Below are 922,746 nucleotides of genomic sequence, written 5' to 3' on the forward strand. Positions count from 1 at the left end.
CGCGCCGACCAGCTCAGCCGTGCCACGCTGTACGCGCAATCGTTGCTGGCCGCGCAAGGCGTGGAACAGCCGCTGCAACCCGGCCGCGCACAGGGCAGCTTCGAGCAGGGCCATTACCGCTGGACCCTGGACGTGGCGCCGTACGTCGATGCGCGACGCCCGCCGGACACGACGCTGACGCCGGGCCTGCCGACGCTGCTGCAACTGAACCTGCAGGTACGCTGGGGCGATGCGTCGGCGCAGGCGTTGCAGTGGAAGACATTGCGTCTGGTCAGCGCGCAGAACAACGGGATGCCGCAGTGAGCCGCGCGCCGGGCCTTGCCGCCGCGCGCGGCTTCACCCTGATCGAAGTGCTGCTGGCCACGGTGTTGCTGGTCGGCGGGCTGACCCTGGCCTTCGCCACGCTGCGATCGGCCACCGCGATCAGCGGGCGCGGCGAGACCATCGCCGGGCGCAGCGAGCGCATGCGCGCGGTCGAGGGTTTCCTGCGCCGGCGCCTGAGCGGCGCGCAAGCGCTGGCGCTGGACATCGACAGCCGCACCCTGCAGCCGGTGCGCTTCGTCGGTGAGCCGCAGCGCATGCAGTTCGTCGCCGATCTTCCCGGTTATCTGGGCCGCGGTGGCCCTTACCTGCACGACCTCAGCGTCAGCGGCGACGGCGACCGGCAGCGCCTGGCGATCGCGCTGGTGCAGGTGCAGGCCGGCAAGCAGATCGCCGACGCCAAGCCGCGCCTGCCCGAGCCGCTGGCCGAGGGCCTGCGCCAGGTGCGTTTCCGCTACCGCGGCATCGATCCGGAGCGCGGTACGATCGGACCCTGGCAGGAACGCTGGGAAAAGACCGATCAGTTGCCGCTGCTGGTGTCGATCGAACTGAGCAGCGACGACGGCATGCTGTGGCCGCCGCTGGTGGTGGCGTTGCGCCAGGCCGGCGGCGCCGAGGCACGGCAATGAGCGCGGCACCCGGGCAGGCGCGCGGCGCGGCGCTGGTGCTGGTGCTGTGGCTGATCGCGCTGCTCACCGCGCTGATCGGCGCGTTCGCGCTGACCGCGCGCACCGAGGGCCTGCAGGGTAAGGTGCTGGGCGACGGCGCGGCGGCGCAGGAGCGCGCCCGCGCCGGGCTGGAGTACGCGCTGACCCGGCTCGCCGGCACGCCGACGCAGCCGGGCTGGCGCGCCGACGGGCGCCGCTACCGCTGGCGGTACGAAGACGCCACGATCGACCTGCGGGTCACCGACGAGAGCGGCAAGGTCGATCTGAACCTGGCCGACGCGCCGTTGCTGGCGGCGCTGGTGCGTGCGGTCGGTGGCGATCCGCAGCGCGCCGACCGCATCGCCGCGGCGATCGTGGACTGGCGCGACCCGGACAACCTCAGCCAGCCCAACGGCGGCGCCGAGGACCCGGACTACGCTGCCGCCGGGCTGCCGTACGGCGCCAAGGACGCACCATTCGAGAGCCTGGCCGAACTGCAGCTGGTACTGGGCATGGATGCGGACTTATACGCCAAGCTGCTGCCGAACCTGACCCTGTATAGCGGCATTTCGCGCCCGGCGCCGGATTTCGCGCCGGCGCCGGTGCTGACCGCGCTCGGCCTGGATGCGCAGCAGGCGCTGGCGCAACGCGAGCGCAACGACCCGGCGCAGGCCGCTGCGATCGGCGGGGGCGGTGGCACCTACAGCATCGAAAGCCGCGCGCGACTGGCGGCCGGGCGCGAGGCGGTGCTGCGCGCCGTGGTGCGCCCAGGCTCGTCGGCGCTACCGGGCAGCGCCTACACTGTGCTGCGATGGGAAGAAGGATCGGCCGTTCGATGACTGCGTGGCGGGACACGATGAACAAGCTCGGCGTACGCATGGCGCCCGGTGCCGGCGGCGTGCTGGCCTGGTGGCAGCGTTCGCTGATGGCGTGGCTACCGCCGCGCTGGCAACTGCAGCTGGGCTGGTCGCAGGCGCGGCTGCTGCTGTGGCGCGAGGGCGAACAGCTAGTGGTCGCGCGCCAGGTCGATGCCGAACTGGGCACGCCGCTGGCGTTGCCGTGGCCGTTGCTGCCGAGCGACCTGGAGGCCGTGCTCGGCCCGCGCCTGGCCGCGTTGCCGCGGGTGTGGCTGCTGCCGGCGCCCGCCGCGCTGCAGCGCACGCTGCGCCTGCCCGCCGCGGCCGCCGAGCATCTGCGCGACGTGGTCAGGTTCGAGATCGACCGGCAGACGCCGTTCCAGGCCGACCAGGTGGTCTACGACGTGCGCCCCGGCGCGCGCCGCGACGATGCGCAACTGGATGCCGAACTGGTGGTGGCGCCGCGCCGCGTGCTGGAGGATCTGCAGGACAGCGCCGGTGCGCTGCGCCCGACCCTGGCCGGGGTCGATGTCGCCGCCGCCGACGGCACGCCGTTGGGGGTCAACCTGCTGCCGCCGGAGCAGCGCCATCGCCGCGCCGATCCGATGCGGCGCTGGAACGCGATCCTTGCCGCGACCGCGCTGCTGGCGCTGTTCGCCGCCGGCTGGCAGCTGCTGGACAACCGCCGCGACGCGCTTGAGCAGTTGCGCGCCCAGGTGGACAACGGCGCGCAGCGCGCGCGGGGCGTGGCCGCGCAGCGCCAGCAGCTGGTCGATCTGGTCGAAGGCGCGGCCTTCTTCGACCAACTGCGCGCCGAGCGCCCGACCGCGCTGGAAATCTGGAACGAACTGAGCAAGCGCCTGCCCGAGGGCACGTACCTGGAAAAATTCTCGGTCGAAGGCGACCAATTGCAGCTGATCGGCCTCAGCAGCGAGGCGTCCTCGCTGGTCGGGCGGCTGGAGGGTTCGCCGCTGTGGCGCACGCCGTCGCTGACCGGCGTGCTGCAGGCCGATCCGGGCAGCCACCGCGACCGTTTCACCCTGACCGCCGAACTGGCCGGGACCAAGCGCAAGGAGGCCGCCAATGCCGGTGCAGGTCGATAAGCGCGACCGCTGGCTGGCGCTGGGCCTGCTGCTGGTGGCGCTGGCGCTGGCCTATCTGCTGCTGGTGCATCCGTGGTGGACCGTGCCGATGCGCGAAGTCGAGACGCAGATCCAGGAATTGCGCCAGCGCGAATTGCGCGTGCGCATGCAGTTGCAGCAGGCGCCGCAGGTGGCGCAACGGCTGCAGCAGGCACAACGCGCCCTGGCCACGCGCCCGGGCTTCCTGCGCGAGACCTCGGCCGAGCTGGCCTCGGCCGGGCTGGTGCAGCGCCTGGAAAGCGCGGTGGCCACCGCCAGCCCCGGCAACCGCAGCTGCGCGATCAGCAACCGCTCGCCGCTGGCCGCCGACAACCGCCGCGACCGCTTCACCCGCGTCGCGGTGCAGGTGCGGCTGCGTTGCGGCACCCCGGAACTGGCGGCGGTGCTGCACGCGCTGGAAAGCGGCAGCCCGGCGCTGTTCGTGGACAACCTCAACGTGATGGCGCAGCGCTACCAGCTGTCGCCGGGCGAGAGCGGCAACGGCCTGGACGTGGCCTTCGAACTGGCCGGCTATCTGCGCCCGAACGCGATGCCGGCGCCGCCTGCGGCCGCGGGCATGCCGTCGTCCGGTGACGCACCGGCGCTGGATGCCGGCACGCCTGCCGGGTCCGGCCCGAGCGACCCCGCCGCCACCCAGGCCCCACCGGCCATGCCCGATGCCGCCGCGCAACCGCCGCAGCAAGTGGAGGGCGCGCATGCGAATTGAAGCGATCGGGCTGCGCACCGTATGGCTGGCGACATTGGCGCTGTGGGGGCTGCTGATCTGGGCGTTGGGGCTGGCCGGGCTCGGCCAGCGCATCGTGCCGCTGCCCGACGATCCGGGCATGACCCAGCGCCTGCCGAGCTTGCCGGCCGCGTCCGCCGAGCGCCTCGGCGATTATTCGCGCTATGCCGAGATCGCCGCGCGTCCGGTGTTCGCCGAAGACCGCCTGCCGCATCCGTTCTTCCTCAGCGCCGACAACGGCCAGGGCGCCGCGCCGAGCGTGCGCCTGACCGGGGTGCTGCTCACCGACAGCTTCAAGATGGCCACGCTGACCACCGAGCAGGGCGAATCGCTGCGCCTGCAGGAAGGCCACGACCCGGTCAAGGGCTGGCGCTTGCTGTCGCTGCAACCGCGCCGCGCGGTGGTCAGCGGCAGCGGCGGTACTCAGACCCTGGAACTGCAGGTGTTCGACGGCAAGGGCGGGCAACCGCCGACCGCGCTCGGCCAGGGCGCCCGCCCGCCGGGCATGCCGCCGTTGCCGGCGGCGCCATCGTCGCCTGCTGCGCCTGCGCTTAACGCCCCGGCCACTCCCGTCGCCGCCACGCCGCAGGCGGGCGCCAACGGCACGCCGCCGACCCCGGCGCCGAGCGCACCGGCGGCCGCGCCGGCGCCGTCGACGCAACAGTTGCAAGCCATTCGTGAACGTATCGAAGCCCGCCGCCGGCAGTTGCAGCAGCAGCGCCAGAACGGCACCACCCCCGGCCAGAACCCTTGAAGAGTGATCGCATGACGCCGCGCTTGTTTTCCCTGTTCCTCGCGATCGGCCTGGTGGCCGGCTGCGCCACCACGCCTTCGCCGGACGTCCGCCGCGGCGCCGCGATCGATCCCAAGGTCGGCGCCGCCGGCAGCACCAGCGGCACCGCCGGCGGGCCGGCCGGCGCAGCCGATCCCAACGACATCCCGGACCGCGTGGCCCCGGTGATCCGCCGCGGCAGCGGCACCATGATCAATTCCAGTGCCGCCGCCGCGCCGGCGCCGTCGCTGGCCAACGCCAGCAGCGGCAGCGCCACCTTCAACTTCGAAGGCGAGTCGGTGCACGCGGTGGTCAAGGCGATCCTCGGCGACATGCTCGGGCAGAACTACGTGATCGCGCCGGGCGTGCAGGGCACGGTGACCCTGGCCACGCCCAAGCCGGTGTCGCCGGCGCAGGCGCTGAACCTGCTGGAGATGGTGCTGGGCTGGAACAACGCGCGCATGGTCTACAGCGGCGGCCGCTACAACATCGTGCCCGCCGACCAGGCCCTGGCCGGCACCGTGGCGCCGAGCACCGCCTCGCCGGCCAGCGCGCGCGGCTTCGAGGTGCGGGTGGTGCCGCTGAAGTTCATTTCTGCCAGCGAAATGAAGAAGGTGCTGGAGCCGTACGCGCGGCCGAACGCGATCGTCGGCATCGACGGCGCGCGCAACGTCATCACCCTCGGTGGCACCCGCGCGGAACTGGAGAATTACCTGCGCACAGTGCAGATCTTCGACGTGGACTGGCTGTCGGGCATGTCGGTCGGCGTGTTCCCGATCCAGTCGGGCAAGGCCGAGCAGGTCTCCGCCGACCTGGAGAAGGTGTTCGGCGACAACAGCAAGACGCCCAGCGCCGGCATGTTCCGCTTCATGCCGCTGGAGAACGCCAACGCGGTGCTGGTGATCACCCCGCAGGCGCGCTACCTGGACCAGATACACGATTGGCTGGACCGCATCGACAGCGCCGGCGGCGGCAGCCGGCTGTTCTCCTACGAACTGAAATACATCAAGGCCAAGGACCTGGCCGACCGCCTGGCCGAAGTGTTCGGCGCCGGCGGCAACCGCGGCGATTCCAACGCCTCGCTGATGCCGGGTGCGCAGCTGAGCCAGATGGGCGGCGGCGGCCTCAATGGCGGCCTCAACGGCAGCAGCGATGGCGGCCTGGGCGGCAGCGGCGGCCTCAACGGCAGCAGCGACAGCCTGTCCTCGGGCAGCGGCGGTTCCTCGTCCGGCAGCAGCAGCGGCGGTCTGGGCAGCGGCAGCCTGCAGCTGTCGCCGCGCACTTCCGGCAACGGCAGCGTGACCCTGGACGTGCAGGGCGACAAGGTCGGCGTGTCGGCGGTGGAGGAGACCAACACCTTGCTGGTGCGCTCCACGCCGCAGTCGTGGCGCTCGATCCGCGACGTGGTCGAGAAGCTCGACGTGATGCCGATGCAGGTGCACATCGAGGCGCAGGTGGCCGAGGTCAGCCTGACCGGGCAATTGCAGTACGGGGTGAACTGGTTCTTCGAGCAGGCGGTGAGCGCCGCTGGCGATGCGACGAACATCGGTATCGGCGGTGGTGGTGCAGGCCTGCCCAGCGCCGCGGGACGCAGCATCTGGGGCGATATCGCTGGCAAGGTCACAAACACCGGTCTCGGCTGGACCTTCCTCGGCAAAAACGCCGCCGCGGTGATCTCCGCGCTGGATCAGATCACCAACGTCAAGCTGCTGCAGACCCCGTCGGTGTTCGTGCGCAACAACGCCGAGGCCACGCTCAACGTCGGCACGCGCATCCCGATCAATTCGACCTCGATCAACACCGGCATTGGTACAGACGCCAGCTATTCGTCGGTGCAGTACCTCGACACCGGTGTGATCCTCAAGGTGCGCCCGCGGGTGACCAAGGACGGCATGGTGTTCCTGGACATCGCGCAAGAGGTCAGTACGCCGAGCGACCGGCCGGCGGCGTGCAATAGCACCACGACGGTCGTCAATAGTTCGGCCTGCAACGTCGATATCAATACGCGGCGGGTCAAGACCGAGGCAGCGGTGCAAAGCGGCGACACCATCATGCTCGCAGGCCTGATCAGCGACAGAACCAGTGACGGCAGCAATGGCGTTCCGTTCCTGAGCAAGTTGCCGGTGGTCGGCGCGCTGTTCGGGTCGAAATCGCAGCAAAGCAACCGCAACGAAGTGATCGTGCTGCTGACCCCGACGATCGTGCGCAACCCGCAGGAAGCGCGCAATCTCACCGACGAGTACGGGCAGAAGTTCAAGGCGATGCAGCCGCTGCCGGCAGCGGGCAAGAAGTAAGCGCAGGTGACCCTGCCCATCGTGCTGCTGCCGGTCGGCGTCGACGACGTCGCGCTGGACGCATGCCTGGGCGCGCTGGAGGCACAGACCCCGGCCGGCACCCGCGTGTGGCTGGCCGACGACGCGCAGGCGGGACCGCGCGGCATCCGGGTGATCGAGGCCTGGCTGGCGCGCACCCGCCTGCAGGCCGACTATACCCGGCGCCCGCGCATGCTCGGCGAGGTCGCGCACCTGGACGAAATGCTGCGCGCCTGCGGCGCGGCCGACGTGGTGGTGCTGGCTGCGGACGCGCAGCCGCTGCCCGGCTGGCTGCAGCACCTGAGCGCATGCCTGGCGCGCGATGCGGCCATCGCCAGCGCCACGCCGTGGAGCAATGCGGGCGAAGCCTGCGCCTGGCCGCGGCTGGGCGAGATCAATCCGCTGCCCGACGATGGCGAGCGCCTGGCACGCGCCTGCGCGGCGCTGCCGCCGGAGCATCCGGAACTGCCGTCGGCGGTGTGCCATGCGGTGGCCCTGCGCGGCGCGCCGCGGCAGCGCGCCGGCGGCCTGGACGCGAGCAGTTACGGTTCCTGGTACGCGGCCCTGATCGACCTGTCGCTGCGCATGGCCGGACTCGGCTGGCGCAACGTGTTGTGCGAGACCGCCTACGTGGGGTGCAGCGGCGAGGGCCGCGCCGCCGACGGCGACATGGACGCGCTGGCCACGCGCTGGCCGGCCTGGCATGCGCGGCTGGCCGGCTTCCTGATGCACGATCCGCTGCACGCGCGCCGCGAGCAGCTGCAACGCCTGTACGCCGACCTGCCGCCGCCGGACCCGCAGCGCGCGCTGTTCGACGCCTAGCAGGCTGCTGAAATACCAATTTGGACCTAACAAACCCACACCGGTGAGCCGTCTCTTGTGAGTTCTGCGTCCTCTGCTGACATCGGACGCCTCAGATTCCACGCAGAAGCCCCAAAACGGGGTATCTCAAGACGACAGTCATAGGTCTTGTGGAGTTTTTCAGCAGCCTGCTAGCGCGCGACACCTGTAGGAGCGGCTTCAGCCGCGACAGATGGCCGGCAACTCGTCGCGGCTGAAGCCGCTCCTACAGGTGCATGTACCGGTGCATGTTCGCCATGCTCCTGCCAATGCGCAGGCCGGCCTCACTGCGGCGGCGCCTGTACCTCCACCGTCACTTCCAGCACGTCGTGGCGCCAGGACTCGCTATCGAATTCCACCGCGCGGCCGTCCGCCGCATAGCTGACCCGCTGCAGCCGGAAGCACGGCGTGCCGGCGGTGGACTGCAGCAGCGCGGCCTGCTCGGCGACCAGCGTGGCCGGATACATCGACAGCCGGCTGCGCGCCAGGTGTAGCCCGAGCCGTTGTCCCAGCACGGTGCTGAGCGAGCCGGCCAGGTCGTGATCGAGCAGGGTCGGCGCCCACGCGGCGAGAATCGCATTGGTCTCCAGCAGCACCGCGCGGCGGCCGATCCAGCGCCGGCGCTGCAGCACGAACACCTCGGCCCCGGCCTCGTCCAGTTCCAGCTGCCGCGCCAGCGTCGCGCCGGCCGGCTGGCGCCGCGCGCTCAGCAGTTCGGTGCGTGGCGTGCCGCCCTGCGCGGCCACGTACTGCATGAAGCCGGCGATGCTGGTGGGATCGTGGCGCACGCGCGGCGCACTGACGAACCAGCCGCGCCGGTTCTCGCGGTAGAGATAGCCTTCCGATTCCAGTTGCTGCAGCGCCTCGCGCAAGGTGATGCGGGTGCAGCCGAACAGCGTGGCCAGTTCGCGCTCCACCGGCAGGCGCTGGTCCGCCGCCCACTCGCCGCCGACGATGCGCGCCAGCAGTGCATCGACGATGCGCTGGCCGAAGCCGGTGGCGGGATTCAACGGCGTGGGCATGGGGTCTCCGTGGCGCTGCGGCAGAGGCTAACGTGCCGGTGCCGCTGGTGCACGCGGCGCGCTGCCGGCAGCCGCTGTGTTGGGGTGTCGCCGCCATGACGCACGCCGCGGCGGTTCATGGCGCCGCGACGGCGACGCCGCGCTGCTCCGCTTGCCACAGCCGCAGGCCGTAGATCGCCAGCAGCACGAAGCCGGCGTACAGCGCTGCGGTGGGATACAGCCCCTTGTAGACGAACACGCCGACGTAGAGGCTGTCGAGCACGATCCACAGGGTCCAGTTGGCGATGCGCTTGCGCGCCGCCCAGACGCTGGCGACCAGGCTGAAGGCGGACAGCGCTGCGTCCAGCCACGGCAGCGCGGCATCGGTGTGACGGTGCATCAGCCAGCCCAGCGACAGCGCGCCGGCGGCGCCGGCCAGCAGCGACAGCACGCCCTCGCGTCGCGGCAGCGGGCCGACCTGGACCTTGCCGTGGTCGAGCCGGCCCTGGCTCCAGCGCCACCAGCCGTAGCCTTGCAGGACCACGTAGACGCCCTGCAGCAGCATGTCCGAGTACAGCTTCCACTGGTAGAACAGCCACGCGTACAGCAGCACTGCGACCACGTTGACCGGCCAGCACCAGCGCACCCGGCGCGCGGTCAGCCAGACGCCGAGTATGTTGACCAGCACGGCGAGGAGTTCGAGGGGGGACATGGGGGTGGGGTTCGGTGGTTGGGGGGACTCGGGACTCGGGACTCGGGACTCGGGACTCGGGACTCGGGACTCGGGATTTTCGCAAGTTCGCAGCTTCTGCGCTTTTCTGTAGGAGGGGCTTCAGCCCCGACGCGTTACCGGTAAGGCGTCGGGGCTGAAGCCCCTCCTACAAAAAAAGCGGCTGCGCCGGAGCTGCAAAAGAAGCCGCTTTTTTTAAAAAAATCGGCCCTTTTTGCATCAAATCGCTTGACATCGATTTACCCCGGGACATCATCCTGCCGTCCCGAGTCCCGACTCAGAAATCGAACTGCAGCGCCAGCCGCGCGGTGCGCGGCGCGCCAAGGAACAGATAGTCGTCGCCCAGGTACTCGCCGACGTCGCGCCAGTAGCGTTTGTCGGTCAGGTTGTCCACGCTCAGCCGCAGCGTGGTCGGCAGCGTACCCAGCCGCGTCGCGTAGCGTGCGCCCACGTTGTAGACGGTGTAGCCACCGACGGCGACGCGGCCGCTGCGGTCGGCGTACTTGGCGCCGCTGTACTGCGCGCCGCCCAGCAGCGCCAGGCCGCTCGCGCCCGGCACGTCCCAGCTGGCCTGGGCGCTGGCGCGCAGCCTGGGCACGTTCAGTGCCTGGTGGCCTTCGTAGGCCGGCGTGCCGGTGTCCTCGGCGCGCGCGCGGAGGCCGGCGACGCTGGCCTGCAAGTGCAGCCGCGCGCCGACCGTGCCGTCGGCCGACAGTTCGATGCCGCGGTTGTGCAGGCGGCCCTGCTGCAGGTACAGGAAGCTGCCGTCGGCCTGCGGCTGCGCGTACTGATAGGCCTGGCGCATGTCGAACACGGCCGCGCCAAGCGCCAGGCCGTCGCGCTCGTATTTCAGGCCGGCTTCCGTCTGGTAGGCGCTGGTCGGGGCGAGGATCGCATCGGCGTTGCTGGCGAACCACGACGCGGTGCCGCCCGGCGCCAGGCCCTTGGCGAAGCTGGCGTACAGCGACAGCGTGTCGTGCGGCTTGAACAGCAGCGCCGCCTGCGGCATCAATTCCGAGCGGCGGGTGTGCCGGGCCAGCGCGCCGTCGCGGTCCCAGGCGCGCTCGTCGTAGCGCACCTGGCGCGCGCCCAGCAGCAGCTGCCAGGCCTCGCCGATGCCGATGCGGTCGCTGACCAGCAGCGATTGCTGGGTGCTGTCCAGGCGCCGGCGCCTGGGGCCGAGTTCGGCATCGGCCTGCGCCAGCAGCGGCGGATCGGCGGCGATGTTGCCGCTGCCGATCAATGCGTTGATCGCGCCGTGCTGGTCGATGGTCCGGTGCAGCTCGTCCAGGCCGGCGTTGAGCTGGTGCTGCAGCGCGCCGGTGGCGAACGTGCCGGAGACGCTCGCCTGCACCTGGTCGTTGCGGCGCGTGTCGTCGGGGCTGCGGTAGTCGTAGAGGTCGTAGTCGCCTTCGCGGCTGAAGTGGTTGGGGATCGCGTCGCTGGCGCAGCTGGCCGCACCGTAGCAGCCCCAGGCGAAGCTGGAATAGTCGTCGATCACCGCGCGGCTGTGCGCGGCCGCCAGCTGTGCGCGCCAGGCGTCGTTGAAGCGGTATTGATAGCGCAGCTGCGCATTGAGCGCGTCGATGCCGACCGGCCTGGACCAGGGCTGGTAGGCCAGCAGCCGGTGCACCGACACATCGCCGGGCACGCGCTCGCCGCCGAGCAATTGATAGCCGGGCACCGAGCGCTGTTGCCGGTCCTGGTCTTCCACGTCGAGCTGCAGCGACGATTGCGCATCGATGTTCCAGTCCGCGGCCAGCGACAGGAAATTGCGCCGGCCGTCGGCATGCGCGACGTAGCTGCGGATGTCCTCGTGCGCGGCGTTGACGCGCAGGCCGAACTGGCGCTCGCGGCCGAACCAGTCGCCCAGATCCAGCGCGGCGTAGCGGCCGCCGTCGTCGTCCGTGCCCAGGACCAGCGTGCGCACCTGCTGCGGGCGCTTGGTGATGTAGTCGATCACGCCGGCCGGCTCGGTGAGCCCGGACTGCAGTCCGGACAGGCCCTTGAGCACCTGCACCTGCTGTTTGTTCTCCAGCGCCACGTTCTGCTCGCCGGTGACGGTCAGGCCGTTGATCCGGTAGCTGTTGGCGGCGTTGAGCGAATAGCCGCGCACCACGAAGTTCTCGTAGTAGCCGATCGGCGCGTAGCTGTCGCCGACCGCGGCGTCGGCGCGCAGCACTTCGCTGAGCACGCGCACCTGTCGGTCGTCCAGCTGCGCGCGGTCGATCACTTCGATCGAGGCGGGCGTGTCCAGCAGCGCGGCGTCGCCGTAGCCGCCCAGCGCGGAGCGGTGGCGCGGCTGCTCGCCCTGCACGTTGACCGCGTCCAGCTCGACCGGCGTCTGCGGGTCCGCAGCGTTCGCGCGTGCCGGTGCGGCGGTGGCGGCCAGCGCCAACGCCAGGGCGAGCGGTGCGAGTGCGGGAAAGGGATGCGGCATGCTGGAACCTCTAAGCGGGAATCGGAACGGAAAAGACGGATGCCGCTGCGCGCGGGCAAGGGCGTGGGCGTGGGCAGACGCGCTGCCGGCAGCGCGGCGCGGCATGCATGCGCAATGGGCGTGCCGGCGCGCGCGGCAGCGAATGCGAAGTGCTCATCGCACCGCGTCCGCGTGCCGCTGCAGCTGCCGCAGCAGGCGCTGGCCCTCGTCGCCGCCGAACCAGTCGGCGTGGCCGAGCAGGTAGCGCCGATAGGCGATGTCGGCATTGGCCTCGGAGCCGGTGATGCCGGCGAAATAATCGATCTCGCTGAGCGCGAAGTCGGTATGCGCGATCGGCAGCAGGGCGGCCAGCAGGCGCAGTTGCGCCGCGTCCAGCGGCAGTACCTGCGCGTAGCCGTGCAGCAGCGTGTCGAGTTGATCGAGCTCGGCGGGGGCACGGCCGCCGGCGTCGAGCTGTAGCCACGGCACCAGGTTGCGTTCGATCGCGGTGGCCAGATCGAACAGCGCGAAGCTGCGGTCGGCCAGGCCGAAATCGAACACCGCGCTGACCGTGCTGGCCGCGCCGTGGCCGCGCCACAGCAGGTTGGATGCATGCCAGTCGCCGTGCGTCCACAGCGGCGGCGCTGGCGAGCGCAGCAGCGGCCAGGCGCGCGCGTGCCATGGCAGCAGGTGCCGGCGCAGATCGCCGCGCCAGTCGCGCCGCTGCAGCCACGCGGCCAGTGCGGGCCGGCCGTGCAGGTCCTGCTGCACGGCCTGCAGCGGATCGGCATGGCCGAACAGACGCAGGTTGGCGACCAGTAGCGCGGTGCTGCGTGGCGGCGCCGAGTAGCCGGCGGCGCCGCGGTGCAGCAGGGCGAGCGCGCGCCCGGCGGCCTGCGCGTGCTCGGTCCCGGCGAACGGTAGCCACGAGGCCGTGTCGCGGTACAGGTCTTCGCCCGTGGCGGCGCGCTGCACTTCGTAGGTCCAGTCGCCGAGTTCCACTGCGCTGGCGCCGTCGGGCGTGCGCAGCAGCTCCGGGACCGGCACGCCGCGTATGCGCAGATGCTCGATGAAGCGATGTTCCTCGCCCAGCGTGCGCGCATCGCGCAGCCTGCGGTGATGGCGCTTGACGAACAGGGTGCCGGCCGCACTGTCGACCTCGGCCGCCGCGGAGAACGGGCGCGGGCTGTGCCAGCGCAAGGCGCGGACCGCGTCGGGCAGGGCCATGCGCCGCAGTAGGGCGTCCACCTCGTCGACTCGCAACGGCGGCCAGTCCGCCGCGGCCGGGGCCAGGCTCATGCCATGCATCTGATGCGCGCTCATCGGGCCGCTCTCGCAGGCGGGGACGCGCGCATGGCGTGGCAACGGCGCGCTGCGTCGTGCTTTTCGCGGATTGGTCTAGACCAGGAATGCGGAGGCTCGCGGCTGCTGCCGATGGCGACATCGGTCGAAACGCGGCGACGCTGCCGGGCCATCGGCAGGCACGGCCGCCAGCGAGCTGGGCGGCCGATGCGTAGCGATCCTGGCGGCAGCACGCCGTAGTGGGCGCTAGCCGTCATCTACACCGCGCAAGGCATGGGAACCGCCGATTCTACCGCGTCGGCGCGGCGCCGACGCCGCAGGCGCGGCGCGCGCGGACGCCCGCCAGGTGCGACGCCTTCTGCGCGCGCGGCTTTGCCCGGATAATTGGCGCATGAGCGAACAGCAGATGGCCGTGGTGGTGGTGACCTACGAGAGCGGCAGCACCATCGACGCCTGCCTGCAGCGGCTGCGCACGGCGGCCGACGTCGCCCAGATCCGCGTGGTCGACAACGCCTCGCGCGACGACACCCTGGCGATCGTGCAGCGCCACGCGCTGGAGGACCGGCGCGTGCGCTTCGTCGCCAACCCCGACAATCCCGGTTTCGCCAGCGCCTGCAACCAGGGCGCGGCGGCCAGCGACGCGCCGTGGCTGGCGTTCGTCAATCCGGACCTGATGGTGGAGGCCGATACGCTGGCGCTGCTGCGCGCTCAGGTCGCCGCGCTCGGCGACGCGCTGCTCGGGGTGGAGCAGGTCGACGAGCACGGCCGCGCGGACGCCGCGGTGCGCCGCCGCGATCCGGATTTCGCGGCGATGCTGCGGCACCCGCTGGCCGGTTCGCGGCTGGCGCTGGCGGTGGATCCGGCGCAGCCGCTGCAGCGGGTGGACGCGATCTCCGGTGCGCTGATGCTGCTGCCGCGGGCGCTGTTCGACCGCATTGGCGGTTGGGACGCCGGCTACCGCCTGCATGCCGAGGACCTGGACCTGTGCCGCCGCGCGCGCCAGGCCGGGGCCACGGTGGCGGTGTGCAACCGCCTGCGCGTGCTGCACGTGCGCGGCGTTTCCAGCCGCAAGCGGCCCTGGTTCGTGGAATGGCACAAGCATCGCGGGCTGTGGCGCTATTTCCGCAAGTTCGAGGCGCCGGCACGCTCTGCGCCGGTGCGTGCGGCGGTGTGGGCGGTGATCTGGCTGCATGCCTGGGTGACCTTCGCCCGCTTGTGCTGGCGCCGCCCCGGCTGAACGGAGTACCAGGCTGGTGCGTGCGCTACGGCACGCTGTATGCGTGATAAGCATTCATTTATCGCGTGATGTGAATCACCCTGAAAAGATGCTACGTTCCTGTCGCGATTCCGCTACGGAATCGTTTCCTGCTCCCTGTTTCAGGGGCCCCCCTCCAGGAAACAACTGCGATGAACCAGTCCTATGGCGCGCGCGCGCGCTCGTGGCCGCGCGTATGCGCGGCACCCGCTTCCATGACCAGCACCGGTGGCGCGCGGCACCGCCCCGGCCGCCGCGCACGCACGCTGTCGCGATTGGCGCTGGGCCTGGCCGCCTTGGCCGCCGGACCCTGTTGCGCCGGTGCCTGGGTGCAGGACGAAGGCGCCGCGCTGGTGATCCTCAAGGCCAGCCATAGCGACGGTGGCGCGGTCTACAACAGCCACGGCCAGGACCAGAATTTCCCCGATGCCGGGCGCAGCCGCCAGGACCAACTGAACCTGTACGCCGAGTACGCGCTGAGCGCGGACCTGACCCTGGTCGGCAACGTTTATTTCAGCAAGGCCGGCTATCGCAACGACAGCGGCTACGGCAATCAGCACACCACCGGCTGGGCCGATCAGGAAGTCGGGCTGCGCTACCGCCTGGGTCCGGACGGCCGCAACGGCCCGTGGCACGGCGCGCTGCAGGTGCTGGCGCTGATTCCCGGCTACAGCCGCCAGGACGCCGACGACCGCAACCGTCCGGCGCTCGGGCAGGGCGACGACGGTGCCGAACTGCGCTACAGCCTCGGCCGCGGCTATCGGGCCGGTGGCCTCGATGGCTATGTGGACCTCGGTGCGGCGGTGCGCCTGCGCGGCGGCGATTCCGCCGACGAGGCGCGCCTGGACATCAGCAGCGGCCTGGCGCTGGCGCCGCGCTGGATGCTGATCGGCGAACTCAACGTGATCCAGAGCCTGGGCAACGGCAACGGTCCCAACCCGGTGTACGCGCCCGGCACCCCGATCCGCGGCAACAACTACGACCTGACCAAGCTGCAGGCCTCGCTGCTGCATACGCTGCCCGGCGGCACCCAGTTGCAGCTCGGCTACCAGCAGCCGGTGGCCGGGCGCAACACTGGCGGTGCCGGCGGCCCGTTCGTCGCCGCCTGGTGGCGGTTCTGACGGTGACCGCAGTGAGCCATTCCACCGCAAGCGACAACGCCGGCGAGGCGATCGGTCCGCTCGGCAGCGTGCCCGAGCCGCGCGGCTGGCAGGCCCCGATCGGCACCGCGCTGGTCGAGGGCGGCGTCATCGACGCGGCGCAGCTGCAGGAGGCACTGGCGCTGCAGGCGCGCTGGCGTTCGCGCCTGGGCGACGTGGTGCTGGCGCAGCGCGGTGTCACCGCGCTGCGCTTCTACACGGTGCTGTCGGCGCATTTCGGGCTGAACTTCGTCAATCTGCTGCAGCAGCCGATCCACCCGGCGCTGTTCGAACCGGAGCGGCTGGCCGACTACGCGCAGCGCCTGGTGCTGCCATGGCGGATGGAAGAGGGCCGGCTGGTGCTGGCGGTGGCCGATCCCGGCCCGGAGACCTTCGCCTGGGCGCGCAGCGTGTACGGCGCCGACGTGCGCTTCGTCGGCACCTCCAAGTTCGACATCGTCTGGGGCCTGCAGCAGCAGGCCGATGCGCAGCTCACCCACGATGCGCTGAACCTGCTTGCCGAACACGCGCCGGAGCATTCGGCCAAGCAGGTGGTCACCCGCAAGCAGGTGGTGTCGTTGTGCACCGTGGCGCTGTTGTTGCTGCTGGCCCTGCTGATCTGGCCGGTGCCCGTCCTGATCGCGATCAACAGCGTGGTCGGCATCGCCTTCGTGGCCACGTTCGCGCTGAAGTTCGCGCTGGCCTGGCTGGGCGCGCGGCGGCGCATCGAGATCAAGGTCACCGATGCGGAAGTGGCCGCGCTCAGCGACGAGGACCTGCCGGTGTATACGGTGCTGGTGCCGATGTACAAGGAACCGGACGTGTTGCCGATCCTGGCCAACGCGCTGCGCCGGCTCGACTACCCGACCTCCAAGCTGGACGTGAAGCTGGTGCTGGAGGCCGACGACACCGAGACCATCGAGGCGGCCAAGGCGCTGGGCCTGGAGGCGTTCTTCGAGATCATCCGGGTGCCGCCGTCGCAGCCCAAGACCAAGCCGAAGGCGTGCAACTACGCGCTGCAGTTCGCGCGCGGGCAGATGCTGACCATCTACGACGCCGAGGACAAGCCGGAGCCGGACCAGCTCAAGCGCGCGGTCGCCGCGTTCCGCAAGTCGCCGGCCGACGTGGCCTGCATCCAGGCGCGGTTGAACTACTACAACGCCGACGAGAACTGGCTCACGCGTATGTTCACGCTGGAATACACGCTGTGGTTCGACTTCTACCTGCCGGCGCTGGAAACCCTGCGCATCCCGATCCCGCTCGGCGGCACTTCCAACCATTTCCGCCTGGACATCCTGCGCAAGGTGCGCGCCTGGGACCCGTACAACGTCACCGAGGACGCCGACCTGGGCGTGCGCCTGACCCAGCAGGGCTACCGGGTCAGCGTGGTCAACTCGACCACGTTCGAGGAAGCCAACGTCAGCATTCCCAACTGGATCCGGCAGCGTTCGCGCTGGCTCAAGGGTTACATGCAGACCTGGCTGGTGCACATGCGCGATCCGGTGCAGCTGTACCGCTCGGTCGGTTTCCGCGGCTTCTGGGGCTTCCAGTTCTTCGTCGGCGGCACCTTCTTCACCGCGCTGATCGCCCCGCCGATGTGGCTGATCTACGGCATCTGGGCGCTGACCGACACCCATGTGTTCAATCCGTTCTTCCCGCCCGCGCTGCTGTACCTGAGCATGCTCAACCTGCTGCTGGGCAACGGCTTCCTGATCTATATGACCTTGCTGGCGGCGTTCAAGCGCGACTACTTCCGGCTGGCGCCGTACGCGCTGACCGTGCCGCTGTACTGGCTGCTGCAATCGGTCGCTGCCTACAAGGGCCTGTGGCAGCTCATCCATAATCCGTTCTACTGGGAAAAGACCACCCATGGCATCAGCAAGCACATGGCCGAAGAGCGCCGCGCCGCACTCGACGACTGAGACGCCGCGGCGTCCGCACGGCGTGGCGGTGTTCGTGGCCACCGCGGCGCTGCTGGCGCTGCTGTGCCAGCGCTTGCTCGCGCATGGCTACATGAGCGACGACGCGATGGCGCAGTACGCCAAGCTGCTGCTGTTGCGCGACGCGGCCGGGTTCCGCACCGAATACCTAGGCTTCCTGTACGCGCAGGCCTCGCTGTACCTGGGCCTGCTGATCGGCGGCGTGCCGGGCTTGTCCACGCCGTTGCTGCCGTACCTGGTGGATGTGCTTGCCGGCGCGGCGCTGCTAACCCTGCTGTGGCGCGACCTCGCCGCGGGCCTGGGCCGTGCCTGGGCCTGGGGCCTGTGCGCGGCGCTGGTGCTGCAGCCGTTCTTCCTGTGGCCGACGCTGTCGGGCAATAACCAGGGTCTGGGCCTGCTGGTGTTCTATCTGACCTGCCGCGCGCTGCGCCATCTCCGCGGCGATCCGGAAGCCTTCGCCTACCTGCGCCTGGCCCTGTGCCTGTGCCTGCTGTTTTTCGTCGACGAACGCGCCTGCTTCCTGGCCGTGGCGATGGCGCCGTGGCTGGGCGTGATCGCGCCGCAGGGCATGCTGCGGCGCGCGCCGCTGTCGTTCTACTTGGTGTGCTACCTGCCGTTCCTGTTCGCGGTCGCGACCTGGATGTATCTGAACTATCTGTTCTTCGGCGATGCGTTGCTGTTCGTGCGCGACCAGCATTCGGCGTTCCGCGGCAGCTACGCGCAGGCCGCGCTGCAGCCGTGGCTGCAGCAGGCGATGGCGCGGCCGTGGTGGCCGCCGCTGTACCTGGCGCTGGCCGGCCTGGTCACCACGCCGCTGCTGTTGCTGGTGCGGCGCACCCGGCTGAGCAGCACCTGGCGTTGCGTGCTGGTGGCGACGGTCACCGTGATCGGCGCCGGCACGCTGGCGGCATGGGCGCGCTTCAGCGCGCAGCCGCTGGATTTCCTGGCGCTGATGGTGGTGCCGGCGGCGCTGCTGCTGGGCGACCTGCGCCGCGAGCTGCGCTGGCCGGCGTTGGCGTTGCTGCTGCTCGGCGCCGTCGCCAGCGGCTGGGTCATCGCCCAGACCGCCGCGTCGACCACCCGCGATTGGGCAGCGGCGCTGTACGCGCCGGTGGCGCCGCGGCATCCGGACGAAGCGCGGCTGGGCGCCTGGCTGGCCGAGGCGCGGTTGCCGACCCTGCTCGACGATCGCGCCGGATACACGGTGATCGTGGCGCGCGGCGATGCGCAGGGCCTGATCCTCCCGTTCGACCCGCGCTTCAAGCGCGCGCTGGACGACCCGCGGCAGATGCCGGCGCAGGTAGTAGTGGCCGATCCGGCCAGCCAGGCCGGGGTGCTGGACAGCGTCAACCGGCGCCTGCCGCAGCTGTGGCGGCAGGGCCTGCCGGGCTACAGTCTGGTCTACCGACAAGGGTCTTACCGGGTATGGCGTCGAGCGCCTTGAGGATGTTGGCCGGCATGCTGTTGGCGCTCAGCGCGGGCGGCTGCGGCGCGTCGCCGCCGCCCGCGGCCGCGCCCACGCCGTGGATGGGCGCCAACGTCAAGGTGTCGGCGCAGGCGCCGTGGGGCAGCGACGCGGCGCAGCGCTCCTTGCAGCAATTGGCCGATGCCGGCGCCGCGCGCGCGTTGCTGGTCGCCTTCGTCTGGCAGGCCACGCCGCAGTCCGATGATCCGGTGCTGGGCAGCGACAGCAGTGTGGAGCAGGTGCGTGCCGGCCTGCGGCAGATGCGCGCGGCCGGCCTGGAGCCGGTGTTGAAGGTGCATCTGTGGATTCCGGGACATTGGGCCGGCGAGGCCGCGCCGGCCGATCGCGCGGCCTGGTTCGGCGCCTACCAGCGCGCGCTGCTGCAACTGGCGCAGGTCGCCGCCGACGAGCGCACCGCGGCCTTGATCGTCGGCACCGAATTGCGCGGCCTGCAGGACGCGCCGCAATGGCCGGCGCTGGTGGCGGCGGTGCGCCAGGTCTACCGCGGTCCGCTCGGCTATGTGGCCGACGGCCTGGAGCAGGCCGAGCGCTTCGGCTACTGGGACCGCTTCGATTTCGTCGGCACCAGCCTGTATCCGGCATTGTCGGCGGCACCTGCGCAGCGCCTGACGCAGATGCGCGCGGCGGCGGCGCGGGTGCAGGCGCTTGGCACGCGCAGCGGGCGTCCGGTGTGGGTGGCGGAACTGGGGCTGCGCTCGGCGCGCGGCAGCCTGGCCGCGCCCTGGGAGAGTCCCGAGCAGCGCCGTGCTGCGGTGGATACCGCCTTGCAGGCGCAGGTGCTGCAGGATTGGCGCCGGGTGCTGGGCGAGCAACGCATCGCCGGCATCGCGCTGTGGTGCTGGTACACCGATCCGAACGCCGGCGGTGCGCACGACAGCGATTTCACCGTGCAGCACAAGCCGGCGCAGGCGGTGCTGGCGCGCTGACGCTCCCTGTAGGAGCGGCTTCAGCCGCGACAGGCGTTGCTGGTAGTGCCTGTCGCTCCTACAAGGGCTAGCGGGATGCTGGCTGTGTGCACTGTAGGAGCGGCTTCAGCCGCGACCTGGGCGTTACCGGTCAGTCTCGGTCGCGGCTGAAGCCGCTCCTACAGGGGTAACGGCGGCAGCCGGCAACGCGGCCGGCGCATAATCGCGCGATGATCATCGATTCGCTGCTCGACACCGACCTCTACAAGTTCACCATGATGCAGGCGGTGCTGCACCAGCATCCCGGTGCGCAGGTGGAATACCGCTTCAAGTGCCGCACGCCCGGCATCGATCTGGCGCAGTTCCTGCAGCAGATCTCGGCCGAGATCGACGCGCTGTGCGCGCTGCGCTTTCGCGCCGAGGAGCTGGACTACCTGCGCGGCCTGCGCTTCATCAAGCCGGACTTCGCCGACTTCCTCGGGCTGTTCCATCTGGACCGCAAGTACCTGCAGTTGCAGGCCTCGGCTACGGTGCCGGGCGAGATCGAGCTCAGCATCCGCGGGCCGTGGCTGCACACCATCCTGTTCGAGGTGCCGCTGCTGGCGATCGTCAACGAGGTCTGGTTCCGCAATACCGGCGGCGGCGATCACGCCGAGGGCCTGCGCCGGCTGCAGGCCAAGATCGCGTTGCTGCGCGACAGCAGCGGCTATGGCGGCTGCGCGATCGCCGACTACGGCACCCGCCGCCGCTATTCGCGGGCCTGGCACGGCGAGCTGTTGCCGGTGCTGCAGCAGACCCTGGGCGCGCAGTTCGTCGGCACCAGCAACGTGTACTTCGCGCGCCGCTACGGGCTGACCCCGCTCGGCACCATGGCCCACGAATACCTGCAGGCGTTCCAGGCGCTGGGTCCGCGGCTGCGCGATTCGCAGGCCGCGGCGCTGGAGTCGTGGGCGCGCGAATACCGCGGCGACCTCGGCATCGCGTTGTCCGACGTGGTCGGCCTGGACGCGTTCCTGCGCGACTTCGACCTGTATTTCTGCAAGCTGTTCGACGGCATGCGCCACGATTCCGGCGATCCCTTCGCATGGGGCGAGCGCGTGCTGGCGCACCTGCAGCGGCAGCGGGTGGACCCGCGCGGCAAGGTGTTGGTGTTCAGCGACGGCCTGGACATCGACAAGGTAATGCGGCTGTACGCGCACTTCCACGGCCGCTGCATGCTCGCCTTCGGCGTCGGCACCAACCTCACCAACGATCTGGGGCCGGCGCCGCTGCAGATCGTGATCAAGATGGTCCGCTGCAACGGCCAGCCGGTGGCCAAGCTCAGCGATTCGCCGGGCAAGAACCTGTGCGACGACCCGGCCTATCTGGCCTATCTGCGGCAGGTCTTCGCGGTGGCGGCCGATCCTGGATAGCGGGACGTGCGCCTGTCGCGCGCTGGCGGCGGCGACGAAGAGGGCGGCATGCCTGCGCCGCCGCGAAAAGGACTTTGCTGTGGCGGAACAGTCGGCTGTCATCCGTGGATAAAGTGAGAGCTGTGTCTCATTGATGACCGTCCTTGTCATGGCGATGCCGTGCTTGCTTGGTCACCATGTCCCGTCCCCGCCGCGCCCATTTCCGATCAGAGACATCACCCGGTGAACTCTCCCGAGCTGTACACGCATTTCCGTACCCAGGCCTGCTCGCGGCAGTGGTGCGGCTTCCTGCGCGCGTTGGCCCAGGAGTTCGCGGAGGTGCTGGCGGCGGACGACCTGGCGTTGCTGATGGCGCGGATCGGCTGCCGATTCGCCGGCACGCATCCGATCGGAACCTGCGCGACGCTGGACGAGGTGCAGGCCGGGGTCAACCGGGTCTGGGAGCGGATGGAGTGGGGGTATGCGCGTTTCGAGGAGCAGGCCGACCGGGTCGACAAGAACCTGAGCGGCCACACCTACGGCCAGGGCGGCTACTTCAGCCCGCAGGACTATGTCGATCTGGGGTTCCCGGTGCACTGGAGCGGGCGTTCGGCCGGGCGCAAGGTCAACTGGAGCGTGGACGCCAGCGTCGGCGTGCAGCATTTCCGCAGCGACGACAGCACCTACTTCCCGACCAGCGCGCAGCTGCAGCAGGACGCCTACGCCGCTGCGTCGCTGGCCGCGCTGCTGGGCCTGGTGGACAGCTACACCGCGCCGGTCTACGCCGGGCAGAGCAAGACCGGCGTGTCCTACAACCTCGCCGGCGCGGCAGGGTGGCAGCTGGCCCCGCAGCTGTTCCTGGGTGGGCGGCTTATCTTCAACAACAACAACGCCCGCGACTACAACCAGTTCAGCACCAACCTCTACGTGCGCTTCGTGCTCGACCGGCTCGGCGCCGGCCTCGGCCGCCGACGGCAGGTGCTGGCCTCGCCGTACGTGGGCGAGTAGGGCAGGGCGCTTCCCGCGTCGCGACGGACCTCGCTGCCGCGGGGACTTGCGGCCAGCGCCCGCAGGCTCTGCAGCAGCGGCTGCGGCCCCGACGCCAGCACCAGTGCCAGGCAGCGGCCTTGTTTCGGCGCCCCGAAGCAAGGCCGCATGCGGCCAGACGGGACATCCGCCGTCTCCAGGCGCAGCGCCGATATCACGCTGCACTGCATCATCCGGTCTGATCTGCAGCAATCTTCAGGACGACGCAACGCGCTGCCTCTGGCGGCGCATGCGGCTGTGCGACGCCCGCGCGTGGCGGGCCGATCTGCCCTGCAAATTCAAGCTTCCAACCGCGCCGGACCTAGGCCAAATGCCGAGGTACGGTTGGCCAAGCGCGGCCTGACGCCGGGCATCGCCTGGTCGCCCGCACGATTTGTATACACCAGTTCGCACATATTATGTGACGATAGTCACGTTTGATTTGTGACCAATGGAGCGGCTGGTGAAGGTTCTTTGCGTTTTTGGTACACGCCCCGAAGCGATCAAGATGGGGCCGCTGGTGCGCGCGCTGCACGCCGCGCCCGGCATCGACTCCCAAGTCTGCATCACCGGACAGCATCGGGCGATGCTGGATCAGGTGATGGCGTTGTTCGCGATCCAGCCGGATCACGACCTCGATGTAATGGTAGCCGACCAGACCCTCAACGGCCTGAGTTCGCGGCTGCTCGCCAAACTCGATGCCCTGTACGCGCAGCTGCAGCCGGACCGCGTGCTGGTGCATGGCGATACCAGTACCGCGATGACCGCCGCGCTGGCCGCGTTCCATCGGCGCATTCCGGTCGGCCACGTCGAAGCGGGCCTGCGCACCGGCAATCTGCAGCAGCCGTGGCCGGAAGAGATGAACCGGCGGGTGATCGACGTGGTCGCCGACCATCTGTTCGCGCCCACCGCCAGCGCGCGCGATAACCTGCAGCGCGAGCACCTGTCCGGCCGCATCAGCGTCACCGGCAACACGGTGATTGATGCGCTGCAACTGACCGTGGGGCGGCTCGAGCGCGATGCCGTGCTGCGCGCGACGGTGGATGCGCAGTTCCCGTTCCTGGACGCGCAGCGCAAGTTGCTGCTGGTCACCGGGCATCGCCGCGAAAGCTTCGGCGACGGCTTCGCCAACATCTGCCGCGCGCTGGCCGAACTGGCGCAGCGCCAGGACCTGCAGATCGTCTACCCGGTGCACCTGAATCCGAACGTGCAGGGCCCGGTCCACGCGCAGTTGGGCGGGCTCGGCAACGTGCGCCTGATCGCGCCGCAGGACTACCTCGCCTTCGTGCGGCTGATGCAGCGCGCGCACGTGGTGCTGACCGATTCCGGCGGCGTGCAGGAAGAAGCGCCGGCGCTGGGCCGGCCGGTGCTGGTGATGCGCGAGGTCACCGAGCGCCCCGAAGCGGTCCGGGCCGGCGTGGTGACCCTGGTCGGTACCGATCCGGCGCGGATCGTGGCCGCGGTCGCCGCGGCCTGCGACCTGCCGGCGCGGCCCGCGCGGTTCCTGCCCCACGCCAGCCCCTACGGCGATGGCCGCGCGGCGGCGCGGATCGTGGCCGCGCTGCGCGGCCAGTCCTTCGACAGTTTCGTGCCCGGCCGTGCCGCGGCGGTGTCCCCCCTCCCTCTTTTTTCAGAAGCGATGCCATGACCCACACCCGCCGTCCTACCGCACGCTTGCCCCAGGTTCTGCCGCTGGCCTTGGTCCTGGCGACCGCGCTGCCGCCCGCTGCCGCCGCCGACTCCGTTGCCGGCCAGTTCGGCGAATGGGCCGGCACCACCACGGTGACCCGCTCGATGACCCTGCGCGAACTCGGCTTCAAGCAGCCGCTGGTGCTCAGCGGCCAGGAAAGCCAGCGCGAAATCTACCTGCCGGTGCCGGCCGGCGTGGCGACCCACGATGCGCAGTTGCAGGTCGATGCGCGTTACGTGCGCGGGCATACCGGGCGCAGCGCCAGCCTGCTGTCGATCGACGGCGACCCGGTGTCGGCGCGTTCGATCACCGATGCCCAGGGCGATCTCAGCCAGCTGATCGGCATCGACGGCTTCGCCCGCCCCAACGGTTTCGTGCGCTTCGGCGTGGGCTGGTGGTCGGTGGTGTCCGAGTACCGCTGCGCCGACCAGAGCGCGCCGGCCAACGTGCTGCGGCTGTCGCCGGAGTCGCGCTTCAGCTACCGCTTCGACCGCCGCGCGATCGACACCGTGGCCAAGGCCTGGGGTGCGTTGCCGGCCACGGTGCGGCTGCTCGTGGAGGGCCGCGCCAGCAGCGTGCAAAGCTACGACACCGCCTGGCGCGTGGGCACCGCGCTGGAGAACGGCGGCAAGCGCGTGGACGTGGTCGCGCTGCCGGCGGTGGGCGCGATCGTGGACCTGCGCGGGCTGGCGATCCCGGCCAGCCTGGCCGGCATTCCCGCCTACGCGGCGTTGTCCGATCGTAGCGCCAGCCACCGCATCGGCAGCCTGGCCGAAGTCGGCGCGCTGCTGTCGCTGCGCGATGGCAGTCCGCTCGCGGTCGACGTAGCGGTGCTGAGCGATCCGTTACGCGCCGGCGTGCGCGCCGCGCTGGATGCGCTGGGGACCCAGGTCGCCAGCGCCGCGCCGGATGCGGCCGGCGCGTTCGCCGCGTGGCGCAAGGCCGACATGGCCGGGTTCGAACAGCCGGTCGGCACCGCGTCGGTGCAGGTGGCGCTGGTCGGCGGGCATCCGACCCTGCTGGTCGCCAGCGGCGCCGGCGCCAAGGTCGCCGGTCTGTTGACCCAGCAATGGCGCGCCTACGCGCAGGGCCGTGCGCTGCGGGTGAGCACTGCGCTGCTGCCGCCGGCCGACAAGAACGTGGTGCTGCTCGGCCGCCTCGGCGACCTGGCCGGCACCCAGGACATCGTCTCGCGCGGCGACCGCACCGCGAACTTCGACCTGGGCGCGCTGTCCAGCGAGGGGCGCCTGCCCAGCGAAGTGGTGGTCGACGTCAGCGCGGCGCCGAACCCGGCCGGGCAGGGCGCGGTCGCCTCGATCTTCTTCAACGACTATCTGCTGGGCGCCAAGGTGCTCGATGCCGACGGCAAGCCGCAACGGCTGGTGGCCACGGTGCCGAGCTACGCGCTGGCCGCACGCAACCAGGTGCGGATCAGCTTCCTGCGCCAGCCGGCGCGCCCGTACTGCCACGATCCGGCCACCGGCTACCCGGTGTCGGTGCTGCCCAGCAGCCATATCCGCCTGGCCGATCGCAGCCTGGCGGCCGATTTCGTCGGCGCCGCCTCGCAGCTGGCCGGCGCGCACGAGGTGTTCGTGCCCAGCAGCTGGCTGCAGGACGCGCCGGCGTCGCTGACCAAGGTGATCCATCTGGCCGGCGCGACCGGCGCCTCGCCGATGCAGGCGGTGCTTAAGGTCGGCGCGGCCAACACCGCGATCGCGCCGACCGGTCCCTACCTCAGCTTCGTGCTGGCCCCGCAGGGGCTGGCGCAGAGCGGGGCGGTGCGCGACGGCAAGCTGGTGGTGTCCGGCCCGGGCAATCAGGTGCTGCTGGACCTGGCCGGGCTCGACCGCGCCGCCCTGGTCGAAGTGGTCGGCAGCGGCGCCAGCACCGGAGTGATCTACCGCGAGCTGGGCACCCAGGGACCGCAGATCGCCGAACCGTTCCGGCTGATCCGCGGCAATCTGGCGCTGCTGGATGCCAACGGCGTGGTGCAGGACTTCGACGGCCAGGACCCGACCGGCGCGCGCATGGCCGAGCAGAGCAACCCGCAGCCGCTGTGGCAGCAGCACATGGTGTGGCTGGTGGTGCTGGTGGGGGTGATCGTGTTCATGCTGCTGGCCGCGCGCGTGGTGCAGATCCGTCGTCGCCGCCGCGCCGCGCAGAACGGGAACTGATCGCACGTGGACAGCCTGTACTGGAACATCCACCTGGCCAATTATTACGCCTTCCTGGAGACGGCGGCCGTGGTGGTCGCGGTGGTGATCCTGATCTCCAGCCTCGACGACCTGTTCATCGATGCCTGGTACTGGGTGCGCGAACTGTGGCGCAGCGCGATCCTCAAGCAGCGCAGCGAATACCGGCCGTTGACCCAGCAGGACCTGCTGCAGCGCCCGGAACAGACCCTGGCGATCATGGTGCCGGCCTGGGCCGAGTTCGACGTGATCGGACAGATGGTCGAGAACATGATCGACGTGCTCGATTACCACGACTACATGGTCTTCGTCGGCACCTATCCCAACGACGCGCAGACCATCGCCGAAGTGGAACGCATGCGCCGCCGCTACAAGCGCATGCGCCGCATCGAGGTGCCGCACGACGGCCCGACCAGCAAGGCCGACTGCCTGAACTGGCTGGTGCTGGCGATCTTCGAGTACGAGAAGCAGAACGACATCACCTTCGCCGGCGTGGTCCTGCACGACAGCGAAGACGTACTGCACCCGATGGAGCTGCGCTTCTTCAACTACCTGCTGCCACGCAAGGACATGATCCAGTTGCCGGTGACCTCGCTGGACCGCGAGTGGTACGAGCTGGTGGCCGGCGTGTACATGGACGAATTCGCCGAATGGCACGCCAAGGACCTGGTGGTGCGCGAAAGCGTGTCCGGCATGGTGCCGTCGGCCGGCGTCGGCACCTGCTTCTCGCGCAAGGCGTTGCTGGCGCTGAGCCAGGCCAACGACAACCAGCCGTTCAACCCCGACAGCCTGACCGAGGACTACGACGTCGGCGCGCGCCTGGCGGCGATGGGCATGCACTCGATCTTCGCGCGCTTCCCGGTGCAGTTCCGCGTGCGCCGCCCGTCGTGGTTCGGCTGGGGCCCGGTGCGCGAGCGCACCTTGCACATGGCGCTGTGCGTGCGCGAGTACTTCCCCGACAACTTCCGCGCCTCGTACCGGCAGAAGGCGCGCTGGGTGCTGGGCATCGGCCTGCAGAGCTGGGAAACGCTGGGCTGGCGCGGTTCGCTGGCGACCAAGTACCTGCTCGCGCGCGACCGCAAGGGCATCGTCACCTCCTTCGTCAGCGTCTTCGCCTATCTGATCTTCCTGCAGCTGCTGCTGTTCTGGCTGCTCAAGGTCGCCGGCACGTGGGCCACCCAGTTCCCGACCATCTTCCAGCGCGGCACCTGGCAGATGAACGTGGCGCTGCTGACCACCGCGGCGCTGGCCATGCGCGTGGCGCAGCGCTTCTACTTCGTCAACCGCCTGTACGGCTGGGAACATGCGCTGATGTCGATCCCGCGCATGGTGGTCGGCAACATGATCAATTTCATGGCCACCGCACGCGCCTGGCGGCTGTACCTGCTGCACCTGTTGTTCGGCAAGCGCATGGTGTGGGACAAGACCATGCACGATTTCCCCAGCGCCGCGCAGCTGGTGCATACCCGCAGGCGCCTGGGCGAACTGCTGACCACCTGGGAAGCGATCGAGCCCGAGCGCCTGGCGCAGGCGCTGCGGCAGCAGGAGGGAGGACGCCAGCAACCGCTGGGCCGGATCCTGGTGGCGCAGGGCTGGCTGGACGACGAAACCCTGGCCGAAGCCATCGCCTTCCAGGGAGACCTGCCGCGCGCGGCAATCGACGTGGCGTATCTGCAGGCCGGACAGTTCCCGTTGTCGGTGCAGGCCTGCGTGCAATGGCGGCTGCTGCCGCTGCCGTCGGACACGCCCGGCGAAGTGGCGGTCGCGGTGTCCAGTGCGCTGTCCGAAGACGAGCAGGCGCGGCTGCTGCACGACCTGGACGCGAGCGTGCTCAGGCAGGCGATCGCGCGCGAAAGCGAAATCAACGCTGGCCTGCGCCTGATCAGCGGCGAAAGCTACCGCGTCGACGCGGTGCCGCTGCTGGGCGATCTGCTGGTGGAACTGCGCCTGATCGCACGCGACCAGTTCGAGCGCGTGCTGCTCGGATACCGGCCGCAACGCGACGGCCGCATCGGCGATCACCTGGTGAAGCAGGGCGTCGCCACCCAGGCGGCGATCGCCGCTGCCGTGCGCGAGCAGCATCGCCGTGCCAGCCAACCGTACGGCGGCATCGGCGGAGCGTTGCCGACATGAGAACCCGCTTGCTCTCCAGCATGATCGCGCTGAGCCTGCTCGGCCTGGGCAGCGCCACCGCGCACGCACAGCAACTGCCGCTGGCCGGCGCCGCCTACCGCATCGCCGAGGACGCCTACGCGTCCTATGCCCGCGGCGATTACCCGCAGGCCAGCCGCCAGGCCGCCGAAGCGGCACGGCTGCGCCCGGACGTGGTGCGGCTGCGCCTGTTGCAGATCTACGCGCTGCAGAAGCTGGGCCGCGGCGACGACGCGCGCGCGCAGGCACGCCGTGCGCTCGCCGATGGCCTGCAGGATGCGGCATTGCCGCGCCTGGCCGCCGACGCGAACGCGGCATTGGCCACGCGCGCCGGCGGCGCACCCACGCCACGCGCCACCGCGCATCCGAGCGCCGCCGAGCAGGCCTATCGGCTCGCCTTCGCGCTCGCCACCGAGGCCTACGACGCCTACAACAACGACCGCATGGCCGAGGCTGCGGACAAGGCCGAACAGGCCTTCCGTCAGCAGCCGCAGCAGGGCGCCTGGGCGGTGCTGTGGGTGGCCGCGCTGGAGGCCCGGCAGCAGTTCGAACAGGCCGAGGCCGCCGCCGCGGCGGCGATCCAGCTGGGTGCACCGAATGTCGCCGACCTGCAGGCCAAGCGCGTGGCGTTGGGCCGCCAGCGTGCGGTCAAGCCGGCGCAGCAGGGCTACCAGGCGTTGATCGAGCAGGACTTCGCCACGGCCGCCGGCTACGCCCGGCAAGCGGTGGCGTATGCCCCGGACGTAGCCTCGCATCGCCTGCTGCTGATGACCGCGCAGTTGCTGGACGAACAACTGCCCGCCGCCGAGGCCACCGCCGACGCGGCGCTGGACAACGACAGCGAAGACACCGTGGCACTGGTGATGCGCGCGTATCTGCGCCAGCGCCAATTGCATAGCGCTCAGGCCAATGCCGATTTCGACGCCGCCCTGCGCCAGGACTGGCTGGATCCGCAGCAGCAGCGCAACGTGCGCCTGCTGGCGGTGGATGCGGCGATCGCCGCGGGCGATCGTGCGCGTGGCGCGCGCCTGCTGCAGCCGTTGCACGCCGATCCACTGGCCGGCGCGGACGAAACCGCGCGCGAGCAGTTCGGCCAGGCCATCGCCCAGCGTGAGAAGGCGCTGCGCAGCGCGCGCCCGGCGCCGTCGCTGACCCTGGCGACGTACCCGGCACCGTTCCAGCAATGCCGCGATACGCCCTACGGCACCCAGTGCGAACTGACCCCGGCCGACCTGCAGGGCAGCGGCAGCGCCGCGCAGCGGGCCTACGCCGCCTACGGACGGCGCGATTACCAGGAGGCGATCCGCGAAGCGCAGCACGCGCTGCAGGACAACCCGGACAACGGCAGCGTGCAGAACCTGCTCACCACCGTGCTGGCCGCCGGCGACCGCGCGCAACGCGCGCAGGCGCGGCAGCGCCTGGACAGCGCCTTGGGCCAGCGCCCAACCGATGCCGGGCTGCTGATGCAGCGCGGCTACCTGCAGCAGCGCGCCGGGCAACCGGCGCAGGCGCTCGACGATTTCCGCGCGGCCGAGGCCACCGGCAAGGCGCCGCCCAGCGTGGTGCTCGACCAGGCCTATGCCAGCGCCGCCAACGGCGACAACGCGCAGGCGGTGGCGTTGCTGCGCAGCGCGATCGACCGCGCCGACCAGGGCGCGTTGCCGCTGGACCAGGCGCAGCGCTACACCACGCGCAGTTCGATCGCCAACCTCGGGCGCGCGTGGGGCATCACCGCCGCGGCCGGCTACCGCGGCGCGCGCCAGGCCGCGAGCAACCTGGGCGGCACCGCGATCAGCACCCCCGGCGATTCGGTGTTCAGCACCCTGGAGGCGTTCTGGCGGCCCGCGGCGCTCAACAACCGCCATGGCACGCTGGAAGCGTATGCGCGCGCGGCCAACACGCTGTACGACGCGGGCGGCACGTTCGAATCCGTGCGCGCCGTGGACCCGTGCACCGGCGCAGCCACAGAGGACGCGCGCGCCCGTGCCGAGCGCTTGAGCCGCTCGCGTTCCAGTGCCGGCTGGCCCTCCACCGTCGGCGCGTTCGGCGTGCGCTACGCGTTCGGCCGCACCGGCCTGAGCGCCGGCATCGAGCGCCGCCAGTTCCTCGGCAGCGGCACCCGCAGCGGCGGCGTCTATCCGGACGCGGCCGCGACCCAATGCCGCATCCAGCGCGACTCCAACCAGCCGCAGCAACTCAACACGCTGGCGCGCTATCGCCTGGACGGCAATGCCGGCGGCTGGCTGTCGTACCTGACCTACGGCTTCTATCACGGCACCGGGGTGCGCACCGACGTGAACCAGTGGTGGACGCTGAGCGGCTATGCGCAGGCCGGCTACAGCTGGGACGACAACCGCGCGCGCTTCAGCGTGGATCGACTCGACGCCAGCGGCGCGGCGGTGGAAACCCTGCGCGACTCCGATGGCCGCCTGCATCGCACGCAAGCGTTCGCCGCCGCGGAACTGCGTGCCGGCCGCAGTTACCGGTTCGGTGCCGAGCAGACCCGCTGGGTGCTCAATCCGTATCTGGTGGTGGCCACGGACTGGCTCGACCAGCGCTCGCGGGTCAGCGGCATCGACTACCCGCTGATCGGCGAGCAGGCGTTCGCCCTGTCCGACACCCAGCGCAGCTGGTCGCTGGGCGCCGGCCCCGGCCTCGGCGTGCGCTACTGGTTCCGCGAGGACCGCTACAACGCGGCGCGCTCCTCGCTGGACCTGAGCATGCAGTACCGCTTCGCGTTCGGCGGCGGCGATCCCCAGCGCGCCAAGGGCCTGTTCGCCACCGCCACCCTCACCTACTGACCCCTGCCGAAAGAACTGCCATGACCGATGCTGTCGCCCCGAGTGTTCCCATGCGTGCGCGCGCCCTGTGGCTGGGCCTGCTGTACGCGTTCGCCGCCGTGCCGGCGCTGGCCCAGGTGCCGGCACCGGCTCCTGCTCCGACCGCCGCCGCCGCCGCCGCCGCCGCCGCCGCGCAGGATTCCTCGATCGTGCTGGTCGGCAAGGACGGCTGGTTGTTCCCGGCCTGGGGCAGCCTGACCGAGGTCGATGGCGCGGCGATCGAGCGCAATACCGCGTTGATCGCCGAAGCCCGCACCGCACTGGCCGCGGCCGGCGTCGAGCTGGAGGTCATGGTGTTGCCGGACAAGGCCCTGTTCTACGAGGACAAGCTGCCCGACGGCAAGCGCATGAGCGATGCGGTGCGCGGGCGCTATGCGCTGATCCACGATGGCCTGGGCAAGGCGCAGGTGCCGGCGGTGGATGCGCTGCAGGTGCTGCGCCAGGTCAGGCAGGGCGGGCAGGCGGTGTTCTACCGCAGCGACCAGCACTGGACCCAGCCGGTGGCCGACGCGGTGGCGGTGGCGGTGGCCGCCCAGTTCCGCCAGCGGGTGCCGCGGCTGCGCGGCCAGGACGGCACCGGCATGGCCCTGGGCAGCAAGATCACCGAGCGCCGCTTCGGCGATCTGGCCGAACTGTTCCTGACCGATGCGCAGCGCAAGACGATCGGCCGCGACACCTTCACCGTGCGCTGCCAGTCCGAGCAGTAAGCGCTGCTGGACGACGCGCCGGCGCCGCTGCATGTCACCGGGCATAGCATGGTGCAGCCGTACTTCGGCTTCCCGCAGAAACTGTCCAACCTGCTCGATCGCCCAGTCTCGGTGAACTGGAAGCCCGGCAACGTCGGTCCCTGGGCGATGCTGCTGGAATATCTGGAATCGCCCGAGTTCCACAAGGCCAGGCCGCAGGTGCTGGTGTGGCAGATGTTCGAGCCGTCCTATGGGCAGGGCCCGGAGGCGCGTGGGCAATGGGACAACGCCTCGATCATGAGCGCGCCGCAGTGGCAGGCGCGCCTGCACAAGGCCGTGGGACAGTAGCCGATGCCTGCACGTCCCGGCGCGCCTGCGCCCCTGCCGCCGGCTGCGCCGGCGCGTGCGCACCTGCCCATGGCCGCGGTGCTGGTGGCGCTGCTGCTGGCCGGCCTGGCATGCGGCGGCTGGCTGCTGGGCCGCGCGCAGCTGCCGGCGGCGGCGCTGGCGCCGGCGCGCTGGCGCGGCCGGCCGCGCCATCGATGCGGCGTTGCGCTATCGGCTGCTCGGCGATACGGGGCCGCAGGTCGCGCTGGGCTGCCCGGGCTGGTTGTTCTACCGCGATGGCCTGCGTCCGCCGGCTGGGGCGGGCGAGGCGGTGTTCGCTCAGCGCGTGCGCTTGATGCGGCATTGGGCGCGGCAACTGCAGGCGCAGGGTGTGCACCTGCTGGTGGTGGTGCCGGACAAATCGCGGATCGAGCAGGCGCATACCTGCGGCCTGCGCCATTCGGCGCCGATGCGCGCGCGGCTGGGGCAATGGCAACAGGCGCTGGCCGCCGAGATCCAGGGCCAGGTGCTGGACGCGCTGCTGCAGTTGCACGGCGGTTACGGCTAAAGCAGCGAATACGGCATCGGCCGCGCCTGGGCCGACGCGCGCGCTGCGCATCTTCGGCGGCACCAGCGAGATCCTGCGTGACATCATCGGCCGGGCCCTGTAGGCGCGCGCCGGGCGGGCTATTGGCGCCCGATGCGCCACTGCCGGCGCAGCGCCTGCGCGCGCGGCGAGTCCTGCGACAGCCAAGGATCCAGCGCGAACGCAAAGATGCCGGCGGCGCCGCTGCGCTGCGCCCACGCCAGCTGCTGCTGGATGCGTGCGGCGTCGGCGGTCTGCGCCTGGAAGTGGCTGCCGTCGGCGGCCGAGCTGGGCAATTCCTCGAACAGTTCGACCACCACGTCGAAGGCGACCTGGCGCGCGCGCAGCGCTGCCAGCAGCGGATCCACCCCGTCCAGGTTGTCCAGCCCGGCCACGCCGACGCCGTCCTGCACCATCGGCCGCAGCGGCACCTGGTCGAGGATGCGGTTCCACAGCTGTGGCAGCGCACCGCTGGTCTGCAGCCGGCTGAAATACGTGGAGATCGCGGTGACCTTGTCGGTGCCGGCGCTGGCCGCAGCGCACAGCCCGGCCAGCCAGCCGCACAGGCGCTGCTGCCGCACGTCCTGCGCCCAGTGGAACTGCTCCAGTTCGTACGGCAGGTACCAGCCGTCGAAGTTGGCCTGCCTGCTCCATGGTGCGGTTTGCAGATAGGCGCGGGCGTTGTCCAGGGTCAGCGCCAGGAACGCATCCAGCGTGGCCGGGTCCGGCGCCTGCAGCGCCTTCCACCAACCGCTGTGATACGGCAGGCCGACCCGCACCTGCAGGCCGGCGGCAGCGGCGGTGGAGAAGATCAGCTGCAGCGTGCTGTCCGGCAGGGTCCAGTCCGCATCGCCGCCGCCGCCGTACAGCCCGGCCCACTGCACCACGATCTGCCGGCAGCCCAGGCGCTGGGCGAGCGCCATGTGCTGTTGCCAGTCCTGCGCACTCAGGTCCAGGTGGCTGCGCCACGGCTGGATGAAGCTGCCGTCGAACCGCGGCGGCTTCGCACAGCCCGGCAACATGCCCACTGCGAGCGCGGCTGGGGCCAGCAGGGCCAGGCGCAGCAGATCTCGCCGGCTGGGCGAGAAGGAAGCGGATCCAGGGCGATCGTTGTGCATTGCGTCCGCGCGGCGGAGTCCAGGTGGTTGTTCTACAGCATCGCCACGAAAAAGCGCGTCGCGTCATATGCTTGATGCGACGACGGTGGTTGCAAAAGTGCCTTTGCAGATGGATTTCGCAGCGGCGCGCGGCGCCGGCCTCCAGTCCCGCTCGATGAGGCACCAAGCACGCCGGCCAGGAAAGGCCGCCACCTTGGTGGCCGACACCACCGGCAACCGCTGCTGCAAAGGACTTGTGCATGGCCGGTTGGGCGCCCTGTAGGAGGGGCTTCAGCCCCGACCCCATCCGCAGCCGGAACCACCGTCGGTGACGCTGAGACGACCAGACTGCAAGCGCGCGCCAATCGGCGGATAATCGGTGCGGCACTCGGGCACAGGAGCAAGGCATGATCCGCGACATCATCCGCATGGGCGACCAGCGCCTGCTGCGCCTCGCGCAGCCGGTCGATACGTTCGGCAGCGCGGAGCTGCACGCCTTGGTCGCCGACATGTTCGAGACCATGGACGCCGCGCGCGGCGTCGGCCTGGCCGCGCCGCAGATCGCGGTGGACCTGCAGCTGATGGTGTTCGGCTTCGACAGCAATGCGCGCTATCCCGACGCGCCACCGGTGCCGCGCACCGCGCTGGCCAACGTGCAGATCGAGCCGCTGTCCGATGAACTGGAGGACGGCTGGGAAGGCTGCCTGTCCATTCCCGGGCTGCGCGCGGTGATTCCGCGCTACCGGCAGATCCGCTATCGCGGCCTGGACCCGGACGGCACCGCGGTGGTGTGCGAGGCCGAAGGCTTCCATGCGCGGGTGGTGCAGCACGAGCACGACCACCTGATCGGCCGGCTATACCCGTCGCGGATCCGCGACTTCGGCAAGTTCGGCTTCGAGGACGTGCTGTCCTACGAGCTGTAGGGCTTTGGTCGGACGCCTCTCCCTGTAGGAGCGGCTTCAGCCGCGACCGGGCGTTACCGGTAACGCCCGGTCGCGGCTGAAGCCGCTCCTACAGGTCCAGGCGGCCGAGAGAATCCGAGCGCCGAAATGCACACGGCCCGCTGTGCGCGGGCCGTGGCAATACGTGCGCTTGCGTCGCGCTCGCTTACTTGAGCGCCTTGAAACGCAGCCGCTTCGGGCCGGCGTCGTCGCCCATGCGCCGCCGCTTGTCGATCTCGTACTCGCGGTAGTTGCCCTGGAAGAACTCCACGTGCGAGTCGCCTTCGAACGCCAGGATATGGGTCGCGATGCGATCCAGGAACCAGCGATCGTGCGAAATCACGAAGGTGTTGCCGGGGAACTCCAGCAGCGCGTCTTCCAGCGCGCGCAGCGTTTCGATGTCCAGGTCGTTGGACGGTTCGTCGAGCAGCAGTACGTTGCCGCCCTGCAGCAGGGTCTTGGCCATGTGCAGGCGGCCGCGTTCGCCGCCGGACAGGCTGCCGACCAGCTTCTGCTGGTCCTGGCCCTTGAAGTTGAAGCGGCCCAGGTAGGCGCGCGACTGGATCTCCACGCCGTTGATGTTGAGGATGTCCAGGCCGCCGGACACTTCCTGGAACACGTTGTGGTTGCCTTCCAGCTTGTCGCGACTCTGGTCCACGTAGGCCAGCTTCACCGTCGGCCCGAGCACGATCTCGCCCGAGTCCGGCGTCTCCTTGCCGATGATCATCTTGAACAGCGTCGACTTGCCGGCGCCGTTGGGGCCGATGATGCCGACGATGGCGCCGGACGGCACCAGGAAGCTGAGGTCGTCGATCAGCAGGCGCTCGCCGAACTTCTTGGTGACGTGCTTGAACTCGAGCACCGCATTGCCCAGGCGCTCGCCCGGCGGAATGAAGATCTCGTTGGTCTCGTTACGGCGCTGGTAATCGACCGACTGCAGTTCTTCCAGGCGTGCCAGACGCGCCTTGCCCTTGGTGCGGCCGCCCTTGGCGTTCTGCCGCGACCACTCCAGTTCCTTCTGGATCGCCTTCTGCCGCGACTTCTCCTGGTTGTCTTCCTGCTTCAGGCGCTCTTCCTTCTGCATCAGCCAGTCGGTGTAGTTGCCCTTCCACGGAATGCCGCGGCCGCGGTCCAGTTCCAGGATCCACTCGGCGGCGTTGTCGAGGAAGTAGCGATCGTGGGTCACCGCCACCACGGTGCCGGCGTAGCGCGCCAGGAACTGCTCCAGCCATTCGACGGACTCAGCGTCCAGGTGGTTGGTCGGTTCGTCGAGCAGCAGCATGTCCGGCTTCTGCAGCAGCAGCCGGCACAGCGCCACGCGGCGCTTTTCGCCGCCCGACAGCGGGCCGATCACCGCGTCCCACGGCGGCAGGCGCAGCGCGTCGGCGGCCACTTCCAGCTGCTGTTCCAGCAGGTGCGCATCGCCGGCGGCCAGGATCGCCTCCAGCCGTTGCTGCTCGGCGGCGAGCTTGTCGAAGTCGGCGCCTTCCTCGGCATAGGCCTCGTAGATCCTGTCCAGCGCGGCCTGCGCCTGCAGCACCTCGCCGACGCCTTCCTCGACCGCTTCGCGCACGGTCTTGGCCGGGTCCAGCTCCGGCTCCTGCGCCAGGTAGCCGACCTTGATGCCCGGCTGCGGGCGCGCTTCGCCGCTGAAATCGGTGTCCACGCCGGCCATGATCTTCAGCACCGTGGACTTGCCGGCGCCGTTGAGGCCGAGCAGGCCGATCTTGGCGCCGGGGAAGAACGACAGCGAGATGTCCTTGATGATCTGGCGCTTCGGCGGCACCGTCTTGCTGACGCCGTTCATGGTGTAGATGTATTGCGACATGGGGTCTCCGGAAGGCGCAGGACGCCCGCCGGCCGGGGCCGGAAGGCGCGAAATGGATGACCATGATTATAGCGGCACCGGCGTTGGCACGTCGGCGGCCGGCCGGCATGCGCCGCGTACCGACGCGGTGCCCGGAGCTCGGGTTCAGGTCGCCGCGGCGCGCACCAGGCGGCGCTGGCGCTGCCGGTACATCAGCGTGCATGCCACCAGCAACAGCATCGCCAGCCACTCGCTGCCCAGCGCCGCCTGCATCGCCGCCAGGCTGCCGCCGCGGCGCGCATGCGCGTAGACCGCGCCCAGCGCCGCCGGGCCCAGGCCCATCGCCGCCTGCAGGACGGTGGAGAGCATGGCGCTGCCCGCACCCGCATGCTCGGTCGCTACCTGCGACAGGCCGATGCGGTAGAAGCAGGCCACGATCCACGCCTGTCCGGCACCGATCAGCGCCGTCGCCGTCGCCAGTGCGCGCCATCCGGGATGCGGCCACACCGCGTGCAGGGTCCACGCCAGTGCGAGCAGGCCCAGCATCTGCACCGTGCAGCCCAGCAGTAGCGTCGGCAGCAGCCCGAACCGGGCCACCCCGCGCGCGCTGAGCAACGCCGAACAGAAGTAGGCCGCGCCGAGCACGATGAAGGCATTGCCCGACTGCAGCGGCGACAGCCCGGCGCCCGACTGCAGGGTCAGCGCGAGCACGAACATGAAGCCGCTCCAGCAGGCGAAGAACACCCCACCCAGCAGCAGCGCGAAGCGCACGCTGGGCAGGCGCAGTAGCGCCGGCGGCAGCAGCGGCACGCGGCCGCGGCGTTCCTGCCAGGCTTCGGTGCGCGCCAGTGCCGCCAGCAAGGGCACGGTGGCGGCCAGCACCGCCAGGCACGGCGCCGACCAATGCAGCGTGGGGCCGAGCGCCAGCGGCAGCAGCAGGCAGGCCAGGAACAGCCCCAGCAAGCCGGCGCCGGCCAGGTCGGGCGGCATCCGCCGCGCCGCGCGCGTCTCCGGCACCGCGCGCAGGCCCGCTAGCGCCAGCACGCACAACGGCAGGTTGATCAGGAAGATGGCGCGCCAGCCGGAGCCGGCGATGTCGGCAGTGACCAGGCTGCCGCCCAGCACCTGGCCGATGACGAAGGCGATCCCGCCCAGCGAGCCGTACAGTGCGAGCGCCCGCGCATGCGCCGCGCCGCGCAGGCTGACGTGGATGGTAGCGAGGATCTGCGGCACCGCCAGCGCCGCGCCCAGGCCCTGCAGCACGCGCCCGGCCAGCAGGGCGGCCACCGATCCGGCCAGCCCGCACAGCAGCGAGGCCACCGCGAACAGCAGCACGCCGGCGGCGAACACCCGGCGCCGGCCCAGGTTGTCGCCCAGCCGCCCGCCCGCGGCCAGGCCCACCGCGAAGGCCACGCCGTACACCGCCACGATCAGTTCCAGCGCCGTCGCCGAGGCGTGCAGCGTGTGGGCGATGGAGCCCAGGGCGACGTTGATGATGGAAAAATCGATCAGCGGCAGCATCTGCCCGAGCAGCAGGATCGCCAGGCCCCAGGCGCCCAGCGTCGGCGGCGAGGCGTCGGGGCAGGCGCACGCCGGCGGCTGCCGGTCGAGGCGGTCGAGCGGATGGGGCGTGGCGGCGGGAGCGGAGGAGGTGGTCATGGAGCGCAGTATGCGAATCGCCTAAACTGGTAAAAGTAGTTATTTATCCTGGTATCGGCGCTTCCTGCCTGTGGCTGGGATCGCTGCGGAGCAGGGAGAAGCGCAAATGACGGGTGATCGGGCAGATCCCATGACCGACGCGGCGGGCAGCGGCGCCGGTGCCACGCACGGTCCTGCGCTGGCAATCGAGCGTGCGCGTGCGCTTGGCGCCTTCCTGCGCGCGCGCCGCGAGAGCCTGGATCCGGCGCGGCTGGGCCTGCCGCGTGCCGGCAGGCGGCGCACGCCGGGCCTGCGCCGCGAGGAGGTGGCCGCGCTCGCCGACGTCGGCGTCACCTGGTACACCTGGCTCGAACAGGGGCGGCCGGTGCGTGCCTCCGCGCGCGTGCTGACCGCCATCGCCGGCGCCCTGCAGTGCTCGGAGGTGGAAATCGGCCACGTGCTGGCGCTGGCGGGATTGGGCGATGCGGCACCGCAGCTGCCGCCGTCGTGCGAGCGTTTGACCGACACCGGGCGCATGCTGCTCGATCAGCTCGGCCCCTGGCCGGCGATGCTGCAGAGTCCGCGCTTCGACATCCTCGGCGCCAATGCGGCCTTCGAGCGGCTGATGGGGGTGACCCTGGCAGAGCTGCCGGACGCCGACCGCAACTGCGTCTACCAGGCGTTCACCAACCCGCACTGGCGCGCGCGCCTGGCCGATCGGGACAACGTGTTGCAGCACATGGTGGCGCTGTTGCGCGCGGCGATGGGCGAGCACCTGGGCGAACCGGCCTGGGAGCGCCTGCTGGCGCGCTACCGCGCCGCCTCGCCCGAATTCGATGGCCTGTGGCAGCAGCGGCGCGAGGTGCGTGGGGTGGAAAACCAGCGCAAGCGCTTCCACCACCCGCAGGCGGGCGAACTGCAGCTGCAGCAGGTCAACTGGTGGTCGGCGCCGCGCAACGGCAATCGGCTGGTGGTGTACCTGCCTGCCGACGAACTGGCGCGGGCCGCGCTGCTGCAACTGCATGCGCAGTCGGCCGAGGTTGCCGCACCGGTTCAGCGCCGCTGAGCGGAGGTCGGGACCCGGGACTCGGGACTCGGGCAAAAGCGCAATCCATCGACCTGCCAGCATGACGGCCATGCAGGCAGGCGCGGGAGCCGGTGCTGTGCCGGGTCCCGAGTCCCGGCCCCTGTGGACAGCGGAAAAAGCGCCGAAACCGAATGCGCGCTTACCCGTTTCGGGAAAGCTGAATAGGTAACCGGTTCCAGCAGGAAGCGGTTCAGATGGCAAGCGCATTAATGCAGTCGTGACACCCAAAGTGACGGAGCCGCCATGAACATCAAACGCATTGCCACCCTTGCCCTTTCGTCCCTGCTGGCGCTGGGTTTCATGGCGCCTCCTGCGTTCGCTTGGGACGGCGACCACCGCGGCGGCTACTACGGCGATCGCGGCCCGGGTCCGGATCGCGACTGGCGCGACCGTGGTCCTGGCCCCGACTGGCGCGAGCGCGACCGCGACCGCTACTGGCGTGAGCGCGAACGCCACGACGATCGCCGCTACTACAGCCAGGGCTATCGCGACGGCTATCGCAGCCGTCCGGACGTCGTCTACTACCGCCCGGGTCCGCCGCCGTGGGCGCGCGGCCAGCGTTACTACGGTCCCGACTACGTGGTCTACGACTACGACCGCTACCAGGTGCGGCGCCCGCCGTACGGCTACCGCTGGGTGCGCGACGATCGCGGCAACCTGCTGATGGTCGCCATCGCCAGCGGCATCATCGCCGACCTGGTGCTCAACGGCCGTTGATCCCGGTCGCGGCACCGCCAGACGGCCTCCTCCGGGAGGCCGTCTGCGTTTTGTTCGCCCTCGGCCCTGCGCCGGGCCGGGCCTGGATGCGGTGTGTCCTTTGAGACGCTGCTGAGACGCTGCGGAACGGCCTGTGGCGCGCCGAGATGTTCAGTCCCACATGTAAAGGGATCGGCTCGCTCCACGCGGCTTCCGGACGGGGGCCGACAGGCATGGAGGCGCCGCTGTCGGCTTGTCACCACCCCACACCATCTTGCGCACGGCTGACGACCCATGCGTCTGTTCTTCACGTTCATCTTGCGCTCCAGTGCTCGGCTGGCACAAAAGCGCCGCGTACGCGAGAGCAATCGCGTCGTTTCATCTGATCCGCGCCGACGGGGGAGTGCGCGCTCCCCCGGCCTGGCGGTTGCGCGAGCTGGCAGCGCGGGTTGCCGCGATCGCGGACTCGGCGCCCGCTGAGCCGAGCCTGCGGCAGGGCGCGATCCGGGCGCGCCGGTGCGCGCCGAGCTGGAAGCGGGCAACCGCTAAGGCATGGCGTTCGTGCTGCTGTCCCAAGGAGGGATCCTGCGCCTGTCATGAGACACGGGACGGGTCCTCGCTGTACTGAAAAGTCGTCCAACTGACAGAAGCGTGACTTGCAACGACTTGCGAGTCTGTAAGTTCCGCGTGAGAAATCTATGCTGCTCTGCAGCGGTGAGTGACAGGCCACTTGGCGCGTCGGGCGCGCGACCGATGGCCTATTTCGTCTTCGTCGCCCGGACATCCTGGGTGCGGCCGGCATGGACAAGGGCGCGCTGTCCGTGGCGACCTGCCTGATCGCGGCGCTGTTCGTGCTGCGCTACGCGCTGTAGCGCGTAGCGGGGCGGGGGATCTCGCACTAGGTTTTAGCAAGGGGAATGATGCAGGTGGTAGGACGTCGAGCAATCTGGGGTGCGATCGCCTGCGTGTCGCTGATCGGCCAGGCCTGGGCGGCCGATCGCGGTAGCGCGGCCGCCGCGCGCGAGGCTGCCGCGCTGATGCACAGTGTGGTGGGCAACGGCCCGCAACGGCGCGCCTTCCTGCTGGCCATGCCCAAGGGCGCGGATTTGCACAAGCACCTGGGCGGCAGCAACTACGCCGAGGATTTCCTGCGCGGTGCCGATGAGGATCGGGGCTGCATCGCCCGCGACACCCAGCAGCTGCTGCCGCCGCCATGCGGCGACGACGCGGTACCTGCGCGCGGCCTGGCCGCGCGCGATGCGGCGTTCTTTCCCGCCACGGTCGATGCGCTGTCGATGCGCAACGTCGTGCGGGGCAATGCGGCCGCCTCGGGGCACGACCCGTTCTTCAGCAGCTTCGCGCGCTTCGGCAGCTCGCAGGCGCGTCTGCAGTGGCCGCTGGCGCGCGATTTCGTCGCGTTCAAGCCGAGGTGCGCAGGGTGCGCCGGCTCACCCCGCCCCGGCCGAGCGCGATCGGCGCGGCCGGCGCCCTGATTCTCGGAGTTGGAAGCGGTCGGGCCAGGGACGTGGCCCGGACGTTGGTCGACGCCTGCGCGCGCCGACGCGGCGATGTATCGGTTCGATAGCTCCCCCACACAGGTAACCTCCCCCATGAACAAAGCCTTGCTTTCCCTTGCCGTGACGACCGCGTTGTACGCGACCGTCGGCGCCGGCTTCGCCCAGGACGCCGCCGGCACCGACGCCGGTCAGCGCACCAGCGTCACCACGACCTCCAATACCACCAACTCCAACGCCACCCAGCGTGCGCGCCAGCTTGACGCGGTCAACGTGACGGGCAACTCGCTGTCGCTGGGCGGCGGCAACATGCAGGTGCAGTACGCGCCCAAGGCGGTGTCCACCATCGGCCGCGAAGCCATCCTCAAGGCTGCGCCCGGCGCCAACTTTACTCAGATGCTGTCCAGCATCCCCGGCGCGCTCTCGGCCAGCAACGACGTGAGCGGCCTGAACGACGGCAACTTCACCGTGCGCGGCTTCCCCGCCGACGAGGTCGGGGTGACCGTCAACGGCGTGCCGATCAACGACTCGGGCGACTACACGATCTACGCCACCGAGTACGGCGACACCGAGAACATGGGCGACATCACCGTCGAGCAGGGCTATCCCGGCGTGACCTCGCCGGTGATCGGCGCAGCCGGCGGCAACATCGCCTGGGTGACCGTCGACCCGACCGCAGAGGCCGGCCTGGACCTGCGCCAGAGCTTCGGCAGCAACCGCTACACGCGCACCTTCCTGCGCTACAACACCGGCGACACCGGCCCGGTGCGTTCGTGGGTCTCCTATTCGAACAACCAGGCCGACCAGTGGCGCGGCGACGGCCAGTCCACAGTGACCAAGATCGACGCCAAGTCGGAGTGGACGCTGGACGAGGGCGATGCGATCACCGGTTCGGTGCAGTACAACCGCAAGGTCACGAACAACTACCGCAACCTGACCAAGGCGCAGATCGCGGCCAACGGCTACGACTTCGGCTATGTCGCGGCCTACAAATCGGACAATCCCAGCGACTGGGTCGGCACGCGGGTCAACCCGTTCCGCAGCTGGACCGCCAGCCTGGACGGCGAGTTCACCCTGAGCGACAGCCTGCACCTGTCGGTCGTGCCGTACTTCGTCTACGGCTACGGCGGTGGTGGCTACGGCTACGCCAAGACCTATGTGTTCTACACCTTCGACACCTTCCGGCCGGGCCTCCATGTCAAGTTCAAGCAGGACTTCGGCATGAACGACAGTCTGGAGTACGGCGCGCTGGCCGAGCGCCCGCGCGAGCAGAGCGCCAACGTCTTCCTGCCGGCCGACCCGCAGGGCAACCCCGCCGACGTCTGGGGCCATGACAGCCGCTACTACTACAAAAACCCCAACGGCAGCCCGCAGGTTGCCTATCGCCTCTACTCGACCACGCCCACCTACCGCGTTTTCGCCACCAATACCTGGACGCCAAACGATCAGTGGATGCTGACCGTTGGCGGCGCCTACACCTGGGTGCGGCGCAAGGGCTGGTATGCGACCTGGCCGGGCGCGGACCGGGGCATCGACCTGACCACGCCGGACAACAGCACGCTGTACGCCTCCGGCGCCGGTACCTACAAGAAGTTCACCCCGACGGCGGGCGTCAAGTTCCAGCTTGACGAGCAGAACCAGTTCTTCCTCGGCGTCGGCAAGGCTTACCGCGCACCGATCAACACCTCGGTGCTGTACGACTTCTGGAACGCTGCCTACGCCGATGCCATCGGTTCGCAGCCGTCGATCCGCGATGCCGCACCCGAGCAGTCGCTGACCGCCGACCTGGGCTGGCGCTACTACGGCGACAAGCTGAGCACGGTGCTGGATCTGTATGCGACCAACTTCGCGCACAAGCAATTCAGCGGCGCCGATCCGGTGACCCGCGCGCCGGTCTACTACCAGTTGGGCAGCGTGCAGATGCGTGGCGTCAACACCGAGTTGAGCTACAAGGTCGACGACCTCTGGTCGCTGTATGCCTCCTACGCGTACAACAAGAGCGAGATGAAGCGCGATGTCGCGCTCGGCGGCACGCTCTACGCGACCGACGGCAAGACCCTGGTCAATGCACCGAAGAACGTGGGCTATGTCGCGCTCAACGTCACCGGCCGTGCGCTGTGGGCCAGCCTGAGCGTCAACGCGCAAAGCAGGATATGGGGCACATTCCTCAACGACGGCGGCTCGGACGCGGGTGGCTTCGCCACCGTTAACCTCAACGGCGGCTACAACTTCCAGGACTTCGGCGGCCTGAAGAAGCCGTACCTGAAGGTCAACGTGTTCAACCTGGGCAACCGCAAGGCGCTGATGTACGCGGCGACCACGGCGCTGGACACCACGGCCGCGGCGGCGGCCTGGCAACCGCTCCAGGACCGCACGCTCATGGTGACCCTGGGCGGATCGTTCTCGCTGTAACGCACGGCGCAGTCGCGGGCGCTGGCCTGCGGCTGCGCCGGCGTTGGCGGCAGGCCTCTCGCGCCTGCCGGCGCGGGCCCTCCTTCCGACTCCGGCCTGCGAGGGGGGCAGGGGTTGTCGGTCTATGGCGGTCTCTTCACCCATCATCTCTGGGCATGGAACAACGGACACACGTTCTGAGACCGGGTGCACAGCGTGATCCCGCTGCGCCATCGCCTGGTTCCTTGCGAGTTGGCCGCCTCCGCCCCGCGGACAGCCAATGGATCTCGCCGCAAAAGGTGCAACAAGCTCTAAACTATGCGCCCGCCTTGTGTTCATGCCCCCGGAGACCCGATGTTCCCGCGTGCCGCCCGCATCGAAACCTACGATCCCGAACTGGCCCAGGCCATCGCTGCCGAAGCCGGCCGCCAGGAAGACCATGTCGAACTGATCGCCAGCGAGAACTACTGCAGCCCGCTGGTGATGGAAGCCCAGGGCAGCCAGCTGACCAATAAGTACGCCGAGGGTTACCCGGGCAAGCGCTACTACGGCGGCTGCGAATTCGTCGACATCGCCGAGCAGCTGGCGATCGACCGGGTCAAGCAGCTGTTCGGCGCCGACTACGCGAACGTGCAGCCGCATTCGGGCTCGCAGGCCAACCAGGCGGTGTACCTGGCGCTGCTGCAGCCCGGCGACACCATCCTGGGCATGTCGCTGGCCCACGGCGGCCACCTGACCCACGGCGCCAAGGTCAACGTTTCCGGCAAGCTGTTCAACGCGGTGCAGTACGGCGTCGATGAGCAGGGCCTGATCGATTACGACGAAGTCGAGCGGTTGGCGCTGGAGCACACGCCGAAGATGATCGTGGCCGGCTTCTCCGCGTATTCGCAGAAGATCGACTGGGCGCGCTTTCGCGCCATCGCCGACCAGGTCGGCGCGGTGCTGTTCGTGGATATGGCGCACGTGGCCGGCCTGGTCGCCGCCGGCGTGTATCCGAGCCCGCTGGAGCATGCGCACGTGGTCACCTCGACCACCCACAAGACCCTGCGCGGCCCGCGCGGCGGCATCATCCTGGCCAAGGGCGCGAGCGAGGAGCTGGTCAAGAAGCTGCAGTCGATCGTGTTCCCGGGCATCCAGGGCGGTCCGCTGATGCACGTGATCGCGGCCAAGGCGGTGGCGTTCAAGGAAGCGCTGGAGCCGGAGTTCAAGACCTACCAGCAGCAGGTGGTGAAGAACGCGCAGGCGATGGCCAACACGCTGATCGCGCGCGGCTACAAGATCGTCTCCGGCGGCACCGAGAACCACCTGATGCTGGTGGACATGATCGGCAAGGACGTGTCCGGCAAGGACGCGGAAGCCGCGCTGGGCAAGGCTCACATCACCGTCAACAAGAACGCGGTGCCCAACGACCCGCGCTCGCCGTTCGTGACCTCGGGCCTGCGCCTTGGCACCCCGGCCATCACTACCCGCGGCTACCTGGAGCAGGACAGCATCGACCTGGCCAACTGGATCGCCGACGTGCTCGACGCCCCGGCCGACGGCGCGGTGATCGCCCGCGTCCGCGACGCGGTGACCGCGCAGTGCAGGAAGTATCCTGTGTATGGCTGAGTTGTCGGGACTCGGGACTCGGGACTCGGGACTCGGCATAGCACCGGCTCCCACGCCTGCCTGCATGGCCGTCATGCCGGCCGGTCGATGGATTGCGCGTTTCCCCGAGTCCCGAGTCCCGGGTCCCGGGTCCCGGCGTCCCTGATGCACTGCCCCTTCTGCCAGCACACCGACACCCGGGTGATCGATTCGCGGGTGTCCGAGGACGGCGCGACGATCCGTCGCCGCCGCGAGTGCGAGGCGTGCGGCGAGCGGTTCAGCACGCTGGAGACGATCGAGCTGAAACTGCCGACGGTGATCAAGAGCGACGGCGGGCGCGAGGCCTTCGATGCGCGCAAGCTGCGCACCAGCTTCGATCGCGCGCTGCAGAAGCGGCCGGTGGCCGAGGAGCAGATCGAGGCCGCGGTGCGTGCGGTGGTGCACCAGCTGCGCATGTCCGGCGAGCGTGAATTGCCGTCGATCCGCGTCGGCGAATACGTGATGGCCGAGCTGCGCAAGCTCGACCATGTCGGCTACGTGCGTTTCGCCTCGGTGTACCGCAGTTTCCAGGACGTAGCCGATTTCCGCGAGGAGATCGAGAAGCTCGAGCGCGAGCTGCCGGTGGGTAGCGAGCAGTTGCCGCTGCTGGACTTGGTCCGCGCCGACAAGCCGGGCGACAAGTCCGGCAAGCGCTGAAGGAAGGCGGCATGCGCATCGTCTGCCTGGCCGAGGCGCCGCAGCACATTACGGCGTTGGCGCACGAACACCTGCAGGCCTTTGGCGCGTTGCTGCCGAAGTGGGACGTGGTCGAGGCCGAGACCGACCTGCGCAGCCACCGCTGCGACAGCCGCATCCCGACCAGCTGGATCGCGCTCGATGGCGACGACTGGCTCGGTTCGGTCAGCCTGCTGCAGAACGACGATGCGCGCATCCGCCAGTTCTCGCCGTGGCTGGCGACGCTGTACGTGCGCCCGCACGCGCGCAGCGGCGGCGTCGGCGCGCAGCTGGTCGCGCATTGCATGCAGGCCGCGGCGCGGCTGCAGGTGGGGTATCTGTATCTGTATTGCGAACCGCGGCTGGTGCCGTACTACGAAGGCCTGGGCTGGGAGCCGCATGTGCAGCTGCCGCTGGGGCCGCTGCAGGTGACGGTGATGCGCATCGACGCCGGCGCGCTGGCGGCACCAGCGCAGAGCGCATGAGCGCGAACGGCATGAGCGCTGACCGCATTGGCGATTTCTCCGCCGACGATCATCGGTACATGGCGCAGGCGCTGCGCCTGGCCGAGCGCGGCGCCTACACCACGCGTCCCAACCCGATGGTCGGCTGCGTGATCGTGCGCGACGGCGAGGTGGTGGGCGAGGGCTTCCACCAGCGCGCCGGCGGCCCGCATGCGGAGGTGTTCGCGCTGCGCGCCGCCGGCGCGCGCGCGCGCGGCGCCAGCGCCTACGTGACCCTGGAACCGTGCGCGCACTACGGGCGCACCCCGCCGTGCGCACTGGCGTTGATCGAAGCCGGGGTGACGCGGGTGGTGGCGGCGATGGCCGATCCGTTTCCGCAGGTCAACGGCGGCGGTTTCGCGCTGCTGCGCGAGGCCGGCATCGAGGTTCGCTCCGGGCTGATGGAAGCGCAGGCGCGCGCGCTGAATCGCGGCTTCCTGGCGCGGGTGGAACGCGGCCGGCCGTGGCTGCGGGTCAAGCTCGGCGCCAGCCTGGACGGGCGCACCGCGCTGGCCAGCGGCGAATCGAAATGGATCACCGGTGCGGCCGCGCGCCAGGACGTGCAGCAGTGGCGCGCGCGCGCCGGGGCGATCCTGACTGGCGCCGGCACCGTGCTGGCCGACGATCCGTCGCTGAGCGTGCGTCTGGACGCCGCCGCCGAGGTCGTGCCGCCGTTGCGCGTGGTGCTGGATGCGCAACTGCGCACGCTGCAGAAAGCCAAGGTGCGCGACGCCGTAGCGCCGACCCTGTACCTGCATGCGCCGGGCGTGGCGCCGCCATCGCTGCCTGGGGTCGAGTTCGCCGCAGTCGCCTTGCAGGCGGGCCGCTTCGACCTGGACGCGGTGCTGCGCCTGCTGGCCGTGCGCGGCATCAACGAGGTGCAGGTCGAGGCCGGCGCGACCCTGAGTGGCGCGCTGCTGCGCGCCGGCCTGGTCGACGAACTGCTGCTGTACCTGGCGCCATTGCTGCTCGGCGACGCCGCGCGCCCGCTGCTGGCCGGGCTGGGCATCGACAGCATGGCGCAGCGCGTGCCGCTGCAATTGCTGGAGACGCGCCAGGTCGGCGACGATCTGCGCCTGCTGCTGCGCCCGCTGCCGGCGGACGCCGCCTAGCCACGGCGCGGCGCTGTGCGCCCAGCGCCTGCCGCGTGCAAGGTTGCCATCTTCGCCGCGACGCTATGTCCCATCGGCGGGGCGCCAGCGGCAACGGGCGTCCTGCCGCGCCCTGTTAGAATGCGCAGGCCGGTTCGCCGGCAACCACAAACGTCTTCAGGGCGGGGTGCGATTCCCCACCGGCGGTAGGTGCGTTCGCGCACGAGCCCGCGAGCGCTTGGGTGGTCGGAACCGGCACGCAGGTGCGGAGTCGGCTGCGCAAGGTCAGCAGATCCGGTCCGACGCCGGAGCCGACGGTATAGTCCGGATGAAAGAAGACGGCTTTCGCGCAGCCTTGCGGCTGTGCGCGCGCCTGTTTGCCTTGTGGCGTTTTTCGCTCACCATCCTTGCGAGAAACGTTTATGTTCACCGGAATCATCGAAGGCGTCGGCCGCCTGGCCGCGCGCCAGCCGCAGGGCGGCGATATCCGCTTCAGCTTTGCCACCGGCAGCCTGCCGTTCGCCGACGTGCAGCGCGGCGAGAGTATCGCGGTCAACGGCGTGTGCCTGACCGTCGTCGCCTTCGACGCGGCGTCGTTCCAGGCCGATGCGTCCACCGAAACCTTGTCCCTGACCACGCTCGGCGCGCTCGCCGAAGGCGCGGTCGTGAACTTGGAGCGGGCGATGCACCCGACCGACCGGCTCGGCGGGCATCTGGTCAGCGGCCATGTCGATGGCCTCGGCAGCGTGCTGTCGATCCATGAGGACGCGCGCGCGCAACGCTGGCGTTTCGCCGCGTCGCCGGCGCTGCTGCGCTACATCGCCAAGAAAGGCTCGATCTGCGTGGACGGGGTCAGCCTGACCGTCAACGAAGTGGACGATGCCGGCTTCGAGGTGGCGCTGATCCCGCACACGGTGGCGCACACCGCGTTCGCGCACACCGCGCTCGGCGCGGCGGTGAACCTGGAGATCGACCTGGTCGCGCGCTACGTCGAACGCCTGCTGCACGGCCGCCAGGACTGAGTCCGTCGCGCCCGTCGTCTGCCGTGCCGTCGCCGCTGTCCGCGGCGGCGCGCGGCGCCTTCCGCCTTCTGCGAGTCCCGCCATGTCGCCATCCACCGCTCCTAGCCTGAATTTCGCCCCCGTCCCCGAGTTGCTGGAGGAAATCCGCGCCGGGCGCATGGTGGTCATCGTCGACGACGAGGACCGCGAGAACGAGGGCGACCTGATCATGGCCGCCGAGCTGGTCAAGCCCTCGGACATCAATTTCATGGTCACCCATGCACGCGGCCTGGTGTGCCTGTCGCTGACCCGCGAGCGCTGCACGCAGCTCGGGCTGGCGCCGATGGTCCAGCACAACACCGCGCAGTTCCACACCAACTTCACCGTCAGCATCGAGGCCGCCGAAGGCGTCACCACCGGCATCTCCGCCTACGACCGCGCGCATACCGTGCGCACCGCGGTCAAGCCGGACGCCAAGGCGCACGACCTGAGCCAGCCCGGCCACATCTTCCCGCTGATCGCCCAGCCGGGCGGCGTGCTGACCCGCGCCGGCCACACCGAGGCGGCTGGCGACCTGCCGTTGCTGGCCGGGCTGGAGCCGGCCGGGGTGCTGGTGGAAGTGCTCAATCCCGACGGCAGCATGGCGCGGCGCCCGCAACTGGAGGAATTCGCGCGCCTGCACGGGCTGAAGATGGGCTCGATCGCCGACCTGATCGCCTACCGCCTGGCCACCGAGCACACCGTCGAGCGCATCGACGAGCGCCCCATCGAGACCGAGTTCGGCGGTTTCACCCTGGTCACCTATCGCGACCGTATCGCCCACGACCTGCATTTCGCGCTTGTCCGCGGCACCCTGGACGCGGACACGCCGACCCTGGTGCGGGTGCAGGTGGAAAATCCGCTGGCCGACCTGCTGCACTGGCGCCGCGAGGATTTCGGCGTGGCCGCCAGCGACGCGCTGCGCGCGATCGCCGCGGCCGACAGCGGGGTCATGGTGGTGCTGTCGGCGCCGCGCGACAGCCAGGCGCTGCTGGCGCGGCTGCGCAAGCAGCCGGACCTGATCGCCAACAGCAAGGACGTGGGGCAGTGGCGGCGCAACGGCGCCGGCAGCCAGATCCTGGCCGACCTGGGCCTGGGCAAGCTGCGCGTGCTGGGCACGCCGCGCCGCCAGGTCGGCCTGGCCGGGTTCGGGCTGGAGGTGGTGGAGCATGTGGAGCCGGGACTCGGGACTCGGGACCTGGAGTCCGGGACTTCGGACTCGGGACTCGGGACTCGAAAAGCCTGAGCCATGCGTGGTACCTCGCTACCGGCCTTTCGGCTTTTACGAGTCCCGGGTCCCGGCGGCACTGTTAAACTCTCCCACCCCCTGAACCCACCACCGCCATGACCCACTACGAAGCCGACCTCCGCGCTCCCGGCGCGGCCCGTTTTGCGATCATCGCCAGTCTTTGGAACGCGCGCATCACCGACGTGCTGGTCGCCGGTGCGCGCGCGAGCCTGTCCGGCAACGGCATCGCTGACGAGGCGGTGGACGTGATCCGCGTGCCCGGCGCCTGGGAGCTGCCGCTGGTCGCCGCGCGCCTGGCCGCCGCCGGCCGGCATGCGGCGATCATCGCGCTGGGCTGCGTGATCCGCGGCGATACGCGCCACTACGAACACGTGGCCGACGGCTGCGCCCAGGGTCTGCTGCGGGTGTCGCTGGATTTCCGCATCCCGGTGCTCAACGGCGTGCTGGCGGTGGAGCGGGTCGAGGACGCCGAGGCGCGCGCCGGCGGCAGCCACGGCAACAAGGGCGAGGAAGCGGCGCTGAGTGCGCTGGAGATGGTCAATCTTTTGGAGTGCCTGCCGTGAACAAGCCCGCCGGCCACAAGCATGTCCGCCGCGACGGCGTCGATCCGGTGCTGCGTTCGCGCGCGCGCCGGCGTGCGCTGCAGGCGATCTACGCCTGGCAGATCGCCGGCGGCACCGCGCAGCACGTGATCGCGCAGTTCGCGCACGAGCAGGCGCACGAGATCGCCGACCTGGTCTACTTCGAGAACCTGGTCGAAGGCGTGCTCAAGCACCGCGCCGAGCTGGACGCGGCGCTGGTCGGCTACCTGGACCGCACCGTCGAGGAAGTGGACGCGATCGAACGCGCGGTGCTGCGCCTGGCCGCCTACGAACTGCTGCACCGGCACGACGTGCCGTACCGCGTGGTGATCAACGAAGCCATCGAGACCGCCAAACGTTTCGGCTCCGAACACGGCCACACCTACGTCAACGGGGTGCTCGACCGCGCCGCGCTGGCGTGGCGCACGGTGGAGTCGGGGGGCTGAAGCTGGGAATGGGGAATGGCAAAAGCTGACAGCTGAAAGCGACCGCCGCGGTGGACATCCCCTGCGGCCGGCGATGCTGCGGCGGTTGCCCTCGCTCTTACCATTCCCGATTCCCAATTCCAGGCCTGCAAATGCCCGAATTCGATCTGATCGATCGCCTGCGTGCCCGCATCGGGACGCACGCGGACGTGCCGTTGGGCATCGGCGACGATGCGGCGCTGCTGCAGCCGCCGCCGGGCGAGCAGCTGGCGATCACCACCGATACGCTCAATGCCGGCGTGCATTTCCCGGCCGAGACCGGCGCCGCCGACATAGGCTGGAAGACCCTGGCGGTGAACCTGTCCGACCTCGCCGCGATGGGCGCGCAGCCGCGCTGGTGCACCCTGTCGCTGTCGTTGCCGCACGAGGATGCGGGCTGGATCGACGCCTTCGCCGACGGCTTCTTCGCGCTGGCCGATGCGCACGGCATCGTGCTGGCCGGTGGCGACACCACACGTGGGCCGCTGTCGCTGTCGGTCACCGCGATCGGCAGCGTCGCGCCCGGCACCGCGCTGCGCCGCGACGGCGCGCAGCCGGGCGACGAGATCTGGGTCAGCGGGCGTCCGGGCGAGGCTGCCGCGGCGCTGGCGCTATGGCAGGCCGGGCGCCTGGACGTGGCCCATGCTGCTGCCGATCCAATCCACGAACACCTGCGCCAGCGCCTGCTGCGGCCGTCGCCACGGGTGCAGGCCGGGTTGTGCCTGCGCGGGCTGGCGCATGCCTGCGTGGACATCTCCGACGGTCTGCTGGCCGACCTGGAGCACATCTGCGCGCGCAGCGGCGTCGGCGCCGAACTGTGGCTCGCCGCGCTGCCGGCGGCGGCCGCGCCGGCAGAGGCGAGCGCCGCGCAAGTGCACGCCTGGCAGTTGGGCGGCGGCGACGACTACGAACTGTGCTTCACCGCCGCCCCGGCGCAACGCGCGGCCATCGTGCAGGCGCTGCAGGCGATCGGCGAGGAAGCCACGCCGATCGGCCGCATCGTCGCCGGCGGCGGCATCGTCGTCCGCGCCGCGAACGGCCAGCCCTGGCAACCGCCACGACGCGGCTACGAGCATTTTTCCCCTGGGTAGGGGACGTCTGCGAGACGCTTTCGCGCCGGACCCTCGCCCCAGCTCCTCTCCCAGCGGGAGAGGGGTCAAAGCGCGCCGCGACCCGACCATACTGTGCCGCACTGCGGCGTGAACTTGTCCGTACCCGCGGGTATGGTTGCGGCGCCCGATTCCCCACGTCGGCGTATCCGTAACCGTTTCTGGCAGCCGGGCCATTCCGGTCCGGCGCCCTCTGGGAGGCAGTACATGCGTACGTCCGTGTCCCGCTGCATCGCCCTGTGCGCGATGCTGTTGTTCTCCACCGCCGCCTTCGCCGGCGGTTTCAGCAACCAGTACCGGACCATCGCCAGTTGGGACGGCACCAAGCTCGGGGCGCTGGTGCTGGTGCCCCAGGGACAAGGCCCCGGGCCGTTCCCGCTGGTGGTGATGCCGGCCAGCTGGTCCTTGCCCAATCTGGAATACGTGGGCCGCGCCAGCGAACTGGCCAGCGACGGCTACGTCGTGGTCAGCTACACCTCGCGCGGGTTCTGGGATTCGGCCGGGCAGATCGACATCGCCGGGGCTGCAACGGTGGAGGACGTCAGTTCGGTGATCGACTGGGCGCTGGCCAACACGCCGGCCAATGCCAAGGCGATCGGCGTATCCGGCATTTCCTACGGCGCCGGCACCAGCCTGCTCGCCGCCGCGCGCGATCCGCGGATCAAGGCGGTCGCCGCGCTCAGCGGCTGGGCCGACCTGCAGGCCTCGCTGTATGCGAACGCCACGGTCAGCCAACAGAGCGTCGGTCTGCTGGTCGCCTCCGGCGCGATCACCGGCCGGCCCGGGCCGGACCTGGCGCAGATCAGCGCGCGGGTCGCGGGCGGCGACTACGACGGCGCGGTGCAGGGCTTCCTGCCCAAGGCCGGCGAGCGCGGCGTGATCAACGAAGTGCAGGCGCTCAACCGCAACGGCACGGCGGTGTTGCTGGCCAATGCGTTCAACGACGGCCTGTTCCCGCCGAACCAGTACATCGATCTGTACAACCGCCTGAGCGTGCCCAAGCACCTGATGTTCAGCCAGGGCGACCACGCCACCGCCGAACTGCCGGGCGCACTCGGTCTGCCGAACGAGATCTACACTGAGACCACGCGCTGGTTCGACCATTACCTCAAGGGCCAGGCCAACGGCGTGGATAGCGAGCAGCCGGTGCAGCTGGCCACGCTCAATGGCACCTGGCTGCGCTACGCCGACTGGAACAGCGTGCAGGCCGGTGCGACCAGGTACGCGCTGACCCGCCCGAGCGGCCTGATCGCGACCGGTGCGCTGACCACTGGCACCAGTACCGGTTGGAGCAAGGGCATCGCCACCGGCGTACCGACCTTGGCCGATTCGGGCGTGCTGCTGGTCAGCGGCCTGCTGCAGGGCCTGGGCCAGCCGGTCAGCACCTCGATCCCGCTGCTGGACCGCAACGGCGCGGCGGTGTGGAGCGGGCCTGTGCTCCGCAGCGCCAAGCGCCTGGCCGGCAGCCCGTCGCTGCGGGTGACGGTGACCCCGAGCCAGGCCAACGTGTCGCTGTTCGCCTACCTCTACAGCATGAACGGGCTCGGCGTGGCGCAACTGCTCAGCCATGCGCCGTACTCGCTGCGCAATGCGCCCCCGGGCGTGGCGACCACGATCGACCTGCCGCTGCAGGCGACCGCTGCCGAGATCCCGGCCGGCAACCGCCTGGTGCTGGTGGTGGGCACCACCGACCCGCGCTACACCTCGGCCAGCCGCTTCGGCGGCAGCGTCAGCTTCAGTTCGCCGGCGTCGGCGCCGTCCACCCTGAGCGTGCCGCTGCACTGACCTCCACCGCGGGCGCTCCCTGCAACGGGGAGTGCCCACGATGGCGCCACACGCAAGATGTCGCGCCATCTTGCTTGAGCTGATGCAGCAATGCCGAGGCTCTATGCATCGCTGCGCTGCAGGTTCACTGCTGACCACACGGCCACCGCGCCACGCCGCGCTCGCCGCGAATTTACGCAGGATTTATTCAAATCCCTTGCGGGTTTGCAACGAAGATATTCGGCGATTCCTATACTTTCCGCGCTGACACCGAGGGCGGTTTGATGGAATCGATGAATGGATGTTTGCTCCTGTTGCCGACCACGCCGAGCACCGCGTTGCGGCGGTTGCGCCTGGCCTCCATCGACATCATCGGCGGCATGCGCAGCGCGTATCGCATGGCCTGCGCACTGCGCTCCACGCACGATGTTTCCACCACGCAGATGCGGCAACCCAGTCACCGCGCCGGCCTCCCGCTCCGGTCGGGTTGATCGCCGCGCCGCGCGTTCGGCGGCGTCATCCCTTCTTGTCCGCCGGCCCTGCGCAGGGTCGCCGGCATCGCGCGACGGCGCGCCGATCAGGCGCGGCGCACGCGCCACTGCGCCCATTTTCCATCCACCGAAGAGGACGGCTCGCTGCGAGCCGGTTTTGCGATGTCCATGAAGTTCACTCCCTTGTTCGTGTCCCTGGCGCTGCTCTGTGCGGGCAAGGCCGTTGCGGTCGAAATCGCAGCGCCGGTCTCCGCGTCCGTGCCGCCACCGCTGCAGGAGCGCGCCGCGCCGGCCAGCGCCGACTGTTCCAACGGCTTCCTCTCGCGGCTGGCGGACGCGTATCGCGAGGATGCCCAGCCAGCCGATCCGGACGCGCCCGCACCGGCGCGGCGCGGCATGCAGTCGCCGTTCTCCTCGCCGCCCTTCCCCTCCGCGGAATGGCAACTCGGCGCGGTGGACTATCCGGTCGGCGTGCCCAACGAGAACGCGCAGTATCCGGTCGAGAAGGCGCTGGCATGCACGCGCGCCGGGCAGTGGATGACGCGCAACCGCATCGAGCTGTACGGCTGGATCAATCCGTCGCTCAATGCCAGCAGTTCGGCGCATACCAATTATCCGCTGTCCTATTCCACGCGCCCCAACCGCGGCGAGTTCGATCAGGCTCTGATCCGTCTGCAGCGCGTGCCGGATACGGTGCAAACCGATCATGTGGATTGGGGCTTCCACGTCGACGACCTGTATGGCTACGACTACCACTACACGACGATGAAGGGGATCACCAGCGACCAACTGCTGCATCACCCCAATCCCAATAGCGCGCTCAACGGCAAGATCTACGGCAACGACCCGATGATCGCGTACGTGGACCTGTACCTCCCGTCGGTGGCGCAAGGCATGCTGATCACCGCCGGTCGCTATCTTTCGCTGCCGGACATCGAGGCGCAGTTCTCGCCCAACAACTACCTGATGACGCATTCGATCCTGTACACGATCGATGCGTATACCAACATGGGTATCCTCACCACCACCAAGCTCAACGACCAGTGGACGCTGCAGCTCGGCGTGCATGGCGGCGACGATTCGGCGCTGTGGGATGCGACCAGCCGGGTGAGCGCACAGGCCTGTGTGCGTTGGGTGTCCAAGAGCAACAACGACATGTTCTATCCCTGCGTGGAGTCGTACAACCATTCCGCGCAGACCTACAACAACCTGCAGGAATTCGTGCTGACCTGGGGACACCGCTTCTCGCCGCAGGTGCACATGCTCACCGAGGCCTATCACCTCTATGTGCGCGACCAGGCGTTGGCCACCGATCCGTCGCAATCGCATGCACCGAGCGGCCGGCCGGGCTATGCCCTGGGCGACGCGCCGGATTTCCCGCTGGGGCGCAGCAGCGCCGACGCCATCGTCAACTATCTCAACATCCAGCTCGATTCCGCCGACATGCTGTCGATACGCAACGAGTTCGTCGACGACCACGACGGCCAGCGCACCGGCTTCGCCACGCGCTATTCCAGCCATACCATCGGCATGACCCATTGGGTGTCGCAGGATCTGGAGATCCGCCCCGAACTGCGTTACGAGCGCGCCTACGATTTCCCGGCCTACGATGGCGGCCGCAGCAACCACCAGGCGGTGGCGCTGATCGACGCGATCCTGCACTACTGAGCGCACCTCGCCGCGCCTCGCCGCGCCGGCGCCGCAGCAGGTGGCGGTGCGGCGCGGCCGAGCACATCCGTTCGTCGGCTTTACGCAGAATTTATGTCGCCCGCGGGCCTTCGACACAGAGAGTTTATGGCGCTTGCTCCGACAATGCCGGCCTGGGACAGCGAGGCCTGTCCGGTGCGATGTCCATGGTTACCGCGTTTTCTGCAGCACCTCTCTGGCGCGTTCGGCGCCAAAGGGTTCTTTGTCGCGATTTTCAGGTCCGCCGTGCGTGCGGACCATTCACCTGTCCGGAGTTGACACCATGAGCGGTTGGCTTTCGTTCGTTTGCGGCATGGCGGTGATCGTCGCCGCCGGCTACCTGTTGTACGTGATTTTGCGTCCCGAAGACTTCTGAGCCGAGTGCCACTGCCATGATCGATACATTGCTTGTCTATGCGCTCGCGCTGCTGCTGGGGTGGCCGTTGGGCCTGTACCTGGCCAAGGTGATGCGCGGGGCGCCGATGCGCGGCGACGCGCTGTTCGGCTGGATCGAACGCCCGCTGTACCGCCTGCTCGGCACCGACCCGGCGCGCGGCATGCACTGGCGCGGCTATGCCGGCGCGTTCCTGGCCAGCAACCTGGTGCTGGGCGTGCTGGTGTTCGGGTTGTTCGTGACCCAGGCGTGGCTGCCGCTGAATCCCGATGCGGTGCCGAACATGCGCTGGGACGTGGCCCTGCACAGCATGGTCTCGTTCCTGACCAACACCGACCAGCAGCATTATTCCGGCCAGGCGCAGCTGTCGTATCTGTCGCAGGCGGTGGGCGTGGTCGGACTGCAGTTCGTCACCCCGATGATGGGCCTGGCGCTGGTGGTGGCGACCTTGCGTGCGCTGTTCGGCGGGCGAACGGCCGCAGCGAGCGGCGGTACCCAGCAGGCCACGCTCAGCGTCGACGAAGCCGACGTCGGCAACTACTGGGCCGACGTGATCCGGCCGACGCTGCGCTTCCTGCTGCCGCTGTGCCTGCTGTGGACCGTGTTGCTGACCCAGCAGGGCGTGCCGTCCACGCTGGCCGCCGGCCCCACCGCGACGCCGCTGGACGCCAGCGCCGGCATGGCCGCGCAGAAGATCCCGCTCGGCCCGGTCGCCGCGATGGTGGCGATCAAGCAGCTCGGCACCAACGGCGGCGGCTGGTACGGCCCCAACAGCGCGATGGCGCTGGAGAACCCGACCCCGTTCTCCAACCTGCTGGAAGCGCTGGCGATCGTGCTGATCCCGGTGGCGATCGCGTTCATGGTCGGCCCGTTCACCGGCCGGCGCAAATTCACCGCGCTGGTGTTCGGCAGCATGCTGGCGATGTCGCTGGCCTCCACCGCGGTGTCGGTGTGGTCCGAAGGCCATTCGGCCAGCACCGCGAGCGCGGCGCTGATGGAAGGCAAGGAGGTGCGCTTCGGCGTGGATGCGTCGGCGGCGTGGTCGTCGCTGACCACGCAGACCTCCAACGGTTCGGTCAATGCGATGCACGATTCGCTGGCGCCGCTGACCGGCGGCGTGGCCATGATCAACATGCTGGTCAACGCGATCTGGGGCGGCATCGGCTGCGGCCTGCAGCAATTCCTGGTGTATCTGCTGCTCAGCGTGTTCCTGGCCGGATTGATGACCGGACGCACGCCGGAGTTGTTCGGGCGCAAGATCGAAGCCGGCGAAGTGCGCCTGCTGGCCTTGCTGATCCTGCTGCAGCCGCTGGTGCTGCTCGGCTTCACCGCGGTGACCCTGGCCATGCCGGCAGCGATCACCGCCACCTCCAATCCCGGCTTCCACGGCATCAGCCAGGTGTTCTACGAGTACACCTCGGCCTTCGCCAACAACGGCTCCGGCTTCGAAGGCCTCGGCGACGGCATCCCCTGGTGGAACCTGACCTGCACGCTGGTGCTGATCCTGGGCCGCTATCCGGCGCTGATCGTGCCGCTGATCGTGGCCGCGCAGATGGCACGCAAGCGCGTGGCGCCGGAAACCGGCGGCAGCCTGCAGGTGGAAACGCCGACCTTCGCGCTGACCCTGATCGCGGTCATCGCGGTCCTGACCGTTCTGCAATTCACGCCGGCACTGGTGTTGGGCCCGATCGCCGATCACCTGACGCTTGCCGCGCACTGAGACCACGACCATGAGCACCCCGCTTCCGCAAGCTTCTTCCTCCGTCCACAGGCCCGGCCTGCTCGACGGCCCCGCGCTGCGCGCCGCGTTGCGCGCCAGCGTGCTGAAACTCTCGCCACGCCACCTGCTCGGCAGTCCGGTGATGGCGGTGGTGTTTGCCGGCACCTTGCTGTCGGCGTTGATCACCGCGGCCGGGCAGGGCGCGCCCGGCTTCGGCTGGGCGGTGACCGCGATCCTGCTGATCACCGTGCTGTTCGGCAATTTCGCTGAAGCGGTGGCCGAGGCGCGCGGTCGCGGCCAGGCCGCGTCGCTGCGGCGCGCACGCAAGGACCTGGTGGCGCGCCGGGTGAGCAGCGCGCAACTGGACGGCGAAACCAGCATTCCCGCCGCCGAACTGAAGCCGGGCGACCTGGTGGTGATCTCCGCCGGCGAACTGATCCCGGCCGACGGCGAGATCGTGCACGGCGTGGCCACCATCAACGAGGCCGCGGTCACCGGCGAATCGGCGCCGGTGCTGCGCGAGGCCGGTACCGACCGCTCCGGCGTGATCGGCGGCACCAAGGTGCTGTCCGACGAGATCGTGGTGAAGGTCACCGCCGAGCCCGGCCACAGCTTCCTGGACCGCATGATCGCGCTGGTCGAGGGCGCCAACCGGCAGAAGACCCCGAACGAGATCGCGCTGACCATGCTGCTGGCGGCGATGACCCTGACCTTCCTGATCGTGGTCGCGAGCTTGCCGGTGATCGCCGGCTTCGTCGGGGTCACGGTCGATCCGTTGCTGCTGATCGCGCTGCTGGTGTGCCTGATCCCGACCACCATCGGCGGGCTGCTGCCGGCGATCGGCATCGCCGGCATGAACCGTGCGTTGTCGGCGAACGTGCTGGCCAAGTCGGGCAAGGCGGTGGAAGTGGCCGGCGACGTCGACGTGCTGCTGCTGGACAAGACCGGCACCATCACCCATGGCGACCGCCAGGCCACCGTCTTCCATGCGCTCAGCGGCGTCGATGCGCTGCAGCTGCGCGAGGCGGCGATGCTGTCCTCGCTGGCCGACCCGACCCCGGAAGGCAAGTCGATCGTGCGCCTGGCGCGCGAACAGGGCATGCCGCTGGCCGATCCGGACGGCGCCAGCTTCGTCGCCTTCACCGCGCAGACGCGCATGTCCGGCGTGGATCTGGCCGCGCAGGGGCAGCAGGCGCCGCGTTCGATCCGCAAGGGCGCGGCCGATGCGGTGATCCGCCACGTCACCGCGCTGGGCGGGCAGGTGCCGGCGGAACTGAAGGGCCGCGTCGAGCAGGTGGCGCGCAGCGGCGCCACGCCGCTGGTGGTGGCCGAAGGCCGGCATGTGCTCGGCGTGGTCGAGCTGTCGGACGTGGTCAAGCATGGCGTACGCGAGAAGTTCGCGCGGCTGCGCGCGATGGGCGTGAAGACGGTGATGATCACCGGCGACAACCCGCTCACCGCCGCCGCGATCGCCGCCGAGGCCGGCGTGGACGACTACATCGCCGAGGCCACGCCGGAAGACAAGCTCGCGCGCATCCGCGCCGAGCAGGCCGGCGGGCGCCTGGTGGCGATGGTCGGCGACGGCACCAACGATGCGCCGGCGCTGGCCCAGGCCGACGTCGGCCTGGCGATGAACTCGGGCACGCAGGCGGCCAAGGAGGCCGGCAACATGGTCGATCTGGATTCGGATCCGGCCAAGCTGCTGGCGGTGGTGGAAGTTGGCAAGCAGCAGCTGATCACCCGTGGCGCGCTGACCACCTTCTCGCTGGCCAACGATGTGTCCAAGTACTTCGCGATCCTGCCGGCGCTGTTCGCCGCCTCGATCCCGCAGATGGCGGCGCTGAACGTGATGCACCTGTCCAGCCCGACGCATGCGGTGCTGGCCGCGCTGATCTTCAACGCGCTGGTGATTCCGGCGCTGATCCCGCTGGCGTTGCGCGGCGTGCGCTTCACCCCGGCCACGGCGACCTCGCTGCTGCGCCGGAACATGCTGATCTACGGCGTCGGCGGCGTGCTGCTGCCGTTCGTCGGGATCAAAGTGATCGACATGATCCTGGTGGCGCTGGGCTGAGCCCGGCGCCGATCTTCCGCTTCCTTTCCGGATCTCCCGCGATGAACGTTTCCCCGGTTTCCTCTTCCTACCGCGAACCGCTGCGCTGGCGCGCGGCGTTGCTGCTGCCGCTGCTGGTGCTGGGCGCCGCCTTGCTGTACTCGCTGCTCGCCACCGTGGTCGCCGGCGCGCTGTTCCCGGCGCAGGCCAACGGCAGCCTGCTGCAACGCGACGGCCACGTGCTCGGCTCGGCGCTGGTGGCGCAGCCGTTCGCCGCGCCCGGCTATTTCCAGCCGCGTCCGTCGGCGGCCAAGTTCGATCCGATGGCCGCGGCCGGCAGCAACCAGGCGCGCAGCAATCCCGAACTGCAGAAGCGCATCGCCGACGCGCGCGCCAGCGTGGCCGCGCGCGACGCCGTCGCCCCGGCGCAGGTGGCGGACGACCTGCTGACCCAGTCCGGCAGCGGCATGGATCCGGACATCAGCGTGGCCGCGGCCCAGCAGCAGGTGGCGCGCGTGGCCAAGGCGCGCGAACTGCCGGTGGCCACCGTCGCCGCGCTGGTCGCCGCGCAGGTGCAGCCGCGCCAGTTCGGCGTGCTCGGGCAGCCGCGGGTGAATGTGCTGGGGCTGAATATTGCGTTGGATGAAGTCGGGACTCGGGACGGAGGAGCCGGGACTCGGGACCCGGGACTCGGGACCCGGGAAAATCAAAAGCAATAACCAACAGCCCGCACTGTACGCTTTGCGAGTCCCGAGTCCCCCGAACCGCACCCATGCCCGATCCCCGCACCCAACAGGCCGATGCCTTGATCGGCGCACTCCAGCGCGAACGCGGCGGACGCCTGACCGTGTTCCTGGGTGCGGCGCCCGGGGTCGGCAAGACTTACGCGATGCTGTCGCGCGCGCGCCAGCTGCAGCAGCAGGGCAGCGAGGTGGTGGTCGGGGTGGTCGAGACCCATGGCCGGGCGGAAACCGCGGCGTTGCTGGACGGGCTGGCCGTGCAGCCGCGGCAGCGCGTGGAGTACCGCGGCCGCATCCTCGACGAAATGGACCTGGACGCGCTGCTGGCACGGCGCCCGCCGCTGGTGCTGGTCGATGAGCTCGCCCACCGCAACGCGCCCGGCAGCCGCCACGAGCGGCGCTGGCAGGATGTGGAGGAACTGCTCGACGCCGGCATCGATGTCTACAGCACGGTCAACATCCAGCACCTGGAAAGCCTCAACGACGTGGTCCACCGCATCACCGGCATCCGCGTCAGCGAGACCGTGCCCGATGCGCTGTTCGACCGGCTGCGCGACATCGTGCTGGTCGATCTGCCGCCGCGCGAACTGATCGAACGCCTGCAGCAAGGCAAGGTGTACCTGCCCGAGCAGGCGGGGCAGGCGCTGCAGGCGTTCTTCTCGCCGTCGAACCTGGCCGCGCTGCGCGAACTGGCGATGCAGACCGCGGCCGACCGCGTCGACAACGACCTGCGCGACTCGCAGGCCGCGCAGGGCCGCACCGGCGTGGCCTTGCGGCGGCGGGTGCTGGTAGCGATCGACGGGTGCGGCCAGTCCGACTACCTGGTGCGGGTGGCGCGGCGCCTGGCCGAACGCCGCGGCGCGCCATGGAGCGTGGTCACCGTGCAGACCCAGGCGCAGCCGGAGGAAGCCTGGCAGCTGGAGATCGATCGCGCCTTCGCACTGGCGCGGCGGCTCGGCGGCGACGCCGCGCTGCTGCACGGCGCCAGCGTGGCCGACGCGCTGCTCGACCATGCCGCGCACAACGGCGTGTCCACGCTGCTGCTCGGCCGCACCCGCGAGCGGCCGCTGGCGCGGATGATCAACCGCACGCTCACCCAGCAGCTGCTGCAGCGCGGCGCGCACTACGAACTGGTCATCATCAGCTCGCCGGAGGCGCGCGCGCGCGCGCGGCGGCGCTGGCGCAGTCCCGGCCACTGGCTGTCGCGCGACGACCTGGTGTTCGCCACCGTCGCTTCGCTGCTGGCGGTGGCGGTGAGCTGGATCGCCGAGCGCTGGGTCGGCATCGACGACCTGTCGATGGTGTTCATCGTTGCGGTGGTCATGGTCGCGGCGAAGACGCGCATGGCCGCCGCGGTGCTGTCGGCGTTGCTGAGCTTCTTCGCCTACAACTTCTTCTTCATCGAACCGCGCTACACGCTGCACATCGGCGCGCGCCAGGGCGTGGTCACGGTGTTGCTGTTCCTGGTCGCGGCGCTGGTCGCCGGGCGGCTGGCGTCGCGGCTGCGCATGCAGGTGCTGGCGCTGCGCGCGGTCAACGCGCAGACCACCGCGCTGCAGCGGCTGGGCCGGGAACTGACCAGCGCCGCCGACCTGGGCCAGGTGCTGGAGGCCGGGCGCCGCGCGCTGGCCGCCACCCTCGAGGCCGAGGCCTGGGTGCGGCTGCAGCCGCTGGAGGCGGCGCATGCCGCCGCACAGGACGGCGCACACGACTACGCGCCGTCGATGGCGGCGGTGGACCGCAGCGCCGCCGACTGGGCGCAGCGCCACGGCCAGGCCACCGGCCGCTTCACCGACACCCTGGCCGGCGCCAGCTGGTGGTTCCTGCCGGTACGCCACGAGCGCGGCGCGATCGGCGTGGTCGGGCTGAAGTTCGCCGCCGGCGTGCAGCGCCCGGGGCTGGAGCAGCAGCGCCTGGCCGAGGCCATGGTCGAGGACATCGGCCAGGCCGCGCTGCGCACGCGGCTGGTGGCCGACCTGGAAAGCGCGCGGGTCAGCGGCGAAACCGAACGCCTGCGCTCGGCGCTGCTGTCGTCGGTGTCGCACGATCTGCGCTCGCCGCTGGCGGCGATGATCGGCGCGGCCAGCAGCCTGGCCAGCTACGGCCAGGCGATGGACACCGCCGACCGCCACAGCCTGCTGGAGACGATCCAGCTGGAAGGCGAGCGCCTGGACCGCTACATCCAGAACCTGCTGGACATGACCAAGCTCGGCCACACCGGGCTGACCTTGAACCGCGACTGGATCGACGTGGACGAACTGATCGGCTCGGCCGCGCGGCGGCTGCAGCGCTACCAGCCGCAGGTGCGCCTGGACATCGCCCTGGCCGCCGGGCTGCCAACGCTGTGGGTGCATCCGGCACTGGTCGAGCAGGCGATTTTCAACGTGCTGGAGAACGCGGCGAAATTCTCGCCGCAGGGCGAGGCGATCCGCGTCGCCGCGGCGATGGTCGACGGGCGCCTGCGCATCGACATCGGCGACCGCGGACCGGGCATTCCCGAGGACGAGCGCGCGCGCATCTTCGACATGTTCTACAGCGTCGAGCGCGGCGACCGCGGCCGCCACGGCACCGGCCTGGGCCTGACCATCTGCCAGGGCATGATCGGCGCGCACGGCGGCAGCGTCGAGGCGTTGCCCGGCAGTGATGGCCGCGGCACCACGATCCGCATTACTCTGCCGTTGATCGAACCCGCCGCCCCGCCGCCCCGCCCCGATGCCGACTGACTCCCACGCCGATCCGATTCCGCCGCCGCGCGTGCTGGTCATCGACGACGAGCCGCAGATCCGGCGGTTCCTGGACATCAGCCTGCGCGCGCAGGGCTACCGCGTACTGCAGGCCGCCACTGGCGGCGACGGCCTGGCGCAACTGGCCGCGCACGGCGCCGAACTGGTGGTGCTGGACGTGGGCCTGCCCGACCAGGACGGGCACAGCGTGCTGCGCGAACTGCGCCAGTGGTCCACCGTGCCGGTGATCATGCTCACCGTGCGCGCTGGCGAGGCGGAGAAGGTGCAGGCGCTGGACGCCGGCGCCAACGACTACGTGACCAAGCCGTTCGGCGTGCAGGAACTGATGGCGCGCATCCGCGTGCTGCTGCGCATGCAACCGGCGGCCGGCGAAGCCGAACCGGTCTTCGACGACGGCCACCTGCACATCCACCTGGGCCTGCGCGAAGTGCGCCTGGACGGCGAACCGCTGCCGCTGAGCCGCAAGGAATACGCACTGCTCGCGCTGCTGCTGCGCCACAGCGGACGCGTGCTCACCCAGCCGCAACTGCTGCGCGAAGTGTGGGGACCGACCCACCAGGAAGACACCCACTACCTGCGCATCCTGGTCGGCAAACTGCGGCAGAAACTCGGCGACAGCGCGGTGGCGCCGCGCTACATCGCCACCGAGCCGGGTGTGGGCTTGCGCTTCGTCGGTACGAGCGAACGCAGCGCCTGAATCGCTCCTGCAAGCTGGCCAGTACACTGTAGGAGGGGCTTCAGACCCGGATTCCCACGTCGTCAGCCGTTTCCACTGCGTTCGTCGCGGCTGAAGCCGCTCTACAACAAGCGGTCGCCGGTTGCGTGCGCGCGGTATCAGGCCGATTCTTGCGAGTCCCGAGTCCCGAGTCCCGTTCACGCCTCCGGCAACACCTTGCCAGGATTGAGAATGCCGTCCGGGTCCAGCGCGCGCTTCACCGCGCGCATCGCGTCCAGCGTGGCCGTGTCGAAGGCCTGCGCCATGTAGTCGCGCTTGGCCACGCCGATGCCGTGTTCGCCCGACAGCGTGCCTTCCAGTGCCAGCACCAGCGCGAACAGGCGCGGCAACGCGGCGTGCGCACGCGCGGTCTCGCTGGCATCGTCAGGCGCGTACATGATGTTGACGTGCAGGTTGCCGTTGCCGGCATGGCCGAAGGCGACGATCGGCAGGTCGAATTCCGCCACCAGCGCTTCCACTCCGGCGACCAGTTCGGGGATGCGCGACACCGGCACCACCACGTCTTCGTTGATCTTGCCCGGCTTGATCGTGCGCAGCGCCGGCGACAGCGCGCGGCGCGCGGCCCACAGCCGGTCGCGTGCGGCGCCGTCGGTGGCCACGTCCAGCGACAGCAGGCCGTCGCCTTCAGCCGCCGCGCCCAGCGCCTGCAGTGCATAGGGCAGGGTGTCGTGGTCGCCGTCGGCCTCGATCAGCAGCATCGCGCCGGCCTCGGGCACCTCGCTGCCGTTGCGGCGCAGCAGGGCGAGCGCGCTGCGGTCCATGAATTCCAGCATCGCCGGCGTGGTCGGCTGCGCCATCAGCCGCGACACCGCCGCTGCGGCGCTGGCGGCATCGCGATAGAACGCGCGCAGCCCGGCTTGCGCCAACGGCCGCGGCGACAGTTTCAGCGTGGCTTCCACGATCAGCGCCAGGGTGCCTTCGCTGCCGACCAGCAGGTGGGTCAGGTCGTAGCCGGTGGCGTCCTTGGTGTAGGCGCCGCCGCAGCGGATCAGTTCGCCGGCGCCGGTCACCGCGACCACGCCGAGCACGTTGTCGCGGGTGGCGCCGTACTTCACCGCGCGCGGGCCGCCGGCATTGGTCGCCAGGTTGCCGCCGACGCTGCAGATCTCGGCGCTGGACGGATCCGGCGGCCAGAACAGGCCGTGCGGCTCCAGCGCCTGTTGCAGGTCGCCGTTGAGCACGCCCGGCTCGACCACCGCGCAGCGGTCCTGCGGGCGCAGCTGCAGGATGCGGTTCATGCGCGCGAACGACAGCACCACGCCGCCGCCGAACGGCACCGCGGCGCCGGCGGTGCCGGTGCCGGCGCCGCGCGCGACGATCGGCACGCGGTGCGCGCGGCAGGCGCGCACGATCGCCTGCACCTGTGCGCGGGTCTGCGGCAGCGCCACCGCGTCGGCCAGCGCCCAGCGCCGCGAGTCGTCTTCGCCGTAGCTGCGGCGGCTGGTGTCGTCGGTGCGCCAGCCCTCAGCACCCAGCAGTGCGGCGAGAGTGTCGGTCAAGGTGGCAGGCAGTGGTGTGGTCATGGCGGCGATCGCGAAGCGGGAGAGGGAGGCGCTTGCACCGGTTTCCAGGTGCCGACCGCCAGCGCCAGCGGCAGCCACACCCAGCGCACTTCGGACCACAGCGTGGCCATGCCGCGCGCGCCGAGCAAGCCGTTGGCGAAAGGCGAGACGCGGATCGGCCGCCACGGCGCGCACCAGCGCTGCTCGCTCCACGGCCACGCCAGCGCAACGCCGAGGCCGCCGCAGGTCCGCGCATCGAGCAGCGGGTGCGAGACGGTGCAGACGAACATCCAGGTCGCCGCGCTTCCTTGCCCCGAGCATGCGCAAGCGCGGCGCGACCTGCTTGGGCATGGATGGCACGCCCTGGGCACGTCAGCAGTCGTCGGCGCGGAACGCATCGCGCAGCCAGGTCAGCCGTGGCGGTTCGCCTTCGGCCTCGACCACGTCGAAACGGCACGGCCAGTTGGCGTAGTGCGGATGCGCGGCCAGAAATAGCTGCGCAGCCACCACCAGCCGGCGACGCTTGCGCCGGTCGACCGAGGCGGCGCCGCCGCCGAACGCGTCGTTGCGTCGGTAGCGCACCTCGACGAACACCAGGCACTGCGCCTGCTGCATCACCAGGTCCAGTTCGCCGCCGCGGTAGGCGACGTTGGCGGCGATCAGCTGCAGGCCGGCGCGCTCCAGTTCGGCGCGCGCCGCCGCTTCCACGTCGTTGCCGCGTTGCCGGCGGTCAACGCCCATCGGGCAGCGGCGTCGCGCGGCCGCCGCTGAAGGTGGACCAGGCCGGGGTGCGCAGGATGTTGCCGAAGCCGTCCAGGTGCAGCACGCCGGTGGCGCCGCGCAGGTTGGCCTCGGCGCCGGTGGCGAGCTTCTCCAGGTAGGCGCTGATCTGCCAGGCGTCGTAGCCGAACGCGAACAGGCGTGCGGCCTGGCCGCGCGCGGTCGGCAGGGTTTCGGCCACGCTGCTCGCCGCCGGCAGGCCGCCGACGCCGCGCACGTTCCACAGTTCGCTCGGGTAGGCGATGCCATCCAGCACCAGGTCGTCCTCCGGCTTGCCGGTGCCCAGCACCAGCTGCGAGGTCGCCACCCGGCTCTTGCCGGCGAAACCGGCCAGCGCCAGTTGCGGCGCCAGCGCGCGCGCGGTGCTGCCCTTCACCGCCAGGAACACCGCATCGGCGGCGCTGGCGTTGCGCAGCTGCGCGCCGACATCGCCCGGCACTTCGGCCACGCTGACGCTGGCGGCGACCTTGCCGCCGCGCTCGCTGAAGCGCTCGCGAAACGCGGCCACCGCGCGGCGGCCGTTGTCGTCGTTGCTGCCGACCACCAGCGCATTGCGGCGCTCGTGTGCCAGCAGGTACTCGGCGGCGGCGATGCCGTCGTCTTCCGGCGCCAGCGAGAAGCCGGCGTTGCCGGCCGGCGGTGTGCTGGTGCCGCGATTCAGTGCCAGCAGCGGCACCGGCAGCGCGTCGCGCGCGAACAGCGCGCTGACCTCGTCGCGGCCGAGCGGGCCAACCACGAAGTCGGCACCGCCGTCGATCGCCTTCTGGTAGGCGGCCAGCGCGCCGGCCGCGGTGCCGGTGGTGTCGATGAAGTCGATCTCCGGACGGCGCCGGGTCTCGCCGTAGTAGCCGGCCAGCAGGCCGTCGCGCACCGGCGCGGCAACGTTTGCCAGGGTGCCGCTCAGCGGCAGCAGCACCGCCAGCTTGGCCGGCGGACGGTAGCCGTCGCGCTCGGCCGGCGGCCGCTTGCTGGTGTCGAAGCCCCACTGCTCGCCGCGGTCGAACGGATGCGGCAGCGCCAGGCCGCGGCTGATCAGCGCGCGCCCGGCGAAGTTGTACAGCGGGTCGCCGGCCGGCAGCGCGGCGGCGCGCGCCTTCAGGGTGGCGTCGTCCAAGGCCGCCAGCTGGCGCACGATGGCGCGCTGGTTGTCGCTGCGCGCCTGGCCGGTCAGGCCGATGTCGGCGCGGGCGCGTTCGTCCAGCGCCGCGGTGGCGTCGCCGGTGCCTTCCAGCGCCTGCGCGCGGGCCAGGTGCCAGCGCGCGCGCAGGTTCTGCGGCACCGCCTGCGGATCGCTGCCCAGCGCCTGCAGCGCCTGCGCCGGCTGGCGGTCGACCAGGGCAAGCTCGGCGTTGACCAGGGCCAGCCGCACCTTGCTCAGGCCCGACAGCTGGCGCGGCTGCACCTGCGCGGCCAGGCTGCGCGCGCGCGCGGCGTCGCCGCTCTCGTACCAGGCGAAGGCGGCATCGGCCAGCAACTGGTTGCGCTCGCTGCCGGCGGCGGCGGCGGCCTGCGCCTCCAGCTGCAGCGCCGCTTCCCGCGGCTGGCCCCGCTCCAGCAGCAGCAGCGCCGCGGACTGGGCCGGCGACGACGCGCTCTGCGTCACGCTGGTGGTGGCGCAACCGGCGAACAGCAGCGCCAGCAGCGCCAGGGCGGAAATCCTTGCGAATCGCTTGTTCATTTCTGGTCCATTCGGCAGGGCACGCCTGGGCGCGCCGGGGAAAACCGCTACGATTCTACCCTTGACCATGGAAAGCCGTAGATGAGCGCCCAGCCCGGAACCCTGCATGTCGTCGCCACGCCGATCGGCAATCTTGCCGACCTGACGCCGCGCGCGCAGGAGGTGCTGCGCGCGGTCGCCGCGATCTGCGCCGAGGACACCCGCCGCAGCGGCCAGCTGCTGGCGCATTTCGGCATCGACAGGCCGCTGCTCGCGCTGCACGAGCACAACGAGGACGCGCTGGCGCAGCGCATCGTCGCGCGCCTGCTCGGCGGCGAGTCGCTGGCCCTGATCAGCGACGCCGGCACCCCGCTGGTCAGCGACCCTGGCTACCGGCTGGTCCGCGCCGCGCGCGAGGCCGGGGTGCGGGTCAGCCCGGTCCCCGGCGCCTGCGCGGCGATCGCCGCGCTCAGCGTGGCCGGCCTGCCCAGCGACCGTTTCAGCTTCGAGGGCTTCCTGCCGGCCAAGGCTTCCGGCCGCCGCGAGCGCCTGGCGCGGCTGGCCGGCGAGCCGCGCACTTTGGTGTTCTATGAATCGGCGCACCGCATCGTCGAGTCCCTGGCCGACTGCCGCGCCGCGTTCGGCGACGCGCGCCCGGCTGTGCTGGCGCGCGAGCTGACCAAGCTGTTCGAGACCGTGCTTGACGGCAGCCTGGCCGCGCTGCAGGCGCGGGTGGAAGCCGACGCCAACCAGCGCAAGGGCGAGTTCGTGCTGATCGTGCAGGGCGCCGGCGACGATGCCGACGCGCAACTGACCGAGGGCCGCCGCGTCTACGCCACGCTCAGCGCGCATCTGCCGCCGTCCACCGCCGCCAAGCTGGCCGCGGAGATCACCGGGGCGCCGCGCAAGGCCTTGTACGGGGGCTGAGACGGCCGCAACACCGAGCGCATGCCGGCCGGCCTGCAGCGGGTAATCGCGCATCTGCCGTTTCCGGGCGCATGCGCTGTCAGGCCACTGCCGGGCAGCGGAACCCTGCTTGTTCGGCTTCCCATCCCAGCATCGCCAACCCGATGCTCCTGGGGATGGGCTTCTCGCCGCTGCGGTAATAGGCCAGCATGCGCCGGCTCACGCCCAATACCGCAGCGGCCGAATCCAGCGTCAGGTCGTGGCGATGCATCCAGGCGAGGACCTGCTGGTGCGAGTAGTCGCCGGCCTGCTCGATGGCGAGGGCCCGTAGGTTGTCGCTGGCGAGTGCCAGGTCATCGTTGCCGCCGAAGATGACGCCGCGTTTCCATTCGTCGAGCGAGACCTTGCAGAACACATGCGGCATCCGCGCCTGCTTCAGGGAAGGGGGTGAGGCCAGGACTTCGCTTACATCGACCATGCAGGCGAAGCCGTCGGCGAAGGTCAACGCAAGTTCGCCGGTTGCGATGGCCTTCACCTGGGTAATGACGAATTGAGGCTGGTTCATGGATTCAACTCCTGCCATCGGGTGACGCAGGCGGCCTTGTTCGCGGCGGCCCATTCCAGTGCCGCACTCAGCTCGCGCCGGCTCAGGTGGCCGGAGAGAACCGCAAGGGTTTCGATGACGGTCAAGGCTTCTCGACCATCCTTGGTGCGGACGTGGAATGGAGTGGAAAGTGGTCGGCTGCGTACAGCGTGACGTCGCTGCTGGCGAAACGGACGATGGTCGGCACGGTCCCAAATAGTGCAACCATTGCATCGGCGCAATCGGGGTGGGGCCGTCCCGGGCGCGTGTGTCGGCTTCGTCACAGCCAGGCCCAACGCCTCCGAACCCGGGAGTCTGCCGGGCGTCTGGAGATTTTTGAGAAAGTGGCGGAGCCGGCCGATAAGCCGGGTTCTGTCGTGGACAGTCATTCTTCTAGGCGCCGCGTCACCGCGGCGCTCCAGCAACCTACCCGGACCCGACGCGGGCAGCGCCATGAGGTCCCTATTTGGTCTTGCTCCAGGTGGGGTTTGCCGTACCGGTCCGTTACCGGACTCGCGGTGCGCTCTTACCGCACCATTTCACCCTTACCGGTCTGCTTGCGCAGACTTAGGCGGTATCTTTCTGTTGCACTTTCCGTCGGCTCGCGCCGCCCAGGCGTTACCTGGCACCTTGCCCTATGGAGCCCGGACTTTCCTCGGCACCCCGCTGCACCGAAATGCACCGGGATGACGCGACTGTCTGGCCGACTCCGCCGTACCTATTGTCGCATGTGCGGCGCCACCGCGCCGCGCACGTTGGTGACCACGCTGCAGCGGCCGGCATCGTCCAGGCCCACCCAACTGCCGCCGGAACGCAGATCGCGCCCGGCCAGCGCCCGCTGTGCCGGCGCCGCCCAGCGCTGCAGCGGCGCAGTCGGGCGGGCATGGAATTCGTCGCGGTTGCCGACCAGCAGCAGGCGCCAGCACGGGTGCGAGTGGAGGGCGAGGGCGGCCAGGCACATGGGCCGGGATTGTGCGGCTTTGCGCAGTGGCATGCGAGGCGGTCCGGAGCGGGCCTGGCAGCTGGCCGCTGTCTTAACGCCTTGTGCACAGGGCTGAATTTCCGCTCAATCTCAAAATATGAGATGAAACAGCAACTTGTGGATAAGCTTTGAACAAGTCTCTAAAGAATGGCGCAAGCCATTGATGTGGCTGGCGATTTATCGCTCGCAAAGTTGTTGACAACCTTTCGGGCGCTGCTAAGGTGGGTACTCGAGGGGAAACCGGGTTTTTTGTGGTTTTTCGTGGTTCAATGACCGTCCAGGCGGATTTGAAAAGGTGTAGGCGTCGTGTTTCAGGGCGAGACCGCAATCACAGTAGACGACAAGGGGCGTATGGCGGTTCCCACCGCGTACCGCGACCTCGTCGTGCGTGCGAGCGGCAATCGGCTGGTGCTGACCTACAACCCGTTCGAAGCCGGGTGCCTGTGGCTGTACGCGGAAAAGGAATGGGAGCGGGTCCGTGACGACGTCATGGCCAAGCCCAACACCCAGCGCGTGGTGCGGGTCCTGCAGCAGAAGCTGGTGGGTTCCTCGGCCGCGCTGGAGCTGGACGCCAACAGCCGCATCACCATCCCGCCGAGCCACCGCGCTGCGGTGGGCATCGAAAAGCGCGCCGTGCTGTTGGGCATGGGCGACAAGTTCGAACTATGGAGCGAGCAGGCTCATCGCGCACTGATCCAGCAGACATTGTCTGATGAGGATCTGGGCGATGGATTGCTCGATTTGAAGTTGTGAGCCGGGGTGTCCGGATGCGCGGACAGGCGCAGGCCGGTCACCTTCCGGTGTCGCAACCGCCGGCGGCGCATGTGCCGGTGCTGTTCGCGCAGGTCATGGACGGGCTGCAGGTGATCGAAGACGGAATCTATCTGGATGGCACGTTCGGGCGTGGCGGACACGCGCGCGGGGTGCTTCACAAACTCGGCCCAGGAGGCCGGCTGCTGTTGATGGACAAGGATCCCGAGGCGATCGCCGTAGCCGAACTTGCGTTCGGTGACGACGCGCGCGTGCGCATCCGCCGCGGCAGCTTCGCCGAATTGGGGCAATGGGACGCCGCCGCCGAGCTGGACGGGGTGCTGTTCGACCTGGGCGTGTCCTCGCCGCAGCTGGACGTGGCCGAGCGCGGTTTCTCGTTCGGCAAGGACGGCCCGCTGGACATGCGCATGGACCCGGACGCCGGCGAGAGCGCCGCGCAGTGGCTGGCGCGCGCCGACGAGCGCGCCATCGCCGACGTGCTGTGGACCTATGGCGACGAACGCCAGAGCCGGCGCATCGCCCGCGCGATCGTGGCGCGCCGCGCCGAGCAGCCGCTGACCCGCACCGCGCAGCTGGCCGAACTGATCGCCAGCGTGATGCCGCGCGGCGACAGCAAGACCCATCCGGCCACGCGCAGCTTCCAGGCGATCCGCATCCACATCAACCGCGAACTGGCCGACCTCGAAGCCGGGCTCGACGCAGCCCTGGCCAGGCTCAAGCCGGGCGGCCGCCTGGCGGTGATCAGCTTCCACTCGCTGGAAGACCGCATCGTCAAGCAGTTCATGAACCGCCACGCCAAGGCCCCGCCGAGCAACCGCCGCCTGCCCGAAGCGCAGCCGTTCGTGCCGACCCTGCACCTGCACGGCGGCGCGATCAAGGCCGATACCGACGAACTGGCCGGTAATCCGCGGGCGCGTAGTGCGGTGTTGCGGGTGGCTGAGAAACTGGCGGGACTCGGGACTCGGGACTCGGGACTCGACAAGAGCTCGGGACTCGGGACCAGAGACTCGGGACCCGATAGAAGCAACAGCAGCAGTGATCGGCCGGTGTGCGGGTCGGGCTTTTTCCGAGTCCCGACTCCCGAGTGCCCAGTCCCGGCGCAGCTCCACAGGAGCGCGCCATGAGCCGCCTCCTTCTAATCGTCCTGCTCGCCTGTACCATCGCCTCGGCGATCGGGGTGGTGTACATGCGCCATCGCCATCGTCAGCTGTTTGTCGAGCTGTCGCGGCTGGAACACAACCGCGACGAGTTGAACATCGAATTCGGCCGGCTGCAGCTGGAGCAGGCGACCTGGGCGGAAAGCAATCGCGTCGATCAGGTCTCGCGCGAGCGGCTGGGCATGAAGTTCCCGGAAACCGGCGACATCGTGGTGGTACGGCCATGAGCAAGGCCGGCCGCAATCGCCCGCGCAGCAACTTCAATCTCCGTGGCCGGCTGGTGCTGGTCGGTGCGGCGCTGAGCCTGTGCTCGGTCACCCTGATCGGCCGCGCCGCCTACGTGCAGATCATCAACAGCGATTTCTACCAGCGCCAGGGCGAGGCGCGCTACCTGCGCGAGCTGCCGATCGCCACCTCGCGCGGCATGATCACCGACCGCAACGGCGAGCCGCTGGCGGTGTCCACGCCGGTGGAGTCGATCTGGGTCAATCCGCAGGAGCTGCTGCGCAATCCCGACCGCATTCCGCAACTGGCGCAGGCGCTGGAACTGCCCAGCGACGAACTGACCGCCAAGCTGTCGCAGAAGTCGGACAAGGAGTTCATGTACCTCAAGCGCCGGATCAATCCGGACAAGGCGCATGCGGTGGTCGCGCTGGGCATCCCGGGCGTGTTCTCGCAGCGCGAGTTCCGCCGCTTCTACCCGCAGGGCGAAGCGATGGCGCACGTGCTCGGCTTCACCAACATCGACGACCGCGGCCAGGAAGGGCTGGAGCTGGCGTACGACGAATGGCTGCGCGGCAAGCCCGGCTCCAAGCGCGTGATCCGCGACCGCAAGGGCGCGATCGTGGAGAGCATCGACCTGGTCAAGCCGGCCGAGCCGGGCAAGGACCTGACCCTCAGCATCGATCGCCGCATCCAGTTCCTGGCCTACAAGGAATTGCGCAACGCGTTGGCGCAGAACAACGCTGCCGGCGGTTCGATCGTGGTGATGGACGTGGCCACCGGCGAGATCATGGCCATGGTCAACCTGCCGACCTACAACCCGAACTCGGTCACCGGGGTCAATTCCGATGCGCGCCGCAACCGCGCGGTCACCGACCTGGTCGAGCCGGGTTCGACGATGAAGCCGCTGACCATCTCCACCGCGCTGAAGGCCGGGGTGGTGACCAAGGACACGCTGATCGACACCAACCCGGGCTACATGGCGGTCGGTCGCTTCACCATCAAGGACGTGCCGCGCAACAACGGCGTGCTGACCGTGACCGGGGTGATCACCCGCAGTTCCAACATCGGCGCGGCCAAGATCGGCGCCAAGCTGCCGGACCAGACCTTCTACGACCAGATCCACAGCTACGGCTACGGCAGCGCCCCGCACAGCGGCTTCCCCGGCGAATCGGCCGGCGTGCTGCCGCCGCCGGGACGCTGGAGCGGCTCGTCCAAGACCACCATGTCCTACGGCTACGGCCTGTCGGTGACGCCGCTGCAGATCGCGCGCGCCTACTGCGCGCTCGGCAACGGCGGCAAGCTGGTGACGCCGACCTTCATCAAGGGGCAGCACGAAGAAACCAAGGGCGTGCTGAGCCCGGCGATCGCCAAGGAAGTGGTGACGATGATGGAAACCGTGGTGACCCAGGGCGGCGCCAAGGGCGCGGCGATCCTCGGCTACCATGTCGCCGGCAAGACAGGTACCGCGCGCCTGAACGGTCCCGGCGGCTATATCCGCGGCCACTACAACGCGCTGTTCGCCGGCCTGGTGCCGGCCAGCAATCCGCGCTTCGCCACGGTCATCGTGATCAACGATCCACAGGGCGCCAAGTACTACGGCGGCCTGGTCTCGGCGCCGGTGTTCCACAACGTGATGGAAGGCGCGCTGCGGCTGATGGACGTGCCGCCGGACGACATCCAGGCGTGGCTGGCGGCGCAGGCCGCCGGCAAGAGCGGGCATGCGCCGCCGCCGGTGCCGGTGGAGCCGGACCCGGCGCTGGTGCCCGATGCCGCCGCCGAAGTGGAAGCGGCGCTGCCGAGCGTGCGCGCCGTCGCGCCGCTGCCGGCCGCGCCGCCGGTGCCGGTGCAGGAGACCCGCCAGTGAGCCGCGCGCTGCCGCTGTCGCAGCTGCTGCCGGATCTGGCGTTGGCGCGCGACGTGCAGGTGTCCGGGCTTGTCATGGACAGCCGCGCCGTGCACGCAGGCGATGCGTTCGTGGCGATCGCCGGGTTCGGCGCGCATGGGTTGGGCTTCGTCGCGCAGGCGCGCGCCAATGGCGCGGCGGCGATCCTGTTCGAACCGCCGGCGCCGGCCGAATTGCCGGCCCCGGCCGACGCGATCGCGGTGCCGGGCCTGCGCGCGCGCATGGGCGCGATGGCCGACCAGTTCCATGGCCATCCGTCGCAGACGATGGCCATGGTCGGGGTCACCGGCACCAACGGCAAGACGTCCACCGTGCAGTTGCTGGCGCAGGCCTGGCAGTGCCTGGGCACGCGCAGCGGCAGCATCGGCACGCTCGGCGTCGGCCTGTACGGCGCCGTGGTGCCGACAGGTTTCACCACCCCGTTAGTGCTGCAGACGCATGCGCTACTGGCCCAGCTGCGCGACGCCGGCGCGCAGGCGGTGGCGATGGAAGTGAGTTCGCACGCGCTGGACCAGGGCCGCGTCGATGCGGTGCACTTCGACGTTGCGGTGTTCACCAATCTCACCCGCGATCATCTGGATTACCACGGCGACATGGCCGGCTACGGCGCGGCCAAGGCGCGCCTGTTCGCCACGCCGGGGCTGAAGGCGGCGGTGGTCAATCTCGACGACGCGTTCGGCGGCGACCTGCTGGCGACGCTGGACCCGGCGCTGCGCCGCATCGGCATCAGCTCGCGCGGCCAGGCCGGCGCCACGCTGCGCGGCGAAGCGCTGCGCCTGGACGCGCGCGGCATCGGTTTCGACCTGCTGATCGACGGCGCATGCCATCCGGTGCAGTCGCCGCTGCTCGGCCGCTTCAACGTGGACAACCTGCTGGCCGTGGCCGGCGTACTGCACGCGCTGGACGTTGCGCCGGCGCGCATCGCCGCGACGCTGTCGCAGCTGCAGCCGATCCGCGGGCGCATGAACCGCCTCGGCGGCCGCGACGCGCAGCCGCTGCTGGTGATCGACTACGCGCATACCCCGGACGCGCTGGAGCAGGCGCTGGACAGCCTGCGCGGCCATGCGCACGGCCGCCTGCTGTGCGTGTTCGGCTGCGGTGGCGAGCGCGACACCGGCAAGCGCCCGCAGATGGCGGCGATCGCGCAGCGCCTGGCCGACGCGGTGATCGTCACCGACGACAATCCGCGCGGCGAGGATGGCGATCGCATCGTCGCCGACATCCTGGCCGGCTTCACCGACCTGCAGGCGGTGCGCGTGCAGCGCGATCGCGCGCAGGCCATCGCCCTGGCCGTGGCCGAAGCCGGCCCCGACGACATCGTACTGATCGCCGGCAAGGGCCACGAGCCGTACCAGGACATCGCCGGCATCCAGCATCCGTTCGACGACACCGAGATCGCTGCGCAGGCGCTGCAGGCGCGCGCTGCTGGTTTCATGGAGCGCGCACGATGAAGCGCCTGCCGCTGTCGATGATCGCGCATTGGGCCGGCGCCGAGCTGCATGGCGACGACGTGGCGATCGATGCGATCGCCCACGACACCCGCACGCTGGCGCCGGGCAGCCTGTACGTGGCGCTGCGCGGCGAGCGTTTCGACGGCCATGATTTCGTCGCCGATGCCGCCGCGCGCGGCGCCAGCGCGCTGCTGGTGGAATTGCTGCAGCCGCACAGCGAACTGCCGCAGATCCTGGTCGCCGACACCCAACTGGCACTGGCGCGGATCGCCGCCGGCATGCAGCGCGGCCGCGCCACGCGCGTGGCCGCGATCACCGGCAGCAACGGCAAGACCAGCGTCAAGGCGCTGCTGCTGGCGATCCTGCAGCACGCCTGCCGGGTGAACGGTGGCAGCGTCTACGCCAATCCCGGCAACCGCAACAACGAGATCGGCCTCCCGCTGGCGGTGATCGAAGCGCCGGACGCGGCCGACTACGCGATCTACGAAATGGGCGCCGGCAAGCCGGGCGACATCGCCTACCTGACCGACATCGTCGCTCCGCACGCGGCGCTGGTGAACAACGTCGCCGCGGCGCACCTGGAGCGCATGGGCAGCCTGCTTGGCGTCGCGCAGACCAAGGGCGCGATCTATGCCGCGCTGCCGGCCGACGGTACCGCGGTGATCAATGCCGACGACGCGTTCGGGCGGTGGTTCGAACAGCGTCTGCTGGCACCGACCCCGCGCGTGCTGCGCTTCGGCCTGCAGGCCAGCGCCGAGGTCACCGCCACGCAGTTGCGGGTGGGTCCGGATCGCTCGCAGTTCGTGCTGGTCACCCCGCACGGCGAGGTCGAAGCGACGCTGCCGCTGCCGGGCCGCCACAACCTGATGAACGCACTGGCCGCCGCGGCGCTGGCGCTGGCGCTGGACATCGCGCCGGCGCTGATCGCCGCCGGCCTGGCGCAGGTGCAGCCGGTGCCGGGCCGGCAGATCGCGCACACGCTGCCCGGCGGCGCGGTGTTGATCGACGACAGCTACAACGCCAACCCCGGTTCGCTGGCCGCGGCGATCGACGCGCTGGCCGCGGCCGGCGGCGAACGCTGGCTGGTGCTGGGCGACATGCGCGAACTCGGCGACGGCGCCGAAGCGCTGCACGCCAGCGGCGGCCGCCGCGCCCGCGACGCCGGCCTGACCCGGCTGTACGCGCTCGGCCCGCTGAGCGCCATCGCCGCGCAGGCCTTCGGCGAGAACGGGCGCGTGTTCGATAGTCATGCGGCGTTGATTGCGGCGCTGCGTGCGGACCTCCGCGCGGTCGGGACTCGGGACTCGGGACTCGGGACTCGCGAAGAGCAGGATCAAGAGCAGGAAACAGAGCAAATGCATGAGAACACCGGCGCGGCGGCAGATGGCGTTGCGCCTTTACGAGTCCCGAGTCCCGAGTCCCGAGTCCCGGCTTCACTGAGTCCCGAGTCCCGAGTCCCGGCAACCCTCCTAGTCAAAGGATCGCGCGGCAGCGCCATGGACAAGATCGTCAGCGCGCTGCTGGCGCAGGGAGAGGGGGCGCCGCATGCTGCTTGAACTGTCCCGTTGGCTGCAGCAGCTGGAGAGCCTGTTCGGGCTGTTCGGTTACCTCACCTTCCGCGGCATCCTCGCGGCGCTGACCTCGCTGTTCCTGTCGCTGTGGCTGGGGCCGGCGGTGATCCGCAAGCTGGCGCAGTTCAAGGGCGGCCAGCCGATCCGCCAGGACGGCCCGCAGAGCCACTTCTCCAAGGCCGGCACGCCGACCATGGGCGGCTCGATGATCCTGATCACCGTGCTGCTGTCGGTGCTGCTGTGGGGCGACCTGCGCAACCGCTACGTGTGGCTGGTGCTGGCGGTGATGCTGGCGTTCGGCGTGATCGGCTGGTACGACGACTGGATCAAGATCGTGCGCCGCGACCCCAACGGGCTGAAGTCGCGCTGGAAGTACTTGCTGCAGTCGATCTTCGGCCTGGCTGCGGGCCTGTGTCTGTACTACACCGCCGACGTGCCGGCCGCGATCACCTTCTATATCCCGATGTTCAAGTCGATCGCGCTGCCGCTGGCCGGGATCAGCTTCGTCGCCATCGCCTACTTCTGGATCGTCGGCTTCTCCAACGCGGTCAACCTGACCGACGGCCTGGACGGGCTGGCGATCATGCCCACGGTGCTGGTGGCGTGTGCGCTGGGCGTGTTCGCCTACGCCTCGGGCAACGCGGTGTTCTCCGCCTATCTGAAAATTCCTTCGATCCCCGGCGCTGGCGAGCTGATCATCATCTGCGCGGCGATCGCCGGCGCGGGCCTGGGCTTTTTGTGGTTCAACACCTATCCGGCGATGGTGTTCATGGGCGATATCGGCGCGCTGGCGCTGGGCGCGGTGCTCGGCACCATCGCGGTGATCGTGCGCCAGGAACTGGTGCTGGTGATCATGGGCGGCGTGTTCGTGATCGAGACGCTGTCGGTGATGATCCAGGTCGCCTCGTTCAAGCTCACCGGCAAGCGCGTGTTCCGCATGGCGCCGATCCACCACCACTTCGAGCTGAAGGGCTGGCCCGAGCCGCGGGTGATCGTGCGTTTCTGGATCATCTCGGTGGTGCTGGTGCTGGTCGGCCTGGCCACGTTGAAGGTGCGCTGATGAACGACGCCGCGCGCCAGGCAACCCGACTCGAGGCCATCGGCGGCCGCTACGACCCGTGGCTGCTCGGCGCCGTGGTGGCACTGGCCTCGCTGGGCGTGGTGATGGTCGGCTCCAGCTCGATCGAGCTGACCGTGAGCCCGTTCTATTATCTTACCCGGCACATGCTGTTCCTGGCCGGCGGCATCGGTCTGGCGATCTGGACCATGCGCACCGAGCTGAAGAACATCGAGCAGTACAATCAGCTGCTGCTGCTGGCCTGCTTCGGCCTGCTGATCGTGGTGTTCGTGCCCGGCCTGGGCAGCAGCGTCAACGGCGCGCGACGCTGGATCAACCTGGGCATCTCCAAGTTCCAGACCGTGGAAGCGGTCAAGGTGCTGTACATCGTGTGGCTGTCCAGCTACCTGGTGCGCTTCCGCGACGAGGTCAACGCGACCTGGCCGGCGATGCTCAAGCCGCTGGGCGTGGCGGTGGCGTTGGTCGGCCTGCTGCTGATGCAGCCGGACTTCGGTTCTTCCACGCTGCTGCTGGCGATCACTGCGGGCATGCTGGTGCTGGGCGGGGTCAACCTGCCGCGCATGTCGATGCCGATCGTGATCGGGCTGCCGGTGTTCGCCTTCATCGCGATCCTGGAACCGTACCGCCTGCGCCGCATCACCTCGTTCCTGGACCCGTGGGCCGACCAGCTCGGCTCCGGCTACCAGCTGTCCAATGCGCTGATGGCGGTGGGCCGCGGCGAACTGTTCGGGGTCGGCCTGGGCGGTTCGGTGCAGAAGCTCAACTACCTGCCCGAAGCGCATACCGATTTCATCTTCTCGGTGATCGCCGAGGAGCTGGGCTTCACCGGCGTGTGCCTGATCATCGCGCTGTACGCGCTGCTGGTCGGGCGCGCGTTCTGGCTGGGCATGCGCTGCGTGGAAATGAAGCGCCACTTCTCCGGCTATATCGCCTTCGGCATCGGCCTGTGGATCAGCTTGCAGAGCTTCGTCTCGGTCGGCGTGAATCTGGGCATCCTGCCGACCAAGGGCCTGACCCTGCCGCTGATCTCCGCCGGCGGTTCCAGTGTGCTGATGACCTGCGTGGCGATGGGCCTGCTGCTGCGCGTGTCCTACGAACTCGATCGCGCCGAACGCCAGGTGGCGAAGGTGCGCAGCGACGCGGTGCCGGTCAAGCAGACCGTGGACAGCGCCGAAGACCTGCAGGCCGCACGCGAGGCCAGCGCCAGCGCGGTGGCTGCGGCGATCCAGGCCGGTACCCCGGCGCGCGGCACCAGCCGCATGCAGCCGCGGGTCGAGCCGACCTTCGGGAGGCTGGGATGAGTGTGTCCGTGCCGATGACCAGCACCGCTATGACCGACGTTGCGTCGCGCCCGGTGATGATCCTCGCTGGCGGTACCGGCGGGCACATCTTCCCGGCGCTGGCGGTGGCCAAGGTGCTGCGCGCGCGCGGCGTACCGGTGGTGTGGCTGGGCGCGGCCGGGCGCATGGAGACGCAGTTGGTGCCGCAGCACGGCATCGAGATCGATACCATCGAGATCGGTGGCCTGCGCGGCAAGGGCCTGCTGGCGCTGTTCTGCGCGCCGCTGCGGGTCATGCGCGCGATCCGCGCCGCCGGCTTCGTGCTGCGCCGGCGCGCGCCGCGCGCGGTGGTCAGCTTCGGCGGTTTCGCGGCCGGCCCTGGTGGCATCGCCGCGCGCCTGCTGAAACTGCCGCTGCTGGTGCACGAACAGAACCGCGCGCCGGGCCTGACCAACAAGGTGCTGTCGCGCGTCGCACGGCGCGTGCTGACCGGCTTCCCCGGCAGCTTCGCCGCGCGTGAGGAAGCGGTGGGAAATCCGGTGCGCGCCGAGATCGCCGCGCTGGCGCCGCCGGCGCAGCGCTTCGCCGCGCGCAACGGCGCGGTGCGCCTGCTGGTGCTCGGCGGCAGCCAGGGCGCGCGCGCGCTGAACCAGGCGCTGCCGCGCGCACTGGCCGCGCTCGGCGCGCAGGTCGACGTGCGCCACCAGTGCGGCGAGAAACTGCGCGACGAAGCGGCCCAGGCCTATGCCGAGGCCGGCGTCGCCGCCAGCGTCGAAGCCTTCATCGGCGACATGGCCGCCGCCTACGCCTGGGCCGACCTGATCGTGTGCCGCGCCGGCGCCTCGACCCTGGCCGAACTGTGCGCGGTCGGCATCGGCAGCGTGCTGGTGCCGTTCGCCGCCGCGGTCGACGACCACCAGACCCGCAACGCCGACTACCTGGTCGAACGCGGCGCCGCGGTGCTGCTGAAGCAGGACGATGCCCTGGCGACCAACCTGCAGGGTGTGCTGCGCGACCTGCTCGGCCACCCCGCACGGCGCCTGTCGATGGCCGAGGCCGCCCGCAGCCTGGCCAAGCCGGATGCAGCCGAGCGGATCGCGGACATCATTCTGGAAGAAGCCGGGACTCGGGACTCGGGACTCGATGGAGCCGGGACTCGGGACTCGGGACTCGGGACTCGTCAACAGCAAGAACAAGAGCAAAAACATATGCAAGCAGACGATTCCAATGGGGTGGCGCGTAGCGCCGCCGCTCCGCTTCCCCCGAGTCCCGAGTCCCGGGTCCCGAGTCCCGCCGCCTCCACAGGAGGCGTCGCATGATTCGGCGTCTCCACGACACCGGCGACCTGGTCCGCGCGTTCCCGCGCGTGCACTTCGTCGGCATCGGCGGCACCGGCATGAGCGGGATCGCCGAGGTCATGCTGACCCTGGGCTACGAGGTCTCGGGGTCGGACAACGCCGACAACACGGCGACGCGGCGCCTGGTCACGCTCGGCGCGCGGGTGATGCGCGGGCATTCGGCGGCCAACGTGCTTGGCACCGACTGCGTGGTGGTGTCCAGCGCGATCCGCGACGACAACCCGGAACTGATGGAGGCGCGCAGCCAGCGCATCCCGATCATGCCGCGCGCGGCGATGCTGGCCGAGCTGATGCGCTTCCGCCGCGGCATCGCGGTGGCCGGCACCCACGGCAAGACCACCACCACCAGCCTGGCCGCGGCGGTGCTCAGCGAAGGCGGGCTGGACCCGACCTTCGTGATCGGCGGGCAGCTGCTCGCCGCTGGCGCCAACGCCAAGCTCGGCGGCGGCCAGTGGCTGGTGGCCGAGGCTGACGAGAGCGACGGCAGCTTCCTGCGCCTGAATCCGCTGATCTCGGTGATCACCAACATCGACGCCGATCACCTGGAGAATTACGGCAACGATTTCGCCCGGGTGCAGGCCGCGTTTGCCGAATTCCTGCAGCGCCTGCCGTTCTACGGGCTGGCGGTGCTGTGCATCGACGATCCGGAAGTGGCCGCGCTGGCCGCCAAGACCCCGCGCCACGTGATGAGCTACGGCCTCAGCGAAAACGCCGACGTGCGCGCAGAAGACGTGATCCAGGACGGCCCGCGCATGCGCTTCACCCTGCGCCTGCCGGAAGGCAGCAGCACGCCGGTGACGTTGGCATTGCCGGGCCGGCACAACGTGCTCAACGCGCTGGCCGCCGCCGCGATCGGCTGGCAGCTGGGCGTGGCGCCCGAGGCGATCGCCAGTGCGTTGCAGAGCTTCGCCGGCATCGGCCGCCGCTTCAACGATCTGGGCGAAGTGACCACCGCCGCCGGCGCACGCGTGCGCCTGGTCGACGACTACGGCCACCATCCGCGCGAACTGGCCGCGGTGTTCGCCGCCGCGCGTGGCGGCTGGCCGGACAGGCGCCTGGTGGTCGCGTTCCAGCCGCACCGCTACAGCCGCACCCGCGACCAGTTCGACGCGTTTGCCGCGGTGCTGTCGGAAGTGGATGCGTTGGTGCTCAGCGAAGTCTACCCGGCCGGCGAAGCGCCGATCCCCGGCGCCGATGCGCGTTCGCTGGCGCGCGCGATCCGTGCGCGCGGGCGCAGCGAGCCGGTGGTGGTCGGGCAGGTCGCCGAGTTGAGCAACGTGCTGCCGGACGTGCTGCAGGACGGCGATCTGCTGTTGATGATGGGTGCGGGCGACATCGGTTACGTCGCCCAGCACATCGCCCAGGATGGCTTCGTCGGCGGAGCCAAGTCATGAGCGCGCAGCCTTTCCCGCCGTCGCGCCACACCGACCCGGCCGTGTTCGGCCGCGTCGCGGTGCTGCTCGGCGGCACCTCCAGCGAGCGCGAGGTGTCGCTGGATTCGGGGCGCAACGTGCTCGAGGCGCTGCACGCGTGCGGCGTCGATGCGGTCGCGGTGGACGGCATTGCGGCGCTGGCGCAGGCGCTGGTGGAGAAGCGTTTCGATCGCGTGTTCAACGTGCTGCACGGCCACAATGGCGGCGGCGAAGACGGCATCGTGCAGGGCCTGATGGAGGCGTTCGGCGTGTCCTACACCGGCTCGCCGGTGCTGGGTTCGGCGCTGAGCATGGACAAGGTGCGGACCAAGCAGGTGTGGCTGTCGCTGGGCCTGCCGACGCCGCGCTATGTGCGCCTGGCGGCGACCGCGCAGGCCGACGCCATCCATGCCGCCGCCGACCAGTTGGGCCTGCCGGTGATCGTCAAGCCGGCCAACGAAGGCTCCAGCGTCGGCGTGACCCGGGTGTTCGAACCCGCCCAGCTGGACGAGGCGGTGGCGCTGGCCGCCCGCTACGACGGCGAACTGCTGATGGAGCAGATGATCGTCGGCGACGAACTGACCGTGGCCATCCTCGGCGACACCGCGTTGCCGTCGATCCGCATCGTGCCCAAGGGCCAGTGGTACGACTACCACGCCAAGTACGTGGCCGAGGACACGCAGTATCTGTGCCCGGGCCTGGACGGCGAAGACGAGCGCACGCTCGGCGAGCTGGCGCTGGCCGCGTTCCGCGCTGCCGGCTGCCGCGGCTGGGGCCGCGTGGACGTGATGCGCGACGGCGCCAGCGGCGATTTCGCGCTGCTGGAAGCCAACACCGCGCCGGGCATGACCAGCCACTCGCTGGTGCCCAAGGCCGCACGCCAGGCTGGCATCGGCTTCGAAGAATTGGTGTGGCGCGTGCTGGAGCAGACGCTGTGAGGTCGGGACTCGGGACTCGGAACTCGGGACTCGGAGCGCCGCGCGCAACGGATGCCCTGCTACGCCCGATCGAGCGCGCGCGCATTGACGCCAGGGGCGCCGCTTTTACGAGTCCCGAGTCCCGAGTCCCGAGTCCCGGCGTTCGCCATGAGGCGAACGCATGACCGCCCTGCTGCGCATCCTCGCCTGGCTGCTGGCGCTGGCGCTGGTCGCGCTGCCGGTGGTGGCGGTGCTGAACGGCTGGGTCGGCGCCGAGCGTTGGCCGCTGAGCCGGTTGCAGGTCAGCGGCGATTTCAAGCGCGTGCCGGCCGAGCAGTTGCGTCAGGTGGTGCTGCCGTACGCGCGCCGCGGTTTCTTCGCGGTGCGCCTGCAGGACGCGCAGAACGCGATCGAGCGCTTGCCGTGGGTGGAGAGCGCGCGGGTGCGCAAGCGCTGGCCGGACGTGTTGGAAGTGCGCGTCACCGAACACCGCCCGTTCGCGCGTTGGGGCAGCGATCGCATGTTGTCCGAGCAGGGCCGCATCTTCGCGCTGCCGAGCGAGCTGCGCGGCATGGCGCTGCCGCAGCTGGCCGGGCCGGACGCCAAGGCGCAGGACGTGATCGCGCTGTACAACGAATCGCGTGCGCTGTTCGCGCCGTCCGGACTGCAGGTCGACGGCGTGGCGATGGACGCGCGCGGCAGCTGGTCGCTGCAGCTGGGCAACGGCGTGCAGGTCGTGGTCGGTCGCGACGACGCCCGCGCCCGCCTGGCGCGCTTCGCCCGCGTGCTGCCGCAACTGGCCACGCCGGAGCAGGCGCCGATCGCGCGCGCCGACCTGCGCTACACCAATGGCTTCACGGTGAGCCGCAAGGCCGTTGAAAGCCGGGACGCGGGACCCGGGACTCGGGACGCGAAGAAGCCGGCGCTCGGGACTCGGGAACCGGGACCCTGGAAAAGCACGAGCGGTCAAGCGGTCGCGTTCGCATTACCGGCTCTTCGCGTCCCGCGTCCCGAGTCCCGGGTCCCGCACCTCCCCCTTCTACGCAGTACCCAGACATGAACCGCAAAGGCGACAAATCCCTCATCGTTGGACTGGACATCGGCACCTCCAAGGTCGTTGCGCTGGTCGGCGAGTATTCGCCCGGCAACCCGATCGAGGTGATCGGCATCGGTTCGCACGAATCGCGCGGGCTCAAGCGCGGCGTGGTGGTGGACATCGAATCCACCGTGCAGTCGATCCAGCGCGCGGTCGAGGAAGCGGAGCTGATGGCCGGCTGCGAGATCCGCTCGGTGTACGCGTCCATCTCCGGCAACCACGTGCAGTGCAAGAACTCTCCCGGGATCGTGCCGATCCGCGACGGCGAGGTCACCTGGAACGACCTGGACCGGGTGCTGGAAGCGGCCAAGGCGGTGGCGATTCCGGCCGACCAGCGCATCCTGCACGCGATCCCGCGCGAATACGTGCTCGACGATTCGCAGGAAGGTATCCGCAACCCGGTCGGCATGACCGGCGTGCGCCTGGAAGTGCACGCGCACCTGGTGGTGTGCGCGCAGTCGGCCGCGGCCAACATCAGCAAGTGCGTGCAGCGCTGCGGCCTGCAGGTGGACGATCTGATCCTGTCCTCGCTGGCGTCCTCGGTGGCGGTGCTGACCGCCGACGAGCGCGAGCTGGGCGTGGTGCTGGTGGACATGGGCGCCGGCACCACCGACCTGGCGGTGTTCGTGCAGGGCGCGATCTGCCACACCGCCTCGCTGCCGATCGCCGGCGACCACGTCACCAACGACATCGCGCACATGCTGCGCACGCCGACCCCGGAAGCCGAGCAGATCAAGGTGCGCTACGCCTGCGCGCTGGCGCAGCTGGCCACCGCCGAGGAAAGCATCCAGGTGCCGAGCGTCGGCGACCGCCCGCCGCGGCGCATGCCGCGCCACTCGCTGGCGCAGGCGGTGCAGGGCCGCTACGAGGAGATCTTCGAGATGGTGCAGGCCGAACTGCGCCGCTCCGGTTTCGAGGAACTGGTGCGCGCTGGCATGGTGCTGACCGGTGGCGCCTCGAAGATGGAAGGCGTGGTCGAACTGGCCGAGGAAATGGTGCAGATGCCGGTACGCGTGGGCATCCCGCAGCACGTCACCGGCCTGGGCGAAGTGGTCGGCAACCCGGTGCACGCCACCGGCGTGGGCCTGCTGCTGATGGGCAGCCAGATCGAACACCCACGGCGTCCGTCGCTGCCCACCGGGCGCGCCGGCAGCCTGTTCAAGAAATTGAAGAATTGGTATCGCGGGGAGTTTTGAGGCCGGGACTCGGGACTCGGGACCCGGAAGAGCAAAAGCGGAGAGCGGAAGGGCGGAGAGCAGAGAAGGTAGGTCGGCAACATCCACTAAGAAAATAGCCGGTGCGCAAGGCCGGGCAGGGAATCGAAGCGTTGCTTTTCGAGTCCCGAGTCCCGAGTCCCGAGTCCCGGCCCCATAACAAGAGGAAAACGGACATGGCGCATTTCGAACTGATTGAAAAGATGGCACCCAACGCGGTAATCAAGGTGGTCGGCGTGGGCGGCGGCGGCGGCAACGCGGTCGCGCACATGGTCAGCAGCAGCGTGGACGGGGTGGAATTCATCACCGCCAACACCGACTCGCAGGCGATCAAGAACTGCGGCGCCAAGCTGCAGCTGCAGCTCGGCACCAACGTCACCAAGGGCCTGGGCGCCGGCGCGAACCCGGAGGTCGGCCGCCAGGCCGCACTGGAAGACCGCGAACGCATCATGGACGCGCTGCAGGGCGCGGACATGGTGTTCATCACCGCCGGCATGGGCGGCGGCACCGGTACCGGCGCTGCTCCTGTGGTCGCGCAGCTGGCCAAGGAGATGGGCATCCTGACCGTTGCCGTGGTCACCAAGCCGTTCCCGTTCGAAGGCCGCCGGCGCATGCAGGTCGCGCTGAAGGGCATCGAGGAACTGAGCCAGCATTGCGACTCGCTGATCACCATCCCCAACGAAAAGCTGATCACCGTGCTCGGCCGCAACGCCACCATGATCCAGGCGTTCCGCGCCGCCAACGACGTGCTGCAGGGCGCCGTGCAGGGCATCGCCGACCTGATCGTGCGTCCTGGCCTGATCAACGTCGACTTCGCCGACGTGCGCACGGTGATGTCGGAAATGGGCCTGGCGATGATGGGCACCGGCTCGGCCCGCGGCGACGACCGCGCGCAGGCCGCGGCCGAAGCGGCGATCCAGAACCCGCTGCTGGACGACGTCAACCTGGCCGGCGCCAACGGCATCCTGGTCAACATCACCGCCGGTCCGGACTTCACCATGGCCGAGTTCGACGAGATCGGCCGCACCATCGAAGGCTTCGCCTCGGAAGACGCGACCGTCGTGGTCGGCACCGTGCTCGACCCGGACATGCAGGACGAGGTCCGCGTGACCGTGGTCGCCACCGGCCTGAATCGTGCGGTGTCGCGGCAGACCCAGCGTCCGGAGCAGCGCGCGCCGATCAAGCTGGTGCGCAACGCCACCACCGGTCAGCCGGAATTCGGCGACTTCGAGCATGGCGGCGACGCCGTGTCCAAGGCGGTCGGCGGTGCGATGGGCCTGGGCCTGCGGCGTCCGAGCAGCGATGCGGCGGGCGCCTCCTCGCCGGCACCGGCGGCGGCCGATCTGCCGAACGACTACCTGGACATTCCGGCGTTCCTGCGCCGCCAGGCCGACTGAGGTTTCGCCAGGCCGGCCTTGCTCCGGCCGCAACACCGTCGATCGGGAGTGTCCGCCTGATCGGCGCGCCGTGTCCCTTTGCTGCCGGGTCGCCTCGACCCGGCAGGTTTTTGCGACCGCGACGCCGGCGTCCGCCAGCGTTGCGCAAATAGGACGCTGTGACCGTCTTGTTAAAATTTGGCTAAACGCGTGATATTCTCAATTTCGTTCAGTTCCCGTCTGAACTGACGTTCCCAGACTGTCTCCCATGACCCAGCAACGCACCCTCAAGAACACGATCCGCGCCACCGGCGTAGGCTTGCATAGTGGCGACAAGGTGTACATGACCCTGCGTCCTGCGCCGGCCGATCACGGCATCGTGTTCCGGCGCGTGGATCTGGAACCGGCGGTGGACGTGCCGGCCGATGCCGAACTGGTCACCGAGACCACGCTGTGCACTGGGCTGAGCCGTGGCGAGGCCAAGATCCAGACGGTGGAACACCTGATGTCGGCGATGGCCGGCCTCGGCGTGGACAACGCCATCGTCGAGCTGTCCTCGGCCGAGCTGCCGATTATGGACGGTTCCTCCGGCCCGTTCGTGTTCCTGCTGCAGTCCGCGGGCATCGTCGAGCAGGGCAAGCCCAAGCGCTTCATCCGCATCAAGCGGCCGGTGGAAGTGCGCGACGGCGACAAGATCGCCCGCTTCGCGCCGTACGACGGCTACAAGCTGGGCTTCACCATCCAGTTCGACCACCCGATGATCCCGGCCAAGCAGTCGCGCCAGGAAATCGAGTTCTCGACCATGGCCTATATCAAGGAAATCTCCCGCGCGCGCACCTTCGGCTTCATGCGCGACCTGGAATACATGCGCGAGCGCAACCTGGGCCTGGGCGGATCGATGGACAACGCCATCGTGCTCGACGAGTTCCGCGTGCTCAACGACGACGGCCTGCGCTACGCAGACGAGTTCGTGCGGCACAAGATCCTCGATGCGATCGGCGACCTGTATCTGGCCGGCGGTGCCATCCTCGGTGCCTACGAAGGCTACAAATCCGGCCATGCGCTGAACAACAAGCTGGTGCGCGCGCTGCTCGCCGAGCAGGCGGCGTGGGAGTGGGTGAGCTTCGATTCCAAGGCCGTGCCGGCACCGGTGGCCTACGGGGCGGTGGCCTACGCCTAAAGTTTCGCCCTCCGCGGCCGGGGGCGTTCCTGGATCACGGAATGGGCGATCCGTTGTGTTTTTGGCCCTTCTTAACTTCTATTTAACGAATCGATAACGACCTCGACGCCGGCGCCCGCTAGGATGCGTCGGGTCGTGACGTGCGTGCCTACGTGCGCAGACTGCGGCGGCCGGAGGCCGTCGTTGCTCCAGGCATCGTGGAATCGACGTCCTGCAAGGACGCCAGCGCGTCGCGCAAGCCCTTGTGCGTGGCCGCAGAAACCGGTGCCGGCTTGCTGCTTGCCTGTTGCATTGGGGAATGCGCCGATGCAGTCGCAATCTTGACAGTCACCCTGGTGGCCTTCAGCCCGAGGGACCGGGCCGCAGCGAGGATATCGGCCTCGGCGAGCCTGACCCGGGCATGCCAGACCGGAGAGTCAACCAGAAAAACGAGCTGTTCGCCGTTCACATTGGCCAACCGACAACGGGAGGCCAGGTTTGGCGGCAGATGGGGGCGCAATTGTCGGTCCAGCGCGTCGAGCCACAAGGCACGCCGCAACGGGTCGCCCACCTTGTCCGCCAATGCGGCGTCCAACGCCGGCATCGGCGCGGTGGTATGGCCTTCGCCGGACTTTCGCTTAGACATGAAAACTCATATGGCGTTTAAGAAGATCGTAATCAATTCGCGTGAAAAGGGGATAAAGGACCTGCCGTGGCGGCTGCGCGAGTTCGCAGACCGGCGTCCCCTGGCCGTGCTGGGCACGGTGCTGGCGGTGGGCATGGTACTCGGCATCGGCGTCAGCGCCGCGACCGGCTTCGTCGGTTCGGCGCAGCTGCGGGCCAGGCTGCACAAGCAGGACGCCGAACTGGCGCAGGTGCGCCGCGACGCGCAGACCCAGGTCAACGCGCTGGCCGCGCGGCTGGGCGAACTGCAGGCGCAGGCCACCCGGCTCAACGCGCTGGGCGAACGCCTGACCCGCATGGGCAAGCTGCAGGACGGCGAATTCGACTTCGACCAGCCGGTCGGCGTCGGTGGCGGCGACGACGAGGTCAGCCAGGACATGCCGGCGCCGCAGCTGGGCAAGGAACTGGACGGGCTGCAGCAGCAGTTCGCCACCTCCGGCCAGCAGCTGTCGGTGCTCGAATCGCTGCTGTTCGACCACCAGCTCGACCAGAACGCGGTGCCGTCGCGGATGCCGATCCGCAACAGCTACATCACCTCCGGTTTCGGCGGCCGCGCCGATCCGTTCGGCCGTGGCGCCGGCAACCACAAGGGCATCGACTTCCACGCCAACGTCGGCGACCCGGTGCTGGCCGTGGCCGACGGCGTGGTCAGCTACTCGGGCGTGCGCGGCGGCTACGGCAACGTGGTCGAGGTCGATCACGGCAACGGGTATGTCACCCGCTACGCGCACAATTCGCGCTTGTCGGTGAAGGTCGGCGACCTGGTGCGGGTCGGCCAGGAAGTGGCCAAGGCCGGCTCCACCGGCCGTTCCACCGGCGCGCACGTGCATTTCGAGGTCTGGAAGGACGGCGTGGTGATGAATCCGGCCAAGTTCCTCGGCGACGGCGCCACCCCGGTGGGCCGCCGCGGCCGCGGCTGAGTCGGGCCTGGGGCGGCGTGCCGGCGCTTGAATCGCCGGAGCCCGCCCCAAGCTACAATACGCTTTGCCACGACAGGGCGCCTCGCGCCCTGTTTCGTTTGCGGCCCGCCGATTCCCTGGGGGATTGGGCCGTACGGGCGTTCCTTTCCAACCGGTTCCTTCAATGATCAACAGTCTGCTTACTCGCGTTTTCGGTAGTCGCAACGAACGCCAGCTGCGTCAGCTCCATCGTATCGTCGCCAAGGTCAATGCGCTGGAACCGGAGATGGAGCAGCTCTCCGACGCGCAGCTGCAGGCCAAGACCCCGGAACTGCGCGGCCGCATCGCCAGCGGCGAGAGCCTGGACAAGGTGCTGCCGGAAGCGTTCGCGGTGTGCCGCGAGGCCAGCCGCCGCGTGCTCGGCATGCGCCACTACGACGTGCAGCTGATCGGCGGCATGGTCCTGCACCTGGGCAAGATCGCGGAAATGCGCACCGGCGAAGGCAAGACCCTGGTGGCGACGTTGCCGGTGTACCTCAACGCGCTGGAAGACAAGGGCGTGCACGTGGTCACCGTCAACGACTATCTGGCGCGCCGCGACGCCGCGCAGATGGGCAAGCTGTACAACTGGCTGGGGCTGAGCGTGGGCGTGGTCTATCCGGGCATGCCGCACAGCGACAAGCACGCCGCCTATGCCGCCGACATCACCTACGGCACCAACAACGAATTCGGCTTCGACTACCTGCGCGACAACATGGCGCTGTCCAAGGCCGACCGTTACCAGCGCGGCCTGAACTACGCCATCGTCGACGAAGTGGACTCGATCCTGATCGACGAGGCGCGCACCCCGCTGATCATCTCCGGCCCGGCCGACGATTCGCCGGAGCTGTACATCCGCGTCAACCGCATCGTGCCGCAGCTCACCAAGCAGGAGTCGGAGGAAGGCGAGGGCGATTTCTGGGTCGACGAGAAGGGCAAGCAGGTGCATCTGTCCGAGGCCGGCATGGAGCACGCCGAAGAGCTGCTGCGCGCGGCCGGCATCCTGACCAACGACGAGGACCGCCTGTACGGCGCGCAGAACCTCAGCGTGGTGCATCACCTCAACGCCGCGCTGCGCGCGCATGCGATCTACCAGCGCGACGTGGACTACATCGTGCGCGACGGCGAAGTGGTCATCGTCGACGAATTTACCGGGCGCACGCTGCCGGGCCGGCGCTGGTCCGACGGCCTGCACCAGGCGGTGGAGGCGAAGGAAGGCGTGCCGGTGCAGCGCGAGAACCAGACGCTGGCCAGCATCACCTTCCAGAACCTGTTCCGCATGTACAAGAAGCTGTCCGGCATGACAGGTACGGCCGATACCGAAGCCTACGAATTCCAGAGCATCTACAACCTGGAAGTGGTGGTGATCCCCACCAACCGCCCGACCATCCGCAAGGACTGGCCGGACCAGGTGTTCCTCAACCGCCAGGGCAAGTTCAACGCGGTGCTCGCCGACATCGAGGACTGCGCCAAGCGCGGCCAGCCGGTACTGGTCGGCACCACCTCGATCGAAACCTCGGAGATGCTCTCCGAGCACCTGCGCAAGGCCGGGGTCACGCACGAGGTGCTCAACGCCAAGCAGCACGAACGCGAGGCGCAGATCGTCGCCAACGCCGGCCAGCCGGGCGCGGTGACCATCGCCACCAACATGGCCGGCCGCGGTACCGACATCGTGCTCGGCGGCTCGCTGGAAGCGGAACTGCAGGCGCTGGGCGAAGACCTCAGCGACGCCGAGCGCGCGCGCCTGAAGGCCGCCTGGCAGGAGCGCCACGACGCGGTCAAGGCCGCCGGCGGCCTGCACATCATCGGTACCGAGCGCCACGAGTCGCGGCGTATCGACAACCAGCTGCGCGGCCGCTCCGGCCGCCAGGGCGATCCGGGTTCCTCGCGCTTCTACCTGTCGCTGGAAGACAACCTGATGCGCATCTTCGCCTCCGACTGGGTGCAGAAGGCGATGCGGATGATGGGCATGAAGGAAGACGACGTCATTGAGGACAAGCTGGTCAGCCGCCAGATCGAGAAGGCGCAGCGCAAGGTCGAGGCGCACAACTTCGACATCCGCAAGAACCTGCTCGACTTCGACGACGTCAACAACGACCAGCGCAAGGTGATCTACGCGCAGCGCGACGAACTGCTCGATGCCGAGTCGGTCAAGGACAATGTCGACGGCATCCGCGACGACGTGATCTACGACATCGTGGCGCGCTTCGTGCCGCCGAACTCGATCGACGAGCAGTGGGACCTGGCCGGGCTGGAAGCGACCCTGTCCAGCGACCTGGGCCTGCCGCTGTCGCTGACCGACCTGGTCAAGCGCCACGAGGAACTCGACGCGGCCGGCATCGCCGAGAAGGTGCGCGAGGAAGTCGATCGCCACTTCCAGGAGAAGGAAGCGGCGGTCGGCGGCGAGACCATGCGCGCGCTGGAGAAGCACGTGATGCTGACCGTGCTCGACCAGAGCTGGAAGGAGCACCTGGCGCGCATGGACTACCTGCGCCAGGGCATCCACCTGCGCGGCTATGCGCAGAAGCAGCCCAAGCAGGAATACAAGAAGGAAGCCTTCGAGTTGTTCTCGGAGATGCTCGAGCACGCCAAGCGCGAGGTGGTGACCTTGCTGGCGCGCGTGCGCATCCGCAGCGAGGAAGAGGTGGCGGCGCTGGAAGCGCAGGAACGGCAGCAGATGGAGGCGCAGCTGCGCCAGGCGCAGTTCCAGCACCAGGACGCCGGCGGCTACAGCGCCGATGAGGAAGCCGAGCAACTGGCGCTGGGCGCCAACCCGCAGCAGGTGGCGCAGGTCACCCGCGAGGCGCCCAAGGTCGGCCGCAACGATCCGTGCCCGTGCGGCAGCGGCAAGAAGTACAAGCATTGTCATGGGCAGTTGAGCTAGGAGCGAGCGCTGTTGCGAGCGCTGTTACGCACTCGCGCACCAGCCCCACGCTTTGCTGCGCAAAGTGCGGGCCCCGGCTCATAAGCCTCCACAACCCCGCGCCTATCGGCGCGCCCCCTTTACTAAAGGGGGTAGCGCTGTTGCGCAATCGCGCACCAGCCCCACACTTTGCTGCGCAAAGTGCGGGCCCCGGCTCATAAGCCTCCACAACCCCGCGCCTATCGGCGCGCCCCCTTTACTAAAGGGGGCTGTGCTCCAGGCAGGATGCGGTGATTGGTCAAATCCTTGTATCTACAGCTCCGCCTTGCGCGGGGCGTTTTGTTTTTGGGAGCGACTTGAGGGCGTGCTTGCGGGTGTGGCGTGTCGCGCGTTCTGCGGGTAGGGTGCCGGGTGTCGCCACTGCCGATGGATGCATGCCATGGAGCCTTCTGCCAGTCTTGAATTGAAGGTGTTCGTGCCGGCGCGCGATTTCGCGCTGTCCGTGGAGTTCTATCGCGAGGTGGGATTCGTGGCGGAGCCGCTTGGCGAGGGACTCGCCTGTTTTCGCCACGGCGAGCGCTGTACGTTCCTGCTGCAGGATTTCTACGAGCAGGCGCTGGCGCACAACCTGATGCTGCATCTTTGGGTGGAGGATGCCGATGCCTGGTGGCGGCTGGATGCTGCCGATCTGGTCGGCCGCTTTGGCGCGCGCGTCGGCGTGCCGGAGGATCGGCCCTGGGGCATGCGCGACTTCAGCCTGCACGATCCGGGCGGGGTGCTGTGGCGGATCGGTCACGCCTTGCCGGGGTGAGCGAGGAGCCGGCGTCCATGCCGCGTGGGTGCCGCCGTTGCTGTGGTGTTCGCCTGCATGGCGGTATGCGGCCGGTTTGGCCGTAAGCGACGCGTCGCCACCCTCCGCCACCTCGCCGTGTGCTGACCGAATGCGTGCGCAGCGCTGCCGCGATGGGCGGATCAGCGGCGATGTGAATCGCGTGCATTGCGCTGGCACCGCCGAAGACGGCAAGCTTGCGCCATGTCCGAACCGCTCAGATCCATCCATGTCGTCGCCGGGGTCATCATCGATGCCCGCGGCCGTATTTTGCTGGCCCGGCGGACCGAGGGCCGCGACCTCGCCGGTCTGTGGGAGTTCCCCGGCGGCAAGCGCGAGCCGGGCGAGACCTCCGAACAGGCCCTGGTGCGCGAGTTGCAGGAGGAACTGGGCATCGAGGCGGCGGTCGGCGCACAGCTGATCGAGGTGCCGCAGCGCTATCCGGACAAGCGGCTGCGCCTGGAGATGCGCCAGGTGCTGTCGTGGAAGGGCACTGCGCGCGGTCGCGAAGGCCAGGCGCTGACCTGGGTGGCGCCGGACAAGCTGGACCGCTACGCGATGCCACCGGCCGACCGGCCGGTGGTGGCGATGCTGCGCCAGCCCGATCGCTATCTGGTGACGCCGGAGCCGGTCGATGCCGAGCGCTGGCTGGCATCGCTGGAGCGCGCGCTGCAAGGCGGCGTGCAGCGCGTGCAACTGCGCGCGCGCAGCCTGCCGGCGGCGCAATGGCAGCCGCTGGCGCGGGCCGCGGCGGCGCTGTGTGCGGCGCGCGGGGCTCAGGTGCTGGTCAATCGCGATCTGGCGCTGGCGCAGGACTTGGGCGTCGGCGTGCATCTGGGGTCGGAGCAGCTGGCGCAGTTCGACGCGCGCCCGCTGCCGCCGGGGCACTGCGTCGCCGCGTCCTGCCATCGTCTGGAGGAACTGCAGGCGGCGCAGCGGCTCGGCTGCGACTTTGCGGTGGTCGGCCCGCTGGCGGCCACCGCCAGCCATCCCGGCGCCGCGCCGCTGGGGTGGGACGCGTTCGAGCGCCTGCGCGAGGAAGTGGCGCTGCCGCTGTACCCGATCGGCGGCCTGCTGCCGGCGCAGATCGCCGAAGCGCGCCGGCATGGCGGCCAGGGCATCGCCGCGATCCGCGGCTTGTGGCCGCTGGACGTGGACGCGGCCTGAGCGTTGGCGGGTGGGGTGCGACTTCAGTGGCGACGCGCATTCCCGGCAATGCGGTTGCGACGGATGGCCCCAGGCACCCGGAGTCGCTGCTGCAACATTCGCCGATGGCGGGGCTGCAAGTCGCAAGCGCGCTAGAAGCTGATCCAGAAGCAGTTGTACTGCCGGCGCAGGCGCAGCACGGTGGCTGTCGGCGTGGCGCTACCGGCGAGGGTCTGCTCCAGGCGCAAGCCGGTGGCGCGCGCGCGCGGCGGCGCGGTGCCGGTCGCGGTCGGCGCTGTCGCAGGCACGGCGTCGGGCGCATCTTGTGCGGTAGTGGCGGAGGTCGCCGATGTCGTCGGCATGACCGGGGCCGGATCCATCTGTGCCGACGCTTGCGCCAGCACCGGCACGATCGCGACCAGCGGCCGCCGGGTGATCGCATCGAGGCGGTCGAGGATCGGCCGCGCCGCGTCGTTCGAGACGCCGTTCCACCAGTACAGCGTGGACAGGCGATTGACGTCGCGCGCGTCCACCGCGGTACGGATCTGCTGCGCCAGCTCGCTGAGCCGGCGCACGCATTGCGGCCGGTACAGGCCGCTGGCACCTTTGCTGGCGGTACTGGGCGCGGTGCGCGGCGGCAACCGGTCGATCGCGCCCAGGTCCTCGCAACGGCGGTCGCTGAACACCGTGGCGCCGTCGGCGCCGGTGCAGCGATTGACCTTCTGCGCGGCGGCGGGCGTGGCGCATAGACAGAGCAGCAGCATGATCGACGAGGGGGCACGCATCGCGCCAGCCTAGCTGCCGGGCTGGCGTGTGGAAAGGTCGAAGGATGGGCGCAGGTGCAGGTGGCAGCCTGGACGAAGCAGGCGAGCGCGATTGCTGTGGGATGGGTGCCTGTGCTGCTGCTTCGCGGGGGCGGTGTGTTTGACGGCTTCGCTCGTCGCGATTGAAGTCGCTCCCACAGGAGGTTCTGCCGGGCGAGGCCCTAAGGCTGCTGTAGGAGGGGCTTCAGCCCCGACCGGTTGGTTCCGAAGCCAGCCAAGCTTGCGACACCGTTTGTCGCGGCTGAAGCCGCTCCTACAAGGGATTCTTCGAGGCGCTGCGAAGGCGTTGGGGGGAGGGGCTGCAGTCCCGACGCTGTCCGCCATCGGGATGCCTGCCGACGTCGCCGGCGCAGGCTCCGCTCACTCCAGGCGCGACAGCACGCTGATGGTGGGCTTGGCCAGGTTGAGCGTGTAGAAGTGCAGCGCCGGCGCGCCGCCGGCGAGCAGGCGTTGGCACAGCGCGGCGACCAGGTCTGCACCGAATTCGCGGATCGCGTCGCCATCGTCGCCGAGGGCCTGCATGCGCTTGCCGATCCAGCGCGGGATCTCAGCGCCGCATTGCTCGGAGAAACGCCGCAGCTGGCTGAAGTTGGAGATCGGCATGATCCCCGGCACGATCGGGACCTGCACGCCGAGCTTGCGCACCGCATCGACGAAATGGAAATACGCGTCGGCGTTGTAGAAGTACTGGGTGATCGCGCCATCGGCACCGGCCTCGACCTTGGCCTTGAAGTGGCGCAGGTCGCTCAGCGCGTCGCTGGCCTGCGGATGCGTCTCCGGATACGCACCGACCTCCAGGTGGAAGGCATCGCCGTGCTCGGCGCGGATGAAGGCGATCAGGTCGGCGGCGTAGCGCAGGTCGCCGGGATGGCCCATGCCCGAGGGCAGGTCGCCGCGCAGCGCGACCAGGCGCCGGCAGCCGATCGCGCGGTACAGCTTGAGCAGCTCGCGGATTTCTTCGCGGCTGCCGCCGACGCACGATAGGTGCGGGGCCGCCTCGAAGCCGTGGTGCTGCTTCAGATGGCGCACCGTCTCGGAGGTGTAGCTCAGCGTCGAGCCGCCAGCACCGAAGGTGCACGACACGTACTCCGGCGCGTAGGTCTTCAGGCGCGCGGCGGTGCGGTCCAGTTGCGCACGCTGTTCGTCTGTCTTGGGTGGGTAGAACTCGAAACTGATGGCGGTCATGGGCGCGGCGCGTCAGGTGTTCGCTGAAGTATATCTCTTCATCCGGATGGATATGCGATTGAAATAGGCGGCCCTTGCGTTGCGTTCGCTTCGGCGCCGATCGCCGCGCGCGCTGCTGCCGTGCGGCGGGTGCGCTTTGCTACAGTCGCCGCCTTCATTTGTCTACGCGGAGCCGCACCCCATGACCAGCCCAGCCTTCTACCCGATCGGTACTCCCGGCGTGTCCTGGGGCGCCGCCGAGAAGGCGGCCTGGCTGACCCGACAGCAGCGCCGGCGCAGCTACCAGGACGAGGTGGTGGCGGTCATCGCGCGTCTGCGCGGGCAATGGGACGTGGTCGAGTACGGGGAACTGGCGTATGCGCAGGCGCGCTATCCGCTACTGGCGTTGCGCAGCTGCGACTGGGACGATGCCTTGCCATGCATGCTGGTCACAGGCGGTGTGCATGGCTACGAAACCAGCGGCGTGCATGGTGCGCTGCAGTTCGCCGAACGCTACGCGGGCGACTACGCCGGTCACGCCAACCTGCTGGTGGCGCCGTGCGTAAGCCCGTGGGCCTACGAGCGCATCCAGCGCTGGAACGCGGACGCCCTCGATCCCAACCGCTCGTTCCGCGAGGACAGCCCGGCGCAGGAATCGGCCGCGCTGCTGCGCCTGGTCGTGCCGCTGCGCGGTCGGGTGCTGATGCACATCGACCTGCACGAGACCACCGACAGCGACGAGTCCGAATTCCGCCCGGCGCTGGCCGCGCGCGACGGCGTCGGCTACGAGCCCGAGGGCGTTCCCGACGGTTTCTACCTGGTCGGCGATAGCGACAACCCGCAGCCGGCGTTCCAGCAGGCGGTGATCGCGGCGGTGGCGCAGGTCACGCATATCGCGCCGGCCGATGTGCAGGGCAAGATCATCGGCTCGCCGGTGGTGGCGCACGGCGTCATCCATTACCCGGTGAAGACGCTGGGGCTGTGTGCGGGCATCAGCGACGCGCGCTACACCACGACGACCGAGGTCTACCCGGATAGCCCCGCCGCCACGCCCGAGCAGTGCAATGCCGCGCAGGCGGCGGCGATTCGTGCGGCGATCGATTACGCGTTGGCGTATCCGCAGTAGGCGCCAGACGTGAAAAGCGGAACGTGCTGGGTGTCTGCGCGATGGCAGGCATCGCGGCGCACCGACGCCTTTTCTGTAGGAGGGGTTTCAACCCCGACGCTCCAGCGGTAGGGAAAAGTCCGGGCGGAACAGCGGGCTGGTCGGAGCAATGCGATGACGGCCGCTACTCGGGTGTCCAGTGCGCACGGTGTCCATCGCCCACGGGGCGCGCTACGCTTGCCCGCTCCTCGTGCCCGTGCTCGCCATGTCCATCGTCCTGACTCCTTTCGCCCGCACTCGTCTGTTCCCGCGCGACGCGCGCCGCAACGCGATCCAGGACTGCACGCCCGAGCAGTTCGAGCGCCACCTCAACGACACCGCACCGCTGCAGGTGCTGGCCGGCTACGCGCCATTCTGTAAGCTGCACGTGCACCGCAACTGGACTTCGACCCGCTGCCTGACCGCACCGATCACCGATGCCAATCGGCACCTGTTACGTTCGGGCTACGAAGCGCGCAGCAGGGAGGAGTTGCCAGTGCTGGTGCGCTGGTTCGAAGGCGTCGCGCCGCCGGTCGCCGCGTACCTGCTGCCGATCCTCTACAGCCGCGAACAACTGGCGCGCGAGGGCGCGCCGATCGAGGCCGAGTGGGGCGTGGTCGGCTGCCTCTACACCGCCGAGCCGCAGGAGATCCCGATGGCACCGATCACCATGCTGCGCAATGCGCTGGGCGTGGAAGAAGGCGGCTCGGGCGTGGCGCTGGACCGCGAGGCGTATCGGCGCAGCGTGGCGTTCTGGGAACGCAATGCGAATTGGCGCGAATAAGCGCCACCGCGTTCCGGTTGCGCACATATCTGCGGCATGCGTCGCGGGCGCGGCCTGATCGCAGGTCCTGGTCGTCGGCGCAAGGACGCAGGCCATCGATGCGTGTTAGGTTCCCGCCTCGTAAGGATCGGAGCGGAGGATTGCGATGTCGCTGCAGGTGATCGGAGCGGGACTGGGCAGGACCGGCACCTTGTCGCTGAAGTTCGCGCTGGAGCATCTTGGATTCGGGCCCTGCTATCACGCGACCGAGGTCGTGGCGAACATGCGCACGGCGTTGCCATTGTGGAACGCAGCCGAGCGCGGCGCTGCTGACTGGCCGGCGATCTTCGCCGGCTATCGCTCCAGTACCGATCATCCAGGGTGTTACTACTGGCGGCAATTGATCGAGGTGTATCCGCAGGCGAAGGTCGTGCTGACCGTGCGTGATCCGGACAGCTGGTTCGAGTCGGTGACCCAGACCATCCTGGTGCCGGGCAGAAAGAGCGCCTTTATCGGTCCGGAAGGAGAAATATTCAGCGCGTTTCTGAAGAGGCAGTTCACCGGCCGCAGCGATGATCGCGCCTTTATGGTCGATTATTTCAAGCGGTGGAATCAGGCGGTCGTCGACACCGTGCCGGCAGACCGGCTGCTGGTGTTCTCGTCGCGGCAGGGCTGGGCGCCGCTGTGCGCCTTCCTGGGCGTACCAGTGCCTGCGCAGGCGTATCCGCATCTGCACGCGCGGCCGCGGTTGCGCTGGTTCGCACGCGGCCTGCGCTTGCCCGACGACATCGCGGCGCGTGAGCGGCATGTTCGCGATTATCTCGACTACCTGCGCCAGGATCTGTTCGGATGAATAGGCATTGTGTACGACGATTTGCGCTCGTTGTACGCGCGCGTGCGCGATAGCGAATGTTCGAAAAGAGAGTGTTGTCGGGAATATTGACCGGTCATGCGAATATTGTTACTTTGAAAGAAGTAGGCGCTCCATCATTTTTGAAAGTTATTGACAGGTGAATGTGATGAAAATCGCAAAAAAAGCTTTGTCACATGCGTTTTCGAAACTATTGATGGTGTTCGGCCCGCGTAAGGTCGCGTATATCTACACACAATGACCGCGGTTTCCGAAGGTTGATCCTGGCAGGCTGATCGGAGTAAGTCGTGCAACGGGCGCACCGACTGCTGCGGCGAGCGATCTCCCGCTGCACGCAACTTCGCAGCCTGCCCATATCTCGAGTGCGCCGACGCTTCCTTCCATTGGCGTGCGGTTTTGCATCGAACTGGCCGACATGGGCTTCGATGTATATTGCCGAGCGCGGATGCATTCCGTGTGCCAAGCGCCACCGATCCGAGCAGGGCCGACAGGACGCCGACGTGGGCATGCCTCCCAAACAACGGGAATATCCCAACCGCTTCTTCGATTCCACCGTGTGGAACGATTTCGTTTTCCGTACCGATGACATCGTCATCGCCAGCTACGCGAAGGCAGGAAACACCTGGGTCCAGCAGATCGTCGCGCAGCTGATCTTCGCCGCCGATGCGCAGGTTCCGGTGTCCAGCGTGTCGCCATGGTTGGATTCGGTGTATCCGGACAAGGCGACCAAGCTGCGGTTGCTGGCCGAACAGCGCCATCGCCGGTTCGTGAAGACCCATCTTCCGGCCGATGCGCTGGTGCTATCCGAGCAGGCGCGCTATCTCTACGTCGGCCGCGATGGCCGCGACATCGTCTGGAGCCTTTACGACCACCAGCGTGCGGTGAGCGTGGACGCGCAGGCGCGCCTGGACGCGGAGCCGCGCAGCGGCGGCAAGCTGAAGGTGATGCGGCCGCCCGCATGCCCGGTCGCCGAGTACTTCGAAACCTGGTTGCGCGAGGACGGCGCCCCGCTGTGGCCGTTCTGGGAAGGCGTGCGCTCCTGGTGGGTGTTGCGCGACTGCGACAACGTGCTGCTGGTCCATTACGCGGCGCTGCTGCAGGACCTGCCTGCGCAGGTGCGACGCATCGCCGCCTTCCTCGATGTTCCGCTGGACCCGGCGCGTTGCGAACGCGTACTGCGGCATTGCAGCCTTGAGTACATGCGCGCGCATGCCGCGCGCTACGTTCCGCAGGGGGCCGGCTTCTGGCGCGACGGCGGGCGGGCGTTCTTCAACCGTGGCTGCAATGGGCGCTGGCGCGAAACCCTTGCACCTGCCGCCAACGCGGCCTATCTGCAGCGCGCCGCCGCCGAACTCGGTGCCGATTGCGCGCATTGGCTCGCCACCGGCGAATCTGCCGGTGCCGCGCATGCGGTGGTCGGTATGGTCACCTAGGCGCGCTCTCCATTCACTGTCCAGGTAGGGCCATGCACGCATCGTCGGCGCACGCGTACGACCGAGTTTCGCAATACTACGATCTGCTGCAGGAACGGCGAGCCGCCGCCAACACGCCGCAGTGCGTAGAGCTGTTGGCTGCGCTGGTGGGCGGCGGCAGGGCGCTGGAGTTGGGTGTCGGCACCGGCCGTATCGCCCTGCCGCTCGCGGCCAGCGGCGCAGTGGTGAGTGGGATCGACAACTCTCCGCTCATGCTGGACAGGCTGCGTGACAAGCCGGGCGCCGAGCGCCTGACGCTGGTATGCGGCGATTTCCTCGATGTGCCCATCGCCGGGCCGTTCGACCTGATCTACTCGGTGTTCTCGTTCGGCTATCTGCTGGCGCAGAGCGCGCAGGTACGCTGCATGGTCGCGGTGCGCGAGCGCCTGTCGGCCTCCGGCGTGTTCGTCCTGCAGACCCTGGTGCCGCAGGCGGAGATGCTGCAGGCCGGCGCCAAGGTGACGCCGGTGCTGGACGCGCCGGCCTTGGACGCGGGCGATGCGCCGGTGCTGTTGTTGTGCTCCAGTACCGATCCGGTGCGGCAGCTGGTGCAGCAACGCATCGTGCTGATCGGCGAGTCCGGCACCCGTATCTTCAACGACCGCTATCGCTACGTGTGGCCGTCGGAACTGGACCTGATGGCGCGCCTGGCTGGCTTGGAGTTGCAGGAACGCTGGTCGGACTGGGCGCAGCAGCCCTTCGACGCACGCGCCCGCTCGCAGATCTCCGTCTACCGTCGCGCCGGGTAATCACGGCAATGCCGCCGCCGGTATGGTACGGGTCGCTGCGGGTTTGCGCGAATGGTTGGGTGTGCCGCCAGACGCCCTGGTGGCCGCGCGCGCTCCGGGTACGCGGGATCTTAAACACATCGGGCGCCTTGCGGCGCCCGATGTGCGACTGATGAGCGATGCAGCAACCACTCAGTACCGGTAATGCTCCGGCTTGTACGGCCCATCGACCGAGACGCCGAGGTAGGCGGCCTGGTCGTCGCTGAGCGTGGTCAGCTTCACGCCGATCTTTTCCAGGTGCAGGCGCGCCACTTCCTCGTCCAGCTTCTTCGGCAGGCGGTAGACCTGCTTTTCGTAGCTGTCCTTGTTCTGCCACAGGTCGATCTGCGCCAGGGTCTGGTTGGCGAAGCTGTTGGACATCACGAAGCTGGGGTGGCCGGTGGCGCAGCCCAGGTTGACCAGGCGGCCTTCGGCCAGCAGGAAGATCGCGTTGCCGTTCGGGAACACGAACTTGTCCACCTGCGGCTTGATGTTGATCTTCTGCACGCCGGGGTAGGCATACAGCGCCTCGACCTGGATCTCGTTGTCGAAGTGGCCGATGTTGCAGACGATGGCCTGGTCCTTCATCTGCGTCAGGTGCTCGATGCGGATGATGTCCTTGTTGCCGGTGGTGGTGACGTAGATGTCGGCCTGGCCCAGGCTGTCTTCGACGGTATTGACCTCGAAGCCTTCCATCGCCGCCTGCAGCGCGCAGATCGGGTCGATCTCGGTAACGATGACGCGGGCGCCGTAGGCGCGCAGGCTGTGCGCCGAACCCTTGCCGACATCGCCGTAGCCGCAGACCACCGCGACCTTGCCGGCCAGCATCACGTCCATCGCGCGCTTGAGGCCGTCGGCCAGCGACTCGCGGCAGCCGTACAGGTTGTCGAACTTGCTCTTGGTCACCGAGTCGTTGACGTTGATCGACGGCACCAGCAGGGTGCCGGCCTCGGCCAGCTGGTACAGGCGGTGCACGCCGGTGGTGGTTTCCTCGGACACGCCCTTCCAGTCCTTGACCACGCGGGTCCAGTAGCCGGGGCGCTCGACAGCCACGCGCTTGAGCAGGTCCTTGATCACCTGCTCTTCGTGCGAGGCCGCGGGTTCGTCCACCCACTTGGAGCCGTTTTCCAGTTCGTAGCCCTTGTGGATCAGCAGGGTGACGTCGCCGCCGTCGTCCACCACCAGCTCCGGGCCGGTCTGGGTGCCGTCGGGCAGGGTGAAGGTCAGCGCGTGCAGGGTGCAGTCCCAATATTCCTCCAGGCTCTCGCCCTTCCAGGCGAACACGGGGGTGCCGGTGACGGCGATCGCCGCGGCGGCGTGGTCCTGGGTGGAGAAGATGTTGCACGAGGCCCAGCGCACGTCGGCGCCGATGTCCTTCAGCGTCTCGATCAGCACCGCGGTCTGGATGGTCATGTGCAGCGAGCCGGTCACGCGCACGCCGGCCAGCGGCTTGGCGGCGGCGTACTGGCGGCGGATCGACATCAGCCCCGGCATCTCGTGCTCGGCGATGTCCAGCTCCTTGCGGCCCCAATCGGCCAGGGAGATGTCGGCGACCTTGTAGTCGCCCTCGGTGGAAAAGCTCTTGCGTACAGCGTTCATCAGTAATGCTCCGGTCAATGGCGAGAAAACTCGCGAAGGTCCGGGCGCCGTTGTCGCTCAAGCCTGCCGCCGAGCCTGGCCGGGTCTGCAGGCGGGGAACCCCGCATCGACACGGTCGCAGCGCCCCTCGGCGGAGGGACAACAAATTATAGCGGCAGTGGCGTGAGGCGCTTGAATGCGGCGCTGCGGCCTGGGACGCGGCGCACACCGGCATCCATCGACAGCCGTTGACGACAGTTCCGTGACGGGGTCTGGCGGCTTCGGCCGGGCGGCCTCTCGGCCTGGGCTGCGGGGCATGTCCTGGGTCCTGGACACCTTGCATGGCCCCCGATGGTTCGCTTTGTAATCGTTACCACGCTGGGCGAGCGACTAATACTTTTGGGTTAGTCTTGCGACGCCCCCCACCGCCGAGCCATGCGTTTCCGATGAACGAGTACCGCAGCAGCATCGTGTTTGCCACGCCCGATATCCCCTTGCGCGACGACGTGCGCCGACTGGGGGCGCTGGTCGGCGACCTGCTCGCCGAGCAGGTGTCTGCGCAGTTTCTGGACGAGATCGAAACCGTCCGCACCACCGCGATCGCGCGCCGCGAGCGCGATGCGCCGCCGTCCTCGCTGAGCGAGCAGCTTTACGGGCGTACGCCGCGCGACGCCGAGGCGCTGGTGCGTGCGTTCAGCACCTACTTCCAGGTGGTCAACATCGCCGAGCGCGTGCACCGCATCCGCCGCCGCCGCGACTACCAGCGCAACAGTGCCGACACGCCGCAGCCGGACGGCCTGCACGATGCGTTGCGCCGGCTCAAGGCGCAGGGGGTGAGCGCGCAGGAACTGGGCGAGTGGCTGCCGCGCATCGACGTGGAGCCGGTGTTCACCGCGCACCCGACCGAAGCGGTGCGCCGCGCGTTGCTGGAGAAAGAGCAGCTGATGGTGGCCAGCCTGGTCGACAACCTCGACGGCATGCGCACGCCCGGCGAGCGCGCCACCGATGCGGCGCGCTTCCGCATGGCGTTGACCGCGTCGTGGCAGACCGCCGATTCCTCGCCGGTGCGGCCGACCGTGGAAGACGAGCGCGAGCATGTCGGTTTCTACCTGACCCAGGTGCTGTACCGGGTGGTCCCGGTGATGTACGAGACCCTGGAGCATGCGATCGAGGAGACCTACGGCGCGCCGCTGCCGCTGCCGCGGCTGCTGCGCTTCGGTACCTGGGTCGGTGGCGACATGGACGGCAATCCGAACGTGGATGCCGGCACCATCACCGCCACCCTCGACGCGCAACGCCGCGCGGTGCTGGACCGTTATCTGAAGGAACTGTGGCAGCTGGCCAGCCTGCTCAGCCAATCGACCACGCTGGTGACGGTCAGCGATGCGTTGCTGGCGCAGCTGCAACGCTATCGGCAACTGCTGCCCGAGGCCGCGGCGCGCTCGCGGCCGCGCCATGGCGACATGCCGTACCGCCTGCTCAACGACCTGATGCGCGCGCGCCTGCAGGCGACGCTGGACGACGCGCCGGGTGCCTATGCCGCGCCGGCCGAACTGGAACAGGACCTGCAGTTGATCCTGGACAGCCTGCAGGCCAACAAGGGCCTGCACGCCGGCTGGTTCGCGGTGCGCCGGCTGCTGTGGCGGGTGCGCAGCTTCGGCTTCCACTTGGCGCGGCTGGACGTGCGCCAGGAGTCCAGCGTGCATGCGCGCGCGGTCGCCGCGGCGCTGGGCGACGACGGCTGGGATGCGCGTTCGCCCAAGGAGCGCGCCGCCGTCCTCGGCGCCTATGCCGGCGGCGAGCAGACCTTGCCGGCGGCCACCGGCGATGCCGGCAACGCGCGCCTGGACGCGGTGTTCGCCGCGCTCGCCGATGCGCGCGCGCGCCATGGCGCCGATGCGCTGGGCAGCTACATCATCAGCATGGCGCACAACCGTGCCGACGTGCTGACCGTGCTTGCCTTGGCCCGGCGCGGCGGCCTGGTCGATGCGCAGGGCGCGGTGCCGCTGGACATCGTGCCGCTGTTCGAGACCGTGGACGATCTGCGCGGCGGCACCGACACGCTGCGCGACCTGCTCGCCGATCCGGTCTACCGGCGCCACCTGGCCGCGCGTAACGACGTGCAGATGGTGATGCTCGGCTATTCGGACAGCGGCAAGGACGGCGGCATCGCCGCTTCGCGCTGGGGCCTGCAGCGCGCGCAGGTGGAACTGCTCGACGCGGCCGCCGACCTCGGCATCCGCCTGACCTTCTTCCACGGCCGCGGCGGTTCGATCGTGCGCGGCGGCGGCAAGACCACGCGTGCGCTGGAAGCGGCGCCGCGCGGCAGCGTCGATGGCCGCCTGCGGGTGACCGAGCAGGGCGAGGTGATCCACCGCAAGTACGGCATCCGCGCGCTGGCGTTGCGCTCGCTGGAGCAGATGACCGGCGCGGTGCTGCTGTCGAGCCTGCGCCCGCGCGCGCCGGACGCGCGCGAGGACGCGTGGCGGCCGGTGATGGACATCGTCGCCGAGCACAGCACCGTCGCCTACCGCAGCTTCGTCGGCGATGCCGAGTTCATGCGCTATTTCCGCCTGGCCACGCCGATCGACGTGATTGAGCGGATGACCCTGGGCTCGCGGCCGTCGCGGCGGCTGGGCCAGGACGCGGCACTGGACAACCTGCGCGCGATTCCGTGGGTGTTCGCGTGGAGCCAGGCGCGTGCGGTGATTCCGGGCTGGTACGGCGTCGGCAGCGGCCTGCGCGCGGCGGTGGAGGCCGGCCACGAGGACACGCTGCGCGAGATGGCCGCCGACTGGCCGTTCTTCCGCACCTTCCTCGACGACATCGCGATGGTGCTGTCCAAGGGCGACCTCAACATCGCCGAGATGTTCTCGCGCCTGGCCGGGCCGCTGCACGCGCGCTTCTTCCCGCGCATCCGCGACGAACTGGCGCTGACCAAGGGCTGGGTGAAATCGCTGACCAGGCAGGCGTCGCTGCTGCAGCACGACCCGCGGCTGGCGCTGTCGATCCGCCTGCGCAATCCCTACATCGACCCGATCAGCGTGCTGCAGGTGGACCTGCTGCAGCGCTGGCGGGCCACCGACGGCGAGGACGAGGACTTGCTGCGCGCGCTGGTGGCCTGCGTCAACGGCGTCTCGCAGGGCGTGCAGAACACCGGCTGACGGGGAAGCGCCGGGCAGTCCCCGCAGCGGCGCCGCCGGGCGCGCTGCGGGACGGCAGCGACGCGCGCGGATCGACGCTGCGCTTGCAAGCGGACAACATTGTCCGATAATCCTCGGCATGGACTTCCGTGCCGATGCCGCTCAACGCCGCCGCCTGCTGCTCGACGCGGCCGACGAGGTGTTCTGCGAGCACGGCGTGCTGGCGCCGCTGGAGCTGGTGGTCGAGCGCTCCGGCGTGGGCCGGGCCACGCTGTACCGCAATTTCGCCGACCGTGCGCAGCTGATGATTGCGCTGCTGCAGCGCGCCCTGGACGGGCTGGACTGCTGCGCGCGCGATATCGGCGAGCGCCCCGACGGCCTGTTCCTGCTGCTGCGCGATGTCGCCGAGCACATCGCGATGTCCGCGCCGCTGGCCGACTATTGGCGCTCGATGCCGCGCGACCATCCGCAGATCGAAGTGGCGCATGCGCGGCTGATGGCGATCCTGCTGCCGTTCCTGCAGCGCGCCACCGACGCCGGCCTGTGCCGCGCGGGCCTGGACGGCGACGACCTGGCCCTGTTGATGGACATGCTCGGCGCCTGCCAGCGCGGCAGCGACGAAGCCGAACGCAAGGCGTTGGCGCTGCGCGCTTGCCGGCTGCTGTGCCATGCGCTGGCCACGCCTGCGGCGGCGACGCTATGAGCCTGCGTCGCGGGCGAGGGCAGGGCCGCGCTGCCGCCGCGATCGCCGCGCAGCGGCGCTGGCCGGCATGCATGGCGCGCGCGGCGGCGGCGTTGGCGATCGTGCTGGCCAGCGTCTGCGGTGGGCTGTTCCTGGCCTACCTGCCGCATACCGGCACCCTGGTGCGCTACGCCTCGGCGCTGCTGTGGCTGGCGATGGGCGGCGCCGCGCTGTGGGGCCTGCGCCACCATCGCGACTACCGCGTGCTGCCGTGGATCTTCGCCGTGGCCTGCGCCGGCCTGGTGTTCGGCTGGTCGCAGTTGCTGCCCGAGCAGAACCGCGACTGGGCCGACGACGTGGCGCAGGCGTTACAGCCGCAGCTCCACGACGGCCATTTCGTCACCTTGCACAACGTGCGCAACTTCACCTGGCGCAGCGACAGCGACTACACGCCGCGCTGGGAAACCCGCCAGTACGACCTGGACCGGCTTGTCTCGGCGGACCTGGCGCTGTCCTACTGGATGGGGCCGGCGATCGCCCACACCCTGGTCTCGTTCGGCTTCGACGACGGGCGCCGGGTGGTGTTCTCGCTGGAGATCCGCAAGGAGCGCGGCGAATCGTTCTCGGCGCTGGCCGGGTTCTTCCGCAATTTCGAGCAGGCGATGATCGCCGCCGACGAGCGCGACATCCTCGCCGTGCGCAGCAACGTGCGCGGCGAGGACATCTATCTGTACCGCCTGAACATTCCGCGCACGCAGCTGCGCCAGCTGTTCCTGGGCTATGTGGCGCGCGCGCAGCAGCTGCAGCGCACGCCGCAGTTCTACAACACCGCCACCAGCAACTGCACCACCATCGTGTTCGAACTGGTGCGCAAGTTCGAACCGCAACTGCCGCTGGATTACCGCTTGCTGCTGTCCGGCTATCTGCCGTCGTATGTGTACGCGCAGCACGGCTTCGTGCCGGGCTACGCGCTGGCCACGCTGCAGGCGCGCGGGCGCATCGGCGAGCGCGCGCGCCAGGCCGGTACCGGCGCCGATTTTTCGCAGCGTATCCGTGCAGGCATCCCCGGCGAAGAACTGCCCGGAGCGCCGCGCTGATGCACGCCGCGCAGGCAATGCGGCAGCTGGCGGCGCGCGCGCTGCTGGCCGTGGGCCTGCTCGCCGGGTCCGGTTGCGCCGATCTCGTCGGCGGTGCGCTACAACTCGATCATTGCCCTGCGCAATCCGGCGCTGCCGCTGGCTGACGCCGACGACGGGCTGGTGCCGTGCCGCAGCGCGCATCTGCAGGGCGCCGAATCGGAGCTGGTGATCACCTCCGGACGCAGCGTGCAGGAGACGCCGCAGGCGATCCTGGAGATCCGCCGCATCCTGCATGCGCAGATCGTGTCGGAGTGATGCGGTGCAGTCGATGGTGCCAGGCCAGCGCGACCTGTGGGAGCGGCTTCAGCCGCGACAAGCTCTACGGATAGCAGCTGTCGCGGCTGCAGCCCCTACAGTGGCGTCATGAAGCGCTGGCTGTCAGCGAGAAAAATGCCGCAGCCACACGTACCTGCAATACGCATGCGTATGTCTCGATGACGTATCGCATTTGCGTTCACCTATGAACTCCGTCACGCATCTGCAAACATCGGCGCACACAATGCGCCGCAGTTGTTAACGGGCCGTCAGTTCGCACGGCCCAGCTCCGACACGGAACCTCCCCAGATGTTCGCCCAGTTGCCGGCTCGATGCCGGCGATACGGGCAGTGCTTTGCCTTCTCCGGCCGCAGCGTCGCTGCGTGCCGGGACACCACCCACGTCCTGATGGAATTCTCATGAACCACGCATCGCGCCGCGCCAGGCCGCACCGGCTTGCCGGATCCATCGCCCTGGCCCTGAGCCTGGCCCTCGCCGCCGCCGCCCACGCCGAAGACCCCGCGCAGGCGCAGAACAACGCCAGCGACGACACCGCACCGGCCGCGGCCAAGGGTAACGCGCAGACCCTGTCGACCGTGACCGTCGCGGCGAACCGCTACACCGCCGCCGACATGCAGATGGCGGCCAGCAACACCGCCAATGTGCTGTCGGCCGACGACCTGAAGTACACCGCCGTGCACAACATCGCCGAAGCGCTGGGCCTGCTGCCGGGCGTCAACGTGGTCAACACCGGGCAGTCGTACTTCGGCGGCGTCGATGGCGCCGCGCGCGGCGAGGGCATGTTCGCCTCGGTGCGCGGTCTCAACGCCGAATACAACGTCAACCTGATCAACGGCGTCAACGTCGCACAGGGCATGCCGTACAGCCGCAGCGTGCAGCTGAGCCTGTTGCCGCCGTCCGGCCTGCAGACCATCGTGTTGAACAAGACCTCCACCGCGGCGATGGACGGCGATGCGATCGGCGGCACCATCGATTACCGCACGCCCAGCGGCTTCGACTACAGCGACCCGCTCGGCGGCAGCATCACCGCCAGCGGGCGCATGGAAAGCCGCGCCCGCGACTACGACGAGAGCGGCCTGGGCAAGGGCGCGGCCGGCGAGTTCCATGCCAAGTTCGGCAGCGAGCACCAGTTCGGCCTCTACGCCAGCGCCTATTACGACGAGCGCCACTACGTGAACAGCGAAGTGGCCAATGCCGCGGCCGCGCGTGGCGACTGGAACAAGAAGTACTTCTCCCGCACCACCGCCAGCGGCGCTCCGGCGCCTGGCGACAACCCGGAAGCGCTGCTGTTGGCGACCGGTGCCAACATCGGCTATTCCGGCGGCGACACCAAGCGCTATGGCGGTAATGTCTCCTTCGACTGGCATGTGGATCCGAGCCTGCAGCTGTACGCGCGGGCGACCTACGCCTATGCCAAGACCGAGCAGAACACCGGTTACACCCAGCTGGTGCCGGCCAGCGCCAGCCTGACCCAGATCGGCACGACCGGCGTGTACCAGCCGCAGATCAACCGTGTGGCGGTGCGCTACTGGTACGAGACCAACCCGGAAGTGGCCGACATCGCCACGTTCCAGTTCGGTGCCGACAAGCAACTCGGCAACTGGACGCTGTCGCCGAACCTGTTCTACGGCTATGGCGACAACGACCGTCCGGACCACGTCGAGGTCTCCGCACGCGTGGATCAATACACGTCCACCCAGTTCCCGTACGGCGCCAACAGCTTCGTCGGCTACGACAGCGCAGGCTTCCCGATGCCGTTGCTGACGCCGGCGATCCAGGCCCAGGCCAGCGACATCGGCAGCCTGTACGCACGCCGCCACGGCCAGCTGTCCAAGTCCTACAGCGGGCAGAAGAAGGGCGGCGCCAAGTTCGACGCGCGCTACGACGTCGACGCCGGCGCGCTGAGCAGCGTGCAGTTCGGTGTGAAGTACGTGGACAGTTCGCGCGAGTTTACCGAGCGCGACTGGACCACCGCCAAGTTCACCGACGGCACCCTGCTGGAGAACACCGGCCTGGTCGGCGGCAGCTACGATGCGGTGTATCCGGGCAAGTACGACTACCCGACAGTCAAGCTGAGCAACTCGGCGCTGAAGGCATCGATCGCGCAGTACCTGACCCCGGGCAGCTTCGACACCTGCGGTAGCCTGGCGATCAACAACCAGAACTGCAATACCATGCGCGGCACCGAGGCAGTGGCCGCGGCCTATGCGATGGCCACGTTCAAGACCGGCGACCTGGAGATCATCCCCGGCCTGCGCTTCGAACAGACCAGCATCCGCAATACCTACTGGACCATGCCCAAGGACAAAGGCGGCAACGAACTGGCCGGTTACTTCCAGAACAACCACACCACCTACGACGTGCCGTTGCCCAGCGTGTTCCTGAACTACCGCCCCGGCAACGCCAACGCGGTGTACCGCGCCTCGGTGTGGACCAGCTACACGCGCCCGGCGTTCGTGCAGCTCGGCGGCGGCGTCAACTACGACGTGGCCGTTGATAAGAGCCCCGTCGTCACCACCATCACCGAAGGCAATCCCGACCTGAAGCCGATCAAGGCGGTCAACGTCGATGTGTCCGGCGAGTGGGATAACGGCGTCGGCGGCCACGTGATGCTGGCCGGCTACTACAAGCGCCTGTCCGACTACATCTACGAGAACGGCTCGGACGCGGCCAATGCCGGCGCCAACACCGACGCCACCGGCGTGCGCTACGTGCGTCCGCAGAACGGCGGCGACGGCAAGGTGCTGGGCGTGGAAGCGGCGGTGCGGCAGACCCTGCAGGGCATGCCGGCGCCGCTGGACGGCTTCGGCATCGGCGCCAACGTCACTCGCCAGTCCACCCGCGTCGATCTGGGCATGACCGGCTTCCACGACGAGCGCATCCAGAATGCGCCGGACCTGATGGCCAATGCCGAGCTGTTCTACGAGAAGGGGCCGCTGTCGGTGAACCTGAGCTACCACTACTCGGGCGAATACGTGTCGGTCTACGACTACCTGGGCCAGGGCGCCAGCTGGGACGACCTGTGGGTGAAGCCGATCACCCGCGTCGACCTGCACGTGGGCTATGCGGTCAACGAGCACCTGCGCGCCGACCTGTCGGTGGCCAACCTGAGCAATCGCCTCAGCTACTGGGCGCACGTCGGCCGCAACAGCACCGCGATCTCGGACATCGTCGATGCCGGGCGCACCAGCCTGCTGACCGTGAAGTACACGTTCTGAGCCAGCGGTCTGCGCATCGCAGACCTTCCTCGCGCGTCGCGGCATAGGGCCGCGGCGCGCGTTGGCGTTCATGCGCGGCGGCATGATGATCGGTGCAGGCTGGTAGCCTTGGACCAGGCCACGCGATGGATCGGTCGCGGCTGTGGCGCAGTCGCGTCCTGCGGCGTCCGCCGTGGGTCGGCGCAGACTGCGCCACGACCGTGGCACTGCGCGTGCAGCGCGAACGATTTCCCTTTTTGACTGGAACAGAAGATGAGCAAGTGCATGCGTTGGATGCTGTGTATGACCCTGGCGGCGACGGCGGGCGCGCAGGCGCGGCCGGCGCAGGATGCGGCGCCGCAGTTGCAGGTCGAGCAGGTGGTGATGCTGTTCCGCCACGGCGTGCGTGCGCCGCTGCAGGGCGAGGCCGCGGCGGCGGCATTGGCCGACCGTCCGTGGCCGCTGTGGGACACGCCGGCGAGCCTGCTGACCGCGCACGGCCGCACCGGCGTGCAACTGAGCGGCGACTATACCCGGCAATGGCTGCTGCGCGAGGGCGTGCTGCCGGCCACGGGTTGTCCTGCGGCCGGTGCGGTCAGCGTCTACGCCAATACCGACCAGCGCACCATCGCTAGCGCGCAGATCCTGGCCGAAGCGCTGGCGCCCGGTTGCGGGCTGCAGGCCGGGCATCAGCCGCAAGGCAGCGACGATCCGCTGTTCCGTCCGGTCGAGGCCGGTGCGGTGGATTTCGATGCGGACGCGGCGGTGGCCTCGATCCAGCGCCAGACCGGCGGTCCCGGCGCGGTGGTCGCGCCCTATGCGAAGGAACTGCGCACGATGCAGCAGATCCTCGGCTGCAGCGCGAAGACCTGCGATTTCGAACACATGCCCTCGTCGCTGAGCGCCAGCGCCAATGGCCGCGGCATCGCCATGCACGGTCCGCTGGACCTGACCTCCGGCACCGCCGAGGTGCTCATCCTGCAATACACCGAAGGCCTGCCGCTGGATCAGGTCGGCTGGGGCCGCGCCACCCGCGAACGCATCGGCGTGGTGTCGCGGCTGCATGCGTTGCTGTTCGAGATCTACGCGCGGCCGCAGTACATGGCCGCGCGTGCCGGCGCGCCGCTGGCGCGGCGGGTGCTGGACACGCTGGGGGTGGCGCACGCGCCGAAGCTGAGCGTGCTGGTTGCCAGCGATACCCATATCGCCGCGCTCAGCGGCTTGCTCGACCTGCACTTCCATCTGCCCGGTTTCGGCCAGGACGACGCGCCGCCGGGCGGCGCGCTGGTGCTCGAGCAGCTGCGCGACGTGCGCAGCGGCCAGCGCTATGTGCGCCTGCGCTACCAGGCGCAATCGCTGGACCAGCTGCGCGCGCTGACCCCGCTGAGCCTGCGCAAGCCGCCGCTGCTGCAGACCTTGCGCGTGCCCGGCTGCAGCGACGCCAAGACCCAGCTGTGCACGTTGCCGCAGTTCCAGAAGGTCTTGCAGGAATCGCTGCAGCGGCGCGGCTGAGAGGGCATTCCCGCGGCTTGCCTTGGCGTCAGGCGTGTCGCCTGCCGGTAAGAAGTGCAGCTGCCGCCGCTTGTTGTAGGAGCGGCTTCAGCCGCGACCGGGCGCTTCCGGTAACGCCCGGTCGCGGCTGAAGCCGCTCCTACAGGGGGCGATGCGCGTTCTGCCACGAACAAAAAAACGGGCCGCAACGCGGCCCGTTTTCGTGCAAGCGCGGGCAAGCCGGCTTACTTCAGCTTCGCGTCCGCGCGCAGCGCGTCGGCGCGGTCGGTCTTTTCCCACGAGAACGCCGTGGCGCTGTGCTGCGCGCCGGTGCCGTCGGTGTAGGTGAACACCTTCGGGGTGCGGCCGAAGTGGCCGTACGAGGCGGTCTGCTGGTACATCGGGTGGATCAGGTCGAGCATCTGCAGGATGCCGAACGGACGCAGGTCGAAGTGCTTGCGGATCAGCTTCTCGATCTTGTCGTCGGCGATCTTGCCGGTGCCGAAGGTGGTGATCGAGATCGAGGTCGGCTCGGCCACGCCGATGGCGTAGGAGACCTGCACTTCGCAGCGGTCGGCCAGGCCGGCGGCGACCACGTTCTTGGCCACGTAGCGCGCCGCGTAGGCCGCGGAACGGTCGACCTTGGACGGATCCTTGCCGGAGAACGCGCCGCCGCCGTGGCGCGCCCAGCCGCCGTAGGTGTCGACGATGATCTTGCGCCCGGTCAGGCCGCAGTCGCCCACCGGCCCGCCGATCACGAACTTGCCGGTCGGGTTGATGTGGAACTTGGTGCCCTTGTGCAGCCACTTGGCCGGCAGCACCGGCTTGAGGATTTCCTCGCGCACGGCTTCGACCAGGTGCTTCTGCTTGATGTCCGGGTCATGCTGGGTGGACAGCACCACCGCGTCGATCGCGGTCGCCACGCCGTCTTCGTAACGCAGGGTGACCTGGCTCTTGGCGTCCGGGCGCAGCCACGCCAGCGGCGAGTTCTTCTTCTTGCGGACCTTGGCCTGCTGCTCGACCAGGCGGTGCGCCAGGTGGATCGCCGCCGGCATGAAGCTGTCGGTCTCGCGGGTGGCATAGCCGAACATCAGGCCCTGATCGCCGGCTCCCTGTTCTTCCGGCTTTTTGCGGTCCACGCCCTGGTTGATGTCCGGCGACTGCTTGCCGATCAGGTTGAGCACGCCGCAGGTCTCGCCGTCGAAGCCGACGTCGGAGCTGTTGTAGCCGATGTCCAGGATCACCTTGCGGGTCAGCGCTTCCAGGTCGATCCAGGCGCTGGTGGTGATTTCGCCGGCGACGATCGCAACGCCAGTCTTGACCAGCGTTTCGCAAGCCACGCGGGCGCGCTTGTCCTGGGTCAGGATCGCGTCGAGCACCGCATCGGAGATCTGATCGGCGATCTTGTCCGGGTGGCCTTCGGAGACCGATTCGGAGGTGAAGAGATAGCTGGACATCGCGGCTATATCCTTGTATTCGGATGAAAAGATGGACACGCATGATACACGGGCGCGCGGTACTGTGCATTGTGCCGCTGGCGGTGTTGGGCAAGGTTAACCGCTCAGCCGACGGGGCTGCCGGCGTCACCTTGCCGTAGCCATATTGCAAAAGCGGTGTCGCCGCGGGGGCCGAAGCTGTGCGCAGTCAGCCAGGGGGGCTTGCCGTGCTCGCACTCGAACGTCGTCTGCAGGATCGCTACCCGCACTGGTTCGCCGGGCGCCGCTCGCGGCTGGTCAGGCCGCTGCTGCGCGGCCTGCAGAAATGGTCGGGCCTGGATGCGCTGGAGGCGTTCCTCGGCGCCAACCATGAGCTGCGCGGCTTCGCCCTGGTCCAGGCCGGGCTGGATTTCCTGCAGGCGCGCTATGCGGTCGCGCCGAGTCCCGCCGCGTGCATTCCGGCACGCGGGCGCCTGCTGATCGTCGCCAACCATCCGTCCGGCGCGCTGGACGCGCTGGCGCTGCTGGATTGCGTGGGCCAGGTGCGGCGCGACGTGAAGATCGTCGCCAACGATTTCCTGTGGGCGCTGGAAGGCCTGCGCGAGCTGCTGCTGCCGGTGCGCATCCTCGGCGGCGCGCCGTCGCCGGCCAGCGTGCACGCGATCGAGCAGGCGCTGGAGCAGGAGCAGTGCGTGATCGTGTTCCCGGCCGGCGAAGTGTCGCGGCTGGGCTGGGGCGGGGTGGCCGACGCGCGCTGGCGCCGCGGTTTCACCCGCTTCGCGCTGCGCACCGCCACCCCGGTGTTGCCGGTGCGCATCCATGCGCGCAACTCGACGCTGTTCTACGGCGCCTCGGCGCTGTTCAAGCCGGCCGGCACCGCGTTGCTGGCGCGCGAGATGTTCGCCCGCCGCGAGCGCCGCATCGCGCTGAGCCTGGGCCACGCCCGCACACTGCCGCAGGGCCAGTCCGACGCCGAACTGATGCGCGGGCTGCGCCGCGAGCTGTATGCGCTGGGCCGCACCGGCGCCAGCGCGCCGGCGCCGAGCGAGGAGCCGCTGGTTGCGGCCGAGGACCCGGCCGCGGTGGCGGTGGAGGTCGCCGCGCTGCGCAGCCTGGGCCAGACCGTGGACGGCAAGCAGATCCGCGTGGGCCGCTTGCGTGCCGGCTCGGTGCTGCTGCGCGAGATCGGCCGCCTGCGCGAACTGACCTTCCGCGCGGTCGACGAGGGTACCGGCCGGCGCCTGGACCTGGACGACTACGACACCTGGTACGAGCACATCGTGCTGTGGGACGGCGCCGCTGCGCGCGTGGTCGGCGCCTACCGCGTGGCCCGCGGCGCGCCGGTGCTTGCCGAGCGCGGCCTGGCCGGCTTCTACACCGCCGGGCTGTTCCGCTACGGCGAAGCGCTGCTGCCGCGCATCGCCGCCGGCATGGAACTGGGCCGCAGCTTCGTGGTCTCGGACTACTGGGGCAGCCGCAGCATCGACTACCTATGGCAGGGCATCGGCGCCTACCTGCGCGACTACCCGCAGGTGCGCTACCTGTACGGCGCGGTCTCGATCAGCGCGGCGCTGCCGCGGCAGGCGCGCGAGCAGATCGTGGCCTACTACGGGCACTACTACGGCGATGCGCTGGGCGAGGCGGCCTCGGCGCGGCCGTTCGATTATGCGCAGGCGCCGCCGGCGTTCCACGCGCTGGACGCGGCGACCGCGTTCAAGGTACTCAAGGGCAGCCTGGATGCGCTCGGCGCGGCGGTGCCGATGCTCTACAAGCAATACACCGAGCTGTGCGAGCCGGGCGGCGCGCGCTTCCTCGCCTTCGGCGTCGACCCCGCGTTCAACGACGCAGTCGATGGCCTGATCGAACTGGATCTGCAGCGCATCCGCAGCAATAAGCGCATGCGCTACCTGGAGCGGCCCCGCAGCGAAGCAGAGGTGACGGCATGAACACGGTGAGCAGCTTGTCACCGCCCCCACGGCGGGCGGTGTTCGTGTCCGACGTGCATCTCGGCGCGCCGCATTGCCATGCGCGCGAGCTGGCCGATTTCCTCGGCGGCCTGCAGTGCAAGCAGCTGTATCTTGTCGGCGACATCGTCGATTTCTGGTGGATGGCGCAGCGCCGCGCGGTGTGGGGCGCGGCGCACCAGCGCGTGATCGATGCGCTGCATGCGCTGGCGCGCGGCGGCACCGAACTGATCTACGTGCCCGGCAACCACGACCGCCCGATCCGCCGCTTCTGCGGCCTGGCGCTGCCGGCGATGCAGGTGCGCCGGCGCGCGGTGCACGAGACCGCCGACGGGCGCCGGCTGCTGGTGGTGCATGGCGACGACTACGACGCGGTCACTCAGTTCGGCGGCCTGCAGGAGAGGTTCGGCGACTGGCTGTACTACCGCATCCTCACCGGCAACCAGCTGACCAATCGCGTGCGCCGCCGCTTCGGCATGCGTTACTGGTCGCTGGCCGATTACCTGAAGCGGCAGAGCAGCGCCGCCGAGCGCTATATCGAGCGCTTCGTCGATGCCGGCCTGGACGACGCGCGCCGCCGCGGCCTGGACGGCGTGGTCTGCGGCCACGTGCACCGCGCCGGCCTGTTCGAGCGCGACGGCCTGGTCTACGCCAACGATGGCGACTGGGTCGAGAGCCTCACCGCGCTGAGCGAGGACCACCAGGGCCGGCTGCAGTTGCTGTCGCATACCGGGCAAGTGCTGCAGACCCTGGCCCCGCGCGTGTTGCGCCTGCCGCAGGCGGCATGATCGCGCGCTGGTTGTGGTAGCCGCATTCCCGTCGGCCCGCGCCAGGCTCCACCTGTAGGAGCGGCTTCAGCCGCGACGAACGCAGCGGCGGGCCTTCCGGCTTGGGATGCTGTCGCGGCTGAAGCTCCTACAGAGGCAGGCTGCGGCCTTGCTGGCCTTAGCCGACAATGGCACGCAGCGCCGGCCCCAACTCCGGATAACGAAACACATAGCCTTGCTGCTGCGCCCGTGTCGGCAATACCCGCTGGCTGCCGAGCAACAGGTCGGCCATCTCGCCGAAGGCCAGGCGCAGCGCCGCGGCCGGCGCCGGCAGCAGCGCCGGTCGGTGCAACGCCTGGCCCAACTGCTGCGCGAAATCGGCATTGGTCACCGGCGTCGGTGCGGTGGCGTTGTAGGCGCCGTCGCCGCCTTGCTGCAGCAGCCATAGCAACAGGCCGACGTGATCGTCGCGATGGATCCAGCTCATCCATTGCCGGCCGTCGCCCATGCGCCCGCCCAGGCCGAGCCGGAACGGCGGCAGCATCCGCGCCAGCGCGCCGCCGTCGCCGCCGAGCACCACCCCGGTCCGCACCAAGCTGGTCCGCAGGCCCAGCGCCTGCGCATGCAGCGCCTCGGTTTCCCAGTCGCGGCACAGCTGCGCGGAAAAATCCGCGCCGGCCGCGCTGCGCTCGTCGAGCAGGTCGTTGCCGCGGTCGCCGTAGTAGCCGATCGCCGAGCCGGAGAGCAGGCAGGCGGGACGTTGCAGCGGGTCCAGTTGCGCGATCCAGTCGAGCAACGTGCGGGTGGTGCCGATGCGCGAGGTCCGGAAGCGGCGCTTGCGGGTTTCGTTCCAGCGGCCTTCGCCGAGCGGTTCGCCGGCGAGATTGATCACCGCCTGCGCCGCTGCCGCGTCCTGCAGGGTTTCCAGCGCCTGCACGCCGGGCAGGGTACGCGCCGCGCGTGCCGCGTCGCGCGTGAGCACGCTGACCTGGTGGCCGGCCTGAAGCAGGGCGGGGCAGAGGGCGCGGCCGATGAAGCCGGTGCCGCCGGTGACGAGCACATGCATGACGCTGGTTCCGCGAGCGGGGAGCGGCAGTGTAGGGTTGGCCGGCATTGCTGTGGAGTGAATACGCATGCCGATGCTCGCCATGCGCATCGCCAAGGCGTACCGCTTCGCGGCGCGTGCACCGCGCTTGCGTCACGCTGCGCATCCGCACTCGTATCTGTGCAGGCGGCCTTGCGTCCTGCCGCTGTTCTTCTTTCGCATCTGCCATGCTCGCGCCATGACCGTCCCGACCCCGAACCCGCCAGCGCCGCGCCGATCCGGTTTCGCTGCGCGCCTGCTGCTGGTGCTGGTGCTGGCACTGGCCAGCGGCGGTGCGCTCGCCGCGGCGCCGGAACCGGCCGATCAGGCCAGCGCCGACTGCCTCGCCGCGCTGCTGCGCCAACTCGGCTGGCGCATCGACAGCACGCCTGCCGCGCAGCCGCGGCTGCTGCCTGGCACGCCCTGCGCACGCAGCTCACTGGCCGACGCACAGGCGCGCGGCGACCTGCAGGCGGTGTTGCCTGCGCACTGGAGCCAGACCCAACGACGCGACGCACTGCGCGCGCTGCTGCAGGCACCGGCCACGCAATGCGGCTATTTCCTGCTGCTCGGCGCGGCCACCCAGCGTGCGGTGACGCATCTGCAAGGCAACCCCGGCTACCGCTTCAGCGCGCTGCAGCTGGGCTGGATCGGATTCGGCGCGGGCGGCGCGCGCCGGCAGGGCTGGCAGCGCTTCCGCAGCTTCGGCCGCGGCTATCGTCCGGCGCAGGGCAATGCGCGCGCGATCGAGGCGTTCTACAGCGGCCAGGTGCGCTCGGAGTGCGGCGTCGGCCGGCAGATCGCGCAGCTGGCCACGCAGCGCGAGCTATACGGCGATGCCGGCTTCGATCGCGCATTCAGCGCCGGGGAGCTGTCGATCGGCACCTTCCTCACCCTGCACGACACCGACAGCATCCTGCTCGGCGCGCATGCCGGCGCGTTCTTCGCCGACGGCAAGGCGGTCAAGACCGCGCAACTGGGCGGCGCCGCCTTCCTCGGCGCGCCCGGCTTCATCGCCCATGTGTTCGAACGCCGCTACCTGGACGACATCAACAACCAGGCGGAGAACTTCGTGGTGGTGGCAGTCGGCGCCGAGGCGGCGGCGGCGTTGCGCCGGCATGGCGGCTTCGCCTACTACGACGCCAGCAACCGACGCATCTGGGAACTGGCGCAGGCGCTGCGCGGACCCGGCCGCAAGCGCTTCGAGAAACTGCTGTTCGAGCGCGATCCGGTGCTGCGCGCGACGTTGTCGCCGGCGCAACGCCGTGTCCTGGCGCAACTCGATGCGCTGCTCGACGATCCCTTCTACCGCGGCTTCGAGGTGTACGTGCACCCCATGGGCCGTACGCCGATCGGCTACCACGTGGCGCGCCTGCTGGACCGCAATCCGCGCACTCCGTTCGCGATCGAGCTGACCCTGCACAACCTGCATACCACGCTGTACCGGCGTTGGCGCGACCAGCAGTTGCGCGATTGCGCGCAGGCGGCGCAGGCGCGATCGCCTTAGCTGCGCGTCAGCCGCGGCGCGACGCTTCGTGCGACCCTAACCGTCCTCACTTCGAGCTAGGACAGACGCATGGAACTGGGACTTGTAGGCTTGGGCCGGATGGGCGCGAACATGGCCGAGCGGCTGGTGCGTGGCGGCCATCGCGTGGTCGGTTTCGACCTGGGCGAGGCGGCGCGCAGCGCGGCGCAGCAGCGCGGGGTGGAGACGGTGGACGCGATGGCGGCGCTGGTCGCGGCGCTGCCGGCGCCGCGTGCGGTGTGGCTGATGGTGCCGGCCGGCAAGATCGTCGACGACACCCTGGCGGTGCTGCGGCCGCTGTTGGGCGAAGGCGACGTGGTCGTGGACGGCGGCAATTCCTACTACAAGGATTCCATGCGCCGCGCCGGCGAACTGGCCGCGCACGGCATCGCCTACGTCGATTGCGGCACCAGCGGCGGCGTGTGGGGCCTGCAGGAAGGGTATAGCCTGATGATCGGCGGCGACGCCGCGGCGGTGAGCCGGCTCGACCCGCTGTTCGCGACCCTGGCGCCGGCCGCCGATGCCGGCTGGGGCCGGGTCGGTCCCAGCGGCGCCGGCCACTTCACCAAGATGGTCCACAACGGCATCGAATATGGAATGATGCAGGCCTATGCCGAAGGCTTCGCGCTGATGGCGCGCAAGCAGGAGTTCGCGCTGGACCTGCACCAGGTCGCCGAGGTCTGGCGCCAGGGCAGCGTGGTGCGCTCGTGGCTGCTGGACCTGTGCTCCGATGCGTTGGGCAGCAATCCCAGCCTGGCCGGCATCGCGCCGTACGTGGAGGATTCCGGCGAAGGCCGCTGGACCGTGGCCGAAGCCATCGACCTCAACGTGCCCGCGCCGGTGATCACCTTGTCGCTGCTGGAGCGGTTGCGCTCGCGCGACGACGATTCGTTCACCGACAAGCTGTTGTCGGCGATGCGCAATCAGTTCGGCGGGCATGCGATCAAGCACGAGACCCCGGCCGTGCCGCCGTCCGGGAGCGCGGCCGGATAAGCCGCGCGGCGGTTCAGTCCAGCGCCAGCGTGCGGCCTTCGGCGGCGCTGCGCTGGCCCAGTTCCAGCAAGCGCATCACCGCCAGCGCCTGCGCCGCATCCACCGGCGCGGGCGCGCGTGCGGCCATCGCCTCGCGAAAGCCGGCATAGCAGTGCCGATAGTCGCCGCGCTGCGTGGGCAACGCCTGCGTGGCGGCACTGCCGTCGGCGCCGACCAGGGTCAATTCGCCGGCAAGCGGATCCTCGCCCCACTGCGGCGCGGCCGGGGTGAGGCCGGCGCGCAACTGCGCCTCCTGCGTGTCCAGCCCCCGCTTGATGTAGCTGCCGCGTTCGCCATGCACGGCGAAGCGCAGCCCGTTCGCCGCGACCAGCGAGCCGGCATGCAGCACCGCACGCAGCCGCCGATAGCGCAGCACCGCATGGAAGTAATCGGTCGCCTGCGCGCCATCGCGCTGCTGCGCCAGATCGACCTGGATCGCCTCTGGCGGGCCGAACAACTGCAAGGCCTGGTCGAGCAGGTGCGGCCCCAGGTCGAACCACAGTCCGGAGCCGGGCAGCGCATGCTCGCGCCAGCGGTCGCCGACCTGCGGGCGGTGGCGATCGAAGTGCGAGTGGAATTCGGCGATCGCGCCCAGCCGGTTCGCGTCGAGCAGCGCGCGCAGGGTCAGGAAGTCGCCGTCCCAGCGCCGGTTCTGGAACACGCTGACGATGCGCCCGGCACGTTGCGCCTGCGCCAGCACCTGCTGCGCCTCGTCCACGTCCAGGGTGAACGGCTTGTCCACCAGCACGTGCTTGCCCTGCGCCAGCGCCGCCAAGGCCAGCGGCGCATGGGTCTGGTTGGGTGTGGCCACCACCACCGCATCGACCTGCGCATCGGCGAAGGCCTGCTGCGGGTCGGCGACGATGCGCGCCTGCGGATAGGCCGCGGCGGCTTCGTCGTGGCGGCTGGACACGATGGTGTGCAGGCGCAGGCCCGGCGTGTGCGCGATCAGCGGCGCATGGAACATGCGGCCGACGAAACCGTAGCCGAGCAGGGCGAGATTGAAGGGCTGGGGCATGGCATCGGAACCGCTGCTAATGGGTGACCAGTATCCCGACAATGCCCGTCACGCGGCGTGCACGCCTTTCACGCTGCCGCGATTTGTCGGTCACGTCGTTTGTACGCCGCCGCGCGGACACTCCGCCACACACCTTCAAGGGAGGATGACATTATGAAAAAGATCACATCACGCACGTTGCTCGGCAGCGCACTCGCATTCGGTCTGACCCTGGCCGCCGGTCAGGCGCTCGCGGTCGATCCGCCGACCACCGCCGACAAGGACCATGCCGGCATGGCCCACAACGACGGCATGAAGCACGAGTCCAAGGAGCCGGTCACCGACACCTGGATCACCACCAAGGTGAAGGCCGATCTGCTTGCGACCAAGGATGTCTCCGGTACCGACATCAAGGTCGAGACGCTCAACGGCACGGTCAAGCTGTCCGGTGCGGTCGAGAACAAGATGCAGCGCGACAAGGCGGTGTCGGTCGCGAAGATGATCGACGGGGTCAAGAAGGTCGATTCGACAGGCCTGAAAGTGGCTGGCGCGGCCAAGCACTGAGCCACCCCATCGGTGCCGGCGGCGGGGCGCGCGACGAGGCGCGCCCCGCCGCCACACCTACGACGCACTCTTCGGAGTGCGTTTTTTTTGGGCGCCACAACCGCGTGCCGGGCGCATCACGCAGCGTAGCGCCGTGCTTCGCATTGCATTGACGCGCGTTCAGCCATCATCAAGCTACGTTGGCTACCAGGCGAATTGCCATGTTGGATGCTTACTCTCCCGCCGCGTCCAGCCACGCGGCCCAGCCAGCCGCGTCGCTCGACACGGTGGATACCACGGCGCTCTCCTCGACAGGCGCGCCGCCGCGACCGTCCTCCTGCTTGCCACTGGCGATGCGCCAGCTCGAATCCCGGCTGGGCATGCTGCTTGCCAGTTTCCACGACGATGCCGGTTTCTGGGCGGCTTTCGCCACGCTGATGCAGCGCCTGGACGAAGGCCTGGACCCCGCCGAGCGTGCGCGCCTGCGCAGCCATGCCGATTTCCTGCTGGTCCGGGCCGGGATGTCGTCGTGGACGCTGATCGCTGCCACGCAGGGCGCGACCGCTCGCGCGCGGCCGCTGCGCCCGCACCGCGCCTGATCGCATCGCATCGACACTGGTCACGGGCGGCGCACAGTCGCCCGTTTCTTTGTTCCCGAGCATTAGGATAGAGTCGTCTTCACGGCGCGCGCTGGGGAGTTGCGTAAAGCCTGAATAATTCATCGTGCGCTTGCGGGGATCGGCGACAATGCCGCCCCGCTGTCGCTGCCGTCTTCAATCTTCCAAGAACAGGTATGCAGATCACCGCCAAACATGACGCCTGGGACCGCTGGCGCTTGCCGCTGCTGGCGCTGGCTGTCGTGTTGATCGTGATCCTGCCTTCGTTGCTGTTGCGGCAGATGAGCGACAGCACCTTGCGTGCGGCCGACTGGGTCAGCCACAGCCAGGAGGTCACCGCCACGCTCAGCAATCTGGAAGCCAACATGCGCGACATGGAATCGGCGGCGATGGCGATGTCGCACGACGTCGACTCGCCGATCCTGCGCGCACGTTTCAACGAGTCGCGCACCGCAATGGCGCCGGCCATCGCGCGCCTGGTCGAGCTGACCCGCGACAATGCCGACCAGCAGGTGCGCATCGGCCGCTTGCAGAGCACCCTGGAGCGCCGAGGCCTGCTGGCCGCACGTATCGCCGAGAACCGCGACCCGGAACGGATCCGTGCCTTGATCCTGGAGATGACCGCGGACAATCCGATCCGCGGCCTGATCGCCGACCTGCAGAAGCGCGAGGACGCGCTGCTGGCCGAGCGCACCGCCGATGCCGACCAGCGGCGGATGCTGGCCTCTGCGATCAGTTGGGTGTCGCTGGCGGTGCAGTTGCTGCTGCTGGGCCTGGTGATCTGGTTGCTGCAACGGCAGATCGGCCGGCGCCTGGACGCGGAGCGGCACATGCTGCGCGCCAATGCCCGTGCCGCCGCGGTGCTGCAGACGGTGCGCGAGCCGATCGTGCTGCTCGACAGCCAGCAGCGCATGCTGATGCACAACGCCGCGTTCGGCGAACTGTACGGGCTGGACCCGAAGCAGGTGCCGAAGATGCTGGCCGAGGTCGGTGACGGCGTCTGGCAGGACGGCATCATCGTCCAGCGCCTGGCCGACGTGCTGTTGCGCGGGCGCGAGCTGTGGGATTTCGAGCACGAACAGCTCGGCGCCGACGGCGTCGCCCGCACCATGCTGCTGAACGCGCGGCGCATGCCGCTGCCGGACAGCGAGGACCAAGTGGTGCTGATGACGGTCAGCGACATCAGCCTGCAGAAGGCCTCGCAGCAGCGTATCCAGATGCTCAACCGGCAGCTCGAGGGCAAGGTGGAGCAGGTCTCGGAGGTCAATCGTGAACTGGAGGCCTTCAGCTATTCGGTCTCGCACGACCTGCGCGCGCCGCTGCGCCATGTCGCCGGTTTCGCCGACAAGCTGGCCCGCCACCTCGGCGATGCCGCCGACGAGAAGAGCCGCCATTATCTGGAAGTGATCGGCACCTCGGCGCGACGCATGGCCTCGCTGATCGACGACCTGCTGGTCTATTCGCGCCTGGGTCGCAGTGCGCTGCGCCTGCAGGCGGTGGACATGCAGTCGCTGGTGGCGGAGACGCGCTCGGTGCTGGACGCCAACTATCAGTCCGACCACGCCGGCAGCGGCCGCCGCATCGAGTGGAGCGTCGCGCCGCTGCCGATCCTGGTCGCCGACGAGAACATGATGCGTCAGCTGTGGTTGAACCTGCTCGGCAATGCGGTCAAGTACAGCGCCAGGCGCGAGGTCGCGGTGATCGAGGTCGGCTATCAGCTGCAAGCGGACGGCAGCCACCGCTTCAGCGTGCGCGACAACGGCGCCGGTTTCGACATGGCCTATGCGGCCAAGCTGTTCGGTGTGTTCCAGCGTCTGCACAAGGCCAGCGAGTACACCGGTACCGGCATCGGCCTGGCCAGCGTGCGCCGCGTGCTGACCCGTCACGGCGGCCATATCTGGGCCGAGGCGGCGCCGGATATGGGCGCGACCTTCCATTTCGTGTTACCCCCCGCGCCCGAAGCGCCTACCGACGAGTTGACCGCATGACCGCCATCCGCACCATCCTGCTGGCCGAAGACAGCCCCGCCGATGCCGAGATGGCGGTCGATGCGCTGCGCGATGCGCGCTTGGCCAATCCCATCGTGCATGTCGAAGACGGCGTGGAGGCGATGGACTATCTGCTGCGCCGCGGCGCCTACGCCGACCGCGAGGAAGGCCTGCCGGCGGTGCTGCTGCTGGACATCAAGATGCCGCGCATGGACGGGCTGGAAGTGCTGAAGCTGGTGCGCACCGACGAATCGCTTAAGCGCCTGCCGGTGGTGATCCTGTCGTCCTCGCGCGAGGAAAGCGACCTGGCGCGCAGCTGGGATCTGGGCGTCAATGCCTACGTGGTCAAGCCGGTGGACGTGGACCAGTTCTTCACTGCGGTGAAGACGCTGGGCACGTTCTGGGCGTTGATCAACCAGGCGCCGGACAAAGAGTAAGCGCGCATGCCCACCACCGGCACCAATCTAGGGCCGCTGCGGATCCTCATGGTCGAGGATTCCCCGGAGGACGCCGAGCTGCTGTCCGACCAGCTGCTGGATGCCGGATTGGAGGCGACCTTTCGCCGTGTGGAAGGCGAGTCCGCGCTGCGCGCGGCGCTGCGCGAGTTCGCCCCGGACATCGTGTTGTCGGACCTGAGCATGCCGGAGTTCTCCGGCCACCAGGCGCTGCGCGTGCTGCGCGAGCACAGCAGCTCGGTGCCCTTTATCTTCGTCTCCGGCACGATCGGCGAGGAGACCGCGGTGGAGGCGCTGCGCGATGGCGCAAACGATTACATCATCAAGCACAACCCGACCCGGTTGCCGTCGGCGGTGGTGCGCGCGATCCGCGAGGCGCGCACCGAGCGCGAGCGGCAGCGGGTCGAGGGCGAACTGATGCGCGCGCAGCGGCTGGAGAGCCTGGCGCTGCTCGCCGCCGGTCTCAGCCACGACCTGCGCAACATCCTGCAGCCGCTGCTGATCGTGCCGGAGCTGATGATCGAGCGCAGCGACGACCCGCAGCTGCGGCACTTGGCCGAGGTCATCGCCGAGTGCGGCCGGCGCGGCCACGAGATGGCCGAATCGATGCTGTCGTTCGTGCGCGGTTCGCGCACGCCCAGCGAGCGGGTGTCCATCGCCGGCCTGTTCCAGGCGGTGCAGATGCTGCTCAAGAGCAGCCTGCCGGAGCGGGTCAGCCTGCAGGTGGAGGTGGTCGATGCCGCGCTGTCGATCGAGGCCAATTACACCGAGCTGCAGCAGTGCCTGCTCAACCTCGGCCTGAACGCGATCCAGGCGATGCCCGGCGGCGGCGCGCTGAGCATTGCGGCGGCGCCGGCGCTCGGCGCCGACGGCAACGAGCAGGTGCGGATTCTGGTCCGCGACACCGGCGTGGGCATGGACGCCGCCACCCAGGCGCAACTGTTCAGCCCGTTCTTCACCACAAAGCCCGACGGCACCGGCCTGGGCCTAATCTCGTGCAAGCGCATCATCGAGAGCTACGGCGGCAGCATCGGCGTGGACAGCACGCCGGGCGTGGGCACCTGCTTCGAACTGCTGATTCCGCTGCGCGGCCAGGCGCCCTCGGCCGAGCCGGAGCCGGCGATCCCGATGGGCAAGGGCCAGCGCGTGTTGCTGGTCGACGGCGAGGCCACGCGCCTGTCGCTGCTGGGCAATGCCCTGTCCAGCCAGGGCTATCAGCCACAGCTGGCCTCCGACGGCGCCGCGGCGCTGCGCGACGTGCGCGAACACGGCATGCCGGATCTGCTGATCGTGGACAGCGACATCATCCTGCTGTCGGCAGTGAGCCTGCTGCTGGCCTTGCAGGACCTGGACTATCGCGGCCCGGCGATCGTGCTCGAGGATGCCGGCACGGCGATGCAGCGCGACCACTTCCCGCGCGACATCGCCGTGCACGTGTTGCGCAAGCCGCTGGAAATGCAGCGCGTGTTCCGCGCGGTGGCGCATGCGTTGGAGAGTGGTTGAGGAGACGGGACTCGGGACTCGGAAGGGCAACGCAACAACGGCGTTGCCTTCCTTAGTTCAGACACGCCTGCAGTCGTCGTAGTCCAGCTTTTACGAGTCCCGAGTCCCGAGTCCTGAGTCCCGGCTTCACTCACTGCTGCGACGACTGGTCTTCCGGGTCGCGCCGGGCCGGCACGCGGCGCGGCGGCAGCGGCGGCAGGTTGCCGCGGTTGTCGGTTTCGCTCTGGCTGGTCATCGCCGGCTCCCACGGGAAGCGCGGCAGCGTGCGCACCGCGTGCTCCAGCTTGCGCGACCAGGTGTCGTGGATTTCCGAGTACAGCGGGGTGTCCGCTTCCAGGCGCAGGCGTTCGGTCACGCGCAGATCGTTGCGGCGGATCAGGGCCACGTCGATCGGCATGCCGACCGACAGGTTGGAGCGGATGGTGGAGTCCAGCGACACCAGCGCGGTGCGCGCGGCGTCCTCCAGCTGCATCTCCGGGCGAATGATGCGGTCCAGGATCGGCTTGCCGTATTTGGACTCGCCGATCTGCAGGTACGGCGTCTCCGGCGAGGTGGCGATGGCGTTGCCCAGAGGGTAGATCATGTACAGCCCGGGCCGCTCGCCGGCGATCTGCCCGCCCAGGATCAGCGTGGACTGCACGCTGATGCCGCTGTGCTGGGACTGGTCTGACAGCTTGACCTGGCTGGAGACCAGGACCTCGCCGACGTACTCGGCGACCTCGAACAGGTGTTTGAACGAGCGCAGGCTGCGTGGCGCGTCCGGATCGTCCGCATCGCGTTGCAGCTTGGAGATCGCCAGCTGGGTGGTGGCCAGGTTGCCCGCCGACATCAATGCGAACACCGCCTGCCCCGGATACTCGAACACGTGCAGCTTGCGATGCACGCGGACGTCGTCCAGCGAGGCGTTGGTGCGTGTGTCTGCGGCGAAGACCAAGCCTTCGTCCACTTCGATGCCTACGCAATAAGTCATGTTGCTGCCGGAGTTCAGTGCGTTTCGATTCTATGCGGGGGGGACGGGCTTGGCTACCCGTTGACGGTCGCGGCCGCGGCATGCGCGAATATCGCATGACCATCGTGCTCCTCAGCCTGGGCAGCAATGTGCGCCCGCAACAGCATCTGTCCGCCGCGATAGCTGCGCTGCGCCAGCGTTTCGGCCCGATCGTGGTGTCCCCGACCTACCGCACCGCGGCGGTCGGATTCGACGGCCCGTCCTTCCTGAACAATGCCGTATCGTTGCACACCGAGTGGGAGCTGGAAGTGCTGTGTGCATGGCTGCATGCGCTGGAAGACGCGCATGGCCGCGACCGCAGCGGTCCGCGTTTCAGCAACCGCGCCCTGGACATCGACATGGTGTTCTACGGCGACCGTATCGTCGAAGGCCCCGGCCACCTGCGCATCCCGCGCCCGGAACTGCGCCACGCCTTCGTGCTCAAGCCGCTGGCCGACATCGCCGCCGATTTCGTCGACCCGCTCAGCGGCCGCAGCCTGGGCGCGCTGTGGCAGGCGCATGCGCAGTTCGGGGAGGTGTTCGAGGTGGTGGAGCTTGGTGAAGCCGGGACTCGGGACTCGATGGAGCCGGGACTCGGGACTCGGGACTCGGGACTCGATGGAGCCGGGACTCGGGACTCGGGACTCGGGACTCGATGAAGCCGGGACTTGGGACGCGGGACTCGATGACGGCGGCATTTTTGGGACGGGGAGGTGTTGGGAGTGGCTTGCTGCCTCGAGCGTCCGCTGGGCGAGGCACTGCCAGCTTTCATGACCACCGAGTCCCCCAGTCCCCAGTCCCCAGTCCCGGCTCTCAAGAAAGTCCCCGCCCCCCATCCACCCGCAACGTCTGCCCGGTGACGAAACCGGCGTCGTCCAGCAGCCAGCGCACCGCTTCGGCGATTTCCTCGACCTGGCCGATCCGCGCCAGCGGGGTGCGTGCCAGCAAGGCCTGCTGCGCGGCGCTGTCCTTGCCGGCTTGCGGCCACAGGATCGCGCCGGGGGCGATGGCGTTGACCCGCACCTGCGGCGCCAGTTCCAGCGCCAGCGACCGGGTCAGCATCGCCAGCGCGGCCTTGGCCGCGCTGTACAGCGAGTGCGCGCGCAGCGGCTGTTCGGCGTGCAGGTCGGTGATGTTGACGATCGCGCCGCGGTGTGCTCGCAGTTGCGCGGCCGCGGCCTGTGCCAGGAACAGCGGCGCGCGCGCGTTGACCGCGAACAGGTCGTCCCATTGCGCCGGCGTGGCCTCGGCCAGCGGGGTGGGGTAGAAGGTGGAGGCATTGTTGACCAGCGCATCGAGCCGGCCGAAATGTTGCACGCACTGCGTCACCAGCGCCGGCAGCTGCGCGGCGTCGCGCAGGTCGGCGTGCAGGGTCAGGGTGCTGCCGGCGCGCGCGGCCTCCAGTTCCTGCGCCAGCGCCTGCAGCTCGGTCTGCGAGGTATGCGCGTGCAGCGCCACGCGATAGCCGGCCGCGTGCAGGCGCCGCGCGATGCCGGCGCCGATGCGGCGCGCGCTGCCGGTGATCAGGGCCACTTTGGTCTCGGTCATGTGTGCATTCCACGCTCGGCTATGCTGTGCATTGTCCACGCAATCCAGCGCCGCATGCCGATCGACTTCCCCGCCCCCGACGCCGACGCGCTCGCCCACAGCGATCGACTGGCCGCACATCTGCGCGCCGAGATCGCCGCCGGCGCCGGCGCGATTCCGTTCTCGCGCTTCATGGAGCTGGCGCTGTACGCGCCGGGCCTGGGCTACTACAGCGCCGGCAGCAGCAAGTTCGGCGCGGACGGCGACTTCGTCACTGCGCCGGAGCTGGGGCCGCTGTTCGCCGCCACCGTCTCCAACGCGCTGGCGCCGGTGTTGCAGCAGCTCGGGCCGCAGGCGCGGATGCTGGAAGTGGGCGGCGGCAGCGGCGCGTTTGCCGAGGTGATGCTCAAGCGCCTGCTGGCGCTGGACGCGCTGCCCGAGCGCTACGCCATCCTCGAACCCAGCGCCGACCTGCGCGAACGCCAGCGCGAACGCCTGCAACGCGCGCTGATCCCGCCGGTGTTCGACCTGGTTGAGTGGCTGGACAGGCCGTTCGAGGATGACTGGAACGGGGTGCTGTTCGCCAACGAGGTGATCGATGCGCTGCCGACGCCGCGCTTCACCCTGCGCGACGGCGAGGTGTTCGAGGAAACCGTGACCCTGGACGGCGAAGGCCGCTTCCGCCGTGGCGAGCAGCCAGCCGATCCGCTGCTGGCGGCGGCGGTGCGGCATGTCGAACGCGATCTGGAAACGCCGTTCGCCGATGGCTATCGCTCCGAACTGCTGCCGCAGTTGCCGTACTGGATCCAGGCGGTGGCCGGTGGCTTGCGCAGCGGCGCGATGCTGTTCGTCGACTACGGCTATCCGCGCGGCGAGTTCTACCTGCCGCAGCGTGACGACGGCACCCTGCGCGCGTTCTACCGGCATCGCACGCATGCCGACCCCTATCTGTGGCCAGGCCTGCAGGACCTGACCGCATCGGTGGACTTCACCGCGCTGGCCGAGGCCGGCACCGGCGCCGGTTTCGAACTGGGCGGCTACTGCACCCAGGCCAGCTTCCTGCTCGGCAACGGCCTGGCTGCGCTGCTGGCCGAGGCCGAGGCGCGCAGCGACGAACGCGGCCGCCTGCGCCTGCGCGAGCAGGTGAAGCGCTTGACCCTGCCCAGCGAGATGGGCGAGCGCTTCCAGGTGATGGGCTTCGAACGCGACGTGTCGCTGGCGCCGGCGTTCCTGGCCGGCGACCTGACCTGGCGGCTGTGATGGCGGCTGTGCGCGCATTCCGCCGGCCCTGGCTGTGGTTGGGGCTGTGGTGGCTGGGTGTGCTGGTGCTGATCTACGTGTGCATGATGCCGCACCCGCCGCAGCTGTCCGACCTGCCGGACACCGACAAGGTCGAGCATGTCACCGCCTACCTGCTGCTGGCGGCCGGCGCGGTGCAGATCTACGCCGGGCCACGCGCCTGGCGTCGGGCGGCGCTGGGCCTGCTGCTGCTGGGCATCGGCATCGAGTTCGCGCAGGGCGCGTGGACCACCACGCGGTCGGCCGATCCGTTCGACGCGCTGGCCGATGCGCTGGGCGTGGCGGCAGGCATGGCCACAGCGCTCACCCCGCTGCGCGATCTGCTGTGGCGGTTGGAGGGCGGCGCGCGGCGGCGCCGCTGACCGTCGGTGCGCGGCGTGCGGGCATGGCGCTGCGGTCCCCCGTTTCCGCCAAGAGGCGGATTCTTCGTGGTGATGCAAGGTGTCGGCTTGATGCCTGGCATAGGCTGGGCAGCACATCCAATAGCGGGTTTGTGTGCACCGCGCTGCCTGCGGTGCACGCCTGTGCGCTGCACCAGTGGCAGCCCCCCTTCGTCTCGGAGAATCCATGTGCACAGACCCAGCATCTCACGCAATCTCCCGCTGTCGCCGGGCTGTGCCTGGTCGTCATCGCCGCACCCGCCGCCGCCGCATGGAACGGCATCTGCAAGGGTACTGCGACCTACACCAGCTCGGGCTATTCCGGCGGCGCCGCGCTGCTGGATCCGATTCCACCCAAGATGATGATCGCTGCGCTGAACCCGAAGCAGATGAACTATGGCGGTGTCGCCGCTGCGCTGGCCGGTGCCTACCTGCAGGTGCGGGGGCCGCTCGGCATCGCTACGCTTTACGTCACCGATCTGTATCCGGAGGGACGCAATTGCGGCCTGGACCTGTCGCCCAACGCCTTCGCCGCCATCGGCGATATCAGGGCGGGCCATATTCCGATCAGATGGAAGGTGGTCGCGGCGCCGATGACCGGCAATGTGGTGTACCGGATCAAGGAAGGCAGTTCGCAGCCTTGGGCGGCCATCCAGGTTGGGCGGCCATCCAGGTGCGCAATCACCTGTATCCGGTGGTCAAGTTCGAGTACAAAAAGAACGGCGAGTGGGTCAGTCTGCCGAAGAGGTCCTACAACCATTTCGTCGGCGAGAAGATGGACGCGCAATTGCTGGAGATCCGCCTCACCGACATTCGCGGCCAGGTCGTGACCGATACGCTCAAGGCGTTGCCCAGCCAGGGCGACAAGGGCGTGTACTTCGTCGAGGGTCACGTGCAGTTCGCCAAGTGAGCTGTGGTGGGATGGCGCGTGATCGCCTTGCGCCGTGCTGTGCGAGGGGCTTTGGCCTGGACAGCCCTGGGCATCGGCAAGTGCCCCATGCTGTCGGTCGCCGCTGAAGTTGCTCCTACAGTGCACCCGGCGAGTCGATAGCAAGCTTCCTGTAGGAGCGGCTTCAGCCGCGACGAACGAAGCCATCCAGCGATCCGATCTGGGAAACAGTTGGGACTGAAGTCCCTCCCACAGTGCACCCGGCCGGCTTGCCGCACGTCTCCTGTGGGAGCGACTTCAGTCGCGACGCGCGGAGCCGTCCAGTTGCCGGGCTTCAGAAACGATCGTGACAGATGGGCCAAGAAAAGGCGGGGAATCGCATCAGCTTTAGCAACCTGTCGCGGCTGAAGCCGCTCCTACAGAAAGCGTGGTTCCGGCAGCAGCCGAGTGCCGGGTCGCGCTCAGAACTTTGAGTGCAGCGTGGCCATGTAGCGGCGGCCGTTCTTGTAGCGCCCGGCAGGGATGGTGCTTGTCGCCGAGGTATTGGAAGCATTACGCGTCGAGCAAGTTCTGCGGGTCCATCTGCAGCGACCACTGCACGCTGATCGCATAGCCGATCCTGGCACCCGGTCGATGCTGAAGCCGGGATCTGCGCGAACGCTGCATGTCCTGCGTTTGCGCCGCGCATGCGCGGCCCCAGCCCCGTGCATACTGATTCTTGCGAGGCTATGACAACGATGTCAAGTCCTGGCCAGGAAATTCGTCTGGTGCTGGTCCAACCCTGGGCAATGCATGTCGACACCGGCAGGTCGCCGCCGAAGCGCCGAGGAATTTCTATAGATCAAAGGGTTATGAGGATCGTCGGGGCGCGGGCGGAGCGTCGCAAATGAGAACACGGCGCAGTCATGTCGCGACGCAGAAAATTGGTCTCATTCGTAGAATTGGTGCGCCATAGGTATCGTGACAACGATGCGTGAAAGCGGCCGTGCAGAAAATATTTTCTATTTTCAAGCAACTGATTATAAAAATTTTTTTCGGATTCCGGGGCGAGTCCAGACGCCATTTTTGCGATTGCGCGCATTGCAGCGTTGACACAATCTTTCTAAGACCATAACAATCGATGCGCCTGGAATTGGTCTTCGCCAATTCGGGGTCGATCAGTCCAGCAGCAGCATGCAATCGCCTGCTCCGGAGTAGGGACGGGGACGCGCCTTCCGCGACACGCGGCGCAGCAACAGACAACACGTTCCATCGGCTCCGTGCTCGCACGGACGGCATCGCCCTGCGCGTCGCGTCGGGCGCCATGGAGGGTGCTGCCTGCCGATCGCTGCCGCTGGGTGTCAGACGTCGTCGTGCCGATCAGCCATCAACCAGGATAGCCCAATGCCACATGCCGCCCGCTCCCGTCCGCACTGTTGTTCCCTGTCCGTCCTCGCCACCGCCATCGCGCTCGGTCTGCTCAGTGCCGGCGCGCAGGCGCAGCAAGCGCCGGCATCCGACGGGATCTCCCAGCTCGATACCGTGACCGTCACCAGTTCCTACCAGAAGAGCCTGATCACCGCGCTGGACAACAAGCGCGAAGACGCGCGCATGACCGACGGCATCTCTTCCGAGGACATCGGCAAGTTCCCGGCCGAGAATATCGCCGAGGCGATCCAGCGCATTCCCGGCGTGCAGATTTCCACCATCAACGGCCGCGGTTCGACCATCAGCATCCGCGGCCTGGGCCCGCAGTATTCGGCCACCACGATCAACGGCCAGACCATCAAGAGCGCCGATTTCACCGACGGTTTCCGCTACGACATCATCCAGCCGGAAGTGGCCGCGGCGATCGAGGTGATCAAGTCGCCGTCGGCGGACATGGACGCCGGCGGGCTGTCGGGTACGGTCAACATCAAGACCCCCAAGCCGCTGGACTACAAGGAACGCAAGCTGATCCTGTCGGCCAAGGAGCAATACTCCGAATTCGCCGGCGGCGCGCCGACGCCCAAGGCGGTGCTCACCTACATCGACCAGTTCCAGCTCGCCGACGGCGGCCAACTGGGCGTGTTCGTCAACGCCGGCTACCAGAAGCTCAAGGACCGCGCCGACTACCTGTGGATCGACCGCTGGTTCACCCAGGACACCGACGACGGCACCGCGTACATCCCGCGCCGCCCGCGCTACCGCTCGATCGAGCGCGAAACCGACCGCAAGATGCTCACCGCCGGCCTGCAGTGGAAGCCCAACGACCGGCTGGAGGTGAACCTGACGGCGCTGTACTCGCAGGACAAGACCGACAACGACATGAACCAGTTGGTCTATTCCTTCGAGCGCAACGCACTGAACGTGCTGGAAACCGACGGCCTGACCGCGACCAAGGTGTCGGCGTCCAACTACTGGCTGGAGAACAACCGCCAGCGCGAGCGCCACGATCTCACTTCGCAGCTGCTGACCTGGGACGCGAAGTGGAAGGGCGATGCGTGGACCTTCAGCGGCGTGGCCAACTACACCGAAGGCAAGACCGAGGAGGACGAGCGCGCGGTGATCCTCGGCCGCAAGCCGACCGCGACGCTGTTCGACATGTCCAATCCCGGCGCGATCTCGCTGACCACCGATGCCGACGCCGACGACGCCAGCGCCTGGAACCAGGCCAATCTGGTGCGCGACGAATATCCCAACGGTGCGATCACCAAGCTCAGCAACAAGGAATGGTCGCTGCAGTTCGATGCCGAGCGCTATGTCGGCGCCGGCTTCCTGGACTCGGTGAAGTTCGGCACCAAGTTCCGCCGCGAGACCTTCGACCGCAACGTCTGGCGCCGTGACTTCCTGTACCTGATCAACTCCGGCGCGGTGTCCGGCTATGCGATGTTCCCGGAACTGTCGGCGGCCAGCTCCGGCGTCAGCAACTTCCTCGACGGCAACCTGGCCTCGCAGAGTGACTGGGTGGCGCCGGACGTGTACGCCTACGCCGACGCGCTGGCCGCCTCCGGCATCACCGTGCCGGTGCTGTTCGCGCCGCAGGCCAGCTACCACATCCGCAACGACATCTTCTCCAGCTATGCGCTGGCCAAGATCGACACCGAACTGGGCAGCATGCGCCTGCGCGGCAATGTCGGGGTGCGCTACGAGAACACCAAGCGCACCACCGACACCTACCTGACCACCGCCTCGCAATACAGCGAGGACGCCAACGACGTGGTCGGCACCGCGCGCGCGCCGTACGAGTACCACAACTGGTTGCCGAGCCTGAACCTGGTGCTGGACATGCGCGAAGACCTGCTGCTGCGCTTCGCCGCGGGCAAGGTGCTGGTGCGGCCGATCCTGGACAGCAACACCGCCATCGCCAGCACCATCTCCTCGGGCACCAACACCGGCGGCACCACCACTTACGACGTGTCGCTGGGCCAGACCGACCTGAAGGCGCTGACCGCCAACCAGGCCGACCTCGGCCTGGAGTGGTACTACGGCCAAGGCGGCGGCCTGACCCTCGCCGGCTTCTGGAAACAGGTCAAGAACGGCACCTTCAACAGCATCGTCTGCCCGACCACGTTCAACGGTGCGGCGCTGTCCGCCAACAGTTCCGGCGACTGCGTGGACGGCAACGGCAACATCTACGAGATCACCGCCACCCAGAACGATCCGAGCAAGGTCAAGATCAAGGGCTACGAGCTGGGCTGGACCCAATCGTTCGATGCGTGGCTACCGATCCAGGGCTTCGGCCTGACCGCCAACTTCACCCGGGTGATCCCGCAGCGCAACACCGACTTCCAGATCCGCAACCTGTCGGAGAAGACCTGGAACGCCACCGGCTACTGGGAGAATGCGGTGTTCTCCGCACGCCTGTCGCTGAACCACCGCAGCGAGTACCAGCAGGACAGCAGCGACAGCTTCTTCGCCCGCGAAGGCCATACCATGAAGGCGCGCACCCATCTCGACGCGGTGCTCGGCTACCAGGCCACCGACACGCTCAGCTTCCAGCTCGGCGGGCTCAACCTGACCGACAAGAAGGAAGAGGCGTACAAGGACTTCAGCAGCCGCTGGCAGATGACCGGCGTCACCGGCCGCAGCTTCTACGTGTCGATGCAGTGGGACATCCTGTGACGCCGCTGCGGTCGCTTGCAGGATAGACCGCCGCCTGCCCGGCGCCGTAGTGGCGCCTGGCAGGCCAAGGTGGCCCTTCCCGATCGCATTCACAGGTTTCAGGGCAAGCGCATGCAACGACGAGAATTCCTGGCAGGCGGCGCGGGTGCCGGCCTGCTGCTGGCGGCGCCGGCTTTGAGCTGGGCAGGTAGCACGGCGCAGGCCGGTATGGCCGCTGGCGCGACCGGCGCCGCCGCAGCGGCAGTGCCGACGTTGACGCTGGCAGTGGATCCCGGCCTGTTGTGCCTGGACGAGGGCTGGCGTTTCCACGAAGGCGACATCCCATTCCCGCCGATCAGCGGCCAGGACGCCAGCTACGACAACGCCAAGGCCGGCAAGGCCTGGGGCGCGGCCGCCGGCGATTACGACGACAGCCAATGGCGGCAGCTGCGGCTGCCGCACGATTTCGCCATCGAGCAGCCGATCGAGGCCAGCGCCAACGTGGCGCAGGGCTATCGCCGCCGCGGTATCGCCTGGTACCGGCGCAGCCTGCGGCTGGACGAGGCGCAGCGCGGCAAGGCGCTGGAGCTGCGGTTCGACGGCATCTCCAGCCGCGCCACGGTGTGGGTCAACGGTTTGCTGATGGCGCGCAGCTGGAGCGGCTACGACGGGTTCGCCATCGACCTGAGCGCGATCGCGCGCTACGGCCAGGACCTCAACAGCATCGCGGTGCGCGTGGATGCCGAGGCCATGGACGGCTGGTGGTACGAAGGCGCGGGCATCTACCGGCACACCTGGCTGGCGCTGCGCGATGCGCTGCATATCGTCGGCGACGGCGTGCATGCGGTGCCGCGGATCGGCAGCGACGCACAGTGGACGCTACCGGTCGCGGTCACGCTCGCCAATACCGGCGAGCGGGTTGACGCGGCGGCGCTGGAGGTGGCGCTGTACGACGCGCACGGCACGTTAGTGGCGCAGGGCAGCACCGCGGTGCAGGTCGGCGCGCCGGCACAGGCGCTGGCGCAGGTCGAACTGCAGGTGCGGCAGCCGCAGCGCTGGGACGTGGCCGCGCCGCATCTGTACCGGGTGGTGGCGGTGCTGCGCAGCGCTGGTCGCGAACGCGACCGCCGCGAGTGCGCGATCGGCTTTCGGACGCTGCGCTTCGATGCGCAGCAGGGCTTCTTCCTCAACGAGCGACCGCTGAAGATCAAGGGCGCCTGCCTGCACCAGGACCATGCCGGGGTCGGTGTGGCGGTACCCGACAGCTTGCTGGAGTTCCGCATCCGCCGGCTCAAGCAGCTGGGCTGCAATGCGATCCGCCTGCACCACGCGGTGGCCAGCGAACTGCTCGATGTGTGCGACCGCCTGGGCATGCTGGTGATGGCCGAGAACCGGGTGTTCAATCCGGCGCCGGATTACGCCGCGCAACTGCGCTGGCTGGTGCGCCGCGACCGCAACCATGCCTGCGTGTTCCTGTGGTCGGTGTTCAACGAGGAGCCGATGCAGGGCACCGTCGCCGGCTATGAAATGGTGCGCCGCGCGGTGGCGCTGGTGCGCGCGCTGGACGACAGCCGGCCGGTGACCGCGGCGATGAACGACGGCATGCTGACCCAGCGCAACGCTGCCGATGCGGTGGACGTGGTCGGCTTCAACTACCGCCAGTTCAACTACGAACGGGTGCGCGCGGCGATGCCGCACAAGCCGCTGCTGTCCAGCGAGGACACCAGCGCGTTCCAGACCCGCGGCGCTTGGTTCACCGACATGGCCGCGCACGTCATCGCCGAGGACGACTCGGTCGCCGCGCCATGGGGCAACACTCATCGCAGGTCCTGGAAGCTGATCGACGAGCGCCCGTATCTGGCCGGCGGGTTCGTCTGGACAGGTTTCGACTACCGCGGCGAGCCGACCCCGTTCGAATGGCCGTCGGTGTCCTCGTTCTTCGGCATCATGGATCTTTGCGGTTTTCCGAAGGGCGCGTATTGGTTGCGCCAGGCGCAGTGGATCGACGCTGCGCCGGTGCTGCAGCTGCTGCCGCACTGGAACTGGCCGGGCCGCGAAGGCACGCCGATCAAGGTGATGGCGTTCTGCAACGCGCAGCAGGTGGAGCTGTGGCTCAACGGCCAGTCGCAGGGACGGCAGGCGGTGGACCGGATCGAGATGAACGCCTGGCAGGTGGCGTATGCGCCGGGCGTGCTGGAGGCGGTGGCCTATCGCGATGGCCGCGAAGTGGCGCGGCAGCGGGTGCAGACGGTCGGCACGCCGGTCGCGCTGCGGCTGACCGCGGACCGCACACGGATGCGCGGCGATGGCCGCGACGCGCAGCCGATCACCCTGGAAGCGGTGGATGCGCAGGGCCGCCATGTGCCGTTCGCCGATGCGCAGATCGCGCTGCAGGTCGACGGCGGGCGCCTGCTCGGCGTCGGCAACGGCGATCCGAACCGGCACGCGGCCGACAACGTGCCGCAGGTGCAGTTGTTCAACGGCCTGGCGCAGGCCATCGTCGAGGCCGGTATCAGCCAGCGCCGGCTGCGCATCGAGGCGCGCGCGCCGGGCCTGCGATCTGCGCAGGTCACGATCGGCCTGGATGCAGTGGTCTTGCCGCCATCGCTGCCGCCGGCCGCTGCGGCGATGGTGGTGCCCGGCTGGCGGCGCACGCTGCCGTTCCCCGCGCCGCCGGATCCGGCGCTGCCGCGCGCGCCCAACGACAACAACAGCTGGGGCTTCTGCCAGCCGGGCAACCTGGAAACGCGCGCCGAGCGCGATGGCTATGTGCTGTACCGCACCGCGTTCACGCCGTGGGCCGGGATCCAGCAGCGCGGCGGCGTGCTGCGGCTGGGCCGTGCCACCGGTGCGGCGCAGGTGTATCTGGACCGGAAACTGGTCGCCCGCGTGGCCGCGGGGCAGCCGGCGCAACTGCGCTTGCCGCCTGCGGCCGGCGAACGCGTGCTGGCGGTGGTGATGCAGGTGACGGCCGCAATGCCTTTCGGCTTCGACGATGTCGCGATAGTGGAGTGTTGACCGAATGAAGCGAACCTTCCGCCATGCCCTTTCATGCGGCCGTGCCTGGCTGCGCTCGCTATGCGGGTTGCCGTTGCGCGGCCATGCCGCACTGCTGCTGGGCGGCGCGCTGCTGGCGCCGGCCGCTTTCGCCGCAGCGGCGCGCGCCGCGCAGGGCGCCGCCGCGCGCGGCGTGCTGCTGCGTACGCTCGGCCCGCGCGCCGCCGCGCTGGCGCTGCAACGGCAGCCGCGCGGCAAGGGCAACGACTGGTACCAAGTCGCCGCCGACGCCGGCAGGCTGCGCGTGTCCGGTTCCTCGGAAGTGGCGCTGGCGCACGGCGCGTACAACTATCTGCAATCGATCGGCGCCGCCTCGGTGAGCTGGGAAGGCAGCCGCGTGGCGTTGCCAGCGGCCTATGCCGACTTCCGCGGGCAGCGCGTGGTCACCCCGTTCGCCTACCGCGCCTATCTCAACGTGTGCACCTACGGCTACACCACGCCGTGGTGGGACTGGGCGCGCTGGGAACGCGAGATCGATTGGATGGCGCTGCACGGCATCGACATGCCGCTGGCGATGGAAGGCCAGGATTACGTGTGGCAGGCGCTGTGGCGCGAGTTCGGGGTGAGCGACGCGGACCTGGCGCAGTATTTCTCCGGCCCGGCGTTCGCGCCGTGGCAGCGCATGGGCAATATCGAAGCCTACGACGCGCCGTTGCCGCAGCAGTGGATCGAGGACAAGTACGCGCTGCAGCAGCGCATCCTGCAACGCATGCGCACGCTGGGCATGAAGCCGGTGCTGCCGGCCTTTTCCGGCTACGTGCCGAAGGCGTTCGCGCAGGCGCATCCGCAGGCACGCATCTACCGCATGCGCGCCTGGGAAGGCTTCCACGAAACCTATTGGCTGGATCCGGCCGACCCGTTATTCACGAAGATCGCGCAGCGTTTCATCCAGCTCTACGACCGCACGTATGGCAAGGGCACCTATTACCTGGCCGATGCGTTCAACGAGATGCTGCCGCCGATCGCCGCCGACGGCAGCGACGCGCGCCTGGCCAGCTACGGCGACAGCACCGCCAATACCGCCAAGACCGCGCCGCCCGAGGTATCGCCGGCGCAGCGCGACAAGCGCCTGGCCGATTACGGCCGCGCGCTGTACGAATCGATCCATCGCGCCAATCCCGACGCGGTGTGGGTGATGCAGGGCTGGCTGTTCGGCGCCGACCGTCACTTCTGGACGCCGCAGGCGATCGCCGCGTTCCTGCGCGAGGTACCCAACGACAAGCTGCTGGTGCTGGACATCGGCAACGATCGCTACCCGGGCACCTGGAAGCTGTCCGACGCGTTCGACGGCAAGCAGTGGATCTACGGCTACGTGCACAACTATGGCGGCAGCAATCCGGTGTACGGCGACCTGGCGTTCTACCGCGACGACCTGCGCGCGCTGCTCGCGGACAAGGACAAGCAGCAACTGGTCGGCTTCGGCGCGTTCCCCGAAGGCCTGCACGACAACTCGGTGGTCTACGAATACATGTATACGCTGGCCTGGGGCGGGCAGCAGCGTTCGCTGCAGGACTGGCTCGGCGACTACACCCGCGCCCGCTACGGACATACTTCGCCGGCCTTGCGTGCGGCCTGGGACGACCTGCAGGCCGCGGTGCTGTCCACCCGCTACTGGACGCCACGCTGGTGGCGCAGCCGTGCCGGCGCCTACCTGCTGTTCAAGCGGCCGACGCTGGACATCGGCGAATTCGAAGGCGCACCCGGCGATCCCCCGCGCCTGCGCCGCGCGCTGGATCAATTGCTAGCGCTGGCGCCGGAGTACGCCGACGCGCCGCTATACCGCTACGACCTGGTCGACTTCGCGCGCCACTACGCCACCGGCCGGGTGGATGCGCAGTTGCAGCAGGCGGTGGCCGCGTACAGGCGCGGCGACGTCGCCGCCGGCGATGCCGCGTTCGCCCGCGTGCAGGCGGCGGTGCAGCAGCTCGACGGCCTGGTCGGCGGCCAGCAGGAAATCCTGTCGAGCTGGCTTGGCGATGCCGAAGGCGATGCGAAGACGCCGCAGGACGCGGCCTACTACCGGCGCGACGCCAAGGCGCAAATCAGCGTGTGGGGCGGCGAGGGCAATCTCGGCGACTACGCGTCCAAGGCCTGGCAGGGCATGTACGCCGACTACTACCTGCCGCGCTGGGCGCTGGCGATGCAGGCGCTGCGGGCGGCGGCGGTCAGCGGCGGCAGCGTGGACGAGGCGGCGCTGCAGCAGCGGTTGCGCGTGTGGGAGCGGGACTGGGTCGCGTGCGAAACACCCTACACGCGGCGAGCGCCGGCCGATCCGGTCGCCGCGGTGCGCCGCCTGCTGCAACAGGTGGATGCCCGATGAGCACCGCCTCCGTGCGCATTCCCGCCGCCGCGCCGGCGCGCGAACGCTTCCTGTCGCTGGACGTGTTCCGCGGCCTGATGATCTTCCTGATGATCCTGGGCAACACGCCGGGCGCCGGCGCCGAGGCGTTCGTGCAGCTGCGGCACGCACCGTGGCTCGGCTTCACCGCCGCCGACGTGGGGTTCCCGTCGTTCCTGTTCGTGGTCGGCAACGCGATGAGCTTCGCGCTGGATCGCAGCCAGCCGCTCGGCGCGTTCCTGTGCCGGGTCGGCAAGCGCAGCGCGCTGATCTTCCTGCTCGGCTTTTTGATGTACTGGTTTCCGTTCGTGCACCAGGGCGCCGACGGCAGCTGGAGCTTCATCGCCATCGACCAGACCCGGGTGCCCGGCGTGCTGCAGCGCATCGCGCTGTGCTACGCGCTCGCCGCGCTGTTGTGCCGCTGGCTGCCGCCGCGCGGGCTGCTCGGCGCCTGCGTGGCGCTGCTGCTCGGCCACTGGGCGGCGCTGTACCTGTGGGGCCAGCCGGGTGCGGAACTGAGCAAGCTCGGCAACGCCGCCACGCGCCTGGACCTGTGGCTGCTAAACCCGGCGCAGCTGTACCGCAAGGACGGTGGCTTCGATCCTGAAGGCCTGCTCGGCACGCTGCCGGCCACGGTCAATGTGATCGCCGGTTATCTGACCGGCCTGTACGTGCGCCGCGCCGGCAAGCAGGCGCGCACGGTGCGCTGGCTGCTACTGGCGGGCGTCGCGCTGGCGCTGCTGGCCCTGGCCTGGCAGCCGTGGTTTCCGCTGGCCAAGAAGCTGTGGACCGGTTCGTTCGTGCTGCTGACGGTGGGCCTGGATCTGCTGCTGCTGGGCGCGCTGCTGTGGGCGATCGAGGTGCGTCGGTGGCAGGCGGGCAGCGGCTTCTTCACCGTGCTCGGGCGCAATCCGCTGGCAATCTACCTGTTCTCCGAACTGTTCGTGATCAGCCTGCGGCTGGTCCCGGCCGGCGCCAGTGGAATGGACCTGTACCAATGGGTGGGCATCGCGGTGTTCCAGCGACTGCTGCCCGGTTCCTGGGGCAGCCTGGCCTGTGCGCTGGCCTACACCCTGCTGTGCTGGGCGATGGACTGGTGGATGGACCGGCGACGGCTGTACCTGCGGCTCTGACCCGTGCATCGGCCACAAATTGGTACTATATTGGACATAATGAATCCATGCGGTCTGGAGCCAGCACGATGACCAAGCCCAAGCCCAAGCCGGAGGCCGACCCCAGGCTGGCAGGCTTGGCCGTGGACCCGAGCGCGCCGACGCCGCTGTACCTTCAGCTGGCGAGCAAGCTGGTCGAGGCGATCAAGTGCGGCCAGTGGAGGCTGGGCGAGGCCCTGCCGGCCGAACGCCAATTGTGCGAACAACTGCAGGTGTCGCGGGTGACGTTGCGCCAGGCGGTGGATGCGCTGGTTGAACAGGGCCTGGTCTCGCGCCGGCAGGGCGCCGGCACCTTCATCACCTCGTACATCCAGCACCAGCTCAGTGGTCTGGCCAGCTTCAGCGAGACCCTGCGCATGAAGGGCCTGGAGCCGGGTACGCGCTGGCTGGAGCGGCGTATGCGCCCGGCGCACGGCGAAGAGATCCTGCGCCTTGGCCTGTCGCCGGACACCATGGTGGCGGCGCTGACCCGCCTGCGCAGCGCCGACGGCCGGGTCATGGCCTATGAGGAAGCCGTGCTGCCGCAGCGCACCGTGCCCGATCCGCTGGCGATCGGCGATTCGCTGTACGCCTACCTGGACGCGCAGGGCACCCCGGTGATGCGCGCGCTGCAGTACTTCCGCGCGATCAACCTGCCGGCGCGGCTGGCCGGGCACCTGGGCATGAAGGAAGGCGAGGCGATCCTGCACGTGGTGCGGGTCGGCTACACCCGCGACGGCAGCGCGATCGAGCTGACCGACACCTATTGCCACAACGACTACTACGACTTCGTCGCCGAACTGCGACGCTGATCGACCGACCCACGCGCCCTTCCGGAGCCCGCCCATGACCACCGCACGGCCTGCCAGTCCCTACGCCCCGATCGCCATCGTCGGCTTGCTGTTCTTCATAATGGGCTTCTTCACCTGGATCAACGGGCCGTTGATCCTGTTTGCCAAAGTCGCCTTCAATGTCAGCGACGCGTTTGCGTTTCTCATCCCGAGCGCTTTCTACATTTCCTACTTTTGTCTGGCGCTGCCTTCTTCGATGATCCTGAAGCTGACTGGGATGAAGAAGGGTTTGGCGCTGAGCCTGCTGATCATGGCGATTGGTGCTGCCATCTTTGGACAATTCACTAATACCCGCTCCTACGTGGGCGCTGTCAGTGGCATCTTCGTCATCGGTGGCGGATTGGCTTTGCTCCAGACCGCCATAAATCCGTACATCAGCATTCTCGGGCCGATCGACGGGGCTGCGCGCCGTATCGCGCTCATGGGAATCTGCAACAAAGTGGCTGGAGCGCTGGCCACTTACGGGCTGGCGAAGGTGGTTCTGCACGGCATGGAGGATTTTTCGACCCAGGTAGAAAGTGTTCTGCCTGCGCAAAAGGAAGTCCTGTTGCAGGAGTTCGCTGGCCGGATCCATGGCCCTTACATGGCCATCGCCGGCGTCCTCGCGCTCCTTTCCGTCGCCATCTTGTATTCGCCCTTGCCCGAAATCAGTGCCGAGATAGCGAACTCTTCGGCAAAATCGGATGAGCGCCATCGCGACAGCATCTTTTCGTTTCCGCATGTGTGGCTGGGCGCGTTGTGCATCTTCGTTTATGTCGGTGCGGAGGTCATGGCTGGCGACGCGATCGGCATCTACGGCAAGAGCCTTGGCCTCTCGCTCGACTACGCGAAATATTTCACGATTGGCACGCTGGCTTGCATGCTCGCCGGCTATCTTGTCGGCTTGATTCTTATCCCGAAGTACATTTCCCAGGAAAAATACCTGTCCGTCTCCGCATGTCTTGGCATCGTCTTTTCGCTCTGTGCGATGGTGACGGGTGGCTATGTCTCAGTGGCTTTCGTGGCAGCGCTCGGATTCGCCAATGCCATCATGTGGCCAGCAATTTTCCCGTTGGCTATCAAGGGGCTCGGGAGGTTCACGGAAAAGGGGGCGGCGCTGTTGATCATGGGTATCGTGGGCGGCGCCGCGGTTCCTCAACTCTTTGCCCATTTGAAGGAGTTCTTCGATTTCCAGGTGGTCTTTGCCGGCTTGATGATCGCCTGCTACCTGTACATCTTGTTCTTCGCGCTGCGCGGTCACCGTGTTGGCCAAGGCGCTGCGAGCTGACGCGCTTTTCTCTCACTCGGCGAACTTATTCCCATGCGTAGACCCACCATCAAAGATGTTGCCGAACGGGCGCGGGTGTCGTTGAAGACCGTGTCGCGGGTCATCAACAACGAACCGTCGGTGATGCAGGCCACGCGCGCGCGCGTGCTGCACGCCATCGCCGAGCTGGACTACGAACCGGATCCGTCGGCGCGCAACCTGCGCAGCGGCATCCCGTTCGTGATCGGGCTGGTGTACGACAACCCCAATCCGTACCACATCATCGGCGTGCAGAACGGCGTGTTGGCGGCGTGCCGCGAGACCGGCTTCGGCCTGCAGATCCATCCTTGCGATTCGACCTCGCCGATGCTGGCCGAGGAACTGGCCGAGTGGACCCAGCGTTCGCGCCTGGCCGGGCTGGTGCTGACCGCGCCGATGTCCGAGCGTACCGAACTGGTCGCGGCGCTGAGCGCGCGCGGGATCAAGACCGTGCGCATCATCGCGGCCACCGAAGATCCGAAGGACGGTCCCTGCGTCTACGTCGACGACCGCGCCGCCGCCTACGAGGTCACCGAGCACCTGATCCAGCTCGGCCACCAGCGCATCGGCTTCCTGTGGGGCGGCACTTCGCACCGTTCCAGCGGCGAGCGCTACGCCGGCTACGAGGCCGCGCTGAAGGATTACGGCATCACCCTGGACAAGCACCTGGTGGTGCCTGGCGACTACACCTTCGACGATGGCTTCCGCGGCGCGCGGCGGCTGCTGGCGTTGCGCGAGCCGCCGACCGCGATCTTCGGCTCCAACGACGAGATCGCCGCCGGCGTGCTCGCCGCAGCCAAGTCGGCCGGCATGAACGTGCCCTACGACCTGTCCATCGCCGGTTTCGAGGACAGCCCGTTCTCGCGCCAGTCGTGGCCGGCGCTGACCACCGCCAAGCAGGCCACCGAGGACATCGCGCGCCACGCCGCACGGCTGCTGATCAGCCAGCTGCGCAGCGATGCCTACGAAGAGCATCCGGCACCGATGCACAACCAGGGCTTCGTGCCGCAGCTGGTGGTGCGCGGCTCCACTGCGCCGATGCAGCCGCATTCCCGCCGCCCTCCTTCCCCCGATCCGACATGACCCTGCCCATGGCATTGCCCACCGAAACCGAAACCCTGATGTTCCGCGAAGCCGCGGAAACCGCTGATGTCGTCGCCGCGCAGTTCGCGCGCAACCATGCTGTGGTCAGCGCGCTGGCCGCGTCGCTGCGCGCCGATCCGCCGCCGTTCGTGGTCACCTGCGCGCGTGGCAGTTCCGACCATGCCGCCACCTACGCCAAGTACCTGTTCGAGACCCAGCTCGGCGTGGTCACCGCCTCTGCCTCGCCGTCGGTGGGATCGGTGTACGCCTCGCCGCTGCAGTTGCGCGGCGCGTTGTACGTGGTGATCTCGCAGTCGGGCAAGAGTCCTGACCTGCTGCGCAACGCCGAGGCGGCCAAGGCCGCCGGCGCGCGCGTGGTGGCGCTGGTCAACGTCGAGGATTCGCCGCTGGCGCAGCTGGCCGACACCGTGATCGCGCTCGGCGCCGGCCCGGAAAAGAGCGTGGCCGCGACCAAGAGCTACCTGGCCTCGCTGGCGGCGATCCTGCAACTCGGCGCGCACTGGAAGAACGATGCGGCGTTGCTCGCCGCGCTTAACGCGCTGCCGCAGGCGTTGCGCGCCGCGTGGCAGGCCGATTGGCGCCCGCTCACCGACGGCCTGGTCGATGCGCACAACCTGTTCGTGCTCGGCCGCGGTTTGGGCCTGGCCGCGGCGCAGGAAGCGGCACTGAAGTTCAAGGAAACCTGCGGCCTGCATGCCGAGGCCTACAGCTCGGCGGAAGTGAAGCACGGGCCGATGGCGCTGGTCGGCCCCGGCTTCCCGGTGCTGGCCTTCGCCCAGCCGGACGAAACCGGCGCCGGCACCCGCAGCCTGGCCGAGGAGTTCCGCGGCCGCGGCGCGCAGGTGTGGCTGGCCAGTGCCGACAGCGATCTGCCGCTGGTCGCCGCGCCGCACCCGGTGTGCGCGCCGCTGCTGACCATCCAGAGCTTCTACCGCGCGATCAACGCGCTGGCGCTGCGCCGCGGCTACAACCCGGACCTGCCGCCGCATCTGAACAAAGTGACGGAGACGGTGTAATGACGACGACGGCGCTGCGCAATGCGCGGGTGCTCGGCCAGGACGGCTTCCTCGATGGCGTGAGCGTGCTGCTGGACGGCGGGCGCATCGCCGCCGTGCTCGACGACGGCGACGCACGCGCGGCTGCGGCAACGACGCAACTGGACCTGGGCGGCGGCACGCTGCTGCCGGGTTTCATCGATGTGCAGGTCAACGGGGGCGGCGGCGTGCTGTTCAACAACAGCACCGACGTCGCCGCGCTGCGCCGCATCGGCCAGGCGCATCGCCGCTACGGCACCACCGGCTACCTGCCGACGCTGATCAGCGACGACCTGGAGGTGATGTGCGCGGCGATCGCCGCGACCCGCCAGGCCATCGCCGAAGGCGTGCCGGGCGTGCTCGGCATCCACCTGGAAGGGCCGTACCTGGCGCCGGCGCGCAAGGGCACCCACAACGTGGACAAGTTCCGCGTGCCCGATGCCGCCGAACTGGCGCTGGCCACCTCGCTGGACAACGGCGTCACCCTGATCACGCTGGCGCCGGAACGGCTGCCGGCCGCGAGTATCCGCACCCTGGCGGGCGCCGGCGCGCGCGTGTTCGCCGGCCACACCGCCGGCAGCTACGACGAGATCCGCGCCGGCCTGGATGCGGGCGTGTGCGGCTTCACCCATCTGTACAACGCGATGTCGCCGCTGCAGGGACGCGATCCCGGCGCGGTCGGCGCGGCGCTGGAAGAGCGCGATGCCTGGTGCGGGATCATCGTTGACGGCGTGCACGTGCACCCGGCCAGCCTGCGCGTGGCGCTGGCGGCCAAGCCGCGCGGCACGCTGTTCCTGGTCACCGACGCGATGCCGATGGTCGGCGCCGACAGCCCCAGCTTCGACCTGTACGGCGAAACCATCACCGCGGTGGACGGCGTGGTGCGCAATGCCGCCGGCGCGCTGGCCGGTTCGGCGCTGGACATGGCCAGCGCGGTCCGCAACAGCGTGCAGTGGCTGGGCGTGAGCCTGGACGAAGCCGCGCGCATGGCCTCGCTGTATCCGGCGCAATGCCTGGGTCTGGACGATCGCTACGGCCGCATCGCACCCGGCTACCAGGCCGACCTGGTGCTGCTCGACGCCGCGCTGCAGGTGCGGCAGACCTGGATCGCTGGGGCGGTGGAAGCAAGTCGCTGATGAAAAGGATGGGGAGCATCTGCGCCCGCAGCCGGAGCGCACGCTGCGCAACGCCGCTCTGGTCCCCGCCGACATGGCGCGCCTGGAACGGCTGTACGCACACTTGCCGCAGCTGATCCCGGTGCAGCCGCCGGTACTGCTGCACGGCGATCTATAGCAAGACAACCTGCACTACGACGGCGAAGGCGACGGCCTGCCGGCGCTGATCGATGCCGGCGAACTACGGCACTGTCTTCAGCCGCGACGAGCGGAGTGCTGAAGTTCCCGAACTGGTATGCAGTCGGGACTGAAGTCCCTCCCACAATAGGCCTCGCCGCGCCGTGCGCCGGTGGAGCCCTTGTGGGAGCGACTTCAGTCGCGACGAACGCAGCGGCGGGCCTTCCTGCGTCGGAAGTTGTCGCGGCTGAAGCGGCTCCTACAGTTCACTCAGCAGGCTATTCGCGAGCCGTGTAGGAGCGGCTTCAGCCGCGACAGGCTTCACCGGTAAAGCCCGTCGCGGCTGAAGCCGCTCCTACAGGGTTTTCCCGTAAACAGATGGAAGAAGAGCGGGCGAGATACGCGTGGGGTGGCGGAACAGGCCGCGTCAGTCCGCATGCGTGCCGCGCGCTGCGCCGATCGCCCTGATCCGCGCCTTCGCCAGCGCCTCGCCGATCTGCGGGCCGCTCAGGCCCTGCGCGGCCAGATCGCGGGCGTTGACCGCCAGCGCCGCGGCGTGCAGGCGCTGCAGTGTGCGGCCTTGCGGGTAGTCGGCGTCTTCGCTGCCGAGGCGGCCGCGCTTGTCGGCTTCGCACACCAGCGCCAGCTGCGCGATGCGTTCGGGTTTGCGGAAGCCGTCGCAGCGTTGCAGCAGTTCGTGCACGGTGCGGTCGCGCAGTTCTGCCAGGCGATGCACGTTCAAGTGCTCGCGGCAGGCGATCTCGGCCAGCTGGCGGTGCTCCTGCGGCAGCTTCAGGCGTTCGCACAGCGCACGCAGCGGGGCGACGCCGCGCTGTTCGTGCATCACGTGCTTCGGCCATTCCGCGGGAGGGGTCAGCGCCTTGCCCAGGTCGTGGGTCAGCGCGGCGAAACCGACCAACGTATCGCCCGGTGCGAGCCGTGCGGCCATGTCGCTGACCAGTTCCTGGTGGCGGCCAGTGTCGATCTCGGGATGGTAGTCGGCGCGCTGCGGCACGCCGTACAGCGCCTCCAGTTCCGGCAGCACGCTGCGCAGCGCATCGGCCTCGTGCAGCGTGCGCAGGAACGCGGAGGGCTGTGCGGATGCCAGGCTACGCCGCAGTTCCTGCCACACACGTTCGGGCACCAGCGTGTCCAGTTCGCCGCTGGCCGCCATCGCGCGCATCAACGCCAGCGTTTCCGGCGCCACGCTGAAACCCAGCGGGGCCAGCCGCGCCATGAAGCGCGCCGCGCGCAGCACGCGCAGCGGGTCTTCGCCGAAGGCCGGGCCGATATGGCGCAGCACGCGCCGCTCGATGTCGCGCACGCCGCCGTACGGATCGACCAGCGCGCCGCTGTCCTCGTCGCGGGCGATGGCGTTGATGGTGAAGTCGCGGCGCTGCAGGTCCTCTTCCAGCGTCACCGACGGATCGGCATCGACGACGAAGCCGTGGTAGCCGCGCCCGGACTTGCGCTCGGTGCGCGCCAGCGCGTATTCCTCGCCGCTGTGCGGATGCAGGAACACCGGGAAATCGCGGCCGACCTGCTTGTAACTCAGCTCAAGCATCTGCTGCGGGGTGGCACCGACCACGACCCAGTCGCGGTCGCCGGGCGGCTGCTTGAGCAGGCTGTCGCGGACGGCGCCGCCGACCAGGTAGGTCTTCATCGTTCGGGACTCGGGACTCGGGACTCGGGACCCGGAAAAGCGGCTGCGTCGGCGCTGTGCTTTCCCTGCGCAACGAAACGGCAGGGATTCATTGCGCGTTTCCGGTGCCTGCGCAGACGAACTTCTTGCGCGGCGCATCCCGCTTGCCGAGCATGCGGTCGCTGACCGGCAGCGCGTCGCCGTTGAGGCGCCAGTCGTAGATCACGCTGAAGGCGAGGATGCGCGCGACGTATTCGCGGGTTTCCTTGTAGCTGATCGTCTCGATCCAGAAGTCGGCGTCGTGGCCGGGGCGCTGGGTCTGCCAGCGCGCCGCCGGGCCGGGGCCGGCGTTGTAGGCGGCGATGGTCAGGTAGGGCAGGCCGTAGGTGTTCAACAGCTGGCGCAGGTAGGCGGTGCCGATGGCGATGTTAGTGTCCGGGTCGTACAGGCTGGCGGCGCCGCCATAACCTGCCAGGCCGAGGTTCCTGGCTACGCTGGCGCCGGTGGCCGGCAACACCTGCATCAGGCCCATCGCATTGGCCGGCGAACGCGCGTTCGGATTGAAGATGCTCTCGGCGCGGATCTCGGCGGCGACCCAGGCCGGGTCGATCGCGTTCTTGCCCGCTTCGCGGCGGATCGTGGCGTCGTGGGACAGCGGGAAGCGCAGCGCATACAGGCGCTGTTCGTCGGGCAGCTTGCCGAGCGAGAATACCGCGCGGTCGAACCAGCCGTTGTCGCGTGCCACTTCCACCGCCATGCGCCGTTGGCTGTCGTCGAAGCGGGTCAGTGCATCGTTCCATTCGGCCACCGCCCAGGCCGCGCGGTCGATCTTGAACAGTTCCAGCGCACGCACCAGCGCCGGATCGCGGGCCACCGCGGCCTGCCCCTGCGCGCTTTCGTTGGGTTCCCACGGGCACAGCGCGTAGGGCTGCTTGAGCCGGTCGGCGGCCATGAAGCCGTGGAAGGTGGCGGACTTGGCGGCTTCGCGGTACAGCCGCTGCGCCTCGCCGGCATTGCCGGTCTTCTCCGCCAGCCGCGCCTCGAAATACTCCCAGCGCGAATCGCTGCGCTGCGCCGGCGCCATCTTGCGGATCGCCGCCAGCGCCGCCGGCCAGTCGCCACGCGCCATCGCCTCGCGCGTGCGCCACTCGTGCAGGCGTTCGTCGTAGGCGCTGTCGGGTACGGCGTTGAGCCGGCGCGCCGAATCCGGTCCGTACGAGGCCACCGTCCACAACGCGATCTGGTACAGCACCTCGCCGCGTTGCGCCTCGCTCAGCTGCAGCGCCTGGGCGAATTGCGGCAATTGCCGCTCGGCCGCGTCCGCATCGGTCTTGGCCAGTTTCTCCAGGCCGTCCACCACCACCTTGCGACTGCGCTCGGTCTTCGGCCAGGTCAGCGCGCGCATGTGCACGGCGTCCAGAAACGCCGCGTAGTCGTTGGCCTGGGCCAGTTCGGTGGCGGGCAGGCCGCGCGCGGCGCCGCGCATCACCGCCGGCTGCTGCGCATCGGCCGCCGCTTCCACCCGCGCCCAGCGCAGCGTGTCGTTCATGCCGCCGCGCGCCTGCAGCACCGCGAACACCGCATCGCAGGCATCGGGCAGCGACTTGCCGCTGCTGCGCCACAGCGCCTGCGCCTCGTCGATCCATTGCGCATCGGCGCGGCCGGTGGCCTGGCGCGCGTTGAGCTGGGCGCAGCGCAGGCCGGCGTTGTCGGTGGGCTTCCAGTTGGCCAGCAGCGCCGGCCAATCCTGGCGCCGCGCCAGCGCCGGCAGCCACAGTGTGCGGAAGCTCTCGGCCACCGGTTGCCCGGCGTAGCGCTTGAGGAACTCCTGCGCCTGCGCATCGGAGACGCGGTCGATATTGCGCCGCAGGTTGGCGTATTCGAGCCAGCCGTACAGCGGGTGCTGCTTGAAGGCGGCCGCCTGCACGGGATCGAACTGGCCGCGCTCGGCGGCGTCGATCGCCGTGCGCAGCGCCGGACGCTGGGCGTCCAGGGTCTGGGCGAGGGCAGGGGCAGAGCCGCACAACGCGGCGGCGAGCAGCAGGACAGACGTGCGCAATTTCATGCGCCGGACTATACCGAACGCCGATGAATCGACGTGGCAAGGGCTTGGCTGCCACGGCGACGCGAGCGCAGCGGGGCAAGGGCGTGCAGGGGGTGCGCTGTGGCCCAGCGCTGCCTGCGCAGTGCTGTCGGGTGCGGCATGGGCGCTGGTTGGATCCAGCATCCGCTGCGCTTGGCGCCAGCGCAGCGGCCGTTGCCATGCGCTGTATGCGCCACGTGCTTGGCGTTGCATCGAGCCGTGTCCGCCGCGCACTGTCGCAGGCCGCGATGCGCTGCCGCGACCGGGCGCACTGCGGCGATGCGTACCGCCATGTCTACGAAATCGTCCAGTCGGTCCAGGACAGTCCGAATCGTAGTCCGATTGCTTGCTTAGGGTTTACGTTTTGTTTACAAAGTGAACCACGCCGTCGCGGTGGAGGGGGTCGCAGCGGCCGACCCACATCCTTTCTGGAGAGAGAGACGGATGAATTGCCTGCACCGCCATCCTTTGGTTTTCGCGGTTTCCTTGTGCTTGCTGGCCGGTTCGCCCGCGCTGGCCATCGCCCAGCAGGCCGCGCCCGCTGCCCCCGAGTCCGCCACCACCCTGGACAGCGTGCAGGTCACCGGCACGCGCATCCGCAAGGCCGAGCTGGAGGGCCAGGTGCCGGTGCAGACGCTGAGCCGCGCCGACATCGAACGCACCGGCCTGACCTCGATCGGCGACGTGCTGCAGGAACTCACCGCTTCAGGCTCGGCGTTGAACACCAAGTTCAACTCCTCCGGCAATTTCGGTTTCCCACCCGACGGCAGTGGCGTCGGCGCCGGCTCGGCGCAGGTGGACCTGCGCCATCTCGGTGCCAAACGCGTGCTGGTGCTGGTCGACGGCATGCGCTGGGTCAACGAGTCCTCGGCGTCCGGCGTGGGCGCGGCTACCGACCTCAACACCATTCCGCTGGCCATCGTCGAGCGCATCGAGGTGCTGGAGGACGGCGCCTCGTCGCTGTACGGCTCCGACGCGATCGCCGGCGTGGTCAACATCATCACCCGGCGCAAGTTCGACGGCGGCCAGGTCACGCTGAACTACGGCCAGTTCGACAAGGGCGACGGCGCCAGCAAGGGCGTGGACCTGGCCTGGGGCCATAGCACCGAACGCACCAGCCTGTTCCTCGGCGCCAGTTACACCAAGCAGGATCCGATCTATGCGCGCGATCGCAAACAATCGCTGTATCCGGTGCCTGGCACCGGGCTCAGCTTCGGCAGCTCGGCCACGCCGGACGGCCGCTTCATCTTCGTCGATCCGGTCACCGGCGCCGAGCAGGACCTGACGCCGAACAGCGGTGCTGGCGCCCCGACCTACGACGGCACCGCCGGCTGCACGCGCCGCGACGGCTACCACTGCTTCGGCAGCAGCGACCGCTACAACTTTGCCGCCTCCAACCTGTTGCTGACACCGTCCGAGCGCAAGGGCGTGTTCGGCCAGTTCCGCTACTTCTTCAACGACGACGTGCAGTGGTACCTGAAGCTGCTCGGCAACCGCCGCGAGTCGACCAACCAGGCCGGGCCAGAGCCGATCTTCCTCGGCCCCGATGCCGGCACCGGCAATCCGCTGGCCGACAACATCGTCATTTCCGCGGCCAATCCGTACAACCCGTTCGGCTTCGACCTGGATTCGTCCAGCAACCTGGTCATGATCGGGCGGCGGCCGGTGGAAGGCGGTGCGCGCGTGTTCGAGCAGCGCGTGGACACCCAGTACGTGGGCACCGGCTTCATCGGCAGTTTCGAGAGCGCCGACCGCACCTGGTTCTGGGACGTCAACGGCGCCTACAGCAAGAACAAGGCCGAGCAGACCAACTACGGCAGCTACAACATCTACAACATCAACCTGGCGCTGGGCGATCCTGCCGCCTGCGCGGCAGTGGCCGGCTGCGTGCCGCTGGACATCTTCGGCGGCGCCGGCAGCATCACCCCGGAGATGCTGCGCTGGATCCAGCCGGTGGTGCGCGACCGCAGCCAGAACGAGCTGACCCAGTTCACCGCCAACCTCAGCAGCGACCTGTTCACCCTGCCGGCCGGCGCGGTGTCCTTCGCCACCGGCGTGGAGTACCGCAAGTACGAGGGCTTCTACCAGCCCGATCCGCTGACCGTGATCGGCCACTACAACGGTGTGCCGTCGTTGCCGACCGAGGGGAGTTACAACGTCAAGGAGGCCTATCTCGAACTGAGCGTGCCGATCTTCGCCGACTCGCCGCTGGGCGACAAACTCGACCTGAGCCTGGCGGGGCGTTATTCGGATTACTCCACCTTCGGCGGCGAGTTCACCCCGAAGTACGGCCTGCGCTGGCAGGTGTCGCCGGACTTCGTGCTGCGCACCAGCTATGCCGAAGGCTTCCGCGCGCCGACCATCGGCGAGCTGTACGGCTCGGCGGCGCGCGCCGACCTGACCCTGTCCGATCCATGCTCGGTCGGCCTGGGCGGCACCGCGCCGCGCGGCAGCGCCGGCAACTGCGCCGCGCTCGGCGTGCCGGCCGGCTACCAGCAGGCCAACTCGCAGATCTCGGTGACCACCGGCGGCAACCGTGCGCTGGAGCCGGAGAAGGCGCGCAGCTTCAGCGCCGGCTTCGTGTGGAGTCCGTGGTTCGCCAGCAACGTGCCGTGGTCGGACCGCTTCGACGTCGAAGTGACCTTCTACCGCCACGACATCGACGGCGCGATCCAGGCGATCAACGCGCAGACCCAGCTCGACCTGTGCGCGGACACGCTGGACGCGACCTATTGCGACGGCATCACCCGCGCTTCCACCGGCGGCATCAACGGCTTCAACAACCGCCTGACCAACCTCGGTTCGATCAAGACCGATGGCTGGGACGTGGACCTGTTCTGGACCTCGCCGCAGACCGCGGCCGGGCGCTTCAAGATCGGCTTGAAGAACACCTTCGTCACCCGCTACGTCGCCACCGGCGCCGCCGGCCAGGTGCAGCCGCAGCAACCGGGCGTGGAAGTGGTGGACAGTTCGATCCCGGAGTGGACCGGCAACCTGACCCTGGACTGGTCGTTGCACCGCTGGAACGCCTCGTGGACGGTGCGGCACATTTCCGAACTGACCGAGCAGTGCGGCGACGCTGTGGCGTTTCCGGTGTGCAGCAATCAGGCCGCCGGCAGCAACACGCTGGATGCGATCACCTACCACGACGTGCAACTTGGCTATCGCTTCGACTGGATGAAAGGCCTGACCGTCAGCGGCGGCGTCAACAACGTGTTCGACAAGGATCCGCCGATCTGCCTGTCGTGCTCGCTCAACGGCTACGACGCGTCCACCTACGACATCCCCGGCGGCCGTTATCTGTACGTGCGTGCGGACCTGAAGTTCTAGCCGCCTTCGATCCGGAAGCGGTCACTTGTGGGAGCGACTCCGGGTGGCCTCGGGCCATCAATCGCGACGGGCGTTACCGAGAGATCCCGTCGCGACCGATTCTGTAGGAGCGGCTTCAGCCGCGACAGATACTCTCCGACAAGGCCATGTCGCGGCTGAAGCCGCTCCTTGTATCTGGACATAGGGCCCCTACGGCGTTATGTCTTCCGACTGATCATCGGAGGAGGTGCCGGAAGTCCAGTCGCTCCTGAAGCTTCGAGCTTGTGCTGTAGATCGGCTCCCGCCCTCCGTTTGCTGGCCCACGATGTCCGTACGGTATCCAGAGTCCGCCGCTGGCGTGAACTCGCATCCATAAGGCAGGACCGGGCGCAGCGATGATCGTGTTCACCCCACGATGGAGGAATCGCTCATGTCCCCAGTCGTCGGCATCGACGTCGCCAAACGCAGTTTCGACCTGGCTATCGACCTGGCCAACAGCAAGTACCGCACCAAGGCCAAGCTCCCCAACGATCCGAAGGGCTTTCAGATCCTGCAGACGTGGCTGCAAACCCATGCGCAGGCGGACAGCTGGATCGTGATGGAAGCCACCGGCACCTACCACGGGGCCCTGGCCGAGTTCGTGTATGGGTTGGGATACCGCGTGTGCGTGCTCAATCCGGCGCAGATGGCGCTGTATGCACGCAGCCAGCTAACCCGGGTCAAGACCGACCGCAGCGATGCCAAGCTGATCGCCAGCTACGGCCAGCGCCATGCGGCCCAGCTGCGGCCCTGGCAGCCCGATCCGCCGGCGCTCAAGCGGCTCAAGGCGCTGGTGCGGCGCCGGGACGACCTGTTGCAGATGCTGCAGATGGAGCGCAACCGCTTAGACGTCGCAGCACTGGTGGTGCGCGACTCGCTCCTGGAGAACATCGGCCAGTTGCAGGCGCGCATCGCGCAGATCGAACGGGCCATCGACGACCAGATCGATCAGGACCCCACCTTGCGTGGGCAGCGCGAACTGCTGGTGAGCATCGACGGGATCGCCGGCACCAGCGCGGCGTTGATGCTGGCGGAACTGGGCAATGTGGAGCGCTTCGCCCATGCCTCGGCAGTGACCGCCTTTGCCGGGCTCAACCCCCGGCTGCAGGAGTCCGGCAAGCGTCAGGGCCAGGTCTGCATCTCCCGCACCGGCTCCCCGCGCCTGCGCGCCGGCCTGTTCCTGCCGGCCTTGGTCGCCATGACCCACAACCCAGTCGTCCGTGCGCTGAAGCAGCGCATGCGCGAGCGTGGCAAGGCCAACAAGCAGATCATCTGCGCCGCCATGCGCAAGCTGCTGCACATCGCCTACGGCGTGCTCAAATCACGCACGCCCTTCGATCCTCAAAAGACCCTTGTCTGTTAGGGGGGAAGACGGTATCTACAGGGAACGCAGCAGCGCAGCGAATGGATGCCGCACAGGAAACGCAGCCGCTGGCTAACGCAGCAGCGCCTGCGGCACTTCGATCTCGGTCGCCACAGCCAGGTGGTCGGAGAACGCGGCGGACACTGCGCGCTGTTCGTTGCAGCGCAGGCCGTCGCTGACCAGGATGTGGTCGATCGCGCGCTGCGGGCGCCAGCTGGGGAAGGTCGGCACCACGCAGCCCGGCGGTTGCAGCCGGGTGCGCTTGTACAGGGCCTGCATTTCGGGCCGGTCGGCGACGCAGTTGAAGTCGCCCATCAGCACCGCGTTGGGATGGTCGGACAACAGTTCGGCGATGAACGCGAGTTGCGAGGTGCGCGAGTTGGCGCCCAGCGACAGATGCGCCACCGCGATCGCCAGTCCTTCCGCACCGTCGCCGAACTTGGCCAGCAGCACGCCGCGCCCGCCGAGCCGGCCGGGCAGGGGATGGTCCTGCACCTCGACCGGCTCCAGCCGGCTGAGCAGGCCATTGGCGCTGGAGGCCACGCCGCCCATGCGCCGGTTCGGCTGGTGGCTCCAGTAGTTGAAGCCGGCGCGCTCGGCCAGGTAGTGGGTCTGGTTGGTGAAGCCCGAGCGCAGGCTGCCCGGATCGCTTTCCTGCAGGCCGACGATGTCGTGCGCGCGGGCCAGCTGCGCGATCGCATCCAGGCTGCTGCGCTTGCTCCCCGCCGGCAGCGCATGCGACCAGCTGCGGGTCACGTAGTCGCTGTAGCGGCGCGTGCTGGAGCCGGCCTGGATATTGGCGGTGAGCACGCGCAGCGTGCGGGTGGCGGGGGCAGTCACGGCGGCGCGGCCTGGTGGGGGCGGGAGCTTACTTGGCCAGCGCCGCGCGTTCGCGTGCGATCAGGTGATCGGCGATGCCCAGGATGTCGTCGTAGTTCTTGCCCTTGACCAGGTACTTGCCGTTGACGATCAGCGACGGCGTGCCGGTGACGCCGCTGCGCACGGCGAACTGCTTGGCGCGGTTGGTCTTGCTGCTGACCGCGAAGCTGCCCATGGTGTCGGCGAACTGCTTGGGATCCACGCCGTACTTGGCGTAGAAGCCGGCGATGTCCTGCACCGAGTCGCGGCCGCGTTCGCCCTTCAGCGTCTCGTCGACGTGGATCGCCTTGTACAGGGCTTCGTGGGTCTTTTCCTGCACGCCCATCGCCTCGGCGGCGTAGAACGCGCGGGCGTAGTCGTCCCAGGTGCCGCCGAACATCGCCGGCACATAGACGAAGTGCACGTCCGAGGGCAGGCCGGCTTTCCACGGGCCGATCTGCGGCTGGAAGCGCGCGCAGGCCGGGCACACGTAGCCGAACACTTCGGCCACTTCGATCTTGCCATTGGTCGGCTGGAACGGCTGGCCGCCGGGGATGTCAATGTAGTCGGTGCCGGCGACCGGTTCGGCGCCGCTCGGGGGCCGCGCCGCGGCCGGTGCGGTCGGGGTGTCGGCGGCAGGCGGTGTCGTGGTGTCGTTCGCCGTGGAGGTGTTCCCGGCAGCCGCAGCCGGGGCGGTGTCGCTGGCGCCGGTGGCGGGCGCCGCCGTGGCGGCGGCAGGCGCGGCGGCCGCCGGGGCGACGGTATCGGTGGTGCCGTCCTGGGCCTTGCATGCGACCAGGATCGGCAACAGGGCCATCAGGGTCAGGGCGAAGCGGATCTTCATCGGCGGCATCTCCAGCAGAATGGGGGGCGAACGCCAAGCGCGCCGGAAGCGCGGCTGGCAACCCCATCATGATGCCATGGCGTGGATGAAGCGCCGTGTGGCGGGTGCGGCCGGGATTACTTGCCAGCGCGCTCGCGCGCGACCAGCGCATCGGCGATGCGCAGCATGTCCGGGAAATTCTTGCCCTTGACCAGGTACTTGCCATTGACCACCAGCGCCGGGGTGCCGGGGATCTCGCTGCGCGCGGCAAAGTCGCGCGCAGCCTTGACCTGCGCAGTCACCTGCGGGCTCTCGTAGGCGGCGACGAAGTCCTGCGGCTTGACGCCGTACGCGGCGTAGAACGCAGCCAGTTCCTCCGGCGCCACATTCTGCACCGGCACGCTGTGCTTGTCGTGGATCGCCTCGAACAGGTCGTGGTGGCTGCGGGTCTGCACGCCCAACTTCTGCGCGGCATAGAAGGCGCTGGCGAAGCTGTCCCAGAAACCGCCGAACGCGGCCGGCACCAGGGTTACCCGCACGTCCTTGCCCTGCTTGCGCGTCCACTCTTCCAGGATCGGCTCGAAGTGCGCGCAGTGCGGGCAGGTGTAGCCGAACAGCTCCACCACCTCGATCTTGCCGGCCAGCGGCGCGAACGGCTGCGGCTTGGCGATCAGCGTGTAGTCCTCGCCTTCGACCAGGGCGGCGGTCTTGGGCTGCGCGTAGGCGCTCAGCGGCAACAGGGTGAGCAGGCACAGCAGCAGGCGGGACAGACGGTTCATGCGATCTCCATGGCGAAAAAAGCACGCCGGTCGTGACGACCGGCGCGAGGGGGAAGTGGTGCGGCGCCGCGGCGGCGGCGCGCGCTCAGGATTGTTGCGCAGGCGCCGCCGGTTGCGGCGCGGCCGGTACCGGCGCGGCCTGCGCCGCGGCCGCATCGTCGGCGCGATCGTGCAGGCCCTGCAGGTAGCTGCCCAGCGCCTTCATCTCCTGCTCGGTCAAGGGCTTGGCCACCTGCGCCATGATCTTGAACGGGGTCGGATCGCGTTCCTGGGTGGTGCCGGACTGGTATTCCTGCAGGCGCCTCGCCACGTAGTCGGCGTGCTGGCCGCCCAGATGCGGATACGCCGGACCGGGGTTGCCGGCGCCGGTGGGGCCGTGGCAGGCCATGCACGCCGGAATCCCGCGCGCCGGATCGCCGCCGCGGTACAGCTGCTGCCCGACCTCGTAGAACTTCATGCCGGCATACGGGCCTTCGCTGACCACCGCGTCGTCGGCGATGCCGGCGCCGGCCTTCTGCGTGGCGAAATAGGCGCCGATATCGCGCATGTCCTGCGCGCTCAGCGGCTGCACGAACGGCAGCATCGCCGCGACCGCGCCGGAGGTACGCTCGCCGTGCGCGATCAAGGCCATCTGCCGCGCGCTGTAGCGCTCGCTCTGGCCGGCGATGCGCGGATACATCGCCAGCGCCGGGTTGCCGTCGGCGCCGTGGCAGGCGGCGCAGGCGGCGGCCTTGGTCTGGCCGGCCTTGGGATCGCCCCAGGCGACCTTGCCGACGTCGCCTTCCAGCGGTGCGGTGCGTACCGGCGCGTTGTCGGGAATGGGAACCACCGAGGTCTGCGCGAACGCGACCGCGGCGGCGATAGAAACGGCTAGGCCGGCAAAGGCAAGAACGCGAGCGTGGCGCATTAGCTGAAGCTCCGTGTGACCCAACCCGCGGCTGCCAGGCCGGCGACCGCACTCGCGCGATTATCCGCGCGTGGCGCCCTGCCGGTCAACGAACCCCGCCCGGGCAGGCGGACGTGCGATCCTAGCGCCATGTCACTGCTCATCGAACGTGCCCAATACCTGCTTTCCGCCCACAACCCCCGGCAGCTGCCGGAGGACGGGGGCTGGGAGGTGGCCTTCGCCGGCCGCTCCAACGCCGGCAAATCCAGCGCGCTGAACGCGCTCACCCGGCAGAACGCGCTGGCCCGCGTGTCCAAGACCCCCGGCCGCACCCAGCAGCTGGTGTTCTTCCAGATCCAGCCCGAGCGCTATCTGGTGGACTTGCCCGGCTACGGCTATGCCAAGGTGCCGCTGGAGCTGCAGGCGCACTGGCAGTCGTTCATCGACAGGTATTTCCGCACCCGCGAGGCCCTGCGCGGCCTGGTGGTGGTGATGGACATCCGCCACCCGCTGAAGGACTACGACCGGCAGATGCTCGGCTACGCCGTGCAGCGCGGCCTGCCGGCGCATGCGCTGTTGACCAAGGCCGACAAGCTCGGCCGCGGCCAGCAGGCGCAGGCGCTGCAGCAGGTGCGCAAGGACCTGTCCAGTTCCTTCGGCGACACGGTCAGCGTGCAGCTGTTTTCCGGCGAGACCCGCCAGGGCGTGGACGAGGCGCGTGCCATCGTCGGCGGCTGGCTGGGCCTGCACACGGAGCCGCCCGCCGCGCAGTGAGTGCGGCGGCGCCGGACTTCCGGTGTCTTCTGCGCAGGCGCTGTTGGCGATCGATCGCAAGCGGCGGGCGCGGCCGCCCCAAACACTTCGAGACGCTTTCGCGCCGGACCCTCACCCCAACCGCTCTCCCCGGTGAGAGCGGGGCTCAGGCGCGCCGCGGCTGTTCTTCAGCGATGGTCGAGCAGGCGCGCGATCGCGTCGCCGTCCGGATTGGACAACTGCGCGCGCGGCAGCGGCACCGTACCGTCGAACAGCGCGGTGACGCGCAGCCTGCCGATCGCCTGGCGGTACACGCCGGGGACGTGCTGGGTGGGCGCGGCCGGCGGCAGCGGCAGGGTGATCGCGGCGGCCAGCGCCAGCAAGGCCAGCGGACGCGAGACGGAAACAGGCATCGAGAGATTCCAGCGGAAGCGGCCTTCGCCGCGGTACCTGCATGCTGCGCGTGCGGCGCTGCGCGATTCGCTCATTCGGCTGCGCGCGGCGCTCAGTCCTGATTGCCGATGCGCGCCGGATCCAGGCTGTAGCGCTGCTGGAAGCGCTGGCTGAAGCTGCGCGTGGAACGGTAGCCGGCGCGCGCGGCCAGCGTCTTCAGCGGCCAGCGCGTGGTGTAGAGCAGTTCCATCGCATGCGCCAGGCGTGCGTCGGTGATCAGTTCGCGCAACGACGTGCGTTCGCCGGCCAGATGCCGGCGCAAGGTCGCACCGCTCAGGCCGAGGCTGTCTTCGAGATCGTGCGATCGCCATGCGCGCTGCGGCTGCGCTGCGATCAACTCACGCACCTGCGCGGCGATGCTGGGTGCCGGCGGCAGCAGGCCGCCATGGCCGCGGCGACAGAACGCGACCACCAGCGCCGCCAGCGCCAGCTTGGCTTCGGTGTAGTGGCCGTCCTGCAGCGCCTGCCGCCACTGCAGCAAGGCGCTGCCGAACTCGACCGCGCGCAGCCGTGCCAGTTGCGCGCTGGCCGCGGGCAGCGGTTCGTTCCACAGCGTGCGCGCGGCGCTCAGCGCTCAGCGCTTCTTCGCACAGCGGATCACCGCGGTTAGGTAGATGCCGCTGTGCGGGTCGGGGGTATTGACCACGTCGATGCGGCAGCGCCGGGTGACCAGGAACAGGTCGCCCGCCACGCATTCTAGCGTCTGCGTCGCCGTGCGCACCTGCTTGCGGCCCTGCAGCAAGAACGCCAGCTGCGGCCGCAGAATGTCCACCGAGTGCGCCCCGTGTTCGCGGCGCGCGGCGATGCAGGCGTAGCCTTCGGCGCGTTCGTACTCCACCAGCGTCGTCAGTCGCGCGAGCAGCAGGAATTCGGGGTCGTGGGTGTCGGCCATCGCTGGCGGTGCTACCGCAGTGCGTAGCGGCGCATGCGCGGCGTCGCTGAAATGATGCGGCCCGCGGTCGGCGTATTTCCGATCCGAAGCGGCCGAAGGTGATTGCAGTCGCGATGGGGGGGGGCGCCGCGGTCCGTGTCGCCACCGCTGGCGAGAGGCCGGATGGCACGCTGCAATGCCGGAAAGGAATCGCCTTGGCGCAGGCTGTGCAGCGTCGGATCAGATCTGCACGCCGAACAGACGGCCGACCGCGCCGGTGGCGAGCATCGCCGCCGCACCCCAGAACACCACGCGCCGCGCGCCGCGCACCCCGGACGCGCCGCCTGCGCGGGCCGCCAAGGCGCCGGTCAGCGACAGCCCGAGCAGCGTCGCCGCGCCGGTCACCCACACTTGTTTGCCGGCCGGCGCCAGCAGCGCGGCCAGGATCGGCAGTGCTGCACCGCAGCAGAACGCGGCCGCCGACGCCAGCGCGGCCTGCAGCGGCCGCGCGCGCAGGGTCTCGGTGATGCCCAGTTCGTCGCGCGCATGCGCGCCCAGCGCATCGTGCGCGGTCAGCTGCTCGGCGACCTGGCGCGCCAGCGCCGCGTCCAGCCCGCGCTGGCGGTAGATGCCGGCCAGTTCGTCCAGCTCGCTTTGCGGATCCTCGCGCAGTTCCAGGCGCTCGATCGCCAGGTCGGCGCGTTCGGTATCCACCTGCGACTGCACAGAGACGTATTCGCCGGCGGCCATCGACATCGCGCCGGCGACCAGGCCGGCGATGCCGGTCGCCAGCACGGCGGGCGCCGGCGCACCGCTGCTGGCCACGCCGACCACCAGCCCGGCCACCGACAGAATGCCGTCGTTGGCGCCGAGCACCGCCGCGCGCAGCCAGCCGGCGCGGTCGCCGCGATGCAGTTCGGAATGGGAGGGGCGCATCGGATGCCTGCACGGTGGGGGAACAGGCCTGCAGCCTAGCCCAGCGCTGCGCGGTCGGCGCTGCTGCGTCTCACTCTCGCCGCTGCCAGGCACGCGGATCGTGGAATGCTGCAGCACCGCCGGTAGCGATGTGGGCTTCGCGCCGGTCACGCTATAGTGCGGCCCTTGCGATGCTGGCGGGCCATCCCCACATCGCCCCCTCTTCCGTGCGAGCCTGCCCTTGTCGAGCCCCAGCCACGTTGCCGAGACGCCGATCACCGATCGCACCGAACTGGTCGAGGTGCTGGCCTCCGGAGAAAAGCCCGAAGCGCAGTGGCGCATCGGCACCGAACACGAGAAGTTCGGCTTCCGCCTGGACGACCTGCGCCCGCCGACCTTCGACGGCGAGCGCGGCATCGAGGCCCTGCTGACCGGCCTGACCCGCTTCGGCTGGGAGCCGGTACGCGAAGGCGGACACACCATCGCGCTGCTGCGCGACGGCGCCTCGGTGACGCTGGAACCGGCCGGGCAGCTGGAACTGTCGGGCGCGCCGCTGGAGACCATCCACGATACCTGCGTGGAAGTGGGCAGCCACCTCAACGAGGTCAAGCAGGTCGCCGACGAACTGCGCCTGGGCTTCCTCGGCATGGGCTTCCATCCGAAGTGGCGCCGCGACGAAATGCCGTGGATGCCCAAGGGCCGCTACCAGATCATGAAACACTACATGCCCAAGGTCGGCTCGCTCGGCCTGGACATGATGACCCGCACCTGCACGGTGCAGGTCAACCTGGATTACGCCAGCGAAGCGGACATGATCAAGAAGTTCCGCGTGTCGCTGGCGCTGCAGCCGATCGCCACCGCGCTGTTCGCCGACTCGCCGTTCACCGAGGGCAAGCCCAACGGTTACCTCAGCTACCGCTCGCACATCTGGACCGACACCGATGCCGACCGCACCGGCATGCTCGACTTCGTGTTCGAGGGCGGCTTCGGCTACGAGCGCTATGTCGACTACCTGCTGGACGTGCCGATGTACTTCTCCTACCGCGACGGCACCTACGTCGATGCCAGCGGGCAGAGCTTCCGCGATTTCATGCAGGGCAAATTGCCGGCGCTGCCGGGTGCGCTGCCGACGCTGCGCGACTGGTCCGATCACATGACCACCGCGTTCCCGGAAGTGCGGCTGAAGAAATACCTGGAAATGCGCGGCGCCGACGCCGGCCCGTGGGGCAGGCTGTGCGCGTTGTCGGCGTACTGGGTCGGCCTGCTGTACGACGATGCCGCGCTCGACGCGGCCTGGGACCTGGTCAAGGATTTCAGCCTGGTCGAACGCCACGCGCTGCGCGACGGCGTGCCGAAGCAGGCGCTGAAGCTGCCGTTCCGCAACGGCACCGTGCAGGACCTCGCCGCCGAATCGGTGAAGATCGCCTTGAACGGCCTACGCCGCCGCGCCCGCCTGAACGGCGACGGCCAGGACGAATCGCGCTTCCTGGAACCGCTGGTGGAGATCCTGCACGCCGGCGAGACCGCGGCCGAGCGCAAGCTGGCGCTGTATCACGGTGCGTGGCAGGGCGATGTGGATCCGGTGTTCTCCGAGTTCGCTTACTGACTTGGGCGGATCTGCGCTGATGCGGTTCGGCGGTACGCGCAGCATCACGCTCCTGTTTCAGCGGTAAGAGTTGAAGCCAAAAAAATGGGTGGGTAGAGTGCCCGTCACAGGGGGTAATTGAATTCGTAAAGGGATACTTATGAGCCAGAAGATAAATGGGATGCTCGTCGCCTTGTTGTTTTGCGCGGGACTTTTCCTGAGTCCTTGCGGCAAAGCCAAAGATCCTCCGCTTGATGCCGCTGCCGAACAGATGGCTGCCGAGTTGACGGATGCGCAGGCCGAGCAAAAGGCATTGCGGTTGAGAACCGCGCCGATCCATTCTGCCGCATTGCTCAAGGAATACCTGGCGAAAGAGGATGCGTCCAGCCCGCTCAACCTGCTTTCCCCTGCTGCAAAGAAACGCTTTGTCGAGTCGTTGAGGTTCAATGAGACGGGCGTGACATCGTTCACTTACGGCGATATCGAAGCGGAACTTTCCGCAAGCCAGGCTTACCGTCTGCTGTCGCTATTCGGCCTGGAGAGCACGATTTCGTCCATGCACAAGATGCGTGTTGATGGGGAGGAGGATATAAACGTGAATCGGGCCTACCCGACTCCTGGCAGGGGGCAAGATGACGATCACATCGGTTACAAATGTCTAACCCCGCACACCTGCGTGGAGAGTTTGGATATGATTTGCATGACTGGTTGCTGATGTCCATGTCGCGCCGCTTGCGGTGTCTTGTCGGCGCCGCCATCCTTGCGATGGTGGCGCCTTTGCTCTGTGGTGCAGAGGCCCGAGAGGCGCTGACCTGCCCCCACTGAGTCATACCATCTGAAGCTGTAAAGTCCGTCAAGCCAAGAGGACGGACATGAAGAAGAGCAGATTCAGCACCGAGCAGATCATCGGGTTCATCAAGCAGGCCGACGCGGGCATGGCCGTGGCGGAGTTGTGCCGCCAACATGGCTTCAGCCCAGCCAGTTTTTATCAGTGGCGGGCCAAGTACGGGGGCATGGAGGCCGACGAGGCCAAGCGGCTGAAAGAACTGGAGGTCGAGAACAATCGGCTGAAGAAGTTGCTGGCCGAAGCGCACCTAGACATCGAAGCGCTGAAGATCGGCTTCGGGGTAAAACGCTAGCCCCGCAACGCAAGCGCGAGGCAATCCGACGAATGCTCGAACACACCGCGTTGAGCGAGCGCCGGGCTTGCCGCCTTGCGGGGCTGTCCCGCGATGCTTTCCGCCACGAACCCGTGCCGACGCCAGCCACGCAGGCGCTGTCCGCGCGGCTGGTCGAGCTGGCCCAGGCCCACCGCCGCTTCGGCTATCGCCGACTGCATGATTTGTTGCGCCCGGAGTTTCCGTCCGTGAACCACAAGAAGATTTATCGCCTGTATGAGGAAGCCGAGCTGAAGGTGCGCAAGCGGCGCAAGGCCAAGCGTCCGCTAGGCGAGCGCCAGAAACTGCTGGCGGCCTCCATGCCGAACGACACCTGGAGCATGGACTTCGTGTTCGATACGTTGGCCAACGCACGCCGCATCAAGTGCCTGACCGTGGTCGACGACTTCACTCGCGAGAGTGTGGACATTGCCGTGGATCACGGCATCAGCGGCGCTTACGTGGTGCGGCTGCTCGATCAGGCGGCGTGCTTCCGTGGCTATCCACGCGCGGTCCGTACCGACAATGGCCCGGAGTTCACCAGTCGCGCCTTCATTGCCTGGACACAGCGACATGGCATCGAGCACATCCTGATCGAGCCGGGTGCCCCCACGCAGAACGCCTACATCGAAAGCTTCAACGGCAAGTTCCGCGACGAGTGCCTCAACGAGCACTGGTTCACCTCGTTGGCACAAGCGCGGGACGTGATCGCAGACTGGCGACGCCACTACAACGAGATCAGGCCGCATAGCAGTTGTGGTCGCATCCCGCCGGCACAGTTCGCCGCCAACTACCGTACACAACAAACCAACGACGCAGTAACCTTCAACCCAGGGCTTTATCAGTAATCACTGGTACGGACGGTGGGGGCAGGTCAGCGCCTGAGCCTTCGCTCTATGATGCGCTGGCGGACTACAACCAGAGTCTGCCCGATCAGTCCGGTGCGCAGCGAGCGGAGGCGGTCGTGGACAGGTACGAACGCATCGCCGGCGCCATCGATCCCTGCGGCAAGGCTGGCGCCCCTATCCACGACGACGATCTGTTCAGGGCGACAGTGCTTGCCGAGGGGTATTCGTTGGACCCCAGGCATGTGCGCAAGATCGGTTGTCTGTACCGGCGGCTGCAAGCGCAAGGGCGGATTACCCGCTGGCATGTCATCTCCTATGCCGAAGCCTTGGCTTCGATTAGCCGCTTCGACGAGGCGAACCGGATACTGGCGTCATTGCCCACTCGGCCGGTCGCGCCTTTGCCCGCGCTTTCGTTTGCGCAGAAGGCCGATTCCCGGCGTGTGATCGACATCGACTCGCCGACGCATGCCGTGGTGCGCTCTCTCGCATCGCGCGAGCGTCGCCTGGCCGTGTTCGCCGTTGTCCATCCGGATTGCCATTTCTCGGTGAACGGGCTCGCTGAGATCGTCGCCAACGAGGACGACCGTTGGTTGCGGGAGGTGCTCGTGTTGCTTGTCGCGCCTGGCCCGACTCCACCCGTCGATGGGATCCTGACGTGGAATCGAGGCCAGCCGACCTTGCCGATGCATCTGATGTATCGGCGCAGCGACTGGAAGTTTCTGAAAAGTATCGATACGCCGACGTTCTATCTGATGCGTGGCGACACCATTCTCGATACGTTCACGGGGTGGCCCAATCCCAACGGTCTTGCCAGGATGAAGGCCGCGCTGCAGCAGGAAAGGCACGCGCAGCGCAGCCGGACTGCGGCCGTGCCAGAGCGCCACGGTCGGGGTTACGCGGCGCTTGCAGGCCATTTGCCCTGAATGCTCACGCCACCGCCTGGCACGGCAACTCCACACACACCCGCAGCCCACCCTCGGGGCGGTTGGTCAGGGTGATCTCGCCGCCGTGGGCGAGCACGATGCTGTGCGCGACCGACAGGCCCAGGCCGATGCCGCCGGTGTCGCGGTTGCGCGAGTTCTCGCCGCGGAAGAACGGCAGGAACAGTTGCTCGTGCTGGGTCGGGTCGATGCCGGGGCCGTCGTCGTCGATCCACAGCACGCAGTCGGTGCCGTCGTGCTGCAGTTGCAGGCGCGCGCGCTTGCCGTACTTCAGTGCGTTCTCGAGCAGGTTCATCACCATCCGCCGCAGCGACAACGGATCGCCATCGAGGGTGATGGCCTGGCCGGCGACGAAGCTCGCTTCGGCGCCGGTGTCGCTGGCGTCGTCGACCACGCTCTCCACCAACAGGCGGAAATCCAGCGGTGCGCGGGTGCTGCGGCGGCTGTCGTTGTGGATGAAGTCCAGCGCTGCGGAGATCATCGCCTTCATTTCGTCGATGTCGGCGATGGTCTTGTCGCGCAGCGGCGGCTGCAGGCCTTCCAGGCGGAACGCCAGGCGCGCCAGCGGGGTGCGCAGGTCGTGGGCGATCGCCGCGACCGTGTGCGTGCGCTCGTTGATCAGGCGGTTCAGGCGCGCCTGCATGGCGTTGAACGAGTCGGCGGCCTGCACGATTTCGCTGGGACCGCTGCGCTGCAGCGGCTGCGCATCGGGATTGCGGCCGAGCCGGTCGGCGGCTTCGGCGAAGCGGCGGATCGGCGCGGCCAGCGCGCGAGAGAACCACCACGCCAGCGGCAACATCGCCAGCAGGCCGGCCACGAACAGCAGCGCGACCTGGGTCTTGAACGCGGCGGAGAAACGCCGCGGCGGCGACACCACGCTGCGCCAGCGGCCGTCGGGTTGCTGCAATGCGGCGGTGAAGCCGCCGAGCAATGGCGATGCAGGGGCCAGGCCGCGCTCGCGCCAGCGCGAACCGGCTGCGCGCGGCGCGGTACCGAGACTGCCGCGGGTGGCGTTGCTTGTTGGCGGCGGAGCCGGCGGCAGCGCGTCTGCATCCGGGTCTGTGCCTGCGTCGAACGGTGCCTGCGGCGGTGCGTCGGCATTGGCGAACGATGGCGCTGCATCGTGCAGGAAGCGCGCGTCGCCGGGCGGGCCGGACCGCGGTCGCAGGCGGATCCGTTCTTCCTGGGTGAAGTTCGGGTTGGGGAGCTTGTCGTCGCTGCTGCGATAGAAACGCACCTGTTCCGGCGCCACGTCCAGCCAGTTGGTCAGCATGAATTCGGCGAAGCGGTCGCGGACCTGCCCCGGCGCCGGCAGCGGCGCCTGCCTGGAGTCGTGCACCTTCAAGGTCTGCGTGCCGGCAGGCATCTTGGTGGTCAGCAGCGCGATCACTTCCGGCGGATGCACCGGCATTTCGTAGACCGGCGTGCGTAGCACCAGCAAGGCGATGCCGATCAGCTGCGCGGTCAGCAGGGCGGCCAGCAGCAGCAGGAAGGTGCGGGCGAAGATCGAGACGCCGCGGCGGCCCCGCTGCTTGGGCGCGCTCACAGCCGGGCGACGCTCGGCAGCAGCATGTAGCCCTCGTTGCGCACGGTGCGGATCAGTTCGGTCTGCACGCGTTCGTTGATCTTGCGGCGCAGGCGGCTGATCTGGCTGTCGATCGCGCGGTCGTAGACCTCGGTGTCGCGGCCGCGCGCGTAGTCGAGCAACTGATCGCGGCTGAGCACCCGCTGCGGATGTTCGACGAAGGTGCGCAGCAGGGCGAACTCGCCGTCGGAGAGGTTGATGAAGATGCCGGTGGGGTCGCGCAGGTCGCGGCGGATCACGTCCAGGCGCCAGCCGGCGAATTCGTAGACGTTGCCGCGCGCCTCCGGCGGCAGCGTCGCCGCCTGGCTACGACGCAGCAGTGCACGCACGCGCGCCAGCAGCTCGCGCGGATTGCACGGCTTGGCGAGGTAGTCGTCGGCGCCCACTTCCAGGCCGATGATGCGGTCGGTGTCGCTGCCCAGCGCGCTGAGCATGATCACCGCCGGCGCGCCGCGCTCGCTGGCCAGCTGCCGCGCGGCGCTGAGGCCGTCTTCGCCGGGCATCATCACGTCCAGGATCACCAGGTCGGGTTGGCGTATCGCCATCAGCCGGCGCATGTCGGCGACGTTTTCCGCCGCCTCCACCTGGTAGCCGTGCTCTTGCAGGAACTCGCTGATGAGCCGGCGCAGATCGGGGTCGTCGTCGACCACCAGAATGAACGATTGCATATCCATGATCTTGAAGGGCGGCCGCTCGGAATACGGCCAGTCTAGACGCGGCCGCTACCGTCTGAAACTGGTGCGGGCAGAGGCCATCGCTGCTGGGTGCAAGGCGGGCGTGTGATCGCCGGATCATGATAGGCAGTGACGGCGGCGGGCTCATGGCGGCTGTGTGTCGTATTCAGACACCCGCGGACACAAAGCGCTGACGCTCCATCGCCGCGACGCCGGGCGAACCGCCCGGATGGCGCCGTGCCGGCCGCGCGTTGCCGCTCCGCTCCACGCCGAACGGTTCCAGCCGCCCGTGCCATTTCCGATCCGGAATGGCGCGGGCGTTTTCTTTTGCGCGCTGAGGAATATACTGTACCCCAGTATAGTTCTCAGGTCGCCACATGCCGCACACGCCCCACGAGAAGAAACGCGTCCTGGGCCGCATCCGCCGCGTGCGCGGACAGGCCGATGCGCTGGAGCGCGCGCTGGAAGGCGGCGCCGATTGCGCGGCGGTGCTGCAGCAGATCGCCGCGATCCGCGGTGCGGTCAACGGCCTGATGTCGGAGGTGATGCAGGCGCATATCCGCGAAGAATTCGGCCACGCCGCCGCCTCGGAGACGCAGCGCGCCGCGCGCGTGCGCGAGATGAGCATGCTGGTGCGCTCCTACCTCAAGTGACCCGAACCCCACGACCCAACCCGTTCTTCCAGGAGAAACCTCATGAAATCCCGTGCCGCCGTCGCTTTCGAAGCCGGCCAGCCGCTGCAGATCGTGGAGATCGACGTCGAACCGCCGCGCCAGGGCGAGGTGCTGGTCCGCATCACCCACACCGGCGTCTGCCATACCGATGCGTTCACGCTATCGGGCGACGATCCGGAAGGCATCTTCCCCGCCGTGCTAGGCCATGAAGGTGGCGGCATCGTCGAGGCGATCGGCGAGGGCGTCACCAGCGTCAAGGTCGGCGACCACGTGATCCCGCTGTACACCGCCGAATGCCGCAAGTGCAAGTTCTGCCTGTCGGGCAAGACCAACCTGTGCCAGGCCGTGCGCGCCACTCAGGGCAAGGGTCTGATGCCCGACGGCACTACCCGTTTCTCCTACAACGGCCAGCCGATCTTCCACTACATGGGCTGCAGCACCTTCAGCGAATACACCGTGGTGCCGGAGATCTCGCTGGCGGTGGTGAACCCGGAAGCGCCGCTGGAGAAGGTGTGCCTGCTCGGCTGCGGCGTCACTACCGGCATCGGCGCGGTGCACAACACCGCCAAGGTCAAGCCGGGCGATTCGGTGGCCGTGTTCGGGTTGGGCGGCATCGGCCTAGCGGTGATCCAGGGCGCAGTGCAGGCCAAGGCCGGGCGCATCCTGGCCATCGACACCAATCCTGGCAAGTTCGATCTGGCGCGCAGCATGGGCGCCAGCGATTGCATCAACCCGAAGGACTACAGCAAGCCGATCCAGGAAGTCATCGTCGAGCTGACCGATGGCGGCGTGGATTTCAGCTTCGAGTGCATCGGCAACGTGCACGTGATGCGCTCGGCGCTGGAGTGCTGCCACAAGGGCTGGGGCGAGAGCGTCATCATCGGCGTGGCCGGCGCCGGCCAGGAGATCAGCACGCGTCCGTTCCAGCTGGTCACCGGCCGCGTGTGGCGCGGCAGCGCGTTCGGCGGCGTCAAGGGCCGCACCCAATTGCCGGGCATAGTGGAGCAGGCGATGCATGGCGAGATCGATCTGGATCCGTTCATCACCCACACCATGCCGCTGGAAGAGATCAATGAAGCCTTCCACCTGATGCACGAAGGCAAGTCGATCCGCACCGTGATCCATTTCTGACCTGACGGTCAGTCCGGCGCGCGGCCTATTCCGCGCATGCAGGTACGCAACGAACCCGGGAGGGGCATGATGAGTACTGTAACCATTCATCCGTCGGTGGAGGGCGGGGTTCATGCGGGTGCGGAGAATTTCCAGGGCGGCACCCTGGAATGCCACTGCGCCAGCGACAAGGTGACCGTGGAGGTTGCAGCGCAGACCGCCCACAACCACGCCTGCGGTTGCACCAAGTGCTGGGAGCCGAAAGGCGCGACGTTCTCGGTGGTGGCGGTGGTGGGCCGTGACAAGGTCAATGTCGCCGCGCACGCGGAGAAACTGAAGGTGGTCGACGAGCGCGCGACCATCCAGCGCCATGCTTGCACCGGCTGCGGCGTGCATATGTACGGGCGCATCGAGAACACCGAGCATCCGTTCCATGGGCTGGACTTCATCCATACCGAACTGTCGCCGCAGCAGGGCTGGTCGGCGCCTGGCTTTGCGGCGTTCGTGTCCTCGATCATCGAAAGCGGCACCCGTCCGGAAGCGATGGATGGTGTGCGCAGCCGGCTGCGCGAACTGAAGCTGGAGCCGTACGACTGCCTGTCGCCGCCGTTGATGGACGCGATCGCCACCCACGTCGCGCGCAAGAGCGGCGTGCTGCACTGAACCTGCCGCTCGCCGCGTGCCGCCGCGGCGGCACGCGGCGGCGTCTTCGGATGCGGCCGGTACCCGTCCGTCCGCATCCCCTATCCGGGATCCCATTCCATGGAACGCATTGAACACCATGCCTGCTGCGGCGGCTGGCAGGACGTCTATCGCCACGACTCGGCCGTGCTCGGCTGCACGATGAACGTGGCCGTGTACCTGCCGCCGCAGGCCGAGCACGCCGCGCTGCCGGTGCTGTACTGGCTCAGCGGACTCACCTGCACCGAGCAGAACTTCATCAGCAAGGCCGGCGCGCAGCGCTATGCCGCCGAGCACGGGGTGATCCTGGTCGCACCGGATACCAGCCCGCGTGGCGACGACGTCGCCGATGCCGACGGCTACGACCTGGGCAAAGGCGCCGGTTTCTACGTCAATGCGACCCGCGAGCCGTGGGCCAAGCATTACCGCATGTACGACTACGTGGTGCAGGAACTGCCCGCGTTGATCGAAGCGCAGTTCCCGCACAACGGACGGCGCGCGATCAGCGGCCACTCGATGGGCGGCCACGGTGCGCTGGTGATCGCGCTGAAGAATCCTGGCCGCTATCGCAGCGTGTCGGCGTTCTCGCCGATCGTGGCGCCGTCGCAGGTGCCGTGGGGCGAGAAGGCGTTTTCGGCGTATCTCGGCGACGACCGCGCCAGTTGGAAGGCCTACGACGCCACCGCGCTGATCGCCGCGGCGAGCGAGCGCCTGCCGTTGTTGATCGACCAGGGCGGTGGCGACGAGTTCCTCGACAAGCAGCTGCAACCGCAGTTGCTGCAGGCCGCGGCCGATGCCGCCGGCTACCCGCTGACGCTGCGCCTGCAGCCCGGCTACGACCACAGCTACTACTTCATCGGCAGCTTCATCGGCGAGCACATCGCCCACCACGCGCGCGCGCTGCAGGAGTGAGTGCCGGCCGCGGCGGCGCGCCGGTCATGCCGGGCGCCGGCGGTTGCATGCGCCGGTGTCGCGTGCTCCGCGTTGGAGGCGATGGGCAGGTGCATGCCAGGGCTTCATTGGGGGAGCGACTTCAGTCGCGACGGGCGCTATCGGTAAGGCCCGTCGCGACTGAAGTCGCTCCTACAAGATGACGTTGCCTGTAAGTAGACAGAGAGAACCGCTCTGGTGCCGTGTTGCGGCAGCGTTTTATGGCGGCCGCGCCCAGCGCTTGCCGCCACTTGGCCATCGCGATTGCTGCTGCACGATGACGCTGCAGTGGCAGTTGCATGGCGATTCTGATCGCCCGCTGGTGCTACGCGTAAACAAGTCCACGGCGCATCGTCCAATGCGCGATTATGCGATTACGGTCGCGTCGGCCGAGACGGCGTGCCGCTAGATTCCTCGGCCTTCGCCATCGTGTCTTCCCGGACTGGAGTCGCGTCATGCTCGCTTGCCGCAAACCCGTATCGTCGTTGTCGCGGCAGCGTTGGCGCAGCCCACTCAGCGCGCGGGTCATGCTCGCCTGTACCGTGTTCGGCGCTTGCGCGGCGCTGGCGATCGGTGCGGCGACGCCGTAAACAGGGCAGGGATTGGCGGCGTACAGCAGCGGGTTTCTCTCGGCGCGCGACAGGTGTGGGTGCGGTGTCTGTGGCGACTGATGGGCCGGAGACCGCCTGGCGCCGTCCCCTGGCAGGGCGTATTGCCTGCAACTGAATGGCCCCCGGCGTTGACGCTTCGTCGCTGGTCTACCGCAGAGGCGCGCAATGGCGTCCATTCGGTGGTGGCCGCATCGACCGCGTCGAGTGAACCGTGTTCGGCGCTCGGCGGGATCTTCGGCGGCAGACCGCGCGTGCAGCAGGCAGCCATGGCCGCATCCTATCGTGACGCCCGACGCCCGACGCCCGACGCCCGACGCCTCAGCGCGGCAGTGCGGCAGCCGTGCGGCCAGCTTGCCCAGCCGGCGCATGGCGTTTTCCAGCGTTTCGCTCCACGGCTGTCCGCAGCTCAGGCGCAGGTGGTCGGCGTAGTCGCCGCGGCTGGAATACAGGTGTCCGGGCGAGGTGCCGATGCCTGCGGCCAGCGCCGCTTCGAACAAGGCCTGGCCGCTGCCGCCGTTAGCCAGCTGCAGCCATAGCGAGAATCCGCCGGCCGGATCGCCGATCCGGGTGCCGGCTGGCCAGTGCCGCACGATCGTCTCGCGCAGGCGCTGGCCGTTGTCGGCGAGGGTGCAGCGCAGCTTGCGCAGGTGCCGTTCGCGCAGGCGCTGGCCGTTGTCGGCGAGGGTGCAGCGCAGCTTGCGCAGGTGCCGTTCCAGGTCGTGCCGTTCCAGGTAGTCGGCTAGCGCCAGCTGCGGCAGGCTGGCGCCGCCGACGGTGGAAAAATACTTGGCGCGGACCAGTGCGTCGCTCCATTCGCTGCCGAGCAGCCAGCCCACGCGCAGGCCCGGCGCCAGCACCTTGGAGAACGAGCCGCAGGTGATCACGTTGTCGTGGGTGTCGAGGTGGCGCAGCGGGCGCGGCCGTTGCCCGGACCAATCCAGCTCGCCGTAGATGTCGTCCTCGATCACCACGGTGCCGTGGCGCGCGCAGCGGTCGAGCAGGGCGCGCTTGGCGCTGTCGGGGGTGAGGCTGCCGAGCGGATTGTTGAAGTTGGGCACCAGCACCGCCGCGCGCGCCGGGGTGCGTTGCAGCAGCGCGTCCAGGCGCGTGGCGTCGATGCCGTGGCCGGCGCGGGTGGGCACTTCCAGCACTTTCAGCCGCAGCGCCGCGACCGCCTGCAGGATGCCGTGGTAGGTCGGCGTTTCCACCAGCACCACGTCGCCTGGCGCGGTGAGCGTGCGCAACGCCAGGCTGATCGCCTCCATCGCGCCGGCGGTCACCACCACTTCGTCCGCCGCCACCGTGGTCGCGCAGTGGGCGTAGCGCTGCGCGATCTGCCGGCGCAGCGCGGCGTGGCCTTGCGGCGGTGTGTAGTCGAGTGCGACGGCGCGATGGCGGCGTAGCTGCCGCGACAGCGCGGCCGCCAGTTGCGCGGCCGGCAGCAGCGCCGGCGCCGGGGTGGCGGTGTGCAGCGGCACCAGGTCCGAGCGCGCAAGCGTGTCGAGCACGCCCTGCAGCGCCGGGTTGTCGACCACGGCCGGCGTGCGCCGCCGCGCCGGCGTGGTGGCGGCCGGCAGTGGCGCCGCGGCCGCGCGCACGAAATAGCCCGAACGCGGCCGTGCCTGCACCCGTCCTTCGCGTTCCAGTTGCAGGCAAGCCTGCACCGCGGTGGCGGTGCTGATGCCGTGGTTCGCTGCCAGTTGCCGGATCGACGGCAGTCGCTCGCCGGCACGCAGCGTGCCGCGCTCGATCTGCTGGCGCAGCTGGGTGGCCAGCGCTTCGTACAGGAGCATGCGGGTGCCTTATCTGTATCGGTCCATTTGCAGCGTATCTGCATCTGTACCGGTCGGCCACTGCGCTGCAGACTGTTGCTGTGCCGGCCGTTGCGCCGGCGTTGCCGCAAGCGCTGCGAGGACGGCCATGCCGCTTTCCGTATTCATCGTCGATGCCTTCACCTCGGTCCCGTTCAAGGGCAATCCGGCCGCCGTGGTGCCATTGCAGGCCTGGCTGCCGGATGCGCTGATGCAGGCCATCGCCGGCGAGAACAATCTGTCGGAGACCGCATTCTTCGTGCGCGACGCCGACGGCGTATTCGATATCCGCTGGTTCTCGCCGCTGAAGGAAATCGGCTTCTGCGGCCATGCGACGCTGGCCAGCGCACATGTGATCGCCAGCCAGCGACTGGCGCCGTTCCCGCTGCGCTTGCGCGCGGCGGCGGTCGGCGAACTGGGGGTGGAGAGGTTGGACGACGGCAGCTTCGAGATGCACTTTCCGAATCAGGCGCCGGCCTTGTTGGCGTCGGTACCGCAGGCCTTGCTTGATGCCTTGTCGATCGCGCCGCGGGCGGTGTATGCCAACCAGCAAGCGTACATTGCGGTGTACACGGACGAGCGCCAGGTGCGCGCGCTGGTGCCGGATCTGGCGCGGATGCTGGCATTGGCGCCGCGCGACGTTGCGGTGACCGCGCCCGGCAGCAGCCATGATTTCGTGTCGCGCTATTTCTGGCCGGCCAACGGCGGCGCCGAGGATCCGGTGACCGGCTCCATCCACGCCGCGCTGGCGCCGTTGTGGGCGCAGGCGCTGGGCAAGATGCAGCTGACCGCGCTGCAGGCGTCGGCGCGTGGCGGCGAGCTTGGGTGCCGTGTCGAGACGCAACACGTCCATGTGCGCGGCAGCGCGGTGCAGTACCTGCATGGGACGATCGCGTTGTGAGCGAGGTGGCCGCCGTTGCCGCCGGCGCCACGCGGCGTGCGCTGTGGCCGTTGCTGCTGGCGGAAGTGCTGATCGGCTCGGTCGGCGTGTTCGTGCACGAGAGCGGGCAGGACCCGGTGACCGCGGTGTTCTACCGCTGCCTGTTCGGCGCGTTGTTCCTCACCGTATGCCGCCTGCTCGGCGGCCAGCTGCGCGGGCTGTGGCGCGAGCGCACGCTGCTGCGCGATGCCGTGGTCAGCGGGGTGCTGCTGGTGTTGAGCTGGGTGGCGCTGTTCGCCGGCATGGCGCGCTCGTCGATCGGCGTGGCGACGATGGTCTACCACGTGTTCCCGTTCGTGATGCTGATCCTGGCGGCGTTGTTGCAGGGCGAGCGCACCCTCCGCAGCGATCTGGGCTGGACGCTGCTGGCCTTCGTCGGTGTGGCCTGTTCGGCGGACCCAGTGCGGCTGTGGCACACGGCCGACCGCGGCTAGCTGCTCGGCATCGCGCTGACCCTGCTGGCGGCGCTGCTGTGCGGCGCGTCGCTGCTGATGTCGCGGCGCATCGGCCGCGAGCGGCCGATGGCGGTGGTGACGGTGCAGTGCTGGGTGGGCACGCTGTTGCTGGCGGGATTTTCCAGTGGCAGCGCACTGCATCCTGGCATGCATTGGCTATGGCTGGCCGGGCTGGGGGTGATCCACAGCGGCATCGTCTACGTGTTGTTCTATTCGTCGTACCGGCATCTGCACATGGCGACGATCGCGATCCTGGCGTTCGTGTACCCGCTGGTCACGCTGTTGCTGGACTACCTGCTGTACGGCCACCGGCTGGTGCCGGTGCAATGGCTGGGCCTGGCGCTGATCGTGCTCGGCACGCTGGCGGTGGACCTGAAATGGCGCTGGTCGCGGCGCGCTGCAGGCGCGGTGGCGCGCTAGATGCCCGCCCAGGCATTGCTGTAGGCGAAGCGCTGTGGGAGCGGCAGTCGTCGGTATAGCCCGTCGCGACTGAAGTCGCCCACAGCTGTCATCGCTTGCATCATGGATGTTCTAGCCGATCCATGCCGTCGCGGGTACGCGGCGGCGATGCGCTCAGCGCACGTTGCGCAGTACCCAGCCGCTGCCGGCGAGCAGGCGCATGCGCTGCTTGAGGATGTCGCCGGGAATGCTGGTGGTGGCGACCAGGTCGATGCGCAGGTCGTCCTGCTTGCCGCTGACCGTGGCGGTCGGATCGACCACGCCCAGCGACGGATCCACCTCGTCCGGCTCCGGCTGCAGTGCGCGCCAGCGCTCGAACCAGGCGGGGCTGCTCAACGCCCGCTGCAACTGCTCGGCAAAGGCGTCGGCACCGTTGGCGCTGAAGCTGAGCGTGGGTTCGCTGCCGCGTGCGCGGGCGGGATCGGGCAAGCTGATCGAATAGGTCACGGCCATGGCGGTCTCTGTGTGGAGCGGTGCGGCGCAGCCTAGCAGGCGGCGTCGTGAGTGGGCTGTCTACGCCGCACACGTTGTAGGAGCGGCGTCAGCCGCGACCGGTGCTGTCGGCAGCTTGTCGCGGCTGAAGCCGCTTGTGTCTGGAGGTTGCTCTACAGTTTGAGTGGAGAGCGATGTGCGGCACGCCGACAGGCCGTAGTGTTCTAGCACGTGTAGGAGCCAGGGCGGCCGCACATCGACCTCGTTGCCTAGCCCGAACAGTTGAACGAGCGGTCGCTCGAATTTCACAAGCGTGGGCAGCGACGAGGTGGCTCTCTCTGTTGTGGTCAAGTTTTGTTGGACACGTGGATAGGGGGTTTCAGGTAGTGGCTTTCTCGTAGTCGGCTGGAGATCGATAGCCGAGGGTGGAGTGCAGGCGGTGGGTGTTGTAGAAGCCGACGATGTAGTGGGTGATATCGGCGATGGCCTCGTTGGGGTTGGTGTAGCGACGCTGCCAGACGCGCTCCATTTTCAGGCTCGGGAAGAACCGCTCCATTACCGCGTTGTCCCAGCAGTTGCCCTTGCGGCCCATGCTGGCCACCAGCTTGTGCTTGGTCAGCAGGTCGCGGTGGGCTTGGCTGGCGTACTGGCTGCCGCGGTCGCTATGCACGATCAGCCCCGGCTTGGGCTGGCGCAGGGCAATGGCCATCTGCAAGGCGGTACAGACCAGTTCGGCCGGCATGGTCGGTGCCATTGCCCAGCCCACCACCTTGCGCAAGTAGAGGTCCAGCACCGCGGCCAGGTACAGCCAGCCGCGCTCGGTGCGGATGTAGGTGATATCGGCCACCCAGGCCTGGTCGAGGGCGTCCGGGTTGAAGCGCCGATCCAGATGGTTGTCCGCCACCGGCATCTCGTGTCGGCTGTCGGTGGTATGGACGAACTTGCGCCTCCAGCGCGCCTTCAGTCCCTGCTGCTTCATCAGGCGGCGGACTCGATGGCGACTGGCGGGCAGACCCTGGGTCTTCAGGCTCGCGCTCAGCCGGCGGCTGCCATAGTTGCCGCCGCTGGCCTGGAACGCCGTCTGCAATGGCGCAGCGAGCGTGCACGCCCTCGGTGCTGAGCGCCGCCGACGGGCCGCATACAGCCCCGAGCGGCTCACGCCCAGCAGCTGGCACCGCCGGGCGGTTGCGGCCTTCTCCTGCCACTGATCGATCATCTGCTGGATCATTTCAGTTCCCGGGCGAAGAAGGCCGATGCTTTTTTTAACAAGCTGTTGTCCTCGCGCAGTCGCTGGTTCTCCCGTTCCAACTCACGGATGCGTTGCTGCTCGGGGTCAGGGGCCGACCTTGCCCAGGCTGGCCGGCATGCTCGGCCTCGTATTGGGCCAGCCAGCGACGCACGGCGCTATCGACCAAGTCCAGGTCGCGGCACACCTGACCCACGCTCAGGCCTTGGTCGCGGATCATTTGCACCACCTGCAGCTTGAAGGCGGTATCGAAATTTCTACGGATACGGGGCGTCATGTCGTTCAAAGTCCTCGCTGGGGATGATCATCCCCTATCGAGGTGTTCACGAGAATTGGAACAGGACAGTGGTACGCGGCAACGGCTGGGCCAAGGTCAGTGCGGCCATCGACGCGCATTGAACGGGCAATGCCGCGCGGACAACACTCGCCATGTCCATGCGGCGCAGCGAAAACCGCTGCGTGTGGCGGCCGATGATCTCTGGTCATGAATCGCCGTGTGGCCTACATCGCCAGCAACTGCACGCTGTCGAAGACCAGCCCCGGGCCGAGGAATCCATTGTCGGGCGAGCCGGAGGCGATGTCGATCTGCAGCGCATTGAGGCCGGCCTGCAGCGCCGTGGCCGGAATGTCGATGTCGTACACGGTGTTGTTGCCGCGGTAGGTGCCGCGGGTGATGCCGCGGGTGTCCGGCAGCACGGGGACCGATGGCAGCGGCCCGTTCCAGCGCCCGTTCACCCGCACCTGCGGGCGGCCGTCGGCCTGCGCTAGCGGGATGTACAGGCGCAGGCGGTAGTCGCGGACGTCGTTGGCGGCCAACACGAATTCGATGCGGGTGGGTGTATTGACACCGCGCCACTGCACGGCCGGGAAATCGCCGATGGCGCTGCTCCCGACCCGGTACACCAGCGGACCCCAGGGCGCCATGCGCGTGTCGGAAGGATGCGCGCTGGCGAGCAGGGCGGCATTGCGGAAACCGCTCGGGGTGCCGTCGGGCACGCCGATCTGCCATTGCACCTGGTCTGGTTGCGGCGCTGCCTGCAAGGCCGCCTGCGCGGTCGCGCCGGCATACACCTTGAGCGTGTTCTGCGCCACTTCCAGCTCGTTCTGGTACAGGGTGATGCGATAGCGTCCCGGGCGCACGCCGTCGATCCGGAACGTGCCGTTGGCGGCGGCCTCGGCCCAGTACTGCGCGTCGCCGTTGCTCAGGCCGACCCGCGCCGGTTGCCCGGCGGCGACGCCGGAGACGCGGCCGGACACCGCGCCGCGCCCGCTTTCGTCCAGGAAGTCCTGCAGCCCAAGCGTCGCGTCGACGAAGCCCAGATCGGTGGCCGCAGCCGAGGGCGCGCCGCCATCGGTGAACAGCAGCGCGTACACGCCATGCAGGCCGCCGCGGTAGGGTTCGGTCTGGGTGTGGTTGGAAAACATGTAGTTGTACAGTTCGTGGGTCGCCGCGGTTTTCTGCGTGGCGATGTCCTTGAAGAACGGGCCGCCGGAACTGCGTTCGCGATCTCCCATGAGCATGTAGACCGCCACGCCGGGACCGCTGACGCCATGCATGGCGTCGTCGATCGCGCGCCGCGCCGAGTAGAACTTGGAACTGGTGCGGCCATCGGGGAGCAGGAACACGTCGTGACTCTCGATCGCCTCGCCGACGTTGCAGTCGGATTCGCGTTCGGCGTTCGGCAGCTTGCCGACATCGAGCCGGGTGACGAAGCGCAGTTCGCCGATCGGCAGCAGCGTGGGCGCATAGGTCGCCATGTACAGCGCGTCGCGTCCCTTGCGCGCCATGTAGTACTGGGTCAGGTCGCCGGCCTTGGCCGAGACCACGATGGTGTCGCCGATGGTGCGTGCCGCGACTGCGGCCGTGCCGAGGCCGGAGGCGATCTGCGAACCTTTGCCGTCGGGACTCTGCAGCTCGTTGCCGTAGTAACGCATCGACACGATATCGCCGTTGCCGGTGTCCACGCTGAACACCAGGTGGGCGCCGCTATCGACGATGATGCGCTTGCCGCTACGGGTGACACCGAAGTTGCCGCTTTGCGCCGCGGCGGGCAGGGCGCTGCAGAAAACGCAGCAGCACAGGAGCAGGGAGAGCAGGCGTTGCATGCAGGCGTTCGCATCGAGGCGGAAGGGCGTGCGCAAGGCTAATGCCTGCCATGGCGTTTGGATGTGGCGCTGCGCACGTGTTCAGCGCTTGGCAGGCGACCCTGCACGCGTCCGCCAAGACGTTCACGTTCGCGCTGTGGCGATGGCCGTTCCACGCGCACGGCAGGGTTCACGCTGGCGGCATTGGCGCGCGGCGTTTGCGCAGCGTGGCGTTTGCGGCGCATGGCGCTGCCCGAATCGGCAGTGCCATGCATCGCGCGCAGGTCCGGCGGCGGTGCCGCGTTACTGCGTGTATGCCCGCGGCAACGCCCCGGCCTGCTGCATGTAGCGGTCGCGCAGTTCGGTCTGGCGCGAACGCATCGGCATTGCGCGGCCGCCCAGCCAGACCTGTTCGGCGTAGTGCGCCACGTCCAGCGGATCGCCTTCCCACAACACCAGGTCGGCGAGCTTGCCGGAGGCGATGCTGCCCAGCCTGTCGCCCACGCCCAGCGCCTCGGCCGGGACCCGGGTCAGGCCGGCCAGGCCGTCGTCCCAGGGCAGGCCGTGGGCCACCGCGTTGCCGGCCAGTTGGCGCTGCTTGCGTGCGTTGGGCGAGCTGTCGCTGCCCTGGGTGAAGCTCACCGCGACGCCGGCCGCGTGCAGGCGTGCGGCGTTCTTCAGGGTGGCGCCGATCTGGTCGAAGCTGGCCGGCAGGTCGTCCAGCGCATTGACGAACACCGGCACCTGTGCTTTGGCCAGCTCCGGCGCCAGCTTCCACGCCTCGTCACCGCCGGCGATGGCGATGCGCAGCTTCTCGCGTTGCGCCCAGCGCAGCAGCTGGCGGATGTCGGCGGCGCGATTCACCGCCACCACGATGCGGCCCTGGCCGGCCAGATACCTGGCCAGCACGGCGCGCCCGGCCGGAGTCAGCAAGGCATGCGGCGAGTCTGCCGGCATGCGTCCGCGCGCTTCGGCCACCAGCTGGTCGAGCAGCATCCACTGCGCGGCGCGCGACTTGCCGCTCAGTTCCAGCGCGTCGCTGCCCAGGCGCAGGTATAGCGCGCGCGGACCGATCGGGTCGGCGCCGCCGTCCAGGCGCATCACCGCGCCCTGGCCGGCGATGAAGGCGCCGCCGGCCAGGGCGCCGAGCGCGGTGAAGCCGATGCCCTCCACGCGCGCGACCGGAATCAGCACCGAGTCGGGGTTGTAGGCCAGGGTCACGTCGAACTCCGGGCGCATCGGCTGGTCGTGCGGCAGGCTCAGGGCGCTGTCCACAGTGGAGAACTCGCCGGACACTTCCTCGATGCCGATCTCGGTGATGCCGCCGAACAGCGCCGGGGTCAGCGGGCGGCCCCTGGCCTCGACCACGGCGACGCCGGCCGGTGCCGACAAGCCGCTGCCGACCGCGCGGATGGTACCGCCCTGGACCAGCACGTCGGCGTTGGGCAGCGTGCCGCGCGCGCTGGCGGTATGCACGGTGGCGCCGCGGATCAGCATGTCCTGGGCCAAGGCGGGCGCGCTGCCCAGGAGCAGGCAGGCGGCGATGAGCAGGCGTTGCGCCAGGCGGCGCGACTGCGGAGCGGAGCGGCTCATCGGGCAGCCTCCTGGCCGAGCATGAAGTCGGATGTGGGTTGCAGGCGCCGATCGGCGCGGTCGTAGACCTGCGCGCCGTCGATGTAGACCTTCTCGGCCAGCGCGTAGGAACTGAACGGGCTGCCGTTCCACACCACCACGTCGGCCATCTTGCCCGGCTCCAACGAGCCGGTCTGCTTCTCGATGCCCAGCGCCTTGGCCGGATTGCTGGTCAGCCAGCGGATCGCGCGCTCGGGCGCGATGGCGATGCCGGCGCGGCGGCCGGCGGCCATCGCCTTGGCCGCTTCCTGGTTGAGCCGCTGGATGCCTTCCTCCAAATCCGAATGCACGATGGCGCAGCCGTTGGCAGGGCGGTCGACCAGCGCGATGTTCTCCTGGATGCCGTCGAAGGCCTCCATCTTGAAGCCCCACCAGTCCGCCCACAGCGCGCCGCAGACGTTTTCCTTGGCCAGCCGGTCGGCGATCTTGTAGGCCTCCACGCCGTGGTGGAAGGCGGCGATCTTGAAGCCGAATTCCTTGGCCAGGTCGAGCATGGTGGTCATCTCGTCGGCGCGGTAGCAGTGGATGTGCACGCGGATGTCGCCGTTGATCGCGCCGGCCAGGGTGTCCAGCTTCAGGTCGCGCTTGCCGCCGCTGTCGCCGGAACTGTCGTTGTCGCCGGCGCCGCGGCTCCACCAATGGCGTTTTTCGGGTGCTTTCTTCTTCGGCGCGTTCTTGCGCAGGTATTCGCTGGCGTCGATGAACGCGGCGCGGTAGCCGGCGACGTTGCCCATGCGTGTGGCCGGGACGCCCTTCTCGCCGTACACGCGCTTGGGATTCTCGCCGCAGGCCATCTTCAGGCCCCACGGCGCGCCGGGGAACTTCATCGCCTGGTAGGTGGTGGCCGGCACGTTCTTCAGGGTCACGCCGCGGCCGCCGACCAGGTTGGCCGACCCCGGTAGCACCTGCAGGGAGGTGACGCCGCCGGCCAGCGCGGTGCCGAAGCCCGGATCCTGCGGCCAGATCGAATGCTCGGCCCAGACGTTGGGCGTCACCGGGGCGGTCATCTCGTTGCCGTCGCTGTGCGCGCTGACGCCGGGGCTGGCGTACACGCCCAGGTGCGAGTGCACGTCGATGATGCCAGGCGTGACCCACTTGCCGTGGCCGTCGATGCGGGTGGCGTTGGCCGGGGCGGCGAGCGCGCGGCCCACCGCCTGCACGCGGCCGTCCTGCAGCAGCACGTCGGCATCGCCCAGGCGCTCGCCGGTGCCGGTGAGCACGGTGGCGTGCTCGATCAGCACCGGCGTGGACGCCAGCGGTCGGTAGGTGCTGGGGTAAGGATCTTCGACGAAGCGCGAGGCGGCCGCGGCAGGGCCGCACAGCGCCACGCCCAGGCAGGCGAGCAACAGATGACGCATCAGATTTTCCCCGGATGTTGGCTGCAGCGTTGGCGCCGCCTGCGCACGCTAGCCCGAGCCGGCACGCTCGCCAAGTGCGGATGTCGTGGGGCGGGATTGGGGATTCGCAGAGGCGCGTCGGCAGGCGGATGCTCAGCCGCCTGCGGCTCAAGGTGACAGCGAACTGCCGCGCTTTCGCTAATCCCCAATCCCGAATCCCCATTGCGTCCGTTGTTAGCGGAGGACAGCGCCGATCCGACCGATGCGATCGTGCGGCGTACGCGCCGCGATGGGCATGCGGTGGATTGACAGAGCGATGGTGCTGGCGCGGCCAGCGTGGCCGATCGCGCGGCGGCGACAGCCTGCGGATCGCTTTCCGCACACCGTATGCCGACGCCGGATCGGGTATAGAAGCCGATTGCCGACCGATGGAAATGCGATGACCGAGATCCTGCCCTGCGATGTCGTGGAGTTCTGGCGCAGCGCCGGCCGCGAGCGCTGGTTCGCCGCCAATGAATCGTTTGATGCGAACGTGCGCCAACATTTTCTGGATGCTCATCATGCCGCGGCGCGCGACGAGTACGCGGCGTGGATGGGCAGCGCCGAGGGCGCGCTGGCGCTGCTGCTGTTGCTCGACCAGGTGCCGCGCAACGCCTTTCGCGGCAGTGCGCACGCCTACGCCACCGATGGCCTGGCGCGGCGCTACGCGCAATGGGCGTTGGCGGCCGGCTTCGATCAGCAGGTGGAGCCGGAGTTGCGCATGTTCTTCTACCTGCCATACGAGCACGCCGAGGATCCGGGCCTGCAGCGCGAGGCGGTGGAGCTGTTCAGCGCGCTCGGCGATGCCGACAGCCTGCAGTGGGCCACGCAGCACGAGGACATCATCCAGCGCTTCGGCCGCTTCCCGCATCGCAATGCGGCGCTGGGGCGGGAGAGCACGCAGGAAGAGCAGCGGTTTCTGGACGAGGGCGGTTTCGCCGGTTGAGCGGTGCGGCAGCGGCCGCGCTCTTGTAGGAGCGGCTTCAGCCGCGACAGACCCTACGGGTAGAACCTATCGCTCCTGCAGGGTGGGGCCGCGCGTTTCAGTGGCCGGCGGCGCTCAGCAGCCGCCGACCAATTCCTCGGTGCGCCATTGGCCATCGACCAGGTGCAGCAGCCAGAACCCGTAGGTCTCGTAGCCGCTGTGCTGGATCAGGAAATCGACCGTGCCGTCGGCATCGATGTCGGCGAACTGCAGCAGCGCATAGCTGTTCTTGCGCTCCTCGCAATCGTCGCAGCCGTAGTCGGCGAAGGTCTTGCGCAGCCGCCAGCCCGCATCGCTGCGTTCCAGCACCGCCAGCAGGGTGGTCAGCTTGGGCGATGCTCCGTCCGCGTTCGCGGCCGGCGTCGGGTCGTAGACGCTGGCGGTCACCAAGGCGACCTCGTGGCCTGGCTGCTTGGCATCGCCGATCACGGTCAGTGCCGGTGCTTCGCCAGCCGGCGCAGCGGCCAGATGCGCCAGCAGTCGCTTCAGTGCCGCGGCAGGCAAACGCTTGCGCACCGACGCATCGTTGCCGATGACCTGCAGCAGCGCTTTCCGCTGCGTGGCATCGAGCTCGTGGCGGGTGAAGCGCTGGCCGGGATTGAGGTCGAACGAGGCCAGCAGGGCATCGTGAGCGAAGGTGGCGCCATGCGCGGTCTTCAGGCGCACGCGCAGGTCGCCACCGCACATGCTGTTGTCGTCGACCGAGAACGCCAGCGGCGTCGCCACGCCTTGCTCGCGGCCTTTGTCGAACACCCGCAGCGGCTTCTTCAGCCCGCGCCAAGTGCCCAGTTCGGCTTCTTCGGACGGCGCGTTGCGCACCGGAATGTAGCTCATCACCTGCGCCTCGTCCGAGACCGGGGTGACGTAGATCACCGTCGGCGGCAATGCGGCGGGCGCTGGCGCGGCGGCGGCAGGCAGGGCGGCGAGGCCGATCAGTGCCGCGGCCCAGCATTTCAGCGTCTGTGGCATGTGTTCGTTTCCCCCAGGAAGCGCAAAAACCGTCTCGCAAAAAAAGCGGGCGACCCCCTGGATCGCCCGCCGTGATGCCGCTGTATCGCGTGCCGCTGGCTCAGTATTTCACTACGCTGCTGTCCACGGCGTCGGCCCAGGCATCGATGCCGCCGACCACGTTGTGCACGCGGCTGAAGCCGAGCGCGCGAAACTGCTCGGCGGCCTGCGCGCTGCGCCCGCCGTGGTGGCACAGGAACGCCAGTGCGGTGTCCTTCGGCAGCGCTTCCAGCTGCGCGCGCTGGTCGCCGTCCAGGGTGCGGAACGGCACGTTCAGCGACGCGATCGCACGCTCTTCCGGCGGGCGCACGTCCACCAGGATCAGGCCGCCGGCGCGCACCTGATCGTCGGCGTCGCGCACGCTCAGCTCTTGCACCGGCTTGGGCGCGTTCGGGTTGTCGATCGCCAGGCCGCGGCCGCGCAGGTCGTCGACCCAGTCGATGGTGATGCCTTCGGCGCGGCGCGCGCTGGCAAGGTCGAACTGCACGCGCAGGCCGTTGGATTCGGCGGCGATGGCATTGGGGTCGGTCGGGGCCAGCTGGAAGTTCGGCTGGAACTGTGCGTCGATCGCCAGCGCCAGGGTCGCGCCCGGGGCGTCGGCCAGCGCGCCGCGCAGCATGTCCGCGGCGGCGTCGGTGATGGTGATCGAGGGCGGGGTGCGATCCGGCGCCTGCACGCCGAGCAGTTCGCTCAGCTCGCCGCTGCCGGCCATCTGCAGGATGATGTCGCTGCCGCCGACCAGTTCGCCGTCCACGTACAGCTGCGGGATCGTCGGCCAGTCGCCGTAGGCCTTGATGCCTTCGCGGATGTCCTGGTCGGCCAGCACGTTGACGTGGGCGAAATCCACGCCCAGTTCGTTCAGCGCCCCCACCGCCTTGGCCGAGAAGCCGCACTGCGGCATGCTCGGCTGGCCTTTCATGAACAGCACGACGCGGTTGGAACTGAGCAAGGTTTCGATGCGGGAACGCAGGGCGGGATCGAGGGACATGGCAATGATTTCGGTCGCTGAGTCGGACCGGACATTCTACGCCGCATGGCATCATGGGGCATGACAGTTCCGGAAACGCTGCAGTGTGTCCCCCGCCACCCGTACCGCTGGCTGCCTCTGGCGCTGGCCTCGCAGGCGCTGGTCGCGGCGATCTGGTGGAACTGGGGCTGGCGGATCGGGCTGCCGGCGCTGCTGGCCTCGCATGCGGCCCTGCTGTTGCCGGTGTTCCTGCCGCGGGCCTGTCTGTACGCGCCGGTGCTCAGCCGCCTGCCCGGCACCGCGCCGCAGGTGTGGCTGACCATCGACGACGGCCCTTCCGACGACACCGCGCCGCTGCTGGAGGTGCTCGACCGCTACCAGGCCAAGGCCACCTTCTTCCTGGTCGGCGCCCGCGCCGCCGCGCGCCCGGCGCTGGTGCGCGAGATCCTGCGTCGCGGCCACGGCATCGGCAACCACAGCCACAGCCACCCGCAGGCCTGGTTCTGGGCGCTGGGGCCGCGTCGCATGGCGCGCGAGATCGGCCAGGCGCAGCAGGCGCTGGCCGCCATCGCCGGCACCGCGCCGCGCTGGTACCGCTCGGTGGTGGGCATGACCAATCCGTTCGTCGCCGCGCCGCTGCGCGCGCATGGCCTGACCCGGGTCGCCTGGAGCGCGCGCGGCTTCGACGGCGTGCACTGCGATCCCGGCGCGACCGTGGCGCGCATCGTGCGCGACCTGAGGCCCGGCGCGATCGTGCTGCTGCACGAAGGCGCGGCGCATGGGCATAACCTGGCGATCGTGGAAGGCGTGTTGCGGGCGATGCGCCAGAAGGGCCTGGTCGGCATCCTGCCGGGCTGATTCCCGCCAACTGCCCTTGCCGGACCCACCGCGCGCGGGATGGCAGCATGGCGGCAGCTGTTCAACCTCGGTGCGAGGCCGTGGCGCATCTTCCCGCCAGGACTCAGCCGACTCGCATGAGTCCAAACACGATCAGCGCGGCGACGCCGAGCAGGGTCGCGATCGCAAAGATCAGGCCGAGCACGCCGTACAGTTTCCTGCGGTCGCGCTGGAACAGGCTGCCGATGCCGAGCGCCGCGGCGGCCAGCTCGGCGACGATGCCGACCAGCATCGCCATGCCGACCAGCATCGCCAGCGGCGAGTCGTCGTCCAGGCTACCGGGCTGGGAATAGACCAGTGCCGCGCAGATGCCGACCAGGACAAGCGTCAGCACCGCGGCGATCAGGCTGACCGCGAACGAGGCGATGCCGAGGCCGGAATAGGGCGGGAGCGTTGGGGCGGTCATGGGGACTCCGAGGGGGCAGGATGGTTTCGTCGCCGCTGGGCGCAGGACCGGGGCGATGTGGCTTGCCTGCGTTGCGCTGGCCGCGTCGGCAGGCAGTGCCGCGGCGGCGGTCGCAGCGGCGGATGCGGTCGGGCAGGTCGGGCAGGTCGGCGCGTTCGCGCTGGATGCGAGGGGCGCAACACCTCGCCGAGTCCTGCATTTCCGTCCGTGGACTCCACGCGGCGCTGTCGCTGCGCCAGCGACGGCGCGGCAGTATAAACGTCGTGCGCATCCGCCACCGGCATTGGTCCTGGAATGCGGCGCGTGGATGCACGGCGTTTTCGCGTCGCCGGGTGGCCGGCGTCTGGCGACGGCATTGCGTGTGCGGTCCAGGTGGCGCTGTCCTGATTGTTGTGGGCGAGAGCGGCGCGGGGCCGGCCGCGTCAACGCGGTTCGGCCACGATCAGCCAGTTGTTGAACGGGGTGTTGCCGTACAGCGGCGCGAAACAGGCGCGCAATCCGGCGTCGCCGAGCTGGCGTTCCAGGCTGTCGCGGGTGGGATAGCACTTGGGCACTTCCTGCATCCAGCCGGCCAGGTGCGCGAGCACGTCGGTGATGCGGCTGGTGCGGCCGCGGCCGCTGCTGTCGCCCAGGCCGCTGCGGATCACAAGCCTTGCGCCAGGGGTGAGCATCTTCGCCGCGCTGCGCAGCAGGCTGGTCTGCATGCTGGCGTCGAGGTATTGCAGCACGTCCAGGATCGCGACGCTGCCGCTGTGCTCGGGCCAGGCCAGGCCCAGATCGACCACCTCGAAGCGGGTGTCGTGCAGTGCGCTGCGCGCGGCGATGCGGATCGCGCGGCGGATCTTCGCCGCGTCGATGTCCACGCCGTGGTAGCGCTGGCGCTGGCCGTCGGCGCGCAGTGCATGCGCGAGCAGGCCCAGGCCGCAGCCCAGGTCCAGCACCGGCGCGTCGGTGCCGCGCAGCGCGGCGAGCACGCCGGGGTAGAGCGGATCGGTGCGCAGCTTGGTGCGGGTGTAGTAGTAGTCGTAGCGATTGCCGAGCGGATGCGTCGGCAGGAAGGCGCGGGCGATGACCAGGGCCTGCGGGCGGGTCATGGGCTGGATGGTGCTGGCGTCGCGCAATGTCGGTCCTTGGCAGCGGGGCGTCGTACCCGGCTAGGCTAACGCATCGCGCGCCGCAGGCAACAGCAGGCCGGTCCAGCGCGCATACATCGCCGCGGAGGGATGCAGGCCGTCGGCGGCGAGCATCGCGGCGCTGCCGCCGCCTTCGCGGCTGGCCGCGGTGATATCGACCAAGCGCACCGCACGCGCCTGGCAGCAGGCCTGCGCGGTGGCATTGAACGCATCGATCTGCGCGCCGATGCGGGCCGGATCGTGCGCGGGCGGCTGCGCGAACGCGGTCACGCCCCAGTCCGGGATCGAGACCGCCAGCACCCGCTGCGGCTGGCCATCGGCAAAATCGAGCGCGCGTTGCAGCAGCGCGGCGAACTGAGCGCGGTACTCGTCCAACGCGCGTCCGCGGTACTGGTTGTTGACCCCGATCAGCAGCGTCACCAGCGCGAACGGACCTTGCGGCGCGGCGGCATCGATGCCGGCAGCGAGTTCGTCGGTGGTCCAGCCGGTGGTGGCGACGATCTGCGGATCGGTGATGGCGATGCCGTCGTGGCGCAGCGCCGCGGCCAGTTGCCGCGGCCAGCGCCCGGCGTCGGCCACGCCTTCGCCGATGGTGTAGGAATCGCCCAGCGCTAGATAGCGCAGCGGGGCATGCTGGAGCGAAGCGACGCTGGACTGGCTCATCTGTGCAATAACGAAGGCAGCCGCGTCACCGAGGCCGGGAGCGGCTGGAACGGCGCACGCTTTGCCCATTCCCGAGTCCCCATTCCCGATTCACCGCCCCCCGGCGGCCGCGTTGCGCGGCTTCAGTGGTACCACCTTGGTCGCCGCCTCGGCGCGACGCGCCAGCACCCGGTCGATGCGCGCGAACACGTCGCGCATCACCGCCGCTTCCGGCAACAGGGTCACCCGGAAATGGTGGCGGTAGGGCACGTTGAAGCTGGAACCGGGCACCACCAGCACGCCTTCGTCGTTCATCAACTCCAGCGCGAAGTCGTGATCGTCGAAATTGCGCGCGGCCGCGCCGACCACCGCCGGGAACGCGTATAGCGCGCCGGCCGGCTGCACCAGCGCCAGGTGCTCGCTGGCCGCGCAGGCGTCGACCACCGCGCGGCGGGTCTCGTACAGGCGCCCGCCCGGCGCACACAGCGGCGAGATCGTGTCCGGGCCGTTGACCGCAGCGTCGATCGCGAACTGGCCCGGCACGTTCGCGCACAGGCGCAGCGCGCCGAGCAGGTCCATCGCGTTGCGGAATTCGGTGACGCGCTCGGCGGCGCCGGACAGCAGCGCCCAGCCCACCCGCCAGCCGCAGGCGCGGTGCACCTTGCTCAGGCCGCCGAAACTGATGCACGGGTGCTCGCCGGCCAGCGGCGCGACCGGCGCGAAGTCGGCGCCGTCGTACAGCACCTGGTCGTAGATCTCGTCGACCATCAGCAGCACGTTGTGCTTGGCCGCGATCGCCACGATCTTCTCCAGCAGTTCGCGCGAATAGCTGGCGCCGCTGGGGTTGTTCGGATTGATCAGCACGATGGCGCGGGTGCGCGAGGACACCAGCGTCTCGATCTCCACCGGATCGGGCTGGAAACCGTTCTCCGGCGCGCAGCGGTAATACACCGGGCGGCCGTCGTTGAGGATGGTGGCGGCCGACCACAGCGGGTAGTCGGGCGAGGGCACCAGCACTTCGTCGCCGGGATTGAGCAGCGCGCGCAGCGACAGGTCGATCAGCTCGCTGACCCCGTTGCCGATGAAGATGCGGTCCGGATGCGCGTCCGGGTGCTGGCGCCGCGCATAGGCCGCGGCGATCGCCTCGCGCGCCTCGGGCAGGCCCTGCTGGTGGGTATAGGGATCGGTGCGGCCCATGTCGTCGGCGATCGCGCGCTGCAGATGCTCCGGCGCGCGGAACCCGAACGCGCCGGGATTGCCGATGTTGAGCTTGATCAGCTTGCGCCCCTGCGCCTCCAGCTCCCGGGCTCGCCGCGCCAGTTCGCCGCGGATTTCGTAGCGGACTTCGGACAGGCGTTCGCGGATCGCGAGCGGCTTGATCGGCAGGGTGGGCATCGCATAGGCCGGTGGGGGCGTGGAACCGGCATGGTAACGGAAATGTGACGCGGCGGCCGGGGCGGGGCCCGCAGCGTCTAGAATCCGCCCATGACTTCCCCCCAGATCGACTTCGACGCGCTGCGCCCCATCGGTTGGCCCTGGCCCGGCATGCCGGAAGAACCAACTTGGCTGGCGGCGATGGCCGCGCACCCGCTGGCGCGGCCGGCGCGGGTCAGCGAGCAGCACCGCACCGGCTATGTGGTGGCCGATGCGGTGGACGCCGGCTTCAAGGTCGAGTCGTTGCCGGAATGGCAGCGGCCGCGCTTCCCCAGCCACGAGCGCGCCGCGGTCGGCGATTGGGTGCTGCTGGAGGACGACAAGCGCATCGTGGCGCTGCTGCCGCGGCGTACCGCGATCAAGCGCGGCGCGGCCGGCGAGCACTATCACCAGCAGGTGATCGCGGCCAACATCGATACGGTCTTCATCGTCTGCGGCCTGGATGCGGACTTCAATCCGCGGCGCATCGAGCGCTACCTGCTGCTGGTCGGCGGGGGCGGCGCCGAGCCGGTGGTGATCCTGACCAAGGCCGATCTCACCGAGTACGCCGACGATGCGCTGGCGGTGCTGGAGGAGTTGGCCGCGCAGTCGATCCCGCTGCTGACCGTCAACGCCAAGGATGCCGACAGCGTGGCGGCGCTGCGGCCGTGGCTGGGGGCCGGGCGCACGGCGGTGCTGGTTGGCTCGTCCGGCGCCGGCAAGTCCACCCTCACCAACACCTTGCTCGGGGTGGAGAAGATGCGCACCGCGGCGGTGCGCGAGAACGATTCGCGCGGCCGCCACACCACTACGCACCGGGCGCTGCTGCCGCTGCCGTCCGGCGCCTGCCTGATCGACACGCCGGGCATGCGCGAGCTCAAGCCCACCGGCGAGGAAGACCTGGCCGAAGGCGGGTTCGCCGACATCGAGGCGCTGGCCGCGCAGTGCCGCTTCAACGATTGCGCGCACCAGGCCGAGCCGGGCTGTGCGGTGCAGGCGGCGATCGAGCGCGGCGACATCGAGGAGGCGCGGCTGGCCAACTACATGAAGCTGCGCGACGAAGTCGCCGGCGCCGCCACCAAACTGGCGCAGCGCCAGGCGCAGAACGCGGACGCGGCCAGGTCGGGCAGGCCCGGCGCGGGCAAGCCGGGCGGCAAGCGGCCGACGCCGCGCAACCAGCGCCGCTGACCGGCCGCGCCCGCCCTCCACGCTCGCGATGACCGCGCTGCCTGCCGAGATCCTGCACCACGCCGCGCTGGATGCGCGCCTGGTCAAGGCGGTGCGCGGCATCCGCCTGCTGGCGCTGGCGAGTTGGCCGGTGGCGGTGCAGGCGCCGTTCCTGGACAGCGTGGCGCGCGGCCAGCCGCAGCTGCCGCAGGTGCAGTACCCGCGGCTGGATTTCGCCGACACGCGCCGCGAGCTGGCGGCGATCGCGCAGGCGTCCGATCCGACGCATCCACTGGGCGCGTATCTGCAGGCATCGGTGCACAGCTGGGATCTGGCCGCGGCCTTGCTGGAATCGCTGGGGACGGCGGCGGTCGGCACGTATTCGGCGCAGTTGTTCGGCGTGCCGGAAGATCCGATGCCCGGGCATGGGCCGACCACCCGCGACGCCGCCGGTCACTTCATCCGGATCGCACAGGAGCTGGATCGCGAACTGCTGTCGGCCGAAGAGCAGGTACCGGTGTCGGCCAGCGCGCTGCGCCTGCTGCTGCAGGGCGACCTGGACGAATTCTTCGGCGCGCGGGTGATCGCGGTCGAGCTGGATCCGGAGCTGCTGGCCAAGGCCGCGGCCGGCGCGCACCGCATCCGCCTGCGCTCGGGCGCCTCGTTCAGCGACTACGACCGCGCGCAGCTGTTCCACCACGAGGCGCTGGTGCATTCGCTGACCGCGCTCAACGGCCGCGAGCAGGCGCAGTTGCCGAGCTTGGCGTTGTCGTCGCCGCGGATCACCGCGACCCAGGAGGGCCTGGCGACCTTCGCCGAGCAGATCACCGGCAGCATCGACATCGCGCGGATGAAGCGGATCAGCTTGCGCATCGAAGCGATCGCGCTGGCGCGCAGTGGTGCCGATTTCGTCGAGGTGTTTCGGTATTTCGATGCGGCCGGGCAGTCGCCGGCGGAGAGCTTCTCCTCGGCGCAGCGCGTGTTCCGCGGCGTGCCGACCGGCGGTGGTGCCGCCTTCACCAAGGACACCGTGTACCTGCGCGGGCTGGTGTCGGTGCACACATTCTTCCGCCAGGCCTTGCAGCGCGATCGCCTGCCGCTGTGCCGCTGGCTGTTCGCCGGCAAGATGGCGCTGGAGGACGTGGCCGCGTTCGCGCCGCTGTTCGAGGCCGGCGTGCTGGCGCCGCCGCGCTGGCTGCCGAACTGGGTCGCGCGCGCCAGCGGCCTGGCCGGCATGCTGGCGTTCTCGCTGTTCGCCAACCGCATCCGCATGGATCAGCTGGATGGCCCCGGCGGCGCCTGAACACCGTCGCGCCGCGCTCACCCGCCGCGAATGCGCGCGTGCCGATACTGCGCGCCTGGCCTGCAGCGCCTGACCGCCGTTTCCACGCAAAAAAGGACATCCGCATGAAGATCCTGATGGTGCTGACCTCGCACGACCGCCTCGGCGACAGCGGCCACAAGACCGGCTTCTGGCTGGAGGAGTTCGCCGCGCCGTACTACGTGTTCAAGGACGCCGGCGCCGAGATCACGCTGGCTTCGCCCAAGGGTGGGCAACCGCCGCTGGACCCGAAGAGCGATGCGGCCGACGCGCAAACCGCCGCCACGCAGCGCTTCAAGGGCGATGCGGATGCGCAGCGGCAGCTGGCGAGCACGCGGTCGCTGGCCGAGGTGCAGATGGCCGACTACGACAGCGTTTTCTACCCCGGCGGCCACGGCCCGCTGTGGGATCTGGCCGAAGACCGCACGTCGATCGCGCTGATCGAGGCGTTCGCGCGCGCCGGCAAGCCGATCGGCTTCGTCTGCCACGCGCCGGGTGCGCTGCGCCGGGTCAGCGCCGCCGATGGCGCGCCGCTGGTCAAGGGCCGCCGCGTCACCGGTTTCACCAATGGCGAAGAGGCGGCGGTCGGGTTGACCGACGTGGTGCCGTTCCTGATCGAGGACGAGTTCCAGCGGCTCGGCGGCCTGTACGAGAAAGGCGCCGATTGGGGCGTGCACGTGGTGGTGGACGGCCGCCTGGTCACCGGCCAGAACCCAGCTTCGTCCGAGGAGGCGGCGAAGGCGTTGCTGGGGTTGTTGGGCAAGTGAAGGGGGTGCGGCGCGCGTTTGTCGGCTGACGCTGGACGCGCGTCGCGATGCGGGCTTGATGGCGCGGCAGGGCGCCTGCCTGCTTTCTGTCGGAGGGACTTCAGTCCTGACTGCTTCCTGGATCGGCCAGATTGCGGCTTCGTTCGTCGCGGCTGAAGCCGCTCCTACAAGGGAGCTTTGCCGCGCATGCATCGCTGCTTTGTGTAGGAGGGACTTCAGTCCCGACCGCTTCCTGGATCGGCCAGGTTGCGGCTTCGTTCGTCGCGGCTGAAGCCGCTCCTACAGGGGCCTTGCCGGGTAGGCATCGCTGCTCTTTGTGGGAGGGACTTCAGTCCCGACTGCATCGGAGCTGGATCCGAGGCTGCGGCGGCGTGCGTCAAGGTCTGATCCTCGAAAGAGCTGCTCCGGTGCAGCTCTTTCGCGAATCCGCCAATCCACGATGCCGGCAGGACGCGCTCCGCACTCAGCCGCGGCGCCACCAACGCAGGCCATAGGCCGGCAATAGGCCATCCCATTCCTGCAGCGTGGCGTCGTCGCGTCCGCCGTCGGCGATGGTCTGCCAGTCGCCATCGCCCACTGCGGCAGGCTCCACAGGCTCCACCGCCACCGCTTGCGCACTGAAGTTGTAGGCCGCGACGAAGTCCGTGCCGCGGGCGATCCCGAGCAGGGCCGGATTGCCCAGCGGCAACGCCCGCAGCGGTTGCCCGGCGCCCAGCGCGGCGGTCGCCGCACGCGCGGCGATCAGCCGCCGCAGGCGGGTGTAGACCTGGCCGGGAACGCTGTCCGGGTCGCCGCGGCGCGCGGCGCGCTCCCAGTCCATGGCCGGACGCTGCAGCCAGCGCCCTTCGTGGCGGCGCAGCGGGTCGCGGCGATAGTCCGCGTCGTTGCCCAGCGCCAGTTCGTCGCCCATGTACAGCAGCGGGACGCCGGGAATCGCCAGCGCCACGCCATACAGCAACAACAGGCGCCGGATCGCCAGTTCCAGCGCTTCGGCATCGCCGTCGGCCAGCGCCGCTTCGATGCCGACCAGCGCGGCGCTCATGCCGTTGCTGCCGTGCACGCCGTCGCCGCTGCTCTGGAACGCTTCGCCGCGCGCGTAGCTGCCCGCCACGTCGCCGGCGAAGAAGTGTGCGGCCTGGGCAAGGTCGAACGGCGCGCTGCCGTTGCCGCCGGCCGCTTCGTGCTGCAGCACGTTCCAGCCGATGTCGTCGTGGCAGCGCACGTAGCTCAGCCACGCGCAGGCCGGCGGCAGCGCCGGCGTCTGCGCGATCACGCCGTGCACGATGTCGCCGCGCTGTGCGGCCAGCGCCACCCAGCCGGCCGCCATCAGCGTGCTGTGGTAGGCCAGGTGGCATTCGTGGCCGCGTGCCTGGCCGCTGCCGAAGTACGGCGGCAGCTGCGCCATCGGCACGATCGCCTCGGCCTTCAGCAGCACCGCCGGCACTGCGATGTCGGTGAGCGCGCGCAGCGCCTCCAGGATGGTGTGCGCCTCGGGCTGGTTCATGCAGTCGCTGCCTTCGCGCTTCCACAGGTAGGCGGTGGAATCCAGCCGGAACACTTCCACGCCCAGGTTGGCCAGGTGCAGCAGGGCCAACGCCATCTCGCCGAACACCGCTGGGTTGCTCCAGTCCAGATCCCACTGATAGGGATAGAACGTGGTCCACAGCCAGGCCTGGGCGTCCTCGACCCAGGTGAAGTTGCCCGGCGCGGTATGCGGGAACACTTCGCGCAGGGTGCGTTCGTAGCGGTCCGGCAGGTCGCGCTCGGCAAAGTGGTGGTAGTAGTCCAGGTAGCGCGCGTCGCCCTGTCTGGCGGCCAGCGCCCAGGGATGGTCGTCGGCGGTGTGGTTGAGCACGAAGTCGGCGCACAGGCTGATGCCGGCGTCGCGCAGGCGTGCGGTCAGGGCGGCCAGGTCGGCGTTGTCGCCGAGCCGCGGTTCGACCTGGCCGTAGTCGCTGACCGCGAAGCCGCCGTCGTTGTCGCCTTCGCGCATGCGCAGGAACGGCAGCAGGTGCAGGTAGCGCACGCCCAGTTCCTGCAGGTAGGGCACACGCTCGCCGACCCCGGCCAGGGTGCCGGCGAAGCGGTCGACGTAGGCGCTGTAGCCGAGCATCGACGGCGTGCCGAACCAGTCCGGCGCGCGCGCCGCATCCAGTTCGGCCAGTGCCGGCGGGCGCGCGCGGATCGTGGCGGCGACCGCGTCGAGCCAGCGCGGCAGCCATTGTGCGTAGTGCGGATGTGCGCCGTACAGGACGTGCAGGGCGGCGAACAGGCGTGCGCCATGGGCGCGGTAACGCGCGTGTGCGCCGGGCTGGGCAGCCAGTGCCGCCTGCATGCCAGCGTGATCGAAGAGCGGAGAAGCAGCGTTCATAATGGACCACGCCCGGCGACCGGGCGCGGCGGGCTCCTTGGAATCAGAAATCGTAGCGCACGCTGACGCTGGCGGTGCGGCCGGGGATGGAGCGGGCGCGGATGATGGCGTTGTCCGGAATGCTTGCGTCCTCGGCTTCGGTCAGGCCGAAGGCGTCGAACAGGTTGTTGATGTTCAGCGACAGGGTCAACGCGTCGGTGACGCGGTAGTTGCCGAATAGGTTCACCTGCGTGTAGCCGGGCATCTTCAACTGGTTACTGTCCTGGGTGTAGGCCGAGCTGGTGCCGATCGCGTTGACCCCGACCTCGTAGCGATCGCCGCGGTAGCTGGGGGTCAGCTGCCAGACGAACCTGGCCTGGCGGCGCGGCGTGTTGCCGTCGTTGGCCGGGGTGATCTGGTCCTTGTCGATGGTCGCATCGGTCCAGGTCGCGCCGCCATTGATGCCGAAGCCGCCGGCGCGGTAGGCCGCTTCCAGTTCCAGCCCGTGGGCCTTGTAGGTGCGGTTGAAGAAGCGCTGGCTGGTGGCCTCGTAGTTCTGTTCCTGGGTGCGCGCGGCGAAGGCGGTGGCGAACACGCTCAGGCCGCCGGCACGCCATTTCAGGCCGCCCTCGAGTTGCTTGACGAAGTTCACCGCTTCGTCGGAGGACACCGAGCCGTCGTCGCGGACCACGCCGAACAGCAGGCGGTCGGCGTTGGCGCGCGCGCCGCGGCTGTAGCGGGCGAACGCGGCCAGATCGTCGTTGAGCATGTAGTTGCCGCCGAGCGAGTACGACAGGTAGTTCCAGTCGTAGTCCACCGGCTTGCGGTTGGCGTAGTCGATCGTCGCCACGCTGCGCTCCGGCGCCTGGATGATCCCGTCGCCATCGACGTCGAGATTGTCGACCAGCAGCCCGCCGGCGGTGTCGCCGCGCGCCCGGCCCATGTCATAGCGAACGCTGGCGTCCACGCTCAGCGGGCCCTGGTCCCAGCCCAGCGCCACGTACGGCGCGTTGATGGTGTAACGCACGTCGTAGTGGCGGGTGTTGTCGGTCCCCCAGTAGGGCACGCCGTAGGCATACAGGCCGTTCTGCGAGAGCAGGCTGCCATCGGCCGCGACCACGTCGAGCAGTCGCGAACGGCTGGACACCGACTGCACGTAGGAATTCCAGGTCCAGTCCATGTCGATGACCTGGCGCGAGCTGTACAGGCCGGCCTTGAGATTGACGTTGCCGCCATCGCCGTTGCCGAAGTCGCGCGCCAGGCTCAGGTCGTTGACCGCGTTGCCGAGGTCGTTGATGCGGGTGTTGAACAGGTGGGTGCGCGCCGCCTGGCCGCTGTAGGTTTGGCCGTCGGCATTGCGCAGGCTCGCGCCGACGCCGCCGATCTCCGCGGCCAGGCTGGCGGCGTCGGCCACTTCGGCCGGGAACGGCGAGACGAAGCGGCCGGAGGTGTCGGCGATGCGGAACTTGTCGGTCAGCGTCCAGCCGCTGCCGATGTCGAACTGCGCCTCGGCGCCGATCGCGCGCGACACCGGGTGCATGCCGTCGCCAAGTTCGACGCGGGTCAGGCGGTTGCTGCCGTCCAGGCTGTTGCTGCTGCGGAAATACGGGCTGTACAGGGTGTCGCGGCCCGGGTCGAAGCTGCCCACGTCGTGGAAGTGCGGCGCGCCGTCGCTGCCGCTGACCAGGGTCGGCACGGGGGTATAGGCGGCGGCGCGGTCGTTGAGGTACTTGGCGTAGACGCGTACGTAGCCGTTGTCGAACAGACGTGTCAGGTTGGCCTTGAGCTGGCCGCCCTTGTCGGTGGCGAATCCGGCGTCGCGTACGCCGTCGCCGCGACGGTAGTAGCCGCCGACGTTGAACTGCCAGTGCTCGGCGAACGGCGCACCGTAGTCGAAGTCCAGGCGCGTGTTGTCGAAGCGGCCGAGGCCGCGGCTGAGGCCGACGCTGCCGCCGGCGGTGTCGCCGGTCTTGCTGATGAAGTTGATGATGCCGCCGGGCGAGTTGCTGGCGAAGGTCGAGGCCGAGCCGCCGCGGATTGCCTCGATGCGCTCCAGGCTGTCGTCGGCGCGCAGGAAGATGTCGGCATTGCCGAAGGCGATGTCGCCGAATTCCAGCACCGGCAGCCCGTCTTCCTGCAGCTGCAGGAACTTGGCCCCGCCGGAGGCCACCGGCAGGCCACGCACCGCAATGTTGGCATTGCCTTCGCCGCCGCTGGATTCGGAGCGGATGCCGGGAATGTTGCGGAAGATCTCGGCGGTCGAGCGCGGCGTGGATTGCTCGATCGCTTCGGCGCCGACGGTGCTGACCGACACGCTGGACTTGAGCTTGCTCTTGGCGCTGGCGGTGCCGGTCACGAACACCGAATCCAGGCTGACCACGTCGCCTTGCGTAGGAGTGGACGGGGCCACGGGCGCGGCGGCGTCCTGGGCGAAGGCGGCGGGGGCGGCCAGTGCCGCGGCGACGGCCCAGGTCAAGGTATGCAGGCGGGTCGAATGGGGGTGCATCGCTATCTCTCCCGAAGCGAGGGGTGAGGCGGATAGGCCCTGCATGTAGCGCGCGACGGCATCGACCGGCGCGGCGCCCATGCCGGACAGGCGGTTGTGTGGCGCAGTGATACGGCCTTTTACAATCGATTGCAATTTGTATTGCAAAAAATTGAGGGCGCTGCCGTAGACAACGCAAAATCTGGCTTTTTATCTGCCAGGTTATGGTGCAGCGCAGCGTTACAATCGATTGCATTGATCCGAACATCCGCTCCGCCGCCGTGGCCCGCCACCTGCGGCGCCGTTGGCTTCCTGTCAGGCTTATGTCCATGCGTTCCGATCGCCCCTTGCTTCCGCTGCCGCGCGTGCTGGCGCTCAACGCCGGCTTTTTCGGCGTGCAGTACAGCTTCGGCCTGCAGCAGAGCAACATGAGCCCGATCTACAACTACCTGGGCGCCGATCACGCCAGCCTGCCGTACCTGTGGCTGGCCGGGCCGATCACCGGGCTGGCGCTGCAGCCGGTGGTCGGGGTGTTGAGCGATCGCACCGTCACCCGCTGGGGCCGGCGCATGCCGTACATGGTGATCGGCGCGCTGGTGTGCAGCCTGTGCCTGTTGCTGATGCCCTTCAGCGTGGCGCTATGGATGGCGGTGAGCCTGCTGTGGATGCTGGATGCGGCCAACAACGTGGCGATGGAGCCGTATCGCGCCCTGGTCAGCGACGTGCTGGCGCCGCGTCAGCGCCCGCTGGGCTACCTCACCCAAAGCGCGTTCACCGGGCTGGGCCAGACCCTGGCCTACGTGACCCCGCCGTTGCTGGTGTGGTTCGGCATGAACCAAGATGCGGCCAATGCGCACCACATTCCCTACGTCACCATCGCCGCGTTCGCGATCGGCGCGGGATTCTCTGCGGCCTCGATCCTGCTCACCGCGCGTAGCGTGCGCGAACCGGTGCTGCCGCCGTTGGAGCTGGAACGCTTGCGTGCCGCACCGGTCGGGCCGTTGGCCACGCTGCGCGAGATCGCCGATGCGGTGCGGCACATGCCGCCAACGATGAAGCAGATGGCGCCGGTGATGCTGTTCCAGTGGTATGCGATGTTCTGCTACTGGCAGTACATCGTGCTGTCGCTGTCGACCACGCTGTTCGGCACTACCGCGCCGGATTCGCACGGCTTCCGCGAAGCCGGCCTGGTCAACGGCCAGATCGGCGGCTTCTACAACTTCGTCGCCTTCGTCGCCGCGTTCGCGATGGTGCCGGTGGCACGCCGCGTCGGCCCCAAGGCCACCCACGCGGCGTGCCTGCTCGCCGCCGGCATCGGCATGTGCCTGCTGCCGGCGATCCACGACCGCTGGTTGCTGCTGTTGCCGATGATCGGCATCGGCCTGGCCTGGGCGAGCATGATGGGCAATCCGTACCTGATGCTGGCCGACAGCATCCCGCCCGAGCGCACCGGCGTGTACATGGGCCTGTTCAACCTGTTCATCGTGCTGCCGATGCTGATCCAGATCGTGACCCTGCCGCTGTATTTCGACTCCTGGCTGCATGGCGACCCGCGCAATGTGATCCGCCTGGCCGGCGCGTTGATGGTGATGGCGGCGGGGGCGATGTTGTTTGTGAAGCTGGGGCGGGACTCGGGACTCGGGACTCGGGACTCCAGCAACGGAAGTCGGTAACGCTTCAGTTCGCGCCGCCGCGCTTTTCCGGGTCCCGATTCCCCGTTCCCGAGTCCCGGCCTCTCACGCCGAATCGCGCACTACCAGGCGCACCGGCAGTTCCACCGATTGCAGTGGTTGCCCGGCGATCAGGCCTAGCACGCCATCCACCAGCAGCGTTGCCGCCTGCGCCAGGTCCTGGCGTACCGTGGTCAGCGGCGGCTGGCTGTAGGCGGCCAGCGCGATGTCGTCGAAGCCCACCAGCGAGATGTCCTGCGGCACGCGGTGACCGGTGTCGGTCAGCGCGCGGATCGCGCCCAGCGCGATCACGTCGGAGGCGGCGAACACCGCGTCGGGCGGATCGGCCTTCTTCAGCATCGCCCGCGTCAACCGGTAGGCGTCCTCGCTGAGGAAGCGGCTGCGCGCGTGCAGCCGCGTATCGAATTCCAGGCCGTGGCGCTCGAGCATGCGCCGGTAGCCGGCGAAGCGCGGCGCCACCTCCGGCAGCTGCTCGTCGCCGAGGAAGGCGATGCGGCGGCGGCCGATCTCGATCAGGTGCGCGGTGGCCAGCTCGCCGCCGCGCAGGTTGTTGCTGCCGACGCTGACGTAGGCCTGGCCGTCGATCCGGCTGCCCCAGACCACCATCGGCAGGCCGTCGCGTGCGGCCGCGTCCAGTGCGGCGTGCTCGGAACTCTGCCCGAGCATGATCACGCCGTCGGCGCGGCTGCCGCGCGCCAGGTCTTCGACCCAATGGTCCTGGTGCCGGTCCAGCTTGGACAGCAACATGCTGTAGCCGCGCGCGGTCAGCGCGTCGGCGAGCAGCGCCAGCATGGTCATCATGAACGGGTCTGACAGCGGCTGCTCGTGCGCGTGCATCAGCGGCACCGCGACGCAGACGATGTTGGAGCGCCGCGAACGCAGGCTGCGCGCGACCGGATCGACGCGGTAGCCGGCCTCTCTGGCCAGCTGCTTGATGTAGGCGCGGGTGCGTTCGGCGACCACCGGATTGTCGGACAGTGCGCGCGAGACGGTGGATTCGGACACGCCGGCCATGCGCGCGATGTCGGTCATCTGCAAGCGCGCGCCGGGCGTGGCGCGGTCGGGTTTGTCGGACATGCGGTGTCGGCGCTGGCGCAGGGAGCGGAATCGGCAGTGTATGCCAGCCGCCGCGCTGCGAGCGCCTGCGCGCCGCGCCGCGCACCTAGCCCATGTGCAGGCCACCGTTGACCGCGTAGTCGGCCCCGGTGACGTAGGCCGCTTCGTCGGAGGTCAGCCAGCCGCACAGCGCGGCCACTTCCTCGGGCTTGCCGAGCCGGCGCAGCGGCACCGAGGTGGCCAGGCGGTCGAGCACGTCGGGCGGGAAGCTGCTGATCGCGGCGCTGGCGATGTAGCCGGGCGACACCGTGTTGACGGTGACCCCGCGCGAGGCCACTTCCTGCGCCAGCGCGCGGCTGAAGCCCTGCATCGCCGCCTTGGCGGTGGCGTAGTTGATCTGCCCGATCTGGCCTTTCTGCGCGCTGACCGCACCGATGTTGACGATGCGGCCCCAGCCGCGCGTCGTCATGCCGTCCACCACCTGTTTGGTGATGTTGAACAGCGAGTTGAGATTGCCGGCGATCACCGACTGCCAGTCCTCGCGGCTCATCTGCCGGAACAAGGTGTCGCGGCTACCGCCGGCATTGTTGACCAGCACGTCGATCTCGCCGACCTCGGCCTTGACCTTGGCGAACGCGGCCACGGTGGAGTCCCAGTCGGTGGCATTGCCTTCGGAGGCGATGAAGTCGAAGCCCAGTTCGCGCTGCTCGCGCAGCCACGCCGACTTGCGCGGCGAATTCGGGCCGCAGCCGGCGACCACGGTATGCCCGTTGCGCGCCAGCTTCTGGCAGATCGCGGTGCCGATGCTGCCCATGCCGCTGGTGACGTAGGCGATTCTTAGAGTCATCTGGAACCTCTGTGGTTTGGAGTGCGGGACTGGGGAGGCGTGACTCGGGACTCGGGGCCGGAAGAACGGAAGTCGGTAAAGCTTCAAATCGCGCTATCGCGCTTTTTCCGAGTCCCGAGTCCCGAAGATTCAAGCGGCCAACGGATACAGCGCAAACACAAGGCTGCCGCCCATCAACAGCAACGACACCAGCACCGCCCACTTCATGGTGAAGCGCTGGTGGTCGGCGAAATCGACCTTGGCCAAACCGATCAGCAGATACGTCGATGGCACCAGCGGGCTGAGCAGGTGCACCGGCTGCCCGGCCAGCGAGGCGCGGGCCATTTCCACCGGGGTGATGCCGTAGTGGCTGGCCGCCTCGGACAGAATCGGCAGCACGCCGAAATAGAACGCGTCGTTGGACATGAAGAAGGTGAACGGCATGCTGGCGAGCGCGGTGATCACCGCCAGGTGCGGGCCCCACGCGTCGGGGATCACTGACAGGAAGCTGCGCGACATCGCCTCGACCATACCGGTGTTGGAGAGGATGCCGGTGAACACGCCGGCGGCGAAGATCAGCGACACCACCGACAGCACGTTGCCGGCGTGGTTGACCAGACGCCGGCGCTGTTCGGCCAGGTTCGGATAGTTGATCAGCAGCGCCAGCGCGAAACCGATCATGAACAGCACCGGCATCGGCAGCACGCCGACCACCAGCGCCGCCATCAGCGCCAGGGTCAGCGCCAGGTTCACCCACAGCAGTTTCGGCCGCTTGGTGTCCTCGGCGTCCTCCACGGTCGGCAGCGCATCGCCATCGTCGGCCATGCTGCTGTCCAGCCAGGCGTTGCCCGGCAGCGCGGCCACGCCGAGCCGGCGCCGCTCCTTGATACCCAGGTGCCAGGCCAGCATCAGGATGCCGGCGATCGCCAGCGCCATCGCCGGCACCAGCGGCACGAACACGTCGGCTGGGTCCACGTGCAGCGCGGTGGCCGCGCGCGCGGTCGGCCCGCCCCATGGGGTCAGGTTCATCACCCCGCCGGCGAGGATGGTCACGCAGGTCAGGTTCAACGCGTTCATGCCGATGCGCCGGTACAGCGGCAGCATCGCCGACACGGTGATCATGTACGTGGTCGAACCGTCGCCGTCGAGCGAGATCAGAAACGCCAACGCTGCGGTACCGACCACGATCTTCATCGGGTCACCCTTGACCAGGCGCAGGATGCGCCGTACCAGCGGGTCGAACAGCCCGGCGTCGATCATCACCCCGAAGTACAGGATCGCGAACATCAGCATCACGCCGGTCGGCGCGATCTTCTTGATCCCTTCCAGCATCATGTCGTTGATGCCGGTGCCGAAGCCGCCGGCCAGTGCGAAGGTGATCGGCACGATGATCAGGGCGACCAGCGGCGACAGCCGCTTGCTCATGATCAGGTACATGAAGGTGATGACCATTCCGAAACCGAGCGCGGTCAGCATGGGGAGTTCCTTGGGTGGTGCGGGAAAAAGGGCCGGGACCGGGGACCGAGGACCGGGGACCCGGAAAAGCGCGACGTCGCGATCTGAAGCGTTACCGACTTCCGTTCTTCGGGTCCCGAGTCCCGAGTCCCGAGTCCCGCAAATCAGAAGTCATACTGAAAACGCCCAGTAATCGCACGTGTGTGATCGAGCGTAATACCGGCCAGATGGTCGCGGTTGCGGCTGTCGATCAGGTTCAGCATCAGCCGCAGGTTCGGCTTGAGATACCAGTTGCCGGCCAGCGTCCACGAGGCGGTGGAGGCGTCGAGGAAATCCGCCTGGCCGTCCAGGTGCTGCGTGCCCCACATGCGGTCGTAACGCAGCGCCAGTTCGAACGCGCCACGCGGGTTGTTGACCTGCTTGATGCGGTTGAAGCGCCCGGTCTTGCTGTCGTAGCGGCGCGATTCGCCGGTCACGAACCAGCTGACGAAGCCATAGGCGGACATCACGTCGGCACGCTGCGCGCCGTCGTCGAACATGCCGCCGCTGAACTCGCTCTGCCACGACAGCGGGCCGCGCACCTGCGCGTATTCCAGCGACCACTTGTCCACGTCGGTATCGCGGCCATCGGCGAAGCGCGCCAGGGTGATGCGGCTGTTGTCGGACAGGTGTCCGGCCGGGCGCGGACGGATGCTCAGCGCCGGTGCGCCGTTGGCACCCGGGTGGTCGTAGTGCTCGTGCGCCAGCGACAGACCCAGGTGCAGCACGTCGCCCTCGCGCGCGCCCGGCGCCCAGGTGCCGCGGCCGCCGAACGCATCGCCCTTGATGTTGGACACGTCGATGCTTTCCAGGCTGTAGACGCTGGCGGCCCAGGTGTAGTCCTTGCCGGCGGCTTGCCACGACACCGCCTTGCGGTACAGCGGCGCCAGCGTGCTGGCCGCGCCGCTGCGCTCCAGGAACTGGCCGAAGTTGGAGCCGGTGCGGTCGTCCAGCGTGAAGTACTGCTTGAACTGGCCGACGCTGAGCGTGCCGGCGTCGAAGGTGCGGGTCAGGTAGACGTCCTTGGCCTCGATGCCCTTGCCGTTGAAATCGTCCTGCAAGCCGGCGAAATCGCCTTCGACCTTGTAGCCGAAGCCGAAGAACTTGCCGGACACGTCGATCCACAGCCGGCGGATTTCGGTGTCGTCGGGATTGGGCGTGCCGCGATTGTCGTTGTCGAATTGGGCGAAATCCCAGTGCAGGCGGCCGCCGATCTTGGCGGTGACCGGGCCTGCGTCGTCGTCGCCATCGGCGGCCTGTGCCAGCGCAGGCAGGGACAGCAGCGCGCAGGCGCCGCACAGGCTCAATTTCTTCAGGTTCACGTACCCTCCCAGGTGCGCGTAGCGCGTCGATGACTCGGTAGCCCGCAGCGGAAGGCGCGGGCCGGCGTGGCTGCAGCCTAGTGCGGCATAGCTGTCATCGACCTGTCGGTGCGGGGCCGGGAATGGGCAATCGGGAATGGGGAAGATGCGCTAGGCTTGCTCGTACAATCGCCGACTCTCCAATTCCCGATTCCCGGCCCCCATGCGTCTCTTGTTAGTCGAGGACAACGCCGATCTGGCCGATGCGATCGTGCGGCGCATGCGCCGCAGCGGGCATGCGGTGGACTGGCAGAGCGATGGGCTGGGCGCGGCCAGCGTGCTGCGCTACCAGAGCTTCGATCTGGTGGTGCTGGACATCGGCCTGCCCGGGCTGGATGGACTGCGCGTGCTGGCCGGGCTGCGCGAGCGCGGCGATACCACGCCGGTGCTGATGCTGACCGCGCGCGACGGCATCGAGGACCGGGTACAGGCGCTGGACGTGGGCGCCGACGATTACCTGGGCAAGCCGTTCGATTTCCGCGAGTTCGAGGCGCGTTGCCGGGTGCTGCTGCGGCGCAACCGCGGCAACGCCAGCGAGGTGGTGCAACTGGGGGGATTCGCCTTCGACAACGCCGCGCACACGGTCAGCCTGGATGGGACGCCGATCGAATTGCCCAATCGCGAATACCGCCTGCTGGAAATCCTGATCGGGCGAATCGGCCAGGTGGTGGGCAAGGACGAGATCGGCAACGGCCTGTTCGGCTTCGACGATGAGGCCGGGCCGAATGCGATCGAGTTGTACGTCGGGCGCCTGCGCAAGAAGCTGGTCGGCGCGCCGCTGCGCATCGTCACCGTGCGCGGGGTCGGCTACAAGCTGGAGGCGGCCGCGATCGATACATCGCCAGCCACGCCGCAGGACGCCGGCGGCGATGGCTGAGGCCATGCTGCCGGCGCCGTCGATCCGGCGCACGCTGCTGCTGTACCTGGGCGGGCTCTCGCTGCTCGGCGCGGTGGCGCTGTTCTTCGCCGCGCGCGACTACGGCCAGCGCGCGGCCAACCGTTCTTACGACCACCTGCTGGTGTCCTCGGCGCTGTCGATCGTCGATTCGGTGGCGCTGGCCGGGGGGCAATGGCAGGTGGACCTGCCGTACGCGGCGCTGGACCTGCTGGCGATGGCGCCGGAAGACCGGGTGTTCTACCGCGTGTTCGATGCGCGCGGGCGCACCATCACCGGCTACGGCGATCTGCCGAAGGCGCCGTCGCTGCCGCGCGCCAGCGCGCCGCCGCGGCTGTTCGATGCGTACTACAGCGGCGAGCAGGTGCGCTTCGCGGTGGTAGCGCGGCGGGTCTCCTCGGCCGCGGCGCAGGACGAGGTGTGGGTGCAGGTCGGGCAGACCCGGCGTGCGCGCGAAGCGCTGGCGCAGGATGTGGTGCTGCATGCGCTGGTCGCGATCGCACTGTTGTCGCTGCTGTCGCTGGCGCTGGTCTGGCTGGGGGTGTATCGCGCGTTGCGCCCGCTGCACCGGATCGAGCACGACCTGTCGCGGCGCGAGCCGTCGGAACTGAAGCCGCTGGCGGTGGCCGCGCCGCAGGAAATGCACCAGATGGTGGCGGCGTTGAACCGCTTCATGGCGCGCCTGGCGAGCAGCAACGAGACCTTGCGCGCGTTCATGGCCGAGGCTGCGCACCAGATGCGCACGCCGCTGGCGGCATTGCGCGCGCAGGCGCAACTGGCGCTGGACGACGACGACCCGCGCGACATGCGCCGCAGCCTGGAGGCGATCGAGCGCAACGCCACGCACATGAGCCGCTTGCTCAACCAGTTGCTCAGCGACGCCAGCGTGATCCACCGCGCCAACCTGCAGCGCTACGCCAGCGTGGATCTGGCCGAAGTCGTGCACCAGGCCTTGCACGAGGCGCTGCCGCAGTCGCAACCGCGGCAGCGCGTGCAGCTGGCTATCGCCAGCGAGTCGGCGCTGGTGCACGGCGATGCGCTGCTGCTGCGCGAGGCGATCAAGAACCTGATCGACAACGCCTGCAAGTACGGCGGCGCCGGCGTGCTGCAGGTGGCGCTGACCTGCACGGCGCGCGACTGCGTGGTGACCGTGGCCGACCACGGCCCCGGCATCGCCGCCGCCGATGCCGAGCGCGTGTTCGAGCGCTTCGCGCGCGGCGAGGGCGCGGCCGCCGGCGGTGCCGGACTCGGCCTGGCGATCGTCAAGCGCGTCGTCGACAGCCACGGCGGGCGCATCGATCTATCCAACCGCGTCGGCGGCGGCCTGATCGCCAGCCTGCGCCTGCCCAGGTTGCATCCATGACTTCGCTCCGATCGCTGCGCGCCGCGCTCCTGCTGCTGGGCTGCATCCTTTTTCACGACGCGCAGGCCGCGCCCGGCGACATCCGCCGCTTCCCGGCGCAGGGCGGCGCCGAGGCGCAGCTGTGCATCCAGGGCTCGACCGACATCGAGGTGTTCGCCGCGGTGATCGGCGACTACCAGCGGCTGCACCCGCGCACCGAGGTGGTGTATCAGGACGTGATCGCCTGGGACATGTACCAGCGCTACCTGCATCCGCAGCCCGGGGCGCGCTGCGCCGACCTGCTGATCAGCGCCAGCATGGACCTGCAGACCAAGCTGGTGAACGACGGCCACGCGCTCGCGCACCGTTCGCCGCAGACCGAGGCGCTGCCCGCCTGGGCGCAATGGCGGCACGAGGCGTTCGGGATCAGTTACGAGCCGGTGGCGATCGTCTACAACAAGGCGCGGCTGCCGGCGGCGCAAGTGCCGCGCACGCGCCACCAGTTGCTGGAATTGCTGCGCGCGCCGGGCCTGCCGCTGCGCGGCAGGATCGGCACCTACGACGTGGAGCGCAGCGGCGTGGGCTATCTGTTCGCGACCCAGGACGGGCAGATCGGCAGCATGTCCGGCGCCTTGCTGGCGGCGATGGGCGACAACCAGGTGGTGCTGGAGGAACGCACCGGCGTGCTGCTGGACCGGGTCAGCCGTGGCGAACTGCTGCTGGCCTACAACGTGCTCGGTTCCTATGCGCAGGCGCGGATCGACACTGGCGCGCCGCTGGCGATCGTGCAGCCGGAGGACTACACCCTGGTCGCGCTGCGCACCGCGGTGATTCCGCGCGATACGCCGCATGCGGCCGAGGCGCGCCGGTTCCTCGACTACCTGCTGTCGCCGCGCGGCCAGCAGGTGCTGTCGCGCGAGGCGCAGCTCAAGCCGATCCTGCCGATGCCCGGCGGCGGCGCAGCACCGGCCGCGCCGCCGTCGTTTCGTCCGATCGCGCTGGGGCCGGGCTTGCTGGTGTACCTGGATGCGCTCAAACGCCGCCAGTTCCTGGATGCCTGGCGCAGCAGCATGCGCCGCCATCCGCCGCGCCAGGGCGTGTCCGCCGTTCCCAAGTAGGTTGCGCCGGGTCCGCCAGGAGCAAGCGGCAGTGGGCTGCTGCGCACGCCTGGTGCCGCGGCGTCGCTGGCATTGGCGGCCGGTAGGCCGCGGCCATGCGCGGCGTCGGCAGCGCCGCCAGCAGGGTGCAACGGCACGGCAGCGGCACGCGGGCGGCGGCGCATGCCAGACTGTGGGGATGGATGCGCCTACGATTCTGGTCGCCGACGACCATCCCCTGTTCCGCGCCGCGGTGCTGCACGCGTTGCGCCAGGCCTTGCCGCGCGCGCGGGTGACCGAAGCGGCCAGCGCCGCCACGCTGGATGCCGCGCTGGCCGCGCAGGCCGACGTCGACCTGGTCCTGCTGGACCTGGCGATGCCCGGCGCACGCGGCTTCTCGGCGCTGCTGCACGTGCGCGGCGAACGCCCGGACGTGCCGGTGGTGGTGATCTCCTCCAACGATCACCCGCGGGTGATCCGCCGCGCGCAGCAGTTCGGCGCGGCCGGTTTCATCCCCAAGTCGTCGCCGGCGGAGACCATCGGCATCGCGGTGGCGGCGGTGCTCGACGGCGGCACCTGGTTCCCGCCGTTGACCGCGGCGCGCTCGGAGGCCGACGCGCAGCTGGCCGCACGCCTGGCGCAGCTGACCCCGCAGCAATTCCGCGTGCTGCTGTGCCTGGCCGACGGCCTGCTCAACAAACAGATCGCCTACGAACTGGGCCTGGCCGAGAACACGGTGAAGGTGCATGTGACGGCGATCCTGAAGAAGCTCGAATGCCACAGCCGCACTCAGGCCGCGGTGCTGGTCAAGGCGCTGGAGCCGGAAGGCGAGGGGTGAACCGCGGCTGCCGGAGCGTTTTCTGCGGCGCCCGGATACGCGATGCTATGCACTGGCGCCCGCGCTTCCTGCGGGCGGAAAGGGATCCACAACCATGCCTATCCGCAACGAGCAGATCGCCTACTACCCGTTCCTGCAGGAAATGCTGGACGACGATTATTTTCCTTCCTTCCTGGTCGGCAAGGGCCAGAAGATCCTGTTGCGGCTGTGCGAGGCGATTGAGGCGCAGGCCCCGCCGGACCTGCCGGCGTTGTACCGGCTCACCCATGCCGCCACCGAGGAATTCAACGCCCTGGCGCTGGAGTTCGAGGCGCACGACAGCGAGATCGAGACCGCCGCGCGCGACAACATCGGCGTGGACTTCCTGTACATCGCCAAGACCTATGGTTTCGATAATGCCGACGCCGAGGAGTTGATCGCGCCGCGCGAGTGGTGAGCGACGCGGCACAGCAGGGCTATTCCTTCTCCCACTGGGACCATGGCCCGCAGGGCCGGATGACAGGGCGCAGCCTCGTGCGCCCAAACCCCGCAAGTCGCTTCGCGCCGGACCCTCACCCCACCCCCTCTCCCGCTGGGAGACGGGCTGATGCTGCGGCAGGGGGGGCTCAGCCACGGCGCAAGAGCATCTGCGTCATCAGCGCGCGCAGCGCCGGCGCGCGTACCGGCTTGGACAGGAAGCCCCAGCCCTGTTCCTGGGCCAACGCGCGCAGCGCCGGATCCGGTTCGGCGGTGACCAGGATCACCCGCGGTTCGGCGTTCCAACGCCCGCACAGCTTAGCGAACAAGGCCGGGCCGGCGCGCTCGCCCATGCGCACGTCCAGCAGCACCAGCTCCGGCGCCTGCGCCGCTTGCGCTGCGGCCAGCGCCTGCTCCGGGCCGGCCGCCAGTTCCACCCGGCACGCCCAGCGTTCCAGCAGCGCGCGGCTGGCCTCGCAGACGCGTGGATCGTCGTCGATGCACCACACCCGGCAGCCGTGCAGGATCGGGTCGTCGCCGTTGTCGCTGGCCACCGCGGTCGGCGCCAGCGCCTGCGCCGCGGCGGCGTCGCCCAGCGCCACGGTGACCGCGAACACGCTGCCGCGGCCGAGCTGCGAGCGCAGGCCGATGCGATGGCCGAGCAGGCGGCCGATGCGCTCCACGATCGCCAGCCCCAGCCCTGCGCCGCGGTCGTGGGCGACGCCGTCGCCGAGGCGGCGGAACTCTTCGAAGATCTCCTGCTGCAGCGCCTCGGGGATGCCCGGACCCTGGTCGTGGACCTCGATGCGCAGGGTGTCGCCGTCGCGGCGGCAGCCCAGCAGCACGCGTCCGCGCGGGGTGTAGCGCACCGCGTTGGACAGGAAGTTCTGCAGGATGCGCCGCAGCAGGGTCTCGTCGCTGCGCACCGTGGCGCCGGTGGGCACGTAGTCCAGGCGCAGGCCGCGGTCCTGCGCGACGATGCCGAATTCGTGCGCCAGGGTCTGCAGCAGCGGCCCCAGCGCGAAGTCGCGCACCTGCGTCTTCAGCGTGCCCGCTTCCAGCCGCGAGATGTCCAGCAGGCTGTTGAGGATCGCGTCCTGCGCGACCAGCGCATTGTCGACGTGGTCGGCGATCTGCCGTGCGTCGTCGTCGTGCAGTTTGCCGCGCAGCGCCGAGACGAACATGCGCGCGGCGTTGAGCGGCTGCAACAGGTCGTGCACCGCCGAGGCGACGAAGCGGGTCTTGTAGCGGTTGGCGTTCTCGGCCTCGCGCTTGGCGTCGGCCAGGTCGCGGGTGCGCTCGGCGACGCGGTGCTCCAGCGCGTCGGCCAGGGAGCGCAACTCGCGCGCGGCGTTCTTGTAGCTGGTGATGTCGGCATAGCTGGTGACGAAGCCGCCGTCGGGCAGCGGGTTGCCGCGGATCTCCAGCACCGTGCCGTCGTCCTTCTCGCTCTCGCGCATGTGCGGACGACCGCTGCGCAAATGGTCCAGGCGGCGCTGGATCGCCGCCTCCACCGGGCCGGGACCGAGCAGGCCGCGGCGCGCGTTGTAGCGGAACACGTCCTCGATCGGGCGGCCGATGCGGATCAGCTCCGGCGGGAAGCGGAAGATCTCCAGGTAGCGAGAATTCCACGCCACCAGGCGCAACTGCGCGTCGATGATGACCACGCCCTGCGGCAGGTGCTCCAGGCTGCGGCTGAGGCCGGTATCGGCCTGTTGCGCGGCCTGCACCACGCCGTCCTGCGCAGTACGCAGTTCCTGCGCATGCTGTTGCAGCAGCGACTCCAGCTCGCGCCGGCTGCGCTGGCGCAGCCGCGCCAGGCGCTGGTGTTGCTGGAACAGCAGGCCCAGGAACACCAGCGCCAGCCAGATGCCGGCCGCGGCCAGTGCGGCGGCGCGGCCGGCGGCGCGGCTGCCGCCGATGTCGTGCAGCAGGTGCAGGCGCCAGCCGCTTTCCGGCAGCGCCATGCTCTGCCACAGCAGCGGCGCACGCTGCGCCGGCGCGGCGATGCGCATCACCTGGCCGCCGTCGTCCAGCGTGGCCAGGCGGCGTCGCTGCGCCGGCAGCAAGGTCTGCCGTGCGTACTGGCGGGTGGCGAGCAGTTCCTCGCGCTCGCGCGCGCTGAGCGGCTGCAGCTGGCGGTAGCGCCAGGCGACGCGGCTGGACAGGAACACCACGCCATGGCGATCGCTGACCAGCACCACGTCGGGCACGCGCAGCCATTCGCGTTCCAGCGCCGCCAGCTCGATCTTGATCACGATCACGCCGAGGGTGCGCCCGGCCTCGTCGCGGATCGCCTGCGACAGAAAATAACCGGGCATGCCGGTGGTCATGCCGATGCCGTAGAAACGGCCGCTGCCCTGCGCCAGCGCCTGCTTCACGTAGGGGCGGAAGCCGTAGTCGGCACCGACGTTGCTGCTGGTCAGGCGCCAGTTGCTGGCCGCCACCGCCACCCCGCCGGCGTCGATCAGGGTCAGCGTCGAGGAGCGGGTGACGTCGTTGGCGCGTTCCAGCTTCAGGTTCAGTCGCTGATGCGCAGCCGGGTCCAGCGGCCGGGTCAGCGCCTGGCGCAGCTCCGGGTCCAGCGCCAGCAGCTGCGGCAGGGCGCGGTAGCGGTCGATGCGCTGCTGCAGGGTCTGCGCGTACAGCTCCAGTTGCTGCCGCAGTTGCCGGCTCTCGGCACGCAGCGCGCGCTGTTCGGCGAAATGCCCGGCCGACAGCATCGCCAGCGCCATGCCGCCGAGGACGGCGAGCAGGAGCAGGACGAGGTGGCGATGGCGCGAAGCGGGATACATGCGGACTGGGCAGGGCCGGGACGGTCTCCGGCCAGCTTAGCGGCAGCGGCGCGTGCGGTGCTGGCGATTGGTTGCGCGGGCGCTCTCGGCGGCGGCATTGCGATCGCACAAGCGGCCGCGATGGACGGATGGCCGGTTGGCTGAACGCAGAACGGCAGCGCCTGCCCATGTGTGCAGGCGCTGCCGCGCCGGGTCTTGCTTTCCAACGCGCCCCGGGCGGTCAGTGCCGAGCGGGGCGCCGATCAGGCCGCGCCGATCAGAACTGCACCTGCGCGCGCAGGTCGATCGAGTTCGGCTTGGTGTGCACGCCGGCGCGCTCGGCATCGGCGCGCACGTAGTTGGCCTGGAACTTGAAGTGGCTGGTCAGGTACCAGTTGGCGCCCAGTGTCCAGTCGTGCTGGCGGCCGCCGAGCACGCTGCCGTCGTCCAGGTCCAGGCGGCTGTAGCGCGCCAGCACCTCGACCGCGCCGTAGGCGTTGGCCGGCTTGACGTTGGCCACGTTGCCGGCGCTGTACGGGCGCGACTCGCCGGTCAGCACATAGCTGGCGAACACGTACTGGCCGTCGGCCGTGTAGTCGGGGCGGCCGTTGTCGCGGGTCACTTCGGCGCGCAGCGCTTCGCCCTGCATTGAGAACGGACCCTTGATCCAGATCCCCTCCAGGCCGGTGCGGCGCACCTGGTCGGCATCGACCAGGGTACCGGAGTCGACCAAGCGCACATCGGTCAGCCCGGCTTCCGGGCGCGCCCGCAGGCGCACGCGCGGGCTGAAGCTCACGTCCAGGCCGTTGTGGTAGCCGCGCGGGTTTTCCTGCGAGTAGGCCAGGCCCAGGTGCAGCACGTCGCCCTCGCCCTTGAACGGGGTCCACACGCCGCGCACCGCCTGGGTGGTGCCGGGGTTGTCGCCCTGCAGGTCCTTGCCGCCGTACGCGCCGGCCTGCAGCAGGTACTGCGGGCGTTCGAAGGTCCATTCCACGCCGGTGCGGCGGCCCTGGTAGATCGCCTGGATCGGCAGCGCGGTTTCCATGAAGCTGTCGGCGCGCGAGCTGGTCACGCCTTCCAGGCCGACCGGCACCTTGATGTAGCCCAGCCGCACCTTGCCGTAGTCGCTGCCGAACAGCGCCTTGGTCTCGAAGCGGAAGAACACGTCGAGCCACAGCTTGGACTGGAAGTCGAAGTACACCATCGCGTCGTACACGCCTTTCTTTTTCAGCGTGGCGCCGAATTCCTTGCGTCGGAACGTGTTGTCGTCCTCCAGGCGCGCATCGTCGTTGGAGAAGTTGTTCCAGTCGTAGCCGTAGTTGCCGGTCAGCGCCAGTTCGGTGCCGTCGTTGAAGGCGACCTTGGTCGGCCAGTCGTCGAATCCGCTGGCGGCGGCGGGAGCGGCGGCGGTCAGGCACAGCGCAGCGAAGAGAAGGGTATGGCGCATGGTCGTGATGTCTTCTTTGATGAGGAAAAAAGCGCGTCGGCACTCGACTGAAGGGACGGCAAGGCTTGCGCGGGCGGTGCAGTGTGGCGTCGCGACCGTCCCCCGGCCACAGTGTGGGCATATCGCCGGAACAACGCGCCGCCCGCATGCAATAGCGGACGCATCCGGCGGTTCTTTACAGCGATGTTGCGGTCCTGCCACGGCGCATGGCCCCTGAATACGCATGCGACCCCGGCAACGCCGGCGGCGGGACAGTATGCGACGCAGCGTCGAAGGGACATGCACATGGCCGGCGTCGCGCGTCGCACCGTCTTTCCCACCAGCGTGCGGGGACACTGTAACTGCGTCGACGGCACTGCGACCAGGGGACTACTACCAATGGGTTATCTGCTTAGAAGCCGGTGCCGCGTACAAAGACGGCATTCCGCGATCTGCGTCTGATTGCTGGTCTACTTATTGCTCCGGAGCGCACTCATGCATATCCCAACTTCCCCGGCCGGCGGCCTCGTGCATCGGCACGTGCCGTTCTACCGGCAGCTGTATTTCCAGGTGGTGGTCGCCATCGTGCTCGGTGCGCTGCTCGGCCACTTCGAGCCGGCCTTCGCCGAGAAGCTCAAGCCGCTGGGCGACGCCTTCATCAAGCTGGTGAAGATGATCATCGCGCCGGTGATCTTCCTGACCATCGTCACCGGCATCGCCGGCATGACTCAGCTGAAGGCGGTGGGCCGGGTGTTCGTCAAGGCGATGGTCTATTTCCTGTTCTTCTCCACGCTGGCGCTGATCGTCGGCATGGTCGTCGCGCACGTGGTGCAGCCCGGCGCCGGCATGAACATCAATGCGGCCGACCTGGACCAGAGCGCGGTGCACAGCTACGTTGAAAAGTCGCATGAGCTGACCCTGGTCGGCTTCCTGATGGACATCATCCCGAAGACGCTGCTCAGCCCGTTCGTCGGCGACAACATCTTGCAGGTGTTGTTCGTGGCGGTGCTGTTCGGCGTGTCGCTGGCGCTGGTCGGCGAGCGTGGCAGGCCGGTGCTGACCCTGCTGGAGGCGCTGGTCGCGCCGGTGTTCAAGCTGGTGCACATCCTGATGCGGGCCGCGCCGATCGGCGCGTTCGGTGCGATCGCCTTCACCATCGGCAAGTACGGGGTGGAATCGCTGATCAACCTGGCCTGGCTGGTGGGTTCGTTTTACGTCACCGCGCTGCTGTTCGTACTGGTGATCCTGGGCGCGGTGGCGCGGCTGTGCGGGTTTTCGATCTTCAAACTGATCCGCTATCTGAAGGCGGAACTGCTGCTGGTGCTGGGCACCTCCTCGTCCGAATCGGCGCTGCCGTCGCTGATGGAGAAGATGGAGAAGGCCGGCTGCGAGAAGTCGGTGGTCGGGCTGGTGGTGCCCACCGGCTATTCGTTCAACCTGGACGGCACCAACATCTACATGACCCTGGCCGCGCTGTTCATCGCACAGGCGACCAACACCGAACTGACCCTGTGGCACCAGATCGCGCTGCTGCTGGTGGCGATGCTCAGCTCCAAGGGCGCCGCGGGCGTGACTGGTGCCGGCTTCATCACCCTGGCGGCGACGCTGGCCGTGGTGCCGGAAGTGCCCGTGGCGGGCATGGCGCTGATCCTGGGCGTGGACCGCTTCATGAGCGAATGCCGCTCGCTGACCAACTTCATCGGCAACGCGGTAGCCACCGTGGTGGTGTCGCGCTGGGAGAACGCGCTGGATCGCGACCGCCTGCGCATCGCCCTGGATGGCGGCGAAGACGCGCTGCCGGCGGTCGTGGCCGAGCCTGCCGCGATCCGCTGAGCTTCCGCATGCTGCGCGCGCGCCGGCCTGGCCGGCGCGTCGCGGTTCCGGCCTCGGGCCTGCGCGGTGACAGCCGCAAGACAGGCTGGGTCCTGGCCCAGGGAGTAGAATCCTGGGCCTCGCGCCCTTCCACCACAGAAGCCTCGATGTCAAACGACGATTTCAAACAGGCCGCCCTCGACTATCACCGCCAGCAGCCGCCGGGCAAGATCAAGGTGGCCGCGACCAAGCCCATGCTGACCCAGCGCGACCTGTCGCTGGCCTATTCGCCGGGCGTGGCGTTCGCCTGCGAAGCGATCGTCGCCGATCCGCAACAGGCCAGCGAGCTGACCGCGCGCGGCAACCTGGTCGCGGTGATCAGCAACGGCACCGCGGTGCTGGGCCTGGGCAACATCGGCCCGCTGGCGTCCAAGCCGGTGATGGAAGGCAAGGGCGTGCTGTTCCAGAAGTTCGCCGGCATCGACGTGTTCGACATCGAGATCAACGAGAACGATCCGGACAAGCTGGTCGACATCATCGCCAGCCTGGAGCCGACCTTTGGCGGCATCAACCTGGAAGACATCAAGGCGCCGGAATGCTTCATCGTCGAGCGCAAGCTGCGCGAGCGGATGAACATCCCGGTGTTCCACGACGACCAGCATGGCACCGCGATCATCGTCGGCGCGGCGGTACTCAACGCGTTGGTGGTCACCGGCAAGAAGATCGAGGACGTCAAGCTCGCCACCACCGGCATGGGCGCGGCGGGCATCTCCTGCGTCAACATGCTGGTGTCGCTGGGCCTGAAGCCGGAGAACATCCTGGCGCTGGACCGCGACGGTGTGATCCACAGCGGCCGCACCGACCTGGACCCGGACAAGCAGCGCTACGCGCGCGACACCGACAAGCGCACCCTGGCCGAGATCGTCGAGGGCGCGGACATTTTCCTCGGCCTGTCGGCCGCCGGCATCCTCAAGCCGGAAATGGTGGCGACGATGGCGGCGCAGCCGGTGATCTTCGCGCTGGCCAATCCGAATCCGGAAATCACCCCGGAGGCGGCCAAGGCGGTGCGTCCGGACGCGATCATCGGCACCGGCCGTTCGGACTACCCGAACCAGATCAACAACGTGCTGTGCTTCCCGTACCTGTTCCGCGGCGCGCTCGACGTCGGCGCCACCGGCATCAACGAGGCGATGAAGATCGCCTGCGTCAAGGCGATCGCGGCGATGGCGCGGCGCGAGGCCTCCGACCTGGGCGCGGCCTACGGCGGCGAGACCCCGAGCTTCGGCCCCGACTACCTGATCCCGCGGCCGCTGGATCCGCGCCTGCTGGTCGAGCTGTCCTCGGCGGTGGCGCAGGCGGCGATGGACTCGGGCGTGGCCACGCGCCCGATCGCCGACATGGAGGCCTACCGCGACAAGCTCGGCCAGTTCGTCTACCGCACCAGCCTGATGATGAAGCCGGTCTACGACCGCGCCCGCGCCGACAAGCAGCGCGTGGTCTACGCCGAGGGCGAAGAGGAAGTGGTGCTGCGCGCGGTGCAGAGCGTGATCGACGAAGGCCTGGCGTTTCCGATCCTGATCGGCCGCCCGGACGTCATCGAGGCGCGCATCCAGCGCCTGGGCCTGCGCATCGTTGCCGGCGTGGACTTCGAGATCACCAACATCTACGACGATCCGCGCTTCAACGACTACTGGCAGTACTACCACTCATTGACCGAGCGCCGCGGCGTCACCGTCACCGCGGCCAAGGAGCTGATGCGCTCGCGGCCGACGCTGATCGCCGCAGTGATGGTCGCGCGCGGCGAAGCCGATGCGCTGCTCACCGGCGTGGTCGGCCGCTTCCACAAGAAGCTCGGCTATGCGCGCAGCGTGATCCCGCTGGAACCGCGGGTCAGCTCGACCTCGGCGATGACCGGGGTGATCAACCAGCTGGGCGCGTTCTTCTTCCTGGACACGCACGTGCAGGAAGACCCGAGCGTGGAGCAGATCGTCGAGGCCACGCTGCAGGCCGCCTACCGGCTCAAGCTGTTCGGCATCGAGCCGAACATCGCGCTGCTGTCGCATTCCAACTTCGGCAGCCACGACTCGCGCGATGCGCTGAAGATGCGCCAGGTGCGCGAAGCGCTGCTCAAGCGCAAGCCCGAGCTCAACATCGACGGCGAAATGCAGGGCGACACCGCCTGGGACGAGGCGCTGCGCAAGCAGATCATGCCCAACAGCACCTTGAAAGGCCGCGCCAACCTGTTCGTGCTGCCGAACCTGGAAGCGGCCAACATCGCCTACAACCTGGTGCGCGTATTCACCGACGGCGTGGCGATCGGCCCGATTCTGATGGGCATCTCCAAGCCGGTGCACATCCTCACCACCAGCGCCACCTCGCGCCGGGTGATGAACATGACCGCCATCGCCGCGGTCGATGCGCAGATTCGCAAGCAGTTGGAGGCGGAGAAGGCGGGCTGAGCCAGCTTGGGAGGCGCGTTCGCCGGTAGAGCGCGCCGCTGCCATTGTGTATGCGGCTCGCGTAAGCGCGCTTGCGTCGGTTGATCGAGGGCACTGGGACAAGTATTGACAGCCCTTCCGATTCGAGAAAAATGCGTGTGACACATTGATTAATTTGGTGTGTACATCACGATGGTGCTCACAAGGACAGGTGTGCGATATGGATCATGGTGCATTGGCGGCGCGTATCCGTTCGGCGCGCAAAGCGCTCGGCCTGTCGCAATACGAACTGGCGAGTAGGCTGGGGGTGCATCGGACCACTATCGCCCATTGGGAGCGCGCCGGCGGTTGCGTACCCAGCGTCGGCAACCTGCGTGTCCTCAGTGAAGAACTTCAGGTCGAGTTCGAGTGGCTGGCTGTTGGGGGTATTGCCGGCAAGGCGTTGCCGTTGAGTGCTGTACCAAGTTCACGCCGTGACCTTGAGTCGCGCCTGCTACAGCTCTCACGGCATGTCCTGGTGTCCTTTCTTGCCGCCGTCATCGCGCTCCTGGAGAACGCCAGCGCCTATCTGGAGTGATGGCTATCGCCAGCGCGGTAGCTTGGTTCGTCAGTCACCCTGTCTGTTTGTGGTCATGCGGTGTCGCGATTGCCAGCGGTGCGGGTGTGCGGGTGTGGCGCGGAGCGATGGCGCATGTCGCGTTGATCCGACATGCAGGCTGGAAAATGTCAGGTCTGGCACACCTGCGCGCTTGCATCGCACACAACCAACCAGCCTAATGGAAGCGAAGGCGGGAACATCCGGTGTGCATGGATGCTTTAAAGCCCCGTCGCCCGTTTCGAAGGATCGCAGCGTGCTTCACCCCATAAACAAGGAGTTTCTCGACGGCCTTGCGCTCGTAATACCGATCGCGCTCGTCGTCCCGCTTGGCGGCGGCAAGCTGAATTGGACGATGCTGGCCGCGATCCTGGCTTGCGTGACAATCGCGCGCAGCGTCCAGGCCGGCGTCACGTTGCCCGAGCAGGTCTTTCCGGTTTTGTGCGGTGCGTTGATCGTGCCATGCGTCTTGCTGGAGATATCGCGCTCCAAGGGCCGGGCGGCGCGCGGAAAATTCCGCGGGGATATGGAATGAGCCAGGGCCTGTTCCGTGAAGAAGTCATGCAGGCTCGCCGCACCAGTTGGTTAGGTGGTATCTCCTTGGTGCAGCCTTTACAGGCATGGGTATTTGCAAGTGCGGCCGCAATTGCGGCGACATCGGTGGTGGTATTCCTGTGCATTGGCACCTACACGCATCGGTCCACTGTGACGGGACAACTGGTTCCGACCAAAGGCCTGGTCACGGTGATGGCGCCCGCCACAGGGGTTGTCACCCGGCTTGACGTGCGCGAAGGCCAGCGCGTCGAGGCCGGGCAGATCCTTGCCGTAGTGACGGTGCCGCGCGCGACGCTGGCAAGTGGCGATACCGAGGCTGCCTTGCAGCGCCATCTACGCCAGCGAGGGGATGGGTTGAAGTCTTCCGAACAGGCACAGCTGCAGCAGTTGGATGCGCAGGAGCAAGGGTTGCGCGCGCAACTGGTCAATCTGCAGCAGGAATTGTTGCAGGTGAATAGTGAAGTCGCCACTCGTCGTAGCCAGATCACCCTCGCCAATGAAGTGCTGCAACGCTGGCGCCAGTTGCAAGATGGCAAGTACGTCAGCGTGCTGCAGATCAAGCAGCAGGAATCCAGCGCGCTGGAGTACACCAGCCAGATGCAGGCTTTGCAGCGGCAGGCAACCGAGATGCGGCGCAGCCTTGCGCAGATCGAACAGCAGTTGCGTGTGTTGCCAGGTCAGCGCATGGGCATTCATGCCGAGTATCGGCGGGACAACGCCGCAGTGGAGTTAGAACAAGTACAAACCCAGGTGGGTGGCGCGCTGTTGGTGACAGCACCTGTCGGCGGGATGATTGCCACGCAGGTAGTCAAGCCGGGGCAGGCAATTCAAGCTGGGCAACCGCTACTAAGCCTGGTACCGGGAGACGGCCGCCTTGAGGCCGAATTGCTGGTTCCTAGTCGTGCAATTGGTTTCATCGAGATAGGCAATATGGTGATGTTGCGTTACCAAGCGTATGCATACCAGAAATTTGGCCACCAACGTGGCGCTGTGATGTCGATCAGTCGCAGCGCGTTGACGTCGAAGGAATTGGGGGCGTTGACCGGCAATGCTCAGCTGGGAGAACCATACTATCGAGTGACGGTGAGGTTGGCACAGCAAGTGATCGTGGCCTATGGCAAGCAGGAGCATCTCAAGCCTGGGATGCTCCTGGAGGCGGACGTGCTTGGTGAAAAGCGAAGCTTGATTGAATGGATTTTTGAGCCGTTCTACTCGCTTCGGTCAGTAATAAGTAATTCTTAGATTTGGGTGGTCCCAAAGCCTGGGATGCAGGGGTGTTGCATCAATATGCAAGGAGAACGGAAATGCGTGAGTTGATTTTAGATGAAATGGAGCAGGTGAACGGTGGTAGCCTGGCGGCTGATCTCGGTAAGGCGCTTGGTACGCTATTTGGTGCTGGCGCTGCAACTCAGAAGAGTATTGACAATAGCGGTAATGAAATGCTTTCTGCGCTCCAGTACGGTGCTTGAATAGTGCTGCTAGATAATTGGAATGGAGGATTTATGAAAGAGCTTAATATAAATGAAATTGAGGGTGTTTCCGGCGGATCTTTGTATGGCGAGCTTAATGAGGCATATGAGGCAGTCAAGGAGTTCGGTTCATCTTTTTGGGCTAGCGCGAAAGCGGCCTACGGGATTGAATAAAATTTTGATTAATTTGGAAAGGTGTCCGAAACCGATACTCTTCGGACGCCTTTAATTAAGAGTAATCGGCTCTCATTCGCAAAAACCACCATAAGAAAATTGATGAGAATTATGTGCGAAGATCGCTGGTTAAATCGAAATATCTGGGATGCTGGCGCATCACAAGTGTTCTTGGCTGCATTGGTCTTGGCAGTTTCTTGTTTTGCTCTTGAAAATCTGTGTGAAGCATCTTTGGATTGGATTTTGACGTTTATAGGGGTGCCAAGCAGACTTGATTTTATAAAAGAAGATCAGGCGATAAGGCCCTGGATTTCTCCTTTGCTAATTTCTCCGATGCTGGAGAATTTTATTTGTTTTGTTTGGTTGCATTTTGTATTTTACGATAAAAAGTGGCATTGGTGGAAAGGGCCATTGTTGGTATCGCTAATTGCGGGAGTCTTTCATTCTTTATTTAATTGGGAGATGCGCTACATGGCGATTTGTGTAGTGTTTTTTGCAATTTGTTGTTTATTGGCTAATGTGCATGATCGGATAGTTGGATTCTTGGCATCGGTTTTGCTTCATAGTGCATTTAATTTGGTTGTGATGGCGTTCTCTAGATTTTCATGACTTCCAATTATTTTATGGATTTTAAGCGTGCTACAGATTAAGCGACAGGAATCCAGTGCGCCGGATTACACCAGCCAGATGCAAGCCTTGCAGCGACAAGCGACCGAGATGCGACGTAATGTGGCGCAAATCGAGTGGCAACTGCGGTTGTTGTCCTTGCAGTGTTTGAGTGTTCAGGTCGATTATAGGCACGATAATTCCACGTTGGAGGAGCAGCAGGTTGAGGTTCAGGCCAACAGTGAACTCGTCGTAACTGCTCCAGCACTGGGGTGGTCGCTACTACGATGGCTAAGTCGGGCAGGCGATCCAGTCTGTAAGATGCCGATATTCTAACTGATAGCACGCTGAAGTTTTTTCCCCAGGCGCAGGGTGTGCGTCAAATTGACTGTTAGAGGTGATATATGCGTGAGTTGACTGTTGAAGAAACAATTGCTGTTGCTGGGGGGCTTGAAGCTGGTTGCTCATACACTAAAACTGTTACCAAAAACGCTGATGGCAGCACGACGACCACAAAAACGGTTGAATGTCACGCAAAAGGCTGATTTTTAATTCGCCATGAGGCATCGGTCTGGTGCCGATGCCTCATTTTATGGAAATTCATAAAGAGCTACGTGAATGATTAATTCTACAATCCGGATGATCGCCCTTCTTGCAACAGTTTTTTTTTGTGGAAATGTGCATGCAGGTTGGAGGAGAATTTCCCCGGATATCATAGAGCTGCGTGGCGATATCGATTCGAATTCAGACGTCGAATATTTCAAGATCGCAAAGGACGGCTATTCAAAAATTGTCGTCCATAGTCTAGGAGGTTACCCCTTGGTTGCACTTAGAATTGCCGAAGATATTGTTCAGCGCCGTCCGATTGAAGTGAAAGTGGATGATGTATGTCTATCGGCGTGTGCTAGTTATATCGCAATGGCTGCTTCATCGCTGACCGTCGATTGCGGCGCTGTTCTCGGTTGGCATGGAACGCTGCCGCCTGGGAAAGAAGGAGCTGTTTCGCTGGCGGCGGAGGGGGGGCCCCAAGCGTTGGTGGAGAAGTATCGTGATTGGCTGGAGAAGTTTCATGCGGACGAACGCAGTTTTTACAGTCGCGCTGGCGTGGACTATAAAATATTGGAATATGCCAATCAACAAGTGAAAATAATTTCCGGAAAGATGGATGAGTACATGTTTGATGAGAGGACAGGGGAATATTCGTATTCTAGTACGCCTTCTGTCTGGGTGCCTCAGCGTGTGACGTTGGAGAGATATGGAGTTGATGGTGAGCGGTATTGCCAGAAATATACGGTTAAGATTGTACAGGATGTAATGGAGCAGGCGGGTGTGAAGTCATCATTTGTGCTAGATCAGTAAGGCGTTGCGTGGGTATGCATTGATGGATTGACCTGCCCCCACTGAGTCATACCATCTGAAGCTGTAAAGTCCGTCAAGCCAAGAGGACGGACATGAAGAAGAGCAGATTCAGCACCGAGCAGATCATCGGGTTCATCAAGCAGGCCGACGCGGGCATGGCCGTGGCGGAGTTGTGCCGCCAACATGGCTTCAGCCCAGCCAGTTTTTATCAGTGGGGGGCCAAGTACGGGGGCATGGAGGCCGACGAGGCCAAGCGGCTGAAAGAACTGGAGGTCGAGAACAATCGGCTGAAGAAGTTGCTGGCCGAAGCGCACCTAGACATCGAAGCGCTGAAGATCGGCTTCGGGGTAAAACGCTAGCCCCGCAACGCAAGCGCGAGGCAATCCGACGAATGCTCGAACACACCGCGTTGAGCGAGCGCCGGGCTTGCCGCCTTGCGGGGCTGTCCCGCGATGCTTTCCGCCACGAACCCGTGCCGACGCCAGCCACGCAGGCGCTGTCCGCGCGGCTGGTCGAGCTGGCCCAGGCCCACCGCCGCTTCGGCTATCGCCGACTGCATGATTTGTTGCGCCCGGAGTTTCCGTCCGTGAACCACAAGAAGATTTATCGCCTGTATGAGGAAGCCGAGCTGAAGGTGCGCAAGCGGCGCAAGGCCAAGCGTCCGCTAGGCGAGCGCCAGAAACTGCTGGCGGCCTCCATGCCGAACGACACCTGGAGCATGGACTTCGTGTTCGATACGTTGGCCAACGCACGCCGCATCAAGTGCCTGACCGTGGTCGACGACTTCACTCGCGAGAGTGTGGACATTGCCGTGGATCACGGCATCAGCGGCGCTTACGTGGTGCGGCTGCTCGATCAGGCGGCGTGCTTCCGTGGCTATCCACGCGCGGTCCGTACCGACAATGGCCCGGAGTTCACCAGTCGCGCCTTCATTGCCTGGACACAGCGACATGGCATCGAGCACATCCTGATCGAGCCGGGTGCCCCCACGCAGAACGCCTACATCGAAAGCTTCAACGGCAAGTTCCGCGACGAGTGCCTCAACGAGCACTGGTTCACCTCGTTGGCACAAGCGCGGGACGTGATCGCAGACTGGCGACGCCACTACAACGAGATCAGGCCGCATAGCAGTTGTGGTCGCATCCCGCCGGCACAGTTCGCCGCCAACTACCGTACACAACAAACCAACGACGCAGTAACCTTCAACCCAGGGCTTTATCAGTAATCACTGGTACGGACGGTGGGGGCAGGTCAGCTGCGCGGCATGCAGAGCCTGAAAATCGCTGGTGAGGAGCCGCTGCGCCGTTCCACCTACGACAATCTGCTCAACGAGACAGTCAACCAGGATGTCAAACTGGCGCGGATGTCGCTGGGGTTCAACACGGCCAGCCAGTTGGTGTTCGGCATTGAGCGCATCGCGGTGATCTGGATCGGGGCCAGGCTGGCGCTGGACAATGTGTTCTCGGTCGGCATGCTGGTCGCCTACCTGGCCTACAAGGACCAGTTCGCCATGCGCGTGAGTGGCCTGATCGACAAGTGGGTCGAGTTCCGCATGCTGCGCCTGCATGGCGAGCGGCTGGCCGATATCGTGCTGACGCCGCCGGAGGACGACCACGCGCTGCCCGAGGCGTTGCCCCCGGCCGAGCCGCGCATCGAGGTTGAGGGACTGTCGTTTCGTTACGCCGCGGGCGAGCCGTGGGTCGTCAAGGAGTGTAGTTTCGCGATCGAGCCAGGCGAATCTGTGGCGATCATCGGTGCATCCGGCTGCGGCAAGACGACGCTGGTCAAACTGCTGCTGGGATTGCTCAAGCCGAGCGAAGGGGTAATCCGCATCGGCGGCCACGATCTACATAAGCTAGGGCCGCGAAACGTGCGCGCGATCGTCGGTGCCGTGATGCAGGACGATCAATTGTTCGCCGGCAGCATCGCCGACAACATCGGGTTCTTCGATCCGGATTTCGACCTGGAACGGGTCGAGGCGGCGGCACGGTTGGCGGCGGTGCATGAGGATATTGCCGCGATGCCGATGGGTTATCACAGCCTGATCGGCGACATGGGCAGTTCGCTGTCCGGCGGGCAGAAGCAGCGGGTGATCCTGGCGCGTGCGCTGTACCGGCAACCGAAGCTGCTGTTCCTGGATGAGGCCACCAGCCATCTGGATGTGTTGCGCGAGCGCCTGGTCAACGACGCGGTGAAGCAGTTGAAGCTGACCAAGGTGATCGTTGCGCATCGGCCGGAAACCATCGCCAGCGCCGACCGCGTGCTGGTGATGGAACAGGGGCGCATCGTGCAAGAACTACGGCCACCCACATCACCTGTTGAAGTGACAACGGCCAGCGCCTGACTGTCGCTATCGGTTGTCTAGGAAGCGTCAGCGAATTCGAGCGAGGCAAAAGATCCTGCCGATTCGGGTGCCGCGAGCCAGGAATGAACACGTAAAAAGCCGCGCCGCGGGATGTACGCCGCAGCGCTGCCGGCACCGCAGACCCTTCAGGCCAGACGCTTACCCATCGGCAGCGGCAGGCTTTCGTGCTCGCTCTGGTTCAGCTTGGAGGGCTTGCCGGTCAGCAGCACGTAGGCATCGACGCCGGTGAGTTCGGCAATCTTCAGCAAATGCCGGGCATTGGGGACGGAACGATTGTTCTCCCAGTGACCCAAGGTGCTATGCGCCACGCCCAGCAGGGCCGCCAGTTCGCGCAGCGTGAAACCGGCATTGCGCCGCGCCTGCATCAATCGCACACCTATATCCACGGGACACCTCAGAGCGGCATGTTGGCGCCGCGTCCCCCGAGCATAGTGGATGTCATTGCCTTGCATCAAGCGGACAGTGAGTGGACAAGCCCAGGACAGCGCCGGCGCGGCGGACGCCGGCCCGGCGCGGTCGCGGGACGGGCTGCTAGAATTGGCCGTCTCCTCCCGCCGTGTCCCATCGCCATGAGCCATACCGCCACCGCGCCCGCCAATACAGAGACGCGCTACAACGTGCACCGCGCCGACCTGCCGCTGAGCTGCCCGACCCCGGAGATGGCGCTGTGGAACTCGCACCCGCGGGTCTATCTGCCGCTGGAGGAAGAACCCAGCCACGAGGCCAAGTGTCCCTACTGCGGCGCGGTCTTCGTGCTGGTCGACTGACCGCCGGGTCGATGCACCGCCTGACCGTGGTGCAGCTGCTGCCGGCGCTGGAGTCCGGCGGCGTCGAACGCTCCACCCTGGAAATCGCCGCGGCGCTGGTCGCCGCCGGACACCGCGCGCTGGTGGTGTCGGCCGGCGGCCGCCTGCTGCCGGCGCTGGCGCAGACCGGTGCCGAGCACATCGCCCTGGACATCGGCCGCAAGTCGCTGCTGAGCCTGCGCCACGTGCCGGCATTGCGCCGGCTGTTCGTGCGCGAGGGGGTGGACATCGTGCACGCGCGCTCGCGGCTGCCGGCCTGGCTGGGCTGGCACGCGCTGCGCGGGCTACCGGCGGCGCAGCGGCCGCGCTTCGTCACCACAGTGCACGGGCTCAATTCGCCGAGCCGCTACAGCGCGATCATGGCCCGCGGCGAACGGGTGATCTGCGTGTCGGCCACGGTGCGGAACTACGTGCTGCGCCACTACCCGCACACTGACCCGGCGCGCTTGCGGGTGATCCCGCGCGGCATCGACCCGGCGCAGTTCCCGCGCCGTGCGCAGCCCGATCCGGACGCGCGCGCCTGGGCCGCGACGCTGGCGCCGTCCACGGCGGGCGGCGGTCCGCTGCTGCTGTTGCCGGGGCGCGGCACCCGCCTGAAGGGTCACGCCGACGCATTGCGTCTGCTCGCCGCGCTGCGTGCCGACGGCCGCGACGCACGGCTGTGGCTGCCGGGCGCGCGCGAGACCGGGCGCGAGGCCTACCTGCAGGAGCTGGAGGCCGAGGCCGCGGCGCTGGGCATCGCCGAGGCGGTCGCGTTCACCACGCCGACCGCGCGCATCGCCGACGCCTATGCCGCCAGCGATCTGGTGCTGCAGTTGTCGCGCAAGCCGGAAGCGTTCGGCCGCACCGTGGTCGAAGCGCTGGCGGTGGGGCGGCCGGTGCTGGGCTGGGCGCACGGCGGCGTCGGTGAACTGCTGGCGCAGCTGCAGCCGTCCGGTGCGGTTGCGGCGTTCGATCCGGTGGCCCTGCACGCGGCGGCGACGCGCCTGCTGGCGCAACCGCCAGCACCACCGGCGCAGATCCCCTACACGCTGCACGCGATGCAGCACGCGACCCTGGCGGTGTATGACGAACTCCGGCGCTGATTCCTCCCTGCTCGCGCCGCTGAAGCCGGCGCGCAGCGAACGCTGGGCCCCGGTGTGGGTGCTGGCGTTCGTGGCGCTGTGGCCGGCGCCCGGTCTGGCCGCCGGCGTGCTCGCTCTGGGCGCGCTGGCGACCCTGGCGCGGCTGCTGCACAGCCGCTTCCGCGGCGGCGCCAGCCTGCTCAGTGGCCCGGCGTGGGCGCTGACCACGCTGCTGTTCCTGAGCTACTGGTTGCCGCAGCCACTGTCGGCGCTGGATGCGGTGGACGTGCCGCTGGCGTTGCGCGAATCGGCGGTGGACCTGCGCTTCCTGCCGTTCCTGTGGCTGGTGGCGATGGCGGTGGCGACGCCGCGCGGCCGCCGCACCACCTTCAACGGGCTGGCGGTCATCGCCGCGATCTGGACCGTGGATGCGCTGGCGCAGGCGCTGTGCGGCACTAGCCCGCTGTTCTGGTCGATGGACCAGCTGAAGTGGGCGATCAACCACCACGGCCTGTGCACGCCGCAGGAAATCGCGTTGGCCGACCGCCTCAGCGGCGTGTTCGGGCCGTGCAACCTCAAGTTCGGCCAGGTCCTGGCCAGCCTGTCGCCATTCCTGCTGTTCGTGGCCGGGCGCCGCAGCGGCGCCTGGGGCTGGCTGCTCGCCGCGGCCGCGGTGGGCGTGGTGCTGGTGCTGGCCGGATCGCGCGCATCGTGGATCACCTACGCGCTGGTGCTGCTGCTGTCCGGCTGGCGGCTGCTGGGCCTGCGCCGGATGCTGGCGCTGGGCGTGGCCGCGGTGCTGGTCGCGGGTGTGCTCGGCGCGCTCTCGCCGCAGGTGCGCGAGCGCTTCGCGCGCACCACGCTGGCGCTGAGCGGGCGCCCGGCCGACGTGAACGCGGCATTGGCCGGGCGTACCCAGATCTGGGACGCCTCCTGGTGCATGATTCGCCAGCATCCGTTCAATGGGGTCGGCGTGCGCGGCTTCCGCGAGGCCTATGTCGCGTGCGACCCGGATCCGGCGCACGAGGGCGCCTGGGGCCGCGAGCCGGCCTTTCATGCCCACCAGATCGTGCTCGAAGTGCTCAGCGAGACCGGCGCGATCGGTTTGCTGCTGTGGCTGGCCGGTGCCGCGCAGGCGTGGCGCGCGTGGCGCTATGCCTCGCCGCAGGCGCGCGAGCGGTCGCGGCCGGCGCTGCTGGCGCTGCTGGCGACGGTGTTCCCGTTCAACACGCATCTGGCGTTCTATTCGTCGTTCTGGGGCTCGCTGGCGCTGATGCTGGTCGGGCTGTATGTCGGCGCGCTGCTGGCCGAGGACGACGACGTGGAGGCCGCTGCACGGACTGTGTAGCCCCTTTCCCGCCGGGAGAGGGGGGGGGGCGGGCGGAGGGTACGGCGCGAAGCGGCTCGTGGCGTTTGGGTGCGCGAGGCGGCACCCGTCCCCTCATCCGGCCGTTCGGGCCAAAAGGTGGTCATGGTCCCGGTAGGAGAAGCAACAGGCTGCGCCCGTCCGTATATCGCGCTCAGTCGCGTTCGTAGAACGTACTGCGGCCCTCGGGCTGGCGCTTGAAGCGGCGGTGGATCCACAGGTACTGCGTCGGCGCCTCGCGCACCATGGCCTCGATCGCGGCATTGACCCGCGCGGTGTCGGCGACCATGTCCTGCGACGGGAAGTCTTGCAGCGGCGGGGCGATGCGCAGCACGTAGTCGGCGCCTTCGCGGCGGTGGAAATACGGCACAACCGCGCAGCCGGTCAGCCGTGCCAGCTGGTGGGTGGCGGTAATGGTGGAGGCGGGCATGCCGAAGAACGGCACGAACACCGTGTCCTTGCCCCGCATGTCCTGGTCCGGCGCGTACCACAGGAAGCCGCCACGCTTGAGGTGGCGCACGCTGCCGCGCAGGTCCTCGTTGGCGAACATGGCGATGGCGTAGCGCAGGCGGCCGCGCTTGACCGCCCATTCGAACACCGGGTTGCGGTGGCGGCGGTACATGCCGGCCAGCGGTACGTACTGGCACAGCAGGCGGCCGCACATCTCCAGGGTCATGAAATGGCCCGACACCAGCAGCACGCCGCGGCCCTGCGCCTGCAGCGCACGCAGGTGCTCCAGGCCCTCGATGCGGGTGCGGCGGCGGATCGGGCCGAGGCTGCCCCACCAGGCGCGCGCGAACTCGAACACGCCCACCCCCAGCGCATCGAAGCTGTCGTGCAGCAGGCGCATGCGCCTGGCCTCGCTCTGTTCGGGGAAGCACAGTTTCAGGTTGGTCTCGGCGGCATGGCGGCGGGTGCCGGCCAGGCGCAGCGCCAGCCAGCCGACGCCGCGGCCGAGCGCGCGTTGCAGCAGCCAGGGCAACCGTGCGGCGGCCACGGTGATGCCGAGCAGCAGCCAGGTCGGCCAGTGCTTCGGCGAGCGCGGCGGTGGCGTGACCGTGGTGGCGGCGGACGGAAGGGGGGCGGCGGGATCGGGCATGCGCCAAGTTTAGCCGGGCGCGGTCGCGGCGGCGTCGCCTTGCAGCGCCGCGCGCGCTCGTCTGCCGCCTGCGCCACGCAACCCGCTATGCTTTCGCGATGCGCAACGATTTCATCGAGCGGCTGCTGCGCGGCCTGTACTCGGCCGTGCTGTACATGCTGCTGCCGGTCACCGTCTATCACCTGGTCTGGCGCGGGTTCCGCGTGCGCCAGTACTTCCAGCGCTGGGACGAGCGCTACGCCTCGTATCCGCAGGCGCGCGGGCGGCCGCGGGTGTGGCTGCACGCGGTGTCGGTGGGCGAGGTCAACGTCGCCGCGCCTGTGGTCAACGCGCTGCGCGCGCAGCGCCCGGACATCCGCTGGGTGATCACCACCATCACCCCGACCGGGTCGGAGCGGGTGCGCGCGCTGTGGGGCGATGCGCTGGACCACGTCTACCTGCCGTATGACGTGCCGGGCAGCGTCGGCCGCTTCCTGCAGCATTTCCGCCCGAGCCTGGCGCTGATCCTGGAAACCGAGCTGTGGCCGAATATGCTGTTCGGTTGCCGCGACCGCAACATCCCGGTCTATGTGCTCAATGCGCGGCTGTCGGCGCGCTCGCTGCGCGGCTACCGCCTGCTGCGGCCGTTGATCGGGCGCGCGCTGCGCACGGTGACCTGCGTGGCGGCGCAGTCGCAGGCCGATGCCGAGCGCTTCATCGAGCTTGGCGCCGATCCGCAGCAGGTGCGCGCGCTGGGCAACCTGAAGTTCGATATCGCCGTGCCTACGCAGTTGCCGCAGTTCGTCGCCGCGTTCAGCGAACGCGTGGCGGCGGCGCGGCCGGTGTGGATCGCCGCCAGCACCCATGAGGGCGAGGAGGCGGCGGTGATCGAGATGCACCGGCAGCTGCGCCGGCACTGGCCGGATCTGCTGCTGCTTTGGGCGCCGCGCCATCCGGAACGCTTCGCCAGGGTCGAGGCGCTGGCGCGCGACCAGGGCTGGCGCGTGGCCACGCGCCGCCAGCAGCAGTGGCCCGGCGCCGAGGACAGCGTGTTCGTGATCGATACGTTGGGCGAATTGATGATGTTCTACGCCTGCGCCCAGGTCGCCTTCGTCGGCGGCAGCCTGCAGCCGATCGGCGGGCACAACCTGCTGGAGCCGGCCGCGGTCGGCACCCCGGCGGTGAGCGGGCCGCACCTGCACAACTTCGCCGAGATCTCGCGGCGCATGCGCGAGGCCGGGGCGGTGGCGATCTGCGAGGACGCCGCGGCGGTGTGCGCGGCGCTGCGCGAGCTGCTGGGCGATGCGGCCGCGCGCGTGCGCATGGCCGAAGCCGGCTGCGCGCTGGTCGCCAATGGCCGCGGCGCGCTGCAGCGGGCGCTGCAACTGATCGCGGAGCATCTGCCGCCGGTGGCGCACGACGCACCGGCGGACGAGTAGGGCGTTTCGACGCAGGTATTGCAGTTGGCGGGGTGTGGTGGGATCGGCTCCGGGTGGCCTTGGGCCATCAGTCGCGCGGGATTTACCGGTAATGCCCGTCGCGACTGAAGTCGCTCCGACAAGTGGCGGCACCATGATCGAAGATGCCCAGCGCCACACGGTGTTTCTTTGCAATTCGGTCGCTCCCATGCAAAAAGGCGGACCCGAAGGCCCGCCTTTTCGCGGTAGTACAGCTGCCGGCGCAGCGTTACTGGGTGCTGGTGCCGGAGTTGAGCTTGGATTCGGCGCTCTGCGTCAGCAGTGCGTTGATCGACTGCACTTCGGCCACGTCCAGCGTGCCCAGCGCCTGGCTCAGCAGCAGCCGGTTCTGCAGGAAGTTGTAGCGCGACTGCGCGTAGTTCAACTGCGCCTGGTACAGGGTGCGCTGGTTCTGCACCACGTCCAGCACGGTGCGCGTGCCCACTTCCAGGCCGACCTGCGAGGCGTCGTACGCGGCCTGCGCCGAGACCACCGCCAGGCGCCGTGCCTCGATTTCGCTGATGCCGGCGACGACGGTCTGGTAGGCGTTGCGGGTATTGCGGTCGAGCGCGCGCTTCTGCTGCTCGAACGTGTCCTGGGCGATGTCGCGCTGCGCCAGCGCCTGGCGTACCGCCGACTGGGTCGCGCCGCCGGCGAAGATCGGCACGTTCAAGGTCAGGCCGATGACGTTGCTGTCGTTGCGCGGCGAGTTGCTGCCGGACACGCCGTCGCCCCAGCTGGCGTCGCGGCCGGCGCTGGCCGACAGGTTCAGCGTCGGCAGGTGCCCGGCGCGGGCGGTGGAGACGTTGTCTTCGGCTTGCTGCACCTGGTACTGGTAGGAACGCAGCGAGGGGTTCTTTTCCAGCGCCGAGGCGATCAGGCCGTCGATGTTGCCGCTGTCGGCCGGCAACTGCGGGCGGAAGTCCTCGGGCAGGCTGCGCAGGTCGTGCACCGGCTGCCCGGTGATCTCGGTCAGCGCCTGGTACAGGTCCTGCAGCGAGTTGCGCGCGGTGATCGTGTCGGCGCGCGCCTGGTCGTATTCGGCGCGCGCTTCGTGCACGTCGGTGATCGGCGCCAGGCCCACTTCCAGGCGCTTGTCGGCGTAGTCGAACTGCTTCTTGGCGGCGGCTTCGTTGGTCTGTGCGGCGACCAGCGACTCGATCGCGACCAGCACGTTGAAGTAGGCCGCCGAGGTGCGCACGATCAGGTCGTGGTTGGCCGATGCCAGCGAGTAGTCGGCGGCCAGGCTGCGCGCCTTCTGCGCGCGCAGGGTGGAGAACTGGGCGAAGTTGATCAGCGTCTGCTGGCCCTGGATCCCGTAGCTGCGGCTCTTGCCGGTGCCGGCCAGTTCGCCTGTACCACGCTCAATCTCGCTGTGGCTGCGTTGCAGCGAGGCGGTGCCGTTGATCTGCGGCAGCAGCGCCGCGCGCGCCTGCACCGCGCCTTCCTTTTCGTACAGCCGGTTCGATTCCGCGCTGGCCAGCTGCGGGTCGCTATTGCGGGCCATTTCGTAGACTTGCAGCAGGTCTGTGGCGTTGGCGGCCAGCGGAAACAGCGCGGCGGCCAGCGCCAGAACGAGGGATCGGCGGATCATTGCGGCTTCCTTGATGGATCAGAATGTGAACTGGGGGACTGGCGCGGCGCCACGCAGGTAGTACGCCAGATCGGTTTCGAACAGCGATTCCACGCGCGGCGCGCCGGCGTCGGCGTGGATCAGCACCGCGTCCATGACCGGGGCACGGCCGCGGATCGCGAACAGGTGCCCGCCGGGCCGCAGCCAGGCCAGGAACTGCGCCGGGATCTCGGTGACGGCGGCGGTGATGCAGACCACGTCGAAGCGGCGCTCGCTGTGCCAGCCGAACGCGTCGGCGGTCTCGATGCGCACGTTGCTGCCCAGCCCGGCAGCGTCCAGATTGGCGCGCGCGGCGGCGGCCAGGGCCGGCTCGATCTCCAGGCTGACGACTTCCCGGCCGAGTTCGCCCAGGCAGGCGCTGATGAAGCCGCTGCCGGTGCCTATCTCCAGCACGTCCTCGCCCGGTTGCAGGTCCAGCGCCTGCAGCATGCGTCCTTCGATCACCGGTTTCATCATGAACTGGCTGTGGCCCAGCGGAATCTCCAGGTCGGCATAGGCCACCGCGCGGTGGCTTTCCGGCACGAAGGTCTCGCGCGGCAGCCGCGCCAGCACGTCGAGCACGCGCAGGTCGAGCACGTCCCAGGGACGCACCTGCTGTTCAACCATGGTTTCGCGGGCTTGGGAGTAGTCGATCGTCATCTGGGGCATCCAACGCGGTGGGTCGCGTATTTTAGCCGGCACAAGCGCCGTGCGTACGCTGCAGCATCGCCGCCGCGTGGCCGCCGCGCGCAGTGCCGGAAGTCATCGGGCAGCCCGGTCGGCATGGGGTCAGCGCACTGCATAGGCACGCAGGAAGAAGTCCACGCTGGCCTGGACATGGGCCTGGATCCGCGCGCGGCTGGGATCGCGACACAGGCCGCACATCATCAGCGAGTGCAGTTCGCCCTTGACCAGGCAGAAGAACTGGGAGGCGGCCAGGCCCAGGTCGGCGATCTCCAGCGCGCCGGCGGCGACATGCACCTGCAGCAGCTGCGCCAGGTCCTGCTGGGTGCGTTTGGGGCCGGCATTCCAAAACATCTCGCGCACGTGCTCGTCGCCGGTGCCGGGGGCGAGCATCATGCGGTGCGTGGCCATCGCCGCCTCGCTGCTGATCATCGCAAAGAACGCCATGCCGATCTCCACCAGTTGCGTGCGCAGCGGCCCCTTCAGCGCATGCCCGAACAGGTCGTCGGGCAGCAGCGCCTGGCATTGCGCGCGCACCGCCTCGGCGAACAGGGACTCCTTGTCGCCGTAATGGCTGTACACGGTGAGCTTGGACACCCCGGCGCGGGCCGCGATGCCGTCCATGCTGACGCCGCCGAAGCCCAGTTCGGTGAACATCTGCTTGGCCGCTTCCAGGATCGCCGCGCGCTTGCCCATGTCCTTGGGACGGCCCGGCCCGGCGGCGCGCGAGGAGGGTTTGGGGGAGGCGACGACAGAGGGTTTGCTGACCATGGAGTAATACTATACTAGTCGGTTCGATATATATACGATACCTTTAGGTTCATTATTTAGTGTGTCAATGTTGCGCCCGCAGTTATCTTGCTGAATGGAGCGGGTGCATCTTTCTGACGCATCGCCTTCATCGGAAAGGCGGTCACAGCGGTCGCCGCGCCAGCCCGTGCACACTGCGCCCACGCACGTTCGGGCTAGCCTTGTTTACGGCTGCGATGCAACGTGCGGTGTAAGGAACATCCTGACATCGGCGGCGAACACGCAGTGATAAATTGGCTTTCTTGGATGGTTTGGATGCCACGCGCTGCCGAGGGCCAGATTCGGAACGCAATGAAGCAGGGGGAGCAGCGTCACATCATTGCCGGCGGCGTGCATGCGCTGCGCAGGCGTCTGCGCAGCGGTTTGCTGCTGATCCTGCTGTGCACCTGTTGCGCGGCCGGCGCCGTGCTGGCGCAGGCGCCGCTGCCCGTGTCCGAGCGCACTGTCACCGAGCGGCCGACGTTGGCGCACTGGACCACGGACGACGGCCTGCCGCACAACCTGGTGCACGCGCTGGCGCAGGACCGCGACGGCCAGCTCTGGGTCGGTACCTGGGAAGGCGTGGCGCGCTTCGATGGCCGTAGCTTCACCGTGTTCGACCGGCAGAACACGCCCGGCATGGAGATATCCGGCGTGTTCGCGATCGTGCCCGACGCCGATGGCGGGGTGCTGATCGGCACCGCCTACGACGGCGTGTTCCGCTATCTCGACGGCCGTTGGGAGCATCTGGGCGATGCGCGTGCGCAGCGCCTGCGGGTGGCGTCGATGCTGCGCGGCCGCGACGGAGCGCTGTGGGTCGGCAGCGAGGAGGGTCTGTTCCGGATCGAGGCCGATGGCCGCCTGACCGCCGCCCCCGCCGGGCTACCCACGGGCCGGATCACGGCGCTGCTGCAACAGCCCGACGGCGGCGTGCTGGTCGGCACCGGGCAGGGATTGTTCCGCCTCGACCCGGCCATGCGCCGCGCGCGGCGCTGGGGTCGCACGCCGGCGATGCGCGCGGCGGCGGTGCGGCGGCTCAGCCACGACCGCGACGGCGGGCTGTTGGTCGCCGGTGACGCCGGCGTGTTCTGGCTGCATGCCGACGGCCAATTGCAGTGGTTACGCCAGGGCCAACGGGTCGATGCCGCGTTGCAGGACCGCCAGGGCCAGCTGTGGACCAGGCTGTCCAGCGGGCAATTGCTGCGGCGCTCGCCAAGCGGCGCCAGCGAGGAGATGTTGTCGATCTCCGGCGTGGTCAGCTCGGCGTTGATCGAGGACCGCGAAGGCCTGGTCTGGGCCGGCAGCACCGACGGCCTGTTCCGCATCGCGGCCGGCGATGCCGGCGGCCTGACCCGGCACGACGGCCTTGGCAGCGACTACGTGCGGGTGGTGCAGCAGAGCGCCGATGGCGCGATCTGGATCGGCCATGCCGCCGGTCTGGATTGCTGGCAGCACGGCCGCATCAAGGCGTTGCGCATCGCCGCCAGCGGCCAAGATCCATCGGTGCTGGCGCTGGCCGCGGCCAACGACGGCGGCATGTGGGCCGGCACCTACGACCAGGGCGTGCTGCTGCTGGCGCCCGACGGCGCGGTCCGGCAACGCCTGGGCAGCGAAGCGGGCCTACCGCCTGCCAAGGTGCGCGCGCTGCTGCAGGATGCGGACGGCGGGCTGTGGGTCGGCAGCAATGCCGGCCTGGCCTACCGCAACCGCGGCCATACCCGCCTGTACACCCTGGCCGACGGCCTGCCGGCGCTGCAGGTGCAGGCGCTGTACCGCGATCGCGCCGGCGTGCTGTGGATCGGCACCAACGACGGCATCGCGGCGCTGGCGGCGAATGGCACACTGCGGCGTTGGCCGGCCGGCAGCGGCTTCCCAGCGCACAACGCGTTCGACTTCCTGGAGGATGCCGACGGCACGCTGTGGATCGCCAGCGACCGCGGCCTGCTGCGCCTGCGTGACGGCCGCTTCCGCGTCTACGACCATCGCCTCGGGCTGCCGCGCGACAAGCTGTTCCGGATCATCGACGATGGCCATGGCCATCTGTGGGCAACCAGCAACCAGGGCGTGTTCCGCATCGCCCGCGACAGCATCGCGCAGCTCGATGCCGGCCGCCGCGCGCAGCTGGCGGTGGAGGTGGTCGATCGCAGCGACGGCATGCCCGGCAACCAGAGCAATGGCAGCAGCGCGCCGGCCGGCTGGCTGAGCCGCGACGGCAACCTGCTGATCCCGACCTCCGCCGGCCTGGCGCTGATCGATCCGGCGCTGCCCAGCCGGCATGCGTTGCGCGCGCCGGCGGTGGTGATCGAGCGGCTGCAGGTCGATGGCCACGCGCAGCCGCTGCGCGGCGACTATCACCTGCCCGGCAGCGTCGGCCGGCTCAGCGTCGACTATGCCGGGCTGAGCTTCCGCTCGCCGGAGAAGGTGCGCTACCGCTATCGCCTGTATGGCTTCGACCGGGAGTGGATCGATGCCGGCAGCAGCGAGGCGGCGGTCTATACCAACCTGCCGCCGGGCGCCTATCGCCTGGAAGTGCAGGCCACCACCAGTTCGGCCGACTGGTCGCGCAGCGACCTGGTCGGGCGCACCTCGCTGCAGCTGGAGGTGGTGCCGCCGTTCTGGCTGCGCGGCCCGTTCGTGGCGCTGGCGGCGATCGCGTTCAGCGGCCTGCTGCTGTGGTGGTACCGCGGGCGCAGCCACCGCCACCTGCGCCGCCAGCGCCGGCTCAACCGCATCATCGCCGAGCGCACCCACGAGCTGCGCGCGAAGAACCTGGCGCTGAAGCTGGCCGATTTCGAACGCGAGGAGCTGGTACGCAAGCTCGCCTACCAGGCCGGCCACGACGCGCTGACCGGCCTGCCGAACCGGCGCACCGCCGATCCGCACCTGACCGCGGCGCTGGAGCATGCGCGGGCCACGCAATCGCCGCTGTGCGTGGCGCTGCTGGACATCGACAACTTCAAGCGGATCAACGATACCTACGGTCACGAGATCGGCGACGAGGTGCTGCGCCGGGTCGGCGAGGTGTTGCGTGCCACGCTTGGCGAACATGCCTTCGCCGCGCGCCACGGCGGCGAGGAATTCCTGCTGGTGTTGCCGGGCCTGGACCGCGAGCAGGCACGCGTGCGGCTGGACCAATTGCGCCGCCGCGTCGCCGCGCTGGTGGTCCACGACGTCGATGGGCAGATGGTGCAGTGCACGGCCAGCGTCGGTTTCGCCTGTCTCGGCCCGGCGCTGCAGAGCCGGCGCGAATTGCTGGTGCTGGCCGACCAGCGCCTCTATCAGGCCAAACACGAGGGCCGCGATCGGGTGATCGGCTAGGCGCAGCGGCGGTGCGTGGCAGCGGCTGCATCGCGCCGCCTGTTCGGTACCGGGAGAAAGCGACGGTTGCATCCTGTCGGGACTGAAGTCCCTTCCCAGTGCACCAAGCCTGCGCGCCGCAAACCCCCTGAGGGATCGTCGCCACGAGCCACACAGTGGATGTGCCGCGATCGGATAGCGTCGGCACTCCCTCCCGCAATGCACTGGGTGGACAGGCCGCAAGTCCCCTGCAGAGCGGTTTCAGCTTCAGCCGCGACGAACGAAGCGGTTGTCCTTACGGACTCCGGCGGCCTGCGGACCCGGCGGCGGCCGTAGCGGCCGCCGGTGCGTTTCCCGAATCCGGCGCTGCGCAGCCCAAGGGCTGGCAGCCCGGCTTGCAACTCACTCGTGCGCTTCCTCGGCCGGCACCGAGTCATGCGCCTGCAACCGTTCCACAACCGCCTGCGTGGCCGCAGTGGTGGAAATGCCCTGACCCGGGGCGGCAAGGTCGGCGGTGAAGGCCTGCGCGTTGAGCGCGGCGTCCACGGCCTGTTCGATCGCCTCGGCTTCCTCGTGCAGGCTCAGCGAGTGGCGAAGCAACAGTGCGGCGCTGAGAATGGTGGCGTAGGGATTGGCGATGCCCTTGCCGGCGATGTCCGGAGCCGAGCCGTGGATCGGCTCGTACAGGCCGATCCGGCCTTCGCCCAGCGACGCCGACGGCAGCAGGCCCAGCGAGCCGGCCAGCATCGAAGCCTCGTCGGTGAGGATGTCTCCGAACATGTTCTCGGTAACGATCACGTCGTACTCGCGGGGCTTGGCCAGCAGGTGCATCGCCATCGAATCGACCAGCTGGTGCTCCAGGCGCACGTCCGGGAATTCGTCGCGGCCGATGCGCGCTGCCACGTCGCGCCACAGCCGCGAGGTCTCCAGCACGTTGGCCTTGTCCACCGAGGTGACGTGGTTGCGGCGCTGCTGAGCGAGGCGGAACGCGCTACGCAGCACCCGCTCGATCTCCTCGACGCTGTAGCGGCACAGGTCGCTGGCGTCGGTGGCGGTGCGGGTCTTGTCGCCGAAATAGATGCCGCCGGTCAGCTCGCGCACCACTACGATGTCAACGCCGGTGAGCAGGTGCGGCTTGATCGGCGAGGCGTCCAGCGCCGCCGGATGCGGCTTGACCGGACGCAGGTTGGCGAACAGGCCCAGGCCGCGGCGGATCGCCAGCAGGCCCTGCTCGGGGCGGATCTTGGCGTTGGGGTCGGACCACTTCGGCCCGCCGACCGCGCCAAGCAGCACCGCATCGGCCTGCTGGCAGGCGGCCAGGGTCGCCGCCGGCAGCGGCTCGCCATGGCGGTCGATGGCAATGCCGCCGATGTCGTGTTCGTGGAAGTCGAACGTGTGCTGGTAGCGGTGGGCGATGGTGCGCAGCACCGAGACCGCGGCGGCGGCGACTTCGGGGCCGATGCCGTCACCGGGCAGGACGACGATGTCAGCGTGCATGGGTGGCCTCGTACTGGTCGATGGCGGGTTGGCGCAGCAGCAGGTAGCCGAGCTCGTCGACGCCTTCGAGCAGGCAGGTCTGCGAGAACTCGTCGAGCGGGAACGGGTAGACGCGGCCGTCGGGCGTGCGCAGTTCGCGCGCGGCCACGTCCACGGTCAGTGCGTCGTCCGGGCGCTGCATCAGGGTCTGCACGTCGGCCTCGTCCAGCACGATCGGCAGCAGCCCGTTCTTGAGGCTGTTGTTGCGGAAGATGTCGGCGATCTCGCTGCTGACGATGGCGCGCAGGCCCAGGTCGGTCAGCGCCCACGGCGCGTGTTCGCGCGAGGAGCCGCAGCCGAAGTTGCGCCCGGCCAGCAGGATCTGGCGGCCGGCGTTGTGCGGCTGGTTGAACGGGAACTCCGGGTTCGGCGTGCCGTCGGCTTGCCAGCGCCAGTCGTTGAACGCGTTGCGGCCGAGGCCGGCGCGCTCGGTGGTGGACAGGAACCGCGCCGGGATGATCTGGTCGGTATCGATGTTGGTCTGGCGCAGCACTACGCTGGCCGAGGTGAGGGCGGCGAATCCGGCCATCAGCAGGTCTCCTGGGACAGGGTGGCGGGGGCGTCGTCGTCGGGCAGCGTCGCCGGCGGCAGCGCCGGAGTGGGCACGTGCGGCGGCAGCAGCGGCTTGCCGCGATGGGCGAAGGCGCGGGTGGTGGCGGCGACGAAGGCCAGCGTGGCCGCGAACGCGGCGATGTGCGGCACCATCACGCGACCTCCTCGAACAGCGTGCGCGGGTCGCTGACCTTGCCGTTCACCGCGGCCCAGGCCGCGGTCATCGGCGACGCCAGCAAGGTGCGCGAGCCGGGACCCTGACGGCCTTCGAAATTGCGGTTGCTGGTGCTCACCGCCAATTGCCCGGGCGCGACCAGGTCGCCGTTCATCGCGATGCACATCGAGCAGCCGGACTCGCGCCATTCGGCGCCGGCGGCGCGCACCACCTCGTGGATGCCCTCGGCCTCGGCCTGGCGCTTGACGACCTCCGAGCCCGGCACCACCAGCATGCGCACGGTCGGCGCGACGCGGCGGCCGCGCAGCACCTGCGCCACTTCGCGCATGTCGCTGAGCCGGCCGTTGGTGCACGAGCCGACGAACACCACGTCCACCGGGGTGCCGATCAGCGCGTGGCCGGATGCGAAATGCATGTAGTCCAGGCCCTTCTGCGCGGCCGCATCCTGCGCCGCCGGAATCGGCACGTCCACCGCGATCGCGGTGCCCGGGTGGGTGCCCCAGGTCAGGGTCGGGCGGATCTCGCGCGCGTCGATGCGTACGTCCACGTCGAAGCGCGCGCCGGGATCGCTGCGCAGCTGCGACCAGCGCTGCACCGAGGCGTCGAACTCTGCTCCCTTCGGACCGCGCGGCGTGTTCGCCATCCAGTCGAAGGTGACCTGGTCCGGCGCCACCATGCCGGCGCGCGCGCCGGCTTCGATCGACATGTTGCACAGGGTCATGCGCTGCTCCATGTCCATCGCCTCGATGGTGGAGCCGCGATACTCGAGCACGTGGCCGGTGCCGCCGTTGACCCCGATCACGCCGATGATGTGCAGGATCACGTCCTTGGCGCCGACGCCCGGCGCCAGCGGCCCGTCGACGGTGATCGACATGGTCTTGGCCTTGCGCTGCAGCAGGCATTGGGTGGCTAGCACGTAGCCGACCTCGCTGGTGCCGATGCCGAACGCCAGCGCGCCGAACGCGCCGTGGGTGGAGGTGTGGCTGTCGCCGCAGACGATGGTCATGCCGGGCTGGGTGAGGCCCAGTTCGGGCGCGATCACGTGCACGATGCCGCGATTCTCCGAGGCCATGTCGAACAGTTCGATGCCGTAGTCGGCGCAGTTGCGCGCGAGCATGTCTACCTGCGCCTCGGAGGCCTTGGTGTAGTACGGGAGCTTGCCGTCGGCGCCGCGCGGCAGGGTCGGCGTGGAATGGTCCATCGTCGCCTTGGTGCGGTCGGGCCGGCGCGGCGCCAGGCCGCGCGCCTTCAGTTCGGTGAACGCCTGCGGCGAGGTCACCTCGTGGATCAGGTGCAGGTCGATGTACAGCACCGCTGGGGCGGTGGCGCTTTCGGGGACGACGACGTGCGCGTCCCACAGTTTGTCGTACAGGGTGCGTGGGGCTGGGTTCATTGCCGATAACCTTGCGTGGGTCTGGGTCTGGAACGAGCGGGCGTCAGCGTCGGCCTGGGCCGACAGCATGGCGTGGAAGCGCAGGCGGACGTCGTCGGCGCTTCAGCGGTCGCGATCGTCGCATAGCGTTGGCGTCAGCAATGCGACGGCGTTAGCGAGAATGTCATGTCGTGTGGTGGCGTTCAGGCCGACCAGGAACGGGTTGGCGAAGCTGCGCCGCCAGCCGGCCATGCCGGTCGGCAGCGGCGTGGGCCGCGCCAGCGATGCGCTCCGCCGCACCTGGACACCCTGCGCCTGCAGGCGCTGTGCGCCCGGCCGTGGCGCCAGCAGGTCCGGCGCCGCTTCGCCCGGCGCCGGCACGACGCCGGCGTCGGCGGCATCGCCGGGCGCGTTGCCGCGCTGGCCGGCGGCGGGCAGCATGGTCGCGCGCATCGCCTCAGGCTGCGGCGCTGGTGGCACCGGTCTGCGCGCCCTGGCGCTGGCGCAGCACGCGGTTGGCCACGTCCAGCCAGGCCAGCGCGCTGGCCTCGATGATGTCGCGGCTGGTGCCGGTGCCGTCGTATTCGGTCTCGCCGTGGCGCACGCTGAGGTTGGCTTCGCCGCGCGCGTCGGTGCCGATGCCGACGCTGTGCACCTGGTAGCTGTCCAGGGTCAGCTGCACGCCGGTGGCCGCGGCCAGTGCGGCGAACAGCGCATCCACCGGGCCGTCGCCTTCGGCGTGTTCGCTGATCCGCTGGCCGTCCGGATCGGACAGCTCGACCTGTGCGCTGGCGCGCTGGCCGCGGTCGCTGACGGTCATCGACGACAGCCGGTAGCCCTGGCTTTCCGGCGCGTCCTGCATCATCGCCTGCAGGTCGCTGTCGCTGACCACGCGCTGCTGCTCGCACAGCGCCTTGAACGTCTCGAATGCCAGGATCAGTTCGGCCTCTTCCAGCACGTAGCCCAGCGCGCGCAGGCGCTGCTCGACCGCGGCGCGGCCGCTGTGGCGGCCCAGCACCATCTGCGAGGACTCCCAGCCCACGTCTTCCGGGCGCATGATCTCGTAGGTGCTGCGGTGGCGCAGCATGCCGTGCTGGTGGATGCCCGACTCGTGGGCGAAGGCGTTGCCGCCGACGATCGCCTTGTTGCGCTGCACCGGCATGCCGACCAGCCGCTGCAGCAGTTGCGAGCTGGCGACGATGCGCTGGGTGTTGATCGCGGTGTCGATCCCGTAAAACGCGCCGCGCACCTTCAGCGCCATCGTGATCTCTTCCAGCGCGCAGTTGCCGGCGCGCTCGCCGATGCCGTTGATGGCGCATTCCACCTGCCGCGCACCGGCTTCCACCGCGGCCAGCGAGTTGGCCACGGCCAGGCCCAGGTCGTTGTGGCAGTGGGTGCTGAAGATCACCCGCTCGGCGCCGGGCACGCTGGCGATCAGCCGCGCGAACATGCCGTGGATCTCTTCGGGCGTGGTGAAGCCGACCGTGTCCGGCAGGTTGATGGTGGTAGCGCCGGCGGCGATCGCTACCGCGGTCACTTCGGCCAGAAAATCCTCTTCGGTGCGGGTGGCGTCCTCGGCCGAGAACTCCACGTCGTCCACGTACTGGCGCGCCAGCGACACGTGCTTGCGTATCGATTCCAGCACCTGCTCGCGGCTCATCCGCAACTTGTGTTCGCGGTGCAGCGGGCTGGTCGACAGGAACACGTGCAGGCGCGGCCTGGCCGCCGCCTCCAGCGCACGCGCCGAGGTTTCGATGTCGCTGGCCAGGCAGCGCGACAGCACCGCCAGGGTCGGCTCGCGCAGTTCGCGGCCGATCATCGCCATTGCCTCGCGGTCGGACTGTGAGCTGGCCGGGAAGCCGGTCTCGATGATGTCCGCGCCCAGCTCGGCCAGGGCGCGGGCCATGACCAGCTTCTGCTGCGGGGTCATGCTGCAGCCGGGGGATTGCTCGCCGTCGCGTAGGGTAGTGTCGAAAATGCGGATGCGGGGGGTCTGGGAAGAAGCAGAAGTGTTCACCAGATGGTTTCCTCTACGGCGGCGGTGGCTGGCGGATGGGGGAGCGAAGACACGGGGCGAGCGGGAGCGGGCGGGGCGGCGGCACGTTGGTTGCGAAGTCGCTCGGCATTGCGGCGGCGCGGCTTGCGGGGCGCGCGTGGGCGCACCTCCGACAGCAGCGTCGCCAGCACGCCGGCGTCGATGTTGCCACCGGACACCACCGCGCATTTGCGCTTGCCGGAGACGCGGCGGCCGGCCGCCAGGGCCAGCGCGCCGGCGCCCTCGGCGATGACGTGCTCCTCCAGCGCGAGGCGGACCAGCGTTTCACGCAGTTCCGCCTCGCGCACGATCACCACGTCGTCGAGCAGGCTGGCGCACAGCCGGCGGGTGATGAACCCGGGTATTTTAACCTTGACGCCGTCGGCCAGGGTGGGTACCGGGTCGATCGCGCGGATATCGCCGCGGATCGCCCGCGCCATCGAGTCCACGCCCTCGACCTGGGCGCCGACGATGCGCACGCCCTGCGAGCGCAGCGCCAGGGCCACACCGGCGGCCAGGCCGCCGCCGCCGATCGGCACGATCACCACGTCCGGGGCGTGCGCGGCCAGCTCGATGCCGACCGTGCCCTGGCCGGCGATCACGTCCGGGTCGTCGAACGCGGACAGGAAGCGGTAGCCGTTCTGCTCGGCCAGTTCGCGGGCGAAGGCGTAGGCCTCGTCGTAGCTGTCGCCGTGCTGGCGCACGGTGGCGCCCCAGTGGGCGACGCCGGCGATCTTGGTCTGCGGCGCGCCGTGCGGCATCACCGTGATCGCCTGCACGCCCAGGCGGTGCGCGGCCCAGGCCACGCCCTGCGCATGGTTGCCGGCCGAGGCGCAGATCACGGTCCGCTCGTCGCCGCGTTCCAGCCCGGCCAGCAGCGCATTCAGCGCGCCGCGCACCTTGTAGGACCCGGTGCGCTGCAGGTTCTCCAGCTTCAGCCACACCCCGAAACGCTCGGCATAGTGCACCGGCGTCGGCGGCAGGTAGCGGCGCAGCCGCGCCTGCGCGGCCAGCACGTCGGCGACGCTGACCGCTACGTCGCCTACGTCGGGTTCCTGCGGGGCGGGGCGGCCGGGTTCAGGCATGGGGTTGGTGCCGGGACTCGGGACTCGGGACTCGGAACGCGAAATGCGAATCGCGGACTGGAAGAAGACGCCCCCGTGGAAGAAGACCCCTCCGTGCCATCGCGCGGCGCTGCCGCACGGCCTGCATGCAGCCCGAGACCAGTGAGCCGCCAACGCAGCCCCCGAGTCCCGAGTCCCGAGTCCCGAGTCCCGACAGCTTCATGACGCCACATCCAGCGCAGTGACCCGCACCGACTCACAGTCGTACACCTTCTCCATCTGCAGGCGCAGGCTCTCGCCGGGGCGAGTGCCGTCCACCACCATCTGCAGGTGCCAGCGGCCGGCGTCGTCGGGCGCCGGCGCGCCGCGGATCGACAGCGGCGCGAAGCCGCGCCGCTCGGCCATGCCGATCGCCCGCAGCAGCGCGCCTTCGACCGGCTTCAGCACCAGGTCAAGCTGGTATCGCATGGACGGTCTCCTGGCGCTGGGTCGCGGGATTGCTCTCCAGCATGGTGCTGTTGGCTGTGTTCGGCGGCACCAGCGGCCACACGTTGGCGCGCGCGTCGATGGCCACGTGCAGCAGCGCCGGACCCGGTTGCGCCAGCAGTTCGGCCAGGCCGTCCTCGACCTGGCCGCGCGCGGTGATGCGCTTGGCCGGGATGCCGAACACCTGCGCCAGCGCGGCGAAGTCCGGGTTGTCGGACAGGTCGATCTCGCTGTAGCGCTCGGCGAAGAACAACTCCTGCCACTGCCGCACCATGCCCAGCGAACTGTTGTCCAGCAGCACGATCTTCACCGGCAGCTTGCAGCGCGCGATGGTGACCAGCTCCTGCACGTTCATCATGAAACTGCCGTCGCCGCTGACCAGCACCACGGTGCGGTCGGGGCAGGCGAACTGCGCGCCCATCGCCGCCGGCAGGCCGAAGCCCATCGTGCCCAGCGCACCGCTGGTCAGGTGGTTGCGCGGATGGTTGAAGCGGCAGTGCTGGGCCACCCACATCTGGTGCTGGCCGACGTCGCAGGCGATCACCGTGTCGGCCGGGGCCAGCTCGCTCAGTCGCTTCAGCAGGCCGGGCGCGTAGATGTCATCGCCCGGCGCGTCGTAGCGGGTGCCGAACTTTTCGCGATGGCCGACGCAGCGCGCGTACCACGCCTCGCAGGTGCTGGTCGCCGCGCTCAGCGCACGCAACGCTTCGGCCACGTCGCCGGGCACGGCGATGTCGGCATGGCGCAGCTTGGAGATCTCGCAGGCGTCGGCATCCAGGTGGATGACCCGCGCGAACGGGGCGAACTCGGCCAGCTTGCCGGTGGCGCGGTCGTCGAAGCGCGCGCCGACCACGATCAGCAGGTCCGACTCCTGCACCGCCATGTTGGCGGCGCGGGTGCCGTGCATGCCGAGCATGCCCAGGTAGTACGGATGCCCGTGCGGCAGCGCGCCCAGCCCGCGCAGAGTCAGCACGGTGGGGATGCGGGTGATGTCGACGAACTGGCGGAATGCGTCCACCGCATTGGCCAGGGCGATGCCGCCACCGCCGTAGATCACCGGCTTGTCGGCGCCGGCAATCGCCGCCAGCGCCTCGGCCAGGGCCGCGGCGTGCGGTGCCGGTGGTGCCGGGACCGCGGCCGGCACGTGGTCGGGCAAGTGCGAGGCGTCGCCCAGCTGCACGTCCTTTGGCAGATCGATCAGCACCGGCCCCGGACGGCCTTCGCGGGCGATGCGGAACGCGTCGCGCAGCACCTGCGGCAGGTCGTCCACGCGGCGCACCAGGAAGCTGTGCTTGACGATCGGCAGGGTCAGCCCGAACACGTCCAGTTCCTGGAACGCGTCGGTACCCAGCAGCGGCGTGGCGACCTGCCCGGTCAGGCAGATCATCGGCACCGAGTCCAGCATCGCATCGGCGATGCCGGTGACCAGGTTGGAGGCGCCCGGACCGGACGTGGCGACGCAGACACCGACCCGCCCGCTGGCGCGGGCGTAGCCGTTGGCGGCCAGCGCCGCGCCCTGCTCGTGGCGGACCAGGATGTGCTTGAGCTGGCTGTCTACCAGCGCGTCGTAGAACGGCATGATGGTGCCGCCCGGATAGCCGAACAGCGTGTCCACGCCTTCGGCTTCCAGGGCCTGCGTCAGCCAGCGCGCGCCGTTGCGGGGCGTGCCGTGAGCGGAGGAGTTCATACGGTGGCGACCTTTCGGTGAAAGCGGGTGGGGGAGCCGCGGGTTACGCGGCTTGCTGGCCGGTGGCCGGCTTGGCGGCAGCCGCCTCGCCGTTCAACCAGACCATCTTGGCGCGCAACTGCTTGCCGACCACTTCGATCGGGTGCTCCAGGTCGGCCTGCTTGAACTTGTTGTAGTTCGGCAGGCCGGCTTCGTATTCGGCGACCCAGTTCTTGGTGAAGGTGCCGTTCTGGATGTCGGTCAGCACGTCGCGCATGCGCTCCTTGGTGGCCGCGTCGATGACCCGCGGGCCGCTGACGTAGTCGCCGTACTGCGCGGTCTCGGAGACGAACTCCAGCATGCGGGTGATGCCGCCTTCGTAGAACAGGTCCACGATCAGCTTCAGTTCGTGCAGCACTTCGTAGTAGGCGATTTCCGGCTGGTAGCCGGCTTCCACCAGCACTTCGAAGCCGGCCTGGACCAGCGACGAGGCGCCGCCGCACAGCACCGCCTGCTCGCCGAACAGGTCGGTCTCGGTCTCTTCCTTGAAGGTGGTCTTGATCAGGTTGGCGCGCGCGCCGCCCAGGCCGGCGGCGTACTCGAGCGCGAACTGCTCGGCCTTGCCGCTCTTGTCCTGGTACACCGCCCAGATGCACGGTACGCCGCGGCCGATTTCGTACTCGCGGCGCACCAGCGCGCCCGGGCCCTTCGGCGCGACCAGCACCACGTCCAGGTCGGCGCGCGGCTTGATCATGTCGAAATGCACGTTCAGGCCGTGCGCGAACAGCAGGCACGCGCCCTGTTTCATGTTCGGTGCCAGCACTTCGTCGTACAGCTTCTTCTGCACCATGTCCGGAGTCAGCACCGCGACCAGGTCGGCGTCCTTGACCGCCTCGGCGGGGCTCTTCACCACGAAGCCGTCGGCCTGCGCCTTGGCTTCGGTCGGGCCGCCCGCGCGCAGGCCGACGGTGACATCGAAGCCGGACTCGCGCAGGTTCAGCGCGTGCGCGCGGCCCTGGCTGCCGTAACCGACGATGGCGATCTTGGTGGTGGGCTGGGCGGAACTGGTCATGGGGCAGATTTCCTTGGGACGGTGTGGGGGAGGAAGGGATGCGTGTGTTTCGCGGTTACTAAAATGAAAAACCCCGCGCCGTTGCCGGTGCGGGGTCTGATCGAATCCAGGCTGCTTGTCGCTTACACGCCTGTTCGTCCCGCACTTGTGGGCGAGGTAATAAGCACGAGTACGAGGAGCGACGCGGCGGGGTCCGCGCGCAGCGCGGCGGGCAGGCGGGTCGGCTTGGGGCTGGTGTGGCGATGCAACATACAACGAGATAAACATGGCCTTTACCGGGCTGTCAACCCTGCCGCCGGTGCGAAACCGCGGATGTGCCGAAAGCCGCGCCAGGACAGCATCGTTACGCCTGAAACGGTGCGCCCGCGCGAAACCCGCGCGGCCGATTGCGCGGAAAATCGGCGCCTCGCGTGGCTGCGGTGTGGCGTCTACAGGCGGCCCGGCCTGCAGCGGCGAACGACCAGGCAGCGGCGGCGCCTGCGCTGCTTGGCCAGCGCACAGGCACGACCACGCCTGCGCCTGCGCCTGAATCCGCAAGGCAGCGCAGATGACGCCGATCCCGGTTGCGCCAGTGCCGCTCAGCGTGCACGGTGGCAGCCGATACCATGGCGAAAGGATTCCTGGAGGGGAAGACGATGTCGTTGTTCACACGCAGTCCCGGCGCCGATGCCGGACACGCCGCGGCCTTGCCGGATGCACCGGTGGCGTTGCTGCGGCTGGACTCGCAGGGACGGGTCGCTGCCGCCAATCGGGCCGCGCTGGACCTGCTCGGGGCGCGTGCGGAGGTCTTGCTCGGCGAACCCAGCGAAGCGGTGTGGGGCCTGCCGTTGGCGGCGCTGGCCGGCGCCGAGGGCAGTTGGCTGGCATCGCACGCCGATCCTGCCCGGCGCGTGCGCTACCAGCGCGATCGCGACGGCGAGGGTTGGCTGCTGTCGCTGCCGCATCCGGAAACCGCCGCGCTGCTGCGCGACGTTCTCCTTCTCAGCGCCGGACAGACGCAGGGCGCGACCAGCCCGGCGCTGCAGGCGCTGGCGCAGCGGCTGCAGGCCGGCGCCGAGGCGCAGGCCTTGCTGGACCGGGTCGGCGAGCGCCTGACCGGGTGCGACCTGGAACTGGGCCTGCGCACGCCGCTGTCCGCGCAGGAGACCGAGGCGATGCCTGGGCGGCGCCTGTCGGCCGGCTTCGGCAACCTGGCCGAGGCGATCCGCCAGGCGGTGGCGCTGTCGCTGCAGATCGCCGCCGACGTGCCGCACGTGGTCGCCGAGAACGACGAGCTGGCGCAGCAGTCGCAGACCCAGATGGACGCGTTGCAGACGGTGGTGGCGACCACCCGGCGCTTGTTGCAGGGCCTGAGCGAAATGGACCAGGAACTGCGCGCGGTGATCGCGGTGGCGGCCAGCGCCGACGACAGCGCGCGCCAGGGCGTGGAGGCGGCGCGCGCGCTGGGCCAGGCGATGCGCGAGGTGGAGCGGCGCTCGGCACGCGCCACCGAGGTCATCGAGGTGATCGACGCGGTCGCGTTCCAGACCAACATCCTGTCGATCAACGCCAGCATCGAGGCGGTGCATGCCGGCGCCGCCGGGCGCGGCTTCGCCGTGGTCGCCAGCGAGATCCGGCGCCTGGCCGAGCGCGCCGCCGCCGCCGCGCGCGACGTGCGCAGCATCCTCGGCGAGACCGGCAGCGCCTTGCAGGACAGCGCCGCCTCGGCGCAGCGCACCGAGCAGGTGCTCGGCGGCATCGGCCAGTTGCTCGGCCGCGCCAGTGCGGCGATGGAGACCGTGGCCACCCGCGTTGCCGCGCAAGGCGAGGAGATCGGTGGCATCGACCGCGCGGTCGCGCACGTGGTCGGACTCAGCCGCAGCAACCTGGAGCATGTCGCGCGCGTGGTCGAGCGCAGCGCGGCGCTGGGCGCCGGCAGCGCCACCCTGCACGACTGCGTGGGCCTGTTCCGCTTGCCGGCCGATCCGATGCAGCAGCCGCGGCACGCGCGCATCCGCGAACTGGCGACGGCGACCGCCGGCAGCATCGGCAAGGCGCTGGGCGAGGCGATCGCCCGTGGCCGTATCGGAGAGGATGCGCTGTTTTCCAACGACTACACGCCGATCGCAGGCATCGATCCGCCCAAGTACCGCACCGCCTTCGATGCGCTGTGCGACGAACTGCTGCCGCCGTTGCAGGAACCGCTGCTGGCCGCGCATCCGTGGATCGTGTTCGCGATCTGCGCCACCCCGGACGGCTACGTGCCGACCCACAACCTGCACTTCAGCCAGCCGCTGAGCGGCGACCGCGCCCGCGACCTGGTCGGCAACCGCACCAAGCGCATGTTCGCCGATCGGGTCGGGCGCAGCGTCGGCCGTCACACCGAGCCGTATCTGTTGCAAGTGTATCGGCGCGATACCGGACAGATCCTGTTCGACCTGTCGGTGCCGGTGTACGTGCGTGGCCGCCACTGGGGCGGATTGCGCGTGGCCTACGTGCTGGAATGAAGCCGGCGGCGAACGCCGCACAAAACAACGCCGCCGGTGTCGAGCCGGCGTCAGGGGGAGAGGGACGTCGTTCTTATGTGACCCAGGCCAGGCGCGGTATTTCGCCAGGGGGTGCCACGATGCCGTGCACGCATGTGCCGGCATTGACACGAAGCCGGCCCGATTGTGCGCCGATTCATCTGCGCGCGGTTGGCGTGCGTTGCAGAAACGGGTCTAATAGCCGCAGAAGTGGGGGTACCGTCGGCGCAGGTCGCGGTTGAGACAGTCCCTTCGAACCTGATCCGGTTGATACCGGCGTAGGGAAGCTTCGCAAGCCTGGTCCGTGCGCTGTCGCGCCGAGGCCGCGCCCGCGCCGCCGCTTCGTCCGTGATGCGAGTCCGCTCGCAACCGCCCGCACCCGTTGCGGGCTTCCAGAACCAGGACGAATGCCGATGAATGCCGTACCCAGCCCGTTGTTGCAGCAGGCCGATACCCTGTCCGAGTCGGTGACCCGGCCGATCCCCGGTTCGCGCAAGATCTTCGTGCAAGGCTCGCGTGCCGACCTGCGCGTCCCGATGCGCGAGATCCAGCTGACCCGCACCCCGACCCTGTTCGGTGGCGAAGACAATCCGCCGGTCACCGTCTACGACACCTCCGGTCCGTACACCGACCCAGACGCGGCGATCGACCTGCGCGCCGGCCTGGCGCCGCTGCGCGCGCGCTGGATCGAAGAACGCGGCGATACCGCGGCGCTGGCCCAGCTCAGCTCCGATTTCGGCCGCGGCCGCGAGCACAACGCGCGGCTGGACCCGGTGCGCTTCCCGGCCCGGCACCTGCCGCGGCGCGCACTGGCCGGCGCCAACGTCACCCAGATGCACTACGCGCGGCGTGGCATCGTCACCCCGGAGATGGAGTTCGTGGCGATTCGCGAGAACCAGCGGCTGGAGGCGGTGCGCGATGCGCTGCTGCGCCAGCAGCACCCCGGCGAGGCGTTCGGCGCCAGCATCCAGCACGTCATCACCCCCGAGTTCGTGCGCGAGGAAATCGCCCGCGGCCGCGCCATCCTGCCCAACAACATCAACCATCCGGAAAGCGAGCCGATGATCATCGGCCGCAACTTCCTGACCAAGATCAACGCCAACATCGGCAACAGCGCGCTCAGCTCGGGCATCGCCGAGGAAGTGGAGAAGCTGGTGTGGTCGATCCGCTGGGGCGGCGACACGGTGATGGACCTGTCCACCGGCAAGCACATCCACGAGACCCGCGAGTGGATCATCCGCAATTCGCCGGTGCCGATCGGCACGGTGCCGATCTACCAGGCGCTGGAGAAGGTCGATGGCCGCGCCGAGGAACTGACCTGGGAGATCTTCCGCGACACGCTGATCGAGCAGGCCGAGCAGGGCGTGGACTACTTCACCATCCACGCCGGGGTGCTGCTGCGCTACGTGCCGCTGACCGCCAAGCGCGTCACCGGCATCGTCTCGCGCGGCGGCTCGATCCTGGCCAAGTGGTGCCTGGCGCATCACAAGGAGAACTTTCTCTATACCCATTTCGAGGACATCTGCGAAATCATGCAGGCCTACGACGTGGCCTTCTCGCTGGGCGACGGGCTGCGCCCGGGCTGCATCGCCGATGCCAACGACGCGGCGCAGTTCGGCGAATTGGAGACGTTGGGCGAGCTGACCAGGATCGCGTGGAAACACGACGTGCAGACCATGATCGAAGGCCCCGGCCACGTGCCGATGCAGTTGATCAAGGAGAACATGGACAAGCAGCTGCGCGAATGCGGCGAGGCGCCGTTCTACACGCTGGGGCCGCTGACCACCGATATCGCGCCCGGCTACGACCACATCACCTCGGCGATCGGCGCGGCGATGATCGGCTGGTTTGGCACCGCGATGCTGTGCTACGTGACGCCCAAGGAACACCTGGGCCTGCCCAACCGGCAGGACGTGCGCGACGGCATCATGGCCTACAAGATCGCCGCGCATGCGGCCGACCTGGCCAAGGGGCATCCCGGCGCGCAGGTGCGCGACAACGCACTGTCCAAGGCGCGCTTCGAATTCCGCTGGGACGACCAGTTCCACCTGGGCCTGGATCCGGAAAAGGCCAAGGAATTCCACGACGAGACGCTGCCCAAGGACGCGCACAAGCTGGCGCACTTCTGTTCGATGTGCGGCCCGCACTTCTGCTCGATGAAAATCACCCAGGACGTGCGCGACTACGCCGCCGAGCACGGCGTCGGCGAGACCGACGCGCTGCAGGCCGGCATGGCCGAGAAATCGGCGCAGTTCCTGGAGGCCGGCGCCGAGGTCTATCGGCAGGAATAGGCCCCGGGATCATCCCGCCGCCGTGGCGTGCGCTTGTCTATGATGCGCGCACGCCCCTTCCGGAATGCCGCATGCTCCGCTACGCGCTCGCCTTGCGTCGCCACCCGTCCGCGTTGCTGCTGAGTGTGCAATTGCTGGGCCTGTTGCTGTACCCGCTGATGGAAGACACCGCCGCCGGGCGCGCGCTGTTCGGCGCGTTCGGCATCGTGGTGCTGGGCCTGGCGCTGTGGGTGGTCAACCGCAGCCCGTCGGTGCTGTGGATCGCCTGGTGTCTGGCGCTGCCGTCGGTGGTGCTGTCGATCGCCGCGGCGTTGCGCGACAGTCCCCAACTGGGCGCGTTCGCGCAACTGCTGGAAAGCCTGCTGTATTTCTATACCGCGGCCAGCCTGATCGCCTACATGCTGCAGGACCACGAGGTCACCCGCGACGAACTGTACGCGGCGGGCGCGACCTTCACCCTGCTGGCCTGGGCATTCGCCTTCGCGTTCTCGGTGTGCCAGCAATGGCTGCCGGGCAGCTTCATCGGCGCGCAGACGACGCAGTCGCCGCGCACCTGGATGGAGCTGCTGTACCTGAGTTTCAGCGTGTTGTCCGGGGTCGGCCTCAGCGATGTGTTGCCGGTGTTGCCGCTGGCGCGTTCTCTGGTGATGCTCGAACAGTTCGCCGGGGTGATGTACATCGCGCTGGTGGTGTCGCGGCTGATCGGGCTCAGTGTTACACGCAAACCCAAAGCCTGAATTGCGGTTAAAAAAACGCGCCAGGCGGCGCGTAGTCTTGCAACCTTTATATGAGTTTCGTCGGCGGAGAGAGAGCCTGTAGTGCTTCGCCGCGGTTGGCGGCGGCAACGACTAGGGTGGAATTTGTCGGCGTCGCCACGCCTGGCTGCATTCGTCGCATTTGATGCTGGTGGCGGCTGTGGGGCATGGCGTGGCGCGCGAGGCCGCGCGCTGCGTCGGCACCGAACTGCTCAGTCTCGATTGGACCCTGGACGGGCGCAGGTTGCTGTTCGGGCATGACCGGACGCTTGCCTGTCCGCGGCATCGGCGTGTTCGACCTGGCCAGCGGCCGCTGGCGCGCGCTGGCGGCCTAGCCGGTTGCTGCGGGCGACTTCGATTACATGCCGCGCTATTCGCCCGACGGCCTGCGACCGTTTCGTGCGGGACGCCGCCAGCGGCCAGGTCATCGACGTGACCCGTACCCTGATCAACGGCGGCTACCAGGAATACAGGCGCGACAACGAATCGGACACGCCGATCGAGCAGCGCAATGGCTGGGGTCGCCACGACTGGGGTTCCAACTTCCGTCTGTGTTCCAACTTGAGCGCGGATTGGAGCTGCGGCGACTTCGGCGTCAACTGGAGCGTATGTTATTACTCCGGTCTGCGTGAGGCATGCGCGTATGGCCTGGGCGGCAGTTCGGAGTGCAACGAGCCGGGCTTGCCAATACGATCGGCGATGCGCCTGCCCGCATGGGCGAGGCGCTTCCCCGCGAACTGCTCGCGTTGCGCGACGAGCGCCGACACGGCACTAGGCCGACGTCAGCCCCATCAGGTTTTCCGCCTGCTCGCGCCAGCTCGGCAGCTTGCCCAGCGTGCCGGTCTTGCCCAGGTAGTCCTCGTCGATCTCCGAGCCGCTGGCCAGCGCCATCGCCACGTGCACCGCGCCGGTGACCCAGAAGCTGCGGGTGCTGGAACGCTGCGGCTGGCGCTGGAACGCCACCGCTTCGATGATCGGCATCGGCAGGCCCCACAGGCCGAGCAGATAGGCGCCCGCCTCGGCATGGCCGGGGCGCTCGTCGTCGCCCTCGGCGGTCGGCTCGCGCTCGTTGCGGATGCCCGGCAGCAGCAGGCCGATGTCGGCCAGCAGCGCGGCGGTCGCGCCCAGTTCGGCGCTGGCAGCGGGCAGCATCTTCGAGGCCAGCTTGGAGGCCAGCAGCGAGCGCTGCTGCAGCGCATTGCGTTCTGCGTTGGACAGTGCCTGCACCGAGAACACTTCGCTGGCCAGGACCAGGTCGCGCAAGGTGGCGATGCCCAGCCGGGTCACCGCGGTGCGCAGGTCGGACATCGTGCGGCCGTTGCAGAAGTACGCCGAGTTGCACAGCTGCAGCACCTTGGCCGCGATCGCCGGGTCGGCCGACACCAGCTTGGCCAGGTCGGCGGCGTTGCTGCCGTCGTCCTGTTCCAGCGCATGCATCAGGCTCAGGTACAGATGCGGCAGCGAGGGCAGCTTCTCGATGCGGCCGATGCTGGCGCGCAAGCGCGGATCGCCGAGCAACTGCTGCAGTTCCTCGATGCTGGTGACCGCCTCGAGCAGCATTTCCGGGGACAGCGGCAGCGGCAGGAAGCGGTGCGCCACGCCGATGATGCGCGCCGGCGGCGCACGGTTGCTCTGCTCGGCGTCGATCAGCGCGATGCGGATGGTTTCCGGGCTCAGCGTGCGGATCTGGCCGAGCAGGGTGGCCGTGGTCAGGTCCGGCAGCACTGGCGCAGCAATCACCGCATCCAGGCGCTCGGTGGCGGCAGCGGCGATGGCCGAATTGCCGTCGAGCACGGTCTGGACCTGCCAGTCCTCGCCCAATTCGCGAATATATTCGGTGACTTCGGCCGGCAGGCTCGCTTCGTCGCCGACGAACAGGATACGCAAGAGACTTCCCCCAGGAAGGGACCGGTTCACGCTCGACCGGCCCAGATATTCGTTCCGCAATGTACTCCAAACCCCGCACTGCGACAGGGTTGGCACTTGTAAAACGTGAAGCGGGTCAGCCGCGGCGGGTCTCCCCCTCCGCCGCGACGCCCTGTGGGTCAGACGCTGGCTTTGTAGCGCTCGACCGCGTCCAGCAGGATCTGCTTGGCTTCGGCGGCGTTGCCCCAGCCGTCCAGCTTGACCCACTTGCCCTTCTCCAGATCCTTGTAGTGCTCAAAGAAGTGGCCGATGCGCTCCATCCAGTGGCCGGAGACCTGGGCGATGTCCTCGATGTGGCCGTAGCCCTCGAACACCTTCGCCACCGGCACCGCCAGGATCTTCTCGTCGCTGCCGGCCTCGTCGCTCATCTTCAGCACGCCGACCGGGCGGCAGCGCACCACGCAACCGGGTACCAGCGGCAGCGGCAGCACCACTAGCACGTCGGCCGGGTCGCCGTCGCCGCACAAGGTATTGGGCACATAGCCGTAGTTGCAGGGATAGCGCATCGGCGTGGACAGGATGCGGTCGACGAAGATCGCGCCGCTGGCCTTGTCCACTTCATACTTGACCGGCTCCGAATCCTTGGGGATTTCGATGACGACGTTGATTTCTTCCGGGAGATTCTTGCCGGAGGTGACCAGTTCCAGACCCATGCGCTAGCTCCAGTGGAGTGGCTTCTAAAGAGATCTGCATTCTAGTCGTTTGGCTGTTGCAATGCAGCGCGGCCGGCTAAGCCTATTCCTACAAGGCTTTCGGACTCCGTAGCGATCCGCATGGGGAGGTTTCCGATAGTGCGCGGTCGCCTGCGAGGCGACGCTATGTCCACAGTCCACCCAAGGAGCAAGGCGATGAAAGGAATCCGGTATTCGATGGGCCCGCTGCTGGCGCTCGTGTTACTGGCCTGTGGTGCATCCCAGGCGCAGGCGCAGCAGCAGGTCTACGTGGATGCGGTCGACTATCCGACCGAGGGCGCGGGCTGGGAGGCATTCGACGACCTGGAGCGGCGGCTGGCCGAGGACTTCGACCAGAGCTGCGGCGACACCTTCTGCGAGGGCGACTACAGCGATTACCGGCCGCTGCGCTACCGCTGTTCGGTGCGCCAGCGCGACGGCGCGATCGGCCAGTGCGTGTGGACCTTCGGCGCCAGCGAGGCCAGCATCGACCCGGCCAGCGGCCAGGTGCAGGTCGATGCCAGGCTGTGGCAATGCCCCACGCCGCTGCTGCCGCAGACCCGGCTGGTGGCGCTGTACCAGGCGCTGGCTGGCGAGCACCCCTTGTTCGCGCCGCTGCCGCACAGCCAGCGCAGCGTCAACGACGGCCTGATCGATTGCCTGTAGTCGCGCTGCGTGCGGCCCGGCGCCGGCGGATCGCCAGCGCCGGTGCCGGGCGCGTGCCGCTACAGCAGCGGCACCATCAGCAATGCGACGATGTTGATGATCTTGATCAGCGGATTGATCGCCGGGCCGGCGGTGTCCTTGTACGGATCGCCGACGGTGTCGCCGGTGACCGCGGCCTTGTGCGCCTCGCTGCCCTTGCCGCCGAAGTGGCCGTCCTCGATGTATTTCTTGGCGTTGTCCCAGGCGCCGCCGCCGGTGGTCATCGAGATCGCCACGAACAGCCCGGTGACGATAGTGCCGATCAGCAGGCCGCCGAGCGCGCGTGGGCCGAGCAGCAGCCCGACCACCACCGGTACCGCCACCGGCAGCAGCGACGGCACGATCATTTCGCGGATCGCCGAACGGGTCAGCATGTCCACCGCGCGGTCGTATTGCGGCTTGCCGGTGCCTTCCATGATGCCGGGGATCTCGCGGAACTGGCGCCTCACCTCCTCGACCACCGCGCCGGCAGCGCGGCCTACCGCCTCCATCGCCATCGCGCCGAACAGATAGGGAATCAGGCCGCCGAGCAGCAGGCCGATGATCACCGTGTGGTCGGACAGGTCGAAGGCGAAGGTTTCGCCCGGATGCGCGGCGCGCAGGTTGTGCGTGTAGTCGGCGAACAGCACCAGCGCGGCCAGCGCGGCCGAGCCGATCGCATAGCCCTTGGTCACCGCCTTGGTGGTGTTGCCGACCGCGTCCAGCGGATCGGTCACCGCGCGCACTTCCGGCGGCAGCTCGGCCATCTCGGCGATGCCGCCGGCGTTGTCGGTGATCGGCCCGTAGGCGTCCAGTGCAACGATCATGCCGGCCATCGACAGCATCGCGGTGGCGGCGATGGCGATACCGTACAGGCCCGACAGCGCGAACGCGCCCCAGATCGCCGCGCACACCGCGAGCACCGGCAGCGCGGTCGATTTCATCGAGATGCCGAGCCCGGCGATGATGTTGGTGCCGTGGCCGGTGGTCGAGGCCTGCGCCACGTGCTGCACCGGCTTGTACTGGGTGCCGGTGTAGTACTCGGTGATCCACACGATCAGTCCGGTCAGCACCAGGCCGATCAGCGCGCAGCCGTACAGCTTGGTCGCACCGGCGGCGGTGTCGCCCATCAGCTGCTGGGTCACCGGCCAGAACGCCAGCGCGGCGAGCACGGCCGACACCAGCACGCCCTTGTACAGCGCACCCATGATCGAGCCGCCAGGCCGCACGCGCACGAAGAAGGTGCCGACGATCGAGGCGACGATCGACACCCCGCCGAGCACCAGCGGATACAGCACCGCATTGCGCCCGGCCTCGGCCGCCATCAGCCCGCCGAGCAGCATGGTGGCGATGACGGTGACGGCGTAGGTCTCGAACAGATCCGCAGCCATGCCGGCGCAGTCGCCGACGTTGTCGCCGACGTTGTCGGCGATCACCGCCGGGTTGCGCGGATCGTCCTCGGGGATGCCGGCCTCGACCTTGCCGACCAGGTCCGCGCCGACGTCGGCGCCCTTGGTGAAGATGCCGCCGCCCAGCCGCGCGAAGATCGAGATCAGCGAACTGCCGAAGGCCAGGCCGACCAGCGCGTGCAGGCTTTCCTCGATGCTGCGCCCCAGCCATTGCAGCACGCCGTAGTAGCCGGCCACGCCGATCAGGCCGAGCCCGACCACCAGCATGCCGGTGATCGCGCCGCCGCGGAACGCCACGTCCATCGCCGGTCCCAGGCCGCGCCGCGCCGCCTCGGCGGTGCGTACGTTGGCGCGCACCGACAGGTTCATGCCGATGTAGCCGGCCGCGCCGGACAGCACCGCGCCGATCGCGAAGCCGCCGGCGGTGTACCAGCTCAGGAAGAACCCGACCAGCAGCAACAGCGCCACGCCGGCGATGGCGATGGTCTGGTATTGGCGGTTGAGGTAGGCGCGTGCGCCTTCCTGGATGGCATCGGCGATCTGCCGCATGCGTTCGTTGCCGGCGGGCTGGGCCAGGACCCAGCGCGTGGATACGACGCCATAGAGGATTGCCAAGACCGCGCACGCCAGTGCCACGGTGACCGCATATCGTTCCAGCATGACCCCTCCCAAGGATGTGGATGCCGCCCAAGCGTGTGGACGTACAGCGGGATCACACCGAAGGAGCCTGAGGCATGCAACGACTCTGCGGCCGCAACGCGCCTGTGGTGCGTATCGCCATGTGCGACCTGGCCTGAACGGCCCGAGTATGCGCCCGGGTCCTGCGCATCGCCAGCGGCAGGCGCCTGCGCTGTCTTGGCGCCGCGTTCAGTCGGCGCGTGGCAGCGTGGCGCATCGCTTTCAAGGAGCAAGCCGATGCAATCGACGATCCCGGCACGGGTACGCACACTCGCTTCGACCTTGGCCCTGGGCCTGTGCGCCTGCGCGCCGCTGGCGGCGCTGGCCGCCGATCCGGTGCCGGAGCTGCAGCGTCAGCCCGGTGCGGCGCAGGCGGTCGGCGTGGTGCACACGATCCGGCAGATCCCGGAGGCCTGTGTGCGCTTCGAAGGCGTCTACACCGGCGATGCGGCGCAGCCCTACACGTTCTCCGCGGTGCGCAGCAGCCCTACCTGCCAGCCGCGCGCCAAGCTGGTGGAGTTCGACCAGGCCAGGCCCAGCGAGGCGACCGGGTGGAAGTTCAACGATGTGATCCGCGTGCCCAGCGCGGCCTGCCCGTCGCAGCAGGCGGTGGTGCGGGTGTGGCGCAAGCCGGTGGCGACCAAGGCGGATCTCGACGGCCAGGGCCAGTCGCGGATCTATCTGGAAGAGGCGAAGAAGCAGGCGGCGGCCGGCGCGATCGCGCAGGTGCCGCAGTTCGCCGCGCAGATGACGCTGGAAGGCGCGGCCTGCCGCTGAGGCGGGAGGCGTAGGGGCATTCCTTGCGGAATTCAGCCGCTGCGCAACAGCTCGCGCAGCGTGGCCGATGCGTGGCATGGGCATCGGGTGGCCGGGCGCGTTTCCTGCCCGACCCGATGTGCCTGCACGCTCGCGCCGTTGGCCGCGCCCAGCGCCGCCAGCGGCTACCTGGAATGTAGTGTTCTCAGCCGCGGCTGCACGTTGTCGTGCACCGTTGCCAGTTCTTAATGGCGTGCACGAACCGCGCGAACCCTTGCATCGTTATCGATAGCTACATTGCTGCCCGCCGCCGGCGCAGCCATTCGTCGGCAACCTCGCCCATGTTCTTGCGCGTGCCGTCCTTGATCCACGCCATGAAGGTTGCCCCCGTACGCGCCAGCGAGGAACCGGCGCACGGCCTGCGTATTGCGGTAGGTCTCGTCCACCGCCGTCGCGCGCCCGATCGGGCCGTTGTGCCAATCACAGCCCATCCTCGATTCCTTGTCGCGCGGTTGCAGCGCAACTGCAGGTCGCCAGGCGGCAGCGTAGTCGAATCTTCGCTGCGAACCCGTTACAGCGGATGCGGGAAGCGATACTCGATCGCTGCCCGCCGCAGCGAATGCACGGCGCCGTCGTCTGCCGCCGCTCGCGCATACGCGCAGTGCCGCGCAGCGTCGCGCATGGCCGGAAGACCAAGCCACGGACCGGCCTGTCACGATAGTTGTTGCGGTCGATCCGAGGTGCCGGCCGCGCACGCACAGCCTGATCCAGTCAACTCCGCCCAGCACTCCGTGCGCTGGGTCGCGGCGAGGAGCAGGCAATAAGCCTTCTCCCATCCCTCCGGAAAAGACACGCTGTAAACCGAGTCCCGAGTCCCGAGTCCCGAGTCCTGCGCCCGTCAGCCCTCCCAGGCCGGCAGCTTCTTCTTCACCGCCACATTCTTCAGCGCCACGTACTTCGTCAGCCCGTCGCTGCGGTCGTACGGCGGATAGGCTTCGCCGCGGATCAGCGGCTGCAGGTAGCGGCGTGCCTTCTCGGTGATGCCGAAGCCGTCCTTGCGCAGGAACGCCGGCGGCATCTTCTTCTCGTGGTTGGCGATCTTGCTCAGCGGCGCGGCCTCGATCTTCCAGCGGTAGGGCGCATCGCTGCTGCGCACGATCACCGGCATCACCGCGTTCATGCCCTTCAGCGCGAACTGCACCGCCGCCTTGCCGGCCGCCTGCGCCTGCTCCCAGTCGGTCTTCGAGGCGATGTGGCGGGCCGAGCGCTGCAGGTAGTCGGGCAGGGTCCAGTGCACCTTGTAACCGAGTTCGGCCTTGACCTTGCCGGCCAGGTACGAGGCCACGCCGCCGAGCTGGCTGTGGCCGAACGCGTCGGTGCCGCTGCCGGCATCGGCGACGAAGCGCCCGTCGGCGGTCTGGATGCCTTCGCTGGCCACCACCACGCACCAGCCGACCTTGTCCACCACCTTGCGCACCTGCGCCAGGAACGCGGCTTCGTCGTAGGCGCGTTCGGGGAACAGGATGATCTGCGGCGCCTCGTCGGGCGACTGTGCGGCCAGCCCGGCCGCGGCCGCCAGCCAGCCGGCGTGCCGGCCCATCGCCTCGTAGACAAAAACCTTTGTCGAGGTCTCGGCCATCGCCGCCACGTCCAGCGCCGCCTCGCGCACCGACACCGCGGTGTACTTGGCGGCCGAACCGAAACCGGGGCAGGTGTCGGTGACCGCCAGGTCGTTGTCGATGGTCTTGGGCACGCCGATGCAGTGCAGCGGATAGCCGAAGGCGTCGGCCAGCTGCGACACCTTCCACGCGGTGTCGGCCGAGTCGTTGCCGCCGTTGTAGAGGAAATAGCGCACGTCGTGCGCCTTGAACACCTCCAGCAGCCGCTCGTACTTGGCGCGGTCGGCCTCCAGCGACTTGAGCTTGTAGCGGCACGAACCGAACGCGCCGCCGGGCGTGTGCGCCAGCGCGCGGATCGCCGCGGCCGATTCCTTGGAAGTGTCGATCAGTTCCTCGCGCAGCGCGCCGAGAATGCCGTTGCGCGCCGCCAGGACCTTGACCTTGCGCGCGCGCGCCTCGCCGATCACGGCGGCGGCGCTGGCGTTGATGACGGCGGTGACGCCGCCGGATTGTGCGTACAGCAGGGTGCCTTGGGCCATGGTCGGGGCTCGCTCCTGGGGTGGGGACATTGCCGGGACATTGCCCGGATGCGGTAAGCTGGGGACCTTGCGGTACAGCGCAGGCGTGGCCCCCGAGTCTAACGCCGCCGGCCGCGCACGGTAATTTCCTCGAGGAGTCAGGTTGATGCGATTGGTTCTGTTGGGACCGCCCGGATCGGGCAAGGGCACGCAGGCGGCCCGCCTGAAGGACAAGCTGCAGATCCCGCACATCTCCACCGGCGATCTGCTGCGCGCCGAAGTCGCCGCCGGCACTCCGCTCGGCATGCAGGCCAAGGAAGTGATGGCGCGCGGCGACCTGGTTTCCGACGACATCCTGCTCGGCATGCTCGAATCGCGCCTCGGCCGCGACGACGTCGCCAACGGTTTCATCCTCGACGGTTATCCGCGCAATCTCGCCCAGGCCTCTGCGCTGGACGAACTGCTGGCCAAGATCGGCCAGCCGCTGGACGCGGTGGTGCAGCTGGACGTGGCCACCGAATTGCTGGTCGAGCGCATCGCCGGCCGCGCCAAGGCCGAAGGCCGCGAAGACGACAATCCCGAGTCGGTGCGCAAGCGCCTGCAGGTGTACAACGATTCGACCGCGCCGGTGATCGGTTTCTACGACAAGCGCGGCACCCTGGCGCGCGTGGACGGCGTCGGCTCGCTGGACGAAGTGCTGGCGCGCATCCTGGCGGCGATCGGCCGCTGAGACGGCCTTGCGCCTAGCGGCCGTCTCGTACGGCGCTCGGCGCGACCGATGGTTGATGGTCTTGCCCCCTCCGCAGCGCTGCGTCGCAGGCTCGCGGGCATCGTGCCGGGCGCACTGTAGGAGCGGATTCAGCCGCGACAACGCCCGAAGCCGGAAGGCTCGCCGCTGCGTTCGTCGCCACTGATAGTCGCTCCCACAAGGGTTCCACCGGCGCCGCGGAGTTGCCAGGCCTCTTGTGGGAGGGACTTCGGCCCCGACCGCACCCGCAGCCGGCATTTTCGTCGTCGTGTTGGTCGCGGTTGAAACCGCTCCTGCAAAAGCGAAGGACGTGAGGCAAGCATGCTGACTGCCTACAGGGCTTGAGCCTGCCGGGTCGGTGGCGGACTCCGCCTTCCGCGCGTTCGCGCCAAGCGGGCAGCGAGCCGCGTTCTGCGCAAGGATGCGACCGCATCCGCCGCCCACGGTGGGCAAGGCCAAACCACGCCTGCCGCCGCGCGCGACGCGGCGGCAAGCCGAGAATCGTCAGGTGCCAGCGAACGGGCTTGTTCAAGGCCCCACAGCATGAGCTCTCTTGGGAATGGCCTCTTGGGGAGTAGGGCCGTAGGGATGCTGCGGCTGGCGCGTTCATTTTCGATGTCGGCCCCGACTTGCCTATCGGGAAGTTTTCTTCAGCGTCTGTGGGGGATTTCCTATTTGGCTTGGTCGCCGTTTCAAGGGCGGAACGAGGGCAGCTCATCCTTCGATGGCACCGCGCCGCGGGCCGGCCGCCGCTGCGCGCCGGTTTGCGCACGCCGGGGGATCGGCGACAATCGGCCCATGAGCAAGATCCACATTCTCGGCATCGCCGGTACGTTCATGGGGGGGGTCGCCGCGCTGGCGCGCGAACTCGGCCATGAGGTCGAAGGCAGCGACCAGGCGATTTACCCGCCGATGTCCACGCAACTGGAACACCTCGGCATCGCGCTGCAGCAGGGCTACCTGCCCGAGCATATTGGCGCCGACTGCGCGCAGGTGATCGTCGGCAATGCGCTGTCGCGCGGCAATGCCGCGGTCGAGGCGGTGCTGGATGCCGGTCGTGCCTACACCTCCGGCGCGCAATGGCTGAGCGAGCGGGTGCTGCCCGGGCGCGACACGCTGGCGGTGGCCGGCACCCATGGTAAGACCACCACCACCAGCATCCTGACCTGGCTGCTGCAGGCGGCCGGCCGTGAGCCGGGCTTCCTGATCGGCGGCGTGGCCGAGGATTTCGGCGTGTCCGCGCGTCTGGGCGGCAAGGCGTCCGCGTCCGGCGGCGCGCGCGGCCCGGCACAGGCGGTCGCTGGCGGCGCTGCTGCGCAGGACACTGCGCGCGCGGCCGAGCGGCCACTGTTCGTGGTCGAAGCCGACGAGTACGACACCGCGTTCTTCGACAAGCGCAGCAAGTTCGTGCACTACCGTCCGCTGGTGGCAATCCTCAACAATCTCGAATACGACCACGCCGACATCTTCCCCGATGTGGCCGCGATCCAGCGCCAGTTCCATCACCTGGTCCGCACCGTGCCGCGGCGCGGGCGGCTGATCGTCAACGGCGAGGACGCGCATCTGCGCGAGGTGCTGGCGATGGGTTGCTGGACGCCGGTGGAGCGTTTCGGCTTCGATCCTGCGTTCGAATGGAGCGCGCGCCCGCTGGCGGCCGACGGTAGCCATTTCGCGGTGCTGCATCACGGCCAGGAACTGGGCGAAGTGCGCTGGCCGCTGCTCGGCCGGCACAACGTGATGAACGCGCTGGCGGCGCTGGCCGCGGCGCATGCGGTCGGTGTGGCGCCGGCGCAGGTGATGCCGGCGCTGGCGCAGTTCCGCAGCGTCAAGCGGCGCCTGGAAGTGCTCGGTCAGGCGCAGGGCATCACCGTCTACGACGACTTCGCGCATCACCCCACTGCGATCCGCACCACCCTGGAGGGCCTGCGCGCCAGGGTCGGTACGGCGCGTATCGTGGTGGCGATGGAGCCGCGCAGCAATTCGATGCGCCTGGGTGCGCATGCCGACGCGCTGGCGCCGGCGCTGGACGCCGCCGATGCGGTGGTGTTCCTGCAGCGGCCGGAGCTGGCCTGGGACGCCGGCAAGGTGATCGCCGCGCTGCGCGGCCAGGCCTGTGCCGCGGCGGACGTGGACGTGCTGCTGGCGGCGCTGCAGGCGCAGGCGCGTGCCGGCGACCATGTGGTGTTCATGTCCAACGGCGGCTTCGATAGCGCGCCGCGGCGCTTCCTGGCGGCGCTGCAATGAACGCGATGACGCACTGTGGAGCGCGCGCATGAGCGAAGACGAGCGCAGCACGCTGCCGCTGTTCCCCCTGCATGCGGTGCTGCTGCCAGGGGCGTCGATCAAGCTGCGCGTGTTCGAACGCCGCTACCTGGACCTGGTGCGCGAGTGTGGCCGCAGCGGCGGCGGCTTCGGCGTGTGCCTGATCCTGGAAGGCAGCGAGACCGGCGCGCCGGCGCTGCCGGCCGCGTACGGTACCGAGGCGCGCATCGTCGATTTCGACGTCGGCGCCGACGGCGTGCTGGTGCTGAGCCTGCGCGGCGAACGCCGCTTCCACGTGCTGCGCAGCCGGGTCCGCGACAATGGCCTGGTGGTCGCCGAGGTGCACTGGCGCGAGCCGGACGAGGACGACGAACTGCAGCCGCAGCACGCGCTGTTGTCGGTCGTGCTGGACAGCATCCTCGACCAGGCCGCCGAGGTGTTTCCGGTGGCCGGCCCGCGCCTGCTCGACCAGGCCGCCTGGGTCGGCTGGCGCCTGGCCGAACTGCTGCCGCTGCACGAGCGCCAGCGCCTGGCGCTGCTGCAGGAAGACGATCCGCACGAGCGGCTGGAGCAGTTGCTGGGGTGGATTCCCTGAGGATCGGGAGTCGCAGGAGCCGTCGCTCACGGCCACGGCTCCGTGGCAACGCTGCCATTGCGGATGCCTCAATGCACGATCCAGCACCAGCAGGAGTAGCTCCCGCCGCGACAGGCTTTACCGATGAAACCTGTCGCGGCTGAAGCCGCTTCTACATTGCTTCGCTACCCAATGATGCTGTGGTAGAGCGCTGAATCGGATGGGTTACCGAGCTTCTGCCGGCGCCGCGCCCTCGCTGCGCACCAGCAGCACCGGCACCTGCGAGGGACGATGCATGTCCCTGCGCGTGGGCAGGGCGTGCAGCGCATCGGTGACCGCGTTGAGCGCCGGATCGGCGCCGCGCAGCGGGCGCCACAGGCCGATCAGGTTGACGTGGCGTTCGTAGCGCAGGCTCTGCGCGCTGCCCAGCCACAGCGGCACGTTGCCCGGTTGCAGCCGCGCCGGCGCCGGCCACAGGCGCAGCGCGTACAACTCGCCGGGGCGTGGGCCGCTGCGCAGCATCAGCAGCGATTCCACGCGGGTGTCCAGCGTCGCCGGCAGCACCGGGACGCGTTCGGCCTGGGTCTTGTAGTCGAGTAGTTGCAGGGCCTGCTGCCAGCCGGCCTGCGGTTGCACGCGCCAGCCGGCGGCTTCGAGCTGGCGCTGCAGCGGCGCCAGCGGCCCGGCCACCTGCAGGTCCAGCGGCCAGCGCTGGTCGTCGTCGAATTCGTTGCGCCGCGACGGCAGTAGCCGCCATTCGTCCTGCCACCACGCGCTGGCGGTCAGATCCATCAGCACCGGCGGCGGCGGTTCGAATTTGGCCAGCTTGCGCTCCAGATCGCGCGGCGCGTACCACAGCGCCGCGGCGACGAAGCCGCCATAGAACAGCCAGGCCAGCGGCTTCATCCAGAACGCGCGGTTGAAGCGGCGGCGGTAGGCGATGCCCAGCACCAGCAGCCAGAAGATGCCGAACAGCATGCCGCCGATCACGTCGCTGAGCCAGTGCGCGCCCAGGTACAGGCGCGCGAAGCCGATCAGGGTCACCACCACGCCCGACAGCAGGTACGGCCACACCCGCGAGCGCCCGGGCAGCTCGCGCGCGATCAGCACCGCGAAGAAGCCGAAGCTGATGGTGGCCATGGTCACCGCCACCGACGGGAAGCCGAAGCCGCTGCTGGCGGCCGGCGGGCGTACCACGTGCACGGTGGTGCCGAGCAGCTTGGTCAGGGCCAGGCCGAAGGCCAGCGCCGCCAGCCAGTGCGCGGCGGCCATCCAGCGCCGGCGCCAGATCAGGTAGCCCAGGCCGAGCGCGGTGGCCGGCACCAGCACCTGCCAGTCGCCCAGCGAGGCCAGCGCAGTCATCGGGTAGTCGGCCAGCGGATTGCGCAGCGCCAGCATCAGGTCGTGCACCGCCAGGTCCAGCCGCAGCGGCTCGCCGTGGCCGACCACCACCATCAGCAGCGCGAACCAGCCCCAGCCCAGCGCCAGCAGCATCACCGCCAGCATCGCCAGCGGCACCGACTCGCGCCGCAGCGGGTCGAAGACGGCGATCGAGTAGCGGCCCAGCACCGGGTGCCGGCGCGACCAGTCCAGGCCGCGCGCCAGCAGCGCGTCCATGTGCCCGGCCGACCAGCGATAGCCGTACAGCACGATCGCCCAGACCAGACCCAGCGCCAGCACCAGCAGGCCCAGCACCAGGAACAGGCGCCCGGCGACCGCGGCCACCGCGTCGTAGGCCTGGCCGAGCAGCCAGCCCGGGCCCAGGAACAGCAGCGCCCAGGTCACCGCGGCGACGCCGCTGGCGACGAAGTAGCGGCGCAGCGGCATCTTCATCATCCCCGCCACGGCCGGCACGAACGGGCGGATCGCACCGACGTAGCGCGCCACCAGGATGCTCTTGAAGGCATTGCGGCGGAACATCGTCTCGCCGCGGTCGAGCAACTGCGGGTAGCGCCGGAACGGCCAGTAGTTGCGCAGCTGGTGGCCCCAGCGATGCCCGACCCAGTAGCTCAGCGCGTCGCCGGCCAGCGCGCCGAGCGCGGCGCTGACCACCGCGTACGGCCCGGAGATCTGGCCGAGTCCGATCAGCACGCCGATCGCGAACAGCAGCGGCAGCGCCGGCACGATGGTGCCGAGCACGATCACCGCGTCGCAGAACGCGATCGCAAAGATGACCGCACCGGCCAGGATGGGATGCGCTGCGATCCACTCCAGCGTGGCGTCGATCCATGATGCATTCATGCCGGCAGTATAAGTGGGCGCGGATGGCGTTCCGCTTAAACTGGACGGATGACACGCGCGCCGGCCACTTCCACCCAGATCCTCAAGGCCGACAGCTTCGGCCGCATCCTGCTGGTGCGCGAGGCCGACGGCCACGGCCAGCGCGTGTTCGTGCGCCGCGACCTGACCGCCGCGCCATGGTGGCTGCGCCTGCCGGCCTGGTGGCTGGCGCGGCGCGAGGCGCTGGCGTTGCGGCAGCTGGCCGGCATGGCGGCGACGCCGCAGCTGCGCGGCTGGGACGGCACCTTCCTTGACCGCAGCTACCTGGCCGGGGATGCGATGTACCAGCGCCCGCCGCGCGGCGACCTGGCCTATTTCCGCGCCGCGCGGCGCCTGCTGCAACAGGTGCACCGGCGCGGCGTGGCGCACAACGATCTGGCCAAGGAAGCCAACTGGCTGGTGCTGGAGGACGGCAGCCCGGCGCTGATCGACTTCCAGCTGGCGGTGCGCGGCGCGCCGCGCTCGCGCTGGATGCGGCTGCTGGCGCGCGAGGACCTGCGCCACCTGCTCAAGCACAAGCGCATGTACTGCCTGCACGCCCTGACCCCGATCGAACGGCGCCTGCTCAAGCGCCACTCCTGGGTGCGCGCACTGTGGTTCGCCACCGGCAAGCCGGTGTACCGCTTCGTGACCCGGCGCCTGCTCAAGTGGGAAGACAATGAGGGGCAGGGGCCGAAGCCCTGAGTGCCGGGACCCAGCACTCGGGACTCGGGACTCGGGACTCGGGACTCGGAAAAGCGGATTTGGGGTGTCTGCGGCTCAGTGGGGCTAAGCTGTTGTCAGTCCCGAGTCCCGAGTCCCGAGTCCCGAGTCCCGTGAACCTAACCGGCAAAACCCTGTTCATCACCGGCGCCTCGCGCGGGATCGGTCTGGCGATCGCGCTGCGGGCGGCGCGCGATGGCGCCAATGTGGCGATCGCGGCCAAGTCGGCGGTACCCAATCCGAAGTTGCCCGGCACCATCCACAGCGCGGCGGCGGCGGTCGAGGCGGCCGGCGGCCGCGCGCTGGCGCTGAAGTGCGACATCCGCGAGGAAGAACAGGTGCGTGCGGCGGTGGCGGCGACGGTCGATGCGTTCGGCGGCATCGATATCCTGGTCAACAATGCCAGCGCGATCTGGCTGCGGGGCGCGCTGGACACGCCGATGAAACGCTTCGACCTGATGCAGCAGGTCAATGCGCGCGGCAGTTTCCTGTGCGCGCAGGCTTGTCTGCCGCATCTGCTGCGCAGCGTCAATCCGCACATCCTGAGCCTGGCGCCGCCGCCGTCGCTGGATCCGAAATGGTGGGCGCCGCATACCGGCTACACGCTGGCCAAGATGGGCATGAGCTTGGTGACCCTGGGCCTGGCCGGCGAATTCGGCCCGCAAGGCGTGGCGGTCAATGCGCTGTGGCCGCGCACGCTGATCGCCACCGAAGCGCTGAACATGATCCCGGGCGTCGATGCACGCAACGGCCGGCGTCCGCAGATCATGGCCGACGCGGCGCATGCGGTGCTCACCCGCAGCGCGGCCGGGTTCCATGGGCAGTTCCTGATCGACGACGAGGTGCTGGCCGCGGCCGGCGTGATCGACCTGTCCGGCTACGCGCTGGATCCGACGCAGCCGTTGTTGCCGGATCTGTTCCTGGATTGAGTGGGTAGCGCAGTGGGCCGGTCGCAGCGGTGACGCTGCGTTTGGTGTTGCGCTCGCCTGGAGGAGGACTCCAGCCCCGAACCCGTCTGCAGTGCGGAAATTCTCCCTGCAGCGGTCGTGGCAAATCACCGTGTTGCTCGGCAGGATGTGCGGCCGGCTACGGGACGTGCCGCGGCGGAAGTGAGGTGGGAGGGCAGCGGTCCACCATGGCCGTCGGCCACTGCACGCGCCCATGATGTCGATGAGGCATGGTCTGGAGCGCACTAACTAAAGGTGAATTAAATATTTTACCATTGCTCCATATGCTTTTCCGATCTTCGTCCGACTCTTGTTCATGCCAGCTCCTGTCGCCGTCTCGCTGCCGCGCGCTTCCCGCCCCGTCCACGCCACGCATGCCGATCTCAGCGACAACGAGCGGTGCATGCTCGACAGCCTGCGCCTGTTCGGCACCGTCACCCGCGCCGATCTCAGCCGCATCACCGGGCTGACCGTGCAGTCGGCGGTGCGCCTGATTGATGGCCTGGCCGAGCGCGGGTTGGTGCTGATCGGCGCCTCGCTGGCGCACGGCGGCCGCGGCAAGCCCGGTGCGGCGATCGCGCTCAATCCCGCCCACGGCCATACCGTCGGCTACTCGATCGCCACCGATGCCTTGTCGCTGGCGCTGCTGGACTTCAGCGGCCAGGTCCGCGCCAGTGCCGAGCATCCGCTGCGCTCGACCGAGCCGGCGGCGTTGCTGGCGCAGCTGCGCGAGGCCGGCGCGGCATTGCTGGCCGCGGCCGGACACGGACTCGGGCCACGGCTGGGTGCGGGTGTGGCGATGACCGGGTTCTTCGTCGAGGGTGCCAAGCGCATCAATCCGCCCGATCCGCTGCGCGCGCTGGGCGAACTGTCTATCGGCGACTGGCTGGCCGAGGCGCTGGGCCTGCCGGTCTGGGTCGACAACGACGGCAGCGTCGCCGCGGTCGGTGAGAGCCTGCTCGGGGTCGGCCGGCAGTACCGCGATTTCGCCTACCTGTATTTCAGCTACGGCCTCGGCGGCGGCATCGTGATCGACGGCACCTGCCTGCGCGGCGCGCACGGCAACGCCGGCGAGTTCGCCGGCATGTTGCCGGGGCAGGGCCTGGAGCGCGCCACGCTGGAACTGTTGCGGCAGATGCTGATCGAGGACGGGGTGATGCTGGCCGACGTCAGCGCGCTGGTGGCCGCCTACGACCCGGCCTGGCCGGCCATCGAGCGCTGGATCGCGCGCGCGGTGCCGGGCCTGTCGTTGATCGTCGCGGCGATCAGCGCCGTGTTCGATCCGCAGGCGGTGGTGTTCGGCGGGCGCCTGCCGCGCGACTTGGCGCTGCGCCTGATCCCGCGACTGCGCATCGTCGACCCGCCGCGCCGCGGCCAGTCGCGGCCGCTGCCGGTGTTGCTGCCGGCGGCGGCGATGGCCGACGCCAGCGCGGTCGGCGCGGCCACGCTGCCGTTGAAGGCCTGCTACTTCCGCTGAGCTGGCGCACCGCCCATGGCCGCGTGCGCGGCTTGCCCGCGCCTGCACGCCGCGGGCGCTACCCTGTGCGCCTGTGCAAGGACGGCGCGGCCGCGTGTCGCGGCGCGTCGCGGTCCTGCCCGTTTCCGCCATCCACTGGAGTTGCCGCGATGAAATACCTGCACGCCATGATCCGCGTTCACGATCTGGAGAAGACCAGCACATTTTTCACCGAGGGTCTGGGCCTGAGCGAGACCCGGCGCATCGACAACGAAGCCGGCAAGTTCACCCTGGTGTACTTCGGCGCGCCGGAGAACCCGCAGGCCGAAGTCGAGCTGACCTACAACTGGGGCTCGGACGAGGACTACGGCAGCGCCCGCAACTTCGGCCACCTGGCGTTCGAGGTCGACGACATCTACGCGCTGTGTGCGCATCTGCAGGCGCAGGGCGTCGTCATCAACCGTCCGCCGCGCGACGGGCGCATGGCCTTCGTGCGCAGCCCGGATCTGATCTCGATCGAGTTGCTGCAGAAGGGCGAGGCGCTGGCCCCGGCGGAGCCGTGGGCGTCGATGCCGAACACCGGCGTGTGGTGATTCGCTGCCGCCGCGCGCCGGATGCACGGCACGCGGCGGCCTGTTTTCGGCTGAACCGACGCGTGTTGCGCAGTCGCGGTACGCGTCGTTTGCGGCGCCCCGCCTGCGGGTGGGCGCACGCCCTCGTAGTGGGTGAGGCCGGCGACATCCAACAGAGGCAACCCCGCAGGTTGCCGCGGCCGTCGCGCAATGCCTGGGACGCGCGCGGCACGCCGCGCAGCGGTCTTATACTCGTGCGCTGTCTACCCAGGAATCCCTTTGATGACCGCTTCCTCCGCCGCGGACCTGCTCGCCCTCGGCCAGCACTACTACCTGCCGATCTACCGCCCGCGCCAGCTGGTGCTGGAGCGCGGCCAGGGCGCCAAGGTGTGGGACAGCGAAGGCCGCGACTACATCGACCTGTCCGCCGGCATCGCCGTGTGCGGGCTCGGCCACAACGATCCGGAGCTGACGGCGGCGCTGATCGAGCAGGCTGGCAAGCTGTGGCACACCAGCAACGTGTTCTACAGCGAGCCGCCGCTGCGCCTGGCCGAGGAATTGGTCGGCGCCTCGCGCTTCGCGCGCAGGGCGTTCCTGTGCAACTCCGGCAGCGAGGCCAACGAGGCGGCGATCAAGCTGGTGCGCAAGTGGGCCGCCAGCCAGGGCCGTGCGCCGGACCGGCGGGTCATCGTCACCTTCCGCGGCAGTTTCCACGGCCGCACCCTGGCCGCGGTCACCGCCACCGCGCAGCCGAAGTACCAGGAAGGCTACGAGCCGTTGCCCGGCGGCTTCCGCTATGTGGATTTCAACGACATCGTGCAGTTGGAAACCGCGATGGCGGCCGGCGACGTGGCCGCGGTGATGCTCGAGCCGGTGCAGGGCGAGGGCGGGGTGATGCCGGCCGCGCCGGGCTTCCTGGCGCAGGTGCGCGCGCTGTGCGACCACCATGGTGCGCTGTTGCTGCTGGACGAGATCCAGTGCGGCATGGGCCGCACCGGCACGCTGTTCGCGCACTGGCAGGACGAGGTGACGCCGGACATCGTGACGCTGGCCAAGGCGCTGGGCGGCGGTTTCCCGATCGGCGCGCTGCTGGCCGGGCCGAAGGTCGCCGAGACGATGCAGTTCGGCGCGCATGGCAGCACCTTCGGCGGCAATCCGCTGGCCGCGGCGGTGGCGCGGGTGGCGCTGCGCAAGCTGGCATCGGCGCCGATCGCGGCGAACGTGTCGCGGCAGGCGGCGGCGCTGCGGCAGGGGCTGGCCGCGCTCAACGATGAGTTCATGCTGTTTTCGCAGGTACGGGGGCGTGGCCTGATGCTGGGCGCGGTGCTGAATCAGGCGCATGCGGGGCAGGTGGGGACGATCCTCGATCACGCCGCTGCGCATGGGGTGTTGACGTTGCAGGCCGGGCCGGATGTGTTGCGCTTCGTGCCTTCGTTGAATATCACCGATCAGGAGATGGGGGAGGGGCTGAGGCGGTTGCGGGCTGCGCTGCAGGATTATGTCGGGAAGCGTTGAGTCGGTTTCTGGATAGTTTCGGTTTGCCTGTACCTCAATCCCGGCCCGTGGCGCATCCCGCATCACCACAAGGCGGTGCTGTCCTACTGCAAGCAGTTCGGGGTGGCGCTGGAACCGTTCGTGCAGGTCAACTTCAACGCGTTGCTGCATCGCCGCGAGGGGGTCGGCGGCACGCCGCAGCGCTTCCGCGACATCGACGCCGACGTGGCCGAACTGTTGGCCAAGAGCACTCGTCAGGGCGCGCTGGATGCGCAGGTGCAGCGCGCTCGAGTCGCCGCGCAACCGGGACGCGCTGGACAGGGACTTCGGTTATGTCAAAGGCCGCGAGAGCAGCGAGCGCCGCGGCTTCGCCAAATATCCCGGCGGCGGCCTGTCGCGCAAGCCGAAGTTCTCAACGCCGTTCAGTACCCAGGACATCCTGCGCTCGCGGTTGTGGACCACGCTGGCGGTGGGCAACAACTATGAAATGCAGACCGCGATGTTCTAGCCGGTCGGCGGCATGGACCAGATCGGCAAGGCGTTCGCGCACGGGGTCAGCGTCGCCTACCAGGACGGCAACGGCCCCTAGCAGCTGGCGAAAGCCGATTGGTGCGTGTGCACGATCCCGCTGTCGATCCTCAGCCGCATTCCGCTCGCGGTAGTCGAGAAGATGGCCGCGGCGATCGGCCAAGTGCCGTATGCGGCGTCGGTGAAGGTGAGGCTGCAGTTCAAGCGCCGCTTCTGGGAAGAGGACGAGGCGATCTACGGCGGCATCAGCTACACCGACCTGCCGATCACCCTGATCAGCTATCCGAGCACGGGCTTCCAGAGCGCCGGCAAGGGCGTGTTGCTTGGGGCCTACGTGTGGGGGCTGGAGGCGTTCGACTTCACTTCGATGACGCCGCCGCAGCGCGTGGCCAAGGCGCTGGAATACGGCACGCAGCTGCATCTCGCCGCGGCGTTCGCCGCCGCGCTGCTGGCGCTGATGCTGCCGCCGGCGATCGGTCCGGCCGCGGCGCAGAGTTCCGATGCCACGCCGCTGTATCCGCAGGCCGCGTTCGCCGCCGCCTCCGGCGCCACGGTGTACGCGGCGATCTGCCAGAGCTGCCACATGCCCGGCGGGCACGGCGCGCGCGGCGGCGGCGAGTATCCGGCGCTAGCCGGCAACCCCAAGCTGGCCGCGGCGCCGTACGTGGCGATGATAGTGCTCGACGGCCGTGGCGGCATGCCCGGTTTCGCCGGCATGCTCAACGACCAGCAGGTCGCCGAGGTCGTGCACTACGTGCGCAGCCAGTTCGGCAACGACTATCCCGGCACGCTCAGCGCCGACGAGGTGCGCACGCTGCGGCACTGAGCAATGACCGGTTTCATTCCCTTTTCAATCGCGAGGAGTGCTGTATGCGCCGTTCGTTCGTTTCCCGCTCGCTCCGTGCCGGCCTGTGCGCCGCGGTGTGGGTGCCCGCCCTGGCCGGCGCCGCCGAAGTCGTGCGCCACAAGATTCCCAACAGCGATTTCCCGATTTCCGCGGCGGTGGAGATCCCGGCGGGCAAGACCACGGTCTATCTCAGCGGCGCGGTGCCGCGGCCGATCGATGCGAACACGCCGAAGGATTCGCCTGCCGCCTACGGCGACACCAAGGCGCAGACGGTGAGCGTGCTATTGCAGATCCAGGCGCAGCTGCAAGGCATGGGCCTGGGCATGCGCGACGTGGTCAAGATGCCGGCGTTCCTGGTCGGCGGTCCGGCGCTGGGCGGGAAGATGGATTTCGCCGGGTTCATGGAGGGTTACCGGCAGTTCTTCGGCACGCCCGCGCAGCCCAATCTGCCGTCGCGCTCGGCGTTCCAGATCGCTGCGCTGGGCAATCCGCCGTACCGCATCGAGATCGAAGTGGTCGCCGTGCGCCCGTGATTTTCGCCATGTCTTCTAAGCAGTCCGCGATGCAGCAGCTATCGTGTTCGCGCCGCATGTTTCTCAGGACTCGCAAGCACAGCGGCAAGCTGACTGCTGCGGTGATGGGCCACAACTGGGTGTTGGCCAAGACTGCGGATTTCCAGGCGGTGGCCAATGCCGGCACCAGTTCCAGCCTGGCTGACAACTCCCTGCCCAAGAACGATGCGCGGATCATCGCGCCCACCAAGGTGATCGGTGCCGGGCAATCGGACATGGTCACGTTCTCCACCGCCAAGCTGAGCAAGGGCGCCGACTACACGTTCTTCTGCTCGTTCCCCGGACACTGGGCGATGATGAAGGGCAAGTTCGTGTTCGGCTGAGTCGTGCCGCATCGTGCTGCGGATGCTTCCGAACATGATCCCGCCGCAGGCTTCGGCTTGCTTCAGTGCCGAACCCAGCTGTAGATACCGTCTTCCTCCCTAACAGACAAGGGTCTTTTGAGGATCGAAGGGCGTGCGTGATTTGAGCACGCCGTAGGCGATGTGCAGCAGCTTGCGCATGGCGGCGCAGATGATCTGCTTGTTGGCCTTGCCACGCTCGCGCATGCGCTGCTTCAGCGCACGGACGACTGGGTTGTGGGTCATGGCGACCAAGGCCGGCAGGAACAGGCCGGCGCGCAGGCGCGGGGAGCCGGTGCGGGAGATGCAGACCTGGCCCTGACGCTTGCCGGACTCCTGCAGCCGGGGGTTGAGCCCGGCAAAGGCGGTCACTGCCGAGGCATGGGCGAAGCGCTCCACATTGCCCAGTTCCGCCAGCATCAACGCCGCGCTGGTGCCGGCGATCCCGTCGATGCTCACCAGCAGTTCGCGCTGCCCACGCAAGGTGGGGTCCTGATCGATCTGGTCGTCGATGGCCCGTTCGATCTGCGCGATGCGCGCCTGCAACTGGCCGATGTTCTCCAGGAGCGAGTCGCGCACCACCAGTGCTGCGACGTCTAAGCGGTTGCGCTCCATCTGCAGCATCTGCAACAGGTCGTCCCGGCGCCGCACCAGCGCCTTGAGCCGCTTGAGCGCCGGCGGATCGGGCTGCCAGGGCCGCAGCTGGGCCGCATGGCGCTGGCCGTAGCTGGCGATCAGCTTGGCATCGCTGCGGTCGGTCTTGACCCGGGTTAGCTGGCTGCGTGCATACAGCGCCATCTGCGCCGGATTGAGCACGCACACGCGGTATCCCAACCCATACACGAACTCGGCCAGGGCCTCGTGGTAGGTGCCGGTGGCTTCCATCACGATCCAGCTGTCCGCCTGCGCATGGGTTTGCAGCCACGTCTGCAGGATCTGAAAGCCCTTCGGATCGTTGGGGAGCTTGGCCTTGGTGCGGTACTTGCTGTTGGCCAGGTCGATAGCCAGGTCGAAACTGCGTTTGGCGACGTCGATGCCGACGACTGGGGACATGAGCGATTCCTCCATCGTGGGGTGAACACGATCATCGCTGCGCCCGGTCCTGCCTTGTGGATGCGAGTTCACGCCAGCGGCGGACTCTGGATACCGTACGGACATCGTGGGCCAGCAAACGGAGGGCGGGAGCCGATCTACAGCACAAGCTCGAAGCTTCAGGAGCGACTGGACTTCCGGCACCTCCTCCGATGATCAGTCGGAAGACATAACGCCGTAGGGGCCCTATGTCCAGATACAAGGAGCGGCTTCAGCCGCGACAGGCACTCTCCGGCAAGGCCATGTCGCGACTGAAGTCGCTCCTACAGGACTGCGACGGCGATTCGCCACGCTCACTCCAGTGCGCAATCCGGCGGCGCCGCGCGCTGCAGCAATCCGCGTTGCAGCGCGCTGGCCAGCGCCGCCTCGCGGGTGCCGGCTTCCAGCTTGCGGTACAGATTCTTCAAGTGGAACTTGACCGTGTTTTCCGACAGCGCCAGGCACCGCGCGATCTGCTTGTTGGCGTCGCCCTGCGCGAGCAGCGCCAGCACTTCGCGTTCGCTGAACAGGTCGGCGCCGCTGTCCTGGTCGTGGCGCAGCTTGTCGAGCAGCGCCTGGATGGTCATCGCCAGCGTGGTGTTCGGCGCCGCCTGCCGATCGCGCTGGCGCGCCATGCGCAGCAGCGCCTTGCCCGGTACGCCCAGTTCCAGCACGCATTGCCAGGCCTGGGTGCTGACCACGTGCTGCAGCGCGTGACGCATATAGGGCCGGGCGGCGGCGGATTCGCCGCGGTCGTGCAGTATCAGCGCGATGCGGTCGATATGGTCGAGCAGGTCCAGCCGTGTCGCCAGCAGCAGGTGCAGCTGGCCGCCGGCATGTTCGACCAACCGTGTCACCACCTCGTCGAGCTTACTGGCAAGGTGGTCTTGCCGAAACCGGGCGGCGCCAGCAGCAGGGTCAGCGGCAGCTCGGCGGCGCGGTCCAGGTGCTGCAGCAAGGCGTCGCGCGGCACCGTGGCCACGCGCGAGCGCGGCGGCGCCAGTGTGTCGGCCAGCACCCAGTCAGGCACGGCCGGGCTGTCGTGCACGGTCGCAAGGGAACGCGGATTCAACAGCATGACAGGCTTGAGCATGTCGCCATGGATGTCTGCAGCGGTCGCCCTCGCGCCCTTTGGCGGCTCGGGTGACGGTACGCAGCCGGACGCGCGCCGGCTTGCCGCGCAGATCGCGGAAAGCGTGTGCACCGTGCCGATTCCAAGACCCCCCGCCCTGCGGCCGTCCGTTGGCCGTGCACGTCGAACTGATGACACGGCCGAGACAAAAGCAAAGCCGCGACCGGTTCCCGGTTTCCGTTTAGCCGGCGGCGACCACCGCGAACGCCTCGCGCGCCGCGGACAGCGTGGCGTCCAGCACGCCCTGGTCGTGGGCGCTGGAGAGGAAGCCGGCCTCGTACGCCGACGGCGCCAGGAACACGCCGCGCTCCAGCATGGCGTGGAAGAAGCGGTTGAACGCAGCGGTGTCGCAGGCGGTGGCCTGGGCGTAGGTTTCGACCTTCTCCGCAGTGAAGAACAGCCCGAACATCGCCCCGACCTGGTTGGTGGTGACCGCCACGCCGGCGGCGGCGGCGGCCTGCTCCAGCCCGATGCACAGCGCGGCGGCGGCCGCGTCCAGGCGCTGGTGGAAGCCCGGCGCCTGCACCAGTTCCAGCATCGCCAGGCCGGCGGCCATCGCCACCGGATTGCCGCTGAGCGTGCCGGCCTGGTAGATCGGCCCGGACGGCGCGATCTGCCGCATCAGGTCGGCGCGGCCGCCGTAGGCGCCGACCGGCATGCCGCCGCCGATGATCTTGCCGAAGGTGGTCAGGTCCGGGACCACGCCGTAATGCGCCTGCGCGCCGCCCAGGGCGACGCGGAAGCCGGTCATCACCTCGTCGAAGATCAGCAGCGCACCATGCCGCGTGCACAGCGCGCGCAGGTGCTGCAGGTAGCCTTCGCGCGGCGCGATGCAATTGGCGTTGCCGACCACCGGCTCGATGATGACCGCGGCGATCTCGCTGCCGATCGCGTCGAACAGCGCGGTAGCGCCGTCGACGTCGTTGTAGCTCAGCGTGGCGGTGAGTTCGCTCAGGCCCGCCGGCACGCCTGGCGAGGTCGGCACGCCCAGGGTCAGCATGCCGCTGCCGGCCTTGACCAGGAACGAGTCGCCGTGGCCGTGGTAGCAGCCCTCGAACTTGACGATGCGGCTGCGCCCGGTGGCGCCGCGCGCCAGGCGCACCGCCGACAGGGTCGCCTCGGTACCGGAGTTGACCATGCGCACCATCGCGCACGAGGGCACCAGGCGGGTGATGGTTTCGGCCATCGTCACTTCGGCCGCGCACGGCGCGCCGAACGACAGGCCATCGCCGATCGCGCGCTGCACCGCCTCGCGCACCGCCGGGTGGTTGTGCCCGGCGATCATCGGCCCCCACGAGCCGACGTAGTCGATGTAGCGGTTGCCGTCCACGTCGTACAGGTAGGGGCCGTCGGCGCGTTGCACGAAGAACGGTTCGCCGCCCACCGATTTGAAGGCGCGGACCGGCGAGTTGACGCCGCCGGGGATCAGCGCCTGCGCCTGGGCGAAGAGGGCATGCGAGCGGGAATGGTTCATGGTGGACATCCTTGGCGAGTTGGCCGGGCCGATGGGCCGGGCGCGGAGCGATGCCGTCTATTGTCGCGGCTGCCGCCTGCACGTGCCATGTTGCGCACCTACCCACCCGCCGCGCACCTACCCGCCGCGACCGGCTGCGTCGTGTGATCCGCTGCCTAGTATCGGAACGTCCAGGGGCGTACGGCCCGATCGCCGACGGCGAGCGGCCGTGCAGTGGACGCAGTTTGCACAGGGTGGGGCGCGGGGCGCGCCATCAGCCATTGGCGCCGCGCCTGAATTTTTTTGTTTGGTTGCCAACGATCTTCATCTTCGGGGAGAGAGCATGCACCGTACGATCCGCAAGAGCGTCTTGGCGCTCGCGTTGGCGCTTGCCGCCGGCAATGGCCATGCGCAGTCCACCACCGGCAGCATCGTCGGCAGCGTGCCGCCCGGCGCCGGCGAGAGTAGCGTGCTGATCACCAATACCAGCGGCTTCAGCCGTGAGGCCAAGGTGGACGAACGCGGGCGCTATGCGCAGGGCAACTTGCCGCTGGGCACCTACACGGTCGCGCTCAAGCGCGACGGCCAGGTGGTGGAGACGCGCGAAAACATCAGCCTGTTGGCCAGCAACGTGGCCAGCGTCGACAGCCGCACCGTGATCACCGCCGAGCAATTGGCGGTGCTGCCGCTGGGCCGCAGCGCCGAGGCCATCGCCTTGTTGGCGCCGGGCGTGGTCGCCAACAGCGGCGGCTACGACAACGGTCGGTTAGGCGGTTCGCTGGCCAGCTTCGGCGGCTCGGCGGCGAGCGAGAACGCCTATTACCTCAACGGCTTCAACACCACCGATCCGGCCAGCAGCCTGGGCGGGCTGACCCTGCCGTACGGCGCGATCGACCAGCAGGAAATCTTCACCGGCGGCTACGGCGCGCAATACGGCCGTTCCAACGGCGTGATCAGCCAGGTCGGCAAGCGCGGCAGCAACGAGTGGCACTTCGGCGCGGCAATGATCTGCCAGCCGGACAGCCTCAGCGCCCGGCAAAGCGATCTGTATTTCCGCAAGGACAGTGTGTACTGGGATCAGCGACAACCACCTGCTCGAATTCACCGGCGCGCAGGACAAGGCGCGCACCAACGGCACCATCTATGGCGACGGCTACGTCAATCGCCAGGTCGGCAGCTATGTGGGCCGCGAAGCCAAGAACGCGTTCGGCCCGACCCTGTTGCTGGGCAAGTACACCGGCTATTTCGGCGACAACCTCACCCTGACCGCGCTGTACGGCAAGGAGCGCCTGCTCAACAAGCTCACCGCGATCGGCTACGACGCCGCCAACGGCCCGTATCTCGATCGCGTCGCCAACCAGAATCCGGCCTATACCGGCGGCACGCGGATCACCAATACGCAGAGAGTGGTTTCGATCACCGACCCGGACCGCCAGTACAAGAAGGACAATCTGCGCCTCAACCTCAACTAGCGGCTCGGCGCGCACAGCATCGATGCCGGCATCGACAACCTCGGCTTCACCACGGTGTTGCCGAACGACTGGGTGTTCGGGGTGCGCGGCACCCACCGCCGGCTCAACGACGGCATCGACGACACCAACCTCCACAACTCCAACGTGGGCCTGGTGGCCGCGGCAGGCGTGGACATCGACTGGACCAAGAACGCCAGCGCGGCGCTGGTCAACCCGGGCAAGACCAATACCTACCGGGTGATCGGGACCGACGGCCAGGTGCATGCGTTGACCGTGACCCGCGAGCAGGGCGGCTACCCCGAATTCAAGCGCCGCTATTCGGCGTTGGAATTCAATCCGGGGCGCCCGTTCGACGGCCGCTGGTACAGCAAGATGAGCTATGTGTGGTCGCACAACTACGGCACCACCGAAGGCCAGCTGCGTTCGGACCTGTGGCGCACCGGCGGCGCGCTGGGCAGCTACCAGGGCCAGGCGGCGACCTCGACCATGCAGAGCTGGGACCACGCGGCGCTGATGGAGAACTTCAACGGCAATCAGTCCAACGACTGCCGCCATCAGTTCAAGGCGTACGGCTTCTACCAGCTGACCGAGGAATGGGGCACGTCCGCGAACCTGAGCCTGAGCCTGATCTCCGGCGCACCACGGCCGTGCCTGGGCTACTACTATGGCAGCAACTACGATGCCAGCGACCGCGACCCGGCTGGCTATGCCAATTCCAGTATCACCGGCGGCCCGTCCCACTTCTTCTACAACCCGGCCACCGGCCGCGGCGAGGCGCCGCCGCCGGGATCGCACGGCAATCTGGGCTGAATGGCGCAGCTCGACCTGGGCCTGACCTACAAGCCGGACGTTCGCCGAAGGCAAACTGGCGCTGAGCCTGGACGAGTTCAACGTCACCAACCGGCAGATGGTGACCAACGTCTATCCGTTTTCCGAATTGAAACAGGGTCAAGTCAATCCGCTATGGAATCAGGCGGTGGCCTACCAGGCGCCACGCTCGGCGCGGGTGACGCTGAGCTACGACTTCTGAGCAAGGCACGGGGCTCTCCCATCGGAAGAGGGGTTGGGGTGAGGGTACGACGCGAAGCGTCTCGCGGAGTTTGGGTGCACGAGGCTGCGCCCGTCCGCTCATCCGGCCCTTCGGGCCACCTTCTCCCGGTGGGAGAAGGGAACCATCCGCCCCGGCACCGTGCCTCAGTCGAAACAGGCGCGGTACGCAGCCAGGGCCGCGCGCGAATCATCCGCATCGAACACGCCGCTGATCACCGCCAGCAGGTCGGCGCCGGCGGAGACCAGGGCGTGGCCGTTGTCGGGCATCACCCCGCCGATCGCCACCCGTGGCAATCCCAACGCCGCGGCGTCGCGCAGCAGACCGGGATCGGCGCGGCGCGTGGTGAGCTTGCTGCGCGTGGCGAAGAACGCGCCGAACGCGACATAGCTGGCGCCGGCGGCGGCGGCGGCGCGGGCCAACGTGAGGTCGTCGTAGCACGAGGCGCCGATCAGCGCATCGGCACCGAGCGCCGCGCGCGCGGCGGCCAGGTCGCCGTCGTCTTCGCCCAGGTGCACGCCGGCGGCGCCGACCGCCTGCGCCAGGGCCACATCGTCGTTGACGATCAGCGGCACTCTGGCCTGCGCGCACAGCGCCTGCAGTGCTGTCGCCTGGGCCAGGCGCTGCGCCGTGTCGGCGCGTTTGTTGCGGTATTGCAGCCAGGTCGGGCCGTGGCCGAGCAGCGGCGCCACGCGCGCCAGCAGGCGTTCGCCGTCTGCCTCGTCTGGGGTGATCAGGTAGATGCCCCGGGGCGGGGATGATGCATTCATGGATGAGCCTTCCGGTGCGCGGGTGAGGGTGGGACAATGCCGTCCCGTTCGGCCCGTAGACCTGCGATTATCCAATGAGCGACGCCACTGCCACCACCTACCGCGCCTGGATGTGTGTCGTCTGCGGCTTCATCTACAGGGAAATCGACGGTCTGCCGGAAGAAGGCATCGCCCCTGGCACCCGCTGGGAAGACGTGCCCGACACCTGGACCTGCCCGGACTGCGGCGTGACCAAGGACGATTTCGAGATGGTGGAGATGGAGTGATTTCGGGGCTTGGGATTCGGGATTCGGGATTCGGGATTCGGGATTCGGGATTCGGGATTTTCGCAAGTTCGGCGCATTTCTGCTTTTCTGTAGGAGGGGCTTCAGCCCCGACGCCTTACCGGTAACGCGTCGGGGCTGAAGCCCCTCCTACAGAAAAAGCAGCTGCGCCGGAGCTGCAAAAAAAGCCGCTTTTTTTGAAAAAATCGACCCTTTTTGCATCAAATCGCTTGACAGCGATTTACCCCGGGACATCATCCTGCCGTCCCGAGTCCCGAGTCCCGAGTCCCGAGTCCCGAGTCCCGAGTCCCGAGTCCCGAGTCCCGAGTCCCGAGTCCCGAGTCCCGAGTCCCGAGTCCTCAATGCATCCGCTGCGCCCGCGCGCTCAGTTCCACGAGGCGTTCGCGGATCGGCAGCACATCGCTGGCTTCCGGGTTCAGTTGCAGGTAGTGGCCCAGGTCGCGGCGCGCGCCGGGCACGTAGTCCATCTGCAGGTAGGCCAGGCCGCGGTCGCGCAGGGCTTCCGGCTGGTCGGGCATCAGCTTGAGCACGCGGTCGGCGCTGCGCGCGGCGCGGTCCCATTCGTCGCGTTCGGCATAGACGCCGTGCAGGTTGCGCAGCACCCGGGTTAGGATCGCGCGGTGCGGTGCCGGATCCAGGATCTGCAGCAGCGCGCGGTCGTCTGGCGTTTCCCCGCCCAGGTGCGGACGCGCACGCTCGCGCAGTTCCTCCACCGCCAGCGGGCGGCCGCCGTTGAACGGGTCCATCACCAGCAGGCCGTCGTCCACCGGCAGGCGCACCAGGAAGTGGCCGGGGAAAGACACGCCGTCGAGCGGGATGTCCAGCCGCCGGGCCACTTCCATCTGCACCAGCGCCAGCGAGATCGGATTGCCCAGGCGGCGCTCGAACACCTCGTTAATGTAGCTGTTGCGCGGGTCGTAGTACTCGTCGTGGTTGCCGCTGTAGCCGAGTTCTTCGAACAGGTGGCGGTTGATCGCGGCCATCTTCAGCGGCCACGGCTCGATCATCGCCACTTCGTGGCGCAGATGGTCGGCGTGGTTCTGCGCCAGCGTGTCGTAGTGCTCGGCATCCAGTTGCGGATACTCGTCGCGGGCGATCAGCAACGCGGTGGCCAGCAGCGGCAGCGCATCGTCGTCGAGCGCGGCCAGCGTATTCCAGCTCGGCAATGTCAGTCGGTCCACCATGGCCCAAGACTGGCCGCAAAGTGCGACGCGATCAAGTCCGGGGGTTCCCGACAGCGGTGTCGGGTTCAGCGCGACAGCGGCGGCGGTTTTCCCGATGCCGGCGCAGCTCAGCGGGGCTTGGGGACGCCCGGGCCGAAGCTCAGTTCGGCGCCGTCCTGCAACTGGATTTGCGCGGCCTGGCCGGCGTTGAGCTCCAGCACGTAGCGCGCCGGCGCGTTGCTGGGATAGGGCGGACAGGCGTTGCCGGCCGAGCAAGGCGGCACGTCGCGCTGCTGCGCCACCAGCTTGCGCTTGCTGTCGAAGTACAGGATGTCCAGCGCGATCTTGGTGTTCTTCATCCAGTACGCCTGCGGTTCCTCGCGGTCGTGGATGAACAGCATGCCGTGGTCGGGCTCCATCTGGTCGCGGAACATCAGGCCGCGCGCGCGGGTCGCGTCGTCCTGGGCCAGCTCGACCTGGTAACGGTGCCCGGCCAGTTCCACCCAGTCGCTGCCGGCGCTGGCGCAGCCGCTGAGGGACAGCAGGACGAGGACGAACAGGGCGCGGAACAGGGACATGGCGTTGCCGGGAAAGATGGGATAGCGCGCACCTTGTTGCATGGTGCGTGGAGTGTCAATAGTGGACTCGGGACTCGGGACTCGGGACTCGGGACTCGGGACTCGGGACTCGGGACTCGGGACTCGGGACTCGGGACTCGGGACTCGGGACTCGGGACTCGGGATTTTCCCATGTCTGCAGCAATGCTGCGTTTTCTTTAGGAGGGGCTTCAGCCCCGACGCGTTACCGGTAAGGCGTCGGGGCTGAAGCCCCTCCTACAAAAAAAGCGGCTGCGCCGGAGCTGCAAAAGAAGCCGCTTTTTTTTTAAAAAATCGGCCCTTTTTGCATCAAATCGCTTGACATCGATTTACCCCGGGACATCGTCCCGCGTCAGCTCACGCGTGGCGGCTCGCCACCGACGATCACCACGTCGGCTGGGCGGCGTGCGAACAGGCCGACGCAGACCACGCCGGGGATCTGGTTGAGGTCGCGCTCCAGCGCCACCGGGTCGGTGATGGCTAGGTGGTGCACGTCCAGGACCACGTTGCCGTTGTCGGTGACCACGCCGTCGCGCCAGACCGGCTGGCCGCCGGTGCGCGCCAGGATCTCGCGTGCGACCAGGCTGCGCGCCATCGGGATCACCTCGATCGGCAACGGGAAGGCGCCCAGCGTCTGTACCTGCTTGCTCGGGTCGATGATGCACACGAAGCGTTCGCTTGCCTCGGCGATGATCTTCTCGCGGGTCAGCGCGGCGCCGCCGCCCTTGATCAGGCAGCGGTTCGGATCGCACTCGTCGGCGCCGTCCACGTACAGCGACAGCTTGCCGGTATGGTTCAGTTCCAGCACTTCGATGCCGTGCTGGCGCAGGCGGGCGCTGCTCTGCTCGGAGCTGGAGACCGCGCCCTTGATGCGGTGGCCGATGCGGCCCAGCGCGTCGATGAAATACGCCACGGTGGAGCCGGTGCCGACGCCGACGATCATGCCGTCTTCGACGTATTCGATGGCTTTTTCGGCGGCTAGGCGTTTGCTTTCGGACATGGATTTGGACTCGAGATTGGGGATGACCAGCCATTCGGCTGTTGAAAAACGGGATTCGTGAAAAGCGGCAGGCGGGTAGGGCAGGAGACGAAGCCCCAACGCCCAACCCGGGCTACTCGAGCGCCAACAGCAGCTTCCACTGCGCGGCGGTGACCGGGAACACCGACAGGCGGTTGCCGCGCGCGGTCAGCGCAAAGCCTTCGCCGAGCGCGTCGCTGTGCTGCTTGATCTCGTCCAGCGCGATGGTGCGCGCGAGCTTGCGCTCGAACGCCACGTCCACCAGGTACCAGCGCGGTTGTTCGCGGGTGGCCTTGGGGTCGTGGTAGTCGGATTCGGGGTCGAACTGGGTGTCGTCCGGATATGCGGCGCTGGCCACCGTGGCCACGCCGACGATTCCCGGCAGTTTGCAATTGGAGTGGTAGAACAGGATGCCGTCGCCGACCCGCATGCCGTCGCGCATGAAGTTGCGCGCCTGGTAGTTGCGCACCCCGTTCCAGGGTTCGCTGCCGACCCGCCGCAGGTCGTCGATCGAGAAGACGTCCGGTTCGGACTTCATCAGCCAGTAGCGCTTGCGTGCCGTCATGCGGGGAAATCGGTCGCGGTCAGGAGGGTGAGGGAATCGGTGCAGACCGCGTCCAGCGCCACGTCCCAGGCAGCGACGGGCAGCGCCGCGACCTGTTGCACCGCGAACGCGGCGCCGACCAGCCAGGGCGCAGGCGCTTGCCGCTGGCGAAACGCGAAGCTGCGATCATACCAGCCGCCGCCCATGCCCAGGCGTCCACCGCTGGCGTCGAAGCCGACCAGCGGCGCCACCACCAGCGCCATCTGCTCCGGCGCCAGCGTCGCCGCGGCGGCGAGTTCGGGTTCGGGAATGCCGTAGCGATTGGCGGTCAGCGGCTGTCCCGGGCGCCACGGCGCGAAGCGCAGGGTCTTGCCGCTGAGCACCGGCAGGCAGTACTGCACACCGGCCGGCAAGCTCAGCTGCCAGCGGTGCAGCGCGATCTCCCCGTCCATCGCCCAGTAGCCGGCGACGTGGCCGTGCTGCGGCGCGAACGGCAAGTTCAGCAGCTGCTGCGCCAGCGCATCGGCCGCCGCCAGGCGCTCGGTCGCGGAGAGCGCGCGGCGGCGCGCGCGCAGTTGCTGGCGCAGTGAGTCGCGTTGGTCGGAAGTCATCGGACAGGCGTGGGAAGAGACCGCACTATTGTCGGTGCCCGGGCGCGGACTGACTACTGCGGCGTTGCCGGGGCGACTGCGTTGGCGGCGATCGGCGCGGCGGCTTCCAGCCCGCATACCGTGGGCGGCGCGAGCATGAGGTCGTGGGCGATGCGCCCAGGCGGCCTGCTGGCGGGCACGTCGCACCCGGCGGCAGCGGGGGCGACGCTCCGGGCGCGCAGGGCATGCGGCGTCTGCCTGGCGGGCGCCAGTATCCAGGGTGGGGGGGCGCTCAGGCGCGCGTCGCGGTGGCCGCACAAAAGGAAACGGCGCCTTGCGGCGCCGTTTCCGGGATATTGCATTCTCCGCCATGACGATGCGTGCGAAACGACCTTGAACCCGGGGTTCAAGTGGGATAGCTGGGGAACCATCGGGCTTCCCGCTACGAGGCGGACCTGCACACCCGATTCCGTCGCCATCCCGTGGTCGTAATTAAGGGACAAGGCGAATGTTTGCACACGCTGTCGTTTACAGCAGAGAACGCAATCGAAGTATAGCGCTGTCGCCGCGCTTGGCTAGTCCGTTCGTCGGTCGCGCAGTACGCGGCAATTCACGTTGATGATGGAAATGCGATGGGTATATCAACGCGCCGTATCGACCACACCGTCGAGCCGGCGATTGAGATCGGCGAGCGTGCGCGCCATCTCATGATCGCGCCGCGCCTGCTCGTCGCGCAGTTGTTGCAGTTCGTGCGCCAGGTTCAAGGCGGCCAGCACCGCGACCCGGTCCACCGCGGCCATGCGGTTGCTGCCGCGCACCTCGCGCATCTTCGCGTCGAGCAGGCGCGCGGCGGCGAGCAGGCTGTCGCGCTCTTCGGCTTCGACGCCGACGGTGTATTCGCGATCGAGGATGCGGACGCTGACCGGTTCGCTCACGTGTGCTGCTCCAACGACTTGAGCCGGGTGATCATCGCTTCGACGCGCGAGCGCGCCTGCTCGTTCTTGGTCAGCAGCTGCGAGCGCTCGCCGATCAACTGCTCCTGCTGCTGGCGCAGGCTGCGGTTTTCGTCGGTGAGGCGCTGGCAGCGCTCGACCAGCGTTTCCACGCGTGCGGCGAGGGTGCGGAGCTGGGCGAGGGCGTCGGGGCTGTCCATGGCGCCCACGATAGGCATGCGTCGGAGTGGCGGTCAAGACGCCGGCAGACGCCGCGACGGCCGCCGCTCAGGCGGGCAGCAGCAACGGCTGCCGCAGCAACTGCAGGCAGGCCTCCGGTTCCAGTGCCGGTGCGACCAGGTGGCCCTGGATCTCGTCGCAGCCGTGCTGGCGCAGGAACGCCAGCTGGCCGGGCTGCTCCACGCCTTCGGCGACCACGTTCAGCGCCAGCGAGTGGCCCATTGCGATGATGGTGCTGGTGATCGCCTCGTCGTCCGGATCGCGGGTCAGGTCGCTGATGAACTCCTGGTCGATCTTCAAGGTGTTGATCGGCAAGCGCTTCAGGTAGGCCAGTGACGAATAGCCGGTGCCGAAGTCGTCGATCGCCAGGGCCAGGCCAAGGGCTCGGCAGGCGTGCAGGGTGGCCGCGTTCTTGCCGACCTGCGACATCACCACGCTTTCGGTGAGTTCCAGTTCGACGTTGGCGGCCGGGACCCCGGTCTCGTCCAGGATCCGCGCCATCAGCGCCGGCAGGTCGCCGCGCTCGAGCTGGATCGCCGACACGTTCACCGACATGCACAACGCGGTCAGGCCCAGTTCGCGCCAGCCGCGTAGCGTGGTGCAGGCCTGGCGCAGCACCCACTCGCCGATCTCCAGGATCAACCCGGTCTCCTCGGCCAGGGGGATGAACTGGCTCGGCGAGACCGTGCCGAAATCGGCGCTGTGCCAGCGCAGCAGCGCTTCCACGCCGACCACGCGCTGCTCGCGCAGCGAATAGCGCGGCTGGTAGACCAGCTTCAGTTCCTGGTCGAGCGGGATCTTGCGCAGGGTACTGGCCAGCGTGGCGCGGTGGCGGGTGGCCTGGTCCATGCGCGCCGAATACACCTGCGCGTTGCGGCGCCCGGCGCCCTTGGCCTGGTACATCGCGGTGTCGGCGTGCTTGAGCAGTTCGCTGGGCAGCAACGCATGCTGCGGGAACAGCGAGATGCCGATCGAGGAGGAGATCGCCACTTCGCGGCCATCCTCCAGTTGCAGCGGCGCATCGAACGCGGCCAGCACGCGCGCGGCGACGGCTTCGGCCTCGGCCTGGTCGGCGATGTCCTCCACCACCACGGTGAATTCGTCGCCGGCCAGGCGTGCGACCGTGTGCTGCGGCCCCACCGCCTGCTGCAGGCGTTCGGCGACCGCGCGCAGCACCCGGTCGCCGACCGCATGGCCGAGCGAATCGTTGATGTCCTTGAACCGGTCCAGGTCCAGGAACAGCACCGCCACCGCAGTGCCCTGGCGCCGCGCACGCACGATCGCGCGCGCCAGCCGTTCGGACAGCAGCGCGCGGTTGGGCAGGCTGGTCAGCGTGTCGTAGTTGGCCAGGTAGCGCAGTTCCTGCTCGGCGCGCTTCTGGTCGGTGATGTCTTCCAGCACCACCACGTGGAAGCTGTGCCGGCGGTCGGCATCGACGACCGTGTTGCGGCGCACGTGGCAGAGGATCTCCAGGCCGTCCTTGCGCCGCTTCCAGGCTTCGCCGCGCCAGGGCCGGCCGCGGTCGTGCGACGGCGGCGCCGGGGTCTCGGGCGCGTGGTCGAGCAGCGTCATCGGCTGGCCGAGCACTTCACGTTCGCTGTAGCCGGTGATGCGGGTGAATGCCGGGTTGACCGAGATGAAGCGGAAGTCTTCGTCCAGCACCGCGACCGCCTCGCTCATGCTGCGCAGCACCTCGCTGGCGATGCGCCGCTCCAGGTCGGCCTGGCGGTGCGAGGTGATGTCGCGCGCGGTGCCGGCGAGCCGGCGCGGCTTGCCGTCGGCGCTGTAGTCGACCACGCGGCCGCGCACCCGCGCCCACAGCCACACGCCGTCACCGGCCAGGTCCACCCGGTACTCGGCCACATACACCGGGGTCAGTCCCCGCAGGTGCTCGCGCAGCGCGCGCTCGGCCTGCGGCACGTCGTCGGGGTGGATCCGCAGCGGGTCGTCCTCGCGGATCACCATGGTGATCTCCTGCGCATGCGGCGCCGCTTCGTCGGCGCGCATGCGGCGTAGCTTGCGCTGCTGCAGGTCGTAGTCCCAGAAGTGCTCGCCGGAGGCCCACAGCGCCAGTTTCAGGTGGCGGTCGCGCTGCTGCAGCTGCTGCTGGCGCTGCAACTGCTGTTGCATGCGCCGCCGCCAGTGCAGCGCCTGCAGCGCGGCCACGGCCGTGGCCACCGCCAGGACCACGGCGGCGGCGGCCCAGCCCCAGCGCCAGTCCGTGCCGGCATGGCTGGCAATTCCCGCAGCGACGTGCTCGATCGACATGGCGGGAACAGGGCTTCGGTCAGGGAAGGGGTGGTGGAGTGTAGGCGCCTGCCGGAAGCCTTCACAAGCAGCGCGGCACATGCGGATTGCTACACTGCACAGTCCCGCTCCGCCGCTGGCCCCGACTCCCGTGGCGAGCGCACACCAGGCCTTGCGTCCATGATCGAACTTCCCAGCGCCGACGACGTCACCCAAGCCAGCCAGCAACTGGGCCTGGCCGCGTCGGCGGCCGAACTCCACGGTGCGTTGTGCGGCTGGCTGGCCGGCGGCGGCGCCAACCTGGCGGCGTGGCCGGCGGCAGTGCTGGCCGATGCCGGCATCGCCATGCCGCGCCGCGGCGACGTGCTGGACCGGCTGCGCGAGGCCAGCGCCGCGCAGCTGGAGGACCGCGACTTCGCCTTCGACCTGGTGCTGGCCGATGCCGGCGCGCCGCTGTCCGAGCGCGCCGACGCCCTGTTCGACTGGTGCCGCGGCTTTCTCGGCGGCTTCGGCCTGGCTGCCGGCGCCAAGCCGCCGTTGTCGGAAGAGGGTGAAGAGTCGCTGCAGGATCTGGCGCGGCTGGCCCAGGCCAGCACCGACGATTTCGACAGCGGCGACGAGGACGAGGACGCGCTGGCCGAGATCGAGGAGTTCGTGCGCGTGGCGGCCTTGCTACTGCACAGCGATTGCGTGCTCGGCCCGCGCCACCGGCAACGCCTGAACTGATGAAGCGGCTCACCGGTATCGGCGCGGGCGAATACGCGCGTCGGCGCAAACAGTTGATGGACATGGCCGGCGACCACGCCATCCTGGTGCTGCCGAGCGCACCGGAGCGGGTGCGCAGCCACGACACGCATTACCCGTACCGGCAGGATTCGGACTTCTGGTACCTGTGCGGTTTCCCCGAGCCGGAAGCGGTGCTGGTGTTGGTGCCGGGCCGCAAGCACGGCGAGACGCTGCTGTTCTGCCGCGAGCGCGATCCCGAGCGCGAGGCCTGGGACGGCCCGCGCGCCGGCCAGGAAGGCGCGGTGCAACGCTACGGCATGGACGATGCGTATCCGATCGAGGACCTCGACGAGATCCTGCCGGGCCTGCTGGAAGGCCGCTCGCGGGTGTACTACCACTTCGGCCGCGATGTCGATTTCGACCTCAAGCTGATCGGCTGGGTCAATCGGGTGCGCGCCCAGGTGCGGCATGGCGCGCAGCCGCCGCACGAGTTCCTGGAACTGGGCCATCTGCTGCATGAGCAGCGCCTGTTCAAGTCGCGCGACGAGATCGCGCTGATGCAGGTCGCCGCCGACCTCAGCGTGGCCGCGCATCGCGCGGCGATGCGGCTGGCGCGGCCGGGCATCCACGAATACCAGTTGCAGGCCGAGACAGAACGCGAGTTTCGCGCCGGCGACGCCTGGCCGGCCTACGGCAGCATCGTCGGTAGCGGCGCCAACGCGTGCGTGCTGCACTACCGCGCCAACGCCGCGCGCCTGCGCGACGGCGAGCTGGTGCTGGTCGACGCCGGCGCCGAGTACCGCGGCTATGCCGCCGACATCACCCGGACCTTCCCGGTGAGCGGCCGCTTCAGCGCCGAGCAGCGCGCGCTGCACGATCTGGTCGGCGCGGCGCATGCGGCGGCGCTGGCGCAGGCGCGGCCGGGCGTTGCCTACGAGGCCGGGCACCTGGCGGCGGTGCAGACCCTCACCGAAGGCTTGCTGCGGCTGGGCCTGCTCAAGGGCACGCTGGAACAGAACCTGGCCGATGGCTACCAGCGCTTCTACCGGCACAAGACCGGGCACTGGCTCGGCCTGGACGTGCACGACGTCGGCGACTACAAGCTGGCCGGCGCGTCGCGTCTGCTGGAGCCGGGCATGGTCTTCACCATCGAGCCGGGCCTGTACATCGCGCCCGACGACAAGGCCGTCCACGCGAAGTGGCGCGGCATCGGTATCCGCACCGAGGACGACGTGCTGATCACCGACGCCGGCCACCGCGTGCTGACCGCGGCGCTGGAGCGCAGCGCGGAGGAGATCGAGGGGCTAATGGCCGGGAATGGGGACTAGGGAATCGGAAAAGTGGTAGGTCGCGTGTGAGATGGGCGGCCGCAAGCGAGAACCTCGGATGATCGCTCTTGCTTTTGCTCCTGCGATTTCCGATTCCCAGCGCTTCCTCCATTCCCCGTTCCCGGCGGCCGTCAGGCCGCCAACGCCGCAAACGCCGGCCGGGTAAGGTTCTCCGGATCGCCCTCGGTGCAGGCCACTTCGTCCTCGATGCGGATGCCGCCGTAGGGCTTGAACTGCGCCACGCGCTCCCAGTCGATGCTGGCGGCGTGGCCGGACGTCTTCACTTCGTCCAGCAGCATGTCGATGAAGTACACGCCCGGTTCGATCGTCACCACCATGCCCGGTTCGAGCACGCGGGTCATGCGCAGGTAGGGATGGCCGGCGGGGCGCTCGATGCGGCCGCCGCGGTCGTTGGCGGCGAAGCCGGCCACGTCGTGCACCTGCAGGCCGATCGGATGGCCGAGGCCGTGCGGGAAGAACGCGGCGCTGACGCCGGTGGCCAGCGCGGCTTCCGGCGACACGGTGATCACGCCGAAGTCCTTGAGCACGCCCATCAGCGCCAGGTGCGCGTCGAGGTGCAGCTGCGTGTAGTCCACGCCGGCGCGCACGCTGTCGCCCATGCGGATCTGCGCGGCGTCGATGGCGTCGATCAGCGACTGGAACTCGCTGCCGGTGTCGGCGGCGTAGCTGCGGGTGATGTCGCTGGCATAGCCGTGCGCGGAAGCGCCGGCATCGATCAGGAAACTGCGCCGCTGCGCCGGTGCCTGGCGCTCCAGTTCGGTGTAGTGCAACACCGCGCCGTGCGCGTTCAGCGCAATGATGTTGCCGTACGGCAGTTCGTTGGCGTCCTGGCCGACCGCACTGCAATACGCCATGTGGATCTCGAACTCGCTGCGGCCGTCGCGGAACGCGGCTTCGGCGGCGCGGTGGCCGCGCACTGCCAGGTGCTGCGCCTGGCGCATGAGCGCCAGTTCGTAGGCGGTCTTGTAGGCGCGGTGATATTCCAGGTACTGCACCACCGCTTCGGGATTGTTCGGCACGTAGTCGCCCAGCGCGCTCTGCGCTTCGCCGAGGATCGCGCAGCGCGCGGCCGGCCCCGGGAGCAGCGCCAGCGCGTGTTCCGGCGTGCGGATGATGTGGATGTCGCAATGCTCGACCCACCAGCCGTTGGGTGCGGCCGGCACCACGTGCCAGTAGTCGCGCGGCTGGTGGAAGATCAGTTGCGGGCGGCGCCCCGGGGTGTACACCAGCCAGCTATTCGGCACCCGGGTCAGCGGTAGCCAGGCCTTGAACTGCGGATTCACCGCATAGGGGTAATCGCGATCGTCGAACAGTTGGTAGTGCAGGCTGCCGCTGGGTACGAGCAGATGCTCGAAGCCGCCGCGCGCCAGCGCGGTGTCGGCGCGTTGCGCCAGCGTGCGCAGATGCGCGGCGTACAGGGCGCTGGGGTCGTGCTGGATCATGGCGGCTCGTTCGGCGATGCGGAAAAGTGGATGCCAAGTTTGCCGGAAACGGCGCTGGCGTGGTGACGCACCGCTTGCCCACGCATGGCATGCGGCCATGCCCGGGCGTAGCCGGGAAGCGACAGCCGTCGCCAAGCCGGTCGGATCTTCTTCCAGCCGATCGAGGAACCTGTAGGAGCGGCTTCAGCCGCGACAGGATCCATCGGTAAGGCCTGTCGCGGCTGAAGTTGCTCCTACAGGGAATCACGGCCAACGCGCTGGGCGCAATATGGGGGCGATTGCGGATGGCCCGAGGCCGCCCGGCGCCGTTTCCGCCGACGTCGCTCCCGCAGTGGGCAGCGTCGACTGGCAGGATCTGGCTCGGGTTGCGCGAATGCGCGACCGGCACGTCGATCTGCGCCACCAGCGCCTGGCTGTCGGCATCGTGCATGCGCGTGGTGCCGTCGAGTTCCAGCAGTGCGTAGAAGGCCTCAAGGACGATGGCATCGGGCGCAATGGCAGGCATGCCGCGGGGGGGCGTTGGTGAAAGGAGAGATTGGCAATGGGGCGCGGCGCGCGCGACGCTCAGCGGCGTTGCAGGTCGTCGGCGATGTCCTGCTCGGTCAGCAACTGCCGCAACTGGTTTTCCGAGGCGCGCCGCATCGGCTTCTCGTCGATCTGCGACAGCGGCGCCTGGCGCAGCGCATCGTAGGGCAGCACGGTCAGGTCGAAGGCCAGCTCTTCGGCGGCGAACAGCCACACCGGGAAGTCCTGGCTGCGTTCGCGGTCCAGGCGCAGCCGGCGCGTGCGCGATTCGGCCGGGACCCGGTGTTCCTCGAGGAAACGCGCGACCGCGTCGGCGTCGTCGCTGTGCAGGTGCAGTTGCACCGGGCTGTTGGCATCGGCGGTGCCGTCGTGCACCGCGCCGACCAGGCGCGGCGCGAAGCAGCGCAGAAAGTCCATCGCGCGCAACGCGGCCTCGCGGCGCAGGCGCAGGCCGCCGGCGTGGTCGGGTCCGGCGAACAGGCGCTGGTATTCACGCAGCGCATCCTCGATCTCGCGGTTGCGCGGCAGCGAGGCGTCGTCATGGATGCCGAGCCGCTCTGCGGCCTTCAGCTTGGCCTGGTGGAAGTCGCGGATGCCGCCTTCGGCCATCAGCCGGGCGGCTTCGTGGGCCAGCCGGCGGCGGCGTTCGTGCGTGCGCGTCTGGGCATGTTGCCGAGCGTGGTGCATGGGGCCGCCTCCGTCAAAGCCTGCCCCGACTGTACAACAGCGCGGTGACGCCGGCATGCAGCGCTGTCACGCGCCGGGCGAGGCTGCATTCCGATCGAATCGTCAGGCGACGCAGCGTCCGCCAGCCATCGCCGCCTCGGCCCCAGGACCCGCCGAGTCCCGAGTCCCCGGTCCCGAGTCCCGAGCGTCGGTCAGAAAATGTCGAACGCCGCGTCGTCGGTCTTCTGGTCCTGCTGGCCGTAGTCGAACTCCTGGATGCGGTCCATGTCCTCGACCTTGACCCATTCGGTGGCGCCGTTGAGCGTGGCCTGGACCATGCCGGCCGGCGGATCGTTGCTGGCGATCGGCTTGTTCTTCAGCGCCACGCGCATGTACTCGATCCAGATCGGCAGCGCCGCCTTGCCGCCGTATTCGCGGTAGCCGAGCGAGCGGAAGTCGTCGCGGCCGACCCACACGGTGGTCACATACGGGCCGCCGAAGCCGGAGAACCAGGCGTCGCGGTGGTCGTTGGTGGAACCGGTCTTGCCGCCGACGTCGGCGCGGCCCAGGACCTTGGCCGCCGTGCCGGTGCCGCGCTGGACCACGTCGCGCATCATCGAGACCAACTGGTAGGCGGTGCGCTCGTCGATCGCGCGCGGCGCCACCTTGGCCTCGGGATCGGTCGCCGGCGCGGTCTCGGCCGGGGGCGGCGTCGCGGCGGCGGTGGCCGCGGGCGGCGGTGGCGGCGCGGCGCTGCCGAAGTTGAAGCCGTCGACGACCTGGCTGGCCGGGGTGGCGCTGCCGCCGACGCTGCCGCAACTGCGGCAGGCGGTGGGCGGGTGCTCCTGGAACAGCACGTTGCCGTCGCGGTCGGTGACCTTGTCGATGATCCAGGTGTCCACCCGCGAGCCGCCATTGGCGAACACCGCATAGCCGCGCGCCACCGACAGCGGGGTCAGCGACGCGGTGCCCAGCGACATCGACAGGTTGGGCGGCAGTTCGGCCTCCTGGAAGCCGAACTGGCTGATGTACTTGCGTGCGAAGTCCACGCCGATGCTGTCGAGCAGGCGCACCGATACCAGGTTGCGCGACTGCACCAGCGCCTCGCGCAGGCGCATCGGCCCCTTGAAGCCGCCGCCGTCGTTCTGCGGCGACCAGGTCTTGCCGCGGCGATCGCGGAACACCACCGGCGCGTCGAGCACGATCGAGGCCGGGTTGAAGCCCTTCTCGAACGCGGCCGCATACAGGAACGGCTTGAAGCTGGAACCCGGCTGGCGGCGCGCCTGGGTGGCGCGGTTGAACTTGTTGCCGGCGTAGCTGAAGCCGCCGACCAGGGCGCGCAGCGCGCCGTTGTTGGCATCCAGCGAGACCAGCGCCGATTGCCCGCGCGGCAGCTGGGTGATTTCCCACTCGCCCGGCTTGTCGCCGGCCTGGATCCGCACCATGTCGCCGCGCTTGAGCAGCGTGGCCGGGCTGCGCCCGGTCCAGCGGCTGGACGCGACCGGCAGCACCAGTTCGGTCTTGTTGACCAGCACCACGGTGGCGCTGCCGTCGCTGCCGGTGGCGGCGACGATGCTCGGCAGCATGCCGCCCTGCGCATTGATCCCGGCCAGGTGGCTGGCCAGCGCGGCCGCGTCGGCATCGGCGGCGACGTCGAAATGCTTCTCCACGCCGTTCCAGCCATGGCGGCGGTCGTAGATCACCAGGCCCTGGCGCACCGCATGGTTGGCCGCGGCCTGCAGTTCGGTATCGATGGTGGTGGTGACGTGGTAGCCCTTGTCGAGCACGTCGCCGCCGAAGCGCGCGATCATTTCCTGGCGCACCAGCTCGGCCACGTAGGGCGACTCGACCTCGACCGGGCGCTCGTGCGGGGTCGCATGCATCGGCACCGCCTTGGCCGCGTCGGCCTCGGCCTGGCTGACGAAGCCCAGCGCGGCCATGCGGCTGAGCACGTAGTTGTCGCGGCGCTGCTTGGCGCGCTCGGGGTTGCTGATCGGGTTGCCGCTGGACGGGAACTTGGGGATGCTGGACAGTGAGGCCATCTCGTCCAGGCTCAGTTCGTTGAGCTTCTTGCCGTAATAGTACTCGGCCGCGGCGGCGACGCCGTAGGCGCGGTTGCCGAAGAAGCTCTTGTTGAGATACAGCTCGAAGATCTCGTCCTTGCTCAGCTCGGCCTCGATCTTGCGCGCCAGCAGGATCTCGGCCAGCTTGCGCGTATAACTGTATTCAGAGCTCAAGAAGAACTGGCGGGCGACCTGCTGGGTGATCGTCGAGCCGCCCGGCACGCGCTTGTCGCTGGTGGTGGCCAGCAGCCAAACCGCGCGGGCGATGCCTTTGTAGTCGACTCCGCCGTGCTGGTAGAAGCGCGCGTCCTCGGTGGCCAGGAACGCCTGCTTGAGCCGCTCCGGCACGTCCTTCATGGTGATCGGATAGCGCCGGGTCTCGCCGAACAGGGCCATCAGCTTGCCGTCGCTGGCATAGACGTACATCGGCTCCTGCAGCTCCACCTGGCGCAGCGTCTGCACATCGGGAAGCTTGGAGGACACCACGTAATAGAGCCCGCCGGCGGCGGCGGCTCCGATCAGGGCGAGGACGAAAAAGGTGACCAGCGCCCAGCGCAGCCAACGACGAAAACGGGGCATCGAGAGAGATTCCGATTGCAGATTTCTTGGGCGCAGAGTATAGAGTACGCCGGGGAACGGCTGGGGCCGGTTCCGGGGATGCGACGGGTTTGCTGCCGCAGGACATGCCGTGACAGAGGTCACGCCATGCCAGGGCGGTTGCCAATTGCAAAAAAATCATTATTAATGCGCGGGCGCAACAGTGGCGTCCAAATGCCCGTCGGCAGGGGAAAATCCGTGGGGCTTATCCCAAAGAGTCAGCAACCGCTGATCGGTGTCGATATCAGTTCGACTGCGGTCAAACTGTTGCAGCTGTCGCGTAGCGGCAATCGGTTCCGCGTAGAGCACTATGCCGTGGAACCCCTGCCGCCCAACGCCGTGGTCGAGAAGAACATCGTCGAGGTCGAAGCCGTGGGCGAGGCGATCCGCCGCGCCGTGACCCGTTCCGGTACCCGCGCCAGGCATGCCGCGGCGGCGGTGGCCGGCTCGGCGGTGATCACCAAGCTGATCCCGATGCCGGCCGAACTGGACGAGAGCGAACTGGAAGCGCAGGTCGAGTTGGAGGCGGTCAACTACATCCCGTATCCGATCGAGGAAGTGAACCTGGACTTCGAGGTGCTGGGGATCATCCCCAACAATCCGGAGATGGTGCAGGTGCTGCTGGCCGCGTCGCGTTCGGAGAACGTCGAGCTGCGCCAGTCGGCGCTGGAGCTCGGCGGCTTGATCGCCAAGGTCATGGACGTGGAGGCCTTCGCGGTCGAGAACGCGTTCGCGATGGTTGCCAGCGAGTTGCCGGTGGCCGCCGACGGCGTGGTCGCCCTGGTCGATATCGGCGCCACCATGACCACGCTCAACGTGCTGCGCGGCGGGCGCAGCCTGTACAGCCGCGAACAGGTGTTCGGCGGCAAGCAGCTGACCGACGAAGTGATGCGCCGCTACGGCCTGACCTACGAGGAAGCCGGCATGGCCAAGCGCCAGGGCGGGCTGCCGGAAAGCTACGCGATCGAGGTGCTGGAGCCGTTCAAGGAGGCGACGGTGCAGCAGATCAGCCGCCTGCTGCAGTTCTTCTACGCCGGCAGCGAATTCAACCGGGTCGACCACATCGTGCTGGCCGGCGGTTGCGCGGCGCTGGCCGGGTTGCCGGAGATGGTCGAGGAACAACTGGGGGTGGCGACCGTGGTCGCCAACCCGCTGGCGCAGATGACCCTGGGGCCGAAGGTCCAGGCGCATGCGCTGGCGCAGGACGCGCCGGCGCTGATGATCGCCACCGGCCTGGCTCTGAGGAGCTTCGACTGATGGCAAAAATCAATCTGCTGCCCTGGCGGGCGGAGCGGCGCAAGCAACGCGAGCGCGAGTTCTACGCGATGCTGGGCTTCGCTGCGCTGGCCGGCGTGCTGCTGGCCTTGCTGGTCTGGTTCTACTACGACCGCCAGATCACCGGGCAGAACGAGCGCAACGCCTATCTGCAGACCGAGATCGACAAGGTCAAGGCGCAGAACCAGGAAATCGACAAGCTCGACGAACAGAAACGGCGCTTGCTGGCGCGCAAGCGGGTCATCGAGGAACTGCAGGCCAAGCGCTCGCAGATGGTGCATCTGTTCGATTCGCTGGTGCGCACCATCCCCGACGGCGTGGTGTTGACCGCGGTCAAGCAGGAAGGCGACATCCTGACCCTGGAAGGGCGCTCGCAATCCAATGCGCGGGTCAGCGCTTACATGCGCAACCTCGAAGGCTCGGGCTGGATGACCAATCCGGAGCTGTCGGTGATCGAGGCCAAGGCGCAGGACAAGGAGGCCAAGGGCCCGATCGTCGACGCCAAGGCCCTGCCGTACGTGTTCACGCTCAAGGTCAAGCTGCCGGTTCCGGGCGACGCCTCCGAATCGGCGCCGGGCGCGGCCGCACCGGGCGCGGCCGCCACGCCGGCGCCGCCCGCCGCTGCCGTGCCTGCTGCAGCGAACGCAGCCACTGCACCCGCGACGCCGCCGGCCGCCACACCGGCCGCCACGCCAGCGCAACAGGGACCGGCGTCATGAGCAAGAAATTCAATGTAAAAGACCTCGACTTCAACAACATCGGCAACTGGCCGCAGCAGGCCAAGATCGGCTTCTGCGTGCTGCTCACGCTGTTCATCCTGGCCATGTCCTGGTTCCTGCTGCTCAGCGACAAGCGCGACGAGCTGGGTTCGCTGGAGCAGAAGGAAACCGAGTTGCGCGCCTCGTTCGAGAAGGAGCAAAGCCGCGCGGTCAACCTGCAGCCGCTGAAGCAGCAGCTGGCGCAGATGGAGCAGGTGCTGCAGCAGATGCTGCGGCAGCTGCCGAGCAAGACCGAGATGCCGGACCTGATCATCGACATCTCGCAGACCGCGTTGTCCAGCGGCCTGGCCAACGAGCTGTTCCAGCCCGGTCCGGAGTCGCCGAAGGAATTCTACGCGGAGAAGCCGATCGCGCTGCGCATGGTCGGCAGCTACCACCAATTCGGCGCCTTCGTCAGCGGCGTGGCGTCGCTGCCGCGGGTGGTGATCCTGACCATGCATGACATCAATCTCAAGCCCAAGGATAAGAAGGCCGGACTCACCGCGCGCGGCGAGCTGGAACTGTCCGGCACGGTCAAGACCTATCGCTATCTGGACGACAAGGAGATGGCGGACCAGGAAAAGGAGGCAGCCGCGGCGAAGAAGGGTTCCAAGCAAGGCGGTGGCGCATGAAGCGGCGGACCATGGCATTCAAGTGCCTGGCCGGGCTGGCGCTGGTGGCGCTGCTCGGCGCTTGCGGCCGTGGCGTGACCAGTTCCCCGGGCGATGCGCCGAACCTGGAAAACTGGGTCAAGGAGGTGCGTGCGCGGCCGGCGCAGCCGCTGGAGCCGCTGCCGGTGATGCAGCAGTTCGAGACCTTCGAATATGCGGCGCAGGGCCTGCGCGATCCGTTCAGCGATGCCTGGACGAGTCCAGACGGCAACAACGGCCTGCGCCCGGACCCGAACCGGCGCAAGGAACCGCTCGAGCAGTTCCCGCTGGACGGCCTGAAGATGGTCGGCACGCTGGGCAACGGCGGTGGCCTGGTGGCGCTGGTGATGGCGCCAGACAAGGTGACCTATCGGGTCCGCCCCGGCATCTACATGGGGCAAAGCGATGGCCGCGTGACCGGGGTGCACGAGGACCGCATCGATTTGATTGAACTGGTGCCGGATGGCGCTGGCGGTTGGCTGGAACGTCCGGCCGCCGTGGCGCTGGACGATCAATGATTGATTATGGGGATAGCACGATGACTTTTTCCAAAGCCCTGAGCCTGCGCCCCATCCGGCGCGGCGCGACGGTGCGGCTACGCGCATTGGGGTTGGCGACGCTGCTGGGGAGTTCGGCGGTGATGGGCGCGGCGCTGGCGGCGACGCCGACGCCGACGGCGGCTGCAGCTGCAGCGCAGGCGCCGGCCAAGCTCACGGTGTCGAAGATCGACTTCAAGCGCGGCGACGGCGATGCGGGGCGGCTGATCCTGCACTTCAGCGGCGCCGGCGCCAGTCCCGATCTGCGCACCCAGGGCAACACCGTGGTGGTCGATATCGGCAATGCCGCGTTGCCGGCGGAGCTGCAGCATCCGCTCAACGTCACCGACTTCGCCACGCCGGTGCAGCGCATCGACGCCAAGCCCTACGCCGGTGGCGCGCAGCTGGTGCTCAGCACCAATGGCCCATTCGAGTCGATGGCCTACCAGTCGGGCAACGACTACGTGGTGGAGATCGCGCCGCGGACCTCGGCGCCGGCGGTGGGTGCGGTCAGCGCGAGTACGGTCGGCCAGGCGGCGGCGCAGGTCGCCGCGCGCGGCTACAGCGGCCGCCCGGTGACGTTCAACTTTCAGGACGTGCCGGTGCGCACCGTGCTGCAGCTGATCGCCGAGGAATCCAACCTCAACATCGTCGCCTCCGACACCGTGCAGGGCAATGTCACCCTGCGCCTGGTCAACGTGCCGTGGGACCAGGCGCTGGACATCGTGCTGCGCGCCAAGGGCTTGGACAAGCGCCGCGACGGCGCCGTGGTCTGGGTCGCGCCGCAGCAGGAACTGGCCAAGTTCGAGCAGGACAAGGAAGACGCGCGGATCGCGATCGAGAACCGCGAGGACCTGACCACCGACTACATCCAGATCAACTACCACAGCGCCTCCACGATCTTCAAAGCGCTGACCGAGGCCAAGGGCATCGGCGGCGGCTCCGGCGGCGGCAGCGGTGGCGGTGGTGGCAGCGGCCAGACCGACAACGGCTTCCTGTCGCCGCGCGGGCGCATCGTCGCCGACGAGCGCACCAACACGCTGATGATCAGCGACATCCCGAAGAAGATCGCGCAGATGCGCGAGCTGATCAACGTGATCGACCGTCCGGTCGACCAGGTGCTGATCGAGGGCCGCATCGTCATTGCCACCGATACCTTCGCCCGCGACCTGGGCGCCAGGTTCGGCATCGGCGGTGCGCACACCTACGGCGACAACACCGCGACCATCGGCAGCGGCGCGACCGGTGGCAACGTCGCGGCCACGCGCGGTCTCAATGTCAATCTGGGTGGCAACACCTTCACCAGTACGCCGACGCTGCCGAGCCTGGCCTACACGCTGCTTGGATCCAACTTCAACCTGGATCTGGAACTGTCGGCGCTGCAGGAGGAAGGCCGTGGCGAAGTCATTTCCAACCCGCGCATCGTCACCTCCAACCAGCGCGAGGCGGTGATCAAGCAGGGCAAGGAAATCGGCTACATCACCATCACCGGCGGCACCGGCGGGACCGCGGCGACGCCGAACGTGCAGTTCAAGGAAGTGCTGCTGGAGCTGAAGGTCACCCCGACCATCACCGACGACAATCGCGTGTTCCTGAACATGAACGTGAAGAAGGACGAAGTCGACCAGTACCGCGTGCTCGAAGGCTACGGCACCATTCCGGAAATCAACCGCCGCGAGATCAATACCGCGGTGCTGGTGGACGACGGCCAGACCGTGGTGATCGGCGGCGTGTACGAGTTCACCGACCGCAACAGCATCTCCAAGGTGCCGTTCCTGGGCGATATCCCGTTCCTGGGCAATCTGTTCAAGAAGCGCGGCCGCAGCAAGAGCAAGGCCGAACTGCTGATCTTCGTGACCCCGAAGGTGATGCGCGTGGCCAAGCGCGCGCCCAGCGCCGGCTGACGCGCGCGGGCCGTGCCGAGCGCCTGCGCACAGGCGAGGCGGTGCTGGCATCAGGACGGGAGAAGCATGCGCTTCTCCCATCTTCGTTTGTGCCGAAGGATGAGGCAAATCTGAATTTGCGGCCGATGCTTGCGCTGCGCGCAGAACCATTTCACCGCCGATGGGTCAAACTCGGCACATGAACACCACGCCCTCCAGCTTCGACCCCACTCCCGCCGCGTCCGAGCAGCAGCGCCTGCACGCCGCCTTCCTGGCCCTGCGCGACGGCCTGTCCGAAACCATTGTCGGCCAGGCCGCGCTGGTGGAGCGGCTGCTGATCGCGCTGCTCGCCGATGGCCACCTGCTGGTCGAAGGCGCGCCCGGCCTGGCCAAGACCACCGCGATCCGCGCGCTGGCCGCGCGGCTGGAAGCGGATTTCGCCCGCGTCCAGTTCACCCCGGACCTGTTGCCGGCCGACCTCACCGGCACCGAGGTGTGGCGGCCGCAGGAAAGCCGCTTCGAGTTCCTGCCCGGGCCGATCTTCCATCCGATCCTGCTCGCCGACGAGATCAACCGCGCGCCGGCCAAGGTGCAGTCGGCGCTGCTCGAAGCGATGGGCGAGCGCCAGGTCACGGTCGGCCGGCATACTTATGCGCTGCCGAAGCTGTTCCTGGTGATGGCCACGCAGAACCCGATCGAGCAGGAAGGCACGTTCCCGCTGCCGGAAGCACAACTGGACCGGTTCCTGATGCACGTGCGGATCGGCTATCCGGAGGCCGCCGCCGAGGCCGAGATCCTGCGCCTGGCGCGCGAGCGCGCGCGCGAAACCCTGGACCATGGCGAGGCGCCGCCGCCGCGGATGCCGCTTGACGACGTGTTCGCCGCGCGGCGTGCGGTGCTGTCGCTGCATCTGGCGCCGCCGCTGGAGCGCTACCTGATCGAACTGGTGCTGGCCTCGCGCGACGCCAGCGGCTACGACCCGGCATTGGCGCGGCGCATCGCCTGGGGCGCTAGCCCGCGCGGCTCGATCGCACTGGAGCGCTGCGCGCGCGCGCGCGCTTGGCTGGCGGGACGCGACTTCGTGACCCCGGACGACGTGCGCGCAGTCGCGCCGGACGTGTTGCGCCATCGCGTGCTGCCCAGCTACGAGGCCACGGCCGAAGGCTGGGACGGCGATCGCCTGGTCGCGGCGCTGTTGGACAAGGTGCCGCCGCCTTGAGCGAGCGGCAGCGCCAATCCGGGCGGCCGCCGTACCGCGCGCCGGCGTATCGCGCCGCTGCGCTGACGGTCTGCGGCAGCGTGGCGCAGGCGAGGTAAGCGACGATGGCAGTACAGGCGATGCCGCCGCAGACGTCACATGCCGATACCGCGAGCGGCGGCGACGGCGTACGCCCGACCCTGGCCGAGCTGGTGGCGCTGCGCGCGAGCGTGGCGCGGGTGCCGCCGCCGCGGCGCGGGCGCCATGGCCTCAGCGGCAGCGCGCCGGCGGCGTTGCGCGGGCGCGGCATGGAGTATGCCGAGTCGCGCGAATACGTGGCCGGCGACGACGTACGCCATATCGACTGGCGACTCACCGCGCGCAGCGGGCGCACCCATACCAAGCTGTTCCAGGCCGAGCGCGAACGGCTCAGTCTGATCGTGGCCGATACCGCGCCGGCACTGTATTTCGGCACCCGCGTGCGCTTCAAGTCGGTGCAGGCCGCGCGTGCCGGCGCAGTGGCGGCGTGGACCGCGCAGCGCCAGGGCGACCGCCTGGCCGCCTTGCGCGGCAGCCGCAGCGAGGCGCCGGTGCCGCCGGCGGCCGGGCCGCGCGGCGCCCTGCGCGTGCTCGACGCGCTGGCGCGCTGGTATGCGCAGCCGCCGCAGGACGATGCCGGCCTCGGCGTGGCGCTGGAACACGCGGCCAAGCTGCTGCGGCCCGGCTCGCGGCTGCTGGTGCTGGCCGATCCGGCCAGCGCACATGCGATTCCGGCGGCGCGCTGGGCCGGGCTGGCGCTGCACAACGACGTGGTGCTGCTGTTGCTGGCCGACGCGCTGGAACTGCAGCCGCCGCGCGCGGCGCTGCCGTTCTGGGCCGGCGGGCGCCGGGTGGAAATCGATTTGCAGGCGGCCAGCGCGCAACAGCGCTGGCACCACCAATTCGTCGCGCCGCTGGAAACGCTGGCCGCCGAACTGCCCGGCCGCGGCGTGCAAGTGCGCGTGCTGCGCAGCGATGCGGCCAGCGAATCCTGGCTGCTGCCGGCGCCGGGCGCGAGCGCGCCGCGATGACGCCGCAACAACTGCCGCTGCGCGATGTGCATCTGCCGCCGGCACCCGCCTGGTGGCCACCGGCGCCGGGCTGGTTGCTGCTGGGCGCCTCGGTGTTGTTGGCGCTGGGCATCGCGTTCGGCCTTTGGGCCTGGCGGCGCGCGCGGCGGCGCCGCTGGCAGCGCCAGTTCGATGCGGAGCTCGGCAGCGGCGCTGCGCCGGCGCAAGTGGCCGCGGTGTCGGAATTGCTGCGCCGCGCAGCGCGTCGGCGCGACCCGGCCGCCGCCGCGCTGCAGGGCGAAGCATGGCTGCGCTTCCTCGACGGCGGCAAGCGCCAGGACTTCTCTGCGGGACCGGGCCGCGTGCTGCTCGATGGCGGCTATCGGCGCGACCTGGAGCATGCGCAGCTGCAGGCGCTGCTGCCGCTGGCGCGGCGCCGCTTCCTCGAGCTGATGGGCGGGCGCCGGCGATGATGGCGATGGGCACGCTCTCGCAGCACTGGCAAAGCCTCAGCGATCTGCTCGCCGGGTTCGCCTGGCCGTGGATGTGGCTGGCGATGCCGTTGCCGCTGCTGGCGCGTGTGCTGCTGCCGGCACAGCGCGGCAGTGCACCGGCGTTGCGTGTGCCGTATGCCGCGCAGTTGCAGGCGGTGGCGGCTGCGCCCGCGCGCGGCGGCCTGTGGCGGGTCGGCCTGTGGCTGACCTGGCTGGCCTGGTTCTGCCTGTGCGCCGCTGCGGCGCGGCCGCTGCAACTGGGCGAGCCGATCTCGCCGCCGCAACAGGCGCGGCAGTTGATGCTGGCGGTGGATCTGTCCGGCAGCATGAGCGAGCCGGACATGACCCTGGGCGGACGCGTGGTGGATCGCCTGACCGCGGCCAAGGCGGTGCTGGCCGACTTCCTCGACCGCCGCGACGGCGACCGCATCGGCCTGCTGGTGTTCGGCCAGAAGGCGTATGCGCTGACCCCGTTGACCGCCGATCTGGCCACGGTGCGCGACCAGCTGCGCGACAGCGTGGTCGGCCTGGCCGGGCGCGAGACCGCGCTCGGCGACGCGATCGCGCTGTCGGTCAAGCGCCTGCGCGAGCAGTCGCAAGGCGACCGGGTACTGATCGTGCTGACCGACGGCGTCAACACCGCCGGCGTGCTGGAACCGAGCAAGGCGGCAGAGCTGGCCAAGGCCGAACACGTGCGCGTCTACACCATCGCCTTCGGCGGCGCCGGCGGCTATTCGCTGTTCGGCCTGCCGATGCCCGGTGGCGGTGGCGGCGACGACCAGGTCGACGAGGACACCTTGCGCAAGATCGCGCAGGACACCGGCGGCCGCTTCTTCCGCGCCCGCGACACCGACCAGCTGGTCTCGATCTACGCCGAGCTGGAGCGCCTGGAACCGGTGCGTTCGGTTGGCCCGGCGGTGCGCCCGCGGACCGAACGTTATGCGTGGCCGCTGGGCGTGGCGTTGCTGCTGGGCTTGATCGCCTTCGTGTGGCCATGGAGGCGGCAATGAACGCGGTGCTCGGCTTCCTGGAGGCGTTGCATCTGCTGCGGCCGCAGTGGCTGTGGGCGCTGTCGTTGCTGCCCTTGCTGGGCTGGAGCTGGCTGCGCCGGCGCCGGCGCAGCAACGTGTGGCGGCACGCGGTGGACGCGCACCTGCTGCCGCAGCTGCTGGCGAAGGAGGATGGCCGGCAATCGCTGTCCGGCCTGTGGCTGGCCGCGCTCGGCTACCTGCTTGCGGTGGTGGCGCTGGCCGGGCCGAGCTGGCGCCAGGAACAGCAGCCGCTGTGGCAGTCGCGCACGCCGCTGGTGATCGCGCTGGATCTGTCGCCGCGGACCGAGGCCGGCGACCTGCCGCCGTCGCGATTGCTGCAGGCCCGCGCCAAGCTGGCGACGCTGCTGCGCGAGCGTGCCGGCGGCGAAGTCGCACTGCTGGCCTACGCCGGCGAACCCTACACGGTCGCGCCGTTGACCGACGATGCGGCCAACGTCGCCCTGTTCCTGGACGCGCTGTCGCCGCAGGTGATGCCGGTGCCCGGGCAGCGCAGCGACCTGGCCATCGACTGGGCGGCACAGTTGCTGCGCCAGGCCGGTTTCGCCCGCGGCGACATTCTGCTGCTCAGCGACCAGGCCGACACGCAAGCGCGGCAGGCCGCGGCGCGCGCGGCCGGGCAGGGCTACCGGGTGTCGGTGCTGGGATTGGGAACCGCGCAGGGCGCGGCCTATCGCGATGGCCAGGGCGGCGTCGGCCACGCGCAACTGGATGCCGCTTCGCTGCAAGCGCTGGCGACTGCCGGCAATGGCCGCTACGCCTTGCTGACGCCCACCGATGCCGATCTGCGTGCGCTGGGCGTGCTGCAAGCGGCGCAGCAACAGGACGCGACGGCCGCCGCCGAGCACAGCGGCCGGGTCTGGCTGGACCAGGGTTACTGGTTGCTGCCGCCGCTGTTGCTGCTGGCCCTGTTCGCGTTCCGCCGCCGCGCTGGCGCTGCCGTGCTGCTGGTATTGCTGCTGCCGCTAGCGATGCCGTTGACGGCGCATGCGGCGGCGGCCGATACGGGCGGCGGCGACTGGTGGCGGCGTGCCGACCAGGTGCGCCAGCAGCGTCTGGACGCGGGCGTGCAGGCCTATCGCAAGGGCGATTTCGCCTCTGCGCAGCAGCAGTTCGAAGGCATCGACAGCGATCAGGGCTGGTACAACCTGGGCAATGCGCTGGCCCGCCAGGGCCGCTACGACGAGGCGATCGACGCTTACGACAAGGCGCTGCGACAGCATCCGCAGATGGCCGATGCGATCGCCAACCGCGCCGCGGTCGATGCCGCGCGCAAACGCCAGTCCGCACAGAACCAATCCGGGCAGAACAAGCAGGGGCAGCAGGGCAAGGACAAGGCGCAGCAGAACCAGCAAGGCCAGTCGCAGCCGGGTGCCGGCGGCGCGCCCAAGGGCCAGGACCCATCGCAGGCCAAGGCGCCGTCGCCGTCGGATGCGCAAGGCCAGCCGGGACAGAAGAATGCGCAGTCGCAGGCGGGGTCCAAGAAAAAGGATGCGCCGCCGCCGGGGCCGCCGAAGACGGGCGATGCGCAGGCGCAGCAGCAGGCCGATGCGGCGCAGCGCCAGCAGATGCAGCAGGCGATGGCGCAGCAGGGCGCGGCAGGCAAGGAAGCGACCGCACGCGCCGCCGCGGCCGCGGCGGAAACCCCGCAGCAGCGCGAACAGCGCCAGGCGGTGGAGGCATGGCTGCGGCGGGTGCCGGACGATCCGGGCAACCTGCTGCGCGCCAAATTCAAGCTCGAACACGAACGTAGGCAGCGGGAAGGACCATGATCGAACGCAAGCAACGCCGCTGGTGCGGGGGCGTGTCCGCCACGCGGATGCGCTCGGTCATGCTGACCCTGTGGGCAGGACTGCTGCTGTCCGCGCTGGCGCTGCCGGCCGCGGCCGCCACCCGCGCGTGGCTGGACCGCGACAGCATCGGTGCCGGCGAGAGCGTCACCCTCAACATCGAGACCGACCAGGGGCTGGCGGCGCCGGAATACGCGCCGCTGCGCGTGCAGTTCGCGCTCAGCGACGAGGTCAACAGCCGGCAGATGCAGATGGTCAACGGCCAGGTCACGGCCAAGTCGCTGTTCGGCGTGGCGCTGACCCCGCGCGGCACCGGCACGATCGAGATCCCATCGTTGCGCGTCGGCAACGAGCGCACCGCGCCGCTGCGACTGCAGGTGACCGCGGCCGCGCCGGCGCCGGCCGGCAGCACCCGCGGCGGCGATCCGGCGCAGCTCGGCAATACCGACGTGTTCGTGCAGACCGTGGCCGACGACGCGCAACCGTACGTGCAGCAGAGCGTGGGCGTGGTGGTGCGGCTATACCTCGGCGTGCCGCTGACCTCGGGTGAGCTGGATCTGGATCCGCCGGCAGGTGCCGCGCTGCAGCGCATCGGTGACGATGTGCAGAGCCGGCGCGAAATCGACGGACGCATGTTCACCATCGTCGAGCGCCGTTACCTGCTGGTGCCCGAGCGCAGCGGGCCGTTGACGCTGCCCGGCGCGCGCTTCCGCGGGCGCGGCCCCAGCGGTTTCTTCGACGATTATTTCGGCCGCGGCGGCGACCTCACCGCGCACAGTGCCACGCATACCCTGCAGGTGCGCGCGCAACCGGCCAATGCGCCGCAGCCGTGGTTGCCGCTGCACGACCTGCGCCTGCGCTACACCGCCACGCCGCAGCGTGCTGCGGTGGGCGAGGCGGCCGACATCGTGGTCGAGGCCAGCGCGCGCGGCGCCACCCAGGCGCAGTTCCCGGAGCTGCCGACACCCAGCGTCGATGGCGCGCAGGTATTCGCCGAGCCGCCGCAGTTCGACGAGAAGTTCGTCGACGGCAGCCCGCAATTGAAGATCACCCGGCGCTACTCGATCGTGCCGCAAACCGCCGGACCGTTGCGGGTCGGCGGGCTGCACGTGCCGTGGTGGGACGTGGCGGCCGGCGCCGCGCGCGAGGCCACGCTGCCCGATCTGCACCTGCAGGTGCTGCCCGGCCGCGCCGCACCCGCCGCGCCTGCAGCGCCGATCAGCGTCGCGGCGCCGAGCGTCGATGCGTCGCCGGCCGGCAACGCGGTGACCCCGGCTCACGCGGTGTCCGGCTTGCTCGGCGCATTACCGCTTTGGATGGCGCTCGCTGCGCTGTTCGCGCTGTTGTGGCTGGCGACGCTGGTTTGGGGTTGGCGGCGCGGCCGCGCGTCGCGTACGCCGGCCGGCGCACACGCTGCGCCGGCCGCGTCGGCTGCGGCGAGCACTGCGCCACGCGCCCGCTACGGCCTGCCGGATCTGCGCAAGGCGTTGGACGGCGGCGGCCTGGACGAAGTCGCCGCGATCCTGTGCGCGCAGGCCGGTGTCGCCGATCTCGACGCGCTGCTCACCCGCCTGGATGATTCTTCGCAACGCGAGGCGGTGCTACGCCTGCAACGCGCCCGCTGGGGCGACGCCGGCGATGTGCCGGGCGCGCGCGCCGCGCTGCGCCAGGCGTTCTGGGCAGGACCGCGCTGGTGCGATACGCCGCGCAAGCAGCGCAAGGACGACCTGCCGCCGCTGTATCCGCGCGACGCGTGAGAGCGTCGTCGCGGTCGTGAGCGAGGCGGCCCGCCGCGTGCTCGCGGGCTGACGCCGGCTTGCAGCCCGCCAGTGCGGGTTTGTTAAGCTCGGGCTTCTCTCCTGCAAGGCAACACCATGACCGACACCTCCGTGAAGGCCAAGACCGGCATGCCCTTGCACTGGAAAATGGCGATTGGCTTCGTGCTCGGGCTGGTGCTGGGCCTGGCCGTGCACCTGAGCGTGGGCGGCGATGCGGCCTGGGTGCAGGCGCTGACCACGTACCTGACCACGCCGTTGTCCAAGCTGTTCCTCAGCCTGATCTTCATGCTGATCGTGCCGCTGCTGTTCTCGGCGCTGGTGATGGGCATTTCCGAGATGGGCGATATCCGCGCGCTGGGCCGGATCGGCTGGAAGACGCTGGGCTATACGGTGGTGCTGTCGGGCATCGCGGTGCTGCTCGGGCTGGTGCTGGTCAACGTGCTCAAGCCGGGCATCGGCGTGGACCACGCACTGGCGCAGCAGCTGCTGCAGCAGAACGCCGAGCGCGCCGCGCAGATCGTCGATCAGAGCAGGCATCAGCCGCGCGGCATGGACATGCTGCTGTCGATCGTGCCCGACAACGTGGTCGCCGCCGCTTCCAGCAACGGCGCGATCCTGTCGCTGATGTTTTTCGCGGTGATGTTCGGTGTGGGCATGGTACTCAGCGAGGACGCCAAGGTGGCGACGCTGCGGCGCGGCATCGAGGGCATCTTCGAGATCTCGATGACCCTGATCGGGCTGGTGATCCGCCTGGCGCCATATGCGGTGGCCTGCTTCATGTTCAACTTGGCGGCGCTGTTCGGCTTCGAACTGTTGATCCGGCTCGGCGCCTACGTCGGTGTGGTGGTGCTGGCGCTGGGGCTGCACATGGTGGTGACCTACGGGCTGGCGGTGAAGTTGGCCGGGCGCTCGCCGCTGGCGTTCTTCCGTGCCACCCGCGAGGCCACGGTGATGGCGTTCTCCACCGCCTCCAGCAACGCCACCTTGCCGACCGCACTGCGCGTGGCCGACGAGATGGGCCTGCCGAGCAAGGTGTCGCGCTTCGTGCTGATCGTTGGCGCCACCGCCAACCAGAACGGCACCGCGCTGTTCGAGGGCATCACCGTGATCTTCCTCGCCCAGTTCTTCGGCGTGGAGCTGAGCATCGCCCAGCAGTTCATGGTGATGCTGGTGTGCATCCTCGGCGGCATCGGCACCGCCGGCGTGCCGTCCGGCTCGCTGCCGGTGGTGGCGCTGATCTGCGCGATGGTCGGGGTGGACCCGGTCGGCATCGGCATGATCCTGGGCGTCAATCATTTCCTGGACATGTGCCGCACGGCGCTGAATGTGACGGGGGATCTGGCGTTGACGACGTTGGTGGCGAGGGGGGAGGGGGATGGGCGGGACTCGGAACTCGGAACTCGGAACTCGGAACTCATGAAGCGCTGTCCGTGACCGTTTGGCTATTTGCAATGCGATAGGCGATAGGGATGCGTGGCCGCTAGCTTCTTGCGAGTCCCGAGTCCCGAGTCCCGCACTCCCCAGCCTGTGGGACAATAGCGAACCCGACGCCCCGCGCCCGCTTCCAATAGAACCCACATGACGACGCCTACCCGCCGCCAGCTCGCCAATGCGATCCGCTTCCTCGCCGCCGATGCGGTCGAGGCCGCCAAGTCCGGCCATCCCGGCATGCCGATGGGCATGGCCGACATCGCCGAAGTGCTTTGGAACGACTTCCTCAGCCACAACCCGAACAATCCGAAGTGGTTCAACCGCGACCGCTTCGTGCTCTCCAACGGCCATGGTTCGATGCTGCAGTACGCGCTGCTGCACCTGTCCGGCTACGACCTGCCGCTGGACGAGCTGAAGCGCTTCCGCCAACTGCACAGCAGGACCGCCGGCCATCCCGAGCGCAGCGAAACCCCCGGGGTGGAGACCACCACCGGTCCGCTTGGCCAGGGCTTCGCCAACGCGGTCGGTTTCGCGCTGGCCGAGAAGCTGCTGGCGCAGCGCTACAACCGCCCCGAGCACCAGATCGTCGATCACCGCACCTGGGTGTTCATGGGCGACGGCTGCATGATGGAAGGCATCTCGCACGAAGCCGCCTCGCTGGCCGGCACCTGGGGCCTGGGCAAGTTGGTCGCGTTCTGGGACAATAACCATATCTCCATCGACGGCAACACCGCTGGCTGGTTCAGCGACAACACCCCGGCGCGGTTCGAAGCCTATGGCTGGCACGTGCTGCGCGATGTCGATGGCCAGGATGCCGATGCGATCAAGGCGGCGATCGAGGCCGCGCTCAGCGAGAGCGACAAGCCGACCCTGATCTGCTGCCGCACCACCATCGGCTTCGGTGCGCCGAGCAAGTCCGGCAAGGAATCCTCGCACGGCGCGCCGCTGGGCAAGGAAGAACTGGAAGGTGCGCGCAAGGCGCTGCAGTGGCCGTACGGCCCGTTCGAGATCCCGCAGGAGATCTACGACGGCTGGCGCGCCGGTGGCGCCGGCACGCTGCGCCAGGCCGAGTGGGAGCAGGCGTTCGACAAGTACGCCAAGCAATTCCCGGCCGAGGCCGCGGAGCTGACCCGCCGCTCGCACGGCGAACTGCCGGAGGACTTCATCGCCCAGGCCGATGCCTACATCGCCAAGCAGGCCAGCGAGGCGCAGACCATCGCCTCGCGCAAGGCCTCGCAGATGGCGATCGAAGCGTTCGCGCCGCTGCTGCCGGAACTGATCGGTGGTTCGGCCGACCTGGCGCATTCCAACCTGACCCTGTGGAAGGCCAGCAAGTCGGTCGCCAGCGACGACCCGAACGCCAATTACGTGTACTACGGTGTGCGCGAGTTCGGCATGACCGCGATCGCCAATGGGCTTGCGCTGCACGGCGGCTTCATCCCGTTCGACGCCACCTTCCTGGTGTTCAGCGACTACGCGCGCAACGGCGTGCGCATGAGCGCGCTGAACCCGGCGCATGCGATCCACGTCTACACCCACGATTCGATCGGCCTGGGCGAGGACGGCCCGACCCATCAGCCGGTGGAACACCTAGCCTCGCTGCGCTACATCCCCAACAACGACGTGTGGCGCCCGTGCGACACGGTGGAGTCGGCGGTGAGCTGGAAGGCCGCGATCACCCGCCAGGACGGCCCCAGCTGCCTGGTGTTCAGCCGCCAGAACCTGCCGTTCCAGGCGCGCAGCGACGCGCAGATCCAGCAGATCGAACGCGGCGGCTACGTGCTGGCCGATGCCGAGGGCGGTGCGCCGGACGTGATCCTGATCGGCACCGGTTCGGAAGTGGGCCTGGCCGTGGAGGCGAAGAAGGTGCTGGACGCCGCGGGCCTGAAGACCCGCGTGGTGTCGATGCCCTCGACCGACGTGTTCGACCGCCAGGATGCGGCCTACCGCGAATCGGTGTTGCCGAACGCGGTGCGCAAGCGGGTGGCGGTGGAGGCCGGCGTCACCGGCTTCTGGCGCAAGTACGTGGGCCTGGACGGCGCGGTGGTCGGCATCGACACGTTCGGCGCCTCGGCACCGGCCGACCAGCTGTACACGTACTTCCAGATCACCGCCGAGCACGTGGTCGCGGCGGCGAAGGCGTTGTAACCCGGCGTCTCCCGCGGGAACGGAAAAGGCCGGCCCAAGCCGGCCTTTTTCTTGTGCGTGTCTGCGCCGTTGCGTAATCCGGATGAGCCACCTGTAGGAGCGGCTTCAGCCGCGACAGGCATTATCGGTCACGCCCGTCGCGGCTGAAGCCGCTCCTACAGGGTGCGTTATCGCCGCCTGATTGGTCAGCGCGTGGCGGCACGTTCAACCGCGCTTGCGCGGCTTGCCGCGCGCCGGCTTCTTGCCGATGGCGGCGTCGGGCTTGTGCGGCGTCGCCAGCGCGCCGGCGTCGTGCAGTTGCTGCAGCCACGACAGTGCATCGACGTAGGCCAGGAACTGCTGCAGGTAGCCCGGCGACAGGGTGCGCATCAGCGCCAGCGCGCGGTGCACCAGCACGCCGGAATTCAGCGGGCCGGCATCGGAAGGGGCCTGCTGCAGCGATTGCCGCAGCTGGCTGCGGCTGCGCAGCTCGGTCCACAGTCTGCGTGCATCATCGAGTGCGGGCAGTTGCTGCGCAGACTGCGGCGGCATGGCGTTTGCGGTGGCGTGCGCGTCATGCGTGGCGCCGCTGGCGAACCGCTGCAGCAGGTCGCCTAGCGGGCTGCGCGCGCTCTCGGTCGCGTTCGGCGCGGCATCGGCATCGGCATCGGCATCGGCGGTGGTCGCGGCCGGCATCCTGGCCAGGTCTGCGGCATAGGCGTCGAGCAACGCGGCCAACTTCCGCTCCAGCAGGCGCCGCGCTTGGCCCTGATGCGCGTCGGCGCGTCGCGCCAGCGCTTCGATGAAGCGCAAACGCAGCGGATCCAGGCGCTCGGCCTGCCGCTGCCGCCATGCGTCGAGCACTTCGCTCACGGGTGTCGCGTCAGCGCGCATGCGGTCTCGCGGCAGACGTGGACAGCTTCGGCAGCGGCGCCATCTCCACGCGGCGGTTGCTGGCGCGTCCGGCTTCGTCGGTGTTCGGGCTGACCGGTTGCTGCGCACCGAACGCGGCCGCGAACACCGCGTCGGCCGGCACGCCTTCCTCGATCAGCGTGCGGGTCACGGTCAGCGCGCGCTGCGCCGACAGTTCCCAGTTGTCGGCGAACTGGCGGTTGCTGTCGCGCATTTGGCGGTCGTCGGTAAAGCCGCTCACCATCAGGATCTCGCCGCGCGCTTTCAGATACCCGGCCAGCGGCGCGGCCAGGCTGTTCAGCAGCTCGCGCCCTGCGGGTTGTAGCTGGTCGGAATTGAGCGCGAACAGCACGCTGCCGCGGATGCCGATGCGGCCATCGACCAGCGTCACCCGGCCTGCCGCCAGCGGCGCAGCCAGCGCCTGTTCCAGGGTCTTGCGTTGCCGCGCCTCGGCCTGCCGCTGCCGCACTTCCTCGTCCAGCTTGTGCGACAGCTGCAGTTGCACGCCGATCACGCCGATCAGGATCAGCACGAAGGCGCCGAGCAGCACCGACATCAGGTCGCCGAACACCGCCCAGATCGGTGCGCCGGCGTCGGCATCGATTTCCAGCTCGTCGCTCATGCCGCTGCGGCCCCGCCGTCGGCGTGCTGGCCGGGCAGCTGGCGCAACTCCTCGATGATCTGCTTCTGCGACAGCAGGCTCAGGTCGATGACTTCCCTGGCCTGGGCGACGTAGTAGGCCAGCTGCTCGTCGCTGCGCGCGAGCGACTTGTCCAGCGCCTGTTCGATGCCTTGCAGGCGCTCCAGCAGGGCGGTGTTCGATTGGCCGAACGCCTCCACCGCGCCGCCGAAGGCATCGCCCAGGCTGGCCACTTCGGTGGCGCCGACCGCGACCTGCGCGGCGACCGTCTCCAGCTTGCCGGTCTCGGCCTGGATGTGGTCGGTGAAGCGGGTGCCGACGCGATCGAGCAGATCCGCCGAGGTGGTGACCAGGGCGTCCACCGCGGTGCGTTGCTCGGTGGAGGCGTGGTTCACCGCCTCGAGCAAGGTGTGCAGCGTGTCCAGCAGGCGGCTGCGCTCTTCCAGCATGGCGGTGTCGCGGACCATGCTTTCGGAGAGTTTCTGGCGCAGCTCGGCGACGACATCGGCGGCCGCCTTCGGCGCTTCCGAGGCGGTCTGCACCAGGCGCGAGATCTCGGCGATGGTGTCGCTGGCATGCGCCTGGGTCTGCGCCGCGATCGCGGTGGCGGTGCGTTCGAGCGTGGCGCAGATCTCCTGCTGGCGCTGCGCGTCGCGCTCGCCGTTTTGCGCCCACTGCGCGTTCAAGGCGGCGACCATCGCGGCGAATGTCTCCGTCCACGTGGCCAGGCGCGCCTGGTCGCGCGCCTGCAGCGCGTCCTGCAACTGCGCATGCGAGTGCTGCATGGCCGCGACCAGCGCTGCGGCGCGTTGTTGCAGTGTTGCCGCGGCCGCGTCCAGCGCCTGCGCGTTGCGCTCGGCCAGGGCGGCGTTGACGTCTTCCTGGCGCGACAGCGCATCGTTCCAGGCCTGTTTGGCGCCGTCTGCGGTGGCGTCCAGGCGCACCGAGATCGCGTCCAGCGCCTGCGCATTGCGCGCCGCCAACTGCGCGTTGATCTCCTCCTGGCGCGACAGCGCATCGTTCCAGGCCTGCCTGGCCCCATTCGCCGTGGCGTCCAGGCGCACCGAGATCGCATCCAGCGCCTGCGCATTGCGCGCCGCCAGTTGCGCGTTGATCTCTTGCTGGCGCGACAGCGCATCGTTCCAGGCCTGCTTCGCACCATCCGCGGTGGCGTCCAGGCGTGCCGATACGGCATCCAGCACGCCGTTGGAGCGCATCGCGAAGCTGTCGCCGAAGCCTTGCAGCGCACTGCGCAGATCCTGGACCAGCGCCTGGTTGGTGTCGCGCTGGCCGGCCAGCGCTGCATCCCATGCCTGTGCGGCGCGCGCGGCGGCGCGCTCGAAGCTGCTGCTCAGGCCATCCAGTTGGCGTTGCACGGCCTGGCCGACGTGCTCGTGCAGCGTGGCGGTTTCGCGCGCCAGGCCGTCCAGCGTGGTCTGCACCACCGGCTGCAACGCGGCGCCGAGCGCGCGCGCGTTCTCGGCGACGCCGGCCTGCAGCGATTGCTCCACCGCGCCGGCCAGGCGCGTGTAGGCGGCCTCGGTCCTGGCGTGGAAGGCGTCCTGGTTGCTCGCCAGGCGTTCGCCACTGGCCGCGCCCTGTTGCTCGATGCCCGCTGCCATCGCCTGCAGCCGATCGATCAGCGCCGGCATCAGGTCGCTCTGCCGCTGCAGCAGCTTGAACGCTTCGTTGCGCTGGAACGCCTGCGAATGGGCGTGCAGCGTGGTCGCGATGGCCAGATCGAGCCCTTGTACCGCCTGCAGCCGCTCGCGCCGGCACAGCGCGGCGAGCAGGCCGAGCATCGCCGAACTGGCCACGCCGGCGATCGAGGTGCCGAACGCGAAGCCGAGGCCCTTGACCGGTGCGGCCAGCGAGTCGCGGATGGCGTGCAGGTCGGTGGCGCTTTCCAGCGCCAGGCCGGTGCCGCGCAGCGTCGCCATCATGCCCAGGAAGGTGCCGAGCATGCCCAGCAACACCAGCAGGCCGACCAGGTACGGGGTCAATCCCGGTGCGGGCAAGGCGACGCGCTCGCCCTCGATGCGCAGCCGCACCGCGTTGCGCAGGCTGGGGTCGAGGCGCTGCAGCCAGCCGCCCAGGTCGGACTGCGCCGCGCTCGCATCCTCCACGCCATGCACCAGCGTGGCGGTGGCCTGCCGGTAGCGGTACAGCTCCAGCGCGCCGGCCACGTAGCAGGCGCCGATCAGCAGCGCGAAGCTGGCGCCCAGCGGATTGCTGCCGAGGTAGCCCACGCCGATCCAGCACACGGCGGCGAGGCCGGCCAGGAACACGACGGAATTGAACAGGTTCTTGAACATGAGGTCTCGGTCAGCGGCTGCGAAGCGCTGCAAGCAGCCCTTCGATGGGGTGAAAACGGATATCCAGTTCGGCGCGCAGCACGTGCTGCATGTCCTGGCGGAACACGTCCAGCCAGGCGCCGGCGCGCGGCACGCTATGCGCCGTTTGCGCCGCGTCCGGTACCGGCTGCGCGGCCTGGCGCAGGCGGTCGAAATGCTGTCCCAGCAACGCCGGCACGGCCGCCAGCAGGGTCTGTTCGCGTGGGCTCAGGGTCAGTTCCATGACCGCGTCCACCTCCGCCAGCCGCGCCATGTCGGCCGAGGAGCGCGCCAGCGTGTCGCGCAGCTGGCCGCGCAGGCGGCCGCTGGTGGTCAGCATCGCCCGCTGCAGCGACAGGTAGCGCTGGCGGAACGGCGCATAGTCGAGCGGGGTGTTGGGGTCGGCGCCGTGGCCAGGCGTGACGGCCTGGCGGCCGGCGTCCGCGCCGGTGTCGCTGGCGATGGACTGCTCCAGCGCGCCGCGCACACGCGCGCATTCGGTCTCGCTGGCGCTCTCGAACGGCGCGTCCTTGTCGACCGTGGGCAGCCTGCCGTCCAGCGCCCTGGACACGGCCACGGCGCGCGTCCAGTCGATCCATTGGCCGAGCCGGTCGGCCAGCGCAGGGCTGGATGGCGGTATGTCGGCGTCGGTGAGACGTGCGAGGAGGCGAATGAACGCCGGGCCCGGGACAGGCGGCCGTGGAAGAGCTTTCGCCATGCTTGTGCGTAAAACGCGCAATTTTACACGCGAATGACAGGCCAGTCCGGCCGGCCGCGCGGCGCCAGTGGAAAACCGCTGCGCCGGTGCGCTGCGGTTCAAGCGCCTGCGGCGGGAAAGGTGGCCGCTGGCCCTCGTGCGCAACGCCTGCGGTGGCAGGGATGCGCGGGGGCCTGGCCTCAGGCGGTCTGCAGCTCCAGGCCTGCCGCCGTCGCCATCGGGCAAGAAGCCAACGCGGCGGCACTTCGGCGGCGCTAGCGCCTACAGCCGCTGCTCGCCGCGCAGCAGCGGATACGGGTTGAGCGATTCGCCTTTCCACCACTGCTTTTCCGGGCCAAGCCGGTGCACTTCGAAATGCAGGTGCGGCGCGCCAGGATCGGCATTGCCGGTGCTGCCGACATAGCCGAGCACCTGGCCGCGGCGGATCGGCTGCTTTTCCGCCAGCCCGTCGGCATAGCGTTGCAAGTGCGCGTAGTAGTACGCATAGCGGCCGCTGGGTTCGAACTGGTACACGGTGAGGCCGCCGCGCTCGCTGTCGAACAGCTTTTCCACGCTGCCGTCGGCCGCCGCCAGCACCGGCGTGCCGGCCGGCGCCAGGATGTCGATCGCATCGTGGCGGCGGCCCTGGCTGCGGGCGTCGGTGAAGGTGTCCTGCAACTGGTCGCCGGTCACGCCCTGCACCGGGATCAGCAGGTCGGCGCCGTTATTCGCCGGTGCGGCTGCCGCTGCGGTCGCGGCGGGTGGCGTTGGCGGTGTGACCTCTGCGGTGGGCGCAGACGCGGGGATAGTCGCCGCCGGTGGCGCCTGCGCCGCTGCCGGCGCAGCAGCAGGCGTCACCGTGGGCGTGGCAGTCGCTGTCTCGCCGCTGGCCGCGGCGGCCGCTACCGCGCTCGGCCTGACCTGCACGCCATCGCGCAGCATCCAATAGCCCAGCGCGACTGCCACCGCCAGCAACGCCAGGCTCGGCAGCGTCTTCATGCGCTCACTCCTGCATGGTCACCGGCACCGACGCGTTCACCGCGGCGGCGACGGTCAGCGCATCCCAGTTGGTCAGGCGCACGCAACCATGCGATTGCGCCTTGCCGACCCGCGATGGCTCCGGCGTGCCGTGCAGGCCGTAGTGGTCCTTGGACAGATCGATCCACACTTCGCCGACCGGATTGTTCGGGCCTGCGGCCAGCGTGGCCTTCTTGGTGGATTGGTCGGCGTCCCAGAACAGCTTGGGGTTGTAGTGGTAGGTCGGGTGCCGCGCCACGCCCTTGATCTTCCAGTCGCCGATCGGCAGCGGATCGTGTTCGCTGCCCGTGGACGCGGGAAACTGGGCCAGGATCGCGCCGTTGGCGTCGAGCAGGCGCACGGTGGAGTCGGACTTGTCGACGACCAGCTTGGCCGCCTTCGGCAGTGCGGGCGTGCCGAGGACGTTCGGTACCTGCACGCTGGCGCCGGCCTGGCCGAGATCGATCGACGGGTTGAGCGCCTGCAGCAACGCAGGCGCGGCATGGAAGCGTTCGCCCAGGCGCTCCTGCACCGATTCGTAGCCCAGCGCCGGCAGCTTGGCTTTTTCCTCGGTGTTCTTGGGAATCTTGGGGAATGGCCCGGCGACGTCCTCGGCGGTGAGCGTGTAGGCGACCAGTGCGGGTGCGGCGTCCTGCGCCAGCGCTTGCCAGGTGGCCGCGTCGAGTTCGCCGTTGACGGGCAGTCCGCGGGCGCTCTGGAAGCCGGAGACGGCGCGGCGCTGGTTGGACCCAGGCTGGCCGTCGATTTCGCCCGGCGAAAAGTGCGCGCGATCCAGCAGGACCTGCGCGCGCAGCGGCGAACGCTCGCCGCTGTCAGGCGCCGCTGCGGCGTGTGCGGGCGGCTGTGCCGAGGCAATGCCGCCCGCGCTGGCGAACAGCACGGCGAGGCAGGCGAGTGGAAGCGAAAGACGGGACATCGGCGACTCCGGAATGAATGGCCGTCACCATGCCCATGCGCCGCGAGTAGCGGCGTGAAATGGCTGGCTCCCCGCTGACTGGGAATGCGGGCGACAGTGCCACGGCCGCATCTGTGCCGCAGTCGGGAGCGACGCCGCCACGCCTCCGGCGCGATGCACCGGAGGCTGGCCTGCCGTCAGTAGGTGTAGCCCAGGGTCAGCATGTACACCCGCCCGGTTTCGACGTAGGCGCCGTCGGCACCGGGGTCGTAGGCCATGTAGCGGGTGGACTTGCCCTGGGTTTCGTAGAACGTCGCCGCATTGAGCAGGTTCTTGGCCGACACGCCCACGTCGATGCCGTGCGGCAGATGGTAGGTCGCGTTGAAATCCAGCGACTTCACCGGCTGCAGGTAGTAGTTGAGCCGGTCGCTGGTCAGGCCGAGCAACTGCAGGCCGGTGTAGTTGTAGCTCAGGTCGGCGCGCAGTTTGCTGTCGTCGTAGAACAGGTCCAGGTTGTAGATGCGCTGCGGCGCGCGCGGCAACCAGGTGCGGTCCGGTTGGTCGGCACGTTTGCTGTCGGCTTCGCTGTGCTGGAGCGTGAGGTTGGCGGTGACGCCGACATTGCTCCAGATGCCCGGCAGATCCTGCAGGCGCTTGCTCGCGGCCAGTTCCAGGCCGTACAGCTTGGCGCTGCCGCCGTTCTGCGGCATGGTCACCGGCACGCCGTTCTCGAACGTGGTGCCGGTGGGAACCAGGCCGCCGAGCGTGTTGTCGTTGCTGGTGGCCGATTGCGAGGTATAGATGAAGCCGCTGATGCGCTTGTAGTAGGTCGCAGCGCTGAGCACGCCGCCATTGTGGTCGTAGAACTCCGCGGACAGGTCGGCGTTGTCGGCCTTGCTCGGATTGAGGTCCGGATTGGGCTTGGAAATGCCCAGCACCGTGTTGTTGGGGGCGATGGTGTAGACCGTCTCGCCGGAGATCAGGCCGAACGCCGGGCGGCTGAAGCTGCGGCGCAGCGAGGCGCGGTAGACGGTGAGGTCGTCCGGGCGATAGTTGAGGCTGATGCCGGGCAACACTTCGCCATAGGTCCGGCCGTTGCTGACGAACTGGCCATTGCTGCCGTCGCCGCTGGATTGCCAGGAATCGGCCGAATAGCGGGTCAGTTCGTAGCGCACGCCGGGCAGCACGGTCACCGCGCCGAAGTGCAGCGTGGCCATCGCGTAACCGGAATAGATCGCTTCGGTGCTGGAGGTGGTGTTGGCGTTGTAGTCGTTGGCGGTATAGACCCCCGCGCCCTTGGGATCGTTGACGTACTTGTAGGGCAGCGCCTGCGCCAGCATCCAGTTGCGGTCCAGGATTTTGAACGGACCGGCGTAGTGACCGTCGAAGGCGCCGGAGGTCGTGCGCCCGGGGATCGCGCTCAGCGGCGGGCCGCCGGCGGTGGGGAAGGCGTAGTTGGGTCCGCCAAAGTAAGGACCGTTGGACAGGAAGTTGCCGTCCTTGTGGAAGAACGGATGATCGTAGGCGCCGCGGTCGGCGTGGTCGGCGGCCAGGCCGACCTTGACGCTGTCCAGCACGTCGCCGTCCACGCGGTAGCTGATGTCCGTATGCGCATTGAGGCGGTTGTCGTGGCTGCCGGCGTCATGGCCCTGCACCTTCCACAGCAACGACGAATCCAGGTTGTAGAAGTAGTTCTTCAGTGCGTCGGAACTCGGTCCGATGCCCGGATAGGTTGGATCGCTGAGGTCGAAGGCGAAGCTGCCTGGGGTGAAGCCGTACAGGCTGGCGGAGATGTAATCGGGCCGGCTACGGGTGCCGCGACCGAACGAACTGCCGTAGTCGAAGTGCAGCCGGTCCAGCGTGGTTTGGCCGCCCAGTTGCAGTGTCGCCAGCTTTTCTTCGATGTCGTGCGTATTGAAGTAGCCGCCGCGCACCGCGGTAGGCTGGTTCAGATAGGTTTCCAGGCGTGCGCTGGACTGGTCCTGCTGCCCGGTCACAGCGTAGCTGCCGTAGATGGCGCGCGCGTACAGCGCACTGTGCTCGCCCTGCCAATCGAGCGCGAGATTGCCGCCATAGCGTTCGATCTGGCTGGTGTAGACGCTGTACTTGTAGCGCGTGCTGACCAGCGGGCCGACATCGCGCAGGTCGCTGGCGTTGGCTTGCGCCGGATCCAGCGGCACGTACTTGCTGTTGGGCGCAGGCGCCTGCGCCATGTTGTTGTTCTTGCCGTAGTAGGCAGAGGCATACAGGCCGAACGCCTGGTTGTCGCCGAACTTCCAGGCCAGTTCCTGCTGCAGCGTGCCGCCCATGTCCTTGCCGCCCAGGTCCGAGGCGAGTTCGCTGAACTGGCCCTGCGCGGTGGTCTTGCCGTGGAAATCGCCGTCGAAGTCGAACGCGCTGGGGGTGCGCATGTCGATGGCGCCGCCGACCGCATCGCCGGGCATGTCCGGCGTCGGCGCCTTGGACACCTGCACCGACTGGATGCCGAACGGGGCCAGCATGTTCAATGAGATCGCGCGCGTGGACGAGTCGGTCTCGGGCATGCCGAAGCCGTTGAGGGTGTAGGCGTTGTAGCTGGCGTCCATGCCGCGGATGCTGACGTAGGCGTTCTCGCCGGTGGTGGCCTGGCCCAGGTGCATGTCGCTGTAGGCCGACAAACCTGGCATATGCGCGACGACATCGGCGATGCCCGCCGACGGAACGGCATCGAGCTGCTGTTTGTCCATCACGCTGTTGACGCTGGCGGACAGGCGCTGCTCGTTGATCGAGCCGGGCGCCGGTGCCTGATCGGCCTGCACATTGACCGAATCCAGGGTGGTGGTGCGCTCGTTGAGCGCGTCCGCGAACGCGGGCGTGGACAGCGTGAGGGCAAGGGCGATGGCGCAGGTGAGGCGATCGATGGGACGGGTGTGCTGCATGCTGGGAACTCGCGGTTGGTAAGCAGGTGTACCCGGCCCCCGGACACGCGGGTGCAGGCGATGACATCGCCCATGCCTTCCATTGCGACAGGTGAGTGGAGGTGTGGTTTGCTGCCGGGCTGCGGCAGCGGTGCGGCTCAATGCGCCAGAACGGTGCCGTTACAACTCGCCTCGGGGAACAGCGGATTGCAGCGGGCGACGGCATCGCCGTCGAAGCGCACCACGTAGCCGGAGCTGGCCGGTTCGTGATTGGGGAAATCGGTGCTGAGCAACTGCGCGCCGCTGGCCAACATGCTGTCGCGGCGCGCGGTGTCGTTGCGCGCAGCCTCCTTCAGGTCGGCATCGGTGCGCGTGCGCACCAGGTATCCGGCCTTCACCAGCTGCGCGATGTCCTCGGCGCTGCCGTCGTTGCGTTCGGTGAACGCTGCATCGTCTTCGCCCGGAGCCGCATTGGTGAAGCACATGCGGCCGCGCAGCGACGGATGGCCGGGCAGGTAGCTGAGGCCGGCTGAGCGTTGATCGAGCAGGAACACGACCTTGCCGCGCGCATCGTCCAGCGACGGCCAGCCATGGTCGAGGATGGCGGCATTGAGCGAGGACGCATCGCCGCGGACCTGGTCGGGACTCAGATATTCGCCGGGCTTGAATACCGAGCGCAGTTCCGCGTCCAGCGCATCCATCGCCTCGGTGCCGAAGGGTTCGGGCTGCACCGTGGCGAAGTCCAGTTGCAACGGCGATTGCTTGGTCTCCAGCAGGACGAACACCGGCACATGCCCGGGATGCTGCCGCGACCACGCGCGCACTTCCTGCAGGCAGGCCCGCAGCGGCTGGCAGGTGCTGCGCTGGTCCAGGTCCTGCACATGCATGACCTTGAATCCGGGTTTTTCCATCACCCCTGGCGCGGCAATCGCCGGCGCCGGCGGCAATCCGGCCTTGGCGATCCGATCGACGATCGCCGGATGCGCGTAGCGGCCGCCCTTGGCATCGGCATAGATGTCCAGTTCGATCTGCCTGACGCCGTCGTCGAGCTGTTGCGTCAGCGGCGGATGGCGGTAGTCCAGCAGCGCGAACATTGCCGGATCCATCCGTTGCCACAGCGCGGCCTCGCTGGATGCGAAACCGGCGTGGTAGCTGTTGTGGCTGCCGATGTACTGCAACTCGTTGAGCCGCGGTGCGGCGTGCAGCGCGAGAGGTGCGATCGTCAACATCGCCAGCAGTGCGCGTTGGGTGCGTTGCAGGCGCGTGGCAGGTTGGAGGGCGGGGCAGGCCGTTTCCAGCGCCGGGGAGACAGATGAACAGGAGCGCATGCGGCAAAGTCGAAGAACGTGGTGCGACCATCATCAAGCGTCAGCTTGACGCGCGTCTTTCCAGATTATTGCTGCATTGCGTCACGTATTGCGACCGACGCGCGTCAAGCGACAGCGTGCGACGCAGAACGCGATGCGCCGACCTCGGCACTGGCCGCGCCGTGCCGCTGCGGTGCGGTTCTCAGGGCGATCTGGTCTGGCGCAGGGCGTAGGCCAGCAGGCGCGCCTCTACGCGCGCGCCGATGCCGTGTGGCGCATCCAGCGCCATGCGTTGCAGGCAGGCCGGATCGCCGGCCTGCCGCGACAGCAGCGCGCGCGCCACGGTGACGAGCTTGCTGCCGGTGCCGGCGGTATGGCGCTTGAGCCAGGCCAGTGCGCGCAGCAGGCGCTGTTCGACCTCGCTGAAGTCGCTGCCCAGCGGATAGTCGGGCAGGGTGCCATCGGTGCGGAACGGAGCCAGCGCGGCGCGCACGCGTTCGGCGCGGTTGCGCTGCCACGGCGCTGGCGCGACGAAATCGGCAGCGAGCTTGCGCGCGCGTTTGGCCTGCTGCAGCAGCGCGGGTTGGAACGCGGCATCGGCGATGCCGGTCATCGCCACGAGGCAGTCCTCGTCGGTCATGCCGCGCAGGTCGGCGATGCCGTATTCGTTGAGGTAGAGGTCGCGCAGGTGGCGCGGGATGGTGGTGTGGGGATAGTTCCAGCGAAGGTTGGACTGCGGCGTCGTCGGCGCCTCGCCGCGGGTGGCACGGAACATCAGCACGCTGCGCGCGTCGTCCAGCGCGTGCGCCATCGCCACGAAGTTGTATTGGCCGCCCACGCCTGACACCACGCGGCCGTCGTCCAGCGCGTCGGACACCGCCGCACCCAGCACGGTGGCCATCATGCACGAGTTGAAGAAGCGCGCCTCGCGCCGTTGCAGGCGGCGCAAGCGCTCGTCGCCATAAAGCTGGTTGATCGCGCTGATCCGGTGCATGCCGATGCCGGCGCGCGCCTGCGCCGGTATCTCGCGCAGCCAGGCGTAGAACTCGGGCGAGCCGAGGTAGAAGGCGCCCTGCAGGTATTCGCCATCGCGCTGCAGCCGGGCCTGGTCGTCGGCATCGGCGCTGCCGTCGGCCACGCGCTGCATCAGTTCGGCGTCGTCGAGCACCTTGCGCTTGATCACGCCGCACTGGACCAGCTGACGGAAGCCTTCGTTGAGCATCTCGCTGCAGCCGAACAGGCCGATCGAGAACGGTGCGAGTCCTCCGCATTCCTGGACTGCAGGATGCGTTTCCAGTTCCGGATCGAGCGCCGCCAGCACCTGCCGGTAGCGCGCATTGTCGGTATGCCGCAGCACCAGCGCATGGCACAGCGCATCGGCCAGCGTGCCGATGCCGATCTGCAGCGTGCCGCCATCGCGCACCAGCGCGCTGGCATACAGGCCGATGGCGTAGTCGGCATCGGCCACCGGTTGCCGCGGCAGTCCGAACAGGCGCGGATACGGACCCGGCGGGGTCACCACCACGTCGAAGAACGACGGCGCCACCGCCGCGTTGCCGCCGATCCACGGCAGCTGCGGATCGACCTCGGCGACCAGCAGCGGCCGCGGCAGGCCGCGCCGGCGCACCGCGTCCAGCGTGTCCTGGGTGATGTCGTTGTTGCACGAGAACGACAGGCGCGTGCCGTCGGGCTCGCGCGCCACCTTCTGCACGATCAGGTTGGGCGCGCGCTGCGCCACCGCATCGGCCGCATGCGTGTAGTTGAGGCTGGTGTAGTTGCGCTGCGCCTGCGCCGAATGCAGCAGCGCGCCGGACTGCATGTAGAACTCTTCCACCTGGATGTGCGCCGGCAACGCATCGCGCTGCAGGGCTTGCACGTATTTGAGCGCCGGGAAATCTTCGCCGAAATGGCGCTGCACGAACGGACGCACGAAGCGGCCTTCCAGCCCGCCGCCGGGCGCCGGCGGGTTCAGCGACAGCGCGGTGTAGAGCTGCATCGGCCGCTGCGGATCGGCGGCGACGCGGTCGTACAGCGCGTTGAGCAGGCGGTGCGGCTTGCCGATGCCCAGCGGTGCGCCGATGCGCAGTGGGCCTGGGATGCGCTGCAGGATCCGCTCGGCAGCGGCGTCGAGGTCTTCGAGGTGGTCGGTCATCGGCATAGCTTAGGCGTGTCATCCATTCCCGAGTAGCCCGCGTTGGGTCTGTGCAGGCAGTCGGCCAAGGTGGTGTTGGTGGTCAGGCAAGTCGCGGGGTGCGGCCTGGCGGCCTGCCAGGACCGCAGTGCCGTTCCCGCGCGTACCCGGGACCGCGGCATCTCGCGCTACAGCATCTCCGGCTTGAACAACCGCCGCCGCGAGACTTCCGCCCCGGACAGCATGAACTTGCCGTCGCCGCGGTAGTGCAGGGTCTTGGGTAGTTTCGGCGACGTGGCGACGTGCGCTTTGACCACTTCCCAGATGAACAGATTGTGCCGGGCGATCTGGCCGCCGTCGTGCAGGCGGCACTCGAAGCTTGCGTAGCACTCGGCGATCGACGGCGCATCGACACAGGTGCCGGCCACCGCGGTCAGACCGAAGTGGGCGAACTTGTCGAGTTGCGCGCCGCTGCTGTTGCCGATGCCGACCACGGTGTCGAGCAGGTCCGCGGTCGGCAGGTTGATCGTGCATTGCTTGCTGCGCCGGACCAGCTCGAAGCTGTGGTTGGCGCTGGAGATGCAGCATGCGATCAGCGACGGCGAGAACTCCAGCACCATGTGCCAGCCCATGGTCATGATGTCGCGTTGCCCTTTCCATGCCGAACCGACCAACACCACCGGGCCGGGTTCCAGGAACCGGCGCACCTGGTCGAGCGGGAAATCGTGCTTGCGGTAGCGGCGCATGGCGGCGGCCTGGCTGCGAGTGCGATGGCGCACAGTCTGGCCATCGGCGGTGAACGTGGTGTCGGTGCGCTATTCCAGCTGGTGGATCGTGTCGGCGATGCGTTCCACTTCCTCGGCCTGGTGGCTGACGTAGAGCATCGGCAGGCGTACTTCGTCGCGCACGCGCTGCAGGTACAGGATCAGTTCGCTGCGGCGTTGCGCGTCCAGCGCCGACAGCGGTTCGTCGAACAGCAGGATCGCCGGCTGCGACAGCAGCGCACGGCCGATCGCCACGCGCTGCGCTTCGCCGCCGGACAGGTTGCCCGGGCGCCGCGCCAGCAGCGGCGCGATGCCGAGCAGCTCCACCACCGCCTCGAAGCCGAAGCGCTCGGCCTGGCCGCGGCCATGGCGGCCGTAGCCGAGGTTGCGGCGTACATCCATGTGCGGGAACAGCCGCGCGTCCTGGAACACGTAGCCGATGCGGCGCCGGTGGGTGGGCACGTCGATGCCGGCGGCGCTGTCGTAGAGCACGCGCTCGTCGATGACGATGCGTCCGCTGCGTGGCCGCAATACCCCGGCGATGGCGTTGAGCATGCTGGTCTTGCCGGCGCCGGACGGGCCGACCAGCGCGACCACGCGCGCGCTTTCCTCGACCCGCAAGCGGCGCTGGAAGCGGCCGCGCTGGACGTCGATATCGATGCTCAGCATCGGCGCATGCTCGCATCGTGCGGCGAATGCGGTGCGCCATGGAAGTGCGCTCCGGACCGATCGCGCGCATCGGGGCGGAGCCGGCTCATGCGTTCGCCTCCGGCCCGCGCTGGCGCCGCACCAGCCATTCGGACAGCAGCAGCGCGGCCAGCGAGATCGCCAGGGCCACCGCCGCCAACCGCCAGATCCCCGCTTCGCCGCCGGGCACCTGCAACAGGCCGTAGATCGCCGACGACAGGGTCTGGGTTTCCCCGGGGATATTCGACACGAAGGTGATGGTGGCGCCGAATTCGCCCAGCGCCTTGGCGAAGGCGAGCGCGGTGCCGGCGACCAGTCCCGGCCAGGCCAGCGGCAGGGTGATGCTGAAGAACACCCGCCATGGCCCGGCGCCTAGCGTGGCCGCGGCCGCCTCCAGGCGTCGGTCGGTGGATTCCAGCGCCAAACGGATCGCGCGCACCATCAGCGGGAAGCCCATCACCGCGCTGGCCAGCGCCGCGCCGGCCCAGCGGAACGCGAACTGCACGCCCAGGTGCTCGAGCAGCCAGGCGCCGACCGGCCCCTGCGTGCCGAACACGATCAGCAACGCATAGCCGGTGACGATCGGCGGCATCACCAGCGGCAGATGCAGCACCGCATCCAGCAGCGACTTGCCGGGGAAGCGGCGCCGCGCCAGCAACCAACCGCAGGCCACGCCGAACGGCAGGCTGCCCAGCGCTGCGACCAGCGCGATCTTGACGCTGAGCGCGATCGCGGTCAGTTCCTGCGCGGTGAATGCGAACAACGGCGACGGCTCAGTGCGCGAGCGAGAAACCGTGGCGCTGGAAGATCGCCTGCGCCGGCGGCGTGCCCAGCCAGCGCACGAAATCGGTCGCGGCCGGATGCGTGCTGGCGCGCAGCGCCGCCACCGGATACACGATCGGCGCATGGCTATCGGCGGGGAACACCGCCACCACCCGCACCTTCGGTTCGGCCTTGGCGTCGGAGCCGTAGACGATGCCCAGCGGCGCTTCGCCGCGCGCGACCAGCATCAGCGCGGCGCGCACGCTGTCCGATTCGGCCAGGCACGCCTGCACGCCGTCCCACTGGCGGAGTGTCTGCAGCGCGGCGCGCGCGTACTTGCCGGCCGGCACGCTGGTGGTCTGGCCGACCGCGAGCCGGCCCTGCGCACCGAGCGCGGCAGCCAGCGTGCCCGGCTTGCGCAGATCGACCTTGGCGGCGCTCGACAGCGGCGCCACCAGCACCAGCGTGTTGCCGAGCAGGTTGCGGCGCTGCGCCGGATCGACCAGCTGGCGCTGCTGCAGATAGTCCATCCACTCCAGGTCGGCGGAGAAGAACACGTCCGCCGGCGCGCCTTGTTCCACCTGCCGCGCCAGCGCCGAACTGGCCGCGTACGACACCTGCAGCGGCGTGCCGCTGGACTGCTGGTAGGTGGCAGCGGCCTCGTCCAGCGACTCTTTCAGGCTGGCGGCGGCGAACACGGTCAGCGGCGTCTGCGCCAATGCCGGCGGCACGGCCATGGCGACGGCGAGCGAGAGCAGGCACAGCAGGCGGCGTAGCGAACGGGACATGGGGCGCTCCGGGGAAGCAGGGGACGGGCGGCGATCGGCTGGACCTGGCGCAGTGGCGTGCAGGCCGCTGCGATGGCAGCGCGATCATGCGCGGTACGCCCGCATCCTACCGTCTTCAGCGCCGCGCGGCGTGCAGCTCGTCGGTGCGGCCGGCCTGGATGTTGGCGCGCACGGAGGGCTGCAGCAGCCGCGGCGGCCCCAGTGTCGCGTCGCGCGCCTGCCGCAGCGCGACGAACTCCGCTTCGCCGACGCCGTCGCGCACGTGGATGTTGTCGCGGCGCTGGGCGCCGATGCTGGTTTCGCAGGCCACCGCGCGGCCGCCGGCGCCGTAGTCGTGGCAGACGAACACGCGGGTGGAGGCGGGCAGCGCGTACAGCCTGTGGATCGAGCGGAACAGCGTGGCCGCGTCGCCGCCGGGGAAATCGCAGCGTGCCGTGCCGCTGTCGGGCATGAACAGCGAATCGCCGCAAAACAGCGCATCGCCGATCAGGTAGGCGACGTTGTCCTCGGTATGTCCGGGCACCGCGATCACCTGCGCCTGCAGCGCGCCGATCGCGAAGCGCTCGCCGTCGGCGAACAGGTGGTCGAAGCCGCAGCGCGCATCGCCGTCGTCCGCGGCCAGGCCGAACTGCGGCGCGAAGCGCGCGCGTACCGCGCGGATGCCGGCGCCGATTGCCAGCGTCGCCTGCGGCCAGCGGCGCTTGAACCATTGCGCGGCGGACACGTGGTCGGCGTGGGCGTGGGTTTCCAGGATCCAGCGCAGCTGCAGGCCACGCGCGGACAGCCGCTCGGCCAGGCCCTGCACCGGCGTGTCGCGCAGCGTGGCGGTCTCCGCATCGAAGTCGAACACCGGGTCGATCACCGCGGCATCGCGGCCGTCTTCGACCACATAGCTCCAGGTGCCGGAACCGGCGTGGTGGAACGGGTGGATGTTGGGAACCTGGCTCATCGGCCTGCCTTGGCGGGGGAGGAAGGGCCGACACTGCAGTAGATGCTGTGCAAGGTGTCGAGGATGCGCTGCGCCGGGTCCGGGACCAGCGAATAGTAGATGGTCTGCCCGTCGCGGCGGGTCTGCACCAGCCCGTCCTTGCGCAGCACCGCCAGGTGCTGCGACAGCGCCGACTGGCTCAGGTCCAGACGCGTGTTGAGCTCGCCCACCGAGTGTTCGTGGTCCACCAGCAGGCACAGCAGCAACAGCCGCTTTTCGTTGCCGAGCGCCTTCAGCAGGCGTGCGGCCTCGCCGGCATGCGCGCGTATCGCGGCCGGATCCATCGCGGGTCGCAAGCGCCGTGCCATCGGACTCAGAAGGCGACCGGCAGGCCGGCGGCGGTCCAGCCGAGGAAGCCGCCGTGCAACGAGCGCACCGCGCTGTAGCCGAGTTGCTGCAGGCTCAGCGCGGCCAGCGTGGAGCGGCCGCCGCTGGCGCAGTACAGCAGGATCGGCTGCTCGCGGCGGGCCAGCGCCGGGTCGGTGTCCAGGCGGAATTCGAGGATGCCGCGCGGGATGTTGATCGCGTTGGGCAGGTGGCCGACGGCGAACTCGCCGGGTTCGCGCACATCGATGATCCACTCGCCGGGCAGCGGCGTGGCGGCCGCATCGGTGTCGACTTCGTGGATCTGCGGGCGCGCCCTGTCGACCAGGGCGTGTGCGGAGGAATGGGGCATTGGGGGGGCTCCGGTGGATGAACGGCACTCATAATATCAGTCGAATCTAATATAAGAAAAATCCAATTTATCTCGCAGCCAGCGATGCGGTCGCCGGCACCGACCGGGTTGCGTCGAACCCGCGTCCTGGAGTCGCCGCTTCACGCCGTTTGCCCTGCCGAGATCGTGCGCTGGGCGCAGGGGCATGCCGGCCAGGTCCGTCGCGCGCCGAATCCCCCCGCATTCCTGTAGGAGCGGCTTCAGCCGCGACAGACATTATCCGCAGGTACAGTAGGATCTGTCGCGGCTGAAGCCGCTCCTACAGCAGAGAGGGCACATGCCGCCGACACGGCAATGGATGCGCCACCCGCGTTGCCGTTGCGATTACTTGCCCAGCGCCGCGTTCAGCGTCGCGGCCAGATCCGCGCCACCCTGGCGCAACTGCGCTTCGGCGACCGGGCGCCAGGTCGCCACGTAGTCCGCCGGCAGCTTGGCGCCGGGCGGGTAGAAGCCCGGGCGTTGCATGATCCGGCACGAGGCTTCGGCCCAGGCCGCGGCCGGCGGCGGCAGCGCGTTGCCGGCAGGCGAGGCCGCCGGCAACGGTTGCGCCCGCAACTGCGCCAGATAGTGCGCTTCGTCCAGGCCACGGCTGCGCAGCAGGCCGCTGTCCCACAGCGCATGCAGGTTGCTGCCCTTGCCCTCGAACTGGATCTGGACGGTGTTGGCGCCCTTGTCGCGCGCATAGCCGGCGTGCAGCGGCTGCTGGATGTCGCCGGTGAAATGCACCACGAACTTCAGCGCCTCGGTCCGAGCCGCCTGCGGCTGGCTGCGGTCGGCGAGGATCGCGGCCTGGCGGTGCAGTGCCTCGACCACACAGTTGCCGTCGGGACAGTTGCGGGTTTCCTGGTAGTGGCACTGGTCTTCGCCGAGGTTGACGTAGTGCCAGCGGCCGGTGCGCTTGCCCATGTCCGGGTTGCTTTCGCGCAATTGGTCGGCCCAGTTGGCGACGCCGGCCAGGGTCGGCTCGGGTTCGCCCTGCAGCAACTGCAGCACCTGCGCGCGAGCCTGCGGAGTGAGTTGCGCCTCGGCCAGATCGGCGACCAGGCGATGGCCGAGCGGCCCCCAGGCGAAGGCGGCGGACGGCGCGACGGCCAGTGCCGCGGCGAGCGCGGCGGAAACGAAGAGAGAGGATTTCATGCGCGGATTCTAGCCGGCGCCGATGACGTTGCCATGGCCGCGTCATCGCGCCGTTGCGCAACCGCTAAGCCTTGCCCGTGCGGGGCGCGGCGTGCGGCGCGGCGGATCAGAAATACAGCAGGTAGGCGAGGCCGTAGGTGAGCGGATAGCGCCTGGCCTTGCCGAGCGTGCCGCTGTCCACGTCCACGTCGCTGCGCATGCTGGTCCAGCGCGCGTCCACGCGCAGCGCGCTGCGCTCGCCGATGGCGAAGTCCACGCCGGCATGCACTGCCGGGCCGACGCTGTCCTTGAACGTGACGTCGTCGCGGGAGAACGCGCCCTTGCCGTCGGCGCCCAGGAACGTGGTGTAGTTGAGGCCGACGCCGACGAACGGGGAGATGTCGCCGTTGCCGTTGAAGTGGTACTGCAGCGAGACCGTCGGCGACAGCGCCCAGGCGCTGCCGATATCGCCGCCCTGTTCCAGGCCGATCTTCTGCTGCCCGACCAGGGTCTGGATCTCCACGCCGAGGTTGCCGCGGAAGAAGTATTCGTAGCTGAACGAGACGGCCGGCGTGGCGTCGGCACTGAAGCGCTGCTCGCTGCCGCTGAGGGTGCCGTTCGAGGAGCCGGACACCATGCCGTGGATGCCGTAGCTGGTGGTGAAGTGGCCGGCCGACTGCGCCGCGGCGGGCAGGGCGATGGCCGCAAGGGCGGCGACGGCGAGACGGCGGAACCGGGGTGGCTTCATTGGGGACCCCGGTGACGGCGAATGGGTGGATGCGAATCCCGGTGTCGGCCCGGCGGCGACCGATCCACATCCTTGTGCAGCGTAGTCTGCCAGAGAAGCGCGGCGGCCGTGCGGCCTCAGAACCTCATCACGTAGGCCAGGCCGTACACCAGCGGATCGATGTTCGCGGTGCCCGTGCTGGCGCCGTCGACCCTGACCTTGCTGTCGATGTCGGCCCAGCGCAGGTCCACCCGCAGCGCCGATTTGTCGGTGAGCGCGACGTCCACGCCGACGTGCGCGGCCAGGCCCCAGGAATCCTCCAGCGTGAGCTTGGTGCCGGCCAGCGCGCCGCTGGTGTGCTCGCTGAAGAAGGTGGTGTAGTTGAGGCCGGCGCCGACGAACGGGGAGACCTTGCCGGCGCTGTTGAAGTGGTATTGCAGCGAGACCACCGGTGGCAGCTGCCTGGTGCTGCCGACCCTGCCGACGCCCTTGACCGCGATGTCGTGCTTGAACGGCAGCGCGGCCAGCACCTCGATGCCCAGGTCCTGGTGCACGAAGTATTCGAAGGTGACGGTCGGCTTGATGTCGCTGCCGATGCGCAGCGGCAGGGTGCCGCCGGCCAGCGTGCCGTTGTCGGACGTCGGGTTGACCTGGTGGGCGCCGATGCCCACGCTCCAGTCGCCCTGCGATTGTGCCAGCGCCGGCAGGGCGCACAGGCAAAGGGTGGCGGCCAGGCCGGACTGCAGGAGGGGGGAGATCTTGCGCATGGGGGGTCTCGGTTGTGTGTGGCCGCAGTGTCGTGCCGCTGCCGCCATGCCGCCTTGATCCTGATCAAACGCGTCGAACGCGCATGCCCGGCGCAATGCGGCCAGCCTGATAGAATGCTCGCCCCCTTCCATCCGCCGCGTCAGGCGCGGCCGCAGGAGCTACTGAAATGGCAATCAAGGTTGGCATCAACGGTTTCGGTCGCATCGGACGCAATGTGCTGCGCTCGGCGGTACAGAATTTCGGCAGCGACATCGAGATCGTCGCCATCAACGACCTGCTCGAGCCCGACTACCTGGCGTACATGCTGCAGTACGACTCGGTGCACGGCCGCTTCGACGGCGAGGTGTCGGTCGACGGCAATCACCTGGTGGTCAACGGCAAGAAGATCCGCCTGACCCAGGAGCGCGATCCGGCGGCGCTGAAGTGGGACGAGGTCGGCGCCGAGGTGGTGATCGAATCCACCGGCCTGTTCCTGACCAAGGACACCGCGCAGAAGCACATCGACGCCGGCGCCAAGAAGGTGATCCTGTCGGCGCCGTCCAAGGACGACACGCCGATGTTCGTGTACGGCGTCAACGACAAGACCTACGCTGGCCAGGCGATCGTCTCCAACGCCAGTTGCACCACCAACTGCCTGGCGCCGCTGGCCAAGGTGATCAACGACAAGTGGGGCATCAAGCGCGGCCTGATGACCACCGTGCACGCGGCCACCGCCACGCAGAAGACCGTGGACGGCCCCAGCAACAAGGACTGGCGCGGTGGCCGCGGCATCCTCGAGAACATCATTCCGTCCAGCACCGGCGCGGCCAAGGCCGTGGGCGTGGTGATCCCGGAGCTGAACAAGAAGCTGACCGGTATGAGCTTCCGCGTGCCGACCTCGGACGTGTCGGTGGTCGACCTGACCGTGGAACTGGACAAGCCGGCCACCTACGCCGAGATCTGCGCCGAAGTGAAGGCGCAGAGCGAAGGTGCGCTGAAGGGCATCCTTGGCTACACCGAGGACAAGGTGGTGGCCACCGATTTCCGCGGCGACGCGCGCACCTCGATCTTCGACGCCGACGCCGGCATCGCCCTGGACAGCACCTTCGTCAAGCTGGTGTCCTGGTACGACAACGAGTGGGGCTATTCCAACAAGTGCCTGGAAATGGTCAAGGTGGTGGCGCAGTAAGCCGCGCCACCCGCCGACAAAAAAAGCGCCTACAGGCGCTTTTTTTGTGGCTGCGACGATGCTGCCGGCGACCCCGCCGTGCCGGCGACCCCGCCGTGCCGGCGACCCCGCCGTGCCGGCGACCCCGCCGTGCCGGCGACGCGCTCATTCGGCGGCGATATGCATGCTCTCGCCGCTGCCGCTCACCGTGACCCGGCTACCTACCGCCAGCCCGGAGACCTCGGCGCTGGGCTTGGACACCACCACCTGCGACTTGTCGTCGAAGCGGATCTTCACCATGTAGTGGGCGGCCGGGCCGTTGCCGGCGATCTTGGCGCCTACGGTTCCGCCGGCGGCGGTACCGGCCGCTGCCGCGGTGTCGACGCCGACCGAACTTTTACTCTTCAGGCCCAGGAAGCTGCCTGCCAGGCCGCCGAGATTGGCGGCGGCCTTGGTGACGCTCTTGGTCCTTTCCGGCACGTCGCTGTCCTTGTTCTCGATCGGCTCCAGCGCCACGATCGCGCCGTGCCGCGCTCCTGCGGCCAGCGCCGGTGCGCTCAGCGCCAGCAGCGTCAACACCATCGCCGACCAGGCGAGACGGGCGAGCGGGTTGTTTGCGGTCATCGGATGTTGCCCCTGTGGTATGGATCGGAAAGCCGGCCTGCAGGCGCGGCGCTCACTTCTTTTTTTTCTTCGGCCGGCCCCAGTCGAGGAAGTACGGATTGCATTTGCTGCCGGCAAAGTCGTAGCGGGTGATGATGCCGTCGGCGTTGGCGACGAAAGTGACCTCGCAATGATGTTCGGTAGGCACGAAGGTGGTCTGGCTGTGCTCTTCCTGCCGATAGAGCGGCGTGCCGTGATCCACGCCCATCAAAGGCCCGTCGGTCGTCCAGTAATCGGTCCGGTAGTGCGCGTCGATGCCGAAGTTGTAGGTATAGGCGGTTTCGTGGGTCTCGATGTTTTCCGAGGTGTACAGACCGCGGTCCACCGGCCACTGCATCATCAGTTCGCTGGCATCGTGGCCGACCCAGCTGCGCGCGACCTCTTCGGGGCTGCCGAACATGTCGGCCGAGGCCGGCGGCGCGGCGCCGAGCACAACCAGGGCGCACAGCATGGGCAGCACGGGGAAGCGACGGAGCGTTGGCATTGCGAATACGTCCTTGCGGTTGGGGCGGCGATGCCGGATCCATGGGCTGCGCCGGCGCGTTTTATCATGCCAGGGGGATGCCGGCAAGCAGCGCTGGCGGCGCCGGCCAGGCGTGGACATGGGCGCCGACGCATGCACTAATGCGCTGCTGGCCAGCGGATGTTCCCGCGCTGGCATGACAGGCAATGGACAGGGGGCACTCAATGGATGCAAGGAGCGAAACAATGCAGATCAACCGTGTAAGGACGGGCGCCCTGGTGCTGGCCGTGGCGATGGCGGCCGCGCTGCCGATGCAGGCGATGGCCAAGAAGCACAGCGGCACGCCGAGCTGGATGAACGCCGATGGCGAGGTCACCAATTCCTCGCAGGTCGAAGCCGGCTACGGCGAGACCGTCAAGGGCGTCAACGATTACGAAGGCGAGATCACCGGCAAGCCGGCACCCGGCAGCAAGTTCACCCAGCTCAAGATCGGCATGCCGATGAAGCAGGTGACCGACCTGATCGGCGAACCCACCGACCAGGGTTCCTACGTCACCGGCAAGGCGTTCATCCCGTTCTTCTACGGTGGCGACCGCTACCGCTACGAACTGGCCTACAAGGGCCAGGGCCGCCTGGTGTTCGCCGGCAAGTCGATGGGTAGCGGCGGCAACCTGATCTGGATCATCCACAACAAGAACGACAGCGGCTACCGCGAATAAGCGGGCGCAGCAGCAGGGCCCGGGCCGCGTCGCGCGCCCGGGCTTTTTTTGCCTGCGTTGCGGCCGACGCGCAGGCGCCGGGCGCGGCTACAGCGCCTGCAAAATCAGCGAATGCCAGCCGGTGCGATAGGTTTCGTAGCCGGACGAGGCCGCATGGGCGATGCAGCGCGGGCGTCCGTTGAGATCGCTCAGCACCGCGCCGCGCGGTTGCTTGAACAGCGCCTCGCGGCCGGCGAAGTCGATCCGCTCCTGCAGCATGCGCCCGTCCGAATCGGCCAGGACCTGGCCGTGCGGATCGACGATGCACACCCGGCTGCGGCCCCATTCCTGTTCCGACAGCGGCGTGCGCTGCACCAACGTCTGCGCCAGCGCGTCCCAGCGGAACACGATGCCGAGCACGCCCCGCACGCGGCCATCGACGCGGCCGCCATCGCGCACCGTGCACGAATACACCAGCACGCGCTCGCCATAGGCCAGGGTGCTGGCATGCACGCCCTGGAAGCCGAACTGCTCGCCGCTGCGGGTGCGCATGGCGTGCTCGAACCAGGCCTGCGCGGACACCTCGCTGCCGGCCGAGGCGTACTGCTGCGGCTGGCCGTTGGTGAGGATGCGGCCATCGGTGCCGGCCAGCACCAGGTCGAAGTACACCGTGTACGACTCCAGGATCTGGCCCATGCGCCGCGCCGCGTAGGCGAGTGCGTCGTCGCCGCGGCCAGGGTGCGCGGCGGCGGCGATGGCCGCGTCGGTCGCCCACCAGCGCACGTTGCAGCTGCGTTCGTAGAGGTTGCGGTCGATCAGGTCGATGTTGCTCAGCGCCAGTTCGCTCAGGCGCGTGCGGCGCACGTCGTCGTCCAGCTGCTGCAGGGTGTGGCGCATGTCCGCGCTGGTGCTGGCGGCGACCTTGTCCAGGTCCTGGGTGGCGTCGGCGACGCGCCGCGACAGCACGTCCATTTCCTGCGCGATGACGCTGAAGCCGCGCCCGGCGTGGCCGATCCGCGCCGACTCGATGCGTGCGTTCATCGAGATCACGTGGGTGGTGCGGTTGATCTCGTCGATGCGTTGCAGCGACTGCCGCAGCTGTCCGAGCAGTTGATCGGACAGGCGGACCACGGAGCGGATATGGTCGTCGATGCCCGCGTCGGTGGGTGTGGCTGGCAGGTCCATTGGTGCTGTTGGTGGGAGGGGAGGGACCAGCAGGCGCAACAGGGGGTAAGGGTGTTCGCGGCCGCCAATGCAATGGCTTTAGCGCCGATTGTGCTGGCGTCTGTTACCGAGATGCATTGCCGCGTCTGGGCTGCGCCGTCCGCGGCCGGGCCGCGGTGGGGCCGAACTCGTCTACCATCTGCGCCAGGACCGGCGTCGCCGGACCACAGGCGCGCACACCGCGCCGTGCCGCCGTGGGGATGGAGTCCGGATGGAAGCCTTGATCGTGCTGGTGGTGGTGGCGGTAGTGGCGGTGCCGATCCTGATGATCGTGCTGTGGGTGGCGCTGGCAGGCGTGCGCCGGCGCGTGGCGGCCCTGGAACTGCAACTGGCGCAGATGCGGCATGCCGCGGCGCAGGCGGCGCAGGCCGCTGCCCGATTCGACGCAGCCAGCGATGCCGAGCATACCGAGACCGATGCCCAGCTCGCCGACAACGATGGCGTGGAGGAGCGTCCATTCGTCCCGCTCGCTGCGCTCGTCCCGGTCGTGCCTGTGCCACCGCCGCTTCCGCCGCCGTTCGTCGCGCCGGCCGCCGCAGCGAGCGAGGCCGCGGACCCTGCCGCCGCGCCACTGTCGCCGGCACCGCGCGGTCCGGAGCCGATCGAGCGGTTGCTGGCCGGCACCAAGCGCTGGTTCACCGAAGGCAACGTGCCGGTCAAGATCGGCATGCTGGTGCTGCTGGCCGGCGTCGCCGCGCTGCTGAAGTACGCCGGCGACCAGGGCTGGCTGCGCATGCCGATCGAACTGCGCTATGCCGGCATCGCCGCCGCGGCGCTGGCCGGCCTGGGCTTCGGCTGGCGCCAGCGCGAGCGCAAGCGCAAGCGCAGTTTCGCGCTGGCCCTGCAGGGCGGTGCGATCGGCGTGCTGCTGCTGACCGTGTTCGCCGCGTTCAAGCTGTCCGCGCTGCTGCCGGCCGGCGCCGCGTTCGCGCTGAGCATCGTGCTGGTGGCCAGCATGTGCGTGCTGGCGGTGGTGCAGGAATCGCGCACTTTGGCGGTGCTGGCCACCCTGGCCGGATTCCTGGCGCCGATCTGGCTGTCTACCGGCAGCGGCAACCATGTCGGCCTGTTCTCGTATTACGCGGTCTTGAACGCGGCGGTGTTCGCGATTGCCTGGTATCGGCCGTGGCGGGTGCTCAACCTGCTCGGCTTCGGTTTCACCTTCGGCATCGGCACGCTATGGGGCGTGCTGCAGTACCAGCCGGCGAAGTTCGCCAGCACCGAGCCGTTCCTGCTGTTGTTCTTCGCCTTCTACCTGCTGATCCCGATCCTGTACGCACGCCGGCAGACCGCCGTGCGCAGTCCGGTGGTCGATGGCAGCCTGCTGTTCGGCACGCCGCTGGTCGCCTTCTCGCTGCAGGCGTGGCTGCTGCGCGGCGAAAGTATGCCGCTGGCGCTGTGCGCGCTGGGCCTGGCGGCGGTATATGCGTTGCTGGCCGCGGCACTGATCCGGCGCGAACGCTACGCGGTGCTCGGCCAGGCCTATGCGCTGCTGGCGGTGGGCTTCGCCACGCTGGCGGTGCCGCTGGCGCTGTCGGCGCGCGCCACCGCCAGCATCTTCGCGTTGGAAGGCGCGGCGCTGGTGTGGCTGGGACTGCGCCAGCAACGCTGGCTGCCGCAGTTCAGCGGCGCCGGCCTGCAACTGGCCGCGGCGATCGGCTTCGTGCTGGGGCTGGACCTGGCCTGGCACGATGTCCAGGCGGTGGCCAATGCCACCTTCATGAGTGGTGCGCTGCTGGCCCTGGCCGGTCTCGCCAGCGCCTGGAGCTATCGCCGTGCCGGCGCCGACACGCCGGCACTGGCCTACTACCTATGGGGTCTGGCGTGGTGGTGCGGGATCGGCGTCGCCGAGATCGAACGCTTCGTCGCGGCCTCGGCGCAGGCCGATCTGTTGCTGGCATTGGTCGCGCTCAGCGGCTGGCTGGCCGCCGAGGCGCAGCGCCGCTGGCCGGCGCGCGCGCTGGCCGCGACCACGCTCGGTGGGCTGCTGCTGGCGTTGCCGCTGGCGCTGCTGCAGGCCGATGCGCACGGCCAGCCGTTCGCCGGGCATGGGGCCTGGGCCTGGACGCTGTTCGCGGTGCTCGGCGTGCGCAGCCTGATCTGCCTGCGCGGCAGCGGCGGCTGGGTGGCGCGCGCGGCGCAATTCGCCTGGTGGCTGGTGTGGCCGTCGGTGCTGTCGATGCTCGGCCTCTGGCTGGCGCAGCGCTTCGCCCTGGCCGAGGGCTGGCAGTGGGCATTGCTGCTGGCGCCATGGCTGGCGGCGGCCGCGGTGTCGCTGCTGCGCTGGCCGTGGCTGGCCGCGCCGCTGGGGGCGGAGTTCGACCGTTGCCGCACGGCGTTGCAGGGCAGCTATTTCGGCCTGCTCGGCCTGGCCTGGCTATGGACGCTGTGCGTACCCGGCGCCAGTGCGCCGCTGCCGTGGGTGCCGCTGCTCAATCCGCTGGAACTGAGCCAATTGCTGGTGGTGGCGCTGGCCGCACGCTGGCTGTGGTCGGCGACCGCGCCGGCGCTGTTGCGGACCCGGCGCCTGCAAGTGCTGGCCGCTGCCGGATTCCTGTGGATCACCAGCGTGACCCTGCATGCGGTGCACTACTGGGCGCCGGTGCCGTGGGCATCGCTGTTGTCCGCCAGCGTGGCGCAGACCAGCCTGACCGTGGTATGGAGCGTGCTCGGCGTGTTGGGCTGGGTACTCGGCTCGCGCCGCGGCCAGCGCGGCCTGTGGCTGGCCGGTGCGTTGCTGATGGCGGTGGTGCTGGGCAAACTGCTGCTGGTGGATCGCGGCAACCTCGGCAATGTCGCCGGCATCGCCTCGTTCATCGCCTACGGCCTGTTGTGCACCGTGGTCGGCTATTTCGCGCCGGCGCCGCCGCGCGCCGTCGAACCGGCCGAGGAGGCCCATCCATGAAACGTTTGATCATCCCGGCAATGCTGCTGGCGTTGCTGCCGCTGGCCGGCTTCGCCGCCAGCCAGCGCGACGACTATGCCCAGCAATGGCCGCTGACCCTGCAGGATCCGGCGGCCGGCGCCTATCGCGTGCAACTGGACGATGCGGTGTACCGCAGCGCGCACCTGGCCTCGCTGGGCGACGTGGAGGTGTTCAACGCCGCCGGCGACCCACTGCCGGCGGCGCTGTTCGCCGCCGAGCATGCCGAAACCACGCCGCGCCGGCAGCCGCTGCCGTGGTTTCCGCTGCCGGCGGTGGCCGGTGGCGGTGCCGACGACCTGGAGCTGATCGCCGAGCGCGATACCGACGGCAGCGTGCGCCGCATTCGTACCCGCATTGCCAGCAGCGCCACGGCCAGTGCCGAAGCCGGCTGGTTGATCGATGCCAGCGCGCTGCGCGAGCCGTTGCGCGCGCTGTCGCTGCAGTGGGCCGCCGATGCGCAGCCGCGGCAGGCGCGCTACCGGGTCGAGGCCAGCGACGATCTGCGCGACTGGGAGCTGTTGGTGCCGGAGGCGACCCTGGTCGATCTGGCCAACCAGGGCAAGCGCCTGCAGCAACTGCGCATCGGCATCGATCGGCAGGTGCGCTACCTGCGCCTGCTGCCGTTGTCGCCGCCGCCGCTGCCGACATTGACCGGGGTGGAGGCCGAACTGGCGCCGGCGCCCGCCGCCGCCGACTGGCACTGGCAGCAACTAGACGCGCTGCACGCCGATCCGGCGCAGCACAGTTTCGACTTCGCAGCGCCGGGCCGCTATCCGGTCGCGCAACTCGACATCGCGCTGCCCGGCAACAGCGCGATCGAATGGCGCGTGCAGAGCCGCGACAGCGCCGAGGCGCCGTGGCAGGACCGGGCCGGGCCGTGGGTGGCCTATCAGGTCGGCGCCGGCGCCAGCCGCTCGCCGCCGCAGGCGCTGGCGCGGCCGGTGCGCGATCGCTACTGGCGGCTGCTGGCCACGCAGGATCCGGGCCGGCAGCGACCAGCGCTGCGCCTGGGCTACCAGCCGGAAACCTTGATCTTCCTGGCGCAGGGCGGGCCGCCCTATGCGCTGGCCGCCGGCAGCGCGCGCACCCAGCGCGCCGCCGCGCCGTTGGCGGCTACGTTGCAGGCCCTGCGCGCGCAACGCGGGCCGCAATGGACGCCGGCCACCGCCACGCTCGGCGCGGCGGTGCCGCTGGCCGGTGCCGCCGCGCTGCAGGCCCCGGCCACCCCGCGCGACTGGAAGACCTGGCTGCTGTGGGCGCTGCTGGTCGGTGGTGCGCTGCTCGTGGTCGGTTTCGCCTTCAGCCTGTTGCGCAAGCCGGCCGCGCCCGGCGCGGGCTGATTCGGCAGCGGCGCTGCCACGCCACGCGCCTGTCGCGGCGTGGCGGCCTTGCTGCGTACGTCGTTTGCTCCCGGGCCGGTGCGCTGCGGCCATGCGCGGCGCGATGTCTCGATTTGCCGCTGCGCGGCCGACGCCGGACAATGCCGGCCTCGGCACCGCCGGTGCGCGCTGGCGCCAGCCTGCCTAAAGCGGACGTTCCGATCGCCGCGCCTATGCTGCGCACGGCCTCCTCTTCCCCAGCAACCCCACGATAGCGAGCAACCGACAATGCCCATCCTGCGAATGACCGATCTCGACCTGTCCGGCAAGCGTGTGCTGATCCGGCAAGACCTCAACGTGCCGATCGACGACAACGGCCAGATCACGTCCGAGCAGCGCATCCTGGCCTCGGTGCCGACGCTGCGCCACGCGCTCGAGCAGGGCGCGGCGGTGATGGTGACCTCGCACCTGGGCCGGCCCAAGGAAGGCGTGTGGACGCAGGCCGATTCGCTGGCGCCGGTCGCCGCGCGGCTGACCGCGCTGCTCGGCACCGAGGTGCCGTTGCTGCGCGATTGGGTCGACGGCGTGGAGGTGCAGCCGGGCCAGATCGTGCTGCTGGAGAATTGCCGCATGAACGTCGGCGAAGGCAAGGACGACGAGGCGCTGGCGCGCAAATATGCGGCGCTGTGCGACGTGTTCGTGATGGATGCGTTCGGCACCGCGCACCGCGCGCAGGCGTCCACCCACGGCGTGATCCGGTTCGCGCCGGTGGCGGCCGGCGGCCCGCTGCTGATGGCCGAGCTGGACGCGCTGGCCAAGGCGCTGCAGCACCCGGCCAAGCCGCTGCTGGCGATCGTCGCCGGCAGCAAGGTCTCCACCAAGCTGGAGCTGCTGTCGAACCTGGTCAACAAGGTCGAGCAGCTGATCGTCGGCGGCGGCATTGCCAATACCTTCATCGCCGCGGCCGGCCACCCGGTCGGCAAGTCGCTGTGCGAGCCGGACCTGCTCGACACCGCGCGCAAGATCGTCGCCGACGCCCATGCGCGCGGCGCGGCGATCCCGCTGCCCACCGACGTGGTGGTGGCCAAGCAGTTCCTGCCCGACGCCGAAGCCACGGTGAAGGCGCTGGCCGACGTCGCCGACGACGACCTGATCCTGGACATCGGCCCGCAGACCGCCGCGCACTACGCCGAGCTGATCGCCAAGGCCGGCACCGTGGTCTGGAACGGTCCGGTCGGGGTGTTCGAGTTCGATGCGTTCGGCCACGGCACCGAAACCCTGGCGCGCGCCATCGCCGCCTCGCCGGCGTTCTCCATCGCCGGCGGCGGCGACACCCTGGCCGCGGTCGACAAGTACGGCATCGCCGATCAGGTGAGCTACATCTCCACCGGCGGCGGCGCGTTCCTGGAATTCCTGGAAGGCAAGACCCTGCCGGCGGTGGCGGCGCTGCAGGCGCGCGGCGCGTGAGCGCGAGCACCCTGTTCTTCGACCTGGACGGCACCCTGGTCGATTCGGAGGCCGGCATCGTCTGCAGCATCCGTCATGCGTTCGCCGAACTCGGGCGCCCGGCGCCCGCGCCGCAGCAACTGCGCGGCTGGATCGGGCCGCCATTGCGCGACAGCTTCAAGGACTACTTCGCCGGCGACCAGGCGCTGGTCGCGCAGGCGCTGGCACTGTACCGGGAGCGCTACGACGCGCAGGGCTGGCGCGAACACACCGTGTTCCCGGAGATCGGCGCGGCGGTCGCGGCATTGGCCGCGGCCGGCCATCGCTTCGCGGTGGTGACCTCGAAGAACGAGCGCTTCGCCCGGCGCATCGTCGCGACGCTGCCGTTCGCCGCGCACTTCGAGGAGATCGTCGGCGCCAGCGACGACGGCGCGCGCCGCACCAAGCCGGACCTGATCGCCGAAGCGCTGCGGCGCCTGTCGCTGCAGCCGGCGCAGTGCGTGATGATCGGCGACCGGCGCATGGATATCGACGGCGCCAACCACCACGGCATGCGCAGCATCGGCGTGCTGTGGGGCTTCGGCGACGAGGCGGAGCTGCGCCAGGCCGATGCGGGGGCGCTGGCCCAGGTCCCGGCGCAGTTGCCGGGTTTGATTGCTTGACGGCGGGGATTCGGGATGGGTGAAAGCGGTGCCGAACTGCCGCTTGACCGGCAGGCAGTGGCGCAGGAGGGCGTGGCCCCCGCGGCGCTGCCGGGGGCGTGCGGGGCGCCGCCAGTGCGGCGTCGAGTCCGCATACTGTCCCGCATTGTCTGCAGGACATGCGCGGATCCGCAGCCGCCTATGTCGATTCGCCATCCTGCCGTCGCAGTGCCTGTGCTAGTTTTGACGGCTTTTCCAGGGAACGATGTCTCATGATCGAACGCCAGCGCCGCACCAAGATTCTCGCCACCCTCGGCCCGGCCACGGATCCGCCCGGCGTGCTCGAGGACCTGTTTCGCGCCGGCGTCAACGTCGTGCGCCTGAATTTCTCCCACGGCGACCCGTCCGGCCAGGCCAAGCGTGCCGCCGAAGTGCGCGCCGCCGCGCAGCGCGTGGGCAGCGAAGTGGGCATCCTCGCCGACCTGCCGGGGCCGAAGATCCGCATCGAGCGTTTTGCCGCCGGCAAGGTGGCGCTGAAGGCCGGCGCACGCTTCGACCTGGTCGCCGACGCCAACGCGCCGGCCGGCGACGAGCATCAGGTGGGCGTCAGCTACCTGGGCCTGCCCAACGACGTCAAGCCGGGCGACGTGCTGCTGCTCGACGACGGCCTGCTGCAGTTGCAGGTGGTCGAAGTCGATGGCGCGCGCATCGTCAACACCGTGCTCAACGACGGCATGCTGTCCGACCGCAAGGGCCTGAACAAGCAGGGCGGCGGCCTGTCGCTGGGCGCGCTGACCGAGCGCGACAAGGAGCTGATCGGCATCGTCGCCAAGATCGGCGTGGACTTCATCGCCGTGTCGTTCTGCCGCAACGCGCAGGACATGCACGACGCGCGCCGCATCGCCCGCGAGCACGGTTGCGAGGCCGCGCTGGTGTCCAAGATCGAGCGCACCGAGGCGATCGAGAACCTGAGCGAGATCGTCGAGGCCAGCGACGTGGTGATGGTCGCGCGCGGCGACCTGGGCGTGGAGATCGGCGATGCCGAACTGCCGGGCCTGCAGAAGAAGATCATTCGCGAGTCGCTGGCGCAGAACAAGGTGGTGATCACCGCCACGCAGATGCTGCAGTCGATGGTCGAGAACCCGATTCCGACCCGCGCCGAGGTGCTGGACGTGGCCAATGCGGTGATCGACGGCACGGATGCGGTGATGCTGTCGGCCGAGACCGCCGCCGGCGCCTACCCGGTCAAGGCGGTGCAGGCGATGGCGCGGATCTGCCTGGGCGCCGAGCGCCAGTTCGAGATGGATACCGATTTCGAGGCCGCGCAGCGCAACCTCGAGCGCGCCGACCAGGCGATCGCGATGGCGACGATGTTCCTGTCCGAGCACATCGGCCTGAGCGGCGTGGTCACCCTGACCGAATCCGGCGGCACCCCGCGCTTTCTGTCGCGGTTCCGCTCCAAGATGCCGATCTACGCGTTCACCCGCCACGACGGCGCGCGCCGCGGCATGGCGATGATGCGCGGCGTGTTCCCGATCAACTTCGACAGCCGCGGCCTGACCCCGCGCGAAGCGGCGCGCGCGGCGATCCGCTTGCTGGTCGAGGCCGAGCGCATGGGCCCCGGCGACCGCGTGGTGTTCACCAGCGGCGAGCACATGGAAACCCACGGCGCGACCAACACGCTGCGCCTGCTCGAAGTCGGCGCGGACGGCCGCGCCAGCGGCCTGGGCGAGCTGTAACCGCCGCGGCATTGCCGCGCCGCTGCACGACCGCGCGCTGCCTGTGCAGCGCGCGGTTTTTTTTTGCCTGTCCGCGCGTCCGGCCGCGCGCTCGCCAGCACGCGGTGGTGCGTACGCGGTCGCGCGTTGCGTCTACCGGATGGAAACGGTTGCAAGCATTCCGTGAAGAAATCGGTAGCGTTTGCCGCGATATACTCGCGGCTTCCCCCTCCCGTGCCACAGGAATGCCATGAGCATCGAACAGCTTGCCGAAACCGCACAGGCGATGGTCGCCCCGGGCAAGGGCATCATCGCGATCGACGAATCCACCAGCACGATCGCCAAGCGCTTCGCCAGCGTCGGCATCGAGAATGTCGAAGAGAACCGCCGCGCGTATCGCGAGCTGCTGCTGACCACGCCGAAGCTGGGCGACCACATCTCCGGCGCGATCCTGTACGACGAGACCATCCGCCAGAAGACCAAGGACGGCGTGCCGTTTCCGAAGTACATGGCCGAGCACGGCATCATTCCCGGGATCAAGGTCGACAAGGGCACGCATCCGCTGGCCGGCATGCCTGGCGAGCTGATCACCGAAGGCCTGGACGGCCTGCGTGCGCGCCTGGAGGAGTACTACAAGCTCGGCGCGCGCTTCGCCAAGTGGCGTGCGGTGATCACCATCGGCGAGGACACCCCGTCGGGCGTGTGCATCGAGACCAACGCGCACGCACTGGCGCGCTACGCGGCGCTGTGCCAGGAGCAGGGCCTGGTGCCGATGGTGGAGCCGGAAGTGCTGATGGACGGCAACCACGACATCGAGACTTGCTACGAGGTCACCGAAGCCACGCTGCGTTCGCTGTTCGGCGCGCTGTACGACCAGAACGTGGTGCTGGAAGGCACCATCCTGAAGGCCTCGATGGTCATCGCCGGCAAGGACTGCGACGAGCAGGCCAGCGTCGAGGAAGTGGCCGAGTCCACCGTGATGTGCCTGAAGAGCACCGTACCGGCGATCCTGCCGGGCATCGTGTTCCTGTCCGGCGGGCAGACCGACGAGCAGTCCACCGCGCATCTCAATGCGATGAACCAGATCGGCACCTTGCCGTGGCCGCTGAGCTTTTCCTACGGCCGTGCGATGCAGCAGGCCGCGCTGAAGCTGTGGGCGCAGGACATGAAGGGCAACTTCGCCAAGGCGCAACAGGTGGTCTACGAGCGCGCCAAGGAAAACGGCCTAGCCGCATTGGGCAAGTGGCAAGGCTGAGACCCGCATAGAAGCGCACGAAAACGCCGGCATCGCCGGCGTTTTTTGTTCCACCCACCTTCTCCCTGCGGGACCATAGCCCCCTCTTTGGTGGAGGGGGCTCCGAAGGGGAGGATGAGGGGACGCGCAAAGCCTTGTGCATCAACGACACCCGACAAGTTCCCGTGGTTTTATCCCCTTGCCCCGATGCCTCTGCTGGCAACAGCGGTGGCGAGCTCAGGCCACCTGCGCCTGCGCCGCCTGCAGCAAGGAGACCTGCATCAACGCCTGCTGATAGGCCTTGTAGGCCGCATCGCTGTAGGCGACCAGGATCACCCGCTTCGGCACCGCATGCGCGCGCTGCCAGGCGGTGGTTTCGGCCACCGCGATGCGCGCGGCCTGGTGCAGCGGATAACCGTACACGCCGCAGCTGATCGCCGGGAACGCCACCGAATGCAGGCCCATCTGTTCGGCCAGGCGCAGCGAGCGCCAGTAGCAGTTGCCGAGCAAGGCCGGCTCGTCGTGGGCGCCGTCGCGCCACACCGGGCCGACGGTATGCAGCACATGCCGTGCCTTGAGCCGGTGCCCGCCGGTGGCACGGACCTCGCCGACCGCGCAGCGCACGCCGGGCTTGAGTTCCGGCAGGCGCAGGCACTCTTCCAGCAGCTGCGGGCCGGCGGCGCGGTGGATCGCCCCATCCACGCCGCCACCGCCGAGCAGGGATTCGTTGGCGGCGTTGACGATGGCGTCCACGTCCAGTTCGGTGATGTCGCCTTGCCAGATTTCGATCTTCATGGCGGGATCTTTATGGGATTCCAATGACGGAAACGTGATGAACAGGGGGTTCGCGCCGGACCGACACAACGGCGGCTTCACTGGCGAACGGCAAGACTGCGATGTCTCCATCTCAGCGCCTGCGACATGAACCGCACCCAGCCCTCACCCGCCATCGCCGAGGCCCTGGCGCGTGGCGAGATCATCAAGGCAATCAAGCTGTTGCGCGCGCAGAGCGGCATGGACCTGGGCAGCGCCCAGCGGCAAGTGGACGCATGGCTGCGGGCCGGGGCGGCGCAGACGGTCGCGGAGATGCTCGAGCGGCATGCCGGTGCCAGCCAGACGTCAGTGGCTGCATCGACCGGGGCGCAGGCGGACCGGCTGCCGCCAGCGGCGGTGCTGGCGCTGGGCCAGGGGCACCTGCTGCAGGCGATCGAGCTGACCCGCGCGCAGCATCCAGGCATGCCGCTGCGCGAGGCCAAGGCCTTGGTCGAGCGCTACCGCGACCGCCATGCGCCGCGCGCGGGAACGCTGCCGACCGTGGCCGGCGGCGATCGCCCCGGCGCATGGCGATGGGGCATGCTGGTGCTGGTGCTGGTCGCCGCGGTGGCGTTCTGGTGGCTGCGCGGCGGCTGATGTGGGAGCGACTGACGCTGCTCCTGCAAGGTGGCCGGAGCGGAGGCTTGCCGAAGCGAGCGCAGTTGCGATCCAGCGCGCGGTAGTCGATTCGCCGTGCGGCAGCGCTTACAGCCAGCGCCTCACCTGCGCGCAATAGCGCGCGTAGGCACTGCCGAAGCGCTCGCGCGCAAGCGCGCTTCCTCGAACGGGATCAGCACCCGCTGCAGCGCCAGCAGCGGCAGCGGCAGCAGCAGGAGCGCCCATGGCCAGCCGATCTGCACGCACAGCCCGACATAGCTCAAGAGCAGGCTCAGGTACATCGGGTTGCGGCTGTAGCGGTAGGGGCCACGCACGACCAGGCTGGACGGATCGCGTTCGGGCAGCACGGTGGTGCGCCGTTGCACGAATCGCGCCAGGCACAGCAGCGACAACAGCAGCCCGGCAGCGGCCACTACGCCGCCGGCCAGTTGCAGTAGCGGCACTGTAACGCGCGGCGGGCCAGGCATGGCCCGGGGGATGGATCGCCGCGACAACGCGGCAGGTCTTGTGGGCGGCGCGTATGGCGCGCGGGCTGTGCAGCGGCGGCACGATGGTGTTCACTTGGGCCGCGGTACACGCCGCGCCGGTCCGCGGCCGTTCCTCCTTCCTCCAGCGCGCATTCCATGGCCTCTCCCGTCTCCGCGTCCGCTGGTTCCCCCGTTCCGCGCCGCCGCGTCATCCTCGAAGACGATATCGACGGTTTCACGCCCGCGCAGCTGCTGTTGCTGCAATCGCCGGAGGTCGAGGTGCTCGGCATCTCGGTGGTCAGCGGCAACATCTGGCGTGATGAGGCGCTGGCGCACACGCGCCGCCTGCTGGAAATCGCCGGCCGCGCCGAAGTGCCGGTGTTGCCCGGACCGGTGCATCCGCTGCTCAACAGCGAGCTGGCCACCGAGCGCTGGGAGGCGCTGTACGGCAAGCTGCTGTGGAAGGGCGCGTGGACCCGGCAATGGATCGAGCACGACACCGTGCAGAGTGCGCCGCGTTACCACGCGCACGACGTGGTGCCGGACCTGGCGCTGGGCAATCCGTCGGTGGTGCAGGTTGCCAGCGAGCCGGCGGCGTTGTTCATGATCCGCAAGGTGCGCGAATTCCCCGGCGAAGTCAGCATCGTCGCCACCGGCCCGTTGACCAACCTGGCGCTGGCGCAGCGGCTGGATCCGCAGGTTGCGTCGCTGGCCAGGGAACTGGTCTACATGGGCGGCAGCCTCAACCCGCGGCGGCGCCGCGACAGCGTGTCGGCGCGGCAGTTCGCGCGCGAGTTCGTCAATGCGCCGCGGCGCGAGTTCAACATCCGTTGGGACCCGGAAGCGGCGAGCATCGTGATGCGTTCGCCGTGGCGCAAGCTGGTGATGGTGCCGGTGGATCCGTCCACCGCCACCGAGCTGACCCCGCAGCTGCTGGCGCGGATGAGCGCCGCCGACACGCCGATCGGCCATGCGTTGCGCCGGCGCGAGCCGGGTTTCCCGCTGTGGGACGAACTGTCCACGGCGCTGTGGCTGCAGCCGCAGCTGGCCACGGTCAGCGAGACGCTGTACATCGACGCCAATACCGAGTTCGGCCCCGGCTACGGCGACATCCTGTCGTGGGCGCCGGGCTACCAGCCAGGCCTCGGCGAACAGGCGCAACAGGTGGTGCGCGAGGTCGACGTGGAGGCGATCGAACGCTTGTTGGTGGCACGCCTGACTGCGCCGCAGCCGCCAGCGCTGGGCGTGCCGTTGCCGGGATGACCGTTGCGCGGCGCCGGCAGTGCGCGCGGCGCCTCCGACGCAGGCGCAATCCCGCGCCAGGGTCCGCCGGCGACGCCGATGTGCGCCGCGCGGCCGGCGCGCGGGCAGGCCGATGCGCGGCCGCGCTTGCGCGATCCGCTCGCCATGGGCGACCCTGCAACCGCGGCAAAGGTTGGTCGGCTCCCCTCATCGAGAGAGTGGTCAAGGACCTGTTCGATGTCGCCGGCCTGGTGACCCCGCTGGTGCCGCGTTGCGCGCCAAACTGCCGCCGGCCAGGCGCGATGCGGCGGTGGTACGGCGCCTGACCGACGCCGGCCACGCGGTCGAACTGCTGCCGGCTTACAGTTCCGTGATGGGCCATGCCGGCGCGCTGGTGCGCGAGGTCGACGGCACCCTGTGCGGCGCCTGCGATCCGCGCAGCGATGGCGCGGTCGCGGGCTGGTAGCGGTCGCGGCTGCCTCACGCTTGCATCCGATCGGAGATCGATCACGACCGCCAATCCCTCGCGCGCCAGAGCGCTGGTGGATGCGGCGATGCGCGATCCGGAATGTTGGCCCGCCCATCTCGCGCAGGCCGAGGCGCTGCTCATGGCCGCATCGGCGTCTGCGCCGGACGATACCGCAGCACTCACCTAGCTGGGCGCGGTGCTGTGCGATCTGGCGAAGTACCGCCAGGCGGCCGAGGCGCTGCAGCGCGCGGTGCGCCTGCGCTCGGACGATCGCAACACCTACTTCAATCTCGGCATTGCGCTGCTCAACAGCGGCAAGCGCCGCCAAGCCATGCAGCGCTTCCGGCAGGCGGCGTCGCGGCGTGCGTCGGCGGCGACCTGGGAAGCGTATTTCGATCCTCATGCGCAGTGAGGCGCCACCTGCGCAATGCCGGCGACGCACAACACGAGCGCACGCCGCGCCACCGGCGGCGCTTCCGTACCATGGGGTCGCGCGACGACGCAGCCGCTGCCACGCCGAGCGTCAGGCCCCACAGGAACCGGTGCCGCCATGCCGACCTTCTCCCGCTTCCCCCGCTATTTCATGGAAGTGGCGCATTGGTGCAGCATCCGCCGCGCCGCCGAGGCGCTGCACGTGTCGGCGTCGGCGATCGACCGGCAGATCCTCAAGGCCGAGCAGGCGCTGGGCGTGCAGTTGTTCGAGCGGCTGCCGAGCGGGCTGCGCCTGACCCGCGCCGGCGAGTTGCTGCTGGTCGATATGCGGCGCTGGGAGAAGAGCTTTCAGCGCACGCTGGAGCAGTTCGACGAACTGAAGGGCCTGCGCCGCGGCCATGTCGAGATCGCGATGATCGATGCCTTGAGCGAGGGCATCGTGGTCGATCGCCCACGATGTCCCTGTAGGAGCGGCTTCAGCCGCGACCGCTTCCTGCCGGCGCCAGCCAGGGTCTGCGATTTCGAACGCTCATGGAGCAGCCGACGCATCCCATCCTCTGCGCGCGAATGAGCGCGCGGACCGTCGTCGCGTTGCATTTTTTGCACTGCCCGCACGCGAAAACGGTGTTTGCCCGGTTTCGCTGCGGTTCGTATAGTGCTTTGAACCCGGCCAACACTGCATTCCTCGGGAATAAGGTTTTGAATTGAAAGAACGTCCTTAGGCGCGCGGCGGCGCCCTGCTTCCCGCCGATCGCCCGTCCCGCTCCGCCTGACTTCCAAACGAACCCCGCCATGCGCGACACCTCTCCACATTCGGGCTCCGATGGCGGCCGCACCTGAGCCGGCAGCGGCCATGCTGATGCCGGCCTGCGTCCCTGGCCTGCGTGCGGTCGCGCGCTGTGACGCGCTCGGCGTGGCGCCGTACAGCGATATGGCAGACGGCCTGTTCCGCGGCTGGCTGAGTCCGGCGCATCGCGCCAGCGTGGCGGCCGTGGCCGCGTGGATGGGCGAGGCCGGCCTGCATACCCGTGTCGATCCGGCCGGCAACCTGCTCGGCCGCTACGACGGCCCGCTCGGGGTCATGCTCGGCATCGAATGCGTGGCCGCGCTGCACGCGCAGGGCCGCCGGCTGCCGTGCGCGATCGAGGTGATCGCGTTCGGCGACGAGGAAGGTTCGCACTTTCCGGCCTCGATGCTGAGCAGCCGCGCCGTCGCCGGCACGCTGCACCCGGCGGCGCTGCAGGTGGCCGACGGCGATGGCGTGACGCTGGCCGATGCGCTGGCCGCCTGGGGCCTGGACATCGCCCTGCTGCCGAGCGCGGCGCGTGCGCCGCACAGCGTGCTGGCCTACGACGTGCGTGCCGGCGACGCTGCCGTACGCGATGCGGCGGCCGCGGCGATCGCGCAATGCCTGCATGCGATCGCCGTCACGCGTGGCGTTCAGTTGGAGCTGCACTGCGTGCAGGACCTGCCGGCCAGTCCCTGCGATCCGCACCTGGTCGCCACGCTGGACGCGGCGATCGCCGCGCAGGGCCTTGCGCCGCGGCAGCTGGTGTCCGGCGCCGGCCGCGACGCCATGGTGATGGCCGCGCTGTGCCCGACCGCGATGCTGTTCCTGCGCTGCGCCGGCTGCGTCAGCCACCATCCTGCCGAACATGTGGATCCCGCCGATGCCGACGTGGCGGTGGCGGCGATGCTGCATTTCATCGAGTCCCTGGGAGACACCCTTGTCCGTTGACCCGCTGCATGCCGACCTGTTCGGCGACATCGATCCGCCGCAACGCCTGCTGATGGGGCCGGGCCCGGTCAATGCGCATCCGCGCGTGCTGCGCGCGATGTCGGCCGACCTGCTGGGCCAGTTCGATCCGGAAATGACCGGCTACATGAACCAGGTGATGGCGCTGTACCGGCCATTGTTCGGGACCGAGAACCGCTGGACCTTCCTGGTCGACGGCACCGCGCGCGCCGGCATCGAGGCGGCGCTGGTGTCGCTGGTGGCGCCGGGCGATCGCGTGCTGGTGCTGAACTTCGGCCGCTTCGGCCTGTTGCTTGGCGAGATCCTCGGCCGCATCGGCGCGGTGGTCCAGAGCGTGGATGCGCCGTGGGGCGAGGTGGTGCCGATGGAGGCGGTGGCCGATGCGATCGAACGCGTCGCGCCGAAGCTGGTCGCCTGCGTGCACGGCGATACCTCGACCACGATGGCGCAGCCGCTGGACGGCCTCGGCGCGCTGTGCCGCGCCGCCGGCGCGCTGTCCTATGTCGATGCCACCGCGACCATCGGCGGCATGCCCATCGCCAGCGATGCCTGGGGCGTGGACGTGGTCACCGGCGGTTTGCAGAAATGCCTGGGCGGGCCGTCCGGTTCCGCGCCGATCACCGTGTCCGCGCGCGCGGCCGAGACGATCTTCGCGCGCCGCCATGTCGAGCGCGGCATCGTCCGCGACGACCTCGCCAACGGCAGCGGCGTGCGCATCGGCTCGAATTATTTCGACCTGGCGATGGTGATGGATTACTGGTCGGACAAGCGCCTCAACCACCACACTGAAGCCACAAGCATGCTGTACGCGGCGCGCGAGTGCGCACGCGTGGCGTTGCAGGAAGGCCTGCCCGCCCGCTTCGCCCGGCATGCTGCGGCCGGCAGCGCAGTCGCCGCCGGCGTGCGCGCGCTGGGACTGCAGGTGTTCGGCGACGACCGCTACCGCATGGCCAACGTCACCGGCGTGGCGATTCCCGCCGGCATCGACGGCGAGGCGGTGCGGCGGCGCATGCGTGAGGATTTCGAGATCGAGATCGGCACCGCGTTCGGGCCGCTGCAGGGCAAGCTGTGGCGGATCGGCGCGATGGGCTACAACGCGATGAAGCACAAGGTGCTGATCACCCTGGGCGCGCTGGAAGCGGTGTTGCGCGCCGAAGGCTACGTCTGCGCGCCGGGCGCCGCGGTGGATGCGGCGCTGGCCGCCTGGCATGCAGACGGAGCGCCGCGGTGAGCACGGCGCGCGACATGGTCGGCTACGGCGCGCAGCCGCCTGACCCGCAGTGGCCGGGTGGCGTGCGCCCGGACGCATCCCGCGCGATCAGGTGGCCGGTGCGGGTGGTGTAGGCGAGCGCCGGTTTCCCTGCGTGCCAGACATGGTGCATCAGCGCCGAACGCTCGTTGGCCACGCTGGCATCCAGGCCCGCATCAGACTTGGAGGAATAGGCGATGCGATCGACATAGGGGCTGTCCGTCGCCTGCGCGAGCTGCTGCGCGCCAGCGGTCAGCTGGGTGCCGGCGAGCAGCACAGCAACGGCGAGCAGGCGGCCGGTGGCGGCAAACGAGACGCGCCAGCAAGCGGCGCGAGCCAGACGCTGGCGCTCGTGCCTCGAGCGCGCGACGGAATGGCTGCAGATGCTGCGATCGACATGTTGCAGGACATGCCGCCGCTCCGTATCCCGGAATGGTTCCGGTTTGTATTCGGGGCGACGCTGCGCAGCGTCGCCCGGATCCGGTGTCGCTTGATGAGAGCCTGTCGTTATTTATCGCATGTGTGTCGCTCCTGGTGCGCCACGGGATGCGTGTTCGCAGGGCACGCGGACGCTATCGGCTATGGACGCTGGCGACGACCGCTCGGGTGACTGCGCGCGCATGAAAAAGTCAGGTTTTTCGCGCGCTTCGGAACACTGTACGCAGATGGCATTGCCGCTGTCCGTTGCTTCCGGCGCGGCCGGGAGCCGGCCGCTGCCCGGCGTCGCGTTCGAGGCGATTGCGCGGCATCCGCAGCGCGCGCAGGCCGGCCCGGACTGGCGGCGTTACGGCAGCCCGGCCAGCCAGTCGTCGTCGGAGCCTTCGTTGATGTCGGCGAACAGCGGGGTGGAGAAGTAGCGTTCGCCGGTGTCGGGCAACATCGTCAGGATCACCGAGCCGGGTGCCGCGGTCTCGGCCACGCGCAGCGCAGTGGCCACGGTGGCGCCGCCGGAGATGCCGGTGAAGATGCCTTCCTCGGCGGCGAGACGGCGCGAGACGGAGATCGCATCGGTGTCCTCCACGCTCAGTACCGCGTCGTAGACCTCGCGGTTGAGCACCTCGGGTACGAAGTCCGGGGTCCAGCCCTGGATCTTGTGCGGCTTCCACTCCTGGCCCTGCAGCAAGGCCGCGCCGGCCGGCTCGGTGGCGGTGATGCGTACCTCCGGACGCGCCACCCGCAGCACTTCGCCGACGCCGGTGAGGGTGCCGCCGGTTCCCCAGCCGCTGACGAAATGGTCGAGCCGGCGGCCGGCGAAATCGCGCAGGATTTCCGCGGCGGTGGTGCTGCGGTGGTAGGCGGGGTTGGCCGGGTTGGCGAATTGCCGGGCCAGGAACCAGCCGTGCTGCTGGGCCAGTTCCTCGGCCTTGCGCACCATGCCGCTGCCGCGCTCGGCGGCCGGGGTCAGGATCACCTTGGCGCCGTACGCGCGCATCAGCTTGCGGCGCTCGATCGAGAAGGTCTCCACCATCGTCGCCACGAACTTGTAGCCGCGCGCGGCGGCGACCATCGCCAGAGCCACGCCGGTGTTGCCGGAAGTGGCTTCGACGATGGTGTCGCCGGGCTTGAGCAGGCCCTTGGCCTCGGCGTCGAGCACGATCGCCAGCGCCAGCCGGTCCTTGACCGAGCCGCCGGGATTGAACGCTTCGACCTTGACGTACAGGCTGACGTGCGCGGGCGGCAGGCGGTGCAGCTTGACGATCGGGGTGTGGCCGATGGTGTCGAGGATGTTGTCGTAGATGGCCATGCGCAGGGTCTCCGGAACGGGATACGGGTCAGGCGGCGTGGGCTAGGGTAGGCACGGCCGGCTTCGGGGAAGGTGAGGGCGGTGCGGGCAGCGGCGCGGCGCCGAACCAGTGCAGATCGGTCGCCAGCGCCGCCACCTCGCCCAGGATCAGCAGCGCCGGCGAACCCACCTGGTGCGCGCGGGCGGTGTCGGGCAGGTCGGCGAGCGTGCCGACGACCACGCGCTGTTCCGGGCGCGAGCCGTTTTCCACCAGCGCGAACGGGGTGTCGGCGGCGCGGCCGGCGCGCAGCAGGCGCTCGCGCACCGTGTCCAGCCCGGCCACGCCCATGTACACCGCCAGGGTCTGCCGTTCCTGCGCCAGCGCGGCCCAGTCCAGCGTGTCGAACGATTCCTTGCAGTGCGCGGTGACCAGGCGCAGCGACTGCGCATGCGCGCGGTGGGTCAGCGGGATGCCGGCGTAGGCCGCGCAGGCCAGCGCCGCGGTGATGCCCGGCACCACCGCGTAGGGCACGCCGTGCGCGCGCAGATATTCCAGTTCCTCGCCGCCACGGCCGAACACGAACGGATCGCCGCCCTTCAGTCGCACCACACGGCGGCCGCGTCGCGCATGCTCCAGCATCAGCGCGTGGATCTGCTCCTGGCGCACGCTGTGGCCGCTGGCCGACTTGCCGACGTCGATCCGTTCGGCGGTGCCTGGCAGCAGGTTCAGGATCGCGGCGCTGACCAGGCGGTCGTGCAGCACCACCTCGGCATTGCGCAGCGCCTGCAGCGCATTGAGCGTCAGCAGGCCGGGATCGCCGGGGCCTGCGCCGACCAGGGTCACCGTGCCGGGACGCAGCGCTTGCGCCTGCGCCGTCGTGGCAGGCGCACCGGTCCTGTCGCCGGCAGCGTCGGCCGCCTTGGGTGCGGCGAGCGCATCGGCGGTGCCGGGCGCGGCCTGCGCCAGCAGCCGTTGCGCGGCGGCGGCCTGCAGCGCCAGCCGGTTCACCGCCGGCTCGTCGCTGGCGGCGATCAGGTAGCACACCGCCTCCAGCCAGGCGGGGTCGAAGCGGCCGCGCAACCATTGCACGCGTCCGGCCTCGGCCCAGGCCTGCAGCGCCGCGGTCAGCGTCGGTGCGACCAGCCGCGGCGCGGCGCCGGCCGCGAGCAGCGCCCGCACCTGGCGCTCGGCGGCAGCGCCGCCGCCGACCACCAGGACGGGCCGCTCGCGCAGGTCCGGATACAACGCAATCGGGGCAGGGCTCACGGCGGTCGCAACACAGGAAGCAGGAGGATGCCGTGACCGTAGCGCCGGCTTATAGCCTTCGGAAATGACTTCATGCAGCTGCCAGATAGCTTTCGGTTATAAGGTGGGAGGCCCATTTCCACTACAGTCGTGGCTGCTCCCGCCACGCGCCGCCTCGCCCTCGCTCCGATGACGCTGACCCAACTCCGCTACCTCGTCGCCATCGCCGATGCCGATCTCAACATCACCCTGGCGGCGGCGCGCGTGCACGCCACCCAGCCGGGATTGTCCAAGCAGCTCAAGCAGCTGGAGGATGAACTCGGCTTCCTGCTGTTCGTGCGCAAGGGCCGCAGCCTGGAGACGGTGACCCCGGCCGGCCGCGAAGTGATCGAGCGCGCCCGCGCGGTGCTGTCCGAAGCCAACAACATCCGCACCTACGCCGCCAACCAGCGCCGCGAGAGCCAGGGCCAGCTGACCCTGACCACCACCCACACCCAGGCGCGCTTCGTGCTGCCGCCGGCGGTGGCGCAGATCAAGTTGGCGTATTCGCAGGTCAGCGTGCACCTGCAGCAGGCCGCCGAGAGCGCGGCGCTGGACCTGCTCAGCCAGGGCGATGCCGACATCGCCATCGTTAGCACCGCCGGCAGCGAGCCGGGCGCCGGTATCGCGGTGCCGCTATACCGCTGGCGGCGGCTGGTGCTGGTGCCGCGCGGGCATGCGCTGGACGTGCCCAAGCGGGTGCCGGACATGGCCGCGCTGGCGGCGCAGCCGCTGATCAGCTACGAATCCTCGACCCGCTCCGGCTCCTCGCTGCAGCGCGCCTTCGCCCGGCTCGGGCTGGAGCCGAGCATCGCCCTGACCGCGCTCGACGCCGACCTGATCAAGACCTACGTGCGCGCCGGCCTCGGCGTCGGCCTGCTTGCGGAGATGGCGGTGCATGCCGGCGATACCGACCTGCGCGCCTGGCCGGCGCCGCCGGAGATTCCCGAATGCATCGCCTGGGCGGTGCTGCCGCGCGACCGCGTGCTGCGCGACTACGCGCTGGAACTGGTGCACGTGCTGGCGCCGCAGATCGACACCCGCGACCTGCGCCGGGTCATGGAAGGCAACCAGGAACCGGACTGGCCGACGCCGCCGACCTGGGAAGCGCTGACCCAGACCATCACCAGCTGAGCGACGACGCTACGGCATCTTCGGCGATCCTGGCCTGATCTGGGGGCCGCTCCGGTCCGGCGGCATCCGTATCGGCGATCGCCGATGGCGCGGCGCAAGCGGCGCGTTTGAGGCTGCGCGGATGCCGCGTACGGTAGAGCTTGCCATTGCCATCGGTGCGCGCGACCGCTACGTTGCGCTACGTCTTTTCCCCGCAACAAGGATGTCCATGCACCCCGTCCTCCAGCAGAACCTGTTCTTCGTCAAGGAGCAGGTCGGCATGTTCAAGGCCGCCAACAACTACGACGTGTTCGATCCGCAGAGCAACCAGCAGGTGCTCCAATGCCGCGAGCCGAACCTGGGCATCTTCACCAAGATCTTCCGTTTCAGCGACTACAAGCGCATGACCCCGTTCCAGGTGGAAGTGCGCACGCCGAACGGGCAGAAGGTGTTGACGGTCAAGCGCGGCTTCTCTCTGTTCCTGTCCAAGGTCGAAGTGCTGGACGAGTACGATCGCCTGGTCGGCTCCTTCAGCCAGAAATTCTTTTCCATCGGCGGCAAGTTCGACGTGCTCGATGCGCGCGAGAAGCTGGTGTGCACGCTGCGCGGCAAATGGACCAGCTGGGATTTCCGTTTCGTGCAGGGCGAGCGCGAACTGGCGCGGGTGTCCAAGAAGTGGGCCGGGCTGGGCAAGGAGCTGTTCACCAGCGCCGACAACTACATGCTCGCGATCGACAATGCGCTGCCGGCCGAGGACGACGTGCGCATCCTGATCATGGCCGCGGTGCTGTGCATCGACATGGTGCTGAAGGAATAAGCCGCATTGCCGCGCGCGCCGCGGCGCGCGTGCGGTGCCGCCGCGCTCAGGCGTTCGGCGGCTTCGCCAGCGGCAGCGTCACCGAGAAGCGGCTGCCCTGGCCCGGGCGGCTGCGCACTTCGACGCTGCAGCCCAGCGTCTCGGCGGTGCGGCGCACGATCCACAACCCCAGGCCGAGGCCTTCGCTGCGCGGGTCGGCCTGGCGGAACGCCTGGAACAGGTGGCGCAGGCTGTCGCCGTCCATGCCGATGCCGCTGTCGATGATCTCCACCACCACCTGGTCGCGGCGGCGCCGGCAGCCGATCAGCACCGCGCCGTGCTCGGTGTACTTGACCGCGTTGCCGAGCAGGTTGCCGAGCAACGTGGCCAGCAGCGTGGCGTGGCTGCGCACGCGCAGCGTGGTCGGCACGTTGCGCAGCTGCAGCCCCTTGGCCGCGGCCTGCGGCCGCCAGGTGTCCAGGATCGGGCCGAGCAGGTCGGCCAGGGCCACGTCGCGCAGCACCGGCAGGCTGTGCTCGCCGCCGGCGACCGCGCTGGCGGCGAGCTCGTCCAGGCCGCTGGCGACCTGGTTCAGCGCCTTGCGCGCCTCGTCCAGCGGCACGCCGCTGACCGCATCGAGCTGGCGCTGGACCTTGGCCAAGGCATACGCGGCGGTGCGCAGCGGGGCCTTCAGGTCGTGGCCGGCGATGGCCAGCAGGCGGCTGCGGTAGTGGTTGGATTCTTGCGCCAGGGCCAGCGCCTTGCGCAGTTCCAGTTGCGCCATCGCCTGCCGCGCCAGCGCGCGCAGCGCTTCGATCTGCTCGTAGGTCAGCTGCCGCGCGCGCCGGTCGAGCACGCACACGGTGCCCAGCGGCAGCCCATCGGAGGTCTTCAGCAAGGCGCCGGCATAGAAGTGCAGGCGTTCGGCGCCGTTGACCAGCGGATTGGAGGCGAAGCGCGGATCCTCGCGCGTATCCGGCACCAGCAGCAGGTCGTCCTCGAGCAGCGCGTGCGCGCAGAGCGAGGTCGCCAGCGGGGTTTCCCGGGTGCCCAGGCCGATCTCGCTCTTGAACCACTGCCGTTCGCTGTCGATCAGGTTGACCACCGCGATCGGGGTCTGGCAGATCATTGCGGCCAGGCGGGTGATGTCGTCGAACGCCGGCTCGCGCGGCGTGTCCAGGATCGCGTAGCTATGCAGCGCGTCCAGACGCAGCGCTTCGTTGCCGGGCTTGGCGGCGCAATAGATCGGGCCGGCAGCGGATGCGACGGAAGACATGCGAACGGCTCGGCGATGGTGAGTTGCTCAGTTTATGGTAACGGGTGCACATTTCAATGATGCTTTCTTCACGCTGACGCAACGCTTGCAGGCACCACGGCGCCCGCCGCCGCCAGGGAATCGATGCCTGGCAGGCGTTCGCTGTAGCCGTCGACCAGGGATGGCGCCAGCTCTCGGGTGAGCAGGGTGAACCTGAAACGTGTGCGCAACGCGCCGTACCGCAGCAGGATGTGTGGCGTGGGCCGGGCCCGGCTTCGGCAGCTCGGACAGCTCAACCGACCCGGCGGCCGTCCGCATCGATCAGCGCTTCGCCATTTTCTTTGGCGAAGGCGCCGCGCTGCGGCGAGGGCAGGATCTCCAGCACCGTTTCCGAAGGCCGGCACAGGCGCGTGCCCAGCGCGGTGACCACAATCGGCCGGTTGAGCAGGATCGGGTGCTGCAGCATCGCGTCGAGCAGTGCGTCGTCGCTCAGCGCGGGGTTGTCCAGGCCCAGGTCGGCGTAGGGCGTGCCCTTCTGCCGGATCGCCTCGCGCAGCGGGATGCCCAGTGCCGCGATCAGCGCCTGCAGTGTGGCGCGGTCCGGCGGGGTCTTCAGGTAGTCGACCACGCGCGGTTCCGCGCCGCTGTTGCGGATCAGTCCGAGGACATTGCGCGAGGTGCCGCAGGCGGGGTTGTGGTAGATCGTGATGGCGCTCATCGGGGGCGCTCGGTGCGATAGCGCGCGCAAGGCTGCACGGTGTGGTCGGTGTCCATCGTTTCAATGATTCCAGAAATGACGCAATGAGGCCAGCCCGTGGCTCCGCTCCGCAAACGACAACGGACGCATCGCTGCGCCCGCCGGGTGGAGCCGTTGCGCGGCGCTCAGGTCGGCATGTCCTCGATCTGCAGGTACACCATGGTCTGGTTGAGCAACTGGTAGGCCACTTCGCCGGAGGTCACCGGTCCGATCAGTTCGCCGGTGCGCTTGCCCTCCAGCTCCGAGTACAGGAAGTTGAGGATGCAGTTGCAGCTGAATTCTGGGCTGCGCACCGTCCGCGGCAACTGCCGCGAGAATTCCTCGACATAGTTGGCCACCGGCGCAGCGATGCGGTATTCCACGCCGCGGAACACCAGCGCGTACAGCGTGACCTTGTGCGCGTCCTGGTCGATCGAATGGATGCTGGCGTTGATCTTCTCGCCGTTGTAGTCGGCGACCAGCGGCAGCCGCACGTCGATCTGGTTGGCGGTGAGGTACGCGGCGAAATCGCGCGGCGCGACCTTGCCCAGGTCCGCCAGGTCCACGCCGGACACCCAGCCGACGATGTTTTTCATGAACAGCCCGGGGTAGTCGGGCGAATCCTGCGCATAACGCACGTGCGCCTGGCTGGTCGCCGGCAGGATGATCACGTTGAAGCGGTGATCGGGCGAGTCGCTGGCGATCGATGGCAGTGCGTCCACGTCGTACCAGCGCACGTGCGAGCCGCTGACGCAATGGTCCTGTTTGCTGACGAAGATCAGGTCGCGGCTGTGGGTGACGCCTTGCTTGTCCATGAAATAGGGGATGGTGCCGCCGATCCAGTTGCCCTTGGGCAGGCTGCCGAGCAACGCCTGATCGCCGGCCAGGTACAACGTGGCGCCGGATTGGATCTTTTGCGCCGCTTGTTCGCGTGTCATCAGCATGTCGCTTCTCCTCAGAAGTGGACCTGCAGCTCGGCCTTGTAGAGATTTTCGTATTTACTGAAGAACGCGTGCGCCTCGTCGATGCAGGGCTGTACGGTCTGCGCCGACGCATCGCTTTTCAACTTGCGCGCGCACTGGCTCAACATCATGTTCCCGGCGAATACCTTGAATTGCAGCTTGGTATCGCCGCGGAGCAGCGGAACCCATTTGGGATGGCTTTTGCACGCAATCATCTTTGTCCCTCCACGGGTGAAGTCTTGCGCATGGCCGACGCGTAGGCGCGGCATCGTGCAGGAGCGACACGGGGCGCGAGGGCTTGAACGCCGGGCCTGGCTGTAAGCGCTTACTGTCGTGGAACCGAGGGTGCGGTCACTATCGCCGCGGCTTTCGCGCCGCATGCGGGCGATCGGATAGTGACGCCGGAGCGCGTCGTGGCGGCGTTGTGCGGTCGTCCTCCCCCCACTGTCACACATCCGGCCGGGTCGCGTATGCGTCCAGGTGTCGCAGGGCTACCCGGAGCGCGGCAACAGACTCTAGACTGCCGGGATGACCCGTCGCCGGCCCACATCACCATGGCGCACGCTCGCCGTCCTGGCGATCGTGCTGATGCTGGTTGCGCCGCTGCTGAGCCGCTGGCAGCAGGCGCGGCCCGGCGACTGGGGCGCTGCGACGGCGGGCGTGCTGTGCACCAGCCGCGGCCTGCAAGCGATCCTTGCGTTGCCTGCGGTGTCGTCGCCTGGCCACGCCGGCGCCCATGACGACGGCGGCATGCCGCACGCGCAGGCGTGCGATTACTGCCTGCTGGCCGCGCGCCTGCTGCCCTTGCTGGGGGTGCTGTTGCTGGTGTTGCCTTGGTTGCGCCCACGCGCGCCGCTGGCCGCGCCGCGCCCGCCGGTGGTGGACACCTGCCGTTGGCGCGCTCACGCCGCACGCGGGCCTCCCTTGCTCTCTTGAAACACGACGCCTCTTGTTGCGTGCCGCGGTGTCGCCGCGGGACGTCTTCGTGTCGATGGAGCCATTTATGATCCGTTTCTTTTCCCTGCCGCGTATGGCAGCGTGCGGCTGTGTCTGTTTCGCGGCCAGCGTGACCGCGCAGGCCGTCGCTGCCGACAGCGGCGTGCAGCCGCCCGCCGCCGATTCCGCATTGACCCTGGGCAAGGTCCAGGTCACCGCCAATCCGCTGTCCTTGCCCACCGCGCGCAGCGTGCTGAGTTCCGTGGACATCCTTGGCGGCGACCTGCTGCAGGACCAACATGTGGACTACAGCTGGGAGCTGCTGATGCGCGCGCCCGGCGTACAGGTCACCCAGTTCAAGATGGGCACCGATGCCGGCCGCTTCTCGTTTCGCGGTTTCAACGGCGAAGGCCGGGTCAATGCGGTCAAGCTGCTGATCGACGGCATTCCCAGCAACGACAACGTCGGCAGCATGCCGTACCTGGACGCGGTATTCCCGCTGGACATCGCCGCGATCGAGATCGTGCGCGGCACCAACGATCCGCGCTACGGCTTGAACGCCATCGCCGGCAGCGTCGATGTGCTGACCCGCAGCGGCGGCAACGACGGCCGCGCCAGCGTCACCGTCGGCAGCTTCGGCACGCGCGAGGTGCAGGCCAGCCAGGGCATCGAACGCGGTGGCTGGAGCCAGAACTATTTCGCCGCCTGGCGCGACAGCGACGGCTATCGCGATCATGCCGACGCGCGCAAGCGCGCCTTCGCCGGCAAATGGTTCTACACCGATCCGGATGAGCGCTGGCATGCCGGGCTCAGTGCGCGCTACTACCGCAACGAAGCATTGGAAGCGGGCTATCTGGACGACGCCAGTGCGCACCGCGCACCGCGCAGTTCGCCCGACTATGCGCGCGACGACCGCAGCGAGCGCCAGACCGGGCAGGTGAGCCTGCATCTGGACGCGCAGTTGGCCGACGCCGTGCAGGGCAGCGCCAAGCTGTACTGGAATCGCTACCAGAACCAGCGCTGGGTGCGTTTCACCGCCGCCGGCGCGCAGCAGGAACGCGATACCGACGAGACCCAGCACGGTTTCCTGGCCAAGGCCAGCTGGCGTCCCGAGGTGGACTCGGCGGCGTCGTTGGCGCTGGAGGGCGGCGTCGATGCGCAATGGCAGGACAATACCTCGCAACGCTATCGCACCGTGGCGCGGGTGCGCAGCGCGCCGTTGCGCGACTGGGATTTCGATCTGGACACGCACGGCGCCTATGTGCAGGCGGTGATCCGCCCGTTCGAGCGCCTGCAACTGGTGCCGGGCTACCGTGTGGACTGGGTCGATGGGGATTTTCGCGACCGGCTCGGTGACGCGCGCTATCCGGCCTACGCGTACGGGGCGATCAAGCAACCCAAGTTCAGCGCGGTGTGCGCGCTGACCGCGCAGACCAGTGCCTATGCCAACATCGGCCGCACCTTCCAGATCGGCAGCGGCAATGGCGCCTACCGCAGCCAGCCCGGCAACGTGGGCCCGTCGTACAACGACGGCTGGGAAGCCGGATTGAAGTTCGCCGACGCCAAGCGCCTGGACGCGCGCATCGCCTATTGGGAACAACGCGCCTCCGACGAAGTGGCGACCATCTTCGGCGTCGATGGCAGGGTCGGCGTTGGCGAGGTCGGCAATGTCGGCAAGACCTTGCGCCGCGGTTGGGACGCGCAGCTGAACCTGCGTCCGGACGAGCGCTGGACGCTGTGGCTGGCGTATTCGCGGCAGCGCGCGCTGATCGTCACGCCCGATCCGAGCGCGCCGGCCACGCGCGGCAAGGAGATCGAGAGCGTGCCGCATTACCTTGCCAATGCCGGTATCGACTGGCAGGCGACGCCGCGGCTGAAGCTGTCGGCCTGGGGCAATGCGCAGGGCGACTACTACGTGGAGCGCAGCAATACGCTGGGCCGCTATGGCGGCTACGCACTAGCCAATGTCGGCGCGACCTGGGCGTGGCGCGCGCAGCGCGAGCTGTCGCTGCAGCTGAAGAACCTGACCGATCGCCACTATGTCTACGCGTGGTACGACAGCGGTTCCTCCGGCGACTCGCCGGGCGACGGGCGCGCGCTGTACGCCAGCCTCAGCTGGGGCTGGTGATGGTCATGCCGAACCCGCCGGCGCCGCCGCCGGCGCGTTTCTACCGTGCCGTCTGGCGCTGGCATTTCTACGCCGGCCTGCTGGTGCTGCCGTTGCTGGCCTGGCTGGCGCTGACCGGCGCCGCCTTCGTCTATCAACAACCGATCGACGGCTACTTCCATCGCGCGCTGAAGACGGTCGCGGTGCCGGCGCAGGCGCAGGTCGCCGCGCCGCAGCGCTTGCTCGAGGCGGCGCTGGCGGCGCAACCGGGACAGGCGCTGCGCTACACAACGCCGCCGCGGCGCGATGCGTCGGCGGAAGTGACCGTGGGCACCGACGATGGCCGCCGCGTGGTGGTGTACGTGGATCCGTACCGGGCACGCGCGCTGGGCCGCTTGCCCGAGCACGGCACCGTGGCATGGACGATCCGGCGCCTGCACAGCCTGGCCCTGGTCGGGCCATGGGCCAACGCGCTGATCGAAGTGGCCGCCGGCTGGGCGATCCTGCTGGTGCTGACCGGCGCCTACCTGTGGTGGCCGCGCGGCCGCGGCGGCGGCGTCACCCACGTGCGCGGGCGCCCGCCACAGCGCGTGTTCTGGCGCGATACGCATGCGCTGACCGGCAGCGTGGTCGGCACGATGCTGCTGTTCCTGGCGCTGACCGGGATGCCGTGGTCGTGGTTCTGGGGCGCGCAGGTCAACCGCCTGGCCAACGGCCATCACTACGGCTATCCGGCCGGACTGCGCGTGGACGTGCCGATGTCCACGCAGCGCCTGAGCGACGAAGAGGTGCCGGCCTGGTCGCTGCGCCAGGCGCGCCTGCCGCAGTCGCAGCTGCCGCAGACTGCGCCGATGCCGATGCCGATGCCGGCGACGGCAACGGCAAGGGCAACGGATGCGTCTTCCGAGGCAGCTGGGGTGGACAATGGCGATGACGTGCATGCCGCACATGGCGGCATGGTGCTGGAGGCGATGCCGTCGCCGTCCTCGTCGCCTGGCGCGATCGGCCTGGACGCGGCGGTGGCGCGGTTCCAGGCGCGCGGCATCGCCGCCGGCTACAGCGTGGCGCTGCCGCGCGGGGCGCGCGGCGTGTACACCGCATCGGTGTATCCGCTTGACCTGGCGCAGCAGCGGGTGATCCATCTCGACCAATACAGCGGCAAGGTGCTGCTGGACATGCGCTATGCCGATTACGGGCCGTTGGCCAAGGCGCTGGAATGGGGCATCAACGTGCACCTGGGGCAGCAATACGGCACGCTCAACCAGGTGCTGCTGATCGTCTCGTGCCTGGGCATCGTGCTGTTGTGCGTCAGCGCCGCGCTGATGTGGTGGAAGCGCCGTCCGGCCGGCGGATTGGGCGTGCCGCCGCTGCCGGCGGACCGGCGCAGCTTGCACGGCGTGCTTGCGCTGCTGGCGATCGGCGGAATGCTGTTCCCGCTGGTCGGGGTGTCGCTGCTGCTGATGCTGGCGCTGGATTGGTGGTGGGTGTTGCGGGGGGAGTGAGGCGCGGCTGCCTGAATACAAGGGAGCTTGCGGCTAACGCACTGGGGGCAGTGTGGCAGGGCACTTCGGTCCCGATTGTGTACGAAGCCGGAAGGTTCGCCGCTGCGTTCGTCGCGGTTGAAGTCGCTCCCACAAAAAAGGCTTGCGCGGGTCCGCCGAGGGCGTGCGTCGCGTTCGCGTCAGATGTCCTCGTGGATGCCGCACTCGCGCTTGAGGCCGAAGAAGCGTGTGTCTTCCTCGCGCATGCCCGGTTCCCAGCGGCGGGTGGTGTGGACGTCGCCGATCGACACATAGCCTTCTTCCCACAGCGGGTGGTAGGGCAGGCCGTGCTGCTGCATGTACTGCCACAGGTCGCGGTCGCTCCAGTCGGCGATCGGGTTGATCTTGTAGCGCTCGCCGCGCTTCTGCACGAATGGAGTCTGCGCGCGGCTGTCGGACTGGCTGCGGCGCAGGCCGGTGAACCAGGTGCCGACCTTCAGTTCGTCCAGCGCGCGGCGCATCGGCTCGACTTTGCGCAGGTTGTTGTACTGCTCGATGCCGACCATGCCCTGTTCCCACAAGCGGCCGTGGCGCGCTTCCATCCACGCGCGGCTGACCAGCGGCCGGTACACCTTGAGGTTGAGCTTGAGCTTGTCGCTGAGCGCGTCGGCGAAGCGGTAGGTCTCGGCGAACAGGTAGCCGGTGTCGATCAGGATCACCGGGATGTCCGGCAACTGCTGGGTCAGCAGGTGCAGCGTCGCCGCCGATTGCGCGCCGAAGCTCGACGACAGCGCGGCCTCAGCCGGACCGTGTTCGAGCGCCCAGGCCACGCGCTGCACTGCGCTCATCGGCGCCAGCAACGCGTTGGTCGCGTCCAGATCCAAGGCCGCAATCGGCGTGTTGGCGGATTCGTGGTGGGCGGAGGCGGGCAGGGCGCTCATGCGTGCAGTTCCGAAGGAATGAGATGACGGTGGGTGGGGTAGGCGGGCAGCGCGACCAGGCCGCTGCGGTGCAGGAAGTCGCCGAAGCCCTCGTCGGGGTCGCGTTCGCTGGCGTAGCGCGCGAACAGCGGATCCAGCGCGGCGAGGATTTCCGGCTCGCCGATGTTCTCGCGGTACAGCGTGTTCAGGCGCTGCCCGCGGTGATCAGCGCCGAGCATCAGGTTGTAGCGGCCGGGCGCCTTGCCGACCAGCGCGATCTCGGCCAGATACGGCCGCGAGCAGCCGTTCGGGCAACCGGAGATGCGCAGCAGGATCGGCGCCTCGCGCAGCCCGTGCCGGTCCAGCAGCGGCTCCAGTTTGGCGGCGAAGTCGGGCAGGTAGCGCTCGGCCTCGGCCATCGCTAGGCCGCAGGTGGGCAGTGCCACGCAGGCCATCGCCGCGCGCGCCAGCGCGGTGCGCGCCTGGTTGCCGGTGTCCAGCGCATGCGCCTGCACCAGCGCGTCGATCGCCTCGCGTTGCGCTGCGGGAATGCCGGCGATCACCAGGTTCTGGTTGGAGGTCATGCGGAAGTGCGCGCCATCGCCGTGGCGCTGCAGCAGTTCGGCGATCTCGCGCAGGCCGCTGAGGTGGCGCGCGCCGGCGTCGTGGTCGGCGATGCGCCCGGCCGGCAGCGACAGGGTCAGGTGTGCGCGGCCGTCCTCGCCTTCGCTCCAGCCGTAGCGGTCGCCGTTGTGCGCGAACGCGAACGCGCGGGTCGGCTGCAGCGCGATGCCGGCGCGGCGCTGGATCTCGGCGACGACGACCTCCAGGCCGTGGTCGTCGATGGTGTATTTGAAGCGCGCGCGCTTGCGCAGCGTGCGGTTGCCGAGGTCGCGCTGGGTGGTGACCACCGCGGTGGCGACATCGATCAGTTGCTCGCGCGCGATGAAGCCGATCACGTTGGCCACGCGCGGGTAGGTCTCGGCGTCGCCGTGGCTGGCGCCCATGCCGCCGCCGATGCTGACGTTGTAGCCGGCCAGTGCGCCATCGGCGCCGAGTACGCCGATGAAGCCCAGGTCGTTGGCGAACACGTCCACGTCGTTGATCGGCGGCAGCGCGAAACCGATCTTGAACTTACGCGGCAGGTAAGTGTCGCCGTAGATCGGTTCCTGCTCCTTGCCGCTGCCGGCCACCTGTTCCTCGTCCAGCCAGATCTCGTAGTAGGCGCGGGTATTGGGCAGCAGGTGTTCGGACACGCGCGCGGCATCGGCGTACAGCGTGGCGTGCGCGCGCGAGGCCAGCGGATTGGCGGCGACCTGCACGTTGCGGTTGACGTCGCCGCAGGCGGCCAGGCTGTCGATCAGCGCGGCGTTGATCGCCTGCATCGTCGCCTTCAGCTCGCGCTTGATCACGCCGTGGAACTGGAACGCCTGGCGCGTGGTCACGCGCAGCGAATGGTTGCCGTAGGTGGTGGCGATGGCGTCGAGCTTGAGCCACTGTTCCGCCGTGATCACCCCGCCCGGCGTGCGCGTGCGGATCATGAACTGGTAGGCCGGTTCGAGCTTCTGCCGGCGCCGCTCGTCGCGCAGGTCGCGATCGTCCTGCTGGTAGCTGCCGTGGTACTTGATCAGGGTCTGATCGTCCTCGCGCAGCGCGCCGGTGACCGGGTCGGCCAGGCTCTGCAGCAGCGACCCGCGCAGGCGGCGGCTTTCGGCTTTGATGTCTTCGACGGAGTGGCTCATGTTCGGGACTCGGGACGCGGGACTCGGGACTCGGAAAAGCGCGGGATGGCGCACTGATGCCTTACCGACGTCCGTTCTTCGAGTCCCGCGTCCCGCGTCCCGCGTCCCGCCAACTCAATAGACATCGCGCGCATACCGCCCCTCCCGTTGCAGCGAGGTCAGATAGGCGGCGGCATCCTCGGCGTTCAGTCCGCCGTGCTCGACCACGATCTGCTGCAGCGTGGTGTGCACGTCCTTGCCCATGCCGATCGCGCCGCACACGTACAGGTGCGCGCCGTTCTGCAGCCAGGCGTAGACGTCGCGGCCGCGCTCGCGCAGGCGCTGCTGCACGTAGACCTTGTCCGCCACGTTGCCGTCGCGCAGCGGCTGCAGGTCGCGTGAGAACGCCAGGTCCAGCCGCTGCAGTTCGCCGCTGCGCAGCGCCTGCTGCCATTCGGCCTGGTACAGGAAATCCTGGTTGAAGTGGCGGGCGCCGAAGAACAGCCAGTTGCGGCCGCTGGCGCCGCTCTCGGCGCGCTCCTGCACGAAGCCGCGGAATGGCGCCACGCCGGTGCCGGGACCGATCATCAGGATGTCGCGGCTGGCGTCGGCCGGCACCCGGAAACGTTCGTTGGGTTCGATGTAGACCGGGACGCTGTCGCCTTCGATCAGGGCCGCCAGATAGCCGCTGGCCGCGCCGCCATGGGCGTGGCCGTGCGCCTGGTAGGCCAGCACATCGACGGTGAGGTGCACTTCGTCGCCGACCCGCTTGCGGCTGGAGGCGATCGAATACAGGCGCGGGGCCAGGGGCCGCAGCGCGTCCAGCAGGGCGTTGTGGTCCCAATCCGCCGGCCAGCGTCGCAGCACGTCGATCACCTGGTGATCGGCCAGCAACGCCGCCAGACCGGCGGTCTGGGTAGGGTCGAGCAACTGCTCCAGCGCCGGGGCGGCTGAGCGGCGGGCGACCGCGGCCAGGAACGGCCGCGAGGCCCGGGTCAGTTCGCGATGCGCGGCGAGCCACTCGTGTAGGGGCAGAGTCTGCGCATCGACGGTGACGTGGGCATGGCCGTCGAGTCGCGTCGCCGTCAAGATGGCCTCCACCAGCGCCGGCGGATTGCGGTGGCGGATGCCCAGCGCGTCGCCGGGTTCGTAGTGCAGGCCGCTACCGGCCAGCGACAGTTCCAGGTGGCGCACGTCCTTATCGGCCTGGCCATGCGCGGCGTAACGCGGACCCTTGAAGTCGCGCCCGCTGATGCGCTGGTTGGCCAGCACCTCGGCGGCGAACGGGCGCGCGTGGCTCCAGCTGGCGGTGGCGGCGCTGCGCAGCGGGGTCACCGTCGCCGATGGCGCGGCCGCGCTCTTCAGCAGCTCGCGCGCCTGCGCCAGCGCCTGGGTGCGCCACGGCGCCGCCACGGTGTCGATGTCCAGGTCGGCCTCGCCCAGCGGCAGCAGCCGCTGCGCGCCGAGTTCGGCCAGGCGCGCATCGATGCGCTTGCCGATGCCGCAGAAGTCGGCGTAGCTGGAATCGCCCAGGCCGAGCACCGCGTACTTCAGTTCCGGCAGCTTGGGCGCGCGGCGGCCTTGCAGGAACTCGACCAGGCCGATCGCATCGTCCGGCGGATCGCCTTCGCCCTGGGTGCTGATGACCACATACAGCAGGCGCTCGCTGGCCAGTTCGCGGGTCGGGTAGGCATCGGCGCGCAGCAGGCGCACCGTCAGCCCGGCGGCCTCGGCGTCGGCGGCCAGCTGTTCGGCGGCGCGGCGGGCGTTGCCGGTCTGGCTGCCGTAGACAATGCTCAGCCGCTGCGCGCCGTGGCTGGCCGCGGCGCCGCCCGGCAGCACCGCCAGCGACGGCGGTGCGTGGCCCTGGCCCTGGGCCAGGCCCGCGGCATAGCCGGACAGCCACCACAGGCTGGCCGCATCCAGCCCCTCCACCGTCCGCGCCAGCAGCGCCTTGCGCTCGTCGGGCAAGGGGCTGGGCGGCAACGCGGGCGAGGCGGCGGTCATGACCGGTCCGGGTGGGAAGAAGGGACGACCGATGTTAGAGATTCGTTGCGCAGCGCAGAAAGGAGCAGGGGTTATCGGCTTATGCCCCCCGCTTATTTCAGTGTCCGCCAGACGCATCACACACTGCCGGCCCAGGTCGCCGCGGTCGCTGCTACCCTCGGCACGTTCCCTTTCCAATGAGTTTTGCGTTGTCCCCGATGCATTCTTCCGCCCTGTCCCACCTCGACCGGCTCGAGGCCGAGAGCATCCACATCCTGCGCGAGGTGGCCGCCGAGTTCCGCAATCCGGTGTTGCTGTATTCGGTCGGCAAGGACAGTTCGGTGCTGCTGCATCTGCTGCTGAAGGCGTTCGCGCCGGCGCCGCCGCCGATCCCGCTGCTGCATGTGGATACGCGCTGGAAGTTTCGCGAGATGATCGCGTTCCGCGACCGCCGCGCCGCCGAGAGCGGAGTGGAATTGCGCGTGCACATCAACCCCGACGGCATCGCCCAGGACATCGGCCCGTTCACCCACGGCGCCACCGTGCACACCGACGTGATGAAGACCCAGGGCCTGAAGCAGGCGCTGGACCAGGGCAAGTTCGACGCGGCGATCGGCGGCGCGCGCCGCGACGAGGAGAAGACGCGGGCCAAGGAGCGGGTGTTCTCGTTCCGCAACGACAAGCATCGCTGGGACCCGAAGAACCAGCGCCCGGAGCTGTGGAATCTGTACAACGCCCGGGTGCATGCCGGCGAGAGCGTGCGCGTGTTCCCGCTATCCAACTGGACCGAGCTGGACATCTGGCTGTACATCTACCGCGAGTCGATTCCGGTGGTGCCGCTGTATTTCGCCGCCGAGCGCCCGGTGGTGGAACGCGACGGCGCGCTGATCATGGTGGACGACGCGCGGCTGCCGCTGCGCGACGGCGAAGTGCCGCAGCTGCGGCGGGTGCGCTTCCGCACGCTGGGCTGCTATCCGCTGACCGGCGCGGTCGAGTCGCAGGCCGACACGCTGGAAAAGATCATCGCCGAAATGCTGCTGACCACCACCTCGGAGCGGCAGGGACGGGTGATCGATCAGGATCCGGGTGCGTCGATGGAGCAGAAGAAACTCGAGGGATATTTCTGATGGCTATCAAGACGGGACTCGGGACTCGGCACTCGGGACTCGAAAAAGCACCGGAATTTGAGACCCCAGATTCGGCCGTTGGGCGACTGTCTGCGTCCGACGCGGACCCGCAGTTCGCTGCCTCGTCCGAGTCCCGAGTCCCGAGTCCCGAGTCCCGCAGCGGCGACGCGGTCGCCGCCTACCTGCAGCAGCACGAACACAAGCCGCTGCTGCGCTTCATCACCTGCGGCAGCGTCGACGACGGCAAGAGCACGCTGATCGGGCGCCTGCTGTACGACAGCAAACGCCTGTTCGACGATCAGCTCGCCGCGCTCAGCACCGACAGCAAGCGCCACGGCACCCGTGGCGGCGAGATCGACTACGCGCTGCTGCTGGACGGCCTGGCCGCCGAGCGCGAGCAGGGCATCACCATCGATGTGGCCTACCGCTACTTCGACACGGACCAGCGCAAGTTCATCGTCGCCGACTGCCCCGGCCACGAGCAGTACACCCGCAACATGGCCACCGGCGCCTCCACCGCCGACGTGGCGGTGGTGCTGGTCGATGCGCGCAAGGGCCTGCTGACCCAGACCCGCCGCCACAGCTATATCGTCTCGCTGCTCGGCATCCGTCATGTGGTGCTGGCGGTGAACAAGATGGATCTGGTCGATTTCGACCAGGCCACGTTCGATGCGATCGTCGCCAGTTACCGCGTGCTGGCGGCGCAACTGGGCATCGCGCACGTGCAATGCATCCCGCTGTCGGCGCTGGACGGCGACAACCTGTCGCAGCGGTCCGCGCGCACGCCCTGGTACGACGGCCCGGCCTTGCTCGAACACCTGGAAGGCCTGGACCTGGCCGCGCGCAACGCCGACAGCGGCCTGCGCCTGCCGGTGCAATGGGTCAACCGCCCGCACCAGCAGTTCCGCGGTTTCGCCGGCACGCTCGCCGCCGGCCAGGTGCGGCCCGGCGATGCGGTGGTGGTGCTGCCGTCGGCACGCCGCTCCACCGTCGCAAGAGTGCTCGACGGCAACGGCGACGTGGCCCAGGCCGTTGCCGGGCAGGCGGTGACGCTGACCCTGGCCGACGAGATCGACATCAGCCGCGGCGACGTGATCGCCGCCGCCGCCGACCCGCCGGAAGTGGCCGACCAGTTCGCCGCGCATGTGCTGTGGATGGACGATGCCGCGCTACTGCCAGGGCGTCCGTACTGGCTGAAACTCGGCACGCGCACGGTGTCGGCCAGCGTCAGCGAGATCAAGCACCGCATCGACGTCAACACGCAGGAGCGGCTGGCCGCCAAGCGCCTGGAATTGAACGAAGTCGGTTACTGCAACCTGTCGCTGGACGAGGCGATCGTGTTCGCGCCGTACGCGCGCAACCGCGCGCTCGGCGGTTTCATTCTGATCGACCGGCAGAGCAACGCCACCGTCGCCGCCGGCACGCTGGATTTCGCCTTGCGCCGCGCCGGCAACGTGCACTGGCAGCACCTGGACGTGGACCGCGCCGCGCGTGCGAAGATCAAGGGCCAGGCGCCGAAAGTGCTGTGGTTCACCGGCCTGTCCGGCGCCGGCAAGTCCACCGTCGCCAACCTGGTGGACAAGCGCCTGCATGCGCTCGGCTATCACACCTTCATCCTCGACGGCGACAACGTGCGCCACGGGCTGAACCGCGATCTGGGCTTCACCGACGAGGACCGGGTGGAGAACATCCGCCGCGTCGCCGAGGTGGCGCGGCTGATGGCCGACGCCGGGCTGATCGTGCTGGTCAGCTTCATCTCGCCGTTCCGTGCCGAACGGCGCATGGCGCGCGAGCGCTTCGCCGCGGGCGAGTTCGTCGAGGTGTTCGTCGACGTGCCGCTGCAGGTGGCCGAAGCGCGCGACGTGAAAGGGCTGTACGCCAAGGCCCGCGCCGGGCAGATCCCCAACTTCACCGGCATCGATTCGCCGTACGAGGCGCCGGAGCAGCCGGAGCTGCACCTGCGCGCGGACGGCGAAAACGCCCAGGCGCTGGCGGCGCAGGTGCTGGCCTGGCTGGACGCGCACGACTGAGCGGTGCCGCGGCCATCGCGGCCCACGCGGCGCTGGCGCTGGCGCCGCTGCGCCAGTCGCGCCGGTCGGCGTTCGTCCCGCCACGGCCGGCGGCAGCGATGCGCAAGGCGTGCTTCAGTCGGCGCCAGCGCGGCCGCTAAGGTTCGGGGGGCGCAATACCCTGCGATGTCTCGGGCATGGCGCCTGCGGCCCATGGGTGAACGGTTTCGCCACCGCGCAGAGAATGGAGATGGAAATGGCAGGCAAAGCCGAAGCGCGCGTCGGGGCGTTGTCGTCGAGCGTGTCGGAACGGATGTTTGCGCCCATCACCGCGATGATGGATCGCCTGCACCTGCGACAGCGCATGCTGCTGCTCGGATCGGTGGGCTTGCTGGCGACACTGGTGACATTGGCGTTCTTCGTGCCGTTGCTCGGCAGGGAAGTGGAGTTCGTGCGCAAGGAGCGCATCGGCGCGCAGGCCATCGGGCCGGCGGTCGAGCTTGCGGTGCAGATGCAGCGCCATCGCGGCAACATGAACCGGCTGCTCAATGGCGATGCCGGCGCGCGCAAGGCGGTGGGCGACGCCCGTGCCGGCGCGGGCAAGGCCATCTCTGAACTCGATGCCTATTTCAACGGGACCGGCCGCGAGCTCGGGCTTGGTCAACGCTGGGCGGCATTGCGCGACGCTTGGCGCGCACTGGAGCAGGACAGCGAGTCGCTCTCGCCGCAGCAGAGCTTCGCCAGGCATACCGCGCAGGTGGAAGGGTTGCTCGATTTCGTCTCGGCTCTGGCGCAGCGCAGTAATCTCACGCTCGATGCCCGGGTCGAGTCGTACATGCTGGTGGACAGTGTGACCCGGCGCTTGCCGGCCTATATGGAGCGGATCGGGGTGATGCGCGGCCAGGGAGCAGGCGCCCTGGCCGCGGGCGACAACTCCAGTGCGGTCCGCGAGAAGATCCGTTCCAACAAGGGCATCGCCGAATACATCTACGGTAACAACCGCGAGGCTTTCGAACAGGTGCTCAAGGCCGATCCGCTGATGGCCGGGATCGTCAGCGCCGCAGTCAAGGTCGATACCGCGCATGCCGGCTACATGCAGCTGACCGAACGCGAATTCGGCGGCGCGCAGCCGCCGACGGTCGCCGCGTCCGACTACTTCGCCAAGGGCACGGCGCTGGTGGACGGCGCGCATGCGGTGGTCGAGGCCGCGTTGCCGCAGCTCGAGCGCCTGCTGGCCGCACGGCTGGCGGCGCTGGAGCGCAACCGCGCGATCGTATTGACGGTCTGCGCGATCTGCATCCTGCTGGAAATCTACTGTTTCGTCGGTTTTTCGCGCTCGTTGCGGCGCGCGCTGCAGCGGCTGGCGTGGGCCAGCCGGATGCTGGCGCATGGCCAGTTCCCCGAACGCATCGAACTGCGCTCGGGCGACGAATTGCAAACCATCGCCGACGAGGCCGCGCGCGTCAGCGCCACGCTGCAGGGCTTCGACCGCGCGCAGCGCGATGTCGCCGACCGCCACGCACGCGGCGATACCGACGCGCGCATCGATACCGTGCAGTTCGAGGGCAGCTTCCGCGAGATGGCGACCGCGCTCAACGATGCATTCGAGGGACACATCCGCGTCCAGCAGCGCATGGCCGAGGTGGTGGGCCACTATGCGCGCGGCGATCTCTCGGTGCGGGTCGAGGACATGCCGGGGCGGCGCGCGGAGATATCCTCGGCGATCAACCAGGTGCGTGAGCGCCTGCAGCGCGTCAATCACGAGATCCTGGCGTTGGCCGGCGCCGCCGCGCGCGGCGATTTCGCAGTGCGCGGCGACGCCACCGGCCTGGAATTCGCCTATGCCGACATGGTCAATGGCATGAACCAGCTGATGCAGAATGCTGCGGGCGGGCTCGGCGAACTGGACCGTTTCATGGCCGCGCTGGCCAGCGGCGACTTGCGCGAGACCATGCGCGGTCAGTTCGATGGCATGTTCGCGCGATTGCGCGACAGCGCCCACCAGACTGCCGAACAGCTGGGCGGGACCGTGCTGCGCATCCAGCGCTCCGCCGATGCGATCAGCAATGCCGCGGCGGAGATCGGGCAGGGCAACAGCGAGCTGTCCAGCCGCACCGGGCGCCAGGCGGCGGCGCTCGAGGAAACCGTCGGTTCGGCCACAGCCACGGCCGCGTCGGTACAGCGCAATACCGGCAACGCCGATCGCGCCAGCGGCCTGGCCGCCGAGGCACGTACCCGCGCCGAGCAGGGCGGCGAGGTGATGGTGCGCACCTTGTCGACGATGCGCAAGCTGCAGGAGTCGAGCCGGCGCATCCACGAAATCATCGGCCTGATCGACGGCATCGCGTTCCAGACCAACATCCTGGCGCTCAACGCGGCAGTCGAGGCCGCGTCGCGGGATATCGGCCAGCTGATCGCGCGTTCGGTCCACGACATCGGCGATGGCACGCAGATGGCCGAAGAAGCTGGCGCGCGGATGGGCGAGGTCGTCGGTTCGGTCAGCGACGTGGCCGAGATCATGCGCTCGATCGCCGAGGCCTCGCGCGAACAGGCCGGCGAGATCGGCCAGATCAGTTCGGCCATCGCGCAGATGGACGGCAATACCCAGCAAAACGCCGCGCTTGCCGAGGAGGCCTCGGCGGCGGCGCATAGCCTGGAAACGGAAGTGGGCAATCTGGTCGAAGTGATCGCGACATTCCGGTTGCCGGACACCACGGCCCCGCTCGCCGAGGCCACTTAGCCATAAGCGCGCATGGCCGGCCGCCGTGCCGGACACTGCCGATGCGTTCGGCGCTGCGACGGCGGGCGTCACTGCGCGCCGGGTTGCGTCTGGGGCAGCAGGTGGTGCCGCGCGACCTGGATGCGCGGATAGCGCCACGGATCGGAGCCGGGTATGGCGCGGCCGTGGCGGGTGGTGGTCGCGGCGACATAGCCGGCCTCTTGCACGGTCGCGGCGACGCGCGCGTCCACGTTGCCATATGGGTAGCAGAACTGGGTGACCGGTTCGCCAAGCAGATCCTCCAGCGCGCGTTTGCAGCCGCCGATCTCCTCGCGCAGCGCGGCATCGCTGCACGCTGTCAGGCGCGGATGCGAGCACGTGTGCGCGCCGACTTCGGACGGCTCGGCACGATCGTGCAAGGAAGGGCGCGCTGCATTAGCGCGCGCAAACCTTTCGCCGGCCTGTCGTATGCGCCGGCAGCAGCGCGGACGTTGCGCGCGCGCGTCGCCTGGTTGCGCTGCGCGCCACCGCGGTATGCTCGGGTGCCCCTGTGCAGGAGCGCTGCCGATGCCCGATGACCCAAGCGCCACGGCGTGGCGCGATCTGCGCCTGCGCATCGACGGGATGCAACTGCGCCGTTGGCGCGGCGACGATCTGGAAGCGCTGCTGCGCCATGCCGACGATGCGCAGGTGGTGCGCGGCCTCAGCGAACGTTTTCCGCATCCCTACACCCGTGCCGACGGCGAGGCGTTCCTGAGCGGGCGCGTGGTGGATCTAGGGCATCCGCTGCTGGCGATCGAGATCGACGGCGAGGCCTGCGGCAGCATCGCCCTGCGTCCCGGGCGCGGCGAGCGCGCGCATGTCGCCGAACTCGGCTATTGGCTGGGGCGCCGCTACTGGGGCCAGGAGCGGATGACGCGGATCGTCGCCACGTATCTGGACTGGGCGATCCCAGCACTGGGATTGCTGCGCATCGAAACCAGCGTGTTGGACAGCAACCCGGCCTCGGTGCGGGTGCTGGAGAAGAACGGCTTCGTCCACGAAGGCATCCGCCGCGGCGCGCTGCGCAAGCAGGGGCGCTTGCACGATCTGCACCTGTTCGGCCGCCTGCAGGCGCCTTAGTGCGGCGCGGCGTAGCGCCGCTGCTGATGCACGCGCGGATGCGGGTTTCCGGCACGCCATGCGGCTGGCGAGGGCGCATGGTCGTGGTCGCGGGTGCCAGCAGCCTCCAGGGCCGGCGCGCGCCGCCCGCGTGACGCGGAGGCCTGTGTGACGGGCGATCGCATGCGGACGGTTCGCCGGTGCGCCTGCCGAGATGGCGGGGCTTGCAACTTGCCCCTGTCGCGTGTCGGTACAGCGCTGGCCGTTGTTGTGGTATCGCGCGACTTCAAGCGGACACAGCGGTTGGCGCCTTTGGCGAGCGCGGCCGTGGCATTTGTCTACGGTTTGTTTCGCATGGGCGTGACGCCGATTGCGAGGTTCTCGTGACGGTATCTCGATTTGCGGAAGTTGTGCTGAATTAGCGCGTTTCAACGCGTATTCGGCCAATCCTTCCTTTCGCGCTTTCGCCACGCTTCGCGGCGCCAGCAGTGTGCGCGCTCGGCCACGAGGACATGCGTGGCCGTTGCGATCGCGACACCTCATTTGGCAACCGCTGGTTATCGAAACAATGACTTTTCAACTGAGAGAACAGAATGAAGAACACACGCCTGACCTGGTCCGGCCTCATCTGCCTCGCGGGCCTGTCTTGCGCGGGCCTGGCGATGGCCGACAACGCGCGACACGGCATGGGCGCCATGTTGCCGAAGCTGCGGCAGCCGGTGACCATGCCCGAGGTGAGCGCCGCGAACATCGCGTCGGCACCGCCGAGCAGCGTCGACCTGAGCCCCTGGGCGGTGGAGATCGGGGATCAGGGCGCTGTCAACTCATGCGTGGGGTGGACCGTCGCCCATGACCTCGCCGGTTGGTATGCCAATTTCAATGGGGAAAGCGTCAACCTGTTCGCTCCGATGTATGTCTATTCCCAGATCAACGGCAGCGTCGACAAGGGAGCCAATCCGTTGGACGCGTTTCGTCTCTCGGTCGAGCAGGGGATTGATACCGAGGAGGACTATTTTCAGGGCAACTACGACTGGAATGATCTGCCGACCGACGACGAGCGCGCGAATGCGGCAAGATTCAAGCCGCAGTTGTTCAAGGACTATACCGTGCTGTTCTCCGACGGCAACGCCAACGGCGGCAGTGCGCTCAGCAAAGCGCTGAAGGTAGCGCTGGCGAATTATCAGCCGGTCGCGATTATCCTTCCAATACGCCCCGGATTCAATAATATGTCCCCCAGTAACCCGATCGATAGAGACGACAGCGGCACGATCCGGGGCTATCATGCAGTTCTTGCGGTCGGCTACAACGCCGATGGATTGCTCATCCAGAACCACTGGGGCACCGAATGGGGCAACGACGGCTACGGCATCCTCGCCTGGAGCGTGGTGGAGCACGATGTGAATCAGGCAATCGTCGCCACAGCGAATCATTGAAGTGAATGCCAAGGCTGGTGCATTGCGCACCGGAGCAACGTGCTGAGTACACGCTGTGCATGCTGGATACGGAAGGATCGGCGCAGGCACGATCCTTCCGTCCGGTCGGTTATGTCGGAGCCGTGATCGGGAGCAGTTTTGCGCTGTCTCGCGCGGAAGAATCATGCCGGTTCGGTGAGCATTCGTGCGGCGGTTTGCCGCGAGCACGATTCCTATCCCGTCTCGCCGCGCATTTGCATGCGGCAGGATCGCGCGAGCTGGTTGAGCGCCAGGCATCCTTCGGAACTACATGGCCGAGACCAACCTCAGCTACATCAACGGCAACCGCCGCCGTCCGCTCAGCGTGCTGGTGCTGCGCCTGGGCATCCTCGGCAGGGTGGTGTTCGGCGCGTTCCACGACGCCAGGCTGGCGTGGTCGCTGAGCGACATCGGCGTGGGCTTGATGGCCTGGCTCAACATCATCGCCATCCTGATCCTGATCCTGATCTTGCAGACGCCAGCGCTGCTGGCGCTGCGCGACTGCGAGCGGCAGAAGAAGGCGGGCCTTGACCCGGTGTTCGATCGGCTGCCGCTGGGCATCAAGAACGCCGATCTGTGGCGTGAACGCCTGGTGCCGCCCGCGCCGTGCGGCGAATGAGCGCCACGCCGCCGTGCACTCCCTGATGACACCGTTGCTGGCCTGTGGCCGGCAGCGGCGTCATGCCCTTGGGACAGAACGCGATCAGTAGAAGATCGTCGCCGAGGTGGAGGTGGTCTGAACATCGTAGTCGCACTGCATGTCGTATCCGGAGCTGAAGTCCAGCACGCCCCATGGCGGCGACCGCACGCGGTTCATTTGGTAGTCGTACACGCCGATATTGGTGAACGTGATGCTGCCTTCCGGTGGGTACTGGTCGCAACTGTCCAGCGAATACACCTCCAGCGAGCCGCCCATCACCTGGTGCGACTCCGAATCGATGTCGTACGTGGTGCTGAGGCGTACGCTCTGGCCAGTGGTGAGGTTGCGCGTGTCGACGTTCCAGTCATAGCACGGGTTACCGGTGCCGCAGGTCGCATAGGTGTCGCCTACGATCTGATCGCCTGCCTTGGCCTTTATGTAATCGCTGTACCATACCGTGCCTTCCTGGCAGCAGTTCCAGCTGCTCAGATCCCAGGCATTGTTTTCGCCGCGGTAGCCCAGTACCGGCTGCAGGATCGTCGGATCATTGCTTTGCAACCCCGGGAAGAAGTACACCGTCTGTTGCGCCACGTTGGTCGGGTTCTGCGGCACTGTCCAACTCGCCACGATGCGTCCGAGCGGCGTGCCGGTGTAGTAGCCGGCGACCTTTAGATAGCCTTTGGAGATCGACGCTGGCATATAACCGTTGGAGATCGACGCCGGCACCGAGCGGCGAGACCTCGATGCTGCCAGCGCCGCATTGCCACGGACCTGCTGGCCATCGATGCCGCGTCCGTCGGGTCGCACCCGGGTGCCGTTGGGAGTGAAGTTGTCCTGGGTACAGGCCTGCGCCTGTTCGCGCGTGCCATTGGCGTGTTGCAGGCCGCCGTCCTTGAGGAGGCGCTCGCCGTTGTGGACCTGGCGCACGCAGGCTGGTGGGAAGTAGCCGAACGGGGTCTGCACGTAGTCGTCGGGGACGCCGGCAGGTTTGTGCTCGGCGGGCAGGGCGCCGACCCGCGCCAGACGCACATCGGGTGAGGATGTCTGCGCCAGCGCGGTGGCGCTCAGGCCTATCAGGGGCAGCAACAGCAGCAGCGCGGCGCAGCGGCGTGCCGCCGAGGGCGCGCTAGGTGGATCGAAGTGCATGGAATCGCCTTATCGAGAAAATGCGGAAAGTGCTTCGGAAGCCGGCGTATTGCGTCCGGCATGCGCGCGTACGCGCCGGATCGGGGCTGCCGAATTTCGGTGAGCGAAGCGGATGGGCCGGGCGTGGGGCGTCTCGATAAGACCTGCCTGGAGGGCTGAAGGAGCGGTGACGATGAATCATGCATGGCGCGCGTTATTGTTGTATTTCCTCGCGTAAATGCGCCAATCCCGCATAATGCGCAGCCATGGCGAACTGCTTAACGATCAGGCTGGCCAGGCGTTTGCGTTTCGTGTTGTGCGGCGTAGACAAGTGTCGGCCCGCGATCGGCATACCCCGGGCAGCCGGGGGCGCCCGAATGAGCGAAAATCCCCCGAGCGCGCCGGCCTGGCGCGCGACCCGCGTGTTTTTCAGGAGACTTCCCATGCGTCATGTCCTTCGTTCCTGCTGCGCCATGGGCGTGCACCGATGACCTCGCCCTGGGGCAAGAGCCCACGTGGCCCGCGTTCGCCCGCGCCGCCCGAACGTGCCGCGCTGGTGCCGCGCGCGGCCGACGCCAATCGCGGCGAACTGCGCCTGTATGGTCTCAACGCGGTGCGTGCGGTGTACGCGCGCCGGCCCGAGGCGATTCGCAAGCTGTACCTGGCCGAGGCGCGGATTCCGGCGTTGCAGCCGCTGCTCAAGTGGTGCGCGGCCAATCGCGTCGGCTACCGCGTGGTGGAAGAAGCCGATCTGAACAAGCTCGCGGCCAGCGCACACCATGAGGGTGTGGTCGCCGACGTGGTGCGCGCCGAACCGTTGCCGCTGACGGCGTGGCTGCAGACGCTGGCGCCGGGTCCGGCGCTGGCGTTGTGGCTGGACGGGGTCGGCAACCCGCACAACTTCGGCGCGATCCTGCGCTCGGCCGCGCATTTCGGCGCCGCCGCGATCCTGCTGCCGGACACCGCGACGCTGGCGTTGTCCGGCGCCGCCGCGCGCGTGGCCGAAGGCGGCGCCGAGGCGCTGCCGCTGGTGCGGCTGCCGCCGACGGAACAAGCATTGGCGCAATTGCGTGCGGCCGGCTTCGCGCTGGCGGCGACGCTGGTGGACGGCGGCGCCGACGTGTTCGCCGCCGCGCTGCCGCCGCGCCTGGTCTACGTGATGGGCGCCGAGCGCGAGGGCATGGACCGCGAGTTCGCGCAGGCCTGCGAACTGCGCCTGTCGATCCCCGGCAGCGGCGCGGTGGAAAGCCTCAACGTCGCCGCCGCCACCGCGGTGCTGCTCGGCGCCTGGCGCCGCCGCGTCGCGGCGTCGTAAGACGGAGACTGTGCCTGCACGCTTTGACATGTGCGTCGCGCGGAGTCGCCACTGACGCGATCGGTCTGCGCCGCGCAGTCGGTTCCGACGCGGAATGCGTGCCGGCGGAGTTGTCTACTGGGTTGTTTGCGTTGCCTCATGGTTCGCGTTTGTGCATCCCTGTGGTTGTGGCGTAGCTTCGACCACGGGTTCGCAGGCGTGGGAATCGTTTGCGCTGCGCGGGCCTGATGGTGCGGCGGCGGAATACACGCTTGCCGGCATTCCAATCCTCAACTCCACGACAGGATATCGCTCATGAAGATGCTGTTCTCGATCTAGCAGATGTTGTCGTCCAAGAAGGGCCTGAAGTCGTACTCTTGGCCTGTATACATCGCCTAATGACCGGCGTCGGCGACGACGCGGCCTGCGATATGGTCGGCGTCCGGTGCAGGCGATGCATCCGGCGCCGGCCTTGGCAGTTGTGAGGGGCCGATGTCAGCCACCGTTTTCGATCGCGATGGGCGTGCCACCGTCTTGGCTCTGCGGTTGCAGGCGCTGTTAAGCGAGCATGTCGGCGGCTGGACGCGGACACAGTCGGCGTCGCCGGGCAGGCGCTGGTGCATCGCCTGCTCAGTGTCCGGCCCGCGACCGAGCATGAGCGCGCGAATGACGCCGATTGCCCCTGCGGCTGCAGGGGGAATCCGTCGATGGATTTTGGCTACGGCATTGTGTGCGCAGCCTCATGTTTTGCGTTTGCGCCACGCATAGCGGCGGAGTAGCTTCGATGGTGCGCGCTCCGACAGTGGGGATATCGGCTCGTTGTGTGCATGCCCGCCTGCGCGAGGTGCAGGTGCTCTCCCCCGAAAGGGGTCATTCGCAATTCCAACAGGATGCCGATCATGAAAGCGCTTTTTTCGATCAAGCGATTGCTGTCTTCCAAGAAGAGTCTGAAATCGTACGCCTGGTACATCTGGTACTGATCCGCGTCGCGCCATCGATGCAATGCGGTATGCGATGCGGCCCGTGCCTGGCGAATGCCGATTCGCCAGGCACGGGCCTTTGCATTGCGGAGCGCGCGGATGTCCGCCATCGTGCGTGACAGGCAGGCCCGCGCCACGGTTCTCGCGCCGCGGCTGCAGGCGTTGCTGCACGACCATCTGGGCCAGGACGCATTCCGCCTGGATGCCGATACGATCGGTGTCGCCGGGCCGGCGTTGACCCACCGTTTGCTCGACGCCAGGCCGGCGACGGAATGGGAGCGCCCGACGTTCAAGCCGTTGCACGGGCGCTCGATTGCGCGCGCCGATGCGTCGAAGTTGATGCAGGCGATCGGCCGCGACGTGCGCGAGGCATTGAAGCAGCCAGCTCCCCCGAACGCCGATCTGTCCGGCCCGTGGCCCCACGTCGGCCATGTCTATCTGCGCGACCTGCTGCTCGGCGACGATCCACTGCGGCTGCGCCTGTTGATGGACCGGGTGCTGGAACTGACGCCCAAGCTGACCTGGGCGGTCATCGCTGCGGGCGCGGTGGCGCCGCTTGCGCCTCAGGCGGGCGCTTCGGCGCTGGCCACGCTGAGCGCGGCTGCAGGCGGCTACCACGAGCGGCGCTATGCGATGGGCCTGTACCGGCGCACCGCCGCGCCGGTCTGCTTCACCATCTCCACGCTTGTCGCCAACGCGCTATGGCTCGGATCGCCGTTCGAGGCCTGCACGTCGAACCGCAATATCCTCTACGAATCGATGCGCCTGCTGCCGCCCTCCTGGAACATCCTGCGCAACGCCTCGCCCGAATACATGGCGCTGGACGCGCGGATCGGCGCCGCCGACGACGTGCTGGTGCTGCCGTTGCTCAGTCACCGCGATCCGGCGCTGTGGGACGAACCGCAGGCGTTCCGTCCCGAGCGCTGGGACGGCCTGGATCCCGACGTCCAGCCCGGCTATCTGCCGTTCGGCCACGCCTCCGAACGCTGCTGGGGGCGGCACATGGTGATGCCGCTGGCGGAACGCTTGCTCGACCTGCTGCGCGGCCAGGGCCTGGCCGCCAGTCCGCGGCAGACCCGCGCCGAGGTGCCGCTGGCCGGACTGCTCGGTGTCGCTCAGGTCGACGTCGTCCGCCACTGAGACGCGCGCGGCGGTGAGGGCCGCGCCCGAACACGCCGTTTGCGGCCGCGCGAAGCCGGCTACTGCGCGTGCGCCGGCGGCGCGGTCGAGCCGCGCGTCACCAGCGTGTACTCCATCAGCTGGTGGATGCCGCGGCTGGGCAGGCCGGCGCGGCGTTGGCGGATCTCGTCGAGCAGCAGCGTCACCGCGGCGCGGCCCATTGCGGTGACCGGCTGGTGGATGGTGGTCAGCTCGGGCCAGATCGTGGTCGCCACCGGGGTGTCGTCGAAGCCGGCGATCGACAGGTCCTCGGGTACGCGCAGGCGCAAGCTGTAGGCGATCGCCACCGCGGCGGCGGCCATGTCGTCGTTGCTGCACAGGATCGCGCTGGGGCGCGGCGCGGCCTGCAGCAGCGCAGTTGCGGCGAGCAGCCCGGACCGATAGGTGAACAGGCCTTCGGCCACGCGCGCGGCGCCCACAGGCAGGCCGGCCGCGGCCATGGTGTCGAAGAACGCGCGGCTGCGCGGCGCGCTCGGGGTGTGTTGGGGATCACCACTGATGAAGCCGATGTCGCGGTGGCCGAGGTCGAGCAGATGCCGGGTGATCGTGCAGGCCGCCTGGTAGTCGTCGATGCGTACCGAACTGACGCCGTGCATCGGCGTGCCGGTGGACACGGCGACCACCGGGATGCCGTGCGCGTCCAGTTCCTTGATGGTGTGCCGCGAATCGCACAGCGGTGGCGGCAGGATCACCCCGTCCACGCCGGCGTCGAGCAGGCGCTCGGTGGCGGTGCGCTGGCTGCCGCTGTCGTCGCGCTTCTCCACCAGCACCTGGCTGCCGTCCAGGCTGCTCTGTTCGAGGATGCCGAGCATGAACTGGTTGAGATAGGCCGCGCTGGGATTGCTGTACAGCACCCCGATCCGCGCCAGGCTGGCGGTGCGCAACGAGCGCCCGGCCAGGTTGGGACGGTAGCCGAGGGTCTTGATCGAGGCCTCGACGCGCTCGCGCAGCGACGCGCCCACCCGCGGGTGGCGGTTGATCACGCGCGAGGCGGTCATCGGCGAGACGCCTGCGTGCTGCGCCACATCCAGAAGCGTTACCGCGGAGCCTGCACGACCTTGCCGTTTGCCCATCGTGGTCCTGGCGATATTGCGAAAAGGGAAAGCCTGCACATCCCCCGCGGCAGGCCCGTTAGCTTACTTCCGGGGCGGTTGCACTGTCTTGGCCTGGCTGCCGAAACCGCCGTCGGCCTCCGCGGCCAGATAGGCGAACACCGCAAAGGCGGCGACGTTCTGCGCCAGCGCCTTGGGATCGATCTTGTCCAGGGTGTCGTCGGCGGTGTGGTGCAGATCGAAGTAATCGCTGCCGTCCTGCGCCAGCCACGCCCAGGCGCCGCCCTTGGCCGCGAGCGGGCCCACGTCCGGACTGGGGCCGCCGCTGTCCGGCGCGTAGGCGATGCCGAGCGGCGCCAGCGCCTCGGCGATCTGCCGGGTCGCCTGGCGCGAGGCGGTGGCATCACCGGAGCCGGTGTTGAACGCATAGATGCGGCCGGCGCCGAAGTCGCTCTCGGCGGCGATCTGGTGCAGCGCCACGTCCTGGGCGTGCGCTTGCGCATAGGCCTTGCCGCCTTACAGTCCCTGTTCTTCGTTGGCGAAGGCGACCACGCGGATGCTGCGCTTGGGCGCGCGCTTGAGCTGGCCGATCAGGTGTCCGGCGGCCATGCTGATGCCGACGCCGGCCCCATCGTCGATCGCGCCGGTGCCCAGGTCCCACGAATCCAGATGACCGCCGATCACCACCACGTCCTTGGGCTTGCTGCGCCCGGTGATCTCGCCGATCACGTTGTACGAGGTGGCCTGGCCGTCCCAGCCGCAGTCCAGCGCCAGGCGCAGCCGCACCGGGCCGCGCGCGAGCAGCCGCGCCAGCTGGTTGGCGTCGGGCACCGACAGTGCCGCTGCAGGCACCGGGGTCAGGCCTTCGTCGAACCGGGTGATGCCGGTATGCGGCACACGGTGCGAATCGGTGCCGGCCGAGCGCATTACGAAGCCGATCGCACCCTTGCGGATCGCCTCCGACGGCCCCTTGCTGCGCACCGCGCCGCCATTGCCGTAGTCCTTGCCGTCGCGCGCCTTGACCATCTGGTAATCGACGAAGGCGATCTTGCCGCGCAGCGAGCCGGCGGGGGCGGCCTGCAGCGCGGCGAGGTCGGCGAAGCGCACCACCACGGCCTCGACCGTGCCGGCCGGGCTCCCGCCCAGCGCGGTGACGCGCAGCGGCTGCGCATTGGCGCCGAGCACCTGCGCGTGTTCGCTGCGCCGCTCCCATTTCGGGAACGTCACCGGCTCGGTCCACACCTTGTCGAAGCCCAGCGCCTGGAACTTGGCCGTGGCCCACGCGACCGCGCGCGCATCGGCTTCGCTGCCGGCCATGCGCGGGCCGACTTCGGTGGTCAGCGATGCGACCACCTTCCAACCGGTGTCGTCGGCCAGCGCCTGCTCGCGCAGCGTGGCGGCGGTGGACAGCGCCGCGTCCGGCATGCGGGTGGTCTTCTCGGCCGTGGCGGCGGACGAGGCAACAAACATGGCGGCGATGACGACGGCAAGACGGCGCATGAAGGACTCAGCAACAGGGTGAACCACGAGCTTAGCAGCGCGTGTCGCGCCTACGCACGACAGTTACTGCGGCGTGGCGTCGTGCTTCAACGCATCGCGGATCTCGCGCAGCAGCAGCACTTCCTCGCTCGGCGCCTTGGGCGCGGGCGGTTGCTTGCGCGCGATGCGGTTGATCGCCTTGACCAGCATGAAGATGGCGAAGGCCACGATCACGAACTGCAGGATAGTGTTGAGGAAATCGCCGATGCCGATCACCACTGGCGGCACGTCCTTGCCCGCCGCGTCCACCGTGGCCGCCTTCAGCGTCCACGCCCAGCGCGAGAAATCCACGCCGCCGGCGAGCATGCCGATCGGCGGCATGATGATCTTCTCCACCAGCGCCGTGACGATCTTGCCGAACGCGGCGCCGAGCACCACGCCGACCGCCAGGTCCAGCACGTTGCCGCGCATGGCGAATTCCTTGAACTCGCGGATCATGCTCATCAGTGGGTCCTCAAATCGTTGCGCGGGCCTGTCGCCGCTGCGCAAGCCTAGCGCAGTCGTTGTCATTCCCGGATCAAGCCGCGCATCGACAAGCAGCGGCGGCGACACGGCATCGCTCAGCCGACGATGGTGCCGTGGCGCTCGGCGACGTTTTCCAGCCGTGCGCTGAAGCGATCGCCCGGCTGCAGCGCGGCCACGCCGGCCGGCGTGCCCATGAACACCAGGTCGCCGGCGCGCAGCGCGAACAGCTTGGACAGTTCGTGCAGGATCTCCGGCACGTTCCAGATCATCTGATCGAGCAGCGATTGCTGGCGCACCTGGCCGTTGACCTCCAGCGACAGGTTCAACGCCTCCAGCGCACCGACTTCGCCGGCCGGGATCAGTTCGCTGATCGGCGCGGAATGGTCGAAGCCCTTGGCGATGTCCCATGGCAGGCCCCTGGCCTTGGCCGCGGCCTGCAGGTCGCGCCGGGTCAGGTCCAGGCCGACGCCGTAGGCGAGCACCAGTGCGGTCGCATCCTCGACGCCGAGCACGCCGGCCGGCGCATCCTGGCCGAGCGCCACCACCAGCTCCACTTCGTGGTGCAGGTCCTGGGTCGCGGACGGGTAGGGAATGGAGTCGCTGCCGATCACCAGCGCATCGGCCGGTTTCATGAAGAACGTCGGCTGGCCGCGCTCGGCCTTCGAGGCCGGCGCGCTGGCGCCCATCTCGCGCGCATGGTCGGCAAAATTGCGGCCCACGCAGTAGATGCGATGCACCGGAAACAGCCCCAGCCCACGCACGGACACGCGTGGCGCTTCGGCAGCAGCAAACAGGTCTTTCATGGGATGCATCCAGTAAAGAACAGGATGCAGCAGTCTAACGCGTCGGGTTCAAGCCAATTCCAGCGGGCGCGAGGACATCGCTTTCACGGTTCCCCACTCCCCATTCCCCGCGTTAAAGCGGCAGCGCCGGCTTGCGCAACACGCGGTACTCGCCATCGACCACCTGCTGGCGCGCCGCGGACGCGCGCTTGCCGCGCTGGCTCAGCAGCTTCATCGCGATGCCGCCGAGGATCATCGCCGCGCCGACGAACACGCTGACGAACACCAGCCCGGCGAGGATCGCCAGGCCAAGCAAACCGACGGCCAGTTTCACCAGCGGATGGCGCGGCTTGCGCGGCGCGAAGACATGCCGGAACTGATCGAAATGAAAGGCGCGTGCACGCATGGCAGAAGTCTGTGTCAGTTTGAACCGAGGCGGCAGTATCCGCGCTGTCTTCTGTGACAGAGTGAAAAGTTCGTTAAGAAAAAAGTTAACGCTTTCCCGTACAAGGCCTTGCGTGTCGCGGCCAAGTGCAGCGCGGCGTGGGCGCGCACCGCGGACATGCAAGAATGGCGGCTGTTTCCGCGTTGCCGCCGTCTTTCCATGACCGAGTCATCTTCCGCCGTGCTGGCGCAACTGGAGCAGCTCGCACCCAGCAGTCTGGTCGAGGCCGAGGCCACGCTCGGCGGCGCTGTCGAATCGTTGCTGCTGTATCGCGACGGCGACGGCGTACGCGCCTGGTTGAACGTGTGTCCGCATGCCGGGCGCCGCCTCGACTGGGCGCCGGGGCAGTTCCTGAAAAGCCGCGAAGGCCATCTGGTCTGCGCCGCGCATGGCGCCACGTTCGAATTGCAGCAGGGCAGCTGCGTGTCGGGGCCGTGCCGCGGCCAGAGCCTGCTCGCGGTGCCGGTGGCGGTGCGCGACGGCCAGGTGGTCCTGGCGTGAGTGGCGCCTAGAACGCGCCCCACCAGGCCATCGACATCAGGTTGACCATCAGCACCACCACCGCGGTATAGATCAGCGACAGTGGCGCGCCGACCCGCCACAGTTCGCGCGGCTGATAGTTGGCCGGGCCGGTGACCATCGAGATCACCGGATTGGACGCGGTCATCAGGTTGTTGGACGCCGACAGCGCCACGATCAGCGCGAACGCGGTGGGATTGCCGCCAGACGCCAACGCCAGGTTGACCGCGATCGGCACCATCACGATGGTCGCGCCGACGTGGCTGATGACCAGCGAGAACGCGGTGGTCAGCAGCGCCAGCGCGATCTCCAGCGCCCACACCGGCACGCCTTCGGGTAGCCGCGCGATGGTATGGCCGGCGACCCAGGCCGCTGTGCCGCTGCTGTCCATCGCCCAGCCCAGCGGGATCAGCCCGGCCATCATGAAGATGGTCTTCCAGTTGATCGAGGCGTAGGCCTCGTCCATGCGCAGCACGCCGGTCAGCAGCATGCCGGCCACGCCGGTCATCAGGGTCAGCGCCACCGGCAGCTTGCTGGTCAGCGCGATCAGGATGGTCAGCGCGAAGATGGTCATCGCGATCTTGAATTTGTGCGGGCGGTGCTCGCCCTTCGGATAGTCGGTGACCACCACGAAGTCGCGGCTCTCCGAGGCCTGCGCCAGGTCCTGCCAGATGCTGTGGAACACCAGCATGTCGCCGGCGCGCAGCGGCACCTTGCGCACGTCCTCGCGGATCACCTGCTTGTCGCGGTTGATCGCCAGCAGGCTGATCCCGGCCTGCTTGCGCAGGCGCAGTTCGGCCGCGCTCTTGCCGATGAAGCGCGAGGTCGGCGGAATCACCGCCTCGGAGATGCCGGCGCGGCTGGGATTGAACAGGTCGCCGAGATTGCGCAGCCGTGAGGACAGGCGCAGGAACTGGTTCTGCGCGAAATCGGCCACCTGCTGCCGCGCGCCCATCACCCCGAGCACGCTGCCGACCCAGATGCGCATGTCCGCCGGCGGCGCCAGGCGCGTGTCGTTGCCGGTCTTCAGCGCCAGCAGCAGCGGCGCGTCGTGCACCGTCTCGGCCTCGCCCAGGGTCATGCCGACCAGCGGGCTGTCGGCACTGACGATCAGCTCGAACACGTCGCCCTCGATGCCGTAGGTGCGCGCGAAGTAGCTCTCGGTGCGTGCCGGGGTGACCCCGTTGTTGATCAGTTGTTCTTCTTCCATCAGCGTGCGGTCGCCGCGCACGCGGAAGTAGATCAGCGAGGCCAGCAGCAGCGCCACGCCGATCGGCAGCGGCGCGAACATGCGCAGCGGCTCGATCGTGGCCATGCCCGAGGGCAGGTTGTTGTTGGCCGACTGCAGCAGGTCGTTGAGCAGGATCAGCGGCGAGTTGCCGACCATGGTCAGCGCGCCGCCCATCACGATCGCCGCGGCGATCGGCAGCAGCAGGCGCTGCAGGGTCAGCCCGGTGCGCGCGGCCAGGCGCGAGGCCACCGGCAGGTACAGCGCCATCACCGAGGGGTTCTGCATGAACGAGGAATTGAGCCCGGCGATGCCGGTGGTCAGCAGCATCAGCCGCTCTTCCACGCCGTGCGCGCGGCGCAACAGCCACGACGCCAGCCGGTTCAGCGCGCCGGTGCGCTCCAGCCCGGCGCCGAGGATGGTGGTGGCGATGATGCTCATCACCGCGTTGCCGGAGAAACCGCTGAACAGCTCTTCCGGCGCGACCAGCCCGGTCACCCCGAGCACTACCAGCACCACCAGCGCGACCACGTCGGCGCGGATGCGCTCGAACACAAACATCGCCATCGTGAAGCCGACCAGCCCGAGCACGAGCTTCATATCGGTGGTCAGCGTCAGCGCGGTGTCCATTGGGGGCCGGGAGTGGGGAATCGGGAATGGAGAATGGCAGAAGCGATGGTCTGACGCAGGCGGGCGCTAAGCGGATGCCGGGGGCGGTTGCTGTTCCGATTCCGCATTGCCCGCTCCCGATTCCCGGTCGTACAGCAAATCCCACACGCCATGGCCCAGCTTCTGGCCGCGGGTCTCGAAATGCGTCTGCGGGCGCCAGTCCGGACGCGGCACATGGCCGCGCGGGCCTGCACGGTTGACCAGGCCTGCGGTGGCATCCAGCACGTCCCACATCTGCTCGGCGTAGTCGGCCCAGTCGGTGGCCGCGTGCAGGCGGCCGCCGGCGCGCAGCTTGCGCACCAGCAGCGCGGCGAACGCCGGCTGCAGCAGGCGGCGCTTGTTGTGGCGCTTCTTGTGCCACGGGTCGGGAAAATAGATGCGCACTTCGTCGAGCGCGCCGTCGGCGATCTCATGCTCCAGCACTTCCACCGCGTCGTGGTGGTACAGGCGCACGTGTTCGCTGGCGTCGGCGGCCAGCGCGTTCAACACGCGGCCCACGCCGGGCGCGTGCACCTCGATGCCGATGTAGTCGCGGGCCGGGTCGTGGCGTGCGGCGAAGCGCAGCGCCTCGCCGTTGCCGAAGCCGATCTCCAGCACCTTGGGCGCGGTGCGGCCGAAGGTGGCGTCGAGATCGCGCGGCTGGCCGCTGTAATCCAGGCCGAAGCGCGGCCACAGTTCGTCGAACGCGCGCTGCTGGGCGGGCGTGAAGCGGCCCTGGCGCAGCACGAAACTGCGCACCTGGCGGCGGCCTTCTTCGATGGTGAAGGGCTTGGGCGGGGTCTTGGCGCCGGCGCTGGAGAACGGATCGGTCATGCGCGCGGCCTCAGCCGATCAACCCGTCGACCGGCGAGGAGGCGCTGGCGTAGCGCTTGCGCGGGATGCGCCCGGCCAGGAACGCCTCGCGCCCGGCCTCGACCGCCTTGCGCATCGCGCTGGCCATCAGCACCGGGTTGCGCGCGCCGGCGATGGCGGTGTTCATCAGCACGCCGTCGCAGCCCAGCTCCATCGCGATCGCCGCGTCCGAGGCGGTGCCGACGCCGGCATCGACGATGATCGGCACCTTGGCGTTGTCGATGATTTCCAGCAGGTTGTAGCGGTTCTGGATGCCCAGCCCGGACCCGATCGGCGCGGCCAGCGGCATCACCGCCACGCAGCCGATGTCCTCCAGGCGCTTGGCCAGGATCGGGTCGTCGCTGGTATAGACCATTACCTCGAATCCGTCGGCGACCAGGATCTCGGCGGCCTTCAGGGTCTGCACCACGTCCGGGAACAGGGTGCGCTGGTCGCCGAGCACTTCCAGCTTGGTCAGGTTATGGCCGTCGAGCAGTTCGCGCGCCAGGCGGCAGGTGCGCACCGCGTCCTCGGCGCTGTAGCAGCCGGCGGTATTGGGCAGGATCGTGTAACGCTCCGGCGGCAGCACGTCGAGCAGGTTGGGTTCGCCGGGATTCTGGCCGATGTTGGAGCGGCGGATCGCCACGGTGACGATTTCGGCGCCGGCGGCCTCGGTGGCCTGCCGGGTTTGTTGCAGATCGGCGAATTTGCCGGTGCCGGTGAGCAGGCGGGAACGGTAGGGCTTGCCGGCGATCACCAGCGCGTCGTGGGGGGCGTGAGCGTTCATCGCCGGATTATCGCCCATCGCACCCGGCGCTGCCGAGTCGGGCGCCGCGTGGAATTCAGCCGCCGCCCAGCGCGTGCACGACCTCGACCCGGTCGCCGTCGCGCAGCGCGTGCTCGGCATGCGCGCTGCGCGGCACGATCGCGCCATTGACCTCGACCGCGACGCGGCGCTGCGCCAGCCCTTCCTCGAGCAGCAGGGCGGCGATGGTGGTGTGGGGCTGCAAAGGGCGGGCCTGGCCGTTCAATTCGATGTTCATGCCATCATTGTGCCGTGCGTGCCGCCAGGTGCGCGATGTATTGCGGCAGTGCAACGTGAGCGTGGGGGGCAGAGGTGAAATCATGCCTTCCATGCGGCTGCGTATGTTCTGGCCGTGTCCCGCGTCACTTTCATCATCGCCCGGGAGGGCCTCCATGACTTCGTCCATCCGTCCACTCCGTTCGCTACTGGCCGCCGCGATCGTGCTCGCCGCCGCGCCCGCGTTCGCGCAACAGACCTATAGCCGCACCGTGTTCTTCGGAGACAGCCTCACCGACGCCGGCTACTACCGGCCGCTGCTGCCGGCCTCGGTGCAGGCGGTGACCGGCCAGTTCACGACCAATCCGGACTGGGTCTGGGCGCAGTACATCGCCGACCACTACCACACCGACGGCCACGCCAACGGCAACGGCCAGATCGGCGACGATTACGCCGCCGGCAACGCCCGCGTCGGCGTGGCCAATCCCAGTGCGCTGGGCGTGGCGCCGTCGCTAGCGACGCAGGCCAGCAGGTATCTGGCGTCCAACGGCGGCAAGGCCGACCCGAATGCGCTTTACAGCGTGTGGGGTGGCGCCAACGACCTGCTCGCGGTCGCCGCCGGCGCACCGGCCCAGGCCACGATCGGCAACTCGGTGACCGCGCAGGTGGGCATCGTCGCCAACCTGCAGAACGCCGGCGCGCGCTACGTCATGGTCACCACCATCCCCGATGTCGGCCTTACCCCGCGCTTCCGCGCCGGCGGCGCCACGGCGATGGCGCAGGGCACCGCGCTGGCCAGCAGCTACAACAGCGCGCTGTTCGCCGGGCTCAAGAGCGCCGGGCTGCAGGTGATCCCGGTGGATACCTTCCACCTGCTGCAGGAAGTGATCGCCAGCCCGTCCACCTACGGCTTCAGCAACTCCACCGGCACTGCCTGCCAGCCGCAGATCACCGCGCAGTCGCTGACCTGCAACCCGACCAGCTACGTCAGCGCCGACGCCGCCGACAGCTATGTGTTCGCCGACGGCATCCACCCGACCGGCCGCACCCACGAAATCCTGGCGCAGTACGCGCTGTCGATCCTGGAAGGCCCGCGCCTGCAGCAAGTGCTGAGCCACTCGGCCCAGGTCAGCGGCCGCGCGCGCGCCGACCAGGTCGCCTGGCACGTCGATGGCCGCCCGGAAGCGGACGGCATACGCTGGTGGGGCAACTTGCGCGGCGACATGCAGCGCTATGCGCACGGCGACCTGTACGACGGCCTGGCCCCGGCCGGCCTGTTCGGCGTGGACTGGTCGCGCGGCGAGTGGGTGTTCGGCGGCTTTGGCGGCTTCGGCCGCGTGGATGCCGACGTCGGCAACCGCGGCGGCGACTACACCCAGGACGACAGTACCCTGGGCGGCTTCGCCGGCTGGTATGGCGAGCACGCCTGGGTCAACGCGCAGCTCAGCTACAGCTGGCTGAGCTACGACGTCAAGCGCAAGGTCAACCTGGGCGCGGCCACCATCGAGCACAACGGCTCGCCGGACGGCAGCAACCTGACCGCGGCGCTGCAGGGCGGCTACGAATTCGGCGAGGGCGCGTTCAAGCACGGCCCGGTGGCCGCGGCGATCTGGCAGAAGGTCAAGCTCGACGGCTACACCGAGAGCAACCCCAACTCCAGCGCGCTGGGCTACTACGACCAGGACGTCGAGTCGCTGGTCGGCCGCCTCGGCTGGAAGGCCAGCCTCGATGCGGGCGCGGTGAAGCCGTACCTGCAGGCGACCTACGACCACGAGTTCAAGAAGGGCGAGCAAGCCACCGCGTGGCTGCAGACCATGCCCGACCTGGGCGCCTACGCGGTGCCGGGCCTGGCCATCGACCGCAACTACGCCTCGGTGGTGCTGGGCGCGCGGGCCAAGGTGTGGGGTCTGGAGAGCAATGTCGGCATCGCCGCCACCACCGGCCAGAGCCGCGCGCACGACACCTCGCTGTTCGTGAACTTCGGCGGCAGCTTCTAAGCGCGGCGTCGTTGTTGTCCCTCGTGCCCGGCCATGCGCCGGGCACGAGGGAATGTCAGGCTGCGCGCCGCCAGAAAGGTTCCTTGTGCGAGGGGCTTCAGCCCCGACGCCTTATCGGTAGGGCGTCGGGGCTGAAGCTTCTCCCGCAACATATCCCCGCCTGCAAGCAAGGATCGGCATCACGATCGCTCGGGCGCCGGCGCCCGAGCGATCGCGTGGTCATACCGATTTCTTGCGCAACCGCCGGCTCACCGCATAGACTGCACCGGCGACGCGGGCGTAGCTCAATGGTAGAGCTGTAGCTTCCCAAGCTACTGACGTGGGTTCGATTCCCATCGCCCGCTCCAGTCTTGCGAATTTCAGTGTTAAGTTCTTGACCGCGCTGGCTATTCCCTACGGCTAAAGACCACCTCGAACGACCTCCCAAGATATCGTTTGAGGTATCGTTTTTGCCAAAACCCCTCTTGCTGCATAGGCCATTAGGTCTCTACCTGCGCTTCTTGGTTCCTGCTGATTTGCGAGGGGGGGGCAAGTCGGCGCGCGTTTTCTGGTTCGTCCTCTCACTCTTCGATCCGGCGACGCTTCGCGTCTGGTGTCTGCCTAAATGGGGATGGCAGTATCGAACGCGTTCCAACCGTTGGCGGGTATCCGGGTAATCTCGACGCCCGATGCAAACGACACGGGTGAGCCTTTCACCGATGCTAAGGTGAAGGCCATCTTCAATTCGGTGGCCTTCCCAGCATGGGCCAAGACGTATCCGCATCGGCGGTTTGGTCCGAGGCCGGGGGCAGGTGAACGAGTGCTCGTTATGTGGAACACCCGTTTCGGGTGATCAAGCGCCAGCTTGGTTACGTCAAGGTGCGCTATCGCGGTTTGGCCAGGAACACCGCGCAGGTGCTGATGCTGTTTGCGCTGTCGAACCTGTGGATGAAGCGAAAACAGTTGATGCCTGTCGTAGCGATGGTGCGCCTGTAACCGGGGAATACCTCCGGAAACGGCAAAAACCCAGGATCTGAGCGCTGCCAGCGTGGCCGATGAGAATTGCCTCACCTCCGACGGCATTGATCAGACCTTCCCTAACTACGTTCAAATCCCCTGAGCAAATCCCAATCGGTTACATGTCTATCGTATTCGGATTGTTCCCATTGCGCGGCATGGACGTAATGATCGACAACCCCGCTTCCTAGCACCTCGCGGAGCCAACTCGAGCTCGAACTGATGCCGATGGCAGCTCTTAGTGTTTTCGGGATGTCCGGCAATCCCGTGTCGCGATATGCGTCGCTCTTGCACGGCTCGCCCAATGGCAGTTTCTCGTCAATCCCCGCCAAGCCAGCTGCAATCAGTCCGGCGAACGCAATGTAGGGATTCATATCGGCACCGCCAATGCGGCACTCGACGCGCAGATCATCCGAGCCCAGGCCACAAACGCGTAAGCCGGTCGTTCGATTGTCGCAGCCCCATGCGATCTTAGTTGGTGCGAACGTGTCAATCTGAAATCTTTTATAGGAGTTTATGTAGGGTGCCAACAGGAGAGTAATATCTCCCGCATACTTAAGGATTCCGGCCAAATAGTTTCTCATTATAGCGGACATTCCCTGCGGTTCTGCTTCGTCATAAAACAGGGATCGGCCATCTGACGACCACAGCGACGAGTGGACGTGGCTGGACGACCCTGCACAATCATCGTTCCATTTTGCCATGTAGGTAATTGACTTGCCGTGCTGTGCTGCTATTTCCTTGCTGCCGTGCTTGATGATTGTGTGCTGATCGGCCATCAACAACGGGTCTGAATGCCGAACATTGATTTCCCCTTGGCCAGCGCCTCCCTCCCCCTTTGTGCATTCAATTGCGACGCCAGCGCCATATAGACCTTTTCTGATCGGACGCATGACGCACTCCTGTCGCGTTGTCGACAGAATGTTGTAATCCTGATTGTGACTTCCAAATATCGCTGGTGAATTATAATTTTTTCTCGAAATTTCGGCATAAGTCTCGTCGAAAAGGTAAAACTCAAGCTCCGATGCGAAACAGGCGCGCATTCCGCGGTCGGATATCCGGCGTAACTGCCTTTGCAAGATATATCTGGGCGATTGCGCCACTGGCTCGCCGTTGTCATTGTAGACATCGCAAATCACCAATGCCGTTGCGTCCAGCCATGGCAGCAATCGCAAGCTGGAAAAGTCAGGCCTGAGGACGAAATCGCCGTAACCAGCACTCCAGCTGGCATTCGCGTAACCTGGCACCGGGACCATTTCCATGTCATTGGCCAATAGGTAATTGCAGGCATGGCCTTGGTTGTAATCGTGACGAACAAATGTAGCGGCATGATAGCGTTTTCCCATGAGCCGGCCTTGCATGTCGACCATGCATACCAATATCGTATCGATTGCGCCAGACGCGACCGAATTTCGGAGTTCATCTAGGTTCATGAGAGATTATCACCGCCATTTAAATAAGTGTTATATATATGGGAGTTCTACGAGAGCTGCGCGTCTGCTGGCGTCAACTCAGCGACATCGACCGATCGTATCCATATCCGCCAAGAACGTTTTATGAATATGGCTGAGCCAGTTCTCAAACAATAAGATTGCATGGCTGCGCCATCGATTCGTCGGTGGCAGATAGTGGCAATCGTTTGGAAAATAGTTAACGGGTAGATGAATATTTCTTCCTGCGTCTAGATCGCGGAAGTATTCGTCTGCAAGAGTATTCGAATCGTATTCGATATGATTAAAGAAATGCAAGGAATGATGCTTCGGATCGCTAAGCAAGCAAAGCCCGGTATCGAGCGAATCAATGAGAACGGAAACGCCGCTATCAATAGGGAGGTCGACGCGACGCATTTCTGTCCAGCGCGACACGGGAATGTAGAGTTCCTCGGAAAAGCCTTTCAAGTAAGGGGAGTCGATATCATAGATGTGATGCTTAAATACACCAAATAACTTTTCTTTCAAGACGTATTTTGGCGCCCCATAGAAAAAATGCATGGCAGCTTGCGCCCCCCAACAGATGTTAAAGCAACTATGGACGTTGGTCTGCGTCCACTGAAATACTCCGGCGAGCTCATCCCAGTAGTCGACGCTGCAGAAAGGAATTTTCTCAACCGGCGCCCCGGTTATTATAAATCCATCAAATTTCCGATTATTAATATCCTGCCAGTCCTTGTAGAACGATTTCAAGTGTTCGACAGGTGTATTCTTCGATGAGTGGCTGGATATCCTGACAAGCGTCAACTCTACCTGGAAGTGGGTGGAACCCAAAAGACGCGCTATCTGGATTTCGGTATTGATTTTATTTGGCATCAGGTTAAGCAGCCCTACGCTTATAGATCGGCACTGCGGATGGAGCATTGCCTCATCTTCTAAGACGGTGATGCCTTCGTTTTCAAGAGCACAACCTGCCGGCAGCCCTTTAGGGATTAGAATTGACATGAGATTGCGGCCTTCTTCAATGTATGGCCTGCATCGGCCGTTTCTCGCATGAGAAATCTTGACTCAATCAGGAAAGCACAAGAAAAGCTGCGACAAGCAGATAGATCGCGCCGGCTACCCAGCTTATATTACGTTCGTTCCTGAAAAGGGTGCGTGCCCTTTGTGCAAGCAACGCATATCCACCATAGATTAAGAGGGAAATAAGCAGTCCTGCCAAGCTCAATGCAATTGCTTGGTGCGTGTAAGAATAGTAAGGACTGATAAAGCTTGGATAGGTAAGCAAAGTGGCCAGCCATCCCTTGGGATTAGTCAGGGCGACAAGTGATGAATCGATGAACACCTTTCGCGGACTAGAAACGATTACTTCTGTGCTGTGATGTTCCGGTTGGGGCAGAAAAGAGATTAAACCAATGTACGCGAGATAGATTGCTCCTATCCAACGCAGATAACCGAGAAGCGACGAGTGCTCGTGAATGATCAAGCCGACGCCGGACAGCGCGACAATGGCGTGAATCGCAGTAGCCAGTCCAAAGCCAAACGAACAGGGAACTATAATCTTGCGACCATACTTGAGGGATTGAGCCACAACAAATGCTACGTTCGGCCCCGGCACGGCGACCGCGCAAGTGAACGCAATGGCGAACAGAGCCATCAGATGGAGATCCATTATCTCGTCACTGTATTATGTGATGTTGGACAGTCTTCAATCTATTGCCTTGTAGAAGGATGCCGAATTACTTCCGGCATGCCGCCTCGCTTCATATGCCTGGCACGCATCGCCAAAGAGGCGGAATATCTTCTGACTTACGGGGTCGTGTCTGACATGCCATTCGGGATGCCATTGTACTCCGAGCTGAAAAGTCGAGGAGCGGTAGGAAATTGCCTCGACGACGCCATCGTCGGCGATGGCCTCGACTCGAATCCCGGGCGCTGGCTCGGACACTCCCTGGTTATGAAGCGAATTAACTTGGAGCCAATCGTTTCCCTCCCCGAGGATATCGGCAAGTATTCCGTCGGATACGATCCGAATTCCGTGCGATGGCAGATACTGCTGATCGCGGGGTACGTTCATGGGCTCGCTGTGCACTATGCCGAACTCCGTGGCCGGCAGATGTGTCACAAGCGTTCCGCCTTGCTGAACATTCATTTCCTGCAACCCGCGGCAAATGCCGAGGACTGGCATATCCAGCTCTCTTGCGATCGACAACGCGACACACGACAGACGATCCCTGGGCCGGTCTCGTTCCCCAGGGATAACGTCGTCGTCGGCACGGTCCCAACGGCGCTGTCGTCCATCAAAGATGTCTGCATCGAGATTTGATTCGTCGCCAGTCAAGACCAGGCCGTCTAGACGATGCATCAGGGAACGAAATTTTCTAAGGCTTGTATCCCAAGAAAGATCCCCGTCTACAGTCGGAAGAATGACGCATTCAACAGCAGCGTAGGTATCAAGGGCTTCAATGTAACGTCGTCGCAGCCTGTCACGATGAACGCCATCATCGATATGGCGATTTGATGTCACTCCAACAACCGGTCGAATCACGCAATCGGAAACATGTTCCATTGTGGATGTGCTCCGGATCATTTACGCAGGCTAATTTCGTAGAGGCGACGGTTCCGATCAAGCAATTGCGAGATCACGCTTGGCTGCCCCTGCGGGCCGCGCGAAAATAGACCTCCCCAGGATTTTCCGATATTCGCATATATTGGGTCGCGCATTCGGATTTTCTGTGCTTTTTTTAATAGCCAGAATGGGACCCCCGGCGAAAGATGGTGCTCAAGATGGTACTCATCGTAATTGACGCCGAACAATAAGCGTTCTATGAATCCGCCCTTCCTATTCCGTGTCAAATAAACATTCTCCACCTCGGTTTCACACATGGGCGAGTGCTCAGCCAGCTCGGTGAACCAACCCAACACCTGAAACGTGGTGAGGTAAGGGATTAGCCAAAAAAGCACAAGCAGATGTAGAGCATTCGCTGCGGTAAAGCCGGCGACTACCGCGATCCAGAATGCCGCGAAACCGTACGAATCGATAAGAACGCCCCACTTGTCGACGCTCTTCTGTCTATCTCCCACAACAAAGAATCGGTTACTCCAAAGATAGTTCAAGTAACGAAACGTGGCCCCGCCGAAGATCGCTTTCCAGAGAATAAAGGATTTGTACTCGCGCGGCTCGCGAACAGTATAAACCCCCGATTTGATAAAAAATTTCAAGTCGGGATCTTGCTCCGGATCACCAAGGTGCGGATGATGTAGATAGACATGGGACACGCGATATGCCCAGTGCCGCTGGAATATAGGGTAAGCGGCGAACGTCGTCCCGAGGAAATTGTTCCATACTCTATTCTTTGCTAGTATTCTGTGCGCCGCGTCGTGTGAGATCGTCGTCAACCCGCGCTGGTGCGCGCCGATGATTAATAATGCCAATGGGTAAAGCCACCAGCTGAGTTGAACCGTCGCAACTGCGCAGGCCACCATTACTGTATAGTCCTTTATTATGTATAAAGCCCCAGTCATATTGTCGGGACGCAAGCCAGCCAGCTCGCGCATGATTTCGCGAGAAAAATGGAATGTGTCGAATCGCTTATTTCTGAGTGCCCAATTTTTCTCTTTTTTCATGATGCTTCTCCAGGCTAATCAGCCATTAAACGGCATCAAGACCGCGCTTTATATCATCAATTATGTCGTCAATTTTCTCTATGCCGACGCAAAGGCGGATTGAGCCATCAAATATTCCGGCTGCCTCACGCTGAGTTTTGGGAACGGTAGTATGGGTGGTCGAGACCGGATGCGTCACGAGTGTGCGTGCATCCCCCACATTTGAAACGTGATACATGAGACGGATGTTCTGCACGAATTTTCTGCCTGCAGCCTCATCGTCTAACTCGAACATGATCATTGCGCCGTAGCCGACTTGCACGTCGATCATTTCATCTACGACGTCACGGTCGCGTCCAGTAGCAAGACCAGGATACGAAACGCGTCTGACCTTGGGATGACCTGCTAGGAAACTGGCAACCGACGCAGCATTCTCGCAGTGACGCTGCATGCGCAGGCTTAGTGTTTCCAGGCCTTGTATCAGCTGAAAACTTGCGAATGGGCTGATCGCCGCGCCTGTATCGCGAAGCCAAGTCATACGTGCTTTCAAAAGATAAGCACTATTCCCTAAGTCATTCAGAAGGCGCACAGCATCTCGCCAGCATATGTCGCCATGCGCCTCGTCATGGCCATTTAGCAATGGGAAGCGGGAGGCATCATCAAAAGCAAAATTTCCATTGTCGACGACCAGTCCTCCCAGTGTGGTGGCGTGGCCACAGATGTACTTCGTTGCCGAGTAAACGCTGATTGCGGCGCCCAGCGCCCCGGGCCTGCACACGAGAGGCGTTGTCGTGTTGTCAACCACAAGGGGAATGCCACGCGCCTTGCCAATCGCGGCGAGCGCCGATACCGGTAACGGAATGACGCAAGGATTAGAAATGACTTCGCCGAATAACGCGATGGTCCTGTCATCGATCTGCCGCCTGAAGGATTCTGGTTCCTGCGGGTCAGCAGATCTTGCCTCAATGCCTAAGCGCTTGAAGGTATTGAAAAGCAAATTCCAAGAATTCCCGTATAGATACTTCGATGTAACCACGTTATCGCCTGGTCGGCCACTGCACAAGTTCACCAGCGCAAGAAAGGTGGCGGCTTGTCCGGAAGCCACGGCAAGCGCATCCGCTGCGTTATCCACTTGGGCGTATCGACGCTCGAGGACGCGGGTGGTTGGATTAATGATCCGCGTGTAGGTAAAACCGTCGCGCTTGACATTGTAGATATCCGAGACGGCGGCCAGATCATCATTGAGCTCATAAGCCGTGGTCTGATAGATGGGAACGGCAATAGCGTTGGTGGTTGGATCGTGCCGATAACCCGCATGCAGAAGAGCTGTTTCCATCGAAAGGGTTTTTTCGTGGGTTCGATATGACATTAGGCCGCTCCGCTTTCGAGTGCAGGATCGTCAAGTGCCGCTTCTACAAGGCGGTGTTTGTGGTCTTCGAAAAACTCACGAAACGCCTTCGCCAGAACGAGTATCCATGCCGGCTTTATTGCGCCGATGCAGCCAATTCTGAAGCTTCGCGTTTGAACATGGAATTTTGCATATATGTAGAGGTTGTATCTGACAAGATGCCGATAGAATTCATTAAAATCCTCTTCGGTATCAATCACTCCCTTCGCGGTGAGCGCCAGACATACCGGAGACCGCGCCCTCGCACTTAGTAGCGGAACAGCGTATCGCTCCGTTGCGCGAATGATCTCTTCTCGCACCAAGCAGTACCGCTTTCTGCGGTTGGCTACACTTTCAAGGGTCAACAGTTCGAGTGCCTTGGCGCATGCCTGTACCACATGAGTAGGAGGAGTTGATCGCCACTCTCCTGTCTCCTCAAGGATTTTCCACTGGTCGCGAACATCTAAAACGAAAGAATTGACCGGATGTGTTTTTTTTCTTTTCAGCAGGGCCAGCTTGGCTATTACTAACGAAATGCCAGGCGGACCTTCGATGCATTTATTACTTGAAGTCACAAGGACGTCGAAAGGGGAAATTTTGACGCTGATATCAACTGCGCCAAAAGAACTCATTGCGTCGACGATCGTAATGACTCCGTATCGCTTGGCCAGCTTGACGATTTCATTAAGTGGATTAATGACACCAGTGGTCGTCTCGCAATGAACGAAGCAGATGTGGGTGATCGTGCGATCTTTGTCAAGATATTCCACTATATCGGCGACCGAAAGCGGCTTGTCGCTAGGAACCTTCATGCTGGCAGCCCGTATTCCGCGTAGCTGAAGTATCTTCAGCATACGCTCGCCATAAATGCCGTTTATGCATACGAGCGGTTTGTCGGACTGACATATAAATGTCGCCAACGCTGCTTCGATGCCGTAGGTTCCACTGCCTTGGATGGGGATGACCGAATGTGACTCCTGCCCTTCGACTAGGTTGATCGCCAGGTTACGCATCAAGGCAGTGGTGATCCTAAAGCTTTCGTCCCTTGAGCCCATGTCGAATTGCATCTGTGATTTTACTTCGTCGCTCAAAGCCAACGGACCCGGTGTCATTAAGAAATATTTCTCTGGACACATATGGAAATCTCAGTATGTGTAAACTGGGGGAATGTAATGCAGTGCGTTCACATGATCTATGGCTAATGATGGTAGCGAAGCTGGTTGATCGACGATGGGTTTGTTTTATTTTGTATTTTATTTTTTATAATCTATGCGGCTGTGCAGTTAGCGGTTCATCTATTGATTAAGATAATACCGGCCGCATGAGCTGAGGCAAGGTAATTTAGCTGAAACGTACATGAAATTTAGCTATAAAGATTAGGTCGCAATTATCCGTTGATCTTTATCTAGTTCTATCTGAGATATAAATCTAGGAATGGCCTGAGGTTCACGCCCTTCATCACGAAAATCTACGAGAGGTCAGGTCGGACTCTGAAAAGTGTTCATGTCGAAGCGCAGGAGGTCAGTGTCTTTTTGCGGGAGGTGGGGTCAGGTCAGTTGGACAAAGCCGCTCACCCAGGCCAAGCGCAAGGCGACGCCGACCGCGCGATCGGCGACGCTGTGCCGGCTCACGTTGAGTTCGGCCGCCTCGCCGAAGTCGTCGGTCTCGGTCAGCGGTGCGTCGGCGCAGGCCCGGAAGGTCTCGCTGCTCGAGCCGGTCCAGATACGGGCCTCCACTGTCCAGCAAGGCAGCTTCTCGCCCCACTCTGTGAACGTCAGCGCGACCAGGGACCAGTCCAGGCGACCGGCCTGTGCCGCCTGGTAGTTGTCGCCCTTGAATGAAAGCTGGTCACACCTGGGCCGTCAGAAAAAAATCGGGTTTGAGCTTACAACCCCGCTCAGCAATCCCGCCCGTCCCCATGCGCCTGCAGGGCCGCTTGTTCCGACTGAGGCGCCATCTGCACGGGCAGCTCCGCCGGTGCGTCGAACCAGGGGGCGTGCCCAACCGCCGTCTCCTCGGATCCGTCTTCCCATTCGTCGCGCGCGTCGTGCCACTCGTCGCGGATCTGCTCGAGTGTGTCGACCAGGGTGCGTTCGGCGGACGCCCGCTGTGCGGGGCTGAAGCACAGCGGCTCGCGCGGTACATCCGCCATCTCGACCTCGGCGACGGCGTGCACATCCGCTGCAGCCGGCGAGCGTTGGCCGGCGACCAGCTCGAAGCCCAGGGCCATCGCGCTTCGGCCGAGGCGGATCGCGTGCTGTTGGCCCCAGCCGAGCGCTCCGCTCGTGGCCATGAGGCCCTTGGACAGGACGTCGCCGGCCACCCGGCCGAAGAGCATGTAGGCTGCCGTGTAGCCGGCGGTCCCGGCGATGAAGCCCGAGGGGTTGCCCCTGGGGTCGTCCATGTAACCGTTCATTAGCGCGGCTGCGGAGAAGGGCAGGCCGATCGTCATGCCGCCGACCGTGTCGCTCACGCTGTCGTTCATCCCCGTGAGCGAGACATGCGGGCTCAGCGCTTCACAGAGCAGGAACGTCGACGAGACCACCGCATCGGCGATGAAGTCAGGTAGGGCCAGCCCGTCATTGCGCATCAGGGCGATGTTTGACCCGAGGACGGCGAAGGCGACGGTCGCCAGTGCGAGTTTTCCCTTCAGTTCGGGATTGTTCGCGAACGAGGCGTCCAGGGCCCGGTGCACCGCATCCAGGGGGCCCGAGCCATGGCTTGCGGCGACCGGGCGCTCCTGCCCCGTCCCGGTCGCTACGAGCCGCTCAAGGCCCGTCACGATTCTGGCCAGGTCCTGCTTGTAGAAGGTGAGCTGGCGGTCCATATGCGGCGTGATCCGCCCGTCCTGCTGGAACTCGCCGACGAAGCCGTTGACCTTGCCCAGACCCGCGCGCAGGTCGCCCACGATCCCCTCGATGGCTTCCTTGAAGCCGCCGGGAAGATCGTGTCTGCGGTTGAAAGCGCTGTTGAAGCGCAGCCGCGTGGAGTCCATCAGGTCCTGCCCCAGCCGCAGGCCGAACATCATCGCCCCTTGCGTCACCGCCGCGCCGGCGACGAAGCCGGCGTTGTGCTGCAGCGGCATGGCCTTGGCGTAGAAGGTGGGGACGGCATAGATCAGCGAGATGAAGAAGACCAGGCTGTGCCGGTTGATGGCGTGCTTCCTGAACAGCTTTGCGTCCGTTGTCGGGCGTCGCATGAGCGAGACCAGCTGTATCGCCGTGTAGGCGTAGGACGCGATGTTGAACGCAGCGTAGGTGCCCGTCTTCTGCGTGAACAGCGTTGCCAGCGGCAAGGGGTAGAGCAGCAGCGTCAGCGCGCCCTGGAACATCCGCTTCGCGGCGCTCGCGTCGTGCTGCAAGGTGTCGATGTCGGCCTCGAAGCTGGTCATGACCGGCTCAAGGTAGCGCCTGGCCTCGGCCAGGAACTTGGCCTCCTCCGGCGTCGCCGCTTGCTTGTCCAGGTGCGATCGCAGTTCATCGACCTTCTCGCTCATGGCGGCCAGCAGCGTCTTCGGCTCGGGGCATCCGGGCTCGGTGACCAGTTCGTTGCGCAGCTTGTCCACGAACTCGACGTCATCGAACTGCTGGACTTCCTGGACGACCGACAGGTTGTCCAGGAAGCTGGCGATCCGCGACGCGCAATCGCGCAAGAGCAGCCCGCTCTCGACGTCCTTCGTATCGCCGGGATTGGGCGGGCGCGGCGGCTGCGCCCCGGAACGCGCCGGGTGCGGGGGCAAGTCCCGGACGCCTTCGTCGTCCCCGATTTGCACGATGGCCGGCTGGACGTCGGGCGATGACGGCCGCCGGGTAGAGAGCGGCAGCAGATCCGCGAGGCGCGTCGTGGCGTTCGAAGCCGGTCCCGGGCGTGCGAGCGCTAGCGTGGCGTCCGTGGGCGACAGGGAGCCGCTGCCGGGTCCCGCTTCGATCTCGATGCCGCGGTCGGCGGATGTGGCCGCTGCGTGGGCGGATGACGATCCTTTGCCGGGAACCGGGTCGTGCGGATGCGCGGAAGTGGGAAGGCTTGCGGTTTTGATTTGCATGGTGGAGTCCTTGCGAGGAAGAAGGCGTCGAGCGCGCTCGCGTGCGAACCGGTGTCCCGTGTCCGGCGGTGGTTCAGCACGAAGCCGGCGTCCGCTGCGCCGGCGCAGCGGACGTAGCGCGGCGCGCGTACGCGACAGGCCCGGGCATCACCAGCGCCCAGGCCGCGGCGGAGGCCGTCGGCATGGCGGGGCTGGCGAGCATCGTGGGCCAAACATTCCGGGATGGCGAAGGGCGCAAGTGTCCACAGCGCCGGCGTGCCGAGCGCGGACGATCGCGAAGTGCTCGCCGCCGATCCGAAAGCGCCGCCGCGGATACGCACCGGCGATCGATCTCAAGCCGCGGCCGGACGCCCTCGCTCGCCCCGGGCGGCGGCGCGGCGCGCAAGCCGTCCATCGCCGACCCTTATTTACTCGTGCACCACCGCCACCGCGTTCTTGACGGCCAGGATCGTCGGCGACGATGGACACCGCGATCTGCGCGTGCGCACGCGCAGATCGAGGCCGACCGGTCCGTGCAGGCGCGCGATCTCGTGCGGCGCCAGGTCGAACAGCGCGAGTCGCTCCTTGCGGCGCGCGGTATTGGCCCGCGAGCCGAGAGCGCCCACATAGAACGCATCCGACTTCAGCGCCTCCAGCAGCGCCATGTCGCCCAGCTTCGGGTCTTGCGTCAGCGCGACGACGGCGCTGTGCGGGTCCAGCTGCAGGCACACAGCCATCAGTCGCAGGATCTGCGCTGGCGTGAGTGAATGGCAGCAGCCAGCTGAAGCCTCCCAGGTGGCGTGAGGAGCATCAATGCCGTGCAGTTCCAAGCTGGATTGTCGATGCCGGATTTTTTGGCGTCCTACGGCACTGAGGCCAAGTGCTACTGCGCGTTGTAAAGGTTGCGGTGGCCGCAGGGATTTCGCTGTCTCTCCTGTGCCGGGCGGACGCGGTCGCGTTTCAAGCGCAGTGCCGCGATCTATTACCCATGCAGCGTATGTCATCCGATCGTGCCATCGGGGCAGCTGAGCGGTGGATGGCCGCTTGTCGCTCGGCGTCGACGCCGACTTTGCGGGCGATAACGACGGATAGAACGCAAGGGCGCGTTACGGCCAGACGTCGTCGAGGCTGCGCCCCGCTCCTGCGCTGGAGCTTGCCAGCGCATCGCCCGTTGCATTGCCATCGCGGTGTCTGCCGATCCTGGCGCGCAAGCGCCTGTCAAACCCGTTTCATCTGCATCGTTTATGCTGAGCGGCCTAGTGAGCGCGAGCTCGTCGCCGGTTTCTCTCCGTGGTCGAACACAGTCGTCGCCGTTTCCTCGCCCGTGCGTCCCTGGCCCTCGGCGCCGGGGCGGTCATGCCATTGCTGCCCGCGGCGATCCGCAGTGCGCTGCAGGTGCCGCCGGCACGGGTCACCGGCACCGTGCAGGACGTGCAACACGTGGTGATCTTGATGCAGGAGAACCGTTCGTTCGACCATTACTTCGGCTGCCTGCGCGGCGTGCGCGGTTTCGGCGACCCACGGCCGTTACGGTTACCAAGCGGTCGTCCGGTCTGGTACCAGACCGAGGCCGGTAACGGTGATCGCTACGTGCTGCCGTTCCGCCTTAATAGCCAGACCAGCAGCGCACAGTGGATGAAGGACCTCAACCACGATTGGAAGGGGGCGCACGAGACCTGGAAGCACCACGATGCCTGGGTCGTACAGAAGAGTGCGATGACGATGGGGCATTTCCAGCGCGAGGACCTGCCGTTCTACTACGCGCTGGCCGATGCGTTCACCATTTGTGACGGTTACCACGCCTCGATATTTGGACCGACGCATCCCAATCGCATGTACCTGTTTACCGGGACCAGCGGACTGAGCGTCGGCGACTCTGGCGAGCAGGCGGTGAAGAATCGCGATGACGGCAATTGGACCGCGGAGATGGCGAACGATGGCCCTGATTTCCAGGGCTTTGCGTGGACCACGTATTCCGAGCGCCTGCAGCAGGCTGGTGTCAGCTGGCAGGTATACCAAGAGTTCGACAATTACGGTTGCAATATCCACCCGTATTTCGCCAACTTCCGCAATCTCGATCGCGCCTCGCCCCTGTACCGGCGCGGCCGCGCGATCGTGCCGGGTTCCACCGCCGAAAATGCCAAGGCCTCGCGCGGCGAGCACCTGGTCGCCGCGTTCGAGCGTGATGTGCGCAGCGGCAGCTTGCCTCAAGTATCGTGGATTGTGGCGCCGTATTTGCTTTGCGAGCATCCCGAGGCCACGCCGGCCTATGGCGAGTCGCTCAGCGCGCGCCTGCTGGAGGTGCTGGCGGCGTCGCCGGAGGTGTGGTCCAAGACCGTGTTCCTGATCAACTACGACGAGAACGATGGCTTCTTCGATCACATGCCGCCGGCGTTGCCGGCGACCGATCCGGCCATCGGTGCCAGCAACGTCGACTTGCGCGGCGAGGACTACCACCGGGTTCCGGTCGGCCTCGGTCCGCGCGTGCCGATGCTGGTGGTGTCGCCGTGGAGTCGCGGCGGCTGGGTCGATTCGCAGGTGTTCGACCACACCTCGGTGATCCGGTTCCTGGAGCGCCGCTTCGGCGTCGCCGAACCCAACATCGGCCCGTGGCGCCGCGCGATCGCCGGCGACCTGACCTCGGCACTGGATTTCGCCGGGCATGACGACGCTCGCGTCGCCTTGCCGGACACCCGCGACTTCATCGCCCGCGTCGATGCGACTGCAGCCTTGCCGGCGCCGCAGCGACCCGCGCAGCAGGCCTTGCCCGCGCAGGAGCCTGGCCAGCGCCCGGCGCGCGCGCTGCCTTACGATTTCGATGTGCGCCTGCAGGTGGGTCCGCAGCAACCGATGCTGCGGATGCTCAACCGCAGCACGGTCGGCGTCGCGCTGAACGCCTATGCCGATGGCGGCAGCGCCGGCCCGTGGTTCTATACGCTTGCGGCGGGCAGCGAATTGCACGATGCGCGCGACTGGCGCGGCGCGGCCGCCGATCCCGGCTACGCGTTGCGTGTGCACGGGCCCAACGGTTTCCTGCGCGAGTTCCATGGCGATGGCGTCGCCGACGTGGGGCTGCAGGCCGATGCCGACTACGACGTCGCCAGCCAATGCCTGCTGCTGGAGCTGTGCAATGCCGGTGCGCAGGCGTGCCGGCTGCGGATCCGCGATGCTTACCGCGGCGGTGCGGAGCAGACGGTCGAACTCGCGGCCGGCGCACGCCAGCGACTGCGCTTTCCGCTGGCGGCGCAGCATCATTGGTACGACCTGGATGTGGCGAGCGCGTCGATGCCGCAGTGGCGGCGGCGCCTGGCGGGGCATATCGAGACCGGCCGTCCGAGCATGAGCGATCCGGCGATCGGCCGCGCTGTCGCCGGGTAGCGATCGGCCCATTCGGTAAGGTGGCGTCGCACGCCATGTGTCGCGGCTGAAGCCGCTCCTACAAAACCCGGGCACTGCGCGCTTTTGTAGGAGCGGTTTCAACCGCGACGAGCGGCATGGTGAATCTTCCGGCCTGGGATGCCGTCGGGACTGAAGTCCCTCCCATAGTGCACCCGGTGAGTCGGCCGTGAGCCACCTGTGGGAGCGACTTCAGTGGCGACGAACGAAGCGACAAACCCGGCCGCAGCCGATACCGTCGGGACTGAGGTCTGTGCGTCCAGCCGGCCCCTCGCGCAGCTGCGGGATCGGGCCATCAGCGGCGAGCGACTCCGGGCTCAGCACCGCCTCCAACGGCACAACGCACAATCGAAAAAGCCGCCAGATGGCGGCTTCATGCGTGTGGCGTTTTACCTCGCTAACGCAAGGCGCCGCCGCTGCTTCCTCAACGGCGGCGCGATCGCCTTCCCTGGCGCTGCGTCAACTCAGAACTTGCCGCTGAAGGTGACGAAGAACTGGCGCGGCGCGCCGGCCATCAGCGTCTGGTTGTAGCCGTTCGGATCGGAGACGACGTAGCCGTTGGTGCCGACGGTAGCGAAGTAGCGCTTGTCGAACAGATTGGTGACGTTGGCGCTCAGGCCCAGGTTCTGGAACATGCCGACTTCGCCGAAGTCGTAGCCCGCGCTCAGGTCGAAGCGCCAGTAGCTCGGCACCGACGAGTCGTTGAGGTAGCTGATGTAGCGGCGGCCGGTGTACTTGCCGTCCAGCGCCGCGTGCCAGCCGGCGTTCTCGTAGGCCAGGCTGCTGGAGAACATCCACTCCGGGATGCCGACCACGCGCTTGCCCGAGGTGGCCACCACGCCGCCGTTGAGGTAGTCGTCCTGGTAGGTGGAGTCGTCGTAGGACAGCGAGTTGAGCCAGCGCAGCTGCGCGATCGGGCGCCACATCACCGCCAGGTCGGCGCCCTGGCTACGCACCGAGCCGACGTTGTTGAGCGTGGCCGCGCAGGTCTGGATCGCGGTGCACGGCGAGGTCACCAGCAGGCGGTCGTCGAAGGTGGTGTGGTACAGCGCCAGCGATGCCTCGATGGCGTCGCCGCGCACGCGGTAGCCCAGTTCGTAGGTCTGCGCGGTTTCCGGCTGCAGCGAGTGCTTGATCGCGTCGAACGCCGCCTGCGATTCCTGGAACGGGGTGAAGCCGAAGCCTGCCATGTTCTTGTTGTAGGACGCGTAGATTTCCTGGTGCTCGTCGAACTTGTAGTTCACGCCCACCTGCGGCAGCAGGTCCGAGTCGGCCTTGATCTCGCCGACCGCGTAGGACGTGGTCGGCACCAGCGACTGCGAGGTGGCGTCCACCTGCAGTTTCTTGGCGCCGACGTTCACGGTCAGGCGGTCGTCGAGCAGGCGCAGCGTGTCCTGCGCATAGAACATGCGGGTGTCGGTTTCGTAATGCTGGGCGAAACCGCGTGCGAACCGGGTGCTGGACTTATTGAAGTAGTACAGATCGGTGAACGGGCCATCGAGCAGGAAGTAGTTGCGCTCCTGCACGGTCTTGGCGTTCTGGTACCAGCCGCCGATCTCGATCTCATTGCCGGCGACGGTGAAGTTCAGCGACGCGGTGACGCCATGCCGGTTGAGGCGATAGTCGGTGGTGCGCATCGACAGCGGCACCGTGGCCGAGGACGCCACGTACGGCGTGGTCCATTGGCCTTCGCCATTGTTGTCGTGGTAGTAGCCGGTCAGGTTCAGCGTGGTGTTGCCGCCCAGGTTGAACGCGCCGCTGAGCGCGGCCAGGTTGTCGTCGCGCAGGCCGGCGCCGGAGTAGTACGTGGCGTCGGCCTTGCCGTAGTTGGCGGGCAGGGCGTTCAACGCCGCCGGGTAGCTGCCGTTGCCGTTGAGCGCATTGGCGATCTGCACCGCGCTGTTCCAGTCCGGCATCAGGTAGTCCCAGTTCCAACCCAGCGCTTTCTGCGAGGTTAGCGACAGGTCCATGATGTCGTATTCCTTGCGCTTGGAGCTGTCCAGGAACAGGCCGACGCGGTTGCCGTCGCCCCACTGGTACAGCGCCTTGACGTTGGCCTGGTTGTATTCGTTGTTGCCGTAGCCTTTCCACTTGTCCACTTCGCCGTGCACCAGCGAGGTGTACATCGAGAAGCCGTTGATGTCGCCGGTGTCGCCGCGCAGGTAGGTGCGGCGGGTGGAATCGGAGCCGAAGGTCTGGCTGAAGCGGATGCCCGGCGTGGCGTCCGGATCGTCGGAGTAGTAGCGCACGGCGCCGCCGAGGTTGCTGCTCGAGGCGGTGCCCAGGGCGCCGGCGCCCTGCGACAGCTCCACCGAGCCCACGTTCTCGGAGATGATCGCGCGGGTCACCTGCAGGCCGTCGCTGACGCCGTAGCTCATGGTGCCCAGCGGCACGCCATCCAGGGTGAAGCCGAGCCGGCTCTGGTCGAAACCGTGCAGGCTGATCGCGGTCGACCACTCGTAGGAACCCCATGCATCGGCCGACTGGAACTGCACGCCGGGCAGCTTGTCCAACACCTTCAGCGCGCTGGTGCCGGGGGCGGTAGTGCCGATGTCCTCGCGGGTGATGCGCTGCACCTGGCGGGTGGTGCCGGTGGACACCACGGTGATCGCATCGAGCATGGTCGCATCGCCGTTGCCGGCGGTGGCCGTGGCCGCGGCGTCGGCCGGTGCGGTCTCGGCCACTGCGGCGAAGGCCGGCAGCGCGGATGCGACGGCCAGCACCATCGCATGCAGGCGCAGGGTTGTGGAGGAGGCGGTCATCGGAATTCACCAAGATAAAATGAGGGAGGCGTCGGGACCCAGCGTGCGATGCGTGACAGCCAACACACGGCCTGTGCGGCCCGCTCGCCACGATGCAACGGTTTTGTGAACGTTTCGGGGCGGTTCCGTGTCGGCTGTGGGACAGCGTGTCTGCAGATACCCATGGCCGAGCGGGCATACCAAGGCCGCTCACGTGCCGCCGCCACGGTCGCGCGCGAGAACGATCGGGCATGGCAGCGACCTCGCAGCGCCGACGGCGCAACGTATGATGCCGGGCCAGCCACCGCCGTCGCGCCTCGATGAAGCTCGCCATCCTGTCCCGCAACACCAAGTTGTATTCAACGCGGCGCCTGGTCGAGGCCGGCCGTGAGCGCGGGCATACGGTGCGCGTGCTCGACCCGCTGCGCTGCTATATGCGCATCGCGGCCGGGGCCTTCACCATGCATTACAAGGGCAAGCCGATCACCGGCTACGACGCGGTGATCCCGCGCATCGGCAATTCCGTCACCCGCTACGGCACCGCGGTGCTGCGTCAGCTGGAAATGATGGGCGTGCGCACGCCCAATCCGTCCGATGCGATCCTGCGCGCGCGCGACAAGCTGCGCGCGCACCAGCTGCTGGCGGCCAAGGGCATCGACATGCCGATGACCGTGTTCGGCGACAACCCCGACGACACCGGCGATCTGCTGTCGATGCTGGGGCCGCCGCCGCATGTGGTGAAGTTGAACGAAGGCACCCAGGGCGCCGGGGTGATCCTGACCGAGAAGACCAGCGCCTCGCGCGGCGTGGTCGAGGCGCTGCGCGGCCTGTACGCCAATTTCCTGGTGCAGGAGTTCATCGGCGAGGCCGAAGGCGCCGATTTGCGCTGCTTCGTGGTCGGCAACCAGGTGGTCGCGGCGATGCGCCGGCAGGCGCCGGAAGGGGACTTCCGCTCCAACCTGCATGTGGGCGGCAGTGCGCAGTTGGCCACCGCCAGCCGCGGCGAGCAGGAGGTGGCGGTGCGTTCGGCCAAGGCCCTGGGCCTGGGCGTGGCCGGGGTCGACCTGATCCGCGCGCGGCGCGGCCCGCTGGTGCTGGAGGTCAACTCCACCCCCGGCCTGGAAGGGATCGAGGCGGTGTGCGGGCTGGATATCGCCGGCAAGGTCATCGAACACCTCGAAGCCAGTCTGATTCGAAAGAAATCAGTGAGTTAGGCCGATATTCGCTCCTGCGTTCTGGCTTAACACGGCTTTAATTCCCACCTGCGTATGCTTTCCCGGACCGCAGCTCTGCCCTCCTCAGCAGGAACGGTAATCGGGATATATTTTCGGCCCAAGCGGCGTCGCCGCTTGGGCCTTTTTGTATGCGCAGGTCGGCGGCGGCGGCGACGCACCGAAACCCCGCTACGCGCAACTTGCGGCCCCGCTCGCGGGGCGGCTACAGTGTGATCCACACCACCCATTGCGCAGGGACGGGGATGCAGCAGGTGATCGGTTGGATCCTGGGGATGGCGCTCGCGTGCAGCGCCGCGGCGGCGCCGAAAGGTGAGGCGCCCATGAACGTGAAGAAATCGTTCGCACAGCAACTCAGTACAATTCGTCAGCCGTTGGACGATGGCAAGACCTATTCCGAACGCGGTGCAGAAAAATCGCAGCAAGGTGGAAGCCGCGCTGTCGCACATGGCGACGGTGCTCAATTCCTATGCCAACGTCGATACGCTGCGCAAGGAAGACACGGTCGTGCTGTTCAACGATCAGGGAACGGTCAACACGCTGCTGTCCAAGGCGTCATTGGACAGCAGGCTGATCTGCAGGCGCGAAGCGGTCGCCGGATCGCTGCGCGCCACGACGTAATGCAAGACCGTGGCGGAACGCCGCCGCGACAACGAGGATGCGCAGGAATCGATGCGGCGCAATCCAACTGGCAAGTACGACTGACGGGGTAAATGTTGGTGCGAATTCTAGTGATCGAAGACAACAGCGATATCGCTGCCAACCTGGGCGACTACCTCGAAGACCGCGGGCACACGGTGGATTTCGCCGCCGACGGCGTCACCGGCCTGCACCTGGCGGTCGTGCACGAATTCGATGCGATCGTGCTCGACCTCAACCTGCCGGGCATGGACGGCATCGAAGTGTGCCGCAAGCTGCGCAACGAAGCGCGCAAGCAGACCCCGGTGCTGATGCTCACCGCCCGCGACTCGCTGGACAACAAGCTGGCAGGCTTCGATTCCGGCGCCGACGACTACCTGATCAAGCCGTTCGCGCTGCAGGAAGTGGAAGTGCGGCTCAACGCGCTGTCGCGCCGCGGCAAGGGCGTGCACACCCGCGTGCTTGAGACCGGCGACCTGGAATACAACCTGGACACGCTGGAAGTGCGGCGCCAGGGCAAGCTGCTGCAGCTCAACCCGACCGCGCTGAAGATCCTGCAGTCGCTGATGGAAGCCTCGCCCGCGGTGGTGACCCGGCAGGAACTGGAAACCCGCGTGTGGGGCGAGGAACTGCCGGACTCGGACTCGCTGCGCGTGCACATCCACGGCCTGCGCGCGGTGGTGGACAAGCCGTTCGAGGTGCCGATGATCCAGACTCGCCACGGCATCGGCTACCGCATCGCCGCGCCCGATGCCTGAAGCTGGAGAGTTGCCGCGGGCGGTGCGGCGGCGCGGACGCTACCGCCGCCGCCTGCGCAGCCGCATCATCCTGTCCTTCGTGCTGTTGGGCTTCGGCCTGACCGCACTGTTCGCGTTCGCCACCAACTGGGCGCGGGCGCGGGTGGAGAACCAGCTGGTCGAAGACGTGATGAATCGCAATATCGACGCCTTCGCCCAGCGGTTTTATTCTGACCGAAGTCGCAATCCGGATCTGCCAGTCCAGCAGATTCGCGCATTTGTGTTCACCCGCGACAAGTTCGACCGTGTGCGGCAGGAGCGCCCTGATTGGGCGCGACTCCCTAACGGCAACCACAACATTGTCGGACTGGACGAACATGGAGACCCGTTCGCCTACAAGCTGGCGGTGCGCAAGACAGATAGCGAGTGGTTTTTCCTCGCATATGACATGACGCAAACGCTGCGTAGCGAAGTTCAACTCAAGCGCGCACTGCTGCTCTCGGTGCTGGTGTTCAGTGCGCTGTCGCTGGTGATCGGCTGGTGGTCGGCGTCGCGGGTGATGCGCCCGGTTTCCGATCTGGCTGCGCGGCTGCGCGCCTACCGCGGCAGCAGCGATCCCAAGCCGCTGGCGCCGCATTTCCCCGACGACGAGGTCGGCCAGCTGGCCGAAGCGCTCGACGACTATTCGGCCCGGCTCACAGAGGTCGTGCAGCGCGACCGCGAGTTCAACGCCGACGTCAGCCACGAGCTGCGCACGCCGCTGGCGGTGATCCGCGGCGCCACCGAACTGCTGCTGACCCGTCCCAATCTCGATGAGAAGGTGTTGCAGCGCCTGCAGCGCATCCAGCGCGCCGAACAGCAATGCAGCGACCTGATCGGCTCGCTGCTGCTGCTGTCGCGCAACGAGCGCGGGCAGGGCAACAGCAACGTGGCCAAGGTCGCCGAACAACTGATCGAGTCGCACCGCGCGCAGCTGGGCGGCAAGCCGCTGCAACTGCTGCTGGAAGGCGAGCGCAACCTGATCATCGACGCGCCGGAGTCGGCGCTGTCGGTGGCGCTGGGCAACCTGATCGGCAACGCGGTCAAGTACACCCAGGAGGGTCAGGTGGTGGTGCGGGTGCTGAGCGATGCGGTGCAGGTGATCGACTCCGGCCCCGGCCTCAGCGCGGAAGACGCCGCCAAGCTGTTCCAGCGCGGCTACCGCGGCACCCACGCCGGACATTCGCAGGGCGGCGGCATCGGCCTGTCGATCGTCAGCCGCCTGTGCGACCTGTACGGCTGGCAGGTCAACGTGCGCCCGGGCGCCTCCAAGGGCGTGGTGGCGACGCTGTGGTTCAGGCCGGCATGACCGACCGAGCTCGGACGAGCGCCGGCTTTTGTAGGAGCGGCTTCAGCCGCGACCGGGCTTCACCAGTAAGATCCGGTCGCGGCTGAAGCCGCTCCTACAAAAAACGCATCGCCGGGTCGGAACTACTTATGCGAGCTTGGCCGCCGCCAATGCGCGGTACTGCCGATCCAGCGCATCCGCCGCGTCCTGCAACCGCTCGGCATCGCCATCGTTCACCACCACATCGTCGGCGATCGCCAGCCGCGCCGCGCGCGTGGCCTGCGCCGCGATCATCCGCTGCGCCAGCTCGGCGCTGATGCCGTCGCGCTGCATCAGGCGCGCATGTTGCGTCGCCTCGGGCGCATCGACCACCACGATCCGGTCCAGCCACGGATACGCGGCGCGCGCGCCGACTTCGGTCAACAGCGGGATCGCCGCCACGGCATAGGGGCTGGCGGCCTCGCGGCAGGCTTGCTGCAGCAACGCGCGGATCGCCGGATGGGTGATCGCCTCCAGGTCGCGGCGCGCCACGGGATCTTCGAAGATGCGCTGGCGCAACGCGGCGCGGTCGAGGCTGCCGTCCTCGCGCAGAAGTTGCGTGCCGAAATGGATCACGATCTGCGCAAGCGCCGGATGCCCCGGCGCGACCACCGCGCGGGCGGCCACGTCGGCATCGGCCACCACGATGCCCTTGGCCTCGAAGCGGCGGCTCAGCGCGCTCTTGCCGGAGGCTACGCCGCCGGTGAGGCCGACGATGAAATCGCTCACCGCGCCGCGCCGCTCAGCGCAACCCGGACCAGCGCATGTAGGTCTCGATGATTTCCGTACCCCAGAAGAACACGATCCAGCCGGCAATGGCCAGATACGGGCCGAACGGAATGGGCGTGGCCCGGTCGCGGCCCTTGGCCGCCAGCCAGATCGAGCCGAGCACCGCGCCGACCAGCGAGGAGATCAGGATCGTCGGCAGGATGCCCTTCAGCCCGCACCAGGCGCCGATGGCCGCCAGCAGCTTGAAGTCGCCATGGCCCATGCCTTCCTTGCCGGTGATCTGCTTGAACAGCCACCACACCGACCACAGCGACACATAGCCGACCGCCGCGCCGAGCAGCGCCGGCTTGGCCGGCATGTACAGATTGTCCATGCTGCCGACCAGGCCCAGCCACATCAGCGGCAAGGTCAGCTGGTCCGGCAACAAGCGGGTGCGCAGGTCGATCCCCGACATCGCCACCAGGAAGCAGCTGAACACGATCGCGCCGAACCCCTGCCAGCCGAAGCCGAAGCGCCAGACGCTGGCGGCCACCAGCAGGCTGGTCAGCATCTCCACCAGCGGGTACTGGATCGAGATCGGCGCATGGCAATGCCGGCACTTGCCGCGCAGGGCCAGCCAGCTGAACAGCGGGATGTTCTCGAACCAGGACAGCTTGTGCTTGCAGTGCGGGCAGTGCGACGGCTCGACCACGATCCCGGGCGGCGGCGGATCGTAGAGGTCCGGCAGCTCCAGGATCTCGCGCGAATCGCGCTTCCACTGCCACTCCATGCGCTTGGGCAGGCGCAGGATCACCACATTGAGGAAACTGCCTACCAGCAAGCCCAGCCCCGCCGCCGCGGGAAAGCCGAGGCCGGGGTGTTGATCGAGAAATGCCATTAATGCTTATCCAACGACGGAGGCCAGCTTGAAGATGGGCAGGTACATGCCGACGACCATGCCGCCGACGATGGTACCAATGAACACCATGATCAGCGGTTCCAGCAGGCTGCTCAACGCATCGACCGCATTGTTCACTTCCTGCTCGAAGTACTCGGCCACCTTGAACAGCATCGCATCCAGCGCACCGGCTTCTTCGCCGATGGCGGTCATCTGGATGACCATGTGCGGAAACAGGTTGGCCTGCTTCATCGCCACGTTGACGGGGTAGCCCACCGACACGTCGTCACGCATGCGCAGCACGGCCTTTTCGTAGACGCTGTTGCCGGTGGCGCCGGCGACGATGTCCAGCGCTTCCACCAACGGGACGCCGGCGCGGAAGGTGACGCCCAGTGTCCGCGAGAAGCGGGCCACGGAGCTGTTGTGCATGATCTGGCCGATGATCGGCACCTTCAGAATCAACTTGTCCATGCCGTGCTGCATCGACGGCGAGCGCTTGTAGGCGAAGATGAAGCCGACGATGCTGCCAACCAGCACGATCAGCAGGAGCAACCAATAAGCCACCATAAAGCGTGAAGCGGCGACGATCATCTGAGTGAATGCGGGTAACTCTGCGCCAAACCCTTTGAAGACATCCTCGAATTGCGGGACCACCCACACCAGCAAGATCGAGCTGACCAGCAGCGCCACACCCATGACCGCGGCCGGATAGAACAAGGCTTTCTTGATCTTGCCCTTCAGCGCCTCGGTGTTTTCCTTGTAGGTGGCTACCGTCTCCAGCACGGTTTCGAGTACGCCGGCGCCTTCGCCGGCCTTGACCAGGTTGCGGTAGAGTTCGTCGAACTGGACCGGATGCTTGCTGATCGCTTCATAGAGCGACGAGCCGCCTTCGATGTCGGTGCGGACCTGGCCCACCATCTTCTTCATGCGCGGGTTCTTGTGCCCGCTGCCGATGATTTCCAGCGATCCCACGATGGGGACGCCCGACTTCATCATGGTCGCCATCTGGCGGCTGAAGAAGGCAATGTCCTTCGCGCTGATCTTGCTGCCGGCGGCGCCGAACAGGGGCTTGGGTTTCGGCTTGACCACCGACGGCGTGATGCCCTGGCGGCGCAATTCCGCACGCAGCAGGTTGGCGTTCTTGGCGGTCTGCTCGCCCTTCATCTTGATGCCGCGCTTGTCCGTCCCTTCCCAGACGAACGGGACCTGCTGGCTGGTATTGCGTGCGACGGGTTCTTTGGATACTGCGCTACGAGTTGCGGACATCAGCTGTACTCCCCGTCCAGCCATCCCCAGGCGGACACGCTCTGCATGGTATCGGTTTCCGCGGCGGCTGGCATCCGTGCCCCTGGCACAAAGCCGTCACCCGGTAGCAGGGGGGGGGGGGCAAAATTCCGTCGAAGTGACGCTGGGCGTCACTTTGCGACCTATTCCGGCACAGAGGAAGGCCCGTCGCAGATATCTTCTTTGCCCCTATCCGAGGGCATTCCATGAGGCATCATGCGCTCCGGGGAGCAGAGGGCGCGCGTGGGGAAGTTGGCACGCGGCCTGCTTGCATTACCCGCACGTGGCGCTCTGCCGCGCGGCGCTCGAGGGGTAGCAAGCTCCGCGGGCCGAGTGTCTGCCAACTTACACACCATCTCTAGGGGATTCACTATGAAGAAGCAACAGGGCTTTACGCTGATCGAACTGATGATCGTGGTCGCGATCATCGCCATCCTGGCCGCCATTGCGCTGCCGATGTATCAGGATTATGTTGCCAAGTCGCAAGCTACGGCTGGTTTGTCTGAGATCACCCCAGGCAAGACTCAGGCTGAGGTTTTGTTGAACGAAGGTAAGGATATTGCCGCGCCAACTGACATTGGTCTTAATACCCCAACAGATCGTTGCACCATTACGGCAACCGGTACTGCTTCTGCTGGCACTGCATCCATTGCGTGCGCCCTTAAGGGTAATTCAAAAGTTGCAAGCGGCACTTTGACTCTCGCTCGTACCAATGATGGTAAGTGGGCATGTTCTTCTGCTGGCTTAGATACCAAATATATCCCGACCGGTTGCACTGCTACTTCTGCCAAATGATTGTTGATTGCAATTGATAGTCAAAAAACCCCGCTCAAGCGGGGTTTTTTTATCATTATTGTGGAGGTGGTGTGTATAAGCAAAGAGGTTTTAATCTTGTGGAGTTGATGGTGGTTATCTCAATCGTTGCCATGCTTGCTGCAATTGCCATGTCCCTATATGAAGATTTCGTTGCGAAGGCCCATGTGGCTGCGGCATTGGCTGAGATTAGGTCAGGCAAAACGACGATGGAAGCTGTTGCTCAAGATGGCCGAGATGGTAGTTTGGTGAATCGAGATTACATTGGCCTTGTTAATTCTAGTCAATGTTCATCGATATGGGCCACATTGGCATCTGATGGTGTGGGAGAAATAGGATGTGCTGTTATAGGGTCTGGGAAGGTATCGGGACTCACCATTAAATTGAAGAGGTCATCCATGGGGGTATGGACTTGTGATGCTTCGGCATTTAATTTGAAATACAGGCCAAGTGGTTGTGGATAGTTGACACAAGATTGGTGCGAACTTCGCTGTTTAAATGGTCGCCGATTTCCTCCGGAACAAAGGGGTCAGAGTAAATATCCGTTTGAACTTCGCTGTTCAAGCGCTCGCCGATTTATTGGGTCGTCCTGGCGGCTGGATACACAACGTGCGATTCAGTGTTGGGGCTGCCATGGCTTGCAAGCGGGGATGGCCAAGCGCGCGTTCCTGTTGAAGATGCAGGCGAATGGCTTGCAACCCGTCGTCCGCGACGAAAGTTGAACCTGCCTCCCAGGTTGCTTTCCCGCGGGACGTGCTGGAACGACCGATGCGTTATTCTTGCCCGGGTAGCCTAGGGGGGCCATATGAACGCTGTGACATCCGCCAATCTCGTCGGCATCACCGGCATCGCGCGCCGCCTGGTTCAGGATGGCGCGCTCGAGGAAACGGCTGCGCGGACCGCGATGGCGCATGCCGCCGAGGCCAAGATCCCGCTGCCGCAGTGGTTCTCGGACAAGAAGCTGGTCACCGCGGCGCAGCTGGCCGCCGCCAATGCGCTGGAGTTCGGGATGCCGTTGCTGGACGTGTCGGTGTTCGATGCCAGCCAGAGCGCGATGAAGCTGGTCAGCGAGGAGCTGTTGCACAAGCACCAGGTGCTGCCGCTGTTCAAGCGCGGCAACCGTCTGTTCGTCGGGATGAGCAATCCGACCCAGACCCGGGCGCTGGACGACATCAAGTTCCATACCAATCTGACGGTCGAGCCGATCCTGGTCGATGAGGACCAGATCCGCCGCACCCTGGAACAGTGGCAGGCGAGCAACGATGCGATCGGCGACGCGCTGGGCGACGACGACGAGGCCATGGGCAGGCTTGAGGTCGGTGCCGGCGACGAGGACATGGGCAGCGGCGGCGAGACCGGCGTCGATGCCAAGGGCGACGATACGCCCGTGGTCAAGTTCGTGAACAAGATGCTGGTCGATGCGATCCGCCGCGGCGCGTCGGACATCCATTTCGAGCCGTACGAGGACGATTACCGGGTGCGCCTGCGCATCGACGGCCTGCTCAAGAGCGTGGCCAGGGCGCCGGTCAAGCTCAACCAGCGCATTGCGGCGCGGCTCAAGGTGATGTCGCAGCTGGACATCGCCGAGAAGCGCGTGCCGCAGGACGGACGCATCAAGCTCAACCTGTCCAAGAGCAAGCAGATCGATTTCCGCGTCAGCACGCTGCCGACCTTGTTCGGCGAGAAGATCGTGCTGCGTGTCCTCGACGGCAGCGCGGCCAAGCTGGGCATCGACAAGCTCGGCTACGAGCCGGAGCAGCAGAAGCTGTTCCTGGACGCGATCCACAAGCCCTACGGCATGGTGCTGGTGACCGGCCCGACCGGTTCGGGCAAGACGGTGTCGCTGTACACCGCGCTGGGCATCCTCAACGACGAGACCCGCAACATCTCCACCGCCGAGGATCCGGTGGAAATCCGCCTGCCCGGGGTCAACCAGGTGCAGCAGAACAACAAGCGCGGCATGACCTTCGCCGTGGCGCTGCGCTCGTTCCTGCGCCAGGATCCGGACATCATCATGGTCGGCGAAATCCGCGACCTGGAAACCGCGGAGATTGCGATCAAGGCGGCGCAGACCGGGCACATGGTGCTGTCCACGCTGCACACCAACGATGCGCCGCAGACCATCGCGCGGCTGATGAACATGGGCATCGCGCCGTACAACATCACCAGTTCGGTGACGCTGGTGATCGCGCAGCGGCTGGCGCGGCGGTTGTGCAACACCTGCAAGCGCCCGACCCAGCTGCCGCACAATGCGCTGCTGGCCGAGGGCTTCAGCGAGGCGGAAGTGGCCGCCGGCATCCAGCTGTACGAGGCGGTGGGCTGCGACGAGTGCACCGAGGGCTACAAGGGCCGCACCGGCATCTATCAGGTGATGCCGATGAACGACGAGATCGCGGCGATCGTGCTGCAGGGCGGCAACGCGATGGACATCGCCCAGGCCGCGCAGAAGATCGGGGTCAAGGATCTGCGCCAGTCGGCGCTGCTCAAGGCGCGCGCCGGCATCACCAGCCTGGCGGAGATCAATCGCGTGACCAAGGATTGAGTGCGGGCGTCAGCGAAATTCCGGATCGGCTTCTTGCGGATTGATCTGGTCGATGCATGCGTCGAACACCGTCTGCAGCGGAACATGATCGCAGCGGACGGCTGCAATGCAGGCTTGTACCCATTGGGTCGCGTCGATGCGTCGCCATGCAACGGCTAGTCCGTTGAGCAGCAGCTAGTGCTCGAAAAATAGGCGCTGGGTGCGTCCGTTGCCTTCCCGGAATGGATGCACCATGTTCAATTCGCCGTAGAACTCGGCGATCAGGCGGATCTGTTCGGGACGGGAGAGTGAGCCGAGATCGGTTGCATCGAGCGCACTCAGCAAGCGGTTGGTTTCAGGTTCGATACGGGCGCTGTTGCAGAATCTTGTCGTGCCCTTGGCGATGTCCACGGTTCTGAGCGTGCCTGCCCATTCATAGACTTCGTCGAACAATTGGCGATGCAGGCTGCATAGGTACGCGAGATCGAACGGTGGTGCGTCGATCTCTATGGTTTCGAGCGCAGTGGCAGCAAAAGCTGCTTCGGCTGCTTGCAATGTGTCCGGGTCGATGATGTTCAGCTTGTTTCTTAGAACACCGGTGCCGGGGTAGCAGGCAGGGTCGTCCGAAACCGCGTACTTGCTGCTCATCCGCGCAGCGCGGTCACCAGGTATTTCTTGCGCAGCGCGTCCTTACTGGGCAAGGGGGCAAGATTGTCCATCGCCGTGGCGGTGGTCTTGATGCCTTCCAGCCGTTGGCTGGCGGCGAAATTTTCCCGGCGGGTCGCGTGGTAGTGCAGAACGAGCGTCTCGCGCTCGAGCTTTTTCATGGCTGTTCCCTTCGGTGCCGTGCTTGCTCATTATACCGGACTGGGCAATGGGCCGGGATTCGGCCTTTGGCATTGGCGATTCGCAAGAGCGGAGCAGCGGCTCTTCGTTCTGGCCTTGATCCGAATTTTTTACTTGGGCCGAATTCAGGGGCGGGAATCTCAATCCCGATTCCCCATTTCTGGCGCTTCTACTCCATCCCCAGCTTCTTCAGTTTGTAGCGCAGCGCACGGAAGGTGATGCCGAGCTGGGCGGCGGTGCGGGTCTTGTTCCAGCGGTTCTCTTCCAGCGCCTTCTGGATCGCGGCGCGCTCGAGCTGTTCGATGTAGGAGGGCAGGGCCGAGGAGGTCGGGTCGATGTCGACCACGCCGGGCGGCAGCGCGGGCGCGGCTTCGGCCGCGACGCGGGCGCTGTTGCCGGGCTGCGGCAGGTGCAGATCGGCGGCGCTGATCTGGTCCTCTTCGGCCATTGCCAGGGCGCGCTCAAGGATGTTCTCCAGTTCGCGCACGTTGCCAGGGAAGGGGTAGCGGTTCAGCGCGTCCAGCGCCGACGGCGACAGCAGCGGGGTGGCCCGGCCATGGCTCTTGGCCAGCCGTGCCAGGATCGCCGCGGCCAGTTGCGGCAGGTCGCCGCCGCGGTCGCGCAGCGGCGGCACGCGCAGTTCGATCACATTGATGCGGTAGTACAGGTCGTGGCGGAAGCGGCCGTCGGCGACCAGGTCGGCCAGGTCCTTGTGCGTGGCCGAGAGGATGCGCACGTCGGTGGGTACCTCGATCGAGGCGCCCACCGGGCGCGCCGATTTCTCCTGGATCGCGCGCAGCAGCTTGACCTGCATCGCCAGCGGCAGCTCGGCCACTTCGTCCAGGAACAGCGTGCCGCCGTGCGCGGCCTGGAACAGTCCGGCCTGGTCGGCATGCGCGCCGGTGAAGCTGCCCTTCTTGTGGCCGAAGAATTCGCTTTCCATTAGTTCGGCCGGGATCGCGCCGCAGTTGACCGGCACGAACGGCCCGGCCGCGCGTGCGCCCTGCTCATGGATGGTGCGCGCGACCAACTCCTTGCCGACGCCGGATTCGCCGAGGATGTAGACCGGCGCCTGGCTGCGCGCGACCTTGGCGATGGTGGCGCGCAGCACGTCCATTGCCGCCGAGGCGCCGAGCAGGCGGCTGGCCTGTTCCGGCGGCGGCGCTGGCGGCGCGGCGCGTTCGCGGTTGTTGAGTTCCAGCGCATGCTTGACCAGGCCGCGCAGCACGTGGAGGTCCACCGGCTTGCTGACGAAGTCGAAGGCGCCGGCCTTGAGCGCTTCCACCGCCAGGTCCATGCTGCCGAAGGCGGTGATCATCGCCACCGGCGTGCGCGGGTAGTGGCGGGCGATCTCGCTGACCAGTTCGATGCCGTTGCCGTCGGGCAGGCGCATGTCGGTGATGCACAGGTCATAGGGATTGCTCGCCAGCAGTTCGCGGGCTTCGGCGAGGTTGGCGGCGGTGCTGATGCGCAGCCCCATCCTGCCCAGGGTCAGCACCAGCAGTTCGCGGATGTCGCGTTCGTCGTCGACGACCAGGGCGCTTCGGGTTTCGTTCATGTGCGGAAAAGATAGCCCAGGTGGGAGGGGAGCGCCAAATCATCGGCGCGGCAGGGTGTTCGGTGACGTGCGTCTCAACCCGAGAGCATGGTGTGCGGGCCAGGCAAGGCCACGCGGAAGCAGGCGCCGCCGGCCGGCACCGGGACGTATTCCAGGCGTGCCTGGTTGGCCCGGCACAGTTCGCGTGCGATATACAGGCCCAGCCCGGTGCCGTGCTCGGAGGTGGTGAAGAACGGGCGGAACAGCTGCGCGGCCACCGCTTCGGGAATGCCGGGGCCGCGGTCCATGACATCGACGATGGCATGGCGTTCCTGCATCGCCACGCGCAGCCGCACCCGCGCCGGTTCCTCCATCACCCGGCCGTACTTGAGCGCGTTGTGCACCAGCGCGCTGAGGATCTGGTGCAGGTGCTTGGGATCGACCAGCGCGTGCACCGGCTGCGGGGCCAGGATGGCTTCCAGGCTGTCGGTCTCGATCGACAGGGTCTGCCGGTATTCCAGCACGAAGCGGCGCACGAACACGCCCAGATCCAGGTTCTCCGGATTGGAGCGCTCGCGCCGGGCCAGCCCCAGCACGCTCTCGACGATGCCGTTGGTGCGTTGGCACTGCATGTGGATGATCTGCAGCAGGCGGCGGTCGGTATCGCCGATCGCCGGCGACTCCTCGAGCAGCTGCGAGGCGTAGCTGATCGCGGCCAGGGGATTGCGGATCTCGTGCGCCAGGCTGGCCGAGAAGCGGCCCAGCGCCGACAGGGTCAGTGATTCGGCGCGCCGCGACACCACCGTCGCATCGTCCAGGAACACCAGGGTCAGGTCGCCTTCCCTCAGCAACCGGGCGAAGCGCGGCTGCACCTCGTGCTGGTCCGGCGACAGCTGCAGCGGGGTTTCTTCCTGGTTCCAGCCGTTGCGCCAGCGCTGCAGCCGCTTGCCCAGTTCCGGCGCGGCGCTGAGCAGATCCAGGCGGCCGCTGGCGCTGTTGCCGTCGGCGTCGCCGAGCAGGGCCGAGGCGGCCTCGTTGGCCAGGGTGACGCGGTTCTGCGCATCCACCACCAGCACCCCGGTGCGCATGCGGCGGATGATCAACTCGTTGATTTCGTAGAGATTGGCCACTTCGGCGCCGCGCCGGTCGGCCAGCCGCTGGCTGCTGCGCGCGCGCTGCCCGATCTGGTGGCAGATGTAGGCCACCGCCAGGTAGCTGGTGGCGAACATGGCCAGTTCGGCCAGGCTGCGGGTGCTCTCGCCACCGTCCAGCGAGGTCCACAGGTATTCCAGCAGGGTGGCCGCGGTGGCGCTCAGGGCGACGCCGAGGCCGTAGCGCAGCGGCAGCAGCATCGCCGCGGCGGCGACGTTGAACAGCAGCATCATCGCAATGCCGGCGCTGGCCGCCGGCAGCGCGTGCGCGGCCAGGGTGGCCGCGGCGATGTCCGCGGTCGCGCTGCAGAACACGATCGGGATCAGGTGGCGTTCGTTGCGGCCCCACAGCAGCAGCAGCAGCGCCACCAGCAGGTAGGCGCCGGCCAGCCCGACCGCCAGTTGCGGGAACCGCGGCTCGCCGACCAGCACGCTCAACGGGCTGAACACCAGCGCGGCGATCAGCCCGGCCACCAGCACCCGGTACAGCGCGAAGAAATACAGTTCGCGGCGCGGGATGGACTCGATGCGATCGATGAGCGAGGCGCTTGTGGTCAAGCCGGACTCCAGCCAGGCGATGGACGGCGGGAGTATAGGGGGCGCGCCGTGGAATGCGATGGCAGGGGCGCGATCGGGGCGCTGGCTTCCTTGCGGAGGCGCCGTTTTGCGCGCGCCGGACCGGGGTTTTTGCGCCGCCGCCCAGGGTCGGCCACAATATGCGGCCCGTGCGTACCATTCGGCCCCCATCCCAGGGCCCGGATCGCTGCGCGACGGTCGTTCCTTTTCCCACGGTGACGCATGAATTTCCACGAATACCAGGCGAAACAACTGTTTGCCGACTACGGCATCCCGGTCCCGGCCGGACGCGTCGCGTCCACGCCCGAAGAAGCTGTCGAAGTGGCCAATGCCCTGGGCAATGGCCCCTGGATGGTCAAGGCCCAGATCCACGCGGGCGGCCGCGGCAAGGCCGGCGGCGTGAAGTTCTGCAAGACCACCGACGACGTCAAGGCCGCGGCGGCCAAGATGCTCGGCACCTCGATGGAGACCTACCAGTCCGCCGGCGTGGCCCTGCCGATCGGCCTGGTGCTGGTCACCGAGGCCGGCGAGATCGCCAAGGAACTGTACCTGTCGGTGCTGGTGGACCGCGGCACCCAGTCGATCACCTACATCGCCTCGTCGGAAGGCGGCGTGGACATCGAGCAGGTCGCCGCCGAGACCCCCGAGAAGATCCAGTCGCTCAACGTCAACTTCGTCGAAGGCCTGCAGCCCTACCAGGCGCGCGAGATCGGCTTCAAGCTCGGCCTCAACGCCAAGCAGGCCAACCAGCTGGCCAAGATCATGGGCGGCCTGTACACCCTGTTCAACGAAAAGGACCTGGCGCTGGTCGAACTGAACCCGCTGGCGATCCTGGACAGCGGCGACCTGTACGCGCTCGACGGCAAGGTCAACTCCGACGACAACGCCACCTTCCGCCACAAGGATCTGGCCGCCATGCGCGACAAGACCCAGGAAGACGAGGCCGAAGTGCGCGCCAGCGAGTACGACCTTAACTACGTGACCATGGACGGCAACATCGGCTGCATGGTCAACGGCGCCGGTCTGGCCATGGCCACCATGGACGTGATCGCGCTCAATGGCGGTGCGCCGGCCAACTTCCTGGATGTCGGCGGCGGCGCCACCAAGGAACGCGTGACCGAGGCGTTCAAGCTGATTCTGTCCTCGGATAAGGTCAAGGCGATCTTCGTCAACATCTTCGGCGGCATCGTCCGCTGCGACATGATCGCCGAGGGCATCATCGCCGCGGTCAAGGAAGTGGACGTCAAGGTGCCGGTGGTGGTGCGTCTGGAAGGCACCAATGTCGAGGCAGGCAAGAAGCTGCTGGCCGACTCCGGCCTGGCCATCACCCCGGCCGACGACATCAACGATGGCGCCAAGAAGGTCGTCGCAGCCGTCGCTGCCTGAACCCACGAGACTAGGAAGAATTCATGTCTGTTTTGATCAATAAGAGTACGAAAGTCATCGTGCAGGGCTTCACCGGCCAGCAGGGGACTTTCCACGCGACCCAGATGGTCGAGTACGGCACCCAGGTGGTCGGCGGCGTGACCCCGGGCAAGGGCGGCACCACCCACATCGACCTGCCGGTGTTCAACACCGTGCGCGAAGCGGTCGACGCCACCGGCGCCGATGCGTCGGTGATCTACGTGCCGCCGCCGTTCGCGGCCGACGCGATCCTGGAAGCGGCCGCGGCCGGCATCAAGGTCATCGTCTGCATCACCGAAGGCATCCCGGTGCTGGACATGCTGCGGGTCAAGAACGTGCTGAAGTCGCACCCGGACGTGACCCTGGTCGGGCCGAACTGCCCCGGCGTGATCACCCCCGGCGAGTGCAAGATCGGCATCATGCCGGGCCACATCCACATGCCGGGCAAGATCGGCATCGTGTCGCGTTCGGGCACGCTGACCTATGAAGCCGTGAAGCAGACCACCGCTGCCGGCCTGGGCCAGTCCACCGTCATCGGCATCGGCGGCGACCCGATCAACGGCCTGAACTTCGTCGACTGCCTCAAGCTGTTCAACGAAGACCCGCAGACCCAGGGCATCATCATGGTCGGCGAGATCGGCGGCGACGCCGAGGAAGCCGGGGCCGAGTACATCAAAGCCCACGTCAAGAAGCCGGTGGTCGGCTTCATCGCCGGCGCCTCGGCCCCTCCGGGCAAGCGCATGGGCCACGCTGGTGCGATCGCTTCGGGCGGTTCGGGCACCGCTGCCGGCAAGTTCGCGGCAATGGAAGCCGCTGGCGTCAAGACCGTCCGTTCGCCGGGCGACCTGGGTGCGGCGATCGCTTCCCTGGTGAAGTAAGCGACACGCGGTCCGGTGTGCTGCGTGTAGCATGCCGCATGCGGGGCCGTGCGCCGGCGGCGATGGTTGCCACCTGCGAGCGTCGAATCGGGCCCCGCGCAAGCGGGGCCTTTTTCGTTGCGCCATCGCCTGCGCTCGGCAGGCGGTGCGCGGGGGGACGCGCGCACGGTCATGGACGCCGACGCCAGCCGGTACCCGGATGTGGGAGCGACTTCGGTCGCGGCAGGCCTTACCTGTCGCGCCCGTCGCGATCGAAGTCGCTCGCGGATTGATCCTGGTGCTCGGATGCTGTTGGCGCAGTTGTGGCGGCCCAAGCCGATCACCGGTACCGGCGTCGCCTTCGCGCTGGATGCGGCCGACGGCCGGCCCTGTGCCGGCTTCGGCACTGCCGGCAGTATCGACCTGAGTGCCTGGATCGACGTGCAGGATAGGCCCAAGGATGCCTGGGCCAACTATGCGGTGACCTCGCCGCCGGTGGTGGCCGGCGACGTGCTGGTGGTGGGTAGCTCGATCGGCGACAACCGCGGGCATGCGCTGGAGCAGGGCGTGGTGCGCGGCTACGACGCGCGCAGCGGCCGCGAACTGTGGCGCTGGGATCCGGTGCCGCGCGCTCCGGCCGCCGCGGCCGGCTGGCAGCCGGAGCAGGCCGCCACGGTCGGCGGAGGCGACGCCTGGGCGCCGCTGGCGCTGGATCCGGCGCTGGGGCTGGTGTACGTGCCGACCGGCTCGGCCAGTCCCGACTACTACGGCGGCGAGCGGCTCGGCGACAACCGCGATGCGAATTCGCTGGTGGCGCTGGACCTGCACAGCGCGCGCCGGGTGTGGGCGCAGCAACTGGTGCATCACGACCTGTGGGACTACGACCTGGCTTCGCAGCCGGTGCTGGCGACGGTGCAGACCGCGCAGGGTCCGCGCGAGGCGGTGCTGCAGGCGACCAAGACCGGCTTCCTGTTCGCCTTCGACCGCCGCGACGGTACGCCGGTGTTCCCGATCAGCGAAGTGCCGGTGCCGGCCTCCGATGTGCCTGGCGAGCGCATCTCGCCGACCCAGCCGATGCCCGAGCCGGCGCTGCGCCTGGCGCGGCATACGCCGCTGACCGCCGCCGACGCCTGGGGCGCGACCCCGGCCGCGCGCCACGAATGCGCTGCGCTGATCGCCGGGCTGCGTTCGGAAGGCCTGTTCACTCCCCCCAGCGTGCGCGGCACGATCGCGCTGTCGGGCTGGGCCGGCGGCGTGAACTGCAGCGGCATCGCGGTGGACCCGCAGCGACAGCTGGCAATCCTGCCGGTGTCGGACCTGCCGATGCAGGTGGCGCTGATCCCGCGCGAACGCTTCAGCGAGGCCGATGACGCGCGCCATTCCGACCAACAGTTCAACGACATGCAATGCACGCCGTACTACATGCGCCGCGGCATGCTGGCCTCGTCCCGCGGCGTTCCCTGCGTCAAGCCGCCGTGGGGGCGGCTGGTGGCGGTCGATCTGCGCACCGCAAGATCGCCTGGGAGCGCCCGCTCGGCACCTCGGAAGAGACGTTGCCGTGGCTGCCGCTGGACGTGGGCACGCCGCTGCTCGGCGGCGCGGTGACCACCGCCAGCGGCTTGACCTTCATCGCGGCCGCCGCCGATACGCGGCTGCGCGCGCTCGACAGCGCCAGCGGCAAGACCCTGTGGGACGCCAAGCTGCCGGCCGGCGGCCAGGTCACGCCGTCGCTCTATGCGGTGGACGGCAAGCAGTATATGGTGATCGCCGCCGGCGGCCGCGAGGGCATGGGGGCGCTGGCGTCGGCGCTGCGCGGCTTGATGGTTGCGGTAATGCGAGAGGCGATTGATCTCCGATAGCGTGGCAGGCCGGCGCTGTGTGGTACGCGGCCGGTCCGTTCACGCACGCGAAGCGCCTTTGGATGTTATTGCCGGCTCAAGGCATTCCGCTCCATTCTTAACGCCAATGCTGTCAGGGTGGGTCGAGTCCAAGAAAATTGACAAGCTTCTCCTTGGCATCCATCGCTTTCTTCAGCGCCCATTCCCGATAGTTTTGTGAGCCAATCCCCAGCTCAGCCGTACAGATCGGATCTGTGCCGCGCGGCGCATTTGCGTAGGTCTGACGCACCGCTAGGGGTTTGTCGGGAATGACGGAGGTTCTGCTTGTGGATACCCGGATCTCGTCGTAGTCATTGATCAGCCCGGCATTCTGTAGTGTTTCAAGCAAATCCCCCAGGCCAGCCGCGTCATCATGGGAATGATACCTATGCGCCGACTTTCTGATATATATCACGTCGGCTCCCGAGTCGTGCGCCAGCCAGGCCGACAATTCTTTATTGTCATGCAAGACTTTCGCCAAATTTTTCTTGCTAACTTCGTGGTCAACGGAGCACGCGTGGTCGAATTTAATATCGTTCAACTTTCCGGGTGTCGTAGTCCCGGCGTGTTTCTTGAGCGATTCCCAGGGGTTCAGGGCGGTGTCGTTTTTTTTAAATACCTCGATGACGTGTTTTCCTTCCCCATCTTTCCGGTAATGCGTCGATGCCGGTCTTGTGTCCTGCACTGAAAAGAAGGGGCCGCCAATCTGCATGCCCAAGATCTCGCCGTCAGGAGCATCAAACGATACTCGCAGCGCTGGTAAATCTATTTCCGCATTCGACGTTCGGCCCGGGGTAGGTGAAGGGGTTGCCTCAAGTGAAGGCTTTGCCTGATAGCCCTTCCCAACGACAACCAGCTGCCGCTTGGTCGGCGGATTTCGCCCAGTTGTGCTGGAGGCTGCGCGAAATAATAGATATTTCGGGCTAAGCTCATGACAATCGACCGTCGTCGCCAATTTCGCCCCCCCGATATCGCCAATTCGCCGGTGGGCGATGGAATGCGGATAGCAAACCTGCAGATCATTTATTTCCGGAGGGACAGTGCTTGCTTCTTCAGAACCCACCGAAAATTCCCACAGCTCTACTTTGCTGGTTGGGAGATCCATGGCAGCAGGGCTTCCAAGGGGCTTTTGAGATTTCCGGCTCGCATATGCGGCATGGCTTTCTATGTCATACGCATGATACTCTGACGCGTCATCGACATAGACAGGGTGGTTATAGTGCGACTGATTCTGTAAACCCCATAGTTGACTATGAACCCCCCACGCTGTCCAACTTTCTGTGCCAGTCACATGATTGCCTTCCGCGTTATCGCGATCGGACATTCGGTGTGGAATACCCATCACTGCCAAATTTGCTGGGCGATGCGCGTCATGGCTTCCCGCGTTATCGCCCTGGGATATATACTGTGGAATGCCCAGCACTACCGAGTTTTCTGTGGTATACGCATCAGAGCCTCCCGCGTTATCGCCACGGGACATTTGCTGTGGACTACCCGACACTACCGATTCCTCCAGTCCAGAGCCTTCCAGTCCAGAGCCTTCCAGTTCAGAGTCTTCCAGTTCAGAGTCTTCCAGTTCTTCCGCATGATATTCGAATGCCAATGACCGCATGTTCCGATCGAGGACTGGGTGTGTGTGCACTTGTTCGAAATAAGTTCCGACCTTCTTCAGGGTCCTGAAAGACCTTGGCGCGTCTGACGCGCGATCTAGCTTGTACGCCCTTGGGCGCGAAATTCCCCACACTGAATCGTACGATCGAGTGAATTCGCAGGTGGGTATCGCGCGATTATTTGCGATTGAAAAATCGTTGTTTGGAAGCGCCTCTTCAGCGGATATTTTTAATGGAACTCTTTGCGCGATCACGGGAAGATCGCAGCTGTGATTTCTAAGGTTCAAGTCCATCGCGAGCATTTCAGGGTCGATCTGCCTTGGGGACTGGCGAATAAAATATGCAACGACATTGTCTTGCTCATCAACCCGATCACCGCCGGACTTGAGAACTCTCATAATGGGCGCGGCTTCCTTGGCGGAGGCTGTCTTGAGGCGTTTTTCCGCTGTTCTATCTTCCACATCCTCTGCGGAACGCTTGCCGAGAACGCTGCTCGGCGTTGCAGAGTGTGTTTCCCCTCGGCGCACAGGACCGCCAGACCCCGACGATGTCGAAGCTTCGCCATACGGACACATCTCTGGACGCCGAGGTAACGCTACAAGGGCCGGATCGGTCGACTGCTCCCGCTGGTGAGACGCGATATCCGCTGATTCGCCTGCCGAACCACGCGATTCCTCCCCCTGGGCGTCATCGGTTGATAGCGGACGCGAACACGATTCCCGCGAAACTTTCATGATTCAAGGCTCCTTGAAATCTTTGGCTGGACAACCACCGCAAACCGGCAGGCTTGCCTGATCTCATGGTAATAAGCGATCTGACGTGGGCGTTCCAGCAGGCGAAGACGCGATCGGAAAGGCGAACGGGAGGGCGTCCCTCCCATTCGCCTCGGTCAGCGGCGGCCGCGGCCGCGTCCTTGTGCATCGATGTCGCCGAGGAGGGCGCGGCGGACCTGTTCGGCCGCCATCCGTGGGTGATGATGCCCGCACCAATGGCCTGCGCTGTATCCGGCTAGGCTTGGCGCCGCCCAGCTGCACATGTGCCAGGCCAAAGCCGATGCGGACGTCGCCAATGCGCACTCCTTCTCGTTCCCGCAAGCATCGGCCTGGGCCGGCGACCGCGACAGGGTCGCCAAGTTGCAGAGCACGATCTCGGCGGCAATCGGCCCTACGCACCGGTGCACGATCTCGATTTCCAGAGTGGTGCGCCCAGCGGGTGCTGTTTTACCGTGGACGTTGCGGCCGCTGTTCGCCTTCTCGCCTCGATGGCGTACAAGGCCGCTCCGGCCAGCGGGCATGATGCCGCAGGGCTCACACTGCTCAGGATCGCTGGTGCAAGAGATCTCGCCAATCTGATCGCCAAGGTCCGTGAACCGCGGCGCCAAGCGCCGGCTTCACCAATGCAGGGTCGCGACGTCGGCCTTGTTGGAGTAGCGCATGCCGCCGCTGACCGCCACTGTGGTAGCAGATGGGTACGGACTCTTCCGCGGTTGCGCCTGCGCGTTCCTGGGTGGGCGACCTCGGGTGCGACGTGCGGTCTATCGGTGACCGGCGCTGGGCGTGCGAACCCGCCGCAGGCCCTTGCTGCAGTGCACCTGACCTGCCGCACACGCGTCACGCCGCCTCTGGCAAGCGGCGCACTAGCCGACGACAGCAGCAGATCGTCGGCCACGGCGCGGTGCGGCGCTACACTGCGCTTTCCGCCGTGCGGATGCCTTGGCGCCGTGCGCTCGGCACGTCCGAGCATCCGCATGCCCGCGGGCAATGTTGCCCTTTCGCTTCTGTAAGGTTGTCCATGTCCTCTTCCCTTCGCATCGCCATGGCCCAGTTCGATTTTCCGGTCGGCGCCGTGGCCCAGAACACCGATCGCATCATCGCGATGATCGACGAGGCGCGCGACGAGTACGGCGCCGACCTCGTGCTGTTCCCGGAACTGGCGGTCAGCGGTTATCCGCCGGAGGATCTGCTGCTGCGTCCCGGCTTCCTTGCCGATTGCGAGCTGGCGGTGCAGCGCATCGCCGTGCGCGTGCACGGCATCGTGGCGGTGGTCGGCTGGCCGCAGAGTGCCGGCAGCGTGGTCTACAACGCGGCCAGCGTGCTGCGCGGCGGGCGCATCGAAGCCACCTACCGCAAGCGCGAACTGCCCAACTACGCGGTGTTCGACGAGCGCCGCTATTTCGATGTCGATCCGGATGGCGGCAGCTGCGTGTTCGAGGTCAAGGGAACGCCGGTCGGCCTGGTGATCTGCGAGGACCTGTGGTTCCCCGAGCCGCTGGCCGATACCGTGCGCAACGGCGCCGAACTGGTGCTGGTGCCCAACGCTTCGCCCTACGAGCGCGGCAAGCATGCGCAGCGCGATGCGCTGCTGGCCGAGCGCACCCGCGAGACAGGTGCGGCGCTGGCCTACCTCAATGTCGTCGGCGGCCAGGATGCGCTGGTGTTCGACGGTGCCTCGGTGGTCGCCGATGGCGACGGCAGCGTGCATCCGGCCGCGGCGGCGTTCATCGACCAATGGCTGGTGGTGGACTACGCGACGCAGACGCGTGCGTTCACGCCGTTGCGCTGGATCGACGACGGCGACGAAAGCATGGACGCGCTGGCCTGGCGCGCGGTGGTGCGCGGGCTGCGCGATTACTGCGGCAAGAACCGGTTTTCCAAGGTGTGGCTGGGCCTGTCCGGCGGCATCGATTCGGCGCTGGTGCTGGCGATGGCGGTGGACGCGCTGGGCGCGGACAACGTCACCGCGGTGCGGCTGCCGTCGCGCTACACGGCCGACATGTCCAACGACCTGGCGGATGCGCAATGCCGCGCGCTGGGCGTGAAGCTGGAGACGGTGGCGATCGAGCCGGCGTTCGAGGGCCTGCTGCAGGCCCTCGGTCCGTTGTTCGCAGGCACCCAGCCCGATGTCACCGAAGAGAACCTGCAGTCGCGCAGCCGTGGCGTGATCCTGATGGCGCTGGCCAACAAGTTCGGCGGGCTGCTGCTGACCACCGGCAACAAGAGCGAGTACGCGGTCGGCTACGCCACCATCTACGGCGACATGTGCGGCGGCTATGCGCCGCTGAAGGACCTGTACAAGACCGAAGTGTTCGGCCTGGCGAAATGGCGCAACACGGTCGGCGGCGCGCCGGTGATCCCGCCGGCGGTGATCGCGCGGCCGCCGTCGGCGGAACTGCGCGCCAACCAGACCGACCAGGATTCGCTGCCGCCGTACGACGTGCTCGACGGCATCCTGTATCACTATGTGGACCAAGAGGAATCGCGCGACGAGATCGTCGCCGCCGGCTATGCCGCCGAGGTGGTCGATCACGTGGTGCGGCTGGTGCGCATCACCGAATGGAAGCGGCACCAGGCCGCGCCGGGACCGAAGGTGTCGCGGCGCGCGTTCGGGCGCGAACGGCGTTATCCGATCAGTAACGGGTATCAGGCGTAGGCGGGAGGCGATGCCGCGGTGCCTTCGTTGCAATCCCGGGATGCCTGGGTGCCGGTCGCGGCTGAAGCCGCTCCTACAGGGGCGGGCCGCAGCCGGAAACCTGCGCCGCCTCGCACGCCGCTGTGCGAGTCCCGAGTCCCGGCCTCCCTCACACCACCTGCAGCAAGCGCAATCCGAACGCATCGTCCTGCGCGTTCCAGCCGTGGCTGACCCGCAGGCCGACGGCCGCGGCCATTTCGCCGAAGCTCTGGTCGCTGTATTTGTGGCTGTATTCGACCTCCATGGCTTCGCCGGCGGCGAAATCGAAGCGGCGTCCGGCCACGTGCACCTGCTGCGCGCGCTGGCTGACCAGGAAGGTCTCGATGCGCTGGCGTTCGCGCGCATACACCGCGCGGTGGCGGAACTGCTGCAGGTCGAAGTCGCTGCCAATCTCGCGGTTGAGGCGGCGCAGCAGGTTCAAGGTGAACTCGGCGGTGATCCCGGCCGCGTCGTTGTAGGCCGCTTCCAGCACCGACACGTCCTTGATCAAGTCGATGCCGATCAGCGCGCAGCCGTCGTGGCGCATGGTCTCGCGCATCGAGCGCAGCAGCTGGATGCCGTCGTCGCGGGTGAAGTTGCCGAGCGTGGAGCCGGGGAAGAATACCAGGGTGCGGCCCGCGCTGCGCTGTGGCGCCGGCAGCGTCACCGGGGTGGTGAAGTCGGCGCAGACCGGCAGCATCTGGATGCGCGGGAAGCGCTCGGCCAGGCGCGCGGTGCTGGACATCAGCATGTCGCGCGAGATCTCGATCGGGGTGTAGGCCACCGGCGCGCGCAGGCCTTCCAGCAGCAATTCGGTCTTGCGCCCGCTGCCGCTGCCCAGTTCCACCACGTGCGCGCCGCTGCCCACCGCCTGCGCGATCGATGGCATCCGCGCTTCCAGCAGATCCAGCTCGGTGCGGGTCAGGTAGTACTCGGGCTGGCGGGTGATCGCCTCGAACAGGCGCGAGCCCTCGGCGTCGTAGAAATACTTGGACGGCAGCTGCTTGGGGCTGTGCGACAGGCCGGCGATCGCGTCGGCGGCGATATCGTCGGGCTGCGGGTGCAGGTCGGTGAGTGCGGCTTCGGTCAGGGCGCGGGCGGTCGCGGCGTTCATGCGGGGTCCTTGGCCAGGCGCACGCCGGCGAATTGCCAGCGCGCATCGGAGGGAAAGAAGTTGCGGTAGCTGGCGCGGATGTGGTCGTGCGGCGTGGCGCAGCTGCCGCCGCGCAACACCCATTGCGCGTTCATGAATTTGCCGTTGTATTCGCCCAGCGCGCCCGACCACGGGCGGAAGCCGGGGTAGGCCAGGTAGGCGCTGCCGGTCCATTCCCAGACATCGCCGAACAACTGCTGCAGGCCGGCTTCGCCGTGCGCTGCGCCGTGCGGGTGCAATGCATCGGTGTCGAGGAAGTTGCCGGCGATGGCCACGCCGGTGGCGGCCTGCTCCCATTCGGCCTCGGTCGGTAGGCGGGCGCCCGCCCAGTGGGCATAGGCGTCGGCTTCGAACAGACTGATGTGGCAGACCGGCGCATGCGGGTCGCGCTCGCGCCAGCCGCCCAGGGTGAACTCGCGCGCGCCGTCGGCGTGCCAGTACAGCGGCCGCTGCCAATCCTCGGCGCTGCGCCGCGCCCAGCCGTCGCTGAGCCACAGCGCGACGTTGCGGTAGCCGCCGTCGGCGACGAACGCGGCGTATTCGGCATTGCTCACTGGACGGCTGGCCAGCGCATGCGCCTGCACCAGCACACGGTGCCGCGGCGATTCGTTGTCGTAGGCGAAGGCGGCATGCGCCGGCCAGCCGGGCGCGCCGATCTCGCATACTTGCTCATCGCGCTGGATCCAGCGCAGCGCCGTGGCCGGCGTCTGCGCCACGGCCAGATCGTCGCGATACGCCGGAGCCAGCGGGTTGCTCCAGAACGCGTGCTTGATGTCGGTCAGCAGCAGCTCCTGGTGCTGCTGCTCGTGGTGCAGGCCCAGTTCCAACACCTGCAGCGTCTGCGCCGACAGATCGCCGGCCTGCAGCCGCGCCAGCACGCGTGCCTCCACCTCGGCGCGGTAGTCGCGCACCTGCGCCATGGACGGGCGCGACAGCACGCCGCGGCGCGGCCGCGCATGCATCGGGCCGACGCTCTGGTAGTAGCTGTTGAACAGGTAGTCCCACTGCGGATCGATCGCCAGGTAGCTGGCGTCGGCGCCGAGCACGAAGCGTTCGAAGAACCAGGTGGTATGTGCCAGATGCCATTTCACCGGACTGGCATCGTCCATGCTCTGCACCATCGCGTCCTCCTCGCTCAGCGGCGCGGCGAGCAGGCTGGTGCGCTGGCGTACGCTGCGGAAACGGGCCGCCAACGATACGCTGGACGCTGCGGACGAGGGGGATGCCGCCGAAGAGGTCGCTTGCATCCGGCAAGCTTAGGGGACGAACGTGAATATGCCGTCATGTGCGGCGAAAAATCGCGTTGACCTGTTGAGTTCCATACGTTCGCGTATGCTTCGAATCGCGTGGCCGACGCGCTGAGTTGCGCCCATAGGTTAGAAGGGCGTCGCAGAAACGCCGCGCCAGGGCACACACAATGGCCGCTGTTGCCAGTGATGTGAGGCCGTCGTTGCCCCTGTACGCCGCACTCGAGGCCATGTTGTCGGAAATCCGCGCGCGCCGCGACGAGTTTGTCGCGCAGGCTTGCCTGGCGCCAGACATCGTGGAAAAGCTGCGCCGGGTGGGCGTGTATCGCGCGCTGGTGCCGCGCAGCATGGGCGGCGAGGAGGTCGGCCCTGCGGAGTTTTGCAAGCTGATCGAGCGTATCAGCCAGGCCGATGGATCGACCGGTTGGGTCGCCAGTTTCGGTGCCTCGATCAAGTACTTGGCCGCGTTGCCGCTGGAAACTCTGCAGCGGATTTACGCCGATGGCCCGGACGTGGTGTTCGCCGGGGCGGTGTTCCCGCCGCAGGCCGCGCAGGCCAGAGCCGATGGCATCCACGTGGCCGGCCGCTGGAAGTTCAGCAGCGGCTGCACCGCGGCGTCGCTGTTGGGCGTGGGCATCGCCCTGGATACCGACCCGGTACCGGGTCTGCCGCGCATGGCGGTGCTGCCGCGCGACCAGGTGCGTATCGAACACGGTTGGGACGTCATCGGCATGCAGGGCACCGGCAGCCACGATGTGGTCGTGGATGCCGCGGTCGTGCGGCCGGAGTGGACCTTCATCCGCGGCGGCGCGCCGACCCTGGCGGCGCCGCTGTATCGCTACCCGTCGATCGCCTTTGCCGCGCAGGTGCTGGCCGTGGTCGGCCTGGGCGTGGCGCGTGCGGCGCTGGACGAGATCGTGGCCGCGGCCGATGGCCGCGTGGCGATCACCGGTGCGCCCAACCTGGCCGATCGCGCCTATGTGCAGATCGAACTGGCCAAGGCCGAAGCGCAATTGCGTTCGGCGCGCGCGTTTTTTTACGAAACCACCGAAAGCGTCTGGCAGGCGACCTTGGCGGGCGATGCGGTCGACCCGCAGCAGGTCAACCTGTTGCGCCTGGCCTCGACCAATGCCGCCCGCGCAGGCGCCGAGGTGGCGCGCGCCGCTTTCACACTGGCCGGTACGTCCGCCATCTTTCGCGCCGAGCCGATGCAGCGCTACCTGCACGATGCGCTGGTCGTGGCGCAGCACGCGCTGCTGGCCGAAGGCCACTGGCAGAGTGCGGGCCGCGTGCTGCTCGGCCAGTCCACGCCACCCGGTTACCCTTGATCGGCAGCTTCCCCGAGATGCGGCATGATGGGCCGTCGATTGCAGATAGCGCCGCAGGCGAACATGCCAACCGCTCCGTCCACTCCGTCCATCGCGGCTGGCAACGCGCCGCCGATGGCGCCGCTCGACTTGCTGCAGGCGCCGCATGCCTTCGTCCTGCCCGAGGGCGTGCGGTATCTGGACACCGCCAGCAAGGGGCCGCGGCTGGCCAGCGTGCTTGCCGCCGGGCAGGCGGCGTTGGCGGAGTCGATCGCGCCGTGGACGCTGTCCTTCGACGCCTGGCGCGCGCAGATCGAGACCCTGCGCAGCCTGGCCGCCGCCACGCTGTTCGACGGCGACGCGGACGGCGTGGCGATGCTGCCGTCGGCCGCTTACGGCCTGGCCACCGCGGCGCGGCAATTGCCGCTGGCCGCTGGCGAGGCGGTGCTGCTGCTCGACGGCCAGTTTCCGTCGAACCTGTTGCTGTGGCAGCAGCGCTGCGCCGAGTCCGGCGCGCAGCTGGCGGTGGTGCGGCGTGGGCCGCAGCAGGACTGGACCGAGGCGGTACTGGCCGCGCTGGACGCGCAGCCGCGGGTGCGCATCGCCACCCTGCCCAATGCCTACTGGCGCGACGGCGCGCTGCTGGACCTGGACCGCATCGCCGCGCGCGTGCATGCGGCGGGCGCGGCGCTGGTGCTGGACCTGAGCCAGAGCCTGGGCGTGCTGCCGGCGCGGCTGGCGGCGTGGCGGCCGGACTTCGTGGTGGCGGTCGGGCACAAATGGCTGCTCGGGCCGATGGGACTGGCCTGGCTGTGGGCCTCGCCGCACTGGCGCGCGCATGGGGTGCCGATCGAGCACCACTGGCAGGCGCGCGATCCTGGCGCGGACTGGAACTTCCCGGTCGCAGCGCCGCCGCCGTTCCGCGCTGGCGCGCGCCGCTTTGATGCCGGCGGCGTGGCCGAACCGTTGCGGCTGGCGATGGCCAGCGCGGCGCTGCAGCAGCTGCAGCACTGGCAGCCGGCGCGGATCGCCGCGCGGCTGGGCGAACTCGGTGCGGCGTTCGAGGATGAGCTGCAGGCGCAGGGTGTTGGCGATTGGACGGTGCCTGGGCATGCGCCGCATCTGTCCGCGCTGCGTCCGCCGGCGTCTGCGCTGCAGGCCTTGCTGCCGTGGCTGCAACGCGCGCAGGTGATCTGCACGCACCGCCACGGCGCGTTGCGCATCGCGCCGTACCTGCAGCTGACGCCGGAGGCGATGCGTGGGCTGGCGCGGGAGATGGTTGCTGCTGCGCGCGGGTGGCGCTGGCGTTGATCGTTCGTGGAAGAACTTGCCGCCAGCCTGCTGGGTGCACTGCAGGAGGGGCTGCAGCTCCGACCGCGAGCGGACCCTGGATTGTCTTCTGCTTCGTTCGTCGCGGCTGAAGCCGCTTGTGTCTAGAGGTTGCTTTACAGTTTGAGTGGAGAGCGATGTGCGGCACGCCGACAGGCCGCAGTGTTCCAGCACGTGTAGGAGCCAGGGCGGCCGCACATCGACCTCGTTGCCTAGCCCGAACAGTTGAACGAGCGTTCGCTCGAACTTCACAAGCGTGGGCAGCGACGAGGTGGCTCTCTCCTGTCCCTTAGTCTACCTAACGCTTATGCCCTTTGGATCGGTATCGATGTGGCCAAGGACACCTTGGCCGTCCACGTGCTTCCCCTGGACCAGTTGCTGTCCTTTCCCAATACCGCCCAGGGCCACCAGCGCCTGTGCGACCACCTTGCCGGGCACTGCGTCGGCAACGCGCTGCTGGAGGCCACCGGCGGCTACGAACGGGCGGTGATGACGGCACTGGCCACGGCAGGGATCCCGGTGACCCGGATCAATCCGCGCCGGGCACGCGCTTTCGCCACGGCCTTGGGCACAACCGCCAAGACCGATCCGCTGGATGCGGCCTTGCTGGCGCGCATGGCTCAACTGGTGCAAGCGCCCGCGCCGGTTCCCGATCCCTTGCGTGAGCAACTGCGCATGCTGGTCCAGCGCCGCGAGCAACTGGTCCAGCAACGTGACGACGAGCGCCGTCGGTTGCATCAGGCGACCCTGGCCATGGTGCGCGCGTGCCTGATCGAGCAGATCGGCGACTTGCGCCGCCGTATCCAGCGGATGAACGGGCGATCAAGCAGGTGCGGTGCCAGCTCGACGATGCGCTGGCGCACGCCCTGGGCACGGTCCCGGGCATCGGCGAGGTCACCACCGCCAGCCTGATGGCCTATCTGCCCGAACTGGGGACGCTGGATCGTCGTCAGATCGCGGCCCTGGTCGGCCTGGCTCCCTACAACGTGGACAGCGGGCAGCACTGCGGCAAACGCCGCATCCGCGGCGGGCGTGCCACGATCCGACGAGTGCTGTACATGGCCTGTTGGAGCGTTGTGCGCACCCAAGCCTCCTTCAAGGAGCGTTATCAACAGTTACGGGCACGCGGCAAGCCCGCCAAGGTCGCCATCACCGCATGCATGCGCGTACTGCTTATCCGACTCAACGCCATGGCACGAGATCGCACACCATGGCGTGAGGTGATCGGATGAGAAGACAGTTGCTCCTACAAGGCGCTTGCGGCTTGCTCGCAGGGTGCACTGTAGGAGCGGCTTCAGCCGCGACAGGCGAGCAAAACCGCCAAGGTTCCTGGCTTCGCTCGTCGCGACTGAAGTCGCTCCCTACAGGAACTTGCGGCCTGTTCGCTGGGAGCACTGTGGGAGGGACTTCAGTCCCGACTGTGACCTGAGCCGGAAGGCTCACCGCTTCGTCTGTCGCGGCTGAAGCCGCTCCTACAAGGGCGTGCGGTGGGTCGGCTGGGTGCATTGTGGGAGGGACTTCAGTCCCGACCGGTTCCGGCGTCGGTCACTCGCCGATGCCGCGGTGCCATCGATGGATGGCGCACACGCTGGTTCTGCTCTCGCTCGATGAGCAACACCGCGACGCGCAGGCCTCAGCGCCGTGCCGCCAGGCGCAGGCCGCGCGGAGTCAGCCAGCGCTCCAGTCCTTCGAACAGCGCCTGCGCCAGCAGCGCCAGTACCGCCGCCGGCACCGCGCCTTCCAGGATCAGGCCGAGGTCGTCCAGGCGGATGCCGGTGAGGATCGGCTGGCCGTAGCCGCCGGCGCCGATCAGCGCGCCCAGGGTGGCGGTGCCGACATTGATCACCGCCGCGGTCTTGATCCCGGCCAGGATGGTGCGCAAGGCCAGCGGCAGTTCGATCCGCCACAGCCGCGTGCCGGGCGGCAGGCCGATCGCCGCGGCGGTTTCGCGCAACTCGCGGGCGATCCCGGTCAGGCCGGCATGGGTGTTGCGCACGATCGGCAGCAGGCTGTACAGGAACAGCGCGGCGATCGCCGGCTTGGCGCCGATCCCGAACAACGGGATCATGAATACGAACACCGCCAGCGACGGCAGCGTCTGCAGCACCCCGGTCAGCGACAGCAGCACCTGGCCGAGCCGCGGCCGATAAGCCGCCACGATGCCCAGCGGCAACGCCACCAGCAGGGCCAGGCCCAGCGACAGGGCGACCAGTGCCAGGTGTTCGCGGGTGTGGTGCAGCAGGCGCGTCAGCCGGCTGTCCTGCGCGGGGGCGGCGATGCCCAGCCAGTGCGCGGCGATTGCGCTTTCGGCACGCTTGTCCAACTTCGCCTCGGCATTGAGCCGTTGCATCGTCGCCGCGTCGATGCGCCCGCCCAGGCCCTGCAACGCCTGCACGAAGTGCGGCGCGCGCTGCGCCAGGTCGCTGCGATACAGGAACACCGCGGCGTAGCGCGGAAAGTAGTGGCGGTCGTCCTGCAGCACCAGCAGGTCGTGCGCCGGGATTTCGGCGTCGGTGCTGTACAGGTCGGTGATGTCGATCGCGCCGCTGTCCAGCGCGCGATAGGCCAGATCGTGGTCCAGTCCGGTCGGGGTCTGCGGCAGCCGGTAGGCCGCGCGCACCCCGGGCCAGCCGTCGGCGCGCGACACGAACTCGTTGCTGAGCCCGAGCTTGAGCGACGGATGCGCGGCCAGGTCGGAGATGCGGGCGATGCCCAGCGCCTGCGCGCGTTGCCGGCGCATGCCGAACGCATAGGTGTTGTCGAAGCCCAGCGGCGCGCTCATCGCCAGGCCGCGCTGCGCCAGGGCGCGGCGCAGCGCGGCATCGTCGGCATCGGGCAGCTGCAGCAGTTCCGTGGCCAGGCTGCCGGTGTATTCGGCATAGGCGTCGATCGAGCCCTGCTGCAGCGCGCGCCACAGGATGCGGGTGCCGCCGAGCTGGCGCCGGTGTTCGACCTGCACCCCCGCCTGGCGCCCGGCACCGGTGGCGATCTCGCCGAGCACCACCGCCTCGGTGAAGTTCTTCGAGCCGACCACCACCTTGGCCGGCGCCGCCATCGCCGTGCTGGCGAGCAGGGCGCACAGCGCCGCGAGCGCGAGCAACGCCGACGCGCGGCGGCGCATTGCGGCCCTCACTGCGCGTCCTCCAGCGTGCGCTGCGCGTGCAAAAACTGGCCGACGAACGGCTCGGCCGGCGCATCCAGCAGGTCGCGCACGCTGCCTTGCTGCACGATGCGGCCGTTGCGCATCAGCACCAGGGTATCGCCCAGGTAGGCGGCCTCGGCGACATCGTGGGTCACCAGCACCACGGTCTTGCCGAGCAGCGCGAACAGCTCGCGCATCTGCGTCTGCAGCTCGTGGCGCACGATCGGGTCGAGCGCGCCCAGCGGTTCGTCGAGCAGCAGCACCGGCGGGTCCAGCAGCAGCGCGCGGATCAGGCCCACGCGCTGGCGCTGGCCGCCGGACAGCTCGGCGGGATAGCGCGCCAGCAAGGCCTCGGGCAGGCGGCACAGTGCGGCAAGTTCGTGCAAGCGGGCATCGATTTGCGGCCGTGCCCAGCCCAGGGTCTGCGCCAGCAGCGTGGCGTTGTCGCGCGCGCTCAGGTGCGGGAACAGCCCGCCTTCCTGGATCACGTAGCCGATGCGGCGGCGCTGCGCCAGCAGGGTGTCCCGGCGCAGCGGCTCGCCCTGGAAGCGGACCTGGCCGGCGTCCGGCCATTCCAGCCCGAGCAGCATGCGCAGCACGCTGGACTTGCCGGCGCCGCTGGGGCCGATCAGCGCGGTGCTGCGGCCCGGGGCGATGCGCAGATCGACCCGGTCCAGCGCAAGTGCGTCGCCGTAGCGGCGGGTGACCTGATGCAGTTCGAACATGCGTTCAAGCATAGCCGGGCCGCGTCGCCTGGCGCGCGAAGGCGCGGCCGGCGCGCTCAATCTGCGAAATCGGTCAGCAGTTGCAGTGTCGGCTGATGCGGTACTGCCGCGACAGCGCCACCAGCCTGTCGAGCACGGCGAAGTTGCGCGGGTCCACGTCGAAGCGGTAGCTGCGCAGGTTGCGCTGGTCGAGCAGCTTGAACACGGCCTCGGCCTGGCTCAGCGGATAGGCCGGGCGGTCGTCGTGGCCGTTGACCCCGAACACGATGGCCGCTGCGGCGGCGCGGCGCTCGGCGGCGTCGGCGGGCAGGGCGGCGGCGAGGGCGGCAAGGGCGAGCGACAGCAGCAGAGGGGCGGGCAAGCGGGGTATATGGCGCGTCTCCTGTCAGGGCCGTGAGCGTTGTGGCGGCGGGCGGCGCCGCAGGCGCACAGGGACGGCGGGCCAGTGGGTCGAGCCTAGCAAGTGGCCGTTGCGTGCGCGCGCAGCGGCTGGGCGCTGCACCACAGATCGCGACACTGGCGGCGGCCGGCGCCAGTGGCCGGGATCGCATGTCCAGGGCGCTGCCGCTGGCCACTGTGCGGACAGCTACGGTCCTGGGTGGACGCAGTCGGCGCAGCCTGGCCGGCAGCCGGTGTCCACGGATGACATCGGCAATGGCCTGGCCGGGAAACGAAAAAGGGGCCTTGCGGCCCCTGTTTTCTTGCACCCGGCAGGCTGGCTCAGTTGGCCATTTCCGAGTTGGACTGCCCGGTGGAAGCAGACTTCTCGCCAGCGAACGGGTTGAGTTTGCGGATCATCCACGGGTACTTCGGCCAATGCCCGGTCAGCCACGGATGCTTGGGGTCGTTGAGTTCCAGCACCCGGCGCGCATCGTCGGCCAGCGGCTTGTTGCCCAGGTGGGTGTAGGCGTCGGCCAGCACCGCCACCGCGTCGTACTGGTAGGCGCTCTGCGGATAGGTTTCCAGCAGGTAGTTGGCGCGGCCGGCGGCCGACACCCAGGCGTCGCGGCGCAGGTAGTACAGCGCGTTGTCCAGCTCGTGCTGGGCGAACACGTTGCGCAGCGCGATCATGCGCTGGCGCGCGTCGGCGGCGTAGCGGCTGTTCGGATAGCGCTCGGCGACGATGTTGAAGTCGGCGTAGGCCTGCTGCGGCGTGGACAGGTCGCGGCGGCTCGGGTCCAGCGACCACACCCGGCGCAGGAACACCGTGTCGCGGTTGGAGTTGGACAGCCCGCGCAGGTAGTACATGTAGGCGATGTCGCGGTGGGTCGGATAGGTGCGGATGAAGCGGTCGATGCTGGACACCGCGTCGTCGTGCTTGCCGGCCTTGTACTGGGCGTAGGCGGACTCGATCATCGCCTGCTCGGTGTACTGGCCGTATGGGTACTGCGCGATCAGCCGCTTGAAGCTGCCCTCGGCGCCGGCCCAGTTGCTGGTCTGCATCTGCGTGTGCGCCTTCTGGTACAGCTGCTCCACCGGCATCCCTTCTTCGGGATTCTTGTTCTTCTGGCGGTGGCAACCCGTCGCCACGACGACCATGACCAGCATCAGGGCGATGAAACGGACGTGCGCGGAGAGCGGGACGGAGCGTCGGATCATGGGTTCGGGCAGGACACGTCAGGAATACGAAGGAGCGATGATAGCCTAGTGGCCTGTCCGGCGACTGACTATGGCCGCCGCGGCCCTCCCTTTCCGACGTAGCCGTGCCCTTTTCATGCCCAATACCCTCCCGGACACCCCCGAGGACGTCGTCTCCGACGGCCCGCGCCAGGCGCGCGTGCCTGACCACGCTGCCGGCCGCCGCTTCGACGCGGTGCTGGCCGAGCTGTTTCCCGAATTCTCGCGCTCGCGCCTGGCCGAATGGATCAAGTCCGGCGACGCGCTGCTGGACGGCGCCCCGGCGCGGCCGCGCGACGCCCTGCGCGGCGGCGAGATCGCCAGCCTGCACGTGGTGCTGGAGACCCAGACCCACGCGCTGCCCGAGGACATCCCGCTGGAGGTGCTGTACGAGGACGACCAAGTCATCGTGCTGAACAAGCCGGCCGGGCTGGTGGTCCATCCGGGCGCCGGCAACCCCAGCGGCACCCTGGTCAACGCCCTGTTGTACCGCGACCCCTCGCTGGCGTCGCTGCCGCGCGCGGGCATCGTGCACCGGCTGGACAAGGACACCAGTGGCGCGATGGTCGTGGCGCGGACTCTGCCGGCGCACACCTCGCTGGTAGCGCAGCTGTCGGCGCGCGACGTGCACCGCCAGTACCTGGCGGTGGTGGCCGGGCCGCTGGTCTCCGGCGGCACCGCCACTGCGCCGATCGACCGCCACCCGCGCGACCGCCTGCGCATGGCGGTGCGCGAGGACGGCCGCGACGCGGTCACCCATTACCGGCTGCGCGAGCGGTTCCGCGCGCATACCGCGCTGGAGTGCCGCCTGGAGACCGGGCGCACCCACCAGATCCGCGTGCACATGGCGCACCTGAAGCACCCGATCATCGGCGACCCGCTGTACGGCGGCGCGCTGAAGCTGCCCAAGGGCGCCACCGATGAGCTGATCGCCGAACTGCGCGGTTTCAAGCGCCAGGCGCTGCATGCCGAGACGCTGGAATTCAAGCATCCGCTGACTGGCGAGCCGGTGCGCGCCAGCGCCGCGGTGCCGGCCGACCTGCAACGGCTGCTGGCCGCGCTGCGGGTCGATTCGCGGCTGGCCGCCGAGCAGGCGCGGCGCTGAGGATGGGGCGGCCGGGTGCGGGCGCAGTGGCGCGGTTCGCCCGCGTGGCCGGTGCGGTGCTACAGCGGGCCGCACCCGCATGACTGACTTCGCCCTCGCCGCCGACTGGCCGGCATCGCCGCGGGTATGCGCGCTGACCACGCTGCGCGTCGGCGCCGGCGCCTCGGTGCCGCCGTTTGACCGCTTCAACCTGGGCAACCGCAGCGCGGCCGACGGCGACGATCCGGCCACGGTGCAGCGCAACCGCGACGAACTGGCCGCGCGCCTGGCGCTGCCGTCGCCGCCGCACTGGCTACGGCAGGTGCACGGGGTGCGGGTGCTGCGCTTCGAGCAGCCGCCGGCCGCGGTCGGCATCGACGCCGAGCCGACCGCCGATGCCGCGGTCACCGCGGTGCCTGGGGTGGTGCTGGCGATCCTGACCGCCGACTGCCTGCCGGTGGTGCTCGCCGCCCACGACGGCAGCGAGGTCGGCGCCGCGCATGCCGGCTGGCAAGGCCTGGCCGGCGGCGTGCTGGAAGCCAGCGTCGCCGCGCTGCGCACGCCGCCGGCGCAGTTGCAGGCCTGGCTGGGGCCGGCCGCGGGGCCGCAGGCGTACGAGATCGGCGAGAACGTGCGCGATGCTTTCCTCGGCCACGATCCGGCCGCGGCCAGCGCTTTCGTGGCGACCCGCCCCGGACACTGGCGGGTGGACCTGTATGCGCTGGCACGACAGCGCCTGGCCGCGGCGGGGATCGACCCGGCGCAGGTGCACGGCGGCGGCCTGTGTACGATCTCCGATGCGCAGCGCTTCTTTTCCTATCGCCGCGACCGCCGCAGCGGGCGCATGGCGACGCTGGCATGGATCGCGGACTGAGCACGCCTAACGGCTGGGGCCGGCGTTCGCGCGGCTGCCGCATGCGCTGCGCACGCTACATCCGGTGTCACAGCGGCAGCGCTACGTCGGCCATGCCGGAGTACCCCGCCGCTGTGCGCGTGGCTGGCGCGGTTGCAGCCGGCCAGTGCCACGCTCCGATCAAGCTGACCTTCAGCGCCGCTGCGCAGGGCGAGCGCTGACAGCGCCGCTTCGGCGCGCATGCGCTGCCGTCGCGGCTGTGGTTGCAGCCCGCACGGCAGCGCGTGCGTCCGTTGCCGCGGCTGGCGATCGCGCAGTGCGCCGGCTCAGCCGGTGCCGCGCACCAACCGGGTGACCTTGCCGTCGCCGGGTTGCGCGCGGGCCGGTGCGATCCGGAACACCGCCACCGCGGTGGCCAAGCTGTCGGCCTGTTCTTCCATGCTGCGTGCCGCGGCGGTGGCTTCTTCCACCAGCGCGGCGTTGCGTTGGGTCACTTCGTCCAGCTGCATCACCGTGCGGTTGAGCTGCTCGATGCCGCTGGATTGCTCGGCGCTGATCTCGCCGATCAGCCCGGTCACGCGCTGCACCGAGCCGACGATCTCGTGCGATGTCGCCGATGCTGCCGCCGACGAACTGCTCGGCGCGCAATTCGGGGCGGACGCTCTGTACGTCCGGCTCGATCGCGCGCAGCATCTGCAGCAGCTTGCGGTTGGCGAAGTGCACGCGGCCGTCGTCGTCGGCGATGCGGAGCATGGTGTCCAGGTCGTCCAGCGCCTGCAGTACGAAGCGGTCGCGGCGCAGTTCGGCCTCGGTCTCGGCCTGGCGTGCGGCCAGCCGCGTCTGCGCGCTCTGTAGCGCGCGCAGACGCGCGCTGTCGGCGTCGCCGCGGTGCTATCGAGGCGTTGTTCGAAGCGACCTTCGCCCAGCGCCTGCAATACGCGCTGCGACGGCGCGGCGTGTGCCGGCCCAGCACAGCGCCGCCACCAGCAGCGCTGCGGCGATCAATGCCGGCGTCAGCCGCGCCAGGGCCGGGCTGTTCGGGCCGAGCTAGCGGCCAAGATGCAACGCGTACAGCGCCATCGCCAACAGGCCCAGCGCATAGGCCAGGCCGAACGGCAAGGCGCGGGCGGGCAGGCGGGAGCTGCCAGTTGGGCGAGGGGATGCGGCGTCTGGCAGGCTCATGGCGGCTAGCGGCTGGGAAGATCGGCGCAATCCGCTCGCGTCGACAAAAGGTAGTGTGCCTCTCAGTATCGGCCGGCAGGTTCGTGGGCTTGACCGCGACACAGACCGCTCGTCGGAAATGTCGCACCTGAATAGGCGCGATAGGTGGCTGAAAACGTTCAAATTTTTGCTGCGGTGCAATGGGTCGCTCGGCGAGGCCGCGCCCGCAACGGGCACATGCGTGAACGCGCCGCCGTTGGCTGGCAGCGCTCCCGGCACAAAAAAAACCGGCCGTCTTGCGACGGCCGATCGGGTCTGGCGGAAGCGGGTTGGCGTTACTTCGCCGGCGCGGCGTCCGGCAGGGTCCAGGCGATCACGCTGTCGCCGGGCTTGGTCTCCATGCGGTCGTGGCCGCCGATCGCGGCGACGATGTACTGCTTGCCGTTCACCGTATAGCTCAGCGGTGCGGCCTGCGGGCCGGCCGGCACCCGCACTTCCCACAGCAGCTTGCCGGTCTGGGTGTCGTAGCCGCGCAGGAAGTTGTCCAGCGCCGCGCCGATGAAGGTGACGCCGCCGGCGGTGGCCAGCGAGCCGCTGTTGTTCGGCGTGCCCAGCTCGAACTTCATCTTCGACGGGATGCCCATCGGGCCCTGATCGTAGCCGGTGCCCAGCGGACGCCGCCAGATCACCTGCTGGGTGCGCAGGTCCACGCCGGAGACGTAGCCCCACGGCGGGGCGATGCACGGCGTGTTCAGCGGCGACATCCACGGTTCCTTGCGCGCGCCGTAGGCCAGGCCTTCCTGCGCCATGTAGCCGGGCGTCCTGCTCTTGCCGTTGAACACCGAGACCACGCCAAGTGCGTTCATCTCCTGCCGCGGGTACACGTGTTCGGTGTACGGCAGGCGGTTGCTGTTCATCACCATGATGCCGCGCTGCAGGTCCACCGACACGCCGCCCCAGTTGATGCCGCCGTGGTTGCCGGTGAACGACAGCGATCCCTGCAGGCTGGGCGGGGTGAACATGCCTTCGTAGCGCAACTGCTTGAACTGGATGCGGCAGGCCAGCTGGTCGAACGGGGTGATGCCCCAGGCGTCGGATTCGACGATGGTCTCGTAGCCCTTGCTCGGCGCGCCGACCGTGTTGGGCATGCCCGGCGACACCGGCTGGGTCTTGGCCGTCCAGTCGCCGTGGTCGGTGCCCTGCGGTACCGGGAGTTGCTGCACCGGCATGATCGGCTTGCCGGTCTGCCGGTCGAGCACGAACACCTGGCCGGACTTGGTGGCCTGGATCACCGCCGGGCGCGTGCCGCCGCCGGGGACCGGGAAATCGACCAGGTTCGGCTGCGGGCCGATGTCGTAGTCCCACAGGTCGTGGTTGACCGTGCGGAAGTGCCAGCGCTCCTTGCCGGTGGCCGCATCCACGGCGACCAGCGAGGCGGTGTATTCCTCTTCCTGCGGGGTGCGGCCCTTGCCGAAGAAGTCGCCGGAGGCGTTGCCGGTGGGCAGGTAGACCAGGCCCAGTGCGTCGTCGGCGGCCATCAGCGACCACACGTTCGGGGTCGAGCGGGTATAGGTCTGGCCGGCCGGCGGCGCGGCGTCGATGGACGGATTGCCCAGGTCCCAGGCCCAGCGCAGCTGGCCGCTGATCGCGTCGAAGGCGCGCACCACGCCGGACGGCGCATCGCGTTCCTGGCCGTCGCGGACCTGGCCGGTGGGCTGGATCACCACGCCGCGCATCACCACCGGCGGCGAGGTGGGGCCGACGAAGCCGGGCTTGGTGTTGCCGGTGTCCTTGTTCAGATCCACATAGCCGTGGTCGCCGAAGCTCTCGCACAGCTTGCCGGTGGCCGCGTCGAGCGCACCCAGGCGGCCATCGACCATCGGCCAGAAGATGCGCTTGGCGCATTCGGCGACCGGGGTGGTGGCCTCGAAATAGGACACGCCTCGGCAGGTGGTGGCGGCGACGCCGGCCATCGCCTTGGGGTTGGTCCTGGGATCGAAGCGCCAGCGCTCCTTGCCGGTGCTGGCCTCGACCGCGATCACCTTCTGCGTCGGGGTGCAGATGTAGACCAGGTCGCCGACCTTCAGCGGGGTGTTCTGGAACGCATAGCCGAGCTTGGAGCCGGCGGGCTTGAGGTCGCCGGTATGGAATTCCCAGGCGATCTTCAGGTCCTTGACGTTGGCCGGGGTGATCTGCGCGCCGGGGCTGTAGTGGTTGGACAGGTTGGAGCCGGCGTAGGCGGTCCAGTTGCCGGCGTCGTGGTTGGCGGCGACGTTGCCGTCGGGGCTGTTCACCGTGGTGCGGCTGAACGCGTCCTGCGGCCGTTGCGCGGCCAGCGCCGGATCGGCCAGCTCGACAGTGCGTGGGAACAGCAGCGGCACGAACACCAGCAGCGCGCCGAGGACCGGCAGCACGCCGGCGACCAACGCGTAGCCCAGTCCGGACAGCGGCGCCAGGCGCCGGCGCGCCACCTTCCAGAACGGCAACAGCAGCAGGCCGAGCACCGAGATCATCGCCAGGCGCGGGATCAGCGCCCAGCCGTCGAGGCCGACTTCGGCCAGCGCCCAGGCGATGGTCGCGGCCAGGGCCAGGCCGAACAGCCACAGCCCGGCGCGGCGGCCCAGCGCCAGCAGCGCGCCGGACACGACCAGCGCCAGGCCGGCCAGCAGGTAGTACCAGGAGCCGCCGACGGCGACGAGTTGCCCGCCCATCGCGACCAGGGCGGCGCCGATCAGGGCGATGACCACGGCATAGGCGACGAACAGCCAGGTGCCGGGTCCGTGTTTCGGGGAATGAGCGGTCATGGAGAGGGTCTGCAGAAGATCCGGCGGCGCCGTGCTGGCGCAGGCAGATCGTGGAGGGGATCGAGCGCTGGTTCGGCTGCATCGGCTGCGACCTGGCGCTCAACGTGCACGCCGCGCGCCCCTCCCAGGGTGTCGATGCGCGGCGTATGGGCAGCAACTTTAAAGGAATCGGCGTGCGCGTTCCGTGACCGCGCAGAAACCTGCGTTGTGCGTGCGCTGGCGCGCGGGCCGCGACAGGCAACGGCCGCGGCAGGCGCGAATCAGCGCCGCTCCAGCGCCTGCAGGTAGCGCTGCCGCCACACGCCGATGTCATTCTTGCGCAGGTGCTCCATCATCGTCTGCCAGCGTTCGATGCGCTTGGCCTTGGGCAGCGAGGAGGCGGTGGCGATCGCATCGGCCACGCCGTCCAGGTCGTGCGGATTGACCAGCAGCGCTTCCTTCAGCTCGTCGGCGGCGCCGGCCAGCAGCGACAGCACCAGCACGCCGGGATTCTCCGGGTCCTGCGCGGCCACGTATTCCTTGGCCACCAGGTTCATGCCGTCGCGCAGCGGCGTCACCAGGCCGACCTGGGCAGCGCGGTAGAAGCCGGTCAGGGTGGCGTGGGTGAAGTTGCGGTTGACGTAGCGCAGCGGCGTCCAGTCCGGCTCGGCGTGGCCGCCGTTGATGTGCCCGGCGATTTGTTCGAGCTGGTTGCGCAGCTGCTTGTATTCGGTGACGTCGCCGCGCGAGACCGGCGCGATCTGCAGATAGGTGAGGCTGCCGCGCTGGTCCGGATGCCGCTCCAGGTAGCGCTCGAACCCGAGGAAGCGTTCGGGCAGGCCCTTGGAATAGTCCAGCCGGTCCACGCCGATCGCCAACTGGCGGTCGCGCAGGCTGCTGCGCAGGTCGCGCACCGCCGGCTTGGTCACCGCCGCGCGCGCCTGCTGCGCGATCAGTTCGGTGTCGATGCCGATCGGGAATTTCTCGGCGCGGAAGCGGCGCCCGCCGGGCGCTTCCAGCACGCCGGCCTTGATCACCTTGCCGCCGCCGAACAGGCGCACGTAGGCCTGGAAGCGGTCCACGTCGCGCTGGGTCTGGAAGCCGACCAGGTCGTAGGCGTAGAAGCCGGAGAACAGCCGCGCATGGTCGGGCAGGGCCTGGATCAGGTCGGCCGACGGGAACGGCACGTGCAGGAAGAAGCCGATGCGGCAGCCGATGCCGCGCTCGCGCAGCAGCGCTGCCAGCGGGATCAGGTGGTAGTCGTGGATCCACACCGTGTCGTCTTCGCGCAGCAGCGGCGCCAGCTTCTCGGCGAACATCGCGTTGACCCGGCGATAGCCCTCGCGGGTGGCGCGATCGTAGTCGACCAGGTCCAGGCGGAAGTGCAGCAGCGGCCACAGCGTGCGGTTGGCGAAGCCGTTGTAGTACGCGTCCAGGTCGGCGCGGTTGAGGTCCATGGTGACGAAGCGGATGTCGCCCTGGGTCTGCTCGTGCAGCGCGCCGCTGTCGCCGCGCACGGTCTTGCCGCTCCAGCCGAACCACACCCCGCCGCGTTCCTTCAACGCGGCGAGCAAGCCCACCGCCAGGCCGCCGGCGCGGTTCTCGCCGGGCAAGGCCACGCGGTTGGATACCACCACCAATCTGCTCATGACGCCTCCTGCCAGCTGCGCGACAACCGCATCGCGGCGATGATCAAGCCGACGTGCGAATAGGTCTGCGGGAAATTGCCCCAGGCCTCGCCGTTGTCGAAGGCTAGATCCTCCGACAGCAAGCCCAGGTGATTGCGGCGCGCGAGGATGCGCTCGAACAGCTCGCGCGCTTCGTCCTTGCGCCCGATCGCGGCGAGCGCGTCGATGTACCAGAACGTACAGATGGTGAAGCTGGTTTCCGGCGCGCCGAAATCGTCCGGCGCCACGTAGCGGTACAGCGCGTCGCCGTGCTTGAGGTCGCGGCCGATCGCCTCGACCGTGGCGACAAAGCGCGCGTCGTCCGGGGCGATGAAGCCGATGTCGGCCAGCAACAGCAGCGAGGCGTCCAGGCGATGGCCGTTGAAGGTGTCGGTGAAGTGGCCGCGCTCGGCGCTCCACGACTCGGCCAGCACCCGCGCGTGGATGCGGTCGGCGCGTTCGCGCCAGTACGCCACGCGCGCGTCCAGGCCCAGCCGCGCGGCGATCTTGGCCAGGCGGTCGCAGGCGGCCCAGCACATCGCGCTGGTGTAGGTGTGCACTTCGGCGCGGCCGCGGAATTCCCACAGCCCGGCGTCGGGGACGTCGTGCAGCGCGAACGCGTGCTCGCCCAGCGGCTCCAGGCGCAGGAAGGTGTCCTTGTCGCCGGGATCCTTCAGGCGCAGGTCGAAGAACAGTTGCGTGGACGCCAGCACCACGCTGCCGTACACGTCGTGCTGCTTCTGGATCCAGGCCAGGTTGCCGCGCCGCACCGGGCCCATGCCGCGGTAACCGGCCAGCGACGGCACTTCGTGTTCTTCCAGCGCGGCCTCGAAGCCGATGCCGTACAGCGGCTGCAGGCTGCCGTCGGTGGTGGCGATGTTGAAGATGTAGCCGAGGAACTGCTCCATGGTGCGGGTGGCGCCGAGCCGGTTCAGCGCGCGCACCACGAAGGCGGCGTCGCGCAGCCAGCAATAGCGGTAGTCCCAGTTGCGCGGGGTGTCCGGCGCTTCGGGGATGGAGGTGGTCATCGCCGCGATGATCGCGCCGCTGTCCTCGTACTGGCACAGTTTCAGGGTGATCGCGCTGCGGATCACCGCGTCCTGCCAGTCCAGCGGCACCGACAGGTAGCGCACCCATTCGCGCCAGTATTCCTCGGTGCGTTCCTGCGCTTCCTGGATGTAGCCGGTCAGCGAGCGGGTCAGCGATTCGTCCACGCCGAGCATCAGGTTGACCGGGTGGCTGAGCACGAACGGCAGTTCGTCGCGGATGAAGCGCACCGGCACGTCGGTGGTCAGGCGCAGGGTGAAATCCGGCAGCAGCCAGCGCACGTGGTTGCTGCCCCAGGTGCTTTCCGGCTTGCGCGCGCCCCAGTCGGCCAGCGGCCGCGCCAGCACGCGGATGCGCGGGTTGCCGGCCAGCGGCCGTACCTGGCGGATGATGCTGACCGGCCGGTAGAAACGGCCGTGGTTGCGCCAGCGCGGCGCGAAGTCGATCACTTCCACCGTACCGCCGTGCGCGTCGCGCAGCACGGTGCGCAGGATCGCGGTGTTGGCCAGATAGTGCTGCTCGCTGTCGGCGAAATCCTCCAGCTCGATGCTGAAATCGCCGCCGTCGTGGTCGCGCGGCGACAGCAGCGCGCAGAACGCCGGGTCGCCGTCGAAGGCGGGCAGGCAGCTCCACACCACGCGCGCCTGCTTGTCGACCAACGCGCCGAAACTGCCGTTGCCGATCACGCCGAGATCGAGATTGGGGGAACTCATGGAGGAAGCGGATCCTTGTGCGCTGTCGGGGAGGGGACGGAGCGGGGCGCCGTCGCGGGGCGCCGGAATCATGCCGCGTTGTCGCGCAACCAGGCGTGGACGCCGCGCGGATCGGGCAGGGCGAAGGTCGCCGCGCTGTGTTCGCGCGGACCGACCAGCACGCTCCAGCCGCCGGCGGCATTGGCCGCTTCGAAGCCGAACTCATCGGTGAGGTCGTCGCCGACGAACACCGGGCGGCGGCCCTGGAACGGCGGCCGCTGCAACAGCGTGGTCAGTGCCACACCTTTGTCGCTGCCCTCGGGCACGAACTCGACCACGTGGTCGCCGGGCTGCAGGCGGTAGCCGGGCAGGGCCTCGATCTGCGCCTGGGCGAAGGCCAGCACCTGCGCGCCGGCTTCTGGCGCGGCGCGCCAGTGCAAGGCCAGGCTGGCGCCCTTGTCTTCGACCAGCACGCCGGGATGCGCCTGGCGCAGGTGCGCGGCGCGCTGGTGCAAGCCGTGCAGCCACTGCGAGGTATCGGCCGGCATCGCCGCGCGGGCATTGATGTCGCTGCGCAGTTCGTGGCCGTGCAGGCCGGCGGCCGGCAGGCGCAAGGGCGCGAACAGCGCGTCCAGCTGCGCCAGCGGCCGGCCGCTGACCAGCGCCAGCGCGCCGTGCAGGCGGTCGCTGATGCGGCCGATCGCCTCGCGCACCTCGGGCAGCAGGTACACGCCGTCGGGGCGATCGGCGAATTCGATGAGGGTGCCGTCCACGTCCAGGAACAATGCGCAGGCATCGTCCAGGCGCGGCGGCGGCGGTCGGAGGGGGTGCGCGTCTGCCATCGCTTCATAATGAACGAGACAGCGTTAGGGCCAAGTGGATTGGGGCCGAGAATGGAAAATTGGAAGAGCAAAAGCGGGAGGCCGACGCGCGGCTCGTGCTTTTACCCATTTCCCATCTTCATCGGTCAGGGTCTTGCTCTCCTAAATAGCGGAAAGCACGTGGTTTTTCTGTCAGGGCTGGGGCGCTCGCTGCGCTCGACGAGTTCCGCCAACGCGCTGGCTTGGTCCGGCACTCTTTGGCGGATTTGTTGCAGCAGGATGTCGACATCGGGATTTGGCCGCGCAGTCGCGGACTCGCGCTCGGAGCGCTCGATTTGCTCGACGAGCGCAGCCAACGCGTTGCCCTGGGCGCTGTTTTTTTCGTGGACCGCTTGAAGCAGGCGTGGGATATCCGGGTTCGTCGGCGCAGTCGCGGGGGCGGAGTGTTGCGATGTCCGCTTTCCCTCCCGCTCAATCCGCTCGGCGAGCTCGGCCAGTTCGGGGCCATCATGCAGGTCGTTTTCGTAGATCTCCCGCATCAGGTGGAGGATATCCGGGGTGTGCAGTGGTTGCGCGGACGCGGAGCCTTGCGATGTTTCGGCGACCGAAAGCGCGTGCTCGGACCGCTCGATGCCAGCCGCCGCGTTTGGGCCTTCATGCGGCTCTTCGCTGATCTCTTGCATCAGGCCTGGCATATTCGTGGGCGGCAACGGCAGCGCAGCCGTAGGGTCAGCGTATTGCGCGTAGCGCCTCGGCTGGCGCTGCAGGCTTTCATGCTTCGACAGCATAGGGCGCGGGGCGCGCGGCAGATCCGGCGCCACGGGCGCGTGGCCGTGTTCGGGGGAGGGCAGTGTCGACGAGGACGCGCTATGCGCCTGCGCGCCGTCGTCCGCATACGCGGTTTTCGACAGCCTGCTCTTGGGAAGGGCGAGACGCATGGCTATTTTTCAGCGAAATAATACTGACAGCATGACTGTTCCTGAGCGCCACGGCTGCCGTGCAGCGAATCTTTGCCGTCTTGGGCGAACTGGCGGTGAGGCATGTGGACGCTGCCTCCGGCTTTCGCTGGTGGCGTGGCGAGCGACGCCGATCCGGCGCGGGCAGCACTGGACCTGCGCTTCGCCCGCTGTCGCAGCGTCTGCCCGCCCCGGGTTTGCGCACAACGGGGAACGCGCTCGGCGCCCTGCACCTCGCCGTGCGGGCGCGCCGGTCAGAAGGTGTAGCGCACCCGCCCGTAGTAATACGCGCCGTTGCTGCCGATCGGCGACAGCACGTCGTAGGGCAGGTTGCCGAAGTAGGAAATATCGCTGTTGGAGCGGTCGGAGTAGTTGTCGGTGAGGTTCTGCCCGCCCAGCGCCACGCTCCACTGCGTGCTGATGTGGTACTCGACCTCGGCGTCGAGCTGCCACTTGGCGCCGTAGGTCTGCCGCGGCACGAAGCCGCCGCCGAAGTCGAATACGCGGGTGGCGCTACCGTAGCGGCTGACCCGGGTCTGCAGCGCCCAGCGGTCGTTGTTCCAGTTGGCGGCGAACTGGGCGCGGGTGCGCGGCGCGGCGTCGGTCAGGGTGTTGCTCTCCTCCACGCCGAACAGCACGTAGTCCGGATTTAGCGCCAGCAGCTGCGGCGGCGTGGCGACCAGGTTCTTCAGTTCGGTCTTGGCGTAGCTCCAGGTGCCGGTGAGTTGCAACTGGCCATCGCCCAGCGCCTGCCGCCAGTTGCTGACCAGCTCCGCGCCGCGGGTGCGGGTGTCGGCGGCGTTGACGAAGAAGCTGGCGCTCTGCAGGCCGCTGACGCCGAAGTTCTGCGCCACGAACGCGGTCAGCGCGTTGCCGTTGATGTCTTCGGACAATGCGATGCGGTCGTTGATGTCGATCTGGAACAGGTCCAGCGACAGGTCGAAGTGGGAGCCGATGCGGCTGGTGAAGCCGAAGCTGTAGTTGACCGATTTCTCCGGCTGCAGCGCGCGCGCGCCCAGCGCCTGCGCGATCGGATTGTTGACCGACAGCAGCCGGCCCTGCAGCAGCTGGCCTGCCGCGTCGTAGCCGGTGGAGGTGGCTTCGTAGCCAATCTGGCTCAGCGACGGCGCATGGAAGTTGTTGGAGATCGCGCCGCGCAGCGCGAACGCCGGCACGAACTCGTAGCGCGCGGCCAGCTTGCCGGTCAGTTCGCCGCCGAAATCCTGGTAGTGCTCGTAGCGCGCGGCCAGGTCGGTGGACAATTTGTCGCCGAACTGGCTGGACAGGCTGGTATAGACGCTGGCGACGTTGCGCGACAGGTCGGCCGCATCCTGCGGGGTCAGCCCGCCGCCGGCCTGGGCGCCGGTGGGGCGATCGGTGAAGGCGCCGGCGGCGTAGCTGGCCGGGTCGCCGGGGCGGGTGCGGTAGTGCTCGCGGCGCAATTCCACGCCGCTGCCGAGGGTATGGGTGGCGCCGTCGTCGTCAAAGCTGCGGCTCAGGTCCAGGTTGGCCACGCTCTGCTCGAAGGCGTAGTCGCCGGTCTTGAAGCGGGTCGTGCTGCCCGGGCCGAGCGAGGCGTTGAGCGAATTCTTCAACCGGTAGGTGAAGTCGTTGCGGCCGTAGTCGACACTGGCGTCGTAGGCCCACTCGCCCCATTGCCCGCGCGCGCCGGCCACGCCCTGCAGGTCGCGGTTCTCGCCCAGCGACACCGGGCGGTAGCCGTTCGGGTAGATCTGGGTCCAGTTGGCGTCGCTGTCGGGATAGCGGAAATAGTTGGCGCCCTGTGTGTCGCGCTGATTGTAGGTGCCGAAGAAGTAGAACTCGCTGCTCTGGCCGAACGGCAGCTTGCCGTTGATCCAGGCGTTGAGGTCCTTGCTGGCGCCGTCGCCGAGCACGTAGTTGCGCTTGCCGGCCAGTGCCAGGTTGGCAGGGGTCTGCGCCTCGAACGGCGGGATCTGGTCGTAGCCGGCGCGATTGGTACCCTCGTGGTTCTTCAGCTCCAGGCCGACCTTGAAGAAGCCGCCGTCGTCGCCCAGGCGGGTGCCGACCTTGGCGCTGGCGTAGCTGGTCTGGCCATCGGTGACGGTGCGGTCGATCGGCTTCACGTCGGTGTGGTTGGCGCCGAAGCTGGCTTCCAGCGCGCCGCTGTCCGGATCGTCGTCGAGGATCACGTTGATCACCCCGGCCACCGCGTCCGAGCCATACTGCGCGCCGGCGCCGTCGCGCAGCACTTCGATGCGCTTGATTGCGCTGACCGGGATCGCGTTGAAGTCCACCGGGGTGGTGCCCTTGCCGATCTTGCTGTCGGTGTTGACCAGCGCCGAGGTGTGGCGGCGCTTGCCGTTGACCAGCACCAGCACCTGGTCTGGCGAGAGCCCGCGCAGCTGCGCGGCGCGGATGTGGTCGGCGCCGCCGGAGTTGGACTGGCGCGGGAAGTTGAACGAGGGCAGCAACGCCTGCAGCGCGCTGCCCAGCTCGCCGTTGACCACCCCGGCCTTGCGGATGTCCTCGGCGCTGAGCACGTCTACCGGCGCGGTGGACTCGAGCACGGTGCGACCGCTGGCGCGGGTGCCGGTGACGATCATCGTGTCCAGGTTGGTCGGGGTGCCGGGAGCGGCCTGCTGGGCCAGGGCGGGGGCCGACAGGGCCAGGGCGATGGCCAGGCTCAGCGGCCGGGCGAACGGATACGACATGTGGGGTCTCTCCTGCGGCGGCGCAAAAAACGGCTGCAGCGGTCGTCCGTGCCGCGCAGGCGGAATGAATTTTGGTACATCCATCGTGTCAAGCGATATATTATCTTAATCGTTAACGCGGCCGCGAGCCGTCGCATTCGCTGCGCTCGCTATCAGCTGATGCCCGGCGGTTATCGGGCGCGTGCTGCCGTGGTCGCTTATCACCGCGTCCTTCCGTTCCGCTGCCGAGGCCTGCCGATGTTGCTGCGTACCCCCTTGCTTGCCGTGTTCCTGGCACTGACCGCCTGCGCCAGCGTGGCGCCGTCCGCTTCCACCGCGCCGGCCAAGGTCGGTGCCGCGTTGCAGGGCGATGCCGCGCGGCCGGCACAGGCCAGTGGCTGGGTGCGCAGCGAGTTGTACTTCGGGGTCGGCGAGGAGAGCGGCCCGGCCGATCGCCCGCAGGCCGAGCCGATCAGCGAGGCGCAATGGCGCGCGTTCCTGGACAAGCAGGTCACCCCGCTCTTCCCCGACGGCCTGACCGTGTTCGACGCCTACGGGCAGTGGCTGTTCCGCGGCGCCAAGGAGCCGAACCGGCTCAACACCAAGGTGCTGGTGATCCTGCACGAGGACACCCCGCAGCGCCGCGCCGACATCGAGGCGATCCGGCTGGCGTGGAAGCAGGCGACCGGGCACCAGTCGGTGCTGTGGGCGCGGTCGCCGGTGGAGGTGTCGTTCTGAGGCCGGGACTCGGGACTCGGGACTGGGGACCCGGGACCCGGGACCCGGGACCCGGAACAGCGGGGGCGGCGCCTTTCGTGATCCGGCAGGACGATCTGGCCGGTGAAGCGGTGCGTGCGTTGCTCGCCTACCACCTGCAGCAGATGCAGGCGCAGTCGCCGCCGGGCAGTGTCTATGCGTTGGACCTGTCCGGGCTGCAGCGCGCCGACGTGACCGTGTGGAGCGCCTGGCGCGGCGAGGCGCTGGCCGCGGTCGGCGCGCTGCGCGTGCTCGACGATGGCGGCGGCGAACTGAAGTCGATGCGCACCTATCCGGATGTCCTGCGGCAGGGCGCGGCCGCGGCGCTGCTGGAGCACATCGTGGCTGCCGCGCGCGCCGCCAGCCTGCACCGGTTGAGCCTGTAGACCGGCAGCGGCGCGGCGTTCGATGCGGCGCTGGCCCTGTACCGGCGCCGCGGCTTCCGCAATGGACCGGCGTTCGCCGATTACCTGCCGAGCGCGTTCAACCGGTTCCTGCATCTGGCGCTGTAGCCGCGTCGCGCGGTGCAGGCCGGGATGCTGCATCCGTTCGCGCGCCAATCCGCAAGCGCCGCTTCCATTACCATCCCCCGATCCCTCACCTCGCCATCGCCCGCATGCCCAGCACCGCTCCTGTTTCCTCGCGCCCGCGCTGGTTCGTCGCCGGCGACCTCAACGGCTTCTTCGGCCTGGTGCTCGACAACCTGTCGATCCTCGGCTTCATCAGCGCCGCCCTGATCGGCCTGTTCCAGTTCCCGGCCGAGGTGATCTACACGCGAATGATTCCCGGCACCGCGTTCGGCGTGCTGATCGGCAATCTGCTGTACACCTGGATGGCGCGCCGGCTGGCCGCGCGCAGCGGACGCAGCGACGTCACCGCGATGCCGCTGGGCCTGGACGCGCCGACCAGCATCGGCATGGCGCTGCTGGTGCTCGGCCCGGCGTTCGTGCGCTACAAGCAGCAGGGCCTGGACCCGCAGGCCGCGGCGCTCGCCACCTGGCACCTGGGCATGGCCGCGCTGGTGGTGATGGGCCTGCTGAAGACCGTGCTGTCGTTCTTCGGCGATGCGGTCACCCGCGCGCTGCCGCGCGCGGCGCTGCTCGGCTCGATCGCCGGCATCGCGCTGGTGCTGATGGGCTTCCTGCCGTTGCTGGAGACGCTGCGCTCGCCGCTGGTCGGCCTGTTGGTGCTGGGCCTGCTGCTGTACGTGCTGATCGCCAAGGGCCGCCTGCCGTACGGCGTGCCCGGCGTGCCGCTGGCGTTGGTGCTCGGCACCGGCCTGTACTACTGGTCGAACGCGGCCGGGTTCGGCATTCCCGGCTATCAGGCGCCGCAGTGGGTGACGCCGCAGCTGGTGCTGCCGTGGCCGAGCCTGGGCTTCGTCGCCGGCCTGGCCGACGCAGTGCCGCTGTTGCCGCTGCTGCTGCCGTTCGGACTGCTGATGGTGGTCGGCGGCATCAACGTCAGCGAGAGCGCGCGTGCCGCCGGCGACGATTACCGCACCCGCGACATCCTGCTGGTCGAGGCCTGCGCGACCCTGGTCGCGGGCGTCTGCGGCGGCGTCGCCCAGACCACGCCCTACATCGGTCAGCCGGCGTACAAGCACATGGGCGCGCGCAGCGGCTACACGCTGTTGACCGGGCTGTTCATCGGCCTGGGCGGCATGCTCGGGCTGGTCGCCGGGCTGGTGCAGTGGCTGCCGCTGGCGGTGCTGGCGCCGATCATCGTGTACGTGGCCATCGACATCACCACCCAGGCGTTCCAGGCCACGCCCAAGCGCCATGCCGGGGCGATGGTGCTGGGCTTCCTGCCGTCGGTGGCCTACCTGCTGGCGATCAAGGCGCCGGGCTGGATCCCGGCGGACAAGCTGGCCGCGCTGACCACCACCCTGGACGGCCACGGGCTACCGGAACTGGCGGTGATCTTCACCCTGGGCAATGGCTTCATCATCACCGCGATGCTGTGGACCGCGGCGGTGGCGGCGATGGTGGACGGGCGCCTGCGCCGCGCTGCGGTGTTCCTACTGGTCGCCGCCGGGTTGACCCTGTTCGGCCTGATCCATTCGGTGGATCCGCGCGGCGGCATCTATTGGCCATGGACGTTGAGCGGCCTGCCCAAGCTGATCGCCTGGCAGTTCGTCGGCGGCTACGTGGTGCTGGCCGCGCTGCTCGCTCTGCTGTCGTTGCAGAAGCCGCGTGCGGTGCTGGTGGATTGAGCGGGCGACAATCGGTGTCGGCATCGCGCCGGCGCGAGTGGAGGGCGGAGGGCGGAATGGACAGGAAAAACGGTTTGCGCGCGGGCGTGCTCGCACTGGCGCTGGCGTGGATGTCTGGCGCTGCGGCGGTGTCGTTCGATTGCGCCAAGGCCTCCAGTGCAGTGGAGCGGCTGTTGTGTACGGACAAGCGGCTGGACGCCATGGACGAATGGTTGGCCCGGCGCTACACGGCGCTGCTGGAGGTGGTACCCAGCGCGCAGCGGCAAGGCGTGCGCAGTGCGCAGCAGGCCTGGCTGGCGCAGCGCGGGCGCTGCCTGGCGCCCCCCGATCCGGGCGCCTGCCTGAACCAGCAGATGCAGGCGCGGGTGCGCGAGCTGGACGCCCAGTACGCGCCGCAGGCGGCGCGCTTCGACCGCATCGTCGCCAGCATTCCCGGCGCGCCGGCCGCGGCGGCGGCACAATTGCGCGCCTACGACGGCGGCCTGGCCTCGGCGTGGCTGGTGTACCTGCAGCGCTTCGTGCCAGCGGCCGGAGTCGGCGCGGCCGAGGCGCATGACCGCTTTGCCGCCGCCAGCGCCGCGCTGCACCGCCAGGACCGCGTGGCCGCCGGGATGCTCGACACGGACGCAGTGGCCGACCCAAAGGCCGTGCAGGCGCGCGATCTGACCCTGCTGCGGCTGTGGATCGAACGCAGCGGCTACACCGTGGTGGGCGCCACGCAGCCGAATCCACGCCCCTACGTGCACTGTTTCGTGTTCGCGCAGCAGGGCGAGGCGGCTTACGACGCGATGGGGCCGATGTACGGGTCCAGCCGCGACATCGAAGCGCCGATCTGCGCGCCGCAACCGGGCCTGTTCGACCAGCCGGCGTGGAAACAGCTGTACAAGGCGTTTTCCAGCCTGATCGACAAGGCTTCCGACGATGCCGGCACGATGCGCTATGCGGATTTCGCAGGATGGCGCGTGCTGTCGTTGCAGGCCACGCAGTCGCCATTGCTGTTCCTGCAGCGGCCGCAAGACGCAAAACCCAGGCGCGATCCGGCAGCGGCGATCGCTGCCTGGCACGATGCGGCGCTGTGGCCGCAAGCGGATTGCAAGGCCGCGTTGGCGGCCTTGCCGCCGGCGCGCGCGGCGACGGCGCGCTGGCTGATCGCGCACAAGGCGATGCCCGCGGCGCAGGCCGAGCAGGTCGCCGCGGCCATCGTCGCCGCGTGGGTCGATGCGCGCATCGCCTTCGGCGAAGGGGCCACTGGCTAACGTTGCGTGTCCGGTGTGCGGCGCCGCGCGCCGAGGCTGAACGCTGGCCGTCCCGCGTTGGAACCGGTGGCGGCAGCCGTGGTCACACCTGCCACTGTTCAACGGAGAACCGGACACCATGCAGCCGCGTCATTCGTTCTGGCCCTGGATCCTGGTCGCTGTGCTGGTGGCCGCTGCCGCGGCGTGGCTGTTCCGCGACAACCTGAGCGCGCTGATGCATGGCGCGGCACCTGCGCCTGCCGCGGTGGCGCCGGCCGCCGCGCCGCCCGTGGCGCCGCCCGCGCTCGCGGCCGCAGCGCCGCCGCCGCCGATCCAGCATCCGATCGATCCCGCCGCCGCGGCCGATGCGGCGATCCCGGCGCTGGCCGACAGCGATGCGGCGGCATGGGCCGAACTGGCGACGCTGGCCGGCAGCGAGGCGCCGCTGGCGCTACTGATCCGCGACCATCTGATCCAGCGTGCGGTGACGATGATCGACAACCTGCCGCAGCGCCGCGTCGCCGCGCGGACCCTGGCGCTGAAGCCGGTGCCTGGGCAATTGCAGATCAGCACCGATGCCGCTGGCGCCAGCAGCATTGCCGAGGCCAACGCGCAACGCTACGCCGCGTACGTGCAGGCCTTCACCCAGGCCGATGCCGGCGCCATGGTGGCCGCGTACCGGCGCTTCTATCCCTTGTTCCAGCAGGCGTATGTGGAACTGGGCTATCCCAAGGGCTATTTCAACGACCGCCTGGTGCAGGTGATCGACCATCTGCTGCAGACGCCGCTGCCGGCAACGCCGCCGGCGCTGATCGCCGATGCGCGCACCGGCAAATACCGCTTCGTCGATCCGGCGCTGGAGTCGCTGTCGGTCGGGCAGAAGGCGCTGCTGCGCCTGGGGCCGGTGCAGGCCGCGGCGGTGCGCAAGCAGTTGCAGGCGATCCGCGCGGCGTTGGTCCGGACCTGAGGGCCATCCTGGCGGGCTTCGGTGTCGTCGTTGTGATGGCCGCAGGAATCATGTGGGAGCGACTTCAGTCGCCCCCACAACAGGCATCATGCTGATGCTCGGCCCGAACGCAGACGCCCTGATCCGCTACGCAGGCCTGCAGCAGTAAATCATCACCCATCCAGCTCCGGATAACGACGGAAAATCCCGTTGTCGTTGAACGGCAGGCGCCGCGTCGATGCCAGGTACGCCGCGATGGCGGGACGTTCGGACACCCGCTGCTGCAGGGAGCGCAGCTGCGGCAGCTTCGGCGAGAGCTTCTTCATCGCGGTGGGGAACGCGTAGTCGAGTCCGCTCATCAGCTGGAACAGCGACAGGTCCACGTAGGAATGCTCGCGCAATGCATGGCGCCCGCCGCCCTGGCTCATGATCTGTTCGAAGTAGCCCAGGAACTTCGGCAGCCGCTGCGTGCGCAGGTTCTCGGCGCGGCGCAGCGCTTCCGGCTTCTGGTCTTCGTAGTACAGCGCGCTGCCGATGGGGTGGTGGCTGTCGTGGATCTCGGTCACCAGGTCGGCGATGGTCAGCTGCAACTGCAGCGCCTGCATGCGCCGCGATTCACTGTCCGGCAACAGCCCCAGCGAAGGACCCAGGTAGTGCAGGATGTTGCCGACCTGCGCGATCAGCAGCCGCCCGGCTTTCAGGAACGGCGGCGCGAACGGCCGCATGCCCGGTTGCCCGCCGTCGAGGAACGGCTGCAGTGCCGCATCGCCTTCCTCGCGGGCGACGTCGCGGTAGGCCGCGCCAGCATCTTCCAACGCCAGTCGCACGAACTCGCCGCGGCCCTGGATGCCGGTCCAGTAATAGAGTTCGTAGTGCATTGCGGCTCCTGTGCGGGAAGGTTCTAAAGCGCGAGGGTAGGGGCTGTAGCCGTAGCGGCGTGTGACCGTGCGGCGACTGGCGCAGGCAACCGTTTGGCTGGCGAGGGCGCTGTGCGGCCGTCGCAGCGCCTGGTGTGCAGTCCCTCTCCAGGCGGTCCGCCACACGGCGGGCACCTACCCAGCCAACCCCGCGGCCTTGAAACATGCGGCAACAACCGCATTTGACTAGCATGCCGGCGCGGCCGGCCCCTTTATCAGAGGAACTTCCCGATGCGGATGGACAAGCTCACGTCGCGTTTCCAGCAGGCGCTGGCCGACGCCCAGTCGCTGGCCGTGGGCCGCGACCACACCATCGTCGAGCCGGTGCATGTGTTCACCGCGCTGCTCGACCAGTCCGGCGGCAGCACCCGGCCGCTGCTGGCGCAGGCCGGCGTCAACGTGCCGGTGCTGCGCGAGCGGCTGGGCGAGGCGCTGGACAAGCTGCCCAAGGTCAGCGGCCAGCCCGGCAACCTGTCGATCGGCAACGATCTGAGCCGGCTGCTGAACCAGACCGACAAGCTGGCGCAGCAGCACAACGACCAATTCATCGCCAGCGAGTGGTTCGTGCTGGCCGCGGCCGACGATGCCGGCGCGCTGGGCCTGGCGCTGCGCGCCGCCGGCGCCGACAAGAACAAGCTCCAAGCGGCCATCGACAAGCTGCGCGGCGGCGAGACGGTGCAGTCGGAAAGCGCCGAAGACCAGCGCCAGGCGCTGGAGAAATACACCATCGACCTCACCGCGCGCGCCGAGAGCGGCAAGCTGGATCCGGTGATCGGCCGCGACGAGGAGATCCGCCGCACCATCCAGGTGCTGCAGCGGCGCACCAAGAACAACCCGGTGCTGATCGGCGAACCCGGCGTCGGCAAGACCGCCATCGTCGAAGGCCTGGCCCAGCGCATCGTCAACGGCGAGGTGCCCGAAGGCCTGCGTGGCCGCCGCGTGCTGTCGCTGGACATGGGCGCGCTGATCGCCGGCGCCAAGTTCCGCGGCGAGTTCGAGGAGCGGCTCAAGGGCGTGCTCAACGACCTGTCCAAGACCGAAGGCCAGGTCATCCTGTTCATCGACGAACTGCACACCATGGTCGGTGCCGGCAAGGCCGACGGCGCGATGGATGCGGGCAACATGCTCAAGCCGGCGCTGGCGCGCGGCGAGCTGCATTGCATCGGCGCCACCACGCTGGACGAGTACCGCAAGTACATCGAAAAGGACGCGGCGCTGGAGCGGCGCTTCCAGAAGGTGTTCGTCGGCGAGCCGACGGTGGAAGACACCATCGCGATCCTGCGCGGGCTCAAGGAGCGCTACGCGGTGCACCACGGCGTGGAGATCACCGACCCGGCGATCGTCGCTGCGGCCACGCTGTCCAACCGCTACATTGCCGACCGCCAGCTGCCGGACAAGGCGATCGACCTGATGGACGAGGCGGCCAGCCGCATCCGCATGGAGATCGACTCCAAGCCCGAGGAACTGGACCGCCTGGAGCGGCGCCTGATCCAGCTGAAGATCCAGCGCGAGATGCTGAAGAAGGAAAAGGACGAGGCCTCGCGGCAGCGCCTGGCCGACCTGGAAAGCGATATCGACAAGCTCCAGCGCGAGTTCTCCGACCTCGACGAAGTGTGGCGTTCGGAGAAGGCCACCTTGCAGGGCGCGACCAGGATCAAGGAGCAGATCGAGCAGGCGCGGGTCGAGCTGGAAGCGGCGCAGCGCCGCCAGGACTACGCCAAGATGAGCGAGATCCAGTATGGCCTGCTGCCGAACCTGGAGAAGCAACTGGCCGCGGCCGGCGATGCCGAGCATCACGATTTCACGCTGGTGCAGGACCGGGTCACCGCCGAGGAGATCGCCGAGGTGGTGTCGCGCTGGACCGGCATTCCGGTCAACCGGATGCTCGAGGGCGAGCGCGACAAGCTGCTGCGCATGGAAGACGAACTGCACCGGCGCGTGGTCGGCCAGCAAGAGGCCATCAAAGTGGTGTCCGATGCGGTGCGGCGTTCGCGCGCCGGCCTGTCCGATCCGAACCGGCCCAGCGGCTCGTTCCTGTTCCTGGGCCCGACCGGCGTCGGCAAGACCGAACTGTGCAAGGCGCTGGCCGAATTCCTGTTCGACAGCAGCGAGGCGATGATCCGCATCGACATGAGCGAGTTCATGGAGAAGCACTCGGTGGCGCGGCTGATCGGCGCGCCTCCGGGCTATGTCGGCTACGAAGAAGGCGGCTATCTGACCGAGGCGGTGCGGCGCCGGCCGTATTCGCTGATCCTGCTCGACGAGGTGGAGAAGGCGCACAGCGACGTGTTCAACATCCTGCTGCAGGTGCTCGACGACGGCCGCCTCACCGACGGTCAGGGCCGCACCGTGGACTTCCGCAACACCGTCATCGTGATGACCTCGAACCTGGGCTCGCACCAGATCCAGGAACTGAGCGGCGACGGCTCGGCCGAGGCCTACACGCAGATGAAGGCGGCGGTGATGGGCGTGGTGCAGGCGCACTTCCGCCCGGAATTCGTCAACCGGCTGGACGACATCGTGGTGTTCCATCCGCTGGACAAGGCGCAGATCAAGTCGATCGCGCGCATCCAGCTGGGCGGCCTGGACAAGCGCCTGGCCGAGCGCGGCCTGAAGATCGAACTCAGCGACCGCGCGCTGGAACTACTCGGGAACGTCGGCTTCGATCCGGTGTACGGCGCGCGGCCGCTGAAGCGCGCGATCCAGTCGCAGCTGGAGAATCCGCTGGCGCAGCAGATCCTGTCCGGGCAGTTTCTCAGCGGCGACACCATCCGGGTCGATGCCGAAGGTGGGCAACTGGTGTTCGTGAAGGCCTGACGCGACCCGCATCGCGGCGACGGTGCCATCGCCTCGGGTCCTGAACCGGGGATGGATCCGGCGGCCAGCTTGGTCAGGGGGTTACGGCGATATTTTGAGGATATTTGATGTATATCTCCCTCATTCAACGATCCGGGAGGCTGCCATGTCCGTCCGCCTGAATCTGACACTTTCCGACGATCTCAACAACGCCATCGACCAGGCTGCCCAGGAATCCCAGCAGAGCAAAAGCGAGATCCTGCGCAAGGCGTTGCAGCTCTACCTGGCCGCCCGTGACGGCACCAAACAGGGGCGCAAGATCTGTCTGGTGAATCCGGACACCCGCCAGCTCGAAACCGAGATCATCGGTTTATGAGCAACATTGACCTGAACAACCCGCCGAGCGGGCACAGTTTCAATGTCAATGTTGAAAGAACGAAACCGAGGCCGAACGCGCGGTCCGCCTCACCAAGGACCTCCTGTTGTTCTTGTTCGCCTCGGTGTTCATCGGCGCGATCGGCTGGCGCTGCCTGACGGCGCTGCTTGATACGACGGGCAGGGTGTTGTCCGATGACAAGACATGGGCGATGTCGTTCCTGACCGAAGTAGGCGGTGCACTGGTCGGCTATCTAGTGCGCAAACGGCGTCATGCGCTCTTGGGTCGCAGCGTCACTGGCCTCAAGGCATAGGCTTATAACCAGCCGTTAGCAGGCGCCCCCTCGATCGCCGCTATCGTTTCGGCTCCTGTTGCCGAGACCCGCCCATGTCCGACCCGAACTGGAAGCTGGAAACCATCGCCGTGCATGGCGGCTACCGTCCCGATCCGACCACGCGCGCGGTGGCGGTGCCGATCTACCAGACCGTGGCCTACGCCTTCGACGACACCCAGCACGGCGCCGACCTGTTCGACCTGAAGGTGCAGGGCAATATCTACAGCCGCATCATGAATCCCACCACCGATGTGCTGGAACAGCGCATCGCCGCGCTGGAAGGTGGCATCGGCGCGCTGGCGGTGGCGTCCGGGCAGGCCGCGGTGACCTATGCGATCCAGACCATCGCCGAGGCCGGCGACAACATCGTGTCCTCCAGCGCGCTGTACGGCGGCACCTACAACCTGTTCGCGCACACGCTGCCGCTGTCGGGCATCGAAACCCGTTTCGCCGACTACCGCGATCCGGACGCCTTCGCCGGGCTGATCGACGCGCGCACCAAGGCGATCTTCGTCGAATCGATCGGCAATCCGCGCGGCAACGTCACCGATCTGGAAGCGGTGGCCAAGGTGGCGCACGCGCACGGCGTGCCGCTGATCGTCGACAACACCGTGCCCACGCCGTACCTGCTGCGGCCGATCGAGTTCGGCGCCGACATCGTGGTGCATTCGCTGACCAAGTACCTGGGCGGGCACGGCACCAGCCTGGGCGGGGCGATCGTGGACTCTGGCAAGTTCCCGTGGGCGGCGCATGCGCAGCGTTTCCGCCGCCTCAACGAACCGGACGTCAGCTACCACGGCGTGGTCTACACCGAGGCGCTGGGCGCGGCCGCCTACATCGGCCGCGCGCGGGTGGTGCCGTTGCGCAACACCGGTGCGGCGCTGTCGCCGTTCAACGCGTTCCAACTCCTGCAGGGTATCGAGACGCTGCCGCTGCGCATGGACCGGATCAACCAGAACACGCTGGCGGTGGCCAGGCATCTGCACGCCGAGGCCAAGGTGGAATGGGTCAACTACGCCGGCCTGCCCGAGCATCCGGACCATGCGCTGGCGCAGAAGTACCTGCGCGGACAGGGCTCGGGCGTGCTCACCTTCGGCCTGCGCGGCGGCCGCGCCGCCGGCGCGCGCTTCCTCGACGCGCTGCAGCTGTTCACCCGGCTGGTGAACATCGGTGATGCAAAATCTTTGGCCACCCATCCGGCCTCGACCACGCACCGCCAGCTGTCGGCGCAGGAACTGGAGCGCAGCGGGGTCAGCGAGGACACGGTGCGGCTGTCGGTCGGCATCGAGCACATCGACGACCTGCTCGCCGACCTGCGCCAGGCGCTGGCGAAGGCCTGAGCGCGCCACTTCTGGGCGCACTCCCCCAGGCCGTGGCGGCCTGGGCGCTGCGGCCGCGAGCGCACATGCGGCACCGGTCGAGGCCGCGGCGCGATGCCGCCGTCCCGAGCGGCGTGCTCTGCAACGGCTGACAGGCGCTGGGCGCTGCCCGCACAGGGCAGCGCCAGGTCAGGGCGGCATCGCGCGGGGCAGGCCGATTACTGCTTCTTCAGACAGCCGCTCATGAAGGTCTTGCGCGCATCGCCTTGCAGCTTCTGCGTGGCGGCCTGCGCATTGCAGTCCTTCATCCGCTGCTGCGACGCATTGACCGGCGCCGGCGCGCGGTTGCCGCTGAGGCAGGCCTTCTGCGCGGCCTTGTACGCGTCGCCCTGCTTGCCCTTGTTCTGGGCCGAGCACTTGGCCATCAACGATTGCTGCGCGGTCTGTGGCGTGGCTGCGGCGTCGGCCATCAGCGGGGCCGCGCTCAGGCTCAGCAGCAGGCAGACGGCGAGAGAGAGGGAACGGGTCATGGCGGTGATCCAGGCGGGTGGTGCGCGCATCCTGCGCCTGTGGATCTGACCGAACCGTGACGCACTCTGCTCATCGCGTTGCACGATGCGCCGCTGCATTCCCTGTACTTGGGCGATCCCGAAGCCGCATTGCGTGCCGATCTCTGCGTGCCGGTGCAGCGCGACGGCCGCTAGCCCGCAGCGTCCACGTACAGCATCTGCGGCGGCGGGTGCATCAGGAACTGCTGGTGCGAGATGTTCCAGGCGTAGGCGCCGGCGAGCGGGAACGCCAGGCAGTCGCCCGGCGCCAGGGCCGCGACCGGTTGCGCGCGCGCCAGCACGTCCTTGGGCGTGCACAACTGGCCGACCAGGGTCACCCGCGTGTCGCGCAACACCGACGGTTGCGTGCCGCGCAGCACCAGGAACGGATGATCGTGGCCTTGCGCGGCGGGAGTGCGGAAGTGATGGGTGCCGCCGCGGCCGATGGCGAAAAATTCACCATGGCTGCGCTTGATGTCGAGCACCTCCATCAAATACCAGCCGCAGGCGGCGCTGACGTAGCGGCCCGGCTCCAGGCGCAGGCGCAGGCTGTCGCCGTGCGCGTTCAGCAGCGCCGGCAGGCCGGCGCAGAACCCGGTCCAGTCGAACGACGCCGCCGCATCGGCGTAGTTCACGCCGAAGCCGCCACCAGCGTTCACCGTCAGCGGACCCAGTGCGTAGGCCTGGCGCCAGCCCTGCACGGTCTGCAGATAGCTGGCGATCAGGCGCAGCTGCGCCTGTGCGTCGCACTGGTGCGACATCAGGTGGAAGTGGAAGCCGGCCAGCTGCAGCACCGGGGCGTCGCGCAGCAGGCGCATGGCCGCCTCCAGGTCCAGCGCGTCCAGCCCGAACGGCGACGGCCGCCCGCCCATCATCAGGCGCGTGTCGCGCATGCCGGGCACGGCGATGTTCATGCGCAGGAACAGCGGCACGCGGCGCCCGGCGTGCGCGGCGATGCGCGCCAGCCGCTGCAGTTCGCCCAGGCTCTCCACGTGCAGCGTGCACGCAGGCAATGACACGGCCAGCTGCAGTTCGGCGTCGAGCTTGCCGGGTCCGCCGAACAATAGGGGCCGGCCCGGTTGATGTTGGTGCAGCCACTGCAGTTCGCCGCCGGACGCGGCCTCGAAACCGTCCACCGATGGCGCCAGCGTGCGCAGCAACGGCGGCTCGGCATTGGCCTTGGCCGCGTAGTACAGCTCGCAATCGGCTGGCAGCTGGGTGCGCATGGCAGTGGCGTGGCGGCGCAATGCGGCCAGGTCGTAGACGTAGGCGCACAGCGGCCCGTCGCCGCGCTCGCGCAACTGCGTCAGCGCGCTCGCCAGCGGTGCCGGATCGATGCGCAGGCTCATGCCGCGGCCTGCCGCTGCGCCGGCAGCGCGATCGGGTTGGGCAGCAGGGTGTAGTCGGCATGGCGGTCGGCGCGTTGCAGCAGGCGCAGGCGCAGGTTGTTCTTGGCCGGCAGCGGCGCGCCGTCGAGCAGCGCCTGCAGCGCCGGTTGCTTACCGTGGCGCTGCTGCCAGGCCTGGGCGATGGTGCCGACGATCCGCCACAGCTGGCGCTCGCGGCGCTCGTGGCCGTCGGCCAGATGGAAGATCGCCTCGGCCAGGTTGTTGACCAGCGCGCAGTAGGCGATCCGGTTCCAGCCCTGTTCGGCGCTGTAGTACAGCGACTGCCGCGCGGTCTCCGACATGCCGTGCAGGCGCGCAGCCGGCCAGCGCGCCGGCAGCAGCTTGGTCCCTTCCAGGTCGCGGATCCAGACCCGCGCCGGCAGGCCGTCCACGCTGCCGATCACGGTGTTCTGCAGATGCGGTTCGAGCGCGATGCCGTAGTCGAACCAGGCGCTCCAGACCCCATCGAGCAACAGGCGTGCATAGGCATTGAACCAGGCCGCGGTGGCCGCATCCAGGTTGCCGTAGCGTCGTGCCAACGCCTGCAGCGGTGCCGCGCAGGCGGCATCGCCGCGCGCATCGCGGGTGAACAGTGCGCCGGCCACCTGCGGTTGGAAACGCACGCGTTGCGCTGCCGGGATCGCCTGCCGGTAGAGCATGCCGAAGCTTTCGCCAAGCGTGCGGCAGGCCTGCGCATCGCCATCCAGCGCGGAGAAATCCAGGTCGGTGGCGGCTGGCTCCAGCAATACCTGGAAGCCCGGCACGCGCTTGGCCAGTGCGCGCCAGACCGGCGCCAGCAGGCGGGTCAGCGCGACCGCGCTTTCCAGTTCGTACCAGGCGTTCTTGCGCACGCAGTTGGTCAGGCGCACGTGCACCGACAGCTTGAGGAAGTAATCCAGCTCGGCGTGGTACAGCGTGCGCACCGACGAGGTCGGGCGCAGCGCCAGTCCGCGTTCGCCCAGCGGTTCGATCCAGCCGTGCGCCTGCGCCTGGCGCAGCAGCGGGTGCGCGAGCACGCGCTCGGCCTCCCACGGATGGCACGGATACAGGTCCGCTGCACCGCCGGCCTGCGCCAGCGTGGCGCGCACGTCCTGGCCCTGGGCGCGGTACAAGCGCGGGTCGATGCGGAACCAGAACAACTGGAACTGGCTGCGCGCTTCCGGCGCACAGGCCAGCACCTGCGCCAGCGGCACGCCTTCGCGGCTCTTCGGCGTCGGATGCAGCGCGTGTCCCCAAAGCATGGCTTGCTCCGCCTCGATCAATGCATCACCGCATGCGACCGCATTGTCAACGTCGGCCTGCTTGGCAAGACGCAGTAGCTGCGCGGTGATCGCGACGCTGTTCTGGCTTTGCGCAAGCAGTTCGGCGTTGAAACCACATTCAGGCGCCAGCCGTTCCAGCAGGAAATGGGCCATGGTATTGGCATCGGCGCAACGCCAGGGACTGCCAGGGCTTTTCAGATAGGGCGCGGACTGATATTCGCAGCGGCCTAGAATGCTGGTACGGACGACGCGCGCGCAGATCAGATAGCCGGCTTCGGCGAACCGGATGCGTAGTAGCTGTTGCCGCTCGCCGTGGAGCAGCGCGGCGGGAGCGTCCAGGCCGCGGTAATTGAAGTCAGCCTGCTCGCGTGGTAGCGCGAATTCACGCAGGTAGCAGTTCAGCCAGCAGGAAATCGCCTGCGCTTGTGCCTGTGCCTCATGCCACTGATCACGTATGCCGTGCTGGAACATATCCTGGCCTTTTGTTGATGAGAAAAACAAAGGCTGCGACGATCAGTGCGCCAATACCCGCCAGCGTTGACGCAACAAATGGCATGGCTGGTCCATAGCGCTGCATCAGGACACCGGCGATAACGCCGCCAAGCGTTCCTGACCATTTGCCGCAGGCGTCGAATACGCCAAACAGGCGACCGGTTGCCCCTTGTTTGGCGCACTCGCTGATGGCCCGATTCAAGCCAATGATCGTCAGGGTCATGCCGACACCGTACAAAACCCGCACCGGCAGCAGCGGGCCTGCATGCTTGAGCCATGCCTGGCAAAGGCTTGCGCCTGTCAGTACAGCCAGTCCGCCCAGTAGCGCCCAGTGCGAAAGCACTAGTTTTCCCGGTTTCAGCCAGGGCATCAGGATCAGGTAGACCAAGTGCGGCAGGCTATAAATCAGTCCAGCCATGCTGTCATCGGCAATCCCCAGGGTCCGGCAATAGACCAAAAAGTAGGGGAACGTGATGACCACGGAAAAGTAGTAGAGAAATTGGATGCTCAGCAGTCCCCACAGCCGGGCGCCATGGCGTTGATCCGGCTTGGCCGCGGACCGAGCATCGGCCGCACCGGGTGTGCCGGCGACTGAATCGGGCGGAAGCTGGATGGCCAGCAGCAATCCCAGTAAGGGGAGCGCGGCCAAATAGGTATACAGGCCTTGTGCAAGTCCCCGATCGGTGGCGAGGCCCAGCAGTGCCGGCGCCGTGACCATCGCAAGACGCGCAGAAAACTGGGTCCAGTCCAGCGAGCGAGAGAGTGCAGGCCCCTGCACTTGCGTAGACAGGTAGGCATTGGCGGCCGCCAGCGAGCCGCCGCAGCCACCCTGGATAATCAGCGCGAGGATGAACACCGGCAGGTTCGGAGCCAGGCCGGCCAGCGCAAAGCCGAATGCCAGTCCCAGCAGGGCGCGCACCAGCGACAGTTTGCGGCCGTACCGATCAGCCAGGCGCCCCCACGTGGCGGCAGTGAGCGCCGTGCAGATGGTGGGTAGCACATACAGCACACCGACCAGCCACTCGGGCGAATGTGGCGCCAGTTGCGCCAGAACCCTGGGCATGAAGAGCGGCATGCCCAGGGCGGTGAACGCCGCCAGATAATGAGCGGCCAGGACGCTGCGCAGGACGCGCATCAGCGAACGCCGCCTTGACGTCGCCGTCGAGCGCTTTGCGTCCGACGCGCACCCACCATGAAATTTGGCGCGCTGTTGCCGTAGAACTTCTGGATGTCGGTCGCGCCGGTGGCGTCCTTGCTGAGCAGGCTGCCGGCACTGAGCAGATACTTCACCGGCAATCTTGGCGCGTCGAACAGGTGCCAGGCCGGGCGGGTGTCAATGCCTTCATCCTGCAAATTTTGCAGGATCGCGACTATGCCCTGGCGTAATGCGCCCAGCATCGGCGCGTGCAGGGCGGGATTCGCTTCGGCGACGCACTCCAGCACCGCGAGCAGGTTGAGTTGAAGGGTGATGGTGCAGAACATCTGCCCCAGGGCGGTGTCGTCCGGCACAAGGATGCGTTGATTGTGCAGCGGTCCGAAGGCCTCTGCCTCAGGCAACTGGTTGTGCAGGCGCTGCCTGTACACGCGCCCGGCATCGTTATCCTTCATCAGCAGGCGCGGTGCCGCGTCATCGCGGTAAATAATGACGGTGTTCTGTTGATTGGCTTCCAGCGCGACGCCATATGCCAGCCACAGGCGCAAATGCACGTCGCATAGAAGATCGAGATACTGCCGCCACCAAGCGAGCACATCCCCGGCATAAAAACGATCGGCCAGATGCAGCGAAAACGCACGCCCATCCGGCATCGGCGCGCATAGTGCGGCGACGGGTACCAGCGTGCTTCGCTCGGTCATGGATGGATAGACGCGCAGCAAATACGACAAATGAAGGCTGTCGGCGACGTGCCCGAAGTGCGCTTCATCCACGTGAACATAGCGGTCGTGTAAAGCAGGGGCGCTGGCACGGATCGCGTTCAGGACGCGTTGAAACCAGAAGCCGTCGTAAAGCGAGGAAGGGCGCATAAGGCGCAGGCTCAATGCGCCAAGCGTAAACATCAGCAGCGGCAGTTTCAGGTGCTGGGTCGGATGGTCGAGGGGGATCACCGTGCGCACCGAAAGGCTCGGGCGTACGCGCAGGTAGGTGGACTGCGCGCGCAACGTGCCATCGGGCAGGGCGAACTCGTCCAGCCGCGGCCACGTCATCGGATGCACCGGGAATGCGGCATGGCTGCTTTCCAGCGCGGCGTCGAAACCCAGCTCGCGCAGGCGCGGCCAGAAGTCCGGCACGGGTGTGGATACCGTGGCCTGGTCACGCGGCACGGCCAGCCAGTGCAACTCGAAAGAGGGATTGTACTCGGGCGCGTAAGCGCGCAGAGCGGCTTCATCGAATCCGGTCTTTGCGCGCGCCGTCGGATAGAACGGATGGTCGCGATAGCTGGCCAGTTGATCGGCCAGCAGCAGGCGTTCGCTCCACTGCGGGTGATCAAGCACTTGCGCCAGACGCTCGGCATTTAACGCGAACGCCGAGCGGGCCAATGTACGGTGCTTTACCGCCAGGGCGGCTTCCTTGACATACTGTTCGTGCAGGATCCGGGTTTTTTCATCCCGTCCCTCGGCAAGCAGTGCCAGCCACGCCTGCGCGCCAAATTCGAGCTGTACACCCTGTGCCGTTCGACGCAGCCAGCCATCGCTGAGCGCCGCCACAGGCTGCATATGGTCGCTGCGCCGAACGGGTAACCAGATCGGCCCGCCGGGCCAGTGCAGTACCTGCCACCACAGCTCCGCTTGCTGGCCAACGAGCGCTGGCCAGATGGTATCCAGCGGCAATGGCGGTGCCGACGCATACCCCTGGCTGGCGATGGCATGCAGGTCTTCACGCAGGCAGCAGTCGATAATGCGCTGGGTGATATAGGCGCTGTCTGCATCGCCATCGACCTGGAAGATGCCGAAGTTGCCGACGTCCGATCCGATCGCGGGGGTTTGCTTCGGGCTCCATTTCCTCGTGTCCGATTCAGTCATGCGTATAGCTCGGCCGGCTGGCGAGTGCTCGACTGGATCTGCCAATGCAAGTGCGATTCCATGGCCGTGAACGTATCCAGCAGGCTTTTCTGATCGTCGGCGACGACGCTCAGGACACCGAGGTAGTCCTTGTTGGAGTGACTCAAGCGAATGTCATCGCCGGATCGCCGCAAGCTGCGGTAGACCGCATAGGCGTGTGGCGTTTTCTCGATCAGTGATTCACTGGCCTGAAGCAACGGCCCTTCGCGATCGGCGACGTAAAAACGCAACATCGCCTGTCGGGGCGTCGCCAGTTCGCGCTCTATTGCGGTCCGGTCCAACGGTTCTCCCAGATGCAGGCGCAAAATCCAGTCGAACCAGTGGCCGCCAAGCAAGCGATCAAGCATGAACTCGCAGCCGTCGCCAATGCTCCGGTAATTGATCTCGATCAGCACGGGGCCATATTCGGTCAGTGCAAATTCGCTATGGCACACGCCGAAATTGACGCCAAGCGCGAGCACTTGCGCCAGCGCCTGCTGGTAGTGGCGTTGACAGATCGGGCCGTTCCAGACCGACTCCAGTTCGACGAAATGCGGCGGGTCCGACAGGCGCGTATCGAAGCCGCCGACAACGCATGCCTGGTGCCCGTCACCCAGCGTTTCTAGGCTGAACAGCGGGCCGTCAAGAAACCCCTCCAGTAGCACAACACCATTGGGGAATCGACTCCAGAACGATTGCGTATAGGCATGCAGTTCATCCCGCGAAGCACACATCTGGACATCCAGTCCCGAGACGCCTTCGCGTGGTTTGGCCACTAGCGGAAAGACGGCGTCTGCCGGCACCGGTTGGCCTGCCGCCAGCGTATGAAACCAGGGCGTCGGCAATCCCAGTTCGCGCAATCGTTCGCGCATGGCGGCCTTGTTCTTGGCCGCATAGCATACGCGCCAGTCTTTACCAGGCAAGTCGAAACACTGCGCCACCAGCGCAGCGGAGGTCTGTAGGTGATCGCTGTTGGATAACACAGCCCGTGGCCGGATTCCTGCGCCGTACAACGCGTCGATCACGCTGAGGGGGCTGAATACGTCGCACTCGATAATTTTCTGCGGCGCGCAGGCCGGCTCACGCGCGAAATATTCGAGGTGATCGATACGGTGGTCGGTGAGCAAAACGACCGGCAAATTCAGCCGATGCGCAGCGGGTAGAAAGCCCTCGACAACGGCCGCGTGGCGGATGTGGGCAAGAATGACGAGTGGTTTCGCCGACATGGGCATTCCTCAGAAAGTCAGTTCGAGGCCGAGCGTGGCGGTGCGCTCGGGCGCGGGCTCGCGCCCCCACGGACTGGTATCGATCCCGCGATACCAGTAGTGGCGATTGAACAGGTTGTTCACCGCCAGCGAGCCTTTCAGGACGCTACTGCCACGCTTCGTCAGCGTGCGGGTGATCTGCGTGTTCGCGACCCAGTAGGCGGGCAATGCGCCGGCCGTGGCGATGGCGTTTTCGCGCTGGGTATTGGCGGCATCGCTGAAGGCGCCGCTGAAGTAGTAGCCGTTGAGCGCGAGCACGGTGTCGCCGAGTGCGTAGGTGGCGCCGAGAGTCACCTGGTTGCGCGAGGTATACGGCACCCGGAATCCCATGTACTTCCCTGATTTCTGCGCCGCGTCCAGATAGGAATAGCCGGCGTCGAACTTCAGATCACGCAGGAATGCCGGGCTCCATTCCAGCTGCACTTCGACACCCTGGTTGCGGGTTTTGCCGAGGTTCGAGTAGCTGGCAGTGGTGCTGTTGTATTGAATCTGGTTGTCGAAATCGATGCGATAGAGATCGACGCTGATGCTGGTGGTTGCGGTGGGCGTGTAGCGCGTGCCGACTTCGTAATTCCAGGAAAGCTCCGACTCCAGATTGTTGCCGTAGACGATCATCGTGATCTGCGGCGGACGCAGCGAGCGCTGCGCGTCGGCATGGAAATACCATTGGCTGTCGGCTTGATAGCCGACGGTGATTCCGGGAAGAAGATCGCGGATATCGTTGGAGTAGCGCTTGCCCGAGGTGCGATCCGTGAAGTCCGAATCAAGATGCTCGTAACGCACGCCTGGAGTGACCATCAGTCGGTCGTCGTAAAAGCCGATGCTATTGCTCGCGAAGGCAGCGAACGCGCGGTTATGGAATTGCCAGTCGCGAAACCGCGTGTAAGCGCCGTTGTCCAGCTCTGTGGCCTGCGCGAGGTACCCGATGTGTTCGCGTTCGAGGCGCGTGCCGATGGTCCATAGCTGGGTGACCCCGCCTGAGTTCGCGTGCAGGGCGAATTGTGGCTGGGTGCCGTAGACGTCGAAGCTGCGCGGTCCGTCGTTGTACAACTGTGGCGGCAGATCGGGACGGAATGATTCGGCCGATGCCAGGCGCGACCCGAACATGAAGTTGCGCTCGGAGGTCCAGTCGAAATTCGTCCACGAAAAGTGCGCGTCGTCAAAAGGCCCCCACGCACCCAGGTTCTGCTTGTAAACCAGCGATGCGCGCGTTGTGCGACCGGTGAAATCATCCAGCGGTCGCGTGGACTGGCGCGGGTTGCGCTCGTAGTCGGCGGCCGACAGGGCCCCGGCCAGGTTCATGTCGGCAACGTAACGCTCCACGCTGGCTTTGAGTATTTTGTCGTCCGCCAGCCACCATTCGGCACGCCAGCGAAAGTTCTTCACGTCGGTGTCGCTGTGATCCCGCCAGTACTGTCCCTTGAGCCAGTCGGCATCCAGCTGCATACCAAAATTCGCGGTCAGGTAGCCGCCGGTACTGAAATAGGTATCGCGCAGGAATTTGCCGTCGCCGCCGGCGGTGATTCTTTCGCCCAGCGTGGTGGTCCAGTTTTCCGGAATGGGCTTGCTGATCAGATTTATGACGCCGCCGACATTGTTGGGACCGTATTGCACCGCCGCGCCACCGCGCACGATGTCGATGCGATCAATCTGGTTGAGTGTCACCGGGAACAGTGAGAGGCTGGTCTGGCCATACGGTGCCAATGACAGTGGAATGCCGTCCATCAAGACCTGCACGCGCCCGCTGCGGCTTTCGTACAGCCCGCGCACCATGATCTGGGGCAGCACGCCGGTTCCGGTTTCATCTAGGATTTTCACTCCAGGCACGTGCTGGAGCGCGTCGTCAATCGAGCGGTTGGCGCCATTGGCGAGCTGGTCATGGCTGATCACCTGCCGGCTGCCGGCGTAATGTTGCACGTCCTGGGCGGTAGAACGGCCGAGCAGGCCGTGTTGCACGTGCACGGTGTCGAGCTGGTGAACCCGCGCCGCAGCGCTTTGCGCCTCCTGCGTCTCTTGTGCCATGGCCGCGAACGGTACGAGCAGTGCTGCCGCGACCGAGATGGTCAGCAGGGATTGTGGAAACGAAGCGATCAAGGAAATGACTCCAGGGAACGAAAAATCAACGTGGACGCAGGTCGGTGGCGGGCTGGCCCAGCGCGGCCTGCAACAGTGCGCGGTCCTCGCTGGCGAATAGCCGTTGCAGGTTCGGCTGCGCCAGCCAGCATTGGCGCCGTGCCGGGTCGCGCGGATTGGGGCAGCACGGCATGCTGGCGGTGGCGCGGGCCGCGGTGATCGCCAACACCTGCGTCCACCCCTGCGGGCCGACGTTCAGGTTCAGCGCGCCTTCCATGACCAGCGACACGCCGTATGGTTCCAGGATCTGCGGCAGCGCACGCACCGCGGCCGCGCTTTGTCGCATCGGCACCACGCGCAACGCCGTGCCGCGTGCATTCAACGCAGTCGGCCAGCGCGACGCTGCCGAAGCCGGTGACGCGGCCGCCGCAGATGCCGCGCCGGCCGTGCGGCGGAAAATGCGCGGCCGCGACCGCGCGTTCGGCCTGCTCGGCGCTCTCCAGCCCGGGCGGCAACACGCCGCGCGCGCTGGCATCGAGCACCCGGCCGATCAGCTTGGCGTCGACCTGGGGCACGCGTACCCAGGCCTCGCAGTCGCCCAGTTCGCAGGCGTGGAGGGCGTGTTCCAGTTCCGCCGGCGAGCGCAGTACGTGCTCCAGGTCGAGCACCACGAAGTCGTCGCCGAGGTGGCCGAACATCTCGCACAGCAGCGGGCTGGGCACCGAATTGAACAACCCGATCTTGCAAGCCATAGGGGGAGGCGAGCGGGGCTGGAGGAGGGGCTGCAATCCTGCCTTAAACGATAATGATTATCAAGTCGGTTGGGGTGCCGCCACTGCATTCGCGTCGATGCTTTTGTGCGCGGCGACACCTGGGCAGGCTTCCGCGGCTGCCGCCGTGCGCTTCCTTGCGCGTGGCTACCGCGTGGCTTCAGCCCGGCGCGGTACGCATGGCGCGGTATGGCGGCGTCGCCATCACCATCTCGGCCAGCGAATAGGCCAGTTCGCGTTCGGCCATCACCGTGCCGTCGGCGCCGTGCTCGAGCAGATGCTTGACCTCGGCATCGCTGTGCGCGCGGGCCAGCAGGGTCAGCCCCGGATTCAGCGCGCGCAGCTTGGCCAGGGCCTCGCCTGCCTCCAGTGGCTGCGGGATCGCCAGGATCGCGATCTTGGCCTTTTCCGGATGCGCCTCGGCCAGCACCCGGTCGGCGGCGGCGCTGCCGCGGATGCCGGGAATGCCGTCGGCATGCGCGCGTTCCACATGCTCGCGGTTGTCGTCGATCACCAGCACCGGCACGCCGCGTTCGCGCAGCACCGCGGCCAGGGTGCTGCCGACCCGTCCGTAGCCGATCACGATCGCGTGGTCGACCAGGTCCAGCGACGGCCCCGGCGGCAGTTCCGTCTCCAGCGTCACCGGCGCTTCCACCGCCTGCCGGGCCTGCCAGCGGTCCAGCCAGGTGAACAGCAGCGGGTTGGCGATGATCGACAGCAGCGCGCCGGCCAGGATCAGGTCGCGCCCGGTCTCGGGCAGGATCGCCAGGCTGACGCCGAGCCCGGCCAGGATGAAGGAGAATTCGCCGATCTGCGCCAGGCTGGTGGAGATGGTCAGGGCGATGCCGGCGGGATGGCCGAACGCGCGCACGATCACGAACGCGGCCAGCGACTTGCCCACGGTGATGGTCAGGAACGTGGCCAGCACCTGCCAGGGATGCTCGAGCAGGATGTGCGGGTCGAACAGCATGCCCACCGAGACGAAGAACAGCACGGCGAACGCATCGCGCAGCGGTAGCGAATCGCTGGCCGCCTTGTGGCTGAGTTCCGATTCCTTCAGCAGCATGCCGGCGAAGAACGCGCCCAGGGCGAACGAGACCCCGAACAGGGTGGCCGAGCCGAACGCCACGCCCAGCGCGATCGCCAGCACCGACAGCGTGAACAGCTCGCGCGAGCCGGTCGCGGCGACCTTCTCCAGCACCCACGGGATCGCGCGGCGGCCGACCACCAGCATCACCACCACGAACGCGGCCATCTTCAGCAGGGTGATGCCCAGCGCGCCGAGGATCGCGCCGGTACCGGCGCCCCTGCCGCCTAGCGCGTCGGCCAACGCCGGCAGCAGCACCAGCGCCAGCACCATCACCAGATCCTCGACGATCAGCCAGCCCACCGCGATGCGCCCGCGCTGGGTTTCCAGCAGGCGCCGTTCCTCCATTGCGCGCAGCAGCACCACGGTGCTGGCCACCGACAACGCCAGGCCGAACACCAGCCCGTGCAGGGTCGGCCAGCCCATGCTCCAGGCCAGCCCCCAGCCGAGCAGGGTGGCCACCGCGATCTGCGCCAGCGCACCGGGGATCGCGATCCACTTCACTTCCATCAGGTCTTCGAGCGAGAAATGCAGGCCGACCCCGAACATCAGCAGCATCACCCCCAGTTCCGACAACTGGTTGGCCAGCGCCTGGTCGGCGACGAAGCCGGGAGTGAACGGACCGACGCAGATGCCGGCCACCAGATAGCCGACCAATGGCGACAGCTTGATCCGGTGGGCGAGGGTGCCGAGCACGAAGGCGAGGGCGAGTCCGACCGCGATGATGTCGATGAGACTGGTGTCGTGATGCATGCAGATTCGCGGAACAAGATTGCAAGGAGTGTCGCCGATGCGGCTTTTGTCGGCAAATCCGCCGCATCGGCCGAGGCATGGGATGGCGCTTTTCGCGGGTTTCGCGTTGGCGCCCGCTGCGGGCGTTGCAGTGCGCACGGCGAGGCGCTGCCGGACCCAGGGCTGCGCACGGCGAGCGGGCGCTGCGGCACACATGGATCGCGTTCCCATTGCCGTGCCCCGGCGTGCTGCGCCCAGCGACGGCGGTGCCGTCCGATTGCGGTAAAGCCGCGCCGCTCCGACAAAAGGCCGGCACTGCGCCGCCTTAGCCGATGCGATGAGCGGCTGAGGCCCGCCGGCTCAACATCGGCGCCACTCTCACGAGTGCGTGATACGCAAAACCGGGCAAAATCTGGCGACCCCGGTGCCAGGCCGAATGAGAAGCGTGTCCCAGCATTCCTGCGATCCCCGCAAACCCCCGCCGCGCAATGCGTTGCCGCCGTATTGCGCTGGGCAAACTGTCTACTGTGCGGGTTCGCGCCGTGCTGTATGTTTGCGCCAATTGGGCATCCTGCCAAGGATCAAGGTGGCATGGCTACACTGAAAAAAATCGCTGGCGGCATCCTTCTGAGTGCGGCTTATTGCGCGCTCTACATGTTCGTGTGGCGCTGGTCGGTTGACCAATGGTTCCTGCCGGCCGGCTTGCGCGCGGCGGCATTGCTGTTCCTGCCCTATCGGCTTTGGCCCTATGTGTTCTTGGGCGATGCTGTTGCTTTGCTGACGATGCGTGTGCCGATGGCCAACCACGACGGGGTCAGCGAGGTATGGGCGTACCTGAGCCCGTTCCTGGTGGCGCCGGTGTTCGCTTTACTACCATGGGCGTTCCGCAGTCGTTTTATCGCTTCGTCGGCGGTGCAGCGCTGGTTACCGTTGCTGACGGTGGGCCTGGCGTTGTGGGGCCTGCTGGTCAACAAGGCTGTCAACGCCATGCTGGACGGGCCTGCTGCCTTCGTCACCCTGGAAACCAGCGTCAGGTACTGGATCGGCAGCTATCTGGGTATTTTGATGTTCATCTTGCCGGCATTGCTGTGGTTGTGCCGCAAGACAGATCGATTCATGCCGAGCAAGCTGTTACGCGACTCCGCGATCGCGGTCCTGGCGGTGTCGGGCATCTTCGTGCTGGCCATGGAGACGTCGGGTCTGATGCACCAGTTCGTTCTGCTGATGCTGTTGGTGCCGGGCGCTTGGCTCACCCTGTGCTACGGCTGGCGCGGCTCGGCGGTCGGCGTGGTGCTGGCCAACCTGGCCGTTGCAATGTCGCTGCCGCGGGTGAACTACCCGGGCGCCTACGACCAGCAGGGATTCGACGTACAGATGCTGATCGCCGTTGCGGCGACGATGCTGTTCGTGCTCGGCTCGAAGATTTCCAGCGCTTTTCGCCAGGCGCGGCACTTCGGCTACGCCGAGCAGCAGGCGCTTCAGGTGGCGCAGGCCAGCTATATGTCGGCCGAGCGCACGCTGCGCAACCGGGTGATCGAGTACACCGATATCCATACCCACCTCAACAAGCTGCACCGCGATATCGCCTCCTCGCTGAAGGAGCGCGGCCACTACGCTGCGGCCATGGAAGTGAACCGCACCGGGGTGATCCAGACGCAGCTGATGGACGATTACGTCGCCGCGCTGTATCCGTTGGATATCGAAACCCATGGACTTTACGGCGCCTTGAGTTCCGTCGCCTTCGCCAACGCCTGCGACACCGAAGTGGAGACGCGGCTGCGCGGCGAGTCGCTGCAGCTGTCGATGGGCCTGCAACTGGCGGCGTATCGCTGCGTGCTCAACGCGATGGAGGTGCTGCCGCGCGGCGGCCGGCATCTGATCACGGCGCGCGTGTGGAAAGCGCGTGGCCGGCGTGGCCTGGCGGTGTCGATCGCCGCCGATCCTGAACTGCTGCTCGGCACGGACGCGAGCAGGGACGTGGAAGAGATCGAGTGGGAGCTGGCGAGCCGGCTGAAAGCTCATGACGGCACCTGTCGGCGCCGCCATGAGTTGAAGATCAGCTTCCTCGTCTCCGAGCCGTCGCAGCTGCGCGGCGTTACTTCTTGATGGTGACGGTCCAGGCGTCGCCGGTTGGGCTGCTGGATTTCTGCACCGTGAAGTAGCGCGCGTCGTAGACCACGCTGCCGCGGCGGTGGTCGAATGCATCGACGATGCTGACCCGATCCACGTCCTTGCCCATCGGCGTCACCCAGGCGGTGTTTTCGATACGTCCGATCGCGCCACGCACCTGCCCATTCGGATCGTTCATCTGCAGATAGGTCACCCCGTTGCGCTCGAACTGGTAGATGCTTACAGTCGGGTTGGTCGATAGGTTGATTGCGGCCGGTACGCTTTCACCAAAGCCTTGTCTGGCAATCGTGCTGCTGCCGCCCCCGGTGGGGCAGCAGGTCTGCGCATGAGCGGCGGTGGCAGACAGCGAGCACAGCAAGGCTCCCGACGCCAGCGCCGCGATTTTCGAAATATTCCATTCCATAGCGTTTCCTTCCCCTGCTAAGGGTCTAATAGCCTGCCGTTCAGGCGATTCCACCTTACGCGAGTCGCAGCGGTCAGCTGTTGACAAATATGGGATGAATACACGCAGTTTCGCGATATTTCATTAGATGTTTTTGTCGATCATGAAACTGTCTACCTAAGTGACTTCCGTTGGCTGTTTCGCTGTGCTAAGCGGTTCGAATTAATCGCCAGGCACCGGCGGTATTGCCCTGCGATTGCCGCCTGCACGCGCTGCGCGGCGTACAAAAAAGCCCCGGCGGGCCGGGGCTTTTTCCGTGCACGGCGTAGGCCGTATTGGCTACGCCGTGCGGACGCGCATCACCACTTGTAGTTGACGTTGGCGTAGGCGAATGCACCGTTGAAGCCGAACGGTGAGGAGGTGCTGTACGGCAGGTAGGTGCGGGTGCCGGCGCCAGCGCGCGACTGGTCGGGATATTCGTTGAGCACGTTGTCGCCGCCGATGGTGAAATCCCAGTTGCCCAGCTTGTAGCTGGCGGCCAGGTCCAGGGTCCACTTCGCCGCGTAGGTCTGGTCGGCGGCCGTGGTGGTGCCGAAGTCGGTGAACTCGCCCCAACGTGTGGCGGTGGCGGTGAACGCCCAGTTGCCCGGCGCCCACACGCTGCTCAGGAAGAACTTGTCGCGCGGCGCGCCCTTGGTGATGCGGCCGATCTCGGCGCGGCCGATGCGCACCGCGGTCGGGTCGATCGCCTCAAGCACCGGTGGGTTCTCGGCGATCTTCTCGATCTCGGTCTTGTTGTAGTTGTAGCCGGCGGTCAGGTCCAGATTGCTGTTGCTCAGCGCGATCTTGTAGGTGCCGACCGCGTCCACGCCCTGGGTCTTGGTGTCGATCGCATTGGTGAAGTAGCGGCCGCCGCCGATGCCGGCATAACCGTTGGCCTGCAGGTAGTTGCGCACCGCGGTGGAGGTCAGGTTTTCCGACAGCACGATGCGGTCGTCGATGTCGATGCGGTAGGCATCGACGGTAACGTACAGCGCATCGACCGGCTGCAGCACCAGGCCCAGGCCGTAGTTCTTCGACTTTTCCGCCTTCAGCGGTTCGGCGCCGAGCGCGACCGCGGCCGGATTGTCGGTGCGGAAGGTGCCGATCTCGAACGGCGTGGCGGTGATGCTGCCGTCGGGCTGGGTGACGTTGATGAAGTTGGTGGCGATGGACTGGAAATACTGCTGCTGCAGCGACGGTGCGCGGAACCCGGTGGAGGCGGTGGCACGCAGCGCGACCTTGTCGGTGAACGCGTAGCGCAGCGACAGCTTGCCGGTACCGGTGTCGCCGAAATCGCTGTAGTTCTCGTAGCGCCCGGCCAGGCCGGCGGAGAACTTTTCGGTGATGTCGCCTTCCAGGTTCGCATAGGCCGAGTAGCTGTTGCGGTCGTAGTGGCCCGAGTCGCTGGGCTTGAAGCCGGCGAACACCTGTGCGCCCGGCAGCAGCGTGCCGTTGGCCGAGGGCACGCCGCCGTTGACGTAGGAGGGCACATCGCCCGGCGATTCGTTGAACTTCTCGCCGCGCCATTCGCCGCCGAAGGCCAGCGTGACCGGGTAGGCCAGGCCGATGTCCAGGGACTTGGTGAAGTCGGCGTTGAGCAGGTTCTGGGTGACTTCCAGCGCGCCGGCATAGAAGTCGGTCGGGCTGGTGGTGCCCAGACTGTTGTTGAGGCTGTTCTTGACCTCGAAGCTGAGGTCGTTGCGGCCGTAGTTGTAGCTGATGTCGATGCCCAGCCCGCCATCTGTGTCGGCCTTGAAGCCGCCGACCCAGGAGATGTCCTTGCTGACGTTGTAGATCTGCGGCAGGAAGCCGTTCGGATAGATCTCCGGGCGGTTGCGGTTGTCGCCGGACCAGCGGAAGTAACCGTTGGACAGCACCTCGCGGCGGCTGAGCATGCCGTAGGAATAGAAGGTCAGGTACTCGGCCGGGCTGTACTGGCCGTTGTACGAGAACCCGCCCTGGTCGATGTCCGGGTCGCCGTAGCGCTGCTGCACCTCGCCCTGGTAGGGCTTGGCGCGGTCGGTCTGGTCCTGGTGGCCGGCCTGCGCGGCGAAATGCACGCTGCCGTTGCCGCCGAACTTGACCCCGGCGTCGCCGGTCAGCTGGTATTGCTCGCCGTCGCCGGCGCTGTACTTGCCATAGCGTGCGGCGATGCTGCCGCCTTCGCCGCTGCCCTTGAGCACGATGTTGATGACCCCGGCGATGGCGTCGGAGCCGTATTGCGCCGAGGCGCCGTCGCGCAGCACTTCGATGCGCTCGACCGCGGCGATCGGAATCGTGTTGAGGTCGACCGGCGACGAACCGCGGCCCTGCGCGCTGTTGAGGTTGACCAGCGCGGTGGTGTGGTAACGCTTGCCATTGACCAGCACCAGTACCTGGTCCGGCGAGAGGCCGCGCAACTGCGCCGGGCGCACCGCGTCGGAGCCATCGGTGATCGCCGGACGCGGGAAGTTCAGCGACGGCACCGCACGCGACAGCGCAGTGGCCAGTTCGGTGGTGCCGGTGGACTGCAGCATTTCCGGCGAGATGATGTCGATCGGCGAGGCCGATTCGGCGACGGTGCGGTCGGCCACGTGGGTGCCGGTGACGATCACCGTATCCAGCGTCTGTGCGCTGGAGGAGGAACTCTGCGCGAGCGCAGGCGCTGCGGATGCGGCCAGGGCGAGCGCGATGGCAGTGGCGAGAGGGCTGAACATGCGGGTCATTGGCGGGGCGGCTCCAGGATGGGGGAAAAGAGTCGGCGCCGCCGCGTTCGCCATCACCCCCTCCCGGGTGTAGCGCGTCTGGCGAATGTTGCGGCAGCAGCAACGGATTACCGGCATATGTCGAATGTGTCAACGTTCTGTTAAATTTTTGCACGTGGTTGCAGATGCAACCACCGCCGCGACACTTGCGGCAGCAGCAATGCAGGTTTTCCACGCGCTTGTAGACAAAATTCGGGCGCGCTTCCTAAACGGCCTTTGCTGCGCGTTCCATTTCTCACGGGCGGGGGCGCGCTGGCGGACATCGAGGCGGCGCGCTTCTGCCCACGCGGTGCCACCTTCCACGGCTTCGCTGCGGCGGGACTGACCGACGGGCCGCCGCAACCGGGTTTCCAGCGCATCAACTCCCGCGTGGCCGGCGTCGATGGCGCCGCCGTCATGCCCCAGGCGTCGCTGCCCGGGCTTGTGGCGGGACATGGCCACCGCTGACCATGCCCTCATCGGCGCCACGGGCACGTCGAGTAGTGGCGGCAGGGGGCCTGTGACTTAAGCGTTACGAACGTTGCACGTCGCGCGCAAATCCGCCAGGCGACAATTCAGAGCGCATCAACCACATACTAGAGAGCAAAGGAATCAGCGCACGCAAGCTGGGGATTGCAGTAGCATTACTGCTCGCGGCCCTGATGGGCGGACTTTATTTTTCGGACTGGCTGGTCTTGCGCCTGCTCGGCCTGAAAAACACACCACTAGCCTGGAACACGTGGTTGCAATACGTCCAGGTCAAGAACCTGCCGCAATACGCTCCCTTCGCGGGCAAGATCAAGCTGGCTGGCGCGCTGGGTTTTGGGTTACCGATGCTCGGCTGGATGCTGGCGCTGGTGGCATTGTTCAAGCCGCGGGCCGAGTCCACGCATGGCGATGCGCGCTTTGCGGACCTGCGAGACCTGAAAAAAGCCGGTCTGCTCAAACAAACCCCGCAAAGCATCCTGATCGGCAAATACAAAGGCCGCTATTTGTGGCTCGGTGGCGCCCAGCATGTGATCGCCATCAGCCCGACCCGCTCCGGTAAGACCACCAGTATCGCCATCCCGGTGTTGCTGTCGTATATGCACTCGATGGTGGTGCTGGACTTGAAGGGAGAACTGCACAAAGCCACCAGCGGCTGGCGCCAAGCACAGGGGCATCGCATTCGGGTGTGGGCGCCGTACAACGACGCGGGCATGACCCACCGTTTCAATCCCATGACCCTGCTCGCGTGGACGACCCCCGACAAGCGGCTTGGCGACATCCAGACCATCGCTGCGATCTTGTATCCGGACGAACAAGGCAAGGATCCGTTCTGGACAAGCCAAAGTCGCGCCGCGTTCAGCGCTTTTGCGTCCTACATGTTTGAAGCATGGGATCACACCATCAACGAGCTCATGGCATGGAAGGCACCGGAAGCGCTATTCCCCAGCATCAATGCCTCGCCGAAGTTTCCCAGTCTTGAACGCATCCTGCGCTTTTCCAGTGGCGAGAACGGCAAAAGCACCCTGCAGATGCTGCAAGACATCCTCAAGAATCCCAAATACACCTACATCAGTCAGCAGACGCGCACCGTGTTCGGCAACCTTGCAGGGCTGGCCGAGCAGACGTTCAGTTCCGTCATCGCCACCATGCAGGCGCCGCTGCAGCAGTTCCTCAGCCCGACGCTGGCGGCAGCCACCAATGCCACGGATATCGACACTCTGAGCTTGCGCAAGTGCCCGACCACCTTGTATGTGATCATTCCGATCTCCATTTCGGCCAGCTACGGCGTGCGCGACCTGTGCATCGTGCAAAGCCGCGCGCAGCTGCGTTCCACCTATGGCGACAACGACGCGCAGAACTTCATCACCAACCATGGCGCGCAGGTTGTGTTCGCGCCGCGCGAGCAAAGCGACGCCAACGAGTACAGCGAAATGCTGGGGTACAAGACGGTGCGCAAGCAACAGCGTAGCCGCAGCAGCGGCGGTGGTGCGAGCCAGATATCGATCAGCTACGTGGAGGAGAAGCGGGCGTTGTTCCTGCCGCAGGAGATCAAGGAACTGCCCAGCGACGACGAATTGATCTTCTACGAAGGCAGCAAGCCGATCCTGACGCAGAAGAACTGGTTTTTCAAAGACAAGGAATTCAAGGCCCGCGCGGCGATGCCGCCGGCGCGCATCAAGGTGGTGGGGCATGATGCGCAGATGGCATTGCCAGAGCACGTCATCCAGGTGCAGAACGAGAAGGACGTAAACCGGTTGAGCTAAGCACGCTGGGTGTCCGCGCCTCGGCGGATGTGGTGCAGCAGGCCGCACCACTGCAAGAGACGGTGCAGCAGGCATAAGCGCTCAATCAACAGCGCCAGCAGCAGCTGGCGCTGGAGGCGCAGCAGCGGCAGCAGGAAGGGCCTGGCGGCAGGGGCGGGCCGGTCATGGGTCACCCTTGCGGATGTCATCGGTGCGGCTGCTGGGCGGCGTTTGCTGCAGGCAGCGCCGCCAATACGCCATCCGCTGGTAAAATCCAGTTTTCAAGCAGGAACCGCCATGCGCACGCTATATCCCGAGATCGAACCGTTCGACAGCGGTATGCTGCCGGTGGATGCGCGCCACACGCTGTACTACGAACAGTGCGGCAACCCGCAGGGCAAACCGGTGGTGCTGTTGCACGGCGGGCCGGGCGGTGGCTGCAATGCCAAGATGCGCCGCTTCCACGATCCGGCCAAGTACCGCATCGTGCTGTTCGACCAGCGCGGCTCCGGCCGCTCCACGCCGCATGCGGACCTGGTCGACAACACCACCTGGGATCTGGTCGCCGATATCGAGACCCTGCGCGAAACGCTCGGCATCCCGCGCTGGCAGGTATTCGGCGGCAGCTGGGGGTCGACCCTGGCGCTGGCCTATGCGCAGACCCATCCGCAGTGCGTCACCGAGCTGGTGCTGCGCGGCATCTTCATGCTGCGCCGCTGGGAACTGGAGTGGTTCTACCAGGAAGGCGCCAGCCGCCTGTTCCCCGATGCCTGGGAACATTACGTTGCGGCGATTCCGCCGGTGGAGCGTGCCGACCTGATCTCCGCGTTCCATCGCCGCCTCACCAGCGACGACCAGGCCACGCGCCTGGCCGCGGCGCGCGCGTGGAGCGTGTGGGAGGGCGCCACCAGCTTCCTGCACGTGGATGCGGATTTCGTCGACGGCCATGAGGACGCGCAGTTCGCGCTGGCGTTCGCGCGCATCGAGAACCACTACTTCGTCAACGGCGGCTTCTTCGAGGTGGAAGACCAGTTGCTGCGCGATGCCGGGAAGATCGCCGATATCCCCGGCGTGATCGTGCAGGGCCGTTACGACGTGGTGTGTCCGGCCCAGAGCGCCTGGGAGCTGCACAAGGCCTGGCCGAAGGCGACGCTGCAGATCACCCCCAGCGCCGGCCATTCCGCGTTCGAGGCTGAAAACGTCGACGCCCTGGTGCGCGCCACCGACGCCTTCGTCTGAGCTAGGCATGGCGTGCGCCGCCGTCCGCGGCGCACGCCCACGCAGTGCGCTGCAGCTTTACATCCTGCGGGACCATTACCGCTTTTCGCGTCAGGTGCGCCGCAGGAGCGGGCGAGGGGGGGCGCTGAGTCCTGGAAGTGCGCTGCAGTCGGGACTCAAGTCCCTCCCACAATGGGCCGGAGCGGCCATCGCCTCGCCGAATGTTCCTGCGGGATCAGGCCTGGATGGCTTGGGGGCCAGCGTTCGCGACCGACTCCCGCTCTCGCGAGCGCCCCAGCTACAACCAAGCCACGCTAGGGATAAAGCCCTTCGGTGTGCAGCGCGGCGGCGCCGGTGCCGATGCCGCTGGCGGCGACGGGGCGCGGATCCAGGCGCGCCTGGTCGGTCTCGTCGGTCCACACCACGAACGATTCCAGCGTGTTGTAGCCGAAGGTGTTGCTGATCGCCACGTCGGCGGCGTCGCGGCCGCGCGCGATCAGCACTCGGCCGATGCGCGGCAGGTTGTGGCGCGCGTCGAAGGTGTACCACTGGCCGTCCAGGAACGCTTCGAACCAGCCGGAGAAATCCATCGGCGCGGCCGAGGCGGGGACGCCGATGTCGCCCAGGTAGCCGGTGCAATAGCGCGCCGGGATGTTCATGCAGCGGCACAGCGCGATCGCCGAGTGGGCGAAGTCGCGGCACACGCCGCGGCCTTCCTGCAGCGCCTGCGCAGCGCTTTTGGTCGGGCGCGCGTGCTCGTAGCCGAATTGGATCTGCGCATGCACGTAGTCGCAGATCGCCTGCACCCGCGCCCAGCCGGTCGGCGCGCTGCCGAACAGGTCCCAGGCCATGCCGCTGAGCAGGTCGGTCTCGCAGTAGCGGCTGCCGAGCAGGTACATCAAGGTGTCCTCCGGCAGCTCCTGCACCGGCGTCTGCGGCGCATCGTAGCGATATTGGTCGGGCAGGCCGCTGTCGCGCACCACCGCGTCGGCGCGCAGGGTCAGCACGCCGGCCGGGGCCAGCATGCGCGTGCAGCTGTTGCCGTACTGGTCGCGGTAGCCGCGCAGCGGGATGGCCGGCTCGGTCTGCAGCGCGGTGGCCACGACGATGTCGGTGCGGCGGCTGTCGTGGATGTCGAGCATGGCCAGCACCGGGGTGGGCTGTAGGAAACGGTAGCGGATCTCGTAACCGAGGCGGATGAGCATGGGGGAGGCTCCGGTGGGAAAGCTAGGGCATTGAACGGACGGCGATGATCGAGACTGCGCAGCCTGCGCTCAGCCCGATGTGAAGGCAGCTTGCAACCGATTCAGCATGTTGAGCAAGCGTTGCGCCCATTGTCGCTGTCCACTGGGGTCAGCGATCAGGTCCTGGCGGATCTCCAGTTCCACGTGCGCCAGGCCGCGCGCCTCGGCATGCACCGGGATCGCGTAGTCGGTTGCATCGCTGACCGAATACGGCTGGTTGTCGCCGACCACCAGCCCCGGTTCGGCGCGCAGCTGGGCCAGCAGTGCCTGCGCGAAACGGGCATCGCGCTGATATAGCACGCCGGCGTGCCAGGGCCGGGACTCGCCGGCCATCGACGGGGTGAAGCTGTGCATCGCGATCAGGATGGTGGCGCGGCCGGCGTCGCGGCGCCGGTCCAGTTCCGCGGCGATGCGCGCGTGGTAGGGAACGAAGATCGCCGCGGCGCGTGCCGCGCGTGCAGTGGCATCCAGTCCCTGGTTACCCGGCACCCGGGTGCCGTCGCTGCTCTCGGCGATCGAACACGGCGCCGCTAGCGGCCGGTTGCAGTCGATCACAAGCCGCGAATAGGTCTGCTCGATCGCGAACGCATCCAGCGCCTGCGCCAGCGTGCGGGTGACCGCGGCGATGCCGATGTCCCAGCCGATGTGCCGGTCCAGTTCGTGCTGCGGCAGGCCGAGGCCGGCCAGCGCCTGCGGCACCTGTTGCCCGGCGTGGTCGGCGATCAGCAGGTAGGGCGAGCGGCCCTGCGCCTGGTGCACGCGGTAGGGCGGCGGATCGCCGGCACCGAGCAGGGGCGGGCCGGCGTCCGCGCGCGCAATCGACTCAACCACGCGGGGTGCCGTCCAGCTGGTGCTCGATCATCCACAGCCCGGCCCATAGCTTGGCGTCCAGCTCGTAGCCTTCGCCCATCTTCTGCACCAGCCAGGCCGCGGCGCGGGCGCGTGGCACCGCGTGCACGGTGATGTCCTCGCTGGCGTCGCCGCCGCCGTCGCCGACTTTGTGCAGGCCGCTGGCACGCACGAAGGCGACCTTTTCGTTGCTGGCGCCGGAGGAGGTCGGGCCGATCATCAGCACTTCGGCGTGGTCGGCGGTCCAGCCGGTCTCTTCCTCCAGTTCGCGCACCGCCGACAGCTCGATCGATTCGCCGGCGTCGATGTCGCCGACCAGTCCGGCCGGCATCTCGATGGTGCGCGCCTGCAGCGGCACGCGGAACTGCTCGACGAACAGCACCTCGTCGTCCGGGGTCACCGCGACGATAATCGCGGCCAGGCCACCGGCATGCACGCGTTCGGAATACTCCCAGGTGCCGCGCACCACCATGCGCTGGTATTTGCCTTCGTAGACGATGCGGGGCGGGGAATCGGGGCGGGTCATGGGCGGCGTTCGCTCGGTTCGGAAGAGGATAGCGCGGCCGCGGCAGCGCGCGGCCCGGCTGTGCCTCAGTGTAGTGGCATCGGTGTCGCGGCGATGCGTGCGGCGTGCGTACGGCGATGCCGTGCTCAGCCGAACGGAGCGTCCAGCCCCGCCGCCTGCAGCAAGCGGCGCCGGGTCAGCGGGCCGAAGCGCAGCGCTTCGCACAGGCCGTGCAGCATGTCGGCGTCGGCCTGGCCGCGAGCGAAGCCGGGCGCCGCCGAATCCAGCGGCGCATCCAGCGCGATGGTGGCCAGTTGCCGCCACAGCAGCGCCTGTTCGCGCTGCTCGCGCAGGCGCACCGCCATCTGCGCCGCGCCGCGCAGGCGCAGGAACGCCACTTCGTCGATCCGCGCCAGCAGCGTGTCCAGGTCGCCGAAATGCGCCAGCAGGATCGCCGCGGACTTGGCGCCGATGCCTGTGACACCGGGAATGTTGTCGATTGCATCGCCGGTCAGCGCCAGGTAGTCGGCGATCTGCTGCGCATGCACGCCATGCCGTGCCTTCACCCCGGCCGCGCCCCAGCGCTGGCCGCGTGCGTAGTCCCACTGTTCGTCGCCGTCGAGCAGCAGCAGTTGCGACAGGTCCTTGTCGGCGGACACGATCACGCCGTGGAAGCCGGCGCCGCGCATGCGGTGCAGGGCGCTGCCGATCAGGTCGTCGGCTTCGTAGTCGTGGTGCGCCAGCACGCCCAGGCCGAGCGCGGCGCACAGCGCCTTGCAGTGCGCGAATTGCCGCCGCAGCGCATCCGGCGCCGGCGCGCGGTTGGCCTTGTAGGCCGGATACAGGCGATTGCGGAAGCAGCTGTCCAGCGCTTCGTCGAAGGCGATGGCGATGTGTTGCGGGCGCTCGCGTTCGAGCAGGTCGAGCAGGAAGCGGGCGAAGCCGTGCACCGCGTTGGTCGGCCAACCCTGCGCGTCCTGGAACTCGTCCGGGATCGAATGCCAGGCGCGGAACACGTACAGGCTGGCGTCGACCAGGTACAGCGGCCGCGTCGGCACCGCCGCGTTCACGGGATCCAGTCGCTGAGCAACTGCTGCGGATCGGGGCGCTCGCGCTCCGGCACCTGCATACGTGGTGTGCCGATATGGATGAAACCGGCGATGCGCTCGTTCTCGGCCAGGCCCAGCCGCGCCGCCACCGCCTCGTCGTAGGCCATCCAGGCGGTCAGCCACTGCGCGCCGAAGCCATGCGCCTGCGCCGCCTGCAGCAGCGCGAAGCAGACCGAGCCGGCGCTCAGCCATTGCTCGATCTCCGGCACTTTCGCCTCGCGCTGCAGCCGCGCGATCACCACGATCGCCAGCGGCGCATGCGCGAAGCGTTCGCGATCCTTCTCCACCGCGGCGGGCGGCGCGCCAGGGTCGAGCTGCAGGGTGCGTTCGGCGAGGAAATCGCCCAGCGCCAGGCGCGCCTGGCCGGCGATGCGCAGGAACCGGAACGGCACCAGCTTGCCGTGATCGGGCACGCGTACCGCCGAGCGCAGCATCGCCAGCAGGGTGGCTTCGTCGGGTCCCGGCTCGCCCAATTGCTTGGACGGCACCGAACGGCGCTCATCCAGCGCTTGCAGCGAGTGAAGTGTGCGCATAGTCTCGATTCCGTGGGGCGGGCGGAGAATTATAGTCGCGCGCCCAACAGCGGCAGCGGATGCCGCGGTTATACGGAGAGTCAAGTTCCATCCATGATCTGCCGCTAACTTCCGAATTGACGTCGGTCTCACTTGTGCTTGCGTATCACACCGCCATGATAATCGCCGAATATGCCGAGGAGCTGCTGCCCAGCCGCAACTCGGACCTGCTCGACCAGGTCCGGGACGTGGTGTCGGTGCCGCTTGCAGAGGCGTTCGGCGAGGTGCTGGACGTGCTCGCCGATGCGCTGTTGCGCCTGGCCGAGCGCGCCGGGGCGACGCAGAACGACTATTTCGAGGCGATCCAACTGCTGCGGCAGCAGCGCGAGCCGATCGCCGCGCGCTTCCGCGGCCACCTGGCGCAGGCCTGGCAGGCGCTGGAGGCCGGCCGCCCGCTGTCGGTGGAGCGCACCCTGACGTGCGCGCGCGGCGACCTCAGCCTGGTCTCCGCGCAGGAACTGGACGTGCGCCTGGCGGTGCGCAACCTGGCCGGCGCGATCCAGCACCGCTGGCGCCCGGAGCTGATGCGGCTCAGCCGCTTCCTCGGCTTCATCGCCGTTGGCCCGCGCATCGATGCCGACACCAACCCGTTCGGCCCCGAACACGTCGGCGCCGCGGTCCATGCGGCGCTGCACGGCCTGGTGCTGGCGCCGCAGGTGCAGCTGGCGATCGTCAGGATCTGCGAGCAGGAATTGCAGGAACGGGTCGGCGAGCTGTACGCCCGGCTGGAGCAGCGCCTGGACCAGGTCGCGCGCGCGCGTTCGCTGCCGACCGCGCGCACCCGCCGCCGCGCCATCCCGCGCAACGGCGCCAGCGGCGAGGACGCGGCGCCGGACTGGATCAGCCGCTTCTTCGAGACCTGGCACGCCGCCGCGCCGCTGTCGGCCGCGCCGCGCGCGCGCTGGACGCGCATGCGCGCGCCCGTGGCCCTCGCCGCCGCCGTCGCGCCCGAGGCGCCGCCGGCCGAGCCGGAGCCGGCGCTGCCGGAGCCGGCGCAGGCCTCTGATTTCGACCACCGTACCGCCGAGTATTTCCGCACCCTGGCGATGGGCACCTGGCTGGATTTCGTCGATCGCGAAGGGCGCGTACAACCGGGCAAGCTGTCCTGGGTCAGCCCGATCTCCTCGCGGTTGATGTTCGTCAACCGCCGCGGCGGCCGCCTGTGCGTGGCCTCGCCGGAAGCGCTGGCGATGATGGTGCAGCTGGATCGCCTGCGCCTGCACCGTGACGACGATGCGTTCTATAGCGCCATGCAGGGGGCGGTGGACCGCCTGCAGCGGGTCGCGGTCGCGGCCTGAATCCGCGGCGCCAGGGGCGGGTTCGCGTCGCGCTGCAGCCGGCGTTATGCCAGGACCGCCTAGGATGAGGAAAGAGGTCACGCTCCGGAGGTTGAAATGCCAAGCGCATCACGGTCGATGTTCAGGTACCTTGCCTACCATGCACAGGCGGAAACAGGGGCCGCGTCCGTTCGACTTCCTTTTACTCCTTTTCTTGCGCCGCTCCCGGCGCGGAGCCTTTGCGCATGAGTTTCAGCCCCAGCTCGCCGCACGCACATCCCGCGCGCGACCCGCATCTGTTGATGCAGGCGCGCGAGGGCATGCTGCCGGTGCTGGGGCAGGCGTTCGCCGCCGCACTGGCGCATTTCGACGACGTGCTGTTCGACCGCGCCGAAAGCGCCGGCGCCTCGCAGCTGCTGTTCCTGGATGGCATGCGCGAGCTGCGCCGCCGCCGCGACGAGATCGCCGCGCGCTTCCGTGCGCAGCTGGACCAGGCCTGGCAGGCGCTGGACGCCGGCACGCCGCTGTCGGCCGAAGTGGCGCTGGCCGGCTACGGCCAGGGCCTGAGCCTGGTATCGGAAAGCGAACTGGAATCGCGGCTGGCGGTGCGCAACCTGGCCAGCGTGCTGCTGCGCGAATGGAAGCCGATGCTCAACCGCATCGACCGCCGCCTGGGCTGGATCGCCGGCGGCCTGGAACTGGACGCCGACACCAATCCGGTCGGCCCCGAACACATCGGCGTGGCGGTGCATGCCGCCTTCTCCACCAGCGATCTGGCCCCGGAGGTGCGGCTGGTGCTGATCAAGCTGTGCGAGCGTGATCTCACCGCCGGCATCGGCAGGCTCTACCAGGAGTTGGACGACAGCCTGGCGCGCGCCGGCGTGATGCCGGAGATCTCGCGGCCCCGGCCGCCGCCGCCGCCGCCGCGGCGTGCGCCCGCTCCGGAAGAACGCCAGGCGCGCGGCGACGCGGCCGGTGTCGGCGAGGACCGCGGCGCTGCCGGCGAGACGGGCGAGTACGACGACCACCACGCGCCGTCCTGGGCCAGCCGCTTCGTCGACCGTTGGGCGCAGAGCCGCGGCCACCCGCAGTCCGCCGAGACCGGCGCCAGCCAGCAGGGCATGTTGCTGGAAGCGCTGCACGAACTGCTGCAGCAGACCCGCAGCGCGCGCGAGAACACCATCGCCGCGGCCAGCGCCGCGGTTGGCCAGCAGCGTTCGCTGAGCCAGCGCGAGATGATCTCGGTGCTGTCGCTGCTGCAGGCCACGCCCAGCGCCACGCTGCGCGCGGCGATCGGCGACGACGGCGAATCGCTGGCGCAGCGGCTCAAGAGCGAGGTGCTGTCCAACGCCACCCAGTTCGGCGTGGACCCCACGCATGCGCGGCTGGATCCGGTCGACGAGGATGCGATCGACCTGGTCGGCATGCTGTTCGACGTGATGCTCGACGAACGCGACCTGGAAGGGCGCTCGCGCGAGATGATCGAACGCCTGGTGGTGCCGTTCGTCAAGGTCGCGCTGCTGGACCGGCGCATGTTCGTGCAGAAGACCCATCCGGCGCGGCGCCTGCTCAACGCGCTGGCCGAGGCCTGCGAAGGCAATACCGGCGAAAGCCCGGCCGAGCGCGTGCTGATGGGCAAGGTTGAGGAGATCATCGAGCGCCTGGTCGCCGATTTCAATGAGAACCTGGCGATCTTCCTGACCCTGGAAGAGGAGTTCCGCGATTTCCTGGCCCAGCACCGGCGCCGTATCGAAATCGCCGAGCGCCGCGCCGCCGAGACCCAGCGCGGCCAGGAAAAGCTGGAACTGGCCCGGCAGCGCGCCGAGGCCGAGCTGCAGCTGCGGCTGCAGGGCGCGCCGTTACCGCAGGCGCTGGAGGATTTCCTGCGCCAGCCGTGGCAGCACCACCTGACCATGGCGGTGCTGCGCGAGGGCGAGGACGGCGCCGGCGTGCGCGATGCGCTGGCGCTAGCCGACGGCCTGCTCGAGGAAGCGGCCGAGGCGCGGCGGCATATCGTCGGCAAGCCCTGGTTGCAAGCCTGGCAGTGGCCGTTGCACAAGGTTTTCGCCAGCGTCGGCCTGCATGCCGAGGCGGCGGCTGCGGCGATCAATGCGCTGCACGATACGCTGCAGGCCGTGGCCGAACTGCGACCGGAACTGGAGCGCCCGCTGCCGGAGCTGCCGCAGGTGGCGCTGCCGCAGCCGCCGCTGCAGGAGGCGCAGCCGGTGGAGGTCACTGCGGCGGAAACGACCGAGGACTACGACAACGCCGACGCCGACCGGTTCCGCGCGATGCCGATCGGCACCTGGCTGGATTTCATCGATCGCGACGGCAAGGTGCAGACCGGCAAGCTGTCGTGGGTGAGCCCGATCTCGGCGCGGCTGCTGTTCGTCAACCGCCGCGGCGTGCGCTTCTGCGTAGTTTCGCCGGAGGAACTGGCGGTGATGGTGCGGCTTGGCCGGCTGCGCAGCCACATCAACGACGGCGCCTTCGACAGCGCGATGCAGGGCGTCATCGACCGGCTCGATCCGCAGAACGCGACGCTGCACTGAACCGGATCGACGTTCGCCGCGTGGCGCGGGCTGTCGCCATGCCAGCGTCGGTCGCATGACGGGAGCCGGTCCGTTTGCAGGGCGTCACGATCCCGGTGTGCGCTGATGCACCGTTTAATATAGCTTCTTGATTGCTGGTCTATACGATTATTTTATATCTGTGCGATGTCGGTTGATGAGGCGGAATCGGCGTGTTAGTTTTTCACGGGATTTTGAAAAGTCCCGCGTTGCGCTGTATCTTGATAATGCAATAAAATATGCTCTTCATGCAAATTTAAATAAATGTACTTTCAATAAAGTAGTTAAGGAATCCATATGGAAATCAGTTTCTCGTTTTCGCATTTGCAGCGCCGTGCGTCGGCCGTTCCCGCTGCAGTGCTGCTGTGTGCGATGTTCGTGACTTCTGGTGCTAGCGCTGCCGAGGTTGGTCGCCTTAGAGTCATTGGGACAGTGCTAGGACCGGCGGACAACACCAAAACGGTGTCGAGCCAAGAGGTTTTCAAGGCACTTTGGGGAAGTGCATATAGTTTATGCCGCAGTCGCCACCGCGACACCAAGTCTGTTGGCTTGGTGAGCTATACTGTTAGCAGCAGGGATAATTCAGGGAATTACAATGTCAGTAGTGTATGGGGTTGCAAAAATAATCCGTGACAACATACGGAAATTCATGCTGTGAACGGGGCGTGGATTTTCCAGTCGCGCGCCGAGTCTATTGATTATTTGAGTATTGGCAAGAAGCTGTAGCGCTGCCTTTCCTTTTCCTGCTTGCGGGAAAAGGAAAGGCTCTATCTGCGAATCTGCTTCGTTCCCGGCATTTCCCGTTCTCCACATCGGCTTGATGGTGCGGGGTAGTAACTCCTGACCCTGTCCATGCCGGGATGCCCCGTCGTCCCGCGATGTCCGGCTCAAGCGTGCCGTGCGGACCAGTCCTTGATGCCTGGCAGTCTTCGTTTTACCTCCATGCCATCCACATGGCGCTTGTCCGGCCGCCATCATGTCGCTGCGTTGTACGCCCAGGCTGCAAGCGGCGAAGGCTAGCCACGCATGCCGGTTGCCGGCGCTGCCAGCGCCGCGCGGACCCTGTAGCATCGGCGCCGACTAGGGCGGGCAACGCATGGGGAATCGCATGGCAGTGCAGGTGCTGGTGGTGAAGGAAACGGCGCACGGCGAACGCCGCGTGGCGGCGACGCCGGAGACGGTGAAGAAGCTGGTCGCGCTCGGCGCGCAGGTGCATGTCGAACCCGACGCCGGCGTGTCCGCCGGCTTCGTCGATGCGGCCTATCTCGCGGCCGGCGCGCAACTCGCCGATGCCGCGACCCCGGCGCAGGCCGATCTGGTGCTGTGCGTGCAGCCGCTGCCGGTCGCCGCGCTGCACCAGCTCAAGCCCGCCGCGGGCGTGGTCGGGATCCTGCAGCCTCAGGCCGATCCGGCGCGCGCCGAGGCGATGCAGGCGCGGCAATTGGTCGCCTTCCCGCTGGAACGGCTGCCGCGCACCACCCGCGCCCAGGCGATGGACGTGCTCAGCTCGCAGGCCGGCATGGCCGGCTACAAGGCCACCTTGATCGCCGCGCAGCTGGCGCCGCGTTTCTTCCCGATGCTGACCACCGCCGCCGGCACCATCCGCCCGTCCAAGGTGCTGATCGTCGGCGCCGGCGTGGCCGGCCTGCAGGCCATCGCCACGGCCAGGCGCCTGGGCGCGCAGGTCGAGGGCTTCGACGTGCGCCCGGAAACGCGCGAGCAGATCGAATCGCTGGGCGGCAAGTTCCTCGACCTGGGGGTCAGCGCCGCGGGCGAGGGCGGCTATGCGCGGCAGCTGACCGAGGACGAGCGCGCCGAGCAGCAGCGGCGCCTGGCCGAGCACCTGAAGGGCATCGACGTGGTGGTGTGCACCGCCGCGGTGCCGGGGCGGCCGGCGCCGAAGATCCTCAGCGCGGCGATGGTCGAGGGCATGAAGCCGGGCAGCGTGGTGGTGGACCTGGCCGCCGAGACCGGCGGCAACTGCGAACTGACCCGCCCCGGCGACACCATCGCGCACGCCGGCGTGGTCGTCGCCGGCCCGCTCGACCTGGCCAGCATGGGCGCGGTGCACGCCAGCGAGATGTATGCGCGCAACGTCTACAACTTCGTCGCGCTGTTCCTGAAGGACAGCGCGATCGGCTACGACTGGGACGACGAGCTGCTGGCCAAGACGCGCTGGACCGGTTGATCGGTCGATCGGCGCACTCGGCCGCGTGCCGCGCCTGCCACGGCGGCCGGCAACGACGCCGCGCGCCGATGCGACAGTTGCTAACGGCGCCAGAGCGTTTTCTCGCAACATTCCCCGCAGCTTGCCGGCCCTACCTGGCCTGCAAGCCGCAGGCGACCTGCGGGAGCCAACTGTGGGAGCGACTGCAGTCGCGACGGGCGTTACCGGTAGAGCGCGTCGCGACTGCAGTCGCTCCCACAACAGGCCGCCGGCTGCAAATTCCCGAGCGAAGCCTCCGGGCGACCTACCTGCGCATTTTCGACCCGGGCGATGGCGCGATATCACCCCACGGGTTTATGGCAGCCGATGCGATCGGCGACGGCCCTTGTTCGCGCGTCGCCCTCCTCACGATCGATGCCCGGATCACCCTGCGGCCGCGCCGACAGCCGGTAAACAGCTTCGAAAAACCTGCAGCCGCCTTGGCGCGCCTCTCCGGCGCTCACCTGGAATCCGGCGCTGGCCGGGTGTCGGCGCCAGCATTGGCCTTGATCCAGGCATCGCGCTGCGGCGGGGTCATCGCTTCCCAGCGCTCGCGCAGCGCCTGGCGCTGCTCCGGCGGCAAGGCGCGCAGGCGTTCGAACAGCGCGCGCGCCTCTTCGCGTTGCTGCGGACTCATGTCTTCGTAGCGGCGGGCGCCCTTGCGTGCGCGTTCGCGCTGCTCCGGGGTCATGCTCTGCCAGCGCTGCGCATGCGCGAGCATCCTGCGCCGCTGCTGCGGCGCATCGTTCCAGCGCTGGCGCATCGGTGCGATCAGCAGCTCGCGCTGCTGTGCGCTCAGGTGCTCCCAGTCCGGCAGTGGCGGGCCCGTATCGGTGTCGGCATCCGACGGCGGTGGTGGCGCTGGCGGTGCGGCGAATGCCGCCAGCGGGGCGGCGGTAGCCAGCAGGGCCAGCGCCAGGGACATGCGGATCAGGCAGTTCATCGTGTTCATTCCATCGCCAGCGAGGTATCGGAACCCAGCCACAGGTACAGGTCGGGGTTTTCGTCGAGCAGGCCGGCCGCGCTGTCGTCGCCGTCGCCCTGCGCGGCGGCGCGCGCCGAGACCGCGGCCGCCGCCGCAGTGCCGGCGACGCTGGCCGGGACCGCGACCGGCAGCGCCGGGCGCAGCAACAGGTGCATGCCGAATGCGGCGCCGAGCAGCGCCGGTGCCGCGGCCAGCAGCCAGCCCCAGCGCCGCGCCGGCGCGGCGTGCGCGCGGCGGGCGTCGTGGCGGGCGTCGTGGCGGGCGGCGCGCAGTCGCGCCAGGGTCGGCGCCGGCAGCGCCTGCAGCGAGGCCTGGTGCGCGCGGCGCATCTGCGCGTCGAATGCAGCCGAATGTGTGGGGTCGGGTTTCACCGGACGTCCTCCAGATGTTTCTGCAACGCCTCGCGGGCGCGCGACAGATGGGTCTTGACCGAGCCTTCGGAGCAGCCCATCGCGCGTGCGGTGGTGGCCACGTCCAGCTCCTCGAGCACGCGCAGGGTGAAGGCTTCGCGCTGCCGCGCCGGCAGTGCGCGCAATGCCGCGACCAGCCGCGCATGGGTCTGCCGCTGCTCGTGGCGCTGCGCCGGGGTTGGGCCTTCATCGGCCCAGTCCGGCTGGCTGTCCTCGCTGCGCTCGCTGGGCGGCGCCCAGAAGCGCAGGCGGAAGCCGCGGCGGCGCTGCAGGTCGATGATGCGCCGGCGCAGGATGCTCCAGAACAGCGGGGTCCATTCCTGCGCCGGCCGCTCGCGGTAGGCGAGCAGCTTGATCATCGCGTCCTGCACCGCATCCAGCGCATCCTCGCGCTGGCGCAGGCCGGCCTCGGCGAAGCGGAACGCGCGCGGGCCGATCTCGGCCAGGAACGCGTCCAGCGACACCGGTAGCGGACGCATGGCGTCGTCGCTGTCGCTGTCGGCCGATGCGGGTTCGAGGGCGGGCGTGCTCACCAGCACAGCTTAGCTTCCTGGTGCGGGGATACCGTGGAGAACGTCTTGCCGGCGCCGGGGTTGACCGGCCATCGGGTCGATGTCTACCGATGGCGGCCGGCCCGGGGCGTGTGCTCGATCGGCCCAGGCCGGGCAGGCGAGAACGCGCCCCGCGGCCATGCCCGCCGATTCAGCAGCCGGTTATGATTGCGGCGGTCGGGCGCGGCGCCCGGGAGAAGCGAGAATGAACGACGGTTTCGTGGCCTTGTACATTTTCATGCTGGCGGCCATCGCCGGGCATGTGATCATCTCGCGGGTGCCGGTGATCCTGCATACCCCGCTGATGTCCGGTTCCAACTTCATCCACGGCATCGTGCTGATCGGCGCGATGGTGGTGCTCGGCCATGCCGACACCACGCTGGAGAAGGCGGTGGGCTTCCTCGCCGTGCTGCTCGGCGCCGGCAACGCGGCCGGCGGCTACGTGGTCACCGAGCGCATGCTGGAGATGTTCAAGTCCAGCAAGAAGCCGGAGTCCAAGCCGTGACCCTGACCGCTGCCGAGACCTTGTCCTGGCTGGTGAAGACCAGCTACCTGGTGGCCGCCACCCTGTTCCTGCTCGGCCTGCAGCGCATGGCCTCGCCCAGGACCGCGCGCAGCGGTATCCATTGGGCCGGGTTCGGCATGCTGCTGGCGACCGCGGCAACGTTCCTGCTGCCCGGCCTGCACAACTTGCCGTTGATCCTGCTGGCGATCGCGATCGGCACCGGCGCGGCCTGGTTCTCGGCCAAGAAGGTCGCCATCACCGACATGCCGCAGATGGTCGCGCTGTACAACGGCATGGGCGGCGGCTCGGCGGCGGCGATCGGCGCGGTGGAACTGCTGCGTTTCTCGTTCCTGGCGCACCGCGACACCTCGCACTGGAGCGAGCGCGCGATCGCCGCGCTGGCCGCGCGCCAGCCCGACGCGACCACGCTGGCGCTGGCCATCGTCGGCTCGGCGATCGGCGCCATCTCGCTGTCCGGTTCGGTCATCGCCTGGGCCAAGCTCGATGGGCGGCTGGACAAGCGCGTCACCTTTCCCGGCCAGCAGGCGTTCAACCTGCTGGTGTTCGTGGCGATGCTGGGCCTGGGCGCCTGGGCCGCGATCGGGCTCAGCCCGCTGGCGATCGTGGCCTTCTTCGCGGTCGCGCTGGCGCTGGGCGTGCTGATGACGCTGCCGATCGGCGGCGCCGACATGCCGGTGGTGATCTCGCTGTACAACGCCTTCACCGGTCTGGCGGTGGCGTTCGAGGGCTACGTGCTGGGCAACGAGGCGCTGATCATCGCCGGCATGATGGTCGGCGCGGCCGGCATCCTGCTGACCCGGCTGATGGCCAAGGCGATGAACCGGCCGATCAGCGGCGTGCTGTTCTCCAACTTCGGCGGCGGCGGCCGGGCGCAGGAGATCAGCGGCGCGCAAAAACCCATCGAGGCTGGCGACGTGGCGGCGATGATGGCCTACGCCGAGCGCGTGGTCATCGTGCCCGGCTACGGCATGGCGGTGGCGCAGGCGCAGCACAAGATCTGGGAGCTGGCGCAGCGGCTGATCGAGCGCGGGGTCAAGGTCAAGTTCGCGATCCACCCGGTGGCCGGGCGCATGCCCGGGCACATGAACGTGCTGCTGGCCGAGGCCGGCGTGCCCTACGACCTGATCGCCGACATGGACGACATCAATCCGGAGTTCCCCAGCACCGACGTGTCGCTGGTGATCGGCGCCAACGACGTGGTCAACCCGGTCGCCAAGACCGATCCGGCCAGCCCGATCTTCGGCATGCCGATCCTGGACGTGGTCAATTCCAGGAACGTGGTGGTGATCAAGCGCGGCAAGGGCACGGGCTTTGCCGGGATCGAGAACGCGCTGTTCTACGCCGACAACACGCGCATGCTGTACGGCGACGGCGCCGAGGCGGCCGGCGCGCTGGTCAGCGAATTGAAGGCGCTGGACGGCGGGCATTGAGGCGGCGCCATGGATGCTGTCGCGGCTGAAGCCGCTCCTACACCCCCTGTAGGAGCGGCTTCAGCCGCGACCAGCCCCCTCAACGCCCGCTGAAGTAGGCCACGATCAGGCCAATGACCAGCCACAGCACGTCGCCGGGGCGGTTGGCCAGCACGGTCAGCGTCCACGCGTAGCGCGCGCCCAGTTTCAGCGACGAATCCCACGCATCCAGGCCCAGCCCGGCACCTACGTGCGCGGCGGCGATGCCCCAGTTGGCGGCGATGATCACCAGTGCGGTGGCGAGCACCGCCACGGCGATGCGCAGCTTGCCGCGCGGCAGCCTGCCCAGGCGCAGCATCCACGCGACCTCCAGCGCCACCAGCACCGCCATCCAGCCGGATTGGTGGCCCAGGCTCAATGCGATCAGCATCCAGGCGATCAGGGCGGTAAAACAGCCCAGGCACAGCAGCAAGGGCCATAGCCAGTGCGAGGTCCTGGCCGGCGTGGAGGAGGGCGGCATGCGATGTTCCCGGAGAATCGGCACAGGATACCCTCCAGCGCGTTCCCCGCGCACTCGGATAAACTGGGCGACTTGCACCGGCGGGGCCTGCCCCCATATCGCCCCCATGTACTCACGCAGCAGCGAACCTGTCCAATTCGAACGCGATTGCGCCGCGGTGATGGTGCCGCAGGGCGACGCGGTGACCCTGCCGGCCGGCAGCTACGGCTATATCACCCAGGCGCTGGGCGGCAGCTATACGGTGTTCGTGGAGGGCAACCTTTTCCGCATCGCCGGCAAGGACGGCGATGCGATCGGCAAGGAGCCGCCGCCTGGCCTGGACCTGCCGGAAGGCGCCAGCGACGAGCAGGTCGAGGCGCTGATCTGGCAGCAGTTGCGCACCTGCTTCGATCCGGAGATCCCGTTCAACATCGTCGATCTGGGCCTGGTCTATGAGGTCGGCGTGCAGCCGCGCGAGGACGGCCAGCGCATGGTCGAGGTGAAGATGACGCTGACTGCGCCGGGCTGCGGCATGGGCGAGATACTGGTCGATGACGTGCGCAGCAAGCTGGAGTTGATCCCGACCATCGCCGAGGCCGATGTCGAACTGGTGTTCGATCCGCCGTGGGGCCGGCATATGATGTCCGAGGCCGCGCGCCTCGAAACCGGCATGCTCTGACCCGCGCGACTGCGCGACCTGGGGCCGGCACAGGGCGCCGCCGCTGCGCTCGGATGATGCATCGGCACGGCCCTCCCTCGACTACCACAGGAAACCCCGGTGTCCGCTACCGAGCCGTCTTCGCAGTTCCGCCTGATCCCGTCCACCACCGCGCGCAGCGCCGACGAGCGCGCGCAGATCCTCGCCGCGCCGGGCTTCGGCAACTCCTTCACCGATCACATGGTCGCCATCGAATGGGACCGCGAGCAGGGCTGGCACGATGCCCAGGTCCGCGCCTACGGCCCGCTGGCGCTGGATCCGGCGGCCTCGGTGCTGCACTACGGCCAGGAGATCTTCGAGGGCATCAAGGCCTACCGCCATGCCGACGGTTCGATCTGGGCCTTCCGTCCGGACGCCAACGGCAGGCGCCTGCAGCGCTCGGCGCAGCGCCTGGCGCTGCCGGACCTGCCGGTGGACCTGTTCGTCGAATCGCTGCGCCAGCTGATCGCGGTCGATGCCGCGTGGGTGCCGTCGGCGCCGGAGACCAGCCTGTATTTCCGCCCCTTCATGATCGCCAACGAGGCGTTCCTTGGCGTGCGCGCGGCGCAGAAGGCCGGCTACTACGTCATCGCCAGCCCGGCCGGCGCCTACTTCGCCAAGGGCGTGGCGCCGGTGGCGATCTGGCTGTCCACCGACTATGCGCGCGCGGCCAAGGGCGGCACCGGCGCGGCCAAGTGCGGCGGCAATTACGCCGCTTCGCTGCTGCCGCAGCAGCAGGCGCAGGCGCAGGGCTGCTCGCAGGTGCTGTTCCTGGACCCGGTCGAGGGCAAGTACCTGGAAGAGCTGGGCGGCATGAACGTGTTCCTGGTGATGCGCGACGGCAGCCTGGTCACTCCGGCGCTGTCCGGCAGCATCCTCGAGGGCATCACCCGCGACAGCATCCTGCAGCTGGCACGCGATCGCGGTATGCAGGTGGTCGAGCGCCAGGTGAGCATCGACGAATGGCGCGAGGGCGTGGCCTCGGGCGAGATCGCCGAGATCTTCGCCTGCGGCACCGCCGCCGTGGTGACCCCGATCGGCCAGTTGAAGGGCAAGGACTTCGCGGTTGGCGATCTGGCCGCGCCGGCCGGCCCGGTGACGCTGTCGCTGCGCCAGGAACTGACCGACATCCAGTACGGCCGCGTGGCCGACCGCCACGGCTGGCTGCTGCGGCTGGGTTGAGTCCCGGCGTTCTTCGCCCGCCGCCACTGGCGGGCGCCGAGCTGGACGTGGCAACCGCTGCGCCCAGCGTCGATCTTCCTTGCGCAAGCGCGCCGCACCCCGGCGTTGCCGCCGCGGGCGTGTCAGCCCCGCGGCGCCGGTAGCCAAGACACGATTGTCCGGCCCAGGCCGATCCTGTGTCGCGCGTGATCACGCCGCGCCATACAGGAATTCTCAGTAACTGTCTCAAGTTCGTGCATCGCCTTGTCGCGAAAAGCGAAGTGGACGACGCACAATATTTTGATTTTCGTCACGTTTATTGATTTTGGACGATCAATACTCCGTCCATACGCGCCTGTATTGAGATAGCGTTGGATGAACGGCTGGCAACAGTGGGCCGGCCTGGGAATCGCGCTGCATTCGGAGTCCGTGCCTGTTCTGGCATGCGCAGCGCGAAAAATCGCCGTCAGGTGGCAATCAACGAAAAGGAAGTTTCGAATGTCCGATATTTCGCAACGTGGTTCGCGCCAGCGTCCTTGGCTGATCGTGCTTGGAGCGTCCGCATTGACCTCGCTGTTGCTGGCGACGCCGGCATTCGCTGGCGACGTCAACCTCTCCGGCCTGTCCGCCGAGCCGACCGTGCAACGTTTCATCGTCAAGACCAAACACGCTGCCTCCGTCGCCAGCGCAAGTGCCGCCGCCACTTCGCCGTCGTTGCGCGCGACGCTGCAATCGGTCGCCGCAGCGATGCCGGCCAAGAACGGCCGCGCGCTGGGGCTGACCAGCCTGCGCCGCCTGGCGGTCGGCTCGGAGGTGATCAAGGCCGACCGGCCGTTGGACCGCACCGAGGCCGAGGCGCTGATGCGCCAGCTGGCCGCCGATCCGAATGTCGAGTCCGTCGAAATCGATCAGCTCATGAAAATCGCGCTGACCCCGAACGATCCCAGCCTGTCCAACCAGTGGGCCTTCGGTACCACCAGCGCGGGCATCAACGTACGCCCGGCCTGGGATCAGGCCACCGGCACCGGCGTGGTCGTGGCGGTGATCGATACCGGCATCACCAGCCATCCCGACCTCAATGCCAACATCCTGCAGGGCTACGATTTCGTCAGCGATGCGGACATGGCGCGCGACGGCAACGGCCGCGACAGCGATCCGGCCGACCAGGGCGACTGGACCGCGGCCAACGCGTGCTATTCCGGTTCGCCGGCCACCAATTCCAGCTGGCACGGCACGCATGTGGCCGGCACCATCGCCGCGGTGACCCACAACAGCACCGGCGTGGCCGGTATCGCGTTCAATGCCAAGATCCTGCCGGTGCGCGCGCTCGGCAGGTGTGGCGGCTACACCTCCGACATCGCCGACGCGATCACCTGGGCGTCCGGCGGCACCGTCAGCGGCGTGCCGGCCAACACCACCCCGGCCGAAGTGATCAACATGTCGCTGGGCGGCAGCGGCACGTGCTCGACCACCTACCAGAATGCGATCAACGCTGCGGTCGGCCGCGGCACCACCGTGGTGGTGGCGGCCGGCAATCGTTCGGCCAACGTCTCCACCTCGTCGCCGGCCAACTGCGCCAACGTGATCTCAGTGGCCGCGACCACCTCCTCGCGGGCCAAGGCCAGTTACTCGAACTACGGCAGCGGCATCGACATCTCCGCGCCGGGCTCGAGCATCCTGTCCACGCTCAACGACGGCACCACCACTCCGGGCAACCCGAGCTACGCCAGCTACAACGGCACCTCGATGGCGACGCCGCACGTGGCCGGCGTGGTCGCGCTGATGCAGTCGGTCGCCCCGAGCCCGCTGACCCCGGCGCAGGTGGAAAGCACCATCAAGACTACCGCGGCCAGCTTCTCCTGCTCGCAGGGCTGCGGCGCCGGCCTGCTCGACGCCAACGCCGCGGTGACCGCCGCGCTGGGCGGCGGCGGCAGCACGCCGCCCAGCGGCAACACGCTGCAGGATGGCGTGCCGGTCAGCGGGCTGGGCGCCAGCAGCGACGGGGAGCTGAACTACACGGTGACGGTGCCGTCCGGGTCCAGTTCGCTGAGCGTGAGCATCTCCGGCGGCAGCGGCGATGCGGATCTGTACGTGCGTCTGGGCAGTGCGCCGACCGACAGCAGCTACGGCTGCCGGCCCTATCTCAACGGCAACAACGAGACCTGCACCTTCAATTCGCCCAGCGCCGGCACCTACTACGTGCGGCTCAAGGCGTACAGCACGTTCTCGGGCGTCACCCTGACCGCGAACTACTGATCCGTCCGCGGCAGCGTGGCGCTCGCCTGGATGGCGGTGCCGCGCAAGCGTCGGTCGATGCCGCGCAGCGCAGGGCAGGACGCCCGGACGTCACAGCGAACACAGCCCCGCGCCTCGGCGCGGGGTTTTTCTTTGCCTGGTCGGCAGTGCCGCCGCTGTCTGCCAAGAAATCTGTCGATGCAGTCCGCACTACGAAGCGGCGGATTGTTCCAGATCGCGACATTGGGCGCGCGCGCCCCTGCACTGGCTGCCGGCAGTGCCGATATCCGAGACGTAGGACCGTAGTAGCGGTTGCGGCGGCGATGCTGGCGCGGCCCCATCGCGCTTCGCGGTGTCCCGCCCGGCGCCAGGCACGGCCGACTGCGCCATGCGTTACAGGGGAACGTCCGATGTCCAAGCGTGCATTGTCTTGCCGTGGCCGCCGCGCCGCGATCGTCTCCGCCATGCTGCTGGCGGCCTGCGCCGGCAGCGCCGCTGCCGGTGAGATCGCCCTGCAGGGTTTGGCATCGATGCCGAATCCGCAGCGTTTCATCGTCACCTACCGCGACGGCGTCGGTTCCGCGCTGTCGGCGCGCGCTCGGCCTGGCCGCGCTGCGGCGCCTGGCGACCGGCGCCGATGTGGTCGGCGCCGACCGCACGCTGGACCGGGTCGAGGCCGAGACACTGATGCGCCGTCTGGCCGCCGATCCGGCGGTGAAAAGCGTGGAAGTGGACCTGCTGTTGCGGCCGACGCTGGTGCCGAACGATCCGGGCCTGTCGCAGCAGTGGGCGTTCGGCACCACATCGGCCGCGATCAATGTGCGCCCCGCCTGGGACGTGACCAGCGGCAAGGGTGTGGTGGTAGCGGTGATCGACACTGGCATCACCGCGCATCCGGACCTGGCCGCGAACGTGCTGCCAATTACGGCGCCGGGGTGGATGTCGCCGCGCCGGGACAGGGCATCCTGTCCACCCTCAATGCCGGCAACCTGGCCCCGGCCGCGGCCGGCTACGCGTCCTACAGCGGCACCTCGATGGCGGCGCCGCATGTGGCCGGCGTGGCCGCGCTGGTGCTGTCGGCATCGTTGAACCCGCTGACCCCGGCGCTGCTGGAGGCGCGCTTGAAGGCGACCGCCAGTGCATTGCCGGTAGCCTGCACGCCGGGTTGCGGTGCGGGCCTGGTTAATGCCGGCGCGGCGGTGGCGGCCACGCTGAAGGCGCAGACCCTGGTCCGCGGCGTGCCGTTGGGCAACCTGGCGCTGAAGGCGGGGACCTCGCTGTACTACCAGGTCAGCGTACCGGCCGGCACGCCCTGGCTGAAGCTGTCTCTGGCCGGCGGCAGCGGCAACGCCGACCTGTCCCTGCGCGGCGGCAGCCTGCCGACCGATACGCTGTACGGTTGCCGCTCGATCGCCGCGGCCAATGCCGAGAGCTGCACGCTCAACCTGCCTGCCGGCACTTACTACGTGCGGGTGAAGGCAGTCACCGCCGTGGCCGGGGTGGGCGTGACCGCCAGCTACTGAGCGGCCTCATTCGCACAGGTCGCAGGCGCGCGCCTGTAGCACGTCGAGCAATCGTGCGGCGTCGATTTCCAGCAGCAAGCCGCGCTGCCCGGCGTTGAACCACACGCTGCCCGGGGCCAGCGCCGACTGCTCGACCAGCACCGGCGCCGGCCGCTGCTGGCCCAGCGGACTGATGCCGCCGACCTTGTAGCCGCTGCGGCGCTCGGCCTCGGCCGCCTCCATCATCCGCGCCGACTTGCCGGCGCCGGCCGCGGCGAGCTTCTTGAGCTGCACGCGGCGATCGGAGGGCACGACCACGCACACGGCGTTGTTGTCGATCCACGCCATCAGGCTCTTCAGCACCCGTGCCGGCGGCAGGCCGAGCGCTTGTGCCGCCTGCAGGCCCTTGGCGCCGGCTTCGGCTGCGTAGTCGTAGGGATGCAGGCGATAGGCGACGCCGGCCGCGTCCAACGCGCGGGTGGCACGGGTGGCCTTGGACATGGCGGCTCAGGCGGGTTCGAAGCGGTTCGCGGCCACGTTCTTGCGGACCTTCTGCGGGTCCCAGATCTGCCCGTTCATGGCGATGTAGACCCCGGCCGGCAGCGACTGCACCGCACCGACCGCGCAACCGATGTTGAATTCCGCGTCGGAGCCGCGGAACCGCGCCGGGTTCAGCGCACCGGTCATCACGATGGTCTTGTCCGGGATCGTCTGCAGCACCTTGCCGGTCTGCACCATGGAGTCGGTGCCGTGGGTCAGCAGCACGTGGCGCGCGGACTGCGCGGCGACGGTAGCGCGGATCAGCTCGCGGTCTTCGTCGGTGATGTGCAGCGAGTCCTTGCGGATGATCGGGATCACCGTGAAGCGGAAGGTCACGCCCAGTTCCTTGAGGATCTGGCCGATTTGCGGATCGCCGATCTGGTAGTCGGACTTGTCGTCGAAATAGATCTTGTCGATCGTGCCGCCGGTGGTGACGATCAGGAGTTCTTCCATTGCCGGTTCCTAGAGCATGACGGGGCGCGGCCACGGTCGCGCGAGACCGCCATGATACCCGGCAGGCCGGCGCCGGCCGCTCAGGGCCTGTCGCCGCCGGGCGGCTTGGCGCCGCGCTTGCGGGCGAAACGCGCGCGCAGGCCCGGTGCGCTGGACAGGCCGATCGCCAGCAGCGCCAGCAGCAGTTCGGCCCAGGCGTAGGCGCGCTGCGGCGGATGGCTCCAGGCGGCCATCACCCCGTGGCTGAACCAGAACAGCCCGAACACGCCGGCCCAGAAGCGCGCCACCGCCGCGCCGCGCAGCACGCCGATCGCCAGCAGCAGCGGCGGCAGCGCGAACACCAGCAGCGCGGCGAGGCGGTGGCGGTCGTCGTGGAACCAGGCCGCGTACAGCAGTGCCAGGAACAGCAGCGTGGCGGCCAGCGCGTCACGCAGGCGGGCGGTGCTCACGGCGCCGCCAGGCGTTGCGCGATGCCGGCCAGGCGCCGCCCCAGTGCGCGTGCCAGCTGCGCTTCTTCCTCGCTGGGTTGCGGGTCGTCGTCGGCGCCGGCGACATGGCTGGCGCCGTACGGGGTGCCGCCGCTGCGCGTACTGCTGAGCAGCGGTTCGGTATAGGGAATGCCGACGATCACGCAGCCGTGGTGCAGCAGCGGCAGATGCATCGACAGCAGCGTGGCTTCCTGGCCGCCGTGCAGCGAGGCGGTGGAGGTGAACACCGCCGCCGGCTTGCCGGCCAGGGTGGCGCTGGCCCATTCGGCGCCGAGCCCGTCGATGAAGTGCTTGACCGGCGCAGCCATGTTGCCGAACCGGGTCGGGCTGCCCAGGGCCAGGCCGACGCAGTCGCGCAGGTCGCTGGCGTCCACATACGGCGCGCCGCTGTCGGGGACCGGCGGCGCGCTGGCCTGGGTGACCGCGGCCACCGGCGGCACCGTGCGCAGGCGCGCGGCCATGCCGGGCACTTCGCCGACGCCGCGCGCGATCTGCCGCGCCAGGCGCGCCACCGAACCGCCACGGCTGTAGTACAGGACCAGGATCTCGGCCATGCGGCCCTCGCTTGCTTGCACCAGAACGGCCGCCAGTATCGGCGATGCCGGCATCCGTGCGCATCGGGTACCCTTGGCCGATGCAGCCTTTGGACACGGTCAATCTCTGGACGGAGCGAGTGCGCGACCGCGCGCGGATGCGCAGCTTCGCCGGCTTCCTGTGGCGGCGCTTCCTCGACGACCGCCTGTTCCAGGCCGCCGCGTCGCTGGCCTACACCACAATCTTCGCGCTGGTGCCGCTGGCGATGGTGGTGTTCGGCGTGCTGTCGGCGTTTCCGGTGTTCGACCGCTGGAGCGACCAGCTCAGCGACTACATCTTCTCCAACTTCGTGCCGGCCGCGGCGCGCTCGGTGGAGGCCTATCTGCGCCAGTTCTCGGCCAGCGCCGGGCAGCTGACCAGCGCCGGGACCATCGCGCTGATGGTGTCGCTGCTGATCACCTTGAACAGCGTCGAGCAGACCTTCAACCGGATCTGGCGGGTGGTCTCGGCGCGGCCGCGGCTGACCCGCTTCCTGGTGTACTGGACGGTGCTGACCCTGGGTGCGCTGCTGGCCGCGGCGTCGCTGGCAGCGTCGGCGCGGTTCTTCGCGTTGCCGCTGTTCCGCACCAGCGAAGGCCGGCTGCTGGCGCACATGGTGCTCGGCCTGGCGCCGGTGCTGATCGAGTTTGTCTGCATCACCCTGGTGTACCGGGTGGTGCCGCACCATACGGTCAAGCTGCGCCACGCGGTGCCAGGCGCGCTGCTGGCGGTGGCCCTGCTGGAACTGGTGAAGTGGGGGCTGAGCCTGTACCTGGGCAGCTTCCAGTCCTACCAGCGCATCTACGGCACGGTCGCGTTCGTGCCGATCTTCCTGCTGTGGATCTATCTGAGCTGGATCGGGATCCTGCTCGGCGCCTCGCTGGCGTCCTCGATCGCCGCCTTCCGCTACCAGCCGGCGTCGATGCGGCTGCCGGCCGGCTACGAGATCTACGGCTTGCTGCGCCTGCTCGGGCGCTTCGCGCAGGCGCGCAAGGACGGCCATGGCCTGCACGAGGACCGGATCCTGCAGCTGGAGCCGATGCTGACCGATTCGCTGGTGCAGGAACTGCTGTGCGAACTGGAGCGCAGCCGCCTGCTCAGCCGTGCTGCGCATGGCGAATGGCTGCTGGCGCGCGACCTGGCCGACGTGCCGCTGACCGAACTCTATGAAAATTGCCAGTTGCGCATCCCGATCGCCGAAGCCTACCTGCCGTGCCGCGACGACGCGCTGGGGCAGGCGGCATGGCGCGCGCTGGACGAATTGCGCATGCCGCTGCGCGACGTGCTGAAACGTCGCGTCGGCGATCTTTACACCGATATCGGAGACCTCGCATGACCCTGCGCATCCTCTTCCCGTTGTTCGCCACTGCTGCGCTGCTGGCGGGCTGCGATCGGCATCCTGCGCCGGCCGCCGGCGCCGCGCCGGGCGCGTCGGCGCCTGCCGCTCCTGCCGCCCCGGCGGCGCCAACGGCGCCCGCTGCGCCGACCGCACCCGCCGCTGGCGAAGGACCGAACGTGGTCCAGGAAACCCGGCCGCAGCCGATGCTGAAGGTGAAGGCGGTGGACGGCAGCGACTACGACCTGGCCGCGCATCGAGGGCAGTGGGTGGTAGTGAATTTCTGGGCCACCTGGTGCGCGCCGTGCCTGAAGGAAATGCCGGAGTTGTCGGCGTTGCACGTGATGCGCGACAACATCGAAGTGGTGGGCCTGGCCTACGAGGACATCGAGCCGGCGGAGATGCAGGCGTTCCTGAAGGAGCACCCGGTGGCCTACCCGGTGGCGATCCTCGACACCTACGCGCCGCCGGCCGATTTCGCCACCCCGCGCGGGTTGCCGATGACCTATCTGATCGCCCCGGACGGCAAGGTCGCCAAGCAGTTTCTGGGGCCGGTCAATGCGCACGACATCGAGGCGGCGATCGCCGCGGCGGGCGGCAAGGTCGCCGGCCAGACGAAGGCCCCGGGCTGATGGCGTCCGCCCGCTTCCTGGTCGCCGGCCGGGTGCAGGGCGTGTATTTCCGCGCCGCCACCCGCGAACGTGCGCTGGCGTTGGGGCTGGATGGATACGCGCGGAATCTGGCCGATGGCCGCGTCGAGGTCGTCGCCGCTGGCGAGGCCGCGGCACTGGAGGCGCTGGCCGAGTGGCTGCAGCACGGCCCGCCGGCGGCACGGGTCGAGCAGGTGCTGCGCGCGCCCTGGCCGGCGCCGGTGGCGGCGGGCTTCGCGATCGGGTGACGCCTCGGAAATCTTTGCGTCTCGCTGTGGGAGGGACTTCAGTCCCGACGAGGCCTTAGCGGTAGCGCGTCGGGACTGAAGTCCCTCCCACACCACCGCATGTCGCTGCAGAAGAGGTTTCAATCCGGCAGTGTCTTTGCGGAGGCGTCCGGTCGCGGCTGAAGCCGCTCCTACAGAAAACCCGTGCACCGTCGGTTGCATGCTGCACCATCGAGTCCCTAGTCCCGACCCTACCGGTAGCGCGTCGGGACTGAAGTCCCTCCCATACCACCGCATGTCGCTGCAGAAGGGGTTTCAATCCGGCAGTGTCTTTGCGGAGGCGTCCGGTCGGGGCTGAAGCCGCTCCTACAGAAAACCTGTGCACTGTCGGTTGCATGCTGCACCATCGAGTCCCGAGTCCCGAGTCCCGAGTCCCGGCCTCAAACCGGATACGACGCGATCGGCTGCAGCACGCCAAACTTTTCCTTGCGCGGCTTGTGCTTCAGCGGCGGCAGTTCCAGGTCCGGCTCCTGCAGCGGGGTGTCGGGCAACTGGTCGAGCAGATGCCGGATCAGGGTCAGGCGGCCGCGCTTCTGGTCGTTGAAATCGACCAGGGTCCACGGCGCCTGGTCGCGGTGGGTGGCATCCAGCATCGCCTCGCGGGCGCGGGTGTAGTCGGCGTACTGGGCGCGCGACTGCAGGTCCACCGGCGATAGCTTCCAGCCCTTCAGAGGATCGTGCAAGCGTTCGGCGAAGCGCTTTTCCTGCTGGTCCTGATCCACGCACAACCAGTACTTGAACAGGCGGATGCCGTCGTCGACCAGCAATTGCTCGAACAGCGGCGCCTGGCGCAGGAATGCCTGGTATTGCGCGTCGCTGCAATAGCCCATGACCCGCTCCACCCCGGCGCGGTTGTACCAGCTGCGGTCCATCAGCACCATCTCGCCGGCGGCCGGCAAATGCGTGGCGTAGCGCTGGAAATACCACTGCGTGCTTTCGCGGTCGGTTGGCTTGGGCAGCGCCACCACCCGGCACTGGCGCGGGTTCAGATGTTCGGCGATGGCCTGGATCGCGCCGCCCTTGCCGGCGGTGTCGCGGCCTTCGAACAGCACCAGCGCGCGTTCGCCGCTGTGCTGCAGCGCCTGCGCCAGTGCCGCCAGTTCCAGTTGCAGCGGTTGCATCAATGCCTGGTACTGCTTGCGTTTGAGTTTGCTCATTTGCTGCGTCTCGTGCGGGTGCCGGCCATGCTGCGCGCCACTTCCAGCAGCGCGCCCTGTTGGCGGCTGTCGAGCGTGCGGTAGGCCTGCAATAGATCGTGTTCGCCGCGGGTGCGGGCCGGGTCGAGTTGGCTGGCCAGTTCGCCGAGCAGCGCGCCGGCGGGAACGCCGAAAGTGCGCGCCAGCGCGTTGAGCTGATCGCGGCCGGGCATCTTTTCGCCGGCCAGCCAGGCCTTGACCGTGGCCGCGCCGGCGCGCGGGATGGCGGCGGCGATGTCCGCCGCGGTCATGCCGCTGGCCTTGGCCAGCAGGCGCAGGGTGGTGTCCAGGGGCATACGCGGTTCCAGGTCATTCCTTCAAGCGTGGGCGCAGCGTAGCCAGGTTGCACGGCCGGGTGCGCGCGTCGAGCTGCGCGGCGACGATCCTTTCCCAGGCGGTACGGCAGGCCGAGGTCGAGCCGGGCAGGCAGAACACGAAGGTGGCATTGGCCAGGCCGGCGAAGGCGCGCGACTGCAGCGAAGAGGTGCCGATCTCCTCGAAGCTGATCGCCCGGAACAGCTCGCCGAACCCGGGCATCTGCTTGTCCAGCAGCGGCAGCAGCGCTTCGGGGGTGGAGTCGCGGCCGGTGAAGCCGGTGCCGCCGGTGACCAGGATGCCGTCGACCTGCGGGGCGGCGATCCAGGCCGACACCACCGCGCGCATCCGGTAGCGGTCGTCGGGCAGCAGCTCGCGCGCATACAGGCGGTGGCCGGCCTCGCCGAGCACCGACACCAGATAATCGCCGGAGCTGTCTTCGGCCAGGCTGCGCGTGTCCGACACGGTCAGCACGCACAGGTTCAATGCGATGAAATCGGCTTTGGCGCTCATGCCCGAAGCCTAGCGGCTCGCCCGGCTGGCGTACAGCCCGGCGTTCAGGGCGCTTGCCGGCATGCCATCCATACGCGCCTGCTGCGCCATCGGTGGCCAACGCGCGTCACCGGCGCATGCGCCGCGTTGCCGCCGGCAGCGCAGAGGCTCGATGCGCGTGCAATCGGCGATGGCGGCCGAACCGCCGCCATCGCCAGTGCCGCAACTTACGACAATGGAAAACCAACGGATCGCGTCGCTGGCACTACCGGCCTGATGCGATCCGCCATCTACCTACGCCATGCCGAGTCATTGCGCTACGGCCGCCGCCGTGCTCTGGCAACCAACTCGGGTACCTGCCGCTAGCGGACCGGCAGGATTGCGCTGCGTCACTTTTCCGCTTGCTCGTTGATGCTGGCGGCGCTGCCGATCGCGGGATAGGCATTGTTGACCAGCATGACGAACTGATCGTGAAACCAGTCACCAGAGATCGGCGCGTTGGGCAGTGCGTCCGACAATACGCCATCCGGTGTCGTATAGGTAGGGTCGCACATAAGGTCTCCTGATTAGCCCTGACCCTCAGCCATGAAAATTGCTTGCCGCACGCAGAACCGGCTCTGGGCAAGGCTTGCAACGCATCATGGAAGTTGCGAGTCGCGGCAGCATCTCGCGCAAGCGGAATCGGCGGTTAAAACGATAGGCGGCTTCGGCCAGGTAGCGCCTTGCGTATTTGCTCTGCGCGATGGCGTGATACACGCCGCTGATTGCGCGTTTGAGGTTGCCCAGCACGACGTTGACCCAGCGCGCGCCAGGCGCTTCAGTCGCCGCCCGCCCTCCGCCGGTGTCCAGTGTCGTATGCGCGTGCCCGGCGTCTTCCAGCCGACGGAAGCAGGCCAGTCCATCGGTGTAGACCTCGCACTCCGGCGCCAGGCGACGCGCGGTCCAATCCTGCAGCGAGGCGTTGTCGAAACTGCGCACCGGCTCGATCACCGCAAAGCTCGGCGCAGCGAAGGTCGCATCGGTCTGCACGGCAACCAGGAACGGCTGTTTGTTCTCCGATCCGCGTCCGGCTTTGCCGCCGTTGCGCTCCCCGCCCATGTAAGCATCGTCGATCTGCACGAACCCGCTGAGTGTGCGCGTGGCCTCGCGCTCTGCCATGGCCTGCATGATCTTGTGCTTCATCCGCCAGGCGGTCTTGTAGTTGACGCCCAGATGGCGCATCAACTCCAGCGCCGCCAGATTGGTCTTGGTTGCCGTCAACAGGTGCAAGGCCAGCATCCAGGTGCGCAGCGGCAGCTTGGTTCCTTCGAACATCGTGCCGGCCATCAAGGTGGTTTGATGGTGGCAGGCGCAGCACTGGTAGTAGATCGCCGCGCCGCGCTTGAAACGCGACCGAGTCCGTCCGGCACAGGACGGACAACGGAAACCCTGCGGCCAACGTCACTTGTACAAAGTGCGATAACACTTGGCCTCGGTGCCGTACCATGCGATGAACTGGGACATCGACAATCCAGGCTGGAACTACACGGCATTGATGCTCATCACGCCACCTCGTCGGCTTTCAGGTGGCGCCAGCCTCTACCCAGCATGGCGCAGATCCTGCGACTATTGGCTGAGGGTCAGGGCTAATCAGGTCTTCTCAAGTAATGGAGCCTCCGGGATTCCCGGGGCGGTTCAGTTGCGCTCGCCTGGCGCACCCTGGCAACGCTGCGTCTGGGCGATGGACTTGATCGCCGCCCACTGCCACGGATAGTGGTTTTGGCCTCGAACATCCTGCGCACCGTCCGCTCGATGGCCGTTGGAGAGTCACGTCGGCGCCTTTGCGCAGATGGCACCATCGTCTCGAACACGGGCGCCTCCTGGGCAGTCGCCGCGGTTCAACTGTTTCGTCAACGGAACGTAATTTTCGTGTATCGGCGAAGGACCGTGAGGTTCGGTCGAAATACTGGTACATCGACCACTGTTGAGGAGGTGTTCCATGCAGCCTGCCGCATTGCCGACCATGTCGCCCAGAGTGAGAAGGGAAGAGATCGATCTGGAAATGGGTCTAGCGCAGGCCGCGCGCAATGACGCTCCTTCGCCGCAGCACGCCAGCGCCCAAGTCGATGCGCGGTTGCAAGACCTGCCACAGCGGCCGGCACGTCCCGTGCCTGTCAGGCCGCTGCACAACCGGCCAGCGGATCGCGGAACATGTAGCAAACGTCGCTGGCGCCACCGCCGCTGTTGTTGGAATCGCCTTGCTTGCCCCACCCCTCGTCGGATTCTTCGGCTTGATATTGGATAAACACCAGGTTGCTAAATACGGCGGAATCGCCACATTGGCAGGGTTTACCACGACCGTAGCACTGACGGTAATCCAACGCAGGGCGTCCAAATATGCGCATGGACACAATATAACCGGTAGGGCGAGCGCGTTGGGAACAAGCCGAGCGTGCCTGGATAGAGCCGTTGAATTGGTTACGGTGCCTGATGAGCACGAACGCGCCGCCCATCTGATGAGAGAAGGGGAGAACAACAGCCTAGCCATGGACCTCAAGAATCTGGCAACGTTACCCCCTTCCAGAGTGGATCCAGGCCTTTGGAACGCCGCCCGCAACGCTGGCGAAGATGCGGACGCGCTGATTGATGCATTGCTTGCGTTTAGAAGGCAGTCTGCGCGTGAGTCACATGCCGCGGCATCGTCCTCAGCGTAAAGGACCTGCAAGACGCACACGCTGCGGCCCGATGGCCGCATGCGTGGAGCCCCCTGCGACAAGCGCCGCCGTGCACACGCCATGAAGCGCCCCGGCCTGGCGGCTGTCGTCCGCGCCACCCCAACGCTGCAGCGGTGGCGTTGCTTGCGTTGATCCGCTACCAGCACTAGCCAACGAGGCACGACCCATCGGCTGTTTCGTCTCGTCCGGGATCATGCGCTTACGGCACCACGACGCGCGCGATCCAGCCTTCAGCGTGCTAGGCAACCAGTGACAGAGCGGCGCGGTGCAGAGCATCAATGACGAACTGTGATGCGCCCCTCAGTTACGCGCATGTTTCGCCAGGAGAGCTGCATCTTCGGGTGTCGGCGAAACACTGCTGGTGTGCGATTGGAGTATCGCGCACCGCCACTGTTGACGAGGTGCTGCATGTTTCCTACCGCATTGCCGCCCGTGTCGCCTAGAGCGACAGGGCAAATAGAAGAGACCGATCTGGAAAGCGGTCTTGCGCAGATCGAACACACTGCTGCGTCCTCGCCGGAACGCGACCATGCCCAAATCGATGCGCGACTGCAAGGCCTGCCGCAGCGGCCGGTACGTCCTGAGATTGTTTTTGGATTCGCGACCATGTCGCCGGGCCAGCGTATTGCCAAACGGGTAGCGCTTACGGCCCGCATCATGGGTGGTTTAACTGCATCCGGTTCGATTTCCCCGATGGGAATCGGCGTGGCTGGCCTTATCTCGAAAAACGATGAGATGAAAAAATACGGAATCATCGGCGCATTGGCGATCCCCACGGCCGCTGCCTTCTTTGCAATCGACCGCGTGGCATCCGCTTACGCGAAAGGACCCAATGCAGAAGCCAGAGCGAGAGCGCTGGGAACAGACGCAAAGTGCCTGCATAGAGCTACTGAGCTGGTCACGATGCCTGATGAAGAAAGCAATCGCTATGAGATCAAAGACGATGAGAGAATGGCGATTTCTGTGGATCTCATGAATCTGGCAACGCTGGACCAGTCAATATTGGATCCGGATCTTGTGAATATCGTACGCAATGCTGGCTGTGATGCGGACAAGCTGGTTACAGCATTGCTCAACCTTAAAAGGCAGCCCGAGCCTGACCTGCATGCTGCTGCATCGTCCTCTGCGTAACGGACACCTGCAGGGCGGGCACGCGCGGACCGATGGCCGTACGCGTGGAATCCCTGCGATAAGCGCCGCAGTGCACGCACAATGAAGCCTCCCTGCTTGGCCGCATACACCCGGTGCCCGGCGTATGCGCGCATACACCGGCGCGGCGAAGCAGCGGACAGTCGGCGTTGCCGGCGCACGTTCAACCGCACGCGCCGCATCCAGTGTGGCCTGCCTCTGCTGCGCCAGCCTTCCGAATGCGCGATCGAAACACGCCGGCCCTTCTTGCCGCACCGGCTTGCACAGGCGATCGGCGCACCCAGCAGCTGATTGCCACTGCTGCCGCCAGCCGCGCACGCAGCGTCTTTGTATGTTTCGCCGCATAATTCGCAGGAGTGCCGGCTCGGCCGAGCAAGGCAATAGCGACGGTCCTCGCAACCAAGGTACGCCGGCGCCTCCTGCAGCAGATACGTCCAATCCGGCCGGCACGGCAATGGAACTCGCCGGCCTTTCCCTGAAAGAACAACGGTGCCAGAGGCTGAGGTTCCCCCAACTTTAGTTCTCATCAATCAACGATTTGCAGCGGGTTGAGTTTGCAAAAGTGCGCGCATGGCGCGATCTTCGTGGTTACCACGCCAATGAGGACCGCAGACCATGCGCGCGCGCCAAGTATTGCAAAGATGCCTGGATTCGGCACTGTCGCCGATGCATGCGCTACGCCGGCAAACGCTGCTGCTGGCGGTTGCGTCACTGTTGGCCGGTCGCCGCCTGGTGCTGATCGATCTGGCCCGCAGCTGGTTAGGTGCCGAGCGTCTCCGTACGCCGCCCAAGCGGCTGGACCGACTGCTGAGCAACCCACGCTTGCACGCCGAACGCGAGCGCCTGTACGGCGGTATGGTGCGCTGGCTGGTGCGCTCGCCTACGCCAGTGATCGCGGTCGATTGGTGTCGCTTGGAGGGCGATGGCCGCTGGCATGTGCTACGCGCCGCGGTGCCGGTCGGCGGGCGGACCCTGACCAGGTGTTCCCGGAACGGGAACTTGCATCGCCGAAGGCAGAGCATCGCTTTCTTGAACGCCTCAACGCGCTGTTGCCCGAACACAGCCATCCGATCCTGATCACCGATGCCGGCGTCCTGGCGTCCTGGCGCCGTGGTGCCGGACGGTGGAGCGCCTGGACTGGCAGTGGATCACGCGCCTGCGGCATCGCACCCTGGTCAAGCCTGTCGAGATCCCCGACCAAGCCGATCAGTGGGTGCCGTGCCGCCCGCGTTAACGCGCCAGCAGATTGCAAGCTGTGTAGCAGATGTCGTTGGCGTAACTGCAGCGTTAACTGGAATCGCCTCCCTTGCCCCATCCCTGGTCGGATTCTTCGGCTATATAGGCGATAACGACCAAATGGAAAAATATGGTGGAATCGCCACATTTGCAGGGATCGCCACGACCGGGACATTGTCTGCAATCCAGCGTCTGGCGTCCATATATGCGCATGGACACAACATACCCGGTAGGGCGAGCGTGTTGGGAATAAGCGAAGCGAACCTGTATAGGGTCGTTGAACTGGTGACTGTACCTGAAGAGGACGAGCGCGATGCCCATCCGATGAGTGAAGCAGAGAGCAACGTGCTGGCCTTTGACCTCATGCATCTTTCAACGATGGCTTCTTCCAGATTGGATCCTAATCTTTGGAACGCTGCCCGCAACGCTGGCGATAGCGCTGATTGAGGCATTGCTTGCGCTTAGAAGGCAACCCGCGCCTGAGTCGCATGCAGCCGCTGCATCGTCCTCTGCTCAACGGACCTTCAAGACGGACACGCTGCGGACCGAATGGCCGCATGCGTGGAGCCCCTCGGGTAAGCGTGGCATTGCACAATGAAGCGCCTCGGTCTGGCCGCTATCGCCTGCACCGCTGCGTCGATGTCGCGATGGCGTTATTTGCGTGATGTGCTCCCAGGGCTAGTCAACAAGGCATAATCCATGGGCTGTTTCGTCTCTACCAGGAGCATGCGCTTGCCGCGCCATGGCGCGCGCGATCCAGCCTTCATCGCGATGGGTGACCGGTCACAAGACGCTGCCGTGCAACGGATCAACGGCGAGCCTTGATGCCCCGCTCAACCGCGTGCCGGTTTCGCCAGAAGAGCGGAATTTTCGGGTGTCGTCGGAGCACTCATGATGTTCGGTTGAAATACTGGCGCATCGCCACCCTTGACGAGTGCGCTCCATGCGACCTGCCGCATTGCCGCCCGTGTCGCCTAGAGCGACAGGGCAAGAGACAGATTTGGAAAGCGCCCTTCTGCAGGCCGAACCCGACCGCGCGCCTTCGCCGCTACACGCCAACGCGCAAATCGATGCTCAGTTGCAAGGCCTGCCGCAGCGGCCGGTAGCTCCTCCGCCAGCTGGAGGCCCGACCATGTCGACTGGCCAGCGGATTGCGCACGGTATGGCAGCCGTCGCCGGCGCCGCAGCCACTGCAACTGGAGCCGCCTCTGTTTCCCCGATCATCGTCGGCTCCTGCGGCCTTGCATTCGGGAACGCGGAGATGAAACGATTCGGCGCAATGGCCTCATTGGCAGGGATCGCCGCGACCGGCACACTCCTTGCGCTCCAACGCCTGGCGTCCGCTTATGCGCATGGATCCAACATAGAAGCCATGGCGAGAGAGTTGGGAACAACTGAAGCGTGCCTGCGTAGAGCCGTTGACCTGGTCACGGTGCCTCAGGAGCACGAACGCGGTAGCCATCTCATGAGCGAAGCGGAGAGTAACGCGCTTGCTGAGCAACTCATGCATCTGGCAACGCGAGAACCCTCCACATTGGATCCGAGACTCGTGCATGTTGTCCGCAATGCTGGCGATAATGCGGAAACATTGATTGCAGGATTGCTTGAATTGAAAAGGCAGTCTGCGCCTGAGCCGCATGCCGCTGCATCGCCCTGTGTGTAACGGCCCTGCAAGACCCACATGGCACAGAGCGCGGCCCAGCACACCGGGTTACCGCCAGCGTCGTAAGACAGCTGCCGGGATGACCGCATTGGCATGCGTGAAGCGGCGCCGAGATGGCGTTGTTTGTGTGATGCGCTCCCGGGACTAGCCAACAAGGAACGAACCATCGGCCATTCCATCTCGACCAACATCATGCGCTGACGGCGCCCCGGCCTGTCCGCCATCGTCCGCACCGTTGCGATGAGGGCAGGCGTATACGCGAGCGCACACGCACGGCGAAGCAGCTGACAGGCACGGCATGCGGGTAGTCCACGGGTAACGTTGCCGGCGCAGTTTCGCCCGCAGCCGTCGCCGGCGATGCAGCGGCCCGCATATCCGCACGCGCCGCATCCACCATGGCCTGCATCTGCTGCACAAGGCTGCCGAATGTGCGCCCCCACCCCCAACACGGCTGCGCTTCCCGCAGCACCTGGTTGCCCAGGCACTCGGCGATCGGTACCACCATCAGCTGATTGCCGCTGGTGACGCTGTTGCGCATCGGCCGCGTATCCAGCGACGGCTTGGCGAGGACCGCGTCGGACGCTGCCTGGCCACTGCCCCCGACGACCGGCGCAGCCGCGCGCACAGCGCCTTTGCTGGGAGCCTGCGCAGCACCACGACCGAGGCTGGCCCCTCGGTACCACTCGGCGATGCAGGCCCAACGGATCCGCGTGGACATCGAGCATGCCCATTGGCCGATCGCGGCTTTCGCGTTGCCGATCGCTCGTCTACCCGGACGACCACAGATCCATATGTGGCGCATTCCACCACGGTCCGGCGTCGCCGGTCGGCACGGCGCTGCGCCTTTTGAAAAGTTCGATTCCGACGATCGCCGCCAATCGCACCTAATTCCGGCCAGCACCATTGGATGCACCGACTGAATGCCTGTGGAGCACAGAATAAATGCCAGACTAAATAACATCTCTTTCATCTATTTTCTCATCACAATGCGCGACACCGGCACTGCATCCAACTTGGCTACAGTATTGGATTGCAGGGTAGACAACTGCGCTTCCGAGCATTGACACGCTACCGGCAGCGCACGAAGATTTGTCTTGCAAAAAATGCAGCCAGATTGGCTTGCCTGCTAGCGACACTGCGCTTTTTGAACCAATGCGCCACCTCATCCATACGGCTTCGCTCGTTAAGATTTATTCATCGATTCGACCCTATCACCGAATCTTTCTTTGTCTTGATTACGAGGGGAAACGATAATGTCCATGCACATGCGTCGATACGCTGCCTGTGTTGCCCTGCTGGGAGGCTGCGTGTCGCTGGCCCAGGCCGCGCCGACCTGCAGCAACCCGGTGGGCGACTGGGGGAACCAGCTGGGCTCCACGCTCCGGATCACCGCGGTCCAGCCCTCCGGGCAACTCTCGGGTACCTACACCTCCCCGTCCGGTACCACCGGCTCGGCCTATCCGCTGATCGGCTGGTTTACCAACCCCGTCGCCGGCTCCACAGCGTCGAGCAATCTGCCCGCCATCACCTTCTCGGTGCAGTGGGGCAGCTACGGCAGCATGACCGCATGGATCGGCACCTGCGATGCGTCCAGCGGCGTGCCCACCATCACCACGGTCTGGCACCTGGCGCGCACCAGTTCCCAGTATTCGTGGGACCACTTATTGACCAACAGCGATGTTTTCGTTCCCAAGTAGCAGGCTGACGACGCTGGCCTGACGAGGATCGGCGTTCAAGGCATTTTGCGTTCGGCCCCGGGGAGGCGTCGCACGGTCAAGCAGCAGGCAATGTCCGCTTGCAGTGGACATTTGCCGTGATCACATTTGTTGGCGTTGCCCGGTGCGGTCTTGCCGGGCTCATGCTGAAGTGCAGCCCGGCGGACCGCGGCGTCCGCCGCACACGGGTCGGGCCTGCGCGCCGCCGCAAGCGCAGGCGGCCATGCCAGCTCGCCGTGGCGGCCGCGTGCTCAGCGCGCAGCGGCACCCTTGCCGATGTTGAACAGCTCGAACTTGTGGATATGCGCCGCGTCGGCGCTGGACAGGATATTCAGGCGCACGCGCAAGGCGGTGACCGCCGGGAAGTGATCGATCTTCATATGCCCGATCCCCTGCGCCGCCTTGCCCCAGCCCCCGTGGCGCAACACTTTGCGTATTTCCGCGCCAGCTGGCCGTCGTTGCGCCACTCCGCCGCCATCGTGGGATCGAAGGACAGCGACTGCTTGAACTGCAGTTCCAACGTGGCGTGGTGTGAGCCGGCCGGCGCGGTCCAGAAGGTGTCGCGGTCGCCGTCCACCGCCGCGGCGATCGCATCGCCGGCCTTGAGCCGGCCGCGTACCAGGGTGCGCTCGGCGCCGTAGCGCGCCTGCAGCGCCTGGCCCATTTCTTCCAGACACTTGACGTCTGCTTGGGCAGCAGGTCGTGCTTGTTCGGGTCGATGCCCGGCAGCAACTGGCCGCCGCGGCCGATGCTGTCTTCGATCCACGAACACGCTTAAATCCAGCCTCTGCCAGGCGGCCTGCTGCGGCGACGATTGCATATCGGAGAAGCTTTCCGCCAGCGCGTGCGCTGCAGCCAGCGCAGTCTGGCCGAGAGCGGCCAGCCAGCGAATCGGAGTGCGCGGGCGGTGCGGCATCGCAGGTCCTCGCAGTCGTCGAGGACAGCCGTTTGCTGCCAGCAAAGCCAGCATGTGGTATTTAATTGATGCTACATAGGTATCTTCCGAACCGGCACAGGACCGGACCACCATGATGCGCCCCTCACTCCTCCCCCTGCTGTCGCTGTTCGCCGTGCGCGCGATCGCCGCACCGGCACCTGCGCCGGCCATGCCGGCGGCAGGCTTGCCGTCGCCGATCGTCTACAGCGAATTCGTCAACGCCGACGCGCCGACCGCGCAATGCCATGCCTCGACCCTGCTGGAAACCCGCGACGGGCTACTTGCCGCCTGGTTCGGCGGGCGCCACGAGGGCGCCGACGACGTCGGCATCTGGGTCGCGCGGCGCAGCGCGCAGGGGTGGCAACCGGCGCAACGCGTGGCCGACGGCATGCAGCCGCAAGGCGCGTCGTTGCCGGCCTGGAATCCGGTGCTGTTCCAGCCGGCAAAGGGACCGCTGCGGCTGTTCTACAAGGTCGGCCCGGACCCGAAGCGCTGGTGGGGCATGCAGACCACTTCCCGCGATGGCGGTGTGCACTGGTCAGCGCCCGAGCGCCTGCCCGATGGCATCCTCGGCCCGATCAAGAACAAGCCGGTACAACTGGCCGACGGCCGCATCCTCAGCCCCAGCAGCAGCGAGGACACCGGTTGGGTCGCGCATATGGAATGGTCCGACGATAACGGTGCGCACTGGACCCGCGGCCCGGCACTGAACGACCCCGCACGGATCGGCGCGATCCAGCCCAGCGCGCTGGTGCACACGGACGGCAGCGTGCAGGCGATCGGCCGCAGCCAGCAGAACCACGTGTTCAGCGCCTGGTCGCGCGACCACGGCCGCAGCTGGGAACCGATGACCCTGCTCGAGCTAGCCAACCCCAATTCCGGCACCGACGCGGCAGTGCTGGCCGATGGCCGCTCGCTGCTGGTCTACAACCCCACCGAAGCCGGCAAGAACTGGTGGGACGGCCGCGGCACCTTGGCGGTGGCGCTTTCCGCCGACGGCAACCACTGGACTCGCGTGCTGACCCTGGAAGACAGCGCCAAGGACGAATTCTCCTATCCGGCGGTGATCCAGACCCGCGATGGCCTTGTGCACATCAGCTACACCTGGAAGCGCATCCGCATCAAGCACGTGGTGCTGGACCCGGCGCGGCTTGGCCGCGGCACGACCACGCCCACGGCGCGCTGAATGCGGCGACCGGCTGGCGCTGCACGTCACACGCGACGAGTGGAACTTTCGTTTCAGGTACGAACGCTTCGTGTATCGGCGTTGTCGCGGACGCGCCGAAATAGGATGATCTTCCGTGATCTAGCAATCCAGCACAGAGAGTACAGACGCTATGTTTCGCCGCATAATTGGCAACAGAGCCGCCTCGAACGAGCGACGTAATAGCGCCGATCCTGGCAGCCAAGGGGCGCCGACGCGGGCGCCTGCGACTCCTGCGCCGGATGCGTCCAATCCAGCCGGCGTGGCAATGGAACTCACCGGCCTGTCTCTGCGTGCGCCGAGCCGGCAGCAGTCCCCGTCGCACTCCGGCGCTTCGTCCTCGAGCGGGCCGCGTCCCGCTAGAACACTGCTCAGGACAACGCAAATCGACAGAGACACAAATCCGCGCTTTGCATCCGCGACAGAGACCTCCGAGCCTGCTGCCAACCTCTCGCCACCGCACCTGAACCACATCGAACGCGGGCGGCTCCGACTCGACGCTACCGATTCTCCGCAACTGATGCAGGTGCGAAACCGGCAACTCGAGCAACATCTGGATGATTGGGAAAATAAGTGCCTGCAAAATACGGAATGGACGCAAAAATGGCAAGAATCACTCGGTGGTATAAGAGGAGTTGAAACACATCCAGTCGCCTCTGTGCGGTCTACGAAAAAAATACTCAAAGCGGCCGCAAGACCAGACAGAGATTCATTGAGGGTCGACATTAATGCGCTCCCGCATTTGCCCAGCGACTTATCCCATTTCACCCACCTAAAAAAGATCGACATTCGGTGCGCTGGACTACAATCACTGCCGGACTCCATTGGAGACATGCGCAACCTTCGCGAACTGACCCTCATCAACAACCCTGTGCAGAATCTGCCTCATTCGCTTCGCAATCTTAGCCAATTGCAGACGCTGGAAATCATAGAATGCAAGCAGTTCGAAACGCTTCCATCCTTACTGGTAAACGTCGGTCATGGTGGAGCGCAAGGATTGACCGGACTCAAAACCCTGAGCATGAGCGGGAGCGGCTTGACGCGCGTTCCCGACTGCGTGACGTATATGCCCCGTCTTGAGCGGCTGGACCTCAAAAACACGCGCTTGCGGGATCTGCCTGCCGGCATAAACCACATGAGAAAATTGCAGGAACTGAATCTGGAAAGGACTCAGATCCAAGTCCTGCGGGCGGAAGTATGCGAGTTGCCGGCACTAAAGAAGTTGCATTTGAGGAATTGCACGGACTTGCGCATGCTTCCGTCAGACTTGGGACGGCTGCGGAATTTGGAGGAACTCGACCTGCGTGGTTGCAACAATCTGGGTACGCTTCCTCAATCAATCAACCAACTGCCTGGCAATTGCACCATCAAGGTTCCACAACATCTCGAGCATCAGCTCAACGCTTTGCGACCGCAGGCGGCACGCGCAGCAAGGGTGACGGCACAGTATGCCGCATCCTCCTCGACTGGCGCCGCTGGTCCAAGCCAGCCACAAGCACTGGCTCCAGAAGCCGCGAGCAGCGAAGCTTCAAGGCAAAGAGTCACAAATCTTGCATACGATGCATTGGCCCTGATCGAACATAACAGAAACCCATTCATGCCTGATAACCCACCCATCGACCCGCCATCAGGATCCAATCACCGCCGAATGCAGCTGGGTGAAAGCCCCACAATCGCAAAAATGATCAAGGAAAGCAACAACCCGGAGCTGAGATCTATAATAAGAACAAAAGATGGAACGATCATGGAAAAAGATAAATATTCGTGCTACAAAGAAAATGACAAGGTAACCAATATCAACCTCAGCAGCGCCCTGAACATGTGGCGATCACGCGAGATGATCGTCATCTCCAACCCGTCTTATCGCAACCTCTTGCCAGAATTGAAACTTCATATCCCCGAGCAAACGCAAACGGATGCCAATGCCGATCCGCAGCCTCAACGGGACTAAGAGCGGCTAACAAAAGCCCCTTGAACACGTCTGTTGAGCCACCACTTTGTGGTGATGGCTCACCGCAAAGAAATCAGCACAGCTCCACGTCAATCAGGTGGTTCCCGGAACCGCTTCACATGGCTGGTCATGTACGGGGTGAGGAAAGCCACGTCCTCCCACGTCATCTCCCACCCCTGCCGCATCAGAGACTTCATGATTCGGGTCTGTTCGACCACATTGTAGAACTGGCCGGCGTCTGCCGGTTTCCCGTTCCACTGCGCCTCAAACCCGGTAGTCGAGGGTTGCCAGGATTGTCGGAAGTTGTGTCTTGCTATGCGAATTTGGAGAAGCCGCGTCGGGACCAGAGACCTTAGTATCGAAGCGACGACGTTCTCTGAAAGAGGAATGCCTGATGGATCCCATTCGTTCTCGCACGCCAAGTCCTGCTCGCGAGCTTCAGGCCGGATCTCAGCCGGATGCGGTCCAGCCCATTGCGGATCGGTTGGTGTCTCCGCCTGCTGGCAGCCCGCTGGATGGCTTGCCCGCTCGGCGGACGATGTCCCGGACCCAGCTGCCGTCGCCCCCTGCAAGCGTGCCTGCGTTCTCAGCGGGCAGCTTCAGCGACCTGTTACGTCAGGTTGATTCGTCGCTTTTTGATGCATCGTTTTTTGATTCGATGCCTGCCTTCGGCGCTCATCATGCACAGGCGGCCACAGGCGAGTTGGATGAGGTGCAATCGGCTCTGCGTGCAGCCGATGACCCGCAGCCCCCCGTGCGCGTAGCTGTCACTGCCGCGCGGCCGCCGCGCGCCAAGCCGGCCCAGCGGCCACGGCGTGCTGCGCAAACCTCCGATGCTTCGCCTGCCGCGGATGTGGATCTAAGCACGTTCGGCTACAGCCAGCAGCAACAGGAGAAGATCAAACCGACGGTGCGTTCGACAGTGGCGCAGCACCACGCCGCATTGGTCGGCCATGGGTTTACACACGCGCACATCGTTGAGCTCAGCAAACACCCGGCAGCGTTAGGAACCATAGCGGCCAGGTATTCGGAGATGATTGCGGCATTGCCAGAGGCCACACACGAAGACATCGTTGGCGTCGGCAAACAGTGGTCGGGCGCACGGGCCCTGGAGGCCTTGCTCATGGTGGCGGAAGAGTTGAGAGCTCCACCGTTACAGTTGGTCACAGGCCAACTCCTCAAGATTGCAAAACGTGGTGGCGTGACCGCGGTGGAGGCCGTGCATGCATCGCGCAATGCGCTGACTGGCGCCCCCCTGCACCTGACACCGGACCAGGTGGTGGCCATCGTCAGCAATAATGGCGGCAAGCAGGCGTTGGAGACGGTGCAGCGGCTGTTGCCGGTGCTGTGCAAGCCCCCCTATGGCCTGACCCCGGAGCAGGTGGTGGCCATTGCCAGCAATGGCGGCGGCAAGCCGGCGCTGGAGACGGTGCAGCGGCTGTTGCCGGTGCTGTGCCAGGAGTATGGCCTGACCCCGAACCAGGTGGTGGCCATCGCCAGCCACGATGGCGCCAAGCAGGCGCTGGAGACGGTGCAGCGGCTGTTGCCGGTGCTGTGCCAGCCCCCCCATCCCCTGACCCCGAACCAGGTGGTGGCCATCGCCAGCCACGATGGCGGCAAGCCGGCGCTGGAGACGGTGCAGCGGCTGTTGCCGGTGCTGTGCAAGCCCCCCTATGGCCTGACCCCGGAGCAGGTGGTGGCCATCGCCAACCACGACGGCGCCAAGCAGGCGCTGGAGACAGTGCAGCGGCTGCTGCCGGTGCTGTGCCAGCCCCCCTATGGCCTGACCCCGGAGCAGGTGGTGGCTATCGCCAGCAAGGGCGGTGGCAAGCAGGCCCTGGAGACGGTGCAGCGGCTGTTGCCGGTGCTGTGCCAGCCCCCTTATGGCTTGACCCCGGACCAGGTGGTGACCATCGCCAGCAATAATGGCGGCAAGCCGGCGCTGGAGACGGTGCGGCGGCTGTTGCCGGTGCTGTGCAAGCCCCCCTATGGCCTGACCCCGAAACAGGTGGTGGCTATCGCCAGCTACGGCGGCAAGCAGTCGCTGGAGACGGTGCAGCGGCTGTTGCCGGTGCTGTGCAAGCCCCCCTATGGCCTGACCCCGGAGCAGGTGGTGGCCATTGCCAGCAATGGCGGCGGCAAGCCGGCGCTGGAGACGGTGCAGCGGCTGTTGCCGGTGCTGTGCCAGGAGTATGGCCTGACCCCGAACCAGGTGGTGGCCATCGCCAGCCACGATGGCGCCAAGCCGGCGCTGGAGACGGTGCAGCGGCTGTTGCCGGTGCTGTGCCAGGAGTATGGCCTGACCCCGAACCAGGTGGTGGCCATCGCCAGCCACGATGGCGGCAAGCCGGCGCTGGAGACGGTGCAGCGGCTGTTGCCGGTGCTGTGCAAGCCCCCCTATGGCCTGACCCCGGAGCAGGTGGTGGCCATCGCCAGCCAAGATGGCGGCAAGCAGTCGCTGGAGACGGTGCAGCGGCTGTTGCCGGTGCTGTGCAAGCCCCCCTATGGCCTGACCCCGGAGCAGGTGGTGGCCATCGCCTGCCACAATGGCGGCACGCAGGCGCTGGAAAGTATTTTTGCCCAGTTATCCAGCCCTGATCCGGCGTTGGCCGCGTTGACCAACGGCCGCCTCGTCGCCTTGGCTTGCATCGGCGGACGTCCTGCGCTGGATGCGGTGAAAAAGGGATTGCCGCACGCGCCGGCATTGATCACAAGAGTCCATAACCGTGTTCCCGAAGGCACGGCCCATCTGGTTGCCGACCTCGCGCAAGTGGTTCGCGTGCTGAGTTTTTTCCAGTGCCACTCTCACCCAGCGCAAGCATTTGATGAAGCGATGAGGCAATTCGGGATGAGCAGGCACGGGTTGTTACAGCTATTTCGCCGTGTGGGCGTCACAGAACTCGAAGCCATCAGTGGAACGCTCCCCCCAGCCTCCCAGCGTTGGGACCGCATGCTTCAAGCATCAGGGAGGAAAGGGGCGAAACCGTCCTCTGCTTCGGCTCAAACTCCAAGCCAGGAGTCCGTGGATGCATTCGCCGATTCCCTGGAACGTGAACTGGACGCGCACAGCCCAATGCACCAGGCAGGCCAGACTCTGGCAAGCAGCCGCAAACGGTCCCGATCAGAGAGTTCTGTCAACCGCTCCTCCGCACAGCAGGCTGCCGAGGTGTTCGTTCCCGAACAGCGCGATGCACCGCCTTTGCTCCCCCTCAGTAGCTGGGGTGTAAAACGCCGGCGTACCAGGATCGGCGGCCTCCCGGATCCTGGCACGCCGACGCACGGCGACCTGGCAGCGTCCAGCGCTGCGTTCTTGGAGCAAGATGCGGACCCCTTCGCAGGCGCAGCGGAAGATTTCCCGGCATTCGACCAAGAGGAGATCGCATGGTTGAAGGAGCTATTGGCTCATTGAGGCTCAGTCGGAGACTACCTGATCGGCTCCACGTCAATCAGGTGGTCCCCGGAACCGCTTCACATGGCTGGTCACATACGGGCTGAGGAAAGCCACGTCCTCCCACGTCATCTCCCAGCCCTGCCGCATCAGAGACTTCATGATTCGGGTCTGTTCGACCACGTTGTAGAACTGGCCGGCGTCTGCCGGTTTCCTGTTCCACTGCGCCTCAAACCCGCTAGTCGAGGGTTGCCAGGATTGTCGGAAGTTGTGTCCTGCTATGCGAATTTGGAGAAGCCGCGTCGGGACCAGAGACCTTAGTATCGAAGCGACGACGTTCTCTGAAAGAGGAATGCCTGATGGATCCCATTCGTTCTCGCACGCCAAGTCCTGCCCGCGAGCTTCTGGCCGGATCCCAACCGGATGGGGTCCAGCCGACTGCAGATCCGAGGGTGTCTCCGCCTGCTGGCAGCCCGCTGGATGGCTTGCCCGCTCGGCGGACGATGTCCCGGACCCAGCTGCCGCCGCCCTCTGCAAGCGGGCCTGCGTTCTCAGCGGGCAGCTTCAGCGACCTGTTACGTCAGGTTGATTCGTCGCTTTTTAATGCATCGCTTTTTGATTCGATGCCTGCCTTCGGCGCTCATCATGCACAGGCTGCCACAGGCGAGTTGGATGAGGCGCAATCGGCTCTGCGTGCAGTAGATGACCCGCAGTCCTCAGCAAGTGCGGCGATCACTGCCGCGCCGCCGCGCACCAAAGCGGCGGCGCGGCGGCGTTCTGCCCAGACCTTGGACGCTTCGCCTGCCGCGGATGTGGATCTAAGCACGTTCGGCTACAGCCAGCAGCAACAGGAGAAGATCAAACCGACGGTGCGTTCGTCAGTGGCGCAGCACCACGCCGCATTGGTCGGCCATGGGTTTACACACGCGCACATCGTTGAGCTCAGCAAACACCCGGCAGCGTTAGGAACCATAGCGGCCAGGTATTCGGAGATGATTGCGGCATTGCCAGAGGCCACACACGAAGACATCGTTGGCGTCGGCAAACAGTGGTCGGGCGCACGGGCCCTGGAGGCCTTGCTCATGGTGGCGGAAGAGTTGAGAGCTCCACCGTTACAGTTGGTCACAGGCCAACTCCTCAAGATTGCAAAACGTGGTGGCGTGACCGCGGTGGAGGCCGTGCATGCATCGCGCAATGCGCTGACTGGCGCCCCCCTGCACCTGACCCCGGACCAGGTGGTGGCCATCGTCAGCCATAATGGCGGCAAGCAGGCGCTGGAGACGGTGCAGCGGCTGTTGCCGGTGCTGTGCCAGCCCCCCTATAACCTGACCCCGGAGCAGGTGGTGGCCATCGCCAGCCACGATGGCGGCAAGCAGGCGCTGGAGACGGTGCAGCGGCTGTTGCTGGTGCTGTGCCAGGAGTGTGGCCTGACCCCGAACCAGGTGGTGGCCATCGCCAGCCACGATGGCGCCAAGCCGGCGCTGGAGACGGTGCACCGGCTGTTGCCGGTGCTGTGCCAGCCCCCCTATGGCCTGACCCCGAACCAGGTGGTGGCCATCGCCAGCCACGATGGCGCCAAGCAGGCGCTGGAGACGGTGCAGCGGCTGTTGCCGGTGCTGTGCCAGGACCATGGCCTGACCCCGGGCCAGGTGGTGGCCATCGCCGACAATATTGGCGGCAAGCAGGCGCTGGAGACGGTGCAGCGGCTGTTGCCGGTGCTGTGCAAGCCCCCCTATGGCCTGACCCCGGAGCAGGTGGTGACCATCGCCAACAATATTGGCGGCAAGCCGGCGCTGGAGACGGTGCAGCGGCTGTTGCCGGTGCTGTGCCAGCCCCCCTATGGCCTGACCCCGGAGCAGGTGGTGACCATCGCCAACAATATTGGCGCCAAGCCGGCGCTGGAGACGGTGCACCGGCTGTTGCCGGTGCTGCGCAAGCCCCCCTATGGCCTGACCCCGGAGCAGGTGGTGGCCATCGCCAGCCATAATGGCGCCAAGCCGGCGCTGGAGACGGTGCAGCGGCTGTTGCCGGTGCTGTGCCAGCCCCCCTATGGCCTGACCCCGAACCAGGTGGTGGCCATCGCCAGCCACGATGGCGCCAAGCAGGCGCTGGAGACGGTGCAGCGGCTGTTGCCGGTGCTGTGCAAGCCCCCCCATCCCCTGACCCCGAATCAGGTGGTGGCCATCGCCAGCCACGATGGCGCCAAGCAGGCGCTGGAGACGGTGCAGCGGCTGTTGCCGGTGCTGTGCAAGCCCCCCTATGGCCTGACCCCGGACCAGGTGGTGGTCATCGCCAGCAATAATGGCGGCAAGCAGGCGCTGGAGACGGTGCAGCGGCTGTTGCCGGTGCTGTGCCAGCCCCCCTATGGCCTGACCCCGGAGCAGGTGGTGGCCATCGCCAGCAATAATGGCGGCAAGCCGGCGCTGGAGACGGTGCAGCGGCTGTTGCCGGTGCTGTGCAGGCCCCCCTATGACCTGACCCCGGACCAGGTGGTGGCCATCGCCAACAATATTGGCGCCAAGCCGGCGCTGGAGACGGTGCAGCGGCTGTTGCCCGTGCTGTGCCAGCCCCCCTATGGCCTGACCCCGAACCAGGTGGTGGCCATCGCCAGCAATAATGGCGGCAAGCAGGCGCTGGAGACGGTGCAGCGGCTGTTGCCGGTGCTGTGCCAGCCCCCCTATGGCCTGACCCCGTATCAGGTGGTGGCCATCGCCAGCCACGATGGCGGCACGCAGGCGCTGGAAAGTATTTTTGCCCAGTTATCCAGCCCTGATCCGGCCTTGGCCACGTTGACCAACGACCGCCTCGTCGCCTTGGCTTGCATCGGCGGACGTCCTGCGCTGGATGCGGTGAAAAAGGGATTGCCGCACGCGCCGGCATTGATCACAAGAGTCAATAACCGTGTTCCCGAAGGCACGGCCCATCTGGTTGCCGACCACGCGCAAGTGGTTCGCGTGCTGGGGTTTTTCCAGTGCCACTCCCAGCGAGGGCAAGTATTTCATGAAGCGATGAAGCGGTTTGAGATGAGCAGGGAAGGATTGTTGCAGCTATTTCGCCGTGTGGGCGTCACAGAACTCGAAGCCATCAGTGGAACGCTCCCCCCAGCCTCCCAGCGTTGGGACCGCATGCTTCAAGCATCAGGGAGGAAAGGGGCGAAACCGCCCTCTGCTTCGGCTCAAACTCAGGGCCAGGAGTCCTTGGATGCATTCGCCGATTCCCTGGAACGTGAACTGGACGCGCCCAGCCCAATGCACCAGGCAGGCCAGACTCTGGCAAGCAGCCGCAAACGGTCCCGATCAGAGAGTTCTGTCAACCGCTCCTCCGCACAGCAGGCTGCCGAGGTGTTCGTTCCCGAACAGCGCGATGCACCGCCTTTGCTCCCCCTCAGTAGCTGGGGCGTAAAACGCCGGCGTACCAGGATCGGCGGCCTCCCGGATCCTGGCATGCCGACGGACGGCGAACTGGCAGCGTCCAGCGCTGCGTTCTGTGAGCAAGATGCGGATCCCTTCGCAGGCGCAGCGGAAGATTTCCCGGCATTCGACCAAGAGGAGATCGCATGGTTGAGGGAGCTATTGGCTCATTGAGGCTCAGTCGGAGACTACCTGATTGACGTGGAGCCGATCACGGAACCGTGTTGTGGTCAAGTTTTGTTGGACACGTGGATAGGGGGTTTCAGGTAGTGGCTTTCTCGTAGTCGGCTGGAGATCGATAGCCGAGGGTGGAGTGCAGGCGGTGGGTGTTGTAGAAGCCGACGATGTAGTGGGTTGGTGTAGCGACGCTGCCAGACGCGCTCCATTTTCAGGCTCAGGAAGAACCGCTCCATTACCGCGTTGTCCCAGCAGTTGCCCTTGCGGCTCATGCTGGCCACTGAACCTGCCCCCTGAGAACGGACGCCAAGAAGCAGCGGGTTAAGCGGCTTGCTTCAGTGTCTTGGCATAGTCGTTGGGGGACAGGTATCCAAGCGCCGAGTGCAAGCGCGTGGGATTGTAGAAGCCATGGATGTAGCTGGCGATGGCGGCGTGGGGCGATTCAATCATTTTTTTCTTAGCGCATCCATTGCACTGATGCGTAGACACGTCGTTAAATAGCTTGCACAACTCTTAATGCTTTCATTTTTAAGGCTCGGCGGGCGTTCTTCCGGCAAAAATGCTGGCGCATGCATGCGCGATCAGGCAAAGTCCGGGTGTTGGCCGCGCTGCCCACCGTCGCTCGCATTCCGCAGTGAGGGGCTCGTTGCCTGCCTGTTGCGGCGATCGACGAGCCAGCAAGTCAGTGAAGCGAGAGTTATGGAGATTGGCGAGCGGCGCCGTATCGGCTACGTTCGCGATGGAACGGATCAGGAGAGGTGCCGTGCACGCCGAAGTGATATCCAGTGGAGTTGCCGCGCTACGTCTGAACCAGGATCGGCGCCTGATCCGGGTCACCACCGCGCTGGATCCGGACACCTTCATCGTCAAACGCTTCGAAGGCACGGAGACGGTATCGGCGCCCTATGCGTTCGCCGTCGACCTGCTGTCCGCGCAGCGGCGCCTGGAACTGAAGCAACTGGTCGGTCAGCCGATCCAGCTCAGCCTCGGCGACGAGTTCGACGACCGCGTCGTGCACGGGTACGTCAAGGCGTTCGCGCTGATCGGCGCCGAAGGTGAATTGGCGGCGTACCGCGCCGAGGTCGCTCCGTGGTTCGCGTTTTTGCAGTACACCAGCAATTGCCGCATCTTCCAGGATCTGAGCGTGCTGGAGATCGTCGAGCAGGTGTTCGGCGAATACCCCCAACTGGCCGATTACAAGTACGAGTTGAATGCCGGCAACTTCCCCAAGCTGCCGTACTGCGTGCAGTACAACGAATCGGATTTCACCTTCGTCTCGCGCCTGCTGGAGGACGCCGGCATCTACTACACGTTCGTGCACGCCGATGGCGCGCATACGATGGTGCTGGCCGACGATTCCACCGCCTCCACGGCACTGGGCGAGCCGGCGCCTGTGGCGTTCTTGTCCGACCAGGGCGTGCTGCGGACGCCCGGCTTGCACAGCTGGTCGGCGCGGCGCCGGGTCGGCCCCACCGCGCATGCGGTGAGTAGCTTCGATTTCAAGCAGCCGCGTACTGCGCTGTCGGCCAGCAAGGCGCGGTCGATCCCGATCGGCGCGCTCCCCGAACTGGAGCGCTACCACTACGACGGCGCGGCGCGTTTCGCCAACAGCCGCGTCGGCGATGCGTTGGCGGCGATCCGTAGCGAGGAAGCGGCGTGGCCCACCAAGTTGTTCGAAGGCGCCGGCAACAGTACCGAGCTGCAGGCCGGGGGGTGTTTCACCCTTGAACGGCATCCAGATTTCATTGGCCGCAGCGAGGACGACCGACAGTTCTTCGTCGTGCAGCTGCATCGCGAAGGCCGCAACAACTTCTCCAGCGACTACAGCCAGGCCGAAGCGCCGACCTATCGTTGCAGCGCCACCGCGCTGCGGCGCAAGATCCCGTACCGGCCGCTGCGCGACACGCCGCAGCAGCGCATGCCCGGCCCGCAGACCGCCACCGTGGTCGGGCCGCCGGGCGAGGAGTTGTACGCCGACCGCTACGGGCGAGTGAAGGTGCAGTTCCACTGGGACCGCAAGGGCCAGTTTCGCGAGAACAGCTCGTGCTGGATCCGTAGCGCCAGTCCGTGGGCCGGCGCCGATATGGGCGGCGTGTCGCCGCCGCGTGTGGGCCAGGAGGTGGTGGTGGATTTCCTCGATGGCGATCCGGACCGGCCGATCATCACCGGCCGCGTGTTCAACGAAGACAACATGCCGCCGTTCGGCATGGAGGTCAGCGGCCTGAAGTCCAAGACGGTCAAAGGCGGCGGCTACAACGAAATGACCATGCACGATACCGCCGGCGGCGAGCTGCTGAACATGCGCGCGCAGCGCGACATGGTCACCACCGTGCTCAACGACCAGAACGCGACGGTGAAGAACAACAAGAGCACCAGCGTGGCGGTCGACCACCGCATGGACGTGGGGTCCAACCAGAGCATCAGCGTCGGCGCCAACCGCGGCATCACCGTGACTGGCAACGACACGCTGGGCGTCACCGGCACGCGCAGCACCAGCGTCACCGGCGCGGTCACCGAGACCTACCAGGCCGGCGAGACCAAGACCATCGCCGCGGCCGGCTACACCGAAACCATCACCGGCAATTTCTCCACCACCCTGACCGGCAACTACACCAGCCAGCGCACCGGCGCGTGGAAGGAGACCGTCACCCAGACCTCGCTGCGCCAGGTAATCGGCAAGGTCACCGAGCAGCTGAGCGCCGGGCGCGAGGTCAGCATCACCGGCCTGGACAAACGCAGTGTGCAGGGCGCCGTGGAGGACACCAACGTCGGCGCGCGCACGGTCAGCGTCCAAGGCGACATGGAGCAGAGCATCACCGGCACCCACATGTTGATGTCCAACGGCAACATGACCCTGGCCTCGAGCAGCAACCTCACCGCGACGGTGGGCGGCGCGGCGATCGAGATCCTCGGCGAGAAGATCACCATTTCCGCCGGCGGTTCGGTGATCGTCATCGACGGCTCCGGGGTGTCGGTCAACGGCTCGGAAATCAAGCTGAACTGCTGAAGCCTGGGAGGGCACGCGAAGCGTGAGCAAGAATCCGGTCGAACGACGTATCGAGCTGCTTGGCGATGCGTGGATGCAGGCCAGCGAGGACCCGGCGCTGCGCCTGTTGGTGTGGCGTGTGCCGGCCAACGCCGCGCGCCTGCTTGCCGCCTTCTTCGAGGCGCAGAAACATCCCGGCGACTGGAACGCGCCGGATTACTTCCTGCGCCTGGATACGCCGTTCGACACGGGCTTCGGCTACAGCCGCGCGCTGAAGCAGGCGCTGCACGCCAGCTACCTCGGCAGCCAGAGCGCGCTGCGCGAGCAGGGCGTGGAACTGGGCTGGCCCGGCCCGGGACCCTCGCACCCGGACAGCGCGCTGGGCGTGGTCGAGGTTCTGGATTCCTTCGCCGCCTACCACCAGGTGCATCTGCGCTATCTGGCGGTGCTGCTGGAACCGGAGCGGACCACCTCCGCCGATGCATTCGCGCGCTGGATGGACGCGGCGCTGGCGGCGCCGCCGTCGCCAGCGCTCCGCCTGGTGCTGGTGGACACCCACGAGGATCCGCGCTGGCAGCCGCTGCTGGAGCGGCACGCGGCGATCGCGCGGCGCATCGAGCCGCCGCTGGACATGTTCGACATCGCGCGCGAAACCGCGGCGCAGTCGGGCGGCGCGGGGCCTGCGGTGGCCTACCGGCAGATGCTCAGCGACCTGATGACGGTGCTCGCGCGCGGCAGCGCGACGCAGCTGGCGCAGCGTGTCGAGCGGCCATTGGCGCTGGCCCAGCGGCACGGTTGGCCCGACCAGCAGGTGGTGCTGAACATGATGCTGGCCGGCGGCTGGCTGAAGGAAAAGCAGTATCCGCAGGCCATCGCCAGCTATCGGCAGGCGCGGGAGTGCGGCCTGCAGGCCCTGGCCGCGCAGCACCCGGCCGCGCGCGACCTGGTGATGCAGAGCTGGTACGGCGAGGCCGGCACCTGGTTCGTCGCCGGCCAGCCCGGCTGTGCCGCCGAAACCTACGTCGCCGCGGCCAAGGCCGCCGCCGAGATCCCCAACCCGATGTTCGTGATCGAAGGCTATCGCATGGCCGCGTTCTGCCTGGCCCAGGACGGTCAACGCGAGGCCGCGCGCGCGCATGGGTTGGAGGCGATCCGTGCGGCCAAGCCGTTGCCGCCCGCGGACCGCCGCACCACCACCTTGCCGCAAACGCTGCAGGATCTGCTGCTGCTGCAGGACAGGCCGCGCGCGCAGAAGCTTGAGCAGTGCGCCGCGTCGTATCTGCAGGCGGTGGCCGCGCTGCACGCGCAGGCCGAGGCACAGGCCGCGCAGCTCGGGCCGCGCCCGGACAGCGCGCAACTGGATCGCATCGAGGCCGCGCTGCATGCCGGTTTCGAACAGGCCTTCCATCGCGTCGCGCAGGAGCGCGAACGCCTGATCCAGGGCGGCGACGCGTTCTTCCGCAAGGTGGTGGCGGTGGGGCGCGACTTCCTGCATCCGACCTGGAACGGGCTGCCGGACATCCGCCATCCGCTGGACAACGCGATCCCCGCCTGGACCGAGCCGCCGGCGACGCAGCCGCTGCCCGATCCGTCCGCCCTGACCGGTTCCCCCGCCGCCGCGCGCGACGCGCAGGCGCCGGGGCGTTCCGGACTGACCGAGGCCACCGCATGAGTTCGCGCAAACTGGCCGTGCTGGCCGCCTTCGTCCTGATCGGCATGGTCGCGGCGGCATGGCTGGGCGTGGAGCATCGCGACGACGTGCGCGCGTTCCTGCGCGCGCTGGCACGTGCGCTGTAGCAACGAAGGAGCGTAGCGATGAGCACCGCCGCCAAGCATTTCGATCCGCAGCTGGGCATCGACATCCACATGTATCAGCTGCCGCCGTGTCCGCTGCCCACACCGCATATCGGCATCGTGCTGGATCCGTTCGACTACCTGCCGTTCCTCGGCGCCACGGTCACCGTCAACGGGGTCAAGCGCGCCACCGCCGGCACCGGCGGGCTGGACATCCATATTCCGCTGGGCGCGTGGGCGCCGCAGCTGAGCCTGCCGATGGGGCCGCAGTACGACGGCGAAGAGATCTTCATGGGCAGCAAGACGGTGTCGGCCGACGGCGACCCGTTCTCGCGGCTGGCGGTGCCGGTGCTGGACTGCAACCTGGCCGGGCTGATCCCGCCGTTGCGGATCAAGAAACCGGAGAAGCCGCTGCGTTCGCTGTGGCTGCCGACCGGCATCAATGTCGCCATCCCGACCAACGTGCAAGTCGGCGGGCCACTGACCGTGTCGTGGATGACGCTGGGGTTGCATGCCGGCTTCGCCGCGCTGGGCGCGCTGCGCCGCTCCACGCTGGGCGTGCGGGCGGCGAAGGCGTTCAAGGGCCTGCGGCAGCGTGTGTTCAAGCACATGGATTCGGGCTTCCTCAAGTGCAAGGTGCTGCGCGCCGAGCCGGTGGACATCCGCGACGGCAGCGTGTCGGTGCAACACGAGGACTTCGCGATCCCCGGGCGGCTGCCGCTGGCCTGGTCGCGCGGCTACGGCTCGGCGCGCGGCGAGGAGGCCGGCGCCTGCGGCCACGGCTGGCAGACGCCGGCCGACATCCGCCTGGAGATCGACGCCGATGGCGTGGTGCTGTTCCATGACGGCCACAGCGTGGCCGTGTTCCCGCAGCTGCCGGACGCCGACGGCGTCCCGGTATTCGAGTTCGTCGACGGCGCGCGGCTGCTGCGCGAGGGCGCCGACCTGCTGGTGCGGACCAAGTCCGACCTGCGCTACCGCTTCGCCTATGCGCCGGCGGCCGGTGTCGGCGTGCTGCCGCGCGCGCAAACCTTGCCGATCGCGCAGGTCGAGGACGCCTGCGGCAACCATTGGCGCTTCGAGCGCGGCGACGGCCACCTGGTGCGCATCGTCGAACGCGGCGTGGGCGGGCTGCAGGGCCGCTTCATCGAGGTGCAGTCGCGGCACGGCCGCATCGACCGCCTGCAACTGCACGATCCGGCCACCGGCCTGACCCATCCGCTGGTGACCTATCTCTATGTGGAAGGCGACCTGGTCGCCGCCGAGGACGCGCTGGGCGTGCCGCGCACGTTCGAGTATCGCCAGCACCGCATGGTCCGGCATACCGACCGCGTGGGCCTGTCGTTCCACTACGCCTACGACGCGCAGTGGCGGGTGGTGCACGCCTGGGGCGACGGCGGCCTGTACGACTACCGTTTCGCCTACGACGCCCTGCTGCGCGAGACCCAGGTGACCGACTCGCTGGGCCACGTGTCGCTGGTGAAGTTCGACGAGCACCGCCTGCCGCTGTGCGAGATCGACGCGCTGGATGGCGTCACCGTGTTCGAGTACGACGCGGTCGGCCGCACCGTGGCGGTCACCGACGCCGAAGGCCTGCGCACCGAATTCGCCTACGACGCGCGCGGCAACCTGTTGCGCCTGCGCCGCGCCGACGGCAGCACGCTGCACCAGGTCTACGACGAGGACGACCGGCTGCTGTCGGTCACCGACCCGGGCGGCCACACCTGGCACCAGGCGCACGACGCGCGCGGGCTGCTGCAGACGCAGACCGATCCGCTGGGCGCCACCACGCACTATGACTACGACGCGCAGGGCCTGCTGGTGGCGCAGCGCAACCCGCGCGGCGCGCAGACCGCGCTGGGCTACGACCGCTACGGCCTGCTGGCGTCGCTGCGCGACGCGCTGGGCCACGAGAGCCGCTACGCGCACGACGCGCTGGGGCGGCTGCTCAAGCAGATCGATCCGCTGGGCCAGGCCACGCACTACGACTACGACGCCAAGGGTCGGCTGCTGCGCGTGCGCTCGGCCGACGGCGGGCAGGTGCAGTGCGCGTACGACGCCGAGGACCAGCTGGTGCGCTACGTGGACGAAGCCGGGGCGCAGACGCGGCTGCACTACGTGGGCATCGGCCAGATCGGCAAGCGCGTGCAGCCGGACGGGCACACGGTGGAGTACCGCTACGACAGCGAGGAACAGCTGGTGGCGGTGATCAACCAGCGCGGCGAGGCGTACCGGCTGCGCCGCGATCCGCTGGGCCGCATCGTCGAGGAGACCGACTACTGGGGCCAGTCGCGGCACTACCAGTACGACGCCTGCGGGCGGCTGACCGCGACGATCGACCCGCTGGGCCAGCGCATCGCCTTCGCCACCGACGCGCTCGGGCGCATCGTCAAGAAGACCTTGCCGGACATACGCACGCCGGGCCAGCAGGTGCAGGAGCAGTTCGCCTACGACGCGCGCGGGCAGCTGGTGGAACTGCGCAACCGGCATCGCACCGCCACGCGCAGGTTCGACGCGCTGGGGCAGGTGCTGGAGGAAGTGCAGGACGGCTTCCGCGTCGGCTACGGCTATGACGAAGTGGGCAACCGCGTGCTGCGCGAGACCTCCGCCGGCAACCGGATCGCGTTCGGCTACGACCTGCGCGACCAGGTGGTCGAGGTGGCGATCAACGACGACGCGCCCATCGCCATCGAGCGCGACGCGCTGGGCCGCACCACCCGCGAGCAGCTCAGCGCGCAGGTCCAGCGCCAGTTCCAGTACGACGGGCGCAGCCTGCTGACCGCGCAGACCGTGTTGCGCGATGCCGCGCCGCTGTTCGAGACCACCTACGACTACGACCGCGCCGGCAACCTGAGCCACCGCCGCGACAGCGCGCAGGGCGTGGACGAATACCGCTACGACGTGCTGGGCCGGCTGCTGCAGCACACCGACCCGAAGGGCCGCATCGAGCGCTTCTTCAACGACCCGGCCGGCGACCGCCTGGCCACGCGCGTGCAGCAGGTGCAGCTGCGCAAGGTGGTCGGCGGCGACGACGAGCAGCAGGTGCAGTGGACCCGCGAAGGCAGCTACGCCGGCGTGCACTACGTGTTCGACCGCGCCGGCGACCTGATCCGCAAGGGCAGCCCGAACGGCCCGGAACCCGACGATCTGGAACTGTTCTGGGACGCCAACCACCGCCTGGCCGAAAGCCGTAAGGCCGGGCAGGCCACCCACTACGGCTACGATCCGCTGGGCCGCCGCGTGTTCAAGCGCAACCCGACCCACACCACCTGGTTCTACTGGGACGGGGACGCGCTGCTGGGCGAGGTCAAGCAGGCCCACGACGAACCGGATGCGGCGCCGGTGTGGGTGGGGAATGTCGCCAACCTGATCGAGGTACGCAAGCGCCAGGACAAGCTCAAGCGCCTGCACGAGCGCACGCGGGAGTACGTGTACTACCCAGGCAGCTTCGTGCCGCTGGCGTTGATCGAGAAGGAGCAGTGTGCTGCGCCGCTCGAGTTGGCGCAGCTCGCTACAAGTTCGATCTCGCAGATATCGCAACCCGATGCGCCGGCTGTGGCTAAGCATGCGTTGACGGACAGTCGCGGCTCGGATTCCACCCAGCCTCCAACGCCATCCGCGCCCGCAGACATGTCCCCGCCGCAGCGAACGCCATCCGCACCGCTGGGCGTGCTGGCGTCGTCCGCACCCAAACTGGCACCGGCCGACGGCGCTGCAAAGCCTGCGACGATGGTGGCGCCGACAGCCATCAAGTCCGGCAAGCCCCCTGGCGGTGGTGGGCTGGGCACGCTGGGTGGAGGCTTGGCGCTGGGGCAGGGTGCGGGGATCAAAACGCCTGCGATTGCGGGAACCTTGGTCGATCCGCCAGCTGGCGTGGCGACATCCGATGAGGCATCGGCAGAGGGCGAGCAAAAGCCGTCGAATTTGGTCGCGTTGGGTGCATGGGGCGAACCGTCCGCTTCCAGCAGGACTCAGGTGGCGGGTAGCCGTTATGTCGCTGTCAATACATCGGCGGCAGATGCGCCCGAAGTTAATGCGCTCGCCGCAGCGGATAGAGCAAAAGAAGAACTGCAATTCAGCTTTTCCAGGTCGGCTGAATCAGGGGGGGGGCGATCGGTGAGCTATCACTATCAGGTCGATCCCAATGGATGTCCAGTTCGTCTTATCAGTAGTTTAGGGGATGTTGCCTGGTCAGCTACATACAGTTCTTGGGGAAGGCGGGAAATTTGTGTTGGATTGATGGAGAATCCAATTGGGTACCAAGGGCAATATGGAGATCGCGAGACTGATCTATTTTATAATAGATACCGATATTACGATAATTTCTCGGGTAGCTATTTGTCCCAAGATCCGATGGGTATGCTCACTGGATCGAATACTTATGAATATGTGCGTAATTCTTTGGGATGGGTAGACCCACTTGGGCTTGTGAGCGGCAGCGCATGGGATACTATTTCGTTTTTTCGGGATCAGAATTCCCTTCTTTCGGTGGCGGATGAGGATCTTCTTGCTGCATCTGGAGCTAAAAACTCTCAAAATACTGTTGCCCTAATTCGGGTGGGAGATCGGGAATTTATTGGCCTGAATAGCCGGGTACAGAATCCTAAAAATCCATTTACGGCGGGAGCTATTAATAATATTACAAAGTATCATGCTGAAGGCAATGCTGCTCAGCAAGCAGTCGATGCAGGCATGGCTGGTAAACATCGCATTGCGGAAATGTGGGTAGATAGGGACCTCTGCCGTGCATGTGGCCCAGCAAATGGTGTCGGCTCGCTAGCAAAAGCGCTGGGTTTGGATGCGATAATTGTTCATAGCCCGTCTGGGACAAAGAAATATCACCCTCCATGTGCAGGATAATATGATAAATGTAGTTGAAGAAGTGCGTCGTGGGCCTTTGGCTGAAAGTCTTGAGTTTATTGCGGAAAGCATAGAGCAGTGTATGGGTGCTGTTAAAAGGTTGAACGGTCTTGATCGAACTGTCGTGTCATTTTCTTCGGGAAATATTATGGTTATGGTTGGTGGTGGGGATGGAATCTATGTTGTTTCAATAGAGACGCCTAAAAATTTGATAAATGTTGTGAATTTGGACGCTGAAGAGGATGAAGTGGTTGATGTTACTGTTGGCGGACAGGCTTGTGAGTATCCTCGATATTATGTGGTCAAACTAAGTCAAGTTGGTGCCGCGTTACAGGATCATTTATTTGGAATAAAGAACGAAGAAGTTGAGTATGAAATTATTCCTAAGTAGCTGTAGATACAGGGTTAACGTAAACTTGATGCCAAATGCGCATTGGTGATTGCGCATCGATGTCCGCATCTATGCGCTGCCGCTGTGTCCGCTGCCGACGCCGCATATCGGCATCGTGCTGGATCCGTTCGACTACCTGCCGTTCCTCGGCGCCACGGTCACCGTCAACGGGGTCAAGCGCGCCACCGCCGGCACCGGCGGGCTGGACATCCATATTCCGCTGGGCGCGTTGGCGCCGCAGCTGAGCCTGCCGATGGGGCCGCAGTTCGATGGCGAAGAGATCTTCATGGGCAGCAAGACGGTGTCGGCCGATGGCGACCCGTTCTCGCGGCTGGCGGTGCCGGTGCTGGATTGCAATCTCGCCGGGCTGATCCCGCCGTTCCGGTTCAAGAAGCCCAAGAAGCCGCTGCGTTCGCTGTTGCTGCCGACCGGCATCAATGTGGCCATCCCGACCAACGTGCAAGTCGGCGGGCCACTGACCGTGTCGTGGATGACGCTGGGGTTGCATGCCGGCTTCGCCGCGCTGGGCGCGCTGCGCCGCTCCACGCTGGGCGTGCGGGCGGCGAAGGCGTTCAAGGGCCTGCGGCAGCGTGTGTTCAAGCACATGGATTCGGGCTTCCTCAAGTGCAAGGTGCTGCGCGCCGAGCCGGTGGACATCCGCGACGGCAGCGTGTCGGTGCAACACGAGGACTTCGCGATCCCCGGGCGGCTGCCGCTGGCCTGGTCGCGCGGCTACGGCTCGGCGCGCGGCGAGGAGGCCGGCGCCTGCGGCCACGGCTGGCAGACGCCGGCCGACATCCGCCTGGAGATCGACGCCGACGGCGTGGTGCTGTTCCACGACGGCCACAGCGTGGCCGTGTTCCCGCAGCTGCCGGACGCCGACGGCGTCCCGGTATTCGAGTTCGTCGACGGCGCGCGGCTGCTGCGCGAGGGCACCGACCTGCTGGTGCGGACCAAGTCCGACCTGCGCTACCGCTTCGCCTATGCGCCGGCGGCCGGTGTCGGCGTGCTGCCGCGCGCGCAAACCTTGCCGATCGCGCAGGTCGAGGACGCCTGCGGCAACCATTGGCGCTTCGAGCGCGGCGACGGCCACCTGGTGCGCATCGTCGAACGCGGCGTGGGCGGGCTGCAGGGCCGCTTCATCGAGGTGCAGTCGCGGCACGGCCGCATCGACCGCCTGCAACTGCACGATCCGGCCACCGGCCTGACCCATCCGCTGGTGACCTATCTCTATGTGGAAGGCGACCTGGTCGCCGCCGAGGACGCGCTGGGCGTGCCGCGCACGTTCGAGTATCGCCAGCACCGCATGGTCCGGCATACCGACCGCGTGGGCCTGTCGTTCCACTACGCCTACGACGCGCAGTGGCGGGTGGTGCACGCCTGGGGCGACGGCGGCCTGTACGACTACCGTTTCGCCTACGACGCCCTGCTGCGCGAGACCCAGGTGACCGACTCGCTCGGCCACGTGTCGCTGGTCAAGTTCGACGAGCACCGCCTGCCGCTGTGCGAGATCGACGCGCTGGATGGCGTCACCGTGTTCGAGTACGACGCGGTCGGCCGCACCGTGGCGGTCACCGACGCCGAAGGCCTGCGCACCGCGTTCGCCTACGACGCGCGCGGTAACCTGCTGTGCCTGCGCCGCGCCGACGGCAGCACGCTGCACCAGGTCTACGACGAGGACGACCGGCTGCTGTCGGTCACCGACCCGGGCGGCCACGCCTGGCACCAGGCGCACGACGCGCGCGGGCTGCTGCAGACGCAGACCGATCCGCTGGGCGCCACCACGCACTACGACTACGACGCGCACGGCCTGCTGGTGGCGCAGCGCAACCCGCGCGGCGCGCAGACCAAGCTGGGCTACGACCGCTACGGCCTGCTGGCGTCGTTGCGCGACGCGCTGGGCCATGAGAGCCGCTACGCGCACGACGCGCTGGGGCGGCTGCACAAGCAGATCGATCCGCTGGGCCAGGCCACGCACTACGACTACGACGCCAAGGGCCGGCTGCTGCGCGTGCGCTCGGCCGACGGCGGGCAGGTGCAGTGCGATTACGACGCCGAGGACCAGCTGGTGCGCTACGTGGACGAAGCCGGGGCGCAGACGCGGCTGCACTACGTGGGCATCGGCCAGATCGGCAAGCGCGTGCAGCCGGACGGGCACACGGTGGAATACCGCTACGACAGCGAAGAACAGCTGGTGGCGGTGATCAACCAGCGCGGCGAGGCGTACCGGCTGCGCCGCGATCCGCTGGGCCGCATCGTCGAGGAGACCGACTACTGGGGCCAGTCGCGGCACTACCAGTACGACGCCTGCGGGCGGCTGACCGCGACGATCGACCCGCTGGGCCAGCGCATCGCCTTCGCCACCGACCCGCTCGGGCGCATCGTCAGGAAGACCTTGCCGGACGTGCGCGCGCCGGGCCAGCAGGTGCAGGAGCAGCGAGCGCGACGCGCTGGGCCGGCGCGTGTTCAAGCGCAACCCGACCCATACCACTTCGCGTGGCGGCGTCAGATAGTGCAGCGACGTGGCGCCCATGGCCGCAATGGCGAGGAATCGCTTGCGATGCGCCGCGTCAGTGCGCCGGGCAGGCCGGATCTTTGCCGGTGAGCGCTGCGCAGATATTTTTGCGACACTCCAGGCCGGCCATCGTGTTGGCGCCGGGACATTGACGCAGTTGGCTCTGCACGTTGGAGCTGGTCGACGCCGAGCGCGAGCCGATCGCGTCGAATGCCGCGTCGGTCTCGGTCGCGTTCTTACTGTCATCGGCCTGGATCTTCGCGATCAGCGAATCAATCGAGTCTTGTTTTGCCGTGGGCTTTTCGTCGCGCTTGATGATGCCCATCAGTGTGGCCAGCAGGTCGCTGCTGTCGTCCTGTACGTGCTTGCCGTTGGCCGGCGCAGCGCGTGGTTTGCGCTGCGAGGCGGCCGCAGCCGGCTTGGCCGGCGCAGTCGCGGCGCTGGTGGTGCTGGTGGTGCTGGCGGATGAGGCGCTGGGCAATCCGTCGACGGCGCGGGTCGGATCGCTGACGGCGTTGTCGTCTACGATCATTGCACCGCCCGGCGCCGGTGGTGTAGCGGCGGTGCCGGCGGCCGTTGCGGGATTGGCCGGAGAGACGGTGTCGGTTGCCGGCACGGTGGTGTAGGCGTCGAACTCGGCGTCGGCCTCGGCACGTCCGGCATTCCAGCGCAGCGCCGTGAACGCCGCGCCCAGCAGCGCGACTCCGAGGACAGCGATCAGCACCAAGCGGGTGGGGTGGGTCCGCGGCGCCTTGGCACGGACGCTGGATGGCGCGCTGGTTGCGCGGCCTTCCATATCGGCCAAAATGCGCCCGGAGCCGGGTGGCTGGGTCTGTCCCTGGCCCGAAAGAAGACTCGGGCGATGTAATCCGCCATTATTCAAGTGCAATCCAGCCCTTGTTCGGCGAGCGCCGGGGATTCGTCTATCTTCATTCTAGTGCTTGGCGCCGGCCCGTCAACCGCTCAGGAATCAGCAGCATCATCAGGGGGATGTAGTGGCAGTCGTCGTTGCGGGCGTGGTGATCTTCCTGCTGGTGGTGTCTATCGCCTGCTGGTTGCTGTTGTTTCCGGAGGCGCTGGAGCGGGTGCAGGCCTGGTTAGGCGAGCGCCTGCGCGGCCTTCGGCAAGGCGCCGGGCGGGTCGGCCAGCGCGTGGGCCGCAGCGCTGGCGGAGTCGGCGAGGGGGTGCGCGGCGGGATCGGCGGGGTGACGGATTTCTTTCGGCGTCATCGTTGGGTCATCCTGTGCGCGACGCTGCTGTTGCTGGTGCCACCGAGCGTGATCCTACTGGTCCGGCAGAACGTGGCGCTGGAGGATTTCCGTGCCGAGGACATGAATGAATCCAGCAGCATGGTGGCGCAGCTGCTGCGCGGCGAACGCTTGGTGCCGCCGCCGTCGCCGCCGCCGGAGGTATTCACCAACGAGGAGATCCGCCGCACCCGCCCGGAGATCGTCACCGCGGACCGGCGCTGGGAAAGCATTGACGCCGATCTGCAACAGCGCGTGCTCGCGATCTACGAGGTCATGCGTCGCCAGTACGGCTACGAAATGGTGCTGGTGGAGGGCTATCGCAGCCCGGAGCGCCAGGCCGAGTTGATGGGCGGCGGCCGCGCCACCCGCGCCAGCGCTTGGCAGAGCTGCCACCAGTACGGCCTGGCGGTGGACAGCGCGCCGCTGCGCGACGGCAAGCTGCAGTGGGACATGGGCGATCCGTGGACCAGACGCGCCTACTTCCTCTACGGCGAGCTGGCGCAGCAGGCCGGGCTGGAGTGGGGCGGCAGCTGGCGCAGCATCAAGGACTACGTGCATGTGGAGAAGCTCGAGCCCTGCCGCAGCGCCCGCGTCGCCAAGCGTGCCGAATTGATCCAAGGGTGAGCCGGGGCTGAACTCCTGCTATCTTCTCCTCCGTGGCGGCGATCGCGCCCCACGGGGGCGAATGGCGGCGACGGACCGGCCCCGGCGCAACGACCATGGAGGCAATACTGATGTCACGACCTTTTATTCTTGTGGGCGATCAGCTCGATCATGGCGGCAGCGTGGTCACAGGTTCGGCCGAAACCGATGTGGACGGCAAGCCGGTGGCGCGTATCGGCGACAAAGTGGTATGCAGGGTGCACGGTCAGACCGAGATCGCCAGCGGGGACGCCACGGTGATGATCGACGGCAAGCCGGTGGCCCGGCATGGGGACAAGGTCGCCTGTGGAGGTACACTGATCTCCTCTCAGGGAACGACTGGCATCGGATGACGATGCAAGGTAATTCGGCTCCCGTCGATGCCTAATTTACTCATGGAGCGAGGATGTTAATGTCCGGAATTCTTCGGAACGTGTTGTCGGCTACCGCGTTGTTCGGTGTGGCCTGGGGCGGTTCGATCTTCTATTGGCGCAGCAGCGGCACCACGCCCAACGGCATGGAGATGCTGACGTATCTGGGCATCCTGCCCGCTGGCGTGCTGGGCGGCAGCTGGCTGCTGCGCGATTTGGGGCGGCGCGCCCTTGCGCGCGCCGCAGACGCCGCCGACAGCGCTGCGGCCAAGGCCACCGAACGCAACGATTCCAAGGCGGCCGCGGCGAGTTCATCTTCGGCGCCGACCGCCGGCGCCGCGCCGGCATTGCTTGCCGGTGCGCTGAACCTGGCCTTGGGCCAGCAACCGCAAGCCATCCTCGCGCTGCGCGGCAATCTGCCGCGGCCTGGGCTGCACAAGCAGTTCCGCGACCATGACGGGCTGCCGGTCTTCGTGGTGCAGGTGCCGGAACTGGATGCGACCGCTGCGGCCGAGGCGATGCTCGCCTCGGCCGCAGCGGTCGCCGACGCCAACGAGCCCCCGCCGGAGCATCACAAGCGTGCCATCGCCCTGCTCGAACCGGTCGCCGAGGCGCTGTTGCTGGAGGCTGCGCAGGCGCTGCCGCCGCTGTCCGAGGCCCAGGACCGCGTGGTGGCCGGGCTGCGTCACCGGGTCGAGGCGCAGGTGCAGAACGTGCTGCGCATCGAGCTGTGGTTGCCCGCGGACTGGCCCGCTTCGCTGCACAAGGCAGTGGGCGACTGGGTGCTGGCGTCCGCCAGCGAACATGGCCTGGATCCGCGCCGTTTCGGCGTGGAGGTGATCCCGATGGCGGGTGCCGACGATGCATGGTCGCGGCTGCAACACCTGGCGCGCGGCGCGCAGTCGCCTGTGGATGGCTGGCAGCTGGTCATGGCCTGCCATTCGGCGATCGACCAGACACAGGTCGAGCACATGCTCGAAAGCGGGCGGCTGATGACGCGCCGTTCGCCTGACGGACGCGTACCTGGGGAGGGCGCCAGCGGGGTCTTGCTGGCCAGCGGACCGGGCGCTTCCGGCGACGTGGTGCTGCATCCGCTGCAGCGCGCCCGGCTGCCGCTGGACGGCAGCGCCAAGGCCAGTGCGCGGCTGAGCGGCGAACTGGCGGCGCAGACCCTGCAGCGCGCCGCGCTCGCGCCCACCCACGTGGACCTGGTGCTCAGCGACGCCGACCACCGCGCCGCCCTGGCGGCCGAGGTCGCCGCCGCTGCCGCGCTGGCCTGTCCCGATCTGGATACTGCGGTGCAGTGCCTGCCGCTGGCCACCGCCACCGGCGATCTGGCCGCAGTGCAACCGCTGGCGATGCTCGCGCTTGCCCATGCCCATGTCGCCGCCGAGCAACATGCGGCACTGATGCTGAGTGTGGATCAGGCAGGTCTGCGTATCGCTACACTCGTCAGTCCCCGTGTTTCCCCCCAGCCAGATACCGACGTCGGCGCCGTGCCGGCGTCCGCCGCCTAACCGGAACAGCGCCCGATGTTTAGCAATCTCAGGTATTACCTTCGCGATTATCGCCTCTGGATGGTTCTCGGCTTGCTCGCCGCCGCCGCAGTCGCCTACTTCGGCGCCGAGGGCTTGCGCGAAATCGGCCTGTGGGCGGCGGCGGTGCTGGCGGTCTGTCTGACGATATGGCTGCTGGTGTGGATCGTGCGCCGGATCATCGCGCGCCGCGCTGCGCGCAGCCTGGATGCGATGGTGCAAGGCGAAGCCGATCGCGCGGTCGCCGCCGCGCAGCCGGCCAACCGCGCCGACACCGAAGCGTTGCGCTCGCGGATGTTAGAGGCGGTCAAGGCGATCAAGTCCTCGCGCCTGGGCGTGCTCAAGGGCAAGGCGGCGCTGTACGAACTGCCGTGGTACGTGATCATTGGCAATCCTGCGGCTGGCAAGAGCACCGCGATCCTCAATTCCGGGTTGCAGTTCCCGTTCGAGGACAATCGCGGCAACGTGATCCAGGGCATCGGCGGCACGCGCAATTGCGATTGGTACTTCACCACGACCGGCATCGTGCTCGATACCGCCGGTCGGTATTCGGTCAGCGTCGAAGACCGCCTGGAATGGCTCACCTTTCTCGCGCTGCTGAAAAAGCACCGGCCGCGCGCGCCGATCAACGGCGTCATCATCGCCGCCAGCATCGCCGAACTGTCCGGTAGCAAGCCCGAGTTCGCGATCGAACTGGCCAAGAACCTGCGCCAGCGCGTGCAGGAAATCACCGAGCGCCTGGAAGTGTTCGCGCCGGTGTACGTGGTGTTCACCAAGGCCGACCTGATCGCCGGCTTCTCCGAGTTTTTCCACAATCTGGATCCGTCCGAGCGCGAGAACGTGTGGGGTGCGACCCTGCCCTACGATCCGACCGCCAATACCGATGCGCTGGCCGCGTTCGACACCCATTTCGACGAACTGGCCGAAGGCCTCAAGGAAATGAGCCTGGCGCACATGGCGATGCAGCGTGGGCGTCAGGTGTCGCCCGGCCTGCTGACACTGCCGCTGGAGTTCGTCGGCATCAAGCCGGCGCTGCGCACCTTCATCGCCACGCTGTTCGAAGAAAACCCCTATCAGTTCAAGCCGGTGTTCCGCGGTTTCTACTTCAGCAGCGCGCTGCAGGAAGGCCATTCCGTGCACCACGCCTCCGAGCGGGTGAGCCGCCAGTTCGCGCTGCAGGCGCGTGCGCAGCCGGGCGAAGCGGTGCCGTCGGGACAGACCGCTTACTTCCTGAAAGACCTGTTCCGCAAGGTCATCTTCGCCGACAAGCAGCTCGTCCGGCAGTACTCCAGCCCGCACCAGAACCGCCTGCGCTACGGTGTCTTCCTCGGTGGCGTCGCCGTGCTGGCGTTGGCGCTGGGTCTGTGGACCTGGTCGTACACCACCAACGTGCAACTGGTGAACAACGCCACCAAGGATCTGGACCAGGCCGTGCGCGTGCAGGCCAACAGGGTCGACTTGCAATCGCGCATCGACGCGCTGCTGCTGTTGCAGGATCGGCTCGAGCAGCTGGACCGCTACAAGCAAAAGGGCGGCATCACCTCCGGGCTGGGCCTGTACCAGGGCGGCAACATCCGCAAGAAGCTGCTGGCCGAGTACTACAACGGCATGCGCCAGGTGATGCTCGAACCGACCACCGCCAATCTGGAGTCGTTCCTGGGGCAAGTGGTCAGCGAGCGCGACAGGCTTGGCAAGTCGGCCGGCCCGCAGCAGGCCGCGCAGCAGGACAGCGTGCTGTATCAGGACGCGTCGCCGACCGATACCAACGACGCCTACAACGCGCTGAAGACCTACCTGATGCTGGGCAACCGCAAGCACGTGGAGAGCGCGCACCTGACGCAGCAGCTGACCCTGTTCTGGCGCGGCTGGCTGGACGCCAATCGCGGCCAGATGACCCGCGAGGAGATGACCCGCGCGGCCGAGAAGCTGATGACGTTCTACGTCGCCCAGGCCGAAGATGCGCAGTGGCCGCAGGTGCAGACCAAGGTCACACTGGTCAACGACAGCCGCGAGGCGCTGACCCGGGTGATGAAGGGCCAGCCGGCGATGCAACGCGTGTTCGCGCAGATCAAGGCGCGCGCGGCGGCGCGCTTCCCCACGGTGACGGTCAACGCGCTGATCGGCGAGGAAGCCAACAGCGGCGCGATCACCGGCAGCTATGCCATTTCCGGCGCGTTCTCGCGCGAGGCGTGGGAAGAATACGTCAAGGACGCGATCAAGGAAGCGGCCAACACGCAGCTCAGCACCACCGACTGGGTCCTGGACACGAGCGAGCAGAGCGACCTGTCGCTGGCTGGCAGCCCGGAGCACGTCGCGCGCGAACTGGTGACGGCGTACAAGCAGGAATACGCGCAGGAATGGCGCAAGTTCATGCAGGGCGTCAGCGTGGCGCCGTTCCAGGGCTTCGACCAGGCGCTGTCGCGGATGAATCGCATCGGCGATCCGGCCAACTCGCCGTTGCGCAAGCTGCTGGAGAAGATCAACGAGCAGACCATCTGGGACAACCCGATGGCCGACGCCTTATCGAAGAAGGCGTCCGGTGGGGCCGTCGCCTGGTTCCAGCGGGTGATCCTGCGCCGCGATCCGGCCGACGCCGGCAAGGCTGAGCAGCAGCCGGTCGGCCCGATCGGCAAGACCTTCGAGGGCCTGGCGCGGCTGATGACCAAGCGCAAGGACGAGCCGGCGGTCATCGATGCCTACTTCGACAAGTTGGCCAAGTTGCGCACGCGCATGAACGCGATCAAGAACCAGGGCCAGATCGGCGTCGGCGCGCGCAAGCTGATGCAGGACACCTTCAGCAACGAAGGCTCCGAACTCAGCGCCGCGCTGACCCTGGTGGACGAGCAGATGCTGACCGGGCTGGACGAAACCCAGCGCGACGCGATGCGTCCGCTGTTGCTGCGTCCGTTGACCCAGACCTTCGCCGCGCTGGTGCCGCCGACCGAGGGCGAGATCAACCGGGTGTGGGCGGCGCAGGTCTACGAACCGTTCCGTAACGGCATCGGCCAGCGCTATCCGTTCAACCTCAACACGGACGTGGATGCCGCCCCCGGCGACGTGGCTGCGATCTTCGGCGCCAGCGGCGCGATCGCCGCGTTCAACAAGGACGCACTCGGCACCTTGGTGATCCAGCGCGGCAACCTGCTCGAATCGCGGCGTTGGGCGGGCATCGGCATCACCTTGTCCAGCGAACTGGTGGCCAACTACGGCAACTGGGTCAGTGGCCAGTCCGGCGCGGTGGCCAAGGGCGTCAGCATCTTCGAGCTCCTGCCGACGCCGGCGGTGGGCGCGATCGAATACACCATCGACATCTCTGGCCAGACGCTGCGCTACCGCAACACCCCGCCGCAGTGGATGACCATGCAGTGGCCGAACGCCGGTGCGGTGCCCGGTGCCAAGATCACCGCGGTCACCAGCGACGGGCGCAGCGTCGAGATGTTCAATGCGCCTGGCGACAATGGCCTTGGCCGCTTGATCAAGGCAGCCGCCCAGGAACCCGTGGACGATGCCACCCGTCGCTTCACCTGGAGCGACCAAGGCGTGTCCATCAGCGTGCAGATGCGCATCGTGCAGAGTGCCGGCAAGGCTACCGGGGGCGGCGACTGGCAGCGTGGCCTGCAACTTCCGGCGACGGTGGCCGGTAGCCCGACAACCGTAGGTGCCGATGCGCCAGCGGCCGCTGCGCCGCCCGGTCCGGTTCCGGCGGGTGCACCCGCACAAGAAGGTGGCCAATGAGTCGCGAAGTCAGTGTAGGCGTCTCCTACTTCGGCAAGGTACCTTCCCGCGGCGATTTCGTGCGCGCGGCCGACAACCATCAACTGCTCGGCTGGCTCGACCGCTGGGCGGGCCTGAGCGTGGATCTGCTGAGCCAGAACCTGGACTGGAAGCGGCTCTACGACGAAGCGCCCGACATCCACTACGCGTTCCTGGGCTCGCGCAGCAAGATGGTGCTGTGCGGGCATTTCCAGCCCAGTCGTGATGCGTCGCAGCGCCGCTTCCCGTTGCTGTCGGCGGTCCGTCTGGAGGCCAGCGAGCCGCTGTCGTTCATCGCCCGCAGTCCGCTGGCGATGTCCAAGGTCTGGTCCGGGCTGTCGCGGATGGCCAAGCAGGCGGTGGTCGCGGACGACGCCGGCCCGGCGCTCACCGCGCTCGCCGACACCCGCTACACGCTGAGCACCGACGCGTCGGCGTACAACGCCACCTTCAACGACTTCCTCGATATCCAGACGGTCGGCTCGATCGAGGCCCTGCTGCGCGCGGCCGGCCATCCCGACGTGTCGTTGAAGAAACTGCTGCCGGCACTGGGCCTGCTGCTGCAGCCGATCCTCGCCGGCGGCAACGTGTCGGTGGACAAGGCGCTGGAGCTTCCGCTGGTGCAGGACGCGCTGTACCGGCCGTTGCTGGCCGCGTTCTGGCTGGACATCGTCGCCTGCTTCATTGCGCGCGGCGATTTCGAACTGGCGGTGCTGATTCGCAACGATGCCGCACCGCGCATGCTGATCGGCTTCAACGGTGCCGACCACCAGGCGCTGCGCGCAGCGCTGGACCCACGCGAGGCCGGCGATTTCCTGATCCGCGTGCAGGACGCCGATTGGGTCGAGGACTACCTGCACAGCGATTACAACCTCAACAAGCTAGCTAGCTATCTGGATCGGGACGACCTGGCATTGAAGACGGCCCGCAAGTTGTTCGGCGAGACTTTCCTGGGGACATGAACATGCGACACCTGAGTGCCAAAACCCTCGCCCTGAGTGGCCTGATGACCGCGTTCGCCGCCTCCGCCCAGGTCGCCGCGCCTGCCACGGGCGGTGTCGGCGAACGCCCGGTGATCGTGGAGGGCGTGGTGCCGGATCAGGCCACCAAGGCCCGCATCCTGAAGAACCTGCAGGACACCTACGGCAGTGCTCGCATCGTCGATCGGGTGCAGGTCGAGTCGATTCCCTCGCCGCCGAACTGGGGCGAGTACGTCGCCAAGATGGTGTCGCCAGGACTCAAGCGCGTGTCTGCCGGCAAGCTCGAGGTCAACGGCCAGGCGGTGCGGATCAGCGGGCAGGTAGTCAACGAAGCGCAGCGGCAACAGGTCGCCAGCGACCTGAGCCTGGCCAGCAACACTTCCTACACGGTGACCAACAGTCTGAAGCTCGGTGGCTCGGAACAGGGCGTGCTGGACCAGACGCTGGGCAACCGCATCATCGAGTTCCAGAGCGGCAGCGCGCGGCTGACGCCGCTGGGCATGCGCATCCTCGACGAGATGGTGGAAAAGATGTCGCAGATGAACGACGCGCGCTTCCTGATCATCGGCCACACCGACAATGTCGGCCAACGCGAGAGCAACCTCGCGCTGAGCCAGGCGCGCGCGCAGGCGGTGAAGGACTACATGGTGCAGAAGGGCATCGACGGCGCGCGCATGAACGTGCAGGGCAAGGGTCCCGACCAACCGGTGGCCGATAACGCCAGCCCGGACGGGCGTGCGCGCAACCGGCGTATCCAGTTCAAGATCCAGTAGGCGCCTGTGCGGCCGTCCCCCGCGATGCGCGGGGACGGGGCGGGTTCGTAACCTACTGCTCCAGGTTCTGGTTGACGTCCAGCATCTCTTCCATCTGGTTGAGGACGCTGTCGTCTTTGATCACCCGCTTCAGCCACACGTGCAGCGGCATCTCGCCCCAGCGCGCGGCTTTTTCGGCCAGGTAGGCGACGGGGCTGTGCGGTTCGGTACGCCGGAAGAATTCGGCGACCTGACGCAGTTGCGCCAACGCCTCCTTGCGGGTGGTCGGTGCACCGCCCGGCCCGCGTGGCGCCGAGGGCGCCGACGGCGCGTCCTTGTTCGCGGCCGGGCCGAACCCGATGCCCGGCATGTCGTGCTGGCCGGCATCGGCCTCGCCATCCAGCAGCAGCCCGGCATCGCGGGCGAACCGCGCCACGGTGCGCTGCAGGTGTTCCACCTGTTCGCGCACCGCGCTGAAGCTGGGTCCGTCGATGCCTAGGCGATCGTCCACCGCCGCTTGCAGCGACTGCAGCGCTTCGGCGCAATTGAGTAGCGCATCGACCAACTGCCGGTAGAAATCGTGAGGCGTATCGCGCCGTGCGGCCTCGAGCAGGTCCAGGCTGGGCTGGCCTTCGTCGTCGCCGGATCCGGCATTGGCGCTGCGGGTATGCGCAGCCTCGAAATCGTTGAGACCGAAACGGCCCTGCGGTCCCGAGGCGATCGGCACCGCGCGCAACCAATGCAGCGAATTGGTCAGCAGCCAGCTCAGGTTGCCGATGCGCTCTTCGTGGTCGCCGTCGACGACCAGCGGGTGCACCTCGTCCCAGTACCGGTCGCATAGCCCGGCGATCAGCCGGTAACCCAGCGCCAGCCCGGCGAAGCCGTCGATCTGGGTGGTCGCCTCGGTCATCCAGCCGGCCAGGCGTAGATCCTTGGTACGCGTCTGCAGCAGATCGCCGCACTGGCGGGCGACGCTGGACCAGTCCGCATACTTGATATCGGTCTGCCACTCGCCCTGGTCCAGGGTCGGATCGTCCGAGCGCCTGGCTTCCTGAATGCGATCGAAGTCGATGGAGAAAGACAGGTCTTCGCCGGCCGGCTGATGGTCGGAAATCGGCGCCAGCAGGGCATCCAGATCCAGCATGGCAGTTCTCGTCGGTAAGGGGCGTTGGAGATTCTAGCGTGCCTTGAGTGGGGCGGCGGGTCAGATTTTTCTGAAAAACCTGGCGGCGATCGAGCTGTCGCGCTACCTGCGGCGCGCGCTGCGCAGCGGCCCGCCGTCAGTTCCGGCTCGACACATGCGGTTGCCGCCGCCACGTCGTCGTCCCTAGGGGGGCTGCGAGTCCGCTTGCCGGCGGCTTGGGCGCAAACCCTTGGCCGATATCGCCTTTGCGCGAGGAGCGACGCGCCGGTGCCAGCGCTGACCCTGTCATCGAAGATCCCCGGGCCGGCAAGCACGCGTGGACCACGCTGCCATCCTGGTCTATTGTTCGTGCCGTCCGGCGACTTTGCGCTGCCGTCTACCGGGGGGAATTCCCACAGCGCGACCCGACGGATGTCATGGGGCCTTTTCGAATTGGAAATGCCGGCAATGCAGACGGCGCAAGCGTGCCATGGAAGCGGACTTCTTCATTTTTCCAAGGAGAGTGATCATGCGAACGCGTATTGCCAACAAGCCGTCGGTGGCCTTCGTCCGCGCATCGCGGGTGCTGCTGCTGGGCGTTGGTGCCGATTTGCTGGGCCTGTGGAACGCCGTAACGATGCGCAATGCAAAGGGCTACGACGTCACGCTGCTGTTGTTCGGCGTGTTCGCGGCGGTATCGGTACGCAAGCGCGTGCGCGATCGCGTCGACGGCATTCCCATGACGGCGATCCGCGATGGACTGGCCTGGTTTTTATGGACTGGCCTGGTTTCGGTCGTCGCCGCGCTGTCGCAGCTGAGCATCGGTTTGTCCAACGCAACGCTGACCCTGAGCGCAAAAGGCTTCTACGCGGAAGAACACGCGCGACAATGCCGGTACGTCGGCCGAGCCACCAGGATTGCCCGAGCAGCCCTAAACTGAGGGGACGCCGCAGACGGCGGACCGTCATGCCCGCCGCAGGATTCGTCTGTTAAATTCGCTCTCCAGGGGCAGGAAACGATGTTGCCCGGGGCGGTATGGCCCGGGGGCAGAGGTGTTGTGATGGAAGCACTGAATGCGTTGATGTTTCAGGCGGCCTTGCTGTCCGACAGCGGTCGCCTATACCGCTTGCAGCTGCCTGGCGGGGATGTCCAGGTGGTGGAGCGCTGGAGCGGGTCGGAACGCCTGAGCGAGGGGTTCGTGTGGTGGGTGGACGTGCTGAGCACGCAGGCGGGCTTGCCGCTGGAGGCGTGGCTGGGGCGTCGCGCGACGCTGTACACCCGGCTGGCCGATGGCGGCGAGAGCCCGCGCACGGGGCTGATCCACGAAGCGTACGAACTGGGCAGCGACGGCGGGCTGGCGCGCTACCGGGTAGGCCTGGTGCCGTGGACGTGGTGGCTGTCGCAGGGCCGGCACAGCCGGGTGTTCCAGGAACGCACGCTGGTGCAGATCGTGGAAGCGGTGTTCGCCGACTACGCGCCGATGGCGAGCTGGCAGTGGAGCGAGGAGGTGACCGGGTTCCTGGCCCAGGCGCGGCCGCGCAGCGACTGCGTGCAGTACCGCGAGAGCGACCTGGACTTCGTGCAGCGGCTGCTGGCCGAGGAAGGGCTGGGGTGGCGGCTGCAGGAGGCGGACGCGTCGCCCGGCGGGCACCAGCTGGTGGTGTTCGCCGACAGCGCCGCGCAACCGCAGGACCCCAGTTCGGCGCAGGGCGGCGGGCTGCGCTACCACCGCAGCGACGCCACCGAGGCGGCCGACAGCGTGCTGGCGATCGGCGCCACGCGGCGGCTGGGCAGCGGCCGGCTGACCGTGCTCAGCGAAGACGTCAAGACGCGTCAGGCGCGCAGCGCGCAACTGCCGCTGCACGGCGGCGGCGGACAATCGCTGCGCGAGCTGTACGAGCCGGTGGGGATGGACGCCTTCGCCAGCGCGCAGGAAGCGGACCGCTATGCGGAGTTGATGGCGCAAGCGCAGGAGGCGCAGTGGTCGCCGTGGCAGGGCCGCAGCACGGTGCGCACGCTGCGCGCCGGCACCTGGTTCACGCTGACCCAGGCGCCGCAGCAGGGCCAGGCGCCGCCGGCGCAGCTGTTGCTGACGCGGGTGTGGCATGCGGGCATCAACAACCTGCCGGTGGACGTGCGCGCGGCGGTGCAGGCGCAGTTGGGGGCCGCGCCGGCGTGGCCGGACGCCAGCGCGGTGGCCGCACGCAGCACCTGGGCGCAGGCCGAGGCGGTGGGCTACGGCAACGCCTTCGAGGCGGTGGACCGGCAGCAGCCGTGGCGGCCGGTGCTGGCCGACGGCACCGGGGCGCGGCTGAACCCGCGGCCGACCGCGCCGGGCTACCAGAGCGCCATCGTGGTCGGCGCCGATGGCAGCACCAGCGGCAGCCAGGAGGTCTATGCCGACGCGCTGGGCCGGATCCGGGTCAGGTTCCACTTCCAGCAAGACGCGTCGGCCCCGGCGGCGCAGGACAGCACGTGGCTGCGGGTGGCGCAGCGCTACGCCGGCCCGGGCGTGGGCAGCCAGTTCCTGCCGCGCATCGGCCAGGAAGTGCTGGTGGGCTTCCTGGAGGGGGACATCGACCGTCCGGTGGTGCTGGGCGCGCTGTACAACGGCAAGGGCGAAGCCGGCGTTCCCGCCACCCCCGGCGGCGCCAGTGCCGAGGCCGACACCCGCCTGTATGCCCAGGCCGGCGACGGCCGACCCAGCGCGCAGGGCAACCTGGCCGGCGGCCACGCCCCGGCCTGGCACGGCGCCGGCGGCGGCACGGACAACCACCGCAACGCTACCGCGCTGTGGGGCGTGCAATCCAAGGAATGGGGCGGCGCTGGCCACAGCCGGCTGGTGTTCGACGACAGCGACCAGCAACTGCGCTTGCAACTGGCCACGACCCAGGCGGCCACGCAACTGAACCTGGGGCACCTGATCCACCAGGCCGACAACTACCGCGGCAGCTTCCGCGGGGAAGGCTTCGAACTGCGCACCGACGCATGGGGCGCGGTGCGCGCCACCTCGGGGTTGTGGCTGAGCAGCTACGGCCGCAGCAGCGGCCCGGCCGGCGAGGCGACCCAGCCCAGCGCATTGCTGAGCCAGTTGCAGACGCTGGGCAAGACCTTCTCGCAGGCGGCGGGCACGCACCAGACGGTGAAACTGGCCGCGCACGAAGGGGCAAAGAAGGCGAACCAGTCGCAACTGATCCCCGATCAGGCGCCGCTGCAGGCGTTGCTGACCAGCGTGAAAACCACGGTGCCTGGCACGGCCTACGCCGACGCCAAGGGCGCGGCGGCCGAGCGCAGCGCCAGCCCCGGCGAAGACCGGGTGCCGCACACCGGCGATGCGCTGCTGGGCCTGGCCGCACCGGCGGGGATCGGCGTGGTGGCCGGCCAGGGCCTGAGCTGGAGCGTGGGCGAGACGCTGACGCTGGCCAGCGGCGGCGGCAGCGAAGCGGCCATCGCCGGCGACGCCCGCCTACACAGCGGCCAGGCGATCGGCGTGCTGGCCGCGGCGGTGGACGGCGGGCAAACGCAAGCCAACAGCCTGAGCCTCGTCAGCGGCGAAGGCGCGCTGGACGTGCAGGCGCAGTCGGACGAAGTGCGCGTGCAGTCGAAAGAAGGACTGAAGCTGATCAGCGCCAACGCCGAAGTGGAACTGGCGGCGGGCAAGACCATCCACCTGGCGGTGGCTGGCGGCGCCAGCGTCACCATCGAAGGCGGCAACATCACCTTCGCCTGCCCCGGCACCATCACCGTGCAGGCCAGCAAGAAGTCGTTCGTGGGGCCGACCCACTTGGAACGTGAACTTGTCATGCACCAGCCGATCTGCCTTGAATGTCTGGCCAAGGCAGCACTCAACGGGACCCCGGTGGTGCCGCTTTGAATAAGCTGCCCGACCAATGGGGCCGGATGACGGCTAATGAGCGCACTCGTAGCGTGATATTGATTGACGGAGCCATGCAACGCGGTATTGGCCTGCGCCTGCAATCGGGTCGTTTCGATGCATTGAGCTTCTTTGACCGAGAGTCCGAAGAGGCTCGCGGGCTGGGAGCGTGGCTGATGGAGCCAGCGACCGCCGATAAGCTGGGAGTCGATGGCATCGCTCGCGGCGTCACCTGGTTCTCGGGAGAGTTCTCGCTGCAAGATGCCTATAGGCACCTGAAACCCTGGGTGGTTCAGCCTTTCCCGGATGGCGTGGAGCGAGGGTACTTACGCGTGGGAGATGGTCGTACCTTGCAAGCCTTGATGGAGGTCGTCTGGACACCACGGCAGAAGAAAGCCTTCTGCGCGCCGTGGAAGGAGATCTGCATAGCGGATCGGGACGGCGTCGGCAAGTTGCTGCCGTGTGTAGATTCATCCCCCGCTATCACCAGCATGGCGCGCCGCCTGTCGGCGACGCAGTATCAAGCGTTGCTGGATGCCAGCGTACCCGACCAACTGCTGCACGAGCTCAAGCAACACGTGCGTGTACACGCCAGCTTGGCTTCGCGCGAGCTGCGTTATCGGATGGCGGTTTCGGTCATGGAAGCGGCTCGAAGGCTTGCGTATACCGATCCCTACGACCACATGATCCTGATTGGATGGGCGCTACGACATGGCGAGACCACGGGCGATGCGATCCCGGAGCTGCAAGCGGTCCAGGATGGCCTGCATGGCGAGCGGTTATGGCACGCCCTCATGACCAATGCCGACGAGGAGCAAACTATGACCAGCGCGCTGGGAGATTCGGTCCCGCTGACAGAGGAAACGGAATGACGAGGTTTCCATGCCGAATTGAACGATTGCAGGAGGTGTTCCGCGCCTTGGCGTTGGGCGGCTTGGCGGCCTTGTCGCTGGGCTGTAGCGCCGATCGAGGCCAAACGGAAGACGATGGCATGTTCAGCAGCACTGTCGAACCGATGGATAATGATCCTAGCGACACGTTCGTGCGCAATGTGTATATCGATGGGCGCTGGGCGGGATCGGCGGGGCCAGGAGGTAGTGGTGTCGCAGATGGCATACGATTGCCGATTAAGTGGCATCCTGGATTGACAGCGCATGTGCGCTGGGAGCGCTGTGAGCCCTATGCGAAGAACTGCCAATGGCATGAGTTGGACGTGCCCGTCGCTAAATACACTGAGGTTGGGATGACGCATTTGCACATCATGCCGGGTGATAAGCGGGTGCTTATTATTCCAAGCATGCTGGCTCCTAATAATTCAGAGTATCCTGGCCCCGGCTATCCAAGCAAAGATTTCGATGATATAGATCATTCCAAAAGCAATAAGAATTCCAAGGAGGGTATGCCATGACAGCTGTCGCCTATACTGCTGTTGCAGCTCCTGTTACGAGCAAGCTCGCCCCGAGTCCGCCTAAGCTTGCCGCGCCTGCTCAGACCTGCCGCATGAGCTTGAGTTTTTCTATCTTTTTTGATGGCACTCGTAACAACAGAGATTACGACCATGAGGATGGTTCGTTAAGTAATATCGCAAGATTGTATGAGTCGCACGATTTTAACGAGAATAAAGGTGTCTTTCGCCTTTATGTGCCTGGAGTGGGTACGCCGTTTCCAATGATCGGCGAAAGGCGCGCTCATCCTGATGGTGCCTCAATGGGGGAAATGGGTGCTGAGCGCATCCGATATGCATTTCTTTACATCGCAAATAGAATCAAGGCCAAGCTGACGGGGACGTATTTCGTCGATGAAGTCCCGGCCAAAGTTACCTCTGCAGTGGCTAATCAAAACTTGCTCTGGCAGTGGGCTGGTTCGTTGGCCGCGATGCTGGCAGCCTCCACTTAGAGCAGCTAACAAAAGCCCCTTGAACACGTCTGTTGAGCCACCACTTTGCGGTGATGGCTCACCGCAAAGAAATCAGCACAGCGCTGTGGAAGCGCATCCACCCCTTGATCCCGGTCGTGCCGCCTTCGCCCAAGGGCGGTAGGCCGCGCGTAGACGACCAAAGCGCACTCAACGGCATCGTATACGTGCTGCGCACTGGCATCGCGTGGGAGGATCTGCCCCAGGAACTTGGCTACGGCAGCGGCATGACCTGCTGGCGCCGATTGCGTGACTGGCAGGCCGCGGGTGTGTGGCACCGTCTGCATCAGGTGTTGCTGGCCGAACTTCGCCGCGCCGACCGGCTCGATTTCAGCCGGGCCAGCCTGGACGCGGCCAGCGTGGCCTCCCCCCGGGGGGCGCCTATACGGGGCCGAACCCGACCGACCGCGGCAAACGTGGCAGCAAGCGGCACGTGATCACGGATCGGCACGGCGTTCCCCTGGCGTTCTGCGTGACCGGGGCCAACCGGCACGATTCGGTCGTGTTCGAGGAACTGGTCGATGCATTGCCCTCCATTGCCGGCAAACCTGGACGGCCACGACGCTGGCCGGACAAGCTGCATGCCGACAAGGCCTACGACATGGATCGGTGCTGGAACCACCTGAAGCGACGAGGGATGACCCCACGCATCGCCCGCAAGGGCGTGGAACGCAACGATCGCCTGGGCCGATACCGCTGGGTAGTTGAACGCACGCATGCCTGGTTTGCCGGCATGGGAAAACTGCGGACCCGCTTCGAACGCCGGATCGATATCCACCTGGCTCTGTTGTCCATGGCCTGTTGCGTCATCTGCCTGCGGCGACTTCCAGAGTTTTGTTAGCCGCTCTAAGTAAAACGCCCCCAGCTTGACAACGGCTGGGGGCGTATTACTTTGGATTCATGGCCCCCGAGTTTGAGCGACTCGGAGGCGAGCAAATGTAGGAATCAGCTACTCATGCCCAGGCGGTGCCCCTTGAGGACACCTTAGCAAGCCTGGAGTGACCCGCAAGCCCCCCTCCCTTTCCTCGCCCCCGAATCTGCCCAGCCCGAAGGCCGTTGGTAGCCGTATCACGACGACCCATTGAGTTGGGGTGCGCACGGTTTCCGGGAGCCCATTGCGGGCTCGGGCTGACCGCCACCGGGTGCGCAGGCAGTAAAGCGAGGGGGGTGAAACTCGCGCCAGCCAGGTAACGCAGATGTCGATGGTAACTGGGGAGTGCTCAATCTGGCCCCAGCAGCGTCTCCCATTCGCGGTCCCGTTACCAATGGTTCGTTGCTAGGAGAAGCCCCAGGAAAAACGCGCCTGGGCACGGGAAAAGTAAAGCAACACCGGAGAGACGCCAAGAGAACCTTGGTGACAGGACCCGGACCCGGCGCGATTGCTCGCGTGAACCTGTCGTAGTGGTGCAGAGCAGAGAATCACCACGCCCTGAGTGCTAGGGGCCGCCATCACGGGGCAACGCACGGGCCAAGTCCACCCCACCGCTTTTAGTCAGCGGGGTTAGGGGAGACTTTGCCCTTCGGCAAGGGGGAGCCGGAGGCGACCCCGAAGCCGAAGGGCAAAAGCAGGGGAGCTTTAGCAGAGCTTTAGGCCCTGAAAAGGCTACGCAATACATGCTTTTGCGTTTCAGCAAAGCAGATCGGGCGCTCCCGGATTCCTCGCTTGGACATGGACGAAGCAGCCCGGCGCGTGACCGTTCCGCAACGGCATCTATTTCCAGCGCATCACGAACGGTTCTGCATTGCCAAAGGAATGGACGCGAATGCCTTCGGGCACTCGTTCGTAGCATCCTTGGCTATAAGTGCCATCGGCGCGTTGGACCATAAGAAGGCTCCCTTGCTGGGAGGCCTGCCATCGAAAAAATGGAAAGTCCGCGCCATCCATGTCTGACATCTGCATCTGCGCGACAAGCTTGCAGCTTGCTGTCCAGAGAACGGCTGGTTGATTCTCAAAAAGGAAATGCTCTGCCGAGCGCGCGTAAGGCTGACTCATCAGCGTCCCGATGAGTTTTTCGCTGGAAATCGGGCTTGGAGTCCAGCGCTGTGGCGTCAAAGGAGGAGGAGCCTCGGGCGCTGCGCAGGTGCCGGACTGAGTGAGTTCGGCACGGCAAGGCAAAACGCTCGCGATTACCTCGGTTGCCCCTGTGTCGGGTCGGTAGACGCGGATGCCTTGCGCCGTGCGCTCGTAACAGCCGCCGCCGTCATACGCAGAGCCCGTAAACCGAGTAAAAGACTTGGTCTTGGGGTGATTTTTTACATGTTGGGTCAGCCAGCGCCCAAAAGCTGACGGTCTGGCCGAATCAGAAGCGCTTTGCGCGCGCTCTTCCTTCTCGCACGACAGCTCTGTCAGCTCGTATCGATAGCTGCCGTCCAGCACGATGGCTGTTGGATTGAGTTCGTTGTCAGTGAAGATGTCGGCAGCTGCCGCAGTGGTAGGCGCCATAGCGAGGGCTGCGAGGCAAACAAGATTTTTCATGATGGCTTCCGGGTTCTTACAGCGTCTACTTCGAGCCAAGTGGTTTGGTGAACCTAGAAGCTTCAGCGCTTTCGAGCTCGCTCCTCGCGCCGTCTCTGGATATGACGGACTTGCTTGAACGCCACGTCAAACTGGCCCGGCGCGTAGGCGGGCAGCGTCACTGGCGGGCCATACGCGTTCAGCGCGTCAAAGCGCTTCGGGATGGTGCCCGGATTGACGTAGTGCCTAAGGCCGCTCGGCAAGGTCAGGTCGTGTCCCGTGATTTCCTGCACCACCTGGATGGCAATGCCCCGCTCGTTGACCAGGTTGCTCACGATGTTGTGGCGGAAGCAGTGGAAAGACTTCAGGCGGCCGGTCAGGCCACGCTTGATGGCGTAGGCGCGGAACTGGTCGCCCATGGTGTCGCCGTAGCCACCGGCCTCTGTGTGCAGCAGGTGCGGGAACAGGCGCTCAAACCCGGCGCGCTTCACGTCCTCGACGAACGCCAGGAACCCCGCCTGCAGGACGGTGTCCGACAGGGGGACGAAACGCGAGGAATGCGCGTTCTTCAGCCGCTGGTCCGGTCGCTGGGCGCGAATGTGGATGCCCCAGTGGCCCCCAACCTCGGCCACGTCATCGACGTAGAGCTGGGCCAACTCATTGATGCGCGCGCCCGTGGCCACGCCCAAGATGCTGCCGAACCAGCGGTGCGGGTATTTGCTGGCCCACTCGGGAAAGGCGTCGGAATCGAACAGAGCGGCCAGCTCTTCCGGCGTGAAGGGTTCGCGGGTTGGGGCATCGGTTTTGGACTTTGAGCGGTTCATGATGGCCTTGTGCGGGGCTTTCGGGATGAGCGCTTCATCGGCTTGCGCATTGAAGAACGCGGCCAAATGGTCGCGGCGCTTTTCCTGGGTGCGTTCCAGCAAGGTTGGGTGGCCGCCGCCCTTGGCCTTTTGCACCACTTCCAGGGGCGTCAGGCCACGAAACGCGGCTTTCTTGCTGGCATTGGCCGGGTAGACCGCCAGGGCATCCAGAAAGGCCCGCACGTCCGTGGCCGTGACCTCTTCAATCGGCTTGTCGCCGCCCAGGGCGACGAACAGGCGCAGCGTGTATTCGGTGTCCATCACGTTGCGCACGGCCCGCTGGGCTCGCCGCATGTCGCTGAGGTAGACGTCAATGCGCTCGGACAGCAGCGGCCCGGCAGGCGGCTTAGGCGGTGCGGGCGGCTGTGGGGGCTCCCACCCGTGCATGCCCGCCATGAGAGGGTCTTTAGCCGCCAGGGCGTTCAAATCTTGCACAGTCTGCCGGAAAAGCCGGCGGTCCTCGGCCGTGTTGATTTCCACGCCGCCGAGCGTCAGTCCATTGGGGAGGCGCACTTGCTGGATGGTCAAATCCTGATGCCCGTTCTCGCGCACCCGGCGCAAAATATCCTTGATGTCGTCGTTCACCATCGTCCCTGTCCGCAGCGCCTTGAAGGACTCCGATAGTGCCATTGCCATGCGTGCAGCGACCAGCCGGGCGGCGTCGCCTCGACCGGGCAGGGCGCGAACGAGGAAGCGGCACCCCAGTAGCGGACGCAGGTCGATAGGCACCAGAAAGCGGGCATAGAGCCCGCTGGCGCGCTTCAACAAGAAGGGTTTGGGCAAAACGATACCTCAAACGATACCTTGAAGGGGTATCGTTTGAGGGTCGTAAATCACCAGAAAACCTTGCAAAATCAAGCTACTTACGCTAGATTTGCAGGTGAGAATGGTGGAGGTGGGCGACACCTCCACCGACGGAAGTACGCTGGGAGGTGCTGCTGCTCTCTACGGAGCGCATCGCATCAATTGGGCGATCATCCAGGTCTATAACTCTATAAATCGCTATCTAACTGGCGCCAATCTAATCGAAAACGATGAGGCAAAGCTCATAGTCAGTCAGATGAGCCAAATCTCGCTGGCCGAGGGCTTCAGGCGCCGCACCTACCTCGAAGTCTATGGCCGCAGGCTGGAGCAGCTGGTCAAGACCCATCAGCGTAAAGTCAAGTCGCTCAATATCGCGGTGTTCGGCTTCTCGCGCGGAGCGGCTACCGCACGCGCTTTCGTGCACTGGCTCTACGAAGTCGTCGAACCCTGGGGTAACGGCTGCGGCTACAACCTGGCCGGCGTGCCGATGCAGCTGACGTTCCTGGGGATTTTCGATACCGTGGCGTCGGTGGGCATGGCGGCGATGTCGCGCGTCAGCGAGGGCAAGATGGCCTGGGCGCAGGGCGAGATGATGAGCATCCATCCCGAGGTCAAGCAGTGCGTGCACTTCGCCGCGCTGCACGAGCAGCGCATCAATTTTCCGATGGATCTGGCGGCATCCGGCAAGGAAGTGTTGTATCCGGGCATGCATTCTGATGTGGGTGGCGGCTATAGCCCGGGTGGACAGGGCAAGGATTTCGTCGATGCGCAGGCGTTTGGCGCCGCCAAGCTGTCCCAGATTCCGCTGATCGACATGCACCACGAAGCCATCAAAGCCGGCGTGCCGTTGATGACGATGGAGGAAATCCGTCAACGTCCCGCACTTGCCAAATACTTCGGCTGCCATACGCAACTGATCGATGCCTACAACGGTTGGCTGGCCGGACACGGGATAGCCGGGGGAGATCATATGCAGCAGATCAGGCAGCACTGTCGCCAGTACCTGATTAGCCCTGACCCTCAGCCAATAGTCGCAGGATCTGCGCCATGCTGGGTAGAGGCTGGCGCCACCTGAAAGCCGACGAGGTGGCGTGATGAGCATCAATGCCGTGCAGTTCCAGCCTGGATTGTCGATGTCCCAGTTCATCGCATGGTACGGCACCGAGGCCAAGTGTTATCGCACTTTGTACAAGTGGCGTTGGCCGCAGGGTTTCCGTTGTCCGTCCTGTGCCGGACGGACTCGGTCGCGTTTCAAGCGCGGCGCGGCGATCTACTACCAGTGCTGCGCCTGCCACCATCAAACCACCTTGATGGCCGGCACGATGTTCGAAGGAACCAAGCTGCCGCTGCGCACCTGGATGCTGGCCTTGCACCTGTTGACGGCAACCAAGACCAATCTGGCGGCGCTGGAGTTGATGCGCCATCTGGGCGTCAACTACAAGACCGCCTGGCGGATGAAGCACAAGATCATGCAGGCCATGGCCGAGCGCGAAGCCACGCGCACACTCAGCGGGTTCGTGCAGATCGACGATGCTTACCTGGGCGGGGAGCGCAACGGCGGCAAAGCCGGACGCGGATCGGAGAACAAACAGCCGTTCCTGATTGCCGTGCAGACCGATGCCACCTTCGCTGCGCCGAGTTTTGCGGTGATCGAGCCGGTGCGCAGTTTCGACAACGCCTCGCTGCAGGATTGGACCGCGCGTCGCCTGGCGCCGGAGTGCGAGGTCTACACCGATGGACTGGCCTGCTTCCGTCGGCTGGAAGACGCCGGGCACGCGCATACGACACTGGACACCGGCGGAGGGCGGGCGGCGACTGAAGCGCCTGGCGCGCGCTGGGTCAACGTCGTGCTGGGCAACCTCAAACGCGCAATCAGCGGCGTGTATCACGCCATCGCGCAGAGCAAATACGCAAGGCGCTACCTGGCCGAAGCCGCCTATCGTTTTAACCGCCGATTCCGCTTGCGCGAGATGCTGCCGCGACTCGCAACTTCCATGATGCGTTGCAAGCCTTGCCCAGAGCCGGTTCTGCGTGCAGCAAGCAATTTTCATGGCTGAGGGTCAGGGCTAATCAGGCGCCAGTATGTGCAGTGGAAAGGCATGCGCCTGTGGGAGGACCCAGACAGCCTGTTGCAACAGCCGTTTTACTTGCGCGCCGATGCTGAGGACAAAGTGGACTTGGCCAAAGCGCAGCATGCCTTCGGCCAACTGGTCGCCGATATGAGCCGGCAAAACGATGCGGTCGATGGGTATCAACAGGCGTTTGCCGATTACAAGGCAAGAGACCAGGCGTGGCAAACCAGCCGTCAGGGACCGCGCCCGGTGCCTCCAAGGCGCATCGTCTCCGCGGATCTGGCGGACGCCGGCACCAAGGAACTGCTCGATGTCGTGCTGAGCAAGAAGCCCGTTCCACCTGTGGTTGCGAACCTGTTCGACAACCATGTCCACGACTCGCTGGCGGGGTTCTACATCAAGCGGTGGACCGAATTGGATATTCCAGTGGCCGCTACCAATGGCTATCTCCGTTACCGCTCAGTCTTCAAGCTCACCAGCAGTTGGCAGCAGCGCGAATGCGTCGACCCGCTGACCACTCCCATGCCGCCCGCAAACGTTCCCAGTATCGACCAGGCGTTCGGGATGATGGGAAACGCGATGCGGTAGACCGCGTGCCATGGATGACTGTGCCAGCGGCACAGCCAAGCAATCAGCGCAGGCAACCGCCCGCCTGCACAGCAGGCAGGCTGCTGGCGGCAGCGGTGGACGGCGGGCAAACGCAAGCCAACAGCCTGAGCCTCGTCAGCGGCGAAGGTGAGCTGGACGTGCAGGCGCAGTCGGACGAAGTGCGCGTGCAGTCGAAAGAAGGACTGAAGCTGATCAGCGCCAACGCCGAAGTGGAACTGGCGGCGGGCAAGACCATCCACCTGGCGGTGGCCGGCGGCGCCAGCGTGACCATCGAAGGCGGCAACATCACCGTCGCCTGCCCCGGCACCATCACCGTGCAGGCCAGCAAGAAGTCGTTCGTGGGGCCGGTGCATCTGTCCCGTGAATTGAATCGCTGGACGGAAACAAAATTTGATGAGCGCGTCAAGTTCCTGCTCCCCGATGGCACTCCCGCCTCAAATCACCGCTATGCGATTATCCGAGCGGACGGTGCCAGGATTGAGGGCGTGACCGACTCCGACGGTTGGACTGAGATGCAGAAGGCATTAGGTGTAGAGGAATACTTCATCGAATGGATAGGTAAGGCCTGACATGAGCGAGCAGACACGTCCGATATCAATCAATTACAGCCACGATGGACGCCCAGTAGGCAAAACCGTTACATCGGTCGAGAACAATCGTATTCGCGGACAAATGGTTGTTCCATCGCCTCACGTGATTCCGATCATCTTCTTGCCGGGCATAATGGGTAGTAATCTCAAAGCTAAGGCTACAGTCAGCTATCGAGGAAAAACGCTCGCTGCTGCGGGAGCCCCTGTGTGGCGAGTAGATTCCACAACCAGCTTTGGCCTTGCCTGGGCTGGGCGTTCCGCCGCAGAGCGGCAACTCCTCATAGACAGAGAAAATCTCCTCGTGGACTACCGAGGTATGGTTGACTCACTGGAGGCAAGCGACGCGTCATCTAGGCAAGGTGCTAAAGATCTGCGCGAGCAAGACCCTGAACTCGCCGACACTATGATCAAGCAGCTGGATGCTTGGGTCGCCATGAGAGCAGACCGAAGGCGCCGCGGATGGGGCACCGTAAGCTGGGCTTTTTACGGTCCTTTCCTGGTTTGGCTTGAAAGTGCGCTGCAGAATCTTGCAATTTCAGACGGAAAGCCGACTTCAACGCTCAGTGCTATTCTGCGACTCGCCAACCATTTGCCAAATGGCGCTCAAGGTGTCTCGCCCATAAATGAGAATATGATCAAACAGTTGTTGCGCTTCCAGTTTCCCGTCCATGCTTTCGGATATAATTGGGCTGATTCTAATGTTAAATCAGGGCAAAAGCTTTCGGAATATATAAATTCTGTAATTAAGGAATATGCGGCAAAGCCTGGGATTTCCTGCAATCAGGTAGTACTGATCACCCATTCCATGGGCGGCTTGGTGGCCCGTGCCGGGACAATGCTCTCTTCGGCAAAAGAATTAGTTCTCGGTGTCGTGCATGGTGTGATGCCGACACATGGCGCTGCCGCAATGTATAAGCGCGCCGTCGCAGGATTTGGCGGCGAGACTTATTCATGGAATCCTGTATCGAAATTGATAGGGCATGTCACTGGGAAAGCATTAGGTGCCTCTGACCTGCCCCCACCGTCCGTACCAGTGATTACTGATAAAGCCCTGGGTTGAAGGTTACTGCGTCGTTGGTTTGTTGTGTACGGTAGTTGGCGGCGAACTGTGCCGGCGGGATGCGACCACAACTGCTATGCGGCCTGATCTCGTTGTAGTGGCGTCGCCAGTCTGCGATCACGTCCCGCGCTTGTGCCAACGAGGTGAACCAGTGCTCGTTGAGGCACTCGTCGCGGAACTTGCCGTTGAAGCTTTCGATGTAGGCGTTCTGCGTGGGGGCACCCGGCTCGATCAGGATGTGCTCGATGCCATGTCGCTGTGTCCAGGCAATGAAGGCGCGACTGGTGAACTCCGGGCCATTGTCGGTACGGACCGCGCGTGGATAGCCACGGAAGCACGCCGCCTGATCGAGCAGCCGCACCACGTAGCGCGCCGCTGATGCCGTGATCCACGGCAATGTCCACACTCTCGCGAGTGAAGTCGTCGACCACGGTCAGGCACTTGATGCGGCGTGCGTTGGCCAACGTATCGAACACGAAGTCCATGCTCCAGGTGTCGTTCGGCATGGAGGCCGCCAGCAGTTTCTGGCGCTCGCCTAGCGGACGCTTGGCCTTGCGCCGCTTGCGCACCTTCAGCTCGGCTTCCTCATACAGGCGATAAATCTTCTTGTGGTTCACGGACGGAAACCCGGGCGCAACAAATCATGCAGTCGGCGATAGCCGAAGCGGCGGTGGGCCTGGGCCAGCTCGACCAGCCGCGCGGACAGCGCCTGCGTGGCTGGCGTCGGCACGGGTTCGTGGCGGAAAGCATCGCGGGACAGCCCCGCAAGGCGGCAAGCCCGGCGCTCGCTCAACGCGGTGTGTTCGAGCATTCGTCGGATTGCCTCGCGCTTGCGTTGCGGGGCTAGCGTTTTACCCCGAAGCCGATCTTCAGCGCTTCGATGTCTAGGTGCGCTTCGGCCAGCAACTTCTTCAGCCGATTGTTCTCGACCTCCAGTTCTTTCAGCCGCTTGGCCTCGTCGGCCTCCATGCCCCCGTACTTGGCCCGCCACTGATAAAAACTGGCTGGGCTGAAGCCATGTTGGCGGCACAACTCCGCCACGGCCATGCCCGCGTCGGCCTGCTTGATGAACCCGATGATCTGCTCGGTGCTGAATCTGCTCTTCTTCATGTCCGTCCTCTTGGCTTGACGGACTTTACAGCTTCAGATGGTATGACTCAGTGGGGGCAGGTCAACGCTACTACCGTTGAGATTCACCCACCCGGTGCCGGTGGGCGTGGCGATCTGGCGCCAGTGCGGTGTATCTGCCGGCTTAAGCGGGTCCGGACCCACTGCACGACCGAAGCGCAAGAGTTCGTATACGGCGCTTTGCACCGGAGCATCGGCCTGACCTGCATAGGCTGTGACGATTTCTGCGGACTTAGCGTACAGGTTGTACTCCGCATCCTCTTCGGTCAGCACATTGCCAAGCGTCGTTCCGTCAGCTTTGTATGTAGTGACCTTGGCATCGCCTGCCGCATAGCGGATTCCCACAAATAGCTCTTCATTCAGTGCCGTTCCGCCTGCGCCTGCGGTCTGGTTCAACGCTGGACGCTGCGCATAAACCTGGGTGGTGCCTGGCAGCTTGAAGAACATCTCGCCAAAAATAGCGTCTGTACGTCCGTTCTTGCTTGTGTCCAAATCACCACTATTGCGACCCATCAGCTTCTTGAGATTCGCATCGTTGCAGATGATCTCGAAGTGGATGATCCCGCTGGTGCCCTCAAAGCTACCCGCCGTGCCCAATTCAGCCTTTCGATGGATTTTCTCCCCCGGCTTGACGGTGCTGCGAATAGTGTTTAGGTGAAGATAAATCGAGTAGAACCGCACCTCTGTTTCAGTGGTGTCATCGGCCCCAATCGAAGTGTCATGCTGTAGGACAATACACCCATCATCTGTCCATCCCAGATAGTTGAGGGCATGGCTATCGCTCTGTTGGGTAGGTTGGCGGACATAGGCGATTGTGCCATCGGCAATGGCCCGGATCGGCTCGGTACCGGTTCCTGCACTTGGTGCGCGAAGGTGAATGCCTCCATGCCAGCCAAGTAGCTCGCTGACCGGATAGGTACCACTGTCGGCCAATGGCATGGCGCGTGCCAGCCATGAATCTTCGGCCTCAGTGGCATTGTGGGCAATCAGAAACGGAGGGCTGATGATCATGTCTCTACCTTGAGAAAGATAATTTCCTGACACCATCGACCGTGCCTTGTGGCAGCTTGTCGATGAGTGCAGTTCCGCTCTCCCCACCTAAGAGCAGATGCCGACTGGCCTTGACCGTGAACTGTCCCGGGCAGGCGAAGGTGATGTCGTCGCCTTCCAGGGTGATGCGGGTCTGTCCGGCCTGCAGCACGATCTTGTGCTGCGCCAGCACGTCGATGCGGGTGTCGGTGGCGGTGACGGTCACCGCCTGGTCGGCCAGTAGTTCCAGCGCGCCGGTGTGCGCCTGCAGGCTCACCGGGCCGGCGGCGGCGATGAGTGTGATCGGCCCGCGTTGGGCGAACAGCGCGGTGTGCTGGCCGGACACCGCCGACAGGGTCTGCCCGGCACTCAGCTGCGCATCGTGCTGCACGGTCAACTGCAGGGCCTGCCCGGCATAGGCCACCGCGCTGGCCGGGGTGGTCCAGGCGATGTGGTCCGGCGACTCGCCGAGCAGGCGCGCCTCGGCGAATCGTTCCACCGGCGCCTGGCCGTCGCGGCCGCCGTCGGCCGGCTTGGTCGCCGGCTGGCCGCCCACCGCTCCGGTGTACTTGCCCTGCGCCTGCGGGTCGATCGCCTCGCGCAGCCGGGTCACGCTGGGATGGGCGTCCAGGCCGGGCACCTGTTGCTGGGTCAGGGTGTCGTGCAGCGCCTGGGCGGTGCGTTCGGCGCCTTGCAACTGGGCCACCGCCTCGGCCACGTCCAATGCGGTCGAGGCGCCCTGGCCGCGGGCGCTGCTGGACAGCAGCAGGCCTTGCGCGGCATGCACGTTGCCCCAGCCCTGGGAAGCCAGTTCGAAGCCCTGGCCGCGCAGCGCCGCGGGCGGTGTCGCTGTGCTGGACGGGTAGCCCAGTTCCAGCCGGGTGTCGGCCAGCGAGGTGTGCAGGCGCGTGCGCAGCTGGCCGGGGGTGTCGTCCAGCAGCCATTGCTGGGTGCCGCTGCCGTCGTGGGACTGGGTGTGCAGGCCGCTGAGCGTGCCGGGGTGGCTGGCGCTCTCGTCCAGGCCGCCGCCGAAGGGGGGGGCGACCTCGCCGTTGTACAGCTGGCCGGTGATGCGCGGCTGGTCGATGTCCCCGTGCAGGAACTCCACCAGCACTTCGCTGCCGATGCGCGGCAGGAAGTGGCTGCCCCAGTTGGGGCCGGCCACCCACTCGGCCACCGGCACCCAGGTGCCGGCGCGCTGGTCGCCGGGCGCGTGGCCGGGCGCGGCGCTGGCGCTGTCGGTCAACCCGCCGGGAGTGGGCTGGGCGCCGCGTTGCCACGGGAACTGGATCCGCACCTGGTGGTCGCGGCTCGGGCTCACAGCCGCGTCGGCCACGCCGACCACGCGCGCGCTCTGCGGCCCGGGCATGCGCGGGCGGTCCTGCGGCACGTCTTATCAGTGCGCTTTTAGGTGGTTTAGCTTGTCTCGCACGGTTTTGATCTGGGAGGCATCAAGTTTAAAGATGCGCTTATCTAGGATCGACAGATAAGCGTCGGCATTACCGTTATTGACCTCGTCACAGGCTAGTAAATTACTGAATGACGTTTCCGGTGAGTCCGCTGGTTTGCGCACTCCCTTCGCATAGTCATCGGCTTTCGGGGTCGCTTTCATGAGATCGAGGTTCGGATACACGGGATTATCCCACTGGCCTTCGCTGGTGAATTTGCCGCCGCAGAATTCACCAGTCTCCCGCGCGACGATGCAACCGCTATGAGTGTCAACTAGGTTGCAGTACGCGGCTTCTTGCGTGATTGGGCCCTGTGGGGTCTCCAGCTCAGCTGATGCGATCTGGCTGAGGAACACGAATCGATGGTTGGGAGAAAGACGCGGCGACTTCTCGCGTTCAAACGCTCCATCTTGGTCCTCCTGTCCTAGCAAGGTCCTAATGGATTGCCCATCGTGCACGATGGTTACACTCCCAAATCGGCCATCGGCGGTGGGATCCCCGTAGGTCAGCACTACTGGGCTAAGGTCGGGAGACGTGGCTCCGGGGGCGGCTGCAGGCTCCGTGTGCACAGGCGGTGATGCAGCGGTGTGACCATGATTTGGATCGGCTTGTGTCGTCGATTTACATGGTGATCTAGAACTACTGCTTTACCAGTGTCTTCATTGCAATACGGTCTGAGCGTGCGTCGGGGATCAAGTCATCGATGTCACTTCAACTCTAAAGAACTACAATCCATCCATTTAACAATCTGCTTAGCCTTCGCTTGAAAGCGAATCTTACACCACCCGCTCGTTGCGTCTTCCACGGAAACCTTATCGCCTTGGATCAAGTATGATTTAGTTTTTTCTCTGGAATTTGGCTCTGGATATAAAAGGGCTTTATCTTTAACGGTCGCTGCTAGTTTTCCATTCGGCCCAATGCCAAAAATCTTGGATTTAAGTGCTGCGATAACGGTATCGCGCGTCTTATAAGGGTATTTATATATGACTTTTCCATTTGCATCGGCAAAGTCCCCGCCAAAATCAAAAAAGTGCTTCGCTGTTTCGTTTAATGATGGGGGATTTCTGCCAATATCGATGACGGTTACATCATAGAGTTGGCTAACGATCTCGAATGTACTGGGAGTGTCGCTGCTATGAATAATTGCTAATCGCTCGCCGCCATCTGTCGGAACGAGAAATGCATCTTCAATTCTACTTTCCGTGCCAGAGTATGGGAGTTCGTAGAGGAAGACGGGCTTTGTTTTTCCAGAAGAATAGTATACGGAAATGGCTGCTGGATCAGTTGGAACTCCCTCTTCAGGCGTGGTGAACAGGAAGCAAAAAGTGAAATCTCTTGAGTAAAGAGGTTTGCTGGCTTCTTTTAAGGCTGAGTTTCCGCACGAAGATTCTTTGGCGTGCAAAACCAAAGGTAGGCTAAAAATCGCAGCAAGAAGAAACCTAATCATTTTTCGTGCACCCACTGTTGAACTCTTCATTAAAGATTGGGGAGATTTCTTTTTTATATTTTTGTCTGTCGCTGAGGCCTGCAAGACCAGTATTGATTGGTTTCGTCACAGCCGTGACTGCTGTATCGCCTGAGTGTGAGGTGTCATCGGCGATTAATCCAATATTCCTTGTCTTCCAGAACCAAAGGGCTGATTCAATTGCGGCGGCATAGTCGGTTTCAAGGAGTTCCGGGTTGCTGTCGATTTTTAGGCCAGTTGCGTCAGCGCAGCTTTTATATGTTTCGTAGTGTGTCAAATGAATGAGTCCTCGTCCGCGATAGTCTTTGCCGGGATGAGCAGAGTTTCCGAAGCAATGTTCGCCGTAACCAGGGTCGTTTCCGATGAGATTATCCTCAATCCATTTAATTTTTTCTTCTTCCGTCTTAAAAGTAATGCCTTTTCGCTGAAATCCATTGTTGATTGCAGTTGGGGCTAGGTTATATAATTTCTTTCCCGTGTAAGTTTTGCTGGAATAGTTAAGGGATTCCTTGAATGATAGGAATCCGCCTGTCTCTTTTTTTGCCTGCGCCAATAGGTGTTTAATCTGACTGCAAGTATTTACCTCATATTTGGTAAATGTTGTATTTGATGCATTGATTAGCTCGGAAATGAAATTACCCTTGACAGAGGGGTCGCAAATTCGCGAGAGAAACTTTTCGGTCATACTAATTGACGCGCCGCAAGTCTTGCATATTAAAGCGCCGGAGGGTCCGGTGGAGAAATTACTAATCAACCCAATAGGATGGAAAGCATAAACCTTGGCATCCCCCGGCAAAGCTGGAGTGGTTTTTACGTCGCTCCACCACTGCAGCGATTCAATCCGATTCTTTTCCTTCTCCCAATCCGCCTTGCGCGATTCGGGGATATCGCCGTCGATCGCGTTCCATTGCGCACGCGGCGTTCCCCATTCGCTGATGTGGTGGAAGACCAGGCGGGAAATCGCCTCCGCCAACCAGGGCTGTTTCAGGGCCTTGCGCAGTTCTGCGGGGGTGAGGTGACGGTCGTCGTCCAGGTCGATGGCGTCGCATACGCGCGAGAACAGCGGGCCGCCCGTGGCCGCCTGTGCTTTGGCTTCCAGTGCGGCCTGCTCGTCGGGTTTGGCTTGCTTGGTGGCGACCACATGGCGTGCGTACAGCGCTTCCGGCGTAGTGCCGTCGGCTTCGATGAACTCAAAACCCGGCCAGTCCCACGGCGAGCAGAGGGTGACCTTGGCATGGTCCTTCTCCCTGGCCCAGCCCACGCCGCTGCTGCCGTCGATCTTGCCCACATCCACTTCCCACCAGCGGGTGCCGTCCGGTTCGGTCGCGACCTTTTTCAGTGTCTTGATGGCGGCGACGCGGATGAAGCCCGCCTCCGGCCCGTTGGCCTGGCTGGCCTGTAGCGGGAACGTGCTCCACGCCTTGAGCGAGCGGCCGGCGACGCTGGTGTCGGCGCCCATCAGCGCCTTTTGCACCCACACCGGCGCGCCGCTGGGAACGAGTACCTGGCGGCGCGGGTACTTGTCTTTTTCTTCCTTGGTCTTCAGCGCGTTGTAGGCCGCTTCGGTGATGCTGTCGCTATCGCTGGCACCGAGCACGCGATGCAGGATCTGGCCGCCGCCGTAGGCGTGGGTGGTGCTGTTGAAGCCGCTCAGGCTGCCCTTGTCCATGATCTGCAAGGTGCCTTTGCGCACCTGAACCCAGGCTCCGTCCTTGCCGCCGGGGACCACGGCGGCGGCCTCCTCGGCGCCGATCTGCTGGTCCGGTTCGCTTGGTAGCACAAGCTTGGCGCCCACGTCGATCTTGAGCAGGGTCTTTTGCTTGGCATCCAGCAGCTTCGCCCGCTCACGGCTCTTGGCGATGAAGGTCTTGAGATCTTCTGCGGTGAATACGTCCAACTGGACCAGTGGCCGCACGCCATTCTGCGCGGGGCCGGTTGCCGCCAATGGCTCGAGATCGGCAAAGCGCTGGTAGTGACCGAGATAGCCGATCAAGTCGCCGGCTTTGATCGGGGCAGGGGTTGGCAACACATAGACCGCGTCCTGGCGGTCGGGCTCGGCGCCGGCGGCGGTCAGCTCTGCCTTGTAGGCATACAGGCCTTTTGCGTCGGCAGGAACGGTCTGCCCGCTGACGACCTCGGAGATGACGAAATAGCCCTTTTTGTTGGGATTTTCGGCGCCAAGCCGCAGCTTGGCGCCGCGTGGCGCATAGCCGACCTTCTGATGCTGCGCGTCGCGCAGGTTAAGGCCTACGCCTGCCTCCGGGATGGAAGGATTGGAGGCCCTGTCGCGGTCCTTGGCCTTGTCGCCGACCACATAGGCCACGCTCTTCCAGAACGCCGGGCGCGGCTTCTTCGGATCGGCTTGGTAGCCGGCCCAGTCGAGCAGGTGGAGATAGACGCTGTAGAAGATCAGCGAAGGCTCTTTCGCCTTCTGATCGGGTGTTGCCGCAGGCTGGGCTGCCGGCTGTGGCGTGGACGGTGCCGTGTTGGCCGCGCCCGGTCCAGCAGGGGCAGGCTGCGCGGTCTGCTTGGGCGCAGGCGGCAGCTCCAGGCGGTGGCGGACCAGCACGAAGCCGCGCGAGTAGGTGGCCTTGCCGGCGCTGAAGTCGACGTTCGGGTATTTCGAGTCGATGCGATAAGCGACGACCTCGCCATCGCCGATGCAGCGGATGCCTTCTTCCTGCGCCAGGGTGTTGCCGGTTTGCGTATCGAAATGGATGCCGCCGTGCCATTGCCCGTTGGCGCCGATGGGGTAGAACCCGTCCTGCGCGTTGGACAGCGCATCGAAATAGACCTGCGGATCGTCGATGTCGGTCGGCTTGGCCCCGGCCTTGCCTGCTTCTGCGCTTTTCTGGAACGGATAGACCAGCTTGCTGATCTGCGCCAGTTTCTTCTGCTCGGTATCTGCCATGAAGATGTCTTCCTTGTAGAGGGATCAGCCCGAAAAATCGAGCATGCGGTCTGGCTCCAGATGCATCAGCCCATCGGGCAAGGCGAATTGGGGATTGCCGCTCTCCCCACCCAAGAGCAGATGCCGACTGGCCTTGACCGTGAACTGTCCCGGGCAGGCGAAGGTGATGTCGCCGCCTTCCAGGGTGAGGCGGGTCTGTCCGGCCTGCAGCACGATCTTGTGCTGCGCCAGCACGTCGATGCGGGTGTCGGTGGCGGTGACGGTCACCGCCTGGTCGGCCAGTAGTTCCAGCGCGCCGGTGTGCGCCTGCAGGCTCACCGGGCCGGCGGCGGCGATGAGTGTGATCGGCCCGCGTTGGGCGAACAGCGCGGTGTGCTGGCCGGACACCGCCGATAGGGTCTGCCCGGCGCTCAGCTGCGCATCCTGCTGCACGGTCAACTGCAGGGCCTGCCCGGCATAGGCCACCGCGCTGGCCGGGGTGGTCCAGGCGATGTGGTCCGGCGACTCGCCGAGCAGGCGCGCCTCGGCGAATCGTTCCACCGGCGCCTGGCCGTCGCGGCCGCCGTCGGCCGGCTTGGTCGCCGGCTGGCCGCCCACCGCTCCGGTGTACTTGCCCTGCGCCTGCGGGTCGATCGCCTCGCGCAGCCGGGTCACGCTGGGATGGGCGTCCAGGCCGGGCACCTGTTGCTGGGTCAGGGTGTCGTGCAGCGCCTGGGCGGTGCGTTCGGCGCCTTGCAACTGGGCCACCGCCTCGGCCACGTCCAATGCGGTCGAGGCGCCCTGGCCGCGGGCGCTGCTGGACAGCAGCAGGCCTTGCGCGGCATGCACGTTGCCCCAGCCCTGGGAAGCCAGTTCGAAGCCCTGGCCGCGCAGCGCGCCGCGGGCGGTGTCGCTGTGCTGGACCAGGTAGCCCAGTTCCAGCCGGGTGTCGGCCAGCGAGGTGTGCAGGCGCGTGCGCAGCTGGCCGGGGGTGTCGTCCAGCAGCCATTGCTGGGTGCCGCTGCCGTCGTGGGACTGGGTGTGCAGGCCGCTGAGCGTGCCGGGGTGGCTGGCGTTCTCGTCCAGGCCGCCGCCGAAGGGGGGGGCGACCTCGCCGTTGTACAGCTGGCCGGTGATGCGCGGCTGATCGATGTCCCCGTGCAGGAACTCCACCAGCACTTCGCTGCCGATGCGCGGCAGGAAGTGGCTGCCCCAGTTGGGGCCGGCCACCCACTCGGCCACCGGCACCCAGGTGCCGGCGCGCTGGTCGCCCGGCGCGTGGCCGGGCGCGGTGCTGGCGCTGTCGGTCAACCCGCCGGGAGTGGGCTGGGCGCCGCGTTGCCACGGGAACTGGATCCGCACCTGGTGGTCGCGGCTCGGGCTCACAGCCGCGTCGGCCACGCCGACCACGCGCGCGCTCTGCGGCCCGGGCATGCGCGGGCGGTCCTGCGGCACGTCTTATCAGTGCGCTTTTAGGTGGTTTAGCTTGTCTCGCACGGTTTTGATCTGGGAGGCATCAAGTTTAAAGATGCGCTTATCTAGGATCGACAGATAAGCGTCGGCATTACCGTTATTGACCTCGTCACAGGCTAGTAAATTACTGAATGACGTTTCCGGTGAGTCCGCTGGTTTGCGCACTCCCTTCGCATAGTCATCGGCTTTCGGGGTCGCTTTCATGAGATCGAGGTTCGGATACACGGGATTATCCCACTGGCCTTCGCTGGTGAATTTGCCGCCGCAGAATTCACCAGTCTCCCGCGCGACGATGCAACCGCTATGAGTGTCAACTAGGTTGCAGTACGCGGCTTCTTGCGTGATTGGGCCCTGTGGGGTCTCCAGCTCAGCTGATGCGATCTGGCTGAGGAACACGAATCGATGGTTGGGAGAAAGACGCGGCGACTTCTCGCGTTCAAACGCTCCATCTTGGTCCTCCTGTCCTAGCAAGGTCCTAATGGATTGCCCATCGTGCACGATGGTTACACTCCCAAATCGGCCATCGGCGGTGGGATCCCCGTAGGTCAGCACTACTGGGCTAAGGTCGGGAGACGTGGCTCGGGGGGCGGCTGCAGGCTCCGTGTGCACAGGCGGTGATGCAGCGGTGTGACCATGATTTGGATCGGCTTGTGTCGTTGCACTGCCACCCTCGCAAGCGGACAGTATGAGGAACACAGAAGTCAGTACATATTTCATAGTTTTGCCTTAAGGCTGCTATATCGCGCACTCGCGTCAGTCATTACACGTGAGTTGCCGTAAATATCCAGTATTGAAGATTCGTGACTAGAATGTTGGGTCGCCCAGGTTCCAGGGTCGCGTGACACTGTCGGGTTCCGTGAGAAGAAGGTGTCTAGAGCAGCACCAAAATCGCGCTCCACATATCCAGGTCGATTTACATGGTGATCTAGAACTACTGCTTTACCTAGGTTTGAACGAATGTAGTCGCTGATCTTGTGTGTGGCATATCCAGCGGGAGCAAGTGAATTGGCGGTTCGAAGACGTTTAACAAAGTCCTTGGCCTGCTTTGCCTTGTACTCATCGGTAACAATTGCGTTGGCAATTGTGGCAAGCGGCTTTGAGCTGATTTTTTTCTTGCTCTCAAAAGCGGCCTGGTCAAAGCCTTCTCGTAAGATTTGCTTCAGCTCGCTGCCAGTTTTGCCATCGTAGTAAAGATACTTTTTGCCGCCTTCGTCCTTTACTTCCCAGCCACAATCTGCAAAAAGTGACTGATACAGAGCAGGATGTTCCTGTTGGAATTCGTATACTTGTATGGGTAATTCGCCCGCCCCCTGGGGGTTAACTGTTTTCTGCATTGCGCCTGCGGTAAGGACTTCGCTATCGTAGGATTGAATGGCGTCCATATTCCCTTCATTTTCAGACATCGCAACCAAGATGTCCCGTTCCGTGGCGGTTACACTGCCAGAAGTAATTAAGGCATCCCAGCCCATGAAGTCAGCTAATTTTAGCTTTCCCCAATATACCGGGCCATACTGCTTTCCATAGCGAGCTGATGCGAAAATTTCGCCTAGGCAGCAGCCACAGGCGCAGCCCGAACTTCCAGGGAAGTTCGCAATCAACCCAATAGGATGGAAAGCATAAACCTTGGCATCCCCCGGCAAAGCTGGAGTGGTTTTTACGTCGCTCCACCACTGCAGCGATTCAATCCGATTCTTTTCCTTCTCCCAATCCGCCTTGCGCGATTCGGGGATATCGCCGTCGATCGCGTTCCATTGCGCACGCGGCGTTCCCCATTCGCTGATGTGGTGGAAGACCAGGCGGGAAATCGCCTCCGCCAACCAGGGCTGTTTCAGGGCCTTGCGCAGTTCTGCGGGGGTGAGGTGACGGTCGTCGTCCAGGTCGATGGCGTCGCATACGCGCGAGAACAGCGGGCCGCCCGTGGCCGCCTGTGCTTTGGCTTCCAGTGCGGCCTGCTCGTCGGGTTTGGCTTGCTTGGTGGCGACCACGTGGCGTGCGTACAGCGCTTCTGGCGTAGTGCCGTCGGCTTCGATGAACTCGAAACCCGGCCACTCCCACGGCGAGCAGAGGGTGACCTTGGCATGATCCTTCTCCCTGGCCCAGCCCACGCCGCTGTTGCCGTCGATCTTGCCCACATCCACTTCCCACCAGCGGGTGCCGTCCGGTTCGGTCGCGACATTTTTCAGTGTCTTGATGGCGGCGACGCGGATGAAGCCCGCCTCCGGCCCGTTGGCCTGGCTGGCCTGTAGCGGGAACGTGCTCCACGCCTTGAGCGAGCGGCCGGCGACGCTGGTGTCGGCGCCCATCAGCGCCTTTTGCACCCACACCGGCGGGCCGCTGGGAACGAGTACCTGGCGGCGCGGGTACTTGTCTTTTTCTTCCTTGGTCTTCAGCGCGTTGTAGGCCGCTTCGGTGATGCTGTCGCTATCGCTGGCACCGAGCACGCGATGCAGGATCTGGCCGCCGCCGTAGGCGTGGGTGGTGCTGTTGAAGCCGCTCAGGCTGCCCTTGTCCATGATCTGCAAGGTGCCTTTGCGCACCTGAACCCAGGCTCCGTCCTTGCCGCCGGGGACCACGGCGGCGGCCTCCTCGGCGCCGATCTGCTGGTCCGGTTCGCTTGGTAGCACAAGCTTGGCGCCCACGTCGATCTTGAGCAGGGTCTTTTGCTTGGCATCCAGCAGCTTCGCCCGCTCACGGCTCTTGGCGATGAAGGTCTTGAGATCTTCTGCGGTGAATACGTCCAACTGGACCAGTGGCCGCACGCCATTCTGCGCGGGGCCGGTTGCCGCCAATGGCTCGAGATCGGCAAAGCGCTGGTAGTGACCGAGATAGCCGATCAAGTCGCCGGCTTTGATCGGGGCAGGGGTTGGCAACACATAGACCGCGTCCTGGCGGTCGGGCTCGGCGCCGGCGGCGGTCAGCTCCGCTTTGTAGGCATACAGTCCTTTTGCGTCGGCAGGAACGGTCTGCCCGCTGACGACCTCGGAGATGACGAAATAGCCCTTTTTGTTGGGATTTTCGGCGCCAAGCCGCAGCTTGGCGCCGCGTGACGCATAGCCGACCTTCTGATGCTGCGCGTCGCGCAGGTTAAGGCCTACGCCTGCCTCCGGGATGGAAGGATTGGAGGCCCTGTCGCGGTCCTTGGCCTTGTCGCCGACCACATAGGCCACGCTCTTCCAGAACGCCGGGCGCAGCTTCTTCGGATCGGCTTGGTAGCCGGCCCAGTCGAGCAGGTGGAGATAGACGCTGTAGAAGATCAGCGAAGGCTCTTTCGCCTTCTGATCGGGTGTTGCCGCAGGCTGGGCTGCCGGCTGTGGCGTGGACGGTGCCGTGTTGGCCGCGCCCGGTCCAGCAGGGGCAGGCTGCGCGGTCTGCTTGGGCGCAGGCGGCAGCTCCAGGCGGTGGCGGACCAGCACGAAGCCGCGCGAGTAGGTGGCCTTGCCGGCGCTGAAGTCGACGTTCGGGTATTTCGAGTCGATGCGATAAGCGACGACCTCGCCATCGCCGATGCAGCGGATGCCTTCTTCCTGCGCCAGGGTGTTGCCGGTTTGCGTATCGAAATGGATGCCGCCGTGCCATTGCCCGTTGGCGCCGATGGGGTAGAACCCGTCCTGCGCGTTGGACAGCGCATCGAAATAGACCTGCGGATCGTCGATGTCGGTCGGCTTGGCCCCGGCCTTGCCTGCTTCTGCGCTTTTCTGGAACGGATAGACCAGCTTGCTGATCTGCGCCAGTTTCTTCTGCTCGGTATCTGCCATGAAGATGTCTTCCTTGTAGAGGGATCAGCCCGAAAAATCGAGCATGCGGTCTGGCTCCAGATGCATCAGCCCATCGGGCAAGGCGAATTGGGGATTGCCGCTCTCCCCACCCAAGAGCAGATGCCGACTGGCCTTGACCGTGAACTGTCCCGGGCAGGCGAAGGTGATGTCGCCGCCTTCCAGGGTGAGGCGGGTCTGTCCGGCCTGCAGCACGATCTTGTGCTGCGCCAGCACGTCGATGCGGGTGTCGGTGGCGGTGACGGTCACCGCCTGGTCGGCCAGTAGTTCCAGCGCGCCGGTGTGCGCCTGCAGGCTCACCGGGCCGGCGGCGGCGATGAGTGTGATCGGCCCGCGTTGGGCGAACAGCGCGGTGTGCTGGCCGGACACCGCCGATAGGGTCTGCCCGGCGCTCAGCTGCGCATCCTGCTGCACGGTCAACAGGGCCTGCCCGGCATAGGCCACCGCGCTGGCCGGGGTGGTCCAGGCGATGTGGTCCGGCGACTCGCCGAGCAGGCGCGCCTCGGCGAATCGTTCCACCGGCGCACGGCCGTCGCGGCCGCCGTCGGCCGGCTTGGTCGCCGGCTGGCCGCCCACCGCTCCGGTGTACTTGCCCTGCGCCTGCGGGTCGATCGCCTCGCGCAGCCGGGTCACGCTGGGATGGGCGTCCAGGCCGGGCACCTGTTGCTGGGTCAGGGTGTGCGTGCAGCGCCTGGGCGGTGCGTTCGGCGCCTTGCAACTGGGCCACCGCCTCGGCCACGTCCAATGCGGTCGAGGGCGCCCTGGCCGCGGGCGCTGCTGGACAGCAGCAGGCCTTGCGCGGCATGCACGTTGCCCCAGCCCTGGGAAGCCAGTTCGAAGCCCTGGCCGCGCAGCGCCGCGGGCGGTGTCGCTGTGCTGGACCGGTAGCCCAGTTCCAGCCGGGTGTCGGCCAGCGAGGTGTGCAGGCGCGTGCGCAGCTGGCCGGGGGTGTCGTCCAGCAGCCATTGCTGGGTGCCGCTGCCGTCGTGGGACTGGGTGTGCAGGCCGCTGAGCGTGCCGGGGTGGCTGGCGCTCTCGTCCAGGCCGCCGCCGAAGGGGGGGGCGACCTCGCCGTTGTACAGCTGGCCGGTGATGCGCGGCTGGTCGATGTCCCCCTGCAGGAACTCCACCAGCACTTCGCTGCCGATGCGCGGCAGGAAGTGGCTGCCCCAGTTGGGGCCGGCCACCCACTCGGCCACCGGCACCCAGGTGCCGGCGCGCTGGTCGCCCGGCGCGTGGCCGGGCGCGGTGCTGGCGCTGTCGGTCAACCCGCCGGGAGTGGGCTGGGCGCCGCGTTGCCACGGGAACTGGATCCGCACCTGGTGGTCGCGGCTCGGGCTCACAGCCGCGTCGGCCACGCCGACCACGCGCGCGCTCTGCGGCCCGGGCATGCGCGGGCGGTCCTGCGGCAGCGCGCGCAGCGGCGTGGCCGCCGGCACTGCCAGGAAGCGGTTGCGGTAGCTACCGTGCTCCAGCTCCGGCGCATCGAGCAGGGCGACGATGCCCTGGCCCAGGTTGTTCACCGCCACGTGCTCGATCGCCACCGGAACGAACTGCTGGCCGTCGTGCTGGGCGTGCTGGCGCAAGGTGAACGCCGCCCCGGCCGCCAGCACGCGGGCGCTGCCGGCACCGGCGTGCAGCGTGTGCGGCACGCGCAGCGCGTCCAGCCGCGCCTGCGCCTGATCCTGCGCGGTCGCCTCCTGGGCGAAACGCCCGGCGCGCGGCTGCACGTAGACCTCCAGCGGCGGCAGCGCGCCGGCCTCGGCCTGGGCCTGCGCGGCGACCGCGCGCACTTGCTCGCTGTGCCAGCTGGTCACGGTGCTGGCGGTGGGCACCACGCCGCGGCGCTCGCCGAAGGCGCTGATCGCATCGTCGGCCTCAGCCGCGTCGCTGCGGTGGAAGCGGATCGTGCCGCTGTCCGGCACCTGCGCCTGCGGGTCGAAGATCACCAGCGTGGCCGCGGTGGCCTCGCTGTCCTCGTCCTGCGCGTGCGCGTAGCGCCAGGCCAGGCCGGCCTCGGCCAGCAGGCGGGTGACGAAGGCCCAGTCGGTCTCGCGGTATTGGGTGGTGATCGGGTGCGCGGGCAACGCGGCTTGCACGTCGAAGCGGAACGCGGCCTGCGGGTAGTCGGCGAAGATCCGTTCGCAGATCGCGCGCGCGTCCAGGTCCTGGAACACCAGCGCGTTGCGCCGCAGCTCCAGCAGCGCCGTCCACGGCGCCAGGGTCAGCCGGTAGCGGGCCAGGCCGCCGTCGCCGCCCAGTTGCGCCACTTCGGTGCACAGGCCCTGCCAGTGGCGTTGCGTGCCGTCGGCCTGGCGTAGCTGCAGGTCCAGCGGCTGCTCCAGCAGCGCCTCGGCCTCGAGAAACGCCGAGGTGGCCAGGCACGCGATCTGCAGCACGGTGGCGCCGCACACCGCCTCCTGCCCGTGGAAGCGTTCCACCACCAGCCCCTCGACCGGGGCGCGCAGTTGGATCAGGCGGGCATGTTGGGACGGCTGCGCCAGACTAGCGAGGGCGACGGCCAGCGTCGGCATATCCATATCGACGTACTCACGGCAGGGTGATCGTAATGTGCGCGGTGCGTTGCGGCATCTGCACCACCTGGTTGTAGGCGGCCATGCGTTGCTCGGTCTGATGGTCCAGAGACAGGCGCAGACCGAAGAAGCCGAGCAGGCCGAAGCCGGCCACCAGCGCGGCCGGCAGCCACAGCGGCACCACACGGCGCAAGGCATGGCGCACGGTGTCCGGCGGCGGCCAATGCGGTGCGAAACCGGTGCGCTTGCCCTTGAAATAGATGATCTCGTCGCCCAGCCGCGCGGTCAGGTAGCCGAGCTTCTCCGGCCCTTCCAGCCGATACTTGCCTTCGAAGCCGAGCAGCAGGCAATAGTGGTAGATCTCCAGCGAGGGCAGGCGCACGGCGCCCTGGCGGCGCAGCTCTTCCAGGCGATCGAAGAAATGCTCGCCGGCCAGGTGTTCGCCGAACAGGCGCAGCTGCAGCGGATTGCGTTCCCAGGTTTCGTGCAGGGCCGAGGGCTGCGACAGGATCGCTTCGTCCACTGCCGCGCAGAACGCGTATTTGGCCGCGTAGATGTCCTCGGACGCGATGCCGAGCTTGACTGCGCCGCGTTCCACGCCATCGAGGAATGTCTGCACCGACTGCACGAAGGATTCGGTGTCGCCGGGCATCTGCGCGCGCTTGAGCAGCAGCAACAGGTAGAAGCCGTCGGCCATCAGGTCGAGCAGGCTCTGCGGCGTGGAGGGATGCGCGCTGGCCAGGCCGTGCGGCGCCTGCGCGGTCAGCGACGGCATCGGGCCGGGGGTGGGGGGCAGCGGGTTCATCATGAGGTCACCGCGACAAGTTCCATCTTGAGGTCATCAATGCCGGACGGCACATAGAGCATCATAGACTGCGCCTTGAGCATGCGCTCGTACAGCGGCCCGCGCGCTTCCAGGGCGAAATAGTAGCTGCCGGGACGGACCGGGATCGCCGCCGGCACCTGCGCGGCGTGGGTCAGCTTCACGCCCGGCAGGGCCGACAGCACGCACTTCTCGACGTCGTCCGGCGCACCGACCTTGAACCGTACCGGCACCGTCTGCACCAGTTCCGGCCCGGGCATGTCGGCCGACACGCTCAGGTAGAACGCGGCGTTCTCGTCGATCCGCTGCGAATCGATCCGGCCCAGGTGGAACGACGGCTTGACCTCGGTCAGCGCGATCTTGAAGTAGCGCGCCGAGATCACCGTGTCGAGCAGGTCGCGCACGATCTGGAACAGGCGCTGGAAGCAGGCTTCCGGCGCGGCATGGTTGTACCGGGGCAGGTCGTTGAGCTGGTAGGCGTTGGAGAACGTCAGCAACGCGCCGGCCATGCGCAGCAGTTCCTGGTGCAGGCGCTCGGGGTGCAGCTGCGGATGATGGAACAGGTGCGACAGCGCGCCGAACGAGGAACAGGCGGTATGCAGCAGCCAGAACGAGGCGATGTCGCCGGAGCGGAATTCGATGATGTGCTGCGACGGTTGCCGATGCAGCCCGTACAGTGCATCGACCTTGGCCTGCAGCGAGTCGAGCAGGCAGCGCAGTTCGCGATACAGCGTCGGCGAGGCGTCGATGTGCGCGCATGACGGGATGAAGTCCTCGTCCAGCTCGAAGCCGCCGGTCGGGGTACGGCGCACGCGCGCCACCGGCACGGTCACGTACGGATCGCGCGGAGTGTCGTCGGTGAGCAGCTTCACCGCCTTGCTCAGGTACGCCAGTTCCGATTCGGCCGCGTCGGTGTACAGGTCGGTGGTCGGCCGGTTGAGCTGCTGGTAGCGGGCCAGCTGCGAACCCTCCGCATCGCTGCAGTTGCCGCCGTCGTCGCGCAGCAACGGCAGCGCCAGGTACACCGTGGTGATCTGGATGCCGGCGGGGAGGTCATTCAGCGACAGCGCATCGGGCAGCGCGTCGTGCGCTGGCGCGTCGTACGATTCGCCATCGGGAAAGACCACCGACAGGTCGAGCGCGCGCAAGCTGCCGCTGGCCATGCTCTGCGGGTCGAAGCGGATCCGGCGCGTTCCCCAGCCATAGGGATGCAGCGTCTGCGCCAGATTCTGCAGTCTTGCTTCGTGGTAGGTGTCCTGGCGCTGGAAATGCTGCGGCCGCAAAAACAGCCCTTCGCCCCAAAATACTTTCGACATCCTGCTTACATGAGACACGTGTCTATCCCTGGATTGAAGAGGTCGGTCCGCACCGATAAGGCTGGCCGCGAGAGGCAATGCCTCGTATCCATACCGCAGATTCCTTGCCGACGGGCGTGATACTACAGCACGCGTCCGCAGGGAGGCGCTAGCGCGCAGCGGCGCAACGCACCGACGCCAGGCTGCTGGGATCGCCCGCCAGGCGGGTGACCAGCGCCGGGCTGTCGGTGGTCAGCGCGCAGGCGTGAATGCCGATGGTGATGCCCTGGGTCGGCAATTCCTTGCGTCGCGTATCGAAGGCCATGCGCCAGCGGCCCTCGGCCGGCGCGCGGAACAAGGCCACCACGCCCAGGGTGGTGGTGCCTTCGGACATCTGCTCGTTCAGTTCCTGGCGGGCGCTTGGCGTCAGCACGATCTCGTTGACCGACAGCAGGTCCGCGCCCAGCGCCGCCTGCTCTCCGGCCTGATCGAGGAACGCGTTGAACGGGGCTTGCTCGAAGCGTTGCGCGTTGCGCAGGTGATAGACCTTGACCACCGCGGCGGTGGCGTGCATGTCGGTACCCGCATTCAGGTTGCTGCCGGCGAACAGTCGCAGCGGAATCAGCGGAGGCGCCTCGGGCTTGGCTTCCTTGATGCCCACTGCCTGCAGGGTCTTGTCCATCGCCTTGCCGATGCCGCCGCTGGCGCAGCCGGACAGGGCCAGCATGGTCGCAACGAGGGCCAGTAGAAAAAAATCGAAACGACGGGCGGATATATTCATGCTTGCTCTGACGTTGCGGACGGAGGACGATCCGCATCCAGCGATTCAGGAGTCTTCGCCCCTGTGCGGCGCGCCCGATCGCCCGTGCACAGACGCAGAATGGGGCAGACTCTGGCCGGCTTGACGCGATTGTGGGACGCCACTATACCCGGTCCTATCCGCGGCTGTACACTTGCCGAACAACGCACAGGCTTGGTTCACTCCGCCTTCACATCGGGGTCGCCAGGTTAATTTCAGGATTGGTTTTCAGAGGAAGTCATGATGACGGTAGTCAAGGGGCTGGTCACATTCCGGCCGATGTTCGCACTCGTTCTACTCTCCGCTCTCGTCGGTTGCGCGTCCGCGCCGAAGAAGGCTCCGCCCCCGTCGTCGTTCGACGCCACGATGTCGCGCGCCGAAGCCGAAGTCACCAGCGGCGGCCCCGAGCAGGCTCTGAAAACCTTCGAAGACGCCGGTCGCGCTGACCCCACCCGTAAGGAGCCGTGGGTGCGCATCGCGCAATTGCAGTTCGACCGCGCCAATTACGCGCGCGCCATCGTTGCGGCGCAGGAAGTTCTGCAGCGCGATCCCAACGACCTGGTCGCTGACGGCGTGTTGACCGTCGCCGGCTTCCGTATCGCCAATCAGTCGCTGCACCGCCTGCAGGGCCGCGGTGCGCTGGCTTCGGGCACAGCGCGCAAGGAGGCCGAGACGCTGGCCAGCACGCTGCGCGCGACCATGGGCGACGAGATCCTGCAGCCCGACGAGCCGAAGAAGCGCAAGCCCGTACGCAACACCCGCCGCGCCGCGCCGCCGGCTGCGAAAGACGCCGCGCCGCCCAAGGAAACGCCCAATGCGTCTGCCGATCCGTTCCAGAACCTGGGCGGCAACTGACCGGTCATCCGGACTCCCCTAAAGCCTTAACGTCAGGAGACACCCATGGCTAAGAAGGAAAGCATCCAGAAACGTCTGCAGAAGATTCGGCCGCCGCGCGTGCAGCTGACCTACGACGTGGAAAAGGGTGACGCGATCGAACAGAAGGAGCTGCCGTTCGTGGTAGGCGTGCTTGGGGATTTCAGCGGCAACCCCGAACAGCCCCTGGCCAAGGTCAAGGACCGCAAATTCGTCAACGTCGACCTCGACAATTTCGACGAGGTGATGGAAGGCATGGCGCCGCGCGCGGTGTACCGCGTGCCGAACAAGATCAGCGATGCCGGCGGCGAGTTCGGCGTCGAACTCAAGTTCAAGTCGATCGACGACTTCCGTCCCGAGGCTGTGGTCGATCAGGTCGAACCGCTGCGCAAGCTGCTCGAATCGCGCACCAAGCTGGCAGACCTGCGCAACAAGCTGGCCGGCAACGAGAAGCTCGAAGACCTGCTAACGGACGTGTTGAACAACACCGAACAGCTGAAGAAGCTGGGTCGGGAAAAGGAGAAGTAAGCCATGGCCGCAGAGGTTTCGAGTGCCACCGACAATTCGGCGCCCGCCACGCTGGCAGAAACAGGCTTGCTCGACCAGATCGTCGAGCAGAGCAAGGTCGCCAAATCGGAGACCGAGCACCAGCGTGCGAAGGACATCATCTCCGAGCTGGCCAAGGAGGTGCTGGAAGGTACCGTCGTGGTGTCGGACAACCTCAATCTGACGCTGGACGCGCGCATTGCCGAGATCGACCGGATCATCTCCGAGCAGCTGAGCGCGGTGATGCATGCGCCGGAGTTCCAGAAGCTGGAGAGCAGCTGGCGCGGCCTGCACTACATGTGCGAACAGACGTCCACCGGCGTGACGATGAAGATCAAGGTCTTCAACTCGCCCCAGCGGGATCTGGTGCGCGACTTCAAGTCGGCGATCGACTTCGATCAAAGCGCGCTGTTCAAGAAGGTCTACGAGGAAGAGTTCGGCACCTTCGGCGGTGCGCCATTCGGCGCACTGGTCGGCGACTACTATATCGGCCGCCAGCCGGAGGACATGTACTTCGTCGAGCAGATGTCGCATGTGGCCGCCGCGGCGCACGCGCCGTTCATCTCTGCCGCGTCCGAATCGATGTTCGGCCTGGAAACCTTCACCGACCTGGGCAAGCCGCGCGATCTGGCCAAGGTGTTCGACACTGTCGAATACGCCAAGTGGAAGTCGTTCCGTGAGTCGGAGGATAGCCGCTACGTCGGCCTGACCATGCCGCGTTTTCTCGGGCGGCTGCCGTACAACCCGAAGGACGGCACTACGGTCGAAGGCTTCAACTTCGTCGAAGACGTCGACGCCGCCGACCATAGCAAGTATCTGTGGTGCAACACAGCTTATGCGATGGCCACGCGCCTGACCAAGGCGTTCGAGGACTACGGTTGGTGCGCGGCGATCCGCGGTGTGGAAGGCGGTGGCCTGGTCGAAGACCTGCCGACCCACACCTTCCGCACCGACGACGGCGAAGTGGCGCTGAAGTGCCCGACCGAGATCGCGATCACCGACCGCCGCGAGAAGGAACTCAGTGACCTGGGCTTCATTCCGCTGGTGCATTGCAAGAATACCGATTACGCGGCGTTCTTCGGTGCGCAGTCGGCGCAGAAGCCGAAGAAGTACAACACCGATTCGGCCAATGCCAACGCGATCCTGTCGGCGCAGCTGCAGTACATGTTCGCCGTGTCGCGTATCGCCCATTACCTCAAGGCGATGATGCGCGAGAAGATCGGCAGTTTCGCCTCGGCGCGCAATGTCGAGGATTTCCTGAACCGTTGGATCTCCCAGTACGTGTTGTTGGACGACAACGCCGGTCAGGAAGCAAAGGCGCAATACCCCTTGCGGGAAGCGTCCGTACAAGTTTCGGAAGTGCCGGGGAAACCCGGTGTCTACCGCGCGGTGGCCTTCATCAGGCCGCATTTCCAGCTCGATGAGCTGTCTGTTTCGTTGCGTCTGGTGGCCGAACTGCCGGCTGGTACCAAGAAGGCGTAGCGTTTGTTGTTGTCGTAGCGTCGAGGGACGGAGATCCCACTGTTTTGCAGTTGACGCAATGTCCTTCGGGACAGGCAAATAACCGCCAGGCCCCGCCTGGCAAATCAATCTCACGGAAGACCGGAATTTAGGAGACCAGATATGCAGCACGCGTTTCTTTCTATCGACACCATCAAGGGTGAATCGCACGACGACAAGCACACGGACTGGGTGGAGATCAAGTCGTTCTCCCAGGACTTGTTGCAGCCGCGCTCGGCCACCGCATCCACCGCTGGCGGTCAGTCGGCCGCTCGTGTCAACCTGTCGCCGATCGAGATCGTCAAGTCGATCGATCTGTCCACCACCGCGCTGAATCAGGCGTGCGCCAACGGCACCACCTTCCCCAAAGCCCGCATCGAGTTCATGCGCGCCGACAAGGACGGCAATGCCATCAACTACTACCTGGTTGAGTTGATGAACGTGCTGGTACACCGCGTCACCACGACGGTGGACGAGGACGGCATGCCGCAGGAAGTCGTCCAGCTGAGCTTCGGCGCGATCAAGTGGACCTACAACCAGCAGAAGCCGGAAGGCGGAGTCGGCGGCAAAGCGGTTGCGCAGTGGAGTGCTACCAAGAACATTCCCAACTACACCGTTTGATGTTTGTTTTGCGATGGCGCCTTCGCGCGCCATCGCATTTGCGCGCCGCGCGCAGACACAGGACCGACGCACAGCGGGGCCGCGCCATCCGCTGGTCGCGCCCAGTCGGCAGCAAAGCGCAAGGACGACTTCACGTAGGGGCGGTCAATGAAGGGACTCGAACCCAGTCTGTTGGAAAAATTGTTCGACGACACGCCCAAGTCCACGGGTGGCTCGCATGTGTTCAAGGCCATCTCCATCGACCAGTACAAGGAATCGGTCGCTCGCGACCTGGAAGGCCTATTGAACACCCGTTCGGCCTTCAGCGAAGAAGGCCTCACCGAATTTCCCAATTGCAAGCAGTCGTTGCTGACCTACGGCCTCGGCGATTTTTCCGCGATGAGCCTGGCCAATGGCTACGACCGCACGATGATCTGCCGCTCGCTGGAGCAGGCGATCGCGCGCCATGAGCGGCGCCTGCGCAACGTGCACGTGAAGCTGGAAACCGCCGGCCAGTTCGGCGGCGGCCTGCACTTCACCATCCATGCGTTGCTGGACATGGAGCCGGCGCGCGAGCCGGTGAGCTTCGACGCCATGCTGCAACCGTCCACGCTGCAGTACTCGGTCAGCCGCCTGCGGCGCCAGGCGTCGCCCTGACCATGCAAGACCTGCTTCCCTACTACGAACGCGAACTGGGCTATCTGCGTCGCTACGGGCGCGAGTTCGCCGAGCGCTATCCCAAGATTGCCGGGCGCCTGCAGCTGTCGGCCGACGGCAGCCAGGATCCGCATGTCGAGCGCCTGATCGAGGCGTTCGCGCTGATGGGCGCGCGCATCTCCAAGCGCATCGAGGACGACTACCCCGAGTTCACCGACGCGCTGCTGGAAGTGCTGTATCCGCACTATCTGCGGCCGTTTCCGTCCTGCTCCATCGCCTATTTCGACATGGAAGGCGTGGCTGCCAAGCTCAGCGCGCCGATCCGCGTGCCGCGCGGCAGCTACCTGCAGTCGCGCCCGGTGCGCGGGATCAACTGCCGGTTCCGCACCGCCTACGACGTGATACTGGCGCCGGTGGCGGTGAAGGCCGCCAGCTACCGCGGCGTGGCCGAAGCGCCGATGGCGGTCAGCCTGCCGCCGGGTACCGGCGCACAGATCTCGATCAGCTTCGAGCTGTTGTCCGACCAGGCCTCGTTCGCTGGCCTGGGCACCGACGCGCTGCGTTTCTTCGTCGACGGCGAGCCCTCGTTCTGCTCGGCGATGCGCGATGCGCTGGCGCTGGGGGTCAAGGCGGCCTATGTCGAGTCCGACGGCAGCGGACGCTGGCGCCGGCTGGCGGAAACCCCGCTGGCGCCAGTGGGATTCGCCGACGACGAATCGCTGATCGATTTCCCGGCGCGGTCGCACCCGGCCTACCGCCTGCTGACCGAGCTGTTCGGCTACCCGGACAAGTTCGGCTTCTTCGATCTTCAGCTCAAGCCGGTGACCGCTGGCGCCAGCCGCTGGTTCACGTTGCACCTGGTCCTACAAGCGACGCCGCCCGATCGCGCCGCCAACCAAGTGCTCGAGGAGTTGGATTCCAAGAACATCCGCCTGGGCTGCACCCCGGTGGTGAACCTATTCGCGCAGCACGGCGAGCCGATCCGCGTCACCCATCGCAGCGTCACCTATCCGGTGATCGCCGACGGGCGCCGCGCCTTTGCCTACGAAGTGCATTCGATCGATTCGGTGCACCGTATCCGGCAGACTCCGCAGGGCGAGCTGATCCAGGAGTTCCGCCCGTTCTATTCGCTGCACCATGGCGAAGACCCCGAGCGCGCCGGCCAGTATTGGGTGGCGCGGCGCGACGAGGATGTGGCGCGGCAGAGTCCCGGTTACGAAACCGAATTGAGCTTCGTGGACCTGGAATTCAATCCGACCCTGCCGCAGACCGATGTGGTCAGCGTCGAACTCACCTGCAGCAATCGCGATTTGCCCAGCCAGCTCGCCTACGGCATCGCCGGCGGCGACTTGTCGATCGAGGGCGGAACGCCGGCGCGCGCGATCAGCTTGTTGCGCAAGCCGAGCCGGCCACTGCGGTTCCGCCACGGGCGCGGCGCGCAATGGCGGCTGATCTCGCACCTGTCGTTGAATCAGCTGTCGCTGACCGGCAGCGGCTTGCCGGCGTTGAAGGAGATGCTGCGGCTGTACGACATCTCCGGCAGCAGCGTGTCGTCGCGGCAGATCGACGGCATCGTCGGTATCGAGCAGTATCCGGTCACCACCTGGCTGTCCGGCAAGCATTTCGCATCGGTGGTGCGCGGCCTGGAAGTGCGTTTGACCATCAGCGAAAACCATTTCGTCGGGACCGGCGTGGCCGCGTTCGCGCATGTGCTCGACCACTTCTTCGGCCTCTACGTCCACGCCAACAGCTTTACCCGGCTGGTGCTCATTTCCAGCGAAACAGGGGAGGAACTCGTCCGATGCTTACCGCGAAGCGGCGAATCGATCCTGGCGTAGCGCTGCAACTGCTGGCCGAGCCGCATCGCTTCCAGTTCTTCCAGGCGATGCGGATTCTGGAGCGGGTGTTCCAGCGCCAGGGGGTCAAGGCCGGTCAGGCCCTGCCCACGCGCGTGCGTTTTCACAACTCGCTGTCGTTGGCGTTTCCGGCGACCGAGCTGGACCCCGTCGGCCAGGCCTATTCGCAGGACGGCGAGCGCCTGGAAAGCGATGCGGCGCTGGCGTTCGCGATCGAGACCGAGAGCCTGGGCGAAGTGCATCTGACCCCGAACTTCATGGGGTTGCTGGGCACCTCCGGCGCATTGCCGCTGCACTACACCGAGACCCTGCACGAACGCGAGCTGTACCAGCGCGACCGTACCCCACGCGCGTTCCTGGACATGTTCTCCAACCGCGCGGTGGCGCTGCACTACGCCGCGTGGAAGAAGCACCGGCTGGCGCTGCAGTATGAGCTGGACCGGCGCGAACGCTTCCTGCCGCTGGTGCTGTCGCTGCTGGGCATGGGCATGTCGGGACTGCGCGATCGCATGGTCGACGGCGGCGGCGACGTCTTCGACCAGGCGGTGGCGTACTACGCCGGCGCCATCCGCCAGCGGCCGATCTCGGCCAAGCTGCTGCAGCGCGTGCTGGCCGACTACTTCAAGGTACCGGTGGAGCTGGAACAGTTCGTCGGCGCCTGGTACAAGGTGCCGGCGCAGCAGGCCACGCGGCTGGGCCAGGCCAACGCCACACTCGGGTCCAGTGCGCTGGCCGGCGACCGGGTGTGGCAGCGCGACCTGCGCATGCGCCTGCGCTTCGGTCCGCTGCAGCGTGAGGCTTTCGACCAGTTCCTGCCCGGAGGCAGCGCCGCGAAGGCATTGTCGAAATGGCTGACGCTGCTCACCGGCGGCGGGCTGGAATACGAGGTCAAGCTGGTGCTGCGCGCCGAGGACGTACGCGGCTCCGGCGTCGGCGAAGCACTGGGCGTACGCCTGGGCTGGGACAGCTACCTATGCTCGCGCCCGCAGACCCAGCCGCGCGCCGACACCACCTACGGTCTGCATACCCTTCAATAGCCCGGGCGCGAGCCCAACGCCGACGGCAGGCAGTGACGTCGGCGCCACATCATGAAACCGCCAGCATGGAGCGTCCTGTTTTCGCATGAGCATCAATCTCAAGACCCTGATCAGCAAACTCGACGACACCTGCCGGCAGGCGGCCGAGCGCGCGGCCAATCTGTGCATGGCGCGCGGCAACTACGAAGTCGACCTGGAGCATCTGTTCCTGGCGCTGCTGGAGCAACCGCAAAGCGATTTCGTCCTGATCGCGCGCCGCTGCGGCATTTCGCCGGAGACGCTGGAACGCGATCTCAGCGAGGAGGTCGGCCGCTTCAAGGCCGGCAATACGCGCACGCCGGTATTTTCCCAGCACCTGCCCACGCTGTTCGAGCACGCCTGGCTGATCGCCTCGCTGGATTCGGAAACCACGCGCATCCGCAGCGGTCATCTGCTGCTGGCGCTGCTGACCGAGCCAGACCTGTCGCAGCTGGCCTACCGCGGTTCCAAGCAGTTCGTGAAGATCAAACTCGATGCGCTCAAGCACGACTTCGCCCGCCTCACCGAAGGCTCGCAGGAAGCCGGGCAAAGCCTGCGTTTCGCCGATGCCGGCCAGGCCGACGCCGGCGGCGACCCGGTCGATGGCCTCACCGGCGCGCCGGACGGCAAGGGCGGCCTGACCAAGACCCCGGCGCTGGACCAGTTCACCACCAACCTCACCCAGCGCGCCCGCGATGCGCAGATCGACCCGGTGATCAGCCGCGACGGCGAGATCCGCCAGGTGATCGACATCCTGATGCGGCGGCGCCAGAACAATCCGATCCTCACCGGCGAAGCCGGCGTCGGCAAGACCGCGGTCGTCGAGGGGCTGGCCCGGCGCATCGCCGAGAAGGACGTGCCGGACGTGTTGCAGGGGGTGGAACTGCATGTGCTGGACATGGGCTTGCTGCAGGCCGGCGCCAGCGTCAAGGGCGAGTTCGAGAACCGGCTGAAGAACGTCATCGACGAGGTCAAGAAGAGCCCGCACCCGATCATCCTGTTCATCGACGAGGCGCACACGATGATCGGCGCCGGCGGCACCGCCGGCCAGAACGACGCGGCGAACCTGCTCAAGCCGGCGCTGGCGCGCGGCGAGCTGCGCACCATCGCGGCCACCACCTGGAGCGAATACAAGAAGTACTTCGAGAAGGACGCGGCGCTGGCGCGGCGCTTCCAGGTGGTCAAGGTCGAGGAGCCGAGCGAGACGCTGGCCGCGGCGATGCTGCGCGGCATGGTGCCGCTGATGGAGAAGCACTTCGGCATCCGGGTGATGGACGAGGCGGTCACCGAGGCGGTGCGCCTGTCGCACCGCTACATCAGCGGCCGCCAGCTTCCGGACAAGGCGGTCAGCGTGCTCGATACCGCCTGCGCCAAGGTCGCGCTCGGGCAGAGCGCCACGCCGGCGATCATCGAGGACACGCGCAAGCACCTGGACCGGCTGGCCGCGGAGCTGGCCGCGTTGAACCGCGAGACGTCCGGCGGCGCCCGGCACCACGATGCGCGCGTGGCCGAGCTACTGCAGGCGCAGGAAAGCGCACGTAAGGTGCTGGCCGACAACGAGACGCGGCTGGTGCGCGAGCGCGAACTGGCCGAGCGCATCGTCGCCCTGCGCGCGCAGCTGGAAGCGGCGCCGGCCGCCGCCGAACCCGCGGCTGCCGGCGCCGCCGCCGCCAAGCCGGCACGCGGCGCGGCGAAGCAGGTCACCGCGGCGGCTTCGCCGCAGCACGCGCAGCTGGACGCGCTGCTCGCCGAGCTGGGCGAGCTGCAGGGCGAAACCCCGATGGTGCCGCTGCAGGTCGACGGCGGCGTGGTCGCCGAGATCGTCTCGGCCTGGACCGGGGTGCCGCTGGGGCGCATGGTCAAGGACGAGATCCGCACCGTGCGTAACCTCGACAGCCTGCTGGTCGAGCGCGTCATCGGCCAGGACCATGCGCTGGCCGCGATCGCCCAGCGCGTGCGCACCGCCACCGCCAAGCTGGAAGACCCGAACAAGCCGCGTGGCGTCTTCCTGTTCGTCGGCCCGTCCGGCGTCGGCAAGACCGAGACCGCGCTGGCGCTGGCCGACATCCTGTACGGCGGCGAGCGCAAGCTGATCACCATCAACATGAGCGAGTACCAGGAAGCGCACAGCGTGTCCGGGCTGAAGGGCTCTCCGCCTGGCTACGTCGGCTACGGCGAGGGCGGCGTGCTGACCGAGGCGGTGCGGCGCAACCCGTACAGCGTGGTGCTGCTGGACGAGGTGGAGAAAGCGCACCCGGACGTGCTGGAGATGTTCTTCCAAGTGTTCGACAAGGGCGTGATGGACGATGCCGAAGGCCGCGAGATCGACTTCCGCAACACCTTGATCATCCTCACGTCCAATGTCGGTTCCTCGCAGATCATGCAGGCCTGCCTGAACAAGCCGGCCGAGGAGATTCCGGCCGCCGACGCATTGGCCGAGGCGTTGCGCCCGATCCTGATGCGCAGCTTCAAGCCGGCCTTCCTCGGCCGGCTGAAGGTGGTGCCGTATTACCCGATCAGCGACGACGTGCTGGCGCAGATCATCGCGCTCAAGCTCGGCCGCATCCGCGACCGCGTGGCCGCCAACCACAAGGCCGCCTTCCAGTGGGACCAGAGCCTGGTGGAGGCGGTGTTGGCGCGCTGTACGGAGGTGGATTCGGGCGCGCGCAACGTCGACCACATTCTGAATGGGACGCTGTTGCCGGAAATCGCCGAGAGCGTACTCGCGGCGATGGCCGAAGGCGGCAAAATCAACGCCATCAAGGTAGGCGCCGGCAAGAACGGCGCGTTCAAATACAAGTTATCCTGACCCCCGCAGTCCATCACCAAGGAGGAACACCATGGATTTTTACGGATACAACCGCGCCAAAGCCATTGCCCATTGCGACAGCCTGGCCGTGGGACGGGCAAGCCGCCAGACCGACAGCCTTCGCAGCTGGAACCGCCTGCGTCCGGAGCACGTAGTCGAACTGCTGAGCAATGCCGCCGCCGACGCGCGCGCCGATGCGCGTGCGCTGGCCTCGTTGATGGAGCGCACTTGCTGGCGCATCAATATGCAGGTGCCGACGCAGGGCAAGGCCAACCAACTGGTCAGCAACGTGCGCGAAGTGGCGATCACAGCCGCCGGCCGCGAGTTCAAGCTGCAATGCACCGAAAGCCCGTCGCTGCAGCTAGAACGCATCATCGCCGCCTGAGCCGCTTCACCACGCGCCACCCTCCAGGCCGCGCTCGCGCGGCCTTTGGCCGCCAGGCGCGGGCGGCCGATCTGTAATCGCAAGGAGCACATATGGACCCGGTCGCCACAGTACTTTCCGCGCTGAGCGCCGCCCCGCGGCAGCAAGAACGGCTGTTGCGGTTGCATACCGCGCTTGGCCCCGACGTGCTGGTCGCCGAGACCCTGGACGGCCACGAGTCGGTCGACGGCGGCGGCTTCCGTTTCGACGTGGGCGCACTGTCGGCCAACGCCGGCCTGCCCCTGGACGACCTGCTCGGCCAGCCGGTCCTGCTGGAACTGCTCACCGCCGAGTCGCGTACCGCGCTGCGCCCGTTCCACGGCCATGTCACCGCGTTCGAACGGCTCGGCAGCAACGGCGGCCTGGCGCGCTACCGGCTGGTGGTGGAGCCGTGGCTGGCGCTGCTGGCCCAGCGGGTGGACAGCTACGTGTTCCAGGACATGAGCGTGGTGGAGATCGCCGAGAGCGTGTTCGCCGACTACGCCGAGCAAGGCGCGCTGGCGCCGGCGTGGCGCTGGGAGCTGTCCGACCGCAGCACGTACGCCAAGCGCAGCCTGACCACGCAATACGAAGAGACGGACGTCGCGTTCCTGCGCCGGCTGCTGGCCGAGGAAGGCATCGCCTATTGGTTCGAGCACACCGGCGCCGCCGACAGCGACACGCGCGGCACGCACACGTTGGTGCTGTCGGACCACAACGCCGCCTTCGCCGCGCTGGGCACGGTGCGCTACCACCGCCACGACGTGACCGAGCAGCAGGACAGCGTGCAGCAGTGGTCGCCGGCGCGGCGCTGGCGCACCGCCACGCTGTCGCGGGCCAGTTGGGACTACCGCAGCCGCGGCCTGCGCCCGGCCGGCGCCGAAGCCACGCCGCTGGGCGACATCGACGCCGCGGACGTGGACACCGCCGGGCCGTACGGCTGGCAGGACAGCACGCGCGGCCAGCGGCGCGCACAGCAGCAGCTCGATGCGCAGCAGGTGGCGGCGCAGACCATCCAGGGCCAGGGGACCTGGCGCCAGCTGGCGCCGGGCACGCGCTTCGCGCTGAGCCAGCATGCGGGTGTGGCGGCCGATGCGGCGTTCCTGTGCCTGCAGGTGCGGCACCAGGCGCGCAACAACCTGGGCGCGGACGTATTCGACGCGCTGGAGCAGTCGCTGGGCGCGGTGGCGGTGGCCGGCGCGCCGCTGCCGTCGGCGCTGGCGGGCCTGAGCGGCGGGTATGCGCCGGCGCAGGACGACGCTGAAGTGGAGTTCTACCGCAACCAGTTCACCGCGTTGCCGGCCACGGCGACCTACCGGCCGCAGACCGAGGACGGCCATGGCCTGCGCCTGCATCCCAAGCCGACGGTGGCCGGCACGTTGAGCGCGATCGTGGTCAGCGACGGCGACCCGGTGCAGTCCGACCGCGACCACCGGATCAAGGTGCAGTTCCCGTTCCAGCGCGGGGCCGACGCCAGCAGCGCGCTGGCGCATCCGGGGGGCGAGGACAACGCGCCGGGCAGCGCATCGGCGTGGACCTGGGTGCGGGTGATGACGCCGTGGGCCGGGGACAACTGGGGTGGCGTGGTGCTGCCGCGCAAGGGCCAGGAAGTGCTGGTGGGGTTCCTGGAAGGGGACATCGACCGGCCGGTGGTGATCGGCAGCGTGTACAACGGGCGCGGCCAGGACGACGCGGCGCACAACCAGGTCGGCGGCGGCGGGGCCGGGGCCACCGGCAATGCGCCGGCGTGGTTCCAGGGCAACGCGCACGGCGCGGTGTTCACCGGGTTCAAGAGCCAGGCGCTGGCGCAGAGCCAGGACGGCACCGGCGGCTACCAGCAGCTGCAGCTGGACGATACCCCCGGCCAGGGCCGCGCGCAGCTGTCGACCACCCAGCACGCCAGCACCTTGACCCTGGGCCACCTGAAGGGCGGCCGCGACAACCTGCGCGAAGGCGAGCGCGGGTTCGGGGTGGACCTGTCCACGCAGGCCTACGGCGCGGTGCGCGCCGGCCAGGGCCTGCTGCTGAGCAGCGAGCCGGGCCAGCAGCAGCTGGCGGCCAGCCAGGCGCTGTCGCAGCTGGAACAGGGCGAACAGCTACTGCAGGCGCTGGCCGATGCGGCCCGGCAGCAGCAGGCGCAGCTGCCCGACGAGCCGGCCACGCTGCCGGCGCAGGACGGGCTCAAGACCCTGCAGGCCAGCCTCAAGGCGACACAGAACGGCAGCGCCGCCGGCCAGCTCCAGGGCGGCGACGGCCAGGCGCCGGGCTGGAGCCGCCCGGCGCTGCTGGGCAGCGGCAGCGCGGGCATGATGAGCCTGACCCCGGCCGATCAGGTGTGGGTGTCGGGGACGCAGACCGCGCTGCTGGCCGGCACCGCATTGAACTGGGCCAGCCAGGCGCAGCTGGTGCTGGCGGTGGCCGGCGGGCTGGTGCTGTACACCCAGGGCAGCGCCCCGGTCGCCGGCAGCCCCAACCAGGAGCGCGGCATCGCCCTGCACGCCGCGCAAGGCACGCTCAGCGCCCGCGCGCACAGGAACCAGGCCAAGCTCGCAGCCAAGACCCAGGTCAGGATCGTCAGCACCACCGCCGACATCCAGCTCGCCGCGCCGACCAAGCACCTGCTGGCCACGGCGGCCGGCGCCTACATCAAGCTGGACGGCGACGACATCGAACTGGGCGCGCCGGGGACGATCGAGTTCAAGGGCGGGCATCGGGTGTGGACGGGGCCGCAGGGGGCATCCATGAGCCCCGTGATGCCATCCGCCAGCCACAAGCTGTGTGAATACACCGCGCTGGCCGCGGATTCTGCTGGTGCTGGAACGATGGGAGCGGCGTGACGTGCAGCGCTGGCCCATCACTGAAAATACATTTCTTGAATACGATTTTGCCGTCGTCAATCCGATTCAACTGGACGATGCCGGGTGGGAAGACTTGCCGAACCTTCCGATCGTGCCTAGCCGCTATCAGTCGCAAGCGCAGCTTTTCCCGCGGCTGATCGATCTTGGTCAGCTGGATCGGCACGCCCGTATGGACTTGTTCGAGCGCCACGTTTCACTGCATTCCTTCGCACAGGTCTTCTACTTTTGCGTCCTCCTGAAATCCGCCGCGCCAGCCGTCGGTGTGGCGGGGCATCTGGCCCGCCAGATGCAGCAATACGACACGGTCAGGCGGATGCATGACGTAGTGCGTGTCCACGACGCTCGCGTGCTTCAGCATCTTGACTGGATACTGAGTGGGGAACAATGGGAGGCCTTGCTCGGCCCGATCGATCGGCTGGCGTGGCCCCAGGAGTGTCCGATCTGGACCCACCGCGAGAAAACCTCGCTCGCCAGGACTGCGCCATTGCATCTGACGTTCTCTGCTGATCAATGGCGACAGATTCTGCGGTTGTCGGAACTCAACCAATGCCTGGCACGCCTCGGTCGTCTCATCCCTGATCTGGAAAAAAGCAACAGTACCGCGCAAAAAGTGGATCGCTTGCTCGTCAAGGCACTGCAGACCTACGGTTTGCGGGATCGCCGCGATCGTGCGCTGTTCGTGGAGCAGGCGTTCCAATTCGGGGAAGGCATTCACGAGCAACAGGAGGTGCGCCGGAAACTGGAGCGGGCCTGCGAAGGTGAAGCATCGTATGTCGGCCTCTGTGCCGAAATGACAACTCCGCTGCGGCCGCTCGCTGGCGCGTGATGAAGAAAGGACACAAGCTATGAACGTATCGGTTGGAGAGATTCAAAAAGCCAGTTGCCAGTTCTGCAACAAGAAAGGGCTGCCCGTTCTCCCGTTGCGCTATGCCTTGGCGCGACAGGGAATGGGCGGGGCGCCAAGTGTCGCGTCGCCTTTCGTCGTTGCCGAAAAAGAACAGAGAAAAGAACAGTTTTCCTTGCCGAAAGACCTCGCCGACTACACGCTCCGGATATTGCGCGAGGGGTATCTTTACGTCTACGACGAATTCCGAAAGGAGTGGTCCGCCTATGTCGTGACGCAAGGCGGCTACTTGTTCGAGTTCGATCCGGATGCGCAAGTACCTCCCGGCGGTTGGGGCAAGGTGAACTTCAATTGCTCGCGGGCGGGGGATGCTTTCATCGCACGCTGCATCACGGTCAAGGATGCGGCGCGTGCGACCAAGATATGGCTCGGCTTCTCCGATGTCACGTGGACGCCGGACGTTCTGAAAAAGAATGCGGATGCGGCCTATCGGCAAGCGCATATGCGTTGTATCGATATCGCCCAGTGGCGTGCTGGCGGCGAGCTGAAGCACGCGGCCGATTTCTCCGAGCTCGCCAGCCGCGTGGCGGAGTACGCGACAACGCCCGAGAAGTTGCATGGCGAAACCAAGGCATACGTCAATAAATTGCTTCCAGTGCCTTTCAAAAGCGCTGGCGAACTGAATGGTAACGACGCGATTGCCAAGCGCGCCCGCCAGGCAAGCTCGACATTGCTGCAGCAGCTGCTTCCGGCTGCTGCAGGAGCGGCGCTTGCCGGCAAGGGCCGCGTGACCTGCGCCGCGTGGGCATTCTCCACGCAGCCGTTCTATGCCGATGGCAGCGACGCCGCGGAGATGGTCAAGTGGGCAACGCAAGCGGCGTCTCCGTTTCGCGCGGCCTTGGTGGCGCTGGACGACCCGGCCGGCGTGGCGATCGAACTCAACGGTCTGGCGCTGCAGCGCAGTACCGAGTTCAGCGAAGACCCGCAACGCAAGTGGAAGCATGAAACCGCGGTCCTGATCGATGCCCTGCGTGAAGCGGTGCAACACGGCGCCGTCGAAGACGACGTGCGCTGGAACACGGCCATGTCGCGCACAGCCGACGGCATGGCCAATATCGACGAATCGCAGAGTGTGGCCGATGCCGGCTCGTATCTGTGGACGTCGATGACCGAGGGGTCGCAGGCGGCGATGCGTGAGCGTATCGCAAAGCAGCAGCAGCGCGACCAGGCGCGTGCGCAGGAAGATGCCAGGGTTCGCGAGCGCAGCCAGGCCAATGCCGCTGCGCTGGGCAAGGAGGAGTGGAAGAAGTACACGCAGTATTTCGACCAGAACGCACAGCGGCGCGTGGTGGAGCAGGAGTATCCCCAGCAACTGGAAGCGTTCGGCACCAGCGTGCTGGCGAAGCTGGATGCGCCCTACATCGCGTGGCTCAAAAGCACGTCATTGTCGAACTATCTGAGCCATAACTTCGATCCCAATGCGTTGGGTAGCGGCGCCTCCTACACGGCGCTCGCCAACCAGATGCTGTCCAACGCCAGCGGCAGAGGCGCTGTGTTCGACTACCTGCTCGAGAGCCTGCAACAGGACCCGTCGAAACCCGAATCCTGGGTGACGCGGGCATTGAACCTGAATTACGCGCCATTGATCCAGGCGACATGGAACGATGCGGCAAAGAAAGGCAGCGAGACCGACCCGTTCCTGCCCGAATTTGTCGAGAAATTCCACGACAAATTCAAGGACGTGCTGGTGGCCGGTGCCAAGGGAGAGCTGACCAAGCCGTACACCGATGGCATCGCCAGGCTGATGTACCAGTTGAGCGGGCCGATCGTGCACGAACTGGGCAAGGCCTTGGACAGCGGCGCCACGTTCGCCGCACTCGGCTTGCCATCGAAGTGGCAACTGGGGCTGCTGGGCGCGGTGGCGCGCTCGGAGAATCCGACCCTGCGGATGATCGATCTGCGCGGCACGCGGACCTTGAGCGAGGCCACCAAGCTGCTGGCGAACCTGGTGGCGTCGTTGGGCGGCGGCCAGGAGGGCGCACTGCGCGGTGCGGTGAGGCCGACGCTGCGGCCGGTGATGGACACCGCCGAACGCTACCCGTTCCGGGCGGTGATGCTGATCGACGAATCGAAGGTCGCGCAGCTGCAGGGCAAGAGCGGCGCTGCGTTGAAGGCCGGGATGGCGGACGTGCTGAGCGCCCAGCAGTTCGACACGCTGATGCAGGACACCGTGGGCAAGATCGCGAGCGTGGAGGTCAAGGTGGCGGTGGCGCAGGCGATCCTGTCCTCGATCACGTTGTACCTGTCGTACGGCAAACTGATGAAGGCCGAGGACGACAAGGTGTGGAGCGAACGGGTCAACATGGCCGGCGGGGTGATCGGACTGGTCGGTGGCCTGACTGAAACGACGGGCATGGTCCTGGAGAAAACGCCCTGGGGCCAGACCCGGTTGAGTTGGCAGTTCAGGTTCCAGGCGGTGGTGATCGAGTCGCGGGCGAGCTGGTTTACTGGAGCTGGAAAGCTGATGGGGGTGGCTGGTGGGGTGATTGGGGGGGTGTTGGCGATGAAGGATGGTGTTGAGACGTATAAAAAACATCCTTTCATTGGTGTGTTGCTCGCAGGGCTAGGGATTGTGTCCATCATTGCCGCAGTTATGTTGCTATTTTCTGCCGTTGCAGGAATGGGAATAATAATAGGCTTGATAATTGCCGCCATTATGGCGGTTGTTTACTGGATAAAGCCTAATGCATTGCAGGATTGGCTGGCAGATACTCAGTTTGGCCTGGTTGATCAAGGAGGCGGCACCGAGTCCGCCTTTAAAGGATTGGCGCAGCAGAATATTGCTTTAGAAGCGCTTGGGAAAGGTTAATATAATGTATACGGGCTGGATAAAGGGTTTTCCAAAAGGGTGGAATTTAACCCCCGAAGTCAGGTCTTCTGCTCTAAATAAAGAGCGGCAAAAAGGCTTGGTTCCTGCGCAAAGACTTGGTCTTATTTCAATAAATTCGAAATTTATTGACTGGATAGATAGAAGATTCCTTTATAGAGGAATGCTCAACATGTCGGTTGTATTTATCGGTCTAATTGGCTTTTTGGCATTTGCATTTTTTTGTTTTTCGAGAATGGCAGAAGGAGGGCGTGGAGCTCTCGCAATCGGAGTGATGGGGCTGATGTCTTTGATGGCATCCTTGATTTTCTATGTTGTTTTTTTAAAGAACGAATTTTTCCGCTTTGTTTACTACCCAATCCGCTTCAATCGCAAAACCCGCAAGGTTTACGTCTTCCGCGAAAAACGCGACGGCGGCCTGCTGATCGTTCCGTGGGACGAGGTCTTCTTCCACATCGGCCGCGGCACCGACATGAAGTTCCTGCGCGATATCCGTGGCGAGATTCTCGACGGCACTATCGTCAAGGACACCTTCGCACTAGGCCACTGCGCCGAGCGCGACGAGCCGGTCAAGGAGATGTGGGAGTTCATCCGGCGCTACATGGAGGAAGGCCCGGAGGCCGTGGCCGAGCATCCGCTGGACAAGTATGTCGAACTGTCGGTGGCGCCGACCTGGAAAAACTGCCTGATCTCGGCGGTTGGCTTCACCAATGCGGACACGCCGTTCAAGCGCGTGCTGCTCTCGCCCTTCATCGGCACCTTCACCGTGGTGCGCTGGCTGGTGTTCAAGAGCTGCAAGCAGCCGGTGTTCCCGCCGGAGGTGGAAGCGGAGTGCACGGTCGAACCGAACGATCCAAACATCTGGCCGGTCCCCACGTCGATCGGCGAGTTCGTGACCACCGTTCCTGGCTTGATGACCTATGCGATGCGCAAGGCACAAGGCATCAGAACGCCGCCGGACGCGCCAACGGATCTGGCGTCGCAGTTCAAGGACTGGGGCAAGAAGTGACATGGCGCGCGTTGCGCCCTGGTTCGCTCTGGACGCAACTTGCAACCGACATCGCCTACACCGCGCTGGCCACCCAGATGCTGTCCAGCGCTAGCGGCAGAGGGGCTGTCTTCGATTACCTGCTCGAGAGCCTGCAACAGGACCCGTCGAAACCCGAATCCTGGGTGACGCGCGCACTGAACCTCAATTACGCGCCATTGATCCAGGCGACGTGGAACGATGCGGCAAAGAAAGGCAGCGAGACCGACCCGTTCCTGCCCGAATTTGTCGAGAAATTCCACGACAAATTCAAGGACGTGCTGGTGGCCGGTGCCAAGGGAGAGCTGACCAAGCCGTACACCGATGGCATCGCCAGGCTGATGTACCAGTTGAGCGGGCCGATCGTGCACGAACTGGGCAAGGCCTTGGACAGCGGCGCCACGTTCGCCGCACTCGGCTTGCCATCGAAGTGGCAGCTGGGGCTGCTGGGCGCGGTGGCGCGCTCGGAGAATCCGACCCTGCGGATGATCGATCTGCGCGGCACGCGGACCTTGAGCGAGGCCACCAAGTTGCTGGCGAACCTGGTGGCGTCGTTGGGCGGCGGCCAGGAGGGCGCACTGCGCGGTGCGGTGAGGCCGACGCTGCGGCCGGTGATGGACACCGCCGAACGCTACCCGTTCCGGGCGGTGATGCTGATCGACGAATCGAAGGTCGCGCAGCTGCAGGGCAAGAGCGGCGCTGCGTTGAAGGCCGGGATGGCGGACGTGCTGAGCGCCCAGCAGTTCGACACGCTGATGCAGGACACGGTGGGCAAGATCGCGAGCGTGGAGGTCAAGGTGGCGGTGGCGCAGGCGATCCTGTCCTCGATCACGTTGTACCTGTCGTACGGCAAACTGATGAAGGCCGAGGACGACAAGGTGTGGAGCGAACGGGTCAACATGGCCGGCGGGGTGATCGGACTGGTCGGTGGCCTGACCGAAACGACGGGCATGGTCCTGGAGAAAACGCCCTGGGGCCAGACCCGGTTGAGTTGGCAGTTCAGGTTCCAGGCGGTGGTGATTGAGTCGCGGGCCGGTTGGTTTACTGGGGTAGGTAAAATGATGGGAGTTGTTGGTGGAGTAATTGGCGGTGTGCTGGCTATCGTCGATGGATTTAAGACACTCGCAAAGCATCCTGTAATTGGAACTTTAATTATGTCGCTAGGATTTATTTCTGTTGTCGCCGCATTCTTGCTTCTTACCTCCGCTACGGGAATTGGAATAATAATTGGTTTAATTGTTGCAGTAATTATGGTTGTGGTATATTTAATTAAGCCAAATGCATTGCAGGATTTTTTGATAGATACTCTTTATGGGAGGAGTGATGGGGGTGGAGAGAAGAATGGTTTCAAAGGTTTGGCGCAGCAGCAGATTGCATTGGAAAATATCGCTAAATCTTAGGTGGTCAAATGTTTACTGGATGGTCGAGACCTTTTAGAGTTGACAGGCCTTTGGAGGAGGGGGAAAAATCTTCGGCTCTTCTGCGGGATATGCAGGAAAATACAATTCCTTCTCAGCGGCTTGGATTGATAAATATAAACTCGTCATACATTGACTGGGTCGATAGGCGTTTCCTTTATCGCGGAATGTTGAATACCTCATTTGTATCCATTGGGGCGATTGGATTTATTGGAATTGCATTATTTCTTTGTTTTGAGTATTTTTTTGGCGACTTTACTGAGGGGGCTAAATGGGGTTTGAAGTTTCTAGTTCCTTTTGCGCTTCTGTGTGGGGCGGTTTTATACTGGGCCTTACCTAGGTATGAATTTTTTAAATTTATTTACTACCCAATCCGCTTCAACCGCAAAACCCGCAAGGTTTACGTCTTCCGCGAAGAACGCGACGGCGGCCTGCTGATCGTTCCTTGGGACAAGGTCTTCTTCCACATCGGCCGCGGCACCGACATGAAGTTCCTGCGCGATATCCGTGGCGAGATTCTCGACGGCACTATCGTCAAGGACACCTTCGCACTGGGCCACTGCGCCGAGCGCGACGAGCCGGTCAAGGAGATGTGGGAGTTCATCCGGCGCTACATGGAGGAAGGCCCGGAGGCTGTCGCCGAGCATCCGATGGACAAGTATGTCGAACTGTCGGTGGCGCCGACCTGGAAGAACTGCCTGATCTCGGCGGTCGGCTTCACCAACGCCACGACCCCGTTCAAGCGCGTGCTGCTGTCGCCCTTCATCGGCACCTTCACCGTGGTGCGCTGGCTGGTGTTCAAGAGCTGCAAGCAGCCGGTGTTCCCGCCGGAGGTGGAAGCCGAGTGCACGGTCGAACCGAACGATCCGAACATCTGGCCGGTCCCCAAGTCGATCGGCGAGTTCGTGACCACCGTTCCTGGCTTGATGACCTATGCGATGCGCAAGGCGCAAGGCATCAGAACGCCACCGGACGCGCCAACGGATCTGGCGTCGCAGTTCAAGGACTGGGGCAAGAAGTGACATGGCGCGCGGTGCGGCCTAGTTGGCGCTGTCGCGCACAGCCGACGGCATGGCCAATATCGACGAATCGCAGAGTGTGGCCGATGCCGGCTCGTATCTGTGGACGTCGATGACCGAGGGGGCGCAGGCGGCGATGCGTGAGCGTATCGCAAAGCAGCAGCAGCGCGACCAGGCGCGTGCGCAGGAAGATGCCAGGGTTCGCGAGCGCAGCCAGGCCAATGCCGCTGCGCTGGGCAAGGAGGAGTGGAAGAAGTACACGAAGTATTTCGACCAGAACGCACAGCGGCGCGTGGTGGAGCAGGAGTATCCCCAGCAACTGGAAGCGTTCGGCACCAGCGTGCTGGCGAAGCTGGATGCGCCCTACATCGCGTGGCTCAAAAGCACGTCATTGTCGAACTATCTGAGCCATAACTTCGATCCCAATGCGTTGGGTAGCGGCGCCTCCTACACGGCGCTCGCCAACCAGATGCTGTCCAACGCCAGCGGCAGAGGCGCTGTGTTCGACTACCTGCTCGAGAGCCTGCAACAGGACCCGTCGAAACCGGAATCCTGGGTGACGCGCGCATTGAACCTGAATTACGCGCCATTGATCCAGGCGACATGGAACGATGCGGCAAAGAAAGGCAGCGAGACCGACCCGTTCCTGCCCGAATTTGTCGAGAAATTCCACGACAAATTCAAGGACGTGCTGGTGGCCGGTGCCAAGGGAGAGCTGACCAAGCCGTACACCGATGGCATCGCCAGGCTGATGTACCAGTTGAGCGGGCCGATCGTGCACGAACTGGGCAAGGCCTTGGACAGCGGCGCCACGTTCGCCGCACTCGGCTTGCCATCGAAGTGGCAACTGGGGCTGCTGGGCGCGGTGGCGCGCTCGGAGAATCCGACCCTGCGGATGATCGATCTGCGCGGCACGCGGACCTTGAGCGAGGCCACCAAGTTGCTGGCGAACCTGGTGGCGTCGTTGGGCGGCGGCCAGGAGGGCGCACTGCGCGGTGCGGTGAGGCCGACGCTGCGGCCGGTGATGGACACCGCCGAACGCTACCCGTTCCGGGCGGTGATGCTGATCGACGAATCGAAGGTCGCGCAGCTGCAGGGCAAGAGCGGCGCTGCGTTGAAGGCCGGGATGGCGGACGTGCTGAGCGCCCAGCAGTTCGACACGCTGATGCAGGACACGGTGGGCAAGATCGCGAGCGTGGAGGTCAAGGTGGCGGTGGCGCAGGCGATCCTGTCCTCGATCACGTTGTACCTGTCGTACGGCAAACTGATGAAGGCCGAGGACGACAAGGTGTGGAGCGAACGGGTCAACATGGCCGGCGGGGTGATCGGACTGGTCGGTGGCCTGACTGAAACGACGGGCATGGTCCTGGAGAAAACGCCCTGGGGCCAGACCCGGTTGAGTTGGCAGTTCAGGTTCCAGGCGGTGGTGATCGAGTCGCGGGCCGGTTGGTTTACGGGCGCGGGCAAGCTGATGGGCGTGGCTGGTGGGGTGATTGGGGGGGTGTTGGCGATTAAAGATGGATTGGATACTAGAGCCAAGCATCCCTTGATTGGATATTCAATTATTGTTCTAGGATTGGCATCCATTGGTGCAGCTGTCATGCTGCTATTTGTAGGCGTGGCGGGGATTGGATTGATAATAGGGATTGTCATAGCAATTATTATGGCGGTTGTTTATTGGATTAAGCCGAACGCACTTCAGGACTGGCTTGTAGATACCCAGTTCGGGAGGTCTGACCAAGGTGGAGGCACTTCATCTGCGTTCAAGGGATTGATTCAGCAACAGATCGCGCTTGAAGGTATTGGAAAATCTTAGGAGGTCTATTAATGTATACGGGTTGGTTTAAGAGGTTTTCGATCAATAGAGATTTTTCTGCTGAAGAACGGTCAATGTCGCTCCCCTTGGAGAGGCAAGTGGAAATCATGCCAGCACAGCGGCTGGCATTGGTTTCAATCAACTCCGTCTATATTGATTGGATTGATAGGCGGTTTTTGTACCGGGGAATGTTAAATACTTCAGTATTTTTTATTGTTTTTTTGGGAGGGGTTATTTTTTCTCCCGTTTTAATTTATGGGATTCCCAGGGGGAATTCATCGTTCGTTTTGCTTCTTTTGCTGTCGATGATGCCCGCTTTTTTTGGAGCTGTATTGTATTATATCTGGCTGTGTCGCGAATTTTTCCGCTTTGTTTACTACCCAATCCGCTTCAACCGCAAAACCCGCAAAATCTACGTCTTCCGCGAAGAACGCGACGGCGGCCTACTGATCGTTCCGTGGGAAAAGGTCTTCTTCCACATCGGCCGCGGTACCGACATGAAGTTCCTGCGCGACATCCGTGGCGAGATTCTAGACGGTACTATCGTCAAGGACACCTTCGCACTAGGCCACTGCGCCGAGCGCGACGAACCAGTCAAGGAGATGTGGGAGTTCATCCGTCGCTACATGGAAGAAGGCCCGGAGGCCGTGGCCGAGCATCCGCTGGACAAGTATGTCGAACTGTCGGTGGCGCCGACCTGGAAGAACTGCCTGATCTCGGCGGTTGGCTTCACCAATGCGGACACGCCGTTCAAGCGCGTGCTGCTCTCGCCCTTCATCGGCACCTTCACCGTGGTGCGCTGGCTGGTGTTCAAGAGCTGCAAGCAGCCGGTGTTCCCGCCGGAGGTGGAAGCCGAGTGCACGGTCGAACCGAACGATCCGAACATCTGGCCGGTCCCCAAGTCGATCGGCGAGTTCGTGACCACCGTTCCTGGCTTGATGACCTATGCGATGCGCAAGGCGCAAGGCATCAGAACGCCGCCGGACGCGCCAACGGATCTGGCGTCGCAGTTCAAGGACTGGGGCAAGAAGTGACATGGCGCGCGTTGCGGCCTGGTTCGCGCTGGACGCAACTGCAACCGGCATCTGGCTCGGCTTCTCGGATGTCACGTGGACCCCTGACGTTCTGAAAAAGAACACCGGCAAGGGCCGCGTGACCTGCGCCGCGTGGGCATTCTCCACGCAGCCGTTCTATGCCGATGGCAGCGACGCCGCGAAGACCCGCAACGCAAGTGGAAGCATGAAACCGCGGTCCTGATCGATGCCCTGCGTGAAGCGGTGCAACACGGCGCCGTCGAAGACGACGTGCGCTGGAACACGGCCATGTCGCGCACAGCCGACGGCATGGCCAATATCGACGAATCGCAGAGTGTGGCCGATGCCGGCTCGTATCTGTGGACGTCGATGACCGAGGGGTCGCAGGCGGCGATGCGTGAGCGTATCGCAAAGCAGCAGCGCGACCAGGCGCGTGCGCAGGAAGATGCCAGGGTTCGCGAGCGCAGCGAGGCCAATGCCGCTGCGCTGGGCAAGGAGGAGTGGAAGAAGTACACGCAGTATTTCGACCAGAACGCACAGCGGCGCGTGGTGGAGCAGGAGTATCCCCAGCAACTGGAAGCGTTCGGCACCAGCGTGCTGGCGAAGCTGGATGGCCCTGAGGTTGTTATGCAGAGGACGATGCAGCGGCATGGGTGTCAGGCGGCGGGTTCCTTTTAAGTTGAAGCAATGCGTCAACCAGCTTGCCTGGATCGGAGCCAGCATTGTGTACGCACTTCAAAAGATTCGGATCCAATACGGACTTGTCTAGCATTGACATATTCTGCAGATCCTTAGAGATCGCAAGTCTCTCCGTGTCGCTCATTGGATGGGGATTATTTTCTTGATCAGGCACCGTGACCAGTAGAGTAGCTGTATGCAGCATCTCTCCGCTTGTTCCCAACGCTTCCGCCCTACCGTTTATCGTCGTAGGGCCATTCGCATAATTGGATGCCTTGCGTTCGATTGCCTTCAGTGTTCCGGTCGTGGCGATCCCGGCCAATGTGGCGATTCCGCTGTATTTAGCCAGGCGGTCGTACTGATTGACAAAACCGAAGAATGCGAGGGGGGGAGTGGGAACCGACGCGATTCCAACGACAGCCGCGGTGATGCCAGCGACGTTTGCTATATTTCTCGCTATCCGCTTGCGCGGTGGCATGTCCCTGAGAGGCTCGGGATGTACCGGCCGCTGTGGCAGGCCTTGCAACCGCGCATCGACTTGGGCGCCGGCGTGTTGCGGCGAAGGAGTGTCACTGTGCGCGGTCTGCGCTAGACCCATTTCCAAATCTCTGTCTTCCGTTCTCGCTCTGGGCGACACGGGCGGCATTGCGGCAGGACGCATGGAATACCTCGTCAACGGTGGTTGGTGGACTGTCATTCCAAGCGAAAATCGTTTGGTATTCACCCCGGGCGCGAAATTTCCGCTCTTCCCACGAATCGACCTGCGGTTAAGCAACGCATCGCTGGTCACCATGAATGGTCTGGGGAAACCTCTGCGCCAGAGGAGAGGTTTGATTCAAACGGAGACTTCCTCTGGCCCCGTTGTTTGAAGGTTTCCGGCCCTGAGGTTTCCCCGCCTACCGGGCGCTCATGTCCTTGAGCGTTTGCGCGCCCACCTGGTCCAGGATGCTGCGTGCCGCGCGGGCGGCGGTGTAGATAGCCTCTCCCAGCGCGGGGAGCGTGCGTGGATCCAGATAGGGCGCCGTGCCGGCGGCGAGGATGTCGCCATGCGCGGCGATGGTGCGGATCAGGCCGTCGAGCGCATCGGCCTGGTCGAGCGTGATGCCGAAGACGAAGCGGTTGGATGCCATTTCAGCGATCCTCCGGGATGGGGTGGGCGATGGCCGCGTCAGTCTTCGCGGGCCACGCTCACCACCAGTTCGCCGTCGCGCACCTGCACGCGCAGCGTCTGGCCGATGGCGAAGCCCAGCTGCTCCAGCCAGCGGCCGCGGAAACGCAACATCGGCACATGCTGGTGGCTGGCGGGGTAGTAGCCATAGCCCACTGTGCACTGCGTGGGCGCGCGCGGGCGGCGCGGCGCGCGTGGCGGGCGGGCCAGCTCGGCGGCGATGGCGGCGGCGGCCGCTTCCACCGGCATCATCGGCGTGAGCGGTGGCTCGATGTACCGCAGGCACCAGGCCCGCGTGGGCTCGGGCGGGGGACTGGGTTGCGGCTGGCGCGTTGCACGTTTGCGGGCAGCCGTGGGGCGGGCAGGGGCGGGACGGGATGACGGTTGACGCATGGCACAGCCTCCTTGTCAGACAGGAACCCGCGCCGAAGGGCGACGGGATGTCGGGAGGCTAGAAACCGCACGTAGCCGGCGGGCTTATTTCCCCGAAGGGTGTTGTATTCGCCGCCCTCCCGACGCAGGCATCGCGTCGGAGTGTGCCTGCGGACAGGCACAAAAAAACCACCGGTTTGACGGAGGTGGGTGCCGCTACGTGAGGAGTTTCTAGGCTCCTTGGAGGGAATGGTGCTACTGGATTTGGGGGATGTCAACTGGTTTGTGCTGTAGAGTGAAGATGCGCTTTGTAAGTGAACATGGCCCCGTTATCGGACCCCGTTATCGATACCAACGAAATAAAGGCTGTGGCTCATGCCGGCTAACACCTGGGTTAAGTTGCGTCGCGAAGCGGCATCGGCTTGGGCGAATTGTTAGGCTGTTCTCCTGGGAACATGCCGCACGGTGAAGTGTGACTTGTCAATGCGTTCAGGCTCGAACTGGTCGAACATGCTGAACGTTTGTATGGGTATGCGAACTGTCGCATTCGGGTTGTGATAGACCTCGAAATCATTGCCGTGGCAACGGTCAATGTTGAAAAAGTCCATCACGGAATAGATGACTGCCGAGCAAGTTGTCTCTCCCGAGCCGAAAAAAGGGGAGGTTGGCACACTAGAACCCGACTTCTTCATGATCTCGGGCGTGTAAGCATTAAATTGATCTATGACCTTTCCCGAGTTGCATTCGATGCTCAACGTGAGGTTGCCAACTCCGTAGAGCGCGCGCGCGGGGTAAGACGGTTCGGTTCCAAACTTTGCGTGGGGTACCTGTGACGGATTGATGCAGATGATGTAGCCGTCTTCTGACGAGATTCGGCTAGCAGCTTGTGCTCGCTGGTAGTGCGACAGCTTCCCCCGAAGTGCTGACGCGACACGTAGGACAATCTGATCAATTGGAACGGCCCCGGCAACGTTTGGCCCATAGTCAATTGGCGGGACGGCGTCCGGACCTTCGCCTGCTTTCGGCGATACGGCCTCTATCCACACTCGCTTTCCGTTGACGGTTACGTAGAACTCGGGCCCAGCATCGCTTTCTTTTACGACTTCAAAGCCTGCTGCAAGTAGCTCAGTGCATAGCAGCATTTCCCAAAAGCGTGCATGAAAGTCACTTCGCAGGGAGCTGAGGAAGTTTCGGTCAGCGTAAGGCGCGTACTTTCCCCACATCGCTTCAGCTTTCCTGCGATGCACGAAGGCGTGAGGTAAGAAAGCACGCTTGTAGTCGCGGCAGGCGGGAGCACTCTCATCAAATAGCGGAAAAGTCATAGGAGTAGCCTGCCGCATGAGTTGAGCCGAGCCGCGAAGCGGTTTCAGCTTGAATGAGTTATTAGGTAGAACGACGCTACCACTTGTTGAAGGTCGTCACAAGTTAAAGGCCGCTCGGCGAAACCGCCGGCGGCCTTAATTTGTAGACAATTTCTTTGATGCCGCGCCATCCAGACCTACTGGACGGCGCGTTCCGCGGATAACTCACTTCCCCGAATTACCCCAAACCTGCCCCTTCACCCCACGCACGCTCGAAAACGGGGCCGGAGGAAATATGCGTTTGAATTAGATATTTACTCTGGCCCCGTTGTTCGGTTGTCAGGTTTCGCTCCGGTTGAACAGCTGAGTACGCAAAGCCTCTACGAATTCCGCTGCGTTCTTGCGCTGCCACGGCCAACCTTTGGCGGCGTTGAGGTCACGACCTGCAGTGTTCACTACTACGAGAGGTGAACCCCAAAGCAATACAAACGCCAAGGCTAGAAGGGAAAATCCTATAAACTTAAAGCCGCCCTCAGCACCAAGCATGACAAAGCCAAATAATAGAAAAAATAGGCCGGCGATGATACTTCGTGATATATCGAGACGGACTGAGGTTACATGTTGAAGTGGTATATCTTCGCGCGACCCGCCACTTAGCCAGCCTTTATTGCGGTAATACATGACACGCTTGTTTGTCACAGTGCCGAACTCATTTTCAACAAACGTTAACTCGGAATTTTGAATTGATTGGTTCATATATTTTCCCCGTTGTTCGGGCCGACCCGCGAAGCGGGTTCGGCTTGAGTGAATTTTTGGGCGTTACCCGGTGCCTCTGCATGAAGCATGACAGTGGCGCGCACAACTGCCCAGAGAGTAAGCGCAAGAATCTTGAATTGGTCCGCCGGTTCAAGGTCAGAGAACCGCCTGAAATGCCGCATCTCTTCATTGTCGCCCTTGATGCGCTCAAAGCACGCTTGTACTTCGCGCTTGTCATCGGCGCCGAAAGCTGTGTAAAGGTTGTTTGCGGATTGCTTGGTGAGTGATGTGTTTAACTTGTGTGCAAAATCATTGCGAAGCTTTCCAAGTACACGTAACGGAGGGCCGAATTTCTCCTTGAGACCAAGTGCAAGAGCAAGCGTCACATACTGATCGTAGTCAAGATTGAGTTTGGGCAATAAGTTGGGGCGCAACACTAGACAGTCGATAGTCTGTATCAGAAGGCTCTCAACCCGGATATGAGCGCGCACGACCATCCCCATCTGGTCCTCACGAGCGAGATCAGCGGCGAGCTCGGCAACTTCTGCTTGAAGAGTGTCTGAGAATTCCATGGCGCCTAACCACTATTCGACGACAAAATGGTGTGTAAAACTTACGCGTAATACACCTGTTCCGCCTCCATGCGGCTTAGCATGTATTCGGTTGCGAGCTCTCGCCAGTCACGCTGTCACATAATCCTTGCGTCTAACCCCACGTCCATTCCCCAGTGCATCCCCGCACAAGACCGACGCTACCACTTGTTAACGGCCGTCACAAGTTAAAGGCCGCTCGGCGGAACCGCCGGCGGCCTTAATGTGTAGACAAGTTGTTTGATGCCGCGCCATCCAGATGTACCGGATGGCGCGTTCCGCGGATAACTCACTTCCCCGGATTACTCCAAACCTGCCCCTTCACCCCCCGCACGCTCGCCTCCGCCGCGCTATCCAGATCGAACACGATCACGCTGTTCTCACCCTTACGCTGGAACGGCGCCGGGACATACAGCGCCCGCTGCGGCCCGATGTTCCAATGCCGCCCCAGGTTGTGGCCGTTGGCCCAGGCGACGCCTTTGCCGAAGGCTTGCATGTCCAGGAAGGTGTCGGTGGGTGTGCCGATCTTGATGGTGCCGCGGTGGAAGGCGGGGCCGTCGATCTTGGCGGTGGTCCAGCCGGTGAGCTTGCTCGGGTCGTCCATCGGCAGCGGGAAGGTCTGCCAGCCGGTCAGCGGCTTGCCGTCGAGCAGCACGGGGTCGACCAGGCCGGCGCGGCCGTCGGGTAGGTGGGTGCCGTAGTTGATGCGGCCGCCGTTTTCCACCAGCACGTCCACGGTGTGGGGGCCGGCGGGGATATCCACGTCCACGGCCACTTGCTGCAGGCGGCGCTCGGCGCTGCCGGCCAGGGTGCGGTCGATGTAGACGCGGGCGTAGTCGCGCACGTCGCCCAGGTACAGGCTGCCCTTGCGCGGGCCGGTGACGGTGGTGCGGTAGAGGATGTAGCCGTAGGCCTGGCCGTAGCGTTCCATCGGTTGCGGGGTGTCGGTGGTGGCGGCCGGCGCGGGCAGGTTGTCCCAGAGCGAGGCCGATTCGCGCAGCGGGGTGGCCGGTAGCTCGGCGAAGCGGATGGGCTTGGGCAGGGCGGGGGGCTGTACGCCGGTGACGCGGGCGATGGCGTCGCGGAACAGGGCGAACTTGGGGGTGGGGCGGCCGGCTTCGTCGAGCACGGCGTCGTAGTCGTAGCTGGTGGTCTGCGGGGCGTAGTGGTCGCTGGCGTTCTTCTGGAAGTTGGCGCCGTTCATGAAGCCGAAGGTGGTGCCGCCGACGAACATGTAGATGTTGGCGGAATGGCCCTGGCGCAGGATCCATTCGAATTCGCTGGCTTGTTTTTTGGCGTTGGTGTTGGCGTGTTTGTCGCCCCACTGGTCGAACCAGCCGGCCCAGTATTCGCCCACCATCTGCGGTTGGCCGGGGCGGAATTTGCTCAGGGTCTGGAACGCTTTTTCGGCGTCGCCGGGGCCGAAGTTCACCACGGCCAGGGTGTCGGGCAGGGTGCCGTTGGCCAGCACGTCGGCGCCGTCGGCGGTGAACAGCAGGGCCTTGTCGAAGCCGGCCTTGACGAACATGGCGCGGTTGGCCTGCATGTAGACGTGGTCGTTGTCGTAGGAGCCGTATTCGTTCTCGACCTGCACGGCGATGACGGGGCCGCCGTTGCGGTTGAGCTTGGGGGTGACCTGCGCGGCGACCGCGTTCAAGTAGGCCTGGCTGGCGGCGAGGAAGCGCGGGTCCTGGCTGCGCACGCGCAGGCCCGGTTGGGCGAACAGCCAGGCGGGGTAGCCGCCGGCTTCCCATTCGGCGCAGACGTAAGGGCCGGGGCGCAGGATGACGTTGAGGCCCTGGGCGGCGGCGGCGTCGATGAAGGCGGCCAGGTCGTTGTTGCCGCTGAAGTCGAACTGGCCCTGGCGCGGTTCGACCAGGTTCCAGAACACGTAGGTCTCTACGGTGTTCAGGCCCATGGCGCGGGCTTTCTGCAGGCGGTCTTTCCAGTAGGCGCGTGGGATGCGCTGGAAGTGGATGGCGCCGGAAATGATCTGGTACGGCTTGCCGGCGCGGGTGAAGTGGTCGCCCTGGGTGGCGACGGCGGGCCATGGGGTGGTTGCGTGCGTCGGCTGTGCGGATGCCGGCAGGGACAGCAGGAGCGACAGGGCAAGGGCGGACAGGGAGCGACGCAGCATGTGGGGGTCTCTGGCTGGGGTGAAGTTTGGCTTTTTTTGTAGGAGCGGCTTCAGCCGCGACCGGGCGTTACCGGTGAATTTCGGTCGCGGCTGAAGCCGCTTGTGTCTAGAGGTTGCTTTACAGTTTGAGTGGAGAGCGATGTGCGGCACGCCGACAGGCCGCAGTGTTCCAGCACGTGTAGGAGCCAGGGCGGCCGCACATCGACCTCGTTGCCTAGCCCGAACAGTTGAACGAGCGTTCGCTCGAACTTCACAAGCGTGGGCAGCGACGAGGTGGCTCTCTCCTGTCCCTTAGTCTACCTAACGCTTATGCCTCTTTGGATCGGTATCGATGTGGCCAAGGACACCTTGGCCGTCCACGTGCTTCCCCTGGACCAGTTGCTGTCCTTTCCCAATACCGCCCAGGGCCACCAGCGCCTGTGCGACCACCTTGCCGGGCACTGCGTCGGCAACGCGCTGCTGGAGGCCACCGGCGGCTACGAACGGGCGGTGATGACGGCACTGGCCACGGCAGGGATCCCGGTGACCCGGATCAATCCGCGCCGGGCACGCGCTTTCGCCACGGCCTTGGGCACAACCGCCAAGACCGATCCGCTGGATGCGGCCTTGCTGGCGCGCATGGCTCAACTGGTGCAAGCGCCCGCGCCGGTTCCCGATCCCTTGCGTGAGCAACTGCGCATGCTGGTCCAGCGCCGCGAGCAACTGGTCCAGCAACGTGACGACGAGCGCCGTCGGTTGCATCAGGCGACCCTGGCCATGGTGCGCGCATGCCTGATCGAGCAGATCGGCGACTTGCGCCGCCGTATCCAGCGGATGAACCAGGCGATCAAGCAGGTGCGGTGCCAGCTCGACGATGCGCTGGCGCACGCCCTGGGCACGGTCCCGGGCATCGGCGAGGTCACCACCGCCAGCCTGATGGCCTATCTGCCCGAACTGGGGACGCTGGATCGTCGCCAGATCGCGGCCCTGGTCGGCCTGGCTCCCTACAACGTGGACAGCGGGCAGCACTGCGGCAAACGCCGCATCCGCGGCGGGCGTGCCACGATCCGACGAGTGCTGTACATGGCCTGTTGGAGCGTTGTGCGCACCCAAGCCTCCTTCAAGGAGCGTTATCAACAGTTACGGGCACGCGGCAAGCCCGCCAAGGTCGCCATCACCGCATGCATGCGCGTACTGCTTATCCGACTCAACGCCATGGCACGAGATCGCACACCATGGCGTGAGGTGATCGGATGAGAAGACAGTTGCTCCTACAGGGGGGCGTGCGGTGGATCAAACGAACGACGGCGGCAGATCGTCCTTGGCTGCGCCGAAGGCGGGATTCGGCTTCGGCCCCATCTCCAGTTCCAGCGTGCCGCCGGCGGCGAGGTCGGCGTGGCGCAGCCAGCTGCGGGTGTAGGGCTTGCCGTTCCAGCGGGCGCGCTGGATGTAGACGTTGGCGGCGCTGTTGCGGTGGGCGACGATGCTCAGGGTGCGGCCGTGGCCGACATCGACGTCGGCGCGCTTGAACAGCGGGCTGCCGAGCACGTAGGTGGCGCTGACCGGGTCCACTGCGTAGAAGCCCAATGCGCTGAGCACGAACCAGGCGCTCATCTGCCCGCAGTCTTCGTTGCCGGACAGGCCGTTGCGCGCGTCGTGGTAGTGCTCGCGCAGCAGCCGCCGCACCATGGCCTGGGTCTTGTAGGGCTGGCCGGCGTAGGCGAACAGGTAGGCCACGTGGTGGCTGGGTTCGTTGCCGTGCGCGTACTGGCCGACCATGCCGTCGATGTCCGGCGGGGTGCCGGCCGGCAGGTCGGAGCTGGTGGCAAACAGTTCGTCGAGTTTGGCGAGGAAGCCGTCGCGGCCGCCGAACAGCTCCATGTAGCCGTACAGGTCGTGCTGGTTGAGGAAGGTGGCCTGCCAGGCGTTGGATTCGGTGAAGTCGTGCCACTTCGCCATGTGGCCTATCGCGCGTGGGTTGAACGGGGCGACCCAGTCGCCGTTGCTCAGCCGCGGTTGCATGAAGCCGCTGGCGCGGTTGAACACGTTGCGGTAGTTGCGCGAGCGTTCGCGCAAGGCGCGCGCCTCTTTGGTGGCGCCGGCGGCCTGCGCCAGGTGCGCCACCGCCCAGTCGTCGTAGGCGTATTCGAGGGTGCGGCTGACCGCTTCGGCTACCGTGTCGCTGGGGATGTAGCCGCGCTTGCGGTACTCGTCCAGGCCGTGCGTGGTGTCGTCCATGGCGCGCTTGCGGTAGGCCGGCCAGGCGGCGGCGTAGTCGATGCCGGTGAAGCCCTTGGCGTGCGCTTCGGCCAGTACCACGGCAGAGTGGTAGCCGATCATGCAGCCGGTCTCCACGCCTTGCAGCGGCCAGATGCCGACGCCGTCCGGGCATTCGTTGGCGCCGCGCACCAGGCATTGCACCAAGTCGGGCACGCGCTCGGGCTGCACCAGGGTCAGCAAGGGGTGCAGGGCGCGGTAGGTGTCCCACAGCGAGTAGGTGCTGTAGTTGTGGTAGCCGGCGGGCGCCTGGTGCACCTTCAAATCCATGCCGCGGTAGCGGCCATCGGTGTCGCTGAACAGGGTGGGCGCGAGCAGGCTGTGGTACAGGCCGGTGTAGAAGATGCGGCGTTGCGCGTCGTCGTCGCTGTCGATACGCACGCGCGCCAGTTCCTTCTCCCACGCGGCCACCGCGGCGGCGTGCACGCGCGCGAAATCGAAGTCGGGCAGTTCGGCGTCGAGGTTGGCCAGGGCGTTCTCGGCGCTGACCGCGGAGATGCCGACCTTGACCAGCAACGGCGCGTCGGCCGCATCGGGATAGTGCAGCGCCACCTTCAGGCGGGTGCCGTCGGCCTGGCGCGCGCCGGCCGCCAGCGGCTGGTCTTCGGAATACAGCTGGGCCGTGGCGAATGGCCGCGACAGGCGCATGGCGAAGTAGAGGTAGCGGCCCTTCGCCCATTGGTAGACGCGGCGCCCGCCGGTCAGGGTGCGCGCATCGACGATGCGCAGTTGCGCGTCGCTGACGCGGGTTGCGCCCCCCGGTTTGTCCTGCATGCCGTGGCACAGGTCCAGCAGCAGGTGCGCCGGTTTGCCCTTGGGGAAGTGATAGCGGTGCAGGCCGGCACGCGCGGTGGCGGTCAGTTCGGCGTGCACGCCGCTGTCCTTCAGGCGCACGCGGTAGTAGCCGGGCGAGGCGGCTTCGTCGGCGTGGTCGTAGCGCGAGCGGTAGCCGGTGTCCGGATTTTCCAGCGTGCCGGGGACCAGCTTGACCTCGCCGGTGGCGGGGACGACCAGGAAATCGAGCATGTCGCCGATGCCGGTGCCGGACAGGTGGGTGTGCGAGAAGCCCATGATCGAGCCGTCGGCCTCGTGGTAGCCGGAGCACGCATCCCACACTGCGTTGTAGGTGTCCGGGCTCAGCTGCACCATGCCGAACGGCAGCGTGGCGCCGGGGAAGGTGTGGCCGTGGCCGCCGGTGCCGATGAACACGTCGACGTGGCGGCTGAACTCGGCCTTGGCGCGCGCGTCGGCGGGCAGCGCGTAGTTGCCGGCGCGCGCTTGCGCCAGGCGGGCGATGCCGCTGCTGCCGAACAGGGCCAGGGCGATGGCGCCCTGCAGGAAACCGCGTCGTGTGGCCATGGTGCTGTCCTTGGGTGTGCAGCGGAGAGGGGATGGTGTTTGTGTAGGAGCGGCTTCAGCCGCGACCTTGGGGTTGCCGGTAAGACCCGGTCGCGGCTGAAGCCGCTCCTACAGGGGGGGGCAGGCTTGCAGCAGATGCGGTTTGCGCTGGTGCAGGTCGATGATCAGTTCGCCGAACAAGGTGTTGGCCCAGGCGAACCAGTCGCGGGTGAATTTGCCCGGGTCGTCCTGGTCGAAGGCTTCGTGCATGAAGCCGCTGCCGGCGTCGGTGTTTTTCAGCCAGGCCAGGCATTGGCGGATCTGCGCGTCGTCGTCGCTGGCCAGTGCGTATTGCATGATCGACATCGGCCAGATCATGCGCAGCCCGGCGTGCGGGCCGCCGACGCCTTCGGCGGCGCGGCCCTTGAAGAAGTACGGGTTGCGCTCGCTCCACGCCAGCTGGCGGGTGCGCAGGAACAGCGGGTCGCGGCGATCGCAGCAGCCCAGGTAGGCCAGGCTCAGCAAGCCCGGCGCGTTGGCGTCGTCGATGAACAGCTGGTTGCCGTAGCCGTCCACTTCGTAGGCCCAGAACGGCTGGCCGTCGGCGTCGCGCATCTGCCCGAACTTGTGTGTGGCGGTTTCGACGTCGTCGGCCAGCGCGCGGCAGTCGCCGGCGAAGGCGGCGTCGCGGTGCAGCGCTTCGCTCATCGTCGCCAGCTGGCGCAGCGCCGTCACCGCGAACAGGTTGGCCGGCACGAACAGCGGATACACGCAGGCATCGTCGGACGGGCGGAACATCGAGTGGATCATGCCGTTGGGCCGGGTCGGCTGGCCGTAGCCTTCCAGCATCAGGGTCTCGGTGGCCAGCGGTGAGGGGCGCTGGAACGTGTAGGGGCCGCGGTCGTGCAGGCGCTGTTGTTCGCGGAAGGTCTTGACCACCACGTGCATCGCCGCGCGCCAGTCGTCGTCGAACGGCGCGGTGTCGCCGCTGGCGCGCCAGTAGGCGTGCGCCAGCCGGATCGGATAGCACAGCGAATCCACTTCCCACTTGCGCTCGCCGACGCCGGGCTTCATCTCGGTGATGTCGGCCACCGACCATTTCAGGCGCTGGCGCTTGCCGTCGGGCAGGAACGCATTGGCGTAGGGATCGAGCTGGATGCAGGCGGCCTGGCGCTGGATCAGGCCATGGAACATGCGCCGCAGTGCGGGATCGCGCTTCGCCAGCGGGATGTACGGATGCACCTGCGCGGAGGAGTCGCGTAGCCACATCGCCTCGATGTCGCCGGTGATGACGAAGGTGTCCGGCTTGCCGTTGCGGGTGCCGATTTCCACGGTGGTGTCGAGCGTGTTCGGATAGCAGTTCTCGAACAGCCAGGCCAGGCGCGGATCGCCGATGCCGGCCTTGACCGTGCGCAGGTGTTTTTCCACCGCGGCGCTGACGAATCGCCGTTGCGCCGGCGGCGGGCGCTTGCTGGGCAAGCCTGCCGCGGATGCACCGGACGCGGCGAAGCCGGGCACGGCGCTGGCGAGCAGGCCGGCGCCGGCGGCGCTACCGAGCAGATGGAGGACATCGCGGCGGGAAGGCATGGGTGACTCCTGGTCTGGTTTATACGTGTTGGCGCATTGCTTTTCTGTAGGAGCGGCTTCAGCCGCGACCGGGCGTTACCGGTAAGACTCGGTCGCGGCTGAAGCCGCTCCTACAGGGGCGCATGTGTCGATTACCGCGGAATGGGCACCGTGCCCTGGATCGCAAACGCGGCCTCGTCGCCGGGCGCCCCGGTGCCGGGCTGGCCGCCGCCGACGAACACGCGGTAGTCGCCGGGCTGCACCGCGCGCTGGCCGGCGCGATCGACATCGCTCAGCTGCCGCGGCCCCCACAGTGGCGCAGCCTGGCTGATCTTTCTGGTCCGCATCACTTCGCCTCCGCCGGCTCGGACGGCGCACCGGCCAGGGTGCCGGCCAGATTGCGCACCTGCAAGGCGCCGCGCAGCTGCTCCAGCGTCGCCCTGCTGCGCACGTGCACGGTCAGCGGCTCGCCGGGCAACAGGTCGAAGGCGTTGTCCGAGAGCGTGGCGTCCAGATCGCCGAACGCCAGCCACACCTCGCGCGCCAGGGTGGTGCTGGTCAGGGTCAGCGTATAGTCGTCGCCGTCGGCACGCAGTTCGCTGCGGATGTCCGGGCTGGGCAGATGCAGATGCTTGGCCGCATCGAAGAACACCAGGTTGCGCGACAGCACGCGCGCGCCGTCGAGCAGTTCGAACACCACAAAGCTGCGCTTGGGATCGGCGCGGCGCAGCAGCTGCGCATCGCTGAAACTGCCCACGCGCAGGCTGGACAGCGGCGCCAGGGTCACCGGCTTCTCGCTCTTGCTCAGCACCTTGCCGGACACGTCCATCACCCGCATGCGCCAGCGCGCGGCCAGCGGCACGGTGCGGTCGGACACCAGCGTCACCTCGGTCTGGCCCTGGTCGTTGCGCAGCGCGGCGATCAGTTCCGGCGCATAGAAGCGCCTGGCGTGGTAGTGCAGCGCCTTCCAGCGGCCGAAGTAGTCCATGCTCGACCAGGATACGCCCGGCCACACGTCGTTGAGCTGCCAGTACAGCGAGCCCATCGACTGCGGCCGCGACGCGCGCAGGTGCTCGGCAGCCACGGCGATGCCTTCAGCCTGCATCAGCTGGCTCAAATACACGAAGCTCTCGAAGTCCTTGGGCTCGCCGAACGCACGGCGGATGTACAGCAGCAGGCGCTTGTTGCCGTTGTCGTACTTCTGGTGCGCGCGCATCACCGGCGACTCCGGCTGCAGGTCGCCGGGTTCGGCGAAGGCGCGGATGGTGCGCATCTCCGGGAACGACTGCAGGCCGTACTCGGACATGAAGCGCGGGGTCACGTTGAGGTACTCGGTGACCGGCAGCGCCGGGTTGCCCCAGACCTTCCAATAATGCATGTCGCCGTTGTCTTTCTGGTTGGCGTCGGTATCGAAATCGGTGCCTGGCGAGGTGGCCCAGTACGGCACGTCGCCGTCATAGGTACTGACGACTTCGCGCAATACGCTACCGAACAGGGTGGTCATGCCACGTTCGATGCGGCTGCGTTCTTCCGGACCGACCGACTTCTTGAAATCGACCCACCAGTTCTCCCAGCCGGTCTGCACCTCGTTGTTGCCGCACCATAGGACGATGCTGGGGTGGTCCCGCAGCCGCTTGACCTGATCGATCGCCTCCTGGCGGGTGTTGTCGCGGAATTCCACTTCGTTGGGCGGCACTGATCCGGCGAACATGAAATCCTGCCAGATCATGATGCCCAGCGCGTCGGCCATCTCGTAGAAGTCATCGTCCTGGTAATGACCGCCGCCCCACATGCGCAGCATGTTCATGTTGGCGTCGCGCGCCGCTTGCAGGATGCTGCGCATACGTGTCCTGTCCACGCGGCTCGGGAAGGACTCCAGTGGGATCAGGTTGGCGCCCTTGGCAAAGATTGGAATGCCGTTGACTACGAATTCCATGCTCTTGCCCCACCGGTCCTTTTGGCGGCGCAGCGTCACCGAGCGCAGGCCGGTGACGCGCTCGACCTGCTGGCTGTCGCCGTCGGCATCGCGCACGGTGGCCACGAAGGTGTAGCGGTCCTGCGCCCCGTAACCGGCAGGAAACCAGCGCTTTGGCTTGGCGATACGCACGGCCAGATCGATGCGGTGTTGGCCGGGATCGATCATCGCGTCCTGGGTGAACTGGCCGACTTTCTGTCCATTCGGGTCGAGCACATCCAGTGTCACTTGCACCGGGCCGCTGCGGCTGGCCTGCAGTTCGAGTTGCGCTTGCAGCTGCGCGGCATCGGCGTCCACCCGTCGCTGGGCGATGTGCAGTCCCTCCACGCGCAACGCGTCCCAGGACTCCAGCCGCGCCTGCTGCCAGATGCCGGCAGTGACGATGCGCGGACCCCAGTCCCAGCCGAAGCTGTAGGGCGCCTTGCGCACGTAGGTGGAGCTGTGGCGCCACTTCGGCTCGTCGCCGAACGCCGATTTGTGGCCGCCGGGCAGGGCATAGGGCTGCTTGTCCAGCCACGGCTGGATCTTCTTGATCGGCGAGAAGAACTTGACTTCCAATACGTTGTCGCCGCGCTTGAGCAGCGGCTTGGCGTCCACCCGCCACTGCCGGAACATGTTGTCGGCGGCGAGCAGTTTCTTGCCGTTGAGGTAGACCTCGGCGAAGGTGTCCAGGCCGTCGAACACCAGTTCCACGTGCTCGCGCGCGCGCAGCGCGGGGTCGGCCTTGAAGTGCGTCTGGTACTGCCAGTCGCTCAATCCGGCCCATTGGATCTTGGCCTCGTTGTCGCGATAGAACGGATCGGGCACCACCCCGGCCGCGATCAGGTCGGTCTGCACCGTGCCGGGCACCTGCGCGGGCAGCCACTGCGCTGCCTTCGGGAAGTCCTTGGCATGCGCCTCGCCCGGCGCCAGCCGCACCTGCCAGCCCTGCTGAAGGGGCTGTGCGCTCGGCGCCGCGGCCTGGCCCAGTGCCGGCAGCCCCAGAACCAGTGCCAGCCCGAGTCGCGCAGGGACGCGCGCGCTTGGGGGGCAACGGCGGTTGCGGTGTGGCTGGGTCATGCGTTTCTCCAGGGTCAACACGCGGCGGCGGGAGCGCTTGCGTGGTGGTTTCGATCGGGTGAACGGCGCCGATGGCATAGTACGGGCCGTTGCTGCGTGCGGTCGAGCGCAGGCACAGGTCATGCCTGCCGGTCTGCTTGGGCCGCGGGGCTTGCAGCGAGAATTGCTCGCCCAAGCGCCTTGCCGCCCGGCAGCGGAGGTGGCCGCGCGCACGGTGACCGGCAGAGTCACGTCGAACGGCTTGCTGTAGCGCGGCGAGTCGGCCTTGGGTTCGCTAGCCGCGACCGGGCGTTACCGGTAAGGCTCGGTCGCGGCTGAAGCCGCTCCTACACAGGGCGCATGTGCGGATCACCGCGCGATGGGCACCGTGCCCTGGATCGAAAACGCGGCCTCGTCGCCGGGCGCCCCGGTGCCGGGCTGGCCGCCGCCGACGAACACGCGGTAGTCGCCGGGCTGCACCGCGCGCTGGCCGGCGCGATCGACATCGCTCAGCTGCCGCGGCGTCAGCTCGAAACCCACTTCGCGCGCTTCGCCCGGCTGCAGCGTCACCCGCTGGAAGCCGACCAGGGTGCGCAGCGGCGACTGCGCGCCTTGCGGAGGTTGCAGGTACACCTGCACCACTTCGTCGCCGGCGCGCGTGCCGCTGTTGCGTACCTGCGTGCGCACCTGCAGGTTCGCACCCGCCTGCAGCGTTGTGGCAGACAGTTGCGGCGCGGCGTAGGTAAAGCGGGTGTAGCTCAGCCCGCTACCGAACGCGAACAGCGGCTCGCCCTTGAAGTAGCGGTAGGTGCGGCCCTTCATATCGTAGCTGACGTAGGCGGGCAAGTCCTTGGTGGAGCGGTAGAAGGTCACCGGCAGGCGGCCGCCGGGATTGACGTCGCCAGCCAGCACCTGCGCGATCGCGGTGCCGCCGGACTGCCCCGGATACCACGCCGCGACGATCGCGTCGGCATGCTGCTTGGCCCAGTTCAGCGCCACCGCGCTGCCGCTCATCAGCACCACCACGAGCGGCTTGCCGCTGGCCTTGGCGCGCTCCAGCAGCGCCTGCTGCGCGGCGGGCAGGGCGAGGTCGTTGCGGTCGCCGCCGTCGAAGCCGGGGACGTCGATGCGCAGTTCCTCGCCTTCCACGTCCGGCGACAGGCCGACGAAGGCGACCACCGCATCGGCCTGCGCGACCGCGCGTTCGGCTTCGGCCAGTTGCGGCGCGGCCGGCGCCAGCCATTCCAGGCGCAGGCCCTGGTCCTGGCCGCGGTGCTCCAGTTCCAGGCGAATGCGGCGCGGACGCGTGTCGTCGAAGTGCAGCACGGTCTCGACGTTGCGACCGTCGGCGTTGTGCATGCCGGCCGGCACGTGCTTGTCTTCGGCGTTGCCGGCGACGACCAGTTGGTCGTCGATGTACAGCCGCACCGGATCGTGGCCGGCGCAGTCGAAGCAGCGCGCCACGCGCACCGCCAGGGTGTAGTCGCCCGGCCCCGGCGGCAGCAGTTCGCCGCTCCAGCGCACCGCGTAGCGATCCTTGTCCACGCCCTTGGCCGGCGCCACGTGGTCCCAGTTGAAGCTGACCACGCGGTCCTGGCGCTGCGTGCGCGGGATGCCGGCCAGATCGACGTTGTCGAAATACTCGCCACGCAGGCCGGGCGTGCCGTCGCTGCGCAAGGCGGTCTCGGGGATCATGCCGGACACGCCGGCGGCGAGCGGGGCGCCTTGCGCATAGCGCAGGTTCGCGGCGCCGAAGCGCTCGCGCAGGCCCAGCAGCGGCGTCACCGGCGCGGCCGAGGTGCCTTGGTAGTTGGCTTCCAGCGCGGCCAGCGCGTCGGCATTGGGGCCGATCACCGCCAGCCGCAGGCCCGGCCGCAGCGGCAGGGTGGCGTTGCGGTTCTGCAGCAGCACGATCGATTGCTGCGCGGCCTGCAGGGCCAGCGCGCGGTGCGCGGCGCTGTCCACGTCCTTGGCGCCCAGCCGCGCGTACGGGTCCTTGCGCTGCGGCTGCAGTTCGCCGAGCCGGTAGCGCGCGGCGAACAGCCGCACCAGCGACTGGTCGAGCACGGCTTCGTCGGCGTCGCCGCGCGCGATCGCCTTGCCCAGGTCGCGGTAGGCGTAGCCGCAGTTGAGGTCGTGGCCGGCCTTGAGCGCGGCGGCGGACGAGCCGGCATTGTCGGCGCGGAAATAGTGGAACTGGGTCATGTCGTCCACGGCGTCGCAGTCGGAGACGACGAAGCCGGTGAAGCCCCAGTCGCCGCGCAGGCGGCCATTGAGCAGCCAGTGGGCGGCGCAGGCCGGGGTGCCGTGCAAGGAGTTGTAGGCGCACATCACCGCGCCGGCGCGGCCGTCGACGATGGCCGCGCGGAACGCGGGGGTATAGGTGGCTTCCAGGTCGTGCGGCGACACGTCCACGTCGAAGCCGTGGCGGCCTGGCTCCGGGCCGCTGTGCACGGCCAGGTGCTTGGGCGTGGCGATGGTGCGCGGGTGGGTGAGGTCGTCGCCCTGCAGGCCGTGGATGAAGCCCACCGCCAGTTGTCCGGTGAGATACGGGTCTTCGCCGTAGGTCTCCATGCCGCGGCCCCAGCGCGGGTCGCGGAAGATGTTGATGTTCGGCGACCAGATGGTCAGCCCGGCGTAGCGCGGGTGGTCCTTGCCGGGGCCGCCGGCGAGATTGAACTTGGCGCGCGCTTCGGTCGAGGTCACCGTGCCGACCTGCTCGAGCAGGGCGGTGTTCCAGGTGGCGGCCAGGCCGATCGCCTGCGGGAACACGGTGGCGTAGCCGTTGCGGGCGATGCCGTGCAGGCCCTCGTTCCACCATTCGTAGGCCGGCACGCCCAGGCGCGGGATCGCCGGCGCAGCGTTCATCGCCTGCGCCACTTTTTCCTCGCGGGTCATCTTCGCCACCAGCGCGGCGGCGCGGTCGTCGGCGTCGTCGGCGTGGGCGAGCGGCGCAGCGGCCAACCCAAGCAGACACAGCCCCTGCGAAATCCCCTGTAGGAGCGGCTTCAGCCGCGACCGCGCAGTGTCCGCATCGCGTCGCGCGCAATCGCTCATGATTCCCCCGATTTCCTTGTGCAGTGTCGTTACCATCCGCATCACTTCGCCTCCGCCGGCTCGGGCGGCGACCCGGTCAGCGTCTCTGCCAGATCGCGCACCTTCAATGCGCTGCGCAACTGCTCCAGCGTCGCGCTGCTGCGCACGTGCACGCTCAGCGGCTCGCCGGGCAACAGGTCGAAGGCGTTGTCGGACAGGGTGGCGTCCAGGTCGCCGAACGCCAGCCACACTTCGCGCGCCAGGGTGGTGCTGGTCAGGGTCAGCGCGTAACCGTCGCCATCGGCACGCAACTCGGTGCGGATGTCCGGGCTGGGCAGATGCAGATGCTTGGCCGCATCGAAGAACACCAGGTTGCGCGACAGCACGCGCGCGCCGTCGAGCAGCTCGAACACCACAAAGCTGCGCTTGGGATCGGCGCGGCGCAGCAGCTGCGCATCGCTGAAACTGCCCACGCGCAGGCTGGACAGCGGCGCCAGGGTCACCGGCTTCTCGCTCTTGCTCAGCACCTTGCCGGACACGTCCATCACCCGCATGCGCCAGCGCGCAGCCAGCGGCACGGTGCGGTCGGACACCAGCGTCACCTCGGTGTGGCCCTGGTCGTTGCGCAGCGCGGCGATCAGTTCTGGCGCATAGAAACGCTTGGCATGGTAGTGCAATGCCTTCCAACGGCCGAAGTAGTCCAGGCTCGACCAGGATGCGCCCGGCCACACGTCGTTGAGCTGCCAGTACAGCGAGCCCATCGACTGCGGCCGCGATGCGCGCAGGTGCTCGGCGGCCAGGGCGATGCCCTCGGCCTGCATCAGCTGGCTCAAATACACGAAGCTCTCGAAGTCCTTGGGCTCGCCGAATGCGCGGCGGATGTACAGCAGCAGGCGCTGATTGCCGTTGCCCTTGTCGAACTTCTGGTGCGCGCGCATCACCGGCGATTCCGGCTGCAGGTCGCCGGGTTCGGCGAAGGCGCGGATGGTGCGCATCTCCGGGAACGACTGCAGGCCGTACTCGGACATGAAGCGCGGGGTCACGTTGAGGTACTCGGTGACTGGCAGCGCCGGGCCGCCCCACACCTTCCAGTAGTGCATGTCGCCGTCGTCGGGCTGGTCGGCGGCGCCGTCGAAATCGGTGCCGGGCGAAGTGGCCCAGTACGGGGTGTCGCTGTCGTACTTGCGCACCGCTTCGCGCAGCACGGTGCCGAACAGCGTGGTCATGCCGCGTTCGATGCGGCTGCGTTCTTCCGGATCGATCGACTGCTTGAACTTGACCCGGTCGCCCCAGTTTTCCCAGCCGGTCTGCACTTCGTTGTTGCCGCACCAGATCACGATGCTGGGATGGTCGCCCAGGCGTTTGACCTGCGCTTCGGCCTCGGCGCGGGTGTTTTCGCGGAACGCCACGTCGTAGGGCGGGATCGCGCCGCCGAACATGAAGTCCTGCCAGATCATGATGCCCAGGCGGTCGGCGTCCTCGTAGAAGCTGTCCGGCTGGTAGTGGCCGCCGCCCCACATGCGCAGCATGTTCATGTTGGCGTCGCGCGCCGCTTGCAGGATGCCGTGCATGCGCGCGGCATCGACCCGGCTGGGGAAGCTGTCGAACGGGATCAGGTTGGCGCCCTTGGCGAAGACCGGGATGCCGTTGACCACGATCGCGAAGCCCTTGCCCCACTTGTCCTTGTCGCGGCGCAGCTCGACGCTGCGCAGGCCGGTGACGCGCTGGGTGGCGTCGCTGTCGCCGCCAGCGTCGCGGATGCGTGCCTTGAACGTGTACAGGTCCTGCCTGCCGTAGCCGACCGGGAACCAGCGCTGCGGCTTGGCGATGCGCACCGGCACGGTCAGCGTGTTGCTGCCCGGATCGAGCACCGCCTTCTGGTTCAGCTGCGCTACGCGCTGGCCGTCGGGGCCGAGCACGTCCAGCTCCAGCTGCACTTCGCCGCCGCGGCTGGCCTGTACGTCCAGTTGCGCGAGCAGTTGCGCCGTGTCGGCATCGACGCGTTGCTGGGCGATGTGCAGGCCTTGCACGCGCAGCGCGTCCCAGGCTTCCACGCGCACGTCCTGCCAGATGCCGGCGGTGACGATGCGCGGGCCCCAGTCCCAGCCGAAGGTGTACGGCGCCTTGCGCACGTAGGTGGAGCTGTGCCGCGCGACTGGTTCGTCGCCGAAGGCCGAGTCGTAGGCGCCGGGCAGCGCGTACGGCTGCTTGGCCAGCCACGGTTGGATCTTCTTGATCGGCGAGTACAGCCGCACTTCCAGCACGTTGTCGCCGCGCTTGAGCAGCGGCTTGGCGTCCACCCGCCACTGCCGGAACATGTTGTCGGCGGCGAGCAGTTTCTTGCCGTTGAGGTAGACCTCGGCGAAGGTGTCCAGGCCGTCGAACACCAGTTCCACGTGCGCGCGCGCGAGCAGCGCGGGGTCGGCCTTGACGTGCGTCTGGTACTGCCAGTCGCTCAATCCGGCCCATTGGATCTTGGCCTCGTTATCGCGATAGAACGGATCGGGCACCACCCCGGCCGCGATCAGGTCGGTCTGCACCGTGCCGGGCACCTGCGCAGGCAGCCACTGCGCTGCCTTCGGGAAGTCCTTGGCATGCGCCTCGCCCGGCGCCAGCCGCACCTGCCAGCCCTGCTGCAGCGACAGCGTCGCCGGCACCGCCGCCTGGCCCTGCAGCGGCACGCCCAATGCCATGAGCAGCCCGAGCCGGGCGGAGAAGCGCGCGCGCGGCGCGGAACGGGGACGGCGGTGCGGCTGGGTCATGTGTGGGTCTCCAGGAGTCAACGCGCGGCGGCGGGGGGCGCCTGCGCTGTGGTTTCGATCAGGTGGACGGCGCCGATGGCGTAGTAGGGGCCGTTGATGCGGGCGGTCGAGCGCAGGCACAGGTCGTGCGTGCCGGTCTGCTTGGGCAGCGGCGCTTCCAGCGAGAACTGCTCGCCAAGGGCCTTGCCGCCCGGCAGCGGGATCCGCGCCAGCAGCTTGCCCTTGCAGTCGCCCAGGCGCACTTCCAGTTCGCCATGCGCGGTCTTGGCCGGGTACTGCTTGACCTTGGCCTGCTCGTGCGCCAGCCCGTAGTTGCGCGCCAGCCGCGCCGCATCGATGCGGATGCGGGCGATGCCGTCCAGGCGCGCGTCGGCGTAGCGCCAGCAGCCGCTGAACAGGTCGATGTTGAACACCGGGGTGTCCTTGCCGGGCAGGTCCGGCAACAGCGGCACGCGCAGGCCCAGGCTACCGTCGGCGCAGGAATTCAGGCCCTGGGTGTCGCGGCTGAGCAGGCCGGGGCGGTCGAGGATGCGGGTGCGCGGGGCGGCCAGCACGCTGCCGTCGTCGGCGAAGGTGGCCGCGCGCACGGTGACCGGCAGGGTCACGTCGAACGGCTTGGCGTAGCGCGGCGAGTCGGCCTTGGGTTCGCTGCCGTCGATGGTGTAGCGGAAATTACCGAACCTGGCCTGGTTGCCGAGCGCGATGCTGGCCTTGCCGCTGTCCAGCGCCGCGTTGTCGCCGCCCTGGATGGCGATGTCCGGCGCGAACGCGCCGTCGCCGTAGTCGATGCCCAGTGCGCGGTAGCGGGTGAGTTGCGCCGGCAGGCGCTGCAGGAAGCCGTCCCAGCCGCGCACATCCATCGGCGACCACGCCGCTTCGGCCAGCGCGCTCAGGCGCGGGAACAGCGCATGGTCGATATGCCAGGCCGAGGGAATGTATTCGGCCCACAGCGCGGCCTGCGCGCCGAGCACGTGCTTGGCTTCCTCGGCGCTGAGCGCGGCCGGGACCGGATCGAACTCGTAGACCTTCTGCAGCGGCAGTACCGCCAGCCGGCCGTTGGGCTCGTCGTTGCGCGCGCTCTGCAGGTTGTCCAGGTACAGCCAGCCGGCGGGCGCCAGCACCACGTCGTGGCCCTGCTTGGCCGCGGCCACCGCACCGTCGACGCCGCGCCAGGACATCACCGACGCGCTGGCCGGCAGGCCGCCTTCCAGGATCTCGTCCCAGCCGATCAGGCGCCGCTCGTGCTTGCTCAGGTAATCGGACAGCTGCTGGTTGAACCAGCCCTGCATCGCGTGCGCGTCCTTGACCCCGAGCTTGCGCATCTGCGCGCGCACCGCCGGCGACCGCTCCCACTGGTCCTTGACCGCTTCGTCGCCGCCGATGTGGATGTACTGCGAGGGAAACAGCTGCAGCACTTCGTCGAGCACGCCCTGGATGAAGGTCATGCTCTTTGCGTCGGTATTGAACAGGTAGGGATTGATCCCCCAGTCCACCGACACCTTCGGCCGCTGTTTGGTGACGCCGACCAGTTCCGGATACGCCGCCACCGCCGCCTGCGCGTGCCCGGGCATGTCCAGCTCCGGCACGATGGTGATGTGCCGCGCGGCGGCGTAGGCGACCAGGTCGCGGATCTGGTCCTGGGTGTAGAAACCGCCGTAGCGGTCGGGCACGCCCTGCGTGCCGGCGCCGGGCGGGGTGCGCCAGGCGCCGATCTCGGTGAGCTTGGGATAGCGCTTGATCTCGATGCGCCAGCCCTGGTCGTCGGTCAGGTGCAGGTGCAGCACGTTGAGCTTGTGCTCGGCCATCGCGTCGATGACGTGCTTGACCGTGTCCGGGCCGTGGAAGTGGCGGGCCACGTCGAGCAGCAGGCCGCGCCAGCCGAAGCGCGGCCAGTCGCGGATTTTGACCTCGGGCACGTCCACTTCGCCCTTGCCGGCATCGGGGGTGAGCAGCTGCCAGGCGCTCATCGCGCCGTAGAACAGGCCGCGCTCGTCGCGCGCCTGGATCAGCATGGTGCTGCCGTCCACGTCCAGCCCGTAGCCTTCCGGCGCTTCCACCGGGGCGTTGGGGTTCATCTGCAGGCGGATGGCGCCGTTGGCCGGAATGGTCTCGGCGCGCACCTCCAGCGCCAGGCCGCGGGTGCTTTCCAGCAGCGCGGCCAGTTGCCGGGCCACGCGCATGGCCGCCTCGTCGTCGGTCGGGACCGACAGCGTGCTGCCGGTGCCGATGGTCAGCGTGGCGCTGCCGCGCTTGACCTGCGCCGGCGCCGGAATCAGCGGCAACGGCGCGGTGTTCTCCGGCTTCGCTGCAGCCGGGGCCGGCGCGGGGGCCGGCGCGGGCTTGGCGGTGTCCGCGGCGGCGGGCGCGTCGCGGTTGCAGCCGCTCAGTACGGCAACGAGGGCGAACAGGGCAAGCCCCAGCCGCGTGCTGCGGGACGCCGCCGCGGCGCCCGGCGGGGCGGTCGTCGGGCGGTGTGGCGTGCGCTGGCGTGCACCTGCTGCAATCATTCGGTCTACCTCGTGCTGTGCGGACGCCTATCGTAGTGGATCGGCGCGTAACGGATCAGCGCGATGCGGTCGGCAGCTCGTCCCACACCTTCGGATCCTCGGCGCCCAGCACCCAGCAGCTGAAGCCTTCCAGGCCGTATTGCTTGACCAGGTCGTAGCGTGCGCGGAAGCTGCGCGCGTCCGGGCGGAACACCCACTCGCGCAAGTCGTCGCGGTAGAAGTAGAACCACGACTCCTGCTCCTGCGCATCCCATTGCACGGTGGCGTTCTGCTCGATCGCCAGCGGGAAGGATTCGTCGGCGTCGATGTAGGTCGCGGCGATGTTCGACGCTTCGGTGCCGTCTTCCTTCACCGGGTTGCCGGTGTACCAGCGGTAGCCGTAGGTGGCGATGCCCAGCGACAGCTTGTCCTTCGGCACCTGGGTCAGTGCGTAGTCCAGGTGCTTCTTCATCCACAGCATGCCGTCGACCGGGCCGGGCGTGGTCCAGCGGGTGTGCTGGTCGTAGGTCATCAGGCTGACCAGGTCCACCGCCTGGCCCAGCGCCTTCAGGTCGTAGGCGCCGCGCCAGTATTCCCACATCCACTTGGAGAACTGCCCGCCTTCGGCGTAGCCCGGCGCGTTCGGCACCACCGCCACCGACATCTTCAGGCCGGCCTTGTGCAGCGCGTCGGCGGTCTGCTTGACCATCAGCGAGTAGGCGTCGCGGTCGGTCCAGGCGATGTTCTCGAAATCGAACTGGAAGCCGTAGTAGCCGTTCTTTTTGCCGTGGATCAGCAGCGAGGCGATCATGCGCTTCTTCGCATCCTCGTCGTGCATCAGCTTGTGGAAGCCGTCGCGGCCGGTGGTCATCGACAGGATCGGCATCACCCGCAGCTGCTTGCGCTTGGCGATGTCGTAGATGTACGTGTTGGGGGTGCCGCTGACCAGGCCGTTCTGGTCCACGCCGTACCAGGTCGGCACCACCACGTCGATCTTGTCGACGTTGGCCATGAAGGCGTTGGTCGATTTCTGCGTGCTCATCAGATAGAACAGCGCGGTCGGGTTCTTGGCCATGGCCGGGGTACAGACCATGGACAGGGCAAGCAGCAGCCCTGCGAATCGCTTCATCATCGGGGGGTATCCGTCAGCGGGTGGAGGTGGGGGAGGGCAGGTCGATGCGGAACACGTAGGCGTGTTCGCCGGCAGGTTTGGCCGGCAGGGTCAGGTGCAGGCCGTCGGCGCGCTGTTCGAACGGCACCTGCTTGCCGGTGGCGAGCAGGGTCACGCCGCGCACGCCGTCGGCGGGCGTGAGCGAGCGGATCAGCGCCTTGCCGCCGGCCGGCCAGCCAAGCTCGATCGCGTACAGCGCGCCGTGGCCGGTGGTGAAGCGGAAATCCTTGGCGGTGTAGGGCTTGGTCTTGGTGTCCTGGAAGGTGCCGCCGACCACTTCGGTCGGGCCTTCGCCATAGCTTCGCCATGGCTGGCTGTCGTAGATCGCCTCGCCGTTGGTCTTCAGCCACTTGCCGATCGACAGCAGGATGTCGCGCTCGGTGTCGGGGATCGAGCCGTCGGCGCGCGGGCCGATGTTGAGCATCAGGTTGCCGTTCTTGCTGACCACATCCACCAGCATGTGCACGATGAAGGTCGGGGTCTTGTAGGTGTCGTTCTCCACGTAGCCCCACGACGCGTTGCTGACCGAGGTGTCGGTCTGCCAGTGGGTCGGGTGGATGCCGGTGAGCTGGCCGCGCTCGATGTCCAGCGTGCCGGCGCCTTCGGCGAACGCGCCGAGCTTGTAGTTCACCACCACCCCGTCGCCGTGCGCGGCGCCGTGGTTGTAGTAGTACGCCAGCATGGTCGGCAGCGTGCGGCGGAAGGTCGGGTGCGCGATCCACCAGTCGAAGTAGATCAACTCCGGGTCGTAGCGGTCGATCAGCTCGGTGGTGCGCGCCAGCCAGTCGTCCAGCCACGCCTGCGACACCGGCGTCCAGTCGTTGACCACGTCCGCATCGTCCTTGCCCGGCAAGCGGATCTGCGCCGGCCCGTACAGGCCGGCGTAGCGCGGATCGTTGACGTCCGAGTCGAATGTGCGTCCGCCGTCGAAGAACCAGTTGTGTTCGGCGCGGTGCGAGGACAGGCCGAAGTGCATGCCCTGCGCGCGGATCGCCTTGGACAGCTCGCCGATCACGTCGCGCTTGGGACCCATCTTGGTCGCGGTCCAGTCCGACAGCTGCGAGTCGTACATCGCAAAGCCGTCGTGGTGTTCGGCCACCGGCACCACATAGCGCGCGCCGGCTTCGCGGAACAGCGTGGCCCAGCCTTGCGGGTCGAACTTGGGCGCGGTGAACAGCGGGATCAGGTCCTTGTAGCCGAAGGTGGACTGCGGGCCGTAGGTTTCGCGGTGGTGCGCGTAGTCCTGGCTGTCCTTGGCGTCGGGTTGGTACATGTTGCGCGAGTACCACTCGTTGCCGAAGGCCGGCACCGAGAACACGCCCCAGTGGATGAAGATGCCGAACTTGGCGTTGTCGTACCAGCCGGGCGAACGGTAGTGCTTCAGCGAGCTCCAGTCCGGACGGAACGGTCCCTTGCGTGCGCCGGCATCGGCTTGGCGCACCAGCCGCGCGCGTTCGGGCGCGTACTTGGCGGTGGCCTGCAGCCACTGCTGGTCGATCTGTTCGGGGCTGAGGGTGGTGGCGGTGGGCGCGGTCGGCGACGGCGCATCCGCGGCGCAGGCGGGCACGGCCGCCAACGCGAGAATGAGGGAAAAGCTGCTGGCCAGAGTCCTGCGTACAGCGCCGGCGTGGCGGGATCGGTCCGCGCGCAGGCGGGTCTCGGACGTCATGGAACTGCACTCCTCTGCAGAAAACGTGATGCCGGCGCAAACCAACCGCCGGGCAAAAAAAGGGCGCGCCACCGTGGAGAGTCGGTGGCGCGCCGCCAGTGCTACATCAGAACTTGAAGTTGAGCTGCGCGGTGTAACCACGCCCGTTCTTGTAGAACGCGGTCGGGGTGTCCTTGCTGCCGCTGTACAAGCGATAGGTGGAATCCAGCAGGTTGGTGGCGCCGAAGGTGATGCCCATGTAGTCGGTGATCTGATACGAGGCGGTCAAGTCCAGCTGCTTGTAGCTGTCTGCGAAGTCTTCCGATCCCAGGCGGCCGATCTGGGTGAAGTACTTGGAGCGGTAGCTGTAGTTCACGCGCACCGTCCAGTCGTCGTGTTCCCAATACGGAATCACGTTGTAGGTGTCGCGCGACAGGTAGGGCAGGTTCAGGCCGGAGCTCGCATCGGATTTGGCAAACGTGTAGTTCGCCTGCAACCCGAAGCCCAGGCCCAAGGTCTGCTGGTAGTTGATCGATGCGCCCTTGACCTTGGCGTTGGAGGCGTTGGTCGGGGTGGTGACCTGATAAACGCCTTCCGGGTTCAACGGGGTCTTCGGCCGCTGCTCGGCGACCGTGGTGCTCACGATGTAGGAACTGATGTCGCGGTAGAACACCTCGCCCGACAGCATGCTGGACGGGGCGAAATACCACTCGGCCGCCAGGTCGTAGTTGGTGGACTCGTACGGCTTGAGGTCCGGGTTGCCGCCGCTGGCGGTCAGGTTGCCGTTGCCGCTGCTGACCGTGAACGAACCGGCCAGGTCGGCGTAGCGCGGGCGTGCCATGACCTTGGCGGCCGAGAAGCGCAGCACGGCGTCGTCGGCCAGGTCGTAGGCCACGTTGAAGCTCGGCAGCGCCTTGCGGTACTCGTGGGTTTCGGCAACAGGCGAAAACGTGACGTTGTTATCCTGGCTCTGCCAATATTTCGACTTGTCGGTGGTGTCGAGCAGACGCACGCCGACATTGCCGCGCCATTGGCCCGACTCGAAGTTCAGTTGGGTGTAGGCGTTCTGGGTGATTTCCTTCACGTTGAACGAGGCGTCGTAAGCGGTGCTGTAGGGGCCCTGCGGCTGCGCCAGCAGATAGCGGCGGACGGCATTCAGATTGGCGGTCGGCCAGGTGGTCAGATCGCCGCTGGCGCCCAGGCCGTCGTAAAGGCCGCTCGGCGTGGTGCCGGGATTGAACTGGGTCAGCGAGATCGGGTCGGTGGTGTTGATGCGGTTGCCGCGTGCATCCACGCCGTTGTTGTGGTTGATGTACTTGTAGCCGAACTGCAGTTTGGTGAACGGGCCCCATTGCAGGTCGCGCGCTGCATCCCACTGGAAGTATTTTTCTTCGTCCTTGCTCTTCTGGTAGTAGATGCCGCCCGCCTGCATCACGCCGTCCGCCGTCGAGCCTGCCGGCAGTCCGGCAGCATTGCCCGGCAGCCCCCAGTTGGAGGCGCCACCGTTGTCGTAGTTCACCGCGGTGTGCGAGCCGTCAAAGGCGTAGTTGTAGCCGCCGTCCTGCATCAGGTACTTCATCAGGTACTCGGGGCTCTTGCCGCCGGTCGCCTGGGTGTCGCCGACCTGGGTGGTGAACACCCACTTTTCGCCCGACCAGTCGTGGCGCAGGTTCAGGCTCTTGGTGGTGACCGTGCTTTCGCGGTAGTTGGTGTCCATCTGGGAATAAGGTTGGGCTAGTCCGTTATCCGCGAAATTCGCGGAGGTGACCACTCCATTCTGGACGGTTGCCCTGTCGATCAGGCGGATGTTGCTGATTTGAACCGGCTTCCCATTTTCGTCAAGCGAGCCATCGGCGGCGGGAGATGAGCATGCCGGGCAGACATAGCGCGCCTGGCTGTAGTTGTTGTACTTGCCCTTGATGTAGATGCCGGTCAGGTTGACTTCGTTCTGCGCGTCCGGCTTCCACTGCAACGCAGCCTGCAGGCCGTTGCGCTCGCGGGTCTGCTGGAAGAACGCGCTGCTGATGCCGGCCGGCACGCGGGCGGTGGCCACGTCGCTGCCGTCGCCGGTGATGGTGGCGGTGCGCGGAATGTCGGCGCCGGTGGTGTAGCCGAAGTATTCGATGCCGGCGCGCGCGATGTCCTGCTTGTCGTGGGTGGCGGAGATCAACGCGCCGAAGGTCTCGTCGTCGTTCTTCCAGCTCCACAGCGCCGAGCCGCGCGGGTTGCCGTCCTTGGAACGGTCGTTGTAGTTGTAGCCGACCGAGCCGCGGATGGTGTTCTTCGGCAAGTCCAGCGGCTTGCGGGTGTTCACGATCACGGTGCCGCCGATCGAGCCTTCGTCGATGCGCGCTTCCGGGGTCTTGTAGACCTCCATCAGGCCGATGATTTCCGGCGACAGCAGGGTGTAGTTGAAGGTGCGGCCGCTGGTGTCGGATGGGTTGCCGCCCCAGTCGCCGGAGGCGATGGTCTGGCCGTTGAGCAGCACGCGGTTCAGCGCCGGGTCGGTGCCGTTGATGCTGACCTTCTCGCCTTCGCCGAACTGGCGGTCCACGCTGATGCCCGGCAGGTGCGCCAGCGACTCGGCGGCATTGGTGTCCGGGAACTTACCGATGTCCTCGGCGCTGATCGCATCGACGATGGAGTTGGCCGAGCGCTTGACCGACTGGCTCTTCTCCAGCGAGGCGCGGTAGCCGCTGACGGTGATCGTGTCCAGTTGCTGGACGTTCTTCGATTCCGCGCTGGAAGCGGGTGCTTCCTGCGCCATTGCATTACCGGACAGATACAGCGCGGCCATGATGCTGATGGCTAACGTGGTGGTGCGGCTATTCATTGGCTAAACCTCTGGGTTAGTACATGGGCATGAGGTGCCAACCGATGTTCCGGCGTGCTGGCCGCTGCCCGGCCTGTTGAGTGCGCGGCACCTTGCGGTGGCTGCGCGTATCGCGTTTCGGTGCGCGTCGTCCGGTCGTTGACGCGGAAGTGGCCGCCGGCGGCACCGAGGACGCCGGTCTTTCCTTTTTTCCTGATGGGGCAACCAACGTCCAACAAAGAGAGGCATGTTTCATGCCGGTGCGCGGGCGGGACTCCGTTTTCCGTGCATGGCGTTAAACTGAATTGTGAGTGTCTTTAAGTTGTAAAACTGGCGATGGTTTGAGTCTGGAATAGCGTTGACAGCGTTGTCAATACTTGATTTACGATATCTTGACAATTCTGGGCAAGGAGATCGCTAAGCGTTGTGAAGATCTATTGCAAAGGTCCTGAGTCGGATGTCTATATCGTTGTTATATAAGAAAATTTCAGCTGAAGCTGAGCCTGGTCTGCACCTTTGCGGCGACGCGGGCGGCGGGCCATCGCATGCTGCTGGGCGCAATCTGTGTCGATATTTTGTGCATTGCGGCGAATTTTTGCGGGCGTTCCGCCCCGCTTTTCTTGCGGTCTGTCGGCGGCGTCGGTGTCTTGATGTGACGGCGCCACCTATTGCTCCATCATGGCGTATGGGTGCAAGCGGTGGCGGTAGCGCGACATCCTGGGGAAATTCACCTTGACAACGTTGTCATAGTGGTCTGAAACTCGATCGATCAACAGGCCAATCGGCGTGCGCCCTTTGGGGCGCAACGGGAGAAGTACGTGTCCGCAAGCATTACACCGGTTGTAGCGGCTGGGCCGCGCGCCGAGTCTTTCATCGCCGCCGATGTCGGCGGCACCCATGTCCGTATCGGCCTGGTCGCGCGCGGCGATGCCGGTAGCGACGTGCAGGCGGTCAAGTTGCTGGACTACCGCAAGTACCGCTGCGCCGACTATCCGGGCCTGACCGAGATCATCGGCGAGTTCCTGTCCGGCCTGCCGGGCCCGATGCCGACCCGCGGCGTGATCGCCAGCGCCGGCTATGCGCTGGAAGACGGCAGGGTGATCACCACCAATCTGCCATGGAGCCTGTCGCCGCCGGAAATCCGCGAGCGCCTGGGCATGCAGGCGCTTCACTTGGTCAACGATTTCGAGGCGGTGGCCTATGCGGCCTCGTCGATGGATGCCAGCGAAGTGCTGCACCTGACAGGCCCGCGCAAGGCGCAGCGCGGACCGGCGCTGGTGATCGGCCCCGGGACCGGACTCGGCGCGGCCGTGTGGATCCCGGCCAACGGCGGCGCGGTGGTGCTGGCCACCGAGGCCGGCCACGCGGCCCTGCCGGTCGGCAGCGAGCTGGAAATGGCAATCGCGCAGCGGCTGTTGCGCACGCGCAGCTACGTGCCGGTGGAGCACCTGCTGTCCGGTCCTGGCCTGCTCAACCTCTATAAGGTGTTGTGCGAGCTGCACGATGCCGCGCCGGCGCATGCCGCGCCCAGCGAGGTCACCGCGGCGGCGTTGGGCGGCAACGATCCACTGGCGCATGACGCGCTGTCGGCGTTCTGCGGCCTGCTCGGCAGCGTGGTCGGCGACATGGCGCTGCTGTATGGCATCCAGAGCGGCATCTACCTGGCCGGTGGCTTCCTGCCGCAGATCGGCGCGTTCCTGGCCGCCAGCAGCTTCGTCGAGCGCTACTTGAACAAGGGCGCGATGCGCCCGGCATTGGAGCAGATTCCGGTGAAGCTGGTCGAGCACGGCCAGCTTGGGGTGATCGGCGCAGCCAACTGGTTCCTGCAGCAGCCGCGCTAGCGCTCGCGGCGCGCGGGCTGCGTTGGCGAGATGGGAACATGGCATCGCGGCGCGCGGCGTGTCGGGGATCGTCCTCCGCCGCTGAAAGGACCCTGGAAAACCTCGCGTCCGGAATCGGTGCGATAGGGCATCATCGGCGTTGCCGTTCTCCTGTCGCGGCTGAAGCCGCTCCTACAGGAGCGAGCGGTGCGGCTTCTGTAGGAGCTGCTTTAGCCGCGACAGAAAGACGAAGCGGTCGCGAAGCCGCCGGTAGCGACCGCAAGCGCCGTCGCAGCGACGCTCGCTGGTGCCGCGATGACGAGCCCGCGGAGCGCCGATGCCTGCAACAACAGCGGTGGCCCGTGCGGCCGCCGCCATCGCCGTGGTTATAGCGTGAAGTGCACGCTGAGCATGTAGCCGCGCCCGTTCTTGTACAAATAATACGGCTGGCTCTCCTGGCCGACGTAGCTGTAGTAGGTCTGGTCGAGCAGGTTGGTGCCTTCCAGCTGCAGCTTGACCTTGTCGGTGATGGCATAGGACACCGACGCATCGAGCTGGGTGAAGGCATCGGTCATCTGGTTGGCGCCCAGGCGCCCGATCTGGGTGAAGTAGGCCGAGCGCCAGCCCAGGGTCAGCCGCGCCTCCCATGGCCCTTTCTCGAAGTAGGGGCTGAGGTTGTAGCTGTTCTTGGAGTTGTAGGGCAGGTTGTAGTCGCCCTGGGTATCGGCCTTGGAGTAGGTGTAGTTCGCCGCCACGCCGAAGCCGCCGCCCAGTTCCTGCTGGTAGCTCAGCGACACGCCCTTGACCTTGGCCGCGCCGGAATTCTGCGGCAGCGTCACCTCGTAGATGTCTTCGCGGTTGTAGGTGTTGTTGTGCAGCGGTTGCTGCACCAGGGTCTGCAGGATGTAGTTGGAGATATCGCGGTAGAACAGCTCGCCGGAGAGCACGCTGTTGGGCGCGAAATACCATTCCAGCGAGGCGCCGTAGTTGGTGGAGCGGTACGGGTCCAGCACCGGATTGCCGCTGCTGGCGGTGAGCTTGTTGTCGTCGGCGTTGACGTAGGGGGTGAGGTCGGCATAGCGCGGCCGCGCGATCACCTTGGCCGCGGCCACGCGCAGGATCAGCGCATCGGACAGGTCGTAGGCGACGTTCAGCGACGGCAGCCATTCGCCGTAAGACGTGTTGTAGCGTACCGGTGCATAGGCGCTGCCGTCGTACTGGTAGCCGCCGATCGCATCGCGGGTGTTGACGTAGCGCACGCCGATGTTGCCGCGGTAGGTGTCGCCGGAAAAATCCGCCTGCAGGTAGGCGGCGCGGTTGCGCTCGACCACGTCGAAGCTGCTGCCGTAGCTGGGTGCGAGCGTGTCGCTGCCGGGCAGGCCGCCGACGTAGTCCACCAGCGCGCCGGGGCTTTGCCGCGGCCAGTGGCGCATGTCGTCGCTGACCGACAGGCCGTCCAGGTAGCCGCCGGGCGTGCTGCCGCCATAGACCGCGCCCAGCGTGGTGTTCGGGTCGGCGGGGAAGCTGTCGTAGTACATGTCCTGCGCGGTGCTGTGGCGCGTGGCCTTGACCCCGGCGCGCAGCTTGGTGATCGGCCCCCAGTCCACGTCGTGGTCGAAGTCCAGTTGCGCGTAGCGCTCCTTGTCCAGGTTCGGATAGCGATTCACGGTGGCGCCGAGCACCGACATCGTATCCAGCGTCGATGGCGGCACCGCGTAGTCCACGCCGACGTTGCGGTGGTTGATGGCGTAGTCGTAGCCGCCGTTGCCGCGGAAGGTGAGGCCGTAGATGCGATCGGCGCCGCCGGCCGAGCGGGTCGCGCCGACCTGGCCGGAAACGTTCCAGCCGTCGCCGTGCCAGTCGCCGCGCAAGGTGTTGCTGCTGGTCTTGACCGTGGTCTTGCGCACGTACGCGTCGAGGATGGTTTCGGCGTTGTCGCCATAGGCGCCGGAGGTGGCGACGCCATCGTTCACCTCCAGCGCGGTAGCGTTGGCCGGGATGAAGTTGGCGTAGCGGCTTTGGTTGATGTTGTCGAACGTCTCCTCCACATACAGGCCGGTGTAGGTCAGCTCGAAGGCGTCGTTCGGCTTCCACTGCAGCGCGCCGGTGACGCCGTCGCGCTTGCGGGTCTGGGTGAACAGCGCGCTGTTGATCGCGGTGGGGTAGACCCCTTGCTTGCCGGCGGCGACCGCGTCGGGGAAGCCGGCGCCCTGGATGTCGCTGTAGCCGAAGATCTCCACGCCGTCGCGGCGCAGCGCGCGCTCCGAGTGCATCACCGAGCCGAGCACGCCGAGCGTGCCGGCGTCGTTCTTCCAGTTGTACAGCAGCGCGGCATTGGGCTTGCCGTTTTCGGAACGGTCGTTGTCACCGTAGCTGACGCTGCCGGTCAGCAGGTTCTTGTCCAGTTCCAGCGGCTTGCGCGTGTGCAGGATCACGGTGCCGCCGAGACTGCCTTCGTCGATGTTGGCCTGCGGGCTCTTGTAGACCTCGGCCCTGCCGATCACCTCCGGCGCCAGCAGTGAATAGTTGAACGAGCGGCTGTCCGGATTGTTCGGATCGCCGCCCCAACTGGTGGAGGCGATGCTCTGGCCGTTGAGCAGCACCCGGTTCAGCGCCGGATCGGTACCCAGGATCGAGACCTTCTCGCCTTCGCCGAACTGGCGATCGACGCTGACCCCGGGCAGGTGCGACAGCGATTCGGCGACGTTGGCCGCGGGAAACTTGCCGACGTCCTCGGCCGAGATCGCATCGACGATGGCATCGGCATTGCGCTTGATGTTGAGCGATTTCTGCAGGCTGGCGCGGTAGCCGGTGACCTTGACCGCATCCAGCTCCTGCACCGCAGACGAGGCCGGCGCGTTGGCGTCAGCGGCGGGCGGCGGTGGGGCGGCGTCGCCCTGTTGCACAGGGACTTGCTGGGCGAGGGCGCTGGCGGGTGCGGCCAGAATGCCGGCGATGGCGAAGGCCAGGGGAGCGAGGCGGATGCGGTTCAAGCGGGCGGTCTCCGAAAGGTGCGCAGGACGCGCAAGGCCCACCGGCGTGGCGGCGGGCAAGTGACGCCATCGGCCCGGATGCGGCGCGATGGACGAATCGAACACAGGAGCGGGGCGTGCATGCCCGCGAACGGCGCATGCGGCGTGTCGGCATCGCGGCCATGGCGTGCCGGCGTGCCGGCGCCGTACATGGGCGCGGCAGCGGCGGATGGCGCACGCGGCAGCGCGTGCGTGGCTTGTGCGGACAGGCGACCGTGCGGCGACGGGCCGTGTCGTTCGTTGCACCGGTTCAAACCGGAGGCACTCCGCGCGATGGCTCAGGAGCGCCGACTGTGTCGCGCCTGTCCTTCGTTGTCAACGCGCATCGCGGTTAAAAAAACGCTAAGAAAAGCGCTGTTTTACCGGGGAGATCGACGCTCCGCGCGGCGTCGGCGTTGCAGCCGTCGCGCGCCTGCGACTCTGCCTGTGCACGCGATTGCGTGCACAGGCTCACAGGTCGCCGCAGCGCGCCTGCAATGCGGCGATCGCGGCCAGGCCGGCGGTTTCGGTGCGCAGGATGCGCGGACCCAGGCGCAGTCCGGCGAAGCCGGCAGCGTGCAGCGCGGCACGGTCGCGTGGCGACCAGCCGCCCTCCGGGCCGATCGCGATCGTCGCCGCGTTGCCGGCGATCTCCAGCGTGCGCAGCCGCTGTTCGCCTTGCGGATCGAGGGTGAGCTTCCGCTGCGCGCCGGCCACCGCGGCGGCGGCGTCGGCCAGCGCCAGGGGCGCGGCCAGGCTGGGCACGCGCGCCCGGCCGGACTGTTCGCAGGCCGCGACCACGACGCTGCGCCAGTGCGCCACGCGCTTGTCCGTGCGCGCCGCATCCAGCTTCACCTCGGTGCGCTCGGCCCAGACCGGTACGATCGCGGCCACGCCCAGTTCGGTCGCCTTCTGTAGGATCAGGTCCATCTTCTCGCCGCGCGCCACACCCTGCAGCAAGGTGATCGCCAGCGGCGATTCGTTGTGCGCGGGCTGCGCCGTGCCGATCCGCGCGCTGGCGCCGCGCTTGCCGACCTGCAGCAGTTCGGCGTCGTAGTCGCAGCCATCGCCGTTGAACAGCACGCAGCGGTCGCCCTCACGCAGCCGCAGCACGCGCAGCAGATGCCCGGACACGTCCTCGGGCAACACCAAGTCCTCGCCTTCGCACAGCGGCAGCGCGACATGGCAGCGGGTCAGGCGCATGCCACGGCCTCGTCGATCGCGGCCAGGGTGGTCTCGGCGAGCAGCGCCAGTTGCGCATCGTCCACGCAGTACGGCGGCATCCAGTACAGCACGTCGCCCAGCGGGCGCAGCACCACGCCGCGCTGCAGGGCGGCGCGATACGCACACAGGCCGACCCGTGCGCCGGCCGCGAACGGGGTGCGCTTGTCGCCATTGCGGGTCAGTTCGAACGCCACCACCATCCCGGCCTGGCGCACGTCGGCCACGTGCGGATGGTCGTTGAACGGCGCCGACAGCGCGCGCAGGGTTTCGGCGGTGCTGCGGTTGCGCGCGATCACGTCGTCCTGCTGGAAGATCCGCAGGCAGGCCAGCGCCGCGGCGCAGGCCAGCGGATTGCCGGTGTAGCTGTGCGAGTGCAGGAAGGCGCGCTCGCGGCTGTCGTCGAGGAAGGCGTCGTACAGGTGTTGCGTGGCCAGCACCGCCGACAGCGGCAGGAAACCGCCGGTCAGGCCCTTGGACAGGCACAGCAGGTCCGGCATCACCCCGGCCTGCTCGCAGGCGAACAGGGTGCCGGTCCGGCCGAAGCCGGTGGCGATCTCGTCGGCGATCAGAAACGCGCCGTTGGCGTCGCACAGTTCGCGCGCGCGGCGCAGGTAGGCCGGGTCGTGCATGCGCATGCCGCCGGCGCATTGCAGGCGCGGCTCCAGGATCACCGCGCAGATCTCGCCGGGATGGCGATCGAACAGGTCGGCCAGCGCATCGGCGGCAGCATCGGCGCGCTGCCGCGCGCTCTGTCCCGGCGCGGCCAGGTAGGCGTCGGGCGAGGGCGCGAACAGCGCTTCGCACAGCAGCGGCGCGTACACCCGCCGGTACAGCGGAATGTCGCCGACCGCCAGCGCGCCGATGGTTTCGCCGTGGTAGCCGTTCTCCAGCGCGACGAAGCGGGTGCGGCGGGTCTCGCCGCGGTTGTGGAAATAGTGGAACGCCATCTTCAGCGCCACTTCGACCCCGGCCGAGCCGTTGTCGGCGTAGAACACCTTGGCCAGCGGCGCGCGCCCGTCCTGGCGCGGCGCCAGCGCCAGCAGCTGCTCGGCCAGTTCCACCGCCGGCACATGGCTGAAGCCGGCCAGCATCACCTGTTCCAGCTGGGTGGCCTGTGCGGCGATGGCCGCGGCGATGCGTGGTTCGCTGTGGCCGAACAGATTGGTCCACCAGCTGCTTACCGCATCCAGGTAGCGGTTGCCTTCGTGATCGATCAGCCAGGCGCCGTCGCCGCGGGCGATCGGCAGCAGCGGCAGGGTGTCCGGATGCTCGCGCATCTGCGTGCAGGGGTGCCACAGCACGGCCAGGTCGCGTTGCCGCCATGCAGCGGCAGTCTGTGAAGCAGTCAGGTCTGTTAGCATTTCGCGCTCATGAACAGGTTCTTCGCTCCGTGCATTCTATCGGCCGACGCTGCACAGCGTTGCGGGTTGCCGGCGTGAGCCGTCCGTTGCCGATCATCCACGCCTTGCGCGAGCGTGGCGAGTCCGCGATGCAGCGCAAGGTCGAGGAGCTGGACCTGGAGTTCAGCAACGGCGAACGGCGCGTGTTCCACCGGCTCACATCTCCCGGCCACGGCGCGGTGGTGGTGGTGCCGATGCTGGACGCGCAGACCGTGCTGCTGGTGCGCGAGTACGCCGCCGGCGTGCACCGCTACGAGTTGGGCCTGGTCAAGGGCCGGATCGACGCGGGCGAGACGCCGCTGCAGGCGGCCGACCGCGAACTCAAGGAAGAGGCCGGCTATGGCGCGCGGCAGCTGCAGGTGCTGCGTGCGATGACCCTGGCACCGACCTATATGAGCCACCAGTCGTGGCTGGTGCTGGCGCAAGACCTGTATCCCGAAAAACTTGCCGGCGACGAGCCGGAGGAACTTGAAGTGGTGCCCTGGAAACTGGCTGAATTGGATCAACTGATGTTGCGTGAGGACTTTTCCGAAGGGCGTTCGCTGGCGGCGCTGTTCATCGCCCGCGAGTGGCTGGGTCGTGCCGGATGATCCGCATCACCGCCGACCTGCGTGAAACCGTCATCGCCATCGCCATCGATGCCGCCGCTGCGATCATGGCGGTCTACGCCACCCGCTTCGACGTCGAGCACAAGGCCGACGCCAGTCCGCTGACCCAGGCCGACCTGGCCGCGCACCGGATCATCGTCGAAGGCCTGGAACGGCTGACCCCCGACCTGCCGGTGCTATCCGAGGAGTCGGCGCAGATCCCGTGGGACGTGCGCGAGCACTGGACCGGCTACTGGCTGGTGGACCCGCTCGACGGCACCCGCGAGTTCGTCAAGCGCAATGGCGAGTTCAGCGTCAACATCGCGCTGATCCACCAGGGCGCGCCGGTGTTCGGCGTGGTCCAGGCGCCGGTCGATGGCCGCGTCTGGCACGCGGTACGCGGCGAGCAGGCGTACCGCCGCGACGGCTTCCGCGATACCGCGCTGAACACGCGGCGGCCGGCCAGCGCGCCGCTGCGAGTGGCGGCCAGCCGCTCGCACCGCGATCCGCGCACCGACGCGCTGCTGCTGCGCATGGGCGAGACCGAGGTGATCGCGCAGGGCTCGTCGCTGAAGTTCTGCCGCATCGCCGACGGCGAACTGGACGTGTATCCGCGCTTCGGCCCGACCTCCGAATGGGACACCGCGGCCGGCCAGTGCGTGCTGCAGGCCGCGGGCGGCACGCTGCTCGCCGCCGAGACCGGCAAGCCGTTCCGCTACAACCGCCGCGCATCGCTGCTCAACGGCGATTTCATTGCGCTGGGCGATCCAACGCTGCCCTGGCGCAGCTGGCTGGGCTGAGCGGACGTTGCCGCCGGCATCGGCGGTGGCCTGCAAGGCGGCTCGCGGCTGACGCTGCCGCAATGCGCGCCCTCGGTCGCCAGGCGCGATGACGGCGTTGCGGCCATGTGCCGCAGGCCGTTTGCCTGCGCCGCATCGCCGCTCGCCACACCGCCGAGCGCTCATCGTGCGCGCCGCTCTGCCAAACTAACCGACAGGCGGCGCCGTTGCCGTCGCATCGGAACCCGCATGTGATCGCAGCCCGCTACGACCTTCCCGCCCTGCTCGAGATCATGGCGCGCCTGCGCGATCGCGAGCACGGCTGCCCCTGGGACCTGGAGCAGGATTTCGCCAGTATCGCCGCTTACACGATCGAAGAGGCGTACGAGGTGGCCGACGCGATCGACCGCAACGACCTGGGCGAACTGAAGGACGAACTCGGCGACCTGCTGCTGCAGGTGGTGTTCCATGCGCAGATGGCGCGCGAGCAGGGCGCCTTCGGTTTCGACGACGTGGTCGCCGCGATCTGCGACAAGATGGTGCGCCGGCATCCGCACGTGTTCGGCGACAGCCAGGTCGCCGACGCCGAGCAGCAGACGCTGAACTGGGAACAGATCAAGCGCAACGAGCGCGCCGCGGCCGGCAAGACCGACGATTCTGCGCTGGCCGGGATCGCGCGCGGCCTGCCGGAATGGCAGCGCGCGGTGAAGCTGCAGGCGCGCGCGGCGCGGGTCGGCTTCGACTGGCCGCAGCCGGAACCGGTGCTGGACAAGTTGCAGGAAGAGCTGGAGGAAGTGCGCGCGGAATTCGCCCGCGGCGCAGTGCAGGACAACCAGGCGCGGCTGCAGGACGAGATCGGCGACCTATTGTTCGTCTGCGCCAATCTCGCGCGCCACGCCCAGGTCGATGTCGGTGCTGCGCTGCGTCATGCCAACCAGAAATTCGAACGCCGTTTCCGCGCGATGGAGCAGCTGGCGCAGCACGATGGCGGCGCGCTGGACGGCTTGTCGCTGCAGCAGCAGGAAGCGTACTGGCAGCGTGCCAAGCGCCAGGAACGCGACGCGGCGCAGGAGTGAAGACGCTGCTGTTGTTCGTGCTGACTGCGCTGGCCGAGATCGTCGGCTGCTACCTGCCGTACCTGTGGCTGCGCGCGCACGGCAGCGCTTGGCTGTTGCTGCCTGCGGCGGCCAGCCTGGCTGCGTTCGTGTGGCTGCTGAGCCTGCACCCGGAGGCCAACGGCCGCGTCTATGCCGCGTACGGCGGCGTGTACATCGCGGTGGCGTTGCTATGGCTGTGGGCGGTGCAGTCGATCCGGCCCACGCGCTGGGACCTGCTCGGCGCCGGCCTGTGCTTGCTCGGCATGGCGGTGATCATGTTCGCGCCACGGCAGGCCTGAGCGGCGCGATTGGGCTGCGCAGAGGCGCTCATTCCTTGCAGATCGGTCCCACGCGCCGACTCTGCGTTGTCGCATCCGTTCCCGTTGATGTCGTCGCCCGCACAGCGGCGTATGCTGAGCGCTTGCGCTGCCTGGGAGGGCCGCCGCATGCGTCGCTTCGCCAGTTTGCGTGCGTTCTATCCGTTCTACCTGAGCGAGCACCGGCATCCGCTGTACGCGTTCGCCGGTGACTGATTCATGTTCAAAGACATGCTGCGCTGGCGCATCCGCTGGCAGCGCGGGCGGCCTGCCGGCGCTCGCTATACTCGTGGTGTATTCATCCCCTGGTTAATGGAGCAACCTGATGCCATCCACTTATTTCCTCGCCCTGGTGATCCTGGTCGCGGGCGTGATCGTGCTGTTCAAGACCGTGCGCGTGGTGCCGCAAGGGTTCCAGTGGACGGTGGAGCGCTTCGGCCGTTATACCCATACCCTGTCGCCCGGCCTGCACTTCCTGATTCCGGTGGTCTACGGCCTCGGCCGCAAGGTCAACATGATGGAGCAGGTGCTGGACGTGCCCAGCCAGGACGTGATCACCAAGGACAACGCGGTGGTGCGGGTGGACGGGGTGGTGTTCTTCCAGGTGCTGGACGCGGCCAAGGCCGCCTATGAAGTGTCGAACCTGGAGATCGCCACGATCGCGCTGGTGCAGACCAACATCCGTACCGTGATCGGCTCGATGGACCTGGACGAATCGCTGAGCCAGCGCGAGACGATCAACGCGCAGCTGCTCAACGTGGTCGACCATGCGACCAATCCGTGGGGTATCAAGGTCACCCGTATCGAGATCCGCGACATCCAGCCGCCGCGCGACCTGATCGATTCGATGGCGCGGCAGATGAAGGCCGAACGCGAGAAGCGCGCGCAGATCCTGGAGGCGGAGGGCTCGCGGCAGTCGGAGATCCTGCGTGCCGAGGGCGAGAAGCAGGCCGCGGTGCTGGAGGCCGAAGGCCGCAAGGAAGCCGCGTTTCGCGACGCCGAAGCGCGCGAGCGCCTGGCCGAGGCCGAAGCGCGCGCCACCACGATGGTGTCCAAGGCGATCGCCGAGGGCGACGTGCAGGCGATCAACTACTTCATTGCGCAGAAATACGTGGAGGCGTTCAAGGAACTGGCCACCGCGCCGAACCAGAAGTTCGTGCTGATGCCGATGGAGTCCAGCGGCATCATCGGCTCGATCGCCGGCATCGGCGAACTGGCGCGCGAGGCGCTGAGCAAGCAGCAGTCCGCGCCGCCGGCGGTGCCGCGGGGCATGCCGCCGCGTAGCGGAGTCTGAAGCATGCGCGCCGAGGTGGTGGCATGGGGCGCGCTGACCTTGCTCCTGTTCGCGGCCGAGGCGCTGGCGCCGGGCGCGTTCATGCTGTGGATGGGCTTCGCCGCCGCAGCGGTGTTCGTCGCCGTGCTGGTGCTGCCGGACATCGCGCTGCTGCTGCAGATCGGTGCGTTCGTGGTGCTCAGCTTCGTCTCGATCCAGGTGTACCGCACCTGGTTCCGCGGCCGCGACCGGGTCAGCGACCGGCCGCTGCTCAACCGCCGTGCCGAGCAGTTGATCGGCCGGGTGGTGATGCTGGACCAGCCGATCCAGGCCGGCCGCGGCCGCGCCAAGGTCGACGACGCGTTCTGGGTGGTCGGCGGTCCCGATCTGCCCGCCGGCAGCACGGTGCGCATCGTCGGGGTGGATGGGATGACGTTGTTGGTGCAGGCGGAGTAGGGCCGGGACTCGGGACTCGGGACTCGGGACTCGGGACTCGGGATTTTCGCAAGTCCGCAGCTTCTGCGCTTTTTTGTAGGAGGGGCTTCAGCCCCGACGCGTTACCGGTAAGGCGTCGGGGCTGAAGCCCCTCCTACAGAAAAGCAGCTGCGCCGGAGCTGAAAAAAAAGCCGCTTTTTTTTAAAAAATCGGCCCTTTTTGCATCAAATCGCTTGACAGCGATTGACCCCGGGACATCATTCTGCCGTCCCGAGTCCCGAGCGTCCCATTCCTTCTCCCCCGCGCAGCCGGCGATAATGGGCGACTTTCGCCACGGACCCGCGCCATGACCCAGAAGACCATCCTCAACGACAGCCATCGCGTCCTCGGCGCCAAGATGGTCGACTTCGGCGGCTGGGACATGCCGATCCACTACGGTTCGCAGATCGACGAGCACCATCAGGTGCGCCGCGACGCCGGCATGTTCGACGTCAGCCACATGACCGTGGTCGATCTGCACGGCGCGCAGGTGCGCGCGTTCCTGCGCCATCTGCTGGCCAACTCGGTGGACAAGCTGAAGCTGCCGGGCAAGGCGCTGTACACCTGCATGCTCAACCCGCAGGGCGGGGTGATCGACGACCTGATCGTCTACTACCTGTCCGACACCTTCTTCCGCCTGGTGGTCAACGCCGCCACGCGCAGCAAGGACCTGGCCTGGATCGGCGAGCAGGCGCAGGCGTTCGGCGTGGACGTGCGCGAGCGCGAGGACTTCGCGATGATCGCGGTGCAGGGGCCGAATGCGCGCGCCAAGGTGATCGGCCTGCTGCGCGAGGACGATCGCGCCCCGGTGCAGACGCTGGGCCGCTTCGCCGCGTTCGAAGCCACCTCGGCCGACGGCGTGGCACTGTTCGTCGCGCGCACCGGCTACACCGGCGAGGACGGCTTCGAGATCGTGCTGCCGCAGGCGCAGGCGGTGGCGTTCTGGAACGCGCTGCTGGAAGCCGGGGTCACGCCGGCCGGGCTGGGCGCGCGCGATACGCTGCGCCTGGAGGCCGGCATGAACCTGTACGGGCAGGACATGGACGATAGCGTGTCGCCGTACGAAGCCGCGCTGGCCTGGACCGTGACGCTGGACGAGGGCCGCGTGTTCATCGGCCGCGAGGTGCTCGAAGCGCAGAAGGCCAATGGTGCGCCGCGGCAGATGATCGGCCTGGTGATGGATGACAAGGGCGTGCTGCGCCACGGCCAGAAGGTGCTCACTGCGCAGGGCGACGGCGAGATCCTGTCCGGCACGTTCTCGCCGACGCTGGGCAAGGCGATCGCGTTTGCGCGCGTGCCGGCCGGCGAACCGGGGCAGGTGCGGGTGGACATCCGCGGCAAGGAAGTGCCGGTGCGCGTGGTCAAGTTCCCGTTCGTGCGCGAAGGCCAGGTCCAGCCCGGCGTGCTCGGCTGAGCTGCGGCTGCCGCGGCGTTCGCGCAACCGGTGCGCGGCCGCTGCGTTGCGGAGCATCCGGTTCGCTACACTATCCCTCCATCCCCGACACCGTCTTTTCCGGAGCAGCCCCATGAGCGAGATCCCTGGCGACCTCAAATTCCTCAAGTCCCATGAATGGGCGCGCGTCGAAGGCAACGGGCGCGTCACCGTCGGCATCTCCGAGCACGCGCAGGGCCTGCTCGGCGATCTGGTCTACGTCGAGCTGCCCAACGTCGGTGACGAGGTCGTGGCCGGCAACGGCGTGGCCGTGGTCGAGTCGGTGAAGGCGGCCTCGGACGTGTACAGCCCGCTCACCGGCAAGGTGGTCGAGGTCAATGCCGCGCTCAGCGACAAGCCGGAGACGATCAACGAGGACGCCTACGGCGAAGGCTGGATCTTTGTGCTGGAGATCGCCGACCCGGAGCAGTTGAACGAGCTGCTGACCCCGGACGATTACGCCGAGCTGCTCGAGGAAGACGGCCACTGAGCCGAAGCGCTTCATCGCGACAGCCGAACCGGCCGCCTTGTGCGGCCGGTTTTCGTTTGCGCGGCACAAACGAACGCTTCAACAGGAAGCGGCGCGCGCGTTCGACAGTCCGCAGGTTTGCCGATCAGGCGCTCGGCGCGGCTGAGTGGCTGAGTGGCAGGCGTAGCGGCGCGCGGGCGCGATGCAGGTGACGGATGCGACACGCCAGGCGGCGGATGCCGGCCGCGCCGCAAGCATCGATGCGCACGATGTGGTCGCCAGGTCCTGGAAGGCGACGCCGCTGCAGCGGCGCCGGGACGCGGCGAAGGTCGCGCCGGTTTTCTGGCAGTGACGGTGATGTGCATCGCAGTCGGGTGCCGCTGGCGAAGCGTCTGCCGATCGCAGCCGCGTTCGCTGCGCCGCGGCCAGCGGCGGCCAGCGGCGTCGCGTGCGTTCTCGGTCGGGTGTGTTCGCCGTGGCGCGCATGCGCGGTGCTGTGGGGGCGCTCGTGGCGAACATGCACTCGGCAGCCGACGCGTCGGCCAGAGCAAACGCGACACGTCCGCTCGCATGTGCGTGATGTGCCGGTGAGGAGCATGCGCAGTCATGCGGACGCGACAACGGCATCGTCGTCGCCGCCGCGATGCAGTGCGCGGCGGCGCGCGTGCACGCTCGCAAGCGCCGAACAGCGCGGAAAAGTTTGCGCAGTTTTGCGCATTTGCTCGTGTGCGATGCCGGAACGGCGCATGCCGCGAAAAGTTTTTTTCAGCTTGCGGACAGGCTCGCGTACACGCGCCTGGATGTCGCCGGCGCCGCGCACGGCAGCACGCGAAACGGCTGGTCGCGTCGGCGTGTTGCAAAAAAGCACGGGAATTACCGCTGTTTTTGTTTGCGTCGAAGTTTCGCCGCAGGTTTCGCGATGGCTGTTGTCGAGGTCCAGCAGCTGCCGATCGCGGCGATCGGTGCGCTCGCGGCACGCGACGCCTAAAAAAAAATTGCGTAGAACTGTTGACAGTAAAAAAAAGCGTGATTAGGTTTCGCCCAGCAGACGTTGCTGCGCAAGCGAGTGAATCGGATCGACATCAGAACGCGAAGCACAACTTGGACCTCCACCAGGAACCTGACGATGGTGGATCAGGTGTCGCTTCCCTCCGAGAAACGCAACGTCTCCCCTGGCACGACACCCGTATCGAGCTTCGCTACGGGTGTTTCTGTATCCGACCCGGCCCCCACTACGCGCCGGCGGATCCTGCAGGCGGACCATCGCCGCGGGTTTGCTTTGACTGGGCGTTTTCAATCCATAGTTCACTGACGAGGAGCCATCCCATGGCCACGAAAAAAGCTGCGAAAAAGAAGCCGGCCGCTAAGAAAGCGGTCAAGAAGACTGCCGCCAAGAAGCCGGCAGCGAAGAAGGTCTCGGTAAAGAAGGCGGTCAAGAAGGTCGCCAAGAAAGTCGCCAAGAAGGTCGCCAAGGTGAAGAAGGCCATCAAGAAGGCCACCACCAAGAAGACCACCGCGAAGAAGGCGGTAAAGAAGACTGCGAAGAAGGCGACTGCCAAGAAGGCCGCCACCAAGAAGACCGCGAAGAAGGCCGTCGCCAAGAAGGCCGTAAAGAAGACCGCGAAGAAGGCCGTCGCCAAGAAGGCCGTGAAGAAGTCGGCTGCCAAGAAGCCGGCCGCGAAGAAGGCTGTCGCCAAGAAGGCCGTCGCCAAGAAGAAGCCGGTTGCCCGCAAGAAGAAGACCGCTCCGGTCGCGCTGCCGGCAACGCCCGCGCCGCTGATCTGATCTGATCCATCCCGATAGCCGTACCTAAGCTCTCTCCCCGGTGCCCAGCGGGGAGGGAGCTTTTTTATGGGCGTGCGCTTGCCGCCGCCGCGGCGAGCTGCGTGCCATGGCGCCGAGGTGCCACGGGCCTGCTACCCATCTGCCGGCGACGTGTCGCCTGCACCGCGGCCAGTCCCCGCGTAGGCGGTGTTGCCGCCATCGTGCTCTATCGCAGCCTGGCGCGTGCCCGATCAGCACTGAATTCCGACTGCGCTGCAGGCGACGATGGCGCGCGTATTCGCCAGGCGCTTGCCTGGCTGTTGCGGCAGACGTGTTCGCCGCCGCGGCCGCCGCCCGGCTTCGGCTGCGTTCTGATCCTCCTTCTCCCCCCACGACCATGGCAGCCTTTTCGAGCGAGGTGGCGCGTAGCGCCGGTTGCGGGTGTGTGCGTAGTGAAGCGTTATGCGCCGAGGTGACGTGCATCGCCATGCGTCCTTATTGCCGCGCGGCTTCACCCGGACCCTCACCCCAACGCCTCTCCCGATGGAAGAGTGGCTTTTCGGCGTGGGCCGAGCCGCACGCCGCCCCCCCTGTGGGAGCGGCTTCAGCCGCGACCAGATCCCCAGGATTCCATCAACCTCGGATCAGGCGCAGTTGCTGGCTTGCGCAGCCCACCAGATCTTGTCGCGGTGAGGCGCAGGGATCGCGAAGCCAGCGCGCAGACAGCAGAAAGGCGGCTTGCGCCGCCTTCCGCTGCATCCATCGGCAGACCGCCCGCGTCAGCGCGGCGACGCCGCCGACTTGGACGCGGAGGCGCCCTTCTTGTCCTTCGGGTCCGGACGCTCGGCCATCATGTTGTCGCTGCCGAAGTCGGTGTCCACGTCCAGCCAGCGCTGCGCCGGCAGGCCGATCGCGCGGTCCAGGATGGTCGGCAGCAGGCCGGAGGGCAGGCCGCTCTCGCCGTTCCACAGGATCGCCACGCCCAGATCGCGTTCCGGCACCAGCGCGACCAGACCGCGATAGCCCTGCACCGCACCGGCATGGAACACCACCTGGTGGCCCGAATAATCGAAGATGCGCCAGCCCAGCGCGTAGCTGGCCGAGTTGACCCGCTCGCGGCGCCAGCCCGAGCGCATCTCGCCGGGGGTGAGGATCAGCGGCGCATGCAGGGTCGCCAGCAACGGCGCCGGCAGCACGTCCGGACGGTGCCCGGTATGCGCGATCAGCCACTGCGCCATGTCGCTGATGCTGGCGTTGACGCCCGCCGCCGGGGCCAGCCGGTAGTAGGTGGGCTTGGGCATCAGCGACACCCAGCCGTTGCGGCTGCGCACATGCGGGCGCGCCCAGCTCGGGCTGGCCTGGATCCCGGCCAGGCCCATGCTGGCGTCGTTCATGCCCAGCGGCTTGAAGATGCGGCGCTCCACCGACTGCTCATAGAAGCTGCCGGAGGCGGCGAACACCACGTCGCCGATCAGGCTGAAGGCCACGTTCTGGTAGGCGTAGCACTCGCCTGGCGCGCACTTGAGCGGGGCATAGGCGAGCTTGTGGCTGAGCGTGTAGTAGTCGGTGTTGGACTCGACGTCGCGGTCGTAGGCGTTGTAGGTCAGGCCGACGCGATGGCTGAGCAGGTCGGCCACATTCAATTGGCGGGTGGCGACCGGGTCGCTGAGCTGGAAGCCGGGCACGTAGTCGGTGACCTTGCTGTCCCAGCGCAGGGTGCCGTCGTTGACCAGCAGGCCGGCCATGGTGCCGGCGAAGGCCTTGGACAGCGAGGCCAGGCGGAACACGGTGTGCGCATTGACCGGCTGGGGGTGATTGACGTCGGTGACGCCATAGCCGCGCGCGCTGATCACCTGGCCGTTGTGCACGATCGCCACTGCCAGGCCGGGCACCCGCTCGCCGTAGGTGAGCTGCTCGGCCATCGCTTCCAGGCTGGCGACATCGAAGTCCTTGGCCAACGGCAGCACCTTGCTGTCCGGCAACGAGGCGCGGTACGGCAGCGGCTGGGTTGGCGAGGTGTAGTGCGTGGCCTCGGTGTAGATCGGCGGCGGCAGCGGTTGCGAGGGCGCCGGCGTCTGCGCGGTGGAGGACATCGCAAAGGGCAGCAATGCCCCGAGCAACCCGGTTGCCACCGGTCGAAGGAGCCGGTGCCTGCTGTTCTGTTTCATTGCGCGTGTGGCCTGTGAGGTGCTGCCCAAACTGATTCTAGCGCCGCTGTTCGCCATTGCACAAACCGGGAGAAGATGAATGGGCATCGTCTTGATCCTGCTAATGATTTTGCCGAGCCGGCAAAGCTGGCAACGCGCCGTCCGCATGGCGGTGCCGCAAGCGCGCGGCGGTTGCGTAACCTCATGCAACCGGTGTGCCGAAGTCGCTGCGCGCGGCCTCGCCCCGGCCTGCCGCGATGCCGCTGCGGTGACGCCGCCGCGCCGCTGCGGGATCATGGCGCATGCCCGATCCCGCCCTGTCCCCGGTCCCGCTCGCGCGCACCGCGCCCGCCGCCGCGACTTGGCTGGGGCTGGCCTTCGTGCTGGTCTGGTGCACCGGCTACATCGCCGGCAAGCAGGTGGTGGCGCACGCGGCGCCGTTCACCGCGCTGCTGTGGCGCTTCGGCCTGACTGCGCTTTGCTTCGCGCTCGCCGCCGGTCCTGCGCGGCTGCGGGCGTTGCCGCGCGCGCAACTGGCGCGCAGTGCCGTGGCCGGGGGGCTGATGCTGGCCCTGCAGTTCGGCGGGGTCTACGCCGCCTTCGCGCTGGGCACCGGTTCCGGCGCGGCCGCACTGGTGATCGGCGCGATGCCGCTGCTGGTGGCCTGGGCCAGCCCGTGGTGGGGCGGGGCGCGGCTGCGCGCGGCGCAGTGGCTGGGCATGGCGCTGGGCTTCGCCAGCGTCGCCACGGTCGCCGCCGACCGCATCGACGGCGCCACCCCGTGGGGCGGCTGGCTGGCCTTGCTGGTGGGCCTGTTCGGCATCGCCGCCGGCACCCTGTACCAGAAGCGGCATGCCGCGCAGCTCGACCTGCGGGTGGGGCTGGCGGTGCAGAACGCGGCGGCGACGCTGCTGCTGCTGCCGCTGGCGGCATGGGAAGGCTTCCGCTTCCAGGCCAGCGACGGCTTCGTCGCGGCGATGGCGTGGCTGGTGCTGGTCAATTCGATCGGCGGCTTCGCGCTGCTGTTCCTGCTGCTGCGGCGCGGCGCGGCCACCCAGGTGGCGAGCCTGTTCTTCCTGATGCCGCCGGTGACCGCGGTGTTCGGCCACGTACTGCTCAGCGAGCACCTGACCGCGCTGAAGCTGTGCGGCTTCGCGCTGGCGGCGCTGGGCGTGTGGCTGGCCGGGCGCGCGCGCTGAGGCGCCAGCGCCGCTGGCGCGTGCTCGCCTCCGCTCAGTCGCGCAGCACGCCGTGGCCGCGGATCAGGTCGGCGGCGCGCTCGGCGATCATCATCGTCGGGCCGTTGGTGTTGCCGCTGACCAGGCGCGGCATCACCGACGCATCGACCACGCGCAATCCTTCCAACCCGCGCAGGCGCAGCTGCGGATCGACCACCGCCTGCGCGTCATTGCCCATGCGGCAGGTGCCGATCGGGTGGTAGATGGTCTCGGCCTTGGCGCGGATGTAGGCGATCAGGCCGGCTGCGTCCAGGTCGTCGCGTTCCGGCAGCAACGGCGCGCCGCGCCAGGCATCGAACGCCGGTTGCCGCAGGATGCGTCGCGCCAGGCGCGCGCATTCCACCAGCATGCGCAGGTCGAAGCCGTCCGCATCGCTGAGGTAGTTGGCCTGGATCCGCGCCGGCGTGCGCGGGTCGGCGTCGTTGAGCGACAGACGGCCGCGGCTGCGCGGCTGCAGGTGGCAGGCGTGCAGGGTGAAGCCGTCGCCGGGCAGCCGGTGGCGGCCGTGGTCGTCGAGCATCGCCGGCACGAAATGCAGCTGGATGTCGGCGCGCGCGTCCGGCGCCAGCGGCGAGCGGATGAAACCGCCGGCCTCGGCGATATTGCTGCTGCCGGCGCCACGGTGGCCGCGCAGGAAATAGTCGAAGGCGATCTTCAGCTGGTTGCGGCGGTCGTAGCTGATGCCCGGGCGGGTGCGGTACAGCGTGCACACGTCCAGATGGTCCTGCAGGTTGGCGCCGATCTGCGGCTGGTCCAGGCGCACGTCGATGCCATGGCGCTGCAGTTCGTCGGCCGGGCCGATGCCCGAGAGCATCAGCAGTTGCGGCGAGTTCACCGCACCGGCGCTGAGCAGCACCTCGCGCGCGGCCCGCGCCTGCACTTCGGCGCCGCGCTGCGCATAGGCCACGCCGACCACGCGTTCGCCCTCGAGCAGCAGGCGCAGCACCAGCGCGTCGGTGATCACCTGCAGGTTGGGGCGTGCCTGCGCTGGCGCCAGATAGGCGACCGCCGCCGAGCAGCGCGCGCCGTCCTTCTGGGTGACTTGGTACAGGCCCACGCCCTGTTGTTGCGGGCCGTTGAAATCGCGGTTGTGGGCGAAACCGGCCTGCTCGCAGGCAGCGATGAACACGTCCGACAGCGGGTTGTGGTAGCGCAGGTCGGACACGTGCAGCGGCCCGTCGCCGCCGTGCAGCGCATCGCCGCCGCGGCTATTGCGTTCGCTGCGCCGGAAATACGGCAGCACGCCGCGCCAGTCCCAGTCCTCGGCGCCGTGGGCGGCCCAGTCGTCGTAGTCGGCTGCCACGCCGCGCACGTAGCACATCGCGTTGATCGAACTGGAGCCGCCCAGCACCTTGCCGCGCGGCCACCACAGGCGCCGATCGTTCAAGGCCGGCTCGGGCGCGGTGAGGTAGTTCCAGTTGATGCGGCGGTTGCCGATCAGTCGCGCCAGGCCGGCCGGCATGTGGATGAAGGGATTGCGGTCGCGCGGCCCGGCCTCGATCAGCAGCACCTTGCAATCGCGATCCTCGCTGAGCCGGTTGGCCAGCACGCAGCCTGCCGAGCCTGCGCCGATGATGATGTAGTCGTACACCCGCGGTTCCCCCGTTTCGTGGCGCCGACGCTAGCCGCCGGGGATAGAGCATATGCTCGGCCGCGCCGCGGGATGCCGACGTGCCGAGGAGCGTGGGTCTACGCGTGGCGGCGGCGCTGGCGATGTTGCAGTGCATCGGCTACCGTGCGCGCAACCACCCGGCGAACGGCAGGCCGATGCAATCGGAAAACAAGCGCGTCCAGACCGGCGAGCTGCGCGCGGTGCTGCTGTCCTTCGTCTATTTCTTCTGCGTGCTGGCGGCGTACTACGTGATCCGGCCGGTGCGCGAGCAGCTGTCGGCGGCGGTCGGCTCCACCCAGTTGCCTTGGTTCTTCATGGCCACCTTCGTCGCCACGTTGCTGCTGACCCCGCTGTTCGCATGGATGGCGGCGCGCTGGCCGCGGCGGATCGTGGTGCCGGCGGTGTACGTGTTCTTCGCGCTGTGCCTGCTCGGCTTCGTGCCGCTGTTCAGCGGTCACGGCGGGCTCAGTCCGCGCGTGCTGGGCATCGTGTTCTTCGTCTGGGTCAGCGTGTTCAACCTGTTCGTGGTGTCGGTGTTCTGGAGCTTCATGGCCGATATCTGGAGCAATGAACAGGCACGGCGGATGTTCCCGTTGATCGGCCTGGGCGGCACTGCCGGCGCGTTGGCCGGGCCGCTGCTGACCCGCGGGCTGGTCGGGGTGATCGGCGTGGCGCCGCTGCTGGTGGTGTCGGCGGCGCTGCTGTGCGTGGCGCTGGCCTGCGTGATTCTGCTCGGGCGCTGGGCGCGGGTGCATGGCGCGCGCCGTCATGACGTCGGCCACGAGGCGGCGGTCGGCGGCGGCATGTTCGACGGACTCAAGCAGATCCTGTCCAATCCGTTCATGCGCGGCATGGCGTTGCTGATGCTGCTCGGCGATTGCATCGGTACGGTCGGCTATGCGCTGATGACCGATTACTCCGGCGCCACTTTCCACAACGCGGTCGAGCGCACCCAGTTCGCCGCCAATATCGACATGGCAACCAACGTGCTGCAGGTCGTCGTGCAGATCAGCGTGACCCGCTGGCTGCTGATGAAGAAGGGGGCCGGCGCGGTGATCGCGCTATGGGCGCTGATCAGCATCGGCACGCTGGTGGCGACTGCGTTGTCGCCCGATCCGTACGCGCTGGCGGGGTGGATCGTGCCCTGGGTGGTACTGCCGCTGGTGATCACCCGTTCGCTGACCTACGGCATGGTCGGACCGGCGCGCGAATCGCTGTACACGCGGGTGCCGCGGCAACTGCGCTACCAGGGCAAGAATGCGGTGGATACGGCGGTGTGGCGTGCCGGCGACGTGGCCGTGGCCTCGGCGATGAACGGCCTGCGCGGGCTGGGCATGGGCGTGCCCGGTTTCGCCGCGTTGGCCGCACTGGCCGCGACGCTCTCCGGTGTCATCGGCTGGCGCCTGGCGCGTGCGGTCGAAAGCACCGCGCCTGCCGCGTCGGAGACGGCGCCCACGCGTTGAGTCTGCGCGCAGCCGCGCGGTCGCGGTGCCGGCCGCTGCGGCAACGGCTATGCTGTGCATCCTGTTTTGCCAACGGACGCGCGCATGACCCTGCTGGCCTCGATCCTGGTATGCCTGGTGGCGTTGCTGCACCTCTACATCCTGGTGCTGGAGATGTTCCTGTGGACCCGCCCGTTAGGCATGAAGGTGTTCCGCAACACGCCGGACAAGGCGCAGCTGACCAAGGTGCTAGCGGCCAACCAGGGCTTGTACAACGGTTTCCTGGCGGCGGGACTGTTCTGGGCATTGCTGGCACAGCGTCGCGACGTGGCGACCTTCTTCCTGGTCTGCGTGGTAGTGGCCGGCATCTACGGCGCGATGAGCGTCAGCCGGCGCATCTTGTTCGTGCAGGGGATGCCGGCATTGCTGGCATTGCTGCTGGTCTGGTACGGCGGGTAAGACGCAGGTAAGTATCGCCGCCGCCGCACCCGCATCGCGGCGGGCGCGGCGGCGATCGGGGATCTACGGTGTCTGGTCAAGGCCGCCGGCGTCAGCTGCGCTCGGCTGCGACCAACAGCGCCATCAACCAGGCAACGACCGCTTGCTGCGGAACATTGCGCGCAAGCGCCGCTGTGCCACGGGCGCGCGAGCGTTGATCGGAAATGCGCGGGGCTGCGAGGCGTCTTGCGCGTAGGCGAGTCGCGGCCCAGTCGATCCGTTGCCCCGCAGGGGAAGCGCGGCTGGGTATTCGCCGCATCGGGAGACGGCGAAGATAAGACGGATCAAGTCCAGGGTGCATTCTGCGAGTTCCTTGCGAGCCTCTCTTGATTAAGGAGTGGCTACGTGCAGCTGGAGTGCGATGCCCACAAATTTTGTCTAATCTTTATCTTTTTTGTAACTTAATTTTTATTAATGAATGGTATGCTTTGCAACAATATGGCGGATGTGGTGGATCCAGTCAGCGAGTATTCGGTCGAATCGAATCTTCCTGGGGAGGAGTCTCTACCGTTGCAAAAGTGACGCTGTTGCAAGCCTCTTATGCCTGTTTTTGTGCGCTTTCGCACAAGAAAGCGTATGCCGGTGCGGTGGGTGTAATTAATCGCGCGCATGCAATTTTGGTGCGCCTGCACTATTTGAGAGATCTCAGCATTTTTAAATAAATGTCATAATTTTTTAAGGATCTGTCGGTATGCGCGTAGAGGACGATCGTGGTGATGTGATCAACATTTCGGTCGCTCAGTCGCAATTGGATAATGCATCGTCTTCGATTCGGCAGCGGAATGGGATGGCGAGGGTGGCGCTGCCCGGCAATGTCGTGACCTGGGCCGCGGGCCGTCATCAGACGCTCAAATGCATCCTTGCCGACCAGCGCTTCAGCAGAGACTGGCGGCATTGGCGAGCGCTGCAGGATGGCGAAATCCCCGAGGATCACCCGCTGATCGGAATGTGCAGGCTGGATAACATGGTCACTGCGCACGGTGCCGATCACCAGCGCCTGCGCGGACTGTTGGCCAGAAGCTTCGCGCCCAGCCGCATCGCCTTGCTGGCTCCCGATATCGAACGCCGCGTCGACCAGCTCCTCGCCGGGATCGCCGCGCGCGGCAGCGCCGATCTGATGCAGGAGTTCGCCGTCCCGCTGCCCGCCAGCGTGATTGCCGAACTGTTTGGCTTGCCGGAGGAAAACCGTGCCGAGATCATCCTGCTCACCAACAGCCTGGCCAGCACCTCCGCGTCGGTCGCCGAGGTGCAGCAGACGCGGCAACGCATTCCGGATTTCTTTCGCTGGCTGATCGCGCTCAAGCGGCGCCGGCCCGGCGACGACCTGGCGTCGGCGCTGATCGCCGCGCGCGATAGCGGCGAACTCGTTTCTGACACCGAACTTATCGACATGCTGTTCATGGTGCTTTCGGCGGGTTTTGTGACCACCACCGGCGTCATTGGCAATGGCGTGCTGGCATTGCTGACGCATCCGCAGCAGCTGCGCCTGGTGCTGAGCGGCCAGGTTACGTGGGCGCAGGCGATCGAGGAGATTCTGCGTTGGGGCAGCAGTGTGACCAACCTGCCGTTCCGCTATGCCACACAGGATGTGGAAATCGAAGGCTGCACGATCCGGCGTGGCGAGGCCATCCTGATGGCGTTCCACGCGGCCAACCGGGACGAGCGCGCGTTCGGGCCGGGCGCCGAGGCCTTCGATGTCACCCGGCAGCCCAACCACCACCTGTCGTTCGGGCAGGGGCCGCATTTCTGCCTGGGCGCCGCGCTGGCACGCCTGGAATTGCTATACGCGTTCCCGGCGCTGTTCGCGCGGCTGCACGAGCTGGCGTTGGCCGTCGCCCTGGAAGACATCGCCTATCAGCCTTCCTACGTCATCCGTTGCCCACAACGGCTACCGGTCACCTTCCGCCCTTCCATCGCCAGAAAGTGAGTCCTGTCATGTCGCAAAGCGAATTGGTAGCGCTACCCATGTGGCGCGTGGAGCATATCGAGCCTTCGCCTGCAATGCTGATGTTGTGCGCGGACGGGCCGATCCACCGCGTACGCTTTCCCTCCGGACACGAAGGCTGGTGGGTGACGGGCTACGACGAGGCCAAAGCGGTCCTGTCTGATGAGAGGTTCCGCCCGGCGGGAATGCCGCCAGCCGAATTCACGCCGGATTCGGTGATCTTGGGTTCGCCGGGGTGGCTGGTCTCGCATGAGGGCATTGAACACGCCAGACTGCGCACGATCGTCGCGCCGGCCTTCAGCAACCGGCGGGTGAAGCTGCTCGCGCAACAGGTCGAGGCGATCGCCACGCAGTTGTTCGATGCGCTGGAGGCCCAGCCGCAGCCCGCCGACCTGCGGCACGCGCTCTCCTTCCCGCTTCCGGCCATGGTCATCAGCGCGCTGATGGGCGTGCCTTACGAGGATCATGCCTTCTTCGCCGGACTGTCCGACGAAGTGATGACGCACCAGCACGAAAGCGGCCCGCGCAACGCGTCGCGCCTGGCCTGGGAAGAACTGCGCGCCTACATCCGCGGCAAGATGCGGGAAAAACGCCAGGCTCCGGGCGGCAACCTGTTGACGGATCTGATGCAGGCGGTCGATCGCGGCGAAGCGACCGAGGAGGAAGCGATCGGCTTGGCAGCGGGCATGCTGGTGGCAGGGCATGAGAGCACGGTCGCGCAGATCGAATTCGGGCTGCTGGCGTTGTTCCGCTATCCGCAACAACGCGAGCGTCTGGTCGGCGATCCGTCTCTGGTCGAGAAGGCGGTTGAGGAAATCCTGCGCATGTACCCGCCGGGCGCCGGCTGGGACGGCATCATGCGCTATCCGAGGACCGACGTGACCATCGCAGGGGTGCACATTCCCGCGGAGAGCAAGGTGCTGGTCGGCCTGCCGGCGACCGCGTTCGATCCGCGCCATTTCAACGACCCGCAAGTCTTCGATATCGGACGCGACGAAAAGCCGCATCTGGCGTTCTCCTACGGTCCGCACTATTGCATCGGCGTCGCGCTGGCCAGGCTGGAGCTCAAGGTCGTGTTCGGCTCGATCTTCCAGCGCTTTCCCGGATTGCGCCTGGCGGTGGCGCCCGACGAACTCAGACTGCGCAAAGAGATCATCACCGGTGGATTCGAGGAGTTCCCGGTGCGCTGGTGAGGACGAATACCAGCGGACACGGCGATCTTCCGCCAGTCGCCGGCGCGCTTGCCGCGCGCCGGGCAGATCAACCAGCCAAGCAGGGAAAGACGATGGACGTGCAAAACACCACGGCAGTATGCCGGGACGCATTCGCCGAACTGGCATCGCCAGCGTGCATCCGCGACCCGTACCCATTCATGCACTGGCTGCGCGAGCACGATCCGGTGCATCGCGCGGCCTCGGGCATCTTCCTTTTGAGCCGTCATGCCGACATCTACTGGGCGCTCAAGGCGACCGGCGATGCATTCCGCGGACCGGCGCCGGGCGAGCTGGCGCGCTACTTTCCGCGTGCGGCGACCAGCCTTTCGCTCAACTTGCTGGCATCCACGCTGGCAATGAAAGAACCGCCGACGCACACGCGCCTGCGTCGGCTCGTTTCCCGTGACTTCACCGTGCGCCAGATCGACAGCCTGCGGCCCAGCATCGTGCGGATCGTCGAAGCGCGGCTGGACGGCATGGCGCCCGCGCTGGCGCGCGGGGAGACCGTGGACCTGCATCGGGAGTTCGCGCTCGCCTTGCCGATGCTGGTCTTCGCCGAATTGTTCGGCATGCCGCAGGAGGACATGTCCGGCCTGGCTGCCGGCATCGGCACCATTCTGGAAGGTCTGAGCCCGCATGCCAGCGACGCGCAGCTGGCCGCGGCGGATGCCACCAGCGCCAAAGTCCAGGCCTACTTCGGTGCCCTGATAGAGCGCAAGCGGACCGAGTCCCGTCAGGACATCGTGTCGCTGCTGGTCGGCGCGCACGACGACGATGCCGATGCGCTGTCGGATGCCGAACTGATCAGCATGCTCTGGGGCATGCTGTTGGGCGGTTTCGCGACGACTGCCGCGACCATCGACCACGCGGTCCTGGCCATGCTGGCCTATCCCGAGCAGCGGCACTGGCTGCAGGGCGATGCCGCCGCGGTGAAGGCGTTCGTCGAGGAGGTCCTTCGCTGCGAGGCGCCGGCGATGTTCAGCTCCATTCCGCGCATCGCCCAGCGCGACATCGCACTGGACGGCGGCGTGATCCCGAAGAACGCGGACGTGCGCGTGCTGATCGCGGCCGGCAACCGCGATCCGAATGCGTTCGCCGACCCCGACCGCTTCGATCCCGCGCGCTTTCACCACACCAGTCCTGGCATGTCGACGGAGGGAAACATCATGTTGAGCTTCGGCCACGGCATCCATTTTTGCCTCGGCGCGCAACTGGCCAGGGTGCAGTTGGCAGAGAGCCTGCCGCGGATCCATGCGCGCTTTCCCACGCTGGTGTTGGCCGAGGAGCCGACCCGGGAGCCGTCCGCCTTCCTGCGCACGTTCCGCGTGCTGCCGGTGCGGCTGCATTCGGTGGGGGCCTGAGATGCGCGTCTTGGTCGACCAGCATCTGTGCGGAACCACCGGGCAGTGCATGCTGACCCTGCCGCGCATCTTTCGCCAGCGCGCGTCGGACGGCATCGCCGAAGTGTGCGTGGCGGTCGTGCCGGACGCCCTGCATGCCGCCGTGCGGCTCGCGGCCAGCCAGTGTCCTGTCGCCGCGATTCGCCTCATCGAGCGCGACGCTGTCGATGACGCCGATCACGGCAATGCCCCGCCGTCGTCGTCGGTCGCGGGACAGACGGCGACCGACCAACCGATCCCGGGAGGGCGCGATGAACCGGTTTGAAGGCAAGGTGGTGGTGGTGACCGGTGCAGGCGCCGGTATCGGCAAGGCATGCGCGCTCGCCATCGCGCGCGAAGGCGCCAGGGTGGTGGTGGCCGATATCGATGGTCCGGCGGCCACGGCGTGCGCCGCGCAGATCGCATCCGCCGCGGGCCAGGCGCTGGCCGTCACCACGGACATCGCCGATGCGCAGGCGGTGGCCGCACTGTTCGAGGCGGCACAACGGCACTTCGGCGGGGTCGATCTGTTGGTCAACAACGCGAGCGCGATGCAGCTGACGCCGCGCGACCGCGCGCTCCTGGAGCTGGACATGGAGGTCTGGGACCAGACCATGGCGACCAATCTGCGCGGCACGCTGCTGTGCTGCCGGCAGGCCGTCCCGCGCATGATCGCCCGCGGCGGCGGCGCGATCGTCGTCATGTCCTCGTGCCAGGGGCTGAGCGGCGATACCGCGCAGACCTCCTATGCCGCGTCGAAGGCGGCGATGAACATGCTGTCGACCTCGCTCGCCACCCAGTACGGTCACGCGCAGATCCGCTGCAATGCGGTCGCGCCGGGCCTGATCATGACCGAGCGACTTGTCGCCAAACTGGACGACGCCACGCAACGGCACTTGCGCCGGCACCAACTGCTTCCACGCGTCGGTCGTGCGGAGGACGTGGCGGCGCTGGTGGCGTTTCTGCTGTCCGACGATGCCGCCTTCATCACCGGTCAGGTCGTCTGCATCGATGGCGGCATGCTGGCGCATGTGCCGACGTATGCGGACGGCGGCAACAGCCGCGCTGCTGCGCATGTTGCCGCCCCCGACGCGGCCGCGGCGCCGCACCGCTGATGGCCATGCTGCTCAATCCGTTGGACCTTCGTCCGCGGCTGCGCCACGACATCCCGGTCATGCGCGGCGCATTTCCTCTGGTCGGGCATCTTCCTGCCATCGTGTGTGATCTGCCGAACTTGCTGCAGCGCGCCGAGCAGACGTTGGGCAACCACTTCTGGCTCGATTTCGGCCCTGCCGGGCAACTCATGACCTGCCTCGATCCGGAGGCGTTCGCGCTGCTCCGACACAAGAACGTGTCGTCGGCGCTGATCGAAGAAATCGCACCCGAACTGCTCGGCGGAACGCTGGTCGCACAGGACGGCGCCGTGCATCGACAGGCGCGCGATGCGATCAAGGCGGCGTTCCTGCCCAAAGGGCTGACCCAGGCCGGAATCGGGGAACTGTTCGCGCCGGTCATCCAGACGCGGTTACAGACGTGGCGCGACCGGGGCGAGGTGGCCATCCTGCGCGAGACGGGCGACTTGATGCTCAAGCTCATCTTCAGCCTCATGGGCATTCCGGCGCAGGACCTGCCGGGATGGCGTCGCAAGTACCACCAGCTGCTGCAGTTGATCGTCGCTCCGCCTGTCGATCTGCCTGGCCTGCCGTTGCGGCGCGGCCGCGCCGCACGCGAATGGATCGATGCACAGTTGCGCCAATTCATCCGCGACGCGCGCGCGCATGCCGCGCGCAATGGCCTGCTCAACGACATGGTGAACGCCTTCGACCATGGCGACGATGCCCTCTCCGACGACGTTCTGGTCGCGAACATCCGATTGCTGCTGCTCGCCGGCCACGACACCACCGCTTCGACGATGGCCTGGATGGTGATCGAACTGGCGCGGCAACCCGCATTGTGGGACGCCCTGGTCGAGGAGGCGCGGCGCGTCGGGGAGGTGCCGACCCAGCCTGCGGACCTGGCGCAGTGTCGGGTCGCCGAGGCGCTGTTCCGCGAAACGCTGCGCGTGCATCCGGCGACCACGCTGCTGCCGCGCCGCACACTGCAGGAACTGCAACTGGGCCAGCGGCGGGTTCCGGCAGGCACCCGCCTGTGCATCCCGCTGCTGTACTTCTCGACCTCGGCGCTGCTGCACGAAGAGGCGGATCTGTTCCGCTTGGAGCGGTGGCTGCAACGCACCGAACCGATCCGGCCGGTGGACATGCTGCAGTTCGGTACCGGTCCGCATGTGTGCATCGGCTACCACCTGGTGTGGCTGGAATTGGTGCAGTTCTGCATCGCCCTGGCACTGACCATGGACAAAGCCGGGGTACGGCCGCGGTTATTGGGCGATGTCGAAAAGGGCCGTCGCTATTACCCGACCGCGCATCCGTCGATGGGCATCCATATCGGCTTTTCGTGAGGTTACACAGCGTGCGCTCGGTCGGGACATCGACGCTGACGAGCCAAGACATTCCGGCGCCCACGGCCATGGCCGATGGGGCGCTGGCACCATCGCGGCGGTTCGTCTTCCGCCGTGGCCGTTTCCTTGCAGGTACAAGGACATGAACAACATGCACACCGGTTCCACGATGTACGACCCACGATCGGATGCTCCCGCTGCTGGGAGTACGCAGATGCAGGCGCGCGATGCCTCTGCCACGTCGCTCCAGGAGCCGTGGGCGCAGGCTGGCGCAAGGCGGGTCGAGCAGGCGATGGCGCGGTTGCTCTGCGTCGAAGACGACGGAGGGACCAAACTGGTGGCGGCGATGCGTTACGCCACCTTGCAGGGCGGAAAGCGTACCCGCGCCTTGCTTTGTCTGGCTGCCGGCGCACTGGCCGACGCGCCGGCGCATGTGCTCGACGATGTAGGCGCCGCTATCGAACTGATGCACGCCTGCACGCTGGTCCACGACGACCTGCCGGCGATGGACGACGACGTGCTTCGTCGCGGCATTCCGACCGTGCACGTCGAGTTCGGCGAAGCCACCGCGATCCTGGTCGGCGATGCGTTGCAGGCGCACGCGTTTCTTACCCTCGCGCAACTGGATGCGCCCGGCGACATTCGCGTCGCGCTCGTCCGCGAGCTGGCGCATGCCGTGTCCGCTGCCGGCGCCGCCGGCGGGCAGGCACTGGATCTGGCCTTGGTCGGACAGTATGTGGAGCTGGACAAGATCGTCGCGATGCACAGCATGAAGAGCGGCGCGCTGGTGCGTGCTTCCGTGCGCATGGGCGCCTTGTGCGCGATCGCCGAAGACGGCGCGCACGCCGAGCTGTACCGTGCGCTCGATCGCTACAGTTCCTGCTTCGGCTTGGCATTGCAGGTGGTCGACGACATCCTCGATGCGACCGCCGATACCGCGACGCTGGGTAAGACCGCGGGCAAGGATGCGGCGGCGCAGAAGCCGACCTGCGCGTCGATCATGGGGCTGCAGGCCGCGCGCGCGTTCGCGCTGGAGCTGTTGCGCGATGCCGGAGCGGCGATCGCGCCGCTGGGGCCGCGCGCGGAACGGCTGGCGCAGATGCTGCGGCGGGCCGACCTGTATCTGGCCGAGCACGCGCCATGCGTATGAAACGTCCTGCCTGCCTCGATGCACCCCGCCGCCGTGGCAGCCGGCCGCGGCAGCGGGTCCACCCTGGCCCGGGTCGGGGCCACCGATCGCCTCGGTCGCCTGGCGTGGAAACGCTGCAGGCGCCGCGTTGCGCGCCGCCGTGCCCAAGCGCGTTGGCAGTGCGGCGATGCACGCAGGCGCGCGGCGAACCACGGCGGGCGTATCGCCGCGTGCGCGGCATGCGCCAGATCCAGTTTCTCGTCTCCCACTGTCAGAAGGAAGCCCGCGTGAACGCGCTGTCCGAGCAGATCCTCCACGAATTGCGGCAATTGTTGCGCGAGATGCACGATGGCGGCAGCGTCGGTCCCTCCTGCTACGACACGGCACGCTCCCTGCAAGTTCATGGCGACTGGGCCGATCGGCAAGACGCCTATATGTGGCTGATCGCGCAGCAACAGGCGGATGGGGGATGGGGAAGCACGGACTTCCCCCTGTTTCGCCATGCGCCCACATGGGCGTCACTGTTGGCGCTGCAGCGCGTCGAGCAGCTTCCGGGCGCTGCCGATGCGATAAGGTCTGCAACGCGATTTCTTGCGACCGCGCCCGATCCCTATGCGCATGCGGTGCCGGAGGACGCACCCATCGGGGCGGAGTTGATCCTGCCACAATTGTGCAGCGAGGCCGCTCCGCTGCTGGCCGGCCTGGCGCATCCACGTCACGCGGCGCTGTTGCCGCTGCGGCAGGCGCGCCTGGCCAAGCTGGGAGCGGTGACCTTGCCAAGCGGGCATCCGCTGCTGCATTCCTGGGAAGCGTGGGGCACGTCGCCAGCGACGGCGCGTCCGGACGCCGACGGCAGTATCGGCATCAGTCCGGCGGCCACCGCCGCTTGGCATGCGCAGGCGCTGGCGCAGGGCGGCACGCCGCAGCTCGGCAGCGCCGGCGCGTATCTGCAGGCGGCGGCGCGGGCGACCCGCAGCGCCATCGACGGCGTCGTTCCCAACGTCTGGCCGATCGATGTGTTCGAGCCGTGCTGGTCGCTGTACACACTGCATCTGGCCGAACTGTTCGCGCATCCCGCGCTCGTCGATACGGTGCAGCCGCTCGTCGCGCAGATCGACGCGCGCATGAGCGTGCGCGGTCTGGGTCCGGCCTTGCACTTCGCGGCCGATGCGGACGACACCGCCGTGGCGGTGTGCGTTCTGCACCTGGCAGGCCGCAATCCGACCGCCGACGCCTTGCGCCAGTTCGAAAGCGGCGATCTGTTCGTCACCTTTCCCGGCGAACGCAATACCTCCGTGTCCACCAACATCCATGTCCTGCATGCGCTGCGATTGCTGGGACTGCCCGCCGACGGCGCCAGCGCCTACGTCCAGGCCCAGCGTAACCGACACGGTCTGTGGGACAACGAGAAATGGCACGTGTCGTGGCTGTATCCGACCGCGCATGCGCTCGCAGCGCTATCGCAGGCGCAGCCGCAATGGCGTGACGAGCGTGCGCTGGCCGGGCTGCTCCAGGCGCAGCGTGGCGACGGTGGTTGGGGCGCCGGCCGCGGGTCCACGCTCGAGGAAACCGCCTACGCGTTGTTCGCATTGCACGCCATGGACGAGCGCGAGGAGCCGCAGGGGCGCCGGCGCAACGCGCAGGCCGTGGCGCGCGCGCTGGACTACATGCTCGCCCGCTACGCGCCGGGTGCGCCGACCCAGACCCCGCTCTGGATCGGCAAGGAACTGTATTGCCCCCTGCGGGTGGTGCGCGTTGCCGAGCTCGCTGGTCTATGGCTGGCGCATCGTTGGGGCAGCCGCAGTCCGGCGCACGCAGCGGAGGCGACGCCGTGATCCAGGCCGAGCGCGCAGTGGAGCAGGTGATGGCCTGGGGACAGTCGCTGACCGGGTTTGCCACCGAGCATGCCGAGGAGGCGGTCAGGGGCGGACAGTACATCCTGCGACGCATCCAGCACGGTTTGCACAAGAATGCCGCCCGCACCGGCCGCGATCCGCAGGACGAAACGCTGACCGTGGCGTTCTATTGCGAAATGGCGCTGCTGTTCTGGTTGGACGACTGCAACGATCTGGGGCTGATCACTTCCGCGCAGCTCGCCGCAGTGGAAAAGGCGTTGTGGCATGGCGTGCCGTGCGCGGTCCCCGGGTTCGACGGTTGCGCTGCGCTGCGCACGTCGCTGGCCGCGCTCGCCTACGATCGCAGCGACTATGCGCAGCTGCTTGCCGATACCCGACGCTATTGCGCGGCGCTGCGCAGCGGAAGCGCGCGGGCGCCAGCGGCGGAACCCTGGTCGTATGCGGAGTATCTGCACAATGGGGTCGATTCTATCGCCTACGCAAACGTATTCTGTTGCCTGTCGCTGCTCTGGGGGCTGGACATGGCCAGGTGCCGCGAGCAGCCGGCGTTTCGCCATGCGCTGTGGCTCATCTCGGCGATAGGGCGCCTGCAGAACGATCTGCATGGGCGGGACAAGGACAGGTCGGCGGGCGAGTCCGATAATGTCGCGCTGCTGCTGCAGCGCCGCTATCCGGCCATGCCCGTGGCAGCGTTCCTCGAAGATGAGTTGGCCGGCCATGCGCGCATGCTGCAGCGGGTGATGGCCGACGCGCGCTTTCCCGAGCCGTGGGGACGGTTGTTCGAGACCATGGCGGTCATCCGCGCGCAGTACTATCAAACCTCGACCGGCCGCTATCGCAGCGAGGATGTGCAGGGAGATCGCCATGCGCCGGCGTGAACGTGCGGATGCGGCGGCGCATGCAGTGACACCTGCGATCCAAGACGATGCCATGCGATCGTGCGACGGCGCGAAGGACGCGAGCATGAGCGATTGCGGTCTGAGCCGGCGCAAGGACGATCATCTGGATATCGTGCTGGATCAACGCGTGACATCGGCCACCGCCGCGGCCGCGGCCGGCTGGGACCGCATCCGTTTTGAACACTGCGCATTGCCCGAGTTGGATCTGGCGCAGATCGATCTGCGCGCCTCGCTGTTCGGAAAGGGGGTGCGGGCGCCGTTGCTGATCAGTTCCATGACCGGCGGCGCGTTGCGTGCGGAAGCGATCAATCGGCATCTGAGCGAGGCGGCGCAGGCGCTGGGGATCGCCATGTGCGTCGGTTCGCAGCGGGTGAGCTTGCGATCCGGGAATTCGCAAGGGCTGACGCGCACGCTGCGGCGCCTCGCGCCGGACGTTCCCTTGTTGGCCAATCTCGGCGCCGCGCAACTGCGCGAAGCCGACGGTCTGGACCTGGCGCGTCGCGCAGTGGAGGCGCTGGAGGCCGATGCGCTGATCGTCCATCTCAATCCATTGCAGGAAGCGGTGCAGCCGGAGGGCGACCGCGATTGGAGCGGGATCCTGGCTCAGATCGCACGCGCCGTGCGCACCGTCGGAGTGCCGATCGTGGTCAAGGAAGTAGGCTCCGGACTGTCGGCATCGGTGGCGTGCGCGCTGGTCAATGTGGGCGTGGCGGCGATCGATGTCGCCGGAGCCGGCGGCACCAGTTGGGCCGCAGTGGAAGGCGCGCGCGCCAGCGATCCCGCCGACCGTGCGGTGGCGATGGCGTTCGCAGATTGGGGCATCCCGACCCCGCTCAGCGTGCAGGCAGTACGTAAAGCGTTGCCGGCGGTGACGTTGATCGCCTCGGGCGGGATCCGCGACGGTGTCGATGTGGCCAAGGCCATCCGCCTGGGGGCGGACATCGCCGGGCAGGCGGCCGGCGTGCTGCGTGCCGCGGCGCTATCCACCGAGGCGGTCGTCGCGCATTTCGAGATCGTGATACGCCAGTTGGCGGTTGCGTGTTTCTGTACGGGCTCGGCAGATCTGGCCGCGTTGCGTCAGGCGCGTCTGCTGCCTTCGGCGCATCCGCCCGCCGGCTGAGGCCCGCGTCGGCGGCGCTGGCCGGTGGCAAGCGCACAGCGACGACAGGCGCGTGCCGCAGGATTCAGTCGAGGCGCGAGGCCCCGCTCGGGCAGCGAACGAGCGCCGCCAGCGATGCTGCAGTCGCTGCTGGCGGCGGGAGTCGCGAGGCGCCGCACAGCGGTGCAAGCAACGCGACAGCGCGCAGCTGTCGCGCTCTGCGCCGACGGGCAGACCCAGGTCCGCCGGCGCAGGGCGCTGCGATCAGGCCGCTTCGCGCGAATGGTCGTCGCCGGCCGTGGCGCGGTGGTAGTAGCTGGCCGAGCGCAGTGCGTCGGCGTCGAAATCGTCCACGCTGATCGTGTCCATGGTGATCTCGCGCAGTTCCTCCAGCTGACGGCGCTCGTCGGCCGAGAGCACGCCTTCGCGCACCGCCTCGTCCAGCTGCGCCGCGAAGTCCAGCGCCTCGATGCCCTTGCTTTTGAGCGCCTTCAGGAACTTGCGTTCGACCGGCTCGGCCAGCACCGCCTTGGTCAGGTAGCTGGCGATGCGGCCGCCCGGGTTGTTCTCGCACGGTGTCAGGAACACGCCCTGGCCGAGGCGGTCGCGGGCTTCGTTCGGGGTCATCAGCAGTGCGGCGACGCGGTGGCCCAGACGGTCGCCCGGGGCTTCGGCGCGGCGGCCCCACGGGAAGATCAGCGCCCACATCAGCCAGCCCACCGGGCGGATCGGGAAGTTGCGCAGCGCCGCCGACAGCGCCAGTTCGATCTTGTGCACGCTGTCGTGGAACGCCCAGGCCAGCAGCGGCTGGTCGGTCGCCGGGGCGCCCTCGTCGTGGTAGCGCTTGAGCATCGCGCTGGTCATGTAGATATGGCTCAGCACGTCGCCCAGGCGGCCGGACAGCGATTCCTTGAACTTCAGCTTGCCGCCGAGCATCAGCATCGACACGTCGGCCATCAGCGCCAGGTTCGCCGAATAGCGGTCCAGCTTGCGGAAGAAGCGGCGGGTATAGGCGTCGCCGGGGGCCGCGCCGATGCGTGCGGCGGTCAGGCCGAACCACAGCGAGCGCACCGCGTTGGAGATCGCGAAACCGATATGGCCGAACAGGTTGCGGTCGAACGCGTCGACGCCAGCCTTGTGGTCGGGGTTGGCGGCGGCCTTCATTTCCTTCATCACCCACGGATGGCACAGGATCGCGCCCTGGCCGAAGATCAGCAGGCTGCGGGTCATGATGTTGGCACCTTCCACGGTGATCGCGATCGGCGCCGCCTGCCAGCTGCGGCCGGCGAAATTGCGCGGGCCGAGGATGATGCCCTTGCCGCCGACCACGTCCATCACGTCGCTGATGACTTCGCGGCTCATCGAGGTGCAGTGGTACTTGGCGATCGCCGACGGCACCGACGGCACGTCGCCGCGATCCACCGCCGCGGCGGTGGCCTGGGCCAGCGCGCTGATCGCATAGGCCTTGCCGCCGATCCGCGCCAGCGCCTCTTCCACGCCCTCGAAGCGGCCGACCGACAGGCCGAACTGCTTGCGGATGCGCGCGTAGGCGCCGGTGACGATCGCGCCGTACTTGGCGCCGCCGCTGGCGGTGGAGGGCAGGGTGATCGAGCGGCCCACGGCCAGGCACTCGTTGAGCATGTTCCAGCCCTTGCCGACCATGTCCACGCCGCCGATCAGCTGGCTGAGCGGGATGAACACCTCGCGGCCGTGGATCGGGCCGTTCTGGAACGGCGAGTTCAGCGGGAAGTGGCGGCGGCCGATTTCAACGCCCGGCGTTTCGCGCGGCAGCAACGCCAGGGTGATGCCGATGTCCTTGGTGTCGCCGATCAGGCCGTCCGGGTCGTACATGCGGAACGCCAGGCCGACCAGCGTGGCCACCGGCGCCAGGGTGATGTAGCGCTTGTCGAAGGTCAGCTTGACGCCGAGCACGTTGGCGCCGTTCCACTCGCCCTTGCAGACGATGCCGTAGTCGGGGATCGAGGTCGCGTCGGAACCGGCGAACGGGCCGGTCAGGCCGAAGCACGGCACTTCCTGGCCCACCGCCAGGCGCGGCAGGTAATAGTCCTTCTGTTCCTTGGAGCCGTAATGCAGCAGCAGTTCGCCGGGGCCCAGCGAGTTCGGCACGCCGACGGTGGAGCTGACCACGCTCGATACCGAGGCGATTTTCTGGATCACCTTGTGGTGGGCCAGCGCCGAGAAACCCAGGCCGCCGTATTCCTTGGGAATGATCATGCCGAAGAATTTGTGCTTCTTGACGAAGCTCCACAGCTCAGGCGGCAGGTCGGCGTGGACGTGGGTGATTTCCCAGTCGTTGGTCATCCGGCACAGCTCTTCCACCGGGCCGTCGAGGAAGGCCTGCTCCTCGGCGGTCAGCTGCGGCTTCGGGTAGTCGAGCAGCTTCTGCCAGTCCGGATCGCCGGTGAACAGTTCGCCCTCGAAACCGACCGAACCGGTTTCCAGCGCGATCCGCTCGGTCTGCGACAGCGGCGGCAGCACCTTGCGGAACACCTTCAGCATCGGCGCGGTGAGCAGCGGCTTGCGCACGAACGGCAGCAGCAGCGGCACCGCGACCAGCGCCAGCAGCACCGCGGCGACGATGGTGGCGGTGTGGCTGGCGCCGAGCAGCCAGCACGCGACCAGCAGCGTGGCGCTCAGCGCGGCCCAGACGGCGAGCCGCATGCGGTGATAGGCGGCGAAGGCGCCTGCCAGCAACAACACGAGGAAGGGTGCGACGATGCTCATGGGCTTGCTCCGGGGACATGCTCGGTAACGGCGGACGGTGCGCCGGCGCTAGCCGGTGGCAATGCGTCCAGATAATGCAACACAGTGGCGGTAAACGCGGCGTTGTCGTCGCCGGCCAGCATATGCGTGGCCTCGGGCAGGTGTGCATGCTGCGCATGCGGCACCAACGACAGGAATTCTGCGATGGTCTGCGGGGTGACCAGATCGCTGCGCCCGCCGCTGACCAGCAACACCGGGCAATGCACCTTGCTGGCCGCCTGCGCGATCGCCTCCTGGTGTCGCTCGCTGTCGCGCGCCAGTTCTTCCACCAGGCGCGGATCCCAGTGCCAGTGCCAGCGGTCGTCGGCGTGCCGGCGCAAGACGCTGCGCAGCGCTTCGGGCGACTTGCGCGCACGTTGCGGCAGATAGGCGGCGATGGCATCGCCGGCGTCGTCCAGGCTGGCGAAGCCGTGCGGATGCACGGTCATGAACGCAAGGGTGCGCTCGACCCCGGCCGGCTGCCAGCGCGGGGTGATGTCGACCAGCACCATCGCGCGGAACAAGCCCGGCCAGCGCGCCTCGGCCATCAGCCCGAACAGTCCGCCCATCGAGGCGGCCACCAGCACCGGCGCCGGCGCCATCTCGCCGGCGACCACGATCAGGTCGTCGATGAACTGTTCGCCGCGGTAGGGCAGGGCGGCGGGATTGCGCGTGGAGTCGCCATGCCCACGCGCGTCGTAGGCGACGCTGCGGTAGCCGTGGGCCTGCAACGCCGCGGCGCTGGCCATCCAGGCATGCCGTGTCTGCCCGAAGCCATGCGCGAACAGCACGCTGCCTGCAGCGCCGGGCTCGGTGACGGTCGCGGCCAGCTGCATGTCGTGCGCGCCGGCGAGCAGGGCGGATGCCGCAATCGGGATGCTGGAAGGAGAGGAAACCATACGAAGTAGTATGGAGTAGACGCCAGCGATGTCAATACGATGCAGTATGGAGACGAAAAGCCAGTGCTGCCGGGCATTTGCGTGCGATTCATGAAAAACACATACTGCAATCGGCTTCCCCGTATGGTTAAATCGACGGATGAACAATGTCTCCGTGTCTTCCATAGACGAGGCCGCCGCTCCCAACGGTGGCCGCAACAACCGACTCAGCGCCGAGGATTGGGCGCAGGCCGCACTGGACCTGATCGCCGAACAGGGGGTCAACTCGGTGGCGGTGGAGCCTCTTGCACGGCGACTGGGCGTGACCAAGGGCAGCTTCTACTGGCACTTCCCGTCGCGCGATGCGCTGCTGCAGGCAGCGCTGGAGCGCTGGGAGTTGGTCGAACAGCAACAGGTGTTCGGCAGCCTGGAGGAAGTGCCGGATCCGCGCACCCGCTTGCGCGCGCTGTTCCAGCTGGTCGCGCACGAGGTCAAGCCGCACATCATCTACAGCGAGTTGTTGAAGGCGCTGGACCATCCCGCGGTGCGCCCGGTCATCGACCGGGTGTCGCAGCGGCGCATGGAGTACCTGATCGCCTCGTTCCGTCAGGCCGGGCTCAGCCGCACCGATGCCCAGCACCGCGCCCGGCTGGCCTACGCGGCCTACGTCGGCTTCCTGCAGCTGTCGCTGCAGTTGCACCAGCCCAAGCAGGCGCGCGAGGAATTCGAGGCCTATGTCGAGCACGTCATCGTGACGTTGATTCCGGGGTGATTCACTGCGTGGATGAGGAGGTCGTCTGCGTTTGCGGCCGTCCACTCCCAAAGGGACTTGAGTAATTCATCCGGAACTAATTGACCGGTTGCTGGACGTGAGCCTCCTTCGTTGCAATGAGCCGTCCTTGAAAATACCCCGGCTGCCAGACGACCTTGCCCTACCATCCCAGTTCGCTCAGAAGCGACACAAGGCGCCGTGCGGCGCCTTGTGCTTCGATCAGGGGGTGCCGACAGTGACGACGCCGCAGTTTCCAATGCAGCCACCGGGCAGATTGGCACCGCCACCACCACCACCGCCACCCTGCTGCGTGCCTGGGATAGGCGTGACACACACGGTGCCGACGTTGCAGACCACGGAACCCTTTTCTTTCGATCCATCCGAGTAGGTTACGCTGACCTGATCGCCGATACCCACGGAACCCGTGCCATTCACCGTGCGATACATTCCGACTAGTGCTGTCAAGGCAGCGATTCGAAGCTCTCCCATGTCATCGGCCGAAAATACCCTGTGCTGCGGCGACCGTGTTATACGGCGCTGTGCCGGCGTTGATGCTGATCGTCCCAGCAATCGCCGCGAAAGACAGCGCCATTGCGGCGAATAAGCTGAACCGCTTCTTCGTCAAAGACTTCCTTTCCATAGAGCCTCACTTTTTGGTTGGTAGGAACGCGCTTACCTCCTGGACCTTGCTATTTAGCAAGGCTGCATCGCCTGCACTGACGAGATTATCCCGTACGAACGATTCAAAATCTGTGCTGGAGCAACCAGACGTGTTCAAGCATGCGGAGTTCATGATCTCCGAGCCGGTCCCGCACGCCAACCCCATCCGGCAGGCTGCGATGCTCCAGGCATAGCCAGAAAGCTTGTCGCTTGCCACATTGGTGTAGGCCCCGACATCACCGGAATCCACGTTACCGGCCACCAGTTGCCCCATCTCGAAGACGGCGTTCGGATCTCTGCTATTAACAACGCGATCCATGAAGCCTTTCAATTGCTCACCCTGCGGCCTTTGGTTTGAAGTCAGATAAATCTGCGCTTGTGCGGCCAAGTCACCATTCTTGGCGGCTTGCGCGAGCCATAACTCGCGCGCCTCAATCGGGATGATTGCCCCATTATCAACGACCGAGCATTCGTTTACAGCAGCCTTTGCTGCGTGGCGTAATCCTTCGGCATTGGCTGGCGTCTTCGCTTGCTTGGCAATTGCTTCGTAACTCGCCAAATAACGCTCGGAATTCGTGTTGACCGGAATGCAGAGGCCGTGACCTGCCCCCACCGTCCGTACCAGTGATTACTGATAAAGCCCTGGGTTGAAGGTTACTGCGTCGTTGGTTTGTTGTGTACGGTAGTTGGCGGCGAACTGTGCCGGCGGGATGCGACCACAACTGCTATGCGGCCTGATCTCGTTGTAGTGGCGTCGCCAGTCTGCGATCACGTCCCGCGCTTGTGCCAACGAGGTGAACCAGTGCTCGTTGAGGCACTCGTCGCGGAACTTGCCGTTGAAGCTTTCGATGTAGGCGTTCTGCGTGGGGGCACCCGGCTCGATCAGGATGTGCTCGATGCCATGTCGCTGTGTCCAGGCAATGAAGGCGCGACTGGTGAACTCCGGGCCATTGTCGGTACGGACCGCGCGTGGATAGCCACGGAAGCACGCCGCCTGATCGAGCAGCCGCACCACGTAAGCGCCGCTGATGCCGTGATCCACGGCAATGTCCACACTCTCGCGAGTGAAGTCGTCGACCACGGTCAGGCACTTGATGCGGCGTGCGTTGGCCAACGTATCGAACACGAAGTCCATGCTCCAGGTGTCGTTCGGCATGGAGGCCGCCAGCAGTTTCTGGCGCTCGCCTAGCGGACGCTTGGCCTTGCGCCGCTTGCGCACCTTCAGCTCGGCTTCCTCATACAGGCGATAAATCTTCTTGTGGTTCACGGACGGAAACTCCGGGCGCAACAAATCATGCAGTCGGCGATAGCCGAAGCGGCGGTGGGCCTGGGCCAGCTCGACCAGCCGCGCGGACAGCGCCTGCGTGGCTGGCGTCGGCACGGGTTCGTGGCGGAAAGCATCGCGGGACAGCCCCGCAAGGCGGCAAGCCCGGCGCTCGCTCAACGCGGTGTGTTCGAGCATTCGTCGGATTGCCTCGCGCTTGCGTTGCGGGGCTAGCGTTTTACCCCGAAGCCGATCTTCAGCGCTTCGATGTCTAGGTGCGCTTCGGCCAGCAACTTCTTCAGCCGATTGTTCTCGACCTCCAGTTCTTTCAGCCGCTTGGCCTCGTCGGCCTCCATGCCCCCGTACTTGGCCCGCCACTGATAAAAACTGGCTGGGCTGAAGCCATGTTGGCGGCACAACTCCGCCACGGCCATGCCCGCGTCGGCCTGCTTGATGAACCCGATGATCTGCTCGGTGCTGAATCTGCTCTTCTTCATGTCCGTCCTCTTGGCTTGACGGACTTTACAGCTTCAGATGGTATGACTCAGTGGGGGCAGGTCAGCCGTACAGCTCCGCCAGCTCTCGCTGCGAGGCTGCATCGCCCTTTGCGGCGCGATCCTTGAGCGAAATGAATTTCTCCAACGCCTTGTTGGAGTCGAAGGCCGGAGCCAGGATTTGATCTTGATTGACAACAGCGCGTTCCGATCGGGCGCCGTTACCCCGTCCTCCGCTGGGGAGAGGTTCAGAGGACTGCTTAGGCACTGTGAGTGACGGGTGGACTGGCCAGAGTTCCGTAGACACTCAGTTGCGGCTCTGCGCGTAGCGCCTTTCAAACTCTACAGGTGACAGCCCGGCAGCGGAACCATGCCGGCGGATCGGGTTGTAGAACATCTCGATGTAGTCGAACACGTCCGATGCTGCCATGGCGCGTGTCGGGTAGATCCGCCGCTTGATCCGCTCCTTCTTCAAGACGCTGAAGAAGCTCTCGGCCACGGCGTTGTCGTGGCAGTTCCCGCGTCGGCTCATGCTCGGCACCATCCGGTGCGCTTTCAGGAACGACTGCCAGTCGCTGCTGGTGAACTGACAGCCCTGATCCGAATGCACCAGCACACCTGGGCCCGGCTTGCGCCGCCAAGCTGCCGCCACCAGCGCCTGCAGTACCAGATCGCTGGTCATCGTCGACGCCGTCGCCCAGCCGACGATCTGCCGCGAGTACAGATCCATCACCGTCGCCAGGAACAGCCAGCCCTCGTAGGTCCTGATGTAGGTGATGTCCGTGACCCAGACCTTGTTCGGCGCCTGTGGCGCGAATTCCCGGTTGAGCACATTGGTCACCACGCCCACGGGACCACCGTGATGACGTGGCTTGCGGCCGTAGCCGACTTGGGCACGCAGGCCTTCTGCTTTCATCAACCGCAGGACGCGGTGCCGGCTGCAGCGCTCGCCGGCCTCGCGCAGGTCCAGGGTGATCTTGCGATAGCCATACACCGTGCCGCTGGCCAGCCAGTGGTGCTTGATCAGCCCCAGCAGACGCTGATCTTCGCGCTCGCGAGCACTGGCGCCATGGCGCAGCCAGGCGTAGTAGCCACTGCGTTGCACGTCCAGCACCCGGCACATCGCCACCAGACGGAACTCCCGGACGTGCGCGCGCATGAACGCGTACTTCGCCCTTACCCCTTGGCAAAGTACGCGGCGGCTTTTTTTAGGATGTCGCGCTCCTCGGTTACCCGCCGCAGCTCAGCCTTGAGCCGGCGGATCTCGGCCGAGTCGCTCGGCGCGGCCGGGGCTCCAGGGGCCGGTACCGTCTTCTTGGCCGCCTGCACCCAGCCATACAACGTGTGCTTGGGAATCCCTATGCGGGAGGCGACGTCAACCACCGTGAAGCCACGCTCGATCACCTGCCTCTCCGCCTCGGCACGGAACTCATCCGTGTACTGCTTGCTGTTGCCCATAAACACCTCGGTCATTGCCATCAATTATGGCAACTGGATGTCTACGAAAGGCTGGCCGGTCCACTAGGTGAAGGCCCCGGTGCCGCGTCAGATTTCTCTGACCAATGTCAGGGTGGACAGTGGCTGACCTGTCGGCATTCAGCCTCTCCCCAGCCCCAGCTGGTGGCGGCGAGACCGGAAATCGACTAGTTACACCCTGACCCATTACATGCCTTGGACCGTAAAAAAGAAACGGCCCCTTGCGGGGCCGTTGCTTTAGACGATCAGATCGCGATCAGCAGCGATCAGAACTTCTGGGTATACTGCATGAACAGGTAGCGGTCGTAGTCCAGCATCGGATCGATCGACGACGAGTTGTTGTTGGTCAGCGAGTTGGTGATCGGCGGCTGCTTGTTCCAGACGTTGCGAGCACCCAGGGTGACCGAGCCGTTCCAAGGGGCTGCCCAGCTGACCGAGACGTCCTGGTAGCTGATCGAGCCCTTCTTGTTGGCGCCTACGCCGCCGCCCCAGCCGGCATTGGTGGTCTGGTAGTTCGGTTCGTTGCACTCGTCCGCGTTATAGCAGAAGTCGCGATAGCCGCCGTAATAGCGAAGGTTCCAGTTGGCCGACAAGTCGCCCTTGGCCCAGTTGACGCCCACTGTGGCGCGCACGCGTGGGTAGTTCCAGTAACCTGCGGCGTCGTCCCACGGGGAGGTGTCGTCGCTCTGACTGCGGAACGCAACCAGATAGTTGCTGTCCAGGCGAAGCGCGAACTGACCAACCGCGAATTCCGGCAGGCGGTAGTTCATGACGAAGTTGTAGCCTTCGGTTTCCAGCGCCCCCAGGTTGGTGTTGCCGCGGCTCAGGGTCACGACCTGACCGCTGCTTGCGTCACGGGTGTAGTTGCAGAACGAGGTCACGCCGTTGTAGCACTGGTTCAACACATAGGTCGCACTGACCGCGGTGATGACATTGGAGATGCTGATCTTGTACCAGTCCAGGGAGAAGTCCAGGCCCTGGATCCAGCGCGGGCTGAACACCAGGCCGACAGTGCGGGTCTTGCTGTATTCCGGTTCCAGATTGGCGTTGCCGACGCCGGCCTTGAACGGTGAGTTGCCCTGGATTTCGCGCGCGGTCACCGGCACGCCGGCGTTGTCGGTCTGACGGAAGGTCGGTGCGAGGCCTTCGCTGGCGCAACGGGCCGCGACGGCCGGGGTGGACAGCAGGCCGAAGCGGGCATCGCACGGATCGGTCATGGGGTCGAAGGACTGCGAGCCGCCGCCGAAGGTGTCGTCCAGGGTCGGGGCGCGGAAGCCCTTGCCGTAGGTGGCACGGACCAACAGGTCCTCAACCGGCTTCCAGGTCAGGCTGAATTTGCTGTTGGTGGTGTCGCCGAACCGATCGTAGTCGGAATAGCGGCTGGCGACATCGAACGACAGCTGCTTGGCGAACGGCAGATCCTTCAGCAACGGGATCATCAGCTCCAGATAGACTTCGTCGGTCTTGTACTTGCCCGTCGTCGCGCCAGCGGCCAGGTCGGTGGTATAACCGGCGCTGGACAGTTGGTCCGGGTAGTCGTAGCCGGAGACTTCACGGTGCTCGACACCGGCCGCAAAGGCGAATTCGCCCGCGTCGCCCGGCATGTCGAACAGGCCGCCGGTGATGTTGGCGAAGTACTGCTTGCTCACGCTCTGCTGGGTGGCCTGGCTGAGGGTGTTGACGTACTTCAGCGCGTCGGCGGTGGAGGCCGACGGACCGCCCAGGATGTTGAAGGGTGTGCACTGACCAGCCGACAGGCTGGTGCCCAGCGGGATCGGATTGGCGGCAGTGCCGCACTGGACGACGCCCTGGTTGTTGAGGAACGACGGCCCGAGTGCCTTCTCCAGCGCCAGCAAGTTGACATTGCCGGTGCTGATTTGCGTCACGTCGAACTTGTTGTAGTTGATGCCTGCGTCCCAGTTCCAGCCGTGCGTCCCGACTTCGAACGCGCCTTCCAACGCGGCGTCGAAGTGGTAGCTCTTCACGTTGTTCTGCGAAACGCGCGGGATCTCGATGATGCGGCGGAACCAGGAGTTAATGTCTTCGCCGACCGGGTTGTAGTAGCTCTGGCCGCTGATGGCCACGGGATACTTGGGCTGCGACACGCCGCTCAGCGGATAGCCGGCGACCTGGCGCTCGGAGTTGCGCTCCGAGTACATGACCGTCGACTTGAAGGTGACGTAGTTGTTGATCTCGAAACTGCCGCCGGTGAAGACCGACTTGGTTTCGGTTTCCTGCGCCAGCATGATCTGCTGGGTTGCGTTGAAGCGGTCGTCGGTGCCTACGCCGATGTGATAATTGTTAAAATCACGCGAGTCCGACCCGGTTCCGGCACCGTTCCAGGTACCAGAGTGGTTCAGCACCCAGGTGTTTGGGGTCCAGGTGCCAGCGCCGGGGGCGACGACGTTGCCATCTTTGTCCAAGTAGTTGCCAGCGCCGGCGGTCCCGGCAGCGCGCGGATCATTGAAGCGGCCCCACGGACCGGTCGCGCTGAGCGCGTCCAGCGGGTGGTTCGGGCCGAATTGGGTCCGGGTCAGGACGCGATCCTTCGCCCATACCGGATCCTCCTTGGTGTAGTTGGCGCCGAAGATGATCGAGGAGCGCTCGCCGCTGGCGCCGAGGGTGAAGGAATACGCTTCCTTCTGACCGTCGCCGCGGCTGTTCTGGCCGACCAGCGCCGAGACTTCGGCGCCATCGAAGTTCTTGCGCAGGATGATGTTCACCACGCCGGCGATGGCGTCGGAGCCGTAGATCGCCGAGGCGCCGTCCTTCAGCACTTCGATGCGGTCGATCAAGGCGGCCGGGATGGTCGACATGTCGGTGTAGCCGGCCAGGCTCGAGGTCCAGCGCTTGCCGTTGACCAGGACCAGGGTGCGCTGCTCGCCCAGGTTGTACAGGTTGACGTACTGGCCGCCCTGTTCCGGGTTGGAGTTCAGCACGGCAGCCTTGCTGTAGGTCTGGGTGCCGGAAACGGTCAGGTTCTGCAGCACGTCGCCGACGCTGACCAGGCCTGATTTCTTGATTTCCTCGGAGGACACCGTGAAGACCGGCTGAGCGGTTTCGACGTCGACCGAGCGGATACGCGAGCCAGTGACTTCGATGCGATCCAGATTGGTCGCGCCGGTGCCGGCGTCCTGTGCCGAGGCAGTGTTGATGCTGACGCCCGCGCCCGCGCCCGCGACCAGCGCGAGCACAACGGCGTCGCGCAGTTTGTTGGTCTTACAATTCATTAGCTCTCTCTCCGAATGAGATCTTGGTTTGACCCAATGGTGTGTTGTGCCTGCCGGTGGAGTCGAAAGAGCGACGCCAATTCCTTCAGGGTGACCCGATGGTATCTCGCCTTGCCGAAGAATTAAAGTAGCGTTAACAAGTTGGTGGAATTGGGTGAACGTTGGAGATGGGGACACCGGCCATTCATCACAAAAAAAGCGCCTATGGGCGCTTTTTTCAACAAAAATTTCATTGAAGATTAAGGGCTTACAAATCCTGTTCGTAGCGCACGTAGGGGATGGTGCCTTCCTCGGTGCTGATGTTGTTCGGGGCGAACGGATTCTTGCCGCTGGTGACCACGTTCTCGGCGCCGACGGTCAGCTGGCCACTCCATGGGGTGCGCCAGGTCAGGCCCACGCCGAGACCGGACCACTTGCCGGGCTGGCCCGGTGCGTCGACCACGCGGCCGATCACGTTGGCGCTGAAGGAGCCGTAGCCGCCGCCGATGCTCAGGCTCTTGCTGTCCCACTGGTCGACCAGCGCCTGCGAGGCGTCGGCGATCGGGACCAGGCGCGCTCGGGCGTAAGTGCCGCCGATCGAGACGAAGCCTTCGCGGCCGATATTCTGCTGCGCGAACACGGTCAGGTCGTTCTGCTCCATGCGCAGCGATGGGGTCTTGTTGGCTCCCGCCAGCCATGGCGGCATGTTCTCGCGGCCGGTCCCCGCCGATAGCGACAGGCGCCCGCCGGGACGGTTGAAGGTGGTGGTCGCAGCGACATGGTGGCCGACATCGCCGTCGTCGTCGCCAAGGCTGGCGAGCATGCAATGGCTGGCCAGCCCGCTGATGCTGCTGCCGCTGGCGCTGTTGCACAGCAGGCCGAGCGAATCGCCGGACGACAGGCCGAAGGCGGCGTCGAGCGAATTGCGGCCGAAGTGCCAGCGTGCGCCGACCGCCTGTTCGCCAGTCGGTTCCAGGTACAGCAAGGCTTCGACCTTGCCGCTGCCCTTGTTCCACACCGGCAGCACGGTGCGGTCGTGGGTGCCGGCGGGCTTGCTCTGCGCGTGCGCGCCCGTGCTCGCCGCAAGGGCGATCAGCAGGGCAAGTGGTAGGCGCAGTAAGGCTCGCATCGGCAGTGTATGACTCTCGGGCAGGAACTAAAGTTCCCGCCGGGCAGGGGCAATGATGCTAGAGGATTTATGTTTCTTTAACAAGTCGGACTCCCTGTCCTAATCCCCATTTCCGACTATTGCAAGCGCTCGGGAGGCGTCGGTTCAGCCGGTGTTGCAGCGAACAATACGCCGAATTCCGTCAAGGGGAAGTCATAGCGACGGCCGCAGAACTCGCACCGTATCTCAACTTGGCCGCTTGTCTCGGCGGCGGCGCGCGCTTCTTCCTCGCCCAGCGAGCGCAGCATGGCCGCCACCCGCTCGCGCGAGCAGGAGCAGCCGAAGCGCAACGGCCTGGTGCCCAGCAGTTCCGGCGCTTCCTCGTGGAACAGCCGGTGCAGCAGGGTTGCCGCCGGCAGGGCCAGCAATTCGGCTTCGCTCACCGTCTCGAACAAGGCCCCGGCGCGGTTCCAGCCGTCCTCGTCGCCGCTGTCGCCGGGCAGTTTCTGCAACAGCAGGCCGGCCGCCTGGTGGCCGTCGGCGGCCAGGATCAGGCGCGTCGGCAGCTGTTCGGACTGGCGGAAATAGTCTTCGAAGGCCTCGCCCAGTTCGGCCGCCGACAGCGCCACCAGGCTCTGGTAGCGCTGCGGTTCGCGCGGATCCAGGCCCGGGTTCTCGATGGTGATCGCCAGCAGCGCGCTGGTGCCGAGCGCGCGCAGGTCGCGCGGCGCGTCGCTGCCTTCGGTCAGCTGGACGATGCCGCGCAGGGTGCCGGCCGCGGTGCATTCGGCGAACAGGGTGCGCAGCGCGCCCTGGCTGCGCAACTGCACCGACAGTCGCCCGTCGACCTTGGTGTGGCCGGTGAACAGGGCGGCTGCCACGCAGGCCTCGCCGAGCAATTCGGTGGCCGCGGCGGGATAGCTGGCCGGCGCGAGGATCTCGCGCCAGGCCGATTGCAGGCGCACGTGCACGCCGCGCACGCCGGCGCCGGGCAGCAGGAAGCGGGTCAGGTGATCGTGATCGGAAGAATGCATCGCGGCCTCGCTGCGCATGGGAAGATGGCGACCGCAGGATAGTGGGTCATCACGGTGGACAAAGTCGAAGAACGCATAGCAATGGGGGCGACGCGGGGCGTTGCAAGTGGCGCGGCCGTGCCGCGGCCGCGGCGCAGGCGCTGGCTGCGCTGGCTGCTGGCGGCGCCGCTGCTGTTCGCGCTGGCGAGCGTCTCGCAGGTGATCATGCTGCGCCTCGTCGATCCGCCCTTCTCAGCGATGATGCTGGAGCGCCAGTTTGGCGCCTGGGGCGAGGGCGACTGGTCGTTCCGCGTCGCCTACGACTGGCGCGACAGCGCGCAGATCGCGCCGAGCCTGCCGATTTCGCTGGTGGCGGCCGAGGACCAGCGCTTTCCCAGCCATCACGGTTTCGACCTGGAGGCGATCGAGAAGGCGCGCGACCACAATGCGCGCGGCGGGCGCCTGCGCGGCGCCAGCACGATCAGCCAGCAGGTGGTCAAGAATCTGTTCCTGTGGCAGGGCCGCAGCTGGCTGCGCAAGGGGTTGGAGGCCTGGTACACGGTGCTGATCGAGGCGCTGTGGTCGAAGCAGCGGATCCTGGAGGTGTATGCCAACGTCGCCGAGTTCGGCGATGGGGTCTACGGCGCGCAGGCGGCGGCGCGCAGTTTCTGGGGCAAGGATGCGGCGCAGCTGAGTCCGGCGCAGAGCGCGCTGCTGGCGGCGGTGCTGCCGGCGCCGCAGCGCTACGCCGCCACGCACCCGGGGCCGTACGTGCAGCGCCGCGCCAACTGGATCCAGCGGCAGACGCGGCAGTTGGGCGGGCCGGCGTATTTGCAGGCGCCTTAGGAACATTTGCGCTACGGCGCGTGCGGCACAGCGCCGTGCGACGTTCGCCGCGATGCGGCGTTTTTGTAGCGCAGGCGCTGCGTTTTAGCCCCTCTCCCATCGGCAGAGGGGTGAGGGTGAGGGTCCGGCGCGAAGCGCCTGGCGGATTTGGGTATGCGAGGCTTCGCCCGTTCCCTCATCCGGCGCTGCGCGCCACCTTCCCGCAAAAAGGCGGCCATGGTCCCGAGGGGAGAAGGAACGGCCGTTGCCGGTGGGAGAAGGGAGCGACTCCGGATTCTGGTCAGGTGGCGCGCTGCCGCTGGTGAACGCGCAGTCCGCTCCGTACCATCGGCCCATGGAACCCGAGCGCCTGACCGTCGTCGTCACTGCCTTCAACGAGGCGCAGACCCTGCCGTTGCTGCAGCCGCGGATCCTCGCCGCGCTCGATGGCGTGGATGGCCTGGAGGGGCGGGTGCTGTACGTGGACGACGGCAGCCGCGACGCGACCTGGGAGGTGATCCTGGCGCTGGCCGCGGCCGATCCGCGGGTCGGCGCGCTGCGCCTGTCGCGCAATTTCGGCAAGGAACTGGCGCTGACCGCCGGCCTGGATTTCGTCGAGCACGGCGCGGCGATGCTGCTGGACGCCGACGGCCAGGATCCGCCGGAGCTGATCGCGCAGTTCGTCGCGCAGTGGCGCGCCGGCTACGACGACATCTACGGCACCCGCATCGCGCGCGAGGGCGAGAGTTGGCTCAAGCGCGGCACCGCGTCGCTGTTCTACCGCGTGATCGGGCGCCTGTCGAAGACCCCGATCCCGGCCGATACCGGCGATTTCCGCCTGTTGTCGCCGCGCGCGCTGGCGGCGCTGGCGCAGTTGCGCGAACGCCATCGCTTCATGAAGGGGCTGTTCGGCTGGGTCGGTTTCCGCCAGCTGGCGTTGCCGTACCGGCGTGCGCCGCGCCTGGCCGGGCGCAGCAAGTACGGCCTGTGGCGGCTGTGGAACTTCGCGCTGGAAGGCATCACGGGTTTTTCCACTGCGCCGCTGCGGGTGGCGACCTATCTGGGACTGGCGACCGCGCTCGGCGCCTTTCTGTTCGGCACCTGGATCGTGGTCAAGGCGGCGTTATGGGGCGATCCGGTCGCTGGCTGGCCGACGATGATGGCGGTGATCCTGTTCCTGGGCGGCACGCAGCTGATCGCGCTTGGCCTGATCGGCGAATACCTGGGCCGGTTGTACGAGGAATCCAAGCAGCGGCCGCTGTATCTGGTCGATACCTGGCGTGCGCCGGGCGGAGGAGTATGCTCGGCCGTGCGATCCAGCGAACCGGGAGGCAGCGATGCGTACGGTACGACAGTTGTTGGGCGACAAGGGCGGTGAGATCCATGCGGTGGCGCCGGATGCGGCGGTGGTCGATGCGCTGCGGCTGATGGCCGACAAGGGCATCGGCGCGGTCCTGGTGATGCAGGACGGGCGCCTGGCCGGGATCCTGTCCGAGCGCGATTACGCGCGCAAGGTGGTGCTGCAGGACCGCTCTTCGGCGACCACGCCGGTGCGCGACATCATGAGCACGAAGGTATACACGGTGGACCCGTCGCAGAGCGTGCAGCAATGCATGGAACTGATGACCGGCCAACGCATCCGCCATCTGCCGGTGGTGCAGGCCGGCGCGGTGGTCGGAGTGATCTCGATCGGCGACCTGGTCAAGGCGGTGATCGAGGAGCAGCAGCGGGAACTGGATCAGTTGCAGCGCTATATCAGTAGTTGACGGGACTCGGGACTCGGAAAAGCAAGAGCGCAATATGAGCTTTTGATTTTCCGAGTCCCGGGTCCCGAGTCCCGGCTACTTAGAGCGGTGACCGACGCAATCGACGTCCTTGCCTGGCCCCGTCTCGAAGGTCGCCAGCAGGGCCGCCGGCGGGGCGATGGCGCCCAGCGCCAGGGCGACGGCGCCGCGCATGCCAAGGGCCTTGAAGTCGGGGCGGAAGGTCGGGTCCTTGAAGGTGCCGGCGACGCGCAATGGCGAGCGCAACGACAAAATGCTGTGGTCCTTCGGGCGCGCCTTCAGCAGCAGGTCCAGTGTTTCGTGGCCCAGGTCGATGTTGCCGCTGCCGACGAGCAACGTGTCGGTGGTGTCGAAGGCCAGGGCGCGCGCGTCCATCACCCCGTCCCTGACCGCGAAATCGCCGAACGCGCAGCGCACCGGAATCTGCCGGTCCTTGGTGACGAGGAACTTCAGCGATTCGGCAATGTCCAGCCCGGCCAGTTCCATGACCAGGTTGCTGACGTGGCCCTTGCCCATGCCGACGGCGACGCTGCCGTCGGCGCTGCCGAGCATCTGCGCGATCGAGTTGCCGGTGCCGGCCAGTGCGATCTCGCCGCCGATCGCGCCGGAGGCTTCCTTGGCCAGTTGCCCGTCCGGGAACAGCTTGCCCAGCTGCATGCCGCGCACCGAGATCTGCGCGCGGGTGGCGATGGTCGATTTGCGCGCATCCATGCGGATGTCCGAGCGGATGTTGCCGCCGGCTACGCCGAAGTCGAGCGGCTGCAGCAGCAGGACGCCGTCGTTGAGCTTCAGGTGCGCGTCCATGGCGTCCAGCGGCAGTGTCTGCGCGTTGATCCGCTGCGCCTTCCAGCGCACGTCGGCGTCCATCGCGCGCAGCTTGCCGAGGTCGTACGGGGTGGACGGCAGCAGCTTGGCGCTGGCCGCGAGCTTGGCCGCCTGCGCCTTCTGTTCGTCGTTGGCGGTCTCGCCGGCGCCGGTGCGCGGCGGTGCGCCGACGAAGCCGCCCAGGTCGTCGAAGTCCAGGCGCCGCGAACGCAGGTCGGCGCGCAGGAACGGGCGCTGTCCGGCGCTGTCGATCTGCACGGTGCCGGCCAGGTCGCTGTCGCCGGCGCGGCCGTTGAAGTCCTCGTAGCGCCAGATTTCGCCATTGCGCTTGAGCCGGCCGTCCAGTTGATAGGGCGGGGTGGAGGGCATGGCGATGCCGAGCAGCGGATACAGGTGTTGCATGTCGGTGCCGGCCAGGCTCAGCTGCAGGTCGAACACGCGCAGCCGGAACGGATTGGTCAGGGTGCCGCGCATGTGCGCGCGGGTGCTGCCGGCGCTGCCGCGCAGGTCGATCTTGAACGGGTGGTCGCTTTCGCTCAGTTCCAGCGGCGAAGCGGTGCTGCCCTTGAGCGTGAACGGGTTGCCGCGCCAGCGGCCATCGCCGGCGACCGCGATCGGCGGCGCTGCGTCGCCGCGGCGTCGCTGCGAGGTCAGGCTGTCGACGCTGACGTCGATATCGGTGCGGCCGGGGACGTCCTGGAAGCGCAGCCGTCCCTGCTGCACCAGCATGCGGCCCAGGACCACCTGGGTGCCGCCATCGCTGCTGCCGAAGTTCCAGTTGCCGGGTTGCCCGTTCGGCCCGGTTTCGAGCAGCAGGTTCGGCTGGGTCAGGCGGATCTCGGGAATGCGCAGCTTGCCGCGCAGCAGCGGCCACAATGCGAGGTCGATCTCGGCACGTTGCGCGCTGGCCATTTGCGGCTGTTTCGACCAGTCCGCGTTGGCCAAGCGCAGGCGCTCGCCGTGGAGGGTGACGGTGCTGCCGAGGTCGACGTCGAGGTTGCCGTCGATGTGGAATGCGCGGCCGGTCCTGGCCTGCACGGCACGTTCGACCGGACCCTTGAACCAGTTCCAGTCGAACACCAGGATGACGATCAACAGAACCAGTACCAGCGCGCCGAGCACGAACGGCCAACGCCGCAGGCGGCCATCGTTGCGGCGCCAGGGCCAGGAGCGGCGTCGGCCACGTTGTGTAGAAGTGGGTTCGCGATCCATCCAGCCATAGTAGGCGGTGCGCGTGCACGGGGCGCGAAAGCCGCGCGTCATGCCAGGCGCGCTAAAGCACTTGCGCGGTCACCGCAACGAAATGGCAGACGCTGCCGGCAAGTACGAACAGGTGCCAGATCGCATGGAAGTAGCGCACCGTGTCGCGTTGATAGAAGTAGGTGCCCAGCGTGTAGAACAGGCCGCCGGCCAGCAGCCAGCACAGGGTGCGCATATCGACCGAGTGCAGTAGCGGCTCGATCGCCACCACGATCAGCCAGCCCATGGCCAGGTAGAGGATGGTCGACAGCAGCCGGAAGCGGCCGGTGCAGAACAGCTTGAACACCACTCCGGCCAGGGCGATGCTCCAGATCGCCGCGAACAGGCCCCAGCCCCAGGGGCCGCGCAGGCTGATCAGGGTGAACGGGGTGTAGGTGCCGGCGATCAGCACGTAGATCGCACAGTGGTCCAGCACCTGCAGCCGCGCCTTGGCGCCGGGATGCGGGATGGCGTGATACAGCGTGGAGGCGGTGTACAGCAGCAGCAAGGCGACCCCGAACACGATGGCACCGGCCAGTTGCCAGCCGTCGCCGTAGATCGCGGCGAGGGTGATGAGGACCGAGCTGCCGGCCAGTGCGGCGACTGCGCCCAGGCCGTGGGTCAGCGCGCTGGCCAGTTCGTCGCGCCAGTCCGTAGAAGGCGGCGCGTCGGCATTCATGAGCGAGGGCCGTGGGTCTGCTTCCATGGCGCGAAAAGGTACCTCAACTGCGAGCGATTCGCATCCGTTGCGGCGCAGCACGTGGCGCGCGGTTCACGCCCGCGCGCTGCCCGCTGCAGACCGGCGCCTCAGTCCAGCGCGACGCTGTGCGCGTGCTCGCGGGTCGCGGCGAAGCGCACATCCGGCGCGCGTTCCTGCGCCAGCTGCAGGTTGACCCGGGTCGGCGCCAGATAGACCAGTTCGCCGGCGCCGTCGATGCCGAGGTTCATCGCGTTCTTCTCGCGGAATTCCTCCAGCTTCTTCGGATTGTCGCAATGCACCCAGCGCGCGGTGACCACGCCGACCGGCTCGAAGCTGGCGTCCACGCCGTATTCGTCCTTGAGCCGGTAGGCGACCACTTCGAACTGCAGCACGCCGACCGCGCCCAGGATCAGGTCGTTGCTCATCAGCGGGCGGAAGAACTGGGTGGCGCCTTCCTCGGACAGCTGCGCCAGGCCCTTCTGCAACTGCTTGAGCTTGAGCGGGTCGCGCAGCCGCGCGCGGCGGAACAGTTCCGGGGCGAAGTTGGGGATGCCGGTGAACGCGAGCGCCTCGCCCTCGGTGAAGGTGTCGCCGATGGAGATGGTGCCGTGGTTGTGGATGCCGATGACGTCGCCGGGGTAGGCCTCGGCGGCGATCTCGCGGTCGCTGGCCATGAAGGTCAGCGCGTTGGCCAGTTTGGTGTCCTTGCCGGTGCGCACGTGCAGGGTCTTCATGCCGGCGCTGAAGCGGCCCGAGCAGATGCGCATGAACGCGACCCGGTCGCGGTGCTGCGGGTCCATGTTGGCCTGGATCTTGAACACGAAGCCGGTCAGTTTCTCTTCGGTCGCCTGTACCTCGCGGCCGGTGGTGGCGTGCGGCTGCGGCGGCGGCGCGTGTTCGGCGAAGAAGTCCAGCAGCGGCTGCACGCCGAAGTTGTTGACGCCGGAGCCGAAGAACACCGGGGTCTGCTTGCCGGCGCGGTAAGCGGCAAGGTCGAACGGATGGCTGGCGCCCTGCACCAGCTCCAGTTCCTCGCGCAGTTCGGCCAGCATCTGCGCGCCGATGCGTTCGGCCAGGCCGGGCGCGTCCAGCGACGGGAAGATGGTCGAGTCCTGGCGGGTGAAGTTGCGGCCCTGTTCGTACAGGTGCACTTCGCCGCTGATCAGGTGCACCACGCCCTTCAGGCGCTGGCCCATGCCGATCGGCCAGGTCACCGGCGCGCACTGGATGCCGAGCACGGTCTCCACTTCGTCCAGCAGGTCGATCGGGTCCTTGCCTTCGCGGTCGAGCTTGTTGATGAAGGTCATGATCGGCGTGTCGCGCAGCCGGCACACTTCCATCAGCTTGATGGTGCGTTCTTCCACGCCCTTGGCCACGTCGATCACCATCAGCGCCGAGTCCACCGCGGTGAGCACGCGGTAGGTGTCCTCGCCGAAGTCGGCGTGGCCGGGGGTGTCAAGCAGGTTGATGATCTTGCCTTCGTACGGGAACTGCATCACCGACGAAGTCACCGAGATGCCGCGCTCCTTTTCCAGCGCCATCCAGTCGGAGGTCGCGTGGCGCGCGGCCTTGCGGCCCTTGACCGAGCCGGCCATCTGGATCGCGCCGCCGAACAGCAGCAGCTTTTCGGTCAGCGTGGTCTTGCCGGCGTCGGGGTGGGAAATGATGGCGAAGGTGCGGCGGCGCGCAGCTTCCTGGGCAACATCGGACATGGCAACGGCGCCCACTGGGCGATCACAGCGACAGGGAAGAGCGCGATTATAGCGCCGCGCCGCCGGGCACGGGTTGCGTGGCGTCCGTGGCGTCCTCGCTGCGCGGCAGCCTGAGTTCGCCCAGCGCGCCGGCCATGCGGAACGGGATCGCGTCCAGGCGCATGCCGCGGTTGACCTGCACCGCGAAGTGCAGGTGCGGCGCGCTGCTCAGGCCGGTGTTGCCGGACAGCGCCAGGCGTTGTCCGGCGGCGACGCGCTGGCCCGCACGCACTGCCATGCCCTGCGGCGCCAGGTGCGCGTACAGCGCCATGCTGCCGTCGGCATGCAGGATGCGCACGAAGTTGGCACGGCCGCCGAAGCGTTCGCGGTCCAGCCCGGCCGCGGCGAAGCCCGCTTGCACCTGCATCACCGTGCCGGCGCGCGTGGCCAGCACCGGGGTGCCTTCGGCCAGGGCGAAATCCAGCGCGTAATAGTTCTGCGCGTCGTGGTGGCTGAAACGGCCGCCCACGCCCTGGTCCACGCGCACCGGGGCGACGTCGAACGGCAGCCGGTACAGCACGTCCTGCGGCTTGGCGGCCGGGTCGCCGGGCACGGCCTCCAGGATCAGCTCGAATGGGCTGGGGTGGCGCGGGTCGCCGGGATACAGCCGCGACAGCAGCGCGCTGCCGCGGGCGGGCAGCAGCGCGCGCAGCGGCAGTGCAGGAACTGCGGCGAGGTTGTCGGCGCGGCGGGAGCGCAGTTGCACCTGCACCGGCCCGTCCACGCGGTTGTCGGCCCAGGCCTGCTGGCGCGGGAGCTGGCCGACCACGCGCAGCTGTGCCAGCGGCAGTTCCGCCACCGCTGGCTGCGGCTGCGGGGCGGGCGTCGCCGCGCGCTGCGGATCCGTGGCGCGGTCGCCGTAGTGGGCGACGCCGTCAGCGTCGCGCCACGCATACAGCGTGCCGGCCGCGCCGCAGGCGGGCGCCAGCGCCGAGCCGCACACGGCCAGCAGCAGCCAGCGCGGCGCAGCGCGCAAGCGGATGGCGGCGGCGTCGCGGACGCGGGCGGGGGCCGGGCAGTGGCCGGGCATCGGGGCTCCTGGCGCCGGCGTGGGGAGCGCCGTGGCGGTGCGCAGTATGCGGCAGTCACCGATGTGGCTTCTTATATCGCTCCATCCGAATAAAGAGATTTGACAGCGCCGAAAAACGCTGGCATCGTGGCGCCACCATCGAGACCGGCGGAGGGACAGGCCCTTTGATGCCGGGGCAGCCAGCGGGCGCGCAAGCGACCGTGTAGGTGCCAAATCCTGCGGGGACCACCGCGTCCGCCGAAAGATGGTTCGATTCGTGCCTTCCGCACGTCGAACGCGAGCTCCGCGAAGCTCGATGGCCGTTCCTCACCGGATACCGCCATGAGCTTCGTGAATACGCCAAATCGCCCGCTTGACGCGCATCCAGCGCTTGACCGCTACGCCGCCGACGTCGCGCCGGCTGCCGATGGCGTGATCGCGATGCGCGGCGAAGTCGCGGTGGCGCTGCCGCTGCGCCACGCCGGCGTGCAGCTGCTGCGCCTGCGCTACGAACTGAGCGGCCCGGCCGATGCGCCGGTGGTGTTCGTCGCCGGCGGCATTTCCGCGCACCGCCATCTGGCCGCCAACGCGAGCTTCCCCGAGAAAGGCTGGGCCGAAGGCCTGGTCGGGCCGGGGCGGACACTGGATGCGGGCCAGCGGCGCCTGCTCGGGTTCGATTTCGTCGGCGCCGACGGCAGCCTGGACGTGCCGATCGACAGCGCCGACCAGGCCGATGCGATCGCCGCGCTGCTGGATGCGCTGGGCATCGCCCAACTGCATGGCTTCGTCGGCTATTCCTACGGCGCGCTGGTCGGCCTGCAGCTGGCGGTGCGGCATCCGCAGCGCTTGCTGAAGCTGGTCGCGGTCAGCGGCGCGCACCGCGCGCATCCGTATGCCGCGGCGTGGCGCGCGCTGCAGCGCCGCGCGGTGGCGCTGGGCCAGTTGCAGTGCGCCGAGAGCCACGGGCTGTCGCTGGCGCGGCAGTTCGCGATGCTCAGCTACCGCACCCCGGAAGAATTCGGCGAGCGCTTCGACGCGCCGCCGGAAGTGATCAACGGCCGCGTCCGCGTCGCCGCCGAGGACTACCTGGATGCCGCCGGCGCGCAGTACGTGGCGCGCACCCAGGTCAACGCCTACCTGCGCCTGTCCGAATCCATCGACCTGCACCGCATCGATCCGGCCGCCGTCGCCGTGCCCACCGTGGTGGTCGCGGTGGAAGGCGACCGCCTGGTGCCGCTGGCCGACCTGGTCACCCTGGTCGAAGGGCTGGGCCCGCGCGGCAGCCTGCGCGTGCTGCGCTCGCCGTACGGCCACGACGCCTTCCTGAAAGAAACCGACCGCATCGACGCGATCCTCGCCACCGCCCTTCGCCCCACCGGAGTTACCGCATGAGCACTGCCCACGACAATGACCTGCCCTGTAGCGCCGCCACCGCCGCGGTGCGCGCCGGCATCGACCGCGACACCGCCTATGGCGCGGTGACCCCGCCGATCGTGCTGTCGTCGAACTTCAGCTTCGACGGCTTCGGCAACAAGCGCCAGTACGACTACACCCGCAGCGGCAATCCGACCCGCGACCTGCTCGGCGAAGCGCTGGCGGAACTGGAAGGCGGCGCCGGCGGTGTGATCACCGCCACCGGCATGGGCGCGATCAACCTGGTGTTGAACGCGCTGCTGCAGCCGGGCGACAAGCTGGTGGTGCCGCACGATGCGTACGGCGGCAGCTGGCGCCTGTTCAACGCGCTGGCCAAGAAGGGCCATTTCGAGCTGATCACCGCCGACCTGACCGATCCGCGCTCGCTGGCCGAGGCGCTGGCGCAGTCGCCGCAGCTGGTGCTGATCGAAACCCCGTCCAATCCGCTGCTGCGCATCACCGACCTGCGGTTCGTCATCGATGCCGCGCACAAGGCCGGCGCGCTGGCGGTGGTCGACAACACCTTCCTGTCGCCGGCGCTGCAGAAGCCCATTGCGTTCGGTGCCGACCTGGTGATCCATTCCACCACCAAGTACGTCAACGGCCACAGCGATGTGGTCGGCGGCGCGGTGATCGCCGCCAACGCCGACCTGCACCAGCAGCTGGTGTGGTGGGCCAACGCGCTGGGCCTGACCGGTTCGCCGTTCGATGCGTTCCTGACCCTGCGCGGCCTGCGCACGCTGGATGCGCGGCTGCGCGTGCACCAGGAGAATGCGCAGGCGGTGGTGGCGCTGCTCGACGGGCATGCCGCGGTCAACCAGGTCTATTACCCGGGCCTGGCCACGCATCCGGGGCATGCGGTGGCGGCGCGGCAGCAGACCGGTTTCGGCGCGATGATCAGCTTCGAGCTGGCCGGCGGCGAAGCGCAGGTGCGCGCCTTCGTCGATGGCCTGCGCTATTTCACCCTGGCCGAGTCGCTGGGCGGGGTCGAGAGCCTGATCGCGCATCCGGCGTCGATGACGCATGCGGCGATGACCGCCGAAGCGCGCGCCAACGCCGGCATCAGCGATGGCCTGCTGCGGCTGTCGGTGGGCATCGAGTCCAGCGAGGATTTGATCGCCGACCTGCAGGCCGGCCTGCTGCGTGCGCAGCAGGCGGGCGAGGCGGTGGCGCGCAAACGGGTGGACGCGTGAGCAGCAGCGTCGCCGATGCGATAGCGCCGGCGCAGGTGCGGGCGGCCGATGCCGCGCTGCCGCGACTCGGCCTGCTCGGCACCGGCACGGTCGGCCGCGCCTTCGTCGCGCGCTACCAGGTGCTGCAGCAGCGCCGCGCGGGCTTGCCGGCGTTCGCCTGGCTGGCCAATTCGCGGATCCTGCAGGAATGCCGGCAGGCGCCGGCGCAGGCGCTGGTCGTGGCCAACGCTGCCGCGCGCGGTGATGGCCGCCGCGCGCCGCAGCCCGCCGACCTGCGCGGCGGCGACATCGTGGTCGATGCCACTGCCAGCGAGGCGGTGGCGCAGCGGCATGCCGAGTGGCTGGCGCGCGGGGTGCACGTGGTCACCGCGAACAAGCTCGGCCAGGGCGCGGCGTTGGCGCGCGCCGAACAGATCCATGCCGCGCTGCATGCCGCCGGCGCGCACTACGGCGACAGCGCCACGGTGGGTGCGGGCCTGCCGTTGCTGAGCAGCCTGCGCGCGCTGGCCGCTGGTGGCGACCACATCCACGCGGTGGAAGGCGTGCTGTCCGGCTCGATGGCCTGGCTGCTGCACCGCTATGACGGTAGCCGGGCGTTTTCCGACTGCGTACGCGAGGCGGCGGCGGCCGGCTACACCGAACCCGATCCGCGCGAGGACCTGTCCGGCGAGGACGTGCGCCGCAAGCTTCTGATCCTGGCACGCGCGGCCGGGCTGTCGTTGTGCGCCGAGCAGGTGCAGGTCGATTCGCTGCTGCCGCCGGCGCTGGCCGCGGCGGCGTTGCCGGAGGTTGATGCCGCACTCTCTGCACTGGATGCGCCGCTGGCGGCGCGCCTGGCGCAGGCGCGTGCGAACGGCGCCTGCCTGCGTTTCGTCGGCCGCTTCGATGCGCATGGCGCGTCGGTGGGACTGCGCGAACTGCCGCTCGCGCATCCGCTGGCCAGCGGTGCCGGCACCGACAACCGCGTCGCCATCCACAGCGACCGCTATCTGCAGCAGCCGCTGCTGATCCAGGGTCCGGGTGCCGGCGCCGAGGTGACCGCGGCGGCCTTGCTCGACGACGTGCTGCGGATCGCGGTGCGCTGAGGCGCCTGCAACCGCTGCGCTGCTAAGGCGCAGCGCTCGGCGCGGCCAAGGCCTGCAACAGTGCGGCGTTGAAACGCGGCGGCGCCTCGACCTGCGGCGCGTGGCCGAGGTCGGCGCATTCGATCAGCGTCGCGCCGGGAATCGCCGCCGCCGCGCGCTTGCCCAGCGCCGGATAGGCGCCCAGGCGCTTGGCCAGCGCCGGCGGCGCCAGGTCCTTGCCGATCGCGGTGCGGTCGCGCTGGCCGATGAACAGCGTGGTCGGCACGCGCAGCTGCGCGAACTGCTGCAGCACCGGCTGGTTGAACACCATGTCCGAGGTCAGCGCCTGGTTCCAGGCCACGCGCTCGTGGCCGGGGCCGGCGTACAGCCCGGCCTGCATCGTCACCCAGCGGTCGTACTCGGGTTTCCACTGCCCGCCGTAGTAGACGCTCTGCTGGTACTGCTTGATCGAGGCGGCATCGGTCTTGAGTTCCTTCGCGTACCAGTCGTCGACGCTGCGCCACGGCACGCCGGCGGCTTTCCAGTCTTCCAAACCGAGCGGGTTGACCAGTAGCAGCTGGCTCACGTCCTGTGGATATTGCAGTGCGTAGTGCGCGGCGAGCATGCCGCCCATCGAGTGGCCGACGAACACCGCGCGGGTCACCCCGGCGTGTTGCAGCAGCGCGTGCGTGTTGGCCGCCAGTTGTGCGAAGGAGAACTGGTAGGCCTGCGGCTTGCTCGACTTGCAGAAGCCGATCTGGTCCGGCGCGATCACCCGGTAGCCCGCGGCGGTGAGTGCCGCGATCGCCGATTCCCAGGTCGCCGCGCAGAAGTTCTTGCCGTGCAGCAGGACCACGGTGCGGCCATTGGCCGTGCCGGTGGGGGCCACGTCCAGGTAGGCCATCTGCAACGGCTGGCGCTGCGAGACGAAGTTGTAGCGCGCGCGCGGATACGGATAGTCGAAGCCTTCCAGCTGCGCGCCGTAGCGCGGCGCGGGCGTGGCGGCGTGGCTGGGCGGCGCCAGCAGGAGCGCGGCGGCGAGCGCTGCGAGAAGCGGGAGTCGGCGCATGCGGGCTGGAAGACGTACAGGGAGGCCACGACTCTAGCCCGGGGCATGCGCGCGCGGCGTCAACGCGGCTCAGCAGCGCGAATGCACCAGGCTCAGGCAGGCGTGGTGCTGCATGCGTTCGGCCGGTTCGTGCAGCGCCGCCAGCACCTGTTCGGCCTGCGTGCCGAGCACCGGCCGGTACGCGGCCCAGCCGTTGCGGCCCTTGGCCTTGGCCTTGTACAGCGCGCGGTCGGCCAGGACCAGCAACTGTTCCCAGCCCAGGCGGCTGTCGGGATCGTGCACGAACGGGAATTCGGCCAGGCCGATCGAGCAGGTGATCTGGCTCTGGCGACCGTGCTCGAGCGCGAAGCTGTGCGCAGCGATCGCCCGGCACAGGCGCTCGGCGGCCACGGTCAGGTTCTCGCGCGGCGCCGAGCGCAGCACCATCAGGAATTCCTCGCCGCCCCAGCGCACCACGTAGTCGCTTTCGCGGGTCAGCCTGACCAGCAACTGCGCCATCTGCTGCAGCACCGCGTCGCCGGTATGGTGGCCGCCGCGGTCGTTGATCGACTTGAAATGGTCGATGTCGATCAGCGCGAACAGCATGCCCGAGGACAGCATGTCCTGGTCGTTGGCGGCCATGCGCCGGTACAGCGCGATGTCGCTGGGGATGTGCAGCGACAGGTAGCGGCGATTGCGCAGCTGGGTCAGGTCGTCGGTGAAGCTGGCGTCCTGCAGGCGCTGGTTCGCCGCCTGCAGCGCCTCGGTGCGCTGGCGCACCTGCCGCTCCAGGGTTGCGCGCAGGCGCTGGTTGACCACCCGCGCCATGCCGATGCAGAGCAGCGTCAGTGCCAGCACGCCCAACCCGAGCAGCAGCTTGTACAACAGCGTTTCCTGGAAGCGCAGCCGGATCCGCAACGGCAGCCGTGCCGGCGCCTGCGCCCAGACCCCGGCGTTGTTGCTGCCGGTGACCTCGAACACGTAGTCGCCGCCGGGCAGGTTGGTATAGCTGGCCACGCGCTGGCGGATGTCGTCCAGGCTGCGCCACTGCGGGTCGTAGCCGACCAAGCGATAGCGCAGTTCCACGTTCTCCGGCGCCTGGAACGAGGCGGCGGTGAACTCGAAATCCAGGTCGCGCGCCTGCGCCGGCAACGGCGTGGCGCGCAGCGCCTGTGGTGCCATCCAGCGGCCCTGCGCGCGGATCCGCTCCACCACCGGCTGCGGCGCGACCGGGTTCTTGACGATGCCGGCGGTGTCCATGGTCACCACGCCGTCGCGGCTGGGCAGCCACAGGGTGCCGCCGTCGATGAAGCCCTTGCCGTTGCCGGCGCCGTTGCAGCACAGGCCCTGCACGCCGCCGTGGCGCTGGCCGCGTTCGTTGAGCAGCAGTTCGGCCTGCAGCGGCGTGCCCGCTACCTGGATGCGCTTGAGCAGGCTCGCCAGCGGCATCCGGTACACGCCGCGCAGGCCGGCCACCCACAGGCTGCCGTTGCCGTCGTCGGTGATGAAGAACGCCGCGTTCGCCGGCAGTCCGGTGTGTTCGTCGAACATGCTCCAGCGCTTGCCGTCGAACACCCACAGCTGTTCCGACAGCGTGCCCACCACCCACTGTCCGCCGGGCAGTTCGTGCACGGCGGTGATGTCGGCGTCGGCCAGCGCCGAGCCGGCCGCGGCGAGCGGCAGCAGGCGCTCGCCGTGCAGTTCGTACAGGCCGGCCTGGGAGCCGATCAGCAGGCGCCCGGCGCGGGTCTCGTGGATCAGGCGGATGCGCGGGTCGCGCAGGCCCGCGCGCTCGCCGTAGCGCTGCAGGCGCACGCCGTCGCTGCCGAACAGGCCGTCGCTGGTAGCGAACCATAGCCGTTGCGCGCGGTCGCGGACGATGCCGCTGACCTGCAGTTCGTGCAGCGGCGCCAGCAGCGGCGGCTCGGTGACGCGCCCGGCGCGGTAGAGCAGCGCGCCGCGACGGGTGCCGATCCACAGCTGGCCGGGTTCGGCGAGCAGGGTGTAGGGCACGTCGGCGGGCAGTTGTGCGCGGCGCAGCACCTGCTGGTAGCGGCCATCGCGCAGCCGCGCCAGGCCGTTGCCGGTGCCGACCCATAGCGAGCCGTCGGGATCGCGCGCCAGCGTCCACACCAGCGGGTCGGACAAGCCTTCGTCGCTGCTGTAGCGGCGCGTCCAGCCATTCCACAGACGGGTCGCGCCATTCCAGCGGCTGCCCAGCCACAGGTTGCGCTCGCGATCCTCGAAGATCGCATTGGCGGCGTCCTGCTCGCGTTCGGCGTAGTGCTCGACGATGCCGCCATCGCGCACGCGCAGCAGATCGCCGGGCAGGCCCACCCACAGATTGCCGTCGCTGTCCTGGTACAACGCCTCCACCGCGCGCCGTGTCAACGCCGGGTCGCCGGGCAGGCGCTGCCAGCGGCCGTCGCGGCGGAACAAAAGGCCGTCGCGGCTGCCGGCCCATAGCCGTCCCTGCGCATCCAGCAACTGCCGCACCGGCGCAGTGTGCGCATCGGCCGGCAACGGCAGCGTTTCGCCATCGCCATCGCCATCGGCGAAGCGCAGCACCGCGCCGCGGGTGCCGACCCACAGTTCGCCATTGCGCGGCAACAGCGCGTATGCGCCGTCGGCGATGCGATGGCGCAGGCGCAGGCGCAGGCTGTCGCCGGCCACGGCGTAGACGCCGTCCTGCGCGGCGACCAGCACCGTACCTTGCGCATCGACCGCGATCGCTTCGATGTTCAGCAGCGGCGCTTGCGGATCCTGCGGCAGCAGGTTGCTGAAGCGTCCTTCACGGTAGCGCGCCAGCCCGCGATAGGTGCCGATCCACAGGTCGCCGCGGGAATCCACGTGCAAGGCATTGATCAAGGTGCCGGGCAGGTTGGCTGGTGCCTTTACGCCGAAGCTGGTCATGCGCACGCCATCGAAGCGCGCCAGCCCGCCCATCGTGCCGATCCACAGATAGCCCTGCCGGTCCTGCGCGAAGGCCTGCACGCTCAGCTGCGGCAGCCCTTGTTCCAGGCTCCAGCGCTGGCGTTCGTACTGGTTGAACTGCTTGTCCGGCTGCAGCGCGGCCGCGCTCGGCACGAGTGCGGTCCAGGCCGCGAAGAGCGTGGCCAGCTTTAGCGCACGGGTGCGCCAGGAAGCGGGGTGGGACTGCAAGGGGATTCCAGTGCCGGCTCTGCGTATCGTCGACGTTGCTATCGGCGCAGGCGCGCCGATCTTTATCCGCATCGCAACAAAGGCCTGCGCGGCGTCGGCGATCGCGACAGCCGCAAGGCCTGTCATCCAGGCAGGTCCCACCTGCGGGGTGCGCCGTCATGGCCCGCGCATGCGCCGCAGCGGCGCGCTCCGTTCGGACAGGCAGGACACGCGTGCGGCATCAGCTCAGCACTCGATCACGTTCACCGCGAGCCCGCCGCGGCTGGTTTCCTTGTACTTGTCCTGCATGTCGCGGCCGGTGTCGCGCATGGTCCGGATCACCTTGTCCAGCGATACCTTGTGCTTGCCGTCGCCGCGCATGGCCATGCGGCTGGCGTTGATCGCCTTTACCGCGCCCATCGCGTTGCGCTCGATGCACGGGATCTGCACCAGGCCGCCGATCGGGTCGCAGGTCAGGCCGAGGTTGTGCTCCATGCCGATCTCGGCGGCGTTCTCGATCTGCCCCGGCTTGCCGCCGAGCGCGGCGACCAGGCCGCCGGCAGCCATTGAGCAGGCCACCCCGACTTCGCCCTGGCAGCCGACTTCGGCGCCGGAGATGGAGGCGTTTTCCTTGTACAGGATGCCGATCGCCGCGGCGGTCAGCAGGAAATCGAAGATGCGCTGTTCGTCGCTGCCCGGGCAGAAACGGTCGAAGTAGTGCAGCACCGAGGGAATGATCCCGGCCGCGCCGTTGGTCGGTGCGGTGACCACGCGCCCGCCGGCGGCGTTCTCTTCGTTGACCGCCAGCGCGTACAGGTTGACCCAGTCCAGCGTGGTCAGCGGATCGCGCATCGCCGCTTCCGGCTTGGACGACAGTTCGCGGTACAGCGCAGGCGCGCGCCGCGATACGTTGAGGCCGCCGGGCAGGGTGCCTTCCTCGCGAATGCCGCGCGCCACGCAGGCCTGCATCGCGTTCCACAGTTCGCGCAGGCCGGCGCGGATCTCGTTCTCGCTGCGCCAGCATTTCTCGTTCTCTAACATCAGCGCGGCGATGCTCAGGCCGCTGCGCGCAGCCTGCGCCAGCAGTTCGTCGCCGCTCTTGAACGGGTAGGGCAGCGGCGTTTCGTCGGCGACGATGCGGTCGTCGGCGGCGTCGTCCTGGTTGACCACGAAGCCGCCGCCGACCGAGTAGTAGTCGCGCGTGGCGATCACCTCATCGTCTGCGGCGTAGGCGGTAAAGCGCATGCCGTTTGTGTGGTACGGCAGCTTCTGGCGCTTGTTCAGCGCCAGGTCGCGCTTCTCGTCGAAGGCGATGCTGTGTTGGCCCATCAGATTGATGCGCTTGCTGCTGCGGATGCGCTCCAGCGTGCCGGGAATGATGTCCGGGTCGATCAGGTTCGGGCGCTGGCCTTCCAGGCCCAGCAGCAGCGCCTTGTCGGTGCCGTGGCCGCGCCCGGTCAGCGCCAGCGAGCCGAACACCTCGGCGCGGATCCGCACCACCTCGCCGAGCCGGCCCGGATCCAGCAGCCAGCGGTGCACGAAGCGCTCGGCCGCACGCATCGGCCCCACGGTATGCGAGGAGCTCGGGCCGATGCCGATCTTGAACAGGTCGAAGATGCTGACAGCCATACGTGCCGCAGAGGTGGAAGGCCAAAGACCATCTATTCTATCCCCCTGGCGCAGTGCGGACGCCCGCAGCGCAGCATCGGAGCCGCGGCCATGTCCCTGACCCTGTACCAGCGCGACGACTGCCAGCTGTGCGACCAGGCGCTGACGGTGCTGGCGCAGGCGCGCGTGGGCGACCTGCAAAGCGTGTTCATCGATGGCGATGCGGCATTGGAGGCGCGCTATGGCGAGCGCGTGCCGGTGCTGCGCGACGCCGGCGGGCGCGAGCTGGGGTGGCCGTTCGATGTGCGTCGGGTGGCGGACTGGTTGGCACGGCAGGATTGATCGCCGCCGCCGTGCCCATCCAGGCAAAAAAAACGGGCGGACCCGAGGAGGGAATCCGCCGCCCAGTGGCCGCGTGCCGCTGCGGCCTGTGGCGAATCACTTCGCCTTGAACACCACTTTGGTGCTGATCGCGGTTTCGTTGGGGATGGTCTTGGTGTCGGCCCAGTCGCCGCCGCCGACGCCGAAGTCCAGGCGCTTGACCAGCGCCTTGCCGGCCAGCACCGGCTGCGCGCCCGCGGTCCAGGTGAAGGTCAGGGTCACCGGCTTAGACACGCCGCGCAGTTCCAGTGTGCCGTCGGCGGCGTACTGGTTGTTGCCGAGCGCACGGAACTTGTCGGCGCGGTAGTGGGCGGTGGCGAACTTGGCCACGTCGAAGAAGTCCGGCCCCTGCAAGGTGGAGTCGCGGTCGGCATTGCCGCTCTTGGCGCCGGCCAGCGGGATCGCCACGTCGAGCCTGGCGCTGGCCAGGTTGGCTGGGTCGAAGCTGAGCTTGGTGTCGAAGCCGGGGAACTGGCCGGTGAACACTTCGCCGTCGTACTTGCTGGCGAACACCAGGCTCGAACCCGGCGCCTGCACGTAGTCGGCGGCGAAGGCGGGGGCGGCGAGCATCGCCACCAGGCTGGCGGCGACGGCGGCGGGGGAGGCGAAACGGGACGACATGCTGGAACTCCTCAGGATTTGGGGCTCAGCCAGCCGCGCGGCAACATCCGCGCCAGGGTGGCATCGCGTTGCAACAGGTGGTGGTAGAAGGCGGCGCCGGCATGCGCCAGCACCACTGCGATCAGGATCCAGAAGCCCCATTCGTGGGTGGCGTGCGACAGGTCGCGCAGCTGCTCGTTCGGAGCGCTGAGCTTGGGCACAGCGACCAGGCCGAACCAGCGGAACGGGCGCAGGCCGCTGCTGGAGTCGTACAGCCAGCCGGACAGCGGCATAGCGAAGATCAGCACGTACAGCAGCACATGGGTGGCGCGGGCGATGCGCTCCTGCCAGCTCGGTGTGCCCGGCACCGGCTTGGGCGCGCCGGCATACAGGCGCCAGCCCAGGCGCGCGATCACCAGCGCCAGCACGGTCAGGCCGAGCGACTTGTGCGCGGTGTAGACCCAGAAGTACTTGGGCGTCTTCGGCAGCTCGCCCATGGTCAGGCCGACCACGCCCAGCAGCAGGATCAAGGCGGCGATCAGCCAATGCAGGGTCTGGCTGATGCTGCCCCAGCGCTCGGCGGTGTTCCTGGCGGTCATGGCGTGGCGTCCTGGCTGGCGCTGGGGTCGGGGGTGTCGGCGGCGGGGGCATCCGCCGGCGACGGGTCGGCATTGGCACTGCCGGCGCGGGTCGCCTCGGCCTCGATGCGCAATTCGACCGTGGCGCCGATCACCGACGGCCAGGCGGCGATGCCGAAATCGGCGCGCTGCAGCGTGGTGGTGGCGGAAAAGCCCACGGTGCGGCGGAACGGTGGCAGCGGATGCCGCTTCAGCGCGTTGAGGGTCACGTCCAGCGCAATCTCGCGGCTAACCCCGTGCAGGGTCAGCGTGCCGAACACCTTGGCGTGGGTGGCGTCGATCGGCTCGATCCGGGTGGAGACGAAGCGCCCCTCCGGGAAATGCTCGCCGTCGACGAGGTTGTGCGCCAGCGCGGCGCGGTTCCACTTGGCGTCGCCCAGGTCCAGCCGCTGCAGCGGGACCCGCGCGTCCAGCCGCGCGCTGCGCCAGTCGTCCGGATCGAACAGCAGCGTGCCGCTGCTGCCGGACACGGTGCCCAGCGCCTTGGAGAAACCGGCGTGTTCGATCGCGAACAGCACGCGGGTGTGCACCGGGTCCAGCGCGTACTGCGCCGGGGCCGCCAGCGCGGCGGTCGGCAGGGTCAGCAGCAGGGCGAGCAGGCAGCGCTGGAGCATGGGTCGGCCATGAAGAAGGTGTAGGCCGGATTCTAGGCGCAGTCCGCCGCGCTTGCGCCTGCGTGCCGTGCAATGGTGCGTTGCGCCGCGCGGCGGGTGGGATTTTGCCGCCCCCCGCTGTATAAGAACGCTGCCGCATCAAGGCGGCACGGAGCGGCCGCCTTGATGCGGCCGGCCCCGGCAGTGCGCCGGTGTTCATCCGCCGCCGATCGTTCACTGCCGCTGGAGCCGATGTCGATGCAAATCCCACGTCCTCGACGCCTGCGCCGCGGCTGGATGCTCGCCTGGCTGCTGGTGCTGGCCGGCTGCTGCGCCAGCGCGCTGGCGACGGTGCCGGAACTGCCGCAGTTCCGCGTGCTGGGCGCCGAGCACGGGTTGCCGTCCAGCGAGATCTCGCGGCTGAGCCTGGACCGCGACGGCTACCTGTGGATCGCCAGTGGTGACGGCCTGGCCCGCTACGACGGGCGCGAATTCCTCATCTGGCGCCACGATCCGGACGATCCGCAGTCCCTGCGCTGCAACAACGTGCAGGAATTGCACATCGATGCGCGCAACCGGGTGTGGGTGGCCTGCGAAGGCGGCGGCCTGAGCGTGCTCGACGCCGGGCGCCGCGGCTTCCGCCATTTCAACATGGCCACGCAACCGGCGATGCGCAGCGACGATGTGTTCGCGATCACCAGCCGTGGCGACGAGATCGTGTTCGGCACCTATGCCGGCGGCCTGTATCGGCTGCCGCCGGACGGGCGCGTGCAGCGCATCCAGGCCGGCGACGGCGAGGTCGATGCGATGCTCGACAGCGCGGTTTCTGGCCTGGCGTTCGATCGCTCCGGGGTGCTGTGGGTCGGCACCATCAAGGGCCTGGTCCGCTACGACGGCACCCGCGCCAGCGCCTATCGGCTGCCCGGTAGCGATGGCACGCAGCAGCGGCTGTCGGCGCTGGTCGCGCTGTCCGACGGGATCTGGGTCGGCATCAACATGGACTTGTACCGGCTCGGTCACGACGGGCGTTGGCAGCGTGCCGATTGGACCGGCGCACTGCCGGGCGGGGTGCTGTGCATGGCCGAGGACGGCAGCGGCGGTTACTGGCTGGGCAACGGCCAGGGCCTGTGGCACAAGCCGGCCGACGGTGCGTTGCGCCACATCAGCGAAGGCGAGGCGGCGGTGTCCGGCGCCAACGTGGTGGCGAGCATGCTGCGCGACAAGGAAGGCGGGCTATGGGTGTCGTTGCCGACTCGCGGCCTGGGCTACCTGCGTCCGGACTGGCGGCGGCTGGCGGTGCTGGGGCCGTCGCACGGCCTGGCGCCGGACCTGTACGCGGGCCTGGCGCCGGCCCGCGATGGCGGGGCATGGCTGACCGGGGCCGGCGGCAACGTTTACCGGTTGCAACCGTCCAGCGGCGAGCTGAGCAAACCGGCATGGGCCTCCGGCCTGCTCGGCACCCGCTTGATGTCGGTGCTGCATGACGCCGCCGGCATGCTGTGGCTGGGCAGCAACGGCACGCTGTTGCGCAGACCGGCCGGCGCTGGCGCGTTGCAGAGATGGAGCCGCAAGTCGGCGCGCGACCCGACCCCCGAAATCGGCGGTAGCGTCTGGCTGCGCGAGCGGGCCGACGGCAGCCTGTGGGTGGCCGTGCCCATCTTCGGCGTGCAGGTGCGTTCGCTCGCCGACGGCCACGTGCTGGACAACATCCACGGTCCGCAGCGCGGCTTGGCCGCCGCCGCCGATATCGCCGCGTTCGATCTGGCGCCGGACGGCACGCCGTGGCTGGCCGCCGAGCACTTGCACTACTGGGACGCCGCTGCCGGGAAGTTTCGCGCCCCGCCGGAGTTCGATGGCGAACGGGTGCAGTCGTTCGCCTTCGCCGATGCGCAGACCCTGTGGCTGCATCGCCTGTCCGGCCTCGAGCTGTGGCGCCGCGAGGGCGGGCATTGGCGGCAGCTGCAGCGCTATGCGGCCGCCGAGGGCGTGCCGGCGACCGAGTCGCAGGGCCTGGTCGTCGATCAGCAGGGGCGCGCCTGGCTGGGCACGCGCCGCGGCCTGTTCCGGATCGATCCGCGGCACCTGCCGGCGGTGCGCGCGTTCGGCGCGCGCGATGGCCTGAGCAGCCAGGAAGTGGTCAAGCGCGGGCTGCTGATGGCGGCCGACGGGGTGTTGCTGGCGGCCACCGCCGACGGCAGCGTGGCCTTGCTGGACACGCGCCTGCCGGACCCGCCGTCGGTGCCGCTGGCGCTGAGCGTGGAGAGCGTGCAGGTGCGCCGCGGCGAGCGCCTGCTGGCGCTGCCGGTAAGCGGCGGTTTCGCCCTGCAGCCGGACGACCGCGACCTGCGCGTGGTGGCGCGGCTGCTCTCGTTCGTCGATCCGGAGGGCATCGGCTACCGCTTCCGCCTGTCCGGCTACGACCGCGACTGGGTCGCGGTCGGTGCCGCCGGCGAGCGCATGCTGCCGCAGCTGCCGGCTGGCGCGCATGTGCTCGAGGTCCAGGCGCGCACCCGCAACGGCGCCTGGTCGCCGACGCTGCGGCTGCCGTTCCGGGTGTATCCGCCGTGGTGGCGCAGCGTCTGGGGCATCACCGGGCTGCTTGCCGCCGGCGCCTTGCTGGTGCTGCTGTCGCTGCGCGCCTACCGCCGTCGCTTGCGCCGCCAGCATGCCTGGCAGCTGGCGCTGCACAAGCAGGAAGTGGCCGAGCAGGCCTCGCTGGCCAAGACGCGTTTCCTGGCCACGCTCGGGCACGAGGTGCGCACGCCAATGACCGGCGTGCTCGGCATGAGCGAACTGCTGCTGGCCACGCCGCTGGATCCGAAACAGCGCGGCTATACCGAATCGATCCGCCGTGCCGGCACGCATCTGCTTCATCTGGTCAACGACGCGCTGGACCTGGCGCGGATCGAGGCCGGGCGCCTGCAGCTCGACCTTCAGCCGTTCGCGCTGCAGGCGCTGATCGCCGACGTGGTGAACCTGATGGCGCCGCTGGCGCAGGCGCGCGGGCTGCGCTTCGAATGCCACGACACCTTGCCGGGTACGGTGACCGTCAACGGCGACGCGGTGCGGGTGCGGCAGATCCTGCTCAATCTGGTCGGCAATGCGATCAAGTTCACCGCCAGCGGCTCGGTCACGCTGCACCTGTCGCCGCTGCAGAGCGGGCACGGGCTTTGCGTGGAGGTCGCCGACACCGGCCCGGGCATGAGCGCCGAGCAGCAGGCGCGGCTGTTCCAGCGCTTCGAACAGGGCGAAGGCCCGCGCACCGCCGCCCGCTACGGCGGCAGCGGGCTGGGCCTGGCGATCAGCCAGGAACTGGCGATGGCGATGGGCGGGCGCATCCAGGTGGACAGCCGGCTCGGGCATGGCGCGCGCTTCCGGGTGACGCTGCCGCTGCGCTGGCAGCTGCGGCCTGCCGAGGCGCTGACGGTGGTGCCGCTGCCGGCGCGGGTGCAGGCGCCGCTGCGGATCCTGCTGGTCGAGGACGAACCCACCGTGGCCCAGGTGATGGCCGAACTGCTGCGCAGCCGCGGCCACTACGTGGCCTGCGCCGCGCATGGCCTGGAAGCGCTGACCGAGGTCAGCCAGGCTACCTTCGACCTGGGCCTGCTCGACCTGGACCTGCCGGCGCTCGACGGCCTGGCGCTTGCGCGGCAGCTGCGCGCGCTCGGCTACGACTTCCCACTGGTCGCGGTCACCGCACGTTCCGACGGCGAGGCCGAGGCCGCGGCCAAGGCGGCCGGTTTGGCCGGCTTCGTGCGTAAGCCTGTCACTGGCGACATGTTGGCTGAGGCGATTTGGAGAGTGATGGATGTGGAGGCCGGGACTCGGGACTCGGGACTGGGGACCCGGAAAGCGTAAGGGCTGCAGCGGATTCGCAGGCAACGCCTGCGCCGCTTTTCGAGTCCCGAGTCCCACACCCCACCACCCGTCGGTTGCCAGCGGCGGCGCTTATCGCCGACGATGGCGGCGGACGTTGGCAGACCCGGCGTCCATGCACAGGGAGATGACGATGCGGTCCAGAAGGATCTTGGGATGGCTGCTGCTGCTGTGGTCGGCGCTTGCCGTGGCGGCGGTGCCGCCGACCCCGCAGCCGCGCCAGCTGACCGTGGCCGACGGCTTGCCGTCCAACAGCATCAACGGTTTTGCCGAAGACCGGCTCGGCTACCTGTGGCTGGCCAGCAGCGACGGCCTGGCGCGCTTCGATGGGCGCGGCTACCGCATCTGGCGGATCGAGGACGGGCTGCGCGACAACAAGATCTGGACCGTGCATGTCGATGCGCAGAACCGGGTGTGGTTCGGCACTCAGAATGCCGGCCTGGGCATGCTCTCGGCGGACCGGCGCACGTTCCGCTACTACGACCGCAGCAACTATCCGCAGATCGGCGGCGCCACGGTCTGGGCGATCACCTCCACCCCCGACGGCAGCATCTGGTTCGGCACCGCCAACGGCGGCCTTCACCGGCTGCAGGCGGACGGCAAACTGAGCCGCTACATGCCGATGCCGGGCGACGAGCGCAGCCTGCCGTCGCCGGTGGTGATCTCGCTGGCGACCACGCCCGACGGCACGCTGTGGGTGGGCACGCGCGGTGGCCTGGCGCGCTGGACCGGGCACGATTTCGAGCGCTTGCCGGCGTCGGCGCTGCCGCGTCTGGAGGTGCAGGGGCTGACTCCCGAGCGCGACGGCAGCGTGTGGGTGACCAGCCAGGGCGGTACGCGCCTGCTGCGCGCCGACGGCAGCGCGGTGGCGCCGTACTGGCGCAACATGCCGAGCGAGAACGTGCTGGGGATGCTGGTCCACGACCGCCACGGCAATCGCTGGTTCGACACCATGGACGGCCTTGGCCGCGAGGGCGATGCCGGGCATATCCTCAACGTGCCTCTGTACAGCAATTCCGCGCACGGGTTGGTCAAGCCCAATTGGTCGCTGGCGTTCGAGGGCCGCGAAGGCGATCTGTGGTTCGCCAGCTTCAACGCCGGCCTGTGGTATCTGCCGGCCAACTGGCGGCAGTTCTCGGTGCTGTCGTATCGGGTCGACGATCCGGACTCGATGGGCAATCCCTACGTGATGGCGACCGCCGCCTCGCGCGATGGCGAGGTGTGGTTGGCGGGCACGCGCGGCGTGCTGGACAAGCTGGATCCTGGCACCGGTGTGGTGCGCCACCACATCACCGCGCTGTTCGGGCGCGACTGGTCGCTCGCGCTAGTCGAGGACGGCCAGGGCCGGGTCTGGGTGGCGGCGCTGGCGGGGCTGTTGCGCTACGACCCGGTCAGCGGCGAGGTGCGGCGCTGGGGCAAGCAGGACGGAGCCGATGCGCCGATGCCCGGCTACATGTATCAAATGATGGTCAGCAGCGACGAGCGCGTGTGGTTGTTCGGCGAGATCGGTGGCGCGCAGGTCCGCGACCTGGAAGGGCACGTGTTGCGCAATATCGCCCCTGGCGCCGACGGATTGCCGATGGAGTTGACCGTGGACGCTGCGCGGCCCGGCCCGCTGGGCCAGCCCTGGTTGCTCGGCCAGCATGGCATGCTGGCCTGGGACCCGGCCCGCGCGCGTTTCGTGCCGGTGCCGGGCGCCCCGGAGCGGCCGCTGAGCGCCTTCACCATCACCGATGGCAATGTGGTGTGGCTGGCCAGCCTCGGCCGCCTGGAACGTTATCTGTGGGACGGCGAGCGGCTGAACCTGCTCGACCGCATCGATGCCGAGCAGGAGTTGCCGTCGCTGGCGCCGAACGGCATCGTGGTCGATGCCAGCGGCGTGGCCTGGTTGAGCAGCGTGCGCGGCCTGATCCGGGTCGATCCGGCGAGCAAGGCGATCCGCTCCTACAGCGTGCACGACGGCCTGCCCAACCAGGAATTCCGCGCCCAGACCCTGATCCAGGCGCGCAGCGGGCAGATCCTCGGTGGCACCCCGGACGGGATGGTGCTGTTCGAGCCGTCGCAGGTGGTGCCGTCGCGGCGGCAGCCGCCGCTGGTGATCGAGCGCATCGGCGTGCGCCGCGGCGAGCGCGCGCTGGATCTGCTGCATGCCGGCAGCATCGTGCTGCAGGAAGGCGACCGCGACCTGCATGTGGTCGCGCGCCTGTTGTCGTTCTCCGATACCGACGCCAACACCTACCGGTTCCGGCTCAGCGGCTACGACCCGGACTGGGTGGATGTCGGCGCCAGCGGCGAGCGCCTGTTCTCGCACTTGCCGTCCGGCCACTACACCCTGGAAATGCAAGCGCGCACCGCCGACAAAGTGTGGTCGAAGGTCATCGCGCTTCGCTTCCGCGTGCTGCCGCCGTGGTGGCGCAGCCCCTGGGGCCTGGCCATGCTGGCCGTGCTGGCCGTGCTGGCGCTGTGGCGGGCCTCCTACCTGTACCGGCGCCGCCTGCGTCGGCGCAACGCGTGGCAGCTGGCCCTGCACAAGCAGGAGCTGGCCGAGCAGGCCTCGCTGGCCAAGACCCGCTTCCTGGCCACGCTCGGGCACGAGGTGCGCACGCCGATGACCGGCGTGCTGGGCATGAGCGAACTGCTGCTGGCCACGCCGCTGGATCCCAAGCAGCGCGGCTATACCGACTCGATCCGCCGCGCCGGCGCGCACCTGCTGCGCCTGGTAAACGACGCGCTGGACCTGGCGCGGATCGAGGCCGGCCGCCTGGAACTGGACCAGCAGCCGTTCGACCTGGGCCAGCTGATCGTCGAACTGGAGGCGATGATGGCGCCGATGGTGCACAGCCGCGGCCTGGCGTTCGCGCTGGACAACGCCATGCCGGCCGCGGTGACTGCCAACGGCGATGCGACGCGGGTGCGGCAGATCCTGCTGAACCTGCTCAACAACGCGATCAAGTTCACCGATCACGGTAGCGTGACCTTGCGCGTGGCGCCGCTGCACGATCGCCAGGTCGTGCGTTTCGAAGTCGCCGACACCGGTCCCGGGATCAATGTCGAACAGCAGGCGCGGCTGTTCCAGCGCTTCGAGCAGGCCGACGGCGCGCGCACCGCCGCGCGCTACGGCGGTAGCGGCCTGGGTCTGGCGATCTGCCAGGAACTGGCGGTGGCGATGGGCGGGCGCGTGGAGTTGCACAGCAAGCTCGGCGTCGGCACCCGCTTCATCGTCGACCTGCTGCTGCCGTGGATCCCGGAAGCGCTGCCCGCCGGCACCCGCGGCGAGCGCGATACGCAGGCGCCGACGCAGCCGCTGCGCATCCTGCTGGTCGAGGACGACCCCACCGTCGCCGAGGTCGTCAGCGGCCTGCTCTGCGCGCGCGGGCACCACATCACCCATGCCGCGCACGCTCTGGCGGCGCTGACCGAAGCGGCCGGCGCCCGCTTCGACGTGGCCTTGCTGGACCTGGACCTGCCAGGCCTGGACGGCCTGGCGCTGGCGCGGCAGCTGCGCGTGTTCGGCTACGAGATGCCGCTGATCGCGGTCACCGCACGTGCCGACGCCGATGCCGAACCGCAGGCGCGCGCGGCCGGCTTCGACGGCTTCCTGCGCAAGCCGGTGACGGGGGACATGCTGGCCGAGGCGATCGAGGCGGTGGTGGAGCCGGGACTCGGGACTCGGTAGCCGGACTCGGGACTCGGGACTCAAAAAAGCGTGATGTCGCAGCTGATCGTTTGACGGACTGCGTAGAGCTGCCGCCGCGGTGCTCCCCGCGAGTCCCGAGTCCCCAGTCCCCAGTCCCCAGTCCCGGCTACTCCGCCACTTCCTCCACCTGCTTGTCCGGATGCGGCCGGCTGTCCGGCAACTGCCAGAAGATCAGGGTCGAGGTCAGGGTGATCGCGCCGACGCAGACGAAGGTCGCGTGCAGCGCGGCAGTGGCGCCGTGGCTGTCGCCGAGGTGGTCGTTGAACGCCGCCAGCAGGCTGCCCGCGGCGGCGGCGCCGAAGCCGGTCGCCAGCATCATCACCATCGACAGCAGACTGTTGCCGGCGCTGGCCTGGTCGCTGTCCAGGTCGCGTAGCGTCACCGTGTTCATGACCGTGAACTGCAACGAGTTGACCGCGCCGAACAGCGCCAGCTGCAGTAGCCGCCAGCCCAGCGGCTGGCCGGTGTCGAACAGCACGAAGCTGGCCATCGCCAGGCCGACCAGTACCGTGTTGATCATCAGCACCCGCCGGTAGCCGCAGCGCTGCACCAGCTTCACCGCTGCGCGCTTTGAGGCCATGCCGGCCAGCGCCACCGGGATCATCATCAGGCCCGCGCGCATTGGGCTCATGCCCAGGCCGACCTGCAGCAGCAGCGGGATCAGCAACGGCATGCTGCCGCTGCCCACGCGCGCGAACAGGTTGCCGAGGATGCCGATGCGGAAGCTGATCACCTTGAACAGATGCAGCGGGAACAGCGCTGCCGGTGCATTGGCCGCGTGCAGCCAGTAGCCGATCAGCGCGGCCAGGCCGGCGATGGCCAGCAGCATCACGCACGCATGGCGCAGGCCCAGCTCGGAGATCCCGTCCAGCGCCAGCGACAGCGCGATCATGCCGAACGCCAGCATCGCATAGCCGATCAGGTCGAAGCGGGTGCGCTGCTCGCCATGGAAATCCGGCATCACCTTCAGTGCCGCCACGAAGCCGAGCGCGCCGATCGGTAGGTTGATCAAGAACACCCAGTGCCACGAGGCCACCTGCACCAGCCAGCCGCCGAGGGTCGGCCCGACCAGCGGCCCGATCAGCGCCGGGATCGCGATGAAGCTCATCGCGTTGAGGAACTGCGCGCGCGACACCGAACGCATCACCGACAGGCGTCCGACCGGCAGCAGCATCGCCCCGCCGATGCCCTGCAGCACGCGCGCGGCGACCAGGTAGGGCAGGCGTGGCGCGGCCGCGCACAGCAGCGAGCCGAGGGTGAACAGCACGATCGCGGTCAGGAAGGTGCGGCGCGTGCCGTAGCGGTCTGCGATCCAGCCCGAGGCGGGGATGAACATCGCCACCGCCAACGCATAGCTGAACACCACCGACTGCATCTGCAGCGGGCTCTCGCCCAGGCTAAGCGCCATCGCCGGCAACGCGGTGTTGACGATGGTCGCATCCAGCATCTGCATGAAAATGGCCAGCGACACCAGCCACAGCAGCGGCCGGAAACTACGGTATGTCGGAACGGCGATCGGATCGGAAGAAGGCGCGGACATCGGCACGCACGGCGACGCGAAGGGCGGACAGGATCGCGCAGAGCGCGTCGAGGCGCCGTGCAGCAGCGGGCGGTTGTGGTGCGCTGCGCATGCTGCAGCCCGGCCGCGATGGTGGATCAAGGCATCGCGCGCGACATGCTGTCGTGGTTCGTGTGGAGGGCTTCAGTACCGACGCTGTTCGAACCGGTTGCGTCCACCGCTTCGTTCGTCGCGGCTGAAGCCGCTCCTACAGGGACTTGCGGCGCGCTGGCCGGGTGCACTGTGGGAGGGGCTTCAGTCCCGACTGCGTGATGGCGGGAGCGCGTGTTGCGACGGTTTGCTGCGCGGGGCTATGCCTGCGTGCGGCGACTGTGCGCCTGCACCGCGGCGACCAGCGCGCCGACGTGCTCGGGTTGCATGTCCGGCGACAGCCCATGGCCGAGGTTGAACACGTGGCCGTCCGCCGAGCCATTGCCGTCGGCGTAGCTGCGCAGCACGCGCTGCACCTCGCGCTCGATCGCCGCCGGCGCGCCGTACAGCGTGGCCGGGTCCAGGTTGCCCTGCAGCGCCACGCGGCCGCCGGTGCGGCGCGCGGCCTCGGCCAGGTCGACGGTCCAGTCCACGCCCAGGCCTTCGGCGCCGGAGGCGGCCAGCTCTTCCAGGTATGGCGCGTTGCCCTTGCCGAACAGAATCAGCGGGGTGCGCTCGGCGCCGTCGCCGCGCGGCAGTTCGCGGGCGATGCGCCGCAGGTAGGGCAGCGAGAATTCGCGGTACATCGCCGGGCTGAGCACGCCGCCCCAGGTGTCGAACACCTGCAGCGCCTGCGCGCCGGCCGCGCGCTGCGCCGCCAGGTAGGCGATCACCGCATCGGTGTTGACCGACAGCAACTGGTGCAGCGCCGCCGGGTCGTTCAGGGCCATGGCCTTGATCCGCGCATAGTTGTCGCTGCCGCCGCCCTCGACCATGTAGCAGGCCAGCGTCCACGGACTGCCGGAGAAGCCGATCAGCGGCACGCTGCCGTCCAGTTCGCGGCGGATCACCCGCACCGCATCCATCACGTAGCGCAGTTCGGTCTCCATGTCCGGCACGCCGAGCCGGGCGATCGCCGCCGCGTCGCGCACCGGGTGCTTGAACTTCGGACCCTCGCCTTCGACGAAATACAACTCCAGGCCCATCGCATCGGGGATGGTGAGGATGTCGGAGAACAGGATCGCCGCGTCCAGCGGGAACCGCGCCAGCGGCTGCAGGGTCACTTCGCAGGCCAGTTCAGGGTTCTTGGCCATGGCCAGGAAGCTGCCGGCGCGTGCGCGGGTGGCACGGTACTCGGGCAGGTAGCGCCCAGCCTGGCGCATCAGCCACACGGGGGTCTGGTCCACGGGTTCGCGGCGCAGGGCGCGCAGCAGACGGTCGTTCTTGAGCATGGGGGTTTCCTTAGCGCGGGGCGTCGGCGCCGCGGGTGAACATGACCTGGAAGCCGCGCTTGAGTTGCGCATCGCGGGCTTTCTCGAAGGCGGCGTGGGCGGCGTCCTGCAGCAGGTATTGCTCGCGCTTGAGCTGCGCGCGGCCGCCGATCTGGCCGGTCTCGCGCAACAGCTCCCAGCCGCCGAACAGGTCCGGTTGCAGGGTCAGCTGGATGTAGCGGGGCGGCTCGTTGCCGCCGGGACGTTGCTGGAGGAAGACGCGCATGAGCCGATTGTAGCCGTTGCCAGTGCGCGCGAGGTTGCGCGATCGTCGCAACGCAGCGGGCCGTGGTCGGCCGGTGCGGAACCCTCGGCGTCAGGACAAGGGCGTGCGAACCGCTGGCGCAGCGCGACGTCGCAGGCGCTGCGTTGCAACGCCAAGTGGGCGCTGTGCCGCAACTTCCGCTCGCGCACCAGGCGCTGGAGCGGCCGCCACTGCATCACGTTGGCCCCGGGCAAGCGGAAATGCCGGATGAACGGCGCTGGCGCAGCCGCACATCCGCGCCCAGCCGCAGCGGCGCTCCCGCCGCTGCAGCATCCGGCCGAGCGGGGCGTCGCGGCGGCGGCCCGCACCGTCTCAGGGTGATCGTCTGCCGTAGCGTCCGGGACTTGCGTCGTCGCCTGCTGCAATCGGCGTCCTATCACGATACCGTGACCGCGCCTGTAGTCTCATAGGCAGACGTCATGCCGTTGCGTGCGCACACAGCTCCTGGTGTCGCGGCATGGTCATTCATCACAAGTGCGGACGCAACGGTATGCAAAGCCAGAACAATGAGTGGTTTCCTGGGCGGCACCCCGATGCCGGCGCGGGACTTCCCGCCACGCGCGCCGGCTGCCGCGATCCCGGCGCGGCGATGCCCGCCAGCGGCCAGGGCGCAGGCGGGCCGGCCATGGCCCGCGCCGAGCGCGGCGCGGGGCGGATGGCGGTCCTGTCGGGACTGGCCGCGCTGTGCCTGGTGATCGTCGGCATCTGTTACTGGATCGGACATCGCCGTCAGCCGACACCAGCGCCCGAGCCGTTGCGGGTGCAGACGATCACGGTGGCGCCGCACACGGTGCCGGACATCATCGAAACCTCCGGCATCATCGTGTCGCCGCACAACGTCGATGTCCGGCCGCAGACCGACGGCGTGCTGCAGTCGGTGCTGATCCACGACGGCGAACAGGTCCGCGCCGGGCAACTGCTGTTCACCATCGACCCGCGGCCGCTGCGCGCCACGCTGGCGCAGGCCCGCGCCGCCCTGGCGCGCGACCAGGCGCTCGCCGCGGATGCGGCCGACACGGAAGCGCGCTACAGCAAGCTGTCCAAGACCGGCGCGGTGGATCCGAAGACCTACATCACCGCGGCCGACACGCTGCGCTCGCTGCGCGGGACCGTCGCGGTCGATCTGGCCCAGGTCGAGCAGACCCGGCTGTCGCTGGCCTACACCGAGATTCGCGCGCCCATCGACGGCCGCGCCGGCGCCATCGGGGTCAAGCCGGGCAATCTGGTGTCGAGCGGTTCCAGCACGGCCCTGCTGACGATCAACGTGAACGCGCCCATCGACGTGCGCTTCGCGCTCGCTCACGTGCAGGTCGATGCGGTGCGCGCGGCACGCGCAGGACGCGATGGCCTTGGACTGACGGTGCTGGCGCTGGATGCGGTGAGCGCCAGCGTGCTCGACCGCGGCCGGCTGGCGTTTCTCGATAACGCATTCGACAGCAGTAGCGGCACGCTGGAACTGCGCGCGCGGTTCGCCAATGCCGGCGCGACGCTGTGGCCCGGACAGTTCGTCAGCGTCCGGGTGATCCTGGCGGAGGATCCGCAGACCCTGTCCGTCCCCGAAGGCGCGCTGCAGCAGGGGCAGCAGGGTCCGTATGTGTACTGCGTGGTGAACGGGCGGGCGATGGCGCGGCCGTTGACCGTGGCGCGGATGGTCGATGGGCAGGCGGTGATCAGCAAGGGCTTGCGCAAGGGCGATACCGTCATCCTGACCGTTCCCAACGAACTGCGCGATGGCGCGGCGGTGCAATCGAACGACCTGCCTGCCAGACAAGGCGCGGCGGCCACCGGGCAGCACGCGTGAATCTATCGGCCGTGTTCATCCGCCGCGTGGTGATGACGTCGGTGTTGATGATCGCCCTGGTGCTGGCCGGCGGCATGGCGTATTTCGCCCTGCCGGTGAGCGAGCTGCCCGACGTCAGCTTCCCGACCATCACCGTCAACATGTCGCTGCCGGGGGCCAATCCCGAGACCATGGCCGCGGCAGTGGCCACGCCGCTGGAACGCCAGTTCAGCGGCTTGCCGGGGCTGGAGACGATGAGCTCGACCAGCAGCGTCGGCAGCACGCGCGTCGTCCTGCAGTTCGCGTTGAGCCGCAATGTCGATGCGGCGGCGCAGGATGTGCAGAACGCGGTGTCGCAGGCGGCCGGCCTGCTGCCGCGCGAAATCAACCCGGCGCAGATCCAGAAGGAGGATCCCAGCGCGGCCCCGATCATGCATCTGATCGTGCGCTCGAAGACGATCGCGCTGCCGCTGCTCAACCAGTTCGCCAAGGATCGCGTGGCGTTGCGCCTGGCGTCGGTGCCGGGCGCAGGACAGATCGACGTCAACGGCGCGCAGAAGTATGCGGTGCGCCTGTTTGTCAATCCGTACCTGCTCGCCGCCCACCACATGGGCTTCGACCAGATCGTTTCCGCGGTGCAGGCGGGCAACAGCAACGCGCCGGCGGGAACGCTGATGGGGCGGGCGCGTTCCTACACCGTCCGCGCCGACGGCCAGCTCAAGCGCGCGGCCGACTTCGACAACATGGTGCTGTCCTATGCGGACGGCGCGCCGGTGCGCTTTCGCGACATCGGCCATGCCCAGGACAGCGTCGAGAACCTGCAGACCGCGGCCTATCTCAACGGCCAGCGCGCGATCGAGATCAACATCCATCGCCAGCCGGGCGCCAACACGCTGGCGGTGACCCGTGGCATCCAGGCGGCGCTGCCCGCGATCCGCGCGCAGCTGCCCGGCGATGCCCAACTCGACGTGCTCTACGACCGTGGCGACTATATCGGCGCGTCGGTGGAGGACGTCGAGTGGACGCTGCTCGGCTCGCTGCTGCTGGTGATCGTGGTGATCCTGCTGTTCCTCAGGAGCTGGATGGCGACGCTGATCGTCGCCCTGGCGCTGCCGACCTCGTTGATCGGTACCTTCGCGGTGATGCGCCTGCTGCATTTCAGCCTCGACAACATTTCAATGCTGGCGCTGACCCTGTCGGTCGGTTTCGTGGTCGACGATGCGATCGTGGTGATCGAGAACATCGTCCGCCACGCCGAACAGGGCGCCAGCCGGATGGACGCGGCCATCGCCGCGACCAAGGAGATCGGCTTCACCGTGCTGTCGATGACGCTGTCGCTGTCGGCGGTGTTCCTGCCGATCGTGTTCATGGGCGGGCTGGTCGGGCGGCTGTTCTCCGAGTTCGGCATGGTGATCGCGATCGCGGTGATCCTGTCCGGGATCGTCTCGCTGACCCTCACGCCCATGCTCGCCAGCCGCTGGCTGGATCCGAAGAAGAGTGCGGGCTGGGTGTTCGAGCGCTTCGATCGGCTGGTCGAGGCTTCCGAGCGCGGTTACGCCCGCTCGCTGGAATGGTCCACGCAGCGCATCGGCCTGATGGCCGCGATCGGCATCGCCACGCTGGTGTGCACCGCAGGCATGTATGCCATCGTCGAGAAGGGCTTCATCCCGCAGGTCGATTCGGGCAAGATCGACGGCGATACCCGCGTCCCCGAAGGCACCGCCTTCGCCGATTTCCTGGCCAAGCAGAACGCGGTGGTGAAGATCATCCAGCGCAATCCGAACGTCGCCAATGTGGAGTCGGTGATCGGCTCGGACAACACGCTCAGCAACAGCGGGCGCCTGCTGATCGGGCTCAAGCCGCTGTCCGAGCGCAGCGGCACCGCGGAACAGGTCATCCAGGCGGTGCGCAAGCAGGTGGCCGGGATCCAGGGCATCACCCTCAACATGCGCAATCCGCCGGCGATCGACATGGGGCCGACGGCCTCCAACGGCTCGCTGCAGTACGTGTTGCAGTCGACCGATCAGAAGGCGCTGTACGCGCAGTCGGACGCGATCCTGCAGGACATCGGGCGGGTTGACGGCGTACAGGATCTGCAAAGCGACCTGCAGCTCAAGAATCCGCAGATCGAGGTGATCCTGCACCGCGAGCAGGCCGCGGCGCTGGGCGTCACCGCCGCCGGCTTGCAGGACACCCTGCAGAGCGCGTACGGCGGCCGCAAGATCAGCACCATCTATGGCGACACCGACCAGTACGAAGTGCTGCTGCAGGTCGCGCCATCGGCACAGGCCGATCTCAACGCTCTGGATGCGTTGTCGTTCAACGGCAACCAGAACCCGGGCATCACCGCGATCGGCACGCAGACCTCCAACAGCAGTTCCGGCACCAGCGCGGTACTGACCGCGGCCGGCGGCCCGATGGTGCCGCTGCGCGCGGTGGCCGACGTGCGCATGGGGGTGGGGCCGGTGGCGATCAATCACTACGCCGGCCTGCCGGCGGTGACGCTGTCGATGAATCTGGCGCCCGGCGTCTCGCTGGGCGATGCCGCCAACGGGATCGGCACGCTGATGGCGCAGACGCTGGGTAAGGGCGATGCCCGGGCCATCAGCGGCCAGTTCGCCGGCTCGGCGCAGGCGTTCGAAAACTCGCTGAAGACGCTGCCGATGCTGTTGCTGATCACGGTGCTGCTGATCTACGGCGTGCTTGCGATCCTGTACGAGAATGCGCTGCACCCGATCACCATCCTGACCTCGCTGCCGCTTGCCGGGTTCGGCGCCATCCTGATGCTGGTGCTGTTCCGCCAGGAGCTCAATTTGTTCAGCTTCGTCGGACTCATCCTGCTGGTCGGGCTGGTCAAGAAGAACGGCATCATGATGGTGGATTACGCGCTGGACCTGGAACGCTCCGGCGACGCGCGCTGGAAAAGCCCGCGTGCGGCCATGCTCGAAGCGGCGACGGTGCGCTTCCGCCCGATCATGATGACCACCCTGGCGGCGGTGCTGGGTTCGTTGCCGATCGCGCTGGGCTTCGGTGCCGGCGCGGAAGCCAGGCGCCCGCTCGGCATCGCGGTGGTGGGCGGCCTGCTGTTCTCGCAGGCGCTGACGCTGTATCTGACCCCGGCGTTCCATATCGCGATGGCCGAATGGAGCGCGCGCCGCCGCGCGCGTCGCGGCGGCACCGCGCCGCCGCCTGCGCCGTCGCTGCCGGAGCCGGCCTGATGCGCGCGGTCGCGCTCATCGCCGCCGGCATGCTGTCGGCGTGCAGCCTGGCGCCGGCCTATGTGCGCCCCGCGTCGCCGATCCCGCCGTCATGGCCGGCAGGCGATGCCTACCTCGCGCAACGCGAAGCCGCGCTGCCGTCGCTCACGTATCGGCAGCTGTTCGGCGACCCGCGGTTGCAGGCCGTCATCGCGCAGGCCCTGGACAACAACCGCGACCTGCGGATCGCCGTGGCCGATATCGCCCAGGCGCGGGCGCAATACCGGATCCAGCGCGCCGCCTTGCTGCCCGAAATCGACGCTAGCGCGAACTACACGCGTTCCTATCGCGGCAAGGGAGCGGCGCCGCTGGCCGCCAGCGCTCAGGACGCAAGCGCGGACGCGCGCTCGCAGGGCGATGCGAGCAACTACGCGGTGGGCATCGGCGTCAGCGCATTCGAGCTCGATCTGTTCGGGCGGGTGCGCGCGCTGACCGCCGCCGCGCAACAGCGTTATCTGGAACAGGCGTCGGCCGCGCGCGCCACGCGCCTGACCCTGGTCGGCGATATCGCCACGGCGTGGCTGACCTACGCCGGCGACAGGAGTCTGCTGAAGATCGCCCAGGACACCGCGCACAGCGCGGAGGCCAGCGTTGCGCTGATCCGGCAGCGGGTCGACGGCGGCATCACCCCGCACTCCGATCTGGATCAGGCCAACCAGGTGCTGCACACTGCGCAATCGGACCTGGCCGAGCAGACCACGGCGATGGCCCAGGACATCAACGCGCTGCAGCTGTTGGTGGGTGGCCCGGTCAATTCCGCGCTGTTGCCGGAGTCGATCCAGGACGCGGCGGCGCGCATCGGCGAGCTTCCCGCCGGACTGGACTCACGCATTCTGCTGCGCCGCCCCGACGTGGTGCAGGCCGAATACGAACTGCGCGCGGTCAACGCCCAGATCGGCGCGGCGCGGGCGGCGTTGTTCCCGCGCATCAGCCTGACCGGCCTGCTGGGGCTGACCAGCACCGCGCTGTCCGAGCTGTTCGCGCACGCCGCGTTCAACCGCTCGGTGGGTGCCGGCGCCAGCGCTGCCATCTTCGATGCCGGTGCGGCGCGCGCCAATGTGAGGTACACCGAGGCGCAGCGCGACGCCGCCCTGGCCAGTTACGAAAAGACCGTGCAGACCGCCTTCAGTGAAGTGGCCGATGCGCTGGCGCGGCGCGGCACCATCGATGCGCAGTTGCGCGCGCAACAAAGCCTGGTCGCCGATTCCGCCAGCACCTACCAGTTCAGCGAGCAGCGCTATCGCGTTGGGGTCGAGACGTCCCTGTCCAATCTCGATGCGCAGCGCAGCTACTACGCGGCGCAACGCAGCCTGGTCGCGGTCGAGCTGGTCGCGGCGGTCAACCGGGTGACGCTGTATCGCACGCTGGGTGGCGATGCGACGCTGGAGACCGTGCAGCGCTGAGTCAGTCGGCGTCCAGCACCGCCAGCACCGCCGCCTCGTCCACGTCCGGCACCACCTCGGCGCGGCCGATGCCGCGCCACAGCACCAGCCGCAGGCGTCCGGCGATGTTCTTCTTGTCCAGCCGCATCCGCGCCAGCAGCGCCTGCGGCGCCAGGCCGGCCGGCAGCGCGGTGGGCAGGTCGTAGTCGGCCAGCAGCGCGCGCAGCCGTTCGGTGTCCTGCGCCGTGGCCATGCCCAGCTGCGCCGACAGCCTGGCCGCCAGCACCATGCCCACCGCCACCGCTTCGCCGTGGTTGAGGTTGGCGTTGCCGGGCGCGCCGTAGCCCTGTTCGGTCTCGATCGCGTGGCCGAAGGTGTGGCCGAGGTTGAGCAACGCGCGCTCGCCCTTCTCCAGCGGGTCGCGGGCCACGATCTCGGCCTTGTGTTCGCAGCTGCGCGCGATCGCCTGCGCGGTCGCCGCCGGTTCGGCGGCCAGCAGCGCGCGGCGTTCGGCGTGCAGCCATTCGAAGAACAGCGGGTCGCCGATCGCGCCGTACTTGATCACCTCGGCCAGGCCGGCGCGCAGTTCGCGCGGCGGCAGGCTGCGCAGCGTGGCGGTGTCGGCCAGCACCGCGCGCGGCGGATGGAACGCGCCGACCAGGTTCTTGCCCTGGGCGATGTCCACCGCGGTCTTGCCGCCGACCGAGGAATCGACCATCGCCAGCAGCGTGGTCGGCAGTTGCACGCAGTCCACCCCGCGCATCCAGCACGCGGCGACGAAGCCGGCCAGGTCGCCGACCACGCCGCCGCCCAGGGCCAGCACGCAGGCGTCGCGGGTGGCGCCGAGTTCGGCCAGCGCGGCGATCGCCGCGGCGAAGTTGTCCAGGGTCTTGGAGGCCTCGCCGGCGGGGATCGTGAAGACCCCGATCTTCAGCTCCGGGCGCGTGGCCAGCAAGGCCTGGCGCACCTGCGCCGCGTACAGCGGGGCGACGTTGCTGTCGCTGAGCAGCAGTACGTGGCGGCCGCGCACGTGCTCGGCCAGGCGCGCGCCGTCGTCGAGCAGGCCGGGGCCGATGCGGATGGTGTAGGACGGGTCGCCTTCGACCGCGACGCTGCGTTGGGAAAAAGTCATGCAATGGGGTCCGGAAGCTTCCACGACGCGGCCAGGCGCACGACCAGCTGCGCGGTGGCTTCGGCGGGATTGAGGTGGTCGGTGTCCAGGATCAGGTCGGCGACGTCGCGGTACAGCGGCTCGCGCACCGCGTGCAGTTCGTGCAGCACCCGCTCGCGGTCGCCGCGCTGCAGCAGCGGGCGGCTGCGGTCGCGCTGCAGGCGCTGCAACTGCGAGGCCACGCTGACCCGCAGGTAGACCACGAAGCCATGTTCGCGCATCTCGCGGCGGCTGTCGGCGTCGAGCACCGCGCCGCCGCCGGTGGAAATCAGGTGGCCGGGGGTGCTGAGCACGCTTTCCAGCACGCTGCGTTCATGCTCGCGGAAGCCGGCTTCGCCGGCGTGCTCGAACAGCGAGGGGATGCTGGCGCCGGTGCGTTCGACGATGGCCTGGTCGCTGTCGACGAAGACGAGGCTGAAGCGCTCGGCCAGGCGGCGGCCGATCACGCTCTTGCCTGCTCCCATCGGGCCGACCAGCACGAGATTGGGGGCGGGATTCATCCGCCGATGCTAGCAGACGTGCCCTGCATGCAGGCCCGGTTGCAGGTCGCGCGGCGCGTGGCGTGCGCCGCGCAGGCCATGCCCGGCCCTGCGCCGCGACGCGACGCCGCGTGCGTCGCGCCGTGCATGGCGCGACAATGGGCCATCGTCCGCCGAGTGCCTTGCCGCCATGCCTGATCTCTACGCCGAAGCCCTGTCCACGTTCGCCGACCTGTTCGCGAAGGCGCGGACCAGCGACGAGGCCGAATACAACGCGATGGTCGTCGCCTCGGCCACGCTGGAGGCGCGCCCGTCCTCGCGGGTGGTGCTGCTCAAGTCCTACGACCCGCGCGGTTTCGTGTTCTACACCCATCTGGACAGCCAGAAGGGTCGCGAGCTGCAGGCCAACCCGCAGGCCTCGCTGCTGTTCCTGTGGCGGCGCATGCGCGAGGACGGCGTGCAGGTGCGCATCGACGGCGAAGTGCAACTGGTCGCCGCGGCCGAGGCCGATGCCTATTTCGCCTCGCGCCCGCGCATGAGCCAGATCGGCGCATGGGCCTCGGCGCAGTCGCGCCCGCTGCAGTCGCGCGAGGAGTTCGAGCAGCGCGTGGCCAAGGCCGAGGCCAGCTTCGCAGGCCGCGAGGTGCCGCGTCCGGATGGCTGGGGCGGGTTCCGCGTGGTGCCGCGCAGCTTCGAGTTCTGGTACGGCGGCAAGTACCGCCTGCACGAGCGCTGGCAGTACAGCGCCGACGCCGCCGGCCACTGGTCCAAGCGGATGCTGTTCCCGTGAGCGATGGCTACTCGATCCGCGCCGCCGTCGCCGCCGACCTGCGCGCCTGGGCGGCGCTGCGGGTGGCGCTGTGGCCGGACGAGCGCGATGCCTTCGGCGGCGTGGTCGAAGCGCTGCAACGCGAGGACGCGGCCAATTTCCTGGCCTTCGCCAGCGACGGCCACGCGATCGGCTTCGCCGACGTGACCCTGCGCCAGGACTACGTCAACGGCACCGACAGTTCGCCGGTGGGGTTTCTGGAAGGCTGGTACGTGGTGCCGGAATGGCGCGGCCGCGGCGTCGGCCGCGCGCTGCTGCGCCAGGTGCAGGAATGGACTTGCGCGCAGGGCTGCAGCCAGCTGGCCTCCGATGCGCTGCTCGACGACGCCGCGGCGCAGGCTGCGCACCGCGCCTGCGGCTTCGAGGAAAGCGAGCGCGTGGTGTATTTCCGCATGCCGGTGGCGGACTGACATGGGCCCGCAGCGCATCGTCTGCCTGACCGAGGAACCCACCGAGACGCTGTACGCGCTCGGCGAACAGGCGCGCATCGTCGGCATCAGCGGCTTCACCGTGCGTCCGCCGCAGGCGCGCCGCGACACGCCCAAGGTCAGTGCCTTCACCAGCGCCAACATCGACACGATCCTGGCGCTGCAGCCTGATCTGGCGATCGGCTTCTCCGACATCCAGGCCGACATCGCCGCCGCGCTGGTGCGCAACGGCGTGGAGGTGTGGATCGCCAATCACCGAAGCGTCGACGGCATCCTCGACTACGTGCGCCGGCTCGGCGCGCTGGTCGGCGCCGGCGCGCGCGCCGCGGCCTATGCCGATGAACTGCAGCGCGGCCTGGACGCGATCGCGGCGCAGGCCGCAGCGCTGCCGCGGCGGCCCAAGGTGTATGTCGAGGAATGGGACGAACCGATCATCACTGGCATCCGCTGGGTCGCCGAGCTGGTGCGCATCGCCGGTGGCGACGACGTGTTCCCGGAGCTGTCGGCCGAACCGCTGGCCAAGGCGCGGATCCTGGCCAATGGCGAGGACGTGGTGCGGCGCGCGCCGGACATCATCCTCGGCTCATGGTGCGGCAAGCGCTTCCGCCCCGAGCGGGTGGCGGCGCGGCCGGGCTGGGCGGCGATCCCGGCGGTGCGCGACGGCCAGCTGTTCGAGATCAAGTCGCCGCTGATCCTGCAGCCCGGCCCGGCCGCGCTGACCGACGGCGTGCGCGCGATCGCCGCCATCGTGCAGGCCTGGGCGCAGCGCCGCTAGCTGCGCCGCTGCAGATTCAGCGCGGCGCCACCGGCTGGGTGCGGCCGGCGATGCCCAGCCCGAGCAGCGCCAGCACGGCGGCCACCGCGAAGGTAGACAGGTACGCGGCGGTCACCGACTGCGCCAGCAGCGCCGCGAACAGCGAGCCCCCCACCGCCAGCGTGGTCGCCACCGCGATCGCCTCGCTCAACTGCAGCGCCGAACTGTTCGCGCCCTGCTGCGCCGGCGGCGACAGAGTCAGGGTCAGCACCGACAGTGTCGGGTAGATCAGGCCCATGCCCAGGCCGGTGGCGGCCCAGCCGAGCATCGCCAGCGCGGCCGGCACGCCGGGCAGCACGGCCAGCGCGGTGCCGCCGATGCCCAGCAGCATCAGCACGCTGCCGCCGCGCAGCCGGCGCAGGCGCGAGCCGCGCTGGCCGTCGTGGCCCTGGTACCAGGAGCCAGCGAACCAACCCAGCGCCCCGATGCTCAGCGCGATCCCGGCCCAGGTCGGCGACAGGCCGCGTTCGCGCGACAGCAGCAGCGGCAGGAACGCTTCGCAGCCGAAGAACGCCGACGCCGCCACGCCGCGCAAGGCGATCACGCTGGGCAGGCCGCGCGCGCCGCGCAAGCTGCCGTCCGGCAACAGCCGCCACGCGCACAGCAGCAACCCGCCCAGCGCCGGCAGCACTGCGGGCAGCAGCCACAGTCCGCGCTGCTGCCCGGCAAGGTACAACAGACACACGCTGGCCGCCGCCCCTGCCGACCACAGGATCGGCGCGGCGCTGGGCGACGGCGCCGCGGCCAGCGTGGGCAGGCGCCGCAACGCCGGCCGCAGCAGCAATGCGGCCGGCAGCGCCAGCAGCGGCACCGCCAGGAACACCCAGCGCCAGCCGACATGCTCCACGATCAGGCCGCTGATGCTGGGGCCGAGCAGCGACGGCACCACCCAGCCGGCCGAGAACGCGGCGAAGATGCGCGGGCGCAGCGCCTCGGGGTACAGCCGTGCGACCAGCACGTACAGCGCCACCGAGATCGCGCCCGCGCCCAGCCCCTGCACCAGGCGCCCGGCCAGCAGCATCGGCATGCCGCAGGCGAACCCGGCCAGCAACAGTCCGCAGACGAAGCAGGCCAGCCCGGCCCACAGCGGCAGCGCTGGGCCGCGCGCATCGCTGCAGCGTCCGGCCACGGTCATGCCGATCACGCTGGTCGCCAGGGTGCCGCCGAACGCCAGCGCGTACAGGCGCAGGCCGTCCAGTTCGCGCGCCACGGTCGGCATCGCCGCGGCCACCGCCAGCGCCTCGAACGCAATCAGAGAGACCAGCGCGACCATGCCCAGCGTGGTTGCGCGATAGTGCGGCGACAGAACCGAATCGGCAGTGGCGGCAGCGGTGTGGGCGGAGGTCATCGCCGCCAGCGTGCCGTTGCGGCGGTCGCCTGCGGGTGAAGCGCGCTGATGCATCGGTGCGGGCTCATGGCGGAAGAAAATGATCGCCTGCTGGCGCGATGTTGCGCGGCAGGCGATGGGCGTGCAGCATGCAACCTCAACTGCACTTGAGGTCAAGCGATGCATGAGCAACTGAGCGTGGGGCAGGTCGCCGAACGCAGCGGCGTGGCGGTCTCGGCGCTGCACTTCTACGAGAAGAAGGGCCTGATCCACAGCCTGCGCAGCGCCGGCAACCAGCGCCGCTATGCGCGCGACGTGCTGCGGCGGCTGGCGGTGATCCGCGTCGCGCAGCGCGTCGGCGTGCCGCTGGACAGCATCAAGGCCGCCTTCGCGCAACTGCCCGATGCGCGCACGCCCACGCGGGCGGAATGGGCGCGGATGTCGGCGGCCTGGCGCCAGGAACTGGACGCGCGCATCGCGCAGCTGACCCAGTTGCGCCATCAGCTCACAGACTGCATCGGCTGCGGCTGCCTGTCGCTGCGCCGCTGCCGCCTGAGCAATCCGGCCGATGCGCTGGGCGCGCAGGGCGACGGGCCGCAGCGCTGGACAGCGCCCTGAGCGGCTTTCGCGCGGCGGGAAAAAGCGCAGGGACGTTGTAGGAGCGGCTTCAGCCGCGACCGGCGTTACCGACAGATCCTGTCGCGGCTGAAGCCGCTCCTACAGTGCGCGCAGCGGCAAACCGGCAACGCTGGCGCGCTAGAACGTGCGGGCGAAGCGCACCGTGCCCGCACCATCGGCGCTGCGCACGTCCACCTGCAAATTCAGCTGATCGTGCTCGCTGATGCGCACCGTGCCGACGTAGTCGGTATAGGCGTCGGTGACCGCTTCGCGCATTGCGATGGGGTGCCGGCGGCCGCTGAGGTCTGCCCCGACGGCGCTGACCTGGCCGCTGGCCGGCAGTTCTTCGCCGTCCTGCACGCGGCGCAGGGCGATCACCACCAACGCGGTCTCGGCGTCGCGGGCGATGCCGTAGCGGCGCGCGACGCCATCGCTCAGCGCCAGCGTCGGCAGTGCGTTGTAGTGCACGCGCAGCGCGCCCAGGTCGGCCTGCGCGGGCGTGGCCGCGACCAGCGTGGCGGGGCGCGGCGCGTCCTGCGCCGAGCAGGCGGCCAGGGCCAGGCACAACAGCGCGGCGGCAGGCAGGTTGGGCATCGGCGGTGCTCCGGTCAGTCGTTGGCGGCGGACAGTGCGCGGCCGCGTGCGGCGGCGGCGGCGATGGCGGTGGCGGTCAGCGCTTCGAAGCCGCCGGCCTGGAAGGTCTCGATCGCGGCCTGGGTGGTGCCGTTGGGCGAGGTCACCCGCCGCCGCAGTTCGCTCGGCGCCTCGCCGGATTCGGTGAGCATGCGCGCCGCGCCGAGCATGGTCTGCAGCACCAATGTGCGCGCCGCGGCAGCCGGCAGGCCTTGCGCGATGCCGGCCGCTTCCATCGCTTCGGCGAGCAGGAACACATAGGCCGGGCCGCTGCCGGACACCGCGGTGACCGCATCGATCAGCGCCTCGTCCTCGACCCACACGCTGACCCCGGCGGCGGCCAGCACGCGCTCGGCGTGGCTGCGCTGCGCGGCGTCGACGCCGGCATTGGCGTATAGGCCGGTGACGCCGGCGCCGAGCAGCGCGGGCGTGTTCGGCATCGCCCGCACCAGGGCGTGGCCGCCGCCGAGCCAGCGGTCCAGTTGCTGCGTGGTGATGCCGGCGGCGATGGACACCAGCAGCGGCCGCTGCGCCGTGGCCAGCGTGCTCAGTTCGTTGCACACGCTGCGCAGCACCTGCGGCTTGACCGCGAATACCCAAAGCGGCGCGCCGTCGGCGGCCTCGGCCGCCGCGGCCACGGCGTGCACGCCGTAGTCCGCCGCCAGCGCCTCGCGCAGTGCCGGTACCGGCTCGGCGACGCGGATCGTGTCCGCTGCGATGCCCTGGCGGACCAATCCGGCGATCAGGCTGCGGGCCATGTTGCCGCCACCGATGAAGGCGATGTCGGCGCTGGGTGAGCCGGAGCTGGCAGAGGGCATGGACAGGCACCAAGAACGCGAGGAGCCCTATGGTAGCGGCTGCGTCGCGTGGCGGCAGTGCGGCCGCCGCCGGCCGGCGAGCGGGCGTAGGGCGGCGCCTGCCGAGAGGTCCGCGCTGGCGACAGGCCGCATCGCCAGCGCGGCTGGCTCAGTTGGCCTCGGTGAACGTGATCGACGGCGTGGAGCCGCCGGCGGCGGAACAGCTGCCCAGGTTCAAGTTGTTGGTTTCGCCGGTGGTGCCGGCTTTGGCGGCGCAGGTCGGTGCGGCGGTGGAGCCGTTGGTGGCGGCCACCTTGACCGTGATCGACGAGCCGGAGTTGAAATTCGCGCTCGAACCGCCGGCATTGCCGACCACGTTGAACTCGGACAGCTTCCACACCGTCGCCAGTTTGACCACGCTGTCCTTGGCGCTGACGCTGTAGGCGGTGTTGCCGTTGGCGAAGGTGATGGTGTCGTTGCCGTTGGCCGTCGCCGAGCCGGTCAGCTTCAGGTTGGCCAATTGCGTCGCGGGTACGTCGGGGGCGCTGACCGCATTGCTGTTGCGGTAGCAATACGTGCCGCCACCGCTGAACCAGCCGCTCGGGCAACTGGAACCGTAGCCGATCAGCCAGTACTGCATGAACACCGCCGCTTCGCCCTGGGTCTCGTAGTCGGTCGCGTACACGAACTGCTGCCAGACCGTGCAGCCGGAATGCCCGTTGCAGACGCTGGTGGTGCTGTCGTAGTTGGAATTGAGCTGCAGCGAATACTCGTTGGGCCCGAGAACGCCGCCGCCGCCGAAGGCAGCCACGCCGACGCCCTTTTCGGAGGTGACGCCGCTGACCTGGGGGAAGCTGCCGACGGTCTTGCTGATCAGGCTGCTGGACTGCAGGGCGTAGTCGTAGGTGTTGCCGGTGGTTTCCGACGCGCCCCAGTGGACGCGGTGCGGGATCGGGTGGATGTGCCGGGTCAAGGTCTTGCAGGTGTCCGCTTGCCAGTTGGTGTTGGGGTAGGTGGCGTGGAAGCAGCCTTCCGCGGGGGGCGGCAGGTGCGCCATGGTGTCGCGCCACGTGGTGCGCGCGCTGGCTTCGGCAGGCGTCATCAGAGGGTCGTCCGCGCTCCAAGCGCCTGTCGCCAACGGCGCCGCCATCGCGGTCGGGACCTGCAGAAAACCGACAACACAAGCAGCAAGCAGCAATCTGGTCGATGCATCCATTTGGTTGACTTCCATTTGGTTGACTTCGTGCGTGCCGATCTCATTCGGCGATGGACAGCGGAGAGCCCGCTTCCGCCGCCATTGAGCGGAGTTTTCCGGGTCAGAACCTTGACCGACTTAACGGTTGTACATGCCATCCCTGCATGATGCTTGCTTCAAGTGAAAAAGCCATGGTTTTTAAGCGTTTGAGCTACGACATATTTCCGATGTCGTTTAATCGCATTTGAATATTTCGTAGACAAGCGTCCGGCCGCGCTTGCCGCTGCCACAGCTTCCTCGTTTGCGCGACATCGTCAGGGTGCGGCGTGCGCTGCGCGGCTGCCGAACAGCGCGGTGCCGATGCGCACCAGATTGGCGCCGGCCGCGATCGCCGCAGCGAAGTCGCCGCTCATGCCCATCGACAGCGTATCGGCCTGTGGATACGCGGCGTGCAGCCGCTCGAACAGCGCGGCCATGCGCGCGAAGGCGGCGCCGCGGCGCTCGGCGTCCGGCCATGGCGCGGGAATGGCCATCAGCCCGCGCAGCGCCAGTGCCGGCTGCGCGGCGATGGCCGCGGCCAGCGCCTCCACCTCGGCGGGAGCGCAGCCGTGCTTGCTGGCCTCGTCGTCGATGTTGACCTGGATCAGCACGTTCAGCGGCGGCCGCGACGCGGGGCGGTACCTGGCCAGGGCGCCGACCAGCTTGGCCCGGTCCAGCGTCTGCACCCAGTCGAACAACTGCGCCGCCTGCTCGGCCTTGTTCGACTGCAGGTGGCCGATCAGATGCCATTGCAACTGCAGCGGCGCCAGTTCGGCGATCTTGACCGCCGCCTCCTGCACATAGTTCTCGCCGAACGCGCGCTGTCCCTGCGCGGCGAGGGCGGCCACCGCCGCGGCCGGCTGGGTCTTGGACACGGCCAGCAAGCGGGCCGGGGGGCGCTGCGCGGAGGCCGCGGCGCGGTCCATGTCCAGGCGGATCTGCTGCAAGGGGGAGAGGGGCACGGGCGGCGCTTCTGGCAATGGGGAAGGGCGCTATACTGCCGCCCGGGGAATCATCCTTCCAGTCGCAGCCCAAGGGGGAAAGCAGCGTATGGATATCGCTGAACTATTGGCGTTCTCGGTCAAGAACAAAGCGTCCGACCTGCACCTGTCCGCCGGCCTGCCGCCGATGATCCGGGTCGATGGCGACGTCCGCCGCATCAACATCCCGGCACTGGACCACAAGCAGGTGCATGCGCTGGTGTACGACATCATGTCGGACAAGCAGCGCCGCGACTACGAAGAGTTCCTCGAAGTGGACTTCTCGTTCGAGATTCCCAGCCTGGCGCGCTTCCGCGTCAACGCGTTCAACCAGAACCGCGGCGCTGGTGCGGTGTTCCGTACCATTCCGTCCGAAGTGCTGACCCTGGAAGACCTCGGTTGCCCGCCGATCTTCCGTCAGCTGATCGACCAGCCGCAGGGCCTGATCCTGGTCACCGGTCCGACCGGCTCGGGCAAGTCGACCACGCTCGCCGGCATGATCGATTACATCAACAAGAACGAATACGGCCACATCCTCACCGTCGAGGATCCGATCGAATTTGTGCACACCTCGCAAAAGTGCCTGATCAACCAGCGCGAAGTGCACCGCGACACGCACGGTTTCAATGAAGCGCTGCGCTCGGCGCTGCGCGAAGACCCGGACATCATCCTGGTCGGCGAGTTGCGCGACCTGGAAACCATCCGCCTGGCGCTGACCGCTGCGGAAACCGGTCACCTGGTGTTCGGCACCCTGCACACCAGTTCGGCGGCCAAGACCATCGACCGCATCATCGACGTATTCCCGGCCGGCGAAAAGCCGATGGTGCGCTCGATGCTGTCCGAATCTTTGCGCGCGGTGATCTCGCAGGCGCTGCTCAAGAAGGTCGGCGGCGGCCGCACCGCGGCGTGGGAGATCATGGTCGGCACCCCGGCGATCCGCAACCTGATCCGCGAGGACAAGGTGGCGCAGATGTACTCGGCGATCCAGACCGGCCAGCAGTACGGCATGCAGACCCTGGACCAGCACCTGCAGGATCTGGTCAAGCGCAGCCTGATCACCCGCAACCAGGCGCGCGACTACGCCAAGGACAAGCGGGTCTTCGAGTGAGGCCGGGACCTGGGACCGGGGACTCGGAACTCGGAAAAGCGATCCATCGCGGTTTGATTTTTCATTGGGTGGACAGGGCAGGATCGGGAGTCGGCGGCTTGCGTCGTTCGAGTCCCGGGTCCCGGGTCCCGGGTCCCGGAGCCTGCAAATGAGCACCATCGACTTCACCTCATTCCTGAAACTGATGGCGCACCAGAAGGCGTCGGATCTCTTCATCACCGCGGGCATGCCGCCGGCGATCAAGGTGCACGGCAAGATCACCCCGATCACGCAGACGCCGCTGACCGCGCAGCAGAGCCGCGACCTGGTGCTGAACGTGATGACCCCGGCGCAGCGCGAGGAATTCGAGAAGACCCACGAGTGCAACTTCGCCATCGGCGTGGCCGGGGTCGGGCGCTTCCGCGTCAGTTGCTTCTACCAGCGCAACCAGGTCGGCATGGTGCTGCGCCGGATCGAGACGCGCATCCCCACCGTCGACGAACTGAACCTGCCGCCGGTGATCAAGACCCTGGCGATGACCAAGCGCGGCATCATCATCTTCGTCGGCGCCACCGGCACCGGCAAGTCGACCTCGCTGGCGGCGATGATCGGCTACCGCAACCAGAATTCCACCGGCCACATCATCACCATCGAAGACCCGATCGAGTTCGTGCACAAGCATGAGGGCTGCATCATCACCCAGCGCGAAGTCGGCATCGACACCGACAGCTGGGAGAACGCGCTGAAGAACACCCTGCGCCAGGCGCCGGACGTGATCATGATCGGCGAGGTGCGCACCCGCGAAGGCATGGACCACGCGATCTCCTTCGCCGAGACCGGCCATCTGGTGCTGTGCACCCTGCATGCCAACAACGCCAATCAGGCGATGGACCGGGTCATCAATTTCTTTCCCGAGGACCGCCGCAGCCAGCTGCTGATGGACCTGTCGCTGAATATGCGCGGCGTGGTCGCCCAGCAGCTGATCCCGAGCCCCGACGGCAAGAGCCGCCGCGTGGCGATGGAGATCATGCTCGGTACGCCGCTGGTGCAGGACTACATCCGCGAAGGCGAGATCCACAAGCTCAAGGACGTGATGAAGGAATCCACCAACCTGGGCATGAAGACCTTCGACCAGAGCCTGTTCGAGCTGTACCAGGCCGGCGAGATCAGCTACGATGACGCGCTGCGCCACGCCGACTCGCAGAACGAAGTGCGCCTGCGCATCAAGCTCGCCCAGGGCGGCGACGCCAGGACCCTGGCGCAGGGCATGGACGGTGTGGAAATCGCCGAGGTGCGCTGAGCGCCCAAAAATCGCCATGTGCCTGTTCCTTCTCCCGTCGGGAGAAGGTGCCCCGCAGCGCCGGATGAGGGTACGGGCGCCGCCTCGCGCGCCCAACACCGCGAGACGCTTCGCGCCTGATCCTCACCCCAACCCCTCTCCCTGGGGAGCATGTCGCGCGCTGGTTGCAGGCGAGCGGCGTTGGCTGCAGGCGCCGTTCTGCGGGCGCGGTGGTCGTGTCGACATGCGCAGGCGCAGGGCGCGCCGCAGCGTGGTTCACGCGCCGCGCATCCATGCAGGATCCAGCCGCGCGATGCGCGCGAACGCCGGGCAGTCTTCGCGGTGCGCGCCGCGCAGGTAGCCCAGGCTCATCAGGAACTCGCCGGTGATCTCGCCACCAGTGAAACGGAAAGTACGCTTGAACAGCTTGATCCACTCGGCCTTGTCGCGCGGATGATGCGCATCCAGCCAGGCGGCGAAACCGCCGTGCGAGGCACGCAGGCCCTGGATCACCTGCGCGTTGTGAATCGCCGCGTGCACCTTGAGCCGGTTGCGGACGATGCCGGGGTCGTCGAGCAGGCGCAGTACGTCGGCCTCGCCGTAGCCGGCGACCGTGTCCACATCGAACCCGGCGTAGGCGGCACGGAAGCCGGCACGCTTCTTCAACATCAGCTCCCAGCTCAGCCCGGCCTGATTGATCTCCAGCACCAGCCGCTCGAACAGGTCGGGTTCGGCGCGCTGCGGAACGCCGTATTCGGCGTCGTGGTACGGGCCATGCAAGGCGTGGCCGGGGGCGATGTCGCAATAGCTGGGCATGTCGGGCGGACTCCGTCAGTCGTCCTGGTCATGGTCTTCGGGCGAGATTTCGGCGCGCTGCGCATCCGGCAAGCTCAGGTCCGGCCAACGCCGTGGCACCAATCCCAGCTTGCCGGCGCGCAGCGCGTCGAACGGCGCATCCGCGCGATCGGGCGAGCTGGGCGAGAAATGCACGCGCGCCACGTCCTGCCAGCGGTCCTGGCGGCGCGCATGGATCCGGCATGCCATGCCGAAGGTGTCGCTGTCGTTGCACAGCAGCGCCTCGTCGCTGCCGTCGCCGTCCAGATCGCGCACCAGCAGCACGCAGTGGTCCTCGCGTTGGCGACAGCCGCCGTCGTGCAGGGTGCCGGCGAGCAAGGCCTGCCACCAGCCATCGCCGGGATCGGCGCTGCCGGCGGCGAGCGGGATGTGCTGGCGCAGTTCGGCTGGAGCGGCGATGCGGTCCTGCGCGCGCTGCTCGCCGCTGGCGTCGCCGTCGCCGCCCCAGCGCTGCGTGCGTTGCAGGATGCGTTGCAGCCGTTCGCGTTGCGCCGGATCGTCGGCGAAGCCCGGCGCGTCGTGCAGCGACTGCAGCGCCTGGTAACCGCGGCGGCCGCTGTCGAAGCGCAGGTAGGACAGATCCACGTCCGCGGCCGCGGTGCGGCCGTCGGCGAAGCGTTGCAACTGGTTGCCGACCACGATGCGGTAGGGGTCCAGCAGCGGCGAACTGGTGGCCAACGCCAGTGCGATCACCACCCAGGACATGACCCGGTTGACCGGCGCCAGCGGCCCCAACCAGCGCCCGTCCGGGTGCAGCACCGCCCACGCGTAGCCGAACGCGTAGCCGCAGGCGACCACCGCCACCAGCACGCCGTTGAAGCGCTCCGCGCTCCAGCCGTACTGGTCGATGCGCAGCCACAGCGCGTACAACGCCAGCAGCGCGTACAGCGACAGGCTCAGCAGGCCGGTGTCGATCAGCCGCCGCAGCCATTGCGGATAGGGCGCGGTCGCGCTGCCATCCTGGTAGACGGCATTGACGAACAGCACCAGGGCCGCCACCAGCGCGATCAGGATCTTCGCCGCGGCGCGGGTTTCCCACAGCGGCTGCAGGCCGGTAAACGGCAGGCTCAGCGCGAACAACACCGCCACGAACGCCAGCAACGGCAGCAGCCCGGTGCAGATCGCGAACAGGATCTGCCGCATCACCTGCACCGCGCGCTGCTGGGTGCGGCCGATCAGCAGGCCCAGGCCGAACATGCTGCCGGTGGCGAGATAGACGAAGGCGGTTTCGCGGAACAGCGTGCGGAAGAAATCGATCTTCACCAGCACGAACAGAGCGCCCCACAGCCACAGCACCAGCCAGCAGATGCCGACGAACAGCCAGGCCAGGGACAGGGTCAGCGCGTTCTGCCAGGCGTGTTCGAACAATTCGCGGTACGGCGCCTTCCAGTGGCCATGCTGCAGCCGGCACTGCAGCCACGGCAGCAGCACGAACATGCCCAGCGCGATGGCCATGCCGAACGGCACCAGCACTTCCTCGCTGCGCAGCCCGGGCGCGCCGGTGGCGCTCCACGCGGCCCAGGCCGACAGCGCCGCCACCAGCAGCGCCAGCGCGATCAGGTGCTGCCACAGGCGCAATTCGCTCAGGCGGCGCATCGACAGCAGGGTCAGCGTCGGCACGGTCAGCACCAGGGTGTACCAGCACACCCGGTCGCCCAGCGCCGCGAACGGCCACCACCCGGCATCGGCGCCACGCTGGGCCAGGTACAGCAGCGCGCCCTGCAGCAGCGCGACCAGGACGATGAAGGCGCGGCTCTGCCGCGGCAGGTCGGGGGCGGTTTCCATGCGGGAAAGCATCCTTGGCAGCGCGGGGGTGCGCGATCGGGAACGATTATGGCAGTCCGCTCCGGCCCGGCGCAGCGCCGGGCCGGGAGGGACGATAGAATGGGGCCATGTCCGCTTTGCCTACCCCCCTGGTCAACCAACTGCTGATCGCGCTGCCGGCGCTGTCCGATCCCCATTTCGCGCGCGGCGTGGCCCTGATTTGCCAGCACGACGCCAACGGCGCGATGGGCGTGCTGGTCAACCGCGCCTCCGAATACACGTTGGGCGAAGTACTGGAGCAGATGGGCATCGACACCATCGACGCGACCCTGCGCGAGCAGGTCGTGCTCAGCGGCGGGCCGGTGCATCCGGAGCGCGGCTTCGTCATACACGACGGCGCGCGCGCCTGGGATTCGAGCCTGGCGTTCGGCGACGGCCTGTTCCTGACCACCTCGCGCGACGTGCTCGAAGCGATGGCCCGCGGCGACGGCCCGCGTAACGCGGTGGTCGCGCTGGGCTGCGCCGGCTGGGGCGCCGGCCAGCTCGAATTCGAGCTGGGCGAGAACAGCTGGCTGACCGCGCCGGCCGATGCCGAACTGCTGTTCGAGCTGCCGCTGGAGCGGCGCTGGCAGACCGCCGCCGGCCGCATCGGCGTGGACCTGTTCCGCCTCACCGACTACAGCGGGCATGCCTGAGCCCGGCGCGCCCGCTGCGGACAGCGCCGCTGCCGGTACGATCCGCCGCGACGGCACCGTGCTCGGCTTCGACGTCGGCCACCGCCGCATCGGCGTGGCCGTGGGCAGCAGCTTCGGCAGCGGCGCACGCGCCCTGGCCGTGGTCGATGTGCATGCGCAGGGGCCGGACTGGCCGGCGCTGGACCGCCTGCATGCCGAATGGCGCCCGCACGGCCTGGTGGTCGGCGATCCGCTGACCCTGGAAGGCGCCGACCAACCCAACCGCAAGCGCGCGCATGCCTTCGCCCGCGAACTCGGCGCCCGTTACACGCTGCCGGTGGTGCTGGTCGACGAGCGCTCCAGTTCGGTCGAGGCGGCCCAGCGCTTCGCCGGAGACCGCGCCGCCGGGCGCAAGCGCCGCCGCGACGCCGCCGCGCTGGACGCGGTCGCCGCCGCGGTGATCGTCGAGCGCTGGCTGGCCGCGCCCGACGACGCCACTCCCATTTCCTGATTCCTTTCCCGGACCCGCCATGACTGACCCGCAACTCGATTCGAACGGGCGCCTGCGCCACCTGCTGACTCTGGAAGGCCTGCCGCGCGTGACCTTGCTGCAACTGCTGGACCGCGCCGGGCAGATCCGCGACGCGGCGGTGGGCCGGGTCGGCAAGCGCAACGTGCTGGCCGGCACCGCGGTGTGCACGCTGTTCTTCGAACCGTCCACGCGCACCCGCAGCTCGTTCCAGCTGGCCGCGCAGCGGCTCGGCGCGGACGTGCTGAACTTCGACGCCTCGACCTCGTCGACGCGCAAGGGCGAGACCGCGCGCGACACGCTGAAGAACCTGGAAGCGATGGGCGTGCGCGGCTTCGTCGTACGCCACCCCGAGGACGGCGCGGTCGAGCGCCTGGCCGAAGCGGCCGGCGAGGGCACCGCGCTGATCAATGCCGGCGACGGCCGCAGCGCGCATCCCACCCAGGGCCTGCTCGACATGCTGACCCTGCGCCATGCCAAGGGCGGCGACTTCTCCAAGCTCAAGCTGGTCATCGTCGGCGACGTCAAGCACTCGCGCGTGGCGCGTTCGGACCTGCACGCGCTGCGCACGCTCGGCGCCGGCGAAGTGCGCGTATGCGGTCCGCAGGCGCTGCTGCCCGACGACGGCACCCTGGACGGCTGCGTGGTCGGCGACGACTTCGACGCCATGCTCGACGGCGTGGACGCGGTGATGATGCTGCGCCTGCAGCGCGAGCGTATGGAGGAAGGCCTGGTGTCCTCGCTGGAGGGCTACCACGCGCACTACGGCCTCACCGCCGAACGCCTGCGCCGCGCCGCGCCGGGCGCGGTGGTGCTGCATCCGGGGCCGATCAACCGCGGCGTGGAGATCACCGACGAGGTCGCCGACGGCCCGCAGTCGTGCGTGCTGCGCCAGGTCGCCAACGGCGTGGCGGTGCGCATGGCGGTGCTGGAGACGTTGTTGGGGTGAGGCGTGGGGCCCGCGTGGTAGGCACTCTGGCCTGAATGTATTGCCTGTCGCGATGGGATGCCTGCTTCGTTCGTCGCGGCTGAAGCCGCTCCTACAGGAACCTGCAGCGAACCGGCTGGGCTCACTGTAGATACCGTCTTCCTCCCTAACAGACAAGGGTCTTTTGAGGATCGAAGGGCGTGCGTGATTTGAGCACGCCGTAGGCGATGTGCAGCAGCTTGCGCATGGCGGCGCAGATGATCTGCTTGTTGGCCTTGCCACGCTCGCGCATGCGCTGCTTCAGCGCACGGACGACTGGGTTGTGGGTCATGGCGACCAAGGCCGGCAGGAACAGGCCGGCGCGCAGGCGCGGGGAGCCGGTGCGGGAGATGCAGACCTGGCCCTGACGCTTGCCGGACTCCTGCAGCCGGGGGTTGAGCCCGGCAAAGGCGGTCACTGCCGAGGCATGGGCGAAGCGCTCCACATTGCCCAGTTCCGCCAGCATCAACGCCGCGCTGGTGCCGGCGATCCCGTCGATGCTCACCAGCAGTTCGCGCTGCCCACGCAAGGTGGGGTCCTGATCGATCTGGTCGTCGATGGCCCGTTCGATCTGCGCGATGCGCGCCTGCAACTGGCCGATGTTCTCCAGGAGCGAGTCGCGCACCACCAGTGCTGCGACGTCTAAGCGGTTGCGCTCCATCTGCAGCATCTGCAACAGGTCGTCCCGGCGCCGCACCAGCGCCTTGAGCCGCTTGAGCGCCGGCGGATCGGGCTGCCAGGGCCGCAGCTGGGCCGCATGGCGCTGGCCGTAGCTGGCGATCAGCTTGGCATCGCTGCGGTCGGTCTTGACCCGGGTTAGCTGGCTGCGTGCATACAGCGCCATCTGCGCCGGTTGAGCACGCACACGCGGTATCCCAACCCATACACGAACTCGGCCAGGGCCTCGTGGTAGGTGCCGGTGGCTTCCATCACGATCCAGCTGTCCGCCTGCGCATGGGTTTGCAGCCACGTCTGCAGGATCTGAAAGCCCTTCGGATCGTTGGGGAGCTTGGCCTTGGTGCGGTACTTGCTGTTGGCCAGGTCGATAGCCAGGTCGAAACTGCGTTTGGCGACGTCGATGCCGACGACTGGGGACATGAGCGATTCCTCCATCGTGGGGTGAACACGATCATCGCTGCGCCCGGTCCTGCCTTGTGGATGCGAGTTCACGCCAGCGGCGGACTCTGGATACCGTACGGACATCGTGGGCCAGCAAACGGAGGGCGGGAGCCGATCTACAGCACAAGCTCGAAGCTTCAGGAGCGACTGGACTTCCGGCACCTCCTCCGATGATCAGTCGGAAGACATAACGCCGTAGGGGCCCTATGTCCAGATACAAGGAGCGGCTTCAGCCGCGACGAACGCAAGCGACGTGCCCCCCCGCCTGCGGTGAATGTCCACACCGACGACCACGCCGACCGGCACATCCACGCCACGCCGTTTCGGCCTACCATCGGGGGCGATCCTTCCCACGGACGCCCCACATGATCCATGCCCTGCGCCGCGCCGGTTTCGCCGCGGCTTGCGTTTCCCTCGTCGGCTTCGCCCAGGCCGCCGCCGCCGCGCCGGCCGCTGCCGCACCCGCCAGCGGCTACGACCCGCTGGCCCTGTTCGCACCATTGCAATTACCGCAGCCGGCCAACGCCTATCGCAGCGGCGGCGGCGTGCCTGGGCCGCTGTACTGGCAGAACCGCGCCGACTACGACCTGCACGCCAGCATCGATCCGGCCACGCGCACGCTCAGCGGCCAGGAAACCATCACCTACAGCAACCGCAGCCCGGACACGCTGGACGTGCTGTGGCTGCAGCTGGACCAGAACATCTACCGCGCCGACGCGCGCGCCCGCGGCGTGCGCCCGGCGCGCGAGGACCGCACGCCATCGCCGACCAGCGACGGCTACCGCATCGCCAAGGTGGAAGTGGAGCAGGGCGGTAAGCGCGTGCCGGTGACGTTCCTGGTCGACGACACGCGCATGCGCGTGGACCTGCCGCAGCCGCTGGCCGGCGCCGGCACGGCGCTGAAGCTGCATATCGACTACGCCTACACGGTGCCCGGCACCTGGGGCGGGCGCACCGCGGTCACCCCGACCGGCGACGGTGACATCTACGAGATCGCGCAGTGGTATCCGCGCATGGCGGTGTACGACGACCAGCGCGGCTGGGACACGCAGCCGTATTTGGGCGCGGAGTTCTACCTGGACTACGGCGACTTCGACTATGCGGTGACGGTGCCGTGGAACTACCTGGTCGCCGGCTCCGGCGAGCTGGTGAACCCGGCGCAGGTGCTGACCGCCACCCAGCGCCAGCGCCTGGCCCAGGCCGCGGCCAGCGACCGCACCGTGGCGATCCGCAGCGCCGCCGACATCGGCAATACGGCCAGCCGGCCGACCACCAGCGGCACCCAGACCTGGCGCTTCCACATGGCGCATACCCGCGACGTGGCGTTCGCCGCCTCGCCGGCGTTCGTCTGGGACGCGGCGCGCATCAATCTGCCCGACGGCAAACACGCGCTGGCGATGTCGGTGTATCCGCGCGAAGGCGTCGGCGCCGACAAATGGGGCCGCTCCACCGAGTTCGTCAAGGCGTCGATCGAGCATTTCTCGCAGTGGTATCCGTATCCGTGGCCGGCGGCGGTGAACCTCGGCGGCCATGGCGCCGGCATGGAGTATCCGGGCATCGTCTTCGACGACATGCACGACGGCGGCAAGGACCTGTTCTGGATCACCGCGCACGAACTGGGCCACGGCTGGTTCCCGATGATCGTCGGCTCCAACGAACGCCGTGACGCGTTCATGGACGAGGGCTTCAATACCTTCATCGACGTCTACGCTTCCGACGCGGTCAACCACGGCGAATTCGCGCCCAAGCGCGACGGCGAGTACGCGCCGAAGGGCGGCAACCCGGTGGACGAGATCCTGCCGCTGCTGGCCGACGCGCAGGCGCCGAACCTGCTCGACCGCGCCGATGCCACCAGCGAGACCTACCGGCATCCGCTGACCTACTTCAAGGGCGCGCTGGGCCTGGTGCTGCTGCGCGAGCAAATCCTCGGCCCGGCGCGTTTCGACCCGGCGTTCCGCAAATACATCGCCACCTGGGCGTACAAGCATCCGACCCCGTCGGATTTCTTCCGGCTGATGGAAAGCGAGTCCGGCGAAGACCTGTCGTGGTGGTGGCGCGGCTGGTACCTCAACAACTGGCAGCTGGACATGGGCGTGCGCGCGGCCCGCTATGTCGAACACGACCCGGCCAAGGGCCTGCTGGTGACCTTGCAGAGCCGGCAGAAACTGGTGATGCCGGCGACCTTGCGCATCGACTTCGCCGACGGCAGCCACCTCGACCAGCGCGTGCCGGTGGAGACCTGGATCCAGCAGGCTCAGCCGCAGATCCGGGTGCCGAGCACGCAGAAGGTGGTGCACGTGACCCTGGATCCCGAGCACAAGCTGCCCGACGCCGACCGCGGCGACAACCAGATCGACGCGGTGAGCTGAGCCCGCGGGCTCAGCGGCGCTTGGCCCCTGGCGGCGCGCCGCTTGCGCCGTGCCGTCAGCGCGGCGATAGTGCCGCCCCGCACGCGCTCGTGTGCAAGCGTTCGCATGCAGGGAGATCCCGCTGGAAGGCAATTCCAGTGGCGAACCGTCCAACATCTGGATCGACCACAGCACCTTGTTCGCGTCGCTGAGCAAATGTGCCGGCGACGCGTCCTGCGACGGCGGCATCGACATGAAGAAGTGCGTTCACCACGTCACCGGGTCGTACAACGACGTGCCCGACTACCAGAAGGTCGCGCTCAACGGCTATAGCGACAACGACACCAAGAACGCCGCCGCGCGCACCACCTATCGCCACGACCGCTTCGAGAACGTGGAGTCGCGGCTGCCGCTGCAACGCCGCGGGTTGAGCCACAGTTACAACAACGACTTCAACAACGTGCTCACCTCCGGCATCAACGCGCGGATGGGTGCGGTGGCGCTGATCGAGGCCAACTGCTTCGAGAACGCGAAGAACCCGGTGATCGCGCGCGACAGCAGCGAAATCGGCTACTGGGATCTGATCAACAACTACGTCGGCAACGGCATCACCTGGAGCGTGCCGGACAGCGACAGCAAGCCATGCGCCACGCCAACCGCTGGATCTCGTCGAAGACCGTCCCGCAGCCGCTTGCCTACCGGTACACCGCAATCCCGGCCGCGCAGGTCAAGGCCAAGGTCATCGCCATGGCGGGCGCAGGCACCAACCTGGCCGAATAAGCCGTCCAACCGCCACGCGGCCGCCCCGGTCCGTGCCGCTGGCCGTCCTTCCGCATGCGCGCCACGCATGCGCTGCGCATGGCGCGTGCATGGAGCCGGGTCGCATCGGCGGATCGGCTCATGTCAGGCTCCGCAGTGAATGTGAGTCGCAATGCGACGCCGGCGCATAACGCGATCGCGTCGCAGTCGCGCTTGCCGGCTGCCCTTTTCACATGGGTTTGATCGATCCGCGCATGTCGCGGCGGCCTCGCCGAGCTGTCTGCACATGCCGCTCACCTATGTAACGGCATTCAAAAAAACATGCGCAATTGCGCATCAAGAATCTGTGGCCGCCGCCGTTACATCGCCCAAGCATCGACAGCGGTCTTATGCTCGGCAGGCATAAGCTTAACCAATTTAACTGTTTTCCAGCCGTGCCAGCACTGTTGTGCATTTTCTATTTTGTGCCAGGTTCCGCATGTTTGTAAGCCGTGGCGCAGTCTCACTTCCTTTCCCCTAAATAGGTGTCCCATGATCGGATTTCTTCAGCGCTACAACGTCGGCACGCGGCTCTCTGCGGCGTTCGGTGTGCTCATCCTGCTTTCCTGCGCGCTCGTTGTCGCCGGGTTGATGACCCTGGCGCAGGCGCGCGAACGCATGGAAACCATCGTCAAGCGCAACCTGACCATCCTCGGTTACGTCGGCGAGATGCAGAAGGCCAGTTCGGATGTGGCCATCAACCTGCGCAACATCGTCCTGCCGACCACGCGCGGGCAGAACCTCCAGTTCGCCAAAGCCATCGAGCGCGAGCGTGCGCGCTACAGCGATAACCACGACAGGCTCTATGCGATTCCGGTTTCGGATTCCACTGCCGCGCACATGCGCAAGGAGATCGATGACCGCTACGCGCTCACCCGCGCGGCCAATCAAAAGGTGCTGGACCTCGGCATGGAGGACAAGGACGATCTGGCGCTCACGGTGTTGATGAAGGAGGCCGGACCCGCCACCGAGAAGTGGCAGCAGGCGATCGACGTGTATTCGGAGCGGCAGCACAAGCGTGGTGCCAAGGCTTATGCCGATGCCAATCTGGCGATGGATCGCGGCCGCGTCATGCTGATCAGCGGCGGCGTGGCGGTGGTTGTGGTCAGCGCGCTGCTTGCCTGGCTGATCACCCGAAGCCTGACTGTGCCGCTGGGCCGCGCCACGCGCGCCGCCGAGGCGATCGCGCGCGGCGAACTGGACAACGACGTGCAGACCCAGGCCAGCGACGAGACCGGCCGTTTGCTGAGCGCGATGCATGGCATGCAGGCACAATTGCGCAACCTGATCGCCGCACAGTTGGACATGGCCAAGCGCCATGACGCCGGCCAGATCAGCTACCGCATGGATGTGGCGGTGTTCCCCGGCGACTACGGTCGCATGGCGGCGGAAACCAACAGCGTGGTCGATTCGCATGTCTCGGTGCAGCTGAAGCTGGCGCAGATCATGGGCCGTTACGCGATCGGCGACCTCAGCCAGGACATGGACCGCCTGCCCGGCGAGAAAGCGGCGTTCACCCAGACCATGGATGAGGTGAAGGCCAACCTGTCGGCGATGAACGGCCAGATCAAGCAGCTGGCGCAGTCCGCCGCCAACGGCGACTTCAGCGCCCGCGGCGACGCCGAGCGTTTCCAGTTCGACTTCCGGGTCATGGTCGAGAGCCTCAACCAGCTGATGACCACCGCCGACGGCAATCTGCAGTCGCTGTCCGCCTTGCTGCAGTCCATCGCCGCCGGCGACCTGACCGCACGCATGCACGGCGAGTTCCATGGCGTGTTCGCGCAGATGCGCGACGATGCCAACGCCACCGCCGAGCAGCTGGCCGAGATTGTCGGCCGGATCAAGCACTCGGCGGTGTCGATCAACGCCGCGGCCAGCGAGATCGCGACCGGCAACGACGACCTGTCGCGACGCACCGAACAGCAGGCAGCCAGCCTGGAGGAAACCGCTGCCTCGATGGAGGAGCTGACTTCCACCGTGAAGCAGAACGCCGAGCACGCACGCCAGGCCAACCAGCTCGCGGCCGGTGCCGCGTCGGTGGCGTCGGAAGGCGGCGAGGTGGTCGGCCAGGTGGTGGCCACCATGAGCGGTATCGAAGCGTCCTCGAAGAAGATCGCCGACATCATCTCGGTGATCGACGGCATCGCCTTCCAGACCAACATCCTGGCCTTGAACGCCGCGGTGGAAGCGGCGCGTGCCGGCGAGCAGGGCCGCGGCTTCGCCGTGGTTGCCTCGGAAGTGCGCACCCTGGCGCAGCGTTCGGCCAGTGCGGCCAAGGAGATCAAGGAACTGATCGACGACTCGGTCAGCCGTGTCACCGAAGGCTCGGCGCTGGTCGGCCAGGCCGGCAAGACCATGCACGAGATCGTGTCTTCGGTGCAGCGCGTCACCGACATCATGGGCGAGATTTCCGCCGCCTCGCAGGAGCAGTACGCCGGCATCGAGCAGGTCAACCAGACCGTGACCCAGATGGACGAGAGCACCCAGCAAAACGCGGCCCTGGTGGAAGAGGCCAGCGCCGCGGCGCGGTCGATGGAGCAGCAGGCGACCGAACTTTCGCAGGCGGTGGCCCTGTTCAAGCTGGAAGAGCACGCGGCGCCGCAGCGCCAGCCGACCCTGGCGATCGCACCGAAGCCGAGGAGCTACACCCGTCCGGCGCCGGCGCCGATCGCTGCGCGTCGTGCGCAGTCCGTCGCCGCGATATCCACCGACAAGGACTGGCAGGAGTTCTGAGCGGCACGTCCGCGTGTCCGCCGCGGCGTTTGCACGCCGCGGCGGATGTTGCCATGCGCCGGCGAGGCTTTACTCCTTAACCTATTGCAAGACGTCGGTTGCCGCCCGCGCGGTCTGATGGACCCAACGCCCGGCGCCTGGGCCGCCGCATCCACGGCTGCCGCTGGCTGCGTCACTGTGCCGGCGCTGGATAGCGGATTACTCCGGCGGTATGGAAGATGCGCTACGCGGGAGCACGTACGAGGTGATGTATTCGCCGTTGGATCCATAGACCACGACGATCATCTGTTTGGAGTCCTGGTAAACCACGGTGGCGCTACACGGGCAACTCGCGGCGGCGGTGACCATGCCGAGCGGGCGGTCCTTCTCGTCGTTGACGACGATCAGCGGCTCTTGTGCGGCCAGGCCGATCGGCAGGCGCGATTGAGCGCCCGGGGTGACCGCCATGACCGTGATCACCTCGTCCTTCGACGAGTTGATCTGGGCGAAGGTCAGCCCGGACTTCTCGAACGTGTAGACCTTGAACAGCGGAGACAGGCTGACGTTCTTCTTGCCGGCGGGGACGCGTTCGCCCATGCCTTGGATCGTGTCGTTGGCTTCCAGCTTCTGCCCGGTGGCATGGGTCTGCGCCGCAGTGAATGCGACGGCCAGAACGGCCAGGGTCAACAGGGGTTTGATCATGGTGTCTCTCCTTGTCTTGATTCAGCGGACCGTTGCGCTCGGACGGGCGGCAGCCGTGGTCCTTTCCGGCCGAGCCGCTCGGTGCAGGCCAGCTCCTGGCCTGCCATCACGCGTGCGGGCGGAGCCATACCGGGCGACCGGCGTCGTGCCTGTGGGCGGCGCTACGCCGATCGTCGAGCAACGCTTCCACCTCGACGCTTTGTTCAGTATTTCTGACGTTAGTATCGCTGTCAATATCTAAAATCAATGACTTGTGGCACGTGTGGCGAAATTTTATTGTTTTGTATCTCCGAACTTCGAGTGTCGCTTGTTGGCCGTGCAGGTCGCGCCCTGTTTGCGCGTGCGCCGACGGGGTGCGAAGGGCAGCGGAGCGAAGGGGAAGGGAAGCAAAGGGCAGGGCGATGGGCAGGCGCCAGTGGCCGCGTCGCCGCGGCAGTCCGCTGGACGCGATAGCGCATCGCGGCGGGCCAGGCCAGTCGCCGCTGACCAACTCAGACACTGCGCCGCACGCTCGGTGCCGCTCAGCTCGGGCCATGCGTGTCCATCGGCGGCTACGCGGTTCGAAGACCCGGCGCGACCCGCTCAGGATCGGCTACTGCGCGGCGGCGAGCACGGTGCCAACGCGACGCGGTATCGTGTCGGGATTCCTGCCAATCGACGAACCCGATGCCGCATCCGTCCATGCCTCCCGGTCCCGCCGCCGCGTCCGCCGCGCCTATGTTGCGCCATGCGCTGAAGCCGCGGCAACTGATCATGATGGGGTTGGGCAGCGCGATCGGCGCCGGCCTGTTCCTGGGGTCGGGCGTCGGCGTGCATGCGGCGGGGCCGGCGGTGCTGATCTCCTATCTGGTCGCCGGCGCGCTGGTGATCATCGTGATGAACGCGCTGGGCGAGATGGCCGCGGCCAAGCCGGCCAGCGGTGCGTTCTCGGTGTATGCCGCCGATGCGATGGGCGCCACTGCGGGGGCGACGGTGGGGTGGTTGTGGTGGCTGCAGCTGGTGATCGTGATCGCCGCCGAGGCGGTGGGCGCGGCCAGCCTGCTGGCCACGGTGTGGCCGGCGTTGCCGGTGCCGCTGGTCGCGGTGGTGTTCATGGCCGCCTTCACCGCGATCAACCTGCTGGGCGTGCGCAATTTCGGCGAGTTCGAATTCTGGTTCGCGATCCTCAAGGTGGTGGCGATCGTCGGCTTCATCCTGGTCGGCGTGGCGCTGCTGGCCGGTTGGTTGCCGAACGTGGTGGCGCCGGGCTGGTCCAACGTCACCGGCAACGGCGGTTTCGCGCCCAAGGGGCTGGCCGGGATCGGCGCGGCGCTGCTGGTGGTGGTGTTCGCCTTCGGCGGCACCGAGATCGTGGCGGTAGCGGCTGCCGAGACCGCCGACCCGGAGCGCAGCATCGCGCGCGCCATCCGCACCGTGGCCTGGCGCATCCTGGTGTTCTACATCGGCTCGCTGAGCGTGATCATCGCGGTGGTGCCGTGGCAGAGCGAGGCGCTGAGTTCGCCGTTCGCCGCGGTGCTGCAGGCGGCCAAGATTCCCGGCGCGGCCACCGGCATCACCCTGATCGCGGTGATCGCGCTGCTATCGGCGCTCAACGCCAATCTGTACGGCGCCTCGCGCATGATCTTTTCGCTGGCGCAGCGCGGCGAGGCGCCGCGCGTGCTGGCCTTCACCAACGGCCAGCAGGTGCCGTTGCTGGCGGTGCTGGCCAGCGTGCTGTTCGGCTTCGTCGCCGCGGTGCTGGAATTGCTGTATCCGAATCGGGTGCTGCCGACGCTGCTGAACATCGTCGGTGCTACCTGCCTGCTGGTGTGGACGATCTCGCTGCTGTCGCAGCTGATCCTGCGTGCGCGCGCCGATCGCGCCGGCATGCGCTTGCCGTTCCGCATGCGCGGCTACCCGCTGCTGACGGTGCTGGCGCTGGCGATCCTGGCGCTGATCTTCGGCCTGCTGGTGGCCTCGCCCGACACCCGCGCACAATTCCTGTCGATGGCCGCGCTGACCGCGGCGATCGCGCTGATCAGCGGCGTGGCGCGGCGGCTGCGCGCGCAGCGGGCAGGGTAGGGCTCCCCACTTCCGCTTTCTGTAGGAGCGGCTTCAGCCGCGACCGAAAGCTGGGCAGATGCGCCAAGCCGCACAGCACGGAGTTTTTGCGAGAACGCAAAGCCCTCTGGCTCACGTTCGTCGCGGCTGAAGCCGCTCCTACACAAAAGCGGGCACGGCTCAGCCCAGCAACAGCCGCGCGCCCAGTGCGCACAGCAGCGCCGGCGGCATCACCAGCGCGCCGACTTTCAGGAAGCGCCAGAAGCCCACGTCCTCGCCTTCGCGGCGGATCGCGGTCAGCCACAGGATGGTGGCTAGCGAGCCGGTGATCGACAGGTTCGGTCCGAGGTCCACGCCGATCAGCAACGCATCGACGACCAGTTGCGGTGGATGCGCCTGGGCGATGGTGGTGCTGGCGATCAGGCCGGCCGGCAGGTTGTTCATCAGGTTGGAGGCGAACGCCAGCAGCGTGCCGGCCGCGCCGGCGGTGGCCACCGGCGACTGCGCGGCGGCGGCGGACAGCGACTGCGCGAGCCAGGCGATGACGCCAGTGCGCGACAGGGCCTCGACCAGCACGAACAGCCCGGCTACCAGCGGCAGCACCGCCCACGACACCGCCTTGGCCAGCGGCAGCGGCGATTGCCGGCCGCCCAGGCACACCGCCGCCAGCGTGGCCAGGCCGGCCAGGCAGGTGGGCAGGCCGAGGTCGCGTCCCAGCGCGGACACGCCGACCAGCAGCGCCGCGGTGACGAGGATGCCGGCCAGCGCGAACGCGCCGCCGCGGCTCAGCGGCACCGTGTCCACGCGTTCGGCGCAGCGCCCGCGCAGGTCCTTGCGCTCGGCCCAGTACAGCATGCCGAAGGTGACCGTGATCGCCAGCAGCGAGGGCAGCGCGAAGGCGGCCATCCATGCGCCCAGCGTCGGCATGGTGCCGCCGTACAGCACCAGGTTGGCGGGATTGGAGATCGGCAGCACGAAGCTGGCGGCGTTGGCGATCAGCGCGCAGGCGAACAGCATCGGCAGCGGCTTGGCCCCGGCCTTGCGCGCAGCCGCGTACACCGCCGGGGTCAGCACCACCGCGGTGGCGTCGTTGGACAGGAACGCGGTGACCACGATGCCGACCCCGAACACCACCGCGAACAAGCGCCGCGGCGAGCCCTTGGCGAGGTTCACCGCGTGCATCGCCACCCAGTCGAACAGGCCTTCGGCGCGCGCGGTTTCCGACAGCAGCATCATCCCGATCAGGAACAGGTAGACGTCGTAGCCCTTCAGCACCGCGTGCCAGGCCTCGGCGCCGGGCATCAGCCCGAGCAGCAGCAGCAGCAGCGCGCCGCCCACCGCCCACAGTGCCTCGGGCAGCTTGAACGGCCGCGTGATCACCGCGGCGGTGGCCGCGGCGCAGATGCTCCAGGTGGCGACATTGGCCGCGTGTCCGCTCAGCATGCGCATGCCGCCAGTGCGGTCGGGCAGGGCGCCGGCGCGCGGCGGTTGGCGAGGGTGGTGGCGCGGTCCGCGGCGGACGCGTGGGGAAGGCTGGACATGGGGGCAATCGGCGCGTGCGGCGGCGTGGGAGAAAAAGGCTGGCAAGGATAGCAAGCTGGGGGACTCGGGACCCGGGACCCGGAGAAGCGGCAAGGGGGAGCGGATAGGCCGCGATTGCGCTTTGCACACGATGCTTGAGCCGTCATGCTCCTGCCGAGTCCCGAAGTCCCGCTACGGTACGTACCGATCGATCCACCCTTGCAAAAAGTCGCTCAGACCCAGCCTGGCCGGCGGCGACAGGCCGGCACTGCGGACGAAGCCGGCCGCGGCCTGCGCGAAGTCCTGCTTTGCACGCCGCGTCGCCTGCTGCGCGGCTGCCTGCTGCTGGCGCAACTGCACCAGGTGCAGCGATGGCCGTCCCGGCGGCGCGAACTTCTGGTCGCGGCGCAGGGCATCGGCGGATCGCGTGGTGGCGTGCGTGGCCTGCAGCAGCGCCTGCTTGGCCTGCAGCAACTGCAGCAGCCATTGTCCGCTGTCGCTGAGCCGCCAGGGTGCGGCGGGATCGGAGGTGGCGCTCAGCAATGGCGGGATCGCGGCATCGGCGAGGCCGGCGGCGCTCGGGTCCAGGCGTTGCAGCCGGGCGAGGAAGTCGGCGTGGGCGAAGATGGGGTCGGTTGCCATGGGCGGCGCGGGAGGGAGCGAGCGCGGACTGTACGCGGTTTTGCCGCGCGCGTGGATGCGGCGCGGCCGAGCGTGCGCGCCGCGGCAGCGTTCAGGCGCCTTGGGCGCTGTCGGCTGGCGGCCGCTGCTGTCCTGCCTTTGCCTGGCTCGGCGCCGCCAGCGTCTGACGCAACCCGGTCCGGATGCTGCCGTTGGTGGGACGGGTTCGGTCGCGGCTGAAGCCGCTCCTACAGGGGCGTGAAGGGCTGGAAACCGGACCGGTCTGTGGCGCCGGCTCAGCTGCCGCCGGTCGCGGTTTCCGGCGCCGCGTCGGCGGTGTCGGCGCCGCGCTTCTGCGCGAACAGCCATTGCCACATCTTCGGGTTGCGGTAGGTGGCGTCCCAGGCGTTGTGATTGCCTTCGGGGTATTCGGTATAGCGCACGTCGGCATCCAGATTCTTGAACGCGCGGTAGATCTTGCGGTCGTCGTGCGGCAGCACCACGTCGTCCTCGGCGCCGTGGAAGATCCACACCGGGATCCGCTGCAGGCGCTCGGCCAGCGCGGTGTAGGGATCGGACAGCTCTGCCACCGGGGTCACCACCAGGTACTCGCGGTCCTCGTGCGGGGACAGGATCGCGCCGCACACCGGCACCAGCGCGGCGAAGCGCTGCGGCTGCTGCAGCGCGATTTCCCAGGTGCCGTAGCCGCCCATCGACATGCCGGTCAGATAGGTGCGCTGCGGGTCGCCGTTGAATTCGGTGCTGGCCGCGTCCAGCGCCTGCAGCGCCATGGTCGCGTTGATCCCGTTCCATTCCTCATCGTCCGGCACCTGCGGCATCACCACCAGCGCCGGGAAGTCGGCCAGATGGCGGCGCAGGTACGAACCCACGCCTGAATCGGCCTGCTGCCGGCCGTCGCTGCCGCGCTCGCCGGAACCGTGCAGGAACAGCACCACCGGCAGCGGACCCTGGCGCAACGGCGGCGCCGGCACGAACACCTGGTAGCGGTACAGGCGGCCGCCTACGGTCAGCTGGCGCGACACGAAATGGCCGCTGGCCGGGTCGCTGGGCAGGCTGCTGCAACCGACCATCGACAGGCACAGCAGCATCAGCAACGAACGCATCGACATGGGCGGCTCTCGGCGGTGGAGAGTCCCAGTATCGGCGTCCCGGCGCTTCGGCGACAGAGCGGCGTGCTGCCAGGGCCGGGTGCCGGACATGCGCCAGTCAGGCGCTGGCCGCGCGGCGTTCCTGCTTGCGCGGGCGGGTCGGCGCGGCCCGGCAGGCGCTGGCGGGACAGCCGATACAGGTGCGCTGCGCGGCAATGCGCAGGCCACCTGGATCGGGCTACAGCAGCACCAGCGTGGCCAGGCCGAGGAAACTGAGGAAGCCCATCACGTCGGTCAAGGTGGTCAGGATCACCCCGCCGGCCAGCGCCGGATCGAAGCCAAGGCGCTTGAGCGTCAGCGGCACCAGCACGCCGCCGAGCGCGGCGGTGAGCAGATTGATGGTCAGCGCCGAGCCGATCACCAGCGACAGCAGCGGCTGCTTGAACCACGCCAGCACGATCAGGCCCAGGCCGATGCCCAGCGCCAGGCCGTTGATCAGCGCTACCGCCAGTTCCTTGCGCAGCAGCACGGCGAAGTTGGAGGCGCCGATCTGGCCCAGCGCCAGGCCGCGCACCATCAGCGCCAGCACCTGGGTGCCGGCGTTGCCGCCCATGCCGGCGACGATCGGCATCAGCGCGGCCAGCGCCACCAGTTTGGAAATGGTGCCCTCGAACTGGCTGACCACGCTGGAGGCGATGAACGCGGTGCCGAGGTTGATGGTCAGCCACAGCAGGCGGCGCCGGAACGCGCGCCGCACCGGGCTGAACATGTCCTCGTCCTCGTCCAGGCCGGCGGCGCTCATCGCCTGGTGCTCGGCCTGGTCGCGGATGATGTCGACCACGTCGTCGATGGTGATGCGGCCAAGCAGGATGTTGTTGTCGTCCACTACCGGCGCGGAGATCCAGTCGTGGTCTGAGAACTGCCGCGCGACCTCGTCGGCGCCTTCGCCCACGTCGATGGCCGGCTGCTCGTCGTCGATCAGCCGGTTGATCGGGGTGGAATCCTCGTGGGTGACCAGCGCGGCCAGCGACACCCGGCCCAGGTACTGGTGGCGGCGGCTGACCACGAACAGGTGATCAGTGTGGTCGGGCAGTTCGCCGCGCAGGCGCAGGTAGCGCAGCACCACGTCGACGTTGACGTCGGCGCGCACGGTGACCACGTCCGGGTTCATCAGGCGCCCGGCGCTGTCCTCGGGATAGGACAGCACCTGCTCCAGGCGTTCGCGGTTCTCGCGGTCCATCGACTTGAGCACTTCGTCGATGACCGTGTCGGGCAGATCCTCGACCAGGTTGGCCAGGTCGTCGATGTCCAGGTCTTCGACCGCGGCGACGATCTCGTCCGGGTCCATGTCCGCAAGCAGGCTTTCGCGCACTTCCTCGCCGACGTGCAGCAGCACCTCGCCGTCGTCTTCCGGATCGACCAGGCCCCACACCACCACGCGCTTGCCGGGCGGCAGCGACTCGAGCAGGTTGCCGATCTCGGCCGGCGCCAGCGTATTGACCAGCCGCCGCACCGGGCCCAGGCGCCCGCTGTCCAGCGCATCGGACAGCAAACGCAACTGCCGCGCGGTCTTGTCGTGGCGGACGGCATCGGCCATGCGCTGCTCCTGAAAGTGGAAGGCCGCGCGCCGACGGCGTGCGGTGGATCAGATGTTCATCGCGACATTATCGCCTGCATGTTGCGGGAAGCACAGCGGTGTGGAGCCGGGACGCGGAAAGGCGACAGCAACAGCGGGTTGCCGATGGCGATGGGGGATTCGCTGCGCCGATGCTGCAGGTCGGTGCGTGGTGCTTTTTTTGTCGTAGCGCAGAGAACGCTTGCACTCGCGATCAAGTTCCCGGGTCCCGGGTCCCGGGTCCCGCGTCCCGGCTCCACCGCTCGATCCCCTTCCGATCCCGCGCCTGCAGCAGCTTCGCGCCGCGCAGGCGCAGCGCCTGCAGGTCGGTGTCGCGGATCACCCGGCGCACTTCCAGCAGCGTCGCCGGGTGCAGGCTGAACTCGCGCAGGCCCAGCGCCAGCAGGATCGGGGTCAGCGCCGGGTCGCCGGCGATTTCGCCGCACACCGCCACCGGCTTGGCGTGGGCCTGACCGGTGGCGATGACCTGCGCGATCAGGCGCAGCACCGCCGGGTGCAGCGGCGAATACAGCTCGCCCAGCGCTTCGTTGTTGCGATCGGCGGCGAGCAGGTATTGCACCAGGTCGTTGGTGCCGATCGACAGGAAGTCGATGGCGTCGATAAAGGTGTCCAGCGCGATCGCCGCGGCCGGCACCTCGATCATCGCGCCGAGCTGCACCTGTTCGGCGATGGCGTGGCCTTCGCGGCGCAGCTGCGCCGCGATGCGCTTGAGATGGCGGCGCATCGCCATGATCTCCTCGCGCGCGCTGATCATCGGCAGCAGCACGCGCACCGGGCCGTAGCCGGAGGCGCGCAGGAGCGCGCGCAGTTGCGTGTCCGAGACCTTGGGCCTGGCCAGCGACAGGCGCACCCCGCGCAGGCCCAGCGCCGGGTTCTGCTCGTTGCTCATGGTCAGACCGGTGCGGTCGGCCTTGTCCGCGCCCAGATCCAGGGTGCGGATGGTCACCGGCCGCCCGCTCATGCCGAGCACCGCGTCGCGGTAGGTGCGGAACTGCTCTTCCTCGTCGGGCAGCGCGTCGCGCTGCAGGAACAGGAATTCGGTGCGGTACAGGCCCAGGCCGTCGGCGCCCAGCGCATGCGCGCGGGCCACGTCGTCGCGCGACTCGGCATTGGCCAGCAGCACGATATCGACCCCGTCGCGGGTGCGGCTGGGTTTGGAGCGCAGCTTGCCGAGGCCGCGTTGCAGCCTGGCCTGGTCGCGCACGCGGGTACGGTAGTCGCGCAGGTCGTCGGGGGTGGGCTCGACGATCACCGCGCCGCGTACCCCGTCCACGATCAGCACGTCGCCGTCGTTGATCTTCTGCAGCGCATCGGCGACGCCGACCACCAGCGGCAGGTGCAGGCTGCGCGCCAGGATCGCGCTGTGCGACAGCGCGCTGCCGACGCTGGTGACGATGCCGACCACGCCCTGCGCCTGCAGTTGCGCCAGTTCCGACGGCGCCACGTTCTCGCATACCAGTATCTCGCCGGCCAGGCCGGCGCTGTCGGGCTGGCGCTTCTGCAGGAACGCATGGATGCGCCCGATCACATGGTCCAGATCGTCCATGCGGCTTTTCAGGTAGGCGTCTTCCATGGCGTCGAACACGGTCGCCAGGCGGTCGCGCTGCAGGCGCAAGGCATAGTCGGCGCTGTAGCGGCCGGTGCGGATCAGTTCGTCCAGGCCGTGCAGCAGTTCCGGGTCGTCGAGCAGCAGCGCGTGCAGGTCGAGGAACTCGCCGACCTCCTTGGCCAGGGCGCCGTGCAGGCGCTGGCGCAGGCCGTGCATTTCCTCGCGCGCGGCGTTCACCGCCAGGTGCAGGCGTTCCAGTTCCTCGGGAATCTGCGCGGCGCCGATGCGTTGTTCGGCCACGTCCAGCGCGTGCGGCAGGCGCACGCGTGCGCGGCCCAGCGCGTTGCCGCGCGAGGCGCCGTGGCCGTCGATGCGCAGGCTCACCGCGCGCCCCCGCCTCGGCACGGCCGCGTCGTCGCCTGCGGCGGCCGGCGCTGCATGCTCAGCTGTCCTCGTCGAAGCGCCGCTCAAACAGGCCGACCACGGCCTCCAGCGCGTCGGCTTCGTCGGCGCCGTCCACCCGCACCGTCACCGGCGTGCCTTGCGCGGCAGCCAGCAGCATCACCCCCATGATGCTCTTGGCGTTGACCTCGCGGCCCTTGGCCGCCAGCGTGGCGTTGCAGCGGAACGAGGACAGCATCTGCACCAGCTTGGCGGTTGCGCGCGCATGCAGGCCCAGGCGGTTGGAGACGATGAGTTCGCGTTCAAGCATCGTCGATCACCACGCCGTTGCGCGAGCCAGCGGCCGCGGTCGCGGGCAACTGGTCCAGTCCCTGTTCGGGGTAGTTCATGATCCGCAGCAGCATCGGCAGGCTCAGCGCCGAGACGCGCCGCACGGGGGTGCCCAGGCGCGCGAGTTTCGCCGCCAGGTTGCTCGGGCTGGCGCCGTACAGGTCGGTGACGACCAGCACGCCGGCGCCGTCATCGACCCGCCGCAACGCCGCAGACGCCTGCGGCAGCAGCGCGTCCAGATCTGCATCCAGCGGCACTTCGAACGCTTCGGTCTTCAGCGGCAACTGCCGCAACAGTCCGGTGGCCACGTTCAACAGCGACGCGCCCACACCGGGATGAGTAATCAGGAGAATGCCACAGGCCATGGGAGAACGTTAACAGGTCGCGCAGGGCGCAGGGAATGGTTCGGGACCCGGGACCCGGGACCCGGGACTCGGGACTCGGGACTCGATCGTGAGTGTGAGTGTGAGCGTTGTCTGCGCTCAGGCGCTCTTCGCTTTTCCGAGTCCCGAGTCCCGAGTCCCCTCAATCCTGCTCCCGATGAAACGTCGCCACTTCTGGCCAGCCCTGTTCGCGCGCGTGGCGGGCCAGGCGTTCGGCCAGGTACACCGAGCGGTGCTTGCCGCCGGTGCAGCCGAAGGCGATGGTGACGTAGCTGCGGGTGTCGTTGCGCAGCCGCGGCAGCCAGGTGTCGAGGAAGCCGATGATCTGCGCGGTGTATTGCTGCACCTCCGGCTGCGCGTCCAGGTAGTCGCGCACGTCGCTGTCGCGGCCGGTCAGCGGCCGCAGTTGCGGATCCCAGTGCGGATTGGGCAGCACCCGCGCGTCGAACACGAAGTCGGCTTCGGCCGGCACCCCGCGCCGGTAGGCGAAGGATTCGAACAGCAGCGACAGGCTGTTCTCGTGGGTCAGCGCGAATTCGGTGGTCACCCGCCGGCGCAGCTGGTGCACGTTGAGCGCGCTGGTGTCGATCACCGCGTCGGCCTCGCGGCGCAGCGGTTCGGTCAGCGCGCGCTCGCGCTCGATCGCCTCGGGCAGCGACAGGCCCAGGTGCGACAGCGGATGCCGGCGGCGGGTGTCGGCATAGCGCTTGATCAGCGCCTCGTCGGTGGCGTCGAAGAACAGCAGCCGCGCGTCCAGGCCGAACTGCGCCACCGCCTCGCGCCAGCGCGTCAGCTGCGCCAGGTCGCTGTGACGGCTGCGCACGTCGATGCCCACCGCCAGCTTGCCGGGGCCGACGTCGTCGCGCACCAGGCTCTTGACGAAGGCCGGCAGCAATTCCAGCGGCAGGTTGTCGACGCAGTAGTAGTCCAGGTCCTCGAAGGTCTTCAGCGCCACCGATTTGCCCGAGCCGGACAGGCCGCTGACGATCACCAGGGTGGAGGTGTTCGCCACCGCGTTCATGACGTGCGCCGTTCGAGCAGGTTGCTGTGGCGGGCGATGAACATCGCCGCCGGGTCGATGCCCTTGGTGCGCAGGATGTGCAGGCGCGTGGCGGCTTCGGTCAGCACCGCCAGATTGCGCCCGGGCATTACCGGCAGGGTGATCAGCGGCACGTCCAGGTCGAGCACGTGGCGGGTGCCGGAATCGCCGGTCAGGCGCTCGTAGCCATACGGGGTCGGTTCGGTCATGGGCCGGGTCAGGTGCACGATCAGGCGAAGATACTTGTTCTTCTTTACAGCGGTGTCACCGAACATGTCGCGCACGTTGAGCACGCCCAGGCCGCGCACTTCCAGCAGGTCCTGCAGCAGTTCCGGGCAGGTGCCGTCGAGCACGTCGGGGGCGATCTGGGTGAATTCCGGGGCGTCGTCGGCGACCAGCCGATGGCCGCGGCTGAGCAGTTCCAGCGCCAGCTCGCTCTTTCCGGAGCCGGCCTCGCCGGTGACCAGCACGCCGATCGAGTAGATCTCCATGAACACCCCGTGCAGGATCACCCGCGGCGCCAGCGTGCGCGCCAGGTGGTAGGAGAGGTGGTTGAGCAGTTCGTGGCCGCGCTTGGGCGAGCCCCACAGCGGCGTGTCGGATTCGTCGGCGGCCGCCCGCAAGTCTTCCGGGCACGACTGGTTCTTGGTGATCACCAGCGCCAGCGGCCGCACCTGCACGATCTTCTCGATGGTCTCCCAGCGCTGGCGCGCATCCAGCGAATCCAGCCAGGCCAGTTCCTCGGTGCCGAGGATCTGCACCTTGTTCGGGTAGATCGTATTGAGGTAGCCGGCCAGCGACGGGCGCCGCGACACCGCGTTGCCGGCTTCCAGCTCGCGGTGCTCGCCCTTGTGCCCGCCCAGCCAGCGCAGGCCGAGCCGGTCGCGTTGCTGGTCGAACAGTTCGCGGGCGGTGATGCTGGTGTTCATGCTCATGCGGCGCTGGCCTGGGGAGCGCCGCCGAGCAGGTCGTGCAGCGCGGCAGCGTCGGGAGCGCGGCGCAGCGCGGCGCGGAAGCCCTCGTCGGAGAACTGTTCGGCCAGTTCCGACAGCAGCATCAGATGTTGGTGGGTGTAGTGCGCCGGCACGGCCATGGCGAAGATCAGGTCGACTTGGCTGCCGTGGCCGTCGAAGTCGATCGGCTGCTCCAGGCGCAGCAGGGCGCCGCGCGGGGCATCGAGATGCGGGGCGCGGCCGTGCGGGATGGCGATGCCATGGCCGATGGCGGTGCTGCCGAGCCGTTCGCGCTCGCGCAGGCTGGCGAAGAGTTCGTCACAACCGGCCTGCGGACAGGCCAGCAGGCCGGCAGCGGTACGCAGCAAGGTGTCGCGATCGGCGGCCGGCAGCACCTGGGTGCGGACGGCCGCTAACAGCTCGGTCAGAGGCATGGATCGGTCAAGGGCATGGCAGGAGCGAGGTGTGCAGGATCACACGATATTGTCGCGCACCTCGGCCGCGTGGTGGTCCTGTTTCTTTTCCTTGTGCTTGATGATCAGCCGGTCGAGCTTGTCGGCGAGCAGGTCGATCGCCGCGTACATGGTCTGCGCGCTGGCATCGGCATGCAGAGTGCGGCCGGGAACGTTGACGGTGGCCTCGACGTGATGGTCGGGCTTGCGCAGCGCCAGCTGGGCGCGGACCTCGATGGTTTCCTCGTAATGCCGCTTCAGCCGCTGGAGCTTGGTCTCCACGTACTCGCGCAAGGCGGGGGTGACTTCGATCTGCTGGCCGTAGGTCTCGATACGCATCGGATACTCCTTGGTTCGGGATTCACCTTATGAACCATTTCCGCTTGCCGCCGACGCTCAACCGATGCGGACGCGTTCGTGGGAAGCGGAAATGTTCATGGCCTCACGATACTTCGCAACCGTGCGCCGCGCTACAGGCACGCCGGCGCCTTTCAGCAGCTCGGCCAGCTTGGCGTCAGAAAGCGGCTTGCGCGGGTTCTCGGCGTCGATCAGGCGCCGCAGCATCGCCTGAATGGCGGTGCTGGAGGCTTCGCCGCCGCTGTCGGTGTCGATGCCCGAGGCGAAGAAGGCGCGCAGCGGGATGGTGCCGCGCGGGGTGCGCACGTACTTGCGGGCGATGGCGCGGGAGATGGTGCTCTCGTGCAGGCCCAGTTCGCCGGCGATCTCGCGCAGGGTCAGCGGGCGCAGCGCCTGCTCGCCGAATTCGAGGAAGCCGGCCTGCTGGCGCAGCAGGCAGCGGGTCACCTTGAGCAGGGTCTCGCCGCGCGCCTCCAGGCTCTTCAGCAGCCAGCGCGCTTCCTGCAGCTGGCCGCGCAGGTAGCCGGCGTCGCTCTCGCCGCATTGGCGGATCAGCTGTTCGTAGCCGCGGTGGATGGTGACCTTGGGCCGCGCGTGCCCGGCCAGCGCCGCATGCCAGATGCCGCGCTGGCGCCACACCACGCAGTCGGGCACCACGTAGGTGTCGGCGCTGAGTTCGCCGACCTGCTTGCCCGGGCGCGGGTCCAGCGAGCGCAGCAGAGTGACCGCGGTCTCCACCGCCGAGGCCGGGCGCTTGAGGTCGTGGGCGATGCCGGCGATGCCGCTGCGCGGCAGTTTCTCCAGCGGTCCGTTGGCAATCGTGCGCGCCAGCTCCAGCCCAGGCGTGTCCGTGGGCAGCACGTCCAGCTGCAGGTTCAGGCATTCGCCCAGCGTGCGCGCGGCGATGCCGACCGGGTCGAAGCGCTGGATCTGGTGCAGCACGGTGAGAATTTCCTCCTCCTCAGCGAGGATGTCCGGCTGCAGCGTCTCGGCGATCGTGGCCAGCGGTTCGCGCAGGTAGCCGTCGTCGTCGAGCGCGTCGACCAGCGCCGCGCCGATACTGCGGTCGCGCGGCGACAGGTGCGACAGGTGCAACTGCCACAGCAGGTGGTCGATCAGCGTATCGGGTTCGGCGACGCGCTCGGCGGCGCTGCCCATGTCGTCGTCGTCGTCGAACGAGCCGCCGCCGCCGCTGCTCCAGGCCGGCTCGGCATCGGACCAGTCGTCGCCGTCGTGCTGCGGAACGTTGTCCAGCGTATCGCCGGCCGGCGGCACGACCTCGGCCTCGCCTTCGGCGCTGCCGGCGCCGGCGACATCGAGCGTGGGCACGGCGTCTTCGGCCCATTCCAGCAGCGGATTGCTCTCCACCGCCTCGGCGATCTCCACTTCCAGCTCGGCGCTGGACATCTGCAACAGCTTGATCGCCTGCCGCAACTGCGGCGTCATGACCAGATGCTGTCCCAGCGATGTCTGCAGCCGTGCTTTCATGCCTGTGCCGAACGGGAAAGGGCGTGGCGCAACGCCCGCGCGGTCAGAGCCTGAAGGTTTCCCCGAGGTAGACGCGGCGCACGTCGCTATCGGCCAGCAATGCTTCCGGCGCCCCCTGCGCCAGCACGCTGCCTTCGTTGAGGATATACGCCCGGTCGCAGATTCCCAAGGTTTCGCGCACGTTGTGGTCGGTGATGAGCACGCCGATGCCGCGTTGCTTGAGGTGGGTGACGATGCGCTGGATCTCGCCGACCGAAATCGGATCGACGCCGGCGAAGGGTTCGTCGAGCAGCATCAGCCGCGGCTTGGCGGCCAGCGCGCGGGCGATCTCGCAGCGGCGGCGCTCGCCGCCGGACAGGCTGGCGCCGAGCTGCTCGGCGACGTGGCCGATCTGCAGTTCGTCCAGCAGCGAGGACAGTTCGCGCTCGCGGCCGGCGTCGTCCAGGTCTTCGCGCAGTTCCAGCACCAGGCGGATGTTGTCGGCCACGCTGAGCTTGCGGAACACCGACGGCTCCTGCGGCAGGTAGCCGACGCCGAGCTTGGCGCGCTTGTACATCGGCAGCGCGGTGATGTCGTTGCCGTCGAGCACGATGCGCCCGGCATCGGCCTCGACCAGGCCGACGATCATGTAGAAGCAGGTGGTCTTGCCGGCGCCGTTCGGGCCGAGCAGGCCGACCACTTCGCCCGCCTCAAGGGTCAGCGCGAACTCGCGCACGACCTCGCGCTGCTTGTAGCGCTTGCGCAGGCCTTCGGCGAGCAGCATCACTGGCCCCCTTGCTTGGCCGGGGTGGTGGGCTTGGCCGGCGCCGCGGCGGGCTTGGCGGCCGGTTTGGCGGCGGGCTTGGCGCCGGCAGCCGGGGCGCCGGCTGCCGGCGCGTTCTTCGGCTGGATCACCGTGTGTACGCGGGTGCCATCGCCGCCGCCCTGCATGTCGCCGGTCTTGGTGTTGTAGACCATCCGCTGGCCGGCATTGGTACCCTTGGGCGAGGTCATGCGGTAGTTGCCGGTCAACACCACGGTGTCGGTGCCGACCTTGTAGTCGATGTTGTCGGCCACGGCATCCATCGGCGAGCCGTCGTCCATCAACTGCTTCAACGTGGCCTGCTTGCCGGTCAGCACCACGCGGTCGATCTCGCCGTCCTTGCGGAACAGGTCGGCGGTATCGGCATGGATTTCGAGCGTGCCCTGGATGATGACGACATTGCCCGTGTAACGGATCTTGCCGTTGTCGTCGAGCATGTTGCCGCTCTGGTTGGCGGAGGTGATGTCCATCGGCTGATTGCGATCGGACGACTTGGCCATCGCCAGTGCGGGCAGCAGCAGGGCGAGCAGCGCGAGCTTAGCGGGCAGCGTTCGGTTCATAGCGGGTCTTGACCTGTGAAAGGAGCTTGTACTGCCGGGACTTCAAGTCGACTTCGAAGCCGACGCCGGACTGCATCATACCGGGCCGGGTCATGGTGACCGGTTCGGCGGTGCGCGCGGTGCTGGTCTGCGGGAAAACGTCCAGGCTCTGGGTACGGAAGGTGGTGGGCGGGATGCTGGGGACCTTGGGGCTGTCGCCGGCCACGTCGCCGCGCAGGCGCAGTTCGTTGCCGTCGGCGCTGACCCAGCCGGTCTTGCTGCGCATTTCCCAGTGCTGGCCATTGGCGTCCGGCAGCAGGAACAGCGGGGTCTCGATCGCCATGGTCTGGTCGGCGCGGCTGCGTTCCATCTGCGGCGCGCGCAGGGTCATCGACTCCTTGCCCTGCTTGTCCAGCGCGACGATCTGGAAATCATGCGCGATGTAGTCCGAGCGGGCCTCGGCGTCGGTGCTCGGTACCCGCTTGCTGCGCTGGTGCCAGGCCGACCAGCCGCTGACCAGCGCCGCGACCAGCAACAGGCCCCCTAGAAAGGTGCGCCAGTTCATGCGCCATGCTCCTGCAGCAGGGAAGGAACGTGGCCTTGCGCGGCCAGCAGCACGTCGCACAGTTCGCGTGCGGCACCTTCGCCGCCGCGGGCGCGGGTCAGCCAGTGCGCGTGTTCGGCGGTCCACGGGTGCGCATTGGCCGGCGCCACCGCCAAGCCGACCACGCGCAGCGGCGCCAGATCCGGCAGGTCGTCGCCCATGAAGCACACCTGCTCCAGGCTCAGCCCGCGTGCCTCGCACAGCGCCTGCACCCCGGCGCGCTTGTCCTTGACCCCGATCTGCACCAGCAGGCCCAGTTCCTGGCCGCGCTTCTCCGCGGCCAGGCTGGGCCGCGCGGTGATCAGCGCCACCTCGATGCCGTGCCGGCGCAGCTGCACCAGGCCCTGGCCGTCGAGCACGTTGAACGCCTTGCTCTCGTTGCCGTCGCGATCGTAGTACAGGCGGCCGTCGGTCAGCGTGCCGTCCACGTCGAAGCACGCCAGGCGGATGCGGGCGGCGCGGTCGATCAGGTCGGCGGAAAGGTCGGCCAGCGGGGAATAGGGCATGGTTCGCTATATCGGGGCGGGAAGGCCGGCTTTCCAGCAGGCCAGGTCCAGCGGCGCAAGGCGCCGGCAGGCAGTGAACAAGTTCAGGCTGTTAAACCACTCTGGCGCGCAACAGGTCGTGAATGTTGAGCGCGCCGACCGCGCGGCCGGCGCCATCGACCACGATCAAGCCGTTGATCTTGTAGGTTTCCATCAGCCGTGCGGCCTCGGCGGCGAGCTGGTCGGCGCCGATCGTGCGCGGCTGCCGGGTCATCACCTCGGCGATGCGGGTCTGGCGCACGTCCAGCGCGCTGTCCAGGGTGCGGCGCAGGTCGCCGTCGGTGAACAGGCCGAGCAGGCGCCCGTCGCCATCGACCACCGCGGTCATGCCCAGGCGCTTGCGGCTCATCTCCACCAGCGCCTCGCTGAGGCTGGCGTCCTCGCGCACCCGCGGCAGTTCGTCGCCGCCGTGCATCACATCGGTGATGTGCAGCAGCAGGCGCCGGCCCAGGCTGCCGGCCGGGTGCGAGCGGGCGAAATCGTCGGCGGTGAAGCCGCGCGCGTCCAGCAGCGCCACCGCCAGCGCATCGCCCAGCGCCAGCGAGGCGGTGGTGCTGGAGGTCGGCGCCAGGTCCAGCGGGCAGGCCTCGGCCGGGACGCTGACGTCCAGGTGCAGGTCGGCCTCGCGCGCCAGCGTGGACTGGGCGCGGCCGGTCATCGCAATCACCGCGTTGCCCTGGCGCTTGAGTACCGGCAGCAGCATCAGGATCTCGTCGGACTCGCCGGAATAGGACAGCGCCAGGACCACGTCGGCATCGGTGATCATGCCCAGGTCGCCGTGCCCGGCCTCGCCCGGATGCACATAGAACGCCGGGGTGCCGGTGGAGGCGAGGGTGGCGGCGATCTTGCGCGCCACGTGCCCGGACTTGCCCATGCCGGTGGCGACCACGCGTCCGCGCGAGGCCAGGATCAGCCGGCATGCGGCGGCGAACGCGGCGCCGATGCGCGCGCCGACCGCGCCCAGCGCGGCCTGCTCGATCTCGACCACGCGGCGGCCGCTGGCGACCAGGCTGGCGTCGTCGATCGCGTCAGGGGACAGGGGCGATACAGCCATGCGGATGCCGGTCGGAGGGTAGAATGGCCGATCATTTTATTAGGAAAGCCCGTTGGACGCCGAAACCATCCGTAAACTGATCGAGGCCGGCCTGCCCGGCGCGCGCGTGCAGGTGCAGGGCGACGACGGCGTGCACTTCGAGGCGACCGTGGTCAGCGCCGCGTTTGCCGGCAAGCTGCCGCTGGCCCGCCACCGCATGGTCTACGCGACGCTGGGCGAGCTGATGGGCGGGGCGATCCATGCGCTGGCGCTGACCACGCTGACCCCCGAGCAGGCCGGCTGACCAGGCCGGCTGCGCCGCGTCCCCGCGTTCCGTTCCGTTTCTTTTTTTCCAATCCCCCGAGACCCATGGCCAAAATCGTAGTGACCGGCGGCAATGCGCTGCACGGTGAAGTGAACATTTCCGGCGCCAAGAACGCAGTGCTGCCGATCCTGTGCGCGACCCTGCTGGCCGATGCGCCGGTGGAGATCACCAACGTGCCGCAGCTGCACGACGTGATCACCACGGTGAAGCTGCTCGGCGAACTGGGCGCCGAAGTCACTATCGACGAAGGCACCCTGGCGCGCGGCAGCGCGATCACCGTGGATCCGCGCAAGGTCGACCAGCACGTGGCGCCGTACGAGCTGGTGCGCACCATGCGCGCCTCGATCCTGGTGCTGGGGCCGCTGCTGGCCAAGTTCGGCGCCGCGGAAGTGTCGCTGCCCGGCGGCTGCGCGATCGGCTCGCGGCCGGTGGACCAGCACATCAAGGGCCTGCAGGCGCTGGGCGCGGAGATCAGCGTCGAGAACGGCTACATCAAGGCCACCAGCAACGGCCGGCTGAAGGGCGGCCGCTACGTGTTCGACATGGTCAGCGTCACCGGCACCGAGAACGTGCTGATGGCCGCGACCCTGGCCGACGGCACCACAGTGCTGGAAAACGCGGCGATGGAGCCGGAAGTCACCGACCTGGCCGACGGCCTGATCGCGCTCGGCGCCAGGATCGAAGGCGCCGGCACCTCGCGCATCGTGGTGCACGGCGTGGAGCGCCTGTCCGGCGGCCGCCACGCGGTGCTGCCCGACCGCATCGAGACCGGCACCTTCCTGGTCGCCGCGGCGATGACCGGCGGCAGCGTCACCGTGCGCCGCGCGCGCGCCGACACGCTCGACGCGGTGCTCGACAAGCTGAGCGAGGCCGGCGCCAGCATCGAGACCGGCCCGGACTGGATCCGCCTGGACATGGACGGCAAGCGCCCGCGCGCGGTCAGCCTGACCACCGCGCCGTACCCGGCGTTCCCGACCGACATGCAGGCGCAATTCATGGCGCTCAACTGCGTGGCCGACGGCGTTGGGGTGATCAACGAGACGATCTTCGAGAACCGTTTCATGCACGTCAACGAGCTGCTGCGCCTGGGCGCGGATATCCAGGTCGAAGGCCATACCGCGATCGTGCGCGGCACCGAGCGGCTCAGCGGCGCGCCGGTGATGGCCACCGACCTGCGCGCCTCGGCCTCGCTGATCCTGGCCGGGCTGGTCGCCGACGGCGACACCACCATCGACCGCATCTACCACCTGGACCGTGGCTACGAGAACATCGAGGAGAAGCTGGGGGCGCTGGGCGCGTCGATCCGGCGCATCGCATGATCCTCAGTGGCCGTTTCACCCGGCGGCGCAAGGTGCTGCTGGCGGTGGTGATCCTGCTACTGGCCTGGATCGGCTACGCCTGGTATGCCGGCATCGCCATCACCCAGGGCATCGAACAGCGCGACATGGACTGGAACGGCGACGGCCAGGTCAGCCGCAGCGAGATCGCGCAGGCGTTCTACGCGGTTGGCGTGACCCGCACCCTGAACGGCCCGCGCCAGTGCAGCACCTTCTACTGGCGCAACAGCGGCGTGCAGATCCGCGTAGATTGCCGTACCAGCTTCGTGCCGGCGGGCAAGCAGTTGCAGACGACAAAGACGCCATGAGCCATCCGTGCGTTGGCGCTGTCCGCCCATCGCGCGCTGCTTATCCGAGCAGTTGAAAGAAAAAGGCGGGCCGTGCGGCCCGCCTTTTTCGTGATGGATGCTTGTCTAGTTCAGTGAGCTCATGACCAGAAGCAGCGTTTGTTTGCCGTTGTCGGTTTGCTGGATGCGTACCGGAGCCGGTGCGTCGGGCACGATCCAGGCCAGGGTCTGCTTGCTGCCATTGGTGTAGCTGATTTTGGTCGCATTCTCGGTCTTGCCATTGAAGCTGATCGTTTCAGTGCCGACCACCTGATATGTCGTCTGTTGCGCCTTGCCCAGGTTCACGATGTTGTAGATCAGAGGATTGCCTGCGTTGACGTCGCTGACGATCGCCAGATTCACCAGCAGCGGGTTCAGGTCGCCAATCGTCAGTGGCACCGGCCCGCTTTGCTCGGATGTGACGTTGCCCGACCAGGTTGCTTGCAGGCTACTCCAGTTGTATTGGCCAAGCGCCTCGCTCTTGTTGCCGAAGGTCTTCAATACATCATCGCTGGCGAGCGGGCGCAAACGACCAGTGGCGGTATCGAATACAGTGGTTTGGTTGAGTTGGGCGAAAAGATTCTTGATATCGAGGTTATAGGTCCACTGGTCGCTGCCATTTTGGGTCAGGGTCATGGTGCCAGTGGCTTGCGTACCCAGGTAATTGGCTTGGTATTTCGCTTGGAATGGCTCGATTGCCATGGCTGATACGCTTGCCAGACTCAGTACTGCGGCAGTGAGGGCGCACAACGGACCTGAGATGCGTGACATCTTTATACTCCTCTTATATTGATTTAGGCAGATCGATGCGGTGCTTGACTGTCTTCATGCGTGCAGACGGCGTGCCGGTATTGCTACGCCATTGGTGCTCTGCAGCGATGCGTTTCTGCCGCCAACTATCCGTGAAACGCAAAGCGCGTCGTGCTTGAGATGCTCCATGCTTGGTATTTAATTAATTACATGCCATTTTGGGCGGGCGATAAAAATGCTGCTGAACCAGGTTTGATGTCAATGTGGGTTCTGGTTCATGCGTTGTCCATTTTTGCGAAAAGTGATGGCGCGCATTTTTATTTATTGATGGAGGCGCGCTAGATGTTCAGTGATCGCATGGCGGCCTCTTCACTCTTCGAATATGCAGGCTTCATTACAGCTTGGCGCAGGCACGGTTCATAGCGCTCGATGGCGTGAGCGTGATGAACTCTTCGATCGGGTTTTCGTCCACGCCGATGAAGCGCTGGGCCGGGGCATGGACATTCGGGGCGGCATGCCGCGATCATGCCTGGCCGCGTGGCGGGCGGCGTAGTACGCCCCCGCTGCCGATCACCGACCTGTGCGCGTCGGTGCTGTTGATGCAAGGCGGGCACTGCGGCCCGCTTTTTTGCGTGACGCCGCGGTTCAGTGCAGCGTCTTGATGGTCAGGTCCAGCGCGTCCTGGCCGTTCTCGCGTTGCAGGATGCGCACCGGCACCGGCATGTCCGGCACGATCCAGGCGATGATTTCCTTGGAGCCGTCGCTGCGGCTGACCTTGGTCGCCTGCTCGCTCTTGCCGTTGACGGTGATGGCTTCCTTGCCGGCCACCTTGTAGGTCATCGGCTTGGCGCGGCCCTCGTCGACCATGCGGTAGCTGGGCGTCTTGCCGGCGTTGACGTCGCGCGCGATCGCCAGGTTGATCAGCAGTGCGTCCATGTCGCCTTGCTGCAACTTTACCGGGCCGCGGCGGTCGGGCTTGACGTCGCCGGCCCAGGTCGCCTGCGCGGTGCTCCAGTCGTAGGTGGCGGTCACCGCCTTCTTCTTGATCAGGAACAGCGAGCGGTCGTCGCTGCTGAGCGGGCGCAGTTGCCCGCCTTTCTCCTCGAACACGGTGCTCTGGCTCAGGTCGGCGACCTGGTTCTTGATCGACAGGCTGTAGCGCCAGCGGTTGTTGCCTTCGCTGGCCAGGGTCATCAGGCCGTTGGCCTGCATGCCCATGTAGCTGGCCTGGTAGTCGGCCTTGAACGGCTCCAGCGCCAGGGCAGGCAGGCTGGCCATGGCCAGCAGGGCGGCGGCGAGGGCGGACAGCGGGCGGGCGATGTGTGTCATGGTCAGACTCCTTGGTATTCGGTCAGGCGCAGGTCGATGCGGTCTTCGCCGTCTTCGCGCTGCAGGATGCGTACCGGCGTCGGCACGCCGTTGGCGATCCACAAGATGGTCTCATTCTTGCCGCCATTGGTGCGCGACACGCGCAGCGCGTCGTAGCTGATATCGCCGACCTGCACCGTCTCGGTCTGCTCGGCGGCGTGGTAGATATGTTCGCGGACCCGGCCGACATCGACGAAGCGGTAGCTCATGGTCTTGCCCGGCTGCGCGTCGCGCATGATCGACAGGTTGATCAGCAGCGCGCTCTGGTCGCCGGGCTGCAGCGGTATCGGCTGCTGCCGGTCCTTCTTCAGGTCGCCGTCCCAGCGCGCCACGCCCTTGCCCCAGTCGTAGACGCCGGTGACCTTCTTGCCGAAGAACATCGCCTTCTTCACGGTGCTCTGGCTCTGCGGCACGTAGCGCCCGTCCTGGGTGCGGAACACCGTGCTCTGCTCGATGTTGAGGCCGAGGATGCTGGCGAAGCCGCTGCGGCCCTGCACGGCCAGGTCCACGCGCCATTCGTCGCTACTGCCGTGGCTGACTTCCATGCGCGCATCGCCGGCCTGCTTGCCCTTGTACAGGGCCTGGTAGGTGGCCACGAACGGTTGCAGCGGCGGCGGCGTCCACGGCGCGGCCTGCAGCCCGGGCGCGGCAGCCGCTGCGGGAGCGGCAGGCACGGCAGGCGCTTGCACAGGTGTCGTCGGCGCGGCGGCCGGCGGCGGGGGCGCCTGCGCCAGCACGCCGACGGCCGGCGCCAGCAGGCCGAGGCAGGCCACGGCGAGAACAGCGAACTGACGCGGAAGGGGCTTCATGGGATCGGCTGCGAGGGGAGGGAGTTGGGCGCGGAGGCGCCGCAGCAGAATGAAGGCTGCGGCGTATTCAGAAAATCAGCATGCCTTGGCAATCTAGGCGCAGCGGACTAAACCGACACTGACCGTCGAGCCAGACGCTGCCATCCCGTTCAGCCAGGCGTCCGGCCGCGGCCAGTTGCAACACCGCGCACAGTAGCTGGTGCTCGCGCGGCAGCAGGCGCTGCGCCAGGGCGTCCGGCTGGTCGCCAGCCTGCACCGGCACCCGCACCTGCGCGATCACCGCGCCGGCATCCAGTTCCGGCACCACGAAGTGCACGCTGGCGCCGTGTTCGGCATCGCCGGCCGCAAGCGCCTGCGCATGCGTGTGCAGGCCGCGGTACTTGGGCAGCAGCGAGGGGTGGATGTTGAGCAGGCGGCCGGCGAAGCGCTGCACGAAGCCGGCGCCGAGGATGCGCATGTAGCCGGCGCAGACGATCCAGTCCGGCTGCACGGCGGCGACCGCGTCGCCCAGCGCCTGGTCGAACGCGGCACGGTCGGGGAAGCCGTTCGGCGCCGCCGACCAGCGCTGCGCCGGCACCACCTTGGCCAGCGCCGGCGCCTGCGCACGGTCGCTGAACACCCCGACCACCTGCGCATCCAGCGCGCCGGCGGCGATCGCATCGAGCAGCGCCTGCAGATTGGAACCGCGGCCGGAGACCAGCACCGCCAGACGGATGGTCATCGGCGCGCGTCCTGGAACAGGGCGATGGCGGCCGGACGCTGCAACACCAACAGCGTCCACACCCCCAGCGCGGTGTCCAGGGGGAAGCCGAAACAGGTCAGCGTCGCGGCGATCTTGCATAGCAGCAGCTGGCGGCGTCGGCGCAGTGCCAGCGCCGCCGCCACGTTCGCCAGCAGCAAGAACAGCCCCAACGCCAGCATCACCGAAAACATGACGATCACGCTCTGGCCGCTCTGCGCGCGGTCGGCGCCCTGGCCGGCAGCGTTGAGCGAGGCCTCGTAGTGGATGCCGAAGGCCAGGAAGCCGCCCAGCAGCAGGACCGACAGGCCTTGCAGTGCCGCCATCAGCGCGTACGGGGTGGCCAAGGTGCGCACGTCCGAATCGGTGCGCAGCGACGCGATGCGACCGAGGTCCGGCGAGGGCAGGGGCGGGGGCAGCGACATGGTGCGATCTCTAGCGCGGCGAGGGCAGGGGACGGCCGGTACGCCGCCACGGCCAGGCGCTCGCGCAGCCCAGGGTGGCCAGCAGCATGTCCATGTGCGCGTCCCACGGATCGCCCTGCTGGCCGTTGTAGGACTCGGCCTGCGCGGGCGAGAGCAGCAGCGCGATCAGCCACTCCAGCCATTCGTAGAGCAGGCTGGCGCACATGATCGCCATCGTCGCCAGCACGAAAGCCTGCCGCGCCGTCAGCGCCGGCCAGCGCTGCCGCGCGTGGTCGCGCAGCGCTGGCGCCAAGCACAGCCCGAACAGCAGGTGGATCAGCCGGTCGGTGTGGTTGCGCTGCCAGCCGAACGCGGCGTTCGGCGACCAGCCGCCGCTCAGCGTGCGCAGCCACTGGTCGTAGGGCACGTTGGAATACAGCCAGTGCGCGGCGATGTTGTGCACGCCGATGAAGGCGCAGATCGCGGCAAAGTGCGCGCTGCGCAGCGGCCAGCGGCGGTCGTGCCAGACCAGCCAGACGATGCCCAGCACCGCCAGCGAACTGTGCATCGCCTGTTCCGCAGGCCACAACGGGTGCAGCCAGCTGGCGGCGAACACTGCCAGGGTCAGCGCCAGCCAGGCGCGTTTGCCCGCCGCCATGCGGCTCAGCCGATGTGCACGCGTTCGCCGGCGCCGGCCGCCACCACCGCGCCGATCTGCCAATGCGCCAGGCCCAGCGTGTCCAGGCTGCGCTCCAGCGCGGCGACCTGGTCGGGCGCGGCCACCAGCACGAAGCCGATGCCGCAGTTGAAGGTACGCCACATCTCGCTGTCGGCGACCGCGCCTTCGCGCTGCAGCCATTCGAACACCGGCGGCAGAGACCAGGCGCTGGCGCGGATGTCCAGGCCCAGGCCGTCGGGGATGACGCGGATGATGTTCTCGGTCAGGCCGCCGCCGGTGATGTGCGCCATCGCGTGGATGCCGTCGGCATGCTCGCCGCGCAGCAGCGACAGGATCGGCTTGACGTACAGCGCGGTCGGCGCCATCAGCGCGTCGGCCAGGGTGGTGTCGCCGACCTGCAGCTCGGCCGGGCGCCCGGCGCGGTCGTAGATGCGGCGGATCAGCGAATAGCCGTTGGAGTGCGGGCCGGAGGAGGCGATGCCGATCAGCACGTCGCCCTGGCGCACCTTGGCGCCGTCGAGCAGCTGCGACTTCTCCACCGCGCCGACGGTGAAGCCGGCCAGGTCGTACTCGCCCGGCGGGTACATGTCGGGCATTTCCGCGGTCTCGCCGCCGATCAGCGCACAGCCGGCCAGTTCGCAGCCGCGGGCGATGCCGCCGACCACCGCCACCGTGGTCTCCACGTCGAGCTTGCCGGTGGCGAAGTAATCCAGGAAGAACAGCGGCTCGGCGCCCTGCACCAGCACGTCGTTGACGCACATGCCGACCAGATCGATGCCGATGCTGTCGTGCCGCCCCAGCTGTTGCGCCAGCTTCAGCTTGGTGCCGACGCCGTCGGTGCCGGACACCAGCACCGGCTCGCGGTACTTGCCGGACAGGTCGAACAGCGCGCCGAAACCGCCCAGCCCGCCCATCACTTCGGGGCGGAAACTGCGCTTGACCAAGGGTTTGATGCGTTCGACGACGGCATTGCCGGCATCGATGTCGACGCCGGCGTCGCGGTAGGTCAACGGGGCGGCGGCGGGGGTCTTGGGAGTGGTCACGGGCGGTGGCGTCGGCGGAAAGACGGCGATTTTAACAGGCCGCATTGGCGCCAGGCCCGCATTCGGGCAACAATTCGCCCCGGATACGCCGAGCAATGGAACCTTCGATGCGCCGCAGCCTTGCCTTACTCCTGTCTTTCGCGCTGTGCCTGCCCGCCGCGGCCGCCCTGGCCCAGGCCGGTCTGCGCACCGAAGGCGACGTCGCCGGCGCGCAGAGCCCCTACGACGCCGAGGTCCCGGTCAACAGCCAGAGCGAGGTGGACCGCAACGGTGCGGTGGCGCGCGCGCTGGGCGTGGTGCTGGGCAAGATCTCCGGCGACCGTACAGTGATGTCGCGCTCGGGGGTAGCTCAGGCGCTGCGCAACGCCAAGAATTTCGTCGACAGCTACGACTACCGCCAGGACCAGGGCACCTCGCCCAGCGGCGCGCCGACCTTCCGCACTACCTTGATCGCGCGCTTCCGGCAGAGCGACGTCGACGGCCTGGCCGCCGCGCTGGGCCTGCCGCTGTGGCCGCAGCCGCGGCCCAAGCCGGTGCTGTGGCTGGCGATCGACGACGGCAGCGGCCCGCGCCTGGTCGGCGTGCAGCAGTCCAATGCCGCGCGTAGCGTGCTGGACCGCGCGATCGAGCGCGGCTACCGGCTCGGCCTGCCCACCGGCAGCGCCGCCGAGCAGGCCCTGGTCGGCGCGATCTGGCGCCAGGACACCGCTGCGGTGGCCAGCGCGTCCTCGCGCTACAGTCCACCGATGCAGTTGATCGGCAAGCTGTACCGCGGCAAGTCCGGCGGCTGGACTGCCGACTGGGTGTTCGTCGACAGTGGCAAGGCGCTGTCCAGCTGGTCGGCCAGCGACGCCGACGCGCGCCGGGCCATGGCCGCCGGCGCCGACGGCGCCGCCGACGCGCTGGTCAAGCGCTACGCCAAGGCGGCCAGCACCGGCCCGGCCGGTGTGTACCGTGTGCTGATCAGCGGCATCGGCAGCGCCGACGACTACCTGCGCGTGTCCGCGGCGCTGCAGAACACTTCGGTAGTGCGGCGCATCGTGCCGATCCAGGCCAGCGGCGACCGCCTGGAACTGGACCTGGACCTGCTCAGCGGCGTGTCCGGCCTGAACCGCATGCTCGGTGCCGACAGCCCGCTGCAGCCGGTGACGGTGCCGGTCGAGGGCGGCCCGATCATCCTCAACACCGAGCGCACCGAGTACCGGCTCAAGTGACGCTATCCCCCGAAGCGGAAATCGCCCAGTTCCTGCGCCGCCTGAAATGGGCCGCGGTGATCCTGGGCGTGCTGTGGGTGATCGCGCTGCTGGCGCCGATCCTGACCCCGTTCGCGCTGGCGCTGCTGCTGGGCTGGCTCGGCGACCCGCTGGTCGATCGCTTGGAGCGCGCCGGCCGTTCGCGCAACATGGCGGTGACCCTGGTATTCGTGCTGATGCTGTTGCTGCTGGTGCTGGCGCTGCTGATCCTGGTGCCGATGCTGGAGCGGCAGATCGTCACCTTCATCGACGTGCTGCCGCAGGCGCGCGACTGGTTCACCGGCACCGCGATCCCGTGGGCCGAACACAAGACCGGGCTGCAGCTGATGGCCTGGCTGGATCCGGAGCGGCTGATCGAATGGATCCGCGGCCACTGGCAGCAGGCCGGCGGCGTCGCCGCGACCTTCTTCGGCTACCTGTCGCGCTCGGGCTTCGCCATGGTCACCTGGGTGGTGAACCTGGTGCTGCTGCCGATCCTGACCTTCTACTTCCTGCGCGACTGGGACATCCTGGTCGAACGCGTGGCCGCGACCATCCCGCGCAACCACGTCGCCACCGTCGGCCGCCTGGCGCGCGAGTCCAACGATGTGCTGGGCGCGTTCATCCGCGGCCAGTTCCTGGTGATGCTGGCGCTGGGGGTGATCTATGCCGGCGGGCTGAGCCTGATCGGGCTCAATCTGGGCCTGCTGATCGGCATCGTCGCCGGCCTGATCAGCTTCATCCCCTACCTGGGCGCGACCACCGGCATCCTGCTGGCGATCCTGGCGGCGCTGGTGCAATCCAAGGGCTTTGACCTGCAACTGATGATCCTGGTCGGCGTGGTGTTCACCGTCGGCCAGTTGCTAGAAAGCTACGTGCTGACCCCGCGCATCGTCGGCGACAAGATCGGCCTGCATCCGGTGGCGGTGATCTTCGCGGTGATGGCCGGCGGCCAGCTGTTCGGCTTCCTCGGCATGCTGCTGGCGCTGCCGGTGGCGGCGGTGGCCAACGTGCTGCTGCACTATCTGCACGAGCAATACCGGCAGAGCGAGCTGTATGCCGGCGACAAGTCGGCAATCCTGCTCGACGGCAGCGCCGAGCGCGCGCCGCTGATCGAACCGCCGCCGCGTGGCCCCGAACAGCCGTGAGCGTGCCGCAGCTGCCGTTGGCGTTGCGCTATCCGCCGGAGCAGCGCCTGGACCGCTATGTCGGCGCCCCGGCTGGCCTGCTGGCGCAATTGCAGGCCGTCGCCGACGGCCGCGACGTGGACTGGATCTACCTGTCCGGTCCCGCCGGCACCGGCAAGACGCATCTGGCGCTGGCGCTGTGCGCGGCGGCCGAGCAGGCCGGACGCAGCGCCGCCTACCTGCCGCTGCAGGCCGCCTCCGGGCGCCTGCGCGACGCGCTGGAAGCGCTGGAAGGCCGCCACCTTGTCGCGCTGGACGGGCTGGAAGCGAGCGCCGGGCAGCGCGAGGACGAAGTGGCGCTGTTCGATTTCCATAACCGCGCGCGCAGCGCCGGGGTGACCCTGCTGTACACCGCGCAGGCGATGCCCGACGGCCTGGCGCTGACCCTGCCCGACCTGCGCTCGCGGCTGGCGCAATGCACGCGCATCGCGCTGTCGCCGCTGGACGACCCCCGCCGCGCCGTGGTGCTGCGCGAGCGCGCGCAACGCCGCGGCCTGGTCCTGGAAGATGCAGCGATCGACTGGCTGCTGACCCATGCCGGCCGCGACCTGGCCGGCCTGGTCGCGCTGCTGGAACGCCTGGACCGCGAATCGCTGGCGGCGCAGCGGCGGGTCACGGTGCCGTTTTTGCGGCGGGTTGTGGGGGCGGCGGGACTCGGGACTCGGGACTCGGGACTCGGCAAAAGCTGAGCTCGCCGGCATCCGCATGCAGCGGCTGGCGGCAGGCTTGCCAAACCGGATTCGATTGTCCGCCTCGCGCGTTGAGCGTGAGATCGCCGGAACTCAGCTTTTGCCGAGTCCCGAGTCCCGAGTCCCGAGTCCCGCATCCAACTCCGCCAACCGCTGCGGCGTCCCCACATCGGTCCAGCGGCCGCGATGGTGCAGGCCATGAATGCGGCCGGTTGCCATGTGCGCACGCAGGATCGGCGCCAGTGCGAAGCGCGGCGGCGTGGCGTGGTCTGCAATCGGCGTAGTGAATGCCGCCTGCCAGTCGCGCAGCAGTTCCGGCCGATAGACGCCGATGCCGGCGTAGGTCAGTAGCGGCGCGCCGTCGCTGCGCAGGGTGGTGTCGGCGTGCAGCGCGAAATCGCCGTGCGCGGCATAGGCCGGTGGATCGACCAGCACCAGTTGCGCGAGCCCGGCCGGTTCCGGCTTCAACTGCGCGAAATCGAAATCGGTCCAGATGTCGCCGTTGACCAGCAGGAACGGCGCCGGTCCCAGCAGCGGCAACGCGTGCAGCATGCCGCCGCCGGTTTCCAGCGGCGTGGCGCCTTCGTAGGAATAGGCGATGCGCAGGCCGAACGCGCTGCCGTCGCCCAGCGCCTGCGGGAACTGCTCGGCCAGCCACGAGGTGTTGATCACCACCTCGCGCACGCCCAGCGCGGCGAGCTTGCGCAGGTGCCAGACGATCAGCGGCGTGCCGCCCACCGCCAGCAGCGGTTTGGGCGTGCGTTCGGTCAGCGGCCGCATGCGCTCGCCGAAGCCGGCGGCGAAGATCAGCGCCTTCATGCGCCGGCCGCCGCGCGTTGCGCCAGTGCCGGCTTGATCCGCGCCTGCAGCAGCTGCGCCAGCGGTTGCAGCTGCGGGTGCCGCGGCAACACTTCGTCGAGGTAGCCGATGAAGCGCGGCACGTTGTCCAGGTACCAGGCCTTGTCGTCGCGGTAGTTCAGCCGCGCGAAGATGCCCAGGTTCTTCAGGTGCCGCTGCACGCCCATCCAGTCCGCATCGCGCAGGAACTGCGCCAGCGGCGGCAGCGCGATCCCGGCCCGCAGCGCACGCGCGTGGTAGCGCTCCAGCCAGCCATCGACTCGCGCCAGTGGCCAGCTCACCGTGGTGTCCTTGAACAGGCTGATCGGATCGTAGGCGACTGGGCCGAGCACGCAGTCCTGGAAGTCCAGCACCGCCGGGCCATCGGCCACCGGCATCAGGTTGCGTGGCATGAAGTCGCGGTGCACCAGCACCCGCGGCTGCGCCAGCGCGTTGTCCATCAGCTGGCGTTGTAACGCGTGCAGCGCATCGCGGTCGGCGGCGTCCAGGGTCAGCCCAAGATGGCGCTGCAGGAACCATTCCTCGAACAGGCCGGCGTCGCGCTGCAGCAGCGCCTCGCCGAATACGCCCAGTTCCGGCGGCGCCGCGATCGCCTGCAGCCGCAGCAACTGCCCGAGCGCAGCGTCGAAGTGCGCATCGGCCGACGCGTCGTCCAGCATCTGCGCCATGGTCGGCCCGCCCAGGTCTTCCAGCAGCAGGAAGCCGGCCTCCGCATCCTGCGCCAGGATCGCCGGCACGCGCACGCCGCCTTGCTGCAGCAACGCATGCATGCGCAGCCACGGGCGCACGTCCTCCAGGCCGGGCGGCGAATCCATCAGCACCCGGCTGGCGCCCTTGCCGTGGCTGCGCCAGTAGCTGCGCCAGCCGGCGTCGATCGAGGCGCGCTGCAGCGTCGCCTGCGCGTCGCCCAGTGCGGCACGCGCCCAGTGCAGGCGTTGTGCGGCGCGCAGGTCCGCCGCGTCGGAAAGGTCGGTGCTGGATCTCATCGGGACGCTGCGGCGGACATGGGCCGCACAGCGTAAACGTGCGGCGTCGGCATGGCGAGCCGTGGCGACGCAGCGGTGCGGCTCAGCGTTTGCCGAGGAACAGCCGCAGCAGTGCGAGCAGGGCGATGGCGCCGAGCAGTGCGCCGAGGAAACCGGCCGGCTCGCCGCGGCTGTACCAGCCCATGTAGTGGCCGAACCAGCCAGCCACCAGCGCGCCGGCGATGCCGAGCAGCACGGTGAACAGGCAGCCGGAGCGGCCACTGCTCGGACCCAGGAAACGCGCCAGCAGGCCGACCACGAAGCCGACCAGGATGACGTACAGCCAGCTGTCGCTGCCGAACAGGGTGTGCATGGAGGCGTACCGGAACGTGGAAGGGAAGCGGATCGTGCCAGATTCGGCCGCGCTGCGGCGTACACGCACGCGTGGCCGGCGACGACCTTTAAGCGGCCGTGCAGGCGCGGCTTGCGCATGCGCCGAGGCCAAGCGCCTCTGGCAGCGCCCAGCGCATGGCAGCCATCATCGCGACGGCCGCCGCAGGCTCAGCAGCAGCCGTGCGCGCCGTGCTGCTCGCCGCCGGCCACCGCGGCGCTGCCGGTGGTCTCGCCGCGCACGCTGGCGGCATGGTGCTCGGCGATCACCTTCGACACGCAGGCGGTGACCCGCTTGCCCATCGGGATGTGCAGGAACTCGTTCGGCCCGTGCGCGTTGGAATGCGGGCCGAGCACGCCGGTGATCATGAACTGCGCGCCGGGGAACTTCTCGCCGAGCATGCCCATGAACGGGATCGAGCCGCCTTCGCCCATGTACATCGCCGGCTTGCCGAAGGCGGCCTGCGAGGCGGCCTCGATCGCATCGGTCAGCCACGGCGATTGCGCCGGCGCGTTCCAGCCCGAGGACGACTTCTCCAGCGCCAGCGACACCTGCGCGCCGTACGGCGGATCGCGCAGCAACACGTCTTTGAGCAACTCGCCGGCGTGCTTGCCGTCCAGGGTCGGCGGCAGGCGCAGCGACAGCTTCACCGCGGTCTGCGGGCGCAGCACGTTGCCGGCCGAGGCCAGCGGCGGCAGGCCATCGGCGCCGGTCACCGACAGCGCCGGGCGCCAGGTGCGGTTGAGCACCAGCTCGGTCAGATCCTCATCCATCGGGGTCATCCCCGGCAGGAACGGGAACTTGCTGTAGACCTCGTCGCCGAGCACCTCGGCGACCTTGCGCGCCTGCGCCAGGCGTTCTTCCGGAATCTCCGCGTACAGGCCCTCGACCCTGATCTTGCCGGTGGCCTCGTCCTCCAGCCGCGACAGCAACTCGCGCAGCACGCGGAAGCTGGACGGCACCACGCCGGAGGCATCGCCCGAATGCACGCCTTCGCTGAGCACCTTGACGCTGAAGTTGCCGCCGGCCAGGCCGCGCAGCGAGGTCGTGCACCACAGCTGCTCGTAGTTGCCGCAGCCCGAATCCAGGCACACCACCAGCGACGGCTTGCCGATGCGCTCGGCCAGGTGATCGACGTAGGCGGGCAGATCGTAGCTGCCCGATTCCTCGCAGGCCTCGATCAGGATCACGCAGCGCGCGTGTGCGATGCCCTGGTCCTGCAGGGCCAGGATCGCGGCCAGCGAGCCGAACAGCGCGTAGCCGTCGTCGGCGCCGCCGCGGCCGTACAGGCGGTCGCCCTTGAGCACCGGCGTCCACGGACCCAGGTCGGCGTCCCAGCCGGTCATTTCCGGCTGCTTGTCCAGGTGCCCGTACAGCAGCACCGTGTCCGTGCCGGTCTCGGCGCCGGTGGCCGGCACGTCCAGATAGATCAGCGGCGTGCGCCCTTCCAACTGCACCACCTCGACCACCAGACCTGGGATCGCTTGCGCGCGCGCCCAGCGCTCCATCAGCCGCACCGCATCGCCCATGTAGCCATTGGCGACCCAATCGGCATCGAACATCGGCGACTTGTTGGGAATGCGGATGTAATCGACCAGCTGCGGGACGATGTCGTCGTCCCACTTCGCGCTGAGGAAACGGTCGATCTTGGCACTGTCCATGGAACGCTCCGGAATTGTTGCACTAACAGGAATGGCGCCCATTCTACGCCGCGGCCCCCGTGTAGGGTTTTTCCTACACGTTGACGCGCCGTTTACCTGCTGTTTGCGGAGGAGGTTGGCGATAGGCTGTATCCACGTGGCGAGGGATGCTTTCGACACCGGCAGGAGAGGCCGGTGAAGTCCCCATCCAAGTCACAAGGAGTGTTGCCATGCAGTCTTTTATTGTGGTCCTGAAGTCTCTGGTTCTGGCCTTGCTGCTGACCGGTTCCGCGCTCGCCGCGGACAAGGTCAACATCAATTCCGCCAGCGCTGCGGAAATCGACCGGGTGTTGTTGAACGTGGGTGCCTCCAAGGCACAGGCGATCGTCGACTACCGGCAGGCACACGGGCCATTCAAAAGCGTCGAGGACCTGGCGCTGGTGAAGGGAATCGGACTCAAGACGGTCGAACGGAACCACGACCGGATCGAAGTGGGAGCCACGAAGGCGACCACGCCGACGGTAGCCAGGACGGCAGCCGCCAAGCCGGTGGAAAGGCGTTAAACGGATTTGAGCGTTAAAGGGATTTAAAGCATTAAAGGGATTGAAAAGGAAAAGATACGGCTGGTGCGGGACGCGCGGTCGCGACCTCGTTGAGCAGGATGCCCAGGGGGGAGGCAGGAAGCCGACATGGACGTACATCGTCGCCCGGTGTTGCACAGTGACGTGCAGCCGGGCGACGTTTTTTATGGGCGATGGTTTTTCTTGGGCGCCCTGCCGGGTGCTCCCGCCGACATCGCGCCCGTCGTGGTTGCCGGCGCGACTTGCCGGCGTCCCGTTTGCCGGCGCGTCCCGTCGCCGTGGCGGCACACACCGATGGCGAGTCGCGATGCGCGCAAGGCGTCGTCGGGGCGCTGCTTGCGTGCGTATCGCGCCCACGCGGCGCCGAGTGCGCGCAAGGCGTCGCGGTGCCGCTGCCTGCGTGCCGATCGCGCCCACGCGCCGCCGAGCGGATGGGCAACGATGCGTGCTTCCGCACCCGATCGTGCAGAATGCGCCGATGGACTGGTGCCACATGCCTTCGCGGGTGATCCGCGCCAACGACTACTGCCGCGAGCGCTGGCGCAACGGACTGGGCTGGACCCGGGAGATCCTGCGCCTGCCGCAGCCCGGCAACGACGACTGGTTGCTGCGCCTGTCGATCGCCGAGATCGAGCAGGACGCGGCTTTTTCAAGCTTCCCCGGCATCGACCGGGAACTGGTGCTGCTGCGCGGCGCCGGCCTGCGCCTGCGCTTCGACGACGGCGCTGAGCACCTGTTGCAGCTGCCGTACGCGCGGCTGCGCTTCGCCGGCGAGCGAGCGCTGCGTGGCGAACTGCTCGACGGCCCAACCCACGACTTCAACCTGATGTGGCGCCGCGACCGCCTGCGCACGCAACTGCTGCACCGGCCGCTGGTCGGGCCGATGCTGTTCTTCGCCGAACCTGGAATCGGTTGGGTCGTTCATCTTCTGGCAGGGCAGGCCCGGTTCGATACGGACTGCGGATTGCCGCCGCTGGCCGCCGGCGACAGCGCCTGGTTGAGCGCCAACGCCAGGCAGCGCTTCGCTTTGCGCGGTGGTGGCGAGCTGCTGGCGATCCGCATCGAACCGCTGCCGACGCCCGCCGACTGAGCTGTCGGCAGCGCGCGCGCGGCGCTTGCGGCGTCGGCACCAACCGCGTCCAATGCGCGGACGCGGCTATCCCGGAGCCGTGGAGCGGAACGAAAGGTGGCCTCGGACAACAGCAGGTGGTTGGCGAAAGTAGTGGTGGTGGACGACGACGCGGCCTTGCGCGACCGGATTCGCGATTATCTGGCCCGTTTCAATTTGCAGGTGCACGATGCCGAAAACGGCGCACAGCTGTACGCGCAGCTGGCGGCCGATCGCTACGATGCGGTGCTGCTCAATGCCGGCCTCAGCGGCGGCGAAGGGCTGAACCTGTGCCGGCAACTGCGCGACCGCGGCGGCATCGCGATCGTGATGATGGCCGACCAGGCCGAGCCGGTGGACCGGGTCATCGGCCTGGACCTGGGCGCGGACGATTACCTGACCCGGCCGCTGGACTTGCGCGAACTGGTGGCGCGGCTCAATGCGGTGCTGCGGCGTACCCGCGTGGCGCCGTCGCCGGCCCCGGCGCAGGACGGCGAATGGCAGGTCGATGCCTATCGGCACCAGGCGGTGGCCCCGGACGGTCGCGCGATCCCGTTGTCGCCCAGCGAACTGCGGCTGATGGCGGTGTTCCTCGATCAGCCCGGCAACGTGCTCAGCCGCGAGGATCTGCGCGCGGCGATCGGCGACAGCGACGGCAGCGTTCCCCAGGGCGGTCGCGGTATCGACCTGCAGGTCTCGCGGTTGCGGCAGAAGCTGGGCGACGATCCGCTGGTGCCGCAATGGATCCGCACCGTGCGCGGCAAGGGCTACCTGTTCGAGCCGCATCGGCTGGGAATGCCCGCCGTACGCTGATCCCGCATCGCATCGCATCGCATCGCCGTGCGCCGTGCGCCGTGGGCCTTGCGGCAGGCGGCAGGCGGCAGGCGGCAGGCGGTGCGGATGGCTGTGAGCCGCCCCTGCACGCTCGGCCATCGTTTCGGTTGCGCCGTCTGTCGGCGCGCTTGTGGGGGCATCTCGCCACTCGCATCGCCGGCCATCGGCCGAGCGATCGTCCTGCATGCGATTTCACCTGCGGCGGCGACTCACAGCGGGAACATCTGCACAGCGATATGTTCCCATGTGTCGCGCGGTGCGCTGACCGGAACTGGCTGCATGCACACGCCGAGATCGCAATCGGGCCTGATCAATGCGGCGGCCATGCGCCGGCGCTGCAGGGGCGGTACGCCGTCGCGCAAGCCGTAGGCGTCCAGCCGTGCCGTCGCCAGCAGCGGGTTGCTCTTGCGCCATGAAGATCAGCGGTGTCAGCAACTCGAACAGATCGCAATGGCCGACGATCGCATCGCCGAAATCGAGCAGGCCGCTCAGGGTCCATTGGTCATGGTCGTTGCGCGCCATCACGTTCCAGGGAGGGATGGCCATGTGCATGAAGCGCAGCTGCAGAGGCGGCGAAAAATCGTCGGCACGCTGTGATGTGCGGCATGGCAACGAAGCCGTCGTCTGGATGGACGTCGTCAGATCAGTGCACTTGCCGAGTGCGCGCTTCATTGGCCAATGGCGGGCGCAGGCACAGCAAAGCGCTGGGGCCGTCGCCGCGCCGGGAGCGCTCAGTACACGTCGCGCCGGTAGCGTCCTTGCAGCAGCAGCGTTTCCTTGCCCAGCCGCCCCAGCACGTCCTCCAGCACTGCATCCACGCCCGGGGCCATGCCGCGCAGGCTGCCGCAGACGTAGATCGCCGCACCTTGCGCGACCCAGTCGCGCAGGTCCGGCGCGGCCGCGCGCAGGGCGTCCTGCACGTAGCGGTACGCGCCAGCGTCGCGCGAGAACACCGCATCCTGCCGCTGCAATGCGCCGTGCGCCAGCCAGGAGCGCAGTTCCTCGCCGTAGTGGTCGTCGTGCGCGGCATGGCGTTCGCCGTACAGCAGCCAGGTACGGCGGGCACCGGCGTCGATGCGCGCGCGCAGGTGTGCGCGCAGCCCGGCGATGCCGGTGCCGTTGCCGATCAGGATCAGCGGCCGCGCCGGATCGGCGGGCGGGTGGAAGTTCGGATTCGGGCGCAGCCGCAGCGCGATCTCGGCGCCGATCGGCGCGGTATCGCATAGCCAGCCGCTGCCCAGGCCGGGCGTGCCGTCTGCGTGCAGCGCGCGGCGCAGCAACAGGCGCAGCGCGCCGTCGCTAGGCATCGAGGCGATCGAGTATTCGCGATGCGGCAATGGCTGCAAGCGCGCGGCCAGCGCTGCGGGCGCGCTGCCGGCGGCTTGTTGCGGATCGGGCAGGTGGCTGCGTGCCAACAGCGCGGCCAGCGTGGTCGGCGCCTGGCCGGGACGCGGCAATGGTGCCGAACCGTCCAGGCCGCTGGCCTGCAGCCAGGCCTGCACCGCGGCGTCGCCATGACACGGACCGATCTCGGCCAGGTCGCCGGCCTGCCAGAGCGGCAGCGCGCCGTCGGCGGGCTGCAGCGCCAGCTCGAACACCGCGCCGCCGACGCTGCCGGGATTGCACAGACGCCGTTGCTGCAACTGCCAGCGCTGGTAGGCCGGCGCGCTCCAGTCGGCTTGCTCGCTGCTGCCGGCGAGCTGGCCGAGCAATTGTTGCCAGTGGCGCAGCGTGGCGGCGTCGGCGTTGTCCACGTCGATGCGGTCGAACAGCGGGTGCGCGCCGCGCTGGCGCAGCCAGGCATCGAGCTGGCGGCCGAACGCGCAGAAATGATCGTAGCGGCGATCGCCCAGCGCCAGCACTGCGTAGCGCAGCTGCGGCAAGGGCGGTTGTTGCGCCATTGCGGTGCGCAGGAACGGCAGCGCGTGGTCGGGCGGATCGCCTTCGCCGCTGGTGCTGACCACGAACAGCGCCTGGCGTGCGCCGGCCAGTTCGGCCGCGGAGATTTTCTGCAGGGGCAGCACGCGTACCGCCTGGCCCGCCGCGCGCAATGCCGCCGCGCTGCGCAGCGCCAGTTGCTGGGCGAAGCCGGTCTGGCTGGCCCAGGCCAGCAGCAGCGTCGCGTCGCCCTGCTTGCCCGTGCGCCGTGCGCCGCGCCACCACAGCCACGCGCACGCCAGCGCGTACGCCGCGGCGACCAGCGCCGCGTAGACGATGCGCTGCTGCGATGGCGCACCGTTCCACCAGGGCTGCGGATGCAGCCGCAGCAGCGCATAGCCGATCGCGCCCAGCAGTGCGAACGTCGCCACGTGCCCGATGCCGTTCCAGTTGCGTGGCGAGCGCGGCCGGGTCATGCGTCGAGCAGCGCGGCGAAGGCGCTGCTGAGCCGCTCCTGCACGCGTTCGCCATCGCGCAGCAGGAAGCGTGCCGCCAGCCGTTCGCGTTCGGCGCAGGCCAGGCCGGCGTCGGCGCCGAGCACGCTCAGCGCGGTGGCCCAGGCATCGGCGTGCATCGCATCGGCGGCGACCACGCTGACCGCCGCCAGCGACGCCGCGATCGGCATGCCGCTGCGCGGATCCAGGGTATGGCTGTAGCGCTGGCCGTCTTGTTCGAAGCGGTGCCAGCGATCGCCGGAGGTGGCGACCGCGCGGCCGTCCAGCGCCAGCACCCGCGGCGGCGTCGCCGCCTGCGCGTCCTCGTCGGGTGCCGATTCCACCAGCACCCGCCACGGCTGCCCATCGGGCTTGCGGCCATAACCGTAGAGTTCGCCGCCGACCTCGACCAGCGCGCTGGCCACGCCTTGCGCCTGCAATGCGCGCACCGCCAGATCCACGCCATAGCCCTTGGCGATCGCCGAAAGATCCAGGCGCAGGCCGCCGGGCTGGCGCAGGCTGGCGCCGCTCTCGTCCAGCGCGAGTTGCCGCCAGTCGCCAGCGGCGCGCGCCTGGCGCAACGCAGCCGCACCGGGCACGCGCTGGCTGTCGGCGTCGGCGCCGAAACCCCACAATCCCAGCACCGCGCCGATCGTCGGATCGAACGCGCCGTCGCTGCGCCGCGCGATGTCCAGCGCGCAGCGCAGCACCTCGGCGAACGCCGCGGGCAGCGCGTGCACGCTGCCGGCGGCGGCGCGGTTGTAGCGGCTGATGGCCGAGTCCGCTTGCCAGGTGCTCATCTGCGCGACCACCTGGTCGAGCTTCGCCTGGATCGCCGCGTGCAGCGGATGCAGGTCGCGACCGCGGCGCAGCACCAGTTTCGCGCTCCAGGTCGTGCCCATGCTCTGCCCGCCGAGGGTGGCGATCTCGGTCTCGGCGTCGGCGCGCGCGTGCGACGCGTTCATGCCGCCGCGTGCCGGCTCGCGCAGGAGCGGCGCGCGGTCACTGCGGCAGCACTTCCAGCGTCGCCACGTAGCTGAGCCGGCGCTGCCTGGCCTGCGGCAGCGAGGTTTTGGCGTCCTCGCTGCTGCTCTGCAGCCAGTACATGCCCGCTTCCGGCCAGGTCACGCTGAAGCGGCCCTGCGCGTCGGTGGTGAGCTTCAGTGCGTCCTGCGCGTTGCGGTAGCGGGTGCCGCCGCGCACGATCGCCACGTCCAGCCCGGGCGCCGGCTTGCCGTCGATGTGCAGCGTGAAGGTGGCCTGCTCGCCGGCGAACAGGTCGTTGGGATGGGTCACCGGCAGCAGTTCCAGGCCGCGGCCGCTGGGGGTGAGCGCGGTCTGGTTGGGGGCGCCGTTGGTGACGAAGGTTTCCACCCGGCCCAGCGCCTGCGACACCTGCAGGTCCTGCGCATCCTTCGGCACTTCGCTGGCGAAGCTGGCGGCATTGCCGCGCCAGCGCTTGCGCTGGCCGTTCTCGTTCCAGTTGGCGAACAGGCCGTCGTTGACCAGGGCCAGGCGATAGGTGCCGGTCTGCATCAGCTCCAGGTCGAACACGCTGCGATACTTGCCGGTGGCCGGGTTCTGCGGCTGCACGGCGCTGCCGTCGGGCGCGGTGATGAGCAGGGTGTCCAGGCGCAGCGGCACGTGGTTGAAGTAGAACAGGTCGTTGGACACCGCCGCATCGACGGTGATCCATGGCTGCTCGCCGGCGAGCACGGTCTGCGAGGGTTGCAGCCAGGCCTTGTGGGCGAGGGCAGAGAACGGCAGGACCGCGGCGATGGCCAGCGTCAGCACGAAAGGACGCTTCATGGACTTGCTCCTTGCGACGAAAGAGGGAATCACGGCTTGGCGCTCAGGCGCACCGCGCCCAGTTCGCTGCTGCCCTGCGCGCTGCCGGTCTCGCGGGCCTCGGCCGGCCACGCGAACGGGATCTTCAGCAGCTCACGGCCGCCGACTTCGCGCACGGCTTCGACCACCAGCGTGTACTGGCCCGGCGCCAGGCCCTTGAGTTGCTGCGCGTCGGTGAACGCCAGCGCGTGCTTGCCGGCCGGGCGGGTCGGGCCGCTGATCCCGTCCACCGGCATCTGCAGCGTACGCCCGCTGCGCCGCCACCATTGGCGCAGGTCCGGCAGCCACTTGTTGCCGTGGCCTTCGGCGCTGTCGCTGGACTGGTACCAGACCGCCAGGTTGCGCGCGAGCTGCTGGTCGGCGCCTTCCACCCAGATCGCGACATAGGGGCGGTGGTATTCGGCGACGTTGAGCTTGGGAATCTCCACGTCCAGTTCCAGCGTGGCCGCATACGCGGGCATTGACAGCAGGCCGCTCAGGGCGATGGTCAGGGTGACGCGCATGCGAGGCTCCATGGGTGAACGAGGCGGGTCGGGTCAGTGGATCAGCAGCAGCGCGATCAGCAGCGGAATCAGCAGGCCCAGCCCGACCAGCGGCCAAGTCATGCGCCGCTGACGCGCATGCAGCTGCAGCAGGAACAGGCCGGTGCTGCAGAACACCAGGCAGGCCACCGCGAACAAATCGATGAACCAGCCCCACGCCGGGCCGGTATTGCGGCCCTTGTGCAGGTCGTTGAAGTAGGAGACCCAGCCGCGGTCGGTGCGTTCGTATTCGACCGCGCCGCTGCCGCGGTCGATGCTCAGCCAGGCATCGCGGCCGGGTCCAGGCAGCGCCAGGTACACCTCGTCGGCCGACCACTCGGCCGGTTGCCGGCCCAGGCGCAGCGCCAGTTCGCGCTCCAGCCAGGCCGACACCGGCTGCGGCAGCGGCGCGTCGCCCTGGGCCTGGCCGCCGAGGCGCTGCAGCAATGCGGCCGGCAACTGCGCGGTACGGTTGAGCACCTGCGGCTTGGCCTCGATGCGCGCGGCGTGGTTGAGGGTGAGCCCGGTGGCGGCGAACACCAGCATGCCGATCAGGCACAGCGCCGCGCTGATCCAGTGCCACTGGTGCAGCGTGCGCAGCCAGAAGCCGCGGCGCTGCTGCGCCGTGGCCAGATCGGGAGAAGCGGAGTCGGACAACGCGGCAGTTGAAGAGGCGGGACGAACTGCATTCTACATAAATGAGAATTAGTCGCAATTGCGGCTGGGCCGCTGCCACATGCGCGACGCGGGAAACACCGCGGTCGCAACAGCAACGCAGCGCCGCCGACCGTGTTCACCGCCCGGCTCAGGTCTCGGACCAGTCGCGCAGCAGGTTGTGGTAGACGTTGCTCAGCCGCAGCAGCGCCGCGGCATCGGCCTTGGTGGCGGTCAGCGCCTGGATCGCCGTGTCCAGCTCGAACAGCGACTGGCGCCGGCCGGCGTCGCGCACCAGGCTCTGCACCCAGAAGAACGAAGCCAGGCGCGCGCCGCGGGTGACCGGCAGCACGCGGTGCAGGCTGCTGGACGGATACAGGATCAGGTCGCCGGCCGGCAGTTTCACCTCGTGCTCGCCGTAGGTGTCGCTGATCACCAGTTCGCCGCCGTCGTACTCCTCCGGCGCGGACAGGAACAAGGTGCAGGACAGGTCGGTACGCAGGGTCAGCGCCGGCTGCGTGGCGCTGGCGGCCTGGGTCATCACCGCGCCATCGACGTGGAAGCCATACTCGCCGCCGCCTTCGTAGCGATTGAAGCGCGGCGGGATCGTGCGCAGCGGCAGCGCGGCGGCGAAATACAGCGGGCTGCGCGCCAGCGCGTTGAGCACCGCCTGGCCGAGTTCGTGCTTGAGCGGCGCTGCGTCGGGCAGTTGCAGGTTGCGCTTGACCTGCGCGCCCTGCGTGCCGACTGTCTCGCGGCCGTCGGTCCAGTCGGCGCCGGCTAGCGCCTGGCGCAAGCGCGCGACTTCGTCGGCGCTGAGGATATTGGGGATGTGCAGCAGCATGGGGACGCTCCGGCAACGGTCGCCTTCCGCGCGGAAGGCGACCGTTGCACGTCGGTGGAGGAAGCCGCGGTCAGAACTTGATGTTGGCGCTCAGCATCGCCGAACGCGGCGCGCCGGGCGTGTAGCGGAAGCCGCTCTTGTTGATGGCCGCGACGTAGTCCTTGTCGAACACGTTGTACACGTTCAGGCGCAGATCGAAGTGGTCGTTGATCGGGTAGATCAGCACCGCGTCCCATACCGCATAAGACTTCACCAGGGCCGGCGTGCCCACCGCGCTGTCGCTGCCGCGCTTCATCGCGCCGGAGTAGCGGGCGCCGCCGCCGACGCTCAGGCCGAACGGCAGGGTGTAGGTGGTCCACGCGGTGAATGCGCTGTCGGGGGTGTAGGCCAGGTCCATGCTGCCGTCCTGCGACACCTTGGCGCCTTGCTGCACCTGTGCGTCGAGCTTGGTGTAGCCGGTGGAGATCGACCAGTTGTCGCTGAGCTTGCCGACCGCCGACAGCTCCACGCCCTGCACCTGCTTCTCGCCGGTCTGGTAGTAGAGCCCGTCGCTGCCCTGCGCGATCTCGTTGCTGACGTCGGTGCGGAACAGCGCCATGGTCACGAACAGGCTGTCGTCCAGGAAGTTCCACTTGCTGCCGACTTCGGCGGTTCTGGCCTTCTGCGGGTCGAAGCGGGGGTTGTTGGCGTTGTTGGCCGATGCGCTCAGTTCCAGCGAACTGCCGCCCGGAGGCTGCTGCGAGATCGCGTAGTTGGCGTACAGGCTGACGTTCTCGGCTGCCTTGTAGACCGCGCCGAGCTTCCAGCTGAACAATGTATCGGAGATGTCCGCGTTCACGCCGACCGCGGTGGTGCAGGGTACGGCGGTGGAGGTGGCGGTGGTGCAGGTCAGGCTGTTGAAGTCGGTCTTGTAGCGGTCGGCGCGCACGCCGGCGGTGACCAGGACGCTGTCGCCGAACTTCAGTGTGTCGAAGGCGTAGGCAGAGAATGTGGTGGTGCTGCCCTTGCTGTGCGCGCCGTTGCGCGCGGTGAACAGCGGCGTGGTATTCCAGTCCGGGGCGTAGACGTTGGCCGGGTTGGCGGCCAGCCAGGCGGCGCGGTCGACGATGTTGTGACCCCAGCTCTGCAGCTCCTCGCGCGCGGCTTCCACGCCGGTGCTGAGGGTGTGCCGCACCGCGCCGGTGGCGAAGTCCACGCGCAGGTTCAGCTGGTCGGTGAGGATGGTGTACTGCTGGTCCTTGAAGGTGGGCAGGCTGCGCGCCACCGTCCAGGTCGCGGTGTCGGCGGGGTTGGGCATGAATGCGAAAAGCAGGTAGTCCTGTTCGTTGCGGCCCCAGCGCGCGGTGTTGGTCAGCTTGACCGTGTCGGAGACGTCGTGCTCGAAGCGGAACGTCGCCATCTTCGCGGTCACGTCGTCGTGGTCGTCGCGGGTGCCGTAGAAGTTCTCGCTGTCCACGCGTGGGGCGTTGCTCAGCCACGGACGCGCCGGATCGGGCGAGGTGTAGCCGGGCAGGCCGATGCTGGCCACGCCGCCGTCGGGTATGTTGTCCTGCTTCACGTACAGCAGGTCGAGGTAGTAGCGGGTGTCGCTGCCGAGGCCGAACACCAGCGACGAGGCCAGGCCCCAGCGCGTGTTGTTGACGTGGTCGCGGCCGAGCGCATCGCTGTCCTGGCCCATCACGTTCAGCCGCAGCGCGCTGCTGGCGCCCAGGGACTGGTTCCAGTCCGCGGTCAGGCGGCGCTGGTTGTCGCTGCCCCCGGACAGCGAGCCGCTGACCGCATCGCTCAGGTTCGCCTGCTGGGTCACCAGGTTGATCGCGCCGGTCGGCGCGCTGCGGCCGTTGTCGGTGCCGGCTGGGCCCTTCTCGACCTCGATCTGCTCGACGTTGAACACATCGCGCGATATCGAGCCCAGGTCGCGCACGCCGTCGACGAAGATGCTGCTGGAGCTGTCGAAGCCGCGCATGTAGATCGCATCGCCGGTGGCGGTGCTGCCGTTCTCGCCAACGTAGAAGGTGCCCACGCCGGGGCTGTTGCGCAGCGCCTCGGTGAGCGTGGTGGCGCCCTGTTCGTTGAACAGGTCCTTGCTGATCACGTTGATCGTCTGCGGGGTGTCGATCAGTGGCTGGGTGAACTTGGGCGAGTCCGGCGCTTCCACCAGGTAACGCTTGGCGCGCTGCGCTTCCACGTCGACCTTGCCGAGGGTGGTGGGCGAGTCGATGGGCGCGGCATCGGCATCAGCGGCGAGCGCGCGAGGCGAGAGCAGGCTCAGGCCGCCCAGCAGCGCGGCGGCGGTGAGGGTCTGCGCGGACACCGGGCGGGAAACGGCGTGCTTGCGGCTCTTGATCGGGGAGGTCATGGACGGTTCGGCTATGCAGGAAGAACGGGCGGTCCGCAGCGCACGCAGCCGTGTCCGGAGGGCAGGCCGTACGCAAGGTCGGAGGGGGGCCAGAGGACTGGCTGACGCTGGCCGCACGGCGCGGACATCCGCTCTATTTCCGCGCAAATACGAATTGTTTGCAATATCTTTCGTGTATGGCGCCGCATCGCGGGCCATGCCGGCGCTTCCGATAGCGGCCGCACCAACCTCTTTTCTTTCTCTAAATTTCTGAAAAGAAAGGGGATTGCGTGGTGCCGCGGGCCGCCCGATCAGTCGCGGTCGTCGCGGGTCCAGAGTCCGCCGTGTTCGGACTTCACCGGGAATTTCGGCACCGGGCTATAGGCCGGTGCGCACAACGGGCGGCCGTCGCGCACGTCGAAGCGGGCGCCGTGCAGCACGCATTCGATGCTGCCTGCGGCGGCATCGAAGCTGCCGGGGGACAGCTCGTAGTCCTCGTGGCTGCAGCGGTCTTCCAGCGCGTAGAAGACGCCGTCGAGGTTGAACACCACGATCGGGGTGGCAGTGACCTCGTCCCACACCGTGGCGGTCTCGCCCGGCAGCAGCGCGCCGTCGGCGCAGACGAAGGTCCAGGTCTCGCTCATGCCGCGCTCCCCAGCGGCTTCTCCAGCAGCTCGAAGCGCAGGTCGTCGCGCCTGGGCGCGCCGAAGCGCGCGTCGCCGTAGGGGAAGGGTTTCTTGACCCCTGTGCGGCGGTAACCGCGGCGCTCGTAGAACGCGATCAGCTCCTCGCGCAGGTCGATCACCGTCATCTGCATCACCGGCAACTGCCATTCCTGCCAGGCAATGCGCTCGGCCTCGGCCAGCACGGTCGTGCCCAGGCCGCCGCCCTGCGCCTGCGGCTGCACCGAGAACATGCCGAAATAGCCGGCGCCGCCGTCGTCGGCCATGTGCGCGCAGGCGATCAGCTCGCCGTCGCGCTCGGCCAGCAGCACCAGGCTGCGCGGGCGCAGGATATCGGCGCGCAGCACCTCGCGATCGATGCGGTTGCCGTCGAGCAGATCGGCCTCGGTGGTCCAGCCGACGCGGCTGCTGTCGCCGCGATAGGCCGAGGTGACCAGGGCGGCGATGGCGTCGATGTCGGCGACGGTGGCGGGGCGGAAGGTGAGGGGGGGCATGGGGGGATTTTATGTCATTGACTCGGGACTCGGGACTCGATTCAAGAGTCCTTGCGACAGGGGCGCGCGTACCCAGCGCCGACCGCTCTCCGGTTACGAAGTGCTGCTTTTCCGAGTCCCGAGTCCCGAGTCCCGAAACAACTCAACCCAACAGCTTCCGCACCTTCAGCAACGCCGCCACGAAGCGCTCGATCTCGGCATGCGTGTTGTAGAACGCCAGCGAGGCGCGGCAGGTGGCGGCGACGCCGTAGAACTGCAGCAGCGGGTGCGCGCAGTGCTGGCCGGAGCGGACCGCGACGCCTTCCAGGTCCAGCAGTGTGGCCAGGTCGTGGGCGTGCGCGCCTTCGACCAGGAATGACACCACCGCGGCCTTGCCCGGCGCGGTGCCGAAGATGCGCAGGCCGTCGATCTTGTGCAGTTCCTCGGTGAAATGCGCCAATAGTTCGGTCTCGCGCGCTTCCACGTGCTGCAGGCCCAGCGCGCTGAGGTAATCCACCGCCGCGCCCAAGCCGATGAAGCCGGCGATGTTCGGGGTGCCGGCCTCGAACTTGTGCGGCGGGTCGTTGAACACGGTGCCGTCGAAGCTGACTTCCTTGATCATCTCGCCGCCGCCGATGAACGGCGGCATCGCCTGCAGGTGCTCGCGCCGCGCCCACAGCGCGCCGGTGCCGGTCGGGCCGCACATCTTGTGCCCGGTGATGGCGTAGAAGTCGCAGCCGATCGCGGTCACGTCCAGGGCGCGGTGCGGCGCCGCCTGCGATCCGTCGATGACGCTGACGATGCCGCGCTTGCGCGCCTCGCGGCAGATCTCGCGCACCGGATTGACCGTGCCCAACACGTTGGAGACGTGGGTCAGCGCCAGCAATTTCACGTCCGCGGTCATCGCCTTGCGCAGCGCGTCCAGGTCCAGCGCGCCGTCGGCGCTGATCTCGGCGACCTTGATGGTGGAGCCGGTGCGCTGCGCGACCAGTTGCCACGGCACGATGTTGGCGTGGTGCTCCATCCGCGATATCAGGATGCTGTCGCCGGCCTTGAGCCGCGGCAGCGCCCACGAGTAGGCCACCAGGTTGATCGCGAAGGTGGTGCCGCTGCACAGCACCAGCTCGTCGGCGCGCACGTTGAGGAAGCGCGCCAGCTTGGTGCGCGCGCCCTCGTAGGCGTCGGTGGCCTCGGTGCCAAGCGCATGCACCGCGCGGCTGACGTTGGCGTTGTAGCGGCGGTAGAACTCGTCCAGCGCCGCGATCACCTGCAGCGGCTTCTGCCCGGTGTTGGCGTTGTCGAAATAGATCAGCGGCTTGCCGTGCACCTGCCGCATCAGCAGCGGGAAATCGCTGCGGACCTTGTCCCAGTCCGGGGCCTGCTGGGGCGCCGTGGCGTGCGCGGCCACGCTGCTCATGCCACGCCCGCGGCGGCCAGCGCCTGATCCAGGCGTGCGACCAGGAACTCGCCCAGCGCCGGATCCAGCACGCGCAGCGGTTCGCGGCAGAACGCGGTGGTCAGCAGCTGCTGCGCGCGCGCGCGCGGCAACCCGCGCGAGCGCAGGTAGAACAGCGCGTTGGCGTCGAGCTGGCCAACGGTGGCGCCGTGCGCGGCCTTGACCTCGTCGGCGTCGATCACCAGCACCGGCTGGGTGTCGATCTCGGCGTCGGCGGACAGCAACAGGTTCTTGTTCGACAGGTTGGCATCGCTGCCGTCGGCGCCCTGGCGGATATGGATGCCGCCATGGAACACCACCCGGCTGCGCGCCGCGGCCACGCCGCGCCACAGCAGTTCGCAGGCGGTGTCGCGGGCGATGTGCTCGATGCCCAGGCGGGTGTCGATCTGGCGGCGGCCATTGCCGAGCAGCACGCCGTTGGCGACCAGCCGCGCGTTGTCGCCTTCCAGGCGCACGTTGAGCTCGTGCCGCGACAGCGCGCCGCCCAGCTCCAGGTCGATGCGCCGGTACTGCGCGTCGCGCGCCAGCACCGCATCGGTGCGCAGCAGCGCGGTGACGCCGGACGCATCCGCCTGCACCCGCGCGTGGGTCAGCTGCGCGCCGGCGGCCAGGTGCACGTGCGCCAGGGTGTTGCTCAGGTGTGCGGCCTCGCCCAGGTGCAGGTGATGCTCGACCAGCGACAGCGCCGCGTCCTGGCGCAGTTCGATCAGGTGGCGATGGTGCCAGGCATGGTCGCCGGCGCCGGTGGTGGACACGAACACCAGGTGCAGCGGCACCGCGACCTGCACGCCGGCATCCACGCGCAGCACGCTGCCTTCGTCGGCCAGCGCGGCATTGAGCTGGGCGAACACTTCGTCGCTGCGCTCGAAGCGGCGGCCGAGGAAGCGCATCGCGTCGTCGCCGCTGCGCAGGATGCTGGACAGGCGCTGCAGCTCGACGCCGGCCGGCAGGCCGGCCAGGTCCGACAGCGCATCGCTGCCGCGGCCGTTGACGAACACCAGCCGCGGCGCGGGAATGCCGTCGACGATGGCCGTATCCACGGTCGGCACCGCGCTCGGTGCCGGGCTGAAGCTGCGCCGCTCCAGCGCACGCAGCGAGGTGTACTTCCACGCCTCGCTGCGCGGGCCGGGCAGGCCGTCGCGCAGCGCCTGTTCCAGCGGCGCGCGGCGTGCGCCGTCGCCATGGAAGGCGGCTGCCAGGGAGTCGAGCAGGGCGCTCATCGGACCGTCGCCTCCGGCGCCACACGGTCCTTCAACCATGCGTAGCCATGCGCTTCCAGTTCCAGCGCCAGTTCCGGGCCGCCGCTCTGCACGATGCGGCCGTCGGCGAGCACGTGCACCACGTCCGGCTTGATGTAGTCCAGCAGGCGCTGGTAGTGGGTGATGACCAGGAACGCGCGCTCGGGCGAACGCAGCGCGTTGACGCCTTCGGCGACGGTCTTCAGTGCGTCGATGTCCAGGCCGCTGTCGGTCTCGTCGAGGATCGCCAGCCTCGGCTCCAGCACCGCCAGCTGGAAGATCTCGTTGCGCTTCTTCTCGCCGCCGGAGAAACCCTCGTTGACGCCGCGGTGCAGCAGCTCGTCCTTCAGGTGCAGCACGGCGAGCTTCTGCCGCACCAGCTTGAGGAACTGCATCGAATCCAGTTCGGCCTCGCCGCGCGCCTTGCGCTGCGCGTTGAGTGCGGCGCGCAGGAAGTAGGTGTTGTTGACCCCGGGGATTTCCACCGGGTACTGGAAGGCCAGGAACAGGCCGGCGGCAGCGCGTTCCTCCGGTTCCAGCTCGAGCAGGTCGCGGTCTTCGAAGCGCACGCTGCCCTGGGTCACCGCGTAGCCGTCGCGGCCTGCGAGGATATTGCCCAGCGTGGATTTGCCGGCGCCGTTCGGGCCCATGATGGCGTGCACCTGGCCGGGCTTCACGTCCAGCGACAGGCCCTTGAGGATGTCCTTGCCGGCGACGGAAGCGTGAAGGTTTTCGATAGTAAGCATTGGAAATGGGTCCGTCAGAATTCTGTTGTAGCCCCTCTCCCGCCGGGAGAGGGGTTGGGGTGAGGGTCCGGCGCGCAGCGTCTCGTGGAGTTCGCGGGCGCGAGGCGGCGCCCGTACCCTCATCCGGCGCTTCGCGCCACCTTCTCCCCGAGGGAGAAGGATGTAAGGATCAGCCGACCGAGCCTTCCAGCGACACTTCCAGCAGCTTCTTGGCTTCCACCGCGAACTCCATCGGCAGTTCGCGGAACACCTGCTTGCAGAAGCCGTCGACGATCATCGACACCGCGTTTTCCTGGTCGATGCCGCGGGCGCGGCAGTAGAACAGCTGGTCGTCGCTGATCTTGGAGGTGGTGGCCTCGTGCTCGACCGTGGCGGTGGGGTGCTTGACCTCGATGTACGGGAATGTGTGCGCGCCGCACTGCTTGCCGATCAGCAGCGAATCGCACTGGGTGTAGTTGCGCGCGCCCTCGGCGCTGCGCTCGACCTTGACCAGGCCGCGGTAGGTGTTCTGGCCGCGCCCGGCGCTGATGCCCTTGCTGACGATCTTGCTCTTGGTGCGCTTGCCGATGTGGATCATCTTGGTGCCGGTATCGGCCTGCTGGCGGTGGTGGGTCAGCGCCACCGAGTGGAACTCGCCGACCGAGTCGTCGCCGATCAGCACGCACGAGGGGTACTTCCAGGTGATCGCCGAGCCGGTCTCGACCTGGGTCCAGGTGATCTTGCTGCGCGCGCCGCGGCATTCGCCGCGCTTGGTCACGAAGTTGTAGATGCCGCCGACGCCGTTCTCGTCGCCCGGGTACCAGTTCTGCACCGTCGAATACTTGATCTCCGCGTCTTCCAGCACGACCAGCTCGACCACCGCCGCATGCAGCTGGTTCTCGTCGCGCATCGGCGCGGTGCAGCCTTCCAGGTAGGACACGTAGGCCTTGTCCTCGCACACGATCAAGGTGCGCTCGAACTGGCCGGTGTGGCCGGCGTTGATGCGGAAATAGGTGCTCAGCTCCATCGGGCAGCGCACGCCCTTGGGAATGAACACGAAGCTGCCGTCGGAGAACACCGCCGAGTTGAGCGCGGCGAAGTAGTTGTCGCCGACCGGCACCACGCTGCCCAGGTATTGCTTGACGATTTCCGGGTGTTCCTTGATCGCCTCGGACATCGAGCAGAAGATCACGCCCTTCTCGGCCAGTTCCTTGCGGAAGGTGGTGCCGACCGAGACCGAGTCGAACACCGCGTCCACCGCCACGCCGGCCAGCCTGGCGCGCTCGTGCAGCGGCACGCCGAGCTTGTCGTAGGTGTCCAGCAGTTCCTTGGGCACGTCGTCCAGCGAGGCGTACTTGGGGCCCTTGGGCGCGGAGTAGTAGCTCAGCGCCTGGAAATCGATCGGCGCGATGTTGAGCTTGGCCCAGTGCGGCATCGGCATCTTCAGCCAGTGCCGGTAGGCGGCCAGGCGCCATTCGGTCATCCACGCCGGCTCTTCTTTTTTGACCGACAGGGCGCGCACGACGTCTTCGTTCAAGCCGGGCAGGAACGCATCGGATTCGATATCGGTAATGAAGCCGGCGTCGTAGCGACGTCCCAGCCGTTCGAGAATTTCAGCGTTTTCGGTGGCCATGGGGCTGCCTACAGGTCAGGTGGTCGCGAACCGCACGGCGATCGGACGCCGTCTGGTTTCGCCGGAAGAGGGAAGCGGGTGCAGCATCTGCGCCAGGGTCACGCCGCGCAGCGCGTCGGCGACCACGTCGTTGATCAACCGCCAGTTGGAGCGCACGCCGCATTTCTGCGCGATGCCGCACTGGCTGTGGTCCTGGCTGCATTCGGTGATCGCCAGCGGGCCTTCCATCGCCTCGACGATCTGGATCAGGGTGATGGCATCGGCCGGCTGCGCCAGCCGGTAGCCGCCATGCACGCCGCGCAGGCCTTCGACCAGCCCGGCCTGGGCCAGCGGCTTGAGCAGCTTGCTGACGGTAGGAGGCTCCAGCCCGGACTGTTCGGCCAGTTCGGTCGCGCTCAACACCTCGCCGGGACTTGCGGCGAGCACGGTCAGCACGACGGTGGCGTAATCGGTCAGTTTGGTGACGCGGAGCATGGGGCAACGGCCGGAATTCAATGCGGACCGAAATTGTACGCTTTCGCGGCGCTGGCGTCCAAGCCGCACGTTCATGTTTTTCCCTGTCGCGGCGATCGGCGCCGCCGTCAACGGTGCGCTGCGGGGCTTGGGATCGCCGCCGATGTGCGCCAGAATCACCGCTTTCCCGTTCCGGACCGCCGCATGCCCCGCAAGATCGCCGCCCGCAAGTCCCGCATCCATGGCAATGGCGTGTTCGCCGCGCTGCCGCTCAAGAAGGGCGAGCGGGTCATCGAGTACAAGGGCCGGCGCCGCACCCATGCCGAAGTGGATCGCGACGAGGCTGGCGATGTCGAGACCGGACACACTTTCCTGTTCACGCTCAGCGACGACTACGTGATCGACGCCAACTACGAAGGCAACGACGCGCGCTGGATCAACCACAGCTGCGCGCCGAACTGCGAGGCGGTGATCATCGAGGCCGAGGGCGACGACCGGCGCCAGGACAAGGTGGTGATCGAGACCTTGCGCGCGATCAAGCCGGGCGAGGAACTGACTTACAACTACGGCATCACCCTGGGCGAGCGGCACACGCCGCGGCTGAAGAAGATCTGGGAATGCCGCTGCGGATCCAAGAACTGCAGCGGGACCATGCTGCAGCCCAAGCGCTGACGCCTGCCTGTGCACGTCGCATAGACGCCCGGCTCACGACGCTGCAACCACGGCGTTCCCAAGCTGAGGCTCCACCTTGCAGGAGCCTCTCATGAGTACAGCATCTTCCCTGTCCGGCAAGCGCGTCGCGGTCCTGGCCACCGACGGTTTCGAACAGTCCGAGTTGCAGGAGCCCAAGCGTCTGCTGGAATCGTGGGGCGCGCAGGTCGATGTGATCGCGCCCGGCGACGCGTCCAGCATCCGCGGCTGGAGCAAGCAGGATTGGGGCGCTAGCGTACCGGTCGACAAGCGCCTGGCCCAGGCCGATGCCGGCGACTACGACGCGCTGCTGCTGCCGGGCGGGGTGATCAATCCGGACAAGCTGCGCACCGAAGCCTCCGCGATCCGCTTCATTCAGTCGTTCGCCAGCGCCGGCAAGCCGGTCGCGGCGATCTGCCACGGCCCCTGGCTGCTGGCCGAAAGCGGTCTGGTGCGCGACAAGCAGGTGACCTCGTGGCCATCGGTGAAGACCGACCTGAGCAACGCCGGCGCGCGTTGGCAGGATGCGGAAGTGGTGGTGGACGGCAATCTGATCACCAGCCGCAAGCCGGACGATATTCCCGCGTTCGCCGCGGCGGTGGCCAAGGCGCTGGGCTGAGTGCAGCGGCCAGCGTGCGCAACGAGAAACGGCGGCCTGTTGGCCGCCGTTTTTTTTAGGACTGGCTTACGTCCCCCGGCTTGGGAGTGGAACAGCCGGAGCGATCGAACCGGGAAGGTCGCGGCTGAAGCCGCTCCTACAGGGAATGCGGCCAGCGCACTGGGTGCACTGTAGGAGCGGCTTCAGCCGCGACAACATCTATCGTCGCGGCCAAGACGCCGTGCGCGACTCGCAGCGACACCAGTGCGCCGTTCTATCCTCGCGCTGATCCATGGCACGCAGCGTCATCGCATCAGCTGCAGCAGCGCAGCATCACTGCCCCGACAACGCCCCGGCCGGCACCAGCTTGCCGATGTCCTGATTGAGGTGCACCACCAGCTTGCCGTTCTCCACCGCCGCCGATTCGATCTGCACGTTGCCCATCACCGCGGCCAGCGCCGGATCCAGCTTGTAGATCGGTTCCTTGCGCGCGTAATCGTCCAGCCACACGTTGAGCAGCTCGCGGGTATTGGCGTCGAGCTTGCCACCGCTGGCGGCCGGGCGGAAGTCGTCGATGGTCGGTGATTGCAGGTGGAAGCTCTGGCTCTGCTGCTCGTAGCGCAGCCCGCTGGTCAGCAGCACCGTGCCCAATGGCGTCGGCGCGCCACCGCCGGTGGCCATGCTCAGGTCGAACTGCATCTTCAGCCGGTTGCCCGGCGGCAGCGACAGCTTGGGATCGCGGATGGTCATCTTCACCAGGCCGCCGAGCGCCTTGTGCGTCTGCGGGAAGCTGCCATCCAGGTACTGCTGCACATCGGCGGCGCCGACGCTGACCTGCTTGCCCTGGATCATCGGTTCGGCCTGCAGCTGCGCAGCGGCGGCGAGGAAAGCGAGCAGCGCGACGGTGCGCAAGGTCGGCAAGCGAAGCTTCATGGGATGTGGTGCCTTGGCGGAGTCAGGGGCCAACATAACCGCAGCGGGTGAATGCGCGATTAGCGGAAGCGGGGTGCGGACCGAAGCTCAGTGCGCACGGACCCGATCACGTCAGGCGCTGCTCGGCGCCAGCCGCGCCAGGATCGCATCCAGGCGCGGGCGCAGCGGTGCGAGCAGCGCCTGCGCCTCGCTGTGGCCGCGCTCGCTGAGTCCGTGCAGCAACTGCGTACCGATGGTCAGCGCGGCGCGCTCGTCGCCATGCAGGCCGGGATGACGCTGCGCCGCTTCTAGCAGGCGCATCCAGTCCTGCCGGCACCGCGCCTCGAATTCGATGGTGCAGCGCCCTTGGCATTGGAGCCCGTCGGCCTCGATCGGCGTGACGGTGATGCGGTAGCGTTGCGAGGCGGTCATGGGCGTGCGTACGGCGGATGGACGACCCACGATAGGCCGCGTCTGCTGCGATCACGATAGTGATGGCCGCGACGCTCTGTTCCAGCGTCTTCGTTCAGCGCGCCGCGCGCAGCAGCGGCAATGGATCGTAGGCGCCGCCTTCGGCATAGACGCCATAGTGCAGATGCGGTGGCGTGCCGCGCGCATTGCCGCTGTCGCCGACGCTGCCGAGCGGGTCGCCGGCCTCGACCAGGTCGCCGACCTGCAGGCCCGGCGCCCAGTCCTGCAGATGCGCGTAGTAATGGCGCTGCCTGGCCGGGCCCATCACCCAGACCTGGCGGCCGCCGAGGCCGCGCTCGGCGACTGCGACGACGATACCGCGGGTGGCGGACAGGACCGGCGTGCCGCGCCTGGCGAAGATGTCCACGCCGGCGTGCTGGCGATCGCGGCCGCGCGGCGCGCCGAACGTGGCGGCGACGCGGCGCGGATCCGCGTCCTGTACCGGCATCCGCAACGCGGTCGGCGGTGGCTGCCGTGCCAGTTCCCAGCCGGCCCGCGCGCGCAGCGCCCAGGGCTGCTGCCAGGCCCACGCCAGCGCCAGCGCTGTGCAGGCCAGCGCCGCGGCGCGCAGCAGCCAGCGGCGCAACCGCCGCGCAGGCGAGGGCGGCGCGGCCGACATCGCAACTCAGCCTGCGTGCGCTGCGGCTTGCCGTTGCAGGTGCTGCTTCAGGCTGTCGTCGATGCCGAGCTGGCGCGCCAGTTCGTCCAGGTAGCTGCGTTCCATGAAGCTCTGCGCGTCGGCGGCGAGCAGGCTGGCCAGGTACATCTCCGAGGCGATCTCCGGCGTGGTCGCGGCCTGCGCCACTTCGGCCGGGTCCAGCGGCTTCTCCAGTTCCGCATGCAGCCAGCGCTGCACTTCCTGGTCGCCGTTGAGGCGGGTGAACTCGCCTTCGATCAACTCGCGTTCGCGGGTGTCGATGTGGCCGTCGGCTTTGGCCGCGGCGACCAGCGCGCGCAGCACCGCCTGGCTGTGCTGTTCCATCTCCAGCGGCGGCAGCCGGTCCAGGGTCTGCGGTTCTTCCGGCGCGACGGCGCCGAGCTGCTGGCGCTTGTAGTCGCCGTAGGCGCGATAGGCCATCACCCCGATTGCGGCCAGGCCGCCGTAAGTGGCGAGCTTGCGGGTGGTGCGGTTCTTGCCCAGCAGCAAGCCCAGCGCGCCCCCGGTCAGGGCGCCCTTGCCGAAGTCGGCGTTGAGCATGCTGCCGAGGCCGCCGCTGCTGGCGGGCAATCCCGCTGAGGCGGACGTGCCGGTCCTGGCCATGGCCTGGCCGGCAGCGCCCTGCGCCGACTGCAGCAGTTGGTCGAGAAAGCCCTGTAGCTTCATGCACGCATTCCTGTCGTGTGGAGCTGCAGGTATAGCGGGCGTCGCCTTAGCGGCCTGTCAATCCCGCTGCGTGCGGCGGCGAGCGCGCAAAAAAACGAGACGGCCAGGGCCGTCTCGTCAGGTGTGCTTGCCTGAATCAGGCGACGCTGCTCAGAGCGCGGCGTCCTTGAGCTTCTTCAGCGGGCGCACCTTCAGCTTGGTGGTGGCCGGCTTGGCGGCGAACCACTGCTCTTCCTTGGTGAACGGGTTGATGCCCTTGCGCTTCGGCTTGGCCGGCACGCTGACCGAGGTGATCTTGAGCAGGCCCGGCAGGGTGAACGAACCGGCGCCCTTCTTGCTGACCGAGCCGGCCACGGCGTGCTCAAGCGAGGCCATCACCGCGCGCACGTCCTTGGCGACGACGCCGCTGGCTTCGGCGATGTGAGCGACCAGTGCCGACTTGCTCAGCGCTTCCTTGATCGGCTTGGGCGCGGCCGGCTTGGCGGCGGTCTTGGTGGCTACTTTCTTCGCTGCCTTCTTCGGGGCAGCCTTTTTCGCGGTCTTTGCCATGATGTCCTGATTCCGTAAACGATAGGTGGTTGGGTCGCGCCGACCCCGTCGGCATGGCGAAATGTAGGGCATGTGCTACGCCGCGCCAATAGGCAAAGCGCAAAAAGGCGCGGGAAAAGCCCCGCGCCGCGTTTTTTTGCGCCGTAAGTGCGAATTTTTGCAGTGAAAATGGCCGCGCGCCGCCGCCGGTCCTGCCTGCCGCTGGCAAGCCGGCGGCGCCCGGGCGCTGTCGCGCCGCCGCCGGCAGCGCCCGCACAACGCGCGCCGGCCGCCGCGCGCGCTGCGCCGCACAAGGCCGTAACGCCGCCTGCTCTATTGTGCCGGCCTCATCCACCAGCAGGAGCATCGCATGGGTATTTCGCGTCACGCCACCGCACACTGGGAAGGCGATCTCAAGACCGGCAAGGGCCAGCTGAGCACGCCGCAGAGCGGGCTGTTGCAGCACACCCGCTATGCCTTCAGCAGCCGCTTCGGCGACGAGAAGGGCACCAACCCGGAAGAGCTGATCGCTGCCGCGCATGCCGGCTGTTTCACCATGGCGCTGTCGGCCAAGCTCAGCGAAGCGGGCTTCCCGCCGACCGCGCTGGACACGCGCGCCGAGGTCGATCTGTCGATGGAAGGCGGTCCGCAGCTGTCGCAGATCCGGCTCAAGCTCAAGGCCGTGGTCCCGAACATCGAGGCCGCGCAGTTCCGCGCGCTGGCCGAAGACGCCAAGCAGAACTGCCCGATCTCCAAGGCGCTGAGCGCGGTGCCGATCAGCCTGGAAGCGGAACTGGGCTGAGCGCCGGGCCTGGCGCGCGCCGCCAGGCCGTCGCTTCGACATGGCTCAGGCTGTGCCTGCGTGCGACTGGCAGGCACGGCGCTTCGCGCACGGCGATGGGAACGGTTGCAGCCGCGCTGCGTGGCAGGCCATGGCTGCGCCCGCAAGCGACAACAGCTGTCGCGGCGCTAAACAGGCGCCGCCGAGCGGTCCCAATTCAGTTTTGTTTCACCGACGCGGGCCGAGCATGCAGTTGCGCGATCCACGCGCTTGGAATCTTCGCCATGAACAAGCTCTCGACCCGTCTTCTGACCGCCGCGCTCGCCGTGGGCGTGGTCGGTTCCGCCGCTGCGCAGGACTATGGCCGCTACGACACGTATCGCGATCGTGGCTATCCGGGCAGCGGCACCTACGACTACGCCCGCGTAGTGCGTGCCGATCCGATCCTGGTGCCGGTGCGCGGCCCGCGCGAGACCACCGAGCGCTGCTACGAACGCCCGGCGTCCGGCGAATACGTCGACAACGGCTATCGCGGCGACGGCTATTACAACGGCGGCTATCGCGGCAGCGACGGCGGGCGCAGCGCGGCCACGGTGGTCGGCGGCATCGCCGGTGCGCTGCTGGGCAGCCGCGTCGGCGGCGGCAACGGCCGTTTCGTCGGTACCGCGGTCGGTACCATGGTCGGCGGCCTGGCCGGGCGCTCGATCTACGACAGCAACAGCCGCAGCAGCGTGCAGACCGGCTCGGTCCGCGTCTGCGAACCGGTCGCCTACCGCAGCGAAACCTATGACCGGGTGGATGGCTACGACGTGACCTACGAATACGGCGGCCGCTACTACCACACCCGCAGCGCGCAGCGTCCCGGCGACCGCATCCGGGTCCGCGTCGACGTGTTGCCCGACTGACCGGCGCGGACGCCCCATGCGAGGCGTCCATGGGCGTCGTCGGCCGCGACCGTTTGCACGGTTGCGGCCGGACGCGACGCAAGCGACATCCCTTCATGCCCGCCGCCGATGCCGGCGGGCATGCCGATCCGCGCATCAACGCCAGTCGATGTGTCCCTCGATCACGGTCTGCACCTGGCCGCCGGACCAGACCTCGCCGGCGCTGTCCACGCTCAGGGTCAGCATGGCGTCGTGGCCGACTTCGCGGCCCTGGCTGACCACGTAGCGGCCATCGTGGCCGGGGAGCGCGGCGCGATGATCCAGCCACGCCGCGAGCACGGCATTGGCGGCGCCCGACGCGGCATCCTCGAAGCGACGGCCATTGCCGACGAACGCGCGCACGGCCAGCTGATAGGCCTGGGCATTGGCCCGCGCATAGGCGAACACGCCCATGCTGGCGGTACGTTCGGCCAGGGCCGCGATCGCGTCCCAATCCGGCGTCAGGCTGCGCAGCGCCGCCTCGTCGGCGACTTCGACCAGCCACCAGCAGCGGCCGCCGTCCATGCGCACCGGTGGTTGCGCGCCGAGCGGCCAGCCGGCCAGCGCGGCGCTCAGGCGCGGATCGTCGGCATTGGCGATCTCGCCGACCTGCGCGCGCGGGGTGCGGATGGCGATGCTGGGCACGCCACGGTCGGCAACCAGCCGCAACGGCAGCAGCCCGGCGATGCCTTCCTGTACGAAGACGCCGTCCTTGGGCACGGCGATGCCAGACTCCAGCACCGCGTGCGCGGTCCCGATGCTGGGATGGCCGGCGAACGGCACTTCCTTCTGCGGACTGAACATGCGGATGCCGTAGCTGGCGCCCGGTTGCTTGGCAGGGAACACGAAGGTGGTCTCCGGCAGCCGCGTCCAGCGCGCGATCGCCTGCATGGCGGCGTCGTCCAGGCCTTGCGCATCCAGCACCACCGCCAGCGGATTGCCGGCGCCGGGGCGCGGGGAGAACACGTCGAGCTGAAGGAAACGGCGTTTGCTCATGGTCGTTGCATCATCGTTCGGGGGAGCGCGAAGCTTAGCAAGCAGGGCGCGGGCAGCAGACGTGCCTGCGTCACACGCTTGCGGCCAAGCGCCGGCAGCGCGGCGCTTGGCATAGAATCGCAAGTTCCGCCCGGCGTTCCGGGCCTCTTTCCCTCCATCAGACCCCACAACGAAATGGCCTCTTCCCCCCACGTCGATCGCTGGATCGTCCTCAAGTTCGGCGGCACTTCGGTGTCGCTTCGTCATCGCTGGGATACGATCGGAACGCTGGCGAAAAAACGCGCCGACGAGACCGGGGCGCGGGTGCTGGTGGTGGTATCGGCGCTGTCCGGGGTCACCAACGAGCTGACCGCGATCGCCGACGGCAGCGCCGACAGCGCGCAGCGCGTGGCCGCGCTGGAGCAGCGCCACCGCGAGTTCCTGGGCGAACTGGAACTGGATGCGGACAGCGTGCTCGGCGCGCGCCTGGCGGCGCTGCGCGGATTGCTCGACGACCCGCGCGCGGCGACCCGCACGCTGGACTGGCAGGCCGAGGTGCTGGGCCAGGGCGAGTTGCTGTCGTCCACACTGGGCGCGGCCTACCTGCGCGCCAGCGGCCTGGATGTCGGCTGGATGGATGCGCGCCAGTGGCTGGACGCGTTGCCGCCGCAGCCCAACCAGAGCGAGTGGTCCAAGCGCCTGTCGGTATCGTGCCAGTGGCAGGCCGACACCGCCTGGCGCGAACGCTTCGTCGCTCAGCCGGCGCGGATGCTGATCACCCAGGGCTTCATCGCGCGGCACCAGGAAGGCGGCACCGCGATCCTCGGCCGCGGCGGCTCGGATACCTCGGCGGCGTACTTCGGCGCGCTGCTCGGCGCCAGCCGGGTGGAGATATGGACCGATGTGCCAGGCATGTTCAGCGCCAATCCACGCGAGGTGCCGGACGCGCGCCTGCTGACCCGGCTGGACTATTACGAAGCGCAGGAAATCGCCACCACCGGCGCCAAGGTGCTGCACCCGCGCTCGATCAAGCCGTGCCGCGACAGCGGCGTGCCGATGGCGATCCTGGACACCGAGCGCCCCGAGCTGCCCGGCACCAGCATCGACGGCAACGCGCGCACCGTGCCCGGGGTCAAGGCGATCAGCCGCCGCAACGGCATCGTGCTGGTGTCGATGGAAGGCATCGGCATGTGGCAGCAGGTCGGCTTCCTGGCCGATGTGTTCGCGCGCTTCGCCAAGCACGGCCTGTCGGTCGACCTGATCGGTTCGGCCGAGACCAACGTCACCGTGTCGCTGGACCCGAGCGAGAACCTGGTCAACACCGACGTGCTGGCGGCGCTGTCGGCCGACCTGGCGGAGATCTGCCGGGTCAAGATCATCGTGCCGTGCGCGGCGATCACCCTGGTCGGGCGCGGCATGCGCTCGCTGCTGCACAAGCTCTCGGACGTGTGGGCCACGTTCGGCAAGGAGCGCGTGCACATGATCTCGCAGTCGTCCAACGATCTGAACCTGACCTTCGTCATCGACGAGGCCGATGCCGAGGGCCTGCTGCCGATCCTGCACGCCGAGCTGATCGACAGCGGCGCGATGCCGGTGGAGGAGACCGAGGTGTTCGGCCCGCGCTGGCGCGAGATCACCGGCAGCGTGCGCACGCGGCCCACGCCGTGGTGGCATGCCGAGCGCGAGCACCTGCTGCGCCTGGCCGAGGCCGGCACGCCGCGCTATGTCTACCATCTGCCGACGCTGCGCGCGCGCGCGCGCGCGCTCAAGGCGATCGCGCCGATCGACCAGCGCTACTACGCGATCAAGGCCAATTCGCACCCGGCGATCCTGGAGACGCTGGTCGCGGAGGGCTTCGGCCTGGAATGCGTGTCGCATGGCGAGCTGCGCCGGGTGTTCGACACCTTGCCGGAGCTGTCGCCGCGGCGCGTGCTGTTCACCCCCAGCTTCGCGCCGAAGGCCGAGTACGAAGCCGCATTCGCGCTGGGCGTGACCGTCACCGTGGACAACGTGGAGCTGCTGCAGCGCTGGCCGCAGCTGTTCCGCGGCCGCAGCCTGTGGCTGCGCATCGACCTGGGCCATGGCGACGGCCACCACGAGAAGGTCAACACCGGCGGCAAGGCGTCCAAGTTCGGCCTGTCGGCGACGCGGGTGGACGAATTCGTCGAGGTCGCGCGCACGCTGGAGATCCGCATCGTCGGCGTGCACGCGCATCTGGGCAGCGGCGTGGAGACCGCGCAGCACTGGCGGCGCATGTGCGACGAGCTGGCCGGCTTCGCGCGCCGCATCGGCAGCGTGGAGATCATCGACATCGGCGGCGGCCTGCCGATTCCCTACAGCGCCGACGACGAGCCGTTCGACCTGGACGCCTGGGCGCAGGGCCTGGCCGAGGCCAAGGCGGTGCATCCGGCGTTCCGACTGGCGGTGGAGCCGGGCCGTTACCTGGTCGCCGAATGCGGGGTGCTGCTGACCCGCGCCACCCAGGTGGTCGAGAAGGACGGCATTCGCCGGGTCGGCCTGGATGCGGGCATGAACGCGCTGATGCGCCCGGCGCTGTACGACGCCTGGCACGACGTGGCCAACCTGAGCCGCCTGGACCGCGACGCCGATACGGTGTTCGACGTGGTCGGCCCCATCTGCGAATCCAGCGACGTGTTCGGCAAGCGCCGCCGCCTGCCCGCCGCCACCGCCGCGGACGATGTGATGCTGATCGCCGACGCCGGCGCCTACGGTTACGCGATGGCCAGCACCTACAACCAGCGCGAGCTGCCGCGCGAGGATGCGATCGATGCGCCCGCAGGCTGAGTTCATTGCGCTCAGCGCCGGAGCTGGCGGTGCCGCGATTGCGTTGTCCACCTTGGCCGATCAGGCGGACACGAGCTTGCCGTGGCAGTGGACCGATAGCCTCAAATGGCTGGCGCCTGCGCTGATCGCGGCAGGCGCGGGCGCGTGGTTGGCATGGCGCTGGCAACGCCGGTGGCCTGCCGGCCGTGCGGGCGCGATGGCGTTGCGCACGGTGCTGCTGGGCGCATGCAGTTATGTGCCGGCGCTGACGTTGTATCTCGCGGTGGTGTTCGTGGCGTCTGCCGATGCCAGGCAGAGGAGCTTGAACTGGGAGTTGTTTCCGCTGGCGTTCCTGTTCGGTTGCCTGCCATGGCGATGGGCGGCGTTGCCGTTTTCGATGATCGAATTTTTCCTGTGCCGACGTTACTTGCGTCGCACGCGTGTCCTTGCAGGTAGTCCATGACCGCTTTCGACAAACAGCATATCGCCACCTTCCGTTTCGTGCGCTGCGCGTTCGACGCCGACAGCGGTGTCGCGCGCCTGGTCTATGCGTTCGACCAGGGGCCGGAGCTGGTGGAGACGATCACCGTGCCCGGCGCTCCGTTCGTGCTGGACGCGGCGCGCGCGCAGGCGGTGCAGCGCGCGCTGCGCCTGCTGCATCTGATCGCCGGGGTCAGCTATTACAAGGCCGCGGTGCCACCGCAGATCGCCATCGACGACTACGCGATCGACGCGGCGACCGCCGCGCTGCTGCAGAGCGTGTACCTGCACGGGCTGGGCGAGTTCGCTTACCGCAACGGCCTGGATCTGCACGGCAAGATCCGGTTTCCCGCGAGCGCAGCGGCGGACGGGCAGGGCGCGGCGGCGCTGGGCCTGGGGGAGCACGCGCTGGTGGCGATCGGCGGCGGCAAGGATTCGCTGGTCAGCATCGAGGCCTTGCGCGCGGCCGGCGTGGAACAGACCGTGGCCTGGATCGGCGGCTCGCAGCTGATCCGTGCCTGCGCCGAACGCACCGCCTTGCCGACCCTGAACATCGGCCGCGCGCTGGCGCCGGAGCTGTTCGAACTGAACCGGCAGGGCGCGTGGAACGGGCATATCCCGGTGACCGCGGTGAACTCGGCGATCCTGGTGTTCGCCGCGTTGCTGCACGGCGCCGGCCAGGTGGTGTTCTCCAACGAGCATTCGGCCAGCTACGGCAGCCAGATCGCAGGCACCGGCGAGGTCAACCACCAGTGGTCCAAGGGCTGGGCGTTCGAGCAGGCGTTCGGCGCGCACGTGCAGCGCTACGTCGCCGCCGACCTGCGCTACTACTCGCTGCTGCGCCCGCTGTCGGAACTGGCGGTGGCGCGGCAGTTCGCCAAGAACGACCATTACGACGCGCATTTCTCCAGCTGCAACCGCAACTTCCACATCCTCGGCGAGCGCCCGGCGCACCGCTGGTGCGGGGTGTGCCCGAAATGCCATTTCGTGTTCCTGGCGCTGGCCCCGTTCATGCCGAAGACGCGGCTGGTGCGGATCTTCGGCCGCAACCTGCTCGACGATGCGGCACAGGCGCCGGGCTTCGATGCGCTGCTGGAATTCCAGGACCACAAGCCGTTCGAATGCGTGGGCGAGGGCCGCGAATCGCGTGCGGCGATGGCCACGCTGGCCGCGCGTGCGGAATGGAAGGAAGACGCGCTGGTGGCGCGCTTCATCCGCGAGATCCAGCCGCAGCTCGACAGCGAGGACCTGCGCGTGGAACCGCTGCTGGCGCTGGACGCGCAGCACCGCATTCCGGCCGAGCTGTGGGAACGCGTGCGTGCGAATTTCGCAGCTTGAGGGCTTGCGCGTCGCGCTGTGGGGCTGGGGACGCGAGGGGCGGGCTGCTTACCGCGCGTTGCGCGGGGCGCGGGACTCGGGACTCGGGACTCGGGACTCGGCAAGCGCGCCGCTGACGCTGTTCTGTTCGGCTGACGAAGCCGCCGAGGTCGCTGCGTTGCACGATTCCTTGCTGCATGTGGAGACCGAGGCCAGCGCCGAGCGCCTGGCCGCGTTCGACGTGGTGATCAAGTCGCCGGGGGTCAGTCCGTATCGGCCCGAGGCGCAGGCCGCTGCGGCGCAAGGCACCCGCTTCGTCGGCGGTACCGCGCTGTGGTTCGCCGAACACGCAAGCGCCGATGGCGTGGTGGCGGGCAGCGTGTGCATCACTGGCACCAAGGGCAAGAGCACCAGCACTGCGCTATTGGCGCATCTGCTGCGCGCCGGCGGCCACCGCACCGGCCTGGTCGGCAACATCGGCCTGCCGCTGCTGGAAGTGCTGGCGCCAGCGCAGCCGCCGGAATACTGGGCGATCGAATTATCCAGCTACCAGACCGGCGACGTCGCCAGCAGCGGCGCGCGGCCGCAACTGGCGCTGGTGCTGAACCTGTTCCCGGAACATCTGGACTGGCACGGCAGCCAGGCGCGCTACGTCGAAGACAAGCTGGCGCTGGTGACCCGGGCGCGGCCGCGTATCGCGCTGCTCAACGCCGCCGATCCGCACCTGGCCGCGCTGGCGTTGCCCGATAGCGAGGTGCGTTGGTTCAATCGCGAAGACGGCTGGCATATGCGCGGCGCTGTCGTGCACCGCGGCGAGGTGGCGGTGTTCGACAGCGCGCGGGTGCCGCTGCCGGGCCGGCACAACCGCGGCAACCTGTGCGCGGTGCTGGCGGCGATCGAGGCGCTGGGCCTGGACGCGGCGGCACTGGCGCCGGCCGCGGCGGATTTCCGGCCGTTGCCGAACCGCTTGCAGACCCTGGGCGAGCGCGACGGCATCGCCTATGTCAACGACTCGATTAGCACCACGCCGCACGCCACGCTGGCGGCACTGGAATGCTTCCGCGGACGCCGCATCGCGCTGCTGGTCGGCGGCCACGACCGCGGCCTGGACTGGCAGGACTTCGCCGCGGCGATGCGCCACGGCGCGCCGCTGCAGATCGTCACCATGGGCAGCAACGGCCCGCGCATCCACGCGCTGCTGGCGCCGCTGGCCGCGGCCGGCGGCTTCGGCCTGCATGCCGCCGCGGACCTGCCGGCGGCGGTCGCGTTGGCGCGCGCGGCGCTGGGCGCAGGCGGCGGCGTGGTGCTGCTGTCGCCGGGCGCGCCCAGCTTCGGCGCCTACCGCGATTACGTGGCGCGCGGCCGCCATTTCGCCGAGCTGGCCGGGTTCGACCAGGAGGCGATCAGCGCGATCCCGGGGTTGGGCATCGCCTGAGCTGTCTGCTCCTGCATCGGGTTGGCGCGCACGCCGCTTATCCGGCGCCGTGCCTGGAGGGCTTCGATCGAGATGATGGTCTTTGTAGGAGCGGCTTCAGCCGCGACGGGCACTCCCGATAAAGCCCGTCGCGACTGAAGTCGCTCCCGCAAGTGTGCGAATCGCCGGAAGAAAACGTTCTAGACTGCCGATTCGTTCCGATGGGAGAGACGCGATGCGCACTCGTTCGATGCGGTGGATCGGCGTGTTGGGCCTGGCCCTGGCGCTGCCGTTGCCGGCGTTGGCCCCGATGCAGGCCAGGCCGGTGGAATGGAAGGTCGGCAAGGACAGCTTCAGCGGCGTGCTGGTCTACGACGATGCCGACCGCGACAAGCGCCCGGGCCTGGTAATGGTGCCGAACTGGCGCGGGGTCAACGCCTCGGCGATCGAAAAAGCCAAGCAGCTCGCCGGCGACGATTACGTGGTGCTGCTGGCCGACGTCTACGGCGCGGGCAAGCGCCCGGCCAACGATGCCGAGGCCGGGCAGTTCGCCGGCGCGCTGAAGAAGGATCCGGCGACGCTGCGCGCGCGTGCATTGAAGGCGGTCGAAGTGCTGAAGGCGCAGGCCGGCAAGGCGCCGCTGGACGCTGCGCGGATCGGCGCGGTCGGCTTCTGCTTCGGTGGCACCACCGTGCTGGAACTGGTCCGCGCCGGCGCGCCGCTGGCGGGCGTGGTCAGCCTGCACGGTGGCCTGAGTACGCCGTCACCGGCCGCCGCAGGCAGCGCGAAGACGCCGCTGCTGGTGCTCAACGGCGCCGACGACAAGAGCGTGAGCCGCGACGACATCGCCGCCTTCGAGCAGGAAATGAACGGCGCCGGCGCCGACTGGCAGTTCGTCAACTTCAGCGGCGCGGTGCATTGCTTCGCCGAGGCCGATGCCAACAGCCCGCCAGGCTGCCAATACAACCCGCGCGCAGCCAAGCGTGCCTATCGCATGTTGCATGATTTCTTCGAGGAAAGGTTTGGCCAATAGCAGGGCTTGGGGATTGGGGATTCGCAAAAGCGGGTCCTGTCCTTCAGCGAAACAACCACACGGCTTTGTGGTCAGGGATGTGCGCTGACCAGCTGTTCCGCTGTCGAATGCCGGGATCGTAAAAGCGCGATCAAGCCGCTTCTGCCAATCCCCCATCCCCGCTTTCCACCGCCGAATGGCGGGTCATCCGGTCCGCCACGCACAGCGCGCCGGATCAATGCCTGCGTTCGACCGCGTAACGCGCCAACCCGCGCAGTGCGGCCACCGCTTCGCTTTCCGGCAGGCCGTCCAGCGCGCGTTCGGCGGCGGCGGCGTATTCGGCGGCGCGGCGGCGGCTGTAGTCGAGTCCGCCGCTGGCCTGGATCGCCGCCAGCACTTCGGGCATCGCCTCCGCATCGCCCTGTTCGACGATGTGGCGCAGGCGCTGGCGGGTGGCAGCGTCGGCGTGCGCCATCGCGTGGATCAGCGGCAGCGTGGCCTTGCCCTCGGCCAGGTCGTCGCCCAGGTTCTTGCCCAGTTCGGCGGCGTCGGCGGTGTAGTCGAGCACGTCGTCGGCGATCTGGAACGCATAGCCCAGGTGCATGCCGTAGTCGTACAGCCGCTGCTGCACGTCGTCGGACGCGCCCGAGGCCATCGCCCCGAGCCGGGTGCCGGCGGCGAACAGCACCGCGGTCTTGCGCTCGATCACCCGCAGGTACGCGGCCTCGTCGGTATCCGGGTTGTGCACGTGCAACAGCTGCAGCACCTCGCCCTCGGCGATGCGGTTGGTGGTGTCGGCGAGCAGCCGCATTACCTGCATGTCGTCCAGTTCGACCATCAGCTGGAAGCTGCGCGAGTATAGGAAATCGCCGACCAGCACGCTGGGTGCGTTGCCCCACAGCGCATTGGCGGTGCTGCGGCCGCGGCGCAGGTCCGATTCGTCGACCACGTCGTCGTGCAGCAGGGTCGAGGTGTGGATGAATTCGACGATCACCGCCAACTGGTGGTGCACCGGTCCGCCGCCGGCGCAGGCGCGCCCGGCCAGCATCACCAGCATCGGCCGCAGGCGCTTGCCGCCGGCGGAGACGATGTGCTCGGCGATCTGGTTGATCAGCACCACATCCGAGGCCAGGCGGCGGCGGATCAGCGCATCGGCGGCACTCATGTCGGGCGCGGCCAGCGCCTGGATCTGAGGCAGCCCCAGGGCGGGGCGGAGGTCTTCGGCGAGGCTCATGCGGTCGGACTAGGGGGAATGCAGGGATTATAGGCCCCCCGGTGCGGGCAAGTCCTACGCCTGAACCGGGGCCGGGCTGATATCCGCCGCCAGCCCGGTATAATTCACTGTCCTTGCCCGTTCCCGAACTGGCAACCCTATCCGACATGCCCGCGCCCGAGCGGGTTCACCACCCCGAACGGAAGAATTCCATGGCCCGCGGCATCAACAAAGTCATCCTCGTCGGCAACCTCGGCAACGACCCCGACACCAAGTACACCCAGGCCGGCATGGCGATCACCCGCATCAGCCTGGCCACCACCAGCGTGCGCAAGGACAAGGACGGCAACCAGCAGGAGCGCACCGAATGGCACCGCGTGGTGTTCTTCGGCAAGCTCGGCGAGATCGCCGGCGAGTACCTGCGCAAGGGCAGCTCGGTCTACGTCGAAGGCTCGATCCGCTACGACAAGTACACCGGCCAGGACGGCGTGGAGAAGTACTCCACCGACATCGTCGCCGACGAGATGCAGATGCTGGGCGGCCGCGAAGGCGGCGGCGGCGGTGCCGGCATGGGCGGCGATCGCCCGCAGCGTGCGGCCGCGCCGCGCCAGGAACGCCCGAACCAGGGCGGCGGCGGGCAGGGCGGCGGTGGCCAGGATTATGCGCCGCGCCGGCAACAGCCGGCGCCGCAGCAGTCCGCGCCGATGGACGATTTCGCGGACGACGATATCCCGTTCTGAGCCGAACATCGGTCTGGCCTCGAACGCGGCCCGCTTCTCCCGGCAGAAGCGGGCTTTTTTATGCCCGCGTGCGATTTCGGGTTGCATAGCCGCCTTTGAACGCTGACGCGGGGGACGTGGCTGGGATGGCGAGGTTCACTCGATGCAGCGCAGCGGCTGCAGTCCGATCGCCCACGCGACCATTGGACGAAGCAGCGCTGCTCCGAAGAACCGGGATCGGCTGCCTGCGAGAAGCCGCGGCGGGCGGCGCTGCAGCGCCGTTGCCGGCGGCAGGACTCAGCGCGGCGACAGCCGCTCGGCCATTTCCTTGACGACGTTGTGGGTGATGGCACGCAAACAGCGCATCTCGCCAGCGAGCGTGGCATCCGGGTCCGGGGTGTGCTTCAACAACTGGGCGTTTTCGGCGTCCACCTGGTTGAGCAGCTGTTGCGCCTCGTCCAGGATCGCCGACCGCTGCAGTTCGAGTAGATTCGCGGCAGCCTTTCGCGTAAGTCCCATGGCTTCGCCCGCCTGCACCAGGTGTGCGAAGTTCACCTCGCCGAATTGCTCCACGCCCAGGATCGGCCGTGCCAGCGTCGCGTGCTCCGGCCGTTTTCCGCTGCCGTATGCGCGTGAGTCGTAGCAGGTTGTGCACAGCAGATCGTAATGCGGTGCCAGGTTCACCCCGTCCGGCCCCACCAGGAAGCTCAGATTTTTCAGGTGCGCATCGCTGTTTCCTGTCAACACGTTGAAGATCAGCCACCTGTAGAGGCGGAACCGGGTCGCAAGCTTGTTGCGGCAAAGTGCGCCGATCCGCGCCAATGCCTCGACGCTGCCCATCTGGTACTTGAAGCTGCGGTCCAGGCCGAGCAGCTGGCAAGCATCGATGGCATGCACGCGGCGCACGCCGGTCGCTGTGCGCTGGCGGTCGAAGCGCTCGATCAAGAACGCAGGCTCGGGTACATAGCGCCGCTGCACAGGCGGCACGTCGAGGCCCGCCCGCGCGGCCAGGCGCATCACGAACCACTCGTTGGCCACGCTATGCGGATAGTCCCCACTTGTGTTTTCTGGCTTGAGGATGTGGGTCGACGGCTCGGCCCCGATCGGCTGCAACAAGCGCCCGTCGCGTTCGATGACGGCCAGCTTGTGCTGGGCGCCAGCGAGCGACATGCGCTTTGCGGCGCCAGCGGCCAGCGAGTGATGCGGCAGATCGCGGATGCGCGCTGAAAGCTGCGCATCGGACAGCTCGGCCATGCCACCCGCTTCAAGGGATTTGCCGGGCAGCAGCAGCGTCAGCGAACCCGCCGATTCCGCACCGTAGTAGGACAGCAACGCGAAGGCGTCCGCGCCGGGGATCCCGGCATCGGCCGCCATCAACTGCCGCTGCGCCTCTTCCGGCAGGAGATTGTCGAAATATCATTGCACCGGACGGAAGGAGGACCCGTCCTGGATCTCGCCCTCCTGCAACGGCAAACTGGCGCCAAGGCGAAGCGGTCGGCACTGGCCATCCACGCCGGGGCGTAGGTGAATTTCCACACGTTGGCGTATTCGGAGAGCGTGCCGATGCGTTGGGTGCCGATGCTGGCCAGCAAACTGCGCTTTGGATAGTGCAGGCCGTCCAGGACAGTGACGCCGATGGCGTCGTGCAGGCGCTGCGGCGGCCGGCTCATCGCGTGCGCGCCCGCTTGCGCTGGTTGGACGCGTCCATGACGCTGTCGGCAACATCGATCTCGACGTGCAGGCCCAATTCGGATAACACGGCGAACAGCTTGCCCCATTGCACCGTGCCGCTGCCGCGCTCGACCTTGGCCAGGAAGTTCTCGCTCACGCCGATGCCTTCGGCAGTGGCGTCCTGGCGCAAGCCCTGGTGCTTGCGCATGGCCTTGACCAGTGGACCCAATGCTTCCGCGTTGTCCAGCCTGATCTTCATTGCGCAATTCTCATTCTCATGCGGATTCACCACATCCAACCCATCTTACCGATCTTACCGATCTTACCGATCTTATCCTGTCGATCGTAAGGAATATTTGGATAAATCCTTTCGATCATCAGGACCTACTGGTAAATCCTTATTTTCGTAAGGATTTTCATTGCGGTGAACGGATTTCGGTAAAAATCCTTACATCTGTAAGGAATTTTGCGAGCGCGGCAGGCGCAGGCGTTCACTGGTTGCGTTGCCTATGCCGGGCTGGACTGCCCGCTCAAGTGCGTTCGCATCTGCCTAGAAAAGCAGCTCGGCGCCCCCGTGCTTTGCCGGCTCCGCGTGCGCGCCGTATTAAACTTCCGTTCGCAAGCCAAACCAACATGGAGACAGGGGATCAGGATGAGCGGGAGACTGGGGACAGTCGCGTTGTGCTGTGTGCTGCGTGCTGGGAATCGGAATGGGCAGCGCGCAGGCGCAGGTGGATCTGGCACCGTTCCTCAAGCAGGAGCAGGTCGGTGAGCTGACGTTGTCGCTGACCGGCGAGCAGGCGCGGCCGTGCAGCGTCAGCCACGATCCCTACAGCCGCACCGAGGTGCTGGACGTGTACAGCGGCCGGCGGCGGCCGCTGGTCGGCTTGCCCAAGGTGCGCAGGGCCAGCTTCTACAGCGATGAGCAAGTCAAGATCCGTTTTGCCTCCGGTGCCGACGCGGACAATGCCGACAAGCTGCTTTACCGCGATGCGCAAGGCGGCGACTGGCGCCTGCTCAACGACCAGAACCTCAGCCATCACGCCGAGTGGCCGATCGGCTTTTCCGAAAATGGGCGCACCGCGTATCTGCAGGTCCAGCAGGACAAGGGCAGCGACGCGATCGTGGCCTGGAATGTGGACAGCAACGAACGCAAGGAAATAGCGCGCGATGCCCTGGCCGATCGGTACCGGATCATGTATCGCCACGGCACCCGTATCCCGGTGGGGATCCAGGTGCTGGCCGACAAGCCGCGCAGCCTGTTCTTCGACCCGACCTCGCCCCAGGCCAAGATCCAGCGCTCACTGGAAGCGGCGTTCGCGGGGCAGGCGGTCTATGTGATCTCCAGTACCCGCGATGGCCGGCTCAACCTGGTGCAGGTGCAATCCGGACGCAATCCGGGAGAGTTCTACCTGTTCGACACCGTGGCGAAGGATGTGACCGACGCTACGCGTTGGGCGATTGCCCGAGGGATCGCCGATCCTGCGCGCATCTGCATGTACGGCGCCAGCTACGGTGCCTATGCGTCGTTGATGGGGGTTGCCAGGGAGCCATCGCTTTACCGCTGCGCGGCCGGCTATGTCGGCGTCTACGACTTGCCGATGATGTATGTCAGGGGCGATGCTCAGAAGCGCGACTCGAGTCAGAACTTCCTGCGCGAATGGATGGGGGCGGGCAGCGAACTGGCGGCAGTGTCGCCGGTGAACCTGGCCGGCAAGATCAAGGTGCCGGTGTTCATCGCCGCGGGCGGCGAGGATGAAACCGCGCCGATCGAGCATTCCAAGAAGATGGAGGCGGCGCTGAAGAAGGCTGGGGTGCCGGTGGAGACGCTGTACGTCCCCACCGAGGGCCATGGCTTCTACACAGAGGAACACCGCCGTGAGTTCTATACCAGGCGACTGGCGTTCCTGAGCCGCTCGCTTTGCGGTGCGCAGGCTGCACCTGCACCTGCGCGCTAGTTCCACGGTGCTGATGCGCTGCAAGCGCATCAGCACCTGCAAGCCGCGAAAGCCGATCCGCGGCCCGACGCACGCTCAGGCCGCGCCTCGCGCGTAGCGACGACGGTGCCGACGCTCAGCGCACCCCGTGCATCATCCGCCGCAGCAGCGGCGCGGCCACGAAGGCCAGCACCGCGCAGCCCACGCCGATCCACAGCATCAGCCAGAACAGGTGCGCGTACTTGCCGGCGGCATCGGCGATGTTCAGCGTTTCGCCGTCCGGCACATCGATCGCGGCGAGCTTGCCGAACAGCGCGGCCAGCGCCTCGGAGAACGCCGTGGCCAGGAACCAGGTGCCCATCATCAGGCTGACCACGCGCGGCACCGCGAGCTGGGTCACCGCCGATAGCCCGACCGGCGACAGGCACATCTCGCCCGCTTCCAGCACCAGATAGGCCAGCACCAGCCACCACACGCTGGCCATCTGCCCGCTGGCGCCGACCTGTTGCGCGGCCAGCGCCAGCGGCACGAACGACACCCCGGCCAACAACAGGCCCACGGCCGACTTGGCCGGCTTGGACGGCTCCAGGCCGCGCCGTTCCAGCCACGCCCACAGTGCGGCGAACAGCGGCGCCAGCAGTACCAGGAACAGTGCGCCCAGGTAGGTCAGCGAACCGGCGGTCTGAGGCAGCACCAGGCAGTCGCGGACCAGGAGCAGCAGCATCAGCACGCTGACCGCGATGAACAGCAGGCGCGGTGCGGCAGACGTCGGGTTGCGGTCGGACAGCGACGCCGCGGCGACGAAGCCCAGCGGCGCCAGCAGCAGCGAGGCGATCGACCACGGCAGCGGCGTGCCGTCGCGGATCACCAGCGATGGCACGATGTCCTTGGTCATCAGCCGGTCGGTGAAGGTGACCCAGGAGCCGTAGGTCTGCTCGTACAGGGTGAAGTACACCAGCGCCATCGCGATCAGCACCATCAGCGCGATCATCTGCTGGCGCTGTACCGGCGTGCACTGGGTGCCGGTGAACCAGGCGAACCACAGCAGCACGCCGCCGAGCACCAGCAGCATCAGCAGCAAGGCCAGCGAGATCTCGCCGCCCAGGCTGAAGGCGCCGTTGGCCGCGGCCCACATCAGCCAGGCCACCGGCAGCACGCCGAGCACCGCGCCCAGGTAGATCGCCCCTTCGCGCGGCAGCCCGGCCACGCGCTGGCGCAGCAGCGCCGGCTGCGCCGGCTCGGCATGGCCGTGCAGGTATTTCTGGCCCCACAGGAACATGCCCAGGCCGAGCAGCATGCCGATCCCGGCGGCGCCGAAACCGTAGCGCCAGCCGTAGGCTTCGCCGAGGAAGCCGCACACCAGCGAGGCGAACAGCGCGCCGAGGTTGATGCCGGCGTAGAACAGCGAAAAGCCGGAGTCGCGGCGCGGATCGTCGGGCGCATACAGCTTGCCGACGATGGTGGAGATGTTCGGCTTGAGAAAGCCCACGCCCATGATGATCATCGCCAGCGACAGGTAGGTCACGCCCAGCGACGCGGTATCGCGCACCACCACGCCGGCGACCCGGGTGGCGGCGTGGCCCTCGAAGGCCATGCCGGCGTGGCCGAGCACCAGCAGAATGCCGCCGAACACCACTGCCTTGCGCATGCCCAGCCAGCGGTCGGCGAGCAGGCCGCCGATCACCGGCACGCAGTACACCAGCCCGCCATAGGCGCCGAGCAGGTCCAGCCCGGCCTTGTCGCCGAACAGGTGGTACTTGGTCAGGTACAGCAGCAGCAGCGCCTTCATCCCGTAGAAGGAGAAGCGCTCCCACATCTCGGTGAAGAAGCAGACGTAGACGCCCTTGGGATGGCCGAGGAAATCGTCGCGCGCGTCGCGCGCGTCGCGGGCGGAAAGGGCGGTGGCGGACACGGCTGGCCTGGGTGGCAAGGGCAGCGGTGGAGTATAGGCGTGCAGGTGGGGATTGGTTGCGTCGCGGCAGCGTGGCGAGGCACTTCCTTCTCCCACCGGGAGAAGGTGCCCCGAAGGTGCGGATGAGGGTGCGGGCGCAGCCGCGTGGGATCGAAACAGCGCGAGGCTTCGCCCCGTCCCCTCACCCCAACCCCTCTCCCGGTGGGTGTGGGGCTGACCATCGGCTGCCGGGGCGATGCTGCATCTACGAATCCCCAATCCCCATTCCTCGCCTCCCAGACATGTGCCAAAAGCTGGGCGGCGGGATGCTGGACTTGCCCAGCCCCAGACGCTAGCGTGGAAAACGTTTTTGTCGTTTCAGGGGTCACCATGAACAACGCTGCTGCGCCGCGTCAGCTCACTTTCCGCGCGGTCGTGCTGGCGATCGTGCTGGCCGTCGTGCTGTCGGCCGCCAATGCCTACCTGGGATTGTTCGCCGGCCTGACCATCGCCACCGCGATCCCGGCGGCGGTGGTGTCGATGGGCGTGCTGCGCCTGCTCGGCGGCGGCACCATCCTGGAGAACAACATCGTGCAGACCGGCGCCTCGGCCGGTTCGTCGATCGCCGCGGGGGTCATCTTCACCATCCCGGCGCTGGTGATCATGGGCTACTGGCCGGACTTCAAGTACTGGTGGGTGCTCGGCATCGCCGGCATGGGCGGCCTGCTCGGGGTGCTGTTCTCGGTGCCGCTGCGGCGCTCGATGATCGTCGAGGATCCGCTGCCGTTCCCCGAGGGCAAGGCCGCGGCCGAAGTGCTCAAGGCCGGCGCGAACCCGGGGCCGGGACTGAAGATCCTGGCGCTGTCGGCGAGCATCGGCGGGCTGGTCAAGCTGGCCGCGGCCAGCGGCCTGAAAGTGATTCCCGACACCTGGGCGCAGGCCACCTACCTGGGCAGCAGCAAGCTGGTCGGCTACGTCGGCACCAACCTGTCGCCGGCGCTGCTCGGCGTCGGCTACATCGTCGGGCTCAACGTCGGCATCGTGGTGCTGTCCGGCTCGATCCTGTCCTGGCATATCGCCATTCCGCTGTACCAGCAGTTCTTCATGGGTTCGGACCCGGCGCTGGCGCAGAGCCTGGTCACCGCGCCGGCGGCCGAGGCCGCGTTCGGCATCTGGGCGGCCAAGGTGCGCTACCTGGGCGTGGGCGCGATGCTGATCGGCGGCGTGTGGACGCTGTTCTCGCTGCGCAAGTCGCTGTTGTCCGGGGTCAAGAGCGGCTTCGCCGCCGCGCGCAAGAGCACCGCCGGCACGGTGGTCGCCGAGACTGACCGCGACTTGCCGATGAAGTGGATGCTGGTGGCGCTGCTGCTGTGCACGCTGCCGCTGCTGGGCCTGTACCAGGCGATCGTCGGCCAGTGGCACGTCAGCATTCCGATGACCATCATCATGATCGTCGCCGGCTTCCTGTTCGTGTCGGTGTCCGGCTACCTGGCCGGGCTGATCGGTTCGTCGAACAATCCGGTGTCGGGCATCACCATCTCCACCATCCTGTTCGCCTCGGCAGTGCTGGTGCTGCTGCTCGGGCGCGACTCGCCGATCGGCGCGGTCGCCGCGATCATGATCGGCGCTGTGGTGTGCTGCGCTGCAGCGGTGGGCGGCGACAACCTGCAGGATCTGAAGGCCGGTTACCTGGTCGGCGCCACGCCGTGGAAGCAGCAGCTGATGCTGGCCATCGGCGCGTTCTCCTGCGCGCTGATCATGGCGCCGGTGCTGAACCTGCTGGCGCAGGCCTACGGCATCGGCGCGGCGACGCCGGAGCATCCGAACTCGCTGGCCGCGCCGCAGGCGACGCTGATGGCCTCGGTGGCCAAGGGCCTGTTCGGCGGCGAACTGCCGTGGACGATGATCGCCCTCGGCGCCGGCGTCGGCGCGGCGATCATCGCCCTGGACGAGTGGCTCAAGCGCACCGGCAAGCGCTTTCGCGTGCCGGTGCTGGCTGCGGCGATCGGCATCTACCTGCCGCTGGAACTGATGGTGCCGATCTTCCTCGGCGGCCTGATCACCTACCTGGTCGAGCGCTTCCACAAGATCCGCGCCGACGACGAGGAAGGCCGCGACCGCGTGCACCGTCCAGGCACGCTGTTCGCCGCCGGCCTGATCACCGGCGAGGCGCTGATGGGCATCGCCATCGCCGTGCCGATCGTGGTCTCCGGCCACGCCGACGTGCTGGCGCTGCCTGCGGCCTTCCATCTGAACCAGTGGTACGGCCTGGTGCTACTCGCCTTCGTCGGCTGGCTGCTGTACCGCACCGGCAAGAAGGGCGAGCCGACCGCGCCGCCGTCCGCGTAAGCAGTCGCCCACCTCAGCCCCGCAATGCACGAAGCCCGGCCACGCGCCGGGCTTCGCGTTTTCGATGGCGGCGACGTGATGGGCGACGCACTAGGCAGCGTCTTCGCAACATCCAGCGCCCCCTCGCAGATCGACGTTGCGTGCCTTGCACGCAAGCACTGCAGCGCTGCGGCAGCACGGCACAGTCGTATGCAAGCCAGCGTCGCTGCACCCTTGCAAAGAAAGACGCAGCGCCGATGCTCCTGCGAGTCCCGAGTCCCGAGTCCCGAGTCCCGAGTCCCGGCCCCCCCCATGACTTCATGCCTTTGCGCCGCGCCCATCCGCCCACCTACCATCGACGTTTTGCCGTCTTCCGGAGACACCCGATGACCTTGCGCTACGCCTTGCTGCCCCTGTGCCTGCTGACCGCGCTGCCTGCGCTGGCGGCGACCCGCGGTTTCGACGTCCGCGACATGGTGGCGCTGGACCGGGTATCCTTGCCGCTGCTGACGCCCGATGGCGGCACGCTGATCTTCGCCAAGCGGCAGGTGGACAAGGCCAGCGACAAGGCCAGCACCGGGCTGTGGCTGCGCAACCTGCGCACCCGCGATGCGGCGCCGCCGAAGCGGCTGACCCCGGACGGCTGGAACGTCAATGCGCCGGAACTGTCGGCCGACGGCAAGACCGTGTACTTCCTCAGCGCCAAGTCCGGCCGCCAGCAGCTGTACGCGCTGCCGCTGGCCGGCGGCGCGACGCGCCAGCTCACCGATTTCGCGCTGGACGTGGACAGCTACCACGTCGCGCCGCAGGGCGACCGCGTCGCCTTCAGCGCCGGCGTGTTCCAGGACTGCGGCTCGGATCTGGGCTGCACGCAGAAGCGCCTGGACGCGAAGAAGAACGCCAAGGCCAGCGGCGTGGTGTTCGACCAATTGTTCGTGCGCCATTGGGACACCTGGAACGACGGCCGCCGCAACAGCCTGTTCGTCGCGCCGCTGCCCGGCGACGCCAAGGCCAAGCCGGTGCTCGGCGCCTCGGCGATCAGCGTGACCCTGGCGGGCGACATTCCGTCCAAGCCGTTCGGCGGCAGCGAGGACTACACCTGGGCGCCGGACGGGCAGTCGCTGGTCGCCAGCGTGCGCGTGGCCGGGCGCGAGGAGCCGTGGTCCACCAACTTCGACCTGTACCGTCTGGATGCGGCGGGCAAGGCCGCGCCGGTCAACCTGACCGCGGCCAACCGCGCCTGGGACGCCGGCCCGGTGTTCTCCGCCGACGGCAAGACCCTGTACTACCGCGCGATGAAACGCCCCGGCTTCGAAGCCGACCGCTTCGGGCTGATGGCGATGGACGTGGCCAGCGGCAAGACCCGCGAGATCGCGCCGCAGTGGGATCGTTCGGCCGGCGAGATCGTGCTCTCGGCCGACGGCGGCACCGTCTACACCACCGCCGACGACATCGGCCAGCATCCGCTGTTCGCGGTGAATGTCGCCAGCGGCAAGGTCGCGACCGTGGTCGCCGACGGCCACGTCGGTGCACCGGTGCTCGCCGGCAGCACCTTGGCCTACACCCTCAACAGCCTCAAGAGCGGCGACCAGGTGTTCGTCGCCGACGCCGATGGCCAGCATCCGCGCGCGATCACCGCCAGCGCCGGCGAACAGCTGCCGGACGTGGCCTTCGGCGACTACGCGCAGTTCCAGTTCAAGGGCTGGAACGGCGAGACCGTGCACGGCTACGTGGTCAAGCCGTACAACTACCAGCCCGGCAAGACCTATCCGGTCGCGTTCCTGATCCACGGCGGGCCGCAGGGCAGCTTCGGCAACGGCTGGAGCAACCGCTGGAATCCGCAGACCTACGCCGGCCAGGGCTACGCGGTGGTGATGATCGACTTTCACGGTTCCACCGGCTACGGCCAGGCGTTCACCGATGCGATCAGCCAGCACTGGGGCGACCGCCCGCTGGAAGACCTGCAGAAGGGCTGGGCTGCGGCGCAGCAGCAGTACAAATTCCTCGACGGCGACAAGGCCTGCGCGCTGGGCGCCAGCTACGGCGGCTACATGGTGTACTGGATGGCCGGCAACTGGAACCAGCCGTGGAAGTGCCTGGTCGACCACGACGGCGTGTTCGACAACCGCACCATGGGCTACGCCACCGAGGAACTGTGGTTCAGCGAGTGGGAGAACGGCGGCACGCCGTGGCAGAACCCGGCCGGCTACGAGACGTTCAACCCGGTGCTGCACGTGGACAAGTGGAAGGTGCCGATGCTGGTGATCCACGGCCAGCAGGATTTCCGCATCCCGGTGGAGCAGGGCCTGGCCGCGTTCAGCGCGCTGCAGCGCAAGGGCATCGCCTCCAAGTTCCTGTACTTCCCGGACGAGAACCACTGGGTGCTGAAGCCGCAGAACAGCATCCTGTGGCACGACACGGTGAATGGGTGGTTAAAGCAGCATATCGGGCAGTGAGGCCGGGACTCGGGACTCGGGACTCGGGACTCGGGACTCGGGACTCGGGACTCGGGACTCGGGACTCGGGACTCGGGACTCGGGACTCGGGACTCGGGACTGGTCTCATGTGTGAGTGAGTCGCTCCATCCGGCTTTGCTTTTACGAGTCCCGAGTCCCCCGTCCCGAGTCCCGATTTCCCGATGATCCACAACGACATCATCATCTTCGGCCTGATCGCGGCCACCCTCGGCGCGGTGTTCTGGACCGCGGCGCGGCCGCGCGGATTCTGGAAGCGCTTCTACGGCGTGGTGCCGGTGCTGTTGCTGTGCTATTTGATTCCCGGCATCTACAACACCGTTGGGCTGATCGACGGGCAGCACAACCGCCTGTACGACCCGGTCGCGCGCGACCTGCTGCTGCCGGCGGCGTTGGTGCTGCTGACCCTCACCGTCGACCTGAAAGGCATCCTGCGCCTGGGGCCGACGCTGGTGGCGATGTACCTGGGCGCGTCCTTCAGCATCATGCTCGGTGCGGTGGTCGCGTTCCAGCTGATGCGCTGGCTGCATCCGGCCACGGTGGCCGGCGACACCTGGGCCGGCATGGCCGCACTGGCCGGCAGTTGGATCGGCGGTGGCGCCAACATGCTGGCCATGCGCGAAGTGTTCGACGTCGATGCCACCACCTTCGGCCAGTTCGCGGTGGTCGATGTCGGCGTCGGTTATGTGTGGATGGCCGTGCTGATCTTCCTCGCCCCGCGCGCGGCGGCGATCGATGCGCGCCGCGGCGCCGACACCTGCGGCATCGACGATCTGAAACAGCGCATCGCGCAGTTCCAGGCGCAGCACGAACGCGTCGCCAGCCTCACCGACCTGATGCTGATCGTCGGCCTCGCGTTCGGTGCGGTCGGTCTGGCGCATGCGATCGCGGCGCCGATCGCGGCCTGGTTCGCGGCCAACGTCGCCTGGGCCAGGCAGTTCAGCCTCGGCGCGCCGTTCGTATGGGTGGTGGTGCTGTCCACCACGATCGGCCTGCTGCTGAGCTTCACCCGCGCACGCACGCTGGAGGGGGCCGGTGCCTCGCGCATCGGCTCGTTGCTGCTGTATTTCCTGATCGCCTGCATCGGCATGCAGATGGACCTGCTGGCGCTGTTCGACCGACCATGGATCTTCCTGCTCGGGCTGATCTGGCTGTGCGTGCACATCCTGCTGTTGCTGGCGCTGGGCAAGCTGCTGCGGGTGCCGTTCTTCTATTTTGCGATCGGCTCGCAGAGCAACGTCGGCGGACCGGCCTCGGCGCCGGTGGTGGCCGCCGCGTTCCACCCGGCGTTGGCGCCGGTCGGCGTGCTGCTGGGCACGATGGGCTATGCCACCGGCACCTATCTGGCGTACCTGGTCGGGATCACCTTGCGCGCGATGGCGGGCGTGGGCTAGCGCACCGTCACCAACTCTGTCACCAACCCTGTAGGAGCGGCTTCAGCCGCGACCGGGCTTTACCGATAGATCCTGTCGCGGCTGAAGCCGCTCCTACAGGGGGATTGCGTGCGCCTTACTACTGCAGCGCGACCCGGCGCTGCTGCTCCTCCTGCTGCGGCACGTTCGCCTGCAAATTCTGCTGCTGCAACTGGCCGATGTTGGCCTGCGCCGGTTCGCTGGCCGCTGCCGCGGTCTGCACCTGGCTGCGCATGTGCGCCTGGTCGTCGGCGCGGCCCTGCACCGCGAACAGGCGGTCGCCGTCGCGGCTGGGCAGCAGCTGGTCGATGCGCTGCAGCCCGTCGTTGCCCGCGCGCGCGGCGATGCTGGCGGCGGTGTTGAGGAACTGCGCATCGTCGTGCAGGCCGAGCCGCTCGCGCTGCCCGTCCAGTTGCACCGCCGCGTCGTTGAACAGGCGGCTGCCGGTGGGCAGCGCGCGTTCCCGGGTCTGCGCGTGGCTAGGCGATGCTAGGTCTTGCGCTTTGATCACCGAATCGATGCCGTGCAGGTCCAGGCGATGCTTGAGCATCCTGCCTGGCAGCAGGCGCTGGCCGAACGACAGCGGATCCGGTTCCGGCAACTGGATCTGATGGCCGGCGGCGTCGGGCAGCGCCCACTTCAGCGGGATGCTGTCTTCCTGCAGATGGGTCAACAGTTCGTTCTTGACCTGGTAGCCGCGGATCAGGCCGTCGGCGGCATAAGCCTTGGCCGCGGACGCATCCAGGCCTGCGCGCTCCAGCGTGCGGTCGTTGACGCCGGCGGCGTTGTAAGTGACCGCCGGCACGTCGTTGACCATCGCCGAGGCCGCGGCCACGCCGCCGCCGAGCGAATGCCCGGAGATCATCAGCTCCTGGCCGAAGGCCTGCCTGGCCTGGCTGCCGAGCTGGATCGCCGCGGCGTACTGCGCGTCGGCAAAGCGCAGGCCCTGGCCGATGTTGTGCTTCCAGTCCTTGCCTTCGTCGGTGCCGCAGAACGCCAGCACCACGTTGCCCTGCGCGTTGCGGTAGAACGCGGCGTCGAAGCCGCTCTTGGCGTCGTGCAGCATGCCCGGGTCGATGCCGGCACGTTGCACGGCGCCGTCGTCCAGGCGGGTCCAGCCTCCGGGCAGCGGCGCGAAGCTTTCAGCGCCGCCGGCGCGGCGCTGGCCGGCGGTGACATACAGGTCCTGCAGCAGGGTGGGAAGTTGCGCGTCCACCGCCTGCGGTTGCTGGCCGCGGACGGCCTCGCCGAAGGGCACGGACGCGGCGTTGTCGGGCAGATCGTTCTGGCTCATGCGCGGCTCCTTGCGTGTGCTGCGAACAGCCGCCTCAGCGGGTCGCTTCCAGGAGGATGGCGTGGGCGCTCAACCAGTCGCGTACCGCGGCGCGGGCCTGCTGCGCGGTGCTGTTGAGCAGGCGCTCGGGCGTGGCGAAGAAATACGCCTGGAAGGTCTTCTGCTGCGCGTTGCGCAGGCCCGGATCGACGCCGGCCTGCAGCAGTTTCAGCACCCACGGATTGCCGGCGCTGCTCTGCGCGGCCAGGTGCAGCAGCGAGTTGCCGCTGGCATCGACCCGGTGCGGATCGGCGCCGGCCTGCAGCAGCAGCTGGATCTGTTCGTCGCGCTTGCTCTGCAGCGCGCGGAACAGCGGCGTCCAGTGGCCGCGCGCGCTGACCGGATCCACCGGCGCGCCGTGCTGCAGCAGGAGCTTGAGGTATTGGGGATCCTTGGCCATCGCCGCCATGTGCACCACGGTTTCCTGGTCCATGCCCGGTTCGGCCGGGTTCGCGCCGGCGTCCAGCAAGGCGCCGAGCGCACGTGGCTGTTCGTTCCAGATCGCATATTCGAGCAGGGTGACGTTCTGGTCTCCATGCGCGGACAGGTCCACGCCCGGCGCGAGCGCAGCGATACGGGCGGCATCGCCGCGCGCGACGGCGGCGGCGATGTCGACGAGATGGGGATCGCGGAACGCGACCGAGTGATCCTGCAGCGTGGCTGACATGGCAGAGTGCTCCTTGGCGCCGGGTGGGGCGGCGCATGAGACCGAGATGGACATCGAGGTCGCAAGCGCGATCAGGGCGGGGAACTGCTTGCGCATGGAGGGCTCCTTTCCTGTTCGCGTTCCTGTTGCCGGTGGCGACGTTCCTTGCCACTGCGACCGATGCTAGCAGCTGTCCGGCGCCGGTTCGGTAAGGTTTTGTGACAAAGCGCGCGCGACCTGCATGGCGGGGCCATGCGCGGCGCAAGGCCGATCAACGCGAAACGCAGGTTCGCGCCGGGAGCGAGGCGTCGCCCGACCGCGGCCAAGCGCGCGCATCGGCGCTGCCGCACGCAGGCGGCATACATGCGCAACTTGGCATAATGCGGGTTTATGCCGAGGCCCTTGCGATGACCGCATCCCCTTTCGAACTGCTGATCAGCGACTGCGACGGCGTGCTCGTCGACAGCGAGGTGCTGGCCGACCGGGTCATGTTCGATGCGCTGGGCGCTTACGTGCCCCTGGCCGAACTGGAGGCCTACCTCGCCGGCAGTTTCGGCCAGACCGCGCGCGAGATCGTGGAGCGGGTGCAGCGGCATTTCGCGGTGGCTTTGCCGCCGGGCCTGTTCGAGCAGATCCAGCGGCGTTCGGAAGCCTTGATCGCCGCCGAGGTGCAGGCGATCGACGGGGTGCGCGAAGCCTTGCTGGCGCTGCCGCTGCCGCTGGCGGTCGCCTCCAACAGCCAGCGCCACAGCGTGGTGGCGTCGGTGGCGCGCGCCGGCCTGACCGAGCGGGTGAATGGCCACATCTTCAGCGCCGACATGGTGGCGCGGCCGAAGCCGGCGCCGGACGTGTATCTGCTGGCCGCGCACACGCTGGGCGTGGCGCCGTCGCGGTGCCTGGTGATCGAGGACAGCGCCACCGGCGCCAGTGCCGCGCTGGCCGCGGGCATGACCGTGATCGGTTTCACCGGCGCGGCGCATATCCCGCCGGGCCATGCCGACACCCTGCGTCACCTCGGCGTGGCCGCGGTGATGGAGCACATGCGGCAGTTGCCGCAGGTCTATGCGGAACTGGTGCACGCGGCGGCGTAGTTTCGATCGGGAGGTCGCGCTGCCGGGTGGCGGCGACGCACAAACGCAGAGCCGGGGCTGTCCGCTCGCTGGGACCTTGCCGCGGAGCGTGGCGGACGGAAAAAGCCGCTCCGGACAGCGTCTCGCCATTCGCGGTGCGTGTCTTCGCCGTGCTGCCTGTCGCGGCTGAAGTTGCTCCTACAACCGCCTGCGAATAGCCGGCTGGGTGCACTGTAGGAGCGGCTTCAGCCGCGACAACTCCCGAAGCCGGAAGGCCCGCCGCTCCGCTCGTCGCGGCTGAAGCCGCTCCTACACCGGATGGCGCGTGTTCAACGCATGTCGGAGTGCGCGCTCACGCACCGAAGCGTCATGGCGTGCGTTCCGCAGCCGCGATGCCCTCAGGCACCGCACTCCCGCCGTTGCCAATCCCGGCTTTCCACAGCCAAATGGCTGGTCATCCCCAATCCCCACTCCCGGCCTTTCAACAACAGCGAAACCCGCTCTTGCCGCCATAGCGTGCTTCCTGGCGCTCGCGGAAGAAGGTCTTGTAGTCCATCGGTTGCCGGTCGGGATGTTTCTCCAGCACGTGGCGCACGTAGTTGTCGTAGTCGGGAATGCCGCAGCACAGCCGCGCGGTCTGCACCAGGCGCCGCCACAGCCGGCGATGCGCCTGGTAGTGCCCGACCGGAATCAGTTCGGTCGTCATCAGATGTCCGCCATCTGGTGCGGCTGCAGCGCCACGTACGCGGTTTCCCTGTCGCTGCGCTGCGGGTTGCGGCGCGCGGCGAGGATGGTCTTGACCGCATAGATCAGGATCGAGAACACCACGAACAGGAACAGCGCGGTCAGCCCGGTGTTGACGTAGGCGTTGGTGACGATCTGCTGCATCTGCGGCACGGTCTTGGCCGGGGCGGTAAGGGTGCCGCTGGCGATCGCGTCCTGGAACTTGTGCGCCTGCGCCAGGAAACCCTGCGCCGGATTCGGGTCGAAGATCTTGATCAGCCCAGCATAGGTGGTGCAGAGCAGCAACCACAGCGCCGGCACGATGGTGACCCAGGCGTAGCGGTCGCGCTTCATCTTGAACAGCACCACCGTGCCCAGCATCAGCGCGATGCCGGCGAGCATCTGGTTGGAGATGCCGAACAGCGGCCACAGCGTGCGGATGCCGCCGTAGGGATCCTTGACCCCGGTGTACAGCAGGTAGCCCCACAGCGCCACGCAGCCGCCGGTGGCGATGATGTTGGCGCTCCATGATTCGGTCCGCTTCAAGGCCGGGATGAAGTTGCCGAGCAGGTCCTGCAGCATGAAGCGCCCGGCGCGGGTGCCGGCATCGACCGCGGTGAGGATGAACAGTGCCTCGAACAGGATCGCGAAGTGGTACCAGAACGCCATCATGTCCTCGCCCGGCAACAGCTGGTGCAGGATCTGCGCGATGCCCACCGCCAGGGTCGGCGCGCCGCCGGCGCGGGCCAGGAGGGTGGTCTCGCCGATATCGCGCGCGGTGGCCTCAAGCACCTCGGGGGTGATCGCGAAGCCCCATTCGCTGACCTTCGCCGCGACCGCGACCACGTCGCTACCGACCATCGACGCCGGCGCGTTCATCGCGAAATACACGCCTGGTTCGATGATCGAGGCGGCGACCAGCGCCATCACCGCGACGAACGATTCCATCAGCATGCCGCCGTAGCCGATGTAGCGCATATGGCCTTCGTTGGCGAGCAGCTTGGGCGTGGTGCCGGAGGCGATCAGGGCATGGAAGCCGGACACCGCGCCGCAGGCGATGGTGATGAACAGGAACGGGAAGATGCCGCCGGTCCACACCGGGCCCATGCCGTTGTGCGCGTATTGGGTCAGCGCCGGCATCTTCAGGTCGGGCATGACCACCAGGATGCCGATGGCAAGGGCGATGATGGTGCCGATCTTGAGGAAGGTGGACAGGTAGTCGCGCGGTGCCAGCAACAGCCACACCGGCAGCACCGAGGCGACGAAGCCGTAGCCGATCAGCATCCAGGTGATCTGCACGTCGGTGAAGGTGAAGGCCGGGCCCCAGGTCGGATCGGCGGCGACCTTGCCGCCGAACCAGATCGCGGCCAGCAGCAGGATCAGCCCGACGATCGAGATCTCGCCGATCTTGCCGGGGCGGATGTAACGCATGTACACGCCCATCATGATCGCGATCGGCATCGTCGCGATCACCGTGAACATGCCCCACGGACTTTCCGCAAGCGCCTTGACCACCACCATCGCCAGCACCGCCAGGATGATGATCATGATCAGGAACGCGCCGAACAGGGCGATGGTGCCTGGGATCTGGCCCATCTCCTCGCGCACCAGCTCGCCGAGCGAACGGCCGTTGCGGCGGCTGGACAGGAACAGCACCACGAAGTCCTGCACCGCGCCGGCGAACACCACGCCGACCACCAGCCACAGGAGCCCGGGCAGGTAGCCCATCTGCGCGGCGAGCACTGGCCCGACCAGCGGCCCGGCGCCGGCGATGGCGGCGAAGTGGTGGCCGAACAGCACGTGCTTGTTGGTCGGCACGTAGTCCAGGCCGTCGTTGTTGAGCACGGCCGGCGTGGCGCGGGTGGGGTCCAGCTGCATCACCTTGGTGGCGATGAACAGGCTGTAGAAGCGATACGCGATCAGGTAGATCGAGACCGCGGCGACCACGATCCACAGCGCGTTGATGTGTTCGCCGCGGCGCAGGGCGATGGTGCCCAGGCAGAACGCCGCCAGCACCGCGAGCGCGGCCCAGGCCAGTTTGGAAAACCCTTTCATGCAGATCGCTTCCCCACAAGATTCCCGCAAGGGTCGCCCCGATGGCCTGGGGGGTCAATGCCGGGGCAGGGAATGGCCCTAGTACTTTGGTCGTAGTCCGCGACGCTGGGCGAGGGCGAGGGCCACGCGCGCTGCTGGCGCAGCCCCCTGGCCGTGCTCGGCGGCGGCGATCTGCTGCAGCTGCAGGCCGGCGCTGTGGGCGCACGGCCGATCCTGGTCGCCCGCCGCCCGCCGCCCGCCGCCCGCTGCGCGAACCGGTGGCGCGTCACGGGCCGTGCGTGGTGAACATGCGCGAGGCGCCGATGCAGGCCTTCGTCGATTTCCAGGAAGGACGGTTGCAGCGGCTTGGGATGTCGATCGACACGCCATGAAACCTGTAGGAAGCGGCTTGCGGATCGCCTGTTGGGTGCACTGTAGGAGCGGCTTCAGCCGCGACAACTTCTGAAGCCGGAAGGCCCGCCGCTGCGTTCGTCGCGACTGACGTCGCTCCCACAAGGGTTCCAACGGCGCCGCTGAGCGGCAAGGCCGCTTGTGGGAGGGACGTCAGTCCCGACTGCATACCCGTTCGGAACACCACTGCGCTCGTCGCGGCTGAAGACCGTTGCTCCTACAAAGGACGTTGCCTGGCTCAGCGATCCAGCGCCACGCTGGTCGTGCGCACGTCCAGGCCCTGCACCAGCGACTGCAGCGATTGCAGTTCCTGCACATCACTGGCGTCGATCCACACCTGCGCGTAGTGGTTCTTGCTCAGCTCGACCACGGTCACCCGGCGCGAGGCCAGGCCCGGCGCGTTCGCGCCGCCCAGGTCGGGCCGGTACCAGTGCATGCTCTCGCCGGCGATGCTGCCTTTCTCTTCGCGCAGGTTGCGCGCCAGCGGGATGTCCGGGTCGCGCGAGGTCAGCATCATGCCCAGCACCTGGCGGCCGTCGGCGGCTGTCGCGCGGCACACGATGAAGCCCTTGTCGCTGCGCTCGCTCCACTGCAGATTGGACTGCGGCGGCAGTTGCGGGCAGTTCTGCGCCTGCTGCGCCATGGCCGTGGCCACCGCCAGCATGGCAGGCAGGAGCGATAGGCCGGTGAGCCAGTATGCAACCCTCATTCGCGATGTCCCCATGCGCCGCCGCACTGCGACGGCATCGATCTTCAGCGCACGCCGACGCAGGCCGGCACGGCACGTCACCCTCAGTCCGTTGCGGGATCCGCGTGCAGTGCATACCGCTGTGCCGTGCGTGTCCCGGTGTGCGGCCGCAGTTGCCCAGCCGCCATCGGAACCATAGCCGAGCGGGCGGCACTTGACAATTGGGATGCGGGTCTAGATGCGGCCGATCCGGCGCTCGCGCAGCAGGCGCGCTTGGATGCGGTGCTGGTCACGGCGGCGGCACCAGCGGCATCGCGCCGGCGGACGCTATTTGCCATATTCGGGTAGTTGGATGCATTTGCAGTCCTCGGCCGATTTCGGCAACCACGCACACGTCTTCATGCCGTGCAACGGATGCGGCTGCGCGCGCAGCGATGAAGGCGTGCGCTCGGAATCATGTTCCATTAATTGCCTATGTGTGCGCAGCGGCGGCGCCTCCGCTGCGCGACCGCGCCGGCGGGGATGCCACCCACAGGCCGCACACGTCGCGGCACCGACGCAGCGGCACTGCTCCACGTGGCAGCATCACAGCAGGCGATCGGTGGCCGCCTGTACGCTGACCTCGCCGCGGCGCGAGGCCAGCCGGTCGGCCAGGCGGGTCGGTTCCGGCAGGCGGTAGCCGCGCAGGTAGCGCAGTGTCCACTCCAGCGCGCTATCCACCGCGACGCGGTGGCCGGGCGAGACGATCAGCGGATTGCAGCGCGACTTGCTGCGCAGCGCCCAGCCGACGGTGTCGCCGCGGTGCACGATGGGGCTGCGGTCGCCGGCCTGCGGGCCGGGTTCGTCGTAGCGCCCGGCCAGCAGCTTCTTGGCCACGCCGATGCTGGGCAGGCCGCTGATCACGCCGAAGTGCGCGGCGATGCCGAGCCGGCGTGGATGGGCGATGCCCTGGCCGTCGACGAACACCAGGTCCGGACGTTGCCGCAGCAGGGCCAGCGCGGCCAGCAGCGCCGGCAGTTCGCGAAAGCTCAGCAAGCCCGGCACGTAGGGCATCGAGGTCGGCACGCGGGCGATCTCGGCCTGCTGCGGTTGCAGGGTGTTGGCATCGATCAGCACGGCGGCGGCGCGGGTGATGCGGCCTTCGTCCTCGAAACCGACGTCGAACCCGGCCAGCCAGCGCGGCGGGTCCGCCACTTCGTCCTGCAGCCGCACCTGCTTGGCCAGCGTGGCCTGCAGCGCCCGCGCCTGCACGATGCTGCCGTCCCAGTCGCCGAAGACATTGTTTAAAGAAGTGTCCATGCGCAGATGATCGCGCTGCGTTCGTGGCCGTGGCGTGCAGGTTGGTATGGCTGCTGTCGCTGGAGCATGTCGGCTCGGGGGCACTGCAGTTGCCGAAGTGGTGTAGGAGCGGCTTCAGCCGCGACGGGCTTTACCGATAGAGCCTGTCGCGGCTGAAGCCGCTCCTACAGGGGACATCGTCGGAATTGAAGCGCTTCGGCGAATGGCCTGCGTGATGTGGCCACCACGGCATCCGCTTACGGCGATGCCGCTACAATCCAGGGCCGCACGACCCACCCATTCCCACAACGGAGACCGTCGCAGTGACCCGCAAACTCGTACTGTTGCGCCATGGCCAGAGCCAGTGGAACCTGGATAACCGCTTCACCGGCTGGGTGGACGTGGATCTCACCGAGCAAGGCCGCCAGGAAGCCGCCGCCGCCGGGCGCCTGCTGCGCGAGGAGGGGCTGCAGTTCGATATGGCGCACACCTCGGTGCTCAAGCGCGCGATCCACACCCTGCAGGGCGCGCTGAAGGAACTGGATCAGGATTGGCTGCCGGTGCACAAGAGCTGGCGCCTCAACGAGCGCCACTACGGTGGCCTGCAGGGCCTGGACAAGGCCGAGACCGCGGCCAAGCACGGCGAGGAGCAGGTCAAGATCTGGCGCCGTTCCTACGATATCCCGCCGCCGCCGATGGACGCCGACGATCCGGGCCATCCGCTGCACGACCGCCGCTACGCTACGCTCGATCGCAATGCGTTGCCGGCCACCGAGTCGCTGGCGACCACGCTGGAGCGCGTGCTGCCGTATTGGCACGATGCGATCGCGCCGCAGCTGAAGGCCGGGCAGACCGTGCTGGTCACCGCGCACGGCAACTCGCTGCGCGCGCTGTACAAGTATTTGAACGGCGTCTCGCGCGAGCAAATCCTGGAACTCAACATCCCCACCGGCATCCCGCTGCTGTTCGAGCTGGACGACGAATTGAAGGTGCAGTCCTACCGCTATCTCGGCGATCCGCAAGCGGCGAAGAAGGCGGCCGAGGCGGTGGCCAACCAGGGCAAGGCCAAGTAATACGCAGGCACTACGTGCCGCATCAAGGAGGATGCGATGTTCGGTTTCAGCATCTGGCACTTGGTGATCATGTCGGTCCTGCTGGCGCTGCCGGTGCTGGTGTTCGCGTTGGTGTGGCTGGCGATGCGCGCCGACCGGCGTGCGCAAGCGTCGCGCTGCGCCGCTGCGCCGCCGCCGCTGCCGCCCGCGGCATCGGTTCAGATGCGGCTGCGCGCGCTTGAGGCGTTGCGCGCGCAGGGCCTGGTCGACCAGGCGGAATACGAACGCCGGCGCCAGCAGATCCTCGCCGAGGTGTAAGCGCGCCGCGCGGCGGCGCGCAAGTTCAGTCGTCGCCGCTGGCGTCCACCCACACCCGCATCTCGCCTTCGCCGCGGTTGGCCCAGGCGAAGTAGGGTACGAAGGTCAGGGTCTGCGCCTGCCGCGACGCCGGCGGCGCGTCGTAGCGGTACAGCGGGATGGCGTCGGCCTGCGCATCGTCTTGGCCGTGCAGGCGTTTGCCTGCGGCCTGCAGCAGCACCTGGCCGGCCAGGGTGCCGCTGCCGGGTTCGGTGCGGATCGCCGCGTCGGCGGGCAGGCGCAGCTGGTGCAGTTGCGTGCCGTTGTCGGCCTGCTCCAGGCAGTACACCAGCGGCCCGCGTTGCAGCGCGACCTTGCCGGCCAGATGGCGCACGCGCGGATGGCCGCTGACCCGCATCGGCGGCATCGGCAGGTGCAGGTGCAGCGTGTCGCCGCGTTGCCAGCGCCGACGCAGCACGCAGTAGCCGTGCTGCAGATGCGCCGCGATCGCCACGGCTTCGCCGTTGAGTCGCAGTTGCGGCGCACGGCACCAGTCCGGCAGGCGCAGCGCCAGCGCGGCTTCGACTGGCGCGTCGCAGTCCACGCTCAGTTCGACCTGTTCCTGCCACGGGTACTCGCCGCGCTGGCGCAGGGTCAGGGTCTGCCCGCCCACGTCGAACGCCGCATCGCTGCCGACGTACAGGTTCACGTACAAGGTGTCGTCGCGGCGGGTGTAGAGGTAGTGGCCGAGCGAGGTCAGCACGCGGGCGATGTTGGGCGGGCAGCAGGCGCAGCCGAACCAGCGCTGGCGCACCGGTTTGACGTGGTCGAAGCCGTGGTTGCCGTGCACGGTGGGCGGATGCACTTCCAGCGGATTGACGTAGAAGAAGTGGCGCCCGTCCAGGGCCATGCCGGCCAGCACGGTGTTGTACAGCGCACGCTCCATCACGTCGGCATAGCGGCTGTCCGGCGCCAGCTGCAGCATGCGGTTGGCGAACATCATCAGCCCGATCGAGGCGCAGCTTTCGTTGTAGGCGGTGTCGTTGGGCAGGTCGTAGTCGACGCTGAAGGCTTCGCCGTAGCTCTGCGCGCCGATCGCGCCGGTGAGGTACAGCTGCCGCTGCGTGGTGTTCTCCCATAGCCGCTCGCAGGTCGCGCGCAGTTGCGCATCGCCGCTGTGCCGCGCCAGGTGCGCCACGCCGGCGTACAGGTAGACGAAGCGCACCGCGTGGCCGACCGCGCTGGTCTGCAGCGCGACCGGCACATGCGCCTGGCTGTAGGTCTTGTCCTCGATCATCCACGCCGGCCCGTGGCCGCCCCAGAAGAAGCTGCGGCCGCGCTTTTCGTATTCTTCGTCGTAGTAGTGCGGCGTGGTGCCGCGCTGCTCGACGAAGTAGCGGGTCAGCGCCAGATAGCGCGGCTCGCCGGTGGCCTCGTACAGGCGCATCAGCGCCAGCTCGATCTCCGGATGCCCGGGGTAGCCGTGCAGTTGCTGCGGGCCGGGGCCGAAGGTGGCGTCGATGTGGTCGGCGAGCCGGCACACGATGTCCAGCAGCGCGCGCTTGCCGGTGGCCTGGTGGTAGGCGACGCCGGCCTCGATCATGTGTCCGGCGCAGTACAGTTCGTGGCATTCGGCCAGGTTGCTCCAGCGCTGTTCCGGCGCCTTCACCGTGAAATAGGTGTTGAGGTAGCCGTCGGTCTGCTGCGCGGCGCCGATCAGTTCGATGGTGGCGTCGGCATCGCGCTCCAGGGCCGGATCGGGATGTTGCGCGAGCAGGTAGGCCACCGCTTCCAGCCACTTGGCCACGTCGCTGTCCTGGAACACCATGCCGTAGAACGCGCCGTCGCTGCGCCCGGCGGCGATACGGAAGTTCTCGATCGCGTGGCTGGGTTCGGCATCGGCGACATTGTCGTTGAGCGCGTCCCACTGGTACGGCAGCACCACCTCCTGCACCAGGCGCTGGTAGCGCTGCCAGAACGGGTCGGCGATGCGCAGGCGGTCGAGCGGGAGTTCGGGCGGCGGGGCGAGCGAATGCGGCATGGAGGCGGCCAGTCCTGTGGGGAGGAGGAGGGGAACGGTCAGTGCACCGGGCGCGCGGCCAGATCGGCGCCGATCTCGGCCAGCAGCGGCCGGCGCAGGCCGCAGCGCTGGATCACCGCGGCCAGCAGCAGGTGCAGCGCCGCAGGAATCAGCGTTTCCAGCAGGGTGATGGCCTGCAGCGAGGCGGCGGTCTGGTGTCCGGCGCCGGCGCGGTAGCCCACGCGCACGAACAGGTAGCTGATCACCACCGCGCTCGAGGCCCAGGCCAGCTTGATGCAGAACAGGTTGAAGGCGAAGTTGATGCCGGAGGAGCGGATGCGGTTCTTCCACGCGCCGTAGTCGTCGGCGAAGGCCATGATCGAAAAATGCAGCGGCAGCGCGAAGCCGAGCACCAGGCAGTTGACGAAGATCAGCCCCAGCCACAGCGTCTGCTGCGCCGGCCCGGTGGGCATGCACCACTGCAGCACACCCAGCGCGGCCAGCGCCAGGTTGGTGTGCAGGTACAGCGCCAGCGGATCGAAACGGCGGCACAGCGCATTGACCACGATCGCGCCGAGCACCGTGGCCAGCGCCACCATCGCGAAGAACAGCGAGGTGTAGCCGGCGCCGCCGCCGAGCACGTAGGTGATGAAGTACAGATAGCCGCCGCCGCGGATGTTGAACACGTTGATCAGCAGAAACGACATCAGCAGCACCAGCCGCATCTGGTCGTTGCGCAGCAGCCCGCGCAGGTGCTCGCCGATGCCGGCCGCGCAGAGCAGGCTGACCGGCACGCGCTCGCGCACGGCGAAGAAGCAGCACAGGAACATCGCCACTGCCAGCGCGCCGAGCAGGCCCACGCCAAGCTGGTAGCCGTGCGCGGCATCGCCATCGCCGAGCACCCGCACCAGCCACGGCAGCCCGACCGAGACCAGGAAGCCGGCGATGCCGCACAGCACGAAGCGCCAGGACTGCGCCGACACCACTTCGCGGTGGTCACCGGTCATGCTGTTGATCAGTGCGCAGTACGGCACGTTGATCGCGGTGTAGCACAGCGACAGCAGGAAATAGCTGGCGAAGGCATAGGCGACCTTGGCGGCGTAGCTCAGCTGCGGGGTGCTGAAGGTCAGCACGCAGGCGATGCCGATCGGCAGGGCGATCCACAGCTGCCAGCCGCGGAAGCGGCCCCAGAGGCTGCGGGTGCGGTCGGCGAGCAGGCCCATCAGCGGATCGGACACCGCATCGGCGATGCGCAGCACGGTGAACAGGGTGCCGACCAGCGCCGGGGTCAGGCCGAACACGTCGGTGTAGAAGAACGTGAGGAAGTTGGCGATCAGGCAGGTGACGATGGTGCCGCCGGCATCGCCCAAGCCGTAGCCGAATTTTTCCAGGCGCGAGAGTCGGTGCGTGGCGGCCTGGTCGGCGCCTGCGGCAACGGGGCCAACGGCGGTCGCATTCAACGGGACGGTTCCTGGCGGGCGCGGGTGCGGCGCCAACGCAAAGTCGCACGCCGCCGGCATCGGAACAAGAGCCGGTGCGGTATAAAAACGGTACGATTCCGACCTGCGCGGCCACCGCGGCGCACACGGCGATGCCGTGCAATTGATGCTGCAGTGCAGCGTGCCATTCGCGATGCAGAGACGCTTCCGACATGCTCGAACTCGCAGTCGCCTATCCGATCCGGGTCCAGAACGGCGGCCTGTTCATTTCCCGCGGGGTCGGCGCGCATCCGACCCGGGTGATCCAGTCCTACGAGCTGATCTTCGTCGAGCGCGGCACCTTGTCGATCCGCGAACAGGACCACGACTTCCACATCGGCCCCGGCGAAACCCTGATCCTGTGGCCGGGCCGCGAACACGCCGGCCTGGGCCGCTTCTCCGACGCGCTGCGGTTCTACTGGGTGCATTTCGAACTGGCGCCGGCAGCCGCCGCCGCCGCGGACCAGGCGACGCTGCTGTCGATGCCGCAACGCACCGCGATCCGCGATCCGGAGCGCTTCGTCGGCCTGTTCCGCTGGTTCCTCAGCGAGCAGGAAGAACGGCGCACGCTGCCGATGCTGGAGCCGATCGTGCTGTCGATGCTGCAATGCGTGGCCGGCGCCTGGCCCGATCCGCACGACTCCGACCGCGCCGGCGTGGCGCTGGCCTACCGCGCCAGGCAACTGATCGGCACCCAGTTCCAAACCGCGCTCACCGCGTCCGCGCTGGCCGCGCAGCTGCATTGCAATCCGGACTACCTGGGCCGCATTTACCGCCGCGCGTTCGCCACCACGCTGACCGAGGCGATCCATCGCCAGCGCATCGCCTTCGCCGAGAAGCTGCTGCTGGTGAACACCTGCAGCGTCGACGAGGTCGCGCAGCGCGCTGGTTTCAGCGACAGCGGCTATTTCCGCCGCATCTTCCGCCAGCGCCTGGGCATGACGCCGAGCGCGTACCGGCGGTTGTACTGTAAGGATCACATCAACTCGGGGTGAGCCATGCGACCGCCCTGGCAGGGTCGATTGGTCGTGCCAAGGCGGCCCGTCAGTTGGACATGTCGGTCAAGACGTTGGGCAATTGGGAGGACGCTTTGCGTACTGGCGGCCCGAGCAGTTCTCCCAGCCGCAAGCCGGTTGCGGAGATGGAGAGCGAATCGGCTCAGCGGGGGGCGAGAATGCCAGGCTCAAAATGGAGCGCAAAATCCTAAAAAAAAGCGACGGCGTTCTTTGCCAGGGAGTCCAAGTGAGGTACGCCTTCGTCGCGCGTGAACGGACTCGCTATCCGATTCGGTGTGGTGCCTGGGGCTGGTGGTATCGGTTTCCGGCTTCCATGGGTACCTGCACCGTCGCGATCGCCTGGATCCAGCGGCGGTCCTAGGCGTCGAACTGCCCACGATCCACGCCCACAGCCGCGGCTTCTTGCCGAGCATGCGCCGCAAGGGCCGCTGCTTGGAAAACGCCATCGCCGAGCGCTTCTTCGCCACGCTCAAGAGCGAAGAGGCCACTTGCGTCTACGAGTCCAGGGCCGCTGCCCCCGCCGCTATCGCCAGCTACAGCCATGGCTTCTACAATCCCACACACTTGCACTCGGTGCTTGGATACCTGTCACCCATCGACTCTGCCAAGAAACCGGAGCAAGCCGCGTAACCCACTGCTTCTTGGCGTCCGTTCTCTGGGGTCAGGTACATATCCCCGCTTGCAATAGCTGTGGCGCAAGGGCAAGCCATGCTCGGCACGCACTGAGTTCTCCGAAGGTGCGCCGGTCAGCGAATAGGCGTAGCGTCCCATGCCCACCGCACGCAATTCTTCCTGGCCGCTTGCCGTGCTGGCATCGTTGCGGTCTTCGTAACTTCCTTTCCAGGTGCCTGCCATCATGTGCTTCGCATGCACGAGTTCATGGGCCAGCAAGCTGACCTTGTCGTTGTTGCTTGCAGTCGGACAGGTCGGATATCCGTCTCTGTCCAGCCCCATGCTCGTCTGATGTGCGCTCCACGACACGACAACGCTCGATCCCACATTGGGCCGGTTGTCCTTCTCCAGTGCATAGTGGCTGCCGGCGACTTCTCTGATCTCCTCATAGCTCTCCAGGTCGGGATGTCGCTGCAACTGATGGCCCGACAGCACCGGCTCGGCCATGGGGCCGCGCCTAGAGAGAGGCTTCTCACGGATGGTGAGCTTATGGCTCCGTTGATTGCTCAGTGCCGTCAGTTCATCGAGCAACTGATTGCCGCTGGGTTGCGAACCGAGATTGTCCAGGTGAGTTGTCACTTCCGCATTGAATCGCGCTTCGTCTCGTTGGTTGTCGTGAAACGACTGAGAGTAAATTCCACGATACTTGGTTGGGATGGTCATGGCGATAGCGGTGACAGGCTGCTGGAGATGGGGTAGGTGCCGGTCGCGTCCGTTGCCGCTGAAGTGTCGCCAGTCCTGCGCGTGCCCGTTTGGTATCGCACGCAGTTCTGTTTGAAAAGGCGAACGCCGCCCGCCGCCGCGCAGCGCGGCAAAGGCAGGCGCCCCGCACGGCGTGGAGCGCCGGCTAGCCGAGCTGCTGCACGATCTCGCGCGCCATCGAGCCCAGCGGCAGGATCTTCTCCGCGCCGCCGCGTTTGATCGCTTCCTTGGGCATGCCGAACACCACGCTGCTCTGTTCGTCCTGGGCCACGGTGCGCGCGCCGGCCTGGCGCATCTCCAGCAGGCCCACCGCGCCGTCGTCACCCATGCCAGTCATGATGATGCCCAGCGCATTGGCGCCGGCGGCGCGCGCGGCAGAGCGGAACAGCACGTCCACCGACGGCCGGTGCCGGTTCACCGGCGGCCCGTCCACCACTTCGACGAAATACTGCGCGCCGCTGCGGCGCAGCAGCATATGTTTGCCGCCGGGCGCGATCAGCGCGCGGCCCGGGACCACGCGGTCGTTGTTGGCCGCTTCCTTCACCGCGATCTGGCACAGGCTGTCCAGCCGTGCGGCGAACGCGGCGGTGAACTTCTCCGGCATGTGCTGGACGATGACGATGCCGGGGCTGACCCGCGGCAGCGCGGTCAGCACTTCCTCCAGCGCCTGGGTGCCGCCGGTGGAGGTGCCGATCGCGATCACCCGTTCGGTGGTCTGCGCCAACGGGCGCCCGCCTTGCGCCGGCAGGATCACGTCGGCGGTGTGCTTGACCTCCGCTTCCACCGGCGCCGCGGCGCTGCGCATCGCCAGGCGCTTGACGTTGGCGCGCGCGGCGGTGCGCACCGTGGCGACGAGTTCGTCGGCCGAGTCGGTGAGGAATTGCTTCAGGCCGAGCTTGGGCTTGGTCACCACCGCCACCGCGCCGGCGGCCAGCGCGTCCATGGTCACCCGCGCGCCCTTCTCGGTGAGGGTGGAGCAGATCACCACCGGGGTGGGGCGCTCGCTCATGATCTTGCGCAGGAAGGTGATGCCGTCCATCTTCGGCATTTCCACGTCCAGCACGATCACGTCCGGCCATTGCTGGCGCATCTTGTCCATCGCCAGCAGCGGATCGGCGGCCGCGGCGATCACTTCGATGCCGGGCGCTTCGTTGAGCACCGCCACCAGCACCTGGCGCACTACCGCCGAATCGTCGACCACCATGGCCTTGATCGTCGTCGTCATCGGTGGTTCCTTTGAAAACCGGCAGCGCTGTTCATGGCTTGCGGTACACCGACGGCGCCACCTGCACGACCTCGTTGTTGACGTCGTTGAGGCTTTCCGAGTGGCCGATGCAGAAGATGCCGCCGCGCTTGAGCACGGAGAGCACCCGCGCCACCACTTCGCACTTGGTCTGGCCGTTGAAATAGATCATCACGTTGCGCAAAAAGATCACGTCGAACTGGCCGAGGTTGGGCAGCGACGCATTGAGGTTGGCGTGCAGGAAGCGCACGTTGTCGCGCAGTTTGCGGTCAATCAGCAGGCTGCCCTCGTATTCGCCGCGACCTTTCAGGCAGTAGCGCTTGAGCAGCGCCGGCGGCATGTGCTCGATGCGCTGCAGCGGATAGTGGCCGGTGCGCGCCTTGGCCAGCACGCGGGTGCTGATGTCGGTGCCGACCACTTCGTAGGCGCGGCCCTGCAACGCGTCGTCCAGCACCATCGCCATGCTGTAGGCTTCCTCGCCGGTGGAACTGGCCGCGCTCCAGATGCGGAACGGGGCGTTGCCCTTGTGCTCGCCCGCCAGCTTGCGCAACAGTTCGAAGTGCTTGGGCTCGCGAAAGAAGTAGGTCTCGTTGGTGGTCAGCAGGTCGATCGCGGTCTGCACTTCGCCGCTGCCTTCGCGGCTTTCCAGCAGCTTCATGTACTGGGTATAGGTCTGCAGCGAGTGCGCCTTCAGGCGCTTGCCCAGGCGCCCGCACAGCATCGCCTTCTTGGCCGGGGAAATGGTGATGCCGGCGGCGTCGAAGATGAAGCGCTGGAACTTGCTGAATTCCTGCTCGGTGATGGTGTCGGTGCTGGTCATGATGGTCTGCGAGTTAGTGGTGCGGCGCTTGCGTCGAAGCGGGTCCGTGTTCCTGCAGCCGCGCCTGGTGATCCAGCAGCCAGGTGGTCAGCGCGCCGCCGCCCATCGGCCGCGCCAGCAGATAGCCCTGGCCCAGGTCGCAGTCGAGTTCCTGCAGCAGTTGCCAGTCCTCGACTGTCTCGATGCCTTCGGCGACGGTGCTCAGGCCCAGCCGCTGGGCCATGCCCAGTGCTGATTCCAGCACGGTGCGCAGATTGCGGCTACGGTGCGCGTCGTGGACGAAGATACGGTCGATCTTCAGTTCGGTGAAAGGGATGCGGGTCAGCTGTTGCAGCGAGGAAAAGCCGGTGCCGTAGTCGTCCAGCGACAGGCCGAAGCCCTGCAGCCGCAACCGCGCCAGCATGCCCAGCGCGCTGGCCTCGACCAGCGAGCTTTCGGTGATCTCCAGGATCACGTCGGCCGGCACCAGCCCGTGGCGGCGCAGTTGCGTATGCAGTTCGTCGAGCAGTCCCGGGTCCTGCAGCAGGCACGGCGACAGGTTGATCGCCAGGGTCAGGCGGAAGCCGGATTGCTTCCAGGTCGCCAGCCGCGCCATCTCCTGGTCGGCGACGCTGGCGGTCAGCGCGTGGATCAGGCCTTCGCGTTCGGCCAGGGCGATGAAGCGGTCCGGCGCGATCTGTCCGTTCTGCGGATGCCGCCAGCGCGCCAGCGCTTCCACGCCGCTGACCTGGCCGCTGCGCATGTCCACCTTGGGCTGGTACGCCACTTCGATGTCGCCGCGGCGCAGCGCTTCGTGCAGCATCGCCGCGTCGGTCGTGCCGCCCAGGCTGGCGTCGCTGCGCACTGCCGGCGCGGGCTGCGGGTGCGCCTGCAAGGCCGCGCCGAGTTCGGCCGCGCGCAGCGGCTTCTCCAGGCCGGCCAGCATCTGCAGGCCGCTGGCGCGACCGACCTGCAGCACCGATTCGATCAGCGTCGCGCCGCGTTGCGAGGCGACCACGATCGGCACCCGCACGTTGCAGTGGGCCAGCGCGTCGAGCAACTGCACGCCGTCCATGCCGGGCATTTCCAGGTCCACGATCAGCAGCCCCGGCGCCGGTCCCTGGATCACCCGCGCCAGCGCCGCATGGCCGTCGGCCACACCTTCCACCGCCACCGCGCCCAGCCGTAGGCACAGGGCGAGCGCATGTTCGCGCTGGACCTGGCTGTCGTCGACGATCAGGACCGTGCCGAACTGGCTGAGCGTGGCGATTTCTTGTGCGAGCGGCATGCGGATTCCGTCGTTGGACAAGGGCGGGACGCGGCGCGCTGCGCCACGCATGAAACTCAGGCGGCGATGCCTTCCTCGCCCCCGGACGGGATGCCGGCCATGGCGACGAACTCCTGGGTGGACAGCGCTGCGTCGGCATCGAGCAGGATCACGAAGCGCTCGCCGACCTTGCCCATGCCATGGATGAAGTCGCGGCGGATGCCGGCGCCAAACGCGGGGGCCGGGGCGATGTCGTCGGCGGCGATCTCCAGCACTTCGCTGACCGCGTCCACCAGCAATCCCAGCACTTGGCGCTCGTTGCCGTTGGCGACTTCGACGATGACGATGCAGGTGCGCTTGGTGACCTCGCTGGCGGCGCGGCCGAAGCGTTGCTGCAGGTCCACCACCGGCACCACCGCGCCGCGCAGGTTAATCACCCCGCGCAGTGCCGGCGGCATCATCGGCACGTCGGTCGGGGTGCGGTATTCGATGATTTCCTTGATGCCGAGGATGCCGACGCCGAACATCTCCTTGCCGAGCAGGAAGGTCAGGAACTGGTTTGGAGCGAGATCGGTGGCGCCGAACGGTACGGGCGCTGCGGAAGTGGTCATGGCCTGTCCTCAGAAAGTTTCGAAATGGGCTTCGTCCGGCGTATCGCCGGTCAGCGCGAGCTTGCCATCGGCGAAATGCACGAACGGCTTGCGCGCCGGGCCACGCGCGGACTGCGCGGGCTTGCGCGGCGCCGGGGCGGCGGCAGGCGTGGCGCGGCGCGGCGCCCGCGCTGCGCTGCCGCCGAGCTTGAAGAAGCTCATCAACTGCTGCAGCTGCTCGGCCTGGCTGCTCATTTCCTCGGCGGTGGCGGCCAGTTCCTCGGAATTGGACGCGGCCTGCTGGGTGGTCTGGTTGAGCTGGCCGATCGCGGTGTTGATCTGGTTGACGCCGGAGGCCTGTTCTTCCGAGGCCGCGGTGATTTCCTGCACCAGGTCCGAGGTGCGCTTGATCGACGGCACCATCTGGTCGAGCAGCTTGCCGGCGTTCTCGGCCAGCTCGACGCTGGAACCGGCGACATCGCCGATCTCCTGGGCAGCCACCTGGGCGCGCTCGGCCAGTTTGCGCACTTCCGCGGCGACCACGGCGAAGCCCTTGCCGTGCTCGCCGGCGCGCGCCGCCTCGATCGCCGCGTTCAGCGCCAGCAGGTTGGTCTGGTAAGCGATGTCGTCGATGATGCCGATCTTCTGCGCGATCTGCTTCATCGCCACGACCGTGGCGCGCACCGACTCGCCGCCATCCATGGCCTGGCTGGAGGCCTTGCTGGCCATGCCGTCGGTGACCTTGGCGTTCTCGGTGTTCTGCCCGATCGAGGCGGTCATCTGCTCGATCGCGGCGCTGGTCTCTTCCACGCCCGCAGCCTGCTCGCTGGCGGCCTGGCTCAGCGATTGCGCGGTGGCGCTGACTTGCTCGGAGGCGCTGGCCAGCGATTCGGCGTTGCCGTTGACCTCGTTGACCACCTGCGACAGGCGCGCAATGGTGTCGTTGACGTAGTTCTTCATCTCCGCGTAGGCGCCGTCGTAGTGCTTGTCGATGCTCCGGGTCAGGTCGCCCTCGGCCATCGCGCCCATCACCCGCACCACGTCCTGGATGCTGTCGCCGCTGGTCTGCACCAGATCGTTCAGGCCCTGGCCCATCTCGCGCTGGAAGCCGGCCAGCCCGTCCAGGGCGACCTGCTCGGAGAAGTCGCCGCGATTGGCGGCCTGGACCACGCGGCGCTGGCCGTCGATGACCAGTTTCAGCCGCTCGACCATGCTGCGCATCGCGTACAGCGCGCTGACGCTGTCGTTGGCGCGGATCTTCACCTCCAGCGCCAGGTCGCCCTGCGCCACCTTGTTGGCGATCTCGGCCACGTAGGCCGGCTCGCCGCCGAGCAGGCGCATCAGCCCGCGCACAATGAACACCGAAATGCCGGCGCCGAGCAGCACGCACGCCGCGAGCACGCCGATGATCCAGCTGCGCGCGCTGGCGTACTGCGCATCGGCCTGCGCGCTGGCGGTTTCGCCGCCCTTGACGTTGATCTCGACCAATTTGTCGAGGATCGCCGAGGCGTCGTCGAATAGGGTCTGCTGCTGGCCGTTGAGCAGGGCCATCGCCTCGCGGGTCTTGAGGTCGCGCGACAGCTGCAGCACCTGCTTGTGCAGCGCCAGGTACTGGTCGAACTTGTGCGCGAAGTCGTCGTAGCTGGCTTTTTCCTCGGGCGAGGAGATCAGCTTGACGTAGCGGTCGCGGTTGCTCGCGTAGTCGGCCAGGAGGTGTTCCATCACCTGATCGAGCCTGGCCCTTTCTTCCTGGCGCTCGCTGACCACGTGCTGCAGCTCGGCCACGCGCAGGTCGGAGGTGTTGGTGTTCATCTGCTGCACGTAGCGGATGCTGGGCATCCAGTTCTCGGCCATGTCGGTCGAGGCCTGGTCGATCTGGGCCAGCTTGTCGGTGGCGAACACGCCCATGCCGAGCATCAACAGCAGCACCGAGGCGAAGCCCAGGCCGATTCTTGTACCGATTTTCATGTTGGCGAACACGGAGGTGATCTCTTGAGGATGAAATGCGAGCGGCGTCCGCAATGCGGGCGTTCAGTGTTCGGGAAAGGCAGGCGGGCGTCGCGGCCGTTCAGAAGGTGTCGAAGTGCAGTTCGTCCGGGTCCGTCACCAGCGCCAGCCCGGCCTCGCCGTAGCTGCGCGCGCGTGCCTGTGCCGGCTTCCTGCCGTTGCGCTGCACCGCGACCGGCCGCCGCGGCGCGGGCGCCTGGCTGGTGCGGAAGAAGCTCATCAACTGCTGCAACTGCTCGGCCTGCGCGCTCATCTCCTCGGCGGTGGCGGCCAGTTCCTCGGAATTGGATGCGGCCTGCTGGGTGGTCTGGTTGAGCTGGCCGACCGCGGCATTGATCTGGCCGACGCCGGAGGTCTGTTCCTCGGAGGCGGCGGTGATCTCCTGCACCAGGTCGGAGGTGCGCTTGATCGACGGCACCATCTGGTCGAGCAGCTTGCCGGCGTTCTCGGCCAGCTCCACGCTGGAGCTGGCGACGTCGCCGATCTCCTGCGCGGCCACCTGGGCGCGTTCGGCCAGCTTGCGCACTTCCGCGGCGACCACGGCGAAGCCCTTGCCGTGCTCGCCCGCACGTGCCGCCTCGATCGCCGCGTTCAGCGCGAGCAGGTTGGTCTGGTAGGCGATGTCGTCGATGATGCCGATCTTGTGCGCGATCTGCTTCATCGCCGCGACCGTGGAGCGTACCGCTTCGCCGCCCTCGATGGCTTCGCGTGCGGCCTTGCCGGCCATGCCGTCGGTGATCTTGGCGTTTTCGGTGTTCTGCGCGATCGAGGCAGTCATCTGCTCCAGCGAGGCGCTGGTTTCCTCCACGCCCGCGGCCTGCTCGCTGGCCGCGTGGCTCAGCGACTGCGCGGTGGCGCTGACTTCCTCCGAGGCGCTGGCCAGCGCTTCGGCGTTGATGTTGACCTCGCCGACCACCTGCGCCAGGCGCGCCACCGTGCCGTTGATGCTGTCGCACAGTTCCTTCAACTGGCCCTGGCACGCCACCTCGGCAGTGCGGGTCAGGTCGCCGTCCTCCATCGCCTTGAGCACCTGGCGCGCTTCGTTCAGCGGCCCGATCACCGCGTCCAAGGTCTGGTTGATGCCGTCGACGATGCGGCGGAAATCGCCGTGGTGCAGGCCGGCGTCGGCGCGCACCTCAAGACGGCCGGCGCCGGCGGCCTCGACCAGCAGGTTTGTATCGCGGATCAGCGCGCGCAGGTTGGCGCGCACCTGCTCGATGGTGTCGTTGATGAACGCCTTCTTGCCCGGGAAGGTCTCCAGTGGCGCATCGAAGTTGCCGCGGCCGAACTCGGCGATACAGGCCATCGCCTTCTTCTTGACCGCGATGTGGCCGCCGACCATGCGGTTGATGCCATCGGCCATAGTCCGGAAGTCGCCGTCGAACCGGTTGCTGTCGATGGTCACGTCGATGTCGCCGGCGTCGTGCTCGGCGGACATCTGGTTTATCTGCGCTATCAGCCCCAGCAGGTTGCGGCGCACCTGTTCAATGGTGTCATTGATAAACGCCTTCTTGCCGGGGAAGCTCTCCAGCGGCGCCTGGAAATTGCCGCGGCCGAATTCGGCGATGCAGGCCATGGCCTTCTTCTTGACCGCGATGTGGCCGCCGACCATGCGGTTGATGCCCTCGGCCATGCTGCGGAAATCGCCTTCGAAGCGCTGACCATCGATGACCGCGTCGATGTCGCCGGCATCGTGCTCGCGCGACATGCGTTCGATCTCTTCGCTGATCTGGCGCACGCTGCCCTGCACCTGGCGCAGCGCCAGCAGGATTTCGCAGGCCTGGTCGTTGCGCACGGTGGGCAGCACCGCCTCGAAATCGCCCCGGGCGAAGCGGCTCAGCGTGGTGGTGGCGATCCGCAGCGAGCGCGAGATCGCGTACGCCACATAAGCGAGCACCGCACCGCCCAGGACCGCCGCGGCGATGGCCAGCGCCAGCACCTGGCCTGGCGGCAGCGCCAGCGCTAAGCCGGCCGCACTGGCTGCCAGCGGCAGCAGCACGGCGATGCAGCAGCCAGTCCATAGCTTGGAGGAGAGTGAGGTGGCGTTGGACATCGCAGTGTACCTGTGGATGATGGAGTGGCGGGTCGCGGACATGTGGCCACCCGTTTCGGGGTGGGCTGTTGCGGGGATCAGAAGGTTTCGAAAGCGCTTTCGTCGAGCCGCACCCCCGCCGCGGGGCCGGCGCCGGCGAAGGCGCGCAGGCGTGGCGCCGGCGCCGGTGGTGCCGGCGCGCGCCGCGGCAGCGGGGTCGGGGCGGGCGCCGCGCTGGCCGGGCCGGTCTTGAAGAAGTTCATGAGCACCTGCAGTTGTTCGGCCTGGCTGCTTACTTCTTCGGCCGTAGCGGCCAATTCTTCAGCGTTGGCAGCCGATTGCTGGGTGGTCTGGTTGAGCTGGACCACCGCGCAGTTGATCTGGCCCACCCCGGAGGTCTGTTCCTCGGAGGCGGCGCTGATCTCCTGCACCAGGTCGGACGTGCGGCGGATCGATGGCACCATCTCCCCGAGCAGGCGCCCGGCGCTTTCCGCCAGGTCCACGCTGGACCCGGCCACGTCGCCGATTTCGTGTGCGGCGACCTGGCTGCGCTCGGCCAGCTTGCGCACTTCCGCGGCGACCACGGCGAAGCCCTTGCCGTGCTCGCCGGCACGCGCCGCTTCGATCGCCGCGTTCAGCGCCAGCAGGTTGGTCTGGTAGGCGATGTCGTCGATGATGCTGATCTTGCGCGCGATCTCCTTCATCGCCGCGACCGTTTTGCGCACCGCTTCGCCGCTCTCGGCGGCTTCGTGCGAGGCCTTGGCGGCCATGCCGTCGGTGACCTTGGCGTTCTCGGAATTCTGCGAAATCGAGGCGGTCATCTGCTCCAGCGAGGCGCTGGTCTCCTCCACGCCGGCGGCCTGCTCGCTGGCCGCCTGGCTCAGCGACTGCGCGGTGGCCGACAGCTGCTCGGAGGCACTGGCCAGCGTGGCCGCATTGCCGTTGACCTCGTTGACGATGCCGGTGAGCGTGTCGATGGTGACGTTGACGTAGCGCTGCATGTCGGCGAACGCGCCCTCGTAGCGGCCCTTCACCTTGCAGCTGAGGTCGCCGTCGGCGACCGCGCCCATCACCTTGATCACGTCGGCGACGCTGCGCAGGTTGCCGCGCGCCTGCTCGATGGTGTCGTTGATGAAGGCCTTCTTGCCTGGCAGTTGCGCCAGCGGCGCATCGAAGTTGCCGCGGCCGAACTCGGCGACCACGCCCATCGCCAGTTTCTTGACCGCGATGTGCGCGGCGACCATCTGGTTGATGCCGTTGCCCATCGCGCCGAAGTCGCCCTCGAACTTGGCGGTGTCGATGACCACGTCGATGTCGCCCTTGTCGTGCTCGGCGGACATGCGGTTGATCTCGGCGATCAGGTGCTTGAAGTTGCCGCGCACGAGCTCGACGGTATCGTTGATGAAGGCCTTCTTGCCGGGCAACTGCGCCAGCGGCGCGTCGAAATTGCCGCGGCCGAACTCGGCGACCACGCCCATCGCCAGCTTCTTGACCGTGATATGCGCGCCGACCATGCGGTTGATGCCGTCTCCCATGGCGCGGAAGTCGCCTTCGAACCTGGCGGTGTCGATCTGCACGTCGATATCGCCCTTGTCGTGCTCGACGGACATGCGGTTGATCTCGGCGATCAGGTGCTTGAAGTTGCCGCGCACGTGTTCGATGGTGTCGTTGATGAAGGCCTTCTTGCCGGGCAGCGGCGCCAGCGGCGCGTCGAAGTTGCCGCGGCCGAACTCGGCGACCACGCCCAGCGCCAGCTTCTTGACCGCGATGTGCGCGCCGACCATGCGGTTGAGGCCGTCGGCCATGCCGCGGAAATCGCCCTGGAACTGCGCGCTGTCGATGACCGCGTCGATCTCGCCGGCCTCGTGCTGGTCGGACATCCGCCGCATTTCCGCGTTCAGCCCGAGCAGGTTGCGCCGCACCTGCTCGACGACCTCGTTGATGAACGCCTTCTGGCCCGGGAACGCGGCCAGCGGCGCGGTGAAGTTGCCGCGGCCGAATTCGGCCACGCAATCGATCGCCTGCTTGTTCACGCCGATGTGTCCGGCGACCATGCTGTTGATGCGCTCGGCCAGGTCGCGGTGCGTGCCGGGCCAGCGCGCCGGATCCAGCGCCACGTCGCATGCGCCGGCGGCATGCGCGTTGGCCATGTGGCCGACGTCGGCATGGAACTGGCGCAGGTCGGCCTGCGCGGTGCGCAGCAGCTGCGCCACTTCGTTGTCGGTTGCGCCGGCCGGCACGATCCGCTCTAGGTCGCCGCGCACCAGCGCGTCCAGCCCGGCGCTGGCCAGGGTCAGCGCGCGCGCCGCGGCCAGCGCGGCCCAGCCCAGAAAGCCGGCGCAGGCCAGCGTCGCGGCCGCGACCAGGGCCAGCGCGGTGCCCTGCGCGAGCGGCAGCAGCAACGCCGTGGCGGCGGCAGCGGCGGGCAGGGCGATGCCGATCGCCGTGGTGGTCAACAGTGTGGTCGCGATCCGTGAGCGATAGGACATGGCGGCGGTTCCTGGCTAGCGTCTATGAAGGGGTGTGGGTGCGCGGTGGCACCCTCGGAACGGCCTCAGGCCGCCAGCGAATCGGAAGCGGGTTCCACCTGGGTCAGCAGCGAGGGCACGTCCAGGATCAGGGCGACGCCGCCGCTGCCGAGGATGCTCGAGCCGCTGATGCCCTTGACCCCGGCAAACACCTTGGCCAGCGGCTTGATCACGGTCTGCCATTCGCCCAGCAGCGTGTCCACGACCAGGCCGAAGCGCTGCGCGCCCTGGCGGATCACCACGATGCTCTCGCGCGCCGGCGGTGTGCCGGCGATGCCGAACAGCGAGCGCAGGCGCACGTACGGCAGCACTCCGCCGCGCAGGTCGATGTAGTCGCTCTGGTAGTTCGGCGCGAATTCCACGCATTCCTCGACCACATCCAGCGGCACCACGAACACCGACTTGCCGACCCCGACCTGGAAGCCGTTGATGATCGCCAGGGTCAGCGGCAGCCGCACCGAGATGGTGGTGCCCACGTCCTGCTGGCTGCTGATGTCCACGCTGCCGCGCAGCGCGGTGATGTTGCGCTTGACCACGTCCATGCCGACGCCGCGGCCGGACAGGTTGGTAACCTTCTCGGCGGTGGAGAAGCCCGGTTCGAAGATCAGCGCGAACACTTCGCGGTCGGACAGGCTGCGGCCGGGTTCGATCAGGCCGCGCTCCAGCGCCTTGGCCAGGATTCGCTCGCGGTTCAGGCCGCCGCCGTCGTCGCTGATCTGGATGACGATGCTGCCCGAATCGTGGAAGGCGTTGAGCCGCACCGTGCCGCGCTCCGGCTTGCCGCGCGCCTGGCGCAGCTCGGCCGGCTCGATGCCGTGGTCCATCGCGTTGCGCACCAGGTGGGTCAGCGGATCGGCGATCTTCTCCACCACCGACTTGTCCAGCTCGGTGTCCTCGCCGTTGACCACCAACACGATGTCCTTGCCCAGTTCGCGCGCCACGTCGTGGACCACGCGGTGGAAGCGGCTGAAGGTGCCGCCGATCTTGACCATACGCAGCTGCAGCGCGCTTTCGCGCACGTCCTCGACCAGTCCGGCCAGGATCGAGGTGGATTCGAGCAGTTGCGCATCGCCGGTGCGCTGCGCGTTGGCGCCGGTGCTGGCGACGGCGATGATCAGCTCGCCGACCAGGTCGATCATGCGGTCGAGCTTGTCGGCGTCGACCCGGATCGAGCCGCCGTCCTGCGCGCGTGCGGCAGCTGGCGCCGCGGCAGCGGCAGGAGCGGTCGCTGCCTGGGCCGGGGCCGGGGCAGCGGGCGCAGGTGCGGCGGCCGGCGCCGGGCTGTCGAAACCGGCGAAGTCGTCGGCGTGCGCCTGGTTGCCGGCCTCGGCCACCAGTAGCGGCAGCTCCAGGTTGGCGGCGTCGCCGTGCGGATCCACCGCGACCACCTGCAGCTCGCAGTCGTCGCGGACGAATTCGAAGATGTCCTCGATCGCCGATTGCGGCGCGTCCGAGCGCAGCAGGATGTCGAAGCCCAGGTAGCAGGCTTCCGGGTCCAGTTCCGGCAGCGTCGGCACGCGCGCGTGGTCGGTGCGCACCGCCTCCAGCGTGCCCAGGCTGCGCAGGCAGCGGATCAGGTGCAGCGGCGAGTTGCCGAAGCGCAGCGCATCGCTGAACAGCTGCAGCGAGATCCGCCAGTAGCCGGTCTGCGCGGCAACGGTGGCCGCGACTGCGGCGGCGGCTGTCGGCGCGGCGGCCGGTTGCAGGTAGGTGTGCAGGCGCGCCAGCAGCGGCGCGCCTTCGGCGGCGAGCACCGCTTCGTCGGCCTCGGCGCCGGCCGCCGCTTCCACCAGCGCGCGGATGTGGTCGCAGCAGGCCAGCATCAGCTGGATCAGCTCCGAATCCAGCGCCACCGTGTGTTCGCGCACCAGATCCAGCACGCTTTCGACGACGTGGGTGAAGCCCACCAGTTGCGCCAGGTCGAACAGCCCGCCGGAACCTTTGATGGTGTGCGCGGCGCGGAAGATGGCGTTGACCGCGTCCGGGCCGGCTTCGCCGCGTTCGGCCTCCAGCAGGTTGCGTTCCATGTCCTCGAGCAGGTCGCGGCTCTCGGCGATGAAGGTCTGCAGCAGTTGAGCGAAATTCATGAGCTGGCGCCGATCAGTGGAAGGTGTCGCCGGCGCCGGGCGCGAGCGTGTCGCGCAGGCCGAGCAGGTCGAGTGCGTCGGTGACCGGCGCGCTGCAGCCGTCGAGCTGGAACGGCCGGCCCAGCGCGCGCAACGCGGCCTGGGTGGCGAGCAGCAGCTGGATGCCGGTGGCGTCGATTTCGGTGACCGCCTGCAACTGCAGCTGCAGGCCGCCGGGGTGGTCCAGTGCCGGCAACAGCAGCGGCTTCAGTTCGCCGGCGCGGCGGATGGTCATGTCGCCGTCCAGGCTCAGTTGCAGCGGCGAGGGCAGGGAGTCCGGGAGTTTCGAGCGCATGGGATGTCTCCGATTCGGTCAGGGGGAACGTCGAAATCCCGGGCCGCGGCGCGGGTACTGAACAGTCGGTTGGGATTGGCTGTAAGCAGATATCGGCGCTTTTCGGGAATATTTAGGCCCAATTGCAGATTTGTCTCGCAAATCTTTGATAAGGATGAGCGGTTCATTCTTGTGAGCGGCACCCCATTCCAGTTGCACCGGGCGCCGCTTGGCCACCCCGAAACGGATGCATGCGCCGTGCCAACGCCGGGTTGGCACCGGCACGACAAAAAACGGCCGGGGAGGCCGGCCGTTTTCGGAGCGTTCGCGTTGGTGCGCACCCTAGGTGCGCGACCGACCGGATGGCATGCCGCGTTTCGCGCAGGGGGCCTGCGCGCAGCTCAGGGCGCGGCGGTCACCGCGGCGACAGCGCCGCCAGCAGGCCGCGGGCGGCGTTGAAGCGGTCCGCCGCTTCCGGCAGCGGCAGCTTCACCTTCAGCTTGTCCGGCCCGTCCATCGCGTACAGCTTGGGCTGCTTCTGGATCATCTGGATGATGGTCATCGGATCGACGTCGGGCTTGGACTCGAACACGATGCGGCCGCCGTTCTCGCCCAGTTCCAGCTTGCGGATGCCCAGCGTGTTTGCCTGCAGCTTCAGCTCGGCGACCGCGAACAGGTGCTTGACCGCCTCCGGCAGCAGGCCGAAGCGGTCGATCATCTCCACCTGCAGTTCGCGCAGTTGCTCGCTGTCGCGGGCGCTGGAGATGCGCTTGTACAGGGTCAGGCGGGTGTGCACGTCGGGCAGGTAGTCGTCCGGGATCAGCGCCGGCACATGCAGTTCTACTTCGGCGCCGCGCGCTTCCTCGCCGGCGTCCAGGTCCGGCAGCTTGCCCTGGCGGATGCTGCGCACCGCGCGCTCCAGCAGTTCGGTGTACAGGCTGAAGCCGACCTCGGCCATCTGCCCGCTCTGGTCCTCGCCGAGCAGTTCGCCGGCGCCGCGAATCTCCAGGTCATGGGTGGCCAGGGTGAAGCCGGCGCCGAGTTCGTCCATCGAGGCGATCGCGTCCAGCCGCTTCTGCGCATCGCCGGTGATGCTGCGCCGGTCCGGCACCAGCAGGTAGGCGTAGGCGCGGTGGTGCGAACGGCCAACGCGGCCGCGCAGCTGGTGCAGCTGGGCCAGGCCGAAGCGGTCGGCGCGGTTGATGACGATGGTGTTGGCGTTGGGGATGTCGATGCCCGATTCGATGATCGTGGTCGACAGCAGCACGTTGAAGCGCTGCTTCTGGAAATCCAGCATCACCCGTTCCAGTTCGCGCTCGGGCATCTGCCCGTGGGCGATGCCGATGCGCGCTTCCGGCACCAGCTCGCTGAGTTCGCGCTGCATGCGGCCGATGCTTTCCACGTCGTTGTGCAGGAAGTACAGCTGGCCGCCGCGCGCCAGCTCGCGCTGGAACGCCTCGCGCAGCAGCGCGTTGTCCCAGGCGGTGACGAAGGTCTGCACCGCCAGCCGGTTCGGCGGCGCGGTGGCGATGATCGACAGGTCGCGCAATCCGGCCATGGCCATGTTCAGCGTGCGCGGGATCGGCGTGGCGGTGAGGGTGAGCAGGTGCACGTTGGCGCGCAGCGCCTTCAGCGCTTCCTTCTGGCGCACGCCGAAGCGCTGTTCCTCGTCCACCACGACCAGGCCCAGGTCCTTGAACTTCACGTCCGGCTGCAGCAGGCGATGGGTGCCGATGATCACGTCGATGCCGCCGTCGGCGACCTTCTCCAGCTCCGCCTTGATCTCCTTGGCGCTCTTGAAGCGCGACAGCACTTCCACCCGCAGCGGCCAGTCGGCGAAGCGGTCGCGGAAGTTGCGGTAGTGCTGTTCGGCCAGCAGCGTGGTCGGCACCAGCACCGCCACCTGCTTGCCGGCGCTGGCCGCGGCGAATGCGGCGCGCACCGCAACCTCGGTCTTGCCGAAGCCGACATCGCCGCAGACCACGCGGTCCATCGGCTGGCTGCTGGCCAGGTCGCGCAGGGTGGCCTCGATCGCGGCCAGCTGGTCGGCGGTTTCCTCAAACGGGAAACCGGCCGCGAACGGCTCGTACATGGCCCGGTCCACCTGCAAAGCCAGACCGGCGCGGGCGCGGCGCCGCGCCTGGATCTCCAGCAGTTCGGCGGCCACGTCGCGCACCTTCTCGGCGGCGCGGCGCTTGGCCTTGCTCCATTGCTCGCCGCCCAGCGAATGCAGCGGCGCGGTGTCGGCCGAGGCGCCGGAGTAGCGGCTGATCAGGTGCAGCTGCGCGACCGGCACGTACAGGCGGTCGCCCTTGGCGTATTCGATCTCCAGAAACTCGCCGGGCATGCCGCCGGCATCGAGCACGATCAGCCCGCGGTAGCGGCCGACGCCGTGATCCTCATGCACGATCGGCGCGCCTTCGGTCAGCTCGCCGAGGTCGCGGATGATCGCTTCCGGCTCGCGCCCGGCGCGGCGCGTGCGCCGCGGCTGGCCGGCGCGTTCGGGGAACAGCTGGCGCTCGGTGAGCACCGCGATGTACGGATCGTCCAGGGCGAAGCCGTCGTCCAGGGGCGCGACGGCGATGGCGAAGCGCGCAGGCGCCACGTCGGAGGCTAGCCCCTCTCCCTGCGGCAGAGGGGGGGGGGGGAGGCTACGGCCGCCAGCGACCTGTGCCTGCGCGGCGTTGGCGGACGCGGACGACGCAGCGGCCTTCTGCGCTGAGGATGGCGCGCGCGGCGTACCCGCATCCGCCGCTTCGCGCCACCTTGTCCCGGGGGGAGCAGCGAGGAATGTCGCGAAGTTCGGGATGACCTCCGGCTTCAGCCCCGCCGCGGCCAGCACTTCCAGCAGCGCTTCGCGGCGGCCCGGCGAATCGGCGGCGATCAGCACGCGGCCCGCATAGCTGCCGAGGAAGCTCTTCAGCGCCTCGGCCGGGGCGGCGTCCTTGGCCGCTACCGGCAGCGGCGGCAGCGGCTGGTCGCCCAGCGCCTGCGCGTCGTCGATGCGCGCGTGGTCGGCGGCCCACACCTCGATGCGCGGCAGGCCGTTGAGCTTCTCGCGCAGCGTGTCCGGCGCCTGGTACAGCTCCTCGGGCGCCAGCAGCGGGCGCTCCACGTCGTGGCGGCGCTGCTCGTAGCGGTTCTGGGTCTGCGCCCAGAACGCATCGGCGGCGGCGCCCACGCCCGGCGCGAGCAGCGGCAGCACCGTCTCGCCCAGATAGTCGAACAAGGTGGCGGTGGCATCGCGCGCCGGCTTGCCCGCGCTGCGCGCTTCCTGGAAGAACAGCGGCAGGTAGTACTCGATGCCCGACGGCGCCAGCCGCGCCTTCAAGTCCTGGTACAGCGCGCTGCGCCGGGTGTCCACGTCGAAGCGTTCGCGCAGCGTGGCCAGCACCCGCTCCACGCTGACATCGTCCATCGGCACTTCGCGGCCGGGCAGCATCTTCACTTCCTGCACGTGGTCCAGCGAGCGCTGCGATTCCGGGTCGAAGGCGCGGATCGAGTCGATGTCCTCGTCCAGCAGTTCGATCCGCAACGGCGTGTCCGCACCCATCGGGTACACGTCGAGCAGGCCGCCGCGCACCGCGAAATCGCCCGGGTCCATCACCTGCGGCACGTTGCGGTAGCCGGCGCTTTCCAGGCGGCGCTTTTCCGCCTCCAGGTCCAGGCGCTGGCCCACGCGCAGGTCGAAGCTGCCGCCGACGATGTAGCGCAACGGCGCCACGCGCTGCATCAGCGTCTGCACCGGCACCACCACGATGCCTTGCTGCAGCGTCGGCAGCCGGTGCAGCGCCGACAGGCGCTGGCTGATGATGTCCGGGTGCGGACTGAACTGGTCGTAGGGCAGGGTTTCCCAATCCGGGAACGGCACCACCGGCAAGCTGCCGTCGCCGGCCAGCAGCGTGTGCAGGTCGGCCTCGATCTGGTGCGCGCTCTGGTTGTCGCGCGCGACCACCAGCAACGGCCCGCGATGCGCCGCAGCGGCGCAGGCGATGTGCCAGGCCAGCGCGGTCGAGGACGCAGGGGCGCGCCAGAAGGCGCGGAGCTGGCCGGACTTGGGCAGCGGCGGAACGGGGAAGGAAAGAGGCGCCATGGACCGACTAGTCTAGCAAGCTCGGGACCGGGGACCGGGGACCGGGGACCGGAGAGTCGGGACTCGGGACTCGGGACTCGGGACTCGGGACTCGGAGAAGCGTGGCGCGGCGGTTAGTGGTGTGCGGTGGCGGGGAGCGGGGTCAGTTCCCCAGTTCCAGCACCACGCGCACCAGGCCCGGGGTGTCCGGGTGCGACATCGGTCGGAAACCCAGCGATTCGGCCAGTTGCAGCATCGGCAGATTGCTTTCCAGCACGTCGCCGTAGAGCCGGTCCAGGTACTTGCGCCGCGCCCACTTGACCAGCTTGCGCATCAGCTGCCGGCCCAGGCCCTGGCCGGCGACGAAGCTGCTGACCAGGATCGCATATTCGGCCTCGCGGGTGCCGGGCGTGATCGCCGCGCGCGCCACCGCGCCGACCACCGCTTCGCCCGGCGGCAGCGGTTCGGCCGCGACCAGGGTCAGTTCGGTCTTCGGATTGGGATGGGTCAGGCGTTGCGCCATGTCCTCGGTCAGCTCCTGCACCGAATGCAGGAACCGCTCGCGGATCTCGGTCGGCCCGAGCAGACTGAAGGCGCCTTGCAGCGGCGCGCTGTCTTCCGGCCGGATCGGCCGGATCAGCAGCTCGCGGCCGCTGGGCAAGGTGAAGTTTTCATGCCACGGAGGCATGCGGTTGCGGGTAGCCATGGCCGGATGATCCTCGACGAAGCCTGGATTCTCGCATTACCCGGGGCGGATGCCGTGAACGCAGCGCTCACCGCGTTTGCCTACCCTGTGCGTGGATTTTTCGATCGAGATAGGCCATGTCCGGCAGCGACGATTCGCGGCGCGCCATCTTCTTCGCGCTCGGCGCCAACCTGGCCATCGCCCTGGCCAAGGGCGCGGCGGCGCTGGCCACCGGCTCGGGCGCGATGCTGGCCGAGACCGTGCATTCGCTGGCCGACTGCGGCAACCAGTTGCTGTTGCTGCTGGGCATGCGCCAGGCCAAGCGCCCGGCCAGTGCCGAATATCCGCTGGGCTACGGCCGCGCCATCTACTTCTGGTCGTTCCTGGTGGCGGTGATGCTGTTCTGCATCGGCGGCATGTTTTCGGTGTACGAGGGCGTGCACAAGCTGCTGCAGCCCGAGCCCTTGCGCAGTTGGGGCTGGGCGGTGGGCGTGCTCGGGTTCGCGCTGGTCGCCGAGGGCGTATCGCTGCGCACCTGCCTGCAGGAGATCGGCAAGGTGCGCGGCGCTCGCTCGCTATGGACCTGGTTCCGCGAGAGCCGCCAGGCCGAGCTGATCGTGATCTTCGGCGAGGATCTGGCGGCCTTGCTCGGCCTGGCGCTGGCGCTGGCCGCGGTGCTGCTGAGCGTGCTGACCGGCAATCCGCTGTGGGACGCGCTGGGCACCATCGCCATCGGCGCACTGCTGATCGTGGTCGCGGTGCTGGTGGCGATCCAGATCAAGGCGATGCTGATCGGGCAGAGTGTGGACCCGGCGCTGCAGCGGCAATTGCATGCGTTCTTCCAGGCGCAGCCGCAGATCGAGCGGGTGATCCGCCTGATCGCGGTGCAGCTCGGCGAAGACGTGCTGGTGTCGGTGCAGGCCACGCTGCGCCAGAAGCACGACGCGGCGGCGCTGCTGGCCGACATCACCCACATCGAGCGCGGCTTGAAGCAGCAGTTCCCGATGGTGCGCTGGAGCTTCTTCGAACCGGAGTCGGGCGCCGCCGCGGTCGCTTCCGGCGGCTGAGCGGCATTGCTACAGTGGCGCCTGGTCCAGCGTGGGCGACAACGCAATGAAGACCTCGAACGCTGTGCTGCTGTCCACCGTGATCACCTTGGCGCTGGTCGCGGTGCTGGGTGGGCTGATGCTGGGCGGCTTCTGGTGGCTCAAGCGCACGATGCAGGGGGCGCTTGAGCCGGTCGCGCCATCGTCCAGCACCGCGTCCGCGGCGAGGGTGCCGGTGCCGGCCGATGCGGTGCTGGCGCCGTACCGGCAACGCCTGGAGGCCACGCGCAAGCCTGTGGCGCAGCTGCGCCTGCAGCCGATGGCGCAGGACGATCGCCTGGCCAGCAAGGTCGGCGGCCGCCCGTACTGGACCGCGGACCAGGCATACCCGCACGACGCCCATGGCCAGCCGCTGGCGCTGCTGGCGCAGGTGAACCTGGCGACACTGCCGCCGCTGCGTGGCTATCCCACCCACGGCATGCTGCAGTTCTTCATCGGCAGCGACGATTTCTATGGCGCCAACTTCGACGGCGCCAGCGACCTGGCCGCATTGAGCGCGCAACGCAATTTCCGCGTGGTGTATTGGCTGCGGCCCGACGCGTCGGCGCGGCAGGCCGCGGTGCGGTTGCCGGCCGGCGACGCGCTGCCGTTCGATCCGGCGCATCCGCGGGCGATGCATTTCGCTGTCGGCGCGGAAACCATCGGCCGCAGCGACGTGCACTTCGCGCAGGCGCTGGGGCGGCCGCTGGACGCGGTCGCCGCCGCCTACGCCACACGCCATGCGTTGCCGCAGGACGACGTGGACGAGGCGCTGTACGCCGCATTGAATCGCAGCGGGCACAAGCTCGGCGGCTACCCAGAGTTCACCCAGGAAGATCCGCGCATCGCGCAGGACGCGTAGGTGCTGCTGCTGCAGCTGGACAGCGACGACGCCATGATGTGGGGCGACAGCGGCATCGCCAACGTCTTCATCGATCCGGCCGACCTGCAGCGCGGCGATTTCAGCCGGGTTGCCTACAACTGGGATTGCTATTGACCCAGCGCCGTGCGCGCGCTTGCGACGTGCCGGGATGCCGCGCGCGCCGCCTCACTCCTCGCGCTTGAGCCACTCCAGGCGCGTCGATGCGCCCGTTTCGCCCAGATGCACCTTCAGCGCCGGCAGCGCGCTCGCCAGCGCCTGCTCGAACTGCCAGGGCGGATTGAGCAGCAGCATGCCGCTGCCGTTGAGCCGCAGCGGCGAATCGTCCGGGCGCACCTGCAGCTCGGCCAGCAGCGCCGATTTGGCCGGCATCGCCGCGGCCTTGCGGAAAAACGGCTGCAGGCTGCGGCGCTGCTTGATCGGATACCACACCGCGCACATCGCCTGCGGCCAGCGGGTCAGGGTCTCGCGCAGCGCCGCGGCGATCAGCGGGTATTCGGCGTCCTGCGATTCGTAGGGCGGATCGATCAGCACCAGGCCGCGGCCGATCTTGGCCGCGCCGGCCCTCGGCGGCACGAACGCCTTGATCGCCGCATAACCGTCGCCGGCATGCACCTGCACGCGGCGGTCGTTGGCGAACAGCGTCTTCAGTTCGGCCGCTTCCTCGGGCTGCAGCTCGCAGGCGGCGAGCCGGTCCTGTTCGCGCATGGCCTGGGCGACCAGCAGCGGCGAGCCGGGGTAGTGCTTCAATTGAATCCCCGCACAGGGACGTGCGGGCTTTTGCGAGGGACTCGCATCCTTCGCGCCGACCGGGACCGGGTTGTCGGCCTGCACTGCGCGCAGGTAGCGCTCCAGCACCTCCGGCAAGGTGGGCTGGCCCATCAGCTTCAGCACCCCGGCCGCGGCCTCGCCGGTCTTGCGCGCCTCGCTGCCGGCGAACAGGTAGCGGCCGCGTCCGGCGTGGGTGTCGAGCACGAAGAACGGGCTGTCCTTGCGCTTGAGCGCGTGGATCAGCGCGAGCAGCACGGTGTGCTTGAGCGCGTCGGCATGGTTGCCGGCGTGGTAGGCGTGGCGATAGTTCATCGCGGCAGTGTACGGGCGGGCGGGGGTTGCGGCTATGCTGCGCGCCATGTCCGCGCCCGCCGCCCCGTGCGTCCTCGTCGTCGAGCACGAATCCGCCATTGCCGATACCGTGCTGTACGCGTTGCGCAGCGGGGGCTATCAGGTGCGGCACTGCCTGCTCGGGCGCGAGGCGCTGGCGCAGGCGCGCGCCGGCGGCATCGACGTGGTGGTGCTGGATGTCGGCCTGCCGGACCTGGGCGGCTTCGAGGCGTGCCGCGAACTGCGCCGCTTCAGCCAGGTGCCGGTGATCTTCCTGACCGCGCGCAACGACGAGATCGACCGCGTGCTCGGCCTGGAACTGGGCGCCGACGACGACATGGCCAAACCGTTTTCGCTGCGCGAACTGGTGGCGCGGATGCGGAGCAGGGCTGGCAGCGGCACGGCGCGTTCGCGATCGCGATCGACCGCGACGGCCGCCGCATCCACGACGGCGACGCCGCACTGGACCTGACCCGCTACGAATACGCGCTGCTGGCCGCGCTGCTGCAGCGGCCTGGCGCCATCCTCAGCCGCGCGCAACTGATGGACCGCGGCTGGCGCCCGCGACCTTGGCGCGGCGCAGCGGCGCAATCCGCGCGCGATTATGTCGAGCAGTATGTGCAGTCGCTGACCCACGAGATGAAGAGCCCGCTGGCGGCGATCCGCGGCGCCGCCGAACTGCTGCAGGAACCGCTGCCGGACGCGAGCGGCGACGCTTCGTGCACCATATCGCCGAGCAGCAGCAATGCCTCACCGAAACCATCGACAAGCTGCTGGCGCTGGCCGAGGTCGAGCAGCATGGTTGGCTGCAGCGGCGCGATCGCGTCGCGGTAGCGTCGCTGTTCGCGCAATTGGCCGAGGCGCTGGCGCCGCAGTTGCGCGCCAGCGGCGTGCAGGTGCAGGGGCCGGACGCCGAGCTGGCACTGGCCGGCGATCCGTATCTGCTGCGGCAGGCGCTGCACAATCTGCTCGACGACGCGATCGCGTTGTCGCCCGCCGGCGGCACGGTGGTGCTGCGCGCAGAGCGCGCCGCGCACGCGCGCATCGCCTTGCTGGTGGAGGATGCGGGTTCAGGCGTACCCGCTTACGCGCTGCAGCGGGTGTTCGAGCGCTTCTATTCGTTGCCGCGGCCGGCGACCGGGCAGCGCAGTTCCGGCCTGGGGCTGTCGTTCGTGCGCGAAGTGGCACGGCTGCACGGCGGCGAGGCCAGTTTGCGCAACCGCGCGTGCGGCGGCGCGCTGGCGCGCCTGGTGTTTGGTTGAAGACAGCGCAGTGCCGGCGTGCCGGCACTGCGCTGTGCCTGTCCGAGGTCGCTGCGGCAAGGCGCGCTCGCCGCAGCTCAGCGGCTAGTAGGCGACCGCCGCCACCTTCACGTCCTTGGCTACCACCGACCAGGAGAGCTTGGCGAAGCCCTTGTCGCCCCAGCCCTTGCCCCAGCTGTTCTCGATCAGCAGGCCTTCTTCGTCGTAACCGAGGGCGATGACCTCGTGACCTCCGAGGATCGGGCTGCTGTCGTCGTAATCCACTGCGTTGCTGGGGGTGAGGGAGTCGAAGCCCTGGCGCGGGAAGAAGCCGATGGCGACCGGTGTGGAATTGGCGAGCGCCGCCTTGATCTGCTGGATCAGCGGCCGGCCACCGCCCTTGTCGCTCCAGTCCTCGAAGATCACCTGATACTGGTAAGGCTGCTTGTACTTGGCGGCGTTTGCATGCTCCTCTTTGGTCGGCGGGGTCAGGTAATCGTAGTTGCCCTGGAAGTAATGGCGCTCCGTATCGATGCCCTGGGCCAGGGCGACGTCCAGCGGCGCTTCCAGGGTGGAACCGTTGTCGCCTCCGCCGTTGACCTGCTCGTACAGGTACATCGGGGCGAACTTGGTGACAGTGCGTCCCGTGAAATTCGCATACCAGCCAGCCAGCGTATGCGCGGTCGCCCACGATGCGCAGGCGCCAACCTGTTTCTGGTCGCCTGGTTCGATCGCCCACCGTTTCAGGGAAACGCGTTGCGGCAGCGGCTCCGCACGTTGCTCATCGGTGGCGAACAACGGCAGCACCTTCTGTACCGTGGCGGAAGGCTTCAGGCCCATGCCATGCGATTGCGCATGCGCGAGCGTAAATGCCGACAGCGCGAGCAGGCCGAAAAGGCTGGAAGTGATTGGGCGATGCAGAGCCATGGAGGTTTCCTGTGGGTGGATTGAAAGGGGTCACGCGTTTCGTGGGCCGTACCGCAGCAATCAGGCAGGCGGCGATCGGTTGCGCTAGGCAAGCGATCGGAACCAGTCCGGAAAGGCAGGTGCATGCGGTCCGGCCATTACCTGAATCGGATCGGAACGCAACACCATCATTCATTGGTGGGCGCTTGCAGACGAGGGCGGTGCGCGAAGTCATGAAGGCGCAACCGAAGCCGGGTGCGGGCGTTCATCACAGATTCCCGCTTTGTCGCGCTCACGCTCCGACTTCACACTTGCTTCAACTTCGCCTCAAATCCCGCACACGCAGCGGCGGCACCCTGGCGTCCTCCATCACCGAGGAACGCCGATGACATCCCTGAAGCTGGTCCTGCGATTCGCCACCATCGGCGGATTGATCCTGTTGCTGCTGATCCCGCTGCTGATGATCCGCGGCACCATGCAGGACCGCCAGCGCTACCGCGACGAATTGGTGCAGCGGGTGTCGCAGAGCAAGGCCGGCGAGCAGCGCCTGCTCGGTCCGTTGCGGGTGGTGCCGTGGACCCAGGTGCGCGATGTCGCGGTGGTCGATGCCGAGGGCAAGCGCAGCGTCAAGCGCGAAACCGAATCCGGCTACGACCTGCAGACGCCGCGGCGCCTGGCGATCAGCGGCGAGCTGAAGCCGTCGCAGCGCAGCATCGTTCTGGTCAAGGTGCAGGTGTATCGCTGGCATGCGCAGCTCAAGGCGCAGTTCGACGACCTCGACTACGCCGCGGTCCAGGGTCGCCGCTATGGCCAGCCGTCTCTGCTGGTCGGCATCCAGGACGTGCGCGGACTGGTCGGTACGCCCAATCTGCGCACCGACGGCATGGCGCTGGCGCTGCAGCCGGGGTCGCTGGCGCTGGCCGGCCACAGCAAGGGCGTGCACGCGCTGCTGCCGGCGCTGGCCGATGCGCGCCAGGGCAAGCTCACCGATCTGCACAGTGTGGAAATGGAGTTCGTGCTCGATGGCACGCAAGGCCTGTCGATCGTGCCGGTCGGCGACGACAACCAGATCGCGCTGAGCTCGCCGTGGCCGCATCCGCTGTTCGGCGGGCGCTTCCTGCCCAACGAGCTGCGCATCACCGAACAGGGCGTCCAGGCCAACTGGGCGCTGTCGTCGCTGGCCACCGGCGCGCAGGGACGACTGGCCTCCGGCAGCGAGGACCTCGATGCGCGACCAGGACTCCGCCATGTCGGCACACATCGCGAGGCTGGCTGCAAGACGCCGCACCGACCAGGGCATCGCCAAGCCGGCAGCGCCACGCAAACGCCTGCGGTAGAGTTCACCGATGGACGCTCCGCTCCCCATCCAGCGCCTGCGCGGCGCGCAGATCGCCCCGTTCCTGGACGATGTCGCACGGCTGCGCATCGCCGTGTTCCGCGACTGGCCGTATCTGTACGCCGGCGACCTGGATTACGAGCGCGAGTATCTGTCCGCCTATGCCGCCTCGCCGGACAGCGTGTTCGTGCTGGTGCGCGACGGCGAGCGCGTGGTCGGCGCCTCCACCGGGCTGCCGCTGGGCGACGCCGCCGACGCCTTCGGCGCGGCCTTCGCCGGCAGTGCCTTCGCGGTAGCGGACGTGTTCTATTTCGGCGAATCGGTGCTGTTGCCTGCGTATCGCGGCTGCGGCGTCGGCCATGCCTTCTTCGATCATCGCGAAGCGCATGCGCATGCGCACGCGCTCGGCCGCTTCCGCCTGACCGCGTTCTGCGCGGTGGACCGCGATCCCGACGATCCGCGCCGTCCACCCGGCGACCGCAGCAACGACGCGTTCTGGCACAAGCGCGGCTACGTGCGCCAGCCGTCGCTGCGCATGCAGCTTGCGTGGGACGAAATCGACCGCGGCGAGATCCTGCACACCCTGCGTTTCTGGACCCGCCCACTGGAGCCTGCCGCATGAAAATCGCCGTCGCCAAATACCCGATCGGCGCGCCGGTCGATTTCGCCGCCTTCGCCGACAAGCAGGCGGCCTTGATCGGTCAGGCCGCGCAGGCCGGCGCGCAGCTGGCGGTGCTGCCCGAATACCTGTCGCTGGAACTGGCCGCGACCTTCGCCGCGGCCGTGGCCGAGGACCTGCCGGCCTCGCTCGCCGCGATTCAGGCGCTGCACCCGCAATACCTGGCGCTGTTCGCGCAGCTGGCGCAGCGGCATCGCCTGCATCTGCTCGCCGGCAGCTTCCTGCTGGCCAGCGGGGAAGGGCGCTATCGCAACCGCGCTTACTGGTTCGCGCCCGACGGCCGCCACGGCTGGCAGGACAAGCTGCAGCTGACCGGCTTGGAGAAGGCCACGGGCCTGATCGACGGCGGCGACGCGCTGAAGGTGTTCGCCGCGGGCGAGGGCGTGCGCGCCGGCGTGGCGGTCTGCTACGACAGCGAATTCCCGCTGCCGGTCCGCGCCCAGTACGAGGCCGGCGCGCGGCTGCTGGTGGTGCCCAGCTGCACCGACACCGAGGCTGGCGCCACCCGCGTGCGCATCGGCTGCCTGGCACGTGCGCTGGAGAACCGCATCTTCGTCGCGCACTCGGTCACCGCCGGGCTGGCCGAATGGAGTCCGGCGCTGGACGTGAACACCGGCGAGGCGGCGATCTACGCGCCGATGGACGCCGGCTTCCCGGCCGACGGCATCGTCGCGCAGACCCGGGGCGAGCAGGTCTGGGCGCTCGCCGAGCTGGACTTCGCCGCGTTCGAGGCCAGCCGCGCCCGCGCCCAGGTCGCCAACGACCGCGACTGGCGCGGCCAGCTGGCACCGGCCATCGTGCGCGCGGAGCTTGCCGGCTTCGATTAGGGCTGCGGCGCACCGCCCCCGCAGCTGCAGCACACGCGATCCGAACGCGCGATGCGCTTTGCTGCGTCTTCGATCTGCTCCCGGTGTATCGCTTTGATGCCCAAGACCCTGCTGCCGCACGCTGTGCGCCTGGAATTCGCGCCTGGTGCGCTGGTCCACGCCAACCTCTCCGGCGCCGCCTTCACCGACGACTGGCTGTGGGTGGCCGGTGACGAAGCCTGCGCGGTCGATCGCCTGCACGCGCTGGCGCCAGTCGGCGGCGAGGCGCTGCGCTTCGGCGCAGGCCGCAGCTTCGCCCTCGACGAATTGCTCGACCTGCCCGGCGACCACGACGAAGAGGCCGACCTGGAAGGCATGGCGCTGTCGCCCGGCTACCTGTGGGTGGTCGGCTCGCACGGCATGACGCGCAAGAACGCCAAGCCCGATCGCGACGATGCCGCCAACGGCAAGCGCCTGGCCAAGCTCAAGCTCGACGCCAACCGCCGCCTGCTCGCCTGCCTGCCGATCGAGCGCGATGCCGACGGCGCGCCGCAGTTGGTCCGCGAAGCGGCCGACGGCCGCCGTGCGCTGCGGCTGAAGGGCGACGCCAGGCACAACCAGCTCACCGCACTGCTCGAAGACGATCCGCATTTCGGCGCCTATCTGAAGATTCCCGGCAAGGACAACGGCTTCGATATCGAAGGCATGGCGGTGGACGGCCAGCGCCTGCTGCTGGGACTGCGCGGCCCGGTGTTGCGCGGCTGGGCGGGGCTGCTGGAGATCGCGGTCCAAGCGCACCACGACCATCTGCGGCTGGTGCCGCTGGACGCAGAAGGCACCTTGCTGCGCAAGCATTTCCTGCAACTGGGCGGGCTGGGCGTGCGCGACCTGCATTTCCACGGCGAGGACCTGTACCTGCTGGCCGGCCCGACCATGGTGCTGAACGGCGAGATCCGCCTGTTCCGCTGGCCCGGCGCGCGCGCGCTGCTGGCCGCCAATTGCAAACCGGTGCGGTTCCAGCGCGAGCTGGTCAAATCGCTGGTGCTGCCGCATGGCGAGGACAGCGATCGCGCCGAAGCGCTGTGCAACCTGCCGCCGGCGTTGTCCGGCGGCGTGCCAAGCTGGCTGGTGCTGTACGACGCGCCCGGCCCGGCGCGCAGCGACGGCGAATGCATCGTCCACGGCGACCTGTTGCGCTAGCACCTGTCCCAATCGCGGTGACAGGCCCTGGGTGAATCGCCAAGGTTCAGAGTCTTTTGTAGGAGCGGCTTCAGCGGCGACGGGCGTTGCTGGTAGTGCCTGTCGCGGCTAAAGCCGCTCCTACAATGGAAAAGCCCAGGCACGGCGCCGGCTGCCTTCGGGCACCACAAGGCACGGCGGGGTAAAATTGCCCGATTCCCGTTTGCTCCGAGCGTTCCATGGCCTGCCGCACCCGTTTTGCCCCCAGTCCCACCGGTTACCTGCACATCGGCGGCGCGCGCACCGCGCTGTACTGTTGGCTGGAGGCGCGCCACCGCGGCGGCGAGTTCGTGCTGCGTATCGAGGACACCGATCGCGAGCGCAGCACCCAGGCGGCGATCGACGCTATCCTGGAAGCGATGGACTGGCTCGGCCTGGACTACGACGAAGGCCCGGTCTACCAGACCCAGCGCATCGCCCGCTACCAGGACGTGGCCGAACAGCTGCTCGCCGCCGGCAAGGCCTACTACGCCTACGAGACCCGCGAGGAACTGGACGCAATGCGCGAGGCGGCCATGGCCAAGCAGGAAAAGCCGCGCTACAACGGCGCCGCACGCGAGCAGAACCTGGCGTACCGCGACGACCCGAACCGGGTGATCCGCTTCAAGAACCCGGTCGGCGGCAGCGTGGTGTTCGACGACCTGATCAAGGGCCGCATCGAGATCGCCAACAGCGAACTCGACGACATGGTGATCTTCCGCCCCGACGGCTACCCCACCTACAACTTCGCGGTGGTGGTGGACGACTGGGACATGGACATCACCGAAGTCATCCGCGGCGACGACCACATCAACAACACCCCGCGCCAGATCAACATCTACGAAGCGCTGGGCGCGCCGGTGCCGAAGTTCGCGCACATGCCGATGATCCTGGACGAGCAGGGCGCCAAGCTGTCCAAGCGCACCGGTGCGGCCGACGTGATGCAGTACAAGGACGCCGGCTACCTGCCGCACGCGCTGATCAACTACCTGGCGCGGCTGGGCTGGTCGCACGGCGACCAGGAACTGTTCGGCCGCCAGGAGCTGATCGACCTGTTCGACGTCAAGGACGTCAACTCCAAGGCCGCGCGGCTGGACATGGCCAAGCTCGGCTGGGTCAACCAGCACTATCTGAAGACCGACGACCCGGCCACGATCGCGCCGCAGCTGGAGTACCAGCTCGGCAAGCTCGGCATCGACCCCGCCGCCGGCCCGGCCGCCGCCGACGTGGTGGTGGCGCTGCGCGAGCGCGTGCAGACACTGAAGGAAATGGCCGAGAAGGCGGTGGTCTGGTACCGGCCGCTGGAAAGCTATGACGAGGCCGCGGTGGCCAAGCACCTGAAGCCGGGCGCCGAACTGGCGCTGGGCAAGGCGCGCGAGCTGCTGGCCGCGCTGGGGCAGTGGAGCGTGGACGGCGTGTCCGCCGCGCTGCACGAGGCGGCCGCGGCGCTGGAGATCGGCATGGGCAAGGTGGCGCAGCCGCTGCGCGTGGCCATCACCGGCACCCAGGTTAGCCCGGATATCTCGCACACGGTGTACCTGGCCGGCCGCGAGCAGGCCTTGAAACGCATCGATGCCGCGCTCATCAAGATCCCAGCGGGAAGCTGATTCCCCGGAGAAGCCCATGTCCAGCAAGAAGACCGCCTGCACCGAGCCGCACCACCACGTCCACGACGCCGACGACTTCGTCAAGGTGGTGGAGCGGGTGAGCCGCGAACGCGGGCTGCGTCTGACCCCGATCCGCGCCAACGTGCTGCGCCTGATCGCCGAGGCGGGGCGGCCGGTGAAGGCCTACGATCTGCTGGAATGGGTGCGCGAGGGCAAGAGCGTGGGCGCCGATGCGCCGCCCACCGTGTACCGCGCGCTGGATTTCCTGATGGCCAACGGCTTCGTGCACAAGCTCGAGTCGGTCAACGCCTTCGTCGCCTGCCACCACCCCAGCAGCGCTCAGCACTCGGTGCCGTTCCTGATTTGCGACCGCTGCCACAGCGCGGTCGAACTGGAGGACCGCGACGTGGTCGCACAACTGGAACAGCGCGCCAAGGCGCTAGGCTTCCAGCCGCAGGCGCAGACCCTGGAAGTGCATGGCCTGTGTGCGCGCTGCGCGGGCTAGGATACGTCGCTTTCGCAAGGCCGCATGCGCCGGCTGCCAAGCCTGCCGGCGCCGAATGGCACAGCGCCACAACAGCGCCGCACGATCGTCTGCGTGCGGCTGGCCTGCGTGCGGCTAGGCCGTGGAGGCAGGCGGCGTCTTGGCGCCCCACAGCGCATAAAACAGCACATACAGCTCGCACGCGGCGGTGAGCAGGAAGGCGCGCTGCAGGCCGACATGGTCGGCCAGCCAGCCCTGCATCACCACCAAAGCGCCGCCGGCGATGGCCATGATCAGCAGGCCGGAGCCTTCCTCGGTGAGCGGGCCCAGGCCCTTGATGCCGAGGGTGAAGATGGTCGGGAACATGATCGAGTGGAACAGGCCCACCGCGATCAGCGACCACATCGCGACGTGGCCGGTGGTGAGCACCGTCAGCAGCACCACCACGAACGCGCCGACCGAGAACAACGCGAGCACGGTCTCCGGCGCGATGCGGCGCATCAGCGCGCTGCCGGCGAAGCGGCCCACCATCATTCCGCCCCACAGCAGGAACAGGTAGTGCGAGGCCTGTTCGTGGGTGAGGTTGCCGATCTGCGGCTGCGAGACGAAGTTGATGAACAGATTGGACACGCCGATCTCGGCGATCAGGTAAATGAAGATGGCCGGGATGCCCAGCACCAGGTTGCGATGCCGCCACAACGACTGGCTGGCGCGTTCCTGGCCGCTGGCGCGCCGGGTCGCCTGGCCCAGCGCGGGCAGCTTGAAGCGGGCGATGACCACGGCCAGCAGCACCAGGACCACGGCGACGATCAGGTAGGGCAGCTGCACCGACTGCGCGTCTGCCAGGCGTTCGGCCTGGGTCAGCACGGCGTCGCCCTTGGCGGTGCCCGAGGCCGAGCGGCCCAGGATCAGGTAACCGCCGAACAGCGGTGCCAGCGTGGTGCCGACCGAGTTGAACGCCTGCACCAGATTGAGCCGCGCCGAGGCGGTGTCCGCGCTGCCGATCACCGCGACGTAGGGATTGGCCGCGACCTGCAGCAAGGTGATGCCGCTGGCGATCACGAACAGCGAGCCGAGGGTGATGCCGTACGAGACCAGGCGCGCGGCCGCGATCATGCCCAGGGCGCCGAGCGCCATGATGCCCAGTCCGATCACCAGCGCACGCTGGTAGCCGATCCGTTCGATCAGCTTGGCCGACGGCAGCGAAGCGAAGAAGTAGGCGATGAACCAGATCGACTCGATCAGCGTGGCCTGGGTGTAGCTCAGCTCGAACACGCTGCGCAGATGCGGCAGCAAGGTGTTGTTGATGACGGTGATGAAGCCCCACATGAAGAACAGCGAGGCCAGCAGCGACAGCGCGGCGCGGTAGGAGGGCGCCTTGCCGGCGCGCGGCGCGGAGGGTGAGAGCGGAGCCGCCGGCTCCATCGTTCCTGCCATCGAGGGTGTGTCCTGTGTGCTGTTGCGGATTTGTCGTTGCATGCGCAACGGCGTGTCTGTGCGCGTTGCGGCGGTGCCGGCGCAAGGCCGAGAATAGCCGCGCCGGCGGCGCGCGACCAATGCTTTGCAGCGCAGCTGCCATACGATTATGGCAATGCTGTGCTGCGGCATGGCGCGGTAGCGGACGCGGCGAATGTGCCGTGAGGCGGCGCTGTCGCTGTTGCGCGCCGCCTGCATGGTCATCTTGCCGACATGGCAGCGCCAGGCCGCGCTGCCGTGACGCCGTGGCCGTCCAAGTGCCGCCGATGGCGCCCGCCGGCATGCGCGTCGCGTCACAGCGTCTGGTTGACGCCCTGGATCATGTCCATCGCGACCTCGCGCGTGCCGGGCGCGGCCCGCAGCTGCTGCCATGCGCGCAGCGCGGCATCGGCCGAGCCATAGTCGAGCATGGCGCTGCCGTCGATGTCGGAGGCGTAGACGACGCTGCCGGCGCTGCGGCGGGCCAGTGCCTGCGCGACGTCCGGCGTGGTGCCGAACAGCTTGAGCCTGCCGGTGAGCAGCACCGGCTGGCCGCTGCGTTCGTTGATCGCCACCCGCATGCCGCTGATCCTGGCCGTGCCTGCGTCGCTCGCGCTCGCGGTGCGTCCGCTGCCGTTCAACACCACGGCATACGGCCCGATGCGCGCGGCGATGACGTCATCGCCAGCGCGCGCGGTGGACTCGGCGCGCTGCACGCTGGCTTCTTGCGCCATGGCCGAGGTCGATCGCACCACGGCGTCTGGCAGCAGGCGGAAGCTGGCGCGGCCCCCCTGGAAGCGCGCGCCGGTGGCCGCCTGGTGCAGGGCCTTGGCGTCGGCGTATTGCGCCGATGCCGGCGCCGCGGCGCTGATGGCGAGCAGGGCGAGAAGTACGAGCGCGGTCGTGTTCATGTCAGTGTCCCACCATGCGGAGTTCGAAGTTCTGGAGCTTTTCATTGCCGGTGTCGGCGAGCATGTCGGTCACCTCCAGCGTCCATCGCCCGGCCGAGTCTTCGTCCAGGAATGCGTTGCTGGCGGTGAGCGGGACAGAGACGCCGTCTTCGGCCGCCTTGTTCAGTGCGGAGAACGGCGTCATCACATAGCTGCGGGTGCCGTGCGGGGAAATCAGGACTACACGCAGCGCGCTGGGATCCTTGTGCGTGCCGCCGAAGTACAGCTGCACGGCTTCGACCTTGAATGTCTGTTTGATGTCGATGCTGAGCGTGGCCGGCGCGGCGACGCCGCCGATCTTGCTCGCCGGCCCGTGGTAGGCCTTGTAGCCGGTGTCCTGCATCGGCGGCAGCGAGACGAAATGGGCCGAGGCATGGACCGCGGCGGCGGCGTCCACCAGGCCGAAGCCGTACCAGTTGCTGAAGGCATGGCCGGCGGCATTGGTGATCCAGCCCGGGTCGATCACGCTCCCGTTGTAGACCGCCTTGGGCTGTCCGGGATCGATCTGCTGCGCCGTGGTGGCCAGGATGTACTTCACATCGCGCCAGGTCAGCTGCGGGTTGACGCTCAGCATCAGCGCCGCCACGCCGGCGACGGTGGGTGTGGCGGCAGAGGTGCCGTTCATGCTTGCGGTGTAGTTGCACGAGGCGTCGATCGGCGATTTGCTGGTGTCCAGCGCGTTGTGCATCGTGCCGCTGCGATCGCGGTTCATGCCTGCCGCACAGCCGCTCAAGTCGGTGCTCACGATCGCGGGATCGAACCTGGGATTCGTGTCGAAGTCGGCACGTGCCAGCTTCGATTTTTGCGGATTCGAATCGTAGCGCTTCTGGTAGCCATACTCGCCGCCAAGACCGGCGACCCATACCGCCGAGCCGGGCGAGGAATACGAACTGCGCACGCCCCGCGCGTTGACGGCGCTGACCGCGATGCTGGTGATCAGGTCGTCCATCGGATCCACATTGGCCAGACTGCAGCCGACGTTGTAGCGCCGCGCGTTGTCCGGGCACTGGTCCACCGGTTGGCCCTGCGCATCGGGGACCAGGAAATCGGAGAACGCGTTGCCGGCGGCCTTGACGTAGATGCCGCCTTTGCCGTTGCGCATGCTGCGCATCAGCTTCTCCCACGAATACTGGTCCTCGACGGAAAAGCTGGGGTAGAAGTTCGACAACATGCCCCAACTGTTGTTGAACACGTCGGCGCGTTTGGCCTCGGCGCCGCCGCCCCATGCGTAACGCTGGTCGTTGGCCCCGTGTGCCGCATCCGCATTGCTGAGGTTGAAGCCTGCCAGTGCCGCTTCCGGCGCCACGCCGCGGCCGCCTTTGCCGTTCCAGCCGACGGCGGCGATGATGCCAGCCACGGCGGTCCCGTGGTCGTCGTCGGCATTGATCGGCTTGGGATCGTGCGAGCCGTCGAGGAAGTTGTACGATCCGTTGGGCACCATGTTGGCGGCCAGGTCCTCGTGGCCGATCTCCAGGCCGCTGTCGACCACGGCGACCTCGACGCCGGCACCGCGGATGCCGAGCGTATGCAGGATCTCCACGTCCAGGTCGACGCCGGGCGTCGGCAGCGTGTCGCCGATGACGGCCTGGCCCTGGTTGGAGAGGTACCACTGGTAACGGAACAGCGGGTCTTCGGCATCGGCTGGATTCGCCGGCGCGGCGGCGGCGTTGCAAACGCCGAGCGCGAGTGTCGAGAGCAGCACTGCGGCGTGCCTGTTGCGGGAAAGCATCATCTGCAGAATCCATGGGGTGAGGGAGGCCGATCGCGTAGCTGCGATCGCGTGAAAATTTTTCGGTGCAGATGCCGCCGCTACGCTGCGCCAAGCGCCTTCGGCACAGCGCGTCCAGCATGCACGATTACATCCTGGCCGCACCGTATAGCGTGAGCCGCTTGCGCTGCAATCGTAGCGGCAGCGGCTGCCGCTGCAGCAAAGCATGAACTGGGTCGCGGCGTGCCGGGAGTGTGCCGATTACCGCGCCAATCCGCGGGATTTTCACCGGTGTGCGGACCGGCTGCACGCAGATTGTCTACGAATTCATTCGGGGAAAAAATGCAGCGATCACTTCCTTCAACGCGGACGGCGGGTTTTTAGCGGCGTTTGTAGCGGCATGCGCCTGGCGTGCGCTAGTGTCGCTGGCGCGACGCGACTACAGTTGCGACAGCTTCCCCATGCAAAGGAAATCCCGATGAACCTGTTTGCCCACGCCATGCCGCTGTCGACGCTGACCGATGCGGCGACCGATGAAGACGCCAAGATGATCAGCCTCACCCGTGTCGGCACGGCCACCTCGGCGATTGGCCCTGAAGCGTATTTCACCGGCGCGGTGCACATCGATGCGCTGTTCCAGGGCGCAGCGCCGGCCCGCGTCGGCGGCGCCTCGGTCAGTTTCGAACCCGGCGCGCGCACCGTCTGGCATACCCATCCGCTGAGCCAGACCCTGATCGTCACCGCCGGCGTCGGCCGCGTGCAGGAATGGGGCAAGCCGGTGCAGGAGATCCACCCCGGCGACGTGGTGTGGATTCCGCCGGGGGTCAAGCACTGGCATGGTGCCAGCGCGCAGGTGGCGATGACCCATATCGCCATTACCGAAGCGGTGGACGGTTCGCTGGTGACCTGGCTGGAGCCGGTATCGGACAGTCAGTACAGGGGAGAGTGAGCGGCGCGACGCGAGCTGGCGAGCGACCGCATGCGGTCGCGGTCGGGTCGGCGCAACCGCCCTGTGGTCCGCCTGTTGCTGCACACACGTGCCCAGGCGGCCCGTGCCGTGCCAGGGACAGGGTGCACGGCGGCATTGCGGGATCGCGTCTGTGGCGAACCCCGCTCGCTGCCATGCGCACGTTAGCCGGCGACATGCTGCGTGCCTGCGCCTGCGGGCCGATCAGGCCTTGAAGAAGGCCAGCAGATCCTGGTTGATCTGTTCCGGGTGGGTGGTGCACATACCGTGCGGGTAGCCCTTGTAGACCTTCAGCGTGGCGTGCTTGATCAGCTTGGCCGACAGCAGCGCCGAGTCGGCGATCGGCACGATCTGGTCGTCGTCGCCGTGCAGGATCAGCACCGGCACGTCGATCCGCTTCAGGTCGTCGCTGAAGTCGGTTTCCGAGAACGCCTCGATGCAGTCGTAGTGGGCCTTGGCGCCGCCCATCATGCCTTGCCGCCACCAGTTGTCCATGGCGCCCTGCGAGACCTTGGCGCCATCGCGGTTGTAACCGTAGAACGGCACCGGCACCTCTTTGTAGAACTGCGCGCGGTTGGCGGCCAGCTGCGTGCGGAAGCCGTCGAACACGTCCATCGGCAGGCCGCCGGGATTGTGCTCGGTTTTGACCATGATCGGCGGCACCGCGCCGATCAGCACGGCCTTGGCCACGCGGCCGGCGCCGTGCTTGGCGACATAGCGCGCCACTTCGCCGCCGCCGGTGGAATGGCCGACGTGGATGGCGTTTTTCAGGTCCAGATGCTTGGCCAGCGCGGCCACGTCGGCGGCGTAGGTGTCCATGTCGTTGCCGGTCGCGGTTTGCGTGGAGCGGCCATGGCCGCGGCGGTCGTGGGCGATGACGCGGTAGCCCTGGGCGACGAAGAACAGCATCTGCGCGTCCCAGTCGTCGGCGCTGAGCGGCCAGCCGTGATGGAACACGATGGGGTGGCCGCTGCCCCAGTCCTTGTAGAAAATTTCGGTTCCGTCTTGCGTGGTGATGCTTGGCATGGCTGTGTCCTGAGTGGCGTGCGGGCGTGCCGCAGGCGTGGAGGAAAGGCCGGTTCGGCCCGGTGCGGCAATGCCTGCCAGGGGCGGGGCGCCCAACCCGGCGGCGCCGAGCAGCAGGCGCCACCGCATAGGATCGGCGATGTCGGTGTGTGTCGTGTGAGCGTGCATCGCAGTTCCCGTGTCGAAGCAGCGATACAGACGATGCGCGGCGTGGCGCGGCGCAAGGCCGATTGCATGATCCTGCTGGTTTGCCGCGCCCCGCCGCGCCGCGTCGCCTGCATGCACGGTCGCGCCGTTGCGCTTTCGTCGCCGCCAAGTCACCTCGTCACCACAGGCCGCTGCTTAGGCTGAGGTTCCCCCCCCCAGCCTGTGCCGCCGCATGTCCGCTGCCAGACACTGTTTCCACGATGCCATCGATGCCTGCCGGCAGCGCGCGCCTGCGGTGCTGGCGGTGGTGATGGGCACGCAAGGCTCCACCTATGCCCCTGCCGGCGCGGTCGCGCTGTTCGGCGCCGATGGCGCGCAGCAGGGCTGGCTCAGCGGCGGTTGCCTGGAGCCGGAGATCGCGCGTTGCGCGGCGGCGGCGGCCGCGGCCGACGCGCTGGCGTGGATGGACATCGACACGCGCGACGATGAGGACCTGCTGTCCGGTTCGGCGGTAGGTTGCCGCGGTCGCCTACACCTGGCCTTGTTGCCGTTGCGCGCCATGCCCGGTTTCGAGCGCCTGGCGCAGGCCTGGCTGCAGCGACGCGGCGGCCTTGCCCTGGCGCTGCAGGCCGACGGGCGCCTCGCTGTGGCGGTGGCTGGCGAGGCGCTGCAGTGGCGCCTGCCGTGCCAGCCCTGGCACGGCGCTGCGGCGCGCGGCGGCGCGGTGCAGGTGCCACCGCCGCCGCGCGTCAGCGTGTTTGGCGCTGGCCCGGAAACCGCCGTGCTGCTGCCGCTGCTGCGGCAGTTGGGCTGGATGACCACGCTGGTGGAACAGCGTCCGCGCTGGGCGGCGCTGGCTGGCCAGGCCGACCAGGCCCTGGCCTGCACGCCGAGCCGCGCACTGGCCGACTGCGCCGACAGCGATGCGGCGCTGGTGATGCACCATCACTTCGAGCTGGATCGCGAGGCGCTGGATGCGCTGGCGGCGAGCGCGATCCCGTTCCTGGGCCTGCTGGGTCCGACGCGCCGGCGCGAGGACCTGTTCCGCCTGCTGCGCCCGCAGCAGCACGCGCAACTGCTGCCGCGTCTGCATGCGCCGATCGGGCTGCGGCTCGGCGGTAGCGGCGCGGAGGCGATCGCGCTGAGCATCGCCGCGCAATTGCAGGCTACCCGTGCCGTGCAGTCCCACGCGGATACCGCGCCAAACCCGAGCCCATGCAGCGTGACCCGCCTGCATGGCGGCGATGCCGCAGTGGCTGCGCGCATGCCGTTGCGCGCCGACAGCGGCGCATGCGGCGCGGCGCAGTGAGCCACGTGCATGCCGCCCTGGTGCTCGCCGCCGGCGCCAGCCACCGCCTCGGCTATGCCAAACAGGCGCTGACCCGCGACGGCGAGCCGTTGTTGCGTCGCGCCGCGCGGCTGGCGCTGGCCTCGTCGCCGGCCCGCTGCGTGGTCGTGTTGGGTGCGCAGGCCGAGGCGCTGCGTTCGGCGCTGGACGACCTGCCGGTGGAGATCGTGATCAATCGCGATTGGTCGACCGGCATGGGCGGCAGTCTGGCCTGCCTGCGCGCGGCGCTGCAGGGGGATGGGGCAATCACCCACAGCCTGGTGCTCGGCTGCGATCAGCCGGCGCTGGAGGCTGCGCACTTGCAGGATCTGCTGGCCGCGTCGCGTCGCGCCGCCTCCGGCTGCGCGGTCAGCGCCTACGCTGGCGTGCGCGGCATGCCGGCGGTGGTGGCGCAGGCGTGCTGGCGCGAATTGCCCCTGTGCGGCGACCAGGGCCTGCGCGGGTTGTTCGATGCGATGGCGCTGGACAGCCTCGGCTGCATCGTCGCCCCGGTGCTGGCGCTGGATATGGATACGCCGCAGGATGTGCAAGCCGCGGTGCAACGCGGCTGGTTGGATCCGTAGGCGCTACATTACGCTGGATCGATAGTTGCTCCTACAGGTGCGCGTGGCCTTCTGGATCATGCGATGGTCTGTCCGTACACGCGCCATGCGCGGCGCCGCGATTGCAGTTTCCACCTTGCTCAGCCGATCAGCTTGTCCGGGGTGATCGGCAGTTCTCGGATGCGCTTGCCGGTGGCATGGAACACGGCGTTGGCGATCGCCGCGGGAATGCCGACCATGCCCAGCTCGCCCATGCCCTTGACCCCGAGCGGGTTGACGATGGTGTCGTCTTCTTCGACGAACATGGTCTCGATCAGGTGCACGTCGGCGTTGACCGGCACGTGGTAGTCGGCCAGCGAGGCGTTGAGCATGCGCCCGTAGCGATGATCGACCTCGGTGCCTTCGCTGAGCGCCATGCCGATGCCCATCACCACGCCGCCGATCTCCTGGCTGTGAGAGGCCAGCGGATTGATGATCTTGCCGCAGGCGGTGGCCTCGATGACCCGGGTCACCTGCACCATGCCGGTGTCCGGATCGACCTTGACCTCGATGAACTGCGCGCCGTGCGCGGCGGTGGCGTAGTTCTTGCGCTCGGCCGAGGGCTTGGACTCGTGCACCACTTCCAGTTCCTGCAGGCCGTGCTGGCGCATCAGCTCGGCTACGTCCAGGCCGGCCTCGGGCTTGCCGGTCGGGCGCAGCTGGCCATCGACAAGTTCCACCGCATCCACGTCCAGCCCCCTGAACGCGGCTTTTCCGTCCTGCCTGGCCAGTTCCAGCAGCTTGCCGCGGATCGCGCGCGCCGCGCCGTGGATCGCGCTGCCGACGCTGGCCGTGGTCCACGAGCCGCCCTGCGACGGTGCCTTGGGCAGGCGCGTGTCGCCGAGTTCGAACTGCACGCGCTTGGCGTCCAGGCCCAGGTATTCGGCGGCGATCAGGGTCATCACCGTGTAGGTGCCAGGGCCGATGTCGGCGGTAGCGCTGCCGACCGTGGCGCTGTCGTCGGCCTTGAGCAGCACCCGCGCCAGCGCCGGCATCTGCATCGCCGCCCAGGTGCCAGTGGCCATGCCCCAGCCGACCAGCAGGCGGCCATCGCGCATCGAGCGCGGCTCGGGCGTGCGCTTGTGCCAGCCGAAGGTCTGCGCGCCGAGCCGGTAGCACTCGCGCAGCGCCTTGCTCGAGAATGGTTTGCCGGTCTCCGGGTCGGTCTCGGCATAGTTGGCCAGGCGCAATTGCAGCGGATCCATCTGCAGCGCGTAGGCCAGTTCGTCCATCGCGCATTCGATGCCGAACATCTGGCTGATGGTGCCGGGCGCGCGCATCGCCTGTGGTGTCGGCAGGTCGGTTTCCACCACCTCGAAGCGGTCCTCGACGTTGGCGCAGGCGTACAGCGAGCGCGCGTTGCGGAAGTCGTTCTCGTTGAACGCCTCGATGCGCGAGGTATTGAGCACGTGCCGATAGCGGATCGCCTGCAGCTTGCCGGCGGCGTCGGCGCCCAGGCCCAGCTCCACCCGATAATAGGGACGGTAGCCGTGGCCGCTGAACATCTGCCGGCGCGTGTAGACGATCTTGACGGGGCGGCCGACCGCCTTGGACACCGTGCCGAGCAGAAAGGTGTAGTAGTTCGGGCGCAGGCACGAGCCGAACGCGCCGCCGACGAACAGCGACACCACGTTGACCTGCTGCAGTGGAATGCCGAAGTAGCCGGCCAGCTGCTCGCGGTCTTGGTGCACGTTCTGGCTCTTGTTGATCACGGTCAGGGTGTCGCCGATCCAGTAGCCGATGCCGCCATGCGGTTCCATCGGGTTGTGGTGCTCGATCGGCATCGTGTACGCGGCTTCCACCTTGACCTTTGCGGCAGCGAACGCCGCGGCCGGGTTTCCGCGTGGCTGCGGCGAGTCGTCTGGAGTTGGATCGTGGGCCTGGCCGAGCAGCGCGTCGAAATCGGTATGCGCGGTCTCGGCCGCGTAGTCCACCAGGATCAGCCGCGACGCATGCCGCGCCTGCTCGAACGTGCTGGCGACCACTACCGCGATCGGCTGCGCGCTGAAATGGATGCGGTCGTCGAGCAGGGCGCGGAACGACAGGTCCTGGCCCTTCTTCTTGACTGCGTCGGACACCGGCTTGACCGAGTTCAGGTGGGTCAGCACCTTGATCACTCCGGGCGCGGTTTCGGCGGCGCGGGTGTCGATGCGTACGATGCGGCCCTTGGCGATGGTGCTGGTGAGGATATAGCCGTGGAGCAGATGCGGGATCTGGAATTCCGCGGCATAGCGCGCCTGGCCGGTGACCTTGGCGTAGCCGTCGACGCGGCGCATTTCCTTGCCGATGTAGTTCATTGCGGGTTCTCCGGTTCGCTGCTCACGCGGCGTCGCCGCCGCTGGCGCGGTGCAGGGCGCGGATCATCGCGTGCGTGCCCATCGGCACCTTGTAGGCGTTGTGCGCCAGCGGGCGCGCGGCGGTCATCTCCGCCTGCGCGGCGGCGGCGAAAGCGGCTTCGCCGACGCGCTGCCCGAGCAGTGCCCGTTCGGCGGCGTGCGCGCGCCACGGCTTGTGCGCCACCCCGCCCATCGCGATGCGCGCCTCGCGGATGCGTCCGTCCGGCTCCAGCGCCAGCGCTGCGGCTACCGAAATCAGCGCGAACGCGTAGCTGGCGCGGTCGCGTATCTTCAGATAGTGGCTGTGCGCGGCGAAGCGCTGCGCCGGCAGCATGATCGACTCGATCAGTTCGCCATGCGCCAACTGGTTGTCCAGGTCGGCGCGCGCGTCGGGAAGCAGGTGGAATGCGGCGAAGGCAATCTCGCGGCGCACGCCGGCCGGCGTGCGCACCTGCACCGTGGCGTCCAGCGCGGCCAGTGCCACGCACATGTCCGACGGATGCACCGCCACGCACTGTTCGCTGTGCCCGAAGATCGCGTGGGTGCGGTTGAGCCCCTCGCGCGCGCCGCAGCCGCTGCCGGGGCTGCGCTTGTTGCAGGGCAAGGCGGTGTCGTAGAAATAGCCGCAACGGGTGCGCTGCAGCAGGTTGCCGCCGTTGGTCGCCATGTTGCGCAACTGCATCGTCGCCCCGGCCAGGATCGCCTGGCTCAGCAGCGGATAGCGCTGGCGCACCAGCGGATGGTTGGCGGTATGGGTATTGTTGGCCAGCGCGCCCAGGCGCAGGCCGCCGTCGGCGGTTTCGGCGATCTCGGCCAGGCCCTTGAGCCGGGTCAGATCGACGATCTCGTCGGCGCCGGTCACCCCTTCCTTCATCAGGTCGAGCAGGTTGGTGCCGCCGCCGAGGAAACGCGCGTTTGGATTGGCGGCGACGCGGCGCACCGCATCTTCCGGGGAACTGGCGCGCTGGTAATTAAACGGCGTCATCGGTCACCTCCTTCGCCAGCTTCAGCGCGGTCAGTTCGGACTGGTCGACGTAGCGCCAGGTCAAAGGGCGCATCGCGCCGCCGCTGTGCACGTCCTGGATCGCGGCGACGATCTTCGGATAGGCGCCGCAGCGGCAGAGGTTGCCGCTCATGCGTTCGCGCACTTCGGCGTCGCTAAGTTCGGTGACCGGTTGGCTGACGTCGGCGCTGACATGGCTGGCGTCGCCGCGCTTGATCTCCTCGAGCAACGCGACCGCCGAGCAGATCTGCCCGGGCGTGCAGTAGCCGCACTGGAAGCCATCGTGCTCCACGAACGCGGCCTGCATCGGGTGCAGCCGCTCGCCGTCGGCCAGGCCTTCGATGGTGGTGATCTGCGCGTCATCGGCCTGCGCGGCCAGGGTCAGGCAGGACAGCCGCCGCTCGCCATTGACGATCACCGTGCAAGCGCCGCACTGGCCGTGGTCGCAGCCTTTCTTGGTGCCGGTCAATGCCAGATGCTCGCGCAGCGCATCGAGCAGCGTGGTGCGCGGCTCAAGCTTCAGCGCATGGCGCTGGCCGTTGATCTGCAGCACGACCGGCAGCGCGTCCTGCGGCGGCGTCACGTTCGTCGGTGCGGCGAAGGCGGCCTCGCTGAAGGCGATCTGGCCGTCTGCACCGCTGAGGCCGGCGGCCGACAACAGGGCGATGAATTCGCGCCGCGACAGGCCGCTGATGCCGAGCCGGCGTGCGAGCGCGGCCTCGTCGGCGCTGAGTTCGGCATCGCACGGTATCCCGCTTGTGCCGGATGCGGCCTGGGAAGAATGGGGGTCGTGCTGCATCAGTCTCTCCTGCCTGGGGACCGCTACGTTGCCGCGCGCGCGGGGTGCAGCGGACGTGGACGGTGCGACCTGGGGTAGCGGTGCCGCCGTCACGGCACCGGCGCACGGGCCCGCGTCGGCGCCCGCCAGCGAGCATCGCAACGGCACCGCGAAGAGATTGCGAAGGGAGGGTGGCGATGCGGTGATGCAGGGGTGGGCTGGCGTGACTCGGGACACGCGGGACGCATCGATGAACTCGCACGCTGCACGCGCGAACTCACCTCTGCGCTGAGATGGTCCGCCGGAAGTGGATGCTACGGCTGGCTTGTGGGGGGGCTTTCGAAGAGCGCAGCGTACCCCCTTCTGAACTCTTCCATCGGCGTTACGAACGCTTCCAGATCCGGGATCACGCCATGCTTGAACGGGGGCATGGTCAATCCCAACGACGTGCCAATAGCGCGGATACACATTTCCGACTTCGCTCCACTGCCACGTTTGTCTGGCATCGCGTTCGCGAGCAGCCAATGCATATGCCCCAGTGTCTGGATGCGGTCATTCACGTCCGACCTGGCAGGCAGCGTCATCCGCAATCTCTCCACCTCTTGCAGCAGAACAGGGATCCGGCTTGCCGAGGTGTGGCTTATCATGGGGGGCATCGCATCGTCGGCAAGCTCGGTCAGTCTACTGTCCGCACGATACGGCAGGCGTATTTCGGTGAGGGGGATGGATGTTCCGTTGATCTGGACGGATTGGCGCAGTTGCACCAAGTGAATGTCGGGCCTTCCCGGGTAATTTATAAGTTTTGCTGCAGCCGCGTTCTTTGCCTTGTCGGCAACGAACTCGTACTTTCCCGTTATCGGCGTGAGCGAGAATGCGCCATTGCTGAGGCGTCGCTCCGAGAAATCGCCCGTTGCGTCACCCTGCTGCATGCGCCAATGCGTCGCAAATCGCCATACGTCCTCGATATTCCGCAGCTGGCCAGAGCCCAGCTGTCGCGCCGCATCGTCGACTGCGATGGCGAATCGGAGGCCGTATGCCACATTCGCTGCGCTGTCGGAGGTGTCAAAGTGCGGATCCGGCCAGCGTGCGACACCGATCTTTGCGCGCTCTTCAGGCAACAACCCAGCGTGTCGCACATTCCGACCAGGGCGCACGCCGCTTCTGGATGGCAGTCCAGCCAATGGGCCGGAGGGCCGATGTCCATCGAAGCCGGAACCTGCGGGGGGCGAAGATGCCTGGCGACCGGACGCACTGTCGCCGGTGGCGTAGCTGGCGCTGGAGCGTGTGATGGGATGTGAAGTATTGCGCATTGGCTGACACTAGCTCTACGACGACCTGACGCCTTGGTTGCAAAGGATAGGTCGCTCACGGCGATCGGTGTGTGCGGGTGCGAATTAAAAAAGCACATTGCGAACCTGGGATGCTGCACTCAAGCCGCTTCTATGCAGCATCCACTGGTCGCCAATCGCCGTAATGGAACGTGCAGGCGCTACCAGCGATACGCCACCGACACCTGGTACTGGCGGCCGGAGATCGGGCGGCCCATGAACACGCCGCCGGTGGCCGCGCCGGGCACGCGCACGTTGCCTTCGGTCAGGCCCAGCGTGTCGGTCACGTTGCTGCCGCTGGCGGTGAGCTCCCAGTGCTCGCCGGCATGCAGGCTGGCGCCCACGTCGAGCATGTCGTAGGACGGCAGGCGCTGGCTGTTGGCCAGGTCGGCGTAGCGCTCGCCGATGTAGGCGTAGGTGGCGAACACGCGCAGGTCGCCGAACGGCAGCATCCAGTAGTAGCTCGGAGTCAGCCGAAACTGGCGCTTGGGCTGGCGCATCACCTGGTTGCCGGTGTACTCGCGGTAGTTGCGGTAGTTGGCGTCCAGCCACACCCCGGTGCCGGCCAGTTCGAAGCCGCCGAACGGACGGATCGCGCCTTCCACTTCCAGGCCGTAGGCGCGCGAATCGCCGACCGTGGTGAAGTTGCTGCCGTCGGCCAGGAACGCCTGGAAGGGCGAGTTCTTGAAGGTGTTGTAGAACCCGGTCAGGTACAGATCGTAGGCCGCCGCACCGGACTTCAAGCCCAGTTCGTACTGGTCGATGTCCTGTACCTTGGTCTGGCCGTCGCGCAGGTTGTCGAAGCCGGGAAACTTGACCCCGGAATTGACCCGCGCGAACAGGCTGTTGTGCGCGTCGAGCTTGAAGTTCAGGCCGGCGGTCCACGACAGCGCGTTGTCGTCCTGGTCGATGCGGCGCGCGCTCGGCAGCGCGATCGAGGTGGCGTTGTCGTACAGCGTGGCCGGATCGCCGTCCAGGTCCACGGTGGCGGTGTCGTGCACGCGGCCGGTGACGCGCTACCGGTTGCGCAGGCCGGTCGCAAGCGCTGCGTGCTGTTCGGCGTGCCGTGCGCAGCGCGACGCCGCGTCGTGGCAGCGACGCCTGCTGGCCTCGTGACCTGCCCCCACCGTCCGTACCAGTGATTACTGATAAAGCCCTGGGTTGAAGGTTACTGCGTCGTTGGTTTGTTGTGTACGGTAGTTGGCGGCGAACTGTGCCGGCGGGATGCGACCACAACTGCTATGCGGCCTGATCTCGTTGTAGTGGCGTCGCCAGTCTGCGATCACGTCCCGCGCTTGTGCCAACGAGGTGAACCAGTGCTCGTTGAGGCACTCGTCGCGGAACTTGCCGTTGAAGCTTTCGATGTAGGCGTTCTGCGTGGGGGCACCCGGCTCGATCAGGATGTGCTCGATGCCATGTCGCTGTGTCCAGGCAATGAAGGCGCGACTGGTGAACTCCGGGCCATTGTCGGTACGGACCGCGCGTGGATAGCCACGGAAGCACGCCGCCTGATCGAGCAGCCGCACCACCACGTAAGCGCCGCTGATGCCGTGATCCACGGCAATGTCCACACTCTCGCGAGTGAAGTCGTCGACCACGGTCAGGCACTTGATGCGGCGTGCGTTGGCCAACGTATCGAACACGAAGTCCATGCTCCAGGTGTCGTTCGGCATGGAGGCCGCCAGCAGTTTCTGGCGCTCGCCGGACGGACGCTTGGCCTTGCGCCGCTTGCGCACCTTCAGCTCGGCTTCCTCATACAGGCGATAAATCTTCTTGTGGTTCACGGACGGAAACTCCGGGCGCAACAAATCATGCAGTCGGCGATAGCCGAAGCGGCGGTGGGCCTGGGCCAGCTCGACCAGCCGCGCGGACAGCGCCTGCGTGGCTGGCGTCGGCACGGGTTCGTGGCGGAAAGCATCGCGGGACAGCCCCGCAAGGCGGCAAGCCCGGCGCTCGCTCAACGCGGTGTGTTCGAGCATTCGTCGGATTGCCTCGCGCTTGCGTTGCGGGGCTAGCGTTTTACCCCGAAGCCGATCTTCAGCGCTTCGATGTCTAGGTGCGCTTCGGCCAGCAACTTCTTCAGCCGATTGTTCTCGACCTCCAGTTCTTTCAGCCGCTTGGCCTCGTCGGCCTCCATGCCCCCGTACTTGGCCCGCCACTGATAAAAACTGGCTGGGCTGAAGCCATGTTGGCGGCACAACTCCGCCACGGCCATGCCCGCGTCGGCCTGCTTGATGAACCCGATGATCTGCTCGGTGCTGAATCTGCTCTTCTTCATGTCCGTCCTCTTGGCTTGACGGACTTTACAGCTTCAGATGGTATGACTCAGTGGGGGCAGGTCACTCGGGCTCTAGGTCGCGATGTGCCTTGCCGCTGACGCATGGCGCACCAGACCGCTGCACCCGAACAGTGGCTGGATGCTGTCGCTGCGCGTGTGCGGATCGATCGCGTCTTCGGGCGCCATCAAAAAAGAGGCCGCCCGAAGGCGGCCTCCACTGACGCTCGGGAGGGGAGCCGCGTCAGAAGAACAGGCGCACGCCGAACGAGGCGTTGCGGCCGGGCAGCATCACGTCGTCCTTCAGGAACGAGGTGTGCACACGCGCGTCCTGGTCGGTCAGGTTGTTGCCGTCCAGGAACACTTCCCACGCGGTGGCGCCGGTATCGACGTGGTAGGCCAGGTGCGCATCGACCAGCGTGTAGCCGTCGGTCGGGGTCTCGTTGACCGCCACCTTGTCCTGCTTCTGGTAGCGGGTGGCGCCGAGCGAGGCGCGCCAGTTGCTCGCGTCCCAGCGCAGCTGCGCGCCGTAGCGTGCCGGGGCGATGCGCGGCAGGTTGCCGCCGTCCTTCAGCCGCGCGCGCACGGTGTCGCCGAACACGCGCAGTTCCCAGGCGCCGCTGTCGTTGTCGGCCAGGTGGAAGGTGGCCTCGCCCTCGAAACCATGGAAGATCGCGTCGGCCTGGGTCCACTGGCGGATCGGCAGGAAGTCGTTGTCCTCCTCGTGGAACCACTGCGCGCCGGTATCGACGATGTAGATGAAGTCGTCGTAGCGGTTGTAGTACGCCGCCACCTTGGCATCCATCCAGGTGTTCTGGAAGTTCAGTCCCAGCTCGGCCTGGTTGGCCTTCTCCGGCTTGAGGTCGGCGTCGCCGATCTCGTAGGCGAGGGTGGCGATGTGCGGGCCGTCGGCGAACAATTCCTCCTCGGCCGGCGCGCGTTCGGCATGGTCGAGGTTGGCGGTCAGGCGCCACTGCTCGTTGAAGCGGAAGCCGCCGCTGAGCGAGAAGCTCTTCGGGGTGAAGTCGCGGTCCACGCCGGTGTCGGTCTCGTACTTGACCTTATCCACGCGCGCGCCGACCTCAGCGGTGACGCGTTCCCAGTTGTTGCGGGCCACGGCGAACACGCCGATGGCGCGGGTGTCGGTCTTCGGCACGAACGCTTCTTCGCCGATCGCCTGGAAGGTGGAGTCGCTGCCCTGCACGCCGAACGCGGTCTGCCATCCGCCGCCGACGCTGAAGGAGGCTTCGACGCGGCCTTCGTTGGCGCGCTTGTCGAACACCGTGCCCACTTCCGCGCCCTCGAACTCGGTGTGGGTGTAGGCGGTGTGGCCGAAGCTGTAGCGCAGCGCGCTGCCGTCGCCCCACGGATCGGTCAGCCCGCCCTTCAGTTCGTAGCGGTCCTGGTGCATGCGCAGCGACACGCCGCGCTCGCCGGCGGCCAGGTCGCCCGGTTCGCCCGGGTTGCCGTAGTTGTCGCGGAAGCGCGAGGCCGACACGCCGACGAAGCCCCAGTCGCCTGCCAGCGAGGCGCCGATCGCGCCGGTCTTGGTATCCAGGAAGGAATTGGCCTGGCGGCCCTGCGGTGTGTCGTAGTCCTTCTGGTTGCGGTACACGCCGTCGGCGTGGATCGACAGGCCGCTACCATTGCCGGCATCGACCCGGAACATGTCGGTGTTGCCGTCCTTGTCGCCGCCGTCGAAGCGCATTTCGGCACGGCCGCGCACGCCGTCCACCGGTGTCTCGGCGATACGCCCGTCGACCACGTTGACCACGCCGCCGATCGCGCCGGAACCGTACAGCAGGGTGGATGGCCCCTTCAGCACTTCGATCTGGTCGGCCAGGAACGATTCCACGGCCGGCGAGTGGTCCTGGCTGACGGTGGACACGTCCTGGGTGGACAGGCCGTCGCTGAGCACCGCCACGCGCGGGCCGTCCAGGCCGCGGATGATCGGCCGGCCCACGCCGGGGCCGAAGTTGGAACTCTGCACGCCGGGCAGGCTGGCCACGGTCTCGCCGACGCTGGCGCCGCGGTTCTCGTCCAAGCGCTCGCCGGCCAGCACGTCCACCGGTTGGCTCAGGTCGCCGGCGGCATCGCGCAGCGGACTGGCGGTGACCACCACTGCGTCCATGTCCTTCACGTGGCGATCCTGCTTGCGGCCGTCGGCATGGCGGCTGTCGCTGGCCGGCGGTGTAGCGGCGTCCGCGGCGAGTGCATCGGCGGCCAGAGCCAGGGCGGGGCTGAGCAGGCCGCCCAGCGCCAGGGACAGGGCGGTGCGACGGAGCGAGCGGGAGCGGGAGGAGGAGGACATAGACATAGACATACCGAATAGGAGGAAAAAGGCGCCGCCAGGCGAGCGCGGGCGCTCGCGTTCGCCGCGCGCAGGCGGCGACAGGCATGGCATGGGGGCGTGGCGACCCCCTGGTCGCCGGCCGGGTAATGTTATATTATTCTATAACGCAATCACCACTGTGCTGGACGTCATGTCGCCCACCTCCGATCTGCGCGTACTGCTCGACCGCCTTGGCGCCACCGGTTCGCTGCTGTGCGCGGTGCATTGCGCGCTGCTGCCGCTGGCGCTGGCGATACTGCCCTCGCTGGGCCTGTCGGTGTGGCTGGGCGATGGCGTGGAACGCACGCTGGTGCTGTTCGTGACTTGCCTGGGGCTGTTCAGCCTGGTTCTGGGATACCGCCGGCACCGCGCCTGGCAGGCGCTAGGCCTGTTGCTGCTGGGGCTGCTGTCGTTGTGGGCCGGCATGCTGGTGCCGGCGCTGCACCATGCGGTAGCGGCGCACGCGGCGATCATGACCTTCGGCGGCACCCTGGTCGGGCTTGCGCACCTGCTCAACCTGCGCCTCAACCATGGCCACGTGCACGACGCCAGCTGCGCCCACTGAGCGCACGTGGTAGGCTTGCCGCCCTTGCGCGAGGGCGCTGACCGCGTTGGCCTCGCCAAACCCGTGCACCGCGCGGGGATTTTCGCACACACATTCAGGAGTCGATGAGCATGGGTAAGGGTGACCGCAAGACCGCCAAGGGCAAGCGCTACAACGCCAGCTACGGCAATTCGCGCTCGCACAGCGTGAGCAAGGTGGCCGTGGGCGCCGCGTCGCCGGTCGCCAAGAAGTCGGTGGTCAAGGCCCCGGCGGCGAAGAAGGCCGTGGCCAAGAAAACGGTCGCCAAGGCCGGATGAGCCTCGGCTCCAGCGGGACGAAAGAACGCGGCGCTTGCGCCGCGTTTTTTTTGCAGCCCGCAGGACGGCAGGTCCGCGCCATCGGCGAGCATCGACGCCGGCCGTGACGCGCTCTAGAAGCGATCGATGACGCTGATGCCGATCTCGCGCGTCGCGTCCATGGAGGTCAGGACCGCAATGGCCTCATCGAGCCTCACCCTTTTGCCGATAAGCTTTTGCGGTGCGATCTTCCCGGCTTCCATCATCGACAGCATGGCATCGTACCGCCAAGCCTGCATCCCATGGCTGCCGTAGATCTCCAGTTCGTGGCCGATCACCTGCGCCATCGGGATGCTGGGCGTGGCGTGTTCGCCCACCATCAACCCAATTTGGACATGACGACCGCGCCGCCGCAAGTTCTTGATGGAGTTGAAACAGGTCGCAGGACTGCCGAGCGCATCGATGGAAACGTGCGCGCCGCCCTTGGTGATCTCGCGAATCGCCTCGACAGTGTCGGCCACTTTCGACGCATTGACCGTCGCGACCGCGCCGCATTCAACGGCGAACGCCAGTTTGTCGTCGAAGATGTCCACGGCGACCACCTGCGCACCCAGAGCGGCTGCGATCATCACCGCCGAAAGTCCGACGCCGCCGCAGCCATGCACCACAACCCATTCGCCGGGGCCGGTTCTGGCCTGGTCGACGATGGCCCGAAAGGACGTGGCGAACCGGCACCCCAGGCTTGCCGCCGTCGCATCGTCGACGTTTTCCGGCAGTCTGACCAGATTCGTCTCGGCAAAGTCGATCGCGACATACTCTGCGAACGCGCCCCAATGGGTGAAGCCCGGCTGGAACTGGTTCGGGCAGACTTGCTGATTGCCACTATGGCATTCGCTGCAACGCCCGCACCCCGACACAAACGGCACGGTGACCCGAGTGCCGATCTGCAAGCGCGAAATGCGTTTTCCCACGGCGACCACTTCGCCGGCGAATTCGTGCCCTGGCACGTGCGGCAATGCGATGTCCGGATCATGTCCCATCCATCCGTGCCAATCGCTCCGGCATACGCCGCTCGCCGCCACCTTGATCACCACGCCGTCCTCGGTCGGCGTCGGGTCAGGGACATGCACAATTTCAGGAGGCTTTCCAAAGCGCTCGAAATGCATTGCTCGCATACATAACCTCATGAAGACCGGACGATGATGCGCATCTGCCGACGCTACGCCGCTCGCGGGCGGCTGCGCAGTCTATGTTCGTGGGCGCGCGTCGTCCTCGCCGCTGTCGCCTGCCAACTCCACGACCAGCGGCGTCGGCGTTTCCTCGGGAACGGGCGGCTGCGGCGGCACCGCCAGCAAGTGCTCGGCCAGGCCGCGGTAGATCGGCGTGCGGCACACCAGCGCCGAGGCGCCGCGTGCGATCAGCACCGTGGCCAGGATCGGCAGCAGCATGTCGCTGCTGTCGGTCAGTTCCAGCGAGATCACTGCCGAGGTCAGCGGCGCCTGGGTGACGCCGGTCAGATAGGCGCACATGCCGAGCAGCACGAAGGTGCGCGGATCCACATCCGGCATCAGCACCGCCAGGTTGTGGCCGACCCCGGCGCCGACCGCCAGCGCCGGGGAGAACAGGCCGCCGGGGATGCCGGCCACGTACGACACCAGGTTCGCCAGCAGCTTCATCAGCCCGAATTCGTGGCCGACGCTGGCATGGCCCTGCACCAGGCTGCGTGCCTGCTCGTAGCCGGTGCCGAACGCACCGTTGCCGAACACCAGCCCCAGCGCGACCAGTGCCAGGCCGCAGGCCGCGGCCAGCAACACCGGATGGCGGCTGCGCAACGCGCCCAGCCAGCGCGGCTTGCCGGCCACGGTGGCCAGCACCATGCGGCTGAATGCGCCGCCGAGCAGGCCGGCGACTACCCCGCATAGCACGATCGCCAGCCACGCCCGGCCCAGCGGCAGCGCCGCCGACACCTTGCCGAAGTAGGTGTAGTTGCCGAGCAGGCCCAGCGAGATCACGCCGCCCACGATCACCGCGGTCAGCAACGTGCCGGAGAAGCGGTGTTCGAAACGCCCGCTCAGTTCCTCGATCGCGAATACCACCCCGGCCAGCGGCGTATTGAACGCCGCGGCGATGCCGGCGGCGCCGCCGGCGAGCAGGAAATGCGAGGCCTGGCGCGGATCGCGGAAGCCGAACCAGCGCCCGAGCACGTACATCAGGCTGGCGCCGACATGCACGGTCGGCCCTTCGCGCCCGACCGAGGCGCCGCCGAGCAAGGCCAGCGTGGTCAGCATCAGCTTGCCGGCGGACACGCGCAGCGACAGGTTGGTCTGGCGGAAGGCGTCGTCGGGCTGCTCCAGCGCGGCGATGACCTGCGGGATGCCGCTGCCGCGGGTGGGGCGCAACACGCCGTTGGTCAGCCAGGCGAGCAGCGCGAACACGCTCGGCGTGAGCAGCAATGCCCACCATGGCGAGTGCGCGATGATGCGCTGGAACAGGTGGAAGGCGGCGTCGCTGGCCTTGGCGAATACAATTGCGACCAGCGCCACCGCGACCGCGCCGCCCCACAGCACCGCGCGCTGTTTCCAGCTCTCGTGCGAGAGCAAGGGGCGCAAGCGATGGTGCATGCGCGGCGGTGGCGCGGGATCGGGCGACTGCATGCGCCGATTGTCGCATGGTCGCCGCGGTGTGGGACCGAGGCCGGGTCGTTGCATTCATGCCCGACGCGGGGTTGCATGCAGCCTCGCAGCCGCTGCGTGCGATCGTGCCGAACGCGTGCCTGCGCGATGTGCAGTCGGCATCTGCGAGCGACTCCGAATGGCTTGAGCGCCATCGCTCACGACACGCCTTGCCGCTAGGGTTTTTCGCAGCGCCGCGGCGCTCAGCGCAGTGCCGGCAGCAGCGCCTGCGGATCGCCGTCGTTGGGCGCGGCGGGAATGCCGAGCAACCGCGCCAGCAGCGGATACACATCGACATTGTCGAACGGCGCCAGCGTGGCGCCCCGGCGGAACGCCGGGCCGCGCGCGATGAACACCGCGCGCATCGACGGCAGCGCCGGATCGTAGCCGTGCGAGCCGCGCAGGCCGGTCCGCGGCTTTTCCGCGGCGCGCTCGGCCGGCAGCGCATCCCAGCCTTCGTGCAGTTGGCACACGATCGGCGGGATGCGCGGGTTGCTGCCGTAGTGCCAGCGCGCCGGCAGCGCGGCCTTGCGCCAGCAGTCGTACTGCGGATGCGCGCCAAGCAGTCTGGCTTCGACCCGGGCCTGCTGGCCGGGTCGCGGCGCGATCCCGAGCGACTGGCCGTAGCTGACCACCTCGGCCTCCTGCATCGACACCATATCCTCGACGATGAGCACCTGCTGCGCCGGCACCGTGGCCATACCGTGGTCGGAGACCACGATCAGATTGGTGCGATCCAGTTGCCCGCGCCGGGCCAGCCCGTCGAGCAGATGGCCGATCGCCGCATCGACCTGTTCGACCGCGCGCGCGTACTGCGCCGATTGCGGGCCGAAGTCGTGGCCGGCCTCGTCGACCTGCTCGAAATACAGGGTCAGCAGCTGCGTATGCGGCGCGTCGCGGTCGTCGAGCCAACCCAGCGCCTGGTCGACCCGCGCGTTCGGCGCGATGTGTTCGTCGAAGGCCTGGTGGCGGCTCGGGCGCACGCCCTGGATCGCCGCCTCGCTACCCGGCCAGGCCCAGGTCGCCGCGTGCAGGCCGGCCTTTTCGGCGCCGACCCAGATCGGCTCGCCACCCCACCAGCGGCCGTCGCCGACCGCGTCGCGGTCGCTGAGCCGGAACGTGCCCAGCGTCGGATCGGTCATGCTGTTGTGGACGATGCCATGGTGATCCGGACGCAGCCCGGTGACGAGGGTGTAGTGGTTGGGAAAGGTCAGCGACGGATACGACGGCGACATCCATTGCGCACGCACGCCTTCGCGCACCAGCCGGCTCAGGTTCGGCGCGATGCCGCGATCGAGCATGTCCGCGCGCAGGCCGTCGATGGAGATCAGCAGCAGCAACGGCCGCTGCGCCGCACTGGACGCGGCCTGCGGTGCGATGGTCGCGGTGCTGGAAGAAGCGGGCGTGGAGGCGCAGGCGCTGAGCAGCAGCGCCGCGCAGGCGCCTGCCAGTCGTAGGGCGATGGACGTCATCGGCGCATGATAAGGCGCGCCTGGTGACCTGACGAAGACAGGCTGTGGCGCGCGGGGCGTTTCGCGGAGTGTGTGCACGAGGCGCGCCCGTACCCGCATCCGGCCTTGCGGGCCACCTTCCCCCGAAAAGGGGGCCATGGTCCCGGGGGAGAAGGGCCTAGCCCCTTTCCCCCGGGAGAGGGGGAAAGGTGAGAGGACGGCGCGAAGCGTTTCGCGGAGTCGGGACACCGCCGCTCAATCGAACAACGCTGCCGGCGCGCCATGCGCGGGGTCGGCGCCGCGCCGCTCCAGCGCCAGCAGCGCGGCCTTGGTCGGCAGGCCGCCGCCGAAGCCGGTCAGCGCGCCGTTGGCGCCGATCACCCGGTGGCAGGGCAGCACGATCGGCAGCGGATTGCGGCCGTTGGCGGCACCGACCGCGCGCACCGCACGCGGCTGACCGATATGCCGCGCCAGCTGCGCATAGCTCCAGGTCACGCCGAACGGGATGTCGGCCAGCGCCTGCCAGACCAGGCACTGGAACGCGGTGCCGCGCGGCGCCAGTGGCAGCTCGAAGCGGTCGCGTTCGCCGGCGAAATACGCCAGCAACTGCTCCCGCGCTTCGCGCACCGGCGCCGCGTCGCGGATCCAGTCGGCACGGCCGCGCACGTCGTAGCGGTTCTCCGCAAACAGGATGTGGCGCACGCCGTGGGCGCCGACGGCCACGCTCAGTTCGCCGATCGGAGTGGCGAAGGCATCGTAGTACAGGCGTTGCTCAGTCATGCGGGACTCTCCTCGGGTGGGTCGCCGGCCAGATGCCACAGGTGCAGCACGGCATAGGCGCGCCATGGCCGCCAGGCCTGCGCGCGGGCGTCGGTGGCGCGTTTGCTCAGGCGCGCGCCGTCGGTGCCGAGCATGCGTTGCAGGACCAGGTCGCCGGCCGGGAACGCATCGGGTTGGCCAAGCGCGCGCAGCGCGATGTAGTGCGCGGTCCAGGCGCCGATGCCGGGCAGGGCGGTTGCGCGCTCGACGAACTCGAACAGGCGCTGGCCGGCGCGGAACTGCAGGCGTCCGCCGGCCACCGCCGCGGCCAGAGCGCGGAGCGTGGCGGCGCGCGAGCGCGGCAGGCCGATCGCCTCCAGCGGCGCGTCCAGCAGGTCCTGCGGCGCCGGGAATGCGCGGTCCAGGCCGGGCGGCTGGCCCGGTCGATACGCGCCGTGGCGCTCGACCAGACGCGCGGCCAGGGTCGCCGCGCCGGCCACGCTGACCTGCTGGCCGAGCACCGCACGCACCGCCACCTCGAAGCCGTCCCAGCCGCCCGGCACGCGCAGTCCCGGGCGCCGCGCGATCGCGCGCGCCAGCAGCGGTTCGGCGCCGAGCGTGGCGTGCACCGCGCGCAGGTCGGCGTCCAGGTCGAAGATGCGGCGCACCCGGCGCACGATGTCGGGGATCGCGCGCGGATCGGCCGCGGCGATCTGCAGGCGCAGTTCGTGGCGCTGCGGGTCGGCTTCGACGCGGATCCTGGTGGAGGCGTCGAGCGGGCCGAGCACGCGCTCGTAGCTGGCCTCGCCGATGCGCTCGATGCCGGGGATCGCGCGCTTGCGCAGGAACGCCAGCATCGCCGCGAAGTCCAGCGGCGGGCGATAGCCCAGGCGCAGCAGCAGATCGCCGCCGGGCACCTCGGCGCGTTGCTTGCGGATCGCCGACGGCGGCATGCCGCAGCCTTCCAGGAACGCGGCGTTGAAGCGGCGCAGGCTGTTGAAGCCGGCCGCCAGCGCGACCTGGGTGATCGGCAGCGCGGTCTCGGTCAGCAATTGCTTGGCCAGCAGCAGGCGCCGCGTCGCATGCACCGCCGCCGGGGTGGCGCCGAGCTGGCCGACGAACACGCGCTGCAGCTGCCGCGCGCTGAGTCCGACCTCGGCGGCGAGCCGTTCGACGCTGGCGTCCTGCAGCGCGCCGTCGGCGATCAGCGCCAGTGCGCGCCGCACCGATTCCTCGCCCAGGTGCTGCTGCGCGTCCGGCGACAGCTCCGGCCGGCAGCGCAGGCACGGGCGGTAGCCGGCGGCCGCCGCGGCCGCGGCGCTGGGGTAGTAATGCACGTTGCTGCGCTTGGGCACCGGCGCCGGGCAGACCGGCCGGCAATAGATGCCGGTGCTGCGCACGGCGGTGAAGAACACCCCGTCGAAGCGCGCATCGCGGGCCAGGCGGGCGCGGTCGTAGCGGGCGTGGTCGTCGAGGGTGGGCTGGGACATGGCGCCAGTCTAGTCCGCGCCGGCGCGGCAGACTCGCCGTTTTCGGACATGGTTGCGGCAGCCCCCGCGCGGCCGCTGGCGGCGCGCTGCCGGCGGTTTAGGCGCAGTTGGGAAGCGCATGCGGATCGGCACTAGACTAGCCCTGCGCATCGCCCATGCGCCGCCTCTCCGCTGCGGATTTCCCTATCTTGTCTTTCCCCTGCAAAACCTGGTGGCTGGCGTTGTGCTGTGCGGGCCTGGTGTCGTGCCAGCCGGGCGCGCCGTCCGCCGGCAGGACCATGGCCGATAGCCCGCCCGGCGATGGTGAGCACATGGTCTCGGTGGGGACGCCGCCGCCGCCCCCAGTGCCACCGCCTGCGGCCAAGCCGAAACCGGCCAATGACGCCGGCACCGACCTGTGGGACGCGGCCGCGCTGGAGAACGGCGAGGCGTTCGTCAGCTGCGCCACCGACTATGCGGCCGCGGCCGGCGACGGCGAGGCGCTGGCCGGGCTGGACCGGCCCACCATCGAGGCGGCGCTGGCGCCATGTCGCGAGCGCGGCCTGCTGCGGGTGCGCTACGAAGGCAAGATCAACGCCGGTTTCGCCGCGATGGTGCGGCGCCTGGCCGAGGTCGCCGCGCACGCCGGCATCGGCAAGCGCGTGCTGGACCTGGATTCCAGCGGCGGCCAGGTCGAGGCGGCGATCCGCGCCGGCGATGCGATCGGGGAGTCCGGCTGGACCATCTGGGTGCGCGAGGGCTCGATCTGCCACAGCGCCTGCGTGTTCGTGCTCGCGGCCGGCGACAACCGGCTGATCTCCGGCAAGGTCGGCATCCACCGCATGATGCGGATCAGTTCCACCGCGACCTCGCGCGCCGAACTCAACCGCGAGCTGCAGGAGGTCTACGGCAACGTCAAGGACTACCTGGAGCGCAACGGCGTGGCGGTGGCGGTGGCCGACCTGATGATGACCGTGCCCAATCGCAGCCTGCGTCTGCTCAGCAACGACGAACTCAAGCAATACGGGCTGGACGGCACCAACGCGGTGCAGGACGACCTGGAGCGGATCAAGCAGCTGCGCAAATGCGGCGACGATTTCGTGCGGCGCAAGGACGCGTTCCTGATCGCCTTCGACCACGAGTGCAAGGCCAAGGGCGTGGACCTGGAGACGCTGACCGCCTGCGGCCAGGCGCTGAAGCAGCGCTTCGGTTTCCCCGACCAGGCCTGCCCGGCGGAAAGTCCGCTGTCGGAAATCGACGTGGCCACGTTGCCGCTGGCCTCGCCCGGCGCCTGAACGCCGGCTGCGCGCTGCGACCGGCGTTCACGTGCCAGGCACCGGGGCGGCGCTAGCGTCCGCGCCATCCACTTCGGGAGCAGGCGCATGGCGATCGGAACCAGGCTGATGGTGCGGCTGTACCTGCCGCCGGCGTTGCTGGTGCTGGGCGGCTTCCTGGTCGCCGAACTGCTGCTGCACTTCGCCAGCGGCGCGCATGCGCAGGCCATCGCGCGGATGGCCTCGCTGCTGAGCCTGGCCGGGCTGCTGGGCGGCACCGCCTGGGCCTTGGGGGTCAGCTGGCATGCCTGGCACCGGCAGCGCTACGCGGTGCCGGCGGCCGCGGCCGTGCCGGGCGAGGAGCCGTGAGCGGCGCTGCGCAGGCGCACATGGCCGGCGTAGACTGCGGCCCCCGCCGTCACCGCACTGCCTGAGCGATGCCCATGCCGTTGTTTCTTCGCCTGTTGCCCGCGTTGCTCGCCGCTGCTGCGTTCGCGGCAGCGGCGCAGCCCGCACCGACCGTACCGACCGCACCGACCGTACCGACCGCACCGACGCAGAGCGTCCCTGCGCCGTCCGCGCCGGCCCAGCCTGTGGCGCCCAAGCCCGCCGCCGCCAAGCTCGCCGCGGCCAGGCATGCCGATCCTGCCGCGCCGGGGCCGCTGTCCAAGCAGGACGCGCAGATGGCGCAGGCCGGCTTGCGCGCCGCGCAGCTGGTCGATGCCGGCCGCAGCGGCGAGCTGTGGGATGGCGCATCGGCGGTGGCCAAAAAGGCGGTCGCGCGCGAGGCGTTCGTGCGCCAGGTCGATGCCGACCGTGCACGCCTGGGCGCGCTGCTCGGCCGCGGCGTCGCCAGCGTGGCGCGGGTGCAGTACACGGCGGGGTCGCAGGTGCCGCCGGGGGTCTACGTCAACGTCAGTTTCCCCAGCCGGTTCGCCAACGCGCCGCAGCCGGTGCGCGAACTGGTCTCGCTGCGCCTGGACGAGGACAAGACCTGGCGCCTGGTCGGTTACCACGTCGGTCCGCCGACCTGACGCGCGCACGCGTCGCGCCCTAGACCCATCACAAGGGCCGCCCTAAGGCGGCCCATCCAAGGGGAGCGCGCAGCGCCCCCGCCAGCCGCTTTGAGCGGCTCATACATCTAAAGCCCCCGGCTTTTAAAGCCCCCGGCTTTGCCGTGGGATACTTACCTTCCGCCTACGGTGACAGTGCCATTGCAATGCCCTATACAGCCGCCTGGTAAGTTCACACCGCCGCTACTGCCGCCGCCACCACCACCACCACCCCCTTCGCCACCGCCACCGCCACCGCCGCCGTTACTGCTAGTGGTCCTTGGTACAGCTGTGTTGCCGAGCCAGCGGTTGCTGTCGGTTTTCGTATAGGTGACACATGCATTCGCATTACACACTACGATCTTATCGCCTACATTAACATTTGTTGGAAAAAATTTGTTCTCCATTTCAGAGACTTTTTTATTAATGTAATCCTTGGTATTGGAATCAGCATCGGAGTGTCGACCGTACATGTTGAGCAGGCATATGGCCCATACATCTTGGACTCATCGGCGTAAGCATAAATTCCTACCAGTCCCAATGCGATAAACTCTGTCGATAAAAAAAACTTCCTTTTAACCGTTCCGTTCGACATAATTTCATTCCTAGTTTGCGCAGCAGGATTGGTATATTGCGTTTGCTCTATTGGTTGCCGCCTGCTGCTGATCGGCTCTCAATGAATTTTGATAACGTTTCATCTTTTCGCTTGAAACGGAATTTGGGTATGCTCTCTGAGCGGCTAGATAATATGCGTAGGCGCTCGTTTGATCTTCTTTTGCGAGTATTCCGTCCTCATAAGCGTCAGCCAGTCTTACGACGGCATCAATGCTACCCTTGGATGCAGCATTTTCGAGAAAACCCATGGCGTTGGTTTTCCATTTAATTACTTTATCGGGATTCTTGATGAAAGTGTCCGAAGGCCCAATGGCTGATTTGGTATCTATGGAATATAGAATCATTGCCTCAATAGAACCCTGTTGCGCAGCTGTGATGAGCCATTCCCCCTGCATGATCTCGTTATTTCCAACTAAACTTGAGCATTCATCAAGTCTCCGCTCGTAATCTTTCAGGAAATTCTTATCGGCACCAACTTCCTTCATGGCATTGAAGCTGTTTAGATCATCTGTAGAATACGCGCCTTTACAGTCGAGAACTGCCAGGTAGATATTGAACGTGGCGAGAGCGTTCCCTTTTTTGGACGAATCCAATAGGGAGTTGACGTAATCCAGAGCATTCCCATGGGGTCGAAAGTCACCAGTCCGAGTTATGACAAACGCCTTTGGCCCTACCATCTGAGTGAACTTCGCTGGCACCTTATCCGTGGTTATAAGTGCATTTAAAGTATTTTGACTTTTGAATGCTGGTGACTCAGGTCGATCACTAGCTGCAGTGCTGTCAATCACATTGCTATTATTCTTGGATTTAAAATAATAGAAAAATAGCGCGGTTATAAAGGCGGCGCCAAGCAAAATAACAACGATGGTGAGCTGCTTTTTCTTCACAATCATGACTTCCGTGTTGATTTTGCGAAGAATATCGAAATGTGTTTTACATGGCAATAGCTTGATAAGCCATGCCCGAGACCTCTCCCGAGGCTTCTCGCTCTAGACCAATCGCGAGAGTCCCCCGGCTTTGCCGTGGGATACTTGCCTTTCCGCAACTGTCCGAGGCTCCGATGACGATCGAAATCCGCATGCTGGCCTGGGCGATCCTGCTCGGAATCGTGCAACTGCTGCTGGCCGCCGCGTTCGTCACCGCGCAGCGCGGCCTGAAATGGAATGCCGGCGCGCGCGACGCGCCGCAGGCGCCGCCCGCCGGCGTGGCCGGGCGCCTGGAGCGCGCGCTGCGCAACTTCCTGGAGACCTTCCCGATGTTCGCCGCCGCGGCGCTGGCGGTGGTGGCGATGGGCAAGGGCAGTGCGCATACCGCACTGGCCGCGCAGCTGTATTTCGGGGCACGGCTGGCCTACGTGCCGTTGTACGCGGCCGGCGTGCCGTATCTGCGCAGCCTGGTGTGGGCGGTGTCGCTGTGGTCGATCCTGCAGTTGGTGTGGGCATTGTTGTCCTGAAGCAGCGCCGGCGGCCTTGCGCGCTGTGCGGGGGCGCGGCCGCAGCGGGGGTCTGACCCACTGCGCTGCGACCGTTTGCCGCAGCGCTGATCCAGATCAATGCCGCGTCGCGCCGCGGGTTTATGCTGGCCGCGTCTATTACCGGAAGCGCCGCCATGCAGGTGGATATCGCCATCGTCGGTGCCGGCCCGGCGGGCCTGTGCCTGGCGCGTTCGCTGGCCGGCAGCGGGCTGTCGCTGGCGCTGATCGAACCGCAGCCGCGCGCGGCCCTGGCCGCTGCCGCCTTCGACGGCCGCGAGATCGCGTTGACCCACGCCTCGCGCACCCTGCTGGAACAGCTCGACCTGTGGTCGCGGATCGATCCGGATGCGATCGCGCCGCTGCGCGATGCGCGGGTGATGAACGGCTCCTCGCCGTTCGCGCTGACCTTCGCCGCCAGTCAGGACCGCCACGGCGACCTGGGCTGGCTGGTGCCCAACCACCTGATCCGTCGCGCCGCGTTCGCGGCGGTGCAGGCGCAACCGGGACTGCGCCTGCTCGACGGCGTGTCGGTGCAGGCGCTGCGTTGCGACGACACGCAGGCGCAGCTGACCCTGTCCAGTGGCCAGGCGCTGAGCGCGCGCCTGGTAGTGGCGGCCGACAGCCGCTTCTCCAGCACCCGGCGCATGTGCGGCATCGGCGCGCAGATGCGCGATTTCGGCCGCAGCATGCTGGTGTGCCGGGTGCGTCACGCGCGCCCGCACCACCACACCGCCTGGGAGTGGTTCGGTTACGGCCAGACTCTGGCGCTGCTGCCGCTGCACGGCAACCAGGCCTCGGCGGTGTTGACCCTGCCGCCGCAGCGCGCGCAGGCGCTGCTGGAGATGGACGCCGCCGCACTGGGCGCGGAGATCGGCGCCCGCTTCGAACACCGGCTCGGCGCAATGACGCCGAGCGTGCGGCCGCAGGTGTATCCGCTGGTCGCGGTGTACGCGCAGCGCTTCGTCGGCAGGCGCTACGCGCTGATCGGCGACGCCGCGGTGGGCATGCATCCGGTGACCGCGCACGGGTTCAACTTCGGCCTGCAGAGCCAGGCGCGGCTGGCGCGTGCGCTGCATGCGGCAGCGGCGCAGGGCCGCGACATCGCCGCGCCGGCCTTGCTGGCCGGCTACGAACGCGGCCACCGCCTGGCCACGCGCCCGCTGTACGAGGCGACCAATGCGATCGCCGCCTTGTACACCGACGACCGCCTGCCGGCGCGCGCGCTGCGCAACGCGGCGCTGCGCGTGGCCGACCGGGTGGCGCCGTTCAAGCGCGCGATCGCCGCGCACCTGACCCAGCGCGGCGCGGCGCGTGCGCGCTGAGGCGCGCACGCGCGGGATGCCGGGGAGGCCTATGCCGTTGCTCGGCGAGTCGCAGCGAAAGCCGAGCCGCCAGCTACCGCGCACCCGGTCTATTGCCCAGTTACACCCTGTAGGAGCGGATTCAGCCGCGACCGGGCGTTACCAGGAAAGTTCCGGTCGCGGCTGAAGCCGCTCCTACAAAAGCCAGCGCCACCTGGTATTGGCGGCATATGGCCTGAAGATCGGCACGCGGATGCCGGCTGTCCTATGCGCTTGGCGAAGCATTGTGGGAGCGACTGAAGTCGCTCCCACAAAAAATCGTTGCCTGACACAGATGTTGGAAAGCGCCTGGGGTTGCGGCGTGCGGGCGAGGCGGTGTGCATCAGCCCCGGCAATGAACTGGGCGAGGCCGCGTTGCACATCGCCCGCGCGTTCGCTCATGCCTTGCCGATCACCCGGATCTGCACGTCGTGCAGCGCGACCACCTGGCCCGCGTGGATCTTGCAGGCCTTGCGCAGCTCGACTTCGCCGTCCACGCGCACATGGCCTTCGCTGATGACGGTCTTGGCCGCGCCGCCGCTGTCGCATACGCCGGTCAGTTTCAACAGGTGCTTGAGTTCGACGTAGTCGCTTTCTAACTGGAGATCGATGGTCTGCATGGGGGACGCTGTTCGGAAATCGGCGCTCATTGTCGGTCATTCGCGGGCGAAACGCTCGGACTTCGCGCCGCCACGCGAGGCGATGGACAAACGCTGCCCACATCGCGGCGCAGCGGCGGCTGCACTCAGTCGTGGCCGAAGCGCTCGGCCTCCTCGAGCAGGCGGCTGGCCTGGCGCAAGCTCGAGCCACCCAGCAGGTCGTCGACGATCCGCGTCAGCCGCGGCCGGCCGGGGCGGCGCGACCAGCGGTACAGCCAGACGCTGGCGGCGATGCCGGCCACTCCCACGCCGAGTCCGGTCCACACCAGGCCGGCCGCACGCGCCTGCAGATCGATGCCGGCCAGCGCGCCAAGCAGCATCAGCAGCGGCACCCACAGCAGCCACCACGACAGCCCGCAGACCACAGCACTGCGCACGTAGCAGCGGCGGGTATGCGCGATCTGACGCTGGATCTGCAGCACCGGCGCGCTGTAGTCGAGCTGCAGCAGTCGGCCCAGGACGATGCCGGCCATCGCCACGGCGATCACACCATACGCATGCACCGCCACCCCGGCGGCGATCAGCGGCGCCGGCAGCGTCCCGCCCCGGCTCCACAGCAGGCCGGTCAGGGCAATGCAGCCCAGGCCGAACGGCAGTTGCAGCAGTTGGCCCCACAACAGCGGGCGCAGGCTGCCGCGCACGCGCCGATCGAGCAGGTGCTGCAGGTGCAGGTCGTCGTGGCGCTGCAGGCGCCGCTCCAGCGCCTGCCAGGCGTGTTTCAGTTCGTCGGGATGCATGATGGGTTCCTGTCAGGGGGATTTTAGAGTTCGTCGCGGAGGCGTTGCTTGAGGCGGCCGATCCTGGTGGAGACGTTGCTTTCGCCGATGCCCAGGATCTCGGCGATCTCGCGCTGCGGGCGCTCGTCCAGGTACAGCAGCGCCAGCGCCCGCTCCAGCGCCGGCAGCTGCGCGATGAAGCGGTACAGCGCCTGCACCTGGCGTTCGCGCTCCGGGTCGGCGGCGTGCGGGTCGGCGAGGTCCATATCCTGCAGCGGCAGAGTCTGGCTGTGCGCGCGGGTGCGCCCGCGCAACTCGCCGATCGCCACGTTCAGCGCGATCCGGTACAGCCAGGTGGAGAACGGCCGCTGCCGGTCGTAGCGCGGGAACGCCCGCCAGGCCTGGGCGGCGATCTGCTGGATCAGGTCGGCGCGGTCGTCCGGGTGCCGGCAATAGCTGCCGGCCACTTTCGCGGCGATGCCGCGGTGCGCCTGGAACAGCGTGGCGAAGTCGGCCGGAGGCGGTGCGGCGGGGGTGGGGGCGTCGGGCATGGGGCGGGTCGCGGAAAGGTCTGCAAGGTGGTTCGCGGCAGGCCGAGGTTTCTCACGCCTGAACGGCATCGTTCACCTGGTTTAGACATGCGGCCCGTCAAGGCGCACAATGCGCTTCTTTGCGCCTGCCGGTTCGCTGCGGCGCCTCCGGAGTCTCCCATGTCCCAAGATACCCCCGCGCCGCTGCTGTTCGCAGATCTCGGCCTCTCGCCTGCTGTGATGAAGGCCGTGGCCGATGTCGGCTACGAGTCGCCGTCGCCGATCCAGGCGGCCACCATTCCCGCGCTGCTGACCGGCCGCGACCTGCTCGGCCAGGCCCAGACCGGCACCGGCAAGACCGCCGCGTTCGCGCTGCCGATCCTGTCGCGGCTGGACTTCAACCAGCGCAAGCCGCAGGCGCTGGTGCTGGCGCCGACCCGCGAGCTGGCGATCCAGGTCGCCGAGGCGTTCCACCGCTATGCCGCGGCGATCCCCGGCTTCCAGGTGCTGCCGGTGTACGGCGGCCAGCCCTATGTGCAGCAGCTGTCGGCGCTCAAGCGCGGCGTGCACGTGGTGGTGGGCACCCCGGGGCGGGTCATCGACCATCTCGAGCGCGGCACCCTGGACCTGTCCGAACTGCGCACGCTGGTGCTCGACGAAGCCGACGAGATGCTGCGCATGGGCTTCATCGACGACGTCGAGGCGGTGCTGAAGAAGCTGCCGGCCTCGCGCCAGGTGGCGCTGTTCTCGGCGACCATGCCGACCGCGATCAAGCGCATCGCGCAGACCTATCTGAACGATCCTGCCGAAGTCATCATCGCCTCCAAGACCACCACGTCGGCGAACATCCGCCAGCGTTACTGGGCGGTCAGCGGGCTGCACAAGCTCGATGCGCTGACCCGGATCCTGGAAGTGGAACCGTTCGACGCGATGATCGTGTTCGCGCGCACCAAGGCCGCCACCGACGAGCTGGCGCAGAAGCTGCAGGCGCGCGGTCTGGCCGCCGCGGCGATCAACGGCGACATCCAGCAGTCGCAGCGCGAGCGGGTGATCCAGCAGCTCAAGGACGGCAAGCTCGACATCCTGGTCGCCACCGACGTGGCCGCACGCGGCCTGGACGTGGAGCGGATCAGCCACGTGCTGAACTACGACATCCCGTACGACACCGAAAGCTATGTGCACCGCATCGGCCGCACCGGCCGCGCCGGCCGCAGCGGCGAGGCGATCCTGTTCGTCAGCCCGCGCGAGAAGGGCATGCTGCGCGCGATCGAACGCGCCACCCGGCAGCCGATCGAAGAGATGCAGCTGCCGAGCGTGGACGCTGTCAACGACCAGCGCGTGACCCGCTTCATGGAGAAGATCAGCGAGACCATCGCCAGCGGCGGCATCGACACCTACCGCGATCTGCTGCAGCGCTTCGAGACCGAGAAGAACGTGCCGATGGTCGAAGTGGCCGCGGCGCTGGCGCGCCTGCTGCAGGGCGACACGCCGCTGCTGCTGGCCCCGGAGCGCGCGCGCGCGCCGCAAGGCGAGCGCTTCGAGCGCCCGGGCGCCGACCGCCGCGAGCGCGCCGACCGCGGCGAGCGTACCGAACGTCCCAAGTTCGAGCCCAAGTTCGACCGCGAAGCCCGTCCGCCGCGCCGCGACGAAGGCGAGCGCGCACCGCGTGCGCCGCGTCCCGCGCCGGCCGGACATGGCCCCGACTTCGACTACCAGCGCGACGTCGGCAGCTTCGAGGCGCCGCGCCGCGACAAGGCACCCAAGGCGCCGCGCGGCGAGCCGGAAGTAGGCATGGAGACCTACCGCATCGAGGTCGGCCACCAGCACGGGGTCAAGCCGGCCAACATCGTCGGCGCGATCGCCAACGAAGCCGGCCTGGAGAGCAAGTACATCGGCCGTATCGACATCCACGACGACCATTCGGTGCTGGACCTGCCGGCGGACATGCCGAACGAGCTGCTGACCCACCTGAAGAAGGTCTGGGTGTCCGGCCAGCAACTGCAGATGCGCAAGCTCGACGACGCCGCGGCCGGCGCCAGCGCGCCGTTCAAGCCGAAGTTCGCGCGTGCCGCCGGCAAGCCCGGCGGCCGCCCGAACGCGGCCGGCCCGCGCCCGGCCGGCGCCGCCACGCGCATGGCCGACAAGGCCGGCGATCGCCCGCCGCGCAAGGGTCCGCCCAAGCGCTGAGCGGCTGCAGCGGGGAGCGTTGCTCTCCCCGCGCACCTGGCCGCGCAGCGGCGGCACGCAGCTGCCGCCGTCGTAGCGTCCATCGCGGCCGCCGCCAACGCATCGCCGGCTTTGCCGAGTCCCCAGCCCCGAGTCCCGGCCCCATGAGCACCCGCCTCAACAAGCACATCGCCGAAACCGGCTACTGTTCGCGCCGCGAGGCCGACCGGCTGATCGCGGCGCGCCGCGTGACCGTCAATGGTCGGCCCGGCGGGGTCGGCGCGGTGGTGGGCGAGGGCGACGAGGTGCAGGTCGATGGCCAGCCGCTGCGCGCGCGCGCCAAGCAGAAATCCGGCCGCCGCCACGTCTATATCGCGCTGAACAAGCCGGTCGGGGTGACCTGCACGACAGAGAGCGAGGTCAAGGGCAACATCGTCGATTTCGTCGGCCACGAGCAGCGTATCTTTCCGATCGGGCGCCTGGACAAGGAGTCCGAGGGCCTGATCCTGATGACCAGCAACGGCGACATCGTCAACGAGATCCTGCGCGCCGAGAACCGCCACCAGAAGGAGTACCTGGTGGCGGTGAACAAGCCGGTCAGCGACGAATTCCTGCGCGGCATGGCGCGCGGGGTGCGCGTGCACAACGAGACCACGCTGCCGTGCCGCACCGCGCGCATCGCCAAGTTCGGTTTCCGCATCGTGCTCGAGCAGGGCCTGAACCGGCAGATCCGGCTGATGGCCGCCGCGTTCGACTACCGCGTCACCCAGTTGCGCCGCGTGCGCATCGACAACATCAAGCTCGGCGCGCTGAAGCCGGGGCAGTGGCGCAACCTCACCGAGCAGGAGCTGCGCGGCCTGCTGCCGCAGCGCCAGGACTGGTGAGGCCGGCCGCGGCGCGGCTTTTCACTGGCATTTGTGCCGGAATTGGCGATACTCCGCGACGCATCCCGCATCCCGCATCCCGCTCCCGTGATCAAGCCACGCAAGCCCGACAACGAAGCCGAACGCCTGCGCGCCTTGCATGCGTTGCAGATTCTGGACACCGCGCCGGAGGCCGCCTACGACGACCTGGTCGGCATCGCCGCCAGCCTGTGCGACACGCCATCGGCGCTGATCTCGCTGGTCGACGAGGAGCGGCAGTGGCTCAAGTCGCAGCGCAACGTCACCCTGCTCAGTACCGCGCGCGACGACTCGTTCTGCGGCCACACCATCCTTGCGCCGCAGGACGTGCTGGTGGTCCGCGACGCGGCCGCGGATCCGCGGTTCGCGTTCAATCCGCTGGTCACCGAGGTCGGCGTCCGCTTCTACGCGGGCGCGCCGCTGTTGAACAGCGAGGGGCTGGCGGTTGGCGCGCTGTGCGTGCTCGACTGCCGCCCGCGCACGCTGGAGCCGGAGCAGGTGGTGGCGCTGCAGGCGCTGTCGCGGCAGGTGATGCAGTTGATCGAACTGCGCCGCACCAGCCATGCGCTGGCGCAGCAACTGCGCGAACGCGACTGCTACGAGCAGCAGCTGGCCGGGTACCAGGCATCGCTGGAATCGCTCAACGCCGAACTGCTCAAGCAGTCGCGCACCGATCCGTTGACCGGGCTGCTCAACCGCCGCGCCTTCGCCACTGCGCTGATGATCAATGCGGATGCGGCGCAGTCCAGCCCCGCGCCACTCAGCGTGGCCTTGCTGGACCTTGACTATTTCAAGCACATCAACGACCTGCACGGCCACGACAAGGGCGACGCGGTCCTGCTGGCGCTGGCCGACATGCTGCGCGCGCAGACGCCGCCGGGCAGCCTGGTCGCACGCTACGGCGGCGAGGAATTCGCGATCCTGCTGCCGGGGCTGGACGCGCGCCAGGCCATGCACGAATGCGAGACGCTGCGCCAGGAAACCGCCCTGCTGCAGCTGGGCGTGGCGCTGACCGCCAGCGTCGGCGTGGCCGCCTTGCAGCCGGGCGAGAGCGCCGAGCAGGTGCTCAAGCGCGCCGATCTGGCGCTGTACCGAGCCAAGCGCGCCGGCCGCGATTGCGTCTCGCTGGCGGAATGAACCGCGCCGCCGGCGCGCTCACTCCAGCGCGTTCTTCGCTTCGCAGGTCGCCAGCAGTTCCGGGTGCCGCACCCGCCTGGCGCGGGTCAGCAGCGGATGCAGGAACACCGCGCCCAGGATCACCGCCACGCCGAGGTAGAACAGCGCGGTGAGTTGTTTCTGCTCGTCCAGCAGTACGATCGCGAACACGATCGCGTAGACCGGCTCCAGGTTGGTCACCAGTTGCACAGCATAGGCGCTGAGCCGGCGCAGCGCGACCAGCGCCAGGGCGAACGGCAGCAGCGTGCACAGCAGCGCCAGGGCCAGCAGCAGCAGGGTGTCGTGCAGGCTCGGTAGCACCAGCAGCGGGCCGCTCAGCGCCGGCAGCACGAACGGCAGCAGCGGCGCCAGCACGGTCAGGGTCAGGGTGCCGGCGCCCAGTTCCACGGCGGTCACGGTCAGCGGGTCGGCGTGATCGACAAGGCGCTTGTTGAGCGAACCGAACGCGGCGACGAACAGTGCCGACACTGCGCCGACCACGACCCCGGCGCGCATCCCGTCGGGCACCCCGCCGACCACCAGCGCCACACCCGGCAGCACCGCCAGGCCGAACACCAGTTCGCTGGGACGGAACGGGCGCTTGGCCACCCACGGTTCGATCACCGCGGTGAACACCGGCGCCAGCGCGATGCAGGTTGCCGCCACCGAGGCGTTGGCCAGCTTGATCGCGCCGTAGAAGGTCAGCCAGTGCAGGCCGACCAGGGCGCCGACCACGGTGTAGCCGAGCAGCAGCTTCGGTGTCAGCGCGGCCAGCCCGCGCCACACCCGCGGCAGCAGCGCCAGCGCCGCCACCACCATCAGCATCCGCCACCACACCAGCGGCAGCGCCGGCAGCGTGATCAGCTTGCCCAGGATCGCGGTGATGCCCCACAGCAGCACGCAGAAGTGGATTTGCAGCTGGGCTTTGCTGGTGGGGTGCAGGGGCATGGCGCCTATTGTCGCGTAAACCGGCGACGCGGCGAACGGCGGTTTTTGCGTGGATTCCGCAATCGCGTCGCCAGCTGCGCCTCACCAGCCGCGCGTCAGCTGCCGGGCGGGGCGCGCCTGGCGCATGCACGTGCGTGCAATGCGGTCAGCAGCGGCACCAGCAGCGAGGTCACGATCACCGAGGTCGCCACCAGCGCGGTGGCGGCCGGGGCGGCTGCACGGAACTGCGGCGCCATCGCCGCGATCAGCGCCGGCGTCGCCACCGCGGCGCCGGCAGTGCTGGAGGCGGCGATGCCGGCGCTGCCGCTGCCGCCGCCGAGCAGCCGATCGGCGAACAGCAACGGGATCCCGGTGACCACGACGACCAGCAGACCGAGCAGCACGCCGGGCACCCCGGCGCTGGCGATCACGTGCAGATCCAGCGTATTGCCCAGCGCGAAGGCGAAGAACGGGATCAGTGCCGGCACCGCCGCGGCGAACAGCGCGCGCAGCTGCGGATCCAGATTGCCGAGCGCGAAGCCGACCAGCAGCGGCAGCACCGCGCCCAGAAATAGGCGTGGCTCGAACACGGCGACGCCGGCGCTGCCGAGGATGAGCATCGTCATCAACGGCCCCGATTCCACCGACATCAGCACCACCGCACCGGCTTCGCCGGGCTTGCCGTACTGCTGCATGAGCGAGGCGAACAGCCCGCCGTTGGTCATGTCCATCGCCGCGACCAGGGCCAGCACCGAGATGCCTTTCCAGCAGCCTTGCGCGATCCCGTCCGGCGGCAGCACCCGCGCCGCGAGCACCGCCACCAGCCAGGCCACGCCGAGCTTGGTCAGCAGCAGCACGCCCGACTGGCGCAGGATCCGGCCGCTGGCGCGCAGCTGGATCGAGGCACCCATGCACAGGAACCACACCGCCAGGATCGGCACCACGCCGCCGATCAGGCCCTGGCTGAACGAGCCGAGGAAGGCCCCGGCCTGCGGCCATGCGCTATGGCAGGCGGCGCCGAGGAACAAGGGCACCAGCATCATGCCGCCTGGAATGCGTTCGAGCGTTTGCTTGATCTGCATCGGGTTTGGACGTCCTCTTGAAAAAAGTCGCATCCGACGCCGACATGCGCCGGTGTCATTCTGCGTTAGTGCTTTTACTGCAACTGCATGGCGCGCTGGGTGTCGCGGCGCCGCGCCGTCTGTGCTGGGTTCAGTCGCATGTCGCAGCGGCACTGTGCCGTCGGTCGCTTTTGCCCGCAGTCGCTGGCGCCGCCGCCGTTCGCTCAGCGCGTGCCGAGTTCGGCCAGCAGCGCCATTGCCGCGGCCGGATTGCGTTCCTTGGCGGCGCTGATGAAATAGACGAACACCTCGCGCGGCCTGGCCGCCGCAGTCGCCGCGCCGACATGCGGCAGCGCGTGCGGATCCTCGCCGCGGCGCCAGGCCTGCGCCTGCGCCGACCAGGCGCGCAATTCCTTGGGCGCATAGCCGTGCGCCAGTTCGGCGCGGCTGCGCATCAGCCGCGCGTAGACGAAGTCGCTGCTGAGATCGGCGAAGCAAGGGAAGTCGGGCGAATCGGTGAACACCGTGGCCACGCCGTGGCGGCGCACCAGCTCCAGCAGGGGTGGCCCGACGCAGGCCGGGTCGCGCACCTCCAGCACATGCCGCAAGCGGCGGCCGGCGGCCTGCTGCGGCAGCAGGTCCAGAAACGCGGCGAGCTCGTCGAGCTCGAGCGTGCGGCCGTGCTCGAATTGCCAGAGCAGCGGGCCGAGTTTGTCGCCGAGCGTAGCGATGCCGCCGACGAAGTCCTCGATCTGCGCGCCGGCCGCGGCCAGCTTGCGCATGCCGGTGATGCGCTTGGGCGCCTTGGCCGAGAACAGGAAATCGTCCGGCACCGCGTCGCGCCAGCGCGCATAGGTGTCCGGTTTCTGCGTGCCGTAGTAGGTGCCGTTGATCTCGATGCTGCTGACATGGCGGCTGGCGTATTCCAGCTCGCGGCGCTGCACCAGCCCTTGCGGGTAGAACCGGCCGCCACGCCACGGCGCATAGGTCCAGCCGCCGATGCCGACGCGGATGCCGTCCGGCGCGGCCGGGGCGGAGTCGAAGAGATCTGTCATGGCATACACGCCGGCGCGGACAGGGGAGGCGCAGTGTGCCGCAGTCCGCGCCGTTGCCGCATGCATGGCCGCTGCCGCATGCGTCGCGCTACCATCCAGGCAACGCCGACTGCCCCGACCGACCATGACCTGGACCACGCCCGATCTGTGCGACGCCCATCCCGAGGTGCAGGTCGCCGAACCGCTGTTCCGCAGTTACGGCGGCCACGCCGCGTTCTGCGGCGCGATCGTCACCGTCAGCTGCTTCGAGGACAACGCGCGGGTGCGCGAACTTGCGGCCACCCCCGGTGCCGGCCGCGTCATCGTCGTCGACGGGCAGGGCTCGCTGCGCCGCTCCCTGCTCGGCGACCAGATCGCCGAGAACGCGGTGCGCAACGGTTGGGCCGGGCTGTTGCTGCATGGCTGCGTGCGCGACGTGGAGGCCTTGGCGGCGTTGCCGCTGGGCGTGCAGGCGCTGGCCGCGTGCCCGCGCAAGACCGAAAGACGCGGCCTCGGCGAGGTCGATGTGCCGCTGCGGTTCGCCGGGGTGGCGTTCCTGCCCGGGCACTGGCTGTACGCTGATCGCAACGGGGTGCTGGTCGCCGCGCAGGCGTTGCTCCCGGCGTGAGCGTGCCGGCGCCTGTTCCTTTCCCTGCTGGAGATACCGATTTGAAGACCCTGTCGATGGGCTGCCTGTTGTTGGCGATGACCGCCACCGCGCAGGCGCAGGCGCCCGCTCCGGTGGACGCCGCAGTGCCGCCTGCGCTGCAGGATCTGGATGCGCGGGTGGAGCGGGTGCGCAAGCAGTTCGACGTGCCCGGCATCGCCATCGCCATCGTCAAGGACGGGCAGGTGGTGCTGGAGCGCGGCTACGGCGTGCGCGAACTGGGCAAGCCCGAGCCGGTGGACGCGCAGACCCTGTTCGCGATCGCCTCCAACACCAAGGCGTTCACCGCCGCGGCGCTGTCGATCCTGGCCGACGAGGGCAAGCTGAAACTCGACGACCGGGTGATCGAGCACCTGCCGTGGTTTCAGATGGCCGATCCCTACGTGACCCGCGAGATGCGCGTGCGCGACCTGCTCAGCCACCGCAGCGGACTGAGCCTGGGCGCCGGCGACCTGCTGTTCTGGCCGGCCACCAGCTACAGCACCGAAGAAGTGGTGCGGCGCCTGGCGCACGTGCCGCTGAAGGGCGGTTTCCGCGACCGCTATGCCTACGACAACATCCTCTACGCGGTGGCGCAGAAGCTGATCGAGCAGGTCTCCGGGCAGTCCTACGCCGAGTTCGTACGCCAGCGCATCTTCGTGCCGGTGGGCATGAGCGGCGCGCGTATCAATAGCGACTACCTGCAGCCCGGCGACCGCGCGGCGGTGGGCCATGCCAAGTTCGACTTCCGCGAGCTGCGCCCGGTGCCGCCGCTGACCTGGTCGAATAATTCCGGCGCCGGCGGCATCTACGCCAGCGTGCACGACATGGCCAAGTGGATGCAGGTGCAGCTCGACGGCGGCCGCCTGCCATCGGCCGATGGCCAGGAGCGGCGTCTGTTCAGCGCGCAGCGGCAGCAGGAGATGTGGCAGGTGATCACCCCGATCGCCATCGCCGAGCCGAGCGTGCCGCAACTGTTGCCGGCCAGGCCGAACTTCGCCGGCTATGGCGAGGGCTGGAGCCTGAGCGACTACCGCGGGCACAAGCTGGTCTGGCACACCGGCGGCTGGCCGGGCATGGTGTCGCGGCTGACCCTGCTGCCGGAACAGCAACTGGGCGTGATCGTGCTGACCAACCAGGAAGTGGGCGTGGCGTTCAACGCGCTGACCCTGCAGGTGCTCGACGCTTACCTGGGCGCGCCGCCGACCGACTGGACCGCCGCCTATGCCGCTGCCGTGGCCAAGGCCGACGCGAAGGCCGACGAGGACTGGAGCAAGCACCAGGCTGCGCGCGATGCCAGCTCTAAACCGTCGCTGCCGCTGGCAGCTTACGCAGGCACGTATCGCGATCCGTGGTACGGCGAGGTGGCGATCGTGCAGCGCGGCAAGCAACTGGAACTGCGCTTCAGCAAGACCGCGCAGCTGGTCGGCACGTTGCAGCACTGGCAGCACGACACCTTCATCGTGCGCTGGCGCGACCGTTCGCTCAATGCCGATGCCTTCGTCAACTTCGCGCTGACCCCGGACGGCAAGGTGCGCGAGGTGCGCATGGAAGCGATCTCGCCGCTGACCGATTTCAGCTTCGATTTCCAGGACCTGCTGCTGACCCCGACGACTGCCGCATCGTGAGCGCGGCCATGCCGATGCTCTCGCACGTGCATCTCGGGGTGAACGACTTCCCGGCCGCGTTCGCGTTCTACGCGCCGTTGCTGCAGGCGCTGGGGCTGCAACTGAAGTTCCGCGATGACGTGCGCGGCTGGGCCGGCTGGACCGCGCCGCACGCGCCGCGGCCGCTGCTGCTGATCGGCCGTGCCTTCGACGGCCAGCCGGCGGCGCCGGGCAACGGCCAGATGCTCGCATTGCAGGCGCCGAACCGGGCGCTGGTGGATCGCTGCCACGCGCTGGCGCTGGCCCAGGGAGGGCACTGCGAAGGCCCGCCCGCGCTGCGCGCGCACTACCATCCGGACTATTACGGCGCGTATTTCCGCGACCTGGACGGCAATAAGCTAGGCGTGTGC

The 922,746-nt window shown here is 67.8% G+C and carries 750 protein-coding genes, 1 tRNA gene, 2 other RNA genes, 51 pseudogenes and 4 riboswitches (2 of these 808 only partly in view); of the genes and pseudogenes, 417 read left to right on the top strand and 387 right to left on the bottom strand.

What is annotated here, in order from left to right:
• The 8 genes in view from xpsI to ISN38_RS13370 are tightly spaced (at most 11 nt apart) and all read left to right on the top strand, a layout consistent with a single transcriptional unit that may run on beyond the window.
• Positions 1-303, top strand: partial view of a type II secretion system protein XpsI gene (gene xpsI / locus ISN38_RS13335; RefSeq protein ID WP_047325311.1) — the 3' portion only. The gene continues 114 nt to the left of window position 1, outside the view; only the last 303 of its 417 coding nucleotides appear in the window; its start codon lies beyond the left edge, outside the window; it ends in the stop codon at positions 301-303.
• A complete protein-coding gene (locus tag ISN38_RS13340) occupies positions 300-950 on the top strand; it encodes a type II secretion system protein J (protein ID WP_003466896.1) in 651 nt (216 codons plus the stop codon). Before xpsI ends, ISN38_RS13340 begins: the two co-directional genes overlap by 4 nt.
• Complete coding sequence (locus ISN38_RS13345) at positions 947-1,807, top strand: type II secretion system minor pseudopilin (RefSeq protein ID WP_047325310.1); 861 nt, start codon at positions 947-949, stop codon at positions 1,805-1,807. Before ISN38_RS13340 ends, ISN38_RS13345 begins: the two co-directional genes overlap by 4 nt.
• Entirely contained in the window at positions 1,804-2,928 is a 1,125-nt protein-coding gene (locus tag ISN38_RS13350; protein WP_003466890.1) for a PilN domain-containing protein, read from the top strand. The genes ISN38_RS13345 and ISN38_RS13350 overlap by 4 nt, the downstream gene beginning before the upstream one ends.
• Entirely contained in the window at positions 2,909-3,673 is a 765-nt protein-coding gene (gene gspM, locus ISN38_RS13355) for a type II secretion system protein GspM (RefSeq protein ID WP_206711847.1), read from the top strand. The genes ISN38_RS13350 and gspM overlap by 20 nt, the downstream gene beginning before the upstream one ends.
• Positions 3,663-4,445 carry a type II secretion system protein XpsN gene (gene xpsN / locus ISN38_RS13360; RefSeq protein WP_058195442.1) on the top strand — a complete coding sequence of 261 codons (783 nt, stop codon included), beginning with the start codon at positions 3,663-3,665 and terminating at the stop codon, positions 4,443-4,445. The genes gspM and xpsN overlap by 11 nt, the downstream gene beginning before the upstream one ends.
• A gap of 11 nt (positions 4,446-4,456) precedes the next feature.
• A complete protein-coding gene (gene gspD / locus ISN38_RS13365) occupies positions 4,457-6,757 on the top strand; it encodes a type II secretion system secretin GspD (RefSeq protein ID WP_003472443.1) in 2,301 nt (766 codons plus the stop codon).
• A 6-nt stretch (positions 6,758-6,763) separates the two neighbouring features.
• Positions 6,764-7,597: a glycosyltransferase family 2 protein gene (locus ISN38_RS13370; protein WP_003472444.1), complete on the top strand. Its 834-nt coding sequence runs from the start codon at positions 6,764-6,766 to the stop codon at positions 7,595-7,597.
• Positions 7,598-7,899: 302 nt separating this feature from the next.
• Here ISN38_RS13370 and ISN38_RS13375 read toward each other — a convergent pair whose 3' ends face one another.
• The 4 genes from ISN38_RS13375 to ISN38_RS13390 all read right to left on the bottom strand — a co-directional run bounded on the left by ISN38_RS13375 (position 7,900) and on the right by ISN38_RS13390 (position 13,088).
• Positions 7,900-8,637, bottom strand: coding sequence for a UTRA domain-containing protein (locus tag ISN38_RS13375; protein WP_003472445.1), 738 nt, complete (start codon positions 8,635-8,637; stop codon positions 7,900-7,902).
• A gap of 115 nt (positions 8,638-8,752) precedes the next feature.
• A complete protein-coding gene (gene pnuC, locus ISN38_RS13380) occupies positions 8,753-9,328 on the bottom strand; it encodes a nicotinamide riboside transporter PnuC (protein ID WP_003472446.1) in 576 nt (191 codons plus the stop codon).
• Between the two features lie 295 nt (positions 9,329-9,623).
• The gene (locus tag ISN38_RS13385) at positions 9,624-11,786 is read right to left on the bottom strand and encodes a TonB-dependent siderophore receptor (protein ID WP_047325307.1); all 2,163 of its coding nucleotides are present in this window, start codon (positions 11,784-11,786) and stop codon (positions 9,624-9,626) included.
• A gap of 153 nt (positions 11,787-11,939) precedes the next feature.
• Positions 11,940-13,088: a phosphotransferase enzyme family protein gene (locus ISN38_RS13390; RefSeq protein WP_003471494.1), complete on the bottom strand. Its 1,149-nt coding sequence runs from the start codon at positions 13,086-13,088 to the stop codon at positions 11,940-11,942.
• A gap of 370 nt (positions 13,089-13,458) precedes the next feature.
• Between ISN38_RS13390 and ISN38_RS13395 the strand changes: the two genes are divergently transcribed.
• The 14 genes and pseudogenes from ISN38_RS13395 to ISN38_RS13455 all read left to right on the top strand — a co-directional run bounded on the left by ISN38_RS13395 (position 13,459) and on the right by ISN38_RS13455 (position 32,663).
• Positions 13,459-14,304, top strand: a complete 846-nt coding sequence (locus tag ISN38_RS13395) for a glycosyltransferase family 2 protein (protein WP_003471496.1) — start codon at positions 13,459-13,461, stop codon at positions 14,302-14,304.
• Between the two features lie 170 nt (positions 14,305-14,474).
• Positions 14,475-15,443, top strand: coding sequence for a hypothetical protein (locus ISN38_RS13400; protein WP_003471504.1), 969 nt, complete (start codon positions 14,475-14,477; stop codon positions 15,441-15,443).
• Positions 15,444-15,493: 50 nt separating this feature from the next.
• Positions 15,494-17,383 (top strand): glycosyltransferase family 2 protein, encoded by a 1,890-nt coding sequence (locus ISN38_RS13405; RefSeq protein WP_058364105.1) that lies wholly within the window; start codon positions 15,494-15,496, stop codon positions 17,381-17,383.
• A complete protein-coding gene (locus ISN38_RS13410) occupies positions 17,331-18,845 on the top strand; it encodes a hypothetical protein (RefSeq protein WP_206711848.1) in 1,515 nt (504 codons plus the stop codon). The genes ISN38_RS13405 and ISN38_RS13410 overlap by 53 nt, the downstream gene beginning before the upstream one ends.
• On the top strand, positions 18,827-19,813 hold the full coding sequence (locus ISN38_RS13415; RefSeq protein WP_399506650.1) for a glycoside hydrolase family 113: 987 nt from the start codon (positions 18,827-18,829) through the stop codon (positions 19,811-19,813). The genes ISN38_RS13410 and ISN38_RS13415 overlap by 19 nt, the downstream gene beginning before the upstream one ends.
• A 209-nt stretch (positions 19,814-20,022) precedes the next feature.
• Positions 20,023-21,204, top strand: coding sequence for a nicotinate phosphoribosyltransferase (gene pncB, locus ISN38_RS13420; protein WP_003472474.1), 1,182 nt, complete (start codon positions 20,023-20,025; stop codon positions 21,202-21,204).
• Between the two features lie 318 nt (positions 21,205-21,522).
• Positions 21,523-21,618: pseudogene (locus tag ISN38_RS20865) on the top strand (cellulose biosynthesis protein BcsD); the annotation flags it as partial.
• A 78-nt stretch (positions 21,619-21,696) separates the two neighbouring features.
• Positions 21,697-22,191, top strand: a pseudogene (locus ISN38_RS13425) (cellulose synthase subunit BcsC-related outer membrane protein); the annotation flags it as partial.
• Between the two features lie 481 nt (positions 22,192-22,672).
• Positions 22,673-23,857 carry a non-hydrolyzing UDP-N-acetylglucosamine 2-epimerase gene (gene wecB, locus ISN38_RS13430; protein WP_038239817.1) on the top strand — a complete coding sequence of 395 codons (1,185 nt, stop codon included), beginning with the start codon at positions 22,673-22,675 and terminating at the stop codon, positions 23,855-23,857.
• Entirely contained in the window at positions 23,854-26,073 is a 2,220-nt protein-coding gene (locus ISN38_RS13435; RefSeq protein WP_058362176.1) for a hypothetical protein, read from the top strand. The genes wecB and ISN38_RS13435 overlap by 4 nt, the downstream gene beginning before the upstream one ends.
• Before the next feature lie 6 nt (positions 26,074-26,079).
• Entirely contained in the window at positions 26,080-28,224 is a 2,145-nt protein-coding gene (locus ISN38_RS13440; protein WP_003472482.1) for a glycosyl transferase family protein, read from the top strand.
• Entirely contained in the window at positions 28,221-31,043 is a 2,823-nt protein-coding gene (locus ISN38_RS13445) for an NfrA family protein (RefSeq protein ID WP_206711849.1), read from the top strand. Before ISN38_RS13440 ends, ISN38_RS13445 begins: the two co-directional genes overlap by 4 nt.
• A 50-nt stretch (positions 31,044-31,093) precedes the next feature.
• A pseudogene (locus ISN38_RS13450) lies at positions 31,094-32,116 on the top strand (alginate O-acetyltransferase AlgX-related protein).
• 202 nt (positions 32,117-32,318) lie between these two features.
• The gene (locus ISN38_RS13455; protein WP_230940310.1) at positions 32,319-32,663 is read left to right on the top strand and encodes an alginate O-acetyltransferase AlgX-related protein; all 345 of its coding nucleotides are present in this window, start codon (positions 32,319-32,321) and stop codon (positions 32,661-32,663) included.
• Positions 32,664-32,782: 119 nt separating this feature from the next.
• Here the strand turns inward: ISN38_RS13455 and ISN38_RS13465 are convergent, their stop codons facing one another.
• Positions 32,783-33,799, bottom strand: coding sequence for a DUF4434 domain-containing protein (locus ISN38_RS13465; protein WP_003472488.1), 1,017 nt, complete (start codon positions 33,797-33,799; stop codon positions 32,783-32,785).
• A gap of 386 nt (positions 33,800-34,185) precedes the next feature.
• Here ISN38_RS13465 and def point away from each other — a divergent pair, with 386 nt between their 5' ends.
• The gene (gene def / locus ISN38_RS13470; protein WP_003472490.1) at positions 34,186-34,701 is read left to right on the top strand and encodes a peptide deformylase; all 516 of its coding nucleotides are present in this window, start codon (positions 34,186-34,188) and stop codon (positions 34,699-34,701) included.
• 184 nt (positions 34,702-34,885) lie between these two features.
• Here def and ettA read toward each other — a convergent pair whose 3' ends face one another.
• Complete coding sequence (gene ettA / locus ISN38_RS13475) at positions 34,886-36,547, bottom strand: energy-dependent translational throttle protein EttA (RefSeq protein ID WP_003466217.1); 1,662 nt, start codon at positions 36,545-36,547, stop codon at positions 34,886-34,888.
• A 144-nt stretch (positions 36,548-36,691) separates the two neighbouring features.
• Positions 36,692-38,185 carry an MFS transporter gene (locus tag ISN38_RS13480; RefSeq protein ID WP_108085159.1) on the bottom strand — a complete coding sequence of 498 codons (1,494 nt, stop codon included), beginning with the start codon at positions 38,183-38,185 and terminating at the stop codon, positions 36,692-36,694.
• 130 nt (positions 38,186-38,315) lie between these two features.
• Here ISN38_RS13480 and ISN38_RS13485 point away from each other — a divergent pair, with 130 nt between their 5' ends.
• From ISN38_RS13485 to ISN38_RS13590, 22 genes are all read left to right on the top strand, one after another.
• Complete coding sequence (locus tag ISN38_RS13485) at positions 38,316-39,230, top strand: helix-turn-helix transcriptional regulator (protein WP_080964811.1); 915 nt, start codon at positions 38,316-38,318, stop codon at positions 39,228-39,230.
• Positions 39,231-39,494: 264 nt separating this feature from the next.
• Positions 39,495-39,968, top strand: coding sequence for an RcnB family protein (locus ISN38_RS13490; protein ID WP_003466207.1), 474 nt, complete (start codon positions 39,495-39,497; stop codon positions 39,966-39,968).
• Between the two features lie 899 nt (positions 39,969-40,867).
• Positions 40,868-41,440 carry a hypothetical protein gene (locus ISN38_RS13495; RefSeq protein WP_139115937.1) on the top strand — a complete coding sequence of 191 codons (573 nt, stop codon included), beginning with the start codon at positions 40,868-40,870 and terminating at the stop codon, positions 41,438-41,440.
• Between the two features lie 117 nt (positions 41,441-41,557).
• On the top strand, positions 41,558-43,873 hold the full coding sequence (locus ISN38_RS13500; RefSeq protein ID WP_003466203.1) for a TonB-dependent receptor: 2,316 nt from the start codon (positions 41,558-41,560) through the stop codon (positions 43,871-43,873).
• Positions 43,874-44,206: 333 nt separating this feature from the next.
• Positions 44,207-45,460 (top strand): serine hydroxymethyltransferase, encoded by a 1,254-nt coding sequence (gene glyA / locus ISN38_RS13505; protein WP_206711850.1) that lies wholly within the window; start codon positions 44,207-44,209, stop codon positions 45,458-45,460.
• Positions 45,461-45,604: 144 nt separating this feature from the next.
• Entirely contained in the window at positions 45,605-46,135 is a 531-nt protein-coding gene (gene nrdR, locus ISN38_RS13510) for a transcriptional regulator NrdR (RefSeq protein WP_003466200.1), read from the top strand.
• Between the two features lie 11 nt (positions 46,136-46,146).
• Positions 46,147-46,638 carry a GNAT family N-acetyltransferase gene (locus tag ISN38_RS13515; RefSeq protein ID WP_003466196.1) on the top strand — a complete coding sequence of 164 codons (492 nt, stop codon included), beginning with the start codon at positions 46,147-46,149 and terminating at the stop codon, positions 46,636-46,638.
• Between the two features lie 11 nt (positions 46,639-46,649).
• Complete coding sequence (ribD, locus tag ISN38_RS13520; RefSeq protein ID WP_038236685.1) at positions 46,650-47,768, top strand: bifunctional diaminohydroxyphosphoribosylaminopyrimidine deaminase/5-amino-6-(5-phosphoribosylamino)uracil reductase RibD; 1,119 nt, start codon at positions 46,650-46,652, stop codon at positions 47,766-47,768.
• A 148-nt stretch (positions 47,769-47,916) separates the two neighbouring features.
• Positions 47,917-48,091, top strand: a riboswitch (FMN riboswitch).
• 78 nt (positions 48,092-48,169) lie between these two features.
• A complete protein-coding gene (locus ISN38_RS13525; protein WP_047325298.1) occupies positions 48,170-48,769 on the top strand; it encodes a riboflavin synthase in 600 nt (199 codons plus the stop codon).
• A 106-nt stretch (positions 48,770-48,875) separates the two neighbouring features.
• A complete protein-coding gene (ribB, locus tag ISN38_RS13530; protein WP_051036294.1) occupies positions 48,876-50,033 on the top strand; it encodes a 3,4-dihydroxy-2-butanone-4-phosphate synthase in 1,158 nt (385 codons plus the stop codon).
• Between the two features lie 98 nt (positions 50,034-50,131).
• A complete protein-coding gene (ribH, locus tag ISN38_RS13535; protein ID WP_003475786.1) occupies positions 50,132-50,599 on the top strand; it encodes a 6,7-dimethyl-8-ribityllumazine synthase in 468 nt (155 codons plus the stop codon).
• Positions 50,596-51,063: a transcription antitermination factor NusB gene (gene nusB, locus ISN38_RS13540; protein WP_003466187.1), complete on the top strand. Its 468-nt coding sequence runs from the start codon at positions 50,596-50,598 to the stop codon at positions 51,061-51,063. Before ribH ends, nusB begins: the two co-directional genes overlap by 4 nt.
• Positions 51,064-51,194: 131 nt before the next feature.
• Positions 51,195-52,172 (top strand): thiamine-phosphate kinase, encoded by a 978-nt coding sequence (gene thiL, locus ISN38_RS13545; protein WP_003466185.1) that lies wholly within the window; start codon positions 51,195-51,197, stop codon positions 52,170-52,172.
• Positions 52,173-52,397: 225 nt separating this feature from the next.
• Positions 52,398-53,975 carry a CocE/NonD family hydrolase gene (locus ISN38_RS13550; protein WP_003466183.1) on the top strand — a complete coding sequence of 526 codons (1,578 nt, stop codon included), beginning with the start codon at positions 52,398-52,400 and terminating at the stop codon, positions 53,973-53,975.
• 263 nt (positions 53,976-54,238) lie between these two features.
• On the top strand, positions 54,239-54,445 hold the full coding sequence (locus ISN38_RS13555) for a hypothetical protein (protein WP_058195558.1): 207 nt from the start codon (positions 54,239-54,241) through the stop codon (positions 54,443-54,445).
• A 162-nt stretch (positions 54,446-54,607) separates the two neighbouring features.
• Entirely contained in the window at positions 54,608-56,113 is a 1,506-nt protein-coding gene (locus ISN38_RS13560; protein ID WP_038236677.1) for an outer membrane beta-barrel protein, read from the top strand.
• 301 nt (positions 56,114-56,414) lie between these two features.
• Entirely contained in the window at positions 56,415-56,507 is a 93-nt protein-coding gene (locus ISN38_RS13565) for a potassium-transporting ATPase subunit F (protein WP_003466177.1), read from the top strand.
• 16 nt (positions 56,508-56,523) lie between these two features.
• Positions 56,524-58,245, top strand: a complete 1,722-nt coding sequence (gene kdpA / locus ISN38_RS13570; protein WP_003466174.1) for a potassium-transporting ATPase subunit KdpA — start codon at positions 56,524-56,526, stop codon at positions 58,243-58,245.
• 10 nt (positions 58,246-58,255) lie between these two features.
• Complete coding sequence (gene kdpB / locus ISN38_RS13575) at positions 58,256-60,316, top strand: potassium-transporting ATPase subunit KdpB (RefSeq protein ID WP_003466171.1); 2,061 nt, start codon at positions 58,256-58,258, stop codon at positions 60,314-60,316.
• A gap of 41 nt (positions 60,317-60,357) precedes the next feature.
• A complete protein-coding gene (kdpC, locus tag ISN38_RS13580) occupies positions 60,358-61,014 on the top strand; it encodes a potassium-transporting ATPase subunit KdpC (RefSeq protein ID WP_003466168.1) in 657 nt (218 codons plus the stop codon).
• Between the two features lie 53 nt (positions 61,015-61,067).
• Positions 61,068-63,758, top strand: a complete 2,691-nt coding sequence (locus ISN38_RS13585; protein ID WP_047325293.1) for a sensor histidine kinase — start codon at positions 61,068-61,070, stop codon at positions 63,756-63,758.
• Positions 63,748-64,476, top strand: coding sequence for a response regulator (locus ISN38_RS13590; protein ID WP_003466157.1), 729 nt, complete (start codon positions 63,748-63,750; stop codon positions 64,474-64,476). Before ISN38_RS13585 ends, ISN38_RS13590 begins: the two co-directional genes overlap by 11 nt.
• Positions 64,477-64,652: 176 nt before the next feature.
• Here ISN38_RS13590 and ISN38_RS13595 read toward each other — a convergent pair whose 3' ends face one another.
• From ISN38_RS13595 to ISN38_RS13610, 4 genes and pseudogenes are all read right to left on the bottom strand, one after another.
• Positions 64,653-66,038: an FAD-binding oxidoreductase gene (locus ISN38_RS13595; RefSeq protein WP_003466154.1), complete on the bottom strand. Its 1,386-nt coding sequence runs from the start codon at positions 66,036-66,038 to the stop codon at positions 64,653-64,655.
• Positions 66,035-66,319 (bottom strand): annotated as a pseudogene (locus ISN38_RS13600) (metal-dependent hydrolase); the annotation flags it as partial. The gene ISN38_RS13595 and the pseudogene ISN38_RS13600, both read right to left, overlap by 4 nt.
• Before the next feature lie 70 nt (positions 66,320-66,389).
• Complete coding sequence (locus tag ISN38_RS13605) at positions 66,390-66,758, bottom strand: YraN family protein (protein WP_003466143.1); 369 nt, start codon at positions 66,756-66,758, stop codon at positions 66,390-66,392.
• Entirely contained in the window at positions 66,748-68,475 is a 1,728-nt protein-coding gene (locus ISN38_RS13610; RefSeq protein ID WP_058195557.1) for a penicillin-binding protein activator, read from the bottom strand. Before ISN38_RS13610 ends, ISN38_RS13605 begins: the two co-directional genes overlap by 11 nt.
• An 81-nt stretch (positions 68,476-68,556) precedes the next feature.
• Here ISN38_RS13610 and rsmI point away from each other — a divergent pair, with 81 nt between their 5' ends.
• Positions 68,557-69,381: a 16S rRNA (cytidine(1402)-2'-O)-methyltransferase gene (gene rsmI / locus ISN38_RS13615; RefSeq protein ID WP_047325291.1), complete on the top strand. Its 825-nt coding sequence runs from the start codon at positions 68,557-68,559 to the stop codon at positions 69,379-69,381.
• 79 nt (positions 69,382-69,460) lie between these two features.
• On the opposite strand, the gene ISN38_RS13620 is transcribed toward rsmI, so the two are convergent.
• The 4 genes and pseudogenes from ISN38_RS13620 to ISN38_RS13635 form a co-directional block, all read right to left on the bottom strand.
• Positions 69,461-69,925: a DUF2442 domain-containing protein gene (locus ISN38_RS13620; RefSeq protein ID WP_003466132.1), complete on the bottom strand. Its 465-nt coding sequence runs from the start codon at positions 69,923-69,925 to the stop codon at positions 69,461-69,463.
• Positions 69,922-70,050 (bottom strand): DUF4160 domain-containing protein, encoded by a 129-nt coding sequence (locus ISN38_RS13625; protein WP_157291310.1) that lies wholly within the window; start codon positions 70,048-70,050, stop codon positions 69,922-69,924. The genes ISN38_RS13620 and ISN38_RS13625 overlap by 4 nt, the downstream gene beginning before the upstream one ends.
• A 238-nt stretch (positions 70,051-70,288) precedes the next feature.
• Positions 70,289-70,654: RNase P RNA component class A (gene rnpB, locus ISN38_RS13630), an RNA gene on the bottom strand.
• Between the two features lie 25 nt (positions 70,655-70,679).
• Positions 70,680-70,904 (bottom strand): annotated as a pseudogene (locus tag ISN38_RS13635) (NRDE family protein); the annotation flags it as partial.
• Between the two features lie 372 nt (positions 70,905-71,276).
• Between ISN38_RS13635 and ISN38_RS13640 the strand changes: the two are divergent.
• The 15 genes from ISN38_RS13640 to lpxC all read left to right on the top strand — a co-directional run bounded on the left by ISN38_RS13640 (position 71,277) and on the right by lpxC (position 88,914).
• Positions 71,277-71,678, top strand: a complete 402-nt coding sequence (locus ISN38_RS13640) for a division/cell wall cluster transcriptional repressor MraZ (RefSeq protein ID WP_003466125.1) — start codon at positions 71,277-71,279, stop codon at positions 71,676-71,678.
• Positions 71,679-71,692: 14 nt separating this feature from the next.
• Positions 71,693-72,820 (top strand): 16S rRNA (cytosine(1402)-N(4))-methyltransferase RsmH, encoded by a 1,128-nt coding sequence (gene rsmH, locus ISN38_RS13645; protein ID WP_047325290.1) that lies wholly within the window; start codon positions 71,693-71,695, stop codon positions 72,818-72,820.
• Positions 72,817-73,080, top strand: coding sequence for a cell division protein FtsL (gene ftsL / locus ISN38_RS13650; RefSeq protein WP_003466119.1), 264 nt, complete (start codon positions 72,817-72,819; stop codon positions 73,078-73,080). The genes rsmH and ftsL overlap by 4 nt, the downstream gene beginning before the upstream one ends.
• Positions 73,077-74,942: a peptidoglycan D,D-transpeptidase FtsI family protein gene (locus ISN38_RS13655; RefSeq protein ID WP_058364090.1), complete on the top strand. Its 1,866-nt coding sequence runs from the start codon at positions 73,077-73,079 to the stop codon at positions 74,940-74,942. The genes ftsL and ISN38_RS13655 overlap by 4 nt, the downstream gene beginning before the upstream one ends.
• Positions 74,939-76,432, top strand: coding sequence for a UDP-N-acetylmuramoyl-L-alanyl-D-glutamate--2,6-diaminopimelate ligase (locus tag ISN38_RS13660; RefSeq protein WP_058361774.1), 1,494 nt, complete (start codon positions 74,939-74,941; stop codon positions 76,430-76,432). The genes ISN38_RS13655 and ISN38_RS13660 overlap by 4 nt, the downstream gene beginning before the upstream one ends.
• Positions 76,429-77,988: a UDP-N-acetylmuramoyl-tripeptide--D-alanyl-D-alanine ligase gene (locus ISN38_RS13665; protein ID WP_003466113.1), complete on the top strand. Its 1,560-nt coding sequence runs from the start codon at positions 76,429-76,431 to the stop codon at positions 77,986-77,988. The genes ISN38_RS13660 and ISN38_RS13665 overlap by 4 nt, the downstream gene beginning before the upstream one ends.
• Positions 77,978-79,063 carry a phospho-N-acetylmuramoyl-pentapeptide-transferase gene (gene mraY / locus ISN38_RS13670; protein WP_003466111.1) on the top strand — a complete coding sequence of 362 codons (1,086 nt, stop codon included), beginning with the start codon at positions 77,978-77,980 and terminating at the stop codon, positions 79,061-79,063. The genes ISN38_RS13665 and mraY overlap by 11 nt, the downstream gene beginning before the upstream one ends.
• Positions 79,063-80,382: a putative lipid II flippase FtsW gene (ftsW, locus tag ISN38_RS13675; protein WP_003466110.1), complete on the top strand. Its 1,320-nt coding sequence runs from the start codon at positions 79,063-79,065 to the stop codon at positions 80,380-80,382. Before mraY ends, ftsW begins: the two co-directional genes overlap by 1 nt.
• Positions 80,379-81,680, top strand: a complete 1,302-nt coding sequence (gene murG / locus ISN38_RS13680; RefSeq protein WP_058358885.1) for an undecaprenyldiphospho-muramoylpentapeptide beta-N-acetylglucosaminyltransferase — start codon at positions 80,379-80,381, stop codon at positions 81,678-81,680. The genes ftsW and murG overlap by 4 nt, the downstream gene beginning before the upstream one ends.
• The gene (gene murC / locus ISN38_RS13685) at positions 81,677-83,113 is read left to right on the top strand and encodes a UDP-N-acetylmuramate--L-alanine ligase (RefSeq protein WP_003465511.1); all 1,437 of its coding nucleotides are present in this window, start codon (positions 81,677-81,679) and stop codon (positions 83,111-83,113) included. The genes murG and murC overlap by 4 nt, the downstream gene beginning before the upstream one ends.
• Positions 83,110-84,069, top strand: a complete 960-nt coding sequence (locus ISN38_RS13690) for a D-alanine--D-alanine ligase (RefSeq protein ID WP_047325286.1) — start codon at positions 83,110-83,112, stop codon at positions 84,067-84,069. Before murC ends, ISN38_RS13690 begins: the two co-directional genes overlap by 4 nt.
• A gap of 160 nt (positions 84,070-84,229) precedes the next feature.
• Positions 84,230-85,108, top strand: coding sequence for a cell division protein FtsQ/DivIB (locus ISN38_RS13695; protein WP_003465509.1), 879 nt, complete (start codon positions 84,230-84,232; stop codon positions 85,106-85,108).
• Complete coding sequence (gene ftsA / locus ISN38_RS13700) at positions 85,105-86,340, top strand: cell division protein FtsA (protein ID WP_003465508.1); 1,236 nt, start codon at positions 85,105-85,107, stop codon at positions 86,338-86,340. The genes ISN38_RS13695 and ftsA overlap by 4 nt, the downstream gene beginning before the upstream one ends.
• Positions 86,341-86,534: 194 nt before the next feature.
• Complete coding sequence (gene ftsZ, locus ISN38_RS13705; RefSeq protein WP_003465507.1) at positions 86,535-87,755, top strand: cell division protein FtsZ; 1,221 nt, start codon at positions 86,535-86,537, stop codon at positions 87,753-87,755.
• Between the two features lie 247 nt (positions 87,756-88,002).
• A complete protein-coding gene (gene lpxC / locus ISN38_RS13710; protein WP_003465506.1) occupies positions 88,003-88,914 on the top strand; it encodes a UDP-3-O-acyl-N-acetylglucosamine deacetylase in 912 nt (303 codons plus the stop codon).
• Between the two features lie 148 nt (positions 88,915-89,062).
• Here lpxC and ISN38_RS13715 read toward each other — a convergent pair whose 3' ends face one another.
• Entirely contained in the window at positions 89,063-89,539 is a 477-nt protein-coding gene (locus ISN38_RS13715; protein ID WP_038236394.1) for a DciA family protein, read from the bottom strand.
• A 10-nt stretch (positions 89,540-89,549) separates the two neighbouring features.
• Between ISN38_RS13715 and ISN38_RS13720 the strand changes: the two genes are divergently transcribed.
• The 4 genes from ISN38_RS13720 to ISN38_RS13735 all read left to right on the top strand — a co-directional run bounded on the left by ISN38_RS13720 (position 89,550) and on the right by ISN38_RS13735 (position 95,374).
• Positions 89,550-90,497 (top strand): M23 family metallopeptidase, encoded by a 948-nt coding sequence (locus ISN38_RS13720; RefSeq protein ID WP_003465503.1) that lies wholly within the window; start codon positions 89,550-89,552, stop codon positions 90,495-90,497.
• A 163-nt stretch (positions 90,498-90,660) separates the two neighbouring features.
• The gene (gene secA / locus ISN38_RS13725; RefSeq protein WP_003465502.1) at positions 90,661-93,399 is read left to right on the top strand and encodes a preprotein translocase subunit SecA; all 2,739 of its coding nucleotides are present in this window, start codon (positions 90,661-90,663) and stop codon (positions 93,397-93,399) included.
• 418 nt (positions 93,400-93,817) lie between these two features.
• Positions 93,818-94,189, top strand: coding sequence for a VOC family protein (locus tag ISN38_RS13730; protein WP_038236390.1), 372 nt, complete (start codon positions 93,818-93,820; stop codon positions 94,187-94,189).
• Between the two features lie 222 nt (positions 94,190-94,411).
• Complete coding sequence (locus ISN38_RS13735) at positions 94,412-95,374, top strand: Nudix family hydrolase (RefSeq protein WP_058358882.1); 963 nt, start codon at positions 94,412-94,414, stop codon at positions 95,372-95,374.
• Positions 95,375-95,505: 131 nt separating this feature from the next.
• On the opposite strand, the gene ISN38_RS13740 is transcribed toward ISN38_RS13735, so the two are convergent.
• Together ISN38_RS13740 and metF are read right to left on the bottom strand one after the other, a co-directional pair.
• Positions 95,506-96,138 (bottom strand): DUF4124 domain-containing protein, encoded by a 633-nt coding sequence (locus tag ISN38_RS13740; protein ID WP_058358881.1) that lies wholly within the window; start codon positions 96,136-96,138, stop codon positions 95,506-95,508.
• A gap of 399 nt (positions 96,139-96,537) precedes the next feature.
• Complete coding sequence (gene metF, locus ISN38_RS13745; protein ID WP_003465495.1) at positions 96,538-97,362, bottom strand: methylenetetrahydrofolate reductase [NAD(P)H]; 825 nt, start codon at positions 97,360-97,362, stop codon at positions 96,538-96,540.
• Between the two features lie 181 nt (positions 97,363-97,543).
• On the opposite strand from metF, the gene ISN38_RS13750 reads away from it, so the two are divergent.
• The 5 genes from ISN38_RS13750 to ISN38_RS13770 all read left to right on the top strand — a co-directional run bounded on the left by ISN38_RS13750 (position 97,544) and on the right by ISN38_RS13770 (position 102,340).
• The gene (locus tag ISN38_RS13750; RefSeq protein ID WP_206711851.1) at positions 97,544-98,467 is read left to right on the top strand and encodes a M14 family metallopeptidase; all 924 of its coding nucleotides are present in this window, start codon (positions 97,544-97,546) and stop codon (positions 98,465-98,467) included.
• Between the two features lie 244 nt (positions 98,468-98,711).
• On the top strand, positions 98,712-99,269 hold the full coding sequence (locus tag ISN38_RS13755; RefSeq protein WP_003465491.1) for a DUF3228 family protein: 558 nt from the start codon (positions 98,712-98,714) through the stop codon (positions 99,267-99,269).
• 145 nt (positions 99,270-99,414) lie between these two features.
• A complete protein-coding gene (locus tag ISN38_RS13760; RefSeq protein WP_003465489.1) occupies positions 99,415-100,101 on the top strand; it encodes a sulfotransferase family protein in 687 nt (228 codons plus the stop codon).
• Between the two features lie 518 nt (positions 100,102-100,619).
• On the top strand, positions 100,620-101,552 hold the full coding sequence (locus ISN38_RS13765; RefSeq protein WP_003465488.1) for a sulfotransferase domain-containing protein: 933 nt from the start codon (positions 100,620-100,622) through the stop codon (positions 101,550-101,552).
• 32 nt (positions 101,553-101,584) lie between these two features.
• On the top strand, positions 101,585-102,340 hold the full coding sequence (locus ISN38_RS13770; protein WP_003465486.1) for a class I SAM-dependent DNA methyltransferase: 756 nt from the start codon (positions 101,585-101,587) through the stop codon (positions 102,338-102,340).
• A gap of 171 nt (positions 102,341-102,511) precedes the next feature.
• Here ISN38_RS13770 and ahcY read toward each other — a convergent pair whose 3' ends face one another.
• A complete protein-coding gene (gene ahcY / locus ISN38_RS13775) occupies positions 102,512-103,957 on the bottom strand; it encodes an adenosylhomocysteinase (RefSeq protein WP_058363114.1) in 1,446 nt (481 codons plus the stop codon).
• Positions 103,958-103,992: 35 nt separating this feature from the next.
• Positions 103,993-104,092, bottom strand: a riboswitch (S-adenosyl-L-homocysteine riboswitch).
• Positions 104,093-104,382: 290 nt separating this feature from the next.
• Here ahcY and ppc point away from each other — a divergent pair.
• From ppc to ISN38_RS13805, 6 genes and pseudogenes are all read left to right on the top strand, one after another.
• A complete protein-coding gene (gene ppc / locus ISN38_RS13780) occupies positions 104,383-107,100 on the top strand; it encodes a phosphoenolpyruvate carboxylase (protein WP_058361593.1) in 2,718 nt (905 codons plus the stop codon).
• 118 nt (positions 107,101-107,218) lie between these two features.
• Entirely contained in the window at positions 107,219-107,782 is a 564-nt protein-coding gene (locus ISN38_RS13785) for a TetR/AcrR family transcriptional regulator (protein ID WP_003465481.1), read from the top strand.
• A gap of 71 nt (positions 107,783-107,853) precedes the next feature.
• On the top strand, positions 107,854-108,858 hold the full coding sequence (locus ISN38_RS13790; RefSeq protein ID WP_038236418.1) for an Lnb N-terminal periplasmic domain-containing protein: 1,005 nt from the start codon (positions 107,854-107,856) through the stop codon (positions 108,856-108,858).
• Between the two features lie 78 nt (positions 108,859-108,936).
• Positions 108,937-109,155, top strand: a pseudogene (locus ISN38_RS13795) (alpha/beta hydrolase); the annotation flags it as partial.
• 419 nt (positions 109,156-109,574) lie between these two features.
• Positions 109,575-112,394 carry a TonB-dependent receptor gene (locus ISN38_RS13800; protein ID WP_003465476.1) on the top strand — a complete coding sequence of 940 codons (2,820 nt, stop codon included), beginning with the start codon at positions 109,575-109,577 and terminating at the stop codon, positions 112,392-112,394.
• Between the two features lie 252 nt (positions 112,395-112,646).
• Complete coding sequence (locus ISN38_RS13805; protein WP_047325281.1) at positions 112,647-113,885, top strand: histidine-type phosphatase; 1,239 nt, start codon at positions 112,647-112,649, stop codon at positions 113,883-113,885.
• Between the two features lie 224 nt (positions 113,886-114,109).
• Here ISN38_RS13805 and metK read toward each other — a convergent pair whose 3' ends face one another.
• Positions 114,110-115,321, bottom strand: a complete 1,212-nt coding sequence (metK, locus tag ISN38_RS13810; protein ID WP_003465472.1) for a methionine adenosyltransferase — start codon at positions 115,319-115,321, stop codon at positions 114,110-114,112.
• A gap of 206 nt (positions 115,322-115,527) precedes the next feature.
• Between metK and olsF the strand changes: the two genes are divergently transcribed.
• Positions 115,528-117,246 (top strand): bifunctional ornithine lipid synthase OlsF, encoded by a 1,719-nt coding sequence (olsF, locus tag ISN38_RS13815; RefSeq protein WP_206711852.1) that lies wholly within the window; start codon positions 115,528-115,530, stop codon positions 117,244-117,246.
• Entirely contained in the window at positions 117,243-118,052 is an 810-nt protein-coding gene (locus ISN38_RS13820) for a UDP-2,3-diacylglucosamine diphosphatase (RefSeq protein WP_003465468.1), read from the top strand. The genes olsF and ISN38_RS13820 overlap by 4 nt, the downstream gene beginning before the upstream one ends.
• A gap of 157 nt (positions 118,053-118,209) precedes the next feature.
• On the opposite strand, the gene ISN38_RS13825 is transcribed toward ISN38_RS13820, so the two are convergent.
• Positions 118,210-119,097 (bottom strand): TIGR01777 family oxidoreductase, encoded by an 888-nt coding sequence (locus ISN38_RS13825; RefSeq protein ID WP_047325280.1) that lies wholly within the window; start codon positions 119,095-119,097, stop codon positions 118,210-118,212.
• 217 nt (positions 119,098-119,314) lie between these two features.
• On the opposite strand from ISN38_RS13825, the gene ISN38_RS13830 reads away from it, so the two are divergent.
• Together ISN38_RS13830 and gnd are read left to right on the top strand one after the other, a co-directional pair.
• Positions 119,315-120,622: a hypothetical protein gene (locus tag ISN38_RS13830; protein ID WP_003465466.1), complete on the top strand. Its 1,308-nt coding sequence runs from the start codon at positions 119,315-119,317 to the stop codon at positions 120,620-120,622.
• A 69-nt stretch (positions 120,623-120,691) separates the two neighbouring features.
• Complete coding sequence (gene gnd / locus ISN38_RS13835; RefSeq protein ID WP_047325279.1) at positions 120,692-121,633, top strand: phosphogluconate dehydrogenase (NAD(+)-dependent, decarboxylating); 942 nt, start codon at positions 120,692-120,694, stop codon at positions 121,631-121,633.
• A 13-nt stretch (positions 121,634-121,646) separates the two neighbouring features.
• Here the strand turns inward: gnd and ISN38_RS13840 are convergent, their stop codons facing one another.
• Complete coding sequence (locus ISN38_RS13840) at positions 121,647-122,690, bottom strand: oxidoreductase (RefSeq protein ID WP_058358830.1); 1,044 nt, start codon at positions 122,688-122,690, stop codon at positions 121,647-121,649.
• Positions 122,691-122,840: 150 nt separating this feature from the next.
• On the opposite strand from ISN38_RS13840, the gene ISN38_RS13845 reads away from it, so the two are divergent.
• From ISN38_RS13845 to ISN38_RS13865, 5 genes are all read left to right on the top strand, one after another.
• On the top strand, positions 122,841-123,233 hold the full coding sequence (locus ISN38_RS13845; RefSeq protein WP_170873968.1) for a BON domain-containing protein: 393 nt from the start codon (positions 122,841-122,843) through the stop codon (positions 123,231-123,233).
• Positions 123,234-123,565: 332 nt separating this feature from the next.
• Positions 123,566-123,811 (top strand): hypothetical protein, encoded by a 246-nt coding sequence (locus ISN38_RS13850; protein ID WP_230941118.1) that lies wholly within the window; start codon positions 123,566-123,568, stop codon positions 123,809-123,811.
• 194 nt (positions 123,812-124,005) lie between these two features.
• Positions 124,006-125,817, top strand: coding sequence for a sensor histidine kinase (locus ISN38_RS13855; protein ID WP_003465457.1), 1,812 nt, complete (start codon positions 124,006-124,008; stop codon positions 125,815-125,817).
• Complete coding sequence (locus tag ISN38_RS13860) at positions 125,814-126,254, top strand: response regulator (protein WP_003465455.1); 441 nt, start codon at positions 125,814-125,816, stop codon at positions 126,252-126,254. Before ISN38_RS13855 ends, ISN38_RS13860 begins: the two co-directional genes overlap by 4 nt.
• Before the next feature lie 6 nt (positions 126,255-126,260).
• Positions 126,261-127,775, top strand: coding sequence for an ATP-binding response regulator (locus ISN38_RS13865; RefSeq protein ID WP_003465453.1), 1,515 nt, complete (start codon positions 126,261-126,263; stop codon positions 127,773-127,775).
• Between the two features lie 130 nt (positions 127,776-127,905).
• On the opposite strand, the gene ISN38_RS13870 is transcribed toward ISN38_RS13865, so the two are convergent.
• Positions 127,906-128,745: a proteasome-type protease gene (locus ISN38_RS13870; RefSeq protein ID WP_003465450.1), complete on the bottom strand. Its 840-nt coding sequence runs from the start codon at positions 128,743-128,745 to the stop codon at positions 127,906-127,908.
• Between the two features lie 95 nt (positions 128,746-128,840).
• Between ISN38_RS13870 and folK the strand changes: the two genes are divergently transcribed.
• Positions 128,841-129,422, top strand: a complete 582-nt coding sequence (gene folK / locus ISN38_RS13875) for a 2-amino-4-hydroxy-6-hydroxymethyldihydropteridine diphosphokinase (protein WP_058195559.1) — start codon at positions 128,841-128,843, stop codon at positions 129,420-129,422.
• Between the two features lie 154 nt (positions 129,423-129,576).
• On the opposite strand, the gene ISN38_RS13880 is transcribed toward folK, so the two are convergent.
• The gene (locus ISN38_RS13880) at positions 129,577-130,311 is read right to left on the bottom strand and encodes a pteridine reductase (RefSeq protein ID WP_003465445.1); all 735 of its coding nucleotides are present in this window, start codon (positions 130,309-130,311) and stop codon (positions 129,577-129,579) included.
• 54 nt (positions 130,312-130,365) lie between these two features.
• Here ISN38_RS13880 and ISN38_RS13885 point away from each other — a divergent pair, with 54 nt between their 5' ends.
• The 12 genes and pseudogenes from ISN38_RS13885 (at position 130,366) to nagA (ending at position 148,876) form a co-directional block, all read left to right on the top strand.
• Positions 130,366-131,550, top strand: coding sequence for a class I SAM-dependent methyltransferase (locus tag ISN38_RS13885; protein ID WP_003465443.1), 1,185 nt, complete (start codon positions 130,366-130,368; stop codon positions 131,548-131,550).
• Complete coding sequence (locus ISN38_RS13890) at positions 131,550-131,951, top strand: VanZ family protein (RefSeq protein ID WP_003465441.1); 402 nt, start codon at positions 131,550-131,552, stop codon at positions 131,949-131,951. The genes ISN38_RS13885 and ISN38_RS13890 overlap by 1 nt, the downstream gene beginning before the upstream one ends.
• Before the next feature lie 272 nt (positions 131,952-132,223).
• Positions 132,224-132,879: pseudogene (locus ISN38_RS13895) on the top strand (expansin EXLX1 family cellulose-binding protein); the annotation flags it as partial.
• A 1,362-nt stretch (positions 132,880-134,241) separates the two neighbouring features.
• Positions 134,242-136,941 (top strand): TonB-dependent receptor, encoded by a 2,700-nt coding sequence (locus ISN38_RS13900; protein WP_206711853.1) that lies wholly within the window; start codon positions 134,242-134,244, stop codon positions 136,939-136,941.
• A gap of 111 nt (positions 136,942-137,052) precedes the next feature.
• Entirely contained in the window at positions 137,053-139,938 is a 2,886-nt protein-coding gene (galA, locus tag ISN38_RS13905; protein WP_206711854.1) for a beta-galactosidase GalA, read from the top strand.
• 4 nt (positions 139,939-139,942) lie between these two features.
• Complete coding sequence (locus ISN38_RS13910; RefSeq protein ID WP_241753940.1) at positions 139,943-142,297, top strand: alpha-N-acetylglucosaminidase; 2,355 nt, start codon at positions 139,943-139,945, stop codon at positions 142,295-142,297.
• The gene (locus ISN38_RS13915; RefSeq protein WP_206711855.1) at positions 142,294-143,448 is read left to right on the top strand and encodes an acyltransferase family protein; all 1,155 of its coding nucleotides are present in this window, start codon (positions 142,294-142,296) and stop codon (positions 143,446-143,448) included. Before ISN38_RS13910 ends, ISN38_RS13915 begins: the two co-directional genes overlap by 4 nt.
• Positions 143,449-143,555: 107 nt before the next feature.
• Positions 143,556-144,278 carry a GntR family transcriptional regulator gene (locus ISN38_RS13920; RefSeq protein ID WP_170874062.1) on the top strand — a complete coding sequence of 241 codons (723 nt, stop codon included), beginning with the start codon at positions 143,556-143,558 and terminating at the stop codon, positions 144,276-144,278.
• 34 nt (positions 144,279-144,312) lie between these two features.
• The gene (locus ISN38_RS13925) at positions 144,313-145,584 is read left to right on the top strand and encodes a sugar MFS transporter (protein ID WP_003468712.1); all 1,272 of its coding nucleotides are present in this window, start codon (positions 144,313-144,315) and stop codon (positions 145,582-145,584) included.
• A 33-nt stretch (positions 145,585-145,617) separates the two neighbouring features.
• The gene (locus tag ISN38_RS13930; RefSeq protein ID WP_003468714.1) at positions 145,618-146,685 is read left to right on the top strand and encodes a LacI family DNA-binding transcriptional regulator; all 1,068 of its coding nucleotides are present in this window, start codon (positions 145,618-145,620) and stop codon (positions 146,683-146,685) included.
• Between the two features lie 8 nt (positions 146,686-146,693).
• The gene (locus ISN38_RS13935) at positions 146,694-147,722 is read left to right on the top strand and encodes an SIS domain-containing protein (RefSeq protein WP_003468717.1); all 1,029 of its coding nucleotides are present in this window, start codon (positions 146,694-146,696) and stop codon (positions 147,720-147,722) included.
• Positions 147,722-148,876, top strand: coding sequence for an N-acetylglucosamine-6-phosphate deacetylase (gene nagA, locus ISN38_RS13940; protein ID WP_047325273.1), 1,155 nt, complete (start codon positions 147,722-147,724; stop codon positions 148,874-148,876). The genes ISN38_RS13935 and nagA overlap by 1 nt, the downstream gene beginning before the upstream one ends.
• 583 nt (positions 148,877-149,459) lie before the next feature.
• On the opposite strand, the gene ISN38_RS13945 is transcribed toward nagA, so the two are convergent.
• Together ISN38_RS13945 and ISN38_RS13950 are read right to left on the bottom strand one after the other, a co-directional pair.
• A complete protein-coding gene (locus ISN38_RS13945) occupies positions 149,460-150,695 on the bottom strand; it encodes a multifunctional CCA addition/repair protein (protein ID WP_003468722.1) in 1,236 nt (411 codons plus the stop codon).
• Positions 150,696-150,783: 88 nt separating this feature from the next.
• Positions 150,784-152,739, bottom strand: a complete 1,956-nt coding sequence (locus ISN38_RS13950) for a transglycosylase SLT domain-containing protein (RefSeq protein ID WP_206711856.1) — start codon at positions 152,737-152,739, stop codon at positions 150,784-150,786.
• 462 nt (positions 152,740-153,201) lie between these two features.
• On the opposite strand from ISN38_RS13950, the gene ISN38_RS13955 reads away from it, so the two are divergent.
• Together ISN38_RS13955 and ISN38_RS13960 are read left to right on the top strand one after the other, a co-directional pair.
• Positions 153,202-156,087 (top strand): TonB-dependent receptor, encoded by a 2,886-nt coding sequence (locus tag ISN38_RS13955; protein ID WP_058358838.1) that lies wholly within the window; start codon positions 153,202-153,204, stop codon positions 156,085-156,087.
• A 409-nt stretch (positions 156,088-156,496) separates the two neighbouring features.
• Entirely contained in the window at positions 156,497-157,468 is a 972-nt protein-coding gene (locus ISN38_RS13960) for an IS110 family RNA-guided transposase (protein ID WP_206711857.1), read from the top strand.
• 72 nt (positions 157,469-157,540) lie between these two features.
• On the opposite strand, the gene ISN38_RS13965 is transcribed toward ISN38_RS13960, so the two are convergent.
• From ISN38_RS13965 to ISN38_RS13980, 4 genes are all read right to left on the bottom strand, one after another.
• Positions 157,541-158,308, bottom strand: a complete 768-nt coding sequence (locus tag ISN38_RS13965) for an endonuclease/exonuclease/phosphatase family protein (protein WP_038237806.1) — start codon at positions 158,306-158,308, stop codon at positions 157,541-157,543.
• Between the two features lie 28 nt (positions 158,309-158,336).
• Complete coding sequence (locus ISN38_RS13970) at positions 158,337-159,170, bottom strand: thiol:disulfide interchange protein DsbA/DsbL (RefSeq protein WP_058361496.1); 834 nt, start codon at positions 159,168-159,170, stop codon at positions 158,337-158,339.
• A 116-nt stretch (positions 159,171-159,286) separates the two neighbouring features.
• Positions 159,287-159,928, bottom strand: coding sequence for a thiol:disulfide interchange protein DsbA/DsbL (locus ISN38_RS13975; RefSeq protein WP_047325270.1), 642 nt, complete (start codon positions 159,926-159,928; stop codon positions 159,287-159,289).
• A gap of 85 nt (positions 159,929-160,013) precedes the next feature.
• Positions 160,014-160,835, bottom strand: a complete 822-nt coding sequence (locus tag ISN38_RS13980) for a c-type cytochrome (RefSeq protein WP_003468893.1) — start codon at positions 160,833-160,835, stop codon at positions 160,014-160,016.
• A 129-nt stretch (positions 160,836-160,964) separates the two neighbouring features.
• Here ISN38_RS13980 and yihA point away from each other — a divergent pair, with 129 nt between their 5' ends.
• The gene (yihA, locus tag ISN38_RS13985; protein WP_003468895.1) at positions 160,965-161,588 is read left to right on the top strand and encodes a ribosome biogenesis GTP-binding protein YihA/YsxC; all 624 of its coding nucleotides are present in this window, start codon (positions 160,965-160,967) and stop codon (positions 161,586-161,588) included.
• Positions 161,589-161,755: 167 nt separating this feature from the next.
• Here yihA and ISN38_RS13990 read toward each other — a convergent pair whose 3' ends face one another.
• The 3 genes and pseudogenes from ISN38_RS13990 to ISN38_RS14000 all read right to left on the bottom strand — a co-directional run bounded on the left by ISN38_RS13990 (position 161,756) and on the right by ISN38_RS14000 (position 163,827).
• Positions 161,756-161,980: a hypothetical protein gene (locus ISN38_RS13990; RefSeq protein WP_241753941.1), complete on the bottom strand. Its 225-nt coding sequence runs from the start codon at positions 161,978-161,980 to the stop codon at positions 161,756-161,758.
• Between the two features lie 92 nt (positions 161,981-162,072).
• Positions 162,073-162,912 (bottom strand): annotated as a pseudogene (locus tag ISN38_RS13995) (helix-turn-helix domain-containing protein).
• Positions 162,913-163,131: 219 nt separating this feature from the next.
• A complete protein-coding gene (locus ISN38_RS14000; RefSeq protein ID WP_003468902.1) occupies positions 163,132-163,827 on the bottom strand; it encodes a VIT1/CCC1 transporter family protein in 696 nt (231 codons plus the stop codon).
• A 220-nt stretch (positions 163,828-164,047) separates the two neighbouring features.
• Here ISN38_RS14000 and ISN38_RS14005 point away from each other — a divergent pair, with 220 nt between their 5' ends.
• The 4 genes and pseudogenes from ISN38_RS14005 to ISN38_RS14020 form a co-directional block, all read left to right on the top strand.
• Positions 164,048-165,412, top strand: coding sequence for a glutamate--cysteine ligase (locus ISN38_RS14005; protein ID WP_047325267.1), 1,365 nt, complete (start codon positions 164,048-164,050; stop codon positions 165,410-165,412).
• 139 nt (positions 165,413-165,551) lie between these two features.
• Positions 165,552-166,106, top strand: a complete 555-nt coding sequence (locus ISN38_RS14010; RefSeq protein ID WP_004426048.1) for a hypothetical protein — start codon at positions 165,552-165,554, stop codon at positions 166,104-166,106.
• A gap of 157 nt (positions 166,107-166,263) precedes the next feature.
• A protein-coding gene (locus ISN38_RS14015) for an IS3 family transposase (RefSeq protein ID WP_108084527.1) occupies positions 166,264-167,396 on the top strand; the annotation gives its coding sequence in 2 pieces (ribosomal slippage) (positions 166,264-166,519 and positions 166,519-167,396; 1,134 coding nt in all).
• A 29-nt stretch (positions 167,397-167,425) separates the two neighbouring features.
• Positions 167,426-168,319 (top strand): annotated as a pseudogene (locus tag ISN38_RS14020) (hypothetical protein); the annotation flags it as partial.
• 4 nt (positions 168,320-168,323) lie between these two features.
• Here the strand turns inward: ISN38_RS14020 and ISN38_RS20870 are convergent.
• From ISN38_RS20870 to ISN38_RS14030, 3 genes and pseudogenes are all read right to left on the bottom strand, one after another.
• Positions 168,324-169,280: pseudogene (locus ISN38_RS20870) on the bottom strand (ATP-binding protein); the annotation flags it as partial.
• Between the two features lie 272 nt (positions 169,281-169,552).
• Positions 169,553-169,883, bottom strand: a pseudogene (locus tag ISN38_RS20875) (two-component sensor histidine kinase); the annotation flags it as partial.
• Positions 169,880-170,596: a response regulator gene (locus ISN38_RS14030; protein ID WP_038237819.1), complete on the bottom strand. Its 717-nt coding sequence runs from the start codon at positions 170,594-170,596 to the stop codon at positions 169,880-169,882. The pseudogene ISN38_RS20875 and the gene ISN38_RS14030, both read right to left, overlap by 4 nt.
• A gap of 377 nt (positions 170,597-170,973) precedes the next feature.
• Between ISN38_RS14030 and ISN38_RS14035 the strand changes: the two genes are divergently transcribed.
• From ISN38_RS14035 to fghA, 4 genes are all read left to right on the top strand, one after another.
• Positions 170,974-171,249, top strand: a complete 276-nt coding sequence (locus ISN38_RS14035) for a metal/formaldehyde-sensitive transcriptional repressor (protein ID WP_004426052.1) — start codon at positions 170,974-170,976, stop codon at positions 171,247-171,249.
• Between the two features lie 42 nt (positions 171,250-171,291).
• Positions 171,292-172,401 (top strand): S-(hydroxymethyl)glutathione dehydrogenase/class III alcohol dehydrogenase, encoded by a 1,110-nt coding sequence (locus ISN38_RS14040; protein WP_206711858.1) that lies wholly within the window; start codon positions 171,292-171,294, stop codon positions 172,399-172,401.
• A gap of 69 nt (positions 172,402-172,470) precedes the next feature.
• Positions 172,471-173,043, top strand: a complete 573-nt coding sequence (gene gfa / locus ISN38_RS14045; RefSeq protein WP_047325669.1) for an S-(hydroxymethyl)glutathione synthase — start codon at positions 172,471-172,473, stop codon at positions 173,041-173,043.
• Positions 173,044-173,142: 99 nt separating this feature from the next.
• Positions 173,143-173,973: an S-formylglutathione hydrolase gene (gene fghA, locus ISN38_RS14050; protein ID WP_058364510.1), complete on the top strand. Its 831-nt coding sequence runs from the start codon at positions 173,143-173,145 to the stop codon at positions 173,971-173,973.
• Positions 173,974-174,940: 967 nt separating this feature from the next.
• On the opposite strand, the pseudogene ISN38_RS14055 reads toward fghA, so the two are convergent.
• Positions 174,941-176,395 (bottom strand): annotated as a pseudogene (locus ISN38_RS14055) (aminotransferase-like domain-containing protein); the annotation flags it as partial.
• A 127-nt stretch (positions 176,396-176,522) separates the two neighbouring features.
• Here ISN38_RS14055 and ISN38_RS14060 point away from each other — a divergent pair.
• Together ISN38_RS14060 and ISN38_RS14065 are read left to right on the top strand one after the other, a co-directional pair.
• Complete coding sequence (locus ISN38_RS14060) at positions 176,523-177,314, top strand: PhzF family phenazine biosynthesis protein (RefSeq protein ID WP_004426068.1); 792 nt, start codon at positions 176,523-176,525, stop codon at positions 177,312-177,314.
• Positions 177,311-178,228, top strand: a pseudogene (locus tag ISN38_RS14065) (DMT family transporter). The gene ISN38_RS14060 and the pseudogene ISN38_RS14065 overlap by 4 nt, the downstream one beginning before the upstream one ends.
• Positions 178,229-178,381: 153 nt before the next feature.
• Here the strand turns inward: ISN38_RS14065 and ISN38_RS14070 are convergent.
• The 5 genes and pseudogenes from ISN38_RS14070 to ISN38_RS14090 form a co-directional block, all read right to left on the bottom strand.
• Positions 178,382-178,720, bottom strand: a complete 339-nt coding sequence (locus ISN38_RS14070) for a hypothetical protein (protein WP_206711859.1) — start codon at positions 178,718-178,720, stop codon at positions 178,382-178,384.
• A gap of 358 nt (positions 178,721-179,078) precedes the next feature.
• Positions 179,079-180,222 (bottom strand): annotated as a pseudogene (locus tag ISN38_RS14075) (IS3 family transposase).
• Between the two features lie 224 nt (positions 180,223-180,446).
• Positions 180,447-182,051, bottom strand: a complete 1,605-nt coding sequence (locus ISN38_RS14080; protein WP_206711860.1) for a rhamnogalacturonan lyase B N-terminal domain-containing protein — start codon at positions 182,049-182,051, stop codon at positions 180,447-180,449.
• 282 nt (positions 182,052-182,333) lie between these two features.
• The gene (locus ISN38_RS14085) at positions 182,334-183,623 is read right to left on the bottom strand and encodes an amidohydrolase family protein (protein WP_058358841.1); all 1,290 of its coding nucleotides are present in this window, start codon (positions 183,621-183,623) and stop codon (positions 182,334-182,336) included.
• Positions 183,620-185,020, bottom strand: a complete 1,401-nt coding sequence (locus tag ISN38_RS14090) for an amidohydrolase (RefSeq protein WP_058358842.1) — start codon at positions 185,018-185,020, stop codon at positions 183,620-183,622. The genes ISN38_RS14085 and ISN38_RS14090 overlap by 4 nt, the downstream gene beginning before the upstream one ends.
• Before the next feature lie 418 nt (positions 185,021-185,438).
• Between ISN38_RS14090 and ISN38_RS14100 the strand changes: the two genes are divergently transcribed.
• Positions 185,439-185,984 (top strand): DUF924 family protein, encoded by a 546-nt coding sequence (locus ISN38_RS14100; RefSeq protein WP_003465288.1) that lies wholly within the window; start codon positions 185,439-185,441, stop codon positions 185,982-185,984.
• A 114-nt stretch (positions 185,985-186,098) separates the two neighbouring features.
• On the opposite strand, the gene ISN38_RS14105 is transcribed toward ISN38_RS14100, so the two are convergent.
• Positions 186,099-186,992: a hypothetical protein gene (locus ISN38_RS14105; protein WP_003465285.1), complete on the bottom strand. Its 894-nt coding sequence runs from the start codon at positions 186,990-186,992 to the stop codon at positions 186,099-186,101.
• 100 nt (positions 186,993-187,092) lie between these two features.
• Complete coding sequence (gene grxD, locus ISN38_RS14110; protein ID WP_047325262.1) at positions 187,093-188,019, bottom strand: Grx4 family monothiol glutaredoxin; 927 nt, start codon at positions 188,017-188,019, stop codon at positions 187,093-187,095.
• A 45-nt stretch (positions 188,020-188,064) separates the two neighbouring features.
• Between grxD and ISN38_RS14115 the strand changes: the two genes are divergently transcribed.
• Complete coding sequence (locus tag ISN38_RS14115; protein ID WP_171815499.1) at positions 188,065-188,856, top strand: polysaccharide deacetylase family protein; 792 nt, start codon at positions 188,065-188,067, stop codon at positions 188,854-188,856.
• A 103-nt stretch (positions 188,857-188,959) separates the two neighbouring features.
• Here ISN38_RS14115 and ISN38_RS14120 read toward each other — a convergent pair whose 3' ends face one another.
• From ISN38_RS14120 to ISN38_RS14135, 4 genes are all read right to left on the bottom strand, one after another.
• Entirely contained in the window at positions 188,960-189,301 is a 342-nt protein-coding gene (locus ISN38_RS14120; RefSeq protein WP_003465278.1) for a hypothetical protein, read from the bottom strand.
• Between the two features lie 422 nt (positions 189,302-189,723).
• Positions 189,724-190,395 carry a methyltransferase gene (locus ISN38_RS14125; RefSeq protein ID WP_003465277.1) on the bottom strand — a complete coding sequence of 224 codons (672 nt, stop codon included), beginning with the start codon at positions 190,393-190,395 and terminating at the stop codon, positions 189,724-189,726.
• 60 nt (positions 190,396-190,455) lie between these two features.
• Positions 190,456-191,097 (bottom strand): SGNH/GDSL hydrolase family protein, encoded by a 642-nt coding sequence (locus ISN38_RS14130; protein WP_003465270.1) that lies wholly within the window; start codon positions 191,095-191,097, stop codon positions 190,456-190,458.
• 90 nt (positions 191,098-191,187) lie between these two features.
• On the bottom strand, positions 191,188-192,471 hold the full coding sequence (locus tag ISN38_RS14135; protein WP_003465267.1) for an aminotransferase class I/II-fold pyridoxal phosphate-dependent enzyme: 1,284 nt from the start codon (positions 192,469-192,471) through the stop codon (positions 191,188-191,190).
• A 90-nt stretch (positions 192,472-192,561) separates the two neighbouring features.
• On the opposite strand from ISN38_RS14135, the gene rsgA reads away from it, so the two are divergent.
• From rsgA to ISN38_RS14150, 3 genes are all read left to right on the top strand, one after another.
• A complete protein-coding gene (gene rsgA, locus ISN38_RS14140; protein ID WP_047325258.1) occupies positions 192,562-193,677 on the top strand; it encodes a ribosome small subunit-dependent GTPase A in 1,116 nt (371 codons plus the stop codon).
• 28 nt (positions 193,678-193,705) lie between these two features.
• On the top strand, positions 193,706-194,959 hold the full coding sequence (locus ISN38_RS14145; RefSeq protein WP_058358848.1) for a flavohemoglobin expression-modulating QEGLA motif protein: 1,254 nt from the start codon (positions 193,706-193,708) through the stop codon (positions 194,957-194,959).
• Positions 194,960-195,063: 104 nt separating this feature from the next.
• Positions 195,064-195,744 (top strand): type 1 glutamine amidotransferase domain-containing protein, encoded by a 681-nt coding sequence (locus tag ISN38_RS14150; RefSeq protein ID WP_003465251.1) that lies wholly within the window; start codon positions 195,064-195,066, stop codon positions 195,742-195,744.
• Positions 195,745-196,207: 463 nt separating this feature from the next.
• Here ISN38_RS14150 and ISN38_RS14155 read toward each other — a convergent pair whose 3' ends face one another.
• Both ISN38_RS14155 and ISN38_RS14160 read right to left on the bottom strand, forming a co-directional pair.
• Positions 196,208-198,079: an alpha-amylase family protein gene (locus ISN38_RS14155; protein WP_047325256.1), complete on the bottom strand. Its 1,872-nt coding sequence runs from the start codon at positions 198,077-198,079 to the stop codon at positions 196,208-196,210.
• Positions 198,080-198,158: 79 nt separating this feature from the next.
• Entirely contained in the window at positions 198,159-200,600 is a 2,442-nt protein-coding gene (locus tag ISN38_RS14160; RefSeq protein ID WP_047325255.1) for a TonB-dependent receptor domain-containing protein, read from the bottom strand.
• A gap of 308 nt (positions 200,601-200,908) precedes the next feature.
• Between ISN38_RS14160 and ISN38_RS14165 the strand changes: the two genes are divergently transcribed.
• Positions 200,909-202,252, top strand: coding sequence for an MFS transporter (locus ISN38_RS14165; protein ID WP_047325254.1), 1,344 nt, complete (start codon positions 200,909-200,911; stop codon positions 202,250-202,252).
• Positions 202,253-202,315: 63 nt separating this feature from the next.
• Here the strand turns inward: ISN38_RS14165 and ISN38_RS14170 are convergent, their stop codons facing one another.
• From ISN38_RS14170 to ISN38_RS14185, 4 genes are all read right to left on the bottom strand, one after another.
• Positions 202,316-203,347 (bottom strand): LacI family DNA-binding transcriptional regulator, encoded by a 1,032-nt coding sequence (locus ISN38_RS14170; protein WP_003465243.1) that lies wholly within the window; start codon positions 203,345-203,347, stop codon positions 202,316-202,318.
• 85 nt (positions 203,348-203,432) lie between these two features.
• On the bottom strand, positions 203,433-204,173 hold the full coding sequence (gene phbB / locus ISN38_RS14175) for an acetoacetyl-CoA reductase (RefSeq protein WP_003465242.1): 741 nt from the start codon (positions 204,171-204,173) through the stop codon (positions 203,433-203,435).
• Between the two features lie 129 nt (positions 204,174-204,302).
• Positions 204,303-205,628 (bottom strand): CitMHS family transporter, encoded by a 1,326-nt coding sequence (locus ISN38_RS14180; protein WP_003465240.1) that lies wholly within the window; start codon positions 205,626-205,628, stop codon positions 204,303-204,305.
• 143 nt (positions 205,629-205,771) lie between these two features.
• Positions 205,772-206,968 (bottom strand): OprO/OprP family phosphate-selective porin, encoded by a 1,197-nt coding sequence (locus ISN38_RS14185; protein WP_047325253.1) that lies wholly within the window; start codon positions 206,966-206,968, stop codon positions 205,772-205,774.
• Between the two features lie 202 nt (positions 206,969-207,170).
• Between ISN38_RS14185 and ISN38_RS14190 the strand changes: the two genes are divergently transcribed.
• The 5 genes from ISN38_RS14190 (at position 207,171) to ISN38_RS14210 (ending at position 211,615) form a co-directional block, all read left to right on the top strand.
• Positions 207,171-207,884: a response regulator transcription factor gene (locus ISN38_RS14190; protein ID WP_003465234.1), complete on the top strand. Its 714-nt coding sequence runs from the start codon at positions 207,171-207,173 to the stop codon at positions 207,882-207,884.
• Positions 207,877-209,265 carry a sensor histidine kinase gene (locus tag ISN38_RS14195; RefSeq protein ID WP_047325252.1) on the top strand — a complete coding sequence of 463 codons (1,389 nt, stop codon included), beginning with the start codon at positions 207,877-207,879 and terminating at the stop codon, positions 209,263-209,265. The genes ISN38_RS14190 and ISN38_RS14195 overlap by 8 nt, the downstream gene beginning before the upstream one ends.
• On the top strand, positions 209,262-210,362 hold the full coding sequence (locus ISN38_RS14200; protein ID WP_003465228.1) for an ABC transporter substrate-binding protein: 1,101 nt from the start codon (positions 209,262-209,264) through the stop codon (positions 210,360-210,362). The genes ISN38_RS14195 and ISN38_RS14200 overlap by 4 nt, the downstream gene beginning before the upstream one ends.
• A gap of 178 nt (positions 210,363-210,540) precedes the next feature.
• Positions 210,541-211,179 carry a LuxR C-terminal-related transcriptional regulator gene (locus ISN38_RS14205; protein WP_003465225.1) on the top strand — a complete coding sequence of 213 codons (639 nt, stop codon included), beginning with the start codon at positions 210,541-210,543 and terminating at the stop codon, positions 211,177-211,179.
• Positions 211,180-211,273: 94 nt separating this feature from the next.
• On the top strand, positions 211,274-211,615 hold the full coding sequence (locus ISN38_RS14210; protein WP_003465222.1) for a DUF5713 family protein: 342 nt from the start codon (positions 211,274-211,276) through the stop codon (positions 211,613-211,615).
• Positions 211,616-211,784: 169 nt separating this feature from the next.
• Here ISN38_RS14210 and ISN38_RS14215 read toward each other — a convergent pair whose 3' ends face one another.
• Both ISN38_RS14215 and ISN38_RS14220 read right to left on the bottom strand, forming a co-directional pair.
• Positions 211,785-214,430: a hybrid sensor histidine kinase/response regulator gene (locus tag ISN38_RS14215; RefSeq protein WP_206711861.1), complete on the bottom strand. Its 2,646-nt coding sequence runs from the start codon at positions 214,428-214,430 to the stop codon at positions 211,785-211,787.
• A 256-nt stretch (positions 214,431-214,686) separates the two neighbouring features.
• Positions 214,687-215,856, bottom strand: a complete 1,170-nt coding sequence (locus ISN38_RS14220; protein WP_003465216.1) for an OprO/OprP family phosphate-selective porin — start codon at positions 215,854-215,856, stop codon at positions 214,687-214,689.
• A 474-nt stretch (positions 215,857-216,330) separates the two neighbouring features.
• On the opposite strand from ISN38_RS14220, the gene ISN38_RS14225 reads away from it, so the two are divergent.
• From ISN38_RS14225 to ISN38_RS14280, 13 genes and pseudogenes are all read left to right on the top strand, one after another.
• Entirely contained in the window at positions 216,331-217,668 is a 1,338-nt protein-coding gene (locus tag ISN38_RS14225; RefSeq protein ID WP_003477534.1) for a dicarboxylate/amino acid:cation symporter, read from the top strand.
• Between the two features lie 146 nt (positions 217,669-217,814).
• Positions 217,815-220,106, top strand: coding sequence for an NADP-dependent malic enzyme (locus tag ISN38_RS14230; protein WP_003465195.1), 2,292 nt, complete (start codon positions 217,815-217,817; stop codon positions 220,104-220,106).
• Positions 220,107-220,305: 199 nt separating this feature from the next.
• Entirely contained in the window at positions 220,306-220,662 is a 357-nt protein-coding gene (locus ISN38_RS14235) for a helix-turn-helix domain-containing protein (protein WP_058358939.1), read from the top strand.
• Positions 220,663-220,861: 199 nt separating this feature from the next.
• Entirely contained in the window at positions 220,862-221,215 is a 354-nt protein-coding gene (locus ISN38_RS14240) for a hypothetical protein (RefSeq protein ID WP_241753944.1), read from the top strand.
• Positions 221,212-222,477 (top strand): HlyD family secretion protein, encoded by a 1,266-nt coding sequence (locus tag ISN38_RS14245; RefSeq protein WP_047325249.1) that lies wholly within the window; start codon positions 221,212-221,214, stop codon positions 222,475-222,477. Before ISN38_RS14240 ends, ISN38_RS14245 begins: the two co-directional genes overlap by 4 nt.
• 62 nt (positions 222,478-222,539) lie before the next feature.
• Positions 222,540-222,704 carry a hypothetical protein gene (locus ISN38_RS14250; RefSeq protein ID WP_155522274.1) on the top strand — a complete coding sequence of 55 codons (165 nt, stop codon included), beginning with the start codon at positions 222,540-222,542 and terminating at the stop codon, positions 222,702-222,704.
• 33 nt (positions 222,705-222,737) lie between these two features.
• Positions 222,738-222,878 (top strand): hypothetical protein, encoded by a 141-nt coding sequence (locus ISN38_RS14255; protein ID WP_155615970.1) that lies wholly within the window; start codon positions 222,738-222,740, stop codon positions 222,876-222,878.
• 21 nt (positions 222,879-222,899) lie between these two features.
• A complete protein-coding gene (locus ISN38_RS14260) occupies positions 222,900-223,487 on the top strand; it encodes a hypothetical protein (protein WP_141696950.1) in 588 nt (195 codons plus the stop codon).
• Between the two features lie 21 nt (positions 223,488-223,508).
• Positions 223,509-223,801 (top strand): annotated as a pseudogene (locus ISN38_RS20410) (hypothetical protein); the annotation flags it as partial.
• Positions 223,802-223,888: 87 nt separating this feature from the next.
• Positions 223,889-224,029 carry a hypothetical protein gene (locus tag ISN38_RS14265; protein WP_155615899.1) on the top strand — a complete coding sequence of 47 codons (141 nt, stop codon included), beginning with the start codon at positions 223,889-223,891 and terminating at the stop codon, positions 224,027-224,029.
• 73 nt (positions 224,030-224,102) lie between these two features.
• Positions 224,103-224,843: a S49 family peptidase domain-containing protein gene (locus tag ISN38_RS20415; RefSeq protein WP_241753945.1), complete on the top strand. Its 741-nt coding sequence runs from the start codon at positions 224,103-224,105 to the stop codon at positions 224,841-224,843.
• Between the two features lie 92 nt (positions 224,844-224,935).
• Positions 224,936-226,068 (top strand): IS3 family transposase gene (locus ISN38_RS14275; RefSeq protein WP_206711862.1). Its coding sequence is split into 2 segments (ribosomal slippage): positions 224,936-225,191 and positions 225,191-226,068, totalling 1,134 coding nucleotides; the frame shifts between segments, so codons are not numbered across the junction.
• 30 nt (positions 226,069-226,098) lie between these two features.
• Positions 226,099-227,187: pseudogene (locus ISN38_RS14280) on the top strand (peptidase domain-containing ABC transporter); the annotation flags it as partial.
• A 146-nt stretch (positions 227,188-227,333) separates the two neighbouring features.
• Here ISN38_RS14280 and ISN38_RS14285 read toward each other — a convergent pair.
• Positions 227,334-227,573 carry a helix-turn-helix domain-containing protein gene (locus ISN38_RS14285; RefSeq protein WP_003477522.1) on the bottom strand — a complete coding sequence of 80 codons (240 nt, stop codon included), beginning with the start codon at positions 227,571-227,573 and terminating at the stop codon, positions 227,334-227,336.
• Positions 227,574-227,777: 204 nt separating this feature from the next.
• Between ISN38_RS14285 and ISN38_RS14290 the strand changes: the two genes are divergently transcribed.
• From ISN38_RS14290 to ISN38_RS14300, 3 genes are read left to right on the top strand one after another with little or no spacing between them, the layout of a single operon-like run.
• A complete protein-coding gene (locus ISN38_RS14290; protein ID WP_003477521.1) occupies positions 227,778-227,975 on the top strand; it encodes a zinc-finger domain-containing protein in 198 nt (65 codons plus the stop codon).
• Positions 227,976-227,986: 11 nt separating this feature from the next.
• Complete coding sequence (locus ISN38_RS14295; protein WP_149507777.1) at positions 227,987-229,099, top strand: glycosyltransferase; 1,113 nt, start codon at positions 227,987-227,989, stop codon at positions 229,097-229,099.
• Positions 229,080-230,426: an O-antigen ligase family protein gene (locus tag ISN38_RS14300; RefSeq protein WP_004426388.1), complete on the top strand. Its 1,347-nt coding sequence runs from the start codon at positions 229,080-229,082 to the stop codon at positions 230,424-230,426. The genes ISN38_RS14295 and ISN38_RS14300 overlap by 20 nt, the downstream gene beginning before the upstream one ends.
• A gap of 172 nt (positions 230,427-230,598) precedes the next feature.
• Here the strand turns inward: ISN38_RS14300 and ISN38_RS14305 are convergent, their stop codons facing one another.
• Complete coding sequence (locus ISN38_RS14305) at positions 230,599-231,543, bottom strand: LpxL/LpxP family Kdo(2)-lipid IV(A) lauroyl/palmitoleoyl acyltransferase (protein WP_004426386.1); 945 nt, start codon at positions 231,541-231,543, stop codon at positions 230,599-230,601.
• 98 nt (positions 231,544-231,641) lie between these two features.
• Between ISN38_RS14305 and waaA the strand changes: the two genes are divergently transcribed.
• Positions 231,642-232,961, top strand: coding sequence for a lipid IV(A) 3-deoxy-D-manno-octulosonic acid transferase (gene waaA, locus ISN38_RS14310; RefSeq protein WP_004426384.1), 1,320 nt, complete (start codon positions 231,642-231,644; stop codon positions 232,959-232,961).
• Positions 232,962-233,208: 247 nt separating this feature from the next.
• Here the strand turns inward: waaA and ISN38_RS14315 are convergent, their stop codons facing one another.
• The 3 genes from ISN38_RS14315 to ISN38_RS14325 form a co-directional block, all read right to left on the bottom strand.
• Positions 233,209-234,573 (bottom strand): TolC family outer membrane protein, encoded by a 1,365-nt coding sequence (locus ISN38_RS14315; RefSeq protein ID WP_003477511.1) that lies wholly within the window; start codon positions 234,571-234,573, stop codon positions 233,209-233,211.
• Between the two features lie 18 nt (positions 234,574-234,591).
• A complete protein-coding gene (locus tag ISN38_RS14320) occupies positions 234,592-235,251 on the bottom strand; it encodes a protein-L-isoaspartate O-methyltransferase family protein (protein WP_004426381.1) in 660 nt (219 codons plus the stop codon).
• Positions 235,252-235,380: 129 nt separating this feature from the next.
• A complete protein-coding gene (locus tag ISN38_RS14325) occupies positions 235,381-236,046 on the bottom strand; it encodes a TetR/AcrR family transcriptional regulator (protein WP_173427103.1) in 666 nt (221 codons plus the stop codon).
• 330 nt (positions 236,047-236,376) lie between these two features.
• On the opposite strand from ISN38_RS14325, the gene ISN38_RS14330 reads away from it, so the two are divergent.
• Positions 236,377-239,382: a ligand-binding sensor domain-containing diguanylate cyclase gene (locus ISN38_RS14330; protein WP_081318761.1), complete on the top strand. Its 3,006-nt coding sequence runs from the start codon at positions 236,377-236,379 to the stop codon at positions 239,380-239,382.
• A 381-nt stretch (positions 239,383-239,763) separates the two neighbouring features.
• Here the strand turns inward: ISN38_RS14330 and leuB are convergent, their stop codons facing one another.
• The 10 genes from leuB to ilvC all read right to left on the bottom strand — a co-directional run bounded on the left by leuB (position 239,764) and on the right by ilvC (position 249,319).
• Positions 239,764-240,858 (bottom strand): 3-isopropylmalate dehydrogenase, encoded by a 1,095-nt coding sequence (gene leuB / locus ISN38_RS14335; protein ID WP_058358937.1) that lies wholly within the window; start codon positions 240,856-240,858, stop codon positions 239,764-239,766.
• Positions 240,848-241,426: a 3-isopropylmalate dehydratase small subunit gene (leuD, locus tag ISN38_RS14340; protein ID WP_003477495.1), complete on the bottom strand. Its 579-nt coding sequence runs from the start codon at positions 241,424-241,426 to the stop codon at positions 240,848-240,850. Before leuD ends, leuB begins: the two co-directional genes overlap by 11 nt.
• A complete protein-coding gene (locus tag ISN38_RS14345; protein WP_170874083.1) occupies positions 241,426-241,602 on the bottom strand; it encodes a hypothetical protein in 177 nt (58 codons plus the stop codon). The genes leuD and ISN38_RS14345 overlap by 1 nt, the downstream gene beginning before the upstream one ends.
• Positions 241,602-243,017, bottom strand: a complete 1,416-nt coding sequence (gene leuC, locus ISN38_RS14350; RefSeq protein ID WP_004426367.1) for a 3-isopropylmalate dehydratase large subunit — start codon at positions 243,015-243,017, stop codon at positions 241,602-241,604. Before leuC ends, ISN38_RS14345 begins: the two co-directional genes overlap by 1 nt.
• Positions 243,018-243,119: 102 nt before the next feature.
• Positions 243,120-243,437 carry a methyltransferase gene (locus tag ISN38_RS14355; protein ID WP_230938647.1) on the bottom strand — a complete coding sequence of 106 codons (318 nt, stop codon included), beginning with the start codon at positions 243,435-243,437 and terminating at the stop codon, positions 243,120-243,122.
• Between the two features lie 16 nt (positions 243,438-243,453).
• Positions 243,454-245,013, bottom strand: coding sequence for a 2-isopropylmalate synthase (locus tag ISN38_RS14360; RefSeq protein ID WP_004426362.1), 1,560 nt, complete (start codon positions 245,011-245,013; stop codon positions 243,454-243,456).
• Positions 245,010-246,116, bottom strand: coding sequence for a threonine dehydratase (locus tag ISN38_RS14365; protein ID WP_004426359.1), 1,107 nt, complete (start codon positions 246,114-246,116; stop codon positions 245,010-245,012). Before ISN38_RS14365 ends, ISN38_RS14360 begins: the two co-directional genes overlap by 4 nt.
• A gap of 198 nt (positions 246,117-246,314) precedes the next feature.
• Positions 246,315-246,563: an ACT domain-containing protein gene (locus ISN38_RS14370; RefSeq protein WP_003471464.1), complete on the bottom strand. Its 249-nt coding sequence runs from the start codon at positions 246,561-246,563 to the stop codon at positions 246,315-246,317.
• Positions 246,547-248,268, bottom strand: a complete 1,722-nt coding sequence (gene ilvG, locus ISN38_RS14375; protein WP_003471463.1) for an acetolactate synthase 2 catalytic subunit — start codon at positions 248,266-248,268, stop codon at positions 246,547-246,549. The genes ISN38_RS14370 and ilvG overlap by 17 nt, the downstream gene beginning before the upstream one ends.
• A gap of 43 nt (positions 248,269-248,311) precedes the next feature.
• Entirely contained in the window at positions 248,312-249,319 is a 1,008-nt protein-coding gene (gene ilvC, locus ISN38_RS14380) for a ketol-acid reductoisomerase (protein ID WP_206711863.1), read from the bottom strand.
• Between the two features lie 635 nt (positions 249,320-249,954).
• Here ilvC and ISN38_RS14385 point away from each other — a divergent pair.
• The 3 genes from ISN38_RS14385 to ISN38_RS14395 all read left to right on the top strand — a co-directional run bounded on the left by ISN38_RS14385 (position 249,955) and on the right by ISN38_RS14395 (position 254,851).
• Positions 249,955-251,805, top strand: coding sequence for a methyl-accepting chemotaxis protein (locus ISN38_RS14385; RefSeq protein ID WP_047325243.1), 1,851 nt, complete (start codon positions 249,955-249,957; stop codon positions 251,803-251,805).
• Between the two features lie 220 nt (positions 251,806-252,025).
• Positions 252,026-252,126: riboswitch (TPP riboswitch) on the top strand.
• Between the two features lie 110 nt (positions 252,127-252,236).
• Positions 252,237-254,114, top strand: coding sequence for a phosphomethylpyrimidine synthase ThiC (thiC, locus tag ISN38_RS14390; protein ID WP_058364588.1), 1,878 nt, complete (start codon positions 252,237-252,239; stop codon positions 254,112-254,114).
• 71 nt (positions 254,115-254,185) lie between these two features.
• A complete protein-coding gene (locus ISN38_RS14395) occupies positions 254,186-254,851 on the top strand; it encodes an ion channel (RefSeq protein WP_003477465.1) in 666 nt (221 codons plus the stop codon).
• 789 nt (positions 254,852-255,640) lie between these two features.
• On the opposite strand, the gene ISN38_RS14400 is transcribed toward ISN38_RS14395, so the two are convergent.
• Positions 255,641-256,756: an HDOD domain-containing protein gene (locus tag ISN38_RS14400; protein ID WP_058358934.1), complete on the bottom strand. Its 1,116-nt coding sequence runs from the start codon at positions 256,754-256,756 to the stop codon at positions 255,641-255,643.
• A 158-nt stretch (positions 256,757-256,914) separates the two neighbouring features.
• Entirely contained in the window at positions 256,915-257,448 is a 534-nt protein-coding gene (gene ppa, locus ISN38_RS14405; protein ID WP_003467322.1) for an inorganic diphosphatase, read from the bottom strand.
• Positions 257,449-257,643: 195 nt separating this feature from the next.
• On the opposite strand from ppa, the gene ISN38_RS14410 reads away from it, so the two are divergent.
• A complete protein-coding gene (locus ISN38_RS14410) occupies positions 257,644-258,132 on the top strand; it encodes a hypothetical protein (protein WP_038237142.1) in 489 nt (162 codons plus the stop codon).
• A 59-nt stretch (positions 258,133-258,191) separates the two neighbouring features.
• On the opposite strand, the gene ISN38_RS14415 is transcribed toward ISN38_RS14410, so the two are convergent.
• The gene (locus tag ISN38_RS14415) at positions 258,192-260,219 is read right to left on the bottom strand and encodes a sodium-translocating pyrophosphatase (RefSeq protein WP_003467326.1); all 2,028 of its coding nucleotides are present in this window, start codon (positions 260,217-260,219) and stop codon (positions 258,192-258,194) included.
• Positions 260,220-260,474: 255 nt separating this feature from the next.
• Here ISN38_RS14415 and ISN38_RS14420 point away from each other — a divergent pair, with 255 nt between their 5' ends.
• Positions 260,475-261,014, top strand: coding sequence for a hypothetical protein (locus ISN38_RS14420; protein ID WP_003467327.1), 540 nt, complete (start codon positions 260,475-260,477; stop codon positions 261,012-261,014).
• Positions 261,015-261,285: 271 nt separating this feature from the next.
• Here ISN38_RS14420 and ISN38_RS20600 read toward each other — a convergent pair whose 3' ends face one another.
• The 3 genes and pseudogenes from ISN38_RS20600 to ISN38_RS14425 form a co-directional block, all read right to left on the bottom strand.
• The gene (locus tag ISN38_RS20600) at positions 261,286-261,369 is read right to left on the bottom strand and encodes a DUF6434 domain-containing protein (protein WP_252989179.1); all 84 of its coding nucleotides are present in this window, start codon (positions 261,367-261,369) and stop codon (positions 261,286-261,288) included.
• Positions 261,370-261,424: 55 nt separating this feature from the next.
• A pseudogene (locus tag ISN38_RS20710) lies at positions 261,425-261,829 on the bottom strand (hypothetical protein); the annotation flags it as partial.
• A gap of 62 nt (positions 261,830-261,891) precedes the next feature.
• Positions 261,892-263,151: a 6-phosphofructokinase gene (locus tag ISN38_RS14425; RefSeq protein WP_003467329.1), complete on the bottom strand. Its 1,260-nt coding sequence runs from the start codon at positions 263,149-263,151 to the stop codon at positions 261,892-261,894.
• 145 nt (positions 263,152-263,296) lie between these two features.
• On the opposite strand from ISN38_RS14425, the gene ISN38_RS14430 reads away from it, so the two are divergent.
• From ISN38_RS14430 to ISN38_RS14440, 3 genes are all read left to right on the top strand, one after another.
• Entirely contained in the window at positions 263,297-263,860 is a 564-nt protein-coding gene (locus tag ISN38_RS14430) for an adenylate kinase (protein ID WP_003467331.1), read from the top strand.
• Between the two features lie 816 nt (positions 263,861-264,676).
• Positions 264,677-266,122, top strand: a complete 1,446-nt coding sequence (gene mpl, locus ISN38_RS14435; RefSeq protein WP_003467333.1) for a UDP-N-acetylmuramate:L-alanyl-gamma-D-glutamyl-meso-diaminopimelate ligase — start codon at positions 264,677-264,679, stop codon at positions 266,120-266,122.
• A 28-nt stretch (positions 266,123-266,150) separates the two neighbouring features.
• Positions 266,151-266,735: an LON peptidase substrate-binding domain-containing protein gene (locus ISN38_RS14440; protein WP_003467335.1), complete on the top strand. Its 585-nt coding sequence runs from the start codon at positions 266,151-266,153 to the stop codon at positions 266,733-266,735.
• 204 nt (positions 266,736-266,939) lie between these two features.
• Here ISN38_RS14440 and ISN38_RS14445 read toward each other — a convergent pair whose 3' ends face one another.
• Entirely contained in the window at positions 266,940-268,955 is a 2,016-nt protein-coding gene (locus ISN38_RS14445; RefSeq protein ID WP_003467337.1) for a bifunctional DedA family/phosphatase PAP2 family protein, read from the bottom strand.
• A gap of 48 nt (positions 268,956-269,003) precedes the next feature.
• Between ISN38_RS14445 and ISN38_RS14450 the strand changes: the two genes are divergently transcribed.
• From ISN38_RS14450 to azu, 9 genes and pseudogenes are all read left to right on the top strand, one after another.
• On the top strand, positions 269,004-269,678 hold the full coding sequence (locus tag ISN38_RS14450) for a serine/threonine-protein kinase (RefSeq protein WP_003467339.1): 675 nt from the start codon (positions 269,004-269,006) through the stop codon (positions 269,676-269,678).
• Positions 269,679-269,809: 131 nt separating this feature from the next.
• Entirely contained in the window at positions 269,810-270,625 is an 816-nt protein-coding gene (locus ISN38_RS14455; protein WP_003467341.1) for an SDR family oxidoreductase, read from the top strand.
• A 334-nt stretch (positions 270,626-270,959) separates the two neighbouring features.
• A complete protein-coding gene (locus ISN38_RS14460) occupies positions 270,960-272,120 on the top strand; it encodes an ROK family transcriptional regulator (protein ID WP_038237146.1) in 1,161 nt (386 codons plus the stop codon).
• A gap of 149 nt (positions 272,121-272,269) precedes the next feature.
• Entirely contained in the window at positions 272,270-272,692 is a 423-nt protein-coding gene (locus ISN38_RS14465) for a VOC family protein (protein ID WP_003467345.1), read from the top strand.
• Positions 272,693-272,953: 261 nt separating this feature from the next.
• A complete protein-coding gene (locus ISN38_RS14470; RefSeq protein WP_003467347.1) occupies positions 272,954-274,186 on the top strand; it encodes an acetylornithine transaminase in 1,233 nt (410 codons plus the stop codon).
• A gap of 27 nt (positions 274,187-274,213) precedes the next feature.
• Positions 274,214-275,114 (top strand): annotated as a pseudogene (locus ISN38_RS20430) (flavin monoamine oxidase family protein); the annotation flags it as partial.
• Positions 275,115-275,150: 36 nt separating this feature from the next.
• Positions 275,151-275,519 (top strand): c-type cytochrome, encoded by a 369-nt coding sequence (locus ISN38_RS20435; RefSeq protein ID WP_047325665.1) that lies wholly within the window; start codon positions 275,151-275,153, stop codon positions 275,517-275,519.
• Between the two features lie 44 nt (positions 275,520-275,563).
• Entirely contained in the window at positions 275,564-276,073 is a 510-nt protein-coding gene (locus ISN38_RS14485) for a RidA family protein (RefSeq protein WP_003467349.1), read from the top strand.
• 8 nt (positions 276,074-276,081) lie between these two features.
• On the top strand, positions 276,082-276,435 hold the full coding sequence (gene azu, locus ISN38_RS14490; protein ID WP_038237153.1) for an azurin: 354 nt from the start codon (positions 276,082-276,084) through the stop codon (positions 276,433-276,435).
• A 99-nt stretch (positions 276,436-276,534) separates the two neighbouring features.
• Here azu and ISN38_RS14495 read toward each other — a convergent pair whose 3' ends face one another.
• The 5 genes and pseudogenes from ISN38_RS14495 to ISN38_RS20610 all read right to left on the bottom strand — a co-directional run bounded on the left by ISN38_RS14495 (position 276,535) and on the right by ISN38_RS20610 (position 280,518).
• Positions 276,535-277,506, bottom strand: coding sequence for an IS110 family RNA-guided transposase (locus ISN38_RS14495; RefSeq protein ID WP_047324345.1), 972 nt, complete (start codon positions 277,504-277,506; stop codon positions 276,535-276,537).
• Positions 277,507-277,838: 332 nt separating this feature from the next.
• Positions 277,839-278,300: pseudogene (locus tag ISN38_RS20440) on the bottom strand (helix-turn-helix transcriptional regulator); the annotation flags it as partial.
• Between the two features lie 77 nt (positions 278,301-278,377).
• Entirely contained in the window at positions 278,378-278,617 is a 240-nt protein-coding gene (locus tag ISN38_RS14505; protein WP_003473321.1) for a hypothetical protein, read from the bottom strand.
• 220 nt (positions 278,618-278,837) lie between these two features.
• Positions 278,838-280,130 (bottom strand): glutamate-1-semialdehyde 2,1-aminomutase, encoded by a 1,293-nt coding sequence (gene hemL / locus ISN38_RS14510; RefSeq protein WP_003473319.1) that lies wholly within the window; start codon positions 280,128-280,130, stop codon positions 278,838-278,840.
• A gap of 253 nt (positions 280,131-280,383) precedes the next feature.
• Positions 280,384-280,518 carry a hypothetical protein gene (locus tag ISN38_RS20610; RefSeq protein WP_256046134.1) on the bottom strand — a complete coding sequence of 45 codons (135 nt, stop codon included), beginning with the start codon at positions 280,516-280,518 and terminating at the stop codon, positions 280,384-280,386.
• Here ISN38_RS20610 and ISN38_RS20950 point away from each other — a divergent pair.
• Both ISN38_RS20950 and ISN38_RS14515 read left to right on the top strand, forming a co-directional pair.
• Positions 280,453-281,163: pseudogene (locus tag ISN38_RS20950) on the top strand (carboxypeptidase-like regulatory domain-containing protein); the annotation flags it as partial. The gene ISN38_RS20610 and the pseudogene ISN38_RS20950 overlap by 66 nt on opposite strands.
• 22 nt (positions 281,164-281,185) lie before the next feature.
• Positions 281,186-282,611: pseudogene (locus tag ISN38_RS14515) on the top strand (Oar protein); the annotation flags it as partial.
• Positions 282,612-282,775: 164 nt separating this feature from the next.
• On the opposite strand, the gene thiE reads toward ISN38_RS14515, so the two are convergent.
• Positions 282,776-283,399, bottom strand: coding sequence for a thiamine phosphate synthase (gene thiE / locus ISN38_RS14520; RefSeq protein WP_108084712.1), 624 nt, complete (start codon positions 283,397-283,399; stop codon positions 282,776-282,778).
• A gap of 74 nt (positions 283,400-283,473) precedes the next feature.
• Between thiE and ISN38_RS14525 the strand changes: the two genes are divergently transcribed.
• Positions 283,474-283,665: a rubredoxin gene (locus ISN38_RS14525; protein WP_003477416.1), complete on the top strand. Its 192-nt coding sequence runs from the start codon at positions 283,474-283,476 to the stop codon at positions 283,663-283,665.
• A 356-nt stretch (positions 283,666-284,021) separates the two neighbouring features.
• On the opposite strand, the gene ISN38_RS14530 is transcribed toward ISN38_RS14525, so the two are convergent.
• The 9 genes from ISN38_RS14530 to ISN38_RS14570 all read right to left on the bottom strand — a co-directional run bounded on the left by ISN38_RS14530 (position 284,022) and on the right by ISN38_RS14570 (position 291,034).
• Positions 284,022-284,936 carry a SirB1 family protein gene (locus ISN38_RS14530; protein WP_407071143.1) on the bottom strand — a complete coding sequence of 305 codons (915 nt, stop codon included), beginning with the start codon at positions 284,934-284,936 and terminating at the stop codon, positions 284,022-284,024.
• A gap of 38 nt (positions 284,937-284,974) precedes the next feature.
• A complete protein-coding gene (locus ISN38_RS14535; RefSeq protein ID WP_003473228.1) occupies positions 284,975-285,424 on the bottom strand; it encodes a DUF192 domain-containing protein in 450 nt (149 codons plus the stop codon).
• Between the two features lie 370 nt (positions 285,425-285,794).
• The gene (rpiA, locus tag ISN38_RS14540; RefSeq protein ID WP_003471558.1) at positions 285,795-286,442 is read right to left on the bottom strand and encodes a ribose-5-phosphate isomerase RpiA; all 648 of its coding nucleotides are present in this window, start codon (positions 286,440-286,442) and stop codon (positions 285,795-285,797) included.
• A gap of 112 nt (positions 286,443-286,554) precedes the next feature.
• On the bottom strand, positions 286,555-287,025 hold the full coding sequence (locus ISN38_RS14545; protein ID WP_003471557.1) for an EVE domain-containing protein: 471 nt from the start codon (positions 287,023-287,025) through the stop codon (positions 286,555-286,557).
• Positions 287,022-287,615: a 5-formyltetrahydrofolate cyclo-ligase gene (locus ISN38_RS14550; protein WP_047325234.1), complete on the bottom strand. Its 594-nt coding sequence runs from the start codon at positions 287,613-287,615 to the stop codon at positions 287,022-287,024. Before ISN38_RS14550 ends, ISN38_RS14545 begins: the two co-directional genes overlap by 4 nt.
• 337 nt (positions 287,616-287,952) lie before the next feature.
• Positions 287,953-288,137, bottom strand: a non-coding RNA gene (ssrS, locus tag ISN38_RS14555) — 6S RNA.
• Positions 288,138-288,235: 98 nt separating this feature from the next.
• Complete coding sequence (locus ISN38_RS14560; protein WP_003471552.1) at positions 288,236-288,529, bottom strand: cell division protein ZapA; 294 nt, start codon at positions 288,527-288,529, stop codon at positions 288,236-288,238.
• Positions 288,526-288,747: a TIGR02449 family protein gene (locus ISN38_RS14565; RefSeq protein ID WP_003471551.1), complete on the bottom strand. Its 222-nt coding sequence runs from the start codon at positions 288,745-288,747 to the stop codon at positions 288,526-288,528. Before ISN38_RS14565 ends, ISN38_RS14560 begins: the two co-directional genes overlap by 4 nt.
• A 67-nt stretch (positions 288,748-288,814) precedes the next feature.
• Entirely contained in the window at positions 288,815-291,034 is a 2,220-nt protein-coding gene (locus ISN38_RS14570) for a putative bifunctional diguanylate cyclase/phosphodiesterase (protein WP_003471548.1), read from the bottom strand.
• Between the two features lie 159 nt (positions 291,035-291,193).
• Between ISN38_RS14570 and ISN38_RS14575 the strand changes: the two genes are divergently transcribed.
• Positions 291,194-291,739, top strand: a complete 546-nt coding sequence (locus ISN38_RS14575) for a YecA/YgfB family protein (RefSeq protein ID WP_058358472.1) — start codon at positions 291,194-291,196, stop codon at positions 291,737-291,739.
• Entirely contained in the window at positions 291,739-293,067 is a 1,329-nt protein-coding gene (locus ISN38_RS14580) for an aminopeptidase P N-terminal domain-containing protein (RefSeq protein WP_047325232.1), read from the top strand. Before ISN38_RS14575 ends, ISN38_RS14580 begins: the two co-directional genes overlap by 1 nt.
• Before the next feature lie 131 nt (positions 293,068-293,198).
• On the opposite strand, the gene pepQ is transcribed toward ISN38_RS14580, so the two are convergent.
• Positions 293,199-294,530 carry a Xaa-Pro dipeptidase gene (gene pepQ, locus ISN38_RS14585; protein ID WP_058358471.1) on the bottom strand — a complete coding sequence of 444 codons (1,332 nt, stop codon included), beginning with the start codon at positions 294,528-294,530 and terminating at the stop codon, positions 293,199-293,201.
• Between the two features lie 331 nt (positions 294,531-294,861).
• Here pepQ and ISN38_RS14590 point away from each other — a divergent pair, with 331 nt between their 5' ends.
• Positions 294,862-295,056 carry a hypothetical protein gene (locus ISN38_RS14590; protein ID WP_141696027.1) on the top strand — a complete coding sequence of 65 codons (195 nt, stop codon included), beginning with the start codon at positions 294,862-294,864 and terminating at the stop codon, positions 295,054-295,056.
• A 38-nt stretch (positions 295,057-295,094) separates the two neighbouring features.
• Here ISN38_RS14590 and ISN38_RS14595 read toward each other — a convergent pair whose 3' ends face one another.
• Positions 295,095-295,742 (bottom strand): hypothetical protein, encoded by a 648-nt coding sequence (locus tag ISN38_RS14595; RefSeq protein WP_003471539.1) that lies wholly within the window; start codon positions 295,740-295,742, stop codon positions 295,095-295,097.
• A gap of 191 nt (positions 295,743-295,933) precedes the next feature.
• Complete coding sequence (locus ISN38_RS14600) at positions 295,934-298,363, bottom strand: penicillin-binding protein 1A (protein ID WP_003471537.1); 2,430 nt, start codon at positions 298,361-298,363, stop codon at positions 295,934-295,936.
• A gap of 216 nt (positions 298,364-298,579) precedes the next feature.
• Here ISN38_RS14600 and ISN38_RS14605 point away from each other — a divergent pair, with 216 nt between their 5' ends.
• From ISN38_RS14605 to tkt, 13 genes are all read left to right on the top strand, one after another.
• A complete protein-coding gene (locus ISN38_RS14605; RefSeq protein WP_003471536.1) occupies positions 298,580-299,638 on the top strand; it encodes a pilus assembly protein PilM in 1,059 nt (352 codons plus the stop codon).
• Positions 299,638-300,375, top strand: coding sequence for a PilN domain-containing protein (locus ISN38_RS14610; RefSeq protein WP_206711864.1), 738 nt, complete (start codon positions 299,638-299,640; stop codon positions 300,373-300,375). The genes ISN38_RS14605 and ISN38_RS14610 overlap by 1 nt, the downstream gene beginning before the upstream one ends.
• Positions 300,372-301,046: a type IV pilus inner membrane component PilO gene (locus tag ISN38_RS14615; protein WP_003471530.1), complete on the top strand. Its 675-nt coding sequence runs from the start codon at positions 300,372-300,374 to the stop codon at positions 301,044-301,046. Before ISN38_RS14610 ends, ISN38_RS14615 begins: the two co-directional genes overlap by 4 nt.
• An 11-nt stretch (positions 301,047-301,057) precedes the next feature.
• On the top strand, positions 301,058-301,582 hold the full coding sequence (locus ISN38_RS14620) for a pilus assembly protein PilP (protein WP_170874096.1): 525 nt from the start codon (positions 301,058-301,060) through the stop codon (positions 301,580-301,582).
• Between the two features lie 20 nt (positions 301,583-301,602).
• Positions 301,603-303,504: a type IV pilus secretin PilQ gene (locus ISN38_RS14625; protein ID WP_038239345.1), complete on the top strand. Its 1,902-nt coding sequence runs from the start codon at positions 301,603-301,605 to the stop codon at positions 303,502-303,504.
• 178 nt (positions 303,505-303,682) lie between these two features.
• Positions 303,683-304,702 (top strand): AAA family ATPase, encoded by a 1,020-nt coding sequence (locus ISN38_RS14630; RefSeq protein ID WP_003471521.1) that lies wholly within the window; start codon positions 303,683-303,685, stop codon positions 304,700-304,702.
• Positions 304,703-304,806: 104 nt separating this feature from the next.
• A complete protein-coding gene (locus tag ISN38_RS14635) occupies positions 304,807-305,751 on the top strand; it encodes a DUF58 domain-containing protein (RefSeq protein ID WP_399506568.1) in 945 nt (314 codons plus the stop codon).
• Complete coding sequence (locus tag ISN38_RS14640) at positions 305,748-306,203, top strand: DUF4381 family protein (RefSeq protein WP_003473484.1); 456 nt, start codon at positions 305,748-305,750, stop codon at positions 306,201-306,203. The genes ISN38_RS14635 and ISN38_RS14640 overlap by 4 nt, the downstream gene beginning before the upstream one ends.
• Positions 306,200-307,234 carry a vWA domain-containing protein gene (locus ISN38_RS14645; protein WP_003473485.1) on the top strand — a complete coding sequence of 345 codons (1,035 nt, stop codon included), beginning with the start codon at positions 306,200-306,202 and terminating at the stop codon, positions 307,232-307,234. The genes ISN38_RS14640 and ISN38_RS14645 overlap by 4 nt, the downstream gene beginning before the upstream one ends.
• Positions 307,231-309,045, top strand: coding sequence for a vWA domain-containing protein (locus tag ISN38_RS14650; protein ID WP_047325227.1), 1,815 nt, complete (start codon positions 307,231-307,233; stop codon positions 309,043-309,045). The genes ISN38_RS14645 and ISN38_RS14650 overlap by 4 nt, the downstream gene beginning before the upstream one ends.
• 59 nt (positions 309,046-309,104) lie before the next feature.
• Positions 309,105-310,820 carry a BatD family protein gene (locus tag ISN38_RS14655; protein WP_080964861.1) on the top strand — a complete coding sequence of 572 codons (1,716 nt, stop codon included), beginning with the start codon at positions 309,105-309,107 and terminating at the stop codon, positions 310,818-310,820.
• Positions 310,821-310,937: 117 nt separating this feature from the next.
• A complete protein-coding gene (locus tag ISN38_RS14660; protein WP_206711865.1) occupies positions 310,938-312,275 on the top strand; it encodes a dicarboxylate/amino acid:cation symporter in 1,338 nt (445 codons plus the stop codon).
• Positions 312,276-312,419: 144 nt separating this feature from the next.
• Positions 312,420-314,420: a transketolase gene (tkt, locus tag ISN38_RS14665; RefSeq protein ID WP_003469536.1), complete on the top strand. Its 2,001-nt coding sequence runs from the start codon at positions 312,420-312,422 to the stop codon at positions 314,418-314,420.
• A 204-nt stretch (positions 314,421-314,624) separates the two neighbouring features.
• Here tkt and ISN38_RS14670 read toward each other — a convergent pair whose 3' ends face one another.
• The 19 genes from ISN38_RS14670 to ISN38_RS14760 form a co-directional block, all read right to left on the bottom strand.
• Positions 314,625-315,293, bottom strand: a complete 669-nt coding sequence (locus ISN38_RS14670) for a DUF2894 domain-containing protein (protein ID WP_047325226.1) — start codon at positions 315,291-315,293, stop codon at positions 314,625-314,627.
• A complete protein-coding gene (locus ISN38_RS14675; protein WP_047325225.1) occupies positions 315,283-315,933 on the bottom strand; it encodes an OmpA family protein in 651 nt (216 codons plus the stop codon). Before ISN38_RS14675 ends, ISN38_RS14670 begins: the two co-directional genes overlap by 11 nt.
• The gene (locus ISN38_RS14680) at positions 315,930-318,266 is read right to left on the bottom strand and encodes a DUF802 domain-containing protein (protein WP_047325224.1); all 2,337 of its coding nucleotides are present in this window, start codon (positions 318,264-318,266) and stop codon (positions 315,930-315,932) included. The genes ISN38_RS14675 and ISN38_RS14680 overlap by 4 nt, the downstream gene beginning before the upstream one ends.
• Before the next feature lie 10 nt (positions 318,267-318,276).
• Positions 318,277-319,002: a DUF3348 domain-containing protein gene (locus ISN38_RS14685; RefSeq protein WP_038238155.1), complete on the bottom strand. Its 726-nt coding sequence runs from the start codon at positions 319,000-319,002 to the stop codon at positions 318,277-318,279.
• Positions 319,003-319,263: 261 nt separating this feature from the next.
• Positions 319,264-319,980, bottom strand: a complete 717-nt coding sequence (locus ISN38_RS14690) for a M23 family metallopeptidase (RefSeq protein ID WP_003469528.1) — start codon at positions 319,978-319,980, stop codon at positions 319,264-319,266.
• 4 nt (positions 319,981-319,984) lie between these two features.
• Positions 319,985-320,935 carry a L,D-transpeptidase family protein gene (locus tag ISN38_RS14695; RefSeq protein WP_003469527.1) on the bottom strand — a complete coding sequence of 317 codons (951 nt, stop codon included), beginning with the start codon at positions 320,933-320,935 and terminating at the stop codon, positions 319,985-319,987.
• Between the two features lie 176 nt (positions 320,936-321,111).
• On the bottom strand, positions 321,112-323,832 hold the full coding sequence (locus ISN38_RS14700; protein ID WP_047325223.1) for a TonB-dependent receptor: 2,721 nt from the start codon (positions 323,830-323,832) through the stop codon (positions 321,112-321,114).
• A gap of 137 nt (positions 323,833-323,969) precedes the next feature.
• A complete protein-coding gene (locus tag ISN38_RS14705; RefSeq protein ID WP_003469525.1) occupies positions 323,970-325,040 on the bottom strand; it encodes a phosphatidylinositol-specific phospholipase C1-like protein in 1,071 nt (356 codons plus the stop codon).
• A gap of 280 nt (positions 325,041-325,320) precedes the next feature.
• Positions 325,321-327,270, bottom strand: coding sequence for an acetyl-CoA hydrolase/transferase C-terminal domain-containing protein (locus ISN38_RS14710; RefSeq protein WP_176716940.1), 1,950 nt, complete (start codon positions 327,268-327,270; stop codon positions 325,321-325,323).
• A gap of 167 nt (positions 327,271-327,437) precedes the next feature.
• Positions 327,438-327,995 carry a flavin reductase family protein gene (locus ISN38_RS14715; protein ID WP_003469523.1) on the bottom strand — a complete coding sequence of 186 codons (558 nt, stop codon included), beginning with the start codon at positions 327,993-327,995 and terminating at the stop codon, positions 327,438-327,440.
• 69 nt (positions 327,996-328,064) lie between these two features.
• A complete protein-coding gene (locus ISN38_RS14720) occupies positions 328,065-328,682 on the bottom strand; it encodes a molybdenum ABC transporter ATP-binding protein (RefSeq protein WP_058358466.1) in 618 nt (205 codons plus the stop codon).
• A gap of 85 nt (positions 328,683-328,767) precedes the next feature.
• Entirely contained in the window at positions 328,768-329,463 is a 696-nt protein-coding gene (modB, locus tag ISN38_RS14725) for a molybdate ABC transporter permease subunit (protein WP_003469520.1), read from the bottom strand.
• Positions 329,464-329,473: 10 nt separating this feature from the next.
• Complete coding sequence (modA, locus tag ISN38_RS14730) at positions 329,474-330,250, bottom strand: molybdate ABC transporter substrate-binding protein (RefSeq protein ID WP_003469518.1); 777 nt, start codon at positions 330,248-330,250, stop codon at positions 329,474-329,476.
• Between the two features lie 115 nt (positions 330,251-330,365).
• A complete protein-coding gene (locus ISN38_RS14735; protein ID WP_058358464.1) occupies positions 330,366-331,199 on the bottom strand; it encodes an MBL fold metallo-hydrolase in 834 nt (277 codons plus the stop codon).
• Entirely contained in the window at positions 331,196-331,546 is a 351-nt protein-coding gene (locus ISN38_RS14740; protein WP_038238149.1) for an ArsR/SmtB family transcription factor, read from the bottom strand. Before ISN38_RS14740 ends, ISN38_RS14735 begins: the two co-directional genes overlap by 4 nt.
• Positions 331,547-331,551: 5 nt before the next feature.
• Complete coding sequence (locus ISN38_RS14745; RefSeq protein WP_003469512.1) at positions 331,552-331,914, bottom strand: rhodanese-like domain-containing protein; 363 nt, start codon at positions 331,912-331,914, stop codon at positions 331,552-331,554.
• 363 nt (positions 331,915-332,277) lie between these two features.
• A complete protein-coding gene (locus ISN38_RS14750; protein WP_003469510.1) occupies positions 332,278-333,090 on the bottom strand; it encodes a S1/P1 nuclease in 813 nt (270 codons plus the stop codon).
• A gap of 106 nt (positions 333,091-333,196) precedes the next feature.
• Positions 333,197-333,817 carry an OmpW/AlkL family protein gene (locus tag ISN38_RS14755; protein WP_047325216.1) on the bottom strand — a complete coding sequence of 207 codons (621 nt, stop codon included), beginning with the start codon at positions 333,815-333,817 and terminating at the stop codon, positions 333,197-333,199.
• A 116-nt stretch (positions 333,818-333,933) separates the two neighbouring features.
• The gene (locus ISN38_RS14760; RefSeq protein ID WP_003469508.1) at positions 333,934-334,563 is read right to left on the bottom strand and encodes an OmpW/AlkL family protein; all 630 of its coding nucleotides are present in this window, start codon (positions 334,561-334,563) and stop codon (positions 333,934-333,936) included.
• A gap of 167 nt (positions 334,564-334,730) precedes the next feature.
• Here ISN38_RS14760 and gap point away from each other — a divergent pair, with 167 nt between their 5' ends.
• Positions 334,731-335,732 (top strand): type I glyceraldehyde-3-phosphate dehydrogenase, encoded by a 1,002-nt coding sequence (gene gap, locus ISN38_RS14765; protein ID WP_003469507.1) that lies wholly within the window; start codon positions 334,731-334,733, stop codon positions 335,730-335,732.
• A 144-nt stretch (positions 335,733-335,876) separates the two neighbouring features.
• Here gap and ISN38_RS14770 read toward each other — a convergent pair whose 3' ends face one another.
• Together ISN38_RS14770 and ISN38_RS14775 are read right to left on the bottom strand one after the other, a co-directional pair.
• Positions 335,877-336,293, bottom strand: a complete 417-nt coding sequence (locus ISN38_RS14770; protein WP_038238170.1) for a hypothetical protein — start codon at positions 336,291-336,293, stop codon at positions 335,877-335,879.
• A gap of 94 nt (positions 336,294-336,387) precedes the next feature.
• Positions 336,388-336,858 carry a hypothetical protein gene (locus ISN38_RS14775; RefSeq protein WP_038238137.1) on the bottom strand — a complete coding sequence of 157 codons (471 nt, stop codon included), beginning with the start codon at positions 336,856-336,858 and terminating at the stop codon, positions 336,388-336,390.
• 224 nt (positions 336,859-337,082) lie between these two features.
• On the opposite strand from ISN38_RS14775, the gene ISN38_RS14780 reads away from it, so the two are divergent.
• A complete protein-coding gene (locus ISN38_RS14780) occupies positions 337,083-337,556 on the top strand; it encodes a hypothetical protein (RefSeq protein ID WP_003469504.1) in 474 nt (157 codons plus the stop codon).
• 87 nt (positions 337,557-337,643) lie between these two features.
• On the opposite strand, the gene ISN38_RS14785 is transcribed toward ISN38_RS14780, so the two are convergent.
• Positions 337,644-338,720, bottom strand: coding sequence for a methyl-accepting chemotaxis protein (locus ISN38_RS14785; RefSeq protein WP_206711866.1), 1,077 nt, complete (start codon positions 338,718-338,720; stop codon positions 337,644-337,646).
• 250 nt (positions 338,721-338,970) lie between these two features.
• Between ISN38_RS14785 and ISN38_RS14790 the strand changes: the two genes are divergently transcribed.
• From ISN38_RS14790 to ISN38_RS14815, 6 genes are all read left to right on the top strand, one after another.
• Positions 338,971-341,664: a DUF2339 domain-containing protein gene (locus tag ISN38_RS14790; protein WP_206711867.1), complete on the top strand. Its 2,694-nt coding sequence runs from the start codon at positions 338,971-338,973 to the stop codon at positions 341,662-341,664.
• The gene (locus ISN38_RS14795; RefSeq protein WP_206711868.1) at positions 341,661-343,025 is read left to right on the top strand and encodes a DUF3999 domain-containing protein; all 1,365 of its coding nucleotides are present in this window, start codon (positions 341,661-341,663) and stop codon (positions 343,023-343,025) included. Before ISN38_RS14790 ends, ISN38_RS14795 begins: the two co-directional genes overlap by 4 nt.
• A gap of 267 nt (positions 343,026-343,292) precedes the next feature.
• Entirely contained in the window at positions 343,293-344,471 is a 1,179-nt protein-coding gene (locus ISN38_RS14800) for a phosphoglycerate kinase (protein WP_003469495.1), read from the top strand.
• A complete protein-coding gene (locus tag ISN38_RS14805) occupies positions 344,468-345,112 on the top strand; it encodes an HAD-IA family hydrolase (protein WP_003469494.1) in 645 nt (214 codons plus the stop codon). The genes ISN38_RS14800 and ISN38_RS14805 overlap by 4 nt, the downstream gene beginning before the upstream one ends.
• Positions 345,113-345,363: 251 nt before the next feature.
• A complete protein-coding gene (gene pyk / locus ISN38_RS14810; RefSeq protein ID WP_003469492.1) occupies positions 345,364-346,830 on the top strand; it encodes a pyruvate kinase in 1,467 nt (488 codons plus the stop codon).
• A 229-nt stretch (positions 346,831-347,059) separates the two neighbouring features.
• Entirely contained in the window at positions 347,060-348,064 is a 1,005-nt protein-coding gene (locus tag ISN38_RS14815; protein ID WP_003469485.1) for a class I fructose-bisphosphate aldolase, read from the top strand.
• 216 nt (positions 348,065-348,280) lie between these two features.
• Here ISN38_RS14815 and ISN38_RS14820 read toward each other — a convergent pair whose 3' ends face one another.
• A complete protein-coding gene (locus ISN38_RS14820) occupies positions 348,281-348,838 on the bottom strand; it encodes an O-acetyl-ADP-ribose deacetylase (RefSeq protein ID WP_047325212.1) in 558 nt (185 codons plus the stop codon).
• 126 nt (positions 348,839-348,964) lie between these two features.
• Between ISN38_RS14820 and ISN38_RS14825 the strand changes: the two genes are divergently transcribed.
• Positions 348,965-349,453: a hypothetical protein gene (locus ISN38_RS14825; protein ID WP_047325211.1), complete on the top strand. Its 489-nt coding sequence runs from the start codon at positions 348,965-348,967 to the stop codon at positions 349,451-349,453.
• 122 nt (positions 349,454-349,575) lie between these two features.
• On the opposite strand, the gene ISN38_RS14830 is transcribed toward ISN38_RS14825, so the two are convergent.
• Positions 349,576-349,941: a methyltransferase family protein gene (locus ISN38_RS14830; RefSeq protein WP_425509973.1), complete on the bottom strand. Its 366-nt coding sequence runs from the start codon at positions 349,939-349,941 to the stop codon at positions 349,576-349,578.
• A gap of 156 nt (positions 349,942-350,097) precedes the next feature.
• Here ISN38_RS14830 and ISN38_RS14835 point away from each other — a divergent pair, with 156 nt between their 5' ends.
• From ISN38_RS14835 to ISN38_RS14860, 6 genes and pseudogenes are all read left to right on the top strand, one after another.
• Positions 350,098-351,204 (top strand): nucleoside hydrolase, encoded by a 1,107-nt coding sequence (locus tag ISN38_RS14835; protein ID WP_047325210.1) that lies wholly within the window; start codon positions 350,098-350,100, stop codon positions 351,202-351,204.
• Positions 351,205-351,478: 274 nt separating this feature from the next.
• Positions 351,479-351,649 (top strand): annotated as a pseudogene (locus ISN38_RS14840) (gamma-glutamyltransferase); the annotation flags it as partial.
• A gap of 199 nt (positions 351,650-351,848) precedes the next feature.
• Positions 351,849-352,064, top strand: coding sequence for a tetratricopeptide repeat protein (locus ISN38_RS20445; protein ID WP_003469479.1), 216 nt, complete (start codon positions 351,849-351,851; stop codon positions 352,062-352,064).
• A gap of 138 nt (positions 352,065-352,202) precedes the next feature.
• A pseudogene (locus ISN38_RS14850) lies at positions 352,203-352,526 on the top strand (LysR family transcriptional regulator); the annotation flags it as partial.
• Between the two features lie 417 nt (positions 352,527-352,943).
• The gene (locus ISN38_RS14855; RefSeq protein WP_038238164.1) at positions 352,944-353,822 is read left to right on the top strand and encodes a M20/M25/M40 family metallo-hydrolase; all 879 of its coding nucleotides are present in this window, start codon (positions 352,944-352,946) and stop codon (positions 353,820-353,822) included.
• 52 nt (positions 353,823-353,874) lie between these two features.
• Positions 353,875-355,071 (top strand): pyridoxal-phosphate-dependent aminotransferase family protein, encoded by a 1,197-nt coding sequence (locus ISN38_RS14860; protein ID WP_230938598.1) that lies wholly within the window; start codon positions 353,875-353,877, stop codon positions 355,069-355,071.
• Between the two features lie 22 nt (positions 355,072-355,093).
• Here the strand turns inward: ISN38_RS14860 and ISN38_RS14865 are convergent, their stop codons facing one another.
• The 3 genes from ISN38_RS14865 to cobA all read right to left on the bottom strand — a co-directional run bounded on the left by ISN38_RS14865 (position 355,094) and on the right by cobA (position 358,079).
• Positions 355,094-355,366, bottom strand: a complete 273-nt coding sequence (locus tag ISN38_RS14865; RefSeq protein WP_003469469.1) for a hypothetical protein — start codon at positions 355,364-355,366, stop codon at positions 355,094-355,096.
• Between the two features lie 507 nt (positions 355,367-355,873).
• Positions 355,874-356,833 (bottom strand): cysteine synthase A, encoded by a 960-nt coding sequence (gene cysK / locus ISN38_RS14870; protein WP_003469467.1) that lies wholly within the window; start codon positions 356,831-356,833, stop codon positions 355,874-355,876.
• A 28-nt stretch (positions 356,834-356,861) separates the two neighbouring features.
• A complete protein-coding gene (gene cobA / locus ISN38_RS14875) occupies positions 356,862-358,079 on the bottom strand; it encodes a uroporphyrinogen-III C-methyltransferase (RefSeq protein WP_080964809.1) in 1,218 nt (405 codons plus the stop codon).
• A gap of 168 nt (positions 358,080-358,247) precedes the next feature.
• On the opposite strand from cobA, the gene ISN38_RS14880 reads away from it, so the two are divergent.
• Both ISN38_RS14880 and ISN38_RS14885 read left to right on the top strand, forming a co-directional pair.
• The gene (locus tag ISN38_RS14880) at positions 358,248-359,231 is read left to right on the top strand and encodes a LysR family transcriptional regulator (RefSeq protein WP_003470279.1); all 984 of its coding nucleotides are present in this window, start codon (positions 358,248-358,250) and stop codon (positions 359,229-359,231) included.
• 208 nt (positions 359,232-359,439) lie between these two features.
• Positions 359,440-360,027 carry an LURP-one-related family protein gene (locus ISN38_RS14885; RefSeq protein WP_058358460.1) on the top strand — a complete coding sequence of 196 codons (588 nt, stop codon included), beginning with the start codon at positions 359,440-359,442 and terminating at the stop codon, positions 360,025-360,027.
• Between the two features lie 46 nt (positions 360,028-360,073).
• On the opposite strand, the gene ISN38_RS14890 is transcribed toward ISN38_RS14885, so the two are convergent.
• The 4 genes from ISN38_RS14890 to ISN38_RS14905 form a co-directional block, all read right to left on the bottom strand.
• Positions 360,074-361,282 carry a sensor histidine kinase gene (locus tag ISN38_RS14890; protein WP_003470281.1) on the bottom strand — a complete coding sequence of 403 codons (1,209 nt, stop codon included), beginning with the start codon at positions 361,280-361,282 and terminating at the stop codon, positions 360,074-360,076.
• 271 nt (positions 361,283-361,553) lie between these two features.
• The gene (gene arsC / locus ISN38_RS14895; RefSeq protein ID WP_003470282.1) at positions 361,554-361,979 is read right to left on the bottom strand and encodes an arsenate reductase (glutaredoxin); all 426 of its coding nucleotides are present in this window, start codon (positions 361,977-361,979) and stop codon (positions 361,554-361,556) included.
• 164 nt (positions 361,980-362,143) lie between these two features.
• On the bottom strand, positions 362,144-362,941 hold the full coding sequence (locus ISN38_RS14900; protein WP_058358459.1) for a DUF6976 family protein: 798 nt from the start codon (positions 362,939-362,941) through the stop codon (positions 362,144-362,146).
• 11 nt (positions 362,942-362,952) lie between these two features.
• Positions 362,953-363,174, bottom strand: coding sequence for a hypothetical protein (locus tag ISN38_RS14905; RefSeq protein ID WP_003470285.1), 222 nt, complete (start codon positions 363,172-363,174; stop codon positions 362,953-362,955).
• 313 nt (positions 363,175-363,487) lie between these two features.
• Here ISN38_RS14905 and ISN38_RS14910 point away from each other — a divergent pair, with 313 nt between their 5' ends.
• The 3 genes from ISN38_RS14910 to ISN38_RS14920 all read left to right on the top strand — a co-directional run bounded on the left by ISN38_RS14910 (position 363,488) and on the right by ISN38_RS14920 (position 367,504).
• Complete coding sequence (locus ISN38_RS14910) at positions 363,488-363,895, top strand: DUF2946 family protein (protein WP_047325205.1); 408 nt, start codon at positions 363,488-363,490, stop codon at positions 363,893-363,895.
• A gap of 67 nt (positions 363,896-363,962) precedes the next feature.
• Positions 363,963-366,023: a TonB-dependent receptor gene (locus ISN38_RS14915; protein ID WP_003470287.1), complete on the top strand. Its 2,061-nt coding sequence runs from the start codon at positions 363,963-363,965 to the stop codon at positions 366,021-366,023.
• Positions 366,023-367,504 (top strand): PepSY-associated TM helix domain-containing protein, encoded by a 1,482-nt coding sequence (locus ISN38_RS14920; RefSeq protein ID WP_206711869.1) that lies wholly within the window; start codon positions 366,023-366,025, stop codon positions 367,502-367,504. Before ISN38_RS14915 ends, ISN38_RS14920 begins: the two co-directional genes overlap by 1 nt.
• Before the next feature lie 179 nt (positions 367,505-367,683).
• Here the strand turns inward: ISN38_RS14920 and ISN38_RS14925 are convergent, their stop codons facing one another.
• The 3 genes from ISN38_RS14925 to ISN38_RS14935 all read right to left on the bottom strand — a co-directional run bounded on the left by ISN38_RS14925 (position 367,684) and on the right by ISN38_RS14935 (position 372,131).
• Complete coding sequence (locus ISN38_RS14925; RefSeq protein ID WP_003470290.1) at positions 367,684-368,424, bottom strand: phosphoadenylyl-sulfate reductase; 741 nt, start codon at positions 368,422-368,424, stop codon at positions 367,684-367,686.
• Complete coding sequence (gene cysI, locus ISN38_RS14930; RefSeq protein ID WP_003470292.1) at positions 368,421-370,145, bottom strand: assimilatory sulfite reductase (NADPH) hemoprotein subunit; 1,725 nt, start codon at positions 370,143-370,145, stop codon at positions 368,421-368,423. The genes ISN38_RS14925 and cysI overlap by 4 nt, the downstream gene beginning before the upstream one ends.
• 114 nt (positions 370,146-370,259) lie before the next feature.
• Positions 370,260-372,131: an assimilatory sulfite reductase (NADPH) flavoprotein subunit gene (locus ISN38_RS14935; protein ID WP_003470294.1), complete on the bottom strand. Its 1,872-nt coding sequence runs from the start codon at positions 372,129-372,131 to the stop codon at positions 370,260-370,262.
• Positions 372,132-372,328: 197 nt separating this feature from the next.
• Between ISN38_RS14935 and cysD the strand changes: the two genes are divergently transcribed.
• From cysD to ISN38_RS14950, 3 genes are all read left to right on the top strand, one after another.
• Positions 372,329-373,237 (top strand): sulfate adenylyltransferase subunit CysD, encoded by a 909-nt coding sequence (cysD, locus tag ISN38_RS14940; RefSeq protein WP_003470295.1) that lies wholly within the window; start codon positions 372,329-372,331, stop codon positions 373,235-373,237.
• On the top strand, positions 373,237-375,267 hold the full coding sequence (cysN, locus tag ISN38_RS14945; protein ID WP_241753946.1) for a sulfate adenylyltransferase subunit CysN: 2,031 nt from the start codon (positions 373,237-373,239) through the stop codon (positions 375,265-375,267). Before cysD ends, cysN begins: the two co-directional genes overlap by 1 nt.
• A 235-nt stretch (positions 375,268-375,502) precedes the next feature.
• Complete coding sequence (locus ISN38_RS14950) at positions 375,503-377,986, top strand: methyl-accepting chemotaxis protein (RefSeq protein WP_241753947.1); 2,484 nt, start codon at positions 375,503-375,505, stop codon at positions 377,984-377,986.
• Positions 377,987-378,054: 68 nt separating this feature from the next.
• On the opposite strand, the gene ISN38_RS14955 is transcribed toward ISN38_RS14950, so the two are convergent.
• Positions 378,055-378,384 (bottom strand): polysaccharide deacetylase family protein, encoded by a 330-nt coding sequence (locus ISN38_RS14955; protein WP_003470300.1) that lies wholly within the window; start codon positions 378,382-378,384, stop codon positions 378,055-378,057.
• 148 nt (positions 378,385-378,532) lie between these two features.
• On the opposite strand from ISN38_RS14955, the gene ISN38_RS14960 reads away from it, so the two are divergent.
• The 3 genes and pseudogenes from ISN38_RS14960 to ISN38_RS14970 form a co-directional block, all read left to right on the top strand.
• Positions 378,533-379,087, top strand: a complete 555-nt coding sequence (locus tag ISN38_RS14960) for a GNAT family N-acetyltransferase (protein ID WP_003470302.1) — start codon at positions 378,533-378,535, stop codon at positions 379,085-379,087.
• 572 nt (positions 379,088-379,659) lie between these two features.
• Positions 379,660-380,499 carry a C1 family peptidase gene (locus tag ISN38_RS14965; RefSeq protein ID WP_003466480.1) on the top strand — a complete coding sequence of 280 codons (840 nt, stop codon included), beginning with the start codon at positions 379,660-379,662 and terminating at the stop codon, positions 380,497-380,499.
• 286 nt (positions 380,500-380,785) lie between these two features.
• A pseudogene (locus ISN38_RS14970) lies at positions 380,786-381,136 on the top strand (alanine:cation symporter family protein); the annotation flags it as partial.
• 84 nt (positions 381,137-381,220) lie between these two features.
• Here the strand turns inward: ISN38_RS14970 and ISN38_RS14975 are convergent.
• Together ISN38_RS14975 and ISN38_RS14980 are read right to left on the bottom strand one after the other, a co-directional pair.
• The gene (locus ISN38_RS14975) at positions 381,221-382,303 is read right to left on the bottom strand and encodes a hypothetical protein (RefSeq protein ID WP_003466474.1); all 1,083 of its coding nucleotides are present in this window, start codon (positions 382,301-382,303) and stop codon (positions 381,221-381,223) included.
• 193 nt (positions 382,304-382,496) lie between these two features.
• Positions 382,497-382,727, bottom strand: coding sequence for a hypothetical protein (locus ISN38_RS14980; protein WP_155617081.1), 231 nt, complete (start codon positions 382,725-382,727; stop codon positions 382,497-382,499).
• A gap of 42 nt (positions 382,728-382,769) precedes the next feature.
• On the opposite strand from ISN38_RS14980, the gene ISN38_RS14985 reads away from it, so the two are divergent.
• The 4 genes and pseudogenes from ISN38_RS14985 (at position 382,770) to ISN38_RS15000 (ending at position 385,696) form a co-directional block, all read left to right on the top strand.
• Entirely contained in the window at positions 382,770-383,597 is an 828-nt protein-coding gene (locus ISN38_RS14985) for a TrmH family RNA methyltransferase (RefSeq protein WP_047325202.1), read from the top strand.
• Positions 383,598-384,068: 471 nt separating this feature from the next.
• A pseudogene (locus ISN38_RS14990) lies at positions 384,069-384,238 on the top strand (cytochrome P450); the annotation flags it as partial.
• Positions 384,239-384,475: 237 nt separating this feature from the next.
• Positions 384,476-384,556: a tryptorubin family RiPP precursor gene (locus ISN38_RS20890; protein ID WP_407071150.1), complete on the top strand. Its 81-nt coding sequence runs from the start codon at positions 384,476-384,478 to the stop codon at positions 384,554-384,556.
• A gap of 99 nt (positions 384,557-384,655) precedes the next feature.
• The gene (locus tag ISN38_RS15000; protein ID WP_003466465.1) at positions 384,656-385,696 is read left to right on the top strand and encodes a cytochrome P450; all 1,041 of its coding nucleotides are present in this window, start codon (positions 384,656-384,658) and stop codon (positions 385,694-385,696) included.
• 59 nt (positions 385,697-385,755) lie between these two features.
• Here ISN38_RS15000 and ISN38_RS15005 read toward each other — a convergent pair whose 3' ends face one another.
• The 5 genes and pseudogenes from ISN38_RS15005 to ISN38_RS15025 form a co-directional block, all read right to left on the bottom strand.
• Complete coding sequence (locus ISN38_RS15005) at positions 385,756-386,808, bottom strand: LacI family DNA-binding transcriptional regulator (protein ID WP_058359042.1); 1,053 nt, start codon at positions 386,806-386,808, stop codon at positions 385,756-385,758.
• A 63-nt stretch (positions 386,809-386,871) separates the two neighbouring features.
• Positions 386,872-388,287 (bottom strand): annotated as a pseudogene (locus ISN38_RS15010) (M28 family peptidase).
• Positions 388,288-388,350: 63 nt separating this feature from the next.
• The gene (gene mscL / locus ISN38_RS15015; protein ID WP_003466460.1) at positions 388,351-388,770 is read right to left on the bottom strand and encodes a large-conductance mechanosensitive channel protein MscL; all 420 of its coding nucleotides are present in this window, start codon (positions 388,768-388,770) and stop codon (positions 388,351-388,353) included.
• Positions 388,771-388,886: 116 nt separating this feature from the next.
• A complete protein-coding gene (locus ISN38_RS15020; RefSeq protein WP_003466457.1) occupies positions 388,887-389,594 on the bottom strand; it encodes a fumarylacetoacetate hydrolase family protein in 708 nt (235 codons plus the stop codon).
• Positions 389,595-389,706: 112 nt separating this feature from the next.
• Positions 389,707-389,979, bottom strand: coding sequence for a hypothetical protein (locus ISN38_RS15025; RefSeq protein ID WP_003466454.1), 273 nt, complete (start codon positions 389,977-389,979; stop codon positions 389,707-389,709).
• Positions 389,980-390,177: 198 nt separating this feature from the next.
• On the opposite strand from ISN38_RS15025, the gene ISN38_RS15030 reads away from it, so the two are divergent.
• Entirely contained in the window at positions 390,178-390,519 is a 342-nt protein-coding gene (locus tag ISN38_RS15030; RefSeq protein WP_003466452.1) for a Rieske (2Fe-2S) protein, read from the top strand.
• Between the two features lie 7 nt (positions 390,520-390,526).
• On the opposite strand, the gene ISN38_RS15035 is transcribed toward ISN38_RS15030, so the two are convergent.
• The 4 genes from ISN38_RS15035 to thiS all read right to left on the bottom strand — a co-directional run bounded on the left by ISN38_RS15035 (position 390,527) and on the right by thiS (position 394,308).
• A complete protein-coding gene (locus ISN38_RS15035; protein ID WP_003466450.1) occupies positions 390,527-392,395 on the bottom strand; it encodes an SLC13 family permease in 1,869 nt (622 codons plus the stop codon).
• 66 nt (positions 392,396-392,461) lie between these two features.
• Positions 392,462-393,247: a tRNA (guanosine(46)-N7)-methyltransferase TrmB gene (gene trmB / locus ISN38_RS15040; protein WP_003466447.1), complete on the bottom strand. Its 786-nt coding sequence runs from the start codon at positions 393,245-393,247 to the stop codon at positions 392,462-392,464.
• Positions 393,248-393,257: 10 nt separating this feature from the next.
• Positions 393,258-394,052: a thiazole synthase gene (locus ISN38_RS15045; RefSeq protein WP_003466443.1), complete on the bottom strand. Its 795-nt coding sequence runs from the start codon at positions 394,050-394,052 to the stop codon at positions 393,258-393,260.
• 55 nt (positions 394,053-394,107) lie between these two features.
• Positions 394,108-394,308 carry a sulfur carrier protein ThiS gene (thiS, locus tag ISN38_RS15050; RefSeq protein ID WP_003466441.1) on the bottom strand — a complete coding sequence of 67 codons (201 nt, stop codon included), beginning with the start codon at positions 394,306-394,308 and terminating at the stop codon, positions 394,108-394,110.
• Positions 394,309-394,462: 154 nt separating this feature from the next.
• Between thiS and ISN38_RS15055 the strand changes: the two genes are divergently transcribed.
• The 4 genes and pseudogenes from ISN38_RS15055 to ISN38_RS15065 form a co-directional block, all read left to right on the top strand.
• A complete protein-coding gene (locus tag ISN38_RS15055; protein ID WP_047325198.1) occupies positions 394,463-396,283 on the top strand; it encodes an autotransporter domain-containing esterase in 1,821 nt (606 codons plus the stop codon).
• Positions 396,284-396,556: 273 nt separating this feature from the next.
• Positions 396,557-396,630 (top strand) — tRNA-Gly (locus tag ISN38_RS15060).
• Positions 396,631-396,908: 278 nt separating this feature from the next.
• Positions 396,909-397,085, top strand: a pseudogene (locus ISN38_RS20895) (site-specific integrase); the annotation flags it as partial.
• Between the two features lie 8 nt (positions 397,086-397,093).
• A pseudogene (locus tag ISN38_RS15065) lies at positions 397,094-397,258 on the top strand (transposase); the annotation flags it as partial.
• 101 nt (positions 397,259-397,359) lie between these two features.
• Here ISN38_RS15065 and ISN38_RS15070 read toward each other — a convergent pair.
• The 10 genes and pseudogenes from ISN38_RS15070 to ISN38_RS20450 form a co-directional block, all read right to left on the bottom strand.
• On the bottom strand, positions 397,360-398,712 hold the full coding sequence (locus ISN38_RS15070; RefSeq protein WP_003466434.1) for a glutamine synthetase family protein: 1,353 nt from the start codon (positions 398,710-398,712) through the stop codon (positions 397,360-397,362).
• Positions 398,713-398,790: 78 nt separating this feature from the next.
• Entirely contained in the window at positions 398,791-399,714 is a 924-nt protein-coding gene (locus tag ISN38_RS15075) for a homoserine O-succinyltransferase (RefSeq protein ID WP_003466431.1), read from the bottom strand.
• A gap of 67 nt (positions 399,715-399,781) precedes the next feature.
• The gene (locus ISN38_RS15080) at positions 399,782-400,381 is read right to left on the bottom strand and encodes a LysE family translocator (protein WP_080964806.1); all 600 of its coding nucleotides are present in this window, start codon (positions 400,379-400,381) and stop codon (positions 399,782-399,784) included.
• A gap of 36 nt (positions 400,382-400,417) precedes the next feature.
• Positions 400,418-401,299 carry a gamma-glutamyl-gamma-aminobutyrate hydrolase family protein gene (locus tag ISN38_RS15085; RefSeq protein ID WP_316248857.1) on the bottom strand — a complete coding sequence of 294 codons (882 nt, stop codon included), beginning with the start codon at positions 401,297-401,299 and terminating at the stop codon, positions 400,418-400,420.
• A complete protein-coding gene (locus tag ISN38_RS15090) occupies positions 401,296-402,336 on the bottom strand; it encodes a fatty acid desaturase family protein (RefSeq protein WP_003466425.1) in 1,041 nt (346 codons plus the stop codon). Before ISN38_RS15090 ends, ISN38_RS15085 begins: the two co-directional genes overlap by 4 nt.
• A 25-nt stretch (positions 402,337-402,361) precedes the next feature.
• Positions 402,362-403,684, bottom strand: coding sequence for an O-acetylhomoserine aminocarboxypropyltransferase/cysteine synthase family protein (locus ISN38_RS15095; protein ID WP_003466423.1), 1,323 nt, complete (start codon positions 403,682-403,684; stop codon positions 402,362-402,364).
• Positions 403,684-404,793 carry a 2-aminoethylphosphonate--pyruvate transaminase gene (locus tag ISN38_RS15100; RefSeq protein WP_230811668.1) on the bottom strand — a complete coding sequence of 370 codons (1,110 nt, stop codon included), beginning with the start codon at positions 404,791-404,793 and terminating at the stop codon, positions 403,684-403,686. Before ISN38_RS15100 ends, ISN38_RS15095 begins: the two co-directional genes overlap by 1 nt.
• A 465-nt stretch (positions 404,794-405,258) precedes the next feature.
• Positions 405,259-405,540 (bottom strand): annotated as a pseudogene (locus tag ISN38_RS15105) (hypothetical protein); the annotation flags it as partial.
• A gap of 59 nt (positions 405,541-405,599) precedes the next feature.
• Positions 405,600-407,744 carry a type III secretion system effector XopAA gene (gene xopAA / locus ISN38_RS15110; protein ID WP_003466419.1) on the bottom strand — a complete coding sequence of 715 codons (2,145 nt, stop codon included), beginning with the start codon at positions 407,742-407,744 and terminating at the stop codon, positions 405,600-405,602.
• A 407-nt stretch (positions 407,745-408,151) separates the two neighbouring features.
• Positions 408,152-408,727 (bottom strand): XdhC family protein, encoded by a 576-nt coding sequence (locus ISN38_RS20450; RefSeq protein ID WP_080627628.1) that lies wholly within the window; start codon positions 408,725-408,727, stop codon positions 408,152-408,154.
• Between the two features lie 286 nt (positions 408,728-409,013).
• On the opposite strand from ISN38_RS20450, the gene ISN38_RS15125 reads away from it, so the two are divergent.
• On the top strand, positions 409,014-411,101 hold the full coding sequence (locus ISN38_RS15125) for a phosphocholine-specific phospholipase C (RefSeq protein WP_206711872.1): 2,088 nt from the start codon (positions 409,014-409,016) through the stop codon (positions 411,099-411,101).
• A gap of 482 nt (positions 411,102-411,583) precedes the next feature.
• Here the strand turns inward: ISN38_RS15125 and ISN38_RS15130 are convergent, their stop codons facing one another.
• Complete coding sequence (locus ISN38_RS15130) at positions 411,584-413,881, bottom strand: TonB-dependent receptor (protein WP_003466412.1); 2,298 nt, start codon at positions 413,879-413,881, stop codon at positions 411,584-411,586.
• 299 nt (positions 413,882-414,180) lie between these two features.
• Between ISN38_RS15130 and rimK the strand changes: the two genes are divergently transcribed.
• The 4 genes from rimK (at position 414,181) to ISN38_RS15150 (ending at position 417,816) form a co-directional block, all read left to right on the top strand.
• Positions 414,181-415,074 carry a 30S ribosomal protein S6--L-glutamate ligase gene (gene rimK / locus ISN38_RS15135; protein WP_047325195.1) on the top strand — a complete coding sequence of 298 codons (894 nt, stop codon included), beginning with the start codon at positions 414,181-414,183 and terminating at the stop codon, positions 415,072-415,074.
• A 423-nt stretch (positions 415,075-415,497) separates the two neighbouring features.
• A complete protein-coding gene (locus ISN38_RS15140; RefSeq protein WP_241753949.1) occupies positions 415,498-415,713 on the top strand; it encodes a hypothetical protein in 216 nt (71 codons plus the stop codon).
• Positions 415,714-415,811: 98 nt separating this feature from the next.
• On the top strand, positions 415,812-416,489 hold the full coding sequence (locus ISN38_RS15145) for a response regulator transcription factor (RefSeq protein WP_003466405.1): 678 nt from the start codon (positions 415,812-415,814) through the stop codon (positions 416,487-416,489).
• Positions 416,482-417,816: a sensor histidine kinase gene (locus ISN38_RS15150; protein WP_058359046.1), complete on the top strand. Its 1,335-nt coding sequence runs from the start codon at positions 416,482-416,484 to the stop codon at positions 417,814-417,816. Before ISN38_RS15145 ends, ISN38_RS15150 begins: the two co-directional genes overlap by 8 nt.
• Positions 417,817-417,942: 126 nt before the next feature.
• Here the strand turns inward: ISN38_RS15150 and coaE are convergent, their stop codons facing one another.
• From coaE to ISN38_RS15165, 3 genes are read right to left on the bottom strand one after another with little or no spacing between them, the layout of a single operon-like run.
• Positions 417,943-418,563 (bottom strand): dephospho-CoA kinase, encoded by a 621-nt coding sequence (gene coaE / locus ISN38_RS15155; protein ID WP_206710333.1) that lies wholly within the window; start codon positions 418,561-418,563, stop codon positions 417,943-417,945.
• Between the two features lie 13 nt (positions 418,564-418,576).
• Positions 418,577-419,440 carry a prepilin peptidase gene (locus ISN38_RS15160; protein ID WP_003477103.1) on the bottom strand — a complete coding sequence of 288 codons (864 nt, stop codon included), beginning with the start codon at positions 419,438-419,440 and terminating at the stop codon, positions 418,577-418,579.
• A gap of 6 nt (positions 419,441-419,446) precedes the next feature.
• Positions 419,447-420,706 (bottom strand): type II secretion system F family protein, encoded by a 1,260-nt coding sequence (locus ISN38_RS15165; RefSeq protein WP_206710334.1) that lies wholly within the window; start codon positions 420,704-420,706, stop codon positions 419,447-419,449.
• Between the two features lie 390 nt (positions 420,707-421,096).
• Here ISN38_RS15165 and ISN38_RS15170 point away from each other — a divergent pair, with 390 nt between their 5' ends.
• The 3 genes from ISN38_RS15170 (at position 421,097) to pilB (ending at position 424,079) form a co-directional block, all read left to right on the top strand.
• Complete coding sequence (locus ISN38_RS15170; protein ID WP_081320414.1) at positions 421,097-421,519, top strand: pilin; 423 nt, start codon at positions 421,097-421,099, stop codon at positions 421,517-421,519.
• A 71-nt stretch (positions 421,520-421,590) separates the two neighbouring features.
• Positions 421,591-422,001, top strand: a complete 411-nt coding sequence (locus ISN38_RS15175; protein ID WP_081320415.1) for a pilin — start codon at positions 421,591-421,593, stop codon at positions 421,999-422,001.
• 341 nt (positions 422,002-422,342) lie between these two features.
• Entirely contained in the window at positions 422,343-424,079 is a 1,737-nt protein-coding gene (pilB, locus tag ISN38_RS15180; RefSeq protein WP_206710335.1) for a type IV-A pilus assembly ATPase PilB, read from the top strand.
• Between the two features lie 174 nt (positions 424,080-424,253).
• Here pilB and ISN38_RS15185 read toward each other — a convergent pair whose 3' ends face one another.
• From ISN38_RS15185 to ISN38_RS15200, 4 genes are all read right to left on the bottom strand, one after another.
• Complete coding sequence (locus ISN38_RS15185) at positions 424,254-424,706, bottom strand: Fic/DOC family protein (protein ID WP_230812364.1); 453 nt, start codon at positions 424,704-424,706, stop codon at positions 424,254-424,256.
• Positions 424,703-424,885 (bottom strand): YhfG family protein, encoded by a 183-nt coding sequence (locus ISN38_RS15190; RefSeq protein ID WP_068873434.1) that lies wholly within the window; start codon positions 424,883-424,885, stop codon positions 424,703-424,705. The genes ISN38_RS15185 and ISN38_RS15190 overlap by 4 nt, the downstream gene beginning before the upstream one ends.
• 188 nt (positions 424,886-425,073) lie before the next feature.
• Positions 425,074-426,462, bottom strand: a complete 1,389-nt coding sequence (locus ISN38_RS15195) for a sigma-54-dependent transcriptional regulator (protein ID WP_058362147.1) — start codon at positions 426,460-426,462, stop codon at positions 425,074-425,076.
• A 74-nt stretch (positions 426,463-426,536) separates the two neighbouring features.
• The gene (locus tag ISN38_RS15200; RefSeq protein WP_058361135.1) at positions 426,537-428,150 is read right to left on the bottom strand and encodes a sensor histidine kinase; all 1,614 of its coding nucleotides are present in this window, start codon (positions 428,148-428,150) and stop codon (positions 426,537-426,539) included.
• Between the two features lie 240 nt (positions 428,151-428,390).
• Here ISN38_RS15200 and sucC point away from each other — a divergent pair, with 240 nt between their 5' ends.
• The 3 genes and pseudogenes from sucC (at position 428,391) to ISN38_RS20455 (ending at position 432,288) form a co-directional block, all read left to right on the top strand.
• On the top strand, positions 428,391-429,554 hold the full coding sequence (gene sucC / locus ISN38_RS15205) for an ADP-forming succinate--CoA ligase subunit beta (protein ID WP_003466374.1): 1,164 nt from the start codon (positions 428,391-428,393) through the stop codon (positions 429,552-429,554).
• A 23-nt stretch (positions 429,555-429,577) separates the two neighbouring features.
• A complete protein-coding gene (gene sucD, locus ISN38_RS15210) occupies positions 429,578-430,450 on the top strand; it encodes a succinate--CoA ligase subunit alpha (protein WP_003466372.1) in 873 nt (290 codons plus the stop codon).
• A 285-nt stretch (positions 430,451-430,735) separates the two neighbouring features.
• A pseudogene (locus ISN38_RS20455) lies at positions 430,736-432,288 on the top strand (outer membrane protein assembly factor BamB family protein).
• A gap of 112 nt (positions 432,289-432,400) precedes the next feature.
• Here the strand turns inward: ISN38_RS20455 and ISN38_RS15220 are convergent.
• Together ISN38_RS15220 and ISN38_RS15225 are read right to left on the bottom strand one after the other, a co-directional pair.
• Positions 432,401-434,650: a hypothetical protein gene (locus tag ISN38_RS15220; RefSeq protein WP_206711874.1), complete on the bottom strand. Its 2,250-nt coding sequence runs from the start codon at positions 434,648-434,650 to the stop codon at positions 432,401-432,403.
• A gap of 155 nt (positions 434,651-434,805) precedes the next feature.
• Positions 434,806-435,297 carry a hypothetical protein gene (locus tag ISN38_RS15225; protein WP_141696078.1) on the bottom strand — a complete coding sequence of 164 codons (492 nt, stop codon included), beginning with the start codon at positions 435,295-435,297 and terminating at the stop codon, positions 434,806-434,808.
• 410 nt (positions 435,298-435,707) lie between these two features.
• Between ISN38_RS15225 and ISN38_RS15230 the strand changes: the two genes are divergently transcribed.
• Entirely contained in the window at positions 435,708-437,345 is a 1,638-nt protein-coding gene (locus tag ISN38_RS15230; protein WP_003466362.1) for an NAD+ synthase, read from the top strand.
• 148 nt (positions 437,346-437,493) lie between these two features.
• Here the strand turns inward: ISN38_RS15230 and egtD are convergent, their stop codons facing one another.
• Together egtD and egtB are read right to left on the bottom strand one after the other, a co-directional pair.
• Entirely contained in the window at positions 437,494-438,477 is a 984-nt protein-coding gene (gene egtD, locus ISN38_RS15235; protein ID WP_003466359.1) for an L-histidine N(alpha)-methyltransferase, read from the bottom strand.
• Positions 438,474-439,763, bottom strand: a complete 1,290-nt coding sequence (gene egtB / locus ISN38_RS15240; protein WP_038236799.1) for an ergothioneine biosynthesis protein EgtB — start codon at positions 439,761-439,763, stop codon at positions 438,474-438,476. Before egtB ends, egtD begins: the two co-directional genes overlap by 4 nt.
• Positions 439,764-439,993: 230 nt before the next feature.
• Between egtB and ISN38_RS15245 the strand changes: the two genes are divergently transcribed.
• The 4 genes from ISN38_RS15245 (at position 439,994) to ISN38_RS15260 (ending at position 443,631) form a co-directional block, all read left to right on the top strand.
• Entirely contained in the window at positions 439,994-441,091 is a 1,098-nt protein-coding gene (locus ISN38_RS15245; RefSeq protein WP_003466352.1) for an acyl-CoA dehydrogenase family protein, read from the top strand.
• Positions 441,092-441,205: 114 nt separating this feature from the next.
• The gene (locus ISN38_RS15250; RefSeq protein ID WP_003466350.1) at positions 441,206-442,381 is read left to right on the top strand and encodes an aminotransferase class V-fold PLP-dependent enzyme; all 1,176 of its coding nucleotides are present in this window, start codon (positions 441,206-441,208) and stop codon (positions 442,379-442,381) included.
• Positions 442,382-442,729: 348 nt separating this feature from the next.
• Complete coding sequence (locus ISN38_RS15255; protein ID WP_206711875.1) at positions 442,730-443,311, top strand: IS110 family transposase; 582 nt, start codon at positions 442,730-442,732, stop codon at positions 443,309-443,311.
• Entirely contained in the window at positions 443,311-443,631 is a 321-nt protein-coding gene (locus ISN38_RS15260; RefSeq protein WP_206709568.1) for a transposase, read from the top strand. The genes ISN38_RS15255 and ISN38_RS15260 overlap by 1 nt, the downstream gene beginning before the upstream one ends.
• A 401-nt stretch (positions 443,632-444,032) precedes the next feature.
• Here the strand turns inward: ISN38_RS15260 and ISN38_RS15265 are convergent, their stop codons facing one another.
• From ISN38_RS15265 to ISN38_RS15280, 4 genes and pseudogenes are all read right to left on the bottom strand, one after another.
• A complete protein-coding gene (locus ISN38_RS15265) occupies positions 444,033-445,454 on the bottom strand; it encodes an ABC transporter permease/substrate-binding protein (protein WP_399507526.1) in 1,422 nt (473 codons plus the stop codon).
• 74 nt (positions 445,455-445,528) lie between these two features.
• Complete coding sequence (locus ISN38_RS15270; RefSeq protein WP_003466345.1) at positions 445,529-446,266, bottom strand: ATP-binding cassette domain-containing protein; 738 nt, start codon at positions 446,264-446,266, stop codon at positions 445,529-445,531.
• 91 nt (positions 446,267-446,357) lie between these two features.
• Positions 446,358-446,609 (bottom strand): annotated as a pseudogene (locus ISN38_RS15275) (hypothetical protein); the annotation flags it as partial.
• Between the two features lie 377 nt (positions 446,610-446,986).
• On the bottom strand, positions 446,987-447,865 hold the full coding sequence (locus ISN38_RS15280; RefSeq protein WP_003466339.1) for an outer membrane protein assembly factor BamD: 879 nt from the start codon (positions 447,863-447,865) through the stop codon (positions 446,987-446,989).
• A gap of 115 nt (positions 447,866-447,980) precedes the next feature.
• Here ISN38_RS15280 and rluD point away from each other — a divergent pair, with 115 nt between their 5' ends.
• Together rluD and pgeF are read left to right on the top strand one after the other, a co-directional pair.
• Positions 447,981-448,988: a 23S rRNA pseudouridine(1911/1915/1917) synthase RluD gene (gene rluD, locus ISN38_RS15285; RefSeq protein WP_003466336.1), complete on the top strand. Its 1,008-nt coding sequence runs from the start codon at positions 447,981-447,983 to the stop codon at positions 448,986-448,988.
• A 79-nt stretch (positions 448,989-449,067) separates the two neighbouring features.
• A complete protein-coding gene (gene pgeF / locus ISN38_RS15290) occupies positions 449,068-449,841 on the top strand; it encodes a peptidoglycan editing factor PgeF (RefSeq protein WP_003466333.1) in 774 nt (257 codons plus the stop codon).
• A 305-nt stretch (positions 449,842-450,146) separates the two neighbouring features.
• Here pgeF and ISN38_RS15295 read toward each other — a convergent pair.
• Positions 450,147-450,440 (bottom strand): annotated as a pseudogene (locus ISN38_RS15295) (methyl-accepting chemotaxis protein); the annotation flags it as partial.
• On the opposite strand from ISN38_RS15295, the gene ISN38_RS20900 reads away from it, so the two are divergent.
• Positions 450,352-450,675, top strand: a complete 324-nt coding sequence (locus tag ISN38_RS20900) for a hypothetical protein (protein ID WP_003466329.1) — start codon at positions 450,352-450,354, stop codon at positions 450,673-450,675. The pseudogene ISN38_RS15295 and the gene ISN38_RS20900 sit on opposite strands and share 89 nt — an antisense overlap.
• Positions 450,676-450,867: 192 nt before the next feature.
• Here ISN38_RS20900 and ISN38_RS20615 read toward each other — a convergent pair whose 3' ends face one another.
• Positions 450,868-451,002 carry a hypothetical protein gene (locus tag ISN38_RS20615; RefSeq protein WP_256045443.1) on the bottom strand — a complete coding sequence of 45 codons (135 nt, stop codon included), beginning with the start codon at positions 451,000-451,002 and terminating at the stop codon, positions 450,868-450,870.
• Positions 451,003-451,316: 314 nt separating this feature from the next.
• Positions 451,317-453,746: a membrane-bound PQQ-dependent dehydrogenase, glucose/quinate/shikimate family gene (locus tag ISN38_RS15305; protein ID WP_171815506.1), complete on the bottom strand. Its 2,430-nt coding sequence runs from the start codon at positions 453,744-453,746 to the stop codon at positions 451,317-451,319.
• Between the two features lie 89 nt (positions 453,747-453,835).
• Between ISN38_RS15305 and ISN38_RS15310 the strand changes: the two genes are divergently transcribed.
• Positions 453,836-453,973, top strand: coding sequence for a hypothetical protein (locus tag ISN38_RS15310; RefSeq protein WP_155522303.1), 138 nt, complete (start codon positions 453,836-453,838; stop codon positions 453,971-453,973).
• A gap of 72 nt (positions 453,974-454,045) precedes the next feature.
• Here ISN38_RS15310 and otsA read toward each other — a convergent pair whose 3' ends face one another.
• The 5 genes from otsA to ISN38_RS15335 all read right to left on the bottom strand — a co-directional run bounded on the left by otsA (position 454,046) and on the right by ISN38_RS15335 (position 461,640).
• Complete coding sequence (otsA, locus tag ISN38_RS15315; RefSeq protein WP_003466325.1) at positions 454,046-455,413, bottom strand: alpha,alpha-trehalose-phosphate synthase (UDP-forming); 1,368 nt, start codon at positions 455,411-455,413, stop codon at positions 454,046-454,048.
• A complete protein-coding gene (locus ISN38_RS15320) occupies positions 455,410-457,191 on the bottom strand; it encodes a glycoside hydrolase family 15 protein (RefSeq protein WP_003466323.1) in 1,782 nt (593 codons plus the stop codon). Before ISN38_RS15320 ends, otsA begins: the two co-directional genes overlap by 4 nt.
• Positions 457,192-457,259: 68 nt before the next feature.
• Positions 457,260-458,012, bottom strand: coding sequence for a trehalose-phosphatase (otsB, locus tag ISN38_RS15325; protein WP_003466321.1), 753 nt, complete (start codon positions 458,010-458,012; stop codon positions 457,260-457,262).
• Positions 458,013-458,137: 125 nt separating this feature from the next.
• Positions 458,138-458,929 carry a hypothetical protein gene (locus tag ISN38_RS15330; protein ID WP_003466318.1) on the bottom strand — a complete coding sequence of 264 codons (792 nt, stop codon included), beginning with the start codon at positions 458,927-458,929 and terminating at the stop codon, positions 458,138-458,140.
• 272 nt (positions 458,930-459,201) lie between these two features.
• The gene (locus tag ISN38_RS15335) at positions 459,202-461,640 is read right to left on the bottom strand and encodes a TonB-dependent receptor plug domain-containing protein (protein ID WP_047325181.1); all 2,439 of its coding nucleotides are present in this window, start codon (positions 461,638-461,640) and stop codon (positions 459,202-459,204) included.
• Positions 461,641-461,877: 237 nt separating this feature from the next.
• Here ISN38_RS15335 and ISN38_RS15340 point away from each other — a divergent pair, with 237 nt between their 5' ends.
• The 5 genes from ISN38_RS15340 to ISN38_RS15360 all read left to right on the top strand — a co-directional run bounded on the left by ISN38_RS15340 (position 461,878) and on the right by ISN38_RS15360 (position 466,792).
• Positions 461,878-462,357, top strand: coding sequence for a DUF3574 domain-containing protein (locus ISN38_RS15340; protein WP_003466314.1), 480 nt, complete (start codon positions 461,878-461,880; stop codon positions 462,355-462,357).
• Positions 462,358-462,434: 77 nt separating this feature from the next.
• Positions 462,435-462,761, top strand: a complete 327-nt coding sequence (locus ISN38_RS15345) for a GNAT family N-acetyltransferase (RefSeq protein WP_230811741.1) — start codon at positions 462,435-462,437, stop codon at positions 462,759-462,761.
• Positions 462,762-462,991: 230 nt separating this feature from the next.
• Positions 462,992-464,590, top strand: coding sequence for a hypothetical protein (locus tag ISN38_RS15350; RefSeq protein WP_058197413.1), 1,599 nt, complete (start codon positions 462,992-462,994; stop codon positions 464,588-464,590).
• Positions 464,591-464,646: 56 nt separating this feature from the next.
• Complete coding sequence (locus ISN38_RS15355; protein ID WP_047325180.1) at positions 464,647-465,846, top strand: lysozyme inhibitor LprI family protein; 1,200 nt, start codon at positions 464,647-464,649, stop codon at positions 465,844-465,846.
• 118 nt (positions 465,847-465,964) lie between these two features.
• A complete protein-coding gene (locus ISN38_RS15360; protein ID WP_047325179.1) occupies positions 465,965-466,792 on the top strand; it encodes a DUF3014 domain-containing protein in 828 nt (275 codons plus the stop codon).
• 152 nt (positions 466,793-466,944) lie between these two features.
• On the opposite strand, the gene ISN38_RS15365 is transcribed toward ISN38_RS15360, so the two are convergent.
• Complete coding sequence (locus ISN38_RS15365) at positions 466,945-467,649, bottom strand: glutathione S-transferase (RefSeq protein ID WP_003468279.1); 705 nt, start codon at positions 467,647-467,649, stop codon at positions 466,945-466,947.
• A gap of 270 nt (positions 467,650-467,919) precedes the next feature.
• On the opposite strand from ISN38_RS15365, the gene clpB reads away from it, so the two are divergent.
• The 4 genes from clpB to ISN38_RS15385 all read left to right on the top strand — a co-directional run bounded on the left by clpB (position 467,920) and on the right by ISN38_RS15385 (position 472,534).
• Positions 467,920-470,505 (top strand): ATP-dependent chaperone ClpB, encoded by a 2,586-nt coding sequence (gene clpB / locus ISN38_RS15370; protein WP_047325178.1) that lies wholly within the window; start codon positions 467,920-467,922, stop codon positions 470,503-470,505.
• Positions 470,506-470,650: 145 nt separating this feature from the next.
• Complete coding sequence (locus ISN38_RS15375; RefSeq protein ID WP_003467622.1) at positions 470,651-470,860, top strand: ribbon-helix-helix domain-containing protein; 210 nt, start codon at positions 470,651-470,653, stop codon at positions 470,858-470,860.
• 106 nt (positions 470,861-470,966) lie between these two features.
• Entirely contained in the window at positions 470,967-471,173 is a 207-nt protein-coding gene (locus ISN38_RS15380; RefSeq protein WP_003467624.1) for a hypothetical protein, read from the top strand.
• Positions 471,174-471,247: 74 nt separating this feature from the next.
• A complete protein-coding gene (locus tag ISN38_RS15385; protein ID WP_003467625.1) occupies positions 471,248-472,534 on the top strand; it encodes an O-acetylhomoserine aminocarboxypropyltransferase/cysteine synthase family protein in 1,287 nt (428 codons plus the stop codon).
• 197 nt (positions 472,535-472,731) lie between these two features.
• Here ISN38_RS15385 and ISN38_RS15390 read toward each other — a convergent pair whose 3' ends face one another.
• From ISN38_RS15390 to ybaL, 9 genes and pseudogenes are all read right to left on the bottom strand, one after another.
• On the bottom strand, positions 472,732-473,043 hold the full coding sequence (locus tag ISN38_RS15390) for a PsiF family protein (protein WP_003467626.1): 312 nt from the start codon (positions 473,041-473,043) through the stop codon (positions 472,732-472,734).
• 170 nt (positions 473,044-473,213) lie between these two features.
• Positions 473,214-474,410, bottom strand: a complete 1,197-nt coding sequence (locus ISN38_RS15395; protein WP_003467627.1) for a type III PLP-dependent enzyme — start codon at positions 474,408-474,410, stop codon at positions 473,214-473,216.
• Entirely contained in the window at positions 474,407-476,182 is a 1,776-nt protein-coding gene (locus tag ISN38_RS15400) for an IucA/IucC family protein (protein ID WP_058362168.1), read from the bottom strand. Before ISN38_RS15400 ends, ISN38_RS15395 begins: the two co-directional genes overlap by 4 nt.
• Entirely contained in the window at positions 476,160-477,341 is a 1,182-nt protein-coding gene (locus ISN38_RS15405; RefSeq protein WP_399507525.1) for an MFS transporter, read from the bottom strand. The genes ISN38_RS15400 and ISN38_RS15405 overlap by 23 nt, the downstream gene beginning before the upstream one ends.
• A complete protein-coding gene (locus ISN38_RS15410) occupies positions 477,338-479,221 on the bottom strand; it encodes an IucA/IucC family protein (protein ID WP_047325173.1) in 1,884 nt (627 codons plus the stop codon). Before ISN38_RS15410 ends, ISN38_RS15405 begins: the two co-directional genes overlap by 4 nt.
• Entirely contained in the window at positions 479,218-480,465 is a 1,248-nt protein-coding gene (locus ISN38_RS15415) for an ATP-grasp domain-containing protein (RefSeq protein WP_047325172.1), read from the bottom strand. Before ISN38_RS15415 ends, ISN38_RS15410 begins: the two co-directional genes overlap by 4 nt.
• A 9-nt stretch (positions 480,466-480,474) precedes the next feature.
• Positions 480,475-482,595: a TonB-dependent receptor family protein gene (locus tag ISN38_RS15420; protein WP_206712223.1), complete on the bottom strand. Its 2,121-nt coding sequence runs from the start codon at positions 482,593-482,595 to the stop codon at positions 480,475-480,477.
• Positions 482,596-482,623: 28 nt separating this feature from the next.
• A pseudogene (locus tag ISN38_RS15425) lies at positions 482,624-483,329 on the bottom strand (aldolase/citrate lyase family protein).
• Between the two features lie 178 nt (positions 483,330-483,507).
• Positions 483,508-485,187 carry a YbaL family putative K(+) efflux transporter gene (gene ybaL / locus ISN38_RS15430; RefSeq protein WP_003467641.1) on the bottom strand — a complete coding sequence of 560 codons (1,680 nt, stop codon included), beginning with the start codon at positions 485,185-485,187 and terminating at the stop codon, positions 483,508-483,510.
• A 570-nt stretch (positions 485,188-485,757) separates the two neighbouring features.
• Here ybaL and ISN38_RS15435 point away from each other — a divergent pair.
• Complete coding sequence (locus ISN38_RS15435; RefSeq protein ID WP_080627644.1) at positions 485,758-487,272, top strand: MASE1 domain-containing protein; 1,515 nt, start codon at positions 485,758-485,760, stop codon at positions 487,270-487,272.
• On the opposite strand, the gene ISN38_RS15440 is transcribed toward ISN38_RS15435, so the two are convergent.
• Both ISN38_RS15440 and ISN38_RS15445 read right to left on the bottom strand, forming a co-directional pair.
• On the bottom strand, positions 487,262-487,699 hold the full coding sequence (locus ISN38_RS15440) for a hypothetical protein (RefSeq protein ID WP_003467645.1): 438 nt from the start codon (positions 487,697-487,699) through the stop codon (positions 487,262-487,264). The two genes, ISN38_RS15435 and ISN38_RS15440, sit on opposite strands and share 11 nt — an antisense overlap.
• A 338-nt stretch (positions 487,700-488,037) precedes the next feature.
• Positions 488,038-490,425 carry a TonB-dependent receptor plug domain-containing protein gene (locus tag ISN38_RS15445; RefSeq protein WP_206711877.1) on the bottom strand — a complete coding sequence of 796 codons (2,388 nt, stop codon included), beginning with the start codon at positions 490,423-490,425 and terminating at the stop codon, positions 488,038-488,040.
• 255 nt (positions 490,426-490,680) lie between these two features.
• Here ISN38_RS15445 and ISN38_RS15450 point away from each other — a divergent pair, with 255 nt between their 5' ends.
• Both ISN38_RS15450 and ISN38_RS15455 read left to right on the top strand, forming a co-directional pair.
• Entirely contained in the window at positions 490,681-490,911 is a 231-nt protein-coding gene (locus ISN38_RS15450) for a hypothetical protein (protein WP_003467649.1), read from the top strand.
• 194 nt (positions 490,912-491,105) lie between these two features.
• The gene (locus ISN38_RS15455) at positions 491,106-492,695 is read left to right on the top strand and encodes a type IV secretory system conjugative DNA transfer family protein (RefSeq protein WP_080627725.1); all 1,590 of its coding nucleotides are present in this window, start codon (positions 491,106-491,108) and stop codon (positions 492,693-492,695) included.
• Here the strand turns inward: ISN38_RS15455 and ISN38_RS15460 are convergent.
• On the bottom strand, positions 492,692-492,883 hold the full coding sequence (locus tag ISN38_RS15460) for a hypothetical protein (RefSeq protein WP_003473052.1): 192 nt from the start codon (positions 492,881-492,883) through the stop codon (positions 492,692-492,694). The genes ISN38_RS15455 and ISN38_RS15460 overlap by 4 nt on opposite strands.
• Positions 492,884-492,971: 88 nt before the next feature.
• Here ISN38_RS15460 and pip point away from each other — a divergent pair, with 88 nt between their 5' ends.
• Positions 492,972-493,913 carry a prolyl aminopeptidase gene (pip, locus tag ISN38_RS15465; protein ID WP_003473054.1) on the top strand — a complete coding sequence of 314 codons (942 nt, stop codon included), beginning with the start codon at positions 492,972-492,974 and terminating at the stop codon, positions 493,911-493,913.
• Positions 493,914-494,206: 293 nt separating this feature from the next.
• On the opposite strand, the gene ISN38_RS15470 is transcribed toward pip, so the two are convergent.
• The 5 genes from ISN38_RS15470 to ISN38_RS15490 form a co-directional block, all read right to left on the bottom strand.
• On the bottom strand, positions 494,207-495,097 hold the full coding sequence (locus tag ISN38_RS15470) for a transglutaminase-like domain-containing protein (protein ID WP_003473056.1): 891 nt from the start codon (positions 495,095-495,097) through the stop codon (positions 494,207-494,209).
• Between the two features lie 69 nt (positions 495,098-495,166).
• The gene (locus ISN38_RS15475) at positions 495,167-495,967 is read right to left on the bottom strand and encodes an N-formylglutamate amidohydrolase (protein WP_003473058.1); all 801 of its coding nucleotides are present in this window, start codon (positions 495,965-495,967) and stop codon (positions 495,167-495,169) included.
• Positions 495,960-496,511, bottom strand: a complete 552-nt coding sequence (locus ISN38_RS15480; RefSeq protein WP_003473059.1) for an NUDIX hydrolase — start codon at positions 496,509-496,511, stop codon at positions 495,960-495,962. The genes ISN38_RS15475 and ISN38_RS15480 overlap by 8 nt, the downstream gene beginning before the upstream one ends.
• Before the next feature lie 125 nt (positions 496,512-496,636).
• Entirely contained in the window at positions 496,637-497,560 is a 924-nt protein-coding gene (locus tag ISN38_RS15485) for a 5'-3' exonuclease (RefSeq protein WP_003473061.1), read from the bottom strand.
• Complete coding sequence (locus ISN38_RS15490; protein ID WP_003473063.1) at positions 497,557-498,132, bottom strand: nitroreductase family protein; 576 nt, start codon at positions 498,130-498,132, stop codon at positions 497,557-497,559. Before ISN38_RS15490 ends, ISN38_RS15485 begins: the two co-directional genes overlap by 4 nt.
• Positions 498,133-498,287: 155 nt before the next feature.
• Here ISN38_RS15490 and ISN38_RS15495 point away from each other — a divergent pair, with 155 nt between their 5' ends.
• The 3 genes from ISN38_RS15495 to ISN38_RS15505 all read left to right on the top strand — a co-directional run bounded on the left by ISN38_RS15495 (position 498,288) and on the right by ISN38_RS15505 (position 504,206).
• A complete protein-coding gene (locus ISN38_RS15495) occupies positions 498,288-499,469 on the top strand; it encodes a DUF1631 family protein (RefSeq protein ID WP_108084742.1) in 1,182 nt (393 codons plus the stop codon).
• 224 nt (positions 499,470-499,693) lie between these two features.
• On the top strand, positions 499,694-502,000 hold the full coding sequence (locus tag ISN38_RS15500; protein ID WP_003473137.1) for a DUF1631 domain-containing protein: 2,307 nt from the start codon (positions 499,694-499,696) through the stop codon (positions 501,998-502,000).
• A gap of 1,126 nt (positions 502,001-503,126) precedes the next feature.
• Complete coding sequence (locus ISN38_RS15505; protein ID WP_206712225.1) at positions 503,127-504,206, top strand: NAD(P) transhydrogenase subunit alpha; 1,080 nt, start codon at positions 503,127-503,129, stop codon at positions 504,204-504,206.
• A gap of 478 nt (positions 504,207-504,684) precedes the next feature.
• On the opposite strand, the gene ISN38_RS15510 is transcribed toward ISN38_RS15505, so the two are convergent.
• From ISN38_RS15510 to ISN38_RS15520, 3 genes are read right to left on the bottom strand one after another with little or no spacing between them, the layout of a single operon-like run.
• Positions 504,685-505,167, bottom strand: a complete 483-nt coding sequence (locus ISN38_RS15510; RefSeq protein WP_003473641.1) for a DUF3106 domain-containing protein — start codon at positions 505,165-505,167, stop codon at positions 504,685-504,687.
• Between the two features lie 5 nt (positions 505,168-505,172).
• Positions 505,173-505,580: a hypothetical protein gene (locus ISN38_RS15515; RefSeq protein ID WP_425509974.1), complete on the bottom strand. Its 408-nt coding sequence runs from the start codon at positions 505,578-505,580 to the stop codon at positions 505,173-505,175.
• Positions 505,577-506,158 (bottom strand): RNA polymerase sigma factor, encoded by a 582-nt coding sequence (locus ISN38_RS15520; protein WP_003472228.1) that lies wholly within the window; start codon positions 506,156-506,158, stop codon positions 505,577-505,579. Before ISN38_RS15520 ends, ISN38_RS15515 begins: the two co-directional genes overlap by 4 nt.
• Before the next feature lie 217 nt (positions 506,159-506,375).
• On the opposite strand from ISN38_RS15520, the gene ISN38_RS15525 reads away from it, so the two are divergent.
• Positions 506,376-506,675, top strand: a complete 300-nt coding sequence (locus tag ISN38_RS15525) for an NAD(P) transhydrogenase subunit alpha part 2 (RefSeq protein ID WP_003472229.1) — start codon at positions 506,376-506,378, stop codon at positions 506,673-506,675.
• Positions 506,672-508,126 carry an NAD(P)(+) transhydrogenase (Re/Si-specific) subunit beta gene (locus ISN38_RS15530; RefSeq protein ID WP_003472231.1) on the top strand — a complete coding sequence of 485 codons (1,455 nt, stop codon included), beginning with the start codon at positions 506,672-506,674 and terminating at the stop codon, positions 508,124-508,126. The genes ISN38_RS15525 and ISN38_RS15530 overlap by 4 nt, the downstream gene beginning before the upstream one ends.
• Before the next feature lie 79 nt (positions 508,127-508,205).
• Here ISN38_RS15530 and ISN38_RS15535 read toward each other — a convergent pair whose 3' ends face one another.
• Positions 508,206-508,625: a hypothetical protein gene (locus ISN38_RS15535; protein WP_038239567.1), complete on the bottom strand. Its 420-nt coding sequence runs from the start codon at positions 508,623-508,625 to the stop codon at positions 508,206-508,208.
• 106 nt (positions 508,626-508,731) lie between these two features.
• On the opposite strand from ISN38_RS15535, the gene sufT reads away from it, so the two are divergent.
• The 4 genes and pseudogenes from sufT to ISN38_RS15555 all read left to right on the top strand — a co-directional run bounded on the left by sufT (position 508,732) and on the right by ISN38_RS15555 (position 514,220).
• The gene (gene sufT, locus ISN38_RS15540) at positions 508,732-509,283 is read left to right on the top strand and encodes a putative Fe-S cluster assembly protein SufT (RefSeq protein ID WP_003472235.1); all 552 of its coding nucleotides are present in this window, start codon (positions 508,732-508,734) and stop codon (positions 509,281-509,283) included.
• Between the two features lie 132 nt (positions 509,284-509,415).
• Entirely contained in the window at positions 509,416-510,483 is a 1,068-nt protein-coding gene (locus ISN38_RS15545; RefSeq protein ID WP_222937050.1) for a branched-chain amino acid aminotransferase, read from the top strand.
• Between the two features lie 477 nt (positions 510,484-510,960).
• Complete coding sequence (locus ISN38_RS15550) at positions 510,961-512,718, top strand: S8 family peptidase (protein WP_206711878.1); 1,758 nt, start codon at positions 510,961-510,963, stop codon at positions 512,716-512,718.
• A gap of 389 nt (positions 512,719-513,107) precedes the next feature.
• Positions 513,108-514,220: pseudogene (locus tag ISN38_RS15555) on the top strand (S8 family serine peptidase).
• Positions 514,221-514,226: 6 nt separating this feature from the next.
• On the opposite strand, the gene ISN38_RS15560 reads toward ISN38_RS15555, so the two are convergent.
• The 4 genes from ISN38_RS15560 to wrbA form a co-directional block, all read right to left on the bottom strand.
• On the bottom strand, positions 514,227-514,700 hold the full coding sequence (locus tag ISN38_RS15560; protein ID WP_009578127.1) for an aminoacyl-tRNA deacylase: 474 nt from the start codon (positions 514,698-514,700) through the stop codon (positions 514,227-514,229).
• Positions 514,701-514,706: 6 nt separating this feature from the next.
• Positions 514,707-515,192 carry an asparaginase domain-containing protein gene (locus tag ISN38_RS15565; RefSeq protein WP_003472249.1) on the bottom strand — a complete coding sequence of 162 codons (486 nt, stop codon included), beginning with the start codon at positions 515,190-515,192 and terminating at the stop codon, positions 514,707-514,709.
• A gap of 80 nt (positions 515,193-515,272) precedes the next feature.
• Positions 515,273-515,641: a DUF2069 domain-containing protein gene (locus ISN38_RS15570; RefSeq protein ID WP_003472250.1), complete on the bottom strand. Its 369-nt coding sequence runs from the start codon at positions 515,639-515,641 to the stop codon at positions 515,273-515,275.
• On the bottom strand, positions 515,638-516,234 hold the full coding sequence (wrbA, locus tag ISN38_RS15575; RefSeq protein ID WP_003472251.1) for an NAD(P)H:quinone oxidoreductase: 597 nt from the start codon (positions 516,232-516,234) through the stop codon (positions 515,638-515,640). Before wrbA ends, ISN38_RS15570 begins: the two co-directional genes overlap by 4 nt.
• An 80-nt stretch (positions 516,235-516,314) precedes the next feature.
• On the opposite strand from wrbA, the gene ISN38_RS15580 reads away from it, so the two are divergent.
• From ISN38_RS15580 to ISN38_RS15590, 3 genes are read left to right on the top strand one after another with little or no spacing between them, the layout of a single operon-like run.
• A complete protein-coding gene (locus tag ISN38_RS15580) occupies positions 516,315-517,589 on the top strand; it encodes a YihY family inner membrane protein (protein ID WP_003472252.1) in 1,275 nt (424 codons plus the stop codon).
• The gene (locus tag ISN38_RS15585) at positions 517,586-518,221 is read left to right on the top strand and encodes a TlpA family protein disulfide reductase (RefSeq protein WP_047325166.1); all 636 of its coding nucleotides are present in this window, start codon (positions 517,586-517,588) and stop codon (positions 518,219-518,221) included. Before ISN38_RS15580 ends, ISN38_RS15585 begins: the two co-directional genes overlap by 4 nt.
• Positions 518,221-518,487, top strand: coding sequence for an acylphosphatase (locus ISN38_RS15590; protein ID WP_003472254.1), 267 nt, complete (start codon positions 518,221-518,223; stop codon positions 518,485-518,487). Before ISN38_RS15585 ends, ISN38_RS15590 begins: the two co-directional genes overlap by 1 nt.
• A gap of 419 nt (positions 518,488-518,906) precedes the next feature.
• On the opposite strand, the gene ppk2 is transcribed toward ISN38_RS15590, so the two are convergent.
• From ppk2 to ISN38_RS15620, 6 genes and pseudogenes are all read right to left on the bottom strand, one after another.
• Complete coding sequence (gene ppk2 / locus ISN38_RS15595; RefSeq protein WP_047325165.1) at positions 518,907-519,683, bottom strand: polyphosphate kinase 2; 777 nt, start codon at positions 519,681-519,683, stop codon at positions 518,907-518,909.
• Positions 519,680-520,018, bottom strand: coding sequence for a helix-turn-helix domain-containing protein (locus tag ISN38_RS15600; protein WP_003472265.1), 339 nt, complete (start codon positions 520,016-520,018; stop codon positions 519,680-519,682). Before ISN38_RS15600 ends, ppk2 begins: the two co-directional genes overlap by 4 nt.
• Positions 520,019-520,031: 13 nt before the next feature.
• Positions 520,032-520,550 carry a molybdenum cofactor biosynthesis protein B gene (gene moaB, locus ISN38_RS15605; protein WP_003472267.1) on the bottom strand — a complete coding sequence of 173 codons (519 nt, stop codon included), beginning with the start codon at positions 520,548-520,550 and terminating at the stop codon, positions 520,032-520,034.
• 368 nt (positions 520,551-520,918) lie between these two features.
• Positions 520,919-521,089: pseudogene (locus ISN38_RS15610) on the bottom strand (1,4-beta-cellobiosidase); the annotation flags it as partial.
• Positions 521,090-521,108: 19 nt separating this feature from the next.
• Positions 521,109-522,032: pseudogene (locus ISN38_RS15615) on the bottom strand (IS1595 family transposase).
• 650 nt (positions 522,033-522,682) lie between these two features.
• A complete protein-coding gene (locus ISN38_RS15620) occupies positions 522,683-522,889 on the bottom strand; it encodes a hypothetical protein (protein ID WP_206711879.1) in 207 nt (68 codons plus the stop codon).
• 762 nt (positions 522,890-523,651) lie between these two features.
• On the opposite strand from ISN38_RS15620, the gene ISN38_RS15625 reads away from it, so the two are divergent.
• The 4 genes from ISN38_RS15625 to ISN38_RS15640 all read left to right on the top strand — a co-directional run bounded on the left by ISN38_RS15625 (position 523,652) and on the right by ISN38_RS15640 (position 527,291).
• Entirely contained in the window at positions 523,652-524,374 is a 723-nt protein-coding gene (locus ISN38_RS15625; protein ID WP_047325164.1) for a hypothetical protein, read from the top strand.
• Positions 524,375-525,007: 633 nt separating this feature from the next.
• Positions 525,008-525,469, top strand: coding sequence for a hypothetical protein (locus tag ISN38_RS15630; RefSeq protein ID WP_141696141.1), 462 nt, complete (start codon positions 525,008-525,010; stop codon positions 525,467-525,469).
• Positions 525,470-525,601: 132 nt separating this feature from the next.
• Positions 525,602-526,075, top strand: a complete 474-nt coding sequence (locus ISN38_RS15635; RefSeq protein ID WP_206711880.1) for a hypothetical protein — start codon at positions 525,602-525,604, stop codon at positions 526,073-526,075.
• Positions 526,076-526,760: 685 nt separating this feature from the next.
• Positions 526,761-527,291 carry a hypothetical protein gene (locus tag ISN38_RS15640; RefSeq protein ID WP_241753950.1) on the top strand — a complete coding sequence of 177 codons (531 nt, stop codon included), beginning with the start codon at positions 526,761-526,763 and terminating at the stop codon, positions 527,289-527,291.
• A 190-nt stretch (positions 527,292-527,481) separates the two neighbouring features.
• Here ISN38_RS15640 and ISN38_RS15645 read toward each other — a convergent pair whose 3' ends face one another.
• Positions 527,482-528,261 carry a hypothetical protein gene (locus ISN38_RS15645; RefSeq protein ID WP_141697393.1) on the bottom strand — a complete coding sequence of 260 codons (780 nt, stop codon included), beginning with the start codon at positions 528,259-528,261 and terminating at the stop codon, positions 527,482-527,484.
• Positions 528,262-528,541: 280 nt separating this feature from the next.
• Between ISN38_RS15645 and ISN38_RS15650 the strand changes: the two genes are divergently transcribed.
• Positions 528,542-528,988: an avidin/streptavidin family protein gene (locus ISN38_RS15650; protein ID WP_038239449.1), complete on the top strand. Its 447-nt coding sequence runs from the start codon at positions 528,542-528,544 to the stop codon at positions 528,986-528,988.
• Positions 528,989-529,257: 269 nt separating this feature from the next.
• Here the strand turns inward: ISN38_RS15650 and ISN38_RS20620 are convergent, their stop codons facing one another.
• Positions 529,258-529,386, bottom strand: a complete 129-nt coding sequence (locus ISN38_RS20620) for a hypothetical protein (RefSeq protein WP_256046074.1) — start codon at positions 529,384-529,386, stop codon at positions 529,258-529,260.
• Positions 529,383-529,922 (bottom strand): discoidin/SUN/FTP domain-containing protein, encoded by a 540-nt coding sequence (locus ISN38_RS15655; RefSeq protein WP_148562016.1) that lies wholly within the window; start codon positions 529,920-529,922, stop codon positions 529,383-529,385. Before ISN38_RS15655 ends, ISN38_RS20620 begins: the two co-directional genes overlap by 4 nt.
• Positions 529,923-530,034: 112 nt before the next feature.
• Between ISN38_RS15655 and ISN38_RS15660 the strand changes: the two genes are divergently transcribed.
• Together ISN38_RS15660 and xopL are read left to right on the top strand one after the other, a co-directional pair.
• A complete protein-coding gene (locus tag ISN38_RS15660) occupies positions 530,035-531,129 on the top strand; it encodes a sialidase family protein (protein WP_003471841.1) in 1,095 nt (364 codons plus the stop codon).
• A gap of 286 nt (positions 531,130-531,415) precedes the next feature.
• On the top strand, positions 531,416-533,098 hold the full coding sequence (xopL, locus tag ISN38_RS15665; protein ID WP_141696114.1) for a type III secretion system leucine-rich repeat domain-containing effector XopL: 1,683 nt from the start codon (positions 531,416-531,418) through the stop codon (positions 533,096-533,098).
• A gap of 73 nt (positions 533,099-533,171) precedes the next feature.
• On the opposite strand, the pseudogene ISN38_RS20470 reads toward xopL, so the two are convergent.
• Positions 533,172-533,334, bottom strand: a pseudogene (locus ISN38_RS20470) (Tn3 family transposase); the annotation flags it as partial.
• A 158-nt stretch (positions 533,335-533,492) separates the two neighbouring features.
• Between ISN38_RS20470 and avrBs3 the strand changes: the two are divergent.
• Positions 533,493-536,507, top strand: a complete 3,015-nt coding sequence (gene avrBs3 / locus ISN38_RS15670) for a type III secretion system effector avirulence protein AvrBs3 (RefSeq protein ID WP_206711882.1) — start codon at positions 533,493-533,495, stop codon at positions 536,505-536,507.
• Between the two features lie 14 nt (positions 536,508-536,521).
• Here the strand turns inward: avrBs3 and ISN38_RS15675 are convergent.
• Positions 536,522-536,687 (bottom strand): annotated as a pseudogene (locus tag ISN38_RS15675) (Tn3 family transposase); the annotation flags it as partial.
• Positions 536,688-536,845: 158 nt separating this feature from the next.
• On the opposite strand from ISN38_RS15675, the gene ISN38_RS15680 reads away from it, so the two are divergent.
• Positions 536,846-540,070 (top strand): TAL effector repeat-containing protein, encoded by a 3,225-nt coding sequence (locus tag ISN38_RS15680; RefSeq protein ID WP_206711883.1) that lies wholly within the window; start codon positions 536,846-536,848, stop codon positions 540,068-540,070.
• 88 nt (positions 540,071-540,158) lie between these two features.
• On the opposite strand, the pseudogene ISN38_RS15685 reads toward ISN38_RS15680, so the two are convergent.
• Both ISN38_RS15685 and ISN38_RS20625 read right to left on the bottom strand, forming a co-directional pair.
• Positions 540,159-540,360: pseudogene (locus ISN38_RS15685) on the bottom strand (integrase core domain-containing protein); the annotation flags it as partial.
• A gap of 34 nt (positions 540,361-540,394) precedes the next feature.
• Entirely contained in the window at positions 540,395-540,523 is a 129-nt protein-coding gene (locus ISN38_RS20625) for an IS3 family transposase (RefSeq protein WP_003472138.1), read from the bottom strand.
• 313 nt (positions 540,524-540,836) lie between these two features.
• On the opposite strand from ISN38_RS20625, the gene ISN38_RS15690 reads away from it, so the two are divergent.
• The 6 genes and pseudogenes from ISN38_RS15690 to ISN38_RS15710 form a co-directional block, all read left to right on the top strand.
• On the top strand, positions 540,837-543,080 hold the full coding sequence (locus tag ISN38_RS15690) for a type VI secretion system Vgr family protein (protein ID WP_003472137.1): 2,244 nt from the start codon (positions 540,837-540,839) through the stop codon (positions 543,078-543,080).
• A 22-nt stretch (positions 543,081-543,102) separates the two neighbouring features.
• Positions 543,103-544,731, top strand: coding sequence for a hypothetical protein (locus ISN38_RS15695; protein ID WP_108084751.1), 1,629 nt, complete (start codon positions 543,103-543,105; stop codon positions 544,729-544,731).
• Entirely contained in the window at positions 544,728-544,856 is a 129-nt protein-coding gene (locus ISN38_RS20630; protein ID WP_256057849.1) for a hypothetical protein, read from the top strand. Before ISN38_RS15695 ends, ISN38_RS20630 begins: the two co-directional genes overlap by 4 nt.
• A gap of 18 nt (positions 544,857-544,874) precedes the next feature.
• The gene (locus ISN38_RS15700; RefSeq protein ID WP_206711884.1) at positions 544,875-549,713 is read left to right on the top strand and encodes an RHS repeat-associated core domain-containing protein; all 4,839 of its coding nucleotides are present in this window, start codon (positions 544,875-544,877) and stop codon (positions 549,711-549,713) included.
• Positions 549,661-550,104 (top strand): hypothetical protein, encoded by a 444-nt coding sequence (locus ISN38_RS15705; protein WP_206711885.1) that lies wholly within the window; start codon positions 549,661-549,663, stop codon positions 550,102-550,104. The genes ISN38_RS15700 and ISN38_RS15705 overlap by 53 nt, the downstream gene beginning before the upstream one ends.
• A 49-nt stretch (positions 550,105-550,153) precedes the next feature.
• Positions 550,154-552,602: pseudogene (locus tag ISN38_RS15710) on the top strand (DUF6531 domain-containing protein); the annotation flags it as partial.
• A gap of 72 nt (positions 552,603-552,674) precedes the next feature.
• Here ISN38_RS15710 and ISN38_RS15715 read toward each other — a convergent pair.
• The gene (locus ISN38_RS15715; RefSeq protein ID WP_206712226.1) at positions 552,675-553,415 is read right to left on the bottom strand and encodes a hypothetical protein; all 741 of its coding nucleotides are present in this window, start codon (positions 553,413-553,415) and stop codon (positions 552,675-552,677) included.
• Between the two features lie 199 nt (positions 553,416-553,614).
• On the opposite strand from ISN38_RS15715, the gene ISN38_RS15720 reads away from it, so the two are divergent.
• From ISN38_RS15720 to ISN38_RS15745, 6 genes are all read left to right on the top strand, one after another.
• A complete protein-coding gene (locus ISN38_RS15720; protein WP_038239002.1) occupies positions 553,615-554,493 on the top strand; it encodes a M15 family metallopeptidase in 879 nt (292 codons plus the stop codon).
• 110 nt (positions 554,494-554,603) lie between these two features.
• Entirely contained in the window at positions 554,604-554,864 is a 261-nt protein-coding gene (locus ISN38_RS15725) for a PAAR domain-containing protein (RefSeq protein ID WP_047325652.1), read from the top strand.
• A 59-nt stretch (positions 554,865-554,923) separates the two neighbouring features.
• On the top strand, positions 554,924-556,399 hold the full coding sequence (locus ISN38_RS15730) for a hypothetical protein (protein WP_047325157.1): 1,476 nt from the start codon (positions 554,924-554,926) through the stop codon (positions 556,397-556,399).
• Positions 556,400-556,459: 60 nt separating this feature from the next.
• Entirely contained in the window at positions 556,460-560,152 is a 3,693-nt protein-coding gene (gene tssM / locus ISN38_RS15735; RefSeq protein WP_230811793.1) for a type VI secretion system membrane subunit TssM, read from the top strand.
• Positions 560,149-561,132, top strand: coding sequence for a type VI secretion system-associated protein TagF (gene tagF / locus ISN38_RS15740; protein ID WP_206711887.1), 984 nt, complete (start codon positions 560,149-560,151; stop codon positions 561,130-561,132). Before tssM ends, tagF begins: the two co-directional genes overlap by 4 nt.
• Positions 561,129-561,923, top strand: a complete 795-nt coding sequence (locus tag ISN38_RS15745; RefSeq protein ID WP_038239015.1) for an OmpA family protein — start codon at positions 561,129-561,131, stop codon at positions 561,921-561,923. The genes tagF and ISN38_RS15745 overlap by 4 nt, the downstream gene beginning before the upstream one ends.
• 52 nt (positions 561,924-561,975) lie before the next feature.
• Here the strand turns inward: ISN38_RS15745 and tssA are convergent, their stop codons facing one another.
• Positions 561,976-563,046, bottom strand: coding sequence for a type VI secretion system protein TssA (tssA, locus tag ISN38_RS15750; protein ID WP_003471063.1), 1,071 nt, complete (start codon positions 563,044-563,046; stop codon positions 561,976-561,978).
• A gap of 508 nt (positions 563,047-563,554) precedes the next feature.
• On the opposite strand from tssA, the gene ISN38_RS15755 reads away from it, so the two are divergent.
• The 6 genes from ISN38_RS15755 (at position 563,555) to ISN38_RS15780 (ending at position 569,654) form a co-directional block, all read left to right on the top strand.
• Complete coding sequence (locus ISN38_RS15755; RefSeq protein ID WP_003471065.1) at positions 563,555-563,965, top strand: YiaA/YiaB family inner membrane protein; 411 nt, start codon at positions 563,555-563,557, stop codon at positions 563,963-563,965.
• 120 nt (positions 563,966-564,085) lie between these two features.
• Entirely contained in the window at positions 564,086-566,899 is a 2,814-nt protein-coding gene (locus ISN38_RS15760) for a type VI secretion system Vgr family protein (RefSeq protein ID WP_206711888.1), read from the top strand.
• Positions 566,896-567,771 carry a hypothetical protein gene (locus ISN38_RS15765; protein ID WP_230811859.1) on the top strand — a complete coding sequence of 292 codons (876 nt, stop codon included), beginning with the start codon at positions 566,896-566,898 and terminating at the stop codon, positions 567,769-567,771. Before ISN38_RS15760 ends, ISN38_RS15765 begins: the two co-directional genes overlap by 4 nt.
• Positions 567,772-567,890: 119 nt before the next feature.
• The gene (locus ISN38_RS15770; protein ID WP_158506397.1) at positions 567,891-568,307 is read left to right on the top strand and encodes a DUF3304 domain-containing protein; all 417 of its coding nucleotides are present in this window, start codon (positions 567,891-567,893) and stop codon (positions 568,305-568,307) included.
• On the top strand, positions 568,304-568,795 hold the full coding sequence (locus ISN38_RS15775) for a DUF2235 domain-containing protein (RefSeq protein ID WP_206711889.1): 492 nt from the start codon (positions 568,304-568,306) through the stop codon (positions 568,793-568,795). The genes ISN38_RS15770 and ISN38_RS15775 overlap by 4 nt, the downstream gene beginning before the upstream one ends.
• A gap of 53 nt (positions 568,796-568,848) precedes the next feature.
• A protein-coding gene (locus tag ISN38_RS15780) for an IS5 family transposase (protein WP_108084546.1) occupies positions 568,849-569,654 on the top strand; the annotation gives its coding sequence in 2 pieces (ribosomal slippage) (positions 568,849-569,179 and positions 569,179-569,654; 807 coding nt in all).
• 870 nt (positions 569,655-570,524) lie between these two features.
• Here the strand turns inward: ISN38_RS15780 and ISN38_RS15785 are convergent.
• Together ISN38_RS15785 and ISN38_RS15790 are read right to left on the bottom strand one after the other, a co-directional pair.
• The gene (locus ISN38_RS15785; RefSeq protein WP_206711890.1) at positions 570,525-571,289 is read right to left on the bottom strand and encodes a hypothetical protein; all 765 of its coding nucleotides are present in this window, start codon (positions 571,287-571,289) and stop codon (positions 570,525-570,527) included.
• Positions 571,290-571,351: 62 nt separating this feature from the next.
• Positions 571,352-572,716, bottom strand: a complete 1,365-nt coding sequence (locus tag ISN38_RS15790) for a site-specific integrase (RefSeq protein WP_206712227.1) — start codon at positions 572,714-572,716, stop codon at positions 571,352-571,354.
• A gap of 310 nt (positions 572,717-573,026) precedes the next feature.
• On the opposite strand from ISN38_RS15790, the gene ISN38_RS15795 reads away from it, so the two are divergent.
• From ISN38_RS15795 to ISN38_RS15815, 5 genes and pseudogenes are all read left to right on the top strand, one after another.
• The gene (locus ISN38_RS15795) at positions 573,027-574,010 is read left to right on the top strand and encodes a phospholipase effector Tle1 domain-containing protein (RefSeq protein ID WP_241753952.1); all 984 of its coding nucleotides are present in this window, start codon (positions 573,027-573,029) and stop codon (positions 574,008-574,010) included.
• A gap of 19 nt (positions 574,011-574,029) precedes the next feature.
• Entirely contained in the window at positions 574,030-574,992 is a 963-nt protein-coding gene (locus tag ISN38_RS15800) for an IS1595 family transposase (protein ID WP_206711891.1), read from the top strand.
• Between the two features lie 42 nt (positions 574,993-575,034).
• Positions 575,035-575,595: a hypothetical protein gene (locus ISN38_RS15805; RefSeq protein WP_241753953.1), complete on the top strand. Its 561-nt coding sequence runs from the start codon at positions 575,035-575,037 to the stop codon at positions 575,593-575,595.
• Between the two features lie 22 nt (positions 575,596-575,617).
• Positions 575,618-576,185, top strand: a pseudogene (locus ISN38_RS15810) (DUF2345 domain-containing protein); the annotation flags it as partial.
• A 1-nt stretch (position 576,186) separates the two neighbouring features.
• Positions 576,187-577,266 (top strand): esterase/lipase family protein, encoded by a 1,080-nt coding sequence (locus tag ISN38_RS15815; protein ID WP_206711892.1) that lies wholly within the window; start codon positions 576,187-576,189, stop codon positions 577,264-577,266.
• Here ISN38_RS15815 and ISN38_RS15820 read toward each other — a convergent pair.
• The 14 genes and pseudogenes from ISN38_RS15820 to tssJ form a co-directional block, all read right to left on the bottom strand.
• Positions 577,244-578,376, bottom strand: a pseudogene (locus tag ISN38_RS15820) (IS3 family transposase). The gene ISN38_RS15815 and the pseudogene ISN38_RS15820 sit on opposite strands and share 23 nt — an antisense overlap.
• A gap of 33 nt (positions 578,377-578,409) precedes the next feature.
• On the bottom strand, positions 578,410-579,405 hold the full coding sequence (locus ISN38_RS15825) for a M23 family metallopeptidase (RefSeq protein ID WP_206711893.1): 996 nt from the start codon (positions 579,403-579,405) through the stop codon (positions 578,410-578,412).
• 4 nt (positions 579,406-579,409) lie between these two features.
• Entirely contained in the window at positions 579,410-580,792 is a 1,383-nt protein-coding gene (locus ISN38_RS15830) for a DUF2345 domain-containing protein (RefSeq protein ID WP_425509975.1), read from the bottom strand.
• Positions 580,793-580,819: 27 nt separating this feature from the next.
• Positions 580,820-581,227: a hypothetical protein gene (locus tag ISN38_RS15835; protein WP_128809155.1), complete on the bottom strand. Its 408-nt coding sequence runs from the start codon at positions 581,225-581,227 to the stop codon at positions 580,820-580,822.
• Positions 581,228-581,577: 350 nt separating this feature from the next.
• Positions 581,578-582,333: a hypothetical protein gene (locus tag ISN38_RS15840; protein WP_206711894.1), complete on the bottom strand. Its 756-nt coding sequence runs from the start codon at positions 582,331-582,333 to the stop codon at positions 581,578-581,580.
• On the bottom strand, positions 582,311-585,247 hold the full coding sequence (locus ISN38_RS15845) for a glycoside hydrolase family 19 protein (RefSeq protein WP_206711895.1): 2,937 nt from the start codon (positions 585,245-585,247) through the stop codon (positions 582,311-582,313). Before ISN38_RS15845 ends, ISN38_RS15840 begins: the two co-directional genes overlap by 23 nt.
• A 24-nt stretch (positions 585,248-585,271) precedes the next feature.
• Positions 585,272-586,681, bottom strand: a complete 1,410-nt coding sequence (locus tag ISN38_RS15850; RefSeq protein ID WP_338404636.1) for a DUF2345 domain-containing protein — start codon at positions 586,679-586,681, stop codon at positions 585,272-585,274.
• Between the two features lie 6 nt (positions 586,682-586,687).
• Positions 586,688-587,095: a hypothetical protein gene (locus ISN38_RS15855; protein WP_128809155.1), complete on the bottom strand. Its 408-nt coding sequence runs from the start codon at positions 587,093-587,095 to the stop codon at positions 586,688-586,690.
• Positions 587,096-587,412: 317 nt separating this feature from the next.
• Positions 587,413-590,454 (bottom strand): calcium-binding protein, encoded by a 3,042-nt coding sequence (locus ISN38_RS15860; RefSeq protein ID WP_206711896.1) that lies wholly within the window; start codon positions 590,452-590,454, stop codon positions 587,413-587,415.
• Between the two features lie 24 nt (positions 590,455-590,478).
• Positions 590,479-591,132, bottom strand: coding sequence for a DUF2345 domain-containing protein (locus ISN38_RS20480; RefSeq protein WP_241753956.1), 654 nt, complete (start codon positions 591,130-591,132; stop codon positions 590,479-590,481).
• 11 nt (positions 591,133-591,143) lie between these two features.
• Positions 591,144-593,012, bottom strand: coding sequence for a type VI secretion system Vgr family protein (locus ISN38_RS15865; RefSeq protein ID WP_241753957.1), 1,869 nt, complete (start codon positions 593,010-593,012; stop codon positions 591,144-591,146).
• Positions 593,013-593,022: 10 nt separating this feature from the next.
• Positions 593,023-593,814 carry a type IVB secretion system protein IcmH/DotU gene (gene icmH, locus ISN38_RS15870; protein ID WP_171815516.1) on the bottom strand — a complete coding sequence of 264 codons (792 nt, stop codon included), beginning with the start codon at positions 593,812-593,814 and terminating at the stop codon, positions 593,023-593,025.
• Positions 593,811-595,145, bottom strand: a complete 1,335-nt coding sequence (gene tssK / locus ISN38_RS15875; protein WP_206711897.1) for a type VI secretion system baseplate subunit TssK — start codon at positions 595,143-595,145, stop codon at positions 593,811-593,813. Before tssK ends, icmH begins: the two co-directional genes overlap by 4 nt.
• Positions 595,146-595,293: 148 nt before the next feature.
• The gene (gene tssJ, locus ISN38_RS15880; RefSeq protein WP_038237263.1) at positions 595,294-595,905 is read right to left on the bottom strand and encodes a type VI secretion system lipoprotein TssJ; all 612 of its coding nucleotides are present in this window, start codon (positions 595,903-595,905) and stop codon (positions 595,294-595,296) included.
• A gap of 258 nt (positions 595,906-596,163) precedes the next feature.
• Between tssJ and ISN38_RS15885 the strand changes: the two genes are divergently transcribed.
• From ISN38_RS15885 to ISN38_RS15970, 18 genes are all read left to right on the top strand, one after another.
• Positions 596,164-596,778 carry an outer membrane protein assembly factor BamD gene (locus tag ISN38_RS15885; protein WP_170874018.1) on the top strand — a complete coding sequence of 205 codons (615 nt, stop codon included), beginning with the start codon at positions 596,164-596,166 and terminating at the stop codon, positions 596,776-596,778.
• Between the two features lie 45 nt (positions 596,779-596,823).
• Entirely contained in the window at positions 596,824-597,324 is a 501-nt protein-coding gene (tssB, locus tag ISN38_RS15890; protein ID WP_003467601.1) for a type VI secretion system contractile sheath small subunit, read from the top strand.
• A 3-nt stretch (positions 597,325-597,327) separates the two neighbouring features.
• Positions 597,328-598,824, top strand: coding sequence for a type VI secretion system contractile sheath large subunit (gene tssC / locus ISN38_RS15895; protein WP_003467606.1), 1,497 nt, complete (start codon positions 597,328-597,330; stop codon positions 598,822-598,824).
• Between the two features lie 141 nt (positions 598,825-598,965).
• Complete coding sequence (locus ISN38_RS15900; RefSeq protein ID WP_003467612.1) at positions 598,966-599,463, top strand: Hcp family type VI secretion system effector; 498 nt, start codon at positions 598,966-598,968, stop codon at positions 599,461-599,463.
• A gap of 147 nt (positions 599,464-599,610) precedes the next feature.
• The gene (gene tssE, locus ISN38_RS15905) at positions 599,611-600,099 is read left to right on the top strand and encodes a type VI secretion system baseplate subunit TssE (protein WP_058359124.1); all 489 of its coding nucleotides are present in this window, start codon (positions 599,611-599,613) and stop codon (positions 600,097-600,099) included.
• A 2-nt stretch (positions 600,100-600,101) separates the two neighbouring features.
• Positions 600,102-601,937, top strand: coding sequence for a type VI secretion system baseplate subunit TssF (gene tssF, locus ISN38_RS15910; RefSeq protein ID WP_003467617.1), 1,836 nt, complete (start codon positions 600,102-600,104; stop codon positions 601,935-601,937).
• Positions 601,901-602,992 carry a type VI secretion system baseplate subunit TssG gene (gene tssG, locus ISN38_RS15915; protein WP_003467618.1) on the top strand — a complete coding sequence of 364 codons (1,092 nt, stop codon included), beginning with the start codon at positions 601,901-601,903 and terminating at the stop codon, positions 602,990-602,992. Before tssF ends, tssG begins: the two co-directional genes overlap by 37 nt.
• An 85-nt stretch (positions 602,993-603,077) precedes the next feature.
• A complete protein-coding gene (tssH, locus tag ISN38_RS15920) occupies positions 603,078-605,819 on the top strand; it encodes a type VI secretion system ATPase TssH (RefSeq protein ID WP_206711898.1) in 2,742 nt (913 codons plus the stop codon).
• A gap of 31 nt (positions 605,820-605,850) precedes the next feature.
• Entirely contained in the window at positions 605,851-606,204 is a 354-nt protein-coding gene (locus ISN38_RS15925; RefSeq protein WP_029996228.1) for a hypothetical protein, read from the top strand.
• 92 nt (positions 606,205-606,296) lie between these two features.
• Positions 606,297-609,059, top strand: a complete 2,763-nt coding sequence (locus ISN38_RS15930; protein WP_206711899.1) for a type VI secretion system Vgr family protein — start codon at positions 606,297-606,299, stop codon at positions 609,057-609,059.
• A complete protein-coding gene (locus tag ISN38_RS15935; protein WP_230939231.1) occupies positions 609,001-609,906 on the top strand; it encodes a hypothetical protein in 906 nt (301 codons plus the stop codon). Before ISN38_RS15930 ends, ISN38_RS15935 begins: the two co-directional genes overlap by 59 nt.
• Before the next feature lie 19 nt (positions 609,907-609,925).
• Complete coding sequence (locus ISN38_RS15940; RefSeq protein WP_206711900.1) at positions 609,926-612,793, top strand: T6SS effector BTH_I2691 family protein; 2,868 nt, start codon at positions 609,926-609,928, stop codon at positions 612,791-612,793.
• Positions 612,794-612,797: 4 nt separating this feature from the next.
• Entirely contained in the window at positions 612,798-613,820 is a 1,023-nt protein-coding gene (locus ISN38_RS15945) for a DUF6708 domain-containing protein (RefSeq protein WP_058359182.1), read from the top strand.
• Positions 613,817-615,238 carry a T6SS effector BTH_I2691 family protein gene (locus ISN38_RS15950; RefSeq protein WP_241753958.1) on the top strand — a complete coding sequence of 474 codons (1,422 nt, stop codon included), beginning with the start codon at positions 613,817-613,819 and terminating at the stop codon, positions 615,236-615,238. Before ISN38_RS15945 ends, ISN38_RS15950 begins: the two co-directional genes overlap by 4 nt.
• 8 nt (positions 615,239-615,246) lie before the next feature.
• Positions 615,247-616,278 (top strand): DUF6708 domain-containing protein, encoded by a 1,032-nt coding sequence (locus ISN38_RS15955; RefSeq protein ID WP_058362854.1) that lies wholly within the window; start codon positions 615,247-615,249, stop codon positions 616,276-616,278.
• A 49-nt stretch (positions 616,279-616,327) separates the two neighbouring features.
• The gene (locus ISN38_RS15960) at positions 616,328-618,091 is read left to right on the top strand and encodes a T6SS effector BTH_I2691 family protein (RefSeq protein ID WP_241753959.1); all 1,764 of its coding nucleotides are present in this window, start codon (positions 616,328-616,330) and stop codon (positions 618,089-618,091) included.
• Positions 618,092-618,198: 107 nt separating this feature from the next.
• A complete protein-coding gene (locus tag ISN38_RS15965; RefSeq protein WP_338404640.1) occupies positions 618,199-619,125 on the top strand; it encodes a DUF6708 domain-containing protein in 927 nt (308 codons plus the stop codon).
• 132 nt (positions 619,126-619,257) lie between these two features.
• Positions 619,258-619,803, top strand: coding sequence for a hypothetical protein (locus tag ISN38_RS15970; RefSeq protein ID WP_196411445.1), 546 nt, complete (start codon positions 619,258-619,260; stop codon positions 619,801-619,803).
• On the opposite strand, the gene xopAV is transcribed toward ISN38_RS15970, so the two are convergent.
• On the bottom strand, positions 619,751-620,500 hold the full coding sequence (gene xopAV, locus ISN38_RS20635; protein WP_314733173.1) for a type III secretion system effector XopAV: 750 nt from the start codon (positions 620,498-620,500) through the stop codon (positions 619,751-619,753). The genes ISN38_RS15970 and xopAV overlap by 53 nt on opposite strands.
• On the opposite strand from xopAV, the gene ISN38_RS15975 reads away from it, so the two are divergent.
• Positions 620,463-620,672: a hypothetical protein gene (locus ISN38_RS15975; RefSeq protein ID WP_141696173.1), complete on the top strand. Its 210-nt coding sequence runs from the start codon at positions 620,463-620,465 to the stop codon at positions 620,670-620,672. The two genes, xopAV and ISN38_RS15975, sit on opposite strands and share 38 nt — an antisense overlap.
• Positions 620,673-620,699: 27 nt before the next feature.
• On the opposite strand, the gene ISN38_RS15980 is transcribed toward ISN38_RS15975, so the two are convergent.
• From ISN38_RS15980 to ISN38_RS16005, 6 genes are all read right to left on the bottom strand, one after another.
• Positions 620,700-620,933: a hypothetical protein gene (locus ISN38_RS15980; protein WP_206711902.1), complete on the bottom strand. Its 234-nt coding sequence runs from the start codon at positions 620,931-620,933 to the stop codon at positions 620,700-620,702.
• Between the two features lie 38 nt (positions 620,934-620,971).
• A complete protein-coding gene (locus ISN38_RS20955) occupies positions 620,972-621,223 on the bottom strand; it encodes a SymE family type I addiction module toxin (RefSeq protein WP_003471169.1) in 252 nt (83 codons plus the stop codon).
• Positions 621,224-621,777: 554 nt separating this feature from the next.
• The gene (locus tag ISN38_RS15990) at positions 621,778-622,665 is read right to left on the bottom strand and encodes a hypothetical protein (protein WP_141697112.1); all 888 of its coding nucleotides are present in this window, start codon (positions 622,663-622,665) and stop codon (positions 621,778-621,780) included.
• A 318-nt stretch (positions 622,666-622,983) separates the two neighbouring features.
• Complete coding sequence (locus ISN38_RS15995) at positions 622,984-623,400, bottom strand: hypothetical protein (RefSeq protein ID WP_141697111.1); 417 nt, start codon at positions 623,398-623,400, stop codon at positions 622,984-622,986.
• Positions 623,397-623,972, bottom strand: a complete 576-nt coding sequence (locus ISN38_RS16000) for a hypothetical protein (protein ID WP_141697110.1) — start codon at positions 623,970-623,972, stop codon at positions 623,397-623,399. The genes ISN38_RS15995 and ISN38_RS16000 overlap by 4 nt, the downstream gene beginning before the upstream one ends.
• Before the next feature lie 307 nt (positions 623,973-624,279).
• A complete protein-coding gene (locus ISN38_RS16005; RefSeq protein WP_206711903.1) occupies positions 624,280-626,127 on the bottom strand; it encodes a glycoside hydrolase family 35 protein in 1,848 nt (615 codons plus the stop codon).
• A 258-nt stretch (positions 626,128-626,385) separates the two neighbouring features.
• Here ISN38_RS16005 and ISN38_RS16010 point away from each other — a divergent pair, with 258 nt between their 5' ends.
• A complete protein-coding gene (locus tag ISN38_RS16010) occupies positions 626,386-627,363 on the top strand; it encodes an IS110 family RNA-guided transposase (protein ID WP_206711904.1) in 978 nt (325 codons plus the stop codon).
• 36 nt (positions 627,364-627,399) lie between these two features.
• Here the strand turns inward: ISN38_RS16010 and ISN38_RS16015 are convergent, their stop codons facing one another.
• The 10 genes from ISN38_RS16015 to ISN38_RS16060 form a co-directional block, all read right to left on the bottom strand.
• Complete coding sequence (locus ISN38_RS16015) at positions 627,400-629,742, bottom strand: GH92 family glycosyl hydrolase (RefSeq protein ID WP_003471175.1); 2,343 nt, start codon at positions 629,740-629,742, stop codon at positions 627,400-627,402.
• A 108-nt stretch (positions 629,743-629,850) separates the two neighbouring features.
• Positions 629,851-631,308 carry a glycoside hydrolase family 125 protein gene (locus ISN38_RS16020; protein ID WP_003471177.1) on the bottom strand — a complete coding sequence of 486 codons (1,458 nt, stop codon included), beginning with the start codon at positions 631,306-631,308 and terminating at the stop codon, positions 629,851-629,853.
• A gap of 131 nt (positions 631,309-631,439) precedes the next feature.
• On the bottom strand, positions 631,440-631,634 hold the full coding sequence (locus tag ISN38_RS16025; protein ID WP_047325140.1) for a hypothetical protein: 195 nt from the start codon (positions 631,632-631,634) through the stop codon (positions 631,440-631,442).
• On the bottom strand, positions 631,634-634,321 hold the full coding sequence (locus tag ISN38_RS16030) for a beta-mannosidase (protein WP_047325139.1): 2,688 nt from the start codon (positions 634,319-634,321) through the stop codon (positions 631,634-631,636). Before ISN38_RS16030 ends, ISN38_RS16025 begins: the two co-directional genes overlap by 1 nt.
• Positions 634,322-634,669: 348 nt before the next feature.
• Positions 634,670-637,357, bottom strand: a complete 2,688-nt coding sequence (locus ISN38_RS16035; RefSeq protein ID WP_206711905.1) for a glycoside hydrolase family 3 C-terminal domain-containing protein — start codon at positions 637,355-637,357, stop codon at positions 634,670-634,672.
• A gap of 41 nt (positions 637,358-637,398) precedes the next feature.
• Positions 637,399-640,098, bottom strand: a complete 2,700-nt coding sequence (locus ISN38_RS16040) for a beta-mannosidase (protein WP_206711906.1) — start codon at positions 640,096-640,098, stop codon at positions 637,399-637,401.
• A gap of 17 nt (positions 640,099-640,115) precedes the next feature.
• Entirely contained in the window at positions 640,116-642,605 is a 2,490-nt protein-coding gene (locus ISN38_RS16045; RefSeq protein ID WP_003472203.1) for a family 20 glycosylhydrolase, read from the bottom strand.
• A 55-nt stretch (positions 642,606-642,660) separates the two neighbouring features.
• Complete coding sequence (locus tag ISN38_RS16050) at positions 642,661-643,716, bottom strand: glycosyl hydrolase family 18 protein (RefSeq protein ID WP_003472206.1); 1,056 nt, start codon at positions 643,714-643,716, stop codon at positions 642,661-642,663.
• Positions 643,717-643,729: 13 nt separating this feature from the next.
• Complete coding sequence (locus ISN38_RS16055) at positions 643,730-645,424, bottom strand: alpha-L-fucosidase (protein WP_080627711.1); 1,695 nt, start codon at positions 645,422-645,424, stop codon at positions 643,730-643,732.
• Between the two features lie 106 nt (positions 645,425-645,530).
• The gene (locus tag ISN38_RS16060) at positions 645,531-648,236 is read right to left on the bottom strand and encodes a TonB-dependent receptor (RefSeq protein WP_003472210.1); all 2,706 of its coding nucleotides are present in this window, start codon (positions 648,234-648,236) and stop codon (positions 645,531-645,533) included.
• Positions 648,237-649,033: 797 nt separating this feature from the next.
• On the opposite strand from ISN38_RS16060, the gene ISN38_RS16065 reads away from it, so the two are divergent.
• On the top strand, positions 649,034-650,056 hold the full coding sequence (locus ISN38_RS16065) for a glucokinase family protein (RefSeq protein ID WP_003472212.1): 1,023 nt from the start codon (positions 649,034-649,036) through the stop codon (positions 650,054-650,056).
• 365 nt (positions 650,057-650,421) lie between these two features.
• On the opposite strand, the gene ISN38_RS16070 is transcribed toward ISN38_RS16065, so the two are convergent.
• From ISN38_RS16070 to bioA, 3 genes are all read right to left on the bottom strand, one after another.
• A complete protein-coding gene (locus ISN38_RS16070; protein ID WP_206711907.1) occupies positions 650,422-653,028 on the bottom strand; it encodes a TonB-dependent receptor in 2,607 nt (868 codons plus the stop codon).
• A gap of 489 nt (positions 653,029-653,517) precedes the next feature.
• Positions 653,518-654,249, bottom strand: coding sequence for a 16S rRNA (uracil(1498)-N(3))-methyltransferase (locus ISN38_RS16075; protein ID WP_047325134.1), 732 nt, complete (start codon positions 654,247-654,249; stop codon positions 653,518-653,520).
• Positions 654,240-655,631, bottom strand: a complete 1,392-nt coding sequence (gene bioA, locus ISN38_RS16080) for an adenosylmethionine--8-amino-7-oxononanoate transaminase (protein ID WP_038240012.1) — start codon at positions 655,629-655,631, stop codon at positions 654,240-654,242. Before bioA ends, ISN38_RS16075 begins: the two co-directional genes overlap by 10 nt.
• 128 nt (positions 655,632-655,759) lie before the next feature.
• Here bioA and nudE point away from each other — a divergent pair, with 128 nt between their 5' ends.
• The 12 genes from nudE (at position 655,760) to ISN38_RS16140 (ending at position 663,883) form a co-directional block, all read left to right on the top strand.
• A complete protein-coding gene (gene nudE, locus ISN38_RS16085; RefSeq protein ID WP_425509984.1) occupies positions 655,760-656,260 on the top strand; it encodes an ADP compounds hydrolase NudE in 501 nt (166 codons plus the stop codon).
• Complete coding sequence (gene cysQ, locus ISN38_RS16090) at positions 656,257-657,057, top strand: 3'(2'),5'-bisphosphate nucleotidase CysQ (RefSeq protein ID WP_003472753.1); 801 nt, start codon at positions 656,257-656,259, stop codon at positions 657,055-657,057. Before nudE ends, cysQ begins: the two co-directional genes overlap by 4 nt.
• A gap of 272 nt (positions 657,058-657,329) precedes the next feature.
• Positions 657,330-658,112, top strand: coding sequence for a nucleoside triphosphate pyrophosphohydrolase (mazG, locus tag ISN38_RS16095; RefSeq protein ID WP_038240016.1), 783 nt, complete (start codon positions 657,330-657,332; stop codon positions 658,110-658,112).
• The gene (locus ISN38_RS16100) at positions 658,109-658,432 is read left to right on the top strand and encodes a YnfA family protein (protein ID WP_003472758.1); all 324 of its coding nucleotides are present in this window, start codon (positions 658,109-658,111) and stop codon (positions 658,430-658,432) included. The genes mazG and ISN38_RS16100 overlap by 4 nt, the downstream gene beginning before the upstream one ends.
• A gap of 87 nt (positions 658,433-658,519) precedes the next feature.
• A complete protein-coding gene (locus ISN38_RS16105) occupies positions 658,520-658,666 on the top strand; it encodes a DUF962 domain-containing protein (protein ID WP_155522281.1) in 147 nt (48 codons plus the stop codon).
• A 109-nt stretch (positions 658,667-658,775) separates the two neighbouring features.
• Complete coding sequence (locus ISN38_RS16110) at positions 658,776-659,744, top strand: SPFH domain-containing protein (RefSeq protein ID WP_003472760.1); 969 nt, start codon at positions 658,776-658,778, stop codon at positions 659,742-659,744.
• 3 nt (positions 659,745-659,747) lie between these two features.
• Positions 659,748-660,179 (top strand): NfeD family protein, encoded by a 432-nt coding sequence (locus ISN38_RS16115; protein WP_003472763.1) that lies wholly within the window; start codon positions 659,748-659,750, stop codon positions 660,177-660,179.
• A 325-nt stretch (positions 660,180-660,504) separates the two neighbouring features.
• Positions 660,505-661,611, top strand: a complete 1,107-nt coding sequence (gcvT, locus tag ISN38_RS16120) for a glycine cleavage system aminomethyltransferase GcvT (RefSeq protein WP_003466929.1) — start codon at positions 660,505-660,507, stop codon at positions 661,609-661,611.
• Positions 661,612-661,723: 112 nt separating this feature from the next.
• A complete protein-coding gene (gcvH, locus tag ISN38_RS16125; RefSeq protein ID WP_003466930.1) occupies positions 661,724-662,119 on the top strand; it encodes a glycine cleavage system protein GcvH in 396 nt (131 codons plus the stop codon).
• A gap of 181 nt (positions 662,120-662,300) precedes the next feature.
• Positions 662,301-662,450, top strand: a complete 150-nt coding sequence (locus ISN38_RS16130) for a hypothetical protein (protein ID WP_155522280.1) — start codon at positions 662,301-662,303, stop codon at positions 662,448-662,450.
• A gap of 312 nt (positions 662,451-662,762) precedes the next feature.
• The gene (locus ISN38_RS16135) at positions 662,763-663,086 is read left to right on the top strand and encodes a hypothetical protein (RefSeq protein WP_139115840.1); all 324 of its coding nucleotides are present in this window, start codon (positions 662,763-662,765) and stop codon (positions 663,084-663,086) included.
• 338 nt (positions 663,087-663,424) lie between these two features.
• Positions 663,425-663,883 carry a histone H1-like repetitive region-containing protein gene (locus ISN38_RS16140; protein ID WP_003466932.1) on the top strand — a complete coding sequence of 153 codons (459 nt, stop codon included), beginning with the start codon at positions 663,425-663,427 and terminating at the stop codon, positions 663,881-663,883.
• Between the two features lie 758 nt (positions 663,884-664,641).
• Here ISN38_RS16140 and ISN38_RS16145 read toward each other — a convergent pair.
• Complete coding sequence (locus ISN38_RS16145; RefSeq protein WP_003466936.1) at positions 664,642-666,030, bottom strand: serine hydrolase domain-containing protein; 1,389 nt, start codon at positions 666,028-666,030, stop codon at positions 664,642-664,644.
• A gap of 281 nt (positions 666,031-666,311) precedes the next feature.
• On the opposite strand from ISN38_RS16145, the gene ISN38_RS16150 reads away from it, so the two are divergent.
• Positions 666,312-667,208: a DMT family transporter gene (locus ISN38_RS16150; RefSeq protein ID WP_003466940.1), complete on the top strand. Its 897-nt coding sequence runs from the start codon at positions 666,312-666,314 to the stop codon at positions 667,206-667,208.
• A 34-nt stretch (positions 667,209-667,242) separates the two neighbouring features.
• On the opposite strand, the gene ISN38_RS16155 is transcribed toward ISN38_RS16150, so the two are convergent.
• Positions 667,243-668,838, bottom strand: coding sequence for a GMC family oxidoreductase (locus tag ISN38_RS16155; RefSeq protein ID WP_003466943.1), 1,596 nt, complete (start codon positions 668,836-668,838; stop codon positions 667,243-667,245).
• Positions 668,839-668,930: 92 nt separating this feature from the next.
• On the opposite strand from ISN38_RS16155, the gene ISN38_RS16160 reads away from it, so the two are divergent.
• From ISN38_RS16160 to fni, 13 genes are all read left to right on the top strand, one after another.
• The gene (locus ISN38_RS16160; protein WP_230939883.1) at positions 668,931-670,322 is read left to right on the top strand and encodes an NTP/NDP exchange transporter; all 1,392 of its coding nucleotides are present in this window, start codon (positions 668,931-668,933) and stop codon (positions 670,320-670,322) included.
• Positions 670,323-670,406: 84 nt separating this feature from the next.
• On the top strand, positions 670,407-670,760 hold the full coding sequence (locus ISN38_RS16165; RefSeq protein WP_003466948.1) for a DUF1304 domain-containing protein: 354 nt from the start codon (positions 670,407-670,409) through the stop codon (positions 670,758-670,760).
• 365 nt (positions 670,761-671,125) lie between these two features.
• Positions 671,126-671,461, top strand: coding sequence for a hypothetical protein (locus ISN38_RS16170; protein WP_141695984.1), 336 nt, complete (start codon positions 671,126-671,128; stop codon positions 671,459-671,461).
• A 29-nt stretch (positions 671,462-671,490) separates the two neighbouring features.
• Positions 671,491-672,726, top strand: coding sequence for a cytochrome P450 family protein (locus ISN38_RS16175; RefSeq protein ID WP_241753960.1), 1,236 nt, complete (start codon positions 671,491-671,493; stop codon positions 672,724-672,726).
• Between the two features lie 8 nt (positions 672,727-672,734).
• Positions 672,735-673,937, top strand: a complete 1,203-nt coding sequence (locus ISN38_RS16180; protein ID WP_206711909.1) for a cytochrome P450 — start codon at positions 672,735-672,737, stop codon at positions 673,935-673,937.
• Between the two features lie 92 nt (positions 673,938-674,029).
• The gene (locus tag ISN38_RS16185) at positions 674,030-675,319 is read left to right on the top strand and encodes a cytochrome P450 (RefSeq protein WP_047325129.1); all 1,290 of its coding nucleotides are present in this window, start codon (positions 674,030-674,032) and stop codon (positions 675,317-675,319) included.
• 1 nt (position 675,320) lies between these two features.
• The gene (locus ISN38_RS16190) at positions 675,321-675,623 is read left to right on the top strand and encodes a ferredoxin (RefSeq protein ID WP_003466955.1); all 303 of its coding nucleotides are present in this window, start codon (positions 675,321-675,323) and stop codon (positions 675,621-675,623) included.
• Between the two features lie 7 nt (positions 675,624-675,630).
• Complete coding sequence (locus tag ISN38_RS16195; RefSeq protein ID WP_230811716.1) at positions 675,631-676,452, top strand: glucose 1-dehydrogenase; 822 nt, start codon at positions 675,631-675,633, stop codon at positions 676,450-676,452.
• Positions 676,453-676,457: 5 nt separating this feature from the next.
• Positions 676,458-677,795 carry a cytochrome P450 gene (locus tag ISN38_RS16200; protein WP_241753961.1) on the top strand — a complete coding sequence of 446 codons (1,338 nt, stop codon included), beginning with the start codon at positions 676,458-676,460 and terminating at the stop codon, positions 677,793-677,795.
• Positions 677,796-678,009: 214 nt separating this feature from the next.
• Complete coding sequence (locus tag ISN38_RS16205; protein ID WP_003466961.1) at positions 678,010-678,945, top strand: polyprenyl synthetase family protein; 936 nt, start codon at positions 678,010-678,012, stop codon at positions 678,943-678,945.
• Between the two features lie 266 nt (positions 678,946-679,211).
• Positions 679,212-680,759: a hypothetical protein gene (locus ISN38_RS16210; RefSeq protein ID WP_003466962.1), complete on the top strand. Its 1,548-nt coding sequence runs from the start codon at positions 679,212-679,214 to the stop codon at positions 680,757-680,759.
• Positions 680,756-681,658 (top strand): terpene synthase family protein, encoded by a 903-nt coding sequence (locus ISN38_RS16215; protein ID WP_047325642.1) that lies wholly within the window; start codon positions 680,756-680,758, stop codon positions 681,656-681,658. Before ISN38_RS16210 ends, ISN38_RS16215 begins: the two co-directional genes overlap by 4 nt.
• On the top strand, positions 681,645-682,799 hold the full coding sequence (gene fni, locus ISN38_RS16220; RefSeq protein ID WP_003466964.1) for a type 2 isopentenyl-diphosphate Delta-isomerase: 1,155 nt from the start codon (positions 681,645-681,647) through the stop codon (positions 682,797-682,799). The genes ISN38_RS16215 and fni overlap by 14 nt, the downstream gene beginning before the upstream one ends.
• Before the next feature lie 243 nt (positions 682,800-683,042).
• Here the strand turns inward: fni and ISN38_RS16225 are convergent, their stop codons facing one another.
• Together ISN38_RS16225 and ISN38_RS16230 are read right to left on the bottom strand one after the other, a co-directional pair.
• Positions 683,043-685,523 (bottom strand): acyl-CoA dehydrogenase, encoded by a 2,481-nt coding sequence (locus tag ISN38_RS16225; RefSeq protein WP_003466965.1) that lies wholly within the window; start codon positions 685,521-685,523, stop codon positions 683,043-683,045.
• A complete protein-coding gene (locus ISN38_RS16230; RefSeq protein WP_206711911.1) occupies positions 685,520-686,440 on the bottom strand; it encodes an alpha/beta fold hydrolase in 921 nt (306 codons plus the stop codon). The genes ISN38_RS16225 and ISN38_RS16230 overlap by 4 nt, the downstream gene beginning before the upstream one ends.
• Positions 686,441-686,579: 139 nt before the next feature.
• Between ISN38_RS16230 and ISN38_RS16235 the strand changes: the two genes are divergently transcribed.
• Positions 686,580-687,191, top strand: a complete 612-nt coding sequence (locus ISN38_RS16235) for a TetR/AcrR family transcriptional regulator (protein WP_003466971.1) — start codon at positions 686,580-686,582, stop codon at positions 687,189-687,191.
• Between the two features lie 646 nt (positions 687,192-687,837).
• Here the strand turns inward: ISN38_RS16235 and ISN38_RS16240 are convergent.
• The 6 genes from ISN38_RS16240 to hslO form a co-directional block, all read right to left on the bottom strand.
• Positions 687,838-688,410, bottom strand: a complete 573-nt coding sequence (locus tag ISN38_RS16240; RefSeq protein WP_206711912.1) for a hypothetical protein — start codon at positions 688,408-688,410, stop codon at positions 687,838-687,840.
• A 69-nt stretch (positions 688,411-688,479) separates the two neighbouring features.
• A protein-coding gene (locus ISN38_RS16245) for an IS3 family transposase (protein ID WP_108084527.1) occupies positions 688,480-689,612 on the bottom strand; the annotation gives its coding sequence in 2 pieces (ribosomal slippage) (positions 688,480-689,357 and positions 689,357-689,612; 1,134 coding nt in all).
• A gap of 304 nt (positions 689,613-689,916) precedes the next feature.
• Positions 689,917-691,067, bottom strand: a protein-coding gene (locus ISN38_RS16250) for an IS3 family transposase (RefSeq protein ID WP_199222609.1) whose coding sequence is annotated in 2 segments (ribosomal slippage) — positions 689,917-690,812 and positions 690,812-691,067 — 1,152 coding nt in all. Because the reading frame shifts where the segments join, the coding sequence is not laid out codon by codon here.
• A gap of 284 nt (positions 691,068-691,351) precedes the next feature.
• Positions 691,352-694,315 (bottom strand): TonB-dependent receptor plug domain-containing protein, encoded by a 2,964-nt coding sequence (locus tag ISN38_RS16255; RefSeq protein WP_047325126.1) that lies wholly within the window; start codon positions 694,313-694,315, stop codon positions 691,352-691,354.
• A 247-nt stretch (positions 694,316-694,562) separates the two neighbouring features.
• Positions 694,563-695,423 carry an XOO1806 family protein gene (locus ISN38_RS16260; RefSeq protein WP_003466973.1) on the bottom strand — a complete coding sequence of 287 codons (861 nt, stop codon included), beginning with the start codon at positions 695,421-695,423 and terminating at the stop codon, positions 694,563-694,565.
• 116 nt (positions 695,424-695,539) lie between these two features.
• Complete coding sequence (hslO, locus tag ISN38_RS16265; protein WP_003466974.1) at positions 695,540-696,454, bottom strand: Hsp33 family molecular chaperone HslO; 915 nt, start codon at positions 696,452-696,454, stop codon at positions 695,540-695,542.
• 63 nt (positions 696,455-696,517) lie between these two features.
• Between hslO and mtgA the strand changes: the two genes are divergently transcribed.
• The 3 genes from mtgA to ISN38_RS16280 all read left to right on the top strand — a co-directional run bounded on the left by mtgA (position 696,518) and on the right by ISN38_RS16280 (position 699,006).
• Positions 696,518-697,261: a monofunctional biosynthetic peptidoglycan transglycosylase gene (gene mtgA / locus ISN38_RS16270; RefSeq protein ID WP_038237021.1), complete on the top strand. Its 744-nt coding sequence runs from the start codon at positions 696,518-696,520 to the stop codon at positions 697,259-697,261.
• A 334-nt stretch (positions 697,262-697,595) separates the two neighbouring features.
• Positions 697,596-698,618, top strand: a complete 1,023-nt coding sequence (locus ISN38_RS16275) for a glycosyltransferase family 2 protein (RefSeq protein WP_003466976.1) — start codon at positions 697,596-697,598, stop codon at positions 698,616-698,618.
• On the top strand, positions 698,578-699,006 hold the full coding sequence (locus ISN38_RS16280) for a CBS domain-containing protein (protein WP_003466978.1): 429 nt from the start codon (positions 698,578-698,580) through the stop codon (positions 699,004-699,006). Before ISN38_RS16275 ends, ISN38_RS16280 begins: the two co-directional genes overlap by 41 nt.
• 75 nt (positions 699,007-699,081) lie before the next feature.
• Here ISN38_RS16280 and ISN38_RS16285 read toward each other — a convergent pair whose 3' ends face one another.
• The 4 genes from ISN38_RS16285 to ISN38_RS16300 all read right to left on the bottom strand — a co-directional run bounded on the left by ISN38_RS16285 (position 699,082) and on the right by ISN38_RS16300 (position 704,569).
• Positions 699,082-701,061: an AsmA family protein gene (locus ISN38_RS16285; protein ID WP_058362693.1), complete on the bottom strand. Its 1,980-nt coding sequence runs from the start codon at positions 701,059-701,061 to the stop codon at positions 699,082-699,084.
• Between the two features lie 61 nt (positions 701,062-701,122).
• Positions 701,123-701,767, bottom strand: coding sequence for a PAQR family membrane homeostasis protein TrhA (trhA, locus tag ISN38_RS16290; protein WP_003466980.1), 645 nt, complete (start codon positions 701,765-701,767; stop codon positions 701,123-701,125).
• Between the two features lie 128 nt (positions 701,768-701,895).
• Entirely contained in the window at positions 701,896-703,500 is a 1,605-nt protein-coding gene (locus ISN38_RS16295; protein WP_003466981.1) for a peptide chain release factor 3, read from the bottom strand.
• Between the two features lie 46 nt (positions 703,501-703,546).
• Complete coding sequence (locus tag ISN38_RS16300) at positions 703,547-704,569, bottom strand: peptidoglycan DD-metalloendopeptidase family protein (RefSeq protein ID WP_199222585.1); 1,023 nt, start codon at positions 704,567-704,569, stop codon at positions 703,547-703,549.
• 132 nt (positions 704,570-704,701) lie between these two features.
• Positions 704,702-704,820, top strand: a riboswitch (SAM riboswitch).
• 70 nt (positions 704,821-704,890) lie between these two features.
• On the opposite strand from ISN38_RS16300, the gene metX reads away from it, so the two are divergent.
• Genes metX through ISN38_RS16315 form a run of 3 tightly spaced genes read left to right on the top strand, consistent with a single transcriptional unit; the run spans position 704,891 to position 708,239 of the window.
• Positions 704,891-705,940 (top strand): homoserine O-succinyltransferase MetX, encoded by a 1,050-nt coding sequence (metX, locus tag ISN38_RS16305; protein ID WP_003472882.1) that lies wholly within the window; start codon positions 704,891-704,893, stop codon positions 705,938-705,940.
• Positions 705,937-707,154 (top strand): O-succinylhomoserine (thiol)-lyase, encoded by a 1,218-nt coding sequence (locus ISN38_RS16310; RefSeq protein ID WP_003472881.1) that lies wholly within the window; start codon positions 705,937-705,939, stop codon positions 707,152-707,154. Before metX ends, ISN38_RS16310 begins: the two co-directional genes overlap by 4 nt.
• Positions 707,155-707,174: 20 nt before the next feature.
• Complete coding sequence (locus ISN38_RS16315) at positions 707,175-708,239, top strand: homoserine dehydrogenase family protein (protein ID WP_047325640.1); 1,065 nt, start codon at positions 707,175-707,177, stop codon at positions 708,237-708,239.
• 22 nt (positions 708,240-708,261) lie between these two features.
• Here ISN38_RS16315 and ISN38_RS16320 read toward each other — a convergent pair whose 3' ends face one another.
• From ISN38_RS16320 to ISN38_RS16330, 3 genes are all read right to left on the bottom strand, one after another.
• Positions 708,262-709,287, bottom strand: coding sequence for an alpha/beta fold hydrolase (locus ISN38_RS16320; RefSeq protein WP_003471706.1), 1,026 nt, complete (start codon positions 709,285-709,287; stop codon positions 708,262-708,264).
• A 69-nt stretch (positions 709,288-709,356) separates the two neighbouring features.
• Positions 709,357-712,353, bottom strand: coding sequence for a ligand-binding sensor domain-containing diguanylate cyclase (locus tag ISN38_RS16325; protein ID WP_241753962.1), 2,997 nt, complete (start codon positions 712,351-712,353; stop codon positions 709,357-709,359).
• Positions 712,354-712,653: 300 nt separating this feature from the next.
• Positions 712,654-714,036, bottom strand: coding sequence for an L-serine ammonia-lyase (locus tag ISN38_RS16330; protein WP_003471704.1), 1,383 nt, complete (start codon positions 714,034-714,036; stop codon positions 712,654-712,656).
• A 90-nt stretch (positions 714,037-714,126) separates the two neighbouring features.
• Here ISN38_RS16330 and ISN38_RS16335 point away from each other — a divergent pair, with 90 nt between their 5' ends.
• On the top strand, positions 714,127-714,357 hold the full coding sequence (locus ISN38_RS16335) for a glutaredoxin family protein (protein WP_003471703.1): 231 nt from the start codon (positions 714,127-714,129) through the stop codon (positions 714,355-714,357).
• A gap of 96 nt (positions 714,358-714,453) precedes the next feature.
• Here ISN38_RS16335 and ISN38_RS16340 read toward each other — a convergent pair whose 3' ends face one another.
• The 3 genes from ISN38_RS16340 to ISN38_RS16350 are packed head-to-tail and all read right to left on the bottom strand — an operon-like array spanning position 714,454 to position 716,248.
• The gene (locus tag ISN38_RS16340; protein WP_003471701.1) at positions 714,454-715,017 is read right to left on the bottom strand and encodes a YceI family protein; all 564 of its coding nucleotides are present in this window, start codon (positions 715,015-715,017) and stop codon (positions 714,454-714,456) included.
• Positions 715,018-715,028: 11 nt separating this feature from the next.
• The gene (locus ISN38_RS16345) at positions 715,029-715,595 is read right to left on the bottom strand and encodes a cytochrome b (protein WP_003471699.1); all 567 of its coding nucleotides are present in this window, start codon (positions 715,593-715,595) and stop codon (positions 715,029-715,031) included.
• Positions 715,592-716,248: a YceI family protein gene (locus ISN38_RS16350; protein WP_003471697.1), complete on the bottom strand. Its 657-nt coding sequence runs from the start codon at positions 716,246-716,248 to the stop codon at positions 715,592-715,594. Before ISN38_RS16350 ends, ISN38_RS16345 begins: the two co-directional genes overlap by 4 nt.
• Positions 716,249-716,485: 237 nt before the next feature.
• On the opposite strand from ISN38_RS16350, the gene ISN38_RS16355 reads away from it, so the two are divergent.
• Positions 716,486-720,085 (top strand): hybrid sensor histidine kinase/response regulator, encoded by a 3,600-nt coding sequence (locus tag ISN38_RS16355; protein WP_058361387.1) that lies wholly within the window; start codon positions 716,486-716,488, stop codon positions 720,083-720,085.
• Positions 720,086-720,230: 145 nt separating this feature from the next.
• Positions 720,231-723,779: a hybrid sensor histidine kinase/response regulator gene (locus tag ISN38_RS16360; protein ID WP_038239380.1), complete on the top strand. Its 3,549-nt coding sequence runs from the start codon at positions 720,231-720,233 to the stop codon at positions 723,777-723,779.
• 127 nt (positions 723,780-723,906) lie between these two features.
• On the opposite strand, the gene mdtD is transcribed toward ISN38_RS16360, so the two are convergent.
• The 3 genes from mdtD to ISN38_RS16375 form a co-directional block, all read right to left on the bottom strand.
• Positions 723,907-725,340: a multidrug transporter subunit MdtD gene (mdtD, locus tag ISN38_RS16365; protein WP_003471691.1), complete on the bottom strand. Its 1,434-nt coding sequence runs from the start codon at positions 725,338-725,340 to the stop codon at positions 723,907-723,909.
• Positions 725,341-725,669: 329 nt separating this feature from the next.
• Positions 725,670-726,740 (bottom strand): uroporphyrinogen decarboxylase, encoded by a 1,071-nt coding sequence (gene hemE, locus ISN38_RS16370; protein ID WP_003471690.1) that lies wholly within the window; start codon positions 726,738-726,740, stop codon positions 725,670-725,672.
• A 10-nt stretch (positions 726,741-726,750) separates the two neighbouring features.
• Complete coding sequence (locus ISN38_RS16375) at positions 726,751-727,005, bottom strand: WGR domain-containing protein (RefSeq protein WP_003471688.1); 255 nt, start codon at positions 727,003-727,005, stop codon at positions 726,751-726,753.
• Positions 727,006-727,669: 664 nt separating this feature from the next.
• Between ISN38_RS16375 and ISN38_RS16380 the strand changes: the two genes are divergently transcribed.
• Genes ISN38_RS16380 through ISN38_RS16390 form a run of 3 tightly spaced genes read left to right on the top strand, consistent with a single transcriptional unit; the run spans position 727,670 to position 733,484 of the window.
• Entirely contained in the window at positions 727,670-728,845 is a 1,176-nt protein-coding gene (locus ISN38_RS16380; RefSeq protein ID WP_003471686.1) for an efflux RND transporter periplasmic adaptor subunit, read from the top strand.
• A complete protein-coding gene (locus ISN38_RS16385) occupies positions 728,842-732,042 on the top strand; it encodes an efflux RND transporter permease subunit (RefSeq protein ID WP_003471684.1) in 3,201 nt (1,066 codons plus the stop codon). Before ISN38_RS16380 ends, ISN38_RS16385 begins: the two co-directional genes overlap by 4 nt.
• Entirely contained in the window at positions 732,042-733,484 is a 1,443-nt protein-coding gene (locus ISN38_RS16390) for an efflux transporter outer membrane subunit (protein WP_068814064.1), read from the top strand. Before ISN38_RS16385 ends, ISN38_RS16390 begins: the two co-directional genes overlap by 1 nt.
• Position 733,485: 1 nt before the next feature.
• On the opposite strand, the gene aroB is transcribed toward ISN38_RS16390, so the two are convergent.
• Together aroB and ISN38_RS16400 are read right to left on the bottom strand one after the other, a co-directional pair.
• A complete protein-coding gene (gene aroB / locus ISN38_RS16395; RefSeq protein ID WP_003471682.1) occupies positions 733,486-734,595 on the bottom strand; it encodes a 3-dehydroquinate synthase in 1,110 nt (369 codons plus the stop codon).
• Positions 734,592-735,134: a shikimate kinase gene (locus tag ISN38_RS16400; RefSeq protein ID WP_003471681.1), complete on the bottom strand. Its 543-nt coding sequence runs from the start codon at positions 735,132-735,134 to the stop codon at positions 734,592-734,594. Before ISN38_RS16400 ends, aroB begins: the two co-directional genes overlap by 4 nt.
• A gap of 169 nt (positions 735,135-735,303) precedes the next feature.
• Here ISN38_RS16400 and pdxH point away from each other — a divergent pair, with 169 nt between their 5' ends.
• Genes pdxH through ISN38_RS16415 form a run of 3 tightly spaced genes read left to right on the top strand, consistent with a single transcriptional unit; the run spans position 735,304 to position 737,145 of the window.
• A complete protein-coding gene (gene pdxH / locus ISN38_RS16405) occupies positions 735,304-735,903 on the top strand; it encodes a pyridoxamine 5'-phosphate oxidase (RefSeq protein ID WP_003471680.1) in 600 nt (199 codons plus the stop codon).
• Positions 735,900-736,352 (top strand): aminoglycoside 6'-N-acetyltransferase, encoded by a 453-nt coding sequence (gene aac(6'), locus ISN38_RS16410; protein ID WP_047325121.1) that lies wholly within the window; start codon positions 735,900-735,902, stop codon positions 736,350-736,352. Before pdxH ends, aac(6') begins: the two co-directional genes overlap by 4 nt.
• Before the next feature lies 1 nt (position 736,353).
• On the top strand, positions 736,354-737,145 hold the full coding sequence (locus tag ISN38_RS16415; protein ID WP_058195599.1) for an ABC transporter substrate-binding protein: 792 nt from the start codon (positions 736,354-736,356) through the stop codon (positions 737,143-737,145).
• A 16-nt stretch (positions 737,146-737,161) separates the two neighbouring features.
• On the opposite strand, the gene ISN38_RS16420 is transcribed toward ISN38_RS16415, so the two are convergent.
• Positions 737,162-738,532, bottom strand: a complete 1,371-nt coding sequence (locus tag ISN38_RS16420; protein ID WP_149507804.1) for an MFS transporter — start codon at positions 738,530-738,532, stop codon at positions 737,162-737,164.
• Between the two features lie 159 nt (positions 738,533-738,691).
• Between ISN38_RS16420 and soxR the strand changes: the two genes are divergently transcribed.
• A complete protein-coding gene (gene soxR, locus ISN38_RS16425; RefSeq protein WP_003471671.1) occupies positions 738,692-739,129 on the top strand; it encodes a redox-sensitive transcriptional activator SoxR in 438 nt (145 codons plus the stop codon).
• Between the two features lie 138 nt (positions 739,130-739,267).
• On the opposite strand, the gene ISN38_RS16430 is transcribed toward soxR, so the two are convergent.
• The 4 genes from ISN38_RS16430 to ISN38_RS16445 all read right to left on the bottom strand — a co-directional run bounded on the left by ISN38_RS16430 (position 739,268) and on the right by ISN38_RS16445 (position 742,719).
• Positions 739,268-739,723, bottom strand: a complete 456-nt coding sequence (locus tag ISN38_RS16430; RefSeq protein WP_003471670.1) for a DUF4426 domain-containing protein — start codon at positions 739,721-739,723, stop codon at positions 739,268-739,270.
• A 14-nt stretch (positions 739,724-739,737) separates the two neighbouring features.
• Positions 739,738-740,580 (bottom strand): pyrroline-5-carboxylate reductase, encoded by an 843-nt coding sequence (proC, locus tag ISN38_RS16435; RefSeq protein ID WP_003471669.1) that lies wholly within the window; start codon positions 740,578-740,580, stop codon positions 739,738-739,740.
• A 148-nt stretch (positions 740,581-740,728) separates the two neighbouring features.
• A complete protein-coding gene (locus ISN38_RS16440; RefSeq protein ID WP_038239388.1) occupies positions 740,729-741,757 on the bottom strand; it encodes a hypothetical protein in 1,029 nt (342 codons plus the stop codon).
• Positions 741,758-742,068: 311 nt separating this feature from the next.
• The gene (locus tag ISN38_RS16445; RefSeq protein ID WP_038239386.1) at positions 742,069-742,719 is read right to left on the bottom strand and encodes a YggS family pyridoxal phosphate-dependent enzyme; all 651 of its coding nucleotides are present in this window, start codon (positions 742,717-742,719) and stop codon (positions 742,069-742,071) included.
• A gap of 124 nt (positions 742,720-742,843) precedes the next feature.
• Here ISN38_RS16445 and ISN38_RS16450 point away from each other — a divergent pair, with 124 nt between their 5' ends.
• Together ISN38_RS16450 and ISN38_RS16455 are read left to right on the top strand one after the other, a co-directional pair.
• Positions 742,844-743,881, top strand: a complete 1,038-nt coding sequence (locus tag ISN38_RS16450; RefSeq protein ID WP_003471666.1) for a type IV pilus twitching motility protein PilT — start codon at positions 742,844-742,846, stop codon at positions 743,879-743,881.
• Positions 743,882-744,029: 148 nt separating this feature from the next.
• Entirely contained in the window at positions 744,030-745,160 is a 1,131-nt protein-coding gene (locus ISN38_RS16455; protein WP_003471665.1) for a PilT/PilU family type 4a pilus ATPase, read from the top strand.
• A gap of 255 nt (positions 745,161-745,415) precedes the next feature.
• Here the strand turns inward: ISN38_RS16455 and ISN38_RS16460 are convergent, their stop codons facing one another.
• Together ISN38_RS16460 and ISN38_RS16465 are read right to left on the bottom strand one after the other, a co-directional pair.
• A complete protein-coding gene (locus ISN38_RS16460) occupies positions 745,416-745,955 on the bottom strand; it encodes a DNA-3-methyladenine glycosylase I (protein WP_003471664.1) in 540 nt (179 codons plus the stop codon).
• Between the two features lie 15 nt (positions 745,956-745,970).
• Positions 745,971-747,779, bottom strand: a complete 1,809-nt coding sequence (locus ISN38_RS16465) for a DUF4153 domain-containing protein (RefSeq protein WP_068873422.1) — start codon at positions 747,777-747,779, stop codon at positions 745,971-745,973.
• A 107-nt stretch (positions 747,780-747,886) separates the two neighbouring features.
• Between ISN38_RS16465 and ISN38_RS16470 the strand changes: the two genes are divergently transcribed.
• Genes ISN38_RS16470 through ISN38_RS16480 form a run of 3 tightly spaced genes read left to right on the top strand, consistent with a single transcriptional unit; the run spans position 747,887 to position 749,910 of the window.
• Positions 747,887-748,453 carry a YqgE/AlgH family protein gene (locus ISN38_RS16470; RefSeq protein ID WP_003471660.1) on the top strand — a complete coding sequence of 189 codons (567 nt, stop codon included), beginning with the start codon at positions 747,887-747,889 and terminating at the stop codon, positions 748,451-748,453.
• Positions 748,446-748,943, top strand: a complete 498-nt coding sequence (ruvX, locus tag ISN38_RS16475) for a Holliday junction resolvase RuvX (protein ID WP_047325118.1) — start codon at positions 748,446-748,448, stop codon at positions 748,941-748,943. The genes ISN38_RS16470 and ruvX overlap by 8 nt, the downstream gene beginning before the upstream one ends.
• Positions 748,944-748,962: 19 nt before the next feature.
• Entirely contained in the window at positions 748,963-749,910 is a 948-nt protein-coding gene (locus ISN38_RS16480) for an aspartate carbamoyltransferase catalytic subunit (RefSeq protein WP_003471658.1), read from the top strand.
• Between the two features lie 145 nt (positions 749,911-750,055).
• On the opposite strand, the gene ISN38_RS16485 is transcribed toward ISN38_RS16480, so the two are convergent.
• A complete protein-coding gene (locus ISN38_RS16485; protein WP_241751857.1) occupies positions 750,056-750,598 on the bottom strand; it encodes a transposase in 543 nt (180 codons plus the stop codon).
• A 30-nt stretch (positions 750,599-750,628) separates the two neighbouring features.
• A pseudogene (locus ISN38_RS20905) lies at positions 750,629-751,131 on the bottom strand (IS110 family transposase); the annotation flags it as partial.
• Positions 751,132-751,412: 281 nt separating this feature from the next.
• On the opposite strand from ISN38_RS20905, the gene ISN38_RS16490 reads away from it, so the two are divergent.
• The 3 genes and pseudogenes from ISN38_RS16490 (at position 751,413) to ISN38_RS16500 (ending at position 756,926) form a co-directional block, all read left to right on the top strand.
• Positions 751,413-753,416: a M1 family metallopeptidase gene (locus tag ISN38_RS16490; protein ID WP_004425812.1), complete on the top strand. Its 2,004-nt coding sequence runs from the start codon at positions 751,413-751,415 to the stop codon at positions 753,414-753,416.
• A 115-nt stretch (positions 753,417-753,531) separates the two neighbouring features.
• A pseudogene (locus ISN38_RS16495) lies at positions 753,532-754,175 on the top strand (pectate lyase family protein); the annotation flags it as partial.
• A 510-nt stretch (positions 754,176-754,685) separates the two neighbouring features.
• Positions 754,686-756,926, top strand: a complete 2,241-nt coding sequence (locus ISN38_RS16500) for a methyl-accepting chemotaxis protein (protein ID WP_004425814.1) — start codon at positions 754,686-754,688, stop codon at positions 756,924-756,926.
• Between the two features lie 198 nt (positions 756,927-757,124).
• Here ISN38_RS16500 and ISN38_RS16505 read toward each other — a convergent pair whose 3' ends face one another.
• Positions 757,125-757,607 (bottom strand): hypothetical protein, encoded by a 483-nt coding sequence (locus ISN38_RS16505; RefSeq protein ID WP_003478098.1) that lies wholly within the window; start codon positions 757,605-757,607, stop codon positions 757,125-757,127.
• 666 nt (positions 757,608-758,273) lie between these two features.
• On the opposite strand from ISN38_RS16505, the gene ISN38_RS16510 reads away from it, so the two are divergent.
• Positions 758,274-759,668 (top strand): amino acid permease, encoded by a 1,395-nt coding sequence (locus ISN38_RS16510; RefSeq protein ID WP_038237325.1) that lies wholly within the window; start codon positions 758,274-758,276, stop codon positions 759,666-759,668.
• Positions 759,669-759,827: 159 nt separating this feature from the next.
• Here ISN38_RS16510 and ISN38_RS16515 read toward each other — a convergent pair whose 3' ends face one another.
• The 17 genes from ISN38_RS16515 to ISN38_RS16595 all read right to left on the bottom strand — a co-directional run bounded on the left by ISN38_RS16515 (position 759,828) and on the right by ISN38_RS16595 (position 775,031).
• Positions 759,828-761,096 carry an arsenic transporter gene (locus tag ISN38_RS16515; protein ID WP_004425821.1) on the bottom strand — a complete coding sequence of 423 codons (1,269 nt, stop codon included), beginning with the start codon at positions 761,094-761,096 and terminating at the stop codon, positions 759,828-759,830.
• Positions 761,097-761,360: 264 nt separating this feature from the next.
• Positions 761,361-761,810 carry a hypothetical protein gene (locus tag ISN38_RS16520; protein WP_004425822.1) on the bottom strand — a complete coding sequence of 150 codons (450 nt, stop codon included), beginning with the start codon at positions 761,808-761,810 and terminating at the stop codon, positions 761,361-761,363.
• A gap of 275 nt (positions 761,811-762,085) precedes the next feature.
• Positions 762,086-762,919, bottom strand: coding sequence for a carboxylesterase family protein (locus tag ISN38_RS16525; protein WP_004425824.1), 834 nt, complete (start codon positions 762,917-762,919; stop codon positions 762,086-762,088).
• Positions 762,920-763,136: 217 nt separating this feature from the next.
• Positions 763,137-764,495: a magnesium transporter gene (gene mgtE, locus ISN38_RS16530; RefSeq protein WP_003478109.1), complete on the bottom strand. Its 1,359-nt coding sequence runs from the start codon at positions 764,493-764,495 to the stop codon at positions 763,137-763,139.
• A gap of 232 nt (positions 764,496-764,727) precedes the next feature.
• Positions 764,728-766,467, bottom strand: a complete 1,740-nt coding sequence (gene ptsP / locus ISN38_RS16535; RefSeq protein ID WP_004425829.1) for a phosphoenolpyruvate--protein phosphotransferase — start codon at positions 766,465-766,467, stop codon at positions 764,728-764,730.
• A gap of 58 nt (positions 766,468-766,525) precedes the next feature.
• Positions 766,526-766,795, bottom strand: a complete 270-nt coding sequence (locus tag ISN38_RS16540) for an HPr family phosphocarrier protein (protein WP_003478115.1) — start codon at positions 766,793-766,795, stop codon at positions 766,526-766,528.
• On the bottom strand, positions 766,788-767,180 hold the full coding sequence (locus ISN38_RS16545) for a PTS sugar transporter subunit IIA (RefSeq protein ID WP_003478117.1): 393 nt from the start codon (positions 767,178-767,180) through the stop codon (positions 766,788-766,790). The genes ISN38_RS16540 and ISN38_RS16545 overlap by 8 nt, the downstream gene beginning before the upstream one ends.
• Positions 767,181-767,340: 160 nt before the next feature.
• Positions 767,341-768,219 carry an RNase adapter RapZ gene (rapZ, locus tag ISN38_RS16550; RefSeq protein ID WP_058358526.1) on the bottom strand — a complete coding sequence of 293 codons (879 nt, stop codon included), beginning with the start codon at positions 768,217-768,219 and terminating at the stop codon, positions 767,341-767,343.
• The gene (gene hprK / locus ISN38_RS16555) at positions 768,216-769,166 is read right to left on the bottom strand and encodes an HPr(Ser) kinase/phosphatase (RefSeq protein ID WP_058358525.1); all 951 of its coding nucleotides are present in this window, start codon (positions 769,164-769,166) and stop codon (positions 768,216-768,218) included. The genes rapZ and hprK overlap by 4 nt, the downstream gene beginning before the upstream one ends.
• Before the next feature lie 2 nt (positions 769,167-769,168).
• Positions 769,169-769,624 carry a PTS sugar transporter subunit IIA gene (locus ISN38_RS16560; RefSeq protein ID WP_004425837.1) on the bottom strand — a complete coding sequence of 152 codons (456 nt, stop codon included), beginning with the start codon at positions 769,622-769,624 and terminating at the stop codon, positions 769,169-769,171.
• Positions 769,625-769,663: 39 nt separating this feature from the next.
• Positions 769,664-769,981, bottom strand: coding sequence for a ribosome hibernation-promoting factor, HPF/YfiA family (hpf, locus tag ISN38_RS16565; protein WP_003478125.1), 318 nt, complete (start codon positions 769,979-769,981; stop codon positions 769,664-769,666).
• A gap of 57 nt (positions 769,982-770,038) precedes the next feature.
• Positions 770,039-771,487, bottom strand: coding sequence for an RNA polymerase factor sigma-54 (locus tag ISN38_RS16570; protein WP_004425841.1), 1,449 nt, complete (start codon positions 771,485-771,487; stop codon positions 770,039-770,041).
• Positions 771,488-771,530: 43 nt separating this feature from the next.
• Entirely contained in the window at positions 771,531-772,250 is a 720-nt protein-coding gene (lptB, locus tag ISN38_RS16575; RefSeq protein WP_003478130.1) for an LPS export ABC transporter ATP-binding protein, read from the bottom strand.
• Complete coding sequence (lptA, locus tag ISN38_RS16580; protein ID WP_004425843.1) at positions 772,250-772,849, bottom strand: lipopolysaccharide transport periplasmic protein LptA; 600 nt, start codon at positions 772,847-772,849, stop codon at positions 772,250-772,252. The genes lptB and lptA overlap by 1 nt, the downstream gene beginning before the upstream one ends.
• A complete protein-coding gene (gene lptC, locus ISN38_RS16585) occupies positions 772,827-773,393 on the bottom strand; it encodes an LPS export ABC transporter periplasmic protein LptC (protein ID WP_004425846.1) in 567 nt (188 codons plus the stop codon). Before lptC ends, lptA begins: the two co-directional genes overlap by 23 nt.
• Positions 773,390-773,938, bottom strand: coding sequence for a KdsC family phosphatase (locus ISN38_RS16590; protein ID WP_003478135.1), 549 nt, complete (start codon positions 773,936-773,938; stop codon positions 773,390-773,392). The genes lptC and ISN38_RS16590 overlap by 4 nt, the downstream gene beginning before the upstream one ends.
• A 91-nt stretch (positions 773,939-774,029) precedes the next feature.
• Positions 774,030-775,031: a KpsF/GutQ family sugar-phosphate isomerase gene (locus ISN38_RS16595; RefSeq protein WP_004425847.1), complete on the bottom strand. Its 1,002-nt coding sequence runs from the start codon at positions 775,029-775,031 to the stop codon at positions 774,030-774,032.
• A gap of 52 nt (positions 775,032-775,083) precedes the next feature.
• On the opposite strand from ISN38_RS16595, the gene ISN38_RS16600 reads away from it, so the two are divergent.
• The 3 genes from ISN38_RS16600 (at position 775,084) to ISN38_RS16610 (ending at position 776,980) form a co-directional block, all read left to right on the top strand.
• The gene (locus tag ISN38_RS16600) at positions 775,084-775,314 is read left to right on the top strand and encodes a BolA family protein (RefSeq protein WP_003478139.1); all 231 of its coding nucleotides are present in this window, start codon (positions 775,084-775,086) and stop codon (positions 775,312-775,314) included.
• Positions 775,315-775,379: 65 nt separating this feature from the next.
• Positions 775,380-776,654, top strand: coding sequence for a UDP-N-acetylglucosamine 1-carboxyvinyltransferase (gene murA / locus ISN38_RS16605; protein WP_047325117.1), 1,275 nt, complete (start codon positions 775,380-775,382; stop codon positions 776,652-776,654).
• The gene (locus tag ISN38_RS16610; protein ID WP_004425851.1) at positions 776,651-776,980 is read left to right on the top strand and encodes a hypothetical protein; all 330 of its coding nucleotides are present in this window, start codon (positions 776,651-776,653) and stop codon (positions 776,978-776,980) included. Before murA ends, ISN38_RS16610 begins: the two co-directional genes overlap by 4 nt.
• A 105-nt stretch (positions 776,981-777,085) precedes the next feature.
• Here ISN38_RS16610 and ISN38_RS16615 read toward each other — a convergent pair whose 3' ends face one another.
• On the bottom strand, positions 777,086-777,634 hold the full coding sequence (locus ISN38_RS16615; RefSeq protein ID WP_399506428.1) for a DUF3108 domain-containing protein: 549 nt from the start codon (positions 777,632-777,634) through the stop codon (positions 777,086-777,088).
• Between the two features lie 285 nt (positions 777,635-777,919).
• Here ISN38_RS16615 and ISN38_RS16620 point away from each other — a divergent pair, with 285 nt between their 5' ends.
• Positions 777,920-778,090 (top strand): hypothetical protein, encoded by a 171-nt coding sequence (locus ISN38_RS16620; protein ID WP_155522260.1) that lies wholly within the window; start codon positions 777,920-777,922, stop codon positions 778,088-778,090.
• 303 nt (positions 778,091-778,393) lie between these two features.
• Here ISN38_RS16620 and ISN38_RS16625 read toward each other — a convergent pair whose 3' ends face one another.
• The 6 genes from ISN38_RS16625 to purM all read right to left on the bottom strand — a co-directional run bounded on the left by ISN38_RS16625 (position 778,394) and on the right by purM (position 782,757).
• Positions 778,394-779,077, bottom strand: coding sequence for a DUF3108 domain-containing protein (locus ISN38_RS16625; RefSeq protein WP_004425855.1), 684 nt, complete (start codon positions 779,075-779,077; stop codon positions 778,394-778,396).
• A 2-nt stretch (positions 779,078-779,079) separates the two neighbouring features.
• Positions 779,080-779,925, bottom strand: coding sequence for a DUF3108 domain-containing protein (locus tag ISN38_RS16630; RefSeq protein ID WP_047325116.1), 846 nt, complete (start codon positions 779,923-779,925; stop codon positions 779,080-779,082).
• Between the two features lie 67 nt (positions 779,926-779,992).
• Complete coding sequence (gene purN, locus ISN38_RS16635) at positions 779,993-780,646, bottom strand: phosphoribosylglycinamide formyltransferase (RefSeq protein WP_047325115.1); 654 nt, start codon at positions 780,644-780,646, stop codon at positions 779,993-779,995.
• Entirely contained in the window at positions 780,643-781,089 is a 447-nt protein-coding gene (locus ISN38_RS16640) for a hypothetical protein (RefSeq protein ID WP_003471899.1), read from the bottom strand. Before ISN38_RS16640 ends, purN begins: the two co-directional genes overlap by 4 nt.
• Before the next feature lie 10 nt (positions 781,090-781,099).
• Entirely contained in the window at positions 781,100-781,726 is a 627-nt protein-coding gene (locus ISN38_RS16645; protein WP_003471902.1) for a DUF2238 domain-containing protein, read from the bottom strand.
• Between the two features lie 5 nt (positions 781,727-781,731).
• Positions 781,732-782,757 (bottom strand): phosphoribosylformylglycinamidine cyclo-ligase, encoded by a 1,026-nt coding sequence (purM, locus tag ISN38_RS16650; RefSeq protein WP_176718331.1) that lies wholly within the window; start codon positions 782,755-782,757, stop codon positions 781,732-781,734.
• A gap of 128 nt (positions 782,758-782,885) precedes the next feature.
• On the opposite strand from purM, the gene ISN38_RS16655 reads away from it, so the two are divergent.
• From ISN38_RS16655 to hda, 3 genes are read left to right on the top strand one after another with little or no spacing between them, the layout of a single operon-like run.
• Positions 782,886-784,004: a DUF2066 domain-containing protein gene (locus ISN38_RS16655; protein WP_038239476.1), complete on the top strand. Its 1,119-nt coding sequence runs from the start codon at positions 782,886-782,888 to the stop codon at positions 784,002-784,004.
• Positions 784,001-785,170: an AI-2E family transporter gene (locus ISN38_RS16660; RefSeq protein WP_003471919.1), complete on the top strand. Its 1,170-nt coding sequence runs from the start codon at positions 784,001-784,003 to the stop codon at positions 785,168-785,170. Before ISN38_RS16655 ends, ISN38_RS16660 begins: the two co-directional genes overlap by 4 nt.
• Complete coding sequence (gene hda / locus ISN38_RS16665) at positions 785,167-785,898, top strand: DnaA regulatory inactivator Hda (RefSeq protein ID WP_003471921.1); 732 nt, start codon at positions 785,167-785,169, stop codon at positions 785,896-785,898. Before ISN38_RS16660 ends, hda begins: the two co-directional genes overlap by 4 nt.
• Positions 785,899-785,991: 93 nt before the next feature.
• On the opposite strand, the gene murU is transcribed toward hda, so the two are convergent.
• The 4 genes from murU to ISN38_RS16685 form a co-directional block, all read right to left on the bottom strand.
• Positions 785,992-786,717, bottom strand: coding sequence for an N-acetylmuramate alpha-1-phosphate uridylyltransferase MurU (gene murU / locus ISN38_RS16670; protein ID WP_003471923.1), 726 nt, complete (start codon positions 786,715-786,717; stop codon positions 785,992-785,994).
• The gene (locus tag ISN38_RS16675; RefSeq protein ID WP_206711914.1) at positions 786,714-787,742 is read right to left on the bottom strand and encodes an aminoglycoside phosphotransferase family protein; all 1,029 of its coding nucleotides are present in this window, start codon (positions 787,740-787,742) and stop codon (positions 786,714-786,716) included. The genes murU and ISN38_RS16675 overlap by 4 nt, the downstream gene beginning before the upstream one ends.
• An 82-nt stretch (positions 787,743-787,824) precedes the next feature.
• Positions 787,825-788,094, bottom strand: a complete 270-nt coding sequence (locus ISN38_RS16680) for a GlsB/YeaQ/YmgE family stress response membrane protein (protein WP_003471926.1) — start codon at positions 788,092-788,094, stop codon at positions 787,825-787,827.
• A gap of 188 nt (positions 788,095-788,282) precedes the next feature.
• A complete protein-coding gene (locus ISN38_RS16685; protein WP_206711915.1) occupies positions 788,283-789,773 on the bottom strand; it encodes a M20 family metallopeptidase in 1,491 nt (496 codons plus the stop codon).
• Positions 789,774-789,982: 209 nt separating this feature from the next.
• Between ISN38_RS16685 and ISN38_RS16690 the strand changes: the two genes are divergently transcribed.
• From ISN38_RS16690 to ISN38_RS16700, 3 genes are all read left to right on the top strand, one after another.
• Positions 789,983-790,315 carry a ComEA family DNA-binding protein gene (locus ISN38_RS16690; RefSeq protein WP_003471928.1) on the top strand — a complete coding sequence of 111 codons (333 nt, stop codon included), beginning with the start codon at positions 789,983-789,985 and terminating at the stop codon, positions 790,313-790,315.
• Between the two features lie 511 nt (positions 790,316-790,826).
• Positions 790,827-791,423: a HutD/Ves family protein gene (locus ISN38_RS16695; RefSeq protein ID WP_038239479.1), complete on the top strand. Its 597-nt coding sequence runs from the start codon at positions 790,827-790,829 to the stop codon at positions 791,421-791,423.
• 120 nt (positions 791,424-791,543) lie between these two features.
• Positions 791,544-792,254: a response regulator transcription factor gene (locus ISN38_RS16700; protein WP_222936878.1), complete on the top strand. Its 711-nt coding sequence runs from the start codon at positions 791,544-791,546 to the stop codon at positions 792,252-792,254.
• Positions 792,255-792,467: 213 nt separating this feature from the next.
• On the opposite strand, the gene ISN38_RS16705 is transcribed toward ISN38_RS16700, so the two are convergent.
• The 15 genes from ISN38_RS16705 to ISN38_RS16775 all read right to left on the bottom strand — a co-directional run bounded on the left by ISN38_RS16705 (position 792,468) and on the right by ISN38_RS16775 (position 807,534).
• A complete protein-coding gene (locus ISN38_RS16705) occupies positions 792,468-792,947 on the bottom strand; it encodes a hypothetical protein (protein ID WP_128809214.1) in 480 nt (159 codons plus the stop codon).
• 59 nt (positions 792,948-793,006) lie between these two features.
• The gene (locus ISN38_RS16710; RefSeq protein WP_003471931.1) at positions 793,007-794,629 is read right to left on the bottom strand and encodes a sulfite reductase subunit alpha; all 1,623 of its coding nucleotides are present in this window, start codon (positions 794,627-794,629) and stop codon (positions 793,007-793,009) included.
• On the bottom strand, positions 794,626-795,612 hold the full coding sequence (locus ISN38_RS16715; protein WP_003471933.1) for an FAD:protein FMN transferase: 987 nt from the start codon (positions 795,610-795,612) through the stop codon (positions 794,626-794,628). The genes ISN38_RS16710 and ISN38_RS16715 overlap by 4 nt, the downstream gene beginning before the upstream one ends.
• 37 nt (positions 795,613-795,649) lie before the next feature.
• Positions 795,650-796,456: a DUF4198 domain-containing protein gene (locus ISN38_RS16720; protein ID WP_003471936.1), complete on the bottom strand. Its 807-nt coding sequence runs from the start codon at positions 796,454-796,456 to the stop codon at positions 795,650-795,652.
• A gap of 29 nt (positions 796,457-796,485) precedes the next feature.
• Positions 796,486-796,998 (bottom strand): DUF2271 domain-containing protein, encoded by a 513-nt coding sequence (locus ISN38_RS16725; RefSeq protein ID WP_058361529.1) that lies wholly within the window; start codon positions 796,996-796,998, stop codon positions 796,486-796,488.
• Positions 796,999-797,031: 33 nt separating this feature from the next.
• Complete coding sequence (locus tag ISN38_RS16730; protein ID WP_003471941.1) at positions 797,032-797,673, bottom strand: PepSY-associated TM helix domain-containing protein; 642 nt, start codon at positions 797,671-797,673, stop codon at positions 797,032-797,034.
• Positions 797,674-797,821: 148 nt separating this feature from the next.
• Complete coding sequence (locus ISN38_RS16735) at positions 797,822-798,514, bottom strand: Fe2+-dependent dioxygenase (RefSeq protein WP_003471944.1); 693 nt, start codon at positions 798,512-798,514, stop codon at positions 797,822-797,824.
• A 70-nt stretch (positions 798,515-798,584) separates the two neighbouring features.
• The gene (locus ISN38_RS16740) at positions 798,585-800,873 is read right to left on the bottom strand and encodes a catecholate siderophore receptor Fiu (RefSeq protein WP_206711916.1); all 2,289 of its coding nucleotides are present in this window, start codon (positions 800,871-800,873) and stop codon (positions 798,585-798,587) included.
• A gap of 290 nt (positions 800,874-801,163) precedes the next feature.
• Complete coding sequence (locus ISN38_RS16745; protein WP_003471947.1) at positions 801,164-801,496, bottom strand: non-heme iron oxygenase ferredoxin subunit; 333 nt, start codon at positions 801,494-801,496, stop codon at positions 801,164-801,166.
• Positions 801,493-802,029 carry a GNAT family N-acetyltransferase gene (locus tag ISN38_RS16750; RefSeq protein WP_047325111.1) on the bottom strand — a complete coding sequence of 179 codons (537 nt, stop codon included), beginning with the start codon at positions 802,027-802,029 and terminating at the stop codon, positions 801,493-801,495. The genes ISN38_RS16745 and ISN38_RS16750 overlap by 4 nt, the downstream gene beginning before the upstream one ends.
• Positions 802,030-802,171: 142 nt before the next feature.
• Positions 802,172-803,425: a cysteine desulfurase gene (locus ISN38_RS16755; RefSeq protein WP_003471951.1), complete on the bottom strand. Its 1,254-nt coding sequence runs from the start codon at positions 803,423-803,425 to the stop codon at positions 802,172-802,174.
• Positions 803,422-804,684, bottom strand: a complete 1,263-nt coding sequence (gene sufD / locus ISN38_RS16760) for a Fe-S cluster assembly protein SufD (protein ID WP_003471953.1) — start codon at positions 804,682-804,684, stop codon at positions 803,422-803,424. Before sufD ends, ISN38_RS16755 begins: the two co-directional genes overlap by 4 nt.
• On the bottom strand, positions 804,681-805,448 hold the full coding sequence (sufC, locus tag ISN38_RS16765) for a Fe-S cluster assembly ATPase SufC (protein WP_003471956.1): 768 nt from the start codon (positions 805,446-805,448) through the stop codon (positions 804,681-804,683). The genes sufD and sufC overlap by 4 nt, the downstream gene beginning before the upstream one ends.
• Before the next feature lie 169 nt (positions 805,449-805,617).
• Positions 805,618-807,060: a Fe-S cluster assembly protein SufB gene (gene sufB / locus ISN38_RS16770; protein WP_003471958.1), complete on the bottom strand. Its 1,443-nt coding sequence runs from the start codon at positions 807,058-807,060 to the stop codon at positions 805,618-805,620.
• 15 nt (positions 807,061-807,075) lie between these two features.
• Positions 807,076-807,534 (bottom strand): SUF system Fe-S cluster assembly regulator, encoded by a 459-nt coding sequence (locus ISN38_RS16775; protein ID WP_206711917.1) that lies wholly within the window; start codon positions 807,532-807,534, stop codon positions 807,076-807,078.
• Positions 807,535-807,717: 183 nt separating this feature from the next.
• On the opposite strand from ISN38_RS16775, the gene ISN38_RS16780 reads away from it, so the two are divergent.
• Both ISN38_RS16780 and ISN38_RS16785 read left to right on the top strand, forming a co-directional pair.
• The gene (locus tag ISN38_RS16780; protein ID WP_003471965.1) at positions 807,718-808,185 is read left to right on the top strand and encodes an SET domain-containing protein; all 468 of its coding nucleotides are present in this window, start codon (positions 807,718-807,720) and stop codon (positions 808,183-808,185) included.
• A 91-nt stretch (positions 808,186-808,276) separates the two neighbouring features.
• Positions 808,277-808,822 (top strand): type 1 glutamine amidotransferase domain-containing protein, encoded by a 546-nt coding sequence (locus ISN38_RS16785; protein ID WP_003471967.1) that lies wholly within the window; start codon positions 808,277-808,279, stop codon positions 808,820-808,822.
• A 312-nt stretch (positions 808,823-809,134) separates the two neighbouring features.
• Here ISN38_RS16785 and ISN38_RS16790 read toward each other — a convergent pair whose 3' ends face one another.
• The 5 genes from ISN38_RS16790 to ISN38_RS16810 form a co-directional block, all read right to left on the bottom strand.
• Positions 809,135-809,734 (bottom strand): DUF1439 domain-containing protein, encoded by a 600-nt coding sequence (locus ISN38_RS16790; protein ID WP_003471970.1) that lies wholly within the window; start codon positions 809,732-809,734, stop codon positions 809,135-809,137.
• 111 nt (positions 809,735-809,845) lie between these two features.
• Positions 809,846-810,145, bottom strand: coding sequence for a DUF3861 family protein (locus ISN38_RS16795; RefSeq protein WP_206711918.1), 300 nt, complete (start codon positions 810,143-810,145; stop codon positions 809,846-809,848).
• A 94-nt stretch (positions 810,146-810,239) separates the two neighbouring features.
• On the bottom strand, positions 810,240-810,803 hold the full coding sequence (locus tag ISN38_RS16800; protein WP_047325110.1) for a M23 family metallopeptidase: 564 nt from the start codon (positions 810,801-810,803) through the stop codon (positions 810,240-810,242).
• A 6-nt stretch (positions 810,804-810,809) separates the two neighbouring features.
• Complete coding sequence (locus ISN38_RS16805; protein ID WP_206711919.1) at positions 810,810-811,508, bottom strand: tellurite resistance TerB family protein; 699 nt, start codon at positions 811,506-811,508, stop codon at positions 810,810-810,812.
• A 150-nt stretch (positions 811,509-811,658) separates the two neighbouring features.
• Positions 811,659-812,057, bottom strand: a complete 399-nt coding sequence (locus ISN38_RS16810) for an HU family DNA-binding protein (protein ID WP_003470446.1) — start codon at positions 812,055-812,057, stop codon at positions 811,659-811,661.
• A 349-nt stretch (positions 812,058-812,406) separates the two neighbouring features.
• On the opposite strand from ISN38_RS16810, the gene ISN38_RS16815 reads away from it, so the two are divergent.
• A complete protein-coding gene (locus ISN38_RS16815) occupies positions 812,407-812,838 on the top strand; it encodes an OsmC family protein (RefSeq protein ID WP_003478227.1) in 432 nt (143 codons plus the stop codon).
• Positions 812,839-813,101: 263 nt separating this feature from the next.
• Positions 813,102-813,722 (top strand): glycine zipper 2TM domain-containing protein, encoded by a 621-nt coding sequence (locus ISN38_RS16820; RefSeq protein WP_003470441.1) that lies wholly within the window; start codon positions 813,102-813,104, stop codon positions 813,720-813,722.
• Between the two features lie 135 nt (positions 813,723-813,857).
• On the opposite strand, the gene ISN38_RS16825 is transcribed toward ISN38_RS16820, so the two are convergent.
• Complete coding sequence (locus tag ISN38_RS16825) at positions 813,858-814,736, bottom strand: PhzF family phenazine biosynthesis protein (protein WP_003470440.1); 879 nt, start codon at positions 814,734-814,736, stop codon at positions 813,858-813,860.
• A 174-nt stretch (positions 814,737-814,910) separates the two neighbouring features.
• On the opposite strand from ISN38_RS16825, the gene ISN38_RS16830 reads away from it, so the two are divergent.
• From ISN38_RS16830 to ISN38_RS16850, 5 genes are all read left to right on the top strand, one after another.
• Positions 814,911-817,520 (top strand): bifunctional aspartate kinase/diaminopimelate decarboxylase, encoded by a 2,610-nt coding sequence (locus tag ISN38_RS16830; protein ID WP_206711920.1) that lies wholly within the window; start codon positions 814,911-814,913, stop codon positions 817,518-817,520.
• Positions 817,504-817,962 (top strand): hypothetical protein, encoded by a 459-nt coding sequence (locus ISN38_RS16835; RefSeq protein WP_003470438.1) that lies wholly within the window; start codon positions 817,504-817,506, stop codon positions 817,960-817,962. The genes ISN38_RS16830 and ISN38_RS16835 overlap by 17 nt, the downstream gene beginning before the upstream one ends.
• The gene (gene murL, locus ISN38_RS16840) at positions 817,959-819,317 is read left to right on the top strand and encodes a UDP-N-acetyl-alpha-D-muramoyl-L-alanyl-L-glutamate epimerase (protein ID WP_003470437.1); all 1,359 of its coding nucleotides are present in this window, start codon (positions 817,959-817,961) and stop codon (positions 819,315-819,317) included. The genes ISN38_RS16835 and murL overlap by 4 nt, the downstream gene beginning before the upstream one ends.
• The gene (gene murD / locus ISN38_RS16845) at positions 819,298-820,731 is read left to right on the top strand and encodes a UDP-N-acetylmuramoyl-L-alanine--D-glutamate ligase (RefSeq protein WP_047325106.1); all 1,434 of its coding nucleotides are present in this window, start codon (positions 819,298-819,300) and stop codon (positions 820,729-820,731) included. Before murL ends, murD begins: the two co-directional genes overlap by 20 nt.
• Before the next feature lie 214 nt (positions 820,732-820,945).
• Complete coding sequence (locus tag ISN38_RS16850; RefSeq protein WP_003473507.1) at positions 820,946-821,743, top strand: dienelactone hydrolase family protein; 798 nt, start codon at positions 820,946-820,948, stop codon at positions 821,741-821,743.
• 214 nt (positions 821,744-821,957) lie between these two features.
• Here the strand turns inward: ISN38_RS16850 and ISN38_RS16855 are convergent, their stop codons facing one another.
• The gene (locus ISN38_RS16855) at positions 821,958-822,956 is read right to left on the bottom strand and encodes a polyprenyl synthetase family protein (protein WP_003478243.1); all 999 of its coding nucleotides are present in this window, start codon (positions 822,954-822,956) and stop codon (positions 821,958-821,960) included.
• Between the two features lie 191 nt (positions 822,957-823,147).
• Here ISN38_RS16855 and ISN38_RS16860 point away from each other — a divergent pair, with 191 nt between their 5' ends.
• The gene (locus tag ISN38_RS16860; protein WP_009592098.1) at positions 823,148-823,675 is read left to right on the top strand and encodes a single-stranded DNA-binding protein; all 528 of its coding nucleotides are present in this window, start codon (positions 823,148-823,150) and stop codon (positions 823,673-823,675) included.
• 276 nt (positions 823,676-823,951) lie between these two features.
• Here the strand turns inward: ISN38_RS16860 and ISN38_RS16865 are convergent, their stop codons facing one another.
• Complete coding sequence (locus ISN38_RS16865) at positions 823,952-825,028, bottom strand: HipA domain-containing protein (protein ID WP_230938790.1); 1,077 nt, start codon at positions 825,026-825,028, stop codon at positions 823,952-823,954.
• 292 nt (positions 825,029-825,320) lie between these two features.
• Positions 825,321-825,584, bottom strand: coding sequence for a helix-turn-helix domain-containing protein (locus tag ISN38_RS16870; RefSeq protein ID WP_004426112.1), 264 nt, complete (start codon positions 825,582-825,584; stop codon positions 825,321-825,323).
• A gap of 451 nt (positions 825,585-826,035) precedes the next feature.
• On the opposite strand from ISN38_RS16870, the gene ISN38_RS16875 reads away from it, so the two are divergent.
• Positions 826,036-827,283, top strand: a complete 1,248-nt coding sequence (locus ISN38_RS16875) for an alpha/beta hydrolase family protein (protein WP_004426110.1) — start codon at positions 826,036-826,038, stop codon at positions 827,281-827,283.
• A gap of 115 nt (positions 827,284-827,398) precedes the next feature.
• On the opposite strand, the gene ISN38_RS16880 is transcribed toward ISN38_RS16875, so the two are convergent.
• Positions 827,399-829,174 (bottom strand): peptide MFS transporter, encoded by a 1,776-nt coding sequence (locus ISN38_RS16880; RefSeq protein WP_047325104.1) that lies wholly within the window; start codon positions 829,172-829,174, stop codon positions 827,399-827,401.
• A 369-nt stretch (positions 829,175-829,543) separates the two neighbouring features.
• Here ISN38_RS16880 and ISN38_RS16885 point away from each other — a divergent pair, with 369 nt between their 5' ends.
• From ISN38_RS16885 to ISN38_RS16895, 3 genes are all read left to right on the top strand, one after another.
• A complete protein-coding gene (locus ISN38_RS16885) occupies positions 829,544-831,502 on the top strand; it encodes an OPT family oligopeptide transporter (protein ID WP_004426107.1) in 1,959 nt (652 codons plus the stop codon).
• A gap of 365 nt (positions 831,503-831,867) precedes the next feature.
• The gene (locus tag ISN38_RS16890) at positions 831,868-833,937 is read left to right on the top strand and encodes an alpha/beta hydrolase family protein (protein WP_047325103.1); all 2,070 of its coding nucleotides are present in this window, start codon (positions 831,868-831,870) and stop codon (positions 833,935-833,937) included.
• A gap of 182 nt (positions 833,938-834,119) precedes the next feature.
• The gene (locus tag ISN38_RS16895) at positions 834,120-835,349 is read left to right on the top strand and encodes a DUF819 family protein (RefSeq protein ID WP_206711921.1); all 1,230 of its coding nucleotides are present in this window, start codon (positions 834,120-834,122) and stop codon (positions 835,347-835,349) included.
• A gap of 118 nt (positions 835,350-835,467) precedes the next feature.
• Here the strand turns inward: ISN38_RS16895 and ISN38_RS16900 are convergent, their stop codons facing one another.
• Positions 835,468-836,661: a Tle-like phospholipase domain-containing protein gene (locus ISN38_RS16900; RefSeq protein ID WP_206711922.1), complete on the bottom strand. Its 1,194-nt coding sequence runs from the start codon at positions 836,659-836,661 to the stop codon at positions 835,468-835,470.
• Between the two features lie 34 nt (positions 836,662-836,695).
• Positions 836,696-837,463 (bottom strand): ankyrin repeat domain-containing protein, encoded by a 768-nt coding sequence (locus ISN38_RS16905; protein WP_058362086.1) that lies wholly within the window; start codon positions 837,461-837,463, stop codon positions 836,696-836,698.
• 290 nt (positions 837,464-837,753) lie between these two features.
• Between ISN38_RS16905 and ISN38_RS16910 the strand changes: the two genes are divergently transcribed.
• On the top strand, positions 837,754-838,437 hold the full coding sequence (locus tag ISN38_RS16910; RefSeq protein WP_004426091.1) for an HAD-IA family hydrolase: 684 nt from the start codon (positions 837,754-837,756) through the stop codon (positions 838,435-838,437).
• Positions 838,438-838,897: 460 nt separating this feature from the next.
• Here the strand turns inward: ISN38_RS16910 and ISN38_RS16915 are convergent, their stop codons facing one another.
• Positions 838,898-839,122: a YbdD/YjiX family protein gene (locus ISN38_RS16915; protein ID WP_003478267.1), complete on the bottom strand. Its 225-nt coding sequence runs from the start codon at positions 839,120-839,122 to the stop codon at positions 838,898-838,900.
• Positions 839,122-841,194, bottom strand: coding sequence for a carbon starvation CstA family protein (locus tag ISN38_RS16920; protein ID WP_058361946.1), 2,073 nt, complete (start codon positions 841,192-841,194; stop codon positions 839,122-839,124). The genes ISN38_RS16915 and ISN38_RS16920 overlap by 1 nt, the downstream gene beginning before the upstream one ends.
• A gap of 102 nt (positions 841,195-841,296) precedes the next feature.
• On the opposite strand from ISN38_RS16920, the pseudogene ISN38_RS16925 reads away from it, so the two are divergent.
• Positions 841,297-841,565 (top strand): annotated as a pseudogene (locus ISN38_RS16925) (pirin-like C-terminal cupin domain-containing protein); the annotation flags it as partial.
• 257 nt (positions 841,566-841,822) lie between these two features.
• On the opposite strand, the gene ISN38_RS16930 reads toward ISN38_RS16925, so the two are convergent.
• Both ISN38_RS16930 and nfi read right to left on the bottom strand, forming a co-directional pair.
• Positions 841,823-842,293: a hypothetical protein gene (locus ISN38_RS16930; protein ID WP_047325097.1), complete on the bottom strand. Its 471-nt coding sequence runs from the start codon at positions 842,291-842,293 to the stop codon at positions 841,823-841,825.
• A 564-nt stretch (positions 842,294-842,857) separates the two neighbouring features.
• Positions 842,858-843,571, bottom strand: coding sequence for a deoxyribonuclease V (gene nfi, locus ISN38_RS16935; RefSeq protein WP_004426087.1), 714 nt, complete (start codon positions 843,569-843,571; stop codon positions 842,858-842,860).
• Between the two features lie 302 nt (positions 843,572-843,873).
• Here nfi and gpmA point away from each other — a divergent pair, with 302 nt between their 5' ends.
• Together gpmA and ISN38_RS16945 are read left to right on the top strand one after the other, a co-directional pair.
• Positions 843,874-844,623 (top strand): 2,3-diphosphoglycerate-dependent phosphoglycerate mutase, encoded by a 750-nt coding sequence (gene gpmA, locus ISN38_RS16940; protein WP_206711923.1) that lies wholly within the window; start codon positions 843,874-843,876, stop codon positions 844,621-844,623.
• 36 nt (positions 844,624-844,659) lie between these two features.
• Entirely contained in the window at positions 844,660-844,920 is a 261-nt protein-coding gene (locus tag ISN38_RS16945; protein ID WP_047325096.1) for an SHOCT domain-containing protein, read from the top strand.
• A gap of 25 nt (positions 844,921-844,945) precedes the next feature.
• Here ISN38_RS16945 and ISN38_RS16950 read toward each other — a convergent pair whose 3' ends face one another.
• Both ISN38_RS16950 and ISN38_RS16955 read right to left on the bottom strand, forming a co-directional pair.
• Complete coding sequence (locus ISN38_RS16950; protein ID WP_004426081.1) at positions 844,946-846,940, bottom strand: glycoside hydrolase family 127 protein; 1,995 nt, start codon at positions 846,938-846,940, stop codon at positions 844,946-844,948.
• Between the two features lie 38 nt (positions 846,941-846,978).
• Positions 846,979-848,379 (bottom strand): MFS transporter, encoded by a 1,401-nt coding sequence (locus ISN38_RS16955; protein WP_047325637.1) that lies wholly within the window; start codon positions 848,377-848,379, stop codon positions 846,979-846,981.
• Between the two features lie 191 nt (positions 848,380-848,570).
• On the opposite strand from ISN38_RS16955, the gene ISN38_RS16960 reads away from it, so the two are divergent.
• Together ISN38_RS16960 and ISN38_RS16965 are read left to right on the top strand one after the other, a co-directional pair.
• On the top strand, positions 848,571-849,392 hold the full coding sequence (locus ISN38_RS16960; RefSeq protein ID WP_004426077.1) for a helix-turn-helix transcriptional regulator: 822 nt from the start codon (positions 848,571-848,573) through the stop codon (positions 849,390-849,392).
• A 312-nt stretch (positions 849,393-849,704) separates the two neighbouring features.
• Positions 849,705-850,043 carry an integrase core domain-containing protein gene (locus tag ISN38_RS16965; protein WP_058197373.1) on the top strand — a complete coding sequence of 113 codons (339 nt, stop codon included), beginning with the start codon at positions 849,705-849,707 and terminating at the stop codon, positions 850,041-850,043.
• Here the strand turns inward: ISN38_RS16965 and xopG are convergent.
• The 13 genes and pseudogenes from xopG to ISN38_RS17025 form a co-directional block, all read right to left on the bottom strand.
• Positions 850,002-850,748, bottom strand: coding sequence for a XopG/HopH/AvrPtoH family type III secretion system effector (xopG, locus tag ISN38_RS16970; RefSeq protein WP_080627663.1), 747 nt, complete (start codon positions 850,746-850,748; stop codon positions 850,002-850,004). The two genes, ISN38_RS16965 and xopG, sit on opposite strands and share 42 nt — an antisense overlap.
• A 184-nt stretch (positions 850,749-850,932) precedes the next feature.
• Entirely contained in the window at positions 850,933-852,012 is a 1,080-nt protein-coding gene (locus ISN38_RS16975) for a protein-glutamate methylesterase/protein-glutamine glutaminase (protein ID WP_003478290.1), read from the bottom strand.
• 31 nt (positions 852,013-852,043) lie between these two features.
• On the bottom strand, positions 852,044-852,850 hold the full coding sequence (locus tag ISN38_RS16980; protein ID WP_004426072.1) for a CheR family methyltransferase: 807 nt from the start codon (positions 852,848-852,850) through the stop codon (positions 852,044-852,046).
• A gap of 13 nt (positions 852,851-852,863) precedes the next feature.
• Positions 852,864-854,117, bottom strand: coding sequence for an EAL domain-containing response regulator (locus ISN38_RS16985; protein WP_206711924.1), 1,254 nt, complete (start codon positions 854,115-854,117; stop codon positions 852,864-852,866).
• Positions 854,118-854,173: 56 nt separating this feature from the next.
• Entirely contained in the window at positions 854,174-854,707 is a 534-nt protein-coding gene (locus ISN38_RS16990) for a chemotaxis protein CheW (RefSeq protein WP_003468977.1), read from the bottom strand.
• A 9-nt stretch (positions 854,708-854,716) separates the two neighbouring features.
• On the bottom strand, positions 854,717-856,666 hold the full coding sequence (locus tag ISN38_RS16995) for a methyl-accepting chemotaxis protein (RefSeq protein WP_003468975.1): 1,950 nt from the start codon (positions 856,664-856,666) through the stop codon (positions 854,717-854,719).
• An 88-nt stretch (positions 856,667-856,754) separates the two neighbouring features.
• A complete protein-coding gene (locus tag ISN38_RS17000; protein WP_206711925.1) occupies positions 856,755-858,746 on the bottom strand; it encodes a methyl-accepting chemotaxis protein in 1,992 nt (663 codons plus the stop codon).
• A gap of 229 nt (positions 858,747-858,975) precedes the next feature.
• A pseudogene (locus tag ISN38_RS17005) lies at positions 858,976-860,647 on the bottom strand (methyl-accepting chemotaxis protein); the annotation flags it as partial.
• 45 nt (positions 860,648-860,692) lie between these two features.
• Positions 860,693-861,214, bottom strand: a pseudogene (locus tag ISN38_RS20910) (methyl-accepting chemotaxis protein); the annotation flags it as partial.
• Positions 861,215-861,279: 65 nt separating this feature from the next.
• Positions 861,280-863,340, bottom strand: a complete 2,061-nt coding sequence (locus ISN38_RS17010; RefSeq protein ID WP_058195601.1) for a chemotaxis protein CheA — start codon at positions 863,338-863,340, stop codon at positions 861,280-861,282.
• A gap of 13 nt (positions 863,341-863,353) precedes the next feature.
• Positions 863,354-863,674, bottom strand: a complete 321-nt coding sequence (locus ISN38_RS17015; protein WP_003472974.1) for an STAS domain-containing protein — start codon at positions 863,672-863,674, stop codon at positions 863,354-863,356.
• Between the two features lie 394 nt (positions 863,675-864,068).
• A complete protein-coding gene (gene mfd, locus ISN38_RS17020) occupies positions 864,069-867,746 on the bottom strand; it encodes a transcription-repair coupling factor (protein WP_047325093.1) in 3,678 nt (1,225 codons plus the stop codon).
• A gap of 142 nt (positions 867,747-867,888) precedes the next feature.
• Positions 867,889-868,431 (bottom strand): GNAT family N-acetyltransferase, encoded by a 543-nt coding sequence (locus ISN38_RS17025; RefSeq protein WP_003472971.1) that lies wholly within the window; start codon positions 868,429-868,431, stop codon positions 867,889-867,891.
• 116 nt (positions 868,432-868,547) lie between these two features.
• On the opposite strand from ISN38_RS17025, the gene ISN38_RS17030 reads away from it, so the two are divergent.
• On the top strand, positions 868,548-869,477 hold the full coding sequence (locus tag ISN38_RS17030) for a cation diffusion facilitator family transporter (RefSeq protein WP_206711927.1): 930 nt from the start codon (positions 868,548-868,550) through the stop codon (positions 869,475-869,477).
• A 298-nt stretch (positions 869,478-869,775) separates the two neighbouring features.
• Positions 869,776-870,492: pseudogene (locus ISN38_RS17035) on the top strand (YwqG family protein).
• Positions 870,493-870,543: 51 nt separating this feature from the next.
• On the opposite strand, the gene ISN38_RS17040 reads toward ISN38_RS17035, so the two are convergent.
• Complete coding sequence (locus ISN38_RS17040; RefSeq protein WP_003472967.1) at positions 870,544-871,458, bottom strand: 23S rRNA (adenine(2030)-N(6))-methyltransferase RlmJ; 915 nt, start codon at positions 871,456-871,458, stop codon at positions 870,544-870,546.
• Positions 871,459-871,492: 34 nt separating this feature from the next.
• Here ISN38_RS17040 and ISN38_RS17045 point away from each other — a divergent pair, with 34 nt between their 5' ends.
• Both ISN38_RS17045 and ISN38_RS17050 read left to right on the top strand, forming a co-directional pair.
• Positions 871,493-871,948 carry a response regulator gene (locus ISN38_RS17045; protein WP_003472966.1) on the top strand — a complete coding sequence of 152 codons (456 nt, stop codon included), beginning with the start codon at positions 871,493-871,495 and terminating at the stop codon, positions 871,946-871,948.
• 131 nt (positions 871,949-872,079) lie between these two features.
• Positions 872,080-872,738: pseudogene (locus ISN38_RS17050) on the top strand (ATP-binding protein); the annotation flags it as partial.
• An 84-nt stretch (positions 872,739-872,822) separates the two neighbouring features.
• Here the strand turns inward: ISN38_RS17050 and ISN38_RS17055 are convergent.
• Entirely contained in the window at positions 872,823-873,644 is an 822-nt protein-coding gene (locus ISN38_RS17055; RefSeq protein WP_003472962.1) for a C1 family peptidase, read from the bottom strand.
• 439 nt (positions 873,645-874,083) lie between these two features.
• Between ISN38_RS17055 and ISN38_RS17060 the strand changes: the two are divergent.
• The 6 genes and pseudogenes from ISN38_RS17060 to ISN38_RS17085 form a co-directional block, all read left to right on the top strand.
• Positions 874,084-874,770 (top strand): annotated as a pseudogene (locus ISN38_RS17060) (inner membrane CreD family protein); the annotation flags it as partial.
• A 199-nt stretch (positions 874,771-874,969) separates the two neighbouring features.
• Positions 874,970-875,581: a GNAT family N-acetyltransferase gene (locus ISN38_RS17065; protein ID WP_003472959.1), complete on the top strand. Its 612-nt coding sequence runs from the start codon at positions 874,970-874,972 to the stop codon at positions 875,579-875,581.
• Positions 875,578-876,465 (top strand): carbon-nitrogen hydrolase family protein, encoded by an 888-nt coding sequence (locus tag ISN38_RS17070; protein ID WP_003472957.1) that lies wholly within the window; start codon positions 875,578-875,580, stop codon positions 876,463-876,465. The genes ISN38_RS17065 and ISN38_RS17070 overlap by 4 nt, the downstream gene beginning before the upstream one ends.
• A 96-nt stretch (positions 876,466-876,561) precedes the next feature.
• A complete protein-coding gene (locus tag ISN38_RS17075) occupies positions 876,562-877,644 on the top strand; it encodes a DUF3616 domain-containing protein (protein ID WP_003472956.1) in 1,083 nt (360 codons plus the stop codon).
• Positions 877,645-877,862: 218 nt separating this feature from the next.
• A complete protein-coding gene (gene gltX, locus ISN38_RS17080; RefSeq protein WP_003478346.1) occupies positions 877,863-879,269 on the top strand; it encodes a glutamate--tRNA ligase in 1,407 nt (468 codons plus the stop codon).
• Between the two features lie 16 nt (positions 879,270-879,285).
• A complete protein-coding gene (locus ISN38_RS17085; protein ID WP_003472952.1) occupies positions 879,286-879,774 on the top strand; it encodes a transcriptional repressor in 489 nt (162 codons plus the stop codon).
• A gap of 114 nt (positions 879,775-879,888) precedes the next feature.
• Here ISN38_RS17085 and ISN38_RS17090 read toward each other — a convergent pair whose 3' ends face one another.
• The 3 genes from ISN38_RS17090 to ISN38_RS17100 form a co-directional block, all read right to left on the bottom strand.
• Positions 879,889-881,190: a sugar MFS transporter gene (locus ISN38_RS17090; protein WP_058358875.1), complete on the bottom strand. Its 1,302-nt coding sequence runs from the start codon at positions 881,188-881,190 to the stop codon at positions 879,889-879,891.
• A gap of 332 nt (positions 881,191-881,522) precedes the next feature.
• Entirely contained in the window at positions 881,523-882,119 is a 597-nt protein-coding gene (locus tag ISN38_RS17095; protein ID WP_058363243.1) for a hypothetical protein, read from the bottom strand.
• Between the two features lies 1 nt (position 882,120).
• Positions 882,121-883,890, bottom strand: coding sequence for a S8 family serine peptidase (locus ISN38_RS17100; RefSeq protein ID WP_108084823.1), 1,770 nt, complete (start codon positions 883,888-883,890; stop codon positions 882,121-882,123).
• 454 nt (positions 883,891-884,344) lie between these two features.
• On the opposite strand from ISN38_RS17100, the gene ISN38_RS17105 reads away from it, so the two are divergent.
• Positions 884,345-884,815, top strand: a complete 471-nt coding sequence (locus ISN38_RS17105; protein ID WP_058358873.1) for a (R)-mandelonitrile lyase — start codon at positions 884,345-884,347, stop codon at positions 884,813-884,815.
• Between the two features lie 222 nt (positions 884,816-885,037).
• On the opposite strand, the gene ISN38_RS17110 is transcribed toward ISN38_RS17105, so the two are convergent.
• The gene (locus tag ISN38_RS17110) at positions 885,038-885,859 is read right to left on the bottom strand and encodes an alpha/beta fold hydrolase (protein WP_003472942.1); all 822 of its coding nucleotides are present in this window, start codon (positions 885,857-885,859) and stop codon (positions 885,038-885,040) included.
• A 379-nt stretch (positions 885,860-886,238) separates the two neighbouring features.
• Here ISN38_RS17110 and ISN38_RS17115 point away from each other — a divergent pair, with 379 nt between their 5' ends.
• Positions 886,239-887,315 carry an XdhC family protein gene (locus ISN38_RS17115; RefSeq protein WP_080964787.1) on the top strand — a complete coding sequence of 359 codons (1,077 nt, stop codon included), beginning with the start codon at positions 886,239-886,241 and terminating at the stop codon, positions 887,313-887,315.
• A complete protein-coding gene (locus ISN38_RS17120) occupies positions 887,312-887,917 on the top strand; it encodes a nucleotidyltransferase family protein (protein WP_038232972.1) in 606 nt (201 codons plus the stop codon). The genes ISN38_RS17115 and ISN38_RS17120 overlap by 4 nt, the downstream gene beginning before the upstream one ends.
• Before the next feature lie 119 nt (positions 887,918-888,036).
• Here ISN38_RS17120 and ISN38_RS17125 read toward each other — a convergent pair whose 3' ends face one another.
• The 7 genes and pseudogenes from ISN38_RS17125 to ISN38_RS17155 form a co-directional block, all read right to left on the bottom strand.
• Entirely contained in the window at positions 888,037-890,232 is a 2,196-nt protein-coding gene (locus ISN38_RS17125; protein ID WP_003478360.1) for a xanthine dehydrogenase family protein molybdopterin-binding subunit, read from the bottom strand.
• Between the two features lie 22 nt (positions 890,233-890,254).
• Entirely contained in the window at positions 890,255-891,256 is a 1,002-nt protein-coding gene (locus tag ISN38_RS17130) for an FAD binding domain-containing protein (RefSeq protein WP_003468086.1), read from the bottom strand.
• Positions 891,243-892,073, bottom strand: coding sequence for a 2Fe-2S iron-sulfur cluster-binding protein (locus ISN38_RS17135; protein WP_003468085.1), 831 nt, complete (start codon positions 892,071-892,073; stop codon positions 891,243-891,245). Before ISN38_RS17135 ends, ISN38_RS17130 begins: the two co-directional genes overlap by 14 nt.
• A 293-nt stretch (positions 892,074-892,366) precedes the next feature.
• A complete protein-coding gene (xopAH, locus tag ISN38_RS17140; RefSeq protein WP_230811736.1) occupies positions 892,367-893,170 on the bottom strand; it encodes a XopAH/AvrB family type III secretion system effector in 804 nt (267 codons plus the stop codon).
• A 371-nt stretch (positions 893,171-893,541) separates the two neighbouring features.
• Positions 893,542-894,393, bottom strand: a pseudogene (locus ISN38_RS17145) (TonB-dependent receptor domain-containing protein); the annotation flags it as partial.
• Between the two features lie 129 nt (positions 894,394-894,522).
• Positions 894,523-895,658 (bottom strand): IS3 family transposase gene (locus tag ISN38_RS17150; protein WP_206711928.1). Its coding sequence is split into 2 segments (ribosomal slippage): positions 894,523-895,403 and positions 895,403-895,658, totalling 1,137 coding nucleotides; the frame shifts between segments, so codons are not numbered across the junction.
• 241 nt (positions 895,659-895,899) lie between these two features.
• Positions 895,900-897,966 carry a TonB-dependent receptor gene (locus tag ISN38_RS17155; RefSeq protein ID WP_206711929.1) on the bottom strand — a complete coding sequence of 689 codons (2,067 nt, stop codon included), beginning with the start codon at positions 897,964-897,966 and terminating at the stop codon, positions 895,900-895,902.
• A 172-nt stretch (positions 897,967-898,138) separates the two neighbouring features.
• Here ISN38_RS17155 and ISN38_RS17160 point away from each other — a divergent pair, with 172 nt between their 5' ends.
• Together ISN38_RS17160 and ISN38_RS17165 are read left to right on the top strand one after the other, a co-directional pair.
• Positions 898,139-898,552 (top strand): MerC domain-containing protein, encoded by a 414-nt coding sequence (locus tag ISN38_RS17160; protein WP_038232969.1) that lies wholly within the window; start codon positions 898,139-898,141, stop codon positions 898,550-898,552.
• A 110-nt stretch (positions 898,553-898,662) separates the two neighbouring features.
• Positions 898,663-898,848 (top strand): 30S ribosomal protein THX, encoded by a 186-nt coding sequence (locus ISN38_RS17165; protein ID WP_003468076.1) that lies wholly within the window; start codon positions 898,663-898,665, stop codon positions 898,846-898,848.
• 113 nt (positions 898,849-898,961) lie between these two features.
• Here ISN38_RS17165 and ISN38_RS17170 read toward each other — a convergent pair whose 3' ends face one another.
• The 5 genes from ISN38_RS17170 to ISN38_RS17190 all read right to left on the bottom strand — a co-directional run bounded on the left by ISN38_RS17170 (position 898,962) and on the right by ISN38_RS17190 (position 905,199).
• A complete protein-coding gene (locus ISN38_RS17170) occupies positions 898,962-900,002 on the bottom strand; it encodes a zinc-dependent alcohol dehydrogenase family protein (RefSeq protein ID WP_047325089.1) in 1,041 nt (346 codons plus the stop codon).
• Positions 900,003-900,074: 72 nt separating this feature from the next.
• On the bottom strand, positions 900,075-901,481 hold the full coding sequence (locus tag ISN38_RS17175; protein ID WP_003468072.1) for a chloride channel protein: 1,407 nt from the start codon (positions 901,479-901,481) through the stop codon (positions 900,075-900,077).
• A 221-nt stretch (positions 901,482-901,702) separates the two neighbouring features.
• Positions 901,703-902,971, bottom strand: coding sequence for an alkaline phosphatase family protein (locus ISN38_RS17180; RefSeq protein WP_058363241.1), 1,269 nt, complete (start codon positions 902,969-902,971; stop codon positions 901,703-901,705).
• A gap of 234 nt (positions 902,972-903,205) precedes the next feature.
• Positions 903,206-903,730: a methylated-DNA--[protein]-cysteine S-methyltransferase gene (locus ISN38_RS17185; protein WP_003468068.1), complete on the bottom strand. Its 525-nt coding sequence runs from the start codon at positions 903,728-903,730 to the stop codon at positions 903,206-903,208.
• Positions 903,727-905,199: a DNA-3-methyladenine glycosylase 2 family protein gene (locus tag ISN38_RS17190; protein ID WP_003468065.1), complete on the bottom strand. Its 1,473-nt coding sequence runs from the start codon at positions 905,197-905,199 to the stop codon at positions 903,727-903,729. Before ISN38_RS17190 ends, ISN38_RS17185 begins: the two co-directional genes overlap by 4 nt.
• A gap of 155 nt (positions 905,200-905,354) precedes the next feature.
• On the opposite strand from ISN38_RS17190, the gene ISN38_RS17195 reads away from it, so the two are divergent.
• The 3 genes from ISN38_RS17195 (at position 905,355) to ISN38_RS17205 (ending at position 907,486) form a co-directional block, all read left to right on the top strand.
• Positions 905,355-906,473: a COG3904 family protein gene (locus ISN38_RS17195; protein WP_199222588.1), complete on the top strand. Its 1,119-nt coding sequence runs from the start codon at positions 905,355-905,357 to the stop codon at positions 906,471-906,473.
• 87 nt (positions 906,474-906,560) lie between these two features.
• Positions 906,561-906,821: a hypothetical protein gene (locus tag ISN38_RS17200; RefSeq protein WP_003468061.1), complete on the top strand. Its 261-nt coding sequence runs from the start codon at positions 906,561-906,563 to the stop codon at positions 906,819-906,821.
• A gap of 74 nt (positions 906,822-906,895) precedes the next feature.
• Positions 906,896-907,486 (top strand): DUF4019 domain-containing protein, encoded by a 591-nt coding sequence (locus ISN38_RS17205; protein WP_206711930.1) that lies wholly within the window; start codon positions 906,896-906,898, stop codon positions 907,484-907,486.
• Between the two features lie 623 nt (positions 907,487-908,109).
• Here the strand turns inward: ISN38_RS17205 and ISN38_RS17210 are convergent.
• Entirely contained in the window at positions 908,110-909,006 is an 897-nt protein-coding gene (locus ISN38_RS17210) for an SEL1-like repeat protein (RefSeq protein ID WP_141697099.1), read from the bottom strand.
• Positions 909,007-909,179: 173 nt separating this feature from the next.
• On the opposite strand from ISN38_RS17210, the gene ISN38_RS17215 reads away from it, so the two are divergent.
• The gene (locus tag ISN38_RS17215; protein WP_206711931.1) at positions 909,180-909,572 is read left to right on the top strand and encodes an MAPEG family protein; all 393 of its coding nucleotides are present in this window, start codon (positions 909,180-909,182) and stop codon (positions 909,570-909,572) included.
• 155 nt (positions 909,573-909,727) lie between these two features.
• On the top strand, positions 909,728-910,915 hold the full coding sequence (gene ubiM, locus ISN38_RS17220) for a 5-demethoxyubiquinol-8 5-hydroxylase UbiM (RefSeq protein WP_003468056.1): 1,188 nt from the start codon (positions 909,728-909,730) through the stop codon (positions 910,913-910,915).
• Between the two features lie 416 nt (positions 910,916-911,331).
• Here ubiM and ISN38_RS17225 read toward each other — a convergent pair whose 3' ends face one another.
• From ISN38_RS17225 to ISN38_RS17235, 3 genes are all read right to left on the bottom strand, one after another.
• Positions 911,332-911,553, bottom strand: coding sequence for an RNA-binding S4 domain-containing protein (locus ISN38_RS17225; protein ID WP_003468049.1), 222 nt, complete (start codon positions 911,551-911,553; stop codon positions 911,332-911,334).
• A gap of 125 nt (positions 911,554-911,678) precedes the next feature.
• Entirely contained in the window at positions 911,679-912,329 is a 651-nt protein-coding gene (locus tag ISN38_RS17230) for a hypothetical protein (protein ID WP_003468048.1), read from the bottom strand.
• A 23-nt stretch (positions 912,330-912,352) separates the two neighbouring features.
• Positions 912,353-912,859, bottom strand: coding sequence for an RNA polymerase sigma factor (locus tag ISN38_RS17235; protein WP_047325086.1), 507 nt, complete (start codon positions 912,857-912,859; stop codon positions 912,353-912,355).
• Positions 912,860-913,018: 159 nt separating this feature from the next.
• Here ISN38_RS17235 and ISN38_RS17240 point away from each other — a divergent pair, with 159 nt between their 5' ends.
• From ISN38_RS17240 to ISN38_RS17250, 3 genes are all read left to right on the top strand, one after another.
• Positions 913,019-915,025, top strand: a complete 2,007-nt coding sequence (locus tag ISN38_RS17240; RefSeq protein WP_047325085.1) for a DEAD/DEAH box helicase — start codon at positions 913,019-913,021, stop codon at positions 915,023-915,025.
• Between the two features lie 143 nt (positions 915,026-915,168).
• Complete coding sequence (locus ISN38_RS17245) at positions 915,169-915,888, top strand: pseudouridine synthase (protein WP_003478395.1); 720 nt, start codon at positions 915,169-915,171, stop codon at positions 915,886-915,888.
• 87 nt (positions 915,889-915,975) lie between these two features.
• Positions 915,976-917,043, top strand: a complete 1,068-nt coding sequence (locus ISN38_RS17250) for a GGDEF domain-containing protein (protein ID WP_058362656.1) — start codon at positions 915,976-915,978, stop codon at positions 917,041-917,043.
• Between the two features lie 18 nt (positions 917,044-917,061).
• Here ISN38_RS17250 and ISN38_RS17255 read toward each other — a convergent pair whose 3' ends face one another.
• From ISN38_RS17255 to ISN38_RS17265, 3 genes are all read right to left on the bottom strand, one after another.
• Positions 917,062-918,009 (bottom strand): DMT family transporter, encoded by a 948-nt coding sequence (locus tag ISN38_RS17255; RefSeq protein ID WP_047325083.1) that lies wholly within the window; start codon positions 918,007-918,009, stop codon positions 917,062-917,064.
• 95 nt (positions 918,010-918,104) lie between these two features.
• Positions 918,105-919,070, bottom strand: coding sequence for a 2-keto-3-deoxygluconate transporter (gene kdgT / locus ISN38_RS17260; protein WP_003468749.1), 966 nt, complete (start codon positions 919,068-919,070; stop codon positions 918,105-918,107).
• 203 nt (positions 919,071-919,273) lie between these two features.
• Positions 919,274-920,104, bottom strand: coding sequence for a DUF72 domain-containing protein (locus ISN38_RS17265; protein ID WP_108084828.1), 831 nt, complete (start codon positions 920,102-920,104; stop codon positions 919,274-919,276).
• 124 nt (positions 920,105-920,228) lie between these two features.
• Between ISN38_RS17265 and rraA the strand changes: the two genes are divergently transcribed.
• The 3 genes in view from rraA to ISN38_RS17280 are tightly spaced (at most 56 nt apart) and all read left to right on the top strand, a layout consistent with a single transcriptional unit that may run on beyond the window.
• Positions 920,229-920,711, top strand: coding sequence for a ribonuclease E activity regulator RraA (gene rraA / locus ISN38_RS17270; protein ID WP_003468754.1), 483 nt, complete (start codon positions 920,229-920,231; stop codon positions 920,709-920,711).
• Between the two features lie 56 nt (positions 920,712-920,767).
• Positions 920,768-922,357 (top strand): serine hydrolase, encoded by a 1,590-nt coding sequence (locus tag ISN38_RS17275; protein ID WP_230811799.1) that lies wholly within the window; start codon positions 920,768-920,770, stop codon positions 922,355-922,357.
• Positions 922,354-922,746, top strand: partial view of a VOC family protein gene (locus tag ISN38_RS17280; protein WP_003468760.1) — the 5' portion only. It continues 18 nt past the right edge of the window; 393 of the gene's 411 nt are visible here — the first part of the coding sequence; the start codon lies at positions 922,354-922,356; the stop codon falls past the right edge of the window. Before ISN38_RS17275 ends, ISN38_RS17280 begins: the two co-directional genes overlap by 4 nt.

This window comes from Xanthomonas translucens pv. undulosa, assembly GCF_017301775.1.
Classification (GTDB): Bacteria; Pseudomonadota; Gammaproteobacteria; order Xanthomonadales; family Xanthomonadaceae; genus Xanthomonas_A; species Xanthomonas_A translucens.

Bases quoted from the DNA above. Each gene is read 5' to 3' on its own strand.
- mazG (WP_038240016.1), top strand. From the start codon at position 657,330: ATGGCGCGCCTGCGCGATCGCGAGCACGGCTGCCCCTGGGACCTGGAG.
- ISN38_RS15955 (WP_058362854.1), top strand. From the start codon at position 615,247: ATGTTTACTGGATGGTCGAGACCTTTTAGAGTTGACAGGCCTTTGGAG.
- ISN38_RS14425 (WP_003467329.1), bottom strand. From the start codon at position 263,151: ATGGCCCAAGGCACCCTGCTGTACGCACAATCCGGCGGCGTCACCGCC.
- ISN38_RS13480 (WP_108085159.1), bottom strand. From the start codon at position 38,185: ATGACCACCTCCTCCGCTCCCGCCGCCACGCCCCATCCGCTCGACCGC.
- fni (WP_003466964.1), top strand. From the start codon at position 681,645: ATGCGCCGGCGTGAACGTGCGGATGCGGCGGCGCATGCAGTGACACCT.
- ISN38_RS14080 (WP_206711860.1), bottom strand. From the start codon at position 182,051: ATGCAACGCCTGCTCTCCCTGCTCCTGTGCTGCTGCGTTTTCTGCAGC.
- ISN38_RS13935 (WP_003468717.1), top strand. From the start codon at position 146,694: ATGGCATTGCCCACCGAAACCGAAACCCTGATGTTCCGCGAAGCCGCG.
- ISN38_RS16355 (WP_058361387.1), top strand. From the start codon at position 716,486: ATGCAAATCCCACGTCCTCGACGCCTGCGCCGCGGCTGGATGCTCGCC.
- ISN38_RS13990 (WP_241753941.1), bottom strand. From the start codon at position 161,980: ATGCCTGTTTCCGTCTCGCGTCCGCTGGCCTTGCTGGCGCTGGCCGCC.
- ISN38_RS13465 (WP_003472488.1), bottom strand. From the start codon at position 33,799: ATGCACAACGATCGCCCTGGATCCGCTTCCTTCTCGCCCAGCCGGCGA.
- ISN38_RS16890 (WP_047325103.1), top strand. From the start codon at position 831,868: ATGACCTTGCGCTACGCCTTGCTGCCCCTGTGCCTGCTGACCGCGCTG.
- ftsL (WP_003466119.1), top strand. From the start codon at position 72,817: ATGAGCCGCCTCCTTCTAATCGTCCTGCTCGCCTGTACCATCGCCTCG.
- ISN38_RS16755 (WP_003471951.1), bottom strand. From the start codon at position 803,425: ATGAGCAGCGTGGCCGCGCACGCCACGGCGCCCCAGCAGGCCCCGGAC.
- lptC (WP_004425846.1), bottom strand. From the start codon at position 773,393: ATGAACTGGCGCACCTTTCTAGGGGGCCTGTTGCTGGTCGCGGCGCTG.
- lptB (WP_003478130.1), bottom strand. From the start codon at position 772,250: ATGCTGCTCGCCGAAGGCCTGCGCAAGCGCTACAAGCAGCGCGAGGTC.
- tssJ (WP_038237263.1), bottom strand. From the start codon at position 595,905: ATGAATATATCCGCCCGTCGTTTCGATTTTTTTCTACTGGCCCTCGTT.
- kdgT (WP_003468749.1), bottom strand. From the start codon at position 919,070: ATGCAGATCAAGCAAACGCTCGAACGCATTCCAGGCGGCATGATGCTG.
- ISN38_RS17190 (WP_003468065.1), bottom strand. From the start codon at position 905,199: ATGTCCCAGCCCACCCTCGACGACCACGCCCGCTACGACCGCGCCCGC.
- ISN38_RS16450 (WP_003471666.1), top strand. From the start codon at position 742,844: ATGGATATCGCTGAACTATTGGCGTTCTCGGTCAAGAACAAAGCGTCC.
- ISN38_RS13415 (WP_399506650.1), top strand. From the start codon at position 18,827: ATGGCGTCGAGCGCCTTGAGGATGTTGGCCGGCATGCTGTTGGCGCTC.
- ISN38_RS13665 (WP_003466113.1), top strand. From the start codon at position 76,429: ATGAAGCGCCTGCCGCTGTCGATGATCGCGCATTGGGCCGGCGCCGAG.
- ISN38_RS14300 (WP_004426388.1), top strand. From the start codon at position 229,080: ATGACGAACTCCGGCGCTGATTCCTCCCTGCTCGCGCCGCTGAAGCCG.
- ISN38_RS14070 (WP_206711859.1), bottom strand. From the start codon at position 178,720: ATGGCCGTGACCTATTCGATCAGCTTGCCCGATCCCGCCCGCGCACGC.
- moaB (WP_003472267.1), bottom strand. From the start codon at position 520,550: ATGAGCGCCAAAGCCGATTTCATCGCATTGAACCTGTGCGTGCTGACC.
- ISN38_RS14305 (WP_004426386.1), bottom strand. From the start codon at position 231,543: ATGCCCGATCCCGCCGCCCCCCTTCCGTCCGCCGCCACCACGGTCACG.
- ISN38_RS17255 (WP_047325083.1), bottom strand. From the start codon at position 918,009: ATGCCCCTGCACCCCACCAGCAAAGCCCAGCTGCAAATCCACTTCTGC.
- ISN38_RS16255 (WP_047325126.1), bottom strand. From the start codon at position 694,315: ATGAATTGTAAGACCAACAAACTGCGCGACGCCGTTGTGCTCGCGCTG.
- xopAV (WP_314733173.1), bottom strand. From the start codon at position 620,500: ATGACAGTCCACCAACCACCGTTGACGAGGTATTCCATGCGTCCTGCC.
- ISN38_RS13915 (WP_206711855.1), top strand. From the start codon at position 142,294: ATGAGCACCGCCTCCGTGCGCATTCCCGCCGCCGCGCCGGCGCGCGAA.
- ISN38_RS15785 (WP_206711890.1), bottom strand. From the start codon at position 571,289: ATGAAAAATCTTGTTTGCCTCGCAGCCCTCGCTATGGCGCCTACCACT.
- gfa (WP_047325669.1), top strand. From the start codon at position 172,471: ATGAGTACTGTAACCATTCATCCGTCGGTGGAGGGCGGGGTTCATGCG.
- xpsN (WP_058195442.1), top strand. From the start codon at position 3,663: ATGCGAATTGAAGCGATCGGGCTGCGCACCGTATGGCTGGCGACATTG.
- mtgA (WP_038237021.1), top strand. From the start codon at position 696,518: ATGGGGGCGACGCGGGGCGTTGCAAGTGGCGCGGCCGTGCCGCGGCCG.
- ISN38_RS16930 (WP_047325097.1), bottom strand. From the start codon at position 842,293: ATGAGGGTTGCATACTGGCTCACCGGCCTATCGCTCCTGCCTGCCATG.
- ISN38_RS16655 (WP_038239476.1), top strand. From the start codon at position 782,886: ATGGAACCTTCGATGCGCCGCAGCCTTGCCTTACTCCTGTCTTTCGCG.
- ISN38_RS14370 (WP_003471464.1), bottom strand. From the start codon at position 246,563: ATGCGATACCAGCTTGACCTGGTGCTGAAGCCGGTCGAAGGCGCGCTG.
- ISN38_RS15000 (WP_003466465.1), top strand. From the start codon at position 384,656: ATGTCCGCCATCGTGCGTGACAGGCAGGCCCGCGCCACGGTTCTCGCG.
- ubiM (WP_003468056.1), top strand. From the start codon at position 909,728: ATGCAGGTGGATATCGCCATCGTCGGTGCCGGCCCGGCGGGCCTGTGC.
- ISN38_RS15340 (WP_003466314.1), top strand. From the start codon at position 461,878: ATGTTGCTGCGTACCCCCTTGCTTGCCGTGTTCCTGGCACTGACCGCC.
- ISN38_RS14430 (WP_003467331.1), top strand. From the start codon at position 263,297: ATGCGATTGGTTCTGTTGGGACCGCCCGGATCGGGCAAGGGCACGCAG.
- ISN38_RS16350 (WP_003471697.1), bottom strand. From the start codon at position 716,248: ATGCTCCAGCGCTGCCTGCTCGCCCTGCTGCTGACCCTGCCGACCGCC.
- ISN38_RS14030 (WP_038237819.1), bottom strand. From the start codon at position 170,596: ATGGATATGCAATCGTTCATTCTGGTGGTCGACGACGACCCCGATCTG.
- ribH (WP_003475786.1), top strand. From the start codon at position 50,132: ATGACCCACTACGAAGCCGACCTCCGCGCTCCCGGCGCGGCCCGTTTT.
- ISN38_RS16895 (WP_206711921.1), top strand. From the start codon at position 834,120: ATGATCCACAACGACATCATCATCTTCGGCCTGATCGCGGCCACCCTC.
- ISN38_RS16520 (WP_004425822.1), bottom strand. From the start codon at position 761,810: ATGGCAACCGACCCCATCTTCGCCCACGCCGACTTCCTCGCCCGGCTG.
- ISN38_RS20625 (WP_003472138.1), bottom strand. From the start codon at position 540,523: ATGATTGAATCGCCCCACGCCGCCATCGCCAGCTACATCCATGGCTTC.
- ISN38_RS14180 (WP_003465240.1), bottom strand. From the start codon at position 205,628: ATGCTGACCGCGCTCGGTTTCGGAATGGTCATCACCTTCATGTACCTG.
- ISN38_RS13740 (WP_058358881.1), bottom strand. From the start codon at position 96,138: ATGCGTGCCCCCTCGTCGATCATGCTGCTGCTCTGTCTATGCGCCACG.
- ISN38_RS14980 (WP_155617081.1), bottom strand. From the start codon at position 382,727: ATGGGAAGTCTCCTGAAAAACACGCGGGTCGCGCGCCAGGCCGGCGCG.
- ISN38_RS15655 (WP_148562016.1), bottom strand. From the start codon at position 529,922: ATGCCGCACCGCCCGCGCACTCCGATTCGCTGGCTGGCCGCTCTCGGC.
- ISN38_RS14740 (WP_038238149.1), bottom strand. From the start codon at position 331,546: ATGGCACGGCGCTTGCGACCCGCGATGGATCCGGCCGCGATACGCGCG.
- ISN38_RS14000 (WP_003468902.1), bottom strand. From the start codon at position 163,827: ATGCGCCCCTCCCATTCCGAACTGCATCGCGGCGACCGCGCCGGCTGG.
- ISN38_RS17015 (WP_003472974.1), bottom strand. From the start codon at position 863,674: ATGCGCTCGAAACTCCCGGACTCCCTGCCCTCGCCGCTGCAACTGAGC.
- ISN38_RS15055 (WP_047325198.1), top strand. From the start codon at position 394,463: ATGACTTCGTCCATCCGTCCACTCCGTTCGCTACTGGCCGCCGCGATC.
- ISN38_RS14090 (WP_058358842.1), bottom strand. From the start codon at position 185,020: ATGCGTCATCTGTTGCTCGCCTGCCTGGGCGTGGCGCTGTGCGGCCCT.
- ISN38_RS15745 (WP_038239015.1), top strand. From the start codon at position 561,129: ATGAACATGCGACACCTGAGTGCCAAAACCCTCGCCCTGAGTGGCCTG.
- ISN38_RS15035 (WP_003466450.1), bottom strand. From the start codon at position 392,395: ATGGACACCGCGCTGACGCTGACCACCGATATGAAGCTCGTGCTCGGG.
- ISN38_RS17045 (WP_003472966.1), top strand. From the start codon at position 871,493: ATGCTGCGCGCCATGTCCGCGCCCGCCGCCCCGTGCGTCCTCGTCGTC.
- ISN38_RS20900 (WP_003466329.1), top strand. From the start codon at position 450,352: ATGCCGCTGGATTGCTCGGCGCTGATCTCGCCGATCAGCCCGGTCACG.
- ISN38_RS16285 (WP_058362693.1), bottom strand. From the start codon at position 701,061: ATGGATCGCGAACCCACTTCTACACAACGTGGCCGACGCCGCTCCTGG.
- ISN38_RS15090 (WP_003466425.1), bottom strand. From the start codon at position 402,336: ATGAAAAAAGAGAAAAATTGGGCACTCAGAAATAAGCGATTCGACACA.
- ISN38_RS15800 (WP_206711891.1), top strand. From the start codon at position 574,030: ATGAGCATCAATGCCGTGCAGTTCCAGCCTGGATTGTCGATGTCCCAG.
- ISN38_RS17165 (WP_003468076.1), top strand. From the start codon at position 898,663: ATGGGTAAGGGTGACCGCAAGACCGCCAAGGGCAAGCGCTACAACGCC.
- ISN38_RS14150 (WP_003465251.1), top strand. From the start codon at position 195,064: ATGAAGATCCTGATGGTGCTGACCTCGCACGACCGCCTCGGCGACAGC.
- ISN38_RS15975 (WP_141696173.1), top strand. From the start codon at position 620,463: ATGGAATACCTCGTCAACGGTGGTTGGTGGACTGTCATTCCAAGCGAA.
- kdpA (WP_003466174.1), top strand. From the start codon at position 56,524: ATGATCGATACATTGCTTGTCTATGCGCTCGCGCTGCTGCTGGGGTGG.
- fghA (WP_058364510.1), top strand. From the start codon at position 173,143: ATGGAACGCATTGAACACCATGCCTGCTGCGGCGGCTGGCAGGACGTC.
- ISN38_RS13975 (WP_047325270.1), bottom strand. From the start codon at position 159,928: ATGAACCGTCTGTCCCGCCTGCTGCTGTGCCTGCTCACCCTGTTGCCG.
- ISN38_RS15085 (WP_316248857.1), bottom strand. From the start codon at position 401,299: ATGATCCGGAGCACATCCACAATGGAACATGTTTCCGATTGCGTGATT.
- ISN38_RS13445 (WP_206711849.1), top strand. From the start codon at position 28,221: ATGAGAACCCGCTTGCTCTCCAGCATGATCGCGCTGAGCCTGCTCGGC.
- ISN38_RS17105 (WP_058358873.1), top strand. From the start codon at position 884,345: ATGAACCTGTTTGCCCACGCCATGCCGCTGTCGACGCTGACCGATGCG.
- ISN38_RS15080 (WP_080964806.1), bottom strand. From the start codon at position 400,381: ATGGATCTCCATCTGATGGCTCTGTTCGCCATTGCGTTCACTTGCGCG.
- ISN38_RS20630 (WP_256057849.1), top strand. From the start codon at position 544,728: ATGAGTTCGCGCAAACTGGCCGTGCTGGCCGCCTTCGTCCTGATCGGC.
- ISN38_RS14040 (WP_206711858.1), top strand. From the start codon at position 171,292: ATGAAATCCCGTGCCGCCGTCGCTTTCGAAGCCGGCCAGCCGCTGCAG.
- yihA (WP_003468895.1), top strand. From the start codon at position 160,965: ATGTCACTGCTCATCGAACGTGCCCAATACCTGCTTTCCGCCCACAAC.
- ISN38_RS15815 (WP_206711892.1), top strand. From the start codon at position 576,187: ATGAGCGAGCAGACACGTCCGATATCAATCAATTACAGCCACGATGGA.
- ISN38_RS14235 (WP_058358939.1), top strand. From the start codon at position 220,306: ATGGATCATGGTGCATTGGCGGCGCGTATCCGTTCGGCGCGCAAAGCG.
- murA (WP_047325117.1), top strand. From the start codon at position 775,380: ATGGCCAAAATCGTAGTGACCGGCGGCAATGCGCTGCACGGTGAAGTG.
- ISN38_RS15160 (WP_003477103.1), bottom strand. From the start codon at position 419,440: ATGGCATTTCTCGATCAACACCCCGGCCTCGGCTTTCCCGCGGCGGCG.
- ISN38_RS14225 (WP_003477534.1), top strand. From the start codon at position 216,331: ATGCATATCCCAACTTCCCCGGCCGGCGGCCTCGTGCATCGGCACGTG.
- ISN38_RS15505 (WP_206712225.1), top strand. From the start codon at position 503,127: ATGGCAGTGCAGGTGCTGGTGGTGAAGGAAACGGCGCACGGCGAACGC.
- mraY (WP_003466111.1), top strand. From the start codon at position 77,978: ATGCTGCTTGAACTGTCCCGTTGGCTGCAGCAGCTGGAGAGCCTGTTC.
- ISN38_RS15335 (WP_047325181.1), bottom strand. From the start codon at position 461,640: ATGTCGTATCCGTTCGCCCGGCCGCTGAGCCTGGCCATCGCCCTGGCC.
- ISN38_RS16610 (WP_004425851.1), top strand. From the start codon at position 776,651: ATGATCCTCAGTGGCCGTTTCACCCGGCGGCGCAAGGTGCTGCTGGCG.
- ISN38_RS13885 (WP_003465443.1), top strand. From the start codon at position 130,366: ATGCCGATCGACTTCCCCGCCCCCGACGCCGACGCGCTCGCCCACAGC.
- ahcY (WP_058363114.1), bottom strand. From the start codon at position 103,957: ATGAACGCTGTACGCAAGAGCTTTTCCACCGAGGGCGACTACAAGGTC.
- ISN38_RS14785 (WP_206711866.1), bottom strand. From the start codon at position 338,720: ATGGACCTGCCAGCCACACCCACCGACGCGGGCATCGACGACCATATC.
- ISN38_RS14600 (WP_003471537.1), bottom strand. From the start codon at position 298,363: ATGCCCCGTTTTCGTCGTTGGCTGCGCTGGGCGCTGGTCACCTTTTTC.
- ISN38_RS13955 (WP_058358838.1), top strand. From the start codon at position 153,202: ATGAATTGCCTGCACCGCCATCCTTTGGTTTTCGCGGTTTCCTTGTGC.
- ISN38_RS16945 (WP_047325096.1), top strand. From the start codon at position 844,660: ATGTTCGGTTTCAGCATCTGGCACTTGGTGATCATGTCGGTCCTGCTG.
- ISN38_RS14320 (WP_004426381.1), bottom strand. From the start codon at position 235,251: ATGACGATCGACTACTCCCAAGCCCGCGAAACCATGGTTGAACAGCAG.
- ISN38_RS16525 (WP_004425824.1), bottom strand. From the start codon at position 762,919: ATGTCGATGCGTTCGTTGCTGATGCTGCTGTGCCTGTCGATGGTCGGT.
- ISN38_RS16570 (WP_004425841.1), bottom strand. From the start codon at position 771,487: ATGAAAGCACGGCTGCAGACATCGCTGGGACAGCATCTGGTCATGACG.
- ISN38_RS16005 (WP_206711903.1), bottom strand. From the start codon at position 626,127: ATGCTGCGTCGCTCCCTGTCCGCCCTTGCCCTGTCGCTCCTGCTGTCC.
- ISN38_RS15730 (WP_047325157.1), top strand. From the start codon at position 554,924: ATGTCCGGAATTCTTCGGAACGTGTTGTCGGCTACCGCGTTGTTCGGT.
- glyA (WP_206711850.1), top strand. From the start codon at position 44,207: ATGTTCCCGCGTGCCGCCCGCATCGAAACCTACGATCCCGAACTGGCC.
- tssG (WP_003467618.1), top strand. From the start codon at position 601,901: ATGCTTACCGCGAAGCGGCGAATCGATCCTGGCGTAGCGCTGCAACTG.
- ISN38_RS13350 (WP_003466890.1), top strand. From the start codon at position 1,804: ATGACTGCGTGGCGGGACACGATGAACAAGCTCGGCGTACGCATGGCG.
- pilB (WP_206710335.1), top strand. From the start codon at position 422,343: ATGAACGCTGTGACATCCGCCAATCTCGTCGGCATCACCGGCATCGCG.
- ISN38_RS14625 (WP_038239345.1), top strand. From the start codon at position 301,603: ATGACTTTTTCCAAAGCCCTGAGCCTGCGCCCCATCCGGCGCGGCGCG.
- thiC (WP_058364588.1), top strand. From the start codon at position 252,237: ATGAATGCCGTACCCAGCCCGTTGTTGCAGCAGGCCGATACCCTGTCC.
- ISN38_RS17055 (WP_003472962.1), bottom strand. From the start codon at position 873,644: ATGGCTCTGCATCGCCCAATCACTTCCAGCCTTTTCGGCCTGCTCGCG.
- ISN38_RS14505 (WP_003473321.1), bottom strand. From the start codon at position 278,617: ATGCTCAAGCCTGTCATGCTGTTGAATCCGCGTTCCCTTGCGACCGTG.
- ISN38_RS15245 (WP_003466352.1), top strand. From the start codon at position 439,994: ATGTTGTCGGAAATCCGCGCGCGCCGCGACGAGTTTGTCGCGCAGGCT.
- ISN38_RS14910 (WP_047325205.1), top strand. From the start codon at position 363,488: ATGACCCGTCGCCGGCCCACATCACCATGGCGCACGCTCGCCGTCCTG.
- phbB (WP_003465242.1), bottom strand. From the start codon at position 204,173: ATGACTCTAAGAATCGCCTACGTCACCAGCGGCATGGGCAGCATCGGC.
- ISN38_RS15190 (WP_068873434.1), bottom strand. From the start codon at position 424,885: ATGAAAAAGCTCGAGCGCGAGACGCTCGTTCTGCACTACCACGCGACC.
- metX (WP_003472882.1), top strand. From the start codon at position 704,891: ATGAGCTTCGTGAATACGCCAAATCGCCCGCTTGACGCGCATCCAGCG.
- ISN38_RS15965 (WP_338404640.1), top strand. From the start codon at position 618,199: ATGCCAGCACAGCGGCTGGCATTGGTTTCAATCAACTCCGTCTATATT.
- ISN38_RS16905 (WP_058362086.1), bottom strand. From the start codon at position 837,463: ATGCGCAAGCAGTTCCCCGCCCTGATCGCGCTTGCGACCTCGATGTCC.
- ISN38_RS16430 (WP_003471670.1), bottom strand. From the start codon at position 739,723: ATGCCCAACCTGCCTGCCGCCGCGCTGTTGTGCCTGGCCCTGGCCGCC.
- ISN38_RS14685 (WP_038238155.1), bottom strand. From the start codon at position 319,002: ATGGCGAAAGCTCTTCCACGGCCGCCTGTCCCGGGCCCGGCGTTCATT.
- ISN38_RS16595 (WP_004425847.1), bottom strand. From the start codon at position 775,031: ATGGCTGTATCGCCCCTGTCCCCTGACGCGATCGACGACGCCAGCCTG.
- folK (WP_058195559.1), top strand. From the start codon at position 128,841: ATGACCATCGTGCTCCTCAGCCTGGGCAGCAATGTGCGCCCGCAACAG.
- ISN38_RS15365 (WP_003468279.1), bottom strand. From the start codon at position 467,649: ATGCACTACGAACTCTATTACTGGACCGGCATCCAGGGCCGCGGCGAG.
- ISN38_RS15775 (WP_206711889.1), top strand. From the start codon at position 568,304: ATGACAGCTGTCGCCTATACTGCTGTTGCAGCTCCTGTTACGAGCAAG.
- ISN38_RS16040 (WP_206711906.1), bottom strand. From the start codon at position 640,098: ATGACCCAGCCGCACCGCCGTCCCCGTTCCGCGCCGCGCGCGCGCTTC.
- ISN38_RS15445 (WP_206711877.1), bottom strand. From the start codon at position 490,425: ATGACCCGCATGTTCAGCCCTCTCGCCACTGCCATCGCGCTCGCCCTG.
- ISN38_RS13960 (WP_206711857.1), top strand. From the start codon at position 156,497: ATGTCCCCAGTCGTCGGCATCGACGTCGCCAAACGCAGTTTCGACCTG.
- ISN38_RS16540 (WP_003478115.1), bottom strand. From the start codon at position 766,795: ATGCTTGAACGCGAACTCATCGTCTCCAACCGCCTGGGCCTGCATGCG.
- ISN38_RS17025 (WP_003472971.1), bottom strand. From the start codon at position 868,431: ATGGCTACCCGCAACCGCATGCCTCCGTGGCATGAAAACTTCACCTTG.
- ISN38_RS16320 (WP_003471706.1), bottom strand. From the start codon at position 709,287: ATGCGCCGACTCCCGCTTCTCGCAGCGCTCGCCGCCGCGCTCCTGCTG.
- ISN38_RS14860 (WP_230938598.1), top strand. From the start codon at position 353,875: ATGGGGCCGGGCCCGGTCAATGCGCATCCGCGCGTGCTGCGCGCGATG.
- ISN38_RS16685 (WP_206711915.1), bottom strand. From the start codon at position 789,773: ATGGACAGTGCCAAGATCGACCGTTTCCTCAGCGCGAAGTGGGACGAC.
- ISN38_RS16105 (WP_155522281.1), top strand. From the start codon at position 658,520: ATGTCGTCGCCCGCACAGCGGCGTATGCTGAGCGCTTGCGCTGCCTGG.
- pdxH (WP_003471680.1), top strand. From the start codon at position 735,304: ATGCCTGATCTCTACGCCGAAGCCCTGTCCACGTTCGCCGACCTGTTC.
- ISN38_RS16915 (WP_003478267.1), bottom strand. From the start codon at position 839,122: ATGACGACCGAACTGATTCCGGTCGGGCACTACCAGGCGCATCGCCGG.
- ISN38_RS14815 (WP_003469485.1), top strand. From the start codon at position 347,060: ATGAGCATCGAACAGCTTGCCGAAACCGCACAGGCGATGGTCGCCCCG.
- ISN38_RS16390 (WP_068814064.1), top strand. From the start codon at position 732,042: ATGCGCGCGGTCGCGCTCATCGCCGCCGGCATGCTGTCGGCGTGCAGC.
- ISN38_RS14440 (WP_003467335.1), top strand. From the start codon at position 266,151: ATGAGCGAAGACGAGCGCAGCACGCTGCCGCTGTTCCCCCTGCATGCG.
- ISN38_RS16630 (WP_047325116.1), bottom strand. From the start codon at position 779,925: ATGAAGCCCCTTCCGCGTCAGTTCGCTGTTCTCGCCGTGGCCTGCCTC.
- ISN38_RS16275 (WP_003466976.1), top strand. From the start codon at position 697,596: ATGGAACCCGAGCGCCTGACCGTCGTCGTCACTGCCTTCAACGAGGCG.
- ISN38_RS15990 (WP_141697112.1), bottom strand. From the start codon at position 622,665: ATGACTTTTCCGCTATTTGATGAGAGTGCTCCCGCCTGCCGCGACTAC.
- ISN38_RS13400 (WP_003471504.1), top strand. From the start codon at position 14,475: ATGAACCAGTCCTATGGCGCGCGCGCGCGCTCGTGGCCGCGCGTATGC.
- ISN38_RS16055 (WP_080627711.1), bottom strand. From the start codon at position 645,424: ATGACGTCCGAGACCCGCCTGCGCGCGGACCGATCCCGCCACGCCGGC.
- ISN38_RS20615 (WP_256045443.1), bottom strand. From the start codon at position 451,002: ATGAGCCTGCCAGACGCCGCATCCCCTCGCCCAACTGGCAGCTCCCGC.
- wrbA (WP_003472251.1), bottom strand. From the start codon at position 516,234: ATGGCCGAGATCCTGGTCCTGTACTACAGCCGTGGCGGTTCGGTGGCG.
- ISN38_RS15580 (WP_003472252.1), top strand. From the start codon at position 516,315: ATGCAGCCTTTGGACACGGTCAATCTCTGGACGGAGCGAGTGCGCGAC.
- ISN38_RS16000 (WP_141697110.1), bottom strand. From the start codon at position 623,972: ATGGAATTCTCAGACACTCTTCAAGCAGAAGTTGCCGAGCTCGCCGCT.
- ISN38_RS16445 (WP_038239386.1), bottom strand. From the start codon at position 742,719: ATGGACCGCGCCGCGGCCTCCGCGCAGCGCCCCCCGGCCCGCTTGCTG.
- ISN38_RS16375 (WP_003471688.1), bottom strand. From the start codon at position 727,005: ATGCGCGTCTTCCTCCAGCAACGTCCCGGCGGCAACGAGCCGCCCCGC.
- ISN38_RS14205 (WP_003465225.1), top strand. From the start codon at position 210,541: ATGGATGCGCCTACGATTCTGGTCGCCGACGACCATCCCCTGTTCCGC.
- clpB (WP_047325178.1), top strand. From the start codon at position 467,920: ATGCGGATGGACAAGCTCACGTCGCGTTTCCAGCAGGCGCTGGCCGAC.
- ISN38_RS15725 (WP_047325652.1), top strand. From the start codon at position 554,604: ATGTCACGACCTTTTATTCTTGTGGGCGATCAGCTCGATCATGGCGGC.
- hemL (WP_003473319.1), bottom strand. From the start codon at position 280,130: ATGAACCATTCCCGCTCGCATGCCCTCTTCGCCCAGGCGCAGGCGCTG.
- ISN38_RS15400 (WP_058362168.1), bottom strand. From the start codon at position 476,182: ATGTTCCAGCACGGCATACGTGATCAGTGGCATGAGGCACAGGCACAA.
- ISN38_RS14120 (WP_003465278.1), bottom strand. From the start codon at position 189,301: ATGACCGCCCCAACGCTCCCGCCCTATTCCGGCCTCGGCATCGCCTCG.
- ISN38_RS16145 (WP_003466936.1), bottom strand. From the start codon at position 666,030: ATGAAACAGAACAGCAGGCACCGGCTCCTTCGACCGGTGGCAACCGGG.
- tssM (WP_230811793.1), top strand. From the start codon at position 556,460: ATGGTTCTCGGCTTGCTCGCCGCCGCCGCAGTCGCCTACTTCGGCGCC.
- ISN38_RS14200 (WP_003465228.1), top strand. From the start codon at position 209,262: ATGACTTCGCTCCGATCGCTGCGCGCCGCGCTCCTGCTGCTGGGCTGC.
- ISN38_RS13565 (WP_003466177.1), top strand. From the start codon at position 56,415: ATGAGCGGTTGGCTTTCGTTCGTTTGCGGCATGGCGGTGATCGTCGCC.
- hemE (WP_003471690.1), bottom strand. From the start codon at position 726,740: ATGCTCAAGAACGACCGTCTGCTGCGCGCCCTGCGCCGCGAACCCGTG.
- ISN38_RS14230 (WP_003465195.1), top strand. From the start codon at position 217,815: ATGTCAAACGACGATTTCAAACAGGCCGCCCTCGACTATCACCGCCAG.
- ISN38_RS20600 (WP_252989179.1), bottom strand. From the start codon at position 261,369: ATGGCGTGGATCAAGGACGGCACGCGCAAGAACATGGGCGAGGTTGCC.
- ISN38_RS15490 (WP_003473063.1), bottom strand. From the start codon at position 498,132: ATGCGCACACTTCACTCGCTGCAAGCGCTGGATGAGCGCCGTTCGGTG.
- ISN38_RS17135 (WP_003468085.1), bottom strand. From the start codon at position 892,073: ATGCAGCACGACCCCCATTCTTCCCAGGCCGCATCCGGCACAAGCGGG.
- ISN38_RS15590 (WP_003472254.1), top strand. From the start codon at position 518,221: ATGGCGTCCGCCCGCTTCCTGGTCGCCGGCCGGGTGCAGGGCGTGTAT.
- ISN38_RS16910 (WP_004426091.1), top strand. From the start codon at position 837,754: ATGACCGCATCCCCTTTCGAACTGCTGATCAGCGACTGCGACGGCGTG.
- ISN38_RS17155 (WP_206711929.1), bottom strand. From the start codon at position 897,966: ATGTCCTCCTCCTCCCGCTCCCGCTCGCTCCGTCGCACCGCCCTGTCC.
- sufT (WP_003472235.1), top strand. From the start codon at position 508,732: ATGTACTCACGCAGCAGCGAACCTGTCCAATTCGAACGCGATTGCGCC.
- ISN38_RS14545 (WP_003471557.1), bottom strand. From the start codon at position 287,025: ATGACGGCACGCAAGCGCTACTGGCTGATGAAGTCCGAACCGGACGTC.
- ISN38_RS15825 (WP_206711893.1), bottom strand. From the start codon at position 579,405: ATGATCATCAGCCCTCCGTTTCTGATTGCCCACAATGCCACTGAGGCC.
- sucD (WP_003466372.1), top strand. From the start codon at position 429,578: ATGTCTGTTTTGATCAATAAGAGTACGAAAGTCATCGTGCAGGGCTTC.
- ISN38_RS15900 (WP_003467612.1), top strand. From the start codon at position 598,966: ATGCAGCACGCGTTTCTTTCTATCGACACCATCAAGGGTGAATCGCAC.
- ISN38_RS14700 (WP_047325223.1), bottom strand. From the start codon at position 323,832: ATGCAGCACACCCGTCCCATCGATCGCCTCACCTGCGCCATCGCCCTT.
- ISN38_RS16500 (WP_004425814.1), top strand. From the start codon at position 754,686: ATGATCGGATTTCTTCAGCGCTACAACGTCGGCACGCGGCTCTCTGCG.
- ftsA (WP_003465508.1), top strand. From the start codon at position 85,105: ATGAACCGCAAAGGCGACAAATCCCTCATCGTTGGACTGGACATCGGC.
- nagA (WP_047325273.1), top strand. From the start codon at position 147,722: ATGACGACGACGGCGCTGCGCAATGCGCGGGTGCTCGGCCAGGACGGC.
- ISN38_RS15865 (WP_241753957.1), bottom strand. From the start codon at position 593,012: ATGGATATGCCGACGCTGGCCGTCGCCCTCGCTAGTCTGGCGCAGCCG.
- ISN38_RS14885 (WP_058358460.1), top strand. From the start codon at position 359,440: ATGCACCCCGTCCTCCAGCAGAACCTGTTCTTCGTCAAGGAGCAGGTC.
- ISN38_RS16875 (WP_004426110.1), top strand. From the start codon at position 826,036: ATGGGCAGCGCGCAGGCGCAGGTGGATCTGGCACCGTTCCTCAAGCAG.
- ISN38_RS16190 (WP_003466955.1), top strand. From the start codon at position 675,321: ATGCGCGTCTTGGTCGACCAGCATCTGTGCGGAACCACCGGGCAGTGC.
- ISN38_RS14170 (WP_003465243.1), bottom strand. From the start codon at position 203,347: ATGTCCGACAAACCCGACCGCGCCACGCCCGGCGCGCGCTTGCAGATG.
- ISN38_RS15480 (WP_003473059.1), bottom strand. From the start codon at position 496,511: ATGACCCGCCCCGATTCCCCGCCCCGCATCGTCTACGAAGGCAAATAC.
- ISN38_RS16185 (WP_047325129.1), top strand. From the start codon at position 674,030: ATGGACGTGCAAAACACCACGGCAGTATGCCGGGACGCATTCGCCGAA.
- ISN38_RS15165 (WP_206710334.1), bottom strand. From the start codon at position 420,706: ATGTCCGCAACTCGTAGCGCAGTATCCAAAGAACCCGTCGCACGCAAT.
- ISN38_RS16780 (WP_003471965.1), top strand. From the start codon at position 807,718: ATGCCCCGCAAGATCGCCGCCCGCAAGTCCCGCATCCATGGCAATGGC.
- ISN38_RS13655 (WP_058364090.1), top strand. From the start codon at position 73,077: ATGAGCAAGGCCGGCCGCAATCGCCCGCGCAGCAACTTCAATCTCCGT.
- ISN38_RS14035 (WP_004426052.1), top strand. From the start codon at position 170,974: ATGCCGCACACGCCCCACGAGAAGAAACGCGTCCTGGGCCGCATCCGC.
- ISN38_RS17110 (WP_003472942.1), bottom strand. From the start codon at position 885,859: ATGCCAAGCATCACCACGCAAGACGGAACCGAAATTTTCTACAAGGAC.
- ISN38_RS15940 (WP_206711900.1), top strand. From the start codon at position 609,926: ATGAACGTATCGGTTGGAGAGATTCAAAAAGCCAGTTGCCAGTTCTGC.
- ISN38_RS16510 (WP_038237325.1), top strand. From the start codon at position 758,274: ATGCCGCATCCGTCCATGCCTCCCGGTCCCGCCGCCGCGTCCGCCGCG.
- ISN38_RS16280 (WP_003466978.1), top strand. From the start codon at position 698,578: ATGCGTACGGTACGACAGTTGTTGGGCGACAAGGGCGGTGAGATCCAT.
- murG (WP_058358885.1), top strand. From the start codon at position 80,379: ATGAGTGTGTCCGTGCCGATGACCAGCACCGCTATGACCGACGTTGCG.
- ISN38_RS13590 (WP_003466157.1), top strand. From the start codon at position 63,748: ATGCCGACTGACTCCCACGCCGATCCGATTCCGCCGCCGCGCGTGCTG.
- ISN38_RS14830 (WP_425509973.1), bottom strand. From the start codon at position 349,941: ATGCCTGGCCCGCCGCGCGTTACAGTGCCGCTACTGCAACTGGCCGGC.
- ISN38_RS16165 (WP_003466948.1), top strand. From the start codon at position 670,407: ATGACCCTGCTGGCCTCGATCCTGGTATGCCTGGTGGCGTTGCTGCAC.
- ISN38_RS13385 (WP_047325307.1), bottom strand. From the start codon at position 11,786: ATGCCGCATCCCTTTCCCGCACTCGCACCGCTCGCCCTGGCGTTGGCG.
- ISN38_RS17240 (WP_047325085.1), top strand. From the start codon at position 913,019: ATGTCCCAAGATACCCCCGCGCCGCTGCTGTTCGCAGATCTCGGCCTC.
- ISN38_RS20890 (WP_407071150.1), top strand. From the start codon at position 384,476: ATGAAAGCGCTTTTTTCGATCAAGCGATTGCTGTCTTCCAAGAAGAGT.
- ISN38_RS16140 (WP_003466932.1), top strand. From the start codon at position 663,425: ATGGCCACGAAAAAAGCTGCGAAAAAGAAGCCGGCCGCTAAGAAAGCG.
- ppk2 (WP_047325165.1), bottom strand. From the start codon at position 519,683: ATGAGCAAACTCAAACGCAAGCAGTACCAGGCATTGATGCAACCGCTG.
- ISN38_RS13865 (WP_003465453.1), top strand. From the start codon at position 126,261: ATGCCCACCACCGGCACCAATCTAGGGCCGCTGCGGATCCTCATGGTC.
- ISN38_RS14780 (WP_003469504.1), top strand. From the start codon at position 337,083: ATGCAGATCAACCGTGTAAGGACGGGCGCCCTGGTGCTGGCCGTGGCG.
- ISN38_RS14960 (WP_003470302.1), top strand. From the start codon at position 378,533: ATGCCCGATGACCCAAGCGCCACGGCGTGGCGCGATCTGCGCCTGCGC.
- galA (WP_206711854.1), top strand. From the start codon at position 137,053: ATGCAACGACGAGAATTCCTGGCAGGCGGCGCGGGTGCCGGCCTGCTG.
- pip (WP_003473054.1), top strand. From the start codon at position 492,972: ATGCGCACGCTATATCCCGAGATCGAACCGTTCGACAGCGGTATGCTG.
- ISN38_RS15185 (WP_230812364.1), bottom strand. From the start codon at position 424,706: ATGAGCAGCAAGTACGCGGTTTCGGACGACCCTGCCTGCTACCCCGGC.
- ISN38_RS13840 (WP_058358830.1), bottom strand. From the start codon at position 122,690: ATGCCCCAGCCCTTCAATCTCGCCCTGCTCGGCTACGGTTTCGTCGGC.
- ISN38_RS17265 (WP_108084828.1), bottom strand. From the start codon at position 920,104: ATGACAGATCTCTTCGACTCCGCCCCGGCCGCGCCGGACGGCATCCGC.
- ISN38_RS16465 (WP_068873422.1), bottom strand. From the start codon at position 747,779: ATGGAAACCGCCCCCGACCTGCCGCGGCAGAGCCGCGCCTTCATCGTC.
- gcvT (WP_003466929.1), top strand. From the start codon at position 660,505: ATGACCCAGAAGACCATCCTCAACGACAGCCATCGCGTCCTCGGCGCC.
- ISN38_RS14420 (WP_003467327.1), top strand. From the start codon at position 260,475: ATGCAATCGACGATCCCGGCACGGGTACGCACACTCGCTTCGACCTTG.
- ISN38_RS14720 (WP_058358466.1), bottom strand. From the start codon at position 328,682: ATGCTGAGCATCGATATCGACGTCCAGCGCGGCCGCTTCCAGCGCCGC.
- ISN38_RS14645 (WP_003473485.1), top strand. From the start codon at position 306,200: ATGATGGCGATGGGCACGCTCTCGCAGCACTGGCAAAGCCTCAGCGAT.
- ppc (WP_058361593.1), top strand. From the start codon at position 104,383: ATGAACGAGTACCGCAGCAGCATCGTGTTTGCCACGCCCGATATCCCC.
- ISN38_RS14115 (WP_171815499.1), top strand. From the start codon at position 188,065: ATGGCATCATGGGGCATGACAGTTCCGGAAACGCTGCAGTGTGTCCCC.
- gcvH (WP_003466930.1), top strand. From the start codon at position 661,724: ATGAGCGAGATCCCTGGCGACCTCAAATTCCTCAAGTCCCATGAATGG.
- metF (WP_003465495.1), bottom strand. From the start codon at position 97,362: ATGACCGCCATCAGTTTCGAGTTCTACCCACCCAAGACAGACGAACAG.
- ISN38_RS16130 (WP_155522280.1), top strand. From the start codon at position 662,301: ATGCAGGTGACGGATGCGACACGCCAGGCGGCGGATGCCGGCCGCGCC.
- ribD (WP_038236685.1), top strand. From the start codon at position 46,650: ATGAGCGCTGACCGCATTGGCGATTTCTCCGCCGACGATCATCGGTAC.
- cysI (WP_003470292.1), bottom strand. From the start codon at position 370,145: ATGAGCCACTCCGTCGAAGACATCAAAGCCGAAAGCCGCCGCCTGCGC.
- ISN38_RS17195 (WP_199222588.1), top strand. From the start codon at position 905,355: ATGCGCCGCCTCTCCGCTGCGGATTTCCCTATCTTGTCTTTCCCCTGC.
- ISN38_RS16725 (WP_058361529.1), bottom strand. From the start codon at position 796,998: ATGCGCGTCACCCTGACCATCGCCCTGAGCGGCCTGCTGTCAATGCCC.
- ISN38_RS16645 (WP_003471902.1), bottom strand. From the start codon at position 781,726: ATGGCGGCGGGCAAACGCGCCTGGCTGGCGCTGACCCTGGCAGTGTTC.
- ISN38_RS14900 (WP_058358459.1), bottom strand. From the start codon at position 362,941: ATGCTGATGACACGCGAACAAGCGGCGCAAAAGATCCAATCCGGCGCC.
- ISN38_RS15230 (WP_003466362.1), top strand. From the start codon at position 435,708: ATGTCCTCTTCCCTTCGCATCGCCATGGCCCAGTTCGATTTTCCGGTC.
- ISN38_RS17085 (WP_003472952.1), top strand. From the start codon at position 879,286: ATGTCCAGCAAGAAGACCGCCTGCACCGAGCCGCACCACCACGTCCAC.
- ISN38_RS15600 (WP_003472265.1), bottom strand. From the start codon at position 520,018: ATGCCCCTGGACACCACCCTGCGCCTGCTGGCCAAGGCCAGCGGCATG.
- ISN38_RS14630 (WP_003471521.1), top strand. From the start codon at position 303,683: ATGAACACCACGCCCTCCAGCTTCGACCCCACTCCCGCCGCGTCCGAG.
- ISN38_RS14565 (WP_003471551.1), bottom strand. From the start codon at position 288,747: ATGGACAGCCCCGACGCCCTCGCCCAGCTCCGCACCCTCGCCGCACGC.
- ISN38_RS13760 (WP_003465489.1), top strand. From the start codon at position 99,415: ATGTCGCTGCAGGTGATCGGAGCGGGACTGGGCAGGACCGGCACCTTG.
- ISN38_RS16790 (WP_003471970.1), bottom strand. From the start codon at position 809,734: ATGAAGCTTCGCTTGCCGACCTTGCGCACCGTCGCGCTGCTCGCTTTC.
- ISN38_RS15945 (WP_058359182.1), top strand. From the start codon at position 612,798: ATGTATACGGGCTGGATAAAGGGTTTTCCAAAAGGGTGGAATTTAACC.
- rimK (WP_047325195.1), top strand. From the start codon at position 414,181: ATGAAGCTCGCCATCCTGTCCCGCAACACCAAGTTGTATTCAACGCGG.
- tagF (WP_206711887.1), top strand. From the start codon at position 560,149: ATGAGTCGCGAAGTCAGTGTAGGCGTCTCCTACTTCGGCAAGGTACCT.
- ISN38_RS15435 (WP_080627644.1), top strand. From the start codon at position 485,758: ATGGCTACACTGAAAAAAATCGCTGGCGGCATCCTTCTGAGTGCGGCT.
- ISN38_RS14615 (WP_003471530.1), top strand. From the start codon at position 300,372: ATGAGCAAGAAATTCAATGTAAAAGACCTCGACTTCAACAACATCGGC.
- ISN38_RS14795 (WP_206711868.1), top strand. From the start codon at position 341,661: ATGAAACGTTTGATCATCCCGGCAATGCTGCTGGCGTTGCTGCCGCTG.
- ISN38_RS16830 (WP_206711920.1), top strand. From the start codon at position 814,911: ATGGCCTCTTCCCCCCACGTCGATCGCTGGATCGTCCTCAAGTTCGGC.
- ISN38_RS15030 (WP_003466452.1), top strand. From the start codon at position 390,178: ATGACCGAGTCATCTTCCGCCGTGCTGGCGCAACTGGAGCAGCTCGCA.
- ISN38_RS16720 (WP_003471936.1), bottom strand. From the start codon at position 796,456: ATGAAGCGTCCTTTCGTGCTGACGCTGGCCATCGCCGCGGTCCTGCCG.
- ISN38_RS14105 (WP_003465285.1), bottom strand. From the start codon at position 186,992: ATGCCACAGACGCTGAAATGCTGGGCCGCGGCACTGATCGGCCTCGCC.
- ISN38_RS14145 (WP_058358848.1), top strand. From the start codon at position 193,706: ATGACCGCGCTGCCTGCCGAGATCCTGCACCACGCCGCGCTGGATGCG.
- ettA (WP_003466217.1), bottom strand. From the start codon at position 36,547: ATGTCGCAATACATCTACACCATGAACGGCGTCAGCAAGACGGTGCCG.
- ISN38_RS14130 (WP_003465270.1), bottom strand. From the start codon at position 191,097: ATGAGCCAGTCCAGCGTCGCTTCGCTCCAGCATGCCCCGCTGCGCTAT.
- ruvX (WP_047325118.1), top strand. From the start codon at position 748,446: ATGCCTGAGCCCGGCGCGCCCGCTGCGGACAGCGCCGCTGCCGGTACG.
- ISN38_RS15960 (WP_241753959.1), top strand. From the start codon at position 616,328: ATGGCCAATATCGACGAATCGCAGAGTGTGGCCGATGCCGGCTCGTAT.
- ISN38_RS16795 (WP_206711918.1), bottom strand. From the start codon at position 810,145: ATGACCGCCTCGCAACGCTACCGCATCACCGTCACGCCGATCGAGGCC.
- ISN38_RS13490 (WP_003466207.1), top strand. From the start codon at position 39,495: ATGAACATCAAACGCATTGCCACCCTTGCCCTTTCGTCCCTGCTGGCG.
- thiS (WP_003466441.1), bottom strand. From the start codon at position 394,308: ATGAACATCGAATTGAACGGCCAGGCCCGCCCTTTGCAGCCCCACACC.
- pyk (WP_003469492.1), top strand. From the start codon at position 345,364: ATGATCGAACGCCAGCGCCGCACCAAGATTCTCGCCACCCTCGGCCCG.
- ISN38_RS13950 (WP_206711856.1), bottom strand. From the start codon at position 152,739: ATGAAATTGCGCACGTCTGTCCTGCTGCTCGCCGCCGCGTTGTGCGGC.
- ISN38_RS14935 (WP_003470294.1), bottom strand. From the start codon at position 372,131: ATGACCGCCGCCTCGCCCGCGTTGCCGCCCAGCCCCTTGCCCGACGAG.
- rraA (WP_003468754.1), top strand. From the start codon at position 920,229: ATGACCTGGACCACGCCCGATCTGTGCGACGCCCATCCCGAGGTGCAG.
- ISN38_RS14100 (WP_003465288.1), top strand. From the start codon at position 185,439: ATGACCGAGATCCTGCCCTGCGATGTCGTGGAGTTCTGGCGCAGCGCC.
- ISN38_RS16750 (WP_047325111.1), bottom strand. From the start codon at position 802,029: ATGCCCCCCCTCACCTTCCGCCCCGCCACCGTCGCCGACATCGACGCC.
- ISN38_RS14465 (WP_003467345.1), top strand. From the start codon at position 272,270: ATGAAATACCTGCACGCCATGATCCGCGTTCACGATCTGGAGAAGACC.
- ISN38_RS15260 (WP_206709568.1), top strand. From the start codon at position 443,311: ATGGCCTATCTGCCCGAACTGGGGACGCTGGATCGTCGTCAGATCGCG.
- ISN38_RS14675 (WP_047325225.1), bottom strand. From the start codon at position 315,933: ATGAGCGACGAGCTGGAAATCGATGCCGACGCCGGCGCACCGATCTGG.
- ISN38_RS13825 (WP_047325280.1), bottom strand. From the start codon at position 119,097: ATGCATGTGCTCGTCACCGGCGGCACCGGCTTCATCGGCCGCGCCCTC.
- ISN38_RS14680 (WP_047325224.1), bottom strand. From the start codon at position 318,266: ATGTTCAAGAACCTGTTCAATTCCGTCGTGTTCCTGGCCGGCCTCGCC.
- ISN38_RS16310 (WP_003472881.1), top strand. From the start codon at position 705,937: ATGAGCACTGCCCACGACAATGACCTGCCCTGTAGCGCCGCCACCGCC.
- avrBs3 (WP_206711882.1), top strand. From the start codon at position 533,493: ATGGATCCCATTCGTTCTCGCACGCCAAGTCCTGCTCGCGAGCTTCAG.
- ISN38_RS16590 (WP_003478135.1), bottom strand. From the start codon at position 773,938: ATGCCCTATTCCCCGCTGGCCGACCTTTCCGCCGACCTGATCGACCGC.
- leuB (WP_058358937.1), bottom strand. From the start codon at position 240,858: ATGCACGCTGACATCGTCGTCCTGCCCGGTGACGGCATCGGCCCCGAA.
- ISN38_RS14925 (WP_003470290.1), bottom strand. From the start codon at position 368,424: ATGAGCGCCCTGCCCGCCTCCGCCCACCACGAATCCGCCAACACGCCG.
- ISN38_RS14485 (WP_003467349.1), top strand. From the start codon at position 275,564: ATGCGCCGTTCGTTCGTTTCCCGCTCGCTCCGTGCCGGCCTGTGCGCC.
- ISN38_RS13585 (WP_047325293.1), top strand. From the start codon at position 61,068: ATGCCCGATCCCCGCACCCAACAGGCCGATGCCTTGATCGGCGCACTC.
- proC (WP_003471669.1), bottom strand. From the start codon at position 740,580: ATGCCCTCTGCCAGCTCCGGCTCACCCAGCGCCGACATCGCCTTCATC.
- ISN38_RS16480 (WP_003471658.1), top strand. From the start codon at position 748,963: ATGACTGACCCGCAACTCGATTCGAACGGGCGCCTGCGCCACCTGCTG.
- ISN38_RS17185 (WP_003468068.1), bottom strand. From the start codon at position 903,730: ATGACTGAGCAACGCCTGTACTACGATGCCTTCGCCACTCCGATCGGC.
- ISN38_RS16050 (WP_003472206.1), bottom strand. From the start codon at position 643,716: ATGATGAAGCGATTCGCAGGGCTGCTGCTTGCCCTGTCCATGGTCTGT.
- ISN38_RS14495 (WP_047324345.1), bottom strand. From the start codon at position 277,506: ATGTCCCCAGTCGTCGGCATCGACGTCGCCAAACGCAGTTTCGACCTG.
- ISN38_RS16715 (WP_003471933.1), bottom strand. From the start codon at position 795,612: ATGAACGCGTCGCACGCGCGCGCCGACGCCGAGACCGAGATCGCCACC.
- ISN38_RS15680 (WP_206711883.1), top strand. From the start codon at position 536,846: ATGGATCCCATTCGTTCTCGCACGCCAAGTCCTGCCCGCGAGCTTCTG.
- ISN38_RS15375 (WP_003467622.1), top strand. From the start codon at position 470,651: ATGTCCGTCCGCCTGAATCTGACACTTTCCGACGATCTCAACAACGCC.
- ISN38_RS17230 (WP_003468048.1), bottom strand. From the start codon at position 912,329: ATGCATCCCGACGAACTGAAACACGCCTGGCAGGCGCTGGAGCGGCGC.
- ISN38_RS15025 (WP_003466454.1), bottom strand. From the start codon at position 389,979: ATGCGTGCACGCGCCTTTCATTTCGATCAGTTCCGGCATGTCTTCGCG.
- ISN38_RS13390 (WP_003471494.1), bottom strand. From the start codon at position 13,088: ATGAGCGCGCATCAGATGCATGGCATGAGCCTGGCCCCGGCCGCGGCG.
- tssA (WP_003471063.1), bottom strand. From the start codon at position 563,046: ATGCTGGATCTGGATGCCCTGCTGGCGCCGATTTCCGACCATCAGCCG.
- ISN38_RS13945 (WP_003468722.1), bottom strand. From the start codon at position 150,695: ATGAAGACCTACCTGGTCGGCGGCGCCGTCCGCGACAGCCTGCTCAAG.
- ISN38_RS14285 (WP_003477522.1), bottom strand. From the start codon at position 227,573: ATGCAGGCGCGGCGCAATGCCGGTTTCACGCTGCGCGAACTGGCGGCC.
- ISN38_RS14330 (WP_081318761.1), top strand. From the start codon at position 236,377: ATGAAGCAGGGGGAGCAGCGTCACATCATTGCCGGCGGCGTGCATGCG.
- ISN38_RS14460 (WP_038237146.1), top strand. From the start codon at position 270,960: ATGCCAGCTCCTGTCGCCGTCTCGCTGCCGCGCGCTTCCCGCCCCGTC.
- ISN38_RS16560 (WP_004425837.1), bottom strand. From the start codon at position 769,624: ATGCCTCTGACCGAGCTGTTAGCGGCCGTCCGCACCCAGGTGCTGCCG.
- ISN38_RS13850 (WP_230941118.1), top strand. From the start codon at position 123,566: ATGCGCCAGCTCGAATCCCGGCTGGGCATGCTGCTTGCCAGTTTCCAC.
- rpiA (WP_003471558.1), bottom strand. From the start codon at position 286,442: ATGTCCGAAAGCAAACGCCTAGCCGCCGAAAAAGCCATCGAATACGTC.
- ISN38_RS17065 (WP_003472959.1), top strand. From the start codon at position 874,970: ATGGACGCTCCGCTCCCCATCCAGCGCCTGCGCGGCGCGCAGATCGCC.
- ISN38_RS16205 (WP_003466961.1), top strand. From the start codon at position 678,010: ATGCAGGCGCGCGATGCCTCTGCCACGTCGCTCCAGGAGCCGTGGGCG.
- ISN38_RS14395 (WP_003477465.1), top strand. From the start codon at position 254,186: ATGCTCCGCTACGCGCTCGCCTTGCGTCGCCACCCGTCCGCGTTGCTG.
- ISN38_RS14450 (WP_003467339.1), top strand. From the start codon at position 269,004: ATGACACGCGCGCCGGCCACTTCCACCCAGATCCTCAAGGCCGACAGC.
- ISN38_RS13720 (WP_003465503.1), top strand. From the start codon at position 89,550: ATGGCGTTTAAGAAGATCGTAATCAATTCGCGTGAAAAGGGGATAAAG.
- ISN38_RS16075 (WP_047325134.1), bottom strand. From the start codon at position 654,249: ATGCGCCTGACCCGCTGCCATGTCGCGCTGCCGCTGTGCGAAGGCGAG.
- ISN38_RS14835 (WP_047325210.1), top strand. From the start codon at position 350,098: ATGGCCTCTCCCGTCTCCGCGTCCGCTGGTTCCCCCGTTCCGCGCCGC.
- ISN38_RS13695 (WP_003465509.1), top strand. From the start codon at position 84,230: ATGACCGCCCTGCTGCGCATCCTCGCCTGGCTGCTGGCGCTGGCGCTG.
- ISN38_RS14060 (WP_004426068.1), top strand. From the start codon at position 176,523: ATGCCGCTTTCCGTATTCATCGTCGATGCCTTCACCTCGGTCCCGTTC.
- ISN38_RS14570 (WP_003471548.1), bottom strand. From the start codon at position 291,034: ATGTCGATCGAGCACGTCGCTGCGGGAATTGCCAGCCATGCCGGCACG.
- ISN38_RS17180 (WP_058363241.1), bottom strand. From the start codon at position 902,971: ATGACGTCCATCGCCCTACGACTGGCAGGCGCCTGCGCGGCGCTGCTG.
- sucC (WP_003466374.1), top strand. From the start codon at position 428,391: ATGAATTTCCACGAATACCAGGCGAAACAACTGTTTGCCGACTACGGC.
- ISN38_RS15460 (WP_003473052.1), bottom strand. From the start codon at position 492,883: ATGACATCCGCAAGGGTGACCCATGACCGGCCCGCCCCTGCCGCCAGG.
- ISN38_RS17130 (WP_003468086.1), bottom strand. From the start codon at position 891,256: ATGACGCCGTTTAATTACCAGCGCGCCAGTTCCCCGGAAGATGCGGTG.
- xopL (WP_141696114.1), top strand. From the start codon at position 531,416: ATGGAACTCACCGGCCTGTCTCTGCGTGCGCCGAGCCGGCAGCAGTCC.
- ISN38_RS15625 (WP_047325164.1), top strand. From the start codon at position 523,652: ATGTTTCCTACCGCATTGCCGCCCGTGTCGCCTAGAGCGACAGGGCAA.
- ISN38_RS16505 (WP_003478098.1), bottom strand. From the start codon at position 757,607: ATGATCAAACCCCTGTTGACCCTGGCCGTTCTGGCCGTCGCATTCACT.
- ISN38_RS16460 (WP_003471664.1), bottom strand. From the start codon at position 745,955: ATGCCCAGCTATTGCGACATCGCCCCCGGCCACGCCTTGCATGGCCCG.
- ppa (WP_003467322.1), bottom strand. From the start codon at position 257,448: ATGGGTCTGGAACTGGTCACCTCCGGCAAGAATCTCCCGGAAGAAATC.
- ISN38_RS13870 (WP_003465450.1), bottom strand. From the start codon at position 128,745: ATGACTTATTGCGTAGGCATCGAAGTGGACGAAGGCTTGGTCTTCGCC.
- ISN38_RS17175 (WP_003468072.1), bottom strand. From the start codon at position 901,481: ATGCAGTCGCCCGATCCCGCGCCACCGCCGCGCATGCACCATCGCTTG.
- mdtD (WP_003471691.1), bottom strand. From the start codon at position 725,340: ATGTCCGCGCCTTCTTCCGATCCGATCGCCGTTCCGACATACCGTAGT.
- ISN38_RS16625 (WP_004425855.1), bottom strand. From the start codon at position 779,077: ATGACACACATCGCCCGCCCGCTGTCCGCCCTCGCCGCCGCCCTGCTG.
- ISN38_RS17075 (WP_003472956.1), top strand. From the start codon at position 876,562: ATGCCCAAGACCCTGCTGCCGCACGCTGTGCGCCTGGAATTCGCGCCT.
- ISN38_RS15280 (WP_003466339.1), bottom strand. From the start codon at position 447,865: ATGATCCGACGCTCCGTCCCGCTCTCCGCGCACGTCCGTTTCATCGCC.
- ISN38_RS16615 (WP_399506428.1), bottom strand. From the start codon at position 777,634: ATGACCCTGACCCAAAATGGCAGCGACCAGTGGACCTATAACCTCGAT.
- nfi (WP_004426087.1), bottom strand. From the start codon at position 843,571: ATGGACACTTCTTTAAACAATGTCTTCGGCGACTGGGACGGCAGCATC.
- xopAA (WP_003466419.1), bottom strand. From the start codon at position 407,744: ATGCAAATCAAAACCGCAAGCCTTCCCACTTCCGCGCATCCGCACGAC.
- ISN38_RS15250 (WP_003466350.1), top strand. From the start codon at position 441,206: ATGGCGCCGCTCGACTTGCTGCAGGCGCCGCATGCCTTCGTCCTGCCC.
- ISN38_RS13605 (WP_003466143.1), bottom strand. From the start codon at position 66,758: ATGGGCGTTGACCGCCGGCAACGCGGCAACGACGTGGAAGCGGCGGCG.
- ISN38_RS15805 (WP_241753953.1), top strand. From the start codon at position 575,035: ATGCGCCTGTGGGAGGACCCAGACAGCCTGTTGCAACAGCCGTTTTAC.
- ISN38_RS14880 (WP_003470279.1), top strand. From the start codon at position 358,248: ATGACGCTGACCCAACTCCGCTACCTCGTCGCCATCGCCGATGCCGAT.
- sufB (WP_003471958.1), bottom strand. From the start codon at position 807,060: ATGGCCACCGAAAACGCTGAAATTCTCGAACGGCTGGGACGTCGCTAC.
- pncB (WP_003472474.1), top strand. From the start codon at position 20,023: ATGATCATCGATTCGCTGCTCGACACCGACCTCTACAAGTTCACCATG.
- ISN38_RS17125 (WP_003478360.1), bottom strand. From the start codon at position 890,232: ATGAACTACATCGGCAAGGAAATGCGCCGCGTCGACGGCTACGCCAAG.
- ISN38_RS13515 (WP_003466196.1), top strand. From the start codon at position 46,147: ATGCGCATCGTCTGCCTGGCCGAGGCGCCGCAGCACATTACGGCGTTG.
- ISN38_RS15495 (WP_108084742.1), top strand. From the start codon at position 498,288: ATGATAATCGCCGAATATGCCGAGGAGCTGCTGCCCAGCCGCAACTCG.
- rluD (WP_003466336.1), top strand. From the start codon at position 447,981: ATGCCCAATACCCTCCCGGACACCCCCGAGGACGTCGTCTCCGACGGC.
- ISN38_RS16515 (WP_004425821.1), bottom strand. From the start codon at position 761,096: ATGCGCATGCTGAGCGGACACGCGGCCAATGTCGCCACCTGGAGCATC.
- ISN38_RS14735 (WP_058358464.1), bottom strand. From the start codon at position 331,199: ATGAGCCAGGTTCCCAACATCCACCCGTTCCACCACGCCGGTTCCGGC.
- ISN38_RS16980 (WP_004426072.1), bottom strand. From the start codon at position 852,850: ATGACCAGCACCGACACCATCACCGAGCAGGAATTCAGCAAGTTCCAG.
- ISN38_RS16990 (WP_003468977.1), bottom strand. From the start codon at position 854,707: ATGACCACTTCCGCAGCGCCCGTACCGTTCGGCGCCACCGATCTCGCT.
- ISN38_RS15020 (WP_003466457.1), bottom strand. From the start codon at position 389,594: ATGAAAGACCTGTTTGCTGCTGCCGAAGCGCCACGCGTGTCCGTGCGT.
- ISN38_RS14550 (WP_047325234.1), bottom strand. From the start codon at position 287,615: ATGACTTCCGACCAACGCGACTCACTGCGCCAGCAACTGCGCGCGCGC.
- ISN38_RS15395 (WP_003467627.1), bottom strand. From the start codon at position 474,410: ATGAGCCTGCGCATCGATCCGGCACCGCTGGCGAGCGCGCTGACGCAG.
- ISN38_RS15330 (WP_003466318.1), bottom strand. From the start codon at position 458,929: ATGCGTCTCGCCCTTCCCAAGAGCAGGCTGTCGAAAACCGCGTATGCG.
- ISN38_RS13560 (WP_038236677.1), top strand. From the start codon at position 54,608: ATGTCCATGAAGTTCACTCCCTTGTTCGTGTCCCTGGCGCTGCTCTGT.
- ISN38_RS13860 (WP_003465455.1), top strand. From the start codon at position 125,814: ATGACCGCCATCCGCACCATCCTGCTGGCCGAAGACAGCCCCGCCGAT.
- ISN38_RS13485 (WP_080964811.1), top strand. From the start codon at position 38,316: ATGACCGACGCGGCGGGCAGCGGCGCCGGTGCCACGCACGGTCCTGCG.
- ISN38_RS14190 (WP_003465234.1), top strand. From the start codon at position 207,171: ATGCGTCTCTTGTTAGTCGAGGACAACGCCGATCTGGCCGATGCGATC.
- ISN38_RS16545 (WP_003478117.1), bottom strand. From the start codon at position 767,180: ATGGCCTGTGGCATTCTCCTGATTACTCATCCCGGTGTGGGCGCGTCG.
- ISN38_RS17090 (WP_058358875.1), bottom strand. From the start codon at position 881,190: ATGGCAGGAACGATGGAGCCGGCGGCTCCGCTCTCACCCTCCGCGCCG.
- ISN38_RS14580 (WP_047325232.1), top strand. From the start codon at position 291,739: ATGAAGCGGCTCACCGGTATCGGCGCGGGCGAATACGCGCGTCGGCGC.
- icmH (WP_171815516.1), bottom strand. From the start codon at position 593,814: ATGATGAACCCGCTGCCCCCCACCCCCGGCCCGATGCCGTCGCTGACC.
- ISN38_RS16775 (WP_206711917.1), bottom strand. From the start codon at position 807,534: ATGCTCCGCGTCACCAAACTGACCGATTACGCCACCGTCGTGCTGACC.
- ISN38_RS20450 (WP_080627628.1), bottom strand. From the start codon at position 408,727: ATGACATACGCTGCATGGGTAATAGATCGCGGCACTGCGCTTGAAACG.
- ISN38_RS14245 (WP_047325249.1), top strand. From the start codon at position 221,212: ATGAGCCAGGGCCTGTTCCGTGAAGAAGTCATGCAGGCTCGCCGCACC.
- tkt (WP_003469536.1), top strand. From the start codon at position 312,420: ATGACGACGCCTACCCGCCGCCAGCTCGCCAATGCGATCCGCTTCCTC.
- ISN38_RS13925 (WP_003468712.1), top strand. From the start codon at position 144,313: ATGACCACCGCACGGCCTGCCAGTCCCTACGCCCCGATCGCCATCGTC.
- ISN38_RS14535 (WP_003473228.1), bottom strand. From the start codon at position 285,424: ATGTCCCTGTTCCGCGCCCTGTTCGTCCTCGTCCTGCTGTCCCTCAGC.
- ilvG (WP_003471463.1), bottom strand. From the start codon at position 248,268: ATGAACTCCTCCGCTCACGGCACGCCCCGCAACGGCGCGCGCTGGCTG.
- ISN38_RS13690 (WP_047325286.1), top strand. From the start codon at position 83,110: ATGAGCGCGCAGCCTTTCCCGCCGTCGCGCCACACCGACCCGGCCGTG.
- ISN38_RS16485 (WP_241751857.1), bottom strand. From the start codon at position 750,598: ATGCTGCAGATGGAGCGCAACCGCTTAGACGTCGCAGCACTGGTGGTG.
- ISN38_RS15715 (WP_206712226.1), bottom strand. From the start codon at position 553,415: ATGGAAGGCCGCGCAACCAGCGCGCCATCCAGCGTCCGTGCCAAGGCG.
- ISN38_RS13730 (WP_038236390.1), top strand. From the start codon at position 93,818: ATGGAGCCTTCTGCCAGTCTTGAATTGAAGGTGTTCGTGCCGGCGCGC.
- rsmI (WP_047325291.1), top strand. From the start codon at position 68,557: ATGAGCGCCCAGCCCGGAACCCTGCATGTCGTCGCCACGCCGATCGGC.
- ISN38_RS14620 (WP_170874096.1), top strand. From the start codon at position 301,058: ATGGCATTCAAGTGCCTGGCCGGGCTGGCGCTGGTGGCGCTGCTCGGC.
- ISN38_RS13735 (WP_058358882.1), top strand. From the start codon at position 94,412: ATGTCCGAACCGCTCAGATCCATCCATGTCGTCGCCGGGGTCATCATC.
- ISN38_RS16805 (WP_206711919.1), bottom strand. From the start codon at position 811,508: ATGAAGCTACAGGGCTTTCTCGACCAACTGCTGCAGTCGGCGCAGGGC.
- ISN38_RS15440 (WP_003467645.1), bottom strand. From the start codon at position 487,699: ATGGAATGGAATATTTCGAAAATCGCGGCGCTGGCGTCGGGAGCCTTG.
- ISN38_RS14915 (WP_003470287.1), top strand. From the start codon at position 363,963: ATGATCCGTTTCTTTTCCCTGCCGCGTATGGCAGCGTGCGGCTGTGTC.
- hslO (WP_003466974.1), bottom strand. From the start codon at position 696,454: ATGCGCAGCGAGGCCGCGATGCATTCTTCCGATCACGATCACCTGACC.
- metK (WP_003465472.1), bottom strand. From the start codon at position 115,321: ATGTCCAGCTATCTCTTCACCTCCGAATCGGTCTCCGAAGGCCACCCG.
- mscL (WP_003466460.1), bottom strand. From the start codon at position 388,770: ATGAGCATGATCCGCGAGTTCAAGGAATTCGCCATGCGCGGCAACGTG.
- modA (WP_003469518.1), bottom strand. From the start codon at position 330,250: ATGTCCCGTTCGCTACGCCGCCTGCTGTGCCTGCTCTCGCTCGCCGTC.
- ISN38_RS15500 (WP_003473137.1), top strand. From the start codon at position 499,694: ATGAGTTTCAGCCCCAGCTCGCCGCACGCACATCCCGCGCGCGACCCG.
- ISN38_RS14660 (WP_206711865.1), top strand. From the start codon at position 310,938: ATGACCGACACCTCCGTGAAGGCCAAGACCGGCATGCCCTTGCACTGG.
- ISN38_RS14295 (WP_149507777.1), top strand. From the start codon at position 227,987: ATGCACCGCCTGACCGTGGTGCAGCTGCTGCCGGCGCTGGAGTCCGGC.
- ISN38_RS16640 (WP_003471899.1), bottom strand. From the start codon at position 781,089: ATGTCGCTGCCCCCGCCCCTGCCCTCGCCGGACCTCGGTCGCATCGCG.
- ISN38_RS15770 (WP_158506397.1), top strand. From the start codon at position 567,891: ATGTTCAGCAGCACTGTCGAACCGATGGATAATGATCCTAGCGACACG.
- ISN38_RS13755 (WP_003465491.1), top strand. From the start codon at position 98,712: ATGTCCATCGTCCTGACTCCTTTCGCCCGCACTCGTCTGTTCCCGCGC.
- ISN38_RS15510 (WP_003473641.1), bottom strand. From the start codon at position 505,167: ATGAACTGCCTGATCCGCATGTCCCTGGCGCTGGCCCTGCTGGCTACC.
- ISN38_RS16920 (WP_058361946.1), bottom strand. From the start codon at position 841,194: ATGAAAGGGTTTTCCAAACTGGCCTGGGCCGCGCTCGCGGTGCTGGCG.
- pgeF (WP_003466333.1), top strand. From the start codon at position 449,068: ATGACTGACTTCGCCCTCGCCGCCGACTGGCCGGCATCGCCGCGGGTA.
- ISN38_RS16855 (WP_003478243.1), bottom strand. From the start codon at position 822,956: ATGAGCCTCGCCGAAGACCTCCGCCCCGCCCTGGGGCTGCCTCAGATC.
- ISN38_RS17235 (WP_047325086.1), bottom strand. From the start codon at position 912,859: ATGCCCGACGCCCCCACCCCCGCCGCACCGCCTCCGGCCGACTTCGCC.
- ISN38_RS16690 (WP_003471928.1), top strand. From the start codon at position 789,983: ATGCAGTCTTTTATTGTGGTCCTGAAGTCTCTGGTTCTGGCCTTGCTG.
- ISN38_RS15995 (WP_141697111.1), bottom strand. From the start codon at position 623,400: ATGAACCAATCAATTCAAAATTCCGAGTTAACGTTTGTTGAAAATGAG.
- ISN38_RS14085 (WP_058358841.1), bottom strand. From the start codon at position 183,623: ATGAGCCGCTCCGCTCCGCAGTCGCGCCGCCTGGCGCAACGCCTGCTC.
- ISN38_RS16300 (WP_199222585.1), bottom strand. From the start codon at position 704,569: ATGCCCGGCCACTGCCCGGCCCCCGCCCGCGTCCGCGACGCCGCCGCC.
- ISN38_RS15525 (WP_003472229.1), top strand. From the start codon at position 506,376: ATGAACGACGGTTTCGTGGCCTTGTACATTTTCATGCTGGCGGCCATC.
- ISN38_RS13550 (WP_003466183.1), top strand. From the start codon at position 52,398: ATGCGTACGTCCGTGTCCCGCTGCATCGCCCTGTGCGCGATGCTGTTG.
- ISN38_RS16400 (WP_003471681.1), bottom strand. From the start codon at position 735,134: ATGAATCCCGCCCCCAATCTCGTGCTGGTCGGCCCGATGGGAGCAGGC.
- ISN38_RS16820 (WP_003470441.1), top strand. From the start codon at position 813,102: ATGAACAAGCTCTCGACCCGTCTTCTGACCGCCGCGCTCGCCGTGGGC.
- gltX (WP_003478346.1), top strand. From the start codon at position 877,863: ATGGCCTGCCGCACCCGTTTTGCCCCCAGTCCCACCGGTTACCTGCAC.
- purN (WP_047325115.1), bottom strand. From the start codon at position 780,646: ATGACCATCCGTCTGGCGGTGCTGGTCTCCGGCCGCGGTTCCAATCTG.
- ISN38_RS13805 (WP_047325281.1), top strand. From the start codon at position 112,647: ATGAGCAAGTGCATGCGTTGGATGCTGTGTATGACCCTGGCGGCGACG.
- ISN38_RS15150 (WP_058359046.1), top strand. From the start codon at position 416,482: ATGCCTGAAGCTGGAGAGTTGCCGCGGGCGGTGCGGCGGCGCGGACGC.
- trhA (WP_003466980.1), bottom strand. From the start codon at position 701,767: ATGAATGCCGACGCGCCGCCTTCTACGGACTGGCGCGACGAACTGGCC.
- murL (WP_003470437.1), top strand. From the start codon at position 817,959: ATGACCGCTTTCGACAAACAGCATATCGCCACCTTCCGTTTCGTGCGC.
- egtD (WP_003466359.1), bottom strand. From the start codon at position 438,477: ATGAACGCCGCGACCGCCCGCGCCCTGACCGAAGCCGCACTCACCGAC.
- ISN38_RS13770 (WP_003465486.1), top strand. From the start codon at position 101,585: ATGCACGCATCGTCGGCGCACGCGTACGACCGAGTTTCGCAATACTAC.
- ISN38_RS15550 (WP_206711878.1), top strand. From the start codon at position 510,961: ATGTCCGATATTTCGCAACGTGGTTCGCGCCAGCGTCCTTGGCTGATC.
- ISN38_RS15760 (WP_206711888.1), top strand. From the start codon at position 564,086: ATGGAAGCACTGAATGCGTTGATGTTTCAGGCGGCCTTGCTGTCCGAC.
- mgtE (WP_003478109.1), bottom strand. From the start codon at position 764,495: ATGGCCGATGCCGTCCGCCACGACAAGACCGCGCGGCAGTTGCGTTTG.
- ISN38_RS16015 (WP_003471175.1), bottom strand. From the start codon at position 629,742: ATGGCCACACGACGCGGTTTCCTGCAGGGCGCCATCGCCCTGGCCCTG.
- ISN38_RS16175 (WP_241753960.1), top strand. From the start codon at position 671,491: ATGCGCGTAGAGGACGATCGTGGTGATGTGATCAACATTTCGGTCGCT.
- ISN38_RS15320 (WP_003466323.1), bottom strand. From the start codon at position 457,191: ATGAGTTCCCCCAATCTCGATCTCGGCGTGATCGGCAACGGCAGTTTC.
- soxR (WP_003471671.1), top strand. From the start codon at position 738,692: ATGCATGAGCAACTGAGCGTGGGGCAGGTCGCCGAACGCAGCGGCGTG.
- ISN38_RS20435 (WP_047325665.1), top strand. From the start codon at position 275,151: ATGCTGCCGCCGGCGATCGGTCCGGCCGCGGCGCAGAGTTCCGATGCC.
- rsmH (WP_047325290.1), top strand. From the start codon at position 71,693: ATGCGCGGACAGGCGCAGGCCGGTCACCTTCCGGTGTCGCAACCGCCG.
- ISN38_RS16025 (WP_047325140.1), bottom strand. From the start codon at position 631,634: ATGCGGACCAGAAAGATCAGCCAGGCTGCGCCACTGTGGGGGCCGCGG.
- ISN38_RS16035 (WP_206711905.1), bottom strand. From the start codon at position 637,357: ATGAGCGATTGCGCGCGACGCGATGCGGACACTGCGCGGTCGCGGCTG.
- ISN38_RS16860 (WP_009592098.1), top strand. From the start codon at position 823,148: ATGGCCCGCGGCATCAACAAAGTCATCCTCGTCGGCAACCTCGGCAAC.
- ISN38_RS14220 (WP_003465216.1), bottom strand. From the start codon at position 215,856: ATGCGCCATACCCTTCTCTTCGCTGCGCTGTGCCTGACCGCCGCCGCT.
- tssB (WP_003467601.1), top strand. From the start codon at position 596,824: ATGGCTAAGAAGGAAAGCATCCAGAAACGTCTGCAGAAGATTCGGCCG.
- gap (WP_003469507.1), top strand. From the start codon at position 334,731: ATGGCAATCAAGGTTGGCATCAACGGTTTCGGTCGCATCGGACGCAAT.
- ISN38_RS17170 (WP_047325089.1), bottom strand. From the start codon at position 900,002: ATGCGAGCAATGCATTTCGAGCGCTTTGGAAAGCCTCCTGAAATTGTG.
- ISN38_RS16950 (WP_004426081.1), bottom strand. From the start codon at position 846,940: ATGCCGCATTCGCTCGCCCCGCCGCCCGAACTCCCGCTCGACCGCCTG.
- ISN38_RS15195 (WP_058362147.1), bottom strand. From the start codon at position 426,462: ATGAACGAAACCCGAAGCGCCCTGGTCGTCGACGACGAACGCGACATC.
- ISN38_RS16360 (WP_038239380.1), top strand. From the start codon at position 720,231: ATGACGATGCGGTCCAGAAGGATCTTGGGATGGCTGCTGCTGCTGTGG.
- secA (WP_003465502.1), top strand. From the start codon at position 90,661: ATGATCAACAGTCTGCTTACTCGCGTTTTCGGTAGTCGCAACGAACGC.
- ISN38_RS16800 (WP_047325110.1), bottom strand. From the start codon at position 810,803: ATGTCGGCCGCGCCGCCCTCGCCTGCGCGGCGGTTGCGCCGCTGGCTG.
- ISN38_RS14705 (WP_003469525.1), bottom strand. From the start codon at position 325,040: ATGTTGACGATCGCACCTCTCGCGCTGCACGCCGCACCGCGGCTCAAC.
- cysK (WP_003469467.1), bottom strand. From the start codon at position 356,833: ATGGCCATCTACGACAACATCCTCGACACCATCGGCCACACCCCGATC.
- ISN38_RS15410 (WP_047325173.1), bottom strand. From the start codon at position 479,221: ATGACTGAATCGGACACGAGGAAATGGAGCCCGAAGCAAACCCCCGCG.
- ISN38_RS15755 (WP_003471065.1), top strand. From the start codon at position 563,555: ATGCGAACGCGTATTGCCAACAAGCCGTCGGTGGCCTTCGTCCGCGCA.
- ISN38_RS16235 (WP_003466971.1), top strand. From the start codon at position 686,580: ATGAACAATGTCTCCGTGTCTTCCATAGACGAGGCCGCCGCTCCCAAC.
- ISN38_RS13980 (WP_003468893.1), bottom strand. From the start codon at position 160,835: ATGCGCCACGCTCGCGTTCTTGCCTTTGCCGGCCTAGCCGTTTCTATC.
- ISN38_RS14250 (WP_155522274.1), top strand. From the start codon at position 222,540: ATGCGTGAGTTGATTTTAGATGAAATGGAGCAGGTGAACGGTGGTAGC.
- lptA (WP_004425843.1), bottom strand. From the start codon at position 772,849: ATGAACCGAACGCTGCCCGCTAAGCTCGCGCTGCTCGCCCTGCTGCTG.
- ISN38_RS14825 (WP_047325211.1), top strand. From the start codon at position 348,965: ATGAACCGCACCCAGCCCTCACCCGCCATCGCCGAGGCCCTGGCGCGT.
- ISN38_RS14650 (WP_047325227.1), top strand. From the start codon at position 307,231: ATGAACGCGGTGCTCGGCTTCCTGGAGGCGTTGCATCTGCTGCGGCCG.
- ISN38_RS15350 (WP_058197413.1), top strand. From the start codon at position 462,992: ATGCCCAGCACCGCTCCTGTTTCCTCGCGCCCGCGCTGGTTCGTCGCC.
- ISN38_RS14790 (WP_206711867.1), top strand. From the start codon at position 338,971: ATGGAAGCCTTGATCGTGCTGGTGGTGGTGGCGGTAGTGGCGGTGCCG.
- ISN38_RS16850 (WP_003473507.1), top strand. From the start codon at position 820,946: ATGCGCACTCGTTCGATGCGGTGGATCGGCGTGTTGGGCCTGGCCCTG.
- ISN38_RS13375 (WP_003472445.1), bottom strand. From the start codon at position 8,637: ATGCCCACGCCGTTGAATCCCGCCACCGGCTTCGGCCAGCGCATCGTC.
- ISN38_RS14750 (WP_003469510.1), bottom strand. From the start codon at position 333,090: ATGAAATCCTCTCTCTTCGTTTCCGCCGCGCTCGCCGCGGCACTGGCC.
- ISN38_RS17040 (WP_003472967.1), bottom strand. From the start codon at position 871,458: ATGAACTATCGCCACGCCTACCACGCCGGCAACCATGCCGACGCGCTC.
- ISN38_RS16705 (WP_128809214.1), bottom strand. From the start codon at position 792,947: ATGAAGCGCGCACTCGGCAAGTGCACTGATCTGACGACGTCCATCCAG.
- ISN38_RS13890 (WP_003465441.1), top strand. From the start codon at position 131,550: ATGGCGGCTGTGCGCGCATTCCGCCGGCCCTGGCTGTGGTTGGGGCTG.
- ISN38_RS15130 (WP_003466412.1), bottom strand. From the start codon at position 413,881: ATGACCGCCTCCTCCACAACCCTGCGCCTGCATGCGATGGTGCTGGCC.
- ybaL (WP_003467641.1), bottom strand. From the start codon at position 485,187: ATGCATCACGACACCAGTCTCATCGACATCATCGCGGTCGGACTCGCC.
- ISN38_RS14210 (WP_003465222.1), top strand. From the start codon at position 211,274: ATGCCTATCCGCAACGAGCAGATCGCCTACTACCCGTTCCTGCAGGAA.
- cysQ (WP_003472753.1), top strand. From the start codon at position 656,257: ATGATCCGCATCACCGCCGACCTGCGTGAAACCGTCATCGCCATCGCC.
- ISN38_RS14255 (WP_155615970.1), top strand. From the start codon at position 222,738: ATGAAAGAGCTTAATATAAATGAAATTGAGGGTGTTTCCGGCGGATCT.
- rsgA (WP_047325258.1), top strand. From the start codon at position 192,562: ATGACTTCCCCCCAGATCGACTTCGACGCGCTGCGCCCCATCGGTTGG.
- lpxC (WP_003465506.1), top strand. From the start codon at position 88,003: ATGACCCAGCAACGCACCCTCAAGAACACGATCCGCGCCACCGGCGTA.
- pnuC (WP_003472446.1), bottom strand. From the start codon at position 9,328: ATGTCCCCCCTCGAACTCCTCGCCGTGCTGGTCAACATACTCGGCGTC.
- otsA (WP_003466325.1), bottom strand. From the start codon at position 455,413: ATGAGCAGATTGGTGGTGGTATCCAACCGCGTGGCCTTGCCCGGCGAG.
- ISN38_RS16260 (WP_003466973.1), bottom strand. From the start codon at position 695,423: ATGCGAGCCTTACTGCGCCTACCACTTGCCCTGCTGATCGCCCTTGCG.
- ftsZ (WP_003465507.1), top strand. From the start codon at position 86,535: ATGGCGCATTTCGAACTGATTGAAAAGATGGCACCCAACGCGGTAATC.
- ISN38_RS15045 (WP_003466443.1), bottom strand. From the start codon at position 394,052: ATGAACGCTCACGCCCCCCACGACGCGCTGGTGATCGCCGGCAAGCCC.
- ISN38_RS20620 (WP_256046074.1), bottom strand. From the start codon at position 529,386: ATGAAGATCGATCACTTCCCGGCGGTCACCGCCTTGCGCGTGCGCCTG.
- ISN38_RS16900 (WP_206711922.1), bottom strand. From the start codon at position 836,661: ATGAGCCAGAACGATCTGCCCGACAACGCCGCGTCCGTGCCCTTCGGC.
- ISN38_RS17225 (WP_003468049.1), bottom strand. From the start codon at position 911,553: ATGCAGACCATCGATCTCCAGTTAGAAAGCGACTACGTCGAACTCAAG.
- ISN38_RS15095 (WP_003466423.1), bottom strand. From the start codon at position 403,684: ATGTCATATCGAACCCACGAAAAAACCCTTTCGATGGAAACAGCTCTT.
- ISN38_RS14290 (WP_003477521.1), top strand. From the start codon at position 227,778: ATGAGCCATACCGCCACCGCGCCCGCCAATACAGAGACGCGCTACAAC.
- ISN38_RS15565 (WP_003472249.1), bottom strand. From the start codon at position 515,192: ATGGAAGAACTCCTGATCGTCACCACCGGCGGCACGATCGACAAGATC.
- hpf (WP_003478125.1), bottom strand. From the start codon at position 769,981: ATGCGTATCGAGACCTACGGCCAGCAGATCGAAGTCACCCCCGCCTTG.
- ISN38_RS14920 (WP_206711869.1), top strand. From the start codon at position 366,023: ATGGTCATGCCGAACCCGCCGGCGCCGCCGCCGGCGCGTTTCTACCGT.
- ISN38_RS15355 (WP_047325180.1), top strand. From the start codon at position 464,647: ATGGACAGGAAAAACGGTTTGCGCGCGGGCGTGCTCGCACTGGCGCTG.
- ISN38_RS16380 (WP_003471686.1), top strand. From the start codon at position 727,670: ATGGCCCGCGCCGAGCGCGGCGCGGGGCGGATGGCGGTCCTGTCGGGA.
- ISN38_RS16045 (WP_003472203.1), bottom strand. From the start codon at position 642,605: ATGATTGCAGCAGGTGCACGCCAGCGCACGCCACACCGCCCGACGACC.
- ISN38_RS15075 (WP_003466431.1), bottom strand. From the start codon at position 399,714: ATGTCAATTCTAATCCCTAAAGGGCTGCCGGCAGGTTGTGCTCTTGAA.
- ISN38_RS14385 (WP_047325243.1), top strand. From the start codon at position 249,955: ATGTCGTTGTTCACACGCAGTCCCGGCGCCGATGCCGGACACGCCGCG.
- ISN38_RS14135 (WP_003465267.1), bottom strand. From the start codon at position 192,471: ATGCCCACCCTGCCGATCAAGCCGCTCGCGATCCGCGAACGCCTGTCC.
- ISN38_RS13555 (WP_058195558.1), top strand. From the start codon at position 54,239: ATGGAATCGATGAATGGATGTTTGCTCCTGTTGCCGACCACGCCGAGC.
- ISN38_RS15470 (WP_003473056.1), bottom strand. From the start codon at position 495,097: ATGCTCATCCGCCTCGGTTACGAGATCCGCTACCGTTTCCTACAGCCC.
- ISN38_RS14755 (WP_047325216.1), bottom strand. From the start codon at position 333,817: ATGAAGCCACCCCGGTTCCGCCGTCTCGCCGTCGCCGCCCTTGCGGCC.
- ISN38_RS13395 (WP_003471496.1), top strand. From the start codon at position 13,459: ATGAGCGAACAGCAGATGGCCGTGGTGGTGGTGACCTACGAGAGCGGC.
- ISN38_RS17200 (WP_003468061.1), top strand. From the start codon at position 906,561: ATGGCGATCGGAACCAGGCTGATGGTGCGGCTGTACCTGCCGCCGGCG.
- ISN38_RS13500 (WP_003466203.1), top strand. From the start codon at position 41,558: ATGAACAAAGCCTTGCTTTCCCTTGCCGTGACGACCGCGTTGTACGCG.
- ISN38_RS14215 (WP_206711861.1), bottom strand. From the start codon at position 214,430: ATGTATCCCGCTTCGCGCCATCGCCACCTCGTCCTGCTCCTGCTCGCC.
- gspD (WP_003472443.1), top strand. From the start codon at position 4,457: ATGACGCCGCGCTTGTTTTCCCTGTTCCTCGCGATCGGCCTGGTGGCC.
- thiE (WP_108084712.1), bottom strand. From the start codon at position 283,399: ATGAATGCATCATCCCCGCCCCGGGGCATCTACCTGATCACCCCAGAC.
- ISN38_RS16030 (WP_047325139.1), bottom strand. From the start codon at position 634,321: ATGACCCAGCCACACCGCAACCGCCGTTGCCCCCCAAGCGCGCGCGTC.
- ISN38_RS15830 (WP_425509975.1), bottom strand. From the start codon at position 580,792: ATGCCCGGGCCGCAGAGCGCGCGCGTGGTCGGCGTGGCCGACGCGGCT.
- ISN38_RS14010 (WP_004426048.1), top strand. From the start codon at position 165,552: ATGAGCCAGAAGATAAATGGGATGCTCGTCGCCTTGTTGTTTTGCGCG.
- ISN38_RS13410 (WP_206711848.1), top strand. From the start codon at position 17,331: ATGGCATCAGCAAGCACATGGCCGAAGAGCGCCGCGCCGCACTCGACG.
- ISN38_RS13495 (WP_139115937.1), top strand. From the start codon at position 40,868: ATGCAGGTGGTAGGACGTCGAGCAATCTGGGGTGCGATCGCCTGCGTG.
- ISN38_RS13900 (WP_206711853.1), top strand. From the start codon at position 134,242: ATGCCACATGCCGCCCGCTCCCGTCCGCACTGTTGTTCCCTGTCCGTC.
- sufD (WP_003471953.1), bottom strand. From the start codon at position 804,684: ATGAGCGCCCTGCTCGACTCCCTGGCAGCCGCCTTCCATGGCGACGGC.
- ISN38_RS15560 (WP_009578127.1), bottom strand. From the start codon at position 514,700: ATGTCCAAGGCCACCCGTGCCACCCGCGCGTTGGACGCGGCCGGCGTC.
- azu (WP_038237153.1), top strand. From the start codon at position 276,082: ATGTCTTCTAAGCAGTCCGCGATGCAGCAGCTATCGTGTTCGCGCCGC.
- ISN38_RS14745 (WP_003469512.1), bottom strand. From the start codon at position 331,914: ATGCCCCATTCCTCCGCACACGCCCTGGTCGACAGGGCGCGCCCGCAG.
- ISN38_RS14595 (WP_003471539.1), bottom strand. From the start codon at position 295,742: ATGCACCACGCTCGGCAACATGCCCAGACGCGCACGCACGAACGCCGC.
- ISN38_RS13880 (WP_003465445.1), bottom strand. From the start codon at position 130,311: ATGACCGAGACCAAAGTGGCCCTGATCACCGGCAGCGCGCGCCGCATC.
- cysD (WP_003470295.1), top strand. From the start codon at position 372,329: ATGCATTCTTCCGCCCTGTCCCACCTCGACCGGCTCGAGGCCGAGAGC.
- arsC (WP_003470282.1), bottom strand. From the start codon at position 361,979: ATGAGCGCCATCACGATCTACCACAACCCCGCCTGCGGCACCTCGCGC.
- ISN38_RS20415 (WP_241753945.1), top strand. From the start codon at position 224,103: ATGATTAATTCTACAATCCGGATGATCGCCCTTCTTGCAACAGTTTTT.
- gnd (WP_047325279.1), top strand. From the start codon at position 120,692: ATGGAACTGGGACTTGTAGGCTTGGGCCGGATGGGCGCGAACATGGCC.
- ISN38_RS14525 (WP_003477416.1), top strand. From the start codon at position 283,474: ATGAGCGACGCCACTGCCACCACCTACCGCGCCTGGATGTGTGTCGTC.
- ISN38_RS13750 (WP_206711851.1), top strand. From the start codon at position 97,544: ATGACCAGCCCAGCCTTCTACCCGATCGGTACTCCCGGCGTGTCCTGG.
- ISN38_RS14820 (WP_047325212.1), bottom strand. From the start codon at position 348,838: ATGAAGATCGAAATCTGGCAAGGCGACATCACCGAACTGGACGTGGAC.
- ISN38_RS13970 (WP_058361496.1), bottom strand. From the start codon at position 159,170: ATGAAGATCCGCTTCGCCCTGACCCTGATGGCCCTGTTGCCGATCCTG.
- ISN38_RS14365 (WP_004426359.1), bottom strand. From the start codon at position 246,116: ATGCCTGAACCCGGCCGCCCCGCCCCGCAGGAACCCGACGTAGGCGAC.
- ISN38_RS14985 (WP_047325202.1), top strand. From the start codon at position 382,770: ATGACCTCGCCCTGGGGCAAGAGCCCACGTGGCCCGCGTTCGCCCGCG.
- ISN38_RS16865 (WP_230938790.1), bottom strand. From the start codon at position 825,028: ATGGCGGCCGATGCCGGGATCCCCGGCGCGGACGCCTTCGCGTTGCTG.
- grxD (WP_047325262.1), bottom strand. From the start codon at position 188,019: ATGTCCCTCGATCCCGCCCTGCGTTCCCGCATCGAAACCTTGCTCAGT.
- ISN38_RS14890 (WP_003470281.1), bottom strand. From the start codon at position 361,282: ATGTCTTCCGTCGCATCCGCTGCCGGCCCGATCTATTGCGCCGCCAAG.
- ISN38_RS15385 (WP_003467625.1), top strand. From the start codon at position 471,248: ATGTCCGACCCGAACTGGAAGCTGGAAACCATCGCCGTGCATGGCGGC.
- ISN38_RS14760 (WP_003469508.1), bottom strand. From the start codon at position 334,563: ATGCGCAAGATCTCCCCCCTCCTGCAGTCCGGCCTGGCCGCCACCCTT.
- tssK (WP_206711897.1), bottom strand. From the start codon at position 595,145: ATGTCGAAAGTATTTTGGGGCGAAGGGCTGTTTTTGCGGCCGCAGCAT.
- ISN38_RS16060 (WP_003472210.1), bottom strand. From the start codon at position 648,236: ATGAATAGCCGCACCACCACGTTAGCCATCAGCATCATGGCCGCGCTG.
- ISN38_RS15630 (WP_141696141.1), top strand. From the start codon at position 525,008: ATGCGCGCGCGCCAAGTATTGCAAAGATGCCTGGATTCGGCACTGTCG.
- ISN38_RS14575 (WP_058358472.1), top strand. From the start codon at position 291,194: ATGATCGAACTTCCCAGCGCCGACGACGTCACCCAAGCCAGCCAGCAA.
- ISN38_RS13830 (WP_003465466.1), top strand. From the start codon at position 119,315: ATGACCGTCCCGACCCCGAACCCGCCAGCGCCGCGCCGATCCGGTTTC.
- ISN38_RS17100 (WP_108084823.1), bottom strand. From the start codon at position 883,890: ATGATGCTTTCCCGCAACAGGCACGCCGCAGTGCTGCTCTCGACACTC.
- ISN38_RS13800 (WP_003465476.1), top strand. From the start codon at position 109,575: ATGAACCACGCATCGCGCCGCGCCAGGCCGCACCGGCTTGCCGGATCC.
- mfd (WP_047325093.1), bottom strand. From the start codon at position 867,746: ATGGCGCCTCTTTCCTTCCCCGTTCCGCCGCTGCCCAAGTCCGGCCAG.
- ISN38_RS17010 (WP_058195601.1), bottom strand. From the start codon at position 863,340: ATGAATTTCGCTCAACTGCTGCAGACCTTCATCGCCGAGAGCCGCGAC.
- ISN38_RS15070 (WP_003466434.1), bottom strand. From the start codon at position 398,712: ATGAACCTAGATGAACTCCGAAATTCGGTCGCGTCTGGCGCAATCGAT.
- ISN38_RS16735 (WP_003471944.1), bottom strand. From the start codon at position 798,514: ATGCTGCTGCACATCCCCAATATCCTCAGCGCCGACGAAGTCGCGCGC.
- ISN38_RS16680 (WP_003471926.1), bottom strand. From the start codon at position 788,094: ATGCACACCCTGTTCGGCAGCGACAGCTGGCTGTACGTCATCCTGGTC.
- sufC (WP_003471956.1), bottom strand. From the start codon at position 805,448: ATGCTTACTATCGAAAACCTTCACGCTTCCGTCGCCGGCAAGGACATC.
- bioA (WP_038240012.1), bottom strand. From the start codon at position 655,631: ATGCTAACAGACCTGACTGCTTCACAGACTGCCGCTGCATGGCGGCAA.
- ISN38_RS14950 (WP_241753947.1), top strand. From the start codon at position 375,503: ATGGCAGGCAAAGCCGAAGCGCGCGTCGGGGCGTTGTCGTCGAGCGTG.
- ISN38_RS15660 (WP_003471841.1), top strand. From the start codon at position 530,035: ATGATGCGCCCCTCACTCCTCCCCCTGCTGTCGCTGTTCGCCGTGCGC.
- ISN38_RS16330 (WP_003471704.1), bottom strand. From the start codon at position 714,036: ATGGCTGTCAGCATCTTCGACCTGTTCAAGATCGGCATCGGCCCGAGC.
- ISN38_RS16745 (WP_003471947.1), bottom strand. From the start codon at position 801,496: ATGAGCGAGACCTGGACCTTCGTCTGCGCCGACGGCGCGCTGCTGCCG.
- ISN38_RS14975 (WP_003466474.1), bottom strand. From the start codon at position 382,303: ATGCACTTCGATCCACCTAGCGCGCCCTCGGCGGCACGCCGCTGCGCC.
- ISN38_RS16110 (WP_003472760.1), top strand. From the start codon at position 658,776: ATGCCATCCACTTATTTCCTCGCCCTGGTGATCCTGGTCGCGGGCGTG.
- ISN38_RS15265 (WP_399507526.1), bottom strand. From the start codon at position 445,454: ATGGCGGCGCCGGCCAAGGTGGTGGTCGGCTCGAAGAACTTCACCGAG.
- ISN38_RS14695 (WP_003469527.1), bottom strand. From the start codon at position 320,935: ATGTCCCGTCTTTCGCTTCCACTCGCCTGCCTCGCCGTGCTGTTCGCC.
- ISN38_RS15640 (WP_241753950.1), top strand. From the start codon at position 526,761: ATGTCGACTGGCCAGCGGATTGCGCACGGTATGGCAGCCGTCGCCGGC.
- ISN38_RS13715 (WP_038236394.1), bottom strand. From the start codon at position 89,539: ATGTCTAAGCGAAAGTCCGGCGAAGGCCATACCACCGCGCCGATGCCG.
- ISN38_RS16695 (WP_038239479.1), top strand. From the start codon at position 790,827: ATGCCTTCGCGGGTGATCCGCGCCAACGACTACTGCCGCGAGCGCTGG.
- ISN38_RS16740 (WP_206711916.1), bottom strand. From the start codon at position 800,873: ATGACCTCCCCGATCAAGAGCCGCAAGCACGCCGTTTCCCGCCCGGTG.
- ISN38_RS15360 (WP_047325179.1), top strand. From the start codon at position 465,965: ATGCAGCCGCGTCATTCGTTCTGGCCCTGGATCCTGGTCGCTGTGCTG.
- ISN38_RS14160 (WP_047325255.1), bottom strand. From the start codon at position 200,600: ATGCACCCCCATTCGACCCGCCTGCATACCTTGACCTGGGCCGTCGCC.
- ISN38_RS16335 (WP_003471703.1), top strand. From the start codon at position 714,127: ATGTCCCTGACCCTGTACCAGCGCGACGACTGCCAGCTGTGCGACCAG.
- nudE (WP_425509984.1), top strand. From the start codon at position 655,760: ATGCAGCGCAAGGTCGAGGAGCTGGACCTGGAGTTCAGCAACGGCGAA.
- ISN38_RS16885 (WP_004426107.1), top strand. From the start codon at position 829,544: ATGAACAACGCTGCTGCGCCGCGTCAGCTCACTTTCCGCGCGGTCGTG.
- ISN38_RS20610 (WP_256046134.1), bottom strand. From the start codon at position 280,518: ATGGCCATTGCCGGCGGCAAGCGCCAACGCGAGCGCCAAGACGCTCTT.
- rapZ (WP_058358526.1), bottom strand. From the start codon at position 768,219: ATGAACGCGGTGGCGAACACCTCCACCCTGGTGATCGTCAGCGGCCTG.
- ISN38_RS14410 (WP_038237142.1), top strand. From the start codon at position 257,644: ATGAAAGGAATCCGGTATTCGATGGGCCCGCTGCTGGCGCTCGTGTTA.
- ISN38_RS17030 (WP_206711927.1), top strand. From the start codon at position 868,548: ATGTCCGGCAGCGACGATTCGCGGCGCGCCATCTTCTTCGCGCTCGGC.
- ISN38_RS15860 (WP_206711896.1), bottom strand. From the start codon at position 590,454: ATGGCAGATACCGAGCAGAAGAAACTGGCGCAGATCAGCAAGCTGGTC.
- ISN38_RS14965 (WP_003466480.1), top strand. From the start codon at position 379,660: ATGAAGAACACACGCCTGACCTGGTCCGGCCTCATCTGCCTCGCGGGC.
- mpl (WP_003467333.1), top strand. From the start codon at position 264,677: ATGAGCAAGATCCACATTCTCGGCATCGCCGGTACGTTCATGGGGGGG.
- ilvC (WP_206711863.1), bottom strand. From the start codon at position 249,319: ATGACCAGTTCCGCCCAGCCCACCACCAAGATCGCCATCGTCGGTTAC.
- ISN38_RS14355 (WP_230938647.1), bottom strand. From the start codon at position 243,437: ATGCTGCCCGCCGCCGGCCAGCGCGGCAACGCGCCCGGCGATGCCGCC.
- ISN38_RS13820 (WP_003465468.1), top strand. From the start codon at position 117,243: ATGAACACGGTGAGCAGCTTGTCACCGCCCCCACGGCGGGCGGTGTTC.
- ISN38_RS15845 (WP_206711895.1), bottom strand. From the start codon at position 585,247: ATGGCAGATACCGAGCAGAAGAAACTGGCGCAGATCAGCAAGCTGGTC.
- ISN38_RS13910 (WP_241753940.1), top strand. From the start codon at position 139,943: ATGAAGCGAACCTTCCGCCATGCCCTTTCATGCGGCCGTGCCTGGCTG.
- ISN38_RS16985 (WP_206711924.1), bottom strand. From the start codon at position 854,117: ATGCCGCTCGCACAAGAAATCGCCACGCTCAGCCAGTTCGGCACGGTC.
- aroB (WP_003471682.1), bottom strand. From the start codon at position 734,595: ATGACTTTTTCCCAACGCAGCGTCGCGGTCGAAGGCGACCCGTCCTAC.
- ISN38_RS15585 (WP_047325166.1), top strand. From the start codon at position 517,586: ATGACCCTGCGCATCCTCTTCCCGTTGTTCGCCACTGCTGCGCTGCTG.
- ISN38_RS14610 (WP_206711864.1), top strand. From the start codon at position 299,638: ATGGCAAAAATCAATCTGCTGCCCTGGCGGGCGGAGCGGCGCAAGCAA.
- ISN38_RS17275 (WP_230811799.1), top strand. From the start codon at position 920,768: ATGGGCTGCCTGTTGTTGGCGATGACCGCCACCGCGCAGGCGCAGGCG.
- ISN38_RS13785 (WP_003465481.1), top strand. From the start codon at position 107,219: ATGGACTTCCGTGCCGATGCCGCTCAACGCCGCCGCCTGCTGCTCGAC.
- ISN38_RS16415 (WP_058195599.1), top strand. From the start codon at position 736,354: ATGGGCCCGCAGCGCATCGTCTGCCTGACCGAGGAACCCACCGAGACG.
- ISN38_RS13790 (WP_038236418.1), top strand. From the start codon at position 107,854: ATGGCGCGCGCGGCGGCGGCGTTGGCGATCGTGCTGGCCAGCGTCTGC.
- ISN38_RS15535 (WP_038239567.1), bottom strand. From the start codon at position 508,625: ATGCCGCCCTCCTCCACGCCGGCCAGGACCTCGCACTGGCTATGGCCC.
- ISN38_RS14315 (WP_003477511.1), bottom strand. From the start codon at position 234,573: ATGATCCGCCGATCCCTCGTTCTGGCGCTGGCCGCCGCGCTGTTTCCG.
- ISN38_RS15415 (WP_047325172.1), bottom strand. From the start codon at position 480,465: ATGTCGGCGAAACCACTCGTCATTCTTGCCCACATCCGCCACGCGGCC.
- ISN38_RS16470 (WP_003471660.1), top strand. From the start codon at position 747,887: ATGTCCGCTTTGCCTACCCCCCTGGTCAACCAACTGCTGATCGCGCTG.
- ISN38_RS16960 (WP_004426077.1), top strand. From the start codon at position 848,571: ATGCTCGAACTCGCAGTCGCCTATCCGATCCGGGTCCAGAACGGCGGC.
- ISN38_RS16020 (WP_003471177.1), bottom strand. From the start codon at position 631,308: ATGCCTTCCCGCCGCGATGTCCTCCATCTGCTCGGTAGCGCCGCCGGC.
- ISN38_RS14635 (WP_399506568.1), top strand. From the start codon at position 304,807: ATGGCAGTACAGGCGATGCCGCCGCAGACGTCACATGCCGATACCGCG.
- ISN38_RS15005 (WP_058359042.1), bottom strand. From the start codon at position 386,808: ATGGGCAAACGGCAAGGTCGTGCAGGCTCCGCGGTAACGCTTCTGGAT.
- ISN38_RS14775 (WP_038238137.1), bottom strand. From the start codon at position 336,858: ATGCCAACGCTCCGTCGCTTCCCCGTGCTGCCCATGCTGTGCGCCCTG.
- ISN38_RS13345 (WP_047325310.1), top strand. From the start codon at position 947: ATGAGCGCGGCACCCGGGCAGGCGCGCGGCGCGGCGCTGGTGCTGGTG.
- ISN38_RS14240 (WP_241753944.1), top strand. From the start codon at position 220,862: ATGGAAGCGAAGGCGGGAACATCCGGTGTGCATGGATGCTTTAAAGCC.
- nrdR (WP_003466200.1), top strand. From the start codon at position 45,605: ATGCACTGCCCCTTCTGCCAGCACACCGACACCCGGGTGATCGATTCG.
- ISN38_RS14265 (WP_155615899.1), top strand. From the start codon at position 223,889: ATGCGTGAGTTGACTGTTGAAGAAACAATTGCTGTTGCTGGGGGGCTT.
- ISN38_RS17070 (WP_003472957.1), top strand. From the start codon at position 875,578: ATGAAAATCGCCGTCGCCAAATACCCGATCGGCGCGCCGGTCGATTTC.
- ISN38_RS16340 (WP_003471701.1), bottom strand. From the start codon at position 715,017: ATGTCGTCCCGTTTCGCCTCCCCCGCCGCCGTCGCCGCCAGCCTGGTG.
- ISN38_RS14770 (WP_038238170.1), bottom strand. From the start codon at position 336,293: ATGGTGTTGACGCTGCTGGCGCTGAGCGCACCGGCGCTGGCCGCAGGA.
- ISN38_RS16230 (WP_206711911.1), bottom strand. From the start codon at position 686,440: ATGGTTTCCTCTCCTTCCAGCATCCCGATTGCGGCATCCGCCCTGCTC.
- ISN38_RS14715 (WP_003469523.1), bottom strand. From the start codon at position 327,995: ATGCGCCGCTACCGCAAGCACGATTTCCCGCTCGACCAGGTGCGCCGG.
- ISN38_RS14165 (WP_047325254.1), top strand. From the start codon at position 200,909: ATGCGTTCCGATCGCCCCTTGCTTCCGCTGCCGCGCGTGCTGGCGCTC.
- cysN (WP_241753946.1), top strand. From the start codon at position 373,237: ATGGCTATCAAGACGGGACTCGGGACTCGGCACTCGGGACTCGAAAAA.
- murC (WP_003465511.1), top strand. From the start codon at position 81,677: ATGATTCGGCGTCTCCACGACACCGGCGACCTGGTCCGCGCGTTCCCG.
- ISN38_RS17095 (WP_058363243.1), bottom strand. From the start codon at position 882,119: ATGAACACGACCGCGCTCGTACTTCTCGCCCTGCTCGCCATCAGCGCC.
- ISN38_RS16115 (WP_003472763.1), top strand. From the start codon at position 659,748: ATGCGCGCCGAGGTGGTGGCATGGGGCGCGCTGACCTTGCTCCTGTTC.
- ISN38_RS17245 (WP_003478395.1), top strand. From the start codon at position 915,169: ATGAGCACCCGCCTCAACAAGCACATCGCCGAAACCGGCTACTGTTCG.
- ISN38_RS14345 (WP_170874083.1), bottom strand. From the start codon at position 241,602: ATGGTGCCGCACATCGCCGCGTTCGCGGCCACGCTGGCCTTCGTCGCC.
- ISN38_RS13930 (WP_003468714.1), top strand. From the start codon at position 145,618: ATGCGTAGACCCACCATCAAAGATGTTGCCGAACGGGCGCGGGTGTCG.
- ISN38_RS16200 (WP_241753961.1), top strand. From the start codon at position 676,458: ATGCTGCTCAATCCGTTGGACCTTCGTCCGCGGCTGCGCCACGACATC.
- xopG (WP_080627663.1), bottom strand. From the start codon at position 850,748: ATGACCATCCCAACCAAGTATCGTGGAATTTACTCTCAGTCGTTTCAC.
- ISN38_RS16345 (WP_003471699.1), bottom strand. From the start codon at position 715,595: ATGACCGCCAGGAACACCGCCGAGCGCTGGGGCAGCATCAGCCAGACC.
- hprK (WP_058358525.1), bottom strand. From the start codon at position 769,166: ATGAACACCAGCATCACCGCCCGCGAACTGTTCGACCAGCAACGCGAC.
- gspM (WP_206711847.1), top strand. From the start codon at position 2,909: ATGCCGGTGCAGGTCGATAAGCGCGACCGCTGGCTGGCGCTGGGCCTG.
- ISN38_RS14710 (WP_176716940.1), bottom strand. From the start codon at position 327,270: ATGACCGACCACCTCGAAGACCTCGACGCCGCTGCCGAGCGGATCCTG.
- ISN38_RS13595 (WP_003466154.1), bottom strand. From the start codon at position 66,038: ATGACCACACCACTGCCTGCCACCTTGACCGACACTCTCGCCGCACTG.
- ISN38_RS14325 (WP_173427103.1), bottom strand. From the start codon at position 236,046: ATGGTCAGCAAACCCTCTGTCGTCGCCTCCCCCAAACCCTCCTCGCGC.
- murU (WP_003471923.1), bottom strand. From the start codon at position 786,717: ATGAAGGCGCTGATCTTCGCCGCCGGCTTCGGCGAGCGCATGCGGCCG.
- ISN38_RS15170 (WP_081320414.1), top strand. From the start codon at position 421,097: ATGAAGAAGCAACAGGGCTTTACGCTGATCGAACTGATGATCGTGGTC.
- ISN38_RS17115 (WP_080964787.1), top strand. From the start codon at position 886,239: ATGTCCGCTGCCAGACACTGTTTCCACGATGCCATCGATGCCTGCCGG.
- tssH (WP_206711898.1), top strand. From the start codon at position 603,078: ATGAGCATCAATCTCAAGACCCTGATCAGCAAACTCGACGACACCTGC.
- ISN38_RS15700 (WP_206711884.1), top strand. From the start codon at position 544,875: ATGAGCACCGCCGCCAAGCATTTCGATCCGCAGCTGGGCATCGACATC.
- ISN38_RS13620 (WP_003466132.1), bottom strand. From the start codon at position 69,925: ATGAACCAGCCTCAATTCGTCATTACCCAGGTGAAGGCCATCGCAACC.
- otsB (WP_003466321.1), bottom strand. From the start codon at position 458,012: ATGGCAGACGCGCACCCCCTCCGACCGCCGCCGCCGCGCCTGGACGAT.
- ISN38_RS14195 (WP_047325252.1), top strand. From the start codon at position 207,877: ATGGCTGAGGCCATGCTGCCGGCGCCGTCGATCCGGCGCACGCTGCTG.
- ISN38_RS16225 (WP_003466965.1), bottom strand. From the start codon at position 685,523: ATGAGCATCGTCGCACCCTTCCTCGTGTTGTTGCTGGCAGGCGCCTTC.
- ISN38_RS14155 (WP_047325256.1), bottom strand. From the start codon at position 198,079: ATGCAGGCGGCACTGGCTGCCCAGCCCGGCGCACACGCGCGTTACCGC.
- ISN38_RS13435 (WP_058362176.1), top strand. From the start codon at position 23,854: ATGACCCACACCCGCCGTCCTACCGCACGCTTGCCCCAGGTTCTGCCG.
- thiL (WP_003466185.1), top strand. From the start codon at position 51,195: ATGCCCGAATTCGATCTGATCGATCGCCTGCGTGCCCGCATCGGGACG.
- leuC (WP_004426367.1), bottom strand. From the start codon at position 243,017: ATGAACCCAGCCCCACGCACCCTGTACGACAAACTGTGGGACGCGCAC.
- pepQ (WP_058358471.1), bottom strand. From the start codon at position 294,530: ATGATCCAGCACGACCCCAGCGCCCTGTACGCCGCGCATCTGCGCACG.
- ISN38_RS14415 (WP_003467326.1), bottom strand. From the start codon at position 260,219: ATGCTGGAACGATATGCGGTCACCGTGGCACTGGCGTGCGCGGTCTTG.
- ISN38_RS15455 (WP_080627725.1), top strand. From the start codon at position 491,106: ATGGGCGGACTTTATTTTTCGGACTGGCTGGTCTTGCGCCTGCTCGGC.
- ISN38_RS16295 (WP_003466981.1), bottom strand. From the start codon at position 703,500: ATGTCCGATGTTGCCCAGGAAGCTGCGCGCCGCCGCACCTTCGCCATC.
- ISN38_RS16825 (WP_003470440.1), bottom strand. From the start codon at position 814,736: ATGAGCAAACGCCGTTTCCTTCAGCTCGACGTGTTCTCCCCGCGCCCC.
- ISN38_RS14445 (WP_003467337.1), bottom strand. From the start codon at position 268,955: ATGAATGCATCATGGATCGACGCCACGCTGGAGTGGATCGCAGCGCAT.
- ftsW (WP_003466110.1), top strand. From the start codon at position 79,063: ATGAACGACGCCGCGCGCCAGGCAACCCGACTCGAGGCCATCGGCGGC.
- ISN38_RS15645 (WP_141697393.1), bottom strand. From the start codon at position 528,261: ATGAAAGAGATGTTATTTAGTCTGGCATTTATTCTGTGCTCCACAGGC.
- ISN38_RS20955 (WP_003471169.1), bottom strand. From the start codon at position 621,223: ATGATGCCGGTGGAAGCGGCCGCCGCCGCCATCGCCGCCGAGCTGGCC.
- ISN38_RS16455 (WP_003471665.1), top strand. From the start codon at position 744,030: ATGAGCACCATCGACTTCACCTCATTCCTGAAACTGATGGCGCACCAG.
- ISN38_RS17160 (WP_038232969.1), top strand. From the start codon at position 898,139: ATGTCGCCCACCTCCGATCTGCGCGTACTGCTCGACCGCCTTGGCGCC.
- ISN38_RS14125 (WP_003465277.1), bottom strand. From the start codon at position 190,395: ATGACCCGCCCGCAGGCCCTGGTCATCGCCCGCGCCTTCCTGCCGACG.
- ISN38_RS15270 (WP_003466345.1), bottom strand. From the start codon at position 446,266: ATGTTCGAACTGCATCAGGTCACCCGCCGCTACGGCGACGCACTTGCG.
- ISN38_RS13610 (WP_058195557.1), bottom strand. From the start codon at position 68,475: ATGAACAAGCGATTCGCAAGGATTTCCGCCCTGGCGCTGCTGGCGCTG.
- ISN38_RS14670 (WP_047325226.1), bottom strand. From the start codon at position 315,293: ATGCGCGCTGACGCGACACCCGTGAGCGAAGTGCTCGACGCATGGCGG.
- ISN38_RS16815 (WP_003478227.1), top strand. From the start codon at position 812,407: ATGGGTATTTCGCGTCACGCCACCGCACACTGGGAAGGCGATCTCAAG.
- ISN38_RS17215 (WP_206711931.1), top strand. From the start codon at position 909,180: ATGACGATCGAAATCCGCATGCTGGCCTGGGCGATCCTGCTCGGAATC.
- ISN38_RS15930 (WP_206711899.1), top strand. From the start codon at position 606,297: ATGGACCCGGTCGCCACAGTACTTTCCGCGCTGAGCGCCGCCCCGCGG.
- leuD (WP_003477495.1), bottom strand. From the start codon at position 241,426: ATGGCCGGATTCGCCGCCCTCACCTCGGCCAGCGTAGTGCTGCGCCAG.
- ISN38_RS14640 (WP_003473484.1), top strand. From the start codon at position 305,748: ATGACGCCGCAACAACTGCCGCTGCGCGATGTGCATCTGCCGCCGGCA.
- ISN38_RS14690 (WP_003469528.1), bottom strand. From the start codon at position 319,980: ATGAAGACGCTGCCGAGCCTGGCGTTGCTGGCGGTGGCAGTCGCGCTG.
- ISN38_RS14470 (WP_003467347.1), top strand. From the start codon at position 272,954: ATGACCGCTTCCTCCGCCGCGGACCTGCTCGCCCTCGGCCAGCACTAC.
- tssE (WP_058359124.1), top strand. From the start codon at position 599,611: ATGAAGGGACTCGAACCCAGTCTGTTGGAAAAATTGTTCGACGACACG.
- ISN38_RS16870 (WP_004426112.1), bottom strand. From the start codon at position 825,584: ATGAAGATCAGGCTGGACAACGCGGAAGCATTGGGTCCACTGGTCAAG.
- kdpC (WP_003466168.1), top strand. From the start codon at position 60,358: ATGAACGTTTCCCCGGTTTCCTCTTCCTACCGCGAACCGCTGCGCTGG.
- ISN38_RS16785 (WP_003471967.1), top strand. From the start codon at position 808,277: ATGAGTACAGCATCTTCCCTGTCCGGCAAGCGCGTCGCGGTCCTGGCC.
- ISN38_RS13525 (WP_047325298.1), top strand. From the start codon at position 48,170: ATGTTCACCGGAATCATCGAAGGCGTCGGCCGCCTGGCCGCGCGCCAG.
- ISN38_RS15220 (WP_206711874.1), bottom strand. From the start codon at position 434,650: ATGAAAGTTTCGCGGGAATCGTGTTCGCGTCCGCTATCAACCGATGAC.
- def (WP_003472490.1), top strand. From the start codon at position 34,186: ATGATCCGCGACATCATCCGCATGGGCGACCAGCGCCTGCTGCGCCTC.
- ISN38_RS15925 (WP_029996228.1), top strand. From the start codon at position 605,851: ATGGATTTTTACGGATACAACCGCGCCAAAGCCATTGCCCATTGCGAC.
- ISN38_RS13640 (WP_003466125.1), top strand. From the start codon at position 71,277: ATGGCGGTTCCCACCGCGTACCGCGACCTCGTCGTGCGTGCGAGCGGC.
- ISN38_RS16490 (WP_004425812.1), top strand. From the start codon at position 751,413: ATGATCCATGCCCTGCGCCGCGCCGGTTTCGCCGCGGCTTGCGTTTCC.
- ISN38_RS14905 (WP_003470285.1), bottom strand. From the start codon at position 363,174: ATGATTGCGTGCAAAAGCCATCCCAAATGGGTTCCGCTGCTCCGCGGC.
- tssF (WP_003467617.1), top strand. From the start codon at position 600,102: ATGCAAGACCTGCTTCCCTACTACGAACGCGAACTGGGCTATCTGCGT.
- ISN38_RS16810 (WP_003470446.1), bottom strand. From the start codon at position 812,057: ATGGCAAAGACCGCGAAAAAGGCTGCCCCGAAGAAGGCAGCGAAGAAA.
- ISN38_RS14655 (WP_080964861.1), top strand. From the start codon at position 309,105: ATGCTGACCCTGTGGGCAGGACTGCTGCTGTCCGCGCTGGCGCTGCCG.
- ISN38_RS16710 (WP_003471931.1), bottom strand. From the start codon at position 794,629: ATGACCCGGCCGCGCTCGCCACGCAACTGGAACGGCATCGGGCACGTG.
- ISN38_RS17000 (WP_206711925.1), bottom strand. From the start codon at position 858,746: ATGTCCAACGCCACCTCACTCTCCTCCAAGCTATGGACTGGCTGCTGC.
- kdpB (WP_003466171.1), top strand. From the start codon at position 58,256: ATGAGCACCCCGCTTCCGCAAGCTTCTTCCTCCGTCCACAGGCCCGGC.
- ISN38_RS16180 (WP_206711909.1), top strand. From the start codon at position 672,735: ATGTCGCAAAGCGAATTGGTAGCGCTACCCATGTGGCGCGTGGAGCAT.
- egtB (WP_038236799.1), bottom strand. From the start codon at position 439,763: ATGCAAGCGACCTCTTCGGCGGCATCCCCCTCGTCCGCAGCGTCCAGC.
- ISN38_RS16420 (WP_149507804.1), bottom strand. From the start codon at position 738,532: ATGACCTCCGCCCACACCGCTGCCGCCACTGCCGATTCGGTTCTGTCG.
- ISN38_RS17205 (WP_206711930.1), top strand. From the start codon at position 906,896: ATGCCGTTGTTTCTTCGCCTGTTGCCCGCGTTGCTCGCCGCTGCTGCG.
- ISN38_RS16835 (WP_003470438.1), top strand. From the start codon at position 817,504: ATGCGCCCGCAGGCTGAGTTCATTGCGCTCAGCGCCGGAGCTGGCGGT.
- ISN38_RS15980 (WP_206711902.1), bottom strand. From the start codon at position 620,933: ATGGCATCCAACCGCTTCGTCTTCGGCATCACGCTCGACCAGGCCGAT.
- ISN38_RS16150 (WP_003466940.1), top strand. From the start codon at position 666,312: ATGCCCGATCCCGCCCTGTCCCCGGTCCCGCTCGCGCGCACCGCGCCC.
- ISN38_RS16675 (WP_206711914.1), bottom strand. From the start codon at position 787,742: ATGAGATCCAGCACCGACCTTTCCGACGCGGCGGACCTGCGCGCCGCA.
- trmB (WP_003466447.1), bottom strand. From the start codon at position 393,247: ATGACCGATCCGTTCTCCAGCGCCGGCGCCAAGACCCCGCCCAAGCCC.
- ISN38_RS15885 (WP_170874018.1), top strand. From the start codon at position 596,164: ATGATGACGGTAGTCAAGGGGCTGGTCACATTCCGGCCGATGTTCGCA.
- ISN38_RS15390 (WP_003467626.1), bottom strand. From the start codon at position 473,043: ATGACCCGTTCCCTCTCTCTCGCCGTCTGCCTGCTGCTGAGCCTGAGC.
- waaA (WP_004426384.1), top strand. From the start codon at position 231,642: ATGCGCAACGATTTCATCGAGCGGCTGCTGCGCGGCCTGTACTCGGCC.
- ISN38_RS14855 (WP_038238164.1), top strand. From the start codon at position 352,944: ATGCCGGCCTGCGTCCCTGGCCTGCGTGCGGTCGCGCGCTGTGACGCG.
- tssC (WP_003467606.1), top strand. From the start codon at position 597,328: ATGGCCGCAGAGGTTTCGAGTGCCACCGACAATTCGGCGCCCGCCACG.
- ISN38_RS16975 (WP_003478290.1), bottom strand. From the start codon at position 852,012: ATGACGACGACGATCAAGGCCATGGTGGTCGACGATTCGGCGGTAGTG.
- ISN38_RS13855 (WP_003465457.1), top strand. From the start codon at position 124,006: ATGCAGATCACCGCCAAACATGACGCCTGGGACCGCTGGCGCTTGCCG.
- ISN38_RS14800 (WP_003469495.1), top strand. From the start codon at position 343,293: ATGCCCATCCTGCGAATGACCGATCTCGACCTGTCCGGCAAGCGTGTG.